The organism is Endozoicomonas gorgoniicola, assembly GCF_025562715.2.
Lineage (GTDB): Bacteria > Pseudomonadota > Gammaproteobacteria > Pseudomonadales > Endozoicomonadaceae > Endozoicomonas_A > Endozoicomonas_A gorgoniicola.
Map to the genome: position 1 here is coordinate 2088944 of NZ_JAPFCC010000001.1, position 922746 is coordinate 3011689.

At 48.8% G+C, this 922746-nt stretch carries 840 protein-coding genes, 29 tRNA genes, 1 other RNA gene and 24 pseudogenes (2 of these 894 only partly in view); 341 read left to right on the forward strand and 553 right to left on the reverse strand.

Annotated features, from left to right (window positions below):
• The 5 genes from brxC to NX722_RS09465 form a co-directional block, all read right to left on the reverse strand.
• Positions 1 to 424 carry the 5' end (the start) of a BREX system P-loop protein BrxC gene (gene brxC / locus NX722_RS09445; protein ID WP_262567770.1) on the reverse strand. Its footprint begins 3242 nt before the window's first position, so only the first 424 of its 3666 coding nucleotides appear in the window; it begins with the start codon at positions 422 to 424; the stop codon falls past the left edge of the window.
• A 57-nt stretch (positions 425 to 481) separates the two neighbouring features.
• The gene (locus tag NX722_RS09450) at positions 482 to 1063 is read right to left on the reverse strand and encodes a DUF1788 domain-containing protein (RefSeq protein ID WP_262567771.1); all 582 of its coding nucleotides are present in this window, start codon (positions 1061 to 1063) and stop codon (positions 482 to 484) included.
• Entirely contained in the window at positions 1060 to 1659 is a 600-nt protein-coding gene (locus NX722_RS09455; protein ID WP_262567772.1) for a DUF1819 family protein, read from the reverse strand. The genes NX722_RS09450 and NX722_RS09455 overlap by 4 nt, the downstream gene beginning before the upstream one ends.
• Before the next feature lie 143 nt (positions 1660 to 1802).
• Positions 1803 to 1952: a hypothetical protein gene (locus NX722_RS09460; RefSeq protein WP_262567773.1), complete on the reverse strand. Its 150-nt coding sequence runs from the start codon at positions 1950 to 1952 to the stop codon at positions 1803 to 1805.
• A 51-nt stretch (positions 1953 to 2003) separates the two neighbouring features.
• Positions 2004 to 4598: a DEAD/DEAH box helicase gene (locus tag NX722_RS09465; protein ID WP_262567774.1), complete on the reverse strand. Its 2595-nt coding sequence runs from the start codon at positions 4596 to 4598 to the stop codon at positions 2004 to 2006.
• A 116-nt stretch (positions 4599 to 4714) separates the two neighbouring features.
• Between NX722_RS09465 and NX722_RS09470 the strand changes: the two genes are divergently transcribed.
• Positions 4715 to 6135, forward strand: a protein-coding gene (locus NX722_RS09470; protein WP_262563791.1) for an ISNCY family transposase whose coding sequence is annotated in 2 segments (ribosomal slippage) — positions 4715 to 5159 and positions 5159 to 6135 — 1422 coding nt in all. Because the reading frame shifts where the segments join, the coding sequence is not laid out codon by codon here.
• Between the two features lie 685 nt (positions 6136 to 6820).
• Here NX722_RS09470 and NX722_RS09475 read toward each other — a convergent pair.
• Positions 6821 to 8104, reverse strand: a complete 1284-nt coding sequence (locus NX722_RS09475; RefSeq protein WP_262567775.1) for a Y-family DNA polymerase — start codon at positions 8102 to 8104, stop codon at positions 6821 to 6823.
• Positions 8104 to 8535: a LexA family protein gene (locus NX722_RS09480; RefSeq protein WP_262567776.1), complete on the reverse strand. Its 432-nt coding sequence runs from the start codon at positions 8533 to 8535 to the stop codon at positions 8104 to 8106. Before NX722_RS09480 ends, NX722_RS09475 begins: the two co-directional genes overlap by 1 nt.
• Before the next feature lie 105 nt (positions 8536 to 8640).
• On the opposite strand from NX722_RS09480, the gene NX722_RS09485 reads away from it, so the two are divergent.
• Both NX722_RS09485 and NX722_RS09490 read left to right on the forward strand, forming a co-directional pair.
• Positions 8641 to 8775 (forward strand): hypothetical protein, encoded by a 135-nt coding sequence (locus NX722_RS09485; RefSeq protein ID WP_262567777.1) that lies wholly within the window; start codon positions 8641 to 8643, stop codon positions 8773 to 8775.
• A 6-nt stretch (positions 8776 to 8781) separates the two neighbouring features.
• Positions 8782 to 9183: a group II intron maturase-specific domain-containing protein gene (locus NX722_RS09490; RefSeq protein WP_262568637.1), complete on the forward strand. Its 402-nt coding sequence runs from the start codon at positions 8782 to 8784 to the stop codon at positions 9181 to 9183.
• Between the two features lie 86 nt (positions 9184 to 9269).
• Here the strand turns inward: NX722_RS09490 and NX722_RS09495 are convergent, their stop codons facing one another.
• Complete coding sequence (locus NX722_RS09495) at positions 9270 to 11741, reverse strand: tetratricopeptide repeat protein (protein ID WP_262567778.1); 2472 nt, start codon at positions 11739 to 11741, stop codon at positions 9270 to 9272.
• A 136-nt stretch (positions 11742 to 11877) separates the two neighbouring features.
• Between NX722_RS09495 and istA (NX722_RS09500) the strand changes: the two genes are divergently transcribed.
• Both istA (NX722_RS09500) and istB (NX722_RS09505) read left to right on the forward strand, forming a co-directional pair.
• Complete coding sequence (gene istA / locus NX722_RS09500) at positions 11878 to 13416, forward strand: IS21 family transposase (RefSeq protein ID WP_262567700.1); 1539 nt, start codon at positions 11878 to 11880, stop codon at positions 13414 to 13416.
• 19 nt (positions 13417 to 13435) lie between these two features.
• Positions 13436 to 14191 carry an IS21-like element helper ATPase IstB gene (gene istB / locus NX722_RS09505; protein ID WP_262564275.1) on the forward strand — a complete coding sequence of 252 codons (756 nt, stop codon included), beginning with the start codon at positions 13436 to 13438 and terminating at the stop codon, positions 14189 to 14191.
• A gap of 19 nt (positions 14192 to 14210) precedes the next feature.
• Here istB (NX722_RS09505) and NX722_RS09510 read toward each other — a convergent pair whose 3' ends face one another.
• Complete coding sequence (locus NX722_RS09510; protein WP_262567779.1) at positions 14211 to 14594, reverse strand: hypothetical protein; 384 nt, start codon at positions 14592 to 14594, stop codon at positions 14211 to 14213.
• A gap of 315 nt (positions 14595 to 14909) precedes the next feature.
• Here NX722_RS09510 and NX722_RS28850 point away from each other — a divergent pair.
• A pseudogene (locus NX722_RS28850) lies at positions 14910 to 15221 on the forward strand (transposase); the annotation flags it as partial.
• Between the two features lie 307 nt (positions 15222 to 15528).
• Here NX722_RS28850 and NX722_RS09520 read toward each other — a convergent pair.
• Positions 15529 to 15915 (reverse strand): GIY-YIG nuclease family protein, encoded by a 387-nt coding sequence (locus tag NX722_RS09520; RefSeq protein ID WP_262567781.1) that lies wholly within the window; start codon positions 15913 to 15915, stop codon positions 15529 to 15531.
• 54 nt (positions 15916 to 15969) lie between these two features.
• Between NX722_RS09520 and NX722_RS09525 the strand changes: the two genes are divergently transcribed.
• On the forward strand, positions 15970 to 17604 hold the full coding sequence (locus NX722_RS09525; RefSeq protein ID WP_262567782.1) for an IS1634 family transposase: 1635 nt from the start codon (positions 15970 to 15972) through the stop codon (positions 17602 to 17604).
• On the opposite strand, the gene NX722_RS09530 is transcribed toward NX722_RS09525, so the two are convergent.
• A complete protein-coding gene (locus NX722_RS09530; RefSeq protein ID WP_262567783.1) occupies positions 17578 to 18093 on the reverse strand; it encodes a hypothetical protein in 516 nt (171 codons plus the stop codon). The genes NX722_RS09525 and NX722_RS09530 overlap by 27 nt on opposite strands.
• Before the next feature lie 144 nt (positions 18094 to 18237).
• On the opposite strand from NX722_RS09530, the pseudogene NX722_RS09535 reads away from it, so the two are divergent.
• Positions 18238 to 18687 (forward strand): annotated as a pseudogene (locus NX722_RS09535) (IS110 family RNA-guided transposase); the annotation flags it as partial.
• Between the two features lie 960 nt (positions 18688 to 19647).
• Positions 19648 to 20043 carry a cupin domain-containing protein gene (locus NX722_RS09540; protein ID WP_262567784.1) on the forward strand — a complete coding sequence of 132 codons (396 nt, stop codon included), beginning with the start codon at positions 19648 to 19650 and terminating at the stop codon, positions 20041 to 20043.
• 24 nt (positions 20044 to 20067) lie between these two features.
• On the opposite strand, the gene NX722_RS09545 is transcribed toward NX722_RS09540, so the two are convergent.
• The gene (locus NX722_RS09545) at positions 20068 to 23151 is read right to left on the reverse strand and encodes a plasmid replication protein, CyRepA1 family (RefSeq protein ID WP_262567785.1); all 3084 of its coding nucleotides are present in this window, start codon (positions 23149 to 23151) and stop codon (positions 20068 to 20070) included.
• 811 nt (positions 23152 to 23962) lie between these two features.
• On the opposite strand from NX722_RS09545, the gene NX722_RS09550 reads away from it, so the two are divergent.
• Together NX722_RS09550 and NX722_RS09555 are read left to right on the forward strand one after the other, a co-directional pair.
• On the forward strand, positions 23963 to 24277 hold the full coding sequence (locus NX722_RS09550; RefSeq protein WP_262567786.1) for a DUF4286 family protein: 315 nt from the start codon (positions 23963 to 23965) through the stop codon (positions 24275 to 24277).
• 25 nt (positions 24278 to 24302) lie between these two features.
• Entirely contained in the window at positions 24303 to 25016 is a 714-nt protein-coding gene (locus NX722_RS09555) for an MFS transporter (RefSeq protein ID WP_262567787.1), read from the forward strand.
• Positions 25017 to 25044: 28 nt separating this feature from the next.
• On the opposite strand, the gene NX722_RS09560 is transcribed toward NX722_RS09555, so the two are convergent.
• From NX722_RS09560 to NX722_RS09570, 3 genes are all read right to left on the reverse strand, one after another.
• A complete protein-coding gene (locus NX722_RS09560; RefSeq protein WP_262567788.1) occupies positions 25045 to 25920 on the reverse strand; it encodes an integrase catalytic domain-containing protein in 876 nt (291 codons plus the stop codon).
• A gap of 302 nt (positions 25921 to 26222) precedes the next feature.
• On the reverse strand, positions 26223 to 27896 hold the full coding sequence (gene tnpC / locus NX722_RS09565; RefSeq protein ID WP_262567789.1) for an IS66 family transposase: 1674 nt from the start codon (positions 27894 to 27896) through the stop codon (positions 26223 to 26225).
• A 50-nt stretch (positions 27897 to 27946) separates the two neighbouring features.
• Positions 27947 to 28081, reverse strand: a complete 135-nt coding sequence (locus NX722_RS09570) for a hypothetical protein (RefSeq protein WP_262567790.1) — start codon at positions 28079 to 28081, stop codon at positions 27947 to 27949.
• Between the two features lie 199 nt (positions 28082 to 28280).
• On the opposite strand from NX722_RS09570, the gene NX722_RS09575 reads away from it, so the two are divergent.
• The 3 genes from NX722_RS09575 to NX722_RS09585 are packed head-to-tail and all read left to right on the forward strand — an operon-like array spanning position 28281 to position 30294.
• Positions 28281 to 28901: a hypothetical protein gene (locus NX722_RS09575; protein WP_262567791.1), complete on the forward strand. Its 621-nt coding sequence runs from the start codon at positions 28281 to 28283 to the stop codon at positions 28899 to 28901.
• The gene (locus tag NX722_RS09580; protein WP_262567792.1) at positions 28898 to 29599 is read left to right on the forward strand and encodes a hypothetical protein; all 702 of its coding nucleotides are present in this window, start codon (positions 28898 to 28900) and stop codon (positions 29597 to 29599) included. Before NX722_RS09575 ends, NX722_RS09580 begins: the two co-directional genes overlap by 4 nt.
• Complete coding sequence (locus NX722_RS09585; protein ID WP_262567793.1) at positions 29599 to 30294, forward strand: hypothetical protein; 696 nt, start codon at positions 29599 to 29601, stop codon at positions 30292 to 30294. Before NX722_RS09580 ends, NX722_RS09585 begins: the two co-directional genes overlap by 1 nt.
• 100 nt (positions 30295 to 30394) lie before the next feature.
• Here NX722_RS09585 and NX722_RS09590 read toward each other — a convergent pair whose 3' ends face one another.
• Positions 30395 to 30733 carry a helix-turn-helix domain-containing protein gene (locus NX722_RS09590; protein ID WP_262567794.1) on the reverse strand — a complete coding sequence of 113 codons (339 nt, stop codon included), beginning with the start codon at positions 30731 to 30733 and terminating at the stop codon, positions 30395 to 30397.
• Between the two features lie 74 nt (positions 30734 to 30807).
• Between NX722_RS09590 and traL the strand changes: the two genes are divergently transcribed.
• From traL to NX722_RS09665, 15 genes are all read left to right on the forward strand, one after another.
• Positions 30808 to 31089, forward strand: a complete 282-nt coding sequence (gene traL / locus NX722_RS09595) for a type IV conjugative transfer system protein TraL (protein WP_262567795.1) — start codon at positions 30808 to 30810, stop codon at positions 31087 to 31089.
• Positions 31086 to 31640, forward strand: a complete 555-nt coding sequence (locus NX722_RS09600; RefSeq protein ID WP_262567796.1) for a type IV conjugative transfer system protein TraE — start codon at positions 31086 to 31088, stop codon at positions 31638 to 31640. Before traL ends, NX722_RS09600 begins: the two co-directional genes overlap by 4 nt.
• A 20-nt stretch (positions 31641 to 31660) precedes the next feature.
• Positions 31661 to 32446 (forward strand): type-F conjugative transfer system secretin TraK, encoded by a 786-nt coding sequence (locus NX722_RS09605; RefSeq protein WP_262567797.1) that lies wholly within the window; start codon positions 31661 to 31663, stop codon positions 32444 to 32446.
• Between the two features lie 22 nt (positions 32447 to 32468).
• Positions 32469 to 33644, forward strand: a complete 1176-nt coding sequence (locus NX722_RS09610; protein ID WP_262567798.1) for a TraB/VirB10 family protein — start codon at positions 32469 to 32471, stop codon at positions 33642 to 33644.
• 110 nt (positions 33645 to 33754) lie between these two features.
• A complete protein-coding gene (locus NX722_RS09615) occupies positions 33755 to 34084 on the forward strand; it encodes a TraV family lipoprotein (protein ID WP_262567799.1) in 330 nt (109 codons plus the stop codon).
• 15 nt (positions 34085 to 34099) lie between these two features.
• On the forward strand, positions 34100 to 34441 hold the full coding sequence (gene traA / locus NX722_RS09620) for a TraA family conjugative transfer protein (protein WP_262567800.1): 342 nt from the start codon (positions 34100 to 34102) through the stop codon (positions 34439 to 34441).
• Positions 34442 to 34443: 2 nt separating this feature from the next.
• Entirely contained in the window at positions 34444 to 35598 is a 1155-nt protein-coding gene (locus NX722_RS09625; protein WP_262567801.1) for a TraI domain-containing protein, read from the forward strand.
• A gap of 112 nt (positions 35599 to 35710) precedes the next feature.
• Positions 35711 to 35992 (forward strand): type II toxin-antitoxin system TacA family antitoxin, encoded by a 282-nt coding sequence (locus NX722_RS09630; protein WP_262567802.1) that lies wholly within the window; start codon positions 35711 to 35713, stop codon positions 35990 to 35992.
• A complete protein-coding gene (locus NX722_RS09635) occupies positions 35989 to 36483 on the forward strand; it encodes a GNAT family N-acetyltransferase (RefSeq protein ID WP_262567803.1) in 495 nt (164 codons plus the stop codon). Before NX722_RS09630 ends, NX722_RS09635 begins: the two co-directional genes overlap by 4 nt.
• Positions 36484 to 36573: 90 nt before the next feature.
• A complete protein-coding gene (gene traD, locus NX722_RS09640) occupies positions 36574 to 38397 on the forward strand; it encodes a conjugative transfer system coupling protein TraD (protein WP_262567804.1) in 1824 nt (607 codons plus the stop codon).
• 22 nt (positions 38398 to 38419) lie between these two features.
• Positions 38420 to 39040 (forward strand): DUF4400 domain-containing protein, encoded by a 621-nt coding sequence (locus NX722_RS09645; RefSeq protein WP_262567805.1) that lies wholly within the window; start codon positions 38420 to 38422, stop codon positions 39038 to 39040.
• Positions 39040 to 39903, forward strand: coding sequence for a conjugal transfer protein TraF (locus NX722_RS09650; RefSeq protein ID WP_262567806.1), 864 nt, complete (start codon positions 39040 to 39042; stop codon positions 39901 to 39903). Before NX722_RS09645 ends, NX722_RS09650 begins: the two co-directional genes overlap by 1 nt.
• Positions 39904 to 40095: 192 nt before the next feature.
• The gene (locus NX722_RS09655) at positions 40096 to 41391 is read left to right on the forward strand and encodes a site-specific integrase (RefSeq protein WP_262567807.1); all 1296 of its coding nucleotides are present in this window, start codon (positions 40096 to 40098) and stop codon (positions 41389 to 41391) included.
• Positions 41392 to 41473: 82 nt separating this feature from the next.
• Complete coding sequence (locus tag NX722_RS09660) at positions 41474 to 42508, forward strand: Fic family protein (protein ID WP_262567808.1); 1035 nt, start codon at positions 41474 to 41476, stop codon at positions 42506 to 42508.
• 56 nt (positions 42509 to 42564) lie between these two features.
• Positions 42565 to 43524, forward strand: coding sequence for a tyrosine-type recombinase/integrase (locus NX722_RS09665; protein ID WP_262567809.1), 960 nt, complete (start codon positions 42565 to 42567; stop codon positions 43522 to 43524).
• 100 nt (positions 43525 to 43624) lie between these two features.
• Here the strand turns inward: NX722_RS09665 and NX722_RS09670 are convergent, their stop codons facing one another.
• Entirely contained in the window at positions 43625 to 45028 is a 1404-nt protein-coding gene (locus NX722_RS09670) for an NEL-type E3 ubiquitin ligase domain-containing protein (protein WP_262567810.1), read from the reverse strand.
• A 754-nt stretch (positions 45029 to 45782) separates the two neighbouring features.
• Between NX722_RS09670 and NX722_RS09675 the strand changes: the two genes are divergently transcribed.
• Positions 45783 to 47147, forward strand: coding sequence for a Fic family protein (locus NX722_RS09675; RefSeq protein WP_262567811.1), 1365 nt, complete (start codon positions 45783 to 45785; stop codon positions 47145 to 47147).
• Positions 47148 to 47515: 368 nt separating this feature from the next.
• Here the strand turns inward: NX722_RS09675 and NX722_RS09680 are convergent, their stop codons facing one another.
• From NX722_RS09680 to NX722_RS09720, 10 genes are all read right to left on the reverse strand, one after another.
• On the reverse strand, positions 47516 to 48211 hold the full coding sequence (locus NX722_RS09680) for a hypothetical protein (RefSeq protein ID WP_262567812.1): 696 nt from the start codon (positions 48209 to 48211) through the stop codon (positions 47516 to 47518).
• Positions 48212 to 48507: 296 nt separating this feature from the next.
• A complete protein-coding gene (locus tag NX722_RS28855; protein ID WP_407647977.1) occupies positions 48508 to 49194 on the reverse strand; it encodes a C2H2-type zinc finger protein in 687 nt (228 codons plus the stop codon).
• Positions 49195 to 49357: 163 nt separating this feature from the next.
• Entirely contained in the window at positions 49358 to 49789 is a 432-nt protein-coding gene (gene tnpA, locus NX722_RS09685) for an IS200/IS605 family transposase (protein ID WP_262563698.1), read from the reverse strand.
• Between the two features lie 423 nt (positions 49790 to 50212).
• Positions 50213 to 51979, reverse strand: coding sequence for a hypothetical protein (locus NX722_RS09690; protein WP_262567813.1), 1767 nt, complete (start codon positions 51977 to 51979; stop codon positions 50213 to 50215).
• A 117-nt stretch (positions 51980 to 52096) separates the two neighbouring features.
• Positions 52097 to 53080, reverse strand: a complete 984-nt coding sequence (locus NX722_RS09695; RefSeq protein WP_262567814.1) for a DUF3150 domain-containing protein — start codon at positions 53078 to 53080, stop codon at positions 52097 to 52099.
• Positions 53077 to 54078: a CbbQ/NirQ/NorQ/GpvN family protein gene (locus tag NX722_RS09700; RefSeq protein WP_262567815.1), complete on the reverse strand. Its 1002-nt coding sequence runs from the start codon at positions 54076 to 54078 to the stop codon at positions 53077 to 53079. The genes NX722_RS09695 and NX722_RS09700 overlap by 4 nt, the downstream gene beginning before the upstream one ends.
• A gap of 96 nt (positions 54079 to 54174) precedes the next feature.
• Entirely contained in the window at positions 54175 to 55209 is a 1035-nt protein-coding gene (locus tag NX722_RS09705) for a YqaJ viral recombinase family nuclease (protein ID WP_262567816.1), read from the reverse strand.
• A gap of 11 nt (positions 55210 to 55220) precedes the next feature.
• On the reverse strand, positions 55221 to 56195 hold the full coding sequence (locus NX722_RS09710; RefSeq protein ID WP_262567817.1) for a recombinase RecT: 975 nt from the start codon (positions 56193 to 56195) through the stop codon (positions 55221 to 55223).
• Between the two features lie 655 nt (positions 56196 to 56850).
• Complete coding sequence (locus NX722_RS09715) at positions 56851 to 57018, reverse strand: IS1 family transposase (protein ID WP_322740973.1); 168 nt, start codon at positions 57016 to 57018, stop codon at positions 56851 to 56853.
• A 54-nt stretch (positions 57019 to 57072) separates the two neighbouring features.
• Positions 57073 to 58464 carry an MATE family efflux transporter gene (locus tag NX722_RS09720; RefSeq protein ID WP_262567818.1) on the reverse strand — a complete coding sequence of 464 codons (1392 nt, stop codon included), beginning with the start codon at positions 58462 to 58464 and terminating at the stop codon, positions 57073 to 57075.
• 397 nt (positions 58465 to 58861) lie between these two features.
• On the opposite strand from NX722_RS09720, the gene NX722_RS09725 reads away from it, so the two are divergent.
• A complete protein-coding gene (locus NX722_RS09725; protein WP_262567819.1) occupies positions 58862 to 59173 on the forward strand; it encodes a hypothetical protein in 312 nt (103 codons plus the stop codon).
• Positions 59174 to 59334: 161 nt separating this feature from the next.
• Here NX722_RS09725 and NX722_RS09730 read toward each other — a convergent pair whose 3' ends face one another.
• The gene (locus tag NX722_RS09730) at positions 59335 to 60114 is read right to left on the reverse strand and encodes an FtsZ/tubulin family protein (RefSeq protein ID WP_262567820.1); all 780 of its coding nucleotides are present in this window, start codon (positions 60112 to 60114) and stop codon (positions 59335 to 59337) included.
• Positions 60115 to 60929: 815 nt separating this feature from the next.
• Between NX722_RS09730 and NX722_RS09735 the strand changes: the two genes are divergently transcribed.
• Both NX722_RS09735 and NX722_RS09740 read left to right on the forward strand, forming a co-directional pair.
• Positions 60930 to 62350 (forward strand): ISNCY family transposase gene (locus NX722_RS09735; RefSeq protein ID WP_262563791.1). Its coding sequence is split into 2 segments (ribosomal slippage): positions 60930 to 61374 and positions 61374 to 62350, totalling 1422 coding nucleotides; the frame shifts between segments, so codons are not numbered across the junction.
• Positions 62351 to 62558: 208 nt separating this feature from the next.
• Positions 62559 to 62918: pseudogene (locus NX722_RS09740) on the forward strand (transposase); the annotation flags it as partial.
• 129 nt (positions 62919 to 63047) lie between these two features.
• On the opposite strand, the gene NX722_RS09745 reads toward NX722_RS09740, so the two are convergent.
• From NX722_RS09745 to NX722_RS09765, 5 genes are all read right to left on the reverse strand, one after another.
• Positions 63048 to 63218, reverse strand: coding sequence for a hypothetical protein (locus NX722_RS09745; protein ID WP_262567821.1), 171 nt, complete (start codon positions 63216 to 63218; stop codon positions 63048 to 63050).
• 20 nt (positions 63219 to 63238) lie between these two features.
• Positions 63239 to 63544, reverse strand: a complete 306-nt coding sequence (locus tag NX722_RS09750; RefSeq protein ID WP_262567822.1) for an urease subunit beta — start codon at positions 63542 to 63544, stop codon at positions 63239 to 63241.
• A gap of 49 nt (positions 63545 to 63593) precedes the next feature.
• A complete protein-coding gene (gene ureA / locus NX722_RS09755) occupies positions 63594 to 63896 on the reverse strand; it encodes an urease subunit gamma (RefSeq protein ID WP_262567823.1) in 303 nt (100 codons plus the stop codon).
• Between the two features lie 29 nt (positions 63897 to 63925).
• Entirely contained in the window at positions 63926 to 64828 is a 903-nt protein-coding gene (locus NX722_RS09760; RefSeq protein WP_262567824.1) for an urease accessory protein UreD, read from the reverse strand.
• Positions 64829 to 65104: 276 nt separating this feature from the next.
• On the reverse strand, positions 65105 to 65941 hold the full coding sequence (locus NX722_RS09765) for an AraC family transcriptional regulator (protein ID WP_262567825.1): 837 nt from the start codon (positions 65939 to 65941) through the stop codon (positions 65105 to 65107).
• A 110-nt stretch (positions 65942 to 66051) separates the two neighbouring features.
• Here NX722_RS09765 and NX722_RS09770 point away from each other — a divergent pair, with 110 nt between their 5' ends.
• The 5 genes from NX722_RS09770 (at position 66052) to NX722_RS09790 (ending at position 69120) form a co-directional block, all read left to right on the forward strand.
• The gene (locus NX722_RS09770) at positions 66052 to 66525 is read left to right on the forward strand and encodes a YHS domain-containing (seleno)protein (protein WP_262567826.1); all 474 of its coding nucleotides are present in this window, start codon (positions 66052 to 66054) and stop codon (positions 66523 to 66525) included.
• Between the two features lie 51 nt (positions 66526 to 66576).
• Positions 66577 to 66855, forward strand: coding sequence for a BufA1 family periplasmic bufferin-type metallophore (locus tag NX722_RS09775; protein WP_262567827.1), 279 nt, complete (start codon positions 66577 to 66579; stop codon positions 66853 to 66855).
• 131 nt (positions 66856 to 66986) lie between these two features.
• Entirely contained in the window at positions 66987 to 67871 is an 885-nt protein-coding gene (locus NX722_RS09780) for a DUF692 domain-containing protein (protein ID WP_262567828.1), read from the forward strand.
• Complete coding sequence (locus NX722_RS09785) at positions 67868 to 68644, forward strand: HvfC/BufC N-terminal domain-containing protein (protein ID WP_262567829.1); 777 nt, start codon at positions 67868 to 67870, stop codon at positions 68642 to 68644. Before NX722_RS09780 ends, NX722_RS09785 begins: the two co-directional genes overlap by 4 nt.
• A 20-nt stretch (positions 68645 to 68664) precedes the next feature.
• Entirely contained in the window at positions 68665 to 69120 is a 456-nt protein-coding gene (locus tag NX722_RS09790; RefSeq protein ID WP_262567830.1) for a DoxX family protein, read from the forward strand.
• A gap of 405 nt (positions 69121 to 69525) precedes the next feature.
• Here the strand turns inward: NX722_RS09790 and NX722_RS29075 are convergent.
• Positions 69526 to 69753, reverse strand: a pseudogene (locus tag NX722_RS29075) (IS701 family transposase); the annotation flags it as partial.
• 386 nt (positions 69754 to 70139) lie between these two features.
• Here NX722_RS29075 and NX722_RS09795 point away from each other — a divergent pair.
• Positions 70140 to 71177 carry an LLM class flavin-dependent oxidoreductase gene (locus NX722_RS09795; RefSeq protein ID WP_262567831.1) on the forward strand — a complete coding sequence of 346 codons (1038 nt, stop codon included), beginning with the start codon at positions 70140 to 70142 and terminating at the stop codon, positions 71175 to 71177.
• A 49-nt stretch (positions 71178 to 71226) separates the two neighbouring features.
• Here the strand turns inward: NX722_RS09795 and NX722_RS09800 are convergent, their stop codons facing one another.
• A complete protein-coding gene (locus tag NX722_RS09800) occupies positions 71227 to 71517 on the reverse strand; it encodes a DUF1330 domain-containing protein (RefSeq protein ID WP_262567832.1) in 291 nt (96 codons plus the stop codon).
• Between the two features lie 164 nt (positions 71518 to 71681).
• On the opposite strand from NX722_RS09800, the gene ribB reads away from it, so the two are divergent.
• Complete coding sequence (ribB, locus tag NX722_RS09805; protein WP_262567833.1) at positions 71682 to 72797, forward strand: 3,4-dihydroxy-2-butanone-4-phosphate synthase; 1116 nt, start codon at positions 71682 to 71684, stop codon at positions 72795 to 72797.
• A 60-nt stretch (positions 72798 to 72857) separates the two neighbouring features.
• Here ribB and NX722_RS09810 read toward each other — a convergent pair whose 3' ends face one another.
• The 9 genes from NX722_RS09810 to NX722_RS09850 form a co-directional block, all read right to left on the reverse strand.
• Positions 72858 to 73412, reverse strand: a complete 555-nt coding sequence (locus tag NX722_RS09810) for an NUDIX hydrolase (protein WP_262567834.1) — start codon at positions 73410 to 73412, stop codon at positions 72858 to 72860.
• A gap of 55 nt (positions 73413 to 73467) precedes the next feature.
• Positions 73468 to 74220 (reverse strand): GntR family transcriptional regulator, encoded by a 753-nt coding sequence (locus tag NX722_RS09815; protein WP_262567835.1) that lies wholly within the window; start codon positions 74218 to 74220, stop codon positions 73468 to 73470.
• A gap of 45 nt (positions 74221 to 74265) precedes the next feature.
• Positions 74266 to 74655: a carboxymuconolactone decarboxylase family protein gene (locus NX722_RS09820; protein ID WP_262567836.1), complete on the reverse strand. Its 390-nt coding sequence runs from the start codon at positions 74653 to 74655 to the stop codon at positions 74266 to 74268.
• 12 nt (positions 74656 to 74667) lie between these two features.
• Positions 74668 to 76113 (reverse strand): NAD-dependent succinate-semialdehyde dehydrogenase, encoded by a 1446-nt coding sequence (locus NX722_RS09825; RefSeq protein ID WP_262567837.1) that lies wholly within the window; start codon positions 76111 to 76113, stop codon positions 74668 to 74670.
• A gap of 18 nt (positions 76114 to 76131) precedes the next feature.
• The gene (locus tag NX722_RS09830) at positions 76132 to 76629 is read right to left on the reverse strand and encodes a flavin reductase family protein (protein WP_262567838.1); all 498 of its coding nucleotides are present in this window, start codon (positions 76627 to 76629) and stop codon (positions 76132 to 76134) included.
• Between the two features lie 63 nt (positions 76630 to 76692).
• Positions 76693 to 78171 (reverse strand): aldehyde dehydrogenase, encoded by a 1479-nt coding sequence (locus tag NX722_RS09835; RefSeq protein WP_262567839.1) that lies wholly within the window; start codon positions 78169 to 78171, stop codon positions 76693 to 76695.
• 5 nt (positions 78172 to 78176) lie between these two features.
• Positions 78177 to 78989 (reverse strand): alpha/beta fold hydrolase, encoded by an 813-nt coding sequence (locus tag NX722_RS09840; protein ID WP_262567840.1) that lies wholly within the window; start codon positions 78987 to 78989, stop codon positions 78177 to 78179.
• A gap of 12 nt (positions 78990 to 79001) precedes the next feature.
• Positions 79002 to 79595 (reverse strand): amino acid synthesis family protein, encoded by a 594-nt coding sequence (locus NX722_RS09845; protein ID WP_262567841.1) that lies wholly within the window; start codon positions 79593 to 79595, stop codon positions 79002 to 79004.
• Between the two features lie 191 nt (positions 79596 to 79786).
• Entirely contained in the window at positions 79787 to 81403 is a 1617-nt protein-coding gene (locus NX722_RS09850; protein WP_262567842.1) for a BCCT family transporter, read from the reverse strand.
• A 291-nt stretch (positions 81404 to 81694) separates the two neighbouring features.
• On the opposite strand from NX722_RS09850, the gene tnpA (NX722_RS09855) reads away from it, so the two are divergent.
• The 4 genes from tnpA (NX722_RS09855) (at position 81695) to NX722_RS09865 (ending at position 85052) form a co-directional block, all read left to right on the forward strand.
• Positions 81695 to 82042: an IS66 family insertion sequence element accessory protein TnpA gene (gene tnpA, locus NX722_RS09855; protein ID WP_262567843.1), complete on the forward strand. Its 348-nt coding sequence runs from the start codon at positions 81695 to 81697 to the stop codon at positions 82040 to 82042.
• A gap of 131 nt (positions 82043 to 82173) precedes the next feature.
• Positions 82174 to 82302, forward strand: coding sequence for a transposase (locus NX722_RS09860; protein WP_407647979.1), 129 nt, complete (start codon positions 82174 to 82176; stop codon positions 82300 to 82302).
• Positions 82303 to 82329: 27 nt separating this feature from the next.
• Positions 82330 to 82485 (forward strand): transposase domain-containing protein, encoded by a 156-nt coding sequence (locus NX722_RS28860; protein WP_407648067.1) that lies wholly within the window; start codon positions 82330 to 82332, stop codon positions 82483 to 82485.
• A gap of 233 nt (positions 82486 to 82718) precedes the next feature.
• Positions 82719 to 85052, forward strand: coding sequence for an alkaline phosphatase D family protein (locus NX722_RS09865; RefSeq protein WP_262567844.1), 2334 nt, complete (start codon positions 82719 to 82721; stop codon positions 85050 to 85052).
• 12 nt (positions 85053 to 85064) lie between these two features.
• Here NX722_RS09865 and NX722_RS09870 read toward each other — a convergent pair.
• The 10 genes and pseudogenes from NX722_RS09870 to NX722_RS09915 form a co-directional block, all read right to left on the reverse strand.
• Positions 85065 to 85681: pseudogene (locus tag NX722_RS09870) on the reverse strand (IS1 family transposase).
• Between the two features lie 268 nt (positions 85682 to 85949).
• Positions 85950 to 87308, reverse strand: coding sequence for a VWA domain-containing protein (locus NX722_RS09875; protein WP_262567845.1), 1359 nt, complete (start codon positions 87306 to 87308; stop codon positions 85950 to 85952).
• Between the two features lie 144 nt (positions 87309 to 87452).
• Entirely contained in the window at positions 87453 to 89006 is a 1554-nt protein-coding gene (locus NX722_RS09880) for a transposase (RefSeq protein ID WP_262566687.1), read from the reverse strand.
• Between the two features lie 45 nt (positions 89007 to 89051).
• Positions 89052 to 89420 carry a hypothetical protein gene (locus NX722_RS09885; protein WP_262567846.1) on the reverse strand — a complete coding sequence of 123 codons (369 nt, stop codon included), beginning with the start codon at positions 89418 to 89420 and terminating at the stop codon, positions 89052 to 89054.
• A 117-nt stretch (positions 89421 to 89537) separates the two neighbouring features.
• Positions 89538 to 90521, reverse strand: a complete 984-nt coding sequence (locus tag NX722_RS09890) for a DUF3150 domain-containing protein (RefSeq protein ID WP_262567847.1) — start codon at positions 90519 to 90521, stop codon at positions 89538 to 89540.
• A complete protein-coding gene (locus NX722_RS09895; protein WP_262568638.1) occupies positions 90518 to 91339 on the reverse strand; it encodes a CbbQ/NirQ/NorQ/GpvN family protein in 822 nt (273 codons plus the stop codon). The genes NX722_RS09890 and NX722_RS09895 overlap by 4 nt, the downstream gene beginning before the upstream one ends.
• Positions 91339 to 93075: a reverse transcriptase domain-containing protein gene (locus NX722_RS09900; protein ID WP_262567848.1), complete on the reverse strand. Its 1737-nt coding sequence runs from the start codon at positions 93073 to 93075 to the stop codon at positions 91339 to 91341. The genes NX722_RS09895 and NX722_RS09900 overlap by 1 nt, the downstream gene beginning before the upstream one ends.
• 706 nt (positions 93076 to 93781) lie before the next feature.
• Complete coding sequence (locus NX722_RS28865) at positions 93782 to 94129, reverse strand: AAA family ATPase (protein WP_407647981.1); 348 nt, start codon at positions 94127 to 94129, stop codon at positions 93782 to 93784.
• Entirely contained in the window at positions 94119 to 95162 is a 1044-nt protein-coding gene (locus NX722_RS09910; RefSeq protein WP_262567849.1) for a lambda-exonuclease family protein, read from the reverse strand. Before NX722_RS09910 ends, NX722_RS28865 begins: the two co-directional genes overlap by 11 nt.
• Positions 95163 to 95172: 10 nt before the next feature.
• A complete protein-coding gene (locus NX722_RS09915; RefSeq protein WP_262567850.1) occupies positions 95173 to 96153 on the reverse strand; it encodes a RecT family recombinase in 981 nt (326 codons plus the stop codon).
• A 497-nt stretch (positions 96154 to 96650) separates the two neighbouring features.
• On the opposite strand from NX722_RS09915, the gene NX722_RS09920 reads away from it, so the two are divergent.
• Both NX722_RS09920 and NX722_RS09925 read left to right on the forward strand, forming a co-directional pair.
• A complete protein-coding gene (locus NX722_RS09920) occupies positions 96651 to 97526 on the forward strand; it encodes an amino acid kinase family protein (RefSeq protein ID WP_262567851.1) in 876 nt (291 codons plus the stop codon).
• A gap of 18 nt (positions 97527 to 97544) precedes the next feature.
• Positions 97545 to 98168, forward strand: a complete 624-nt coding sequence (locus NX722_RS09925; RefSeq protein WP_262567852.1) for a hypothetical protein — start codon at positions 97545 to 97547, stop codon at positions 98166 to 98168.
• A 40-nt stretch (positions 98169 to 98208) separates the two neighbouring features.
• On the opposite strand, the gene NX722_RS09930 is transcribed toward NX722_RS09925, so the two are convergent.
• Positions 98209 to 101613, reverse strand: a complete 3405-nt coding sequence (locus NX722_RS09930) for an ankyrin repeat domain-containing protein (protein ID WP_262567853.1) — start codon at positions 101611 to 101613, stop codon at positions 98209 to 98211.
• Between the two features lie 591 nt (positions 101614 to 102204).
• The gene (gene ltrA / locus NX722_RS09935) at positions 102205 to 103470 is read right to left on the reverse strand and encodes a group II intron reverse transcriptase/maturase (protein ID WP_262563619.1); all 1266 of its coding nucleotides are present in this window, start codon (positions 103468 to 103470) and stop codon (positions 102205 to 102207) included.
• Positions 103471 to 104051: 581 nt separating this feature from the next.
• Here ltrA (NX722_RS09935) and NX722_RS09940 point away from each other — a divergent pair.
• Entirely contained in the window at positions 104052 to 104369 is a 318-nt protein-coding gene (locus NX722_RS09940; protein WP_262567854.1) for a hypothetical protein, read from the forward strand.
• Here NX722_RS09940 and NX722_RS09945 read toward each other — a convergent pair.
• Positions 104346 to 105362: an integrase domain-containing protein gene (locus NX722_RS09945; protein ID WP_262567855.1), complete on the reverse strand. Its 1017-nt coding sequence runs from the start codon at positions 105360 to 105362 to the stop codon at positions 104346 to 104348. The genes NX722_RS09940 and NX722_RS09945 overlap by 24 nt on opposite strands.
• Positions 105363 to 106532: 1170 nt before the next feature.
• A complete protein-coding gene (gene panB / locus NX722_RS09950) occupies positions 106533 to 107360 on the reverse strand; it encodes a 3-methyl-2-oxobutanoate hydroxymethyltransferase (RefSeq protein WP_262567856.1) in 828 nt (275 codons plus the stop codon).
• A 105-nt stretch (positions 107361 to 107465) separates the two neighbouring features.
• Here panB and NX722_RS09955 point away from each other — a divergent pair, with 105 nt between their 5' ends.
• The 5 genes and pseudogenes from NX722_RS09955 (at position 107466) to NX722_RS09970 (ending at position 113179) form a co-directional block, all read left to right on the forward strand.
• Positions 107466 to 109169 carry an IS66 family transposase gene (locus NX722_RS09955; RefSeq protein ID WP_262563696.1) on the forward strand — a complete coding sequence of 568 codons (1704 nt, stop codon included), beginning with the start codon at positions 107466 to 107468 and terminating at the stop codon, positions 109167 to 109169.
• Between the two features lie 229 nt (positions 109170 to 109398).
• A pseudogene (locus tag NX722_RS29080) lies at positions 109399 to 109632 on the forward strand (site-specific integrase); the annotation flags it as partial.
• Between the two features lie 21 nt (positions 109633 to 109653).
• A complete protein-coding gene (locus NX722_RS09960; RefSeq protein WP_456077476.1) occupies positions 109654 to 110217 on the forward strand; it encodes a transposase in 564 nt (187 codons plus the stop codon).
• Between the two features lie 120 nt (positions 110218 to 110337).
• Positions 110338 to 111867: a hypothetical protein gene (locus NX722_RS09965; RefSeq protein ID WP_262567857.1), complete on the forward strand. Its 1530-nt coding sequence runs from the start codon at positions 110338 to 110340 to the stop codon at positions 111865 to 111867.
• Positions 111868 to 112114: 247 nt separating this feature from the next.
• A complete protein-coding gene (locus tag NX722_RS09970) occupies positions 112115 to 113179 on the forward strand; it encodes an IS4 family transposase (protein ID WP_262566701.1) in 1065 nt (354 codons plus the stop codon).
• Here NX722_RS09970 and NX722_RS09975 read toward each other — a convergent pair.
• Positions 113156 to 113317 (reverse strand): hypothetical protein, encoded by a 162-nt coding sequence (locus NX722_RS09975; RefSeq protein ID WP_262567858.1) that lies wholly within the window; start codon positions 113315 to 113317, stop codon positions 113156 to 113158. The genes NX722_RS09970 and NX722_RS09975 overlap by 24 nt on opposite strands.
• A gap of 28 nt (positions 113318 to 113345) precedes the next feature.
• Here NX722_RS09975 and NX722_RS09980 point away from each other — a divergent pair.
• Together NX722_RS09980 and NX722_RS09985 are read left to right on the forward strand one after the other, a co-directional pair.
• Positions 113346 to 113582 (forward strand): annotated as a pseudogene (locus NX722_RS09980) (transposase); the annotation flags it as partial.
• A gap of 244 nt (positions 113583 to 113826) precedes the next feature.
• Positions 113827 to 115050, forward strand: coding sequence for an IS110 family RNA-guided transposase (locus tag NX722_RS09985; RefSeq protein ID WP_262564054.1), 1224 nt, complete (start codon positions 113827 to 113829; stop codon positions 115048 to 115050).
• Between the two features lie 449 nt (positions 115051 to 115499).
• Here the strand turns inward: NX722_RS09985 and NX722_RS09990 are convergent, their stop codons facing one another.
• A complete protein-coding gene (locus tag NX722_RS09990) occupies positions 115500 to 115766 on the reverse strand; it encodes a hypothetical protein (RefSeq protein WP_262567859.1) in 267 nt (88 codons plus the stop codon).
• A complete protein-coding gene (locus NX722_RS09995; RefSeq protein ID WP_262563696.1) occupies positions 115756 to 117459 on the reverse strand; it encodes an IS66 family transposase in 1704 nt (567 codons plus the stop codon). The genes NX722_RS09990 and NX722_RS09995 overlap by 11 nt, the downstream gene beginning before the upstream one ends.
• An 80-nt stretch (positions 117460 to 117539) precedes the next feature.
• On the opposite strand from NX722_RS09995, the pseudogene NX722_RS10000 reads away from it, so the two are divergent.
• The 3 genes and pseudogenes from NX722_RS10000 to NX722_RS10010 form a co-directional block, all read left to right on the forward strand.
• Positions 117540 to 118343, forward strand: a pseudogene (locus NX722_RS10000) (Mu transposase domain-containing protein); the annotation flags it as partial.
• Between the two features lie 19 nt (positions 118344 to 118362).
• Entirely contained in the window at positions 118363 to 119118 is a 756-nt protein-coding gene (gene istB, locus NX722_RS10005; protein ID WP_262567860.1) for an IS21-like element helper ATPase IstB, read from the forward strand.
• 58 nt (positions 119119 to 119176) lie between these two features.
• Complete coding sequence (locus NX722_RS10010) at positions 119177 to 119956, forward strand: hypothetical protein (RefSeq protein ID WP_262567861.1); 780 nt, start codon at positions 119177 to 119179, stop codon at positions 119954 to 119956.
• A gap of 494 nt (positions 119957 to 120450) precedes the next feature.
• On the opposite strand, the gene tnpC (NX722_RS10015) is transcribed toward NX722_RS10010, so the two are convergent.
• From tnpC (NX722_RS10015) to NX722_RS10080, 14 genes are all read right to left on the reverse strand, one after another.
• Entirely contained in the window at positions 120451 to 122124 is a 1674-nt protein-coding gene (tnpC, locus tag NX722_RS10015; RefSeq protein ID WP_262567862.1) for an IS66 family transposase, read from the reverse strand.
• A 31-nt stretch (positions 122125 to 122155) separates the two neighbouring features.
• Positions 122156 to 122917, reverse strand: a complete 762-nt coding sequence (locus tag NX722_RS10020) for a hypothetical protein (RefSeq protein WP_262567863.1) — start codon at positions 122915 to 122917, stop codon at positions 122156 to 122158.
• A gap of 3 nt (positions 122918 to 122920) precedes the next feature.
• Positions 122921 to 124585 (reverse strand): hypothetical protein, encoded by a 1665-nt coding sequence (locus tag NX722_RS10025; RefSeq protein ID WP_262567864.1) that lies wholly within the window; start codon positions 124583 to 124585, stop codon positions 122921 to 122923.
• Positions 124579 to 125109: a phage tail tube protein gene (locus NX722_RS10030; protein ID WP_262566815.1), complete on the reverse strand. Its 531-nt coding sequence runs from the start codon at positions 125107 to 125109 to the stop codon at positions 124579 to 124581. The genes NX722_RS10025 and NX722_RS10030 overlap by 7 nt, the downstream gene beginning before the upstream one ends.
• 49 nt (positions 125110 to 125158) lie before the next feature.
• Entirely contained in the window at positions 125159 to 125560 is a 402-nt protein-coding gene (locus NX722_RS10035; protein ID WP_262566814.1) for a hypothetical protein, read from the reverse strand.
• Positions 125535 to 126119, reverse strand: coding sequence for a phage tail protein (locus NX722_RS10040; RefSeq protein ID WP_262566813.1), 585 nt, complete (start codon positions 126117 to 126119; stop codon positions 125535 to 125537). Before NX722_RS10040 ends, NX722_RS10035 begins: the two co-directional genes overlap by 26 nt.
• Positions 126103 to 126399, reverse strand: coding sequence for a head-tail joining protein (locus NX722_RS10045; protein ID WP_262566812.1), 297 nt, complete (start codon positions 126397 to 126399; stop codon positions 126103 to 126105). Before NX722_RS10045 ends, NX722_RS10040 begins: the two co-directional genes overlap by 17 nt.
• Entirely contained in the window at positions 126384 to 127379 is a 996-nt protein-coding gene (locus tag NX722_RS10050) for a major capsid protein (protein WP_262566811.1), read from the reverse strand. Before NX722_RS10050 ends, NX722_RS10045 begins: the two co-directional genes overlap by 16 nt.
• Positions 127376 to 127537, reverse strand: coding sequence for a hypothetical protein (locus tag NX722_RS10055; protein ID WP_262566773.1), 162 nt, complete (start codon positions 127535 to 127537; stop codon positions 127376 to 127378). Before NX722_RS10055 ends, NX722_RS10050 begins: the two co-directional genes overlap by 4 nt.
• A 12-nt stretch (positions 127538 to 127549) precedes the next feature.
• Positions 127550 to 128668 carry a phage portal protein gene (locus NX722_RS10060; protein ID WP_262566810.1) on the reverse strand — a complete coding sequence of 373 codons (1119 nt, stop codon included), beginning with the start codon at positions 128666 to 128668 and terminating at the stop codon, positions 127550 to 127552.
• 244 nt (positions 128669 to 128912) lie between these two features.
• Entirely contained in the window at positions 128913 to 130313 is a 1401-nt protein-coding gene (locus NX722_RS10065; protein WP_262566809.1) for an IS1380 family transposase, read from the reverse strand.
• A 109-nt stretch (positions 130314 to 130422) separates the two neighbouring features.
• A complete protein-coding gene (locus tag NX722_RS10070) occupies positions 130423 to 130623 on the reverse strand; it encodes a phage head-tail joining protein (protein WP_262566808.1) in 201 nt (66 codons plus the stop codon).
• Positions 130624 to 130626: 3 nt separating this feature from the next.
• Positions 130627 to 132474, reverse strand: a complete 1848-nt coding sequence (locus NX722_RS10075) for a phage terminase large subunit family protein (RefSeq protein WP_262566807.1) — start codon at positions 132472 to 132474, stop codon at positions 130627 to 130629.
• Positions 132471 to 132962: a hypothetical protein gene (locus NX722_RS10080; RefSeq protein WP_262566806.1), complete on the reverse strand. Its 492-nt coding sequence runs from the start codon at positions 132960 to 132962 to the stop codon at positions 132471 to 132473. The genes NX722_RS10075 and NX722_RS10080 overlap by 4 nt, the downstream gene beginning before the upstream one ends.
• Positions 132963 to 133115: 153 nt before the next feature.
• On the opposite strand from NX722_RS10080, the gene NX722_RS10085 reads away from it, so the two are divergent.
• Genes NX722_RS10085 through NX722_RS10095 form a run of 3 tightly spaced genes read left to right on the forward strand, consistent with a single transcriptional unit; the run spans position 133116 to position 134125 of the window.
• Positions 133116 to 133289 carry a DUF6900 domain-containing protein gene (locus NX722_RS10085; RefSeq protein ID WP_262566805.1) on the forward strand — a complete coding sequence of 58 codons (174 nt, stop codon included), beginning with the start codon at positions 133116 to 133118 and terminating at the stop codon, positions 133287 to 133289.
• 18 nt (positions 133290 to 133307) lie between these two features.
• Positions 133308 to 133787: a DUF3489 domain-containing protein gene (locus tag NX722_RS10090; protein WP_262566804.1), complete on the forward strand. Its 480-nt coding sequence runs from the start codon at positions 133308 to 133310 to the stop codon at positions 133785 to 133787.
• Positions 133784 to 134125 (forward strand): hypothetical protein, encoded by a 342-nt coding sequence (locus NX722_RS10095; RefSeq protein WP_262566803.1) that lies wholly within the window; start codon positions 133784 to 133786, stop codon positions 134123 to 134125. The genes NX722_RS10090 and NX722_RS10095 overlap by 4 nt, the downstream gene beginning before the upstream one ends.
• A gap of 588 nt (positions 134126 to 134713) precedes the next feature.
• On the opposite strand, the gene NX722_RS10100 is transcribed toward NX722_RS10095, so the two are convergent.
• The 12 genes from NX722_RS10100 to ltrA (NX722_RS10155) form a co-directional block, all read right to left on the reverse strand.
• A complete protein-coding gene (locus NX722_RS10100; RefSeq protein WP_262567865.1) occupies positions 134714 to 135082 on the reverse strand; it encodes a holin family protein in 369 nt (122 codons plus the stop codon).
• The gene (locus NX722_RS10105) at positions 135079 to 135522 is read right to left on the reverse strand and encodes an N-acetylmuramoyl-L-alanine amidase (RefSeq protein ID WP_262567866.1); all 444 of its coding nucleotides are present in this window, start codon (positions 135520 to 135522) and stop codon (positions 135079 to 135081) included. The genes NX722_RS10100 and NX722_RS10105 overlap by 4 nt, the downstream gene beginning before the upstream one ends.
• A 3-nt stretch (positions 135523 to 135525) precedes the next feature.
• Positions 135526 to 135801: a hypothetical protein gene (locus NX722_RS10110; protein ID WP_262566799.1), complete on the reverse strand. Its 276-nt coding sequence runs from the start codon at positions 135799 to 135801 to the stop codon at positions 135526 to 135528.
• On the reverse strand, positions 135767 to 137044 hold the full coding sequence (locus tag NX722_RS10115; RefSeq protein WP_262567867.1) for a site-specific DNA-methyltransferase: 1278 nt from the start codon (positions 137042 to 137044) through the stop codon (positions 135767 to 135769). The genes NX722_RS10110 and NX722_RS10115 overlap by 35 nt, the downstream gene beginning before the upstream one ends.
• Before the next feature lie 187 nt (positions 137045 to 137231).
• Complete coding sequence (locus NX722_RS10120) at positions 137232 to 137597, reverse strand: DUF6362 family protein (protein WP_262567868.1); 366 nt, start codon at positions 137595 to 137597, stop codon at positions 137232 to 137234.
• Between the two features lie 320 nt (positions 137598 to 137917).
• Positions 137918 to 140023, reverse strand: a complete 2106-nt coding sequence (locus tag NX722_RS10125; RefSeq protein ID WP_262567869.1) for an AAA family ATPase — start codon at positions 140021 to 140023, stop codon at positions 137918 to 137920.
• Between the two features lie 52 nt (positions 140024 to 140075).
• The gene (locus NX722_RS10130) at positions 140076 to 140699 is read right to left on the reverse strand and encodes a hypothetical protein (RefSeq protein WP_262567870.1); all 624 of its coding nucleotides are present in this window, start codon (positions 140697 to 140699) and stop codon (positions 140076 to 140078) included.
• A complete protein-coding gene (locus tag NX722_RS10135) occupies positions 140696 to 141544 on the reverse strand; it encodes an ATP-binding protein (protein WP_262567871.1) in 849 nt (282 codons plus the stop codon). The genes NX722_RS10130 and NX722_RS10135 overlap by 4 nt, the downstream gene beginning before the upstream one ends.
• Positions 141544 to 142020 carry a hypothetical protein gene (locus tag NX722_RS10140; RefSeq protein ID WP_262567872.1) on the reverse strand — a complete coding sequence of 159 codons (477 nt, stop codon included), beginning with the start codon at positions 142018 to 142020 and terminating at the stop codon, positions 141544 to 141546. Before NX722_RS10140 ends, NX722_RS10135 begins: the two co-directional genes overlap by 1 nt.
• Positions 142017 to 142232, reverse strand: a complete 216-nt coding sequence (locus NX722_RS10145) for a helix-turn-helix transcriptional regulator (protein WP_407647983.1) — start codon at positions 142230 to 142232, stop codon at positions 142017 to 142019. The genes NX722_RS10140 and NX722_RS10145 overlap by 4 nt, the downstream gene beginning before the upstream one ends.
• 238 nt (positions 142233 to 142470) lie before the next feature.
• Positions 142471 to 143718 carry a group II intron reverse transcriptase/maturase gene (ltrA, locus tag NX722_RS10150; RefSeq protein ID WP_262567874.1) on the reverse strand — a complete coding sequence of 416 codons (1248 nt, stop codon included), beginning with the start codon at positions 143716 to 143718 and terminating at the stop codon, positions 142471 to 142473.
• A 581-nt stretch (positions 143719 to 144299) separates the two neighbouring features.
• Complete coding sequence (ltrA, locus tag NX722_RS10155) at positions 144300 to 145565, reverse strand: group II intron reverse transcriptase/maturase (RefSeq protein WP_262567875.1); 1266 nt, start codon at positions 145563 to 145565, stop codon at positions 144300 to 144302.
• A 581-nt stretch (positions 145566 to 146146) separates the two neighbouring features.
• Between ltrA (NX722_RS10155) and NX722_RS10160 the strand changes: the two genes are divergently transcribed.
• Entirely contained in the window at positions 146147 to 146299 is a 153-nt protein-coding gene (locus tag NX722_RS10160; protein WP_262564358.1) for a hypothetical protein, read from the forward strand.
• 80 nt (positions 146300 to 146379) lie between these two features.
• Here NX722_RS10160 and ltrA (NX722_RS10165) read toward each other — a convergent pair whose 3' ends face one another.
• Positions 146380 to 147645: a group II intron reverse transcriptase/maturase gene (gene ltrA / locus NX722_RS10165; protein ID WP_262563619.1), complete on the reverse strand. Its 1266-nt coding sequence runs from the start codon at positions 147643 to 147645 to the stop codon at positions 146380 to 146382.
• Between the two features lie 581 nt (positions 147646 to 148226).
• Here ltrA (NX722_RS10165) and NX722_RS10170 point away from each other — a divergent pair.
• Positions 148227 to 148430, forward strand: coding sequence for a hypothetical protein (locus tag NX722_RS10170; protein WP_262567876.1), 204 nt, complete (start codon positions 148227 to 148229; stop codon positions 148428 to 148430).
• Here NX722_RS10170 and NX722_RS10175 read toward each other — a convergent pair.
• The gene (locus tag NX722_RS10175) at positions 148417 to 149409 is read right to left on the reverse strand and encodes a hypothetical protein (RefSeq protein WP_262567877.1); all 993 of its coding nucleotides are present in this window, start codon (positions 149407 to 149409) and stop codon (positions 148417 to 148419) included. The two genes, NX722_RS10170 and NX722_RS10175, sit on opposite strands and share 14 nt — an antisense overlap.
• Positions 149381 to 150604 carry a hypothetical protein gene (locus tag NX722_RS10180; protein WP_262567878.1) on the reverse strand — a complete coding sequence of 408 codons (1224 nt, stop codon included), beginning with the start codon at positions 150602 to 150604 and terminating at the stop codon, positions 149381 to 149383. Before NX722_RS10180 ends, NX722_RS10175 begins: the two co-directional genes overlap by 29 nt.
• A 186-nt stretch (positions 150605 to 150790) precedes the next feature.
• On the opposite strand from NX722_RS10180, the gene NX722_RS10185 reads away from it, so the two are divergent.
• The 4 genes from NX722_RS10185 to NX722_RS10200 are packed head-to-tail and all read left to right on the forward strand — an operon-like array spanning position 150791 to position 153181.
• Entirely contained in the window at positions 150791 to 150973 is a 183-nt protein-coding gene (locus tag NX722_RS10185; protein WP_262567879.1) for a hypothetical protein, read from the forward strand.
• Positions 150970 to 151404, forward strand: coding sequence for a DUF2924 domain-containing protein (locus NX722_RS10190; RefSeq protein ID WP_262567880.1), 435 nt, complete (start codon positions 150970 to 150972; stop codon positions 151402 to 151404). The genes NX722_RS10185 and NX722_RS10190 overlap by 4 nt, the downstream gene beginning before the upstream one ends.
• A gap of 20 nt (positions 151405 to 151424) precedes the next feature.
• Positions 151425 to 152738: a recombinase family protein gene (locus tag NX722_RS10195; RefSeq protein WP_262567881.1), complete on the forward strand. Its 1314-nt coding sequence runs from the start codon at positions 151425 to 151427 to the stop codon at positions 152736 to 152738.
• On the forward strand, positions 152735 to 153181 hold the full coding sequence (locus tag NX722_RS10200; RefSeq protein ID WP_262567882.1) for a hypothetical protein: 447 nt from the start codon (positions 152735 to 152737) through the stop codon (positions 153179 to 153181). Before NX722_RS10195 ends, NX722_RS10200 begins: the two co-directional genes overlap by 4 nt.
• Before the next feature lie 215 nt (positions 153182 to 153396).
• Here the strand turns inward: NX722_RS10200 and NX722_RS10205 are convergent, their stop codons facing one another.
• From NX722_RS10205 to NX722_RS10260, 12 genes are all read right to left on the reverse strand, one after another.
• The gene (locus tag NX722_RS10205; RefSeq protein WP_262563714.1) at positions 153397 to 154599 is read right to left on the reverse strand and encodes an ISL3 family transposase; all 1203 of its coding nucleotides are present in this window, start codon (positions 154597 to 154599) and stop codon (positions 153397 to 153399) included.
• 177 nt (positions 154600 to 154776) lie between these two features.
• Positions 154777 to 155589, reverse strand: coding sequence for a hypothetical protein (locus tag NX722_RS10210; protein WP_262567883.1), 813 nt, complete (start codon positions 155587 to 155589; stop codon positions 154777 to 154779).
• Positions 155590 to 156015: 426 nt separating this feature from the next.
• The gene (locus tag NX722_RS10215; protein ID WP_262567884.1) at positions 156016 to 156492 is read right to left on the reverse strand and encodes a DUF4410 domain-containing protein; all 477 of its coding nucleotides are present in this window, start codon (positions 156490 to 156492) and stop codon (positions 156016 to 156018) included.
• Positions 156493 to 156762: 270 nt separating this feature from the next.
• A complete protein-coding gene (locus tag NX722_RS10220; protein ID WP_262567885.1) occupies positions 156763 to 157536 on the reverse strand; it encodes a nuclease-related domain-containing protein in 774 nt (257 codons plus the stop codon).
• 300 nt (positions 157537 to 157836) lie between these two features.
• Entirely contained in the window at positions 157837 to 158322 is a 486-nt protein-coding gene (locus NX722_RS10225; RefSeq protein ID WP_262567886.1) for an RDD family protein, read from the reverse strand.
• 170 nt (positions 158323 to 158492) lie between these two features.
• Positions 158493 to 158753: a hypothetical protein gene (locus tag NX722_RS10230; RefSeq protein WP_262567887.1), complete on the reverse strand. Its 261-nt coding sequence runs from the start codon at positions 158751 to 158753 to the stop codon at positions 158493 to 158495.
• A 39-nt stretch (positions 158754 to 158792) separates the two neighbouring features.
• On the reverse strand, positions 158793 to 159095 hold the full coding sequence (locus NX722_RS10235) for an HTH-like domain-containing protein (RefSeq protein ID WP_262567888.1): 303 nt from the start codon (positions 159093 to 159095) through the stop codon (positions 158793 to 158795).
• Between the two features lie 12 nt (positions 159096 to 159107).
• On the reverse strand, positions 159108 to 159707 hold the full coding sequence (locus tag NX722_RS10240) for a hypothetical protein (protein WP_262567889.1): 600 nt from the start codon (positions 159705 to 159707) through the stop codon (positions 159108 to 159110).
• Positions 159708 to 159946: 239 nt separating this feature from the next.
• Positions 159947 to 161347: an IS1380 family transposase gene (locus NX722_RS10245; protein WP_262563762.1), complete on the reverse strand. Its 1401-nt coding sequence runs from the start codon at positions 161345 to 161347 to the stop codon at positions 159947 to 159949.
• A 903-nt stretch (positions 161348 to 162250) separates the two neighbouring features.
• Positions 162251 to 162341 (reverse strand) — tRNA-Ser (locus NX722_RS10250).
• A 56-nt stretch (positions 162342 to 162397) separates the two neighbouring features.
• Positions 162398 to 162488, reverse strand: a tRNA-Ser gene (locus tag NX722_RS10255).
• A 56-nt stretch (positions 162489 to 162544) separates the two neighbouring features.
• A tRNA-Ser gene (locus NX722_RS10260) sits at positions 162545 to 162635 on the reverse strand.
• Between the two features lie 214 nt (positions 162636 to 162849).
• On the opposite strand from NX722_RS10260, the gene NX722_RS10265 reads away from it, so the two are divergent.
• From NX722_RS10265 to NX722_RS10290, 6 genes are all read left to right on the forward strand, one after another.
• Positions 162850 to 163521: a Bax inhibitor-1/YccA family protein gene (locus NX722_RS10265; protein ID WP_262567890.1), complete on the forward strand. Its 672-nt coding sequence runs from the start codon at positions 162850 to 162852 to the stop codon at positions 163519 to 163521.
• Positions 163522 to 163598: 77 nt separating this feature from the next.
• Complete coding sequence (tusD, locus tag NX722_RS10270; RefSeq protein ID WP_262567891.1) at positions 163599 to 163991, forward strand: sulfurtransferase complex subunit TusD; 393 nt, start codon at positions 163599 to 163601, stop codon at positions 163989 to 163991.
• A gap of 8 nt (positions 163992 to 163999) precedes the next feature.
• Positions 164000 to 164359 (forward strand): sulfurtransferase complex subunit TusC, encoded by a 360-nt coding sequence (gene tusC / locus NX722_RS10275; protein ID WP_262567892.1) that lies wholly within the window; start codon positions 164000 to 164002, stop codon positions 164357 to 164359.
• Positions 164359 to 164646, forward strand: a complete 288-nt coding sequence (tusB, locus tag NX722_RS10280; RefSeq protein ID WP_262567893.1) for a sulfurtransferase complex subunit TusB — start codon at positions 164359 to 164361, stop codon at positions 164644 to 164646. Before tusC ends, tusB begins: the two co-directional genes overlap by 1 nt.
• Before the next feature lie 18 nt (positions 164647 to 164664).
• Positions 164665 to 164979: a TusE/DsrC/DsvC family sulfur relay protein gene (locus NX722_RS10285; RefSeq protein ID WP_262567894.1), complete on the forward strand. Its 315-nt coding sequence runs from the start codon at positions 164665 to 164667 to the stop codon at positions 164977 to 164979.
• A gap of 126 nt (positions 164980 to 165105) precedes the next feature.
• Positions 165106 to 166080, forward strand: coding sequence for a YbgA family protein (locus NX722_RS10290; protein ID WP_262567895.1), 975 nt, complete (start codon positions 165106 to 165108; stop codon positions 166078 to 166080).
• Between the two features lie 135 nt (positions 166081 to 166215).
• On the opposite strand, the gene NX722_RS10295 is transcribed toward NX722_RS10290, so the two are convergent.
• From NX722_RS10295 to NX722_RS10305, 3 genes are all read right to left on the reverse strand, one after another.
• Complete coding sequence (locus tag NX722_RS10295; protein ID WP_262567896.1) at positions 166216 to 166431, reverse strand: DUF397 domain-containing protein; 216 nt, start codon at positions 166429 to 166431, stop codon at positions 166216 to 166218.
• Positions 166432 to 166636: 205 nt separating this feature from the next.
• On the reverse strand, positions 166637 to 167254 hold the full coding sequence (locus NX722_RS10300; RefSeq protein ID WP_262567897.1) for a DJ-1/PfpI family protein: 618 nt from the start codon (positions 167252 to 167254) through the stop codon (positions 166637 to 166639).
• A gap of 97 nt (positions 167255 to 167351) precedes the next feature.
• Positions 167352 to 168185 (reverse strand): hypothetical protein, encoded by an 834-nt coding sequence (locus NX722_RS10305; RefSeq protein WP_262567898.1) that lies wholly within the window; start codon positions 168183 to 168185, stop codon positions 167352 to 167354.
• 278 nt (positions 168186 to 168463) lie between these two features.
• Here NX722_RS10305 and NX722_RS10310 point away from each other — a divergent pair, with 278 nt between their 5' ends.
• Positions 168464 to 169141, forward strand: coding sequence for a hypothetical protein (locus NX722_RS10310; protein WP_262567899.1), 678 nt, complete (start codon positions 168464 to 168466; stop codon positions 169139 to 169141).
• Positions 169138 to 169266 (forward strand): hypothetical protein, encoded by a 129-nt coding sequence (locus tag NX722_RS10315; RefSeq protein ID WP_262567900.1) that lies wholly within the window; start codon positions 169138 to 169140, stop codon positions 169264 to 169266. Before NX722_RS10310 ends, NX722_RS10315 begins: the two co-directional genes overlap by 4 nt.
• 13 nt (positions 169267 to 169279) lie before the next feature.
• Here the strand turns inward: NX722_RS10315 and NX722_RS10320 are convergent, their stop codons facing one another.
• From NX722_RS10320 to NX722_RS10345, 6 genes are all read right to left on the reverse strand, one after another.
• A complete protein-coding gene (locus tag NX722_RS10320; RefSeq protein WP_262567901.1) occupies positions 169280 to 169720 on the reverse strand; it encodes an ATP-binding protein in 441 nt (146 codons plus the stop codon).
• Between the two features lie 2 nt (positions 169721 to 169722).
• Positions 169723 to 170055: an STAS domain-containing protein gene (locus NX722_RS10325; RefSeq protein WP_262567902.1), complete on the reverse strand. Its 333-nt coding sequence runs from the start codon at positions 170053 to 170055 to the stop codon at positions 169723 to 169725.
• A gap of 18 nt (positions 170056 to 170073) precedes the next feature.
• Positions 170074 to 171267, reverse strand: coding sequence for a PP2C family protein-serine/threonine phosphatase (locus tag NX722_RS10330; protein ID WP_262567903.1), 1194 nt, complete (start codon positions 171265 to 171267; stop codon positions 170074 to 170076).
• 85 nt (positions 171268 to 171352) lie between these two features.
• Complete coding sequence (gene nagZ, locus NX722_RS10335) at positions 171353 to 172372, reverse strand: beta-N-acetylhexosaminidase (RefSeq protein ID WP_262567904.1); 1020 nt, start codon at positions 172370 to 172372, stop codon at positions 171353 to 171355.
• 47 nt (positions 172373 to 172419) lie between these two features.
• Positions 172420 to 172908: a L,D-transpeptidase gene (locus tag NX722_RS10340; protein ID WP_262567905.1), complete on the reverse strand. Its 489-nt coding sequence runs from the start codon at positions 172906 to 172908 to the stop codon at positions 172420 to 172422.
• 63 nt (positions 172909 to 172971) lie between these two features.
• Entirely contained in the window at positions 172972 to 173598 is a 627-nt protein-coding gene (locus NX722_RS10345) for a TetR/AcrR family transcriptional regulator (protein WP_262567906.1), read from the reverse strand.
• 165 nt (positions 173599 to 173763) lie between these two features.
• On the opposite strand from NX722_RS10345, the gene lexA reads away from it, so the two are divergent.
• Positions 173764 to 174363, forward strand: a complete 600-nt coding sequence (gene lexA / locus NX722_RS10350) for a transcriptional repressor LexA (protein WP_262567907.1) — start codon at positions 173764 to 173766, stop codon at positions 174361 to 174363.
• A gap of 24 nt (positions 174364 to 174387) precedes the next feature.
• Positions 174388 to 174801, forward strand: a complete 414-nt coding sequence (locus NX722_RS10355) for a hypothetical protein (RefSeq protein WP_262567908.1) — start codon at positions 174388 to 174390, stop codon at positions 174799 to 174801.
• A 22-nt stretch (positions 174802 to 174823) separates the two neighbouring features.
• On the opposite strand, the gene NX722_RS10360 is transcribed toward NX722_RS10355, so the two are convergent.
• The 6 genes and pseudogenes from NX722_RS10360 to NX722_RS10385 form a co-directional block, all read right to left on the reverse strand.
• On the reverse strand, positions 174824 to 175069 hold the full coding sequence (locus tag NX722_RS10360; RefSeq protein ID WP_262567909.1) for a nucleoside/nucleotide kinase family protein: 246 nt from the start codon (positions 175067 to 175069) through the stop codon (positions 174824 to 174826).
• 134 nt (positions 175070 to 175203) lie between these two features.
• Positions 175204 to 175689: a DUF6586 family protein gene (locus tag NX722_RS10365; RefSeq protein WP_262567910.1), complete on the reverse strand. Its 486-nt coding sequence runs from the start codon at positions 175687 to 175689 to the stop codon at positions 175204 to 175206.
• A 98-nt stretch (positions 175690 to 175787) separates the two neighbouring features.
• A complete protein-coding gene (gene topA / locus NX722_RS10370; protein ID WP_262567911.1) occupies positions 175788 to 178436 on the reverse strand; it encodes a type I DNA topoisomerase in 2649 nt (882 codons plus the stop codon).
• Between the two features lie 643 nt (positions 178437 to 179079).
• Positions 179080 to 179463: a tripartite tricarboxylate transporter permease gene (locus tag NX722_RS10375; protein ID WP_322740920.1), complete on the reverse strand. Its 384-nt coding sequence runs from the start codon at positions 179461 to 179463 to the stop codon at positions 179080 to 179082.
• A gap of 5 nt (positions 179464 to 179468) precedes the next feature.
• On the reverse strand, positions 179469 to 181106 hold the full coding sequence (locus NX722_RS10380) for an IS1634 family transposase (RefSeq protein ID WP_262564376.1): 1638 nt from the start codon (positions 181104 to 181106) through the stop codon (positions 179469 to 179471).
• Between the two features lie 75 nt (positions 181107 to 181181).
• Positions 181182 to 181628 (reverse strand): annotated as a pseudogene (locus NX722_RS10385) (tripartite tricarboxylate transporter permease); the annotation flags it as partial.
• 87 nt (positions 181629 to 181715) lie between these two features.
• On the opposite strand from NX722_RS10385, the gene tnpC (NX722_RS10390) reads away from it, so the two are divergent.
• Positions 181716 to 183389, forward strand: coding sequence for an IS66 family transposase (gene tnpC / locus NX722_RS10390; protein WP_262567862.1), 1674 nt, complete (start codon positions 181716 to 181718; stop codon positions 183387 to 183389).
• A 79-nt stretch (positions 183390 to 183468) separates the two neighbouring features.
• On the opposite strand, the pseudogene NX722_RS10395 reads toward tnpC (NX722_RS10390), so the two are convergent.
• The 4 genes and pseudogenes from NX722_RS10395 to NX722_RS10410 all read right to left on the reverse strand — a co-directional run.
• Positions 183469 to 184140: pseudogene (locus NX722_RS10395) on the reverse strand (tripartite tricarboxylate transporter permease); the annotation flags it as partial.
• A gap of 11 nt (positions 184141 to 184151) precedes the next feature.
• Entirely contained in the window at positions 184152 to 184619 is a 468-nt protein-coding gene (locus NX722_RS10400; protein WP_262567912.1) for a tripartite tricarboxylate transporter TctB family protein, read from the reverse strand.
• A gap of 62 nt (positions 184620 to 184681) precedes the next feature.
• A complete protein-coding gene (locus NX722_RS10405) occupies positions 184682 to 185662 on the reverse strand; it encodes a tripartite tricarboxylate transporter substrate binding protein (RefSeq protein WP_262567913.1) in 981 nt (326 codons plus the stop codon).
• Between the two features lie 281 nt (positions 185663 to 185943).
• On the reverse strand, positions 185944 to 186504 hold the full coding sequence (locus tag NX722_RS10410; protein ID WP_262567914.1) for a tetratricopeptide repeat protein: 561 nt from the start codon (positions 186502 to 186504) through the stop codon (positions 185944 to 185946).
• Between the two features lie 456 nt (positions 186505 to 186960).
• On the opposite strand from NX722_RS10410, the gene NX722_RS10415 reads away from it, so the two are divergent.
• Positions 186961 to 188340: a S28 family serine protease gene (locus tag NX722_RS10415; protein WP_262567915.1), complete on the forward strand. Its 1380-nt coding sequence runs from the start codon at positions 186961 to 186963 to the stop codon at positions 188338 to 188340.
• A gap of 37 nt (positions 188341 to 188377) precedes the next feature.
• Complete coding sequence (locus NX722_RS10420) at positions 188378 to 188884, forward strand: substrate-binding domain-containing protein (RefSeq protein ID WP_262567916.1); 507 nt, start codon at positions 188378 to 188380, stop codon at positions 188882 to 188884.
• Positions 188885 to 188935: 51 nt separating this feature from the next.
• On the opposite strand, the gene NX722_RS10425 is transcribed toward NX722_RS10420, so the two are convergent.
• Complete coding sequence (locus NX722_RS10425; RefSeq protein ID WP_262567917.1) at positions 188936 to 189367, reverse strand: tetratricopeptide repeat protein; 432 nt, start codon at positions 189365 to 189367, stop codon at positions 188936 to 188938.
• Between the two features lie 247 nt (positions 189368 to 189614).
• Here NX722_RS10425 and NX722_RS10430 point away from each other — a divergent pair, with 247 nt between their 5' ends.
• The gene (locus NX722_RS10430; RefSeq protein WP_262565188.1) at positions 189615 to 190682 is read left to right on the forward strand and encodes an IS4 family transposase; all 1068 of its coding nucleotides are present in this window, start codon (positions 189615 to 189617) and stop codon (positions 190680 to 190682) included.
• Between the two features lie 245 nt (positions 190683 to 190927).
• Here the strand turns inward: NX722_RS10430 and NX722_RS10435 are convergent, their stop codons facing one another.
• A complete protein-coding gene (locus NX722_RS10435) occupies positions 190928 to 192328 on the reverse strand; it encodes an IS1380 family transposase (protein ID WP_262563610.1) in 1401 nt (466 codons plus the stop codon).
• A gap of 695 nt (positions 192329 to 193023) precedes the next feature.
• Between NX722_RS10435 and NX722_RS10440 the strand changes: the two genes are divergently transcribed.
• On the forward strand, positions 193024 to 193992 hold the full coding sequence (locus tag NX722_RS10440) for a hypothetical protein (protein ID WP_262567918.1): 969 nt from the start codon (positions 193024 to 193026) through the stop codon (positions 193990 to 193992).
• Positions 193993 to 194115: 123 nt separating this feature from the next.
• Here NX722_RS10440 and fadA read toward each other — a convergent pair whose 3' ends face one another.
• Both fadA and fadB read right to left on the reverse strand, forming a co-directional pair.
• Positions 194116 to 195291, reverse strand: a complete 1176-nt coding sequence (fadA, locus tag NX722_RS10445) for an acetyl-CoA C-acyltransferase FadA (RefSeq protein ID WP_262567919.1) — start codon at positions 195289 to 195291, stop codon at positions 194116 to 194118.
• Between the two features lie 44 nt (positions 195292 to 195335).
• A complete protein-coding gene (gene fadB, locus NX722_RS10450; RefSeq protein WP_262567920.1) occupies positions 195336 to 197486 on the reverse strand; it encodes a fatty acid oxidation complex subunit alpha FadB in 2151 nt (716 codons plus the stop codon).
• A 328-nt stretch (positions 197487 to 197814) separates the two neighbouring features.
• On the opposite strand from fadB, the gene NX722_RS10455 reads away from it, so the two are divergent.
• The gene (locus tag NX722_RS10455) at positions 197815 to 198270 is read left to right on the forward strand and encodes a universal stress protein (protein ID WP_262567921.1); all 456 of its coding nucleotides are present in this window, start codon (positions 197815 to 197817) and stop codon (positions 198268 to 198270) included.
• A 99-nt stretch (positions 198271 to 198369) separates the two neighbouring features.
• A complete protein-coding gene (locus tag NX722_RS10460) occupies positions 198370 to 198918 on the forward strand; it encodes a hypothetical protein (protein ID WP_262567922.1) in 549 nt (182 codons plus the stop codon).
• Here NX722_RS10460 and uup read toward each other — a convergent pair.
• Positions 198915 to 200810: an ATP-binding cassette ATPase Uup gene (gene uup, locus NX722_RS10465; RefSeq protein WP_262567923.1), complete on the reverse strand. Its 1896-nt coding sequence runs from the start codon at positions 200808 to 200810 to the stop codon at positions 198915 to 198917. The two genes, NX722_RS10460 and uup, sit on opposite strands and share 4 nt — an antisense overlap.
• Positions 200811 to 201091: 281 nt before the next feature.
• On the opposite strand from uup, the gene NX722_RS10470 reads away from it, so the two are divergent.
• A complete protein-coding gene (locus tag NX722_RS10470) occupies positions 201092 to 201970 on the forward strand; it encodes a hypothetical protein (protein WP_262567924.1) in 879 nt (292 codons plus the stop codon).
• 31 nt (positions 201971 to 202001) lie between these two features.
• On the opposite strand, the gene NX722_RS10475 is transcribed toward NX722_RS10470, so the two are convergent.
• The 4 genes from NX722_RS10475 to NX722_RS10490 all read right to left on the reverse strand — a co-directional run bounded on the left by NX722_RS10475 (position 202002) and on the right by NX722_RS10490 (position 204470).
• Entirely contained in the window at positions 202002 to 202559 is a 558-nt protein-coding gene (locus NX722_RS10475; RefSeq protein WP_262567925.1) for a GNAT family N-acetyltransferase, read from the reverse strand.
• Between the two features lie 69 nt (positions 202560 to 202628).
• On the reverse strand, positions 202629 to 203072 hold the full coding sequence (gene sixA, locus NX722_RS10480) for a phosphohistidine phosphatase SixA (protein WP_262567926.1): 444 nt from the start codon (positions 203070 to 203072) through the stop codon (positions 202629 to 202631).
• A gap of 55 nt (positions 203073 to 203127) precedes the next feature.
• Entirely contained in the window at positions 203128 to 203421 is a 294-nt protein-coding gene (locus NX722_RS10485) for a DUF4389 domain-containing protein (protein ID WP_262567927.1), read from the reverse strand.
• Between the two features lie 20 nt (positions 203422 to 203441).
• Positions 203442 to 204470 (reverse strand): NAD(P)H-dependent glycerol-3-phosphate dehydrogenase, encoded by a 1029-nt coding sequence (locus tag NX722_RS10490; protein ID WP_262567928.1) that lies wholly within the window; start codon positions 204468 to 204470, stop codon positions 203442 to 203444.
• Between the two features lie 451 nt (positions 204471 to 204921).
• Between NX722_RS10490 and fabA the strand changes: the two genes are divergently transcribed.
• The 3 genes from fabA to NX722_RS10505 all read left to right on the forward strand — a co-directional run bounded on the left by fabA (position 204922) and on the right by NX722_RS10505 (position 208097).
• Positions 204922 to 205434: a 3-hydroxyacyl-[acyl-carrier-protein] dehydratase FabA gene (gene fabA, locus NX722_RS10495; RefSeq protein WP_262567929.1), complete on the forward strand. Its 513-nt coding sequence runs from the start codon at positions 204922 to 204924 to the stop codon at positions 205432 to 205434.
• Positions 205435 to 205463: 29 nt separating this feature from the next.
• Complete coding sequence (fabB, locus tag NX722_RS10500) at positions 205464 to 206681, forward strand: beta-ketoacyl-ACP synthase I (RefSeq protein ID WP_262567930.1); 1218 nt, start codon at positions 205464 to 205466, stop codon at positions 206679 to 206681.
• A gap of 267 nt (positions 206682 to 206948) precedes the next feature.
• Complete coding sequence (locus tag NX722_RS10505) at positions 206949 to 208097, forward strand: exonuclease/endonuclease/phosphatase family protein (RefSeq protein ID WP_262567931.1); 1149 nt, start codon at positions 206949 to 206951, stop codon at positions 208095 to 208097.
• A 240-nt stretch (positions 208098 to 208337) separates the two neighbouring features.
• Here the strand turns inward: NX722_RS10505 and NX722_RS10510 are convergent, their stop codons facing one another.
• The 4 genes from NX722_RS10510 to hppD form a co-directional block, all read right to left on the reverse strand.
• Positions 208338 to 209183 carry an alpha/beta hydrolase gene (locus NX722_RS10510; RefSeq protein WP_262567932.1) on the reverse strand — a complete coding sequence of 282 codons (846 nt, stop codon included), beginning with the start codon at positions 209181 to 209183 and terminating at the stop codon, positions 208338 to 208340.
• A gap of 112 nt (positions 209184 to 209295) precedes the next feature.
• Positions 209296 to 210603 carry a hypothetical protein gene (locus tag NX722_RS10515; protein ID WP_262567933.1) on the reverse strand — a complete coding sequence of 436 codons (1308 nt, stop codon included), beginning with the start codon at positions 210601 to 210603 and terminating at the stop codon, positions 209296 to 209298.
• A gap of 125 nt (positions 210604 to 210728) precedes the next feature.
• Entirely contained in the window at positions 210729 to 211523 is a 795-nt protein-coding gene (phhA, locus tag NX722_RS10520; RefSeq protein ID WP_262567934.1) for a phenylalanine 4-monooxygenase, read from the reverse strand.
• 2 nt (positions 211524 to 211525) lie between these two features.
• Positions 211526 to 212614, reverse strand: coding sequence for a 4-hydroxyphenylpyruvate dioxygenase (gene hppD / locus NX722_RS10525; protein WP_262567935.1), 1089 nt, complete (start codon positions 212612 to 212614; stop codon positions 211526 to 211528).
• Positions 212615 to 213006: 392 nt separating this feature from the next.
• Here hppD and NX722_RS10530 point away from each other — a divergent pair, with 392 nt between their 5' ends.
• Complete coding sequence (locus NX722_RS10530; protein WP_262567936.1) at positions 213007 to 213564, forward strand: tRNA-specific adenosine deaminase; 558 nt, start codon at positions 213007 to 213009, stop codon at positions 213562 to 213564.
• Positions 213565 to 213666: 102 nt separating this feature from the next.
• On the opposite strand, the gene NX722_RS10535 is transcribed toward NX722_RS10530, so the two are convergent.
• The 3 genes from NX722_RS10535 to lon all read right to left on the reverse strand — a co-directional run bounded on the left by NX722_RS10535 (position 213667) and on the right by lon (position 219201).
• On the reverse strand, positions 213667 to 215574 hold the full coding sequence (locus NX722_RS10535; protein WP_262567937.1) for a SurA N-terminal domain-containing protein: 1908 nt from the start codon (positions 215572 to 215574) through the stop codon (positions 213667 to 213669).
• A gap of 361 nt (positions 215575 to 215935) precedes the next feature.
• Positions 215936 to 216211 carry an HU family DNA-binding protein gene (locus NX722_RS10540; RefSeq protein WP_034873233.1) on the reverse strand — a complete coding sequence of 92 codons (276 nt, stop codon included), beginning with the start codon at positions 216209 to 216211 and terminating at the stop codon, positions 215936 to 215938.
• Positions 216212 to 216783: 572 nt separating this feature from the next.
• Positions 216784 to 219201, reverse strand: coding sequence for an endopeptidase La (lon, locus tag NX722_RS10545; protein ID WP_262567938.1), 2418 nt, complete (start codon positions 219199 to 219201; stop codon positions 216784 to 216786).
• A gap of 319 nt (positions 219202 to 219520) precedes the next feature.
• Here lon and NX722_RS10550 point away from each other — a divergent pair, with 319 nt between their 5' ends.
• The 3 genes from NX722_RS10550 (at position 219521) to NX722_RS10560 (ending at position 223582) form a co-directional block, all read left to right on the forward strand.
• Entirely contained in the window at positions 219521 to 220786 is a 1266-nt protein-coding gene (locus NX722_RS10550; protein WP_262567939.1) for a WD40 repeat domain-containing protein, read from the forward strand.
• Positions 220787 to 221035: 249 nt separating this feature from the next.
• The gene (gene dcuC, locus NX722_RS10555) at positions 221036 to 222403 is read left to right on the forward strand and encodes an anaerobic C4-dicarboxylate transporter DcuC (RefSeq protein ID WP_262567940.1); all 1368 of its coding nucleotides are present in this window, start codon (positions 221036 to 221038) and stop codon (positions 222401 to 222403) included.
• 219 nt (positions 222404 to 222622) lie between these two features.
• A complete protein-coding gene (locus tag NX722_RS10560; RefSeq protein ID WP_262567941.1) occupies positions 222623 to 223582 on the forward strand; it encodes a BtrH N-terminal domain-containing protein in 960 nt (319 codons plus the stop codon).
• A gap of 82 nt (positions 223583 to 223664) precedes the next feature.
• Here NX722_RS10560 and clpX read toward each other — a convergent pair whose 3' ends face one another.
• The 7 genes from clpX to NX722_RS10595 all read right to left on the reverse strand — a co-directional run bounded on the left by clpX (position 223665) and on the right by NX722_RS10595 (position 228275).
• Complete coding sequence (clpX, locus tag NX722_RS10565; RefSeq protein ID WP_262567942.1) at positions 223665 to 224975, reverse strand: ATP-dependent protease ATP-binding subunit ClpX; 1311 nt, start codon at positions 224973 to 224975, stop codon at positions 223665 to 223667.
• 269 nt (positions 224976 to 225244) lie between these two features.
• On the reverse strand, positions 225245 to 225880 hold the full coding sequence (clpP, locus tag NX722_RS10570; RefSeq protein ID WP_262567943.1) for an ATP-dependent Clp endopeptidase proteolytic subunit ClpP: 636 nt from the start codon (positions 225878 to 225880) through the stop codon (positions 225245 to 225247).
• A 233-nt stretch (positions 225881 to 226113) separates the two neighbouring features.
• Positions 226114 to 227484, reverse strand: coding sequence for a trigger factor (gene tig / locus NX722_RS10575; RefSeq protein WP_262567944.1), 1371 nt, complete (start codon positions 227482 to 227484; stop codon positions 226114 to 226116).
• Between the two features lie 267 nt (positions 227485 to 227751).
• Positions 227752 to 227836: transfer RNA gene (locus NX722_RS10580), tRNA-Leu, on the reverse strand.
• 99 nt (positions 227837 to 227935) lie between these two features.
• Positions 227936 to 228011: transfer RNA gene (locus NX722_RS10585), tRNA-His, on the reverse strand.
• A 38-nt stretch (positions 228012 to 228049) separates the two neighbouring features.
• Positions 228050 to 228126 (reverse strand) — tRNA-Arg (locus tag NX722_RS10590).
• 72 nt (positions 228127 to 228198) lie between these two features.
• Positions 228199 to 228275 (reverse strand) — tRNA-Pro (locus NX722_RS10595).
• A 372-nt stretch (positions 228276 to 228647) separates the two neighbouring features.
• On the opposite strand from NX722_RS10595, the gene folD reads away from it, so the two are divergent.
• Positions 228648 to 229502: a bifunctional methylenetetrahydrofolate dehydrogenase/methenyltetrahydrofolate cyclohydrolase FolD gene (gene folD, locus NX722_RS10600; RefSeq protein ID WP_262567945.1), complete on the forward strand. Its 855-nt coding sequence runs from the start codon at positions 228648 to 228650 to the stop codon at positions 229500 to 229502.
• Positions 229503 to 229775: 273 nt separating this feature from the next.
• Positions 229776 to 230864: a hypothetical protein gene (locus NX722_RS10605; protein WP_262567946.1), complete on the forward strand. Its 1089-nt coding sequence runs from the start codon at positions 229776 to 229778 to the stop codon at positions 230862 to 230864.
• An 89-nt stretch (positions 230865 to 230953) separates the two neighbouring features.
• On the opposite strand, the gene NX722_RS28685 is transcribed toward NX722_RS10605, so the two are convergent.
• From NX722_RS28685 to NX722_RS10630, 5 genes are all read right to left on the reverse strand, one after another.
• Complete coding sequence (locus tag NX722_RS28685) at positions 230954 to 231217, reverse strand: hypothetical protein (RefSeq protein WP_322740974.1); 264 nt, start codon at positions 231215 to 231217, stop codon at positions 230954 to 230956.
• Between the two features lie 4 nt (positions 231218 to 231221).
• A complete protein-coding gene (locus NX722_RS10615; RefSeq protein ID WP_262567947.1) occupies positions 231222 to 232946 on the reverse strand; it encodes a hypothetical protein in 1725 nt (574 codons plus the stop codon).
• A gap of 226 nt (positions 232947 to 233172) precedes the next feature.
• Complete coding sequence (locus NX722_RS10620; RefSeq protein ID WP_262567948.1) at positions 233173 to 234123, reverse strand: hypothetical protein; 951 nt, start codon at positions 234121 to 234123, stop codon at positions 233173 to 233175.
• Positions 234124 to 234364: 241 nt separating this feature from the next.
• Positions 234365 to 235747: a cysteine--tRNA ligase gene (gene cysS, locus NX722_RS10625; protein ID WP_262567949.1), complete on the reverse strand. Its 1383-nt coding sequence runs from the start codon at positions 235745 to 235747 to the stop codon at positions 234365 to 234367.
• A gap of 88 nt (positions 235748 to 235835) precedes the next feature.
• Positions 235836 to 237506: a glutamine--tRNA ligase/YqeY domain fusion protein gene (locus NX722_RS10630; RefSeq protein WP_262567950.1), complete on the reverse strand. Its 1671-nt coding sequence runs from the start codon at positions 237504 to 237506 to the stop codon at positions 235836 to 235838.
• A 244-nt stretch (positions 237507 to 237750) separates the two neighbouring features.
• Here NX722_RS10630 and NX722_RS10635 point away from each other — a divergent pair, with 244 nt between their 5' ends.
• From NX722_RS10635 to NX722_RS10645, 3 genes are all read left to right on the forward strand, one after another.
• Positions 237751 to 238728 (forward strand): hypothetical protein, encoded by a 978-nt coding sequence (locus tag NX722_RS10635; RefSeq protein ID WP_262567951.1) that lies wholly within the window; start codon positions 237751 to 237753, stop codon positions 238726 to 238728.
• A gap of 128 nt (positions 238729 to 238856) precedes the next feature.
• Entirely contained in the window at positions 238857 to 239348 is a 492-nt protein-coding gene (locus NX722_RS10640) for a peptidylprolyl isomerase (RefSeq protein ID WP_262567952.1), read from the forward strand.
• Positions 239349 to 240068, forward strand: coding sequence for a UDP-2,3-diacylglucosamine diphosphatase (locus tag NX722_RS10645; RefSeq protein ID WP_262567953.1), 720 nt, complete (start codon positions 239349 to 239351; stop codon positions 240066 to 240068).
• Between the two features lie 62 nt (positions 240069 to 240130).
• Here the strand turns inward: NX722_RS10645 and NX722_RS10650 are convergent, their stop codons facing one another.
• The gene (locus tag NX722_RS10650) at positions 240131 to 240490 is read right to left on the reverse strand and encodes a hypothetical protein (RefSeq protein WP_262567954.1); all 360 of its coding nucleotides are present in this window, start codon (positions 240488 to 240490) and stop codon (positions 240131 to 240133) included.
• 84 nt (positions 240491 to 240574) lie between these two features.
• Complete coding sequence (miaE, locus tag NX722_RS10655; protein ID WP_262567955.1) at positions 240575 to 241207, reverse strand: tRNA-(ms[2]io[6]A)-hydroxylase; 633 nt, start codon at positions 241205 to 241207, stop codon at positions 240575 to 240577.
• 205 nt (positions 241208 to 241412) lie between these two features.
• Here miaE and NX722_RS10660 point away from each other — a divergent pair, with 205 nt between their 5' ends.
• Positions 241413 to 241526 carry a hypothetical protein gene (locus tag NX722_RS10660; protein ID WP_262567956.1) on the forward strand — a complete coding sequence of 38 codons (114 nt, stop codon included), beginning with the start codon at positions 241413 to 241415 and terminating at the stop codon, positions 241524 to 241526.
• A 48-nt stretch (positions 241527 to 241574) separates the two neighbouring features.
• On the opposite strand, the gene NX722_RS10665 is transcribed toward NX722_RS10660, so the two are convergent.
• Positions 241575 to 242930, reverse strand: a complete 1356-nt coding sequence (locus NX722_RS10665; protein ID WP_262567957.1) for a hypothetical protein — start codon at positions 242928 to 242930, stop codon at positions 241575 to 241577.
• Positions 242931 to 243218: 288 nt separating this feature from the next.
• On the opposite strand from NX722_RS10665, the gene NX722_RS10670 reads away from it, so the two are divergent.
• The 7 genes from NX722_RS10670 (at position 243219) to NX722_RS10700 (ending at position 251381) form a co-directional block, all read left to right on the forward strand.
• The gene (locus NX722_RS10670) at positions 243219 to 243653 is read left to right on the forward strand and encodes a YheU family protein (RefSeq protein WP_262567958.1); all 435 of its coding nucleotides are present in this window, start codon (positions 243219 to 243221) and stop codon (positions 243651 to 243653) included.
• Positions 243654 to 244294: 641 nt separating this feature from the next.
• Complete coding sequence (locus NX722_RS10675) at positions 244295 to 244588, forward strand: IS1-like element transposase (protein WP_262566541.1); 294 nt, start codon at positions 244295 to 244297, stop codon at positions 244586 to 244588.
• A gap of 16 nt (positions 244589 to 244604) precedes the next feature.
• A complete protein-coding gene (locus tag NX722_RS10680; RefSeq protein ID WP_262566540.1) occupies positions 244605 to 245057 on the forward strand; it encodes an IS1 family transposase in 453 nt (150 codons plus the stop codon).
• A gap of 36 nt (positions 245058 to 245093) precedes the next feature.
• Positions 245094 to 245681: an efflux RND transporter periplasmic adaptor subunit gene (locus NX722_RS10685; protein ID WP_262568640.1), complete on the forward strand. Its 588-nt coding sequence runs from the start codon at positions 245094 to 245096 to the stop codon at positions 245679 to 245681.
• 6 nt (positions 245682 to 245687) lie between these two features.
• The gene (locus NX722_RS10690; RefSeq protein WP_262567959.1) at positions 245688 to 248822 is read left to right on the forward strand and encodes an efflux RND transporter permease subunit; all 3135 of its coding nucleotides are present in this window, start codon (positions 245688 to 245690) and stop codon (positions 248820 to 248822) included.
• Between the two features lie 128 nt (positions 248823 to 248950).
• Positions 248951 to 249811 carry a universal stress protein gene (locus NX722_RS10695; RefSeq protein ID WP_262567960.1) on the forward strand — a complete coding sequence of 287 codons (861 nt, stop codon included), beginning with the start codon at positions 248951 to 248953 and terminating at the stop codon, positions 249809 to 249811.
• Positions 249812 to 249980: 169 nt separating this feature from the next.
• Positions 249981 to 251381: an IS1380 family transposase gene (locus tag NX722_RS10700; protein WP_262563762.1), complete on the forward strand. Its 1401-nt coding sequence runs from the start codon at positions 249981 to 249983 to the stop codon at positions 251379 to 251381.
• Positions 251382 to 251763: 382 nt separating this feature from the next.
• Here the strand turns inward: NX722_RS10700 and NX722_RS10705 are convergent, their stop codons facing one another.
• From NX722_RS10705 to NX722_RS10720, 4 genes are all read right to left on the reverse strand, one after another.
• A complete protein-coding gene (locus NX722_RS10705; RefSeq protein WP_262567961.1) occupies positions 251764 to 252351 on the reverse strand; it encodes a transposase in 588 nt (195 codons plus the stop codon).
• 64 nt (positions 252352 to 252415) lie between these two features.
• Positions 252416 to 253408, reverse strand: a complete 993-nt coding sequence (locus NX722_RS10710; RefSeq protein WP_262563592.1) for an IS30 family transposase — start codon at positions 253406 to 253408, stop codon at positions 252416 to 252418.
• A 103-nt stretch (positions 253409 to 253511) separates the two neighbouring features.
• Positions 253512 to 254249, reverse strand: coding sequence for an IS110 family RNA-guided transposase (locus tag NX722_RS10715; RefSeq protein WP_262567962.1), 738 nt, complete (start codon positions 254247 to 254249; stop codon positions 253512 to 253514).
• A 251-nt stretch (positions 254250 to 254500) separates the two neighbouring features.
• Positions 254501 to 255160, reverse strand: a complete 660-nt coding sequence (locus tag NX722_RS10720) for a hypothetical protein (protein WP_262567963.1) — start codon at positions 255158 to 255160, stop codon at positions 254501 to 254503.
• A 105-nt stretch (positions 255161 to 255265) separates the two neighbouring features.
• Between NX722_RS10720 and NX722_RS10725 the strand changes: the two genes are divergently transcribed.
• Positions 255266 to 256258, forward strand: a complete 993-nt coding sequence (locus NX722_RS10725; protein WP_262563592.1) for an IS30 family transposase — start codon at positions 255266 to 255268, stop codon at positions 256256 to 256258.
• Positions 256259 to 256260: 2 nt separating this feature from the next.
• On the opposite strand, the gene NX722_RS10730 is transcribed toward NX722_RS10725, so the two are convergent.
• Positions 256261 to 258240: a hypothetical protein gene (locus NX722_RS10730; protein WP_262567964.1), complete on the reverse strand. Its 1980-nt coding sequence runs from the start codon at positions 258238 to 258240 to the stop codon at positions 256261 to 256263.
• Positions 258241 to 258537: 297 nt separating this feature from the next.
• Between NX722_RS10730 and NX722_RS10735 the strand changes: the two genes are divergently transcribed.
• The 5 genes from NX722_RS10735 to NX722_RS10755 all read left to right on the forward strand — a co-directional run bounded on the left by NX722_RS10735 (position 258538) and on the right by NX722_RS10755 (position 272114).
• A protein-coding gene (locus NX722_RS10735; protein ID WP_262563791.1) for an ISNCY family transposase occupies positions 258538 to 259958 on the forward strand; the annotation gives its coding sequence in 2 pieces (ribosomal slippage) (positions 258538 to 258982 and positions 258982 to 259958; 1422 coding nt in all).
• 545 nt (positions 259959 to 260503) lie between these two features.
• Positions 260504 to 262666: a type I secretion system permease/ATPase gene (locus NX722_RS10740; protein WP_262567965.1), complete on the forward strand. Its 2163-nt coding sequence runs from the start codon at positions 260504 to 260506 to the stop codon at positions 262664 to 262666.
• Complete coding sequence (locus tag NX722_RS10745; protein ID WP_262567966.1) at positions 262663 to 264033, forward strand: HlyD family type I secretion periplasmic adaptor subunit; 1371 nt, start codon at positions 262663 to 262665, stop codon at positions 264031 to 264033. Before NX722_RS10740 ends, NX722_RS10745 begins: the two co-directional genes overlap by 4 nt.
• A gap of 249 nt (positions 264034 to 264282) precedes the next feature.
• Entirely contained in the window at positions 264283 to 271737 is a 7455-nt protein-coding gene (locus NX722_RS10750; RefSeq protein ID WP_262567967.1) for a hypothetical protein, read from the forward strand.
• 104 nt (positions 271738 to 271841) lie between these two features.
• On the forward strand, positions 271842 to 272114 hold the full coding sequence (locus tag NX722_RS10755) for an HU family DNA-binding protein (protein ID WP_262568641.1): 273 nt from the start codon (positions 271842 to 271844) through the stop codon (positions 272112 to 272114).
• Between the two features lie 256 nt (positions 272115 to 272370).
• Here the strand turns inward: NX722_RS10755 and NX722_RS10760 are convergent, their stop codons facing one another.
• The 7 genes from NX722_RS10760 to NX722_RS10790 all read right to left on the reverse strand — a co-directional run bounded on the left by NX722_RS10760 (position 272371) and on the right by NX722_RS10790 (position 281579).
• A complete protein-coding gene (locus NX722_RS10760) occupies positions 272371 to 272700 on the reverse strand; it encodes a helix-turn-helix domain-containing protein (RefSeq protein WP_262567968.1) in 330 nt (109 codons plus the stop codon).
• Positions 272701 to 272813: 113 nt separating this feature from the next.
• Positions 272814 to 274046, reverse strand: coding sequence for a glycosyltransferase family 9 protein (locus NX722_RS10765; protein WP_262567969.1), 1233 nt, complete (start codon positions 274044 to 274046; stop codon positions 272814 to 272816).
• Between the two features lie 4 nt (positions 274047 to 274050).
• The gene (locus NX722_RS10770) at positions 274051 to 275298 is read right to left on the reverse strand and encodes a GtrA family protein (protein WP_262567970.1); all 1248 of its coding nucleotides are present in this window, start codon (positions 275296 to 275298) and stop codon (positions 274051 to 274053) included.
• Positions 275299 to 275552: 254 nt separating this feature from the next.
• The gene (locus tag NX722_RS10775; RefSeq protein WP_262567971.1) at positions 275553 to 276968 is read right to left on the reverse strand and encodes a glycosyltransferase family 39 protein; all 1416 of its coding nucleotides are present in this window, start codon (positions 276966 to 276968) and stop codon (positions 275553 to 275555) included.
• A 144-nt stretch (positions 276969 to 277112) separates the two neighbouring features.
• Positions 277113 to 277283 (reverse strand): XapX domain-containing protein, encoded by a 171-nt coding sequence (locus tag NX722_RS10780; protein WP_262567972.1) that lies wholly within the window; start codon positions 277281 to 277283, stop codon positions 277113 to 277115.
• A 130-nt stretch (positions 277284 to 277413) separates the two neighbouring features.
• Complete coding sequence (locus tag NX722_RS10785; protein WP_262567973.1) at positions 277414 to 280509, reverse strand: efflux RND transporter permease subunit; 3096 nt, start codon at positions 280507 to 280509, stop codon at positions 277414 to 277416.
• Positions 280509 to 281579 (reverse strand): efflux RND transporter periplasmic adaptor subunit, encoded by a 1071-nt coding sequence (locus NX722_RS10790; RefSeq protein WP_262567974.1) that lies wholly within the window; start codon positions 281577 to 281579, stop codon positions 280509 to 280511. The genes NX722_RS10785 and NX722_RS10790 overlap by 1 nt, the downstream gene beginning before the upstream one ends.
• A gap of 187 nt (positions 281580 to 281766) precedes the next feature.
• Here NX722_RS10790 and NX722_RS10795 point away from each other — a divergent pair, with 187 nt between their 5' ends.
• The gene (locus tag NX722_RS10795; protein WP_262567975.1) at positions 281767 to 282810 is read left to right on the forward strand and encodes a phospholipase A; all 1044 of its coding nucleotides are present in this window, start codon (positions 281767 to 281769) and stop codon (positions 282808 to 282810) included.
• A 138-nt stretch (positions 282811 to 282948) separates the two neighbouring features.
• Here NX722_RS10795 and NX722_RS10800 read toward each other — a convergent pair whose 3' ends face one another.
• Positions 282949 to 283617 carry a DUF3313 domain-containing protein gene (locus NX722_RS10800; protein WP_262567976.1) on the reverse strand — a complete coding sequence of 223 codons (669 nt, stop codon included), beginning with the start codon at positions 283615 to 283617 and terminating at the stop codon, positions 282949 to 282951.
• 288 nt (positions 283618 to 283905) lie between these two features.
• On the opposite strand from NX722_RS10800, the gene dcuC (NX722_RS10805) reads away from it, so the two are divergent.
• Positions 283906 to 285282: a C4-dicarboxylate transporter DcuC gene (gene dcuC / locus NX722_RS10805; RefSeq protein ID WP_262567977.1), complete on the forward strand. Its 1377-nt coding sequence runs from the start codon at positions 283906 to 283908 to the stop codon at positions 285280 to 285282.
• Between the two features lie 116 nt (positions 285283 to 285398).
• On the opposite strand, the gene NX722_RS10810 is transcribed toward dcuC (NX722_RS10805), so the two are convergent.
• A complete protein-coding gene (locus NX722_RS10810) occupies positions 285399 to 286013 on the reverse strand; it encodes a hypothetical protein (RefSeq protein ID WP_262567978.1) in 615 nt (204 codons plus the stop codon).
• Between the two features lie 192 nt (positions 286014 to 286205).
• Here NX722_RS10810 and NX722_RS28870 point away from each other — a divergent pair.
• From NX722_RS28870 to NX722_RS10840, 7 genes and pseudogenes are all read left to right on the forward strand, one after another.
• Positions 286206 to 286340, forward strand: a pseudogene (locus NX722_RS28870) (DUF4277 domain-containing protein); the annotation flags it as partial.
• A gap of 263 nt (positions 286341 to 286603) precedes the next feature.
• Positions 286604 to 287665: an efflux RND transporter periplasmic adaptor subunit gene (locus NX722_RS10815; protein ID WP_262567979.1), complete on the forward strand. Its 1062-nt coding sequence runs from the start codon at positions 286604 to 286606 to the stop codon at positions 287663 to 287665.
• Entirely contained in the window at positions 287662 to 290217 is a 2556-nt protein-coding gene (locus NX722_RS10820) for an efflux RND transporter permease subunit (RefSeq protein ID WP_262567980.1), read from the forward strand. Before NX722_RS10815 ends, NX722_RS10820 begins: the two co-directional genes overlap by 4 nt.
• Before the next feature lie 116 nt (positions 290218 to 290333).
• The gene (locus NX722_RS10825; protein WP_262567981.1) at positions 290334 to 290900 is read left to right on the forward strand and encodes a hypothetical protein; all 567 of its coding nucleotides are present in this window, start codon (positions 290334 to 290336) and stop codon (positions 290898 to 290900) included.
• A 200-nt stretch (positions 290901 to 291100) separates the two neighbouring features.
• Entirely contained in the window at positions 291101 to 291382 is a 282-nt protein-coding gene (locus NX722_RS10830) for a hypothetical protein (RefSeq protein WP_262567982.1), read from the forward strand.
• A gap of 192 nt (positions 291383 to 291574) precedes the next feature.
• Positions 291575 to 291958, forward strand: coding sequence for a DUF2237 family protein (locus NX722_RS10835; protein WP_262567983.1), 384 nt, complete (start codon positions 291575 to 291577; stop codon positions 291956 to 291958).
• Between the two features lie 97 nt (positions 291959 to 292055).
• Positions 292056 to 292637: a ProQ/FinO family protein gene (locus NX722_RS10840; RefSeq protein ID WP_262567984.1), complete on the forward strand. Its 582-nt coding sequence runs from the start codon at positions 292056 to 292058 to the stop codon at positions 292635 to 292637.
• A gap of 7 nt (positions 292638 to 292644) precedes the next feature.
• Here the strand turns inward: NX722_RS10840 and NX722_RS10845 are convergent, their stop codons facing one another.
• From NX722_RS10845 to NX722_RS10865, 5 genes are all read right to left on the reverse strand, one after another.
• Positions 292645 to 292923 carry a peptidylprolyl isomerase gene (locus tag NX722_RS10845; protein ID WP_262567985.1) on the reverse strand — a complete coding sequence of 93 codons (279 nt, stop codon included), beginning with the start codon at positions 292921 to 292923 and terminating at the stop codon, positions 292645 to 292647.
• Positions 292924 to 292970: 47 nt separating this feature from the next.
• Entirely contained in the window at positions 292971 to 294155 is a 1185-nt protein-coding gene (locus NX722_RS10850) for a thiolase family protein (RefSeq protein ID WP_262567986.1), read from the reverse strand.
• Positions 294156 to 294278: 123 nt separating this feature from the next.
• Complete coding sequence (locus NX722_RS10855; protein WP_262567987.1) at positions 294279 to 294557, reverse strand: hypothetical protein; 279 nt, start codon at positions 294555 to 294557, stop codon at positions 294279 to 294281.
• A gap of 173 nt (positions 294558 to 294730) precedes the next feature.
• Positions 294731 to 296881, reverse strand: coding sequence for a 5-histidylcysteine sulfoxide synthase (gene ovoA / locus NX722_RS10860; protein ID WP_262567988.1), 2151 nt, complete (start codon positions 296879 to 296881; stop codon positions 294731 to 294733).
• 409 nt (positions 296882 to 297290) lie between these two features.
• On the reverse strand, positions 297291 to 298508 hold the full coding sequence (locus NX722_RS10865) for a DUF819 family protein (RefSeq protein ID WP_262567989.1): 1218 nt from the start codon (positions 298506 to 298508) through the stop codon (positions 297291 to 297293).
• Between the two features lie 505 nt (positions 298509 to 299013).
• Here NX722_RS10865 and rrtA point away from each other — a divergent pair.
• Entirely contained in the window at positions 299014 to 299553 is a 540-nt protein-coding gene (rrtA, locus tag NX722_RS10870) for a rhombosortase (protein WP_262567990.1), read from the forward strand.
• A 46-nt stretch (positions 299554 to 299599) separates the two neighbouring features.
• On the opposite strand, the gene NX722_RS10875 is transcribed toward rrtA, so the two are convergent.
• The 4 genes and pseudogenes from NX722_RS10875 to NX722_RS10885 form a co-directional block, all read right to left on the reverse strand.
• Positions 299600 to 302260, reverse strand: coding sequence for an ExeM/NucH family extracellular endonuclease (locus NX722_RS10875; RefSeq protein WP_262567991.1), 2661 nt, complete (start codon positions 302258 to 302260; stop codon positions 299600 to 299602).
• Between the two features lie 203 nt (positions 302261 to 302463).
• Positions 302464 to 303063, reverse strand: coding sequence for a 5'-nucleotidase C-terminal domain-containing protein (locus NX722_RS28875; RefSeq protein WP_407648069.1), 600 nt, complete (start codon positions 303061 to 303063; stop codon positions 302464 to 302466).
• 507 nt (positions 303064 to 303570) lie between these two features.
• Positions 303571 to 304350: pseudogene (locus tag NX722_RS28880) on the reverse strand (metallophosphoesterase); the annotation flags it as partial.
• 115 nt (positions 304351 to 304465) lie between these two features.
• Entirely contained in the window at positions 304466 to 305668 is a 1203-nt protein-coding gene (locus NX722_RS10885) for a NupC/NupG family nucleoside CNT transporter (protein WP_262568642.1), read from the reverse strand.
• Positions 305669 to 306643: 975 nt separating this feature from the next.
• Between NX722_RS10885 and deoC the strand changes: the two genes are divergently transcribed.
• Together deoC and deoA are read left to right on the forward strand one after the other, a co-directional pair.
• Entirely contained in the window at positions 306644 to 307420 is a 777-nt protein-coding gene (gene deoC, locus NX722_RS10890; protein WP_262567993.1) for a deoxyribose-phosphate aldolase, read from the forward strand.
• Position 307421: 1 nt separating this feature from the next.
• Positions 307422 to 308741, forward strand: coding sequence for a thymidine phosphorylase (gene deoA, locus NX722_RS10895; protein ID WP_262567994.1), 1320 nt, complete (start codon positions 307422 to 307424; stop codon positions 308739 to 308741).
• A 123-nt stretch (positions 308742 to 308864) separates the two neighbouring features.
• Here deoA and NX722_RS10900 read toward each other — a convergent pair whose 3' ends face one another.
• The gene (locus NX722_RS10900; protein WP_262567995.1) at positions 308865 to 309137 is read right to left on the reverse strand and encodes a hypothetical protein; all 273 of its coding nucleotides are present in this window, start codon (positions 309135 to 309137) and stop codon (positions 308865 to 308867) included.
• 451 nt (positions 309138 to 309588) lie between these two features.
• On the opposite strand from NX722_RS10900, the gene deoD reads away from it, so the two are divergent.
• The 5 genes from deoD to NX722_RS10925 all read left to right on the forward strand — a co-directional run bounded on the left by deoD (position 309589) and on the right by NX722_RS10925 (position 315704).
• Positions 309589 to 310299 carry a purine-nucleoside phosphorylase gene (deoD, locus tag NX722_RS10905; RefSeq protein WP_262568643.1) on the forward strand — a complete coding sequence of 237 codons (711 nt, stop codon included), beginning with the start codon at positions 309589 to 309591 and terminating at the stop codon, positions 310297 to 310299.
• Positions 310300 to 310357: 58 nt separating this feature from the next.
• The gene (locus tag NX722_RS10910) at positions 310358 to 311584 is read left to right on the forward strand and encodes a phosphopentomutase (RefSeq protein ID WP_262567996.1); all 1227 of its coding nucleotides are present in this window, start codon (positions 310358 to 310360) and stop codon (positions 311582 to 311584) included.
• Complete coding sequence (tal, locus tag NX722_RS10915) at positions 311581 to 312534, forward strand: transaldolase (RefSeq protein WP_262567997.1); 954 nt, start codon at positions 311581 to 311583, stop codon at positions 312532 to 312534. Before NX722_RS10910 ends, tal begins: the two co-directional genes overlap by 4 nt.
• Before the next feature lie 399 nt (positions 312535 to 312933).
• The gene (locus NX722_RS10920) at positions 312934 to 313713 is read left to right on the forward strand and encodes an outer membrane protein OmpK (RefSeq protein ID WP_262567998.1); all 780 of its coding nucleotides are present in this window, start codon (positions 312934 to 312936) and stop codon (positions 313711 to 313713) included.
• A gap of 236 nt (positions 313714 to 313949) precedes the next feature.
• Positions 313950 to 315704 (forward strand): hypothetical protein, encoded by a 1755-nt coding sequence (locus tag NX722_RS10925; protein ID WP_262567999.1) that lies wholly within the window; start codon positions 313950 to 313952, stop codon positions 315702 to 315704.
• Positions 315705 to 315833: 129 nt separating this feature from the next.
• Here NX722_RS10925 and NX722_RS10930 read toward each other — a convergent pair whose 3' ends face one another.
• The 8 genes from NX722_RS10930 to NX722_RS10965 form a co-directional block, all read right to left on the reverse strand.
• The gene (locus tag NX722_RS10930; protein ID WP_262568000.1) at positions 315834 to 316436 is read right to left on the reverse strand and encodes a trimeric intracellular cation channel family protein; all 603 of its coding nucleotides are present in this window, start codon (positions 316434 to 316436) and stop codon (positions 315834 to 315836) included.
• Positions 316437 to 316554: 118 nt separating this feature from the next.
• Positions 316555 to 317853, reverse strand: coding sequence for a glycine reductase complex selenoprotein B (gene grdB, locus NX722_RS10935; RefSeq protein WP_262568001.1), 1299 nt, complete (start codon positions 317851 to 317853; stop codon positions 316555 to 316557).
• Positions 317854 to 317912: 59 nt separating this feature from the next.
• Complete coding sequence (locus tag NX722_RS10940; RefSeq protein ID WP_262568002.1) at positions 317913 to 319205, reverse strand: glycine/sarcosine/betaine reductase component B subunit; 1293 nt, start codon at positions 319203 to 319205, stop codon at positions 317913 to 317915.
• A 47-nt stretch (positions 319206 to 319252) separates the two neighbouring features.
• A complete protein-coding gene (gene grdD / locus NX722_RS10945; protein ID WP_262568003.1) occupies positions 319253 to 320413 on the reverse strand; it encodes a glycine/sarcosine/betaine reductase complex component C subunit alpha in 1161 nt (386 codons plus the stop codon).
• Positions 320414 to 320418: 5 nt separating this feature from the next.
• Positions 320419 to 321966, reverse strand: coding sequence for a glycine/sarcosine/betaine reductase complex component C subunit beta (grdC, locus tag NX722_RS10950; protein ID WP_262568004.1), 1548 nt, complete (start codon positions 321964 to 321966; stop codon positions 320419 to 320421).
• A 209-nt stretch (positions 321967 to 322175) separates the two neighbouring features.
• Positions 322176 to 322643, reverse strand: coding sequence for a glycine/sarcosine/betaine reductase complex selenoprotein A (grdA, locus tag NX722_RS10955; protein WP_262568005.1), 468 nt, complete (start codon positions 322641 to 322643; stop codon positions 322176 to 322178).
• Positions 322644 to 322796: 153 nt separating this feature from the next.
• The gene (gene trxA, locus NX722_RS10960; protein WP_262568006.1) at positions 322797 to 323114 is read right to left on the reverse strand and encodes a thioredoxin TrxA; all 318 of its coding nucleotides are present in this window, start codon (positions 323112 to 323114) and stop codon (positions 322797 to 322799) included.
• Between the two features lie 22 nt (positions 323115 to 323136).
• Positions 323137 to 324342 (reverse strand): FAD-dependent oxidoreductase, encoded by a 1206-nt coding sequence (locus NX722_RS10965; RefSeq protein WP_262568007.1) that lies wholly within the window; start codon positions 324340 to 324342, stop codon positions 323137 to 323139.
• A gap of 339 nt (positions 324343 to 324681) precedes the next feature.
• Between NX722_RS10965 and NX722_RS28885 the strand changes: the two are divergent.
• The 11 genes and pseudogenes from NX722_RS28885 to tviB all read left to right on the forward strand — a co-directional run.
• Positions 324682 to 324756 (forward strand): annotated as a pseudogene (locus NX722_RS28885) (hypothetical protein); the annotation flags it as partial.
• A 492-nt stretch (positions 324757 to 325248) separates the two neighbouring features.
• Positions 325249 to 325800: a hypothetical protein gene (locus tag NX722_RS10970; RefSeq protein WP_262568008.1), complete on the forward strand. Its 552-nt coding sequence runs from the start codon at positions 325249 to 325251 to the stop codon at positions 325798 to 325800.
• Between the two features lie 449 nt (positions 325801 to 326249).
• Positions 326250 to 327371, forward strand: coding sequence for a polysaccharide biosynthesis/export family protein (locus tag NX722_RS10975; RefSeq protein WP_262568009.1), 1122 nt, complete (start codon positions 326250 to 326252; stop codon positions 327369 to 327371).
• 198 nt (positions 327372 to 327569) lie between these two features.
• Positions 327570 to 328022, forward strand: coding sequence for a low molecular weight protein-tyrosine-phosphatase (locus NX722_RS10980; protein WP_262568010.1), 453 nt, complete (start codon positions 327570 to 327572; stop codon positions 328020 to 328022).
• 69 nt (positions 328023 to 328091) lie between these two features.
• Entirely contained in the window at positions 328092 to 330308 is a 2217-nt protein-coding gene (locus tag NX722_RS10985; RefSeq protein ID WP_262568011.1) for a polysaccharide biosynthesis tyrosine autokinase, read from the forward strand.
• Positions 330309 to 330470: 162 nt separating this feature from the next.
• Positions 330471 to 330845: a hypothetical protein gene (locus NX722_RS10990; RefSeq protein WP_262568012.1), complete on the forward strand. Its 375-nt coding sequence runs from the start codon at positions 330471 to 330473 to the stop codon at positions 330843 to 330845.
• A 151-nt stretch (positions 330846 to 330996) separates the two neighbouring features.
• Positions 330997 to 331299: a nucleotidyltransferase domain-containing protein gene (locus tag NX722_RS10995; protein WP_262568013.1), complete on the forward strand. Its 303-nt coding sequence runs from the start codon at positions 330997 to 330999 to the stop codon at positions 331297 to 331299.
• A gap of 32 nt (positions 331300 to 331331) precedes the next feature.
• Positions 331332 to 331862 carry a hypothetical protein gene (locus tag NX722_RS11000; RefSeq protein ID WP_262568014.1) on the forward strand — a complete coding sequence of 177 codons (531 nt, stop codon included), beginning with the start codon at positions 331332 to 331334 and terminating at the stop codon, positions 331860 to 331862.
• A gap of 119 nt (positions 331863 to 331981) precedes the next feature.
• Entirely contained in the window at positions 331982 to 332482 is a 501-nt protein-coding gene (locus NX722_RS11005) for a hypothetical protein (RefSeq protein ID WP_262568015.1), read from the forward strand.
• Complete coding sequence (locus NX722_RS11010; RefSeq protein WP_262568016.1) at positions 332472 to 332771, forward strand: nucleotidyltransferase domain-containing protein; 300 nt, start codon at positions 332472 to 332474, stop codon at positions 332769 to 332771. Before NX722_RS11005 ends, NX722_RS11010 begins: the two co-directional genes overlap by 11 nt.
• Before the next feature lie 376 nt (positions 332772 to 333147).
• Positions 333148 to 334425 carry a Vi polysaccharide biosynthesis UDP-N-acetylglucosamine C-6 dehydrogenase TviB gene (gene tviB / locus NX722_RS11015; RefSeq protein ID WP_262568017.1) on the forward strand — a complete coding sequence of 426 codons (1278 nt, stop codon included), beginning with the start codon at positions 333148 to 333150 and terminating at the stop codon, positions 334423 to 334425.
• 179 nt (positions 334426 to 334604) lie between these two features.
• Here the strand turns inward: tviB and NX722_RS11020 are convergent, their stop codons facing one another.
• Positions 334605 to 334973 (reverse strand): GxxExxY protein, encoded by a 369-nt coding sequence (locus NX722_RS11020; protein ID WP_262568018.1) that lies wholly within the window; start codon positions 334971 to 334973, stop codon positions 334605 to 334607.
• A gap of 287 nt (positions 334974 to 335260) precedes the next feature.
• Here NX722_RS11020 and NX722_RS11025 point away from each other — a divergent pair, with 287 nt between their 5' ends.
• The 12 genes from NX722_RS11025 to NX722_RS11080 all read left to right on the forward strand — a co-directional run bounded on the left by NX722_RS11025 (position 335261) and on the right by NX722_RS11080 (position 348510).
• The gene (locus tag NX722_RS11025) at positions 335261 to 336337 is read left to right on the forward strand and encodes an NAD-dependent epimerase/dehydratase family protein (RefSeq protein WP_322740921.1); all 1077 of its coding nucleotides are present in this window, start codon (positions 335261 to 335263) and stop codon (positions 336335 to 336337) included.
• A 125-nt stretch (positions 336338 to 336462) separates the two neighbouring features.
• Positions 336463 to 337758 (forward strand): lipopolysaccharide biosynthesis protein, encoded by a 1296-nt coding sequence (locus NX722_RS11030; protein ID WP_262568019.1) that lies wholly within the window; start codon positions 336463 to 336465, stop codon positions 337756 to 337758.
• 60 nt (positions 337759 to 337818) lie between these two features.
• Complete coding sequence (locus NX722_RS11035; RefSeq protein ID WP_262568020.1) at positions 337819 to 339036, forward strand: asparagine synthase-related protein; 1218 nt, start codon at positions 337819 to 337821, stop codon at positions 339034 to 339036.
• On the forward strand, positions 339029 to 340192 hold the full coding sequence (locus NX722_RS11040; RefSeq protein WP_262568021.1) for a glycosyltransferase: 1164 nt from the start codon (positions 339029 to 339031) through the stop codon (positions 340190 to 340192). Before NX722_RS11035 ends, NX722_RS11040 begins: the two co-directional genes overlap by 8 nt.
• A gap of 56 nt (positions 340193 to 340248) precedes the next feature.
• Positions 340249 to 341280, forward strand: coding sequence for an EpsG family protein (locus NX722_RS11045; protein WP_262568022.1), 1032 nt, complete (start codon positions 340249 to 340251; stop codon positions 341278 to 341280).
• Between the two features lie 7 nt (positions 341281 to 341287).
• A complete protein-coding gene (locus NX722_RS11050) occupies positions 341288 to 342478 on the forward strand; it encodes a glycosyltransferase family 4 protein (RefSeq protein ID WP_262568023.1) in 1191 nt (396 codons plus the stop codon).
• Positions 342479 to 342539: 61 nt separating this feature from the next.
• A complete protein-coding gene (locus tag NX722_RS11055; RefSeq protein ID WP_262568024.1) occupies positions 342540 to 343148 on the forward strand; it encodes a sugar transferase in 609 nt (202 codons plus the stop codon).
• Positions 343141 to 343812: an acetyltransferase gene (locus NX722_RS11060; RefSeq protein WP_262568025.1), complete on the forward strand. Its 672-nt coding sequence runs from the start codon at positions 343141 to 343143 to the stop codon at positions 343810 to 343812. The genes NX722_RS11055 and NX722_RS11060 overlap by 8 nt, the downstream gene beginning before the upstream one ends.
• Positions 343813 to 343818: 6 nt before the next feature.
• The gene (locus NX722_RS11065) at positions 343819 to 344259 is read left to right on the forward strand and encodes a MaoC family dehydratase (protein WP_262568026.1); all 441 of its coding nucleotides are present in this window, start codon (positions 343819 to 343821) and stop codon (positions 344257 to 344259) included.
• A gap of 378 nt (positions 344260 to 344637) precedes the next feature.
• Positions 344638 to 345810 carry a DegT/DnrJ/EryC1/StrS family aminotransferase gene (locus tag NX722_RS11070; protein ID WP_262568027.1) on the forward strand — a complete coding sequence of 391 codons (1173 nt, stop codon included), beginning with the start codon at positions 344638 to 344640 and terminating at the stop codon, positions 345808 to 345810.
• A 292-nt stretch (positions 345811 to 346102) separates the two neighbouring features.
• Positions 346103 to 348136: a polysaccharide biosynthesis protein gene (locus NX722_RS11075; RefSeq protein ID WP_262568028.1), complete on the forward strand. Its 2034-nt coding sequence runs from the start codon at positions 346103 to 346105 to the stop codon at positions 348134 to 348136.
• Positions 348137 to 348336: 200 nt separating this feature from the next.
• Positions 348337 to 348510: a hypothetical protein gene (locus tag NX722_RS11080; RefSeq protein WP_262568029.1), complete on the forward strand. Its 174-nt coding sequence runs from the start codon at positions 348337 to 348339 to the stop codon at positions 348508 to 348510.
• Positions 348511 to 348549: 39 nt separating this feature from the next.
• Here NX722_RS11080 and NX722_RS11085 read toward each other — a convergent pair whose 3' ends face one another.
• The 4 genes from NX722_RS11085 to istA (NX722_RS11100) all read right to left on the reverse strand — a co-directional run bounded on the left by NX722_RS11085 (position 348550) and on the right by istA (NX722_RS11100) (position 351714).
• Complete coding sequence (locus NX722_RS11085) at positions 348550 to 348972, reverse strand: type II toxin-antitoxin system VapC family toxin (RefSeq protein WP_262568030.1); 423 nt, start codon at positions 348970 to 348972, stop codon at positions 348550 to 348552.
• Positions 348972 to 349229, reverse strand: a complete 258-nt coding sequence (locus NX722_RS11090; protein WP_262568031.1) for a type II toxin-antitoxin system Phd/YefM family antitoxin — start codon at positions 349227 to 349229, stop codon at positions 348972 to 348974. The genes NX722_RS11085 and NX722_RS11090 overlap by 1 nt, the downstream gene beginning before the upstream one ends.
• 171 nt (positions 349230 to 349400) lie before the next feature.
• A complete protein-coding gene (gene istB / locus NX722_RS11095; protein WP_262568032.1) occupies positions 349401 to 350156 on the reverse strand; it encodes an IS21-like element helper ATPase IstB in 756 nt (251 codons plus the stop codon).
• Between the two features lie 19 nt (positions 350157 to 350175).
• Positions 350176 to 351714 (reverse strand): IS21 family transposase, encoded by a 1539-nt coding sequence (gene istA / locus NX722_RS11100; protein WP_262564039.1) that lies wholly within the window; start codon positions 351712 to 351714, stop codon positions 350176 to 350178.
• A 245-nt stretch (positions 351715 to 351959) separates the two neighbouring features.
• On the opposite strand from istA (NX722_RS11100), the gene NX722_RS11105 reads away from it, so the two are divergent.
• The 4 genes from NX722_RS11105 to NX722_RS11120 all read left to right on the forward strand — a co-directional run bounded on the left by NX722_RS11105 (position 351960) and on the right by NX722_RS11120 (position 354402).
• Positions 351960 to 352151 (forward strand): type II toxin-antitoxin system RelE/ParE family toxin, encoded by a 192-nt coding sequence (locus tag NX722_RS11105; protein WP_262568645.1) that lies wholly within the window; start codon positions 351960 to 351962, stop codon positions 352149 to 352151.
• A gap of 12 nt (positions 352152 to 352163) precedes the next feature.
• Positions 352164 to 352445, forward strand: a complete 282-nt coding sequence (locus NX722_RS11110) for a helix-turn-helix domain-containing protein (protein ID WP_262568033.1) — start codon at positions 352164 to 352166, stop codon at positions 352443 to 352445.
• 96 nt (positions 352446 to 352541) lie between these two features.
• Positions 352542 to 353363: a UTP--glucose-1-phosphate uridylyltransferase GalU gene (gene galU, locus NX722_RS11115; RefSeq protein ID WP_262568034.1), complete on the forward strand. Its 822-nt coding sequence runs from the start codon at positions 352542 to 352544 to the stop codon at positions 353361 to 353363.
• A gap of 241 nt (positions 353364 to 353604) precedes the next feature.
• A complete protein-coding gene (locus NX722_RS11120) occupies positions 353605 to 354402 on the forward strand; it encodes an undecaprenyl-diphosphate phosphatase (protein ID WP_262568035.1) in 798 nt (265 codons plus the stop codon).
• A 245-nt stretch (positions 354403 to 354647) separates the two neighbouring features.
• Here NX722_RS11120 and NX722_RS11125 read toward each other — a convergent pair whose 3' ends face one another.
• The 3 genes from NX722_RS11125 to NX722_RS11135 all read right to left on the reverse strand — a co-directional run bounded on the left by NX722_RS11125 (position 354648) and on the right by NX722_RS11135 (position 357034).
• Positions 354648 to 356165 (reverse strand): IS1182 family transposase, encoded by a 1518-nt coding sequence (locus tag NX722_RS11125; RefSeq protein ID WP_262563985.1) that lies wholly within the window; start codon positions 356163 to 356165, stop codon positions 354648 to 354650.
• A gap of 66 nt (positions 356166 to 356231) precedes the next feature.
• Positions 356232 to 356708 carry a type II toxin-antitoxin system YhaV family toxin gene (locus NX722_RS11130; RefSeq protein WP_262568036.1) on the reverse strand — a complete coding sequence of 159 codons (477 nt, stop codon included), beginning with the start codon at positions 356706 to 356708 and terminating at the stop codon, positions 356232 to 356234.
• A gap of 2 nt (positions 356709 to 356710) precedes the next feature.
• Positions 356711 to 357034, reverse strand: coding sequence for a type II toxin-antitoxin system PrlF family antitoxin (locus NX722_RS11135; protein WP_262568037.1), 324 nt, complete (start codon positions 357032 to 357034; stop codon positions 356711 to 356713).
• 111 nt (positions 357035 to 357145) lie between these two features.
• Between NX722_RS11135 and NX722_RS11140 the strand changes: the two genes are divergently transcribed.
• Positions 357146 to 357370, forward strand: a complete 225-nt coding sequence (locus NX722_RS11140) for a hypothetical protein (protein ID WP_262568038.1) — start codon at positions 357146 to 357148, stop codon at positions 357368 to 357370.
• A gap of 95 nt (positions 357371 to 357465) precedes the next feature.
• Here the strand turns inward: NX722_RS11140 and NX722_RS11145 are convergent, their stop codons facing one another.
• Together NX722_RS11145 and NX722_RS11150 are read right to left on the reverse strand one after the other, a co-directional pair.
• A complete protein-coding gene (locus NX722_RS11145) occupies positions 357466 to 357921 on the reverse strand; it encodes a helix-turn-helix domain-containing protein (protein WP_262568039.1) in 456 nt (151 codons plus the stop codon).
• A gap of 77 nt (positions 357922 to 357998) precedes the next feature.
• Positions 357999 to 358163: a type II toxin-antitoxin system HigB family toxin gene (locus NX722_RS11150; protein ID WP_262568040.1), complete on the reverse strand. Its 165-nt coding sequence runs from the start codon at positions 358161 to 358163 to the stop codon at positions 357999 to 358001.
• A 17-nt stretch (positions 358164 to 358180) separates the two neighbouring features.
• Between NX722_RS11150 and NX722_RS11155 the strand changes: the two genes are divergently transcribed.
• The 12 genes from NX722_RS11155 to NX722_RS11210 all read left to right on the forward strand — a co-directional run bounded on the left by NX722_RS11155 (position 358181) and on the right by NX722_RS11210 (position 370195).
• Positions 358181 to 358753 (forward strand): AAA family ATPase, encoded by a 573-nt coding sequence (locus NX722_RS11155; RefSeq protein WP_265442348.1) that lies wholly within the window; start codon positions 358181 to 358183, stop codon positions 358751 to 358753.
• Between the two features lie 146 nt (positions 358754 to 358899).
• The gene (locus tag NX722_RS11160; protein ID WP_262567039.1) at positions 358900 to 360327 is read left to right on the forward strand and encodes a hypothetical protein; all 1428 of its coding nucleotides are present in this window, start codon (positions 358900 to 358902) and stop codon (positions 360325 to 360327) included.
• Positions 360293 to 360679, forward strand: a complete 387-nt coding sequence (locus NX722_RS11165) for an AAA family ATPase (RefSeq protein ID WP_262568042.1) — start codon at positions 360293 to 360295, stop codon at positions 360677 to 360679. Before NX722_RS11160 ends, NX722_RS11165 begins: the two co-directional genes overlap by 35 nt.
• Before the next feature lie 183 nt (positions 360680 to 360862).
• The gene (locus tag NX722_RS11170; RefSeq protein ID WP_262563664.1) at positions 360863 to 362224 is read left to right on the forward strand and encodes an IS110 family RNA-guided transposase; all 1362 of its coding nucleotides are present in this window, start codon (positions 360863 to 360865) and stop codon (positions 362222 to 362224) included.
• Between the two features lie 59 nt (positions 362225 to 362283).
• Positions 362284 to 362439 (forward strand): hypothetical protein, encoded by a 156-nt coding sequence (locus tag NX722_RS11175; RefSeq protein ID WP_262568043.1) that lies wholly within the window; start codon positions 362284 to 362286, stop codon positions 362437 to 362439.
• A gap of 345 nt (positions 362440 to 362784) precedes the next feature.
• Positions 362785 to 363606 (forward strand): UTP--glucose-1-phosphate uridylyltransferase GalU, encoded by an 822-nt coding sequence (gene galU, locus NX722_RS11180; protein WP_262568044.1) that lies wholly within the window; start codon positions 362785 to 362787, stop codon positions 363604 to 363606.
• Positions 363607 to 364018: 412 nt separating this feature from the next.
• Positions 364019 to 365242 carry an IS110 family RNA-guided transposase gene (locus tag NX722_RS11185; protein WP_262564054.1) on the forward strand — a complete coding sequence of 408 codons (1224 nt, stop codon included), beginning with the start codon at positions 364019 to 364021 and terminating at the stop codon, positions 365240 to 365242.
• A gap of 367 nt (positions 365243 to 365609) precedes the next feature.
• On the forward strand, positions 365610 to 366833 hold the full coding sequence (locus tag NX722_RS11190) for an IS110 family RNA-guided transposase (RefSeq protein WP_262564054.1): 1224 nt from the start codon (positions 365610 to 365612) through the stop codon (positions 366831 to 366833).
• A 367-nt stretch (positions 366834 to 367200) separates the two neighbouring features.
• Positions 367201 to 368424 carry an IS110 family RNA-guided transposase gene (locus NX722_RS11195; RefSeq protein WP_262564054.1) on the forward strand — a complete coding sequence of 408 codons (1224 nt, stop codon included), beginning with the start codon at positions 367201 to 367203 and terminating at the stop codon, positions 368422 to 368424.
• Positions 368425 to 368607: 183 nt separating this feature from the next.
• A complete protein-coding gene (locus tag NX722_RS11200; protein ID WP_262568045.1) occupies positions 368608 to 369405 on the forward strand; it encodes an undecaprenyl-diphosphate phosphatase in 798 nt (265 codons plus the stop codon).
• A 129-nt stretch (positions 369406 to 369534) separates the two neighbouring features.
• On the forward strand, positions 369535 to 369828 hold the full coding sequence (locus NX722_RS11205) for an AbrB/MazE/SpoVT family DNA-binding domain-containing protein (RefSeq protein ID WP_262568046.1): 294 nt from the start codon (positions 369535 to 369537) through the stop codon (positions 369826 to 369828).
• A complete protein-coding gene (locus NX722_RS11210; RefSeq protein WP_262568047.1) occupies positions 369815 to 370195 on the forward strand; it encodes a type II toxin-antitoxin system VapC family toxin in 381 nt (126 codons plus the stop codon). The genes NX722_RS11205 and NX722_RS11210 overlap by 14 nt, the downstream gene beginning before the upstream one ends.
• Before the next feature lie 131 nt (positions 370196 to 370326).
• On the opposite strand, the gene NX722_RS11215 is transcribed toward NX722_RS11210, so the two are convergent.
• From NX722_RS11215 to tnpC (NX722_RS11225), 3 genes are all read right to left on the reverse strand, one after another.
• Entirely contained in the window at positions 370327 to 370701 is a 375-nt protein-coding gene (locus NX722_RS11215) for a hypothetical protein (protein ID WP_262568048.1), read from the reverse strand.
• A gap of 504 nt (positions 370702 to 371205) precedes the next feature.
• Positions 371206 to 371625 carry a hypothetical protein gene (locus NX722_RS11220; RefSeq protein WP_262568049.1) on the reverse strand — a complete coding sequence of 140 codons (420 nt, stop codon included), beginning with the start codon at positions 371623 to 371625 and terminating at the stop codon, positions 371206 to 371208.
• Between the two features lie 3 nt (positions 371626 to 371628).
• Positions 371629 to 373302: an IS66 family transposase gene (gene tnpC / locus NX722_RS11225; RefSeq protein ID WP_262567789.1), complete on the reverse strand. Its 1674-nt coding sequence runs from the start codon at positions 373300 to 373302 to the stop codon at positions 371629 to 371631.
• 320 nt (positions 373303 to 373622) lie between these two features.
• On the opposite strand from tnpC (NX722_RS11225), the gene NX722_RS11230 reads away from it, so the two are divergent.
• The 5 genes from NX722_RS11230 (at position 373623) to NX722_RS11250 (ending at position 380344) form a co-directional block, all read left to right on the forward strand.
• The gene (locus NX722_RS11230) at positions 373623 to 375050 is read left to right on the forward strand and encodes a hypothetical protein (RefSeq protein WP_262567039.1); all 1428 of its coding nucleotides are present in this window, start codon (positions 373623 to 373625) and stop codon (positions 375048 to 375050) included.
• Positions 375051 to 375667: 617 nt separating this feature from the next.
• Positions 375668 to 376843, forward strand: coding sequence for a hypothetical protein (locus tag NX722_RS11235; protein WP_262568050.1), 1176 nt, complete (start codon positions 375668 to 375670; stop codon positions 376841 to 376843).
• Positions 376844 to 376920: 77 nt separating this feature from the next.
• Positions 376921 to 377937, forward strand: coding sequence for an NAD-dependent epimerase (locus NX722_RS11240; protein WP_262568051.1), 1017 nt, complete (start codon positions 376921 to 376923; stop codon positions 377935 to 377937).
• Positions 377938 to 378086: 149 nt separating this feature from the next.
• Complete coding sequence (locus NX722_RS11245) at positions 378087 to 378983, forward strand: ATP-grasp fold amidoligase family protein (protein ID WP_262568052.1); 897 nt, start codon at positions 378087 to 378089, stop codon at positions 378981 to 378983.
• Between the two features lie 149 nt (positions 378984 to 379132).
• Complete coding sequence (locus NX722_RS11250; protein WP_262568053.1) at positions 379133 to 380344, forward strand: oligosaccharide flippase family protein; 1212 nt, start codon at positions 379133 to 379135, stop codon at positions 380342 to 380344.
• Positions 380345 to 380527: 183 nt separating this feature from the next.
• Here the strand turns inward: NX722_RS11250 and NX722_RS11255 are convergent, their stop codons facing one another.
• The gene (locus NX722_RS11255; protein WP_262568054.1) at positions 380528 to 380731 is read right to left on the reverse strand and encodes a hypothetical protein; all 204 of its coding nucleotides are present in this window, start codon (positions 380729 to 380731) and stop codon (positions 380528 to 380530) included.
• Positions 380732 to 380955: 224 nt separating this feature from the next.
• On the reverse strand, positions 380956 to 382020 hold the full coding sequence (locus NX722_RS11260) for an IS4 family transposase (protein WP_262566701.1): 1065 nt from the start codon (positions 382018 to 382020) through the stop codon (positions 380956 to 380958).
• 217 nt (positions 382021 to 382237) lie between these two features.
• Between NX722_RS11260 and NX722_RS11265 the strand changes: the two are divergent.
• The 7 genes and pseudogenes from NX722_RS11265 to NX722_RS11295 form a co-directional block, all read left to right on the forward strand.
• Positions 382238 to 382699: pseudogene (locus NX722_RS11265) on the forward strand (EpsG family protein); the annotation flags it as partial.
• Between the two features lie 22 nt (positions 382700 to 382721).
• On the forward strand, positions 382722 to 383102 hold the full coding sequence (locus tag NX722_RS11270) for a glycosyltransferase family protein (protein WP_262568056.1): 381 nt from the start codon (positions 382722 to 382724) through the stop codon (positions 383100 to 383102).
• A 107-nt stretch (positions 383103 to 383209) separates the two neighbouring features.
• Complete coding sequence (locus NX722_RS11275) at positions 383210 to 384331, forward strand: glycosyltransferase (RefSeq protein ID WP_262568057.1); 1122 nt, start codon at positions 383210 to 383212, stop codon at positions 384329 to 384331.
• Positions 384328 to 385209: a glycosyltransferase gene (locus tag NX722_RS11280; protein WP_262568058.1), complete on the forward strand. Its 882-nt coding sequence runs from the start codon at positions 384328 to 384330 to the stop codon at positions 385207 to 385209. Before NX722_RS11275 ends, NX722_RS11280 begins: the two co-directional genes overlap by 4 nt.
• Positions 385210 to 385239: 30 nt before the next feature.
• The gene (locus NX722_RS11285) at positions 385240 to 386406 is read left to right on the forward strand and encodes a nucleotide sugar dehydrogenase (RefSeq protein WP_262568059.1); all 1167 of its coding nucleotides are present in this window, start codon (positions 385240 to 385242) and stop codon (positions 386404 to 386406) included.
• A gap of 97 nt (positions 386407 to 386503) precedes the next feature.
• A complete protein-coding gene (galU, locus tag NX722_RS11290; protein ID WP_262568646.1) occupies positions 386504 to 387328 on the forward strand; it encodes a UTP--glucose-1-phosphate uridylyltransferase GalU in 825 nt (274 codons plus the stop codon).
• Positions 387329 to 387418: 90 nt separating this feature from the next.
• Positions 387419 to 388216: an undecaprenyl-diphosphate phosphatase gene (locus tag NX722_RS11295; protein ID WP_262568060.1), complete on the forward strand. Its 798-nt coding sequence runs from the start codon at positions 387419 to 387421 to the stop codon at positions 388214 to 388216.
• Positions 388217 to 388349: 133 nt separating this feature from the next.
• Here the strand turns inward: NX722_RS11295 and NX722_RS11300 are convergent, their stop codons facing one another.
• The 3 genes from NX722_RS11300 to NX722_RS11310 form a co-directional block, all read right to left on the reverse strand.
• Positions 388350 to 388856, reverse strand: a complete 507-nt coding sequence (locus NX722_RS11300) for a DUF3368 domain-containing protein (protein WP_262568061.1) — start codon at positions 388854 to 388856, stop codon at positions 388350 to 388352.
• Complete coding sequence (locus tag NX722_RS11305; protein ID WP_262568062.1) at positions 388849 to 389190, reverse strand: UPF0175 family protein; 342 nt, start codon at positions 389188 to 389190, stop codon at positions 388849 to 388851. Before NX722_RS11305 ends, NX722_RS11300 begins: the two co-directional genes overlap by 8 nt.
• 284 nt (positions 389191 to 389474) lie before the next feature.
• Positions 389475 to 389825: a zinc ribbon domain-containing protein gene (locus tag NX722_RS11310; RefSeq protein WP_322740922.1), complete on the reverse strand. Its 351-nt coding sequence runs from the start codon at positions 389823 to 389825 to the stop codon at positions 389475 to 389477.
• Here NX722_RS11310 and NX722_RS11315 point away from each other — a divergent pair.
• The 7 genes and pseudogenes from NX722_RS11315 to fdxA all read left to right on the forward strand — a co-directional run.
• A pseudogene (locus NX722_RS11315) lies at positions 389803 to 390150 on the forward strand (ATP-binding protein); the annotation flags it as partial. The gene NX722_RS11310 and the pseudogene NX722_RS11315 sit on opposite strands and share 23 nt — an antisense overlap.
• 204 nt (positions 390151 to 390354) lie before the next feature.
• The gene (locus NX722_RS11320; RefSeq protein WP_262568063.1) at positions 390355 to 390891 is read left to right on the forward strand and encodes a DUF3605 domain-containing protein; all 537 of its coding nucleotides are present in this window, start codon (positions 390355 to 390357) and stop codon (positions 390889 to 390891) included.
• A 128-nt stretch (positions 390892 to 391019) separates the two neighbouring features.
• Positions 391020 to 391694 (forward strand): hypothetical protein, encoded by a 675-nt coding sequence (locus tag NX722_RS11325; protein ID WP_262568064.1) that lies wholly within the window; start codon positions 391020 to 391022, stop codon positions 391692 to 391694.
• Between the two features lie 11 nt (positions 391695 to 391705).
• On the forward strand, positions 391706 to 392845 hold the full coding sequence (locus tag NX722_RS11330) for a glycerate kinase (RefSeq protein ID WP_262568065.1): 1140 nt from the start codon (positions 391706 to 391708) through the stop codon (positions 392843 to 392845).
• A gap of 449 nt (positions 392846 to 393294) precedes the next feature.
• Entirely contained in the window at positions 393295 to 395901 is a 2607-nt protein-coding gene (gene mutS / locus NX722_RS11335; protein ID WP_262568066.1) for a DNA mismatch repair protein MutS, read from the forward strand.
• Positions 395902 to 396008: 107 nt separating this feature from the next.
• Positions 396009 to 397409 (forward strand): IS1380 family transposase, encoded by a 1401-nt coding sequence (locus NX722_RS11340; RefSeq protein ID WP_262568067.1) that lies wholly within the window; start codon positions 396009 to 396011, stop codon positions 397407 to 397409.
• 415 nt (positions 397410 to 397824) lie between these two features.
• On the forward strand, positions 397825 to 398148 hold the full coding sequence (gene fdxA / locus NX722_RS11345) for a ferredoxin FdxA (RefSeq protein WP_262568068.1): 324 nt from the start codon (positions 397825 to 397827) through the stop codon (positions 398146 to 398148).
• A 146-nt stretch (positions 398149 to 398294) separates the two neighbouring features.
• On the opposite strand, the gene rpoS is transcribed toward fdxA, so the two are convergent.
• From rpoS to NX722_RS11410, 13 genes are all read right to left on the reverse strand, one after another.
• Positions 398295 to 399320 (reverse strand): RNA polymerase sigma factor RpoS, encoded by a 1026-nt coding sequence (rpoS, locus tag NX722_RS11350; RefSeq protein ID WP_262568069.1) that lies wholly within the window; start codon positions 399318 to 399320, stop codon positions 398295 to 398297.
• Between the two features lie 111 nt (positions 399321 to 399431).
• Entirely contained in the window at positions 399432 to 400211 is a 780-nt protein-coding gene (locus NX722_RS11355; RefSeq protein WP_262568070.1) for a peptidoglycan DD-metalloendopeptidase family protein, read from the reverse strand.
• A gap of 333 nt (positions 400212 to 400544) precedes the next feature.
• On the reverse strand, positions 400545 to 400949 hold the full coding sequence (locus NX722_RS11360; protein WP_262568071.1) for a hypothetical protein: 405 nt from the start codon (positions 400947 to 400949) through the stop codon (positions 400545 to 400547).
• A gap of 11 nt (positions 400950 to 400960) precedes the next feature.
• The gene (locus NX722_RS11365; protein WP_262568072.1) at positions 400961 to 401215 is read right to left on the reverse strand and encodes a hypothetical protein; all 255 of its coding nucleotides are present in this window, start codon (positions 401213 to 401215) and stop codon (positions 400961 to 400963) included.
• A gap of 290 nt (positions 401216 to 401505) precedes the next feature.
• Positions 401506 to 402432, reverse strand: a complete 927-nt coding sequence (locus tag NX722_RS11370; RefSeq protein WP_262568073.1) for a DUF368 domain-containing protein — start codon at positions 402430 to 402432, stop codon at positions 401506 to 401508.
• Between the two features lie 76 nt (positions 402433 to 402508).
• A complete protein-coding gene (locus NX722_RS11375) occupies positions 402509 to 403144 on the reverse strand; it encodes a protein-L-isoaspartate(D-aspartate) O-methyltransferase (protein ID WP_456077459.1) in 636 nt (211 codons plus the stop codon).
• 33 nt (positions 403145 to 403177) lie between these two features.
• On the reverse strand, positions 403178 to 403921 hold the full coding sequence (surE, locus tag NX722_RS11380; protein ID WP_262568075.1) for a 5'/3'-nucleotidase SurE: 744 nt from the start codon (positions 403919 to 403921) through the stop codon (positions 403178 to 403180).
• The gene (truD, locus tag NX722_RS11385) at positions 403899 to 404960 is read right to left on the reverse strand and encodes a tRNA pseudouridine(13) synthase TruD (RefSeq protein ID WP_262568076.1); all 1062 of its coding nucleotides are present in this window, start codon (positions 404958 to 404960) and stop codon (positions 403899 to 403901) included. Before truD ends, surE begins: the two co-directional genes overlap by 23 nt.
• A 76-nt stretch (positions 404961 to 405036) precedes the next feature.
• Positions 405037 to 405528: a 2-C-methyl-D-erythritol 2,4-cyclodiphosphate synthase gene (gene ispF, locus NX722_RS11390; protein ID WP_322740923.1), complete on the reverse strand. Its 492-nt coding sequence runs from the start codon at positions 405526 to 405528 to the stop codon at positions 405037 to 405039.
• A complete protein-coding gene (ispD, locus tag NX722_RS11395) occupies positions 405528 to 406262 on the reverse strand; it encodes a 2-C-methyl-D-erythritol 4-phosphate cytidylyltransferase (RefSeq protein WP_262568077.1) in 735 nt (244 codons plus the stop codon). The genes ispF and ispD overlap by 1 nt, the downstream gene beginning before the upstream one ends.
• A 69-nt stretch (positions 406263 to 406331) precedes the next feature.
• Entirely contained in the window at positions 406332 to 406604 is a 273-nt protein-coding gene (locus NX722_RS11400; protein WP_262568078.1) for a septum formation initiator family protein, read from the reverse strand.
• A 182-nt stretch (positions 406605 to 406786) separates the two neighbouring features.
• Positions 406787 to 408079 carry a phosphopyruvate hydratase gene (gene eno, locus NX722_RS11405; protein ID WP_262568079.1) on the reverse strand — a complete coding sequence of 431 codons (1293 nt, stop codon included), beginning with the start codon at positions 408077 to 408079 and terminating at the stop codon, positions 406787 to 406789.
• Between the two features lie 335 nt (positions 408080 to 408414).
• Entirely contained in the window at positions 408415 to 409521 is a 1107-nt protein-coding gene (locus tag NX722_RS11410; RefSeq protein WP_262568080.1) for a glycoside hydrolase family 18 protein, read from the reverse strand.
• A 293-nt stretch (positions 409522 to 409814) separates the two neighbouring features.
• Between NX722_RS11410 and NX722_RS11415 the strand changes: the two genes are divergently transcribed.
• Together NX722_RS11415 and NX722_RS11420 are read left to right on the forward strand one after the other, a co-directional pair.
• Positions 409815 to 410807, forward strand: a complete 993-nt coding sequence (locus NX722_RS11415; RefSeq protein ID WP_262563592.1) for an IS30 family transposase — start codon at positions 409815 to 409817, stop codon at positions 410805 to 410807.
• Positions 410808 to 410818: 11 nt separating this feature from the next.
• Positions 410819 to 411094, forward strand: coding sequence for a hypothetical protein (locus NX722_RS11420; RefSeq protein WP_262568081.1), 276 nt, complete (start codon positions 410819 to 410821; stop codon positions 411092 to 411094).
• Here NX722_RS11420 and NX722_RS11425 read toward each other — a convergent pair.
• From NX722_RS11425 to dnaE, 7 genes are all read right to left on the reverse strand, one after another.
• Positions 411084 to 411434 (reverse strand): DUF5615 family PIN-like protein, encoded by a 351-nt coding sequence (locus NX722_RS11425; RefSeq protein ID WP_262568082.1) that lies wholly within the window; start codon positions 411432 to 411434, stop codon positions 411084 to 411086. The genes NX722_RS11420 and NX722_RS11425 overlap by 11 nt on opposite strands.
• Positions 411434 to 411673 (reverse strand): DUF433 domain-containing protein, encoded by a 240-nt coding sequence (locus NX722_RS11430; RefSeq protein WP_262568083.1) that lies wholly within the window; start codon positions 411671 to 411673, stop codon positions 411434 to 411436. Before NX722_RS11430 ends, NX722_RS11425 begins: the two co-directional genes overlap by 1 nt.
• Before the next feature lie 138 nt (positions 411674 to 411811).
• Positions 411812 to 412663 (reverse strand): 3-deoxy-8-phosphooctulonate synthase, encoded by an 852-nt coding sequence (gene kdsA, locus NX722_RS11435; RefSeq protein WP_262568084.1) that lies wholly within the window; start codon positions 412661 to 412663, stop codon positions 411812 to 411814.
• 106 nt (positions 412664 to 412769) lie between these two features.
• Positions 412770 to 414395, reverse strand: a complete 1626-nt coding sequence (locus NX722_RS11440) for a CTP synthase (protein ID WP_262568085.1) — start codon at positions 414393 to 414395, stop codon at positions 412770 to 412772.
• Positions 414396 to 414526: 131 nt separating this feature from the next.
• Positions 414527 to 415993 (reverse strand): tRNA lysidine(34) synthetase TilS, encoded by a 1467-nt coding sequence (gene tilS, locus NX722_RS11445; protein ID WP_262568086.1) that lies wholly within the window; start codon positions 415991 to 415993, stop codon positions 414527 to 414529.
• Positions 415993 to 416943, reverse strand: a complete 951-nt coding sequence (accA, locus tag NX722_RS11450) for an acetyl-CoA carboxylase carboxyl transferase subunit alpha (protein WP_262568087.1) — start codon at positions 416941 to 416943, stop codon at positions 415993 to 415995. Before accA ends, tilS begins: the two co-directional genes overlap by 1 nt.
• 247 nt (positions 416944 to 417190) lie before the next feature.
• On the reverse strand, positions 417191 to 420700 hold the full coding sequence (dnaE, locus tag NX722_RS11455; RefSeq protein ID WP_262568088.1) for a DNA polymerase III subunit alpha: 3510 nt from the start codon (positions 420698 to 420700) through the stop codon (positions 417191 to 417193).
• Between the two features lie 386 nt (positions 420701 to 421086).
• Between dnaE and NX722_RS11460 the strand changes: the two genes are divergently transcribed.
• Complete coding sequence (locus NX722_RS11460; RefSeq protein WP_262568089.1) at positions 421087 to 422538, forward strand: hypothetical protein; 1452 nt, start codon at positions 421087 to 421089, stop codon at positions 422536 to 422538.
• A gap of 36 nt (positions 422539 to 422574) precedes the next feature.
• Here NX722_RS11460 and NX722_RS11465 read toward each other — a convergent pair.
• Positions 422575 to 422991 (reverse strand): annotated as a pseudogene (locus NX722_RS11465) (ribonuclease HII); the annotation flags it as partial.
• Positions 422992 to 423051: 60 nt separating this feature from the next.
• Between NX722_RS11465 and NX722_RS11470 the strand changes: the two are divergent.
• The gene (locus NX722_RS11470) at positions 423052 to 424569 is read left to right on the forward strand and encodes an IS1182 family transposase (RefSeq protein WP_262563985.1); all 1518 of its coding nucleotides are present in this window, start codon (positions 423052 to 423054) and stop codon (positions 424567 to 424569) included.
• A gap of 126 nt (positions 424570 to 424695) precedes the next feature.
• Here NX722_RS11470 and NX722_RS11475 read toward each other — a convergent pair.
• The 15 genes and pseudogenes from NX722_RS11475 to rpsB form a co-directional block, all read right to left on the reverse strand.
• Positions 424696 to 424944, reverse strand: a pseudogene (locus tag NX722_RS11475) (ribonuclease HII); the annotation flags it as partial.
• Positions 424934 to 426088: a lipid-A-disaccharide synthase gene (lpxB, locus tag NX722_RS11480; protein WP_262568090.1), complete on the reverse strand. Its 1155-nt coding sequence runs from the start codon at positions 426086 to 426088 to the stop codon at positions 424934 to 424936. The pseudogene NX722_RS11475 and the gene lpxB, both read right to left, overlap by 11 nt.
• Before the next feature lie 67 nt (positions 426089 to 426155).
• A complete protein-coding gene (gene lpxA / locus NX722_RS11485; protein WP_262568649.1) occupies positions 426156 to 426944 on the reverse strand; it encodes an acyl-ACP--UDP-N-acetylglucosamine O-acyltransferase in 789 nt (262 codons plus the stop codon).
• A gap of 56 nt (positions 426945 to 427000) precedes the next feature.
• Entirely contained in the window at positions 427001 to 427441 is a 441-nt protein-coding gene (gene fabZ, locus NX722_RS11490) for a 3-hydroxyacyl-ACP dehydratase FabZ (RefSeq protein WP_262568091.1), read from the reverse strand.
• 151 nt (positions 427442 to 427592) lie between these two features.
• Positions 427593 to 428612: a UDP-3-O-(3-hydroxymyristoyl)glucosamine N-acyltransferase gene (gene lpxD, locus NX722_RS11495; protein WP_262568092.1), complete on the reverse strand. Its 1020-nt coding sequence runs from the start codon at positions 428610 to 428612 to the stop codon at positions 427593 to 427595.
• Positions 428613 to 428616: 4 nt separating this feature from the next.
• Positions 428617 to 429126: an OmpH family outer membrane protein gene (locus NX722_RS11500; protein WP_262568093.1), complete on the reverse strand. Its 510-nt coding sequence runs from the start codon at positions 429124 to 429126 to the stop codon at positions 428617 to 428619.
• A 344-nt stretch (positions 429127 to 429470) separates the two neighbouring features.
• Positions 429471 to 431804 carry an outer membrane protein assembly factor BamA gene (gene bamA, locus NX722_RS11505; RefSeq protein ID WP_262568650.1) on the reverse strand — a complete coding sequence of 778 codons (2334 nt, stop codon included), beginning with the start codon at positions 431802 to 431804 and terminating at the stop codon, positions 429471 to 429473.
• A 135-nt stretch (positions 431805 to 431939) separates the two neighbouring features.
• Positions 431940 to 433325, reverse strand: coding sequence for a sigma E protease regulator RseP (rseP, locus tag NX722_RS11510; RefSeq protein ID WP_262568094.1), 1386 nt, complete (start codon positions 433323 to 433325; stop codon positions 431940 to 431942).
• 106 nt (positions 433326 to 433431) lie between these two features.
• Positions 433432 to 434673: a 1-deoxy-D-xylulose-5-phosphate reductoisomerase gene (ispC, locus tag NX722_RS11515; RefSeq protein WP_262568095.1), complete on the reverse strand. Its 1242-nt coding sequence runs from the start codon at positions 434671 to 434673 to the stop codon at positions 433432 to 433434.
• A gap of 3 nt (positions 434674 to 434676) precedes the next feature.
• Positions 434677 to 435477 (reverse strand): phosphatidate cytidylyltransferase, encoded by an 801-nt coding sequence (locus NX722_RS11520; protein WP_262568096.1) that lies wholly within the window; start codon positions 435475 to 435477, stop codon positions 434677 to 434679.
• On the reverse strand, positions 435471 to 436250 hold the full coding sequence (locus NX722_RS11525) for a polyprenyl diphosphate synthase (RefSeq protein WP_262568097.1): 780 nt from the start codon (positions 436248 to 436250) through the stop codon (positions 435471 to 435473). The genes NX722_RS11520 and NX722_RS11525 overlap by 7 nt, the downstream gene beginning before the upstream one ends.
• Before the next feature lie 104 nt (positions 436251 to 436354).
• Positions 436355 to 436912, reverse strand: a complete 558-nt coding sequence (gene frr / locus NX722_RS11530) for a ribosome recycling factor (protein WP_262568098.1) — start codon at positions 436910 to 436912, stop codon at positions 436355 to 436357.
• Positions 436909 to 437646 (reverse strand): UMP kinase, encoded by a 738-nt coding sequence (gene pyrH, locus NX722_RS11535; protein ID WP_262568651.1) that lies wholly within the window; start codon positions 437644 to 437646, stop codon positions 436909 to 436911. The genes frr and pyrH overlap by 4 nt, the downstream gene beginning before the upstream one ends.
• A gap of 296 nt (positions 437647 to 437942) precedes the next feature.
• Entirely contained in the window at positions 437943 to 438806 is an 864-nt protein-coding gene (gene tsf, locus NX722_RS11540; RefSeq protein WP_262568099.1) for a translation elongation factor Ts, read from the reverse strand.
• Between the two features lie 157 nt (positions 438807 to 438963).
• A complete protein-coding gene (gene rpsB / locus NX722_RS11545) occupies positions 438964 to 439740 on the reverse strand; it encodes a 30S ribosomal protein S2 (RefSeq protein WP_262568100.1) in 777 nt (258 codons plus the stop codon).
• Positions 439741 to 440223: 483 nt separating this feature from the next.
• On the opposite strand from rpsB, the gene map reads away from it, so the two are divergent.
• The 12 genes from map to cydX all read left to right on the forward strand — a co-directional run bounded on the left by map (position 440224) and on the right by cydX (position 455623).
• Positions 440224 to 441021 (forward strand): type I methionyl aminopeptidase, encoded by a 798-nt coding sequence (gene map, locus NX722_RS11550; protein ID WP_262568652.1) that lies wholly within the window; start codon positions 440224 to 440226, stop codon positions 441019 to 441021.
• A gap of 94 nt (positions 441022 to 441115) precedes the next feature.
• Complete coding sequence (gene glnD, locus NX722_RS11555; RefSeq protein WP_262568101.1) at positions 441116 to 443833, forward strand: [protein-PII] uridylyltransferase; 2718 nt, start codon at positions 441116 to 441118, stop codon at positions 443831 to 443833.
• A 54-nt stretch (positions 443834 to 443887) separates the two neighbouring features.
• Positions 443888 to 444439 (forward strand): hypothetical protein, encoded by a 552-nt coding sequence (locus NX722_RS11560; RefSeq protein ID WP_262568102.1) that lies wholly within the window; start codon positions 443888 to 443890, stop codon positions 444437 to 444439.
• Positions 444440 to 444648: 209 nt separating this feature from the next.
• Positions 444649 to 445155 carry an aminoacyl-tRNA deacylase gene (locus NX722_RS11565; protein ID WP_262568103.1) on the forward strand — a complete coding sequence of 169 codons (507 nt, stop codon included), beginning with the start codon at positions 444649 to 444651 and terminating at the stop codon, positions 445153 to 445155.
• Positions 445156 to 445493: 338 nt separating this feature from the next.
• Positions 445494 to 446828: a branched-chain amino acid transport system II carrier protein gene (gene brnQ / locus NX722_RS11570; RefSeq protein WP_262568104.1), complete on the forward strand. Its 1335-nt coding sequence runs from the start codon at positions 445494 to 445496 to the stop codon at positions 446826 to 446828.
• 181 nt (positions 446829 to 447009) lie between these two features.
• Positions 447010 to 448167: an ATP-dependent zinc protease family protein gene (locus NX722_RS11575; RefSeq protein WP_262568105.1), complete on the forward strand. Its 1158-nt coding sequence runs from the start codon at positions 447010 to 447012 to the stop codon at positions 448165 to 448167.
• Complete coding sequence (locus tag NX722_RS11580) at positions 448164 to 449699, forward strand: inactive transglutaminase family protein (protein WP_262568106.1); 1536 nt, start codon at positions 448164 to 448166, stop codon at positions 449697 to 449699. Before NX722_RS11575 ends, NX722_RS11580 begins: the two co-directional genes overlap by 4 nt.
• A gap of 6 nt (positions 449700 to 449705) precedes the next feature.
• Positions 449706 to 450689 carry an alpha-L-glutamate ligase-like protein gene (locus NX722_RS11585; protein ID WP_262568107.1) on the forward strand — a complete coding sequence of 328 codons (984 nt, stop codon included), beginning with the start codon at positions 449706 to 449708 and terminating at the stop codon, positions 450687 to 450689.
• A gap of 157 nt (positions 450690 to 450846) precedes the next feature.
• Entirely contained in the window at positions 450847 to 452238 is a 1392-nt protein-coding gene (locus NX722_RS11590) for a sensor domain-containing diguanylate cyclase (protein ID WP_262568108.1), read from the forward strand.
• A gap of 509 nt (positions 452239 to 452747) precedes the next feature.
• Positions 452748 to 454340, forward strand: a complete 1593-nt coding sequence (locus NX722_RS11595; RefSeq protein ID WP_262568109.1) for a cytochrome ubiquinol oxidase subunit I — start codon at positions 452748 to 452750, stop codon at positions 454338 to 454340.
• An 11-nt stretch (positions 454341 to 454351) separates the two neighbouring features.
• The gene (gene cydB, locus NX722_RS11600; RefSeq protein WP_262568110.1) at positions 454352 to 455488 is read left to right on the forward strand and encodes a cytochrome d ubiquinol oxidase subunit II; all 1137 of its coding nucleotides are present in this window, start codon (positions 454352 to 454354) and stop codon (positions 455486 to 455488) included.
• A gap of 12 nt (positions 455489 to 455500) precedes the next feature.
• Positions 455501 to 455623 carry a cytochrome bd-I oxidase subunit CydX gene (cydX, locus tag NX722_RS11605; protein WP_262568111.1) on the forward strand — a complete coding sequence of 41 codons (123 nt, stop codon included), beginning with the start codon at positions 455501 to 455503 and terminating at the stop codon, positions 455621 to 455623.
• Positions 455624 to 455762: 139 nt separating this feature from the next.
• Here cydX and NX722_RS11610 read toward each other — a convergent pair whose 3' ends face one another.
• From NX722_RS11610 to NX722_RS11620, 3 genes are all read right to left on the reverse strand, one after another.
• Positions 455763 to 457283: a hypothetical protein gene (locus NX722_RS11610; protein WP_262568653.1), complete on the reverse strand. Its 1521-nt coding sequence runs from the start codon at positions 457281 to 457283 to the stop codon at positions 455763 to 455765.
• 69 nt (positions 457284 to 457352) lie between these two features.
• Positions 457353 to 457955 (reverse strand): transposase, encoded by a 603-nt coding sequence (locus NX722_RS11615; RefSeq protein ID WP_262568112.1) that lies wholly within the window; start codon positions 457953 to 457955, stop codon positions 457353 to 457355.
• A 4-nt stretch (positions 457956 to 457959) separates the two neighbouring features.
• Positions 457960 to 459321 carry an IS110 family RNA-guided transposase gene (locus NX722_RS11620; protein WP_262568113.1) on the reverse strand — a complete coding sequence of 454 codons (1362 nt, stop codon included), beginning with the start codon at positions 459319 to 459321 and terminating at the stop codon, positions 457960 to 457962.
• 265 nt (positions 459322 to 459586) lie between these two features.
• On the opposite strand from NX722_RS11620, the gene NX722_RS11625 reads away from it, so the two are divergent.
• The 4 genes from NX722_RS11625 (at position 459587) to traA (NX722_RS11640) (ending at position 461863) form a co-directional block, all read left to right on the forward strand.
• On the forward strand, positions 459587 to 460300 hold the full coding sequence (locus NX722_RS11625; protein WP_262568114.1) for a TraB/VirB10 family protein: 714 nt from the start codon (positions 459587 to 459589) through the stop codon (positions 460298 to 460300).
• Between the two features lie 52 nt (positions 460301 to 460352).
• Entirely contained in the window at positions 460353 to 461066 is a 714-nt protein-coding gene (locus NX722_RS11630; protein WP_262568114.1) for a TraB/VirB10 family protein, read from the forward strand.
• Positions 461067 to 461176: 110 nt separating this feature from the next.
• Positions 461177 to 461506, forward strand: coding sequence for a TraV family lipoprotein (locus tag NX722_RS11635; protein ID WP_262568115.1), 330 nt, complete (start codon positions 461177 to 461179; stop codon positions 461504 to 461506).
• A 15-nt stretch (positions 461507 to 461521) separates the two neighbouring features.
• Positions 461522 to 461863: a TraA family conjugative transfer protein gene (gene traA, locus NX722_RS11640; RefSeq protein WP_262568116.1), complete on the forward strand. Its 342-nt coding sequence runs from the start codon at positions 461522 to 461524 to the stop codon at positions 461861 to 461863.
• Positions 461864 to 461893: 30 nt separating this feature from the next.
• On the opposite strand, the gene NX722_RS11645 is transcribed toward traA (NX722_RS11640), so the two are convergent.
• On the reverse strand, positions 461894 to 462016 hold the full coding sequence (locus tag NX722_RS11645) for a hypothetical protein (protein ID WP_265442350.1): 123 nt from the start codon (positions 462014 to 462016) through the stop codon (positions 461894 to 461896).
• Positions 462017 to 462028: 12 nt separating this feature from the next.
• On the opposite strand from NX722_RS11645, the gene NX722_RS11650 reads away from it, so the two are divergent.
• From NX722_RS11650 to NX722_RS11680, 7 genes are all read left to right on the forward strand, one after another.
• Positions 462029 to 463051 (forward strand): TraI domain-containing protein, encoded by a 1023-nt coding sequence (locus NX722_RS11650; RefSeq protein ID WP_262568118.1) that lies wholly within the window; start codon positions 462029 to 462031, stop codon positions 463049 to 463051.
• Positions 463048 to 464883: a conjugative transfer system coupling protein TraD gene (traD, locus tag NX722_RS11655; RefSeq protein ID WP_262568119.1), complete on the forward strand. Its 1836-nt coding sequence runs from the start codon at positions 463048 to 463050 to the stop codon at positions 464881 to 464883. Before NX722_RS11650 ends, traD (NX722_RS11655) begins: the two co-directional genes overlap by 4 nt.
• Before the next feature lie 22 nt (positions 464884 to 464905).
• Positions 464906 to 465526, forward strand: a complete 621-nt coding sequence (locus NX722_RS11660; RefSeq protein ID WP_262568120.1) for a DUF4400 domain-containing protein — start codon at positions 464906 to 464908, stop codon at positions 465524 to 465526.
• Complete coding sequence (traF, locus tag NX722_RS11665) at positions 465526 to 466386, forward strand: conjugal transfer protein TraF (RefSeq protein WP_262568121.1); 861 nt, start codon at positions 465526 to 465528, stop codon at positions 466384 to 466386. The genes NX722_RS11660 and traF (NX722_RS11665) overlap by 1 nt, the downstream gene beginning before the upstream one ends.
• 19 nt (positions 466387 to 466405) lie before the next feature.
• A complete protein-coding gene (locus NX722_RS11670) occupies positions 466406 to 466666 on the forward strand; it encodes a pyocin activator PrtN family protein (protein WP_262568122.1) in 261 nt (86 codons plus the stop codon).
• A 110-nt stretch (positions 466667 to 466776) separates the two neighbouring features.
• Entirely contained in the window at positions 466777 to 467568 is a 792-nt protein-coding gene (locus NX722_RS11675; RefSeq protein WP_262568123.1) for a type IV toxin-antitoxin system AbiEi family antitoxin, read from the forward strand.
• Positions 467565 to 467831 carry a hypothetical protein gene (locus NX722_RS11680; protein WP_456077460.1) on the forward strand — a complete coding sequence of 89 codons (267 nt, stop codon included), beginning with the start codon at positions 467565 to 467567 and terminating at the stop codon, positions 467829 to 467831. Before NX722_RS11675 ends, NX722_RS11680 begins: the two co-directional genes overlap by 4 nt.
• A 103-nt stretch (positions 467832 to 467934) precedes the next feature.
• Here the strand turns inward: NX722_RS11680 and NX722_RS11685 are convergent, their stop codons facing one another.
• From NX722_RS11685 to NX722_RS11720, 8 genes and pseudogenes are all read right to left on the reverse strand, one after another.
• Positions 467935 to 469134, reverse strand: a complete 1200-nt coding sequence (locus tag NX722_RS11685) for a plasmid pRiA4b ORF-3 family protein (RefSeq protein WP_262568124.1) — start codon at positions 469132 to 469134, stop codon at positions 467935 to 467937.
• A 119-nt stretch (positions 469135 to 469253) separates the two neighbouring features.
• Positions 469254 to 469913: a DUF4276 family protein gene (locus NX722_RS11690; protein ID WP_262568125.1), complete on the reverse strand. Its 660-nt coding sequence runs from the start codon at positions 469911 to 469913 to the stop codon at positions 469254 to 469256.
• The gene (locus tag NX722_RS11695; protein ID WP_262568126.1) at positions 469910 to 470995 is read right to left on the reverse strand and encodes an AAA family ATPase; all 1086 of its coding nucleotides are present in this window, start codon (positions 470993 to 470995) and stop codon (positions 469910 to 469912) included. The genes NX722_RS11690 and NX722_RS11695 overlap by 4 nt, the downstream gene beginning before the upstream one ends.
• A gap of 260 nt (positions 470996 to 471255) precedes the next feature.
• Positions 471256 to 471852, reverse strand: a complete 597-nt coding sequence (locus NX722_RS11700; protein WP_265442352.1) for a hypothetical protein — start codon at positions 471850 to 471852, stop codon at positions 471256 to 471258.
• Between the two features lie 72 nt (positions 471853 to 471924).
• Positions 471925 to 472326, reverse strand: a pseudogene (locus NX722_RS11705) (tyrosine-type recombinase/integrase); the annotation flags it as partial.
• Between the two features lie 120 nt (positions 472327 to 472446).
• Positions 472447 to 473613, reverse strand: a complete 1167-nt coding sequence (locus NX722_RS11710; RefSeq protein ID WP_262568654.1) for an IS701 family transposase — start codon at positions 473611 to 473613, stop codon at positions 472447 to 472449.
• Positions 473614 to 474081: 468 nt separating this feature from the next.
• Positions 474082 to 475482, reverse strand: coding sequence for an IS1380 family transposase (locus NX722_RS11715; RefSeq protein ID WP_262563762.1), 1401 nt, complete (start codon positions 475480 to 475482; stop codon positions 474082 to 474084).
• Between the two features lie 82 nt (positions 475483 to 475564).
• Positions 475565 to 477385 carry a tape measure protein gene (locus NX722_RS11720; protein WP_262568128.1) on the reverse strand — a complete coding sequence of 607 codons (1821 nt, stop codon included), beginning with the start codon at positions 477383 to 477385 and terminating at the stop codon, positions 475565 to 475567.
• Between the two features lie 35 nt (positions 477386 to 477420).
• Between NX722_RS11720 and NX722_RS11725 the strand changes: the two genes are divergently transcribed.
• Positions 477421 to 477684, forward strand: coding sequence for a hypothetical protein (locus NX722_RS11725; protein ID WP_262568129.1), 264 nt, complete (start codon positions 477421 to 477423; stop codon positions 477682 to 477684).
• A 1-nt stretch (position 477685) separates the two neighbouring features.
• On the opposite strand, the gene NX722_RS11730 is transcribed toward NX722_RS11725, so the two are convergent.
• From NX722_RS11730 to NX722_RS11765, 8 genes are all read right to left on the reverse strand, one after another.
• Entirely contained in the window at positions 477686 to 478429 is a 744-nt protein-coding gene (locus NX722_RS11730; RefSeq protein WP_262568130.1) for a phage tail tube protein, read from the reverse strand.
• Positions 478430 to 478477: 48 nt separating this feature from the next.
• The gene (locus tag NX722_RS11735) at positions 478478 to 478879 is read right to left on the reverse strand and encodes a hypothetical protein (RefSeq protein WP_262568131.1); all 402 of its coding nucleotides are present in this window, start codon (positions 478877 to 478879) and stop codon (positions 478478 to 478480) included.
• Complete coding sequence (locus NX722_RS11740) at positions 478854 to 479453, reverse strand: phage tail protein (protein ID WP_262568132.1); 600 nt, start codon at positions 479451 to 479453, stop codon at positions 478854 to 478856. The genes NX722_RS11735 and NX722_RS11740 overlap by 26 nt, the downstream gene beginning before the upstream one ends.
• Positions 479437 to 479727, reverse strand: a complete 291-nt coding sequence (locus NX722_RS11745; protein ID WP_262568133.1) for a hypothetical protein — start codon at positions 479725 to 479727, stop codon at positions 479437 to 479439. Before NX722_RS11745 ends, NX722_RS11740 begins: the two co-directional genes overlap by 17 nt.
• 78 nt (positions 479728 to 479805) lie before the next feature.
• Entirely contained in the window at positions 479806 to 480396 is a 591-nt protein-coding gene (locus NX722_RS11750; RefSeq protein WP_262568134.1) for a major capsid protein, read from the reverse strand.
• A 47-nt stretch (positions 480397 to 480443) separates the two neighbouring features.
• Positions 480444 to 481154 carry a head maturation protease, ClpP-related gene (locus NX722_RS11755; RefSeq protein ID WP_262568135.1) on the reverse strand — a complete coding sequence of 237 codons (711 nt, stop codon included), beginning with the start codon at positions 481152 to 481154 and terminating at the stop codon, positions 480444 to 480446.
• Between the two features lie 15 nt (positions 481155 to 481169).
• Positions 481170 to 481832: a phage portal protein gene (locus NX722_RS11760; RefSeq protein WP_262568136.1), complete on the reverse strand. Its 663-nt coding sequence runs from the start codon at positions 481830 to 481832 to the stop codon at positions 481170 to 481172.
• A 3-nt stretch (positions 481833 to 481835) separates the two neighbouring features.
• Positions 481836 to 482036, reverse strand: a complete 201-nt coding sequence (locus NX722_RS11765) for a phage head-tail joining protein (RefSeq protein WP_262568137.1) — start codon at positions 482034 to 482036, stop codon at positions 481836 to 481838.
• A gap of 45 nt (positions 482037 to 482081) precedes the next feature.
• Here NX722_RS11765 and NX722_RS11770 point away from each other — a divergent pair, with 45 nt between their 5' ends.
• Positions 482082 to 482468, forward strand: a complete 387-nt coding sequence (locus tag NX722_RS11770; RefSeq protein WP_262568138.1) for a hypothetical protein — start codon at positions 482082 to 482084, stop codon at positions 482466 to 482468.
• An 81-nt stretch (positions 482469 to 482549) separates the two neighbouring features.
• Here the strand turns inward: NX722_RS11770 and NX722_RS11775 are convergent, their stop codons facing one another.
• Complete coding sequence (locus NX722_RS11775; RefSeq protein ID WP_262568139.1) at positions 482550 to 484154, reverse strand: phage terminase large subunit family protein; 1605 nt, start codon at positions 484152 to 484154, stop codon at positions 482550 to 482552.
• Between the two features lie 90 nt (positions 484155 to 484244).
• On the opposite strand from NX722_RS11775, the gene NX722_RS11780 reads away from it, so the two are divergent.
• Both NX722_RS11780 and NX722_RS11785 read left to right on the forward strand, forming a co-directional pair.
• A complete protein-coding gene (locus tag NX722_RS11780; protein WP_262568140.1) occupies positions 484245 to 484499 on the forward strand; it encodes a type II toxin-antitoxin system Phd/YefM family antitoxin in 255 nt (84 codons plus the stop codon).
• Positions 484489 to 484776, forward strand: a complete 288-nt coding sequence (locus NX722_RS11785; protein ID WP_262568141.1) for a type II toxin-antitoxin system RelE family toxin — start codon at positions 484489 to 484491, stop codon at positions 484774 to 484776. The genes NX722_RS11780 and NX722_RS11785 overlap by 11 nt, the downstream gene beginning before the upstream one ends.
• A gap of 3 nt (positions 484777 to 484779) precedes the next feature.
• Here the strand turns inward: NX722_RS11785 and NX722_RS11790 are convergent, their stop codons facing one another.
• A complete protein-coding gene (locus tag NX722_RS11790) occupies positions 484780 to 485253 on the reverse strand; it encodes a hypothetical protein (protein WP_262568142.1) in 474 nt (157 codons plus the stop codon).
• 217 nt (positions 485254 to 485470) lie between these two features.
• Here NX722_RS11790 and NX722_RS11795 point away from each other — a divergent pair, with 217 nt between their 5' ends.
• Positions 485471 to 485725: a DUF3768 domain-containing protein gene (locus NX722_RS11795; RefSeq protein ID WP_262568143.1), complete on the forward strand. Its 255-nt coding sequence runs from the start codon at positions 485471 to 485473 to the stop codon at positions 485723 to 485725.
• A gap of 17 nt (positions 485726 to 485742) precedes the next feature.
• Positions 485743 to 486135 (forward strand): hypothetical protein, encoded by a 393-nt coding sequence (locus tag NX722_RS11800; RefSeq protein WP_262568144.1) that lies wholly within the window; start codon positions 485743 to 485745, stop codon positions 486133 to 486135.
• Between the two features lie 174 nt (positions 486136 to 486309).
• On the opposite strand, the gene NX722_RS11805 is transcribed toward NX722_RS11800, so the two are convergent.
• Genes NX722_RS11805 through NX722_RS11825 form a run of 5 tightly spaced genes read right to left on the reverse strand, consistent with a single transcriptional unit; the run spans position 486310 to position 489003 of the window.
• Positions 486310 to 487389, reverse strand: coding sequence for a GNAT family N-acetyltransferase (locus NX722_RS11805; protein ID WP_262568145.1), 1080 nt, complete (start codon positions 487387 to 487389; stop codon positions 486310 to 486312).
• Positions 487368 to 487928: a ParB/Srx family N-terminal domain-containing protein gene (locus NX722_RS11810; protein WP_262568146.1), complete on the reverse strand. Its 561-nt coding sequence runs from the start codon at positions 487926 to 487928 to the stop codon at positions 487368 to 487370. The genes NX722_RS11805 and NX722_RS11810 overlap by 22 nt, the downstream gene beginning before the upstream one ends.
• A 5-nt stretch (positions 487929 to 487933) precedes the next feature.
• Positions 487934 to 488302: a holin family protein gene (locus NX722_RS11815; protein ID WP_262568147.1), complete on the reverse strand. Its 369-nt coding sequence runs from the start codon at positions 488300 to 488302 to the stop codon at positions 487934 to 487936.
• Positions 488299 to 488724 (reverse strand): N-acetylmuramoyl-L-alanine amidase, encoded by a 426-nt coding sequence (locus NX722_RS11820; protein ID WP_262568148.1) that lies wholly within the window; start codon positions 488722 to 488724, stop codon positions 488299 to 488301. The genes NX722_RS11815 and NX722_RS11820 overlap by 4 nt, the downstream gene beginning before the upstream one ends.
• Positions 488725 to 488727: 3 nt before the next feature.
• Positions 488728 to 489003 (reverse strand): hypothetical protein, encoded by a 276-nt coding sequence (locus NX722_RS11825; RefSeq protein WP_262568149.1) that lies wholly within the window; start codon positions 489001 to 489003, stop codon positions 488728 to 488730.
• Between the two features lie 367 nt (positions 489004 to 489370).
• Between NX722_RS11825 and NX722_RS11830 the strand changes: the two genes are divergently transcribed.
• A complete protein-coding gene (locus NX722_RS11830) occupies positions 489371 to 489712 on the forward strand; it encodes a hypothetical protein (RefSeq protein WP_262568150.1) in 342 nt (113 codons plus the stop codon).
• Positions 489713 to 489865: 153 nt separating this feature from the next.
• Here the strand turns inward: NX722_RS11830 and NX722_RS11835 are convergent, their stop codons facing one another.
• Entirely contained in the window at positions 489866 to 491569 is a 1704-nt protein-coding gene (locus NX722_RS11835; protein ID WP_262563696.1) for an IS66 family transposase, read from the reverse strand.
• A 283-nt stretch (positions 491570 to 491852) separates the two neighbouring features.
• Between NX722_RS11835 and NX722_RS11840 the strand changes: the two genes are divergently transcribed.
• Positions 491853 to 492116, forward strand: a complete 264-nt coding sequence (locus NX722_RS11840; protein WP_262568151.1) for a hypothetical protein — start codon at positions 491853 to 491855, stop codon at positions 492114 to 492116.
• Between the two features lie 11 nt (positions 492117 to 492127).
• Here the strand turns inward: NX722_RS11840 and NX722_RS11845 are convergent, their stop codons facing one another.
• Positions 492128 to 493363, reverse strand: a complete 1236-nt coding sequence (locus NX722_RS11845) for an ISL3 family transposase (RefSeq protein ID WP_262563604.1) — start codon at positions 493361 to 493363, stop codon at positions 492128 to 492130.
• 19 nt (positions 493364 to 493382) lie between these two features.
• Here NX722_RS11845 and NX722_RS11850 point away from each other — a divergent pair, with 19 nt between their 5' ends.
• The gene (locus NX722_RS11850) at positions 493383 to 493895 is read left to right on the forward strand and encodes a hypothetical protein (protein WP_262568152.1); all 513 of its coding nucleotides are present in this window, start codon (positions 493383 to 493385) and stop codon (positions 493893 to 493895) included.
• A 253-nt stretch (positions 493896 to 494148) separates the two neighbouring features.
• Here the strand turns inward: NX722_RS11850 and NX722_RS11855 are convergent, their stop codons facing one another.
• Complete coding sequence (locus NX722_RS11855) at positions 494149 to 495852, reverse strand: IS66 family transposase (RefSeq protein ID WP_262563696.1); 1704 nt, start codon at positions 495850 to 495852, stop codon at positions 494149 to 494151.
• 343 nt (positions 495853 to 496195) lie between these two features.
• Between NX722_RS11855 and NX722_RS11860 the strand changes: the two genes are divergently transcribed.
• Positions 496196 to 497224 carry an IS630 family transposase gene (locus NX722_RS11860; RefSeq protein WP_262563789.1) on the forward strand — a complete coding sequence of 343 codons (1029 nt, stop codon included), beginning with the start codon at positions 496196 to 496198 and terminating at the stop codon, positions 497222 to 497224.
• Positions 497225 to 497729: 505 nt separating this feature from the next.
• Here the strand turns inward: NX722_RS11860 and NX722_RS11865 are convergent.
• The 3 genes from NX722_RS11865 to NX722_RS11875 form a co-directional block, all read right to left on the reverse strand.
• Positions 497730 to 498302 (reverse strand): hypothetical protein, encoded by a 573-nt coding sequence (locus tag NX722_RS11865; RefSeq protein WP_262568153.1) that lies wholly within the window; start codon positions 498300 to 498302, stop codon positions 497730 to 497732.
• Positions 498299 to 498769 (reverse strand): RuvC family protein, encoded by a 471-nt coding sequence (locus NX722_RS11870; RefSeq protein WP_262568154.1) that lies wholly within the window; start codon positions 498767 to 498769, stop codon positions 498299 to 498301. Before NX722_RS11870 ends, NX722_RS11865 begins: the two co-directional genes overlap by 4 nt.
• Before the next feature lie 354 nt (positions 498770 to 499123).
• Positions 499124 to 501022, reverse strand: a complete 1899-nt coding sequence (locus NX722_RS11875; protein WP_262568156.1) for an AAA family ATPase — start codon at positions 501020 to 501022, stop codon at positions 499124 to 499126.
• 417 nt (positions 501023 to 501439) lie between these two features.
• On the opposite strand from NX722_RS11875, the pseudogene NX722_RS11880 reads away from it, so the two are divergent.
• The 5 genes and pseudogenes from NX722_RS11880 to NX722_RS11900 all read left to right on the forward strand — a co-directional run.
• Positions 501440 to 501559: pseudogene (locus tag NX722_RS11880) on the forward strand (hypothetical protein); the annotation flags it as partial.
• A 12-nt stretch (positions 501560 to 501571) separates the two neighbouring features.
• Positions 501572 to 502531 carry a DEAD/DEAH box helicase gene (locus NX722_RS11885; RefSeq protein WP_407648071.1) on the forward strand — a complete coding sequence of 320 codons (960 nt, stop codon included), beginning with the start codon at positions 501572 to 501574 and terminating at the stop codon, positions 502529 to 502531.
• A 78-nt stretch (positions 502532 to 502609) separates the two neighbouring features.
• Positions 502610 to 502792 (forward strand): hypothetical protein, encoded by a 183-nt coding sequence (locus NX722_RS11890; RefSeq protein ID WP_262568157.1) that lies wholly within the window; start codon positions 502610 to 502612, stop codon positions 502790 to 502792.
• Between the two features lie 22 nt (positions 502793 to 502814).
• Positions 502815 to 503075: a pyocin activator PrtN family protein gene (locus NX722_RS11895; protein WP_262568159.1), complete on the forward strand. Its 261-nt coding sequence runs from the start codon at positions 502815 to 502817 to the stop codon at positions 503073 to 503075.
• Complete coding sequence (locus NX722_RS11900) at positions 503048 to 503476, forward strand: hypothetical protein (protein ID WP_265442353.1); 429 nt, start codon at positions 503048 to 503050, stop codon at positions 503474 to 503476. The genes NX722_RS11895 and NX722_RS11900 overlap by 28 nt, the downstream gene beginning before the upstream one ends.
• Positions 503477 to 503481: 5 nt before the next feature.
• On the opposite strand, the gene NX722_RS11905 is transcribed toward NX722_RS11900, so the two are convergent.
• Positions 503482 to 503721: a hypothetical protein gene (locus NX722_RS11905; RefSeq protein WP_262568762.1), complete on the reverse strand. Its 240-nt coding sequence runs from the start codon at positions 503719 to 503721 to the stop codon at positions 503482 to 503484.
• Between NX722_RS11905 and NX722_RS11910 the strand changes: the two are divergent.
• Positions 503721 to 503840, forward strand: a pseudogene (locus tag NX722_RS11910) (IS1 family transposase); the annotation flags it as partial. The gene NX722_RS11905 and the pseudogene NX722_RS11910 overlap by 1 nt on opposite strands.
• A 30-nt stretch (positions 503841 to 503870) precedes the next feature.
• Here the strand turns inward: NX722_RS11910 and NX722_RS11915 are convergent.
• Positions 503871 to 504761: an AraC family transcriptional regulator gene (locus NX722_RS11915; protein ID WP_262568161.1), complete on the reverse strand. Its 891-nt coding sequence runs from the start codon at positions 504759 to 504761 to the stop codon at positions 503871 to 503873.
• 167 nt (positions 504762 to 504928) lie between these two features.
• Here NX722_RS11915 and NX722_RS11920 point away from each other — a divergent pair, with 167 nt between their 5' ends.
• The gene (locus NX722_RS11920; RefSeq protein WP_262568162.1) at positions 504929 to 505876 is read left to right on the forward strand and encodes a phytanoyl-CoA dioxygenase family protein; all 948 of its coding nucleotides are present in this window, start codon (positions 504929 to 504931) and stop codon (positions 505874 to 505876) included.
• Between the two features lie 197 nt (positions 505877 to 506073).
• Positions 506074 to 506307 carry a conjugal transfer protein TraF gene (gene traF, locus NX722_RS11925; protein WP_262568164.1) on the forward strand — a complete coding sequence of 78 codons (234 nt, stop codon included), beginning with the start codon at positions 506074 to 506076 and terminating at the stop codon, positions 506305 to 506307.
• 80 nt (positions 506308 to 506387) lie between these two features.
• On the opposite strand, the gene NX722_RS11930 is transcribed toward traF (NX722_RS11925), so the two are convergent.
• Together NX722_RS11930 and NX722_RS11935 are read right to left on the reverse strand one after the other, a co-directional pair.
• Positions 506388 to 508103 (reverse strand): SWIM zinc finger family protein, encoded by a 1716-nt coding sequence (locus NX722_RS11930; RefSeq protein ID WP_262568166.1) that lies wholly within the window; start codon positions 508101 to 508103, stop codon positions 506388 to 506390.
• A 139-nt stretch (positions 508104 to 508242) separates the two neighbouring features.
• On the reverse strand, positions 508243 to 508782 hold the full coding sequence (locus NX722_RS11935) for a hypothetical protein (RefSeq protein ID WP_262568168.1): 540 nt from the start codon (positions 508780 to 508782) through the stop codon (positions 508243 to 508245).
• A 92-nt stretch (positions 508783 to 508874) separates the two neighbouring features.
• On the opposite strand from NX722_RS11935, the gene recD2 reads away from it, so the two are divergent.
• The 5 genes from recD2 to NX722_RS11960 all read left to right on the forward strand — a co-directional run bounded on the left by recD2 (position 508875) and on the right by NX722_RS11960 (position 512820).
• Entirely contained in the window at positions 508875 to 511085 is a 2211-nt protein-coding gene (gene recD2 / locus NX722_RS11940) for an SF1B family DNA helicase RecD2 (RefSeq protein ID WP_262568169.1), read from the forward strand.
• 36 nt (positions 511086 to 511121) lie between these two features.
• Entirely contained in the window at positions 511122 to 512255 is a 1134-nt protein-coding gene (locus NX722_RS11945) for a hypothetical protein (protein WP_262568170.1), read from the forward strand.
• 208 nt (positions 512256 to 512463) lie between these two features.
• Positions 512464 to 512540 (forward strand) — tRNA-Arg (locus tag NX722_RS11950).
• Positions 512541 to 512578: 38 nt separating this feature from the next.
• Positions 512579 to 512655 (forward strand) — tRNA-Arg (locus tag NX722_RS11955).
• Between the two features lie 72 nt (positions 512656 to 512727).
• Positions 512728 to 512820, forward strand: a tRNA-Ser gene (locus NX722_RS11960).
• Between the two features lie 232 nt (positions 512821 to 513052).
• On the opposite strand, the gene purF is transcribed toward NX722_RS11960, so the two are convergent.
• Entirely contained in the window at positions 513053 to 514564 is a 1512-nt protein-coding gene (gene purF, locus NX722_RS11965) for an amidophosphoribosyltransferase (protein ID WP_262568171.1), read from the reverse strand.
• 259 nt (positions 514565 to 514823) lie between these two features.
• Between purF and NX722_RS11970 the strand changes: the two genes are divergently transcribed.
• Complete coding sequence (locus NX722_RS11970; RefSeq protein ID WP_262568172.1) at positions 514824 to 515261, forward strand: DUF29 domain-containing protein; 438 nt, start codon at positions 514824 to 514826, stop codon at positions 515259 to 515261.
• 31 nt (positions 515262 to 515292) lie between these two features.
• Here the strand turns inward: NX722_RS11970 and NX722_RS11975 are convergent, their stop codons facing one another.
• Entirely contained in the window at positions 515293 to 515805 is a 513-nt protein-coding gene (locus NX722_RS11975) for a CvpA family protein (RefSeq protein ID WP_262568173.1), read from the reverse strand.
• A gap of 287 nt (positions 515806 to 516092) precedes the next feature.
• Here NX722_RS11975 and NX722_RS11980 point away from each other — a divergent pair, with 287 nt between their 5' ends.
• Together NX722_RS11980 and NX722_RS11985 are read left to right on the forward strand one after the other, a co-directional pair.
• Positions 516093 to 516317, forward strand: a complete 225-nt coding sequence (locus NX722_RS11980; RefSeq protein ID WP_262568174.1) for a type II toxin-antitoxin system PrlF family antitoxin — start codon at positions 516093 to 516095, stop codon at positions 516315 to 516317.
• Positions 516317 to 516730, forward strand: coding sequence for a type II toxin-antitoxin system VapC family toxin (locus NX722_RS11985; RefSeq protein ID WP_262568175.1), 414 nt, complete (start codon positions 516317 to 516319; stop codon positions 516728 to 516730). The genes NX722_RS11980 and NX722_RS11985 overlap by 1 nt, the downstream gene beginning before the upstream one ends.
• On the opposite strand, the gene NX722_RS11990 is transcribed toward NX722_RS11985, so the two are convergent.
• Both NX722_RS11990 and NX722_RS11995 read right to left on the reverse strand, forming a co-directional pair.
• Positions 516702 to 517016 carry a hypothetical protein gene (locus NX722_RS11990; protein ID WP_262568176.1) on the reverse strand — a complete coding sequence of 105 codons (315 nt, stop codon included), beginning with the start codon at positions 517014 to 517016 and terminating at the stop codon, positions 516702 to 516704. The genes NX722_RS11985 and NX722_RS11990 overlap by 29 nt on opposite strands.
• Positions 517017 to 517348: 332 nt before the next feature.
• A complete protein-coding gene (locus NX722_RS11995) occupies positions 517349 to 521029 on the reverse strand; it encodes an autotransporter outer membrane beta-barrel domain-containing protein (RefSeq protein ID WP_262568177.1) in 3681 nt (1226 codons plus the stop codon).
• 13 nt (positions 521030 to 521042) lie between these two features.
• On the opposite strand from NX722_RS11995, the gene NX722_RS12000 reads away from it, so the two are divergent.
• Both NX722_RS12000 and NX722_RS12005 read left to right on the forward strand, forming a co-directional pair.
• Entirely contained in the window at positions 521043 to 521630 is a 588-nt protein-coding gene (locus NX722_RS12000) for a hypothetical protein (protein WP_262568178.1), read from the forward strand.
• Between the two features lie 319 nt (positions 521631 to 521949).
• A complete protein-coding gene (locus tag NX722_RS12005) occupies positions 521950 to 522858 on the forward strand; it encodes a serine hydrolase family protein (RefSeq protein WP_262568179.1) in 909 nt (302 codons plus the stop codon).
• Between the two features lie 15 nt (positions 522859 to 522873).
• Here the strand turns inward: NX722_RS12005 and NX722_RS12010 are convergent.
• From NX722_RS12010 to NX722_RS12080, 15 genes are all read right to left on the reverse strand, one after another.
• Positions 522874 to 522950 (reverse strand) — tRNA-Arg (locus NX722_RS12010).
• 23 nt (positions 522951 to 522973) lie between these two features.
• Positions 522974 to 523066: transfer RNA gene (locus tag NX722_RS12015), tRNA-Ser, on the reverse strand.
• Between the two features lie 24 nt (positions 523067 to 523090).
• A tRNA-Arg gene (locus NX722_RS12020) sits at positions 523091 to 523167 on the reverse strand.
• A gap of 23 nt (positions 523168 to 523190) precedes the next feature.
• Positions 523191 to 523283, reverse strand: a tRNA-Ser gene (locus NX722_RS12025).
• A gap of 216 nt (positions 523284 to 523499) precedes the next feature.
• Positions 523500 to 523703, reverse strand: coding sequence for a carbon storage regulator CsrA (gene csrA / locus NX722_RS12030; protein ID WP_262568180.1), 204 nt, complete (start codon positions 523701 to 523703; stop codon positions 523500 to 523502).
• A gap of 459 nt (positions 523704 to 524162) precedes the next feature.
• On the reverse strand, positions 524163 to 525404 hold the full coding sequence (locus NX722_RS12035; RefSeq protein ID WP_262568181.1) for an aspartate kinase: 1242 nt from the start codon (positions 525402 to 525404) through the stop codon (positions 524163 to 524165).
• 126 nt (positions 525405 to 525530) lie between these two features.
• Positions 525531 to 528152: an alanine--tRNA ligase gene (gene alaS, locus NX722_RS12040; RefSeq protein ID WP_262568182.1), complete on the reverse strand. Its 2622-nt coding sequence runs from the start codon at positions 528150 to 528152 to the stop codon at positions 525531 to 525533.
• 129 nt (positions 528153 to 528281) lie between these two features.
• A complete protein-coding gene (locus NX722_RS12045) occupies positions 528282 to 528890 on the reverse strand; it encodes a tRNA-uridine aminocarboxypropyltransferase (protein WP_262568183.1) in 609 nt (202 codons plus the stop codon).
• A 64-nt stretch (positions 528891 to 528954) separates the two neighbouring features.
• Entirely contained in the window at positions 528955 to 529425 is a 471-nt protein-coding gene (locus tag NX722_RS12050) for a regulatory protein RecX (RefSeq protein WP_262568184.1), read from the reverse strand.
• On the reverse strand, positions 529425 to 530468 hold the full coding sequence (gene recA, locus NX722_RS12055) for a recombinase RecA (protein ID WP_262568185.1): 1044 nt from the start codon (positions 530466 to 530468) through the stop codon (positions 529425 to 529427). The genes NX722_RS12050 and recA overlap by 1 nt, the downstream gene beginning before the upstream one ends.
• Before the next feature lie 109 nt (positions 530469 to 530577).
• Positions 530578 to 531060: a CinA family protein gene (locus NX722_RS12060; protein ID WP_262568186.1), complete on the reverse strand. Its 483-nt coding sequence runs from the start codon at positions 531058 to 531060 to the stop codon at positions 530578 to 530580.
• 215 nt (positions 531061 to 531275) lie between these two features.
• Positions 531276 to 534449 carry a hybrid sensor histidine kinase/response regulator gene (locus tag NX722_RS12065; RefSeq protein ID WP_262568187.1) on the reverse strand — a complete coding sequence of 1058 codons (3174 nt, stop codon included), beginning with the start codon at positions 534447 to 534449 and terminating at the stop codon, positions 531276 to 531278.
• Positions 534450 to 534663: 214 nt separating this feature from the next.
• A complete protein-coding gene (locus tag NX722_RS12070; RefSeq protein ID WP_262568188.1) occupies positions 534664 to 539067 on the reverse strand; it encodes an OTU domain-containing protein in 4404 nt (1467 codons plus the stop codon).
• A gap of 38 nt (positions 539068 to 539105) precedes the next feature.
• Positions 539106 to 539327: a putative signal transducing protein gene (locus NX722_RS12075; RefSeq protein ID WP_262568189.1), complete on the reverse strand. Its 222-nt coding sequence runs from the start codon at positions 539325 to 539327 to the stop codon at positions 539106 to 539108.
• A gap of 12 nt (positions 539328 to 539339) precedes the next feature.
• Positions 539340 to 539906 (reverse strand): tetratricopeptide repeat protein, encoded by a 567-nt coding sequence (locus tag NX722_RS12080; RefSeq protein ID WP_262568190.1) that lies wholly within the window; start codon positions 539904 to 539906, stop codon positions 539340 to 539342.
• A gap of 259 nt (positions 539907 to 540165) precedes the next feature.
• On the opposite strand from NX722_RS12080, the gene NX722_RS12085 reads away from it, so the two are divergent.
• Together NX722_RS12085 and NX722_RS12090 are read left to right on the forward strand one after the other, a co-directional pair.
• Positions 540166 to 541311: a 1-acyl-sn-glycerol-3-phosphate acyltransferase gene (locus NX722_RS12085; RefSeq protein ID WP_262568191.1), complete on the forward strand. Its 1146-nt coding sequence runs from the start codon at positions 540166 to 540168 to the stop codon at positions 541309 to 541311.
• Positions 541312 to 541368: 57 nt separating this feature from the next.
• A complete protein-coding gene (locus tag NX722_RS12090) occupies positions 541369 to 541701 on the forward strand; it encodes a Nif3-like dinuclear metal center hexameric protein (protein WP_262568192.1) in 333 nt (110 codons plus the stop codon).
• On the opposite strand, the gene NX722_RS12095 is transcribed toward NX722_RS12090, so the two are convergent.
• Positions 541667 to 542236: an NUDIX hydrolase gene (locus tag NX722_RS12095; protein ID WP_262568193.1), complete on the reverse strand. Its 570-nt coding sequence runs from the start codon at positions 542234 to 542236 to the stop codon at positions 541667 to 541669. The genes NX722_RS12090 and NX722_RS12095 overlap by 35 nt on opposite strands.
• 244 nt (positions 542237 to 542480) lie before the next feature.
• On the opposite strand from NX722_RS12095, the gene NX722_RS12100 reads away from it, so the two are divergent.
• Positions 542481 to 543125, forward strand: a complete 645-nt coding sequence (locus tag NX722_RS12100) for an NUDIX hydrolase (protein ID WP_262568194.1) — start codon at positions 542481 to 542483, stop codon at positions 543123 to 543125.
• A gap of 199 nt (positions 543126 to 543324) precedes the next feature.
• Positions 543325 to 544938: a patatin-like phospholipase domain-containing protein gene (locus tag NX722_RS12105; RefSeq protein WP_262568195.1), complete on the forward strand. Its 1614-nt coding sequence runs from the start codon at positions 543325 to 543327 to the stop codon at positions 544936 to 544938.
• An 86-nt stretch (positions 544939 to 545024) separates the two neighbouring features.
• Here the strand turns inward: NX722_RS12105 and NX722_RS12110 are convergent, their stop codons facing one another.
• From NX722_RS12110 to NX722_RS12125, 4 genes are all read right to left on the reverse strand, one after another.
• Positions 545025 to 545747 (reverse strand): hypothetical protein, encoded by a 723-nt coding sequence (locus NX722_RS12110; RefSeq protein WP_262568196.1) that lies wholly within the window; start codon positions 545745 to 545747, stop codon positions 545025 to 545027.
• A gap of 20 nt (positions 545748 to 545767) precedes the next feature.
• Entirely contained in the window at positions 545768 to 546253 is a 486-nt protein-coding gene (locus NX722_RS12115; RefSeq protein WP_262568197.1) for a GNAT family N-acetyltransferase, read from the reverse strand.
• A gap of 165 nt (positions 546254 to 546418) precedes the next feature.
• Complete coding sequence (locus NX722_RS12120) at positions 546419 to 547669, reverse strand: HlyC/CorC family transporter (RefSeq protein ID WP_262568198.1); 1251 nt, start codon at positions 547667 to 547669, stop codon at positions 546419 to 546421.
• An 86-nt stretch (positions 547670 to 547755) separates the two neighbouring features.
• A complete protein-coding gene (locus NX722_RS12125; protein WP_262568199.1) occupies positions 547756 to 548610 on the reverse strand; it encodes a cytochrome C assembly family protein in 855 nt (284 codons plus the stop codon).
• Positions 548611 to 548798: 188 nt separating this feature from the next.
• Between NX722_RS12125 and NX722_RS12130 the strand changes: the two genes are divergently transcribed.
• Positions 548799 to 550688 (forward strand): hypothetical protein, encoded by a 1890-nt coding sequence (locus NX722_RS12130; RefSeq protein WP_262568200.1) that lies wholly within the window; start codon positions 548799 to 548801, stop codon positions 550686 to 550688.
• A gap of 217 nt (positions 550689 to 550905) precedes the next feature.
• Entirely contained in the window at positions 550906 to 552312 is a 1407-nt protein-coding gene (gene ffh, locus NX722_RS12135; protein WP_262568201.1) for a signal recognition particle protein, read from the forward strand.
• Between the two features lie 70 nt (positions 552313 to 552382).
• Here ffh and NX722_RS12140 read toward each other — a convergent pair whose 3' ends face one another.
• Positions 552383 to 553570 carry a S1 family serine peptidase gene (locus NX722_RS12140; RefSeq protein WP_262568202.1) on the reverse strand — a complete coding sequence of 396 codons (1188 nt, stop codon included), beginning with the start codon at positions 553568 to 553570 and terminating at the stop codon, positions 552383 to 552385.
• Positions 553571 to 553786: 216 nt separating this feature from the next.
• Positions 553787 to 554734 (reverse strand): hypothetical protein, encoded by a 948-nt coding sequence (locus NX722_RS12145; RefSeq protein WP_262568203.1) that lies wholly within the window; start codon positions 554732 to 554734, stop codon positions 553787 to 553789.
• A 306-nt stretch (positions 554735 to 555040) separates the two neighbouring features.
• On the opposite strand from NX722_RS12145, the gene rpsP reads away from it, so the two are divergent.
• The 4 genes from rpsP to rplS are packed head-to-tail and all read left to right on the forward strand — an operon-like array spanning position 555041 to position 557066.
• On the forward strand, positions 555041 to 555289 hold the full coding sequence (gene rpsP / locus NX722_RS12150; RefSeq protein ID WP_262568656.1) for a 30S ribosomal protein S16: 249 nt from the start codon (positions 555041 to 555043) through the stop codon (positions 555287 to 555289).
• A gap of 24 nt (positions 555290 to 555313) precedes the next feature.
• The gene (rimM, locus tag NX722_RS12155) at positions 555314 to 555871 is read left to right on the forward strand and encodes a ribosome maturation factor RimM (protein ID WP_262568204.1); all 558 of its coding nucleotides are present in this window, start codon (positions 555314 to 555316) and stop codon (positions 555869 to 555871) included.
• A gap of 42 nt (positions 555872 to 555913) precedes the next feature.
• A complete protein-coding gene (gene trmD, locus NX722_RS12160; protein ID WP_262568657.1) occupies positions 555914 to 556666 on the forward strand; it encodes a tRNA (guanosine(37)-N1)-methyltransferase TrmD in 753 nt (250 codons plus the stop codon).
• 46 nt (positions 556667 to 556712) lie between these two features.
• Positions 556713 to 557066 carry a 50S ribosomal protein L19 gene (gene rplS / locus NX722_RS12165; RefSeq protein ID WP_262568205.1) on the forward strand — a complete coding sequence of 118 codons (354 nt, stop codon included), beginning with the start codon at positions 556713 to 556715 and terminating at the stop codon, positions 557064 to 557066.
• Between the two features lie 141 nt (positions 557067 to 557207).
• Here the strand turns inward: rplS and NX722_RS12170 are convergent, their stop codons facing one another.
• Complete coding sequence (locus NX722_RS12170) at positions 557208 to 557804, reverse strand: C58 family peptidase (protein WP_262568206.1); 597 nt, start codon at positions 557802 to 557804, stop codon at positions 557208 to 557210.
• A 241-nt stretch (positions 557805 to 558045) separates the two neighbouring features.
• On the opposite strand from NX722_RS12170, the gene xerD reads away from it, so the two are divergent.
• The 8 genes from xerD (at position 558046) to NX722_RS12210 (ending at position 569485) form a co-directional block, all read left to right on the forward strand.
• Entirely contained in the window at positions 558046 to 558951 is a 906-nt protein-coding gene (gene xerD, locus NX722_RS12175; protein ID WP_262568207.1) for a site-specific tyrosine recombinase XerD, read from the forward strand.
• Positions 558952 to 559082: 131 nt separating this feature from the next.
• Positions 559083 to 559931 carry a DsbC family protein gene (locus NX722_RS12180; protein WP_262568208.1) on the forward strand — a complete coding sequence of 283 codons (849 nt, stop codon included), beginning with the start codon at positions 559083 to 559085 and terminating at the stop codon, positions 559929 to 559931.
• Between the two features lie 203 nt (positions 559932 to 560134).
• Positions 560135 to 561640, forward strand: coding sequence for a hypothetical protein (locus tag NX722_RS12185; protein WP_262568209.1), 1506 nt, complete (start codon positions 560135 to 560137; stop codon positions 561638 to 561640).
• A 218-nt stretch (positions 561641 to 561858) separates the two neighbouring features.
• Positions 561859 to 562170: a hypothetical protein gene (locus NX722_RS12190; RefSeq protein WP_262568210.1), complete on the forward strand. Its 312-nt coding sequence runs from the start codon at positions 561859 to 561861 to the stop codon at positions 562168 to 562170.
• 219 nt (positions 562171 to 562389) lie between these two features.
• The gene (locus NX722_RS12195; protein ID WP_262568211.1) at positions 562390 to 563691 is read left to right on the forward strand and encodes a homoserine dehydrogenase; all 1302 of its coding nucleotides are present in this window, start codon (positions 562390 to 562392) and stop codon (positions 563689 to 563691) included.
• 46 nt (positions 563692 to 563737) lie between these two features.
• Positions 563738 to 565162: a threonine synthase gene (gene thrC, locus NX722_RS12200; protein ID WP_262568212.1), complete on the forward strand. Its 1425-nt coding sequence runs from the start codon at positions 563738 to 563740 to the stop codon at positions 565160 to 565162.
• A 334-nt stretch (positions 565163 to 565496) separates the two neighbouring features.
• Positions 565497 to 568352, forward strand: coding sequence for a valine--tRNA ligase (locus tag NX722_RS12205; RefSeq protein WP_262568213.1), 2856 nt, complete (start codon positions 565497 to 565499; stop codon positions 568350 to 568352).
• A 203-nt stretch (positions 568353 to 568555) separates the two neighbouring features.
• On the forward strand, positions 568556 to 569485 hold the full coding sequence (locus NX722_RS12210; RefSeq protein ID WP_262568214.1) for a hypothetical protein: 930 nt from the start codon (positions 568556 to 568558) through the stop codon (positions 569483 to 569485).
• Here the strand turns inward: NX722_RS12210 and NX722_RS12215 are convergent.
• The 8 genes from NX722_RS12215 to NX722_RS12250 all read right to left on the reverse strand — a co-directional run bounded on the left by NX722_RS12215 (position 569403) and on the right by NX722_RS12250 (position 578538).
• Positions 569403 to 571016 carry a bifunctional aspartate transaminase/aspartate 4-decarboxylase gene (locus NX722_RS12215; RefSeq protein ID WP_262568215.1) on the reverse strand — a complete coding sequence of 538 codons (1614 nt, stop codon included), beginning with the start codon at positions 571014 to 571016 and terminating at the stop codon, positions 569403 to 569405. The genes NX722_RS12210 and NX722_RS12215 overlap by 83 nt on opposite strands.
• A gap of 74 nt (positions 571017 to 571090) precedes the next feature.
• Entirely contained in the window at positions 571091 to 572470 is a 1380-nt protein-coding gene (locus tag NX722_RS12220) for a WD40 repeat domain-containing protein (protein WP_262568216.1), read from the reverse strand.
• Between the two features lie 238 nt (positions 572471 to 572708).
• Positions 572709 to 573938 carry an NADH:ubiquinone reductase (Na(+)-transporting) subunit F gene (gene nqrF / locus NX722_RS12225; RefSeq protein WP_262568217.1) on the reverse strand — a complete coding sequence of 410 codons (1230 nt, stop codon included), beginning with the start codon at positions 573936 to 573938 and terminating at the stop codon, positions 572709 to 572711.
• 16 nt (positions 573939 to 573954) lie between these two features.
• Positions 573955 to 574551, reverse strand: a complete 597-nt coding sequence (nqrE, locus tag NX722_RS12230) for an NADH:ubiquinone reductase (Na(+)-transporting) subunit E (protein ID WP_262568218.1) — start codon at positions 574549 to 574551, stop codon at positions 573955 to 573957.
• Positions 574552 to 574554: 3 nt separating this feature from the next.
• Positions 574555 to 575220, reverse strand: coding sequence for an NADH:ubiquinone reductase (Na(+)-transporting) subunit D (locus NX722_RS12235; protein WP_262568219.1), 666 nt, complete (start codon positions 575218 to 575220; stop codon positions 574555 to 574557).
• A complete protein-coding gene (locus NX722_RS12240) occupies positions 575220 to 576014 on the reverse strand; it encodes a Na(+)-translocating NADH-quinone reductase subunit C (protein WP_262568220.1) in 795 nt (264 codons plus the stop codon). Before NX722_RS12240 ends, NX722_RS12235 begins: the two co-directional genes overlap by 1 nt.
• On the reverse strand, positions 576014 to 577210 hold the full coding sequence (locus NX722_RS12245; protein WP_262568221.1) for an NADH:ubiquinone reductase (Na(+)-transporting) subunit B: 1197 nt from the start codon (positions 577208 to 577210) through the stop codon (positions 576014 to 576016). The genes NX722_RS12240 and NX722_RS12245 overlap by 1 nt, the downstream gene beginning before the upstream one ends.
• A 5-nt stretch (positions 577211 to 577215) precedes the next feature.
• Positions 577216 to 578538, reverse strand: a complete 1323-nt coding sequence (locus NX722_RS12250; RefSeq protein ID WP_262568222.1) for a Na(+)-translocating NADH-quinone reductase subunit A — start codon at positions 578536 to 578538, stop codon at positions 577216 to 577218.
• Between the two features lie 678 nt (positions 578539 to 579216).
• Between NX722_RS12250 and NX722_RS12255 the strand changes: the two genes are divergently transcribed.
• Entirely contained in the window at positions 579217 to 579819 is a 603-nt protein-coding gene (locus NX722_RS12255; RefSeq protein ID WP_262568223.1) for a chromate transporter, read from the forward strand.
• 6 nt (positions 579820 to 579825) lie between these two features.
• On the forward strand, positions 579826 to 580380 hold the full coding sequence (locus NX722_RS12260; RefSeq protein WP_262568224.1) for a chromate transporter: 555 nt from the start codon (positions 579826 to 579828) through the stop codon (positions 580378 to 580380).
• Positions 580381 to 580479: 99 nt separating this feature from the next.
• Here the strand turns inward: NX722_RS12260 and NX722_RS12265 are convergent, their stop codons facing one another.
• The 8 genes from NX722_RS12265 to fabF all read right to left on the reverse strand — a co-directional run bounded on the left by NX722_RS12265 (position 580480) and on the right by fabF (position 588252).
• Positions 580480 to 581985 (reverse strand): hypothetical protein, encoded by a 1506-nt coding sequence (locus tag NX722_RS12265; RefSeq protein ID WP_262568225.1) that lies wholly within the window; start codon positions 581983 to 581985, stop codon positions 580480 to 580482.
• 194 nt (positions 581986 to 582179) lie between these two features.
• A complete protein-coding gene (locus tag NX722_RS12270; RefSeq protein ID WP_262568226.1) occupies positions 582180 to 582956 on the reverse strand; it encodes a TatD family hydrolase in 777 nt (258 codons plus the stop codon).
• A 91-nt stretch (positions 582957 to 583047) separates the two neighbouring features.
• Positions 583048 to 583398: a PilZ domain-containing protein gene (locus tag NX722_RS12275; protein WP_262568227.1), complete on the reverse strand. Its 351-nt coding sequence runs from the start codon at positions 583396 to 583398 to the stop codon at positions 583048 to 583050.
• Between the two features lie 67 nt (positions 583399 to 583465).
• Positions 583466 to 584461, reverse strand: a complete 996-nt coding sequence (locus tag NX722_RS12280; RefSeq protein ID WP_262568228.1) for a DNA polymerase III subunit delta' — start codon at positions 584459 to 584461, stop codon at positions 583466 to 583468.
• Complete coding sequence (gene tmk / locus NX722_RS12285) at positions 584461 to 585114, reverse strand: dTMP kinase (protein WP_262568229.1); 654 nt, start codon at positions 585112 to 585114, stop codon at positions 584461 to 584463. Before tmk ends, NX722_RS12280 begins: the two co-directional genes overlap by 1 nt.
• On the reverse strand, positions 585114 to 586157 hold the full coding sequence (mltG, locus tag NX722_RS12290) for an endolytic transglycosylase MltG (RefSeq protein ID WP_262568230.1): 1044 nt from the start codon (positions 586155 to 586157) through the stop codon (positions 585114 to 585116). The genes tmk and mltG overlap by 1 nt, the downstream gene beginning before the upstream one ends.
• Complete coding sequence (gene pabC, locus NX722_RS12295; RefSeq protein WP_262568231.1) at positions 586150 to 586989, reverse strand: aminodeoxychorismate lyase; 840 nt, start codon at positions 586987 to 586989, stop codon at positions 586150 to 586152. The genes mltG and pabC overlap by 8 nt, the downstream gene beginning before the upstream one ends.
• Positions 586990 to 586998: 9 nt before the next feature.
• Positions 586999 to 588252 carry a beta-ketoacyl-ACP synthase II gene (gene fabF / locus NX722_RS12300; RefSeq protein ID WP_262568232.1) on the reverse strand — a complete coding sequence of 418 codons (1254 nt, stop codon included), beginning with the start codon at positions 588250 to 588252 and terminating at the stop codon, positions 586999 to 587001.
• A 219-nt stretch (positions 588253 to 588471) separates the two neighbouring features.
• Between fabF and NX722_RS12305 the strand changes: the two genes are divergently transcribed.
• Complete coding sequence (locus tag NX722_RS12305) at positions 588472 to 589464, forward strand: IS30 family transposase (protein WP_262563592.1); 993 nt, start codon at positions 588472 to 588474, stop codon at positions 589462 to 589464.
• A 136-nt stretch (positions 589465 to 589600) separates the two neighbouring features.
• Here NX722_RS12305 and acpP read toward each other — a convergent pair whose 3' ends face one another.
• The 6 genes from acpP to NX722_RS12335 form a co-directional block, all read right to left on the reverse strand.
• Complete coding sequence (gene acpP, locus NX722_RS12310; RefSeq protein WP_262568233.1) at positions 589601 to 589834, reverse strand: acyl carrier protein; 234 nt, start codon at positions 589832 to 589834, stop codon at positions 589601 to 589603.
• 285 nt (positions 589835 to 590119) lie between these two features.
• On the reverse strand, positions 590120 to 590866 hold the full coding sequence (gene fabG / locus NX722_RS12315; RefSeq protein ID WP_262568234.1) for a 3-oxoacyl-ACP reductase FabG: 747 nt from the start codon (positions 590864 to 590866) through the stop codon (positions 590120 to 590122).
• 26 nt (positions 590867 to 590892) lie between these two features.
• Complete coding sequence (gene fabD / locus NX722_RS12320) at positions 590893 to 591825, reverse strand: ACP S-malonyltransferase (RefSeq protein WP_322740925.1); 933 nt, start codon at positions 591823 to 591825, stop codon at positions 590893 to 590895.
• 208 nt (positions 591826 to 592033) lie between these two features.
• A complete protein-coding gene (gene plsX / locus NX722_RS12325) occupies positions 592034 to 593038 on the reverse strand; it encodes a phosphate acyltransferase PlsX (protein WP_262568235.1) in 1005 nt (334 codons plus the stop codon).
• A gap of 44 nt (positions 593039 to 593082) precedes the next feature.
• Positions 593083 to 593256, reverse strand: coding sequence for a 50S ribosomal protein L32 (rpmF, locus tag NX722_RS12330; RefSeq protein WP_262568236.1), 174 nt, complete (start codon positions 593254 to 593256; stop codon positions 593083 to 593085).
• 12 nt (positions 593257 to 593268) lie between these two features.
• Positions 593269 to 593823, reverse strand: coding sequence for a YceD family protein (locus tag NX722_RS12335; RefSeq protein WP_262568237.1), 555 nt, complete (start codon positions 593821 to 593823; stop codon positions 593269 to 593271).
• Positions 593824 to 594035: 212 nt separating this feature from the next.
• Between NX722_RS12335 and NX722_RS12340 the strand changes: the two genes are divergently transcribed.
• Positions 594036 to 594611 carry a Maf family protein gene (locus NX722_RS12340; protein ID WP_262568238.1) on the forward strand — a complete coding sequence of 192 codons (576 nt, stop codon included), beginning with the start codon at positions 594036 to 594038 and terminating at the stop codon, positions 594609 to 594611.
• Between the two features lie 169 nt (positions 594612 to 594780).
• Here the strand turns inward: NX722_RS12340 and NX722_RS12345 are convergent, their stop codons facing one another.
• From NX722_RS12345 to rluC, 4 genes are all read right to left on the reverse strand, one after another.
• The gene (locus NX722_RS12345) at positions 594781 to 595692 is read right to left on the reverse strand and encodes a forkhead box protein (RefSeq protein WP_262568239.1); all 912 of its coding nucleotides are present in this window, start codon (positions 595690 to 595692) and stop codon (positions 594781 to 594783) included.
• Between the two features lie 843 nt (positions 595693 to 596535).
• Positions 596536 to 597522 carry a S49 family peptidase gene (locus NX722_RS12350; RefSeq protein WP_262568240.1) on the reverse strand — a complete coding sequence of 329 codons (987 nt, stop codon included), beginning with the start codon at positions 597520 to 597522 and terminating at the stop codon, positions 596536 to 596538.
• A 66-nt stretch (positions 597523 to 597588) separates the two neighbouring features.
• Complete coding sequence (locus NX722_RS12355; RefSeq protein WP_262568241.1) at positions 597589 to 598254, reverse strand: HAD family hydrolase; 666 nt, start codon at positions 598252 to 598254, stop codon at positions 597589 to 597591.
• 126 nt (positions 598255 to 598380) lie between these two features.
• A complete protein-coding gene (rluC, locus tag NX722_RS12360; RefSeq protein ID WP_262568242.1) occupies positions 598381 to 599394 on the reverse strand; it encodes a 23S rRNA pseudouridine(955/2504/2580) synthase RluC in 1014 nt (337 codons plus the stop codon).
• 660 nt (positions 599395 to 600054) lie between these two features.
• Here rluC and rne point away from each other — a divergent pair.
• A complete protein-coding gene (gene rne / locus NX722_RS12365; protein WP_262568243.1) occupies positions 600055 to 603156 on the forward strand; it encodes a ribonuclease E in 3102 nt (1033 codons plus the stop codon).
• Positions 603157 to 603332: 176 nt separating this feature from the next.
• Here the strand turns inward: rne and murB are convergent, their stop codons facing one another.
• The 8 genes from murB to NX722_RS12405 all read right to left on the reverse strand — a co-directional run bounded on the left by murB (position 603333) and on the right by NX722_RS12405 (position 611030).
• Positions 603333 to 604349, reverse strand: a complete 1017-nt coding sequence (gene murB / locus NX722_RS12370; protein ID WP_262568244.1) for a UDP-N-acetylmuramate dehydrogenase — start codon at positions 604347 to 604349, stop codon at positions 603333 to 603335.
• A complete protein-coding gene (kdsB, locus tag NX722_RS12375; protein WP_262568245.1) occupies positions 604349 to 605128 on the reverse strand; it encodes a 3-deoxy-manno-octulosonate cytidylyltransferase in 780 nt (259 codons plus the stop codon). The genes murB and kdsB overlap by 1 nt, the downstream gene beginning before the upstream one ends.
• A 42-nt stretch (positions 605129 to 605170) precedes the next feature.
• Positions 605171 to 605383 carry a Trm112 family protein gene (locus NX722_RS12380; protein ID WP_262568246.1) on the reverse strand — a complete coding sequence of 71 codons (213 nt, stop codon included), beginning with the start codon at positions 605381 to 605383 and terminating at the stop codon, positions 605171 to 605173.
• 82 nt (positions 605384 to 605465) lie between these two features.
• On the reverse strand, positions 605466 to 606542 hold the full coding sequence (gene lpxK, locus NX722_RS12385; RefSeq protein WP_262568247.1) for a tetraacyldisaccharide 4'-kinase: 1077 nt from the start codon (positions 606540 to 606542) through the stop codon (positions 605466 to 605468).
• Between the two features lie 11 nt (positions 606543 to 606553).
• Entirely contained in the window at positions 606554 to 606982 is a 429-nt protein-coding gene (locus NX722_RS12390; RefSeq protein WP_262568248.1) for an ExbD/TolR family protein, read from the reverse strand.
• The gene (locus NX722_RS12395; RefSeq protein ID WP_262568249.1) at positions 606982 to 607614 is read right to left on the reverse strand and encodes a MotA/TolQ/ExbB proton channel family protein; all 633 of its coding nucleotides are present in this window, start codon (positions 607612 to 607614) and stop codon (positions 606982 to 606984) included. Before NX722_RS12395 ends, NX722_RS12390 begins: the two co-directional genes overlap by 1 nt.
• A 118-nt stretch (positions 607615 to 607732) precedes the next feature.
• The gene (locus NX722_RS12400; protein WP_262568250.1) at positions 607733 to 608608 is read right to left on the reverse strand and encodes a hypothetical protein; all 876 of its coding nucleotides are present in this window, start codon (positions 608606 to 608608) and stop codon (positions 607733 to 607735) included.
• Positions 608609 to 608678: 70 nt separating this feature from the next.
• Positions 608679 to 611030, reverse strand: a complete 2352-nt coding sequence (locus NX722_RS12405; protein WP_262568251.1) for a DNA internalization-related competence protein ComEC/Rec2 — start codon at positions 611028 to 611030, stop codon at positions 608679 to 608681.
• 261 nt (positions 611031 to 611291) lie between these two features.
• Here NX722_RS12405 and NX722_RS12410 point away from each other — a divergent pair, with 261 nt between their 5' ends.
• The 4 genes from NX722_RS12410 (at position 611292) to NX722_RS12425 (ending at position 614003) form a co-directional block, all read left to right on the forward strand.
• The gene (locus tag NX722_RS12410) at positions 611292 to 611930 is read left to right on the forward strand and encodes a DUF2062 domain-containing protein (RefSeq protein ID WP_322740926.1); all 639 of its coding nucleotides are present in this window, start codon (positions 611292 to 611294) and stop codon (positions 611928 to 611930) included.
• A 19-nt stretch (positions 611931 to 611949) separates the two neighbouring features.
• Positions 611950 to 612240, forward strand: a complete 291-nt coding sequence (locus NX722_RS12415; RefSeq protein WP_262568252.1) for a hypothetical protein — start codon at positions 611950 to 611952, stop codon at positions 612238 to 612240.
• Positions 612241 to 612462: 222 nt separating this feature from the next.
• Positions 612463 to 613098 carry a putative adhesin gene (locus NX722_RS12420; RefSeq protein WP_262568253.1) on the forward strand — a complete coding sequence of 212 codons (636 nt, stop codon included), beginning with the start codon at positions 612463 to 612465 and terminating at the stop codon, positions 613096 to 613098.
• 275 nt (positions 613099 to 613373) lie between these two features.
• Entirely contained in the window at positions 613374 to 614003 is a 630-nt protein-coding gene (locus NX722_RS12425) for a putative adhesin (RefSeq protein ID WP_262568254.1), read from the forward strand.
• Between the two features lie 18 nt (positions 614004 to 614021).
• Here the strand turns inward: NX722_RS12425 and NX722_RS12430 are convergent, their stop codons facing one another.
• The 3 genes from NX722_RS12430 to rlmKL all read right to left on the reverse strand — a co-directional run bounded on the left by NX722_RS12430 (position 614022) and on the right by rlmKL (position 618323).
• Positions 614022 to 614729 (reverse strand): ABC transporter ATP-binding protein, encoded by a 708-nt coding sequence (locus tag NX722_RS12430; protein ID WP_262568255.1) that lies wholly within the window; start codon positions 614727 to 614729, stop codon positions 614022 to 614024.
• The gene (locus NX722_RS12435) at positions 614722 to 615966 is read right to left on the reverse strand and encodes a lipoprotein-releasing ABC transporter permease subunit (protein ID WP_262568256.1); all 1245 of its coding nucleotides are present in this window, start codon (positions 615964 to 615966) and stop codon (positions 614722 to 614724) included. Before NX722_RS12435 ends, NX722_RS12430 begins: the two co-directional genes overlap by 8 nt.
• 188 nt (positions 615967 to 616154) lie before the next feature.
• Positions 616155 to 618323 carry a bifunctional 23S rRNA (guanine(2069)-N(7))-methyltransferase RlmK/23S rRNA (guanine(2445)-N(2))-methyltransferase RlmL gene (rlmKL, locus tag NX722_RS12440; RefSeq protein ID WP_262568257.1) on the reverse strand — a complete coding sequence of 723 codons (2169 nt, stop codon included), beginning with the start codon at positions 618321 to 618323 and terminating at the stop codon, positions 616155 to 616157.
• Positions 618324 to 618785: 462 nt separating this feature from the next.
• Between rlmKL and rmf the strand changes: the two genes are divergently transcribed.
• The gene (rmf, locus tag NX722_RS12445; RefSeq protein ID WP_262568660.1) at positions 618786 to 618998 is read left to right on the forward strand and encodes a ribosome modulation factor; all 213 of its coding nucleotides are present in this window, start codon (positions 618786 to 618788) and stop codon (positions 618996 to 618998) included.
• Between the two features lie 133 nt (positions 618999 to 619131).
• Here the strand turns inward: rmf and NX722_RS12450 are convergent, their stop codons facing one another.
• Positions 619132 to 620154 carry a quinone-dependent dihydroorotate dehydrogenase gene (locus tag NX722_RS12450; protein ID WP_262568258.1) on the reverse strand — a complete coding sequence of 341 codons (1023 nt, stop codon included), beginning with the start codon at positions 620152 to 620154 and terminating at the stop codon, positions 619132 to 619134.
• Between the two features lie 248 nt (positions 620155 to 620402).
• Here NX722_RS12450 and NX722_RS12455 point away from each other — a divergent pair, with 248 nt between their 5' ends.
• Entirely contained in the window at positions 620403 to 624206 is a 3804-nt protein-coding gene (locus tag NX722_RS12455; protein ID WP_262568259.1) for a coiled-coil domain-containing protein, read from the forward strand.
• A gap of 3 nt (positions 624207 to 624209) precedes the next feature.
• On the opposite strand, the gene ccmB is transcribed toward NX722_RS12455, so the two are convergent.
• Together ccmB and ccmA are read right to left on the reverse strand one after the other, a co-directional pair.
• Entirely contained in the window at positions 624210 to 624920 is a 711-nt protein-coding gene (gene ccmB / locus NX722_RS12460) for a heme exporter protein CcmB (RefSeq protein ID WP_407647989.1), read from the reverse strand.
• The gene (ccmA, locus tag NX722_RS12465) at positions 624917 to 625594 is read right to left on the reverse strand and encodes a cytochrome c biogenesis heme-transporting ATPase CcmA (protein ID WP_262568260.1); all 678 of its coding nucleotides are present in this window, start codon (positions 625592 to 625594) and stop codon (positions 624917 to 624919) included. The genes ccmB and ccmA overlap by 4 nt, the downstream gene beginning before the upstream one ends.
• A 563-nt stretch (positions 625595 to 626157) precedes the next feature.
• Here ccmA and NX722_RS12470 point away from each other — a divergent pair.
• Positions 626158 to 627078, forward strand: a complete 921-nt coding sequence (locus tag NX722_RS12470; RefSeq protein ID WP_262568261.1) for a hypothetical protein — start codon at positions 626158 to 626160, stop codon at positions 627076 to 627078.
• 45 nt (positions 627079 to 627123) lie between these two features.
• Here the strand turns inward: NX722_RS12470 and NX722_RS12475 are convergent, their stop codons facing one another.
• Positions 627124 to 632001, reverse strand: coding sequence for an NAD-glutamate dehydrogenase (locus NX722_RS12475; protein ID WP_262568262.1), 4878 nt, complete (start codon positions 631999 to 632001; stop codon positions 627124 to 627126).
• Positions 632002 to 632527: 526 nt separating this feature from the next.
• On the opposite strand from NX722_RS12475, the gene NX722_RS12480 reads away from it, so the two are divergent.
• From NX722_RS12480 to NX722_RS12505, 6 genes are all read left to right on the forward strand, one after another.
• Positions 632528 to 633490: an AAA family ATPase gene (locus NX722_RS12480; RefSeq protein WP_262568263.1), complete on the forward strand. Its 963-nt coding sequence runs from the start codon at positions 632528 to 632530 to the stop codon at positions 633488 to 633490.
• A 61-nt stretch (positions 633491 to 633551) separates the two neighbouring features.
• Complete coding sequence (locus NX722_RS12485) at positions 633552 to 634499, forward strand: DUF58 domain-containing protein (RefSeq protein WP_262568264.1); 948 nt, start codon at positions 633552 to 633554, stop codon at positions 634497 to 634499.
• A 6-nt stretch (positions 634500 to 634505) separates the two neighbouring features.
• Positions 634506 to 634997 carry a DUF4381 domain-containing protein gene (locus NX722_RS12490; protein ID WP_262568265.1) on the forward strand — a complete coding sequence of 164 codons (492 nt, stop codon included), beginning with the start codon at positions 634506 to 634508 and terminating at the stop codon, positions 634995 to 634997.
• Positions 634990 to 636051: a vWA domain-containing protein gene (locus NX722_RS12495; RefSeq protein ID WP_262568266.1), complete on the forward strand. Its 1062-nt coding sequence runs from the start codon at positions 634990 to 634992 to the stop codon at positions 636049 to 636051. Before NX722_RS12490 ends, NX722_RS12495 begins: the two co-directional genes overlap by 8 nt.
• A gap of 2 nt (positions 636052 to 636053) precedes the next feature.
• Positions 636054 to 637949, forward strand: coding sequence for a tetratricopeptide repeat protein (locus tag NX722_RS12500; RefSeq protein WP_262568267.1), 1896 nt, complete (start codon positions 636054 to 636056; stop codon positions 637947 to 637949).
• A complete protein-coding gene (locus tag NX722_RS12505; RefSeq protein ID WP_262568268.1) occupies positions 637943 to 639760 on the forward strand; it encodes a BatD family protein in 1818 nt (605 codons plus the stop codon). Before NX722_RS12500 ends, NX722_RS12505 begins: the two co-directional genes overlap by 7 nt.
• 70 nt (positions 639761 to 639830) lie before the next feature.
• Here NX722_RS12505 and NX722_RS12510 read toward each other — a convergent pair whose 3' ends face one another.
• The 8 genes from NX722_RS12510 to NX722_RS12545 form a co-directional block, all read right to left on the reverse strand.
• Positions 639831 to 642200, reverse strand: a complete 2370-nt coding sequence (locus tag NX722_RS12510) for an efflux RND transporter permease subunit (RefSeq protein ID WP_262568269.1) — start codon at positions 642198 to 642200, stop codon at positions 639831 to 639833.
• Complete coding sequence (locus tag NX722_RS12515; protein WP_262568270.1) at positions 642184 to 643221, reverse strand: WD40/YVTN/BNR-like repeat-containing protein; 1038 nt, start codon at positions 643219 to 643221, stop codon at positions 642184 to 642186. The genes NX722_RS12510 and NX722_RS12515 overlap by 17 nt, the downstream gene beginning before the upstream one ends.
• 20 nt (positions 643222 to 643241) lie before the next feature.
• Positions 643242 to 644615: a DUF1329 domain-containing protein gene (locus NX722_RS12520; protein ID WP_262568271.1), complete on the reverse strand. Its 1374-nt coding sequence runs from the start codon at positions 644613 to 644615 to the stop codon at positions 643242 to 643244.
• A 24-nt stretch (positions 644616 to 644639) separates the two neighbouring features.
• On the reverse strand, positions 644640 to 646709 hold the full coding sequence (locus NX722_RS12525; RefSeq protein WP_262568272.1) for a DUF1302 domain-containing protein: 2070 nt from the start codon (positions 646707 to 646709) through the stop codon (positions 644640 to 644642).
• Between the two features lie 181 nt (positions 646710 to 646890).
• Entirely contained in the window at positions 646891 to 649554 is a 2664-nt protein-coding gene (gene pepN, locus NX722_RS12530) for an aminopeptidase N (protein WP_262568662.1), read from the reverse strand.
• Positions 649555 to 649578: 24 nt separating this feature from the next.
• Positions 649579 to 650433, reverse strand: a complete 855-nt coding sequence (locus tag NX722_RS12535) for a DUF2797 domain-containing protein (protein WP_262568273.1) — start codon at positions 650431 to 650433, stop codon at positions 649579 to 649581.
• A gap of 36 nt (positions 650434 to 650469) precedes the next feature.
• Positions 650470 to 651162, reverse strand: a complete 693-nt coding sequence (locus tag NX722_RS12540; RefSeq protein ID WP_262568274.1) for an SDR family oxidoreductase — start codon at positions 651160 to 651162, stop codon at positions 650470 to 650472.
• 39 nt (positions 651163 to 651201) lie between these two features.
• Entirely contained in the window at positions 651202 to 651468 is a 267-nt protein-coding gene (locus NX722_RS12545; protein WP_265442354.1) for a DUF1315 family protein, read from the reverse strand.
• A gap of 97 nt (positions 651469 to 651565) precedes the next feature.
• On the opposite strand from NX722_RS12545, the gene NX722_RS12550 reads away from it, so the two are divergent.
• The 3 genes from NX722_RS12550 to NX722_RS12560 all read left to right on the forward strand — a co-directional run bounded on the left by NX722_RS12550 (position 651566) and on the right by NX722_RS12560 (position 656397).
• The gene (locus tag NX722_RS12550) at positions 651566 to 653329 is read left to right on the forward strand and encodes a trans-sulfuration enzyme family protein (protein WP_262568276.1); all 1764 of its coding nucleotides are present in this window, start codon (positions 651566 to 651568) and stop codon (positions 653327 to 653329) included.
• Positions 653330 to 653553: 224 nt separating this feature from the next.
• Complete coding sequence (locus NX722_RS12555; RefSeq protein ID WP_262568277.1) at positions 653554 to 654879, forward strand: hypothetical protein; 1326 nt, start codon at positions 653554 to 653556, stop codon at positions 654877 to 654879.
• A gap of 237 nt (positions 654880 to 655116) precedes the next feature.
• Complete coding sequence (locus NX722_RS12560) at positions 655117 to 656397, forward strand: C2H2-type zinc finger protein (protein ID WP_262568278.1); 1281 nt, start codon at positions 655117 to 655119, stop codon at positions 656395 to 656397.
• 92 nt (positions 656398 to 656489) lie between these two features.
• Here NX722_RS12560 and NX722_RS12565 read toward each other — a convergent pair whose 3' ends face one another.
• From NX722_RS12565 to NX722_RS12580, 4 genes are all read right to left on the reverse strand, one after another.
• On the reverse strand, positions 656490 to 656765 hold the full coding sequence (locus NX722_RS12565) for a hypothetical protein (protein ID WP_262568279.1): 276 nt from the start codon (positions 656763 to 656765) through the stop codon (positions 656490 to 656492).
• A gap of 95 nt (positions 656766 to 656860) precedes the next feature.
• The gene (locus tag NX722_RS12570) at positions 656861 to 657406 is read right to left on the reverse strand and encodes a hypothetical protein (RefSeq protein WP_262568280.1); all 546 of its coding nucleotides are present in this window, start codon (positions 657404 to 657406) and stop codon (positions 656861 to 656863) included.
• A gap of 67 nt (positions 657407 to 657473) precedes the next feature.
• Positions 657474 to 658343: a rhomboid family intramembrane serine protease gene (locus NX722_RS12575; RefSeq protein ID WP_262568281.1), complete on the reverse strand. Its 870-nt coding sequence runs from the start codon at positions 658341 to 658343 to the stop codon at positions 657474 to 657476.
• A gap of 54 nt (positions 658344 to 658397) precedes the next feature.
• Positions 658398 to 659291, reverse strand: coding sequence for an NAD(+) kinase (locus NX722_RS12580; RefSeq protein ID WP_262568282.1), 894 nt, complete (start codon positions 659289 to 659291; stop codon positions 658398 to 658400).
• Positions 659292 to 659456: 165 nt separating this feature from the next.
• Between NX722_RS12580 and NX722_RS12585 the strand changes: the two genes are divergently transcribed.
• Entirely contained in the window at positions 659457 to 660413 is a 957-nt protein-coding gene (locus NX722_RS12585; protein ID WP_262568283.1) for a DUF1853 family protein, read from the forward strand.
• Positions 660414 to 660423: 10 nt separating this feature from the next.
• Here the strand turns inward: NX722_RS12585 and NX722_RS12590 are convergent, their stop codons facing one another.
• Complete coding sequence (locus tag NX722_RS12590; protein ID WP_262568284.1) at positions 660424 to 660636, reverse strand: hypothetical protein; 213 nt, start codon at positions 660634 to 660636, stop codon at positions 660424 to 660426.
• Positions 660637 to 661031: 395 nt separating this feature from the next.
• On the opposite strand from NX722_RS12590, the gene NX722_RS12595 reads away from it, so the two are divergent.
• Positions 661032 to 661328: an RNA recognition motif domain-containing protein gene (locus NX722_RS12595; RefSeq protein ID WP_262568285.1), complete on the forward strand. Its 297-nt coding sequence runs from the start codon at positions 661032 to 661034 to the stop codon at positions 661326 to 661328.
• Between the two features lie 90 nt (positions 661329 to 661418).
• Here the strand turns inward: NX722_RS12595 and NX722_RS12600 are convergent, their stop codons facing one another.
• From NX722_RS12600 to alc, 7 genes are all read right to left on the reverse strand, one after another.
• The gene (locus NX722_RS12600) at positions 661419 to 662537 is read right to left on the reverse strand and encodes a pyridoxal-phosphate-dependent aminotransferase family protein (protein WP_262568286.1); all 1119 of its coding nucleotides are present in this window, start codon (positions 662535 to 662537) and stop codon (positions 661419 to 661421) included.
• A complete protein-coding gene (locus tag NX722_RS12605; protein WP_262568287.1) occupies positions 662534 to 663736 on the reverse strand; it encodes a urate hydroxylase PuuD in 1203 nt (400 codons plus the stop codon). The genes NX722_RS12600 and NX722_RS12605 overlap by 4 nt, the downstream gene beginning before the upstream one ends.
• 2 nt (positions 663737 to 663738) lie before the next feature.
• Positions 663739 to 665043: a guanine deaminase gene (gene guaD, locus NX722_RS12610; RefSeq protein WP_262568288.1), complete on the reverse strand. Its 1305-nt coding sequence runs from the start codon at positions 665041 to 665043 to the stop codon at positions 663739 to 663741.
• Positions 665040 to 665576 (reverse strand): ureidoglycolate lyase, encoded by a 537-nt coding sequence (locus tag NX722_RS12615; protein ID WP_262568289.1) that lies wholly within the window; start codon positions 665574 to 665576, stop codon positions 665040 to 665042. Before NX722_RS12615 ends, guaD begins: the two co-directional genes overlap by 4 nt.
• A gap of 85 nt (positions 665577 to 665661) precedes the next feature.
• Positions 665662 to 666000 carry a hydroxyisourate hydrolase gene (uraH, locus tag NX722_RS12620; protein WP_262568290.1) on the reverse strand — a complete coding sequence of 113 codons (339 nt, stop codon included), beginning with the start codon at positions 665998 to 666000 and terminating at the stop codon, positions 665662 to 665664.
• A 60-nt stretch (positions 666001 to 666060) separates the two neighbouring features.
• Positions 666061 to 666582 carry a 2-oxo-4-hydroxy-4-carboxy-5-ureidoimidazoline decarboxylase gene (gene uraD / locus NX722_RS12625; protein WP_262568291.1) on the reverse strand — a complete coding sequence of 174 codons (522 nt, stop codon included), beginning with the start codon at positions 666580 to 666582 and terminating at the stop codon, positions 666061 to 666063.
• A complete protein-coding gene (alc, locus tag NX722_RS12630; RefSeq protein ID WP_262568292.1) occupies positions 666579 to 667595 on the reverse strand; it encodes an allantoicase in 1017 nt (338 codons plus the stop codon). The genes uraD and alc overlap by 4 nt, the downstream gene beginning before the upstream one ends.
• A gap of 187 nt (positions 667596 to 667782) precedes the next feature.
• Here alc and puuE point away from each other — a divergent pair, with 187 nt between their 5' ends.
• A complete protein-coding gene (puuE, locus tag NX722_RS12635) occupies positions 667783 to 668712 on the forward strand; it encodes an allantoinase PuuE (RefSeq protein WP_262568293.1) in 930 nt (309 codons plus the stop codon).
• Positions 668713 to 668744: 32 nt separating this feature from the next.
• Here puuE and xdhC read toward each other — a convergent pair whose 3' ends face one another.
• The 5 genes from xdhC to NX722_RS12660 all read right to left on the reverse strand — a co-directional run bounded on the left by xdhC (position 668745) and on the right by NX722_RS12660 (position 674845).
• The gene (gene xdhC, locus NX722_RS12640; protein WP_262568294.1) at positions 668745 to 669605 is read right to left on the reverse strand and encodes a xanthine dehydrogenase accessory protein XdhC; all 861 of its coding nucleotides are present in this window, start codon (positions 669603 to 669605) and stop codon (positions 668745 to 668747) included.
• The gene (gene xdhB, locus NX722_RS12645) at positions 669595 to 672006 is read right to left on the reverse strand and encodes a xanthine dehydrogenase molybdopterin binding subunit (RefSeq protein ID WP_262568295.1); all 2412 of its coding nucleotides are present in this window, start codon (positions 672004 to 672006) and stop codon (positions 669595 to 669597) included. Before xdhB ends, xdhC begins: the two co-directional genes overlap by 11 nt.
• Positions 671999 to 673429 carry a xanthine dehydrogenase small subunit gene (xdhA, locus tag NX722_RS12650; RefSeq protein WP_262568296.1) on the reverse strand — a complete coding sequence of 477 codons (1431 nt, stop codon included), beginning with the start codon at positions 673427 to 673429 and terminating at the stop codon, positions 671999 to 672001. Before xdhA ends, xdhB begins: the two co-directional genes overlap by 8 nt.
• Positions 673430 to 673551: 122 nt before the next feature.
• Complete coding sequence (locus NX722_RS12655) at positions 673552 to 674217, reverse strand: TetR/AcrR family transcriptional regulator (RefSeq protein ID WP_262568297.1); 666 nt, start codon at positions 674215 to 674217, stop codon at positions 673552 to 673554.
• On the reverse strand, positions 674189 to 674845 hold the full coding sequence (locus NX722_RS12660) for an IclR family transcriptional regulator (protein WP_262568298.1): 657 nt from the start codon (positions 674843 to 674845) through the stop codon (positions 674189 to 674191). The genes NX722_RS12655 and NX722_RS12660 overlap by 29 nt, the downstream gene beginning before the upstream one ends.
• 232 nt (positions 674846 to 675077) lie before the next feature.
• On the opposite strand from NX722_RS12660, the gene NX722_RS12665 reads away from it, so the two are divergent.
• The gene (locus tag NX722_RS12665) at positions 675078 to 675845 is read left to right on the forward strand and encodes a cysteine hydrolase family protein (protein ID WP_262568299.1); all 768 of its coding nucleotides are present in this window, start codon (positions 675078 to 675080) and stop codon (positions 675843 to 675845) included.
• Positions 675846 to 675989: 144 nt separating this feature from the next.
• Here the strand turns inward: NX722_RS12665 and NX722_RS12670 are convergent, their stop codons facing one another.
• On the reverse strand, positions 675990 to 676811 hold the full coding sequence (locus NX722_RS12670) for a hypothetical protein (RefSeq protein WP_262568300.1): 822 nt from the start codon (positions 676809 to 676811) through the stop codon (positions 675990 to 675992).
• Positions 676812 to 677463: 652 nt separating this feature from the next.
• Here NX722_RS12670 and NX722_RS12675 point away from each other — a divergent pair.
• On the forward strand, positions 677464 to 681006 hold the full coding sequence (locus tag NX722_RS12675; protein WP_262568301.1) for a DEAD/DEAH box helicase: 3543 nt from the start codon (positions 677464 to 677466) through the stop codon (positions 681004 to 681006).
• A 214-nt stretch (positions 681007 to 681220) separates the two neighbouring features.
• On the opposite strand, the gene ltrA (NX722_RS12680) is transcribed toward NX722_RS12675, so the two are convergent.
• The 15 genes from ltrA (NX722_RS12680) to NX722_RS12750 form a co-directional block, all read right to left on the reverse strand.
• Positions 681221 to 682486: a group II intron reverse transcriptase/maturase gene (gene ltrA, locus NX722_RS12680; RefSeq protein WP_262563619.1), complete on the reverse strand. Its 1266-nt coding sequence runs from the start codon at positions 682484 to 682486 to the stop codon at positions 681221 to 681223.
• 771 nt (positions 682487 to 683257) lie between these two features.
• Positions 683258 to 683334, reverse strand: a tRNA-Asp gene (locus NX722_RS12685).
• 43 nt (positions 683335 to 683377) lie between these two features.
• Positions 683378 to 683453, reverse strand: a tRNA-Val gene (locus tag NX722_RS12690).
• Between the two features lie 97 nt (positions 683454 to 683550).
• A tRNA-Asp gene (locus NX722_RS12695) sits at positions 683551 to 683627 on the reverse strand.
• Positions 683628 to 683670: 43 nt separating this feature from the next.
• A tRNA-Val gene (locus NX722_RS12700) sits at positions 683671 to 683746 on the reverse strand.
• 77 nt (positions 683747 to 683823) lie between these two features.
• Positions 683824 to 683900 (reverse strand) — tRNA-Asp (locus NX722_RS12705).
• Positions 683901 to 683943: 43 nt separating this feature from the next.
• Positions 683944 to 684019, reverse strand: a tRNA-Val gene (locus tag NX722_RS12710).
• A gap of 96 nt (positions 684020 to 684115) precedes the next feature.
• Positions 684116 to 684192 (reverse strand) — tRNA-Asp (locus NX722_RS12715).
• A 43-nt stretch (positions 684193 to 684235) separates the two neighbouring features.
• Positions 684236 to 684311 (reverse strand) — tRNA-Val (locus tag NX722_RS12720).
• A gap of 81 nt (positions 684312 to 684392) precedes the next feature.
• A tRNA-Asp gene (locus NX722_RS12725) sits at positions 684393 to 684469 on the reverse strand.
• A 43-nt stretch (positions 684470 to 684512) separates the two neighbouring features.
• Positions 684513 to 684588: transfer RNA gene (locus NX722_RS12730), tRNA-Val, on the reverse strand.
• Positions 684589 to 684669: 81 nt separating this feature from the next.
• Positions 684670 to 684746: transfer RNA gene (locus tag NX722_RS12735), tRNA-Asp, on the reverse strand.
• A 43-nt stretch (positions 684747 to 684789) separates the two neighbouring features.
• Positions 684790 to 684865, reverse strand: a tRNA-Val gene (locus NX722_RS12740).
• Positions 684866 to 684995: 130 nt separating this feature from the next.
• Positions 684996 to 685072, reverse strand: a tRNA-Asp gene (locus NX722_RS12745).
• 89 nt (positions 685073 to 685161) lie between these two features.
• Positions 685162 to 685237: transfer RNA gene (locus tag NX722_RS12750), tRNA-Val, on the reverse strand.
• Between the two features lie 196 nt (positions 685238 to 685433).
• Between NX722_RS12750 and rdgC the strand changes: the two genes are divergently transcribed.
• Positions 685434 to 686345, forward strand: coding sequence for a recombination-associated protein RdgC (gene rdgC, locus NX722_RS12755; protein ID WP_262568302.1), 912 nt, complete (start codon positions 685434 to 685436; stop codon positions 686343 to 686345).
• 41 nt (positions 686346 to 686386) lie between these two features.
• Here the strand turns inward: rdgC and NX722_RS12760 are convergent, their stop codons facing one another.
• The 4 genes from NX722_RS12760 to dapA form a co-directional block, all read right to left on the reverse strand.
• The gene (locus tag NX722_RS12760) at positions 686387 to 687259 is read right to left on the reverse strand and encodes a tetratricopeptide repeat protein (protein ID WP_262568303.1); all 873 of its coding nucleotides are present in this window, start codon (positions 687257 to 687259) and stop codon (positions 686387 to 686389) included.
• Between the two features lie 446 nt (positions 687260 to 687705).
• On the reverse strand, positions 687706 to 688809 hold the full coding sequence (locus tag NX722_RS12765; RefSeq protein WP_262568304.1) for a phosphoribosylaminoimidazolesuccinocarboxamide synthase: 1104 nt from the start codon (positions 688807 to 688809) through the stop codon (positions 687706 to 687708).
• Positions 688810 to 689034: 225 nt separating this feature from the next.
• On the reverse strand, positions 689035 to 690180 hold the full coding sequence (gene bamC, locus NX722_RS12770) for an outer membrane protein assembly factor BamC (protein WP_262568305.1): 1146 nt from the start codon (positions 690178 to 690180) through the stop codon (positions 689035 to 689037).
• 102 nt (positions 690181 to 690282) lie between these two features.
• On the reverse strand, positions 690283 to 691170 hold the full coding sequence (dapA, locus tag NX722_RS12775) for a 4-hydroxy-tetrahydrodipicolinate synthase (protein WP_262568663.1): 888 nt from the start codon (positions 691168 to 691170) through the stop codon (positions 690283 to 690285).
• A gap of 157 nt (positions 691171 to 691327) precedes the next feature.
• On the opposite strand from dapA, the gene NX722_RS12780 reads away from it, so the two are divergent.
• Positions 691328 to 691795 (forward strand): peroxiredoxin, encoded by a 468-nt coding sequence (locus NX722_RS12780; RefSeq protein WP_262568306.1) that lies wholly within the window; start codon positions 691328 to 691330, stop codon positions 691793 to 691795.
• Between the two features lie 82 nt (positions 691796 to 691877).
• On the opposite strand, the gene NX722_RS12785 is transcribed toward NX722_RS12780, so the two are convergent.
• Entirely contained in the window at positions 691878 to 693659 is a 1782-nt protein-coding gene (locus NX722_RS12785) for a cell division cycle 123 family protein (RefSeq protein WP_262568307.1), read from the reverse strand.
• A gap of 534 nt (positions 693660 to 694193) precedes the next feature.
• Here NX722_RS12785 and NX722_RS12790 point away from each other — a divergent pair.
• On the forward strand, positions 694194 to 695546 hold the full coding sequence (locus NX722_RS12790) for a hypothetical protein (protein ID WP_265442355.1): 1353 nt from the start codon (positions 694194 to 694196) through the stop codon (positions 695544 to 695546).
• 77 nt (positions 695547 to 695623) lie between these two features.
• On the opposite strand, the gene NX722_RS12795 is transcribed toward NX722_RS12790, so the two are convergent.
• Positions 695624 to 696685, reverse strand: coding sequence for an AI-2E family transporter (locus NX722_RS12795; protein ID WP_262568309.1), 1062 nt, complete (start codon positions 696683 to 696685; stop codon positions 695624 to 695626).
• Between the two features lie 23 nt (positions 696686 to 696708).
• A complete protein-coding gene (locus NX722_RS12800) occupies positions 696709 to 696939 on the reverse strand; it encodes a sulfurtransferase TusA family protein (protein WP_262568310.1) in 231 nt (76 codons plus the stop codon).
• A 342-nt stretch (positions 696940 to 697281) separates the two neighbouring features.
• Here NX722_RS12800 and NX722_RS12805 point away from each other — a divergent pair, with 342 nt between their 5' ends.
• Positions 697282 to 698667: a M48 family metalloprotease gene (locus tag NX722_RS12805; RefSeq protein ID WP_262568311.1), complete on the forward strand. Its 1386-nt coding sequence runs from the start codon at positions 697282 to 697284 to the stop codon at positions 698665 to 698667.
• A 75-nt stretch (positions 698668 to 698742) separates the two neighbouring features.
• Here the strand turns inward: NX722_RS12805 and NX722_RS12810 are convergent, their stop codons facing one another.
• Positions 698743 to 700035, reverse strand: a complete 1293-nt coding sequence (locus tag NX722_RS12810) for a hypothetical protein (protein ID WP_262568312.1) — start codon at positions 700033 to 700035, stop codon at positions 698743 to 698745.
• 168 nt (positions 700036 to 700203) lie between these two features.
• Complete coding sequence (nadA, locus tag NX722_RS12815; protein ID WP_262568313.1) at positions 700204 to 701250, reverse strand: quinolinate synthase NadA; 1047 nt, start codon at positions 701248 to 701250, stop codon at positions 700204 to 700206.
• Between the two features lie 260 nt (positions 701251 to 701510).
• On the opposite strand from nadA, the gene NX722_RS12820 reads away from it, so the two are divergent.
• From NX722_RS12820 to NX722_RS12830, 3 genes are all read left to right on the forward strand, one after another.
• Positions 701511 to 701798 carry a hypothetical protein gene (locus NX722_RS12820; RefSeq protein ID WP_262568314.1) on the forward strand — a complete coding sequence of 96 codons (288 nt, stop codon included), beginning with the start codon at positions 701511 to 701513 and terminating at the stop codon, positions 701796 to 701798.
• A 64-nt stretch (positions 701799 to 701862) separates the two neighbouring features.
• Positions 701863 to 703098 carry an ISL3 family transposase gene (locus NX722_RS12825; RefSeq protein ID WP_262563604.1) on the forward strand — a complete coding sequence of 412 codons (1236 nt, stop codon included), beginning with the start codon at positions 701863 to 701865 and terminating at the stop codon, positions 703096 to 703098.
• Positions 703095 to 703448 (forward strand): CPBP family intramembrane glutamic endopeptidase, encoded by a 354-nt coding sequence (locus NX722_RS12830; RefSeq protein WP_262568315.1) that lies wholly within the window; start codon positions 703095 to 703097, stop codon positions 703446 to 703448. The genes NX722_RS12825 and NX722_RS12830 overlap by 4 nt, the downstream gene beginning before the upstream one ends.
• 50 nt (positions 703449 to 703498) lie before the next feature.
• Here NX722_RS12830 and queC read toward each other — a convergent pair whose 3' ends face one another.
• The 12 genes from queC to ruvB all read right to left on the reverse strand — a co-directional run bounded on the left by queC (position 703499) and on the right by ruvB (position 715971).
• The gene (gene queC / locus NX722_RS12835; RefSeq protein ID WP_262568316.1) at positions 703499 to 704173 is read right to left on the reverse strand and encodes a 7-cyano-7-deazaguanine synthase QueC; all 675 of its coding nucleotides are present in this window, start codon (positions 704171 to 704173) and stop codon (positions 703499 to 703501) included.
• 10 nt (positions 704174 to 704183) lie between these two features.
• On the reverse strand, positions 704184 to 704834 hold the full coding sequence (gene queE / locus NX722_RS12840; RefSeq protein WP_262568317.1) for a 7-carboxy-7-deazaguanine synthase QueE: 651 nt from the start codon (positions 704832 to 704834) through the stop codon (positions 704184 to 704186).
• A gap of 146 nt (positions 704835 to 704980) precedes the next feature.
• Positions 704981 to 705871: a tol-pal system protein YbgF gene (gene ybgF / locus NX722_RS12845; RefSeq protein WP_262568318.1), complete on the reverse strand. Its 891-nt coding sequence runs from the start codon at positions 705869 to 705871 to the stop codon at positions 704981 to 704983.
• Between the two features lie 15 nt (positions 705872 to 705886).
• The gene (locus NX722_RS12850; protein WP_262568319.1) at positions 705887 to 706459 is read right to left on the reverse strand and encodes an OmpA family protein; all 573 of its coding nucleotides are present in this window, start codon (positions 706457 to 706459) and stop codon (positions 705887 to 705889) included.
• A gap of 149 nt (positions 706460 to 706608) precedes the next feature.
• Positions 706609 to 707949, reverse strand: coding sequence for a Tol-Pal system beta propeller repeat protein TolB (gene tolB, locus NX722_RS12855; RefSeq protein WP_262568320.1), 1341 nt, complete (start codon positions 707947 to 707949; stop codon positions 706609 to 706611).
• A gap of 65 nt (positions 707950 to 708014) precedes the next feature.
• Complete coding sequence (locus NX722_RS12860; RefSeq protein ID WP_262568321.1) at positions 708015 to 708884, reverse strand: cell envelope integrity protein TolA; 870 nt, start codon at positions 708882 to 708884, stop codon at positions 708015 to 708017.
• Between the two features lie 12 nt (positions 708885 to 708896).
• The gene (gene tolR / locus NX722_RS12865) at positions 708897 to 709340 is read right to left on the reverse strand and encodes a protein TolR (RefSeq protein ID WP_262568322.1); all 444 of its coding nucleotides are present in this window, start codon (positions 709338 to 709340) and stop codon (positions 708897 to 708899) included.
• A gap of 14 nt (positions 709341 to 709354) precedes the next feature.
• Positions 709355 to 710041, reverse strand: a complete 687-nt coding sequence (tolQ, locus tag NX722_RS12870) for a protein TolQ (RefSeq protein ID WP_262568323.1) — start codon at positions 710039 to 710041, stop codon at positions 709355 to 709357.
• Positions 710042 to 710100: 59 nt separating this feature from the next.
• Complete coding sequence (ybgC, locus tag NX722_RS12875; protein WP_262568324.1) at positions 710101 to 710541, reverse strand: tol-pal system-associated acyl-CoA thioesterase; 441 nt, start codon at positions 710539 to 710541, stop codon at positions 710101 to 710103.
• Positions 710542 to 710678: 137 nt separating this feature from the next.
• On the reverse strand, positions 710679 to 711209 hold the full coding sequence (locus NX722_RS12880; RefSeq protein ID WP_262568325.1) for an SEL1-like repeat protein: 531 nt from the start codon (positions 711207 to 711209) through the stop codon (positions 710679 to 710681).
• Positions 711184 to 714627 (reverse strand): response regulator, encoded by a 3444-nt coding sequence (locus NX722_RS12885; protein WP_262568326.1) that lies wholly within the window; start codon positions 714625 to 714627, stop codon positions 711184 to 711186. The genes NX722_RS12880 and NX722_RS12885 overlap by 26 nt, the downstream gene beginning before the upstream one ends.
• A 339-nt stretch (positions 714628 to 714966) precedes the next feature.
• Positions 714967 to 715971, reverse strand: a complete 1005-nt coding sequence (ruvB, locus tag NX722_RS12890) for a Holliday junction branch migration DNA helicase RuvB (protein WP_262568327.1) — start codon at positions 715969 to 715971, stop codon at positions 714967 to 714969.
• 131 nt (positions 715972 to 716102) lie between these two features.
• Here ruvB and rarD point away from each other — a divergent pair, with 131 nt between their 5' ends.
• Positions 716103 to 717041 (forward strand): EamA family transporter RarD, encoded by a 939-nt coding sequence (gene rarD, locus NX722_RS12895; protein ID WP_262568328.1) that lies wholly within the window; start codon positions 716103 to 716105, stop codon positions 717039 to 717041.
• 51 nt (positions 717042 to 717092) lie between these two features.
• Here the strand turns inward: rarD and ruvA are convergent, their stop codons facing one another.
• Positions 717093 to 717704 carry a Holliday junction branch migration protein RuvA gene (gene ruvA, locus NX722_RS12900; protein WP_262568329.1) on the reverse strand — a complete coding sequence of 204 codons (612 nt, stop codon included), beginning with the start codon at positions 717702 to 717704 and terminating at the stop codon, positions 717093 to 717095.
• A gap of 136 nt (positions 717705 to 717840) precedes the next feature.
• On the opposite strand from ruvA, the gene NX722_RS12905 reads away from it, so the two are divergent.
• Positions 717841 to 718383 (forward strand): carboxymuconolactone decarboxylase family protein, encoded by a 543-nt coding sequence (locus NX722_RS12905; protein ID WP_262568330.1) that lies wholly within the window; start codon positions 717841 to 717843, stop codon positions 718381 to 718383.
• 34 nt (positions 718384 to 718417) lie between these two features.
• Here the strand turns inward: NX722_RS12905 and ruvC are convergent, their stop codons facing one another.
• From ruvC to NX722_RS12920, 3 genes are all read right to left on the reverse strand, one after another.
• Positions 718418 to 718942, reverse strand: coding sequence for a crossover junction endodeoxyribonuclease RuvC (ruvC, locus tag NX722_RS12910; RefSeq protein ID WP_262568331.1), 525 nt, complete (start codon positions 718940 to 718942; stop codon positions 718418 to 718420).
• Between the two features lie 379 nt (positions 718943 to 719321).
• Complete coding sequence (locus NX722_RS12915; RefSeq protein WP_262568332.1) at positions 719322 to 719645, reverse strand: helix-turn-helix domain-containing protein; 324 nt, start codon at positions 719643 to 719645, stop codon at positions 719322 to 719324.
• The gene (locus tag NX722_RS12920) at positions 719642 to 719995 is read right to left on the reverse strand and encodes a type II toxin-antitoxin system RelE/ParE family toxin (RefSeq protein ID WP_262568333.1); all 354 of its coding nucleotides are present in this window, start codon (positions 719993 to 719995) and stop codon (positions 719642 to 719644) included. The genes NX722_RS12915 and NX722_RS12920 overlap by 4 nt, the downstream gene beginning before the upstream one ends.
• An 82-nt stretch (positions 719996 to 720077) precedes the next feature.
• On the opposite strand from NX722_RS12920, the pseudogene NX722_RS12925 reads away from it, so the two are divergent.
• Positions 720078 to 721424 (forward strand): annotated as a pseudogene (locus tag NX722_RS12925) (IS1182 family transposase); the annotation flags it as partial.
• A gap of 400 nt (positions 721425 to 721824) precedes the next feature.
• Here the strand turns inward: NX722_RS12925 and NX722_RS12930 are convergent.
• From NX722_RS12930 to NX722_RS12985, 12 genes are all read right to left on the reverse strand, one after another.
• Positions 721825 to 724041 (reverse strand): TonB-dependent hemoglobin/transferrin/lactoferrin family receptor, encoded by a 2217-nt coding sequence (locus tag NX722_RS12930; RefSeq protein ID WP_262568334.1) that lies wholly within the window; start codon positions 724039 to 724041, stop codon positions 721825 to 721827.
• Between the two features lie 283 nt (positions 724042 to 724324).
• Positions 724325 to 728308 carry a choice-of-anchor L domain-containing protein gene (locus tag NX722_RS12935; RefSeq protein WP_262568335.1) on the reverse strand — a complete coding sequence of 1328 codons (3984 nt, stop codon included), beginning with the start codon at positions 728306 to 728308 and terminating at the stop codon, positions 724325 to 724327.
• A gap of 28 nt (positions 728309 to 728336) precedes the next feature.
• Positions 728337 to 730919, reverse strand: coding sequence for a COG1470 family protein (locus tag NX722_RS12940; protein WP_262568336.1), 2583 nt, complete (start codon positions 730917 to 730919; stop codon positions 728337 to 728339).
• The gene (locus tag NX722_RS12945) at positions 730909 to 731523 is read right to left on the reverse strand and encodes an OmpA family protein (protein WP_262568337.1); all 615 of its coding nucleotides are present in this window, start codon (positions 731521 to 731523) and stop codon (positions 730909 to 730911) included. Before NX722_RS12945 ends, NX722_RS12940 begins: the two co-directional genes overlap by 11 nt.
• Before the next feature lie 56 nt (positions 731524 to 731579).
• On the reverse strand, positions 731580 to 738395 hold the full coding sequence (locus tag NX722_RS12950; RefSeq protein ID WP_262568338.1) for a hypothetical protein: 6816 nt from the start codon (positions 738393 to 738395) through the stop codon (positions 731580 to 731582).
• Positions 738396 to 738573: 178 nt separating this feature from the next.
• The gene (locus tag NX722_RS12955; protein WP_262568339.1) at positions 738574 to 741336 is read right to left on the reverse strand and encodes a hypothetical protein; all 2763 of its coding nucleotides are present in this window, start codon (positions 741334 to 741336) and stop codon (positions 738574 to 738576) included.
• Positions 741337 to 741551: 215 nt separating this feature from the next.
• Positions 741552 to 742046, reverse strand: a complete 495-nt coding sequence (locus NX722_RS12960) for a hypothetical protein (RefSeq protein ID WP_262568340.1) — start codon at positions 742044 to 742046, stop codon at positions 741552 to 741554.
• Between the two features lie 402 nt (positions 742047 to 742448).
• Positions 742449 to 743195, reverse strand: a complete 747-nt coding sequence (locus NX722_RS12965; protein ID WP_262568341.1) for a YebC/PmpR family DNA-binding transcriptional regulator — start codon at positions 743193 to 743195, stop codon at positions 742449 to 742451.
• A gap of 89 nt (positions 743196 to 743284) precedes the next feature.
• Complete coding sequence (gene aspS, locus NX722_RS12970) at positions 743285 to 745066, reverse strand: aspartate--tRNA ligase (RefSeq protein ID WP_262568342.1); 1782 nt, start codon at positions 745064 to 745066, stop codon at positions 743285 to 743287.
• A 139-nt stretch (positions 745067 to 745205) separates the two neighbouring features.
• Entirely contained in the window at positions 745206 to 745910 is a 705-nt protein-coding gene (locus NX722_RS12975) for a class I SAM-dependent methyltransferase (protein WP_262568343.1), read from the reverse strand.
• A 93-nt stretch (positions 745911 to 746003) separates the two neighbouring features.
• The gene (locus tag NX722_RS12980) at positions 746004 to 747608 is read right to left on the reverse strand and encodes a coiled-coil domain-containing protein (protein WP_262568344.1); all 1605 of its coding nucleotides are present in this window, start codon (positions 747606 to 747608) and stop codon (positions 746004 to 746006) included.
• A complete protein-coding gene (locus NX722_RS12985; RefSeq protein ID WP_262568345.1) occupies positions 747605 to 748114 on the reverse strand; it encodes a SycD/LcrH family type III secretion system chaperone in 510 nt (169 codons plus the stop codon). Before NX722_RS12985 ends, NX722_RS12980 begins: the two co-directional genes overlap by 4 nt.
• Positions 748115 to 748375: 261 nt before the next feature.
• Between NX722_RS12985 and NX722_RS12990 the strand changes: the two genes are divergently transcribed.
• Together NX722_RS12990 and NX722_RS12995 are read left to right on the forward strand one after the other, a co-directional pair.
• Positions 748376 to 749860: an OprD family porin gene (locus NX722_RS12990; RefSeq protein WP_262568346.1), complete on the forward strand. Its 1485-nt coding sequence runs from the start codon at positions 748376 to 748378 to the stop codon at positions 749858 to 749860.
• Positions 749861 to 750091: 231 nt separating this feature from the next.
• Positions 750092 to 751381 carry an OprD family porin gene (locus NX722_RS12995; protein WP_262568347.1) on the forward strand — a complete coding sequence of 430 codons (1290 nt, stop codon included), beginning with the start codon at positions 750092 to 750094 and terminating at the stop codon, positions 751379 to 751381.
• A gap of 144 nt (positions 751382 to 751525) precedes the next feature.
• Here NX722_RS12995 and NX722_RS13000 read toward each other — a convergent pair whose 3' ends face one another.
• Positions 751526 to 751867: an HU family DNA-binding protein gene (locus tag NX722_RS13000; RefSeq protein ID WP_262568348.1), complete on the reverse strand. Its 342-nt coding sequence runs from the start codon at positions 751865 to 751867 to the stop codon at positions 751526 to 751528.
• Between the two features lie 607 nt (positions 751868 to 752474).
• Between NX722_RS13000 and NX722_RS28690 the strand changes: the two genes are divergently transcribed.
• A complete protein-coding gene (locus NX722_RS28690) occupies positions 752475 to 753071 on the forward strand; it encodes a cold-shock protein (protein ID WP_322740927.1) in 597 nt (198 codons plus the stop codon).
• An 86-nt stretch (positions 753072 to 753157) separates the two neighbouring features.
• Here NX722_RS28690 and NX722_RS13010 read toward each other — a convergent pair whose 3' ends face one another.
• Positions 753158 to 753361 (reverse strand): SlyX family protein, encoded by a 204-nt coding sequence (locus NX722_RS13010; RefSeq protein ID WP_262568349.1) that lies wholly within the window; start codon positions 753359 to 753361, stop codon positions 753158 to 753160.
• 26 nt (positions 753362 to 753387) lie between these two features.
• Complete coding sequence (locus tag NX722_RS13015) at positions 753388 to 753789, reverse strand: HIT domain-containing protein (RefSeq protein WP_456077461.1); 402 nt, start codon at positions 753787 to 753789, stop codon at positions 753388 to 753390.
• Positions 753790 to 754031: 242 nt separating this feature from the next.
• Between NX722_RS13015 and NX722_RS13020 the strand changes: the two genes are divergently transcribed.
• Positions 754032 to 755747, forward strand: coding sequence for a proline--tRNA ligase (locus tag NX722_RS13020; RefSeq protein WP_262568351.1), 1716 nt, complete (start codon positions 754032 to 754034; stop codon positions 755745 to 755747).
• Between the two features lie 347 nt (positions 755748 to 756094).
• Complete coding sequence (locus NX722_RS13025; RefSeq protein WP_262568352.1) at positions 756095 to 756670, forward strand: lytic transglycosylase domain-containing protein; 576 nt, start codon at positions 756095 to 756097, stop codon at positions 756668 to 756670.
• Between the two features lie 8 nt (positions 756671 to 756678).
• Here NX722_RS13025 and NX722_RS13030 read toward each other — a convergent pair whose 3' ends face one another.
• The 6 genes from NX722_RS13030 to NX722_RS13055 form a co-directional block, all read right to left on the reverse strand.
• Entirely contained in the window at positions 756679 to 756951 is a 273-nt protein-coding gene (locus tag NX722_RS13030) for an acylphosphatase (RefSeq protein ID WP_262568353.1), read from the reverse strand.
• Positions 756944 to 757423: a TlpA family protein disulfide reductase gene (locus NX722_RS13035; protein ID WP_262568354.1), complete on the reverse strand. Its 480-nt coding sequence runs from the start codon at positions 757421 to 757423 to the stop codon at positions 756944 to 756946. The genes NX722_RS13030 and NX722_RS13035 overlap by 8 nt, the downstream gene beginning before the upstream one ends.
• A 90-nt stretch (positions 757424 to 757513) precedes the next feature.
• Positions 757514 to 758701, reverse strand: a complete 1188-nt coding sequence (purT, locus tag NX722_RS13040) for a formate-dependent phosphoribosylglycinamide formyltransferase (protein ID WP_262568665.1) — start codon at positions 758699 to 758701, stop codon at positions 757514 to 757516.
• Between the two features lie 304 nt (positions 758702 to 759005).
• Positions 759006 to 761837 (reverse strand): protein kinase family protein, encoded by a 2832-nt coding sequence (locus NX722_RS13045; RefSeq protein WP_262568355.1) that lies wholly within the window; start codon positions 761835 to 761837, stop codon positions 759006 to 759008.
• 100 nt (positions 761838 to 761937) lie between these two features.
• The gene (locus NX722_RS13050) at positions 761938 to 763209 is read right to left on the reverse strand and encodes a YihY family inner membrane protein (RefSeq protein WP_262568356.1); all 1272 of its coding nucleotides are present in this window, start codon (positions 763207 to 763209) and stop codon (positions 761938 to 761940) included.
• 68 nt (positions 763210 to 763277) lie between these two features.
• On the reverse strand, positions 763278 to 763844 hold the full coding sequence (locus NX722_RS13055; RefSeq protein WP_262568357.1) for a DUF4136 domain-containing protein: 567 nt from the start codon (positions 763842 to 763844) through the stop codon (positions 763278 to 763280).
• Between the two features lie 313 nt (positions 763845 to 764157).
• Between NX722_RS13055 and arsC the strand changes: the two genes are divergently transcribed.
• On the forward strand, positions 764158 to 764505 hold the full coding sequence (arsC, locus tag NX722_RS13060) for an arsenate reductase (glutaredoxin) (RefSeq protein ID WP_262568358.1): 348 nt from the start codon (positions 764158 to 764160) through the stop codon (positions 764503 to 764505).
• Positions 764506 to 764529: 24 nt separating this feature from the next.
• A complete protein-coding gene (locus NX722_RS13065; RefSeq protein ID WP_262568359.1) occupies positions 764530 to 764913 on the forward strand; it encodes a DUF2069 domain-containing protein in 384 nt (127 codons plus the stop codon).
• Here the strand turns inward: NX722_RS13065 and NX722_RS13070 are convergent.
• The 4 genes from NX722_RS13070 to NX722_RS13085 all read right to left on the reverse strand — a co-directional run bounded on the left by NX722_RS13070 (position 764910) and on the right by NX722_RS13085 (position 770193).
• Complete coding sequence (locus NX722_RS13070; protein WP_262568360.1) at positions 764910 to 766979, reverse strand: DUF748 domain-containing protein; 2070 nt, start codon at positions 766977 to 766979, stop codon at positions 764910 to 764912. The genes NX722_RS13065 and NX722_RS13070 overlap by 4 nt on opposite strands.
• A gap of 35 nt (positions 766980 to 767014) precedes the next feature.
• Positions 767015 to 767731: a DnaA regulatory inactivator Hda gene (gene hda / locus NX722_RS13075; RefSeq protein WP_407647991.1), complete on the reverse strand. Its 717-nt coding sequence runs from the start codon at positions 767729 to 767731 to the stop codon at positions 767015 to 767017.
• Positions 767732 to 767841: 110 nt separating this feature from the next.
• The gene (locus NX722_RS13080; RefSeq protein ID WP_262568362.1) at positions 767842 to 768921 is read right to left on the reverse strand and encodes an AI-2E family transporter; all 1080 of its coding nucleotides are present in this window, start codon (positions 768919 to 768921) and stop codon (positions 767842 to 767844) included.
• A gap of 57 nt (positions 768922 to 768978) precedes the next feature.
• Positions 768979 to 770193: a DUF2066 domain-containing protein gene (locus NX722_RS13085; RefSeq protein WP_262568363.1), complete on the reverse strand. Its 1215-nt coding sequence runs from the start codon at positions 770191 to 770193 to the stop codon at positions 768979 to 768981.
• A gap of 165 nt (positions 770194 to 770358) precedes the next feature.
• Between NX722_RS13085 and purM the strand changes: the two genes are divergently transcribed.
• The 5 genes from purM (at position 770359) to mltC (ending at position 774635) form a co-directional block, all read left to right on the forward strand.
• Entirely contained in the window at positions 770359 to 771444 is a 1086-nt protein-coding gene (gene purM, locus NX722_RS13090; RefSeq protein WP_262568364.1) for a phosphoribosylformylglycinamidine cyclo-ligase, read from the forward strand.
• A 26-nt stretch (positions 771445 to 771470) separates the two neighbouring features.
• The gene (purN, locus tag NX722_RS13095) at positions 771471 to 772163 is read left to right on the forward strand and encodes a phosphoribosylglycinamide formyltransferase (RefSeq protein ID WP_262568365.1); all 693 of its coding nucleotides are present in this window, start codon (positions 771471 to 771473) and stop codon (positions 772161 to 772163) included.
• Positions 772127 to 772921, forward strand: a complete 795-nt coding sequence (locus NX722_RS13100) for a DUF3108 domain-containing protein (RefSeq protein ID WP_262568366.1) — start codon at positions 772127 to 772129, stop codon at positions 772919 to 772921. The genes purN and NX722_RS13100 overlap by 37 nt, the downstream gene beginning before the upstream one ends.
• Before the next feature lie 55 nt (positions 772922 to 772976).
• On the forward strand, positions 772977 to 773384 hold the full coding sequence (gloA, locus tag NX722_RS13105) for a lactoylglutathione lyase (protein WP_322740928.1): 408 nt from the start codon (positions 772977 to 772979) through the stop codon (positions 773382 to 773384).
• 138 nt (positions 773385 to 773522) lie between these two features.
• Positions 773523 to 774635, forward strand: a complete 1113-nt coding sequence (mltC, locus tag NX722_RS13110) for a membrane-bound lytic murein transglycosylase MltC (RefSeq protein WP_262568367.1) — start codon at positions 773523 to 773525, stop codon at positions 774633 to 774635.
• Position 774636: 1 nt separating this feature from the next.
• Here the strand turns inward: mltC and NX722_RS13115 are convergent, their stop codons facing one another.
• On the reverse strand, positions 774637 to 775848 hold the full coding sequence (locus NX722_RS13115; protein WP_262568368.1) for an argininosuccinate synthase: 1212 nt from the start codon (positions 775846 to 775848) through the stop codon (positions 774637 to 774639).
• Between the two features lie 248 nt (positions 775849 to 776096).
• Positions 776097 to 776831 carry a hypothetical protein gene (locus NX722_RS13120; protein ID WP_262568369.1) on the reverse strand — a complete coding sequence of 245 codons (735 nt, stop codon included), beginning with the start codon at positions 776829 to 776831 and terminating at the stop codon, positions 776097 to 776099.
• Between the two features lie 405 nt (positions 776832 to 777236).
• Here NX722_RS13120 and NX722_RS13125 point away from each other — a divergent pair, with 405 nt between their 5' ends.
• The 4 genes from NX722_RS13125 (at position 777237) to NX722_RS13140 (ending at position 780924) form a co-directional block, all read left to right on the forward strand.
• On the forward strand, positions 777237 to 778541 hold the full coding sequence (locus NX722_RS13125) for a hypothetical protein (RefSeq protein WP_262568370.1): 1305 nt from the start codon (positions 777237 to 777239) through the stop codon (positions 778539 to 778541).
• A 161-nt stretch (positions 778542 to 778702) separates the two neighbouring features.
• Positions 778703 to 779752, forward strand: a complete 1050-nt coding sequence (gene pyrC, locus NX722_RS13130; protein ID WP_262568371.1) for a dihydroorotase — start codon at positions 778703 to 778705, stop codon at positions 779750 to 779752.
• Positions 779753 to 779804: 52 nt separating this feature from the next.
• Positions 779805 to 780404, forward strand: a complete 600-nt coding sequence (rnt, locus tag NX722_RS13135; RefSeq protein WP_262568667.1) for a ribonuclease T — start codon at positions 779805 to 779807, stop codon at positions 780402 to 780404.
• A gap of 91 nt (positions 780405 to 780495) precedes the next feature.
• Positions 780496 to 780924, forward strand: coding sequence for a hypothetical protein (locus NX722_RS13140; protein WP_262568372.1), 429 nt, complete (start codon positions 780496 to 780498; stop codon positions 780922 to 780924).
• Between the two features lie 143 nt (positions 780925 to 781067).
• Here NX722_RS13140 and NX722_RS13145 read toward each other — a convergent pair whose 3' ends face one another.
• The 6 genes from NX722_RS13145 to rluD all read right to left on the reverse strand — a co-directional run bounded on the left by NX722_RS13145 (position 781068) and on the right by rluD (position 788487).
• Complete coding sequence (locus NX722_RS13145) at positions 781068 to 781352, reverse strand: HlyU family transcriptional regulator (protein WP_262568373.1); 285 nt, start codon at positions 781350 to 781352, stop codon at positions 781068 to 781070.
• A gap of 26 nt (positions 781353 to 781378) precedes the next feature.
• On the reverse strand, positions 781379 to 783055 hold the full coding sequence (locus tag NX722_RS13150) for an aspartate-alanine antiporter-like transporter (protein ID WP_262568374.1): 1677 nt from the start codon (positions 783053 to 783055) through the stop codon (positions 781379 to 781381).
• Positions 783056 to 783188: 133 nt separating this feature from the next.
• The gene (locus NX722_RS13155) at positions 783189 to 783992 is read right to left on the reverse strand and encodes a Cof-type HAD-IIB family hydrolase (protein WP_262568375.1); all 804 of its coding nucleotides are present in this window, start codon (positions 783990 to 783992) and stop codon (positions 783189 to 783191) included.
• 141 nt (positions 783993 to 784133) lie between these two features.
• Entirely contained in the window at positions 784134 to 786701 is a 2568-nt protein-coding gene (gene clpB, locus NX722_RS13160; RefSeq protein WP_262568376.1) for an ATP-dependent chaperone ClpB, read from the reverse strand.
• 61 nt (positions 786702 to 786762) lie between these two features.
• Positions 786763 to 787512: a peptidoglycan editing factor PgeF gene (pgeF, locus tag NX722_RS13165; RefSeq protein ID WP_262568377.1), complete on the reverse strand. Its 750-nt coding sequence runs from the start codon at positions 787510 to 787512 to the stop codon at positions 786763 to 786765.
• Between the two features lie 15 nt (positions 787513 to 787527).
• Positions 787528 to 788487 carry a 23S rRNA pseudouridine(1911/1915/1917) synthase RluD gene (gene rluD / locus NX722_RS13170; protein WP_262568378.1) on the reverse strand — a complete coding sequence of 320 codons (960 nt, stop codon included), beginning with the start codon at positions 788485 to 788487 and terminating at the stop codon, positions 787528 to 787530.
• 241 nt (positions 788488 to 788728) lie between these two features.
• On the opposite strand from rluD, the gene NX722_RS13175 reads away from it, so the two are divergent.
• The gene (locus NX722_RS13175) at positions 788729 to 789661 is read left to right on the forward strand and encodes an outer membrane protein assembly factor BamD (protein ID WP_262568379.1); all 933 of its coding nucleotides are present in this window, start codon (positions 788729 to 788731) and stop codon (positions 789659 to 789661) included.
• A 51-nt stretch (positions 789662 to 789712) separates the two neighbouring features.
• On the forward strand, positions 789713 to 789931 hold the full coding sequence (gene yacG, locus NX722_RS13180; protein ID WP_262568380.1) for a DNA gyrase inhibitor YacG: 219 nt from the start codon (positions 789713 to 789715) through the stop codon (positions 789929 to 789931).
• On the opposite strand, the gene NX722_RS13185 is transcribed toward yacG, so the two are convergent.
• From NX722_RS13185 to rsmI, 23 genes are all read right to left on the reverse strand, one after another.
• A complete protein-coding gene (locus tag NX722_RS13185) occupies positions 789897 to 791189 on the reverse strand; it encodes a hypothetical protein (protein ID WP_262568381.1) in 1293 nt (430 codons plus the stop codon). The two genes, yacG and NX722_RS13185, sit on opposite strands and share 35 nt — an antisense overlap.
• 55 nt (positions 791190 to 791244) lie before the next feature.
• A complete protein-coding gene (locus NX722_RS13190) occupies positions 791245 to 792231 on the reverse strand; it encodes a Nudix family hydrolase (RefSeq protein WP_262568382.1) in 987 nt (328 codons plus the stop codon).
• Between the two features lie 106 nt (positions 792232 to 792337).
• Positions 792338 to 793567 carry a bifunctional glutamate N-acetyltransferase/amino-acid acetyltransferase ArgJ gene (gene argJ, locus NX722_RS13195; protein WP_456077462.1) on the reverse strand — a complete coding sequence of 410 codons (1230 nt, stop codon included), beginning with the start codon at positions 793565 to 793567 and terminating at the stop codon, positions 792338 to 792340.
• A gap of 152 nt (positions 793568 to 793719) precedes the next feature.
• On the reverse strand, positions 793720 to 796461 hold the full coding sequence (gene secA / locus NX722_RS13200) for a preprotein translocase subunit SecA (protein ID WP_262568383.1): 2742 nt from the start codon (positions 796459 to 796461) through the stop codon (positions 793720 to 793722).
• 263 nt (positions 796462 to 796724) lie between these two features.
• Complete coding sequence (locus NX722_RS13205; RefSeq protein WP_262568384.1) at positions 796725 to 797660, reverse strand: M23 family metallopeptidase; 936 nt, start codon at positions 797658 to 797660, stop codon at positions 796725 to 796727.
• A gap of 300 nt (positions 797661 to 797960) precedes the next feature.
• A complete protein-coding gene (gene lpxC / locus NX722_RS13210; RefSeq protein WP_262568385.1) occupies positions 797961 to 798875 on the reverse strand; it encodes a UDP-3-O-acyl-N-acetylglucosamine deacetylase in 915 nt (304 codons plus the stop codon).
• A gap of 99 nt (positions 798876 to 798974) precedes the next feature.
• Positions 798975 to 800198, reverse strand: coding sequence for a cell division protein FtsZ (gene ftsZ, locus NX722_RS13215; protein WP_262568386.1), 1224 nt, complete (start codon positions 800196 to 800198; stop codon positions 798975 to 798977).
• Positions 800199 to 800263: 65 nt separating this feature from the next.
• Complete coding sequence (gene ftsA, locus NX722_RS13220) at positions 800264 to 801499, reverse strand: cell division protein FtsA (RefSeq protein ID WP_262568387.1); 1236 nt, start codon at positions 801497 to 801499, stop codon at positions 800264 to 800266.
• A gap of 136 nt (positions 801500 to 801635) precedes the next feature.
• Complete coding sequence (locus tag NX722_RS13225; RefSeq protein WP_262568388.1) at positions 801636 to 802475, reverse strand: cell division protein FtsQ/DivIB; 840 nt, start codon at positions 802473 to 802475, stop codon at positions 801636 to 801638.
• Positions 802420 to 803481: a D-alanine--D-alanine ligase gene (locus tag NX722_RS13230; RefSeq protein ID WP_262568389.1), complete on the reverse strand. Its 1062-nt coding sequence runs from the start codon at positions 803479 to 803481 to the stop codon at positions 802420 to 802422. Before NX722_RS13230 ends, NX722_RS13225 begins: the two co-directional genes overlap by 56 nt.
• A 54-nt stretch (positions 803482 to 803535) precedes the next feature.
• Positions 803536 to 804987, reverse strand: a complete 1452-nt coding sequence (gene murC / locus NX722_RS13235; protein WP_262568390.1) for a UDP-N-acetylmuramate--L-alanine ligase — start codon at positions 804985 to 804987, stop codon at positions 803536 to 803538.
• The gene (murG, locus tag NX722_RS13240) at positions 804980 to 806143 is read right to left on the reverse strand and encodes an undecaprenyldiphospho-muramoylpentapeptide beta-N-acetylglucosaminyltransferase (protein WP_262568391.1); all 1164 of its coding nucleotides are present in this window, start codon (positions 806141 to 806143) and stop codon (positions 804980 to 804982) included. Before murG ends, murC begins: the two co-directional genes overlap by 8 nt.
• The gene (gene ftsW / locus NX722_RS13245; protein WP_262568392.1) at positions 806136 to 807344 is read right to left on the reverse strand and encodes a putative lipid II flippase FtsW; all 1209 of its coding nucleotides are present in this window, start codon (positions 807342 to 807344) and stop codon (positions 806136 to 806138) included. The genes murG and ftsW overlap by 8 nt, the downstream gene beginning before the upstream one ends.
• Positions 807341 to 808726 carry a UDP-N-acetylmuramoyl-L-alanine--D-glutamate ligase gene (gene murD / locus NX722_RS13250; protein ID WP_262568393.1) on the reverse strand — a complete coding sequence of 462 codons (1386 nt, stop codon included), beginning with the start codon at positions 808724 to 808726 and terminating at the stop codon, positions 807341 to 807343. Before murD ends, ftsW begins: the two co-directional genes overlap by 4 nt.
• A 16-nt stretch (positions 808727 to 808742) precedes the next feature.
• Positions 808743 to 809825, reverse strand: a complete 1083-nt coding sequence (gene mraY / locus NX722_RS13255) for a phospho-N-acetylmuramoyl-pentapeptide-transferase (protein WP_262568394.1) — start codon at positions 809823 to 809825, stop codon at positions 808743 to 808745.
• A gap of 2 nt (positions 809826 to 809827) precedes the next feature.
• Positions 809828 to 811225 (reverse strand): UDP-N-acetylmuramoyl-tripeptide--D-alanyl-D-alanine ligase, encoded by a 1398-nt coding sequence (locus NX722_RS13260; protein ID WP_262568395.1) that lies wholly within the window; start codon positions 811223 to 811225, stop codon positions 809828 to 809830.
• Complete coding sequence (locus NX722_RS13265) at positions 811222 to 812733, reverse strand: UDP-N-acetylmuramoyl-L-alanyl-D-glutamate--2,6-diaminopimelate ligase (RefSeq protein ID WP_262568396.1); 1512 nt, start codon at positions 812731 to 812733, stop codon at positions 811222 to 811224. Before NX722_RS13265 ends, NX722_RS13260 begins: the two co-directional genes overlap by 4 nt.
• 87 nt (positions 812734 to 812820) lie before the next feature.
• A complete protein-coding gene (locus NX722_RS13270) occupies positions 812821 to 814590 on the reverse strand; it encodes a peptidoglycan D,D-transpeptidase FtsI family protein (RefSeq protein WP_262568397.1) in 1770 nt (589 codons plus the stop codon).
• The gene (ftsL, locus tag NX722_RS13275) at positions 814587 to 814883 is read right to left on the reverse strand and encodes a cell division protein FtsL (RefSeq protein ID WP_262568398.1); all 297 of its coding nucleotides are present in this window, start codon (positions 814881 to 814883) and stop codon (positions 814587 to 814589) included. The genes NX722_RS13270 and ftsL overlap by 4 nt, the downstream gene beginning before the upstream one ends.
• Before the next feature lie 4 nt (positions 814884 to 814887).
• Positions 814888 to 815811 (reverse strand): 16S rRNA (cytosine(1402)-N(4))-methyltransferase RsmH, encoded by a 924-nt coding sequence (gene rsmH / locus NX722_RS13280; RefSeq protein ID WP_262568399.1) that lies wholly within the window; start codon positions 815809 to 815811, stop codon positions 814888 to 814890.
• Between the two features lie 39 nt (positions 815812 to 815850).
• A complete protein-coding gene (gene mraZ / locus NX722_RS13285; RefSeq protein WP_262568400.1) occupies positions 815851 to 816306 on the reverse strand; it encodes a division/cell wall cluster transcriptional repressor MraZ in 456 nt (151 codons plus the stop codon).
• A 554-nt stretch (positions 816307 to 816860) separates the two neighbouring features.
• An RNA gene (rnpB, locus tag NX722_RS13290) (RNase P RNA component class A) lies at positions 816861 to 817264 on the reverse strand.
• A 34-nt stretch (positions 817265 to 817298) separates the two neighbouring features.
• Positions 817299 to 818138: a 16S rRNA (cytidine(1402)-2'-O)-methyltransferase gene (rsmI, locus tag NX722_RS13295; protein WP_262568401.1), complete on the reverse strand. Its 840-nt coding sequence runs from the start codon at positions 818136 to 818138 to the stop codon at positions 817299 to 817301.
• A 190-nt stretch (positions 818139 to 818328) separates the two neighbouring features.
• Here rsmI and NX722_RS13300 point away from each other — a divergent pair, with 190 nt between their 5' ends.
• The 5 genes from NX722_RS13300 (at position 818329) to NX722_RS13320 (ending at position 822638) form a co-directional block, all read left to right on the forward strand.
• Positions 818329 to 820236 carry a penicillin-binding protein activator gene (locus NX722_RS13300; protein WP_262568403.1) on the forward strand — a complete coding sequence of 636 codons (1908 nt, stop codon included), beginning with the start codon at positions 818329 to 818331 and terminating at the stop codon, positions 820234 to 820236.
• Positions 820208 to 820618 (forward strand): YraN family protein, encoded by a 411-nt coding sequence (locus tag NX722_RS13305; protein ID WP_262568405.1) that lies wholly within the window; start codon positions 820208 to 820210, stop codon positions 820616 to 820618. Before NX722_RS13300 ends, NX722_RS13305 begins: the two co-directional genes overlap by 29 nt.
• Before the next feature lie 41 nt (positions 820619 to 820659).
• Positions 820660 to 821244, forward strand: a complete 585-nt coding sequence (locus NX722_RS13310; protein WP_262568406.1) for a phosphoheptose isomerase — start codon at positions 820660 to 820662, stop codon at positions 821242 to 821244.
• A gap of 135 nt (positions 821245 to 821379) precedes the next feature.
• Positions 821380 to 821967, forward strand: a complete 588-nt coding sequence (locus NX722_RS13315) for a BON domain-containing protein (protein WP_262568407.1) — start codon at positions 821380 to 821382, stop codon at positions 821965 to 821967.
• Positions 821968 to 822047: 80 nt separating this feature from the next.
• Positions 822048 to 822638 carry a type 1 glutamine amidotransferase gene (locus NX722_RS13320; protein ID WP_262568408.1) on the forward strand — a complete coding sequence of 197 codons (591 nt, stop codon included), beginning with the start codon at positions 822048 to 822050 and terminating at the stop codon, positions 822636 to 822638.
• 34 nt (positions 822639 to 822672) lie between these two features.
• On the opposite strand, the gene NX722_RS13325 is transcribed toward NX722_RS13320, so the two are convergent.
• The 4 genes from NX722_RS13325 to NX722_RS13340 form a co-directional block, all read right to left on the reverse strand.
• Entirely contained in the window at positions 822673 to 823281 is a 609-nt protein-coding gene (locus tag NX722_RS13325) for an NADPH-dependent FMN reductase (protein ID WP_262568409.1), read from the reverse strand.
• Positions 823274 to 824302: an IS630 family transposase gene (locus tag NX722_RS13330; protein ID WP_262563789.1), complete on the reverse strand. Its 1029-nt coding sequence runs from the start codon at positions 824300 to 824302 to the stop codon at positions 823274 to 823276. The genes NX722_RS13325 and NX722_RS13330 overlap by 8 nt, the downstream gene beginning before the upstream one ends.
• A gap of 254 nt (positions 824303 to 824556) precedes the next feature.
• Complete coding sequence (locus NX722_RS13335; RefSeq protein WP_262568669.1) at positions 824557 to 825027, reverse strand: ClpXP protease specificity-enhancing factor; 471 nt, start codon at positions 825025 to 825027, stop codon at positions 824557 to 824559.
• A 99-nt stretch (positions 825028 to 825126) separates the two neighbouring features.
• Positions 825127 to 825756, reverse strand: a complete 630-nt coding sequence (locus tag NX722_RS13340; RefSeq protein WP_262568410.1) for a glutathione S-transferase N-terminal domain-containing protein — start codon at positions 825754 to 825756, stop codon at positions 825127 to 825129.
• A 454-nt stretch (positions 825757 to 826210) separates the two neighbouring features.
• On the opposite strand from NX722_RS13340, the gene NX722_RS13345 reads away from it, so the two are divergent.
• From NX722_RS13345 to NX722_RS13355, 3 genes are all read left to right on the forward strand, one after another.
• Positions 826211 to 827512: a hypothetical protein gene (locus tag NX722_RS13345; protein WP_262568411.1), complete on the forward strand. Its 1302-nt coding sequence runs from the start codon at positions 826211 to 826213 to the stop codon at positions 827510 to 827512.
• 254 nt (positions 827513 to 827766) lie between these two features.
• Complete coding sequence (locus NX722_RS13350) at positions 827767 to 829086, forward strand: anaerobic C4-dicarboxylate transporter (protein WP_262568412.1); 1320 nt, start codon at positions 827767 to 827769, stop codon at positions 829084 to 829086.
• A 114-nt stretch (positions 829087 to 829200) separates the two neighbouring features.
• Positions 829201 to 829698 (forward strand): hypothetical protein, encoded by a 498-nt coding sequence (locus NX722_RS13355; RefSeq protein ID WP_262568413.1) that lies wholly within the window; start codon positions 829201 to 829203, stop codon positions 829696 to 829698.
• 166 nt (positions 829699 to 829864) lie between these two features.
• On the opposite strand, the gene NX722_RS13360 is transcribed toward NX722_RS13355, so the two are convergent.
• The 6 genes from NX722_RS13360 to NX722_RS13385 all read right to left on the reverse strand — a co-directional run bounded on the left by NX722_RS13360 (position 829865) and on the right by NX722_RS13385 (position 834447).
• Positions 829865 to 830683, reverse strand: a complete 819-nt coding sequence (locus NX722_RS13360) for a MetQ/NlpA family ABC transporter substrate-binding protein (protein ID WP_262568414.1) — start codon at positions 830681 to 830683, stop codon at positions 829865 to 829867.
• Between the two features lie 99 nt (positions 830684 to 830782).
• The gene (locus NX722_RS13365; RefSeq protein WP_262568415.1) at positions 830783 to 831439 is read right to left on the reverse strand and encodes a methionine ABC transporter permease; all 657 of its coding nucleotides are present in this window, start codon (positions 831437 to 831439) and stop codon (positions 830783 to 830785) included.
• Positions 831429 to 832460: a methionine ABC transporter ATP-binding protein gene (locus NX722_RS13370; protein ID WP_262568416.1), complete on the reverse strand. Its 1032-nt coding sequence runs from the start codon at positions 832458 to 832460 to the stop codon at positions 831429 to 831431. The genes NX722_RS13365 and NX722_RS13370 overlap by 11 nt, the downstream gene beginning before the upstream one ends.
• A gap of 290 nt (positions 832461 to 832750) precedes the next feature.
• Positions 832751 to 833470 carry a sulfite exporter TauE/SafE family protein gene (locus tag NX722_RS13375; protein WP_262568417.1) on the reverse strand — a complete coding sequence of 240 codons (720 nt, stop codon included), beginning with the start codon at positions 833468 to 833470 and terminating at the stop codon, positions 832751 to 832753.
• A 219-nt stretch (positions 833471 to 833689) separates the two neighbouring features.
• Positions 833690 to 834271 (reverse strand): thymidine kinase, encoded by a 582-nt coding sequence (locus NX722_RS13380; RefSeq protein WP_262568418.1) that lies wholly within the window; start codon positions 834269 to 834271, stop codon positions 833690 to 833692.
• A gap of 11 nt (positions 834272 to 834282) precedes the next feature.
• Entirely contained in the window at positions 834283 to 834447 is a 165-nt protein-coding gene (locus NX722_RS13385; protein ID WP_262568419.1) for a hypothetical protein, read from the reverse strand.
• A 155-nt stretch (positions 834448 to 834602) separates the two neighbouring features.
• Here NX722_RS13385 and NX722_RS13390 point away from each other — a divergent pair, with 155 nt between their 5' ends.
• Positions 834603 to 835466 carry a CvfB family protein gene (locus NX722_RS13390; protein ID WP_262568420.1) on the forward strand — a complete coding sequence of 288 codons (864 nt, stop codon included), beginning with the start codon at positions 834603 to 834605 and terminating at the stop codon, positions 835464 to 835466.
• Positions 835467 to 835473: 7 nt separating this feature from the next.
• Here the strand turns inward: NX722_RS13390 and idi are convergent, their stop codons facing one another.
• Positions 835474 to 836175, reverse strand: a complete 702-nt coding sequence (idi, locus tag NX722_RS13395; RefSeq protein WP_262568421.1) for an isopentenyl-diphosphate delta-isomerase — start codon at positions 836173 to 836175, stop codon at positions 835474 to 835476.
• Positions 836176 to 836526: 351 nt separating this feature from the next.
• Here idi and hpaR point away from each other — a divergent pair, with 351 nt between their 5' ends.
• Positions 836527 to 836949: a homoprotocatechuate degradation operon regulator HpaR gene (gene hpaR, locus NX722_RS13400; RefSeq protein ID WP_262568422.1), complete on the forward strand. Its 423-nt coding sequence runs from the start codon at positions 836527 to 836529 to the stop codon at positions 836947 to 836949.
• A gap of 22 nt (positions 836950 to 836971) precedes the next feature.
• Here the strand turns inward: hpaR and NX722_RS13405 are convergent, their stop codons facing one another.
• Entirely contained in the window at positions 836972 to 837061 is a 90-nt protein-coding gene (locus tag NX722_RS13405; protein ID WP_262568423.1) for a DOPA 4,5-dioxygenase family protein, read from the reverse strand.
• Positions 837062 to 837251: 190 nt separating this feature from the next.
• On the opposite strand from NX722_RS13405, the gene NX722_RS13410 reads away from it, so the two are divergent.
• Positions 837252 to 837719 carry a YhcH/YjgK/YiaL family protein gene (locus NX722_RS13410; RefSeq protein ID WP_262568424.1) on the forward strand — a complete coding sequence of 156 codons (468 nt, stop codon included), beginning with the start codon at positions 837252 to 837254 and terminating at the stop codon, positions 837717 to 837719.
• A 69-nt stretch (positions 837720 to 837788) separates the two neighbouring features.
• Here NX722_RS13410 and NX722_RS13415 read toward each other — a convergent pair whose 3' ends face one another.
• From NX722_RS13415 to NX722_RS13425, 3 genes are all read right to left on the reverse strand, one after another.
• Entirely contained in the window at positions 837789 to 838556 is a 768-nt protein-coding gene (locus NX722_RS13415) for a hypothetical protein (RefSeq protein ID WP_262568425.1), read from the reverse strand.
• A gap of 326 nt (positions 838557 to 838882) precedes the next feature.
• A tRNA-Arg gene (locus tag NX722_RS13420) sits at positions 838883 to 838959 on the reverse strand.
• A 110-nt stretch (positions 838960 to 839069) separates the two neighbouring features.
• Positions 839070 to 839261: a flagellar biosynthesis anti-sigma factor FlgM gene (locus NX722_RS13425; protein ID WP_262568426.1), complete on the reverse strand. Its 192-nt coding sequence runs from the start codon at positions 839259 to 839261 to the stop codon at positions 839070 to 839072.
• Positions 839262 to 839584: 323 nt separating this feature from the next.
• On the opposite strand from NX722_RS13425, the gene NX722_RS13430 reads away from it, so the two are divergent.
• The 3 genes from NX722_RS13430 (at position 839585) to NX722_RS13440 (ending at position 842322) form a co-directional block, all read left to right on the forward strand.
• The gene (locus NX722_RS13430; RefSeq protein WP_262568427.1) at positions 839585 to 840310 is read left to right on the forward strand and encodes an MlaA family lipoprotein; all 726 of its coding nucleotides are present in this window, start codon (positions 839585 to 839587) and stop codon (positions 840308 to 840310) included.
• 272 nt (positions 840311 to 840582) lie between these two features.
• Entirely contained in the window at positions 840583 to 841761 is a 1179-nt protein-coding gene (locus tag NX722_RS13435) for a response regulator (RefSeq protein ID WP_262568428.1), read from the forward strand.
• On the forward strand, positions 841762 to 842322 hold the full coding sequence (locus NX722_RS13440) for an STAS domain-containing protein (RefSeq protein ID WP_262568429.1): 561 nt from the start codon (positions 841762 to 841764) through the stop codon (positions 842320 to 842322).
• Here the strand turns inward: NX722_RS13440 and dusA are convergent.
• Positions 842311 to 843393 (reverse strand): tRNA dihydrouridine(20/20a) synthase DusA, encoded by a 1083-nt coding sequence (dusA, locus tag NX722_RS13445; RefSeq protein WP_262568430.1) that lies wholly within the window; start codon positions 843391 to 843393, stop codon positions 842311 to 842313. The two genes, NX722_RS13440 and dusA, sit on opposite strands and share 12 nt — an antisense overlap.
• Positions 843394 to 843482: 89 nt before the next feature.
• Here dusA and NX722_RS13450 point away from each other — a divergent pair, with 89 nt between their 5' ends.
• Positions 843483 to 844535, forward strand: coding sequence for a tyrosine-type recombinase/integrase (locus tag NX722_RS13450; protein WP_262568431.1), 1053 nt, complete (start codon positions 843483 to 843485; stop codon positions 844533 to 844535).
• A gap of 10 nt (positions 844536 to 844545) precedes the next feature.
• On the opposite strand, the gene NX722_RS13455 is transcribed toward NX722_RS13450, so the two are convergent.
• The 21 genes from NX722_RS13455 to NX722_RS13555 all read right to left on the reverse strand — a co-directional run bounded on the left by NX722_RS13455 (position 844546) and on the right by NX722_RS13555 (position 853787).
• Positions 844546 to 844800 (reverse strand): pyocin activator PrtN family protein, encoded by a 255-nt coding sequence (locus NX722_RS13455; RefSeq protein ID WP_262568432.1) that lies wholly within the window; start codon positions 844798 to 844800, stop codon positions 844546 to 844548.
• Positions 844801 to 844868: 68 nt separating this feature from the next.
• Positions 844869 to 845135 (reverse strand): hypothetical protein, encoded by a 267-nt coding sequence (locus NX722_RS13460; RefSeq protein WP_262568433.1) that lies wholly within the window; start codon positions 845133 to 845135, stop codon positions 844869 to 844871.
• Complete coding sequence (locus NX722_RS13465; protein WP_262568434.1) at positions 845135 to 845314, reverse strand: hypothetical protein; 180 nt, start codon at positions 845312 to 845314, stop codon at positions 845135 to 845137. Before NX722_RS13465 ends, NX722_RS13460 begins: the two co-directional genes overlap by 1 nt.
• A 117-nt stretch (positions 845315 to 845431) precedes the next feature.
• Positions 845432 to 845665, reverse strand: a complete 234-nt coding sequence (locus NX722_RS13470) for a hypothetical protein (protein ID WP_262568435.1) — start codon at positions 845663 to 845665, stop codon at positions 845432 to 845434.
• A 69-nt stretch (positions 845666 to 845734) separates the two neighbouring features.
• Entirely contained in the window at positions 845735 to 846151 is a 417-nt protein-coding gene (locus NX722_RS13475) for a hypothetical protein (RefSeq protein ID WP_262568436.1), read from the reverse strand.
• 83 nt (positions 846152 to 846234) lie between these two features.
• The gene (locus NX722_RS13480) at positions 846235 to 846627 is read right to left on the reverse strand and encodes a hypothetical protein (protein WP_262568437.1); all 393 of its coding nucleotides are present in this window, start codon (positions 846625 to 846627) and stop codon (positions 846235 to 846237) included.
• 44 nt (positions 846628 to 846671) lie between these two features.
• Positions 846672 to 846944, reverse strand: a complete 273-nt coding sequence (locus NX722_RS13485; RefSeq protein ID WP_262568438.1) for a hypothetical protein — start codon at positions 846942 to 846944, stop codon at positions 846672 to 846674.
• Positions 846945 to 846948: 4 nt separating this feature from the next.
• The gene (locus NX722_RS13490) at positions 846949 to 847242 is read right to left on the reverse strand and encodes a hypothetical protein (protein WP_262568439.1); all 294 of its coding nucleotides are present in this window, start codon (positions 847240 to 847242) and stop codon (positions 846949 to 846951) included.
• Entirely contained in the window at positions 847242 to 847436 is a 195-nt protein-coding gene (locus NX722_RS13495) for a hypothetical protein (RefSeq protein ID WP_262568440.1), read from the reverse strand. Before NX722_RS13495 ends, NX722_RS13490 begins: the two co-directional genes overlap by 1 nt.
• Positions 847436 to 850219, reverse strand: coding sequence for a toprim domain-containing protein (locus tag NX722_RS13500; RefSeq protein WP_262568441.1), 2784 nt, complete (start codon positions 850217 to 850219; stop codon positions 847436 to 847438). The genes NX722_RS13495 and NX722_RS13500 overlap by 1 nt, the downstream gene beginning before the upstream one ends.
• Positions 850206 to 850406: a hypothetical protein gene (locus tag NX722_RS13505; RefSeq protein ID WP_262568442.1), complete on the reverse strand. Its 201-nt coding sequence runs from the start codon at positions 850404 to 850406 to the stop codon at positions 850206 to 850208. The genes NX722_RS13500 and NX722_RS13505 overlap by 14 nt, the downstream gene beginning before the upstream one ends.
• Before the next feature lie 53 nt (positions 850407 to 850459).
• On the reverse strand, positions 850460 to 850654 hold the full coding sequence (locus NX722_RS13510; RefSeq protein WP_262568443.1) for a hypothetical protein: 195 nt from the start codon (positions 850652 to 850654) through the stop codon (positions 850460 to 850462).
• The gene (locus NX722_RS13515) at positions 850647 to 850889 is read right to left on the reverse strand and encodes a hypothetical protein (protein ID WP_262568444.1); all 243 of its coding nucleotides are present in this window, start codon (positions 850887 to 850889) and stop codon (positions 850647 to 850649) included. Before NX722_RS13515 ends, NX722_RS13510 begins: the two co-directional genes overlap by 8 nt.
• Positions 850882 to 851214, reverse strand: coding sequence for a carbon storage regulator (locus tag NX722_RS13520; RefSeq protein WP_262568445.1), 333 nt, complete (start codon positions 851212 to 851214; stop codon positions 850882 to 850884). Before NX722_RS13520 ends, NX722_RS13515 begins: the two co-directional genes overlap by 8 nt.
• Positions 851215 to 851216: 2 nt before the next feature.
• Positions 851217 to 851546 carry a hypothetical protein gene (locus NX722_RS13525; protein ID WP_262568446.1) on the reverse strand — a complete coding sequence of 110 codons (330 nt, stop codon included), beginning with the start codon at positions 851544 to 851546 and terminating at the stop codon, positions 851217 to 851219.
• Positions 851543 to 852175 (reverse strand): tyrosine-type recombinase/integrase, encoded by a 633-nt coding sequence (locus NX722_RS13530; protein ID WP_262568447.1) that lies wholly within the window; start codon positions 852173 to 852175, stop codon positions 851543 to 851545. Before NX722_RS13530 ends, NX722_RS13525 begins: the two co-directional genes overlap by 4 nt.
• Complete coding sequence (locus NX722_RS13535) at positions 852159 to 852500, reverse strand: hypothetical protein (RefSeq protein ID WP_262568448.1); 342 nt, start codon at positions 852498 to 852500, stop codon at positions 852159 to 852161. The genes NX722_RS13530 and NX722_RS13535 overlap by 17 nt, the downstream gene beginning before the upstream one ends.
• Positions 852472 to 852732 (reverse strand): hypothetical protein, encoded by a 261-nt coding sequence (locus tag NX722_RS13540; protein ID WP_262568449.1) that lies wholly within the window; start codon positions 852730 to 852732, stop codon positions 852472 to 852474. Before NX722_RS13540 ends, NX722_RS13535 begins: the two co-directional genes overlap by 29 nt.
• Entirely contained in the window at positions 852678 to 852908 is a 231-nt protein-coding gene (locus NX722_RS13545; RefSeq protein WP_262568450.1) for a hypothetical protein, read from the reverse strand. Before NX722_RS13545 ends, NX722_RS13540 begins: the two co-directional genes overlap by 55 nt.
• Entirely contained in the window at positions 852901 to 853383 is a 483-nt protein-coding gene (locus tag NX722_RS13550) for a phage regulatory CII family protein (RefSeq protein ID WP_262568451.1), read from the reverse strand. The genes NX722_RS13545 and NX722_RS13550 overlap by 8 nt, the downstream gene beginning before the upstream one ends.
• Before the next feature lie 176 nt (positions 853384 to 853559).
• Positions 853560 to 853787 (reverse strand): hypothetical protein, encoded by a 228-nt coding sequence (locus NX722_RS13555; protein WP_262568452.1) that lies wholly within the window; start codon positions 853785 to 853787, stop codon positions 853560 to 853562.
• 123 nt (positions 853788 to 853910) lie between these two features.
• On the opposite strand from NX722_RS13555, the gene NX722_RS13560 reads away from it, so the two are divergent.
• Together NX722_RS13560 and NX722_RS13565 are read left to right on the forward strand one after the other, a co-directional pair.
• On the forward strand, positions 853911 to 854753 hold the full coding sequence (locus NX722_RS13560; protein ID WP_262568453.1) for a hypothetical protein: 843 nt from the start codon (positions 853911 to 853913) through the stop codon (positions 854751 to 854753).
• A gap of 59 nt (positions 854754 to 854812) precedes the next feature.
• Positions 854813 to 854998: a hypothetical protein gene (locus NX722_RS13565; protein WP_262568454.1), complete on the forward strand. Its 186-nt coding sequence runs from the start codon at positions 854813 to 854815 to the stop codon at positions 854996 to 854998.
• Here NX722_RS13565 and NX722_RS13570 read toward each other — a convergent pair.
• Entirely contained in the window at positions 854991 to 855212 is a 222-nt protein-coding gene (locus tag NX722_RS13570; RefSeq protein ID WP_262568455.1) for a hypothetical protein, read from the reverse strand. The genes NX722_RS13565 and NX722_RS13570 overlap by 8 nt on opposite strands.
• A 164-nt stretch (positions 855213 to 855376) precedes the next feature.
• Between NX722_RS13570 and NX722_RS13575 the strand changes: the two genes are divergently transcribed.
• Positions 855377 to 855727, forward strand: a complete 351-nt coding sequence (locus NX722_RS13575; protein ID WP_262568456.1) for a helix-turn-helix domain-containing protein — start codon at positions 855377 to 855379, stop codon at positions 855725 to 855727.
• A gap of 14 nt (positions 855728 to 855741) precedes the next feature.
• Here the strand turns inward: NX722_RS13575 and NX722_RS13580 are convergent, their stop codons facing one another.
• From NX722_RS13580 to NX722_RS13725, 30 genes are all read right to left on the reverse strand, one after another.
• On the reverse strand, positions 855742 to 856761 hold the full coding sequence (locus NX722_RS13580) for a contractile injection system protein, VgrG/Pvc8 family (RefSeq protein WP_262568457.1): 1020 nt from the start codon (positions 856759 to 856761) through the stop codon (positions 855742 to 855744).
• Between the two features lie 8 nt (positions 856762 to 856769).
• A complete protein-coding gene (locus tag NX722_RS13585) occupies positions 856770 to 856976 on the reverse strand; it encodes a tail protein X (RefSeq protein ID WP_262568458.1) in 207 nt (68 codons plus the stop codon).
• Positions 856977 to 857000: 24 nt separating this feature from the next.
• A complete protein-coding gene (locus NX722_RS13590; RefSeq protein WP_262568459.1) occupies positions 857001 to 857390 on the reverse strand; it encodes a phage tail protein in 390 nt (129 codons plus the stop codon).
• On the reverse strand, positions 857383 to 859245 hold the full coding sequence (locus NX722_RS13595; protein WP_262568460.1) for a phage tail tape measure protein: 1863 nt from the start codon (positions 859243 to 859245) through the stop codon (positions 857383 to 857385). Before NX722_RS13595 ends, NX722_RS13590 begins: the two co-directional genes overlap by 8 nt.
• Positions 859246 to 859305: 60 nt before the next feature.
• Positions 859306 to 859644 (reverse strand): phage tail assembly protein, encoded by a 339-nt coding sequence (locus tag NX722_RS13600; protein WP_262568461.1) that lies wholly within the window; start codon positions 859642 to 859644, stop codon positions 859306 to 859308.
• A gap of 73 nt (positions 859645 to 859717) precedes the next feature.
• Positions 859718 to 860224: a phage major tail tube protein gene (locus tag NX722_RS13605; protein WP_262568462.1), complete on the reverse strand. Its 507-nt coding sequence runs from the start codon at positions 860222 to 860224 to the stop codon at positions 859718 to 859720.
• 37 nt (positions 860225 to 860261) lie between these two features.
• A complete protein-coding gene (locus NX722_RS13610) occupies positions 860262 to 861422 on the reverse strand; it encodes a phage tail sheath subtilisin-like domain-containing protein (protein ID WP_262568463.1) in 1161 nt (386 codons plus the stop codon).
• A 104-nt stretch (positions 861423 to 861526) separates the two neighbouring features.
• Positions 861527 to 862099, reverse strand: coding sequence for a hypothetical protein (locus NX722_RS13615; protein ID WP_262568464.1), 573 nt, complete (start codon positions 862097 to 862099; stop codon positions 861527 to 861529).
• Between the two features lie 2 nt (positions 862100 to 862101).
• A complete protein-coding gene (locus NX722_RS13620; RefSeq protein WP_262568465.1) occupies positions 862102 to 863682 on the reverse strand; it encodes a hypothetical protein in 1581 nt (526 codons plus the stop codon).
• Entirely contained in the window at positions 863679 to 864737 is a 1059-nt protein-coding gene (locus NX722_RS13625; RefSeq protein WP_262568466.1) for a phage tail protein I, read from the reverse strand. Before NX722_RS13625 ends, NX722_RS13620 begins: the two co-directional genes overlap by 4 nt.
• Positions 864730 to 865626: a baseplate assembly protein gene (locus tag NX722_RS13630; RefSeq protein WP_262568467.1), complete on the reverse strand. Its 897-nt coding sequence runs from the start codon at positions 865624 to 865626 to the stop codon at positions 864730 to 864732. Before NX722_RS13630 ends, NX722_RS13625 begins: the two co-directional genes overlap by 8 nt.
• Positions 865623 to 865976 carry a GPW/gp25 family protein gene (locus tag NX722_RS13635; protein ID WP_262568468.1) on the reverse strand — a complete coding sequence of 118 codons (354 nt, stop codon included), beginning with the start codon at positions 865974 to 865976 and terminating at the stop codon, positions 865623 to 865625. Before NX722_RS13635 ends, NX722_RS13630 begins: the two co-directional genes overlap by 4 nt.
• Complete coding sequence (locus tag NX722_RS13640) at positions 865976 to 866524, reverse strand: phage baseplate assembly protein V (protein ID WP_265442356.1); 549 nt, start codon at positions 866522 to 866524, stop codon at positions 865976 to 865978. The genes NX722_RS13635 and NX722_RS13640 overlap by 1 nt, the downstream gene beginning before the upstream one ends.
• Positions 866517 to 867068 carry a hypothetical protein gene (locus NX722_RS13645; RefSeq protein WP_262568470.1) on the reverse strand — a complete coding sequence of 184 codons (552 nt, stop codon included), beginning with the start codon at positions 867066 to 867068 and terminating at the stop codon, positions 866517 to 866519. The genes NX722_RS13640 and NX722_RS13645 overlap by 8 nt, the downstream gene beginning before the upstream one ends.
• Entirely contained in the window at positions 867065 to 867565 is a 501-nt protein-coding gene (locus NX722_RS13650) for an HK97-gp10 family putative phage morphogenesis protein (protein WP_262568471.1), read from the reverse strand. The genes NX722_RS13645 and NX722_RS13650 overlap by 4 nt, the downstream gene beginning before the upstream one ends.
• Entirely contained in the window at positions 867559 to 868173 is a 615-nt protein-coding gene (locus NX722_RS13655; RefSeq protein ID WP_262568472.1) for a hypothetical protein, read from the reverse strand. The genes NX722_RS13650 and NX722_RS13655 overlap by 7 nt, the downstream gene beginning before the upstream one ends.
• The gene (locus tag NX722_RS13660; protein WP_262568473.1) at positions 868166 to 868399 is read right to left on the reverse strand and encodes a hypothetical protein; all 234 of its coding nucleotides are present in this window, start codon (positions 868397 to 868399) and stop codon (positions 868166 to 868168) included. Before NX722_RS13660 ends, NX722_RS13655 begins: the two co-directional genes overlap by 8 nt.
• Positions 868399 to 868899 carry a hypothetical protein gene (locus tag NX722_RS13665; RefSeq protein ID WP_262568475.1) on the reverse strand — a complete coding sequence of 167 codons (501 nt, stop codon included), beginning with the start codon at positions 868897 to 868899 and terminating at the stop codon, positions 868399 to 868401. Before NX722_RS13665 ends, NX722_RS13660 begins: the two co-directional genes overlap by 1 nt.
• 3 nt (positions 868900 to 868902) lie before the next feature.
• Entirely contained in the window at positions 868903 to 869298 is a 396-nt protein-coding gene (locus NX722_RS13670; protein WP_262568476.1) for a D-Ala-D-Ala carboxypeptidase family metallohydrolase, read from the reverse strand.
• Positions 869291 to 869764, reverse strand: a complete 474-nt coding sequence (locus tag NX722_RS13675; RefSeq protein ID WP_262568477.1) for a hypothetical protein — start codon at positions 869762 to 869764, stop codon at positions 869291 to 869293. Before NX722_RS13675 ends, NX722_RS13670 begins: the two co-directional genes overlap by 8 nt.
• A gap of 91 nt (positions 869765 to 869855) precedes the next feature.
• Complete coding sequence (locus NX722_RS13680; protein ID WP_262568478.1) at positions 869856 to 872480, reverse strand: phage protease; 2625 nt, start codon at positions 872478 to 872480, stop codon at positions 869856 to 869858.
• 170 nt (positions 872481 to 872650) lie between these two features.
• On the reverse strand, positions 872651 to 872965 hold the full coding sequence (locus tag NX722_RS13685) for a hypothetical protein (protein WP_262568479.1): 315 nt from the start codon (positions 872963 to 872965) through the stop codon (positions 872651 to 872653).
• Positions 872966 to 873154: 189 nt separating this feature from the next.
• On the reverse strand, positions 873155 to 873346 hold the full coding sequence (locus tag NX722_RS13690; protein ID WP_262568480.1) for a hypothetical protein: 192 nt from the start codon (positions 873344 to 873346) through the stop codon (positions 873155 to 873157).
• Positions 873343 to 874407, reverse strand: coding sequence for a hypothetical protein (locus tag NX722_RS13695; protein ID WP_262568481.1), 1065 nt, complete (start codon positions 874405 to 874407; stop codon positions 873343 to 873345). The genes NX722_RS13690 and NX722_RS13695 overlap by 4 nt, the downstream gene beginning before the upstream one ends.
• Positions 874404 to 875801: a hypothetical protein gene (locus tag NX722_RS13700; RefSeq protein ID WP_262568482.1), complete on the reverse strand. Its 1398-nt coding sequence runs from the start codon at positions 875799 to 875801 to the stop codon at positions 874404 to 874406. Before NX722_RS13700 ends, NX722_RS13695 begins: the two co-directional genes overlap by 4 nt.
• On the reverse strand, positions 875798 to 877390 hold the full coding sequence (locus NX722_RS13705) for a hypothetical protein (protein WP_262568483.1): 1593 nt from the start codon (positions 877388 to 877390) through the stop codon (positions 875798 to 875800). The genes NX722_RS13700 and NX722_RS13705 overlap by 4 nt, the downstream gene beginning before the upstream one ends.
• The gene (locus NX722_RS13710) at positions 877374 to 878363 is read right to left on the reverse strand and encodes an FmdB family zinc ribbon protein (RefSeq protein WP_262568484.1); all 990 of its coding nucleotides are present in this window, start codon (positions 878361 to 878363) and stop codon (positions 877374 to 877376) included. Before NX722_RS13710 ends, NX722_RS13705 begins: the two co-directional genes overlap by 17 nt.
• 42 nt (positions 878364 to 878405) lie before the next feature.
• On the reverse strand, positions 878406 to 878915 hold the full coding sequence (locus NX722_RS13715) for a hypothetical protein (protein ID WP_262568485.1): 510 nt from the start codon (positions 878913 to 878915) through the stop codon (positions 878406 to 878408).
• A gap of 239 nt (positions 878916 to 879154) precedes the next feature.
• Positions 879155 to 879418, reverse strand: coding sequence for a co-chaperone GroES (locus NX722_RS13720; protein WP_262568486.1), 264 nt, complete (start codon positions 879416 to 879418; stop codon positions 879155 to 879157).
• Entirely contained in the window at positions 879415 to 880461 is a 1047-nt protein-coding gene (locus NX722_RS13725; RefSeq protein ID WP_262568487.1) for a tyrosine-type recombinase/integrase, read from the reverse strand. Before NX722_RS13725 ends, NX722_RS13720 begins: the two co-directional genes overlap by 4 nt.
• Positions 880462 to 881062: 601 nt before the next feature.
• Between NX722_RS13725 and NX722_RS13730 the strand changes: the two genes are divergently transcribed.
• Both NX722_RS13730 and NX722_RS13735 read left to right on the forward strand, forming a co-directional pair.
• Positions 881063 to 881362: a hypothetical protein gene (locus NX722_RS13730; RefSeq protein ID WP_262568488.1), complete on the forward strand. Its 300-nt coding sequence runs from the start codon at positions 881063 to 881065 to the stop codon at positions 881360 to 881362.
• A 364-nt stretch (positions 881363 to 881726) separates the two neighbouring features.
• Positions 881727 to 882812 carry a tyrosine-type recombinase/integrase gene (locus NX722_RS13735; RefSeq protein WP_262568489.1) on the forward strand — a complete coding sequence of 362 codons (1086 nt, stop codon included), beginning with the start codon at positions 881727 to 881729 and terminating at the stop codon, positions 882810 to 882812.
• 52 nt (positions 882813 to 882864) lie between these two features.
• On the opposite strand, the gene NX722_RS13740 is transcribed toward NX722_RS13735, so the two are convergent.
• The 8 genes from NX722_RS13740 to NX722_RS13775 all read right to left on the reverse strand — a co-directional run bounded on the left by NX722_RS13740 (position 882865) and on the right by NX722_RS13775 (position 893783).
• The gene (locus NX722_RS13740; protein WP_262568490.1) at positions 882865 to 884664 is read right to left on the reverse strand and encodes a VWA domain-containing protein; all 1800 of its coding nucleotides are present in this window, start codon (positions 884662 to 884664) and stop codon (positions 882865 to 882867) included.
• A 110-nt stretch (positions 884665 to 884774) separates the two neighbouring features.
• Positions 884775 to 885800 carry a DUF3150 domain-containing protein gene (locus tag NX722_RS13745; RefSeq protein WP_262568491.1) on the reverse strand — a complete coding sequence of 342 codons (1026 nt, stop codon included), beginning with the start codon at positions 885798 to 885800 and terminating at the stop codon, positions 884775 to 884777.
• A gap of 19 nt (positions 885801 to 885819) precedes the next feature.
• Positions 885820 to 886869, reverse strand: coding sequence for a CbbQ/NirQ/NorQ/GpvN family protein (locus NX722_RS13750; RefSeq protein WP_262568492.1), 1050 nt, complete (start codon positions 886867 to 886869; stop codon positions 885820 to 885822).
• A gap of 103 nt (positions 886870 to 886972) precedes the next feature.
• Entirely contained in the window at positions 886973 to 888022 is a 1050-nt protein-coding gene (locus tag NX722_RS13755; RefSeq protein WP_262568493.1) for a lambda-exonuclease family protein, read from the reverse strand.
• Positions 888023 to 888043: 21 nt separating this feature from the next.
• Entirely contained in the window at positions 888044 to 889030 is a 987-nt protein-coding gene (locus NX722_RS13760; RefSeq protein ID WP_262568494.1) for a recombinase RecT, read from the reverse strand.
• A 215-nt stretch (positions 889031 to 889245) separates the two neighbouring features.
• On the reverse strand, positions 889246 to 889968 hold the full coding sequence (locus tag NX722_RS13765) for a Fic family protein (protein ID WP_262568495.1): 723 nt from the start codon (positions 889966 to 889968) through the stop codon (positions 889246 to 889248).
• Positions 889969 to 890919: 951 nt separating this feature from the next.
• Positions 890920 to 891912 (reverse strand): integrase domain-containing protein, encoded by a 993-nt coding sequence (locus NX722_RS13770; RefSeq protein WP_262568496.1) that lies wholly within the window; start codon positions 891910 to 891912, stop codon positions 890920 to 890922.
• Positions 891913 to 892832: 920 nt separating this feature from the next.
• On the reverse strand, positions 892833 to 893783 hold the full coding sequence (locus NX722_RS13775; RefSeq protein ID WP_262568497.1) for an integron integrase: 951 nt from the start codon (positions 893781 to 893783) through the stop codon (positions 892833 to 892835).
• Between the two features lie 327 nt (positions 893784 to 894110).
• On the opposite strand from NX722_RS13775, the gene NX722_RS13780 reads away from it, so the two are divergent.
• Positions 894111 to 894572 carry a LysE family translocator gene (locus tag NX722_RS13780; protein WP_262568498.1) on the forward strand — a complete coding sequence of 154 codons (462 nt, stop codon included), beginning with the start codon at positions 894111 to 894113 and terminating at the stop codon, positions 894570 to 894572.
• 2 nt (positions 894573 to 894574) lie between these two features.
• Here NX722_RS13780 and NX722_RS13785 read toward each other — a convergent pair whose 3' ends face one another.
• From NX722_RS13785 to ltrA (NX722_RS13800), 4 genes are all read right to left on the reverse strand, one after another.
• The gene (locus tag NX722_RS13785) at positions 894575 to 895567 is read right to left on the reverse strand and encodes an IS30 family transposase (RefSeq protein WP_262563592.1); all 993 of its coding nucleotides are present in this window, start codon (positions 895565 to 895567) and stop codon (positions 894575 to 894577) included.
• Between the two features lie 352 nt (positions 895568 to 895919).
• On the reverse strand, positions 895920 to 897182 hold the full coding sequence (gene ltrA / locus NX722_RS13790) for a group II intron reverse transcriptase/maturase (protein WP_262568499.1): 1263 nt from the start codon (positions 897180 to 897182) through the stop codon (positions 895920 to 895922).
• 1271 nt (positions 897183 to 898453) lie between these two features.
• Positions 898454 to 899716 carry a group II intron reverse transcriptase/maturase gene (gene ltrA, locus NX722_RS13795; RefSeq protein WP_262568500.1) on the reverse strand — a complete coding sequence of 421 codons (1263 nt, stop codon included), beginning with the start codon at positions 899714 to 899716 and terminating at the stop codon, positions 898454 to 898456.
• 1279 nt (positions 899717 to 900995) lie between these two features.
• The gene (ltrA, locus tag NX722_RS13800) at positions 900996 to 902258 is read right to left on the reverse strand and encodes a group II intron reverse transcriptase/maturase (RefSeq protein WP_262568500.1); all 1263 of its coding nucleotides are present in this window, start codon (positions 902256 to 902258) and stop codon (positions 900996 to 900998) included.
• Positions 902259 to 902968: 710 nt separating this feature from the next.
• Here ltrA (NX722_RS13800) and NX722_RS13805 point away from each other — a divergent pair.
• A complete protein-coding gene (locus tag NX722_RS13805; RefSeq protein ID WP_262568501.1) occupies positions 902969 to 903532 on the forward strand; it encodes a COG3904 family protein in 564 nt (187 codons plus the stop codon).
• Between the two features lie 83 nt (positions 903533 to 903615).
• Here NX722_RS13805 and ltrA (NX722_RS13810) read toward each other — a convergent pair whose 3' ends face one another.
• On the reverse strand, positions 903616 to 904878 hold the full coding sequence (gene ltrA / locus NX722_RS13810; protein ID WP_262568502.1) for a group II intron reverse transcriptase/maturase: 1263 nt from the start codon (positions 904876 to 904878) through the stop codon (positions 903616 to 903618).
• Positions 904879 to 905660: 782 nt separating this feature from the next.
• On the opposite strand from ltrA (NX722_RS13810), the gene NX722_RS13815 reads away from it, so the two are divergent.
• Entirely contained in the window at positions 905661 to 906209 is a 549-nt protein-coding gene (locus NX722_RS13815; protein ID WP_262568503.1) for a hypothetical protein, read from the forward strand.
• Between the two features lie 70 nt (positions 906210 to 906279).
• Here NX722_RS13815 and ltrA (NX722_RS13820) read toward each other — a convergent pair whose 3' ends face one another.
• Both ltrA (NX722_RS13820) and tnpA (NX722_RS13825) read right to left on the reverse strand, forming a co-directional pair.
• Complete coding sequence (gene ltrA, locus NX722_RS13820) at positions 906280 to 907542, reverse strand: group II intron reverse transcriptase/maturase (protein ID WP_262565434.1); 1263 nt, start codon at positions 907540 to 907542, stop codon at positions 906280 to 906282.
• Positions 907543 to 908496: 954 nt separating this feature from the next.
• Positions 908497 to 908928 carry an IS200/IS605 family transposase gene (gene tnpA, locus NX722_RS13825; RefSeq protein WP_262563698.1) on the reverse strand — a complete coding sequence of 144 codons (432 nt, stop codon included), beginning with the start codon at positions 908926 to 908928 and terminating at the stop codon, positions 908497 to 908499.
• A gap of 153 nt (positions 908929 to 909081) precedes the next feature.
• Here tnpA (NX722_RS13825) and NX722_RS13830 point away from each other — a divergent pair, with 153 nt between their 5' ends.
• Positions 909082 to 909597, forward strand: coding sequence for a hypothetical protein (locus tag NX722_RS13830; protein WP_265442357.1), 516 nt, complete (start codon positions 909082 to 909084; stop codon positions 909595 to 909597).
• A 179-nt stretch (positions 909598 to 909776) separates the two neighbouring features.
• Positions 909777 to 911741, forward strand: a complete 1965-nt coding sequence (locus NX722_RS13835) for a hypothetical protein (RefSeq protein ID WP_262568505.1) — start codon at positions 909777 to 909779, stop codon at positions 911739 to 911741.
• Between the two features lie 162 nt (positions 911742 to 911903).
• Here the strand turns inward: NX722_RS13835 and NX722_RS13840 are convergent, their stop codons facing one another.
• Positions 911904 to 912371: a transposase gene (locus NX722_RS13840; protein ID WP_322740972.1), complete on the reverse strand. Its 468-nt coding sequence runs from the start codon at positions 912369 to 912371 to the stop codon at positions 911904 to 911906.
• Positions 912372 to 913769: 1398 nt separating this feature from the next.
• On the opposite strand from NX722_RS13840, the gene NX722_RS13845 reads away from it, so the two are divergent.
• Together NX722_RS13845 and NX722_RS13850 are read left to right on the forward strand one after the other, a co-directional pair.
• On the forward strand, positions 913770 to 915500 hold the full coding sequence (locus NX722_RS13845; RefSeq protein WP_262568506.1) for a hypothetical protein: 1731 nt from the start codon (positions 913770 to 913772) through the stop codon (positions 915498 to 915500).
• Between the two features lie 365 nt (positions 915501 to 915865).
• Positions 915866 to 916701: pseudogene (locus NX722_RS13850) on the forward strand (IS4 family transposase); the annotation flags it as partial.
• 18 nt (positions 916702 to 916719) lie between these two features.
• On the opposite strand, the gene NX722_RS13855 reads toward NX722_RS13850, so the two are convergent.
• A complete protein-coding gene (locus NX722_RS13855) occupies positions 916720 to 918357 on the reverse strand; it encodes an IS1634 family transposase (protein ID WP_262564376.1) in 1638 nt (545 codons plus the stop codon).
• A gap of 72 nt (positions 918358 to 918429) precedes the next feature.
• Here NX722_RS13855 and NX722_RS29085 point away from each other — a divergent pair.
• A pseudogene (locus tag NX722_RS29085) lies at positions 918430 to 918681 on the forward strand (IS4 family transposase); the annotation flags it as partial.
• Between the two features lie 182 nt (positions 918682 to 918863).
• On the opposite strand, the gene NX722_RS13860 reads toward NX722_RS29085, so the two are convergent.
• From NX722_RS13860 to NX722_RS13870, 3 genes and pseudogenes are all read right to left on the reverse strand, one after another.
• The gene (locus NX722_RS13860) at positions 918864 to 920315 is read right to left on the reverse strand and encodes a catalase (protein WP_262567725.1); all 1452 of its coding nucleotides are present in this window, start codon (positions 920313 to 920315) and stop codon (positions 918864 to 918866) included.
• Between the two features lie 350 nt (positions 920316 to 920665).
• Positions 920666 to 922073: pseudogene (locus tag NX722_RS13865) on the reverse strand (IS1380 family transposase).
• A 265-nt stretch (positions 922074 to 922338) separates the two neighbouring features.
• Positions 922339 to 922746, reverse strand: the 3' portion of a protein-coding gene (locus NX722_RS13870) for a ferritin family protein (protein ID WP_262568507.1). Its footprint extends 111 nt past the window's final position; 408 of the gene's 519 nt are visible here — the last part of the coding sequence; the start codon falls outside the window, past its right edge; it ends in the stop codon at positions 922339 to 922341.

Sequence of the window (922746 nt, forward strand, 5' to 3'; positions counted from 1 at the left end):
TGTCAATGTTAAACAGAACTACGTTACCGCTGGCCTGCCCCATTCTCTTGATGTTGTCCATTACCAGAAAAGGGTTATCCAGACAGCGGGGCTTGGTTTCAAAAAATTCCCAGGGCCTTTTGGTTTGACCTTCGTGAGTAATTTCAGCATTGCCAAGGAGATAGCTGATGATTTTCAGCAAGTGAGACTTACCGGAACCGAAGAAACCGGTGATCCAGACACCATTTTCATTTTCAGCCAGTTTCGGGTTGTCCAGCGATGGTATAAAGTTCTGGAAAAAGCGATCCAGCTCTTTAACTATCTCGGTTGTTACAACGTATTCGTGCAGTTCCTGCCATACGGTTGCATCTTCCGTTTTATCCGCTTTGACGACATCATTGATTTTTCGTTCGATGTCTTCTTTAAACAGTTTTTTAATAACCATAGAGATGCCCTCCAAGGCAATATTCCATGAACTTCAACGACAGAAACTCTGTACTGTTCACGCCAGTAGACGATGGGAGTGGTAGTGAGGTGACTCTTCAAACTGATTTAACAACTTGAAGCTATGTTCGTTGTACTCACCCGGAAAAAAGAGTACGACAGTTATCTTTTTAAGGTGAGACTGGAGGCTGCTCAACAGCGAATGTACACAGATCAGGGGGTATGCACTCCCCACCCCATGAAGCAGGAGCAGGTTGCTGGCCGAGTCTTCCAGTTTATTGGCTATGCGCTCAGCCAGGTATTCGGAATTCACAATGCCTGCTAACGCTTCTATCAGTTCCTCATCACCATCTTCAAGTTGCAGATCAAGTGCTCCGTCATAAAAGCCCTCAGACCGTAATTCTTCGATAACAACCTGAAAAATATTCAGACTCTCGGGAATAACCTCCCCATCTTCTGTTCTTTTGGGGAGTTTGGTCATTAGTGTGTTTTGTATGTAATGACGAACCTCCAGTTCACAGGCTGGGTCATAGTCAAAAACATAATAAGGTTCCTGAGAGCCCCGCCCTCTGCCACCAGCAAATGATTCTTTCTTGATGGTGTGATACAGCTCACTGAGCAAGTTCTGAATATCACTCATGACTCAAACACCTTCATCGTACGCAAGATGGCTTCATCACCTTGCTTCTTAAGATATTCACCAACTGAATGTTCAATCAGCACTGGCTGCAGAACAGGCTTCCGAGTGTCATTGATATAGCCGGATTCTTGCAGGATGCTGAACACAGCAGTACCAATTCTAGCCACAGTACTGTCTGCCCATGGTTTCATTTCCGGATCTCGGGCATAGCAACTTTCCAGAAAGCCACGCCAGCGATGCCTTGGAAGTTCCAGATTACCTAAAGCAACTTGCGGCTTGATCAAGAGTTCAATAAAGTCTCTCAGAATGCTGCTGTACTTGAGGGTCGCTGCAAGCAGGATTTGCAGTGCTACAGCATGATTCCCCTGACTCACCATAACTAAACCCCGATCATCAAGGGTTGCCAGTCGGCTCCTTAGAGCATTTGCATGTCGTTTGGCTGTAGCCGGATTGCCTAGCATCAGCACATTGTCACGCTGAATAGCCTGTTGCCACTGCTGCCCTGAAACTTTCTCAAGCATTAGTCGGGCTACAGCTCTGGCTTCAGTCAACTTGAGGGATACAGAAGCCAGGTCAGCACTGTATTTCTGGTTCATATTGCACTATTCCCAATATTTATCTGGAGAGGTTAGCACAAGATTTTTGAAATAAAAAACAGGATCTCACCAGATAAGTGAGATCCTGTTTTTTTGTTTTTAATGAGATACGATTTAGCGGTACTTAGCTATGTCTTTGCTTTTCATTTCCCAATAATCAACTCAAGCGTTATGAAAGGTTCACCAGAGCGGTGTTTGTCAGCAATGGTGGGTCTGTCGTGGAGCAGGTAATCCAGTATGGATAAGCCGCTTTCCTCAGGATGGGTTCCCTGGGTTGGCTGTCCCAGCTGCATCTGATTGAAAAACACCGCATTCTCTATTGAACTGGATTTTTTTCATCATTATCAAGTTAGATCGATTAGCATATTTGAGTTCCTCAACCTGCATAAATGATCATCAATTTGATAGTTAGAAGGAATAACAAGAGTAAGGTCAAACTTTGCACGACTCAGGATAATATAAATAGTATTTTCTGTCATTGTTTCACATAATATCGCAACTACGACGGGATACTCACGACCAGCTATTTGGTTGGCATTAAGAACTACTACATCCACGTTATCGTTTGTTTCATCAGAAGACACTTTATACCCTTGACCTGATAATACACAAATAATTTGTTTCTGAGCCTCTTCATCATTACAAATAATTGCCAACGGAAATTTATTAAGAAAACCATCTACAATAAATTTCAACTTCTCGTCAATGGTTTTACATAAATATTTTTCATCAACTACAGCTGGAACATCGAATCCTTTTTGATTGTCAAAATAGTCAGCTTCTAAATCTTCAATAGGTTTATCAAGCAGAAGCTGCCTGTAATTATAACTCAGATTACCCAACTCATAAGTCTGTCTGAAATTATGTCTGAGTTTAAAGATGGACTGTACGCCATTAGAGTAAAAACCTGTTTTATTACGAAGATTTGACCATTTTCCTAAGCCCATCGAGTTTTCTCTCTGAGCTTCATCTCCAGCAAGAATTATTTGCTTTGAGTAGCAACTTACCAACTCAATAAAATTAACTGGGACATCCTGAGCCTCATCAATAATAATACTTTGGTAGTTAGCTTTCATGGAGTTGACACCTAAATGCAGCCCCATCATCTTTCGATGCAATTCTGACTTTGCAACTAATGCCTTATCAAAAAATACTGATTTTAATTTCAGCATGGCATCATCAAATAATTGATTAAGTTTTGAAAGTTGTTTATCTAATCCGAGATAGACAGAATTATCATTAACAGCAGCTATCTTTTTCTTAGACAACTCCTTTTGTAAAACCTCCTTATGCCCCTCCATATTTTTGGCTATATTTGTTTTTATATAGTCCCCAAGCCTATGAATTTTATCCCCTTTGTCAGTACCGGACACTGTTTCTCCGAGACCCTGAAATCTCTTTTCAATACTTTTTAAAACTGTAACATACAGAGATTTACTATCATCACCTGAAGCATTATAGAGTCTTTCTACATCCCTATACTCCTTAATTAACTTTGCTATTTCTTTATTATCTTTCTGGTCAAACTCCAAGTTTTGTCGATATTTTATCTTACTCTCAAAAGCGTTCTCTTTCTCTTCATGAGAAAGCATTTTTTTATCAAACCCAAACTGTTCCTCGATATCAGCCATAATTTTTGATACACATTTCGATCGTTCAGCATCAGTTCTTCTTATATCATCACATAATTGACAATAGTTATTAAAATATGGCTTTATAATTGAAATATCTACCATCGAATTTGGCAAATAGTCAACATCATCCTGAGTCGGTTTCTCTTTGTTCAGAAGTTCCTCTACAGCTGATCTCAATGTACCTGAGAGTTCTTTCGTTTCATCCAAAACTTCTAATGATACACTGTTGAAATCATCTCCAAGCTGAGAGTAGAGAAAACCCTTAACAGAGTTCAGGAAAATACCATGCATCCCCATTTCCATTAACAATTCTTTAAATGGATCAATCAATCCATCGTGCTTCACAAGTATCATAAGGCTTTCTTCTTTAATGCCTTTTTGAGAAGTCATGATCAGCAGCTTTTGTAATAGAGATGTTGACTTACCAGTTCCTGCCGGTCCATCAATTATATAGTCGCCGTCTGCATAAATTGCTCTAATCTGACTTGGTGTAGGTATGACCTGTTTCATTCTCATAAAATTTTCTGCATCAATTTTACGAGAGATTTCTGATGAATCGTTAGTCAACGTTTCTGATGCACTGGAAAAATATGAGCGCCCTCTTGGTGTCAAATATGTTACATCTGTCAGATCATTTCTATCTGGCTTATAATCACCTACCAAATTAACTGCACCATAATAGCCTCTATCTCCAACTTCTACGCTTAATATGTCATAAGCTAAATAATGGTGCCAAGGCAAATGCCTTGCAAACCCCTTATGTAGACCCTTGATAGTACTCAAATCTTGATGGGATACTTTGGTGATGTAGTAATCTCCTTTTTCAGTCTGAACTCTTCTGAAAAAAGGCTTGTCTAAATAATTCAAGTGAGTAAGTAAATCAACGTTTAATTCTTCTTCTATCTCTGAAAGAGGGCTTTTAACGCGTGAATTTAAATCTTTTATTGGATTTTGTTTTTTATACTGATCTCTCAAACCAAAAAATTCTTGAATACTGAAAAAATCTTGATTGATTTCAGTTCCGAAATATGATCTGTACAAATCCTCTGCACTTGTATAGTCAGCATTTCTGAGAGCATAAATTACTTCATCTTTTTTCTCCTTAGGCGTTTTAATACCACCTTTTAAAAATTTAAATTCAGGCCTGCTAAATTCAACTGGAAATTGATCAGATAGTTTTATAACCAAAGATTCATAATCTGACGAACTTAATTGGCCTTCAGCCTTGCTTAACCAGTTTTTTGCCCCCTCGTAATCTTTATATTTTTCAAGACAGCCAGAAATATTGATAAAATAGTTCGACATAGATATTGTTAGTCCTTAAATAGTGCCTGTCCGAAAACCCTCAAGCCCTTGAAAAACACAGCCTGAGGCCAAATATAATACTCGAAGATTTTCCCAGACAGGCTGTTTTCGAGTTTATGCGTCAAACCATTAATCCACAAATGCAGTTGGGCGAGGTTGATATCTCCGCCATCACATTCAACCCCAAGTCCAGAGATGATATTCCCCGGCTTTTGCGGGGCTTGCAGCACATATGGGTTACACCTGATCTGAGAGAGCAGGTCTTTCAAGTTCTTGAAAGTATGATTCCTGCCAGCAGTAATAATGGTCGTCCCGGTATGGATCTCTGGAACATACTGGTGTTTGGCACCCTGCGGCTGGTCACTAACTGTGATTATGACCGTCTTCAGGAGCTGGCCAATGAACACGGCACGCTACGGAAAATGCTTGGGCACGGTCCTTACTGCACGCACTCTTATCATATCCAGACATTGCAGGATAATATCAGCCTGTTCACGCCCGAAATACTGGACCAGGTAAACCAGATTGTCGTGGCAGCAGGCCATCAACTGGTTAAAAAAAAGATGAGCCGCTATATGGCCGTGCCGATTCGTTTGTAGTCAAGACCGATGTTCATTTTCCCACAGACATCAGCCTGTTAAACGATGCCTGTCGTAAGGCTATTGAGTTTGCGTCCACCCTGGCTGGCCAGTACCAGTTACCAGCGTGGCGTCAGCGGGAATACCTGAAAAAACAGCATCGAAAGCGCTATCACAAGGTGCGGAATCTGAAACATTCCGTTGCTGCCTGCGAGTTTAAACAGCGGTCACGTCAGCACGATATTGAAACGGCACACCTTGAATACATTAAGTACAGTCTCGACATTATCCGCAAGGCAGAAAGCACAGCTGCCCTGGTAGAAAAAAGCGCCCCCGATGAGTCTGCGCTGGAGAATCTCAAATACTACATTGCCCACAGTCGTCACCAGATTAATCTGATTTATCGTCGGGTGATCGAGCATCAGCAGATTCCTCACAGCGACAAGGTGTTCTCGATTTTTGAACCCCACACAGAATGGATCAGCAAGGGTAAAGCCGGAGTTCCTGTAGAGTTGGGGTTGCGGGTATGCGTACTGCAAGACCAGTTTGGCTTCACGCTGAATCACCATGTGATGCAAAAGCAGACAGACGATCAGGTTGCAGTGCCTATCGCAAAAGGAGCAAAACAACGCTTTCCCATGCTGAGCCAGGTCAGTTATGACAAAGGGTTCTGGAGCCCCGCCAACCTTGAGGAACTTGATGGCTTTCTGGAACGAACCATTCTGCCGAAGAAAGGCAGGCTTTCCGCAGAAGACAAAAAACGAGAGCACCACCTTGAGTTTACCCGGGCAAAAAGAAAGCATTCCGCCGTAGAGTCTGACATTAATGCTCTGGAAGCCAATGGCCTCGATAAATGTCCGGACAAGGGCATTGATGCCTTCAAGCGCTATGTTGCCCTTGCGGTTGTGGGTGGCAACCTGAAGCGCTTGGGCAGGATTTTACAAGAACGGGATTTTTAGCCCTACTGACAGCAGTCTTTTGCCGTCCGAAATTTGATCATGGGTGCATGAGGGTTCTGCACGTTCGTAAAATGGCAGTTTTGGCTATTTTGCAAGCACTTTGATCAAGAAGTGCCCTATAAGCGAGACTCTGATAATGCTTGCGGAGCAGTTCTACTGTTTGATGAATGTCAGTGACTCAATTTTCATAGGTTTTCTGACAGGCACTAAATATATATTTCTAAAATAGTTAGATTGATACAAATTTTAGCTTAGATGGTTATATTAACAATAATAAAAACACAAAATTTCTTTATAAGCTGTAAGCAGTTAGGCTCTCCACTGTCGAATCTGATCTGAAAAGTCTGCTTACCTTCTTCCATGTGGTGTGGCAGTCATGCTATTCAGTAAGTGATAGTAACTGCTTAGAATTTGTAGGCAAATATCGTCTTTGATTAGCTACAGCCCAGTAAAATCAGGGGGTGCATTCTCAAAACGTACACATTTGCCTACAAAAAACGAGCAGTTAGAAGTGATAGGTGTATAAACAATATCAATTGTATAAAACTACTTGTCGCTATTATTGTCAACTCAATTTTAACCTGCACACCTATTTGTATATTTATACAGCATTAGCAAATAGACTCATGTTTCATGCTGAAACCGACATCTTCACCCTGTTCCTCTGATATTCAGAATGAGATCTCTATCTGGCACCCACCGTCATAATATCACTCCACCTCGTCGTGTATTTTGGACTCAACGATTGCTGGCTCATGCACCAGCCTGCGGGCTGAAAACCAATGGATGCCGGTTTCAGCGTCTGTTGCCCAAATCGTTGATTAACCGCATCCAGTACCTTCATCATTTCACTGGCTTCAGGCAGGCTGTTCATACTCAGCAAGTCACCCTGAAAACTCTGGCTGCCGCACAGGTCGAGCAACATAAAGCCTGCTTTTTTGTACTCGTAGCCTTGCTGGTAGAGTGCGTCTAATGCAGGAGTAATCTGCTGTAACCAGAGACGAGTGTCATTGGTTGGGCTGGGTGCTACTAACCGAATGCTTTGGCAATATTGAGGCGCTTCTTTAAAGGGATCAGTGCGAATGAAGACAACGGCTTCACGGGCAAACTTCTGTTGTGAGCGCAGCTTTTCACAGGCTCGGGTGGCAAAGCTCGACAGTGCGGAATGTAAATCGCTTTTTTCTGTTACTCTGCCACCAAAACTGCGGGAGCAGATAATCTGATGTTTGTTGCCAGTATTTTCGTCTTCTCTGGGAATACAGCTTTCACCCTGAAGCTCACAGACGGTGCGTTCCAATACCACAGAATAATGTTTTTTAATCCAGCTCCGTTGACATTTGACCAGATCAGCCGCTGTGTGAATGCCTTGCCGTTGCAGGCGCTGGCTGATTTTTCGCCCTACACCCCAGACTTCGCCTACCGGCGTGATCGCCATTAAACGTTGTTGTCGTTTGGAGTCCGTCAAGTCCACCACACCACCGGTAGCTCGATATTTTTTCGCGGCATAGTTGGCGAGTTTGGCGAGGGTTTTGGTGGTGGAAATGCCGACGCCGATGGGCAGCCCTGTCCACTGCTGTACCCTCTGTTTTATTTCTTGCCCCATCATCAATAGCTGTTCTTTCGGGAAGCCCGCCAAGTCCACAAACGCCTCATCGATGGAATACACCTCTACGTCCGGGCTGAACTGCTCCAGCACCCACATAAAGCGGGAAGACATATCACCATAAAGGGTGTAGTTGGAGCTTTTCAGAACAATGGCGCCTTGTTCAACCAGATGCCTGACCTTAAAGGCAGGCGTTCCCATCTTCACGCCCAATGCTTTGAGTTCAGGGGTTCGGGCGACAATGCAACCATCATTATTACTGAGTACACCTAAAGGAATATTCAGCAGGGTCGGATCAAACACACGTTCACAAGCACAATAAAACGAATTGGCATCACAGAGGGCGATGACCTTGTCGCTGCCCATTACGACCGCAACTCATGAATAACCTGTGTGACCACGCCCCATACATCGAGCTCCTGTTCTGCCGTTAATCGTACCGGGGGATAATCGGGATGTTCCGAATGCAGTTCGGCTTTCTTATTGTTCAGCTTCAGACGTTTAACCAGCAGTTCGCCGTCCAGCAAGGCGATGACAATATCTCCGGAACGGGCGGTCAGGGAACGATCAATTATCAGCAGGTCGCCGTCATGAATGCCCGCACCTATCATCGAATTACCCTGAGCCCGGGCAAAAAAGGTTGCGGTCGGATGCTGAACCAGAAGTTGGTCAAGGGATAGTCGGTCTTCCAGATAATCCGCCGCAGGGCTGGGAAAACCACAGGCAGCAGGGCTTTGGTAAAAGGGAAAGGATGTTTTCCCAGACGGGGGTTGCAATAGTTTTGGTGTTATAATCATGCTTTCATCAAATACTGTACATAGATACAGTATACGATAAATTCACAACCCTGTTGCTGTCAACTCGCTCCCGATCTGTTTGTGAACACCGCCGGTGAGCGAGTGATGGCAAGCATCACCCACTACCTTGAGCGGAGGCTAAAACTGAGGGTAAACCCGACAAAGAGCAAGGTAGTGAAAGCTACCGAAGCTGAGTTCCTGAGTTTTACCTTCACAGGGAAGCGAATCCGCTGGTCGTAGAAGAGTCTGAACCGTTTCAAGCGGAAAATCCTGAAACTCACTGGCCGAAGCTGGGGAGTATCGATGGAATATCGCTTGAAGAAGCTGGCCGAATATATCCGGGGCTGGATGGGTTATTTCAGGATAACCGAATATTACAGTCCCATACCGCGACTGGATCAATGGATACGTCGGCGGATTCGCTGTTGTTTTATCAAGCAATGGCGAAAGCCGAAAACCCGTTACAGAAATTTGATCAGGTTAGGTGTTGATCACATCAAGGCCGCCTCGATTGCAGCCAGTAGCAAAGGGTATTACCGGCTAAGCAAAACCTATGCGGCACAGTTAGCATTAAACGACAGTTCTCTCAGTAAACTCGGGCTTGTTTCCCTGAAAGACTTGTGGATCAGGTTTCACCATCCTCGGTGAATCGCCCGGTGCGGACCCGCACGCCGGAGTGATGTGGAGGCTGGAGGTTAAAGACCTCCGGCTACCCGATTTATAGCCGATTTGCACTAGTCTACAAGGAATATTTCTTGTACTTCTTTTGCTTTATTTGGCTGAGACTTATCTTCGTCTGGAATTACCTCTAGGTTTGCCCCCAAAGATAATTTACACCATTCTTGCCAAGCTCCATTTTTTAGTTTGTCAAAGTGTAAAAAATATGTTTCGCCAAAAGCGTCTTTTGCAAAAAGAAAACTAGCTCTATCTTTGGGGCGGTTATGTATTTTGACGGATATGAAATCTTTTACTTCATATTCGCTTGGTGTTTCAATGATGCTGTCTGATTTTAAATATGTCCGCCATTTTTTGGATTTAAACGGGTTGTTATCTATATTTACTTTACTCAGTTTCTCAATTATTTTGCTATTAAACGAATCTCTAGAATCACCAAATTCGAGAATGTGTTCTGATACCATTTCTAAAAGCTCTAAGCCTTGTTCTGGGAACTTAGAACAATATTCATCGCGAGAAAAACAAAATTCGATCTCTTCAAATACTTTTCTTGCTTGAGCGCAAGCTGTTCTAAGGTACCCATCATTACGGAAAACATCTGATAAAATGCGTGCTGCTCTGACTAGAGCATCAACGGCTTCATCAGGGTTAGGGTTAATATCAACCAAGTTTTCCATTTTTCTTTTCCAGGCACTAGCCCTGTAGGCACCTAATATACCACGGTATATATCTGATTCTTTCCATTTTTTTGTTTTATCTAATACTTCAGAATATTTTCCAGAGTATAAAAGAGAAAGAAAATAACCGTTATATATAGATCGCCCAAAGCTTACAATATCACTTTCTTCTCTTGTCCATCCATCATCAATTAGTTTTTGATAGATTTCTAAGGATTCATCATACCTGTTTGTATCGTGATAAAGCCTACCAAGCAAATAATAAGACTGAGCATTATTTGAATCAATTGATATTGCTTTTTTATATTCTCGTTCTGCGCCATTAAAGTCTTTTAGTGCTTCAGAAACTCTTGCAAAACTTCTATGGTATAAAGCATTATCATCATAAATATACTTTGCTTCTTGAAGTTTCCTATAGAGTGAAACAGCAATATCAGTGTTTCTGAATGCTTTTTTTATTTTTTTGTTTATTTCGGTTATTAAAATTTTTAAGTTTTGGTTTGTATCTTTAGGTATGTAATCAACATGCCACTCTGGTATATCTCGTTGATCTTGCTTGATGTCTATTTCTTTTGATAAAACCCTTCTTTTATTAATTAGATTTTGTACTTTATTTCTAGCGTCGATATTTTTTGGACTAATTAATAGTAGGTCTCTAACCGAGTCGCTTAAACTGTAAGTTTCATTTTGATCTGTAGATTCACGTTTGATTAAGCTTGTACGACTTAGTTCACCTATGCTTGATGAAACATCATCTAATGACAGCCCTAATAACTCACACAGAGACATTCTTGAGGAAGAATCTTCGACAAATATAGCCTCTAAAACTTGAATGGAGTTATCGCTAAGTGTTTCAATTAGGTTGTTATAAGAAAATTCAGCTATTTCTTTATTAGCTACATTCAAGGAGTCTGGTATAGGTTTCCCTTTAATGACCAAATCAAGAGTCAATCTTATAGCAAGAGGATTATAATGACACTCCTTTGTTAGTTTTTTATAAGCATTTTCTTCTAAAGGGTTAGCCCCGCGTTTTTTCAAATAAGTTCTTGCAAGATGTATTGCCGATTTTTCTTTAAGAACATTTAGACTTAAAACAGAAGAATTCGTGATGCTTACCCTACTAGTAACGAGAACCTTCCAAGTTACAGGAAGCGAGTGGTTCAAGTTTTCAAAGCTATCATGATTATCTCTAAGCAATGTTTCTAAATTATCTAAGCATAACAATATGTTTTTGTTTTTGTATGAGTTAATAGAATCATCGAAAGAATCATTTTCGTCATCAAATATTTCATTCAATGAGTTAACAATACTGCGTTTAAGTTCAGAAATTGTTTCTACTGCATCAAGAGGGACAACACCTTCAGCTGTTAGCTTTTCAGTCTTTAAAGTTGTGTAAACTACAGCATCAATGTGTTTAGAATAGGCTGGAGTTGATACTATTGCGCTTAGTAGATCTAGAGCAAGAGCGGTTTTTCCCGTTCCTCCAGGTGCTACAAGTGCAATCGTATTAACCCTTTGATTAGAGATTAACTTTTTAAGCTCTCCAAGTTCACTTGTGCGTCCAATAAGACCTGTAACACCATGATCAAATTGGTTAGGTAGATTGTTTGGTATTTGCCATATTATTTTACTTAGCCACTCTTCTGGAGGGTCTTGAATCGTACCAGCTTCAGCAGCTAAAAAGGTTTTTTTTATTTCTTGCAATCCTAGTATCTCATTTACTGGATCAGTTGCGATTGATGCAACTCTATACCAGTAACAATCCCAAAAAGGTCTATTGGGATGAGAAATGGCGTTTCTTACTTCATATATGTGGGTATTCCGGAGCCATCCGGCCACCGATTCCGGTAACATCCGGCCACCCATTCCGTTAGTATCCGGCCACTGATTCCGGTACATCCGGCCACCCCATTTCCGACCAGTGGCGCAGTCCCATAATTCACCGCTACCCTCAAACTTGAGACCTCCTCAAGGACGAGTGGATAGCATCATGAAGAGACTGCCCATGCGCAAAATTCGTGAAGTACTCAGGCTCAAATTCGAGCACCAACTCAGCATCCGGAAGATTGCCAGTAGCTGCAATATTTCCAGAGCAACCGTCAGTGATTACCTTAACCGGTTTGCTGCCTCCGGGCTGGAATGGCCTTTGTCATCTAATCTGGATGAGACGACACTGGATCAACAACTGTTTCCCGTTCAGCCACCTGCTTCAAAGCGCCAACTGGCCTTGCCAGACTGGAGCGAAATTCATCAGGAACTTCGCAAGCCCGGTGTCACCCTTATGGTGCTCTGGCAGGAATACAAGACCAACCATCCTGAAGGCTATCAGTACAGTTGGTTCAGTGACCGCTATAGAGAGTGGCGAACGCACCTTGATGTTGTTATGCGCCAAAATCATATTGCAGGCGACAAGCTGTTCATCGATTACGCCGGACAGACGGTTACTGTCGTTAATCAGCACACAGGAGAGGTTCAGCAGGCGCAGGTGTTTATTGCGACGCTTGGTGCCTCCAGTTACACCTATGTAGAAGCTACATTATCTCAGTCTTTGCCAGACTGGATAGGCTCTCACGTGCGTACCTTTGAATACCTGGGTGGAGTACCCAATAACCTGGTGCCGGATAACCTGAAAAGTGGCGTGAAGCATCCTCATCGTTATGAGCCTGAGATCAATCCTACTTATCAAGACCTGGCCGAACATTATAATGTCGCTGTCGTACCCGCCCGGGTCCGATCTCCAAAAGATAAAGGTAAGGTCGAGTCTGCTGTTCAGATAGTTGAACGGTGGATACTGGCGCGTTTACGCCACCAGACATTCTTCTCCCTGGCTTCACTCAATGAGGCTATTGCAGGGTTACTGACAGAACTGAATAACCAACCGTTCCAGAAACTGTCCGGTAGTCGTCGTTCATTGTTTGATTCTCTCGATAAGCCTTCACTGCGCCCACTGCCTGAAATGCGTTATCAATACGCAGAATGGAAGGAGGCACGAGTACATATTGACTACCACGTAGAGGTCGACAAACACTACTACTCAGTCCCTTATCAGCTGGTCAAAAAGCAATTAAGTGTACGCATGACCAGTCAGACGATTGAGTGCTTCTATAAGGGGCAGAGAGTCGCCAGCCACCGCCGTTCGCAGCATAAGGGCAGGCATACTACTCAAGCCAGCCACATGCCGGAAAAGCACCGTAAATATGCCGAGTGGACACCAGAACGAATGCAAAGCTGGGCGGCAAAAATCGGACCTGAAACCGCAGCCGTCATCCAACGCGTCCTTGCAACACGGCGTTATCCTGAGCTGAGTTACCGAAGTTGTCAGGGCATCATCCGTTTAGCCAAAGGCTACGGTAACGACCGACTTGAAAACGCCTGTCGTCGTGCACTTTATGCAGAAACCTGCACTTACCGGAGCATAGAGTCAATCCTGAAGCACAACCTCGATCAGCAACCGCTTCCGGAACTGGAGCCAGAGACGGTGTTGCCTGATGAGCACGAGAACCTTCGGGGTTCAGACTACTTTAACTAACGACGGCAGGAGAATAAAAATGTTAATGAACCCTACGATGGAAAAGCTTCAGGTTCTGAAACTTACCGGTATGCTCGAAGCATTAGATGAGCAGCTTAAAAGTCCGGATATAGAGCAGTTGTCGTTCGATGAACGGCTCGGCTTAATGATTGACCGTGAGATGACCGCAAGGGATAACCGGCGTTTAAAAACACGGCTTAAAAAAGCACGACTACGTCATGATGCCTGCATGGAAGACATAGACTATCGTCACCCCCGTGGTCTTAAACGAGACCAGATACAGCAGTTGTTATCCAGCCACTGGATACGGGAGCATCAGAACGTGATCATTACAGGGCCGACGGGTGTAGGAAAAACCTGGCTGGCCTGTGCAATGGCACAGAAGGCCTGCCGGGATGGGTACACAGTGCAGTACCTCAGGCTGCCGAGATTACTGCAAGATCTGAACCTGGCAAGGGCTGACGGTCGCTATGTGAAACTGATGACAGCACTGGCAAAAACTGACCTTCTTCTTTTAGACGACTGGGGTCTATCACCTCTGACAGAAAGCCAGCGGCGTGACCTGTTGGAAATAGTAGAAGACCGGCACAATGTAAAAAGCACCCTGGTCACCAGTCAGATGCCGGTAGATCACTGGCATGAATTGATCGGTGATCCAACACTGGCAGATGCCATTCTGGACAGGCTGATTCACAACGCTCACCGGGTGCCACTTAAGGGTGACTCCCTGCGCAAGAAACAGTCAAAACTGGCAAAGTCAGAACTTACGTCCTAAGCTGCTATCCGATGCGTCGCTACGCTCCGAAAAGGGGTGGCCGGATACACTGGAACAGGTGGCCGGATGTTACCGGAATGGGTGGCCGAATGCGCTGGAATACCCAATATATGTCAAGATGATGGAATAAAGCATATAAATAGTTAATAGAATCTATTACACTGCTGTCTTTTGCTAAGTCAAGAGCGAAACGGAAAAGTTCATCTAAATAGGTTGCTTCAATAATATCTTTTATAGAGTTACTATCAAATAATCGCCCCTTATCGACCTCTCTTTTATGAATATTTTCTAAAGTATTCACATTGAAGGATTCAATATTGCCATTGTTTAAAACAAAGTTACCTATTGATTCTTCAATTTGATGTAAAACCATTGCAGTTTTACGCTTCATTTCCTTATTCATCCTTTTTCCTTAGATGATTTCACGTTGTTTGTTTAGGCTATAATCGGGATAGGGCAGAGCCTCACGACTCCGCTCCTCCCACAACACCGGCCATACGGATCACGTAGCACGGCGTTTCAAATCTGCTTTGTATTCATCTTGCTGCCAGTTCTGGCAACCCAAGGTTCCTGAAATATCTGTTTGGCAATGCTTTAGTCAGCGCAGGACTACCACTAAGACGCCAAACCCCATGAGCAGACTTTGCCGTATTCCATGCCAGAAATCTCTCGACTCCCAGCTTTCTGAGCATTCGATAGCCTTTGCTTCCCCATTGCTATTACCGCCAGCGAAAATGGAAAACTCACCTTCAGTTATCGGAACAGTGAGAGCTGGACAACCGAATCCCGACCCCTGCAAGGAGAAGACTTCCTCTGGTTAGTACTCCAGCACGTTCTGCCCAAAGGATTAAGGAGAGTCCGGGATTACGGCTTTCTCCATTGCCGGTGCAGAAAACTACTCCGTCTGGTTCAGTTGATTCTGCAGGTGATCATCAAGCCTGCCACGCCAGTCATCCACCCTAAACATACCTGTCAACACTGCAGTAGTGATATGAGGGCGATTGCCTTCAAACTGATGCGCCCTACCTAATGTTGAACCAAAAGTGCCGGGACTAAACTCATTCAGCAGGAGGAAAACGAAAGCAGCAAACTAACAACAAATCTACGACGATGCTCGTCCAACCAGCGGGAGCAGGGACGCTTTCATGCCTGAAAAACCGCCATATTATCCGCACCGACTGTGCGGAGAGCTGAAGAAAAAGCTATTTCCCATAAACCACACCGAACAGTTGTCAAGGCCGGGCTTGTTCAACAACCGGATAAGATTGCGGCTGCGCGCAATCTATCCTTATTCGTTAGGCAATTTTATTGTACCTAATACAGGTTCTCTAAGTTAGCTAATTATTGTACCCAAAAGCTTTAGTCCCAAGAGTTTCCATCCACCAAAACTCCCTTTGCAATATGTAGTCTTTTCCAACCCTAGAGTTGTAGTTCTCTAAAATTGAATAGGTGAAATTAGCTTTGACATACTCAAACCCTTTTTGGGCAACTAAACTAACAAGATCCTTGTTCCCCCCGTGACCATTACTAACGTAATTTTTCCACCTTTGAAGTAGCATTCCATTATCGCCTGTTGCTGAGCCAACGTACATTTTGCCAGTTGCTGTATCATTGATTAAATAAACAGCTTTTTGACTTTCAAGTGCAGCAACCCAATCTCGTTTATCCCTGTCCACAATAGTTTTTAGATCTTTATACCCGACATTCACCACCCAGCATGACATTTTCCTAATACCTGCTATCTATTATCAGATAAGCAAATATCAAGAAGCCTTGTTATGCCTCCTATTCAATACCGCTCTCAGGTCATGGATCATCTCGGTCTAGTGGCTGGAATGTGCAAAGAACTGGGCATTGCCGACCATATCGACAGGCGTGCGCCCAAAGTATCTGACGAATGGAACATCTCCCACGGTGAGGCCGTTGTCGCGATGATTATCAATGGCCTCGGCTTTACGGGGCAGTCTCTCCACATGTTCCCTCAGTTCTTCTCCAATAAACCCCTCGATAAACTGATCAGAGAGGGGATTGAGCCCGAACACATAAACGACAAAGTTCTTGGAAGAGCACTGGATGAACTGTTTGAACTGGGTGTCAGTAAAGTCTATTTTGAGCTGGCTATCAAGGTGGCTACGCATCTCAAATTGCCATGTGATGCACTCAACCTTGATGGCACAGGATTTCACGTCGATGGCCGTTATAACAGCGAGGAGGAAGTCAGTGACGAAGACCTCAATTGCATCAGGCTTTGCAAGGGCTACAGCCGAGATCATCGTCCTGACCTGAACCAGGCCATATTGCTCCTGCTGACTGAAAACCGGGCAGGCATTCCGATGTTTATGAAAGCAGCCAGCGGTAATGTGACGGACAAGACCAGTTTCAAACAAGTGGTTTCTGAGCATATAAAGAGCTTCAAAGCGGCACTGAATGCCCGTTACTTCATCGGTGATGCCGCATTGTATGTGGCTGAAACCGTTCAGGAACTGAGTCAGCAGGATCAGTTGTTTATCTCCAGAGTTCCTCTCAACATTGGTGCAGCCAAAGAACTGGTTCAAAGTGCGCCATTGCGCTCAATGGTTGAGGTTGAAGGGTTTGAGCATTACGAATCTGTAGAGACTCTGTCTGACTATGCAGGTGTCGTACAACGTTGGGTACTGTTTCGAAATAATCAAAGCCAGAAAACAGAACAGAAGACACTGACAAGGCGTATGCAGAAAAAGTCCCTGAAGGAATTCAAGGAACTTGAGAAATTGGGCAAGAAGCCATTCTGTTGCGAATCGGATGCCATGGAAGCTTTCAAGCTATGGCAAAAACAGTCCGTATACTGCCAGGCTGAACCTGAGATCATCGAGAGTCCCTGCTATAAAACCAAAGGCCGTCCTGCTGATGGAGCAGTTCCCGACCACTATGAATATTATGTGACAGGCTCCTGCACGGTTGCTGTACAGACTCGTCGTGATGCAGAAGCATCGTTGGGTTGTTTTGTTCTGGCAACCAACGATACAGATACAGCCCGGCTTGACGCTGGCGAACTACTGAGGACGTATAAATCCCAGCAGCAGGTTGAGAGAGGTTTTCGCTTCCTGAAGAGTCCTGATTTTCTGGTGTCTTCACTGTATCTCAAAAAACCTGAGCGTATTGAGGCCCTGTTAATGGTGATGACACTCTGTCTTATGGTCTATGCTGCAATTCAGCATCGAATCCGCTATGAACTGAAAAGGCAGAGCCGAACGTTCCCGGACATGAAGAAGAAACCAGCCCAGAATCCAACGGGCAGATGGGTTTTCCTGTGCTTTGATGGGATTCATGTGCTGTCGGTTAACGGGACGGAGAAACACATGGTTGGAATATCGGAGAGGCAATCGACGATCATTTTTATTTTGGGCTCAACGTACCAAGAAATTTATTCCTGAATAGGGTGGTGAATGACGGTTATACGACAACCTGACTTTGTCGTATCCAGGAAAATCTTTCCCTTCGAAGGTTGAAGGAAGGATTTGTACTACTTCTAAAGCATCTAAAACCGTTGATGCATTTACAGTGCTAGATTTGAATGACTTATGGTACTTAATTACTACTCGTCCATATAAACCGCTATATTCCTCTAATTCTTGGCCTTCATAGTTGATCCCATTCTTGACATCTAATTCATGAGTTACTTTTTTAATCGTAGTAAGTAGCCAGAATTTACCGCTCATTCTTACTAAGCATATTGCAGTTTGACCTACCCTAAAATTTCTTGTCTTTGTTCTCCAAAACAACCATTGGTGATTAACTAACTGAGGGTTATTTGCATACAAGTCAATTGGATCGTCATGACCATTGTTAAGATTAAATTTAATTTTTGTATTATTAACATTCAATCCCCCAATTAAATCAGTGAGGTATATTTTGTTTTTCATAAAGACCCTTTATTGCATACCATGCGCTGACAAATCTGAAAGCAGGTACAATTTGATGCCTAACGAATGAAATGGACTCCTCCCACTTTTGGCAAATAATGCCAGACTGGTATAGACAGCGATATATTCCATCAGGAGAAGCTCATGAATACATTAACCCTCGGTATCGATCTGGCTAAAAATGTGTTCAGCCTGCATGGTGTTAACCAGAAGGGAAGAACCGTCATTCGTAAAGCGGTAAAACGACAGCAACTGATACCTGAAGTCGCCAAATTACCTCCAGCCCTGATCGGTATGGAGGCTTGCTCCGGTGCTCATTACTGGGCCCGTGAATTTATCAAACTGGGTCACGATGCCCGGATCATGGCTCCGAAATACGTTGCCCCGTATCGACAGGGTGAAAAAAACGACAGTAATGATGCAGAGGCCATTTGCGAAGCCGTTGGTCGCCCGAAGATGCGCTTTGTGCCGGTAAAAACCGTACACCAACAGGCATCATTAATTATCCATCGCATTCGCCAGGGCTACGTGCATATGCGAACCGGTATCATCAATCAGCTGCGTGGTTTGCTGTCAGAATTTGGCATCGTCATGTGCTTAACCGGGGTGATAAAGCAGTCTTAAGCCCTGTTGACCGCTAACTTTTTGTTCGTCCACACTACCGCCTAAGACAGAAATAATGGTCGGATATTATTCAGACATCGGTCTCACAGTGGCAGTTAAATTTTAAAACCTGACTATCCTATCATATTTTGTTTACAGTAAGCTGATAAGCTGAGCTTTACCAAAACAAGTTCACTATACTTGCCACACTTCAGTGTTTTGTCGGGAAGAAACCAGCGAAATGGGTGCGCTGCATACGTGGCTCGACAAAACCCACCCATGATATTGCCGTGAGGCAACTGGGACTCCCTGCGAGCGACTCATTTGATACCCTGTTACCGATTGACAGGGCAAACCGTCACCGAAAGCAATCTGCTTTTGGTATTTCAACACCTGGCACTGTTCAGACATTCTTTCATTGACTGCTTTTGGCAGGTGTCCCTGATCATTTGATTTTCATTGCTCAGTGTACCGAGCCGGATGGTCTGACTACTGTTGTCAGAAGCAGGCTTTTTATCCAAATGACAGAAACCGGACTCACTGTTCAACTCTGCCGTAAGCGCATTCAAACGGCCTTGAAAGCGTACGAACTGATGAAACGGATGGTTTGAATTCTGGAGTGGTCTGTAGTGACCGTTGGGTACTGTTTGATAAGTACTTTTTCTGCCGAGCAAGAAGCTGGTATCGAAAGTGCTTCAAAGTGCCTTTAACTCATTAATAGTACTCATCTTTTTACTCTCGTTTGGGTTTGAGTAATGGTACTTGCACAAGCAGTTCACGCACGTACTCAAGGGTCTTAATGAGCCTCGTATTCATGATTATTTTCATCCTGTAATAATGAACGATAGAACCAAAATCATGAGGCTCATTCATATTGGAGAAGACTAAATCTTGCGAATGCTCAATTTATCACCAATCCTATATCGCAGATAAAAAATTGAGCAGTCTCTCATGCGAAGCATTATCAATATCAAAGATGCCCTGCATCAGGCCAAGCCGGATGATCATGTAGGCATTGCCATAGCCCCGCTATCAACTGGCAATGATTTTTGCCTGTTCAGTGCTGAAATCAAGAGCGGTCATAGAGTTGGGTGCCACTATCATGCTGAGGGTGAAGAGATATACTCCATCCTGTCAGGCGAAGGCATCATCTACACGGCCAATGTTGAAGATGACGGTTATGTGGGAGAAACCAAAGCACATGCAGTATCCAGCGGAGATAGCTTTACTATCGAACCCGGTACCGCCCATCAGTTGCAGGCAACTTCAGATTTAGTACTGATGTTTGTATGCCCGCCATCACACATAGACTCAGACCGGATTATGCTTCCGTCTCTGGTTTCGTAATCATTAGAACGTAGTCTGAGCTGTCTAAGGGTTCTCCTGAAGTTCTGGGGGGCTGTTCTGCAAGGAGGATATTCTTAATTCTGGAGCCTGTGCTAATTGAACCCTACTGACCTTGTTCACAGTGGAAAGACAATTGATATCATGATTATGGGCTGTCACACCTTGGCTTGTTTTTATACTACTCCCCTGAATCTGTGACAGACCAATTTGCTTATGAGCTGCCCGGGAGCTGGCATATCTCCGCATTAACATCAACGATTCCTGATTGATGCTGTAACGCCTGACCCTTATTTCTTTGCCTGTATCAGGGTTAAACTCTCCGGTGCGTATCTGCTGCTTATCAATAATCAGCCCCGCCATTCTCAGCAACCGGTTGACAAAATTACAAGCGGATTTTGGTCGCTGAAACTCTGCGCCTTTCACTGTATTTTTTATCACACTATCCGGTATCAGTTTCAGCTGGTTGAGCATAAAGGGGGCTTTCTGATGATAAGCCTCTATCCTGTCCACTAACTGCTCTGCTTCTTGCTCTCCCCAGGATTGCTCATAATTCCAACCTGGAAAAAGTGGTTGCAGCAACTCCCGGAAGACTTCCACTGCAACAGATTCAAACCGCCTGTGGCATATCGGTGTATTGTCATTGTCTGGTTGAGGTTGATAGTGGCTGCCATCGGGCAATGGAAACTGCATAAACCGCCGCAGTCGTGTGAGTCCTACTCGCTTCCAGAATTCAATATCTTCATCCTGTAATTCACGAGCCTGTATGCCCAGCTCTTCGCAGATTCGGTATCGCTCGCAACTCAGTATTTCCTGTAATCGAGGCTCAACCTTATGAGACAGCTGATCATACTGCTCCGCTGAAATAACAGCGGACTGCCGAACAGCCGCCACCTCCTCCCTTTCTAACTCCGTTTCTGTCTCCTTCCAACGTGCCTCAAAACCTTCAGACTGAACTTCTGACTGGTGATACTCCACCGTAAATCCCCTTTCCTGCATCAGATAAAAAAGACCATTGCCGCCCAGCGCTTTGAGTCTCACCTGCCGGCTCCGTTCACCTTCACAAAATCCGTCGTATTCCCCAACAGAAACACCATCGGTATTACGGACATAGCGTTCGGCATACTGAAGCGCACGGAGTCTTGCCAACCAGTCTTCATTGCCTTTTTTGGCGGGAATCATATCGGCGACAACAGTGAACTGCCGGGCTGACCGGAAACGCCTGAGCATTTGCACAAATTCTGTTGGCAGGACAATGTTATGCGAAAAACCAAACACCTGATCGAAAGGTGCCTGAATAGAAACGCCTGACTGAATAGCGGGTGAGTAGATGATGACCTGATATCGCCGGGCTTCCTGATCACAGTTTTGCAGAAAGGCTTTCTGGTTGGGTTCGTTCCGGTTTTTTCCGTCGAACCGCAGCAGTGAAATATCAGGAAACTGTTTGCGGATAATTTTTTCCAGCTTGCCGCCATAGACCCGGTTATCGGTGGCAATGGCGATTTTTCTGCCTTTGGCAATGGACGGTAATAACTGTTGGTCGATCACGGATTTTGCGCCGCTTTTACCAGTAGCAAACTCGCACACAAGATCAGTATTCTGGCTGAATGGCATGTCATAGAAGTGAATCTCTCTGTCAGGAAACCATTCTTGCAATAGTCGCACATGGTAAGACGACAAATCGGCATCACAGATGACGACGGTGTGTGTTTGCTCAATTAAATCCAGATAACGGGCAAGCACAGAAGGGTCTTTGATATGCGGACAGGTGCCCAGCACCGAGATATGCTGCGAGAACTCATCCAGCAGCAATATATCTGGCTTGCCTGATTGCAGATAGCAGCTGACATTCGGCGCACACAAACTGTTGATGCAGGTCACAAGCCGGTTAACCGCTGGCATAAAAGACTCAGGTATATTGAGATAGCTTTCCAGACAGAGCCGTTTAGAGAGTTCATGGGCAAGGGACACCAGATGAGTAACCGCCAGTACCCTGTCGCCTTTTTGTTCAGCATCCATTGATAGTGCAGACATCAGCCTGGTTTTCCCTGCTGCATAAGGGGCTTTGATCAGCGTAATCCGGCCTTTTTCCAGAGGTACTGTTTTAGGGTTGATGGCAGAAACTTTATGGTAATGATCTGCCAGAGATTTCGTTTTGCTGGCACTCAAACAACATTCACTCTGAACCACCTGTTGCTGACGAAAACAGTAGCCTGCCAGCATTCTTTTCAATTGATTCAAAGTGTCAGGATGAAGCAGATAGGGATTAGCGGCCTGAATTGTCTGAATAAACTCATGCTCATCACACTGAGCCGGAACTTTGTGATGAAACCGCTGAACAATGGCTTTTGCCAGAGTAGCGGCGCAACGCTCATTGTCTGCCTTTGCCAGTAACTTCAGGCTGCTCTGATAATCTCCGCAACCATTCGCTATCGCCATTTCAACCGCTGGAATCGGGATGGATTTTAAATCGACAGCCTCTATCGGGTTACGAACCGGCTGCAACTGCTGCTTGATGCCCTGCAACTCCACATCATCACGAACATCACTCCAGTCCTCACCATATCGTTGTGGAACCACCCATCGGCATTCACTTCGATGACAGGCCATAATCCCCGCTAGATCATGATCGAGGGCAACAATGATCCTTCCTTTCAGATGCGGCCATTCCTGTGCCAGCTGCGCAACGATGGACTTGGCGTTATTTTCCCCGACAATGCAGACCACAGGCTCTCCGGTGGCCAGGTATACATTTACCGCATCAGCCATACCACCCACCACTCGCAAGTTACCCAGATAGTTGGGCAGTTCTGGAAGAGAGATTCCCACCAACGCAAAGCTTCTGGAAACTGTAGTACCTTTGGTCACTTTCTTATTATCTTTTGGTGCAAAGCGATCCGGGCAACGCTTGTGCAGCAAACCTCTGGGATAAATTCGTTCGTGGCCTGTTATCTGCCCTTTGACGTTTATCAGTGGGTATTCAAGGCAATCGCCGTACCACCAGTCTTGTACAACTCTCAGCCCAACCAGCGAGCTCAATAGCACGAAGTCCAGCTTTTTTTCTTGCAGATAACCAGTCGGATCAACACCGTCTGCAGACAACCTGTTCATGAAAAGACTAAACCTTGCCAGACATGCCATTCTCAACTAAATAAAGGAAAGGCAATGTATGGCTCTCCCAAGACACAGCAAACATTGCTACAGAAAGCCCGGTGCCAAAACCGGGCTTTTTTTATGGCGTGCAGAAAACGATGTAATCCGCTGTGTCAGAGTTGAAAGATCTGCTGCTGATTGATTTTCAAATCAAATAATCAGCAACAGGACGCACAGCGGCGACTACATAAAATGCAGAGCCGTTTTCTCAGAGTTGAAACAGGGAAAGTTTCCCGATCGGGCAGTCATTAAACGGGAGTGAGAAAAAATGCCCCTCATATCAACAAGGGGCTCACAAATATCCCGGGCATTAGATACCCGCAGGAGATACGAGAACATAAATACTCCAAAAAAGTATTTACGCCCAAGTCACAGAACTGACTATACTAACCATCGGTTTCACGGTCAGCCTGTGACTTTGACATAATGGCAGGGGCTGGTTGAGAAGCTGGTTCACCCCCCAAGGGTGAACATCGACAGGGCGTTCATTCGGCGAACGCTCTGTCATTCATTACTTTTTTGCGAACAATATTATTGTCCGCCAATCCGATTTGTCGTCGTAATGGGTATACGTTGAAAATATTCAGCAATGGCTGCCTTTCTTCAAGAAACTGATCACAAGATAGTCCACTCTCATTTTTTCAAGCGTACAATAATTGCCTGCTCTTTAGTCCCATTTTCTGAAAAATGTTTTAATTTTCAAATGGACTTTAACCAGCTACGGTTCTATTTTCTGATATCTTACTCTGCTTTTTTAGGAAGTTTTTAGATGCTCGTTTATGAAGTGAACTGTTTGGTGAACACAAAGATGAAAGAAACATTTATGGAGTGGCTCCCCAACCATATTCGAGAAATACTGGCTATTGACGGCTTTATTTCTGCAGAAACTTACCAGATGCTGGAGGATGACCAACTATCTGCCAGAGAAAACAGCTTTGGTGTATCCATTCGATACTATCTGAAAGGTCAGGATACCTTGAATAATTACCTGGACAACCACGCAGAAAAGCTAAGAAAAGACGGTAAAGACAAGTTTGGAGACCAGCTGTCAGCTTACCGGAGAGTACTGCTGAAAAGTGCTTGAGTCATAAAACAGAATTGATTATCTATTGGCTGATATCATAACCATGAAACTAAACTCCCCCGAGTTAAATAAATTGAAGTTACTATTGATGATCAGCGCTGGGGGAATGCTGGAGGCCTATGACTTTATAGTTTACGGGCTCTTGACTGCTTATATCAGCCCGCTGTTTTTCCCTCACTACGAAGTACAACAAAGCTTACTCATAGCTTTTGCCATTTTTGCTGTTGGGTATCTATCACGTCCGTTAGGTGGGTTTATATTTGGTCATCAAGGGGATCGCCATGGTCGAAAGCACCCTCTGACAATGACCCTACTGTTGATGGCCTTTGCAACTGTCTCTATTGGATTGTTACCAGACTACTACAGTGCAGGCATCTGGAGCCCCATATTGCTTATCGCTCTCCGCTTTATCCAGGGGCTGTCAATGGGAGGTGAAGTCGGAGGCGTTTATACCTACATCAGTGAAGTATTTGAAGACAACAAGGGACTCGCTATCGCTATTATTGCTTCCGGCATGGAGCTTGGGATACTTCTCGGGCAGGTTGTTCATTCTTGTCTTATCCGAGTATTAGGTACACAGGGTATGGTTGATTTTGGTTGGCGCATTCCTTTTTTAATTGGCGGAATACTGGGCATAGTCGGGTATATTATTCGGAAAAATTCATTGGAAAGTGGTGCGTTTATACGAATAAAAAATCTTAACCGAATAGCCCGTCAGTATTTTCCAATCCCAAAATGAGCCTGAAAGAGGTGTCAAGCCAGTGCTTTCAGGCCTTTCGTTCAAAAACAGTTTTAAAAAGTGTTTCTCTGCCAGACTGTAGTCTTTCTGCCGCCTCATTATCGCTCATGGAATCAGCCTGTGCTTGTAAATCTTCAAGAGTGATTCCTTTCTTGAGGTATTGTTCACTTCTGGCCAGCGATTTGAACTTTTCGTACGGCGTCATCATATTTTCATAACAATATTTTTTTCTCTCTTTGCCTTTCTTGTCTACGACAGTTTCAGGAAAGAAGCAGGGTCTGTGATAATTGAGGTATGGTGTCAGATATTTTCTGTTGAATTCGTTTACCTCCGTCGCATATTCTTGTGGAATGTGCGCATAACCAAGAATCTTTCTGATCACCGCACCATTTTTACACTCAACAAGAGCATTGTCGTTTGTTTTTCTTGATCTTGATTTCGTGAATTTTATACGAAGGTTGTCGAGTAATTTTGCTACATTGTAATTCACGTATTCTGAACCGTTGTCCGAGTGAAAACCCTGTATTTTAAAGGGGAAAGATGTCAGCATCTCTTCAAGTACGGGTATCAGAAAAGTTTCACTAATTCTCTCCACTGTGCAAACAACCTGATACTGAGTCACCTCATCAACTGCGTTAATGTGGTACAAACCCTTTACCTTATCCTTGTCTCCCTGATGAACCGTGTCGATTCGAATAAAACCAGGTTGCCCCTGAGGATCTGGACGACGGCGTGTGCCGATGGCTCGTTTTGCCGGACGTGTACAGTCTTTATGGGTTCGGATATTCCGGTACGTCTTTGACTGCCTGAGATTGTAAAGATGCGAGACCGAGATGTTGGCCAAGCGCTCATAGCGACTGTCTCCGCGTGAATAAGCCCTCTCACAGAGCTTTTTAATAGCCACTCCATTCAGGTCATTATGCAGTCGATCAGTTTCAGCCAAAAGCCTTGCATCAGCTTGGGTGTACTTGGTTTTGAAGCCGTTGGTTGTGCGCTGCTTACGCTTCAGAGAGCCTTTGGACTGATAAGCATGGATAAGGCGGGTAACCTGAGCTCTTGAGTAGCCTGTGGCTACTGTGAGATAGCGCTTAATAAGCCCTTTTTCAGGTCTGCTAAGGGTTCGGTATTTGAAATGGTAACTTTTCTACAAACCGCTTCAAAATCAGCAATTAAGACACCACTTTTCCCTATTGTTGCCTCCAATTGTTATACCTTTGGCGGATCATGATTACGCATTTCACAAAGCCGCTCCTCACTCATTAACCAGGGCAGATAAGGAGTGAGATCATCAGGTGGCTTCCTGCCATTTATGGCACAAGCCTCAAGATAGGCACCCAGCCAGATTTTTGGATTAATATCCCAAAGCTTTAGCGTCATAAAAACGCTGAACAGAAAAGCGGCTATATCAGCACTCCATACGCTGCCAGAGCCGTAGTAATTCTTCCTGCCAACGACACCTGTGCGCAGTGCTTGCTCTGCAGCGTTGTTATCCATGGGGATACCGGGATTAGTGACAAAGCGGGTCAATCCTTCCCAGTGATTCTGCAGACTTTCGAGCACTTTTTTCGCTCTGACTCGCAGTTTAGGACGATTAAGTTCCTGATCCCTCTGGGTTGCCATCTGCTCTACCTGATGTTCAAGCCGTAACTGCTGTGTTGCTAGCTGCTCTGGTTCATCAAGCACTTCAAGTCGCTGACTATTAAGATGATATAAACGACCAATCCTGTTCACCCAGGTGGCGCTCCACTTCTCCAACTCCGGATCACCTCGTTGAGCGTCAATAAAATCCCGCCTGACGTGAGCCCAGCAGAAAGCTAAATCAATAGAAACTACATCATTCGCGAGTTTCTTGTAAGCTGAGTATCGGTCACACACCAATGTACCAGCCCCGTCACCAATGACTGACTCCGGTACGACAGCCGCACGGGTGTCAGCAATGCTGAAATAAACTGCCTGGTCACAGAGAAATACCCACAGCCAATGTTTGTGGGAACCTGTCGTCTCATGTGCCCAGGTGATCCACCGGGTTTCATCAGCATGCCACTGATCGCTACTGGCGACGAATTCCCGAGTAGCTTCGGCAACCGGCTCAAAAAAGGGCGTTATAGCTTCCAGGCCAAAGGAGATGGTCGCCTGCGACAGTTCCAGTCCCTGAGTCTTATAAGACTCAAGTTGCCTGTTTATGGGGATGCCGTATGCGTACTTATTCAGCAACAGCTCCACCCAGACAGAAATACCAAGCTTTCCTCTGTTGATGAGTCTTGGTGGAGGTGGTGGAGTAGTAATATTGGGCGTTTCAGGGCACTGGCAAGTTTTTTGGTAATGCCTTCGGTGATAGCGACGAACGTGAGCCTTAACTTCAACTTCAATTACGTCGCAGCTGTCGTCATTGAAAAAAGACTTGAATGGCCGGTGGCAGACTGTACAACACTGTTTGTCCACTGGTAAGTCTACAGACTCATGAACCACTGGCAGGTTGTTGTGAAGATGGCGACCAGAACCGGGGACTCCGGGCTGGTGACCTCGTTTTCGATTTGAAGGTGGCCGGGTAGTATTGCCACTTTTCTTTGAAGAAGAACTGGTCTTCTCTGATTTACGACCGAAAAGCAAGTGCTTCATGTGTGCCAGTTCTGATTTCAGATCAGCGACCTGGGTGTTCAACCCAGCTATTTCGGCTTTATGCTGAGCAATAAGAGAGGCATTTTTAGCCAGTACTTTTTGCTCTCGGCCACAGGCCGCCTTCCACATGGCATGCCAGAGGTTGGCCTGCTGTTTTAGCTGGATGTGTTCCTGCTTGGTGAGGATGACCTGCGAGGTAGCGAAGGGGGCAGGCAGTAATGCAGGTGTTGTGCTTGATCCTGAAACATGAGCATTTTGCATACTCTAAAAGTAGACGACTTTGAGCAGATGTTTAGTGGTTTGTAGAATAGTTACTTGAAATGTGCCAGAGTAGCTTCAACCCACTGATAACATTCATCTTTTGACTCCCAGCCAGGTTCGATACCAGGAGTACTTTGGAGCAGTTCCTGCACCTGTTGCAGGGTCTTTATGAGCTTTGTGTTCATGATGACTTTCATCCCGTAATAATGGACGAAAGCCCCAATAGCAGTAGGCTCATTTCATATTAGAAATTAGGATCACCTTTAGGCTCATTTCATATTGGAAGAGACTCTATCTTGACAAAAACAGGGTCTCAAACCACAATTGCTTCATACTAGCCGTCCCGCGTCCTAGGACATAGGACATGTCAGCAAAGGGAGCAACATGAAAGGTCAGGATATCGGTTTATTGTTAAAACTTTACTGCCTAAGCCTTGGAGAAAGTCAGTCGGTCATCCCTATTACAACGGGTCAATGGCAGGACTGGAGTGTGGAACAGGAAAATAGTGCAGAGTCTTCTTCTCTTGATACCGCTGATTCTTACGGGGTTCGTACGCTGGCTCAAATGACCGGTATCAGTAAATCTCAGGTTAATCTGGCATTAAATCGCTGCTATAGCGTGGGGCTGGCAAAAAAAGACCGTCGATCAGGTGCTCCCTCGGTGAACCGAAAGTCCCTGTTTGAGTTTATTGTTTATGGTTTAAAATTTGTTTTCCCTGCCTCACCGGGTGCAGTAACACGAGGAATTACTACTTCGCTGGTTGCTCCTGTTTTTGATAATGAACTCATGAGTGCCGGAGAGCTGGTTCCTGTCTGGCCTGATGCCCGTGGGCTCAGCAAAGGTCAGGGGATTGAGCCGCTGTTTAAATCCGCTACCTACGCTATCCGTAAAGACCCTGCTCTTTACGTGTTACTGGCTCTGGTGGATGCTATTCGTATGGGGCAACCCAGAGAGCGAAACCTGGCCATCCACAGGCTGGAAAACTATTTGGGTCTGGCACAATGAGCCAAGCCAATCAACACCAACAGATGCTTATTCGTGTCGCCACCGCACTGGGGGCTGACCTCTTGCAGCAAATGGCTTTTGTGGGAGGTTGCACCACCGGGTTATTGCTTACCGATGCTTTCAGTCTGGAGCAGGTGCGTCATACCGATGACGTAGACCTGATTGTCCATGTAATGGGGCACGCTTCTTTTGCCGACTTACAGGCTGTATTGCAACAAAAAGGGTTCTGTCATAGTACCGTAGAAGGAGATCCTCTCTGCGCTATGAGACTGGGCGAGATGAGAGTGGATTTCATGCCCGACGATGCAAGCATCCTTGGGTTTTCAAACCGTTGGTATCCGGATGCTCTGTCTACGTCAGAACCCTACCCCCTTTCGGATAACATCATTATTCGATTGGTTAAGCCGGTTTATTTTATTGCGACCAAACTGGAAGCTTACCGTGGGCGTGGGCGTGGTGATCCCCTCGCCAGTCGCGATATAGAAGACCTGTTGAACCTGTTTGATGGTCGCCCTGAACTCATCAATGAAATCAGTTCAGCCAGGCGCGAGCTGCGTCAGTATATTTCTGAAGAAATCGGTCGGTTAATGCAACATCCGGATTTTGAATACGCCGTACAAAGTTGTGCTTTGGGCGATAGTGGTCGGGAAGCACTTATTTTCGAGCGACTGGATCTTGTCGCTGAAGGTGATTTCTGATGCATTACCACTGGACCAGTCAACAGGGTAATGAACGACGTATTAATAATGACACTGCTCTCTTCATTGAGCGTGAGGAATATTATTTTGCAATGCTTGTAGATGCAGCTCAAAAAGGGCAACCGAGTAGTGCGTTTACTCAGTTCATACTGAATCACATGGCCGCAGAAATAGTAGAAACCAGTTCACCCTCAATGCCACACAGCCGAACCGTCATTACTCTGCTCAAAGCCCTTCAGAAAAAACTGCGCAAAGAGTACCTGCTTAATATTGCCAGCTATCTTATTCTGCTTGTGCCTAAACGGGTAACAAACCTTAAAGCTCAGGTTATCCATTGCGGCGACTGTCGTCTGGGTGCTCGAAAAAGTGACGGCAGCATTGTCTGGCAAACCAATGTACATACTGCTGCCAATCCTGAAGGTCTCTGGTTTTCAGACGGTGATTGTTCCAGGCCTGAACGACATATCCTGACCCGCAGCCTCAATGCCCGCCGCTTTCACACCCCTGATGTTCTGCAACTCTCTTTCAGTGATACCACTCACTGGCTGCTCTGTACCGATGGCTATTGGGCAGAACACCTGCTGGCAAAGAAGAGCTGGCTTAAACTCGAAGATGATGCAAGTTGTCTTGAGATTTCGAAACAGATACTTACTTCCGAACAGAACAGCGATTGTCAGAATTTACTGACTGTGTGAGAGCTTCAGGTCGACTTCATTATTATCAAGATATTCGAATTCATATGCCACGACACTTAACAATGAATAAGGCAGCTATCCATCCATATTTCACTGCTCCTTAAACATCACTGCTTTTTGCAGACCGCTGTTTCGTAAGAAATCGGTCTGCATCAAGTTCAACGACCTGGCCGCTATCATCCCCAGCATCAACCTTATCTCTGAGCTGAAACAATGCAGACAATTCATCTAATGCAGCAAGCCTTTTTGCATCAATGGTTAATTTGTAGTCTATCAGCGCCTGATACTGAACCCTGACTTCATCATTTTCTGAGACACATTGGATTGCGCCGCTCTCAAATAGTGTCTTCATATAGGAAATCGAAACATTAAGAAGGTCTGCCGCATCACAAATAGTCAACAGTGAATTCGGTTGAAGACGATTGTCATCGAAACTCATATCTGTATTGCCACTCTGTCTAAGTCGTTTATTGACGTTATCGTAGCATCCCTATTATCTCCTGTGAGAGAACCATGGAAATCCCCCGCACCATCAATGACCCCATCCAGTTCCTGTTCTGGTCTCTGGATGAAGTGTACCCCGTCGCCGTCGGCCTGATCTGGGGCATCTGGTTTGACCATCTGCTGTTTGGCATTTTGCTGGGCATTATGGCGATACGCCTGTACCGGCGATTTCGGGATCGGCATCCTGACGGGCATCTGAGCCACCGAATGTACTGGCTGGGGTTCTGTTTCTCCCGATCCAAAACACTGCCCAACCCCTATATCCGAACTTTCTACCCCTGCCGCAAATGACCATCACCGACTACCTGCAACGCTTTAAAGAGTGGCGACAACGACTGTGTATGGATCGGTTGATCCTGCTGGTTCTGGTCGTTACCAATGCCCTGCTGATTGCTCACTGTCTGAGTCGTAAACCAACGGTAGAACTACTGCTGCCGTTTATGGAAACTCAGGCTGGGGTTCATTCCGGTGAGGCTTCTGTCGCTTACCATGAATGGTGGGGACTGTCGCTGGCTGAACTGTTGGGCAATCTAAACCAACAGAACCTGTCGTTTGTAGAATCCCGACTGCAAAGTCTGTTTGCTCCAAACCTCTACCAGCAGGTGCAGGACACACTTAACAGACAGTTTCGTCAGCTCCGGGAAGATAGAGTCAGCATGAGCTTTGAGCCGTTAAGTATTGAATTTATTGAAGAATCAAAAGCTGTAAAAGTCACAGGCAATGCAGTAATGAGCTCTGGTAATCAACGGTTGAAGGGACAAAAAACCTTCACGTTCCGATTCGACATTATCCGCTATCGCCCTGTGCTGGCTGCCATTCAGATTGATTCCAACCTGAAGTAAAACCCCGGGAGAACCTCACCATGAACAGAGCATTGGCTTCTGTCGTCTGTTTTTTTTGCTTTTTATTTGGACCACCATTAATCGCAGCCGGAGTACCCCCGGTAAAATTGCAGGTGTCACCCGGACAACAACAGATGGTCACCCTGAGTCGATTGCACCTGAACCGGATCGTCACCCCTTTTCCTGCACCGCAAGTCCGTACCATTGATCAGGCGGATATTCGTATAGAAGGCAGCGTTATCTATCTTTCATCACGGCAGGAAGAACCGTTTGTGGTCTATATCACGCCTCCGGGCAATGAATCCCACGCGCTGTCGTTATTGGTAACTCTGCTCGACGTGCCACCAAAAGAGATCCAACTCGGCCTATCCAAACATTGGCAACGAACCCTTTTGGGTAATCGGGAAACTGCCCGAAAATGGGAAGAGTCCGCAGACTATGAACAGACCATTACCGATATTTTAAAGACTCTGGTCAAAGGCCAAATTCCGGAAGGCTACGAACTGGGCAAGTTTACCGCCTCCAGTGTTCAAACCTGCCAGCAGGACGGGCTGGTCTTTGACTTTACCCGGGCACAACAAGTACAGGGACATCATTTTAACATTCTGGTAGGCACCGCCAAAAACCACACTGAAAAACCTGTGACCTTCCATGAGCAGAGCTGTCATGGGCATCATGTCAGTGCCGTATCCATGTGGCCAAAAAACAGTTTATACCCGGGGCAGAAACGGGAGCTGTTTATTGTTTCCCAAACCGAAGAGCCGGAATCAGCCCCTGCTGTTCGCCCTTCCTTACTCAGCCACTGACCTTTCTTTTCATAAAAAAACTATGAATACCCTCAACCGCTATTTAACGCCCAGAGTCCGACGTTTAGGGATTGTTCTGGGCAGTACCCTGATCATCATTATCCTGATTTTTGTCACCAGCAAACAGCATCAACCGAGCGACGACAAAACCGATGAGACAAAAGCTCAGAGCGTGGATTTTACCGGCGTTCCTCCAAAAGAGCTGACCCTGAACCGCATCAGTGCTGATCTGGAAAACATTAACCAGCAACAACAAGCACTTCATGAACAACATCAGAAAGAGATGGGGCTGCTACAACAGGAACTTAAACGACTGAATAGTGTTGATCCGGTTCAAGGCAAAACTACTGTTACAGAAATCATTAGTTCACAGGAATCGTTGCCTCCGGATGTTTTGAGCTGGAACCATTACAACCAACCACTGCCCCCGCAATACCCGGAGCCTGAAGAGCAAGAAGCTCCGCCACCGCCTAAACCCATACGTATGCTCGGTGCTACTTTCACGCCTCCAACAGCAACAGACACCAAAGCAGACAACAAACCCAGATTACTACGCCTGCCCGCTGGCAGCATTCTATCCGGTCAGCTGATAACCGGGCTGGACGTACCCACCGGCCAGGGCGCACGACGGGAGCCTTATCCCGTTCTTATCCGAATCAAAGCCTCCGCTATTTTACCCAACCGCTACCGAACCAATGTGCGTGAATGTTTTGTGCTGGCTTCCGGTTATGGCGACCTGAGTTCCGAGCGGGCTTACCTTCGCAGTGAAACTTTATCGTGCATTTTCAGCAACAAAATCAAAGACAAAGAACAGGTTCTTGAACGACCACTGGAAGGGTATTTAGCCGGAGAAGATGGCAAGGCTGGCTTACGGGGCAGACTGGTCAGCAAGCAGGGACAGGTCATGGCGAAAGCGGCGATGGCGGGATTTCTTGGCGGTGTGAGTCAGGCGTTTGATATCAAACCAGTCCCTGTGTTTTCTGTGGTACCCAATAAAAACGGTGAAATTCAGTCTCCTTTCCAGTCCGGCCTGAAAGGCAGTGAAGCCCTCCAAAGCTCCCTGATCAAAGGCAGCAACAAGGCTTTGGAAAAGCTGGCGGACTTTTATCTGAAACTGGCGGATCAGATGGTACCGGTTATTGAAATCAGCGCAGAACGAAAAGTCGATTTGATCCTGACCAGAGGCTTACAGCCATGAGCTTATTGTTTAAACCACAAAGGCACCAAGACACAAAGAAAAAATATTTAAAAGCCTTCGTGTCTTTGTGCCTTTGTGGTTCAACATTTTTCCTTCAGGGCTGCTCCGTTTTGGGAATAGGTGAAGATGAGTACGCCTGCGATAAACCCGGCAAAGGTGTCTGCAAATCCGCCCGGCAGGTCTACAGAGACACTGACCTCTCAACCATAGAACCCATAACACCACCACAACCAACCACCATGACCAGAGCAGAACCGGATCTATCTGTGGTTACACCCGAATCAACCCCAAACCGCCTTCCCGCCCAAATCCTGAGAATCTGGATCACCCCCTGGGTGGATAAACAGGGCAACTGGCACAGCGGTGGCGTAGTAATGACCGATATCTACCCGAGAGAATGGCAGTCTGCCATTCCCGTCTATTCCCCCTCAAATGATTAAAACCGGAGAACCCGCATGAACTCCCTTCCTCTCACTGACCTGCAAACCTTCACTATTAAACAACAGCACTGGATGTTGTCACTGGCGACACTGGTCATCCTTTCCCTGTTACCGCCAGAACTTCAGGCGGCTGACTCTGTGGTACCGACAGGCTCCACTGATTTCGCTGAAATCTATGCCCGGCTGGTAGGGTGGATTAAAGGCGATCTCGGCAGAACCTTATCCATCGCTTTTGTATTGATCGGGCTGGCTTATGGCATGGCTCGCAACTCACTGATTGGCTTTGCTACAGGAGTCGGTGCGGCGGTGGGTTTACAGGTCACACCTACCATTATCAACTCGATTTTCGGGCTTTAGTCATGACCGCCTCACAGGCTTTATCTATTCTCAACCACTGGTTACATCCACATAAGGATGATCCCAAACTTCCCGTCAGTGACGCACAAGAGACAGAGAAACTCATCCAAAGTCCATCAGGCTGTGCCGGATACCAGGTAGGCTCTGGAACCATTCTTCACCAACAGCAAAAACTGGTGGAACAAGTGAATGAGCAGTTGAATCTGCCAGAAGAACTCCAGCCTTTGTTTGACCAGACACTGGATAACCTGACCCACTGGCTGCACCTTTTACCGGCGCACCCACAACATCACTGCGAACCGGCTGGGGCTATTCGCCATGCTTTGGAAACCGCTTTCTGGTCAGTGACCGCAACACAACAAATTCATCAGGATCATGAACTGTATCCCGATCAGCGCAGGGCAAGAAAACCCTTGTGGCGATTAATGGCAGGAGTAGCCGGGCTTTTATATGACAGTGGACGAGTGGTTTCTTGCCTGATGGTTCAACAGGAATCGGGTGAACAATGGCGCTCCTTTGATCAGCCACTGGGGAGCTGGCTGCAACAGCACCGGATCACCAACTACTCTCCACACTGGCAGCAGTGTGAAACCAATGCTGAGAAAGCCTTACCAACTGACTATACTGCCATCAACCTGCTGCTGTTACCACAGCTGACTTCTCAGTCATTTCGTAATGCCCTGCAGCCCGACAGAGACAGCGGTGTATTGTGGCAAACCTTTATCAGCACATTAACCGGACAAAAAACCGGGCATGCCGTGTCACAAGTGGTCAGTGCTGTTGAGCTGGCACGCCTGAAAAGCGTCAAGCTGCATTTTGTGCAGGGAGAAGCCCTGAACCAGATCATGAAACCCGGCAAAACTGAAGATCAGCCCAAGCAGGAAAATGATCAGGAACTGGACTCACTGAAACAAGTCATTTCCAATCTTCAGGCTGACGAAATCAAGTGGGCAAAAGAGAGCCTTCTATTGAAATGGCCTGACTCTGTGGAAAATCAAAATCTGCCTGATCCGGAAATATTACTCAAACAGTGGAACCAGAGAGGGTGGATAAGACCGATTGGCAACCAGATTATTTTCCGCCGAAATGGTAGGCAGGTTATTGCCTTGCAACCCATGATTTCCAGTGAATGTACAAAATGGTTTATGTCCACATAATTAGCCAGGCGCTCCCAAACAGGCTATAAAGTGCCAATTTGGCACAAATTTGAAGAAAACCAGCGAATGAACCATAATTAATGTGCCATTTTGACACATAAAAGGAAGAACCATGGCTACATCACTACCCAGAATCACAGCCAGAATCGACACAGAAACCCGTGAGCTACTCTCTCAAGCAGCAGCCATTATAGGTATGAACAGCATCAATTCCTTCGTTCTATCTGCCGCCATCGAGAAGGCCCGACAAATCATGGATCGTGAGCGTTCTCTGAAGCTGAGTCAGGAAGACGCTATGTTGCTCATCAAAGCGCTGGATGAAGAAAGCAGCCCGAATTCAAGACTGAAACAAGCGGCAAAACGTTATTCCAGAAAAAGAGCAGACAAGGCATGAAAACGGTTGTTTTAGATAAGAAACACCATGACCGAAAAGGATTTAATTGCGGTGTCGAAGCGCTCAATAATTATCTAAAAGTCATGGCCAGCCAACAGGGTGGCAAAGACAACACCAGGACATTTGTGCTTGAAGATCTGGGCAACAACAGCACCATCATTGGGTACTACACCTTAACCATGATCCCTCTTGATTTAAGTGCCCTGCCGATAGAGCTACAAAAAAAACACAGTAGCGCCGGTTCTGCCGGGCTTATCGCACGACTCGCCGTTGACAAACGCTATGCCGGACAGGGTTATGGTGAATGGTTGCTGATTGATGCGCTTCACAAGCTACTTCAGGCCAGTGATGCCGTTGGATTTCCATTAGTGATTGTGGATGCAAAGGAAGGAGTATCCGCTTTTTATCAAAGGTTTGGTTTTGTTCCATTTCAAGACTCTGCTGACAAGTTGTTTATCACCATCAAAGAAATAAGGGGTAGTCTGAGCTGAGTTCATTTTTTGCCTGGTCACAAGTGACTCAACAAATATCCTTTATTCCTTAACTTCAGAAAACAAGCTTTATATCTGCCGAGATTTCCGATGTTCTCTGATAAGCCCTATTTACAAAGCTGGCGTCCGATTTATGAGCTGAGTTCTGCTGTCGTCTGGTTTACCGGCATGAATGCCGCTTATGCCCTGATGTACATCAGCTCCCTTCCCTCCATTGGTTTTATGCTGACATCTTCTTTCTGTGCAGCCATGATGATTACCCGGCTGACACAGGCTTTACCCCGGTGGCAACAACACCGGAGGTTGAAAGGTAAAAAGCTGGCTCTGTTCAAGCTGACACAGAAGCAATGCCAAAATTTGCAGCAAAAGAATCAGACACAAGGCGTCTGGCTAGGCTGGGGCTTTGAATGGAAGCGACTACATGGGCAACGCGCCTGGGACTTATTACGCAGTGATAACCTGCCCGCCAAATCAGAGAAAACTATGGGGGCAGGATGGGTTCATGGCATGGAAGAACACGAAGAGCCTCTATACCAGCCCCTCGAACAAATCCAGATGCACACGATGGTCATCGGCGTTCCCGGTAGCGGTAAAACCCGATTATTTGATTTACTGGTGACGCAGGCCGTATTACGCAATGAGCCCGTTATTATCATTGACCCCAAGGGCGATCATGACCTTGCCAGTCATACCTTGAGAAGCTGCGAACTGTCAGGCAACAAACTCCGGTTTATGAAATTTCACCCGGGCTTTCCTGCCGACTCTATCCGCATCAACCTGTTACAGAATTTTAACCGCTCCAGCGAGTTGGCCAGCCGGATTTCAGGGCTAATGCCTTCAGGGGGTGATAATGCGCCTTTTCAGGCCTTTGCCCAGAAAGCAGTCGATGCGGTGGTTCAGGGGTATTTACTCTGTGGTCAGCGCCCTACTCTGGTACTTATTCGACAGGGGCTGGAAGGCGGTGTTACCGGACTGTTAATACGAGCATTAACCGCTGTTTGCTCTACATACTGTCCGGGGGCGGAGAAAAAAATCACTTCAAAATCACAACAGGGTAAGTCCAATCAGGATACCGTTGCCCACCGCTGGATAGCGTTTTATCGAGAACAGATCATGCCTGACAACCCCTGCACCGACGTGGAAGGCCTGATCTCACTGTTTGAACACGACCGGGCGCACTACGGAAAAATGATCGCCACTCTCTTACCCGCACTAGGCATGTTAACCGGCGGTCCTCTTGCACGACTGTTATCGCCCGACCCAACAGATATAGACGACCTGCGCCCCTGTACCCATACGGCCAACCTGATCGAACAAAATAAGGTAATGTATTTCGGGCTGGATTCGTTAAGCGACCCGATGGTGGGTAAAGCCATTGGACAGCTGTTACTGGCAGACCTTGCCGCCGTAGCCGGTGATCGTTACAACTACTCATCAACAAACGACCAGCCCATTAACTTATTCGTAGATGAAGCTGCTGAAGTGCTCTGCCCTCAACTGTTATCCCTGCTCAACAAAGGTAGAGGTGCAAAATTCCGCTTATACGTCGCCACTCAGACACTGGCGGACTTCGAGGCGCAGCTGGGCTCAGAAGCAGCAGCGGAACAATTTATCGATAACTGTAACCACCTGATCTGCCTGCGTACCCAGAATCCCGAAACCCAGAAATTTATTACCGATAAATTACCTCCGGTTCGTTACCGCTACTTTATCCGCAACCAAGGCATCAGCACCGATGCCAACCGCCCCATGGAATTTACCGGCAACCTGAGTGAACAGCAGCTGGAAGAAACCGGTGATCTGTTCCCACCGCAACTGTTAGGCGAACTGCCCAATCTTGAATATGTGGCACGACTGGGTGGTGGCCGTTTGCTGAAAGGCAGAATTCCGATTATCTGCTCTCCAGAATCCTGAACCTCTGATATCAAAACAATCCATGACAAATTCTCAAAAACAGACCAGCCCCATCGTTGTCTGGTGCTATGGGCTGGGTCTCATTCTGCTCTGGCTGGCTATTCCCGGACAAAACATGAATCAATACCTTCAGAAAGAGCAACAGCAATACGCCAGAAGTCTGGGGGAAGATAACGGTACCTGGATTATCAATACCGGACAGCTTTTCTACTCCAAAATAGTGTTTGAAACGGGTGTTCAGAGCTTTCTGCTGAAACACACCACACCGGATCGCAAGATGGGCGAAGGGCTCGCCACAGCCATTGAGTTTTTTCAGGCCGTTGTCCGAAACTTCCTGACGCTTCTGCAACAACTGTTTTATCGTATTGCCCTGTTAATCGCCTGCTTTCCTTATTGGGGCATCGTTCTGCTGGCGGCGATATTGGATGGATGGCTGATCCGGAAAATACGCTACCATGATTTCCACTACACCAGCCCACTGCGAAACCTCTGGAGTCGCAGACTATGCCGATGGATTCCGGGGCTGTTCTTATATCTGGTGATGATTCCCTGGCCTTTCCCGGTCTGGCTCTTTCCTGTTATGGCGTGGTTGACCACGCTTTCACTGGGTTGGTGGACAGCCAACTGGCAGAAACGTGTCTGATGTTTTTCTTGCTTCTTTTATTGCTGCTTTTTCCAGCACCTGCCAGCACCGACGAGGGATGGTTTGACCGACACTCAGAAGGCTGGTTCTGGTATGAAAAAATCCCGGAACCTGAAACCAATAAAGATGAAGCAAAGCAATTGTCAAAAACAGCTGCTGACCAACCTCTCACCACAAGCTGGATCAGAAACAATATCGGTCACTATCTGGATACAGCCATTGATCATCCAAGCAAAAAAAACGTCAGTGCTTATCTGTATCTGGACCGATTAGTGAAAGAAAAAGCGGAACGATTTGCTCGTATAGGTAAACAAGTCATCGAAAGCGACCCAATGCTCGATGAAAATGCTCGCCGCCCCATATCACCCGCAGCCGCAAAGATTCAGGATGACATAGCCAGTCAAGCTAAAGAGCGGGTGCTGAAAAGCATTGCCAAAATATCAGGACTGGTATTTTACTATCAGGGAAACTGTCGTTTATGCCAGCTTCAGGTTAAAACGTTGCAAGCCTTCTGTAATCAGTATGACTTTTCATTGATCCCTGTTTCCACGGATGGGGTGCTGCTGCCGGAAATGGGCCCCAGTAAGATTGAGCCAAGCCCTCCGGAGACGTTGAACATTGTTCGCTACCCTGCCCTTTTTCTAATGCGCCCGCCAGACGACATCATTCCTCTCAGACAAGGCATCCTTTCACTCATGGAGCTGGCAGAGCAAGTACTTCAGGCAGCGGAGCAACACCACTGGATTACACCAGAGCAGTTTAATAAAACCCGCATTACTTCTGATACCTGGCACCAGAAAATGCCGAATCAGATAATTCCTCTGCTTAATAAGGCTTCTCAAGCGCCTTCTATAACCGATTGATGTGTGTACCTTTTTTCATTGAGGAGACAGCCCTATGATTCACTGGGTCAAACTTAAAAAATACTGTGAATTGTCAGGGGAAACCCGACATACGGTAAATGCCAAATTAGCCGGCCACATATGGCGAGAGGGTTATCATAGCAAGATTCTGGAGGACGGCTGTCGTTGGGTTAACTTATCAAGGGTGCAGGAATGGGCAGAGCAAAGTCAAAGAAAGCACTAAAAATTCCAAGAGGCGTTCAGCTGCGTGGCGAGACCATTCGTATCAATTTCAGTCGATTTGGGCAACGCTATTTCATTTCTCTGCCCGAGCTACAACCCACACAAACAGATCTTGACTGGGCGGCAGGTATTCTGGCCAAGGTGAAACGTGATATCCGCAGTGGCTCCTTCAAGTGGAACGACCACTTCCCAAAACACAAACTGGCAAAGTCAGAGCTTCGAAGCTCAGAAAATCTGACCATTTCAGAGTTACTGACTATTTACCTGAAAGAGTACGCCAGCCACCGCAAAGCGGATATGACGCTGGATAATTATCGCTACTATGCCAATCGCTTTATCAAGCCCGAGTTTGGCCATCTCACCATTCCCGAGTTTCGGGTTGGCCATATTACCCAGTGGGTCACCCGGATGGGCAACAAGCATATCAGCAATACGACGCTGAAAAGCTATCTGTCGCCGCTTCGTTCTGCCTTTCGCTATGCCAAGTCCCAGAATCTGGTGGAATATAATCCATTTATTGACTTTGAATGGCCGGAAGAGTCACGCCAGACCCTGCAGAAAAAACGAGCCCGTAAAAAACAGAAAAAACTCGATGTTTTTACTCTGGAAGAGATTTCCGGATTATTAGCCGCTGGTCAACGACCTCAGGAAACCCATATCATCCAGTTCGGTTTCTGGTCCGGGCTCCGGCCAGAAGAGCTGTTTGCCCTGCACTGGGAAGACATTGATTTCAATCGGGGAATTGCCTGTATATCTAGGGCAAAAGTCTTTCGACGGGGCTACACAATGATTGAAGAAACACCCGAAGAAAGAGAAGTGTTAAAAGAAATCAAAACCGGAGAACTGGGCGAGCGAGACTTGATACTGCTCCCGTCTGCCCTCTCTGCCCTGCAACGACAACAGCCTTATACTCATACCCATAGCCCTTTTGTATTCCATGCTGATTACAACAATAAACCCTGGCGCAATACTAACCAGTTCCGCAATCGCTTTCAGAAACTCTGTGTATTAGCAGGGGTTCGATACCGCCGTCCCTACATGATGCGACACACCTACGCCAGCATGTTGCTGAAAGAAGGAGAAAACGAAAACTTTGTAGCCCGCCAGCTGGGTCATGTGGACACGCAGATGTTGCGGAAAGTATACGGTGAATTTATTCCTGACAGTGGTACAGACAATGGTTATCAGTTGCGTGGCGACTGGCAGGCGATTGAAGAGCTTCATGCTCCGACTTTGCCAGCTCCGAGTTCATGGAATCCCGGGTAAGCAATGACTCTGTTTCCTGTTTGTCTGCCTTCTGATATGTAATAATTTGCCATTAATGACTCAAAGGTCTCAAACCGTCTGCATGGCAAAATATCAACCCCCTTATACAATTACCACGTCTATTCTTGACTCTATTGCCAATATTAGTGAGTTGCTGGGGCGGTACAGTGCTGGTCAATATTCTTCATCAACGCCACATCTTCGCCGTGGTAACCGGATTCGAACCATTCAGGCATCCCTGGCTATTGAGCATAATACGCTGAGCGTTGAACAGGTGACGGCTATTCTGGAAGGAAAAAGAGTACTTGGACAACCAAAAGAAGTTCTTGAAGTTCAGAATGCTTTTGCTGCCTACGACTTACTTTCAGACCTTGATCCAGGCAACGTGGATGATTTGTTACAAGTTCACGCAATACTTATGAAAGGGTTGACCAGTCAGTTTGGAAGCTGGCGGGAGTCAGGTGTTGGGATATACAGAGATGAACAATTGATTCACATGCCTCCTCCCGCATCACAGGTAGCCAGACTGATGTCTGATCTTCTGGCATGGGTTTCTGACACTGATGTACACCCCCTAATCGCCAGCTGCATTTTTCATTACGAGTTCGAATTCATACACCCTTTTACTGACGGTAATGGTCGTATGGGGCGCTTTTGGCAAACCCTGATGTTATCGAAGTGGCGGGAACCGATGGCCTACCTCCCTGTAGAAACCATCATTCGCGATCAACAGGATGCCTATTATCAGGCCCTTCGGGAATCGGATAATGCCAGTGACTCAACGCCATTTATTGCATTTGTTCTTAAAGCTATTGAACAGGCACTCAACGAAGCTCTGGAAAGTGAGTTGAAGCATCCCAGCGACCAAGTAGACAGTCAAGTAAGCGACCAAGTAAAAAGTCTTCTCAAACTCTTCCGTGCTGACCCTTCAAAACCTTTAAGGGTTGCGGATATGATGCAAAAACTGGCATTAAAACATCGTCCAACATTCCGCAAAAACTACCTTAAACCGGCTTTGGATCAGAGTTTGATAACGATGACCAACCCTGACAGCCCAAACAGTCCAAGACAAAGTTACCTGATCAGTACACAAGGTTTATCCCTGGCGAGAAAGTGAGATAATCTGAGCCCTAACGCATTCGATGGTCATGCGGATGCCACCGCAAAGCGGATATGACGCTGGATAATTATCGCTACTATGCCAATCGCTTTATCAAGCCCGAGTTTGGCCATCTCACCATTCCCGAGTTTCGGGTTGGCCATATTACCCAGTGGGTCACCCGGATGGGCAACAAGCATATCAGCAATACGACGCTGAAAAGCTATCTGTCGCCGCTTCGTTCTGCCTTTCGCTATGCCAAGTCCCAGAACCTGGTGGAATATAATCCATTTATTGACTTTGAATGGCCGGAAGAGTCACGCCAGACCCTGCAGAAAAAACGAGCTCGTAAAAAACAGAAAAAACTCGATGTTTTTACTCTGGAAGAGATTTCCGGATTATTAGCCGCTGGTCAACGACCTCAGGAAACCCATATCATCCAGTTCGGTTTCTGGTCCGGGCTCCGGCCAGAAGAGCTGTTTGCCCTGCACTGGGAAGACATTGATTTCAACCGGGGAATTGCCTGTATATCGAGGGCAAAAGTCTTTCGACGGGGCTACACAATGATTGAAGAAACACCCGAAGAAAGAGAAGTGTTAAAAGAAATCAAAACCGGAGAACTGGGCGAGCGAGATCTGATACTGCTCCCGTCTGCCCTCTCAGCCTTAAAACGACAACAGCCTTATACTCATACCTATAGCCCTTTTGTATTTCATGCTGATTACAACAATAAACCCTGGCGCAATACTAACCAGTTCCGCAATCGCTTTCAGAAACTCTGTTTATTAGCAGGGGTTCGATACCGCCGTCCCTATATGATGCGACATACCTACGCCAGCATGTTGCTGAAAGAAGGAGAAAACGAAAACTTTGTAGCCCGCCAGCTGGGTCATGTGGACACGCAGATGTTGCGAAAAGTGTACGGTGAATTTATTCCTGACAGGGGTACAGACAATGGTTATCAGTTGCGTGGCGACTGGCAGGCGATTGAAGAGCTTCATGCTCCGGCTTTGCCAGCTCCGAATCCGGGATGAGCAACTTCTCCGTTTCTTTAGATTGTCTGATGAGCCAATTAAAGAAGAACAGGTCAAGGCTCTCAACCGGCTGCTGTGGCAGGTCATCCCGCTACACAGATCACGATACGTGTTTTTTTGGCAAGGAGGGGGAGGGTTTCTCTATGAGCCTTTTAACGCTTGACCAGTCCAAAGGAGTATTGTTTAACGGATTGTTACCATTTTCCAGGTAAGCCTTAACAAGGCTGTCGTAATCCAGATGGCAATCGCTCAGTATAACCATTTTACTGGTTTTTTCTGCACGGAAAAGACAGTCATCAATATGGGATACGGGTATTGATTTCAGTTGATCAAAAGACGGCACTGTCCGCAGGCGCTGAAATTTTTGCCAGGGTGTCCATTGTTTGAGGTAGGCTTTTAGTTTAGCCCCGGAGCAATCGGTCTTCACACGCTTAACAGCCTTTTTTACATCCTCACCTGACACATGGGCGCAGCTTCTGAAGATCATATACTGAGTGGAACCGGGCAGGTCGAGTTTCTGGCGTACACCAATCTGAAAAGCCAGCTCTACTTCAACTTCATCCACCCAGCTCAGGTTTTCCATATGCTCACGAGCAATCTTTTTCACCTCATCCAGACGCATCATTTGAAGACCTAATTCCCTTAATTCACTATCATCACCTTTTTCAACGGCCAGCTTTTCCGCAGAAGCGAGTAATTGCAACGTTTCCAGATCATCCAGAGCCAGGATTATCCTATCATCACAGCTAGTGAGAGCATGGTTTATGTGTCGTAGAGCATCCTCCCGAATCTTGCCACCCCCTGCAAGAAGCGACATAACTGCCATCACCCGCTGGGCCAGTACAGGACGGCATGCCTGATTCTGGTAGTCCGCAGTGTTGGTCAGCCGCCCCAGGTAGCGAACAAGGTCAGTAGTCTGGTGATGCTGAAGGTTAAGTTCTGGTATTTCCAAGTCGGATGAAGCCAATTTCCGCCAGAAGTCAAAGCCTTGTTCCAGATTCGAAAACCGCTGTTCAGGCAGCCCTGCTCTTCTGGAAAAATAAAACCGCATACCGGGCGCGCGCTCGGTGCGCAGACGCGCAATCAATCCATCAGACAGCCCGGTATTCTCAAGATTGACATGGCGGGTACCCAGACGAGTTTCTCCCATCGTAGTAATCCAGTTAGGCAGGGCCCCCAGGCCGGTGCAATCGGAAAGATCAAGATCGCCCCCCAAGGAGAGCTTTCCGGACAGGGCCTCCAGGCTAGTGCAACCGGAAAGATCAAGATCGCCCCCCACGGAGAGGTTTCCGGACAGAGCCTCCAGGCCAGTGCAATCGGTAAGATAAAGATTGCCCCCCACGGAGAGGTTTTCGGGCAGGGCCGTCAGGTCGGTGTAACCGGTAAGATCAAGAGTGCCTTCGACTTGGTAAAGAACATCATTAGAAAATTTATTTTGAAGTATCAGTGCTTTCAGTTCTTCCGAGGAAATCTTCACTGTCGGAATGGCAGAACGGTCTGGCAATGATTTGCATTCTGATAAGCAAGAAGCTGTTTGAGGCTCCGGGTTTGCTCTAGAAAATTTACGGAGTATCAGTGCTCTCATTCCTGATAAGCAAGAAGCTGTTTGAGGCTCCGGGATAGGCCTTTGACCCTCATTGTTATCAGGATTTGATGGTGTTTCTGCTATGGGAGGCGTGCCTGAAAAATCTGATGTTATGATCATTATTTCATTACTCCATCATTTTAATACGATTAAAGTTCTTAATAATGATTGACAGCATTTTAATGGACAGGTTCCCTCCCCCCTGGATGTCGTTTATCGCTAAATAGAATAATGAAAAGTAAGCTATTGCTAAAAAGGTGTGCAGCATCGTGGATGAACGGTTAAGCATACTCAAGCTCCAAGACCTTAAGTCCCGCTTAAGTTTGAGGCAGTGAGCCATCAGGCTGAACTTTTGGTCGCGTTAAGGGCATTGGTTTGCACCTCGGGGCAGTGGAATGCGTTCTGGGCGAAGATGAATCGCTGTGGCTTCCCTATCGTGCATAATCTTCCGGTACATTAATCAGGCAGCACACCCTATTGAACAAGGGGTGTATTGAGAAACTTCCGGGTGGTGGGCGCAGCACTCGCTATCAGGTTGTTAGAGTGTGAAAGGACGTTATTAGTTTGATATTAAAAGCGATGCGTAACGCCATGCCTGTAAAATCAAGAACTAACGGGCAATGTCGCGATCATGGCGCAATTACATAAAATGCGCCATAATTGTGCCACTCCTATGAATACTCTCTCTGATTTATACCAGTCAATCACTCTGGCCCAAAAGCCTGTCTCTATCTCTGAGCTATTGGCTGCTCATCCAAATCTCACCCGCCGCACGACGCAGCGCTGGCTGAATAATTTGCTGGCCGAAGAAAAAATTGTTGCCATTGGAGAAGGGCGCGGCAGGCGATATCAGGCGCGGAGTACACCCAATACACAACAGGATGCCAGCCAGTTAGAGGTTTTTCCTGCATTCATACCACTATCCGCAGACAGTAAGGATATTCTGGCTTATATTGAGCAACCCGTTGAGTCCAGACACCCTATTGGCTATCAGCGAGAGTTTCTGGACGCCTATCAGCCCAACAAAACTTACTATTTGTCGGCACCTATTCGACAGCAACTCCGGCGTATGGGCGACACCAAACAGACTTCGCAACCTGCTGGCACTTATGGACGGGCTATCCTGAATCGCTTCCTCATTGACTTATCCTGGGCATCCAGCCATCTGGAAGGCAATACCTATAGCCGCCCGGATACAGTTCGACTAATTGAAGAAGGTTATGCAGCCGAGGGGAAAGCCGCCATTGAAACCCAGATGATACTCAACCATAAGTCAGCCATAGAGTTCTTGGTTGATAATGCAGAAACCGCTTCATACAACCGCTTCACCCTGCTAAACCTCCATAGCTTATTGTCTGAAAATCTGTTGCCAAACCCTGCCGATGAAGGTCGGATTCGTTTGCATCAGGTAGAGATCGGAAAAAGTGTTTTCAGACCTCTGGCGGGAGAAGTCATTATCAGCGAGTTGCTGGATATTCTGCTACAAAAAGCCAGTCAGATTGAAGATCCCTTTGAGCAGTCATTCTTTATGATGGTTCACCTCCCTTATTTGCAGCCTTTTGCCGATGTGAACAAACGTACTTCAAGGTTGGCAGCGAATCTGCCATTAATCAGGGCTAATCTATGCCCGCTTACCTTTCTCGACGTACCTGAACAAGCCTATAGTCGTGCAACACTGGGCGTTTATGAAATGACTCGCATTGAGCTGCTCAGAGACCTTTATCTATGGGCTTATGAGCGCTCTACTCAGGAATATCTGGTCATAAAACAGCAGCTGGCAGAGCCAGACCCGCTACGCTTGCAACACCGGAACCTGATCAAAAAAGTAGTCAACAAGATTGTTCTGCAGCCAGATGCCGACCCATTAGAACTGGTTGATAGGCTGTTGCCAGAAGATATGCAGGATTCCGACCGCTCGGATTTATCATCACTGATTATCGAGGAATTGCGACGTTTGCATGAAGGGGTTCTGGCCCGTTATGGATTAAGGCCATCACAGTTTAAACACTGGCAGGACATTCAAAATGAGAGCAGATAAAAAGTGAAACGTGCCAAGACTGTGCCAGACCACTAAAACCACCTATCCAGCCCTACTGCCGCAAGGCGCTTCATACCCTCTCCTAATGGTCTTAGCCCGTCACTTCTTCCCCCAGAATGGCGGGTTTCTTTTTGCCTGAAAGAAACGGATGGCAAGGGCTCACGGGGCTTCCCCCTCTCTCAATATTGGTTGTCGATCCCGTCAGGAAGCGTCTATTTCCGTCTGGATTTAGGTCAGATTTAGGTCACGGCATATGCACGTGCATATTGTCCTCTGACGGTTGACATCCCTTGTCGGTGTTGACGTACACAAACTGTGTACCCTACTATTTTGCATTGAAATATGCAGCCTATGCACACCCTGCATAATTACCGCTTCTTGCCACGCAAGACCCTGCTAACCGTGGACTGGTTGATACCCAGCATGGCTGCAATCTCTTTTTGATTTAGGTCATCGGTGTGTAATTGGCGGATTTTTTCATCTCTGAGCCGGGTATTATTCTCAATCGGGCTGGCAGGCCGATCGGATTCAACGACATCAATATAAGGAAGTGGCCTGAGTTTAAAAGGCTCCGGATTTTCATAGACCATTTTGTCAAAAGCGACCTGAACCTTATTACTGCTATTACCTCCCTCTTCCGATGTCCACTGAAAAAACAGCTTTAACAGCAATGTTTCTGCTGCAATTTCCTCATGAGAGCCCTGATCTGCGACTCTCTGCTCAAAATATTTCTGTAAATCAGAAGCATCCATGACAAAAGGATACTGACTGCCAAGATGCGCTCTCAGAAAATTTTCTGCCCGTGACAGCAATTTCAAGCAGTCATTAATGCACAACGCCCGTCGCCCACCCTTCTTTAACACCGACCTCAGTGCTTGAACCTGTGGACTGTCCTGCCCAACTTTGGTTTCCATCTCTTTAATCACTTTCACTTGCTGCATAAAGCGTTCGGTATCCAGCTTCCACTGCTTTGCGGCTTCCTGATTTGGCAGATACTTCACCTTTTGCCGCTGGCGCCCATCAATCCACACCGCTGCACGGATTTTGACTTTTTCTGCACACATAGCTCACCTCATAGTTATTTCAGATCAAGATGGTACCTGTATGAATCTATTTCACTCCAATCGCGCATGCTGTACATGCATACAGCACTGTTATTTTACAATCTCACAGAGCAAATATGACAGATGCCAGTTGGAGGAGCGTTAAATTTTGAGCAAATAAGGGAAGCAGCACTGTAGAATATACCAGTGCTTCGTCATTCCCGCGAAAGAGGCTGTCGCAAAAGGTGAAAAAATGCGAAATAAACTCTGAACCGTCATTCTCGCCTTCGACGGGGTGTTTTTATCTTCTACTTCCCTTATTGCGATGAAGGATTATGGGGATCAGACTCTGCCCGGGGCTGAATAGTTGTAATAACTTTTCCATCATGCTGTGTGACTATGATTGTCTCTGCTAACGGAGTTGAATTAGTAACCACTCTAACCGGTGTTTTTTCTTCTTCAGTTGATGAGCTGATATAGCTTACGCTGATTGTTGTGGGGGAGCTTGGGCCAGAGTTAAAAGAGTGTGTTGTTGTGACTACTCCGGCGGACGCCTGAGTGAATACGGTTGTATCAGGCGTATTCGGGGCTGGGTGACGCTTTTCTATGTGCTCATTGAGTCTATCTCGTCGTGCATAACCAGCTCTACAGATTGGGCAAAGAAACTTTTGCCCTGTATGGGTTTGCATGTGTCTGGCTAAATCACTCTTTCCGGTAAAACTTTTTGCACAGACCTCACAGATATATGGCTTTTCGCCTGTATGAGTTCGCATGTGTCTGGTTAAATTAGACGAATGGCTAAAATTTTTTGCACAGACCTCACAGCTATATGGCTTTTCACCTGTATGGGTTCGCTTGTGTATGGTTAAATTAGACGCATTGGCAAAATCTTGTCCACAGAAATCACAGCTATATGGCTTATCGCCTGTATGAGTTAGCATGTGTCTGGTGAGTTTGTACTGGGTCGTACAGTTCCTGCCACATTTTGAACATCTAAATGGCATACCAGAACCTCTTTTACTGCCATTAATTTTCCGGTTTCAAATCATAAGTCTGTTTCTGGAAATTACTGACATAGGAAAAACATGCTAAGTTAACTGACCTCCGGCATAGCCGGAGGCTTATCAGATTACGCCCTCTAAGGGCTTTTATTGCGCCCAAGGGCGCTTACCAGTCAAGATCATACTGATCTCTATTTCCATCATTCTTTTCTTGATCTCGGATATATGCCCGAACCACTTCTTCATCAAGTCCTACTGTTGAGACAAAGTAACCTCTTGCCCAAAAATGCTCTCCGTTAAAGTTACGCTGCTTGCCTTTGAAATTTTTCGCAATCTCTATTGCACACTTTCCTTTCAGATATCCAACGACATGAGATACCGGATATTTGGGTGGAATACTGATGCACATGTGAACATGATCAGACATCAAATGCCCTTCGAGAATTTTGCAGCCTTTCCTTCTGGCAAGCTCATGAAATATTTCTCCGAGAAACTTTCTCAAATTCCCATAGATTACCTTTCGTCTTCTCTTTGGGATAAAGACAATATGGTACTTACAATCCCAACGCGTATGAGCCAAACTCTTGTAGTCTCTCATTGGTTTTACCTTCAATTTTCTTGGTCGGAAACTGAAGGTTAGCTACTGTCGCTACGGTTAAACCTATGAGAGTCTCCCCGGCATAGCCGGGGGTTTATCAGTGTTAATTATAGTGCTTTCTGTGCTGTCTCGCGCATTGCGGTAGTGACTAGCTGAAATACAGCCTCACATCATTCGCCGCCCTGAGTTAAAGAAATGGGGTGTAGCAATTGTTCCGGAGCCGGTAAATTGTTGATTGCCGCTCACCTAATTGCGTTTAAGGGTTTCGTGCAGACAGGGCAATCGAGCGCTACGTAAATTTCAGGGGAAATGGTACAGAATAAAGCATTTCATACGCACAGAATCACCTGTTTCCGTATAAGAAAAACAGCAGATAAAAAACGCTACCCAACACTCCGATACGGAATGTGAGTAGCGTTTTTATCAGCTGATCAACCAGCTTTTTGTCAACTTAAAAAGCGATGTTTTAAGTTGACAAAGCTGATCAATCATCAGGCTCTCTGGAAACAAAGCTTTCACCAAAGGAACATTGATTCCCAGCCCGACCACATCAATCCCTGACTGCTGACAACGACTCACCAGATCGACTACCGCATCGTGATGCTCACAGTCAGGCGCTCCATCCGTAATCATCAGGATCAGGCGACGTTCCGCCTTTGCCTGACAGATTTGGTGAACCGCATGCCACAATCCGGTGGCCATGGGTGTTGAGTCGTGGCTGTCCAGAGCCGCCAGTATTTCCGCTACCTTTTGAGTAGACTCTTGGCCTGTGACGATAGGAAAGACTCGATCCTCTCTGGCACCCGGATAAGCCGATGCCGAAACAGTGACTCCGTTAATCTGCTTCAGTGCATACACCAGCGCCAGCACCGCCTCCCTTGCCAACGGCATCCTTACTGCCATGGAAGAAGAAATATCCAGCGAGATATGAACGGCGGCATTGATAGTGATGGATTCTGCCCGTTGTTTGAAAAGACGACCATCATCCAACGCTATTCTGTGCAACCGTTTGCCATCTATACGGGTACCTCGTTTTCCAGTGCGATCTCGGGTTAGCGTTTTTGCCTGAACCAGTCCGGTTAGCTGTGCGGCTAAACGGGTGGATTCTGACTGCACTTTCCAGAGCAAGTCTTTTGCAGCCTGCCTGTCTTCATCTGTTGTCACCACCGTATCCAGTCCTGGTGTTGTGGTGATGGCTGACATCCCAGAAGACTGCTCGCAACTCCATGACTCCAGCTCTCCGGCGACCGTTTCAAACAGGTCATCCGGCCAGTCCTGATCGGTAGATTCCAGAATTTGTTTCAAGCTCTCTTTTTGGAGCAACAGGTCTTCAGCCTTGTCTGAAGCATCGCCATTGTCTGAAACGCTCTGGTTACTACTTCCACACGAATGTTCAGGATTATCACCTTCTCCTTCCTCAGAATCGGATTCCTGCTCACCACCTGACACAGAATCTGTTTTATCCTCCTGATCCTGTGCTTCAGATTCCTGAGCATCGCTCTCCTGTTCTTCTGACGAATTTTCGGGTTTATCAGAACCTTCCTCACCAGAATCTTTGCTGTCAGAATTTTCATTGCTGAGATTCTGAAACAAAGCGATGATATGGTCAGCCAACGTCAGAGCTTCCCTGGTGCTGCTCAAGTCAGGAACCTGTTTTAAAAGTCCATTCAGCGAATCCAGTAACTGTTTGGGAAAACAGGCTTTCATCACTTCACGGGCTTTTATTGCTTCCTGCTTCAGAGCCTTCTGAACCAGAACTTCGTTACGCAGAATCACCAGCAAAGCGTCGTTCAGCACCTTCACAGGTGGGTCACTCTTGTCCGGCGCACTTAAGCGACCTTCAGTCACCAACTGGTGAACGACACCCGCAAGAGAAAAAGCAGCACCGGGGTATTCCCGGCTGATGGCTTTTTCAATGCGAATATCTTCCAAAAGGTTGGTCAGCCTGCGCCGCAAAGCAGAGCCTTCGTAATCCAGATAAAAATCTGTATAGCGAACATGCGCTGCTTCATGACTCAAGTAACCCCATGCCAGCTTTTCCTGCTCTGGCCGTTGCGGGTCAAAGGCGGGTAGCCAGATACTTTCACCATCGGTGCAAGCTCTGTGACCAGCGACTTCAACCCGAACACCCATTTTCCTGCCCAATGCACTGCCAACGATGGGTAGTGCTTTCTGTAAAACAGGAGCCATATCCAAATACCTCTCGATCAATATAAAAGAAGAAAGGGACATAGCACCTGCCCAAGCGGGCACTATGTCCCGCCAGGGCTTTTTATCGTAAAAGACAACGTCCTTTAAAAAGACGCTTTAGAAGTAGAAAGTGGCTGTGGTGTTTGTTTCCTCTGGCACCACGACCGGCTTCTCAATAACAGGCTCTTCCTGAAGCTTTGTGTCGTTTACCTCTGGCGATTGGGCAACCTGCGTCTTCACAAGCTTCCCTTTGCTGGAGGTATCAATAGCCGTCAGCCCTTCTGCACAACGTTCCATTTGTTCCACTGAACAGAGCAACAACACACGCTCCATCAGCTGAGTCAGCACCTCACCTTCCAGCGCACCGCTGTTGGGCAACTGCGCTAACCCGGCATCCAGCCGCTGCACTACCGGAGCAATGCCGGGATCAACAAAAGCCAGTCCGTGTAGTTTATCCCTGAGCCGAAGAATCGGGTTCAGGGCTTTACGGGTGACTTTTTCTTTTCCTCGGAATGTCTGCTCAAACAAGGCCTGAGCATCCCGACTAATTTCCTCTCTTAATGCGCTGCCGAGCTGATTGACCTGTTGGTTCAGGTTATCCGGCTGAGGCGATGCCACCACTTTGTAGGTCGTGTAACCAAACTGGAAACGCTGACCTACGTGCTGAACATCCGGTACTGCATTCCTGATCGCTTCGGCAAAATCAGGATGGGCATTCACCCACTCCTGAATATGCTGGTCGTAGCTGGTCAGAAAAGTCTGCTTTTCCTGGTTAAAGTCCTGCTGCACCTGATCCAGTTTCAGGCTTAAACCTGAAATGGATTGATCCGGCACCGCATAACCGCCCAGAAATCGCACTCCTTCTCTGGCACAAAGCCGACACGCCTGATCCCTCAGACGATGGAATGGCTTCAGCACTTCGCGCTTGCACAGTTTCTTACTGCCCAGCGACACCACTTCATCAGACGGCAGCTGTCCGCCTTTGCCCAGAACCAAATCCTCTGGTTTCAGACGACGAGCGCCTGACCAGATGGAACAGTCCAAAGCAATTACGGACATTTGATCGAGTATTTGCGTCACTGTGGTATGAGTTGTACTCATGATTCATGACCTCCTTCCCACAGTTCCCCAAACACATCACTGGCTATCTGATGAATTGCCTGCCGTTCCGCCGGTTCGACTCTGGCTGTCAGGGCTTGCTCCAGAGCGTATTCAAACACTCGGGGCGCACCCTGAAACCTCAGCGACAGCCTTGCCCAGCGCACCAGCCCACGAGTGGACAACGTAACACTGAGCTGTGACTCCCCTTCCCCTCTTCCATTGGCATCACCAGTGAACAGACGACGAACCTCGTTAGCGAGCTTCACCATCTTTTCCCTGACGATGGTTGGAAGGTCTGGCACCACCTGATCCAGAATCATTATTTCAGTGAACTCATCGGGGTAGTCCACTTCGATACAACGGAAGCGGTCTAACCAGGCCAGTGACTGTCGCAGCACACCCTGATACAAACCACTGCCATCACCTGCTCCGGCACTGTTACCCGTGGCAACAAACCGGAACCTTGGATGCACCGGAATGATTTCTCCGCCGTTCTGCGCCAATACGAGAGGTGCGCCGTCCAGCAGATCGTACAATCCGGCCAGCTCTGCGGGGTCAGCCACATCCATTTCATCCATGATAAGGATATGACCTTCTTTAACCGCAGTGCTTAGCGCCCCGTACTGAAAAGGCGTTGCACCGTTATCAAGAACTTTCTGACCCAGAAGGTCGTCCAGTTCCATTCTTCCGTGAACGGGTACCATCTGTGTAGGCCAGTGCAACCTTGCAGCCGCCTGAACCACCAGACTGGTTTTGCCGCAACCTGTCGGCCCCGTCAGGTACAAGCCATCACCTTCAGGGTTATCGAGAAACGCCAGCAACTTACGCAGCCGGTCTCTGTCAAACACATAAGGCTGAACAGTCGGTACTGCCGGATGCCCACACTCCTGAAAACCTTCGAGCAGGATGAGTTGATTCGTATCCAGGTCAAAGGTTTCATTCAGTTCATAAAAAGCAGGCTGTAAAGCCGCTGGCATAGACTGAACTTCAGTTTCCATCGTTAATTTCCTGCCACTTCGTAAAATAAAAAAAGGGCAGGAACCCTCCCCGGATGGAGAAGGTCACTGCCCCACCCGGGTTAAGTAAATGTTGAATCAGAAATAGAAGCTCTGGTGACTCACGGTTGGGTTACGGTCCAACAGCTCGTTGCCTGCTCCATTTAGTCCTGATTCACTGTCGTTCATTCCTTTGTCCAGCAGGGTCACCCTCACCTGCTCCCTGCCCTTACGGCGGAAAGCATCAAGATCAGGTAACGCCAGCTGGTGTTGCTGACACAAGGCCTCCAAAGCCTTTTGGTAGTCCACGGAACCGGCGCAATCACTGCGGCAGATTCGCAAATCATCCGACTCAGCCACCCGAAAAGCGCCCATCAACTTCTGCAACTCATGTTGCATCAGCTTCTGCTGAGACTTTCCGTGGTTTAGTTCTTCCTTTAACTCATCCAGATGTAACTGACGACGGCGATAAACCGTTGCGAGCTTGTGCCATTGCGCCTGTTCTGACAGACCTTGCGGCACAAATACATCCAGATTCGGGTCTTTGTCCGGCTCATCCCCTTTTTCCACCCGCTGCCAGAACGCTTCTGCTTCCTGCTGCAACGGTTGAATCAGGCTTTCATCCCTGTTGATACAGACCGGCAGAATCGGCATGCCTTTGTGGTAAAAGCAGAGCCAGGCTCTGGGCGCATCCGCAACCAGCATCTGAAACTGCACCTGCACCAATGCACGTCGATAGCCTTCCGCCTGATCCTTCAACGTCTTCACTTCCTCATAAACCTTCTGGCACGGTGCTTTCAGCTCTACCGGAATACCATCTTTGGTCATTCCGTCAAAGCTGGCGCGTAGCCTTGGGTTCTGCTCCCACTCACCGCAAATCGGCAAAAGAGGTGCATCACCCAAAGCCTGTTCCATCCGATTCCGGGCATCGTCTTCATCCTCAATGCCTCGCTGGACATGAGGATTAGACGACAAATCCGGCTCCTCCAGGAGCCCGGACTTCTCTGCCCAAAGCTGCGAACGTGATTTATAAGGTGATTGCCCCAAGATCACAGCAGCATCACTGGCGGTAATACCTCCACGCCGCCAGTCCAGCCACGCCTGCGACCGCTGCTCAAGATTGACCTGCTTCATCACAAATCACCTTAAGCAGCCGGTGCCGCTGAAGCTGCCTGTGCTTCATCCAGCCGGAACAGGCAGTAGTTCAGGGCATTGCCATCGTCCTTAAACCGCTCCTGGGCAAAACCCTGGGCGGCGGTGAAAGCGCCTGTCCCTTTAGCCCGATCCACAATCTGGTCGATAAACGACAACACTTGTGGTTCCAGATCGCTGGGTTCAGGTACTTCATCAGAAATTACATCCTTTTCTGGCAGTAACTCTCCTGACATTTCAGCCAACGCCTCATCCAGAACATCCGGTTCAGACGACACAGACTGTGGTTTATCCCTTTCCTTAACACTGTCTGGCTCAACAGGTTTTGATTCAGCTTCACGCAGGTCAGGTACCGGTTCACCCAGCTGGGTTTCCAATATCCGCTCTGCTTCATCCGGTTCAAATAAGCCACTAAGACCATAAGCAATTCGAATAGCTTGAATCTGACTTTTATGACGGAGCATGCGTTTAGGGCAGGTCTGCCAAGGGCCAGGGAATTTCTTTCCATTCTTTATCACAGCAGGACGGTACAGCTCATCGAGATACTCACGTACCCGAATAGCATGTGTTCGATCTTTGCGATACACCGTACACTCAGCCCAAGGATGACAAGGTTTCATATCTTCATCGAACTGAATCAGTTCGTCGGGATAGTTAAATTCAATGCCATCACTTTCGGGATTTGAGTTCATAATCAGTAACCATCCATCGACAGATATGACAGGCAACACCCCTCCCCGGCGGTCGCTTAGTCCATAAATCTGTTTGATGAATGGATTCAACCCATAACAATCTGCCACTGCCAGCAAAGACAACATCTGCTCCCGAGTAGGAACACTGCCGTTCTGCTGCCGAAACGCAGTCTGTGCCAAAGTATTCAGCAGCTCATCTTCACGAAACCCATAACGCTCTGCAAAACGAGCCACCAGATCATTAGCACCCTCATGCACACTATTAGCGGTAACCATAGAAGTTCTCCTTAAAACAAAAAGGCAGAACTTCCCTGCATGACAGAGAGGTTCTGCCATGCAGACGGCACGGATGCCGGAATTAGTACCCAAAGGGCATGAAGGCAACGCCGGAGCGGTTGCCGAGAAAGCGTACGACTCATCAGACAAGTGGTAGCTTGTCAGAGAACCTATACGTCGATAGAAAAGTCACCGAAGTGACAGGAATGAAGGGACGGTGGACACCGTAACCCTATAGAAAACCAGCTTTCGCTGTCAGCCTTCAAGCGTATCGAATGACACAGACCATTCAGCCAATCTCCGGAAAAACCACATTGCTACGAATGTCTGATCTGCCGGGTCAGCAGACACTCTAACCTGTGTGGCCGAATAACCTTTTCATCATAATCGTCACTGGCTTTACCCTGAGAGAAGAACGCCGGTTCCTGATGAGCAGGTAAAATGAGAGTTAACTATAGGACAGACGAACAGATATTCAATGCAGTTTGCTGTGCCAGTGATGCGAACTTTTCTCACCCTATATGATCAAATATCGATATACAGTTCTAAAAACTGTATATGGTACACTCAGGATTCATAAAAAGGAGGCTATTAAGCAGAGCATCATGGCTAAATCCAAACGAAAACATCCGGCATCCCAGTACTGGGTCATGAATCAAAACTGTTGATAGTACTTTCTGGAGATAAATTCGCCGATGACCTTATCATGAATATCTACTGATCGAGAGGAACAGATTGTTTTTCTCATTAGCCGCTTCAGCAATCTCTTGAGAGTCCTTCCTGTTCTGCGACCAAAGGCGTGATCAATGACTTTCGCTTTGATTCATCACCAAAAGGCGCAAGATAATGAATCAGAAACAACCTGAAAGTATATGATCTAGGTCATACCAACAGCTAACTTTTCCTGTTCCTCAACACGTTTGGGGTGGCGGGATAAAATCCAGTAACACCAGCCACATAATAATACGCCTTTAACCACAGACGACAGTGACACACTCCACCAGACACCTTCCAACCCCATTCCCGGAATACCAAAAGCACCGTAAGCCAGCAACAGTGCCACTGGAATTCTTGTGCCGGTGAAAACAATACTGATCAGCGATGGCGGCATGGTTTTACCCAGGCCATAAAAGGCGCCTGACGTGGAAATTTCCATACACATGAATATCTGACTGACCGCCAAAATAGCCAGATAAATGGCTCCCAGACGAATGGCATCAGGCTCAGGAATGAATACCGCAAAAATCTCTCGGCCAAATAACAGGAATGCCAGTGTAACTACGCCACCAATCAAAACACTGATAATTACTGTTACCCGAAACCCGGTATAAATGCGCTGCCATTTTTCTGCGCCATAATTCTGTCCGGTAAAGGTTGCCAAAGCGGTAGAAAAACCCGTGGCAGACATCCAGGAAACGGCTTCAATCTGGGCACCCACACTTTGTAAGGCGATAGGAAGCGCCCCCCATACGGAAACAACTCTGGCAATAGCAATTGAAAAAATAGCAAACAGGGCACTGTGCAAAGCAACGGGAAAACCCAGTACCATCAGCCGCTTTAACAGTTTGATCGCCGGAGTAAAAGTCTCTTTTGAACACTGGATAACCGAATACCCCAGAATAATTTTCCGATAAAACAGTAAAGCCACCAATCCCTGAGATAATACGGTTGCCAGAGCTGCGCCATTACTGCCCATGGCCGGCACAGGGCCCATGCCAAAAATAAACAACGGATCAACAATAATATTAAGCAACAGACCGGTACTGGTGATTCTGAAGGGTAACTGAGTATTCCCGGCTCCGGTAAAAATACCGGCCAACGTTGGATTTACATAATAGAGAGGCGACCCTATAGCAATAATGCGGATATAGGCGATCGCCATATCGTTAACTGACTGTTTTTCGAGATCAAAAAAACCGACCAGATAACCTGCTGTTAAATAAGTAAGTAATCCATAAGTGACTGCAGCAACCAGTGCCAGCAATATTGAGTTGGAAGCAAAGGCAGATGCCATGCCAGGATTTTCCCGGCCTATTTCCTGGGAAACCGTAATTTCAACACCGGATTTTGTAGTCAGCATCAGAGCCATACCAAACCAGGTGATAAAACTAGCGGTGCCAACAGCCGCTACTGCATCAGATCCGATCCGGCCAAGCCAGACCATATCCACCATATTGTATGTCATCTGTACAAACGACATGCCGATAATGGGAAATGCCATACGCAGCAGCGATGGTACAATAGGCCCCTGGGTCAACTTCTGGTTCATTAAACATCAGTCCATTGATTAGCTGATTTCTATTAGAAGATTTTTTGGAGAAGCGATCATAAACCAAAATAGGATTTGAATTCTATATCATTATATGCATTGAAAATCACGGTTGATTTCCAATCTTGGAAACAAAGATCACATTGTAATAATTGACCGAAGAAAACAGGAAAAAATAAGACATCCATTAAAGAGCTCAAAGTACAGATAAACCTCTCTGTTTTACTTTCATCCAACGATAAATCATTCGATGAACTCATTGAATTTGGTGTAGTCACTGGGCATTTAGGAATAAACATGCTGAAAAGTAGGTTGAGAATCTGGCAATGGAGTAAAAAGCAAAGTTGTTGAGGTAATAAGAGGGTTAAAAGAGCGAAATTTAATTCAAATAAACTAAATGAAGGAACGATCGATCGTAGTTACCCAAGGCAATATAAACAATAATCATCTTTACCTGCGTAATGTTTTGCCAATGTTCCCTTCGGGATGTATTGGAGGCTCTAACCGTAAAGAGCAGGCATCACAACTGATTACTCTGTATCTTCAGGGGGCGGATACTGTTCAGTGTGACATTGACGGTAAAAAGAAGATTTTCCGGGATCGAAAGGCTATCAGGCAGTTTCTGGGCAATAATGATATTGCGGCTCTCGATGAAGTGTTAATCAGAAAAATAGGGTTATATGAGTATCAGATTTCAAAAATACAATAATATACGCCCTGTGTTGAACAGAGTTTATTGTATAGCCGGAGCCTGATTTAATAGCCCTGCAATAAATGGACTGCCCTGAGCTGAGAAAATAGCCTTGAGTTGGTGCCAATAGACATGGTGTACATGTCTACCAACCCTATAGATCAGGGCAGTCCGGTCATTTAGCTCTTGAAAATAACCAGCGACACTTCAAACGTATCTTCGGGCAAAGAAAACGACACCATTGCGCTGCACATCACTGAAGCGTCATCCTGCGCACTCTCTCTAAGCGCATCGGTAGCCATCACATAGCCGCCGATGGTCAGTGATCCCATCTCACTGGAAATATTCATTAATATGCCGGTACTTTCTGTGCCTGCCGGATGTGATGCCTTATGAAGTGCCATGGCTTTTTTTGTGGCTTCCGATGCGCCATCCGGTCCTGACGCTTGTGCGCTTATAAGCAGCCCTTCGGAGCCCGGCGTTGCTATATGTTTGAGATCATCAACCGGCAGGTTAATCATGCCTGAGCCAACAAATGGATCAAGAATCTTGTCAACGGCGGCTTTAGAGCTTTGCTCGGTTGTTACGGTAACAACCTGGGATGGCTCCAGACCAGTGTCTGTCAAAGTCAGAGATAATTCATTCGGCAAGACCACTAAAGGGCACAGGTTATGAGCACTGAATAGCTGAATAAAGGCTTCCGGCAGTCGGTCTGCCCTGCTGTCACCAAAGACCACCATCAGCAGGTTGGTATTGGCCAGGCAGTCATCCTGTTCGAACACTGAAGGGACTTTAAAAATATTATCGGCCTGCAATGTGTAATGCTCTAAGACCGGATTCTCCGGATCATCTCTCACAACATTTTTTTGCCAAGCATCTATGTCTTTTGCTGCTTTCAGGTCTGCAGAGACAATAACGATACGGGATATTTCTTCATTCGTAGAGACTAATTCAATCATAAACGCTTACAACAGAGTCCTGTGTCAGGATATTTTGATCATAGGGTGATCAGCACTATATCAGTTCAGCAATAATGCAAGACTGCGCTGCATCAATAAAACAAATGCTCTGATCACTGTGAAGGGAGTTTGGTATTGCGACCGATATAGGCATTATGGAAAGCATTACATAAGGCTTATTTAGGAAAGCAGCGAATTATAAAAAGCTACTGCTAAAATCATCAGCAATTTCAATGAAGTGGAACTAAAATACTTTACATAATATTTCCATCATTCTGTTCATGGCCATGGTGCCACAGTCAATTGATGGAGGTTTATGTATGAGCTCCCGCCCGAACAAAGCAGTAAAATACTCACTCAATGAATTAATTTTTGACGCGCTGAGCCAGTTGCAAGTGTTCAGGTATAACCCCAGGTCGATACGCCGCTATCAGGCGGTGTGGCGAAAACTGGTCACGAGCTGTATGCCAGGGCAAATTTGGAAATGAAGCGGGCAGCTATCGAGAAAGTCAGTCCGACGCCAGCACCAAACATACCAGATTGGAAAGAAAACAAATCATTACTTCAGTGGTTGCAGCAACTGTGAAGGACACCTGGATGAACAGAAATTCTGGTTCCAACGGAGAAAGCACAGTTTTATGTAAAGCTATTTGCGTACGACTTTCCTGCTGATAAAGGGCTAATAGAGTTAACTTTACATAACTACTTGCTTTCCTAAATAGTGCCTGTCCGAAAACCCTCAAGCCCTTGAAAAACACAGCCTGAGGCCAAATATAATACTCGAAGATTTTCCCAGACAGGCTGTTTTCGAGTTTATGCGTCAAACCATTAATCCACAAATGCAGTTGGGCGAGGTTGATATCTCCGCCATCACATTCAACCCCAAGTCCAGAGATGATATTCCCCGGCTTTTGCGGGGCTTGCAGCACATATGGGTTACACCTGATCTGAGAGAGCAGGTCTTTCAAGTTCTTGAAAGTATGATTCCTGCCAGCAGTAATAATGGTCGTCCCGGTATGGATCTCTGGAACATACTGGTGTTTGGCACCCTGCGGCTGGTCACTAACTGTGATTATGACCGTCTTCAGGAGCTGGCCAATGAACACGGCACGCTACGGAAAATGCTTGGGCACGGTCCTTACTGCACGCACTCTTATCATATCCAGACATTGCAGGATAATATCAGCCTGTTCACGCCCGAAATACTGGACCAGGTAAACCAGATTGTCGTGGCAGCAGGCCATCAACTGGTTAAAAAAAAGATGAGCCGCTATATGGCCGTGCCGATTCGTTTGTAGTCAAGACCGATGTTCATTTTCCCACAGACATCAGCCTGTTAAACGATGCCTGTCGTAAGGCTATTGAGTTTGCGTCCACCCTGGCTGGCCAGTACCAGTTACCAGCGTGGCGTCAGCGGGAATACCTGAAAAAACAGCATCGAAAGCGCTATCACAAGGTGCGGAATCTGAAACATTCCGTTGCTGCCTGCGAGTTTAAACAGCGGTCACGTCAGCACGATATTGAAACGGCACACCTTGAATACATTAAGTACAGTCTCGACATTATCCGCAAGGCAGAAAGCACAGCTGCCCTGGTAGAAAAAAGCGCCCCCGATGAGTCTGCGCTGGAGAATCTCAAATACTACATTGCCCACAGTCGTCACCAGATTAATCTGATTTATCGTCGGGTGATCGAGCATCAGCAGATTCCTCACAGCGACAAGGTGTTCTCGATTTTTGAACCCCACACAGAATGGATCAGCAAGGGTAAAGCCGGAGTTCCTGTAGAGTTGGGGTTGCGGGTATGCGTACTGCAAGACCAGTTTGGCTTCACGCTGAATCACCATGTGATGCAAAAGCAGACAGACGATCAGGTTGCAGTGCCTATCGCAAAAGGAGCAAAACAACGCTTTCCCATGCTGAGCCAGGTCAGTTATGACAAAGGGTTCTGGAGCCCCGCCAACCTTGAGGAACTTGATGGCTTTCTGGAACGAACCATTCTGCCGAAGAAAGGCAGGCTTTCCGCAGAAGACAAAAAACGAGAGCACCACCTTGAGTTTACCCGGGCAAAAAGAAAGCATTCCGCCGTAGAGTCTGACATTAATGCTCTGGAAGCCAATGGCCTCGATAAATGTCCGGACAAGGGCATTGATGCCTTCAAGCGCTATGTTGCCCTTGCGGTTGTGGGTGGCAACCTGAAGCGCTTGGGCAGGATTTTACAAGAACGGGATTTTTAGCCCTACTGACAGCAGTCTTTTGCCGTCCGAAATTTGATCATGGGTGCATGAGGGTTCTGCACGTTCGTAAAATGGCAGTTTTGGCTATTTTGCAAGCACTTTGATCAAGAAGTGCCCTATAAGCGAGACTCTGATAATGCTTGCGGAGCAGTTCTACTGTTTGATGAATGTCAGTGACTCAATTTTCATAGGTTTTCTGACAGGCACTATTTATGAAGAACTCTATTGCCCCAGGGGGCAGGATGAAAACTACATAAAGCACCTGAAAAGCGACCTGTCTGGAGACAGGCTTTCAGACCAGGGGTTCCTGGCAAACCATTTGAGGATGTTTTATGCCTGTGCTGCTTATGTTCTGCACCATGAGCTGAGAACAAAAGCCCTGAAAGGAACGAAACTGGAAAATGCCCAGCCTTCTACAGTGATCGTGAAACTATGCAAGATCGCAGTAAAAGTGGTTGAATACAAAGACCGAATCAAACTTCACCTGCCCAGCAACTGCCCTTTGAAAGAGTTACTTCGATACGTGACCGAAATCTTTTACTCAATGCCACGTCTCAAGCCCGGTTAGCAGTCAGAATGACCAAGTGCCTCCGAGAAATCACCCCATTGGCAGAGAGTGAGGGGTTTTCTTTGTCCTGCCAACAGCAAATTGGTTAAAAATAGAACACGCATGAACTGCTGGAGTGATGCTGTGCGTTCAAAATGAGCTTTCAAGGCGATCCACGGTGATAGCCACAATCAGAATCATAAAAAACCGAGACTTTTGAGTGTCTGCTACATTTTTATGAAATTTTCGGGCTAAACGAACCTTGTCACCCACGGTTGGGCCATACATATCGACATACGCGCGACGATCAATTTTAGCCATTCCAACGACTCCCCGTTCTCTTATACCTTGCCCATCACATCGCCACGGAAACCGTAGACCTCTTTTTTACCGGCATACTGCACCAGCTCGACCGTACGCACCTGACCCGGCTCAAAACGAACCGCAGTACCCGCAGCGATATTCAACCGAAAGCCTTTGGTCGCTTCCCGATCAAAACGCAGCGCTAAATTGGTCTCGTAAAAGTGATAATGACTGCCAACCTGAATCGGACGATCACCGGTATTCGCCACTTTCACCTCTGCGGTTTTACGGCCAACATTAATTTCGATGTCGCTGTCAGCGCAAATAATTTCACCTGGAATCATTTCTTTTGCTTCCTGCATTCTCTGAAAACGTTATTGAAGCAGCCAACTTTCAGGCAATTGGGTTATGGACGGTGACAAGCTTCGTACCATCCGGGAACGTGGCTTCGACCATCACTTCATCCAACATGTCCGCAATACCATCCATCACATCTTCATGATTCAGAAGCTGACGCCCGGCATTCATTAAATCGACAACCGTACGGCCATCGCGGGCACCTTCCATAATAAAGGCACTGATTAACGCGATGCTTTCCGGGTAGTTGAGTTTTACTCCACGGTCTTTGCGCTTTTGTGCTAACTCAGCTGCAACAAAAATCAGCAATTTATCTTTTTCTCTGGGAGACAATTCCACGTGGTTTCTCCTTTTCTGAACTGTTTATTTTATGTACGCCAGATTCTTGGGGCACAGGCTTCTCTACCGACAACATCGGTTCGTAGTTGTTGCCATAAATGCTCAAAACAGTTGCGTACCTGCTCTGCTTTATTGCCTAAAATCCGGGCGATAAATGCATCGGGCTTTTGTGTGACAGCCACGGTTAATTGCTGATAACGGCTATTAATGCCTTCCTGCCAGGCAATAATTTTTTCGCCCAGCTCATTGGTGTCCGACATCACGTTGCGGTTAATTAAAAAAGTGCCAAACACATGGTAATTATTAAAACCCACACGGCTTTCCTGCAGCGGCGAAGAAGCAGAAAACTGCAAACGATCAGAAAACAATGGCCGTCCATCACGCCGCAACATCAGGCTTTGCATCAGCTGTCCGCGCTCAAAGAACTGTTCACTTTCGAAACGACCCAGGCAGGTAATTTCCCAGCCAAGGAACAAACCATCACCGGAGATATCAATGGTGGTGATGAGTTGGCCGTCAGCGCCATCAAACACAATATTTTCCTGGGGCAGGTATTCCAGAATGGTGCCGTCGTCGATAGTTAATGAGACATGTTGTCCCTGGGGAATGCCACTGATGTTGTTGTAGATTTTTCCGGCAGATGGCGTGGTCATTAATACATGCGCACCATCTCGGAGCACTAAATCAATCGACAGCTGGTCACCCCCTACCAAACCACCCGGCGGATGCAATAAATAGAAATGCAAACATTCCGGGCCTTCCGGAAAGAAAGGGCGCTGCACTCTTAATGGGCCAAAGTGTTCGGTTTTACCCAGACGGGTACCTCTCTGCTTTACAGAAAACTCGGCACTAAAGCGTGCCAGCCACCGTTGGGTATCTAACCCAGGATGGTCTTCGCGAGAGGCTGTTAATGGCGTTGCAGCAATATTCACAACCAAGCTCCAGCCAATTTGCACCAAGCAGGTGCATTGGTGAGCTTTTTCGCACTAAAACATGTCGGTGTTTTTGCTGTTGTTGGCTTTTGTACCAACATGACTCGTATTATTCCGATGTGATGCACTGCAACTGCCCAATAATCCAAACGTTATTGAGGTTTAAGCAAAAGAGATGCCAAATAAGCTGACACAGGGGGATTATGGCGTTCTATAGAAGAAGGTGAACAAACCACCTGGCATTATTGCCCCCCCTCAGGAACGATCAGGGATCATTTATTCTATCTCTTTTAGTGCAACCTTTTGCCACTCTTTGGGAGACCGCCCTGTTCTGCTTCTAAAAACCCGTGCCAAACCCGAAGCATTTTCATAGCCTACTTCATTGGCTACCCAACCGACCGGTTTCTCTTGCCTCAGATATTTTTTGGCAAGATCGACACGCAAAGCGGCCAGATAATCTCCCGGTGTCTGGCCGATAGTGACACGAAACTGCAACGCAAAGCGCGCCCTGGACATGGTGGCCACTTCTGCCATTTCCTGCAGGGACCAGTTTCTGGCAGGCTCTCTGTGAAGCTCATCCAGCGCTTTCGAGAGTTTGGGGTGGGTCATACCGGCAAGCAAGCCACCATTTACCTGACCGGATGCCAAAACATGACGAAGCATTTGAATAGTCAGCAGCTCGCTGATTCGATCCATCATCAACTGCCGGGCTTTTTCTTTGCCAAAAGCCTCTTCAAATAACCACTCTGCCGTATCTTTAATTCTCCTGCTTTGAGAGAGTGGAAGGCAGATCAGTGAGGGCAAAGAGTTCGCCAAAGGATTATCGGGGCCACATCCATAATAAACTTCCGCACAGACAATCTCAGCCATACCAATTAAGCCAGATTTAATGGAGTGCTCCGCAGGTCGCGGATAGAAGATCAACGTTGGCTCGGTAAATATTTGCTTCTCTCTGCCAGCTCCCTGAACGGTCATCGTCCCCCTGCGCAACAGGTGCAGATGCCCGGCCTGCTCTTCCGGTTTATCAAAAGAACTCAGGCCGCAAAGCCTTCCGGAATAGAAGACGCCTGTAGAAATAGAGTATTGGCTGAGAGCTCTGGAAAGCTGATCCATAGGCAATTCGATACGATCTGATCCAAAAAAGAGATTATTTTAACCTAATCGTCGTTCCAGCAAAGATATATTTCTAATCAAGACAAGTCAGCAGCGGGACGGAAAGAAAAATGAAACCAGTAAAAAGAGTGTTGAATACTCTGGCATTTGCTTCAGCCATCGCTTTCAGCGGCGCATTATTCGCAGCAGATATCGATATAAACGCAGATGCGAATGATGTAGCACTGCATGGTTTTGATGCCGTGAGTTATTTCACAGAAGGCAAGCCAGTAGAGGGTTCATTTGAATATACAGCCACTTACAAAAACGCCATTTTCAAATTCTCATCGGCCGCCAACAGAGATGCATTTCGTGCAGACCCTGATCGATACGCGCCCCAGTATGGTGGCTACTGCGCCTTCGGAACCAAGGTAGAGAAAAAGTTTGATATTGACCCCAATGCCTGGCGGGTTGAAAACGGCAAGCTCTACCTGAACAAAGATAAAAATGTTCAGAGAATCTGGGTAAAAGATGTACCCGGAAATATTCAGGAAGCCAATGTCGCATGGCCAAAGATCAAAGATGTAGCAATCAGTGATCTGTAAAAGATCACAGTGACATCATATTTAATAAAGCAAACAAAAGGGAAACCGACCATGAGCAATAAAGCACTCATCTCCGCAGGCCTCGCAGCTGTTCTCGCTGCAGGAGCTATTTCTACTGCCCAGGCCGCTGGCAAAGAGAAATGCTACGGCGTAGCCAAAGCAGGTCAGAATGACTGCGCAAATCTGGCTGGAACCCATTCCTGCGCAGGCCAGTCCGCCAAAGACAATGACATCGGCGAGTGGAAGGCGGTAGCTGCCGGCACCTGCAAAGATTTGGGTGGATATACCAAAGCAGAAGCCAAAGCAAAGCTGGCTTCGATGGAATCCTGATCATCAGGCTTTAACCCGGATGTTTCATAAACGTGCTCCTGTTCCCGGTGGCCCTTTGGCGCGAGATTCAGGGAAGTTTATGAAATATCCGGGTTAGTTAAATCTTCAGGTTTCTGTGGAGTGGATCAAAAATGGCAAATACATGGTATTCAAAACAAGCTCCTGTTGGGGTGGGACTCCGGCACGCCCATTACCATAAGGCATTGACTACTCCCGCAGAACTGGACTTCGTGGAAGTACATTCGGAAAACTTTTTTGCCCTTGGCGGTGCTTCTCTGGAAATACTGGAAGACGCGGCAAAATTGTACCCCATGAGCCTTCACGGTACATCTCTCGGACTGGGCTCAACGACAGGCATCTCTGAAAAACATCTTGATGCCCTTGAGTCTCTGGTTCAACGGGTTTCACCGGTTATGATCTCTGACCATGCGGCATTTGCCTGGGGTGAAGTTAGCGGAAGGTTAGTTCATGGCGGTGATTTGCTGCCCATAGCGTTTAACCAGAAGTCACTGCAAACTCTGGCAGATAATGTGAACCGGGTTCAGGATCGGCTGCAACGGCAGATTTCTGTAGAAAATCTTTCTGCCTATCTCGAGCCGGAGGGCAGTCTCTGGAAAGAGACCGATTTTTTAAATGGCCTGACAGAATTAACACAGTGTCGTTTACTGGTTGACCTGAATAATGTCGCTGTAAACGCCATCAATGATGGTCAAACGGATATCACCAAAGTCATCACAGAATGGGTGGATGAAATTAATCCTGCAGCCGTTGGTGAAATACATCTTGCTGGCTGCACACCGGCTGCACCGGGAGACATCGTCGTCGATGACCACAGCCAGAAGGTATCAGACCCGGTATGGCAGGCTTACTCCCATGCTCTGAAACAGTTTGGCCCTGTTCCCACATTGATTGAATGGGATACCGATTTACCAGCCTGGTCGGTGTTACTGGCTGAGGCAGAAAAAGCCAAAATCATTGCACGACAAGTTTCTTATGAGGCCAGAGAAACAATATGACCGGAATCAGCTGTTCGCAATCGAATCTTCTTGAAGCTATTTTTTCCATGAAGGCTCATTCTGATTTTGACCACAAAGGGCTTCAGGCTTATCAGAGAAACTTGCGAGCTAATGCACGTCGTGCCTTAAGCATCAGTTACCCATTAGTATCACAGCTTTTGGGAAAGGATTTATTTCATCAGTTAAGTGATGAGTTTGTGACGTCCTTTCCTCCAGAAGTGGGTGACTGGGGCGAATGGGGTCATCAATTCCCTCAATGGCTAAAATCCCGGGACATCAGTCAAAGCCTACCTTACATAGGCGACTGCGCCCTGCTTAACTGGCTGCAACACTCTATGGAAAGAGCTGCAAACCCTGAGTTGCGCTTTGAATCTTTTCAGTTATTGGCTGAGCAAGGAGCGCACTCAGGGAAAATCCTCCTGAACTCAACAGCGGTAATAATGACATTTGATTTTCCAGTGGCGGATATCTGGCAGGCCCATCAGTCGCAGGATGATCAACGAAAAGAGTACATGACCATTGCCCGCGAAAAAATACAGGCCAACACTCAGCAAGCCGTATTGATATGGCGAAAACACTGGCAGGTAAAAATCAGGCCAGTCAGTCAAACAGAAAGAATCTGGCTGGAGCAACTTCTGGCAGGTCTTTCGCTGGAGCACGCTTTGAACCAGCTTTCACTATTTACCCACAAGCAGAATTTACCTGAATTGGAATTTGAACAGTGGTTGCCAGAAGCGATCGAAGAACATCTCGCTACTGGTTTCGAACTATAAGACAATAGAAGGATACCTGGATGAATAAATTATCCGTTTTAGTAACCCCTGCCATCTCAATCAATCAGACACTGGCGTCGATCCTGAATTATCTTCAGCCAGTCGTTTTGCTTGCTGCAAGACTGTATGTGGCTCAGGTGTTTTTTTCTTCGGGGCTGACCAAGATCAACGACTGGGAAACCACTCTGTTTCTATTTGAGCTTGAGTACGCTGTTCCTTTTCTTTCCCCTGCAGCTGCAGCTTTTCTGGGGACTTTTGGGGAGCTGTTATTCCCGGTACTGCTGGCCTTTGGGCTCTTCGGTCGTCTGGGAGCGCTGGGGCTTTCTGTAGTCAATGCGGTTGCGGTGATCAGTCTATCTGAAATAGCACCTGCAGCATTCACTTTGCATGTACTCTGGGGCGTGTTGCTGGCTGGCATTGTAGCTTTTGGCTCAGGCAAGTTGTCTATAGATTCAGTACTTGGCTCTGAAAAATAATTTTTCCGGAAAAAAATGGCCAGAAGGTATTACTCTTCCCGCCATTTTGATTGGAAGCAGATCCACCAACCTCAAAATCCGAGGTTGGCTTCAATCAGAATTACTCACTGGAGTAAGCTTTCTTCAGCAGTGTGAAGTGGTCCCCCACAGAAATAACATCTGATCCATTTCATCCGTCATTCAGCACCTGTATCAGGAATAAATCTCTTGATACGGTCGCCCAAGAATTGAAATGATGGTTAATTGTCTCTCCTGCAAGCCAACGACATGTTTTTCATGACCATCGACCAATAAAACATTAATTCCCTCAAAGCAAAAAAACACCCAGCGTGCCGTCGGATTCTGATAGGGCTTTCAGAAAACGAAATCCACGCTCCACCGACTGCTGTGATTTATAAGCTCATGCTACGCACCTTTCATCGCTTGCCCTTCTTGGAACGATGATCTTAGTGCCGATAGATAAAGCTTTGCTCGCAACTCAAACTGGTTCAGGTGGAGCTTATTTGCCAAAACCTCAAGACAAAATGCCGAATATGTAGACATGAATAGATGATTGCTCTGCGTTAGAATCGTATGGCTCGGTGGTATTGCCATGGCGGCATTAGACTTGAGAGTTTTATGGAAGACTTCGACTCATCGCAGTTTTCGGTAATCAGTGATGATAAATCCGAGCGGTCGGAATCCTGCATATTTTCTGGCAACAGCCTTTCAACCAGTTCTAATGGGTCAGTAGTTACGTCAATGAAAGTTAATCGAATATACTATGGTATACCGTATTACTATAATTTTTATTTTTTAATATAAATCCCTACACCTTGTTATATAAGGTTTTTTTTGATAAAAATATTTCTTTTCTTTTTAGATATATTGACATCTGGTAAATAGGTATACGATCATACAGCCATTGCAATGGGTATTGTAAAATGCTCTAAGGGTGATCTTTTCCCCTTGGGATAAGGGGGGGGAGATAGCCAGCGGAAGATAAAAATAAATTAGAAGAATAAGAGGTGCAACAGCCCATGAAATTCTCACTATTTCTGCATATGGAACGCTATAACCACGACAAGCCCCATCAAGAACTGCTTGATGAACTGGTTGAACTTGTGCAAATAGCCGAAGCAGGAGGTTTTGATAAAGTCTGGATTGGTGAGCATCACGCCATGGAGTTTACCATTGGTCCTAACCCTTTCTCTTTTCTCGCTTACCTTGCCTCTTTAACGAAAAATATCCGGCTTGGTGTGGGCACTGCCGTTGCTCCTTTCTGGCACCCGATCAAGCTGGCCGGTGAAGCGGCTCTGGTTGATGTTATGAGTAATGGACGACTGGAGTTTGGTATTGCGCGGGGAGCGTATCAGTGTGAGTTCGACCGCCTTCTGGACGGTAAGCCCGCTGCTGAAGGAGCAAAGTATCTCCGTGAGATGGTACCCGCTTTGCAGAAACTCTGGGCTGGTGATTATGAGCACAAAGGCGAGTGCTGGAGTTTCCCTACTTCAACGGCGGTGCCTAAGCCACTGAACAGCTCCAGCATTCCAATGTGGCTGGCGGCACGTACGCCAGAATCACATGATTATGCCATCAAGAGTGGCTGTAATGTGATGGTGACCCCGTTATTTAAGAATGACGATGAAGTCGTCAGTCTGATGAATAAGTTTGAAACAGCCTGTGCTGACAATCCTGGGGTAAAACGTCCAGAGATTATGTGCCTGCGTCATACTTATGTGCATGAGCAGCCTGAAGACTGGAAAGTTGGGGTTAATGGTATTCGAAACTGGTACGCCCATTTTCAGGGTTGGGCTCGTAATAATCAGGTACCTGAGGCCGGATTCTGTTCGCCTATCAATGAAGATGAACTGAATGAGATGCCTGATTTTGCACCTGAGGTGCTGCGTGAAAATCTGGTCATTGGTACACCAGGCCAGGTTGTTAAGCGGCTTAAGAATTATGAAAAGCTGGGATTGGATGAATACAGCTTCTGGAGTGATAACAGCCTGAGTCATGAGGAGAAGAAGAAATCTCTGGAGCTGTTTATAAAAGAAGTTGTGCCATCGTTCCAGTAAAGAGTAAATCATCTGTACTGATAAATACCCGCCTAAGAGCGGGTATTTTTTAAGCACCCTGCATGATGACGATCTGAGCCTCTGCGGCTCCGGTGCGCTGTGATCGGGCAAACTGATAGTCTTCGGAGTGGTAACAGGACAAGGCCTGCTCATAACTTTCGAATTCAAAGACAACGGCTCGGTGTGGTACAGTTTCAAATCCTTCCAGAGCTGTTAGCTGTTCGCCTCTGGCAAGAATTTTTGCTCCGTAATTTTTCAATGCCACAGGTGCCAGCTCCAGATAATCCTGATATTTTACAGGATCATTAATATCAACGAATGCAACCCAGTAACCCTTCATTTTTGCTTCTCGTATTATGGTATACCATGGTATCTTATAGCTACTTTGCGCTAGGAGATAGCGCTATTGGCAAAAAGTCGGGAAGCAATAGACTGTTTCACCGGGTGGGAAATCGATAAAGCAGTAGACGCCCTGTTTTTATCTCTCAAAGAGAATAATAAGCCATGACATTCAACAGTACCGCACAAATTGTTAATGATATCCGTCAGGGAAAAATGGTTATCCTTGTGGATGACGAAGATCGCGAAAATGAAGGGGATCTGATAATAGCTGCGGAGGCGGTAACTCCGGAAGCTATTAACTTCATGGCGAGATATGCCTGTGGCTTAATTTGCCTCACTCTTGAAGAATCTATTTGTCAGCAACTGGATCTGCCTTTGATGGTGTCAGATAATGGCTGTGCTTACGGTACTGCATTCACCGTTTCAGTTGATGGTGTAAAAAATGTTACTACCGGAATCTCCGCTGCAGACCGGGCAGAAACAATTCTTGCTGCTGTAAATCCACACGCAAAACCATCAGATTTATCGCAGCCTGGTCATATATTTCCACTGAGAGCCCGTAACGGTGGTGTACTGACCCGAGCTGGCCATACCGAGGCAGGTTGCGATCTTGCCGCTATGGCGGGGTTCAGGCCCTCTGCTGTCATTGTTGAAATTATGAATGAAGATGGCACCATGGCACGCCGTGATGATTTGGAAAAGTTTGCACAGAAACACGATCTGAAAATTGGAACAATAGCCGAACTGATCCATTACCGCCTGGAAACGGAAGGCACTGTCAATCGCATTGGACAACAGCGGCTACCTACCATTCATGGCGAGTTCAATATGGTGACCTATGAAGACAAAATTGATGGCACCAGCCATATAGCTTTAACCATGGGGTCTGTTGCAGACGGACAGCCCAGTCTGGTGCGGGTTCACACGATCGATCCTCTGCGCGACTTGATGGGCGCAGAATATCAGGGGCCCAGAAACTGGAGTCTCTGGGAAGCGCTGGAAGAAGTGGCACGAGAGGGACGGGGCGTTGTTATCGCGCTGGGTAATACAGATACAGCCAACAGCCTGCTGCAAAGAGCGCCACAGCTGGCGAAAGAATCAAAGTCGGCTGGAAAGCGGGTTTATGCGGATGTGGGAACCGGAGCCCAAATTTTAAAAGATCTTGGCGTCAGCAAAGTGCGCCATCTAGGACCTCCTCTGCGTTTTACCGGCTTGGAAGGGTACGGTATTAAGATTGTTGAAACCATTCCATTGAGTGAGAATCGCTATTCTGCCTGATTTTTTCCGACGGTTCCCATGCCTGGCATAGGAACCTGAGTTTGGCAGTGACCGCTTGCATTAATGGGTGAAGTGTACAATGCCGTTTTCATGGCAGCCTGTGTACATCCCAAAACTGCTTTGTTCCCTTTCTTCAACGTACCTTTTCAGAATATCGCTGATAGCGGGATAGAAAATATTGTCCCAGGGAATTTCACTGGTTGTGAGCAAACTTACCTTTAATGTTTCAGGGCCGGGTTGATCAGAAAATTGTATCAGTTTTGCACGAAATACGACGTACACTTCGTCGATCTGGGGTACGCTGAAAATGGAATAAGGTGCGATTATTTCGACCTTAGCACCTGTTTCCTCTCTGGTTTCCCTGATTGCTGCTGCTTCAACAGTCTCACCGCACTCCATAAACCCTGCCGGCAAAGTCCAGGTGCCAGGCCGAGGTTTGATTGCACGCTGGCACATCAGGTATTTACCTTCGTGTTCAACTATACAGCCCGTTATAATTTTTGGGTTCTGATAAAACACATGATGGCAGTCACCACAGGTCAGGCGGAAGTGAGAATCACTGTTTTGCTCACGATAACGCAGATTATTGCTGCCACATTCTGAACAGTATTTCATGAATAAAAATTCCAGCCATTTTGATTAGTGCGACTCAATCTGAGGCCAAGCCGGATCAGGTTCTTTCAGGAAACTCTACACGTTGAACTGAATAGATGTCGGTCTGGATTTCTTCCCCGTCTTTTTGCTGCTCAGTGATAACTTTTAACGCAACTTCGGCAGCCTTCTTTATGTGATTCAGGCAGGCTGTATGAGCCTTGTTGACATCCCTGCTTTTGATGGCTGCAACGATTCTGGTCATTTCAGTATCACTGTCCCGGCTGCGCTTTTTCCGGGACAGTGATGTAGCCCGAAGATAATTAACCCGAGCCTGTTGTTGCCGTAACAGGTTTGCAGTGATTTTATTTCCACAGCCTTCATAGAGAACCTCATAAAAATGGTTCACCATTTCAAGAATAGCGGTAATCTCACCCTCTTTCAGTCGGGCTTTCAGTTTTCCAAGGGCGTATTCAAGGTCAAGAACCTGCTCTTCGGAAGCATTGAGTGTGAAAAGTTCCACAACCATACATTCCAGTGCGCAGCGCAACTCATAAATTTCCCGGGCACTGTCCGAGGTCATTACTGCAACCCTGGGGCCTTTGCCTTCCAGGTATTCTACCAGCCCCTCCGATTCAAGATGACGCAAAGCCTCACGGATAGAGGTACGACTTACCCCAAGAAGGTCGCAGAGATCCCGCTCTACCAAGCGGTCACCAGGCAGTAATTGAAAATTCAGAATGGCACCACGCAGAGCATTAAGCACTTTTATCCGCAGGGTTAAGGCAGTGCGTTCGATCTTTACGCGGTCATCCAGTGGCTGTCTCAGCATGGTTACTCTTTCCATAAGGCTTAATGGGAGTCCGGCAAAAACTGATCAGTCTTTACTGGCAGCGTCTACCTCCTCAAATACTGCTCTAGCAACCCTGAAACTGTCGATGGCTGCTGGCACTCCGCAATAAATCGCTGTCTGCATCAGAACCTCTCTAATTTCTTCACGAGTCAGCCCGTTGTTGAGGGCACCGCGCACATGGAGTTTTAGTTCGTGTGGGCGGTTCAGTGCTGTGATCATAGCAAGATTCAGCATGCTTCTCACTTTGAGCGACAAACCCTCTCGCTGCCAGACATCTCCCCAGCAATATTCAGTGACCAGCTGCTGAAGAGGCATGGTGAACTCGTCAGCATTTTCAATGCTGGCGTTAACATAGTCTGCACCGAGCACTTCGCGACGTGTGTCCAGGCCTTTTTCGAATTTTTCTGTAGCCATCGTATGAAACTCCTAAATTCCACCCATCATCATGTATTTGATTTCTACGTAATCTTCTATGCCATAACGGGAGCCTTCCCGGCCTGTTCCTGACTCCTTAATACCCCCAAAAGGAGCCACTTCCGTGGAAATAATACCCTCATTAATACCAACCATGCCGTACTCCAGGCTTTCTCCGGTACGCCACGCCCGACCAATATCCCTGGTGTAGACATAGGCAGCCAGACCAGAATCCGTATCATTTGCCATGCTGATGGCTTCTTCTTCCGTGCTGAAACGGAATACTGGGGCCAGAGGGCCAAAGGTCTCTTCCTTTGCCACTTTCATATCGGAAGTGACATTATAAACGACTGTAGGCTTGTAAAAGTTACTGGCTTCAGCCTGGGGCTCTCCCCCTGTAGTAACAATCGCACCTTTGGCAACTGCATCTGCTACATGGTCTGTTATTTTTTCTACTGCCGCCGCATTTATCAGCGGTCCTTGGGTTACTTCTGGCTCCATGCCATTACCGGTTTTTAACTGCTTGACCGCTGTAGTCAGTTTTTCCAGAAATAGGTCATGTACTTCATCCTGAACCAGAAAACGATTGGTGCAAACGCAAGTCTGTCCGGCGTTGCGGAATTTTGACGCCATAGCACCTTCGACAGCTGCATTGAGGTCTGCATCATTAAATACGATGAACGGCGCATTGCCTCCCAGTTCCAGTGAAACCTTTTTGACACTGCCTGCACATTGCTGCATAAGCAATTTACCGATTTTTGTTGAGCCGGTAAAACTCAGCTTGCGAATGATTTTACTAGAGGTCAGTTCTCCACCGATAGCCAGTGCATCACCAGTAATAACATTGAATATTCCCGCAGGAACACCTGCTTTTTCAGCGAGAGCTGCCAGTGCCAGTGCTGAAAAGGGTGTTTCAGGTGCAGGCTTGACCACGAAAGAGCAGCCTGCAGCCAGAGCGGGAGCACATTTTCGGGTAATCATTGCCGCTGGAAAATTCCACGGGGTCACCGCAGCTACAACTCCTATTGGCTGTTTGACCACAACCAGTCGTGCATCGGGTTTATGGGTTGGAATGACATCGCCGTATACTCGCTTGCCTTCTTCTGCAAACCACTCAAGGAAGCTGGCGGCGTAGGCTATTTCTCCTCTGGCTTCGGCCAGGGGTTTGCCCTGCTCCAGGGTAAGAATTTCAGCCAGCTCGTTCACATGAGCCATCATCAGGTCATACCAGCGCATTAGAACTCTACTACGTTCTTTTGCAGTTCTGGCAGCCCATTGGTGGCGAGCAGCTTCAGCACTGTTGATCGCCTGACGGGTTGCATCAGCGCCGAGCATGGGTACTGTTCCGAGCAACTCGCCAGTAGCAGGGTTATGAACCTGCTGAATAGCATTGTCTTTGTCGTTTATCCACTGACCGGCAATATAGGCCTGCTGTTTAAATAACCAACTGCTTGGCATAGTAATCAATCCTTTTGCTCAGACTGTGGCTGGCTTTTCCCATGCAGTGATTTTACCACGGCAGTAAACCATGGGAGTGTTTTGTTCATTGAGCTGAATATGTTTCACCTGTCCAATCAGAATGGCATGGTCTCCACCTTCATACTCATTCCAGAGGATACACTCCAGAGTGCTGACAGCACCTTCAATGACAGGAACACCTGTTTCACCTTTGCGAATCGGGATGTCTTTAATAGCGTCTGCCTTGGCTTCACCTTTTTTGGCAAAGGCAAAAGCAGGCCCTGTCTGTTCTGCTGACAGAATATTGATGGCAAAACGCTTGCCTTTACTCAGGATTGGATATGTATCAGAGCTATAGTTTGGACATACCAGAACCAAAGCAGGATCCATGGACAGAGCACTGAAGGCACTGGCAGTCAGCCCAGTGACTGTCCCGTCTTCATTGTAAGCGGTCACAACGGTTACACCGGCTGGAAAAGAGCCCAGAGCCTGTTTGTAAAGATCTTCACTAATCATTATTATTTTCTCTCTAAGCCATAAGTAACGGGCTTTGTGGTTTTATTATTAAACTTTGCAGGCTCAACGCATAACAAAAGGATCAGCCATGGGTTCGCTGGAGAGATTCAGCCAGACAGTTTTCTTTTCAGTAAAAGCCAGAACAGAATCAATACCGGATTCACGGCCATAACCACTGTTTTTGAAACCACCAATAGACGCCATAGCTGAAACAGCGCGATAAGTGTTGACCCAGATAATGCCGGACTGAACATTTTTAGCCATTCTGTGCGCCCGGGCTAAATCCCTGGTCCAGATACCTGCTGCCAGGCCAAATTGGGAGTCATTGGCAATAGCCAGAGCTTCACTTTCATCTTTAAACGGAATCACAGCAGCAATAGGTCCGAAGACTTCTTCCTGCATCAGATAGTCGGCATTACTGTTACATTCAAAGACCGTAGGTTCAAAATACCAGCCCTCAGCAATATCCGGTTTGTTACCCCCCAGGCGCAGGCGTGCACCTTCGGCTTTTGCTTTTTCAACAAAGGATTCAACAACCGACAGTTGTTGTGCAGTTGCCATAGGTCCCATTTCGCTGGAATCATCCCTGGGATGACCGATTTTAATTCGTTCTGCCCGATTGAGAAGCTTACTTAGAAAGGTGTCGTAGATGCTTTCATGCACGAGCAGGCGGGAGCCAGCAACACAGCTCTGGCCTGAGGCAGCAAAGATTCCGGCCACAGCTCCATTGACGGCACTGTCAATATCAGCATCGCCAAAGATAATCTGTGGAGACTTACCTCCCAGCTCCAGCGACAGTCTGGCAAAGTTCTCGGCCGAGTTGCGGACAACATGGCGGGCGGTTTCAGTACCACCGGTAAAAGCAATTTTCTTGACCAGTGGATGACTGGTCAACGCCGCACCAGCTTTAGCGCCATAGCCTGTAATAATATTAACGACGCCCTTTGGAAATCCTGCTTCTTCAGTTAACTGCGCCAATTCCAGCAGAGTTGCCGAAGCGTGTTCAGAAGGCTTGATAACAATGGTATTGCCTGCTGCCAGGGCGGGAGCCAGTTTGATTGCCGTCAGATAGAGTGGGCTGTTCCATGGAATAATGGCAGCCACAACGCCCACAGGCTCGTGGATTGTATAAGCCATCATATCCTGCTTATCCAGTGGCAGGGTTTCACCTTCCAGCTTGTCTGCAAGTCCGGCAGTGTAATAGAAAAACTCAGGCAGATAGCCGACCTGGCTGCGGGTTTCCCTGATCAGCTTGCCATTGTCAGTGCTTTCCAGCTGTGCCAGTGTTTCGATATTTTCGGCAATTAAATCACCCAGTTTACGTAGCAGTTTTCCCCTTGCTGTTGCGGTAAGGCTGCGCCATTCCTGACTCTCGAAAGCCTTTAGTGCAGACTCAACGGCTCTGGTTACATCACTTTCATCGGCATCAGGGAACTCTGCCCATGCCTGGGTAGTGGATGGGTCAAGGCTTTTGAATGTCTGACCAGAAAAAGAGTCTGTCCATTCTCCGTTAATGTACATCTGGAATTTTTGCAGGCTCATATATATTACTCCTGATTATCTGGCCGGTTATAAATCGTTGTTAAAAACCGCTGGAGACTATCATTGACCTGTTTTGGAGACTCGACGGGCATCATATGGCGTTCACCGTCGAGTACTTCGGCTTTTGCTTCGGGCATGCATTCGGCGAGAGCATAAGTCATTTGTGGTGTTGAACCTACGTCCAGCTCTCCAGTCAGAACCAAAGTTGGAATCTTTACTTCGCTCAGCTGCTCCACCATATAATTGTCAGAGTTGGCAAATAGCTCATAGGTTTTCAGATAACCCATGTGACTATTATTCTTTAACCTCTTTCTGGTGGCATTGACTTGAGCCGGATTTGCAGCCACATATTCAGGGCTGAACCAGCGATCTATAGCTGGTTCGATATTGGCTGCGGGACCTTTTACTGCCACTTCTTTTGTACGGGCCTTAACCCTTTCGCGCTGTTTTTCAGTGCGGTTGAATACGCTGTTCATTATAACCATCGCGTTCAGGTGTTCTGGATAGTGCAGGGCAAAAGCCCGGGCAACCAGCCCCCCCATAGAAAAGCCGATCACACAGGCTTTTTCTACTTGCAAATGGTTCAGAAGCTCTTTCAGTTGATCTGCATAATCTTTCAGATTGGCACTGTCAGAAGGCTGATGACTGTGACCATGTCCAAGCATGTCATAGGTGATGGTTTTATATGAAGGGGTAAGGCTGACCAGCTGTCCACCCCACATGAACTGATCCAGACCTACGCCATGAATAAGTACAATTGCTTCACCGTCGCCTGACACCTGATAACAGGTGCCTGCAGGAGATGTTTGATACGTCATACAGTCACCCGCTTACTTGACTTCAGCTTCTTCAGCGAGTGCTTTCAGGTCTTCATAGCGGTTGCCTATACGAGGGTGTACACGACCACCGTCGGATGCTCCCAGACAGACAACAATTTCGTCGGCTCTTGGAGAGTCTTCAATATTCATCTCCAGAGTGATGTAGTGGGATCGAAAGCCTTCGTCGTCTTTATGCATCATTGGAATCTGGATAGAAGTGCCTGGGCCGCCACGCTTATTAGTGAATGACAGATAACTCTGGGCATCGACAGCATTTCGGTAATGGTTACCAAAGCGCAGGGTGTGAATCACGGCAGAGGCGTGTTCAATCTCACCTTCAGCACCGACAACAGCAGCTTTACCGTAGGCTTCAATATTAGACAGTCCACCAATGTATTTACCGACGTATTCGACAATCAAAGCACCCAGATCAGAGCATGACTGTTTGATTTCCGGGCTCAGGTCTTCAACAAAACCACGCCCATTCCAAGGGTTTTTAATAACAGCTGCAACACCCACCATGGTAACCGGTTTGTCAGCAGCTTTTCCGCCTTCGACACGGGTTTCTTCAATGGTGGTGACGATTTTGCGAATTTCGAAGCTCATGGTCTTTCCTCATTTCTTATTTTCAGTATCAGAGTTTTCTGGCTACTCTGTCTTATGGCATACCATAAGACAATGTTTGTTTGAAAAAAGTTATCCCCGCAGAAAGTATTGGCTCAGGTATTTATCTGCCGGAGAAGCTTATTGAATGAAACGACTGCCCCGTTACCCACAGTAACGGAGCAGAAGATATATTAGCTGGCTGTTGGCTCAGAAGTTACAGCGATTTTTGTCTCAAGCTTTTTGCCCAAGTCCCTGTCATTATAAGTGATGCCATTGGCTTCATCGTTTAATCCTTTGACCAGCGAAAAGCACATCATGATCAGTATGACTGAAAACGGCAGAGCTGCCAGAGTGGATGCAGTTTGCAGGATTTGCAGTCCTCCTGACAGTAACAACACTGCTGCAACAATACCCAGAGTCAGTCCCCAGAATACGCGGAAGCGCTGAGGGGGATTATTACTGCCAGTAGACAGAATGGTGCAAATAACCAGGGTGCCAGAGTCCGCAGATGTCACAAACCAGCTAACGATCATGATGGATGCAACAGTTGCCATAAACAGGGTTAGCTGTTCGACCCCAATAGCTTCAATGGTCTGATACAGTGCCAGGGTCATGTCGCTGTTGACTGCTTCAACAATACCACCTGCGCCATAGAGTTCGGTGTACAGGGCGGTGCCACCAAACGACACAATCCATATAAATCCTCCCAGTGGTGGAATAGTCAGGGCAGAGAGCAGGAACTGTCGAATGGTGCGACCTCTGGAGATACGGGCGATGAACATGCCTACCAGTGGGCCCCAGGAAAGCCACCATCCCCAATAAAAGATTGTCCATCCACCCTGCCAGGTTGATTCTGGATTTGGATCAGTCCACAAGCCCATGGGAATAATGTTGGCAATATAGTCACCCACACTCGTTGCTAACATACCAAGGAGGAAGACCGTCGGGCCTGCAATAATAAAGAAGCCAATCAGTATAGCGCTGATCCGAATATTCCAAAGGCTCAACCAGCGGATGCCTTTATCAATACCGGACACAACCGAAGCCGTTGCGACTGAAGTGATGACTGCAATCAGAATAATCTGGTTAGTGGTGGAAATTTCCATTCCAAACAAATAGTTCAAACCGGCATTCAATTGAGATACACCCAGCCCCAGGGTAGTGGTCGTGCCAAACAGGGTACTGAATATCGCCAGAAGGTCTACAGCATGACCCAGTGGGCCATTAATTCTGTCGCCAAAGATAGGATACAGGCCAGAACGGATGGTCAGGGGAAGACCTCGACGGTATGAAAAGTAGGCCAGCATCAGGCCGACGATGATATAGATTGCCCAGCCGTGCAGGCCCCAGTGGAACAGGCTGATACGCATGGCAATTTGTGCTGCCTCGCTGGTTCCGGTCTCAACACCGGCCATGGCCATAAAGGGGTTACCCTGAAAATGGAAAACAGGCTCTGCAACACTCCAGAACATAATACCGGTACCAATAGCACAGCTGAAGAGCATGGAGAACCAGGTAAAGAACTTAAACTCTGGTTTCTCATCATCCATTCCCAGTCGTATGTCACCAAAGCGGCTGAAAGCTACCCAGATTGAGAATACAAGAACAAGACTGACTACCGTAACGTAGTACCAGCTCAGGCTACTCTGTATCCAGTTTTTAATACTCCCAAAGATTTCATTGGCCAGTTGAATATTGAAAATGGTGAAAATAACAAAGGCAAAAATCATAACCTTCGAGGCTATACCCAGCCCAGGGTGAATGCCTTTGAAAAACCCGCTGCGGGCTATCATTTGATCGGGCTGCATTAGTTGTTCCCATTATTGTTATTGTTATTGTTATTGATTTTTGTCGCGTACTTGTTGATTAGATAACAAGCGACAAAACTATTTAACTGCCTTTTCTATTTCTTGGTATACCATAATACAATGAAAAGCTGAAAGCCAAGTAAAATCTGCTAGTTCATCAACCGAATGTACTGCAACGTGCCTGAATCACTACCAAATCTTTACCTGTAGGGTAAGCGTCAGGCCAACTACATCTACTACTCCACTGTAAAATCCTGAACACTAATGCTTCCAAACATTCAGGAAGTTGCCATGACAACCCGTCGCACCACTGATTTCTGGAAACACCATATCCGAGCCTGGAACAAAAGCGGGCTCTCCCAGTCCGAATATGCCCGCAGGCATGAACTCCCGGTTAAAACATTCGGATACCATAAAAGACGCCTCGATAATCAAAGAATCATTCAGTCCGCTCTCAATTCAGAAGAGCAAAAGCCTTTGATTCCTGTTTGCGTCGCACAAGAGCCGGAACCTCAAAAAACACCGGAAACAGGCATCACCCTTGTCAGCCCCGGCGGGCTTCGTGACTGGCTCCTGGACGTGTTGCCGGTAGAGCAGAAAAAAGCCCATCAACCTCTGCACTACCAGCCTGCCGCCTGAATTTCCATGACCTGTTTCAATGCAAACTACAGGGTGCTTGTCGGATAATAAACGACATGAATACGATCACTACGCCAGACAGCCCGACCTTTGAATCCCTTCAGCTCGAGAATGTTTAGCTGAAGGCGAAATTGGCGTGGTATGAAGAACAGTTCCGGCTACAACAGCATAAACAGTTTGGAGCTTCCAGTGAGCGCTTTGAAGGCCAGGAACAACTCTTTAATGAGGCGGAAGAACTGGCTCTTTGCTCAATGCGTTAATGATGCCAATGCCATCTATATAGCCTGATCGAAACGGCCAAAGCCAATGGTCTGGAGCCTTATGCATGGTTCCGCTACATACTGTCTAAATTACCTCAGCTACCCAAAGGCAGCAGTGTCGAACACCTGTTGCCTATGAAGCTGACACAGGATGATTTAAAAATAGCGGATTGGTGGAAATAGGGCTAGATAGGGTTCCCCAACCGCTTACTTTGAAAAATAACCTGCTGTTTTGAGAGCGAAAATTAGGTTAACCCGTTGATTATAAAAATCACATGATTGAGGTCATACCTGTTCACATAACGGTAATAATCTGATATCAAACTACTCAGACTTACTCTGAGCCTACGCCCAAGGATGTCATACCATTGCGGTATTGGAGGCTTAAAAACAATAATAAAGAACAAGGAAGACTCATGAGCTATACCCGTCGCCGTTTCCTGCAGACTCTTGTGGTTTCTGCCGGTGTTGTAACCCTGTCCAGCCTGACTGGCTGTTCTAATGATGACAATACCGACAGCCAACCTTCAGACTTATTGCCCACCATTGCGCCTGAGTACTTTCCACAGTCCGTGATGTCCGGCGATCCCCGCCCAGACTCCGTTATTCTGTGGACCCGAGCCATCAATGGTGACGCCGATCTCAGTGTGACTTTGCAGGTCGCCAAAGACGCCCAATTTACCGAGCTACTGGTTGATGAAGTCTTCACCACCAGTGCCGACAACGGCCGCTGCCTCAAAGTGCGAGTCACCGATCTTGACGCTCACCAGCACTACTACTATCGCTTTATGTTCCAAAACGAGGGTAAGTGGATGAGTAGCCGCATCGGCCGCACCAAAACCGCTGCCCTGCCCGATGCCGATGTACCGGTGAAGTTTGGCTTTGCTTCCTGCCAAGACTACGGCGGTCGCTACTACAACACCTACCTGTCTTTGCTGGCCCAAGACGATCTGGACTTCGTACTGCATCTGGGTGACTACATCTACGAAACGGTGGGCGACAGTGGCTTTCAAGATGCCACCGAAGAGCGGAGCATCGAGTTCCGCGATCCAGACGGTGCCATTCAGATGGGCACCGAAGACGCCCCATTGGCAGCCGCGGCCAGCGTAGACAACTATCGCCAGCTGTATGAAACCTACCGCAGCGATCCAGTTCTGCAACAGGTGCATGAGCGCTTCCCTCTGGCCGCCATCTGGGACGATCATGAGTTCTCCGACGACAGCTGGCAGGACGTTGCCACCTATTACGACGGTGCCAAAGACGAACAGTACAGCCAACGTAAACGCAACGCTGAGCAAGTCTACTTTGAGTTCATGCCCATTGACCATACCACAGCCCACGGTGATGAAGGCGCTGGCTTGATGGCAGTGGATGAATCTCAGCTGTTCCCTAACACCAAAATCTATCGCGAACTGCGTTTCGGTCAGCACTTGCACCTCGCGCTCACCGATTACCGAACTTTCCGCCCTGATCACCTGATTCCTGAGGATGCCTTCCCCGGCACCGTGGTCATGGATGCGGCCACACTCACCGCGTTTCTCACCGCCACAGGCATGCCCCAGCCGGTTGTGGATGCCACGGTCGCCGCCATGAGCCCAGTCATCGACATCGATGCACCGGAGATGGCGGTATACAAGGCCAGCTTCATCGAGCTGTTCACTGGTCTCTATACCCAGGAGCTGGCAACCCGATTGCAGATAGACCCCGCCACCGCAGCGGTGGAAGCGGCCACTCGAGCTCAAAATGCTATCCAAGGCAAGCTGACCAGCAGCTATCTCAACTTGGCTCTCGCTGGTGCCCAGGCCAGCCTGCCGGCAGACCACCCCCTGCAGGCACTGCCACCGCTACCAGAAACCGGAGTGGAAACCGGTCTAGGCTTCTACACCTTGGGTAAAACCAGCCTATTTGCCGATTTAGGCGCTCGCTATCTGGTGATCAAAGACACCTTCGACCTCTATGCCGGCTACCTGGAGTGGCTGGCCCAGCAGGAAGGAAAGAGCGTGCAAAGCCCTTATGATGCCGAGCAGCTTGCGTGGCTTAGCGGCGTACTGACCCAAAGCGATGCCACCCACAAGATGATGGCAACCTCGGTCTCCTTTGCCCCACTACTGGCGGATCTGTCTGATAGCCGCCCTGACAGCGGGGTGCCGGATCTGGAAGCGGTACTCAACTCCGATCTGGTGCCGTCGTCTCTGAAGCAGCGTCTTTACCTCAACGTGGATCACTGGGATGGCTTCCCACAGTACAAAACCAATCTGGCCAAGGATCTGCTGAGCCCTACCGGCACCATCACCTTTGCTGGCGACATCCACGCCACCTTCGTGACTCAGCACCCAACGGATGCAGCCACCGGCAATACCGCCATCGACTTCACCACCAGTTCGGTCAGCTCTGGCACCTTTGGCTCGTTTTTGGATGAAGGTCTTCAAGGTCTGCTGTCTCAACTGGGGCCGGTACCCGAAGAGATTGATCAGCTCAAGTACTTCTTCGATACCATCGCCTTGACCGCCAGTAAACGTGACGACGTCACCTCAAAGCTGCAGTTCTCTAAGATGTGGGAGCACGGTGTTGGCGTGGCAACAGCGACATCAGACGGTGTGCAGGTGGCCTTCCACAACATCCCTACTTTCTGGGACGGCACTGACTGGGTTCGTACCTCGTTCTACGACAACCCGCAAACCTTCCTGGCACAGGTACGCACACACTTGGTCAACTGGAAAGATGGCGAGCTAAATATCGTGCCTGCCTAATCCGGTCACGTTTCAAACAGGTTGATACAAAATCCGTGAGATGAACTCTCCGATCACCTTGTCGTGCAGTTCCTCTAAGCGAGAAAAGCAGAGTTCTACGGGTTAATCGTTTAAGACGTGTACGAAGTGTCAGATTGTTTCTCTCGATGCTTTGTGTCAGTTTCTTGCTGATAATATGGCTCTGTGCCGGTAGCTCTGAGCCATAGGTTTTCCAATCATCGGTGCAATAGAACCTGAACTTATAGGGTTTGACCAACTTTATCAGCTTCTTCAAGGTTTTCTTCGTTCTGCGTCCAAAGATATGTGCGATTACCCTCTGGTAGCAAGGCTCCCGTGCGTAGAACAGCCAGCTCTGATTTTTCTTATTGCCAACATAGGACCATTGTCCATCCATCTGGCAGATTAGCACCAGCTCTTCATTGTCGAAAGGGAGTGACGTTACCTGTGGCGGGGCGAGTTTTTTAAATGGCTGATGTCCGTCGTTGGACTGATCCCCAGAACACGACCTGTATCCCTGACACCAGAACCATTCATAGTCATGCTCACTATGGGCTCGTGGGTGCTTTGCCATTTTTCACAACGCCATCTGTGGTATCACAGTGAACACATACAACTTTAATGATTGCCATAGGGAAAAAAATAGATAGAGTATCAGCAAAGCTCTTCCGAAAAATATACGAGATCAACGCATCTGATTCATGACCCTTTTGAGGGTATCGTGAGGTTCCTGCTATAACAGAAAGCAAAAGTACCCTCAAAAGTACCCCCACATTATTTTTTAGCCCACATTAAATTTTCAAAACCGGGTTCGAAGTTCATTTTGCTCAGGAATGATAGCATGAGCAAAAAGCCTGCGTCAGGAAGACTTCCCTGTCTAACCATTTCACCCTGAAAATACTACCCAATAATCCAATCGCGAGTCAGCGAAAAAATAGAAGACTTCAGTTGATCAAGTCGATCAATCATCAGGCTCTTTGGAAACAGCTCTTTCACCAAGGGAACATTGATTCCCAGCCCCACCACATCTATCCCTGACTGCTGACAACGACTCACCAGATCGACCACCGCATCGCGATGCTCACAGTCAGGCGCTCCATCCGTAATCATCAGGATCAGACGACGCTCCACCTTTGCCTGACAGATTTGGTGAACCGCATGCCACAATCCGGTGGCCATGGGTGTTGAGTCGTGGCTATCCAGAGCCACCAGTGTTTGAGCTACCTTTTGAGTAGACTCTTTGCCTGTGACGATAGGAAAGACTCTATCTTCTCTGGTACCCGGATAAGCCGATGCTGAAACAGTGACTCCGTTTATCTGCTTCAGTGCATACACCAGCGCCAGAACCGCTTCCCTTGCCAACGGCATCCTTACTGCCATAGAAGAAGAAATATCCAGCGAGATATGAACGGTGGCATTGATAGTGATGGATTCTGCCCGTCGTTTGAAAAGACGACCATCATCCAACGCTATTCTGTGTAACCGTTTGCCATCTATCCGGATGCCTCTCTTGCCTGTGCGATCTCTGGTGAGCGTTTTTGCCTGAACCAGTCCAGTTAGCTGTGCGGCTAAACGGGTGGATTCTGACTGCACTTTCCAGAGCAAGTCTTTTGCAGCCTGCCTGTCTTCATCTGTCGTCACCACCGCATCCAGTCCTGGTGTGGTTGTGATGGCTGACATCCCTGAAGACTGCTCGCAACTCCATGACTCCAGCTCTCCGGCGACCGTTTCAAACAGGTCATCCGGCCAGTCCTGATCGGTAGATTCCAGAATTTGTTTCAAGCTCTCTTTTTGGAGCAACAGGTCTTCAGCCTTGTCTGAAGCATCGCCATTGCCTGAAACGTCCTGGTTACTACTTCCACACGAATATTCAGGATTATCACCTTCTCCTTCCTCAGAATCGGATTCTGGCTCACCACCTGACACAGAATCTGTTTTATCCTCCTGATTCTGCGGTTCAGGTTGCTGAGAGTTGGTTTCCTGCTCTTCTAGCAAATTTTCGGGTTTGTCAGAATCTTCCTCACCAGAATCTTTGCTGTCAGAATTTTCATTGCTGAGATTCTGAAACAAAGCGATGATATGGTCAGCCAAAGTCAGGGCTTCCCTGGTGCTGTTCAAGTCGGGAACCTGCTTTAACAGTCCATTCAGCGAATCCAGTAACTGTTTGGGAAAACAGGCTTTCATCACTTCACGGGCTTTTATAGCTTCCTGCTTCAGAGCCTTCTGACCCAGCACATCAAACCGCAAGATAGACAACAAAGCGTCGTTTAGCACCTTCACAGGCGGGTCACTCTTGTCCGGCGCACTTAAACGACCTTCAACCTAAATTCAGCAGTTGAACGCCATTGAGCCATGCCGTTAGGGATAGCTTCTCACAGTTCAGAGCAGCATTTTTTTAAGTTATTAACCCGATCCAATTAATGGTTGCATCGTAATAACCTGCCCCTTTTTCAAAAATTTCGAGACTGCTTTCGTTAAAATACGACACCATGCGTTAATTGGAGTCAACTGCGGTGCGATACTTTTGATTGAATCAAAAAAATCACACAGTTCACTTTGTAATTTCGCAATTTTATACATCCATCGATGCTGGCTTGTCAGCTTTATTTTCTTTTGATTGCCAGAGTGGGTCAGCTTGCCAATTGAACTCATTAATAAGGGACGGCTGGTAATTGATTCTTTATGGGATTCCGGATTACTCAATCGAACGTATAGCGTCCACCAGTTGTAAACCAAGGCAACCATTCGGGCCAGCATTCGACATCTTGCCATATCTTTTGTTACATAACCGCCCCAGCCCCATTGGTTTTTGATTTCATCAAAGTTATTTTCACAGTCAGCCCTGTTGCGATAATGATTAATGATCGAGACTATATCATTATCAAGAGATGTGACCAGAACCGAATACTCGTAAGCTTTTATATTTTCTGGCTCTTCTATTAATGCTAACGTTTGTTGACGTTCTTTTATTCCTTTTTCCAACATCGGTATTTCATTTTCAGGACGCCGTCTTCGAACAATAATTATGCGTCTTTCTTTTTTCCATCCTGACAGTTTAATTACGGATTCTTTTCCCTCCCAATGGTTGTCGTATTTTACCCATCCTCCGCTACAGTGTGCATTCCCTATGGCTTTCTTAACGTTGTCGTGCTTCTTCATTTTAAAAAGATAATGACAACCAGCATCTTCCAATTCGCTCATTACCCGGTCACTTCCCCAATCACAATCACCACGAACAAATTCAGGCCAGCAACATTTTGGAAGTCGATTTAATAGCTCCATTAAACCGGGTAAAGAGTATTTACTTTGACTTTGATTTCCGGGTCTGACTTCAACCTCCAGTATTAATTTAAGATTAGCCATCATATATGAGTGGTAAGTATGAGAGGGCCTCCCTTTCTTATGTGGGTTATAGCCATTAACCGCTCCTTCCTGATGCCCATAAATGGTTTTCACGGTAACATCAACATCCATAATCCATGGAATGGTTAATAACGGATCAAAACAGAGATGGAGGTGTTTTTGCATCCATTCAACGCCTTCATCTTCGTCAATCTTCTTTAAACCACGCCTGGCAGAATCATCGCTGACAATTTTTTTCATCCCAAGCAACTGAGCGTTTACTTTATCACCAATAATTGTTCCGATATGCGCATAGCGTTTATGTCCTGAAAGAATGGAAAGCATTAATGAGCCAATCACATCCACTTTTTGAGGGGCGTTTGGGCTTTTATAAGTTAGTGGGCAATCGTTAATCCAGGGTTCAAATCGGTGACCTGTTTTTAAAAACTGTATAAAAAAAGGAAGCTGTCCCATTGGGGTGACCGATGCTTCAGGCTCCCACTCGACATGAATTTTACCGTCGAAAGAATCGACTTCGAGTTTGACGGATAAGGGGTCTTTTTCCATTTCAGACAACTCACCCTTTGGGGGAGTGGGTTTTGGTGGTCGAATCATCTTCAAGCCCTCAATATTGTTGAGGGTGAGAGTTTAGCTCAGGGGTTAACCGCTGAATTTAGGTTCAATCACCAACTGGTGAACGACATCCGCAAGAGAAAATGCAGCACCGGGGTATTCCCGGCTGATGGCTTTTTCAATGCGAATATCTTCTAAAAGGTTGGTCAGCCTGCGCCGTAAAGCAGAGCCTTCGTAATCCAGATAAAAATCTGTATAGCGAACATGTGCTGCTTCGTGACTGAGAAAACCCCATGCCAGCTTTTCCTGCTCTGGCCGTTGCGGGTCAAAGGCGGGTAGCCAGATACTTTCACCATCGGTGCAAGCTCTGTGACCAGCGACTTCAACCCGAACACCCATTTTCCTGCCCAATGCACTGCCAACGATGGGTAGTGCTTTCTGTAAAACAGGAGCCATATCCAAATACCTCTCGATCAATATAAAAGAAGAAAGGGACATAGCACCTGCCCAAGCGGGCACTATGTCCCGCCAGGGCTTTTTATCGTAAAAGACAACGTCCTTTAAAAAGACGCTTTAGAAGTAGAAAGTGGCTGTGGTGTTTGTTTCCTCTGGCACCACGACCGGCTTCTCAATAACAGGCTCTTCCTGAAGCTTTGTGTCGTTTACCTCTGGCGATTGGGCAACCTGCGTCTTCACAGGCTTCCCTTTGCTGGAGGTATCAATAGCCGTCAGTCCTTCTGCACATCGCTCCATTTGCTCCACTGAACAGAGCAACAACACACGCTCCATCAGCTGAGTCAGCACCTCACCTTCCAGCGCACCGCTTTTGGGCAACTGCGCTAACCCGGCATCCAGCCGCTGTACTACCGGAGCAATACCGGGATCAACAAAAGCCAGTCCGTGTAGTTTATCCCTGAGCCGAAGAATCGGGTTCAGGGCTTTACGGGTGACTTTTTCTTTCCCTCGGAAGGTCTGCTCAAACAAGGTCTGAGCATCCCGACTGATTTCCTCTCGCAGCGTATTACCCAGCTGGTCAACCTGTTGGTTCAGGTTTTCCGGCTGAGGCGATGCCACCACTTTGTAGGTCGTGTAACCAAACTGGAAACGCTGACCTACGTGCTGAACATCCGGCACGGCATTCCTGATCGCTTCGGCAAAGTCAGGGTGGGCATTCACCCATTCCTGAATATGCTGGTCGTAGCGGGTCAGAAAGGTCCGCTTTTCCTGATTGAAGTCCTGCTGCACCTGATCCAGTTTCAGACTTAAACCTGAAATGGAGTGATCCGGTACCGCATAGCCTCCCAGAAACCGCACACCTTCTCTGGCACACAACCGACACGCCTGATCTCTCAGACGATGAAACGGCTTCAGCACTTCCCGCTTGCACAGTTTCTTGCTGCCCAGCGACACCACTTCATCAGACGGCAGCTGTCCGCCTTTGCCCAGAACCAAATCCTCTGGTTTCAGACGACGAGCGCCTGACCAGATGGAGCAGTCCAAAGCAATGACGGCCATTTGGTCGAGTATTTGCGTCACTGTGGTATGGGTTGCACTCATGATTCATGACCTCCTTCCCACAATTCCCCAAACACGTCACTGGCAATCCGGTGAATCGCTTGCCGTTCTGCCTGTTCGACCCTGGCGGTCAGGGCTTGCTCCAGAGCGTATTCAAACACCCTCGGCGCACCCTGAAAGCGGAGCGACAGCCTTGCCCAGCGCACGAGTCCACGAGTGGACAACGTAACACTGAGCTGTGACTCCCCTTCCCCTCTTCCATTGGCGTCACCCGTGAACAGACGACGAACCTCGTTAGCGAGCTTCACCATCTTTTCCCTGACGATGGTCGGAAGGTCTGGCACTATCTGATCCAGAATCATTATTTCAGTGAACTCATCGGGATAGTCCACTTCGATACAACGGAAGCGGTCTAACCAAGCTAACGACTGTCGAAGCACACCCTGATACAAGCCACTGCCATCACCCGCTCCGGCACTGTTACCTGTGGCAACAAACCGGAATCTTGGATGCACCGGAATGATTTCTCCACCGTTCTGCGCCAATACGAGAGGCGCACCGTCCAGCAGATCGTACAATCCGGCCAGCTCTGCGGGGTCAGCTACATCCATTTCATCCATGATGAGGATATGACCTTCCTTCACCGCCGTGCTCAATGCCCCGTACTGAAAAGGTGTTGCACCCTTATCAAGAACTTTCTGACCCAGAAGATCATCCAGTAGGCTCGACTGCCGGCACCGTGACTTGTATTGAAGTTCAAATTTGACGAACCTCACAAGCTGGCAACCAACAGCCTGCCCCCGAACGCAGCATGCACCTTTCAGTGCACTACGCTCTCCAGTATTAATATCTTGCAGCATTACCACATTGCGAGTTCCTGGTCGGCCATTTCCGAAAGCTTTATGCCATCGTATTTGCCGTTATGGATCTGCCTGTGGCAGTCATGACAGACCGGTATTTGCTTCCGGTTTATTTGCGCCATTACTCTGGTGAACCCATTGGGTATTTGTCCCATTTTGCGAATATGCCTGACGTGATGCATTTCCACATTTTCAGGATTACCGCAAATTGCACAGTGGCAACCAAGCTTGCTCCTTGTCCGCTTGTTTGTTCGCACCCTGTACAATTTTTCAGGGTCAAGCCCCACCTCACTAACATTGAATGCGTTTTGATCCACTTTAAGCGAAAGCTTATGGCTGTAGCCATTGAAGTGGATCTTCTGCACCCCGTTTTTTGTAGGTTTCAGAGCTGTAATCTTACCGTTGCCTTTTCTCCAGACCTGCCGGAATGAGCAGCGCCTCCTGCTTGCTAGAGTATCTATCAGTGATGACTGGAGAATCAGTACAATCCAGCTCATTCTTGGTCTGTTGGCAACGAAAGAGTAGTAATTCAGAATGCCCCTCAAAACTGAGTTGTAGTAAGCCACTATTTCCCATTCCTGTCTTGAGATTAATTCTCTACGCGCTTTTCCCACGTATGACCCTTTCTGAGCGAATCCATCTTCAACCAGCTTATCCATAAGGTCCATTATTGGGGCTTCCAGCCTAATAGTTCCCGCGCCACTACGCGCAAGTGTTTTGCGCTTGGCCGGGCCGCTCTTGCGTTTGATGATATGCCCGCAGGGGTCCGTTTTAATAAACGTACCAAGGAACATAATCTTCTCCCTATCGGGTCTCGTGATAAGGGTTTTCTCAGGAGATAGCTCCAGTTTCAATTCATGTCTGAGGAATTCCTCAGCCTGTTTCTTGATGTCTTTTGCCATCTCCTTCGGGCCATAGATTCCCAAGAGCCAGTCATCAGCGTAGCGAACGTATTTGATGGCACGGTACGCATCATCGTAGTACTTCGTTTTACGCTGCTGTTCTCGCATTGCTCTGACCTTACTGACCATAGCTTTATGCTCCTGACTGCCTCGTTCCAATTTCCCCAAGCCCACGAGCCGATCAACCCTGTCAGACAATTGTCTGGCACGACTGTTTATCAGCTCATATTCATGGGTCACCTTGTTTGCGGTTTTGAGCTTTTTGGTATTCGCTATCCACTCTTCAACTTTACAGTCGAACTCGTGCAGATAGATATTCCCAAGGACAGGGCTAACTATTGCCCCTTGTGGAGTTCCTATCTTGGTTTGAAAATACGTTCCAAGATATCGACCTCCACGACTCTTTGGTTTGCCCTTTTGATCCGTCTGAACAACCAGCTTTCCAGCTCTTAAAGCCTTCCAGACCAGTTTAATGAATCGCTCATCCTTTATTCGCTTTCGCAAGATAGCAATCAGTACATGGTGGTCTACATTGTCAAAGAAGCCTTTGATATCTCCCTCAATAATCCATTTGACGCCTTTCCATTGATCGTAGACCTGCTTTAGTGCTGAATGGCAACCTCTTGCTGGGCGAAACCCGTGACTGCTGTTACTGAAAATCGGTTCATGGATTGCCTCGAGAATCATCCTCATGGCTTCCTGAATGACCTTTTCCGGTGGTGGCGCTATGCCCAATCGACGGAATTTACCGCTTTTTTTGGGAATCTCCTGAACTCTCACGGGAGAGAACCGAAAATCTTCGGTCTCAAGCTCCTGAATCACTTTCCTGATCATCTGGAGTGAGTACCCGTCCAGAGTTCTGTAATCGGAACCCTTCGTCATGTTACCGGTTTTACTTTTGATGTTTTCATAAGCGGTAATTAATACCCCTTCATCACAAAGCAACCGGTAGAGTTTCCGGTTAATATGGTGTTTGTCTTTCCGGTTTTCCTCTGCAAGTGTCCGAATTTGAGCCAATCCGTCGGCAGCCATATTTTCGACCTCCATTGTGATTACCTCTCTTTCAGATCATTAATACCTGCGACCCTTCGCCGTGTCCTGACTGTTAGATCAGGCGTTTGACTACTACGATCGCTCCGTCACCATAGGAATTACTCCCCTTAGGCGATCCCGCAGTTACGCGTTTGTAGTTCCTGATGCCTTAGGCTGCCTTTCCGCAACGTGTTACCTGTACTGCCATGCAGTTTGGCCAGCGACTCCGAACTTCGGCCTTCAACCATGGAGCTGTCAGTTGAAGGTCGGAGCCCATCTCGTTTTCAAGAGTCTTTCGAGGGGGGTGCCGTAGTTACCCGCTGTCGTTGCTGGGCTTTAACCAGTATGGGCTTAGCCATAGCATCGTAGCTGACGTCGATATTGAGTTTTGACTCTTAGCTCTCAGAACGCCTTTTCCGACCATGCTACACTCGGCTCGGGGATTTCCCCCTTACCTAAGGTCGGTGCTTTATACACATCCGAAGTAGTGTAATTCCTCCTAAAACAACTAATAAACGCGCCACAACGGCGCACGTTCCATTCTTCCGTGAACAGGGATCATCTGAGTTGGCCAGTGCAGCCTTGCAGCCGCCTGCACCACCAGACTGGTTTTGCCGCAGCCTGTCGGCCCCGTCAGGTATAAACCGTCGCCTTCAGGGTTATCGAGAAACGCTAACAATTTCCGCAGCCGGTCTCTGTCAAACACATAAGGCTGAACAGTTGGTACTGCCGGATGCCCGCACGCCTGTAAACCTTCGAGTAGGATCAGTTGATTCGTATCCAGGTCAAAGGTTTCGTTCAGTTCATAAAATGCAGGCTGTAAAGCCGCTGGCGTAGACTGAACCTCAGTTTCCATCGTTAATTTCCTGCCACTTCGTAAAATAAAAAAAGGGCAGGAACCCTCCCCGGATGGAGAAGATCACTGCCCCACCCGGGTTAAGTATTCCTTTGTCCAGCAGGGTCACCCTCACCTGCTCCCTGCCCTTACGGCGGAAAGCATCAAGATCAGGTAACGCCAGCTGGTGTTGCTGACACAAGGCTTCCAAAGCCTTTTGGTAGTCCACGGAACCGGCGCAATCACTGCGGCAGATTCGCAAACCATCGGACTCAGCTACCCGAAAAGCGCCCATCAACTTCTGCAACTCATGTTGCATCAGCTTCTGCTGAGACTTTCCGTGGTTCAGTTCTTCCTTTAGCTCATCCAGATGTAACTGACGACGGCGGTAAACCGCTGCCAGTTTGTGCCATTGCGCCTGTTCTGACAGACCTTGCGGCACAAATACATCCAGATTCGGATCTTTGTCCGGCTCATCCCCTTGTTCCACCCGTTGCCAGAACGCTTCCGCTTCCTGCTGCAACGGTTGAATCAGGCTCTCATCCCTGTTGATACAAACCGGCAGAATCGGCATGCCTTTGTGGTAAAAGCAGAGCCAGGCTCTGGGTGCATCCGCAACCAGCATCTGAAACTGCACCTGCACCAATGCACGACGATAGCCTTCCGACTGATCCTTCAACGTCTTCACTTCCTGATAAACCTTCTGGCACGGTGCTTTCAGCTCTACCGGAATACCATCTTTGGTGATACCGTCAAAGCTGGCACGAAGCCTCGGGTTCTGCTCCCACTCGCCGCAAACCGGCAAAAGAGGCGCATCACCTAAAGCCTGTTCCATCTGATTCCGGGCATCGTCTTCATCCTCAATGCCTCGCTGGACATGGGGATTAGACGACAAATCCGGCTCTTCCAGGAGCCCGGACTTCTCTGCCCAAAGCTGCCACCGTGATTTATAAGACGATTGCCCTAAGATCACAGCAGCATCACTGGCCGTAACACCGCAACGCCGCCAGTCCAGCCACATCTGCGACCGCTGCTCAAGATTGACCGTTTTCATAAGGCCAGCCTCATGCAACAGAAGCCGGTGGTACTGAAGCCGCCTGTGCTTCATCCAGCCGGAACAGGCAGTAATTCAGGGCATTGCCATCGTCCTTAAACCGCTCCTGGGCAAAACCCTGGGCGGCGGTAAAAGCCCCTGTCCCTTTAGCCCGATCTACAATCTGGTCGATAAACGACAACACTTGTGGTTCCAGATCGCTGGGTTCAGGTACTGCATCAGTAGCTACATTCTCTGCTGGCAGTAGTTCTCCTGACATTTCAGCCAACGCCTCATCCAGAACATCCGGTTCAGACGAAACTGGCTGTGGTTTCTCCTTTTCCTGATCACTGTCTGGCACAGCAAGCTTTGATTCGACTTCCCGCAGATCAGGTACCGGTTCACCCATCTGGGTTTCCAATATCCGCTCTGCTTCATCCGGTTCAAATAAACCACTGAGACCATAAGCAATCCTGATTGCCTGAATTTGCGACTTGTGCCGAAGCATGCGCTTTGGACAAGTCTGCCAGGGACCAGGAAACTTCTTACCATTCTTTATCACAGCAGGACGGTACAGCTCATCGAGATACTCACGCACCCGAATCGCATGTTCCCGATCTTTGCGATACACAATACATTCCATCCAAGGGTGACAGGCTTTCATATCTTCATCGAAAGTAATCAGCTCGTCGGGATAACTGAATTCCATACCATCGCTCTGAGGGTAGGAATTCATAATGGATGTCCAGCCATCAATTGAAATCACAGGCAGCACTCCGCCTTTACGGTCGGACAACGCCCATATCTGACGAATGAAGGGATTCAGCCCATAGGTGTCTGCCACAGACAGCAAAGACATCAGTTGCTCCCGGGTTGGAAGCGCACCGTTCTGTTGCCTGAATGCAGTCTGCGCCAAGGTATTCAACAACTCATCTTCACCAAAGCCATAACGCTCCGCAAAACGAGTCACTAAGTCATTAGCACTATCATGTACACCATTAGTGGTAGCCATAGAAGTTCTCCTTAAAACAAAAAGGCAGAACTTCCCTGCATGACAGAGAGGTTCTGCCATGCAGAAGGCGCAGAGTGTTTTTGACAAGCAATGGCAAGTCAGAAAGCTCATACGCCGTTTGGAATGTCACCAAAGTGACGGGAATGACAGGGCAGCGAAGAACACAAGCCCTTGGTAGAAAACCAGCTTTCGCTGTCAGCCTTCAAGCGTATCGAATGACACAGACCATTCAGCCAATCTCCGGAAAAACCACACTGCTACGAATGTCTGATCTGCCGGGTCAGCAGACATTCTAACCTGTGTGGCCGAACAACCTTTTCATCATAATCGTCACTGGCCTTACCCTGAGGGGAAGAAAGCCGGTTCCTGATGAGCAGGTAAAAGGAGAGTTAACTATAGGACAGCCGGATAGATATTCAATGCAGTTTGCTGTGCCAGTGATGCGAACTTTTCTCACCCTATATGATCAAATAGGGTGCGATGCAAACCAGTAGGTCATGCTGCTTTCGGTATCGAAACACGTAGATGGTCACTTTTCCATTGCCAGAATTGCCCGTGATCATCAGGTGATTCTGACCCATGGTAACGGGCCTCAGGTCGGTTTGCTGGCGCTGATGAATGACCACTATAAAGAGGTGGCGCCTTATCCACTGGACTCACTGGGGGCTCAGACCCAGGGGATGATTGGCTACCTGTTTGAACAGGAACTGCGTAATCAGATGCCAGGGCAGAAAGTGTGTGTTATGTACACACAAACCCTGGTCGACAGTGATGACCCGGCGTTTCCCGACCCTGATAAATTCGTGAGTCTGGTTTACGCACGTGAACAGGCTGACAGTCTGCTCAACGAGTACCCTGACTGGTTTATCAAAGCGGACGGAAAACATTTTCGTTGTGTCGTCGCTTCGCCCAAACCTCAAGCTATTCTTGAACTGGCTTCACTGAAACATCTGGTCAGTGCCGACGATATTACCGTGATCTGCGGTGGCTGTGGTGGCGTCCCCGTCAAACGAACCGGAGACGGACTGTTAAAAGATGTTGAAGCTGTTATCGATAAAGAGCGTTCTTCAAGCCTGCTGGCAGAAAAACTTAATGCTGATGCTTTCCTGATTCTGACCGATGTCGATGCCGTTGCCACACAGTTTGGACATCCGGACTCCAGAAATATTCGTACCGCAACCCCTGAAGGGCTGAACCAGTTCGATTTTGCCTCTGGTTCCATGGGTCTGAAAATCGAGGCTGCTGTCGACTTTGTCAGGCGCACAGGAAAGATGGCGGCCATTGGTTCCCTGAGTCGTTGTAGTGAAATTCTCTGCTCGGATTCAGGGACTATCATTCGACCCGGCAGTGATGGGCAGGTGACGTATTATTAACACATTTTCTCAACACGATTGACGGTAGGCGGCGTCAAGCAAAGTGAAACCCGCAACCCTTATATAGTGGACACTCTGGATTACCTGTTCTGCAAACCCCTCGATAGCCGGGAAGTGGAAAAAACACCCTGGAACTCCCTGAAATACTACACCAGTGCGATAACCAACAGGTTCGGGCTTTCTCTCTTTGCCGGAACACTTGCCGGTGGAACTACCCTTGCTTTTACAGCCGGGTGCAAGATGCTCAGCAATATGCCTGCCCGATACCTGCAAAACAACCCCGGGGCACTTACCGTCCCTGTCGCTACCATGATGCTAACGACTTATGTCTGTGGGCGGATTGGCCAGCAGGCAGGTAAGGCTGCCGACACACTGCTGGCAGACAGGCAGATCAGGAACGCAGCAACAGAGGAACCACAGGGCTTTCTGCAGAGAAACCGCTGTGCTGTCACACTGGCGGCACTGGGAGCCCTCTCAGCCCCGGCCATTATGCTGGCAGGTGTTCCTTCAGCCGCCGCTGGTATCGCTCTGCTGGAAAGGGGAGTAGTGGCTGCAACGGTGACTAACTCTATTGTCCAGGGAGCCCTTGGCTTTATAGCAGCTCATCTGGAAAACCGGGCGGCCAGCCTCAAAGCCAGTTAATAACATCCTTCCTACCAGATCGCTGGGAGCGCTCTTTCAGTTAAGAGGTATTCTGCGACAGGCTTCGGTCCATAGCCATAGACAGTAACTGCAAAATCTCGACGTTGTCTTCTTTGTTGAGTGCGACTTGCATAGCCCTATTGTCAACTTCGATGCCGGGCACTGCCAGCAACGCCTTAACGCACTCAACACTCGCCCTCACCCCTCCGGCTGCATAGTGCAATGGTGTCGAACCATTAATATCTTTCTCATTGACCTGGATGTCGTGTGCTTCAAGTAAAGCCTTAGTGCACATGACTTCACCGCCGCCGGCTGCATAGTGCAATGGTGTCGAACCATTAATATCTTTCTCATTGACCTGAATGCCGGATGCACTAAGTAAAGCCTCAGTGCACATGATTTTGCCGCCGCCGACAGCCTGGTGCAATGGTGTCACACCTTTATTATCTTTCTCATTGACCTGAATGCCGGATGCACTAAGTAAAGCCTTAGTGCACATGATTTTGTCGCCGCCGACAGCGTGGTGCAATGGTGTCCAGCCATTATTATCTTTATCATTGACTTGGGTTTCTGGCACATCCAGTAATGCATTAAGGCATTCGGTGAAGCCTTTTTGGGCAGCGTGGTGCAGGGGTGTTAAGCCATTACAATCCTTCTTGTTGACTTTGATTCCGTGCATTTTCAATAACTTGTTAAGGCATTCGGTGAAGCCATTTTGGACAGCGTGGTGCAGGGGCGTAAAGCGAGCATTATTACTCTGTTTGTTGACATCAATGCCGGATGCTGTAAATAGCTCCTTAATGCACTCTGCATGACCTCCTGAAGCTGCGAAGATCAGAGGGGTAAAGCCCTTATAATCCGCCATATTGACTTGAATGCTGGATTCTTTCAGTAGCTCATGAATGCACTCTGCGTGACCTCCTGCGGCAGCACAAATCAGGGGCGTCGAGCCCTGGTTACTGTGTTTGTTGACTTGAATGCCGGGTGCTTTTAATAGCTCCTGAACGCACTCTGCGTGACCTTTTACAGCAGCGTGGTGCAGAGCCGTATGACCCAGGGGATCCTCTTTGTTGACCTGAGTGTCAGGCGATTCTAATAGCATATGAACGCACTCTGTGTGACCTCCTGCGGCAGCGTGGTGCAGAGGCGTATGGCCTTTAACATTCGCCTTGCTGGTCTGGATACCAGGCGCTTTCAGTAGCTCGTGAATGCACTCTGCGAGACCTCCTTCGGCAGCGTGGTGCAGAGGCGTATAGCCTTCAACATTCGCTTTGTTGGCCTGGATACCAGGCGCTTTCATTAGCTCGTGAATGCACTCTGCGTGACCCCGTGAAGCAGCAGCCTGCAGTGCCGTAAAGCCCTTATTATCCGCCATATTGACTTGAATGCGGTGCTCTTTCAGTAGCTCCTGAATGCACTCTGCGCGACCTGATGCGGCTGCAAGAATCAGGGGCGTACGGCCATTATTATCCTTCGCATTGAACTGAATGAAGCGTACGCGAAGTAAGGACTCGACGCACTCTGCGTGACCGTTCCGGGCAGCGCTGTGCAGAGGAGTCTGACCCCATTTGTTTTTATGGTTAACCTCTCCACAGTCCCTATGGGCCAGAAGATGTTGCACCACATGCACTTTACCAAGGCGTGCAAAAACGCCGAGGAGGTTTTCTCCATTATTGTTGAGTCGACCTGTTAATTGATCGCAATGGCCCGTTAACAGGAGACGAGACATTGTGTCACCCTGTTCCAGAGTGTAAGCCTGTTCAAATAATCGTTGACAATCCTGAGGTGTCAGCAATTGGTCTATAGCCTCTTGTGAAAAGTTTGAGATTTGCCAACTGTTCAGACTTTGTGTGATCGGAGAAATATTGATTCCTTGCACACGGAGTTTTGACAGAACTGGCTCCAGTAATGGAGTGTCCACTAACCAGCGCAGAACATCCGGCGAAACGGGGTTTGTGCCGGAGCTGACCAACTGATCGACGACACGCCGACATAATTCCTCTTTGAAACCTCTCTCGCTGTGAGCCAGTTTATCGGTTAGTTGATTGGAAAGAGCCTGAATCACGGAGGGTGGTATTTTACGGAGTTGTTCACGGGTGGCGTCATGCAGGAAAAACGAAGCAATATCCCCGGCACTTTGGGTCTGTTCCATGGCCTGGATCAGTAAAGCGTGACCAACTTCTTCCCAGGTGCTGAAGTCAATGACCTGTAAATGGGAGAGTTGAAGTGAGTCGTGATTGCCCGCGTCAAAAGTGCACTCCTCTCCCGCACCCAGACAGTGGTCGTTGCGAAATACCCAGAAGAAATGCCCACCAATCGTTCCTATACAGGATTTCGAGTCAGCTTCGCCAGGAATGGCGGTGAGAACCTTAACCGATGAAGAGTCGCAGAAGTGGCCGGTGACCCAGGCCAGTAATTTTTCCCGGTAGCGGGCGAGGGAAAAATTACCCTCCTCTTTTTCTTCCATCAGTGTCCAGAGATTAAGGGATTGTTCCCCGGTTGTTTCCAGTAAATAGTTAACCGGTTTGCAGAGTTGATTTTCCAGTGCCACGGTTTTGTCCGCAGTCAGCTCGGCGGGAGCAATGTCGTTGGTTTCCCATGCTGACACACCCAGCTGTTGAAGAGACTCTTTAAGCTGGTCAGACCATTCATTCGCCATTGCCCGAAGAATAGTGCAACCGTTAACTGACAGTTTTACCTCAGAACAAAAACGCTGGACCAGGTCAGCGTCCAAATGGGTTGGAGCCAATGGATCAGAAACATGAGGAAGTCCCAGAGATTCACAGTAAAGGTTGTAAAACCCGTTACCCCAGTGGGTTTCCATACCTGACGGAATCATAGTAACGCCCTCTCGTTGGACTTGAAACACAAAAGAATCAACAAATTGTTTAAGCAGGCGTTTTTTTACGGTGAACAGTTTCGCGTCCAGCCCGTTTTCCCGGGATGCCTGGAAATAAAAAAAGTTGTGGCTAAAACGACCGTGAACGCCTTGCGGGCAAAGGTCGATACCGTACAGGCACTCATGGAGTAGAGAAGTGATATGTGTTTTTTGGGCATCGTTTTGAGAACCTTGTAAATTTTTAAGCTGGGTGACCAGTTGATGAATCTGGAAGCGGGTCTCACGATACAGGGGCCACAAGAATTGCCTGAGATGTTCCGGTGCTTTATCCAGGTTGTCCAGGAAAGTGTCTATTTGCCTGTCGTATTGATGGTCAACATAGTGGTAAGCCAGCGCCTTGAGTGCCTTAATATCATCCAGAAACCTGGATTTAATTTCCAGAAAGGAGTGATGAGACTCCAGTTCCTGATAACTACGCACGTCTGGCAATTCAATATAATCAGGCTGATGATCAGACGTTTGGGGCAAATCGTCTTCAGTGGACGAAGTGGGTTGCCAGGGCTGGAAAAGCCTTGAGGGAGCGCTTCTCATCTGGGCTGGGAACATGGTTGGAAAATCCTCTTTTCAGTCAAGTCACCCCGGCAGTAACCTGTGTAAAGTTACTCCATTTCCATACTTTCATGCGGTTGCTATTTAAATAGAAAACTCTTTGACCAATAAGGAGAGGACAAGTTCCACCTTGTCGGGGTCTTCGGGCAGAAAGACACTTATGGATCAAGGCTACGAAACCCTCTTCCTTCTGTGGCGATATCCTTTTTCAGCCAGGTAAGTGTCGCTCCTGTGTATATTCCAGCATCATTTATACCCCAGACAAGCATTAATAGATCAGACAGATAGCGCCACACCGCAAAAAGAAGCCGCTATCAAGGCTAGTTCAGGTGGAAGAAAACAGATTCGAATAACCCTCAGAGCCAGCATCGGATTCAGATTGTCAGGATGCCAGGGCCTGCGCCCGATCAAATATCGATATACAGTTCTAAAAACCGTATGTGATACACTCAGGATTCATAAAAAGGAGGCTATTAAGGAGAGCATCATGGCTAAATCCAAACATTAGGTAAGGCGGGGCTATTGCCCCGTCCTTCCCACAGAACCGTGCGTACGGACCTCGTACACGGCTCCTGCACTCTCTATCCCTTAACAATAAGGGGCAAGAACGCCCGTTTTAACGCCTTCCAAATTGAACAACTTTATCTCATTGAACCAGTTGTTCGGCATGGCTAAATGCGACAGGGGACTGCACGCATTTCTCCATGAACGCATTTTGATGTACTTAAATGGTGGCTTGTAACCCAGTTGCTTCAGCCGACGATGCAGCTTCGCTGGTTTCTTCCACTGTTTCAGTTGTAAACATCTCAGCCTGCGCCTCATCCATCCTGTCAGCCGTTTTAATTCACGACTACAGTTCGCTATCCTGAAGTAATTAGCAAATCCTCGTATCACAGGGTTCAGTTCTCGGATTACTCCTTCAAGGTTCGTTCCCCGATTCCTTTTCGTGATTCGCTTTACCTTTGCTTTCAGTGCGTTGAGCTTCTTTTCCTGTATGCGCGTATAGCTGCTCAGGATTTCAACTCCCAGAAATTTCACACCCTCGCCGCTATGGGCTATGTGTGTTTTATTCTGGTTGACCGTCAGTTTCAGGTCTTGCTCCAGTACTTTGGTCGCCACTTTCAGAGCGTTTTCTGCCGCTGCTTTGGAGCCACACAGAATCAGGATATCGTCCGCATAGCGGACAATCCTGTGCTTGCGTCGCATCATTTCCTGATCAAACGCATCAAGATAGACGTTTGAGATTAAGGGACTGATCACTCCGCCCTGTGGACTGCCTGTTTCCGTGGCTTCCAGTTGATAGCCAACCATCACCCCGCTTTTCAGGAACATTCTGATCAGGTTCAGGATGCTTCCATCTGCCACTTTGTGCCTGAACGCCTTGAGAATTAACTCGTGGTCGAGTCGGTCAAAGCATTTGGACAAGTCCATGTCCACCACCCAGCGTCTGTCGTACTTCCGTATGAACAGGGTCGCCTTGGTAATGGCTTGATGGCAGCTTCGATTCGGTCTGTACCCATAGCTGGACGGGTGGAAGTCCGGATCAAAGATCGGGGTCAGGATATTTAGAAGTGCTTGTTGGACGATTCGGTCTTTTACTGCGGGGATTCCCAGCAGACGCTTTCCACCGTCTTCTTTGTCGATTTCTACACGCTTTACCGGTAGCGGTTTGTAGCGCTTTTCCCGCAATTCAAGCAGTAACTGTTCAAGATTACCACGCAGATTCGAGGCGTAGTCGCTCAGGCTCTGCCCATCTATTCCGGCCGCACCTTTCGCTTTCCATACCTTTTTGAATCCGTTGTAAAGCGCTTCCATCGTCAGCAAGCGCCCATACAGGCTATAATATACTCTCATCAGTTACTGTCTCACGACAGACAGATTGCGCCATCCTTCTACTGTGGCCGGATTCTTCATGGACATTCACAGGCGTTCTGGCTCAAGGCAATCTACCTGCTACCTGTCCTTTACTCCCGAGCGCGGCTCTTTCTTTTAGCAGGATTGTTCCCAACCTCACCAGCCGAAGATGTCCTGCCTCGTCAGGCAGCTTGTGCGCTCACAGTGTCATTCCTGCGGTCTGACTGTTCTTTAAGAATGCTTCACCCCTTCGCAACATCTGCCGCTTTTGACGACACATGCCCTACAGTCACTCTGGCTGTAGTCATTCCGGTTTTGCCCTCCGAACGGTTACCCGCCTTCACAGGCCGGAATTTCATCACTACTACAGGATCATCTGCCACCTCACACCACTGTTACCCTTGAGTTTCCTCTTGCGATAACAGCCCCTGAGATTCAGAGATTGATGCCAGGCTTCCCCAGTTACTAAACGGTTCCCTGTCAGAAATGCCACCCTCAAGCACAGAGTTGGGACTGACTGAGTATCGGGCTTTGCGCTATTTCGCACGCTTGCCGCTCCCAACCTGCCGAATCAGGTTCGCTTGCGCTGTGTACCTCTGACTTCCTATGGCTTCCTTCAGACCCAACCGTTGGCCAGTTACGCCCTTGCCATTCAGATTGCCTTCCCCTCAGTCGGGGCGGCTCAGGCTTCTTTCAGCCTGACGGGTTTGCCCGCTTCGCTGGGCAAACGAAAACGCCCTGCATCGGCAGTGCTGAAACTTATGAGTGACCCCATGTTCAGACAGCGTAGGGAGAAGCTTAAAACCCGCTACAACCGTAATGAGAAACACAACGGACGGTCTGATTCCAGGTCGTACCAGAAAGCATTGAGTGAATCAGTGCTTCCTCGTGCGGCTTGAGTCAGCCTTTCTGTTTATATGGTTTCCTAAATAGGCAGACACTACCTGAATGCGGTTGTGACCTAACTGTTTTACGATGGCTTCTCTGGCCTGTTTATCTGCATTTTTATCGGGAATACGATCATCCCTGAAAACGGGTGCCAGACAGCCGGTTAACTGCTGATATTGCTCACAGGCAAAAGCCGCTCGCAGGTCATGGCGATTATTCAAGCCATATTTCTTCAGTACAGGACCACTGTGCATTCTTACTAAAGCCAGAAAATCCTCAATACGCTTTCCTTCAGGAATCAGGTTTCTGCCACTTCCCTGTAATCGTGCAGCCTGTGATAAAGCGATATGGGCAGAGTCTGATACCGGAACAAAACGCTCTGCCCTGGAAGGGCTTGTCGCTGTTGATTTACCACGCCCACCCTTGGTACCCAGCTCAATATCAATCTTCCTGTTCTCATGGCTTTGCTGCAGAGCTTTCTGGCAATCCAGCAGAACCGCTTCCCTGGAACGAAGCCCCAGCTCACGACACAAACCCAATACCGCAGCAATGCGCTCCCGTCCCGCCATGATTAATTCAGCCTGAGCCTGTGCCAGTTTTTCACGGCTTAACTCCGGTGGTTCGGTACGAGCTTTCTCACGGTTGGCCTGCAAAGCTTCGGAGGGATTGATTCGAATATCATTGTTATTCCGTAATGCTTTCATGACCACATTACAGGTCGATAACAAATTTTGTGCCGTAGCCACTGACAACGGTTTGCCCTGCCCTTCCAGCCTTGCCTGCAGGTAGAACGCATAATGCTTCAAAGTCTGGTTGTTTATCTGATGGGCTTCCCGAATATTCTGGGTTTTGCCCCAGGCGCAAAACTGCTTCCACCGCTGAGTATGGGTAGCTACCGTACAAAACTGATCTGGCATCATTCCTCTGAGCGCATTATGCCCAGCATAAGACAACTGTCGACCAAAGCCGAAATTATGGTCGTTGCGTGTTAAATATTGAGGCACAAAAGTATCCCTCCACCCATCTCTTTATCAAAAAAGGGGCACACTGGAAAATCAGTCCCATAACCCTGATCTAAGTTCAATGCGAAGCCACATCACGCAGTGGCCAAACGGGACAGCCTGTAACGCAAGGGTTGCGGGCAGTGACGCTCGTTGTACTGAGACAGTGAGCTTGGCTGATGCCAGCAGCTGAGGCGATGGCTGTTATAACCAATTCTGGAAATTGGCCGGGTTTAGCGAGTCGTCTGCTTATAAAAAAGTTCATCAAAACATCTGAAATTGCTGATAGAAGACGCTGGTCGATCTGTAGGGCACGGATACCAACGGATCAAGAGAGGGTCTCTCGAAACGGCTTTTTGAAAATGCACTGCAACCAAATTTCAGTACGTTTTTTTACCTGTGACCCGATGTAATGGGTGATGAAAAACACAGGTATCAGCACTCTGAAAAACGAGCAGCAAGTGAAGCAGGCCAATCTGACATGCAGACTAACCCAGTAGCCAGAGCGATTAAGCTCCAACAACATCGCAGCAGAGAATCTGCTGAGTGGAAAGACTCGCGAAGAGTGGTGGGTGCCTCACGGCAAAAGTGCGGTTCTGCAATCTATAGCGTCGAAGACATCGCTTCTCCAGTCGTTACAGAAACCGATATAGTAGAATCAAAAAGATAGCAGGGAAATCATTGAACTGCTCAGAGCGAAAAACACGCTCTGAGCAGTTCAAATGTCAGGATTTTACTTCAATCTTACGACTACCCCCCTGTGTCAGCATGATTGACGCCCTCCAAAGAGTCAGCCTCCACCCCGCCCGACAAATCAATGAGCTGATTCCCCGGAATTGGAAAGAGCGTTTTGGGAAAAATCCGTTAAAAGCGCCTCTGGACAAGTAGGGGGAGTCTGTACCCTGTTTGAACGGTTACCCTGCAGAACAGAAAGCCCCTGAATTTATAGAGTTGCCGGTTGCTCGATTGCAGCCAGTAGCAAAGGGTATTACCGGCTAAGCAAAACCTATGCGGCACAGTTAGCATTAAACGACAGTTCTCTCAGTAAACTCGGGCTTGTTTCCCTGAAAGACTTGTGGATCAGGTTTCACCATCCTCGGTGAATCGCCCGGTGCAGACCCGCACGCCGGTGTGATGTGGGGGCTGGAGGTTAGAGACCTCCGGCTACCCGATTTATGTGCGTTTTTTTACTCCAAAGCAATGTTCATCGGCTGGGAAGACGCCATTTCTAACTTCTCGCTCATACTCTGCAAATACTTCTTTGATAGTCGAACTTAGATCGACATATTTTTTTGCAAATTTTGGTGTGTAATCCGAAAACAAACCTAGCATATCTTCAGTGACTAGAACCTGACCATCACACTCAGGTGAAGCACCGATACCTATAGTTGGTATCGAAACAGATTCTGTAACTTGCTTGGCTGCATTTTCAAAGACTCCTTCTACAAGTAGTGAGAATGCACCAGCTTTCTCAAATTCTTTTGCTTCGTCAATAAGAAGTTTTGTCGCCTGTTTATCTCGTCCTTGGGCTTTAAAACCGCCCAAAGAATTGGCATGCTGTGGGCGTAACCCAATGTGAGGCATTACAGGAATCCCTCTTTTTACTAAGAATTCGACTGTTTCTACCATTTCCAAGCCACCTTCAATTTTAATTCCTTGGGCACCAGTCTCTATTAATACTCTTGATGCATTTTTATAGGCAACTTCTTTTGATTCTTGGTAAGTACCAAAAGGCATATCGACGATCACACATGATTTTTCTACTCCTCGAACAACAGCGGCTCCATGAGCAATCATCATATCCAGCGTCACAGGTAGAGTAGAGTCAAACCCGTAGGCAACCATTCCTGTAGAGTCTCCAACGATAATTAGATCAACATACGAATCCATCATCTGTGCCATTGGCTTCGTATAGGCAGTAAGAGAAACAATACAACCTCTACCCTTCATGCTTTGAATCTTCGTAGTAGTTGTTTTTTTAATTGATGTATGAGTACTCACTATTACTTCCTTTGTACTGTTGATGTGTAACTGCTCAAAATTGACTGGCAAATCAACCTCTACAGGTCAAAGAAAGTTATCCTGATCTTTCGTATATTTCACCGTATGCACCTGCCTGACTCACTATTCTCCAGTACAGACAATGAACAGTTGCGTTCATTCGTCAAAAACCTTCTCGACACGGTCGAGAAGCAATCTGTGCAAATTGAAAGGCAGCGCGTTCAGATCGAACAGCTGGTCGAAGAGAACGAACAGCTTCGAGCAGAAATTCGCCACCTGAAGAAGCACAAGGGCAAGCCTAAAATCAGGCCTAATGTCTCGGACAAGGGCGATGATCAGGAAGACAGCTCTTCTGCGGAAGACACTGATCAGGCTGCCGGGAAAAGTGACACTGATCGTCCGCCGAAAAGTAAACGACCACGATCACAAGAAGCCGGTGAAACCGCTGCACCACCAATGACTGTTGACCGAGAGGAAATCTGTTCAATCGCTGCTCCCGGTGAGAACTGGCGCTTCAAGTGCTATATCGACTTTTTCCATACTGAGCTGGACTTGCGTTTTGTCACTACTCGCTACAGGCGTGAGTATTACACAACTCCGGAAGGCGGGGTGTCAGCCCCGCTACCTGATCATGTGAAAGACCGTTTTGGCGACAACCTGAAAGCCCATCTGCTGGATTTTTATCATTCATGCAGTACGACACAGCCACTACTGCTATCTTGGCTGCACGATCATGGATGCTCAATATCAGAAGGTTCCCTGAGCAACATCCTGACGAAAGGCCATGATATTTTCCACCAGGAAAAAGAAGAATTGCTGGAAGCAGGGCTGACTTGCTCTGATTATCTCCAGGCCGACGACACAGGTGCTCGCCACCAAGGAAAAAACGGCTACTGCCTGTTTATCGGCAACCCTTATTTTTCCTACTTCCATAGCAGCGACAGTAAGAGCAGGATTAATTTCCTGGGCTGTCTGCAAGGGCAGCAGCGGCTTTATCTTCTCAACGACGTTGCCATTGACTACATGGAGAATCAGGTTGATGTGTCGAAGAAGTGGATCACTGCGCTATCCGAATGCGGCGAGAAGCGTTTCTCAACAGAAGAAGAGTGGGAGAGCTTCCTTAACAGCATTGGTTGTGCTGCCCCGCAACAAAGGCGCTGGGCGACAGAGGGTGTTTTAAAGGCCGCATTGATGCTCAATCATCGCCTTGAGAACCTGATTATCCATAGCGATGGAGCCCGGCAGTTTGATACAGCCTTTCAGCATTCGCTGTGTTGGTACCATGCGGGAAGAAACATGGACAAGCTGATACCGGCCAATGACCTGGAACGAGCCGCCCGTGACACCGTGCAGGATCAGTACTGGTGCCTCTACGACGACATTGAGGCCTACCAGAAAAAACCAACGGACAAGGAGAAACAGAAGCTCTACCAGGAGTTTGATCGTTGGGTAACACAGCGGGTTGACTACCCTGCCTTGCAGGCTGAGTTGGGCAAACTGATGGTTGTCAGGGAAGAGCTGTTATTGGTTCTTGAGTATCCGTGGCTGCCACTGCACAACAACCTGAGCGAGAGGCAGATCAGAGAGTATGTGAAACGGCGAAAGGTTAGCGGTGGTACCCGGAGTAAACTTGGGAGGAAATGCCGCGACACCTTTGCCAGTTTGAAAAAGACCTGTAAACAACACGGGGTGTCCTTTGCCAACTATCTCAGGGACAGGCTGACTGGAACCAATCTGATTCCGCAGCTGGGGCATCTCATCCTGAAGGCATCAGGCTATCAGGAAACGGTTCTTGCCAATGGAATATGAGCAGTTACGTTGATGTTTAATATTGAACTAAGCACATAACGCCCGCATTTTCGGCTGATTTGGAGCGCAGCGGAAAACCAGTCCGACAACATGCGCTTGTTGAACCAAGCCGCTACGCGGCAAAAATTACAAAATTGTCTTTTTAGTCAATAATTCCTGAACTCATTAATCCCAATGAGCAATACCAGGAAATACGCATCATGAATCCTGCCGAAAAAAACGCTTCGACATACTCTACCAACAGCACCTGACCACACTGAAGCTCAAGGGTAAAAGCAAAACCACCATTGATTTATACAGTTGTCCTTTAAGGCGTCTTTCTAATTACTTTGACCGCTGCCCGGATACTCTGACCACTGACGACCTAAAAACCTACTTCGCCGATCTGGTAGAAAGTCACTCATGGAGTACCGTCAAGACTGACCGTAACGGCCTGCAATTTTTCTACCGGTTTGTACTCGAACGGCCGTGGCAGTTCATTGACATCGTCAAGCCACCCTCCGTACGACGGCTGCCAGACATTCTCACCACAGATGAACTTACACGGTTACTGAACCGTTGCCGAAAGCCTGAAATTCGCACATTCATACTCACCACTTACAGCATGGGGCTGAGGTTGAGCGAAACTCTCACCCTGACGGTCAATGACATTGACTCAAACAGGATGAGAGTGCACCTCCGACAATGTAAAGGTCAAAAAGAACGTTACTACCTGTTCAACAGCAGTAACCTTGCCAAAGTCTTTCGGGCTCGCCTGCTCAAAGCACTGGACGAAGCGGGTTTACTGACAGCAAAGCTGAAGAAAAGCCTGCCGAAAAACTGGGTTGTTAATTGCCAGCACACAGGCAAAGGCGAACCCGCCCTGAAATACCTGTCCAGATATCTGTATCGAGGTGTCATCAGCGACCGACAGATTGTTGCCAGCCAAAATGGAAAAGTCACCTTCACCTACCGGAACAGTGCCTGCCTGCCCGGCAGACTGGTAGTGTGTTTAACCCAAAAAAAACAGACTATGCCTGATTTTCTGCTTTTAACTTGTGGAAGCTGAAATAGAGTTTAAACTGATGTGCTCTTGAATTTTCAAAACCAACGATTTCCTTAAAAAATAAGGTTTTCAGTTTATCTTTAATCGTAAACCAGAATCACATTTTTCAGAATGGTATTCGTTATGAAGTTCTGCCCCTTCAAATGTTTTCGTTATTGTTTTGTAGTTTTAACTCTCATTACGCTGTGGAGCAGACACTGCTTAGCTTTTTCCCGATATGAGGAAAATAATTCCCCTGTCGAGTTGCTGACACGAACCAAAGCCCTTTACAGTTTGCAAAAGTATTTACCTGAACCGATGCCAGATGCTACAGATACGTCTGGTGTCGTTAATAACGATTTGCCAAACACAGGGCTGATCGCTATAGGGGGTATGGTTTTTTCCTTTGTTAAAGCCTGGCTTACCAGCGAAGAAAATAATGACTATCCTGATAAACTCACGACTACCGATGAGGTGTCTCTGGTCACGGTAAAGAGCGACGCTGATGAACTGTTATTCAATACTTATCAGTTTGAGCTGTTGTCTGAAACCAGTGACTCCGACACTTTTCAGGTGAACTACCGATTCAGAGAAGTACCCAATACCAAAGGCCCCCTTTCCAGCCGGTCTTCAGGAGGCGGCGGCAGTTCTTCGAAAACTACCCACCCTGGCAACACAGCAGCCATGTTGAGTCGAAACAGTGCATCTAAAGGCGGTGCATGTGGCGGTGGCGGCGGTGGTGATAAGAAACCAGATGGCACAAACTACTCAAGACTTGCGGATAATGCCGGTGCCATTGATATTTCAGATATACAGGAAAGTCTTGAAGCACTTTACCTGCTGGCTTGCAGTTCTGAGCTTCCAGAAAATCGCCAGGAACTACAACTAAATGTAATGAATACGAAGATTAAAGTTCTAAACTTGCATATCGAAAGACTTAGATCAGAATTGAAAACTTCAAAGTCGGAACAGGGATCAAGCAACCGTACACCATTTCAAGCTCCCTCAACTTCAACGACATACATTGATAATGAAATAAGAAAAGTAAATGATCAAATAAGAACACTTGAACTCAAAATTGAAGGAACAAATAGGAATTTAGTAGCTAATGCCAACAACATGACCGGATTACAAGAACGATTAACTGGTATGGAACAACGACTCAACAATATGGAAGCATCACCTGTCGGGTCTGGAAATCAATTACGGCAGGTTCCGCAGCCTACTAGTTATAACGGCATACTTTTATGGAGAATAGATAGCTTCAATCAAAGAAGAAACGATGCAATTAACGGAGTTAAAACAGCCTTGTATAGCGAACCTTTCTATACTGACCAGTTTGGCTACAAATGCTGTGCAAAGGTCTACCTGAATGGTGACGGTTTTGGAAAAGGCTCTCATATTTCACTGTTTTTTGTAGTAATGCGAGGTGACTACGACGCTCTGCAAAGCTGGCCCTTCCTAAAAAAAATCACTATGATGTTGATGGATCAAGGTGAGGGTGAGCATATGCTTGACGCATTCCACTCTGATCCACAAAGCTCCTCTTTCCAGAGACCAAAGAGTGATTCAAATATCGCTTCCGGTAGCCCACTTTTTATGGAACTGGACTCTTTGGCAAACCATCAATACGTGAAAGATGACGTAATTTTCATCAAAATAATTGTTAATTAAGCTGTTGCTGTAGCTCATGTACCTCACTACAAAACTTCTGATGAGCAGATGCTGACTTAATACCACGCTGCTCACTCAGGTTAAAGAGTTCTCTCGCCACCTTCAGGTTCACACCGATGCCATCCACCTATGTACGGGACAAAAAATTATAAACTCTTGATTTATCGGGTCTGGAGGGTATGAGCTGACCTTTCCATCAGGTAACCTATCCGGTCTCTCAACTCCGTAAAGTTTACCGTTGTCGTACATGGAAGAAGTCAGCTCATTAGCCGAGAAGCTTAAGGCTCATTTACCCCTGCATCAAGCCCGAATCAACTTCATCTCACAATTTGTTCTATCTTTGATACGCGCCCGTTCTACTAATCTCTACCGAGTAGCCGAAGAGTTCCAGTCTGAAGCCGATGCCGAATCCAGTTATCGACGCATCAAACGGTTCTTTGCTGGTTACGAATACAGCTATGAGCAGTTGGGGGAATTTATCCTGAGCTGCCTCGATATGGATCGCTATACGCTATGCATGGACAGAACCAATTGGAAGCATGGCTCTAAGGATGTGAACTATCTGGTGGTCTCTATTTCCTGGCAAGGAAACTCTATACCCATTGTCTGGGAGTGTCTGGACAAACGTGGTGGCAACTCCAATACAGATGAACGCATTGCCTTGATAGAGCGGGTTTTGAAGATTATTCCGGCGGAAAAAATTGACAACCTTCTGGCTGATCGTGAGTTCATAGGTCATGACTGGTTTGAGTGGTTGCGACAGAAGAAAATATTGTGTCGCCTCCGTATAAAAGGTGATGTCGCAGTAGAGCATGACAATCGCAAAACCACAGCGGGGAAGCTTTGCCGTAGTGTGAAGTTTAATCAAACCGTCACTTGGCATACCAGAAAAAAAGTGGCGGGAGTACCGCTTTACATTGCTGCGCACCGCACCTTGAAAGGGTTGCTCATAGTTGTGGCTACTGAAAAGCCGGACGGCATGATCGAGGACTATTACAAACGCTGGGATATAGAAACGCTGTTTGGTTGTTTGAAAAGTCGTGGGTTCGATATGGAGTCTACACATATGACGAAGCACGACCGCATGGACAAACTTATGGGACTCCTCGCCATTGCGTTCGCGTGGTGTCTGCTTGTGGGGCACTGGCATTACGGTGAGGCTAATCAGCTCCCACTGAATAAACATAACAGACCAGCAAAAAGTCTGTTCAGACTGGGGCTTGACATGCTCAGACGAGTACTTAAAAACAAATGCGCAAAAAATGATCAGATTGCATTTCAGGAGCTGTTAAATGTTTTGTCCCGTACATAGGCCATCCACACCATAGAGAAAGCGTAAACCCCAGCGGTAGACATCCTCAGCACTCAACTCTTTTACCCGACCTGCTTCTATCAGCTTTTTCAGCCTTTCCAGCATTTCGGCCTGCTCCGGGTCCGGATGAAGAAACATACAGTCTGCATTTTACGCTCTGCTGACCAGTAAAAGTGGAACAACCGAATACCGAACGCTGCAAGGAGAAGACTTCCTCTGGTTAGTACTCCAGCACGTTCTGCCCAAAGGATTAAGGAGAGTCCGGGATTACGGCTTTCTCCATTGCCGGTGCAGAAAACTACTCCGTCTGGTTCAGTTGATTCTGCAGGTGATCATCAAGCCTGGCACGCCAGTCATCCGCCCTAAACGTTCATGGCCGGTAACTGGCCACCCCGAAGCATGAAAATATTGAAGCCTTCATCCAGACTTGGAGTGGGCGGCAAGGCCTGATCATGGTCGACAAATTTTTCAGAGGCTTTTGACCCTGAACCTAAACTGACCTGGACGGATCGCTCGTACCCCTAATCGTTTCCCGCCTTACGACGTTGAACGGATAGTAAAAAGACCTCTGCTGATCCTCGGCTTATGGCCCACGATCAATCCATCAGACCTTGCCATCTTCCATGATCCATAGGGAGATTAGTCTGATGCAGTCAATTTTGAAATGTTGTGCTGGCCTCGATGTTCACAAGATGATGGTCATGGCGACTGTTCAGACCGAAGATGAAAACGGCGAAATCAAAGAGATCACTCAGTCGTTCAAGACGTATCGACGTGAACGCAGGAAGCTTCGCGACTTCCTGGTGAAACATCAGGTTGAGCTCGTAGTCATGGAAAGTACTGGCGTTTACTGGAAATGCGTTCACGAAACTCTGATTAAAGCAGGCCTCAAGGTCTGGGTTGTCAATGCCCGTCACGTCAAGAATGTGCCCGGTCGCAAGACTGATGTCCAGGACAGTCAGTGGCTGGCAACACTGGGTCGGTGTGGTTTGCTTCGCCCCAGCTTTGTACCGCCCCCTGATATCGAGCAGCTGAGGTTGCTGTTTCGCCGTCGTCAGAAACTGGTGGGGCAGCTTGCCGGTGAAAAGACCCGTCTGCATAAAGTTCTGGACGATGCCGGCATCCGTCTCGGTGGTGTAGTGAGTGACATACATGGCAAGTCCGCACAGGAAATGATTCAGGGACTGATTGACGGCCTGCCTCCGCAAGAGCTGGTGAAGTTTGCCCGTGGCAAGCTGAAGAGCAAAACCAAAGAGTTATTCGACAGCATGGAAGGCTCGCTGTCTTCAGCACATCTGACAGTGCTTAAGAGCATCCGGAAACATATTCAGTATCTGGATGATGAGGTTGCCGAATTGGATGCGGGAATACGCAATATTGTACAAACTCAGTACCGGGAACCCTGGCAGCTATTGCAAACCCTTCCGGGAGTCGATGAGATCGCAGCAGCAGGGTTGATTGCTGAGATCGGTGATGACATGAGTGCCTTTGGCAGCCGGGAGTCTCTGGCATCCTGGGCAGGCCTATGTCCGGGCAACAATGAAAGTGCCGGTAAGCGTAAGAGTGGTAAAACTCGTAAGGGCAACCAGTCCTTACGACGGCTGATGTGTGAGATCAGTCAGGCAGCTGTAAAGACCAAAAGCCAGTTCAAAGGCAAACATCAAAGCCTGACCATTCGCCGTGGATATAAGCGCAGCATCATTGCCATCGGACATAAAATGTTGCGGGTGATCTACTGCATCCTCACCAGGCTTACGCCCTACAAGGATCCAGAGATTGATTACGAAGCACTGACGGTTCACAGGAATGCACCGCGCTGGTTACAGATGCTCCAGAAATATAATTATCTGCCAGCTTTAACTAAAGAATAAAAGCTCATCAGAGGCTGCGAGTAAGAACCTTGCCTGTCGGTGAGGATGGAGTGCTTTGCGAGTTCGGAGCACTATTTTCATAGTAAACATACCTGTCAATACTGCGGTAGTGACATGAGGGCGATAGCCTTCAGGCTGATGCGACCTACCTGATGTTGAACAAAAAGTGCCGGGACTAAACTCATTCAACAGGAGGAAAACGACAGCAGCAAACTAACAATATATCTACGACGATGCTCGTCCAACCATCGGGAGCAGGGACGCTTTCATGCCTGAAAAACCGCCATAATATCCGCACCGACTGTGCGAGAACTGTAGAAAAAGCTATTTCCCATAAACTGCACAGAGTAGTTGTCAAGTCCGGGCTTGTTCAACAACCGGATAAGATTGCGGCTGCGCGCAACCTATCCTTATTCGTTAGGTGCGATTCTAAATGTATGACACTAATATTAGAGGTATTGCTCTGCTATTTGAGAAATGTACTTCTTTAGTTTTTTTCGTTCATTCATACTTGCCAAACTATCAGCATACCAAACATTTGAATTGCCTATTCCACCTCCACCAATTGGACTTCTTGGAATAACATAGTTTCTATTTTGTACAGGTATCAAGTAGCAGTTTTCTTTGAGCGCACTTATTCTATAACCAAAAATATCATTTCTTTCGTATATTTCCGGTGTGTTTTTAAAATATTTAAGTAACTGCTCATATTCCATTGGCAAGAACCGTTTCCTGATAGCCTGATGCCTTCAGGATGAGATGCCCCAGCTGCGGAATCAGATTGGTTCCAGTCAGCCTGTCCCTGAGATAGTTGGCAAAGGACACCCCGTGTTGTTTACAGGTCTTTTTCAAACTGGCAAAGGTGTCGCGGCATTTCCTCCCAAGTTTACTCCGGGTACCACCGCTAACCTTTCGCCGTTTCACATACTCTCTGATCTGCCTCTCGCTCAGGTTGTTGTGCAGTGGCAGCCACGGATACTCAAGAACCAATAACAGCTCTTCCCTGACAACCATCAGTTTGCCCAACTCAGCCTGCAAGGCAGGGTAGTCAACCCGCTGTGTTACCCAACGATCAAACTCCTGGTAGAGCTTCTGTTTCTCCTTGTCCGTTGGTTTTTTCTGGTAGGCCTCAATGTCGTCGTAGAGGCACCAGTACTGATCCTGCACGGTGTCACGGGCGGCTCGTTCCAGGTCATTGGCCGGTATCAGCTTGTCCATGTTTCTTCCCGCATGGTACCAACACAGCGAATGCTGAAAGGCTGTATCAAACTGCCGGGCTCCATCGCTATGGATAATCAGGTTCTCAAGGCGATGATTGAGCATCAATGCGGCCTTTAAAACACCCTCTGTCGCCCAGCGCCTTTGTTGCGGGGCAGCACAACCAATGCTGTTAAGGAAGCTCTCCCACTCTTCTTCTGTTGAGAAACGCTTCTCGCCGCATTCGGATAGCGCAGTGATCCACTTCTTCGACACATCAACCTGATTCTCCATGTAGTCAATGGCAACGTCGTTGAGAAGATAAAGCCGCTGCTGCCCTTGCAGACAGCCCAGGAAATTAATCCTGCTCTTACTGTCGCTGCTATGGAAGTAGGAAAAATAAGGGTTGCCGATAAACAGGCAGTAGCCGTTTTTTCCTTGGTGGCGAGCACCTGTGTCGTCGGCCTGGAGATAATCAGAGCAAGTCAGCCCTGCTTCCAGCAATTCTTCTTTTTCCTGGTGGAAAATATCATGGCCTTTCGTCAGGATGTTGCTCAGGGAACCTTCTGATATTGAGCATCCATGGTCGTGCAGCCAAGATAGCAGTAGTGGCTGTGTCGTACTGCATGAATGATAAAAATCCAGCAGATGGGCTTTCAGGTTGTCGCCAAAACGGTCTTTCACATGATCAGGTAGCGGGGCTGACACCCCGCCTTCCGGAGTTGTGTAATACTCACGCCTGTAGCGAGTAGTGACAAAACGCAAGTCCAGCTCAGTATGGAAAAAGTCGATATAGCACTTGAAGCGCCAGTTCTCACCGGGAGCAGCGATTGAACAGATTTCCTCTCGGTCAACAGTCATTGGTGGTGCAGCGGTTTCACCGGCTTCTTGTGATCGTGGTCGTTTACTTTTCGGCGGACGATCAGTGTCACTTTTCCCGGCAGCCTGATCAGTGTCTTCCGCAGAAGAGCTGTCTTCCTGATCATCGCCCTTGTCCGAGACATTAGGCCTGATTTTAGGCTTGCCCTTGTGCTTCTTCAGGTGGCGAATTTCTGCTCGAAGCTGTTCGTTCTCTTCGACCAGCTGTTCGATCTGAACGCGCTGCCTTTCAATTTGCACAGATTGCTTCTCGACCGTGTCGAGAAGGTTTTTGACGAATGAACGCAACTGTTCATTGTCTGTACTGGAGAATAGTGAGTCAGGCAGGTGCATACGGTGAAATATACGAAAGATCAGGATAACTTTCTTTGACCTGTAGAGGTTGATTTGCCAGTCAATTTTGAGCAGTTACGCGGATTCGATCTCCCAAAGATAAAGGTAAGGTCGAGTCTGCTGTCCAGGTAGTTGAACGGTGGATACTGGCGCGTTTACGTCACCAGACATTCTTCTCCCTGGCTTCACTCAATGAGGCTATTGTAAGGTCACTGACAGGACTGAATAACCAACCGTTTCAGAAATTGTCCGGTAGTCGTCGTTCATTGTTTGACTCTCTCGATAAGCCTGCACTGCGCCCATTGCCTGAAACGCGTTATCAATACGCAGAATGGAAGGAGGCACGAGTACATATTGACTACCACGTAGAGGTCGACAAACACTACTACTCAGTCCCTTATCAGCTGGTCAAAAAGCAATTAAGTGTACGCATGACCAGTCAGACGATTGAGTGCTTCCATAAGGGGCAGAGAGTCGCCAGCCACCGCCGTTCGCAGCATAAGGGCAGGCATACTACTCAAGCCAGCCACATGCCGGAAAAGCACCGTAAATATACCGAGTGGACACCAGAACGAATGCAAAGCTGGGCGGCAAAAATCGGACCTGAAACCGCAGCCGTCATCCAACGCGTCCTTGCAACACGGCGTTATCCTGAACTGAGTTACCGAAGTTGTCAGGGCATCATCCGTTTAGCCAAAGGCTACGGTAACGACCGACTTGAAAACGCCTGTCGTCGTGCGCTTTATGCTGATACCTGCTCCTACCGCAGCATAGAGTCAATCCTGAAGCACAATCTCGATCAGCAACCGCTTCCAGAACTGGAGCCAGAGGCGATGTTGCCTGATGAGCACGAGAACCTTCGGGGTTCAGACTACTTTAACTAACGACGGCAGGAGAATAAAAATGTTAATGAACCCTACGATGGAAAAGCTTCAGGCTCTAAAACTTACCGGTATGCTAGAAGCATTGGATGAGCAGCTTAAAAGTCTTGATATAGAACAGATGTCGTTCGATGAACGGCTCGGCTTAATGATTGACCGTGAAGTGATAGCAAGGGATAACCGGCGTTTAAAAACACGGCTTAAAAAAGCACGACTACGTCATGATGCCTGCATGGAAGACATAGACTATCGTCACCCCAGAGGCCTTAGACGAGACCAGATGCAGCAGTTGCTATCCAGCCACTGGATACGGGAGCATCAGAACGTGATCATTACAGGGCCGACGGGTGTGGGAAAAACCTGGCTGGCCTGTGCAATGGCACAGAAGGCCTGCCGGGATGGTTACACCGTGCAGTACCTCAGACTGCCGAGATTACTACAGGATCTGAACCTGGCAAGGGCTGACGGTCGCTATGTGAAACTGATGGCAGCACTGGCAAAAACTGACCTTCTTCTTTTAGACGACTGGGGACTATCACCTCTGACAGAAAGCCAGCGACGTGACCTGTTGGAAATAGTAGAAGACCGGCACAATGTAAAAAGCACCCTGGTCACCAGTCAGATGCCGGTAGATCACTGGCATGAATTGATCGGTGATCCAACACTGGCAGATGCCATTCTGGACAGGCTGATTCACAACGCTCACCGGGTGCCACTTAAGGGTGACTCCCTGCGCAAGAAACAGTCAAAACTGGCAAAGTCAGAACTTACGTCCTAAGCTGCTATCCGATGCGTCGCTGCGCTCCGAAGAGGGGTGGCCGGATACACTGGAACAGGTGGCCGGATGTTACCGGAATGGGTGGCCGAATGCGCTGGAATACCCAACGGTTACTGGGAAAAATTTGAGAGGGCAGATAATAATCCCTACCAGTAAGGGTTTTGCGGTATCCAGAAACGGAAGCATTTTCGTCTACGAAGCAGGCAATAAACAAGTTGCCAGCTTTACTCCACCTGATGGCTATCATGTAGCACGCTTCCAAAATGGTGATATTGCCAGTACAGGGTATATTCTTGTTGAGCGTGACGAGCCCGAAAAAGGGTCTGTCGATGAGCTGATGAACTTTGGCACTCTTGGCAATCTTATGGGCATTTCTGAAGTCTCTGACTACATGCTGGTTGGACTGAATAATGGCAAATCCATTCCTCTCGTTATGACTACAGGAGGAAAGACTACCGGGTTCCACTCCGGTTGTGTCAAGAAAAATGATTTTATCAATGAGTGCGCTCAAGCAGAGTTCAGAAATTCACTCTATGAAAAGGATGGTAGCCCAAATATGGGGCACTATTACTGCCGTGTAAGTTGGTACGATACTCCCGAAGGGAGTTTTTCTATTTCCATGGAGCAAGGCAGTAAGAAAATAAATATCAGAAGCCTTGATACTGAGGAAAAAGCAACCCTCTTTGAAAGGTCTCTTGGCATTAATGATTATGTTGTTTCTCAGGATAGCTCTAGTAAATTGACAGTTAAGGCAAAACTTGCATTTTCTTTAAAAGAGGTGCCTGATGCCGTCGATTTCTGGAGGAAGAATAAAGACTTGATGGCAGCTCAGAAGTAATCATACTCACATAGTTCCCCACCCACGAGCTGGGAATCATATTTCCAGCTCGTTTTAAGAGAGCTTCACGTACCCAAATAAAACACCCCGCAACATTGACAACAATGGCGAGGCCGAGTGACTTTGTTCCTGTACTCAATGCTTGGTTTTCTTATCTTCCGTGGACTCACCTTCCGTGTGATGCCTGATACTTTGTCGGCATCTGAAGGTTGCCCTTCTACTGTTCACTGGAACAACCTTAGGGTACGTATTTTCCGGTGCAAAAATATTGATCTACATCAATGTATCAATGTTTTGTTTGTTCTCAACATTTCAATTCCTATCACGCTTTTTTTACCGAGCCGAACCTAAATAACTTGCCACCACATCCTTCCTTTGATGCCCAAGCACCAGGGCTATGGCCTCTCTCGCTTTACTATCGACGTAACTTTTCTACAAACCGCTTCAAAATCAGCAATTAAGACACCACTTTTCCCTATTGTTGCCTCCAATTGTTATACCTTTGGCGGATCATGATTACGCATTTCACAAAGCCGCTCCTCACTCATTAACCAGGGCAGATAAGGAGTGAGATCATCAGGTGGCTTCCTGCCATTTATGGCACAAGCCTCAAGATAGGCACCCAGCCAGATTTTTGGATTAATATCCCAAAGCTTTAGCGTCATAAAAACGCTGAACAGAAAAGCGGCTATATCAGCACTCCATACGCTGCCAGAGCCGTAGTAATTCTTCCTGCCAACGACACCTGTGCGCAGTGCTTGCTCTGCAGCGTTGTTATCCATGGGGATACCGGGGTTAGTGACAAAGCGGGTCAATCCTTCCCAGTGATTCTGCAGACTTTCGAGCACTTTTTTCGCTCTGACTCGCAGTTTAGGACGATTAAGTTCCTGATCCCTCCGGGTTGCCATCTGCTCTACCTGATGTTCAAGCCGTAACTGCTGTGTTGCTAGCTGCTCTGGTTCATCAAGCACTTCAAGTCGCTGACTATTAAGATGATATAAACGACCAATCCTGTTCACCCAGGTGGCGCTCCACTTCTCCAACTCCGGATCACCTCGTTGAGCGTCAATAAAATCCCGCCTGACGTGAGCCCAGCAGAAAGCTAAATCAATAGAAACTACATCATTCGCGAGTTTCTTGTAGGCTGAGTATCGGTCACACACCAATGTACCAGCCCCGTCACCAATGACTGACTTCGGTACGACAGCCGCGCGGGAGTCAGCAATACTGAAATAAACCGCCTGGTCACAGAGAAATACCCACAGCCAATGTTTGTGGGAACCTGTCGTCTCATGTGCCCAGGTGATCCACCGGGTTTCATCAGCATGCCACTGATCGCTACTGGCGACGAATTCCCGAGTAGCTTCGGCTACCGGCTCAAAAAAGGGCGTTATAGCTTCCAGGCCAAAGGAGATGGTCGCCTGCGGCAGTTCCAGTCCCTGAGTCTTATAAGACTCAAGTTGCCTGTTTATGGGGATGCCGTATGCGTACTTATTCAGCAACAGCTCCACCCAGACAGAAATACCAAGCTTTCCTCTGTTGATGAGTCTTGGTGGAGGTGGTGGAGTAGTAATATTGGGCGTTTCAGGGCACTGGCAGGTTTTTTGGTAATGCCTTCGGTGATAGCGACGAACGTGAGCCTTAACTTCAACTTCAATTACGTCGCAGCTGTCGTCATTGAAAAAAGACTTGAATGGCCGGTGGCAGACTGTACAACACTGTTTGTCCACTGGTAAGTCTACAGACTCATGAACCACTGGCAGGTTGTTGTGAAGATGGCGACCAGAACCGGGGACTCCGGGCTGGTGACCTCGTTTTCGATTTGAAGGTGGCCGGGTAGTATTGCCACTTTTCTTTGAAGAAGAACTGGTCTTCTCTGATTTACGACCGAAAAGCAAGTGCTTCATGTGTGCCAGTTCTGATTTCAGATCAGCGACCTGGGTGTTCAACCCAGCTATTTCGGCTTTATGCTGAGCGATAAGAGAGGCATTTTTAGCCAGTACTTTTTGCTCTCGGCCACAGGCCGCCTTCCACATGGCATGCCAGAGGTTGGCCTGCTGTTTTAGCTGGATGTGTTCCTGCTTGGTGAGGATGACCTGCGAGGTAGCGAAGGGGGCAGGCAGTAATGCAGGTGTTGTGCTTGATCCTGAAACATGAGCATTTTGCATACTCTAAAAGTAGACGACTTTGAGCTGATGTTTAGTGGTTTGTAGAATAGTTACGTTCCAGTCCCTGAGTCTTATAAGACTCAAGTTGCCTGTTTATGGGGATGCCGTATGCGTACTTATTCAGCAACAGCTCCACCCAGACAGAAATACCAAGCTTTCCTCTGTTGATGAGTCTTGGTGGAGGTGGTGGAGTAGTAATATTGGGCGTTTCAGGGCACTGGCAGGTTTTTTGGTAATGCCTTCGGTGATAGCGACGAACGTGAGCCTTAACTTCAACTTCAATTACGTCGCAGCTGTCGTCATTGAAAAAAGACTTGAATGGCCGATGGCAGACTGTACAACACTGTTTGTCCACTGGTAAGTCTACAGACTCATGAACCACTGGCAGGTTGTTGTGAAGATGGCGACCAGAACCGGGGACTCCGGGCTGGTGACCTCGTTTTCGATTTGAAGGTGGCCGGGTAGTATTGCCACTTTTCTTTGAAGAAGAACTGGTCTTCTCTGATTTACGACCGAAAAGCAAGTGCTTCATGTGTGCCAGTTCTGATTTCAGATCAGCGACCTGGGTGTTCAACCCAGCTATTTCGGCTTTATGCTGAGCGATAAGAGAGGCATTTTTAGCCAGTACTTTTTGCTCTCGGCCACAGGCCGCCTTCCACATGGCATGCCAGAGGTTGGCCTGCTGTTTTAGCTGGATGTGTTCCTGCTTGGTGAGGATGACCTGCGAGGTAGCGAAGGGGGCAGGCAGTAATGCAGGTGTTGTGCTTGATCCTGAAACATGAGCATTTTGCATACTCTAAAAGTAGACGACTTTGAGCAGATGTTTAGTGGTTTGTAGAATAGTTACGACTGACTCAGCGCTTCCCTCCTGTTGGGCTTCTTGTAACTGGCTTTGTAGGTCACGGTTCCGGCTCTCAAAGCGTCGCCTTTCAATAGACTCCTGCTTGCCCTGAAGCTGATCCAGTTCGTCCTGCATACTTTCCAGCGTACTGCGAGTACTGTTGCCCAGCTGCTCCATACTGTCTTCTGCCTGATCGATGGCATCCGTCAGGCGGTCAAGGTCTTGATGGTTAAGCAAGTCCAGAGAGTGCGCAGCGGATCGTCCGGCGTAAGCGAGGTTCTGTGCGGTCAGGGTGCCGTCTTCATAACCGGATAGCAGTGACTCCAGCGTGACTTTCTGCTGTAAAAACTGGGCTTTCACATAAGCGGCATTGGCGGCGGTATCCGATAGCCAGCTACCAATCCCGGTGGGGTCGAAGCTTCCGGTAACGTTCGCAAGCCGACCCGCTTCTTCCTTCGCTGCCTGTAACTCATGCTTTAACCGGCCTAACTGGTCAAGGGTATCGCTGGTATCAATTTGGGTGGCACCCTGCATGGCCAGAAAAGCGTCTTCCGCCTGTGCGCTCAGGGCATGGAGTTCGGCGGTAGTTCGGTTGAAGACCCCTGCCAGACCGGAACCGGTGGTTTTCAGTTTGTCGTTATTGTGGGTTATTTCAGTATTGAGACCGCCTATCTCTTTGCCCAGTGATTGAGCAACCTGTGTCACTTCCTGAAGCTTTTGCTTAACCCGTTCCAGTGCTTCCGTGTATTCGTCATGTGTCAGCGTGCCGTTGCTGTAGGCTTCGGCCAGTGCCACGCCAAGGTCAGCCAGCTCAGTGCGGGTTTCGGCAGCGTCTATTTGTTTCAGGGCATCGGCAGCATCGGCAAACGCAGATTGTGCGGTCTGGGCGACTTCTTCAGCGGCGGGTTTGACCTGTTGGTAATTATCCAGTAGCTGGTCAATGGTCTTTTTATTATGCTGCCGGACTTTTTGCTGGGATTGTTCGTTATTTCTGACAAGGCTGTCGCCTATATACGATAAGGCATCATTCACATCCGCAGCGTCCTGCTTGACCTTCGCTGCAAAGTCATTGCTCATGGCATCCAGCGTGGCGGTAATGGCTGCGGTTTTTGCAGCCATTTCATCGGCATTGACCGCTTTAAACAGGCTGGACAAACCGCTGGTAATGGAAGCAAAGGTCGCAGTCACCACAGCACCAAAACCGTTCACCCCCACCATAAAGCCATTAAAGAACAGTTTGACGGTGGAGCCGGTTATCTCAAAGGCTGACCGGGCATCGCTCAAAGCGGTGCTGACTGTACGGAAACCGTCTTTTATCCCGGAAACAACCCCTTCAATGGTGACACCGGAGAGCGATGCCTTGATACTCTCTGCCATGCTGATAAAGCCATCACTGATGGATTGTGCAACAGCAGCCAGTTTGCCGTTATCCGTTAATTCCTGAATGCTGACGGCAAAGCTTTTTAGCTGACCTTTGACGTAATCCAGCCAGCCGGAATCGGCAATCTGCCCTTTGAATTTCAGCCACTCATCGGACATATTCGCCATCAAGCCTGACAGCAGGCTCATGTTAGCGGCAGCGGCTCCTTCGCTGGATTTGCCGATCTCTTCAATCAGCAACTTTCCACTAATGCCTGCACCATATTGGAGGCAATGGGCGTGTAACTGACTTTTACACCTTTATTATCAATGCCACTATTCACCAGCACCTTGATGCCGGACTTGGTCAGTTCATAATCCACACCCGCCACCAGTTCGGTATCCGTACTGTCTTTGACGGTGACCAATTGCTTCAAGTCCGGCAGATGGTTAAACGGGATCAGTTCATCTTCAACACCATGACTCGGCAACAGTTCATCAGTGACCGGAGTTGTGGTCGCAGCCGTCATACTCCCACGCAGGGCAAGGGAGATATTCGAGGCGGTAAAGTCATTAGCGACAATGCTTGCCGTAACACTGGACACCCGGCTGAGTACATTGCGGTTACCGCCACCGCCCAGATAGTTTTTCAGCTCTTTACGGTCTTCTTCAAAGCTGAAGGTAAATTCGCTGACGTTGCCAATAGGCAGCAGTGGCGCGGACTGGTCGTAGGGTTGCAGGTGGATGGAACCGGCACCAATGAAACTGCGGTCGATTGTGGACATAGGAAGTCTCCTGTTGGATTTATTTTTGGGATGGTTGTCGGAGTGCGATTTAGAAGACGACTTCAAGGTTCACAGACATATCTGCAAACGAGAGCTGCCCGTTGCCGGGAGCAATATCGAACTGAGTCTCAGAAAAGCTGATTTTACGGACACCTTCAAAGCGGGCGTTATTGAGCAGTGACCGGATCGTTCGGGCAATGGTCATCAGCTCATAAGTGGTATCAGGCTGCGTCCGGTAAACGCCGCTGACCGTTAATTCCAGCCGATACTTTGCCCGTTTACCCTGCCGTTCCAGTTCCCGGATACTGTCCAGCTGTACCAGAATGGCTGGGGGCTCAATATCCGGAAGGTCAGCGATGGAATAGCCAAGCAACACCGGAAAACGACTCTCTTCCAGTTTGGCGACCAGGGCTTTGATGATCTGTTCATCGGGATTCGATGTTGAAGGCATAGTTCAGCTCTTGTTGTAGCAAAGTGGTAAAACGCTCCATTAATTCCGGCTCCAGGGTGGCAATGACCTGACTGGCGCTGTCGTAAAGTGGGGCTCCCTGCTTTGCCAGTGGTAATCCCATCCACATCATGCGTCCGGATCGCTTTGAGCGCTGGTATCGGTGTTGCCAGTTTGCTTTACGCTTAAACACCATCGGATGAGAAGCATTGAGCGGCTGCATCAGAAACGCTCCCGGCCAGAAGTGTTTGCCGGTCCGAACACCGGATCGGGTTTGCACTGGTTTACCCAAATAGTGAGCCGGAATATCCAAAGCACCGATCCAGATCACCAGCTGATAACCACTGTCCTGGTTCAGGGTCACTCGTACCCTGCCCAGCTCTTTCAATAGCTTTTGAGTGATGCCCTGTTGACGAGCGAGACTCCGCAATGTCTGTCGTTCTGCGAAGCGGGAGAGTTTACGCAGGGCTCGGGTTAAGGCTTTGTCCACTTGCCGGGGAGAGTCACGGAAGTCACTGACGATGTCTTCTATCTGGCTGTCCAGCTCAAGATCGATCTTCATGGAGATTCCAGACAATCAGGTGACCGTCGTCTTTGAGAGGCCGGTCAATTACCCAACGCTGCCCTCCAGATTCAATCAGACAGCCTCGCTTTACTGATAAGGTTCGATCCAGACTGATCACGGTCACTGGCTGCAAGACATTATCATTAAAACCGGTAGCAGCCAGCTCTCTGGAAATGATACCGGTAGTTTCAAAGCTGTAATTATCCTGAGTAATCGACACTGGCTGGCCAAAGGTGGCCAGCACTTGTTGGTGCAAGTCGTTTAACTCATCTTGCATTTGATCACCGCCCCGGGCTTCAGGCAGATGGGCAGAGGGTTGGACTGGGTATGCACCTGAACACCTTTGTCAAAGTCCAGAATCTTCTGCTTGGCGTAGCGAGGCAGACCGATGGTATTCACGGTTTCAATAAAGTCTGCCGGGGCATACCAGGTGCGGAACACCCCGGTGCCTTCAGGAATCACATAAGCCTCGTCCGACTTGATAAACGGAATATTACCCACCTGACCGCGATATTCTTCCCAGTCGATATCCCCGAACCGGAAGCCGGATTTAGGATCGTTCCGCAGCAGGGCGCTGTCCTGATGGCGATGGTAGGCATCCTTAACATAATCATGGCTCACCAGTCCATCGTAGAAATCTGCACCGCAGAAAGCCCGAAGTCCTGAGTAGGGTTGAGCCCCCAGGGCATCATCCACTTTCCGCCGCAGCTTCACACACTGGATACGCACGTCGGTGGCCGCATCACTGAACTTAAACGTATGGGTTTGCTGGGTAACACCAAACTCCTGAAACAGGTCATAAATCACGGTGCTGCCATCCGCATCGAGAATCTGGCCCTTAATGGCTCCCAGCCTGAGGTGTTCAAGGGTGACTTCGTGGTTGGCGTTCATATCTGAAAGCCGTTGGTTAACCACAGTACGCACCCCTTCCAGAGTACTCTCTGACCCAAAGGCACGCACATTCCGAACTTCATCCGCCACAATGGTGGAATCATAAGGAATATGGGGAATGACAAAGCTGCGCACCTTGCGCTTGCGACCGCTGGCCTGAGGAGCTGGCGCACCCCTCTCCGAAGTGGGCAACAGAATCAGCTCACCGTTTCTGGATTCTACGACGGCGGTTGTGGTGTTAATGCCGCTTTCCGTAAACAGGCCCAGTTCACCAATACGTCCCGGCTTGTAGGGTAGATCATTGATGGTGGCTGTCAGGCTGGTCAGACTGAAAGCGTCGTTGTTGAAAATATCCAGTAAGCTCATCCCTGTTCTCCCTGTCTGAGAATGATATCCAGTGACGCCAGCTCGCCTGCCGCTGACAATTCACGACTGATGCTGCTGTTTCCTTCGGACACAATGAATTGTTTATACGCAGCTTTATTCTTGTGAAAGCCAGGAGCAGAAATAGCACCACTGAGCACAGCCAGTTCCAGCTAGCGATTCCACACCGGGCGGCAAAACTGAAACACCAGCTGGTTGTGCTGAATCTGCTGAATCCGTCGTCTGAACTCATTGAGAACCACTCGCAATGCCCGGTCACTGACCCCTTTCATATCACCGGACAGGATTTCAAAAGGCAGCCCGATACCGGCTGCGACTGCCATTAACTGCTGCCGAATAAAGTCGGGATAGTTACTGGCGGCACCCGGTGGGTTGTTGAAAGTAATTTCTTCGCTGGGCGAAAGCTCCTGCATGGTGCCGGGCTCCATGGCCACTATGGGGACACCCTGCAAATCGTAAACAATGGGGCGTCCGGTAAGCGGATCGACCTTTTCAGTTTCCGGAGCGGGCTTGGTGATAAAGCCGGTGAACAGGTTAGCGATTTCCTGCCGGAGCAAAGTGGCGTCATCAAACTTATCCAGATGAAACATTCGCAATAACACCTGAGTCAGCAGGGGCTGTCCTCGCAGCTGCCCGGGTCGCAATGGTTCATACAGATGCAACACCTGTTCAGCAGGCACCCGTCGTAAATCAGCGATATCAAGACTGGTGTAATCCGTTGGATGTTGCCGGTGCATCCAATAGGCCACCCGCTGCCCAATACCATTAAACTCAATTCCGGCTCGGATTTTATGCCCGTTCTTCAGGTCATCCTGATAGTCCCAGGGTACAAACTCGGCTTCCAGTAGCTGCAATTGCAAAGGCACCGACAGACCGTCTGATGGTTTGCGGGGGCGCAGTCGGACAAAACACTCGCCCGCTTCCAGCATGGATCGGACAGCCAGCGATTGCTGCCCATAAAAGTCCAGCTGGCCATCAGCATCGGACTCATCGGTCCAGTCCAGAAACAGGGTTTGCAGCTGTTTACGAAACGCATCATCCGTTGCTTCCGACTTGGGTTTAATGCCTGTACCAACAATATTGGACACCAGTTTTTCCAGACCGGAAGCCGCCCAGGGGTCATTGCGAATAGCCGCCCTTGAGCGATTGATCAGCGTGCCGAGATTACTCGTCAGAGAGTTATTGGGGCCTGTGGACGGCGCTGCCCAGCTTTGGCTACGCCGTCCTCTGCCTGCCGAGGTGTAAGCCAGGTTTTTTAGTTCTGGCAGCAACCAGCCTGCAATCCTTTGTCTAACCCGAATATTTCATAAATGAGCAACAAGTTCCGGAAAAAACATCCCATTCTGATTTTTTCGGAGGTCTGTTGCTCTACTGTCCATGAAAAAGGTATTACAACCCGAACTCACCATTAATTCGGATGTTTTTTGATCAGCACCTGCTTTTTCAGGACAACAGAATTCCCCAACACTCTTTCTGTTGGTCGCTATTTTATTCTGATTGAGTTTATGAAGCTGACTATCCCGGTCGAGGCAGCGGCATTGAATAAAAGACTTCGGTTATATGCTGCAAAAGCCCTTTTATTGGACAGCTGCGGGGCAAGTGAAGTTTGATTCGGTCTTTATACTCAACCACTTTAACCGCGACCTTACAAAGTTTTGTGATCACGGTTGATGGCTGTGCCTTTTCCAGCTCCGTACCTTTCAGTGCCTTGGTTCTCAGCTCATAGTGAAGAACATAAGCAGCGCAGGCGGAAAACATTCTCAGGTGATTTGCCAGAAAGCCTTGATCTGACAAGCGATCACCGGACAAATCACTTTTCAGATGCTTAATGAAGTTCTCATCCTGCCCTCTGGGACAATAAAGGTCTTCATATATTTCCTCGGGGGAAGCCTCCATCATCGAAGTCACAATAAAGCGGGGATTGTCGCCTTTCTGGTTGACCTCTGCCTTATAGATTATCCGGGTGTCCAGCCCTTTCCAGCTTTTTGCCTGATAGTCCGTTTCTCCGTAGAGCCTGAGTCGCTCAGGCTCTGGCATGTTGTTCAGTTTTGCCAGCCCGGTTTTAACGTCGAGAGCTTTCCGCGCTTCATCCAGCAACTCTTTGGCTTTAGGTCGCAAGGCCGTCTTGTGTCCTGCGCCTTTTCCCAGCACGTAGTCGGAGTGAGGGTCATCCTGAACAACCTGCATTAACTCTGGTTGGGCAAAGTGGCTATCCCCACGAACCAGTAAATGGGTTTTCGGCCATCTTGTACGGATCAGCTTAATGAGGCGCTGGAGAATAGCTGCATTCTCTCGGCCTGTGGGTGTTTTTCCAGGACGCAGGATCGAAGTGATCAGCTTGCCGCTGAGCCCCTCAAAGATCATTAAGGGCAAGTAACAGTAGTCTTGATATTTGGCGTTGAACAGGTTCATCTGCTGGCCGCCATGGGTGATAGCAGGCGTATGATCCAGGTCGATAATGATGGCTAATGGCGGGTATTCATAACTGCTGATGAAGTGATCAGCCAGTGCTTTGGTCATATTATAAATATCCCGTTTGGTCATGGACTGACCAAGCCTTGTATACGTTGGAGCGGAAGCCAGATGGTTATCATCGTCCAGTGGGTTTCTTCCATTGGCAAGCTTAAAGATTGGGTCTTTACGCAGATGGTTGCTGTCGTTTGCATCTTCATAACCACAGGCCATTTGCAAAACTCTTTGGGCAATGAGTTCTTGCAGGGTGTGGTCGATGTAGGATTGATGACGTTTATCGTCAATGCCGTCAGTCAGCCTGGATATGATACCGCTGTGAAGCATTGTTTCACGTAGCATCAGGGCGCCAAAATCAGAGGATAATTCTCCGCCATTGAAGTCTGCCCGGATAGTTTTTCCGTTGGAGGGGTGAAAACGAAGCTGTTCTTGTGTAAATTTGTTCATGGCAAGTTCCGGTTTGCTTCTTCCGAAGCATTTTTTTGGTCGACCCAATTATATCAAGTGATTGGGCGGAACTTGCCTCTTTTTATGAAATATCCGGGCTAAGCCTCATTTAAATTCCTTTGCCAGAATACACCCCGTACTGCCGTGGTCGTTTTTGTTGCTTGATCAGTTCACGCTCGATGGCGTGTAAGCGCCTTTCCATTTCAGCAAAGCTGGCGTATTCCACTTTACGACCTTCAAATTCCACCGTGCGGGTTTCCCGCAGCAGAACGGCACGCTTTAACGCCTGATATTCAGCATCGGTAATCATGATTCATCCATTCAGGTAAGTACTGCGAGAGGTTCTGCGGTGACGGGTTGAAGTCAGCGTGTCGGGTTGCTCCTGTTCGATCTGCACATCAGGCTCCGGTCTCTGTTCAGCCAAACGTACCAGATCCAAACCTCTGTGTTGTTGCAGGATACGAACAGCCGTCAGTGCATACACCCGACAATCCAGCGCTTCATTTCTTTTCTTGCGGGCATCCCATTCAAAATAAGGGACACCGTGTTTGTATTTGCGGATCTTTTCTTCAGCGGTGGCCTGTTTGAAATAGTCTTCATCAAAACAGTCTTTGACCGGCCAGTGGCAATAACCAGCTCCTGGCTCCAGAATTCGATAACGCTGGTAGATCAGCTCTTTGGCGGTGTCGGTACCGACCAGCGTCAGGTAGACACCTTTCTTGTTTCGGGTCTTGGGAAAAGTGGCGATGGGTTTACCTGCCTGTGACGCACCCTTGATAGGGATGAGCCAGTCTGCCCCCTGTTTTCTGGAAAAGGCATAGACCTCATCAGTGAAATGCCCGCCTGAATCCATGCATACCTGGGCCAGATTCATTAATACGCCGTCCTGGCGTCTATAAGGCTGCCGCAGTTTGTCTGCCAGAATGTTCCATATCCCGGGCCGGGACAGATCGCCATAAAGGCGAACATAGTTGACCGACCAGCTTTCCTCACCGGCTCCCCAACCGACGACTTCATACTCAATGCGATCATCCTGAACATCGATACCACAGGTCAGCACCTCGACTGGCCAGGGTACTTCTGCTGGGTAATGTTCACGACGCTGGTAAAGCAATTCGTGATCGACGGTTTCTCCGGTTTCCTGCCAGGTTTGTCCCAGAACCGTATTGGTCCAGTCCTTCAACAGTACCGGATCATCCTTTGCCGCCAGAAAATCAGCAACCGCCTCTTTCCAGCTGTACCAGCCGTTTGGGCTATAAAGCGAGCTGAGATGATAACCCCGAACCGTGATATTGGCTTCTGTGTTCTGCGGTACCCATTGACCGTTTTCAAGCAGTCGGGGCTTGTCATGCTCCTGCATCCGGTGACCACAGGATACGCATTCAAAACAAGCGGTTTCAAGGTCATGGTTGTCAAACCGGATCTGCTGCCACTCAATCGGCTGCATCTCACCACATTCAGTGCAGGGAGCATGATATTGCCGCTGGTCACTGGCCTGATAAGCTGATTCAATCTTGCTGACTCCGGCAATATTGGGTGTGGAGACCATCAGGATTTTACGATTACGGGAAAACGTCGCCGTTCGTTTAATCGCCAGATTGATGGGACTGCCCTCCCCGTCCACATCGTCTTCATAAGCATCCACTTCATCCAGAAACAGAAAGCGGGCAGGCATGGAGCGAAGGCCGGTGGCTGAGTTGGCTCCGGTAATGATCAGCACCCCGTTGGGAAACTCCTTCACCATTTGCGTATTGCCGGAATCCCTGGAGCGAGGGTCTTTGACCTTCTCTCTCAGGATCGGCATTTCCTCAATCATGGGGGCGATGCGCTGCTTGGAGGTTCGCTTCGCCATATCGAGGGTTGGCAACACATACATCATCGGACCTGGCGTGTGGTGAATCACATAACCCAGCCAGTTATTGCCACACTCGGTGCCGCCGACCTGCGCCCCTTTCATAAACGCCACCCGTTCAACCGGTGAAGAAGGCGACAGGCAATCCATAATTTCTTTCAGGTAAGGGGTTCGGGCAGTGCGCCAGCGACCGGCTTCTTTAGCCGCTTTCATGGGCAGGATTCGGTACTCATCGGCCCATTCGGAAACAGAAAGGCGTGTGTCGGGTTTAAGGCCAGCCAAAAAGCCTGAGAAATAAGGTGAACTCACTGACGGCTTAACTCGTTGAGAATGTCTTCTAACTCATTCATTAACAGCTCCCTTATTTTTTTGGGATCGGTTTCTGCTGCCAGTACATCAGCCTGCCGATCTGGAATCCCCATAAGCGCATCCCGCACCATTCGAGCGGCCTGAAACGCATCATCCCGCACCCTGGCGGCATCCGTTAGCTTGCCCGACTTTTCCTCATACTCCATCTTTGCCATTCTGGCCTTGAAGGCTTCGCGCATGGTGCGAGCCGTTACAAAATCAACCGCCTGCCTGGAATCCGTAAGGGTGGCGGGAAAGGCCTCTTGACGAGCAGGAGCCTGCCGTAAGGCGCTAGCAGGTTCTGCCTGTTGCTTCAGGGCGGATAAAGCAGCTTGTTCATCGACCTTGCCATTGACCAGCTTAATCTTGCCCGACTTAACCAGCTTGGCCACATACTGGCGGCTCCAACCTTGACGTTTGGCGAACTCTGATTGTGACAGTAGCGCCATAGACCCCTATTGCTCCCTATAGAACCGTATCGCTCCGTATTGTCTCGCACCCTCCCGCCAACATATTGATTATTAAGAAGATTATCTTGATAACCATCGGTTATAGAGCCTTACTGTACATAACAAAAGCAAATTAACTGAAAGGACAGCCCAATGAACAAGCACATCGAAAAATCTCTGGAAGCCATCGCTCGCAAACACCTGTTTCTGGATACCCTGAAAACCCGGAACAGCAGCGAGGACTTTGAGGAACAAAGCATCTGGAGCATTAAAAAAGCACTGGAAGCCGCCTACCAACAGGGATTTAAAGACGGACAACAGCAATAATCGCGAAGGAGAAGCGCCATGAAAAACAACAAACTCACCCCAGCTCAGGAAAACGTTCTGCAACAAGCCGCTAAAACCGGAACCCTTCAGGCCTCTGACCTCACCATCAGGGGTGGAGCCCGAAACAAAGTGCTGAACAGCCTGACCAGCAAGGGTTTTCTGATTGCCCTTAAAGAGTCAGATACCTACGACATCAGCCCACAGGGAAAAGAGGCCATCGGTATCAGGGAGGATGATAAACCCACTCGCAAAGGCAAAATCCGAACCGGCACCAAACTGCACACCGTGATTGAGTTGCTCAGTCGTCCCGAAGGTGCAGCCATCCACGAAATCATGCGCGAAACCGGCTGGCAGCAACATACGGTTCGGGGAACGCTGGCCGGGTCACTGAAAAAACGACTGGGGCTGACCATTGAGTCTGAAAAGCTGGAAGGCAAGGATCGTACTTACCGGATCACCAGTGGACTGGATGGCCTATTTGGAGAAGCAGAAGCATGAGTACCCGCTCAAGAATTGCGATAAGGCTGCCGGAAGGCAGCTATCGCAGCATTTACTGCCATTTTGATGGTGATCTTGTCGGCCCGATTCTGCAAAAACATTATGCCTCAGACGAAAAAGCCCAAATGATTATCAATAGTGGCGATTTGCGCTCTGTCAGCCCAGACAAGCTGGATACCTATCAGGATCGGGGAGACTCTTGGCGTCATGTCTGCCCTGCTGACAGCCCCGACCTATCGCACTTAACCTCTCTGGCCTGGGAGTCTTGTGCTGAATACCTCTATTACTGGCAGGATGGTGGCTGGCAAGCCATCGTGCTACGAGAACCAAGGCTGTGAACAATCCGATACTTCTGGCCGCTGAACTCACCAGCGGCTCTTTTTTATCCTGCCGCCTGCTGTATCCTGATCGACAGACCTTACCCCACCTAACACGGTGGTATTCCAATCTGCATGAAGCTATTTTTTTGATTCAGCTGGGAGACTTGCACTACCTGAAGGGCAAAAGGGCTTGTGCTTTACATCGGGATTGGGGAGAGCCTTGGATCGACGTTCAACCTCGACTTTCTCCGTCAATCCGCCATCTAAAATCTGTTGCCAGAAGCCTGAAAATCAGCACACTTTTTGTCAACCAGCAGCAACAATGGGTGGTTGACACTATCAGGAATCCAGGTTGACAAAAACTACTCTTGGTTGACAGCTGAGAGCCTTATGAGCCGTGGCTTTCAGCACTTTTTGTCAACCACCTGTCAACCCCGATTTTTACTCTGTCGCTGGCGATATTCGGCGGTTCCGCATCCCCGCACTAGAGAACACCCCTCAGGGACCCCGGAACAGCTACAAGAAGCCACCTGTCAAGCTTTCTCTTCGATCTCCAGACGCTCCCTGTATTTGGGTAACGCCTCTCAGATCGGCTTAAATTGCGCCTCAGCCTTTCCATGTTCTTGTCACTTTCTCCAGCCCCCGGCTGGCAATGTATCCGCCAATGCCCAACTGAATAATGCTGAACAGTTTCAGCTCCACCACTTCCGATAGATTGGGAGCTGACCAACCCAACCAACGACATACAACCAGAGCCGTGAACACCAGCATCACAATAGGCCGCCAGCTTCTTTGCAGCCAGCCTTCACCCTGCGCTTCAGCCTTGATCACTCCGGCTTGTTGAGTCAGTTCATCCAGCTCACCATTAATCAGCATTTCAGCCAGAACCACTTTCACCTGATCACGGTTCTCTGCATCAGGAAAGAGCTTGTCGATGACCTTCCCCACCAGTGGGATAGCGGCAACCAGGCTCACTGTTTTTCTCCCAGCAGTCCTTCAGCAATCAGCCAACGGTGAACATCAAAGTTCGGACAGGCTTTGACCTTACTCAGGTGGTAATGACCATGGACAATGGCTTCTGGATACAAAGCCTGATGACCGGCAACGAGCAGCTTCAGCATCCGCTTCTGCAAAGGTGTGAAGTTGTCTTCAGACTGATTGTTGTCATCAAGCCCACCCACCAGACAAATACTCACGCTTTCATGATTGTGGCTTTTTGCGTGTGCGCCCCAGTCGTCTACTGGCCTGCCCTGTTTCACCGAGCCATCCCGCTCAATCACCCAGTGATAACCAATATCAAAAAAGGCACGTTCCATGGTGTGCCAGCGTTTGATGTCGTCAAACGTGACGTTCTGATTGGCCCGGGTAGCCGAGCAATGAATAACGATGTAATTGGTTTCGGTACGCTTACCCATTGCTCACCCCCTGATAAAGTAAGACAGCAGCCCGATACTGGCTGTTAAAACAATCCAGCCGAACCGCTCGATGTAGTTGAGCATCACGCCCCGGCGACTGGCCTGAAATTCAAGCACTCTGATGCGTTTTTCCTGAGCGTCCAGCCGTTCATCCTGACGACTGAGGCTGGAAGTCTGATGGGTAATGCGCTCTTCAATCATCGCCAGCCTGGACACCGCATCGCTGAGTTTGTCGAGCTTTGAATCAATCTGATCCAGTCGCCGGGAGAGTTCGTCCATGCCGTTGTTCCCTAATTTGATCAAAGGTCAGTTTGTTTTCTTCGAGATAAGCCTCTTTGCCGGTGTAGTCCTCCCAGCGACGTACAATCACATCAACGTACTTCGGGTCCAGTTCAGTGAGCCGGGCACTGCGGTGGTTTTTTTCGCAGGCGATCAGGGTTGAACCAGACCCACCAAACAGGTCCAGCACAATATCCCGACTCTTGGACGAGTTACGTACGGCCCGTTCAACCAGCTCGACGGGCTTCATGGTGGGATGGAGGTCATTCTTCGCCGGTTTGCTGTAAAACCACACGTCGCCCTGATCCCGGGCACCACACCAAAAGTGCTGCGAGCCTTCCTTCCAACCGTAGAGAATGGGCTCGTACTGTCGCTGATAATCAGCACGTCCCAGAGTGAAGGTGTTTTTTACCCAGATGATAAACGTGGACCACTTGCCACCGGCTTCCCGAAAGGCTTTCTGCAAAGTATCCAGTTCCGACGACGACATGCAGACGTAAATCGCTCCTTTGCAAACACCCAGCATGTTCGTCATGGCTGCCAGCAGGAAGGTATAAAACTCTGAACCCAGATTGTCGTTTTTGATGCGACGGTCTTTCTTCGCTTTGCCGTTTTTCTCAGGGTTGGCGTAGTCCACGTTGTAGGGAGGATCGGTGAACACCATGTCCGCCAGCTGCCCGTCCATGAGTTTTTCAACATCGCCTGGTTCGGTGGCGCTGCCACACAACACCCGGTGCTCTCCCAAAATCCATAAATCCCCCGGCTGGCTGACCGGCTGCTCTTCAGGCTCCGGGACATCATCGTCTTCGGTCTGACCTTCCGGCTCATCCGTGAGCAGAAATCCCTCTAACTCCTCGTCGGAAAACCCCATCAGATCCAGATCAAAATCCAGTTCATCCAGCTCCGCCAGTTCCAGTTTCAGCAGCTCTTCGTCCCAGCCGGAGTTCGAAGTGATCTGGTTATCCGCGATCACCAGTGCCCGACGCTGGGTCTCTGTCAGATGCCCCAAAACAATCACCGGCACGGTTTCCATGCCCAGTTGCTTTGCCGCCATCAAACGACCATGCCCGGCGACGATCACATCGTCATCGCCCACCAGCACAGGATTCACAAACCCAAACTCCTCGATGGATCGGGCGATTTGGTTGACCTGCTCATCGGAGTGAGTTCGGGCATTGTTGGCGTAGGGCGTGAGGCTGAGAACAGAGCGATGTTCGATGGTTTTAACGAGGATTTGAGCCATGGATCATCCTTGCAAACAGGCAATAAAAAACCCCGAACCGGTGAGGTGCGGGGCTCATGTGTACTTTGCTTCGAGCTTAGCCATTACTATGCGCTAAAACCGTGATTTTGTCCCACTTTGCAAACTCGCCATTTCTACGCTTTAACGCCTGCTAATTCCTGAGTGAACGCAAATACACGCAAATACCTCACCGATTTAACCGCAAAATCACTTGCAGCAGCGCTTTGTGCCAGTGCCTGAACACCGTCGTCCGGGGAATGCCAGTGGCTAGTGCAATTTCCCGCCAGGGCAAACCGGAGGCTCTGAGCCAGACGAGTTTGCGTTCCTCCTCGCTTAGCCAGCGCAACCAGCGCATACACTCCACCAAACGGTCAACAGACTCTGCGGATGGTTGAGGTCGCTTAGGTTTTATACCGTCCGAATGGTAAACCTCCCAGCGATTCGGATTAAACTCTGGCCAGTAGGCGGAATGCCCCAGGTTGATTCCGGACGACATTCGTCGTGATGTTACCCAGGCTTCCCGGTATCGATATTTGAGCTCGTCTTCGGTCATACCATCCTCCCTGGCTGTTCTGTTTCCAGCGCTGTCTTTCCAATCTCATCAGTAAGGGGAATTTCCATATTCCCCTTACTTATTTATAAGTAAGAGCTCCGGAAACCGGAAACGGCTTATTTATCAAGTAGTTACTGTTTCCAAAATGGCATCTATTTCCGGAAATCTGGAAATACGACAATAGTTGTTTTGTTTTAATAAAAAGACGTTCTATCAATGAGTTATAAAGTTTTCTTAATGCTGCCTCTATTTCCAAAAGGGTGACAGATTTCCGGAAATCGCCGGAAATCTGTTTATTCTGGAAATCTGTTTTTAGCGAATTACACACGATCAGCACCTTCTGCAAAGGTACCTTTTCCGAGTGCAAAATCCCCTCTTGGCGAGTCAAGCCACTTATGATCTCTCGACCCCTTGGCAACCCCTTTTACAAGCCGTGGAGGTCGTTCACTAATCAGCGTCTGAATAAGGCTTTCCAGCTTATGTCGAGACAAGTGATGAAAAAGATCAGGCAGTCTGTGCCGCTGAACAAAAACACCGTTGGCACCGGTATGAGTAAATGGATGCCCGCGACTGGCTGCCAGCCTGATAGCACCAGCCAGTGATATCAGCAGTTCATGATCTGACGACGATGCGCCTGACAACCTTCTGGTCAGGTCAACCAACAGGCCTGTCTGGTTACGCTTAAATATTCTTAATGTTCGGTCTGCTGGTCCGTTCGACTTAACAACCGCTCCCTGATAAAAGCTTCGAGGCTCTGGTATCAGATTCAAGGTAGTGCATACCTGCTGAACTACCTGATCCTGTGCTGGCCACAAGGCATAGGCCATTCGAACCCCATCCACTAAAGCACTACTGCCCCGTATGGCATCTCGCGCTTGCTCGGCACTCTCGATAGGTTTTTGCCCGGGTGGCTTTCGCATGTGATGAACCACGATAACCGCTGCTTCTGTCTCAGAGGCCAGGTTCGCCAATAGTCCCGTCAGGTAACTGCCAACAGCAGGATCGGCATTCACATCCGCATGAACAAAGGATGATAAGGGGTCGAAGACCACCAGTTTAAGATCTTCAATGGTCTGTAGCTGTCGCACGATACGGGTAAATTCCAGAGTTGTGCACGGTCCGTCCGGTGTGTCTTTTACCATCGCAAAAGGGCCACCAGCATTTGGCAATGGAATAATGATCAATTTTTCAGGATGGTTGAACCGATGACCGCCCGGATCAAGATTTTCCATCCGACGATGCACTTCAGCCTGATCATCTTCAGACGTAAACACAACTGCGGTGCCACGCTCGAGAACCGTGCCACCAAATATTTCAACGGCCAGGTCACGACCTCCACAGGCTACCTCCATTGCCAGTTTCAGGGTAAGCATCCCTTTGCCCGTATCCCCCATGGCCGCCAGAATGGAAACGACCCCAAGAGGAAATGATCCTTCTACTAAAAACTGTTGTTCTGGTGCTTTCCCTTTATAGCGAAGTGCAGTCCAGTCCATTAACTGCAATCCTGCTGATTTTACGGATTTGCGCTCGCAAGTAGTCAGCCATGCAGTAATATCAAAGGATTCACCCACTGCATCAGCTGCGTCCCACTTGGGCGGCTTGTCTGCAGGTGGCTTTAAGACCTCAACTGACAAAGCGTCCGTTCGCTCCAGAGCATTAGCAACACTGAAAGCATACTCAATCCCAGCCTCATCATTATCCGGCCAGATCTGAACACGCTTGCCTTTCAGTGGCGACCAATCAGTTTTATCAATAGGAGCCTTGGCTCCATTCATTGCTGTAGTTGCACAGTGTCCACTATCTATCAATGCCTGCGCAGCCTTCTCTCCCTCCACCAGCAGGACTTCATTCGCTGATTTGATGCCTGGCTGGTTATAAAGCGGCCTTGGGTTCGGCGCTTTCATTTTCCGGGCTTTAACATCCCAGGGTCTGAACTCTTTACCATCCGGTGTGTCATAGCGGTAAACGCAAGCAATCAGGTTGCCTTCACTGTCGTGATAGTCCCACTTGCCCGTATGATGACCAAGGTCTTCATAATCATCCTGATGGCTGGCAGTAACAGGGGGTGAGAATAAAGGCATTCCCAGCCACTCCGCCATGAAGCGGATGATTTCAGGAAAATCCTGCTGGGCATCCAGCTTCTGGTACTCAGCGGTCAGGGTGATAATATCCCCACCTTCACCGCTCTCAAAGTCATGCCAAAGCCCGACTTCGCTGCCCGAAAGCTCTACTTCCAGACTCTTGCCTTTTTTGCCCTGCACATTGCCCAGAACAAACTTCTGACCTCTCTGCTTGCCATTGGGAAACAGCCATTGCAAATACTCGGGCAATCGTTCCTGAATACGTCGCTTGACGTCTTCAGCATCCAGCTTGTCGCCCGAGCCCTGCTCAGGCACGTCGTTAAAATCAAGCCACTTATTATTCATCCTTACCGTCCCTGTCGGGGAAAAGCCCACCAGCCGGTGGGCTCTCCTCGCCTTAATCCCACTGGTTGTTGTAGCTATCCGTTGGATGCGGAGCAGAATCCTGAGGACTGTAGAGCTGCGATTGCAACTGACTGTGAGTAGGCCTGGGCTGCTGGGTTGTCTGTGGAGCCGTACCACCCTGCATCAGCTGGGCATACTGCTTATGCTCTGGCGTTATGGCCTGCTTGATAACATTTTTAGGGTCGTCGTACTGATCCTTTTCCGTGCTGACTTTGGCCAGGAACTCAATACCATCCAGTTCTGCCAAAGACTGCAACTGACGGGCTTTGTAAGCAGGAGGACTGTTGTCGTCTGCCTTGATACCACGAGCCGACTGGAGAATACCCCGGACAAAGGAGCGCCCCATATTCTCCCACTCTGGCCCCTTGGGACTATGCATACCGATCAGTGACCAGATCTTGCGCTTGGCGTACTGCCCTTCCAGTACTGTAAACTCGGCGCTCAAATAGACGGCACCGGTGTCGCCCTGGGTGGCATAACCTCCGGTCCAGCCCATCTCGGCATGGTCAAAACCACCGGGTTTGATGGTCATCCGGACTTTGACCAGGGTGCCTGAAGGGATCACATCGTAACTGCCATGGTCTGTGGCATCATTAAAATCATTCCAGCGAGTCATTGCTGTTTCTCCATTCCATGAGATTGAGTTTCAAAGTGAACAGGCTGCCTTGATCCGGTGTGGATCTTGTTAAACAGCTGTCCAAGGTGAGGCGGTTCGAATACATCCAGTCGTCCGCTGCGATCCTTGGCTGGGTAGCCATAGGGGTTAAGGGTTTGGCAAACAAAGGTACGACGCAGGTTGCCTTCTTCATCGGGCAGGCTGGCCAGTGTAACCACCTGGTCGACAATGCCCGGTAGCTCCAGTCCTGTTTTACTGCCTTCGATCTGCAGCTGGTGAAGTTTGCGGTTAAAGTCGTCTACCCGCTCTTCCAGAATGGCGACAAACACCACATTCTTGCCTCTGGCATGCTGCAGGTGAGTCAGTGCCGCTATCATTTCCTGACCGTGCAGACCATACGCTCCGCGAGTATCAGGCTTGCCGGTTTTCTCGGAGAAAGCCTGCGGCTGGCCTTTGCACCACTGGAAGCAAAGCCGTCCCAGCACGGTGATCGAATCAATGAAATAAGTGTCGTACTTATCCAAAGTTTTCGGATCACCGTATTTACGACAGACTGAGTCGAAATGGGCTTTGGAATAAACCTGATCATCCCGCAACGCCGGGTTAGGGCCACCCAGAAACACTGCAAAGTTCCTGAACTCTGACCAGGTAGCCGGACGAATGGTATCGCCCTGCCAGTCCTGCACCGCCAGGTCACCGGCTTCCAGATCCACAAAAAGAGTAGAGTCCGTATTCAGGCTGTGCAGCAAGGTCGTTTTGCCTACACCGCTGTTGCCGAGCAGGACGCACTTGATACCTTTGTGTTCATTACTTCTCTGCTCTGCGTTCAAAATAGGAAGGCTCATTACTTCCCCCCCTTGTGATTTGCCGATAATTGGTAACAGGGTCGCCCATGCCGAATGGACAGTGCCGGACGAAATGAGTTTTGAATCACCTCCGGCCACTCATCAAACCGGGTGTCCGGAATCGTGTATTGCACATCCATCAGGCTTTCCGGATCTTCACCCTGCTCCCGAAGCATCCGGGCAATAGCACTGAGCTTCTTCTGGTCCCAGGTGCTGGCTTTGGGAACTTCTGAGGTGACTTTGACCTGCCCGTCCTCAAACTGCACGAAGCCAAACTCCTGCTGTAGCTCTGCCCGGAGGTTGGTGGCCTTATAGACATACTTGCAGGCAATCGCTGACTCCAGCCACTCCCTCAGAATTGTTGCCTGTTCCAGCAAAGCTTCCGCTTCATCCACCAGCTTCAAGAGCTCATCACCCGACTTGGCAGACAGATCACTCATAGGCATGTTAATAACGGCTTCCAGATCAGGGCTCATGACTCACCTCCGGCAACAGTGCTCAGCGGGCAAGAAGTCGAATGCATGGCAGTTCTGTCTTCATAGGCCTCCACATCCTGCATCATGTAAACAACACGACCACCCATTTTGTGGAACTTTGGCCCCCAGCCAATGGAACGCCAGCGTTCCAGGGTTCGTTGAGAAATGCCCCAGCGTTTAGCCAAATTGGTTTGATTGATGCTGTTAGTCACGTTCATCACCTCCTGTGGTTTGTTGTCAGAACGTGAGTAAATTTTCGGAAATAGAATGTGAGAGCGTCACCCCCCTGAATGTGAGAGGAAATGTGAGAGCTGCTGTTTTATTGAAATATTCAGGCATTAGGTAAGGCGGGGCTATTGCCCCGTCCTTCCCAGTCGAGTCTACCAAGGGAACCTCCCCCTCAGCAGCTCACAGAACCGTACTTGAACCTCTCAGCTCATACGGCTCTTCTTATCCAACCGCTGACACACAGCCAATGTGCCAGTGCGCCATTAACAACGGAGCCTTTTTGGCAACTCTTCCCAGACATCGGGAAGCCCGCCATTTTCTGCCCCTCAATTTCTTGTATTTGCCCATAGCCCAGCGAACCAGCGTCGCTTCCACATAGTTCAGCACTTTCTTCAATTCCGACGGATAGAATTTTCCATAGTAATTGATCCAGCCTCGTACTATCGGATTGATCAGCTTTGCCAGCTCCTCCAGCGAGTACAGCGAACGTTTGGTAGGTATTGCCAGCTCCCTGATGGTATCCCGTATATGCTGAGCCGAAGCTTTGCTTATGGCGGGCAGGAAACTGACAAAGAACTTCCCGTACTTGCTTCGGGTCATCCGTGGGCGAAAGGTGTAGCTCAAAAAGTCAAACGAGGTGTTTTCATGCTTCTCCGGTCGATCATCATCCTTGCAATAAACCAGCTTCGTCTTTACCGGGTGCAACATCAGACCACAGTCTTTTAACCGTTCTCTGACCTGTCCCAGAATTGACTCGGCTTCCTGCCTTGTACAGCAGTGGATCACCGCATCATCAGCATAGCGCTCAAACCAGACACCCGGAATGTGACGCTCCAGCCAATAATCAAATGCGTAGTGCATAAACAGGTTTGCCAAAAGAGGGCTGATAACACCCCCTTGTGGTGCTCCTCTCGTTCGCGTGACTCTTTCCTTGCCATCATCAACAGGCGCTTCTAGCCAACGTTTTATATACAGCAGCACCCAAGGTTCCTGTATATGGTGCTTCACCGCTTTCATCATCAGGCCGTGATCCAGATTGTCAAAGAAACCTTTGATATCGAGATCAATCACCCAATCACGTCGCCAGCAACGTTTTCGTGCTACTGCCAACGCTTGATGAGCGCTCCGATGTGGTCGGTAACCATAGGAATTTTCGTGGAATATGGGTTCCACCAAGGGTTCTATGATCAGCTTGACCACAGTTTGTGCTATGCGATCAGCCACTGTCGGTACTCCCAGCGGTCTCGTGCCTCCATCTTTCTTGTCGATGTCTACACGCATGACGGGGGGAGGAAAGTAGCTTCCCGATGACATTCTGTTCCATAGTTTGTACAGGTTACCGCTTAGATTGACTTCAAAATCAGCCAACGACTGTCCATCAATGCCTGCGGCTCCCTTGTTGGCCTTCACCTTCTGCCAGGCTTGCCAGACAAGCCTTTTTGAAATTGTGAACGGTTTTGCTTCAGTCATAGACTCATCCCATTAATTTGGTTGATCTACTCCCTCCGCTGGATAAGTCAGCCCCTTCGCTCCACCCCCATTACAGATGCTTCATCACTACTACGGGCTGATCCGCCCCTGTGCTCTGTATTGGTACTCAGAGCCTTGCTGTTTCGTCAGCTTGGCTGGCTCCCTTAACACCAGAGCGACAGGTTCTCACGTTCCGCAAAAGAGCCTGAAATCTGCTCATGCCAACTTTATGCCGGACACCGCTCAGGCAGTAACTGGATTTCCCCTGAGCTCATCATGGAGTGGATCCGCCCTCCACTTTTGATGCCGATATACACGCTTACGACACGTCATCATTGGTTCACTTGCGTTCATCTTCAGATTTCACACCTGACACAATCTTGTTGCGCCTTTTCTGTGACGCTCACCACCCTGACTCTTAATCAGCGCAGCTCACAGTGGTTTGGTGGTCGCTTCCAGAAGCCGCCACCGGAGGGCCCTCCTCCATCTCAATTACAGTTACGAGCAGACCGACTCTGCTCTCGTGACACACCAGAACCGTGCGTACGGACCTCGTACACGGCTCCTGCACTCTCTATCCCTTAACAATAAGGGGCAAGAACGCCCGTTTTAACGCCTTCCAAATTGAACAACTTTATCTCATTGAACCAGTTGTTCGGCATGGCTAAATGCGACAGGGGACTGCACGCATTTCTCCATGAACGCATTTTGATGTACTTAAATGGTGGCTTGTAACCCAGTTGCTTCAGCCGACGATGCAGCTTCGCTGGTTTCTTCCACTGTTTCAGTTGTAAACATCTCAGCCTGCGCCTCATCCATCCTGTCAGCCGTTTTAATTCACGACTACAGTTCGCTATCCTGAAGTAATTAGCAAATCCTCGTATCACAGGGTTCAGTTCTCGGATTACTCCTTCAAGGTTCGTTCCCCGATTCCTTTTCGTGATTCGCTTTACCTTTGCTTTCAGTGCGTTGAGCTTCTTTTCCTGTATGCGCGTATAGCTGCTCAGGATTTCAACTCCCAGAAATTTCACACCCTCGCCGCTATGGGCTATGTGTGTTTTATTCTGGTTGACCGTCAGTTTCAGGTCTTGCTCCAGTACTTTGGTCGCCACTTTCAGAGCGTTTTCTGCCGCTGCTTTGGAGCCACACAGAATCAGGATATCGTCCGCATAGCGGACAATCCTGTGCTTGCGTCGCATCATTTCCTGATCAAACGCATCAAGATAGACGTTTGAGATTAAGGGACTGATCACTCCGCCCTGTGGACTGCCTGTTTCCGTGGCTTCCAGTTGATAGCCAACCATCACCCCGCTTTTCAGGAACATTCTGATCAGGTTCAGGATGCTTCCATCTGCCACTTTGTGCCTGAACGCCTTGAGAATTAACTCGTGGCCGAGTCGGTCAAAGCATTTGGACAAGTCCATGTCCACCACCCAGCGTCTGTCGTACTTTCGTATGAACAGGGTCGCCTTGGTAATGGCTTGATGGCAGCTTCGATTCGGTCTGTACCCATAGCTGGACGGGTGGAAGTCCGGATCAAAGATCGGGGTCAGGATATTTAGAAGTGCTTGTTGGACGATTCGGTCTTTTACTGCGGGGATTCCCAGCAGACGCTTTCCACCGTCTTCTTTGTCGATTTCTACACGCTTTACCGGTAGCGGTTTGTAGCGCTTTTCCCGCAATTCAAGCAGTAACTGTTCAAGATTCCCACGCAGATTCGAGGCGTAGTCGCTCAGGCTCTGCCCATCTATTCCGGCCGCACCTTTCGCTTTCCATACCTTTTTGAATCCGTTGTAAAGCGCTTCCATCGTCAGCAAGCGCCCATACAGGCTATAATATACTCTCATCAGTTACTGTCTCACGACAGACAGATTGCGCCATCCTTCTACTGTGGCCGGATTCTTCATGGACATTCACAGGCGTTCTGGCTCAAGGCAATCTACCTGCTACCTGTCCTTTACTCCCGAGCGCGGCTCTTTCTTTTAGCAGGATTGTTCCCAACCTCACCAGCCAAAGATGTCCTGCCTCGTCAGGCAGCTTGTGCGCTCACAGTATCATTCCTGCGGTCTGACTGTTCTTTAAGAATGCTTCACCCCTTCGCAACATCTGCCGCTTTTGACGACACATGCCCTACAGTCACTCTGGCTGTAGTCATTCCGGTTTTGCCCTCCGAACGGTTACCCGCCTTCACAGGCCGGAATTTCATCACTACTACAGGATCATCTGCCACCTCACACCACTGTTACCCTTGAGTTTCCTCTTGCGATAACAGCCCCTGAGATTCAGAGATTGATGCCAGGCTTCCCCAGTTACTAAACGGTTCCCTGTCAGAAATGCCACCCTCAAGCACAGAGTTGGGACTGACTGAGTATCGGGCTTTGCGCTATTTCGCACGCTTGCCGCTCCCAACCTGCCGAATCAGGTTCGCTTGCGCTGTGTACCTCTGACTTCCTATGGCTTCCTTCAGACCCAACCGTTGGCCAGTTACGCCCTTGCCATTCAGATTGCCTTCCCCTCAGTCGGGGCGGCTCAGGCTTCTTTCAGCCTGACGGGTTTGCCCGCTTCGCTGGGCAAACATTAGGTAAGGCGGGGCTATTGCCCCGTCCTTCCCACAGAACCGTGCGTACGGACCTCGTACACGGCTCCTGCACTCTCTATCCCTTAACAATAAGGGGCAAGAACGCCCGTTTTAACGCCTTCCAAATTGAACAACTTTATCTCATTGAACCAGTTGTTCGGCATGGCTAAATGCGACAGGGGACTGCACGCATTTCTCCATGAACGCATTTTGATGTACTTAAATGGTGGCTTGTAACCCAGTTGCTTCAGCCGACGATGCAGCTTCGCTGGTTTCTTCCACTGTTTCAGTTGTAAACATCTCAGCCTGCGCCTCATCCATCCTGTCAGCCGTTTTAATTCACGACTACAGTTCGCTATCCTGAAGTAATTAGCAAATCCTCGTATCACAGGGTTCAGTTCTCGGATTACTCCTTCAAGGTTCGTTCCCCGATTCCTTTTCGTGATTCGCTTTACCTTTGCTTTCAGTGCGTTGAGCTTCTTTTCCTGTATGCGCGTATAGCTGCTCAGGATTTCAACTCCCAGAAATTTCACACCCTCGCCGCTATGGGCTATGTGTGTTTTATTCTGGTTGACCGTCAGTTTCAGGTCTTGCTCCAGTACTTTGGTCGCCACTTTCAGAGCGTTTTCTGCCGCTGCTTTGGAGCCACACAGAATCAGGATATCGTCCGCATAGCGGACAATCCTGTGCTTGCGTCGCATCATTTCCTGATCAAACGCATCAAGATAGACGTTTGAGATTAAGGGACTGATCACTCCGCCCTGTGGACTGCCTGTTTCCGTGGCTTCCAGTTGATAGCCAACCATCACCCCGCTTTTCAGGAACATTCTGATCAGGTTCAGGATGCTTCCATCTGCCACTTTGTGCCTGAACGCCTTGAGAATTAACTCGTGGTCGAGTCGGTCAAAGCATTTGGACAAGTCCATGTCCACCACCCAGCGTCTGTCGTACTTCCGTATGAACAGGGTCGCCTTGGTAATGGCTTGATGGCAGCTTCGATTCGGTCTGTACCCATAGCTGGACGGGTGGAAGTCCGGATCAAAGATCGGGGTCAGGATATTTAGAAGTGCTTGTTGGACGATTCGGTCTTTTACTGCGGGGATTCCCAGCAGACGCTTTCCACCGTCTTCTTTGTCGATTTCTACACGCTTTACCGGTAGCGGTTTGTAGCGCTTTTCCCGCAATTCAAGCAGTAACTGTTCAAGATTACCACGCAGATTCGAGGCGTAGTCGCTCAGGCTCTGCCCATCTATTCCGGCCGCACCTTTCGCTTTCCATACCTTTTTGAATCCGTTGTAAAGCGCTTCCATCGTCAGCAAGCGCCCATACAGGCTATAATATACTCTCATCAGTTACTGTCTCACGACAGACAGATTGCGCCATCCTTCTACTGTGGCCGGATTCTTCATGGACATTCACAGGCGTTCTGGCTCAAGGCAATCTACCTGCTACCTGTCCTTTACTCCCGAGCGCGGCTCTTTCTTTTAGCAGGATTGTTCCCAACCTCACCAGCCGAAGATGTCCTGCCTCGTCAGGCAGCTTGTGCGCTCACAGTGTCATTCCTGCGGTCTGACTGTTCTTTAAGAATGCTTCACCCCTTCGCAACATCTGCCGCTTTTGACGACACATGCCCTACAGTCACTCTGGCTGTAGTCATTCCGGTTTTGCCCTCCGAACGGTTACCCGCCTTCACAGGCCGGAATTTCATCACTACTACAGGATCATCTGCCACCTCACACCACTGTTACCCTTGAGTTTCCTCTTGCGATAACAGCCCCTGAGATTCAGAGATTGATGCCAGGCTTCCCCAGTTACTAAACGGTTCCCCGTCAGAAATGCCACCCTCAAGCACAGAGTTGGGACTGACTGAGTATCGGGCTTTGCGCTATTTCGCACGCTTGCCGCTCCCAACCTGCCGAATCAGGTTCGCTTGCGCTGTGTACCTCTGACTTCCTATGGCTTCCTTCAGACCCAACCGTTGGCCAGTTACGCCCTTGCCATTCAGATTGCCTTCCCCTCAGTCGGGGCGGCTCAGGCTTCTTTCAGCCTGACGGGTTTGCCCGCTTCGCTGGGCAAACGAAAAAAAACCGCCATCAGGCGGTTATTTAAATCAGGTTCTGTCAAACGAGGTTGAAACCATAATAACCTCGTCGGGTGTTGGCGATGTACGTCTTCCAACGCTCATGGTCGAACAGTTCAGCCAACCTCTTGATGCCCCAGGATTCTGGTTGTCGGGTGGTACGCTTTACCGCATCGAGTATCTCGCTGGCTTTGACTTCCCAGCAACCGGCCTGAGAACGCTGGTAAACATACAGTACCGCAGCCGCTTGATTATCACCCTTGATCTCCCAGGGCTCTTTACCGGCAATGGTGAGCCTTTGTGCTACCGGATCATAACGAACCGGTTTTGCTGCTTCCGTTTGTCCGGGATTAATAATGGCCTGATACAGCCTGTCCTTATCCAGTACCGTCTGTTCAGAACACAGAGGTACCGCTTTGTTCAGAGGCAGCGAATAAAAGCCAGTGGGTAGCTCATAGTGACTGGGGAAGCTTTGCTCACAGGTCAGAATCAGCCCTCTTTCCTTACCCTGTTTTTGTCGAAGGCAGGCATCGATGGAGGTCAAGCCGCTGCGAGCGGTTCTGCAAAGCCAGATGGGATAGGAAAAGCCTCTCGCCAGTCTGGCATCGCCTATCAGCCAGAGTCGTCCACCCGCTTCTGGGTGGGATGGCTTTTCCCGAGCTCTGTCAGGGATATCCAGCAAGTCCGCTAACAAACTGAATAGCCGGGTAGTATCAAGTGACCATATAGCCGCTTCTTCCGGGTTAACGGCTACCTTGAATAAGGTTTCAGGACTCGTGTAATAGTAATGTTTTTTTGCCGGATCGTAGTGCAGGGGCTCATCGCTCACTTCATCAAAACAGGGTACCGACACCGAGGCCGATAAGCCTGTCTTTTTAAGCCATGTCTGTGTCGGAATCATCGTTTGTAACGTTGGCAACATATCCAGTGCCATAACCCCTTCAATGGATTTTCCAGCTTGAGTCGTGCAACGTTCAAAGCTCCGCTCGAAACAGCGGAATAAGTCAATCGCCGTGTTTGGTGGTACGCTCATCGTCCGTTGACCTCTTGATTAATCCGTTTAATCGGAGAAAGTTCTGGCAGATGCGCTTATCGACTTCACGACTGTACCGGAAGCTGCACCGGGACTCACCCGATAAGGTAATTACCGCCGTCCGGTTTTTTTCAGAAGGTTCTATGGCCTGAATTTTGAGGGTCACCGCAGCTTTGTTAACGGTACGGTTCCCAAAGCAAAATGCATCGGATTCTGTCAGATCCGCCGCAGCGGCATGGATATCGTCACTGTCACTCATCGGTGAACTAATGGTCATGGATCTGTGCTTACCCTTTACACCAAGCTGCGTCACCTTGGCATCAATAATATCCAAATCAGCAAGATTAGGCTGAAACAGTGGGTCAGCCAGAACCTGGTAATTATAAGTGACCACTTCAAGGCGCTTTTTGCTTAAAGGGACGCCCAATAAGTTTTCTGAAACCGCTTCAGCAATGGGGAGCCAGAGTGAAGGGTCATCAGACATAACATAAAGTGCCCCATTGTCAGGCTCATAAGTGACGAAGGCCCTGGCCGCTAACAGAATGTCACTGACCACCAGCGCATTATTTTCAACCCGCTCAATACTCTCCGGAGCCAGGTTGTAATGCACTCGAACTTCATAGTGATCGATCCGGCTGGAATCATCTTCTGCAAAACGTGTCAGGACCTCAGTAGCAATCGCATCGGCAGGGCATTGTAGTGCTTTTGATAACGCAGACCTAAGAGCCTGTATATTGCTATCGCTGTCAGTAACAGGCATGTTTAACGGCTGTTCATAGCCTGCACAGGTTCGCCCACTGCGACGAAGTATTTTCAGATCGCGCTTGTCCAGTGCATCCAGAAATAAACGCTGGCCATCGTATTCATACAACCACAGGCTTCGGTAGTACTGATTGCGGAGTGACTGAAAATGCTTTTTCTCAGGCTCAGGCAGTGATTCCCGCCTGACAGCCTCCATGGCATCTTTACCTGGTCCGTCACACAGTAAAAGCACCCTCTCTACGACTTGAATAAGGGCAGTAACGTCTTCATTGTCTTGATTTTGTAATGCGCCCAGCACTGCTGCTTTCTGTTTCCTGATGCCTTTTTCTTCTGGCACAGGAAGATTGATCGAAAATGATCGTGCAAGAACGTCCAAAAAAAAGGGCAGATCAACATGGACTAACAGACGTTTAAGGGGATCAGTTGAAATCATCAATAATTCCTTTTTATCGATGGGCTATCACTGCAAAAGAAGTCCTGAGTTTGTTTTTTTACCTGCACTGTATATTTATACAGCTACCCGATACACTACGCAAGAGCCCGCAACTACGCCATAGCCTTAAACCCTATAAATCCCGATGATAAACAGTATCGGAATCAACAGCGCAGGGCGGTGGGTATGAATAAACAGGATGTGGGCTATTTGGCGGCAAAGGAACGGCAAGAAGCCATTGCCACACTGCTGGCTCTGGCCTTAACGCGAAAATATCAAAAACTGTCTGAGAAGACAGAGAGTTTACTGGATAAGTCCGCACACCCGAGCCTGACTGTAAGGAAAACAACGTCAGGAGAGTATCGATGACACAGAGTCGCTCGTTGGCTGCCAGGGTTGCGGCCTTAAAATCCATGGATAAAGCCGCTTTACAAAACTACTGGGTAGAAGTGTTCGGAGTGAAAGCTCCACACCTTCACATCCGCATTTTGCGGCAACGATTAATTTGGCGGATACAGGAGCTAGAGTTAGGCGGGCTGTCCGATAAGGCAAAAATGCAGCTGGAACAGTTAAAACAGCAGGCGGGGAAGCACGGCAAGATAAAAAACCGTCGCATCGTTCGCCCCCCGGCAGGGACTCGTATCCAGCGTGAATACGATGGGGAATGTCATGAAGTGCTGGTGCTTAAGGAAGGTTTCGAATATCGGGGGCAGGTTTACCGGAGTCTCAGCAAGATTGCCCGCTTAATCACCGGCAGTCACTGGTCAGGGCCTTTGTTCTTTAACCTGCGGGGGCAATGATGGCCAGGGAATCAACTCCGGTGCAACGATGTGCAATTTACACCCGCAAGTCCTCCCGGGAAGGTCTGGAGCAAGAATTCAACTCCCTGCATGCACAGCGGGAAGCCGCCATGGCGTATATCCATTCCCAGCAGCATGAGGGGTGGTTGCCAGTGGATGACCATTATGATGATGGCGGTTGCTCTGGTGGCAACATGGATCGTCCGGGGTTGCAACGATTGATGAAGGACATCGAAAGCAACAAAGTGGATACGGTGGTGGTCTACAAAATTGACCGCCTGACCCGCTCGTTGACCGACTTTGCCAGACTGGTCGATTTTTTCGACGACCATCAGGTGAGCTTTGTGGCCGTTACGCAACAGTTCAATACCACCAGCAGTATGGGCCGGTTGACCCTGAATATCCTTTTATCCTTTGCTCAGTTTGAAAGGGAAATGACGGGAGAACGAATCCGTGACAAGGTGGCCATGTCGAAACAGAAAGGCAAATGGATGGGCGGTGTGCCGCCTCTTGGGTACCTCGCCCACCAGCAAAAACTCAAAGTCCATCCTGATGAAGCTGCCATCGTAGAAAAAGCCTTTTCTTATTTTCTGGAAACCGGCAGTGCCCTGAAAACCATCCATCGACTGAATGATGAAGGCCACCGCACACGCATCATGAACAATCGGGATGGACAGCAAAGAGGCGGACAAAAATTTACGACCACCTATCTCTACAAACTATTGCACAACCGAACCTACCTTGGTGAAACCGGACACAAGGGCCAATGGTTCCGGGGCGAGCACCCCGCCATTATTTCAGAACACTTATGGCAAAAAGTACATACAGCATTAAGCCAGGGAGCAGCTCAACGTCGGCGTGAACAGGAATGGAAAAATGGTGCCGCCATGTTGAAAGGGGTGCTGCAAGATGAGCAAGGTGTAGCACTGGTTGCCACCCATACCCGCAAGCGGGGCAAACTGCACCGTTACTACGTCAGCAACAAAGCGATCAAGGAAGGCTACAGCCAACTATCTATTCCACCAATACCGGCAGAAACCATTGAGAATATTGTCACTGAAACGCTACAGGAGCTGATCATCACTCCGGAAATACGCTATCAAACCTGGCAGCTGATTCAGGATTCAGATACAGCCATCGATGAGCAACAAGTGACATCAGGGCTGGCCAGTTTAGGGGAAATATGGCCTGAGCTGTTCCCTGAAGAACAGGCGCGATTGATCCGGCTGATGGTCGAACGAATTGTCGTGTCAGAACAATCGTTGGAAATGGAATTACACAGTGAAGGCGTTCTTGAGGCGGCTATGGAATTAAGCCAGGAGGGTAACCGATGACATTGAAAAGTGACGGTCAGCGACAGCTGAGTTATGACTCTGAAAAGCGGCTACTGAAAGTCGTGCTGCCTATTCGCTTCTCTCGACGGGGTGGGCGAACACACATCCTGACGCCAGATGGCCAGCCACTGGTAAGACCCTCGAAAGCAGCACCGCCATCACCCTTGCGTGAACTATTGGTGCGCTCGCATCAATGGCATGAATGGCTGGATAAGGGCAAATTTCGAACGGTAAAGGAAATAGCAGAGAAGGAAGGGATCAAAAACAAAAACTACCCGTATTTCATCATGTCCCTGTATTCACTGGCACCGGGAATACAGGAGATCATTTTGACGGGGGAAGGTGTTGATCGGTTGCGTTCAATCAAAGACATTCGACAAGTGGAATTGCCTGACGAGTGGGAGCTGCAGGAGGCTGCTCTTTTTCATCCGTCAGAAGAGTAATCACGGTATACTGGGAGCCCATTAATGGCGCGTACAGTCCAAGGACTCCTCAGGATATGAAAGCCCTCCCCTTCTCTGGATTCACTCTCATTGCAATATTAATCGCACCGGCAAACGCTGCCGTTGTAAAAATGAGTAACAGTGGGATCTTTCACCCATCCGAATCCTCGCATTACAGTCGAACGAAAGATATGGCTCTTTTACAGGTTGGCTGATCATTTTACAGCCTCCTGCCTGATTTTAAGATAGAGGTAATCAAGATCATTGTAGCCACAAGCTTTGTAGATAATCCGTTTGATGACTCCATTGAAAGCTTCAATCTTCGCGCTGGTTATACGATGATGGCAGTACGACAGCAAGCCCTCTCTTGCCCTGTCCAAGCCCTTAGCAAACCTCTTAAGTTCTGCAATTCCGGTTTCTTTTGCTAACTCTATCCATCTATCCAGAAACTTGCCGGCACACGCTTTGTACGTGTACGTCCATAGCTGTTTGAGCATGTCTTTCAGGATGTAAGCCTGATTGAGATCCTCGTTCATGCTCAAGAGCTCTTTCAGACTGCTTTCTCGCTTTGGAGTCAGGTTCTCAGGGTTCATGAACAGGTTGAACCGCTGACCCTTGATAAAGGGCTTGTTCTCTTCTTCAGCCTGACGCCACTCCCTGCGCCTTATCTGATCTATCACATCATTATAATTGGCAATAATGTGAAACTTGTCGTATACAATATCCGCATTGGGCAAGTGCTCTTTCACCGAAGCCTGATAGCTGCCACCACGGTCTATGCCAACACACTCGATGCTCGCTTTTTGCTCTTCAGTCAGGCTGCTCAAGAACTCATCCAGAGTCTCTTTTCGCTTGCCTTCACCAAGGAAGAGGGTTTCTCCTGAGTCGGCGTTAAGAACAACGGTAAGATACTGATGGCCTTTGCCAATGGATTTTTCGTCAATGAGCAGAGCGCGAATACCGTCACGCTTTGGAGCTGGAAGCATTCTCAGCAGCATCTCTTTATCCCAACGACGGGCAGTACCACCGGATATAGCAATGAATTCAGGCACCTTGTCGCAGGGCATATAGCGACATAAATGGCTGACGTGTCGTTTAAGGCGATCGGTTGCCTGAGCCTTGGGAGTTAAACCAGGAATAGTAACGGTTTCAATATTGTTGCAGTGTGAGCAGCGGCCCTGAAAAGCTGTGAAGAGAAGATTTACCTGTAGAACTCCCAGTGGTAAATCCTGGACACACCGATCTTTTGTCTTCATTTGTCCCATAGGGGTTTCACATTGACTGCATTTCTCGTGCTGAATTCGGCCATCCCTGCGGAGATAGACAAAAGCTTGTTTGACTTCCCAATCAATATCAATCTGCTCGATTACCCAGCCGGGAAATGCGAACATAGGACGTAGTGAGGGTGTTGTACACATGTCTGATCCTTCAGAAATTTTGATCTGTTCAAATCAATCTTTCCTGAAAGGCTATTTCTGTTGCAACCCCTCATTTTCCATCAGCCAACCTGTAAAAGCCCCAAAGATATTAAACCTTATTAGACAGAGGAAACCTGCCTTAGTATTTTTTAAGTATTTGAGAATTTCGAACAGGTACTAAATATCAAGAATATCATACCAGTAGTTAATTCTATCTTTATTTAATGACTTCGAAGGTTTAACTTTTCGACCATATCTTTTAGATTCAATTAAGAATTTTGCTTCGTAATAATAGTCTTTATCATCATCATACTTTTTATATTTTGGGTGAATCTCTGACCAATCTGGCATCTCATTAGATAAACTACTGCCACCTTTACAGATCAATGCTTTTATCATTTGATAGAAGTTGATATAATTTTCGACATTAATTTCTCTATTTATTTTTGAAGTCCATTTCATTTTTGGCTTGGCAGGAACCGAGTCATATGACTGCAAAAACCCAGAGGGATGATAATTTTTAAATCTCACATTTCTCAAGTAGTATGCCTGAGTGTTATTCCTGAAAACCTTATAAAAATCCTTCTCAATTCCCCATAATGTGTCACAAGTTATTTCTGACATATTTAAATCCCCTACCCATAAACTGGAAGATAAAATCAAGAAACCACCTTTGTCTCCACCAATTAATATAGCGGGGTATTCATCAATTTTAAATTTTGTTCCTTGAATTCTAAATTTTTCAGCATACTCAGAAGCATCCTCAAATGTAAAAAAAGAAAAGACACTACTACTTTTTTCAATAGAAGTGTTTCCATTCCAGTCAACCCATTTATTCCTAGTTTCAGATTCAAAATAGTTTCTTATCATTTTTACAGAAATTGGAGTCTCTTTTTTAATTATCTTTTTATATTTGTGATAAATATTAGTATCACCAAAATTCTGAAAAATTGCAGTATTCTGAAAAATTGTAGCTTTACTTAAACTCATAACAATTATATTTACACGTAATCTAAAGATTTAGTATTGGCACTAAACGCCTCGGCTCTTTTCCAATTAAGGGTTGAGGGCTAAAATGTACCGGAAAAATCATATTCTCAGCATAAGTAGCGACTTTACTATGCTGATCTCATGCTTAAAATGCAGATTCTCGATTCTTTTTTAAGCCAAAATCAGGTTTTTATCGGAACGTTCATGCCATAAGTATACTTTCAACCTTTAAGTGGAAAAGAGCCCCTGACCCCGTTTCGTGAGCGACACAATTAGCATTAAACGACAGTTCTCTCAGTAAACTCGGGCTTGTTTCCCTGAAAGACTTTTGGATCAGGTTTCACCATCCTCGGTGAATCGCCCGGTGCGGACCCGCATGCCGGTGTGGTGTGGGGAGAGCTGGAGAAAGACCAGTTCTTACCCGATTTAGCTTTCTTTTGCGACCAAGAACTCAGCTATTTCTTCTGCATGCATTCTGGCTATATCTTGCATATCTCCAATGGCCATTAGGTTATAGCTTGAGACTGTTGACTTTCCGATGATATTTCCATTTAAATCCTTCACGGTAACTTCCGAATCGACACCATCCTTACCCGCAAAGATGCCAAACATAGCCCGAGTGAAGCCTGACCTCATTCTATAATCAACTATTTCGATACTAATGCTATTGCCTCGTTCTGAACTATACAATGAGTTTAGTTTCAGCTCTTGTTTTAAATATGACTGTATTGCTAAAGAAAAATGATCTGGTGCTTGAGCACTTCGATCCTCCACTGTGATTTCCTTGAAATAAGGAGAAGACACAACTTCACTGCTCGAAATAGGATTAGAAACTTTCGATGTACTTGAACAAGCTGACAGTATCAAAGATACACATACTATAAATATTTTTTTACTAATCATTTAAACTACTCGCTTTTTAAGTTTATTTTTAGTAAACACATTTTTATTCTCTGATTTATCTACTGATATTTCTCAGTTATTGATGAAAGCTAACGCCTAGCTCAAGGGCATGAACTTATGGGGTGAAAGTCCCCTGTGGGTAAACCAGTATCGGATCTGGAGCCTAATAAGCCCACCGATGGTAACCGTTACAACAGGCTCGGCGGACTATGGTGGACCCGTATGCCGGTGTGGTAGAGAGAGCTGGAGAAAGACCAGCTCTTACCCGATTTAGGTGCAAATTGCACGACACTTTGGAAATTGACTACAGCCCCAAAATTTGTTGCCTGCATTTGCACCTTTTTTTGATACTCTTTGAATCATTGCACTGCCACATTTTGGACAGCTTTTCTCTGACTCTTTCTTTGCTTTTATTTCCCGTACATGCTGCACATGCTCTCTATTGGTTTTGGGAGATGGTTTTAGCCGTCCTGACTCAATTTTTTTAATCAATGCTTCTTTCTCTGTGGTAGAGAATATAATTTCGTTTCTAGATTTTATATAACGAATTAGACCGCCAGCATAGGTGACATTTTCAGGCATCTCTGTTTTGAACTCACTATTACCAACAAAAACAATGACTGAAAATATTTTTGAGTCAGAGATTGCAAGACACGATGCTAGCGTTTTTGCGTGTTTATAATTTTGGTGTAATGGATTCTGGAATTTACTGGTGTGTTTAAATATTTTTTGCGTCCACTGCTTCTGTTTCTCAGAACCAAAAATCCAACCATTCATGTTCTTTGTTTCAATGACGAAAATCCCATTTTCTGAAACCAAGATATGGTCTATTTGTGTTGAGCCATCTTCTGTTGGTAAGGTAATATTTTTGATGAGGTAGTATTTTCTTTTATCAAGCTTAATCTTTATTGCAAGGTTTACAGTTGCTTCCCCGAGAATTCCCTTAAACCAGGGAGACTTGAAAAGTCTAACTAGAATTAGCAGTGGTATGATATACCAGAATGTTGGTATGACATTCATTATTATTTGTGTAAAATCTATCATTTTGACTCGAACTCGATATTGGTTTTTGACCATTTGTTGAACAAAGTGGAACTATTTTTTGAATCAAACCACTAAGCTGCAAAAATTAAAAAATTGTCTTTTTAGTCAATAATTTCTGAACTCATTAACAGGAAAAAACGACAGAAGAATTATAAAGTGTAGCAAATCTACGACTGTGCGGAGAGCTGAAGAAAAAGCTATTTCCCATAAACTACTCCGAGTAGTTGTCAAGTCCGGGCTTGTTCAACAATCGGATAAGATTGCGGCTGCGCGCAATCTATCCTTATTCGTTATGTGTCGTTAACTCCCTGCAAATTCTACCTTTTCAACGCCTTTGTTTTTAGGACGAATAACTACAGTGCCAGCCATTTTGTCATGCCAACCTTGTTTTTTGCTGTCCCAAGCTACCCACAAAATACCTAGACCAAGTGGAAGAGTTGCAACGATGTAGCCTAAATAGCGGATAATACATTGCTTTATTGTTGGTGAGTTGCCAGTTGCAGCATCTACCACGATTGCCTTTACAGCCATTTTTCCCGGAGTTGCTGATTTATAAAACCAAAAGAGCATTGTTGCTATAAAAGGCATCACGTACGAAAGTAAAAAATCTGCACCACCAATGACAAGAGTATCGTTGTGTATTATTTCATCTCCATAGATCATGTATAAAAGTGGGTATGTAGCAAAGAGAATTATTATTCCATCAATTAATGAAGCTCCTACTCTAATCCAAAATCCTGAATATTCATATGCCGCTCCAAATTTCCCTACTGCTTGATTGTTCATTAATACTCCTTTATGAGATTTTTGTTGATGTTTACGATAGACACATAATCGGGATAGGGCAGAGCCTCTCGACTCCGCTCCCCCCAGCCGAGTTAGACTCGACTGGGGGCTGGAGGTTAGAAGCCTCCGGTCCGGCTACCCGATTTATGTTTCGCTGTCGATTCTTGGATTTATTCTAAAGCACCTTCTATTTCATAATCATCATCTGGATATGCTTCACCGGTTATGCATGAAAAACATGCCATCCAACCACAAGCCGATGAACCTATAACCCAAATATCATTACCGCAACTGCACTTTTCCCCAGCTTTGTATGATTTGACTAAGCTGTTAAGTGATTCAATTAAATTCTCTTTGTTAGTTGAGGGGTTGGACTGGATATGCTTTTTAACATATTCAGAAACTGAAATTGGTTCAAATCCTGATTTCATATCAATTACTTCTTTTGAGAAAAATTCAATTATAGCTTTTTATGAAGCTTTAACATATTTTGCAAGCTTCATTCCTTTACTGATTTCCGTCACATATGAAAGCTGATTTTTTGCTATAGAAGTAAGTTCTTTTTGAGAAATACCTACTTCTTTAATTTCTGCTGCATACTTGATACCGAATAAATGTATCATAACAACAGTTTCTTTATCTGGATAGTTGAAATACATCTCATTCAATTTTTGACCTAAATCTTCTTTTGTTATTCCTACTTCACTCTTGGTATAGAAACATAACGCCGCAATTACCGGCGGAAACAAAGTAGGTTTAAGTGTGCTATTCAAGCACACTTAAACCTACGCAGTGGACGTCCGGTAGATTGCCTTGTTAAGGCCGCTTTCTACCATGAACGCCGCTAATTCTGAATACTGATTTAGATGCTCCGCACAATATGCAGGAAGCACAAAAAGCCCTGATTCGGCGACAAGATTAAGCAAGGCTTTACACTCTAGTTGACTCTTGTACTTAAAATGAAGAGTCCAATTATCCTCAAACCAAAGATCTACGCCAAGTTTTGGAAACACAATATTTGGACAATACGTTTTATCAAATGAGCTTGCTATGAAGTCACCATAATCTTCTATACCCACATATCGAGAGAACTGAAGTCGCTGTTTGGTGTTTCGACCGCGATATCGATATTTTAATGGAGCTTCAATTTGTACAAGGTTACATAAAAACTTCTTAACAGATTCAGTCCAACGTGCCTTCTCTAAATCCGAGGCCTCTTCAATGCGGTCCAGCGAGTCGCTTTCATATAGCCAATGATCGAATACGGTAATCGCAGCCCAAGAGAAATCAGATTTAGTACAATCTTCATTGTACTTTAGAAGAAATGAAAACCGATCTGAAAGACTTCCATTTTCCGACTTAGTGATATTTCGGTAGTTTCTCATTTGAGCCTTAACGCTTAGCCCGAATATTTCATAAATGAGCAACAAGTTCCGGAAAAAACATCCCATTCTGATTTTTTCGGAGGTCTGTTGCTCTACTGTCCATGAAAAAGGTATTACAACCCGAACTCACCATTAATTCGGATGTTTTTTGATCAGCACCTGCTTTTTCAGGACAACAGAATTCCCCAACACTCTTTCTGTTGGTCGCTATTTTATTCTGATTGAGTTTATGAAGCTGACTATCCCGGTCGAGGCAGCGGCATTGAATAAAAGACTTCGGTTATATGCTGCAAAAGCCCTTTTATTGGACAGCTGCGGGGCAAGTGAAGTTTGATTCGGTCTTTATACTCAACCACTTTAACCGCGACCTTACAAAGTTTTGTGATCACGGTTGATGGCTGTGCCTTTTCCAGCTCCGTACCTTTCAGTGCCTTGGTTCTCAGCTCATAGTGAAGAACATAAGCAGCGCAGGCGTAAAACATTCTCAGGTGATTTGCCAGAAAGCCTTGATCTGACAAGCGATCACCGGACAAATCACTTTTCAGATGCTTAATGAAGTTCTCATCCTGCCCTCTGGGACAATAAAGGTCTTCATATATTTCCTCGGGGGAAGCCTCCATCATCGAAGTCACAATAAAGCGGGGATTGTCGCCTTTCTGGTTGACCTCTGCCTTATAGATTATCCGGGTGTCCAGCCCTTTCCAGCTTTTTGCCTGATAGTCCGTTTCTCCGTAGAGCCTGAGTCGCTCAGGCTCTGGCATGTTGTTCAGTTTTGCCAGCCCGGTTTTAACGTCGAGAGCTTTCCGCGCTTCATCCAGCAACTCTTTGGCTTTAGGTCGCAAGGCCGTCTTGTGTCCTGCGCCTTTTCCCAGCACGTAGTCGGAGTGAGGGTCATCCTGAACAACCTGCATTAACTCTGGTTGGGCAAAGTGGCTATCCCCACGAACCAGTAAATGGGTTTTCGGCCATCTTGTACGGATCAGCTTAATGAGGCGCTGGAGAATAGCTGCATTCTCTCGGCCTGTGGGTGTTTTTCCAGGACGCAGGATCGAAGTGATCAGCTTGCCGCTGAGCCCCTCAAAGATCATTAAGGGCAAGTAACAGTAGTCTTGATATTTGGCGTTGAACAGGTTCATCTGCTGGCCGCCATGGGTGATAGCAGGCGTATGATCCAGGTCGATAATGATGGCTAATGGCGGGTATTCATAACTGCTGATGAAGTGATCAGCCAGTGCTTTGGTCATATTATAAATATCCCGTTTGGTCATGGACTGACCAAGCCTTGTATACGTTGGAGCGGAAGCCAGATGGTTATCATCGTCCAGTGGGTTTCTTCCATTGGCAAGCTTAAAGATTGGGTCTTTACGCAGATGGTTGCTGTCGTTTGCATCTTCATAACCACAGGCCATTTGCAAAACTCTTTGGGCAATGAGTTCTTGCAGGGTGTGGTCGATGTAGGATTGATGACGTTTATCGTCAATGCCGTCAGTCAGCCTGGATATGATACCGCTGTGAAGCATTGTTTCACGTAGCATCAGGGCGCCAAAATCAGAGGATAATTCTCCGCCATTGAAGTCTGCCCGGATAGTTTTTCCGTTGGAGGGGTGAAAACGAAGCTGTTCTTGTGTAAATTTGTTCATGGCAAGTTCCGGTTTGCTTCTTCCGAAGCATTTTTTTGGTCGACCCAATTATATCAAGTGATTGGGCGGAACTTGCCTCTTTTTATGAAATATCCGGGTTAGCAGACCTACTTATCCGTAATCTCGCCAGAATTACAGACAAGTACACATTTCTGGCATAATTCCGTACCAGTCCATATAACCCTCAATTCTGCGTGAATTACCTCTTTGTCAGCATAATACGCAATGTTGAATGCATGCAAAACCCCTGTATCACAAGGGTTACAGCATTTTCCTGTTCAAGGTTGCAAATTAAGCCGACAACAAGTGGCTGATCAACTGCATCCTCGATTACTTGAAGTAGTCCACGAACTTTATGGCTTTCGCATCAACAATCATAGGCAACAAATGTCGACACAAGCTCCTTTTTTGTACATTTTGCGAACAAAACACCAAGTATTCAGCCCTCAAACCCACGCTACCGCCACCAGCAACAATGCTGGTCAGGTAAAGTACTGTTGGGCAGCCACATCCAAAAGCAAGCCGAAAAATAAAAAACCGATTGTCGTTTATGTCAGTGATGAAATGAATAGCCAAGGTCACAAATGGCCCACTTTTTTATTGCAATCGCCCACCCTACCCACCGGTAGGCGCTGTATATATAAAAACACATATAACCAGTGTCGTTTATATACCCACCTAACCAACTGATTTTATTAAAAAAACAAAACGCCCCCAAAAAACCAAAAAGTGGGCCTTTTTTCAGAGAAGAGAAAGCACAAACGGGGAATATAGAGGCGCTGTCGGAGCCTGTCAGAACGGGTTAAAAAATGACGTGGAGGCTAATTCTGATCTAAGTGGCTGAATTTCAGGGGTATATTACGAAAAAAGCCCCGTGAGAACACGAGGCTTTAATCTTCAATATGGCGGAGGGACAGGGATTCGAACCCTGGGTAGGCTATTAACCTACGCCGGTTTTCAAGACCGGTACTTTCAACCACTCAGTCATCCCTCCGCAGGGAATAACGCTGTTGAAATCAACAACATTACTGAGACTTTAAATAAGTTAAGTGGCGGAGGGACAGGGATTCGAACCCTGGGTGGGCTATTAACCCACGCTGGTTTTCAAGACCAGTGCTTTCAACCGCTCAGCCATCCCTCCGCAGAGAACAGTACGGTAAAGGAAACCGTATTGTTTTGCATGCTGCTTGTAAAATATGGCGGAGGGACAGGGATTCGAACCCTGGGTAGGCTATTAACCTACGCCGGTTTTCAAGACCGGTGCTTTCAACCGCTCAGCCATCCCTCCGCAGCAACGAGGGCAATATTACCTTAAATCCTTTTGCTGTCAAACCCTTGATATAGAAGAATATATTAACGACCAGACTGGAAAGGAATAATTGCAGGCCGATGAATGATGATTAACCGGTCACAAGTTTACAAAACATCACAGTTTCAAAGCTATAGCCCCAGCCTCAGGCTTTGGTATACTGCTTTATATCCCCAATGTGGAGAACAATGATATGGAACGCAAGCCAGTTACCCTCGCTTCGGCCGTTGCCCAGTCGGGTACGGGTATCGAAATTAATAAAGTCCTTCGTAATACTTATATGTTGCTGGGCATGACGCTGCTGTTCAGCGCCGTCACAGCCACTATTGCCATGGCCATGAATATTGGCCACATGACCTCTCTGGTGTTAATGCTGGTTGGCTTTGGACTACTGTTCGTGGTCAATAAAACCGCAGAATCTTCCAAGGGCATCGTTGCTATTTTCGCCTTCACCGGCGTTATGGGTGCTGCCCTTGGCCCACTTCTCAACTTTTACCTGGCTCTGAGTAATGGCCCTTCTCTGGTTATGCAGGCACTGGGTGGCACAGCCATTGTTTTCTTTTCGCTGTCTGCTTATGTACTGACGACCCGTAAAGATTTCTCTTTCATGGGTGGTTTCCTGATGGTTGGCCTGGTGGTTGCCCTGGTAGCCAGCATCGCCATGATGTTCTTCAGCATTCCCGGCGGTCAGCTGGCACTGTCTGCCGGTATTGTCGTGCTGATGTCAGGTCTTATTCTGTTTGATACCAGCCGTATCATTCATGGTGGCGAAACCAACTATATTCGGGCAACGGTTTCCCTGTACCTGAATATCTATAATCTGTTCACCGCCCTGCTGCATCTGCTGGGTGCTGCAGACGACTGACCGGATTTGTCGCTATTCCGCTGGCCCTGTCTATGACAGGGCTTTTTTTATGCACAAAGTTCTTCAGGAACTCTATTATGAAATACGCTCTGGCAATTTACGGAGCCCCGGCCACCAGCCAGGCTGGACAAACCGCCCTTCAGTTTGCCAAAGCTGTGATCGCCAAAGGGCATTCCATTCATCGACTGTTCTTTTATCAGGATGGTGTTCACACGGCTACGACCCTGGCCTCCCCTCCACAGGATGAACAGCACTTACCGGCTGAATGGGACACATTTATTCAGGAGAACCGGCTCGACAGTGTTGTCTGTATAGCAGCAGCCCTGCGCAGGGGTATTATTGATGCCAGTGAAGCAGAGCGTTATGAACGTCCTGCCCACAATCTGTCTGATGTCCACCAGTTATCCGGCCTTGGTCAGCTAATCGATGCGAGTCTGGAAGCTGACCGTTTTATAACCTTTGGCAGTTAAGGTGAACCATGAATCCATCTGTTTGCATTATCTCCACGCGCGCGCCTTACCACGGACAAAATGCCCGTGAAGCTCTGGATGCAGCACTGGTGTCAGCCTCTTACGACCTGGATACCTCTCTGCTATTGATGGGGGACGCGGTCTACCAGCTGCTCGACAACCAGTCACCTGAGCAACTATCCCGAAAAAGCCTGACTTCGATGCTGAAAGCCTTGCCCATGTACGGTATTGAAACCATCTTTGTCGATTCAGAGTCTTTACAGGAGCGGAGCCTTACGGAAGACCAGCTGGTTGATGGTTTTACATTACTGGAAGAAGGCGCGCTGGCGCCTTTTATCGCCCAACATGACAAGGTGTTAAACTTCTGATGTCTACCCTGCATACTGTTAACAAAGCCGGACAGGCGCTGGAATTATGCCTGCGTTCTTTATTATTGGGCGACGCCATACTGCTTATTGAAGACGCAGTATACGCCCTGTTCGAAGCCAGTGACGTTCTGAGGGAAGTGATTCTGGACATTCCTGTCTACGTACTGGAAGCCGATGTTCTGGCCCGGGGGGTCAGTAACCGCGACGACCTGAATATTACTGCGGTAGACTATGACGGATTTGTTGAATTGACTGAAGCTCACGACAAAGTCCTGGGCTGGCACTAACCCTGAACCTTTTAGCGAATGACTGACCTGATTCTTGATAAAGACGGCTATCTCGCCGACCTTACCCACTGGAACGAAGCCGTTGCCCATCAGCTGGCGGCCAACCATAACGTCGTTCTGACGGATGAACACTGGCAGGTTATCCACCTGCTGCGCCAGTTCTATGCCGAATTTGAACACGCCCCCAGCCAGCGTCCCTTTGTTAAATACATTGCCACGCATCTTGGGAAGGAGAAAGGCAACAGCCTTTACCTGATGCAACTGTTTCCAGAAAGCCCTGCGAAACTGGCAGCCCTGATTGCAGGTCTGCCCCGTCCCACTAATTGTTTTTAAAAGCGGTTTCTGAAACCCGTGCGTCTGCCTACAGGCGCACAATCAATATTTATTCCCCTATTTATTTCTCTATCTCTCCAGCGTCAAGTACACTGAAACTGATGATTGATACTGGAAGGCTCCTTTATGGCTATTGTCTCACTCCCGGAACACAAAAAAGAAATCAGTCTCGGCATCAGCGCCTGCCTGATGGGACAAAAAGTCCGCTACAACGGCGACCATAAAAAATCATCCTACTGCACCAACCTGTTGTCCCGGTATTTTAATTTTGTGACGGTCTGTCCGGAGGTCGGCATTGGCCTGCCAATTCCCCGAAAACCCATCCGTCTGGTAGGTGATATGCACCACTATCGTGTCAAAGGCACCGACGACCCCACACTAGACGTCACTGATCAGCTCTATGACTATGGCAGGCAGAAAGCGGAGGAGCTTGATGGCATCAGTGGCTACATCCTTATGCAGAAATCTCCCAGCTGCGGTATGGAACGCGTCAAGGTCTATCATGAAAACGGCTCCCCCCTGGGCAGAAGTGAAGCGGGTATGTTTGCCAGAGCCCTGATGGAAGCCAGACCTTTGCTGCCCGTCGAAGAGGAAGGTCGCCTGCACGACCCCGTATTACGGGAAAATTTTATCAATCGTGTGATTGCTTATCATCACTGGCATGAGGATGTTCTGACAGACCTGACTTATAAGAAGATGGGGGATTTTCACGCTCGCTACAAATACCAGTTAATGGCTCATGACCAGCAGGCGTATACTGTGCTGGGCCAGCTTATTGCTCAAGGTAAAACGATTCCTCTTGAAAAGATGTCTAAAGACTACTTTGAACAGTTCATGACGCTGATGAAAAAAAAGGCAAACCGAAAGTCCCATACCAATGTGCTTCTGCATATTCTTGGTTATCTGAAGAAATCCATCAGCAGTGCTGACAAACAACAACTGCTAAAACAAATCGAGAATTACCGTTCTGGCACCATCCCGCTTATCGTGCCATTAACCGTGTTAAAACATTTTGTTGAAGTCCACGGCAGTGAGTATATACAGAACCAGTACTATCTTGAGCCTCACCCGGAAGCCATGGGGCTGCGCAATAATCTTTAATCCGGATATCGGGGCAGCACCGCATCTACAGTGCCTGGTGTTACCACCATGGTTATAAAAAACCCGGAAATTGCATTCCGGGTTATCTTCAATATCTGATTGAACAATCAATGCACACGCAGTGCAAATCAGATTTCAGCGGATGTCAAAATCTCCGCCTTTAACTCCCTTGATAAAAGCGTCCCATTCATCCCTGTTGAAAACCAATGTTGTTTTTTGTGGGTCACTGCTATTTCTCATGGCAACCTCTTGGTTCGGGCTAATTGCAACAGTCACACAGCGGACATTGAAACATGGAGGACACGCTAATGATTTTTTGAAATGGCTGTCTTTTTCGAAATAAGAATTCATGAGACTACACTCCTTTCTATTTCATACAGCGCAATAACTATAGCAAAAGTTTTTTGAATATTTATTAAACACCTCGCCATATTGATGGAGACCCCACTAAGTTCACTGCCAGCGGGACAACGGCTGTCGGAACAAATTAAATGAGTACTCTTCGGATAGAGGCTACATTACGGGGGGTCATTGAGTGATACCTTACAGGCATCACTCAGATTAAGCCATGGACAGCGGCAAAAGGGTCATGCCCGGCATCACGGTGCCATTCATATTCCGCCCATTGTGCGGTTTTCTCTGCCTCGGCTTCCCCCAGCAGTCTGCTGATAATCGCCAGAGACATGTCCATACCGGCAGAAACACCCGATGAGGTGAAGAACTTGCCGTCTTCAACCCAGCGTGCCTGTTTAACCCAGTTAACCTTCTGCCCCTGTGCTGTGACCCATTCATAGGCCATTTTGTTGGTGGTCGCCTGTACTCCATCCAGCACGCCAGCCTTCGCCAGCAGGGCGCTGCCGGTGCAGACTGAAGTAACCAGCTCAGCCTGTTGAGATTGAGTGGCAATCCAGTCCAGCAGCCGGGTATTGCTGACCTCGCGGCGAGTACCGGTTCCACCGGGTACAAAAAGAATGTCGTATTGATGACCGTCGGCTGTCTTATGGTCTACCACCGATTTCGGCCCTTGTCGGCTGGCAACAACCCCTGCTTCTTCCGCTACCAGAAAAATATCGAACGCCTCCGGGGACATTCCATACATTTCCAGTGGACCAAATACATCCAGCACTTCAAAGTCATCGAACAGAAGTACACCGACAGATCGTTTAGAACTCATACCTTTCCCAAAGCAATGGCGCCAGCCAGCACAATAATAAAAAGGGCATTCTACTGATTCGTAATGCCCTTTTACAACGCCTGCTGACGTTTAAATCTTAATGCACTACTACTTCAGCAGGGCTATCAGCGTTTTCATTACTATGACGCAGTGCAAAGGTGAACAGTCTGTTGTAAACAACCGGGTAATCAACTCCGGCAAAATCCAGCAGTTCAGCCAGCTGTTGTGCAGAGTAGCCCTGCTCAATCATACTGCTGACCATCACTCTGAATTGTCGACGAGCCTCTCTGAACGCCTGATAGTATTCTAGCGCCTTCAACTGCGCCAAGTGATCGATATAAGGGTAAATCAGCTTTTGCATTTTGACAGACAGTTCTTCCGTTGACTCTGACACCTCACTACTATTACGCGTCACCTGTTCGATACCATGACACGCCTGCCGCTTGTCTTCATTACTGGACGCATGACGTATATTGGCGCCACAGGCAGCAATACGATCTTTAATAATCTGCAACGCTTCCTGCGAAGAACCAAAGTCACTTAAACGACCCGCCATGCGCTTAGCTGACCAGTCACTGATTTTATCTTCAAGGTTCGCTTTCACCTTGACCAGAACATCGGGAGCAACTTTCTCACGCCCCAGTCGCATCATCCATTCAGACAGCAGCTGTTCATTGATGCTGCTCACGGTATTGCCCGGTTCCTGAATCTTTTTCTCCAGATAGGCAAGATAAAGACTGCGCAGCTGATAGCGATAACCTTCCACCACCATACCCACCGGGCTGCTCAGGTAAGCGTTGGCCATCATGCCGTACTGAATCGACGAGTCGATTAATGGCTTTGAGCCTGTCTGAGCGGCTTCATCTTTCGACGGTTTGGCAACAAGGCTGACTGACAAGGTTAACAGGGAAACAAGCAACAGTTTTTTCATCAATATCTCCAGCAAGTAAATCAGGTGGCAGGTCTGGTATTTATCGGCCAGACTATTACCTCATTAGCACTGAAGAATAAAATTCATAGGCTCGTACGAAAGTACCGGAACAATGTGTAAAAAAATACGATTTCATATAGGTTCAAAATGGTTGCACAATTCATGTTCGGTAGGTGAAATCGGTATTATGTGACCACTCAAAAAGTCAGCTACTCAGGCCAGCTATTAACTACAATTTGTGTTAATTCTGTTTTGAGAGTTCAAAAGAGAGCGTGTCTATGCATAATTCAGCTACCGGAAGCTCACTTTCAAAAGAAGAGTTTGAGAAGGCGTTCGAAAGCCACAATCTTCTACTTCTGAAGAGCAGCGAACAGTTTACTCTGGCATCAAATATACCCGGAGTCAGTTTCACCCCTGCCAACAAAACTAAGTCAACGGTGATAAAAAGCTACTTTAGTGGTTACGTTTTTAAAGCGGACACCAGAGGTCCTTATGACATTTTTCGAAATGGCTTTCTGGTAGAGTCCCCCTTTGATATTGGACAAACCCAAGGTCATGGTCGGAGTTCGATATCAGGTGGGGTTGTGACCAGCCTGAGTGCAATAGCAGCCGGTTATGCAATGGTTCACAGTCACTGTATAAAGATATTTGTTTACCTTATTGATGCCATGAGCTACGGCGGCATAGTAGGAGAGCAGCCATATTTGCCGAGATCTTACAAATGCCTCCTGGAGCCACACCATTTGAACTCATGTAACGTAAGATTTACACACCCTATTTTTGATTCAGACATTATAGGCTGTGTATGGTCAGATCAGTTTCCGAGTCCACAACAGGCCATATGGCCTCCACGTGTAGCGCTTGCTCCATCCCGGCTCAATTTAGCTGTAAACCCTCTCTATCAGGGAGGCATGGCGAAAGCTGAGGAAGTTGCGAGGCTTTTCAGTTTTGATTGACTACAATGCAGCAGGAACAACTCTACCAGCTGCAACAGCAGCAGATCCAGCAACAGATTGAACAACAGAAACTTGAGCTGGAAAAACAGCAACAGAAAATGCGAAAAAACAGAACCACTGCCTGAAAACTGAGGATGGTCAGTATCTGAGGGCTTTACTCATAATAAAGCTGTTCTTGCCCTCGTCGGTCTCATAGGAGACATCGTCCATGAGCTTGTTAACGATATGCAGCCCCCGGCCACTGCACAGCCAGGCTTCAGGATGATCCGGGTTAATCTCTTCAGGTTCCTGACTATCGATAACATCACTGGGAATAGAAGCCCCCCAGTCACTGACTGATATATTCATGCTGGTTTTGTCCAACCCTATGCAAATCTCCACAGGGTGCCCTGCCTCATTGCCATAGGCGTGTTCAATAGCATTATTCACAATCTCTACCAGGCACAACTCCAGCCGGTTAATTTCTACAGGTGACAGCGTCGTCATAGCACACACGCCTCTTACAGCCATTGCCACCAGAGTCGTATTAGAAAGCTGGCTATCGATCTGTAATCTCAGCAGCTGCTTGGAATCAGGCATACTCAGTCCCCCTGAACAGCATCCGCAACACTATCATGCAATGAGAACAGCTTATCCATAGAGGTCAGGTCGAACAGGTCTTTAACCGCAGGCTGGGCTGAAGCCAGGGCAAACAAGCCGGAACCGGCTGTTTTTTTCAATCCGGCAACCAGTGAACCAAGACCGCTGCTGTCCATGAAACGAACCTGGGACAGATCTACTACTATTTTCTCCTTCCCCGAATCAATCTGGTCAAACAGGAACACTTTGAATGACTCTGCAATCGAAGCATCCAACCGGCTCTCATCCACCAGAACCACTGTATAAGCACCCTCTTCCCGTGTTTCAAATGCCATGGTTCCCTCCCAGGCTATTCAAGGTTTCCATTCCAAAATCAGGAAAGTGACATCATCTTCAAACGATTCGCCATGATTCCAGTCCCTGACCTGTTGCTCAATCCGATCAACCGTTTGTTCCAGACTATCAGAAAAACTATCCTTCAGACACGCCAACAAGCGATCCTGCCCAAACTGTTCGCCACTGTCATTTTCACACTCCGTGATACCATCGGAATAAAGGAACAGACGGTCACCGGGATGTAACTGGATACTGGTCGATTCATACTCCATATCCGGCATCATGCCAATCGGAACCCCTCCGCCGGCTACGGGTTCAACCCTGGATTGTGAAATCTGTAACCATAATGGGGGCGGATGCCCAGCCTGTGATATCTGCACCTGCCCGGTACGACTGTTAATCAGTCCATAGGCAATGGTGAAATAGAGCATCGACTCGGCAGTAGCCTGAAAACGCCGGTTCAGACTAACCAGAACTCTTTCTACAGGGCGAACCTTATAGAACGGCGACTTATCCATAAAGTCTTTAACAATGCCGCCCCGGTCTGAGGTTTCAGACATAATATTGTTCAGGGTGAAGCTAAACAGTGCCGACGGTATACCGTGACCTGCCACATCAAGCTGATAAAAGCTGACATGCTCGCCATCCAGTGCCTGATAACCAAACATATCCCCACCGAGAATACGACTGGGCTGGAAAAACCAGTTAAAGCTGACATGCTGAATAGTGGCTGGCTGACAGAGTAGTCCTGCCTGAGTGGCAGCAGCGGATTCAAGATCTTTTTCGATAATTTCAATTGCCCTGGAAATCTGACGGTTTCGCTCTTCCAGGGTGCTTTCCAGCTGAATAATCCGCATACCGGCATTAAGCCTTGCATCCAGCTCCTCGAAATTCACAGGCTTGGTGAGAAAATCATCCGCGCCGCAGTTCATACCTTCGACAACCGCTTCTCGTTCCGTTTTGCCCGTTAGCAGAATAAAGTAGGTGTAATGTTCAATCTCACTGCTACGGATAGCTTTCAACAGATCAATGCCATCCATTTCCGGCATAATCCAGTCACTGATCACAATCCTGACCGTTTTATCCTGCTGTAATATCGCCAGAGCTTCTTTGCCGTCTGCCGCTTCGAGTACCTGGTGACCTTTCTTGCGTAACACCACCGACAGCATAAGGCGCTGGTCTTTGGCATCTTCAACAATAAGAATATTCATGCCTGAGCTATCGGCATGGACGGTTGGGACTAAAATTCTGAGATGAAAGAGGCTGATACCGGAAAAGTATCAGCCTGATAAGCTGTCAGCCAAAACGCTGATGTAGATAATCAATGCGATCCTTGCAGGAAAGATACCGCTCCGAAGTCGTCAATTCCTCATAGTCCACAGCGGCAGAAGCCTTAAGCGTTGAAATATCCGAGCGCTGACGGCTCAATCGTACCAATTCGGGCAACACCTCCATGGCTCCAATCCTGCTGCTGAGAATAAGCAGGTCACAACCCGCCGCCAGTGACTGTTCAACACGATTCAGGAAGCTTCCCGCAGAGGCTGCTCCTTCCATGGTCAGGCAATCACTGATAACAACACCTGTAAAACCCAGCTGGCCTCTCAGAATGTCCTGCAGCCAGCGACGGGAAAATCCGGCAGGCTGATCGTCTACTTCAGAAAACACAATATGGGCAGGCATCACCGCATCGGCACCCTGCTCTATGATTTCCCTGAAAGGCAGCATATCACTGGCAGCAATCTCATCGAAAGAACGATCATCCCGGGGCAGTACCTGATGAGAATCCCCGTCAACATTGCCATGACCCGGAAAATGCTTTATCACACAGGCCATTCCAGCTTCCCGAACGCCTTCAATCCAGGCGGTTGTCAGTTGAATCACCTGTTCAGGTTCCGAACCAAATGCCCGATCCCCGACAATATCCGTTTTGCCAAGGTCAAGATCCAGCACTGGTGCAAGACTCAGATCAACATCCATAGCCAGTAGCTCCGACGCCATCAGCCAGCCCGTATCTCTGGCCAGTTTCAATGCGCCCTGAGGATCTCTTTGATAGTAACGCGACAGCTGCCCGGCTGCCGGCAAGCGCACAAACCCTTCCTTAAATCGCTGAACCCGACCACCTTCATGATCCACCATGATGATCAGGTCGGAACGTACCTGTCGTATATCCTGAACCAAAGCGTGTAACTGTTCACGACTGGAATAGTTTCGTGCAAACAGCAACACTCCGGCAATACCAGTATGTGCCAGAAAATCCCGGTCGGCACTGGTCAGCTCAGTTCCCGGCAGATCAACGATCAGAACACCTTGCTTCATTAATAGCCCCCTGGATAACTCATAGATAGCTTTGTGAAAAGTCCACACTAATCCTCAAGAATATCAATCGTCGTACCTGCAGGAATCCGGTCATACAGGTCGATAATGTCCGCTCCATGCATTCTTATACACCCCCTGGAACCGGGCTTACCCATTTCAGCAGTATCCGGCGAACCGTGAATATAGATGTAGCGTCGCATGGTATCGACATTCCCCAGGCGATTAAAACCCGGCTCCAGACCACTTAACCACATAATACGCGACAGTATCCAGTCTTTACGACCCGGATACTTTGCCTTTAACGCCTCAGAATACACTTCTCCGGTAAAACGACGACTTTCAAATACGGCATGTTGTGGCAGGCCGCCCCCGATTTTGGCACGAACAACATGCCGGCCCAGGGGAGTTTGCCAGCTGCCTTCCTGCTGGCCTGTACCTTTACTGGCTGTAGACACCGGGTAATGAACCCACTGACCATCATCCTGAATCAGAATCAGTTCCTGACTGGGAATATGAACCGTTATATGCACAATCATTCAGCCTTTTTTTAACACTATCCGGTTATCGGCATAACCAGACTATCAATCCAGTGTGTGATATCAGGTATGCGCTCGCAGACCTGCCGCCATAAAAGGTACCATGCGGCGCAGGATCGTCACCATAGAATCTTCTATCGCGAAATCGCGTCTGGCAATAGACTGCAGGGTTTCCACACCAGACATAGTAAAAACAGCAGAGCCCAGGATAAAGTAGGTACGCCAGAACATCTCGGCAGGTGGTAATGTCGGACAGGCACTTTTCAGTAACAGATAGTAGCGGTGAAAAGCTTTGCCATAAGCTTCTGTCAGATAGTGTTTAAGGTGTCCCTGGTTCTGACTGTAGGCAAGCCCTAACAGTTTCATAAAGGTCGACAGGTCATCATTATGTCGCGGCTGTACCGCTATGATCTGGTCAACCAGCAGGTTAAGCACAGCCTCCAGTTCAGGCGGCTCATCATCATCCAGAGCATCCAGACTGTTCTGCAGGTTGGCTGCAAATGGGTCAAGGTAACGGGCAAACACTGCCTGAATCAGGACTTTCTTTGACCCAAAGTGATAATTGACCGCTGCAAGGTTAACCCCGGCTTTGCCCGTAATCGATCTTAGCGAAGTTTCCGCAAAGCCATGTTCAGCGAAGAGCGCTTCCGCCGTATCAAGAATTTTTGTAACCGTATCTCCCTGTCCCATGCCTGTACTCTCCGAGTTTTAAACAGCTGTTTAATACTTTCGTTTTAAACATAATCGCTGTCAAGAAAATAGACCGAAACAGATACGATCAGTGATATACAGCTTGAAACAGCAGATTTACTGTATATAATTACAGTCACTGTATAAAAAAACAGATTAACCACCATGATTAAGCTCACCAAAAGACAGTCTGAAATACTGGAACTCATCAAATCTCATATCGAAAGTACTGGCTTCCCACCAACACGGGCCGAGATTGCCAAAACATTCGGTTTCCGCTCCCCTAATGCTGCCGAAGAACACCTGCGAGCCCTGGCGCGAAAAGGCGCTATTGAGATGACCCCCGGAGCGTCCCGTGGCATTCGTATTCCTGATACGGTCAATACCGACGGTCTTCCGGTGGTTGGTCAGGTGGCTGCCGGTAGTCCGATTCTGGCGCAGGAACACATTGAAAACCACCTGCAACTCAAAGGCGACTTTTTTACTCCCAGAGCTGACTTTCTGCTGCGTGTAAAAGGCATGAGTATGAAAGATATCGGCATTCTGGATGGTGATCTGCTTGCGGTTCACAAGACCACTGACGTGCGTAATGGTCAGGTAGTTGTGGCACGCATTGACGACGAAGTCACCGTAAAACGTTTTGAGAAAAAAAAGAACACCGTACTGCTGCACCCTGAAAACGAAGAGTTCGAAACCATTGTCGTTGATTTGACTCAGGACCTGTTTGCCATTGAAGGCTTGAGTGTCGGTGTAATCAGGCACTGATGTCATTCGTGGAGGAGGAAGTTTATGCGAACGCACACAGTCACTCATTCAAGGGAATCAGACCAGCCCAGAGTAAATGAATTGATTCTGTCCGGCCCTGCATGGCAATCAGGACTGTTTCTATCCCCAGTCCTGTCCAAACTGGCTAACGAAGAAGAACAGCGCTGGCTCACCCTGATCCTGTCTGACAACAATCCTAGCCAAACCATTAAGTGGCTAAAGTCAGAGGGTATCAGCAGCTGCAATGTCAGGGTACTCAACCGTGCCAGCCGCAAACAACCACTGGATCTCACATTCCAAGCGCTTGCCTGTGGCACCAGCCATACTGTGATCAGCTGGATAAACCAGATGGATCAGGAAGACCTTTCCAGGCTCGAAGATGCTGCCCGCAGCGGGCAGTGTAACTGCCTGACCATCAGAAGCAGGGATGCGGCCTGAAAGCTTGTGAGGAAAATGCGGGTCAGTGCAGCACCCGGTGTTCGCAGGTGTCGTCTTCATTCCGGTATGGGCTGGTAACCGCTGCCAGCTCCAGCATCCCGGCATCAAACATCGCTTTAGCCACCTGCAGATAGTCTTCCAGCAGGCATCTGTGAGCCTCGTCAGAAAACTTAAGGGTCAGCAGCGGTTCAACATCTGGTTCGTCACTGCGACGCAGTACGATTTCTCCCGTCCTGAGTTCAACAATTTCCAGAGGCGATGCAGACATAAAGATTCACTCCGTATTAACCGAGACAACAGACTGAATCATAAAAGTGAAAAATTCAAGTGGGTGACAGGAAGATAAATTAAAAATGAGAGACACGTCAAATTCTACCAATAACATTGATCAAACAGTGTTGACTACCATTCAAGGTTGAAATTCCGGAAATGTCCGACCAGATCTTTAAATCGCTTCAAACCGTCCTTTCCACCGTCTACAGTCAGAATGGCGTCATTACCCTCTCCTTCCTGATTGACCCACTGAATCAAGCCGTTGCCTTGTGGTAGCCCTTCATACTGGTAAGGAATAAAGAGATTCTGCCAGTATACTTCCAGCTGTTTTAACCAACCGTTATCTAAGAGGGCTTCCAACTGTGTAAACTCAGAAGCGGCTTCACCCTTCTCCCTGATCAGCGACAGGGCTTCAGTAAACGATGGCGCTACATCACACGAAACGCGATAGGATTCCAGGATTTCAGCCAGCAAAGATCGCCAGGCCAGTTGCAGCTGCAGTAGAAAACCTTCCCTGAAAGCGGGGGCTTCCTGATGCTCAGCCGACTCCCAGGCATTCAGTTGAATACGGGCAAAGTGTAACCTTTTATTGGTGTTTGCAGACCAGTCCGACATGATAATCCCTGTTTACACAAATCAACACGTTAATGAATGGCATCAGAAGAAAAAAAGCCTCCGTCAGTTGTGGCAGAGGCTTCGCAGGATCAGGACATTCAGGCTTTTTTAGCAGCACGCTTTTTAGTTTGCTTCTCAACCCACTTACCTTCCTCGAAGGTAGCGCTCCAGCCTGTTGCCTTTCCAGCCGTTTCTGACATCACGTACTGTTGTTTAGTCTTGCGGCTATAGCGAATAACGGCCGGATTGCCTTCCGAATCCTGACGCGGAGCATCCAGCAGATAGTGGTATTTTGGATCAATCTCAGCCTGATGCGGTATCAACTCACTCACCAGCGGCGCACGGGTCTCGCGGTTTTTGGGAAACTGACTGGCAGCCAGAAACAGACCGGATGCCCCATCACGCAGGATGTAGTGGTCTTCAACCTTGACACACTTCAGCTCGGGCATAGGTACCGGGTCCATCTTGGGCGGTGCGGCTTCACCACTTTTCAGCAGCTTACGGGTATTTTTGCATTCAGAGTTGGTGCAGCCAAAATACTTACCAAAGCGCCCACTCTTGAGCTGCATCTCAGAGCCACACTTATCGCACTCCAGTATCGGGCCATCATAGCCTTTGATCTTGAACTGACCTTTCTCTACCTCATAGCCATCGCAGTCCGGGTTATTACCACAAACGTGCAGTTTACGCTTTTCATCGATCAGGTAGCTTTCCATCGCCGTGGCGCATTTTGGACAGCGATGCATGGCACGCAAGGCGTTAACCTCTGCATTTTCATCATCAGCATCCTGAACTTCTTCGCCCGGTACCAGGTTGATGGTACTCTTGCAGCGTTCTTTCGGAGGCAGAGAGTAACCGGAACAGCCGAGGAAGACGCCGGTACTTGCAGTGCGGATCATCATATCCCGACCACACTCAGGGCAGGCTATGTCTGTTGGCGATGGATCGTTGCTACGCATACCGCCTGCTTCCATTTCGGCATGCTCAAGCTTCTGGCTGAATCCTGCATAGAACTCATCCAACAGCCCTTTCCAGTCTTTACCCCCTTCCGCAACCACGTCCAGGTCAGTTTCCATGTGTGCGGTAAAGTTGTAATCCATCAGTTCAGAGAAGCTCTCGACCAGGCGATCGGTCACAATGTCGCCCATTTTTTCCGCGTAGAAACGGCGATTCTTCAGGGACACATACCCCCGGTCCTGAATCGTGGAGATAATGGATGCGTAGGTTGATGGGCGGCCGATACCCTGCTTTTCCAGCTCTTTAACCAGTGCCGCTTCGCTGAAACGCGCCGGAGGCCGGGTAAACAGCTGTCTCGGATCAAGCGCTTCGAGTGTCAGAGCTGCGCCTTTATCCAGCTTGGGCAGAATAAGATCATCGCCTTTTTTGGAAACAGCCTTCATCACTCTGGTATAACCATCAAACTTCAGGGTGCGGCCTTTAGCCCGCAACTCCAGTCCTTCAGTCAGAACGGTCAACGTAGTACTCAGGTATTCAGCCGGTACCATCTGACAAGCCAGGAACTGACGCCAAATCAGGTCATATAACCGTTCAGCATCTTTTTCCAGGCCCGACAGTGAACCAGGCTCTGCTTTCACATTGGACGGACGGATCGCTTCGTGGGCTTCCTGGGCGCCATCCTTGCTGGAATAAATATTGGGTGAGTCTGGCAGATAACGGTCGCCATGGTTGGACTGGATAAAGTCTCTGGCACTCTCCACAGCTTCCTTGCTCAGGTTGGTAGAGTCAGTACGCATATAGGTAATGTGACCCGCTTCATACAGTCGCTGAGCCAGTGTCATGGTTTTCTTGACACTGAATCCCAGACGGGTACTCGCCGCCTGCTGCAGGGTTGATGTAATGAACGGGGCAGAGGGTTTACTGCGTGTAGGCTTATCTTCCCGTTCAGTCAGCTGGTAACTGGCATTCTGCAGCCGTGCCAGCACCTTGTCTGTTTCTGCTTTGCTCTGAGGACGAAAGGGCTTGCCATTGTCTTTCGCTACCTGGAAACGGATAGCGTCTGCATCTGCCGTTTTCAGGTCAGAGAAAACCTCCCAGTACTCTTCCGGGACAAAGCTGCGAACTTCACGCTCACGCTCAACAATCAATCGCACCGCTACGGACTGTACCCTGCCTGCAGACAGTCCACGGGCAATTTTTGCCCACAGCAGCGGAGACACCATATAACCCACAACACGATCCAGAAAACGACGGGCCTGCTGGGCATTCACACGATCTGTGTTCAGGGCTCCGGGTTCCTGAAAGGCTTCCTGAATGGCATTTTTGGTAATCTCGTTGAATACGACCCGCCGGTAGCGGCTGGTATCACCACCAATGGCTTCCTGCAGGTGCCAGGCAATGGCTTCCCCTTCCCTGTCCAAATCGGTTGCGAGATAGATGGTGTCAGCATTTTCAGCCAGACGACGTAATTCATCGACCACCTTCTCTTTACCAGGCAGGATTTCGTAACGAGCCTCCCAGCCTTTTTCCGGGTCGATACCCATACGTTCAATCAGCTGCTCCCTGGCTTTTCGCTTCTTGTGAAGCACCTTCTGCTCGGGAGACAACTTGCGGGTTTCTGCTGCTGCCCTGGCACGGGCTTTCGGGTCAACAGGCTTTTTTGCACCACCAGCCGTAGGCAGGTCGCGAATATGACCGACAGACGACTTCACGACAAAGTCTTTGCCCAGGTATTTGTTGATGGTCTTCGCCTTGGCTGGCGATTCGACGATAACTAGAGACTTACCCATGCTACCTTACACATCCTGTTATCTGCTCCATTGTTTCAGCTGTCTGACAGCGGCGTGAGCCCTGCAAAGCACACTGGTAACGCATTTGATGACTCCACAAACCACCTGCCATTTTCACGTTTCAACGCAGACTCATGCTGAAACAAGAAAGGCCGGGAATTAAAAATTGTTTCAATATATAAGGTCAAGGAAATAATCGGTCAAGGGAAACCATACCTTGAGTGCTAATTTTTTTTCCAGACCTATCAATTCCAACTTGTATGTATCCGACTGATTTTGCTAAAAAAAACAACTATTCAGTGTTTTTAGTACAGTTATGGCTTTTAAGTTGGCACATCATACTGCCAAAAGCGTTTTTCTGGCGACCTGGGCAACTCATTAAGAAATGGCTGACCAGGTATTCTTTTTTACTCTGTATCAATCCACAGTAAAATTGCAACCCTCTGCTCAAACCTCACCAGCGATTGAAGAGATGCCTGCCCTTTTACTGCGCCTGAATAGCAGGCTCTGAACTCAGCTAAAGCTTTTGGTGAGATGGGAATAGGAAATGACAGGAAAGATGAGCGAACAATAGATTGAACCTGATCCAACAAAGAGTCTCCGATGGCGCTCAGAGACCCCTTATTTAATCGAATTGCGCCTGTTAAGCAGGACTTGCCACGGCCTTCAGCCTGCTTCTTAAAGCCTGCACGGCTGGAACCAACAGCACCGCTACCGCCACACTCATAATGGTCAGTGTGATCGGGCGTTCCCAGAGGAAGCTCAGGGAGCCGTCACTGATCATCAGGGTACGACGCAGGTTATCTTCCATCATGCCACCCAGAATGAAACCCAGAATCATTGGAGCCATAGGGAAGCTCAGCAGCTTCAATATCAGCGCGATAACCGCAAAGATTACCATCATTTGAATATCAAACGTGTTAAAACTGATCAGGTAGACCCCCGTGAGGGAGAAAAACAGCACGATTGGCGTCAGGATCTGACGTGGCATATTCAACAGCCGGGCAATATAACCGTCATTCAGCACCTATATCAGGAATAAATCTCTTGGTACGGTCGACCAAGAATTGAAATGATGGTTAATTGCCTCTCCTGCAAGCCAACGACATGTTTTTCATGACCATCGACCAATAAAACATTAATTCCCTGAAAGCAAAAAAATACCCAGCGTGCAGTCGGATTCTGATAGGGCTTTCGCTTCATATCCGGAAAGAACCTACTCTGACGCTTTAATTCATGCCTGATTCGATGCTGTATCGCTGCGTAGACTAACAGGCAAAGCGTCATCACCATAAGCAACGCTTCTATACGTTCCGGCTTCTTTAAAAACAGCGAGGAGACCAGAAATTCAGGGCTTTTAAGAAACCGAAATCCACGCTCCACCGACTGCTGTGATTTATAAGTGCTCAACACTTCTGCTGAACTTAGCCGGCTCCTGTCCAGATCATTTGTTGCCAACACAAAGCACCCCAGGGAAGCCTCTGCTACTTTACGACAGTCAACGGATACCCAAGGATGACCGCTGACATAATACTCCACGCTATCTGGTTTGCTGTCTTTCTCCGGACGTCCCACTTTGGTATAGCATGGTTTTGTCGTAATTACAGGTTCTGCCTGACAATAATTGCTTTTTGATTGCCACTCATTGAACGCACGCAATGCGTCCGTTTCACACTTGAACGGTTTCTTCGCCAGCTTGCTGGTCAGTGCTTCCGCTTCTTTTTCTGACTTTTTCAACAGTTTTTTGAGCAGTGTTTTCTGTTCGCTTTTCCGAGCCTGTTCACTGCGAATCAGAACCCACCGTTGAGATACATCCGCATAGTCGGACAGTACTTCGCAGCTCTCATAACCTTCGGCATCTTCAACCGGTGTCATCGCACAAGAAGCGACACTGTCCACAAGCTCTCTTGCGGATTTTATTTTAGCCGGAACCCGGGTGATGAACTGTTGCTTTTGCTGATGCAATATCTGTACATTGTCTGTTGTATAAAGTGCAGCATCGCCGATCAGGTAACGATTATTCAGCGCCTCTTTGTAGCATTTCAAATGCTTGCTGATGACTTTTTTAAAATTAGTGTTGTCGTTTATATTGCCACTGGATGCGGCCATGAATACGGGAATACCCGCCTGATTTTCAGTCATTAGGAGCAGTATCGCCTGATTTAATTCAGGTCGGTGATCTCTGCTGTATCCACGACAGATTTTAATGCAGTTCAGATCTTCTTCATCGACTTCAGACTCACTGTTATAACGACCGTCCACATGAAAGCTGGTTGAATCAAGATTCAGAGCATTACACGGCAGTTTCAAGACATTAACGGCCTTGACAGCCAGTGATAAATAGACCTCACTTACACCCAGTTCAAAAATTTGATCCAAGGCTCTGCCGAGTACACTTTCGTTGATATGTTCCGGCTCTATACCCGGCCGAATAAGTTTATCCAGTGGTTTGTCGGCGTGAAACTCAGGGAACATGTGGAGTGTGCGAGCAGTGAAGCCCAGTCCGTTAAGCAGCATTGAGACAACGGTTTCTCCGAAGGAAATCTTTCTGGTTTCAGATTGGTTGGGAACCAGAGAATCCAAGAGGTTAGCGATCCCGAGCTCTTTGCACATACCGGCCACCAACCCCGTATGGTCGATGCGTTGAATGTGAAATTGATGAGGTTGCATGGCATATGCTCAGTCTGAAAATTTTTTACATTTTAGATGGTTTTAGGAAATTCTCAGATTAAGTGCTGAATGACGGATATAAGGAATCAGTGGCAAATTCAAAATCAACAGCACCAGGTTGCCGAGGTACATGGAGATAATGACAGACCAGAAAACGGCGGGTTGTTCAACAAACAGCCGGGGCCCTGGCTGAATGCCGTAGGAAATTAAAGCCCCGAGCAAGATTGCAGTTGTGCCTGATCCAGGAATACCCAGCGTCAGAAGCGGTACAAAAGAACCTGTACAGGCCGCATTGTTGGCGGTTTCGGGGCCTGCTAAACCTTTCAGACTGCCTTTACCAAACTTCAGCTTTTCTTTGGCCGAAGCCAGGCTGCGCTCCATACCATAAGCCAGGAAAGAGGCAATCGTTGCGCCAGCACCAGGCAGCACTCCGGTAAAGAATCCAAGAACCGATGAGCGAGCCACCGTTGGTGCCACATCTTTTACTTCTGAACGGCTCAGTTTCAGGCTGCCCATTTCACTGATCTGCTGGTTACTGGCTCCTGCTTTATCCGGGTAACTATTCTACAAACCACTAAACATCAGCTCAAAGTCGTCTACTTTTAGAGTATGCAAAATGCTCATGTTTCAGGATCAAGCACAACACCTGCATTACTGCCTGCCCCCTTCGCTACCTCGCAGGTCATCCTCACCAAGCAGGAACACATCCAGCTAAAACAGCAGGCCAACCTCTGGCATGCCATGTGGAAGGCGGCCTGTGGCCGAGAGCAAAAAGTACTGGCTAAAAATGCCTCTCTTATCGCTCAGCATAAAGCCGAAATAGCTGGGTTGAACACCCAGGTCGCTGATCTGAAATCAGAACTGGCACACATGAAGCACTTGCTTTTCGGTCGTAAATCAGAGAAGACCAGTTCTTCTTCAAAGAAAAGTGGCAATACTACCCGGCCACCTTCAAATCGAAAACGAGGTCACCAGCCCGGAGTCCCCGGTTCTGGTCGCCATCTTCACAACAACCTGCCAGTGGTTCATGAGTCTGTAGACTTACCAGTGGACAAACAGTGTTGTACAGTCTGCCACCGGCCATTCAAGTCTTTTTTCAATGACGACAGCTGCGACGTAATTGAAGTTGAAGTTAAGGCTCACGTTCGTCGCTATCACCGAAGGCATTACCAAAAAACCTGCCAGTGCCCTGAAACGCCCAATATTACTACTCCACCACCTCCACCAAGACTCATCAACAGAGGAAAGCTTGGTATTTCTGTCTGGGTGGAGCTGTTGCTGAATAAGTACGCATACGGCATCCCCATAAACAGGCAACTTGAGTCTTATAAGACTCAGGGACTGGAACTGCCGCAGGCGACCATCTCCTTTGGCCTGGAAGCTATAACGCCCTTTTTTGAGCCGGTAGCCGAAGCTACTCGGGAATTCGTCGCCAGTAGCGATCAGTGGCATGCTGATGAAACCCGGTGGATCACCTGGGCACATGAGACGACAGGTTCCCACAAACATTGGCTGTGGGTATTTCTCTGTGACCAGGCGGTTTATTTCAGTATTGCTGACTCCCGCGCGGCTGTCGTACCGAAGTCAGTCATTGGTGACGGGGCTGGTACATTGGTGTGTGACCGATACTCAGCCTACAAGAAACTCGCGAATGATGTAGTTTCTATTGATTTAGCTTTCTGCTGGGCTCACGTCAGGCGGGATTTTATTGACGCTCAACGAGGTGATCCGGAGTTGGAGAAGTGGAGCGCCACCTGGGTGAACAGGATTGGTCGTTTATATCATCTTAATAGTCAGCGACTTGAAGTGCTTGATGAACCAGAGCAGCTAGCAACACAGCAGTTACGGCTTGAACATCAGGTAGAGCAGATGGCAACCCGGAGGGATCAGGAACTTAATCGTCCTAAACTGCGAGTCAGAGCGAAAAAAGTGCTCGAAAGTCTGCAGAATCACTGGGAAGGATTGACCCGCTTTGTCACTAACCCCGGTATCCCCATGGATAACAACGCTGCAGAGCAAGCACTGCGCACAGGTGTCGTTGGCAGGAAGAATTACTACGGCTCTGGCAGCGTATGGAGTGCTGATATAGCCGCTTTTCTGTTCAGCGTTTTTATGACGCTAAAGCTTTGGGATATTAATCCAAAAATCTGGCTGGGTGCCTATCTTGAGGCTTGTGCCATAAATGGCAGGAAGCCACCTGATGATCTCACTCCTTATCTGCCCTGGTTAATGAGTGAGGAGCGGCTTTGTGAAATGCGTAATCATGATCCGCCAAAGGTATAACAATTGGAGGCAACAATAGGGAAAAGTGGTGTCTTAATTGCTGATTTTGAAGCGGTTTGTAGAAAAGTTACTTATCCGGGCGCAAAACCGTCATCAAGGCTTCTGCGAGGGCGAAGGTTGCCATCGCCAGCAACAGGAAATCAATACCATCAATCAAATCCATCTGTCCGAAAGTGAAGCGCTGAATACCACTGGATTGGTCCGTACCGATGGTGGAAAGCATGAGCCCGAGAATGGCCATCATGATGGCTTTCAATACATTTCCTTTACCGGCAAAGGCCGCCACAGCAGTCAGACCCAGAATCATCAGGGCAAAGTAATCAGGGCTCTGGAAACTAAGCGACACTTTTGCCAGTGCCGGAGCGGCCAGCAGCAAAAACAGGGCGGCGATGGTGCCACCACTGAAAGAGGCATAGGCCGCGAGCGCAAGTGCTTTACCAGCCTGTCCCTGACGGGCTAGAGGGTAGCCATCAAAAGACGTTGCTACTGTCCCGGCCACCCCCGGAGCGTTAATAAGAATCGACGATGTTGAGCCGCCAAAAATAGCGCCATAGTAAACACCGGCCAGAAGAATCATGCCAGAAGCCGGGTCAAATCCATAGGTGACCGGAATCATCAGAGCTATGGCAGACATCGGCCCCAACCCCGGAAGCATGCCTATAAAAGTACCCGCAAAACAACCAATCACTACGTACAGGAGGTTCTCCCATGCCATTGCCGTGGCAAGACCCGCACTAATTCCCTCAAACATGCCTCACCTCCTTAAACAAAAAAACTTCCCGGTGCCAGATAAATGCCCAGTACTTTGGACAAAAGCAACCAGAGACCCAGCGCCAGAGGCAGCGAGGCCAGAAGCAGTACTTTTATACGACGCTCACCCAGCACCAGATAGCCACCAATTAGAAAAAGAGTCGTCGAAATAATAAAACCGGCGTAGCTCAAAGCCAGACCGAACAAGCTCATTAACGCCAGTAATATCAGGGTGCCTTTCCAGCCGGGGCCTGAGAGGCTTTCTGTGGGAGAAACCGCTTCAGGGTCTGGTAAAACCAGCATCAAAAAAGCCACCAGAGAGCCAGCGACGCTCAAGAAAACAGGAAGCGTTCTTGCGGTAAAGGGTTCGTCGATGCTCCAGGGTTGTAAAGGAATCTGGTAAGCGTGGTAACCATAAGCCAGAGCTACGATCAGGAACAGAAAGGCCCCTGTGCGTGTTGCAGTCACAGTGTGTTTCATAACATTCATGGAATCTGGAAATGAGTAAAGCAGCGCCCTGTGCGGGCGCTATGAAAACGCAATTACTGGAGGAACCCCATCTGCCGCATCAGGATGCCCAGGTCGCGTTCCTGCTCGTTAAGGTAAGTCATAAAGTCGTCACCGGACTTGAATATTTCTACCCACCCATTGGTGTCACGAATCTGTTTCCACTCAGGTGTCTGGTACATTTTTTCAAACAGGCTGGCGTAAGCTTCCACTTTTTCAGCAGGCAGATTGGGAGGTCCAAAGACACCCCTCCAGTTAACAAAGGTGGCATCGCCTTTCTGCTCTGCAAAAGTAGGAATGTTTGGCGCAGAGGTCAGGCGTTTGTTGGCTGTGACACCGATAATGCGAATTTTTCCGGAACGCTGCATTTCCAGAGCTTCACCAAGGCCTGTTGCCAGAAGGTCAGTTTCACCCGACAGCAAGCCAGCCATCGCTTTGCCACCTGCGTCATAGGGTATATAGCGAACCTTCCGGGGGTTTTCTCCTGCCGCTTGAAATACCATCGCTGCAATCAGGTGATCCATGCTACCTGCCACTGAGCCACCGGCAATTTTCAATTTGCGCGGGTTTTCACGGAACTGTTTCAGAGCATCGTCAAAGGTTTTTATGTCAGAGTCAGCACGGACAGCCAGAATACCATAGTCACCAATCACGGCGGCGACAGGTGTGAGGTCACGAAATGACTGCGGGAAGACCTTTTGCAGTGATCGAATGACAATGGGAGTGGAGTTCACCATCAAGGTGCCCTGCTGGCGTTGAGCGGTTTCAATCAAATAGGCAATCGCGCGACCACCACCGCCTCCCGACATGTTCTCATAGCTGACACGTTCCAGGATGCCAGAGCGGTTCATGGCCTCACCAATGCCACGAGCCGTAGAGTCCCAGCCACCTCCAGCACCACCGGGTACCAGAAAATGGGTCTTATCAATAGTATTTGCCTGGATACTGCCTGCCAGGCAGAGGGTGGAAAGAACAGAGCCAGCCAGGAAACGGCTAAAGCTTTTTCGGATGCCCATACATTATCTCGTAGTTGTTTTTATTGGATCTCAGGCTGCTTGCCTACCTCTTTTCTGTGCGTAAACAACCATTGCGATAGCAGTAGTTTTCACCAGGGCAAAAAGGCAGGCGCTTCCAGTCTATAGCTGGTTTTTCAAGCAGTTAGCGACACTCTACGCGACCTTCTCCGATAAATCCAGCGGGCCATGACGGCTGAAAACAAGCTCGGCCTTTTTCCTGAACAAGGCTCTGTTCAGGAACAGCGCAACCCCTATACAGCTGAGTAATGCGATAAACATCATCAAGGTACCCTGTTAGCGCTGGCCTCTCTTGCCTGATTCAGCCTCTGTGCTATCTGGGTACTTGTTATATACCTGCCGCCTGATGATTCGCAGCAATAAAACAGACTGTTGCCCCGGGTCTTGTCGGAAACATGCTGAATCAGTTCAAGCGCTTTTTCAGGATTGGCTTTTGTGTCTTCACCCCGAAGGTAAATACCCGCCAATTGAAACTTTGCTATCAGTGCATCACTGGTTTGATTGAAATAGCCTGGCTTGCCAGCTGCGCCAGCCAGTTTACCATTAGCCCAGTCGTCGTCTGCTTCCTGAGAAGCCGCTAACTGATACCATCTTATTGCTGCAGGAATATCTTTTTTTACGCCCGAGCCTAATTCATAGGCAACCCCCATGCGTAATTGCGCCCAGGGTTCTCCTCTTTCCGCTGCTGGCTTCAATATTTCAAATACTTTTGCATACTCATATCTTTCCCAGGCAATATCAACCGTCCTCTCGCCCGGGTTTGGGTTGGGACCTGCACAGGCAGCCAGTAAAAACAGTGAAAGAAGAATGTATGTTTTTTTCATGTTTTTTCCTTAGAGTATGTGGCCATCGCTATTGGTTCAGAACTGAAATTCCCGGCCTTAATAAGGCGAACTGCCATTGCCAGCCGACGGATTCGGTCAGAGTCAGGTGAAACGCTTTAGATTTGCGATAAAAGAAATAGTTCCGGCTCTCAACAAAGTAGTACATTTTATCTGATTATCTGATTATCTGATCGATTTGGTCAGGAATCCCGTCCTGCAATTGCAGAATGGCATTAACACAAAATGTAGAGGTCAGCCTCGTGGTGCAGGAAAGCACAGAGCAGCCTGATTAACTTTTTTAGTTCGGAGTTTGCTTATATTTGATTTAATCAACCAGTATGATTGGATAATTATGTTCACCCAAAACACCATGTCTGATGTAGGAACGTCAGGCGCAGAGGTAAGGCGTTCTTTCTGCTACATTTGAGCAGTTTATATACATATAAGTAACTGATCATGAGCAAGCTGCGACAACTACTTATATCAGAATATGCCTGTCCGGGGTTGGTGATATCGTCTTTGTTGATATTGTCTTCGCCATCCTACTCTTCCGAAGCGCTTTGGTTCAACCAACAACTTGATCATTATAACGTGAGTGATCACCGGTTATTTCAGCAAAAATATTATCTGAATACTGATTCTTACAGTCAGAAGGGACCATTGCTAGTGACCTGTGGCTTCGAAGGAAAAGAACAAAGCTACTCAGTTGACCGCAGTGCAATGGCTGAATACGCAAAGATACTCGAAGGTGCAGCTCTTGCTGTTGAGCATCGCTACTTTGGAGACTCAAAACCATTTGGTTCATGTAAGCCGGGAGATAAAGGCTGTTATAAGTTTTTAACTATCGAGCAGGCCCTACAGGATTGTCGGAACATTATCAATCATGTGACAAATAACCTTCAAATCAAGCCTGATTTGATCATCAGTTTTGGAGGTTCATATGGCGGTGTTCTGGGGTATCTGATGAGAGTTCACTTTCCTGAGTTGATTTATGGAGCTGTGGTTTCCGGGGCAGCGACAAAAACTATTGGCTCCGGGCTGGAATCAACGGGTATCTGGTTTGATAAAGGGGTCTCTGCTCCATATCTTCAGCAAGGTGAGTGTGCTCAATATATTGAAAAACAATTTACTGATTACTCAACGCAGCCAGATAAAATAAAAGATACGTTGCATCTATGCTCCAAACCAGACAAACCCATGACGTTTTTTCTGAATGCAAAAATGATGATGAGTTATGTCACGCAATCTAACTATGCCCGCCCTTGCCCTCCCTTTAAAAGCTCTTACCCTTTGAACACCGTCTGTTCTGCTGCTAAAAACAACCAGAGCGCTCTTTTGGCTGCAATGAATCTGATGTATAACTCAACTGGCCAGGTAAATTGTTATGATGGAAATCACCTTTCACCTTCATACCGTGCAACGGATGAAAACTATCAGAGGATTGACCGATACACATTTGGTTACTTGTGTTGTACCCAATTTGTTCAACCAATTGGTGGCAAGGGTATTTTTTCTGTTGATACACCATGGTCGCTTATCAGGTTTTCAAAGTATTGCAATACCTTCTACAAGGTGCGGCCAAACCCGAACTGGTGGAATAATTATGTTTTTGAGCCATTAAAAAACACCTCAAGAATTATTTTCGTCAATGCTGGGTTTGATCCAGTCCGGGTCTTCTCGCCCGCCATTTATGAAGAGGGGCGGGAAGTTCTCAACGTAAACAATATGGCTCACTGTGAAAATACACTTGGTTATTCAAGTTATGACAGCGAAGAGGTTGTTTCAGCGCGGCAAAAAATATTATCGATACTGGAGACCTGGGTGAAAGCTAAATGAGTCGATTTCACCCTGTAACTTTGACTCGGCTATGGCGATGACAACCTTTGTCCTGGCTTATGATGTGGAGCGCAGTCTCGCTTCAGCCAAAGAAAAACTGAACGAAGGCTGGCTAAAAGCACTGACCAGAGAGGGGCTAAAGCCTGTCGGAGAATGTGTGGCAAACTGGTCAGGGGATCAGGCTTTTCGCTTAACCAGTCAGATGCTTCAAAAGCGGGATAATGGAATGATTGAAGTTGATGGAATTCTCTGTGCCAGCGACCAGATGGCATTAGGTGTGCTGAAAGCCCTGAATACCAATAGCATTAACATACCGGAGGAAATCGCCGTATCCGGTTTTGATGACACACCGGACAGTGCTTTGTACCAACCCGCCCTAACCACCATCAGGCAGGATTTTTTCACACTGGGAGAGTTAATAGTCGAAAGTTTGCTGGCGCTCCTGAACGAACAGCCTGATGGAGACACTCCGGATCGGATAACCAGAATAGCGTTAACAAAAAATGTAGAAGTCAGCCTCGTGGCGCGGAAAAGCACAGAGTAGCCTCATCAACCTTCTTACTGCGAAGCTGACTTACATTTAATGGTGTCGCCATCAAGGTACCCTGTTAGCGCTGGCCTCTCTTGCCTGATTCAGCCTCTGTGCTATCTGGGTACTTGTTATATACTTGCCGCCTGATGATTCGCAGCAATAAAACAGACTGTTGCCCCGGGTCTTGTCGGAAACATGCTGAATCAGTTCAAGCGCTTTTTCAGGATTGGCTTTTGTGTCTTCACCCCGAAGGTAAATACCCGCCAATTGAAACTTTGCTATCAGTGCATCACTGGTTTGATTGAAATAGCCTGGCTTGCCGGTTGCGCCAGCCAGTTTACCATTAGCCCAGTCGTCGTCTGCTTCCTGAGAAGCCGCTAACTGATACCATCTTATTGCTGCAGGAATATCTTTTTTTACGCCTGAGCCGAGTTCATAGGCAACCCCCATGCGTAATTGCGCCCAGGGTTCTCCTCTTTCCGCTGCTGGCTTCAATATTTCAAATACTTTTGCATACTCATATCTTTCCCAGGCAATATCAACCGTCCTCTCGCCCGGGTTTGGGTTGGGACCTGCACAGGCAGCCAGTAAAAACAGTGAAAGAAGAATGTATGTTTTTTTCCTATGTACGGGACAAAAAGTATAAAAGTCAGGATTTATGGGAGCTGGAGGGTATGAGCTGACCTTCCCGTCAGGTAACCTATCCGGTCTCTTAACTCCGTACAGTTTACCGTTGTCGTACATGAAAGAAGTCAGCTCATTAGCCGCAGAGCTTAAAGCCCATTTGCCCTGGCATCAAGCCCGAATTATTTTCCTTGCCCAGTTTATGCTCTCCTTGTTGCGAGCACGCTCTACCAACCTGTATCGGGTTGCTGAGAATTTTCAGAGTACTGCGCTCACGGAGTCCAGCTACAGGCGCATAAAGCGTTTTTTCTGGGGCTATGAAGTCTGTCTGAAGCAAATCGGGAAGCTTATCCTCCACTGGCTTGGTCTTGAACGCTATACATTGTGCATGGATCGAACCAACTGGAAATACGGCGGTAAAGACATCAACTATCTTGTAGTGTCTGTAGCATGGCAAGGGGTCTCCATCCCCATCGCATGGGTCTGCCTGACTAAAGGAGGAGGCAATTCAAGTACACAGGAGCGCATTGATCTTATGAAGAAAGTGATCGCCCTGATACCTGCAGAAAAGATCGACAATCTGCTGGCAGATCGTGAGTTTATTGGCAGGGAATGGTTCGAATGGCTGGAACAGAATCATCTTTTGTTTCGACTGCGTATTCGTGAAGACTTTAGCATCGATGGGCGCAACGGCAAAAAGTTGCGAGCAGGCCAGCTGTTTCGTCATCTAAAATATGGCCAGTCTGAAGTTTGGATGACTAAGCGTCGTGTGTCTGATGTTTTGCTCTACATTGCTGCAAGGCGGTCACCGAAAGGGTTGTTAATCGTTGTTGGCACGAAAAATCCGGAGACCATGATTGATGATTACTCTCAACGCTGGAGTATAGAGACTCTGTTTGGTTGCTTGAAAAAACGAGGATTTGAGATTGAGTCCACTCATATGACAGAGCCTGAAAAAATGGACAAGCTCATGGCAATTCTTGCGCTGACTTTTCTCTGGTGTATGGTTGCAGGCCACTGGAAATACGGTGAAGCCGATCAGCTGCCTCTGAATAAACACTACCGCCCTCAAAATAGTCTTTTTCGGCTTGGCTTGGACTTGCTGCGACGGGTACTTGTGAACTCATGCCGTCGAAGTGATGAAACATCTTTTTCGGACCTGCTTTATGTTTTGTCCCGTACATAGGTTTTTTTCATGTTTTTTCCTTAGCCCGAATATTTCATAAATGAGCAACAAGTTCCGGAAAAAACATTCCATTCTGATTTTTTCGGAGGTCTGTTGCTCTACTCTCCATGAAAAAGGTATTACAACCCGAACTCACCATCAATTCGGATGTTTTTTGATCAGCACCTGCTTTTTCAGGACAACAGAATTCCCCAACACTCTTTCTGTTGGTCACTATTTTAGTCTGATTGAGTTTATGAAGCTGACTATCCCGGTCGAGACAGCGGCATTGAGTAAAAGACTTCGGTTATATGCTGCAAAAGCCCTTTTATTGGGCAGCTGCGAGGCAAGTGCAGTTTGATTCGGTCTTTATACTCAACCACCTTAACCGCAATCTTGCAGAGCTTTACTATCACCGTTGATGGCTGGGCTTTTTCCAGCTCTGTACCTTTCAGAGCTTTAGTTCTCAGCTCATGATGAAGAACGTAAGCCGCGCAGGCGTAAAACATTCTCAGATGGTTTGCCAGAAAGCCCTGATCTGACAACCGGTCACCGGACAAATCACTTTTCAGGTGTTTGATGAAATTCTCATCCTGCCCTCTGGGGCAGTAAAGCTTTTCATAAATATCCTCAGGTGAAGTCTCCTTCATTGACGTCACAATAAAACGGGGGTTGTCGCCTTTCTGGTTGACCTCTGCCTTATAGATTATCCGGGTGTCCAGCCCTTTCCAGCTTTTTGCCTGATAGTCCGTTTCTCCGTAGAGCTTGAGTCGCTCAGGCTCTGGCATGTTGTTCAGTTTTGCCAGCCCGGTTTTAACGTCGAGAGCTTTCCGCGCTTCATCCAGCAACTCTTTGGCTTTAGGTCGCAAGGCCGTCTTGTGTCCTGCGCCTTTTCCCAGCACGTAGTCGGAGTGAGGGTCATCCTGAACAACCTGCATTAACTCTGGTTGGGCAAAGTGGCTATCCCCACGAACCAGTAAATGGGTTTTCGGCCATCTTGTACGGATCAGCTTAATGAGGCGCTGGAGAATAGCTGCATTCTCTCGGCCTGTGGGTGTTTTTCCAGGACGCAGGATCGAAGTGATCAGCTTGCCGCTGAGCCCCTCAAAGATCATTAAGGGCAAGTAACAGTAGTCTTGATATTTGGCGTTGAACAGGTTCATCTGCTGGCCGCCATGGGTGATAGCAGGCGTATGATCCAGGTCGATAATGATGGCTAATGGTGGGTATTCATAACTGCTGATGAAGTGATCAGCCAGTGCTTTGGTCATATTATAAATATCCCGTTTGGTCATGGACTGACCAAGCCTTGTATACGTTGGAGCGGAAGCCAGATGGTTATCATCGTCCAGTGGGTTTCTTCCATTGGCAAGCTTAAAGATTGGGTCTTTACGCAGATGGTTGCTGTCGTTTGCATCTTCATAACCACAGGCCATTTGCAGAACTCTTTGGGCAATGAGTTCTTGCAGGGTGTGGTCGATGTAGGATTGATGACGTTTATCGTCAATGCCGTCAGTCAGCCTGGATATGATACCGCTGTGAAGCATTGTTTCACGTAGCATCAGGGCGCCAAAATCAGAGGATAATTCTCCGCCATTGAAGTCTGCCCGGATAGTTTTTCCGTTGGAGGGGTGAAAACGAAGCTGTTCTTGTGTAAGTTTGTTCATGGCAAGTTCCGGTTTGCTTCTTCCGAAGCATTTTTTTGGTCGACCCAATTATATCAAGTGATTGGGCGGAACTTGCCTCTTTTTATGAAATATCCGGGTTAGAGTATGTGGCCATCGCTATTGGTTCAGAACTGAAATTCCCGGTCTTAATAAGGCGAACTGCCATTGCCAGCCGACGGATTCGTTCAGAGTCAGTTGAGTCGCTTTAGATTTGCGATAAAAGAAATAGTTCCGGCTCTCAGCAAAGTAGTACATTTTATCTGATCGATTTGTTCAGGAACCCCGTCCTGCAATTGCAGAATGGCATTAACAAAAAATGTAGAGGTCAGCCTCGTGGTGCGGGAAAGCACAGAGTAGCCTGATTGACCTTCAGGCAGAGGGGTTGCTCATATTTTAATTAAAACAAAAAACATGATTGGATAAAGAACCAATCAATCCAAAACCTCAGTCTCAACTGTGAATCGCCTTATCAGGCATCAACACAGAGCCGTTCGCAATTATGTTTCAAGACCGGTTCAAACCGTAAAATTGGTTGGCTATTCATACAGAACTCATCACAGGCCATTACTTTCTTTGCTACTTTTTCTTTCTCTATACCAGCAGAACATACCTTAAATCTCTTAGGATTTAATTTACTGCGGATTGCTACCGGTGTTTGTCAACAAATTTTCTCAGTCAAGAGGTAGAGCTCAACTATGAATAATTCTGTTCGATTAATAATGCTATTCGTTGCAATGACATTGCCCTGTTCCGGGTATTCCGGAGATGATCTCCACGGCGCAGAGCTCGCTTTGACAACGGCGCAACTCATCGTGATGCTCAATCGCCTTATAGGTTCAGACCACCCCGGAAACAATATAGAACTTAACTCGGTTGAAGTATCGTCATTTAACAGAGATCACTTTACATCCGACTACTGTCCGCCAGAAATGCAGACAGTTAATGGTGTGCTGCGGGTAAGTGCAACATTTGAAATAACTCCAGAGAGTGCTGAACTGACCGCTCCGGAACCCCGGGATCTGGAACTCAGAGTTGCCGGATACTTCTCAACAATCCTGCCAATTTTGACTCAATATTTCGTAAATCAGTTCACTCAGGATAGTTGCCTGGGTTTTGCTCACCTTGATCGCTACCTGTCTGAGAGTGAATATTGCTATGTAGCTGATAGTGATGACGATAATAGTGATGACGATAATAGTGCGCCTCAGGCGTCTCCAGCTTCATTAGAGGGTAATAGCGAACTCTGCGTTGCCTCTGCCTCCACTGCCGGGGCTGAATCATCCGCTGGAGCTGTAGATGGAGCTGGGGCTGAATCCTCCGCAGAGGCTGGAGCTGTAGCTGTAGCTGTAGCTGTAGCAGCCAGAAAAACATGTCAAGTTTATCAGTGCAGTAAAGAAGGATGCCGCCCTTATAAATGTGCTCCAAATTGGGGGATTCATATGACACTGGACGAGCAGCAACGGTTCCTCACTGTGGAAGCTAATCTGCTTTATTCAGGTATTCTCAACGCCAAAACAGAGAGGGATAAAGATGAGTATGAGGGGGAAGATGAGGATGAAGATGAGAATGAGGTCGATTGGACACGTAAGTGTATTGACCTATACAACAATGGCCTCGACAGAGGGTTAAGTAAGCACCTGTCTTATCAAAAGAAAAAAGAATAGAGCAAGTGCTTAGGCTAATCGGGTAGCTGGAAGTTTCTGGCCTCCAGCCACCGCAACTGACAAGGTCGCATAAGCACAACCTGCCATAGCAACTACTCAACCGGTTTGTACATTACTAACCCATCAAACACGCTCAAACACAGTCGTAATGCCCTGCCCCAGTCCCACACACATGGTGGCAATACCCAGAGCCCCATCATTCTGCTTCATCACATTCAGCAGTGTGCCGGATATCCTGGCACCCGAGCAGCCAAACGGATGTCCCAGAGCGATCGCCCCACCATGGAGATTGACCTTTTCATCCATTTTGTCGAGTACTTTCAGGTCTTTCAGTACAGGCAGCGCCTGGGCTGCAAAAGCCTCGTTCAACTCCAGATAGTCAATATCGTCGATGGTCAGCCCTGCCCGCTTAAGCGCCTTCTGTGTACTGGGGACTGGCCCATAACCCATAATGGCCGGATCAACACCAGCAACCGCCATGGCCCTGACTTTTGCCATGGGTTCAATGCCGAGGTCTTTCGCCCTTTCCGCCGACATGACAATCATGCACGAAGCCCCATCGGTAATCTGTGACGAGGTGCCTGCGGTTACCGTCCCGCTGGCTGGGTTAAACGCCGGTTTCAGGGCAGCCAGACCTTCCAGGGTCGTATCTGGCCGGATGGTTTCGTCAATGGAGAACAGTCCCAGGTTGCCATCGCCGTCATGGCCCTCCATGGGAATAATTTCATCCTTAAAACCACCTTCCTGAGTCGCAGCCCAGGCACGCTGATGGGAACGATAGCCAAACTCATCCTGTGCTTTACGACTGATGCTGTGCATCATGCCCAGCATTTCAGCCGTCAGCCCCATCATGCCGGAGGCTTTGGCGCCGTACTTCGAAAGCTTCGGGTTCGGGTCAACCCCGTGCATCATGCCAATATGCCCCATGTGTTCAACACCGCCTACGACAAACACATCACCGTTATTGGTCTGTATGGCCTGAACCGCACTGTGCAGTGCCGACATGGAAGAACCACACAACCGGTTGATGGTCTGCGCCGCAGAGGTGTGGGGAATAGAAGTCATCAGCGACGCCATTCTGCCAATATTCCAGCCCTGCTCCAGAGTCTGGTTAACACAGCCCCACAGAACATCTTCCACTTCAGCCGGATTGACTTTCTCATTACGCTTAAGAACACCTTCAATCAACGCTGCCGACAGAGTTTCCGCCCGAACGTTACGATACATACCGCCCTTGGAGCGTCCCATTGGGGTTCGGCCGAAATCGACAATAACGGCATCTCTGGGATTAAGACTCATTACATTATTCTCCTTATCTGACTCCTTATCTAACGACTGCCGATTCAAACGTTGTAAAAACGCTTGCCGTCTGCCGCCATCTGCCTGAGGCCATCCGTTGCCTGATACAATGGACCAAGGTAGGCGTATTGATCCGCGAGCTTAACAAACTGATCAACCCCCATGGCGTCGATATACTTGAGAATGCCACCCCGGAACACCGGGAAGCCAATACCCATCACCAACGCCATATCCGCCTCAATAGCCGATTGCACAATGCCTTCTTCGAGGGTACGGACGGTTTCCAGCCCCAGTGGGATCATCATCCGGGCAATAATCTCTTCTTCTGAAAACTCTCTCGGTTCTACCACCACCGTCTTCAGCAGTTCAAATGTTCGTTCATCCACCTGTTTCCCGGGCTTGCCCTTCTTGTCCGGTTCGTAGATATAGAAGCCTTTACCGTTTTTCTGTCCGAACCGTTCCTGCTCGAACATCACATTCATCGGGGTTTTACCATCGGCCTTCATGCGCTCAGGATAACCTTCTTCCATAACTTTCTGAGCATGCTGAGCCGTATCAATACCCACAACATCTAACAGGTAAGCGGGCCCCATGGGCATACCAAAATGCTCCATCACCTTGTCGATTTTGCGAAAATCCGCGCCATCCTGAACCAGTTGTGAGAAACCACCAAAATACGGGAACAATACCCTGTTCACCATAAAGCCCGGACAGTCATTGACAACAATGGGGGTCTTGCCCATTTTGTGGGCATAATTGACGACAGTGGCAACAGTTGCATCACTGGTTTGTTCACCACGTATCACTTCCACCAGCGGCATCATGTGTACCGGGTTGAAGAAGTGCATACCACAGAAGTTTTCCGGCCTTTTCAGTGCCTTAGCCAATTCAGTTATGGAAATAGTTGAAGTGTTACTGGACAGTACCGCATCGTCCCTGACCTGCTCTTCCACTTCAGCCAGCACCGCTTTTTTCACAGACTCTTTTTCCAGAACGGCTTCAACCACCACATCCACTTCGCCAAAGTCACCATAAGACAGGGTTGGCACAATACGGTTCAGGACTTCACCCATTCCGTCACTGTCAAGCCTACCTTTCGCAACCCGTTTGGACAGCAGCTTGCCCGCTTCTTTCAGCCCCAGGTCAATACCCTGCTGATTGATATCTTTCATCAGGATCGGGGTTTTCTTCAGGGCAGACTGATAGGCGATGCCACCGCCCATAATACCCGCGCCCAGCACCGCCGTTTTTTCAACGGGGCCGGACTGCTGTATCCACTCTTTAGCCTGTTTTTTAAGGAACTGGTCACTCAGGAACAGTCCCACCAACGCTTCAGCAACTGGCGTCTTTGCCATCTTCACAAAGTTTTTCGCTTCGGCTTCCAGTGCCTTGTCCCTTGGCAGGGTGGCGTGTTTCTGAATGGTCTTGACGGCCGTGACCGGCGCGGGCATGTGAGGACCGGCTTTCTGGGCGATGAACGGTTTGGCGGTTTCAAACACCATCATGGCTTCCATCGGAGGCAGTTTCAGTGGTTCCCGTTTTTCCTGCTTACGCCCCCGGAAATCCAGCTCTCCTGCGATACAACGCTGCAACAGAGTAGCGGCCGCTTCCATCAGTTTTTCCGGTTCCACAACGGCATCAACCGCACCGATTTTCAGGGCATCTTCAGGCTTCCAGGTTTTACCCGTACAGATCCACTCGATGCCATTATCAGCGCCGGTAATCCTCGGCAGGCGTACGGTTCCACCCCAGCCGGGAAAGATGCCCAGCTTCACTTCCGGCAAGCCAACGCTTCCCTTTGTTGACAGCACCCGATAGTCGGTTGCCAGACAGACCTCAAAACCGCCGCCCAGCGCTGTGCCATTGATGGCAGTCACCGTTGGGATATCGAGGTCTTCAAGGCGGTTGAATAGCCGGTTCACATCCATGACCAGCCCGAACAGGGTGTCATCATCCAGCCGGAAATTGGCGACAAATTCGGTAATGTCCGCGCCAACGACAAACACCTCTTTACCACTGCTGAGGATCAGCCCTTTTATCGTAGAGTCCTGCTCTATGGCGGCCAGCGCCTGGTCAAGATCCTCCAGGGCCAGCTGGTTAAACTTGTTAACCGACTCGCCTTCCAGGTCAAACCTTAGTTCAGCGATGCCCTCGCTGTATTCCAGCACCTTAAATGCTTTTCCCTGATAGATCATTGAGTGCTCTCCGGTGAAAATAGATCGTTATTGTTTATTTTTATTGTTTACTGTTATTGCCTGACGGGAAACCCAGCAGGAAGCATCATCAACCACGAGAATCATACAGTTGTTTGAATTTTTAGGAAACATCCTGTTAAATTTTGTTCGGCAAGTCATACCAAACGAGCGAACAGCGTTATGCCATAAGCTTCAGTTCCATTCAGGTCAACCTGTCATTCAAGGTGTTTTTTATATTGGACAATGACCTGAGGCACAATAAACTAAGACTTCCACGGCTATTATGACTGCAATGACAGAAAGCTCATTCTAAAGAGGAAAACTGCCTATGAGTCTCTACAAACACATCCTGGTCGCCATTGATCTGTCCGACGAGGCAGACGATGTACTGGAGAAAGCCAGGTTTCTGGCAGAAACCAACGGTGCCCGCCTGACTCTGGTTCATGTTGTTGAGCCACTCAGTGTTGCCTATGGCAGTGATATTCCCCTTGACCTGACCACCTTACAGGACGAAATCACCCAGCAGGCACGGGACCGTATATCCAGCCTGGCGGAAAACATCCATCTGGATAAAGGTCAACAGCACGTGGTTTATGGTCGACCGGAGCGGGAAGTTCATCGTATCGCCGAAGAAAGCGATGTTGACCTGATTGTCGTTGGCAGCCACGGGCGCCATGGTCTGGCACTGATTCTGGGCTCTACCTCCACCAGCATTCTGCATGGCGCTTGCTGTGACGTCCTGGCTGTTCGTGTCGGAAAGAAGAAGAACAATAACCACCACTAACCAAACCGCTGATTCGGATATTAAGGTTGCCCACTGTCAACGTCCGGGCAACTTTTTCTGGTTTCCTGATGTGGTGTTAAAAGTGAAAGAAGGCAAGTGATGTCCGAAACGGTATTATTCTCCGGAATCAAAAAAGGCCTGCTGTTACCCATCGGGGTTTTTATCTTTCTTTGCAGCGGCGCTGTCGACGCTACCCCCCCTGAAAGACATTCAGGCGCTCAGGCGCCATCTCAGCAATCAATGGATCTGACAGAGGAGGATCTGGATTTTTTTCGTACTGTGGCAGATATCTGGCGTACCGTGCGAGCTATTAACCAGCAAGCCAGTGAATCTCTCAGTTCCGGTAATGATGCACTAAACGGCATAGCGGCAGAGGTTCCGTGCGAAGCACCATCACCGAGACCAGCAGGCACGACCAGTGAGGAGGAGTTTTTTTATCTCGTGGAAGAAATCCGCAATTCCGTGCGAGCTATGATCCGGGAAGTCAGTGAATCCCTCAGCTCCACCAATAACGCACCTGGCAACAGAGTAACTGTGAATTCACAGGAACCCGGCGCTGAAGGTAACGCCGGGGAAAGGGACGACTCAGAGGCCGTTTGTATGAACCAGCATTCTGCTTGCGAGGTTCTCCAAACCAGTGAAGATTAAATCGCCTCCAGTTCTTCCCAGCGCTCCATTTTCGTTTCAATATCAGCGTTGACCTGTTCCAGCTTCAGCAAGGTTTCCTGAACCTTCTGTGAATCGCCGGTATAGAAATTCGGGTCTGCTATTTCTGCTTCAAGCGCTTCCAGCGTCTGCTCCAGCGTTTCAATCTCACCCGGAAGGGCATCCAGCTCACGTTGCAGCTTGTAGCTCAGCTTTTTCTTCTGGGGCTTATCCGTCTTCACAGGTTCAGCTTTGGCAACGGGCTTTTCGGATTTTTTCTCCATGGGTTCTGCCACCAGCTGGTTAATGTCACCTCCCTGTCGCAGCCAGTCATCAAAGCCTCCAACATACTCACGGATTTTACCGCCCGGCTGGAACACCAGACTACTGGACACCACATTATCCAGAAACGACCGGTCGTGACTGACCAGCAACACAGTGCCGGTGAAGTCCACCAGCAGGGATTCCAGCAGTTCCAGTGTTTCAACATCCAGGTCGTTAGTGGGTTCGTCCATCACCAGCAGGTTGGCAGGCTTGCTGAATAGACGTGCCAATAACAGGCGGTTGCGCTCACCACCCGACAGGGCTTTTACGGGGACACGACAGCGTCCTGGCGGAAACAGGAAATCCCCCAGATAACCGATAACATGACGGTTGCTGCCATTAATGGTGATGGTTTCACGCCCTTCAGCCACGTTATCTATCACCGTTTTTTCCAGATCAAGCTGGTTACGCATCTGGTCAAAATACGCCACTTCCAGCTTGGTGCCAGACTTGACCTTGCCCTTTTGAGGCGCCATTTGTCCCAGCAGAATACGCAGCAGCGTTGACTTACCGGCACCGTTAGCACCAATCAGGCCCACCTTGTCACCACGCATAATCCGCAGACTGAAATCTTCAATAACTTTATGGTTATCAAAAGCCTGGGAGATATTTTTAACCTCCATTACCAACTTGCCGGAGCTGTCACTCTGCTCGAGACTGAAGCTGGCTTTACCCTGCACTTCCCGTCGCTCCCGTCGTTCTTCACGCAGGGATTTCAGCGCCCGAACCCGTCCTTCATTACGGGTGCGGCGCGCCTTGATCCCCTGACGAATCCAGGATTCTTCCTGTGCCAGCTTTTTATCGAACAGCGCATTCTGTTCCGCTTCCACTTCCAGAGCATGAGCCTTGCGCTCCAGATACGTCTTGTAATCACAGTCCCAGCTGGTCAGCTTACCCCGGTCCAGTTCAATAATACGGTTAGCCAGGCTCTGCAGGAAGGATCGGTCGTGGGTAATAAACAACAATGCCCCATTGAAATCCCTGAGCTGTTTTTCCAGCCAGTCAATGGCAACAATATCCAGATGGTTAGTTGGTTCGTCCAGTAACAACAGGTCAGGCTCACACACCAGCGCACGAGCCAGTTCAACACGACGACGCCAGCCACCGGACAGTTCTTTCATCTGCTTCTCAGCAGGCAGCCCCAGCTTTTTGATAACTGTTTCAACCTTTTGCTGCAGACTCCAACCATCAACCGCTTCCAGCTGTTGCTGAACCCGCTCCAGGGCTTTCATATCCGCATCGGATTCAATGGTCATGGAGAGGCGGTGAAAATCACTGATCAGTGTACCCACCTGCTCCAGTCCGGACGCAACCACGTCATACACTTTCTGGTCGTCCTGACCCGGCAGGTCCTGATTCAGCATGCCGATTTTAAGGCCGGGTTTTCGCCAGATGCTGCCGTCATCGGCAATAATCTGTTCCGATACCAGCTTCATCAGGGTCGATTTGCCTGCACCGTTACGACCGAGCAGACATACCCGCTCACCTTTACGAATCTGAAAATCTGCGCCGTCCAGCAGCGGCTGGTCACCATAAGCCAGACTGATGTTATCTAATCGAAGTAGCGGCATTGCCTTGAGAACCATTTATCAATAGACAGGGAGAGCAGCTGCTCTCCAGAGGAATGGCAGAAAAGGATACCTGCATAACAGGGGTATGTCATTCTCCCACACGACTTGTTTTTCCAGTTCCTGCTTCTAATCTTGTTACGCTTGGCTTTATGCCCTGCCACCTGAAAAGGTCTGACTGATAAACATAAAGCGATTACAAAATAAACCGGACTGGCAACATTGACGTTATGAATTTTATATTTGCACCCATGCTGATAAAAATCTTTAGACTATGGTTTGTATTGCCAATTTTTACAGCCGGCATCACTGTAGCCATGGAATGCGGAAGCCTTCAGCAAGTTCAGGCTCCTGATGCTGTTGTTCAAAACAGACCCGTAAGGCCAGAGCAACTGCTCAATCCTGACGATCAGGCAATAATTGCTCCAGGTCGTTTTGATCTGCTCAGGGGAGAGCTTAGGGAATTGTACTCAACACATCAGAACAGCGAAGCCAGAGTATTAAGAGTAATGCTTTGCCTGCCTCTCTGCTGGCCCTGTCTGGGTTGTTTATTTGGCTATCGCTATTTGACCAGTTTCTGGTTCGATGATCTGCGAAATATGCTCACAGAGAATTATAGTTTCAGAACATTCTTAAATAATCTGGCTTCTGACAATCACCTGCAAATTCTCCAATTCAATAATCTACAAATAATAATCATCTGGTTAAACTGGATTCTTGGAACTTCGGACAGTATCCAAATTCAAATAGCTGAAGGTGCCAGTAGCGAACAAACAATCAATGTGATCGCAAGCCAGAATTTCGGAAACAACACTTTACGTATTGATACCTCAGCGATCAGGGATCGCATCGTTACTTTTCACCAGGCAGACACTATTTATCTCATTGAAAGATTTAACGCAATGGTATCTATTATTAACACCAATGAGTCAATTCCTCCTATCGTTATCTATCAAAGAAGCCCTGACTACATCAGAGTTCTGACGCTATACGATTTAAGGGATTTTTCTGTGACAGGAGACCTTCAGGCAGTCATTAATACCGAACTGGAAAGACTTGGTCACGCAACAGAAACCAACGTAGAGATCTCAACTATTCAGCACTTCCTGATCCGGGATGAACAGTCAGAATGGGTAGAGCTGGATTCTGATGCAACAGATTGAGTGCCGAATCCGCACCTGGGCTTCCAGATCCTTAAAAGAATATTTCCATGTTTTTTACAAACTTAGGGTGTAAATTTGCATTGAGGATCGAAGTAGCCCCTCGCCAAATCGGATAACTGCGTCGTTGGAGGATATGGTTTTCCAGTTTGTAGGGTTGGTTTTTCAGCAAAGCCGTTACGGTTTCCGGTTCCGGAAAAAATCCACAACTCAAATAAAAAGGTAAAACCGGCGGCGCAGGCAGAGGTACATGCAAAAAGAGGCCTGAGTTAATCTGAACCTCCTTCACAATTAAATACACTAAAGCGGTTCCCAGGGACAGGTTTTGATATTCCGTATTAATAATCATGCGGTCTATAGAGTACCAGTTCTCACTGACCGTCTGATGCGATGGGTTTTCTTCACAGTAAGGGTTTGCGCCATAATCTGCGTAAATAGAGCCAATTTCATTATTGTCCTCAGTGTAAAGGGTGTAGTTCAGCAAGTTGAAGGAAATGTTTTTTTTACGCAGCAATATAAATTCATTGCCACTTTTTTTATGGTGGAGGTTTAATTTAGAACACGTTAAGAAATCAAACTGAAAACCAGCCATGAGTCCCTCCTCTGTTCAGGTAACGCCCTGAATCCAATAAAACTAACCAGTATTCAGAGCGTGGGTTGATCAGGCGGGTAACATTCTCTGCAGGCTTGCCAGACCCGCAGCAGGCATTTCAAGACTCAACACAGCCGCATCAGCCGTTCCAAATCCTGGTCCATCCGACGGTACGCCATCGCATAATAACGCAGTCAAAGCACTGACCAGCGGCATGTGGCTAACCACCAGCACATTACCCTGTTCAGGCAACTGCCCTATGGCATCAGCCGGGCGGTCATCAGGCGTGATACCATTGATGGTATCAACCTCAACACCCAATATCTCAGAGGCAATATCCGCCGTTTGCTGAGCCCTCAGATAAGGACTGGCAACGATCCGGTTTACGCCTTCACCCTGCAACTGCTCAACTGTGTGACGCACTTCATGACGTCCGGCCTCAGTCAAAGGTCGCAGCGAATCGCTGGGGGCAGACCAGGATGCCTGCCCGTGTCTCATAATAATTAACTTCATGGATTTAAAACGCTGTTGTCATCTTTCATAACGCTCACCTTTCAAGAGAAGCCGCTTAGTCCCCGGAGCGTGACTCACTCTCAGGCCAGTCAGAAAAGGGGAAAGGCTTTTTCTCGGCGTTGAACGTAAGAAACTCCAGAATCTGGAAAAAATAAAGGTTAAGGCTTTTGGAAAAGCCCAGTAAACGGGCATTAGGCTCCCCACTGACAAACCCCAGTACTGTCTGCACCAGGGCGACAATAAACACCAGAAGCCCGGCAAAATAGCCAGCAACCAGATAAAACGCCATAAACAGCAGTCGCAGCCAGCGAGACTCAGATTTAAGATTATTGACCAGTTTATCGTCCATATTCTGTTGCCCCCTTCTCCTTATCGCACCATAAATTCGACGTCAGTCTTCAGCTCTTTCATCATCATGCTTTTAACCAGCTGCTGTACATCATAACCTTCAAAGATAATTTTGTGCAGCCCGTCTGCCAGTGGCATATAAACGCCCAACTCTTCAGCCTTCTGATGCACCTGACACAAAGTATTGACCCCCTCTGCTACCTGCTGAAGCGCTTCCTCTGCCTGCTTCAGGCTTTTGCCCTGTCCCAGGGCATACCCCACCTGATAGTTACGACTCAGACTGGAAGTACAGGTAGCGATCAGGTCCCCCACACCGGCAAGTCCCAGAAATGTCAGCGGATTCGCCCCCAGCTTCACGGCAAACCGGCTCATTTCGGCCAGGCTGCGCGTAATCAGCATACTCTTGGTATTTTCACCCATTTTCATGGCAGCTCCCATACCCGTAACAATCGCATAGATATTCTTCAGGGCACCTGCCAGTTCGACCCCGTAAACATCATGGTTGGAGTAGACCCGGAAGTAATCGCAGTGCAGCACGCCCTGAACAATTTCGCACAGGTCATCATCTTCACTGGCAATAACTGAAGCTGTCACGGCTTTGGCAACGATCTCCTTAGCCAGGTTGGGGCCACTGAGAACACCCACCCGGATATCGGACACCTCTTCTTTGAGGATCTCGCTCATCAGGTCAAAAGTGACCGGTTCAATCCCCTTGGTGGTACTCACCACAATTTTGCCCTTCAGCAGATCGCCCGCCTGTTGTACCACTGAGCGGAAGGACTTGCTGGGGATGGCGATCAGTACGATATCGGCATCCGCAAGCACCGTCTGCAGATCCGTTGAAGCCCAGACTGACGGGTGGATAGAGAAACCCGGAAGATAGCGATGATTCACATGATCATCATTGATCCCCTGAACCTGCTCCGGATTGCGCATCCACAGGCGCACTTGATGTCCGTTGTTGGCTGAGATATCAGACAGAGCGGTGCCAAAGCTGCCGCCACCCAGAATGGCTATGGTATACTGCCTGCTGCCGTTGCTCGGTGTCATGTTTCGGTTTCCGGTCAGATTATTTCCTTAGAAGTCAAAATGATACCTCATAGCAAGACACTCAGCAGCATAGAGTATGCGTTAACGAATAAATCTGTGCGTAAATGTGTCCACAAATATGAGGGGTGTTCCTTCACTGTTGTAATTTTGTTAAATGCCCCCAAATAGGCATGATGTGCAACGAGAGCAATGGTATAGTTCAGCACAAAAGAGAGAGCAGACACAAGCCGCTATGAGCGCATAAACAGCCATGAGCGCATAAACAGCCATGAGCGCATAAATAGCCATGAGCGCATAAATAGCCATGAGCGGCTCTTTATGAAAATAGAGCTGTTCAAAAAGCAGCTATCATACGCACACAGAATGACGGAACCTACAGAGCGTTTCCGATTGCCCATTGACTGCGTCCGGACTGAATGCTGATGCAGACACTTCATGGAATAACGAACGAATGAAGCAACAATCCTTCGAAAAAGACGATCTGATCAGCTGTTCACAAGGTGAACTGTTTGGCCCGGGCAATGCACAACTGCCTGCCCCCGATATGCTGATGCTGGATCGCATTGCCCATATCTCCGACGAAGGCGGCGCCTATGGCAAGGGCGAAATCATTGCCGAACTGGACATCACGCCAGACCTGTGGTTTTTTGACTGCCATTTCCCGGGTGACCCGGTGATGCCTGGCTGTCTGGGGCTTGATGCCATGTGGCAGCTGGTAGGCTTTTTCCTGGGCTGGCAGGGCAATCCGGGCCGGGGCCGGGCGCTGGGCTGTGGTGAAGTGAAGTTCACTGGCCAGATTCTGCCGACCAGTAAGAAAGTAACCTATCGGATCAATATCAAGCGCGTTATTGCCCGCAAACTGGTACTGGGCATTGCTGACGGCAGTGTCAGCGTCGATGGCAGAGAGATTTATACTGCCGAAGGGCTGCGCGTTGGTCTGTTCCAGAACACAGACTCTTTCTGATTTCATTCAGCTAATTCAGGTTTACACAAATGAAACGAGTTGTAATTACAGGGATCGGCATCACTTCCTGCCTGGGTAACACTCAGGACGCAGTGGCCGACTCTCTCAAGCAGGGACGTTCCGGCATTCGCTTCAACGAAAGTTATGCTGAGCAGGGATTCCGCAGTCAGGTGTCTGGCAGTGTTGACATTGACCTGAGCGAACACATTGACCGCAAAACCGTTCGCTTTATGGGCAGCGCCGCTGCCTATGCCTACATTGCCATGAAACAGGCGATTGAAGACGCTGGTCTGGCCGAAGACCAGGTCTCTAACCCACGAACCGGCCTGATTGCAGCCTCCGGCGGAGCCTCTTCCGAAAACATCGTTGAGTCTGCCGACATTATGCGCAGCAAAGGCGTTAAGCGTGTTGGCCCATACCGTGTGACCCGCACCATGGGCAGCACCGTTTCAGCCTGTCTGGCAACACCGTTCAAGATTAAGGGTGTTAACTACTCCATTACGTCTGCCTGTGCCACCAGCGCACACTGTATTGGCAACGCGGTAGAACAGATTCAACTGGGCAAACAGGATATTGTCTTTGCCGGTGGCGGTGAAGAAGAACACTGGACCCAGACCGGCCTGTTTGATGCCATGGGCGCGCTGAGTACCAAATATAATGACACACCGGACAAAGCTTCCCGGGCTTACGATGCTGACCGTGATGGTTTTGTTATTGCGGGCGGCGGCGGCATGGTGGTCGTTGAAGAACTGGAACATGCCCTGGCACGGGGCGCTACAATCTACGCGGAAATCGTCGGTTACGGTGCCTCCTCTGATGGTTATGACATGGTCGCCCCATCCGGTGAAGGCGCTATTCGCTGCATGAAGATGGCACTGGAAACCGTTGACGGTCCTGTTGACTACATCAACACCCACGGCACTTCAACTCCAGTGGGCGACGTTGCTGAGCTGAAAGCGCTGAAAGAAGTGTTTGGCAATGATATGCCTACCATCAGTTCCACCAAATCCCTCTCTGGTCACTCCCTGGGGGCTGCCGGCGTACAGGAAGCCATTTACTGCCTGCTGATGATGAAGCACGACTTTATCACCGCCTCAGCTAATGTTGAGACTGTCGATCCGGAAGCTAAAGGTCTGCCCATTCTGGTGGGAGACGCTAAAGAACAAAAGCTGAACCGCATCCTGTCTAACAGCTTCGGCTTTGGTGGCACAAACGCCTGTCTGGTGATGCAGCGCTACGATAGCTGATGTAGAAGCTGATACACCTGAAGACCGCTCTCCGATAACCCGGTCAGCGTTCAGAGCTGCCTTCTTCAGAAGGTGGCTCAACCCTCTACCCCTAAGCACCCCGCAGTCCCATCAAATATTCTGCCGCAAATCATCGCTGTGGTGTTTAGCTGGCTGGATGTTGATCATGCCTTTTTCTCGCATAACGGTTTGGAAATTGAAAAAGATAAGAGCTATGTTCATTAGCTAATAAAGTCAACGCAGTCCTGACAAAATAACTGAATACGAATGAATAATATTACTACTGCCGGGCTGATCCTATTTAGCCTCTGCTGGTTCTCTTTGCCACTGTCTGCAAACAATATCTATCCGTGGTTGGCAAAGACCGTCACCCTCCATAATGACAAAACCAGAAACAATAATTACGAACTTAACCCCCGCTTACCGGAAGGCTGCTCCTCAGGTCCCTGCCCGAAGCGCTCACTGATGCGTGCTTACCAGGAGCTACAGTTCAAAGGCCTGAAAAGAAATCAAGCCATTCCCACCCACGATAAAGACGGAAAGACCCTGCGAGTGGTCACCTATAATGTGCATTTCTGGCAACAGGCTGGCAATGAACACTTTTCAACGTCAGAGAATGTCGCCAATGAATTGATTAAAGAAATGGTAGCCATGAATGCAGATGTTTATTTATTGCAGGAGGTCGCTTTCGAACAGAATATCATTCATCGCCTGCTCAAAGCGCTCAATATGTCTGACAATCAGTACTATTTCTGCCCGGAGTCAGGCAACTTCAAAAACGCTCTTCCTGTAGGCAACCTGACTTTGATACGTAAAAAAGCTAAGTACCTCTATACCAGTTACTATTTTTATAATCCAACTGTGACTGGTACAGATTTTCTTCCCCATGATGGCATCCTGACTGACACCCCATCATTACAAGGACGATGTGCCATTATTAATACCATTATTCCAGACGGAACGGATCAGGCACTACAAATTGTTAACATACATCTTGACCATACCGATGACAGTCAGCATAAAACATTGCAACTAGAGGGTACTTTGAAAAAGATTGCTGCTGATCCCTATTATCCTCAAATAGGCACCCTTCTTATTGGCGGCGACCTCAACACCCCGATGGCAAGACAGCTGCCAGAAAGAAAGCGTCTTGCCATTACACGCGATGCCCGGTCAAGAAATACAACAGTAGACTTACATTTACTGGAACTGCTGGAACAACATGGCTATACAGACTCTTTTGACCACGCCTGCATTGCTCCCCCCGGAGCAACCGTCTGGTCATTGATCCGTATTGATTACCTGTTCCTTAAACCCCAGAATCACAACAATGCCTGCTTCACTGGCCAGTACCTGTTTCATACGCTTAACAGCGATCACAGCGCCCTGGTGTTTGATATCAAATTCACGCCATAAGCTGACTGCTTATGGCTATTTTGAACTTATCTATGGAGCCTGTCGGACTTAAGCGTCCGCAGCGAGGATTGCAAGAAATTGAGGATAAAAATTTCTGATTTTGAGGCGAATAGCGAGCTATTCAACGAGAAAGCAGGAATTTTTAGACCAATTTATTGCAACCGCACGACGGCATGGATGCCGGAGCTAGGGCAACGCAGGAGCAGTTGCCGGTAGGACAGTCTTAAGTCCGACAGGCTCCTATGACAATATGTCGTTAATTCGCCCTGCTACAAACTCCGTTGAGCCATCCATGTGAAAATGATGTGTGCCATCTACAGCGTGAAAATGCACATTAGGAAAACGCTCGGTACTGTGTCCGACAATCGAGTCAACCACACCTTTTTCGGCATAAAACATGTGGGCATCACACTCAAGGGCATCAACAAATGACATGGCCTGCTCCGGCGTAAACCGTAAAGGCGAAGACAGCGTGAGCCTTGGATCGGTTCGCCAGGTCCAGGCATCGCCATCCAGATAAAGCGCCCGCTCTACCAACAGGGCAGATGATTCCCGGCTGACCGGAAACTGTCCAAAAGATCGGATACGAACAGCGTGTTCCATAGTCTTGAAACGATTAATGGTTTTACCTTTACGGTAAGCCCGGCGCTGCTCAATATAGTCAGCCAGAACCCTTGGAGCATCTTCCGGTTTTCTAGGCCAGGGATACAGTCCATCAATACAGATCAGATGCTCGACCCGCTCCTTTAAAACGGTGGATGCCATAACAGAAACCACAGCTCCCAGCGAATGCCCCATCAGACTGAAGCTCTGCAGATCTAATGTGTCAGCAATATCAATGATGTCTTCAACATAGTTCCAGACGCAGTAATCCATATCCGCCGGACGATGCTGTGAACGTCCATGCCCGGCCAGATCGACAGCGATCAGTCGTATATTCTTTAACAGCGGGGCAACGGGGGTAAAACTGGCAGCATTGTCCATCCAGCCGTGAAAAGCCAGAACCGGTTTTGCCTCCGGGTCACCCCACTCCAGGCCGGAAAATACCATTCGCCCTGTATTGATCTCAATATCCCCGGGCTGCATAGCACACTCCTGTCAGCCTATTTTTCAATGGCTTAACCTTCTTAATAGTCAACAAAGCGCGTTAGTGTATTACAGCTGAAGCCATATGTCAGGAAGGAGTGTTGCGTTAAAACTATTCACCCACCGCTAGCAGCAAAGGCAGGCTTTGCAGTCGTTTTATAATTCGATCCAGCATGGCAGGGTAAAGCGGGTGACGCACCAGATCTGAGTGAGCCTCCGTTGTCAGTCCCTGGGGCAACCAGGCAACTTCCGGCATAAAAGTCTGCTCACCCCGGTTCTGCAGTAAAAACTGCTGAGCCAGCCTGGCCTGCTCCTCACTGCCCGTGAGTGCCGTAGCAAAGCGTATACCCGCCATATTGGCGGTTAAATCCGAAAAACTGAAACCACTGCCTCCCGCCCTGGCATCAGCCTTCTCTTTACTGATTCCTATATTCAGGGCGGTCTGTTCATCCAGAGTCAGGGCCAGAGCGGCACTGACCAGAAAGTGCTGGGTAAGGTCAAAACGCCCCCTGAGGATAATGGGGCGATCCATAAATCTGGGCTTAATGCCAGGACCCAATAAAGATCGAACCGAATCGTCCGCCACCTGAATCGCGAAAGCCCGGATCATACGACGATTCTCATCAACAGCACTGGCCTGCTCGCTGCGCGACACCGCCAGCCCTACCATGGTTCGCAATAAATAGGACATGGGAATATCAGACAGGGAATGCTGAGAAGCAGCCGCTGCCAGAACACTGAGATAAAGCTCTATGGCGGCTTTTTCTTCCTTATCACCTAAAACCAGCTCCTCCGCCTGAGCTTTGAGGGTTTCTCGTAACTCTTTGTTGGAGCGATACACAAGAACAGCTTTATCGGGCAGAATATCAAAACGCTTGACGGCACCGGTAACGGTTTTCCAGAGTCTGGCGCGATTTTCAGGGAGCGCAGGGTAAACCACTTCAGTCCATACCCAGCTTATCCACTCACCGGCTAAAGTCACACTCCCCATCATAACAGAATCCCAGCTGGGAACCCCTTCATGACCTGAAAATACCAGCTCAACATTCATAAACCGGGGCTGATCAAGCTGAATCTTTGTACTGACTTTCACCACCAGCTTATCATCAGTAAATGCGGTATCAGCGCCATAAATTTTCACCCACTCCTGCCCTGCCTGGTTCAGTCGGCTGGACCAGTAAAAAATCAGTGAGCGCAAATCCTGGTCATTAATTTCAACACGAAATAACTTGTTCGAATCCACATCAGACTTCACCTGGGCAATCCAGTGTTCCGCCCGCTCAATAGATGGCGTCGAATCTTTCCAGCCCTTAACAACTGGCACAGGCTCAAGGGAGACGATAAGCCACGTTAAAACGGCACCGAAAAACAAGGCCAGAAGAATAAACAGCCCACTAAAAACTTTGAAGATAGCTCCCACAGTCTGCTTCCTGTTGTGAATATCAGGTAAAACCCTGCTGTATAAGCTATCGGCGGCTTTGGTCAGGAAATCACCGGGTCAGAAAAGTCTTCTTAACCCGGTGCAGCTGGCAATGAAAGGACTGATTACAAACTGCTCGAATCAGGTTGCGGGAATAAGGGGTCATACATTGGCTGTTTCATGGCTTCCCTGACCAGGCTAAGCAGGTCAGACTCTCCCAACACCTGCAAATCAGCCAGCGCATTGATCACGAAATAAACCGGCTGAACAATATCGATACGATAGGGCGTACGCAGCGCCCTGTTGACCCCGAACGGTTGATGGGTGGGTTTACTGCCAAGGCAGGAGAGTGTTTCTTTATAGCTGGAAAGAATTCCCCCACCATAGATGCGTTTTCCCCGGCTGGTTTCAAGCAATCCGAATTCCACTGTAAACCAGTACAATCTGGCCAGATAAACCCGTTCTTCCTTACTGGCTCCCAAACCCACCTTGCCAAAGGTCTGGGTCAGGGAAGCAAAAGCCGGATTGGTCAGTAGTGGGCAGTGACCGAATATCTCATGGAAAATATCCGGCTCCTCCAGGTAATCCAACTCGTCCCGGGCTCGAATAAACGTCGCAACCGGAAACTGCTTATCTGCCAGTAACTGAAAAAAACGGTCAAATGAGATCAGCGCCGGAACCCGGGCAACACCCCAGCCTGTCGCTTTTTCCAGAACCTCAGAAACCTCCGATAGTTGAGGAATAGTATCCGGCGACAGCCCCAGCAGTTCCAGACCGGAAATAAACTCATCACAGGCACGATTCGGGAGAATCTTTATCTGCCGATTATAAAGAATGCTCCAGGTTTCATGTTCTTCATCCGGATAATGGATAAAACCCTGTTCATCCGGTTTTCTAGCCGTATATTTTGATGATTTCATAATTACTCATCCCTGAGAACTCCACGACGAATCTGGTCTCGCTCAATACTCTCAAACAGAGCCTTGAAATTACCTTCACCAAAGCCTTCATCTCCTTTGCGCTGGATAATCTCAAAAAAGATCGGACCAATCACCGTCTTGGTAAAAATCTGCAGCAACAAGCCATCTCCGGTAGCATTGGTCTGCCCGCCATCCAACAAAATACCCCTCTTTTTCAATGCGCTTTCATCTTCATCATGCCAGGGCAACCGTTCAGACAACATTTCATAATAAGTATCTGGCGGTGACGGCATAAACCCGGTTCCCAGCTCGCGCATACGATCAACGGTTTCGAAAATATTCCGGCTGGTCAGGGCGATATGCTGAATCCCCTCTCCATTGTACTGCTCCAGATACTCGGCAATCTGGCTTTTGTCATCAGAAGATTCATTGATAGGAATTTTTACTTTGCCACAGGGACTGGTCATTGCCCTGGACCTCAGGCCTGTCAGTTTACCTTCGATATCAAAGTAGCGAATTTCCTTGAAGTTAAACAGCCGCTCATAAAAGCCGGCCCATTTGTTCATATCGCCCATGGCGACGTTGTGGGTCAGATGATCCAGCACTTCCAGACCAACACCGTCTTTATCTGAAGTCTTTGATGCCGGTAACGTTTCGAATTCATCGTCAAAAATGGAACCGTCTTCGCCATAGCGGTCGACAAGGTAGAGCAGGCTATGACCAATACCTTTAATACAGGGAACCTCACCAAGCTCAGAACCACCGGCGTCGGCACCCAGAGACAGCGCACGATCAAAGGCGTAGTCGGCATCAGCGACCCTTATGCCAAAAGAACAGGCACAGGGACCATGGACTTCATAAAACGACCGGCCAAATGAAGTCGCCTCTCCATTGACCAGAAAACGGATGTCCCCCTGTTCGTAGAGAGTAATATCTTTGGATTTATGCTTTCTGGCTGGCACAAAACCAAAACTCTGGAAAAGCTGATGAAGCTCCTGCGGATTGGCTGAAGCAAATTCAACAAACTCAAATCCGTCGGTACCCATCGGATTACTGTCAGTAATTAACTGCGTTCGATTCGTTTCCTTCATGAATTACCCTCACTGATATCGGGATAACAGTATAGTTAAGAGCGGTTGCGGTACTGTTTTTTTGTTGTGAACTGAATCTCTATTGTCGGTTATCTACTCATCCAGTATATCGACCACAAGGCGCAGTACAACCACTCATTTGAAAGTCACGGTCAATCATTAGCATGCTGCCGGAACTCCGGGGCAAGAATTGTCCGCCTGGAAGAAGGCAAACCGGCAGAGGCTATGAAAGACCACCATCCAGACGATTTTGCCTGGCTCTCCACCCATCCGAACTTTATTTTCTTTGAATGTAAAAAGCTCGACTGACCCATACCGACAGAGGTTTCTGAACTATCTTTGTCTCTGACTTTCAGCGGACTTTCAGCGGACTCTTTCAATGGAGAACGATCATGCAAGAATATGAAGAGCTGATGGGCGAACTGATCGAGCTGGGCATTACCGCCAACCCGGTCAGCCCTTTTGCCTGCTGCATTATTGACCCATGCGGTCAGATTCTGGTGACAGCAGCCAACGCCATGCACATCAGCCCCCTTTTCAGCGCCGAAGGACTGGCTATCCACATGCTGGCAGGTAACTATCACTGCAAACCTGAACAGAACCTGACCCTGGTCACCAACGCCGAACCAGACCCTGGTGCCATGGCGGCGATTGTCTGGGCAAGATGCAGTGGCATTACTATCTCCCGCATCATCTTCGGCGCTTCCAGGGCAGGACTGAAACAGATATGGGAATGCGATTTCAGCCTTTCTGCAGAGCAGATGCTTGAAACGGTTGCTAAAGAACACAGGCCAGAGCTGACCGGACAAGTGATTGAGGAGGATTGCCTGGAATCATTCCGTGAGGGTAAGGAACTGAAAGAGGAAGGTGATACCCCGGTGATGTCTCTGGATCTGGATGATTATTGGATGGCTGGAGACTGGCTGCTGGATCTTGACGAACCGGAGTAATGGTTTTTACCCCAATCTCTTTACTTCAGTCTCTATATCTCAGATAAAAAGAAGCCGGAACACTGTCCGGCTTCTTTTTTAACCTAATCAGAATGATGTTTATTACTCATCTTCGTCATAGATTTTAATTTTGGCGTCATCTTTCAGACTGCGCACATACTGGCCAAACAGAACCCGGCCATTACCAGCAGCGATGTAACTGGCCATCATGCGAGCCTGGGCGACATCATCAATCGCCGCTTCACCCGCATGCACCTGACTCAGGGCAATCACGACAGTGTCGCCACCAGGCAGCTCTGTGCGATCAAAAACCTGCTCACCTTCAGCCGGATGCGGCATTTTGAAAGCGGCCGTCAAAAGCTGACGGGCAACACCCGGCTGATTGCGGGCAGCCTTGTCTGACTCAGACCATTCCAGCCCGGCATCTGATGCCACCTTCTTGCTGTCAACCCCTTCCTGCAGCTGAGCAATCAGTTGCTCAGCCTGCTTCTGTAGCTGATCACGCGTCTTCTCAGCCTTCAGGGACTGAACGATGCTGTCATGCACCTGTTCCAGCGGCTTCTGTTCAGGCTGTCGGTGATCCTTCACACGCAGAACCAGCACTTCTTCCGGGCTAATTTCAATCAGCTCACTGTTAGCACCCAGATCCAGTACTTCTTCGTTAAAGGATTCTGAAATCACACGGGGATTGGAGGTGATTTCATCAGTACCACCCTGGCGACCGAACGGCTCAGACACCTTGATATCCAGACCCAGCTGTTCAGCAGGCTGAGTCAGGTCAGACGCTTCAAAACTGATATCTGCCAGCAGGCGGCTCTGGTCCAGAAACAGAACGTTGGCTTCCTGAGCCTGCAGGTCACTCAACAGCTGTGCTTTCACTTCGTCAAAGGTTGGCACAGTCGCTTTTTCACGGGCAGTGACCGTCAGGATCTGCAATCCAAACTCGGTTTCAACCGGCTTAGACACCTCTCCAATCTCCAGTGTGCTGATAGCATCGTCAAAAGCAATACCAAAGAAACCGTCTTCAACCATACCCATATCACCACCTTTATCAGCAGTAATTGGGTCATCAGAGTATGTCTTTGCCAGTTCAGCAAAGGACTCTCCCGCTGCCAGCCTGGCCGCGATTTCTGCCGCACGCTCTTCAGCCGCAGCGTGGTCACGTTTATCACCGGTTTCGATCAGGATGGTCGACACCTGCTGTTTGTCACGATTGGTTTCTTTCAGCTGATCGGTGTAATGATGATACTCATCACGCAGTTCCTGGTCGCTGATTTCGATATCGCTCTTCAGGTCTGCCTTTTTCATCTCTACGTACTGAATCACGACCTGCTCTTCGGTCATAAAGCGTTCAGAGTGGGTTTCGTAGTAGGCGTTAATCTCTTCTTCAGAAGGCTGGATGTTATCACGAACCTTATCAGCTTCGAGGGTCAGCCAGGCGATGTCTCGGGTCTGGCGTTCCAGGCTGTTAAGCTTCTGAATTTCAGCCGCTGTCACAAACTCACTGCCGGCAATACCGGATTGCATCTGGTTCATGAGAATGTCTTCACGCAGCACAGAACGAAACTGCAGGGGGGTCATACCGACACTGCGCAGCACCATCTGGAACTGTTCCTGATTAAACTGGCCATCCTGCTGGAATTCGGGAATAGAAAGAATCAGCTGATCCAGGCTGAAATCGCTGACATCCATTTTGCCAGACTTGGCAGCTTGCAGAAGCAAGGCGCGCTCGATCAGACTGTTCAGGACATTCTCCTGCAGCAGCTTGTCGTCAACCAGGGATGGGTCAAAACGCTCTCCCATCTGCTGGATAATGGCACGACGCTGCTGATCAACTGACTGGCTCAGCTTATAGCGACTAATTTCCTCGCCGTTAACTTTTGCAACATCACTGTTATTAGGATTAGGTGCTAGTGATTCGAGGCCGGTAATGGCCATCATAAAAGCGATCACGCCGACAACCACAAAGGTTACCCAGCTTTTCGACTTTTCCCTCATTGTTTGGAGCATATTAACCTCATGTTCCAATTCAGGAGACTGGCCGATAATGGCACCCGTCGCGAGGATCGTAGAAAATTTTCAGACCAATTTGCTACGACCGCAGTAGGGTAGACCATATTCGGTCAGACTCCTAGTCAGGGCTGATGTCTGAGACTACTGCTTAGTATGGCCAGACGCCCAAGTTTACTGTTCGCCCCGAACAGGCACAGGTAAACCACTGGCCTTCGAGTTAAAAAAAAAGCGCATCGACTGATGCGCCTTTTTGGATGTAACGGAGATTATATTCAAAGACTGAGTCATTGCCAATCTCTGCCAGCATCCGGTGTTTAGGTTCTGCGAAACCTGCAACCAGGTTTCTACCCAGCGCGAATTAAACGTTAACCGCGTCCTTGAGAGCCTTACCAGCCTTGAAGCTAGGGATCTTGGCAGCAGCGATTTCGATAGGCTCGCCAGTCTGAGGGTTACGACCAGTACGGGCCGCACGATCCTTGACAGCGAAAGTACCAAAACCAACCAGAACAACCTGCTCACCGTTTTTCAGGGCATCGGTAACCGTGTTGATCATAGCGTCCAGCGCACGTCCAGCCTGCGCCTTTGGGATGTCTGCAGATGCCGCGATAGAATCAATCAGCTCGGACTTGTTCACTCGAATTCCCCTTCTTTGTAGGATGCTTTGTAGCCGTTTGGCTAGAAGGCAGTCAGAAACGTAAATGCCCCGAATGCCTGACCCAATAAGTGTTTCGCTATGCTGCGTGATTTTTGCTGAAAACACAAGCAACCTGACCTGACAATACTCAGCAAAAACCCCCAACAGCGCGATTCACCGTCATTTTTGTCCTGTCTGTCGTGACCTGATGATAGAAATGGACAAGTACGGCAGGCAGAACGACCGGAACCCTGTTCCAAACAGATGAGAGTCCAGTACTGCAGACAATATGACTGCAAAAAACCGACATCCACCTTAATACGATGCAGCGGTGCAACGCAATAGACTGTGCCTGTTTTCCGGGGCTAAATGCCTGAAAATACTAAAAACTTGTCAAAAAGCTACTCGTAACTGTGACCAAATCGTTACTGTAACCCTTTTACACAGGACATCTCGGTCTGCGGCTTGAGGTAGCGGCTTTTTATACCAACGCCGTTGTGGCTCTGTCAACAAGCAAACCCGCGTCATTACTGCACGTCAGCCCCAAAACAGAGGCTGACGTGCAGTATCAATCAGTGGGTTTTGATCAGCTTGTCAGGTTCTTCGGACTTGATTTCGGCTTTTACCGACTCAGACGGTTCCGGCAGAGCTACTGGCGTGTATTGCAGCGCTACCTCCAACACCTGGTCAATCCATTGCACAGGAATGATGTCCAGGTCTTCCTTGATGTTGTCAGGAATTTCCTTGAGGTCTTTGCGGTTTTCTTCAGGAATGACCACTTTCTTGATGCCACCCCGGTGAGCGGCCAGCAGTTTCTCCTTCAGGCCACCGATAGCCAGCACCTGTCCACGCAGGGTAATCTCTCCGGTCATGGCCACTTCGGCTCTGACCGGAATACCTGTCAACACAGACACCAGTGCGGTACACATGCCAATACCGGCACTTGGGCCATCCTTCGGCGTTGCCCCTTCCGGCACATGGATATGAATATCATTCTTCTGGTGGAAGTCCGCATCAATCCCCAGCGTTCTGGCCCGGCTTCTGACGACAGTCAGGGCTGCCTGAATGGATTCCTGCATCACATCACCCAGAGAGCCGGTCTTGGTAATCTGCCCTTTGCCCGGCACCGCCATGGACTCAATAGTCAACAGTTCACCACCGACCTGCGTCCAGGCCAGTGCGGTTACCTGACCCACCTGATCCTGGTCTTCTGCACGCCCAAAACTGAACTTTTGTACACCCAGAAAGTATTCAAGGGCTTCCGGTGTCACTACATCCTTACGGTCTTCAACCGACAGTGCGGCATCTTTCACAGACTTGCGACAGATCTTGGCAATCTCCCGTTCCAGACCACGCACACCCGCTTCACGGGTGTAGTAGCGAATAATGTCACGCAGCGCGTCGTCTTCAAAGGACAACTCCTTGTTCCTCAGGCCGCTGTTTTTGACCTGCTTGGGTACCAGATAACGAATGGCGATATTCACCTTTTCGTCTTCGGTGTAACCCGGTATGCGAATCACTTCCATACGATCCAGCAGTGGTGCGGGAATATCCATGGAGTTGGAGGTGCAGACAAACATCACGTCAGACAGATCGTAGTCCACTTCCAGATAATGATCGTTGAACGAATTGTTCTGCTCCGGATCCAGCACTTCCAGCAGGGCAGAAGAAGGGTCGCCACGCATATCGACACCCATTTTGTCAATCTCGTCCAGCAGAAACAGCGGGTTACGCACTTCCGCCTTGGACATTTTCTGGATCAGCTTGCCGGGCATGGAGCCAACGTAGGTACGACGATGGCCACGTATTTCCGCTTCATCCCGAACGCCACCCAGCGCCATGCGCACAAACTTGCGGTTGGTTGCCCTGGCGATGGATTCACCGAGAGAGGTTTTACCCACACCCGGAGGACCTACCAAACAGAGAACCGGCCCCTTGATCTTCTTGACACGTTTCTGGACAGCAAGGTATTCGAGAATTCGCTCTTTCACCTCTTCCAGACCAAAGTGTTCGTTTTCAAGAATATCCTGGGCGCGCTTCATATCGTGACGAACCTTGCTGCGCTTTTTCCAGGGTACAGAGATCATCCAGTCGATATAGCTACGCACAACCGATGCCTCAGCGGACATCGGTGACATCATCTTCAGCTTGTTGAGTTCAGCCAGGGTCTTTTCTTTAGCCTCTTCCGGCATGCCAGCTGATTCGACTTTCTCTTTCAGCTCATCCAGTTCATTGGGCGTTTCGTCCATATCGCCCAGCTCTTTCTGAATAGCCTTCATCTGTTCGTTGAGATAGTACTCACGCTGACTGCGTTCCATCTGTTTTTTCACGCGGCCACGGATTTTTTTCTCAACCTGCATAAAGTCCATTTCGCCCTGCATGATACCAATCAGGTATTCAAGGCGGTCACCCAGATCTTCGATTTCCAGCACTTTTTGCTTGTCTTCGATCTTCATGGGCATGTGAGCAGCAATGGTATCCACCAGCCTGGAAGGCTCATCAATACCTGACAGGGAGGTCAGGACTTCATTGGGGACTTTCTTGCTGAGCTGAACATACTGTTCAAACTGGGACATCAGGGAACGAACCAGAATTTCACCTTCCCGCTCGCTGACAAAAGGCGTAGTCGCCATCTGTATGGATGCCATCACATAGCCGTCGGCGTCATACAGATCATCAACATAAACACGTTTTTCACCTTCAACCAGTACCTTAACGGTGCCATCCGGCAGTTTCAGTAACTGAAGAATGCTGGCAACGGTACCCACGGAAAACAGCTCTGATTCTGACGGGTCATCGACCTGAGCATTTTTCTGAGCCACCAGAAGTATTTTCTTGCCCTTCGACATCGCCTCATCGAGAGCCAGAATGGATTTTTCACGCCCGACAAATAAAGGAATAACCATATGCGGGTAAACAACGACATCCCGCAGTGGCAACAACGGCAAATCGAAGGGTTCTGACAAGTGTACAGTATCGTTATTATCCATGATTCAGCTCCCCTTATAACAGCTTCACAACTTGGGCTGACCTGAGTTAATCGACACCTGACGGTTGTCAGGCCGGGTGACAAAGGGTCAGCAGGTACCTGCAGCGATTGAGCCATTATACAAATCGGCAGGCTCTTACCTGCAAAGATGCGGGTTTTCTTGTGAAATTACAATAGTCCGAACCATTTAGACCATGGCTTTTTGAACTGGTTCAGTGGGCTGAGAAGTGTATAACCTCAGTTTGAGTGGAGAATCCATCCTCATTAACAAGTCACAACTATAATGTCTGACTTACAACAACCTTATGGAAATACACCCAATGATACGCCGCTGCTTCTTCATAGGGATATTGTTTGCCACTATATCTACAGAGGCTTTATCTACAGAGGCTTTTTCTACTGAAGCTTTAGCATCACCTTTGAGTACTGAAATAACCGAGCTATGGCATCATTCTTATCCAAACGCCAGTGACCATAGACCATCAGAAAAAATCAATTTACTGGCTTTCAGCCCTGATGGTCAGCTGCTGTCCATCATCAGTAACCACAAAACGGTCCGGGTAGTTGCCGCCAACAATCCGAATAGTGTTCTGTTCGAAAGTGAATTTAAATATCCGGTATTAGGGGCATCTTTCAGAGGAGACACGCAACAATTAATTGTTACGGACGCCCGGACAACCCGGATTATAGATTTCACCAGACCGGTCACTGATGCGCCTCTGGCTGAATTAAAACACAAACGGCCGGTAAGAAAAGTAGCCACCAGCCCGGATGGGGATCTTCTTGTCACCGGAAATGCAAATCGTAAAGTTTATGTTTTTAATATCACCAAGCACAATATTTTCAAGGCTCGCGAAGTTGTTCACATGGGGAGCAAGATAAAGAGTATTAACATCAGCCCGGATAATCGCTTCATGATCATCGGTAACAGCGACTCAAAAGGTGTGCTTGTTGATATAAGCAATCATGCAAAGTTTGAATACGATGCCACAATAGATTTTGGTTACCAATATGGGTACTCATACAGCAAAAACAAACTAATGGATGTATACCCACTCAAGTTCTCTGTGGAAAATGCGGCCTTTAGCCAGAATAGCCAGTTTGTAGCCACTGAAGTAAATGACAGAATCCTTATTAGCGACCTTTTTCGCCCCCGCAAACCCATAACCCAAAATGATTTTTATTTGCTTGGAGTCAATCGTATCGCTCTCAGTGCAGATGGACATTATCTGATCGCGGGAAAACCAGGACACGGCATTTGCGTATACAGAGTTTCTTCTAATATAGTTTTTGCCTATTCGAAAACCTTCCCTATTGAAGGCGATATAAATACTATGGCGATCCACCATGAGCAATGCCTTCTGGCAGTCGGGGGAGACAGGGTTCACCTCTTAAGATTATGCCCCGAAACACCATTTTCTCAGCAAAAAGCTGCCCCCTCCAGCACTTATCCAACAGTTCCACCCCTTCCCTCTCTTGCCTTTAACCATACAGACCTCCAACCGTATCACTCACTTTCTTCTCATTCCTCCCTATCACCAGTACTTCTTATGCCCCTCTTTTTCCCGTTGTTTTTTGAGTATTGATGCGCTACGTACCTGACGGTTGTCAGGCCGGGTGACAGTAGTCCGCGCTGTTTAGACCATGGCTTTTTAAAGTGGTTCAGGTTCAGCAAGGTCAACCTTTTCCGAACAGCCGATTTACAAATTGGCTTATTAATTGCTTTATGTCATCAGAAAGATAACTAGTACTAGCGTACAAGCATAGTTTTGGGTAAATTCTAATCAGGAATATATAAAGATTTTACTATAGATTTACCAATATAAGGCAGTACTATGCTTGAGCTGTTCATAGGATTGATTGTCACAATTGCAGTCGGTTATTTTATTGTTAAGGGTTACAGACCTGCCGGAGTTCTTTTAACGACGGGTGTCTTACTTCTTATTATCACAGGCCTGCTTGGTCACGACGTTTTACCGTCCAAAATAGCCTCAACAGGCAATTTGTTCACGGATGCACTTGAGTACGTTAAGTATATGCTCCAGTATCGGGGCGGCGGACTGGGTATGCAGATCATGCTGTTATGCGGCTTCGCCTCTTACATGACCCATCTCGGTGCCAACAACGTAGTGGTAAAGCAGTTTTCCAGACCGCTTTCCGTCATCAAGTCACCTTATGCCCTTCTGGTAGCAGCGTACATTGTCGCCTGTTTGATGTCTTTAGCTGTAAGCTCGGCAACCGGCCTGGGTGTTCTTCTTATGGCAACATTATTTCCCATGATGACTGCAATGGGCATTTCCCGCCCGGCTGCTGTAGCTGTGTGCGCCTCACCCGCTGCCATCATTCTGTCCCCAACCTCTGGTGACGTGGTGATTGCTGCTGAAAAGTCAGGTCTGCCATTAGATGTTTTCGCTGTGCAAACCGTACTGCCCGTTTCTGTATGCGCCATCATCGTCATGGCGGCTGCAGCTTTCTTCTGGAATAAGTATCTCGATAAAAAAGACAACTCCCCAATGGAACGTGTGGATGTTTCAAGCATTGAGGTCAAGGCTCCGGCTTTCTACGCTCTGCTGCCATTCCTGCCAATTATTGGCGTTTTCCTTTTCAACGGCCGTACTATCCCCGGGCTAGAACTGGATATTTATACCATCGTTGTACTATCCATCTTTGTAGGAGCCCTGACGGATTTCGTCACCAAAGGCTTCAAAGGCAAAGAAGTTCTGGAAGACCTTGAGTCTTGTTACCAGGGTATGGCAGAGGCTTTCAAGGGCGTTGTCATGCTCCTGGTTGCCGCCGGTGTATTTGCCCAGGGCCTGATGTCCATTGGTGCGATCGACAACCTGCTCCACCTGGCCGAAATCGCTGGTGCTGGCGGCGTTGCCCTTATGTTGATTTTGACCACTTTAACGGTTGCTGCCGCAATCGCCACCGGTTCCGGTAATGCGCCTTTTTATGCCTTTGTCGAGCTGGCACCTTCTCTGGCAGCAAAGATGGGCCTGAGCCCTGCCTTCCTCATTATTCCCATGCTGCAGGCATCAAACCTTGGTCGTACGGTTTCACCGGTTTCAGGGGTTGTTGTAGCGACATCCGGTATGGGAAAAATCAGTCCGTTTGAGGTTGTAAAGCGCACATCAGTACCCGTTCTGTGCGGATTGGTAACCGTTATTATTGGTACGTTTATCCTTGTACCTATGGTGCCTTAAGCACAATCGCCTTCAAGCTGATTAAAACCAGGGTGTCGGACAGGCACCCTTTTTTATGGTCGTTTAAAAAAAAAGAGAAGCGGCGACCGGGAACTATCAGGGTTTATCAGAGTCAATGTTTTTGCCCGCAAGAGTATCAGACATTATCAAAAACCAATTGACTGATTCTGGCTTTTCTTTGGCCAAAAGGAATACATTTGCTTACAAAAGGATTTTTTTATGTCTCTGCCTGTCAATTACGACTCCCCTCTAATGGCAAAACTCAATTACAACCCCATAAACACCGAACAAAAAGGTCCGGTTTGCAAACTGGCTGCACTAAGAACCTGTATGCAGCTGCTACGACCTGGCAAGTATTATCCTCTGTATAAAAACAAAGCACCCAACGTCGAACTTAGTGTCAGGCGTATTGCCAAAGAGTGCGGGTCAAGCCAGGGGGAAGTTACATCACCCGACCGACTGAGAACAATTGCCCGGAAACTTGGCCTTGAGGCTAAACCCTACCGTTTTGATAGCCTGGAGCAGATGGAGTCTTGTATTCATCGCGCAATTTACGAAGGAAAACCGGTCATTCTCTTTATACAGGTCGATTGTGACGGCTACAGGCCTTCCAGCGACCCTGAGCACAGTAGACAGTGGTATGAGCACGCAGTGGTGGTGCTTGGTTACAACTATCCCCTGGCTACCCTCACCATACATGACGGAAGTGAGATAAAAACATGGGGCATCAGAGCTTTCTATGACTCATCCTGCACAGTACTGAAGAAAAGAGCCAGGGAGACTTTTATCAAACTTCTGAAACTTCCACCGGAACCTGATTTCCAGAACAAAGAAGCGTTTTTTGACAAGATGGATACTGAACCTATGGATTGGACGACAACTGATCCATGCATAGAACTGGCAGAAACCGTCAGTTGCGAAGATTATGGAAGTGACCAGCCTTGCAGATACCACGAAATCGATGGTTGTCTTGAGCACGGCTTGCTGGAATGGGAAAAGCTTAAGGAGCTTGAGAGTTGCGGGCGGTTAGTCATCAGACAATCGGATCAGGAGCCCGGTGCAAATTTCCATAAACTACTGTTCGTCGTTGATCGATTGAAAAGCGACAACAATGGGGATATGAACCCGATGCAACCCCTAAAAAATAGCTTTCCGGCAGAGATGTCAGGCAACCTATAGATGCAACATGAATTAAGCTGAACACACATTCACTCAAAGAGAAAACGTGTGTTCAGCTTATACAAATGTGGGCAGCCAGGCATCAGCCGTTATCAGGCAGCGCCTTGACTTCTGTGTTCTCATAAATCAGCAGAGGTTCTGATTTACCCTCGATCACAGATGCATCGATAACCACCTTGGAGACAGTATCTTCTGAAGGAATGTCGTACATGGTATCCAGCAGTACACCTTCCAGAATAGAACGAAGGCCACGAGCACCCGTCTTGCGCTCCATCGCTTTCTTGGCGACAGCACGCAGGGCATCATCACGGAAATCAACGTCCACGTTTTCCATCTCAAACAGCTTGCGATACTGCTTGGTCAGGGCATTCTTCGGCTCGGTCAGAATCTGCACCAGGGCATCTTCATCCAGTTCTTCCAGCGTCGCAATTACAGGCAGACGGCCAATAAATTCCGGAATCAAACCAAACTTCACCAGATCTTCCGGCTCAACCTCTTTAAAGGTTTCACCCAGATCTTTCTTGTCGTCCTTGCTCTTCACTTCCGCCGAGAAGCCAATACTGGTCTTGTCGGTACGGTCACGGATGACCTTGTCGAGACCAGCGAAGGCACCGCCACAGATAAACAGGATATTCGAGGTATCAACCTGCAGGAACTCCTGTTGCGGATGCTTGCGCCCACCCTGTGGCGGTACAGAAGCGACCGTGCCTTCAATCAGTTTCAGCAAGGCCTGCTGCACGCCTTCACCAGACACATCACGGGTGATGGACGGGTTGTCAGATTTCCTGGAAATTTTGTCGATCTCGTCAATGTAGACAATACCCATCTGGGCTTTTTCCACATCGTAATCGCATTTCTGCAGCAGCTTCTGAATAATATTTTCAACGTCTTCACCCACATAACCCGCTTCAGTCAGTGTCGTGGCATCTGCCATGGTGAAGGGTACGTTGAGCAGGCGAGCCAGTGTTTCTGCCAGCAGCGTTTTACCACTACCGGTTGGGCCCAGCAGCATGATGTTGCTCTTGCCAAGTTCTACACTGTTCTTGTTTTTGTCTTTGCCTTCAGAGGCTTTATCATCACCAAAGCGCAGGCGCTTGTAGTGGTTGTATACAGCTACCGACAGCACCTTCTTGGCCCGCGGTTGACCGATAACATACTCGTCGAGAATCGCCTTGATTTCGCGAGGTGTCGGCAGCTTGTCAGAAGAGGTTTCGGTATCACTGTCCTGAATCTCTTCCCGAATAATGTCGTTGCACAAGTCAACGCACTCGTCACAGATAAATACGGATGGACCGGCAATCAGCTTACGCACTTCATGCTGGCTTTTCCCGCAGAAAGAGCAGTACAGCAACTTGCCGTTGTCCTCTCCCTTACCGCTTGTTTCGTCGGTCATTCGATTACCCTGATGTAGAAACAGCACCTAATAGGAACAAGATGCAGGCATTATGGTGCTTTTTCAAGTCCCCGCATGGAAAAGTCTGTAAAAAACAGCTTCCAACTGTCATTAGGTCACCAATGCCCGAAAAGCGGGCGAATGGTCTGTTCATTCATGACCATTACGGTTCATGACTGTCTAAACGTAAAACAGGCATGCCACCTGAGGTAACACGCCTGCCTGATTTTATGTTGCCTGGACAAACTGCCAACCAGAGGGGGCGCGACTTACTCAGCCGCAGCCCGGTTGGTCAGAACTTTATCGATCAGACCATACTCAACCGCTTCTTCACCACTCATGAAGTTATCACGGTCAGTATCTCGCTCAATCACTTCCAGAGGTTGTCCCGTGTGGCTGGACAGCACCTGATTCAGCCTGGACTTGATGGTCATCATTTCCTGGGCATGGATCGCAATATCGGACGCCTGTCCCTGGAAACCACCCAATGGCTGGTGAATCATGACCCGGGAGTGTGGCAGCGCAAAACGCTTGCCTTTGGCACCCGCTGTCAGAAGCAGAGACCCCATGCTGCAGGCCTGACCAATACACATGGTTGAGACATCACACTTGATAAACTGCATGGTGTCGTAAATGGACATACCAGCAGTTACGGAACCGCCCGGCGAGTTGATATACAGATGGATATCCTTGTCCGGATTTTCCGATTCAAGGAACAGCATCTGGGCAACAATCAGGTTTGCCATATGGTCTTCAACCTGACCTACCAGGAAGATTACCCGTTCCTTGAGCAGACGTGAATAGATGTCGTATGAACGTTCGCCACGGGCAGATTGCTCAACAACGATCGGTACCAGGCCAGAATTGGTAATGGCCATGGAGGATGGTTCAATCAGTCTGGACATTTCCTGTCGTAACTCCTTGCCAAGTCGAAGAAAAGCGACCCGCGCTGCGGGTCGCATAACGCTGTCTTAGTTTAAACGGCAATCACCGCAACAACCTTAGAAAACAGAACTGAAAACTCCATGTTTGTTTTCCGGACAGCGCCGTATTGATTTAAGAATGCCTCAAACCGGTGGTCTGTTTCAAAAGCTTTTTACAGACCACCGCAGGTCGTTACCTAAATCTCCGCCCGTGATCAGGCTTCTTCAGCAGTTTCCTGCTCTTCAGCTGACTCTGGTGCTGCTTCGGGAGCCGCTGGTTTGATAGCGTCCTGGTAGCTAACTTCAGCTTCAGATACCTTGGCGCTTTCCAGAACGGTGTCAACCACCTGCTCTTCCAACACTACGTACTTAACCTGAGACAGCTGCTGTTCGTTGCTGTAGTACCAGTCGATGACCTGCTGAGGCTCCTGGTAAGCGGAAGCCATATCTTCGATCATGGCGCGAACGCGGTCCTCGTCAACCTTAACTTCACGCTGCTTAACCACTTCACCTACGATCAGACCCAGAGCAACACGCTTCTTCGCATCTGCTTCAAACAGTTCAGCTGGCAGCTGCTTAGGATCGAAACCGCCCTGCTCACCACCGAACTGCTGAACCGCCTGCTCGCGCATACGGTCGATTTCCTGAGCCACCAGAGGAGAAGGTACGTCGATCTCGTTAGTAGACAGCAGACCGTCCATTACCTGGTTCTTCACCTTGCCTTTTACAGCCTGACGCAGTTCACGTTCCATGTTCTTGCGAACTTCAGCGCGGAACGCTTCTTCACCACCTTCGGTGACACCGAAGCGAGCGAAGAATTCATCGTTCAGTTCTGGCATAGCAGCAGCTTGTACTTTGTGTACCTTGCACGCAAACTTAACCGCCTGACCCTTCAGCTCTTCAGAGTGGTATTCCTCAGGGAATGTCAGTTCCAGAGTCTTCTCTTCACCAGCGGAAACACCCACCAGACCATCTTCAAAGCCCGGAATCATGCGGCCAGAGCCCAGTTCCAGGGTAGAGTTCTCAGCTTTACCGCCGTCAAACTCTTCACCAGCCTTCTCGCCGGAAGCAAAAGAGCCAACGTAATCGAATACAATCTGGTCACCGCTTTCAGCCGCACGCTCAACGTCTTCAAAAGTCTTGCTCTGGTTACGCAGGGTTTCAACCATTTCATCGATGTCAGCGTCTTTAACATCAGCAACCGGACGCTCAACTTCGATGGATGCGAAGTCACCCAGAGTGATTTCAGGATAAACTTCGAAAGTCGCAACGAATTCGAAATCCTTGCCTTCTTCATCAGCCTTTGGCTCAACAGTAGGAGCGCCAGCCGGATTCAGTTTTTCCTGAGTCACAGCTTCAACAAATGCCTGCTGCATCTGCTCACCCAGAACTTCCTGACGAGCACCCAGACCGTAACGGCGCTTCATTACCTTGGCAGGTACCTTGCCCGGACGGAAACCGTCCAGACGCACACGGCGGGACATATCATTCAGACGCTTGGCGACTTCACCGTCTACTTTCTCAGCTGGAATGACGATGGACAGACGACGTTCCAGACCGGAAGTCGTTTCAAGGGAGACTTGCATTTGTGTTCCTCAATACTGAGCCTGATTACCGAACTTGCGATAAAGCGGCATAGACTAGCAAAAGACCGTAACCGATGCATCAGATGCGCACAAAAGAAGCGCAAACACCGACACTGATCAACCTTTTACACTCTCACGCTATTTCCCTGTTGAGGCCTTTCAATAGCGAAATAACGGACTAGCGGCAGTCATGCCACCCGTCTGATAACCGGGCATTTCTCCGATACAAAAAAAGGGGATAAGCAAGCTTATCCCCGTATAGTCAACTGGTGCGGATGGAGAGACTCGAACTCTCACGCCTTGCGGCACTGGTACCTAAAACCAGCGTGTCTACCAATTCCACCACATCCGCATAGAGCACTTACTGCGCTGCTATCTAACTTTGTACAGATGCATACTGATAGACATACACATCTGATTGTCATCACAGATTACTTCTGTGATAAAAAACTGGGGTGGACAATGGGGCTCGAACCCACGACCGCTGGAATCACAATCCAGAGCTCTACCAACTGAGCTATGCCCACCACAAATCTTGCCATCACTTTTAAATAAAAAGAAAAGATGGCGCACCCGGCAGGATTCGAACCTGCGACCATCCGCTTAGAAGGCGGATGCTCTATCCAACTGAGCTACGGGCGCACTAATTACTCTTCACAATACCGAAGCAGAGGATTTAATCAATACTCATTTTCAGCATTCAAAAGAAATAAATGGTCGGGGTAGAGAGATTCGAACTCCCGACATCCTGCTCCCAAAGCAGGCGCGCTACCAGACTGCGCTATACCCCGAAACACTCTATTGAGAGCATCTTCAACTGCTTAACTTCAACTGCTTAACAACTGACCGTTCTAACAAACAAGTCGTCGCTGCATCAGTGATGCGGCGCATATTACCCAGATCATCTCTTGTCGTCAACGCCCTTTTCTCAGACACTGCTTACAGAATATTTAATAGCTGCCGACTAACAAGAACATCTTAATAAGCTGAAGTTAAACATTCATAGAGCAGGAACGCCTGCGAAGACGGCGCTAATCTAACACAGTCGTTTAGCTGTAAACAACCACAATTATTCTGTGGACAGCTATGCCTATCACCGGCTGGCACTGTTAAAATAATGCACTTGTCTGCTGATAAGACTAAACCCGGTAAACATAACGAACATGACCGCGACAACTATTGATGGTAAAGCCATTGCCAAATCCCTGACCGACAGTATTGCTGAACGGGTCAGGGTCAGAACCGGACAAGGCCTGAGAGCCCCTGGTCTGGCTGTTATCCTGATAGGGGACGATCCCGCCTCTAAAGTGTATGTTGGCAAGAAACGGAAAGATTGTGAGTACGCAGGCTTCCTTTCCGTCTCCCATGACCTGCCCGCCTCCACTTCTGAGAGCAAACTGCTCAGCCTGATCGACAGCCTGAATGATGACCCTGCCATTGACGGCATCCTTGTCCAGCTTCCCCTGCCTGAACACATCAACACCGACCTGGTTATTGAACGCATACATCCCGATAAAGACGTGGACGGCTTTCACCCTTATAACATTGGTCGACTGGTACAGCGTATCCCGTTATTGCGCCCCTGCACCCCGAAAGGCGTGATGACACTGCTGGAAAGTACCGGCGAACCCATCCGCGGTAAAAATGCCGTCATTGTCGGGGCATCCAACATTGTCGGCCGCCCGATGACCATGGAACTCCTGCTGGCAGGATGTACGACCACCACCGCTCATCGCTTTACCAAAAATCTGGAAAACGTGGTCTCACAGGCAGATATTCTTGTGGTGGGTGTTGGTAAGCCGGGACTCATCAAGGGCGAGTGGATCAAGCCTGGTGCGATCGTGATCGACATTGGCATCAACCGCATGGATGATGGCCGACTGGTAGGAGACATTGAATTTGATACCGCCAGCCAGCGTGCAGGCTGGATCACTCCAGTACCGGGCGGCGTAGGTCCAATGACCGTTGCCACACTGCTGGAAAATACACTGTATGCTGCTGAGCACCTGCACGACTAACTGACAGACAACACCGACCATTTCATTAATGATGCTGCAGCGAATATAACAACGTTCGCTGCGCAACCTTAATTGCGCAACCTTATTGCGCAACCTTATCAAAGCTACCCAACAGCTGACTTACACCACTCTCACATTCATTCACAAAGTCCACTTTTTACTATGCACAGATATTAGAGAAGGCTGACAATTTGCATAAGCCTCCCAGTGGTCTAGATTTTTGCATCTGAGCAAAGAAGCCTATTTACTCACAATTTTTTCAGGTGTTAACCAGTGCAGTTCTTTAAATTAGCCACACAGTGTCTACTGACATTCCTCTTTATGTCCCTGACACTCGCCGCACAGGCAGGAAAAAAAACCTTTTACGAGCTTGAGATGGATCAAAAAAAATGGGAAGTGGAAGTCAAAGACTATCAAGTTGGAGAAATTAGGAGACTTGTGACAACGACCCGTCTCATGCATCAGACCGACAGCGGCAATTCGGAAGGCGATAGTAATTCGGAAAGCAATAGCGCTACGGATTCTTCTGAAAAGTATACAGGCAGGGTCAGACTTCACCCTAGCCCCAGCACTCTGAATATACATCAGGGCTTGCAGACTTTTAACGCATATATATCAGGTCTCGACACACGAGATGATTCAAACATGGAGCCGTTTACTGAGCATACTGATAGACGGCGGTGGTACACTCCCCATGTCGTTGAACTAACGGATGAGCTTATAAAACGCCTTACGCAAACCGGTCATCAGAATCACTTCATGCTTCTTCTTCCAACAGGATTGATTAAAACAAACGATCTAATTATTCATCTGCCCCTCATGTATTTCTCCTTCAGTGAAAGTGGAACCTCCGTATCAGGAAAGGCAACTCTGATAACATACGGAGTAGGCGGGCAGAAGATAACTCAAATGTATATACCAGTAGAAGGCCGAATCGCAACCAGCAATGAAGGAAGTGTTTATCTTTCAAGCCTTTCTCATGCAGGCAATGAAAACACTCCCTCGCAGCCTTTCTCACTAACCTTTGTCAGACAGGAACCGGTGGACGATACGACACTTGCGGAAGAAAACAGGGCCGCCCTTGAACGCGAAAATGACGCCCAGGTAACAGTGAATAATGATGAACAGAAACCTGACTCAGACTCCAGCATTCCGGAAATTCAGGATGACGGTGAGCCGACTGCAGCCAATGAGCAAGTACAATCCGACCAGGAAGACGAAGCATCCACGAGCGAGGATGAAGTCGATGTAAACACAATTCCACCCGGGGAAGAATCTCTCCCTGAGCTACCAGGTCGCTCACCAGCCGACGATCAAAACCGATCACCATTCACAGGTATATCAAACTTATCAGGCAAGTAATACCCAATATTCATTTGCTGCGTCTGTACAAAACGGGCGCAGCTCTTCGTATGGTTTAATCGTATGGTTTAATCGTAAGGTTTAACGCTCTACCCGCCACGTCCATCCTGCAAACTGATCCCCTGAGCTGCCAGCTCATCCCGAATCCGGTCACACTCGGCAAAGTCGCGGGCTTTCTTGGCGTCAGCACGCTTCTGAATCATGTCCTCAATCCATGCTTCATCCATCCGATCAGTCAACACATCGATGGTTTCATTGCTCTCGATGGCACGCTTGATAATCTTGTCGTCAATGTCGGTCACATTACGCACATAGGTCAGGTTATAACCTTTCGCACGCACGGCGTAGCGAATACATTCACAGGTTCGCTACGCCACTCCTGTACGATCCGCCTGAGTGCTCCTCTCTAACCCCCTGACAGGCAGCCCTGCATCGCCAGGCTCCCTGCAGATGTGCATTTTTCAGGTAGTTCATAATCCACTGCGCTTCCCGTTGAAAATCTGCGAGTGCTTTACCAGACCATACTTCCCAGTTCGGGCTGTCCGTTTCCAGATCCTTTCTCTCAGCCTCTTTCCTGTAGAGCCGAAGCGCTGAAGCAATTCGCTGGTCATTAAAGCCATGTGTTGCGAGCAGCCGTTTATTGGACGAAACCTGCTCAATGATTTCTTTCATGTAAGCGGGCTCTGGCTTTACGGTATTAAAACGTAATCCGCGAAGATTGCGCCCTATGGCTTCAAAATTTTGCTCATTAGCGTTTATTGTTTCGAGGAATTCACTATCAGAAATGTTTTTTAACGGTAACCTTGCCAGCCAGCGAGCAGCCTCGTTAACCTCATGATGGGTTACTGCCTTGTATTTTTCCGGCAAGTCATCAGGTCCCACCTCCATCACCGTTTTACGGATGTTGTCAAAAAAATCTTCAACACCCTTGTCAAGGGTAAAGTTTGTGAATAAAACACTTTCATGAAAGGCATCAAAAAGAACCAGTTCTATCGCTAAAAAGTTTACGCTTTTTATATCTGCCTTATGGTTATAGAGTTGCCTGATCCATTTTAATAATGTTCTGTGTTGATCGATGTCCCTGGTACCCACTCTTAATTTTTCTTTGAAATGAAAAACATCATGTTCAAAAAAAGCGGCCGGGTACATATCAAAGCCATCAGCAGACGTTGTTTCTGAAAAAGATGTGGCGACTAGCCAGAGAGGCAATGGCCACAGTCTGTTCAGATCCTCTACATCCAGACAATCCGAACAAGGAATTAAAGGCTCGCCCAGTTGAAAAACATTAACTTCCGGATTGTCCAACTTTAAATCAACATGATCCCAGATGATGCTATAGTAATTTTTTTTCAATTCCTGATGAAACAGGTTGGGATCTTTCAGTAGTAATGACCACGGCAGAGACTCCAGGTCGGTCAACCGACAATCCTGTTTGTACAAACTAATGATCTTCAGACCAATATCATCAAAAAAATCGTACAAATCGAAGCGACCATCAATATCGCTAATGTCGTATTCAAGCTTTGTGTCTGAAGCAGTTAGCTGCTTCCTGAAAAAAAGCAGGGATATGTACATTAAATATTTATAGGTGATAACAAATGACTGGTTATAAGGGTAGTTTGGAGATAATTCATCAAGCTCCCGTTCAATATTTAAAATACACTGCAACTCACCGTCTAAGAGCTGCTCCTGCCCTTTTATTGTCTGGATGTTTTCTTTAATGGCAGCAGCGGTTATAGCCATGCCAGGCATAGGGAATTCGTCTGGATATTGTTTAATTAAATCACGAATCCTCAGTGCCTTGTCCATTTCCATTGACTTTAGTCGACCTGTGAATTCCCTGTCTTTGCTGTAATCAGGCACTTTAATACCATTTTTTAAAGTCAGGGTTACTTCAGCTTCAGGGCCTTGTTTCTCAGCGGCTATATTATGGCTGATTCTGAAGTCACTGATGTTTTTTGGCTCATCCCCTGGCGCTTTTTGGGGAATATACAGTTTCGCCCGATCTTTTTCGTCCGCCACATTAAAAGCGGGAGGTGCCGCAGGTGCTGAGGCAAAGTTTGTTGCTGAATGGTAAATCACTGATTAACCTCATTATTATTTTTTGGTCTTTTACCTGTTGCGGGCAGAACAGTCGCGCAAGGCAGTTAGTTTCAAGCAAACCTCTTAGAGTTTAACTGCCCGTTAAAAGTTCAAACTGCACTGCGGGTCGTGATTCAGACTTCAGTACACATTACGAGTTAAACCTTATGAAAAGCTGCGACCGTTTTGTACGGGCGCAGTAATGAATTTCTGGTATTGGTGTTTTCTATGGGTTAGATCCGGTGGGAAGCATTCCAGAAACTGTACGCTGGGTCAGGTGTTCGATTGGTGATCTGGGTTCAAAAGTGGCAGTGGGGATACCTTCTGCTGCAGGCTCCGTTTCGCCACGTAAGGTGAGTGTGAAGCTTGGAATTGTTACAGAGCCTGATACCCCCCCCGGATAAGAAATGCTTTGAAGCCGAACCGTTCCCTGGTCAAGGACTGCAGTGATTTCAACGGTTACTTCCAGTGATACCATGCTCGTCTCTCCCTCGTGCGACTGTTCAATTTCTACATCCACGTTTCCTGTTATATTGATTTCATTGGGATTATCAGGGGATTCATGTATATGCCCACCATTGTTCAACGCATTAAGAGGCTTGGTTTCATCTATGGGGTTCATGAACAAAAACATACTGTCTGCTGCTATTGGCTCATACCTGGTTCTATCTGTTCCATCTATGACGTTCAGAAGCAAACGCATATTGCCAGTATCAATGACTCCTACTGGAAGAACCAACAATATAAAGCTGCCAGAATCATAATTCAGGTACCTTCTTATTGATCTCTCTGTCAGGTCGCCGGCGGGGTGGCGGGGGTAATGATGCACTTCGCCGATACTGTGTTCAGGTGTGTTTATATTGGCTTGGGCATTGCGTGCTGCTGCAATTATTCTACTAAAATAAGTCGACGATTCTACTTGACCTGCTATGAAATTTCTGGATCTGCCTATAAAAGGTTCTGCGGTGCCCATGGAATTGGCGTCGTGGTCTCTGGGTTGGGTCTCTGTGACAGTTCTCATAATGTTTCCAGAAGTGGAGCTTTCGGATTTTACGTCGAATGTCTTTTCACCCACCTTAAGATTGTAAAAGTCTTTTTTTTCTGCCTGTGCAGTGAGGGCTATAGACATAAAGAGGGGAGCCAGCAGGAACTGTATGGCTAGTTTAAAAAACTTCATTGGTTAACACCTGAAAAAGTGTGCATAAAAAGAGCTTCTTTACTCAAGTGCAAAAAATTAGACCACTGGGAGGCTTTTGCAAATTGTCAGCCTTCTCTAATCCCCGTGCATAGTAAAAAGTGGACTTTGCGAATGAATGTGAGAGTGGTGTAAGTCAGCTGTTGGATACCACCATCCAAACAAAAAACGCCTGAGGATCACTCCCCAGGCGTTTTTCTGGATAAAAGGCTTTGCCAGTCAATCAGCGATCAACACGCCATGTGGTTCCCTGAGGACCATCCTGCAGGCTTATCCCCTGAGCCGCCAGCTCATCCCGAATCCGGTCACACTCGGCAAAGTCGCGGGCTTTCTTTGCGTCAGCACGCTTCTGAATCATGTCCTCAATCCATGCTTCATCCAGGTCACTGCCAGACTTCAGAAAAGCCTCAGCATCCCCCTGAACAATACCCAGAATGCCACCCAGCTTCACCAGCAACGCCGCCAGAGGCAACGCCTTCTGCTCGTTTTCTGCTCGAACACGGTTCATCTCACGCACCAGGTCAAACAGTACCGCCAGGGCAACCGGCGTATTAAAGTCATCGTCCATCGCGGCAAAGAAACGCTGTTCGAACTCAGATTCAGCCGGTGCCTCGACGTCTTCCAGCTTCAGACCTTTAAGAGCCGTGTAAAGGCGCTCAAGACGGACAGCCGCCTCTTTCAGGCTTTCCTGAGAGTAATTCACCGGGCTGCGATAGTGCGAAGAGATCAGGAAGTAGCGAACCACCTCATCCGGAAACTGCTCCAGTACCTCACGAATGGTAAAAAAGTTACCCAGACTCTTGGACATTTTCACATTGTCGATGCGAATCGCACCGGAATGCATCCAGGTGTTCACAAAGGTTGCATCATTATGCGCTTCAGACTGTGCAATTTCGTTTTCATGATGGGGGAACTTCAGGTCAGAACCACCGCCGTGAATATCGAAGGTATCACCCAGGCAGCACTTGCCCATCACCGAGCACTCAATATGCCAGCCCGGACGACCATTACCCCATGGAGATGCCCAGAAAGGCTCGCCTGCTTTGGCACCTTTCCAGAGTACAAAGTCCATCGGGTCTTCCTTGTTCTCTTCGACATCAATACGCGCACCGGCTTCCAGCTCTTCCAGCACCTTGCCGGACAGCTTGCCATAACCTTCAAACTTGCGAACCCGGTAATAGACATCGCCATTGCCCGGCGCGTAGGCAAAACCTTTTTCGATCAGACCACTGATCATCTCAATCATTCCCTGCACATGCTCAGTAGCGCGAGGCTCCTGATCCGGTGGCAGGTTGCCCAGACGGGCAAAGTCTTCCCGCATGGCAGCGATCATCCGATCAGTCAGCACATCGATGGTTTCATTGCTCTCGATGGCACGCTTGATAATCTTGTCGTCAATGTCGGTCACATTGCGCACATAGGTCAGGTTATAACCTTTCGCACGCAGATACCGCGCTACCACATCAAAAGCGGTCACAGTACGGGCATGACCAATATGACAGAAGTCATACACCGTCATACCACACACGTACATGCGTACATGGTTTTCGTCGATAGGCTGAAACGGCTCTTTCTTTCGAGTCAGAGAGTTATAAATCTGCAGCACTTTCTATGTCCTGTTGCCCTTTTCTCAGGCAGTTTCTGAGCCTTCAGCTAGTGATAAAGCAGACTGAAGGCTGCTGTTCACCCTATCCTCAGGCCTTACTGGCCCAGGTATCTTTCAGACCAATCGTCAGGTTGAATACCGGATGTTCCGGGCTGTGATCGTAACGATCCGCCACAAAATAACCTTCTCGTTCAAACTGGAAACCCTGTTCCGGCTCAGCACTGGCCAGCCCCGGCTCAACCCATGCCTGCTTCACTTCCAGAGAGTTCGGGTTGATATGGGCAATAAAATCTTCTTCACCCTTGTCCGGTGCCGGATGATTAAACAGACGATCGTACAGTCGCAGCTCAACCCGTTTACCGTGGCTCGCAGATACCCACTGAATAACACCGCGTGGCTTTACACCTTCCGGCGGATTTTCACCCACGGTACCCGGTACATAAGAACAGTGAATCTCAACAATTTCACCGTTCTCATCCTTGATCACGTCATCGTTTTTGATCACGTAAGCACTGCGCAAACGCACATACTCACCCTTCACCAGACGCTTGAACTTCTTGCGAGACAAGGTAGTGTCTTCGGTAAAGTCACTGCGGTCAATGTACAGCTCACGGGTGAATGGCAGGGTACGCTCGCCCATCTCCCTGTTCGGATGCATGGGTGCTGTCATTTCCTGTACCTCGCCTTCCGGCAGGTTGGTAATGACCACTTTCAATGGATTCAGCACCGCCATACCGCGAGGGGCATTCTGGTTAAGGTCATCACGGATCGCGTGTTCCAGCATGGAAATGTCTGCAATACCATCAGTACGGCTGACACCCACCATATCGGAGAACTTGCGAATGGAAGCCGGAGTGTAACCACGGCGACGCATACCGGACACCGTTGGCATACGCGGGTCTTCCCAGCCGGTAACAATGTTCTCATCTACCAGTCGCTTCAGCTTGCGCTTGGAAGTAATGGTGTAGTTCAGGTTGGTACGGGCAAATTCATACTGCCGTGGTTTGTGCGGCACCGGCAGGTTTTCAATAAACCATTCATACAGCGGACGGTGGTCCTGAAACTCCAGCGTACAGATGGAGTGGGTAACGCCCTCAATGGCATCTTCCTGACCATGAGCAAAGTCATAGCTTGGGTAGATGCACCACTTATCACCGGTCTGATGATGGCTCTGTTTGCGGATACGGTACAGCACCGGATCACGCATATTCATATTCGGGTGTTGCAGGTCGATTTTGGCGCGCAGGCTGCAACTGCCTTCTTCGTACTCGCCGGCACGCATCTTTTCAAATTCGGCCAGGTTTTCTTCTACCGACCGTTTCCGGTCAGCCGTTTCAACCCCGGGCGTTTTGAAGTCACCACGGTTGCGAGCCATGGATTCAGCATCCTGATGATCAACGTAGGCCTTGCCTTCCCTGATCAGGTAAACAGCCCATTCGTAGAACGTGTCGAAGTAGCTGGAGGCATAACGAACCTCGCCACTCCACTGGAAGCCAAGCCATTTCACATCTTCCCGGATGCTGTCGACGTACTTCTGCTCTTCCTTCTCAGGATTGGTATCGTCAAAACGCAGGTTACACTGGCCACCGAACTTCTCGGCCAGGCCAAAATTCAAACAGATAGAAGTCGCGTGACCCACGTGCAGAAAGCCATTAGGCTCTGGTGGGAAACGTGTATGGATAGAAGTTACTACACCTTCGGCCAGATCTTTTTCAATGATCTGCTCCAGAAAGTTACTCGGTTTGTCTGTTGTGCTCATTGCAACCAGTATCTTGGAGGGTGACGCCCGACAACCCACAGTGCTCTCGCAGCGTCGCGGGTAGACAGACCTCGAATTCATGAAACTTTTTCAAACGTGCGAGACTACCATTATAATCACTCATGGTTCAACCAGATAACCTGTAGCTTGCGGGAATCTCAAATTCAGAAGCCTTAAGAAATTGTCAGCGTAAGAATCACTGCTATTCTGCTTGTTATCGCCCTGGCCCCCATGAGAAACCATTATGAAGAATCACTGTCAGCTCAGCAGGTTTTCTGCGGCCGTTCTTGCTTCTGCAGTTTCGCTGGCTGAAGCTACTCCAATAACTGAAAGCGCGGAAAGCTATGCTGCCCGTCTACTCCTGATAGAACGCCAAAAAAGAGCCATACAACTACAAAAGACCTTCAGTTACGAAAGAAACTGCCCGGGCTCCACAAACACTTTTGTTTGTGGAGAGTCGTACTGTGACATCTTTAATTTACAGCCCCAATCTTTTGAGTCTCCTTCTTCTATAAAATCCGATTACCTGACATATAACCTGGCCGCTTACCTGAGAACCTACCCCAATAAAAGCTCATCGCTTTGCGTAGATCGGGATACCCTCAATGATCCGAAAGCCGCTTATAAGATAAATGCACTGAAGGGTCTGGTATTTCATGGCGTTATAAAAGTTGAAGATACAGGCAACGGGCAGATAGCCTATATTCCATTTAAAACAAGCGGGCTTTCTGAACCCATCAGTGAGAAAGCGGGTACTGGCAATGTCAAGTACAATTTCACTCTTCGCAAAGATGAAGATTTAGATATTTACAGCAGACACGGTATGGCTCTTGAGGCAATCCAATGGAAAGCCTCTAAAAATGCATTGCGTGGTGCCCTACCAAAAAGCCGCAGACAAGATTCAGAATATCGGGATGAAATCCGGCTGCGTCGCTCACAAATGTCATTGAACCTGTATGGGACAAACGGCAAGACTGCCTACCCGGGAGGTTCTTACAAAGCAATCCTGAAAGGTTCACTGAACCTACCCTGGAGCGCTCCAGCCACTCTGAGTTTTTCATCAGGAACCAACGTGAAATTTGCCAGGCCCGGCAGAAATAACTTCAGGCTGGATTCAAGATATATCCGAACCGTCAGTTTCTTGCCCAATGGAAGAAAAATCAAAGAAGAAGGTTACAGTGAGTACTCAGTTATAGAGATAATACTCATCCCCCCCGGCTAATACGAAAAATACATCCATCGCCCCTTCCCTTTTACACTGACGCCAGAAACACCTAAAATGCCTTGATCTCCTGCCCTGAATTCTTATAGCACTCAGGGCACAGTATCCATTGAACAGACGGTAACCACATGGTTGTACTGCATACCAATTTCGGCGACATCAAGCTGGAACTGGACGCTGATAAAGCGCCTAAAACGACTGCAAACTTCGAAGAATATGTGAAGAGCGGTCATTTCGACGGCACAATCTTTCATCGCATCATTGACGGATTTATGATTCAGGGTGGTGGTTTTGAGCCAGGCATGGTTCAGAAGTCTACCAATGCTCCTATTGAAAACGAAGCAGACAACGGCCTGAAGAACGACCGTTACACCGTTGCCATGGCTCGCACCATGGACCCACATTCTGCTTCCAGCCAGTTTTTCATCAACGTTGCCGACAATGGCTTCCTGAACCACACCGGCAAAACACAGGACGGCTGGGGCTACTGCGTATTTGGCAAGGTCACTGAAGGTACCGGAGTCGTTGACAAGATCAAGGGCGCGAAAACCACTTTCCGGGCTGGTCATCAGGACGTACCGGTTGAGGACGTGGTGATCGAGTCTGCGGAACTGGTGTAAATGCAGGCGCAGTTCATTTCCGACCTGCACCTGACACCCGAGCGCCCGGACATAGCCCGGGCGTTTTTGCGCTTTATGGATGAACAGGCTCCGAAAGCCGCCACCCTTTACATTCTTGGAGATTTTTTCGAGTACTGGGTGGGAGACGATGCCATGGAGCCTTTCCACCAGGAAATCGCAGATAAGCTCAGGCACTACACCGACGCAGGTCATCAACTCTTCTTTATGCCCGGCAACCGTGATTTTGCAGTGGGACGTGGCTTCCTGAAGCAAACCCGCGCCCAGTGGTTACAAGACCCCTGCACCATTGAACTAAACGGTGAGAAAGTCCTGCTGATGCACGGCGACCTGCTATGTACGGATGATGAACAATACCAGAAATACCGTAAGCGTATTCGTCACCCTCTGGTTTTAGGCTTTCTACGGCTTCTGCCACTGAGCTACCGCAAGAAGCTCGCTGCCAGAATTCGCGCCAACAGCCAAAAGGCAAAGTCCGGCAAAAGCCTTGAAATCATGGATGTGAACCGTGATGAAGTGGTGAGGGTCATGGAGCAATACGGGGTAAAAACCCTGATTCATGGTCATACCCATCGCCCCGATACTCACGCTGTAACATTATCCACCGGCACTGGACAACGCATTGTACTGGGCGACTGGGATAAGTGTGGCTGGGTGCTACCTGGCGACAGCGATTTACACCAGCAACGTTTCAGTCTTTGATTTCCTGCCCCTACAGACGACTGAGCCGGTGGGGGCTAACTAAAAGTATTTGACAGTTGTCGTTAGCTGGGGAGTCTGGACAGAATGAGCTTTAAGGTGTCTTTGATTTCTACGTTATCAGCTTTCAGCTCGGAAACATCTGTTTTAAGCTCGGAAACATCTGTTTTAAGCTTGGAAACATCTGTTTTAAGCTCGGAAACATCTGTTTTAAGCTTGGAAACATCTTTTTTAAGCCCGGAAACATCCGTTTTCAGTTCAGAAATTTCAGAGCTTTGTTGGTCTATTTTTTGCTCAAGTCGATCTACTTTCCTATCAATAACCTTAACATCAGAACGCGTCTCCCCAACCACTCTGACTATATCGGTTAAAGTATTGAGTTGATGATCAGACTCGCTGTTCGATGCTTTAGCTGTTGCGCTCATATTGTACTCCTGCAGGCTTAGGGTTTACAGAATAGCAGGAACTGATGAAAGAATACTCAACCAACTATTTTTTAACCTTTTTATTTAATCAGGCCTGCCGCTGTGAAAACGAAACTGCTGGTCGCCAGATTCAACAGCCTTACGGTCAATAGCAGCAAACACCGCAATCCGGTCTGAGATATCCGTTTGAGCAATGCTTTCAGCCAGCGTCAGGTAATCCATAAAATGTCGCCCCTCCGACAGCAGTAGGGAGCGGTAAAACTTTGCCAGTTCATCATCCACATGAAAAGCCAGCTTGTGAAAACGCTCGCAGGAGCGGGCTTCAATAAACGCTCCACAAATCAGAATATCCACCAGTTGCTCTGGTTCGTGTTTACGCACCTGCTCACGCATCAGCCCCGGATAGCGTGAGGCTGAAACCTGCCGGTAGCGAATAGTTCGCTTTTTCATCAACGCCATCACCTGCTCAAAATGCAGTAACTCTTCCCGCGCCAGCCGGGACATTTTGTGCAGCAGGTCTTCATGGTGAACATACCGGAACATCAGATTCAGTGCTGTGGAAGCCGCTTTTTTTTCACAGTTTGCATGATCTATCAATAAGATATCCTGATGTTCTAAAGCTTTGTCTACCCAGACATCAGGCGTTCTGCACAACAAAAAAGCAGCCAGTTCCGGAAACAGGTCAGACAGTGGGGCAGACAGCTCATCTCTTAACATGATTGGACACTCGTACGATTTATATTTTTTCTATGGAAGGGCGTTTCCGGTTCATAACTATCTGTTTTAAGTTATTCCAGTTTACCTGATTCGTGAACAAAGAACCTTTATCCTTCCAGTTTGACCAGGTGGGAGTGATACAACCAGGAAAATCTGGTCAGGGGGCTGGAATGGTTTCCCCATATCTGAGTGCATTTCATCTTTCATGAAACCATGGATGAAGGCTGGCGAGTTAGGGCAGGATCCTCGCCCTGCTTATCTGAGAGAAACCACAGAACGCCGTCATGGCACAGCGCTCTGGGATAAGAATGTCGTCTGAGAATCCAGAGGTAAGTATTTTCTGGTCACCGACCTGGGGCCGCTGACTTTATAATTCATCATGAACATCGTGTGACATTGAGCCCGATTGTGCTCCGGATTCAGCCTTCGGACTCAGGCCATGATGAATTTCAAGAACGTAGTCTCTTCTGAAATAAGAGGCTACTTCCGGGGATAAATCAGTGACATAGTCATGAACAAAATCAGTAGCGCAACCAGTCACCCATTCTGTGACACAGCTGCCCAGAGTTTTTGTTGCATACGAAAGACCAATCCCCTTTCCGAATCGACGGGAAATCATTGTGCTTCCCCTAAACTTGATGTCTACAGCATCCGCAGCCAAATACATCACCGTTCCTATCAAAAAATCCATAAATACCTGATTAAGAACCTGAAATGTCATGTACTGGCTATTACCTGTCAAATAACTGTCTTTGACCCCTCTGATCTGCTTATGAGAGTGGGAGCCCAGCTGCTGTTGAAACTCACTGACAAAGGTTTGTTTAAGAGAACCTTCAGGACCATCCACACCGGTAAGAGCAACCGTTAGACCATTTAGTGGTATCCACTCTATGGCCCGGCCGGTAACACCTCCAATACTCTGCCCGAGCATTTCATTAAACTGGCGTATCCCGGAAGAGGATTTTATCATCAGCTTATGAGTAATAAGCCGTTTTGCCGGAGGAACGGAGACAGCTCCTCCCTTAACAGCATCAAGTTGTAACAGCCCTGCAGAAAGCACGGGACCCCGGATAAACTGGCTTGCCAGCTTACTTTTAAAATTGCGGACAGAACCATGGGATGGAAACCAACTTTCTGAGAAATATGGCGCCCACAGATTTTCATCCAAAGTATCAACGAAGCTCCCGGCTACAACCGAATAGATAAAACTCTTCTGCATCGCCAGCGCAGTAAAGTGTGCTGCGTCTATTGGCACATCTTCGAGTAAGAATGCACCTGCGGAAAAAGTAGCGAAAACCTTCGCACTGCTGCCTCCGGGGTTATGGTGATAGTACACCTCCAGATGCTCGGCGGTATCACGTGCAAGGCGCAGGCTGCTATCCAGAATGATATATCCCTGCACGCCCTGCAGAAAACCTCCGTTTTTAAAATCGATCGAAGATTGATAATTATTCAGATCACCGTGATTCCCAATAAAATTCAGCATTTGATGAACCAGATAAAACTGAACTATTGGGGTTATCAGCCACTCAGCTTTGGATTTGGCAAACCGACGATCACCGGTATGTAAATAGATAGGTGTTCCGGCGGGTTCTTCAGAAGGAATTTCGACAAAAAACCTACCAGCCCTTCTTACTTCAATGTAATGGTTATGCCTGTAACCATTGACGAGATAGGGAACATTAATTTGCAGGCGATGACGATTGAAAAATTCGTCTCCCAAATCCGGAACCTTTAACTGGAAACGTATATGACCGTCACTCTTGACTTCAAGATGCGGACTGCTCTGGCTCAACTGAAGAGTTAAATCCGTTCCCAGTGATACCACTGGAAAGTATGAAACATCGTCTTCAGCTTCAGAATAAGCCCTGATGGATATAGCCAGAAACAGCAAAGTACAAAGCAAACTTTTGACAAATAGTCTCATAAGCATTCGTTTCTTTGTTTTTGGAACTAGTTATCATAGTCGGTTATTTCAAAATTTCTGCTTAAACATAAAACCGAGGCAAGGATGATTGTTCCATTTGGCATGATTAACAAGGAAACCCTTCGTAATCTGTTAGAAGAGTTTGTTATGCCTATACTGTCAACACACTCCAAACGACGAGACTTGCAAGTGTCGAAAGTAAAATTATCTTCGATTGTTATAAGTTTAATTCTAATAACCTGCCCTCTCTCTGCCTCAGATTCAGGTTCAGATGAACTAATGACAGTTAAGCTATATGCTGCATTGGCAGCATATAATCTGGCGCCACAGCTTGCTAATAGTTTTGTTTCTGAAATCATGATTTTTTTCGATGCTGCCCCAAACGACTTTATTCAATTTCTCCAGGATGCGTCTAGTTTAATTATTGGTTATAGTCCTGGCGATGGTGGGGGGGTCAATGTTCATACAGTAGGCTTTGATCCAACTACAGTGGGACAGATTATTATGCTTCAACATTAGGCATAAATACGGCTATGACTCCTCACGTCGCCTTTATGCCCTGTGGGTATTGCCTAACCGGCTGAAAAGTCATTTAACCATACCATCCTTCGTGATAGTTCAGGTAAAGCTGGTCTGCTGCCCAGAGCGAAGTTCCGTCCTGATTACCACTGAAGCTACGTCATGCTATAGAGCCTGTACTGAACGGCTTCTGAAACTGGCGGACGTTCAGTGGTAATCAGGAAAAGCCATGCACCTCTGGAACCTCTCAAGATTGAACGAACCATCATGACATTTTCATAAACTGTTTCTTTTAAAAAATATTTATTATCATTGGCGACTGCCCATATGGAATCGAATATCTATTAATTCATAGGGCTTGCTGCATAAGTGAAGGGGGGATCTTATGTACCGCTTATCTTTAATACTGTTGCTATTAAGTCAGTGTTTACATCTTTCTGCCAGCGAGGAACTAAGCCTTTTGGGCAGCTTAAAGAGTCACGACTCCCTGACCGTTGTTTCAGAAATTGATGGTGTTATTACCAGTCTCGGTTATGACCGGGGTGAGCAGGTCTCTGAAAATAAATCGGTAGTGGGGTAAACCTGATATTTTGTAGTTGTTTGCTAAAATACGGCGTATGCCGTATTTGTCATGGTGCGATATGAAAATGTGCTCCACACCAGTTCACTGCCCGAAATGTGGCGGTAATGATGTTAAAAGCTTTGGTTACAGTGTTCATAATGTTCCTCGCTACTTTTGCTGTAATGCTGAATGTGAAACCAAGTCCTTTATGCTTGAGTACCGGTATAAAGCTTATGAGCCAGGCGTTAAAGAAAAAGTCGTCGATATGGCAATTAATGGTGGCGGCATCAGGGATACAAGCAGGGTTTTGGGAATCAATAAAAAAACAGTAATAAACACATTAAAAAAAAGAGAAAGGCTTAGTTCAAGTTAATCCAAATATTCAGAAAATGGATCTTGGAACGGGTGCTGTGATTCACGTAGGCCGCGCCTGCCAAGAGGCCGAGATAGATGAACAGTGGTCGTATGTGTTTGAAAAAAGTAACCAGCGTTGGCTTTGGCATGCAGTTGATCATGCGACCAATACTGTTTTGGCTTACGTTTTTGGGAAACGAAAGGATGAGGTTTTCAAAAAACTAAAAGAGCTTCTTGAACCATTTGGTATCAAGAAATTTTATACTGATGATTGGGGAGCCTATGAACGTAATCTCGACGAAAGCAGACACATCATTGGAAAAGAAAATACTCAGAAAATTGAACGTAAAAACCTGAATTTTAGAACTTGGATTAAGCGTCTGGCCAGAAAGACAATATGCTTTTCAAAGTTAGAACAAATGCACGATATTGTTATTGGCCTGTTGATCAACAAAATCGAATTTGGCATTGACATCCATGAAATATAACAGGTTTGCCCCACTACCAATAAATCATTAGTCCAGATCGACAGTGAGGATTACCTGTTGATGCTGGCAAAGGCCAAAGCCAACCTGGCTTTGAGCAAAGCCGACATGAAAGCCAAACGAGCCCGGGTCGAGCGATACCGGAAACTGAAAGCTAAAAACAGTCTGTCACAGGAGCAGTTAGACAACGCTGAAGCTGAATACCAGATCAGTGCTTTCACTGTTGATCTGCAAGAACTGGCCTTTGAGGACGCACAGCTCGACCTGCAAAGAACCATCATCATGCCTGAAGCTGATTACTGGGTGACGGAAAAGCTGATCGAAAAAGGCGACTGGGTGCAAAAAGGGCAAACACTGTATCGCCTGGAAAATTTCAATAAGCTTGAAGCTGTCGTTTATGTTACTGAAAACCACATCAACAGGATTCATCCCGGGCAATCTGTAACTATCTACGCAGAAGCTTTGCCCTCAAAGACATTTACGGGTGAAATTTTGCGCGTAGGTATTAAGCCAGAAGCCAGCAAAAACAGTTACCCTATTGACATTATTGTTAACAATAGTGACGGCCTGTTACGCTCAGGTTTTACTGTGGATGCCCGCATCAATGTAAATGTTGAGCAGGAGTAAGCCACGATGAAAGCCTTCCTGCGTTTTTTTGTTGAGCAGCGTTTTTTTGCCAGCATGGTACTGGCCATGACCTGTGTTATGGGCATTATTGCGCTGTTCAATATTACCCTTCAGGAATTGCCCGCTGCCAAGCAGGGCGAAACCGTCATTATAACAGAGTACCCCGGTGTCTCTGCTGAAGAGATAGAACTGGAAATTACCAATCGAATTGAAAAGGAGTTAAAAACGGTCAAAGGCATTAGCTGGTATCAATCCATATCAGTAGACGGTCTCTCGGAAATTGAAATCCTTATTCGGGATGGAGAAGACATTGACCTGGTCAACCAGGATATCCGTGCAGCGGTGGACCGTGTGACCGATCTGCCTGCCGACCTGAAAAATGCTCCGTTAGTCGAGGCAGAAAACACAGCTACTTTTGAGTTTTTTATCTTTAGTATCAGTGGCGATATGCCTTATGCAGAGCTGAGAGAAGCAGCCAGGCAACTGGAGAAAAAGCTGAGAGCGCTGGATGGTATTGGTAAAGTTGATACTGCCGGATACCGCCTCAGGGAATTTATCGTAAACCTGGATCCTGACCGCATGAACAGTTATGGGATCAATCCCCAGACCGTGGTGGATGCCATTGCCAGACGAAATCAATCCAGCAGTGGCGGAATCGTAGAGTCCTGGCTGGCGGAGAAAAACCTGCTGACCCTGACCCAGGTTCAATCTGCAGAGGAGCTTGAACAGAGTATTATTACCATGCTGCCCGGCGGCAGCCCCTTGCGACTGAAAGACATTGCCGAGGTAAGAGATGGCTTTGAGCGACCCTCTGAAGCTTTTGTCGCCAATGGCGAGAAAGGGATAGGGTTTACCCTCTTTAAGACTGAGTCCGGCGACATCCTCAAAACCGTTGATGCCGTGAAAGCACTGTTACGCCATGAAAGCGAGCGCACTGGCGGCAAGCTGAAGTTTTCAAACTCTCTGGATTTGTCAGAAGAAATCAGTGACCGGTTCAGAGTCGTGCGTAACAACGGCCTGATCGGTACCATTCTGGTGCTGGCTGTTTTGCTGATCACTATTCAACGCCGCCTGGCCCCGTGGATCACCACCTCACTGCCGGTTTGTGTCTTTGGTACGGTGAGCATGCTGCTGCTGTTTGGCTATTCCCTCGACAGTATCAGCATGTCGGCGATCCTGCTGGTGATTGGTATCATTGTTGATGACTCCATTGTTGTAGCAGAAAGTATCGACCAGAAATACCACCAGGGACTGCCGCCTGTTGAAGCCGCCGTTGAAGGGTATTCTGAAGTTTTCCGCCCTGTTGTAACCAGCCTTCTGACTACACTGCTGGTCTTTGTACCCATGCTGTTTATGGGCGGTGACTTTGGTGCCACCTATGCCATCCTGCCAATCACCATCATGATGGCCCTGCTGGTCTCTATGATTGATGTGACTTTGCTGTTACCTGCGCACCTGGCGCACGCCATGTCAGGTACAGAGTCACACCAGCAAAAACAGCAAAACCAGTGGTTTCTGATCATCAAAAATCGCTATCAACAAATGCTGGGAAAGGTGCTTGCTGCCCGCTACGCTGTTGTCCCGGTGGTTCTCATTGCCGGTATGTGCGTTTTATACCTGAGCCTGGGTCAGTTAAAGCTGGACTTTTTCCCCACCAGTGCAGCAAGGCTTCTTGAGTTAAGCATTGAAGTTCAGGATGGCACCTCTCTGGATAAGGTGACTCGTATTCAACAGCCTCTGCTGAAATTACTGGAAGAAACCCCTGAGGTGCAACGCTATCACATCCGCCAGACAACACCTGAATCCACCGGGCTGATTATTCTGACTCCCGTCGAAAGTCGCTCCCAGTCTGCTGACGAAGTGGCAGGGATGCTGGAAGATGCAGCCCTGACCATCCCCGGGGTCACTGATGCGGACATCAAGGTGGATGCCGGCGGCCCTCCCCCGCCCGACCCTCTTGAGTTTCGGATATTTGGCTCTAATGATGCCAGCCGTCTGCAAATGGCCCGGGATTTAAAACAATGGCTGGCACAACAGCCTGGCGTAGTGGAGCTGGAAGTATCTGACGACAATCGTCGTCCACAGGCGCAAATTCTTCCAGATTATCAGTGGCTGGCCCGTTTGGGTTTGTCCGTTGAGGATATTAATCGCACCCTGAACCTGGCTTATGAAGGCGCTGAAGCGTCCACCAGCTGGGTGGGTGATGACGAAGTGAGCATTAAGGTATGGCTCGACTCAAAATGGCGTAATGCCGACTATCTGCCCAACCTGGATATTCCTTCTGAAAACGGCGAGACAGTGCCGTTGCGAAGGGTCGCCAGGGTAGAAACGGTTATGACACCACGGGAGCTGAGTCATTGGAATGGTGATCGCAGCAGCCTGGTCGCCGGTGATATTGAAGATGGTACTAATGGCGATGATGATGACGATGACGTGGAATCCGGTAGTGAAGCCACTACCAGTCTGGAGGACAGTGATGTTATTCCAAACGCAGTAGATATCTCAGAAAAAGCGATTGCCCATTTCAATCAGCTGGCTGATCGATACCCCGGAGTCCGCCTGGAAGCCGGAGGAGAAGCAGAAATGACCAACGCAGCACTGCGCGGACTCACCAGCGCCATGCTAATGGCCATGGTGGGAATCTGGATGATTATTGCCTTGCTGTTCGGCTCATTGTTCCAGCCTTTGCTGGTCATCTTAATCATTCCTTTTGCGGTGGTTTCAGCCGCAACCGCATTACTGCTGCATGGGCAGCCAATGTCATTCTTTGCCGCTGTGGGTATTTTGGGACTTTGCGGCGTAGTCGTGAATAATGCCCTGGTCATGGTGGATCGAATGAACCGGCAAAGCAAACAGGCAACCCCTGAGCTGATGATCCATTCGATCATTGAAGCAGCAGGATCAAGGCTACGCCCCATTTTACTGACCTCTGTTACTACTGTGGCAGGTTTGCTGCCTTTGGCTTATGGCCTGGGTGGCTCCGATGTATATATGGGACCAATGGCCCTGACACTGGGCTATGGCATTCTGCTCACAGTACCAGTGATACTATTCCTGTTGCCCTGCTGCTACCTGATAGGACAGGATATTACCATTCACCGCTTGTATCACCGCCCGATTGGGCGATGCTTTACGCAGTGAATGATAAACAAATACAAATCGCTCCCTTTACTCCTAATCACAGACATATTAATTGACGCAGATCAGGTTTACCTCGTTTTTTATTGGGTAAGATCAGTATTAAAGAACATAAAATGGAGTGTAGAGCCATGCGAGGAGTTGCAAAAGTACTTGTTGTGATTGATACACGCAAGGAAAAACAGATCGCCCTGAATCGTGCCATTGAAATTGCAAGGGCGACAGAATCAGAGCTTCATGTCCTGTCTGCCAACCCGAAACCATCGGAAGCCTCCAGAGAAAAGCTTGAAGCACTGTCCAGCGAAATCCGTGATCAAGGCGTAAAGGTCTTCACCCAGGAAAAATGGTCAAACAGTCTGGTCGACACCGTTATTCATGCACGACAGATGGAACGCTGCCATCTGGTTGTTAAAGACTATAAGCCTGAAGGTGGCCTGCTCAGTGCGTTTTCTACCCCGAACGACTGGAACCTTCTGCGCCAGTGCCGGGTACCTGTTCTTCTGGTTCGCCATGATCGCAGTTATCAGAGTTCGCACATGCTGGCGGCAGTCAATGGCGACCCTGACGACACGCACCATCACCAGCTGAATCAGGCTATCCTGCAAAACGCCCGACTCACTGCTGATGTTTATGGTGCTACCCTGCATCTGGCTACGGCCCATCCAACCACAATGCTCGCTATCCAGGACCATGGCGATGGGGCGACGGATAAAGACCGTTACCTTAAACACTGTCAGGAGTACGCCCACAATTACGGCATCCGGCCCAAAGACATCCATGTACGACCCGGCCCGGCAGAATCACTGATCCCGGAGCTTGGCCGTGAACTGCAGGCTGACCTGCTGATTGTGGGCACCCAGGCCAGAACCGGCCTGCCTGCCGTCGCTCTTGGCAATACTGCAGAACAGCTGATTTCAGATATTGATACCGACCTGCTTGTTGTACAACCCAGACATCACATGATCCCACTGGAACGAGAGCTGGAAAGATAACCCTGCCTGCCAGGCCTCCCGGCCTTTTCCGGGAGGCCTGAAAGTCCACCAGGCCTTACCTCGCTATTTAGCCCGGATATTTCATAAAAAGAGGCAAGTTCCGCCCAATCACTTGATATAATTGGGTCGACCAAAAAAATGCTTCGGAAGAAGCAAACCGGAACTTGCCATGAACAAATTTACACAAGAACAGCTTCGTTTTCACCCCTCCAACGGAAAAACTATCCGGGCAGACTTCAATGGCGGAGAATTATCCTCTGATTTTGGCGCCCTGATGCTACGTGAAACAATGCTTCACAGCGGTATCATATCCAGGCTGACTGACGGCATTGACGATAAACGTCATCAATCCTACATCGACCACACCCTGCAAGAACTCATTGCCCAAAGAGTTTTGCAAATGGCCTGTGGTTATGAAGATGCAAACGACAGCAACCATCTGCGTAAAGACCCAATCTTTAAGCTTGCCAATGGAAGAAACCCACTGGACGATGATAACCATCTGGCTTCCGCTCCAACGTATACAAGGCTTGGTCAGTCCATGACCAAACGGGATATTTATAATATGACCAAAGCACTGGCTGATCACTTCATCAGCAGTTATGAATACCCGCCATTAGCCATCATTATCGACCTGGATCATACGCCTGCTATCACCCATGGCGGCCAGCAGATGAACCTGTTCAACGCCAAATATCAAGACTACTGTTACTTGCCCTTAATGATCTTTGAGGGGCTCAGCGGCAAGCTGATCACTTCGATCCTGCGTCCTGGAAAAACACCCACAGGCCGAGAGAATGCAGCTATTCTCCAGCGCCTCATTAAGCTGATCCGTACAAGATGGCCGAAAACCCATTTACTGGTTCGTGGGGATAGCCACTTTGCCCAACCAGAGTTAATGCAGGTTGTTCAGGATGACCCTCACTCCGACTACGTGCTGGGAAAAGGCGCAGGACACAAGACGGCCTTGCGACCTAAAGCCAAAGAGTTGCTGGATGAAGCGCGGAAAGCTCTCGACGTTAAAACCGGGCTGGCAAAACTGAACAACATGCCAGAGCCTGAGCGACTCAGGCTCTACGGAGAAACGGACTATCAGGCAAAAAGCTGGAAAGGGCTGGACACCCGGATAATCTATAAGGCAGAGGTCAACCAGAAAGGCGACAATCCCCGCTTTATTGTGACTTCGATGATGGAGGCTTCCCCCGAGGAAATATATGAAGACCTTTATTGTCCCAGAGGGCAGGATGAGAACTTCATTAAGCATCTGAAAAGTGATTTGTCCGGTGATCGCTTGTCAGATCAAGGCTTTCTGGCAAATCACCTGAGAATGTTTTACGCCTGCGCTGCTTATGTTCTTCACTATGAGCTGAGAACCAAGGCACTGAAAGGTACGGAGCTGGAAAAGGCACAGCCATCAACCGTGATCACAAAACTTTGTAAGGTCGCGGTTAAAGTGGTTGAGTATAAAGACCGAATCAAACTTCACTTGCCCCGCAGCTGTCCAATAAAAGGGCTTTTGCAGCATATAACCGAAGTCTTTTATTCAATGCCGCTGCCTCGACCGGGATAGTCAGCTTCATAAACTCAATCAGAATAAAATAGCGACCAACAGAAAGAGTGTTGGGGAATTCTGTTGTCCTGAAAAAGCAGGTGCTGATCAAAAAACATCCGAATTAATGGTGAGTTCGGGTTGTAATACCTTTTTCATGGACAGTAGAGCAACAGACCTCCGAAAAAATCAGAATGGGATGTTTTTTCCGGAACTTGTTGCTCATTTATGAAATATTCGGGTTAGGGCATCAGTTAAAAATATTGAACCTGCTGATCGCATTTTTGGGAAATATCTTAATGAATGTACCCGGCAATAACTTTAGCTGTGCCTCAGGAGGGGCGGACTTTAAGGTCAGAGCGCCTTCTGAGTAACTCCTTCGGGACTAGTTATTTGCATAGAGTCAAGATGGTGCGGCTGTTTCAATTTCGACCAGTTTGTAACCCATGTCTTCAGCGCGCTTTCTCATGTTTTTAATGACTCGGTCACGGTATTGCTCCTCGTAGTAATCCTGACCTCTATCTACGTACTCTGAGCCGTTTTTCAGCATGCTGTAAATCAGCCGGGCAAGTTTATGTGCAGTCGCTGTAATCGCTTTTGGTGCCCCCAGCTTACTTCTCATTCGACGATAATAGGCTCCCAGCGCACTTTTCGAACTCACCAGAGTCAGTGCAGCCATACGCAGAGCAGAAGCGGCCCGGTTAGGGATTCTTTTGGTCTTGCTGCTCAACACTTTGCCTCCTGATATCTTGTTTCCCGGGCTCAGTCCCAGCCAGGAACAAAAGTGCTTCACTGTCGGCCAGCGACTCATGTCTGTACCAATTTCAGAAACTACCTTCAGGGCGGTATTTTCCTCTATTCCCTCAATCGATGTCAGATCTACCCCTGTCACCCGGTAAAGGTGAGTTCTTACATCAAAAGCAGGGGCGCTGGCTGATTTGCGTTTTGCAGGCAGAGAGATACTCTCGGACTTATCATCAAACTGGTTCAACTAGTCTTCCAATGCCTTGTCACAATCTTCAATTTGCTTTTCGTAAAAATCATAAAGCCTGAATTCAAGTCATAAGTGCATAACCCATGACTTTTCTTGCATCTATTCCAGTTGACTCTTTAAATGCCTCATAAGGAGTCTTGTAGCCCAGGCACTTTCTTGGCCTGTTGTTCAGCTTATCCACTGCAATGATGACATCTTTTTCTGTCACGCCATTAAGCTCCATCGACTTGGGGAAATACTGCCTTAGCAAACCATTAGCATTCTCATTCTGGCCTCTTTCCCAAGAATGGTAGGGGGCAGCAAAGTAGCTGTCACATTTTAAAGCTTTGGCAATTGATTCATGCTGAACAAACTCCTTTCCATTGTCGTATGTTATTGTCTTTACAAACCTTTTCAGAGGCTTGAGTACGTCAATTATTCCCTGTTTAACCGCTTTTGCCTTCTTGCCTGGTAGAGGGACAGCAAGGCGAAGCTTGGTTTTTCGTTCATCTAATGTAGCGATGGCTCCTTTATGATTTTTACCTATTACAGTATCAGCTTCCCAGTCACCAACTCGCTCTCTGTTGTTGACCACTTCGGGGCGTTCTTCAATGCCAACCCGATTTGGTATACCGGTTCGGTTATGAGCTGAACCGTATCGCTTTCGATAAGTTTTTTTCTGGTGCCTCAAGTGCTTATAGAGCGAGCCTCCGCGCCGTTTATCATCCGCTACAAATTGATAAATCGTCTCATGATGCAGCTTGATTACACCGTCCTTTTCAAGCCTTCCAGCCACTTGTTCAGGACTCCAATCTGAACGGATATCGTTTGAAATACGTTGTTTAATGTCGTCTGTCAGCTTAATAGCTTTTGGCTTATCTTTGTGCCGCTGCCGAGCTGTGCGATTAGCCTGTTGGTGCCTGTACCCTCTTTGCCCTTTATTGCGGTTTACTTCTCGCGACACGGTAGGCTGTGAACGGCCAAGCTTTTTAGCAATTTTGTTTTGTGAAGTCCCATTTTTGAGTTCAGTTTCGATATAATATCTCTCTTCAGAGCTCAGGTGTGTATAGGCCATCCTTGGCTTCCTCTGTATGGTTTGGTTGCTTTACAGAATACCCCTGAGTTCTGATTCACTTCAAAGGTTCTGAAACAATCCTCTGGTTACAGAGGTTATGCACTTATGATACGAATTCAGGAAGCTCAACAGACTGCTTTAAGGCAAATAGGTGTTCCACCCGGTAATGCCCATGCAGTGACTTAGCAATGACTTTCTCTGATTTTTTACAATGAGAGTCCCGGTGTTTGGCCAGTACCTCTGGGTCACGCTCTCCCGCGAGAATGGAGAGAATGATACCCATCCCCGTTTTGCCAGTGATATCCGCAACGACATTGTCCAACAACAGGTTCATTTGCCGTAAAGCTTTCTGCATGTGCTGTATGTGCGACGCCCGGTAACGGATCAGGGTTTCACGCTGACGCATATAGGCACGCAAGGCACACACCTGATCTTCAGGGCGAAAAGCTCCCTCAAGCAGGCCATGAGTATGCAGTTGTTGTAACCACTGACAGTCCTGCACATCACTTTTACGACCAGGGACGTTTTTAACATGACGAGCATTCACCAGTTTGACGTCAAGGCCGTGCTCTTCAAGCATTTCGAAAGCGGGAATCCAATAGATTCCGGTAGACTCCATGACCACGGTCGTAATTCCGATTTTCACGAGCCATTGAGTCATCATTTCGAGATCAGAGGTAAAGCAGGCAAAAGACCGAACCGACTGTTCATCGAGCTCTTTAGGGACAGCAACAAAGTGGAACTCTGAACCAATATCAATGCCTGCAGCATAGAGGTTCACGGTTTTTAGATGGCCAGATATCCGCTTTTGAACTTTAGCCGGATTTGGGTTGTGTTTCATGACTGCGTTCCTACACTACTGAACGAAGGCATATCCGGGTATGGGGCTGTCGATCATATGCAGTCTTCTGAACGAGATCGCCAGGCGTCATCAGTGATGCGGTCGCCAGCCTCCCGACCACGCTAAACTTCGGGCAAGAGCACCAGTGTGCGTTCGGTCTCTGGCTCGGATATGCCTCCTTCCTTATCGTAGGACGAAGAATTGAGGTTGGCAGCTAAGAGTTACTCTGGGTTGTGTGCCCGCCGGGCGGGCTAGTCCGCTAAACCGGAACATCTGACGATGGCGCCTTTATTATCAGAGTGACCGGAGTGGCTATCATGCACTGAAGCTGAGGAAGCAGGTGTCTCCATATTGTTAGTCTCGGGAGCAAAAACGACTGCAGGTGTAATAAGTATCTCGACCTGATTTTGGATTTCTTTGACGAGTACAGACTTAAAACTGCCGCGTGCATTACTAAACATTCCATATCGCCATATTTGAGCTAAATTACCAAAGCGTGTTTTTGGATTTCCATTACCATCCTCTCCATGGATAATGACATCCTCATCGTCTTTATCTATAGTGAAGACTTTAGTTAACGGCTCTGTCCTGGTTCCCCCCGCTCCATGAAATTTGTCAGCATTTTTTCCATCCTTTTCCAGGTCTCTGGTGGTTACAAAGACCAAGAGCTGTCTGGGAGCAAGCCCTGCAGGACAATCAACCTCCCCTTCAAGCCATGCCCTTAACCTTAACTTCATTGCAAAGGCAGTATACTTATCAAGAACGCCTAACCTTAACTGATAGTAGCCTGTTTCCTTATTACTAAATACCAGACTCATCTTTTCTTGAATTGAGTGCTTAATAATCTCCGCCTGTTGATAATTACTTAATTCCTTATGGTCAGATTTTGATTGATCCTGAATTCGTATCATAAGTGCATAACCTCTGTAACCAGAGGATTGTTTCAGAACCTTTGAAGTGAATCAGAACTCAGGGGTATTCTGTAAAGCAACCAAACCATACAGAGGAAGCCAAGGATGGCCTATACACACCTGAGCTCTGAAGAGAGATATTATATCGAAACTGAACTCAAAAATGGGACTTCACAAAACAAAATTGCTAAAAAGCTTGGCCGTTCACAGCCTACCGTGTCGCGAGAAGTAAACCGCAATAAAGGGCAAAGAGGGTACAGGCACCAACAGGCTAATCGCACAGCTCGGCAGCGGCACAAAGATAAGCCAAAAGCTATTAAGCTGACAGACGACATTAAACAACGTATTTCAAACGATATCCGTTCAGATTGGAGTCCTGAACAAGTGGCTGGAAGGCTTGAAAAGGACGGTGTAATCAAGCTGCATCATGAGACGATTTATCAATTTGTAGCGGATGATAAACGGCGCGGAGGCTCGCTCTATAAGCACTTGAGGCACCAGAAAAAAACTTATCGAAAGCGATACGGTTCAGCTCATAACCGAACCGGTATACCAAATCGGGTTGGCATTGAAGAACGCCCCGAAGTGGTCAACAACAGAGAGCGAGTTGGTGACTGGGAAGCTGATACTGTAATAGGTAAAAATCATAAAGGAGCCATCGCTACATTAGATGAACGAAAAACCAAGCTTCGCCTTGCTGTCCCTCTACCAGGCAAGAAGGCAAAAGCGGTTAAACAGGGAATAATTGACGTACTCAAGCCTCTGAAAAGGTTTGTAAAGACAATAACATACGACAATGGAAAGGAGTTTGTTCAGCATGAATCAATTGCCAAAGCTTTAAAATGTGACAGCTACTTTGCTGCCCCCTACCATTCTTGGGAAAGAGGCCAGAATGAGAATGCTAATGGTTTGCTAAGGCAGTATTTCCCCAAGTCGATGGAGCTTAATGGCGTGACAGAAAAAGATGTCATCATTGCAGTGGATAAGCTGAACAACAGGCCAAGAAAGTGCCTGGGCTACAAGACTCCTTATGAGGCATTTAAAGAGTCAACTGGAATAGATGCAAGAAAAGTCATGGGTTATGCACTTATGACTTGAATTCAGGGATTACCATCGTTCTTCAGGATTTGAACACCGATATCATTCTTATCTTTTGAATTGCCTTCAAGGTCGCAACTTGTGAACGAGAGCGCCAGTTTTGCATTGATCCAGGATTGTGTCTGAAATGAAAAGGTTAGCCCGCAATAATTTGTTTCTACCGGGCTTTCTGGTGTCAGCCCAGAGAGATGACGAGCCACAAAGCCCTCCTGTTCAGGCTTCCATTCTTGACCAAGATCCAGCGTGCTGGCAAGAGGTTGAAGACCCGTTGCTGAAGGCCTGATGTCGACACTCTCTAACTTCCCATTTTCTTCTGCCGTGGTTAAGCCACTCCCTTCAGCTCCTGATACCTTCTGACTGCAAACTCCGTAGTTGCAGAGCGGGCAATGGATGTCTTTTGTATGTACCTTCCTGTGAGGCGGTTCTTCCCCTTCGTCGCCTTCCTGGTCATGCCCCTCATGGTTCTTTAAGGCTGTATTGGTGTGGGTGTTATGACTTACTCTGACTTCTTGCCCGCCTGCTGCCGGGGGTGAAGATGTTTCGGATTGCCTGTGACTTTCTTCGCCTTTATTGGGTACCTGCCTGCCATAGGACCGGCTTGAAAGATCCGCTGAAAACATCTCCCGGAATTGATGCGCCAGTGCTTTAAGACCGGAAATCAGAGACTCAGTTTGTTGTATTGGCACGTTAATGTCGTCTGTTTCTGGCTGCAACTGTTGCTCCAGCCGTCTTTTCAATGCCCGGTAAACCAGCCCCGTGGCCGTATTTTGCCACCGGTCATAGAACAGGACTTCTTCGTGCGTTAACTCGCTGGAAACAATAAGAACGCTCTGGTAATCAGTGCCTAAGGAGTATTGAGACAGTGCCTGTATCAGGGCGTTGTCATCACGCTGCTGCAGTTCCTGGTTATCAGTAACCAGCGATGCCATCAGGAATGACAAAATCCCCGGAGAACCCTGATCGTTTTCCGTTATTCCGGCTGATGATGTCTCCAAATCATTCAGGTGCTCAAGGTCAGCTTCAATCAGCATGACTCTGTTATCAAGAATCCGGGCCAGATCACCACGACCCAGAGCTATGGCCTGCTGTATTTTTTTCCGGAGGACTTTTAATAGTCGTCGTTTATTTTCCTGATTCTTCTTGATCAGCTCTTCCGCTGAATCCTGCGCTGGATACTCACTGTCGTCATAGACAATAACCAGCGGCTCAGCATCAGGTTCGGCATCGAAGGAATAATGAGTGCTGTCATTATCGTCACCATCACCGCCACCACTTCCGGAAGCCATCAGACCACCAGTGACAGTATCTGCAATATCCTTCAAAGCTTCAGTATCCAGTAGTGCGAGATAGCTTTGCGTCTGGATGTTGATCAGCTCTTCGTACAGAGAAGCCAGGCTTGTGCCCCGGAGAATGTCGCCCCGGGTAATGACTACCCGCATAGATGCATCGCTGACAGAAATAGCCACAGCAGGATAAGACGGTTTTTTAACCAGTTGCTGCCAGTTAGCAATCGCCCGCTCCAACTCTCCCTCAAGCCTGTTTCTTTTTCTGTCGTTCACCTCTCTGAAAAAAGAAGCATCAGGAATCAATCTGTTTTTTAACAATGTTTCTAAAACGGATGCCTGAGAAGGTGACTCCGTCAGCCACTGGTTTTTGTGGCTCCATACATCTCCGGACCTGCCTGAAAAAACAACACCGGCGCTTCCGGCAGCTGATAAAACGGTTGACAGGAAATAGAAAAGTGAACTGGCAGAAGATGGAGTGAAAACCGCTCTGTTATCGTCAACCGTTTTAAAGCACACCTGACGACTGTCTGTTAAAAACGCCTTTCCCGAAAAACCTGAAGTTAAATCGCCAACGGTTTCACAAACAACACTGTCGGAGGCAGCAAAAAGCAATGAACTGTTAAACAGGGCGGACAAGGAAAAGTGAATAAAAAAAAATGAAAATATGGTACACACGAATAACTTTGACTTCTTCAAGTTTGGTCTCCTTCGAATCAAGATTATTCAGATGGCTTTGAAGATGATTCGAAGACAAACCCGGTAGTTTAAAACAACGAACATCTACATCATCCAAAAAGCACCGAACCAAGATTAGCATCAATCTCAAATGACACATTCAGGAATGCCCAACCTCCAAAACCCTGTTCTTGCACTCCTCACAATCCCGACTATTTTACTTAGTGCCTGTCCGAAAACCCTCAAGCCCTTGAAAAACACAGCCTGAGGCCAAATATAATACTCGAAGATTTTCCCAGACAGGCTGTTTTCGAGTTTATGCGTCAAACCATTAATCCACAAATGCAGTTGGGCGAGGTTGATATCTCCGCCATCACATTCAACCCCAAGTCCAGAGATGATATTCCCCGGCTTTTGCGGGGCTTGCAGCACATATGGGTTACACCTGATCTGAGAGAGCAGGTCTTTCAAGTTCTTGAAAGTATGATTCCTGCCAGCAGTAATAATGGTCGTCCCGGTATGGATCTCTGGAACATACTGGTGTTTGGCACCCTGCGGCTGGTCACTAACTGTGATTATGACCGTCTTCAGGAGCTGGCCAATGAACACGGCACGCTACGGAAAATGCTTGGGCACGGTCCTTACTGCACGCACTCTTATCATATCCAGACATTGCAGGATAATATCAGCCTGTTCACGCCCGAAATACTGGACCAGGTAAACCAGATTGTCGTGGCAGCAGGCCATCAACTGGTTAAAAAAAAGATGAGCCGCTATATGGCCGTGCCGATTCGTTTGTAGTCAAGACCGATGTTCATTTTCCCACAGACATCAGCCTGTTAAACGATGCCTGTCGTAAGGCTATTGAGTTTGCGTCCACCCTGGCTGGCCAGTACCAGTTACCAGCGTGGCGTCAGCGGGAATACCTGAAAAAACAGCATCGAAAGCGCTATCACAAGGTGCGGAATCTGAAACATTCCGTTGCTGCCTGCGAGTTTAAACAGCGGTCACGTCAGCACGATATTGAAACGGCACACCTTGAATACATTAAGTACAGTCTCGACATTATCCGCAAGGCAGAAAGCACAGCTGCCCTGGTAGAAAAAAGCGCCCCCGATGAGTCTGCGCTGGAGAATCTCAAATACTACATTGCCCACAGTCGTCACCAGATTAATCTGATTTATCGTCGGGTGATCGAGCATCAGCAGATTCCTCACAGCGACAAGGTGTTCTCGATTTTTGAACCCCACACAGAATGGATCAGCAAGGGTAAAGCCGGAGTTCCTGTAGAGTTGGGGTTGCGGGTATGCGTACTGCAAGACCAGTTTGGCTTCACGCTGAATCACCATGTGATGCAAAAGCAGACAGACGATCAGGTTGCAGTGCCTATCGCAAAAGGAGCAAAACAACGCTTTCCCATGCTGAGCCAGGTCAGTTATGACAAAGGGTTCTGGAGCCCCGCCAACCTTGAGGAACTTGATGGCTTTCTGGAACGAACCATTCTGCCGAAGAAAGGCAGGCTTTCCGCAGAAGACAAAAAACGAGAGCACCACCTTGAGTTTACCCGGGCAAAAAGAAAGCATTCCGCCGTAGAGTCTGACATTAATGCTCTGGAAGCCAATGGCCTCGATAAATGTCCGGACAAGGGCATTGATGCCTTCAAGCGCTATGTTGCCCTTGCGGTTGTGGGTGGCAACCTGAAGCGCTTGGGCAGGATTTTACAAGAACGGGATTTTTAGCCCTACTGACAGCAGTCTTTTGCCGTCCGAAATTTGATCATGGGTGCATGAGGGTTCTGCACGTTCGTAAAATGGCAGTTTTGGCTATTTTGCAAGCACTTTGATCAAGAAGTGCCCTATAAGCGAGACTCTGATAATGCTTGCGGAGCAGTTCTACTGTTTGATGAATGTCAGTGACTCAATTTTCATAGGTTTTCTGACAGGCACTACTTAGCCGAGAAGTACATATCGTTATAAGACTCTTAATAAGGACATTCGGCTAATAATAAGGTCATCACCCGCTGATGACTCGAAAGATCAGAAATTTCCCTCTATTTTCTGGATGAATCAGGGGAACACCGAGCCGCTTAGTACGAACGTACTCTGAACTATCCGTTTATTTTCTGGTCATAACTACCATTGATGAACTACGAGTTCGTGTCTCTGGCTCATTGCTTGAGCTTGCTGCTGATTCAACCGGCATCCCAAAGACAGGTTCCTTTCCGCCTTAACCAGATCAGGCGTTCATCGTTTGGCCACATTCAGGTGAGAAGGAACCACTGTTTATGAGTGAAGATATGCAACAGCCAGAAATCAGGGAAAGAAAGAACGGTCAGACCACATTCAGCCACTCCAGCCCTTTGCTGGAATGCCTGCTGCAACTCTGCCGCCATTATCACATAAACGCTTCATCCAGTACGCTTGTTGCAGGCCTGCCCCTTGAAAACGGGCAGCTTGATGTTCCACTGTTTATCAGGGCCGCTGAACGGGTTGGGCTGTCAGCCAGGCCTCTTAAGAGCCATCTGGCTCAGCTCAGCGCCCTGGTTCTTCCTGCCGTTTTACTGCTTAACAACCATCGTGCATGCCTGATTACCGACAGGGTCGGCGAGCAGTACCGGGTACTGACTACGGAGTCCGGAGGTAGCGAACTGGTTGATAGTACCGTACTGGAACAGCAGATGACCGGCGAGGTTATCTTCGTCAAGGAAAAACACCAGTACGATGAAAGAACCCCGGAAACACTGAACCTGCCAGAACGTCACTGGTTCTGGGGAACCCTGCTGCGCTCGCGTAAAATCTATCGTGACGTCATCATCGCCTCAGTGGTCGTCAACCTGTTCGTCATTGTCAGCCCACTGTTCATCATGAACGTCTATGACCGCGTGGTACCCAATAACGCGACAGACACTTTATGGGTGCTGGCCATCGGTGCAGGTGTTGCCTATTTTCTTGATTACCTGCTGAAAACAGCCCGGTCACACTTTATTGATATTGCCGGTAAAAAGTCAGACATTCTCTTGTCGGCACAGCTGTTTGAACAGACATTAGGACTACAGTTTTCAGCTCGTCCTGTATCCGTGGGCTCCTTCGCCCGCCATCTGCAGGAATTTGACTACATCCGTGAATTTATTACTTCCTCGACCATTGCTACCCTGGTCGATCTCCCTTTCACCCTGCTGATTCTTGCCGTTGTCGGTCTGCTTGGAGGCCCTCTGGTACTGGTTCCACTGACAGGCATTCTGATTATTGCCCTGCACAGCTGGTTTATTCAGCCCGGGCTTCGGTCTGCCATAGAAAACACCCAGCGTAGCAGCACCCAGAAACACGCTGCCCTGGTTGAAATCCTAAGTGGTATTGAAGGCATCAAGGCCAAAAGTGCCGAAGGGGAACTTCAGTATCGCTGGGAAAAACTCACAGGCCATATTGCCATGTGGGATATCCGCACCCGCTCCCTGACCACCTCTGCCGCAACACTGTCTTCACTGATCATTCAACTGGTCACCATTGGCATCGTGGTCTGCGGTGTTTATCTGATTGTTGAACAGAGCCTGAGCATGGGTGGGCTGATCGCAGCAGTTATGCTCTCAGGCAGAAGCCTGGCACCCATTGCACAGCTATCCTCGCTTTCAACCCGCTACTATCAGGCCAAGTCTGCGCTGATCGCCCTGAATAAAGTGATGGACCTGCCCACTGAACAGCAGAATCACAACAGCTCACTGAAAACACCGGATATCTCTGAAAATATCCTTCTGGAACGAGTCAACTTCCAGTACCCCAAACAGCATGGAATGGCACTTAACAACATCAACCTTGAAATCAAGGCAGGTGAGAAGGTCGCCGTTATTGGTCGTATGGGCTCCGGAAAAAGCACTTTCCAGCGCCTGCTTATGCGTTTCTTTACGCCAACCGGCGGGCATATCCGTGTTGACGGCATTGACCTGCAACAACTCTCACCCCATGAGCTTCGCGACCGCATAGCCTATGTGTCACAGGACACTCAACTCTACTTTGGTACCGTCAGGGACAACATAACCCTGGGAACCGGTTATGTCGACGACGAAGCCGTTCTGGAAGTCGCCGGGTTATGCGGCGTCACTGAATTTACCAACCTTCACCCCCTCGGTCTGCAAATGCCTGTTGCCGAGCGGGGCAGTAACCTGTCCGGCGGCCAGCGCCAGAGCGTTGCACTTGCCAGAGCCCTGTTGAGCAATCCCAGTGTTTTACTGTTTGACGAACCCTGCAGTGCCATGGACAGCCTCGCAGAATATCAGTTCCGGGAACGCCTCAGAGAGCTGGCCGAAGACAAGACTCTGATCATTACCACCTACAAGAGCAGTATGCTCGATCTGGTAGATCGTATCATCGTTTTCGATCGCGGCAACCTGATTGCTGACGGACCTAAGGAAAAAGTCATTGAAGCTCTGGAACAGGGAAAGGTGACGCTATGAAAAACAAACTGAGAACCGCATGGCAGCGTTTTCTGGGAGGTATTAACCACTACCGTCAGCAGCAATTGTCCATGGACTACATGCCAGACACCAGTGCTGCCATCCTGACCCAGTCACCCAGAGGCGGGCGCGCACTCATTTACCTGTGCATGGCCACCGTGGTGTTTTTTCTGATCTGGGCAGGATTTGCCAAACTGGATGAAATTGCCCGGGGTGTCGGCAAAGTGGTGCCATCTTCAAGGGTACAGGTTATACAAAACCTGGAAGGCGGCATCATCTCGGATATCTACGTCAGTGAAGGCGACCGGGTTAAAGCAAATCAGTCACTGATGCAGCTGGACAACACGCGCTTTCTGTCTGTTGTGAGGGAATCTGAAGTTGAATATTCCAGCCTTAAAGCGACCGCTTATCGTCTGCGCAGCGAAAGTGATGGTGCCGACCTGTATTTTGGCGACGACGTTAAAGATCAGGATAAAGACATCATTCGGGAAACCAATCTGTTTAATAACCGTCTAATGACGCTGAAGACTGAGCTGACGATTGCGGAGGAAAAGGTTAATCAGAGTCGTCAGGAACTGAGCGAAATGCGCTCCAGAGAAAAACACCTGAAAAACAGTCTGAAGCTGGCCAGTCGTGAGCTGGAGCTCACCAGACCGCTGGCAAGGCAGGGAGCCGTTTCAGAAGTCGAGCTTCTGCGACTGGAGCAGAGAGTGAACGAACTGGCCGGCGACCTTGACGGTGCCAGACTGGCTATTCCAAGACTGGAGTCGGCGTTACAGGCAGCGCAGCAACGAGAACCGGAGCTGCGACTGAACTTCCGCCAGAAAGCACTGCACGAACTGAAGGAAAACGGTATCCGCATGGCCCAGCTGGAAGAGCATCTGACGGCTCAGAAAGACCGGGTTAACCGAACGCTGGTGCGTTCACCGGTCGACGGTACAGTAAAAAAGATTAACTCCAATACCCTGGGCGGTGTTGTGCAGCCCGGCATGGAATTAATGGAGGTGGTTCCACTTCAGGATCAGCTATTGATCGAAGCGCAGATCCGCCCGAAGGATATTGCTTTTCTGCGACTGGATCAGCCCGCCATTATCAAAGTCACAGCTTATGATTTTGCGGTCTACGGCAGCCTCAGAGGACAGGTCGAACACATAAGCGCCGATACGATTCAGGACGAAAACGGCCAAAGCTTCTATATTGTTCGGGTCAGAACGGAAAAAAGCCACCTTGGCAGCTCCGAAAAACCACTGCCGATCATTCCGGGAATGCAGACCAGTGTAGATATTCTGACCGGAAAGAAGTCAGTGCTGGACTACATACTGAAGCCAATTATTCGTGCCAGGAAGAATGCCATGAGGGAACCCTGATTCAGAAAATAATCTGAGCAATAACCTGAGTCAAGGTATGCAGTTTGCGCAGATACACCTGCATCACAGCACCTTCATCGCTGCACCTTACATCGCTGCACCTGCATCGTTATAACGACATCGTTTCAACGACAGGTGCCTGAACGAAATTTCAGAAAAACGAGGCTTGGTGAATAACACTGATTCATCAGCCAGATAAAGAATTTTGACATGAAGTTGTCAGCAGTTTAATGGTTGTCGAGGTATAAAATGGCCCCAGTTTATAATCCACAAAATGCACCGGTTTTCTTCATTGGCGTCAAAGGTGATGTCATCATCAAGGATCAGTCCGGTAATGACATAAAGCTTAAGAAAGGCGATAAAATACCTTCTGATGCCAGAATTATTGTCGGTGACGGCGGCAAAATTGTCTTTAAGCAGGCAAACAAGACCCTGAAGTATGACAGCCAGGGTGAAGCCAGCCTCAGCACCGCACTGACAGAATCATCTGATGCGACACAGGATCCCGGAATAAAAAATCTGGTTAAAGCCGCTGAACAGATCACAACCACCCCGGAAAGACCCTCTGAGGCAACGCCGATCCAGCAGCCACTGGCAAAACCTGTTGCCCGCCCAGACACATCGACGCCCTCTCCAACACCTGCCAAACAGGGAATATCGGAACCCCCTGAAATTGTAAATGCAGACAGAGGAGAAGCCCCCCAGGCTGACGCCACAGAAATTGTGACCAAAATGGCAGAACAGGTTGCCTCCAGAAGTGACGCCATCAAAGCGTCAACAACAGAAGCAGAGGCTCCATCATCCGCTGCCGGTGAAACAGTAACCGTTGAGCGCAACCATAAATCGGTTGCGCCTGATGAAACGCCTTTACCTCCGGCAGCACCAGATATCACTTCGTTTGCACCCAATACGGGTTCAGGTGATGACAATATCACCTCAGAAAAAGAACTGACCATCAGTGGTACAGCCCCGGCTGGTACTCATCTGGAATTCGATAATCCAGCAAGTGATGACAACTATAACTTTGTCACTTATAACAAAGCAGCTGTCATCACAGGTACAGCAACCCCCGGTTTGACATTCATACTGACTCAGGGTAACAACCGCTGGGACATCACCGCTGATGACAAAGGAACATGGTCACAGGCTGTCACCAACCTGAACGACGGATTAGCAGAGTTCACTGCATCATCGGTCAGTGTGGCCGGTGTCGAAGTACATAAAACGGCAAAACTACTGGTTCAGTCCACCCCTTACGATTTTCAAATCCAGCCAGATACCGGCATCAGCGACACTGACGCCATAACCAACTCAGAAGACCTGTTGCTTACCGTGAAGTCACAACCGGATGCAACGGTTGTTCTTACCATTCTGGGCAAAGACCTTGAATCAACGGTCAATAAGGACGGTCTGGCAGAGTTCCCTGTTACCCTGGCTGGAGACAGTGTCTATAACTGCCAGCTAAAAACCATTTATACCAACAATGAAGGTGAGTCTGACACTGTAGAAGAAACGATAACACTCGATACGACCCCTGCAATTATCAACCTGGACCAGCTTCAAAGCATCTATAAAGACTCTGACGTCAGTTTTACTGGTCAATGCGACGAGAACGGCAGCACTGTTTCAATCAAACTCGTCAATGTTTTCAAACCAGGAGTCAGTGTTTCCACAGCTGCAACAGTAGAAAACGGAGTTTTCAAGGCGACAGCGACTGTACCCGAGCAAGGCGAGTATCGGGCTGAAGTGAGCGTTGTTGATGTGGCCGGTAATGCAAGCAACCCTCAGGACTATACCTTCGAGTATCAGCCTCCAAAACCTGAGCTGGTCATTCTTACCCGCCCGGACGATTCATCAGCGAATGCCAATCCGGAATGGACAGGCACATTCCCTCACGAGGGTAAGCTGCAAATCAGCTTTGCTGGTAAAACAGACACCATTACCGTTCAGGCTGACAATACCTGGAGCTATCAATTCAGCGAAGCATTCGACTTCGAACGACATACAGTAACTTTCACAGGGACTCAGGCCGGTCTGCCAGGCTCGGCGATAGAACAGGATTCATTTACAGTTGTGATGCCTGAAATGCAACTGACCATAGATGACGCTCCGGCAGAACGTACGAACCTTCTCCTGACCGAATGGAAAGGTTCTGGTGCAGCCCCTGATGCCAAAGTTACCCTGACTCTGACACCCGTTAAAGGCGATGTTGTTGAGCAAACTGTTGATGCTGATGATCAGGGCTTCTTTACCATAGCGTTGAAACTGAATGAAGGTAACTACAGCACTGCCCTGAACGCTACAGCCAGCGGTTATCAGGATGCAAGCCTGACTGGCAGCAATGTTACCGTTGATCGCACCGGCCCGGTGTTGCAAGTCGACCCCGGCTTCAAGCCTACAGCAGGCACCTGCACCCTGACCGGTAAGGCGCTCGACCAGGACGGTCAGCCAGAATCACAAGGCACCGTGACGATCGAGATACCGAGTATCCAGAAGTCATTTACCGGCACCATCAACAACGGTGATTTCAGTGTCCAGATCAATGGCCTGAAGCCCGAACAAACCTATCAGCTTCATCTGTACGCGACCGACGAATTGCAGAACACCGGTTCGTTACTGGACACCAGCTACACAACGCCTGCCCTGCCGGTCACTGACCTGCAACTCGCCAAGGCGCCTGACAGCCACACCAGCGACAACCTCCTGCAGTGGGAAGGGACAGCGACGCCCGGCGCCACGGTGACCCTGACCACGGCCTCCGGCCAGCCCGTCAGCAAAGAGGTTACGGCTGACGCTAAAGGTTTCTTCGTCGTCAGTGAAACAGTGGCCGAGGGTCAGTACACCGCGTCACTCTCTGCCACTGCGGCAGGTCTTCAGCCCGCTGCCCTGCCCGGCAAGACCATCACTGTCGACCAGACCGGTCCGGTGCTGACCATTGACCCGAACTTCCAGCTGACGGCCGGGTCCTGCACCCTGACCGGTAAGGCGCTCGACCAGGACGGTCAGCCAGAATCACAAGGCACCGTGACGGTCGGGATACCGAGTATCCAGAAGTCCTTTACCGGCATCATCAACAACGGTGATTTCAGTGTCCAGATCAATGGCCTGAAGCCCGAACAAACCTATCAGCTTCATCTGTCCGCGACCGACGAACTGCAGAACACCGGTTCGTTACTGGACACCAGCTACACAACGCCTGCCCTGCCGGTCACTGACCTGCAACTCGCCAAGGCGCCTGACAGCCACACCAGCGACAATCTCCTGCAGTGGGAAGGGACAGCGACGCCCGGCGCCACGGTGACCCTGACCCTGACCACGGCCTCCGGCCAGCCCGTCAGCAAAGAGGTTACGGCTGACGCTAAAGGTTTCTTCGTCGTCAGTGAAACAGTGGCCGAGGGTCAGTACACCGCGTCACTCTCTGCCACTGCGACAGGTCTTCAGCCCTTCGCCCTGGCCGACAAGACCATCACTGTCGACCAGACCGGTCCGGTACTGACCATTGACCCAAACTTCCAGCTGACGGCCGGGTCCTGCACCCTGACCGGTAAGTCACTCGACCAGGGCGGTCAGCCAGAATCACAAGGCACCGTGATGGTCGGGATACCGAGTATCCAGAAGTCCTTTACCGGCATCATCAGCAACGGTGATTTCAGTGTCCAGATCGATGGCCTGAAGCCCGAACAAACCTATCAGCTTCATCTGTCCGCGACCGACGAACTGCAGAACACCGGTTCGTTACTGGACACCAGCTACACAACGCCTGCCCTGCCGGTCACTGACCTGCAACTCGCCAAGGCGCCTGACAGCCACACCGGCGACAACCTCCTGCAGTGGGAAGGGACAGCGACGCCCGGCGCCACGGTGACCCTGACCCTGACCACGGCCTCCGGCCAGCCCGTCAGCAAAGAGGTTACGGCTGACGCTAAAGGTTTCTTCGTCGTCAGTGAAACAGTGGCCGAGGGTCAGTACACCGCGTCACTCTCTGCCACTGCGACAGGTCTTCAGCCCGCTGCCCTGCCCGGCAAGACCATCACTGTCGACCAGACCGGTCCGGTACTGACCATTGACCCAAACTTCCAGCTGACGGCCGGGTCCTGCACCCTGACCGGTAAGGCACTCGACCAGGGCGGTCAGCCAGAATCACAAGGCACCGTGACGGTCGGGATACCAAGTATCCAGAAGTCCTTTACCGGCATCATCAGCAACGGTGATTTCAGTGTCCAGATCGATGGCCTGAAGCCCGAACAAACCTATCAGCTTCATCTGTCCGCGACCGACGAACTGCAGAACACCGGTTCGTTACTGGACACCAGCTATAAAACGCCTGCCCTGCCGGTCACTGACCTGCAACTCGCCAAGGCGCCTGACAGCCACACCAGCGACAATCTCCTGCAGTGGGAAGGGACAGCGACGTCCGGCGCCACGGTGACCCTGAACCTGACCACGGCCTCCGGCCAGCCCGTCAGCAAAGAGGTTACGGCTGACGCTAAAGGTTTCTTCGTCGTCAGTGAAACAGTGGCCGAGGGTCAGTACACCGCGTCACTCTCTGCCACTGCGACAGGTCTTCAGCCCGCTGCCCTGACCGACAAGACCATCACTGTCGACCAGACCGGTCCGGTGCTGACCATTGACCCGAACTTCCAGCTGACGGCCGGGTCCTGCACCCTGACCGGTAAGGCGCTCGACCAGGACGGTCAGCCAGAATCACAAAGCACCGTGACGGTCGGGATACCGAGTATCCAGAAGTCCTTTACCGGCATCATCAACAACGGTGATTTCAGTGTCCAGATCAATGGCCTGAAGCCCGAACAAACCTATCAGCTTCATCTGTCCGCGACCGACGAACTGCAGAACACCGGTTCGTTACTGGACACCAGCTATACAACGCCTGCCCTGCCGGTCACTGACCTGCAACTCGCCAAGGCGCCTGACAGCCACACCAGCGACAATCTCCTGCAGTGGGAAGGGACAGCGACGTCCGGCGCCACGGTGACCCTGACCCTGACCACGGCCTCCGGCCAGCCCGTCAGAAAAGAGGTTACGGCTGACGCTAAAGGTTTCTTCGTCGTCAGTGAAACAGTGGCCGAGGGTCAGTACACCGCGTCACTCTCTGCCACTGCGACAGGTCTTCAGCCCGCTGCCCTGACCGACAAGACCATCACTGTCGACCAGACCGGTCCGGTGCTGACCATTGACCCGAACTTCCAGCTGACGGCCGGGTCCTGCACCCTGACCGGTAAGGCGCTCGACCAGGGCGGTCAGCCAGAATCACAAGGCACCGTGACGGTCGGGATACCGAGTATCCAGAAGTCCTTTACCGGCATCATCAACAACGGTGATTTCAGTGTCCAGATCAATGGCCTGAAGCCCGAACAAACCTATCAGCTTCATCTGTCCGCGACCGACGAACTGCAGAACACCGGTTCGTTACTGGACACCAGCTACACAACGCCTGCCCTGCCTAAACCTGTTGCTTATGATTTTGCGGTGACTTCTGATCTAAAGACGGACGCCCAGTCTATCGTGCTTAAAGGTACCCACCCTCTTCCAAGAGGCAGGGTACAACTTAAACTGACGGGAGATAATGTTAATACGATTAATAAAAATAGCGGCATAATCACAGGTAGAGCAAAAAACCATGAATGGAGTATTGAGCTTAATAATCTCTTGCTTAAACAGAAGGCACAACTCAGCCTCCATGCAATGGACGACGCAGCAGAAGCAAAAAATGCCAAATTTTTGCCCAATGTTCCGGAACTTCAGGAAACGTTAGTTGTTGATGGTGATGCAAGGGATAGCAGTATTGGAAACCTGAAGGCTCTGAGTGGGGCTGGCGTTTATGGTCACCACATCGTTATGTATGCCGCTAAATGCAGTGGTAAATGCAATAACAAAGATGGTCTGGAACCATGGAAGGTGGAACTCACTTCTCCAGTTCAGCCAGGCGCTAAGGTTCTGGTCACTCTTGATACTGACACTGTGACTGTCAAAGGTAAGCCGCAGAAAATTCAAGACAGACCTTACATTAAACCGACCAAGCTTGATGACAGTGGCAAGGCTATTCTTGAACAGCCTCTCGACTATACAAAGAAAGGCAATTTAAAGATTGATCTCTCAAAGGAGCATTTGAAGCCCGCCACAATCCGATTCAAAGCTGAAGGCCTGGAACATAGTGAAGAAGTGTTCGTTGGCGTAGAAACACCATCACTCCATTACACCTTTGATAATATACAACCAGGGCAGGATATTCTTGTTTCACAAAGCTACCCTGCTTATGCAATGGTCTTAGGCTCTGTTAATCAAGTACAGGGATCAGTAGGTTCTGGTTTGCAACTTGGCAAGGGGTCTTTACAAATCCAGGACTTCAAAGATCTGTTTAACGATAGTTATACGATCTGTTTTGATATTAAAACTTCAGCAAAAGCCTTAACAAGCAACCAACTATACCCAGCCCTTGCCGGTTACTACGACCAAACATCAAACACTGGTGCTAAAACCCACCTGTTTGGCGCTTTTAACGAAAAAGGGCAAATTGGTATCGCTGATCACAACAGTGGTTACTTTGCCGAACCTGTCGTTGCAGATGGTCAATGGCATTCGGTTTGTATCAGTCGAAACCTCCTGGCAAAGCAGGATATGTCGACTTATCGTATGCTAATCGACGGCAAGCAGGCTGAAATTTCCAAGGATGGAAGCTCAGTCAAAGGTAAAGAGGCACTGATGGTACATGGGACTATTTTAAACTCACCAGTCAGTGAATATCCCATAGAACTTCTGGGTGGTGTCACTAAATCTGACAGCCCCGATGAGTTTGAGTACCTGGATGCGGTTCTGGATAACTTTACAGCCTATCCAATTAACATGGAAATACCCAATGAATCATCAGCTTATGCTCATGTTCACTGGCACTGTCCTGATGGAGACATTTGCTTCTACGAAAGTGAATTCCCTGCCGGCCTGATGATTAATGAAATAATGGGAAGCAAGCTGACACCTGACAGCTCTCTCTACTTGCAACTCCAGCCTGATGTTTCAAATAAATCTCTGGGTACAAGCTTTACCGTCAAGTACAAGGGAACAAGTCTTGATCCTCAGGATGTGTCTCCCTCTGGTGATAATGTTTACAAGCTAGACGGCGTCAGTGCTGAAAATCTTGCGACACTGACTGTGCAGCCTGCTGATCCCAAAGCCGCACATAAGTTTGAGCTGCATTTTGACCGTACAGAGTCCGACCTTATCAGGGGTGCAGATAAAGACGTTTCAATGCCTGACGGTATTATTAAATTTGATTCATCGGCTTCCCCATTGGGTAGCGGTATCAGTTTTGGTGTCGGAAAAGAGCAGTCTTACTCGCCTTCTGAAGGCGATCCAAACTGCATTTTAGAAGACCGGCATCTTGTTACTGAGCCAGGCACAATCATCAATAGCTATGATATCGACTATTCTACGATCATAGACCTGAATGGTCTGAAGGCACTTAAAATCCTAACGCAAGAGTCTGACATGAACGCTAAGCTGCACCAGCTTATGAGCGAAGGCTCGGCGCAGCAAGGTACTGAACACCAGGTTCAACTTCAGGATCCTTGCATTCTAAAAGATCCTTCTTGCACAAATGATCCTCTGGTCACTATCAATACAGTTGATAATAACCCTGCGATTGCTCTTAGCCTGGATGGTCAGATCACTTATTATCAGCATACTTAATTCTATTCCTGCTTAATCAGGAATTCTGGTCCCCGGGTTATAACCTTATTGGTTATAACCCGGGATTCTTGTTCCACTCACAGGTAATAAATCCGAGCTTGAACATGAACAAGAAAGAACTTGTTGAACAGGTAGCCGAGCGGTCTGGTTTATCAAAAAATAAAGCAGAGCTGGTCGTCAATACCTTTATGCATCAAACTCAGGACTCTCTTTCTATGGGAAACGCCCTGCAGCTGATTGGTTTTGGTACATTTTCGGTGACGGATCGGGCAGCCCGTAAAGGAAGAAACCCCCAAACCGGTCAGGAAATTCATATTCCTGCCTGTAAAATGCCCCAATTTAAACCGGGAAATAAACTGAAGGAAGCCATTAAGTAAAAATAATTAATTATTTATTTTTCTTCTTACCTGGCTTTCAAATTATTCGTCCGTTGAAGTATTAAACAACAAGCCTCATAGCCATCAAGTGTTCGAATTTCTATTGATACCAATCAAATTTATTAGCTTCATCATGAGCATGGCTTTTGGGGCGGTTAAACAATACCCAATAGCGTTTTCTTAACCACAAAAACAGGGCAAATCATAATGATTCTGCCCTGTCCATAAACAGTAAAAAGAGAGTGAAGTGTACCAGTCAGGCCATAGCCTTCATGACATTAAGAATGGCTCTTTTTTTCTTCAGGTTCATCCGGTTTAATGCTCGCAAAATTTCACTATCGACTTCCGTATCACAGATCGAATCAACCGGTGATGTCAGATACTGATTACCCCGCCCTGTGGCTAACCATTCAAAAGAGATTTCCAGAATTTCTGCCATCTTGCGCAGATTTTCCAGGCTCGGGCTGCTCATTTCCGTTTCCCACTGTGCCAGAGCGCTACGGGAAACCCCAATCAAATCAGCCAAAGCCTGTTGCGACAAGCGCTTTTCCTTACGCGCTCGCAATATTCGTGTTGTCAGGTTCATCCATGAATTCTCGTGTACGAAAATTAAACCTCTTATTAAAAATCAGTGTAACACATCACCCGGTAATGAAATGTTGCGATTAAGCAGTCATATACTGCTCGCTGCTTCATGAATCATGCTCTTTGCTGCGTGATCATCTGTCCGTCCAGTGTTGGCTTCATGGTATTCATCACCTCATCCACACTGATCGCCTTCAGGCACTGGTTATCAAAACAGGTGGTTTTTCGATGGTTCCCTGCACTGACACAGGGAGAGCAGGCCAGCCCGGCATAAATAGGTGTTGAGTTACCCAATGCCCCGTACAGCTTTGGAGTTTCCGGACCAAAAATAACAAAGGTTTTAAGATCAGTGACCGACGCAAAGTGTGGTGGCCCGGAGTCATTCGACAGCATAAGGTAGGAAACTGAATACAGTGGTACCAGCTCTGCAAAAGTAAACACGCCGGCACTATTAACACAACGTTCATGGCTAACCATCTGCTTAAGTTCTTCAGCCCCGTTTTTTTCAGCAGGCGCGCCGGTAATCACCACCAGAATATCCTGATATTCATCCAGTACCCGGCTAATGACACTGGCATAACGATCCCGCATCCAGCGACGCTGAGGTAACAGGTCACTGGCATTCGGGTTAACCAGCATCACTCTGAATTTGTCGGTGCTGAAGTCCGGCTTCAAATCCACCAGCTTGCTCAGCACCGACTCTTTAAGCTGATCATCCACCTCAGCACGCGCCAGTTCGATGTCATTCTGGTCCAGCAGTTTCCTCTGGTAAGGCTGCCCTTTCTCCCCCAGACAAGCCTGAACCAACGCCATAAAGTTCAGAGAAATATGGTGATGAGGGTTATACATAACCGGATGAGTCAGGAAGTTGCCCCGATACAAACCCTCTTCATGCACTCCATGGTAACCCGTGCGATTCACCGCCCCGGAGAGTCGTGACAACAACGCCGTAAAGCGGGAAAACAGTTCCAGATCAATCGTTGTATCAATGTTACGCTGACGGCACCAGACCAAGAATCGCAGGCTATCATACGCCAGCGTAAATAAACTGTCTGGCCGAATCGTAAAAATCTGCTCAGCAGGAATCGTGTTCAGCAGCTTCAGGCTGGCCGCATTTTTTTTAAAAATAACAAAGTGCAGTGTTTTGCCCTGATCTTTCAGCCAGCGCATTGCCGGGTCGGCCAGGATCGCACTGCCCATTTCAGACAGCTCAATAAACAGTACATTCTCAGGCTGTTTTTCCTTTGGCCTGAAAATCAGTTCTTTAACTTTAAACAACAGCTTCAACAGAAAACACAACGGCACACCAACATAGTGGTCGATTACCCTCATGGTATCTACTTTCATGGGACTACCCTTCCCTTACACTGGCATCTCGACCAGTGGCAAAAATAAACACAGACGCAAACGTAAAATTAAACATCATACCCGCCAGAACACCCGCAACCATTGCCAGCATCTTAAAGTCCGCAAAGAACGGAACAAACTCTGTCAGCAGGTAATAAGAACCCCAGTTTGGCAGGAAGCTGACCATACACATGGACAGATACTTGATCCACTGGGGAGCCTTCTTCCTTTTTTCCACATGGCTGAAGGTAAACGTCCGGTTCCAGAACCAGTTCCAGCTGGCCGCGACCCAGTAAGAGCCGCCACGGGCCACCTGGTGTTGAATACCCAGCGCAGACGACAGCAACCAGTAAATGCCCATATCGACCACAAACCCGGTTGCGCCCACAAGGCCAAACTTAACCAGCCGCTGAACCAGCTTATAGCCTTTATTGGCCAGAGTGCCTTCAACAAACAGGTCAGCCTCTACATAATCTTTGTAAAGGGTAAACATCGTCACCAGTGCCAGCACCAGAGAAAGCCCTGACAGAGCATATTGCCAGTAAATCAGGAACGGGAAATACTCCTGGAAACCATTGTCATAAAATGGCAGGAAAACCGCACAGACACCGGTCAAAAAAAGCATAAACAGGCGGGATTTCAAGCCAGAACCGATTCGGTCAGCCAGCGTAGAACCGATAACCGCTGCCAGGATTCCTACCCAGATTCCCCAGACCAGATCCTGCGGCCAGTGGGCTCCGACAACGATGCGTGAAAAGGCAACCAACGCACCAAACAGTAACACCCACCAGCGAACGGCTCCCTTGAAATGTGCCAAAACCAGCCCTACCAGAAGAAAAACAGTGCCGGTATGTCCAGAAGGCAATGAGTTCTTGCGGACGGTTGGCCCGATAATATTCACCATGTCGCTTCCCAGCTCACCTGCAGGGCGCAGCGAGTCGATAATCGCTTTACCACCATTGAGCAAAACAGCACCGGTTAATATGGTCAGGATGACGGCCAGCTGCTGCCTGGGCTTCATCACAAACAGCAGCATGGTCAGGGGAAAGAGAAAGAAGCCGTCACCAAAGTTGGTGAGAACAACCCACAAGGCGTCACTGCCAACGGTGTTGTCAGGATTATTCAGCCAAAGGAAGGTTGACTGGTTGATGCTGTCAAAATGAAAGACCAGAGCGAAGGGCAACAGCAGCAAAGTAGCCCATCTCAACAGACGGAAGTACGGATTTTGATCAGATAAAAAAGTCTGGAGCATCCCTTGTTGTCTCGTGGACATAGAATAGTGGGGCGTCATTATAACAATCGTGCTATTTGAAGAAAGTGAACTTGGAACAAACGAGTATAATTGCCATAAAAACTCCCGCCAGCCATCCAGTCTGACATAGATAAGTAGGCATTCACGCTCTGTTTAATAGGAAAATGCCGCCATTACGCCACTTTGTAAAGAGTACTTTGTAAAGAACTCGCAGCAAAGGGCGGCATATTCATTGGATGCCATTAAGCGAATGGCTATTTCAACGCCGGATCACAGTAGTAAAACTGGAAGCGGTTGACCTCAACACCGTCCACACCCGTATTCAGGACATCCCGAAGCTGGCAGACGATACCTGATTTTTCATAGCGCCCGTCCTCAGGGACTGAGCGGTTATCACGGATCAGAATACCCCGGGTGTCAGAGTCAGGCCTGCCGTACCAGAAATCGAACTGGGAAACCCTGCCGCTAATGACCTGCACTGGCAAAGGATAGGCATACCAGGCAATACGGCTGGCACGCACCCAGTTATCCACCAGCAGCACCGGCTCATCACTGCCCGTTTCCTGACGAACCTCTTCCAGCAGTTGCCGGGCATGAATCGCAGCCTGCTTCCAGCCCACCAGGTCTTTAATGGCTCCTTTCATAAACGGAAATGTTGACAGCGGCATAAAGGCAAGAAACGCAAAAACAAAAGCAATAATACTGACAGAAAGCACACTGGAAACCAGCGTCAGGATTTTAACCCACAGTTTCTCCCAGCTCAGGCAAATCCAACAGGCACTGAGAGGTGCCAGAACCGTCCACATCATTGCGGGCCAGTTAGGTAATACAGCATCACCACCGGCAGAATAAGCCACAACCAGCAGGCCCGGCCAGGCACTCCAGATGATCAGCCAGGCTGCTGGCCTGTGTTCCTGAGGAAAGCGACCACGCAGTACACTGATCACAACGGCAATGCCAGCCACGTAAGCGAGAAGACTGTATAACAACATCTGACCGGCCTGCATACCCAGTGCATCCTTCAGGGACCAGGCGCTGACTTCAATGCCTCGGTCCAGCTGATAAGCAAAGGAAGCCCAGTCGTGCTGAAAGTTCCAGATCAGTACCGGCGAAATCAGGATAAGGGCGATACCCGCTGCCAGCCAGGGGCCGGGTTGCCGCAACCAGCGCCACCCCAGGCGCTGGAACATAAAACCTATCAGGCCAATAGGCAGAAAGAGTGCCGTATACTTGGACAGTCCGGCCAGTCCATACAGTCCACCGAGAACCATCCAGTCGACTACCCGGTTATGCAGATACAGCCGCCAGGTCACTTTAACCGCCAGCAGTGCAACCACCATCAACGGCAGGTCCGGAACCATTCCCCAGCCCATCAGCTGCAGGATAGGCGCTGTATTCAGCAGGAACACAGCGACAAGCCCGATTCTGCCGGATTCATCGTTGAACATGGTTTTGCAAAGGCGCAGAACGACAGCACTGGACAACGCATACAACAGCGCAGGGATCAGTCGAATAGTAAACTCGTTATAACCCAGTGGCGCAATCAACCACTGTAACCAGCCAACCATGGGGGGGTGATCAAAATAACTCAGGCCAGGATGCAGGGCATACAATGCATAATGGGCTTCATCAACGCCCAGGGGAAGGCCGGAGGCCAGTGCCAGGTGCACAGCCAATACCGCGAGAATAATTAACCAAGATGTGAGCTGCCGGTTCGACTCTGCCATTCTGTCAACGCTCGAAACAAATCCAAACGCGCAGTTTAATGGGCTGAACCATTTTAAACAATCGTTTTAGGCCTTGCCGCCCCGGAATCAGGACGCCATATGCTTCATCAAAAGCTGGAAAGCCTCATGCCCTAAATAGACACCAACAATCCCCATAACACCAGGCAATACAGGCGGTGCGGGTATAGGCAATTTTAAGAAGCTGAAGAGAACACCAACAATAAATCCGGTGAAAGTCGCAAGCAGAACTTGAGTCATGGTTCAACACGTTAGCGGTTATGAATATTACTCCAATAATAGCCGATAAAAAAACAGTCAAAGATTTCCAACTGAGAAAACAAAAGCGACTGCAGTCACACAACTTCAGTCGCTATTTATCAGACCAGATTCATCGCGGTGCAATGGTTTCCGGGGTCAGGCTGCTGATCCGTTCTGACTTACTGAACAGTAGTGAATACAGCACCGGCACAACACCCAGTGTCAACAATGTTGAAAACAGCAAGCCTGCGATAATCGCCACGGCCATAGGTTCCCACATCAATCCACCCCCCAGATAAAGCGGAACCATGCCCAAAACGGTCGTGGCGGTGGTCAGCAGAATGGGCCTTAAACGACGCTGGGCTGCGACGACAATGGCCTCCTGTATTGGCAGATGATTCTGTTCCTGCTCAAACCTTATACGTTCAAGCAGCACAATGGCATTATTGATCACAATACCTGCCAGGGAAATCACCCCCAGCAAGGTCATAAAGCCAAAGAACGACCGGGCCACCAGCAAACCCGCAATCACGCCAATCATTCCCAGTGGAATCGTCATCAGAATAATGAACGGTTTGCGAATGGAGTTAAACTGCGCCACCAGCAGAATCAGTATGACAAAAGCCGCCAGAGGCATTTTCGCGGCAATAGCGTCGTTGGCTTTGCCAGAACTCTCTGCCTCTCCGCCCAGCTCAAAACGATAGCCTGCCGGCCAGTGTGCCTGCTGCTGTTGCAACCAGGGTGACAACTCAGCAAAGGCTGCAGCTGCCGTTATACTGCCATCCAGCTGAGCACCTACAGAAACCACTTTAAGTGCATCCCGGCGCAGAATTTCGCCCGGTTGCCAGACCATTTCAATGTCCGCCACCTGCTTCAGGGGCAGCGTTTGCCCTGTCGACTGAACAAAGACCGATAACGACTCCAGCTTACCAATGTCCTGTCTGTCTCCTTCAGTAGTGCGCAAAATAACAGGAATGACTTCGCTTCCGTCACGGAACTGAGTCAGTTCCAGACCACTCAGGCCGGTTTGCAACGACATGGCAATATCCTGACTGGTGACGCCTGCCCGCAATGCCCTGGGTTGATTGATGACGACCTGCAATTTCTTAATACGTGGCCCCCAGTCATCGCGTATTGTCTTCAGTCCCGGAACTTCAGACATCTGTTGTTTAACCTGCTGAACCAGCCGGAACAGCTGATCAGTCTCCCGTCCATAGAGGCGCACTTCCACCGGATTTTTAATGGATACACCGCTCTCTATCCTGCGACTGCTGATTTGCAAATCCGGAAACTGGTCAAAACCAAAGGTATCCAGCCTTTGCATCAACTCGTCAATAACCCAGTCGGAACTGGTATTCAGCACCATCAGGGCATAATTGGACCGGGCGGGTTCCGGACTGTGCTGTAAAACAAAACGGCTGCCTCCGGAACCGATATGGCTGATCCAGCTGGTGACCCCTTCGTGGCGTTCCCCGGAAACCGTCAGTTCTTCAGCAATAAAGCGATCCAGCTCATTCACGACTGCCTGCGTTCTGTCAATACTGGTTCCCGGAGGAAGCCGCAACTCTGTCTTAAAATAGAGGCGATCCGAGGCGGGGAAGAAAATCTTCGGCACATACTGAAACGCATTCATCACCCCCACAAACAACAGAATCACCACACCCAGTGTTACCAGACGATGAGCCAGCAATCCGTTCAGCAGACGACGGTAAACGTTATAAATGCCCCGGGTATAATCTGTCTGTTGTGGCTTGACCTTCAGAAACATCACGCACAGCAGAGGAATCAGGGTCAGTGATAACACCCAGGAACACAACAGCGTGATCGTCACTACCAGAAACAGGGAAGCCGTAAACTCACCCACAGCAGACTCGGCCAGATAAATGGGCAGAAAGGCAGCCGCTGTCGTTAATGAAGACGTCAGCAGTGGTATCTTTAATTCACCTGCCGAATCAACCGCAGCCTCAACCGGCTGCTTGCCCGCCTGCATCTGCACCATGGTGTTTTCTGCCATAACGATGCCATTATCCACCAGCATCCCCAGGGCAATAATCAGCGCCGCCAGTGAAATCTGGTCAAGGCCGATCCCCATCAGTGACATCATCAGCATTGCAGCAATCATGCTGGCCGGAATCAGGGTAGCGACAATTAACCCGGTTCGGGGGCCAAGGCTGAACAGCATGACTGCCGACACCACCAGCACCGCCTGCATCAAATTAGAGACAAAATCATTGACCTTATTTTCCACCTCCTCAGGTGAAAAATGCATCAGCTCAAAGTTTATGCCTAACGGATAAATCTCCTGCAACTGCACCATGACAGCTTCAACCTGCTGCCCCAGCTGAATGTTATTTCCTCCTTCCCGCATGGCAATGCCTAAAGCCAGTGCCGGTACTCCAGAGGCTTTAACAAGACTTCGAACCGGGTCAACATAGCCACGCTCAATCGTAGCAACATCGTCCAGGTGCAACACTCTGTCACTGCCCGGTACCGGAATAACCGTCTGACGAATGTCGTTAACACTTTCAAAATTACCCGTCGGCTCCAGTTCAATGCGCTCATGATGCAGATTGATGGCACCACCGGGAACAACAATATTCCGGCTGCTCAGTTGCTGCATCAGCAAACCCGGAGATAAGCCAAGCTGACCAAGGTGATCATTGTCATAGCGAATGAAAATACGTTCTTCCTGGGCACCATAAATCTCCACCTTGGCGACTTCCGGCAACCGCAGAAACTCATCACGGACATCATCAGCAATGCTCTTCAGCTCACGGTAAGAAAAATCCTCACCGGTCAGGGTCACCATCACCCCGAACACCTCACCAAACTCATCATTGACCACAGGGCCAATGGTACCTTCAGGCAACTTACCGGCAATGCCTTCCATTTTACGGCGCAGACTGTCCCATATCGGGCGCATATCGGTATAGCGCTCCTGAATATTAACGGTGACAATTGACGTACCGGTTTGGGATGAGCTTTTGACAAAATCCAGTTCCGGAATTTCCCGAACCGCTTTTTCAATTTTGTCGGTAATCAGGGTCTCAACCCGTTCAGGGCTGGCACCGGGGAACTGGGTAATCACTTTGGCGACACGAATGACGAAACCCGGATCATAAGCTCTGGGAAGATTCTGATATGCCTGCAAACCGGACAACACCAATACCAACAGCAGAACCAGTGTCGTTCGATTATTGACGATTGCAGCGCGGGTTATAGACATCACAGTTCCCCCTCAGTCCATTTGACCCTCATGCCATCCACCATCTGACTCATACCAGCAGTGACAAGCTGCTCACCTGCAACAAGGCCGGAAGTAACTTCGATACCTGAAGCCAGTAACCGCCCCGTTTGCACAGGCCGACGCAACACCACCCCAACACCAGCCTCTGCGGCTTCAACCAGATAAACAAAACGTCCGTCGTTGTCTTCCTGTACCGAGTGTGCGGGTATGACCAGCCAGTCACTGTCAGGTACGACCTGTTTAATGACCACGTCGGCACTCATACCGGGTAAAATCCGGCTGCCGAGAGGGTCAGAGAGAAGAAAGGTAACGGTATAAGTCTGACTGCTACTGTCAGGCTCGACGGCAAAGGCCGATGGTTGCAAGGGAAACGCCTTATCGCCCAGGCCATCAAAACGCGCACTGTAGCGTAAAGGCTGGCGCTCATCCTGAGCACTGGTTATTATGCTCTCCGGCATTTCTACCTTAATCAGCAGTGACGACAGGTCGTGTAACACCATTATGTCCTGTTTGGCTGATACTTCTTCGTAGTTATCCGCATAAACCCTGGCCACCCGGCCACTGAAAGGTGCCCGTAGCCGGGTATAGGCTTTCTCCTGCCGGGCGGTTTCCAGCTGCGCTGTGGCAGTGCTTAATTTAGCTTTCAGGTTATCAACATCAGCGCGGGCAATAGCCCCTTTGCCAACCAGCTGAGTCGCTCTTTCATAATCCGCTTTTGCCACCTCGTAACTGGCCTGCCGGTCTTTCAGACGGATATCGAAATCAACGGACTCCAGTTCAGCAACCACTTCCCCGGCAAGAACAGCGCTACCGTCTTTGACAGACAGTGCAGCCAGACGACCCGACACCCTGAAGCTAAGACTGGCCTGCTGGACAGCTTCGACGACACCGGGAAAGGTTTTCTGTAATCCGGTGTCTGAATGCGACACGGTTACAGAGCGAACGGGGCGAAGTATTTCCTGTGGTTCAGACACCGTCTGGTCACAGCCTGATAGCAAAGTAGCCGCCAGAAACGCAAAGGGAAAAGAAAGCAATAATTGTCTGGTCATTGGCACCGACCCGTATTGTTATTAGTTGCTGTGGGCAACAGCATACCAAATCCTTTATATATGGACACTGTTGTATAAACGGGTATTTGAAAAAAGGACATCTGGAAGGTTCTGCTAAAAGACTGTAGAGTTTCAGGAGCCTAGCCCGACAACATCATCAAACCATAGCTGCGATGGGTCAGTAGCAATGAGATCAAGAAAAAACAAACATCGTCTGTTCTATTTTTTACTGCCTCCCCTGTCATTGTCTGCATTGAACAGCTACGGCGAATCCCTTGAGCAATGCCTGCTCAGGTTTGCCATGAAAGGTGACGCCAGCATGACGCTGTCTGAAGTCCGGTCACAGTGTGAGGCATTACAAAAAGAGTCGTTTGATATGGTGATTACCGGCCAGCAACCTCCTCCGGATGACACCAGCCCCCTGGAAAGCCGGTTTGCCAGTGAAGCATCTGTCACCAACAACCAGTTCGTGATCACGCCGCACAAGCCGAATTATATTCTGCCTGTGTCTTATGTCTCCTCAACCAATCCCAAGCCCTATGAACCCTATAACGAACGGGTTCCCAATATTGACAATACCGAGGTTAAATTCCAGATAAGCCTCAAGGCCCCTGTCTGGGAAGGGGTTTTCAATGGCTATGGCACACTGTACGCCGCCTATACCAACACCTCCTGGTGGCAGGCCTATAACAGTAAAGAGTCTGCGCCGTTCCGGGAAACCAATCACGAACCGGAAGTGTTTATGGTATTTCCCACTGAGTACGCGCTGTTTGGTATGGAATTAAAAGCCGTGGGCTTTGGCTTCAGTCATCAGTCCAATGGTCGCAGCAATTATCTCTCAAGAAGCTGGAACCGGGCTTATCTGAGTTTCGTGCTGGAAAAAGACCAGTTCTATATGGGCTTCAAGCCCTGGTATCGCTTTCCTGAAGATAAAAAAGAAGACGACAACCCCAACTCAGAAGGCGACGACAACCCGGACATCGAAAAATACATGGGCAACGGCGAGCTTTACTTCGGCTACAAGTTTAACCGGCATAACATCACCGCCATGGTGCGCAATAATCTGCGCTCCGACAACAAAGGCGCCATCCAGCTCGACTGGTCCTTCCCGCTAACCAATCGCTTCCGGGGGTATGTGCAGTACTTTAATGGCTATGGCGAAAGTCTGATTGATTATAATGTCAGCTCTAACCGTTTCAGTGTGGGGGTTATGTTGACCGACTGGCTTTGAGGCAGCCCGTAGCCCGTGGTCCGTGGTCCGTAGTCCGCTTTGCCAAACTTTGCGTTTTCACTTCTGCCTATCAGCTGTTTAAAAGCCAACTACGGGCTACGGGCTACGGGCTTCGGGCTACGGACAGCGAACAGCGATTTATTCACAGTTAGGAAAATTACGACAGAAAGCATCCATCCAGTTATCCACCAGCGGTTTCATTTCGCCGGCAGACATAGCGCGCAAATCAGCAATATCAATAGGGCCAGCCTGCACACCGCCCACCAGAGCCGCAACCTGCTTGCCGGTGACACTGTCAACCAGCTCACCTTCCTGATAGATGTTCAACATTTTATCCCGTTCTCCCGCCAGCTCGCCCACGCCATTAATCACCAGCGCCCAGGGCAGGATCTGATAGGGTTTTAGTGGTTTCAGGTCGGTTTCCGCGCCGGTAATGGCCACGCGCATGCGCAGGGTGCGCTCACCGGGAGTGACCGTCAGTTCATAGTGCTTGCCCATCCGGTAGTTGAGCTGATTGGTAAAGTAGCTTTGCAGTTTTTTATAACGCTCGGGGTTTACCTGCCATTTCTGCAGTATCTCATCAGAAACATGAATGGTTACAGGATTGACAATCAGGCGATCATATTCAGCCAGTTTCGACTCACTGGCGGTAAAACCGAGAAACTGCTCTTTTTCACCAGAAGGCAATAATTCCAGTTTCTGGTAACGGCTCAGAAAGCCGCTGTGATTCTTAATTTCCGGACGACTCCCACAACCTGCCAGTATAATAACTGACAAAATCAGCAACAGACTTCCCATCCTGACCATGTTATTGCCTCTATGGCTTTTATTTTGTGCCTATGATGGCAAATCCCGCATATCTCCTCAAGCAGTCAGCACTGCAGAATTAACCCATTAACCGCCCCTGCGCATTTTCACATCCTGATCAGCATTTACCAGCACCCCGACCCGGACACTTCTAGATTTTCCTGCACATTTACCAATGGTGAAAAAAATTCTTTAGTAAACATTTGGAAAAATTGACCTGTGTCAATTACACAGCATTAAACAAAAAATAGTCTTGCCGGAATTTTGTACAGATCTGGTAAAGAATGCATGGATATACTTATTGTCATACCGGTCGTGGCGCTTGTCGTCTATGGCATTGTCAAAAACTTCAGTGCGGCAGCAACGCTGGCAGTGGCTGGTATGGTGCTACTGAGTGCAGCGCATCTTCTCGGCATTACCGATATCCTGCCTGTAGACAAAGCCACCGGATTTGCGCCTTTTGACCTGTTCGAACTGATGAACGGCGTCTTCAGTATGCGTATGGCGAGCCTGGGTCTGACCATTATGGCCTGTGGTGGTTTCGCTACCTACATGTCGCATATTGGTGCATCCGAGTCTCTGGTCAATCTGGCGGTTAAGCCAATCAGACGTTTCAAGTCGCCTTATATTGTACTGTCAGTGGTTTACCTGGTAACTGTCGTATTGCAGATGTTCGTGACTTCCGCAACCGGCCTGGGACTGTTGCTGATGGTTACTCTGTACCCGGTACTGCGCAGTATTGGCCTGAGCCGTGCTTCCGCTGCTGCCCTGTGTGCGTCTCCAGCCGCCTTTGAGATTGGTGTAACGCAGGTGAATGCCAACTTTGCAGCCAGCCAGTCCGGCATGGATATTACCGAGTACTTCCTGGGCTACCAGGCCTGGGTCACTATCCCTATGGCTATCACTGCTGCCGCCCTGCACTTCTTCTGGCAGCGTCGTTGCGACCTTAAAGAAGGCCATGTAGCCGCTGAACATGTGGGTGCTAAAGACGACGACAGCAAGGAAACAGAAGACAAGCCCAAGGCTCCGGGTATTTATGCCCTGCTGCCGATGATTCCATTCGTACTGCTGCTGGTATTCTCCAAAATGCTGGTCACCACCATCAGTATGAAACTGGTTGCAGCTATGCTGATCTCTGTCTTTGTGGGCATGATCTTTGAATTGATCCGCACCCGCAACATCAAAGAATCCCTGGCTGGTTTTGACAAGTTTCTGAATGGTATGGGCGCGGTATTCGGTCCTGTCGTCGGCCTGATTATCGGTGCTGAAGTATTCGCTATGGGTCTGAAACAGATTGGTGCCATCGACTCTCTGCTGGCTTCTGCCCAGGGCCTGGGGATCGGCGCTGGATTTATGGCTGTCTTCATGTCTGTCCTGATTGCCATCTCTGCGATCATGATGGGTTCCGGTAACGCTGCGTTCCTGTCCTTCGCCACCCTGGCTCCAAATGTTGCCAATAGCTTCGGCGTTCCTGCGGTTAATATGCTGCTGCCCATGAACTTCGCGGCCTGTGTCGGTCGAACCATGTCGCCTATTTCAGCGGTCGTCATCGCCTGTTCCGGTATCGCCAAAGTATCACCGTTTGATCTGGTCAAGCGTACCGCCATCCCGATGATGGGTTCCTTCATCGTTGGTATGACACTGCACCTGATCCTGTTTATGTAACCCATAAACAACCCCGGACAGAAAAGCGGTCATGCACTGAGTGCATGACCGCTAATACAGAATTGATGTCTGAGGAAATATAAGCTCTATTAACTGGCTCCCTGTATCGGCAGCGGCTATACCATGACCCAGTCACTTTCCCCATTAAATAAATCGGCAATGGCTCTGACGCCTTCCACTCCCTGCCTGTAACCCGGATTAATATGAAGTTTAAGCTTGGTCAGAGGAGCAAAGTAAGTACGGACTTTGAAGCTTGTCACCATCCCTATCACAGCTTCACCAGGAACCGGTGCCAGGGTTTCCAGTCGATGGTACTCCCTGGTAAAAGGAAAAAGTTGAAACGCACTGTCACCCTGCCTGTAACCGTGACAGCAAAAAGCGGGGGTCGACGCCCGTTTGACAATACCTCCGACTTCTCTGAGGTCCACCAGGTATATCTCGTTCCCCGAGGTGATGCGTTGATAGATGTATTGATAGGCAGCGTAGTGACAAATATAAGACTGAATAGTCGCAACACCACGAATACGTCTGGATGTCGACACTTCGGTCAGCTCACGGGGGTAGCATTCAAGATGTCTTGGGTAAAAACCTTTGCTGAAGACATCAAGAATATCCTGGTCGTCTGGCAGGAAAGCATAACCATAAAATCGACGTTCACCTTTGCTATCCGGCGCTGTGATAGTGGTACCTTCTAATAACGTCGTATTCTGAAAAAGGATGGATTTAGTCAAAAGGAGTGTATTACTTTCACTGACCAGGTCACTCCTTTGCTGCCTCCTTTGCCTCCAACTTCTGATCATGGCCTGAACCCTCGCATTGATAACGTACAAAGCAAATTAAGTGCCTGGTACTATCCTCCGATGATGACAGTGGATCAGCCAGAAACAATCACCCCGCCGTGAGCAGCCTCATCGCCCAAACGCGCCGACAAGCCACTGGATAAACTCATTTGGCCGGGTATAGAGCCGGAACATAACAACGAAAATGTACTCGGCAGAGCCTTGGATCTAATTTTTGAACTGGGTGTAAGTGAGGTCTATTTATCACTGGCTGTCAAGGAGCCTGTCGGACTTAAGACTGTCCTACAGGCAACTGCTCCTGCGTTGCCCTAGCTCCGGCATCCATGCCGTCGTGCGGATGGCCGTTATAACAGTGAGTCTGAAAAAGCATTGATGCTGTCCGGACAGCGAACATGCAACTTTTTTTGCTAACTCTCTGTTTTTCCAGCAGCAAATAGATACATGTCAATATTTAGTAAAAAAAGCCCTGTATTATTTCCGATCGTTTTACCTTTGCTTACACAAATATCATAAGGAAGTTTATGTCTAAGGCAAGAATGGTTGCGCTGCTGTGCGCTCTGCCAGCATGCGCTCTGCCAGCGGTAAGCGCCGCAACAACTGATGTTTCTGTGATCAAGGCGGAATACCGCCCCGTTTTCCAGCAAAAAACCTACAGCACATCACTAACGGCTGCGCAGCGGATTACGCTTATTTCGCAGACCTCAGGGGCTATCGTTGAAAAAATGGTACGCAACGGACAGAACGTCAGCATTGGGGATGTGATCGTTCAGCTGGACGACAGTGATTACCAGCTGAACCACAGGGAGAGTGAAGCCAACCTCAAACTGGCAGAGGCCAACTATCGCGAAGCGCAAAACGAATTGAAACGAGCCAGCAAACTTCACAAAAGCGGGGGCATGTCCCAGTCCCGGTTTGAGCAGGTGGAAACCCAGTTTATCAAGGCAACAGCCAGTAAAGAGCTAGCCGAAGTCAATGAACAACGAGCCGCCCTGGCACTGGAACGTACCAGAATCCGGGCGAAAGCTGCCGGTAAAGTTATCAACCTGTATCTGGATGAAGGGCAACATGTGACGGAAGGCTCGCATGTGTGCGACATCATCAATGACGACAAAATTGATGCCATTGTTGAACTGCCCAGCAATGACCGTTTTCTGCAAGCCGTTAATACACTGTCAGCACACCTGAGCGTTGACAGTGCCAACTACAGCCAGTCCGGTCAGCTGTTTGCCATTGACGGAGCCATTGATCCTACCAAGAGTACCCTCAGAGTTCGCTACCGTTTTAACAATGAAGGACAGTTGCTGGACGGACACTTCGGCAAAGTCACCCTCAGCAATAACAATGGTGAAGGCAATATCACTGTGCCTCAGTCGTCTGTTCTGAGCGACCGTCAGGGGCAATATGTCTATGTTGCTAACAACGGCATTCTGGAGCAGAAACGGGTGCAGTCACTGGGTAAATATGAAACCAGTGAACTGGTTAACGGATTGCAGAAGGATGATCTGGTGGTCGTCAGTGGCACCATCAAGCTCTACCCGAGCCAGGAAGTGAATGCAAACCTGGTAGATGGTGGTGAAGGATGAGTCGTTTTTTCATTAACCGACCGAACTTTGCGATTGTCGTCGCCCTGTTCATGACCATCGTTGGTGCCATTGCCCTGAAAGTGCTGCCGGTCGGCCAGTACCCCAACGTGGCTCCTCCCACCGTTATGGTTTACGTCACCATGGATGGTGGCTCGACGGATGTTATGCAGAAGTCCGTGGCCACTTTGATCGAGAAAGAGGTCAACGGCGTGGAAGGCATGACTTACATGAAGTCCAACATCGGCAACGATGGTTCCTACGGCCTTGAAATCCAGTTTGAAATCGGGCTGGACGCTGACCGGGCCGTGACGCTGGTGCAGAACCGGGTCAATAAAACCGTATCCAACCTGCCGGAAGGCGCACGCCGTTATGGTGTTACGGTGGAAAAAGTGTCCTCGGGGATGTTGATGGCTTTTTCGGTACGTGACGACAGTGGTCGTATGGATGATATCGAACTGTCCAACTGGACGTCCATGATGCTGTTCCTCCAAAGCTGGCGCGTTACCCTGATTACCATCGCCAGTATTCCGGTATCGCTGATCACCACCTTTGCCATCATGCTGGCCTCCGGCATGACCATCAACATTGTCTCCATGTTTGGCCTGATCCTGGCTATCGGTATCGTGGTGGACGCTGCCATCATCGTTATCGAGAACATCGAGCGACTGTGGGAAGACGATCCGGGCCTGTCCGTCCGGGATGCGGTTCTGAAGTCCATGGAAGAAGTGACCGGCCCGATCATCGCCTCCATGCTGGTACTTCTGTCAGTGTTTGGCCCAACCCTGTTTATGCCGGGCATGACCGGAATTCTTTACGGCCAGTTTGGTATCGCCATCTCTGCGGCGGTGGTTGTGTCAACAGTGGTCGCTTTGGTGCTGACACCAGTTCTGTGCATGCTGCTGATGAAGCAGGGCGAAAGCAAGAAAATCTGGTTGTACCGGGTATTCGACAAAGGCGTTAACCAGACCCGTGACGGTTTCGGACATCTGGTCAACTTCTTTGGCCGTCGTCTGTTTATGTCTGCGGCGCTGATTCTCAGCCTGTTTGGCAGCATCTGGCTGCTGGGCAACCAGACCTCTACCGGCTTTCTGCCCGATGAAGACAAAGGCACCCTGTTCGCCGTAGTGATGCTGCCTGACGGTTCCGCTTTGCACCGTACTGACAGTGCGCTGGAAACCCTGTCTGACCAGATGCGCGGGATTGAAGGCATAAAATCCGTGGTAACGGTGGCAGGCTTTAACCTGATCACCAACTCCACCGGCCCTAACGCTGGCTTGATGCTGATCACCCTGGATGAATACGAAAAACGTCAGGGTATTGAGGCTTTGAGTCTGTGGTCTGTACTGGGACAAACTCAGGGGATTCTGGATGCGGAAGATAAGGTGTTTGGTATGGCATTCCCACCTCCGGCTATTCCTGAGCTGGGTCTGGTGGCGGGTTTTGACCTGATGTTCAAAGACACTCAGGCCCGTGATCCGGTGGAACTGGCGGAAGCGTCCTATGCCTTTATCGAAAAGATTAACGCTGACCCACGGGTGGTAGGCGCGTACACCACGTTTACTGCCAACACCCCGAACATCAAGCTTGAAATCGACCGCGAGAAAATCAAGATGATGGGACTGCAAATGGATCAGGTATTCAATACCATTCAGGCGCAGTTTGCAGGAGCGTATTCCGGTAAGTTCAACATGAACGGTCGTAACTTCTTTGTGTTCGTTCAGGCGGAACAGACAACCCGGAAGTATATTGAAGACCTTAATGTTCTGACCGTTCGCAACCAGCATGGTGAGTTGATCAATATCAGTAGTATTGTTACACCGACCGTCGTGTTTGGCCCCCAGGTTCTGCAACAGTTCAATCTTAACCAGGCAGTTAACATTAATGGCTACCCGGCACCGGGCTATTCCTCCGGTGACGCCATCAAGGCGGTGGAAGAAGCCGCAGAGGCACTGCCAGCGGGTTATGAAATTGAATGGGCCGGTCTGACCAAACAGGAGCTGGCTGCTGGTAACTCAGCGGTGATCGCTTTCGCGCTCGCCATTCTGTTTACCTACCTGCTGCTGGTCGCACAGTATGAATCCTGGGTGATCGCCCTGTGTATCATTCTGTCGGTGCCTACCGCTGCGCTGGGTACACTGGGTATCGTCTTCCTGATGGGGACGGACGTGAACCTTTATGTGCAGATTGCCATGGTGCTACTGGTGGGCATGTCAGCGCGTAATGCCATCCTGATTGTGGAGTTTGCTAAAAAACTGCGGGAAGAAGAAGGTTACGGGATTGTTGACGCTGCCGTCACTGCCACCCGGATGCGTTTCCGTGCGGTGATGATGACAGCCCTGAGCTTTGTCTTCGGCCTGTTCCCACTGATGTTCTCTACCGGCGCTGGTTACGCAGCTCAGCAGTCTATCGGCTGGGCGGCCTGTGGCGGCATGGTATCCGCGACCTTCCTCGGAATGCTGGTTGTACCGGTTATTTACGTACTGTTGCAAACGGTGCGGGAACGGGTAATGAAAAAAGTAACAGGATCAGTGCCTGCTGCTTCTGTAAACTAGCCCTGTCCCTTTGACACCCTCCCCTACCGTCCTGGTGGGGGTGGGTACGCAAATTTTTACACGGCAATTCTCTGCTAATATGTTGGCTATCTACCGGTCAATGTGCGGAAAGGGTCATGCCGTTTGTTACCCACTCTTTTCGGCTTTTCTTCATTTTGTCGATGTTACTGTTAATAGCAGGCAACTGCAGATCGGAAAGTTTTTCCAAACAGGTGGTCTATGCCTCAACAGCGTTTTTAAATGCTCGTGCGAAGGAGCTGGCTGACTCTCTGGAAGCTTCATATTTCAAAGTCACCGTAGAAGCACCACCGAAACGTATAAAGCTGCCTTTATGTCCGGGCACTCCTGAAATAAAGCTGGTGACACCCCTGGCACCTGGCCGGCAATCACTGAAGGTCACCTGCCGGGAACGTGATAACCAGAGTCTGCTGCTTCATGCCAGTATCAGCCTGTTTCTTCCGGTATTAACCAGTACCGACCGCATTCGAAGAGGGAGTAAGGTGACTGAAGCCAACAGCAACTGGCAGGCTCATGATATCAGCCACCTTAAACAAGGCTATTTCAGGGATATCAACCAGCTGGAAAGCTTACACGCCGTCGAAACCATCAAACCCAACCGGGTGCTGACACCCGTGATGTTTTTACCGGATCAGGATGCCGCTGTCCGGCTGCCAGGCCCATAGACGGCTATGTTACCTGCAGTCACTATTAGTGACATCTGGACGGAAACAACTCCCGGAATACCCTGTCGTATAAAGCAGCTGTTGCGTAATTTTGTGCCATAGTAAGCGACAACAATAAAACTGGCACAAACTCTGCTTACAACTATATGGTTCAACGGGATTGAATTCGGCAATAACCAAAACAATAACAAGTGAACTCTATGGAAATTCCTTCAGACAGTCATATGGAAGCCTATCTGAAACACCTTGGTATCAGAACCGGCAAAAACAATATTAAGTCTGAGTATCTGCGCAGTATTTACAGAGTTCTGCCAAGGAAAAAGGCGCTGAACATGTCACTGAAACAGGCACGACAGCAAACCAGCATCCAACCCGGCAACAAGTCTGGTATCAATTTATGCAACAATTCATCCAGCAACAATTCATCCAGCATCAATTCATCCAGCATCAATTCATCCAGCAACTCAATAACGAGTCAGTAACGAACCAGCCGGTTGACCGTCAGTAACAGCAGACCTGAAGTTATAGGACAACTGTCTTTTTAATGCTCAAAGCCATAGCAACAGCGCCCTGATTTTACAAAAACATCATAAAGCGTTCAGAAAACTGTCCTGAAACATTCTGTTTCTTTGACTGGCAGGCTATAGTGTTGCCGTTACCAAGGGGAGTCGGTCATGAAAGCTCAAACCAGCCAGCAGAAAAATGTATTTGGGGAACCGTTGCAACCGTGCTGCTTCAATCCAGCCACTGGTGTGTTTCGTGACGGTTTTTGTCATGCTGACAGTAACGATCCGGGATTACACGTTGTCTGCGCCCGCATGACCAGAGAGTTTCTGGAATACTCCCTGCTTCAGGGCAACGACCTGATTACACCAAAACCAGAGTTTGATTTTCCCGGACTTCAGGAAGGTGATCGCTGGTGTTTATGTGCCATGCGCTGGAAGCAGGCTTTTGATGCAGGGCTGGCACCGCCGGTTTATCTGAAGTCAACCCATAAACAGGCCTTGGAAGTAACATCACTGCAGGATCTGAAATCCTGTGCCATCGATATACACTGATACTCATTCTACCTTTGAACATTAATGGCTCATGGTCACTGTTTAAAGGCGGGCTGGTATAAAAAGCGTTTACATCAACGTCAAACAGAAACAGACAATGCAGTACGAATGCACAACTGAAAACCGGAATGAATCCCTGCCAGAGACAGAGAATACCACTGTGGAGCAACCTGACAGCAAACAGAACAACATGGAAGAACACCCTACATCAACAGACGCCGGGCAAACCGGGGAAGTATCAAAATCAGAAGCATTGAGAATGGTTCGTGAGCGTTGGCCGGAAGCTTTTCGGGTGTCCTCACCCAGGCCGTTGAAAGTCGGCATTCATAATGAAATGAAACAGACTGGCGAATTCCCACTGCCCATCATTAAAAGTGCATTAAAACTGTTTACGTCTCAGGAACGTTACCTGATGTCCATCAAACCCGGACGCAGCCGCATCGACCTGAACGGCAAACCAGTGGGCAAAGTAAAACTGAAAGAAGCGGTCAACGCTGAAATCACGTTGTTTATGCGCTCAGAAAAAGTGCGCCAGAAGAAACAACGCACTCATGTTGGTCAACTACGGCTGGTTTCTCTGGGCTCTCAGACTCCTGAGTCATCTCCTGAGCTATCTCCTGAGCTATCTCCTGAGCTATCTCCTGAGCGATCCGAAGCCTGTGAGGCTCCTGCCGTATAAATCAGAATCAGTTTCTGTAAATCGTCTGGATCAGGTGAAAACCAAAACTGGTTTTCACTGGTCCATGAATTTTCAGCACTTCTTTTTTGAACACAACATCGTTAAACGCCTTCACCATCTGCCCACGGCGAAACTCACCCAGGTCACCCCCCTTCTTACCAGACGGACAGGCAGAGTGCTTTTTGGCCAGCCGGGCAAAGTCAGCACCCTTTTCCAGTTGTTTCTTCAGCTTTTCAGCCTCTTCCCTGGTGTTTACCAGAATGTGTCTTGCACTGGCAACTGCCATGACAACATCTCTCTCATTAAACTCAAACGAGGCACCGATTATGCTTATTACGGAGAATGAATCAACTCCAGTGCAATAGCAGTCGCTTCTCCCCCGCCAATACAGAGTGAAGCAACCCCGCGTTTGCCACCCCGTTGCCGCAGGGCATTGATCAGGGTAACCATAATACGTGCGCCACTGGCTCCCAGTGGATGACCAAGCGCACAGGCTCCACCAAAGACATTAACCTTACTATGGGGCAGGCCCAGTTCCTGCATGGCGACCAGGGTAACCACGGCAAAGGCTTCATTAATTTCAAACAGATCCACTTCACTGGCTGACCAGCCAACCTTGCCAAGCAATTGCTCAATAGCGGTTACAGGGGCAATGGTGAACTCGGCAGGTACACGGGCATGGCTGGTAAAGCCATGAATTCTTGCCAACGGCTGAAGCCCCTGAGCCAGTGCTTCTGATTCTCGCATCAGTACCATGGCGGCAGCACCATCTGAGATAGAGCTGGCGTTTGCAGCGGTGACTGATCCGTCTTTCGCAAAGGCAGGCCGGAGCGTCCGGATTTTATCAACCCTGGCTTTACCGGGTTGTTCATCAACTTCCACCAGCCCGGTTTTTCCTGCATCAACCGGCACAATCTCATTCACAAACCAGTCACTGGCTATGGCTTGCTGCGCCCTTTCCAGTGATTCAATGGCAAAATCATCCATGGCTTCGCGGCTTACCTTGAAGCGAACCGCCGTCTGTTCAGCAAATACGCCCATTAACTGCCCGCCATAGGCGTCTTCAAGTCCGTCGACAAACATTGAGTCCTGAAGGTCGGCGTGTCCAATTCTCAACCCCTGCCGGGCTTTTTTCAGCAGATAGGGGGCGCCCGACATGCTTTCCATGCCTCCGGCCACCACCACGTCAGACTCTCCCGTAAGAAGCTGCGCACACCCCATCATCACCGCCTTCATACCTGAACCACAAACCTTATTCACGGTTGTGCAGGTAACTGAGTCCGGCAACCCGGCTCCCCGACACACCTGCCGGGCGGGAGCCTGCCCCACCCCGGCAGGCAGGACACAGCCCATAATCAGTTCGGAAACACTGTGACCATCTACCCCACTGCGTTCCAGGCTGGCACTTACGGCTTCAAGCCCAAGCTCTGTGGCAGACAGTCCTGACAGGGAACCCTGAAAACTGCCCATGGGCGTTCTGGCACAATTAACAATTACGATGTCATCAGACCGGGACATAGGACACCTTCCCAAAAGAATTGGATGTTATTGGTTTTGTTCAGAGTAAGAGTGTAAACGATATGAAAAGAGAAGGTTAAGGTTAAGCGTCAGTGACCGCCGGGGCCACTGACAGAATCGGTGTTACAGACAGTCTTCATCAATAACATCAAAGCAACCCCAGTCGTAAAAGAGTTGCTGCACTTCCTCCATCGCGGTTTTGTCGGCATTGCTGATATGGCGTAAAACAGCATTAGCCAGTGAAGAAGCCAGTTCAGTCTGCAGGCCGGTGCTGAGACCGGTTGGCAAACGCAGAATAACATCACCAAAAATGACACTCCCTCCCTGAGTGACCCGGATCAGATACTCGCCCTGGGTGGATTCGGTCATTGTGAGAACGGCTCTGTTCGCGTCTTTGCTCATAATGTCTCCCCTCTGGTAGATCCTACTGAAAGGAATCGGCCAGCCGCTACGATAATTCAGCGGGAGCGTTTCGCTTTTCGCTTTTCGTCTTCCGCAACCCGCTTTCCACTTCGGGCTACGGGCTACGGGCTACGGAAATCGGACAGCGAAAAGCGGACAACGAAAAGCAGCCTCTACCGACAACGCCAGACAGTACACTGAGCAACCGTGTGCTGATACTTTCTGGCAGTTTCCCGTATGACAAAAGGAATATCCGCCGGTGGCTGCACTTCATCGAAATACTGGCCTAAAACCCGTTTCAGGCCAGTATAAGTATCCAGCGCTTCACCATTTTCACGAATACCGCCCAGCCACTGCTCTTTGTGGGTATAGTCTTCCAGCCAGGTATAGGGAGAGGTAAGCACCAGAAGCCCTCCGGGGCGGATGCGTTGGTGAATAGTACCCAAAAACTGTTGCGGATCAGACAGCCGGTCAATCAGGTTACCTGCAAACACGAGGTCATAATCGCAGTACTTCGGCTTAAGGTTACAGGCATCGCCCTGGGTAAATAGAATCCGGTTAACGTCTATGTCGTCCAGCCCCGTCGCCTTCAGGCTGGCGACCTTAAACTCCCCCAGTTCACCTTCTGTTGGCATGAAATAACGGATTTTGCCGTTTTTCTGTAACTCAGCAGCGGCTGAGATAAACCGTGCTGAGAAATCAATGCCATCAACATGCTGAAACCAGCGAGCCAGCTCAAAACTACTGCGCCCTACCGAACAGCCCAGGTCAAGCGCACGAGTCATCGGCTCACTCCCCATCAGGTTGTTCACCATCAGGCTGCGGCACAGATCTGCACAACTCTTCGGGTAATTGCTGACCCCGAAGTATTCCTGACCGAAATGAAACTCAAGGTACTGGGAAACCAGAGCATCCGTTTCGTAAGGGTTAATGGTTTCCTGACCCGAAGCGGTCGATTCCACATAACGAAAACCGGCATGTTGATAAAAGTGGCGACGGAACGCATAACGGGAGTCTTTGATGCCATAATTGCCGGTGGATATCCAGCAACCACCCTTGATCAGGTTGTGTTTGCTGTCAAAGGTTGGGGTAGAAAAGTCATCGTAATAAGGATGGACACGAAAACCTTCGTAAGCATCAATCGGGGTGCGGGTCCACTGCCAGACATTACCAATAATGTCGCAGAATTCTCCGGTTCGGAACCGGTCAACGGGGCAGGCAGAAGACCAGTATTCAAGATTGATATTACCGGGGGCCTGCTCCCAGTAAGGCAGGTCGGTATCTATCTGCTCCCTGAGACAATACCATTCGCTTTCGGTAGGCAGCTGAATAGACCTTCCAGTCTTTTCCGATTTCCAGCGACAAAACGCCTGGGCTTCGTGGCAGTTTGCATCCACCGGCCAGTCCCATGGCATATCAATCTCTTCCAGCAGGGTTCGGTACTTCCAGCGACCTTCGTTTCTTACCCAGAATTCAGGGTGCCTTGCTTCAGCAAAAGTGGCCCATGCCCAGCCTTCATCTGTCCACCACTGTTCAGTGTCATAGCCGCCTGCGTTTAAGAAAGCGAGAAATTCACCATTGCTGACAAGGTACTCACTCGCTTTGAAAGGAGCTACGTCTATCTCCTGTGAACCGTACTCATTATCCCAGCCATACAATGGATCGTCGTAAGACTTGCCCAGTTTTACCCTGCCTCCGGCTAACGCCACCATCGTGTTCTCAGGAGGGGTGCCTGTTTCGCTGCAGACCGGCCACTGTCCATTATTGTTCAGGCAGGAAAGCGGCAATTGACGGATAAGCACCGATGACGTTTCCAGGTGGATGCGCTCATGTTCTATCCCCATAAGAATCAGCCAGGCGGAACTGTCCCATTGCACCGGAATCTCCAGAGGCATTGTTCTGATAAACTCACTGACCATTGAGCGTACTTTCTGCCGGTAGGCTTGCAATGCCTCAACAGAAGGCCAGTCATAATTGTTATCATCCAGATCATCCCAGGACATCTCGTCGACACCAATTGCCATCATGGCTTCAATGTCCGGATCAATCCGGCTTTCAATAAGTCGGGCGGCGATGAGTTTATTAACAAAAAAGGTGGCCGTATGACCGTAGTAAAAAATCAGGGGGTGACGCAGTGAAATGGCTTTTTTATACCAGGCATCATTATTACTGCCAAGAACCTCAAAAAGACGGTCATAAAGATCAAAGGTCTGGCAAAAATAATTATGGATCTCCTGTCGCTTACTATCCGGTGTACCGGTATTCAGGAGTGGCATCCGGACGGATGAACTCATATCTGCATTCACAAAGTTAAGCACTGTCATTTTTCTCCTGAAGGATAAGAAGGCACCTTTTCAGTTGCCTGCCACAGACAATAAATAATAGATCACGCTGTGGTTTTACAAGCAAGCTCTGCTGTTTACAACAAGTATTGGTTGTTGGATGAAACAAAACAAAAGTATCAACTTCACTCTTACAGCCTTTCGTAGCAGGCAGTAGCAGGGTCTTATTTTCTATCAGTACTTTTTCAGGGGAGGTCTACTCCGGAGATGATCCTACCGTAGACTGAGAAGCTACACATGAGAGAAAGAAACAGAGCAGTAACATACTTCATGAGCAGGCCTGAACAGTTGCAGTAGTGCCGCATCAGAAATATAGAGGGTTCTTCGGAATTTGAGGTAAAAAAAAGACCCGATTTTGAGTCGGGCCTTTTAGTTTATTGATTCAGATCGGTCAGAGGGTCATCAGAACTTTAGCCAGCATCAGTGCGCTGACAGTACCAATGGCTGAACCAAAGATGCCCATCATCAGGCCTGCAGGAACCAGGGCCTTGTTATAGGTGCCCGCAAGGATTGGTGCAGAAACAGAACCACCAATATTGGCCTGGGAAGCAATGCCGCAGATGTAGAGGTCGAGCTTGAAGACTTTTGCCATGATCAGCAGAACCATCAGGTGGAACAGCAGAATCAGGAAGCCGGCCAGAATATAGAAGACGGTATCGCCGAAGTCGATGGTGGAGAAGTCAGTCGATGTTGAGATCAGACCAACAACAACATACAGCAGTACGCTACCCACATGGTCAGGGCCTTTTACAGACTTCAGTGGTGTCATGCTACCAATGATGCCAGCGATAGTAGCCAGAACCACAACCCAGCCGCTGCCGCTAAAGAAGCCACGCAGGCCGGACAGGAAGTTCTCGTCGGTCAGGTTGCCAGGGTTGACGTACTGCTTGCCCAGAACCATTACCGCACCAGCTACAGCCAGACCCAGACCGATAGTGATCATGAAGTCCATGAACTCGTATTCGCGCTTGTCTTCATTCTTGGCGGCAGTGATGTTGATGTGATCGATGATCTTGTCAACGTCAGCACTGTTCGCGCCGGAGAATTTATTGAACTTCTCACGCATTGGTGCGAAGGAAATCATCAACACCAGCCAGATGGAAGCACAGATGTTATCCATCAGGAACGCATAGGTCAGCGCTTGGGAACCGTCAGCAACGTTCAGACCCTGCTGGGTAGCCGCCATATTGGTGGAGCCACCAATCCAGGACGATGAAAGGATGGACAGTGTCTGCCAGGCGTCGACTTCGAAATGAGACTTGAATGCGGTGTAAACAATGATGAAACCGGCAACGATACTGGCTGTTACGGCCAGGAAAGAGCCCATCAGACGTGGCCCGAGCTTGAAGACATCACGAATGTCGTTTTTCAGTAGCAGCAGGAACAGCATCATTGGCAGCAGGTAGTATTTCAGCTTACCAATAAATAAGCGCATTTCAGGGGTTAGTTCCCAGATATGCAGAGAGGCGCCAATCATGCCTCCAAAATAAATAAAAGTCAGAGCCGGAATAATTTTAAACAGGCGCCACTGGAGCCTTTTCTCACAAAAAAGAACAGCTGTGATAAAAATCATCAGCAAAGAAAAGAAACTGAAAGGACTGGTTATCATTAATAAATTCCCCTGTACAACGGGTAACTCAAGTGAATTTCTTGATGTTGTTATGTCTACTTATCCGTAAGCAGGGAGTGGACCCAAGTTGACGGTTTACTCTTCGACATCGAAGTGTTGTTGATTGTCTTTGTATTGATTATGTAATGCGCAAAAGACCATTTGATATTACATAGAAAAAGTATCGCATAACTATAAGTAGAGTCGCTTGCAAGGATTGGGTTGGATTTCGCTATTGATGGCCAAGATTTCGCAATAGCGGGTTTTGCTTTGGTTATTTGTCGTCATGTTCGTATTGGTGCTGTTTAATAACTATTCAGCACCCAGACTCCCCCTGCTTGTCCAGAGGCAGCTAATCCCGCAGAACATACGCCTGAAGTCGTATTAAAGCTGCGGGATTAGCTGACCTGAGAGCGATGTTGAGCAGGAGGCATGATGGTGCAAAGACTATTTGAGACTTATAAAAACTATCGTACTATTTTGCTTTTACAGAAATCTGTCGACAGTGAACGAAATATTTATCGAGCTGGGAAAATATCAGCGCCTGCTGATTGAACAAGGCGAATGGTGGCGGCTTATTACCGCTCATTTTACTCATTTTAATCTCAATCATCTGTTGAGCAATCTTGCGGGGCTGATGCTGATTGGTTTGATCAATCGATCTTTTTTGCTTAGCAAAGCAGGTGCCAGTGCGATTCTGTTCCTTTGTGGCTGGGTCAGTGCCTGCCTTTGGTTTCTTGATCCTTCCCTCCAGGGTTATGCGGGCTTTTCCGGTGTGCTGCATGGGTTGCTCATTCTTGCCATTGCACTTCAGGATGAGTTCTCTTCGTTCTTTAAACTGGGGGTGGTTCTGCTGGTAACCAGCAAAATAGTACTGGAACAGCAAGGTGTACACATCAGTCACCTGGCCAACATTGACTATGGCAGGCCGGTATCTGTTGCCTCACATTTGTACGGTGCTTTGGGTGGGCTGGCCTTAATCGCAGCCCAATGGGGACAGAAATATTTGAGGCAGGGCCGGAACTTATTGGGCAGGAAAGCATGACGGACTTCAGGGTATGGATTCCGTCATGCCAGATGAACGTCGACGTTTATGCCCGTGGCTTACGTCGGCGACCAAGCAAGGTCAGAGCACCAAGCAGTAACATCGGTATTCCCATACTGCCTGATTCATCGTCTTCCTCTTCAATATTATTCAGAGCAGGCTTAATAATCGCAGGCTTAAGGTCTGATGATTTAACTTCTTCCTCCTCCTCTTCTTCTTCAATATTATTCAGAGCAAGATCAACGATCACAGGGTCATGGTCTGATGAACGGTAAGGTGAATCAGAATTTACCAGTCGTTGGTACCAGGTCTCGTCCTGTTGATTCTCAGCGTTTTTGTACTCTGTGTTGTAGTCGTGCCCGGGCATTTCATAGCCATTAATGTTCCATTCAATGACATTATCGACTTTATTTTTCAGACTCGGACTGTAAAGCGCATGATCCAGAGCCCCGACTTCTCCATCGTAGATGAAGGATATAGGTGCTTTATGATGTTTCGCTTCAACAGCCGGGATGTAACCCAGTTTGAAGGTGGTCGGGGTGCGCTTGTATTGCCCGGAATCATCACGAGTCATCATCTCATGACTTTCCGCTTCGGCATCGGTCAGTACTTTCACCGGATCTTCCTGAGCGTAGGCGTTCAGGTCTCCCAGAATAACAACGTTCTGGTTGTCATAGTTGTCCTTCAGAAAGCGCCCCAGGGTATCCGCAGCTGATACACGCATACGGTTGCAATTGCCCTGACCGAATTCGTCTTTCGGGTCATTCATGGCATCACAGCTGGAGCCTTTAGATTTGAAATGGTTAATGGCAACGGTTACAGGTTCATTGCTATTGGTGTATTTGAAGGTCTGAATAATGGGTTGACGATGTTTTTTGGTTTTCTCATCAAAGGGATATATCTTCAGTACAGTTGGTTCGCCCTCAGGTTCTACACGATGAGTGTTGTAGATCATTGCAACCTTGATAACATCCTGCCCAATATATTTGTCGCTGGTTCTGACAAACTCATAATGTGTCTCAGGGTCATCCTCAAAGGCTTTATTGAGGCCGTTAACCAGATCCTGAATAGCACTATACTCGCCATAACCGTCGTTCTCGACTTCCAGCAGTCCCAGAATGTCGGCATCTATTTCATGAATAGCATTGATGATCTTGGAACGCTGAGTCGCAAACTCACCAGCACTATTAGCGCCTCTGGCCTTACCCTTGTCACTCCTTTTCCAGTCAATCGTGCCATCGTCATTACGTAAGCCATTGAAATAGTTCAGCACGTTAAAGCTGGCTATACGTAAATTCTCTGGTGCTTTTTTCTCAGGGCTTTCCGGGCGTAGCGACTGACTGTTATCAATGCTGATTTCAGCTGCCGGTATCAGTTGGTAGCTATCATAAGCATAACGCAGAATGCCTTTCAGCCCCCCATTAACAAGAGTGCCAACACGCAGCGGATTGTCATCAGACAAGTTCGGATAATAGGAAATAGTGGCCGGGTTACTTTTCGTGCTGCCATCATCCAGAACGATACTGTTCCTGGCATTATCTTTGCGTAGCTGAGCAGCCTCTTCACTGCTGGGCAAGTACAAATTGTTCGGTTTCTGTCTGACACCATCCAGCGCCAAAGTCAGATTACCGTACCGGTTCAGTAGCCTGTTGGAAGAAATATACAGGTTTTTATTGGACAGACTAACCTGCATGCCCTCATAAGATTCAAGATTGGTATTTGTAGTGAATAACAAAGAGGTTGGCTTTATACCGCTACTCTCACGACACTTTTCATAGTCATTGCCGATTTCCGTCAGCTGAGTCATGGTTCCATCCGTCTTCTGATTCATGCTTTTGTATTCTTTTACTATGCCCCGGATATAGACGACATCATTAACCTTTGGCTTGTTTTTGCTGTCGTATACCTGAATCGCCAGCGATGCACCGTCATATTCAGAGCTGGCGGGCGTGGTTTGCTGAACGAAATAGGTAGAATCATAAACAGCGGTGACAACACCCTGTACGGTAACAAGTTTATTCTCCAAGGGTGATTTGAACCCCTTGCCCTGAACCTCATGAATAGGGGTAATTGATTCATCGTTGCACTGTCCAAAATCAGGACGAGGCTCTGGTTCTGGTTTGTCGCCGGCTGAGGTAGGCTTATGCTCTCCATCCGGGGTATAACCCAAACCACTAAAGCTGTTTTTTGACATGATTTCCCACTGATTCAGGTCATGCTCCTGACTACCGTTCTTCACATCAGCCTTTCTGGCCAGTGTTTTGTTTTCAAGATCTTTTTCTGATGCACCCGGTACGCCCAGAATATCAACGCGCTCACCCGTGGCAATGCGTTGTATCTCCACCGGGTCATCGCCATTAAAGCCCAGGGCCGGAGAATTTGTTATCAGGCTTGCTTTGTCTTTCAGCTCACCACTGGCCCTTTTATTAACAATCACATAGGTATGTCCGGGCTTAAGTGTCCCTTGCATTTCACTGAATGTAGTGACGTTATCTTTTGCGCCATTGCGATACACGACCAGCTGATAATCAGACAGGTCAACACTGTTTTCCTGACTGGTGTTGTACAGTTCCAGTGCTTTGTTGTAGCCAGAGCCTTCTACATATTCGCTGATCATCAGCTCTGCGTTGACTGACGAACTGGCCAGCATCACTGAGGCAGCCATCGCACTTAGTGCAAATCCTTTGTTATAGGTAATAGTTTTCATTATCTATCCGTTATTTTCGATAAACTTTTTTGTTTTTTCAGACACAACTTTTTCAGACACCACTTTTTCAGACACAACTTTTTCAGACATAAAGAGTGCGTGCGCCCAATACTCACAGGAGGGCGCATCAATCTGGTGGTCATAGAACCCGGCAGTTAGCCGGGTTGTCTTAGCGGTAAGGCAATTGCCTCAATGACTTCTGCTTAAGGCTTGGGAATAGGATTATAATTTTGAACAGACATGTCTTTAGCCAGAGGCATTTCAATGGCCTTGGTTTGCTCCTGTTTTTTCTCGAAGTAGTTAATCAGGGAGGCGGTATAAAGCAGTCCGGTGTCTTCTACACGCTCCGGGTGGTTTTCAGTGATTTTACCCATGGTTGAATAACCGTCTTTACCGGAAGCGATGTAGTCATTGGTGACAACCACATAAGTCCTGGCAACATCAATCGGTTTCCAGTCGTCTTCAGTCTTCACCTCCACTTCACTGACGCGTTTGCCTTTGTCAGCCCTCATGTCGACATCAAAACGCAGGTTGTAAGCAGAAGGGAATGCACCATCAGACTCATTAATGGAAAAATCAATAGAATCTTCCATGGTGTTAATGATTTCTTCACCGGTCATTGTGATATTCACCAGCTTGTTACCAAACGGCAGGACGTCGTAAGCATTGCCGACAGTAAAGTCGCCTTTGTCGATGGATTTACGGACACCGCCAGTGTTCTGGATAGCGATCTCGGACCGTATTGATTGCTCATGAAACGCTTTGGACACAATGTGTGCCATGATGCTGCCATGCTGATTCATAAACTGACGCTCCGGGTCATCCTTACCACAGACACTGGCGCCAGAACTATGATTAGAACCGGGAACGCGTTCGTTGCAGAGCTTGGCCGCAGCGGTTCCCAGTAGAGTGGTTTGCTTTTCAGTGAGTTTATCTTTGTATTCTTTCAGCTTTTCCACTGTCGGCTGGTGTTTAGCGACAACAGTAAGCTCCTGATGTTGCTTGATAAAGTTCAGAATTTCCTGTCGCTCTGCTTCACTAACTGGCTCGTCGACCTCTTCTCCATCCTTTTCTACCCTGTGTGTAAAGTTATCGCCCAGCAACAGGTGTGGTACTCCGGAACAGCTGATGACATCGCCCTTCTGGTCAAATGAAACATCCAGTTCACCGAGAATGCGGGAGCTTTCCCAGGCTTGCACGACGCAGGCCTTGTTATTGTCGGCATTGTTGACGATGGTTGGGTAATCCCCTTCAACCTCATAGCCAAATTTGCTGAAGTTGTCTTTGTTGCCCAACAGTGTGTGACTGTCGCCACCAACAATCACGTCAACCCCACGCAGCTTTTTAGCCATTTCCACTTCTGCGGCATAGCCGTAGTGGCTCAGGACAATAATCTTGTCAATACCTTCAGCCTGCAGCTGGTCAATGACTTTCTGGGTGGTTTTGATTTCGTCGTGAATAACAGTGCCTTCGTCCGGAGCGGAGGACTGCATGGTTTTTTTGGCAATAGTGTTACCGATGACGGCCACTTTTTTACCTTTAATATCAAAAAGCGTGTAAGGCTCGAACGTGTTTTCCAGAACGTCACCTGCCGGCACTTCAACGTTTGCAGACAAAATGGCAGGATTCCATCCATGGGTGGTCAGATCGCGAAGGAACTTGCTCAGTTGTTGGTTGCCGCCATCAAACTCATGGTTGCCTAGCACAAAAGCGTCATAGCCTACCTGGTTCATCATCACCGCATCCGGCAGTGGCTCTTCATCTTTGAACAGGGTGTAGTACATGGTGCCGGTTATTGCGTCACCAGCATGCAGTTTCAGGACATTGTCCTTTTCTGCCTTAATCCTGTTAATCTCGGTGACTACGCGGGGGTAGCCACCAATGTCAACCTTGACATCTTTGTCTGCCAGTTTAATCGGGCTGTTTTCGGCATCCAGCTTGGAGTGGTGGTCGTTAAGGTGAGCAATGGTCAATGTCAGGTCAGGAGTAACAGGAGTAACGACACTGGTATCGTTGTCATCATCATCGTTGTTGCATCCCGCCACCAGAGTCGAAATGGCGACAGCCAGAATAAGAGGTTTAAGCTTCATAAAGCATTCCTGTGCAGTCTATCTATTTATTTATTTCTGGAAAAAGAGACCAGGTACTGAGTCACTGGAGGAGGCGGCTGCAAAAGTGTGCAGCCGCTTTTTAAACATCTGAAAATCAGGCAATAGCAATGAAAATGCCGGCGATACTGGCACTCATCAGGTTGGCAAAGGTACCGGCCAGAACGGCGCGCATACCCATTTGAGCAATTTCCTTACGACGGTTCGGTGCCATACCACCAATACCACCGAGCAGAATCGCAATAGAACTCAGGTTGGCAAATCCGCACAGGGCAAAAGTAATAATTGCCTGACTGTGGGCTGACAGGGTTTCACGAACATTGGTGAAATCTACGTAAGCGACAAACTCATTCATAACCAGTTTCTGGCCCAGCAGAGAACCAAAGGTGGTCGCTTCTGACAGTGGCACACCCATTACCAGGGCAACCGGTGAAAACAGATAACCCAGAATGGTTTGCAGGGTCAGGCCATCGAAACCAACCAGACCACCAAGGCCACCCAGAATACCGTTCAGCAAAGCAATCAGAGAGATGAAAGCAACCAGCATTGCACCAACATTGGCAGCCAGGCCGGCACCATTGGCAGCACCTTGCGCAGCTGCATCAAAAACGTTGGCCGGTTTGTCAGATTCATCAATGTCTGCATCCGCTTCCTCATTGCTGATTTTTTCCGGCTCGGTTTCAGGAACCAGCATTTTAGCCATCAGCAGACCACCCGGTGCCGCCATAAAGCTTGCAGTGATCAGGTATTCAACGGAAATACCCATACTGGCAAAACCCGCCAGTACACCACCTGCGATAGTTGACAGGCCGCCTGCCATAATGGCAAACAGTTCGGAGCGAGTCATTTTGGCGATAAATGGACGCACTACCAGAGGTGCTTCCGTCTGACCTACGAATATGTTGGCGGTTGCAGAGAATGATTCCGCACGACTGGTTCCCAGGAACTTCTGCAGACCACCGCCAATCACACGGATGATGAGTTGCATAATACCCAGGTGATAAAGCACTGCGATCAGGGCAGAAAAGAAGACGATGACCATCAAAACGTGAATGGCAAAAATAAAGCCGAGCTTAAAGCCACCGAGGTCACCAAATAAAAAGTTGATACCGTCGTTGGCATAGCTCAGTACCTGCTGCACGCCTGCTGACATACCGGCCAGTACAGTCTGACCAATAGGCACATAGAGTGCGAAGGCACCAATAGAGACCTGAACCAGTAAAGCGGCACCAATGGTTTTCCACTTAACGGCCTGTTTAGCCTCAGAGAAGAAATAAGCCGTGCTCAGGATAACGAGCATGGCACAGAGACCGCTAACTACCTTGTTGCCAATAAAAGAGGCAGCAACGGCCAGTGCAATGGCACCGGCCATAATTGCGGGTGCCGGGATAGATTTTCTATCCATTTTCTGGGTTAGTGTTGTCATTAAAGCTCCGTGGTGACTTTTAGTTGTTATGAAAAATTTTGTTTTAAGGTGCATCGAAATAGAAAGCAGCTAAACAGCAGCCGGATTACGTTGTGGTGTATTTTGTTACAATAAAATCTCTAATGAATTGATTTGAGTCATTTTTATTCTTCCTGTGAAAAACTTCATTACCATTTCAGGCATTCACATAGAGTGTTGAATTTTATTTGTATTTTTCATTCAAAAAAAATTTAGCTGGCAGCAAGTTATATTCACTGGTCATTATTCAGAATGCCAAAGTAAAACACTGCTTTGGAGCGACATTTAAAAGTGGGTTTGTCCTGTCAGGATCTGGATTGAAGATGATTTTTTGGAAGAAAAGCCATCAACATCTTAGGTGAATAGTTCTGGCTGATTATTAATCAGGCAATAGGCTGAAAATTTGTCGGAATTGATGTCGGTTGCATTAACTCTGAATATTCTTTTAATACACGACAGTTTTTTAATAAATAAGTAGCAGTGCCATTGCATTTAATAATTAAGTTCGTCCATGGCTAAAAAATCACTAACGGGGTGTAATTGACACATTCTTGTTCTTCTTGATATGGTCAAAAAGCTGTGTAGCCAGCGAACCTTCCTAATCATTCCATAACAAGCCGGGCTGTTATTCAGGCAGGCCACCAAATTAAGAAGGGTTAATCCAGAAACCTGCATCAGACAAATTAACTCTATCTGGCCGCCATCATTGTTTAATGCGTTTGCCCTCTAAATCTGCAATGCCATGGTGCTATCTTTGATAGATCTGAATCAGCAATAATTTTTTCGTTCGCTACCAGTCTTTTTTCTCAAACGTATCAAAAGGAAACGTTCATGACTGATCTCAAAGCCTCCAGCCTTCAAGCTCTGAAGCTGATCGACCTGACCTCCCTGAATGATAATGACACCCCTGAAGTCATTATCGATCTGTGTCACAAGGCGAAAACGCCTGCAGGACAACCGGCCGCCCTGTGTGTTTATCCGCGTTTTATTCCGATTGCGAAAAAGACCCTGAAAGAACTGGAAATCGAAGGTGTCACAATCGCTACAGTGACTAACTTCCCCGCTGGCGGAGATGATGCAGAGATAGCTGTTGCAGAAACCCGCGCTGCCATCGCCTACGGTGCCGATGAGGTTGACGTGGTATTCCCTTACCGTGCATTTATGGCGGGCAATGAAGACATTGGCTACGAAATAGTTCGGCGTTGTAAAGAAGCCTGCGGTGACCAGGTTATGCTGAAAGTCATCATTGAAACAGGCGAACTGAAAGATGCTAAACTGATTCGTCGTGCCAGTGAAATCTCCATCGAAGCGGGTGCCGACTTTATCAAGACCTCAACCGGCAAAGTGGCTGTTAACGCGACGCCTGAATCTGCCCGCATCATGTTACAGGTTATTAAAGACAGTGGTCGTAAAGATGTCGGATTCAAACCCGCTGGCGGCATTCGCACCGCTGAAGAAGCTGCTGAGCATCTGAACATTGCCGCTGATATTCTCGGTGCCGACTGGATTGACCGCAACCATTACCGGTTTGGTGCCAGCAGCCTGCTGGGTAGCCTGCTGACAGCTCTGGAGCTTCAGGAGGCCAGTGAAGACAAAGGAGGCTACTAAAATGTTTTTGCCACAAGAAGTTATCCGCCGCAGGCGTGAAGGTGAAATCCTGTCTCAGCAGGAGATTCGCGAGTTTATCCTGGGAGTGACCGACAACACCGTGTCAGAAGGACAGGTAGCCGCTTTTGCCATGGCCACCTTCTTTCGGGAAATGAGTATCGAAGAGCGTGTAGCACTGACCTGCGCCATGCGTGATTCAGGCAAAGTACTGGACTGGAGTCACGACAACCTGGGCGGGCCGGTTCTTGATAAGCACTCTACCGGTGGTGTAGGCGACGTTGTCAGTTTGATGCTTGGCCCTATGATTGCCGCCTGCGGTGGTTATATCCCGATGATTTCAGGACGTGGGCTGGGCCATACCGGCGGTACACTGGATAAACTCGACAGTATTCCCGGCTACATGACTCAGATAACGGAAACTCAGTTTCGCCAGGTGGTCAAAGAGGCAGGCGTTGCCATTGCAGGCCAGACCGGTGAGCTGGCACCGGCTGATAAACGCATTTATGCTATCCGCGATGTGACTGCAACCGTTGACTCTATTGATCTGATCACCGCCTCCATTCTGGCCAAAAAACTGGCTGAAGGCCTGGATGCTCTTGTGATGGACGTTAAGGTGGGCAGTGGTGCTTTTATGCCAACCTTTGAAAAGTCGGTTGAACTGGCTGAAAGTATTGTAAAAGTAGCTACCGGTGCCGGTGTGAAATGCACCGCACTGCTGACCGATATGAACCAGTGCCTTGCTTCCAGTGCGGGTAATGCCGTTGAAGTTCGTGAAGCCGTTCAGTACCTGACGGGGGACTACCGTAATCCCCGCCTGCACGAAATCACAATGGCGCAGTCGTCGGAGCTGCTGGTTCGTGGAGGTCTGGCCGACGATGACAACCAGGCTCGTGAAAAACTGATGCAGGTGCTTGATTCCGGTCAGGCGGCTGATGTCTTTGGCCGCATGGTGGCGGGACAGGGAGGCCCGGCTGATTTTGTTGAAAAATACGACGCCTACCTGCCAACAGCCCGTTTTATTAAGCCCTTGTATCCGGAGCGTGGAGGTTATGTTACGGCTATGGACACCCGTCAGGTAGGGTTGTCTGTGGTACAGATGGGAGGTGGCCGTAAGTTACCAACCGACCAGCTGGATTACTCAGTCGGCATTACCGACATGTGTCGTCTGGGGGACCGGGCAGACATTGATAAGCCTATTGCTGTTATTAATGCCCGTGATGAAAATAGCTGGAATGAAGCGGCAGCCATGTTAAAGGATGCCATCAGACTGGATGACGCAAAACCTGCAGAAAACCCCACTGTCTACAAGCGTATAGCCTGACCTGCCACCATCGCTGGCCTGAACATTAATTCGGGTCAGCCTTTTTGAATAACTTCCGACTAACCCGATAAGGCAACATAAGAAGCCAGCTTCTTCTGTTGCCTTGTGTTGCTTTATGCGATCTCAACTCATGACATACGCAGAGGTTTTTCGCGCCATATACATTTTTGACAAATAGAATATGTTGATACAGGCAACAAAAGCATTCATGGTGGCGACAGGCATTGCACCAATAGCAAGGCCATAGGCAGCAAATAAAGAACAACCAATAAAATTCAACACCCGCAGCCAGACAATATTTTTCATCATCAGCGATATCGCCACCATGACAGAGGCCACATGCCCAAGAACTTCTACCTGGCTTAGCGACATTCCAAACAGCTCGATAGTTCCCATATTTATTTCACAACCAAACATTAAAGAACGCCGACTTTAATCAAGCGCAACAGGAATGGCTATGTTGTAAACAAGCTTTCAATGCTGCACAAAATATTCACTTAACGTATTGATTCACAAAAGGTATAGCCAGACTGATGGTTACAGAGCAGTTATTCTTTCATTTTCTGTTTTGGATCAATGTTCTTGCAGGAGGCCATAAAACCACCTCATCACCACAGAACACAGGGCCTTTATAAACCAGACTGCTGTTCGGTACAGAAGAATCTGACGTTAATTGTTAACTTTAAAATTCTTGATCAACACTCTAAGTAAACCCTTTTTAAAACCGGTTACCCAAGGCTTTTGCTGAAAAAAAATTGATATAAGTCAAAATATTTCAGGAAATAAAAGCGACATAATGCTGTAACACTTTGTTCTTTTAGGTTGATTCCTTTTACTTGAGGTTCAGATAATGACTCCACATATCAATGCTGCTGCGGATGCTTTTGCTGATACGGTTCTGATGCCGGGTGACCCGCTTCGTGCCAAATACATTGCTGAAAACTACCTGGAAGATTTTCAGGAAGTGACAAATGTTCGCAACATGCTGGGATTCACCGGTTTCTATAAAGGCCAGCGCGTCTCGGTTATGGGCAGCGGCATGGGCATTCCCTCCGCCAGCATTTACTACCACGAGCTGGCAACAAAATACGACGTTAAAAACCTTGTCCGGATTGGCAGCTGTGGCGCTATCAGCTCCGATGTTAAGTTAGGTGACGTGGTCATTGGTATGGGTGCCTGCACTGACTCTAAAGTCAACCGCACCCGTTTTAAAGACCATGACTTTGCCGCTATTGCCGACTACCACCTGCTGGAACAATCGGTAGCAGCTGCCCGCGCGCACAACCTGCCTGTTAAAGTGGGCAATCTTTTTTCCGCCGACCTTTTCTACTCGCCTGAGTCTGACCTGTTCGATGTGATGGAAAAACACGGCATCCTTGGCGTTGAAATGGAAGCGGCAGGCCTGTACGGCGTGGCGGCTGAAAACGGTATTCGCTCCCTGGCCATCTGTACTGTCAGTGATCACATTCGAAGCGGTGAAAGCATGTCGCCTCAAGAACGTCAGGAAGGCTTTCACGCCATGATGCGTATGTCCCTCGACGCCTGTCTGAAATTCTAAGTCTTGAATGTATTGCGTGGGTCAGTTCACGACTGACCCCTTCGGGAAACTGCTAACTATGAAACGAGCCACGATACTGGTCATGGACTCATTCGGCATTGGTGCCAGCGCCGATGCTGAGAAATTTGGTGATGTCGGTTCCGACACCTTCGGACATATCGCCAGTGCTTCTGTTAATAAAAGGATTGGTTCTGGCAGGCAGGGCGCCTTATATCTACCCAACCTGCTGTCCCTGGGCCTGGCGGAAGCCGCCCGTATCAGCACTGGTAAATACCCGGCCGGGATGGGGCCTGTCCAAAACCCTAAAGGAGCCTGGGCCTGTGCTGCTGAACTGTCTAACGGTAAAGACACCCCCAGCGGGCACTGGGAAATGGCCGGTGTACCAGTGATGTTTGAATGGGGTTATTTTCGTGACAAAACGGAATCATTCCCTGAAGAGTTACTGGAGGCTTTTATTGATAAAGCCGGGCTTCCCGGCCTGCTGGGCAACTGCCATTCGTCCGGAACCGTTATTCTGGATGAGCTGGGCGAAGAACATATGCGTACTGGCAAGCCTATTGTCTATACATCGGCGGACAGTGTATTCCAGATTGCCTGTCACGAAGAAACCTTTGGTCTGGAGCGACTGTTAGAAATCTGCCAGATAGCCCGGGAGCTGCTCGACCCGTACAACATTGGTCGTGTTATTGCCCGCCCCTTTATTGGCGAAGGTTCCGGCGCATTCCAGCGTACAGGCAACCGCAGAGACTATTCGGTGGTTCCACCCGCCCCCACCTTGCTGGACCGACTGTCAGAAAGTGGTGGTGAAGTGATCAGTGTGGGCAAAATTGCTGACATCTTTGCGCACCAGGGGATTACCCGTAAAGTCAAAGCGACGGGTATTGAAGCGCTTTTTGATGTCACTCTGAAAGAAATGAAACAGGCACCTGAACAAAGCCTGGTATTTACCAATTTTGTTGACTTCGATTCAGCCTATGGCCATCGCCGCGACATTAAAGGCTATGCGGAAGCGCTTGAGGACTTTGACCAGCGCCTGCCGGAACTGATGGACGCCATGGAGGATGACGACCTGTTGTTTATCACGGCTGATCATGGTTGTGACCCCAGCTGGGAAGGCAGTGACCATACTCGTGAACATGTGCCGGTTTTGGTGTACGGCAAACGCATCAAGCCAGGTTCATTAGGTCACCGAACCAGTTTTGCTGATATGGGGCAGACCATCGCCCAATACTTCGGGCTGTCTGAACTGGACAGCGGCGAATCCTTTCTGGAGCAAATAGTATGAATCAGTTGGAACAACTGAAAGCCATGACCAAAGTGGTTGCGGATACCGGTGATATTGACGCCATCAAGCAGTATCGTCCGGTTGATGCCACCACCAATCCGTCCCTGATTCTGAAAGCCGCGCAACTGCCCCAGTATGCCAGTCTGTTTGACAGATCACTGGACTATGGTCGTCAGCAGGCGGGAGATAAAACGCAACAAATTGCGTCTGCCTGTGATTATCTGACCGTCAGTATCGGCAAGGAAATCCAGAACGTCGTGCCAGGCTTTATCTCCACCGAAGTAGATGCCCGCCTCTCTTTTGATACGCTGGAGACCGTGGACAAGGCATTGGAAATGCTGAACCTCTATGAACAGATCGGTGCCGACACCAGCCGGGTACTGATCAAGATAGCCTCTACCTGGGAAGGGATAAAAGCTGCAGAAATTCTTGAACAGCAAGGTATTCGCTGCAACCTGACTCTGTTGTTTCACTTTGCCCAGGCGGCCGCCTGTGCCGAGGCAGGTGTTTACCTGATTTCACCTTTTGTTGGCCGGATTCTGGACTGGTACAAAAAGCATGAAGGTGTTGAACACTATGCTCCGGAGAATGATCCGGGCGTGGTATCTGTCCACAATATCTTTAATTACTACAAGGCTCATGATTACAAAACCGTGGTCATGGGAGCGAGTTTCCGAAGTATTGATGAAATACGGCATTTGTCGGGTTGTGACTGCCTGACCATAAGCCCTGCACTTCTGAAAGAACTTGAACAGAGCGATGCACCTTTGCAACAGGTTCTGAGTTCCAGCACCGCACAAACCGATATTCCAAAAACCAGAATATCTGAATCAGAGTTTCGCTGGGCAATGAATGAGAACCCTATGGCCACTGAAAAGCTGGCAGAAGGTATTCGGAATTTTGCAGCTGACCAGAAACGGCTTGAACAAATGGTTTCAATGCAGATTTAAATATCCAGACTGATGACTCAGACTAATTAAATAATAGATTTAATGATTACTTAAAGTGACTATTAAACCTGGTAGTTAATATACCTGCTTTTTGTAAGAATTCTGGGTAATTGATATTCAAACTTTGAATAGCCTGTAAGTGATGATGTTTGAATATCAATTTTTGTCATAACTTCCAAAAATGAGAACGATCAGGCACAGGAGTTAAACATTAAAAAACAGAAAACGACTTATTAATTGTACATTTTTTGACATAGCGCAAAAACATAATAGCTACACATTCTATATCATGCGCACAAATATTTTGTTTACAAAGAATTACTAAACCCAGACTTTTATCTGGACTTTCCTAAAAAAAACTATTTAGCAAGCACGCTTCCATCAGGAGTAAATAACACAATGAAACTGCTACGAACAGCCGCTATAGCAGCCGCCGCATTAACAACAACCATGACCGCAACCACTGCCAGTGCTGAATACCAGTATGGTTTTGGTAATGTCAGCATTAACCGCCTGAACTGGTCGGATGGCACTCAGGAGCGCACTAAGACACAGGCCCCTAAAAGATCGTTCACCTTCCTGGAGCTGGAAGGTGGGGCAGGCTTTGACTGGGGTGAGGTTTACGGGTTTATTGACCTTGAAAACCCCCATAAGAAAAATAATGAAGATGATGGCGATGGCCTTCGTATTGCGATGAAGGGTACGATGCGTGTTTTTCTGGGAGATACCGGCTTAAACCTGTACGGGCAGATCTACGACCTGTCCACTGGCGACTTTGACGAGCAGAACAGGGTTATCGGTTTTGGTTACAACTACGCTAACGACAATCTCTTTTTCAAGCCGTTCATTGGTCTACACAATGCTCAGAGTAAATATTTTAAAGAAGGCAACAACGGCTACATGCTGGGCTGGGTACTGGGATACAACTTTAATGCCTTCAACCAGAGCTTCAGTGTAACCAACTGGAACGAATATGAATTCGGTCGTGACAAGAAGTATCAGACAGACAAAAACGACAAGTCAAAGTCAAAGAAAAGTGGCATTAACGGTGCCGTTTCCCTCTGGTGGAACGCTACTGACAATATCACCGCAGGTCTGCAATACCGCTATGCTAACGACAAGCTGGGCAGTGCCACCTACCAGAATGCAATGATTTACACCCTGAAGTACAACTTCTGAGAGTAATGCCCGAAAATAACAGTTATAAATGCTAACTGCTTTTGTTTCCATGCCTGCCATGGCATGGAAACACCTCTGCTGCTTCATTTTTCTTTTTGCCCCCCTGCCCAAACTCAGGTACTTATGCGCTAAGTACGTATTATCCAATTTAGTAATTTAATGTACACCATAAAAGTCATCGTAATGAGAAATGAAATTAAGAGGCTTTTCAGCCCTTTTTTTCAAGGTGGAAAGCTGTGACTGATGAACGAAAACTAGCCATCCCTGCCCCTGAAGGCGATATACAGGTCAATTTTTGCAAAAATCCGAAATGCAATAATTTTGGTATCGCACCCGAGGGTCCGGATGGCAACAGGCGATATCGCTATCTGCAAAAAACGCCCCTCACTCATGCCCTGTTCTGTAAAGCCTGTGACCGCATTTCTATTCTTAAAGCCAACACCAGCATCAATAGCGAACTGCAACGATTTCAGTTTCCCGTAGACAGTCAGCCACCGCTGGTATGCCCTGAGAAAAGCTGCGAAAATCACGCGCGCGTAGTTCATCAGCATCAGGGCTCCTATCGTAAATTTGGCAAAACAGCTTCCGGTTCACCCCGCTATCAGTGCAAGAGCTGCGGTAAAATATTTTCGCAAAAAAAACAGACCCGCAGGCATCGCCGCCCTGAATTGAATGAACGGATTTTTATGTCACTGGTTAACCGAATTCCTTTTAACCGGATCTGTGAAATCGAGAACGTTCAACCCAAAACAATTTATGACAAGCTGACCTACATCTACAATCACTGCCGTCGGTTTTCAGCAAAGCACGAGCTGAAACTGGCCAGACAACCGAAAAAAGATTTCTTTCTGGCCACCGATACCCGTAATTTACACCTGAACTGGCAGCATGCGAGCAGCCGTAAGAACACCTGTATACAGACAGTGACCACAGTAGATACTGATTCCGGTTATGTGCTTGCCTGTCATGACAATATCAATATGGAGTACAGTCTTGAGGCCATTGAGCAGCAGTTGAATGATTACCCGGGCAGTCAGCCTCTGGCCTTTCGTCCCCATGCGCACTTTCTTGTTCGTTCTGATTATCGGGCCACTGACGTGAAAAGCCCTGCAATACAAAGTAATAATCTATTAGAGGACATCGAACAGAAATACCGGGAAATGAGCATTCGGCAGGACTTTGCAGTGGCTGGTGTGCTGAATAATAATACCAGTCCTCCATCAGAAGGCGTTCAGGTGCGTTTTGATTACACACTTTATGGTCATTTTGCACGCCTGAAACAGTTGTTGCCCGATGCCGGCAAACATATTTTCTACCTGGCATACGACAGCGGTTTACGGGAAGCCTGCATCAGCCTTTATGCCGACCGTATTCGGTCAGGCCAGGCTGAAGCTTTCTATATCCGTATCGGGAATGAGCTGTCCATCGCCAGCAAGCGACAGAAAATACGGGAAGCGAACAATCATTTTCGGGCCGTTCAGGAGTGTCACCCTCATCTGGATAAACGTGCCATTGAGCAGCTGATTATTCTCGAGCGAATGAAAGAGATGCCAGTCATCGGACATTGGGGGGACAGCTGGCTGTTTCATCCAAGCCCACATATGGGTGAACCGGACAAAGCTGTGTGCCATATCACTCACCAGAGTCAGTTACCGGAGAAAGAGCTGGCGAATTATTATCTGCACGCTTCTTTATTTGGTGCCAGCCAGTTCTATGAACGCCTGAAAAACCGTATTTCCATGGTGCCGATTCAAAACAATGCGGAGCCGCCCGGTATGTGGAAGTTATACGGTGCTTATAAACCTTCTGTGGTGATCAAGCTGATTGAGATACTGCGAACCTATCACAACTTTGTTTTAACCGATAAGTACGGTGAGACACCCGCTAAACGACTGGGTATCAGTCAGCAAGGTTATAGCATTTCTGAAATTTTAAATTGTCAGCCAGGAAAAACAATGACCTCTGGTCTGAAAGAGACCATTGTCGCCTAACCCGGAAATTTCATGAGAGGCATAATGCAGCTTCCTGATATTTGCTTATCTGACAATTAGCAGATATCAGGTTGGGTGGTGAACCAGGCGCTAATACCCATACCGTTCGCACTGAGTGGGTTTTCCTTGTCAGGCAAGGCTCTGTCTTTTTGACCCACACATAACCACCACTCGCAGAGTCAGCGTTGCAATAAAGGTTAACGCTATCACAAGGTGAGCCGGTAAAGACAACCACTGACCACTAACGAAAACCAGCCCTCCCAGGCAGGCCACCGCAATATAGCAGGTTTTAATCAGCGTCCTGAACGAAGCGCCTGTCAACAGATTCCTCATAGCAACACTTCCAGAAGCATTCACAATGCCCATCAACCCAGTAACGATAGGAGAACCGGTCGCCTGAGACGCAATGGCAGAACCAACAGTCACCAGCGCAGCAAAACCCACTGCATCCATCAGTTGCAGAGCCATCCCTGAACCTCTTCTGAGCTTCGTCAGCATCTGACCAACTGACACACACAGAAGAATCACTACCAGATAAGCAGAGTCGTCTATCCAGAACACACTGTTAAGATTAAAACTAAGCAACAGGTCACGTAATGTGCCTCCCCCTACTGCGGTAGCAAAAGCCAGAACGCAGGCCCGGGAAAAATCCATTTTATTTTGGCAGGCAATCAACAGTCCGGTTAAGGCAAAGGCGGCGGTTCCGATAAGGTCGAGGCTGTATAAAAGCATGTTTCCTGTTATGTCCTTTTTCTTATGGATTCTTCAGGCTGCAACCTGCGACTACTGCCAGTTTACCCGCCCTCGCCTTCAGCCAGAACGGGTAAACGACAGCATTTTCCTACATAAATCAGAAGACTGTCTGGTCTTCAATCTCAGTAGACAGGGCAGTCAGAGCCTTCTCTACCAGATCTCTTCTCAGCTGCTTCTCTGCATCCGCTTCCAGCTTTGGATCACCCAGAGGGTGAGGAATCGCTACCGCAGGAACAATCCGGTTAGCACCTACCGTCTTGGAGATAGGCACAACAGTAGCAATGTGTACGACAGGCATAACCTTTTCGATTTCTTTAACGAGCGTTGCACCGCAACGCGTACAGGTTCCTCAGGTGGAGGTGAGGATGGCGGCGGTTACCCCGGCCTTTTGCAGATGCATGGCAATCTCGGCACCATAAGCCTTGGAGTTGGCAACCGATGTACCATTACCAACCGTACTGTAGAACTTGTCGTGCAGTTTGCCGATGCGACCTTCACGCTCCATGTCACGCAGCACGTCTACCGGCAGAACACGGTCAGGGCTCTGATTACAGGCCACCGGGTCGTAACCACCGTGGGCGGTTTCGTGTGAGGCTTCACACAGGCACTCCAGCCCTTCAATGCTGTACTCACCGTACTTGGACGCACTGGAAGACTCAATATGGTCAGGGTTGGTCTTGGGAACTACGCCGCCAGAAGTCACCAGGGCAATGGTAGCAGTGCTCATTGAGGTCACCGCAGGCTGAGGCTCAACCCGGTCAAACACAGGCATCGGGTACTCAGTCTTGAACTCGCTGCCTTCCAGCTTGGCGATCAGCATGTTCACCGCACGCTTCGCACCACGCTCTTCAGCAAAGAAGTTCACCCGCAGACCACGAGGCATGTAACCTTCTTCTTCAGGGCTGCCCAGCTGGCCTTCTTTCTCAATAAAAGCAGTGATCAGCTTAGCCATAGCTGGCATCGCTTTACGCATACCGGCCGCACTGTTGCTGGTTTCAACCATGTAAGAGAAGTTGCGATACAGCTCGTAGCCCGGGTTTTCAGGGTACATGCCTGAAATAGTTGGAATACCCAGCTCCTCAGCTACTTCACCCACTCTGCCGCAGGCCATGCCATAACGGCCAGCGTTGAACGCAGGGCCCGCAACCAGCAGGTCGGGCTGGATGTCCTCAAGAATTTCACGGATGCCCATGCAGGCAACCCCTTCGTTCTCGTTGAAGTAGGAGTCACCACAGATGATGGTGTTAACAATCTCCGCCTTTCCCTTCAGGGCAGCACTCAGTGCGGTACCGGGCCCGACAGGACCGGCTACCAGCTCAATCGGATGATTGGCAGCTTCTTCGCCGCCCTTCTGTCCGAAGAACTGGTTAATGTAATGAACAATCTTGATAGTCATGATCTGTTCTCGTTTTATAAAATCTTTTCGTCGTTTATGTGTTCACATAACCGCAGGTATCAGCCAGCCATGGCTGTCAGGTTGTGATAGCCGAGCTCGTTAGTAGCGCCAGTGATCGCCTGAATTTCAGTGGTAATGGAGCCGTCTTTTGCCAGACTGCCTTCAGTACCGCCTGCCAGCCAGTCAGCGTAATGATCGTGACCAATCACTTTTTCCATCGCTGGCAGGGTAACAACGTGGTTAGCGTTACCGTTGGTGACAACGGCGTCACCTTTTGGCGTGGAGTCCGCCAGTGACTGGGACTCACCTTTCTGGCCAGCGTATTCATCAGTCAGAAGAACCGTCTTGATACCTGCGCCTTCCAGCTTGTTGCAGTTCATCACCAGGTCGGCATCCGGGTTACCAAAACCTTCTTCACTAACAATTACAGCGTCCAGTCCCATCTGTACGGCCAGCTTGGCGACGTAGTTGGAAGAGCGCTCTTTGTCAGCCAGAGTGACGTTTTCGTTAGTGACGATCACGCCCATAAAGTTGTACCGGGTGCCATGATGCTCGTACAGCTCATGGATAATCGGGCTGTTCTGATGCACGATGCTTGGGTTCTTGTCACAGGCAGAAACACAGTTTCCGCTCATGATGGCACCATCCATCACTTCAGTCGGGTACAGCAGGGTGGGCAGAATGTTTTTCACGTCCACACCGTACAGGTAGGTGTCGTGCAACAGACCCTGACTCTGGAGCATATAGATGTAGCCAACTTTTGGCAGGCCGGGAAATTCCTGAGCCTGTTCCAGCAGTGGTTTGGTTTCGTAAATACGACCTTCGTCAGCCAGTGCATCTTTAGCCAGCTGACCAATGTGGTTAGCGGTTTCGATACCAACACGGCGCAGGATCGCCTCATGGTCATACTGGTTGCAGCTTTCATCTACTTCACAGGTGATGACCAGGTTCCGGGTTTTGGAGAACGGTGTGTACTCAGCGCCAGGACCGCTCATGTCGATGATGCCTTCCTGAAAGCCCACTACCTTACCGGTAGTCACAACAGCCATGCCCTTCAGAACATGGGTGCGGCCTTCACCCACCATAGCTTCATCACCCGGATTACGGCCGGGGAACATGGTGCCAGCGCCTTCTACCTTAACCCGTGGCTCAATCACGTCCTTAACGGGCATGATGCGGGTCTTGTCGCCTGGCAGGGCGATATCCAGCCTGACTTCGCTGATGCGGTGATCCAGTTCACGGATAAAACCAGTCAGCTCTTCCCGGTCGATCTGGACCTTGCCTGCAGCCAGGGAAGTGCCCTGACCAAAGGCCAGCTCCCTGACATGTATGTTTCCAACTTCCAGTTTCATTTTCTTCTCCTAAAAGATCGTCATCGGGCGGGGCAAAGCCCCTGCCCTCAGGCAATAAATCCTGATTCTTTTAATACCCCGGACGCGGCTTCAAGGTCTTCACGGGCCACCATAATGACGGGGCCAGTGCAACCCATACCGGTACGGGCGAAAATCTTTTTAGTCCACAGAGCATCTCTGGCGGTTTCGATATCGAGAATATCAATGCCATTGATGTCTTCATCGGTGGTTTTTTCAGGGGGCGCAGCGACTGTTTCAGTGGCGGCAGCGGCAGCCATGGGCTTGAGTCCCTCAAGAATCTCGTCCAGACCACACTCTCTGGCCTGAGCCAGCTCACGACGATAGACGTCCAGTAGCTCACCTTCAGCGCAGTCTGCCATCAGCCTGATAGCACCAGCGATCACCGGCGCACCGGAAGCTCTGGAAATAATGCCTACCAGTCGTTCCGCTTCTTCGCCCAGACCCGGACCATAGCCGTAACCCAGCGCTTCATAGCTGCCACCCGTGGTGAAAGAAGAAAACACCTTCATCATCAGATTGCCGGTCAGGCTGTCCGCCACCATGACATCGGGTACACCCTGCAACAGATCGTTACCACGCATCAGTGCACCACCATCAGCGCGGGCTGATTCGGTAAACTGCATGCAGTAACCGTTGTCCATCAGTTGACGCAGCGCTCTTTCTACCGGGGCGGCACCATCAATGTTCAGAATGCCAACGGTTGGTTCCGCAACCCCTGTCGCCTTTGCCATGGCAATACCGGCCAGGGTGTTTTTCACCATAGCGCTATTGCGAACGGTGTCGCTGGTGCCAGTGGTGGTCGCCAGAATCATCTCCCGACCCACCGCCGGAGTGATGACCTTGCCCACAGTGCTGACACCCAGCGGGAAGCTGTAGTGCAGAGTGACGCAGGCATCAATGCTGCCGTTGTCCAGCAACTGCTCCATCACTTCATGGCATTCGTGCAGACCGGAAGCCGGATGCTGCTCAAACTCATTCTCTTCTGCGTCACCGATCAGCACTGGCTCAATATCAGCGTACTGCTTTGCCGCCAGTCGTGCGGCACGAACCAGTTCTTCAGAACCGTGTTCACTGTCGGCCAGAGTCAGGCCAATACGCTTTTTACGACCGAAGCTGCCACTGACCAGGCCATCAGCCATATCAGTGAAGGCAGAGGCCAGAGCTTCATTCAATTGAGTAGAAGCCATGACGTTTACTCCTGCTCAGCTTTCTGTTCAGCTTTTTCCAGAAGACGTTCAGCGACGTCTTTCATGGCCTCAGCCACCAGTGTGCGAGCCTCTGTTCCGTCAAAACCGGTATCTTTGGCAATACCACGGTTTTTCTCGATCAGGGTCGAGATACCGTCAAACTGGTTGGTCATACGACCCAGGAACAGACTGCCCTTGCCCACTACCATAAAGTTATTGATGTCGCCGTTCAGGATGGCGTCACGGCCGTGGCCCAGGTAAGGAACACCAGAGGGAATATGTCCCTGCGTCAGGGCATAGCCGGGAATGCCGTGCTGCTTCACAAACTCCATCAGCTGTTTGCGCTCCAGGTGGCCTTCTTTAACCGCCAGCGCCGCAATCATTTTGTAGTTGGCTTCAGGCACATCACCGGCACCGGCAGGCTTGGTGATTTCAGCGTTCTGCATTTCGGTTGAGAAGCGGTCCACTTCAGGAATGGACATACCAACACGCTTCAGTGGCGCAGAGACCAGACTGGTGACAACAGCCTGTGGGGAAGAACCAGTACCGATGGTATGGCGACCAACGATGTCAGTGTTCACAATTGGGCTAACACCGTCGTTTTCGCTGATGATGGTGGCGAAACCAGCCAGAGCGTCTTCCAGAACCGGAACGTCTTTCTTCAGGTGATCACGGCCATTCATCGCCAGTTTAGCGACAGCGCCGCCAGCCACGACCATGACATTTTTAAATACGCCGGATTTAACCAGGGCCGCCGCATGAACAATCGCGTGGGCAGGTGCCGCACAGAATCCACGCAGGTCACTGCCGGTAGCCGCTTCACAGCCAGCCAGCTCACCAATTGACTTGGCGAAGTTACCGCCACCGCGCTGGTTAATATCACCGCAGGCTTCTTCAGAGCATTCAATGATATAATCGACTTTGGCAAGATCCATGCCCTGCTGTTTCAGGTGCAGCGCCGCCAGAACGCCGGACGCTTTAACGCTCAGGTTCTCCAGAATAATATGGGCACTGAGGTTTTCATCCTGATCGTGGGCCTGTTTCACACAGCCAACCAGTTCACCATTCATGGTCAGCGGTTCAGCATGATGCGCTTCTACCAGGGCGTGCATTTCTGCGGTGTCCATGGCCGCCTTTTCGTCCAGGACGACATGGCTCAGCAGAGGGTGTCTGGACAGGCTGTTATTAGCCTGTTCAATAAATTCGGGGGTCAGTTTAACCAGATCAAAAACATCGGAGTGTTTCAGAAGGGCAAAAAACTCTTCCTGGGGCATGATTTCACCGAAACGTCCAAAACGTTCAGCATCTGCCATTGCATTTTGATACCAGGGCTTTGCAGTGTTATCCAGTTGCTCGGGGGTCAGGTTCCCAATAAAGCACTGGTTCGCCGGATAGGCAACAACGTCTTTAAAAGGACGAAGTTTTTGTTTTAATTCAGACAGGTATTCATGATCTTCAGCTTTTTTCGCAAAAACCTGATTAGAACCAAAGGGGATAAAATCAGGGGTATGGGCAAGTATATAACTTGCTCCCTTAATAACGGGGAAGTCCACGGCAGAAACTCCGTCAGCCAGCCTCAGGAATTATTTCCTGAAAAAAGTTTAATTGGCTATATCGACTAACGCTTTCAAATCACGTCAGTCGATATAACGACCCAACCCGTCATGTGCGAAATCAATTGCTGAAAGGACTGCTTTCTTAATTAAAGAAAGCAGAACCCGAAACTGCAACGACTGTTAATCGCACAATACCGGGCCAATGGTTAGAGGAACTTACAGAATTGATTTCTGTACTCTCCCACTTCGTCGGTGATTTCATCAACCGGCATAACCATTTCCATCATTCCAACTTGCTCTTCGTAAACATCAGCGTCAACTTCATCCTTGATCTCTGTGTCTACAATATGGTGTACTCGAAGTCCCAACTGGACTCCGGCCAATGGTCCTGCAAAAGTCGGGTCGCCGTTAGTCACGGTTTCAGCTGCCAGGCCAGAGGCCTCGGCTTCTGCGCCGCCCAGAACAACAACAATGTTCTCTGCGCCGTGCTTATCGGTTAATTCCTTGACTCGCTTTTGATTTTCAAGATCCATTGCGCCTGCGGAAGTTCAGACGAAACACTCGGTAGTGCTGAACACAACTTCGGCACCGGCAGTCTTTACACATTCTTCAATGGCAGGACCTGGTACGCCGTCGCGATCACCGAGTATTACGACTTTCTTACCTTGCAGCATGGTAAAAAACCTCTTAATCGTAATAAGTGATTAAATTAAATTACGTTTTCAAAAAAGAAAACACCCCTATTCAGTTAACCATTAATAATGAACAATCAACTTGATTTCATAACAATTAATGGTTAACGAATTCTTTTCAAAAAGCCATCAATATCAAATGTAACGCTTGATAGCTTCTTCAATTTGTTCAGCTTCCAGCTCTTCACCGCTCAGATGTTCAATCTTTTCACCGTCTTTATAGAAAACGATGGAAGGAAGACCCATAACACCCTGACCCATAGCTACACGGCGGTTGCCTTTAATATTGAGTTTGGCAAATTTGATGTCGCTTTCGTAACGATCAGCCAACTCAATAACATCCGGCATCAATTCCATGCAGCGGCCACAGCTTTCACCCCAGAAATCAACCATGGCAACGCCCTGGTGCTCTTTGATTTCACTATCGAAGTTTTCTTTTCCCAGCTCGATCATTTTATTTCCCCAAGCAGGTTATTTAAAATAATTCTTCTAATTTTTCCGCAGAAGGCGCTTCAATGCGTTTTAAAGCTTCACCGTCCCGGAAACGAATTACCGTTGGAATTTGGGTAATTTCGTAGCGATCCGCAATGTTTCGACTTTTATAAGTATCGATGGTAACGACTTTCAAACTGTGTGCTTCAGCCCGGGTTTCCAGTTGCGACATCAATTCAAGACTTTGCTTGTCCAGAGGATTCCAGAAAGCCACCAGCCGGTCTTCTTTCGCTTCCAGAACTGAATGGCTCCAGTGTTCTTCTTCGGCAATGTAGCGCTCGGCGGCAACAGCGGCAATGGCACCATCTCCGGCAGCCGTTACTACCTGTCTCAGCCATTTATCGTTGACATCACCCGCTCCGAAGACACCCGGCATACTGGTGCCCATTTTATCGTCGACTTTGATGTAGCCACGATTCAGTTCAACAGCACCTTCGAGGAAGTCGGTGTTCGGCACAGTGCCAACAAACATGAATACACCGTCGGTGTCGTGTTCAGTAATTTCACCGGTCTTCAGGTTCTTGATACGAACACCGTTGACCAGCTCATCGCCACAGATTTCTTCAACGGTAGAGTTCCAGATGAAGCTAATCTTGTCGTTAGCCAGCGCCTGTTCCTGGGCAGTACGGTCGGCATCCATAGTGCCTTCGTCGTGCAGTACGACCATGCGGACACTGTTGACGAATTTAGTCAGGAAAACGGATTCTTCAACGGCGGTGTTACCACTGCCTACAACGATAATATCCAGGTCTTCAAAGAACTCTGCATCACAGGTCGCGCAGTAAGCAACGCCTTTAGCGGTGAATTCTCTTTCACCTTTAATGCCCAGAATTCTTGGGTTAGCACCGGTTGCAACAATAACAGACTTAGCCTGATAAACAGTGCCGTCTTTGGTGGTCACGTCTTTAGTGAAGCCATCCTCAGCCATTTTCAGGCCGCTGACCATACCACGCTGAAATTCGACACCAAACTTATCGCAGTGCTCTCTGAATTTATCCATCAGAGCCGGGCCAGTGGACTCAACGATACCGGGATAATTTTCCAGCTCGTTGGTTTTAGCACATTGGCCACCGGTTCTGGCGCTCCCCTCGAGCACCAGAGTTTTCATCTTCCCCCGTCCACAGTAAACCCCTGCAGACAAACCACCGGCACCACCGCCGATGATTAGTACATCATAAACTTCTGACACGGCATTTCACCCATTATTTTTTTGTTTGCAGAGGCTGCGTGAAAAGCAACCTTTAACAAAAAATATCAGTTTCATGTATGAACTGTTTCTGGAGACCAGCAGATGCCACAACCCTGCAAACGACTTAAAGTATCAGGAGCCTGCAAAGCTATTTCGACCAGTTCCGAAGTTGGTGGACATAATGCGATGACTGTCGTCTTTATGTATTGATCTGAAACAATATTTCGAATTGGAAACTAAATTTTCATTTAAAAACAGAGACAGCCAACAGGTATCGTTCATCTCCTGTGACTTCCCTCAGCCAAAGAGGCTGTCGCAAAAGGGCGGAATACCAGGACATCCATTGACTCGGATTTACTTGAGCATACGCAGAACCTGAACATCAATATATCATCTGCCGCTGAGAAGGCGTGAAGGCCGAAGTGCGAAGTATTGGATTGCAGCAATATCAGAATTACATTGCTATGTCAGTTAGACGGGAGGTTTAGGGTATATCGCTGTTCGTAGCCCGTAGCCCGTGGCCCGTGGCCCGTAGCCCGTAGCCCGTAGCCCGTAGACCCCATGGTGTTGTATTTAGGCTGTCAAAAAAATATCCGAAAATCATCGGGCTTTCGGGTTTTGTTGGTTCTTCTGTAAAAAAGTCATCACGCCTTAACCGTTCGTGAGTGAAAATCTGCGGTTTATCCCGTCTGGTCTTTAGTTGATTAACTCCGGGGCGATTCGCCCATATTCTTTTCTACACTGATTTCCTGAGCGAAGGAGATTTTGCTGTTCTTCCTGATGTTTCGGTTTCAGTTGTACCGTTCACCGTGAATTCATTGTTGCCCCTCGTGTTTGATGGCCAGGAAGGTCCGTGCGAGTGGTTAGCTGAATTCAAGCTGTTTAGCTGAAACAAGGATGTTAACCATGAAGTCTGAAATCATATGGAATTGCCCTGCCCTTCCAGAGAGCACTGGCCAGAAACTAAAACAAGCCCTTCTGTTTTCTGCCCTGCTGCTTGCTGCCCTAACAGGCTCCTCCAGCACTTATGCCGACAATCAACCGACCGGGAATGCTTATGAGAGTTATAAGCACAGCAGGTGGTGGATCGCCGGTATCAGTGCCGCCAGCATTGCCGGTATGACCAGTAACACGTTTGCTGAAGACAAGAAGCGGCACTTTAGTATCTCCATTGCCCTTGGAGCTGCCAGTGAATTTGGTCTGCGCAAACTAAAGGTTGCCAGTGATTCCCGCTGGAAGCGTATTGCCCTGGCTACCGGGGCTGGACTGGTGCCCGGCATTATAAAAGAAATGACAGATGACCGGTTTGATAAGGAAGACCTGCTGGCTGATGTGATTGGCAGTTTTACCGGTGCGCTGCTGTCGGACCTGGTTCAGGGGCCGGTGGACACCGGGCCGCAGTATGGTGTTGTGGTTGGGGTCGATAAGGTTGGGCTGGCTGTCAATTATCCTTTTTGATCTCAGCTGTGAACCTTTTACAGGACAGTTGTCAGTTATCAGGAAGCCCTGGCTGATAACTGTCCTTATTTTTCTGCAGTCGTTTTTTCTATAGAGGATGCTTTTTATAGCATATTTCTATACGACCAAAACTGTATATACACTTATAATACCACTGCGTGCACTAAGTTCTTTTTGCCTGCTGTTATGGTATTGTACGCCTCGCAATTATTAGCCTGAAATTCAGATTCTCTTTCTTCCTGCCAAGTAAAGAAACCATCTGACAGAGAAGCCTTTCTGACACCTTGTCAGTTCCAGTGATTGCAATTAAACCCTGATAAAGTGTCGGACACATCGCAGTGGCGAGAGTCTGAGCGTCGGCACTTCAAACCTGTGTTGCGGTAATCACCTGTGTCCGACGGGCGGTAGCGTAGCTTCTGAACATAAAACTGCTTACTGAAACTAATTCCATGAAACTGTCTGAAACGTTAAAGGGTCTCGGCCTGGCGGCTGGTTCACTGTTTATTACTGGCTGCGTACTGGCTCCCGGTGCGGATCTTACACCCAGCGCAAAAAGCGAACTGTATGACCTGGTCAGTATTAATGAACAGGTAGTCAATGCCGAGCCAGTCAAGCGCATTAATTACAATACCTTTGAGGCGCAGTCCGATCGACCCTATCAGTACTATGTCGGGCCACACGATATTCTGAGCATCCGGGTGTGGAACAACCCCGACCTGTCAACTAACCAGCAGGTAATGACCTCGCCGTTCTCAGCAAAGTCAAGCACAATAAAAGATTCCAGTGAGCTGATTCGTCAGCGCCAGCAGGTGACACCCGAAGGTGTTGAGGTTCAGGCTAACGGCATGATCTTTTATCCGTTCGCCGGTGAAGTGAAAGCAGCAGGCCGAACCGTCAGTGAAATACGACTTGAGCTGACCCGCAAGTTGGCGAAGTACGTGGTTGATCCACAAGTCAGTGTTCGTGTACAAAGTTTCAACAGCCAGAAAGCCCAGGTGCTGGGTGAAGTGAAGTTTCCACGACCAGTGCCCATTACCAGTACACCGTTGCGGGTGCTGGATGCCATTGCCCTGGCGCAGGGGCTGAATGATTCCGCTGACAAGGCCGAGGCCACACTGGTAAGAGGCAGTGAGCGTGTCATTATCGATATGGCCAAGCTGCTGGACGGCGACATGGCTCAGAACCACCTGATGCACAGTGGCGATGTACTAAATATTGACAACAACCGTTACCGTCAAATTGTAATCCTTGGTGAAGTGAACAAGCCGGTTGCCATGCCTTACGACCGTCGGGGCATGAGCCTTAACGATGCACTGGTGGCGGCCAGTGGTATCAGCCAGGCTTACTCAAACGCCAAAGGGGTTTATGTGTTGCGTAATCGCTCCGAAGGCAGCAAGCCAACGATCTATCAGCTGAATATGCAAAACGCCAGCTCACTGTTGCTGGCTGACCGCTTCCCGCTTAAGGCAAGGGATGTCGTCTATGTCGATACCGCAGGCGTTACCCGCTGGAATCGTGTGATTAACCAGATTCTGCCTACTACTAACGCTATTAATCGGTTTGATAAATAACAGCGGCCGCAGGCCGCTTTCCGTAGCCCGATGTACGATGCCCGATGCCCGTAGCCCGTAGCCCGATGCCCGATGTACGATGCCTGATGTTGATTGATGGTTTTATGAACAGCTAAAAACGGGATACGGGATACGGGATACGGACCTCGGACAGCGGAAGACGAAAAGCGAAAAGCGAAAAGCGAAAAGCGAAAAAACATGTTCAAAAAAATCCTAATAGTCTGCATCGGCAACATCTGCCGCAGTCCGACAGCCGAATATCTGCTTAAACAAAAACTCAAAGAACTGGGTAAAACAGTCAGTGTGCAATCCGCTGGGCTTGGGGCTCTGGTGGGTAAGCCTGCCGCAGAACCGGCTCAACAGCTGGCTGCGCACCACGGAGTTGACCTTACACCGCACATTGCCCGACAACTGACATCTGAAATGATTCACGAACATGACCTGATACTGGTGATGGAAGAGAATCACATAAAGGGCTGTGAACGCATTACACCGGCAGCCAGGGGGAAGACCCATCTGCTGGGGCGCTGGAATAATGGTGTCGAGATTCCTGATCCGTATCGGAAAGGGGAAGCGGCTTATGAGCTGGCTTATGGGTTGATTGAGCAGTCTGTGGGGGAGTGGGTTGATCGGGTTTTTCGTAGTTCGTAGTCCGATATCCGTAGCCCGTAGCCCGTAGCCGCTTTTGGTTTTTCTTTTTTTAATTTGTAGCTTTTTTTTATGGTTCAACAACAAACGACACCAGCTTCGCAGTCGTCGGGTTCTGACGATATTATCAGCCTTTCTGAGATCATTGAGATTATCCTGAACGGTAAGTGGTGGATTATGGGCAGCACCGCATTGTTTGCCCTTGGTGCATTGTTTTACCTCTGGGTTGCTACGCCCATTTTCAGTGCTAACGCCCTGGTGCAGGTGGAGAGCGACAAGTCTCCGCTGGGGGGGCTGGTTGAAATGAGCGAGGCGTTCTCTGGCGAAACCCCTTCCGAAACCGAGATTGAGGTGATCCGTTCCCGGTTTGTGCTGGGCAAGGTGATCGAAGATGAAAAGCTGAACATTGTTGCTGAAGCGGATTACTTTCCGGTTATTGGCCGGGCTATTGCCCGCCGTTACCACCCTGGGGCGGGCAGCGAAGAACGGTTCAACAGTCCGCTGCTCGGTATGGGTAGTTTTGCCTGGGGTGGTGAGCATATTCAGGTGAGTACCTTTAATGTGCCGGAAGACATGAAAGGTGAAGCGTTCACCTTGGTGGCCGGGGCTGATAAACAGTACCAGTTACTGTACGACGATGAGCCTGTACTTAATGGGCAAGTTGGAGAAATGAGTAGCTCCGGTTCTGCCTCGGCAACGATTCCGGGTATTGATCTGTTTGTTACCCAGCTGGATGCCAGACCAGGCACCCACTTTTCCCTGAGCAAGCTGCCGTTGATCACCGCTGTGGAAAACCTGAGAAAACGTTTAAGCGTCTCAGAAAAAGGGAAAAAGACCGGCGTTCTCTCCCTGGGCATTACCGGGGCAGACCGGCAAGACAATCGTCAGACCCTGGAATCGGTGATTGAGCGTTACCTGCGCCAGAACGTCGAACGAGTGTCTGCTGAAGCCCAGAACAGTCTGGAATTTCTGGAAAACCAACTGCCAGAAGTTAAGGCCGAAGTAGAACTGGCGGAATCTCGTCTGAACCGTTACCGGCTGGAACACCAGACCGTTGACCTGACCCTTGAGACCAAGGCGGTTCTGGATCAGGCGGTGGACATTGACAGTGAGCTGGCCAGACTGGACATACAGATTCAGCAGATGGCTCAGCGTTACACCGCCAATCACCCGATTATGATTGAGCTGGCTAACCAGCGGAAATATCTGGAAGAACGTAAAAAAGAATTTATGGGTACCACCAAAGGGTTACCGGAAACCCAGCAGGAGGTACTGCGCCTGGCCAGGGATGTGGAAGTGAATACCCTGGTGTATACCGAGCTGCTGAACAAAGCCCAGGAACTGAAAATTGTGCGCGCTTCGGCAGTGGGCAATGTTCGTATACTGGATCATGCCCTGTCTGACATTAAACCGGTGAAACCGAAAAAAGCACTGATTGCCGTACTGGCGACACTGCTCGGTGGCATGCTGGGAATGGGTCTGGTGTTTGTGCGGGATATGCTGCGCCAGGGTGTGAAAACACCGGAAGAGGTGGAAGCGAAAACCGGGCTGCCGGTTTATGCCAGCATTCCTGACAGTGACCAGCTGAAAGTGCTTGAACGCAATGCCCGCAAGAGTGGCAAAGGTAGTTTTCTGCTGGCTCGTTCAGCGCCGAAAGACCTTGCGGTTGAAAGCCTGCGCAGCCTGCGCACCAACCTGAGCTTTGCCCTGATGGAAGCACCCAACAACCGCATTATGATTACCGGCCCGTCTCCCGGTGTGGGCAAGAGTTTTGTCTCTGCCAACCTGGCTGAACTGCTGGCGGAAACCGGTAAGAAAGTGTTGTTGATCAGTGCCGATATGCGCAAAGGCCATCTGCACAAAGTCTTCGGTCTGTCCGGTGACAAAGGGTTGCAAGATATGCTGGTCGACCCGAACCTTAATGCTGCCGTACCCGTTGGGAACAACCTGGACATTATCTGTGGTGGTAAATACCCACCTAACCCGTCGGAGTTGTTAATGAGTCCGGCCTTTACCGCACTACTGGAAAAAGCGTCCAGTCAGTACGATGCCGTGATTATTGATACACCGCCGGTACTGGCCGTGACCGATGCTGCCATTATCGGCGAACAGTGCGGCACCGCCTTTATGGTGGTACGTGCCGAGCTGAACCCGGCCCGGGAGATTGATTACGCCACCAAACGTTTGCAGCAGGCGGGTGTGAGTGTTCGGGGAGCTGTGTTGAATGGGTTGGTTAAGACCAGCAGTCGGTATGGGAATTATGGGTATTATCAGTATTCTTATGAGTGATCGGGCGCTTTTCGCTATTCGTCTTTCGCTTTTCGTAGCCCGTAGCCCGTAGCCCGTAGCCCGTAGCCCGTTGTCCGTGGTCCGTTGAAGACAGTGGTTAGGTGTTTTTTTGGTGATTTTTGCTAGTCTGTTCTTTTCCTCAGTTTTTTTGGAGTAGTGCTGATGAGTTTTGAGGCTAGAAATGAACCTGACCATAACCTTAATACTCTGACCGATGTGGTTCGGCTTTTGGGTGAAACCAGGAGTGAAATTCACGAAAGGTTTGGGCTGGTAGACGAGCGCTTTGATCAGATAGACAAGCGCTTTGAGCAGGTCGACGAGCGCTTTGACCAGATAGACAAGCGCTTTGAGCAGGTCGACGAGCGCTTTGACCAGATAGACAAGCGCTTTGAGCAGGTCGACAAACGCTTTGAGCAGGTCGACAAGCGTCTGGATGATCATGACGAGCGCTTTGACCAGATAGACAGAGATATTGCCGGGCTGAAAGCTGACAACGTTGAGATCAAGGAAATGCTTAAGACTCTGCTTTCCCGTTAGTACCCAGTTGGGCGAGGATGTCAGAAGTCGGTTTCTCTGAAGCTATTCTGATGACCTCGTACGCTTGTTGGGTTGAACCTCTATTGAAAACCCTGAGTTCCTGGATCATATTCAATAATCGGATATAGTTTTTTGCAGGAAAATTTAGTTTATGCGGTTAACACTTATCCAGGTGAATGTCATCAAGCAGTGCCTGACGACATGCTTTGGAGCTAATACAGAGATATGGCTGTTTGGCTCCAGGGTAGACTCGGAAAAGCGTGGTGGTGATATTGACCTCTATCTTGAAACTGATCTTCAGGAGCCTGAAACGTTGGTTGATTGTCGTTTAAAGGCACTGGCTGCGATCAAAACGAAGTTGGGTGACCAGAAAATCGATCTGGTGATCCACAGGCGTGGTCAGCCCAGGGAGCCCATCCATGTCGAAGCCCTGAGCACAGGTATCCTTTTGTAAGGGAAGCAGATAAAAAGGCACAAGGTAAAATAATGAAGCAGGCCCGCCCTATGGCTCATCAAACTACTCAACAATTTACTCAACAATCTACTCAACAAAAGGCTGGGCGCACACTATGGATATGTGACCGTCACGCCTTGCGCCTACGTTGGGTTATGGCAGAAATAGAGAACCTTTTCCCACTGTCGGGATCACAATTTGACAACCTTGCACCTGCGGAAGTGGCCTATCTTGATCAGTTTTCCACTCGCTTTGGCAAGTTGCAGGATGCTATGGGTGCCAAGCTGTTCCCGCAAGCGCTGGAACTGGTCAAAGAACAGGGCAGCCTCCAGACGTTTATTGACAAACTTAACAGGCTTGAAAAAATCGGTGCCATTGACAGTGCAGAGCAATGGTTGATTTTACGGGAGCTTCGTAACGCTTTTGCCCACGATTATCCAGAAGACAGTGAACTGAATGCAGCGACCCTCAATCGTGCTGTACCTTTGGCTGAACAGCTGCTCGATGTCTATGAGAAAATCAAGGCTTTTGCTTTGCGATACGGGGCTGTTTTGCCGGATTAATCAAACGGCTGAACTATACCAAAGTTGACCCCTGCGCTTTGCTGTATGCGGTTGCTACATAAACAGACAGGAATGTATAGTGGCATTAAAACTGTTATGCCATAAAGTACCCCTATCCAATGACTCTGAACACTTCCTACCTAAAACTGTTGTTACAAAACTGGTCGCAGGTTTGTCGCACAGCAAAACGGCTTTCTGTTTCTGTTAGCCGGTTAAATCCATATTTGCCGTTGTCAGCAGATGAGCTGAAAAATGCTGATGAGGATCTTTGCGAAAAGCTGGACGCATTCCGTGTACGCTTTGGTGATCTGCAGGATAGCCTGGGTGCCAAGACCTTTCGAAGTCTGCTGTTAACGGAAGATGAAGAGCCAGTTAATATGGCGGATACCCTTAACCGCATGGAAAAACGCGGGATTATTCAATCGGCTGACTACTGGCGCAAACTGAGGGAAATTCGCAACGCCTTTGCCCATGACTACCCTGAGGCAGAAGCCACACGTGCTGAAGCCATAAACCTGGCCTGGCGAAGTGCGCCGGGAATGCTGGAAGTGGCTGAAAACATCTGCGGCTATTGCAGAAAGCAGGGTGTTGAGCTACCGGAGATTGAACGTGCGGATTAGCGATGAAATGGCTGACAGTATTGTAGAACTCAGTCGTATGCATATCGCTCCGGACGCTGTCGTATGGTTGTTTGGGTCAAGGGCGAAGGACAGTGCCAGAGGGGGGGATATTGACTTAATGATTGAAGCCACGGGTATTGATAATCCTCTGGAACGAAAAATAAACTTTCGACTGGCGTTTGAAGATCGCTGGGGTGAGCAGAAAGTTGATATTATTGTTCATGATCGCCTGAATGATGATTTGGCTATTCATGAAATAGTCCGGGGAGAGGGGGTCAGGCTTTGTTAGGGGGGGCGTTTTTCGCTTTCCGTCTCCCGTCTTCCGCTTTCCGTGATTCGTAGCCCGTTGCCCGTTGCCCGTTGATGATTTCCTTTGATACCTGATTTTCTCTTTTCTTTGTTATCCGAACTTTTTGTAGGCTTACTGCTGCAAGCATTACAGGCCGTTTCCAAAATGAAAATATAGACTAAAAAACAAACGACAAAATATTTTTAAATACTCATTATCAATACAGTGTTTAAAGATATTTTGTGGTTTTGCCTCAAAAAAGGAAAAACTCGCTGTTCGCTACTCCCTCATATTTGTAGTGTATTGGTCTTAACTCGGAACAATGGACGAAATTAAATATGAGCGGCACTCTTTAAAATGGAAGGGATATTTAACAATGCACTTTGAAAAAGACCCTGTTATTGCCGTCATTGGCCTGGGTTATGTGGGGCTACCGCTGGCCGTTGAGTTTGGTAAAAAATTCAACACTATTGGCTTTGACATCAATCAGCCCCGTGTTGAAGAACTCATGGCTGGTCACGACAGTACGCTGGAAGTTGATGATGCTGAGTTAGCGACTGCAGCTAAACTAAACAATTGCTGCCAACTGGAAGACCTGAAAACAGCCAATGTTTATATTGTGACTGTTCCTACCCCTATTGATCAGCACAAACGTCCTGACCTGACACCGTTAATTAAAGCCAGTGAGATGCTGGGTAAAGTGGTGAGCAAGGGCGATATTATTGTTTATGAGTCTACTGTTTATCCCGGTGCGACAGAGGAAGACTGCATCCCTCTCGTTGAACAGGCATCTGGCCTGAAGTTTAACAAAGACTTCTTTGCGGGCTACAGCCCTGAGCGTATTAACCCGGGCGATAAAGAGCATCGTGTAACAACCATCAAAAAAGTAACTTCAGGCTCTACACCAGAAGTTGCTGATTATGTGGATGATTTATACCGCTCCGTTATTACAGCAGGCACTCATAAGGCCAGCAGCATCAAAGTGGCCGAGGCTGCCAAAGTTATTGAAAACACCCAGCGTGATTTGAATATCGCCCTGATCAATGAACTGGCGTTAATCTTTAATAAGCTGGATATTGATACTGAAGAAGTACTCAAGGCAGCGGGCACTAAATGGAACTTCCTGCCTTTCCGTCCAGGGCTGGTCGGCGGTCACTGCATCGGTGTTGACCCCTACTACCTGACACACAAGGCTAAGGAAATTGGCTACCACCCGGAAGTTATTCTGGCAGGCCGTCGTATTAATGATGGCATGGGTGAATATGTCGTGTCGCAAGTGGTCAAGAAAATGATCAAACGACGCATCCATGTTGAAGACAGTAATGTCCTGATTATGGGTCTGACCTTTAAAGAAAACTGCCCGGACCTACGCAACACTCGTGTGGTTGATATGGTTAGTGAATTTCAGGAATACGGTGCCAATGTGGATGTATACGATCCATGGGTTAGCCATGAAGAGGCTGAGCATGAATATGGCATTACACCAGTCAAAGAACCTGCTGCTGGAAAATACGAAGCTATTGTTTTGGCCGTAGCCCACGACCAGTTTAAAGAAATGGGGCCAGAAGCTATTCGCAAACTGGGCCGTCGTGACTGTGTGCTGTATGACATCAAATACGTTATGCCTGCTGAAACTGTAGATGGTCGGTTGTAATTTCTGCCACCACTTTTTCACCACAGAGGCACAGAGGCACAGAGGCACAGAGTTTTGAGTTTTTTTTAGTTTGCCTCAAAGTTACTCCAAGCTTTCAGAAATAATGAGAGGCTAAAGTATTATTGCTTTTAAAATAAAGCTTTTCCTCTGTGTCCTCTGTGCCTCTGTGATGAAAAAAATCAAACGACAAGCCGCTTAATACCCTGCCGCAAAACAACTTCATTGAAGTTAATCAGCAGCCCCAGCGGTATGCCTGAAAGTTTGAGGTAGGTTATAAGCTGTGCCTGATGAAGTGAGTTTAATCGCTCTACAGCTTTTAGCTCAATCACTACCTGTTTTTCCACCACGATATCCAATTGGTACTTGCAGTTTAAAAGCTGCCCTTTGTAACTGACAGGTAACGGCCATTGTCGCTCAAAGCAAAAGCCAGAAGTCTTTAGCTCATAGGCGAGCGCTTCTTCATAAGCACTCTCCAGTAAACCGGGGCCAAGCACTCGGTGAACCTCAATAGCCAAGCCAATGATCTTCCCCGTCAGCACATTGTCCATAATATTTTTAACCCATCGATCAGAAACGATTAAAAATAGACCGATTGAGTCATATCGCAACCTGTAAGGATTTTCACCACAGAGGCACAGAGAACACAGAGGAAAAGCTTTTTTGTTTTAAGGGAAGGGGCAATCAATAACATACCAGACTCTCCGTCATTCCTGCGCAGGCGGGAATCTACCACGGTAGTGGTTCCCCGCCTGTGCGGGGATGACGATGGTGTATTTTTCTCTGCTACTGCCCTAAAAACTCTGTGCGACCGCCATGGAAGGCGGGAGTGTCGATAATGCAGGAGCAATTTTCGTCGCCTCTGTGCCTCTGTGGTGAACAAAAAGAAATGAAATACGATCAAGTTAAAGAAGACCTCAAGCAAAGCCCTAAAACATGGCTAATCACTGGTGTAGCAGGTTTTATCGGTTCCAACCTGTTGGAAACATTGCTTAAGCTGGGTCAAACAGTCACTGGCTTGGATAACTTTGAAACTGGCCATCAGCATAACCTGGATGAAGTAAAAAGCCTGGTTAGTGAAGAACAGTGGAACAGATTTACTTTTATAGACGGTGATATCAGAAATCTGGAAGACTGCCAGAAAGCAGTAACAGGCGTAGATTATGTTCTGCATCAGGCTGCGCTGGGTTCTGTACCTCGCTCTATTAATGACCCAATCCCCACCAATGAGACCAATATTACAGGCTTCTTGAATATGCTGGTTGCATCCCGTGATGCAGAAGTGACCAGCTTTACTTATGCGGCCTCCAGCTCTACTTATGGAGACCATCCAGCTCTGCCAAAAGTAGAGGAAAATATTGGCAATCCATTATCGCCCTATGCAGTAACAAAATACGTTAATGAACTCTATGCCAGCGTATTTGCCAGAACCTATGGTTTTAAAACAATAGGGCTGCGTTATTTTAATATTTTTGGTAGAAGGCAAGACCCTAACGGAGCCTATGCTGCGGTTGTTCCTAAATGGACTGCGTCACTGATTAATGGCGAAACCGTTTATATTAACGGTGATGGTGAAACCAGCCGGGACTTTTGTTATATCGACAATGCTGTGCAGGCAAATATCCTTGCATCTGTGGCTGATGACGCGGCTAAAGATAATGTTTTTAATGTTGCCGTTGGGGACAGAACGACACTGAATGATCTTTATCGTGCGATTAGAAGTAATTTAGCAGAGATTATTTTTGGCATTAAAGAAGTAGAGCCTCTTTATCGTGACTTCAGAGCTGGGGATGTTCGTCATTCTCAGGCAGATATTAGTAAAGCTAAAACTCTGATTGGTTATCAACCTACACATAGAATCATGGATGGGGTTGGTGAAGCTACTTCTTGGTACTTAGGTAAAAAATCGAAGTAATTAAAAATAAAGAAAGTGAGCTAAAAGTAGATCTTTTTCACCACCTTACATTTAAAATAAAAAACTACTTTTAGTTCTTTCAATATACTTTCTAGCTTAAGTCGCCAGAAATAAAAGGTTATTTAATGATACTAAAGAGAATTCTTAGAAGTGCAGGAATCGTTGCTGTTGGAAATAGTTTAACAACAATTATTGTTTTTATAACAACAATGTTTTTAACCAATTCTCTAGGTGTACGTCAGTTTGGTGTTTATGCATTAGTTATTTCTTCAGTAACACTATGTGATGCTTTATGTAATTTTCAATCATGGCAAGCAGTAATAAAATTTTATAATGATGCAAAAGCCTCAAGCCAAAAAGATTACGAGATAAAAACAATTTATTCAGGACTTAGCCTTGATATAATTGGAAGCGTTTTTAGCTTTATTTTTTTCAACGCAATTATATCCTATGGATTTTTAATATTCTTTTCAAAAGACGCCCTAGAATATCAGAATTTATTTTTCATCTATTCTTTTGTTCTACTATTTAAGGTAAATGGTACACCTGTCGGACTACTTAGGATTAAAAATAAATACAACTACATAATCACTCTTCAAATCATTAGAGATGCTTTTATCTTAATAGGATGTATATTTGTTATCAAACATGAAGATCCTTTAAAGAGCATAATATACGTATCATTTATCGCTGAAGTTTTATATAATATAATTATTTTTGCAACAAGCCTTAAATTCATTAAAAGAAAAAAAGACAAATTAAATACACTTAGCACCTTTAAGTGGGGTTTAAAATTCGACCAGCAAACAAGGGAATTCCTAAGGTTTGCATTATATACAAACTTAAATTCTACACTAGTCTCTAGTTGCAAAAAAGCAGATGAGTTGATCGTAGCTAAAGTAGTCAGCTTAGAGGCCATTGCAATACTAAAAATAATAAAAATGCTAATTGCTGGAATAGGAAAATTAGTTGACTCTATGTATGTCGTTATATTTCCAGAGTTAAGTCAGCTAGTTGCAAGAAAAGATTTTAAAACAATGAGGTCTGTCATCAATAAAACACAACTTTTGATGACCTCATTTTTAGTTGTGATTTTTTTACTAGCAGTACTATTTAGTAAGTTTTTCATAATACTTTTCTTTGGCCCTGATTTTAAGGATGCCTATACACCTTTTTTGATCTATCTTTTTGGTAACTTCATTAGCGTCGCCTACTTCTACGTACAACCTTTAATATTAGCTCTTGGTAAAGCTGATTTAGCATTAAAGATAAATTTTGTTAACTTTATCATATACTTCCCAATACTTTATACACTTTCAACTACATACCAGATTATAGGCGTCTGCATCGCTTATGTAATATATTCAGCATTATCATCACTAGCTAGACTACTGTACTTAAAAAAAAATAAGTACGTGTAATTTTGTGAGTTTTGCAAAATATCACCTATCAACCTTATTTAAAAAGATATTAGAAGAAACATGAGTCAAAGAGATATTTCATCATTTTTAAACTTGGGTTACTTTTTAGATTTTGAGCCTTCATTTAGCTTTCCAAAATTTCATAGCAATGGAAAATTCTTTAACTTAAACGACAATGATTTACTAGAAATTGCAAAAAACAAAATAAGAAAATCATTTGAGCTTTGCCTATCCAAAAACACAGGCGACCACTTAGTTCCAATTAGTGGTGGAGTTGATAGCAGAATCATCCTTGCTTTAATGACTGAATATATAGATCCAATAAAAATATCTACTTATACTTTTGGTACAAAAGGGTCTTATGACTATGAAATTGGTAGTGCAGTGGCAAAACATTATGGAACAAAACATAAAAACTTTGATTTAAGCGAACATCAGTACAATATAGACAACTTGCTCTTTGATTCAAAATGTGTCTCACACCAAACTCTTTTGTTCCATAATTTACCATTTTCCTTTTATGAGAAGTTTTACAGTGGTTGCAGTGTTTGGTCCGGCTATATGGGCGATCCATTAGCAGGCTCTCATCTACCAAAAAAAAACATTCATGATATAGAAAAAGCAAAGAATGCCTTTATACAAAAAAATATTTTTGTAAGAAGCAAAAAAATATTGCCTTTATCTGACATTGATAAAAGTAACATATTAATTGATAAATCAGCTTCAGCTTTAAGCTTGTGTGAGAATATCGATTTTAGAAACAGACAATTAAAATATATCTACCCTCATGTTTGCTCTAACAAAATCAACAAAATTGTAATGCCTTTTTTAGAGGAAGAATGGGTTGATTTTATCATCAATATTGGTCCAAAAAAAAGAAGTGACACAAACTTTTACTACAAATTCGCATTAAAGGATTTTAAAGAAGCATTTTCAATGCCTGTAAAATGCAAGCACGGATTAAATCTTGATGCCCCATTCACCTCTGTTTTCCTAAAGAGACTTTTAAATATTTTAGGGTCAAAGTTATTAACAACAAAATATCTAGACAAACGAGTGAATTATCAAGATTTTAATAGAAGAATTTTACAGGACAATAACTTTTTTGCGCTAATAAAAGAAGTACTAGGTAGTATTGATAGTAGAAAAGTAATCGACTTTAATGCTGGAGGTTTGCTGAAAGAGCACCTAGAAAACCCTATTTATGGTGATGCCTTAATCGCCTTAGCATCTCTTGAAATTCATTTTTTGGCAAAAAAAAATACTAGAAATGTATAAAGAAACTTACATAACATATACCGATAAGAAAGTTGGTGACAGTCATTCATTTATTGACGACATGATCTGTGACGAGCTTTCAAAGCAACTAGTATGTCGATCTATAGTTGTTATGAATGACTCTAGCAAAGGTTTGTTCGTATCAAAAAAAAATAAGGCAGCTTTAATTGGTGTTCCTATAAAAAGATCTGGACTGCAGCGCTTTTGTTTAATTGTATACTCATTTTTTTTAACATGGTCTCTACTGAAAAGATTTAAACATGAAAAGATAACCATTTTGGTTAGGAATGAGCCATGCAACATGATGGGTGCAGCTCTTTCCTCATGGCTTTTTGGTAAACTCAACAATAAAAAAGTAGGCTTAATATTTCAGAGCAGCTTTCCACTAGAAATTGATGTTGAGGGTTTTTCATTTAAAAATCTTATAGCTAGAAAAATGATAACTCTGCTACTACCATTTTATGATAAGTGCATAGTAGTCTCTGAAGAAGCAAAGAAGAGAATAAGAAAATACAACAAAAAAATAACTATTGATATTATCCCCTTGTGTGTTAACAAACGCTTTATATGCTTCACTCCAAAAAAAGGGATTTCAAGCAAGAAGCTTAATCTTCTGTATATTGGAACACATGCAAAAATCAGAAACCTAGAAGAAGTTTATCTAGGCATTTTTTATGCATTTAAACAAGGATTAAATATTTGCTTGGATAGTGTAGGTGCAAGTAAGTCTGATATCAAAAGATTAGAAAAAAATAAAGAAATTGCCGAGCTTGTTAGTAGAGGCATTGTAAGATTCCATGAAAAATGCAGCCGTTCAGAACTTGATGTATTTTTTCAAAAAAGTGATATAGGACTAAATTTAATTCCTCCATTGCCTATTTACAAAGAAAGCTCGTCTACAAAGTTAATTGAGTACATGGCAAAAGGCTTACCTGTTATCAGCTCATCAGGAATTCCCTACCATCACGAAATACATAATGCAAGCAATACAGGCTGGTTAGTGGAATTTAATTCTAATGCAATAACAAAGGCCCTAATTAACGTTAATAACGATTGGAAAAAAAGCAACCATTCAAAAGAAACCGTTCAATTTGTCATAGAAAAAATGACATATGATCGATTTGTCAAAGCTCTGTGTATTCAATCTATTTTATAGGCTTCAACATTTTTCATGGATTATACTTTCATAGCTGGCAATCATGGTCAAATAATTTGAAACACTTTAACTTGAATGAAGCCACAATAGAAAAAAATTCTATGTTTTTTCCATTGATGATTTTTTTGGTATGTTTGACTGTAGGATTTCGTGAGCTTGATGTTGGAACTGACACTCGTCAATACTATGAATATTTTTCTAATATAGTTAGATTTGGGCTATACGAGTCTCGAATGGAGCCTGGCTTTACTTACCTGACATACATCTCAAGTCTTATCAGTGATCAACATTTTTTTTATTTCTTCACTTTAAATCTGTTGCTTAATGCCACTCTTTATACATCTATAAACAGAATTACTTTATATCTAAACCCTGACAGAGTATGGCCAACAATTTTATTTTGCTTTGCCTGTCTTTTTCTTTCTAGTTTTTATCTTGTTGCCAGCGTGAATGGTATAAGACAAGGTTTGGCCGCACCTTTTCTGTTTATATCTGCTGTTAGCATTTTAGAAAGAAGGTATTACAATTTTATTATAATGGCTATTTTGTCATTTTCTTTTCATTATTCTTCACTTTTTTATCTTTTATCTCTTAGTTTGTTGTTATTGCGATTACGGAGCTGCTTGATTGCTTTTCTGCTCATCGCTATAGCTTATCCATTTGGGCTTTCAGAAAAGTTTGTATCTCTTGTGTCCTCATTACTAGGGTTGAACTTATACAGTGATATTATTCATTATGGTGAGCATGCTCAGTCACTATATGGATTCCAATTAGATTTCTACCTATATTCGTGCCTTACAGTTTTATTTGCGATAACTTATATTTCTTATTTTTGCAACAGCTCAATAAAAGAAAAGATGTTAAATATCGTAAAGATTTACATATCATTATTAACACCTTACTTTATTTTGGGGTTTGGTGGTTTTTCTAATCGCTTTGCCTATACCGCATGGATTTTCTTCCCTATTCTTCTAGGAGTTTTTTTGATTAATAGTCGCATTGAGTTTTTTCAACATAAAACTATAGCTGTTATTTTTTTCATTCTTTCTTCTATTTTTTTCATTAATAGAGTAGCGGGATTTATTTGAATAAATCATGAAGCCTAGATCAAATATTGTTTTCATCTCCGCAAGCTATGCACCCTCATTACTTAACTTTAGGCGTGAGCTCATTGTCAGTTTTATAGACAACGGATATAAGGTACATGCCGCAGCGCCAAAAGTTGATGATGATATAAAAGTTAAGCTAGATGCTTTAGGTGTTGTTGTCCACGAAGTTTATATGCAGAGAACTGGCCTAAACCCACTTATAGATATCATGTACTGTTGGAGCCTAGTTCGTATACTGAGAGATATAAGGCCATCCATATTTCTTGCATATACAATAAAACCAGTAATATATGGGAGCTTTGCTGCTTTTATTGCAAAAATACCGACTAGGTTTGCTCTTATTACAGGACTCGGTTTTGCCTTTACTTCAAAAGTTACTGGTCTCAAACGCCTGATCGTAAGTATTTCTCGTAAACTTTATAAAGCAGCTTTAAGTCGATCAACTCATGTACTCTTTCAAAATCCTGATGACAGGCAGCTTTTCACTGAACTGGGTCTGGTAAATATTAAAAAATGCGGCTTGATCAATGGCTCTGGCGTTGATCTCCAGCACTACCAGGCTGCACCACTGCCATCAAACTCCGTATTTCTTTTTATAGGCCGTTTATTAGCAGATAAAGGCATCAGAGAGTTTGCTAGTGCGGCCAGAATAGTAAAAGAAAGCAACCCCCAGGCACGTTTTTTGGTAGCAGGGTGGATTGATACTAACCCTACCGCCATTGATCAAACAGAGCTGGAAGAGTGGATCAATAGTGGCACGATAGAGTTTTTGGGTAAGCTGAGTGATGTTCGCCCTGCGATCAGGGAATGTTCTGTCTATGTTTTACCCTCTTACCGTGAAGGTACACCCCGCACCGTGCTTGAAGCGATGGCTATGGGCAGGCCGGTAATTACCACCGATGCACCGGGTTGCCGTGAAACCGTTATTGATGGCCGAAATGGCTACCTTGTGCCTGTGAAAGCGGTTGATGAGTTAGCAGAAGCAATGACTCGGTTTATAGACAACCCTGCTTTGAGGGCAACCATGGGGCAGGAGAGCCGCCTTATTGTGAACGATAAATATGATGTTCATAAAGTTAATCGCAGCATTATGCAGCAGCTTGGCATTGAAACTGATGTTAAACCTGTCAGCTCTTATTCACCACAGAGGCACAGAGGGCACAGAGAAAAGATTTAATTAAAAAACTCTGTGATCTCTGTGCCTCTGTGGTAAAAAATCTTCTATTGATTGATAAACAATGTTTAAACGACTGCTAGATATTCTTGGTTCATTAACAGCCTTAATACTGTTCAGCCCAATAATGGCCTATACCGCCTGGAAGGTTTCAAAAACCATGGGTTCTCCGGTACTGTTCAGACAAACTCGCCCAGGCAAAGACGGCAAGCCCTTTGAAATGGTTAAGTTCCGTACAATGAAAGATGCCAATGGCCCTGATGGAAAACCGCTACCTGATGAAGATCGCATAACCCCTTTCGGTAGCTTTATGCGGCGCACCAGCCTTGATGAGCTTCCTGAGTTCTGGAATGTTCTCAAAGGTGATATGAGCCTGGTTGGGCCAAGGCCGTTATTAATGCAGTATTTGCCGCTCTACTCCAAAGAGCAATACCGCCGCCATGAAATGAAACCGGGTATTACAGGATGGGCACAGGTGAATGGCCGCAATGCGATCTCCTGGGAAGAAAAGTTCAAACTGGATGTCTGGTATATTGATAATCAGTCTGTCTGGCTTGATATAAAGATACTATTTTTAACTGTAAAAAAGGTATTGTTCAAGGAAGATATAAGTCATGGAGAAGAAGCAACGATGCCTGAGTTTTTAGGAAGTAGGAGTAAAGAAAATGATTGATTCATTATTTGGTGTATATGGTGCAAGTGGTTTTGGGCGAGAAGTTATGCCCCTTGCCGCTAACTACCTAAATAAGCAGGGGATAAACCAAGAAAACCTGTATTTTATTGATGATTCAGTTGAAGAAAAAGAAATAAATGGTTACAAAGTCATAAAGTATTCTGAATTTAAAGAAAAAAAGGCCAATAAAAAATTTATTTCGCTTGCAATTGCAAATAACAAAATAAGAAATGAATTGGCAAACGCTTTACAAGAAGACGGCATTATATCTTGGAGCCTGCACCATGATAATGTAGTAAAGCTAGCAGAAGTAAGCATTAAGGAAGGCTATGTTTTATGTCCTTTTGTTTGTTTAACATCAAATATAAAAATCGGTAAGCATTTTCATGCAAATATTTATAGTTATGTTGGACACGATTGCACTATTGGTGATTTTGTAACTTTTGCACCAGGGGTAAAATGCAACGGCAATATAATCATAGAAGATAATGTCTATATAGGTACAGGGGCAATAATTAAGCAAGGAAAACCCAACAGGCCTTTGATTATAGGTAAAGGTGCTGTAGTTGGAATGGGTGCGGTCGTAACAAAGAATGTTCCCGAAGGGGATACTGTGATAGGTAACCCAGCAAAAACTCTTTCTCGAAAAAGCCTTAGGGGGTAACTAATTGTGAGCAGTTTAACTACATTAATTGATAATGCAGATATTGATCAAATAGTTGTTGGCATGAGTGCTTCGTACTCTCAAACTATAACCGATGCAGACATTAAGTCATATGCAGGTTTATCTGGAGATAACAACCCTGTACATATGAGCTCTGAATATGCAGAGGAGTCACGTTTTGGAAGAAGGATTGCCCATGGACTCTTTTCAGCTGGCTTTTTTTCAGCATTATTTGGTACCAGGCTTCCAGGACCAGGCTGTGTTTATGTTTCTCAAAGTTTAAACTTCAAACGACCTGTTTATATGGAAGATACAGTGACCGCTACTGTTACAGTCACTGAAGTAGATATTAAAAGGCAAAGAATTTACTTTGATACAATCTGTAAAGTTAAAAATAAAGTCGTGATTGATGGAAAGGCTGAAATATATATTCCTAAAAAAAAATAATTAGATAAAGGTTATTAACTTTTAAGAGTTTAATTTTTACTCTGTGAATCAAAGCATATTGTAGTTGCAACTCTTGTACAAATTTGTCATAGCTAAAAACAAATTGTCAAATAAAGCTAAGTACTAGACAGATAGTTTTTAACCCAAATCGTATGATTCACCACAGAGGCACAGAGAAGGCGATAATTGCTCCACGGTAACTGCTCCATGCGTTACCCTACCTCCTGCATCCATGCAGTCGTGCATTTTCGACACTTCCGCCTTCCATGGCGGTCGCACAGAATTTTTTAGCTTTTAAAAGAAAAGCTTTTCCTCTGTGCTCTCTGTGCCTCTGTGGTGAAAAAAATCCTGCCGTTTTTCACTATTACGATCAACAAGATGCTTAACACAAAATTCTCCCCCTGGCCTTCTTTCACTCAGGAAGAGGCTGATGCTGTCTCCAGCGTTTTACTTTCCAACAAAGTCAATTACTGGACAGGAACAGAAGGCCGTGAATTTGAAAAAGAATTTGCGTTCTACTGCCAAACAGAATATGCCATTGCTGTTGCCAACGGCACGCTGGCACTCGATCTGGCCTTAAAAGCCATTGATATTCAACCTGGTGATGAAGTGATTGTTACTTCTCGCACTTTCCTCGCCTCTGCCAGCTCCATTGTGACTGCCGGGGCGAAGCCGGTTTTCGCCGATGTTGATGCCGATAGCCAGAATATTACTGCTGAAACCATAGAAGCCGTAATGACAGATAAAACCCGTGCGATTATTTGTGTCCATCTGGCAGGCTGGCCCTGTGATATGGACAGCATTATGGCGTTGGCTGATAAGCATAATCTGTTTGTTATAGAAGATTGTGCCCAGGCTCACGGTGCTAAATATAAAGGTAAACCGGTTGGCGGTATTGGTCATGTGGGTGCCTGGTCCTTCTGTCAGGACAAGATTATGACCACCGGTGGTGAAGGCGGTATGGTCACCACGAATGACCGAACCTTATGGGATAAGATGTGGTCCTACAAAGATCATGGCAAGTCTTATGATGCCATTTACCATAAGCAGCACCCTCCTGGTTTTCGCTGGTTGCATGAGTCTTTTGGTACTAACTGGCGGTTGACAGAAATGCAGTCTGCCATTGGCCGTATTCAGCTTCAACGTATGCCGGAGTGGACAAGTTTACGCCAGCAGTATGCAGCTGCTATCGAAGCGGCTTGTAATGAGTTTGATGCTTTGCGTGTACCGGAAAAACCGTCTGATATTGAGCATGCCTGTTATAAGCACTATGTATTTGTTCGGCCTGAGCAATTAAATGAAGGCTGGGATCGGGATCGTATTGTTAACGAAATTGCTGCCCGTGGCGTACCTTGTTTTCAGGGCTCCTGCTCTGAGGTTTACCTTGAGAAAGCATTTGATAATACCGATTTCCGGCCAGCTGAGCGTTTACCCGTTGCTAAAGCGCTGGGTGAAACCAGCTTGATGTTTCTTGTTCACCCTACCCTGACCGGTGCAGAAATTGAAAAGACCTGCGAAGTTATCCACGAAGTCATGACCCTTGCGAGTTGATTGGCCTACCTCTTTTATATTTTATGTTCACCACAAAGGCACAGAGGAGTCGAAAATTGCTCCTCGGTAACTGCTCCATGCGTTACCCTACCTCCTGCATCCATGCAGTCGTGCATTTTCGACACTTCCGCCATCCATGGCGGTCGCACAGAGTTTTTTGTTTTTGCTAAAAAATGACATCCATACATAAAGCTTGTACCTGAATAGCCATTAAAAATTTTTCTCAGAAAAAGTTTTTCCTCTGTGCCTCTGTGGTGAACAAAAACTTCCTAAAAATACGACACCTGACACTATGAGAAATAAGCTGCTTGCGCTCACCCGGTTCCAGAAACGGCTGGTGACCCTGAGTTTTGATATCCTGTTGATCTGGTTTTCACTGTTCACAGTGTATTGCTTTCGATTTGGCTTTGAAACGCTATTTGCCAACCACCTGATATCACTATTTCAAATGTGTTTATTGGCTCCGGTGATAGCACTGCCTGTTTATATACGAATGGGGCTTTATCGTGCTGTTCTGCGTTATATGGGGCCACAGGTTTCTTTTACGATTCTCCGCGCTTCTTTATTTTCTTTCCTGGGGCTAACGGCAGCGATTTTTTTGTTAGACCTTGATGATGTTCCCCGCAGCGTACCCGCACTTTACTGGCTTGTTTCCGCTTTGCTGCTGGGGTTAAGCCGTTACGCTGCACGTTACTGGCTGATGGGCTATCGCCTTAAAGATATCATGCTCTCCACGGTGACTCCTTCGAGAAAAAAGGTTGGGCATAAGGAGCAGGGTGTTCCGGTTGCTATCTATGGTGCAGGGGAAGCGGGAGCACAACTGGTAGAGTCTCTGGATAATTCAAGAGAATACCGGCCTGTCGCCTTTATCGATGATGATGCCGCCATGCACGGGCGTTTTCTGGCGGGTAAGCAGGTGTATAGCCCGGACTGTATTGAGGCATTGGTTGAGGAAAATGGTGCTGAAGAATTTCTGCTTGCTATTCCTTCAGCCAAACGTCAGCGACGGCAGGAGATAGTGAAATCTCTGGAGTGCTTTGGCCTGCCCATAAAAACCATACCAGGCATTAAAGATCTGGCCAGTGGTCGTTTTAAGATGCAGGAAATTCAGGACGTTGATATTGGTGATGTGCTTGGCCGGGAGGAAGTGAAGCCCATTCAGGAATTGATTGAGAAACATATTACCGGCAGGGTGGTGATGGTCACGGGTGCCGGTGGCTCTATCGGTTCAGAAATGGCAAGGCAAGCCCTGGTCCGTAAGCCGACAACACTGATTTTGCTGGAGCATTCAGAATATAACCTGTATGCCATCGACCGGGAATTACAAACCACCATTCGTAAACAGGGCGTTGAGGTCAGGATCGTGGCTGTTCTGGGTTCAATTAATGACCCGGCTCGCCTTGTGGATGTTATGCGTACTTATAAGGTTGAAACCCTTTATCATGCGGCTGCTTATAAACATGTACCCATGGTGCAATACAATGTGTCGCAGGGGTTGCGTAACAATGTGCTGGGAACGCTGTATACCGCCCAGGCGGCCATTGCCTGCGGCGTGAAGAACTTTGTATTAATCTCTACCGATAAGGCCGTTCGTCCTACCAATGTTATGGGGGCTTCAAAACGGTTGGCTGAAATGGTGTTGCAGGCGCTGAGTAATGAAGGTCAGGTGCCGTTTTATCATGCCCATTTGTTCGGGTTAGAGGGAACGCAAACCGTTGCCAACAATACCCGTTTTACCATGGTGCGTTTTGGTAATGTGCTGGGTTCCAGCGGGTCGGTTATTCCTGTATTCCGTGAACAAATTCGTTTGGGCGGCCCTGTTACTGTGACTCACCCGGAAATCAACCGTTACTTTATGACGATTCCTGAAGCGGCCCAGCTGGTGATTCAGGCCGGAGCCATGGGTCAGGGTGGTGATGTTTTTGTATTGGAAATGGGCAAGCCCGTTAAAATCGTTGATTTGGCGAAGCGAATGGTGTCGCTATCAGGGTTAACGGTTAAAGATGAATATAACCCTGATGGGGATATTGAGATAGCGTTCAGCGGCCTTCGTCCCGGTGAAAAGCTCTATGAGGAGCTGTTAATCGGTGACAATGTTACGGAGACAGATCACCCCCGGATCTGTCGAGCAACTGAAGAAATGCTGCCTTGGCTGGCGTTGCATGATGCACTCAATCAGATTATGGCTACCCTGGGCGACCACCGCTACAAAATTACTCGAGAGCTACTTTTGAGGTATGTAAATGGTTATCGACCCAGTGGTAACGTTGTGGACTGGCTTTATAAACAGCCGGAACATGCTGTAGAGCCTGATCAGGTTGCCTGAATGCTCAGGCAGCTGGCAGCGATTGAGCAGAAATCTACTGTCAGGGCTTAACTTAAATTTGTTGGTTTACTGTCTTGAAAGTGGGTTCACACACATGCTTGGCTAGAATGAGCGTTTCACGGGAGGCCAGAATATGCAGCACTCACAGAATACAGGCCACACCTGCTCAATAGTTAGAATGGAATTTTAATGATCAAAAAATGTCTTTTCCCCGCCGCCGGCTACGGAACCCGTTTCCTGCCAGCGACCAAGTCCATGCCCAAAGAGATGAGTTTAAGGCTATGTTCGACGTGATTGTTTCTAACCGGATGATGGACGAACTGAGCGATGTGGCGAGAAAAGTCTATACCCTTGATTTGTTTGGTTCGGATTGACGAATCTTCCGGCCTCCCATAGCCCCGCTTCATCAGGTTTTACAAATGGTGCCATGGGTTCAGTAGTTTTACCCCTGTTTGCTCAAAGTCCTGAATGTTTCGGGTAACCACGGTCATTTGGTGAACGATAGCGGTGGCTGCAATCATGGCATCTCGTTCAGACTTCGGGTTTGGGACGTGCAGTTGGGCGCAGGTAAGGGCAATTCTGGTATCCAAGGGAAGGATTCTGCCCTCAAAGGCAGGCAGCAGGCGTTGTTTTATCCATGCCCTGAGTACTCCGCCCTGCTCTGGGTCTTTCCTGATTTTGAGCAGGATGCCCATTTCGATTTCCAGAATGGTGATGGCTGACAGGTAGAGTTCATTCGGTGCAACGGTTTTTGCCCACTCGCTTACTGACAGGCTCCCTTTACCTGAGCCGCACTTGCGTAGCACAGGCACAACGTTGGTATCAAGCAGGTACATCACGAAAAATCCGCTGGTTTCAGGAAGCTGTTTTCAAGAGGTTCGACTTCGAAATCGGTATTTTCTGCTTCAGGCATCGCCAGCAATTCAAGGATACTGGCTGCGTTACGGGTAATTAACTGATATTCATCAATATTAAGCAGCACATGGGTAATGCTGCCCCTGTCGGTAATAAATACAGGCTGTTTCATTGCGGATCGTTTGGCTTCTGTGACATTCTGATTAAATGCCCGCGATGATATGGTGGTTATGCTCATTGTTGTGCTCCTGTCAGGCTTGTTTGTAGTAATGTAGCTACATTTTTTTGGTTTCCAAACCATGATGGGTATTCCAGCGCATTCGGCCACCAATTCCGGTAACATCCGGCCACCTGTTCCAGTGTATCCGGCCACCCCTCTTCGGAGCGTAGCGACGCATCGGATAGCAGCTTAGGACGTAAGTTCTGAATTTGCCAGTTTTGACTGTTTCTTGCGCAGGGAGTCGCCCTTCAGTGGCACCCGGTGAGCGTTGTGAATCAGCCTGTCCAGAATGGCATCTGCCAGTGTTGGATCGCCGATCAATTCATGCCAGTGATCTACCGGCATCTGACTGGTGACCAGGGTGCTTTTTACATTGTGCCGGTCTTCTACTATTTCTAACAGGTCACGTCGTTGGCTTTCTGTCAGAGTTGATAGACCCCAGTCGTCTAAAAGAAGAAGGTCAGTTTTTGCCAGTGCTGTCATCAGTTTCACATAGCGACCGTCAGCCCTTGCCAAGTTCAGATCTTGCAGTAATCTCGGCAGCCTGAGGTACTGCACTGTGTACCCATCCCGGCAGGCCTTTTGTGCCATTGCACAGGCTAGCCAGGTTTTTCCCACACCTGTCGGCCCTGTAATGATCACGTTCTGATGCTCCCGTATCCAGTGGCTGGATAACAACTGCTGTATCTGGTCTCGTTTAAGACCACGGGGGTGACGATAGTCTATGTCTTCCATGCGGGCATCATGACGTAGTCGTGCTTTTTTAAGCCTTGTTTTTAAACGCCGGTTATCCCTTGCGGTCACTTCACGGTCAATCATTAAGCCGAGCCGCTCATCAAAGGACAGCTGCTCTATATCCGGACTTTTAAGCTGCTCATCCAATGCTTCGAGCATACCGGTAAGCTTCAGAGCCTGAAGCTTTTCCATCGTAGGGTTCATTAACATTTTTATTCTCCTGTCGTCGTTAGTTAAAGTAGTCTGAACCCCGAAGGTTCTCGTGCTCATCAGGCAACAACGTCTCTGTCTCCAGTTCCGGAAGCGGTTGCTGATCGAGATTGTGCTTCAGGATTGACTCTATGCTCCGGTAAGTGCAGGTGTCTGCATAAAGTGCACGACGACAGGCGTTTTCAAGTCGGTCATTACCGTAGCCTTTGGCTAAACGGATGATGCCCTGACAACTTCGGTAACTCTGTTCAGGATAACGCCGTGTTGCAAGGACGCGCTGGATGACGGCTGCGGTTTCAGGTCCGATTTTTGCCGCCCAGCTTTGCATTCGCTCTGGTGTCCACTCGGCATATTTACGGTGCTTTTCCGGCATGTGGCTGGCTTGAGTAGTATGCCTGCCCTTATGCTGCGAACGCCGGTGGCTGGCGACTCTTTGCCCCTTATGGAAGCACTCAATCGTCTGACTGGTCATGCGTATACTTAATTGCTTTTTGACCAGCTGATAAGGGACCGAGTAGTAGTGTTTGTCGACCTCTACGTGGTAGTCAATATGTACTCGTGCCTCTTTCCATTCTGCGTATTGATAACGCATTTCAGGCAGTGGGCGCAGTGCAGGCTTATCAAGAGAATCAAACAATGAGCGACGGCTGCCGGACAGTTTCTGGAACGGTTGGTTATTCAGTTCTGTCAGTAACCCTGCAATAGCCTCATTGAGTGAAGCCAGAGAGAAGAATGTCTGGTGACGTAAACGCGCCAGTATCCACCGTTCAACTATCTGGACAGCAGACTCGACCTTACCTTTATCTTTGGGGGATCGTACCCGCGCAGGTACGACAGCGACATTATAATGTTCGGCCAGGTCTTGATAAGTAGGATTGATCTCAGGCTCATAACGATGAGGATGCTTCACGCCACTTTTCAGGTTGTCCGGCACCAGGTTATTGGGTACTCCACCCAGGTATTCAAAGGTACGCACGTGAGAGCCTATCCAGTCTGGCAAGGACTGAGATAATGTGGCTTCTGCATAGGTGTAACTGGAGGCACCAAGCGTCGCAATAAACACCTGCGCCTGCTGAACCTCCCCTGTGTGCTGATTAACGACAGGAACCGTCTGTCCAGCGTAATCGATGAACAGCTTGTCGCCTGCAATATGATTTTGGCGCATAACAACATCAAGATGCGTTCGCCACTCTCTGTAGCGGTCACTGAACCAACTGTACTGATAGCCGTCAGGATGATTGGTCTTGTATTCCTGCCAGAGTACCATCAGGGTGACACCGGACTTGCGAAGTTCCTGATGAATTTCGCTCCAGTCTGGCAAGGCCAGTTGCCGTTTTGAGGCAGGCGGCTGAACGGGAAACAGTTGTTGATCCAGTGTCGTCTCATCCAGATTAGACGACAAAGGCCATTCCAGTCCGGAAGCAGCAAACCGGTTAAGGTAATCACTGACGGTTGCTCTGGAAATATTGCAGCTACTGGCAATCTTCCGGATGCTGAGTTGGTGCTCGAATTTGAGCCTGAGTACTTCACGAATTTTGCGCATGGGCAGTCTCTTCATGATGCTATCCACTCGTCCTTGAGGAGGTCTCAAGCTTGAGGGTAGCGGTGAATTATGGGACTGCGCCACTGGTCGGTAAGGGGGTGGCCGGATGTAACGGAATCAGTGGCCGGATACTAACGGAATGGGTGGCCGAATGTAAGCGGAATCGGTGGCCGGATGGCTCCGGAATACCCACCATGAGTTGAGCGCATCGTAACCACTACGTCGTATTCCTGATTCCACAGGCCAGACGTTACCCAGCCATTAGGAATTTGGATAAGAGGCTCTGGGAAGTTCGTATTAGCTTATCAGGAGGGAGAATAGCCAGGGTGCTGTTCACTGTAAATGGAACTGAAATGGTACTTCTGCACGGTTTTATCAAAAAGTCTCAGAAGACACCGTCTGGTGAGTTAGAGCTGGCGAAAGCACGTTGCCACGATGTGTCAGGAAAATAAAGGAGATTCATAATGAGCAATCCCCATATAGGTAGTAGCTTTGACGACTTTCTTTCTGAAGAGGGGGTTTTGTCTGAGTGTCAGGCGGAAGCCATGAAGCGGGTTATTGCCTGGCAGATCTGCGAATATCTGAAAACAGAAGGAGTCAATAAATCTGCCTTCGCACGGATATTGGGCACCAGTCGTTCGCAGTTAGACCGGCTGCTTGACCCTGAAAACACCAGCTTGAATCTGAAAACCCTGTCGAATGCGGCTTCCGCGATGGGCAAGAGGCTGGAATTGAGACTGGTTTGATTGCGTAAGATTTATTTTTGTTAGACTCTTCGGCAATCTCAGTGTGCATTCTCAAAATACATGTCACACCTGCTTAATAGTTAGAATGGAATTTTGATGATTAAAAAGTGTCTTTTCCCCGCCGCTGGCTATGGAACCCGTTTCCTGCCAGCGACCAAGTCCATGCCCAAAGAGATGATGCCTATCGTCAGCAAGCCGCTGATTGAATACGGTGTCGAAGAAGCTCTGCAGGCGGGTATGAACGACATCTGTATTGTAACCGGTCGTGGCAAGCGAGCCCTGGAAGACCACTTCGATGCCAACTTCGAGCTGGAGCACCAGATTTCCGGTACGTCCAAGGAAGAGTTACTGAATGGCATTCGCAGCATTATTGATGAGTGTACGTTCTCTTATACCCGTCAACGTGAAATGAAAGGTCTGGGTCATGCGGTCCTGAGTGGTCAGACCCTGGTGGGCGACCAGCCTTTCGGTGTGGTACTGGCCGATGACCTGTGCATCAACGATGCAGGCGAAGGTGTTTTGGCGCAGATGGCGCAGCTTTACAAGCAGTTCCGTTGCAGCATTGTGGCGGTAATGGAAGTACCGGAAGAGGAAGTTCATAAGTACGGTGTTATTGCCGGTCAGGCGATTTCCGATGACCTTATCCGTGTTGAGAATATGGTTGAAAAACCCGCCAGAGAAGACGCGCCAAGCAACCTGGCCATCATTGGTCGCTATATTCTGACTCCGGATATCTTTGACCTGATTGCCGACACCCAGCCGGGTGCAGGCGGTGAAATCCAGATCACCGATGCGCTGCTGGCTCAGGCTCAGCGTGGGTGTGTTCTGGCTTATAAGTTTAAGGGGAAGCGGTTTGATTGTGGGAGTATTGAAGGGTTTATTGAAGCTACCAATTATTGTTATGACAGGCTCGCGTAGCGAGCTTTTTTTCGTGGCCCGTAGCCCGTAGCCCGTAGCCCGTAGCCCGAAGCCCGAAGCCCGAAGCCCGAAGCCCGAAGCCCGAGAGTCATTTTTAACCTTTATTTTAATCAACCATTTATAGACGTAGTTAAAGCTTCCTGCACTTAATTCTGTCCACCCACATAACCTAAAACGGGCTACGGGTCACGGGTCACGGGTCACGGGCTACGGACTACGGACTACGGGAAGCAAAAAAAACATGGATATCATTCAAATCATCGCCCTGTCCCTAATCCAGGGCATCACCGAATTCCTGCCGATCTCCAGCTCGGCACATCTTATTCTTCCGGCGCAGTTGCTGGACTGGCCGGATCAGGGCATTGCTTTTGATGCGGCGGTACACATTGGTACGCTGGCAGCGGTTATGCTGTATTTCCGCAAGGATATCTGGCTGCTGATCCGCGACTGGACATTATCTCTGGCGGGTAAGGGTACAACCCAACACAGCAAAATGGCCTGGTATGTGGGTCTTGCTACTTTTCCAGCGGTTATCTTTGGTTTCTGGATGAAAGCCACTGGTGTTGACGAAATACTGCGTTCGACCACGGTGATTATGATCACCACACTCCTGTTCGGTGCTTTGATGGGGGTGGCGGATTATTTTGGCAAGCGCAAAATTCCTCTGGAAAAGATCAACCTGAAAACAGCCATGATGATTGGTTTAGCTCAGGCGATTTCCCTGATTCCTGGTACATCCCGTTCCGGCATCACTATTACGGCGGCGTTAATGCTGGGCTTCAAGCGTGAAGCGGCTGCTCGTTTTTCCTTTCTGTTGTCGATTCCGGTGACGTTGGGTGCCAGTCTGCTGGTTATCCTTGACCTGATTAAATCGACGGAAGTGATTATGTGGGGAGAGCTGGTGAGTGGTGCGCTCCTTTCCGGTGTCAGCGCCATGCTCTGTATTCACTTCTTTCTGGGTATGATCAGTCGTATGGGGTTGATGCCGTTTGTCGTGTATCGCCTTGGGCTGGGCCTGGTGCTTCTGTTCCTGATCTGACCCAAAGCGTTTTTTCATAAAGCCAGTCCTTGCTGTTTGATGTGGGGGCTGGCTTTTTTTTGTCCGCCTTTCAGGCAGGTGTATAAACGCACTGAAAATGATTGATGGTCAGGCTTCTAGGAGCCTGACCGAGAATAGCTTAGGCAGTCCTCCTAAAGGTTTCGCAAAATTCAAAATGAGCAAAAAACAACCACTTTTTGAGGTTGATTTGCTCATTTTTGCCAATTTACAGCTTTTCTTTACCTTTATGCCGCTTTTTCAACCTTTTTTAAATCCTCAAGACGGAGTGACCCCGTTAAAGCTTTCTTCACAATTTTTTTGAAATTATGCACTGTGCATACCAGTGAAAACTCTGCTTCCACTTTCTCTTTCCCGCGCAGACTGAAACTCCTGAATCCAGAGTTTTTTATCTGACCAAACGGCGGTTCCGCTATTACTTTGCGACGTTCGTATACCGCTTTCGCTTCGCTTGTTTCCATTTTTTTATTCATGGCTTGTCGTGCAGTTTCAAACTTGTCTGTGCGAATTACCTTGCCTGCACTTTTCTTGGAGCCACTGCATCTGGAGCGGTAAGCGCACTCTCGGCATACTTCCTTGTTTGCCCGGTAGCCTTTCCTCTTAGCTTTACTGGCTGGATTGGTAACCAATTTTTCCCCAGCCGGACAGATGAAGACGTCAGCTTCAATATTGTATGTAAAATCCGCTTTGACAAATTTTCGATCAGTATTTTCAAGGTCCGTAACAGCCGGTTTTTCTTCCTTGTCAGTAGCGATATAACCGTCTATTCCATGTTTATCCAAGGTGTGCAGATTTGGCCCTGAAAAATAGCCGTTGTCCATACTCCATTTATCCACAGCCGCGCCATCGGTAGATTCTGACAAAGCCTGAAGAGCAGGCTCTACTTCCTGTACGTCGTTGGCGCGTTGACTGATGTGTTGGCCGACAATGATCTGGTGATCCGCATCTACATTAATTTGAGCATTGTAGCTGTATTCGCAGTACCCCTTCTTGCTCATCATCCGGGCATCATGGTCTGCAAAGCTAATCTGTTTCTTGTCGTCTATTGGCTCGTCCGGATTGAGGGCTTTCTCACGCTCTTCCAGTGCTTTTTTAGCAGCCTTAATTTTCTTCAGCCGTTCTTCTTTAAACAGGAGGTCTTCAGGAATACTGTAGCCATTGGTTTCTTTGTAGGCGTCGTCTTCTTCCTGATCGCACTGGCTGGCTTTTTTGATCAGTTCATCAACCTCAGCGCTGAGTTCTGCCTCTTTGGCTTTAAGCCGGCCGTAGCTCATGGCCTTATGCTTTGAACTGTTGGCTTTGAATTTCGAACCATCCAGGCTGATATGCCCAAGCGATGCCAGTTTCAGCTCCATCGCCAGCTTGACGGACTGTTTGAAACAGTCATGAAAAAACGACAGGTTGTTTTTGCGGAAGTCCCCCAGGACCCGAAAGTTTGGGCAATTCATCTGAGAGATGTACATGAATGCCAAGTCCTGCCGACACCGTTTTTCTATTTCACGGGAGCTGAATACACCATGACTGTAGGCGTAGATCAGGATACCTACGATCAGCTTGGGTGGGTAGGCATGCTGTCCAAGGTGATGGTACTGCTTTTCAACTTCCGAGGTATCAATGTTCTGGAAGATGGTCTCATAGATGTAGCAGTCATGATCTTTGGGAAGAAGATCAAAGATGTTGGTTGGAAACAGCAGGTGCTGGTCGAACTCAACAGGGCTATCCTTGAATTTTGGTGGTGGCGACATCAGGCTTCATCAGGGCTGCGTTTTGAACGCTATTATATCAGATAAATCCTATTCTCGGTCAGGCTCCTAGTTATCAGAGAGCTGTTGGTGGTTCTTCGAACGAGCCTCATCTATAAGCTGATCAAGCGAATCTGGAGGGTTACCATTGCTTAACATTTTCTCAAAAACCGCATATGCGTCATTTTTAGTGTTGTATGCACGCTTAGTTTTTTCGTCATTAACCCAGACATAAATTATCAATTTGCTTTTTAAATCAAAACGAAAAAACAAACGATACTGCTGGAAAAACTTCGCCCTGAACCAATGTTTATAATCGATGCCTAAAGTTGCCCCCTGGCGGTACTCTGGACGGCCTGGATCTTCCGGTATCACCGTGAATGCCAGTTTTCTTATGGCTGCAAGTCTTTTAGTCGCATTTTTTTTTCTGTACGTGTCTGGATGCTTTTCCTTTAGAGTTTTTACTTCCTGTATCAGTGCTTCAACCTGATCACTAAACAAAGGATGGAAAAGTATTGTCCAACCATTAATGACTTGGCACTCCATAACTACTCCTCATCAGACAGGGGTTCATCAAGATCTATCTCTGTGTCACCAATCAGGTCATCGATTCGAGTTACAAGCTCGGGTGTCAGTGCTTTCAGCGTGGCAGGGTTGTCTCGTGCATCCTGGGCCAACAGATTCAAAAATGCCCCAACAACATGATCTTCGGAATCAACTACTGCTTTTGACATCACAACGCTGCCGTCTCCATGAATGGAGTATTTGATTTTTTCCCGTTTACCTACCCCAAGCGCCTTCCTTACTATTTCGGGTACGGTTGTCTGATACCGGTCAGTCAAGGTGGATTCTGTCTCTAAACGTCGTGTCATTGCTTTCTCCTTTAATCATTAGCACTACTCAATAAAAAGTAATGCACTTGCATTACCTTGTCAACCGCTGGCAGAAGTTGGTGGGGGTTGCGGGAGCGGACAGCGGAAAAAATGGATACGATTCAAGTCATAGTGCTGCCCTTTCTGCGACTGGACGTTATCTTTGAAGTGATTATGTGGGGAGAGCTGGTGAGTGGCGCGCTGTCCGGTATCAGTGCGATGCTTTGTATTCACTTTTTTCTGGGTATGATCAGCCGTATGGGGTTGATGCCTGGGTATTCCAGCGCATTCGACCTTCAAAGGCAGGTAGCAGGCGTTGTTTTATCCATGCCCTGAGTACGCCGCCCTGCTATGCAGCTGTATGACTTCCTCGAAAACGCCAGATGCTACAAACGTATACGCCTGCTTCGTTGGCCTGATGCTGTAATTGGTCAATGGAGCCTTTTATCCTGCAGGAACAATATTGGATCAAGGTCAAAACGATCGACCAGTTTCCGGATCTGTTTCAGGTTCAGGGTGCGCTTACCATTGAGGATTTCTGAAACCACACCCTGACTACCGATTTCTGGTAAATCGGACTGCTTCAGGCTGTGCTGGCGCATCAGAATTTTCAGTAAGGCTGTTACCCCGTCACCCTGATCCCACTGGCTGAGTATGGGGTGCATGCGATATTCGTAAGCTTCAACCTGGCGGGTCATCATGTTCAGAAGGTGGTTTCTGGGATCGTCCGGGTTGTCTCCGATGGCGATTAACAGGGCTTCAGTGTTTGCCTGGGCTTGTTGATATTCTTCCTCATTATTGATGCCTTCCAGACAGGAGGCTATTTCCAGTAGTCTGCTGAAGCACTGGGTCAGTTCTGCCAGTGTTTCCGGGTTCTGAAGATTCATAGCTTACCTCCTTTTTGGCAGCGCCTGGTGATTTGGTCATACTCTTTATGGTCAACAATGTGTTTTATGAACAGCTTTTAGTTGAGGAAGTAAATGATTCCTATCAATCGCATGTGGTTGCCTGAAATATCGATGACATAGACATCTTTGTCGTAGCGAAAGCGTTCCGTTGTCTTGAACACTTTTTTCAGCTGGTGAATATCCGAAAAGTACCCCTTGTGCAGAGTTTGGTAGGTTTCCATTATTGCACTGGCATACCTTGGATGTTTTTCTGCTGCTTCTACAAACTTTCTCTGAAGCTATTCCTTTTCAAACACACCGGCTCCACGATGACCAGCCTGCTTTTTTTGAAGTGGAGTTTGTGCTTGAAGGCAGGGATTATAAGTACCGTCTTGAACTGACACCATCAGCTGTTATTCACGAATCGCTCCATGTCAAAACCAGCCATCTGTACAGCTACCTTTTTATCAGGGAACGGGAGGGAGATAGTTACAGTTACCGGCAAAAAGGGTTTGATTTTAAAAAGACGCTGGCGGAAAAAGTCAGGGGGAATGCCTCTGTAATACCCGCAGCCCAGGTTCATGATTCTGCTGAAGCCGGGCAGTTTATTCGGTTCTTTGATTCGTTTGTCTCGAATATATATATCTTTGGGAAGCGTCATTATAACGATCGGGACTTGTTAGAGAGCGCACAGTTTTTTGACCAGTCTGAACGTTATCATGGACTCACCAACCAGCTTATTTGCCAATTGGATTTAGGCCTTTCTGCCATAGAACTGAATGAGGCCAGTAGCGTTAATGAAAAGGGGGAAGAGGAGAAAATCATTGGGTGAAAGTCTCATATTGACTCTCTTTTCAGGGTCTACAGCCCAATAAGTATGCAGTAGCAACAAATTTCCCTGCCCAGCAAGGGTAACGGCCAAACACCGCTATGATGTTTACTGATAAAACGACACCATATTAGTGAGAGGCCGCCCCGATGGAAGTATGTCAGCCACTGACTGAAGTCGCCAATTTTTCCTGTCATGCAATTCAGCAGCTTGATCATAAACTGGCAGCTCTGCGCGAACAGTACGACCCCATTCAACACTTTGAAGACTATGAAGGTGAAGTTCACAAGATTTTTGCTCAGGCAGAGCGAGGTGTTCTGGAAGAAGACTTATCCGGACTTGATGTTGACACCCCGGTCATTGAAGTCAACGGCACCTGTTACCATCGAGTATTGCGAAGTTCAGAAACCTATCAGACTGTTGCCGGTTCTATCAAAGTTCCACGAACGCTCTACCGCAACGGTCAGGATCGCTGCATCGTCCCGCTGGAACTCCGGGCGGGTATTGTCGAGGGATACTGGACACCAAGGGCGGCAAAGCAAGCTGTCTGGATGGTCGCTCAAATGCCACCGGGCGACGTGAAGAACCTGCTTGATCTGATGGGCAATATGTCGCCTTCGGAAAGTTCTCTGGCTCGACTCCCGAAGAAGTTTAACAATCAATGGGAGCCAAACAGGGAAGCCTTTGAGGGTATCCTCTGGGAAAGCGTTAAAGTTCCAGAAAAGGCGGTGACTGTGGCAGCGTCCCTCGACGGTGTTATGCTGCCAATGAAAGACGGCAAGCGTAAGGAAAAACGCGAACAAAATAAAAGTGACGGTAAGCGAACCCGTGGTCCAGCCGGTTGTCAGGAGGCCAGTTGTGGAACATTGTCGTTTTACGATACTCAGGGTGAACGCCTGTCAACAGTCAGAATCGGGCGTATGCCCGAAAGTAAAAAAGTAACTTTGAAGAACTCACTCTCTGAACTGCTGGATGAAGCCCTTCGGCAAAAGCCTGACCTGACTCTGGTTAAAGTGGCTGACGGAGCGAAAGACAACTGGACTTTCCTTGCCAATGAACTCCCGGAAGGCCACGAGATCGTAGACTTTTACCATGCTGCAGAACACCTGAAGAAGGCATTTGATCTGTCCTATGGAGAAAACAGTGCTAAATCCAAAGAAAAATTCACCACCTATCGCCACATTCTAAAGGAAGAGTTTGAAGGGGTTGAGAGAGTGATCAAGGCACTGGTCTACCAGTACAAGCGACATCCTCGACGATCAAAGCTGAAAACAGAGCTGGAATATTTCAGGAACAATCGCGCTCGTATGCAATACGCTGAACACTTGTCACAGAATCTGCCGATAGGTTCGGGAGTCATTGAGGCTGCTTGCAAAACCTTGGTTACGCGGCGTATGAAGTGCTCGGGCATGCGTTGGCGACTTCCGGGAGGTCAAGGGATTCTGACTCTTAGGTCATTAATCCAGAGCAAGCTGTTCGACAATGGTTGGAAGCTGCTGGCAGTGACTTATTGCTGTAAGGTTACGAAAACAGGAGTAAATAATGTCATCCCGTTCCCTTCGCAGAAGACAGAATGATAGTACCAGTCAATATGAGACTTTCACCCAAATCATTATCCCCTGGGGGATTCATCAGGACGGCGAAGCTTCGTTTAAGCTGCCTTTTTTTGAGGAGTCCAGTGGTACTAAATCAGCTTACGTTCTGTTGAGGACGATCATTCCGGTTTTGGAAAATGGCGGTATTGCGGTGCTGGATGAAATCGACAGTGACCTCCATCTGCATATGCTGGTTAAGCTGATTGAGCTGTTTAAGTACCCGCACACTAACCCCCATAATGCTCAGCTGCTGTTTAGCGGACTAGCCCGCCCGGCGGGCACACAACCCAGAGTAACTCTTAGCTGCCAACCTCAATTCTTCGTCCTACGATAAGGAAGGAGGCATATCCGAGCCAGAGACCGAACGCACACTGGTGCTCTTGCCCGAAGTTTAGCGTGGTCGGGAGGCTGGCGACCGCATCACTGATGACGCCTGGCGATCTCGTTCAGAAGACTGCATATGATCGACAGCCCCATACCCGGATATGCCTTCGTTCAGTAGTGTAGGAACGCAGTCATGAAACACAACCCAAATCCGGCTAAAGTTCAAAAGCGGATATCTGGCCATCTAAAAACCGTGAACCTCTATGCTGCAGGCATTGATATTGGTTCAGAGTTCCACTTTGTTGCTGTCCCTAAAGAGCTCGATGAACAGTCGGTTCGGTCTTTTGCCTGCTTTACCTCTGATCTCGAAATGATGACTCAATGGCTCGTGAAAATCGGAATTACGACCGTGGTCATGGAGTCTACCGGAATCTATTGGATTCCCGCTTTCGAAATGCTTGAAGAGCACGGCCTTGACGTCAAACTGGTGAATGCTCGTCATGTTAAAAACGTCCCTGGTCGTAAAAGTGATGTGCAGGACTGTCAGTGGTTACAACAACTGCATACTCATGGCCTGCTTGAGGGAGCTTTTCGCCCTGAAGATCAGGTGTGTGCCTTGCGTGCCTATATGCGTCAGCGTGAAACCCTGATCCGTTACCGGGCGTCGCACATACAGCACATGCAGAAAGCTTTACGGCAAATGAACCTGTTGTTGGACAATGTCGTTGCGGATATCACTGGCAAAACGGGGATGGGTATCATTCTCTCCATTCTCGCGGGAGAGCGTGACCCAGAGGTACTGGCCAAACACCGGGACTCTCATTGTAAAAAATCAGAGAAAGTCATTGCTAAGTCACTGCATGGGCATTACCGGGTGGAACACCTATTTGCCTTAAAGCAGTCTGTTGAGCTTTATGATTTTTACGAAAAGCAAATTGAAGCTTGTGACAAGGCATTGGAAGACCAGTTGAACCAGTTTGATGATAAGTCCGAGAGTATCTCTCTGCCTGCAAAACGCAAATCAGCCAGCGCCCCTGCTTTTGATGTAAGAACTCACCTTTACCGGGTGACAGGGGTAGATCTGACATCGATTGAGGGAATAGAGGAAAATACCGCCCTGAAGGTAGTTTCTGAAATTGGTACAGACATGAGTCGCTGGCCGACAGTGAAGCACTTTTGTTCCTGGCTGGGACTGAGCCCGGGAAACAAGATATCAGGAGGCAAAGTGTTGAGCAGCAAGACCAAAAGAATCCCTAACCGGGCCGCTTCTGCTCTGCGTATGGCTGCACTGACTCTGGTGAGTTCGAAAAGTGCGCTGGGAGCCTATTATCGTCGAATGAGAAGTAAGCTGGGGGCACCAAAAGCGATTACAGCGACTGCACATAAACTTGCCCGGCTGATTTACAGCATGCTGAAAAACGGCTCAGAGTACGTAGATAGAGGTCAGGATTACTACGAGGAGCAATACCGTGACCGAGTCATTAAAAACATGAGAAAGCGCGCTGAAGACATGGGTTACAAACTGGTCGAAATTGAAACAGCCTCACCATCTTGACTCTATGCAAATAACTAGTCCCGAAGGAGTTACTCAGAAGTTGCCACTCCCATGAGATATTGAACCTGTTTCGCAAGCATCAGGTGTTTCTGACCGAAAAAGACGGGCTTTACAGTGATGTGTGGCGTCTGGATAGCATGCAGGGTCTGCGAGCAGACGATAACCTTTATGCCAAGTATCAGGCGGGTGCGTTCGGGGCAGTGCCCAACCTATGAACAGGAGAAAACAACTTCCAGTCAGGCCTGCAAAGCTTTACTTCATTCCCGGTTGAGTGGTCACCCTGCTGAGAAAAGAAGTTATGCTGAGCTGTTTCCCAAGCCTGTTCTTGATAATACACGGAAACAGCAAATTGCTGATTTGCGGGTTTTGATTTCTAATGACTGATTTTTATGTGAACGTCAAATGCACGAAGTCACAAAGGTTTTCTTTCGTTTTTTTCTTTATGGGCGCTTCGCAACCTGATTCCAACTGCCCTGTATGCTACGTTGACAGGTTTTGATTTGCAGGGCTCGTTCGCAAAACACAGACCACACCTGCCCAATAGTTAGAATGGAATTTTAATGATCAAAAAATGCCTTTTCCCCGCCGCTGGTTACGGAACCCGTTTCCTGCCAGCGACTAAATCCATGCCTAAAGAGATGATGCCTATCGTCAGCAAGCCGCTGATCGAATACGGCGTTGAAGAAGCTCTGCAGGCTGGTATGAACGACATCTGTATTGTAACCGGTCGTGGCAAGCGTGCTCTGGAAGATCACTTCGACGCCAACTTCGAGCTGGAACACCAGATTTCCGGTACGTCCAAGGAAGAGTTACTGAATGGCATTCGTAGCATTATTGATGAGTGTACATTCTCCTATACCCGTCAGCGTGAAATGAAAGGTCTGGGTCATGCGATCCTGAGTGGTCAGACCCTGGTGGGCGACCAGCCTTTCGGTGTGGTACTGGCCGATGACCTGTGCATCAACGATGTAGGCGAAGGTGTTCTGGCGCAGATGGCGCAGCTTTACAAGCAGTTCCGTTGCAGCATTGTGGCGGTAATGGAAGTGCCGGAAGATGAAGTTCATAAATACGGTGTTATTGCCGGTCAGGCGATTTCCGATGATCTGATCCGTGTTGAGAACATGGTTGAAAAACCCGCCACAGAAGACGCGCCAAGCAACCTGGCCATCATTGGTCGCTATATTCTGACTCCGGATATCTTTGACCTGATTGCCGACACCCAGCCGGGTGCAGGCGGTGAAATCCAGATCACCGATGCGCTGCTGGCTCAGGCTCAGCGTGGGTGTGTTCTGGCTTATAAGTTTAAGGGGAAGCGGTTTGATTGTGGGAGTATTGAAGGTTTTATCGAAGCGACGAATTATTGTTATGACAGGCTCGCGTAGCGAGCTTTTTTTCGTGGCCCGAAGCCCGAAGCCCGAAGCCCGAGAGTCATTTTTAACCTTTATTTTAATCAACCATTTATAGACGTAGTTAAAGCTTCCTGCACTTAATTCTGTCCACCCACATAACCTAAACGTTCATGGCCGGTAACTGGCCACCCCGAAGCATGAAAATATTGAAGCCTTCATCCAGACTTGGAGTGGGCGGCAAGGCCTGATCATGGTCGACAAATTTTTCAGAGGCTTTTGACCCTGAACCTAAACTGACCTGGACGGATCGCTCGTACCCCTAATCGTTTCCCGCCTTACGACGTTGAACGGATAGTAAAAAGACCTCTGCTGATCCTCGGCTTATGGCCCACGATCAATCCATCAGACCTTGCCATCTTCCATGATCCATAGGGAGATTAGTCTGATGCAGTCAATTTTGAAATGTTGTGCTGGCCTCGATGTTCACAAGATGATGGTCATGGCGACTGTTCAGACCGAAGATGAAAACGGCGAAATCAAAGAGATCACTCAGTCGTTCAAGACGTATCGACGTGAACGCAGGAAGCTTCGCGACTTCCTGGTGAAACATCAGGTTGAGCTCGTAGTCATGGAAAGTACTGGCGTTTACTGGAAATGCGTTCACGAAACTCTGATTAAAGCAGGCCTCAAGGTCTGGGTTGTCAATGCCCGTCACGTCAAGAATGTGCCCGGTCGCAAGACTGATGTCCAGGACAGTCAGTGGCTGGCAACACTGGGTCGGTGTGGTTTGCTTCGCCCCAGCTTTGTACCGCCCCCTGATATCGAGCAGCTGAGGTTGCTGTTTCGCCGTCGTCAGAAACTGGTGGGGCAGCTTGCCGGTGAAAAGACCCGTCTGCATAAAGTTCTGGACGATGCCGGCATCCGTCTCGGTGGTGTAGTGAGTGACATACATGGCAAGTCCGCACAGGAAATGATTCAGGGACTGATTGACGGCCTGCCTCCGCAAGAGCTGGTGAAGTTTGCCCGTGGCAAGCTGAAGAGCAAAACCAAAGAGTTATTCGACAGCATGGAAGGCTCGCTGTCTTCAGCACATCTGACAGTGCTTAAGAGCATCCGGAAACATATTCAGTATCTGGATGATGAGGTTGCCGAATTGGATGCGGGAATACGCAATATTGTACAAACTCAGTACCGGGAACCCTGGCAGCTATTGCAAACCCTTCCGGGAGTCGATGAGATCGCAGCAGCAGGGTTGATTGCTGAGATCGGTGATGACATGAGTGCCTTTGGCAGCCGGGAGTCTCTGGCATCCTGGGCAGGCCTATGTCCGGGCAACAATGAAAGTGCCGGTAAGCGTAAGAGTGGTAAAACTCGTAAGGGCAACCAGTCCTTACGACGGCTGATGTGTGAGATCAGTCAGGCAGCTGTAAAGACCAAAAGCCAGTTCAAAGGCAAACATCAAAGCCTGACCATTCGCCGTGGATATAAGCGCAGCATCATTGCCATCGGACATAAAATGTTGCGGGTGATCTACTGCATCCTCACCAGGCTTACGCCCTACAAGGATCCAGAGATTGATTACGAAGCACTGACGGTTCACAGGAATGCACCGCGCTGGTTACAGATGCTCCAGAAATATAATTATCTGCCAGCTTTAACTAAAGAATAAAAGCTCATCAGAGGCTGCGAGTAAGAACCTTGCCTGTCGGTGAGGATGGAGTGCTTTGCGAGTTCGGAGCACTATTTTCATAGTAAACGTTCATGGCCGGTAACTGGCCACCCCGAAGCATGAAAATATTGAAGCCTTCATCCAGACTTGGAGTGGGCGGCAAGGCCTGATCATGGTCGACAAATTTTTCAGAGGCTTTTGACCCTGAACCTAAACTGACCTGGACGGATCGCTCGTACCCCTAATCGTTTCCCGCCTTACGACGTTGAACGGATAGTAAAAAGACCTCTGCTGATCCTCGGCTTATGGCCCACGATCAATCCATCAGACCTTGCCATCTTCCATGATCCATAGGGAGATTAGTCTGATGCAGTCAATTTTGAAATGTTGTGCTGGCCTCGATGTTCACAAGATGATGGTCATGGCGACTGTTCAGACCGAAGATGAAAACGGCGAAATCAAAGAGATCACTCAGTCGTTCAAGACGTATCGACGTGAACGCAGGAAGCTTCGCGACTTCCTGGTGAAACATCAGGTTGAGCTCGTAGTCATGGAAAGTACTGGCGTTTACTGGAAATGCGTTCACGAAACTCTGATTAAAGCAGGCCTCAAGGTCTGGGTTGTCAATGCCCGTCACGTCAAGAATGTGCCCGGTCGCAAGACTGATGTCCAGGACAGTCAGTGGCTGGCAACACTGGGTCGGTGTGGTTTGCTTCGCCCCAGCTTTGTACCGCCCCCTGATATCGAGCAGCTGAGGTTGCTGTTTCGCCGTCGTCAGAAACTGGTGGGGCAGCTTGCCGGTGAAAAGACCCGTCTGCATAAAGTTCTGGACGATGCCGGCATCCGTCTCGGTGGTGTAGTGAGTGACATACATGGCAAGTCCGCACAGGAAATGATTCAGGGACTGATTGACGGCCTGCCTCCGCAAGAGCTGGTGAAGTTTGCCCGTGGCAAGCTGAAGAGCAAAACCAAAGAGTTATTCGACAGCATGGAAGGCTCGCTGTCTTCAGCACATCTGACAGTGCTTAAGAGCATCCGGAAACATATTCAGTATCTGGATGATGAGGTTGCCGAATTGGATGCGGGAATACGCAATATTGTACAAACTCAGTACCGGGAACCCTGGCAGCTATTGCAAACCCTTCCGGGAGTCGATGAGATCGCAGCAGCAGGGTTGATTGCTGAGATCGGTGATGACATGAGTGCCTTTGGCAGCCGGGAGTCTCTGGCATCCTGGGCAGGCCTATGTCCGGGCAACAATGAAAGTGCCGGTAAGCGTAAGAGTGGTAAAACTCGTAAGGGCAACCAGTCCTTACGACGGCTGATGTGTGAGATCAGTCAGGCAGCTGTAAAGACCAAAAGCCAGTTCAAAGGCAAACATCAAAGCCTGACCATTCGCCGTGGATATAAGCGCAGCATCATTGCCATCGGACATAAAATGTTGCGGGTGATCTACTGCATCCTCACCAGGCTTACGCCCTACAAGGATCCAGAGATTGATTACGAAGCACTGACGGTTCACAGGAATGCACCGCGCTGGTTACAGATGCTCCAGAAATATAATTATCTGCCAGCTTTAACTAAAGAATAAAAGCTCATCAGAGGCTGCGAGTAAGAACCTTGCCTGTCGGTGAGGATGGAGTGCTTTGCGAGTTCGGAGCACTATTTTCATAGTAAACGTTCATGGCCGGTAACTGGCCACCCCGAAGCATGAAAATATTGAAGCCTTCATCCAGACTTGGAGTGGGCGGCAAGGCCTGATCATGGTCGACAAATTTTTCAGAGGCTTTTGACCCTGAACCTAAACTGACCTGGACGGATCGCTCGTACCCCTAATCGTTTCCCGCCTTACGACGTTGAACGGATAGTAAAAAGACCTCTGCTGATCCTCGGCTTATGGCCCACGATCAATCCATCAGACCTTGCCATCTTCCATGATCCATAGGGAGATTAGTCTGATGCAGTCAATTTTGAAATGTTGTGCTGGCCTCGATGTTCACAAGATGATGGTCATGGCGACTGTTCAGACCGAAGATGAAAACGGCGAAATCAAAGAGATCACTCAGTCGTTCAAGACGTATCGACGTGAACGCAGGAAGCTTCGCGACTTCCTGGTGAAACATCAGGTTGAGCTCGTAGTCATGGAAAGTACTGGCGTTTACTGGAAATGCGTTCACGAAACTCTGATTAAAGCAGGCCTCAAGGTCTGGGTTGTCAATGCCCGTCACGTCAAGAATGTGCCCGGTCGCAAGACTGATGTCCAGGACAGTCAGTGGCTGGCAACACTGGGTCGGTGTGGTTTGCTTCGCCCCAGCTTTGTACCGCCCCCTGATATCGAGCAGCTGAGGTTGCTGTTTCGCCGTCGTCAGAAACTGGTGGGGCAGCTTGCCGGTGAAAAGACCCGTCTGCATAAAGTTCTGGACGATGCCGGCATCCGTCTCGGTGGTGTAGTGAGTGACATACATGGCAAGTCCGCACAGGAAATGATTCAGGGACTGATTGACGGCCTGCCTCCGCAAGAGCTGGTGAAGTTTGCCCGTGGCAAGCTGAAGAGCAAAACCAAAGAGTTATTCGACAGCATGGAAGGCTCGCTGTCTTCAGCACATCTGACAGTGCTTAAGAGCATCCGGAAACATATTCAGTATCTGGATGATGAGGTTGCCGAATTGGATGCGGGAATACGCAATATTGTACAAACTCAGTACCGGGAACCCTGGCAGCTATTGCAAACCCTTCCGGGAGTCGATGAGATCGCAGCAGCAGGGTTGATTGCTGAGATCGGTGATGACATGAGTGCCTTTGGCAGCCGGGAGTCTCTGGCATCCTGGGCAGGCCTATGTCCGGGCAACAATGAAAGTGCCGGTAAGCGTAAGAGTGGTAAAACTCGTAAGGGCAACCAGTCCTTACGACGGCTGATGTGTGAGATCAGTCAGGCAGCTGTAAAGACCAAAAGCCAGTTCAAAGGCAAACATCAAAGCCTGACCATTCGCCGTGGATATAAGCGCAGCATCATTGCCATCGGACATAAAATGTTGCGGGTGATCTACTGCATCCTCACCAGGCTTACGCCCTACAAGGATCCAGAGATTGATTACGAAGCACTGACGGTTCACAGGAATGCACCGCGCTGGTTACAGATGCTCCAGAAATATAATTATCTGCCAGCTTTAACTAAAGAATAAAAGCTCATCAGAGGCTGCGAGTAAGAACCTTGCCTGTCGGTGAGGATGGAGTGCTTTGCGAGTTCGGAGCACTATTTTCATAGTAAAACGGGCTACGGGCTACGGGCTACGGGCTACGGGTCACGGGCTACGGACTACGGACTACGGACTACGGACTACGGACAACGGGAAGCAAAAAAAAACATGGATATCATTCAAATCATCGCCCTGTCCCTAATCCAGGGCATCACCGAATTCCTGCCGATCTCCAGCTCGGCACACCTCATTCTTCCGGCGCAGTTGCTGGACTGGCCGGACCAGGGTATAGCCTTTGATGCGGCGGTACACATTGGAACGCTGGCAGCGGTTATGCTGTATTTCCGCAAGGATATCTGGTTGCTGATCCGCGACTGGACGTTATCTCTGGCGGGTAAGGGTACAACCCAACACAGTAAAATGGCCTGGTATGTAGGACTTGCTACTTTTCCAGCGGTTATCTTTGGTTTCTGGATGAAAGCCGCTGGTGTTGACAAAATGCTGCGTTCGACCACGGTGATTATGATCACCACACTCCTGTTCGGTGCGTTGATGGGTGTGGCGGATTATTTTGGCAAGCGCAAAATTCCTCTGGAAAAGATCAACCTGAAAACAGCTATGATGATTGGTTTTGCTCAGGCGGTTTCTCTGATTCCGGGGACATCCCGTTCCGGTATCACCATTACTGCTGCGTTGATGCTGGGATTCAAGCGTGAAGCAGCTTCACGCTTTTCCTTTCTGATGTCGATTCCGGTGACTTTGGGTGCCAGCCCGCTGGTTATCCTTGACCTGATTAAATCCACGGAAGTGATTATGTGGGGTGAACTGGTGAGTGGTGCGCTGCTATCCGGCGTCAGTGCGATGCTTTGCATTCACTTCTTTCTGGGTATGATCAGCCGCATGGGGTTGATGCCGTTTGTCGTGTATCGACTTGGCCTTGGGTTACTATTACTTTATTTTATCTGACCTGAATTAATCTGTTTTTTTAGAAAAGCCAGTCTCTGTTTTTTTACGGAGACTGGCTTTTTTTTGCTTTGACAAAGCACATTTCGAGTATTACTTTTGGTATTACATATCAAGGTTTGGAGGTGCTATATGAACACAAGCTCGCTCACGAGCAAAGGGCAAGTGACCATTCCCAGTGCTTTAAGAGAAAAATTCCTACTGCAACCTGGCGATAAGGTGTTGTTTGAAGTCATTGATGACAACCTCGTTATCAAGCCGCTGAAAAAAGGCATTGACAGCCTTGCGGGTTGCTTTGCCGACGATATTGGCGACCGCACAGCAACTCTGGAGGATATGGAGCAGGCTATTCAGGCAGGCTATACCGACTCCTTGCAGTCGGACTCTCCACAACAAAAAAGCGGCACCCGCAATGACAGGGATTGATACCAACATACTGGTTCGTTATCTAACAGCAGATGACCCGGCTCAATATAAGCAGGCGTTGCAGTTATTAGAATCATCGCCGTTGGTTTACATTAGCCCGATAGTCTGGGTAGAGACAGTCTGGGTGCTTACTCATTTTTACGGTATCAGTAGAAAGCGGCAGTGCGACAAGTTGATTGAACTGCTCGATATTGAAACCTTTCGGGTCGACAGTTCAACAGCAATAGCCAATGCCATCAAGTCCTATCGAAAAGGGTATGATTTTGCCGATGCCATGATAGGGCAACACAATGCCCTTCAGTGTGAAACCACCTGGACCTTTGATAAAAAAGCAGCCCGACTTCCGGAATTCACCCGGCTCAAATAGCAATGGTTGGCTCTTTATACGCCTGCTTCGTTGGCCTGATGCTGTAATTGGTCAATGGAGCCTTTTATCCTGCAGGAACAATATTGGATCAAGGTCAAAACGATCGACCAGTTTCCGGATCTGTTTCAGGTTCAGGGTGCGCTTACCGTTGAGGATTTCTGAAACCACACCCTGCTACCGATTTCTGGTAAATCGGACTGCTTCAGGCTGTGTTGGCGCATCAGAATTTTCAGTAAGGCTGTTACCCCGTCACCCTGATCCCACTGGCTGAGTATGGGGTGCATGCGATATTCGTAGGCATCAACCTGATGGGTCATCATGTTTAGAAGGTGGTTTCTGGGATCGTCCGGGTTGTCTCCGATGGCGATTAACAGGGCTTCAGTGTTTGCCAGGGCCTGTTGATATTCTTCCTCATTATTGATGCCTTCCAGACAGGGGGCTATTTCCAGTAGTCTGCTGAAGCACTGGGTCAGTTCTGCCAGTGTTTTCGGGTTCTGAAGATTCATAGCTTATACCCGTCATTCAGCACTTAATCTGATAATTTCCCTAAGCCATCTAAAATGTAGAAAATTTTCAGAATGAGCATACCTGAATTCAGGTTTTTGTACTTTTGTACTTTTGTGCTTTTATACTTTTGTTCTAGTATTATACGCTTCGCAATTACTAGTCTGAAGTTCAGATTCTTTTCCTTCCTGCCAAGTAAAGAAATCATCTGACAGAGAAGCCTTTCTGACACCTTGTCAGTTGCGTTGATTGCAATTAAATCCATATAAAATGTCGAACACGCCCCGATAGTGCGGGCTTTAGTGTCGGCGTTTCAAGTCTGTGTTGCGGTAATCACCTATGTCCGACGGGCGGTAGCGTAGCTTCTGAACATAAAACTGCTTACTGAAACTAATTTCATGAAACTGTCTGAAACGTTGAAGGCTCTCAGCCTGGTGGCTGGTTCACTGTTTATTACTGGCTGCGTACTGTGCGTTCCGTAAAAAAAACAGGGTTTTCGGACAGCGCTATGTGCTGAACGAAGCTTTCCTGAACTCCAGTCTCTCTGAGGCCTCCCATAACCAATCCAGAGCGACTGTCGTTTTCACAAATTTCAATGTCCATTGTCTGCTACTGTATGTCAGATGCCCTACAGACCGTACCAGCTTTCTAATCAATGGCCGGATTCCATGTTTTCTCTCTTTCTTCGGCAACCCCCTGTACTGCAAAGCTCTCAGCAAAATCTGTGCAATCTGTCCACAGGCATAAAACGCTTGGTTAGCGTGGAATTTTTTGCAGGGTGGATGATGTAAATCCAGATCAATCAGTGGTTTTTTCTGAGCATTTTCCTGCCCTTGCTTTTCGCGGTGGCGTCTGACCGTAACTTTTCTACAAACCGCTTCAAAATCAGCAATTAAGACACCACTTTTCCCTATTGTTGCCTCCAATTGTTATACCTTTGGCGGATCATGATTACGCATTTCACAAAGCCGCTCCTCACTCATTAACCAGGGCAGATAAGGAGTGAGATCATCAGGTGGCTTCCTGCCATTTATGGCACAAGCCTCAAGATAGGCACCCAGCCAGATTTTTGGATTAATATCCCAAAGCTTTAGCGTCATAAAAACGCTGAACAGAAAAGCGGCTATATCAGCACTCCATACGCTGCCAGAGCCGTAGTAATTCTTCCTGCCAACGACACCTGTGCGCAGTGCTTGCTCTGCAGCGTTGTTATCCATGGGGATACCGGGATTAGTGACAAAGCGGGTCAATCCTTCCCAGTGATTCTGCAGACTTTCGAGCACTTTTTTCGCTCTGACTCGCAGTTTAGGACGATTAAGTTCCTGATCCCTCTGGGTTGCCATCTGCTCTACCTGATGTTCAAGCCGTAACTGCTGTGTTGCTAGCTGCTCTGGTTCATCAAGCACTTCAAGTCGCTGACTATTAAGATGATATAAACGACCAATCCTGTTCACCCAGGTGGCGCTCCACTTCTCCAACTCCGGATCACCTCGTTGAGCGTCAATAAAATCCCGCCTGACGTGAGCCCAGCAGAAAGCTAAATCAATAGAAACTACATCATTCGCGAGTTTCTTGTAAGCTGAGTATCGGTCACACACCAATGTACCAGCCCCGTCACCAATGACTGACTCCGGTACGACAGCCGCACGGGTGTCAGCAATGCTGAAATAAACTGCCTGGTCACAGAGAAATACCCACAGCCAATGTTTGTGGGAACCTGTCGTCTCATGTGCCCAGGTGATCCACCGGGTTTCATCAGCATGCCACTGATCGCTACTGGCGACGAATTCCCGAGTAGCTTCGGCAACCGGCTCAAAAAAGGGCGTTATAGCTTCCAGGCCAAAGGAGATGGTCGCCTGCGACAGTTCCAGTCCCTGAGTCTTATAAGACTCAAGTTGCCTGTTTATGGGGATGCCGTATGCGTACTTATTCAGCAACAGCTCCACCCAGACAGAAATACCAAGCTTTCCTCTGTTGATGAGTCTTGGTGGAGGTGGTGGAGTAGTAATATTGGGCGTTTCAGGGCACTGGCAAGTTTTTTGGTAATGCCTTCGGTGATAGCGACGAACGTGAGCCTTAACTTCAACTTCAATTACGTCGCAGCTGTCGTCATTGAAAAAAGACTTGAATGGCCGGTGGCAGACTGTACAACACTGTTTGTCCACTGGTAAGTCTACAGACTCATGAACCACTGGCAGGTTGTTGTGAAGATGGCGACCAGAACCGGGGACTCCGGGCTGGTGACCTCGTTTTCGATTTGAAGGTGGCCGGGTAGTATTGCCACTTTTCTTTGAAGAAGAACTGGTCTTCTCTGATTTACGACCGAAAAGCAAGTGCTTCATGTGTGCCAGTTCTGATTTCAGATCAGCGACCTGGGTGTTCAACCCAGCTATTTCGGCTTTATGCTGAGCAATAAGAGAGGCATTTTTAGCCAGTACTTTTTGCTCTCGGCCACAGGCCGCCTTCCACATGGCATGCCAGAGGTTGGCCTGCTGTTTTAGCTGGATGTGTTCCTGCTTGGTGAGGATGACCTGCGAGGTAGCGAAGGGGGCAGGCAGTAATGCAGGTGTTGTGCTTGATCCTGAAACATGAGCATTTTGCATACTCTAAAAGTAGACGACTTTGAGCAGATGTTTAGTGGTTTGTAGAATAGTTACGTCTGACCAGCTCCTTCAGTGGCAGATCCGTTCTGCTCACCAGAATGACACCGTAACGCGGCTCAGGTAACCATTGTTTTCCGTCGTGCAAAAGCCGGGTGACAACATAGGTTTGGGTGAAAGTCTCATATTGACTCTCTTTTCAGGGTCTACAGCCCAATAAGTATGCAGTAGCAACAAATTTCCCTGCCCAGCAAGGGTAACGGCCAAACACCGCTATGATGTTTACTGATAAAACGACACCATATTAGTGAGAGGCCGCCCCGATGGAAGTATGTCAGCCACTGACTGAAGTCGCCAATTTTTCCTGTCATGCAATTCAGCAGCTTGATCATAAACTGGCAGCTCTGCGCGAACAGTACGACCCCATTCAACACTTTGAAGACTATGAAGGTGAAGTTCACAAGATTTTTGCTCAGGCAGAGCGAGGTGTTCTGGAAGAAGACTTATCCGGACTTGATGTTGACACCCCGGTCATTGAAGTCAACGGCACCTGTTACCATCGAGTATTGCGAAGTTCAGAAACCTATCAGACTGTTGCCGGTTCTATCAAAGTTCCACGAACGCTCTACCGCAACGGTCAGGATCGCTGCATCGTCCCGCTGGAACTCCGGGCGGGTATTGTCGAGGGATACTGGACACCAAGGGCGGCAAAGCAAGCTGTCTGGATGGTCGCTCAAATGCCACCGGGCGACGTGAAGAACCTGCTTGATCTGATGGGCAATATGTCGCCTTCGGAAAGTTCTCTGGCTCGACTCCCGAAGAAGTTTAACAATCAATGGGAGCCAAACAGGGAAGCCTTTGAGGGTATCCTCTGGGAAAGCGTTAAAGTTCCAGAAAAGGCGGTGACTGTGGCAGCGTCCCTCGACGGTGTTATGCTGCCAATGAAAGACGGCAAGCGTAAGGAAAAACGCGAACAAAATAAAAGTGACGGTAAGCGAACCCGTGGTCCAGCCGGTTGTCAGGAGGCCAGTTGTGGAACATTGTCGTTTTACGATACTCAGGGTGAACGCCTGTCAACAGTCAGAATCGGGCGTATGCCCGAAAGTAAAAAAGTAACTTTGAAGAACTCACTCTCTGAACTGCTGGATGAAGCCCTTCGGCAAAAGCCTGACCTGACTCTGGTTAAAGTGGCTGACGGAGCGAAAGACAACTGGACTTTCCTTGCCAATGAACTCCCGGAAGGCCACGAGATCGTAGACTTTTACCATGCTGCAGAACACCTGAAGAAGGCATTTGATCTGTCCTATGGAGAAAACAGTGCTAAATCCAAAGAAAAATTCACCACCTATCGCCACATTCTAAAGGAAGAGTTTGAAGGGGTTGAGAGAGTGATCAAGGCACTGGTCTACCAGTACAAGCGACATCCTCGACGATCAAAGCTGAAAACAGAGCTGGAATATTTCAGGAACAATCGCGCTCGTATGCAATACGCTGAACACTTGTCACAGAATCTGCCGATAGGTTCGGGAGTCATTGAGGCTGCTTGCAAAACCTTGGTTACGCGGCGTATGAAGTGCTCGGGCATGCGTTGGCGACTTCCGGGAGGTCAAGGGATTCTGACTCTTAGGTCATTAATCCAGAGCAAGCTGTTCGACAATGGTTGGAAGCTGCTGGCAGTGACTTATTGCTGTAAGGTTACGAAAACAGGAGTAAATAATGTCATCCCGTTCCCTTCGCAGAAGACAGAATGATAGTACCAGTCAATATGAGACTTTCACCCATAGGTTTGTTCCCGCTGCCATTTGGCCGGTCGGTGGTAGGAGAGCATAGCCTCTTCGGTTCCATCGCTGCGAATGGCAGTCCAGGCACTGTCTGGCAACCCTTCAATGCAATTGAATTATTCCTTTCAATAGCCGAATTTTTTGCCTATCGAAACCCTTATAAAATCCTTGTCTTTACAAAGCCTGCCTAAAGAATTAGCCGAACAAATAACCTAACTTGTTAAGTTTTTGATGGTTTTGACATTCCTTTGTTAGCCAAACGTCTGTATCGCTTGTGCAGCAAGGGTTTCAGAGAATGTTCAAAATTTAAAAATGGTATTCATATAAACGACAAAATATATGTAGATACTGACGGAAAGTTCAGTGTTTAGACATATTTTGTTGAGCAAAGGATTGTAAAGGAAAACTGAGCAACGGCAAAATCAGTGCCGAAGGGAAGGTGTTGCTCATTAAAAAAACAGTTTTTAGAACAGCTTCACCTCAGTCAAGGCTGATCAGCTCAGGTTAGTTTGGTAGTTTTTGACCTGAAGCAGTCAACCATTTCAAGCTTTAACCAGTTAACCACTTGTCGAGTAACAGAGTTTTACATGCCACTACTAGAAGAAAATCTTGTCATACGATTTCTATTTGTTTTCCTTCTATCTGTGTTATTGATAAAAATATGGAAATTGATTGCCTGGAACATCCAGCTGGTTGACAAGCCCAACGCACGAAAAATTCATACTTCAGCCGTTCCGCTGGTTGGTGGCATTGTTGTTTACTTGTCTATTTTTGTGACGGCATTAATAGTTGGTCGTAATAGCATCGAGCTGTATTGCTATTTAGCCGCTGCCGGTGCGCTTGTTATAACAGGGGCATTTGATGATAAATATGATATCAGCGCAAAACTGCGGCTTTTTATTGAGTTTGTTGCAGCTGGCCTGATGATTTTTGGTGCAGGCATTTATGTAGATAATCTTGGTAACCTGTTTGGGTTGGGAGATGTTGTTTTACCTGCCTTTGTGGCGGTTCCCTTTACTATTTTAGCGGTTGCAGGGTATATCAATGCTGTCAATATGGCGGATGGCCTGGACGGAATGGCTGCCAGCCTTGGTATCATGACCATTGTAACATTAATGATACTTGTTAATGGCAAGCAGGCTTTTGCAATACCCTCTGTAACTCTGGCTGCTGCCCTTATGGGCTTTTTGGTTTACAACCTGCAAATTGTCAGGGGATTAAGAAAAGTCTTCATGGGTGATGCAGGCAGCATGTTGTTGGGCTTTACGTTTGTCTGGCTAGTCATTGACTTTTCACAAAGCCACGGTACTTCTACCGCATTATTTAGCCCTGTTACTGCACTCTTTGTTTTGGGTTTGCCACTGGTTGATATGTTAGCAACACTGGCTCGTCGCATTAAGAAGGGCCAGAACCCAATGAAGCCAGATAAAACGCATGTGCATCATATTCTGCTGCATGCTGGTTACACACCCAGACAGACTCTTGCAATAATTATTATTATTGGCGCACTCTTTCATGCTCTGGGCATGGTGCTGCATTTCACTGGTGCATCAGACTTAGTCCAGTTAATTGCCTTCATTGTTGTGTGCGGTCTGTATTATGAAGCCGTTCTTCATGCATTCAGCGTCAGTCGTATTATTCAGAATTTCCGTGGCAAGCGAGAACCTGCCCGTAAAGGTAAGCAATATACTCAACATGGTCATAGCAAGAAAAAATTTGCTGAGCATGGAACCGCAGAGCATTTAACTCACCAGCCTAAATAAGTTATTTGTTTCCTTAGTCAGTTATAAATCGAAACTATCTCTTCTCACTTTATTAACCGCAACTATTGTTGGAATTTATGAAATACTTAGTAACAGGTGCCGCAGGGTTTATTGGTTTTTACGTTTCCCGTCGTCTTTGTGAAATGGGTCACGAAGTCGTAGGTTTGGATAATATCAACGACTACTACATTACAAAGCTCAAACATGACCGCCTGGAACAACTTGAACCGCTGACAAAATTTCGCTTTGTAAAAATGGATCTGGCTGACCGGGCTGGGATAGCAGAACTGTTTAAGGCTGAACATTTCCAGCGTATTATTCACCTGGGTGCACAAGCCGGTGTACGTTACTCACTGGAAAATCCGATGGCTTATGTTGACAGCAACCTGGTAGGTATGGCGAACATCCTTGAGGGTTGCCGACATAACAATGTTGAACATCTGGTTTATGCGTCTTCAAGTTCCGTATACGGCATGAACAGCAAAATGCCATACTCCACCACAGACGCTGTGGATCATCCTGTTTCTCTGTATGCGGCCACTAAAAAGTCTAACGAGATGATGGCTCATAGCTATTCCCACCTCTATAAAATCCCAACCACTGGCCTTCGCTTCTTTACTGTAAATGGCCCCTGGGGACGTCCTGATATGGCTGCCTGGAAGTTTACAAAGGCTATTCTGGAAGGCCAGCCAATCAATGTCTTTAACAATGGTGAGCTGCAACGGGATTTCACCGATATTGAAGATATCCTGGAAGGCGTTATCCGTATTCAGAATGTCATTCCTGAAGGTATTGCAGACTTCAAAAATGATGACCCAAGCCGAAGCTCCGCACCTTACCGTGTTTATAACATTGGTAATAACCAGCCCGTTAAGCTGATGAACTTTATTGAAGCGATTGAAAACGCTTGTGGCAAAAAAGCGATTAAGAATTTTATGCCGATGCAGGCTGGGGATGTTTATGCAACTTATGCGGATGTGGATGATTTGATGAAGGTGGTTGATTTTAAGCCTGTGACACCATTGCAAGATACCATGAGCCGTTTTGTTGAATGGTATAAGAATTGGTTCTTAGGTATTAGAGGCAATGAATAACACTTTGCCTTAATTTCTTTATTCAGAGTGGGCTGTTCTGAAATATTAAATACATATTTTAGTATTTAATATTATATATTTATTAAAATTAATCTATGTTGAATAGCCCCGAATCATAATAATTTTTATATTTAGGGTTGATAACCAAAGTGAATTATGTAAAAAAAATTTTTAGACCAATAAAAAATTATATTTATGGAAAGATTCCAGATAAAGTCTTTGCAAAAATAATGTTTAGAATCAGGATTGGTTATGATTTGAATCTAGATAATCCTAAAAGTTATAATGAAAAAATTCAATGGCTGAAGTTAAATGATAGAACTCCTTTACATACTATTTGTGCAGATAAATACAAAGTAAGGGATTTTGTGAAGGATAGAATAGGTAAAGAGTACTTAATACCATTATTTCTTGAAACAAAAAAAATAGAGGATATTAAACCAGAAAACATGCCGGACGAACCAATTGTCATTAAAACAAATCATGATAGCGGCACAGTTTTCATAATAAGGGATAAGAGTAATGCCAACTGGGAACTGATTAGAGAGAAAATCAAAAAAGCATTAAGTAATAATTACTATGGAATAACTAAAGAATGGCAGTATAAAGATATAGAACCAAGAATCATTGTGGAAAAATTGCTGACAGATGATATGGGTAGAATACCGAGTGATGTAAAGATATTTTGTTCTGATGGTGAACCTAAATTTATGCTGCTATGCCTGGATAGAGAAACAGGTGTTAAGTTTGTACACTTGACAATGGACTTTGAGATAATGCCATTTTTCTCAAATGGTCAGTCATTTGATATGAATAGTCTAAATATAACTCCACCACAAAATTTAGATTTAATGTTAGATTTGGCAAAAAGATTATCTAAAGGGTTAAAGCATGCAAGAGTTGATTTTTTTAACATCAATGGGCAAATATATTTTGGAGAAATTACGTTCCATGATAGCTCTGGTTTTATGAAAATAGACCCTCTAGATTGGGATTATAAGCTTGGTGAGTTTGTAAACATTAACCATAAAAAGAGAAACTGTTGAGTGAGAGCAAAGTGAAAACCTTAGTACTAGCTTAAATTTGAAGCGGTGAGCAAATAGGGTGTATTTTTAATCGCACAATCTGCCCCAAAATTAGTGCATTCTTTTAAACAGCAAGTTAGATTACACCTTAAAGAAGTTTGATTTTGTATATGAAGTATAAAAAAGAGATAATTAATAATTTATTAAGCTTAGGGGCGGTAGATTTTTTAGGTCTATTGATCCCTGTCATTACAATGCCGATATTGTCACGGAGTCTTGGTGCTGCTTTGTATGGAAGTTATTTACTGTTTTTAACGGTAGTTACTTTTGGGTATACCATTGTCGACTATGGCATTCTCTACACAGGCTCCAGGGAGGTTGCTAGAAATAAAAATAACAACGCCTATAAGGATTTATACTCTTATAATCAGACGGTACGTTGGCTGCTATTTCTTTGCTATTCACTTGCAATAGCAATTTATGCATTCTTGTTTTTAGATGAGACATTACAGTTTTATACGCTGGCATGTGGCATACCTCTGTTGGGTGGTTATGTAATGACAAGTAGCTGGTTTTTTCAGGGTATGAGTGATACACGATGGTTGTTGTACTCTTCATTGCTGTCAAGGCTACTAAACTTGTTCGTTATTCTATTTGTGGTAAAAACACCGGATGATTTTGGTGTGGCCATTGTTTCTGCAACCTATCCAACGTTATTATCTGGAATGTTGCTTGTCTGTGTTTTGCGACAAAAATATAAGGTCAAGCAATTCAAGTTTGGCAAGGTTAAAAAATATCTAACCAACAGCTTTGACGTTTTTACCGGGATATTGGCACCAAACTTTTACAACTCTATCCCTACCATGCTCTTGGGAGGGATTTCTGACCCGATCGAGTTTGCAAAATTTGCAGTTGCATCACGAATATGTGGTCTGGTCGGTGTCGTTCAATCAGTACTCTCTAAATCTATTTACCCCATACTGTCACGAGAGAGTGGTAATTATGTCAATCAGGTGATTAAGGCAAATCTTGCTATTTCAATTCCCATTTTCTTATTTTTTGTAGGGTTTGGGGATTTTGCGATAGAAATATTTCTTGGTGCTGATTATGTAGGGAATATAAATTATTTAGCACTTATGTCTTTTGGTATGGTTTTTATTGGTATTGCAAATGCCTATGGAACCGGGTATTTTCTTCCAAAAGGTCATGATTCAGTGTACAGATCTGTGTCATTGAGGGTGTCTTTCTTGTCTGGGGTGCTATCATTTACTCTCATTTATTTGTTTGGAATAGTTGGCGGTGCGGTTTCAGTAACTTTGGCAAGGGTGTTTTTTGCTGTTGCTTTTCATCATAGTTACATCGGTAGAAAATATGATAAGTAGTTCGACAATAGAAATCATATATTTTCCTGTTGCCAGCCTCTGATCTACGGGGTGGTAGCTGGTGAAAGCAAATGTCGGGGTACTTAATCGGATAACTAAATTATGAAACAATGGTACTGACTTAAGCTTTACTCTGTTGATTCTCGGTCAGGGTCCGAGAAAAAAGTATTTACAGGCCTCAGACTACCTAGCCCCTGCGGCTCTGGCTTGATCAATAAGTTTTACAGCTTCCCTGCGATCTGGGTGGCTAATCGGTCGTCCTCGCGTTCCCCCCAGATCGCTCGGGCCTTTTTTGCCAGCCGTTTCAGCCAGAGCCTTGTCTTTGCGGTTCAGCTCACGTTCCAGAACCTTGATTTTTTTCTTATCCTGCTTAGGCTCTTCTGCCAATTGTTTGCGCTGCTCAGCTGCCTCAGCATTGGCTGTTAGGCTGGCTTGCTTCCACCGAACAACCTGCTCTGGAAACAAGCTTTTTTACGACAGTACTCAGATAGTTCTGTTTCAGTAAACACCGCTGTCTCAAGCACGACAGTGAACTTATCTTCTGAATGCCACTGTTGTTAACTCCGCTTTGAAATGACCTTCTTCCACCGGTTTGAGATGACCCGTTTTCACTATGTACGGGACAAAACATTTAACAGCTCCTGAAATGCAATCTGATCATTTTTTGCGCATTTGTTTTTAAGTACTCGTCTGAGCATGTCAAGCCCCAGTCTGAACAGACTTTTTGCTGGTCTGTTATGTTTATTCAGTGGGAGCTGATTAGCCTCACCGTAATGCCAGTGCCCCACAAGCAGACACCACGCGAACGCAATGGCGAGGAGTCCCATAAGTTTGTCCATGCGGTCGTGCTTCGTCATATGTGTAGACTCCATATCGAACCCACGACTTTTCAAACAACCAAACAGCGTTTCTATATCCCAGCGTTTGTAATAGTCCTCGATCATGCCGTCCGGCTTTTCAGTAGCCACAACTATGAGCAACCCTTTCAAGGTGCGGTGCGCAGCAATGTAAAGCGGTACTCCCGCCACTTTTTTTCTGGTATGCCAAGTGACGGTTTGATTAAACTTCACACTACGGCAAAGCTTCCCCGCTGTGGTTTTGCGATTGTCATGCTCTACTGCGACATCACCTTTTATACGGAGGCGACACAATATTTTCTTCTGTCGCAACCACTCAAACCAGTCATGACCTATGAACTCACGATCAGCCAGAAGGTTGTCAATTTTTTCCGCCGGAATAATCTTCAAAACCCGCTCTATCAAGGCAATGCGTTCATCTGTATTGGAGTTGCCACCACGTTTGTCCAGACACTCCCAGACAATGGGTATAGAGTTTCCTTGCCAGGAAATAGAGACCACCAGATAGTTCACATCCTTAGAGCCATGCTTCCAATTGGTTCTGTCCATGCATAGCGTATAGCGATCCATATCGAGGCAGCTCAGGATAAATTCCCCCAACTGCTCATAGCTGTATTCGTAACCAGCAAAGAACCGTTTGATGCGTCGATAACTGGATTCGGCATCGGCTTCAGACTGGAACTCTTCGGCTACTCGGTAGAGATTAGTAGAACGGGCGCGTATCAAAGATAGAACAAATTGTGAGATGAAGTTGATTCGGGCTTGATGCAGGGGTAAATGAGCCTTAAGCTTCTCGGCTAATGAGCTGACTTCTTCCATGTACGACAACGGTAAACTTTACGGAGTTGAGAGACCGGATAGGTTACCTGATGGAAAGGTCAGCTCATACCCTCCAGACCCGATAAATCAAGAGTTTATAATTTTTTGTCCCGTACATAGCCGTTTTCAGCAATACTTTTGTCCCATACATAGGGCTTCTTTAGCTTATTTTATCATTTATATAACAAGTTTTTAAAATTGGAATAGGAAACGTTTATTTTTGATATTGCTAATGGGTTTTGTATTTGGCCTTGTTGGTATATCATCATTTATCATAAGCAACCCACCCTTTGAAAGTACCATTTCGACTAAAATTATTAATTATTCTAATTCTCAATATGCAGAAGCTATTGGTATTTTTGATAATACTAATATTAAAAATTTTTTAATATCCCTAGCAGCAATTTTTATGTGGGATAGAATGAAAACGAAGGATGAGTTTTTTTGTGTTATGAGCTTATTCTTCGTTATTGGAACTGCTTGGAGGTTAGCATTTTCTGATTTTGGAATTTTGGCAGCCAGAGTTGCAACATTATTTACAATTGTAGAGGTTATTTTGATCCCTAATATGATACATGCTTTTGATAAGCGTATCTCTTTAAAAATAATAATTGTTACTTATGGGTTACTAACTATAGCAATGAATATATCAATAAAAGATATAGTTAATCCTTATTAATTTTATTTTATGTAGACTGTAGATGAAGAAAATATTATATATTGTAAGTACTTTAGGTCGTTCTGAACCAACAAAACAATTATTGAACATTATAAAAAACTTAGATCATTCAAAATATCAAGCTCTAGTTTTAACATTATCTCCAGAACCATCAAATAGTAGATTTTCAGAGTATATCAATGCTGGATTAAGATTGGAAATTTTAAACATGAGTAGATTTCAAGGTTTGTTTTCTTCAAAGAAAAAAATTGAAAAAATAATTAATGACTATAAACCAGATATAATTCATACTCAGGGCATAAGAGTTGATAGTTTGATGTCTACAATTCAGCCAAAACCACCTTGGATTAAGATTGTTTTAGTTCTGTTCCTCTTGAGTAATAATTTTGCCATTAGGGTTTGATGGCTTATTATTATTTTCAATGTCAATTTTTTCAGCTTTGTTCTTTGACTATGTCATAGTAATAAGCGATACCTTTCTTTTCATAGTTTTTGAGGTTTAAAATAAAAGTGGCAAAGTCAAAAATAAAAGTTGCTTATATCGTTTCTACTCTTAAGAAAAGTGGTCCAACAAATCAGCTTCTGAATATTGTTTCGAATCTAGATTTAAATGTTTTTCAGCCGATAGTGATTACTCTTTCGCCCGAACCGGCTGAGAGCTTATTGAAGGAATTTAAGCGTGCCGAAGTGACCTTGTACACACTTGACTTAAGTCGCTGGTCTGGGGTGGTCTTCGGTTTGAAAAAGCTTCGGAAGCTAATATCTACTGCAAAGCCTGATCTTTTGCATACCCAGGGTATTAGATCTGATATATTAGCGAGTTATCTTGATAAACCCCATATCTGTACTATTCGTAACTATTTGCAACTTGACTACCCCATGACTTATGGAAAGCTGGTTGGGTCAGTTATGACCAAGTGTCACATTGCATTTTTAAAAAGAATTGATGTCATTGCTGCTTGTTCAAAGTCAGTATCGAGGAATTTGTTGCTGAGCGGTGTCAATTCAAACGCTGTTCAAAACGGTGTTAACACCAAGCTATACTACCCTTTATCCTCTGCTGGTAAAGAGCAGTTACGTTTACACTTAGGATTACCTGTAGATAAGCAAATTTTTATCAGCACTGGTCACCTCACTAGAAGGAAGGATCCTTTGACTGTTTTGCGAGCATTTGAAGCACTGTCATCAGAATCTACAGTGTTGCTTTTTCTTGGCGATGGGGATATGAGAGCAGAGCTAGAAAAACAGTGCTCGAAAGACTCAAGAATTATTTTTACTGGTCGTGTAATAAATGTTGATGAATATCTTAAGTCGTCTGACTTTTTCGTTTCTGCCTCACGCGCTGAGGGATTACCAAATGCTGCTATTGAAGCCATGGCCTGTGGGTTGCCCTTGATTATATCTGATATTGCACCACATGAAGAGTTGTTTGAGCTTAATCAGAATATTGGTCAGATCTTTAGAGAAAGAGATTCTTCTTCATTGGCTGAAGCTATGGAAAAAGCTATGAACTTTGATCGTGAGGCGGCAAAATCAAATTGTCTGACTGTCATTAATGAACATTTAAGTGCAAAAGTTATGAGTCAAACTTATCAAGAACTTTATGTCGATGTTGTCAGGAAGATTAGATGAGTGCTCTGGTTGCGACATTATTTTCAATTTATAAAAACGACTCTGTTGAGATTATTCGTGAGTCTTTTTCTTCTCTTGTCAAGCAAACGTATAACAATGTGCTCATTTATATCGTATGTGATGGAGAGTTAAAACCTGATGTTGAAAATTATTTGTCTACTGTTAAGTCTTCAAAAGTTCGACTTGTAAGGAATGATACTAATATCGGTCTCGCCGCATCTCTAAATAAGTTGGTGGATGTAATTTTGACTAATGAGTTACATGTGGATTATTTTGCAAGGATGGATGCTGATGATATTTCGCATTCAACACGTTTTAAAAAGCAGGTTGATTTTTTAACTTCTCATCCTGATATAGATGTTGTTGGTTCAAGTGTTTTTGAAGTTGATCATGAAGGAAAATTGCAATCTTATAAAAGAATGCAAGTTAGTGACTGGGAACTTAAAAAAAATATAATTAGGCGATGTCCTTTTAATCACCCAAGTGTTATGTTTAGAAGACGAGTTTTCGAATCTGGTAATAGATATTCACCTAATTTAAAGAATACTCAAGATTATTATTTATGGATTGATCTGGCAAAAAAAGGGTACAAGTTTTCAAATATTGATGAACCACTACTCTGCTTCAGAGTTGATCAGAACTTCCATGCACGTCGTGGCAAATCTAAGGCCAAGAATGATTTTAATGCAAAGATATATGCTATGAGAGAAATGGACTGCTACAGCCTAAGTAATTGGTTTTATGCTTTTGCAATATACTTACTGAGGATGAGCCCTCCTTTCTTATCAAAATTTGCCTATAAATTCTTGAGAGGCGCTGAAAGCGTTACTTCTGATAGTGACCTTGCAAAGCAATACAAGTATCCAGAAATTTACTAACACGATTTTAAATATAATTGAGTGATTGATATGAAAATAGCCATTGCTGGCACAGGCTACGTAGGGCTGTCCAACGCTATATTGCTGGCACAACACAATGAAGTCTGCGCTGTTGATATTATCCAGCGCAAGGTTGATCTGATAAACGACAGAATGTCTCCGATTGTCGATGCTGAGATTGAAGACTTTCTGGCCAATAAAGAACTGAATCTGCGGGCTACCTGTAATAAAGAAGAAGCCTACAAAGATGCAGAGTTTGTGGTGATCGCCACGCCTACGGATTACGACACTGAGACAAACCACTTTAATACCAGCTCTGTTGAGGCTGTTATCAAAGATGTAATGTCGATCAACCCAAAGGCGACAATGGTCATCAAGTCTACGGTGCCTGTGGGTTATACCCAACGCATTAAAGAGGAACTGGGTTGTGAGAATATTATTTTCTCCCCTGAATTCCTGCGTGAAGGTAAAGCGCTTTATGACAATCTGTACCCGTCCCGTATTATTGTGGGTGAACGCTCTGAGCGTGCTAAGCAGTTTGCGCAGTTGTTGATGCAGGGAGCCATTAAGCAAGACATAGAGGTGCTGTTTACTGATTCTACTGAAGCTGAGGCGGTCAAACTGTTTTCCAACACGTACCTGGCTATGCGTGTGTCTTACTTTAATGAGCTTGATACCTACGCCGAAACCCACGGCCTGGATTCTCGCCAGATTATTGAAGGGGTTGGCCTTGATCCACGGATCGGCAGTCATTACAACAATCCTTCCTTTGGTTATGGCGGTTACTGCCTGCCAAAAGACACCAAGCAGTTGCGTGCCAACTATGAAGATGTGCCCAACAACATCATCAACGCCATTGTTGATGCCAATACCACCCGAAAGGATTTTGTAGCCGATTCCATTCTGAAACAGAATCCTGAGGTTGTTGGTATTTACCGGCTGATCATGAAGTCCGGTTCTGATAACTTCCGCGCCTCTTCCATTCAAGGGGTAATGAAACGCATCAAGGCTAAGGGTGTCACGGTTGTTGTTTATGAACCTGTGCTGGATGAGGATGAGTTTTTCCACTCAGAAGTCATTAAAGATCTGAATGAGTTTAAGGCCATGTCCGATGTGATTGTTTCTAACCGGATGATGGACGAATTAAGCGATGTCGCGAGAAAAGTCTATACCCGTGATTTGTTTGGTTCGGACTAAGCCCCTTTGACAGGCAATTTACTCACTGATTTTTTTGCGACCATGTAGGTTGACAAAGCAGTTCAGCCAGAATTAGTGAGTTATAAAAGGAATAATGATGATTAAAAAGTGTCTTTTCCCCGCCGCTGGCTATGGAACCCGTTTCCTGCCAGCGACCAAGTCCATGCCTAAAGAGATGATGCCTATCGTCAGCAAGCCGCTGATTGAATACGGTGTTGAAGAAGCTCTGCAGGCGGGTATGAGCGACATCTGTATTGTCACCGGTCGGGGCAAGCGAGCCCTGGAAGACCATTTCGACGCCAACTTCGAGCTGGAACACCAGATTTCCGGTACGTCTAAGGAAGAGTTACTGAATGGCATTCGTAACATTATTGATGAGTGTACGTTCTCCTATACCCGTCAGCGTGAAATGAAAGGTCTGGGTCATGCGATCCTGAGTGGTCAGACCCTGGTGGGTGACCAGCCTTTCGGTGTGGTACTGGCCGATGACCTGTGCATCAACGATGCAGGCGAAGGTGTTCTGGCGCAGATGGCACAGCTTTATAAGCAGTTCCGTTGCAGCATTGTGGCGGTAATGGAAGTGCCGGAAGATGAAGTTCATAAATACGGTGTTATTGCCGGTCAGGCGATTTCCGATGATCTTATCCGTGTGGAGAACATGGTTGAAAAACCCACCAAAGAAGACGCGCCAAGCAACCTGGCCATCATTGGTCGCTACATTCTGACCCCGGATATCTTTGACCTGATCGCCGACACCCAGCCGGGTAAAGGCGGCGAAATCCAGATCACCGATGCGCTGCTGGCTCAGGCTCAGCGTGGGTGTGTTCTGGCTTATAAGTTTAAGGGGAAGCGTTTCGACTGTGGTAGTATTGAAGGTTTTATCGAAGCGACCAATTACTGCTACGACAAGTTTTCCAAGTAATATTCCGTAATCATAAGGGCACAAAGTACGTCAATTCTGGCGTCTTTGTGCCTTTTTTTGTTTTAACCATTTACATTTATCGTTGTTTTCATGGATGCAATTCAAATCATCGTTTTGTCCCTGGTTCAGGGGCTCACCGAATTCTTGCCGATCTCCAGCTCGGCACACCTTATTCTTCCGGCGCAGTTGCTTGATTGGCCGGACCAGGGTATAGCCTTTGATGCCGCAGTACACATTGGTACGCTGGCAGCGGTTATGCTGTATTTTCGCAAGGATATCTGGCTGTTGATCCGGGACTGGACGTTATCTCTGGCGGGCAAGGGTACAACCCAACACAGCAAAATGGCCTGGTATGTAGGACTTGCTACTTTTCCAGCGGTTATCTTTGGTTTCTGGATGAAAGCCACCGGCGTTGACGAAATGCTGCGTTCGACCACGGTGATTATGATCACCACGCTCCTGTTCGGTGCGTTGATGGGTGTGGCGGATTATTTTGGCAAGCGCAAAATTCCTCTGGAAAAGATCAACCTGAAAACAGCTATGATGATTGGTTTTGCTCAGGCGATTTCCCTGATTCCGGGGACATCCCGTTCCGGTATCACTATTACGGCGGCTTTGATGCTGGGCTTCAAACGTGAAGCGGCTGCACGATTTTCCTTTCTGTTGTCGATTCCGGTGACTTTGGGTGCCAGTCTGCTAGTTATCCTTGACTTGATCAAATCGACGGAAGTAATTATGTGGGGTGAGCTGGTGAGTGGTGCGTTGCTTTCCGGTATCAGTGCGATGCTCTGTATTCACTTTTTTCTGGGTATGATCAGTCGTATGGGGTTGATGCCGTTTGTCGTGTATCGGTTATTGCTTGGATTGGCACTTTTATACTTTATTTGATCCAGAGTTTTCTAAATTCTAAAAAGCCAGTTCCTGAAAAGGTTCTGGCTTTTTTTGTATGGTGCGCCGGGTATTGTGCGTAAGCGAGCTGGCACTGTTTTTATGTCGTATTCCTGATCCCACAGTCCAGAAGTTACCCAGTTATTAATTTCGCCTCAAGCGCCAATAGTTCATTAATCACTGGGTCTGAATACCGGATGCCTCTCTCACGGAGTTGTTCAACAATTGGTTTCAATGGTCCAACAATGCGATGCTTTCTGGCTTGAAGTAACAGCGTGAGGCTGCCAATTACTTTCAGGCCTTTATTGCTGGCGATTTTCCGACCTTTTTTTTCATCAATCATAATGCAGGTGTTAAGCTCCATGGCTGCTGCAATGGCCTGGGCCTCACCTTTATCCAGCACGTTTTGCAAATTTGTTATCAGTGGATGGTTTTCTGGTTTGTCAGCAATGGGTTTTATGAAACCTGTGTTTACGGCTTTCTCAATGACATTGCCGGATGGTTTACCCGGTATTCTGCATTCATTCAGCACGGTATCCGGGGCTAGTAACAGGATTTTGAGTGGCTCCGGATTTTCAAAAACAGGAGTTTGCCCCAGCGCAATCAGCGGGCTGGCATCGGCCACGATGATTTTAGTCAAAGTATTTCATCTCCTTTTCGATATCACCAGGTTCATAATCTGCGATGGGGATACCGAGGCTTGAGACCGTATTCATAAAATCTTCCAGGCTCAGGCTGGCTAGCTGAGCTGCTTTGGCAAGGGTTAGTGCGCCCGACTCGTATAAACTGACAGCCAGCCCGGTGTGAACGCCTTTTTCCAGTAAGAAACTGGTGACAGGCACACCAATCATAAGGGGGGCTCCATAGCGGGTAAGAACGGTCAACTTGCCGTCCTGCGCTGCTTTTCCGAGTTCTTTAGATCGCTCCCTGAGTTCCCTGATGCCAAAGACAGCGGGTGTTGTATTTGTGTTCATGGCTAAATCCCTGTGTGATAAAAATGTGGCGATGTAAGTCAGCTTTTGTACTATTTACGCAGATTGTGTCTTACTTGTGTACCTATTATAGTGCTTCAATGCCTGTTATCGATCATTGTTTTCATTATTCCACAGTGATTGACAGCCTCTAAACGACGGGGATTCCTGATTAGGCCACAGACTCCAGCTCCAGCGACAACTGAGTGTCTGCCACCGAAGCGCAACAACCGATCAGATTTCATACCGCCATGCAGATGCTTACAGAGAATATTGACTGCGCCCACTTAATCCCTCGGAGCAATGAAACCGCACTCTTTGTTTCTGCATTGGCAGACCCGTCCACCGGGTTTGTGCCGGTATCCACATTTCGGACAGGTCTGGCTGGTGTAGGCTTCGTTAATTTTCACAACCTCAACGCCTTCCGGGCTGCCTTTGTAGATCAGGGAGTCAACCAGTCTCCCAAGGGGACTACCGGCATTTTCCTGATTACTTCTGCGGGAACCTTTCTTTGTCTTCCGCTTGTTTCTTGCAATGTTGCTCACGTCGCCAATGACGAGTGTTCCGGCCTGTCTTTCGACAGCGAAATCAATCATTTTGTTGGCACTGTGATACAGGCTGCTGGAAGCGATGACCATTGGCCATGGTGACGGCAGTTACAGCAAGCAACTTAAACAGCTGGCAAAAGTCGATCTGCTGATACTGGATGACTGGGGTCTGGAACAACTGAGCCAGAGCCAGCGCAATGACTTGCTGGAGATAATGGATGACCGCCACAACCAGAGCTCCACCATAGTGACCAGCCAGCTTCCAGTGTCGAAATGGCATGACAGCATTGGAGATGCGACTTTGGCAGAAGCGATTCTGGATCGACTGACACATAACGCCCACCGGCTGAAACTCAAGGGAGAGTCTATGAGAAAAATCAGGGCAAAACTGGAAGAGCGTGAACACTCAGGCTAAAAATAGAAGTGGGCAATGTTTAGGAAAGCGGAGGTGTTCACGCTTTCCAGAATCACCGTTCATTTTGACCAGAATACGCACCCTGAAAAGAGAGTCAATATGAGACTTTCACCCATTCGTTTAATCCGACAGTAAATGATGAAATCAGCCACTCTCCAATGTCTCACGATTCTGGCTTTTATAGTTTCTGCCGCTACCGAGGTTATGGCAGAACAGAAACCTCTCAGTTGGGATGAGCTAACGGCGGAAGAGTTTATTCCCAGAAGGGATGACAGAGAAACCGCTAGATACAAAGCAAGGGTGGCTGAAATAAATAATAGTGGTCGGTCATTGGAAAGCGTGATTCTGGAAGAGGTGTTTCAGATGGATGACGCTATGATCGATCATTGTCTTGCCCAAAAATGTCCACAGCAATATAAGCTGGTTATCAATAGCTTTCCCTATTGGTTAGAGAACGATACGGCACACCTGTTGTTGTATAGTAATTATGACAATTGGGACCGTGAACCACTCATTTTTCATTCTGAAAAACAGCTTATGGAATGGCTGCCTGCATTGAAAAGCGGTAATGGTTTTGACTCTGTTATCCGAATAAATATCAGTAAAAACAGAACCGTTAAAGGGTTAGCTCATGCTCATATTTTTATTCGGAGTCGAGAGGGGAGAGAAGCTCTGATAGATCTGATCAGTAATATTCCGTTCAGCAGTCCAGAGCGTATCCCTTTCGTTTGGCAGGATTAGCCAATCATTTCATCAAAGCGAGCTTTTGAACAGTTGTCTGCCTTGCTTTACAGCTTACTGACCGCTTCTTTCAATGGTTTAATAATCTCTCGTTTACCTTTATCTACAATGCTGTCGCCGTCTATATAGTGCCTGTCAGAAAACCCCTGAAAAACACCGATCGGACTTTCGAAGAAACCAGCCAACACAACCGTCCCTCCCTGCTGGCCGCATTGACAGCACCACTGGTAGCCATTGGTCTTCTGGCTCTGCGTCCTCTTGCAGGCATTGCCATTGACCCATTGATCGCCTTGCCGTTGGGAGGTGTTGCTGGCGCGCTGGCCATGGGACGTATTCGTGACATCAACACCTTTGCTGTGGGCGGTCTTCAGCGCATGAGTGGTGTTGCCATTATGCTGATTGGTACTGGAACTCTGGCCGGTATTATTGCCAACTCAGGGCTCAGTAACTCTCTGGTTGAGTTCCTCAAAGCCTCTGACTTACCTGCTTACCTGCTAGCACCGCTGAGTGGCATGATGATGTCGGCAGCAACCGCTTCGACTACTGCTGGCACAGCCGTTGCCTCTAATGTATTTGGCCCCATTATTATTGCCCTGGGCATTCCATCCCTCGGCGCGGCTTGCATGATGCATGCCGGTGCCACAGTACTGGATCACATGCCTCACGGCAGTTTCTTCCATTCTACGGGCGGCAGTGTCGGCATGGGCATCAGTGAGCGTCTGAAAGCACTGCCATGGGAGACCCTGATCGGCTTCTCCATGGCTGCTACCTCGACACTGATTTATGGCATTCTTCAATTCTGAGGGGATTGAGCATGAAAATCGTTATTGCACCAGACTCATTTAAAGAATGTCTTACTGCAGCCCAGGTAGCGCAGGCTATTGAAACCGGTTTGAAGCAGGTTATTCCGGATGCGGAGTGCATTAAAGTTCCGGTTGCCGACGGTGGAGAAGGTACGCTTCAGTCTCTGGTTGACGCCACTAACGGCAGGCTGATTGAGTTACCGGTCACCGGTCCAATGGGAGGGATCGTTCAGGCTAGCTTCGGCCTGCTGGGTGATGGCGAAACCGCAGTGATTGAAATGGCCAGGGCTTCAGGTATTGAACTAGTTCCCGCAGATCAACGCAACCCGATGATCAGTACGACCCGTGGAACTGGAGAGTTGATTCTCAGCGCTCTGGACCACGGTATCAAGCGCATGATCGTCGGCATTGGTGGCAGTGCAACCAATGATGGTGGCGCAGGTATGATGCAGGTGTTGGGCGTAAAACTTCTGGATGTTGATGGAGAAGAGCTACCCTGCGGTGGTGCAGCGTTATCAAAACTTTGTAACATTGACACCAGCCAGATGGATGAGCGTCTGAAGTCTGTGGAATTCATTGCTGCCTGCGATGTGGACAATCCACTTACCGGAGCCAATGGTGCTTCTGCTGTGTTTGGCCCCCAGAAAGGTGCAAGTCCTGAGATGGTGGAACAACTGGATCAGGCACTGAAACACTATGCCAACCTTTTGAAGCGAGACCTTGGCAAAGAGGTTGAGCAAGAGCCCGGAGCTGGTGCCGCCGGAGGCATGGGTGCCGCCCTTCTCGCTTTCCTGGGCGCTGAATTAAAGCCTGGGATTGATATCGTGATGGAAGCCGTCGATCTGGCAGGGAAAGTCATCGGCGCTGATCTGTTGATCACCGGAGAAGGCCGAATTGATGGGCAGACGGCACAAGGAAAAACACCTGTGGGAGCTGCCCGGATTGCCAAGCAGCTCGATCTCCCCGTCATTGCACTGGCAGGCTCTGTCGGTTCAGGGGTTGAAGCGGTCTATGAGCGTGGAATTGATGCTCTGTTTCCGATTGTTCATGGGGCTGTCCCACTGTCTGAAGCTCTGGCAAATGGTGAGAAGAACCTGATCCGGGCTGCCAGAAACCTGGCCAGTACCTTAATGCTATTTAATACCTTGTAAATAAGCCGCATAAGCGCAGAGTCACAAAGGCAAGCCATTGAGACGTTGCAAAGCCAACAAAAGTGCATAGGAGAAGAATTGTACCCCTATGGCACGGTCCGTTAGAGGTTTTTTATCCTCTTTGTTATCATTTCTGTCTGGCATATCCAGCCCCCTTCACTTTAACAGTACATTTACACCATATGGTCAACAGGTTGCATCGCATTTTCAGCGATGCCAGCCCCCTGAATCTTGCCAGTTGTCTGAAGGGGTTACTCCCATACGGGATACAGACCGGCAGCATAGGTTTTTGCCGACTCGTCTTCCCATCAGGAGAGTTGCCCTAAAAACCTATACTAGCGGATGCACTAAGTCCCCCTTCGTTGGTTTTATTTGGGACTTATTGAGACTATGAACACTCGACCAAATAGCCGTAAACCCCATGATTTATAGTGATTTTAGTGATTTAAATGGCAAATTCTAAAGATAAGACTGACGTACAATTATCAAAACACACCCCGATGATGCAGCAATACCTGCGCATCAAACAACAACACCGGGAACATCTGGTGTTTTATCGTATGGGGGATTTTTATGAACTGTTTTATGATGATGCCAGAAAAGCCGCCAAACTTCTCGATATTACCCTGACCGCCCGGGGACAGTCCGGTGGCGAGCCTATTCCTATGGCGGGCATTCCTTACCACGCCGCTGAAGGCTACCTTGCCCGACTGGTTCGCCTGCGGGTATCGGTCGCTATCTGCGAACAGGTAGGCGATCCGGCCACCAGCAAAGGGCCGGTAGAGCGCAAAGTCATGCGTATCCTGACACCGGGCACCGTCAGTGATGAAGCATTACTGGATGATCGTCAGGATAACCTGCTGACCGCCGTGAACCACCATGACCACCTTTATGGCATTGCCACGCTGGACATCAGCAGTGGTCACTTTACCGTGCTGGAAGTCAGGGACGAAGAGGCTCTGCTGGCAGAAATCGAGCGCCTCAGCCCGGCAGAAATTCTGATCAACGATGAACATTCATGGCCTGAAAGCATTACAGCTCGCCCCGGCACCATTAAACGTCCTCCCTGGGATTTTGACCGGGAAACAGCCATTGAACAGCTGACACGACAATTCCAGACCAAAAACCTGCAGGGCTTTGGCTGCGATAAGCTGTCTGTCGCCATAGAATCAGCAGGCTGCCTGCTGCAATATGCCAAAGAGACACAACGTACAGCCCTGCCCCATATTCGCGGTATACAGCTGGAAAACCGTGAAGACAGCGTGGTACTGGACGCCGCCAGTCGTAAAAACCTGGAACTGACCACCAACCTGTCCGGTGGCCGGGAACATACTCTGATGTCGGTACTGGATCATACCTCTACCGCTATGGGCAGTCGCCTTCTGGGACGCTGGATCAACCGCCCCCTCCGCGACCTCAAAAAACTTCAGGATCGTCAGGACAGTATTGAGACACTGAAGCAGGGTTTCTACTTTGAAACCTTGCAACCCGTACTGAAAGGCATTGGTGATATTGAACGGATTCTGGCAAGAGTTGCCCTGAAATCAGCGCGTCCAAGAGACCTTGCCCGACTCCGTGACGCTTTTCTGCAACTGCCGGAGCTGCAGGATATTCTGCGCACTATCGACAGTGAAGCCATTCACAACCTGTCCGCCATCATCAGTGAACACCCGCAGCTTTCGGGTCTGCTCGATAGCGCCATTATTGAAAATCCGCCTGTAGTGATTCGGGACGGCGGTGTGATTGCAACGGGTTACGATGCCGAACTGGACGAATTCCGCGCGCTTAGTGAAAACGCTGGTGATTATCTGGTTCAGCTGGAACAGAGAGAGCGGGAACGTTCAGGGCTTGCCAGTCTGAAAGTCGGTTATAACCGTGTACACGGTTATTACATAGAGTTAAGCCGTCGTGAGTCTGAGGATGCCCCGGTAGAATACATACGTCGTCAAACACTGAAAAACGTTGAACGTTTTATTACACCGGAACTGAAAGAGTTTGAAGACAAGGCACTGTCCAGCAAAAGCCGCGCCCTGAGCCGGGAAAAAGCTCTGTATGATGAGCTTCTCGATAAGCTGGTTGAAGCGCTGGGTCCCATGCAGGAAACGGCAATGGGGCTGGCAGAGCTTGACGTATTGACCAACCTGGCTGAACGTGCAGAGTCTCTCAACTTCTGTAAACCAGAACTGACAGCGACACCGGGTATCGCCATTGAAGAAGGTCGTCACCCGGTTGTAGAACAGGTGCTGAATGAACCCTTTGTCGCCAACAGTGTCAATTTCAACCATCAGCGTCGTATGTTGGTCATAACGGGTCCCAACATGGGCGGTAAATCCACCTATATGCGCCAGACTGCCCTGATCGTACTGATGGCACATGTGGGCAGTTTCGTACCCGCCAGCCACGCAAGAATAGGTGTTGTCGACCGAATCTTTACCCGCATTGGCTCATCTGACGACCTGGCCGGTGGCCGTTCAACCTTTATGGTAGAAATGACAGAAACCGCTAATATTCTACACAACGCCACCGAGAGCAGCCTGGTTCTGATGGATGAAGTGGGACGCGGCACCAGTACCTTTGACGGCTTGTCCCTGGCCTGGTCCTGCGCTCACTATCTTGCGGATTCGGTAAAGGCCTTTACCCTGTTTGCCACTCACTATTTTGAGCTGACACAGCTGCCAGACGAATGCGACACCGTTGTCAACGTTCATCTGAACGCTACCGAACACGACGACCGTATAGTATTTTTACATGCGGTACAGGAAGGCCCGGCCAGCCAGAGTTATGGTTTGCAGGTTGCCCAGCTGGCCGGTGTGCCAAGGCATGTAGTGAATCAGGCCAAAAACAAGCTGGCACAGCTGGAGCAAACGTCTTCCTATCCACTGCCCACTGTACAGCCAGAAACCAGGGTTGTCCGTGAGCAACCACTTCAGGATGACCTGTTTGCCACGGCGCAACCTCATCCGGCTGTTGACCGCCTGGGCGAAATCAATCCTGATGAAGTTTCACCGCGACAGGCACTGGATCTGATCTATGATCTTAAAAGCCTGACTAAATAAGCGTTTTAGCCCGGATATTTCATAAAAAGAGGCAAGTTCCGCCCAATCACTTGATATAATTGGGTCGACCAAAAAAATGCTTCGGAAGAAGCAAACCGGAACTTGCCATGAACAAATTTACACAAGAACAGCTTCGTTTTCACCCCTCCAACGGAAAAACTATCCGGGCAGACTTCAATGGCGGAGAATTATCCTCTGATTTTGGCGCCCTGATGCTACGTGAAACAATGCTTCACAGCGGTATCATATCCAGGCTGACTGACGGCATTGACGATAAGCGTCATCAATCCTACATCGACCACACCCTGCAAGAACTCATTGCCCAAAGAGTTCTGCAAATGGCCTGTGGTTATGAAGATGCAAACGACAGCAACCATCTGCGTAAAGACCCAATCTTTAAGCTTGCCAATGGAAGAAACCCACTGGACGATGATAACCATCTGGCTTCCGCTCCAACGTATACAAGGCTTGGTCAGTCCATGACCAAACGGGATATTTATAATATGACCAAAGCACTGGCTGATCACTTCATCAGCAGTTATGAATACCCGCCATTAGCCATCATTATCGACCTGGATCATACGCCTGCTATCACCCATGGCGGCCAGCAGATGAACCTGTTCAACGCCAAATATCAAGACTACTGTTACTTGCCCTTAATGATCTTTGAGGGGCTCAGCGGCAAGCTGATCACTTCGATCCTGCGTCCTGGAAAAACACCCACAGGCCGAGAGAATGCAGCTATTCTCCAGCGCCTCATTAAGCTGATCCGTACAAGATGGCCGAAAACCCATTTACTGGTTCGTGGGGATAGCCACTTTGCCCAACCAGAGTTAATGCAGGTTGTTCAGGATGACCCTCACTCCGACTACGTGCTGGGAAAAGGCGCAGGACACAAGACGGCCTTGCGACCTAAAGCCAAAGAGTTGCTGGATGAAGCGCGGAAAGCTCTCGACGTTAAAACCGGGCTGGCAAAACTGAACAACATGCCAGAGCCTGAGCGACTCAGGCTCTACGGAGAAACGGACTATCAGGCAAAAAGCTGGAAAGGGCTGGACACCCGGATAATCTATAAGGCAGAGGTCAACCAGAAAGGCGACAATCCCCGCTTTATTGTGACTTCGATGATAGAGGCTTCCCCCGAGGAAATATATGAAGACCTTTATTGTCCCAGAGGGCAGGATGAGAACTTCATTAAGCATCTGAAAAGTGATTTGTCCGGTGATCGCTTGTCAGATCAAGGCTTTCTGGCAAATCACCTGAGAATGTTTTACGCCTGCGCTGCTTATGTTCTTCACTATGAGCTGAGAACCAAGGCACTGAAAGGTACGGAGCTGGAAAAGGCACAGCCATCAACCGTGATCACAAAACTTTGTAAGGTCGCGGTTAAAGTGGTTGAGTATAAAGACCGAATCAAACTTCACTTGCCCCGCAGCTGTCCAATAAAAGGGCTTTTGCAGCATATAACCGAAGTCTTTTATTCAATGCCGCTGCCTCGACCGGGATAGTCAGCTTCATAAACTCAATCAGAATAAAATAGCGACCAACAGAAAGAGTGTTGGGGAATTCTGTTGTCCTGAAAAAGCAGGTGCTGATCAAAAAACATCCGAATTAATGGTGAGTTCGGGTTGTAATACCTTTTTCATGGACAGTAGAGCAACAGACCTCCGAAAAAATCAGAATGGGATGTTTTTTCCGGAACTTGTTGCTCATTTATGAAATATTCGGGTTAGCTTATAAGGCATCGGTATAGATAGGTTTAAACTATCACCGACTTAACCTACAACCCCGGCCATATTGCTGTTAGACTTTGCGCCATTACGGCTATGTGGCCAGCAACAACTTGCAACAGTAACGAGTAACAGCAATTAGCAAGCGCAAATGCCGATTGCTGTATCAGCCTGAACAAACGGAGTTTAAACCATGGCTTTCGTAGTGGGTGAAAACTGCATTAAGTGCAAATACACTGACTGTGTAGAAGTATGTCCGGTAGACTGCTTTTACGAAGGACCCAACTTTCTGGTCATCCACCCGGACGAATGCATAGACTGTGCCCTGTGTGAACCCGAGTGCCCTGCTAACGCCATTTTTTCTGAAGACGAAGTGCCCGAAGACCAGCAGGAATTCATTGAACTGAATGCGGTTCTGGCAGATGTCTGGGATAACATCACCGAGAAAAAGGATCCGCTGCCCGATGCCGACGAGTGGGACGGTGTAAAGGGTAAGCTGGAACATCTGGAACGTTAAGCCTTATCACAGGCAGAGCGCTTTCTTACTGCAGTACATAAAAAAAAGCCATGTTCGTTTGACTGAACATGGCTTTTTTTATGTTGCTGCGCTTTCTTGATGCGGCTGACGAAATGGATCAGCTAAACGGTATCAGCTAAACCGTCTCAGCTAAACAATGACTCGCCGGACAAGCCTTGTTTTTCCAGAATACTGCGCAGACGTTTCAGCGCTTCGACCTGTATCTGCCGTACTCTTTCACGAGTCAGCCCAATCTCTTTGCCCACTTCCTCCAGAGTACTGGTTTCGTAGCCTCTAAGACCAAAACGACGGGCAACCACTTCGCGCTGTTTTTCAGACAGCTCACCCAGCCATTTATCAAGACTGTCGTTCAAATCCAGATCCTGAAGCAGTTCAGCCGGATCCGATTCCTTATCGTCGGAAATCGTATCCAGTATGGATTTATCAGAGTCAGGCCCCAGAGGCGTATCAACGGAGGTGACACGCTCATTCAGACCCAGCATACGCTTGACGTCTTCTACCGGCTTATCCAGCAGCTGGGCTATTTCTTCCGGGGTCGGGTCGTGATCGAGCTTCTGGGTCAGTTCCCGTGCTGCCCGCAGATAAACGTTCAGCTCCTTGACGACATGGATGGGAAGACGAATCGTGCGGGTCTGGTTCATAATGGCCCGTTCAATAGTCTGCCGAATCCACCAGGTGGCATAAGTCGAGAACCGGAAGCCACGTTCAGGATCAAACTTCTCAACCGCCCGGATCAGGCCAAGGTTACCTTCTTCGATCAGATCGAGAAGGGTCAGCCCACGATTAACATAGCGACGGGAGATTTTTACCACCAGTCGCAGGTTACTCTCAATCATACGCCGACGGCCAGCTTCAACCCCCTTTCGTGCAAGCCGTGCATAATGTACTTCTTCTTCCGGCGTCAACAACGGAGAGAAGCCTATTTCATTAAGGTATAACTGTGTTGCATCAATGGTTTTATAAAAACCATCATCATCACGTCGTTGACGAGCATAATCTGTAGTGGAAGCCACCTTGGCGGTCTTGTTCGCCGCTGCCGACGCTTCCCCGGGTTCTAACAGCCCGATATCCGACAGATTCTCAAGATCATCCTGTCCCTGGGTTATTTCCTCAGTAAAACCTTGCTCTGAGCCATCCCTCTTCGCTGCCATAAGAGTCAGTCCTATCCGAAAGTCCCACTCTCTATTGAGTCATGCCTGAACCAAACGATCCAGATCGCCCAACACCCGTGAGATCCCTCTACAAACGCTGTACTTCTCACCTCACCGCTTTGGCAGGAATCGCATGGGGTCGACTGGTGTGCCATTACGCCGAATTTCGAAATGCAGCTTAGGCTCTGTAGTTCCTGTAGAACCTATTTCGGCTATCTTCTGACCTGCTTTAACTGAGTCTCCCTCACCCACATGCAATTCCCTGTTATGAGCGTAAGCGCTCAGATAGCTGTTATTGTGCTTCATAATAATCAGCCTGCCATAACCAGCCAGGTCACTACCTGCGTAAACAACCTCACCAGCTGCAGCTGCCATTACAGGCTCTCCCAAATTGCCGTCGATATCAATCCCTTTGTTAACAGATCCGGACAACGAAAACCCCTGGATAACTTTCCCCTTAGCTGGCCAGCGCCAGGAAACAGTCTGAGAGGTTGGACTGACTACAGGTTTTTTCTGAACTGGTGCTTTTTTAACCACTTGCTGTTTAGGCGATGTAACGGGTTGCTGTTGCGGGGGTGGAATTACGGCTTGCTTTCGCTGCTCCAGAGAGATGTGCTGACCAGGATGAATAATATAGGGTGAGCGGATACCGTTGTTGCCTGCCAGCTCCCGAAAGTCCCTGCCATAGAGCCAGGCTATGGAGTACAAGGTATCTTCCGGCCTGACAATATGAGTGCCCGATGTCACCCTGGGGGGCGAACGCAGTTCCTTGACGACAACGCTGGATGGATCATGACTGCAGGCAGTCAGCCCTATAAACGCCAGAACAATCAGGCTTATTTTTGAGCAAACACTCAATTTAATTTGATGGTACTTTGCGAATATAATCATTGGCGTTATCCCAATCTTCGCCACGTATGATTCAGAGAATTTATAACTAAACCAATTTTTAAAAAAGTAATTTTAAGTCAAAAAAATATATGCAAGTTATCAGGCTCATCTGTATTCCGGTTTTTATACAGATCATCCTTAGCAGATTAATAAACGTCGTTTTTAAAAAAAACATTAATACTATCTATTCAACTAACTTATAAAACGGACGTCCAAAACTTGTTCAGGCAAATAGTCGCACACTGCGAACAGCAAGTCTCTGCTTTTGCAAAACTCTTACGAAACCAGCACTCACATAATGGCAGGCAACTTTTTCAGACTATTTTCTGATACTCAGCGATCCGGATTATCCTGACGCTCTTTGCAGTACCATTTTAAGAGCGCTTCAAAACGAATTCTCAAAGCACTCTCTTCAAGACGAAGTTCAGAATGCTCAGCCTCCAGCTGTTCAATGGCGGCCCGCGAAAGACTTCCTGACTCGATGAAGTGCCTGATCAGTTGTCCAAACTCTGAAACTTTCACGACTACACTTGAGTGTTGAGTTAAGATATTCATAATTCCCTCTTTTGTTAAAGAGTCCAGTTCATAGGCATAATTTTCAAGAGCATTTTCACAGGCTTCAGAATATGGATCTGAATCATCATCTTCGGAAGTAAGCCTGACAGCTTCCGCCTCATCCGAGTTCCCCGTAAAGTAATCTCTACCGCACAGGCGAAAAAGAAAAGAAAAGAATCGCAACAACCAGCGCCTTACAGGACTTTGATGCTCAGGATTATCATAAGGCTCATGTCGAGAGTAATCAGAAGGGCGCTCCGGCGGTTCATTTCCGCCAGATCCGGTTGAGACGCTGCCCTGAACAGAGTGGCTACAGCTTCCCGCTCGTAACAAATGTACCTGATTAGAACCTGACCGATAAACAACGACTGTCTTTTTTTCTCCTGGTGTATTGCCTGAACCACACTGATAAAAATACTGGCTGCCTGCAAAACCGGAAAGGAAGACATGATTTTCATGGCCTATGCGATGATAATCTGAAATTGCCAGACAAAGCTCACTGGCTCCGGCATCTTCTGTAAAAAAAACAATTACCAGGCACAAGAGCAACCACTTCGAAGTTTGTCCCGCTTCAGTATTTGGCAAAGCCTGTTTCCCCTATAAAAACATTTGACCTTTTCACGAACACCACACGGTCTAGACTCAAATTGATTTCAGGGCAAGCAGGAAAGCATCATGGTTTATTATTCGAACCATGATGCTTCACAGACAGGGGCAAATGCCGTCACACAGTTGCTGATTACTTGCGGCTTCCTAACCACTCAATAACCAAAAACATAACAATCGCTACAACCATCAATGATAAGCCTGGCAGGAGTAAAGCTGGCTCCCCGGTCAGGGATTCATAGTTGAAAGGAGAAACATTCACTTCCAGAAAAGGGACTTCCTGACCCGAGCTGTTAAGACGGGTTTCCAGCGTCTGCTTCCAGGGCCAGACCTTGCCAAGAGCCCCAACCATCAAACCGGTTAACAGTGACAGAGCCAGATCACGGTGTTTACGTAACAGCCAGGACAGTATGTGTGAAAAACTCAACAGCCCGACAACACAGCCAGAGGCGAAAACTGTCAGAACCATCAGATCCAGCGTTTTCAATGCCTGCAGAACCGTAGCATACAAGCCCATCAGCAACAGCAGGAAACTACCGGAGATTCCCGGCAGAATCATCGCACAGATAGCGATCGAACCGGCAAAAAACAAAATCAACGGTGTTGGCGTCAGACTGGCAGGCGTCAGGGTACCAATCATATAGGCAGAGACTGCCGCCAGCACAAACAGTATCCCGCCAGTCACACTGTAATGACGAACCTGTCGAATCATGTGAAAGCCGGACACCAGAATCAGCCCAAAGAAAAACGACCAGATCAGTACCGGATATTCCGCCAGCAGATAACTGATCAGATGCGCGAACGATAGAACACTAATCAGAATGCCGCTGAATACACAGACAAGAAAAGTGCCGTCTACTTTTTTCCAGCAGGCTCCGATACCTTCGTTTTTCAACAGCAACAGCAGTGTCGGTGAAAAGCTGCGCAAAGAATTCAGCAGCCGGTCATAAATGCCGGTAATAAAGGCAATGGTGCCACCGGACACACCCGGTACCACATCGGCAGCCCCCATGGCCATACCTCTGAGCAGCAGCCCGAGAAAATCTGTTTTAACAGACATAATCTAACAATCCTGAATAGTCAGGCGTTGAGCCGCCTGAATTTAATTTTTTAAAAACCAATGTTCGGGTAAATCCCTACCGTATAACACCGCTCAGCATGGGAACAAACCGCACGAGTTCCAGCACTTCCTGATGAAACTCCTGCCCATGGCGTACCACCAACAGCAGTTCCTGATGAAAATCACCCACTGGAATCACCAGGCGTCCACCCTTTTCAGACAACTGTTCCAGCAGCTCTAAGGGTACCTTGCCCGGAGCAGCCGTTACCATAATCCCATCAAAAGGTGCCAGACCTTGCCAGCCCATGGTGCCATCACTCAACTTCAGGTGCGCATTGAACAGCGATAACCGCCGCAGCCGACTGCGCGCTTTTTCCTGTAATAGCTGTATTCGTTCCACGGAGTAGACCTGCTTCACCAGATGAGCCAGTACTGCAGTCTGGTAGCCGGAACCCGTCCCTACTTCCAGCACCTTATTCAACGCTCCCCCTGCCATAAGTGCTTCCGTCATACGGGCAACAATATAGGGCTGAGATATCGTCTGATTATGGCCTATAGGCAGGGCGGTATCTTCATACGCCCGCTGCGCCAGTGCCTCGTCAACAAAAATATGACGGGGAACTTCCCGCATGACTTCCAGAACATCCGTTGAAACAATCCCCTGCTCCGCCAGACGATTTATCAACCGGTCACGGGTTCGACGGGATGTCATTCCTATTCCCTTCAGTTCTGCATCCCTCATCCTTCAGCCTCCCAACCAGTGCTGTACCTGAGTCAATGTTCCGTGATCCGTCTGGTCATACTGCAGTGGCGTCACTGACACATAGCCGGCGGCAATGGCATGAAAATCAGTGCCGTCTCCGGCATCCTGCTCTTTACCCACCGATGTAATCCACCAGGCTTCCCGTCCACGGGGGTCAACCACTTTTAACGGCGCATCGGGTCGCTCACGATGCCCCAGTCGGGTGACCTTCATTCCCTTTATATCGTCATAAGGGAGGTTTGGTACATTAACATTCAGAACTGACCCGGGCGGCAGGGTTAACTGGTCCAGTTTCTGAATCAGCTCAAAGACGACACGCCCTGCTGCGGTAAACCCTTCATCGCTGTCACCGCACAGTGATACAGCAATCGCCGGTTTACGCATAAAGCGCCCTTCCAGAGCCGCTGCCACCGTACCTGAATAGAGTACATCGTCTCCCAGGTTAGCACCGTGATTGATACCGGAAACCACAATATCCGGCGCAGTTTCAAGCAGCACGCTCACAGCAAGATGCACACAATCAACCGGAGTACCATCAATGGCATAAAAACCATTGCCCTGAAGGCTGGGGCGCAGTGGACGGTTCAGAGTCAAGGCACTGCTGGCAGCAGTGCAGTTACGGTCAGGGGCGTACACCGAGCAATGACCCAGCCCTTTCAGACTCTGGTAAAGGGCAGCCAACCCCCGGGCAGTCACACCATCGTCATTGCACAACAGCAGGTTCAAACCGATCCCTCTCTTCACACAGCAGAAGTTCTCGCAGTATCGAAGTGGCAAAGCACCCTTTGGGTAACGCAAAGCTGACCTGCAGGGTCAGGTCATCATTCCACTGCCACTGCATTTGATCAGGAATAAGTCGTATAGCACGCCGCTCCTGCTTCATCCGGGCATCTTCCAGCCCTGACTTCAGAGCCGGATACGGCTCCAGCGTTGCCAGCTCCAGAGCCTTGCAGTCAGCTTCAGACAGAAGTTCACCTTCTCCCCAGAGCGGTGCCGTCAGCATCACCTCACCACGATGTATTCTCGCCATCAGTTCATCATTATGATCCCTGAGTATCAGGCTGCCACTGTCCTGAAATCCGGGTACGTCGCCCGCTATATAATCGAGCCAGTTGTTCTGGTTGACTCGTTCAGAAACAATGCGGTTAAACAGCCAGGAACGCGCGGCAGACAGGTACATTGAGCGTTTATTCTTGTGAGCCCGAAATTCACCGGCAAACATTTTGATGGCCCGTTCCAGATTTTCACCCCGTCGTCCGAAGCGCTGTTCACCAAAATAGCTGGGAACGCCCTTGACAGAAACAAGATCGAGCAATGTATCAAGCTGTTCGCGGTCAGCATCAACATTTTTCAGGGTGATGATAAACCGGTTGCCTTTCAACGCACCGGTTTTTAATTTACGCCGATGTCGGCTGACCTGCAGGATACGGATATTATCTTCCTGAAAATCACTCCAGCGAGGTTCTTCCATGCCCGGCATCCAGACACTAAACCACTGTCGGGTAATTCCGTGGCGATCCTTGCGCCCGGCATAGCTGACCGAGAGTCGTTTAACTCTGGCGAACCTGGCAAGCCTTCCTGCCACCCAGTCCGTATTTTCACCCTGTTTTTCAACATAAAGCAGAACATGCTCCCCTTCGCCGTCCGGCTCAAAAGGCAGCAGTTCCTCAACAATAAAATCTTCAGGCTGTTCTTTAAACAGCGCCTTGCCTGCAGGGTCACCCCATGCATACGCCCAGTCCATGGGATAGGAAAGATCACTCATACATATTCACTTGAACTTGAAATAGACACTTGAAATAGACACTTCAATTAGCCGCTGTGTTGTTTCAGGCAGCGTTTCATTCAACAGAACGTGGGCTTATCAAAACAACAGCATGGACAGCTATACCTTCCTTACGTCCGGTATAACCCAGTTTTTCGGTAGTGGTCGCCTTCACGTTGACACAGTCTCGTTCAACGCTCATATCTTCAGCCAGATGGCGGCACATGGTTTCAATATGCGGAGCCATTTTCGGCGCCTGAGCCACAATGGTGGCATCCATATTAACGACCGAAAACCCTTTCTCTGCCAGCAGGCTGACCACATGACGCAATAACTTACGACTGTCGATGCCTTTATAGCGAGGGTCGGTATCCGGAAAATGCTGACCGATATCACCCAGGGCAGCCGCGCCCAAAAGGGCGTCGGATACGGCATGCAGCAGCACATCCCCGTCAGAGTGAGCCAGCAGGCGTTGGGGGCTGGAAATTTTGACACCGCCCAGAATTATATGATCACCGTCGCCGGGTTCGGCAAAACGGTGGACGTCAAAACCGTGTCCTATTCGCATCAGACTGTCTCTATCAATTTCGCTTGTTGTTGCAGATACAATGAGGCCAGTGCCAGATCTGAAGCTCTGGTGACTTTAATATTGTCGCCATGACCTTCAACTATACGCGGCTTATGACCGGCAAATTCCATAGCGCTGGCTTCATCCGTAATGTTCACGCCTGCTTCCATGGCCTTGCTCAGCCCGTCAATCAGGGGTTTCAGGCGGAACATCTGAGGGGTCAGAGCATGCCAGAGGTTCTCACGATCCACCGTTTCAGTGGTAACGCCATCTTTGTTGGAACGCTTCATGGTATCCCTGACCGGCATCCCCAGCAAACCACCAATGGGGTCGTTTTCAAGGGATTTCACCAGCCAGTCCAGATCAGACTGGCGAATACACGGACGTGCAACATCGTGAACCAGAACCCAGTCTGTGTCTTCAGCCAGCTCATCCAGTACGGCCAATCCGTTCACAACCGAGTGATAACGCTCTTTGCCCCCTTTTGCCAGAATGATACGAGGGTCTCGCAGCAGTGCCACTTCCGGATAATATTCATCATCAGCCCCTAACACCACGACCAGCTTTTCCAGTAACGGAAAGTCCAGCAACCGCTGCAGGGTATGTTCCATCAGGGTTTTGCCCTGAATTTCAAGATACTGTTTAGGTATATCTGCATTCATGCGGCGCCCTACGCCTGCTGCAGGCACGACAGCCCAGTACTTATCACGAAGCGTTTCACGAGAACGAGTCATTGCGGTACTCACTATTAATCCACCGGATAATCCGCCAGACGACTGATGGCTGCATGGCAGCACGGGAAGTTAATCATAGATAAGGTAGAAGGTTTCGTCCTTGCGAACCATACCCAGATCGAGCCGGGCCTGTTCTTCAACGATTTCCAGCCCATTTTGCAGTTCAACCACTTCCGCAGCCAGTGAACGATTACGCCGATAAAGGCGCTCATTTTCATTCTGCTGGCGCTCAATCTGTTCGCGGGTATAAAGCAGCTCACTGATACTGCCTTCGCCAAACCAGAGCTGAGATTGCAAAAAAATAAATGTGATGGTTAGAACCGAAATGACCAGCTTGTGCATGTAAAATTCCCTGATATGCAGCCTGTCAGTTTAACAAACCACCAGGGCATGATAAAAGCCAGTATTGCAGGGAAAACTTAAAGGGAAAACTTAAATAGAAAAAACATAAGCAAAAAGGGAGGCATATTGCCTCCCTTTTTATGGGGTTAACCCGGAATCACAAGGTGATTCAAGCAGCCAGATTATGCACGCTTGAATTCAGCCAGGCCGCGGTAAGGCGCCTTTTCACCCAGAGCTTCTTCGATGCGCAGCAGCTGGTTGTACTTGGATACACGGTCAGAACGGCACAGGGAGCCGGTCTTGATCTGGCCAGCCGCAGTACCAACCGCCAGGTCAGCGATGGTAGCGTCTTCAGTTTCACCGGAACGGTGAGAGATAACGGCAGTGTAACCAGCGTCCTTAGCCATCTTGATCGCTTCCAGAGTTTCGGTCAGGGAACCGATCTGGTTGAACTTGATCAGGATGGAGTTAGCAATACCCTTGTCGATACCTTCTTTCAGGATCTTGGTGTTGGTTACGAACAGGTCGTCGCCAACGATCTGGATCTTGTCACCCAGGATGTCTGTCTGGTACTTGAAGCCGTCCCAGTCAGATTCGTCCAGACCATCTTCGATAGAGATGATTGGGTACTCTTCACACAGCTTGGCCAGGTAGTCAGAGAATTCGTTGGAGGAGAAGATCTTGCCTTCACCCTTCATGTTGTACTGACCGTCAACGTAGAATTCGGAAGCCGCACAGTCCATAGCCAGAGTGATGTCAGAGCCCAGCTTGTAGCCAGCCGCTTCAACCGCTTCCTTGATAACTGCCAGAGCGTCAGCGTTGGAAGCCAGGTTTGGAGCGAAACCACCTTCGTCGCCTACTGCAGTGTTCAGGCCTTTAGCAGACAGTACTTTCTTCAGGGCGTGGAATACTTCAGCACCCATGCGCAGACCTTCGGAGAAAGTCTTGGCAGAAACAGGCTGAATCATGAATTCCTGAATGTCTACGTTGTTGTCAGCGTGCTCACCACCGTTCAGGATGTTCATCATTGGAACAGGCATGGTGAACTGACCAGCAGTGCCGTTCAGGTCAGCAATGTGCTCGTACAGTGGGATGTTCTTGTCGGTTGCAGCCGCTTTAGCAGCCGCCAGGGAAACCGCCAGAATAGCGTTCGCACCCAGTACTTCCTTGTTTTCAGTACCGTCCAGCTCGATCATCGCCAGATCCAGACCTTTCTGGTCCTGAGCGTCACGGCCCAGCAGAGCTTCGCGGATCTTGCCGTTTACGTTGGCAACAGCTTTCAGAACGCCTTTGCCCAGGTAACGGGACTTGTCGCCGTCACGCAGTTCCAGAGCTTCGCGGGAACCAGTGGAAGCACCGGAAGGAGCAGCCGCACGACCCATAGCACCGGATTCCAGGATAACGTCAACTTCTACAGTTGGGTTACCACGGGAGTCCATGATCTCGCGACCTTTGATTTCAACAATCTTAGACATGGTATTTACTCTCAGCATCTTCTCATTGAAGAGAAACGTAAGGGGAACTTAATAAAGCCGGGAATACTATCGAATTCCCTGAGCGGAAGTACCGAACCAGTAATGGATATTTCGCCACATCACGCAAACCATTGACGCAGGTCAAAAGCGCAGTTGCGTGGCCGCAAGCCCGGAATCAGGTTGCATCACCCATTTGACGACGCAACTATACCAACTCTCAGGCGGTTATCAACTATTGCAAAGTCGGACATCGCAGGGCCCGAAAACACCCTTATGAGCACACGAATTAACACAAAAGAATGAATTACACCCTAATAAACAGCACACCCGGCCAGTTAAAACTCATCTTTAACATCTTGTGTTATGCGGGGTGCCATTAAGGCATCAAGAAAGGCCTGATCAAAGTCCAGAGGCTCTTGTGTCACACTACTGCAAACAGGGGATGCATAACTTGTAGGGGTCGAACACGGGGTGTCCCGGTCAAAAGACCAGTAATGATACCCTCCTAACTTCAACTCCCTTCCATCGGAAACCATTTTTGTGATATCAGCCACCATTGTAACTTCATCTACCTGATCATTAACGCCTATCATAGGGGTCAATGCTATATCCCTAAACGGTACACCATGAACATGGTTCAAACTCTTTGCAGCATTAATGGCAGACTTCGCCATATCACAACGTCCCTCCGAGTCATGGGTACAATCGCTTGAACCATAATCCATTACCATTAAGTTCACGGTATACTCCAGTCCGCTCTTTCTTGCAGCATCCAGCGTCCACTTCCCATAAAGTGTAAGTGGATCGACCCGGGGATCTGGCCCCCCTCGCGCTGAAATTGTCAGACTGACTGGCAGCTGCATCCCCCTTTTTTTATAATCTTTCTGAGCCGCAGCCGCAAACTGCATTAAATTGTAAATCGCTTCCTCGCTGCCAGATTCGATATCAAAATCCAGCCCGGCAAAACTAGTCGAATTATAACGATCAACAAACGCCTTCATTCCCGCCTCAGAAGAGCAGGTAAAGGTGGCATTGGCCCCCCCGGTAGAGATCACATACTTAATACCATTTTGTACAAACCGCTTTATATTGGCATCTGCAAGTTGTTGTGCGTCCACACCTCCCCAGGTTTCGTTCCCACACTCACCGGTAGCAAAAGCCCATGTGACCAGTTTATTGCCCGGCAAGAGTTGCGATGGCGAATCCGCCAGATCGGTCGAAAAGGAAGGTTCCTGCAATTCACAGTCCTTATAAGGTAACAATGGCACGGGCTGGCTTTGTCCATGTACTTTTGTACTAATAACATAGGTATTCCAGTCCATGTTAATACTGATGTCTTTGTAAGGAGAAAAAATGACTTCATCGCCAAGTGCAGAAGAAATAGAAGGGAGTCCTACAAAACCACAAACACTGGAAACTGCGAGAAAACGAGGTATGTTCATAGCAACTTACTGACTTAAGACAGTTAATACACAATCAGCAAGTCTAGCTTTCAAACTGGCACAAGGGAAAAAATCATCAATACCTGAGAATAACTTAATGCGCCGTTACCTTCCCTTCACCTCCCTCCCTTTAATCTATCCGCATTGTTAACCAATGGTGAGATTGGAAAAGCCTGAATTCGTATCATAAGTGCATAACCTCTGTAACCAGAGGATTGTTTCAGAACCTTTGAAGTGAATCAGAACTCAGGGGTATTCTGTAAAGCAACCAAACCATACAGAGGAAGCCAAGGATGGCCTATACACACCTGAGCTCTGAAGAGAGATATTATATCGAAACTGAACTCAAAAATGGGACTTCACAAAACAAAATTGCTAAAAAGCTTGGCCGTTCACAGCCTACCGTGTCGCGAGAAGTAAACCGCAATAAAGGGCAAAGAGGGTACAGGCACCAACAGGCTAATCGCACAGCTCGGCAGCGGCACAAAGATAAGCCAAAAGCTATTAAGCTGACAGACGACATTAAACAACGTATTTCAAACGATATCCGTTCAGATTGGAGTCCTGAACAAGTGGCTGGAAGGCTTGAAAAGGACGGTGTAATCAAGCTGCATCATGAGACGATTTATCAATTTGTAGCGGATGATAAACGGCGCGGAGGCTCGCTCTATAAGCACTTGAGGCACCAGAAAAAAACTTATCGAAAGCGATACGGTTCAGCTCATAACCGAACCGGTATACCAAATCGGGTTGGCATTGAAGAACGCCCCGAAGTGGTCAACAACAGAGAGCGAGTTGGTGACTGGGAAGCTGATACTGTAATAGGTAAAAATCATAAAGGAGCCATCGCTACATTAGATGAACGAAAAACCAAGCTTCGCCTTGCTGTCCCTCTACCAGGCAAGAAGGCAAAAGCGGTTAAACAGGGAATAATTGACGTACTCAAGCCTCTGAAAAGGTTTGTAAAGACAATAACATACGACAATGGAAAGGAGTTTGTTCAGCATGAATCAATTGCCAAAGCTTTAAAATGTGACAGCTACTTTGCTGCCCCCTACCATTCTTGGGAAAGAGGCCAGAATGAGAATGCTAATGGTTTGCTAAGGCAGTATTTCCCCAAGTCGATGGAGCTTAATGGCGTGACAGAAAAAGATGTCATCATTGCAGTGGATAAGCTGAACAACAGGCCAAGAAAGTGCCTGGGCTACAAGACTCCTTATGAGGCATTTAAAGAGTCAACTGGAATAGATGCAAGAAAAGTCATGGGTTATGCACTTATGACTTGAATTCAGGAAGTATGCCTGACGCGATTCATCAGAAAACTATTGATCAGAAAATGAGCTGTCAGAAAAACAGGCACAAATGGATAGCTGCCGGTAGTCTTCTGACTGTCATGCTGTCAGCACTGTATGCGTTCAGTAGTTCATCCGGAAATGAACTACCCCCGTCGCCTTCAACGACAGAAAACAGGGCGCTGGTTTCTATTGTCAGCACTAAGCCTGGCACCTACCGGTATTCACCCTCGTCGGCCTGTGTAGGAACAATCTGGCTGGGCGGGAGGCTCAAGTTATGAATTTTTCAGTGCTGCTTATGGTCAAATACCCAGAATCAGAATATTTGATAAACTCCAATATCTTTGCTCTCTGATTGAGCAGTAGCTTTTCTAGCTGTGCAATTCTGACATTTCCTACGCTTACCCGAATAAGCTTTGGTGGAAAGCCGTGTTGTTGTGAAAACTCTATGAAATCTTTGTCTTTACTGACAATAGTGAGTTGATTTTCTTTGGCATAATGCCAAATCTCAATATCAGGTGAGTTATCAAGTCCTGCATGCAGAACGTGCAAAATTCCCGGAAAAACCTCTTCAAGTCTCGCCACTAATCTTGGTGAAAGATTTTCATCAAGCAGAAGCATCAGGCGGCACCTTTGCCAAGGGAGTCAGAGGCATATAACAACGCAGCCCTGATTTGCTCTTTGCTCAAATTAGGGTGGTCTTGCAAAATTTCCTTTTCACTCATGCCCGAGGCCAGCATTTCAAGAACATCGGCAACAGCAATTCTCGTGCCTTTAATACAAGGCTTTCCGAACCGTTTACCAGGGTCAATTTCTATATAAAGCCTATAGTCTGCAGATTCCATTAATACGTTCTCCATGTTGCCTCCGCAGAGTCTAGAGTAATCTCTCTGATTTTGCACCGAAACCTAATGATTGCCTGACGCCTGCCAGAGTGGTGGATGCAACGGACAGGCAGCTGACGATAGCTGCCTGCCGTTTCCACTATTAAACGACTATTAATGAGTATCCAGCTCAGGGAAAGACTTCACCGTATCGTCAATCGCCTTGATCTGAGTCAGGAAGCCTTCCAGCTGTGACAGGCGCAGCGCGGAAGGTCCGTCGCAACGGGCATTATCCGGATCAGGGTGCGCTTCAATAAACAGACCCGCCAGACGTGTTGCCATGCCCGCCAGAGAGAGTTCTGTCACCTGATGACGACGACCACCCGACGCAGCCCCCATAGGATCACGGCACTGCAGCGCATGAGTGGCGTCAAAAATGACCGGCAGACCGTTGCTGACCTCTTTCATGGTTCTGAAGCCCAGCATATCGACTACCAGGTTGTCGTAACCAAAGCAGGTGCCACGCTCACACAGAATCACATTTTCATTACCCGCTTCAGCGAATTTTTCGCCAATATTGCCCATCTGCCCCGGACTCATAAACTGGGGCTTCTTGACGTTGATCACCGCACCGGTTTTCGCCATTGCTACCACTAGGTCGGTCTGGCGCGCCAGAAAAGCAGGCAACTGGATCACATCGACCACCTCTGCCACCGGCTGACACTGCTCTTCTGTATGCACGTCGGTAATGATGGGCAGTCCAAAGGTCTCTTTCAGCTCCTGAAAGATTTTCAGGCCTTCTTCCATACCCGGCCCACGATAGGAATGGACAGAAGAACGGTTTGCCTTGTCAAAAGACGCTTTGAAGATATAGGGAATACCCAGCTTTTCAGTCACCTTCACATAATGCTCGGCAATAGTCATAGCCAGGTCACGGGACTCCAGCACATTCATACCACCGAACAGAACAAAGGGCTTATCGTTAGCTACCTGCAGGTCACCAACGTTTATGGTCTTCTGTTGCATATACAATCCTTTACTACAAACCTTTTCTACAAAAAAGAATGCCGCCGTCTGAAATCAGAGTCGGCGGCATTCTATAGCACTAGCGATTTACACCACAAGGGTCAGATCACTGATCCTGATGCTTCAGCGCAGCGTCAATGAAGGCAGTAAACAGGCCATGACCGTAGCGCGGCGTGGAAGTAAATTCCGGATGGAACTGGCAGGCAACAAACCACGGATGATTCGGCGCTTCAACCATTTCAACCAGCGTATTATCAATAGAACGACCCGCAATGACCAGACCAGCCTTTTCCAGCTGTCCTACATAATGGTTGTTCACTTCATAACGGTGACGATGACGTTCAGTGATACGATCCGCACCATAAGCAGTATGGGCGTGAGTACCTGCGGTCAGGTTACAGTCCTGAGCACCCAGACGCATGGTGCCACCCAGGTCAGACTGCTCTGTACGTGTCTCAACCTGACCTTCAGAGTCCAGCCATTCGGTGATCAGACCCACCACAGGGTGTTCAGCCTTGCTGTCAAACTCGGTACTGTTCGCACCTTTCAGACCTGCCACATTACGGGCGTATTCAATCACGGCCACCTGCATACCCAGACAGATACCCAGGAATGGGATATTGTTTTCACGGGCATGACGAACGGCTTCGATTTTACCTTCAACACCACGATGACCAAAACCACCCGGTACCAGAATCGCGCTGACGCCTTCCAGACGGCTCAGGCCTTCCTGCTCCAGTACTTCCGAATCGATGTAGCGGATATTCACCTTGGTGCGGGTTTTCAGACCGGCATGACGAACCGCTTCAATCAGGGACTTGTAGGCGTCCAGCAGTTCCATGTATTTACCGACCATGGCAATGGTGACTTCATGTTCATGGTTCAGGTCACGATCCACCACATCCTGCCACTCAGACAGGTCAGCAGCCGGGCAGTCCAGACGGAACTGGTCAACCACGATCTGATCCAGGTCCTGCTCATGCAGCATTTCCGGAATACGATAGATGGTTTCAGCGTCTTCCAGAGAGATAACCGCACGCTCTTCCACGTTGGTAAACAGGGAGATCTTACGTCGGGCAGACGCTTCAATAAACTGTTCGCTGCGGCAGACCAGAATATCTGGCTGCAGACCGATAGAACGCAGCTCTTTAACCGAGTGCTGCGTCGGCTTGGTTTTGGTTTCACCAGCGGTCTTGATGTAAGGCACCAGGGTCAGGTGCATCAACATTGCACGCTGGGAACCCAGCTCAACCTTCAGCTGACGGATTGCTTCCAAAAACGGCTGGGATTCGATATCACCCACTGTACCACCGACCTCGACCATGGCGATATCAGCATCACCGGCACCCTGTACGACACGGCGCTTGATCTCGTCGGTAATGTGCGGGATCACCTGAACGGTGCCACCCAGATAGTCACCACGACGCTCTTTACGCAGAACGTCCTGATAGATACGACCCGTGGTAAAGTTGTTACCCTGTTTCATGGTGGTACGAACAAAGCGCTCGTAGTGACCCAGGTCCAGGTCAGTTTCAGCACCATCTTCAGTAACGAATACTTCACCGTGCTGGAACGGGCTCATCGTGCCGGGATCGACGTTGATGTAAGGATCCAGCTTGAGCATCGTCACCTTCAGGCCTCGAGCCTCAAGAATGGCGGCCAGAGATGCGGAGGCAATGCCTTTACCCAATGAGGAAACAACACCACCTGTGACGAAAATATAACGCGTCATTAGTTTATGCAGACTCTTAAAAAAGCGGGAAAAAAAGAATACTCAAGATGGGAGATCAGGATACCAAAAGTGTCGTAACACGTAAAACAGGAATATCTGTTTTTTCGCTCAAAATTCGGTCATTACTGACTTTAATAGGGATCAAATCGCCAGTCAGCCCTTACCTTTATGCCAATATTGCTTAACGGTTCTCCCGCCTCATCCTGCCTCTTTTTCCCTGGCTTTTTTTCCAACAGGTCGCACACCCATAGTCCTGCAGCACACAACATCTGTCCGTTGTAAAAAAGAAACGGCACCCGGTCTCGCAGCCAGGGCGGAACCCGGTACTCCTGCAGCCAGCGCTTAACCGATTTACTGCCCTGCCGCCCTGCGATCCGAACTTTTTCAGAACCGGGCAGGTTGTGACGAAAACAGACCGACACCGCTTTTAACTGTCTGGCACTGTCGTCGCCCAGAGTCAGCCAGCCTGAGGCAGGGACATGCAATTCTGACCGGGCTACACAGTCCCAACCAATGACTTTTTCTGAAAAAGGTTCCAGCACCGGCACCAGCACCAGCAGGCCATCAAAGCGCCGAACCTCATGGTCACCCAACTGCAAAACGGGGTCTGCATCTTCCCGGCTGTGAATGACCTCGGCAAACAGGGTCTTCAGCACCGACCGGTCCGGCATCAACAAGCCTTTCTGTTTCAGCCAGTAGCGTACCACCCGAAATGCCATTGACTCCGAAAGCTTCATCAATGATCCGATGTTAACGACCTGTCCGGCATTCCAGTAATCCGGAGCCACTGTCAGCACCGCATCAGCCGCTTCTTCCACAGCCTGTTGCAGCCATTGCTGACTCTCCACCACTTCGCCGGACAGAACAGCCAGACGTTCAGAGACACCCGGCCAGCGCTGCTCAATTTGTGGAATCAGGTTCTGTCGCAGATAGTTGCGGGCAAATCGCTGATCCGTGTTTGATTCATCTTCGACAGGCTGGAGTTGATGATCTTTCGCATAAGCTTCAATAGATGCCCTGGACACGGATAACAGCGGCCTGACCACCTGCCTACGTCCTCTCTGTCCTCTCTGCCCTCTCTGCACTCTCTGCCCCAGAGACCGCTGCGCAGGAATCCCTGCCAGCCCGTCCAACCCGGAACCACGAAACAACCTGAACAGCAGTGTCTCCGCCTGATCATCCTGATGATGTCCCTGCAACAGGCAGCCCTGTTCGGGCAGCAGTTGCTCAAACACCTGATAGCGCATGGATCGGGCAGCCTGCTCGATGCCATCGCCCAGCGCCTCATTCACATCGACTCGCCGGACATCCAGCGGAACCTGCCATTGCTGGCAAAGGTTCTGGCAGTATTCTGCCCAACTGTCCGCATTGACACTCAGCCCATGGTGAACATGGATGGCTGATAGAGAAGAAACCAGACCGGCATGGCGCAACTGCACCAGAGCATGGAGCAAAACCGTTGAGTCCACACCACCACTCAGAGCCACAACGAAAGGAACCGGCGAAGGAAATTCGGTAAACTGTTCAAGTGCAGCACAGACGCTTTCAACCAACGGCGAAAGCGTCTGTTCCAAAGACGATTCAAAAGACAGGGACATCAAACAGAACCATAGTCCCTGATGCGCTTGTAACGCTGATCCAGCAGGGTATCGATATCCAGCTTGCACAGGCGATCCAGCTCAACATTCAATACCGCGCCGAGACTGGCTGCTGCAACATCCTGACTGCGATGAGCGCCACCCAGCGGCTCAGGCACCAGATGATCCACCAGACCCAGCTCTTGCAGACGCTCTGCGGTAACGCCCATGGCTTCAGCCGCTACAGAGGCATATTCTGCCTTTTTCCAGAGAATCGAGGCACAACCTTCAGGCGAAATAACGGAATAGGTGGAATACCCCATCATCACCAGCGAGTCACAGACACCAATAGCCAGCGCCCCACCAGAACCACCTTCTCCAATCACTGTCGAGATAACCGGCACCTTCAGGCGGGACATTACCGCCAGATTATAGGCAATGGCTTCACTCTGGCCACGCTCTTCCGCACCAATGCCCGGATAAGCACCCGGTGTATCAATAAATGTCAGGATCGGCATATCAAACCGCTCTGCCATTTCCATCAGACGGCAGGCTTTGCGATAGCCCTCAGGCTTGGGCATACCAAAATTACGGCGAACCTTTTCTTCAATTTCCCTGCCCTTCTGATGACCAATCACCATCACCGGGCGGCCGTTAAAGCGAGCCATTCCACCCACAATGGACGGATCATCAGCAAAGTGCCGGTCACCGTGCAGCTCATCAAACTCGGTAAACAGATGCTTAACATAATCCAGCGTATAAGGGCGACGGGGGTGACGCGCCAGCTGAGCTACCTGCCAGGAGGTCAGGTCAGAAAAAATCTGCCGGGTCAGGGTATTACACTTCTCCTGCAGATTGCTGATTTCTTCGGTAATATTCAGCTCCGCATCACTGCTGACCAGGCGCAGCTCTTCGATTTTCGCTTCTAATTCAGCGATCGGCTGTTCAAATTCCAGATAATTCGGGTTCATGAAATCCACTTATTGCAGGCTGTCATGGCAACAGGCGTTTATCGCCAATAATAACTACTGCAAAAAATACGTAAACAACACTGAAAAGTCGAGTTAAAAAGCGTAATTCTTCGTAAGCTCAGGCGTTTCACTCCGCAGAGCTGCACAACCTGGGAGAGCTGCATTTTCACAGTAACTATCAACTGAAAAAGTTTTCTACCCCCTGAAGTCCTGGTTCGCAACTTCAGGGTCATCCAGAAAATTCAGCCTAACGATATTCGATTTTTGCTGCACCTTTACCCAGCCACTGACGAAGATTGAGAACCAGATCATCACTTGGACTAACATTCCACTTTTCACCCAGAACCAGGCTGGCAGACGCATCTTCACGGCTATAGTCAATCTGTACCGGCAAACGACCCGGATGCTGCTGCAACAGACCGGAAAGGCGCTGATTAAAACCACGATCCATCTGCCCGGCGCTCAGTTGCAAAACAATCTGACGCGCATAATGGCTACGGGCATCCACAATATTCAGTATTTTTCTGGTTCTCACCTTCAGGCTGCCGGAATAGTCATCGTGAGTGACTTCGCCTTCGACCACAATCACAGCGTCCATCTTGAGCAATTCATGAAACTGCTCAAAGACATCGGCAAAAATAGACACCTCTATTCGACCAGTACGATCATCCAGGGTGATAAAGCACATCTTGTCGCCACGCTTGTTCTTCATGACCCGCATGGCCACGACCAAACCGGCAATATTCTGAGTATCCCCACGGGCTGGCTGCAGGTCTTTTATCCGGTTACGGATAAAGTGCTTTATTTCATGCTCGTATTCATCAATCGGGTGACCGGTCAGGTACAGCCCAAGGGTATCCTTTTCACCACTCAGGCGACTCTTGTCAGTCCACTCAGACACGGACTGATAACTGTCGTACACATTCTCTTCACCGGCTGGCACTAATGCACCAAACAAGTCGCTATGACCGGAATCAAAACTCTTTGCCGCCTGATCAGCCGCCTTAATCGCCTCCGCCTGACTGGCTTCCAGTACAGCCCGGTTAAAATTCAGCGCTTTTTTCGTTCCGGGTTTTGGCCCCATCAGGTCCAGAGCACCAGAGCGAATCAGCGCCTCCAGCACACGCTTGTTAATACGTTTGGCGTCTGTACGCTCACAAAAATCGAACAGGTCTTTAAAGTCACCGCCTTCTTGCCGTGCTTCAACAATGGCTTCAATCGGGCCTTCACCAACCCCCTTGATCGCACCCAGCCCATAGACAATATGCCCGTCGTCGTTAACGCCAAACATATATTCACCACTATTCACGTTCGGCGGCAGAACGGTCAGCCCTATATCTCGACACTCTTCTATAAAGGTCACGACCTTGTCGGTGTTCTGCATATCAGAACTCATGACCGCCGCCATAAATTCTGCAGGGTAATGAGCCTTCAGCCACAGGGTCTGATAGGACACCAGCGCATAAGCCGCCGAGTGGGATTTGTTAAAACCATAACCGGCGAATTTCTCCACCAGGTCGAAGATTTTCATGGCCAGCTCACCATCAACCCCCTGCTGAATCGCCCCTTCCTCGAAGATGGAACGCTGCTTGGCCATCTCTTCCGGCTTTTTCTTACCCATCGCCCGGCGCAACATGTCTGCACCACCGAGGGTATAACCTGCCAGTACCTGGGCGATCTGCATCACCTGCTCCTGATAGAGAATAATGCCGTAGGTGGGCTGCAGAATCGGTTGCAGCGATTCGTGCTGGTACTGGGCATCGGGGAACGACAACTCTTCACGACCATGCTTACGGTTAATGAAGTTATCCACCATGCCCGACTGCAAAGGCCCGGGGCGGAACAGCGCCACCAGTGCAATAATATCTTCGAAACAGTCAGGCAGAAGTCGTTTAATCAGATCCTTCATACCACGGGATTCAAGCTGGAATACTGCGGTGGTTTCAGCGCGCTTGAGCATATCGTAGGAAGTCTTGTCTTCCAGATCGATTTGCATAATATCCAGCGGCTCTTCACCCCGTTGCTGACGACGGGGGTTAATCATTTTCAGCGCCCAGTCGATGATGGTCAGGGTTCGCAGCCCCAGAAAGTCGAACTTGACCAGACCTGCTGATTCCACATCGTTCTTGTCGAACTGGGTCACTACACCCTGACCGTGTTCGTCACAATACAGGGGGGCAAAGTCAGTCAGTTTGGTCGGCGCGATAACCACACCACCCGCGTGTTTACCTACGTTCCGGGTAACACCCTCCAGCTTCAGCGCCATCTCCCAGATTTCCCGGGCCTGCTCATCCCCCTCCAGAAAGTCACGTAGCATGCCTTCCTGCTCAAAGGCCTTGTTCAGGGTCATGCCGACTTCAAAGGGAATCAGCTTGGACAGTTTGTCAGCCAGACCAAAGGACTTGCCCTGAACCCTTGCCACATCACGCACTACCGCCTTGGCAGCCATGGTACCAAAGGTAATGATCTGGGAAACCGCATTGCGCCCGTAGGTCCGGGCAACGTAATCAATCACCTTGTCTCGTCCGTCCATGCAGAAGTCGACGTCAAAGTCAGGCATGGAAACACGTTCCGGGTTCAGAAACCGTTCGAACAGCAGATCATACTGAATCGGATCAAGGTCGGTAATTTTCTGAGCATAAGCCACCAGGGAGCCGGCACCGGAACCCCGCCCGGGGCCTACCGGAATACCGTTTTTCTTGGACCACTGGATAAAGTCCATTACGATCAGGAAGTAGCCGGGAAAACCCATCTGCAGAATAATGTCCAGCTCAAAATCGAGACGATCCCGGTAAATTTTTTCTTTTTCTGTGTACTCCGGGTCATCCGGTTGCAAAATAAACCGAAGTCGCTCGGTCAGGCCATCATGGGAAAACTTGCGAAAGTATTCATCCATGGTCATGCCTTCCGGCACTGGAAACTCCGGCAGGAAGTATTCACCCAGATGTACATAAACCGAACAGCGCCGGGCTATTTCGACGGTATTCTCAATAGCTTCAGGAATGTCCGAGAACAGCTCAATCATCTCGTCTTCCGACTTGAGATACTGCTCCTCACTGTACCGTTTTATACGACGAGGATCGTCCAGCGTCATACTCTCGCCAATGCACACCCTGGACTCGTGAGCCTCAAACTCTTCACGGGTCAGAAACATGACATCATTGGTCGCGACTACCGGACAGCCCAGTTTGGCTGCCAGCGCCACTGAACCGTGTACACACTCCTCATCACCCGTTCGATTGGTTCGGTGCAGCTCCAGGTAATAGCGATCCGGAAACACGTCCATCCATTCCCGGGTCAACTGTTCCGCCAGAGGCAGATTACCGTTGACAATCGCCTGTCCCACATCACCGTCTTTAGCTCCAGACAGGGCAATCAACCCCTCAGACTTCTCCCTGATCCACTCGCGTTTGACGATAGCCCTGCCATGCACCTGGTTCTCAAGAAAGGACTGGGAAATCAGCTCGGTCAGGTTGCGATAACCATTTTCATTCATAGACAGCAGCACCATCCGAACCGGTTCCAGATCCGGATCACTGTGGGAAACCCACAGATCTGCGCCACTGATGGGCTTAAGACCCGCTCCCTGAGTACCGCTATAAAACTTCACCAGCGAGTACAGATTCGACTGATCCGTAACCGCTATGGCAGGAAAACCTGCTTCCGAAACCGCCTTGATCAAAGGCTTGACCCGGACTAATCCATCACTCAGGGAAAATTCGGTATGCAATCTCAGGTGTATAAAACGTGCGGACATGGGGGTAGGAAACCAAAAACCGTAAAACAACAGTTTAACAGCTCTGCCGGACTGTTCTCCAGTCCTGTAAAAGCACGAGAAACAGCATCATCAAACGAATTCAGGGAAGACTGAGAACGGCACGACTGCGAAAAAATTCGGGGACAAAAAAAACGTGCTACATTTGATTATCAGATTTTTCTTGTTCCGCATAACATAGCATAACCACTAAGGTCTGCTATGATCCGTTATCGTCTACTTGATAAAAAAGCCTACTGCTGCCAACTGACTAAAACAGCCAACTCCGCGTTAGTCTTAATGGCTTTACCTGAAATAAAAAACTGTCATTCGAAATGGTCAGGTAAATCAATTATTCAGTATCAATCTGTTAAGTATAAGGTTTTACTATGACATATCGGGCAGTCCAATTTATCTTACTTAGCTTTCTGTCCCTGTTTTCACTGTCGGGGTTTGCATTACCAGTATCCCCCCCAGTGCCACCACTACCTGAACAGTGTAAATCCCTGTACTTCACAAGTTATGATGACCACTTACGGCACGCTTGTATATATTTCTATCAGGATGAAAAATACAAGAACTACAAACCTCATGTTATATATAGCGTTGACAAATTTTCTTCGAAAGTAACCCACATACTCAAAGATAAAGCCAACAGTAGTTCTGTATTCTTTCTTGTTAACCCCTCATATCAATTGGAAGCTCCACTGTTTATTGATAATGCCAATGTCGCCTTTGTATCAACAAACAGCATGGGTCCCCCAGCCAATATTATTTTTCTTCAACCCCCTACTATGAAGCAAGAACAAACAGGGACATTCTTCAGATACGATGTGCCTGGTGGAGAGCTGCTGTTCCATAGTGTCAGCTTTAGCGACGATTACAGTGGACGGCAGCTCATAACCCATGAAGAACTCTACCCTTTTTTTACCAGCGTGATTGACATCAAATCAGCAAAAAGCGTTAAGGCAATCGACCTGAGTGTCACCGCTGTACATCATCAACGGGCTGTCAGCCTGGACTGCGGCGACCAAGAGGAACCTATAACCTCTATCAACATCGTAAACTCCCGGTTTACAATTCCTGCTAAAAACGCCTACGGTCTCAGCTTTCATTGCACACATAAAGAGCATACATTCAAAGTTCAGTATGCTTTTTCATACATATTCCTGAACACCAGCGAGCTGCTGATTCAGAACCATATGCATCTCGACCCTCTTAACACAAACGGCACTCTGACAAACCCTACCACACCTGAACCGACTGCAGGCACTATGATCCCCGAAATCCCCGAAGCGGACATAGGCATATTTGTCGATGTCACAGGAAACATTGACTTTAATGACAGCGTCTGTAATGACATACAATACACTGACAGCCACGGTATTGTTGGTGTAAGATCTGCCGTTCGCGAGCAGGTTTTGTATGTAGCCAAACCAGAAACATTCAGCGGCAGTCTGTCGACGGTTCTTGCGGGTACAAAGCAGGGCAACAATTACAGTCCTGAACAAAAAAGCTTTGAGATGGAGCACCTATGCCCAATGTATTTTAACGAAGCCATTAAGAACCAACTTCATTATTACCAGCCCGGGCAAGATTCTCCGGTCATGAGTCAGACTATCTATTCAGATTACACTCACAGCCTGCAAGAACAAATTGAATATTATAAAAATGGCTTTATCACAACAACTTCAATCGCTGCTGCGGAATTGGCGGCATTAGTCGGTATTGCCATTAAATTTCGTAAACCAATAATTGCAGCTATCGTCGCTGCCAAAAACCATTTGCTTTATAAAAGAAGTGAAATCCCTCTTGTACAAGAGTCAAAGACTGAGGAATGACGAATCAACAAATGCTACCAACTCAAGCCTGAAACCTCAGGCGAGAGTTGGAGTATTTTCCCTTGCATCCCTTACTGGCTTAAATGAACGACGATGTATAGGCGTCGCTCCCAGTTTTTTCAGTGCTTCCAGATGCACTTTCGTGGGATAACCTTTATGTCCGCCAATACCATAGCCGGGATACTGTTTTTCCATCTCCGCCATCTCACGATCCCTTGCTACTTTGGCAAGGATGGAAGCAGCGCTAATTTCCGGCACTTTCCCGTCACCCTTGATAACCGCTTCAGCACGACAGGAAAGAGACGGACAACGGTTACCATCAATCAATGCAAGATCAGGTTTTACACTTAAGCCAGCAACAGCCCTCTGCATGGCCAGCATGGTGGCATGAAGAATATTTAGCTCATCAATTTCTTCCACATCCGCCCTGGCAATGCACCAGGCTAGGAGCCTGACCGAGAATAGGATTTATCTGATATAATAGCGTTCAAAACGCAGCCCTGATGAAGCCTGATGTCGCCACCACCAAAATTCAAGGATAGCCCTGTTGAGTTCGACCAGCACCTGCTGTTTCCAACCAACATCTTTGATCTTCTTCCCAAAGATCATGACTGCTACATCTATGAGACCATCTTCCAGAACATTGATACCTCGGAAGTTGAAAAGCAGTACCATCACCTTGGACAGCATGCCTACCCACCCAAGCTGATCGTAGGTATCCTGATCTACGCCTACAGTCATGGTGTATTCAGCTCCCGTGAAATAGAAAAACGGTGTCGGCAGGACTTGGCATTCATGTACATCTCTCAGATGAATTGCCCAAACTTTCGGGTCCTGGGGGACTTCCGCAAAAACAACCTGTCGTTTTTTCATGACTGTTTCAAACAGTCCGTCAAGCTGGCGATGGAGCTGAAACTGGCATCGCTTGGGCATATCAGCCTGGATGGTTCGAAATTCAAAGCCAACAGTTCAAAGCATAAGGCCATGAGCTACGGCCGGCTTAAAGCCAAAGAGGCAGAACTCAGCGCTGAGGTTGATGAACTGATCAAAAAAGCCAGCCAGTGCGATCAGGAAGAAGACGACGCCTACAAAGAAACCAATGGCTACAGTATTCCTGAAGACCTCCTGTTTAAAGAAGAACGGCTGAAGAAAATTAAGGCTGCTAAAAAAGCACTGGAAGAGCGTGAGAAAGCCCTCAATCCGGACGAGCCAATAGACGACAAGAAACAGATTAGCTTTGCAGACCATGATGCCCGGATGATGAGCAAGAAGGGGTACTGCGAATACAGCTACAATGCTCAAATTAATGTAGATGCGGATCACCAGATCATTGTCGGCCAACACATCAGTCAACGCGCCAACGACGTACAGGAAGTAGAGCCTGCTCTTCAGGCTTTGTCAGAATCTACCGATGGCGCGGCTGTGGATAAATGGAGTATGGACAACGGCTATTTTTCAGGGCCAAATCTGCACACCTTGGATAAACATGGAATAGACGGTTATATCGCTACTGACAAGGAAGAAAAACCGGCTGTTACGGACCTTGAAAATACTGATCGAAAATTTGTCAAAGCGGATTTTACATACAATATTGAAGCTGACGTCTTCATCTGTCCGGCTGGGGAAAAATTGGTTACCAATCCAGCCAGTAAAGCTAAGAGGAAAGGCTACCGGGCAAACAAGGAAGTATGCCGAGAGTGCGCTTACCGCTCCAGATGCAGTGGCTCCAAGAAAAGTGCAGGCAAGGTAATTCGCACAGACAAGTTTGAAACTGCACGACAAGCCATGAATAAAAAAATGGAAACAAGCGAAGCGAAAGCGGTATACGAACGTCGCAAAGTAATAGCGGAACCGCCGTTTGGTCAGATAAAAAACTCTGGATTCAGGAGTTTCAGTCTGCGCGGGAAAGAGAAAGTGGAAGCAGAGTTTTCACTGGTATGCACAGTGCATAATTTCAAAAAAATTGTGAAGAAAGCTTTAACGGGGTCACTCCGTCTTGAGGATTTAAAAAAGGTTGAAAAAGCGGCATAAAGGTAAAGAAAAGCTGTAAATTGGCAAAAATGAGCAAATCAACCTCAAAAAGTGGTTGTTTTTTGCTCATTTTGAATTTTGCGAAACCTTTAGGAGGACTGCCTAAGCTATTCTCGGTCAGGCTCCTAGAGCCTTTTCCCTGATTTCATCAAACAGGGCATCACGCTTTTTCTCAGACAGCTTCTTGGAATCGTTCAGCCCTTCAATCGGTCTGGCAGGATCAAGGATGACCGCTGCCGTCACAACAGGCCCGCATAACGGTCCCCGTCCCACTTCATCAACGCCGCAAACCAACTGTCCCGCGACTTCAGGCTGCGCAAACAGATCCAGCTCAACCTGACAATTTTCACTAACTGACTCTTTATTACCTGACATCGTATTTCCCAATCACAGACTGAATGGCTTGCCAGGCCAAAACACTGGCATCACGCTTCAGGGTTCGGTGGATATCGGCAAAATTACCGGTCACTTCCTGACGCCAGGGCTCATCCTGCAACGCCTTCAGCATGGCCTTCGTAAGATTTTCCACCGTTGCCTCATCCTGCAACAGTTCGGGCACCATCGGTTTGTCGCTTAACAGGTTGGGCAGTCCGACATGCTTCACTTTCACCAGCCGGCTTAAAATCGCAAAGCTCAGTTTTGCCATACGATAACTGATCACCATGGGGCGTTTGTGCAGAGCGGCTTCCAGTGAAGCGGTACCCGAAGCAATCAGAATCGCGTCTGACGCCGCCATCACCTCTGAGGCACGGCCATCGGTCAGCACAATATCCAGATCGGGGTAACCTTCCAAAACCGGCAACAACTGCTGCTTTCGACGTTCGTTCGCTGCAGGAATCAGAAATCGAATGGATGGAATCTGTTGGCGAACCTGACGGGCAGTCTCCAGAAATAAGTCTGACAGGCGAGCCACTTCCGCCTTACGACTGCCCGGCAAAATGGCCATCACCGGCCCGTCGCCGGCAATGTTCAATGATTGACGGGCCAGGGTCTGATCAGGCTCCATTGCCACCTGATCCGCCAGCGGATGCCCAACAAAAGTGACTGGCACATCATGCCCCTGATAATACTCCGCCTCAAATGGCAGCAGACAGAGCATATGATCCACGGAACGGCGTATCTTTTTCAGCCGCCCTTCACGCCAGGCCCAGACTTGCGGACTGACATAATGCACCGTGGGAATGCCATTACTTTTCAGATGACGCTCAAGCGCCAGGTTGAAATCCGGCGCATCAATGCCAATAAAGACATCCGGACGATCCTGCAGAAAGGTTTCCCGCAAGCGTTTGCGAATACCCAACAGCTCACGCAAACGCCCGAGTACTTCAACCAGCCCCATGACCGAAAGTCGCTCCATGGGAAACAGGCTTTCAAAACCTTCGGCGATCATCCCGGGACCACCAATACCGTAGCAACGTGCGTCCGGATGATGACGTTTAATTTCCCGAACCAGAGCTGCACCCAAAAGGTCGCCCGATGCTTCACCCGCCACCATGGCAAAAGTCAGAGGTTTTGACATTCGCTATCCTTTTCTAACTGCACAGTAGCTATCCACAGTAACTATCCACAGTAACTATCAACAGTAACTATCGGGTGATGCCACGGGTAGAGGCTTTCAGTGAATCAATCAGAAGCTGCACTTCATGACAGCCTGGCATGGATTCCAGCCGGTCAAGGGCTTCAGCGGTTCGCAGCCCCTGACGGTAAATAATCTTGTAGCTATTACGCAATGTGCGGATCAGTTCGGAGCTATAGCCACGGCGACGCATCCCTTCAAAGTTCATCCCGTGAGGTTTAGCCGGATTACCACCGACCATAACAAAGGCAGGCACATCTTTAAAAATTGCTGCCTGCGCAGCACTCATGCTGTAGGCACCAATATGACAGAACTGATGAACCGTCGTAAAACCGCCGAGAATAACACCATCACCGACTTTTACATGACCCGCCAGTGTCGCATTATTAGCCATGATAATGTTATCGCTCAGCATACAGTCATGGGCGATATGAACATAAGCCATCAGCAGATTATTGCTACCAATGCGGGTCAGGCTCTGATCCTGAATCGTGCCACGATGAATGGTACAGCCCTCACGAATAACATTATTGTCACCGATCTCCAGACGCGTCGGCTCACCGGCAAACTTCTTGTCCTGACAGTCCTCACCCACACTGGAAAACTGGAATATCTGGTTATTACGGCCAATCTGTGCAGGCCCCTTGATAACAACATTGGAGTGGACAATGGTTCCTTCACCAATTTCTACACCGGGTCCAATCAGGGTCCAGGGGCCAATTTTTACGCCTGCACCAATTCGGGCAGTCGGATCAACAATAGCCGCAGGATGAATAACGGCGGTAGGGTGTACTGCCAGCTGATCATCGGCAGTAGCACAACTGGAAAGGTCGCTGGAATGGGAATCAGCCAAGACTAAAGTTCCTTTCTTGCACAGGTTACATCAGCAGAGCAGACTATCTTACCATCAACCGAAGCTGCACAGGAAAATTTCCAGATTTCACGCTTCATGGCTATAAATTCAGCTTTCAGCCTGACCTGATCACCGGGGGTCACTGGCTGGCGAAAGCGCACTTTATCGGCACCGGCGAAATAATAAATCTTATGGTCATCGACGTCTTTAGCTCTCATCTGGTGACCGAGTATGCCGGCAGCCTGAGCCATTGACTCGATCAGCAACACCCCGGGCATAATCGGATGTTCCGGAAAGTGACCGTTAAACTGAGGCTCATTGACTGAAATGTTCTTGATACACTCAATCACATTCTTTTCAAGATCTACTTCCAGCACCCGATCGACCAACAGAAATGGGTAGCGATGGGGTAAAATTTTCCTGATTTCCTCGATCGAGATCATGTAATGTCGACTCAACTGTTAAATTGAAAAAGGTCACACAGCAAAGCGCGCGCACAGCAAATAACCAAACAGTCATTTATTTACACAAAAAGGCTGGAAATTCCAGCCTCTCTGTAAAAAATCACGGTTAATCCGAGTAGTTAAACCGTAGCTAGTGTTTTTCAAGCAGCCTGATTCGCCTGGCTATATCGTCCAGCTTGCGAAACCTGACCGCATTGCGTCGCCACTCTCCCGCTTCCATCAGCCCCGTACCCGAAGCATAGGCACCGGGCCTGGTCACCGACTTGGTCACCATGGCCATACCGCCAAGGTGTACATTATCCGCAATAGTTATGTGACCAGCCAGACCGGCAGCACCCGCTATGGTACAGTTTTTACCAATGACAGTACTGCCAGAGATGCCAACATTGGCCGCGATCGCTGTATTTTCGCCAATCACCACATTGTGGGCTATCTGGATAAGGTTATCCAATCTGGCACCGCTTTTGATAACAGTGTCTCCCAGAGCCCCTCTGTCAATGCAGGTGCATGAGCCGATCTCGACATCATCACCAATGACCACTCCGCCTATCTGGGCAATTTTGTGCCATTGACCATTGGCATGAGCATTACCAAAACCGTCCGCCCCGATCACCGCATTGGCATGAATGATGGTTCGCTGTCCAATAAACACACCATGGCAAACTGTAACATTGCGACCAATATGAGCGTCTTTGCTGATAACGGAGTCGTGTCCGATCACTGCCCCAGCGTCTATACGAACACCGGCTTCAATCACCGCACAGGCTTCAATCACCACATTTTCGCCAATAGCCGCCGTTTCATGCACCTGCGCACCTGAACTGACCACTGCGGATTCAGCAATACCGACAGGCTGGCCCTTATCGGTTTCAAACAGGTGCGACGCCTGCGCATAGCCGAGATACGGATTATCCAGAACCAGCGCATTACCGGCGTATGTTTCTGCCGACGCCGGTGACAGGATGACGGCCGCAGCCCTGCAGGTTTCCAGATAGCGGGAATACGCTGGATTAGCCAGAAACGCCAGTTCGGACTCACTGGCTTCCTGCAATGTATTGAGACCTGTAACCACTTTGCCGGCATCACCCTTCAAACTGGCTCCAAGTCTGTCTGCCAGTTCAGCCAGAGTGTAGGAATAAGACTGCTTCATCGAATTACTTCATCTTGTTCAGACGTTCAATGACCTGACGGGTAATGTCGTAATCGGGTTTAACATAACGAACAGCGCCACGCTCAATAACCATGTCGTATTTCTGTTCTTTGGAGACTTCTTCAATAGCCTTTTCCAGCTTCGGACGCAGCTGGCTCAATTCCTGCTGGTCTGCCTGGTTTTTGTCCATACGCAGCTGACGGTCCTGCATCTGCAGATCTTCATACTTACGACGCATTTCAAGCTGTTTAGCCTCAACCTGGGTCTGGGACAGGGTCGGGGCGTTTCTCTCAAGGTCAGCTTCCATTTTCTGCAATTCTTCCTGCAGAGACTGAATCAGCTTGATACGAGGCGCAAACTTCTTTTCAGACTCTTTCGAGTAACGCTTGGAAGCATCAGATTCCAGCACCGCCATCTCTGAATCAATAACCGCAATTTTCATGTCCGCAGCTTGAACTGCGGGTACCAGCATGACCAGAGCCAATAGTGCCAATCCAATCTGTTTCAAACTCATTCTCCTGATAATTCCTGAAACAATATACATGCTTATGCCTGACCAATGCTCAGGTATTCCCTGAGGCGACCAATACCCTGATGCCTGAAAACGGTTTAAGGTAAGCTCCATTAAGGCTCTGAGCATAAGCAGAATTAAGACAAACGGTTATTATAATGAAAAGACGCTAGAACGCATCAATTTATCAACCGTATATTTGCAACTCATTGAAAAATTATAAAAAACTGTCTCAGGACAAAAAACTTCACACCCAGCAGCATGGCAGAATCATAGCCCAGAAACGAACCAGGGGCTATTTTAGCCCCTGAATTTCCGCAATTTATAGCCAATAGAATGAATAGCGATTAGAACGGTGCACCAAGAGAGAACTGGAACACCTGCTTTTCATCTTTACCCTTCGGATTGAGCGCCTTGGCCAGACTGAATGTCAACGGCCCCAACGGGGTTATCCAGGTAAGACCGACACCGGCACTGTAGCGTAGCTGATCGAAAGAGGGCTTGTAGCAGTCCACGATATCCGGATTTGCCTTGCCGTCAGAGGTACCACAACTACTGTTGTAAACATTACCAAAGTCGAGAAACAGGCTGGTTCTAAGTGAACGCTGATCTTTTACGAATGGCAGTGGGAACAGAATCTCTGCAGTACCCTCAAAAATGAAGTCACCACCGATAGAGTTAAAGCTGTTACCCTTGTACTCCTTAGCCTTTGGTCCAAGTGTATTGTCCTTGTAACCCCGGACAGAACCAAACCCTCCGCCGTAATAGTGCTCGAAGAATGGAATAGTATTCGTCTTGCCGTAACCACCAATATAACCGAGACGACCCGCAAAGCGTGCAGTCAGGCTCTTGGTGAGAGGCTGGAAGTACTGCGCACGGTAATTCAGCTTATAAAAAGTGACGGACGAGCCGGGAACCGTTACCTGTAAAGAAGCGCTCTGCGAGTAGCCTCTTGTTGGCAGCAAGCCCCGGTTAAGCTCAGATTCAGACCAGCCCAGTGAGGCTTTCACATTGGTAAACTGCTTACCTTCATTTTTGATGTATTCACGAATATATTTGGGTGTATCTTTACCGGTTGTAATCTTGGTGCCTTCTACGCCCGCACTGAAGTTGATCGACTCTGTCTCAGAAATCGGATAACCGAATCGCACATCACCACCCCAGGTGTCTGCGGCATAGCTGGAAATATCCGAATCCTTATAATCGTATTTGCGGTAGTTCAAACCAAAGCCACGGCTGACACCATCCACAGTGTAATAAGGATCGGTAAAGCTGAAGTTATAAAGCTGACTCACATCACTCTTGTTCAGACCGATCGACACGTTATTACCAGTCCCCAGGAAGTTACTTTGACTGATAGAACCACCCAACAACAGACCATCGGACTGAGAGTAACCCACACTGGCAGTAATACTGCCTGAGGGCTGCTCTTCAACGGTATAGTTCACATCAATCTGGTCGCTGCTTCCCGGCACCGGTGGGGTTTCTACATCTACCTGACGGAAAAAGCCCAGACGCTCCAGTCGTACTTTGGACTGCTCAATATTTTCAGTATTGGCAGACGCACCTTCCATCTGACGCATCTCGCGGCGCAGTACTTCATCTTCAGTTTTGGTATTACCGGAGAAGTTAATTCGACGAACATAAGCACGACGACCGGGGTCAACAAAGAATGTCAGGTCTACCGTTTTGTTTTCATGGTTCGGTGTTGGAATACCCGACACATTGGCAAACGTATAACCTTCGTTACCCAGCCGGCGACTGAGGATTTCTTCCGTAGTGGTAATGATGCGACGGGAGAACGTCTGCTCTGGCTTGGCCAGTACCAGATTACGCGCTTCTTCTTCATCAATGATCAGGTCGCCGGACAGGTTGACTTCATTGATTGTGTACTTTTCACCCTCGTCAATGTTAACGGTAATAAATACACTTTGCTTGTCAGGGCTGATAGAAACCTGTGTAGACCGGATATTGAAGTTGATATAGCCGCGATCCAGATAGTATGAACGCAGGCGTTCCAGGTCACCGGAGAGTTTCTCCCGGGAATACTTGTCACTGGAACCAAAGAAAGAAAACATACCAGTCTCTTTCAGTTCAAACAGATCCTGCACTTCCTCCTGAGGGAACACCGTGTTACCAACGACATTAATATGCCGGATGGTAGCAACCTTTCCTTCCTTGACGTTAATCGTCAACTTCACACGATTGCGGGGCAAAGCCTCAACATCGGCGGAAATTCTGGCCCCGTAGCGCCCCTGCGAAACGTACTGTCGCTCCAGCTCAAGACGAATGGCTTCCAGCGTGGCCTGCTGGAAAATCTCACCCTCAGACAGACCCGAGGAACTCAACCCCTTCATCAGGTCCTCGGTTTTGATCGCCTTATTCCCTTCAATCTTGATTTGACTGATGGAAGGTCGCTCAACCACAGAGACAACCAGAACATCACCATCGCGCCCCATCTGGATATCATTGAAATACCCCGTTCGGAACAGTGACCTGGCCGCTTCGGCAACCTGTGGGGACTCTACATCGTCTCCCACTTCAATAGGCAGTGAATTAAAAACCGTACCTGCTGACACCCTTTGCAGGCCATCGATTCGAATATCAGACACAACAAATGCGTTGGCGCCTGACGCGTAGGCCATCGAGCCAATCAGCAAAGACAACAATGATCGCTTCATGGAATCCGTTCTTTGTCCGTGTTCGTTTTTACCATAAAAGTCACTTTCCAATTCGAGAAGCGATGAAAACATGACTTTCTTCGCTCATGGCTATTAACCAATGATCAGGTGTTATCAAATAGCACCCGATCTGCATCAAAACAGCCGGCTCAGATCGTTATACAGAGCCAGCATCATAATGCCGACTACAAAGGTTACACCAATTTTCAGACCGAGCATCTGTACTCGCTCCGAAACCGGTTTACCCCGAACCAGCTCAACCAGATAAAACAACAGGTGTCCACCATCAAGCACCGGAATAGGCAACAGGTTCAGGACACCCAGGCTGACACTCAACATCGACAGGAAATAGAGAAAGTTTTCCAGTCCGGATTGCAGCGATGCGCCAGCAACTTTAGCAATGGTTATCGGACCACTCAAGTTTTTAACCGAAACCAGCCCCACGACCATTTTCCACAACGACTCGACCGTCATACTGGTCAGCGTCCATGTACTGTCCAAAGCCCTGGGTAGAGCAGCAACAGGATTGTACTGAAGTTTGCGCACCATCTCATCCGGCCAGCCTACCTGCTGAACACCTGCCCCAATATAACCAGACGGCTTACCATCCAGCTCTCTGACACCCGGCGTCAGCGCCAGTTCAAGAGTCTGACCGTCACGTTCCAGCTCAACCTGAAGTTCCTTACCCGGATTGGCCCTGATCATATGAACCCAGCTCAACCAGTCCTGAACCGGTTGCCCATTTGTGGCAACAATACGGTCTCCCGTTTCCAGCCCGGCAGCCTGAGCAGCTCCATCCGGTGTCAGCTCTCCCAGCACGGTAGGAACAAGCGGTGTGTAGGGCTCTATGCCTAACTCCCTGAGCGGATCAGCAATGCCTTCACCACTGTCATCGACAAGCCAGTTGGAGATGGCAACGTTTTTTTCCCGAACAGCGGCGGATGACAGCTGTCCCGGCGTGCCTGCCCGTGTACCAACAGACAGGTCGCGAGTATCACCAATAGACGATAGCAACTCCATATTAATCTGTTGCCAGCCAGGGGTTTCCTCACCATCAATACTAACAATTTCATCCCCCGGAACAACACCAGCAACCGCCGCCGGGCTGTCTGGCAACACATTGCCAACCTGGGGAACAATGGTACGAATACCAGCCATATACATCAGCCAGAGAGCGGCAACAGCCAGAATAAAATTGGCAATCGGCCCGGCCGCCACAATAGCGATGCGTGACAGTACCGGCTTGGCATTAAAAGACTCATGTCGCTCATGCTCTGCAACCGGCCCTTCCCGCTCATCCAGCATTTTGACGTAGCCGCCCAAAGGTATCAGAGCAATCACATATTCAGTACCCAGCTTATCAGTCCAGGTCCAGAGGGGTTTACCAAAACCCACCGAAAAGCGCAGCACCCTGACACCGCACTTACGTGCCACCCAAAAGTGGCCAAACTCATGAACGCTGACCAGTATACCCAGCGTAATGACAAAAGCAGCCAGCGTTTGTAAAGACCCAAAAATCATAGATCGCTTATTGCCTCCCGGCTGCTTCCTGCAAATTCATAGTAATCATCATTATCATTATTCCAGCCTTCAGAAGGCTGGACGCTATTCTCACCGTTTCAAATAATCAGGCACTTTCCTGCCAGTGGACAATATGCTTTTGAGCCAGTTTACGAGCCTGACGGTCAGCATCCAGAACCTGTTCAATATCACCGGCATTATGTACCTGCAATGCCTGCAGTGTTGCATCAATCACTTCCGGAATGCGGTCAAATCGCAGATTCATACCCAGAAACGCATCCACCGCCTCCTCATTGGCAGCATTTAGCATAGCTGCTGCGGTACCACCAGCAGAAGCCGCCTCCTGCGCCAGCTTCAGACAACGAAAACGCTGCATACAGGGATCGTAGAAATCGAGACGCCCAACATCTGCCAGAGAGAGCGGCCTGACCCCGGAAGCAATACGGTCAGGCCAGGCCAGAGCATGGGCAATCGGCGTACGCATATCCGGATTTCCCATCTGCGCCAGCATGGAACCGTCTTTGTAATCCACCAGAGAGTGGATAATACTCTGCGGATGAATCACAACATCCACCTGGTCTGGCGTCGCACCAAACAGCCAACAGGCCTCAATGTACTCCAGCCCCTTGTTCATCATGGTGGCGGAATCTACAGAAATCTTTCGACCCATGCTCCAGTTCGGATGAGCACAGGCCTGCTCAGGCGTAATACCAGCAAAGGTATCCAGCGGGGTATCCCTGAACGGACCACCGGAAGCGGTTAACAGGATACGCTCTACACCGACCTGCTCCAGACCATCCTGATAATTGCGCGGCATGCACTGGAAGATAGCATTATGTTCGCTGTCAATGGGAAGCAGGATTGCTCCTGACTCCCTGACCGAATCCATAAACAGCGCACCCGTCATCACCAGCGCCTCTTTGTTTGCCAGCAACACTTTTTTACCGGCCTTGACAGCGGCAAGAGTAGGCAGCAATCCCGCAGCCCCGACAATAGCCGCCATGACCACATCAACAGCACTGTCTGCCGCCACCTGAGCAACAGACAACGATCCGGACAGCACCTCAGTCGCCAGCTGTTCCTGCTTAACCAGCTTTCGCAGCTCTTCAGCCGCCTGCGGATCAGCCATAACGGCATATTCCGGTAAAAACTGACGAACCTGATCAAGCATGACCCGGTAGTTTCTGCCCGCGGCCAGCGAACGTACCCGATAACGGTCAGCGTTGCGGGCAATTACATCCAGCGTACTTTTACCAATCGACCCCGTCGATCCCAGTACACAGATCTGCTGAATATCTTCACCGAACATCAAGTCCGGCCGCCTGGAATTACCATGTCCCGTAACCATTTCTTAACCTCCACTACTCAGCAGCGCAAGCGTAAAAACAGGCACTGCAGCAGTCAGACTGTCAATACGGTCAAGAATGCCACCATGCCCCGGCAACAGGTTGCTACTGTCTTTTATGCCCCGCTCCCGCTTGAGCAGACTTTCAAACAGATCACCCAGAACCGAAACAATACCGACCACAACGGTCAGAAGCAGCAACCCCATTCCTCTGGCAAAAGTAAACTCAAAGTACAACCCGACACAGGCAGCCACCAGCAACGCCAGCAGCAATCCGCCCACCAGGCCTTCCAGTGTCTTCTTGGGACTGACATTGACTGCCAGCTTGTGCTTTCCCAGCGCACGACCGGCAAAATAAGCACCCACATCAGCAGCCCAGACCAGGAAGAAGACAAACAGTATCGCCATACCATCATGATCATAATGCTTAAGCTGAACCAGGGCATACCAGGCCGGCACAAGGGTCAAAACGCCCATAAACAGACGCAGAACTTTACTTTGACAGCACCGCGCCGTCTCCGGATAACCTTTAACCAGCACCAGGGCAACTACCCACCAGGCTGCACCGGCACCCAGCACCAGCCAATGCGGCAAAGGAGACACCAGCCAGCAGATTAACCCGGTCAGCAGGGAAAACAACACCCGTTGAACCGACTGTTCAAACCCGGCAAGATTAGCCCATTCCCAGGCAGCCAGCATGATAACAAGTGCTGTCAGAACAGAAAAAACTGCAGGGGAAAGAAAGATAACACCGGCAAGGGCCAGAGGAGCCAGTACCAGCGCAGTCAGAATTCTTTGTTTTAACACGTAGCCTCAGCCTCCACCTGCTCACTGGTTTTGCCGAAACGTCGCTGTCGGCCTACATAATCCAGGAGCGCACGATAAAACTCTGCCCGGTCAAAATCCGGCCACAGAGTATCGGTAAAATAAAACTCGCTGTAGGCACACTGCCATAGCATAAAGTTACTGATTCGCTGCTCTCCACTGGTGCGAATCATCAGGTCCGGGGCTGGCAAATCGGCGGTACTCAGGTGTGATTCAATCATCTCCTGAGTCACCTCATCAGCCTGCAGCTCACCCCGCTGAACCCTTAGCGCCACTTTCTGAGTAGCCTGGGTGATATCCCACATACCGCCATAATTCGCAGCGATGACCAGCGTTACTTTATGCTCATCCGCTGTCAGGGCTTCAGCCTCACGAATGTGGCGCTGTATATCAGCACTGAAACCTGAGACATCTCCGATGACTTTGAGACGGATATTATTGCGTTTCAGGCGACGGGTTTCCCGTCTCAGGGCGCGGAGAAACAGCTCCATAAGACCATTGACTTCTTTGCGGGGGCGATTCCAGTTTTCGCTGCTGAACGCGAACAGCGTTAGTACTTCTACCCCATATTCACTACAGGCCTCAACAATATTACGTACTGCTGACACTCCGGCGCGATGTCCCGCCAGACCGGGCAGTCGTCGTCTTTTTGCCCAGCGGTTGTTGCCATCCAGAATAATGGCAATATGTCGTGGCAGCTTATCTTTGGGAATTCCCTCTACACTGCCGGTTTCCATTTGCGGTGTCATTGCCATGAAGTCTTTGCTGATCTGAAAAGTTGAAGAGAAACAACAGGTTTAAGAAAACCTTGCAGGAGCCAGCCCAAAAAAGCAAGCTCCCACAAAGGCAACGGATGTGATCAGACTTCCATCAGATCGCTTTCTTTGGCAGCCAGTGCCTTGTCAACTTCAGCCACAAAGCTGTCGGTGATCTTCTGCACATCATCAGCTGCACGACGCTCCTCGTCTTCACTGATCTCTTTTTCCTTCTCCAGCTCTTTGAAGTCGGACAGAGCATCACGGCGGATGTTACGAATGGCGATCTTGGCATTTTCAGCTTCAGCACGCGCCTGACGCACATAACCCTTGCGGGTCTCCTCAGTCAGTGGTGGCAGAGGAATACGGATCACCTCACCAGCCGTTGAAGGGTTCAGACCCAGGTCAGACTTGATGATGGCTTTTTCAATGTCTGGCACCATGGACTTCTCCCAGACACGTACTGCCAGGGTGCGGGCATCTTCAGCAGAGATGTTCGCCATCTGACCCAGGGGCGTCTCGGAACCGTAATAGGATACCTTGATGCCATCGAGCAGACTTGGGTGCGCACGCCCCGTGCGTATTTTGTTAAACGCAACCGTCAGGGAATCCAGAGATTTCCCCATACGCTCTTTAGCGTCGTCTTTAATTTCATTAATCATTGTTGACCCCCTGAAACAAGTGTTCCTTCATTACTACCTACTACAACACTCAGCAATGCGCCGGGCTTGTTCATGTTGAATACACGCAAGGGCATATTCTGGTCACGGACCAGGCAGATGGCTGTCAGATCCATTACACCAAGCTTGCGGTCCAGCACCTCATCGTAAGACAGGTGGTCAAACTTGACTGCATCGGCATGTTTAACAGGGTCTTTGTCGTATACGCCGTCGACCTTGGTGGCTTTCAGAACAGCGTCAACATCGACTTCAATGCCGCGAAGGCAGGCAGCAGAATCAGTGGTAAAGAAAGGATTGCCGGTACCGGCGGAGAATATAACGACATCACCTTCACTGAGGTGACGCATTGCACGACGATGATCGTAGTGTTCAACGACACCACTCATCGGGATAGAAGACATAACCCGGGTATTGATATTGGAACGCTCAAGGGCATCACGCATGGCCAGAGCATTCATTACCGTAGCCAGCATACCCATGTGGTCGCCAGTGACGCGATCCAGCCCCGCAGCACTGAGTTCTGCACCCCGGAACAGGTTACCGCCACCGATAACGATACCAACCTGTACACCGATACCAACCAGTTGGCCAATTTCCAGGGCCATGCGATCCAGGACACCCGGATCTATGCCGAAATCATTGGAACCCTGCAGCGCTTCACCGCTGAGCTTGAGAAGAATGCGCTTGTATTTCGGTTGTCGATCATTTACCGGCATGTTCAGCTTCCGTATCAAAGATAGGCGGATAATAACATCCGGCATCCCTGCTGTCAGATAGTCTACTGTCAGAAATACCGGATGCTGGATCAGAAACCCTCTGATCATAGAGATCACAAAGGGCTTCCGGCTGGAAGCTTTCAGCCTTGTCACCTGAAGCCTTCAAGCACCTGGCCACCTACAGTCTGCGCCACAAACAATATGACTCAGCATGTTAGTCACCATCAGCTTCCAGCCTGGCAAGGCCGGAATCAACTGCAACGCAATGCAACAGATTCCGGCTTACTGCAGAAAAATTAAGCGCCTGCAGCCGCTGCAGCCACTTCAGCAGCGAAATCCACTTCTTCTTTCTCGATACCTTCACCCACTTCGAAACGAACGAAGCTGGAGATAGTCGCGCCGGCTTTCTTAGCCAGAGCGCCTACTTTCATGTCAGGATCTTTAACGAAAGGCTGCTCAACCAGGCTGCTCTCGGACAGGAACTTGTTGATACGACCAACAATCATCTTCTCGATGATTTCAGCTGGCTTGCCAGACTGCTCAGCCTGAGCCTTGAAGATTTCCTTCTCTTTCTCTACCAGCTCAGCCGGCATATCTTCCTTGTTAACCACCTGAGGGCTAACAGCAGCAACGTGCATAGCCACGTCACGAGCCAGCTCAGCGTCACCACCTTCCTGGCTAACCAGTACAGCGATACGGCTGTTGCCGTGAACGTAAGAACCCACAATACCGCCTTCTACTACAACGGCACGACGAACGCTGATGTTTTCACCGATTTTCTGAACCAGAGCCAGACGAGCCGCTTCCAGTTCACCTTCCATCAGTGCGGCAACGTCAGTTTCCTTACGTTCAAACGCAACGTCAGTGACCTTCTGAACGAATGCAACAAAGCCTTCATCACGGGCAACGAAGTCAGTTTCACTGTTCACTTCAACGATGATGCCGTAAGAAGCGTCTTCAGCCACTTTGGTCATCACGATGCCTTCAGCAGCGGTACGGCCCGCCTTCTTGGCCGCTTTAGCCTGGCCAGACTTGCGCATCTCTTCGATGGCTTTCTCGATGTCGCCACCAGCCTCTTTCAGAGCGCGCTTGCACTCCATCATACCCAGACCAGTGCGCTCACGCAGTTCCTTAACCAGTGCTGCAGAAATTGCTGCCATGGTGGATTCCTCTCGCAAATGTTCAATGTCACTCCTGAGAATGCTGATGAAGTGTCGTGCTTGCAACGCCTCTTATTTCGGCATTTCAGGATAGATAATGGTTACTTGTAATCTGAAAAAGGGGGCATCTGGCCCCCTTTTTCTAACACCTGGAAGATTAAGCTTCCGCGGCGTCGTCAGCCTTGGTTTCAGCTTCCGCTTCAACTTCAACTTCTACAAATTCGCTTTCAGCGCCAGTGCTGGCAGCAGCGCGAGCATCCATGATGACGTCAGCAGCTGCTTTAACGTACAACTGGATAGCACGGATAGCGTCATCGTTACCCGGGATAACGAAGTCTACGCCTTCCGGGCTGGAGTTGGTATCGACGATACCGATGACAGGAATACCCAGCTTGTTGGCTTCCTGAATAGCGATGCGCTCGTGCTCAACGTCGATAACGAACAGCGCGTCTGGCAGGCCGCCCATTTCCTTGATACCACCCAGGGAGCGATCCAGCTTCTCCAGGTCGCGACGACGCATCAGAGCTTCTTTTTTGGTCAGCTTCTCGAAGGTGCCGTCCTGAGACTGAGCTTCCAGGTCACGCAGACGACGTACAGACTGACGGATAGTCTTGTAGTTAGTCAGCATACCACCCAGCCAGCGGTGAGCAACGAATGGCTGACCAGCGCGGGCAGCTTCTTCGCGGATGATCTTGCCCGCAGCACGCTTGGTGCCTACGAACATAACCTTGTTCTTGCCTGAAGCCAGCTTACGGATGAACTCCATAGCTTCGGTGAACGCAGGCATGGTGTGCTCAAGGTTGATGATATGAATCTTGTTGCGAGCACCGAAGATGAATTTGTTCATCTTTGGGTTCCAGAAACGAGTCTGGTGACCGAAGTGCACGCCCGCCTTGAGCATGTCACGCATGGTAACGTTATGGGCTTGCGCCATTTTATTTCTCCTGATACAGGGTTATGCCTCCACGCACCCCATGAGTTCGACCCCTGGCAGGTTTGATCTTTCAAAGAACCATCAAACCTTTGGGCACCCTGAGTCATGTGACGGTGCATGTGAGTTCTGTAAATAGTTTAAAAAGCTTCGATTCGGGGAAGCCAATAACAGGCCGGAATGGCTTGCAGACAGACCCCATTTAACGAAGACGGCGATTTATACCACAAAAAAAAACGAACGAAAACCTTTCAGCTGGCTTTCACCGCCAGAGTCAGGACATTTCCTGATCTGGAGGTTTTACAACTGAATTTGAAACACTACAGTATCGGAGAGTACCGGAGAGGCTTAACAGGTGCAGTTTGAAAAGTGATGACAACGCCAGTTAGAAAAGTAGCCCAACTCCGCATGAATATCACGCACAACTTCTGTTAGAATCGCTCTATTACCACCCAATCATCCGACCCAACGGCTGACAGCCAGTTTATTTCTATGAACGTAATTATTAAAACCCCTGAAGATATCGAAGGCATGCGTATTGCTGGACGCCTGGCAGCACAAGTGCTGGAAATGATTACCCCCCATGTCAAGGCAGGCATCACAACCGATGAGCTGGACCGCCTGTGCCACGATTATATCGTTAATGAGCAAAATGCCATTCCAGCCCCTCTGAACTATGGTGCAGCGCCCGGCCGTCCGGGCTTTCCGAAGTCTATCTGCACATCCATCAACCATGTGGTCTGCCACGGTATTCCCGGCGAGAAGAAGCTGAAGAAAGGTGATGTCATGAACATCGACGTCACTGTTATCAAAGACGGCTATCACGGCGACACCAGCAAAATGTTCATTATTGGCGAAACCCAGCCTTTCAATGAGCGTCTCGTACAGGTCACCCAGGAGTGTCTCTACAAGGCCATTGACCAGGTACGCCCGGGCATCCGACTGAGCGACATTGGTCGTATTATCGAGGAGCATGCCCACGCCAACCACTTTACTGTGGTAGAAGAGTACTGCGGTCACGGTATTGGCAGAGGCTTCCACGAAGACCCGCAGGTGCTGCATTACAACGGCTACAACGAAAACAACGACTGCATCCTGCGCGAAGGCATGACCTTCACCATCGAGCCAATGATCAATGCTGGCAAGAAAAACACCAAATTACTGGGTGACGGCTGGACAGCGGTCACCAAAGACCGTCGTCCTTCTGCCCAGTGGGAACACACCCTGCTGGTCACCGCCGATGGTGTTGAGGTACTGACCCGGCGTCCAGAAGAAACATTCTGACCGCCAGCCAGGAGCCTGACGGCGAGCAGGCTTCTGGCTGCTCCGACGAAAAGGAATAGAATACAATAACAGCGACCAGCCACCAGGTTTCACCATGATAACGACCAGCCTACAGGTTCCCCAGTCACTCAGAACCGAGCTGTTCAATCGCAGCCAGTTTCGTGCCGACATCACGCTGTCCAACAGCGCCATCCCTGCCTACAAAAAAGCCATCAGAACTGCCCGTGAACGGCTGGACCAGTGGTTCAGGGAAGAGATAAGTATTGAAACACTGGTCGACGCCCAAACCTGGTTTATGGATGAAATTCTAACGGTCGCCTGGGAACATCTGGACTGGAGCAATGGCTGCGACATTGCCTTACTGGCTGTAGGCGGGTATGGGCGGCGAGAGCTGCACCCGGGCTCTGACATCGACATTCTGCTGCTTCTGTCAGATAACACTTACAGCACCCACAAAGAAAATATCGAACGTTTTCTCACCCTGCTGTGGGATATCGGCCTGAAAGTAGGCTCCAGTGTTCGCTCTGTTGATGAGTGCGCCGTGCAGGCGGAGAATGACCTCACGATTATGACCAACCTGCTGGAAGCCCGGCTGTTATCCGGCCCCGAGGCACTGTCAGACAGATTACACGAGCGCATCAGCCCCGAACACATGTGGCCAAGCAAAGATTACCTGCAGGCAAAGTTTGAAGAACAACGGGAACGACACCGCAAATACGATGACTCTGAATACAAGCTGGAGCCCAATATCAAAAGCTCCCCCGGAGGCATCCGCGATATCCATATGCTGGGCTGGGTTACCCGACGTCACTTTGGTACACACGACCTGAAAGAACTGGTGGACATCGGCTTTCTCAGCCACAACGAACACCAGCAGCTGCAGCGCTGCAAAGCCTTCCTGTGGAGAGTCCGCTGGGGACTGCACCTCACCTCTGGCCGCTGCGAAGATCGCCTGTTGTTCGACCATCAGCGCACCCTCGCGAACCTGTTCGGTTACCACGACCATAACGACTCTCTGGCTGTCGAACAGTTTATGCAGAGTTACTTCCGTACCGTACTGATTGTTGGTCAACTGAAAGACCTGCTGCTGCAACATTTTGACGACGCTATCCTGAACGCCGACCTGCCACAGGTCATTACACCCATCAATGAGCGGTTTCAGGTTCGTAACCAGTACATCGAAACCACCAGCGCGACGGTATTCAGCGACTACCCGCCCGCCATGCTGGAAATGTTTGTCCTGATGACCAGGGATGCCAACATACACGGCCCTACCGCTGAAACCATTCGCCTGCTCAGGGAACACCGACACCTGGTTGACAACGAGTTTCGCAAAGACCCACGCTGTGCCAAACAGTTTATCAAGCTGCTACAGGCACCCTACGCCCTGACTGCCAACCTCCGGCGCATGGCAAGGTATGGCATTCTCGGGCGCTATCTGCCAGAGTTCGGCCGCATTATCGGACAGATGCAGTTTGACCTGTTTCATTCCTATACCGTTGATGCACACACACTGCTGCTGATCAAACATCTGCGCAGTTTCACCTACAAGGAAAATGAGCAGCGCTATCCCGTTGCCTCTCAGCTGATCCGAGCCATCAAAAACCCTGAACTGCTCTACATTGCCGCCATTTACCACGATATCGGCAAAGGCCGTGGTGGCAACCATTCGCAGCTGGGTGCTGTCGATGCCGAGCGGTTCTGTCGTCGCCACGGTTTAAAACCTAACGACACCCGCCTTGTTGTCTGGCTGGTCAGAGAACACCTGACACTGTCTACCACCGCACAAAAGCAGGATCTGTCCGACCCTCAGGTAATTCAGGACTTTGCCCGGAAAATGGGTTCTGTTAACTACCTGAACTTTCTTTACCTGTTAACGGTAGCCGATATCAATGCCACCAATTCGGAGCTCTGGAACGGCTGGCGCTCTTCACTCCTGGAACAGCTTTATCGTCGCACACGGCGCATGCTGGAAGGCGATATGAGCAGCCTGACGGATGAACAAGACCGGGTTGCAGCCGTTAAGGAACGCGCCCTGAAGAGACTGGCTGATAAAGCGCTGGATCAGCAAACCATCACCCGGCTCTGGTCAGCACTGGGAATTGAGTACTTTACCCGGCATAACTCCCGGGAAATTGCATGGCACACAGAAAACATCCTGAACCATGACAACAGCAAACCTCTGGTGATTGTTCAGGAGACCGATATTGACCAGCAGGATCTTGGCGGGTCACGGGTATTTATCTATACACCGGATCAGCCTAACCTGTTTGCGGCTGCCGTAGCGGCACTGGATCAGCTCCACCTGAGCATTCAGGACGCCAGAATCATTACCTCGTCGGATAACTACAGCATGGATACCTTTACGGTACTGGAAGACGATGGACGTGCGATTGGACACAACCCGAAACGCATACTGCAAATCAAACGTCACCTGCAGTTAATTCTGGAGAATACCGACGATTTCCCGGATCTGATCAGCCGCCGGACGCCCAGAAAACTGCGCCATTTTGCCCGAAAGCCGGAAGTGCTGATCAGCAACATTCCCGACATCCGCCGTACCCTGCTGGAAATAAAAGCGACCGACCGCCCCGGGCTGCTGGCCAAGATAGGCCGTACCTTCATGTCGCTTAACCTGCAGGTGCACAATGCCAAAATTGCCACCTTCGGTGAAAAGGTTGAAGACCGCTTTTACATTACCGACAACCAGAAACAACCCGTCAATGATCCCGAATTTGCAAAAACCATTTGCAAAACCCTGGAGGAAACACTGCAGAGAGCCAGTCAGCAAGACCTGATCCGGTCTCGCTGACCGCTAACGACTCTTTTTTAACTGAGTTTTCTTTTTAACTGAGAGCGCTGCATCATGAGCCTGAGAGATCTCAGTGAAAGCCTGGCCTGCATCAACCCCTATGGTGGGCTCAACATTCACGGTAACTGTGTACACTGTGCAATTCACACGGCAGATGTGCTGGTCAAAAACACCGTACCACACACCGTGGACGGCAGCCTCTTCTGGCTGCCGGGTCTGGCTGCCGGAGAGAGCGCATGTTTCAAACAGACATGGAACCGTCCCACACTACTGCTTGCCTATCTCATCGGCCAGGGTATCAACCAGGTCTACGCTGCCGAGACAGAAGACCATGCATACAACCTTGTTGTCGACAGTCGCCACTATGTCTATGTCATTGACAGCAATCAACAGTTTTATCGCCATATTCGCACCATCAGGGACTTTATCGCCACAGCGCATAATGAGTCGGTGTTCATCCGCTTTGAGGACGACTATGCCAACCCGCCCGGGGGCAGTAATCTCGATATCTACCTCTGGGGAGAACTTAGTCCGCATTGGCGCAAGATCATAGAGAGCAGCTATCTGGGAATATTTCAAACTGCAGGCGGAGCCTATACCATTTAGGAACAGCCCAAAACTAACTTCCTGCTTTTACCCTGCAAGAAAGCAGGCGCTGGCTGAGCCATCGCCACATACGTCGTAAAAGCTGATTACATTCGCTTGCCAGACTATACTTTCCTGCCAACTGACTCTGATGGAATGAAGGAAGATGACTGCAAGCCATCTTCTGCCTAACCGGCATGGAAGCCCTGACCTGACTGAGGGCGACACCCATGAGTATTGCCGACCGTGTTCACCACCTGCTCGAAGAAGAGCATATCCCTTATGACACCCTGCAACACACCACCAGCCACAGCTCTGTCCAGACCGCCATTGCTGCTCAAATACCACTGAACTCACTGGCCAAGGCAGTGATACTGAAAGATGACCTGAACGACTACCTGATGGCTGTTATTCCGTCATCCAATCGCCTGCAAATGCGCCAGGTTCAAAACTTTCTTGACCGTCCCGTAAAACTGGCCAGCGAAACCGATGCCCAAAAGCCGTTTTCAGATTGTCAGTTCGGTGCCATTCCACCGATTGCACGGGCTTACGAGATGTCCATGATCTGGGACGACAGGCTCAGCCAGGTTCCCGATATCTACCTGGAGTCCGGTGACCATGAAACCCTGCTTCATATTGACCAGGAAGGCTTTCAGCAACTGATAAAGGGCACCCCCCACAGCAACCTGTGCAGCCAGCCGAGGCATGACTCCAGACCCGACCCCTATGAGTCGTAATTCCAGAGTCAAAACCCATGACCGCCCAAAAAGCCAGCATACGCCCCTTAGTGACAGCTGTGACGTAATGGCTTGTAGCAACCTGAAAATGCCTGCCATTCGGGCGTCAGACTCAACTTACCAGGAATTCGGAACATTTTTTCTGTCAGCCTGTCCAATATTTCAGGCAACAGGATTAACGTTGCTACCACTTTCAAAAATTGCGTCCATACTTGAGAGCTACTCCATACTTGAAAGCTACCATGGAAGCTAAGCTATTAAATGGCATCTGAGCGAACCAGAGAGTGAGCCAGCTCCCGATTAGCCTCTAACATGAACGCCTGACGACGGCAGCTGCAATGAAACAAAGATTAAGTCTGCAAAATATTATTGGAATGGGATTCATGGTATTTGCCATGTTTCTCGGTGCTGGCAACCTGATTTTTCCGCCTCTGGCGGGTCAGCTGGCAGGAACCAACGTCTGGCTGGCAGCTGCCGGATTTCTGGTCACCGGAGTCGGACTACCTCTTCTGGGATTGGTCGTCATCGCCAGAGTCGGTGGCGGATTCAACGAAATCACCCGCGAATTGCCAAGGTGGCTGATCATTTCGATGGGCAGCTTTATATTCCTGGTGATCGGCCCTCTCTACGCCGTCCCCCGCACCTCAATGGTCGCCTACGAAGTGGGGATAGCGCCTTTTCTCAATTCACCTGACACCCTGTCCCGCCTGATATTCAGCCTTGTGTTTTTCAGCATCTGCGGTTATCTCTGCCTGAACCCGGGGCGTCTGCTGGAATCTGTCGGCAAGCTGATTACCCCTGCCCTGATTGCCCTGCTCATTATACTCGGTCTGTCTCCGGTCATAATGCCTCAGGGAACCCCGGTCGAGGCAACAGACAATTATGCTGCTAACCCCTTCCTGACCGGTTTCCTTGAAGGCTACCTGACCATGGATGCCCTGGCTGCCCTGATGTTTGGTATCGTCATTATCACCAATCTCCGCTCCCATGGCATAAACTCCACCCAGGCCCTGTTCCGCCACAGCGTAGTGACGGCTTTTATAGCCGCAATCGGGCTGGCACTGGTCTATGTTTCACTGTTTTATCTGGGAGCCACCAGTCGGGATATTGCTCCCAACCCAGATAATGGCGGCCAGATTCTTTCTCTGTATGTCTACGCCCTGTACGGCACCCCGGGCAAAAGCCTGCTGGCAGGTGTGGTGGCGCTGGCCTGTCTGACAACAGCGGTCGGTTGCATCACGGCCGCTGCAGAGTATTTTGATGGGGTATTCAAACCGTTCAGCTACCGGCCACTGGTTGTTGCCATCACAGCCTGCTGCATTGCTTTCGCAAACCTCGGGCTGAACCAGATCATTGAGTTATTTATACCTGTTCTGCTGATTCTCTATCCCGTCTGTATTGTCCTGATATTACTGGGACTGGTGCGGGACCTGTTTGCTAATCCCGTGCTGGTCTATCGCTCTACGCTTTCAGTCGCCCTGATTTTCAGTATTGTTGATACCATAAAAGAGGTTCATCATCCGCTGATTATGATGGTAACGTCTTCTTGCCAGCGACTACCCGGGTATGAGTTCAATCTCGGCTGGGCTCTCCCATGCGCTCTCTGTGTTTTAATGACAGGGATTCTGGGCAAAATAATACCTCAGGAACCTCTGCAGGAAGATCAGGCTTAGTGAGTTTTTCAAGCAGCTAAGCCTGCACTTTACCCACCCATATCAATCACCCTCCAAATTTTTCAGCGGGATTGCGGCTGTTCGCCATTGGCAAGTGTCAGGAGTTGCAGTAAGCTGCGCAGCATTTGATTGTTTGCCAATCATCTTTAGGTTCATCTATCTAAATCAACAAGTGTTCTCCATGATCCGTTTCCCGGCAATTACCGCTTTGATCCTTACCGCAGCGGCACTGACTGGCTGCCAGTCGTTTCCCCCCAAGGAACCACCCGCAGGCACAACAAAAACCAGAGAGGATCGACCTAAGGCTGAAAAACCGGTGTCCAAGCCTCAGGAAAAACCCACTGTCGAACAGCCTGCACCCGTACCGGAAGTCACCATTACACAGACGTATATACAGACGCCGGCTCATATTGACGGCAAACTGGTGCTGGGCTTTTCCGAAGAAGGTAAGCTGCCGGACCTGGACCTGACCATGCCTGCAAAAATTGATACCGGGGCTGCCCGCACATCTCTGGATGCACGTAACATACAACAGTTTGAACGCGACGGTCGCCCCTGGGTTCGCTTTGAGTTGCCACGCACCAGCAAAGGTGTTCGGAAACTTGAACTGCCGGTCCAGGATTTTATCTCCATAAAGCGCCCCGATGAAGAATCCCAGCGTCGTCCTGTTGTCAGCCTCACGATCCAGGTAGGTGACCTGACCCAGACGGTTGCTGTATCCCTGAATGACCGCAGCAACTTTGAATTCCCAATGCTGATCGGTCGTGACTTCCTTCAGGATCTGGCCATCGCCGACGTTGGCAAAACATACATTGCGACTGAAAAACCACTGAAAACAGTACGTCGTACCGTACCCAGGACTTTTGCACACGCCGTCGACCAGACCATCTACCAGAAAGTCAACGTCGCTGGCCTGCCCATTCTTGGAGCAGTGGAACAGGTTCAGCTCAACGGTGTGGATGAACCCTTACAAGCCCGGGTAGACACGGGTGCAGAAACATCCTCCCTGGATGCCCGTGACCTTGAAGAATTCGAGAAAAATGGTCAGCCCTGGGTACGGTTCAAACTGGTTTCCAATGAACAATCCTTCAATCTTGAACTGCCGATAAGCCGTGTTGCCCAGATCAAGCGCCATGGTGGTCTTGAATCCCAGAGGCGCCCTGTCGTCAGCATAAAGGTCAGGGTAGGCAACATTAACAAAATCACCGAATTCACACTGCGTGACCGCAGCAGTTACGAGTTTCCAGTCCTGCTTGCAGAACAATTCGTGGCCAACACCGCCCTGGTAGACGTCAGCGAGGAGTATATTGCAGACAAACTGCCAAGAGGTAATCAATGAAAGGCCGTTTTCAACTCAGTCTGGCTGTAGTGCTGCTTGTCGCACTCGGGCTGGGTCTCACTCTTTACAAGCATTTTGCTTTAGGCTTTCCACTGCTCCGGGGGGAAACCAATACGATATGGAGCATTGAAGCCGATGTTGAATTTATGGCCGACGGTGGCCCTGTCAAGGCAACCCTGACGTTGCCGGCCCATCAGTCTGACGTGCGTATCCTGGATGAATCTTTCGCTTCTCCAGGGTATGGCATCAACCAGTTTGACGATAATGGTCAGCGACGGGCGGAATGGAGCATCCGTGAAGCCAAAGGCCGCCAGACACTGTACTATAAGGTCAACCTGTATCCTGATTCTGTCAGCGACCCGGATCGTGAGCCTCCGGTAGAAAACGACACTCTGACCGTAAAACCAAGATTGCCAGAGCCCTATCAGACTGCAGCTGATAGTCTGCTCGAATCCGTAACCGAGCGCTCTGCTGATGCCCGCAGTTTTGCCGGAACACTAATCACCGAACTCCTGAATCCAAGCCCGAGCCAGAACACCAACATGCTGCTGGGCATGATCGATAATCGTGAAAGCCGTACACGCCTGCTGATTGACCTGTTAACCATGGCTGATATTCCGGTTCGCATGGTCAGGGGTCTGTATCTGGAAGACGGCCGTCGTCGCCAACCGATGCTGGACATGCTGGAAGTCTACACCAGTGATGGCTGGCTGATGTTTGATCCGGTCACCGGTGAATCCGGCAACCCTGCCAACTTCTTCCTGTGGCAACGGGGAGGTAAATCCATGCTGGATGTGATGGGCGGCACCCAATCAAGTGTTAGCTTCTCCATGATCTCCCAGGCGGTTCCAGCCCGTGATCTGGCTATCCGCAACTCTCAGGCGGACCAGGTGGCGCTGGTTGACTTTTCAATCTATGACCTGCCCCTGGAAGTTCAGAACGCTTTCAAAAACATTCTGCTGATCCCTATCGGAGCGCTCGTTGTACTGTTTATGCGGATTATTGTTGGTCTACGTACATCAGGCACCTTCATGCCAGTACTGATCTCGGTGGCCTTTCTGGAAACCCAGCTGCTACCGGGCCTGACCATCTTTATCACCATTGTCTCCATCGGCCTGTGGATTCGCTCGATACTCAGTCAGTTAAACATGCTTCTGGTGGCCAGGCTGGCAGCCGTTATGATCGTGGTCATTGGCATTATGGGTGCCATGAGCATCCTGAGCTGGAAACTGGGTATCACACAGGCACTGACCGTCACCTTCTTCCCAATGATTATTCTGGCATGGACCATCGAAAGAATGTCCATCCTGTGGGAAGAAGAAGGTCCAAAAGATGTGGTTATAGAAGGCTTTGGCAGTCTGTTAGTGGCGTCCATCAGCTACCTGCTGATGTCCAACCCAACCGTTGAACACCTGACGTTCAACTTCCCGGAACTTCTGTTTGCCGTTCTGGGTATTACCCTGATGCTTGGTCAGTACACCGGTTACCGTCTGCTGGAATTGCGACGCTTCAGACCTCTGGCTCAGGGGTAACGGGCTATGGAAGTCATTCGTCGTTTTATTGACAGCTTTGCCAAACCCGGCCAGCTTCGGGAAGCTGGTATTCTGAGCATGAACAGCCGCAACCTCGACTATGTCATCAAGTACAACCCCAGAAGGCTGCTGCCACAGGTGGATAACAAACTCACCACCAAGCAGATGGCACAGCAGGCAGGCGTTGCTGTGCCTGAGTTGCTGGGCGTGGTTTCCTACCAGTCCGAGATTAAAAATCTCAGTCAGTTACTGGCTGCCCACGAACACTTTGTGATCAAACCCGCCCAGGGCAGCGGCGGCAAGGGTATTCTGGTGATCACCGGCAGAGACGGTGACCGCTATGTCAAAGCCAGTGGCGACACCCTTGAGTTCGAGGATATCAATCGACATGTGTCGAATATTCTGGGCGGCCTGTATTCCCTTGGCGGCAAATCCGATGTTGCCATGATCGAAGGTTTAATTCAGGCGGACCCGGTATTTAACGACTACAGCTTCGAGGGTGTACCCGACATCCGCATGATTGTTTTCCGGGGTTTCCCGGTGATGGCCATGCTGCGACTCGCCACCCGGGCCTCCGATGGTAAAGCGAATCTGCATCAGGGTGCAGTAGGTGTTGGACTGGATATAGCCACCGGCAAAAGCCTCCGGGCGGTGCAGTTTGATAGCCCTATCAAGCTTCACCCCGATACCCGGCACAGCTTTGAAAGCCTGCAGGTACCCCACTGGGACCGTCTGCTGGAACTGACGGCTGCCTGCTACGGCATGACCGGACTGGGTTATCTGGGTGTCGACATGGTTCTCGACAAGCATCTTGGGCCACTGATTCTGGAACTGAATGCACGACCAGGGCTGGCTATTCAGATTGCCAACGGCTGCGGCATTCATCCAAGATTGCAAAAGATCGAAGCCATGCCCGACTGGAATATTCCAATACCAGAACGGGTCATTTTTTCCAAACAGCATTTCACCAGCCAGCACTTTTCCAGCTAGCACTTTTCCAGCTAGCACTGCAAGTAGCTATATTCATACAGCCCGCACTTTTGCGGGCTTTCTGTCTGGTGGCACATTAAAAACAGCTATGTAACAATTAATCGATATAGTCTGATAACAAACTCACATCATATAGCCACCACGGAAGGAAGCTGCAATGATTAAAAAGGCATATCTGTATCTTCCCCTTGGCGCACACCTCATCTCCATAAGCCTGCTTCTGGTTGCCCTGAACGGGAGCCTGTTCCGGCTGATTCCCTTCAACGTTGACCCTGGCCACCTGGTCTCCATTGTGACTATATTGACCATGCTGTCTGCCCTCGCCTGCTATCTGAATCTGTTTCGCGTCACCCGGCTGACCCCAAAGAAAATAATGACCCTTTCCGGCGCAACACTGGTTGCCAGCGGCCTCATTTTTGGCTTTGTGTTTGCGGCTGATACTACCGTTCCATCTCTTCCACTGGTGCTATTACTCTGCCTTCAGTCAATATCCCTGACCCTTTTGCACTACCTGCTTCAACCAGGACAGAAGAAACAGCCATTCACAGTTAATCTAATTAAAGGCGCAGAGAGCACACGCAGGGTATTCAGCCAGCACTTCAGGGAAAGCCTGCTTCAGCTAAACCAGCAAGACGACAACAATGAACTGACCGAACAGATTCTTGAGATCATTGATGCCACATTACACAAAACGCCAGCTGTTTTACTTCAGTATGAGAACAACGAATGGCAACTCAACAGCTACTCAGCGAAAGCAAAGCAGCAGGTTGACAGGGAACTGGAACAGTTTGTTTCGCCACTGACACAGCTGATCGATCATGATTCTGATGACCAGGTCCATTTTCAGGATAAACAGGGCAACAGTTTCTGGGGCTTCCACTTAAACGATGACGCTGAGCGTCAGCTTTTTCTGGTACTGTTTCCAGGAAAATATCAGCGGGAAACGATTACCCGACAACAGGCGCTTGATCTGTGCAGCCACATTAAAACCATTTTAAAAGCAAATCAGCAAACCCGCTTCTGGCAATTACAGGCCAGCCTGGACCCACTGACAGGCCTGCTAAACCGCAACCGCTTCTTTCAGGAAGCAGAACAACAGATTGAAGCCTGCAAACAACAGCAGTTGCCCTGCTGCCTTTTATTCGTCGATATTGATGATTTCAAACGAATCAACGACCAGTTCGGCCACCCGACCGGTGACAGGATTCTGGTTGAGATTGCCCATCAAATCAAAGACAGCCTGCGCCAACAGGATCTGATTGCCCGTTACGGCGGAGAGGAGTTTGTCATTCTGCTGCCCGTGACCTCTGCGTGGCAGGGAACCCGGATTGCAGAAAGGGTTCGTAACCGTGTTCAACAATATAATGCCAGCCCGCTCCCTGTGACCCTGAGCCTGGGACTGTCGGCAATGACGGGGGAAACAGGCAGCCTCAATCAGCTGATCAATGAAGCTGACAACGCCATGTACACAGCCAAGAAACACGGCAAGAATCGGCTGGAAGCTGGCCCTTCCTGCTCAGACCTTCGATTAAACTGGCAAGAGAGCTAATTCCGCAGAATATTATTCTTTAAATTACAAAATAAAGATGATAATTCTCTATTAATTCAGTTGATTTGCATCTTTATTGATTTATATCAAATTAAAGACTTTGCCGAAGTTCAGATACGTACTAAAACGCTGTAGAATGCGATCTATCTCAAAGGATGTCCGCAGACGCAGTACATCCCCCTATTCAATATCAACCTGCAGTATCGGTTCTGTTTGATATGTAAACAGTCGATAGGCACATAGAATAACAACCAGGAACAATGGATCGCGGGATTACTGCCAAGGGAAGGTATGCCGGGGACTACAGTACGTATCCCCGGGCTGAATGCATCGTGATGCATTATCCTGATCCAAAGCACACCACCGTCCGTATAATTGCAGGCAACATGCCCTGCTTATGCTGTGTCATGATGCAAAGATCAGTTTAGTGGTTGCCGGCAGGAAGCCGCTTCTTCCCGGGTCTCGTGGAAACCGGAGTAAGTTTCCCAGAAGATGTCACGAGGAACGTTATGATCCCCGCAGAAGTCATTGACCTGTCGCGCTTTCAGTTTGCCACAACAGCGCTCTATCACTTTCTATTCGTCCCACTGACCCTGGGCATGACTTTCATGCTCGCCATTATGGAGTCGGTTTATGTCATGACCGGCAAACAGGTCTACAAGGATATGACCCGTTTCTGGGGCAAACTGTTTGGCATCAACTTTGCTCTGGGTGTTGCCACCGGCCTGACCATGGAGTTTCAGTTTGGTACCAACTGGTCTTTTTATTCCTATTACGTTGGCGATATTTTTGGTGCTCCACTGGCTATTGAAGCCCTGATGGCGTTTTTCCTGGAGTCTACGTTTGTCGGTATGTTTTTCTTTGGCTGGGATCGCCTCAGTAAAGTCAAGCACCTCGCCTGTACCTGGCTGATGGCTATTGGCACTAACTTATCTGCACTCTGGATTCTGGTGGCCAATGCCTGGATGCAAAACCCGGTTGGCGCTGAATTCAATTTCGAAACCATGCGCATGGAAATGACCAGCTTTGCCGACCTGTTCTTTAACCCGGTTGCACAGGTCAAATTCGTGCATACTGTGGCAGCGGGTTATACCACGGGTGCTATTTTCGTACTGGCCATCAGTGCTTACTACCTGCTGAACAAGCGTGACATTGGCTTTGCCCGTCGCTCTTTTGCCATTGCCGCAGGCTTTGGCACCGCCGCCATCCTCTCCACCATACTGCTGGGCGATGAATCCGGCTATGAACTGGGTGACGTGCAACAGGTTAAACTGGCTACCATTGAAGCCGAGTGGCATACCCAGCCAGCCCCGGCCAGCTTTACGGTAATTGGCATTCCTGACCAGGAAAAAATGGAAACCAACTATGCCATAAAAGTACCCTACATGATGGGTCTGATTGCAACCCGTTCTCTAGATGAAGAAGTTCCCGGCATCAAAGACCTGATTGCCGATAAGATGGTTCGGATCGAAAATGGCAAAAAAGCGGTTGCACTTCTCGACCAGTTAAAATCTCCCGGTGGCAACACACCTGAAAATCGCGACGCTTTTTCAGATGTCGTTGATGACCTGGGTTATGGATTACTGCTGACTCGATACACCCACGATATTCCCAATGCAACTCCTGCCATGGTTAAACAGGCTGCACATGACGCTATTCCGACCGTCTGGCCGCTGTTTTTCTCATTCCGAATTATGGTTGGCTGCGGCGTGGTCATGCTGCTGTTGCTGGTGACAGCCTTTTATAAAACAGCCCGTCGCACAGAATACAAGAGCAAGCTGTTCCTGAAACTGTGTCTATGGTCGCTCCCCCTGCCTTTCATTGCCTGTGAAATGGGCTGGTTTGTCGCTGAATATGGACGTCAGCCATGGTCTATTTCCGGTATTCTGCCCACCTACCTGTCGGCCTCCAGTCGTACAGTAACTGACTTATATCTCAGTATTGCCGGTTTCACTCTGTTCTACAGTATTTTTGCGATCATCGAAGTCTGGCTGATGGTGAAATTTTCCAAACAGGGTCCAAGCAGTCTGCACACCGGACGCTATCATTTTGAACGACCACAAGCCATTACCAGCAATGAGCTTTCTGCACAACAGGCATAAGGAACCACGCCATGGATTATGAAGTATTAAAATTTATCTGGTGGGTTCTGATTGGCGTCCTGCTGATCGGTTTTTCCATCACGGACGGCTACAACATGGGAACCGCCAATCTGCTGCCGTTTCTGTCTAAAAACGACACTGAGCGTCGGATCATGATTAACGCCGTTGCTCCTCACTGGGACGGCAACCAGGTATGGCTGGTCACCTCTGGTGGCGCCCTGTTTGCTGCCTGGCCCATTGCCTATGCAACAGCATTTTCCGGTTTTTACTGGGCTATGATACTGGTATTGTTTACCTTGCTAGTGCGTCCCATGGCGTTTGATTACCGCTCCAAGCTTGAAGACCCAAGATGGCGAACCGCCTGGGACTGGGGACTGTTTGCCAGCGGTGCCGTACCCACCCTGGTATTTGGTGTTGCCTTTGGCAACCTGTTTCAGGGCTTTGGCTTTGAACTGGATAGCACCATGCGCTCTACATTTTCTGAGCATTTCTTTCACCTGCTGAATCCATTTGCCATTCTCTGCGGACTGGTCAGTGTCAGCATGCTGACCATGCATGGCTCTGTCTGGCAGAAACTGCGTGCCGGAGATCCTATTAAGCAACGTGCTTCTACTGTCGCTCGTTATGCTGCTGTTACAACACTGGCTCTGTTCACCATTGGTGGGTTCTGGGTTGCAACCATTCCCGGCTACGAAATCACCAGCCAGCTGGATCCTGCAGCGGTTTCAAACCCACTGAACAAAACCGTTGACATTGTCGAGTCAGGCCGCTGGATGGCTAACTACAGCCTTTACCCCATCACCCTGATTGCCCCTGCGCTTGCCTACCTTGGCAGCATTGGCGTTGTGCTTCTGGCAAAAAGTCGTTTTGCCGGTTTAACCTTCGTCTGCTCAAGCCTTACCCAGGCAGGGGTCATCCTGACAGCTGGCTTCTCACTGTTCCCGTTCATCATGCCATCCAGCACGATGCCTGATGCCAGCCTGACGCTATGGGATGCAACATCCAGCCACCTGACACTGAGCATCATGACATTTGTTGCGGCCATTTTTGTTCCTACCGTACTGGGTTACACCATCTGGTGTTTCTACCATCTCTGGGGACGGGTGACCGCTGAACATATTGCTGAAAACAACCACTCACTGTATTAAGGAAGTTAAATTATGTGGTATTTCGCCTGGATTCTTGGAGTACTTCTGGCCTGTGCTTTTGGGATTATTAATGTGATGTGGTATGAATTTCATGAGATGGATTTCGATAGTGATACCAACGGTTTAGAGGATTGAAACAATTTTTTGGGGATCAATTTCATTGGTCCCCAAGCTCAAAAACAGGGTCTTAAAATACCCAATCGTGAGCAAAAATAGCCTTCCTGAAGACCTTCCCTGTCTGACGCTTTTTAGTCCCCAAAACCAGATTATTCTGTCACCTGATAAGCCAGTCTTTAGTCAAAGTGAATAACGATGACTTTAACTGGCTTAACTGATCAATCATCAGGCTCTTCGGAAACAGGTTTTTCACCAAAGGAACATTGATTCCCAGCCCGACCACATCAATCCCTGACTGCTGACAACGACTCACCAGATCGACTACCGCATTGTGATGCTCACAGTCAGGCGCTCCATCCGTAATCATCAAAATCAGACGACGTTCCGCCTTTGCCTGACAGATTTGATGAACTGCATGCCACAATCCTGTGGCCATGGGTGTTGAGTCGTGGCTGTCCAAAGCCGCCAGTGTTTGAGCTACCTTTTGAGTAGACTCTTTGCCTGTGACTATAGGAAAGACTCTGTCTTCTCTGGTTCCCGGATAAGCCGATGCTGAAACAGTGACTCCGTTAATCTGCTTCAGGGCATAGACCAGCGCCAGAACCGCTTCCCTTGCCAACGGCATCCTTACGGCCATGGAAGAAGAAATATCCAGCGAGATATGAACGGTGGCATTGATAGTGATGGATTCTGCCCGTCGTTTGAAAAGACGACCATCATCCAATGCTATTCTGTGCAACCGTTTGCCATCTATCCGGGTGCCTCTCTTGCCTGTGCGATCTCGGGTGAGCGTTTTTGCCTGAACCAGTCCGGTTAGCTGTGCGGCTAATCGGGTGGATTCTGACTGCACTTTCCAGAGCAAGTCTTTTGCGGCCTGCTTATCTTCATCTGTCGTCACCACTACATCCAGTCCTGGTGTTGTGGTGATGGCAGACAAGCCTGAAGATTGCTCGCAACTCCATGACTCCAGCTCTCCGGCGACCGTTTCAAACAGGTCATTCGGCCAGTCCTGATCGGTAGATTCCAGAACTTGCTTCAAGCTCTCTTTTTGGAGCAACAGGTCTTCAGCCTTTTCTGAAGCATCGCCATTGTCTGAAACGTCCTGGTTACTACTTCCACACGAATGTTCAGGATTATCACCTTCTCCTTCCTCAGAATCGGATTCCTGCTCACCACCTGACACAGAATCTGTTTTATCCTCTTGATCCTGTGCTTCGGATTCCTGAGAATCCCTCTCCTGTTCTTCTGACGAATTTTCGGGTTTATCAGAACCTTCCTCACCAGAATCTTTGCTGTCAGAATTTTCATTGCTGAGATTCTGAAACAAAGCGATGATCTGGTCAGCCAACGTCAGAGCCTCCCTGGTGCTGTTCAAGTCGGGAACCTGTTTTAACAGTCCATTCAGCGAATCCAGTAACTGTTTGGGAAAACAGACTTTCATCACTTTGCGGGCTTTTATTGCTTCCTGCTTCAGCGCCTTCTGACCCAGAACTTCACTACGCAGAATCACCAGCAAAGCGTCGTTTAGCACCTTCACAGGCGGGTCACTCTTGTCCGGCGCACTTAAACGACCTTCAGTCACCAACTGGTGAACGACACCCGCAAGAGAAAAAGCAGCGCCGGGGTATTCCCGACTGATGGCTTTTTCAATGCGAATATCTTCTAAAAGGTTGGTCAGCCTGCGCCGAAGGGCTGAACCTTCATAGTCTTCTGAGTAACTCCTTCGGGACTAGTTATTTGCATAGAGTCAAGATGGTGCGGCTGTTTCAATTTCGACCAGTTTGTAACCCATGTCTTCAGCGCGCTTTCTCATGTTTTTAATGACTCGGTCACGGTATTGCTCCTCGTAGTAATCCTGACCTCTATCTACGTACTCTGAGCCGTTTTTCAGCATGCTGTAAATCAGCCGGGCAAGTTTATGTGCAGTCGCTGTAATCGCTTTTGGTGCCCCCAGCTTACTTCTCATTCGACGATAATAGGCTCCCAGCGCACTTTTCGAACTCACCAGAGTCAGTGCAGCCATACGCAGAGCAGAAGCGGCCCGGTTAGGGATTCTTTTGGTCTTGCTGCTCAACACTTTGCCTCCTGATATCTTGTTTCCCGGGCTCAGTCCCAGCCAGGAACAAAAGTGCTTCACTGTCGGCCAGCGACTCATGTCTGTACCAATTTCAGAAACTACCTTCAGGGCGGTATTTTCCTCTATTCCCTCAATCGATGTCAGATCTACCCCTGTCACCCGGTAAAGGTGAGTTCTTACATCAAAAGCAGGGGCGCTGGCTGATTTGCGTTTTGCAGGCAGAGAGATACTCTCGGACTTCTGAGTAACTCCTTCGGGACTAGTTATTTGCATAGAGTCAAGATGGTGCGGCTGTTTCAATTTCGACCAGTTTGTAACCCATGTCTTCAGCGCGCTTTCTCATGTTTTTAATGACTCGGTCACGGTATTGCTCCTCGTAGTAATCCTGACCTCTATCTACGTACTCTGAGCCGTTTTTCAGCATGCTGTAAATCAGCCGGGCAAGTTTATGTGCAGTCGCTGTAATCGCTTTTGGTGCCCCCAGCTTACTTCTCATTCGACGATAATAGGCTCCCAGCGCACTTTTCGAACTCACCAGAGTCAGTGCAGCCATACGCAGAGCAGAAGCGGCCCGGTTAGGGATTCTTTTGGTCTTGCTGCTCAACACTTTGCCTCCTGATATCTTGTTTCCCGGGCTCAGTCCCAGCCAGGAACAAAAGTGCTTCACTGTCGGCCAGCGACTCATGTCTGTACCAATTTCAGAAACTACCTTCAGGGCGGTATTTTCCTCTATTCCCTCAATCGATGTCAGATCTACCCCTGTCACCCGGTAAAGGTGAGTTCTTACATCAAAAGCAGGGGCGCTGGCTGATTTGCGTTTTGCAGGCAGAGAGATACTCTCGGACTTATCATCAAACTGGTTCAACTGGTCTTCCAATGCCTTGTCACAAGCTTCAATTTGCTTTTCGTAAAAATCATAAAGCTCAACAGACTGCTTTAAGGCAAATAGGTGTTCCACCCGGTAATGCCCATGCAGTGACTTAGCAATGACTTTCTCTGATTTTTTACAATGAGAGTCCCGGTGTTTGGCCAGTACCTCTGGGTCACGCTCTCCCGCGAGAATGGAGAGAATGATACCCATCCCCGTTTTGCCAGTGATATCCGCAACGACATTGTCCAACAACAGGTTCATTTGCCGTAAAGCTTTCTGCATGTGCTGTATGTGCGACGCCCGGTAACGGATCAGGGTTTCACGCTGACGCATATAGGCACGCAAGGCACACACCTGATCTTCAGGGCGAAAAGCTCCCTCAAGCAGGCCATGAGTATGCAGTTGTTGTAGCCACTGACAGTCCTGCACATCACTTTTACGACCAGGGACGTTTTTAACATGACGAGCATTCACCAGTTTGACGTCAAGGCCGTGCTCTTCAAGCATTTCGAAAGCGGGAATCCAATAGATTCCGGTAGACTCCATGACCACGGTCGTAATTCCGATTTTCACGAGCCATTGAGTCATCATTTCGAGATCAGAGGTAAAGCAGGCAAAAGACCGAACCGACTGTTCATCGAGCTCTTTAGGGACAGCAACAAAGTGGAACTCTGAACCAATATCAATGCCTGCAGCATAGAGGTTCACGGTTTTTAGATGGCCAGATATCCGCTTTTGAACTTTAGCCGGATTTAGGTTGTGTTTCATGACTGCGTTCCTACACTACTGAACGAAGGCATATCCGGGTATGGGGCTGTCGATCATATGCAGTCTTCTGAACGAGATCGCCAGGCGTCATCAGTGATGCGGTCGCCAGCCTCCCGACCACGCTAAACTTCGGGCAAGAGCACCAGTGTGCGTTCGGTCTCTGGCTCGGATATGCCTCCTTCCTTATCGTAGGACGAAGAATTGAGGTTGGCAGCTAAGAGTTACTCTGGGTTGTGTGCCCGCCGGGCGGGCTAAACCCATACGTATGCTCGGTGCTACTTTCACGCCTCCAACAGCAACAGACACCAAAGCAGACAACAAGCCCAGGTTACTGCGCCTGCCCGCTGGCAGTATTCTGTCCGGTCAGCTTATAACCGGGCTGGACGTACCCACCGGCCAGGGCGCACGACGGGAGCCTTATCCCGTTCTTATCCGAATCAAAGCCTCAGCCATTTTACCCAACCGCTACCGAACCAATGTGCGTGAATGCTTTGTGCTGGCTTCCGGTTATGGCGACCTGAGTTCCGAGCGGGCTTACCTTCGCAGTGAAACTTTGTCGTGCATTTTCAGTAGCAAAATCAAAGACAAAGAGCAGGTTATTGAACGACCACTGGAAGGTTATTTAGCCGGAGAAGATGGCAAGGCTGGCTTACGGGGAAGACTGGTTAGCAAGCAGGGACAGGTCATGGCGAAAGCGGCGATGGCGGGATTCCTTGGCGGTGTCAGTCAGGCGTTTGATATCAAACCTGTCCCTGTGTTTTCCGTGGTGCCGAATAAAAACGGTGAAATTCAGTCTCCTTTCCAGTCCGGCTTGAAAGGCAGTGAAGCCCTCCAAAGCTCCCTGATCAAGGGCAGCAACAAGGCCTTGGAAAAGCTGGCGGACTTTTATCTGAAACTGGCGGATCAGATGGTGCCGGTTATTGAAATCAGCGCAGAACGAAAAGTCGATTTGATCCTGACCAGAGGTTTACAGCCATGAGCTAAGAGTTACTCTGGGTTGTGTGCCCGCCGGGCGGGCTAAACCCATACGTATGCTCGGTGCTACTTTCACGCCTCCAACAGCAACAGACACCAAAGCAGACAACAAGCCCAGGTTACTGCGCCTGCCCGCTGGCAGTATTCTGTCCGGTCAGCTTATAACCGGGCTGGACGTACCCACCGGCCAGGGCGCACGACGGGAGCCTTATCCCGTTCTTATCCGAATCAAAGCCTCAGCCATTTTACCCAACCGCTACCGAACCAATGTGCGTGAATGCTTTGTGCTGGCTTCCGGTTATGGCGACCTGAGTTCCGAGCGGGCTTACCTTCGCAGTGAAACTTTGTCGTGCATTTTCAGTAGCAAAATCAAAGACAAAGAGCAGGTTATTGAACGACCACTGGAAGGTTATTTAGCCGGAGAAGATGGCAAGGCTGGCTTACGGGGAAGACTGGTTAGCAAGCAGGGACAGGTCATGGCGAAAGCGGCGATGGCGGGATTCCTTGGCGGTGTCAGTCAGGCGTTTGATATCAAACCTGTCCCTGTGTTTTCCGTGGTGCCGAATAAAAACGGTGAAATTCAGTCTCCTTTCCAGTCCGGCTTGAAAGGCAGTGAAGCCCTCCAAAGCTCCCTGATCAAGGGCAGCAACAAGGCCTTGGAAAAGCTGGCGGACTTTTATCTGAAACTGGCGGATCAGATGGTGCCGGTTATTGAAATCAGCGCAGAACGAAAAGTCGATTTGATCCTGACCAGAGGTTTACAGCCATGAGCTTATTGTTTAAACCACAAAGGCACCAAGACACAAAGAAAAAATATTTAAAAGCCTTCGTGTCTTTGTGCCTTTGTGGTTCAACATTTTTACTTCAGGGCTGCTCCGTTTTGGGAATAGGTGAAAGTGAGTACGCCTGCGATAAACCCGGCAAAGGTGTCTGCAAATCCGCTCGGCAGGTCTACAGAGACACTGACCTCTCAACCATAGAACCCATAACACCACCACAACCAACCACCATGACCAGAGCAGAACCGGATCTATCTGTGGTCACACCCGAATCAACCCCAAACCGGTTACCCGCCCAAATCCTGAGAATCTGGATCGCCCCCTGGGTAGACAAACAGGGCAACTGGCACAGCGGTGGCGTAGTAATGACCGATATCTACCCGAGAGAATGGCAGTCTGCCATTCCCGTCTATTCCCCCTCAGATGATTAAAACCGGAGAACCAGCATGAACTCCCTTCCTCTCACTGACCTGCAAGCCTTCACCATTAAACAACAGCACTGGATGTTGTCACTGGCGACACTGATCATCCTTTCCCTGTTACCGCCAGAACTTCAGGCGGCAGACCCTGTGGTACCGACAGGCTCCACTGATTTCGCTGAAATCTATGCCCGGCTGGTAGGGTGGATTAAAGGCGATCTCGGCAGAACCTTATCCATCGCTTTTGTATTGATCGGGCTGGCTTACGGCATGGCGCGAAACTCCCTGATCGGTTTTGCCACAGGAGTTGGTGCAGCGGTGGGTTTGCAGGTCACTCCCACCATCATCAACTCAATATTCGGGCTTTAACCATGACCGCTTCTCAGGTTTTATCGGTGGTTAACCACTGGCTGCACCCTCAGCAAAAATCGGAACCTCTGCCAACACCCCAACCAGCACCCGATACCAATCCGTCAGAGGGTTGTGCGGGTTATCAGGTAGGGGGTTGGAGCCATTCTCCATAAACAACAACCATTGATTCATCAGGTCAATGAACAACTCTGTCTACCTGATGAGCTGCAAGAGTTGTTTAACCAGACGCTGGATCAGCTGGCTCTCTGGCTACATCTTCTACCCGCTCACCCTCTTCATCATTGTGAACCCGCCGGAGCCTTGCGCCATGCACTGGAAACCGCTTTCTGGGCGGTGTCCTCCACACAACAAATCCATGTGGATCACGATCTCTACCCGGATCGACGACGGGCAAGACAACCCTTCTGGCGATTAATGGCAGGTGTCGCCGGTTTGCTGCATGACAGTGGACGCATGGTCAGCTGCGTAACAATCAGGGGGGAACAGGCCGGGCAATGGGTGGCGACTCAGCAAAGTCTGGGAAGCTGGCTACAACAGCACCGCATTGAGCGTTACTGTCCCCACTGGCAGCACTGTGAATCCCGTCCCGACAAGCCCATTCCACAAGAATATACCTGGACAAACCTGTTGCTGCTGGAGCAGCTGATACCTAACAACTTGCGTTATGCCTTACAGCCAGACCGGGATAAGGGCATCCTCTGGCAATCCTTTATCAGCGCACTGGTAGGGCAGAGCAGTCCTTTAGCGGTTAAACAACTGGTTAGTGCGGTGGAAGTGGCTCGCCTGAAAAGCGTCAAACTGCATTTTGTGCAGGGAGAGGCTCTGACAGGTCTCACTCAACCTCTTGCACCAGAGCAATCGGACTCAAAACAAGCTGCTCCACAGCAGCCTTCTGAATACGGGTTGGAATGGCTAAAACAAGTGGTGTCGCAGCTAAACCCCGATGGCGCGAAATGGGCAAAAGAGTCTCTGCTTTTGAATTGGCCGGAAGATGTCATCGGGCAAGAAGGATTACCCGACCCTGACGCCCTGATGGAGTGCTGGCAAGAACTAGGTTGGCTGCGCCCCATCGCTAACCAGGTCATTATTCGCCGCAATGGTCGTCAGGTGATTGCCTTACAGCCGGAAATATCCAAACGGTGTCGCCAGTGGTTGACGACCAGTGACGCAGAGATTTCGACATGATCAGCGATAAACCTTACCTGCAAAGCTGGCGACCCGTTTATGAACTTAGTTCGGCGGTACTCTGGTTCACGTCCATGAATGTCGCCATTACGCTGATGTTTTTCAGCTCGCTGCCAACGGTTGGTTTTATGGTGACCACCGCCTTGTGCGGCACGATCACTTTGACCCGGTTAACTCAAGCCCTGCCCCGATGGCAGCGCCACCAGAGATTGAAAGGCAAAAAGCTGACTCTGTTAACGCTGAACGCCAAACAGTGCCAAACCCTCCAACAACAGAACCATGACAAAGGTGTCTGGCTAGGCTGGGGTTTTGAGTGGCAACGACAGCATGGGCAGCTGGCGTGGGACCTGCTTCGCAGCGATAACCAGCCCGCCAAATCTGAGAGCATTATGGGCGCAGGCTGGATTCATGGCATGGAAGAGCATGAGCGAACACTGTTTCAACCGTTGGAACAGGTTCAGATGCACACCATGGTGATTGGTGTTCCCGGCAGCGGCAAAACCCGATTGTTTGATCTGCTGGTCACTCAGGCGGTGTTGCGTAACGAGCCGGTGATTATCATTGACCCCAAAGGCGACCATGACCTTGCTTCTCATACGCTCAGAAGTTGTGAGCTGTCAGGCAGTCAACGCCGTTTTATGAAGTTCCACCCCGGCTTTCCGGCAGACTCCATTCGTATCAACCTGTTGCAGAACTTTAACCGTTCCAGCGAACTGGCCAGCCGGATTGCCGGGCTGATGCCGTCTGGTGGTGATAACGCACCGTTTCAGGCGTTTGCCCAGAAAGCGGTAGATGCCGTTGTCCAAGGGTATTTGCTCTGTGGTCAGCGCCCTACTCTGGTACTTATTCGACAGGGGCTGGAAGGCGGTGTTACCGGACTGTTAATACGAGCATTAACCGCTGTTTGCTCTACATACTGTCCGGGGGCGGAGAAAAAAATCACTTCAAAATCACAACAGGGTAAGTCCAATCAGGATACCGTTGCCCACCGCTGGATAGCGCTTTATCGAGAACAGATCATGCCTGACAACCCCTGTACCGACGTGGAAGGCCTGATCTCGCTGTTTGAACACGACCGGGCGCACTACGGAAAAATGATCGCTACCCTGTTGCCTGCTCTTGGCATGTTAACCGGTGGACCTCTTGCGCGACTGCTATCACCCGACCCGACAGATATAGACGACCTTCGCCCCTGTACCCATACAGCCAGCCTGATCGAACAAAACAAGGTGATGTATTTCGGGCTGGATTCGTTAAGCGACCCGATGGTGGGTAAAGCCATCGGACAGCTGTTACTGGCAGACCTTGCTGCTGTGGCGGGTGACCGTTACAACTACTCATCCGCACACTCGCAACAACACAGCCAGCCCATTAACTTATTCGTGGATGAAGCCGCTGAAGTACTCTGCCCTCAACTGTTATCCCTGCTCAATAAAGGTCGAGGTGCAAAATTCCGCTTATACGTTGCCACCCAGACACTGGCGGACTTTGAGGCGCAGTTGGGCTCAGAAGCGGCTGCGGAACAATTTATCGACAACTGTAACCACCTGATCTGTCTGCGTACCCAGAATCCTGAAACCCAGAAATTTATCACCGACAAACTGCCACCGGTTCGTTACCGATACTTTATCCGCAACCAGGGCATCAGCACCGATGCCAACCGCCCTATGGAATTTACCGGCAACCTGAGTGAACAGCAGCTGGAAGAAACCGGTGATCTGTTCCCACCGCAACTACTAGGCGAACTGCCCAACCTTGAATATGTGGCACGATTGGGCGGTGGTCGTTTGCTGAAAGGCAGAATTCCGATTATCTGCTCTCCAGAATCCTGAACCTCTGATATCAGAACAATCCATGACAAATTCTCAAAAACAGACCAGCCCCATCGTTGCCTGGTGCTATGGGCTGGGTCTCATCCTGCCCTGGCTGGCTATTCCTGGGCAAAATATGAATCAATACCTGCAGAAGGAGCAGCAACAGTACGCCAGAAGTTTGGGGGAAGATAACGGTACCTGGATAATCCGCACCGGGCAGCGGTTCTATAACAAAACGGTGTTTGAATCCGGTGTACAGGGCTTTCTATTCAAGCACACCACACCGGATCGCAAGATGGGCGAAGGGCTCGCCACAACCATCGAGTTTTTTCAGGGCGTTGTCCGAAACTTTCTGACGCTTCTGCAACAATTGTTTTATCGTATTGCCCTGCTAATCGCCTGCTTTCCTTACTGGGGAATCGTTCTGCTGGCTGCGGTATTGGATGGATGTCTGATTCGGAGAATACGCTACCACGATTTTCACTACACCAGTCCACTGCGAAACCTATGGAGTCGTAGATTATGCCGATGGATTCCGGGACTGTTCCTGTATCTGGTGATGATTCCGTGGCCTTTCCCGGTCTGGCTCTTTCCTGTTATGGCGTGGCTGACCACGCTTTCACTGGGTTGGTGGACAGCCAACTGGCAGAAACGTGTCTGATGTTTTTCTTGCTTCTTTTATTACTGGTTTTTCCAACGCCTGCCAGCACCGGCGAACGATGGTTTGACCGACACTCTGAAGGCTGGTTCTGGTATGAACGCATTCCGGAACCAGAAACAGTGGAAGGCGATCAGTCCATAACACCTTCTCCCGTATTACCGGCGCCTCTCTCCACCCAATGGATCAGAAAAAACATAGGAGACTACCTGGACAGGGCTATTGATGAACCCACCAAAGAGCATGTAAGCCAGTATCTTTATCTGGACAGGTTCGTCAAAGAAAAAGCTGAACGATTCGCTCGTGTCGGCAAACAGGTGATTGAAAGCGATCCAATGCTGGATGAAAACGTCCGTCGTCCAATATCCCCGGCGGCAGCTAAAATAAAAGACAATATGGCGTATCAGGTCAGAGAGGCAGTGTTGAAAAAAATCGCAAAGAAAACCGGGTTGGTTTTTTACTACCGGGGTAATTGTTCGCTTTGCCATGTGCAGGCAAGAACAATCTTACTCCTGAGCATGGAGTACGGTTTTGAACTGATACCCATTTCAACGGACGGTCATCCTATACCGGAGTTGCCAAACAGTCGTATCGAACACTCACCTCCTCCCACTCTCAATATCCTCACCTATCCAGCACTGTTCCTGATGCAGCCGCCTGACAACATCGTGCTGATCCGCCAGGGCGCTATTTCCTTTGCAGCACTAACTGAGCGGTTGGTTGAAGTGGCTTTTCAGCAGGGCTGGATTGATAAAAACGAGTACCTGAAAACCCGAATTACCACTGAAACCTGGAACATTGAATCCCAACCGGTAAAGCAAAGCCTGAACATCAAACCGATTTCCAGCCACCATCAACCATAAACGTCATAACCTGAATATTATGAACACAGAACTGATGCTCTATGCCAAATACGAAAAGCCCTATGTCCGCCTCGAGGAGGTATGCGATGAATTCTTCGGTCTCTGCGAGAAGAAAGCCAAGGCAGCGGCGGCTTCCCAGCAACTGCCCGTGCCGGTAGTCCGGCTGACAGAAAGCAGGAAGTCGCCCATGATGATTCGGTTGTCTGATCTTGCCAGTTTTCTGGATAGTCGGCATCAGACCTACAGTAGTACCTGGGAAAAGGTCAGAGGCGTACGCTGAACGCTTTGGTTTATCAAGAGTTAAATATTAATACTTAGAGTATGAATATTAGATTTTAAACAAACCAACTTGTTTGACATAAACTATAAATCAACACCTTAGGTATTAATATGTCATCCAAGTTAAACTGGCTAATCAACCATACCTCTCCTGGCTCCCTGGTGCTTCAGCAGTGGCTGACGAAACACGGTATTCGCTATTCTTTGGCACAGAAGTATACCCAGAGCGGATGGCTTAAAAGGCTTAGCTCTGGTGTCTATTACCGCCCCGAACCCAGCGGCAAGCTGAAACCTGACTGGGCAGATGCATTACAGGCTCTCACTCAGCAATTGCAGCTGCCGGTGCACCTTGCCGGACTCAGTAGCTTGACCCATCAAGGGCTTAGCCATTACCTGCAACTGAGTTCAGAACAGGTTTGGGTGGGTGTCAGAAGCAAGCAAACCCTACCGAAATGGTTTCGTGAATTTCCTGAACAACCCTGGTTGTACAGTGGCAACCATAAACTTAGCGAACTGTCTGAAAAAGATTTCACCACAGTGACAGTGAAAGGAAAGGAACTCAGAACAAGCCGCCCGGAGCTGGCTGCCTACGAAGTGGTGGATGCTATCGGCAAGACTATTCGTTTTGAGCATGCTGCTGAACTGTTTCAGGGGTTGGTCAACCTGAGCCCGAGAAAAGTGCAATCACTTCTTAACCGCAGCAGCGCAGTTCAGACTAATCGTATTTTTCTATTCCTGAGTCACTACTGCGACCATCAGTGGGTCAGACGACTTGATGAATCCCAAATACAGCTTGGCTCAGGTAAACGTCAGGTGATTGCTAATGGCCGATTTGACGAGCGCTACCAGATCACTGTACCTGAATCTCTGTCAATGAAAAAAAGAAGATCCCTGTTGAATTGAGCGAACTGATAGACACCCGCTCTCGTATGGTCACTGCTCTAAAGACACAGTTCACGGAGAGAGACCAGGATTTTCTGTTAACTTTCAAGCGAGGCAAACCGGGCTGGTCTCTGTTTGATGAACCTTCAGCGGCGAAACTGCCTGCCATTCGGTGGAAACTGATGAATATTCAGCACCTGTCAAAGAATCAAGATAAGCATCAAGAGAAAATTAAAAAATTAGACGAGGTACTGGAACAATGGCTGCAGGCTGCAACCACCTGAAGCAGCTGGAGAAAACGGTTTACTGAATCATTGCCAGAGAGTCTGCTCACCGAAACAGGCTCTCTGGGTTATTCGGGAAAAGAGGTGCCAGTCTATGACAAAATCAGTAATCACTGTCCTCATACTCAGGATACTGCTCCGGAGCTACACCTTTCCGGTCGGTTACTGTTATCCCTGAAACGGCATCTTCACTGCCATACATGATCACTATTTCAAACTCCCAGTAATCGCCATAATCAAACACAAACGTCACCTTCATTCCGGGAGCCGGATGAAGATGGCGCAGCTGGGTTCCATCGGTAAATCCGTCGCAGTCGTAAGTGGCCGGATGGCCCACTTTTCTAAATGCACCAAAATCGGTTTTATACTGGAAGTGGTAAAGATGGTCATTATCAAAGTCAAAGGCATCAAGGATAGCGTCAGCTAACTCGTCAAGGGTGTGGTCAGCAGACAATTTTAATGTGCGAGAACACTCTTTCCCTAACGTCACGGTCAACAAATAACTGGCAGCGATAATCTGTTCAGGCAATTCAAGAGTACGCTGAACATCGGGTCGAATCGCTTGTATCGCTGGCAGTAAGTTAATTTGTTCAAAATCATCTTCAAATTCACTGCCCTCCAATGAGTCAATAAAGCCTTGTTGACAAGCGGTTAAAAACACCTGTCCCCAGGGAGTCAGTCTCAAAAACCGGATTTTCCTGTTGCTGTCCTCAAGGTGAAGTTCAGCCAGTCCGGTCATTTTGAGTATCGCCAGATTAAATGCCTTGCCCCTTCGCAGCCAGAAGTCAGGTTCTCTTACCTCTTTACCCCGCCAAAGATCATTTTCACCGTACATCATCATAACACCGGGCAGAAAGCGATCATCCGGCCCCCTGATTAGTTCCCCTGCATTTATGGCATAACCACAGTTGACCCACGAGTCCAGCAATGAGAAATAACGTTCAACCTCACTCATGGTTTGCCACTGCTGATATAACGCTTCGTTAATATGAAAATCAAAGTTTTCCTTACTGCCTATCCGGAGCCGCCCAAGGCAGGAACTGCGAGTCAGTAAAAATAAACCCAACACCTGGGCATAATGGCTGGTCATTGGTCGTTTCAGAGTCAGTTTTTCAGGTGTCGATAGAAGATTATTAAGCAGCTGAGCCCACTTAACCGGAGGTTGGTTTTTACCTCGGGACAGAGCTACGGGCTTCCTGACCAGGTAATCCAGAAACACATCGACATCCCGCAGAAAAGTTCGATGGACATCAGACAGAGAAAACGCTGCGACAACTTCAGCTGCTTTATATTCAAATATCATACAGTTCTGATTTACTCACTCAGTTAGTCGGTAAAAACATCATAGAAAATAGCAACCTACAGGAGGCTGATACATTAAGAAAACCATAGATTCGTGCAGGTAATCTGCCATTAGCGAAATCAAGGAACTATTGGCTTCAATCGCTCCAGCTTTTCAAGCCATTTTGCAAAATGCGGGCACCGGGCCTTCATAGCATCAAGCCCCACATTCATGGCTACCAGACTACCATGGAAGGGTTTCTGGTAACTCCTGAAGTGTTTGAGAATACGTTTGGAAGGTGCAGTCTCAGAGCTATCATTGATGGCTTCCGGTTCCAGACCTGCAACTTCAGCTGCCAGGTCTGCCACCAGGCCGGGACTGTCCGCTTCCAGTATTTCGAACCCTCTGACATCAGCAAATAGCAGAGCCTCAAATTCATGCAGAATAATGCCCGGTATAAAGCGCTGCTCATAGCCGATGCAGTCATGGAAATCAGCTTCCAAACGATTAACGGAATGATAAATATCCTTTGGATTTTTCAGCTGTACAGAAGGAAAATCTTTGGGCAAGCCGTAGTAATCCAGCATGGTGGTAACATAGGCTCCGGTATCTTCCTTGCACAGCCTGCTAACCTGATTCTCGATCTTAGCGAATGTTGTGACACCACCACGTCCGGTTTTACTGGTTCGAAGTAAAATAGCTGTTGCATAGATACCTGACCGTTGAAGATGCTCCTGTAAAACTTCATTCACAAAAGCTTCTTCCGTCTGACCCTCTACAACTATGTTCAGACGAATCATTTTGACGGCCTCCCTCCCAGCAAATTCTTCTTCCAGACCTCCCCAAGAGAGTAATCTTCCAGCCAGCTTTTGAGCTTCTCCCCACTTGTCCGTTCAAAAACAGTTTCACCCTGGTGACGATTAACAATCACCAGATCATCAGCCTCAAACTCGTTAACCAGTTCAACCGACTGCGTGGACACAATCACCTGGTGTTTTAGCGAGACCGCTTTCAGTTGAGCAGCCAAAACGGCAATAGCATAAGGGTGTAATCCCAGTTCAGGTTCATCAATCAGCAGTGTACTGGGCATAAACTTTTCAGGCTGATTTAATACCGTCGCCAAACAAATAAAACGCAAAGTACCATCCGAAAGCGCATGGGCTTTAAGTGGTATATCCATGCCTATCTCTGTCCACTCCAGCTCTATTTGATCAACATTATGCGGTGTTGGCCGAAGATGAAAGTCTCCAAAAAAAGGGGCAACCAGCTGAATAGTCCGTACAATTTTTTTGTAGTGTGCCGGATGGTTCTGTTTTAGACGCAACAAATAGGCAGCAAGATTACGTGCATCCTGACGCAGGTATTCATTATCGTTAATCTGGCTGGACTGTTTTACAAGAGCGGTCTCACTTGTGTCGTGGAAGTGGTATACCCGCCAGTTAGTAATAGCATGACATACGGACTGTTCAGTACCATCCGTCACATGTTGACCAACATAACTTTCGAAATGCCCCGCATTGCTGATATGCCCCCCGGCGGCCAGGGACTCATGCTGAAACATCATCCGGTTATCGGCCGTAGGCTCTAGCTCCAGCGTGTATACCTTGTCACCAAAATACAGCTCAGACACAAATGACCGGGTAATTTTACGTCCGTGTCTTAACAGGGCATCGGGACCTCCCTGTTTGCCCACCGTTCTTTGCAGATTACCAGCAAGAATCTGACCAATAAGACGAAAAAAACTGATAAAGTTGGTCTTGCCTGCGCCATTTGCACCTATCAAAACATTCAGGGAGCCTAATTCCAAATCGCACGAACGTATTGATTTGAAGCCCTCGATCCTGAGGTGGGTCAGCTGCTTGTCGTCAGAGACCGGCTGCATGGCATACTCCTGTAAAATTAATTTTTACCATAGTAACCTGATTTATTACAAAATAACTGTGTCACAGTGAAAGTTTTACTGCCTGCACAAGGCAACTCATTGTCGACTATAGTACTCAGCACTGCAACTGCCCTTATACTATTGGGCGTTTCAGGGTCGAGAGAAGATTAGATGGAGGTTCTACAGGGAAAAAGCAGCTATAACTTCGGCAGCTTTGGGTTCAAATCTCATTAAGTTCACTTCCGGTTTTTAAAAGTCAGTTAGCCGTACAGGGGATTATAGAATTCATCCGTACCTAATAGCCTGATGTATTTTTCAGCCAGCTTTTTAAAGGAATCCGATCCATTGATACAAATCCAGTCATCAATTCTGCCCAGAAAGCAAAACCTTTCTACTGTACACTGTTTGCTTTCAGGGTCATCACGATAGAATCGAAGTACTGCCGTGAAGCCCCCAGTACTAACCAGTTGTGCAGCCACATCTTCCGTTTTTTTGAAAATCGAATGAGACATAAGGTCATTGCCACCGTTGCACAAGGCGGAAGCCAGGTTGGTTTCATAGATGGTCAGGTACTTGCCATTCTCCTGATACAGATATCGAAAAGGCATAGGTTTGGTAGCCAGTAGACTTTCGATCAATACAGTTTCTTCTTCCAGAAAATGCTTTGTTTGATGTTTTCTCAAAAAGACCTGTCCATCTTCAACTCGCTCATATATCTCACGACCTTCAGGCAGAAGCTCTACAGGTTCACCTTTGCCTTCTATCTTCTGGGAAAAAAAATACCGTGGTTTCCCTGTTTTGGTCACGGATTTTCTCAGATAATACGTTTTTCCAGCACGATTTGTGTACTCAAGCATCATTCGTCCCTCACTGCACATTGGCGGGGATCATAGCCGATTTTTCTCAAATTCTCCTTTTTATAGCATTGCCTACACATTGTCCCACGAAAGTGACATCGAAGCCTTCAGCAACTGCCTGTTCACCAACTCATTCTCTGCCCAGTACTGATTCTCAACTCTCTTGCACTGCGACCACAAATCCGGTGGTTCATTATGTAACAGGTGAGTATAACGCCGCAGGTGTTCCCAGGTTTTATGGCCGCTGCGAATTGCGACCTCAGGAATGGACATTTTTTGTTCGAAAAGCCGGGAGATGCCTTCATGTCGGAAGGAGTGAAAACGGAGGTCAGGAAACCCCAGCTCTTTCGTGACATCTGAAAACCGGACAGCAACAGACTTGGCCTTGTACGGAAAAATCCTGTCCTCGCCCTCAAAGCGTGGCTGCCGCTCTATGATTTCAAGACATTCAGTGGAGATGGGTACTTTCTGCTCAGATTTAGAGTTCTTAAAACATGAGCGTTCGGTAAAATATTTAGCGTCGGCGCAGCCAACCCCGTCAGGCGCATAATTTAAACCTGCCTGAACCGTTTAAATCATTGGTTCTGAGTTCATTTATGCCGCTTTTTCCAAAAAACTATCCGAACGTTCGTTTTTATCCGGCAATCTCAGCTCTAATTTTTGCTCATATCGGTTCCAGCAGCCACGAATTCGAAACTGCGGAATAATCCAAAACAGCGCGCGCCTAAGCATTCCGGCCGTGACAGTATCGGGATGCCTCCAGGCAGTTTTGGCCAGGGCAATAGCCGCTGGATTTTGACAAATGGTCAGCAATTGCAACAGCGCATACCCTGCCATTTTAATGTGCATCCATCGTAACAGCGTTCTGAGTTTCTGCTGCCATAAATGCTTGCATCCAAACTCGTGTTTCAGTTGCTGGAACATAGGCTCTATAGGCCACCTGAGCGAGTAGGCTAATAGCACTTCATCGGCTTTCAGGTCAGGGTTGGTGGACAGAAATAGTTTGGTTTCTGTTTCTCCCTTGTCGTTTTCAAAACGACTCCAGACGACTCGGACAATACGGCCTTTCAAAAAACGAGCCCGGCAAATACAGGAACGGAAAGAGACAGTCCGGTTCTTTCTGTAAAGCCAGAGAGTCATCTTGGTCTCTGGTAATTTCTCTACTTCCTCAGGTGTCATTTTGACACCATACTTACGCCTGCGGCCTTTCCTTTTGAAAGGAGAGGGAGGAAGTGCATCGACTGGAAGCGCATAAAGTGCCCGGTTTTTGGGTATATGACCAATGACCTCATACCCAAGCTCAAGCGCGGGCTGCATCATGGTGTGATTCATAAACCAGCAGTCAGTGAGTAGCCGCAAAGCTCGCCCCTGAAGAGTCTGCCGTACAGATTTCAGCATCGCCTTTGCAATTTTAAGTTTACTGATATTGCCTGATTTAGGTGATGGAAATGCCATCACTGGAACCGCAGTATGCACCTTGTCTGATGGTCTCTGGAAAGGAATAGCCAGAAAGACCCAGCATTGACCAAGAAGATAAGTACACCGGTTCTTTTTCTTGCTGTGTTGGTGATGTATTCGGCATGCCGGTGCTTTGTCAGAGCAACGTTCGAGTGTCAGGTCGTCAAGAATCAGGGGAATGGTCTGACCGTCAGGCACTTTAGAACTGACCAGCAATATCAGACGATGCGCCAGGTTTCGCCAACGCCACTTACCTTGAGAGACCCAATGATGGTAGCTGTTCCAGAAATTCTCGTAGTGGATCGTCGGAGAGCCTGTGTAACAAAGCCTTCGCCAGAAAGCATGCCACCCAGAAGTAACTCACAGAACGTCGGTGCCGCAAGTGGTGATAGCGCTTTTGCAAGAAATGTCGTATATAAAGAAAGCTCGCGAAGGATTACTTTCTGATCTGAAGTGAGCATGGCAACCGCTTTTTTCTGGTAGATGAAGCGGTTGCTTAACCTATTTCGGCATCAAAAAATACAAAACGTTAGTACTTATAATTCTCTAACCCGAATATTTCATAAATGAGCAACAAGTTCCGGAAAAAACATCCCATTCTGATTTTTTCGGAGGTCTGTTGCTCTACTGTCCATGAAAAAGGTATTACAACCCGAACTCACCATTAATTCGGATGTTTTTTGATCAGCACCTGCTTTTTCAGGACAACAGAATTCCCCAACACTCTTTCTGTTGGTCGCTATTTTATTCTGATTGAGTTTATGAAGCTGACTATCCCGGTCGAGGCAGCGGCATTGAATAAAAGACTTCGGTTATATGCTGCAAAAGCCCTTTTATTGGACAGCTGCGGGGCAAGTGAAGTTTGATTCGGTCTTTATACTCAACCACTTTAACCGCGACCTTACAAAGTTTTGTGATCACGGTTGATGGCTGTGCCTTTTCCAGCTCCGTACCTTTCAGTGCCTTGGTTCTCAGCTCATAGTGAAGAACATAAGCAGCGCAGGCGTAAAACATTCTCAGGTGATTTGCCAGAAAGCCTTGATCTGACAAGCGATCACCGGACAAATCACTTTTCAGATGCTTAATGAAGTTCTCATCCTGCCCTCTGGGACAATAAAGGTCTTCATATATTTCCTCGGGGGAAGCCTCCATCATCGAAGTCACAATAAAGCGGGGATTGTCGCCTTTCTGGTTGACCTCTGCCTTATAGATTATCCGGGTGTCCAGCCCTTTCCAGCTTTTTGCCTGATAGTCCGTTTCTCCGTAGAGCCTGAGTCGCTCAGGCTCTGGCATGTTGTTCAGTTTTGCCAGCCCGGTTTTAACGTCGAGAGCTTTCCGCGCTTCATCCAGCAACTCTTTGGCTTTAGGTCGCAAGGCCGTCTTGTGTCCTGCGCCTTTTCCCAGCACGTAGTCGGAGTGAGGGTCATCCTGAACAACCTGCATTAACTCTGGTTGGGCAAAGTGGCTATCCCCACGAACCAGTAAATGGGTTTTCGGCCATCTTGTACGGATCAGCTTAATGAGGCGCTGGAGAATAGCTGCATTCTCTCGGCCTGTGGGTGTTTTTCCAGGACGCAGGATCGAAGTGATCAGCTTGCCGCTGAGCCCCTCAAAGATCATTAAGGGCAAGTAACAGTAGTCTTGATATTTGGCGTTGAACAGGTTCATCTGCTGGCCGCCATGGGTGATAGCAGGCGTATGATCCAGGTCGATAATGATGGCTAATGGCGGGTATTCATAACTGCTGATGAAGTGATCAGCCAGTGCTTTGGTCATATTATAAATATCCCGTTTGGTCATGGACTGACCAAGCCTTGTATACGTTGGAGCGGAAGCCAGATGGTTATCATCGTCCAGTGGGTTTCTTCCATTGGCAAGCTTAAAGATTGGGTCTTTACGCAGATGGTTGCTGTCGTTTGCATCTTCATAACCACAGGCCATTTGCAGAACTCTTTGGGCAATGAGTTCTTGCAGGGTGTGGTCGATGTAGGATTGATGACGTTTATCGTCAATGCCGTCAGTCAGCCTGGATATGATACCGCTGTGAAGCATTGTTTCACGTAGCATCAGGGCGCCAAAATCAGAGGATAATTCTCCGCCATTGAAGTCTGCCCGGATAGTTTTTCCGTTGGAGGGGTGAAAACGAAGCTGTTCTTGTGTAAATTTGTTCATGGCAAGTTCCGGTTTGCTTCTTCCGAAGCATTTTTTTGGTCGACCCAATTATATCAAGTGATTGGGCGGAACTTGCCTCTTTTTATGAAATATCCGGGCTAAACTCGAGAACGGCAGGTTTGACCTGTTGGTAATTATCCAGCAATTGGTCAATGGTCTTTTTGTTATGCTGCCGGACTTTTTGCTGGGACTGTTCGTTATTTCTGACAAGGCTGTCGCCTATATCCGACAAGGCATCATTAACATCGGAAGCGTCCTGCTTGACCTTCGCTGTGAAGTCATTGCTCATGGCATCCAGCGTGGCGGTAATGGCTGCGGTTTTTGCGGCCATTTCATCGGCATTGACCGCTTTAAACAGGCTGGACAAACCGCTGGTAATGGAAGCAAAGGTCGCAGTCACCACAGCACCAAAACCGTTCACCCCCACCATAAAGCCATTAAAGAACAGTTTGACGGTGGAGCTGGTTATCTCAAACGCTGACCGGGCATCGCTCAGTGCGTTACTGACTGTACGAAAACCGTCTTTTATCCCGGAAACAAACCCTTCAATGGTCACGCCAGACAGTGAAGCCTTAATACTTTCTGCCATGCTGATAAAGCCATCGCTGATGGCTTTTGCTACTTGTTCTAACTTGCCGTTGTCCGTTAATTCCTGAATGCTGATGGCAAAGCTTTTTAACTGACCTTTGACGTAATCCAGCCAGCCGGAATCGGCAATCTGTCCTTTAAACTTCAGCCACTCATCGGACATATTCGCCATCAAGCCTGACAGCAGGCTCATATTAGCGGCAGCAGCTCCTTCACTGGATTTACCGATCTCTTCAATCAGTAGCTTGATGGTTTCCCTGCCAAGTTTCCCGGCACTGGATAGTTTCTGTAGCTCCTGAGTATTATTGCCCGTTACCTTTTCCAGCAGGCTCCAAACCGGAACGCCACGCTCAACCAGCTGTAGAATTTCCTCCCCTTGCAGTTTTTGCTTTGCCCACGCCTGACCTAACGCAAGAGTCATCCCGTTCAGGCGCTCCATCCCTCCGCCGAGTTTGGAGGTCTGATCCACAATGGCCTGAAGCGTGCCATCCTTGGGGTCAAGCCCGAAGTTTTTCAGGGCAGTAAAGGAGTCAGCAACCTGCTGTAACTCCAGTGGGGTTTTAGAGGTGAAGTCCTTGATCCATTCAACCGCCCGGTTGCCTTCCTCGATGCTGCCCATAATGGCGGTAAGCTGAACTTCCAGCCTTTCAAACTGATCCCCGGCTCCCAGAACACCCTGCATGGCACGCTTGATGGCGTACAAACCAGCACCAGCGGATACCAGTGCCGTGAATCGACCTGCCAGACCATTAATGCCTTTTGAGGCAAGGCTGGCATCACTGGCGACCTTCTTAAACGGGTTTCGCCGTAGAGTGCGCTGGGCTTGTTGGCTTTTCGCTGTTAGCTTTTGGTAAGCCGCTGATGTTTGTTTCAGTTCTCTTTGTAGCCGGTTCTGCTGCTGGGCAATCTTACGGTTCGATAATCCGGCTTTCTCCAGAGAACCACGCAGCTCAGCTAATTTCCCCCGCTGTTTTTGATAGGCCTGGTTTGCCGCAATGACCGACTTACGGGCATTGTCCAGTGACCGCTGCATCGCCTTGGTGGGCTTGGCAGTCTTTTGATATTCCCGAGCTAACTGCTCGACCTTCTCTTCAGCCTGTTTATACGCCTGCCCCGATGCCTGAACGGTCTTTTTCTGCTGCTGAAAAGCGGATAACAACTTGTCCTGTTGTTCAAGGGTGCTAAGTTGCTGTTTCAGCTCATGGGTTTTCTTACGTAGCTTTTCCAGCGATTTAGCCGATTGCTGAACCGGGCGAGAGAGGGTGTCTCTCGGCTCAAGTACTAACCGTAAGGCGGATTCTTTAACTGATCCCATAATGTGCCTTAAGCTTTAGCCGTTGAGGTGTGGTAATGCTGACGCCAGAAGAAATTGATTACTTAGTCGGATACCTGACAGCACTTGGTGGAAGGAGCCAGCTATTGTTACAAACCTTATTGATTATGATTTATAACGACTCTAACTTCGGTAAATGGCTTTACGACATCTATTCACATTGCGAGCTGGATCTTGCTACTGATCTTGTTGTATCTGCCATTGAAATGTACTTACAAGAGCATGGTTTTTGCTGCTATCAGGAAATACTTACAGAACATGCCCTTCCTCTGAACCCCTGACTTACGTTGCCAGATCAATCTGCATAAACGGACTCAACCCGTTCCCGCTAATACTCGGGTCTGCCAGCACATCTATCTGTAAACTGAGGCTGGCAAAATCATCCGAGATGAAGCCAAGGTTCTGGGCTGGAGAGAACTTCACCCGATGCACCCGGATATTAAAGGGCAAGCCCTCCTGGGCATCGTTCAGCCCTTCCATAAACAGCACAAACTCACGACCACTTTCCACTAATACCTGCACCATATTAGAGGCAATGGGCGTGTAACTGACTTTTACACCTTTATTATCAATGCCACTATTCACCAGCACCTTGATACCAGATTTTGCTAATTCATAATCCACACCCACCACCAGTTCGGTATCCGTACTGTCTTTGATGGTGACCGATTGCTTCAAGTCCGGCAGATGGTTAAACGGGATCAGTTCATCCTCCACCCCGTGACTGGGTAACAGTTCACCAGTGATTGGAGTTGTGGTGGCTGCGGTGACACTACCCCGCAGGGCAAGGGAAATATTCGATGCGGTAAAGTCATTAGCGACAATGCTTGCCGTAACACTGGACACCCGGCTGAGTACATTGCGGTTACCACCGCCTCCCAGATAGTTCTTCAGCTCTTTGCGGTCTTCTTCAAAGCTGAAGGTAAACTCGCTGACATTGCCAATAGGCAGCAGTGGTGCTGACTGGTCGTAGGGTTGCAGGTGGATGGAACCGGCACCAATGAAACTGCGGTCGATTGTGGACATAGGAAATCTCCTGTTAGATTTATTTTTGGGATGGGTTGTTGGAGTGATTTAGAAGATGGCTTCAAGGTTCACAGACATATCTGCAAACGAGAGCTGCCCGTTGTTGGGAGCGATATCGAACTGAGTCTCTGAGAAGCTGATTTTCCGGACACCTTCAAAGTGGGCGCTATTGAGCAGTGACCGGATCGTTCGGACAATGGTCATCAGCTGATAAGTTGTATCAGGCTGCGTCCGGTAAACGCCGCTGACCGTTAATTCCAGCCGATACTTTGCCCGTTTACCCTGCCGTTCCTGTTCCCGGATACTGTCCAGCTGTACCAGAATGGCTGGGGGCTCTATCTCTGGAAGGTCAGCGATGGAATAGCCAAGCAATACCGGAAAACGACTCTCTTCCAGTTTGGCGACAAGGGCTTTGATGATCTGTTCATCGGGATTCGATGTTGAAGGCATAGTTCAGCTCTTGTTGTAGCAATGTTGAAAACCGTTCAAGCAGCAATGGCTCCATGTTTGCCAGCGCCGTTTCTGCCTGTTGATAGATGGGAAGGGACTGTTTTTCGATGGGCAAGCCGATCCACATCAACCGCCCTGATTTTCTTGACCGCTGTTGTTTATGCTTCCAGTTAACCGCACGCTTGAACACCATGGCTTTCGGAGCGTTGACTGGCTGGAACAGAAACGCTCCCTGCCAGAAATGCTTGCCGGTTCGGACTCCTGCCCTGGTCTGCCGGGGAGTACCCAGTTTATGAGCCGGAATATCAAAGATGCCCAGCCACACCACCAGTTCATACTCCCCTGTATCCCGGTTGGTAGCTTTTTTCAGGGATGCCCGAACCCTGCCCAGCTCTTTTATTAATTTTGCGGTGACCCCAACCTGTCGGGATACCTCCCTTAAAACATTACGCTCGGCAAATTTCGCCAGCTTACCTAATGCCCGTTTGGTGGCTTTGGAGACTTTATCGGGTGAGCCTTTTAACCCGGCGATCAGCGGGTCAATCTCACCATCCAGATCAAGGTAAATATTCATAAAGCGTCCATGTCGTTAACTGACCGTCGTCCTGTATTTTCCGGTCAATAACCCATGCCTGATCGATGATATATCCTCGTTTAACCGGCTGGCTGCTGGTTAACAGCAAAACATTCAGGCTTTGCAGAGTGTTCTCAAATTGTCCGGAGGGAATCAGCTCTTTTTTGAACATGCCCCTGGTTGTGAAGGATTCACCATCCGGATTGCTGACCGTAATGGATTGCCCAAATACCGCTAAGCCTTGATGATGCAAAGCTGCAAACTGATCAGTCATGGTTAGGGTTCCCAATGCGGGATGATGAGATAGCGGGAGGGTGAGATAGCGGGCAAGCCCAAAGACTCGCCCGGCCATTTACGACATTTTCAGTTTAATAACGGCTCTTGGACGCAGGTTGATGGGCAGCGGGTTAGACTGGGTATGAATCTGGATACCCTTGTCAAAGTCCAGCGGCTTTTGCTTGGCATAACGAGGCAAGCCAATGGTATTCACGGTTTCCACAAAGTCAGCGGGAGCAAACCATGTACGGAAAATGCCAGTGCCTTCCGGGTAAAGGTAGGCTTCATCGGCAGCGATAAATTCCTTGTCTTCAACACTGCCCCGGTACTCTTCCCAGTGAATATTGCCAAACTGGAAACCACTGCGAACATCATCACGGAGCATGGCACCGTCCTGATAACGCTCATAGGCTTTTTCGACCTTTTCATGCCCAACCAGTGAATCGAAGAAGTCAGCACCGCACAATGCCCGCAGGCCAGTATACATTTCCGCTCCCAATGCCTTTTCCACCTTGCGACGTACTTTGACGGATTCACCACGAACATCGATGCCACTTTCCTGAAACAGTCCCAACTCGCCCAGGCGCATGGGCTTGTAGTCCATTTCGTTGATGGTGGCGGTCAGGCTGGTAAGACTGAAAGCGTCATTGCTGAAAATATCGAACATGGTGTTATCTCCCTGATAACGGATGGATTGTTATAGTCGTCACTGTTTTAGCTACGCAGGATGATGTCCTGTGCGGCGAGTTGTTTGATCGCTGCTGCCTTTTCCTCATCCGTTGCGCCATCAGGGAAAACCAGCAAGCTTTCAACCACTTCCGCCAAGCGGGTGATAACAACTCCCCTTCCCGGTTCTGAATCGGTGATTTTGTCGGCGTACAAAATGCCAGCGGCGACCTCTGTTCCATCACTGGCAGCCGGGTCAAGCTGGGTATAAACGTCAGAGGCATCCTTACCGAGTACCGTACCGGCTAGCAGTGAAATATTGGCAGCTGCCTGTACCGGGCTGTCGATTCCGTCGACCAGACCCAACTCCAACGCTTCCGCTGCTGAAAACCAGATTTCCTCATCCATCATGGCTTTCATTTCTTCCACAGTTTTGCCGGTTCGGGCAGTGTACGACACCGCAATACTGTCTGTTACCTTGTCCATCACGTCAGCGGTTTTACGCATTTCATCGGCATCACCCATTGCCCAGCCATAAGGGTTATGGATCATCATCATTGAATTTTCAGCCATGCTGACGGTATCGCCTGCCATGGCAATCACACTGGCAATACTGGCCGCCAGACCATCGATGTTGACATGAATGTCCGCTTTATGGGCTCGCAGCACGTTGTAGATAGCAATGCCCTCGAACACCATCCCACCCCGGCTATTGATACGAACATCAATATTGGTAGCGTCCAGCACTTGTGTCAGCAACGGTTGCCCTCGCAACTATCCGGGGCGCAAGGCTTCAAAAACATGCAACACATCATCAGCCGGGATTCGTGCCAGTTTGCTGCTGTCAAAACTGAACTCTGCCGGATGTTCCCGGTGCATCCAGTACGCCACCCGCTGACCCAAACGATTAAATTCAATGCCGCCCTTTATAACGTTGCCGCAGGGAAGGGTCTGGTTGTAATGAATGGGAACAAATTCAGACTCCAGCACCTGCAACTGAAGCGGCACCGATAAACCGTCCTCCAGCCTGCGAGGACGCAGACGAACAAAGCACTCTCCCGCCTCGAACATGGATCGGGTAATCAATGACTGCTGGCCGGTAAAACTTAACAGTCCGTCCGCATCACTTTCCGCTGACCACTCAACAAACAAGTCCTGCACCTGAATCCGTAGCCGGTCATTTTCAATCAATGACTTGGGCGTAATGCCTTTGCCGATCACGTTACTGACCAGTTTGGTAATGCCACTGGCTGCCCAGGGATCATTTCTAATGGCTGCCCTTGAACGGGCTTGCAACTTGCCAAGGTCGGCTTTCAGGGTGTCATTGGGTGACAGGTTGGGCGCATACCAGTTCTTTGCCCGCCTGCCATTGCCCGCAGCGGTATAAGCGGCATTTTTGAAGGGCAGCAGTCGTTTTAGTTGACGGATTAGCTTCATCCATCAGACTCCCTTGTTGGAATACAGACCGTACTGCCTGGGTCGTTTTTTCTGTTTGCTGATTTCCCGTTCAATGGCCTGAAGACGGCGTTCCATTTCACTGAAGCTGGAGTACTCGATTCTGCGTCCTTCAAACTCAATGGTTTTGGTATCACGCAGCAAAACCGCCCGTTTCAGGGCCTGATATTCTTCGTTGGTAATCATGGCTTATACTCTTTTGATTTTTATAGAAGCGAGGAGATATGGATAATGGCAAAGTCTGTTTATATACATTTTTTTATTTTTTTAGTTGTTTCATACTGCCCCTATTCCTACAGTGTTTGTCAAATGTGCAATCAAGATCAATGTAGCTGTGCTGACACTGCTGAGATTAATATCTTAGAATGGCTTGCAGTGAATACTTCTGAAAACATTGAAGAGCGAGTATATTTGGCTTTATTAGAGCCAATTCCTGAAGATCAACTACGTTCATTGTTATTATTAATGAGAAATTACTTATACATTCTTGAAAGAAACAATCCAGCGACAGAGCTAATAGAATTATCCCTTCCTAACCTTAAAAACATTCAAATTAAACTACAAATCGATGCTATGAAAAACGGGTGTGTATTCGAAAACTTTGAAAAAATCGAATAAAAATATAATACCAACCTGCCTAATTGAGTTTGCTGTAACTTTTTCCAGTTTACTCTTAAATAGTGCCGTGATGTTTAAAGGCTATCCGTTCAGGTAAGTGCTTTTGATGGTTCTTCTGGCGGGTCGCTGGACAACAGGTTTTTGCACGATGGCATCTTCAGGGTTGATGACCTGATTGTCCTCTGGCGGTTCACGCAAGGACGCCAGACGGTTTAAATCGATGCCTTTGTGCTGCTGCAATATGCGTATCGCCGTGAGGGAGTAGACCCGGCAATCCAGAGCTTCGTTTCTTCGGCCTTTTGCGTCCCACTGGAAATACGGCACACCGTTTTTATACTTCCTGATCTTTTCTTCAGCGGTGATCTGCCGGAAATAGTCTTCATCAAAACAGTCACTGACAGACCAGTGGCAATAACCATTGCCCGGTTCCAGAATGCGGAATCGCTGGTAGAGCAGTTCCTTGGCGGTATCACTGCCGACAAGGGTCAGGTAGACGCCTTTTTTATTCCTGGTCTTGGGAAAGGTAGCAATGGGTTTACCGGCAATGGAGCTGCCTTTAACCGGAATCGCCCAGTTCGCCCCCTGTCGTCTGCAAAAGGTGTAGACCTCATCAGTGAAGTGACCGCCACTGTCGATGCACACCTGCGCTGCATTGAGTGTGATACCATCTTGCCGGGTATAGGTTTTACGCAGCATGTCGCCTAATGCCGTCCAGATACCCGGCTTGGAAAGATCACCATAAAGGCGAACATAGTCTATTCCCCAGCTTTCCTCACCGGCTCCCCAGCCTGTCACCTCAAACTCAATCCGGTCATCCTGAACATCACAACCAATGGTGATCACCTCGACCCACCATGGGACTTCAGCCGGATAATATTCACGACGCTGATAGAGCAATTCATGCTCGACGGTTTCACCTTTGTCCTGCCAGGTTTCCCCCAGCACCGTGTTGGTCCAGTCTTTCATCTGTAGCGGTTTTTTCTGTGCTGCCAGAAAATCCTCAACCGCATTTTGCCAGCTGTACCAGCCGTTAGGACTGTAGAGCGAACTCAGATGAAAACCCGCCACCTTGTTGCTTTTTTCACCGGTTCCGGCAACCCATTTACCCTCGGTCAGCAAGCGGGGTTTATCTTTCTCGTAATGTTTGTGACCGCACTGCCTGCATTCAAAACGGGCAGGCATGGAACGCAAACCGGCTCCACTGTTAGCCCCCGTAAAAATCAGCACCCCGCCGGGGAACTCTTTAGACAACAGAGTGTTGCCACTGTCCCGACTGCGAGGGTCTTTGACCTTGTCCCGCAGTACCGGCATTTCCTCGATCATGGGGGCGATGCGCTGTTTTGAGGTGCGCTTGGCCAGATCAAGGGTTGGCAGAACATACATCATCGGGGCTGGCACATGGTCGATAACATAACCCAGCCAGTTATTACCGCACTCGGTACCGCCTACCTGAGCCCCTTTCATAAACACCACTTTCTCAATGGGCGATGACGGCGACAGTGCATCCATGATTTCTTTGAGATATGGCGTTCTTGAGGTACGCCAGTGACCAGCTTCCTTGGCGGCTTTGACAGGGAGAATCCGTTTCTGATCCGCCCATTCGGAAACCGTCAGTCGGGTATCGGGTTTCAGACCTGCGAGGAAACCATGAAGGTATGGGCTAGTTTTGCAGGTTTGCACTGTCATAATATGAGTGGTAACAAGCAGGAAGTTTGATTAGCACTATTAACAGGTCTATTATTAGGTCAATTAAACGTACAGATAAGGAGTTATGTAATGGCATCAATACACCCCATCCTTGCCGATGTCAGTGCCGGTATTTCTGAGCTGAAAAAGAACCCCATGGGGGTCATCAAAGAAGCTAATGGTGAAACTGTCGCTATCCTGAATCGTAATGAACCGGTGTTCTACGCCGTTCCCGCTAAAGTCTATGAAGCCATGATGGATGCTCTGGACGACTTGGAGCTGTCTGCCATCGTTGAAGAACGTAAAAATGACGAACGGGTTCGGGTAAATATTGATGAGCTATGAGCTGGACTTTTCCAAAAAAGCTTTAAAAGAATGGAAAAAATTAAATTCCACTATTCAGGAGCAGTTTAAAAACAAGCTTCGGGAACGCCTGACTACTCCCAGAGTCCCAAAAGACAAACTCTCAGGCCAACCGGATTGCTATAAAATCAAGCTGAGAAATTCAGGCTACAGGCTTGTTTATCAAGTTCAGGATGACATTGTTGTGGTTTTTGTCATCAGCGTAGGCAAGCGGGAACGAAGTGAAGCCTACAGGAATGCTCATAAACGACTGAATTAAAGGCTATCCTCCTAACTTATTCAACACTGCTTCCAGCTCATCTAAAAGGGTCTTTCTGACGGTTGCCGGGTCACTCTCTGCCGCCAGCAAGTCAGCTAAACGGTCAGGGAGCGCAAGCAGCCCGTCCCTGACCATTTTTCCTGCTTTAAACGCATCACTTCTGACTTGTGCGGCATCGGTCAACTGACCGTTTTTCTGTTCATACTCCAGCTTCGCCATCTTCGCCCGAAACGCTTCCCGCATGGTTCGGGCAGTGACGAAATCGACTGTCCCATTCTGTTCCGGCGTCAATGGTTGGGATTTGTCAGGCCGAACCAAAGCCACCGGATCAGCATGAGCTTTCATGGACTGAATCGCCTGTTCAGAATCCACCTTACCGTTCTTCAGCTTAACGATCCCTTTCTTGATCAGCTTGGTGACATAGCCACGGGTAAAGCCTTGCTGTCTGGCAAATTCCGCTTGAGAGAGTAATGCCATGGGCTGTCATCCTGAACGCCTGTTCAATGTTTGCTGATTATTTCTCGCAAGTCTGACGCCAGCCCCCTATATAGCTCACTCGAACCCTGATAAACACAAAATGAATGGGATGTACTTATGTACGAAATAGCCACGTTGAATGATGCCGTACGACAATCACTGGTCAGTTTGGAGGTAAAAAAACAGCCTTGCCCTGATCCAGTGCCGGTACGAAATCATGATGACTGCCCACCTGCAGCACACCATTGAGGACAAAGTCGGTTTGCTGAAAGCGGTTGCTGAATTTAACCACTTCAATGAGGAGAACGACCCCTATGGAGAGCATAATTTCTTCCGCTTCAAATTTGAAGAGGAATGGATCATCGCCAGGTTTGATTATTACGCCCCGGATATGGAACACGGCTCGGAGGACGCCACGGATTTAAGCAAAACCGTCCGGGTGCTGACCATTATGCTGGCTATCGATTATTAACAACGGAGACTAAAAAGATGAATAATGAAGCTCAACTGATTACCCACTACTATTTCTGCGCCGGTGTGCTGAAACAATTAAGCGACCAGACCCGTACACCTGCTGAACTGTTTGGTGATGGCGAACTGGAACTGATTCAGAACCTTTGTCGTTACAGCCAAATCATCAGCGAGGTCGAACATTCTAAAAATGATACGGAAGGCTTTCCCGGTGTTTTTGATTATGAATTCTCTGAAAGGCTGGCGGCTCAACTCTGGATTGCATTATGTGAACAGAATCCGAAATTTGAGCCCTGGGATTTTCCCGATGAAGACCAGTTCCGAACGCTGGTTGAACGACTGATTGATGAGTGGCTGCATCAATGCTTTCCCAGAACGTTGACTATTCAGCAATGGCTGGAAAGGCAGTAACAGCGTACTCGCCAGGGATGGCAAAATGTATACCTGTTTCGCCATTTTAAAACCGGTTTTTTCTTCAGAAGATCAACCGCTTAATGCCAAAGTGTATACCGTTGTATACCTCGTTTTCAGGTCTGTCACTAACCCAACTCTGCGCCCATTCGTACCCGCAAAGCACAGAAGGTCTCAGGAACCTTCGTTTTTCTCGCCTACATATTGAAACGAGGCGGTCAAACGCTCGTAAGAGTGTTTGGAGAGAATAGACGTCGCCGGTTTCGAGACCCGCCCGGGCTTGCGGGTCATTTTCCATTTCGGTGATTTATTCATGGCATGGATCAGCGGCGGTGAGGTGGTGACGGTGTTGATTTTGAACCCCTGCTTGCTGTACAGCTCACAAATATAACAGCGCAACTGAAAGCCCAAACCCAGCCCCTGATAATCCGGCAACACGACGGTTCGGTGCAGCCGTTTCAGTTTGGGGTTACTTGGATGAGGAAAATGCAGGATGCTGCACCAGCCAACCGGCTCGCCATTAATCTCGGCAATGTATTTATGAGCTGAACGGTTATGGACACTGCTCAGATAGTGAAACGGCCTGAATATTTCCCATTCGGATTGCTGCGCTTTGCGAACATCGACAATGATTTTGGGTCGTCGAAGACGCCTCCGTTTGAAGGTGTGACTGTTGCAGTCATACACCCAGTCCGGCTGTAACCATTCAATAATATCGTAGTGACAACTAACAGCGATAAACTGCTTATTCTCTTTGCGAATGTATTTCTGGATAGCGGCACTGCCGATCCTGGCAACATTGCGATCAACGACACTGGTAAACTCATCGTAGATAACCGGCTTGTCGGACTCCAGAATCAGCCTCGCCAGTTCCGCCCGCATTTTCTGACCATTGGACAACACCGCAAAGGGCTTCAACCAGTCCGGCGGTGAAGAGAAACCCACTTTGCTCAATGATTCCGTGATGTGCTTTGCGCTCAACCCTTCGCTGAAATCATCTACCACTGCCCGATCTGACCAGTCAAACCCGGTGAACAGTTCATAGTCGCTGAACACCTGTTTGGCGATGGTCGTTTTCCCGGAGCCACTGGCACCGACAATCAGGCCGATATTCCACGGTTTGTCCTCAATGGGAATATCAACATCAAATTCTTTCTTTACCGTATCGAAGTTGATATCAAACATCCCCTTCACCTTCTCGGTTCTGAAAGAAGGCTTTATCCTGGACTCCACTACAAACTTTGCACTCGGCATTTGTATCCCCTCCCGGTCAGTTCGTCGTAGATGGCCTGCTGATGGTCTTCGCTGTCACACTCCACGATAATATTGAAGATTTCAGAGTACTGTTCTTCCGGCTTTTCCTGCTCATCCGGTTGTGGCGGTTCATCGTAAAGGGAGACCAGAAAATCATCCCTGAACCCCAACACCTCCAGATCAAAGTCCTCAGCCTGCAGGGCTTCGACTTCCAGCGACAGCTTATCCATATCCCAGCTGGAATTAAGGGCAATGGCATTATCCGCAATCACATAGGCTTTCTTTTGAGCGTCTGACAAACCCGCCAGAATGATGCAGGGAACGGTTTTCAGCTCAAGTTTTTTCGCCGCCATTAAACGGCCATGACCGGCAATAATGCCGTTATCCTCATCAATCAACACCGGATTGGTGAACCCGAACTCCCTGATGGAAGAACAAATCTGGATCACCTGTTCATCGTCGTGAACCCGGGAATTGTTCACATAGGGGATCAGGTCACCGACTTTCTTGTCCACCAGCTTGTATTTTTTCGCTGTCATCCTGTTTATCTCCTGACCTTATCCACCACCTTTTCAATCCCCCGGCTGGCGATGTAACCGCCAATACCCAGCTGAACAATAGAAAACAGTTTCAGCTCCACCGCTTCAGACAAATCCGGTGCTGACCAGCCCAGCCAGCGGGCAACAATCAACCCGGTAAATACCAGCATGACAATAGGACGCCATGACCGCTGCAACCAGCTATCGCCCTGTGCTTCTGCTTTGATGACTCCGGCACGTTCTGCCAGCTCATTCAGTTCACCGCTGACAATCATGCTGGCCAGCTCCTGTTTCGCCTGATCCTGCCTGGCTTTGTCGGGAAGCACCCGGTCAATCAGGGTGCCTAACAGTGGAATCGCTGTTGCCCAGCTCATGACAGTTCCTCCAGCCAGTCTTCCACACTGAAAACCGGGCAGGATTTATAGGGGTTGAAAAACGAATGCCCCACCACCTTTGCAGACGGATACCGCAGTTGCAGGGACTTCACCAGCATTTCCAGACTGAGCATCTGTTCCTGGGTGAAATTGTCTTCCGGCAGGTTGTCCTGGCTTAACCCACCCACCAGACAAATGCCTATGCTGTCATGATTGTGGCCTCTGACATGTGCGCCGATGACGTCCTGCGAGCGACCCGGCTGCACCAAGCCACTGCGTTCAATCACCCAGTGGTAGCCAATATCGCCCCAGTGTCGTTCGACCACATGCCAGTGCCTTATATCTTCGACAGTACAGTCCTGATCTTCCCGGGTCGCTGAACAGTGAATCACAATAAAATTCGTCGCCGTCCTTGGCTTCATCACTCACTCCTTCAGTAAATAAGCCCCAACGCCCACCAGCGAAGTCACCAGAATCCAGCCGAACCGTTCAATATGGGCAATGATGATGCCCCGGGAGCTGCTTTGCAGTTCCAGGGCACGAATGCGAGTTTCCATATCGTTCAGACGTGAATCCAGCTGATTCATGCCTTCAGTTTGATGAGCAATGCGTTCTTCGATACGGGCAAGTTGGGAGACGGCTTCACTTAACTTGTCGAGCTTTACATCAATCCGATCCAGTCTGTCGGAGATGTCTTGCATAAGCGGCCTATGGTGGGGAATAAGGGCTATTTCGGGCAATAAAAAAGCCCCACATCGGTTAAGAGTGAGGCTTTGGTGATTGTGGGAAATGATGGCTTATTTTGTAATCGTTGGCAAGAGCTTGGTGTTTTTAATGATATAAGTCAGGCTTTCCTTACTTTACTTAAAAATATTTTAAATTTTTGAGTATTATAGTGTCCTGTTCTGTGAAAGGCGGGTTTTGAGCATTATGTGTACTGGTACGTATACTAAAAGTTAGTTGTACAACAAGTCACCTAACCAATAGAAAACACTTGCTCTATGACATCGCTGGAGTTTGGAACCGTATAATCAGAAAACTAACCTTTTTTAATTTGTAAAAGTAAATATGAAGTTATTACCTCTCGCTGTTTGCGCAACTATATTGATTTCCTCACACGCTTCAGCCTTCGAAAGTGATGGCTCACTAGGTCAAATTACGGTCAATCAATGTATAAAAATGACTATTGAGGCTACAAAAGATTTTAGCGGGAAAAGTGAATCTGAAATACTTACAGATCTAACCTTTGAACCGTCTGTTTATCGTGGAGTTGTAAAAGTCAAAACCAGAAGTAGGCGGTTTAATAAGGTTTGGAATACTGATTACTGTGCAGTTCACGGCGGAACAATAACAAGAAGTTCTTCATTTTCGGAAATTGAAAAATTCCGAGATACTGGAAAATCATATTGATTTAACTGTTGTATAGAGGCAATTATGAGTATTGTAAAATGCAAACTTAATGATCTTTTAGAAATTTTATCAAACAACCGGGACTTATCACCATCTCAGGTAGAACCATTGTTAAATGATTTATCTCTCAGAAGTTTAGTAGACAGTAACTGCTCATATTCCATTGGCAAGAACCGTTTCCTGATAGCCTGATGCCTTCAGGATGAGATGCCCCAGCTGCGGAATCAGATTGGTTCCAGTCAGCCTGTCCCTGAGATAGTTGGCAAAGGACACCCCGTGTTGTTTACAGGTCTTTTTCAAACTGGCAAAGGTGTCGCGGCATTTCCTCCCAAGTTTACTCCGGGTACCACCGCTAACCTTTCGCCGTTTCACATACTCTCTGATCTGCCTCTCGCTCAGGTTGTTGTGCAGTGGCAGCCACGGATACTCAAGAACCAATAACAGCTCTTCCCTGACAACCATCAGTTTGCCCAACTCAGCCTGCAAGGCAGGGTAGTCAACCCGCTGTGTTACCCAACGATCAAACTCCTGGTAGAGCTTCTGTTTCTCCTTGTCCGTTGGTTTTTTCTGGTAGGCCTCAATGTCGTCGTAGAGGCACCAGTACTGATCCTGCACGGTGTCACGGGCGGCTCGTTCCAGGTCATTGGCCGGTATCAGCTTGTCCATGTTTCTTCCCGCATGGTACCAACACAGCGAATGCTGAAAGGCTGTATCAAACTGCCGGGCTCCATCGCTATGGATAATCAGGTTCTCAAGGCGATGATTGAGCATCAATGCGGCCTTTAAAACACCCTCTGTCGCCCAGCGCCTTTGTTGCGGGGCAGCACAACCAATGCTGTTAAGGAAGCTCTCCCACTCTTCTTCTGTTGAGAAACGCTTCTCGCCGCATTCGGATAGCGCAGTGATCCACTTCTTCGACACATCAACCTGATTCTCCATGTAGTCAATGGCAACGTCGTTGAGAAGATAAAGCCGCTGCTGCCCTTGCAGACAGCCCAGGAAATTAATCCTGCTCTTACTGTCGCTGCTATGGAAGTAGGAAAAATAAGGGTTGCCGATAAACAGGCAGTAGCCGTTTTTTCCTTGGTGGCGAGCACCTGTGTCGTCGGCCTGGAGATAATCAGAGCAAGTCAGCCCTGCTTCCAGCAATTCTTCTTTTTCCTGGTGGAAAATATCATGGCCTTTCGTCAGGATGTTGCTCAGGGAACCTTCTGATATTGAGCATCCATGGTCGTGCAGCCAAGATAGCAGTAGTGGCTGTGTCGTACTGCATGAATGATAAAAATCCAGCAGATGGGCTTTCAGGTTGTCGCCAAAACGGTCTTTCACATGATCAGGTAGCGGGGCTGACACCCCGCCTTCCGGAGTTGTGTAATACTCACGCCTGTAGCGAGTAGTGACAAAACGCAAGTCCAGCTCAGTATGGAAAAAGTCGATATAGCACTTGAAGCGCCAGTTCTCACCGGGAGCAGCGATTGAACAGATTTCCTCTCGGTCAACAGTCATTGGTGGTGCAGCGGTTTCACCGGCTTCTTGTGATCGTGGTCGTTTACTTTTCGGCGGACGATCAGTGTCACTTTTCCCGGCAGCCTGATCAGTGTCTTCCGCAGAAGAGCTGTCTTCCTGATCATCGCCCTTGTCCGAGACATTAGGCCTGATTTTAGGCTTGCCCTTGTGCTTCTTCAGGTGGCGAATTTCTGCTCGAAGCTGTTCGTTCTCTTCGACCAGCTGTTCGATCTGAACGCGCTGCCTTTCAATTTGCACAGATTGCTTCTCGACCGTGTCGAGAAGGTTTTTGACGAATGAACGCAACTGTTCATTGTCTGTACTGGAGAATAGTGAGTCAGGCAGGTGCATACGGTGAAATATACGAAAGATCAGGATAACTTTCTTTGACCTGTAGAGGTTGATTTGCCAGTCAATTTTGAGCAGTTACAGTAGACATTCCCAAAGAGCAACGACGTGACGTGAGAGATGCTTTATCAGTAATATTAGTATCTAACTCTATAATGCCTGGTGAATACCCAAAAATTGACAGTCTGTTAGATGCGCTTGATATGGAGTAAGTGCACCTCCGCCCAGCGTGCCTTCGGCACGCGGCTTAAGCAGCTTGGATCAACAGCAGTAAAAGGAAACAAGAATGAATAAAAAACTGTATGACATTTATTCCAAATACTGGAATGAATTATTTAAAAACCTTGATCATAAGAATAATTTTGCCAACCCTTTTTTAATCGATATTGATTCACAAAAACTAGATAAAGCCGACCTAAAAATCATGATTTTTGGCCAGGAAACAAAGGGATGGGGAGAAGAACAAGGCATTCATAAATCTATAGAAAAAGGAATGACTCAATATAATAATTTTTTCATTAAAGAAAAATTTGGTTCTTCCCTGTTTTAAGTGGGTAGTTTTCAACGATGTACGCCAGTGGGGTACAAGTCCAAGCCTCCAAGATGAAAGTAGATCGCTGTCTTATATCTTTCACGGTTTCGAAAGCCACAAGCCCGATTCTTCAAACTCTGAATCTTGCTGTTCACTCCCTCTGCTCGACCGTTATTAGCCTCAAGGACAATAGCGTTGATGATACCCCACAAGTGCTCTTTGACCGTTCTGGCAACTTCTTTTATGGGCTCAAGCCGACATCTCTGCGCCCAGCATAGCCACCTCTTCCAGGCCTTGATTGCCCAAGCTCTGGACTTGTAATTCCATAAGCTCATTGCCATTTGCCGGATGGCCCAGGCGCGAGCTGTTTTAAGTGTCGAGTTTCTCAGTGGTTCGAAGTTATCCCACTGCTCTTCAGACATGTTTTCAGGGTTAGTCAGCCAGTCGTAGCGAGTCCCCTTAAGCAGCTCTACACCTTGGTTTACAAGGGCTTTGTTCTCTTCTATCCGAACCTTGTTGACAGCTTTACCCAGAGACTGAGCAACGTGAAACTTATCAAATGCAATCTTCTGATCTGCGTCTGGAACATTCTCACTGACTGACTTGATGTAAGCCTTGGACATGTCCATCGTCACGCATTCGATCCCCTCTTTATGGTCATAGGGCAGTGTGTCAAAGTACTCGTTGAGACTGTCACTTTTACGGTCATCAGAAACGTGAATAACAACGCCTTGGTCGTGGTCAGTGACCACTGTGACGTATTCATGATGCTTTTGAAATGAGGTTTCATCAACAGCGATTCGTTTTGGTGGCTTAGCATCACGACGAGCCAGTCCTCTCTTCACTGCACGCTGCTGAATACCGTCTATGGCATTCCAACCAAGCTTCATTTGTCGTGCAACTGCCTTCGTAGTTGCCTCCTTTAGCCAGTCAATAACAAGGGCTTCAAACAGAGCTGTATATCGAGAGTCAGATTCAGCCCAGGGCACATTGATGGCTAACACCTTATGCTCAGGGCACTGGGTCCGTGGAACCCTGGCAACTAGAATAGTCTGAAACTGACAGGTATCCAGATGACGCCACTTCTGAGTGATGTGGTCGTAGCCAGAGCAGGGCTTATCGCAAACACTGCATTTGCAGGCCTTTTTACCATTGTGTTCAATGAATACCCGAACCTGTTGATCCTGTAATGACAATTCAACTTCAGAAACGAACCAAGGAGACTCAATACCCAGTATTTGAGAATAGAGTTGCTTATCACGCATCGGTGCATCCTTGCATTGAGTGCTTCAGAATATAATAAATCACCCACTCAAATTGAGGAAGAGCCAAAAATTTTATGGTGGTTATAATAAGAGTGCCTTTTGGAAAGCCTTTCGATATGTTCAAAAAGAGTTAAAAAAAATATATCCTGAAAAAGAAATAGCTTATATATGGAACAATATATCTAAAATAGGAAGAGCTGGTACAACAGGAGTATCTCCAGAGCTAAGAAGCATTGAGAGAAATTATTTTCCAGTCATACGTGATGAGGTTGAAATAATCAAGCCTGATATTGTCCTATTTTTCACCGGCCCAAACCGAGATCATGACATAAAATTCCATTTCCCAGATATGCGATTAGCTAATTCTGGTTCTTCCTTCACCACAAGGCAGCTAGCAAAAATATCATCTACTGATTTACCTGAAACCTCTATCAGAACATATCATCCAGCATACTATGGTGGTTTCACAAATGACTTAAAAAGAAATATGGTACAGCTGCTAACAAAAAATCCAGATAACTGCTTTCGGTGATATCTGATTTTAGCGTTAGACGAAGGGTAATTCCGTATACACTACAAAGCTGTAATTTGATATTAAGAAAATTTTTCAGGCATATACAATGATTAACCAGAATCAGATACTAAAAAACACTTACCAAGAATCATTACAGCAAATAATTGCTTTCACAGATAAGTTTAGTGATGAAAACTTACACGGCCCGCTTCTTATGGCTCCAAAGTCATACTATGATCAAAAAATAAAACTTATGATTATTGGTAACTGCTCATATTCCATTGGCAAGAACCGTTTCCTGATAGCCTGATGCCTTCAGGATGAGATGCCCCAGCTGCGGAATCAGATTGGTTCCAGTCAGCCTGTCCCTGAGATAGTTGGCAAAGGACACCCCGTGTTGTTTACAGGTCTTTTTCAAACTGGCAAAGGTGTCGCGGCATTTCCTCCCAAGTTTACTCCGGGTACCACCGCTAACCTTTCGCCGTTTCACATACTCTCTGATCTGCCTCTCGCTCAGGTTGTTGTGCAGTGGCAGCCACGGATACTCAAGAACCAATAACAGCTCTTCCCTGACAACCATCAGTTTGCCCAACTCAGCCTGCAAGGCAGGGTAGTCAACCCGCTGTGTTACCCAACGATCAAACTCCTGGTAGAGCTTCTGTTTCTCCTTGTCCGTTGGTTTTTTCTGGTAGGCCTCAATGTCGTCGTAGAGGCACCAGTACTGATCCTGCACGGTGTCACGGGCGGCTCGTTCCAGGTCATTGGCCGGTATCAGCTTGTCCATGTTTCTTCCCGCATGGTACCAACACAGCGAATGCTGAAAGGCTGTATCAAACTGCCGGGCTCCATCGCTATGGATAATCAGGTTCTCAAGGCGATGATTGAGCATCAATGCGGCCTTTAAAACACCCTCTGTCGCCCAGCGCCTTTGTTGCGGGGCAGCACAACCAATGCTGTTAAGGAAGCTCTCCCACTCTTCTTCTGTTGAGAAACGCTTCTCGCCGCATTCGGATAGCGCAGTGATCCACTTCTTCGACACATCAACCTGATTCTCCATGTAGTCAATGGCAACGTCGTTGAGAAGATAAAGCCGCTGCTGCCCTTGCAGACAGCCCAGGAAATTAATCCTGCTCTTACTGTCGCTGCTATGGAAGTAGGAAAAATAAGGGTTGCCGATAAACAGGCAGTAGCCGTTTTTTCCTTGGTGGCGAGCACCTGTGTCGTCGGCCTGGAGATAATCAGAGCAAGTCAGCCCTGCTTCCAGCAATTCTTCTTTTTCCTGGTGGAAAATATCATGGCCTTTCGTCAGGATGTTGCTCAGGGAACCTTCTGATATTGAGCATCCATGGTCGTGCAGCCAAGATAGCAGTAGTGGCTGTGTCGTACTGCATGAATGATAAAAATCCAGCAGATGGGCTTTCAGGTTGTCGCCAAAACGGTCTTTCACATGATCAGGTAGCGGGGCTGACACCCCGCCTTCCGGAGTTGTGTAATACTCACGCCTGTAGCGAGTAGTGACAAAACGCAAGTCCAGCTCAGTATGGAAAAAGTCGATATAGCACTTGAAGCGCCAGTTCTCACCGGGAGCAGCGATTGAACAGATTTCCTCTCGGTCAACAGTCATTGGTGGTGCAGCGGTTTCACCGGCTTCTTGTGATCGTGGTCGTTTACTTTTCGGCGGACGATCAGTGTCACTTTTCCCGGCAGCCTGATCAGTGTCTTCCGCAGAAGAGCTGTCTTCCTGATCATCGCCCTTGTCCGAGACATTAGGCCTGATTTTAGGCTTGCCCTTGTGCTTCTTCAGGTGGCGAATTTCTGCTCGAAGCTGTTCGTTCTCTTCGACCAGCTGTTCGATCTGAACGCGCTGCCTTTCAATTTGCACAGATTGCTTCTCGACCGTGTCGAGAAGGTTTTTGACGAATGAACGCAACTGTTCATTGTCTGTACTGGAGAATAGTGAGTCAGGCAGGTGCATACGGTGAAATATACGAAAGATCAGGATAACTTTCTTTGACCTGTAGAGGTTGATTTGCCAGTCAATTTTGAGCAGTTACGATTATTGGTCAAGAAACATATGGCTGGGAAGCCAAATACTCTGATCTGGATGCACAAATTGCCTGTTATGAAGACTTTAATGTTGGAGAAAATTATAGAAGTTCTCCTTTCTGGAATGTAACTAAGTAGTTATAAATTAGCTATCGAATATTTTTGACCGTCCGGTTACTAAAAATAGTTATTCCAATTCTACCGGCAGCGCTCAGTGTAGTGATTATACTCCAGCTATCACCAACAACACCTGCGTTACTGCTTCAACGAAAATGAAAACCGTTTTACCTATCACAGATGGGGCCATTAGAGAAACCCTGCAGATCGCCAGGAGTCATGGCCCAACACCCTATGTCAGAGAAAGAGCACACGCTGTACTGCTCAGCTCTCGTGGCTTTCCTATGGCTCAAATTGCCGATATCTTTGAGGTTCAGTACCAGACGGTATCACGCTGGCTTGATGACTGGGAGGATTATGGTATTCGAGGGCTATACAAAACACACGACGGAGGGAAGAAACCTATTTACAATTCTGAAGAAGAACTGCGCATTAAAGAACTGGTGGCTAAGGAACCCCGCCGTATATCATATGTCCAATCCAAAATCGAAGAGGAAACAGGCAAATCCGCATCAAAGACGACAATAGGTAGAATAATAAAAAAGCTGGGGATGGTTTACAAAAGACTCCGTAAATCATGCAAGCATAAAAGAGATGAGGAGCAGTTTCAGCGTAGTAAGGCAGCATTGAAAGATGCTCAAGAAGCTGAAGATAAAGGTTTAATTAATTTGTTCTATTTTGACGAGTCAGGGTTTAGTCAGGAGCCTTGCGTACCTTATGGCTGGCAGGAGAAAGGCAAACAGCTCCGTATACCTTCAGTAAAAAGTAAAAGAATCAATGTTCTGGGGTTTATGAACCGTTCCTGTGAACTGTTTTATTACCCTGTAATTGGATCAGTTGATAGCAAGACAGTCATTGATATTTTCGACTATTTTGCCTATCAGATGACAGCTCCAGAGTACGGAGGAGATGATCGTTACACTGTGGTCATTATTGATAATGCCAGCATTCACACCAGTAAAGCGTTCCGAGCAAGAATTGATGACTGGATTCTTGAGAAAAAAATGATTGTTTTATTTCTCCCCACATACTCTCCCGAGCTCAACCTGATTGAGATTCTATGGGATAAGGCTAAATATGAATGGATCGATATATTATCAATTGTGAATTTCAGAGGCTTTGAGAAAGAGGTAAAGCGAGTTTTTGATGGGGTCGGTCAGGAATATATGATTTCGTATGCATGACTACTTAGAAAGATTGAAAGGGTAATAGGTATTGAACCCCACTCATGTGCCTGGTCAAACATTAATCGCTTTGATCAAAATGGCGGTGCGCCAAAGGGAGATGTATTAAATGAAATTCCAAAATTTGATTCATTACTCCATGCAGAAATACAAACAATCAAGCCAGATATATGTTTGTTCTATACAAATCACAAATATGATAACCGTTTAAAAAATCTATTTGACAATATATCTTTTCAAGATATTGATGGATTGTCAGAAAAGCATTTTTGCAGGTTATCACACAAATATCTCCCTAAACTAACCTATCGAACTCCTCACCCAAAGACAATGCGAATGAAGAAGTGGGAAGAAGAATTCATAAATTTTATTACAAGTGAAACCAGAGAAGTTTTTGCCTAAACCGGATAAGAGCTGGCTTCTCTCCAGCTCTCCCCATCCTTATACATACCATGCAAACACCCCATGCTCACCCAATTACCCACTGCCACCCTCACTACTCAGATCATACCCCCCCCCGAAACCTCCCAATAACTTCAGCCACCGAAGCCAAACAGTTCTGATCAAAATAGGTATCACACAACTGCCAATAGAGCTGGTGCCATGGCTCAAAATCACGCTTCCAGTTTTGCCGGATAATTTTGCATCGATTAATAATCAGGCTGACGGGATACAGGTGTCTTTCGCTGATGATATAGCTCCTGTAGTCCATGACACTGTATGCCACCACGTCTTTGATTTTTTGCCGAGTGGAATTCCGATACTGTCTCTCACTCTCACCCAACCGCCGGTCAACATCCTCATCCAACCACCGAAAAAACCGGTTCTGTTCCGGCAAAAACTCCTGCGTCCTCGGCCCATACGCCCACTTTGCCCATGACCGGAACGGTTCTTCCAGACCTTCCACAGCGGCAATCACAATCCCCGCCTCCACCGTATGACAGATACGGCTGTCGTTACTCTGCTTACGGGTGTTGCCTGAAGAACGAAAACTCACCGGATTAATCTCAAACCCTTTGCTGGTCAGGTTGGTGGCATAAGCGTCGTGTATCGCCTGTCGTGCGGATAGAAATTTCATGCGCTCTGGCTCCCGTAGCGTGCGATGAGCACAGCGTCGGCTCGTCCATTATCTTTTTTCCTCAACACGTCAGCTGACGGATACAGGTCTAACACCCTGCCCCGGCTGGCGTCCTTGTCTGCCCGTAGCAGTCCTGCTGCCCGTTTCCATTTTTGTGGTGATACATACGTCAGTGGCAACCCCATCACACTGACGGCAGCCTCAACCGCCCCTACCGATCTGCCAAAGCTGAACATGCTCACCACGCCTTGCCCCGGCCTGGCGCCTACCTGTTCCAGATAAACCATATCGATTTCGTGCCTGGAGTGAATGCCAAGGATTTGCTTCAGGCCATGACCGCTGACTTTCTTTTTTCTGCCGTCGGGAATCACCGGCATATCTTCCAGGCGGATAATGGATTGGTCACTGCTGTTCAGAATCGCTATGGCTCCGGTCAATCCGGGGTCTATCCCAATAATCACATTCATTATTTTCTTCCCTGAATTTTTCTCTGGACTCTTCTCTAAAACTGCTTTTCTTCAAAGCCCTTTTTGTCTTCGTGCTTCCCTCCCCTCATCCCGCCCTCCCTTTCTTAAGAAAGGAAGGGAGGAGGTGAGGAGTCGGCTAAAGGCACCCAATTTTGCTTTTATCCCAAAAAAACAAGGGGTTATGAGGTCAGTTGAGGAAATCCAAAAATTATCGTCCTCAACCTCTATGGGTTTGAGGCTTTTTTAAGCCCCGGTAACAGCCTGTTGCCCTTTTTCTGAAACCGAAACAAACGGTTCCTGTATATCCAGAAAACCCCGGTCAACCAGCGCATTAAAAGTGCGCCCCCAGTTTTTTTAGGTCATGACTCCGGCATCGATACAGGCTTTTCTCAAGCCCCTGACTTCGATATGGGCTCCCGTCGGATCACGCCCGTCCCTCGCCAGCGTATCTCTCGCTTCCTTGACCAGCCGGTTCAGTGTTTTGATGATGCAGACCTGTTTGTCGCCAAGGTGTATTTCACCCTGTTTTTTACCGGCTTCTATGGATTTCACTAAACCCGCTGCCTGCTTATCGAAATAGGTCAGCACACAGCTGACCTGTTGCTCGCCGTCTTCATCAGCAAACGGCAATTTGACCGATTCAAACAAAAAGCTCATCGGCTCTGGCTCGTCCGCATCTTTCATCTTTTTGGCGGTTATGGTCAGTTCGTCGTCTGATTTCACCACAGCGTACTCGGCATCCAGCGCACCTTTTAACGCACTATTACCCCTTGCCCGGTCTTTGTTGCCCAGCCCGGTATGATGGACAATCAACACGAAGCAGGCGTATTTCTGCCGTAACAGCTGGTCGATATGATTGATAAAGAGGTTCATCTCTTTGGTGGCGTTCTCATCACCGGCACCAAAATTTCTCGCCAGGGTATCAATAACAATCAGGGAAGGAATCACGCCGCCGGTTTCTTCTATGATCTGCTCGATGCTGTCACTCACTATTCGAGCATTAGCCAGGTCAGTAAAAGAGGCCGAGCACTGACTAACATACAGAGGCGCAGTACGAAGGTTGTAACCATTCACTTGCTGCCAGGCCATTAAACGACGGGAAAGCCCGTTAAAACCTTCCCCGGCAATGTAAAAAACTGACCCCGGTCGTTTAACTGCCTGACCATGCCACTCGCTGCCCGTTGCCACGCAGCAGGCCAGGTCAATCGCCGCAAAGGATTTGCCACAGCCCGGCTCCCCGAACATCAGTGATAAACTGTCCATTTCCAGAAAGCCTTTCACCAGCCAGTTAATCGGTTTGGCGGCCTGAATCAACTCCCTGACATGACTGAAGGCAAAAGCTGGCCTGATGTCCGGGTCAGGGACAACAGCAATGCCGGTGTCGGGATGATTGTTCAAATGAGTTCGGACAATGCTGGCAATGGTTGTGTTCAATTCGGTGGGTAGCAGGGGTGGATGGTTGTCAGCGTTCCACTGATCCAGAATCGCCTTGATCTCCTGCAACGAGTAGCCCTGCCTGATCAGTTGCCCCGCCATGCTCGCTGCGGCGTTGTTGCGCCCTTCCCCTTCCGATAAATTGCCGCCGTCGTGCGGTAGTGAGTACTGATTCGCTGAAAAACCGAGGTTACCCAGTGCTTGCTGTTCCTGATGACTGCCATTGAACCCGTTGATGATGGCGATATCATTCGGGGTCAGACAGGGCAGATCATTCACATCATTAATGTTCAGGTAGTCATCGGTTTCCCACTGGTACACGGTGCCGTCAGAATGTGTGCTGCCGGGAGCCACCACATACCCACCCTCACCCCGTACATCGATCTTGTTTTTCTTAACCGCATTACGAATGACAAAGTCCGGGTTTGCCCGGTAATAGAAATGCTTCCCCTGGCTGGTGACCACTCGCAAAGGGGTTCGTGTCATGTCATGGCTGTTTTCAATGAAAGTGACCGCTTCCTGACTGTCGGCATCAACGACAATGATCTTATAACCGGTGACGATGGCCCAGTTAGTGTGTGGCCACTGATTCGTCCATTGCTCAATCTGCTCATCCGTCGGGGCTTGCTGTTGAAAGTCTTTCCAGCGCACTCTGGGGGATTTCGGCCAATCAGTTTTTGCCTTGTCCGGATCGCCACTGCAGCGCCCATCAATAAACCACTGGGGCGGAAGTTCAAAAGGCGATCCAAGAGGAATCAGCGACAGCCCGGCTTCGTTCAGTTGCCAGACATCGACCGTAGTGTCGGGTAGCTCGTCCATATCACTGCTACCTGTTATTCATTGGTTTTCAGAAGGTGGTCGTCGTCTGATTTGTCCGTGATTTTAAGCATGTCCGGCGTCCAGTACGGAACCAGCGTTGACCATAACAGCCGCTTCATTTTGGAAATGCTTTTTCAGCAGCGAACGAAGCCCTCACTGAAATCATTCTCGACTACAACGACCAGTTGTTTAACCGGCTCGACAAGTCCGAGAACCTGAAAGCCTACCCTTCCCTGAAAATTCCGTCGGTGTTTCGAATGGGCAACCTGCTCGTTAATACCTGTAACGGGAAAGCTTCTGTCTCCACCGTTCCGGAACTCAGCGAGTCCCTGAAACCACTCGAACCCTGATACCACAACCACCAACAGCAAAAGGATATTGCCATGACCGAAAGCAAGGGCGCTTGGCCATTTTGATCTTGTTATCGTCGATGAATGCCACCTGATCAATCATGAGCATTCGGAAACCATGTACTCACGGCTCCTGAATGATCTCAGGCAGATCAATCCGGCATTAAAAATCATTGGCTTTACTGCCACCCCATACCGGATGAAACAGGGGCTGTTAACCGAAGGCGACAACCCTTTGTTCCACAGCATTGCTTACGAAACCGATATCCAGCAATTAATTGACCATGGCTACCTGTCGCCCCTACGCTCAAAAGGCGGTAAAGAGAAAATAGAGCTGCAAGGCGTTCGTACCCGTCGAGGTGACTTTTTAGCCAGCGATATGGAACAGGCAGTGCAGAAAAACGATGTCACCGAAAAGGCTGTGGCTGAAATTATCGACTATGGCAGGGATCGAAGAGCCTGGCTGATTTTCTGTGTCTCGGTGGCACATGCGGAACAAACCCGGTCATTGCTTGTGGAAGCCGGTATCACTGCTGAAAGCATTACCGGCCGCACTCCCAAACCGCAACGGGAGAACATACTGGCGGACTATAAAGCGGGAAAAATAACCGCCCTTACCAGCCAGAGCGTTCTGACCACCGGCTTTGATGCTCCACACACCGACCTGATTGCACTGTTGAGAGCGACCAAGTCACCGGGTTTATATGTGCAAATTCTGGGGCGGGGCTTGCGAATCAGCCCGGACACAGAAAAAGCCGACCCTCTGGTATTGGATTATGGTGGCAATGTTGAACGACATGGCCCCATTGACCGGATCAGTACCGACAGCATTAAGTCAGGCAAAAGTTCCGGTGACGCTCCGGTTAAAGAATGCCCCGAGTGCTTTGAGTTGATGCTTGCTGGCCTGCGGACTTGCCCTGCCTGCCAGTACGAATTTCCAGCCAAAGATAAACACGACAGTCACGCCTCGAATGGGGCTCTGCTGAACAGCCAGGTCGAACCGGAATGGCTGGACGTGGATGAGCTGTTTTACGACATCCATGAAAAGTTTGGCAAACCGCCCTCATTGCAGGTCACTTATCGCTGCGGGTTTGAAACCGTACGTGAATGGGTTTGTTTTGAGCATGGTGGCTATGCCCGACAGAAAGCGGTGATGTAGTGGCTCAACCGTTTTACAGAAAAGACAGTCCCGGAAAAAACCGCCGAAGCGTACCACCGCATAGACAGCCAGAAAGATATGCGTGAACCCTGCCGGATCAAGGTCATTCAGGACGGCAAATGGCACCGAATCAAAGGCTATGACTTCACCGCTAAACCCGGCACACCCAGCGAATACAACGACGACACCAGTCAACGACCAAAACAGACACCGATGCTACCTGCGGAGTCTGATGTATTTGACGCCAGCTTCGACTTTTAACAACAAGTATAAGGAGAGAGTAATGAATACTGAACTGATGCTGTTTGCCCGTTATGAGAAGCCTTATGTACGGCTGGAAGATGTTTGTGAAGAGCTGTTTAACCTCTGCGAACGAAAAGCCAAAGAAGCCGCAGCCGCACAAAAGCTGCCAGTGCCGGTACTTCGCATGACTGAAAGCAGGAAATCCCCCATGATGATCAAGCTGTCTGATCTGGCGGATTATCTGGATTCACGGCATGACGAGTACACAAAAGTGTGGGAGAAAATCAAGGGAGCTGGATAAAGTACAACTCACCAGCTATACCTGACCCAAAAGTACTTTTATTAAAACGAACAAACATGAAAAGCATTGCAATCGCTATCATTCTCACGGTTTTCAGCCTCGGAGAAAAAGCAAGTGCGATTCCCCCTGAAGAACTATTGCAGCAACTCTTGCAGTCTACAAAAGAGGAGCGACAACGCATACTTCAGGAGTTGGAATTTACACCTGAAGAACAGGAGAAATTATTACCACTTTTGCAATTACAAGCCGAATCATTACAGGAACTTCAGGAGTTTCAACAACAATTAGACAACGTGCGAGCAGAACAGGCTCAGGTACAGCAGGAACTACAAGAACTTGAAAATGAGCGACTGAACCAATTTCTTGATTGTCAGCCGCAAGCAGATCAGTTTTCAGAATAAATTACTTATTCTCCTTTGAACATTGCCTTCTCCCGGCGACCTTTCGGCTCATTGACAGACCAGAATTCAGCTTCCATTTCCTTGCAGCGACTCCATAGGTCTGGTGGGGTTTTATGGATCAAATGGGTGTAGCGTCGCAGGTTATCCCATGTCTTATGCCCGCTTCTGATTGCTACTTCCGGAATACTCATTTTCTGTTCAAACAGCCGGGAGATGCCATCATGCTGGAACGAGTGAAAGCGCAACTCTGGAAAAGCCCCTTAAACGATTAACCCGAAGAACTATCTGCTTTTCTCGCTCAGAGGAACTGCACGACAAGGTGATTGGCGAGTTCATCTCACGGATGTGGTATCAACCTGTTTGAAACGTGACCTAAAAACGCACAGTCATTTGACTATGCGTTTTTTTCTGGTTCGGAACTGGTCTGAGCGAACTTCGCACGGAACGCTTTAGGCGTAAGCTGCTTGTATTTTAAGAACAGCCGATTGAAGTTCGAAAGGTTGTTGAATCCAGAAAGCTCCGCAATCAGGGATACCAGTTTGTCGGTTTGAACCAACAACGAGCAGCCTTTACCCAACCTTACCTGCGTGATGTAGTGATTCACGCTTTGCCCCATCATCTTCTTAAAAAAACGACCCAGGGTGCTTTCGCTCATCCCGACGAGGGAAGCCAGTTCTGAAATGGACAGGGGCTCGGTGTATTTGTCATGGATCGCTTCGAGTAACTGATTCAGTAATCTTTGCTGCCGCTTGTCAGAGTCTTGCCGATTCAACATCTGATTCACGGAGATGGCTTGAAAGTCAGGCGTGTTACTCAGTTTATCAAGAATACTCAACATCACAGTGAGCCTTTGCATTGATGTTGCCGCATCTAGTTCTTCAAACAGAGGCAATAATTTTTGTGCCAGGCGCTTGGAAAAATGCATGCCTCGATGTGCGTCTTGCAACAGTCGCCTGAAGGCTTGGCATTCAGGAAACAGTCGAGTGACTTCATCTATCCATTCTTTGTCAAACCATAGTACATACACTTTTTGTTCTTTGTCTGGATCTAAACTCGCTCGTGAGTGCCAGGAATGAGGAATATTCGGCCCTAGCAGCACCAAATCGAAATCATCGTATTCAGAGATGGTATCGCCAATATAGCGCTCACCCCTACTGTTTAAGGTTAAGGTCAGCTCATATTCAGGATGGAAGTGCCACTCAAAAGGAATCCCATCTAAATGCCGAATCAGCAGTTGCCAAGAGTTGTCCTGGTTGTATGGAACTTTTTCGTATTGCGCTTTCATGTGTAATACAAATCTGTCTCTATGGGAGATTTTCACTGACTTTAAAGTATCAGTATTTGCTGTTTTTGTATCACTTTATTGGATTAATTATTGTCAGAATGTGAACAATTAGGCGTGCTCAACGTCTGTTAAACCAATGATAATCAGCCCTACAGGAGCCAGTCACTATGAAAAACAAATATGGATTCGGCGACAACGCACCCGGTAATAACACTGTTTCCAACATCAATTCCGCACAACTAAAAGACATCAAGAAAACCCTGCCTTTGAAAAAGTTAACGCAAGAGCAGTTCGACTTTTGGCAGCACAATGGCTACTTGGTGATTCGTCAAATTATCTCTCAGGAAGCGGTAAAACGTTCACAGGACTTCTTGTGGGAGTTTCAGGAAATGGATCCGAATGATTCGAAAACCTGGTATCAAGCTCAGCGTCGTGACCACGCTATGGTCGAATTGAATAACTCAGGCATGGTGGAATGCTACAACAACCAAGTGCTGTGGGATAACCGTCAGAACCCAGATGTATATAACGCTTTTGTTGATATTTGGGATCAGGAAAACTTATGGGTCACTATCGACCGCGCAAACCTGAATCCGCCAAACAAATCAGGACGAAAGTTCAGTGGCTTTGTGCATTGGGATGCGGATTCCTCGCTCGATCCATTACCAGTAAACGTCCAAGGTGTACTGGCACTCTCAGATACTGATGAAGAAACGGGGGGCTTCCAATGTGTGCCAGAGCTATATCGTCAATTAGAAGAGTGGCGTAAAACGCAGCCTGCTGACCGTGACCCGTATGTACCAGACCTAACCGGTTTCGAAGTGGAATTTATTTCTATGAAAGCAGGGGACTTGTTGATCTTTAATAGCTTGCTTCCTCATGGAATTCGACCAAATCAATCTGATAAGGTGCGCATGGCGCAATATATCTCTATGGTACCGGCTGAGGAAGATAACCAATCAATCCGCGACTGGCGCATTAGTTCCTGGCAAGATCGCCTTCCACCGCAGGGATTTGCTTTCCCGGGTGATCCCCGCAATTGGGAGCAAACTAAATACCCACAAGCGAAATTAACGCCGCTTGGGGAAAGACTGCTTGGTTTAGAAAGTTATTAGTCAAAGGGGTGATTTGTGTCTGGCGGGGTCAGATAAGCATTAAAAAGCCGAAGCAGGCGAACCGCTTCGGCTTTCATCGAGTGTGCCGAGCATGTTGCACAGTTTGGGGGTGAAAGTATGGTGGGCTCCATTTTTCGAGCCTCGTCAGTAAAATCTGTGTAAAGAGGTACCGGATTGTGTTTATGATGGGTTGTGGCATGATTCACTCAAAACTAGCCCGAGAGGCAGTGTTGAAAAAAATCGCAAAGAAAGCCGGGTTGATTTTTTACTATCGAGGTAATTGCTCGCTTTGCCATGTGCAGGCAAGAACAATCTCACTCCTGAGCATGGAGTACGGCTTTGAACTGATACCCATTTCAACGGACGGTCATCCTATACCGGAGTTGCCAAACAGCCTCGGCTTCGAGCATGCCACCGAACTGTTACAGTGACCTCCTCCCCCTTCTTTAAAGGTGATACGCTCTTCAATATCAGGATTGGTTTCAATGCCCACAACAGTACCTCAGAATAATCACTGCACGGTTTCCTGAAGCGGAAAAGCTTCATTCAACCATTTGATGAAATTACGCTTGAACCGAAATTCTTCCCGCATCCGATCAAGCTCTTTTGCCATATTTGATTGATGTTCAGAAGACCTGGAGAGTTCTGCCATCTCCTGTAATAAAGCGATAGCCTGCCGGTAACTATTATTATTGGTCTGGTTCACATAATGTCCTGCCATCTGCACATAGAGGGTTGAAGCTCTCTGAACATCCTGTGCGAGCATGGTTGCCAGTTTCTTCAGATAAGAAACATCAAATTCATAATTCCGGGACAGTTGCCAAGCCTCATCCGTATCACTGTCAGCCAGATAAATACTCATCAATGTGCCCGATAAATGCTGCTTACCAAACACACTCTTACCGGGCAGCTGCTGTTTTAACCAGTCAACACTTATCGCCTTCCAGTCTTTTTTGCTCTGAGCCTGCCCGGCAATCGTTATCAGGGACTGATAATTGGCAAAGGAAGGTATGGCCTGAAACTGCTGCCACTGAGCTTCCAGCGCATCACTGACCTTTCCTGTTTTCAGCAATAGCTTTTGCTTCACTTCATGAATATCTGCATCATCGGCGTATTTCTGCTTTGCAGCCTTCTCGATGAAAGACCTGGCTTCATCAAACTGCTCCAGTTCAATGCTCCATTCTGCCAGTTGCAGGAAATCACGAAAATGCCTCGCTACTTTCTGGTTAAGCCAGATCAGGGTAGCGGTGTCGTTATGAGCGCTTGCTTCATGCTCCAATACTCGCTGGAGCGCCTTATACTCTCTGATGACATCCCAGTCCTCTGTTTCCAGTGGCGGGAGCTGATCCCATCGGGACTGGACTTTCTCATGAAACACCTCGATACAACGAGGGCTTACAACCTTGATATAGTCTTCAGGAATATCACCATAAAGGTTGTAATCATCATTGATCATCAGCTTGATAAGGTGATCAGCCTTTTCTCCATCAGACCAGTCCAGAGCTTCAAACGCATCAAGGTATAACTGGCGAATCAGGTTGATGGATTCATAGCGGAAACCGCCGGAATCATCGACAGAGTCCTGAGTGTTCACAATGCGCTCAAGTGCGTATTCCAGTAACTCTATCTGGTCTGTCGGTGGCAGATAGTCGATGGATTCGGCCAACAACTCCAGAGAATGTTCAACATTGGCAAAATAAGCCCGCACCTCGCTGAAGGAATAACAAAACTGGTTGTGGGGGATAGCAGCCGTTATTCGTTTGCGTACTGTTGCCTTATCCATACCTCCCAGCCTATTTTCAGCACGAATCAGCCATTCATGTCGCAACTGTCGGTTACTATCGATCAGATCCAGTAAATCAGAGATTAACTGTTCTTTGTTTTGTTGGCGGAGGAAAGTTTCAATCAGAGCGATGGGCCTGACCGGTTTATCTGGCGTTTCCGGCTCACAAAGCTGATCTCGCAGCACCATGGCCGCTGCCACACAGTGCTTGCAAAAATAAACACCATCAGATGCCGGACAATCGCAGCTCCCCTGCAAACCATCCTGGTTATAAACAAGCTGCACGACATAGGCTTCTCCGCCCTGAACATCCGCAGTGACATGACCGCCCCGAATGCTCAGTTCTTCCACGGCTCCCCGGTGGTAATAATCTTCGCCGCGTTCGAAAGAACGCTCTCCCGCAAGGTCAAGGAGCAGTGCATCGGTAATCTCAGGTTTGTCCATAATAAGTACAACTATTTCTACTCAAGGTATTGTTCATGCCCATAGATATAGTCGAACCAGTGTAGGTTTTCCTTATAAACCCGCTGTCAGCATAAGAATCACTGTAGCCTCTGCCCACCTTGAATACTCAGCCTTGTGGTTATGCCGTTTCATTATCCGCCACAGAGATAAGGTCTGCACCGTCAAAGGTATCGCCCTCAATCACTGGAAACAGGTAACAGTAAGCCACACGCCAGCGTCCTGTTTCCGTCCTGATTGACACAGACTTCTGGTTGATGCGTTCAATAACACCGGATCGCTCCTGATTTTCCTTGTCATAAAAACCAATTTGCTGCCCGATGGAGAGGTCATTAGCGGTAATTGGCTTGTCGTTACCCGGCTGGCTCACGGATACATCAACCTCCCCAAGGTTGACCATATAATAAGGAATACGCCACCTGCGACCATCGTCAATTCGCTCAACATGAAGGAGAGAGCGACCGAACTTAGTCACCCTGGCTTCATATTCGCGGTTTTCTGTACCATCGAAGTACCGAATTACCTGGCCCAGTCTGATCTGCCTTTGAATAGCCACAATATGCTCTGGTCGCTCCATCTCCCGATCAATGGCACAGGACAGTCGATACAGGTCAAAGGCAGACGCATTACTTAATGTCTCAAGAATATCCCGATAATTCATTATCACCCCTAACAGCAGGCAAGTGTCGTTTGATTATAACAGGTTTGTTAGTATCCGGTTTTAGAAGCCCGATTACTATAGCAAACCTTTTTATGCAGCACTCTGAACCCTCAGCTATCCGACAACACCCTCAGACTGATCATCAGCCTATAGTGCATCTGCAGGGTTCTGTAGAACGAGTCACCTTCCATAGCGAAGCATCCGGTTTTTTTGTTATTCGGGTAAAGTGCAAAGGTCAACGGGAACTTGTGACAATGACAGGCAATACGCCATCAGTTACCCCGGGCGAGTTTGTGGATGCATCCGGCATCTGGTTTAACGACCACAAGCACGGCGTGCAGTTCAAGGTCAAACAGATTAAAACCGTCACGCCCAATACGCTGGAAGGAATAGAGAAGTATCTGGGCTCGGGCATGGTTAAGGGTATTGGCCCCCACTTTGCCAAACGGCTGGTGAAAGCCTTTGGCGAACAGGTGTTTGATATTATCGAGGAAAACCCTGAACGCCTGATGGAGTTGGAAGGCATTGGCAAAAAACGACGGGAGAAGATTACCTCCGCCTGGTCCGAACAAAAAGTGATTCGAGAAATCATGGTCTTTCTGCAATCACACGGTGTCGGAACAGCAAGAGCGGTTCGTATCTACAAGACCTATGGCGACCAGTCCGTAGAGAAAGTGCGGGAGAATCCCTACCGGCTGGCACTGGATATACACGGCATTGGTTTTAAAACCGCTGACCAGCTGGCACAACAATTGGGTATCGACAGAGATTCCCTGATCCGGGCGCAGGCTGGTGTACGGCATGTGTTGCAGGAACTCTCCGGCGATGGCCATTGCGCCTGGCCTTATCAGGCTCTGGTCAGTGATGCGATACAACTGCTGGACATTCCTGAGAATACGATCCGTGAAGCCATTCAGTGTGAAATAAACGAAGAGCGTTTAACCCCTGAAACCATCAACGAGCAGCCCTGCCTGTTCCTGGCACCACTGCACCGGGCAGAACAGGGCGTTGCCAACCACATCAATCGTTTGCTGGCCGGTCAATCGTTCTGGGCTGATATTGATCTGGAAAAAGCCATTCCCTGGGTGGAAGCAAAAAACGACATTGGGCTATCCGGTTCACAGAAGACGGCAGTGGAACAGGCGATTCGCAGCAAAGTCTGTATTATTACCGGTGGGCCGGGTGTTGGTAAAACGACGACTGTCAACAGTATCCTGAAAATCATTCAGGCAAAGCGAGCCCATGTGACACTGTGCGCCCCGACCGGAAGGGCAGCGAAACGTCTGTCAGAATCTACCAGCCAGGAAGCCACCACCATTCATCGTCTTCTGGACTTTGACCCGTCTGCCTTTGATTTCAAGCGTAACGCCGATAACCCGCTGGAAACCGATCTGCTGATCGTCGACGAGTGCTCCATGGTGGATGTGGTGCTGATGAACCAGCTGTTGCGTGCGGTGCCTGATAACAGTGCTGTCTTACTGGTGGGCGATGTCGATCAGCTGCCTTCTGTGGGTCCCGGCTCTGTACTGCGTGACCTGATTGAATCCGGCAAAGTGCCTGTGGCAAGACTGACTGAAATCTTCCGTCAGGCCGCTACGTCCAAAATCATTACCGGCGCCCATGCCATCAACAGAGGCCAACCTCCAAAGCCCGCGAAAAAAAATGAAGACACTGACTTCTATTATCTGACTGGAGATGAACCGGAAGAACTGTTCCATAAGCTTATGGCGGTGGTCACCCGTCGTCTGCCACAGAAGTTCGGTTTTGATCCGGTCAACGATATTCAGGTATTAGCGCCAATGAACCGTGGCGGTCTGGGAGCCCGAAGTCTGAACGTTGCCCTGCAGGAAGCCCTTAATCCCGATGCTCACCCGAAAGTCACCCGCTACGGCTGGACTTATGCCCCCGGCGACAAGGTGATTCAAACCGTAAACAACTACGATAAAGAGGTGTTTAATGGCGACATTGGTCGGGTAATCAGCATAGATATAGAAGAAGGCGAACTGATGATCAGTTTTGACGGGCGGGAAGTGCTGTACCAGGTCAACGAGCTGGATGAAGTCTCCCTCGCCTATGCCACCACCATCCATAAAAGCCAGGGGTCGGAATACCCCTGCGTAGTCATTCCCATGGCGATGCAACATTACACGTTACTGGAAAGAAACCTGCTCTATACTGGCGTTACCCGTGGCAAGCAGCTTGTGGTGTTACTGGGGCAAGCCAAAGCAGTGGGTATGGCTGCCCGAACCGTAAAATCTACACGTCGGGTGACCAACCTTCAGGCTCGCCTTCAAAGCTTATAATTTCACTTCCCATTGGAAACTGTTCAGGCATTTTGTATGAGTGAATACCAGTACTACGAATTTGTGACTGTCGACAGACAGCTCTCCCACGATGAAATGGATCAGCTCCGCAGCATTTCTACCCGTGCAGATATTTCCTCCACCCGTTTTTGCAACACCTATAACTATGGAGACCTGAAGGCAGAACCGGAACGGATGCTGCTGGATTATTTTGATGCCTTTGTTTACGTCTCCAACTTCGCCTTTCAGCGTTTTATCATCAAACTGCCTAAAGAGTGTTTCAGTGCCGATTTACTGAACCCTTACTTCCCCGGTGACGGCTACCAATGTGCTGTTAAATCCAAAAAGAATCATTGGCTGCTGGAGTTTACCTATTCCAACGAAAATGGTTATGACGATGATGGTTGGGTAGACGGTGAAGGCTGGATGGGCAGGTTGCTATCCATTCGTAACGAGCTGATTAAAGGCGACTATCGCAGTTTATATTTGGCGTGGCTGGCAGAAGTCGAACATCTGGATCGTATTGATGACCTGCCCGTAAATCTTCTTGAGCCTTCCGTCCCCGCCGGGCTTGGCCAACTGACAGCCAGCCAGAGTGCTTTGTGTGAATTCCTGAAACTACCTGCTCATATCGTTGAAGCGGCTGCCCGTGGCACTGCTGATACGGATACACCAGAGCTTGGAGAGCTGGTCAGTGAGTGGCTGTCTCACCAAGCTGCTGAACAGTGCCAAAATATCCTCAGAGAACTGTTGCTGGACGAAACCGGTGTCGTACGAACAAAACAAATTGCGACGATTGTACAAAGCCACAATGATTCTCTTTCTTCTGAACCGTCTCAATCCCGAACGGTTACCGACCTCAAACAGGATGCCAAAGCCATCCGTCAGAAAATGGTTGAAGCCGAACGTCTGAAAAAGCAAAAGGCACTTGAAAAACAGATCGAGGAAGTCGCCGCCAGAGAGCCTGCTTACTGGAACAGGCTCGAAGAACTGTTTGAAAAACGGGGTAGCTCTTCTGTTTACAGTGAAATCAGGGAAAAAGCCAGAAGCCTGAAACAGGTCGCCCAGTCAAAAAATCGTCTGGCTGATTTTGAGCATCGCGTCTGCCTGATCAGAGAAACATTCTGCAAAAAGAAAAAGCATCTTCAGGAGTTGGAAAAAGTACTCTGACCAGTCAATGTTGTCTGAGTCAAATCAGAGAGCCAGTGGCTGTAAATGTCTACCCTAAGAGCCCGCCTAACCTAATATCGAGTTAACAATAGGCGGGAAGGTCGGATATTTTGAGAAGTTAATATTTTCGATAAAAATCAGATGATTAGAATAATAATCGTTGACTCGTTCCGATGGAATCTCTATAGTTCGCCTCCGTTGACGCAAGGCGCTCGTAGCTCAGCTGGATAGAGTACCTGGCTACGAACCAGGCGGTCGGAGGTTCGAATCCTCCCGAGCGCGCCAAGTCAACACAATGTGAGATGCTTTCATGCGAAAACACTGCGTCCGTAGCTCAGCTGGATAGAGTACCTGGCTACGAACCAGGCGGTCGGAGGTTCGAATCCTCCCGGACGCGCCATTTTATTAATTAAATGGCTAAACAAGTGTTTGAAATTTAACGACAATTGTTGTTAATATTGAATCATCAACTGGTGAGGTGGCCGAGAGGCTGAAGGCGCTCCCCTGCTAAGGGAGTATACGGTTTGTAGCCGTATCGAGGGTTCGAATCCCTCCCTCACCGCCATACTCCCCTTCTAAGTTGCTGATTCTGCAACAATCTATTTTTCCAAAATTCTCAATTTTTCTAATGCTCAATTTGAAAAAATTGCCCATTGCCCTGATTCGTATTGCTATTCGCTCAAGGCAAGAAAGAAAAACAGAGTTTTACAGATTAGCCAACAAAGCCTGATCGCTTTTAAAACCAAAAAAACCTGCGCACTGGCAGGTTTTTTTGGCTTATGGGCACATCAAGTTAGTTACGCCACTTCTTCCTCATTATGAATATCCATAACAGAGTCACTTTGCTCAGAGCTACGGGTCTTCTCGTTTCGACTGGCGGCAAGGCGATTAAGATAGTCTTTATTGATACCACCTGCCACATACTTGCCATCAAAAACAGAACAGTCAAAATCATCAATCTGGGGGCGAAGAGAAGATACCGCCTTCTTCAGGTCCGTAAGATCCTGATAAATCAACCGGTCAGCCCCAATGGCCTTTTCCACTTCCTTCTCTGTACGACCATGAGCAATCAACTCTTCGGAGGTTGGCATATCTATACCGTAGACATTAGGGAAGCGAATGGCTGGCGCAGCCGAGCAAAAATAGACTTTGCGGGCGCCACCCTCACGAGCCATTTCAATAATCTGCTGACAGGTAGTACCCCGCACAATGGAGTCATCAACAAGCAAAACGTTTTTGCCCTCAAACTCCTGGCCGATGGCATTGAGCTTCTGACGAACACTTTTCTCCCTGACTTCCTGCCCGGGCATAATGAAGGTGCGCCCAATGTAGCGGTTTTTCACAAAGCCTTCACGATATGGCAGACCCAGACGGGTAGCGATCTCAAGAGCGGAATTACGGCTGGTATCAGGAATGGGCATAACGACATCAATATCGTGGTCTGACCATTCCCGCAGGATTTTGTTGGCCAGCGTCTGCCCCATGCGCAGGTGTGCCTGATAAACAGAAATACCATCAATAATGGAATCCGGACGAGCCAGGTAGACATATTCGAACATGCAGGGTCGGCTAACCCCTTCTATACAATGAAAGCTATGCAGTTCGTTGTTACCATCAACAAAAATGCATTCTCCCGGCGCTACGTCCCGAACCAGTTCAAAACCTGAAGCGGTAATGGCGACAGATTCAGACGCAAACATATATTCAACGCCCTTCCCGGTCTCTCGCTTGCCGTAAATCAATGGCCTAATGCCATAAGGGTCTCGAAATGCCAGTATTCCATGACCGTTAATCATACTGATAACGGCATAACCACCTTCGCAGCGTTGATACACCTGCCTGACCGCTGTAAAGATATCATCAGGCCTTAATTCCAGCTTGGCGACTTTGGACAGTTCGTGAGCCAGAACATTCAAAAGCACTTCAGAGTCAGAGCGGGTATTGATATGGCGAAGGTCGGTCTTGTACAGCTCTTCCTTGATCGCATCCGCATTGGTCAGGTTGCCATTGTGCGCCAGCGCAATACCGTAGGGCGAGTTCACGTAAAAAGGCTGAGCTTCCGCAGAACTGGAAGTGCCTGCCGTGGGATAGCGAACATGGGCGATACCCACATTGCCACTTAATTTTTTCATATGGCGGGTACGGAATACATCACGTACAAGACCATTATCTTTTCTCAGGAAAAAATGACCATCGCCCTGGGTCACCATTCCCGCTGCATCCTGCCCCCTGTGCTGAAGCACGGTCAGTGCGTCGAACAACAGCTGGTTAACATTAACCGTTGCCGAGATACCGACAATTCCACACATTTAAAACATCCTCAGGCTTGATCAGTCATTCTGAGCCACATTTGGGTTAAATCCTCCATGAGGGCTTAGAACATTCATAGTCTCATTAGTTCCGGGCAGCCCGGAATGAATTTGCCTGTTCTCCGGGGCTGTTGTGTTATCTCTTGAGACAGCGCATTAAAATACCATGACCAGTGAGATTAAAACAGCGCAGGGGGGGTAAATTGCAGAGGGGATAAAAAACTTCTAGAGTAGTCAGACAAGGGATTAGAGGGCTGGAATGATGTCTGATTTATACAACACTGATTTTTACAGCTGGACTCAGGCACAGGCGAAGCTTTTACGGGAGGGTCGCCTGAATGAGCTGGATCTGGACAATATTCTTGAGGAAATCGAAAGCATGGGCAGAAGTGACTACCGCGCCCTTGAGTCTCGTTTTACCGTTTTATTAATGCACCTGCTGAAATGGCAACACCAGCCAGAAAAGCGGGAAACTGGTCACAGCTGGGAACACACCATTAAAGAGCAGCGGAAACAGATTCGACGATTGCTAAGAAAAAACCCCGGACTAAAAAGCAGGATACCCGAAATTCTCACCATCGCTTACATGGACGCCGTTGAAGACGCCCATGACGAAACCGGGCTGGATGTTTCTGTTTTCCCGGATGTGTGTCCCTGGAATTTCGAAACCATCATGGATCAAGGTTTCTGGCCTTAAGCCCTATGAGCGATATGTATCAGGAGCAACTTCATAAAGTCACTGACGGAATTTCCTGCATGCCGGGCTCTACGATATTAATCACGGTCTGTTTCGACCAGTCTGCCAGCATAATAAAATGAGGCAGAAGCACTGAGTTTTTCCAGGCAAGGTCATTTTCCAGTGGTGCAAAGCTCATCAACCCAACCAGAAGAATCACCAGCAAACAGCCTCTCAACGCGCCAAAGACCATACCCAGCAAACGGTCGGTTCCCGTTAACCCTGTCGCCTGAACCAGAGTGGCGAAGATCTTATTCACCAGACCACCCACCAGTAAGGTAGCCATAAACAATAAAACGCTACCAGCGATTAAGCGCAACGACGGTGTTTCTATAAAGTCATTGAGATACAGTGACAGACTTCCGCCAAAAGACCAGGCGATAAACAGAGCAGCAATCCATGTTACTAAAGACAGAACCTCTTTAAAAAAACCTCGTTTCAGGCTGATCAGGGCTGAGACGATGATAATGGCGGTGATGATCCAGTCGATCCAGGTGAAGGTCAAGAGTCGGGCTCCCTTACAGGCTAGTTTTCAGAAGCCTCTTACCGTTGCATCAAATTTTGTCAGTAAAAAGCTCAGTCCATTGAATGAGTCTTGTTCAGTGAACTCATTGGGCGGGTATTTTATACGACTTTATGTGGTTGTCACCAGCCGGTGTTTATTTGCTTGCGCTCGGGGCGAGGTTCGTTTTGACCGGAATACGAAAGCAAGCCTGAATTATTTGTCATCTATGAATTTATTAGCTATTAATCTATTACTTATTAAATCATTGCAGAGAGGCTTTAGTTAAGATGAAAATCACCTCACAAGGCCAAGTCACCATACCAGCCAGCATTCGCAAAAGTCTTGGTCTGTTACCCGGCGACAGGGTACTTTTTATTAAAAATGACAAAGGGGAAATCGTAATCCGTAAGGCTCAGGAAGATGCTCGTGATCCAGTGGAAGAGGCTGCTAGCCAGTTCAAGCTTAACATGAGTGCTGATGAGCTAATGAAGCTGTTGAGGGATGATCACTAATGAAAACCATATTGCTGGATACCTGTGTGATTCTGGATATACTGGATCAGGAAACCAACTGGCACCAGTGGTCGAAAAATACATTACGAGAACTTTCACACACCAGCAACCTGGTTATAAATCCCATTATATTTTCAGAACTGTGCGCAGGTATGGCATCTCCACAGGAGGTACTCGCCATGCTGAAGTCACTGACCATTACAGAACAGCCTTTAACCCACGAAGCTCTGTTTCTGGCAGCAAAAGCGTTTCTTCAATATCGCCGCAGGGGTGGAAGTAAAACCGGGGTATTACCCGACTTTTTCATTGGCGCACAGGCTGCTGTCTGCAGCTGGGAGTTAATGAGCAGAGATAAGGGACGTTACACCAGCTACTTCCCAACCGTCAGGATGATCTTGCCTGAGGTGCATTGACTGATTGAGTGCCAGAAGTTTCATAACTACCAACAAGGTTGGCAAGAAACAAAGGTAAGGTGAAAGCCAGCAGCATACCTCCCGGATATTCATAGATTCGATTGCCGTCGAACATCAGAGCGACCATCATACCCATCACTACGAAATCCCGGGAGTTGGGCTTGGCCTTCATAATGTAGATTTCGTAAGGACGTTTAAAAACACACAGCAGAAACAATAACAACCCAACAAGACCACCAAAAAACAATGTACTGATATAAATAGAGTGCCAGTGAGCAACTTTCATCCCTCTTCATACAATATTACTCGGATCTGCTGCTATGCCATGGCCAAACAGTATTTGTTGAATTGCCGGAAAACGCTGTACATGGCAGATCGGCGAAAATGTCCATAGTAGGACAACCACCCTGTCAGCATGGGCTATTTCCCTGAAATAAAAGCCTGTCTAAATCAAGGTGTGGGAAAAAGACCGCTTACAGGCTTCTTTCAGTCTGACGGATTTGCTGGCTTCGCTGGGCAAACAAAAAAAAGCCCCGCAAAAGCAGGGCAAGAAGTTCAGGTCTTGTTACAGACACTGGTGGTTAAAATTATGTCTGGCCATAAACGACCAGCTCTAAATCAGAAGTCGTAACGAACACTACCTACAATACCGTGAGCGGTGTAGTCACCCTGCCAGTTGTAATCGTAGTTCAGACCCAGAGTCAGGTTGTTGTTCATTTCATATTTCACACCAACACCTGCCAGAACACGGTTCTGTTCACGATCTCTACCACTAACATGATAAGTTCTGCCACCATTCAGGAAAGTACCCTGCACTTCAGGCTTTTTATCTTTAAAATCGTGGTAACCCATCAGAGTAAACTCGGGCTTCAACATGCCATTAGCAACATCATAATCAGCCATTAACTTCAGACCTGCACCGAGCTCCATAACTTCAAAGTCATCCAGTTTCACAGACTGTGGAAGAGGACCTTGATCTTGCTTTTCCTTGAAGTCATCGAATTTAACTTTCACATAGTTAAATTCTATCTGAGGCTGAATCAGCCACTGGTTGAACTGGTAGTTGTATCCACCGACAAGACGAGCCCCGAGAGTATCACTCTTGGTATCAGATTTATAAGTACCCTGGCTCGTCTTCCGCTTCATGTCGATATCGCCGCGTCCATAGCTCCACATGGTATCGAAGAAGTAATTCTCCATGGTCCAGCCAGTGTAAAGAGTACCCATGTAGGTATCGCCACTGGCGTCACGGCCGGATTTATTGGTTTCTGTTTTCACATCACCGTATGTAAAGGCAAAACCAACGGTCAACTGGTCATTAAGCAGTGCATCAAGACCAAGGTTAATACCATTCACCTTGTTCTTGAATCCACGGACGTCACGTTTGTCGTCCATTTCACCGTCACTGTAAAAGTACTCACCCCAGACGCCTTTTGATTCAAACATATCACCCGTAGCAATTCCGGTGCGATGTCTGTTCAGATGACGACTGATGGACTGATTAGCCTTCTGAGTAACCGTTACTGCTGCCATTCCCATACCCACATGTGGGTCCCACTGGTTCTCTGAAGCGATTTTCTGGTAACCAACTTTCTGAATAGCACCAAACATCTCCTTACCGGCGTCACCACCCGCTTCCAGAGAAGACAGTAAGGCTGCGGATGCTACTTCAGCATCATTACTACTCATATTAAACACTGAACGGAAAGCACTCCGAGGATCAGGGTTGAATCTCAACTTGATTTGATAGGAGCCAGGAGAGCCGAGAGGAGTAACCGCAGGAACTGGAGCCACATTGATCAGTGGATACTCGCTGACAGGAGCCTCAAACTTTCCGTCCATGGACTGGTATTCAACAACCTTCAAGTCATAGCTACCTGTCGGATCCTTTTTGTACTCATCGTACAAATCCTTTGATACTTTATAAGTTTGCTCATTATTCAGTTTATCAGGTCGCAGATAAACTCTGTTGCCACCCTTGAGCTTCAGTACACCACTACTACCAGCAATGTTCATGTAGGCAACTGTCGGGTCAGCCTTGCCTGAATTGAAGTCAACGACGGCAGCCAGACCACTTCCCTTCTCGAAGGTTACATCACCTTCTACTTGGACTGGTGATTGGCTTTTGTCCAGATTAGATTTTGCAATGTCAAATACAACACCACTCTTAACATCAACCTTAACCTTAACCTTGCCTTTAATGACAACTGGCTTGACATCCGTTTCCTCAACTTTGCCGGCATCCACTTTACCCAGTTTGCTGCTACCAGGCATCAAGTGAACCGGTCCGGAAATGGTAAATGACTTCACATCTTCGACATTACCACCCTGATAAGTACCGGACTTCATCTCGACAGTAGAGCCATCAAAGGCATTGTCGCCACTAAAAGGTTTGGGAACTGGAGAACCAGTCAGATTACCTTCCAACAGACCACCATCAAGGACAATGCTGTGGAAGCCATCAACATCGTGAATGACGGTCGTACCGTTACCAACAGTCAAATCAAGTTTTTCACTACCATAAATGGTGTTACCAGTTTTGGAATACTTGCGAAGATCAGCCCCCTGCTCCAGAACCAGCTTGTTGATCAGCTTGTCCTGTTTTGGGTCTTTTGGGTCTTTTGAGCCAATACGGTCTGACATCAAAGTACCAGCAACGGTTCCTTCTTCGAAGTCTTCAACGTTAGCCCAGACTTGAGAACCCATACCAACTTTGAAGGTATCTACCGCATCCTCCTCCACCTCCTTGGTTGTCTGCTGTCCATTCTTACCTGTCGTTGTCTCAATAAAGGTTTTTTTCAGGTTTGCGCCACGGATAGTCGTGAGGGTATCTACGCTTCCCCCAGGTATCGCTTCTTTATGGCTAATAACTGACTTACCTTCAACAACTAGATTCTGAGCAACGATCTGTACTGGGCCTGTCGGAATAGAAGCCATATTGATAACAGAGTCTTTAATGGTCATATTTTCTGCAGCAGCATTTACACCAAGACCATCAGACTTAAGGTTAGAGGATGTAATGGTGACATCCTGAAAGCCCTCGACATTCAGATTACTATTCTTGAGTCCCTCAAAATTCGCGATCGTGCGCTTACGAGCAATTACTGGTCCTGCTGCACTTTGTGTTGAATTACCCCTTATAGCGGTATCTTTATAAGCAGCCGCAACAACTTGCAGAGCGGTTTCTTTATTGGCCGTCTTATTATAACCTGCAACTTCAGAATCCTTGATCGAAACCTTAGACGCACGCACTACTCCTTCTGCATGAAACTTAGAGTTCTCGACGACAAAGGTATCAACCGGATTATCTTCACTACCAATTGATTCCTGATAAAGATCAGAGTCTTCAGCGACAATGTAAGTACCATAAGGGTCTTTAGGGTCTTTGGCTTTAGCACCCTTGGGAGTAGCAAAGTGCACACCAGGCAGTGGAGATTCTGGGCTGGTTTTAACACCATCCAGCTCTACCGTTCCTCCGGTAAATACTACGTCCGTTGAATTAGCAGCAGCAGCGGAAGCATCAAACAACTCAGGAACATCGTTCTGAACGCGATCCATAAAAGCATCGTAAAGCTCAGGAACACGCAGATCATAGCCTTTAAGTCTGATCACCTCAGGAGCAACATGCCCGTTCTGAGCTTTGGGGTCTTTTACCAGAAATATCTTCCTGAAATCGTCCCGAGACAGACCGTCCAGCTTTTTCCTGGCTTCTGTAACTCTTGCCTGGAATTTAGCAGGATCTTCCCCTTGAGCTTGCACTGGTGAAGCATCAAGACCCACTTTTGATGCATCAGCTGTGACACCTTCAGACGTCTTACGCAGAGCAGCAAAGTCGACCTTTTCTGCAGGTTCAGCATTTTTTTCCTGAAGAACTACACTCGGACCTGATTTATTAACTGCAGCACCCTGAGTGGCAGCCAGCAGAAAATTATCTTTAAGACCTAACTTGTTTTGATTTGCCTTTGCAAAGGCCACCAGAGATTCTCTGGCTTTTTTCGCATGCTCCTCAGCTTCTTTGACTTTGTCTTTTAAGTCAGCAACTTTTTTAGCCTCATCTTTTTTTACATTAGCTGTTTTAGGCTTCTGATTTGCATCATAATCATTTGCAGCTATGGCTTCAGCGCTTGCTAACTTTTTATTTAAGTCATCAACGTCATCATCTGCTTTTTGCAGATGATCTAATAAACCTTTAGATGAATACTGAATCGACTTGGTGTGATAATCGCTACCCGTTAATCCGTTGAATTTATCTTTTAGCAGTGCAAGATGTTCATTAATTTCCTTATCGTTACCCTGCACAAAGGTAATTGGATTGAACGACTTAGGCTGTTGCTGGCCTGTCGCAGTTGTACCCGAAGTAGACGCGGTCGGCGGCGTGGTGGACGCGGTCGGCGGCGTGGTGGACGCGGTCGGCGGCGTGGTAGACGCGGTCGGCGGCGTGGTAGACGCGGTCGGCGGCGTGGTAGACGCGGTCGGCGGCGTGGTAGACGCGGTCGGCGGCGTGGTGGACGCGGTCGGCGGCGTGGTGGACGCGGTCGGCGGCGTGGTAGACGCGGTCGGCGTCGGGGTGGACGCGGTCGGCGTCGGGGTGGACGCGGTCGGCGTCGGGGTGGACGCGGTCGGCGTCGGGGTGGACGCGGTCGGCGTCGGGGTGGACGCGGTCGGCGTCGGGGTGGACGCGGTCGGCGTCGGGGTGGACTTGGTCTTCTTCGGGGCGGACTTAGTCTTCTTCGGGGTGGACTTAGTCTTCTTCGGGGTGGACTTAGTCTTCGTCGGGGTAGACGTGGACAACGACGGTGTTGCTTTGGTCGTTGACGACGTCGAGGTGGAAGTGGACGGTGACGGATTCAGCGTTGTCCCCCCTCCTTTAACAACTTTAGCTTGTGTAACTGTCCCATAACCACCAAATGCCGAAACTACGGCTAAAGAAAGCAGTGTTTTTTTAAACACCTGAACTTGTTTCATTACTCCAACTCCAACTTCTAGTCTGGATTTTATGCTCGTTGAATTATCTCGATTTTGAGCTCTATCAAATGAAAAAAAGTGTCAGGCACACAGCCTGAAGGCTCGGTATCCTACAGTTGGCAGCTAATAAACTTAAATAATATTTTCGAATTAAAAAAACACTTTTAAATCTGTTAGCACCTTATAAAGAAAGAAACTTTACAAGGGTTGTCAGAAGCACTATTTTTATTTGTTTTTTTAAAAAATATAAAAAAATGCAAACACAACAATTAGTCAGTGGTATTATTGTTTCAATAAAAACATTGATAACTAAAAATAAAATGCGTCATTTTCATTTATTCTTGATACTGGTTTTATTTCTTTTTTCTGGCTGCCAGACAACCGAGTCACTGAAAACCAGCACACAACTTGCTAGACAGAAGCATCTTAGTATCCAGATAATTCAAACCTCAGGCTTTCCTATCATGGCGATGCAGCCAGGTTTCGACAAGTCATCGGACATACTGAGAATTTATATCGAAGGGGATGGTAAAGCATGGATGCGCAGTGGGCGCCCGTCTTCAAACCCAACACCAGTCAACAGACTGGTTCACAAAATCATGACTAAAGATGAAAAAAGAGATATTGCTTATCTAGCCCGACCCTGCCAGTTTATTATGCAGCCAGACTGTTCTTCATATATCTGGACTTTTGGAAGGTACGACCAGAAAGTTATTGATTCAATGAACGAAGCAATTACAAAGCTCAAGCAACAATACGACTTTAAACAACTTGAACTGATTGGTTACTCTGGCGGTGCTACTATCGCACTAATCATTGCAGCCAAACGAAACGACGTCATCAGTGTTCGCACTGTTGCAGGAAACCTTGACCCTGAATTCACCAACAATTTCCACAAAGTCAGCCCCATGCCAACCGCACTTAATCCAGTCAGCTTTGCCAACAACCTGAAGCAGGTGCCACAAATTCATTTCTATGGTGAAAATGACCCGATTATCCCCAAAGACATCAGTGATCATTACTTAAAATATTTTGTCGATTCAACCTGCATACAAACAGTGCTTGTTGAAAAGGCCAGCCATCACGACGGATGGGCAAAAAAATGGGCAGGGTTATTAACAAAAGAAGCACAGTGTAAAACAAAAAAAGCCCACATCTATTGATATGGGCTTAAATTATGGCGCGCTCGGGAGGATTCGAACCTCCGACCGCCTGGTTCGTAGCCAGGTACTCTATCCAGCTGAGCTACGAGCGCGCAAAACTTTGTATTCAATTGTATGGCGGTGAGGGAGGGATTCGAACCCTCGATACGGCTACAAACCGTATACTCCCTTAGCAGGGGAGCGCCTTCAGCCTCTCGGCCACCTCACCGTCAGAACCATCACTGGTTAAATATGGCGCGCTCGGGAGGATTCGAACCTCCGACCGCCTGGTTCGTAGCCAGGTACTCTATCCAGCTGAGCTACGAGCGCGCAAAACTTTGTATTCAATTATATGGCGGTGAGGGAGGGATTCGAACCCTCGATACGGCTACAAACCGTATACTCCCTTAGCAGGGGAGCGCCTTCAGCCTCTCGGCCACCTCACCGGGAACGCCGGCTATGTTACCTTCAACATCCTGAAATGCAAGCTTTTTATTAAGAAAGCTATTAAGCGACAACCGTTATATGTTTATCATCAAGGTCATTCTGCCCATCAATGATTGATGGGCCATATACACATACAAAAACACCTGACTAAAAAGTCAGGTGTTTTATCAAACCGCAAATTCTTAACCATTCGAATTGACTGTCTTTTTTAAGTATCAGTAATTCTCAGGGCTGGAAACAGGAACTCCGTGCTCTTTTTCCTTCTGGATTCGCTGGTATATCTCTTCGCGGTGAACGGCGACTTCTTTGGGGGCATTCACTCCAATACGCACTTGGTTACCTTTTACGCCCAGTACAGTGACCGTGACCTCGTCCCCAACCATCAGGGTCTCTCCTACACGGCGAGTCAGAATCAGCATTACAATCTCCTTATTTACATCTCTGTAAGTCAACGACCGTCAATCCTGAGCACGGCGGTGCAATGGTTGTATCCCCGAGCAACCCGTTTTATGGAAGAGTCGCTTTGACATCAACAAAAAAGAGGCGAAATGACAGGGGCGGTTAGCCCTACCCTGGTTTCTACTCCTATGACTGCCTTGTTATCAGCCCGGGCATAACTTATGCCTACCCGCCGATTTATGCTTAAGAATTATCCAGCACAACAAGTCTAGTCGCCGAACTCAACATTTCCATGCGTATTTTTACTAGCAGAGAAATGTATTCATAAATCATTCAAATTTAAAACAGCATGTTTGAGCACAGACAGTCTAGTTGATATATCTGCGCCCGTTGGGAATGACAGTAGTTTTTTTCCTATCGACCTTCAGGATCGATGATACCCCGACGCCATCACACCCCAGTCAAGGTATGTCCGGAGATTAGACACTGTTTTCGGCTGCTGGTTCCTTATCCAGCTCAAAAACGGAGTGCAGGGCACGCACAGCCAGCTCCAGATACTTCTCAGCAATAATCACAGACACCTTGATTTCAGAGGTGGAAATAATCTGAATATTAATTCCTTCAGAAGCCAGTGCCTGAAACATACGGGTGGCCACGCCAGCGTGAGAACGCATGCCAACTCCCACGATAGAGACTTTAGCAATCTTGCTGTCGCCATCATGCTCCCTGGCACCCAACTCTTCACAAATCTGTGCAACAACATCCATGGTACGTTGATAATCGTTGCGATGTACGGTGAAGGTAAAATCGGTTGTGCGATCGTCTGCCACGTTCTGTACGATCATATCGACTTCAATATTGGCAGCGCTTACAGGCCCCAGTATACGTGATGCCACACCCGGAATGTCCGGCACTCCCTTGATGGTGATTTTGGCTTCATCTCGGTTAAAGGCAATGCCGGATACAACCGGTGATTCCATGGCGACGTCCTCCTCCAGCGTGATCAATGTACCAGGTCCTTCCCGGAACGTGTGCAACACTCTTAAATTAACATTGTATTTCCCGGCAAACTCCACAGCACGAATCTGCAGTACCTTTGAACCGAGACTGGCCATTTCCAGCATCTCTTCAAAAGTAATCTGGTCCAGTCGGCGAGCGCTGTCGACCACTCTCGGGTCGGTGGTATAAACACCATCAACATCGGTGTATATCTGGCATTCGTCGGCTTCCAGTGCTGCCGCCAGAGCAACAGCCGTGGTGTCTGAGCCACCCCGTCCCAGAGTGGTAATATTCCCGTCAATGTCACACCCCTGAAAGCCAGCCACAACCAGCACGCGACCTTCTGACAGGTCGTGCTGCATGCGTTCAGTGTCAATTTTCCGGATACGGGCTTTGGTGTGAGCATCATCGGTGGTGATGCGAACCTGCCATCCGGTATAAGACCGGGCCGGACAGCCTCTCTCTTCCAGGGCCATGGAAAGCAGTGCAATCGTGACCTGCTCTCCGGTGGACAGAAGGACATCCATCTCTCTGGGCGAAGGTTGCTTCTGAATGGTGGTTGCAAGATCGGTCAGGCGGTTGGTTTCACCGCTCATGGCGGAAACGACCACGACAACGTCATGCCCATTATCCCTGAATCCTTTCACCTTGTCGGCTACTCTCTGAATGCGATCCAGATCGCCCACAGAGGTGCCGCCAAACTTTTGTACTAACAGCGCCATTTTTATTTCTTACATCATTGTGCCGAGTCAGGAATTTAACACGAATGGTCATAGGTAAAAAGCTATCCATTACAATAGATCCCGTCAGACAAGCCCCTTACCGGAGTAAGGGGCTTGCTGTTCCTGTTACAGCTTCGCTTCCAGCCACTCTGGTATGGATTCCAGCGCAACTTTCAGGTTTTCAGGCTGAGATCCACCGCCCTGGGCAAAATCAGGTCGGCCACCACCTTTGCCACCAACCTGTTCTGCCACCATTTTCAACAGGTCGCCTGCTTTCACCTTGCCGGTCAGGTCTTTTGTGACACCAGCAGCCAGAGGGAATTTACCCTCTGCCGGTACTGCCAGGAAGACAATACCAGACTCCAGCTTATTCTTGAGCTGGTCAACCATGTCTCGTAGGGATTTCGGGTCAACGCCTTCCAGTGCCGTAGCCAGCACCTTCACGCCATTCACTTCTACCGCCTTGCTCAACAGATCCGCGCTGCCAGCTGACGCCAGCTTCTGCTTGAGTTGCTGCATCTCTTTTTCGAGCCTGCGGTTCTGTTCCAGCACTCCTTTTACCTTTTCCAGAACAGTGTCCTGAGAGCCTTTTACCAGCGCAGCCACCGACTTCAGTGTGTCTTCCAGACTTTCCTGACGAACATCGGCATTCTGACCGGTGACAGCCTCAATACGACGAACACCTGCAGCAATGCCCGATTCAGCCAGGATACGAATAGAGCCGATATCACCCGTGCGAACAACGTGGGTACCGCCACACAGTTCCACAGAGAAGTTGCCGGAGCCCATGGACAATACGCGCACTTCATCGCCGTATTTTTCGCCAAACAGTGCCATGGCACCTTTAGCCTGAGCCGCTTCCATATCCAGCACTTCCGTGGTGACTTCGGTATTGGCGCGGATCTGATCGTTCACCATACGCTCAACAGCGCGCAACTCTTCTGGCTTCACCGCTTCAAAGTGAGAAAAGTCAAAGCGCAGACGCTCCGGGTCAACCAGAGAACCTTTCTGAGTGACATGGTCACCCAGAACTTTACGCAGTGCTGCGTGCAGCAGGTGGGTAGCCGAGTGGTTCAACGCAGTGGCATGACGCTTTTCAGCATTTACTTCCGCTTCTACCTTGTCACCCACTTTCAGTTCGCCAGATAAAATTCGGGCGATATGCAGATGACTGTCACCCTGCTTGAGGGTATCCAGCACCTTGATGGAGCCGCCCGCAAACGTCAGGCTACCGGTATCACCCACCTGACCACCGGACTCTGCGTAAAATGGCGTCGCTTCCAGGACAACCGTTGCTTTCTGGCCTTCAGAAACAGACTCGACTTCCTGACCTTCCACAAACAGGGCTTTCACCGCTGAACCACCCTGCAGAGACTGGTAACCGGTAAATTCGGTCACACCGTCAACGGTCAGCTGTTCGTTATAGTCCATGCCAAACTTGCTGGCTGCACGGGCGCGCTCACGCTGGGCTTCCAGCGCCTGGTTGAAGCCTTCAGTGTCTACTGTCAGTTCACGTTCACGGGCAATATCTTTGGTCAGGTCAACCGGGAAACCGTAAGTATCATAGAGAGTGAAGACCACATCACCCGGAATCACAGCACCTTTGAGGGTAGACAGTTTGTCTTCCAGCAGGCGCATGCCTTTGTCCAGTGTCCTGGTAAACTGCTCTTCTTCCTGCAACAGAATACGTTCGATCTGAGCCTGGTTGGATTTCAGCTCCGGATAAGCATCGCTCATCTCACGCACCAGTGATCCCACCAGCTTGTAAAAGAAAGTCTCGGTTGCCCCCAGTTTGTGACCATGACGGCAGGCTCGACGAATGATTCGACGCAGTGTGTAGCCACGGCTTTCATTGGATGGCATCACACCATCAGAGATCAGGAAAGCACTGGAACGAATATGGTCCGCAATAACACGCAGGGAGCCAGCCGTAGTATCAACGCCACCCAGCACTTTGGAGGCATCTTTCAGCAAGCCCTGGAAGATATCAATATCGTAGTTACTGTGGCCGCCCTGCAAAATGGTGGAGATACGCTCCAGTCCCATGCCGGTATCGACAGACGGTTTTGGCAGAGGTTCCATGGTTCCGTCAGCCTGACGGTTGTACTGCATAAATACGATGTTCCAGATTTCAATGAAACGGTCGCCATCTTCCTCCGGAGTGCCAGGGCGTCCACCCCAGATGTGTTCACCATGATCGTAGAACACTTCGGTACATGGACCACATGGACCCGTATCGCCCATCTGCCAGAAGTTATCCGATGCGTAAGGTGCGCCCTTGTTGTCACCAATGCGAATGATGTTTTCAGCCGGCACACCGACTTCATTCAGCCAGATGTTATAGGCTTCATCGTCGGTTTCATAAACGGTGACGCACAGCTTTTCAGCGGGCAGGCTCAGGGTGACAGTCAGGAAATCCCAGGCGTATCGGATGGCATCCTGCTTGAAGTAGTCACCAAAGCTGAAGTTACCCATCATTTCAAAAAAGGTGTGGTGACGGGCGGTGTAGCCCACGTTTTCCAGGTCGTTATGTTTACCTCCGGCACGAACACATTTCTGGGAAGTGGTCGCCCGGGTGTAAGCCCTGTTTTCACGTCCAAGAAATAAATCCTTGAACTGATTCATCCCGGCATTGGTAAACAGCAGGGTTGGATCATCGTGAGGCACCAGCGAACTGCTTGGCACAATTTCATGCCCTTTTTCCTTAAAGAAGTTAAGGAAGGCAGATCGTATCTCAGAGCTTTTCATACAGGTCTTCCGTCAGGGAGGTTCAAATAGCAATAGTAAACCGGCCATTATATAGAAGCAGACGATAGAATCAGCAGGAAATATCAATCTATGCGTGCATTTTATTTAAAGAGCCTGATAAATACGCACTTACTGGCTTAACTTTCCCGCCAGCTGAAGCTGCCGGTAATGGTTACAAAAGTCAGTCACGGATTGATGAAGGCTGCGGGAAGCCTCGGGCATCCCTGCATTTTTCAGAACTTCAGCCGCCACCTCTGCGGTACAAAGATGACCCGCCTGTTGATTTCTGCGCAAACTGTAACCCGATGCTGGCACATTATTCAGCGACATCAGGGGTAAACGGTGCAGATAAGGGCTTTGCCGGTACATTTTCCGTGCCTGCTGCCAGGTGGCGTCTAACAGAATAAACAGTTTTTTGGAGGGTGCTGCCTTCTCTTCAGTCACGCCTTGCGGATAAACAGCTTGCTGGTAGATAGCGTAAGCTTCAGGCATCAACAGAACCGGCTCCCAATGTGGGTCATCCAGCAATGTCAGTAACTCTTCTGAAGGTTCAACCCGGCTCCAGTTAACCACCAGCGTATCGGGAAGCATCGTCCTGACCAGTTTTCCGGTATTACTGATTTTTGCAAACTCTACCGGATGGGTTAACAGGCAAAACCGATGCTGACAACTGAGTACAGGCAGAGACGGGCAAAAGCAGGAAGACGCTTCAAAACCACAGCGGGAACAACAGGACATGAATCAACTCTCAAACAGCCATGAGCGGAAAAAGGACATGAGCGGAAAAATGAATCTGCACATTTTATCCCAGGCAGGCATTGATATGACTCGATAAAAAGCCTCTTTGTGCAAGGAAGCGGTATACTTTCATACGATCTTTTGGTGAAAGTTTTTTCTGTTCTCCCATTTTTTTATCTTTTAGCCGGCTCGCTTCAGAAAACCATTTGTCATCATCGTCAAACAGATAGTTCGCCAGCAGACTCTGTGAAACGCCTTTCTGTATCAATTCATTACGAATACGTGCAGGGCCATAGCCTTTATTGCTGCGGGAATAAACATAAGCTTCAGTAAAACGCTCATCACTTTGCAAGCCTTCATTAACCAGTCTCTGCAAGGCCTTTTCGATAAGCTCAGGAGCAAAACGTTTTTGAAGCTTATAAGACAGCTCGAAATAGCTGTGTTCACGCCGGGCCAGCAAGTCCATTGCTGCCCGGCGAACATCCTGTTCAGCTTGCCCCTGTTCAACAAGTGTCTGTTCAGATAGTTCCTGCATTATTCTGCTAACAGTTGTTCCTGACCTGCCTTTTCCGAACCTTTTGTCTCGGAATCTGTATTCAGGAGTTCGGCCCGAATCTGCACTTCAATTTCATCTGCAATTTCCGGATTTTCTGTCAGATATTTGCAGGCGTTCGCCTTACCCTGGCCAATCTTGGTGCCTTTATAGGCATACCAGGCACCGGATTTTTCTACCAGCTTCAACTTCACGCCCAGGTCAATCACCTCACCCATGTGGTAAATACCCTGGCCGTAGAGAATCTGAAATTCCGCCTGTTTGAACGGAGGTGAAACCTTGTTTTTAACAACCTTGACCCGGGTTTCATTACCAATAATCTCATCGCCCTGCTTCACTGCGCCGGTACGGCGAATATCCAGTCGCACAGACGAGTAGAATTTCAGGGCATTACCGCCGGTAGTGGTTTCCGGGTTGCCAAACATCACACCAATCTTCATACGAATCTGGTTAATGAAGATTACCATGCAGTTAGTCTGTTTGATGGAACCGGTCAGTTTCCGCAATGCCTGGGACATCAGGCGCGCCTGCAGGCCTACGTGGGAATCACCCATATCGCCTTCGATCTCAGCTTTTGGCACCAGCGCCGCAACAGAGTCTACAACAATGACATCAACCGCTCCGGAACGAACCAGCATGTCGGTAATCTCCAGAGCCTGCTCACCGGTATCAGGCTGGGATACATACAGGTCATCAACATTCACCCCCAGCTTACCGGCATACTGAGGATCAAGGGCATGTTCGGCGTCGACAAATGCACAGGTGGCACCCTGCTTCTGGGCTTCAGCAATAGCACTCAGAGTCAGAGTCGTTTTACCGGAGGACTCTGGTCCGTAAATTTCAACAATTCGGCCTTTGGGCAAACCACCAATACCCAGAGCGATATCCAGCTGCAGGGAGCCTGTAGAAATGGCGGGAATGGCCTCCTGCTTCTGATCACCCATTCGCATGACAGCACCTTTACCAAATTGGCGATCAATCTGGCTCAGAGCCGCTGCCAGTGCTTTCTTTCTATTCTCATCCATTGTCTGATTCCATCCTCAGTGCTTGCCTGCGCAGGGCATGGCGAATATAAATGCTACACATACTGTATATTTAAACACTATATGTATATTTGTCCAGTATATTTGTCGATTATTGCAGAAGCCTGATAAGCTCGGACAGCGCAACCTCCACAGACTGCTCCCGTACCTGCTGCCGTTCACCTGCAAACCGGAAGGCTTCGGAAAAGGTTTTTTCCCGACAATACCATGCGATATGAACAGTGCCTACCGGTTTATCCCGGGTACCCCCGCCAGGACCGGCAATACCGCTGATGGCAATACTGACGGGAACGTTCAGGCTCATGGCAACGCCACGCGCCATTTGTTCAACAACAGGCTGGCTGACCGCACCGTATGTTTCCAGTAGCTCACAGGGAACATCGAGGAGCCGGTGTTTCATGGCATTGGAATAACTGACCACTGCACCTTCAAACCAGTCTGAGCTGCCCGGAATAGCCGTTAATACCTGACTGACCCACCCGCCGGTGCAGGATTCAGCAGTCGCCATTTTCAATGACTGTCTGCCTAGCTCAAGTGACAGTTGCAGAGCCAGATCGGATAATTTGTCAGTCACTACAATCTCCTGAGTCCTGTTGTGAGAGACAGTTATACTATGCCTGTTGTGCAGATAACAGAAGCTGTAAGCATTACTAAGGGAAGCGGCACTCAATAACATACCAGCGCCTCCGTCATTCCCGCGAAGGCGGCTCTTGTAAAGGAGAGAGTACCACGGTAGTGGATCCCCGCCTTCGCGGGGATGGCGATGGGATATTTTTATCTGCTACTTCCCTAAGCCCTCACATTCAACTTGTTCAATAGAGATTCCAGCTGCTCAAGATCCATTGCTTCACACAACTGCACTATATATTGATTCAGTTCGTTAAAATCCCGATTCTCACCAAACGACTTAACCTGCTCCTGCAAGGATTCCAGATCCCCCATCTCAACAGCTTCACACAGGCACCGGGTGAACAGCTCTCGCTTGTCTCTGCCCAGCTTTGCAATCAACTCGTCAAGGTCGGCAGACAACATCTGTTTGCTGCGAGTCAGCTTGAACTCTATGCCCAGCTGCCTTTCAATCAATTCGTACAACCCGGCTGCATCAAAAGGTTTACCGACAAAGCCATCAAACCCTTTCGAGAGAAGCCCTGAGCGTGCCTCCTGGCTGACGCTGGCGGTGACAGCAACCACCTTTATTCGACGCCCATGCGGTCTTTGCCTGATACGACGCAACGCCTCAATACCATCCAGTACTGGCATGCGAATATCCATAAACACCATAACGAAGTCATTCTGATCAAGCGCTTCCAGTGCTTCTGCACCATTACAGGCCTGTTGCACCGAAAATCCGGGAATCTCAAGTAAACGCGCCAGCATGTCCCGGTTACTGTCGATATCGTCCACCACCAGAATTGACTGCCCCTTCCAGCTTTCCGGCAATTCCGGACAATAGGAGTCGCGATGCACCCGGTAACGTCCCTGAAGGTCTTTAACGTTTCCAGCTTCCAGAGGAATAGTAAACTCAAAACAACTGCCTTTGCCCACCTCACTCGATACAGTCAACTCTCCCCCCATGGCTGCTACCAGGTGTCGACTGATCGCCAGCCCCAGCCCGGTTCCTCCTGCCATATATTCAGATTTCAATTGCCTGAAAGGTTCAAATACCCGCTGCAAACCCGATTCATCAATACCAATACCCGTGTCTTCTACGGCAAAATGCAAACATCTGCCGCTTAATTCAACCAGCATTCTGACCCAGCCCGAATTCGTATATTTTACCCCGTTACTCATCAGATTGAGCAAAACCTGTCGTACTTTTATTTCGTCTGCCACGATAACGGACGGCAAATCAGATGCCGATTCAACCTTTAATACCAATCCTTTACTGTTTGCTTTTTCCAGCAGCATGTTCCGCACATCGGCTAACATTTCCCGCAAATCCATAGTCACCGGATGCAACTCAATCTGGCTCGATTCGATCTTAGTCAGGTCAAGGATGTCGTTTATTAAAGACAACAGATGTCTTCCACTAGATTCAATGGTTCGCAGGCTTTTCTCATGCCCTTCCCGGACTTCCCGATCCTGCAGCAACACTTGTGTATACCCCAGCACACCATTGAGCGGTGTCCTGAGTTCATGGCTCATATTGGAAAGAAACAAGCCTTTGGCACGGTTGGCACGCTCTGCCTGCTCCTTGGCTTCCGTCAATTCACGCTCTATGCGCTTACGCTCGGTAATATCCCTGACCACCATAGAAATCAGCAGGCCATCATCGGTTTCCAGTGGATTGCTGGTGATATCGACAGGAAAGATCCTGCCCTCCCGATCAATACCATGAGACTCAAAGCCCGTCAGGCAAAAATGCTCCCAGCTGACGGCACCAAGATCCCCCAGCAAGGGATGTGTAGAGCGGCAATTCAGTGGGGTCAATAATCGCAGAGGCATATTGACCAGTTCCTGTTGCTCAAACCCAAACATGGTTTCAGCCCGGCCATTAATCATGCTGATTATACCTTCCGGAGTGGAAATCACCGTCGCATCGGGTGCGGAATCCAGCAAAGCCTTAAATTTTCGCGTATCGTTAATGCGTTCGGTAATGTCGTTGGCCATGCCTTCTATTATCGAGTAGCTGCCTTTGACATCGAACATATCACTCCAGAAAATTTCCAGACGCCGGTGCCGGCCATCACTGTGCAACACCTCCAGTTCAAAAGTCGAAGCATTGCCCGACAACACGCCCTGAAGCTGTTCCTTAAACAGGGTTCGCTGTGAGGCATCGACAATAAAGCGGTTTACAGGGCCTAAAAATTCAATCGGTTTATACCCCAGAATCGATTGAATCGACGGGCTGACATGGATGATTCGCCCCTGCTCATCCAGATTAAAATAAAAGTACTGTCCCCTGAGTTTCTGTACCAGATGCCCGATGTTATTCGCCCGCATGTCATGCAATGTCTGATCCCGGTCAGCCAGTTTCTCCAGTAGCTCCTGAAAGCTTTCCGCCAGACTTCCCACTTCATCATCAGACATTTTGGCAATTACCGGGTAGCTCTGCCGGTAGGTAAAGTCATCCATCGACTGTTTCAATTGCGTCAACGGTCTGGTAATTCGGTCGGACACCAGACAGGCACAGGTAAAAATCAGCAACAGTGAAACCAGCATCACCAGGGCATCCACCTTGGCCTGCTCCCTGACCATCCCAAGAGCGACATCCCGCCGGATATGAGTGATCAGCCACCAGGGGCCTGCCCTGATCGGGGCTCCAAAAAACCAGTACTCATGGTCGCGCATGGGAATCCAGGATTTGCGCAGAACCGGCTTGCCTTCATCAATAAGCCCGGGCAGATCATCCCACAATCCCGAAGCCCCGTAGAGCTCAAGCGTTTCATATATCTTATGGTGATGGGCTCTTCTCGCGGTTTTGCTGTCTGTATGCAGGTAATCCCCCTGTCGACTGATAATGGAGAACTTCGGCTGCCCCATATCGGTGTCAATGACCCGAATCCGAAGGTCACTGAGACAAACATCCAGCTTTAAAACACCCAGTCGCCTGCCATCTTCATACAATGGCAAGATATGGCTGATGATTTTCCCACCGTTCTGCAGCGAGCCGGACTCGATCCATCTACCTTTCTCGCTGTCATCCACTCTTGGCCAGGCTTTTACCAACAACGGGCCAAAGGTTTCGACACCCTCTACTATTTTTATGGATTGTCCATAACGCAAAGCCTGAGTACCTTTAAGCTGGCTGGAGCTGTGGTCATACCAGACCAGGCCAATACCTCTTAACAACGCGTTGCTTTCCAGTGCTTCCTGCAACAAATCACCGGGAAGCCAGTTCAACCCATCGCTGTTAGACCCGATCATGCCCGCTACGATGTTAGCCTGCTGCATAAGGTTGACGATGTGAGCGTCAACTTCATTGGCATAGTGCCAGACCTGTTCAGTCAGACGTTTAGCCACCGTATCCGTTGCTTGTCGAATGGATAGATAAAGATGGATGCCAAAAATCAGGTTATAAAGCAGCGTGACAGGAACGACCGTAAAAAATATGATTTTTTTGCGAATTGAGAACAGCACAACTCAACTGTCACGTCATTAGATTTGAACGCTAAGAATAGACCATATTTCTATGGTCAAAATGCTTCAAGCCCTTGAGCCCTTGAGCCCTTGAGAACTATTGGTTGCGCAGTATTGATGTTGATTTACCCTGCATGAGCACCAGCACCGCAGCCAGACCATTCTCCCTGATCATTTCCGGAAAAACCATTTCCAGTGTAGAGCTGCCCGCTGGAGCGTTCGGTTCAGCTGCTTCCCAGTGTGGTGCTCCCGTAAAAAACACGACGGGTTCATAAGGTAACATCGATAAAACCCGGGTATCCTGAGCCGGATGCACCTGCACAATGTGCGGTGCAGCATCTTCAGTAGTCTGAACAGGTGTAGTGTACGGTACAACAAAAGTCAGGTGGGTCTGAAAAGCATTGGCTGCAATAATAATCATACTGTAATCGTTCCAGACACCTTCGACATTTATCTCTGCGTCCAGCAAATCAAGCTGAGGACCCAGCATATCCAGCAGGTACAGTTCTTCGCTGGTATAAGGCTCAACAACATGAGGCGCCTGATTATTGCAGGCACCGAGATTAAGCTGAAACTTGTGTTTCAGAGTTGCCAGAAACCGTCGGATTCTCGCTTTTACTTCATCAGCACTCACCGGCCTGCCCAGCTTGCGCGCTAATACTTCAGCAATGGCATGATAGAGGCAGGAGTTGTCACCAGGCGTTCTGATCACACTGAAACTGGCGGCAGTAAATAATGTACTCAGATTTTGAACATAGTCTTCAAGATGAACCGGGTTGTGCGCAACAGGCTGGTTTAACCGGGCCGGGTCAACCGGATACTGTGCATCAGGTACGTCAATGGGGTTCTGGTGTACCTCATCAAGATCCGGGTCGACTTGCGGGGAAGGCTGATGTATTCCAACACTGTACCACTTTTTCTGAGGCTTCTGCCCCGGTACTTTTTGAGGAAGATTGTGAAATAAAATATGCGTCTGCCTTCCTTCCTGAGGAGCGAACAAGGACAGATCGACCTGCTCGGGAGGAATAAAGTGATTGTACTCAACCCACTGCCCGTTTTCGTTATAGCTCATTCCCAGTTCCCTTATGCCGGTAAACCAACCGTGTATAAATTCAAAAACATAAATCTTCCCCTTCAAGAGCAGCCCCGAAAACAAAGCTAACAATCTGTAATCGTTATCATCAGACGCCTGACGTGGATCAAACCACTGTTGCAGGTCGAAAAGCCACTGAGTGGCTGGCTCAGCCCCATCGCCCTGCACTGTGAACAACAAACGGTGTATCAGCGCCCTCATACGGCTATAGTTCAAACCAAACAGCTGCGCTACGGCTGGCTGTGGGCGATGAAAGCTACTAAGTTTTAACGTGCCTCCCCAGGGAATATTCAGAGTAAGGAGTAACTCCTTCATGGTCTTCCCGATGGCCGTCTTCTCTGCTGGTGTTTTTTTGCGCCCTGATGCTGTTCCACACTGCAATCGTACTTGCCTCCAGGCGTCCCACCAGCTATGGAAAAATGCATGCTCGGCTGTATTTAAAAATGGCAGTCGAGCCCATAAGCAGTAAGAGGCATAAGCATCCTGAAAATCCTGCTGCGAGCGTTCTGTTGAATGGAGAGAGCGTTCTGATGAATGGAGAGCACCTTCCACTATAAAATCCTGCCTGAGCAAGCTTTCCGGCGAATGGGAAAACTCATCGACTATCGCATCCAGAGCCGACACGAAAGGCTGGTCTGCATACAGCCGGTTCATGTAATTGGAAAAGCGGGAACCAACCCGCTCATCCAGCATCCGCATACGAGCCAGGAAACTCAACAACCAGGGATCTGAAGTCAACGGTGAATCAGAAGGGCTATCCGTTTCATTATTAACAATCGACTGCAGAAGCTGATCCAGCTTGTCAAACTGATTTTGCAGAATCAGCCCGGCTACAACATGTCTGTATTTATTCTGAATGCTCTCAAGCCAGTCTTTCTGGTCATGATTCACCGGAATAAAGGCGGGGGGGATATTAACGCGCCCGGGCTGCAGTTTAGCCGCCATCTGGCAAGCCCAGACGTAGAGTCGGAACGCCCTGTGAGACTTCTTGCTTTTTTGCATGTATTCTTCAATCTCACTCCAGGTGACAGGTGTTTCACCCACTTCCTGACTCTGAGTTTCATAATTAATCCGGTCAATAAACCACTGCAAATCGACTTTCGCAGTTGCCTGATCTTTGAAATAATCCGCTGAAATGCTGGCCAGAAGTTTTTTCAACAAGCTGCGAAATGCCGTTATTTTTTGCACGCGATCTACAAAATCTTCCTGCAAACGCGATTCTGGAAACAACCTGGAAATCAGGTCGTATAATGGCCCCCCGCGATACAGCGGTTCTCCTTCATCCAGCAGTTTCAGGTTGGGTGGTTCGTTATCAAAATTTTTAAGGTCTGCCTTCATTGAACCATCCAGCCCCAGATAAAAATACACAGCGTAATTGGGCAATTTGGAGTCAACACCAATACTGACGGGGATATTCCTCAACGACCTGAAACTCTCCAGCGTTTCGGTAAACTGAATCAGCTGACTGATCAGTGTCTCAAAAATTTCACCCAGAATGTCTCTCAGGGTTAATTGCATGGATTCAGTTCTTAGTACCGAATAAGTCTCCTCTGCAGACTCACCATTTAAGTTCGGAATAAAGCTCGCAACGTCCTCTCTGTAAACCACAGGTATCTCAACCCTGTGATCCAGCCCATGGGCCAACGCCAGCCTGATATAAGTCTGGGCAAGATGTTCAGGCTTTATCCGGTGCTGTATTTCCACAACGGTCGTTGAACCATCCATTGCCGGTACAAGGCGGTAGACTGAAGGTATTCGGGTCGACGTAACGCTTTTGTGATGCGGTTTCCTGATCTGGTCGGTATCCATCAGTGTCCGGGTTTCCGGGTTCCAGCCCATAGCCAGCTCTTCATAAACGGTCAGACTTGCTCCCTGAAGCCCCTCAAGCAGAAGGGCGCTTTCCATTGAATGCCCACGCTGCCAGGAAAATGCCAACCCGGGAAACAGGTCAGGGAACTCAAAGACTGCTTTACACTGCCCCCGTCCGATACAACGCATCCGAACCATACCGTAAGGAGGTACGTCAATATTCAGCTCATCATGTACATTGAACATTTCAAACTTTGCAGCGGTTTCAAACGCTCGCAGAAAGCTGTCCACCCTTTCATCAAAAGCTTTATCGTCACCTATGGCATGATCAACCGGAATAAACTCATTTCTGGCCAGCGCTGAGAGACTGTACCGGTCATACCGCTGGAACCTGACGCACAACTCAAAGGTCATGGGCATCACCGGATCGTTGGCAGGCCTAACAATACACAATAGGTTGTCATGAATATAAGCTCTTTCTGTCTGGAAACTGATGCCATCCATTACCCTGACAAACACCTCGATAAAATCAGCTTGCCGGTCTGATGGCAGAGGAGAGCCATGATAAAATCGACACTGACGTGCATATTCCTCGTATGAACTGCCAAACTTAGCCGGATTAAACAGATCGACCATATTGCAGTCAAAAACGGTTTGCCTGCCCCCCGGCCGAATAAACCAGCCAGGAGTGGAGGTCGAAGCCGTGTCTACTGAATCCTGACCAGCACTGTGTAAACTTCTGCGACTCTTATTACGGGCGAGACGCTTCTTCGCCTGTTTCTCATCATACAGCCTGCCGGTATTCATACTGGACAGCCGTGCAGGGCTTTGCCTTAAAGGACTGCTGTTTAAGAATTCCATAGAGCCAGAAAACGGAGAAGATGTTACGCTGCCTCCGGGAACCGAATCAGTCTCGTCTTCCCCGACATACCCCTTTTCAATAAAAAAGCGAAGACCTGAACCAGCTTCCTTTTTAACTTTTTTTGTATTTTCATTTTTTACACCTTCCTGTGTGCCTCCCCTTTTTTTAGAGCTGCAATGGCTTAAAGGTTTTACCTCTTCTTTTACTGAAACAGGAGATCTCGAAAATTCCATTGCCTGGCCAAATATATCGCCCTCAAGATAGACTTGACTCACATCAGTATTTGACTCTGTCGATGCAGGTGGAGAAGACCTCAGCCTCAGCGTTTCTAAACGCAGCCTGAGTTCATCCCCAAAGCTTTGAGTTCGTGTATTCTGACCGGGCGAGGATGAGTACGAAGGCGATGAAAATTGACTGACAGGGGTGTTCGTATTCAACGTGCCTTCTGGCATCGCCTTATTTCTGGGCGACATGACGATCATCCGGTGATAACGCGATGAGTCAATCAAAACACCGTCCTGCCTGCGCCTGCACATTAACTCAAATAATGCATTAATGATCTCATTACCACGATTTTCCAGAAACTGCAGGGTGGAGAGAAAATTGAAAGGACTATCCCCCTCTCCAGCCCTGACTGGTGTCACAGCAGCCATCAAGCTGGACGCAAGTAACAACACCAGAACAAGGTGACGCAGGATCCCCCCCGTTCTCTCCCACACAATACTGTCTGGTTTCATCGAGTTGTTTTTAGAATTTAATTTTCAATCAAGATAGCCTAAAAGACGGGGGTCGCATTAAGATAATCACAGATCAGACGTCTGGCCAAACCCGCATCCATATCTTCAACATACAGCCCCAGCAAACCGGCCACAGGCAACTCCCCGATAGCGCCTGCCAGATACTGGCCACCGATAAAACAGGGAATATGCTGCTGTTCAAGAAAGTCTTTCAGACATTGGGCTTCGATGACATTCTCCGGGCTGTATATCTTGATCATAACCAGACGGTGTCAGGGTTGTTTCAGATAGATAGAGTGTAACTGTTCCACCAGCTCTTTTGCTTTTTCCAACTGGACAGATGTCAGCCTGCCCTGCAATGCCTTCTGTTGTTTAGCGGCTTTACTGGTCCAGCTCCCCTGCTGTTCAGCACTCAATGCCGTCCACATATAAGCGGCTATCAGATTTTTATCGGTTCCTTCGCCATTCATGTAGGCTCGTCCCAGCTCCAGCTGAGCTTCAGGGTTCATGCCCTCACGGCCTCCAGCCAGCTCAAAGTACCGGAAGGATTTGTTAATGTCTTTCCCGATTCCGCCAAGGCCATCGCGATAAGCACGCCCCAGCCATAACTGAGCCTGAGTGTTACCGTTATCAGCCAGTGGCTGCAACAAGGCTTTCGCCTGCTCAGAATCCGGTCTCTCCTGTTGTTGCAACAGACTGATCCCGGCTTCGAGCATCGCTGCCTTGTCACCCGATTCAGCCGTTCCCGTCAACGGCTGAAAATCTGCACTCAAGCCTGTCACTGAAAACAGCATCAAACCCGCTAAGACTCTGCACTGGCACTGTATTTTTATAGACATTTTTTTATTGACCTTACTGCTCTGCTGACTACGCTGAATTGTCGCCTGAACCTGTTGGGTATACCACATTCCCGAGAATAATACGTATAATGCTCCAGCAAAGCCACTATCGCCTGATCCGGTTCCATTCTGTCAATGTATTGTGCCAGTTACATGCACAGCTTCAGTTACAAAGTGGCACACGTTGACTACAGACCAGTAAAAAAACAAGCTATATAATTCGAGAGAGCCATTAACCTGACCGTAGAATAACGCCCTGATGGAACGCTTCGACGAAATAAGACCTTATCACGATGATGAAGTGCGCCCGACACTGGATCGCCTGCTTCAGGATGCCGAACTACTGCATATGCTGTCACATCATCAGTTTCCACGCCTCTCTGAATGGCTGGGTGGCATCATGTACTGGCTGACAGGACGAGGTTTACGATCCCGTCTTAAAGGGGTCGACAATATTGATGCACTTCAGAAAATCATCGAGCCGTACCTGTCCAGCGTGATCGAATCCAGCACCAGCCGTATCACCTATTCTGGCATAGAAAACCTGAAACCAGGCAAAGCTTATACCTATCTGTCCAACCACCGTGATATTGTCATGGACCCGGCTTTTGTTAATTACGGCATCTACAAAAACGGTATGACTACCGCCCGAATTGCCATTGGTGATAACCTGCTGCAGCGTCCGTTTGTCAGCGACCTGATGCGCCTGAACAAAAGCTTTATTGTCAAGCGTTCCCTGTCGGGTCGCAGGGAAAAGCTGAAGGCGTTCCAGACCCTGTCAGCCTACATCCATCACTCCATTGATACCGGACATTCCGTCTGGATTGCCCAGAGTGAAGGCCGGGCAAAAGACGGTAACGACCTGACCGACAGTGCGATTATCAAGATGTTTCACATGAGCCGGAAAGCCGCAGATGCGTCGTTTTCCGAGAGCATTCGTTCCATGAATATTGTGCCTGTGTCTATCTCTTACGAGTACGACCCCTGTGACAACATGAAAGCCAGAGAACTGTACGAAACAGAAAAGAATGGCCATTACACAAAGTCTGAAGGCGAGGACATGTACAGTATCGTCAAAGGCATTGAAGGTCAGAAAGGCCATGTCCATATTGCCTTCGGTAAACCTCTGAAGGATCACTATGAGTCGGCTAACGAGGTAGTGAGCGAAGTCGACCGCCAGATTCATAAAAACTACCAGTTGCAGCCCTCTAATCTTTTCGCCTGGGAAGCGCTGAAAGACCTGCACACAGGCACAGCTGTTCCTGACCTTGAAACCCTGTTCCCCAATGAAAACCTGGAAAACAAGCGTGCCATCTTCGAACAGCGACTGGCTACCGCCAGGGAGCGGCACAGGGACTGGCTGTTAAAAATGTACGCGACACCGGTCTTTAACCGCTACCTTTAACCACAATCTGTAACCACAATCTGTAACCACAATCTGTAACCACAACTTTTAACCCCTATGCATAAACTGTGTTTCTTCGTACCCGCTTCTCACCTTGAAGCAGTCAAAGACGCCGTCTTTAACGCTGGCGCAGGACACTTTGGAAACTATGACCGATGCTGCTGGCAGACATTGGGACAGGGGCAGTTCCGGGGGCTGGAAGACAGTACCCCGTTTCTGGGGGTATCAGGCAAACTGGAATACGTTGGAGAGTACAAGGTCGAGGTCATTTGCCCGGATGAACAGGTTGAAGCCGCCGTGTCTGCCCTCAGGCAGGCTCACCCCTATGAGGAACCCGCATTTGAAGTATGGCCTCTCAGGCAGTTCCCACTTTCCGGGGCCGGGTCATAGCAGTGCGGTAGTCAATATCCTGAATGCGCTGGATAAACTCGCCCTGCCCCCGGTCAGAAAAAAAATACTCCAGCGTCAGGCGAATAGTGGTAAAAGCCAGTTCATCCCAGGGGATATCCTGTTCTTCAAACAGTTGTACATCAAGGCTTTCCTCACCGGCGGCAAATACCGGAGAATCCATCTCAGCCAGAAAAAAAAGCGACAACTGACCAACATGCAACACATTAAACAAAGTATAGAGCTGGGTCACTCTGACATCAGCACCGGCTTCTTCAAAGGTTTCCCGAACAGCCCCCTGTTCGATGGTTTCCCCCAGTTCAAGAAACCCTCCGGGCAGAGTCCAAAGCCCCTTACGAGGTTCAATAGCGCGTCTGCACAATAAAACCTTATTGTCGTATACAGGCAGACAACCAGCGACGACCCGGGGATTTTGATAATGAATCATGCCGCATTCGGTACAAACGTCGCGCAGTCGATTATCACCTGCCGGTATTTCCTGTCGAACTTCGGCACCACAGTGGCTGCAATAATTCACATTCACTCCCTTCCTCACCTCTCTTTCATTCCACATTAGAACGAGTCGCTCTTGCTTGTCTATAGAGAGCTGAAGAAAAGCACCAATACAAAAAACAGGACATTTCAAAAGACTGTGTTAGTATCAAAAGGTATTATTGAAAAGCATCTTTCTATCACTCAAAAATAAACGACTGTCCTGAAACGAGAGGTGCTTTTTCTTTGCCGAAAACAACAAACACGGACGAAAATCGCATTTACATCGTATGCTTAGAGAGTTAGAACAAAGGTTCCAGAGTTACCCCTATCGAAGCCTGAATACCAACCTGCCACAAGCAGCCGTTCTTATTCCTCTGGTCAAACAAGAAACCGGCTTCCACCTGATACTGACCCGACGCGCTTCCCATATGAATACACATAGTGGTGAAGTCGCTTTTCCCGGAGGGAAAAAGGACGCGACGGATTCAGACCTGCTATTCACCGCGCTAAGAGAGTCCTGGGAAGAGATCCGACTTGAACCAAAGCTGGTGCGCATTGTTGGAAGAGGCAGCAGTGTTATATCCCGCTACGGTCTGGAAGTGACGCCTTTTGTGGGTATCATTTCGCAAACGCCAGAACTCAGCGCCAATACCGATGAGCTGGACAGAATATTCTCTATCCCTCTGGAGTTTCTGCTGGACCCGGACAACCTGAAAACCGACCTCTGGCAGATGAGTGACCACACTTACCAGATGCCTTTCTTTCTGTATGGGGAATACCGTGTCTGGGGGTTGACGGCCGTGATGCTGGCAGAGTGTCTCAATATTGGTTTTGATGCCAGCATTCCTTTGGACGTTCCTCAATTCAACAGCGATTTTGGTCTGCGCCCCCGGCAACGAGTCAGGCCACCAGCCTCCCAGTTCAGGTCTTAAACAGCCATGAGCGGAAAATGCGGCTCTCTCAGAAACATGAAAATGACTGAGGAGTCTGGGAGAGCTGCATTTTCATAGTAAAAGACATCTGCAAAGCAAGTTCTGGTTACTTTCCAGAGCTTGCTTTGCAGTGAGATGTCACAAACCGTTCGTTTAACACTAAACTTGTAGCCTGTTAACCAGAACTGATGTAAATGTTATGAACTCACTTCAATACTGGGTACTTGTGACATTGCTAAACGTGACCACGGTTTTTGCATTTTCCCCCGGTAGCACCTCCCCCTGCCCTGATTCAACCACCGCTGAAATCTATTTCGATAACGATGACAACACGTCGGACGCTGAACATGACAAGAGACGACACCAGTTGTCTGAAGGGGTAGGCATTGCGCTTTCTGGCGGAGGAACCCGCGCTGTCGCTCTCTCCGAGGGACAGCTCGCCATGTTCATGCAGAAAGAAAAGTACCGGCAGCAGATTACCCGTGTTTCAGCCACCTCAGGGGGAGCCTGGGCCATTGTCCCTTACTACATGCTGGAAGCAGAAAAACAAAAAGTATTTCTGGGGCATACTGCAGCGGAGCTTGAGCAACTGTACTGGGGCAGTCCCGATGATGAAAGCAGATACAATATTGCCTGGATGAACCCTGCACGTCTGGCTTCAGTACCTCAGCGACTGAGCTATTACTCTGCCGGACTGTCATTTTTCCTATCCTGGCATTATCCATTTATATTACCCGGCTTCCAGGGATGGAGAAATTTACTGGCAGACGCCACACTGGAACCCTATCATCTGGAAAGAGATACTCCGTATAACCCTGAGCAATTATCAGGTAAGACGAACAATACCGAACTTATTGTCAATGCCTACCTCAAAGGCAAGCAGGGTGAAAAAATACCTTTCCAGATGACACCGGACAGAGTCGGCGGCACCAGAACACAGTTTCAGGAAGCGGATTACGCAGTAGCACCCTGCGGGTTTAACCGCACGCCCCTGTCTTCAAAGATATCCTGCTATGGACAGCATTGCCGGGTTTCCCTGAAGCTCGGTAAAGGACTCACTGTCTCCGAAGTTATGGCAACAACAGGGGCGAACTATGTTGACAAACTCCCATACTCTTTATTTCCACCTAAGTTCACTTACCTGGAACCAGACCGAAAGAAAAAAACAGTTAAAGCTGACAGCCGGATCTTCGCAGACAGTGGCAATGAGGATTTTGTCAGCATTATGCCGTTACTGCACAGAGGTCAGAAAAAAATTATTGCTTTTATAAACACTGCCGTTCCCTTGAAACAAGGCACTTCAGGCGTGATTGGCATGGAAAAAGTAATACCAAGTTATTTCGGTGTGATCCCGGATGAATCTGCTGAAATGACAGACTATTCCAAATATAAAGAGGACAGCAGCCTGGATAAAAAAGACTGCACAACCCTTAGTTCAAGAAACAAAGTATTCGACAGCAGTCACTTCAGGGAGCTGGCCAATGCCCTGTGGCAGGCAAAAACTAACGGCACTCCCATTGTCTACCGGCAAAACAATTTAACCATTCTCAAGAACAGCTGTTACGGAATCAGCGGTGGCGAAACGGTCGATATGTTCTGGGTATACAACGATCTGCCCAAAAACTGGTTCGACCACCTTCAACCCTCTCTCAAAGAGAAAATAAGCGGGAATAAAGACTTTGACTCATTTCCGATGTATGACTTTACGAAACTTTTCCTCTCACCCCAGGTAGCAAACATGATGTCTGCACTGGCGAAGTGGACAATCGAAAATTCCGGTCATCAGTGGGGTGAGTTTTTTCGGAAAGAGTGATCACACAAATCAACGTACAAGTAGAGTAAAGGTTTGGCTATTGCCAAGCCTTCGCTGACTGCTGTCTGGTGATAAACGTTTAAAGCTCAGAGCTTCCAGATCACACGATAAGGCTTAAAGCCTAACTTGCGCTTGAATCGCTTCAGATTCTCACTGGCACCGTAATATTTGTCGTAAACATAATAGACAGTGTGGGGATAATGCTGGTAGCGGTATTCTGCGATCCCTGAAAAAAGGTAGGGAACCAATCCGTCAGATTTGTATTTATCATGGCCAAAAAAAGTGGCGTTTAACAACATCTCTCCTGCAACGAGGCAGCCTGCGTAAGCCAATAGCTTATCGTCCTTCAGCACTCCAAAATAGGGATAATCATGAACGTTGGTCTTTGAGGGAGGGTTTTTTATAGGCTTTAACTCACCCTTGAGCAACTCATCAGGCATTTTCCCCTGACGTACAGGGGTGGAGCGGTGAATTTCCTGAATATCCGCAAGATAATCGTTGTAGTTTATTTTTTCAAATCGGTAGCCATTTCGAATCGCTTTTTTTATATTGCGCCGGGCAGAGCCATTAATACTTTTCAACCAGTCTTCATGACTGTCCGGAAAAGGATTAACCGCTACGCCATACTCAAGAAAACCGACAAGTGGAAACTTAGGGTGAGGCCGTTTAGCATCCTTGTAAAAGTCTTCAGCGACTCTCAGGAAGAACGGGTCATTATCAGCACCCGCTTGCTCTCCCATCAAATCAATAGTGATCTTCGGAATCTGTCTTGCTTCATTGACCATGTTCCATATTTTTTTCAAATTCATAACAAGACCCTCTTTCATCCTCAGGACTCATAGGCGTCGATAGCTTCACCAAATCCCAGTTTTTCTATCGCTCGCAGCATGGGCTTATTGGTGACTTGAGTATCAATATAAAACGTCTCATAACCTTTTAGGTACATAGCATGAATAGCATGGCGTATTGACCGTGTCGCCAGATTTCTGCCTCGTAGTTTTTCTTCAGTCCACACCGAGCCAATAACAACATCGCCATCCTTCACGGAGTAGAACCGACAGAATCCAATAGCCAACGTGCCACAGGCTGCAACAGAGCCTTCAACAGAAAGGTAATAAAAGACCCTGTTGCCCGCAAAAGACTTAAGGAATGTTTTAATGGATTCTTTAAGCCCGAAGTGCCTGAAAAGAACCATGGCATTCAATAAAAAAGCACCTGGTGAGTCAATCAAAGTAAAATCCTTACTGTCTTCCGTGCATTTATAATCCTGCAACCGCTCATCTGACAGTGACAGCTTAAAGATCAGTTCCCGCATTATTTCACCTGGCAAAGCGCTTTTTCATCTTATGTATCTGCCAGAGAGGAGGGTGCTTTAGGGGTAACATTTTTCGCTTTCCGCTTTTCGCTGTCCGTAGCCCATTGCGAACTGGTGACTGTATGAACAGATAATAGCGGAAAGCGGAAAGCGAAAAAAAACCGGCTATTGCCAGACCTTCACGGACTTCACCCGGTTATCCTTCACCAGCATGATTTCCAGTTTATAGTTCCCGACCTTCAGGCAGACACTGGAGTCTGGAATCGTTTCCATCTCTTCGGTAATCAAACCATTGAGGGTACGGGCTTCTTCCGTCGGCAAAGCCCAGCCCAGTGCCCGGTTGATATCACGCAGCGACGCCGAGCCATCGATAATATAAGTGCCATCATCCTGAGGAGTAATGTCCTGACTGCTGTCAGAAACGTCGGTGGTAAAGTCGCCGACAATCTCTTCCAGAATATCTTCCAGTGTGACGAGTCCGAGAATATCGCCATATTCATCCACCACCAGCGCAACCCGCTCTTTGGTTTGCTGGAAGTTAAACAGCTGAGTATGCAGAGGCGTACTTTCCGGCACATAATAAGGCTCAATGGTTTCCTGCATCAGCGTTGCCTTATTGACCTCTTCCTGACTCAGAAGACGCGCCACTTTGCGCATGTGAAGCATACCGACAATATTGTTGACATCGCCACGGAACACCGGAAGCCGTGTATGCTGAGTGTCGTGCAACTGATCAATGATGTCTTTGATATCGTCATCAAGATCAATACCCACCACTTCATTGCGGGGAACCATAATATCATCGACCCGAACCTTTTCCAGATCCAGAATACCCAGCAGCATGCCACGGCGCTTCTGTGGCAGCAACATGCCAGGGTCATTGACCAGGGTGCGCAGCTCTTCTGCATTCAGCTGGTCCTGACTGCTTTCACCAGTTTTAATCCCAAAAGGCCTCAGCAGCATGCCGCAAATCCAGTTAAGCGCAACCACTACCGGGTACAACACCTTCAGCAACGGAGCCAGAACAATCGACGCAGGAAAAGCAACCCGTTCAGGAAACATGACTGCAAGGGACTTCGGTGTTACCTCACCAAAAATCAGAACCAGCAGCGTCAGGCCAAAGGTGGCAATGGCAATACCGCTATCTCCCCAGATGCGCGTTGCAATCACGGTTGCCAGCGCTGAGGCAAGAATATTAACGAAGTTATTGCCGATCAGAATCACCCCGATCAGACGATCCGGACGTTCAAGCAGGTGGTAAGTTCGCTTGGCTGCGCGATGTCCTTTACGCACCAGGTGCCGCAGCCGATAGCGATTGATCGCCATCATCCCGGTTTCGGAACTGGAAAAAAAAGCGGAAAACAGCAGCAGAACAATAAGAACGCCCACCAGAACACTCAGGGATGCTTCACTCAAGGGGAATAACGCCTCGTTTATGGATGATTTAGTCGATCTGTATTCTAACGTCGGAATGACAAAAAATGCAGCCCCGTCAGAGCTGATTAATGACTCGTCAGTAACAACTCAACAACCAGATGCCAGCCAAAGTAAGCCACCATCAACATCACCAGACCGGCAACCGTCCAGCGCGTGGCGGTCTGACCTCGCCAGCCATAGAGTTTTCTTCCAGTCAGCAGGGTGGCAAACAGTCCCCACGCCAAAATCGACAGAATCGTTTTATGAATAATACGTGCAGCAAACATATCATCCATAAACAGAAATCCGGACACTAATGCCAGCGTCAGCAGAATCAACCCCACCGCCACGTATTCAAACAGTAGCTTTTCCATGGTTTGCAGAGGCGGCAGCGCCTGCATAATTTTACGACGATTGTGGTGTTTAAGCTGTCGCTCCTGATAGGACAGCATTAGTGCCTGAAACGCTGCCACCATCAGAATCCCGTAAGCCAGAACCGACAGCAGTACATGTGCAACCATCATCGAGGGCGGTCGCCAGACAATATGGTCAACCGGCGCCAGCCAGGCCAGCAGAACCGTTAGAATGGTAAAAGGAAGAATCAGCAGAAAAAGGCTTTCAGAGGGCTTGCGCAGGCTGCTGAGCAGCACCACTATGGTCACCATCAGAGAACTCAGTGAGGCAATATTAAATAAGCCCAGGTTTATACCACCAGGCCCGTGCAGTGAGAGATACAGGGCAACCGTTTGAAAAACTGCTCCTGCCGCTGTCGCAGCCAGCACCAGCTGACGAGACCCGGACTGGCTGAACACCCTGCGTCCCTGGGTCACAGCCCCCAGAGAATAAAACACAAACGCTCCGATACTCGCCAGCATAACATTCATTTCGTCAGCAACACTCTCTTTAACTGTTGTTGTGGCTTTGCTATGGGAGTGTGTCACATCTGACGCAAAGACTCAAAACACATCAGGGTTCGCTTATTAGTGTCTATAATCTCTCTCCCATAGAGAAAACTGAATATTCAGAGCTGCCGAAAGGTTAAGGGACAAATGTCGTGGAGATGTTAATTACCCACACACTCTCGCTCTGATGGTCAGGCTCACCCTGAAATAAAATAAGATGACCAAATATGAAACTTTATTACGTCTGTTTAGCCGCTATTTTACAAGTGGTCAGTTTGTCATCTCTGGCAGTACCCACCCCTCTATTGCTGGATCAACAGGACTGGCTCCAGAAACCAACTCTCTTGCCCATACATAAATGGCAACAATTACCAGGGGATCCAACACAGCAGAAAAGCATGAACAAAACTAACAGCTTTTTTGAATGGCAGGATATTTATTCGTGGATGAACACCCCATACTTTATAAAGGGTCAGATTCAGGGTTGGTTTTTTCCATCCATTGGTGAAAAGCAACCTGTCAAGAATTCAGAGCCGGATAATCAACACCGAGGTGCAACGGCTCTGACTGAAAATGAAGAAAATTCAGATTCTGAAGAGCGACCTGACTACGAGGAAACTCAGGATGATAATCCTTTCGGTTTAATGTCCAGAAGCATGATGGAAAGTTTTATGGCGATGCCTGGTTCCGATATGACCAGCAGTGTGAGAGAGCAGATACATACCTTTACCATTACACCCGATAATCAAACGCGTATTGATCCGCAAAGCTATCCCAACTTATCCGGGCTTGTTGAAACAGAAGGTCGCCTTCTTCTCATGTCAGGAACACTGCCACCATCGTTGTTGTCCGATATGGAAGAACACATAACGAGTGTACTTGCAGCGGAATCCACCTCAGTTGCTGAGCTTCCGCCAACACATCGGCTGAGAAGGTGGCTTAGATGGCTACGGTCATCTTCATTTACTTACACATACAAGCGAATTTATGAGCAGGATGAGGGTAACCCTCTGAACTCGGCCATGTTAAAACGATCTTATTACAACCTGGATGAATTAATAGCTCTTTACAATTTGATTATCGATTTTAATTTAACCCAGGAAGCTTTATCTGACATATTTAAAACATTTCTTACCAGCGTTATTACTGAAGAATTTTCTTTGCAAGACGATGAATTAACACTTCATATTATGGAGCAGCCAAGCTTATTGGCTCTGATATTGCTTTGCTATCATTCGTCAGTGCTACGAGTAGCCATAGAGAGTGGAAATATACAATTTGATTTCGCAACCTTCGGATTAAGAAAAATTGCTAATAGAGAACACTTTCAAAATTTAATGCTCGCGATGGATAAGATGCTAACCAGCATCATTACGGAAAAAAGAAGAAGAGACAGAGCAGTCGATGCAACTATTCATATTTTAAATCAGGAACCCGTGGCACTTCACCGGATTCAATCCAGTTACACCGGAGGAGATACCCCTCCAACGGTGACCACTAATGTACTTGAGACGCTGGACCGGTATGCCCGGAATTCTCCATTGAACAGTTCACAGGCGGCTATGGTTGTTTTTTCCCTGTTGCATATGCCCTGTATAATATCTGCACTGAACTGGCTGGAATCAAATTCTTTACCATACAATCAGCTCATTGGCTGGATTTCTTATCATCATAACTCACTGGTGAGACACTCACGTTCCGCATCCGACATACCTGTTCTTTATGCAGCGTTAAATTCTATAGTCCAAAGTGCCAACAGTGGTGAGGTTATTTCAGGAGCCAGCCAGCCAGTACCCGAAGAACTGTCGAATTTTGTGAATCGCTGGGTTCAGGGTGTTGAGGGCTCCCAACCCCAGTCATCCGGGGCTACATCAGCAGCTCCGGTTAATCCGGCGGACATTGAAGCCGATGATTTTGAGGTCCTTGATTCTACTCAGACAACAACAATCTCTCTGAATCCGCCAGTAGTACTCAATACATTAATTCAGATGCACCCTGACTTACTGATGGATCTGAACGCTCAGCTAGCTCTTGAAACTGAACCTGAGAAAAGAAAGAAAATTGTGAAAGCGGCTCTTGAAAAACAGGCAAATACACCATTCCGGTTTGTTGATTAGAGTGCTTATATTCCGTTCCCCTTACAGGTTTGTCTATGCAGCAGAAGTACTTCTGCTGCTTGCCTGTTGATTTGGCAACCGTCCACAGCAAAGGCGTGATTTGAATCCAAATCTCTGCCGGCTGCCCATTTACTGAGATTTTTGGATATAATGCACCACAACCTGCTTCACACCTTCTATGAGTCGCCTTTTTACACAGTGGCTCCGGGAATACAGAATGTTTGAGAATTTAACCGAACGCCTGTCGCAAACGTTAAAAAACGTGACCGGCAAGGCCAAGCTGTCTGAAGACAATATTAAAGAAACCCTGCGCGAAGTGCGCATGGCACTGCTGGAAGCGGACGTTGCCCTGCCAGTGGTCAGAGAATTCATCAATCGCATCAAGGAGCGAGCGATTGGTCAGGAAGTCCAGTCAAGCCTGAGTCCCGGCCAGGCGTTTGTAAAGATCGTTCAGGCTGAACTGATCGAGGTCATGGGCGCAGCCAACGACGAGCTGAACCTGTCTACCCAGCCTCCGGCGGTTATCCTGATGGCGGGTCTTCAGGGTGCGGGTAAAACCACCTCTGTCGCCAAACTGTCCAAATTCCTGAAAGAACGCCACAAGAAAAAGGTCATGGTGGTGTCTGCCGACGTTTACCGTCCGGCAGCGATCAAACAGCTGGAAACTCTGGCTGGCGAAGTCGGTGTTGACTTCTTCCCGTCCGACATCCAGCAAAAGCCCGTCGATATCGCCAACGCCGCCATTCATGAAGCCCGTATTGGTCATTACGACGTACTGATTGTCGATACCGCCGGTCGTTTGCATGTTGATGCCGGGATGATGGAGGAGATCCAGTCTCTGCACTCAGCCATCAACCCGGTGGAAACCCTGTTTGTGGTCGATGCCATGACGGGTCAGGACGCTGCTAACACCGCCAAGGCGTTTGGTGATGCCCTGCCACTGACCGGTGTCATCCTGACCAAGGCAGACGGTGATGCCCGTGGTGGTGCGGCTCTGTCCGTTCGCCATATTACCGGCAAACCCATCAAGTTTATGGGTGTCGGTGAAAAAACTGATGCCCTGGACCCGTTCCACCCGGATCGTATTGCTTCGAGAATTCTCGGCATGGGCGACGTTCTGTCGCTGATCGAAGAAGCCGAACAGAAGCTTGATAAGAAGAAAGCCGACAAACTGGCCACCAAGCTGAAAAAAGGCAAAGGCTTCGATCTCGAAGACTTCCGTGATCAGCTGCAGCAAATGAAGAAAATGGGTGGACTGGCCGGTGTAATGGACAAGCTGCCGGGCATGCCCGGTATGCCTGGCAATATGCCCGGACAGATGGATAATAAAATCTTTGTCCAGATGGAAGCGATCATCAACTCCATGACGCCAGCGGAACGTGCCAATCCGGACATTATGAACGGTTCCCGTAAAAAGCGTATTGCGGCCGGTTCCGGCACACAGATTCAGGACATCAATCGCCTGATCAAGCAGCACAAGCAGATGTCCAAGATGATGAAAAAGGTCTCTAAAAAAGGCGGCATGAGCAAACTGATGCGGGGTCTTGGTGGCATGAAAGGTCAGATGCCCGGCGGCATGGGCGGCATGATGCCACCGGGCGGCGGTAAAAAGTTCCCTTTCTGACCGCAGCTAAAACTCAGTGACTGCTCATCATTTTGTCGATCTGCAAAATGATGAGCAGCTTGCCTCAGGGCTACTCAATGCCTTTTAGTAATTTATAATGCTGTCGTTTCGTCAGTGAATTTTTTACATAATCACAATTTAACCCATTCTCAAGAACACACCGTCCAAAGTGTTCAAAATGGGAAAGCCTGGCATAAACACCGGGTTTCCTCTTCTTGGCACAACGATCACCTTCAGAGACGATACCAATCTGGTACGTTCTCATTCCCCCCATCTCCGTCTCCCGGTTTTGAAACAGAGGCCCTCCGCTATCTCCATAACAGGCATCCTTGTGGTATTTTTCGTCCGCTGCACAGAGATGGGAATCATGTATTCTGATGTTCCCCCTATCTTTGTAAGGGTTATAAAGCTCATTGCAGTTTAAGCCTGTAATCAGGTTTAATGAGACGCACTGCAAACGTTCAGGGTAATTATCCTCCCTGGCAGAATTCCGCCCCCAACCGCACACCTCTGCCCCAAGCCTTTTCAACTCAATATCATTATCCGTAATTTCTTCCCAGTCGAGATTAACCGGGGCGATATCATCAACAGCTTCATCCAGCAGGATAAAGGCAATGTCATTGCCGTGCTCAACACTCCGATAATTCGGATGACGTATATAATAACGACTCGTCCTTACCATCACTTCGTCTTTTACAGGATCAATAAAGGTGAGCTTGACCGCTTTTCTAAGACCCTTCCCTTTATTGTCATCCAGACAGTGCGCAGCCGTCATAGCCCACTGGCGGTGAACCAGGGTAGCAGAACACTCAAAGTCTGATGTTTCCGAGTACTTTTTGAGCGCCGGAACAACAGGCAGAACAACCGCCGGGGCAGTGGTATTTGTAATGGAAGTATTGGTAACAGAAGGGGCATGAGTGGTCGATGGTGAAGCGAACGTTATTCCTTTGGCAACCTTTTCGAAACGCAAATCGTCTCGTTTATCTTTGCTGATCTGTTCAAGCCCTGCCAGCCAGGGATATTGCCTCCAGTTTGCCGGCTCACCCCCTACAACACGACGCACCCTATGGGAAGCACCCTCTTTCGGCCAGTCTTCTGCTGAGTCTGTCAGCTCTTCCATTACCGGGGAAAGAGCAGGACGGTCATCAATACTGACAGGCGCGCCGGTACCTGAGGTTGAAATGAAAAGTAAACCTGCAAACAACATGGGCTGGGCACACTGCAGGCTGGAAAGTATGCTGAGTTTTTTGCTGGACAAAACCACACCTGTTAGAAATGAGTTCGGAATACGAGTCTATGCCAGCACAAAGTAGGTATCATATTCTTTTGTTATAGATGTTCTTTTCTCCTTATATAAGCCCTTTGCGATGGGGCTTACCCCGTCATGGTGTTTTGCAGTTGCAGAAAATGCTTATTTCATAAGCAACGGAAGCAAGCCAGAATACCGATGCAAAAATACAGCCTGTACCACGCCTCAGTTTACAGGCTCCAGAATGATTTCTACCAGCTTGAACGCCCCCCAATCACTCATCTGCTCACTATTTGAATCCACATAGTCTGGAATCATACTGACAGACCTTTTGTATCGGATATCTTTTCTAAAGTTGTTAAATCCGGGTTTGGCAAAACGGATATCATCCGAGTTGAAATTTATATTAATGTGGTTTTTAAAAGGTAGCTTCAACAGTCCGGTCAAACTGGCATTATATGGATTGCTGGGATTTTTTTTCGGCACGACAGTCAAAGTTAGAGAGGATTCCTCAAGCTTCATATCGTCAGGCAATGTATCTTCAAATTTTTTGTCAACCTTGTTTAAAGCACGTCTCAAGACTAACCATTCAGCAACCACCAACTTTATTTTATCATCAGTGAATTTCGAAGGGTCCTTCTGGTCTGAAAGAGTCAGGCTGTAATTCAATGCTCCGGAGTTTAAGGCACCTTGCTTGCTGAGCTTTGAGGTTTTGAAGGGTACATAGTGAACCTTTCCATTCTGGACTTCCTCAAGCTTCAGAACCCCCTGAAAAGCAACCCCCTCAAGCTCACTGCCGGAGTAGCTGGCATTTTTATTGCCGAGTAGTGACTTATCAACACAGAAGCTTTTAACATCAGTGCCAGTAGTAGCGGGGCCATAAAGGATATAGCTTGCAAGATTATAAGTTCCAGTGACAGAAATCACCGCATCCAGACTATCAAAAGCGCTGACAGTTTCAATCCTGTCATCGCAATACTCCTCACCACAGACCACTTTATCCAGGCTCCTGCCATCATCATAATCACAATAATCCGTGTAATATTCTTTTGTCTTCCAGGACTCAAGGTCAGACCTGGTTGCTGAGCTGCCGTCAGAGAGTGCTGCACAAAAGGCATTGCCGGAAAAAAAGGCTGAGGCCGCAATCATGAATGGTAGAGAGATTGACTTCATCAGTACTTCACCACAAGTAATATAAGGGGATATTTACGGGATCAATCGGCTTGTCATCAAGCTGTGAATGATAATAGTTCGCATTCAATTATTTGCAAATAATATTTATCTCCTCCTCAGCTTCGTTTATAAACGCTTCCCAGTTGTCAGCATTGATTTTATTCCTTAGAATATGCGCCCTTTGTGATGGGGTTTATCCCGTCAGGTAGTCTGTGTCTGCAGAAAATGCTTATTTCACAAGCAACGGAAGCAAGCCAGAATACCGATGCAAAAGTTGCCGGACCACGATTACAGGAAACCCATTCCATGGTAACAATTCGTCTCGCTCGCGGCGGTTCCAAGAAGCGCCCATTTTACCACCTGACCGTAGCTGACAGCCGTAAGGCTAACAGCGGCCGTTTTATCGAGCGCGTAGGTTTCTTCAACCCTACCGCCCGTGGTCAGGAAGAGCGTCTGCGTGTAGACAACGAACGTGTTGAGTTCTGGCTGGGCCAGGGCGCAGGCATGTCCGATCGCGTAGCTCAGCTGGTTAAAGAAGCTCAGAAAGCTGCTTAATCCGCTGTTTGAAGGAATTTACCAGTGACAAAAGCTGCAGTTGAAGCATCCAGCAAGGGTCTGGTGACTCTGGGAAAAATCACTGCTGTATACGGGATCAAGGGTTGGGTAAAGGTGTATTCACACACGGACCCCATGACCAACATCCTGGATTACAAGCACTGGATTCTGGATCACAATGGTCGCCAGCAGACCATTGAAGTCGATCAGGGCCGCCGTCAGGCAAAGGGCCTGGTCGCACACATCGCAGGTTGTGATGACCGGGATATCGCCCGCCAGTATTGTGGTGCCGAGATCAAGGTTCACGCCAGCGAACTGCCCGAGGCTGCCGATGATGAAATTTATTGGCACGAACTCGAAGGACTGAATGTCATCACCCGCAGCGATGCAGGCGAAGACCTTCTTCTGGGCAGAGTCAGTCATCTGATGGAAACCGGAGCCAATGATGTTCTGGTGATTCGCCCCTGCAGGGGCAGTATCGACAAGTCCGAACGCCTTGTGCCGTGGCTGGTCGATCAGGTGATTGAAGAAGTGAACCCTGAAGCAGGGTTCATTCGGATTGACTGGGATCCGGAATTTTAATCCGTTATGGAACATCACAACAATGATGCCATAACGGCAGATATGTGGTTCGGTGTGGTCACACTGTTTCCTGAAATGTTTCGCGCGATTACCGAACACGGTATTTCCGGGCGAGCCGTTAAGGAAGGCAGTGTAGCGGTAGAAACCTGGAATCCCCGGGACTTTACCCACGACAAACACCGGACTGTGGATGACCGACCTTATGGCGGTGGTCCCGGCATGTTGATGAAAATTCAACCTCTGCGTGACGCCATCCATGCAGCAAAACAAGCTGCTGGAACCGATGCCACAGTGATATACCTGTCTCCCCAGGGACGCCCGTTAGATCAGGCAGGGGTTCAGGAACTCGCCGCAAAAAAGCGGATCATTCTGGTAGCGGGGCGGTATGAAGGTATTGATGAGCGCGTAATCAACAACGAAATCGACGAGGAATGGTCGATTGGGGATTACGTATTAAGTGGTGGCGAACTCGCCTCCATGACCCTGATTGATGCAGTATCACGCTTTGTACCGGGCACCCTGGGTCATAAGGATTCCGCCCAAGAAGACTCCTTTGCGGACGGCCTTCTTGACTGCCCGCACTACACCCGTCCGGAAGTATTTGAAGGACAGGCAGTGCCGGAAGTACTGATGTCAGGCAACCACCAGCGAATTCGCGAATGGCGCCTGAAACAGTCTCTGGGCAGAACCTGGCTGCGACGCCCTGACCTGCTTGAAGGTCGTGAGCTGACCGGCGAGGAAAAGAAATTACTTGCTGAGTTCCAGCGTGAACACAGCGAAGCCAGCAAAGGGTAAACCCTTAATTTGGCGGAAATCTTGACTATCGGGAGCAAAAGCTAAAATGAGCAAGAACAGAATTATTGAAGCGCTCGAAAACGAGCAAATGAACAAGGAAATCCCTGCCTTCGCACAGGGTGACACCGTTGTTGTACAAGTTAAGGTAAAAGAAGGCAACCGTGAGCGTCTGCAGGCGTTTGAAGGTGTTGTTATCGCTATCCGTAAGCGTGGCCTGAACTCTGCTTTCACCGTTCGTAAAATCTCCAGCGGTGTTGGCGTTGAGCGTGTATTCCAGACTTACAGCCCACTGATCGACTCCATCACTGTTAAGCGCCGTGGTGACGTTCGTCAAGCCAAGCTGTACTACCTGCGTGAGCGTAGCGGTAAGGCTGCTCGCATCAAGGAAAAGCTCAAGTAAGATCGCTTTGATCCCGGCTCAAACCGGGACCGGAAAAATCTTTATTTATTGTTCTGACAATCCGGCAACTTTTGTTAGACATCAAAAAAAGCGACTTCGGTCGCTTTTTTTGTACCTGATCTCTGCCCTCCCCAACCAACGCTATTTTTTGGGGTAGGGAGTCACTCTGGCAATATACCAGTTACAGTTCAGGACAGGTTGATAATTGAGATAAATATGAGCGGAAACCTTATGCATGAATTCAGCTGAGTCGTTAAAACGGTACAAAGCAAGTGTGGAGTCAAAAAAGTCCAGCTCATTCCCCTGAACCCGCGTTCCCATAACATGCCCCATATTTTCCAGATTACCCATCAGGTAAATTAAATGAAACCCCTCCCTTAGCGATATGTCACAAGCATTCATGAAAGGATCGAATTGACTTAGCCCATATCTGCAATATTCAACGGATAATCCGTTACCCAATAGAAAATCACTCATTTCCTGCAAGAAATTTAGCTGCTTTCTAACACGGGGGACGATTAAGTTATTGTACGCTGACGATATAACACCCATCAAAGATACCGAACCCAGCTCATCAAATGAATTAAGGGCACCATTGGCCATACTTTTTTTTATCCAGATTATCGTCATGCCCACGCACAGGCCTACTCTCGTAGTGGGAACGGGGATTGTCGTCCCTTTTTTCCAACGGACATTGAGCGTATAGGGATTAACAGTGGAAAAAACCTCGGTAACCATAACAATCCACCTTACTAGCCAGTATGTCAAACATAGACCATTTGCACTGATTTAAGGCTCCAACCCGGAAATATCAAGGCTTGCTCAAGAGGGAAAAATGACTATTAAAGTCGAGAAGACTTCACCCCCAAGAGCAAGCCATGACCAAGTAACACACCCAGCCGCCCACCTTCCCGTGGCCATTTGCCTGCCGGGGCAGAATTCCTATACCATCCACTCAATACACCAACCAGTCGAACCAATGCCTGAACTCCCTCAAACCAACGAACCCGTTACGCAGTTTCTCCAGCATCTCTGGCTGGAAAAAGGCCTGAGTGAGAATACCCGCTCGTCTTATCAACGTGATCTCAGGCAATTCCAGGAATGGTTACAGGAACACGAACAGAAACCGGTGACCGAAGCAACCCGTGACAGCCTCAGTCACTACCTTGCCTGGCGCTACGAGCAACGCTACAAGCCTGCCTCAACCGCCCGAAGCCTCTCGAGCCTGCGTGGTTTTTACCGGTTCCTGCTCAGGGAAGGTGAACTGGCCAGAGATATCACCGCCAATATCGAACTGCCCAGACAGGGTCGCTCACTGCCTAAAACCCTGACAGAATCCGATGTCGAAACCCTCCTGAATGCACCGGATACCGACACTACACTGGGTCTTCGTGACCGATGCATGCTGGAACTACTTTACGCCTGTGGTTTACGGGTGTCAGAACTGGTGACGCTGACGTTAGACCAGATCAACCTGCGACAGGGCATTGTTCGAATCACAGGCAAAGGTGGCAGGGAACGCTTATGCCCAATGGGAGAAGAAGCCCTGACCCGGATTCTGGACTATATGAAATGTGCCAGACCCGAACTACTCAATAACATTGACAGCCCGGTCATGTTTCCGGGTCGACGAGGCCAGCCCATGACCCGTCAGACCTTCTGGCACCGAATCAAGCACCACCAGCAGACAGCAGGCATAACAGCGGATGTATCTCCCCATGTATTACGCCATGCCTTCGCCACTCACCTGCTTAACCACGGTGCCGACCTGCGGGTGGTTCAGTTACTGCTTGGACACAGCGACCTATCCACCACCCAGATTTACACCCATGTGGCGCGACACCGACTGGAAACACTTCACGCGGAACACCACCCCCGGGGATGACAAAGCCTCAACAGCGACTAAACTTCTGTGCCATACAATCCGATCAAGTCTGTTAGCAGTAACGATTTAACCAACAACAATCAAGCCAGCCAAAAGGCCTGGACCAAAAACAATAGAAACGAGGAACCCTCATGCGGCACAGCGCACTGATCCTTCTGGCTGGACTGATAGCCACACAGCCTCTTCTGGCAGAAGAAAAAGCCAGCCAAAAGCCTGAAACAACGGCTGTTGCCTCTTACGACAAAGAACTGGCAGGAATCCGTGAAGCGATAGAAATCCAGCTTAAGTCCCGTGACCCCAATATTCCTATCGAACGTGTTGAGCGAACCGGGTGGTCAGATGTCTACATGGTGGTTCTGACCGGAGGAGTTGTTATCTATGCCAGCAAAGACGGCCGCATGATCCTCAGAGGCGATATGCTGCGGCTGGAAGACGACGGCGGCATTACCAATTTGACAGAAAGCGTTCGTAATACCGCCGTAGCCCGGCAGCTAAACAAAATAAAGCCTGCCGATGTGATCAGCTTTAAACCCGAAGGCGAAGTTAAAGGTGTCGTTTATGCATTCACCGACGTTGACTGCGGTTATTGCCGGAAACTCCATCAGGAAGTGCAGGCAATGAATGATCTGGGCATCGAACTGCGCTATCTTGCCTTTCCAAGAGGCGGGCCGAACTCCCCGGCCTACAGCAAGATGGTCAACGCATGGTGCGCAGAAGACCGCAAAAAGGCTATTTCTGACCTTAAAACCGGCAAAGATATACCCTCCACGGCTGTTACCAAAAAAGGCGAACCACAACCGGAAGGCTCCTGCGCAGTGCTGGTTGATCAGCAGTATCAACTGGGAAACAAGCTGGGTGTCAATGGCACACCTGCCCTGTTCCTGGAAGATGGTCGGGCCATTCCGGGCTACCGCCCTGCAGCCGAACTGGCAAAAATTATGGGCATTACCCCACCCGCTCTCCCCGCTGCTTCTCAATGATGAATGGCTCTTAATGGGATAGATATCTCTTAATGGGATGGATGTCTCTTAATAGGATGTCTCTTAACAGGATGTCTCTTAACAGATAGTTGCCTGCCCTGCTGGCAAGGCAACTTCACCGCACCTTCCCTGCATTGGTCATTGAACTTTCTCAGGTCAGAGCTGTCTTTAGAGTATCGGGATAACCAAACGGACTTATTACTATGGAAGGACAAAGCGCTACCTCAGCCTCTAAACCAAGCTGGTACAACTACTGGCTCGACTTCCCCGACCTGAAAAAGGAATCGGAGAATTCCGGCGAAACGACGAATTCCGGCAAAACGACGAAAGTATCCATCGTTCCTGCGGAACCTTCCCAGACGGCTGCCGGTTCACCCTCCGACTCAGCCCTTCCGGAAACAAAAGACGTTAGACAAAGAAATGTTATTTCTGCCAATAGCTCCATACAGAGCCCCGACGAGCCTGTTGCCAATTTTGACAAAAACTTCACTGCGTTGATTGAGGATGCCCTATGGAACACATGCCCACCTGAAGAGGAAGACCAGTCCAGGCCCCGGCTCCCATCCCCCACTTTAACGGGCAATATTTCTCTGGGAACAGCACCAACAGAGGAAGGCAAAAATGAGAAAACAGAACAATTATTGTGCAATTATGACTTTGTTGAGCTGCAAGATTCCGACAAACAGGTCTGCAACCTCCTCCAGCATTCCACGAGCAGTGTCAACACAATCTGCCAGAAAGAATGGAGACTTCTAAGTGAAGAAGAGCAGGAAGACGCCCTGAAGGAAATAAGAGCCCTTACCCAGCTGCTTAGCACCTTTTCATCAGACGATCTGGCAACGATACTGGTCAGAGAAAGCTCAGGGCTGGAAGCCGCCTCGAGAATTGAACACCTTCAATCTCAGCTTGAGAAAATCAACGAAAATTACCGGGGACTGGCTGCCCTTTTGCAGCCCACGGAACCCGTCATCCAGGATACCAAAGCGTTATGTAACGCCCTGTACCCCAGAATTAAGCAATTACAGGTAAACCAGCTGGCAGGCTCCCATAAAGCCAGCGAATCCAGCTGGGAATCCTGCAACAATGTTGCCTGCGGCGATCCGCGCAAGGTTAACCCGGATGGTATATCTGCACAGTTTGAAATTGATATTCTGCGACAATCCAATTTCGCCATTTTCAACGGTGAAGGAGAGCTACAGTTCCATTCCGCAGTAAAAAATTATGAGTATCAGCAGGAGAACAATGAAAACAGTAATGAGCGCTTCAAGGAAGACTGCCGCAAGGAACTGATAAAATTATGCGCCGGCTACCCCGGTCATATGCTGGCCGTTGTGTCTGACCTGGCCAGTCAGAGTCCATACAACGCTATGTGCCACGCCATGAAACAGTTATTTACAGAGCAGCTGAAAGGAGATCACGTTATCGCTCCGCAGGAACGCAAAATAGAAACACGCTTGCTACCACAACCGGACGGCACACTGGTCGTTGAATTAACCCTTGCTTTTAACCAGTACAAACTTAATGATCCGGATGGACGACAGTGTCTGGTTGATCAACCCGCACTGATAAAGTCTCGCACCACTCTGGACCCAGGTAGACTGGATGAACGAAAGCTGGACGATATTGAGCTGCACCTGCTTTCTGCAGACAGCTGTATTAACTTTACGGAACGCCCCTTAGCTTCGCGCCAGAGGTCTATAATTTCATAAAGTGTCATCTACAGTACAAGTCGGATGTTGTCTGAACTGATGTTGTCTGAACTATAGTCGCATTAAAAGCTTTTTAGTCAATCTGGCCTTGCATCATGAAGCTCCACTCAAAAGTTAAAGTTATAAATAAATACAAAAGCCCCCGTGAGCTGGAGGACGATTTGTACAACATAATTAATACCGTAAAAGGAATGGGCTATAGGAAAGAGGATGTCGAGATGCTTGAAGTAAATTTGAGAATAAATTTTCCATTGTATATCCGCAGACAACTTCAGGAATTATTTGTTGGCAATTTCGCAAAAAAAATTCCAGTCCGGGCTGCTCACTATATCAGTCGTGACCAGTTCAGTCCTGACCCCAGCCTGTTGAGCAGACTGGCTATACGTATTGCTACATTGAGCCACCCAATCTCTGTTATCGTTGCATCGAATACACTGATTTTTTTATTTAATAAGCAGTTTGTATGGGGACACCAGATCACTAGAACCCCATTTTTGGACAACCATATCATCAATGTTGATTTAATGTAGCCATGCTGCGCTACCAACGACAAAGCTCGCATCAGCCCGGTATTTGTAGCTATAATCAGCCCCTGCGTTTTACAAACCTGAATAATACAACTCTGCCCGGGAAGTCGGCACGGTATCGATCCAGACTCTACAGCAACAACACTCTTTCAGGCTTTCTGCAGAATCACACAACGTCGAATAAACCATTAACAATAAGTTTTAATAAGAGGGTGAAGCATTTTGAAACCGGTTAAGGTAGGAATATGCGGTCTGGGTACCGTCGGTAGCGGTACCTTCAATGTATTAACCCGTAACACTGAAAGCATTACTGCCCGAACTGGCAGACCCATCATTATTGAGCAGGTAGGAACCCGTCGCGGCAACCCGGCTTGCGACACCAGCCGTACATCCGTTACCACCGATATCTTTGATGTTGCGCGCAATCCTGACATTGATATCGTTGTCGAACTGATTGGCGGTTACGACGTTGCCAAAGACCTGATCATGACAGCCATCAGCAACGGCAAACACGTTGTGACCGCAAACAAAGCCCTGATCGCTGAGCACGGTAATGAGATTTTTCACGCTGCCCTGGAAAACAATGTCATTGTCGCTTATGAAGCCGCTGTGGCCGGGGGAATTCCGGTTATCAAAACCCTGCGTGAAGGCCTGGCAGCCAATGATGTCAACTGGCTGGCCGGAATTATCAATGGTACTGGTAACTTTATCCTGACCGAAATGGGCGACAAAAACCGTCCGTTCGAAGAGGTGCTGAAAGAAGCCCAGGAGCTGGGTTATGCCGAAGCCGACCCAACCTTTGACGTGGAAGGCATTGATGCCTGCCACAAACTGACCATTATGGCTTCCATCGCTTTCGGTATGCCACTGCAGTTTAACAAAGCATTTACAGAAGGCATCAGCCAGGTGACGCCAGGCGATATCCAATACGCTGAAGAACTGGGTTACCGAATCAAGCATCTGGGCATTTCCAAAAAAACAACTAAAGGCGTTGAGCTTCGGGTACATCCGGCGCTGATCCCCGCTGATCGGCCGATGGCCAATATCAATGGTGTACTCAATTCCGTTGTGATCAATGCCGATGCCATTGGTGAAACCATGCTGGTAGGCCCCGGAGCAGGCGCAGAGCCTACTGCCTCTTCCGTTGTGGCTGATATTATCGACATCGCCCGCAACCTGGAAACACCTCCGTCAATGCCTTTCCCACTTGGCTACAGTGCGGACGCCATGCAACCATTGGAAGTGCTGCCTGCCGATGAGATCGACTGCGCCTACTACCTGCGTATTCATGTAAACGACCACCCCGGTGTGATCACGGCACTGAGTTCTGTGCTGGGCAAAAACAACATCAACATTTCTGCAATGACCCAGAAAGCCGCCCGTGAACACGACATGCATGCCGATGTGGTGATTCTCACAGAAATCGTCAAGGAGTCGGTTATGAAGCAGGCTCTGACAAAAATTGAAGCCCTGGAAGATGTGCAGGCTCCGGTTGCCCATATTCGTGTCGAAGCGCTTTGCTGAGCCATGACTTAAAGTATGGGCGTGATAAAGGACCATAGGGGAAAACATGAAATATATTACAACCCGATCCAGCACTAGCGAGATGAAGGGTAAGACAAAAGGATTTCAGGACGTACTGCTGGCAGGTCTTGCCAGCGATGGCGGGCTTTATGTACCCGCAGAACTGCCGCAGTTCTCAAAAGAAGACATTCGTCAACTAAGAGGCTTGCCTTATAACGAGCTGGCATACACGATCATCAAGCCTTTTGTTGGTAGCGAAATTGATGACACCACGCTGAAACAGCTGATTGACGACAGTTACAGCACAATAGATACCTTCAGCCATAATGCTGTTGCCCCTCTGCACCAGATTGGCAGCAACGAATGGATTATGGAGCTGTTTCACGGTCCAACACTGGCGTTCAAGGACTTTGCCCTGCAACTGCTTGGGCGGCTGCTGAACCATGTGCTGACAGAGCGTGGCGAAAAAGCCATTGTACTGGGAGCCACCTCTGGCGACACCGGGTCGGCAGCCATTGAAGGCTGCCGCCATAGCGATGCACTGGATATTTTTATCCTGCACCCTTATCAGCGGGTTTCAGAAGTCCAGCGTCGTCAGATGACCAGTGTACTGGCTGACAACGTCAACAACATTGCCATCAAAGGTAATTTTGATGACTGTCAGGCAATGGTGAAACAATCCTTTGCCGACCAGTCCTTCCTGCCGGACAATACACGACTGGTAGCCGTTAACTCTATTAACTGGGCGCGCATCATGGCGCAGGTAGTGTATTACTTCCATGCTGCACTGCTGCTGGGCGCCCCGGATCGTGAAATCGCCTTCTCGGTTCCTACCGGCAACTTTGGCGATATCTTTGCCGGTTACATTGCCCGGGGTATGGGCCTTCCGGTTAGCAAGCTGATCGTCGCCACCAATCAGAACGACATTCTGCACCGCTTCTTCAAAGATAACGACTACCGTAAGCAGCAACTGGAACACACCCTGTCACCCAGTATGGATATCATGGTGTCCAGCAATTTTGAGCGCCTGCTGTTTGACATGCTGGGTCGGGATGGAAACCGGCTGGCACAGCTGATGGAAACCTTCCAGACTACCGGGAAACTGCAGGCTCCTGAAGCAGACTGGCTGGAAATCAAAGCGCTGTTTGAAAGCTGTCGTACTGACGACTCTGACACCTGCTCAACCATTGCACAACTGCACGAGGAAACCAACTACCTTGCCGACCCTCACACCGCCACCGGTGTACGGGCATTGCAGGAGTTGAACCTTGCCCCCCGGACGCCAAAGGTCGTTCTGGCGACAGCCCATCCGGTAAAATTTCCGGACGCTGTGGAAAAAGCAGGTCTGCAATCACCTTCCCTGCCTCCTCACATGAGCGACCTGCTCCAGCGCGAAGAGCGTTATACCGTACTTGAGAACAACCTGTCAGAGCTGCAGGCTTTTATCAGGCAACAAACCCGGCATCGCTAAGCCGGAAATTCAGCAGGAACTGGCAACTGCTGGCTCCTGCCGTTGTTTTCATTGGTGCGGTTAGCTCCATCCCAGCGTAAGCTGTTTAAAGAAGTGGTTGGTGCCTTCATTAAGATTTTTGTAAAGGACAAAGATGGCCTGTTACCAAAATTTGCAGGTGCCATCAATGCGTAAGTCCTCCAACTGTAAACACCGGCAGGCAACAGAACGTTGGTTCCATGTATGGCTGATATGCAGCAACCCAGCCTCAGAAATACACCCTTACAGACCTTAACCATTTGCATGTATAATGCGCTGTTTATCTTATTACCCTACCCACAAGAATCCTGTAGTTATGGAAAAAACGTTCAATCCGCACGCTATCGAGCGCACCTGGTATCAAACCTGGGAGGAAAAAGGTTATTTCGCTCCCTCCGGTGAAGGCAAGCCTTACACCATCATGATTCCCCCGCCGAACGTGACCGGTAGCCTCCACATGGGGCATGCGTTCCAGGACTCCATCATGGATGCCCTGACCCGTTATCAGCGCATGAAAGGCAGTAACACCTTGTGGCAAGTGGGTACTGACCACGCTGGTATTGCCACGCAGATGGTTGTTGAGCGCAAAATCCAGGCTGAAGAAGGCAAAACCCGCCACGACTACGGCCGTGAAGCCTTTATGGACAAAGTCTGGGAGTGGAAAGAAGAGTCCGGCGGCACCATTACCCGCCAGCTGCGCCGTCTGGGCGCGTCCGTAGACTGGGACAACGAACGCTTTACTATGGACCCGGGCTTTTATAAAGCGGTTCAGGAAGTATTTGTACGATTGTACGAAGATGATCTGCTATACCGTGGCAAGCGTCTGGTTAACTGGGACCCAAAACTGCATACCGCCATTTCCGACCTGGAAGTGGAAAACAAAGACGTTAAAGGCCACATGTGGCATCTGCGCTACCCACTGGCCGATGGTGAGAAAACCGCAGAAGGTAAAGACTACATTGTTGTTGCCACCACCCGCCCGGAAACCATGCTGGGCGATACCGGTGTTGCCGTTAACCCGGAAGACGAACGCTACAAGGCACTGATTGGCAAAGATATCCTCCTGCCACTGGTGAACCGCCGCATTCCCATCGTTGCCGACGAACACGCTGACATGGAAAAAGGCACCGGCTGTGTAAAAATCACTCCGGCCCATGATTTCAACGATAACGAAGTCGGCAAGCGCTGCAACCTGCCCATGATCAACATCATGACCCTGAACGGTGACATCCGGGACGCGGCAGAAACCTTCAATACCGACGGCACCACAAACGACAGCATCGATACATTCATTCCTGAAAAGTATCACGGCATGGAGCGTTTCGCTGCCCGTAAAGCCATCGTGGCCGATATGGACGACCTGGGTCTGCTGGAAGAGATCAAGGATCACGACCTGGTCGTACCTTACGGAGACCGTTCCGGCGTGGTCATTGAGCCAATGCTGACCGACCAGTGGTTCGTGCGCGCCGCCCCCCTGGCAGAACCTGCCATTGAAGCGGTAGAAGACGGGCGTATCCAGTTTGTACCAAAACAGTATGAAAATATGTACTTCGCCTGGATGCGTGACATTCAGGACTGGTGTGTTTCCCGCCAGCTGTGGTGGGGTCACCGCATTCCAGCCTGGTACGACAACGAGGGTAACGTATTCGTTGGCCGTAACGAGGACGAAGTTCGCCAAAAGCACAACATTGCCGCTGACATCGAACTGAAGCAGGACAACGACGTTCTCGACACCTGGTTCTCCTCTGCCCTGTGGACCTTTGGCACCCTGGGCTGGCCGGAAATCACTGACCGTCTTAAAACCTTCCACCCGACCGATGTACTGGTCACCGGTTTCGACATTATCTTCTTCTGGGTAGCACGCATGATCATGATGACCATGCACTTTATGAAAGATGAAGATGGCAACCCTCATGTACCTTTCAAGCATGTTTACGTCACCGGCCTGATCCGTGACGAGAACGGCGACAAAATGTCCAAGTCCAAGGGTAATGTTCTGGACCCACTGGATATGATCGACGGTATTGATCTGGAAAGCCTGGTTGAAAAACGCTGCGGCAATATGATGCAGCCACAACTGGCGAAAAAGATTGAAAAGCGCACCCGCAAGACCTTTGCAGACGGCATTTCTGCACACGGCACCGACGCCCTGCGTTACACCCTGTTCTCACTGGCATCCACCGGCCGTGATATCAACTGGGATATGAAGCGTCTGGAAGGTTACCGCAATTTCTGTAATAAGATCTGGAACGCTGCCAGCTACGTGCAGATGAACACCAAAGGCGAAGACTGTGGTCAAACAAGTGGCGAAGTAGAACTGACCCTGGCTGACCGCTGGATCATCTCCAAACTGCAACGGCTGGAAGCCCAGATCGAAAAGAATCTGGCAGACTTCCGTCTGGATCACGCTTCTCAGAATCTGTACGACTTCATCTGGAACGAGTACTGTGCATGGTATCTGGAGCTGTCCAAGCCTGTATTATGGAATGAGGATGCACCAGAAGCCCAGAAGCGTGGCACTCGTCGTACACTGGTTCGTGTTCTGGAAACCCTGATGCGTCTGGCTCATCCGTTTATGCCATTTATCACCGAAGAAATCTGGCAGAACATCAAGGCAGAAGCGGGCGTTGAAGGCGACACCCTGATGCTGAAGTCTTACCCCGAGTGTGACGACAGCCTGATCGACGAAAAAGCCGAGCAGGACATTGAGTGGCTGAAAGACTTTATTGTCGGTATCCGCAACATCCGTGCTGAACTGAACATTGGCCCAAGCAAGCCACTGAACGTCATCCTGCGTAACACGTCTGCTGACGACGAAAGTCGTCTGGAAGAGAACCACACCTTCCTGCAGGCAATGGCCAAATTGGACGACATTCGTCTTCTGGCTAAGGGTGAAGCAGCACCTATGTCCACGACTGCCCTGGTTGGCTCCATGGAAGTGCTGGTTCCCATGGCTGGCCTGATTGACAAGGACGCTGAAATTGCCCGCCTGAGCAAGGCAATTGGCAAGCTGGCTAAAGAAGTTGCCCGCTTTGAAGGCAAGCTGAATAACGAGAAGTTTATCGGCAAGGCACCGGCTGCAGTGGTTGAGAAAGAGAAAGCCAAACTGGCTGACGCTGTTGATGCCAAATCCAAGCTGGAAGAGCAAATGGAAGCGATTAAAGCGCTGTAAATCGGGCTTTTAGCTGTTAGATGTTGGCTATTAGCGGTTCATACAACCATAAACTAATAGCCAACAACCAACAGCCAACAGCTAAAAGAATCAGATAAGCAGCGGAGCCAGCACAAAACCAAACTTTACAGCTAACCTATGCACGGAGACCCGGCAGGAATGCCAATTGCGAATCAACCTACCTGACTACCTTGGAACTAAATATGGGCAGAAGTTTGTTATTTCTGACTCTGGGGTTTTTATTAACTGTCAGCCATAAGACAGCTGCATCCGGCAGTTGCGGATTGTCGGGATTGTCGGTGCTGTGCAACGCTCAATACAGACAACCACCCGTGTTGAAAGTGCTGATTCACGAGTCGACCTTATCTACCCGCATACCGGTAGTGCTTTATCATGATGAAGCTCAAAACGCCATTATTGCTACAGAACTTTCTGCCTACCCGACCGTACTGAAAAACAGTTCCGGAGTGACAACTTATGGCTTATTCAGTTGTTTTGGCTCTTGTGTTCGCCCTGCAAGCGATGAACATCAAAGCGACTCCCGGAAAGAGAGTAATCTTGTTACATCTGTACCAGCAAGAACGTCTGGCAACTCTGGTTCAGGAGAGGGTGGTGAAGACAAACCGCCCTTTTCTGATTATGAAAAGAAAATAACTGACGATGATCCACAGGCTGGCGAGAAAAGAAAATATGTGGCACTGATTAGAAAGTTATTGCATGTAGCCAGTAAATTTCCCGTTATAGTCAGTAAAACCCTAACAGAGTACGACTTTATTCCAAACACTGCATTGATCAGCTGGGCTGACAGCCTTGCATTAGCAACGCCCACAGGTCCCAGGTCTTTTTCATTTATAGAAGCCGAAGAATGTGATTATTATGATTGGATGAAGGTTCTTTCTGCCCTGTCCAACTATCATCAGGAAGACAAGTTTTTTGACCCGTTGTTGTTTATTAACTTTTTCATGCATAACGACAGCGATAACCGGCTAAGTCTGATAATCCAGTCAATCGATACATGTTCTGTCATAACTGAGCAACCCGATAAGACAGTCAACCACTCACAGGGTGATCCCGCTCATGACAATACTCCTGGAAAAATTCATCCAGCACCTGCCGGGCAAACTGACCAATAGCAGCATAATTAGCAATGGTCAGATTGGCGAGCGAAACCCGCACCGCAGGTACACGAACATCAAAACCAGCGGCAGGCAACAGTACAATACCGGTTTCATCAGCCAGCCGGAAAAGAAACTCGGCACAGCTGTGACGTCCCAGAAACCAGTCGGCAAAAGCCTGACCATGCAGGCGACTGGCCAGCAGTTCCAGATCCAGCAGTGTGTAATAACCCACATTGCATTCGGCCGGCTCCTCCGGTAAACCGATATTCTGGTAAAGGGTTTGATAACGGGAACGAATCAGCCGCTTGGCACCGCGTTGATAGTGGCCTTCACTGTCAATCAGGCTGCTCAGGGCAAACAGTGTCATCTGCAATTGCTGTGGTGCCGACAGCCCTGCACTGTGGTGCAAAGCCACCGAACGGCTGTCCGCCACCAGTCGCTCAAGGAACGACAGTTTCTCCGGTTCAGATGATATGGAAGCGTAGCGGGCGTTTACTCCCTCATTGACTCCATTGCCGCCCTGATCCTGCAACAGCTGGTCATAAACATTGTTTTCATACAGGGCAATAACCCCCAGTCGCCAGCCTGTTGCCCCAAAGAACTTGGAAAAAGAGTAAACACAGAGGGTATTGCGGGGACAAGTGGCAAACAACGATACAAAACTGTCTGCAAAAGTTGCATAAACATCATCCGTCACCACCAGCAAGTCCTGCCGCTCAGTCTGGATCAGGTGTGTGAGTGTCTGAAGTGATGACTGACTCAGGGCAACAGAGGGTGGATTGCTGGGATTGACCAGACAGAGCAGCTTAATATCAGGATCCTTCAGTTTACTGAGTTCATCAAGCGACAACTGCCAGCTATTTTCTTCATCTGCTTCCAGCTCAACTATATGCAGCTGGTAATCAGCCAGTTCAGGAATTTCCAGATACGGTGTAAAAATTGGTGTCAGAAGTGCTACTTTATCACCCACTGACAACAGGCCGTTGGCATGCATTGACTGAAAAATATAACTCATGGCGGCAGTACCGCCTTCGGTCGCAAACAAGTGAAAATCATCGACGGTTTTTAACCCGTCGCACAACTCCTGTCGTAGGTAAGCTTTCACTACCGGTTCAAAGCATTGCAGCATCGACATTGGCTGCGGGTAATAACAACCCAGTGACGCATTGACCATCTCAGCCAGCAGTTTCTCAGGCAATATCCCCAGCTGATCTTTAACCAGTGACAGTGCCGCCTGAATAAAGCGCATGCCTGCTGCGTCTTCATGATTGTGCCGAAACACCTCAAAACGCTGCAACATGCCATCCGTTTCCGGCAACCCCCCGAAGCCGCTGTTCAGGTAGGAGTATGACCGCTCCGCTTCCTGCAGAGCAAATTCTCCCAGTTGCAGAAAAGCCCGCCTAGGCGCAATCGCAAGAAAATTGGGGTTGCCCCGCCCGGCATTCAGCATCATGCGGTCGGCATGGGAGGAGGCTATCGCAAGCAGCTGATCCTTGAATTCAAAAGGACTGATTGACTTACTGTCATTGTCGTTTAAAGCAGGCATCCTAAAAAAACCTGTTGGTGAATCCTGACCATCTTCAACCCTGTTATATTACTTTTACAGGGTGAATCAAGTATTCAAAAACTCAGGTTAACTAATGAAAGTGCAAACAGAATAGCCGGCATCAGAATAGCCTTGCTCTGAACACTCGTACTTGCATCAGAACTGTCGTCAGAGAAGTCATCATATTGATACAATGTAACCTGTTCTTTGCTATCCATAGTAGCCAACATGGGCTTAACCGGATTAAATGCGACATTGGTATACCATTTGTCGTCCAGTCTGTTGACCTCGGTAGGTAATTTTGGGTTAGTCACATTCAAAAGAACGACGGATGACGTAATCTCAACTTTTGCTTCAGTTAATTCAGAAGCGACTGCAGCGATAAGTTTTCGATCCGGGCTTATGTCAAAAGTAGAGACTACAACACCTGAATCTGCGTATGAATCAAATAACAATTGTGGCGAAGCAGGCTGCTCAAGATCATAAATCAGCATAACCTTTTCATCCGATGATGAAAAATCATAACCTTGTATCGCCAGCCATTTAAAGCCAGTGTCGAGCAAAAAGCCGTTTATTAACTGTTGAGTAGAGTTTGAATAGACAGTGTGGGCTACTTCAGAAGGAACCTCCAGATCTGTCAGGTTGTAAATCTTGAATTGACCTGTTACTCCAAGCATTACACCCCACTTCTGGTCTTCAGACAGAGCAATGGAGTTTATGGGCATGCTTGTATTCGTTTGAGAGACTCTCTGAGGCCTGTCAACTTGTGTCAGATCATATATATATAGCGCACCCTGTTTACTTCCTACTGCCATATAACGACCGTCTTTGCTGATTGCAAATGAAGACGGTATGACCTGCGGAGCCTGAAGAGTTGCCAGTAAACGCGGGGCTGCCGTATGATTGCCTGGATTTTCAATACGAAGATGACCTTTGAAATCAACACTAGTCAATGTCTGTCCATCTGCGCTGTATTGCTTGTTTTTAGAAAAATACTTAACGGTATAATTGCCCACCAACACAGGATTAGCTGAATCTGAGACATCAAACACCGAGTACTTGTATCCATCAATCAAAATTTCATTCCCATCTGCACCTCCCTTGTGGAATAAGCTGGTCCCAACTGTCAATAGACGACCATCGTTTGAAAATAATAAAGTTTTAGCTACAACATCATGCCCCTCCGTTTGCTCATTACTTGGGAACTTGATTACTCCCTTTTTTAATACTTTAAGTGACTCTCGATCATCAGCGGATACAGAAGTAGGGTTAGCAGATACAGTAGTCGAAGTAGGGTTAGCAGATACAGTAGTCGAAGTAGTGTTAGCAGGTACAGTAGTCGAAGTAGTGTTAGCAGGTACAGTAGTCGAAGTAGGTTGTACGGTAGTCGAAGCAGCTCGGCCAATGGATGCCATAAAAATTAAGAGAATGAAACCGAAAACAGCGTGATACATAAGCGCACTCCAAGGATAAAATCCAAATAGCTTATATCAGGAATAAAAAGCAACGTTTTGTTTCACATACGGAATGGAAAGCAGCATTTGTCATGCTTATGTGAGTATTCAGATGCGCTTAAAAGTTTAGCACCTTCTTCTGGTGAAACTGAGTTTTATGGAGTGTTAAATACAAAAATGCCGAAAGCTTTGCAGCCTCCGGCATTTTATAAACATCTTCTGTCGTTAGACAGGTGGATTAACCACCAAAGTCGTCCAGCATAATGTTTTCAGGCTCAACGCCCTGATCTTCCAGCATCTTGATGACTGCCTGGTTCATCATGGGTGGTCCACACATGTAGAATTCGCAGTCTTCAGGTGCTTCATGCTTGCTCAGGTAGTTGTCCAGCAATACCTGGTGAATGAAGCCGGTGTAGCCAGTCCAGTTGTCCTCTGGCAGAGGATCGGACAGGGCCAGATGCCAGGTGAAGTTTTCGTTTTCTTCCGCCAGCTTGTCGAACTCTTCTACATAGAAGGCTTCACGCAGGGAGCGAGCACCGTACCAGAAGGAGATCTTACGCTTGGAAGACAGACGCTTCAGCTGATCAAAGATGTGAGAACGCATGGGTGCCATACCCGCACCGCCGCCAACAAATACCATTTCGGCGTCGGTGTCCTTGGCAAAGAACTCACCGAATGGTCCGTATACGGTCATCTTGTCGCCAGCTTTCAGGTTAAAGACGTAAGAAGACATCTTACCCGGAGGCAGCTGATCCTGACCCGGAGGTGGAGAAGCGATACGGATGTTGAACTTCAACAGACCCTTCTCTTCCGGATAGTTCGCCATGGAGTATGCACGGATAGTGGTCTCATCCACTTTAGACACATACTTCCACTGGTCAAACTTGTCCCAGTCGCCACGGTACTCTTCCTGAATTTCGAAGTTTTTGTAGTGAACTTCGTGGGGAGGACATTCCAGCTGAACGTAACCACCAGCACGGAAGTTTACGTCTTCGCCTTCTGGCAGTTTCAGAACCAGTTCTTTAATGAAAGTCGCCTGGTTGTCGTTGGAAACAACCTCGCACTCCCACTTCTTAACGCCGAACAGTTCTTCTTCCACCTCGATCTTCATGTCCTGCTTTACAGCCACCTGACAGGCCAGACGATAACCTTCTTTCTCTTCACGCTTGGTGAAGTGAGCGCGTTCGGTGGGCAGCATTTCACCACCACCGTCCAGCACCTTACAGGTACACTGCGCACAGGTACCGCCACCACCACAGGCGGAAGGCAGGAATACGCCGGAACCGGCAAGAGTGGTCAGCAGCTTGCCACCGGCAGGGGTTGTTACCGCCTTTTCCGGGTCTTCGTTGATGTCGATGGTGACATCACCGGTGCTGACCAGTTTGGAGCGAGCCGCCAGAATTATCGCAACGAGCGTCAGCACGATCACGGTAAAAATGGCTACGCCATAAATAATGTTTAAGTCCATAACTTACGCGATCCTCTTACAGCTGGATGCCAGAGAAGGACAGGAAGCCCAGAGACATCAGACCCACAGTAATGAAGGTAATGCCCAGACCACGCAGCCCCGCAGGTACGTCGCTGTACTTCAGCTTTTCGCGGATACCTGCCAGCGCAGCGATAGCCAGCGCCCAGCCCACACCAGAACCCAGACCAAATACCACAGATTCAGCCAGGTCATACTCACGCTGTACCATGAACAGGGAAGCACCCATGATTGCGCAGTTTACGGTGATCAGCGGCAGGAACACGCCCAGGGCGTTGTACAAAGCCGGTACATATTTATCCAGAAACATTTCCAGAATCTGTACCAGGGCCGCGATAACACCGATGTAGGTGATCAGGCCCAGGAAGCTCAGGTCAACACCGGCCACCAGCGCGCCGTCACGCAGAACATGCTGGTAGATCAGGTTGTTGATCGGCACGGTAATAGTCAGTACAGCGATGACCGCCACACCCAGACCCACAGAGGTCTTGACCTGCTTGGACACCGCCAGGAAGGTACACATACCCAGAAAGAAAGCCAGCGCCATGTTTTCCACGAACACTGCTTTCACAAAAAGTGAGATTAAATGTTCCACGGTTTAGTGCGCCTCGCTGAACTTGGAGTTAGGAGCCATCTTGAACTCAGGCTCTTCAACCTGCCTGGCATCAAAAGTACGGATCGCCCAGATCAGCAGACCGATCAGGAAGAACGCACTGGGTGCCAGCAGCATCAGGCCGTTGGGTACGTACCAGCCACCGTTGTTGACGGTCTGCATGATTTCAACACCAAACAGGTTGCCTGCACCGAACAGCTCACGGAAGAATGCCACGATCAGCAGCACCGCACCGTAACCCAGGCCATTACCAATACCATCCAGGGCGGACAGCTGCGGACCGTTCTTCATGGCGAAGGCTTCCGCACGTCCCATAACGATACAGTTGGTGATGATCAGGCCTACAAATACCGACAGCTGCTTGGAGATGTCGTAGGCGTAAGCTTTCAGTATCTGATCGACCACAATAACCAGCGAAGCAATAACGGTCATCTGACAGATGATTCGAATGCTGTTGGGAATGTGGTTACGAATCAGGGATACCACAAAGTTGGAGCCAGTGGTTACAGCGATTACTGCAATCGCCATCACCAGACTCACCTGCATGCTGGTGGTCACCGCCAGCGCAGAACAGATACCCAGGATCTGCAGCGTGATCGGGTTATTTTTTACGACCGGTTCCAGCAGGATGTCTTTAGCTTTCTCAGCCATTATGCCTCTCCCGCTTTCAGGTTAGTCAGGAATGGTTTGAAGCCCTGATCCCCCATCCAGAACTGGAGCAGGTTGGACACACCATTCGAAGTCAGGGTAGCACCTGCCAGACCATCGATCTGCTCAGAAGCACCCGGATTGGAAGGATCAACGGCACCCTTGATCACGTGCAGAGCCACGTCACCTTTGGTGTCGTATACCTTCTTGCCAGGCCAGCGACCTTTCCAGATCGGGTTATCGACTTCGCCACCCAGTCCCGGTGTTTCCTTCTGATCGTAGAAACCAAAACCTACGACAGTGTCCAGGTCGTTGATGTCCAGAGCCAGGAAGCCGTACATGGTAGACCACAGACCATAGCCGTGTACTGGCAGCATGATGCTTTCCGTTTTACCGTCTTTTTCAATCAGGTAAACCTTGGCAACATTAGCCTGACGAATAATTCCGGCAATATCCTGAGCACCTTTCAGGGCACGGGACTCAGCAGGCTCTTTAGCCGCTGTACGCTGATCGTAAGCAGCAATTTCTTCCTCGGAAGCCTGCACATACTTACCGGTTTTCAGGTCAACCAGTGCTGGTTTAACCTGTGCGTACAGTTTTTGCACTTCTGCGGCATCCAGTGCTTTGGCGTTTTGCGCCAGGCCGGAAATACTCAGAATATTACGCTGTACGTCCAGAACCACGTTGTGATCCTGAATCGGCTTCAGCGACACCGCTGCAAATGACACCACGATGGAACATGCCAGAGACAGCAGAACGGTGACCAGCAGGGTCTTTTTAGTAGAATCGTTACCCATCAGGCACGAGCCTCCCTACGCTTGATGTTGGCTTCAACCACAAAGTGGTCAATCAGCGGCGCAAACAGGTTGGCGAACAGGATAGCCAGCATCATACCTTCCGGATAAGCCGGGTTAACAGTACGAATCAGGATCACCATGACACCGATCAGGGCGCCGTAGAACCAGCGGCCCGTGTTAGTCATTGACGCGGAAACCGGGTCAGTGGTCATGAAAATCAGACCAAAGGCAAAGCCACCCAGTACCAGGTGCCAGTACCATGGCAGAGCAAACATGGCGTTGGTATCGGAACCGACCAGGTTGAACAGGGTCGCAGTGGCGATCATGCCCAGCATGGTGCCAGCCACAATTCTCCAGGAAGCGATGCCGGTGAACAGCAGAACCGCGCCACCCATGAAGATCGCCAGAGTAGAGGTTTCACCCATAGAACCCTGCATGGTACCGATGAATGCCTGAGTCCAGGTCATCGTATGGGACAGGGCATCCACACCACCCTGCTGGGCAATGCTCAGAGCCGTCGCACCGGAGAAACCGTCAACAGCGGTCCATACCAGGTCGCCGGAAATCTGTGCCGGGTAAGCAAAGAACAGGAACGCACGACCTGTCAGGGCCGGGTTCAGGAAGTTCTTGCCAGTACCACCGAATACTTCCTTACCGATGACGACACCGAAGGAGATACCCAGGGCTACCTGCCACAGAGGAATCGTCGGTGGAACGATCAGGGCAAACAGGATAGAAGTAACAAAGAAACCTTCGTTCACTTCGTGCTTACGGGTAATGGCGAACAGGATCTCCCAGAATACACCCGCCGCAAAGGTGACGATGTAAACCGGCAGGAAGTGCGCAGCACCGTAGATCATGTTATCCCACAGGCTTGCCGGGTTGTGACCCGCCAGCAGGTTGATGATCCAGCCATGCCAGTCAGACGGCGCAGCCAGACCACCGGCAATCGCGGTGTTTGCCTGGTAACCGATGTTCCACATACCAAAGAACATGGCCGGGAACGCACAGAACCAGACGATACCCATCATACGCTTCAGGTCAACCGCGTCGCGTACGTGGGAGGTGTTGTGGGTTTTGTTTGGAACGGAATAAAACAGAGAGTCTGCCGCTTCAAACAGTGCGTAAAACTTCTCGTACTGACCACCTTTGGTAAAGTGGGGCTCGAGAGAGTCAAGGATTTTTCTAAGTGCCATGACGATCAGCCCTCCACTTCGATACGAGTCAGGTTATCACGCAGGATCGGACCGTACTCGTACTTGCCCGCGCACACATAAGAGCACAGGGACAAATCTTCTTCGTCCAGTTCCAGCGCGCCCAGTTTCTGAGCCTGTTCAGTGTCGCCTACCACAATGGCACGCAGCAGCTGAGTTGCCAGAACATCCAGAGGCATCACTTTTTCGTACTGACCCACCGGAACCATGGCACGCTCACCACCGTTGGTAGTGGTTGTGAAGTCCAGGTTCTTACGACCGAACAACACTTTCAGTACAGAGTGACGCTTAACCGTTGGGTTAGCCCAGCCGAGGAACAGACGCTCATCGCTGTTTTCCAGAACAGACAGCTGGTTGTGGTAACGACCCAGGAAGGCAAAGGCGCCTTCAGCGGTACGACCACCAAATACAGAACCGGAAATCACACGGTTGGTACCGGCTTTCATTTCGCCAGCAGTCAGCTCGTCGGTGCTGGCGCCCAGACGGGTGCGAACCAGCCGGGGCTTTTCAACCTGTGGGCCAGCCAGAGCAACGACACGATCAGTGAACAATTTACCAGTGGTAAACAGTTTGCCGACAGCGATGACGTCCTGATAGTTAATGGTCCAGACTGTCTTGGTAGCACCCACCGGGTCCAGGAAGTGGATGTGAGTACCAGCCAGACCTGCCGGATGAGGGCCGTCGAACTCTTCAGCGGTAGCAATGCTCGCAGGAATGCGTGCCCCCGGTGCTTTACACAGGAAGATCTTGCCGCCACTCAGTTTGCCCAGAACGGTGATACCGGTCTCAAACGCTTCCTTGTGTTCAGCGATAACCACTTCCGGATTCGCTGCCAGAGGATGCGTGTCGATAGCGGTCACAAAGACAGAGTTTGGACGGGAACCCAGCTCAGGCACCTTGCTGAACGGACGGGTACGCAGTGCAGTCCACAGGCCGGACTCGTTCAGGTTCTCCTGAACCTGTTCGGCAGTCAGGCCGGCCAGCTCTTCTGTTTTATAGGCAGTAAAGGTTTCTTCTTCGTTGCCATCGATATCGATCACAACGGACTGAAGAACACGCTTCTCACCACGGTTCACAGCAGCAATAGTGCCGCTGGCAGGAGCGGTGTAACGCACTCCAGGTGTTTTCTTGTCGGTAAAGAGCAGTTGCCCTTTTTTAACTCGATCTCCAGCAGAGATCGCCATCGTAGGCTTCATGCCTACGTAGTCAGAACCGATCACAGCGACGGAGCGAACAGCTCGGCCCTCTGTAATGGTCTGTTCAGGCGATCCTGAAATCGGGAGATCCAGCCCCTGTTTGATTTTGATCATACCTTTCGCCTAATCAATCAATTTTCAGGTCAGGAATACCCCGCCTCTCCAATGAACGACAAATGACAAACAATCCTCGCTAGAACAGCACGCAAAAGAAACTCTGCCCACAGTCAATCCGGGGAGGAGTCCTTCGTCACATTATCAGGGCTATCGACGTTTTTTTGTTAACACCTAATCCACTTCAGCTTTTGTTGTGCTGAGACTACTGTTGCGCTGATACTAGCGATGGTCAGATGTTCCCGTTGTTCCGGTACTACGACCTGTCGTTAAGCGCCCTGTCTCAATAATCAGTCAATATTTCCTGACTATCGTTCCAAAAGAATGCCAAAAAAGGGGCTTCAAAAAATCTGTCTGTCGTCCCTGTCTGTCTTTTATCAATTCACCATGGAAAAATGGTGGCGCAATTATAAAGAGACTGGCCGTGATATTCCATACTCCCTATGCTTATGATTGACATATTATTTAATTGCCATTTTAATTTTTCAGGGAAAACACCCACTCACACTTCGCCATACACTTAAAATTCATCTGGATAATTATCAATCAAACCGCATCATTGCTTCAAATACCCTATTCCTGTGTATTAAAAAAATCAGGCCGGTCAATGAGAACAGACAAAATTGTAAAAACAATGCTTGATTCCTGTCACTCCCTTTTCACAAAGCCCTCTATATAATGCTCACCCCTCTTACACGACATGACACACCACAACGACTCATGTTACTAAAACTCTTCTTAACTTTTTTTCGACTGGGCGCGGTCACCTTTGGGGGTGGCTACGCCATGATGGCTCTACTGGAGCAGGAGCTGGTTGACAACCATGAATGGATGACTGGCGACGAACTGCTGGAAATCACGGCAATCGCGCAAATAACTCCCGGAACCATTGCCATCAATGCCGCCACGTTTGTTGGACGACGTATGGCGGGTATTCCAGGGGCAGTCACTGCGTCTGTAGCCGTTATTCTCCCTCCCTTGCTCATTGTCGGCTTTCTTGCCAGCCACTTGCCTTCCTGGCTAAGCCTGCCCTGGCTTCAGGGAGCCTTTCTGGGAATGCGCTATGCAGTCGCCGCCCTCATTTTCCATGCAGCGGTCAAGATGCTTTGCTCCAACGTGACCACGACACTGGGCCGCACTCTGTTTGCCACAGCACTTCTGGCACTGCTCTTTACCCCCATACACCCGTTGCTGATGATTTTTGCCGGTGGTGCTGCTGGCATGGGCTTATACGTAGGAAACGCCCTGCCGGGTCAAAACAAAGTTGTAAAAGGAAGTTAATCGTCCATGGTATTCATTGATCTTTTCGTATCTTTCTTTCGTATCGGACTGTTCAGCTTTGGCGGTGGCCTGGCAATGATTCCCATGTACCTGACTGAAGTCGAAAAGCATGGCTGGATGACCCAGAGCGAATTCATGGACATTGTTGCTGTTTCTCAGATGACACCCGGCCCCATTGCCGTGAATATGGCAAGTTATGTCGGTAGCAGCGCAGCTGGCTGGGCCGGGGCAATAGTGGCCACCACTGCACTGGCATTACCCTCGGTGCTGGTCATTCTGGCATTGACGACCGTTTTAACCCGCCTGAAGAACAACCCCTGGAAAAACGCTTTTTTCTTTGGCATCAAGTCCGCCGCCATGGCTCTGATTTTCTATGCAGGCTGGCTGATTGCCAGCGATACCCTGTCTTCCAGCCTGAATGAAGGACAGTGGCTGACAGCAGTAAAAGGATTACTGATCGCTGGCGGCTGCTACCTGACCAGAATTTACTGGTCGAAGCTGGAGCCGGTTTTATTGATACTCGCCTCAGGTGTCATTGGCGCGCTTGTATTTGGAGGCTGACTTCCCGAAACGTCGGTTCTTCTTACCGAAGAGAACACTCAAGAGGGGCATTTTTCTATGCCCCTGCCCCCAGATAACGAACCTTTTTTCACAAAGTTATTACCATCTGGTTTTCTCAAGCTCATCTTTAAATTGCTTTAGTTTTTTTGATTGCTTTAGTTTTTTTGGCGGGGCTTTGCCATCCTTCTTGAATATCCATCGCAGCCTTTTCAGCAGCACCTCATCAGGATTTTCAAATATAGCGGCATTCAGCTCTTCGGTTGTCCACCCGGAGTCTAAACGATTAGTCAATTCTTCTGTTACACGGTTTCTCCGATGGTTCTCCTCCGGATTGACTGCATTAAGACTTGAAGCATCCAAATCCTCCCTTTTCAGTTCTTGAGTTAGCTCATTTGTAAGATCCAAACGTAACTGCAAAATACGCTGCTGCCTGAGTCGCTCCTCCTCCTGTTGCTGCCTGAGCCGCTCCTCTTCCTGCTGCTGTATTGCCTCCTGTTGCCTGAGTCGCTCACTCCGTTTCTGATCAGATTGAGCCTGAGAGCCATCATTTCGACAATATTCTTCACAGCTTGCCCCCTTGTCATCTGATTTCGAATACCCAGCTTTTTTAGCGTTAGATTTGTTAGTGTTAGATTTGTTAGTGTTAGATTTGTTAGCGTTAGTTTTTTTAGCGTTAGGCTTTTTAATGTCAGGCTGCCTACGGTCAGGTGGCGTATCAGAACCAGAAAAAAAGGCGCGTAATTTCTGAATCAAATAAATACTTGCGATTACAAAGGTAGTTACCTTCAAATTGTTTTCTACACATTTGAACACATGATCAGCTGATGGCAAGTAGCCGGATAAAAAATAGAGCCATTGATTCCACGTCATTGATTTTGGAACTAATGTTGCACTTTGCCACGTGTACCAACTCTTAAGTGTTACTTTAATCAGTTCTCTCAAACCAGCAAGATCAAGAAATTTAAAACCATGCTCATGGATTAGCAGATAAACACCCTGGTCAAGGTAGGCCACCAGAAAACCAACACCTCTGGCTTTGTCGAGGCTTGGTTGAACCATTGCCCAGATATTACCGAAACGATGTTTATTATCATACAAACTTACTCGCGACTCCGGCTTAATGAGTACACGATTTATGCGTTTATCAAAAGGATGATAGGTATCCTGAAAAATATAATTCAAAGCGGCTTTTGTATAAATATGCCTCTTACGTTTCCGAACAGGGGCTGAAAACGCATTCGAAATAATACGACCATCACTATTTTCAATAATCTCACCCAGCCGCGTAATGGCCACTTGCAGTGCAAAGTTGAGTGCCTTGTTACTAATGTCTGTCCCCAGCCGAATTTTCAGAGGCAAAATCCCGGACAAGTCAGCCTCCGGACTTAAATCAAACCCATTAAGCCACTCATGATCTGGCGTCACAACATATTTTACCGGGTGTTCAAAGGGTACATTGCCCTCCCCAGTCGTTGTTTCAACGATGACACTCTCATCATCAATAAAACAAGAACGCTGATACTCACTGCCCTCAGAAATAACCACTTTCAACAACAAGGCTGTTAAAAACAGAAAACGTACGGCATGACGCATATTTATTGTCATTCACTGTCCCTCTTCACCCTGGGATAGAATATTTATACAGAGTCGAATACTGAATTGGATGTGTTATTGACGGAAGAAGAGTAGACGATTTTTTACCATCAGGAAGAACAAATTCAGACGGGGAAACAAAGGGAAACAAAGGGCATCATAGACCCTGCCGAAACAGGGCAGGGTCATAAAAGACTCAATATAAATCAGCTCGCCAGAGAAAACAGTTTAAAAAAGTTGTCCGCAGTCTGCTGGATAAGGGTTTCTTCCGAAACACCTTTCAGCGAAGCCACAAACTTTGCGACATCCGGCAGATATTTTGGTTCGTTGGATTTACCCCGGTGAGGGACCGGAGCCAGATAGGGTGAATCGGTTTCAATCAGCAGCCGGTCCATAGGCATTTTTCGAACCACATCGCGCAGATCGTCAGCATTGCGGAAAGTCACAATACCGGAAATAGAGATATAAAAATTCATATCCATGGCAGCTTTCGCCATATCCCAGCTTTCGGTAAAACAGTGCAGAACGCCTGAACGCTCTTTATCAGCATGCTCATCCAGCAACGCCAGAGTATCTTCACGGGCATCACGGGTATGAATAATCACTGGCAGGGAACACTGTCTGGCCGCTTCCAGATGGGTGATAAAACGCTGCTTCTGAGTTGGAATGTTGTCTTTGGAATAATAGTAATCCAGCCCCGTTTCACCAACAGCAACAACCTGCTCATCACTGGCCAGCTGAACCAGCTGTTCCAGCGAAGGTTCGGGCTTGTCTTTTTCCAGAGGATGAACACCAACAGAAGCAAAGACATCGTCGTAACGGCTGGCAATATCAACAACTGCGCCGGCATTGTCCATGTCAATACCGATGCACAGCATTCTTTCCACACCCGCGTCACGAGCCGCCTGAACAGCACGATCAAGATCGCCATCGTATTGATCCAGCTTAAGCCGGTCGAGGTGACAGTGAGAGTCAATTAACATAAATCATCTGAGTCCACATAAATAAGCTGTAGTTTAAGAGATTCATGTTCAAAAAACAGCCATGAGCGGCTCTTTATGACAAGAGTGCGGGTCACATCGTACTGTTAGGCCGATCCGATTGCAGCGCCCCCGCCAGGTAAGTTTCAATTTTAGAGCGAACAGCGTCGGTAGGATCGGTAAACTGGACGCCAATCCCCGCTTCCCGTCCACCCTGAGCGCCGACAGGCGTCACCCAGATCACTTTTCCCGGAACCGGAATTTTCTCAGGCTCATCCATCAGCGACAGCCGGATAAACACCTCATCACCCAGCTGGTACGAACGGGACGTTGGTATAAACAGACCGCCTCCTGAGATATACGACATATAGGACGCATAAAGCGAGGAAGAATCCTTAATAGTCAGAGACAAAATCCCTGACATCCCACCTTTTCCACGGTTCATTATGGCCTTCCCTCTCTTATTGTTCTTTTTTGCTCATGCGGTTTGAGGTCGCCTGAAGCAGCGAGATTCAGACGACTAAATCAAGGTATCGGCAGAACACCCCTTCCATCAACATCTGCGCATTCAGGTTGCCTCCCTCCAACAGGGATTGCCGCTGTTTTATCAGCCAGTCCCGAGCCTCCAGTATCTGTCTTGAAGGCGATTTACCAGCAATATAACCTAGCATCTTAAGCAAATCCTGATTACGCAACCCACTGGCATCACTGCCTGCAAGACTCACTTTAACCGCATCATCCAGCCAGCTTCCCAGCCAGCTGAGGGTCAGCACCAGATCAGTATCCTGCCATTCCTTAGCCAGCTCCACCGGAGAACGTTCGCCTTTTAAGAGCCCTTTAACCCCTTTCACCAACCCCTGTCGTTTATCCAGCACGCCCTGCTCCGCAAACCGCCTTGCTTCCAGCGGCGCACCACCCACCAGATCCAGCAAGGTTCCGGACGATATGCTTTCATCCAGATACTGCCCCAGCCAGTTCAGGGCTGACACCCGGTCAGGACAGGGAAACATCAACTGCTGACAGCGACTGCGAATGGTGGGCAGCATATCACCGGCACGAGCACTGACCAGCAGGAACAGAGTGTCTTCACCCGGCTCTTCCAGGCACTTCAGCAGAGCATTGGCGGCATTCATATTCATCGCTTCAGCCGGGTTCATGATGATAATTCTCCGTCCACCCTGCTGTGCCGTTTTATGAGCAAACTCGGTCAACCTGCGGATTTTATCAATGCGAATCGGCCTGCCCGGCTCATCCGGCTCTACAATCGCGATATCAGGATGAGTGCCTGCTTTCAGCAGCTCACACTCCTTGCAGTGACCACAGTGTTGAAGCTGTGTCGGAGATTTGCACAGTAGATAAGCTGCCAGCGCCCTTGCAAACTGGAACTTGCCCACCCCCGTCATGCCCCGCAGCAGGTAAGCATGCGCCAGCGTGTCACGCTCGCTGCGGGTCACTATCTGCCGCCATAGGTCGTCCTGCCAGGGCAACGGGTTCCAGCTATCTGCCATCAGCGATCTCCCAGCCGACGTTCCAGCGCCTTAATCAACTGTGCTTTAACCTCTGCCAGCGGCTGTCCGGCGTCAATCACCTCAAACTGCTCCGGGAATTGCCGGGCTCGTTCCAGATAGGTGTTACGCACACGATTAAAGAAGTCCATCGCTTCCTGTTCAATACGATCCAGTTTACCGCCCTGCTCCATGGCTCGATGACGAGCACGCGCCAGACCTACTTCCGGTTCAACATCCAGTAATATTGTCATATCCGGACGACGCTCGCCCTGCACCAGGGTTTCAAGGGTTGCAATCTGCTGAACATCCAGCTGCCGGCCTCCGCCCTGATAAGCAAAGGTGGCATCGGTAAAGCGGTCACACAACACCACCTGACCACGTTTTAGTGCCGGTTCAATGTTGTGGAACAGGTTCTGGGAACGGGCTGCAAACATCAGCAGCAGTTCGGTAATATCCGCAACCTGCTCATCACCATGATCCAGCAACAGTCCGCGCAGATTTTCAGCCATTGGCGTACCGCCCGGTTCCCGGGTTTCCTCAAACTCAATGCCGCGACTGCCCAGCCACTGCTTAATCACGTTCACCGCCGTGGTTTTACCTGCGCCTTCGCAACCTTCAATGGTCAGAAAAAATCCTGTGTTGGCTGATGCCATTACTGTGCCTCCAGAGTCGAACGATAGTCCTCTCTGCGTTCGACTATTTGATACTTTCGCACGGCGCGATTATGTTCCGCCAGTGTTTCTGAAAAATGATGCGTTCCGTCACCCCTGGCAACGAAATAGAGTGATTTACCGCCTTTCGGATTGAGCGCGGCATTGATCGCTTCCCGTCCCACCAGAGCAATAGGCGTCGGTGGCAAACCGTGTCGTGTATAAGTGTTGTAGGGCGTATCTTCACGGAGCATGCGACGACTTAAACGTCCCTGATAACGATCTCCCATACCATAAATCACGGTAGGATCAGTCTGCAGGCGCATGCGTTTACCCAGACGACGAACAAAGACACCGGAAATTTCCGGACGCTCCCATCCGGCACCGGTTTCTTTCTCAATCAGCGACGCCATGATTAACGCCTCATAAGGGGTTTCATAAGGCAGATTCTTGCTTCTGGCTTCCCACTCTTCGGCCAGCACACTGCTCATACGAGCATTCGCCCGACGCAGCACCGATTCAACCGTATCCCCGGACTCAAAAAAGTAAGTATCCGGATAAAACTGTCCTTCCGGATTACCTTCAATACCCAGCTCTGTCAGCAACCCCTGAAAAGCATCTTCATCCAGAGGTTGTGACAACTTTTCATGTTCGTTCAATACCTGCAGCGCTTCACCCACCGTAGAGCCTTCAACCAGCACCACGTCGTAATAACGAACATCGCCGCTGACAAACATCTTCAACAACTCATACTTGTTGATACCGCCGGGAATCAGGTAGTCACCGGCGTGAATATCACCAGCCACATTATCGATGCGCGCCAGCAGGCGTATCACCTGCGGGAACTTAATCCAGCCCGCATCGGACAGACGGCTGGCAACGCGAATCAGGGAATCACCAGGGCGAATGGTAAATTCCAGCACCTCATCCGGATTCTCTCTCAGAGGCTGTTCGGCGTACCAGTTCAGGCTCATCCAGGCCAGACCCGCCAGCAAAATCAGTGTGAAAAACCCGCTGAAGACCCCCAGCAGCAACTTCCTAACCATTCAATACTTCCAGAACACGATCCCTGACGGTTGCCGTTACCACACCCACCTGCCAGCTGGTATGCCTGTAGCGGACAACAGGCCAGACACCGTTAACACTGTTACAAACAAACACTTCATCAGCATCCGGCAGAGCCGACTCGTCCAGATCCTGAACAATAACCGATACCCCCCAGCCAGATGCCTGACGCATAATAAATTCACGACAAACGCCGCTTACCCCGCAACGATCCAGCGCAGGGGTGTATAGAGTATCATTTTTAACCAGAAACAGGTTGGACATTGTCCCTTCAACCAGCAAACCATCCAGATCCAGCATTAGTCCTTCCTGAAACTCTGTACCACCCCATTCAGCTCTTGCCAGTACGTTTTCCAGGCGATTCAGATGCTTCATGCCCGACAGGCTATTGTACCCCAGACTATTGTGTCCAAGGCGGGTTGAGCAGGGATACAGCGTGATACCGGCATAACGATTGCTTTCCGGGTGTTCCGGCAGAGCATGAAATGAGAGTATCCGCCTCGCCCCGGAACAGCCCGCCGGATTATAACCACGCCCGCCACTGCCCCGGGTGATCAGTACTTTTAACACCCCATCAGGTGCCGACTGTAACGACAGGAAAGCCGCCACCTCGCTCATCAGCAGCTCAATATCGACTGCGATACCCAATCGGTTCAGGCTGTCTTCCAGTCGCTGCCAGTGCAACTCAGCAAGCGTAAGACGGCGGTTTACAACCCGAACCGTTTCAAACAGCCCATCCCCGTAAGCCAGTCCCCGATCCGTCACCGGTATGCAGCTGACAGGCTCACCATCAATCCAGAAATCTGTTGTCATCAGCAAAAATCAATCCAGTCTGGAGAATGCCAGAGTAATATTGGTGCCACCAAAACCAAATGAGTTGCTCAGCACATGTTCAGTCTGAATCCTGCGGAATGTATCCGGCACATAATCCAGATCGCAGACTTTGTCAGGATTCACCAGGTTAATCGTGGGAGGAGCCAGCTGTTCCTGCAAAGACTTGATAGCAAAAACAGCTTCCAGCGAACCGGCTGCACCGAGCAGATGTCCGGTCATCGACTTGGTAGAGCTCACCGCCAGTTTATGGGCATGAGTACCAAACACTTTATGAATCGCCCGGGTTTCAGCAATATCCCCCACAGGCGTTGAAGTACCGTGCGCATTAATATACGACACCTGATCAGGTTTCAGACCCGCATCATCAAGAGCCGACTGCATGGCCCGGGCAGCACCACGGCCGTCTTCAGGCGGTGAGGTCATATGATGAGCATCGCCACTCATCCCAACGCCACTGAGTTCTGCATAAATAGTCGCACCACGACGAACGGCATGCTCATACTCTTCCAGCACCACAACCGCTGCGCCATCACCCAACACAAAGCCGTCCCGGTCTTTATCCCAGGGGCGACTGGCCAGCTCCGGCTCATCGTTTCGGTTCGACAATGCCCGGGCTGCTGCAAAACCGGTCATTCCCAGTGCAGAAGAGCCTTTTTCGGCACCACCAGCCACCATCACGTCGGCATCGCCGTAAGCAATAGCCCTTGCTGCCAGGCCAATAGAGTGAGCCCCACTGGCACAGGCGGTCGAGGTAGCGAAATTAGGTCCCTGAAGGTTGTAGGTCATGGAGAGCCAGCCCGCTGCCATATTAATAATGGCGGCAGGAATAAAAAACGGGGAAATACGACGCGGTCCGCTTTTCTGCAGGGTGTCGTAGTTGTTCTCAATCGTGGTCAGACCACCAATTCCGGAACCAATAGCCACACCATAGCGATGGGCATTATCCTCCGTAATAAGTCCTTCTGTATCCAGCCCGGCATCTTTGATCGCCTCAATCCCTGCCACCATGCCGTACTGTATAAACACGTCCATTTTGCGGGCATCTTTGGGATTCATATAATCCCCTGCCTGAAAATTTTTCACCGTACCGCAGATTTTGACGCTGTAGTTTTCAGTATCCAGATGCTTAGTGGCATGAATACCGCTTTGACCCGCCAGCACTGATTGCCAGCTCCGGGCCACACCGATCCCCACTGGACACAAAGCACCAAGACCAGTAACAACGACTCTTCTGTGTGACAAGACCAACCTCCCGGAAATACTTTTTTTTAAAAACCTTATTTGCTGTTTAACCACAGGTCAGGAACAGCTTAATTCAAGTTTGTTAAAATCTTATTTCACCTGAATTCGTATCATAAGTGCATAACCTCTGTAACCAGAGGATTGTTTCAGAACCTTTGAAGTGAATCAGAACTCAGGGGTATTCTGTAAAGCAACCAAACCATACAGAGGAAGCCAAGGATGGCCTATACACACCTGAGCTCTGAAGAGAGATATTATATCGAAACTGAACTCAAAAATGGGACTTCACAAAACAAAATTGCTAAAAAGCTTGGCCGTTCACAGCCTACCGTGTCGCGAGAAGTAAACCGCAATAAAGGGCAAAGAGGGTACAGGCACCAACAGGCTAATCGCACAGCTCGGCAGCGGCACAAAGATAAGCCAAAAGCTATTAAGCTGACAGACGACATTAAACAACGTATTTCAAACGATATCCGTTCAGATTGGAGTCCTGAACAAGTGGCTGGAAGGCTTGAAAAGGACGGTGTAATCAAGCTGCATCATGAGACGATTTATCAATTTGTAGCGGATGATAAACGGCGCGGAGGCTCGCTCTATAAGCACTTGAGGCACCAGAAAAAAACTTATCGAAAGCGATACGGTTCAGCTCATAACCGAACCGGTATACCAAATCGGGTTGGCATTGAAGAACGCCCCGAAGTGGTCAACAACAGAGAGCGAGTTGGTGACTGGGAAGCTGATACTGTAATAGGTAAAAATCATAAAGGAGCCATCGCTACATTAGATGAACGAAAAACCAAGCTTCGCCTTGCTGTCCCTCTACCAGGCAAGAAGGCAAAAGCGGTTAAACAGGGAATAATTGACGTACTCAAGCCTCTGAAAAGGTTTGTAAAGACAATAACATACGACAATGGAAAGGAGTTTGTTCAGCATGAATCAATTGCCAAAGCTTTAAAATGTGACAGCTACTTTGCTGCCCCCTACCATTCTTGGGAAAGAGGCCAGAATGAGAATGCTAATGGTTTGCTAAGGCAGTATTTCCCCAAGTCGATGGAGCTTAATGGCGTGACAGAAAAAGATGTCATCATTGCAGTGGATAAGCTGAACAACAGGCCAAGAAAGTGCCTGGGCTACAAGACTCCTTATGAGGCATTTAAAGAGTCAACTGGAATAGATGCAAGAAAAGTCATGGGTTATGCACTTATGACTTGAATTCAGGTCACCAGAAATGAAGAATAATTTATGTTTTTAAAATATTACTGACTGCCGACTTATACATCCTGAAAAAACAAAAACCGCACACAAATCAATGTGTGCGGTTTTTAATTGGCATGCAACCAGGACTTGATCAGGAGTGGGCTACGACGTAGTCGATAGCTTCCTGAACATTGGTGATTTTCTCAGCTTCTTCATCAGGAATCTCAGTTTCAAATTCCTCTTCCAGAGCCATCACCAGCTCAACAGTGTCCAGAGAGTCCGCGCCCAGATCCTCTACGAAAGACGCACTGGTGGTGACTTCCTCTTCTTTTACGCCAAGCTGTTCGCAAACGATCTTTTTGACGCGCTCTTCAATGGTGCTCATAACCTAGTTGTGCTCCTGTCGATATTCGATAGCGATGCCAAAAAGAGCCCGGCATCGCGGTCAGTTACTTTATATGATCGATTACGGTAATTTCAAGCTAAGCCCTGTGGATTTACCGTAAATCGAGACATTTGTTTCAAATTGATGCGCTAATTTTGCACACACTGACGACCGGTTACAAATACTTTTCAGTGCAACTGATGAATTATCAGACCACTGTCTGGTTATGCAACGATTTAGCCATCAGGCAAGCTCTGGGGAAATCAGCTACTCATCAACTATGCCTTAACCCATGTACATGCCGCCATTTACATGCACCGTTTCTCCGGTGATGTAACCGGCTGGCTCACTGGCAAGAAAAGCTACGGCAGCAGCAATTTCTTCCGGCTGCCCGAGGCGCGCCGCCGGAATCTGGTTTTGCAGTGCTTCACGCTGGGCTTCTGGCAACGCTTTGGTCATATCCGTGTCGATAAACCCTGGCGCCACCGAGTTTACAGTAATATTGCGGGAACCTACCTCTTTAGCCAACGACCGGGCAAAGCCTTCAGCCGCTGCCTTGGTGGCGGCGTAGTTGGACTGACCACCATTACCCATGGAGCCAACCACAGAGCTGATATTGATAATGCGACCCCAGCGGGCTTTCGTCATACCACGCAGCACTGCCTTACTCATGCGATAGATAGCGTTCAGGTTGGTGTCGATCACCGCCCCCCACTCATCATCCTTCATACGCATCAGAATATTGTCGCGGGTGATACCGGCATTGTTCACCAGAATCTGCGGCGCACCAAATTCCTCAGTTACCGCTTTTACAACCGCTACGCAATCATCCGCTGAAGTCACATTCAACGCCATGCCACAGCCGCGAATATCAGCGTCATCAAAGGTAGCAGAAATTTTTTCAGCACCACTGTCAGTGGTCGCAGTGCCAACAACAATGGCGCCCTTGCGCCCCAGTTCCAGCGCAATCGCCCGACCAATTCCCCGACTGGCACCCGTAACAAGCGCTACTTTTCCTTCAAAATCAGACATGCTTTCGCGTCCTGAGTCATTCATCATTATTCTGCCAACAGCTCATCAAAAGCTGCCGCCGATTCCAGCACAGACACCGGAGTGCGACGAACAATACGCTTGTTCAGACCTGCCAGTACCTTGCCCGGACCGCACTCAACAAAACGCGCCACACCTGACTCGCTGAAACGACTGATAGTTTCTACCCAGCGAACAGGGCTGTAAAGCTGTGCCACCAGATTGTTGCGAATCTGATCCGGATCAGAGCACGCTTCAGCCGTCACATTGTGAATCACTGGTATTTCGGGTGCCTTCAGCTCAACAGACTGCAATTCAGTCGCCAGCTTTTCGGCAGCCGGTTTCATCAGGGCGCAATGGGAAGGTACGCTGACCGGCAGCAACATGGCACGCTTGGCTCCCGCCTCTTTCGCCAACCCGGCGGCACGCTCAACTGCCTTGACATGACCGGCAATCACGACCTGCCCCGGAGAGTTGAAGTTCACGGCCTCAACCACTTCACCCTGAGCCGCTGCAGCACAAACTTCCAGCACTGCATCATCATTCAGACCCAAAACAGCGGCCATGGCGCCTGTCCCCTGAGGTACAGCTTCCTGCATAAACAAGCCACGCTGACGCACTATGCGTACGGCGTCTGTAAACTGCATGGCACCCGCGCAGACCAGCGCCGAGTACTCGCCCAGACTGTGTCCGGCCATGAAAGCAGGTTTGGCACCATCAGACTTCTGTTCCCATAAGCGCCACAGGGCAACACTGGCCGTCAGCAGTGCAGGCTGGGTATTTTCAGTCTGGTTTAACACGTCGGCAGGTCCTTCTGTTATCAGGCTGAGCAGGTCAAAGCCCAGCACTTCGGAAGCTTCCGCAAAGGTCTGCTGTACGACAGGCGCTTCGATATGTTCAGCCAGCATGCCGACTGACTGTGATCCCTGGCCCGGGAAAACAAATGCAAGTTTATCCATCATTGCTTTGGGTCGTGTCCAGAAAAAAACTCAGGCAATTATAGAAAAAGTCGAAGGAAAGGTGCGTAATTTTATGTTTCCATCTACCTGCAAAACGTACCAGAACGATGGTTTCGATTACACGAGACTTACAACAATGAGACTTGCAAGGAGACAAGCCTGGAAACACGCCAGAAAACAGGTCGGAAAACAAGCACCACCCTGACACTGTTCAGAGCAGCATTTTCTCCACATCAGCCGCCAGTCTGGCAGGCACTTCCTTACCAGCTTCCCGGACTGCCTGACAAATGGCCCGGTAGAAGCCCTTTTCATCGGCACCACCATGACTCTTGATCACAGTTCCCTGCAAACCAAGCAGGCTGGCACCATTATGTAATTCCGGATCAACCTTGCGGTTGAATTCTTTGAGAATGGGGGAGAGTAATACAGCCAGTCCTTGCGTGACAAGGTTTCGACTGAATATCTCGGTCAGCGTATCAGCAATCAGGCTCGCCACACCCTCTCCGGTTTTCAGAGCAATATTGCCAGCAAAACCGTCACACACCACCACATCGACACGGTCTGAAAAAATATCATGCCCTTCAATGTAACCAATGTAATTTAGCTGGTTATGCTCATTCAACAGCTGATGCGCGATACGAACCCGCTCGTTGCCTTTTATTTCTTCGGTTCCAACGTTTAACAGACCAATCCTCGGCCGGTCGATACCATGCGCCGCACCCGCCAGCTGAGACCCCATAATGGCAAACTGAAAAAGCTGCATGGAAGTGCAGTCAACATTAGCCCCAACGTCCAACAGCAAAGTACTGCCGTTTCGGCTGGGTACGCTGGCGGCAATCGCCGGACGATCGACACCGGCAAAGGTTTTCAGAACAAACCGCCCCATCGCCATCAACGCACCGGTGTTACCCGCCGACACGCAGGCATCTGCACGCCCGTCAGACACACACTGCAGCGCCTGCCACATTGAGGAGTGCCGCTTGGTTCGCAAAGCAAGGGTGGGTTTTTCATCCATTGCCACCGTGGCGTCGGCATGAACCAGAGAGAGTCGATCCCGGTCGTAATGCCCGACATCGTTAAGGTAGGATTGCAGTAGGTCGTGATCACCGACCAGCAGGAGTTCGAGATGATCGAACCTGCTCAACGCCCTGAGCGCCGCCCGGATACGCGAACGGGGACTTTCGTCCCCGCTCATGATATCAAGTGCGACCCGCATTCTTTGCGTCGAATTGAGTCGTCCCTGAAGCAATGTTCTGACTCTTACTTGTCAGCAACTACTTTCTTACCACGGTAGAAACCGTCAGCAGAAACGTGGTGACGACGGTGAGTTTCACCGGTAGCGGCTTCCACAGACAGCTGAGCAGAAGTCAGGGCATCGTGGGAACGGCGCATGTCGCGACGGGAACGGGTTTTACGGTTTTGTTGAACAGCCATGTGTCCACTCTCCTAATTCGTAGTATCTTTTTTCAGTTCGGCCAGCACGCTGAAAGGATTACTGCTTGTCCGCTCTTCCTCTACCTGTTCAGCAAAGGCTTTAGCTTCTTCTTCCGACTCAGTGGTAAAGCTTTTCTGAGCCAGGCAGTCTTCAGGTGGATGATAGGCAACGATCGGAAGAGCCAGTAACAACTCTTCTTCCAACAGAGGCACCAGCTCAACCGGTTCTTCGCCCATCATCATTGGGTCAAAGTCTTCCGGCAAAGCCCTGGCTTGCTCATCTGTCAACACACCCATCAGCCGGAGGTCAGCAGTTACCGGAATGTCGGCTACATCCAGACAGCGCTGACAAATCATTTTCAGCGTTGCCGACACTGTGCCTTCCAGGATAACCCTGTGGTCTTCACTCATATAAAAATGAAGAGAGACCTTAACCTCGCCCTTATCATCAGCCAGACTGTCCACCAGCTGGCCAAACTGTTCCAGAGCCAGCGAACCTTCAAACTGCCTGCCTTGACGCGCGAGTTTTCGCGGATCAAAGGCTTTGGGTAATTGCCCGATAATCATAAGGGCGCAATAATAGGGACATGTCACCCCTCTGTCAAAGGGTTTAACTGCGTATAAGGCGAGAATTTCTGCTTAATTTCCTGCCTGTCAAGGCTTCATTTACAACCACAGGTTTGCCGTTATTTCCTCATCCGGGAATAACGACTAAACCAGCGATCAATACAACAGCTCAAGCAACTATTTTCATTAACTTATTAACTGTTTATACGACAATGAAACTACTCCTCGCCTCCGGCTCTCCCTACCGAAAACAGCTACTGGAACGACTTGAGCTTGAGTTCTCATGTCAGGCTCCGGATATTGATGAAACACCTCTGCCGGGTGAAACTGCTGAAGCCCTGTCTCTCAGGCTTTCAGAAGCTAAAGCGCGGGCTCTGGCAGAGAGCTACCCGGATCATCTGATTATTGCTTCCGATCAGGCAGCTCAACTGGGGCAGACTATTCTGGGCAAACCCGGCACCCATCACCGCGCAAGCGAGCAACTACTGGCCTGTAGCAATCAGGCCGTTACCTTTTATACAGGTTTATGCCTGCTGAATACCAGAACCGGCAAAAAGCAACTCGACTGCATACCTTTTACCGTTCATTTCAGACAACTCAACAGAGAACAGGTTGAACGCTATATAAAGAAGGAAGAACCACTGGATTGTGCCGGCAGTTTTAAATGCGAAGGACTGGGCATCACGTTATTCACAAAGATGAGCGGCGATGACCCCAACAGCCTGACCGGACTCCCACTTATACGATTAACCGATATGCTGTTGAATGAAGGTATTAGCATTATTTGAACGAAAGCGCTGTCCGCCATCCGCTTTTCGCTGTTGGCTGTTAAGGCGGGCTACGGACAGCGGAAGGCGGAAGGCGGACAGCGATATATTCTAAATCGATCTCCAGTCAGACTTGCAGGTTGGGAAGAGTGCAACGCTTGCGCCCCGGGGCAACTCCCAACACGGGAGCTTAATGATATTGACCGTGTCGGAAGTAACCCTGAAGGGCATAAGCACTTCGCTCTTCCGAACCTGGGTCACGATCCGGGAACGGCGGTGTTTCAGTCTGTAAATGAGGAGATAAATTCTCAGAAGTGGAGTCCCGAATGAGGGGCGGGATAAGCTGAGAGAAGGGTTGGCGCAGGGTAAAAGGAGGAGGGGGCGGGGTAAAACCCCGAGGGAAGATGTATTGAAGGGAGATGAACGGTGAATATACAGCTGGCTGTTGCTCCTGCCGTTTTAATTTCCGACTTCTTGTAGGTTTCCGGAGAGAGGGGTCATATGACCAGAACCCCCCGTGCCCGGACGTATCTTCCTGGCGTTGAAAACAACGTAAAGAGCTTAAGGTATGCCTGATTGAATTCTTTTTGCTTTTTTTATCATAGTCACTTACCTGGAGTAATTCATGGTAACGCCTGTAGATTTCATTCAGCTTCAGCCTTTGTTCCTCGCTGGCCAGGATAATATCCGCAAGACATTCAGCCATCGTTTTATCGCGCCAGGGATTTCTGTCATCCCCCCCGGCACCACCACCACTACTACTACCGCCCCTCCAAAAACTAGCAGTATGATGTGCGTTTGTGTAACTACTCCAGGCTACGCCTCCCCCTCCGCTGTTGTAACTGTTTTGCCTGGTGGTGGTGCTGGCGCTTGTCTTACCGTAACTGATAATGCCGCTTGAAGGATGGTATGTATGACAAAGATGACCTGATGCGCTTTCAGAAATACCTACAACAAAAGGCTCGGCATTTGCCTGAAAGATAATACGAGTATCCATGCAGCCTCTGTGTGGATCAAAATCAGTGGGTGGCGAGAGCACTGTGATGTTATTCAGTTTGGCTGACGGGTGAATTCTCAGGCGGCTGTCTTTGTTTTCATCCATTACCAGAACAGCTTCCGGGAATTTGGTATAAGATAACGGCTCCCCTGACAGGACGGACGACATGAAACCTGTTTTCTGATCGCTGTCTGTACGGACGCTTTCTATTCTGAAAAAAACAACAGGTTCATCAGGCTCTGGTTCCTGAAGAGAAGACTTGCCAACAAGGTTAACTTTGATGTCAATACTGGCATCAAGAAAGTAAGTGCCTTCTATCTCGACAGTACAACCAGGGGGAGATGTATGTAACACATTAAGTAATTGTTCAGTATCTCCCTTTGAAACTTTAGAAAAGCACCCTCTCTGCTGCCTGTCCGGTAAATGGTTGAAAGGCCGTAATGAATTGTCAGGACTATTTTTAGTGCCTGAGTATTGAGAATTATCAGTGTTTATTGGCCAGAAGTTTGTATTTGTACGAAAGACCAGTGCAGCCATCGCAAAGGCAGCCATCTCCTTACGGACTGGCAAATAACTGGCTGACATTAACTCTTGTGCAATCAGGCCTTGCGCGCAAAATACAAGTGCAGAGAATGGCAGAACAAAATTCACCGTAAAGTATTTATTACGGGAAACAGAAAAAGTAGCAGGAAAAACATTTGATAGTTTGAATAGACAACCAAGCATAAGCAACCGCCCGCGCAAGTAGTAGTGCGAACTAATCGTAGACGATTGATAACCTTGCGTTACACTATTTTTTGATATGCATTCTGGTTAAATGAAGGTGTTAACATTATTTGAGTAAAATCGCTGTTCGCCGCCCGCCTTCCGCTATTCGCCGTTGGCTATTAGCTGTTACTGCCAACAGCGGGCTACGGATAACGGACAGCGAAAAGCGGCGACCGCCAGTCAGCGGAGGGTTACACCCTCAAGCCCCAGCGTTTTGATGACCGCACCACTGAAACTAACGCCCATATCTCTGGCAAATTTTTCCAGTGGCGACAGACGGGCAGTAAAGTCAACAATGGTTTCATTACCCACCACTTCCCGGGCAACATAACCCGCACTCCCCAGACCATCAACCAGACCAAGCCCGACAGCATTTTCACCTGTCCAGACCATGCCGGAGAAAATTACCTTGTCGTCGGTCAGTCGATCACCACGACCGGCTTTAACGGCGTTGATAAACTGATGATGAATACTGTCCAGCGATTCCTGCCAGCGTGTAGTCGCTTCTTCATCCATTGGCAGAAATGGATCGTTAAAGGCTTTGTACTCACCCGCTGTATAAGTACGACGGGTAATGCCCAGCTTGTCTATTGCCTCGACAAAACCAAAGCCTGATGACACCACACCAATAGACCCGACAAGACTGGCTTTATCGGCATAAATTTCATCCGCTGCGGCAGCCACGTAATAGCCTCCAGAGGCACCGATATCCATAATCACGGAGTACAGTGGCGTCTCTGGATACTTGCTACGCAGCCGACGAATTTCATCGTAAATATAACCTGCCTGTACAGGGCTTCCACCCGGACTGTTAATACGAAGAATAACGCCTTTGGTACCGGGATCTTCAAAGGCAGCCCGCAAGCCTCCCACAATAACGTCAGCACTGGCATCGTTACCATCAGCAATCACACCACTAACATCCACCAGCGCTGTGTGCCCACCAGAAGGCTCCATTACCGGAACATCAACACGAAAAGCGGAATAAAAAATGCCAATGGTGGCAAACAGCCAGGTAAAGGTCAGCAGCTTGAAAAAAATACCCCAGCGGCGAGCCCGACGCTGCTCTTTCAATGCACCTTCAGCCAGGTTTTCAATCAGCTTCCAGGCCTTACCATCATCCTTATCGGACAGAACCGACTCAGACTCCTTCCAGTTATCTTCCATCTTTACTCCGGGGCTTAGCGCCCAACAACGATTATTTTTTTAATGCGTAGCTATGTTTAGCTATGTTCAGCCATGTTCAGCTATGCTCACCCATTCGACCAGGTCATCAAAGCTGTCAGCAACAAACACAGGATCGTGATTTAACAATTGCTCTTTTGGCTGGGCGCCATAGGTGACAGCCACCCGATCCATCCCCAGGTTTTCTGCCATCTGCAGATCAAACCCGGCATCGCCCACCATAAGAGCCTGTTCAACAGGAATATCCAGCTCTTCCAGTAACTGTTTCAGCATTAACGGGTCAGGCTTTGAGCGTGTCTCATCAGCACAACGGGACGCCTGAAAATACTCATGGTACTGATTGGCAGTCATGGACCGGTCTAAACCATTTCGACTCTTACCCGTTGCCACCGCCATAGTGATACCCTGGTCACGCAGTATGTTCAGCCCGTCTGTGACACCCGGAAACGGAACAGAAGGCTGCGTCTCAAGCCGGTTGTATTCTTCACGGTACTGTTTAATAAACTGCTGCAACTGTTCATCAGTCAGTGACGGATACAGCTTACGAATGGCATTCGTCAGGCTCAGTCCAATCACACCTTTATAAGCCACATCATCCAGCTGCGGCAACCCCAACTGCTCAGCAGCAATAGCCAGAGAACGGGTAATAGCAGGGACAGAATCAATCAGGGTTCCATCCCAGTCAAAAATAATTAATGAATAACGTTTTTCCAATTTATTTAATTCTCTACTTCTCTATCAAGCTGACGGCTCTATCAGGCTGACGGCTCTATCAAGCTGACGGCTCTATCAGGCTGACGGCTCTATCAGGCTGACGGCTCTATCAGGCTGACGGCTCTATCAGGCTGACGGTCCGTCGCGCTCACTTCCAAGGGTTTCCAGAACAGCCTGCAAATCAGGCGACAGTGGTGCATCAACGGTCAAAGGCGTGCCATCAGGCAGGGTAAGCTTCAATCGTGCCGCATGCAGAAACAGTCGCTTCAGGCCAAAGTTCCGGTAGCGTTTATTGTCCTCGTCTGTACCGTATTTGTCATCACCCAGAATGGCGTAACCGGCATGCAGGCAATGCACACGAATCTGATGCGTACGCCCGGTAATCGGGCTGGCTTCCACTAGAGTTGCGCTTTCACCCTGGTGGTTGTAACGCTCCAGCACCTGATAACGGGTTCTGGATTTTTTACCGTCCAGATCGACCCGAACCATGCGCTCACCCGATTGCAGTGTGTTTTTTAACAACGGCGCATTCACCAGCACTTTGCGACTTGGCCAACGCCCGATCACCAGGGCGTTATAAATTTTACTGACCTTGTCTTCCTGAAACTGGTTATGCAGATAACGCAACATACTGCGACGCTTGGCAATCATCAGACAGCCGGAGGTATCACGATCCAGCCGGTGTACCAGTTCCAGACTGCGGGCGTCCGGGCGAATTTTGCGCATCGCCTCAATCACGCCAAAGTTGATACCACTCCCCCCATGAACCGCAATGCCAGAAGGCTTGTTAATAATGATCAGCTGGTCGTCTTCATAAATAATGGAAGACTCCAGTTTTTCTGTAAGGCCACCACCCACTATGACTTTATCGGTCTTTTCAGCCACACGAATGGGCGGAATACGCAGCACATCGCCATCCTGCAAACGATAGGCAGCAGTTATTCGCTTTTTATTTACCCGTACTTCACCTTTGCGAATAACCCGGTAAACACGGGTTTTCGGAACACCTTTCAGCACCCGAACCAGATAGTTGTCAACACGCTGACCAGCATCATCAGCATCAATGCTGACCAGTCGTACTTTAGGGCGATCCGCTTGAGCAGAAGCTGAATCGCGGGAATCATTGAGTCGTCTGTCCATGGGCGCATCTTACCAGCTTTGGCTCATTTGAAGCACTTACAGATTACTGATATAGTTGAGGCACTGTCCTGCGCATAACCGAAAGGGCAGTTCGATTTACGAAACCCAGGCAAGACCAGAGCTAAAAATAGCGGTCGCCGACTCAGGACATCACGGAATCACCATAAAGCTTCCCCGATGCCGGGTCGATGAAATACTTGGGACAGAAGTTAAGCCATGAGCAGATAATTCGATTTCATCACTCCAGGTAATAAAATCGAATTTTCATGGTATAGAGCACGGCAAGAGCCGTGGATAACATAAACAGAGCTACTCTCTGTCGAGCAACGCCCCCTGATTCCGGGCGTGAGGAAGGTCCCGGGACTGTCAGCAATTATAATCGGCTTTATTTATTTTGAAACGCCGAGTCATTCCCCGGTAAGAATTCCATTCCTGCGCCCAGTACTTGCCTGAACCAAGCACTTCAGGAAGTACTAATGTGTCATATCGTTACCCTCACAGACCACAGAAGTGTTGTATGCTGGTCTGACGGTGTAAGTCTGATGGCAGTTAATAAAACCGGTTTACTCCGCATCGTGTTAAGCCCGAGTGACAAACCGGAAAAGAAAGAGCGGGCCGTTCCGGCACGAGAGGCTAGCCTCTAAACCGTATCGGTACTCTATGAAGAGAATGTTAATCAACGCAACTCAATCGGAAGAGTTGCGTGTTGCACTGGTAGACGGACAACGCCTGTATGATCTGGATATAGAATCAGGCGCCCGTGAGCAGAAAAAAGCCAACATCTACAAAGGCAAGATCACTCGTGTCGAGCCAAGCCTCGAAGCAGCTTTTGTTGACTTCGGCGCTGAACGTCATGGTTTCCTGCCCCTGAAAGAAATTTCACGGGAATATTTCAACTCATCCTATTCCGGTGGGCGTCCCAGCATTAAGGACGTCATCAAGGAAGGTCAGGAAGTCATTATCCAGGTGGATAAGGAAGAGCGCGGCAACAAAGGCGCGGCTCTGACCACACTGGTCAGCCTGGCTGGACGCTACCTGGTTCTGATGCCAAACAACCCCCGTGCCGGTGGCATTTCCCGTCGTATTGAAGGTGATGAACGAGCTGAGTTGCGTGAAACCCTGAGCCAGCTGAATATCCCTGCTGAAATGGGCGTCATTGTTCGCACCGCAGGCCTGGGTCGTAACCAGGAAGAACTGCAGTGGGATCTGGATTACCTGCTTCAGCTCTGGAGTTCCATCAAGGAGGCCGCCGAGCAGCCAGCCCCTCTGCTGATCTATCAGGAAAGCAACGTCATCATCCGTGCCATTCGCGACTACCTGCGTCAGGACATCGGCGAAGTACTGATCGACAAGCAGTCTGTCTATGACGAAGCCGTTACCTTCATCAAGCAGGTGATGCCGCAGTACGAGCATAAGATCAAGCTCTACAAAGACAGCATTCCACTGTTCAACCGCTTCCAGATCGAATCCCAGATTGAAACCGCCTTCCAGCGTGAAGTACGCCTGCCCTCCGGTGGCTCTATTGTTATCGATCCGACCGAAGCCCTGGTATCCATCGACATCAACTCTGCCCGGGCTACCCGTGGTGGCGATATCGAAGAAACGGCGCTGAACACCAACCTAGAAGCCGCTGACGAAATCGCCCGCCAACTGCGTCTGCGCGACATCGGCGGCCTGATCGTGATCGACTTTATCGACATGAGCCACAACCGCAACCAGCGCGAGGTTGAAAACCGTATCCGTCAGGCTCTGTCCATGGACCGCGCCAGAGTTCAGACTGGCCGCATCTCCCGCTTCGGCCTGCTGGAAATGTCCCGTCAGCGTCTGCGTCCATCCCTGGGTGAAACCAGTGGTGTTGTTTGCCCACGCTGCTCCGGACAAGGCACTATCCGGGATATCGAATCCCTGGCTCTGTCCATCCTGCGTCTGATGGAAGAAGAAGCCATGAAGGACAAGACCTCTGAAATCCGTGCCCAGGTGCCGGTATCAGTGGCTGCCTTCCTGCTGAACGAAAAACGTTCAATGATTGCCAAAATCGAGAAGCGTCACCAGGCTCGCGTTATTGTTATTCCAAACGCCAATCTGGACACTCCTCACTACGACGTTCAACGCCTGCGCGATGACCATGTTGCCGAACACGTTGAAAGCAGTTACGAGATTCTGGAAGCTGAAGACACGGTCGAACAGTCGGTCGCTACAGCCAAGCCTGCTCCCCGCCAGGAAGCAGCCGTCAAGACTGTTGCGCCTGCTCAACCAGCCCCTGTAAAGCAGGAAAAGCCCGGTCTGATCCGCTCTTTTGTTAAAGCCCTGGGCGGACTGTTTGGCGCTGAAGAAAGCACCGAAGAGCAGCCTAAGAAGACCCAGAGCCGTCAAAAGCCTCAGCCTTCTTCCCGTCCTCAGCGTGAACGCCAGCAGCCTCAGCAGCGCAGACAGCGCAGCAGTCGCGACCAGCAACGTGAAACCCGTGACAACCGTCGCGAACAGAGCGACGAACAACGCCAGAACCGTAACGAACGTCGTCGTGGCGGCCGTCAGGATCGTAGCGACTCTCGTTACGAGCAACGTGGCGACTCCCGCAGCGAGCAACGTAACGAGCAGGGCGACAACCGTCAGCAGCGCCAGCCTCGCCAGAGACAGGATCGTCAGGAAAGTCGCAGTCAGCGCCAGAAGCAGGAGCGCTTTGACCGCGAAGAACAGGTTTCCCGCAATGAAAGCCGGAGCGACGCCCATAAAGCCGATACTCTGAACCAGGAACCTGAACAACAGGGTGAAGACAACCGTCGCCGTCGCCGTCCGGGTTCTGCCCAGCGTCGTCGCAGCAACCGTCCGACTCAGCGTGACCGCAATGTACAGGATCAGCCAACGCTGCCATCCCTGTCCAAACCGCAGGAGTCCAAACCGCAGGAGTCCAGGCCACAAGAACCAAAAGCACAGGAAAAGCCAGCTGCAGCGCAGGAAGCCAAACCTGCTCCGGAAGCAAGAGCTGAGACACCAAAAGAGCGTAAGCCTGCGCCTCAGCCAGTAGCGAAAGCTGCTCCTGCAGACGCACAACCAGCTCCGAAAGCGCAACAGCCAAAACCTGAATTACAGATTCCGGCTGAAGCAGAAAAAACAGAGAAACCCATCATTGCCAAGCCTGCAGTCGAGGCAACTGACTCAGCAGAAAAAGCTGAACCTGCTGCAGACGTACGCAATGAAGCACCTGAATATGCTACTCGGGAACCACGTATGACTGAAATGGCCAAAGCGGTAGCGGCGAGCCATCAGCCTACGATCCCTGTTGAGACGGCTCCGGTTACTACTCCAGTAGAACTCACTCAGCCTGAAGCCCGGGCCGATCAGACTTTTGGTGATGCAGTAGAGCAGCTGCAAAATGCCCTGACTCAGCTGGCTGAAAAGCCTGAGGAAACCAGTGCAGACACCGCTCAGGTTGTAAAACCAGCTGCTGAAAAGCCAGCAGAATCTGCTGCCCAACAGCCTGTTGCTCAACAGCCTGCCGCTCAACAACCTGCCGCTCAACAAAAAGCTGCGAAGCCAGTGGTTCAGGAAACAGCTCCCGCTGCTGAAGAACAGGAAGCTGCTACAACAGCTCCTGACGTATCTGAACTTCAGGCACAGGTGGAAAGCACCTCTGAAAATCAGAGACCAGCTCGCCGTCGTCGCCGCAGTCGTGCCATGAACGACCCTCGACTGAAGCGGCAGCAGGCTGGACAAACCAAGGAAAGCAACCAGTCTGACTCCCAGACAGAAGCTTCCCGGTAAGCCTCTGTCAATTTGAAACAAAAAGGGCGTACCATTTTCGGTACGCCCTTTTGCTATAAACAACCATTAATACGCTAAAAGTTCGCCAGAAGCGCATCATTCAGCCGGTAAATATCTTCACGAAAACGCACCCGACCATTTTTTTCTGGCCAAGGGCAGACTTTCAGCACTAACGATTAATAAACCCTCGGTTCCATTTCCAGAGCCACACCAAACACCGCCTTCACCTTTTGCTGAATGACGCCAGCCAGATGAAGCAGTTCATCGGGCTCAGCACCACCATGATTCACCAGCACCAACGCCTGATACTGATAGGTACCGACACACCCTTCGCGGTAACCTCGCAAACCTGCCTTATCGATGAGCCAGCCAGCAGCCAGTTTCCACTGTTCATCAAAGGGGAAGGCAACCAGATCAGGAAACTCTGCTCTCAGCCGTTTAACAACATCAGCGTTCACGACCGGATTTTTAAAAAAACTACCGGCATTACCCAGAACATTTGGATCAGGCAGTTTCTGCATACGCACGTCAGCAACCGCTTCACTGATCTCCATACCCGTTGGCGACCGATGACCGCAGCGCTGCGCCAGCTCCTGCTGCAACTGTCCATAGCCAAGCTTTGGCTGCAAACCGGGAGACAGACGAAAGTTCACGGATGTGATGATAAACTGGTCGCGCAAGGCATGTTTAAACACGGAATCCCGATAGCCAAACTGACACTCTTTCAGAAAAAAACGACGAAGTTCACCCGAGTGAATCTCAACCGCTTCGAGGCTTTCAAAAGAGTCTTTCAGCTCAACACCATAAGCCCCAATATTCTGAATAGGTGCCGCCCCGACATGGCCGGGAATCAGCGACAGATTTTCCAGCCCATAAGCCTGTTCAGCCAGAGTCCAGCGCACCAGCTCATGCCAGTTTTCACCAGCTCCGGCCCGAACCATGACGGCTTCATCTGAACGCTCAAGCACGGAACGTTCCCGCAGGTTAACAGCGATCACCAGGGCTTCAACATCACCACTTAAAACCAGGTTGCTTCCCCCACCCAGCGGGACGATGTCCAGCTTCTGCTTCCGGGCAAAGCCCAATGCCTCCTGCAGTTGTTCAACTGAGGTAACTTCTACAAAATAACGGGCTGAAACCTGAAAACCGAAAGTGTTTCGGCTTTTCAGGGAATAATTTTCAACAATATTCATCAAGACATCATTTCGACAATACGACGAACCACTGCCAGATCCTGCTCAGTATCGACCCCATGTGGCGGTGTTTCCAGAGCATCTGCCACATGAATCCGATGACCATTCCATAACAGTCTCAGCTGTTCAAGAGATTCCAGTTGCTCAAACGGGCTTTGCGGCCACTGAACGTACTGGTTAAGCAGGTTCACGCGATAAGCGTAAATACCAATATGCCGTCGAAAGCCATCAATATCCGGCAACGAGTCAGAGTTTGCCGCGAAACTGTCGCGAGCCCACGGCATTGGTGCGCGACTGAAGTACAGGGCATTACCGTCTTTATCAGACACCACCTTGACCACTGCCGGGTTAAACAAGTCGTCACGCTGGCGGATCGGTTCTGCCAGTGTCGCTGCGCCTGCGTGCGGGTTATCCATCAGATTTTCCGCCACCTGGTCAATGACGGTTGCCGGAATCAGTGGTTCATCCCCCTGCACATTAACAATCACCTCGTTGTCAGACATCTCATACAAACGTGCGACTTCCTGCAAGCGGTCTGTTCCTGAAGGATGACCAGACAACGTCATGCACACTTCAGCACCAAATTTTTTCGCCGCCTTGAAAATACGCTCATCGTCGGTCGCAATAATAATTCTTTGAGCACGACTCTCACTGGCTCGTTCATAAACATGTTGAACCATTGGCTTGCCATCAATATCAGCCAGAGGCTTACCCGGTAAACGGCTGGAGCCAAAACGGGCGGGAATAACCACTGTAAAAGGGCGGACTGTTTCAGTCATGGAACCATCTTTCTTTCAATTTTTTACTACTTACTGTGAAAATCAGCGCACTGATTGACTGCTGCCTTTGCTTTCATCAAGGCGTTCACCGCTGGTCAGGGTACGCGCCTCACCCTCCAGCATAACCGGGATACCATCCCGAATCGGGAATGCCATGCCACAGGGGCGACAAATCAACTCAGCCGAATCTTTTGCATGTTTTAATTCACCCTTGCACTGTGGGCAGGCAAGAATCTCAAACAACTTTTTATCCATAATACTTATCCATAATACTTATCCGTGATATTGATCCATGACTTTGCTACGACCACTGTAGGGCAGCCTATTCCCGGTCAGGCTACCAGGAGCCTGTCGGAATTACCTTCGACACAGAATCCGGCCCTTTGGTTTCAACCAGATGAATGATTTTATTCAGCACCGTTTCCGGAATATGCGCCTGCACCGGCAAATACCAGGCATTTGATCCGGCAAAGCTCCGGCATTTTACTGCATCTTTGGCAGTCATCAGAACCGGCAAATCGTCATGAAAGACAATATCCTCCGGGGCAAACGGGTGATGATCCGGAAAAGCATGAGGAATCACGCTGAAACCCAGGGACTCAAGCGTCTGGAAAAACCGCTCAGGGTTCCCGATTCCCGCTACAGCATGAACCGTCCCGGCTTCAGGCGGAGCGCAATCCGAACAGCCAACTGGTAAAAGGTCATCGGTTTCCAGATAGATGCAGTCAAAATCTACCGGCAGATCACCGGCTGGACGACCGTTAACCAGTACCTGATCCACAGCCTGCAGCCGTTCCGGCGGTTCCCGCAAGGGGCCGGCGGGCAGACACAAACCATTGCCCAGCATGCGCTGACCGTCAATCACCACAATCTCAACATGACGCTGCAAACGGTAGTGTTGCAGACCGTCATCGGTAATGATCAGGTTACAGCCACAGTTTTCAACCAGCGCTTTGGCAGCGGAGACACGATCCGGGTCGACCATCACCGGTATGCGCAACTGTTGTGCCAGCATAACGGGTTCATCTCCGGCGATGGCTGGATTGGTGTCTGGTGTAACCCGCAATGGCAGATCCTGAGTATCGGCTCCAAAACCACGACTGGCGATGCCCGGATGATAGCCTTTTTGCTGCAATGATCTAACCAGAGCTGCAACGACCGGCGTTTTACCCGTACCCCCCACCGACAGATTGCCAACCACCACCACAGGCACCGGTGGTTGCCAGCGATCTGAGCGAATAATTTTCCAGCAACGTCGATGCGCCAGCCACTTGAACAGAGCCGTGAAAGGTAATAACAGCAGAGTCCAGCGTCCGGAACCATACCAGCAGTTCAACACCGAGTCGTTGAAACGGTCACGCCATGATTTTGCAGAAGTTTTCGGAGAAACGGTAGACATCTTGTTACTCGACATCAGGGAGCTTATCACTCCCTGTCAGAATCAGCCGGTTTTCGGGTGGTCATGCTCAGGTTGGCAAAGCCCAGCTGACCGGCTGCGTCCATGGCCGTCACCACAGACTGGTAGGGGGTGTTAGCGTCGGCGGTGATCACCAGTGGCAGAGTACTGTCACCATCGCTCACTTTACCCAGGGCGGTTTTAAGAGTTTCCAGACGACTGTTCACCAGACTATTACCGTTTACGGAAAAATCACCGTCTTTACCGATCACAATCTCGACCTGCTTACGGACCTGTTCCTGCACTTCTCCGCTGGCTTCCGGCAAATCAATCGCCAACCGGGTTTCACGGGTAAAGGTGGTCGACACCATAAAAAAAATCAACAGCAGGAACACCACATCAATCAGCGGTGTCAGGTTGACCGACACCTCTTCCTGGGTCTGGCGACGAAACTTCATCACTTACCCTCGCTGCGGTCTTTCAGCTTGCGTTCACCCTGCAGAACTTCAACCAGCTTGGTAGCCTCCTGCTCCATGGCCACCACCAGTTCATCAACACGGCGCACAAAATAACGATGAAAAATAACCGAGGGAATAGCAACGCTCAACCCCGCTGCCGTGGTAATCAGCGCCTTGGAGATACCGCCCGCCAGAACACCTGCATTGCCCGTGCCTTCCAGCATGATGACTGTAAAGACATCAATCATGCCAATTACTGTACCCAGAAGACCCAGCAGTGGCGCGATAGCAGCAATAGTACCCAGCGTGTTCAGGTAACGTTCCAGCTCGTGAATCACCCGCCCGGCCTGTTCATCAATGCTCTCTTTCATGATGTCACGACCATAACGGGCATTGGTGATACCGGCTGCCAGAATCTCCCCAAGCGGTGAACTTTCACGCAGACTGGCGACCTTCTTGCTATCCAGATCGTTGCTTTTGATCCATTTCCATACCTGGGACAGAGTGTTACGAGGTGCGATACGGGAAGGCCTGAGCGTCCACAGGCGCTCAAATACGATAGCCATGGCAATAATAGAGCAAAGTATGATCGGCAGCATTAACCAACCGCCGGATTTCACCAGTTCGAACACTGTTTATTCCCTTTATCTGTGATCTGAGAACTTTAACACAGCACAAGGTCCGGGGTTAACTACCACAACATTCACTTTGCCGATATTGACACTCCGTATGCCCTGAAGGGCTGGGTGCTTATTGCACACCGGCGCCTGATATTCCCAACGGTACGGCTTCACCTATTGCCCCGGGTGCCCCGGGTAGCAAATTTTCCAGCTGGCCAAATTGAGCAGAAAACGGGGTTCGCTGTTGAAGAACTTCTGCAGGCAACCCGTTTCGATCAACCACCCCCACAACATTTAAAACAAGCGTCTCCTCCCCTCTCTGGCTGACCTGAACATTGAGATTAGAATCGAATCTGCGGTTACTCGAATGCAACTCTAAATCCATAAAGCCGACAGCATCGCTAAATTGTCTTGGCAAAATGATGAAGCGAAGTAGATGAGCATGATTCATATGATTAAAAAAATAATGCAATAAACGATTGTCTGAAGTGGACGTTGAATCAAGAAAACTATCCCAGGGAGCTGACCCAGCTGAATGTAAAGTTGTCTCTGCCTGTATCCGTGAGCCTGATGATGCCCGCATACTCAATTCTGCATTACCATCGCCATGAATGGTTACAGCAAAAGAACGATACCCTAAGTTATGATGGGTAAGAATCAGGGCTTGCAATAAACTGTGAATAGAGTTTTCTCTGATACTGTCAGGAAACGTGGGTGCCCAAAAATGAACCGAAAACCAGTTAAGCAACGACTGGAAGGCCGATGCCGAAACCTGATCTGAAGTGTCAGGCTCCAGGTTATATTGAACGAGCTGCCCATTGGCTGGAGACACTGCCCGAATGTCATAACTCGTCCCCGGAGAATACGGCTCCTGCCGCTTAGTGATTTCCAGTAATGACATGCCGTTCAGCTGAATAATGAATTGCTGAAAATTGACGGCTCGAGCCGAAGGAAAAAAGAAAAGAACCATTGAAAATAAAATAATATGGGCAATGCGTTTTTTCACTGATTATTCCTTTTGCACGAATAAGTAATTACCGCAAATAAAATAGGAGATAATGTCAGGAATGCAAAAATCACAGCAGTGGTCGCTGCCAGTAATGACTGCGCCGCTGTCGCCAGGGTCGTAGATCGACCGGCAAGCCCAGGGTAAATTCAAGTGTCCCACCTGTCGCCGTGTTGAAAACATCGGTTTCCAGAGCCTCCAGACGGTCAAGCACTTCAGCCGAAGGGTGACCAAACCGGTTCAGGTATCCCGCCGAGATTAATGTCACTTCAGGCTGAACGGCATTCAGAAAAGCTGACGACCCTGAATATCGACTACCGTGATGGGGCAGTAGCAGGTAGTCTGACTTCAGAACCTTCGAACCTTTCAGCAACGCTTTTTCAACCCGCCAACTGATATCACCGGTCAGTAGTAATGACTGCCCGTTCGCCGTTACTTTCAGAACACATGAACGATCGTTCGTCATGGTCTGCGAGCCACTGCCTGCAAGAAATTCAAAACGAACCTGATCCCATTCCCAGAACACGCCCGGCTCACAGGGGTGTATATAGCCTGAATAATCTGCTACACCAGAACCCGCCCAGACACTACTGACATGAACGGATGACATCAGACTATCAAGACCACCAGCATGATCCCGGTCTCCGTGGGAAATCACTACCCGTTCCAAACTGCTGATCTTCTGCTGCCTGAGATAAGGCACCACAACACGTTCAGCCATTGAGTAACGAGGCGAGACCGCATCGCCGGTATCGTAAAGCAAACTGTGCGAATGGGTACGAATCAACACCGACAACCCCTGCCCCACATCCAGCACCGCTATCTCCGCCAGCCCGGGCTCTGGCGTTTTCTGTTTGGGTAACAGCCACGGCAGGAGCAGAACCGGCACCAGTCGAATAAAAACAAACGCCCTGGGCGCCAGCAGAATAAAAACCGCCAGCAAGGCAAAGCTAACGCCAACCATTCCCACATCGTGACGTTCAACCACCAGGCTTTTGAACATCGGTTGATCCAGCCAGCCAAGACCCAGCAAAAAATACGACATCAGTCGATCAAGCAGTACCAGCAGCCACTGAAATAACGTCAGGGAGAACAGACTCAATAACAGTGCAAAGAGTGCCACTGGTACCATCAGACCAGCTATAAGAGGAATAGCAATGAGGTTGATGACAGGCGACAACAGGCTCACACCCTGACCATTAAACTGCAACAGCGGAAACAGCAACAGAAAAACAAGCCACTGAGGATGCCCCCAGCGCTGCCAGTGTTCATTCATGCCCAGACGCCCGACAAACCCATAAAGCAAAACAGCAACAGCTGAAAATGAGTACCAGAAACCGGCACTGGTCATCGCCAGCGGATCAATCGTCAGCACCAGAGCCAGTGCCAGAAGATAGAGTGTTGAAGGCTTTGCCCGGATACCGAGCAATGGTCCCGACAAAGCCATTCCGGTCATCACCAGCGCCCGCTGAACCGGAACGGTAAACCCTGCAAGAATGGCGTATGAGAACGCCATTAACAAAGCAATAACAGACGCAATAACCGGCACTGGCACCCGATTGAGTGGCAACAACCCTAACCGCCCCAGCATTAGTGTCAGCCAGAACCCAAGCCCTGCCACAAGCCCGATATGTAACCCTGAAATCACCATCAGGTGCGTTGTACCGGTCTGGTTTAACTGCTGCCACTGGTCAGGCGAAACACCTGATTTGTCCCCGGTCATCAGGGCAATCAGCAAACCGGATGAATCACCCGGCAACAATGATTTAACCTTTATGGCGATACTCTGTCGTAACCGGTCCCGCCAGTCTGCCAGAGAAAACCCTCCCTCTCCCAGCCATATACCTGAAACCACGTAACCGGTCGCCTGTATGCCCTCTCTGGCTGCCCATGCCTGCATGTCGAACGCGCCCGGACTGCTGTTTCCCAATGGAGGTTTTAACTTAACCGTCAGCAGCCACTGATCACCGGGCTGCAGCTCTGGCCCTCCGTACCAGCTCAGCCGAAGCTGTTTAAGCGATTGCCCTTTAAACAATGCCCCCTGACCAGGCAGTACTGAAGCGTTAAAGCGTTGAAAGTCTCCCAGGTCTGACGACAAACCCTGAACCTTCACCTTCATTGTCAGCACCTGCCCAAACAGGTCATCTTCCACCCAGTGACTCTGGGTATTGACGGCATGAAAGAAACCAGCAGAAAGCCCCAGCAGATAAAACACCGCAGGAATTCTCAGCCGGGAACAACCCACACAAAGTGGTATCAATGGCAACAGCAAGACGCCGATAACCTTCAGACAGAGGGAGAATGACTGCCCCAGGCACTGGGTCACAAGAGCAATGGCAGCAATATACGTAAAAACACAGCTGCCCAGATGGATAGAGTGTTTGTTATTTTCAAGGCATAATAGACGGGTTTTGTGTATCACAATTGTTGAGTGCAGCCAGTGTATGCAAAACCATTGACTGGTATTTAAACCGATGGCTGGTCACTAATACCAGAGCCAGTTTAGCAAGCTCTGAGGCCAACCATCAGAAGGATAAAGACATCGCAAGACAGGATAGTCGTTAACCGGCCAGTCAATCAGTCTATTGTTTGAAACCGACAGTATTGCTCGTCCCAAGGAACCTGAACAGGCTTTAATATTGGATGATGTACTTTAGCGGGGAACATCTACACTGTGTTGGCAATGCTTAAAAACACAGAAGACTGCCTGATCATAAACCCATGCGCCCACCATGAAAAAATGTTCCTTTTTCATGGTGGGCAGGCCGCAAGAGAGACCGTTAGGGACATGGTAAAAAAACTGATACAGCGCTATCTTCCAGACCCGAAAACCATTACAGAAAACCGCTACCTGGCTTTTCTGGGTAAAGCCCTGCACAACCCAAACCTGTGGCACCTGAATCGTCGCTCAGTCGCCAGTGCTTTTTTCGTTGGAGTCTTTACTGCTTTTATCCCGATTCCGTTTCAGATGGTCGTGGCAGCCACCCTGGCAGTGATCTTTCGCTGCAACCTGCCACTGTCTGTTGCACTGGTCTGGATTACCAATCCACTGACCATGCCCGCCATTTTCTATTTTACCTATAACGTTGGTTGTTATATCCTCCAAGTTCCTGTCAGCGAGACCTCCTTTGAGCTGACGATTCACGGGATTGGGGTTGAACTGGTACGGGTATGGAAGCCTTTATTTGTGGGTTCCATAGTGACCGGAATAGTGAGTGGCGCACTTTGCTACATCCTGATCCGCCTGTACTGGCGCTGGCATGTCACTCACAACTGGCAGCAGCGCCGAAACCGTAAACGTCCACCCCGTTCATCCGATTAACAGCAATTCGATTACAGTCATGCAAAGAAGCTTCCAAAAGCGCAAGCCCAAGCTGGAAGGCCGCGGCGTTCTTGAAACAATCATCACCGACGGCCCACACAGCGACTGGCTGGGCATGCCAGATTATTACATTCACACTCTGATCGTTGCAGGGGAAGAATACAAATACCTGGCAGCTGAGAAAACACTCGATGTCAGCGAAGGCGACACCGTAGTGTTCCGTTACAAGGAACAGGGCAAGGAAAAGCGTATCGACAAACGTTCCCTGGGAATTTACATTGACCCGGCTCAGTACATGCAGGACGTCTGAAAAAAACACTCTGTGCAAGCGATGGCGTTGGCATCGCGGCACAACTCTTCATCTCATCCATTAGAGAATGAGTCACCGCCTCCTCAATGGCCGTGACTCAAAATCGTCTGGTTAAATATTTAAAATAAGCAACTGGTCTACTTGTATAATTGACAATGCTTGACGCCCAACATCCTACAAACTTTTTATTTATAGTAACAATGAACCCGATTTATAGTAACAATGAACCCGATCAATAAACCCAGGCTGCATGCCCCAATTCACAAGACATTGATAGCCGGCAAGTTTAATCTGTTTACCTCTGACACCCATGGTGACAACGTCCAGAACCTGCTTATTCTGGCCCATAGCATCCCAGTACAATCCTACAGCATAAGCGGCGTTTTCAGACGTATCATCGGGACTCACAGCTTTTCGGTTCCCGGGTGGACAACTCTGATTTTTTACGCACCGCACGGCTACGTCCTCAAAACTCCAAATATTGAGAACTTCATGATGGGTCTCTTTCCACCACTGGAGTCCGCAATGCCGGGAGAAACCGTCATTAACTATGGGCTGCGCTACAAAAATACTCAGTACCCGCTGGCCAACGATGCGATGATGCAAATATACTTCGAGACCAGCAGGTTTAGTCCATTCTGCCCGTACTTCAGTCAACACCCGTTTCGGATTTTTGACGTTATCACAACGCAGCCGTCCGATCCGGAAGGCTCATGTCTCAGTGAACTTATCGAAACACTTTACCGAACAAACCATACCTATCCAAGAATCCACTGCATATTTTGTCGCAATGAATATGGGGGCAAAAAGCGCATTTACGAACCCGGCTACCATAATCCGCCATTCAGTCAGCCATAGAAAAAAAGTGCCTGACAGTGCTGAGAGCAGGCTTATGCTTCACCCTGTGTGACATTCCCAACAGTTCCAGCATCTGCTCTGACTGCTGTCGCACCGTTTTCAAAGGCATACCCCTGCGTAGCCATTGCTCGCGCATCGCAATGAACCCAAAATAGTCCGGTTAAAAATTCTTAACCAATACCCGCATCTGTTTCTACACTTTTCAGACGGTCTCTCAGACAATCAAAGTTTTTTTACGAAAAGTGAACTCTCCAGATTCTCCCCCACCCTCCACGATGCACAAAACAGTGCTAGGTGGAAAATTCACCCTGTTTACCTGCGACAAACACGGCAGCAATGTCCAGAACCTGATTCTTTTAGCACACTCCTCCATATATCATCCCTGGAGTAAGAGCGGCATTTTAAGACGTATAGCTGGAACTCACAGCTTTACGATTCCCATCTGGACAACTCTTTATTTTTACACGCCACACGGCTATGACCTCATGATGCCTAAATACGATGAAAGCGAAATTTACAATATTGATGGCTTCATGCTGGGTGAATTCCCTCCTTTGGAAGCCATACTGCCAGGAGAAACCGTGCCGGATTATTCTCTGGTACATGAGCTCCCATTTCCCAGCGACGAGCATATATATCAATATCTCAATACCTCCAGGTTCAACCCTGGTTGCTCCTATTTCGATCAGCACCCATTTCGGATTTATGACATTATCATCCCGACATCCGATGCGCTGGTATGCACATGTCTGAAAGAATTAATTTATACACTTTATGTAACAGGTCATGTCTATCCGAGAATTCATTGCCTGTTTTGTCGTTATGTGTTGGGGGCGGAGATTAAGCCATACGTACCAGGCTACGACAACCCTCCCTTTAGCCAGTCACAGAACACTGCGAGTTAAGGACTGACCATTCCAGATCTAACTCAACACCAGAGTGCCATCTGTAAGCAGGTAGGTTTTATCCATCTGCTCTGCAAAGGCCATATCATGGGTCACCACAATAAAACTCGTGGTCAGCTCTCTGGATAAATCAGCCATCAGCTCATGAACCCTGGCAGCGGTATTCGGATCCAGATTGCCGGTCGGTTCATCCATAAACACCAGGTCAGGTCGGGTCACCAGCGCCCGGGCAATCGCCACACGCTGTCGTTCACCACCCGATAATTCAGCTGGCTTATGCTTCACCCTGTGTGACATTCCCACCAGTTCCAGCATCTGCTCTGACTGCTGTCGCACCGTTTTCAAAGACATCCCCCTGCGTAATAACAACGGCATGGAAACGTTCTCCAGTGCAGTAAATTCCGGCAACAGATGATGAAACTGATAGACAAAACCCAGATGCTGGTTACGCAGGCGGTTCTGCTCACGGTCTTTCATATGTGCCAGATTATGCTCACAGACCAGCACCTCGCCGGAACTGGGCTTATCCAGCCCTGCCAGCAGCTGCAGTAGAGTCGTTTTGCCGGAACCGGAAGCCCCTACGATGGCGATACGCTCAGAAGGTGCAACAAAAAGATTAACATCCTTCAGAACCTTCAGCTCCTGTGGCCCTTCATCAAAACTCTTTGCCAGAGCCGTACATTTTAAAACGTCGCTTCTCTGTTCACTCACAGCCTGTTCAGTCATAACGTAGCGCCTCCGCCGGTTGAGTTTTGGAAGCACGCCAGGCCGGGTACAGAGTCGCCAGGAAACTCATCAACAAACCCGTCACACTGATCACAGTGACATCCTGCCATTTAAGTTCAGAAGGGAGATAGGAAATGAAATAGACATCCGGGCTCAGGAAGCGAATACTCAGCACCTGCTCAATGGTTGACACAATACCAGCCACATTCAAAGCCGCAATCACACCCAGTACCACACCCAGTACCGTACCAATGATACCGATCAGGGAACCCTGCACCATGAAGATACCCATAATGGTTCTCGGGCTGGCACCCAGTGTCCGCAGGATAGCAATATCAGACTGCTTATCCGTCACCACCATGACCAGGGTAGAAACAATATTAAACGCAGCCACGGCAACAATCAGGGTCAGAAGCAAACCGACCATGGTTTTTTCCATCTGGATGGCTTGGAACAAACGCCCCTGGGTACGGGTCCAGTCCTGCACAAAATAACGCCCGGGCAGTGTCATCGCCAGATCCCAGGCAATAGCCGGAGCCCGGAACAAGTCGTGCATTTTCAGGCGAATACCTTCTACGCCTTCTGGCACCTGCAAAAAACGAGCGGCATCCTGAATATTGATATAGGAAAGACTGCCGTCCAGATCAGCCCCGACAGAGAACAACCCGACCACGGTAAAACGTCGCATCCTGGGGAACACGCCTGCCAGATTCACATTGGCTTCCGGCAGCACCATCGTCACTTTATCGCCCAGTGTCACACCGAGATACTGGGCAGACAGCTCACCCAGAACAATCCCGAACTCCCCCGGTTTCAGATCATCCAGTGACCCCTGAACCATGTGGTCATTGATGATAGACACCTGCTTCTCATACTCAGGCTCAATGCCATAGACCATGGCACCACGAACAATAGACCCGTTCGCCAGCATGCCCTGACCATCAATAAACGGTGCGGCGGCTTCCACTCCGTCGAATTCAACAGCCCGCTCCAGCACCTCCTGCCACTCTGACATGCCCCCGCTGACTGCGGTAATAGAAGCGTGGGGAACCATACCCAGAATTCGGGTGCGCAGTTCCCGGTCAAAGCCGTTCATCACCGACATAACGATAATCAGCACACACACACCGAGCGTCAGCCCGATCATCGACATCAATGAAATAAAGGAAATAAAATGATTTCGCCGCTTGGCTCGCGTATACCGCAAACCAATGAAAAAGGGTAAGGGTCTGAACATTCAATCCGGGTCCAGTGACGACCAGTCTTTTCGCAAACAAAGGCCAGCCAAATTAATTGTAAGGAAGTTCGCCATTATAACCTGAAAATGACAATTGCCGTGACTCCCCGCCCATGAAAAGCCTCTGTAAACTTTTTATCATCGTTCCCGTTTTAGCGGGAACGATGACGTTTGTATAAAAACAAACTTTAACCTTTATGGCGAATCATCCAGCTACGGTGAATGTTGCTGCGACGCTGGAAGTCTTTATCAACGGTCTGACCGGAAATTTCTTTTACCTCGAACTCTGCCGCTACCTTCTCATCCAGCTTGAAACGACGGAAGTTGTTGGAAAAATACAGGGTACCGCCTTCATTCAAACGACGCATTGCCAGTTTGATCAGATGACCATGATCACGCTGCACATCAAACACACCTTCGAACTTCTTGGAGTTTGAGAAGGTGGGTGGGTCGATAAAAATCAGGTCATAGTCGTTTTTATCCTGTTCAATCCACTTCAGGCAGTCTTCCCGCTCAAAGCGGTGGCGTACTTCGCTCAGTCCATTCAAAGCCAGGTTTTTTCGCCCCCAGTCCAGATAGGTGTTCGAGAGATCTACACTGGTGGTCGTACTGGCTCCACCAACAGCCGCATGGACCGTTGCCGTTGCCGTATAACAGAACAGGTTAAGGAATTTTTTACCTTTCGCTTCCTTCTGAATACGCAAGCGCATCTGCCGGTGATCCAGGAACAACCCGGTGTCCAGATAGTCGCGCAGGTTGACCAGCAGACGACAACCGCCTTCTTCAACCTCCATCATCTGACCCACCTCATCCACGCAGTTGTACTGGCTGGTTCCGGACTGACGTTTACGTTGTTTGAAGACCACCTGTTCACGGGGAATTTCCAGAATCTCAGGGATCACGCCCAGCGCTTCCAGCAGACGTTCTTTCGCCTTTTCTTCATTGATAGAAGCCGGTGCGGCGTATTCCTGCACATGCACCCAGTCACCATAGACATCAACAGCCACCGCATATTCCGGCATATCCGCATCATAAAGACGGTAACACTGGATTTTACTTTTACGCGCCCACTTGCCAATGGTCCGAAGATTTTTCTTCAAACGGTTGCCAAACATCGTGGCACCTTCTGAACGGTAAGTAACAGAAGGAATATTGGCTTTTGTTGGTTCAGCACTGGCAGAAACCGGCTGCTCCTGTTTTTCACGAATATCGTACAGGAACAATTTACACGGCAGCGCTCCATTAAAGAGGGAGTAAGTCTTTTTCGGCCCCATACCCAGGCTACGAACAAGCGCTGGCGTACCGGTAAAGATGGCGGCTTCCCAGCCCGGACAGTTCTGTTTCAGCTTCTCACCCAGATGCTGGTACAGGTACACCAGACTGGCCTCGTCGCCCATACGCTCACCATAAGGCGGGTTGCAGATCACCAGACCGTCCGGCAGATCTGCATCCAGCTGCAAATCTTTCAGTTCCTGCTGGCGAACACTGACCAGTCTGGACAGCCCCATGCGTTCGAGGTTTCCTTTTGCCCGGTGAGCAACCGACGACAACCCTTCGAAACCAATGATACTGGACTGAACACTTGCCAGCCCGACTTTACGGCGCTCACGGGCTTCTTCCAGAATATTCATCCAGATTTTCGGCACATGCCCCATCCAGCGGTCAAAGCCAAAACGCGCACGCATCAGGCCGGGTGCAATGTCCGCCATCATCATGGCACCTTCGATCAGCAACGTACCGGAGCCACACATAGGGTCAACCAGCGTGGCACCTGTTTTCATTTTCTCCTGCCAGCCAGCCCGAATCAGCAAAGCAGCGGCCAGATTTTCTTTCAGCGGTGCAGTACCCGCTTCCAGCCGGTAACCACGCTGATGCAGACTCTGCCCGGACAGGTCAATAGAAACAAAGGCTTTTTCACCACGGGCATGCACATTGATACGCAGATCCGGATTGCTGGCATTGACCGAAGGGCGCCAGCCATGCTCATCGCGCAGCTGGTCAACAATAGCGTCTTTCACCACCTGGGCGCCAAAGCGGGTGTGATTGATATCTGGCGTTGAACCCGTGAAATCAATGCGAAAGCTGCTGCTACTGTCCAGATGGTCGTCCCATTCAAAAGACTTTACCCCATCGTAGAGCTGTTCTTTGGTGGCGCTGTTAATCTCACCCAGTCGCAACAGAATCCGGCTCGCCAGCCGGGACCACATGCACCCACGGTAAGCGACTTCCAGACCACCACTGAAACTGACCCCGGCTACCGTTTCCTGCACGGTCTGCGCACCGAGCTGTTTCAGCTCCTGAGCCAGCAGGTATTCCAGCCCTTTCGGGCAACTGGCAAAAAATTCAATTGAACTCATTTCTGAACTCTATTTTTCTGGAGAGGCATGGGAAAGCGCTTTACTTAGCACAGCCAGGGCACCCTCATGGACGGTTTGCTCAGGAAGACTGCGCGATTGCAGGCTTTCCTGAAGAATTAACGATTTATAGCGTCACGATTTATAGCGTCACGATGTATAGCGTCACGATGTATAGCGTTACGATGTATAGCGTTACGATGTATAGCGTTACGATGACAGCGCATAAATTCTAAATAGTTATTAAAAATTTTATTTTTATCAGATTTTATTTCTCGACAGCTCAATTAATATTCGATAGAAATTGACCCGTAGACTTTCCCTGCAAGACATGCCCCCGGAGCCTTCAACAGCTTCCAGGGTTGCTTCGACTCGGGGAGCTGCCGGAATGCTGTGCACCGGGAAGCATCAAGGGATGCCATGGAGGCAATCAACAAACGTACCAGCAAGAGGCAGTACCACATGATGAAAAGACAAAAAAGGGATAAAACAGACAGAGCCTATACCAAGGGATATCAAACAGGCGTGTCTGGCCGCTCCAAGGATATCTGCCCACACGAGGAACCACAACTTCGTCAGGCCTGGTTGACTGGCTGGCGGGAAGGTCGTGTCGACAACTGGGATGGCATGATCGGCGTATCGGGTGTTCATCGGATATCCGACACCAGCCATCTTTGACTTATAACGCTTCTGTAAAAGCCTTTCAGGACAAGAAAGCCCCGGCTTACCGGGGCTTTCTTGTATTTTGCCTTCGCAGCGATCTACAGCAGCTATCTACAGCCGCTACCTGCAAGAACTGTCAATAAAGCGATCAGCGGTCGCAGGAGTATACCGCTTCCGCTGCTTCACGAATCAGGGTCGGGCCTTTGTAGATAAATCCTGAGTACAGCTGTACCAGGCTGGCACCTGCCTTGATCTTGTCTGCTGCGGTTCTGGCATCCATTACACCACCCACACCGATGATCGGCAGTCTGCCGGACAGCTCAGATGAAAGCAGCTGAATCACCTCGGTGGAACGATCGCTCAATGGCGCGCCACTCAAACCGCCCTGTTCCCGGGCATTAGGCAGCCCCAGTACGGCATCACGGGACAAAGTGGTATTGGTGGCAATAACGCCATCCAGCTCATACGCCACCAGCTCCTGAGCAATTCCGGCAATCTCTTCTTCGGTCATATCCGGGGCAATTTTGATGGCAATGGGAACTTTACGACCATAACGTTCAGTCAAGGCAGCCTGTTCCTGCTTCAGCATATCCAGCAGGCTTTTCAAGGCGTCACCGTACTGCAGTTCACGCAGTCCCGGAGTATTCGGGGAAGACAGGTTTACAGCTACATAACCCGCATGGGCGTAAACCTTGCGCAGACAGATCTGATAGTCACTGTTGGCATTTTCAACCGGAGTATCGAAATTTTTACCAATATTGATACCGATCACACCTTTGTAGTTGCATTTCCGTACGTTCTCAACCAGATGGTCCACACCCTTATTGTTGAAGCCCATACGGTTGATCAGGGCATTGCGCTCAGGGATACGAAACGCACGAGGCTTCGGGTTACCCGGCTGAGGGCGAGGGGTAACAGTACCCAGCTCAACGTGGCCAAACCCCAGGGCGCCCATGCCGTCGATGCAGTCTGCGTCCTTATCCATGCCCGCAGCCAGGCCGACCGGGTTGTCAAAGGTCAGCCCCATCACCTGACGTGGACGGGAAGGTACTTTCGGTGCTATCAATCCGGTAACACCCAGACGTTGACCAGCCGCAATCATCTCAAGAGCCATATCGTGAGCATTTTCAGCTGAAAGACAGAACAGTAATTTGCGGCCAAGTTGGTACATGCAGAAATCCGAAGAAGAAGTGTCAAGATAAACCGGCGGAATTATACGTAATTCTGATACAAACACCAGATTTGGAATTTTTTTTATGCAATTTAGTCATAAACTGTATAGCTCCATTTTCCCTCTACTGTCATTGTCAGGGTTACTGACATTGGTGACAGCCAGCCTGACCAGTTAGCGAACTTCCTTAATAAAGCCGGGTCTCAAGTTACACGGAAATCATAAAAGGCAATGCAAGGAGGCCCGCGATGATGAACCTGACATCGACACAGAACCGAACCCCCAGCGGCCGGTCTTATGACGATACGGGTAATGTTCCAGCTGACCAGTCAGCGGCAAAAGGTCAGGTCACTACGCTCAAACACTCTGCCCCCAGCTCTGTAAAACTCACCCACTCAGCCAGCCAGAAAACCCTGAACACCCGTGTTATTTCACAATCCCGGCAGGGACTGGAAGAACAGCTGGATGAGCTGATGGCTATCTATGACAAGAACGGTCTGGAACGTCAGGAAACTGCGATTCTGCATCCTTACGGTATTCTGGGCCAGATGAGCGAAGACTATCCTGAATTTGCCTCAGCCCTGATCAACCAGCGCCTGAAAGAACTCAAAGCCGATGCCGCTACCTGGTGGAACAGTGCCGGTCGTGAGCATGCGAACCAGCAGATCGCCTTGATGAACCAGCTGTTGGCATCCGGTCAGTACGAAGAACTGTTTGCCCTGCTGGTAAAACTGGAAAAAGACAACAAAAAAATCTCTTTCTGCCAGATAATGAACGCGAAGTTTCTGGATCCGGACAATCATAAAGCCACACCCTTGTTCAAGCCTTTCAAAAACGAAGGCTGGTTCTCAAACCTTTGTACTGCCATCTTGTCCGATCTGCAGAAAACAGAAGCCATTGCTGATGTCGCTGCCGCCTTTCATCGCCTGCAGCAGAGCTTTGACGAGCTGCAACATCGTAATGCCGGGAACATACGTTCCCCCAAAGACCTGACGAAGTATATGTTGCTCTCAGAGCCAGACCCTGTCAGAGAATACATGAAAAGCCAGTGTGGATACCGTTTGCAGGAGCTGCGCCTGAAGCTGAAAGACACCAGTCAGTCCCTGACCGACTCAGAACGTGCGGAAGTGAAAGTACTCTCCAGTCAGTTGCAGCAGCTTGGCCGGGCCACCCACCGTAAAGAGCTTCAGGCTTTTCTGGCAGACCCTGCCAATGCTGAGCTGAATAAAGCTCTGGAGAATGCTCTGGTTGACGTCTACCTGCAACAGTTGCAGCACAGGATTGTTCATGCCGACTACGCCACCATGAACAAAGCCCAGCTGCATAAAATGGTTAAAAGCAGCCAGCTGTTTAAAGAGCTGATGGCGACTTACAAAGCTGCACAGGTTCTCAGTGAAGAAGAGCAGGAAGCCCTGGCGGCTATGGATAAAGCGGTTAAGAACTTTGAACGTGCCGAAGAGCTGCACCGAATACTGGACAGCGAACAGCACAAGCCTGTCAACAAACGTCTGTTTGCCCTCAATATTCCCTCCATCCAGCGCCTGATGGAAAAGCTGGCCAACAATGCCAATGACACGGAAACCCAGTTGTACACCACCATGGAAAGCCTGTTCAAAGCAGAAGCAGACTTTCACGCCAATCGCAGCGATGCCAACCTGATAACGCTGCAAAAAGTGCGCTTTGATGCCCGTCGCTTACAGCAGGAGCAGGCTGAATTCGAAATTCGCGCCAGACTGAAGGGCCAGGATGGACTGGTGGTTCTCACCAGCGGTGACTACGACAAAGATGTCGAGAGACTCAAAACCATTCACTCGATCCGTCAGAAATTCACACCGGTACGTCCGGCAGGGAGCCATACCGAAGGAGTCTACCGGCTAGCCAGACGGGTTTTCTGGGACAAAGAACGTCCCTTTCCCCAGATTCTGGCCGACCTGGAGCAGGCAAAGACTCTGCAGAAGCTGGGCTACTCTGCGGAAGAAGAATTCCTGCAGTTACTGAAAGACATCGACGGCCTGGACGGGGCCACGATAAAACAGGCAGCCAGCAACATTGCAGCGCCGGGCAGCCAGCTGTGGCAGGACTGGCAGGCCGGTAAAGCCAGCTTCCTGCAGGTCCTGCGCCTGCCCGGCCAGAGTTACAGAGCGCTGGAACAGGAAGCCCGGAACATTATTACTTCGGCTCTGCAAGTAGCAGAGCGCAATCCTGAGCAATTCCGCCGACTGTTTGGCGATATCTCCCTGATCATGGATCAGCTGCAATCGCTTCTGGGACCTGACAGTGCAGGTCTGTTAACCCAGTTGCAGAACGCGGCAAGAGCCCATTCAATGGCATCTTGCTTTGCCGGCGATGAAGCGGTTCTGGAAGAGGTTGACCCTGACTCAGATCTGGCTAAACACATCAAGCGTTTCCAGCTGTTGTGTGATATGGCTGCCTACACCATGCACACCACCACCGCTCTGAATTTTGTTAAAAATGTTATGACCGGCACTGCGGCTGGCATTTGCGGAACAACTGCAGGCTTTATAGGTGGGCTGCTCACCTTTGGCGCTGCTGCACCCGCCTGCGCTGCCATCGGTACCGCCATTGGTACCGCTCTGACCGTGGGTAAAGCAGCGCTCCGGGCAGGAGGGACTTACGCCATTCGTGAGGGTCTCAACAGTCTGGATGGTGAACAGGTTCGCCTGCTGGACAAAATTGTTAATCACGGCCCTCTTTTCCTGACAGCGACCAGCCCTTACGACACCATTGCGACAGGGCTCCGCCACTTTGGCAAGGGTGACAGCCTGCCAACAGCAATGGCACGTACCGTCCTGGGGCCGGTTCTGACACCCTTCAAAAACATGTATAAGGCGATCAAAGGCATCTACCACGGCGAAGACGGTGCCTGGAAGAAACTGGGTATTGAACTGGCTGTTGCCACCTCTGCCATTGCCCTGACCGCTGCCCTCGGTGCGACGCTCTATGCAACTGGTTTTGCAGTGATTCTGGGTAGTCCGGTATTGGGTGCCACGCTCTCCGCACTGATATTCAGCCACGGTTTCTTCCAGCTGGTAAACAGAGTCCGGACTTTAGGCAGTTCGGTCTACAGCAGCATTCAGCACTATCAGCAGGCCATGTTTAACTCTGGCAACCCCATGGTGAAACAGATTCGGACAGAATGTGAGAAGGAAGCCCGAACCCTGGTTGCCCGGATGATGGATCGCGACCTGTACTACCAGCGCATTCAGGAAGAAAAAATGAAAGAGCTTTACAATACCCACTGGAAGCGGTGGAGTGAAGCGCACAGCGCAGAAGCCCTGACCCATGTTCAGGCGGTTGCCAGACAGTTGCAGGAGACTGAACAGTCTCGCAGGCAACTGGCAGCACAGATTGCTGATTCGGTTAAAGTCCTGAACGTTCTGGAAGAAGGAATTAAAAACGCCGCTGAGATTACCAGGTCTGATGAAAAACTTCGGGCTCTTAAAGCGGAGCTGGCAAAGGTCGGTATCGAACCGGGCCGTACCAACCGTGCGGCGCTGGCACTGACTCTGCAAACACTGAAAGAAGAGCAACTGAGTATCATTGAGAGACAGTGTGGAACCATCACCCCGGGTGAATCGGAAGAAGCCATTCTGGATACACTCAATGAACATTACCGCACCATTATCCTGGGTAGCAAAATCCCGGATCTGCTTGAACTGAGCGCCAGAAACGAGCGGAAAGCCGAAAAGAAAGCCCGGAAGCGGGTAGTGAAAGCGGCAGAAGCAACCGCTGTCAGACACTACGAAGAAAGAGCCCGACTGATGCTGGTCGCTGGTTTGACCAAAGCTGCAGAAACCCAGCTGGAAGCAGATACCGGGTTAACGGAAGAGGCCATGAAAAAGCCAGCAGTGATTAACGCAGCGATAGCAGAACTGACAAACCAGAAGCAGTTACTGAAAGACACGGTAGAAGCTCAGGCTAACCGCTATGAAGGCTTGTTTTCCAAAGCCAGCGAACTGTCCGGGACAGCGGCAAGGGGATTGCTGAATCGTACCAACTGGGCCTTTGCACCACAAATGATGGCATTTTGATCTTCAGCCATCGACCACTACCCGCAACGCCCCGGCAATAGCCAGCGGGGCCAGACATAATCCAAAAACCAGCAACGCCGCCATCCAGAGCAGATGGCCGGTGTAAGGCATTCCGGCAATGGCACTCTGTATAGCTCCGGTACCAAAAATCAGAACAGGAATATAGAGCGGCAGTGACAACAGGGTTAACAGAACACCGCCTCTGTGAACCCTGACCGTAAGGGCTGCACCAATGCCTCCGGCAAGGCTCATCAAAGGTGTCCCCAGCAGCAGACTGAATATCAGTGCCGGAAAGGCACGGGCAGGCAAATGCAGCATCAGCCCCAGCAGGGGAGCCATAAGAATAAGAGCAACACCTGTCGTTAACCAGTGTGCTGTGACTTTGGCCAGTACCAGCAACGGCAGCGGATGAGGGGACAATAATAACTGATCCAGCGAACCGTCTTCCTGATCCCCTTTAAACAGAGAGTCCAGTGACAAAAGCACGGCCAGCAGTGCGCCTATCCAGACCACACCACCAGCCAGTTGAGACAATAACGTCTCTTGCGGGGAAATGCCCATGGGAAACAGGCTGGCAACCATCAGATAGAACGCGACCGGATTCAGGGTTTGACCGGGTGTACGGAAGGCCAGAATCAGGTCTCGTTTGATAAGCCCGACAAAAGCCTGTCGACCCTGCAAAGGAACCTGCCGGGTATCTCTGGAAGCATTCACAGAAACACCTCCCCGGCTTTATCATCCCCGATCTCTTCAGAGGCATCTTCAACAACATAGTCATCCAGCCTGATCGTACGATAGCTGCCCGATAATTTCGATAAACTCTGATGACTGGTAATGATGACCATACCACCACCGGCAACATGGCTGGCCAGTAATGTTTCCAGCCAGGCTACCCCATGAAAATCAATGGCGGTAAAAGGCTCGTCCAGAATCCAGAGCGATGATTGACTGGCAAACAGGTCAGCCAGCGCTACCCGACGATGCTGGCCTGCGGAGAGCTGCCCGCAGGGTGTATCTTCATAGCCATTCAGGCTGACCTGTTGCAGTGCTGCCAACACCTGTTGTTGAGAATACTTTTCGTTTCGCAGGTTGGCACGCCAGATAATATTTTCCACCGGTGTCAGCTCTGCCTTTACAGCAGGTTTATGACCAAAATAAAACGTAGACAGACGAAAGTCTGCGTAGACACTGGACAGTTTTTTACCCTTCCAGACTATTTTCCCCTGATAATCACCGGACAGTCCGGCAAGAACCCTCAGCAGGGTTGTCTTGCCTGAACCATTAGCGCCTTCAATCTGTAGCAGTTCCCCCGGGGACAGTTTAACCGAGAGATTACGGAAGAGCGTTCGGTCGTCTCTTGCACATCCCAATTCAACCAGTTCAAGCAACTAAATACCCTTCTTCTTATTGAACACTGACCAGCACTCGAACAGCCAAGACTAAGACAGGCTAACCTCCCGGAGCCTTGAAAGTACTGAGCAATTTAAAAAAACAAAATTCTGCAAAAACTGCAAGCGGTCAAAAGCAAATCAGGGAAAACCTTGGTGTAAATCAACAGACTTCAAGTAAAAAAATCAATAGAACCAAACATGTGAGGCTTATTTCATATTGGAATGAATTTTTCTTGACAAAAAAGTAAAGCGTACTAATTTTTAGGCTAAATTTTGACTGGAACCTAGGAGCCTGTCGGACTTAAGCGTCCGTAGCGAGGATTGCAAGAAATTGAGGATAAAAGTTTCTGATTTTGAGGCGAATAGCGAGCTATTCAACGAGAAAGCAGGAATTTTTAGACCAATTTATTGCAACCGCACGACGGCATGGATGCCGGAGTTAGAGCAATGCAGGAGCAATTGCCGGTAGGACAGTCTTAAGTCCGACAGGCTCTTAGTACCAGTCTAACCCGTGTGAGAAGTCAGTCCCCTGCCCCGCTATCCTAACTGGTCTATCAATAATGAAGCCCTTACTCCCTGTCTTTTACTTGCTGATTATCCTCCTTCCTCAGGCAGCAACAAGCAAATCTGTCGATCAAATTACTCTTGCCCGGGCGGCAAGTACCACGGCAAAGCCGCCTTTACCCATTTCCTATTTTAATAGTCCTTGTCAGGCATCAGTCACTGGCTACGTTACTTGTGGTGAGGAATTTTGTGAATTAGAACGAGGTCATATCACTTCTTTCAGAAGTCAGGACTCACGATACTCATTCTCATATGAATATAATCTATCAGCCTATCTACAATTTCATAACCCAAAATCTGACTACTGTGTTGATTATGTCATTCTGAACGACTCAAAATCTGGCTATCGCTTTAACGAATTGGATGATGTTCCTTTTGTTGGGATCTTAAAAATTATTGAGTCAATGTCCAGAAATGTACGCTATGTCCCTTTTAAAACAAGACTTAATGCAAAAGAAATTAACAAGGATAAAGCAGTTTATGATATGATCATTACAAATCTATGGAATTTAACACCACTTAAAGATACTCCCTATACTTATGCAGCGTTAAGCTGGCTCACTTTCCGAAAATCTTTAAATCAAGTTATCAAATCTCAGACACAACACACATCAGGCATTGAGAAAGTCAAACTTCCTCAATCCAGTCTGACTCTCACTCTGAACCACTCCTGGAACCTTAGCGGTAAAGTATACGATGCAAGTTTAACCGGCGAGATTAAAACGCCCTATGGTAACATCATTTCTTCCCGTTATGACGCTAAAGACATTCGGTTTGCAAGACCCGGATTCAATAGCTTCAGAAAAGATTATCGGTACAAAAGGTCCGTCAGTATGCTTCCGGATATAAGAGAGTATTACAAAATGGAGAACGAACTTTATCAGATTATTGAAATCGTTCTTATGCCTGAACAATAAACTCTCTCAATCTTAAGCAGGGGTCAGCCATATAGCCGTACTCGCCTAATGAGGCTGAGCTGAATGGATAGTGGCCTGAGCCAGATCCATCAATTCACGGTTTGCTACAGTAAACATCGCCATTTCTGACACAGAGGCATTGCGAATCTCTGCCAGCATACTCTGCCAGCGAACGACAAGGGCATGATGATGCATCATCCAGGCATCCAGCTGCTGAGCCAGATCGTCGCCGGTATCCGAAGCCGCACTCAGTAACGCAACCGTCAGAGCCCGCTGCTGCCAGGTGAGTTCATCGCGAATACTGTCCCGTGCCAGTGACTGCCAATGGTTGGTGACTTCCAGGCTTCCCAGCTCCTGACTGTACCAGTTCAGGTCGAGCCGCTCACCAATGGCAAAAAACGTTCTGGCAACACTTTCAATGGGTTTGCCGGTCTGGTCGGCCGCCTGAATAATGGGCAGAGAACTCAGCAGATATCGCTGACCACACACCAGTTTGGCAACATCCTCAGGAATCTGGTTACCCACCATCTGCTCAACCTTGGCACTGAGGTTTTCATGCTCAGTGTCGCTCAGATAGTCAACGAAGGAGTGAATAAACTCCTGAATCAGTGGCCCATACTGCTCAACGGTTTCTGCGGCTACCAGATCCTGACGTTTCAGGCGGATAAACCAGCGGCTGGCGCGGCGTACCAGTTTGATCATTGAACCCATCAACTGCTGCTGCAGGCTGCTGGACAGCTTATAATCCAGCGATTCAATCAGTTGCCAGTAATCCTGAATACCAAAGACATCGCGGCTGACCAGAAATGCTCTGGCAATTTCCGGTGCATTGGCTCCGGTTGTCTGACGTACACGATGGACATAAGTGATACCCATCATGTCGATCATGTGGTTGGCAATCTGGGTGGCAATAATTTCCCGGCGCAGTCGATGATGGTTGATCTGCTCAGAAAACGGTTCAACCAGAACTTCCGGGAATGTGGTAAACAGCTCTTTGGACAGGTAGTCTTCATTGATGACATCGGATGCCATCAGGGCTTCTTTCAGTTCAGCCTTGCTATAGGAGATCAGTAGCGACAGTTCCGGCCGGGTCAGCCCCTGTCCTGCGCTGCTGCGTTCTGCCAGCGCTTCGTTGTCTGGCAGATATTCAATATTCCGGTCCAGCCTGCCTTCACTTTCGAGGTAATCAATAAAACGCTTGTATTCATCCATCCGGTAACGGGCTTCAGACTCAGCCTGGGTAATCGCCTGCGTCTGACGGTAGTTATTGAGCAACACCAGTCGTGCAACATCGTCTGTCATGGATTCCAGCAGCTGGTTGCGCTGCTTCATGGTCATATCGCCATTGGAAACAATATCATTCAGAAGAATCTTGATATTCACTTCATGGTCGGAACAATCTACACCACCGGAGTTGTCAATAAAGTCCGTGTTCAACGCCCCACCCTGCAGGGCGTACTCAACGCGTCCCAACTGGCTTAACCCGAGGTTTCCACCCTCGCCTACGACTTTCGCCCTCAGTTCGCAACCGTTGATACGCAACGGATCATTAGCCTTGTCCCCCACATGGGCATGACTTTCATTGATGGCTTTCACGTAGGTGCCAATACCACCATTCCAGATCAGGTCAACCGGCGCACGCAGCAGCGAACGAATCAGTTCGTTCGGGGTAAGACGGTTGGCTTTTATACCAAACCGCTCCTTCATAGGTTCAGAGACTACAACGGACTTGGCATTACGGGAGAACAGACCCCCGCCTTCTGAAATCAGCTTACTGTCATAGTCCTGCCAGCTTGACCTTGGCAGATTAAACAGCCTTCTTCTCTCATGGTAACTGCGGACAGGGTCAGGATTGGGATCAATAAAGATATGCATGTGGTTAAACGCAGCCACCATTTGCAGGGTTTCAGACGACAATAGTCCATTACCAAAGACATCACCTGCCATATCCCCGATTCCGATAACGGTGACATTGTCCTGCTGCACATTGATGCCCCGTTCGCGGAAGTGACGCTGTACGGAGACCCATGCCCCTTTTGCAGTAATACCCATTTTCTTATGGTCATAACCGACACTGCCGCCGGAAGCAAAGGCGTCACCCAGCCAGAAGTTATACTCTTGTGCAATGTTGTTGGCGATATCGGAAAAGGTCGCCGTTCCCTTATCCGCTGCTACCACCAGATAAGAGTCTTTGTCGTCGTAATACACGACAGACTTTGGATGAATCACTTCGTTCTCCACCAGGTTGTCCGTCACATCCAGCAAAGCCCGTATAAATATCTGGTAGCAGGCGATGCCCTCTTCCATCATCGCTTCACGGCTCGGATTCACAGGCATCTGCTTCGGCGCAAAACCGCCCTTGGCACCAACAGGTACAATCAGGGCATTTTTCACCTGCTGGGCTTTCACCAATCCCAGCACTTCAGTCCGGTAGTCCTCTACCCGGTCAGACCAGCGCAACCCGCCACGTGCCACCTTGCCACCGCGCAGGTGAACACCTTCTACCCTGGGCGAGTAAACAAAAATTTCGTACAGAGGCATGGGTTTGGGGATGTCGGGAATATCACGGGGAGAGATTTTGAACGAAATATACGACTTAGGGTTATCTTCTTCATCCATTTGATAGAAGTTGGTTCTCAATGTCGCAGAAATAACAGTCTGGAAGCGACGAATAATTCGGTCTTCACTGAGAACCGTTACCTGGTCAAGGGCTTCCAGAATGGACTGCTGAATCTGCTGCTGCCGGGCCAGTCTCTGGGTACGGGACAGTGCCAGCTCTGGGTTAAAGCGTACTTCAAACAGCTCCAGCAGCTGCCGGGTAATCTCGATATTGTTGCACAGGGTTTCGGCAATATAGGTCTGACTGAAGCCCATCCGAATCTGTTTGATATAACGAGCATAGCCCCGCAGCATCGCCACCTGACGCCAGTTCATACCAGCCGCCAGAACTAACAGGTTAAACCGGTCATTCTCTGCTTCACCAAACCAGATTTTTTCAAACGCTTTCTTGAAGATGCCGTCCACTTTCTGGATATTGGTGTTGACGTTATCGTGAAAACTCAGCAGAAAGTCGTGTATCCAGATCATCTCCCCATTGCTTTTGTGAATAAGGAACGGGTATTCACCAATCACCCGCAGGCCAAGGTTCTCAATAATTGGAATCTGGTCAGCCAGTGGCAGGGGTTCGACAAAGTGATACAGCTTGAAGTGAATCCGGTCAGGCGCATCATTCAATGACTGATAGAACCCCATGGACAACGGGTTGTCTTTATCAATGCACTGAAAATGCTCAACATCAACGGCAGCGGCATCGGGCGTAAAAGCCTCCCGGTAAGCCGCAGAAAAACCATTGGCATAGAGAGAGGTCAACTGATTGCCTTTCACCTCGCCATGGGACTCCAGGATAGAAGCCCGGACTTCATCTTCCCAGGAACTGGCGGCCAGAATGAGTTCATCATTGATCGACTCCTGGCTGAACTCAACGCGGTTACGCAGTTTGAAATTGAAATGAACCCGGGCCAGGACAGATTCTGAAAAATACGTCGTAAACTCTGAATCAACCGATTGCAGGTGGTGGCAGAGTATGGTTTCCATACGCCTGCGCAACTCTGTGCTGTAAACCTCTCTGGGTACAAACACCAGGGCTGAACAGAACGGGCCGTAAGGATCCTGTCGGATAAACAGCCTGATCTGCTTGCGCTCCTGGATGCGCAGAATATCCATAACGGTTTGAAACAGCTCATCACTGGGCGTCTGAAACAGTTCATCCCGTGGGAAAACCTCCAGAATCTGCTCAAGGTCTTTGCCATGATGGCTTTTATGACCCAGACCGGACTGTTCAAAAATTTCAGTGACTTTACTCGCAATATAAGGAATCCTGAACGGACTCTGTCGATAAACTGGCGAGGTATACAGACCAACAATCCTCGCCTCACCGACAACAGAACCATCCTCGGCAAACTGCCGCACCGTTATTAAGTCGGGGTAGGCCGGACGGTGAACGGTTGAACGAACGCTGGCCTTGGTGAATGACAGTGGTTCGGTCTGCTCAAAGAAGTCATGCTCAATAAAAGGCTCAAGGTCCAGTTGCCCAATACCGCCCTGATGATTGATTTTCAGCAGCCCCAGTAACGATTCTGAAGGGCGTATGATCTGTTTTTTACCTGACTGCTCAATCACCTTCAGTTCTTCGTAACCAAGAAAGGTGAACTTGTTATCCAGTAGCCAGCCCAGAAAGTCCTGAACTTCCTTTGCCCGGTCACCGGTAAGGGTGGCAGCCAGCTGCCTGATTCGCTCACAGGTCGGAACGTAATCCTCAACAACCCTGGAGACATCCTCCATAATGGCATAAATCTGCTCCCGCAGGGCTTCCAGATCTTCATCCTTTTCCTGCCGGTCGATTTCTACATAGATGATGGCTTCCTTACAGTTAGTCGCTTCGAGGCTATCTCCACCACTATCTCCACCACTATCTCCATCGCTACCTTTAACACGATCGCCAAACACCATCTGATAATGTTCATTACGGCGCGACTGCAGAATCGTATTCCTGAGATGATGAATCACCACACCTCGCTCATTCAGCTTCATTCTCAGGGAGTCAACCAGAAACGGCATATCCCGGTGAATAATTCGGATGACCGTATGGGTCGAATGCCAGCCGTGGTGGGGATAGTCAGGGTTCAGAACTTCAATTTCTGGCTGTTCCGGATCGTGATACTGCAGAAACTTCCAGAATGAAAGGGTTGAACCCAGCAGATCCCGGCGCTTCTGCCCCATCAGGTCCTGACGGGTATCCATGGAATAGTACTGGTAAACAAAAAGTCGAAGGGCGTCGTATTGTTCTGCGGGAACCTGGGGAGCTAGCTCGTCCAGTATTTTATCCAGGGCTTCCTTACGCTCCTGGGCATCTCGCTGACCCATGCTGGCATCTCCGGGGGCAAAAGCGGTATCTTGATTAAGTAAGTAGGGTCAGAGTGTCCGCTTTATGCAAGGGAGTTGTCAGTTTTATGCCATCATCCGCTAAAAACCGGCTGATAAACTAGACCATTGCGGTCACTGAACCTATATTACTGAACTATAGAAAAAGACAGCCTGCTTCGCCTGACATATCAAGCCCCTCAACCGCTTGCTATCAGTTAAAAACGCCCGCTGGTCTGTCTGAATCATTTATTGCAGAATTACCTTGTTTTGAACACTTGTTATAAACAATCAGGTAAACAGCTGTCAGCTGCCTGCAAAATAAATCCCGTGCCGGGCAGGGACGTCCCTGATCATCATTACTATCGGCACAACACCAGTGCTTTTATTGGTTATTGCCAATATTTTGAACAGTGTTGGCACAAAGAGCCATGAGCGAAGGAAATTTTCTTATCACCCCAATGAAGGCTTCTGTGGCAACCCGGGTGATAAAAAGTTTTACGGTAAATAAACTGGGACAGAACAATTTATGTCTGCACAAAACGTTCTGAATGAACTGAAAGAGTACCTCTGTAGTTGCATTATCGGTCAGGAACACCTGGTCAACCGCCTGCTGATTACCCTTCTGGCCGATGGTCACCTGTTGGTTGAAGGCGCGCCCGGACTGGCAAAAACCCGCGCCATAAAAGTTCTGGCAGAAGGGCTTGAAGCCAGCTTCCACCGCATCCAGTTTACACCCGATCTGCTGCCTGCCGACGTTACCGGCACTGATATCTACACCCCCGAAGACGGCAGTTTCCGTTTTCAGCCGGGTCCAATATTCCACAATCTGGTTCTCGCCGATGAAATCAATCGGGCGCCAGCCAAAGTGCAGTCAGCCCTGCTGGAAGCTATGGGCGAACGACAGGTCAGTATTGGTCGTAAAACCTACCCGCTGCCCAGGGTCTTCATGGTGATGGCAACCCAGAACCCCATTGAGCAGGAAGGTACCTACCCATTGCCGGAAGCACAGCTTGACCGCTTTCTGATGCATGTAAAAGTGGAATACCCGGATATTTCAGCAGAACGGCAGATTCTCCGGCTGGCACGTGGCGAAGCCATGCAACAACAACCTGCCAGACCCTCGCAACAGCTGACCCAGGGGAACGTTCTGGAAGCCCGGCAGAATGTGCTGGCCATGCACATGGAACCCGTGGTTGAAGAGTATATCGTGCAACTGGTTAACGCCTCCCGGCACCCTTCATTGTATGGTGAACGTCTTGCCGGCTGGCTGGACTATGGCGCCAGCCCCCGTGGAACCATTGCCCTGGATCGATGCGCCCGCGCCCATGCCTGGCTGGCTGGCAGAGACTTTGTCAGCCCGGACGATGTTCAGGCTGTAGTACACGACGTATTTCGCCACCGGCTGCTGTTAAGTTTTGAAGCAGAAGCCGAGGGTAAAGATGCTGACCAGATTATCGACCAGCTGCTAAATCTGGTGCCGGTCGCATGACTCGGGCAAAAAACAATCGGGCAAAAAATAGTAGAGCGAAGGGCAGGAGTATTAACGCATAATGAGTGGAGCCTACTCGGACCTGAAAGAGCTGGTTGGATTACGCTTCAAGGCCAGAGATCTGGCACTGTTCAAGCATAACCGCTCACGCAGCCTGCTGGCAGGCACAGGCATCTCTCCTTTTAAAGGCCGCGGCGTCGACTTTGAAGAAGTTCGTGCCTATCAGCATGGTGACGATATCCGTTCCATCGACTGGCGGGTAACGGCCAGGCGCAGCAAGCCCCATACCAAAGTGTTTCGGGAAGAGCGCGAACGTCCGGTTCTGATATTGCTGGACCAGAGCCACAGCTTGTTCTTTGGCAGCCGTCTCAACTTCAAGTCGGTCACAGCGGTCGAGGCATGTAGCCTGCTGGCATGGGCAACACTGAATCATGGTGACCGGATTGGCGGTGTTGTTTTCAACGAAGAACAGCTCAGTGAGATTCGTCCAAAGCGTTCGAAACAGACACTCATGCATCTGTTGAAACAGGCCAGTGAACACAATCAGTCCCTGCAGGCAAAATCCATTCCTGCATCAATGGCTTCAGCCAGTGGCGGTTACCTGGCTAAAGCGCTGCGTCATGCCCGCAGAGTCTCACACCCGGGTACCCACATTTTTGTAATCAGTGATTTTGCCCAGCACAATGAAGAAACACAGCGCCATTTCTCCCGGTTGTCCAGACATTGTGAAATGATGGCGGTTCACGTATCAGACCCGATGGAAGCCGAACTGCCCCGACCCGGCCGGTACGATATCACCAACGGTGTTCATCGTCAGACCATCGAAACCCGGGCGGGAAAAATCAGGCACAAATACCGCCAGCAGTATGAGCAGCACACCAGCAGCCTTAAAGAACAGTTCTCCAGCCTGAAAATCCCCTTAATCCGGTTACAAACGGATCTTGATACCTCAGTACAACTGATAGAGCATTTTGGTTCGGTCAGAAGCCGGCAGAGTACGAGAGGTTAACTGGTTATGGAGATGCCAAACCCACTGGATCAACTTCGCCCTAATCAACTGCCAGACCCAGTCAACTGGTGGCCACCTGCCATAGGCTGGTGGCTGGGTGGCCTGCTGGTCGTACTGGTGATCGCCGCTGTCGTTTATTTGACCCTGAAGGCTGTTCGCAAAAGCCGCTACCGCCGGCAGGCGGCAAGGGTCAGCCATCAGCTTTTGGCAGAGTTTCAGCAACACGGCGACGAACGACGGTTTACCAACGCCTGCAACCGCCTGTTGAAACAAACTGCATTGCAGGCTTATCCCGATGAACCGGTTGCCCGGTTACACGGCAAAGAGTGGCAACAGTTTCTTGCCGACAAAAGTGGTAACAAAGGTTTTATCCAGGGCGCCGGAGCTGCCCTGGGTGACAGCCGCTACCAGAAAGAGCAATTTTCAGAAGAGAATGCTGTGGAAGTGAATGCCCTGCATTCCATAACCCTGAGCTGGATTAAAAAACACCATGCTTGAACTGCAATGGCCGTGGGTCTTTCTCGCAATCCCGCTGCCTTATCTGATATATCGTTTTATGAACCCTGCAAGACAGTCAGGCGGGGCTGCTCTGCAGGTACCTTTTTATCGTCATCTGACCAGTATTGCCGGAGACAATCAGTCTCACCCTGCACCAAAACGTCAGTGGTCATCTATACTCCCGGTTCTTATCTGGCTACTGCTACTGCTGACGGCTGCGCGCCCTGTCTGGCTGGGCGAACCCGTCCAGCTTCAGGGTAGCGGTCGTGACGTCATGCTGGCGGTTGACCTGTCAGGCAGCATGGAAATCAATGATATGGAACTCAACGGTGTGGCGGTTGACCGACTGGCGGTTACAAAGCATGTGCTGACCGATTTTATCGAGCGCCGAAAAGGTGACCGGTTAGGGCTGATTCTTTTTGGAACCCAGGCTTATCTTCAGGCACCTCTGACCTTCGACCTGCAAACCGTTGGCACCCTGATGGACGAATCTGCTATTGGTATGGCGGGCAACAAAACCGCCATAGGCAATGCGCTGGGCCTGGCTGTCAAGCATCTGCGTAATCGTCCCCAGGAAAGTCGGGTGCTGATTCTGCTCACCGATGGTGCTAACACGGCTGGTGAAATCACGCCTTTGCAGGCTGCCAGACTGGCGGCAGAGGAAGACATTAAAATCTATTCCATCGGTATGGGCGCTGAAGAGATGGTCCAGCCCGGTATCTTTGGTTCTTCTTTTGGGGCGCGCCGGGTAAACCCCTCTGCCGATCTTGATGAAAAAACCCTGACCGAAATGGCAAACCTCACCGGCGGTCGCTACTTCCGTGCAAAAAACACTCAAGAGCTGCAACAGATTTATAACATACTGAATGAACTCGAACCCGTTCAACAGGAAGAAGAAAGCTTTCGTCCCAGCATAGCCCTGTATTACTGGCCTTTACTGCTGGCTCTGATTCTGAGTTTTACAATCGCTTTATTGCACCTGCAGACACGCCCCCGTGAGTGGTTCTCCAAACACCATTTTTCTAAAAAGCACCAAACGCAGGAAGGAGCCTGAGCATGACAGAGTTTTTTTCTCAGTTTCATTTTCTGCGTCCAATGTGGTTGCTGATGCTGTTGCCCAGCCTGTTGCTGCTGACACAGGTCTGGCGACAACAGCAGACATCGGGTAACTGGAGCAAGGTCATCGCACCCAGGTTGCTGGCTCACCTGATCCATGGCGAAACCCACCAACCGCAGCGTTGGCCATTAGCTCTACTGACCACCGGCTGGATTCTCGCCTGTATCGCCCTTGCCGGCCCAACCTGGCAGAAGGTTACAACACCTGTCAGTAAAAGCCAGCACCCTCTGGTTGTGGTGGCAGACCTGTCTTACCACCAGTACGCTACCGATCTACCACCGGACAGAATGACACGATTACGTTATAAACTGCTGGATCTGTTTCGTCTGCGACAAGATGGGCTTACGGCTATCGTCGTCTTTGCCGGCGGCGCTCACACCGTTTCTCCTTTAACAGACGACACCCATACATTATCAAATATGGTTCCGGCACTCAGTCCGGGCATTATGCCTGAACAGGGGCAAAATCCGCTGAGTGGCATTGAGCAGGCTATCAAACTGTTATCCCAGGGTGCCAGTGAGCAGGGTGACATCCTGTTGATTACCGACAGTATTCCCAGTTATCAAATCTCGGATATCGAAACGTTGATAAAGCAGTCAGGCCACAAACTGTCAATTCTTGGCATTGGCTCTGAACAGGGTGCGCCTATTGCGATTCCCGGAGGGGGCTACCTGAAAGACAATCAGGGAGCCATATTGGTACCGAGACTAAACAGAACAGAACTACAGCAACTTACCCGGGCAGTTTCTGGCCAGTATCGGGATTTGTCACTCGACAACAGTGACCTTGATGCCCTGTTGCCAAAACCCGATGCCTCGGATTCAGTGGTTAAGGTTGACCGTCAGTTCGACCAGTGGCATGACGCCGGTTACTGGCTGGTGTTGCTTCTCCTGCCTCTGGCGCTGATCAGCTTCCGCAAAGGCTGGTTACTGGTGCTTTTTGTACTGTTCACCGCCCTGCCTGAACAGCAGGCAATGGCTTTTGAATGGTCTGTACTCTGGAAAAACACAGACCAGCGTGGTGCCGCAGCACTTGACAACAACGATCCGGAATCCGCCATACAACTGTTTAAAGACCCGGACTGGAAAGCTGAAGCCCTCTACCGTAACCAGCAGTTTGAAGACGCTGCCAGCTTTTTTAGTGAGTCTGAAACTGCGCAGGGCTTTTACAACCAGGGCAACGCCCTGGCGAAAGCTGGCAAGCTGGACGATGCCATTGCCGCCTATAACAAGGCAATAGAACTGCAACCGGACATGGACGATGCAAAGTTCAACAAAGCGTTGCTGGAAAAGCTGAAACAACAGCAGGAACAGCAAAAACAGCAGAACCAGGACGACAAAAACCAGCAGGAACAACAAAACCAGCAGAACCAGAACGACAAAAACCAGCAGGATCAGCAAAACTCTGAAGGTGAACAGCAACAGTCGCAGGACAGTTCCCAACAAGATCAGGAAAACCGTGACTCTCAGAATCAACAGGCTGACGATCAGCAACAATCTGAACAGCAACAATCTGAGCAACAGGAAAGTCAGCAGCAAGAGCAACAAAAACAGGACGCTCAGCAACAGAATGCGCAAACCGAAGAACAGAAACAGGAACAACAGGAACAGCACTCTGCCAGCCAGCAGCAGGCAGACAGAGAACAGGACGAACAGCAACAACAAGCCATGATGGAACAACCGGCAGAAGAACTTGATGCCCAGACCCCCGACCAACAGGCGGTGGAAAACTGGTTGAATACCATCCCTGATGATCCGGGTGGGTTATTAAGAAGAAAATTTCTGCATCAGCAACAACTCAGGCAGGAAAACAGACAACAGGAGCGTGCATGGTGACGTCAGCACTCTATAAATTACCAACGAGATTAACGGCAAAATCGCTGACGGCTACTAAATCGCTGATGGCTACTAAATCGCTGATGGCTACTAAATCGCTGATGGCTCTGCTTCTGTTTATGTTTGCTGGCTCAGCCCTGGCTGCCACATTCACAGCAACGGTTGACCGTACCGTTATTGCCCCCTATGAAACCGTGGAACTGACACTGCGAACGGATAAAAGCACCGATCTGGAACCTGACCTGTCCGCCCTTAATCAGGACTTCGAAGTCGTTACCACACGACAGAGCCGACAGATTCGTATCGTCAACGGACAGACAGAATCCTGGCTGGACTGGGTGGTTACACTGGCACCTAAACGTGAAGGCCGACTGGTCATTCCTGCACTGAAGCTGGGTAGCCTGTCGTCGGAGCCAATCCGGATTCAAGTGCAGAAGGGCTCATCCGTCGCCGGCAACAACGTCAGCCCGGTCTTTATGCGCACGGAAGTGGATAATGAGTTTGTTTATGTGCAGCAGCAGGTTGTTCTGACACTCAGAGTGTTCTACCGGGTTAACCTTTATGACGACAGCCGTTTATCCCCACTGAACATTGACGGCGCAATTGTTCAGCAACTGGGCGACACCCGTAAGTATGAAACCATCATTGATGGTAAGCGCTATGGTGTGCTTGAGTTGAAGTTTACCATTCACCCGCAAAAAACCGGTCCGATGAAAATTCCTGAATTGGTCTTCAACGGTACTATGGCTGAACGCAACGACCCGTTCGGCAGTATGTTCTCCCTGTCCAGCGGCAAGCCTGTTGTCGCCAGGTCTGCCGAAATCATTCTGAACGTGCAACCCCAGCCTGCCAGCTACAGTGGCAGGGCCTGGCTACCGGCTTCTGACCTTTCCCTCAGTGAATCCTGGAGTCAGGACCTGAACGACGAGGTCCATGTGGGGGACGCCATTACCCGAACCATTACCGTTGAAGCCGATGGACTCACCAGTGCGCAACTGCCCACCATTCCCAAACCAAGGCTGCAGAATGCCAATATCTATCCAGACCAGTCTAAAACCGAAGACACACCGACGGATACCGGCATCATTGGCAAGCGTATAGATGCAGTGGCGATCATACCGACCCAGCCCGGCGAAATGACTCTGCCAGCCCTGCGCTACAGCTGGTTTGATGTCACCAGCAATGAAGAAAAAGTGGCGGAGCTGCCAGCCAGAACCATCAGAGTGCTTCCGGCAGCTAATGCAGCAGCCATTCCGGCACTGCCAGCTGCCACCCCGAGTGACAAAGCCAGAGCCGACACACAAACTGCTAACTGCTCACCTCCAGAGGTTATGAAAACTAACCCCACAGCCATTGGTAACCCTTACTTCTGGCCTTTTCTGACCGGGCTGTTTGCACTGCTGTGGCTGATCAGCACCTCTCTCTGGCTTCTTGCCAGACGCCAGCGGATCCCGGTTGTCACAGATACAGTGCAGGAAGATAGACAGCTCCAGTCTGAAGCTGACGCATTCAAATTGTTCAGGGAAGGCTGTGAGCAGAGAAACATCAATGAAGTGAAGCTGGCATTAACCATTTGGTGTCAGAGCCTGTTCAGTGAACAAGACCTGTCTACTGTTGAACGCTGTCTGGCAAAACTTGGTTCCACTGAACTCCTGACCCTGTTCCAGCAGATGGACGCTGCCGTCTACTCGCCCGACAAGGGTGACGTGCCTTTCCCTGATATTTTGCGTGAATGTGAAAAGCTCAGAAACCAGCACCTGAAACAGACGAAAAAGAATGACTCGTTACCGGGTCTGTACCCTACCGATTGATCTATCTTTCCTTTCATAACGAAAAGCCTTGCAATTTCGCAAGGCTTTTCAATATTGATACACAGTCGAGCTAGATAGTAGAACCTGCCAGCTTACTCTCTCTATCACTGGCTTCTGTTTTTTTCACATAACTCTCCGGCTTGAGCAGAAACCGGGCGAGCGCAGGTAGCAGCCAGATCGCCCCAATCATGTTCCAGATAAACATAAAGGTCAGCAAAATGCCCATATCTGCCTGAAACTTTAGCGGTGAGAATATCCAGGTTCCGACACCAATAGCGAGGGTGATACCCGTGAATGTCACCGCCTTCCCCGTAGTCTGCAGGGTCTTATGATAGGCCTCCTGCAAGGGCAGCCCCTGTTTCAGAAAACTCTCCAGGCGACTGTATATATAAATGCCATAATCCACACCAATACCGACTCCCAGCGCGATCACCGGCAACGTGGCCACCTTGACTCCAATCCCCAGAAAAGACATCAGTGCCTGACACAGAACCGACGTCAACCCCAGAGGAATCACAATACAAAAGACTGCGCGAATAGAACGGAAAGTCAGCAGGCACAGGAGACTGACGACCAGGTACACCCACATCAGCATCTGATTCTGGGCCTGAGAAATGACTTCATTGGTAGCAGCTTCAATGCCAGAATTACCACCGGCCAGAACAAACTGCACATGCTCATTATTATTCTCATCAGCAAACGCTTTAGTTTCAGCCACTACCCCGGACAATGTATCGGCTTTATGATCATCCAGATAGAGAATCACCGGCACCATGGAACAGTCGCTGTTATAAAGCCCTCTAAGAGAAGAGACCGAACTGTTAAGAACATAGGGGTTGCGGGACAGTGTCTGCCATTTGAGACTTCCCTCGTTCAACCCTTTAACCACCTGCTTGGAAGCTGTCACCATCGACAATGCCCGTTGTACGCCCGGCACATTCTCCATACGCCACATATAGCGGTCTATTGATTCCATCACCGGATAGGTTGAACACTGCTCAGCCCCGGTTTCCACCATAACCACAAACAAGTCGGCACTGGTCGAATAATTAGACGTCAAAAACAGATTATCCCGGTTATAGCGGGAATCTGGATGAAATTCCGGCGCTCCGGGATCAAGGTCACCTATTTTAAGGTCTGCTGCCTGATATAGCCCCCAGCCAAATCCCAGTAAAGCAATAATGACAGAAACCGGCACAACCCCGGGGTGGGCAAAGTTTGATAACAGGTTCCATACTCCACCTTCATTATGCTGGCGCTCCCGGATACGATGGATGGACTTCTGGCTAGTCCCAGCGTAAGACATAAGCACCGGTAAAAGCACCAGATTGGTCATAATGATGACAGCAACGCCGATACTGGCCGCCAGGGCAAGATCCTGAATAACCTGTATTTCAATAATCAATAAGGTAAGGAAACCAATGGCATCGGATGCCAGCGCCACCATACCCGGAACATAGAGACTCCGGAATGCACGACGGGCGGCAGTCGGCTTGTCGGCCCCCGCTGCGGCTTCCACACTAATGCTGTTGATGATCTGAACACCGTGACTGACACCAATGGCAAACACCAGAAACGGTACCAGCAGAGAGTACAGGTCAAGGCCAAAGTCAAATGTGGCCAGCAGCCCCATCTGCCAGACGACTGCTACCAGAGAAGTGATTAATGGAATAAATGTACTGCGCAAAGAGCGGGAATACAGAAACAGCAACAGTGCCGTAATGACAATGGCGACCATAAAGAACAGTACAATAGACTGAACACCTTCAAACAGATCGCCAAAAATTTTGGCAGTACCAACAATATGGATATTGACGCCCAATTCCATATATTTACTGCGTAACTGCTCCAGTTGTTCTGACAGCGTCTTGTAATCCAGCCGCTCACCGGTTTCCGGATTCGTTTCAAACAACGGCAGGCTGACAATACTCGACCTGAAGTCGTTTGCCACCAGCTGACCTACCTGACCGGAACGCAGAATATTAGTACGCAATTCATCCAGGCTGGCCTGTGAACCATCATAGCTTTGTGGAATAACCGAACCGCCAGCGAAGCCTTCTTCTGTCACCTCGATCCAGCGAACATTCGGGGACCAGAGAGATTTCAACTTGGGACGATCAACACCTTCAAGATAAAATACTTCGTCGTTTATCTGGCGCAGAATATCCATATAGTCTGCTGAGAAAATATCCCCTTCCCTGGCCGCCACAGCAATACGTACCGTGTTGCCACCGCCTGTTCCATCACGGTGCTTAAACATATTTTGAATATAAGGGTGCTGCATAGGCACCATTTTTTCAAAGCTGGCGTCAACCCTCAGCCCGGTGACCATTTTCCAGGTCAGGAATAAAGTGACCAGAACAAAGAATACGCATACCTTGATCCGGTTATGGAAGATCATTCGCTCCGAAATTGACCCAACACTATTGGTTCTTTCCATTAATTCTCTTAACGCCCCCCTGCCCAACGACAACAATGGCACCATCTGAAGCTTCAGCCAATGCCGACAGAGACATTCGGTCTTCACGGTGGGTGATTTGCCAGCGGCCAGTCAGGCCCGAAAGAACCGTGCCGGAAGTACCCACCAGAAAGCTACTACCGTCATCCAGCAACAGAGACCCAAACAGAGAGTTTTCAGTCCCTGAAGCCAGTGCCAGCCATGATTTCCCATTATCCTGGCTGCGGAAGACATTGCCTCTCAACCCATAAATAATCACTTCATCTCTGCTGGCGCTGACACCGAACAGGGAGCCTTCATAGGGACCGGTTAATGTATTCCAGGTTTTACCTGCATCAGCGGAGTGATACAGAATGCCTGCCTCACCGGCAAGGTACAGGTTATTGAGTCCATCGCTGGCAATACCGTTGTAATGAAACTCATCTTCGTTGTTGATACTGTCACGAATATCGGTCCATGTTTGACCACCGTCGTCGGTACTCAATATCGTGCCATAGGCACCTACCGCAAGCCCCTGCTGTTCACTCCGGAACCAGACATCCAACAGGGGCGCCTGCATTTCGATATCCCGGTAAACCCGTTGCCAGTTTTCTCCGGCATCTTCTGATTTCAGGATCAGGTTGTCATGGCCGACGGCATAGCCCACGCCTCCGGAGGGGAAGGTCACTGCGGTAAGCATCTGAATCGTTGGCACCCGGGACTGTTGCCAGGAACGCCCATCATCATCAGAAAACAATATATGTCCCCGGTCGCCTACAACAACCAACCGCTTACTATCCGGCAGGCGGGTAATATCCAGTAGCAGCGAAGCGGTGGCCTTGCTGGATATAACGGCATAGCGTTCTTTAGTGACCGTGTCTGAAGCCTGACTATCGATGGGTAAACCACCACTAAGCAACACGGCAATGACAAACAATAAAGTACCGGGAAATCCTGAGAGGCATCGGGCCTGCCTCCAGGAACAAAACAGTTTTATCACCGGCAGACTGGAGAGTCTGGTCATGCTAGTCCCCTTCTGTCTTATCAACGTCGTCCACGTCGACGCAGAGCAGAAGGTTTGAAGTCTTTCAAATCCGGTATAGGCTTGTTAAAACTGACATACCGAGGTTCTTCATTCGCCAACCCCTGGGCATGGTAACGCCGGGAACGAAGGTCGTGAAAAACATCCAGTCCGGTCCATACCGTTGGCCGATCATAAAAATTTATCAGGTAAGCCATGCTGACACGCCATAACTCCCCTCGCCCGTCATACTGATCCACCACTGCCGCGCCCCAGCTGTCTTCATCGAGGTATAACACCCGTTTGGAATAGATGTGCCGTTTACCAGGTTTCAAGGTACCTTCTACCACCCAGACCCGGTGCAGTTCATAGCGGGTGTACTCTGGATTGACATGCCCGACCATTAACAGGTCATCATACTTTACATCAGGGCTGATCAGCCGGTAATTGTGATAGGGAATATAGATTTCCTTCTTGCCCAGCAGCTTCCATTCATAGCGGTCTGGTGCGCCGTTATACATATCGGTGTCGTCTGCGGTGCGCAAACCCTCTGATGCCGCAATAGGGGTATCGTAAGAGAGGTTGGGCGCCCTGCGTACCCGTCGCTGTCCGGCATTGTAGCTCCACGCCTGCCGTGGTTGTTTAACCTGGTCAAGGGTTTCATGAACCAGCACAGCCCCACCGGCCAATCGGGCAGGTGAGCGTGCAAATGAAAGATAATAGAAAATAACATTGTCCAGACTCTCTTCAGACCCTCCGGGCAGATTATAATTTACCAGAGCCTCCTGCTGGGAAGTCGACAAAGAATAAGAGCCATTACGAAGGACAGGTGCCTCGGACGAACGTCGTACGACATATTCGCCACGATAGCGCACTATATGATTCCACAGAACCTCCAGCCCATTCTGGGGAACAGGGAATGGATAGGCATCATAAGCACCGGAAAAACCATTGCCCTCTGGTAGCAACTGCGCTTTAGTTGCCGCTTTGCGGGTATTATTGTAAATCCGGCCAGGCTGCCTGGCGGTACGGCGGGTCTTATACACCGGTATTTTGAACGTTTCCGGATAAGCCTCCATCAGAGCCAGCTGCCCTGCGGTCAGTTTCTTCCTGTACTGATCGACATTTTTTGCAGTTATGGTAAAAAGTGGCTTGTCATCTGGAAACGGGTTCAGGTAATGACTGCCCGGTTTAAAGCCTTTGGGTATTTGCGTGTCTTTAATGCCGCCGTTCCAGGCAGGAATCGTACCTTCTTTGTTTCCTGCCTTCTCGGCACCAATGGGAGTAAGATCCTTCCCAAGGCGCTGTGCTTCAAACTCTGGTACTGCTGCCCTGAGCTGGCAGCTGGCAGTGATCACCAGGGCGCTGACCAGAAAGGTAATGTTCTTATTATTCATTATTGAATACCTGTAATCCGTCGCTTAAAAATAATATTTCACATTAAAAGCAACATTGTCCCTGTCGTGTAGAGAGTTGGTTCGTTCAGAGCCGAAGAAAGTGGTATAGGCAAGACCTGCTTCGACGGTATTCATGTACAAACCATTTAAAGCCATGGTTACTGCCTTGCGACCTTCCAGAAAGTTACCGGTCAGTCTGGAATTACCGTGGACATCGTGCCTGAAGGTTATTACCGGATTCAGGTTGATGCCGGCCATTACATCATTTAACTCGCCGGAAAGCACCGCAGTATAACCCCAGCTGAATTTATCCAGACGGTCGCTGGCAGGGTGATAATCCTCTTCAAACCCTTTCCCCCAGGGACCGGATGCGGTCGATACATAGTTGTCATAATCATCGAGCCCCTGAATCAACTCAAAGGATGGCTCAAAAATGCCATATAAACCGTCAAGCCCGATACGCGGTCCAAAATTGCGAATAAATACCAGGGTTCCCGTCCACAGCCTGACCTCCTTATAGTTTTTATAGGGTCCACTGCTCATGCAGTACTGTTTAGCCGGCTCAGCCTGGGACAGGTTATCAAAGCAACCCAGCTGAGGTTTGGCGACGGAGCCAAGAATCTTCGCCATATTGTCATTGACACCCGCCACAAGATCATTGGGGTGATCAATCCACATGGGTGCGTTAGGCCGATAAGCCAGCTCACCAGCGATGGAAGTACCTTTGACAGCCGTATTGAAGCTGATGCCATACATCTGTATGTCTTCGGGATAAACCCTGGTGGCAGACACGCCATTGGAAATCACATGAGCGCCCGCAGCTGCTCCCTGTATATAGGTATTACAGCTGGTAGCGTCAGTGCAAGCTCCCTGTTTAACCAATAAGTCCTGTAATGTTGCCCCACCATAACCGGGAACCGCCTGTCCAAGTGCCGCATTCAAATTCGCAGCATTGGCACCGGCCAGTCCAAGCGCATTCCGGGCAACTGACTGATCGAGCTGTGCCTGAATATAGGGGACATGAGAGTTATAATTGACAAAGTAAAAACCAAACTCCGTATCATTCAGTTCTTCTGCAAAATACTTGAAATTAATGCCCCACTGTCCATTATCGCTGGCATCTTTTTCAGTGGATGTATCCGTAACAACGATATAATCACCCTGTGTATTAATCGCCATATCGCTGTAAAGGCTTCTCGTATTAGCCAGCCCATAAACACCGGACATAAGATTCAGACTGTCCGGAATCTGGTTATACCCCTTCGTCCCACCATCGGTGAACAGATCATTGGTGCTGAAGAAAGTCCCCCGTCCCGGAGTCACCGAGCTCTCCCACTCAAACTGGTAATAGGCGGCCATGGACAGGTTATCAGTCACTCCCAGCCGGAAAGACAGGGCATGTTGCGGAATCAGCAGGTCTTTCACTTCCGACCCCGGTAAGGCAAAGGAAGCGCCATCCATTGCATTAACGGTATTAATGCCATCACGATAAAATATCCCTTCTCCCCAGTTGATCACCTGTTTACCAAAACGCACATCCAGAGGCATTTCCCCAATATCCCAGGCACCGTAAATATAGGCATCCTGAATTTTGGCATCATGTCCCTGCCCGTCCAGCACATCGTTTGACCAGTCATCAGCGTAGGGATAGGTATTGGTCTGATCGGGCGAACGCCCCCGGTTGGCATCTGGCCAGTGGTTGTGACGGTCCATCATGTGGGTGTCGTAAAATGCGGTGCCACGGATAAACAATCCATACTGATCTTCCCAGTCCACTTCCAGATCAGCGGAGATTCTGAACACCTGCGACACTACCCCGGTATCATAGGCCCGGTTGCCATCGTTAGTGTTGACATCATCATGGTTGGGGGTTGAGCTGCCTTTGTAATGTTTCATATCCTGTCCCTGTACCCGCCACAGGGTTCCATAGGACAAAGTGGTATCAAGAGCGCCGGTCATGGAGCCAGAATCATCGGAAAATTCAAGGGAATAAGAAGGAAAGGCGAGTAACAATCCAGCTAGCGAAAAGCCTGCTAGCGAAAAGCCAGCCTTAACCGGGGCTATGCGCAAAGCGGGTGTGCGTTCGGGCATCATAATATGCTGACTCCCTGTCGTGCGTATTTGTTTTTATTATCAGGTGTTGGACAGCTATCTCTTTTGTTTACAGCTACATCACATCCCGAGTCAGGCGGTACGGAGAACAATCCTTTAACTCCGTACCAATCACAGAGTCCAATATTTACTCAGCAAATGCAAGTAGCTGACAAACAGCCACTTACAGGCTCTTGTTCACCACCTCATACACATCGGTAGAAAGGTCATGCACCGCCTTGATTCGCTGCAAGGCTTTTTTCATTAAGCCGCTCGCAACCGGCTCAAATTTCTTCCAGCGCGTCAAAGGCATCATGACACGGGAAGCCACCTGGGGATTCTGTTTATCCAGCTCTATCACCCGGTCGGCAAGAAATTCATAACCAGCGCCACCTGTCGTATGGAAGTGGGTCATATTGCGGGTGAAGCCACCAATCAGCGCACGTAGCTTGTTCGGACTGGTTGAGTCAAAACTGTCATGCTGCATCAATGCCTTTACCTTCTCCACAGTACCCAGTTCCGCACTGGAGGACTGCACCGCAAACCAGTCGTCCATAACATTGGCGTCGTCTTTATAACGGTCATAAAAATCGGTCAACATCTGTTCAACCAGATGTTCATCACGATGACGTGCATTCACAATACAGCCCAGAGCAGCCCGTCGATCCGTCATACTGGAGGCAGCGTTATACTGTTCAGCCGACCGCTGCAAATACCCCGCATCATCCACCGCTGCCAGATAACCCAGACAGACATTCTTAAGGGTTCTCTTGGCAATATCAGAGGCTTCAGGTCGATAATCACCGTGGTTTAGCTCGTTATGCAGCTCGTTATACAAAGCCAGCAATGCCGCTGAGTGCGTTTCAGCAATGGCCTGTTTCACCTTTTTGCGGGCAGCGACAATCGCCAGAGGCTTAATCTCCTCAGCCTGTTCCGCCAGACTGGCTTCAGTAGGCAGGCAGAGCATTTCTGCCTTAACAGCATGTTCCAGTTTCGGGTCCGCAATCAAGGCACCAAAGGCATCCACCAGCTGCGAGTCAACGGCCTGCTCCGCTTGTTCATCAAACTGCTCAACCAGCTGTTCAATCGCCATAACCCCCAGACGCTGACAGGCATCCCAGCGATTAAAACTATCAGTGTCGTGTTTCATCAGGAACACCAGGTCGTCTTTGCTGTAGTCATAGCGAACACGTACCGGTGCCGAGAAGTTACGCAGCAGCGACGGCAGAGGCTTACTCTTGCAGCCTTTGAAAACAAAGGTTTCTTCTGACTGTTTAATGGACAGAACCTGCTCCCTGTTTCCTTCTGAGTTGCCGCCCTCTGCATTCAGTGGCAACAGCTGACCCTGCTCATCCAGCAGTGCCAGACCCAGGGGAATATGGAACGGTTTCTTGTGTTCCTGTCCCGGTGTCGCAGGACAGCTCTGGGCGATGGTCAGATGATAATCTCCCGTCTCCGCCTCATAGCGGTCTGTCACGGTAATCACCGGCGTACCGGACTGGCTGTACCAGTTCCTGAACTGTGTCAGATCAACACCGGAAGCGTCTTCCATGGCTTTAACAAAGTCTTCACAGGTAGCCGCTTCGCCATCGTGACGATCAAAGTACAGGTCGGTGCCTTTGCGGAACTGATCCGCTCCAAGCAGGGTATGAATCATCCGCACCACTTCACAGCCTTTTTCATAGACCGTCAGGGTGTAGAAGTTGGAAATCTCAATAAACGACTCTGGACGAATCGGGTGCGCCATAGGTCCGGCATCTTCGGCAAACTGCGCAGTACGCAACACAGCAGCATCCTGAATCCGCTTTACGCCACGGGAGTTCATGTCAGCAGAAAACTCAGCGTCACGGAACACCGTAAAGCCTTCCTTCAAACTCAGCTGGAACCAGTCCCGACAGGTCACCCGGTTGCCGGACCAGTTATGGAAATATTCATGGGCAACAATGGCTTCAATCTTCTGGTAGGTGGCATCAGTGGCGGTTTCCGGACTGGCCAGTACGCACGACGAATTGAAGATATTCAGCCCCTTATTTTCCATGGCACCCATATTAAAGTGATCCACGGCCACGATCATAAAGATATCCAGGTCGTATTCACGACCATAGACCTCTTCATCCCATTTCATGGATTTTTTCAGGGAGACCATGGCGTGATCGCACTTATGAATATTGTGGGATTCGGTGAAGAGTCGCAGTGTCACTTCCCGACCATTCATAGTGGTGAAATGATCTTCAACGTACTCCAGATCACCCGCCACCAGCGCAAACAGATAGCTCGGCTTTTTAAACGGGTCTTCCCAGGTGACATAATGACGGTCGTTATCCAGCTCACCCCGGTCAATCGCATTACCGTTTGCCAGCAGTACCGGATAGCGCGCCTGACTGGCAATAACTTTAGTGGTAAACACCGACATGACATCGGGGCGATCCAGATAATAAGTAATCTTGCGGAAACCTTCGGCCTCACACTGGGTACAGAACATACCGTTGGATTTGTACAAACCTTCCAGCGACGTATTTTCCTGAGGACGAATACGGGTCACAATCTGCAACTGGAAACGTGGCTGTTCAACGGGCAGAGTCAGACTGCCTTTTACCAGCTGGTACTGATCTTTTTCCAGCTCCTCTCCATCCCGATGCAGGCTGACCAGATCCAGCTCCTCACCATGAAGCGTCAGAGCAGGCAAAGCTTCGCCACGGTTGGCATCTTCATTCAGGCGCATCTGTAAAACCGCAGTGACCAGAGTGTGATCCTCATGCAGGTCAAAGGTCAGATGGGTGGTATCAATCCAGTAATCAGGTGCCTGATAATCTTTCAAATAAATAGTGCTGGGTTGTGCGTCTTTCATCATTTACTCCTGATTGATGGTGTTTTATGCGCAATGCGTAAAACTGACCTGATACGAAGTGTGTTTGCGGATATTCAGCACACCGGTATCCAGTATCAGGTACTGCCCTTTAATGCCCTGTAGCACACCTTCTATTGTGGGTGTTTTATCAAACGACAGTGAGCTGATTTTTGAGGGATACTGCTCAACCGGGTAGAGAATATCAATCATCGTCGGGGTGGCAACCGGCTGAATCGCCTGAATGCCAAACTGTTCCTGCAAAGCGGTGATGCGGGAACGGTTCATATCCATCAGTTCCCGGGCAGAGGTCGCCAGATCCAGAGGTTCGGCAGTGCCTTTCAACATGGCTCGCCAGTTAGTACGGTCGGCAACAAACTCTTTAAACAGGCTTTCCAGCAGACCAGACTGTTGACGGGTAGCCACCCGCATAAACGCCATGGCCTGGGTGGCTCCCTGGTCAATCCAGCGGGTTGGCATCTGCGATGCCCGGGTAATGCCCACTTTCAGGCCGGAAGAGTTTGCCAGATAGACCACATGGTCAGTCATACAGAACTGCTCCCCCCACCGGGCATCCCGACAGGTTCCCTGATGATAGTGGCACTTTTCCGGACTCATAATGCAGATATCGCACTGGGGCAGTTTTTTAAAACAGGGATAACAGTAACCCTGACTAAAACTCTTTTTCGTTTTGCGACCACAGTGACAACAGTTGATCTCACCCTGATAGTCCAGAACAATTTTGCAGCCAATCAGATTGTTCATCGTGATCAGGTCATCACCAACCGGCAACTGATAAACGACAGTTCCCTGCAATTCAGACACCATTTTACGCAGGTTTCCGGTCACTGTACCATCCGCTTCTGTAACGTCAATTGACACTATAATTTTCTCTCTTTATCCCTTGCTGACAGTTCATCACCAGGGGATAGTGCTGCCATCAAAGGCCCAAAAGCTGCCGGATTGCTCATCAGTCAGCTGACTGATAATACTCATCATTCCCGCAACACTTTCCCGGGGGGTGAAAGTCGCTTTTTCTCCTCCCATATCGGTCTGTACCCAGCCAGGGTGCAAAGCAACCGTTTTGACCCCCTGCTCCCGCAAGTTGTTAGCCGCACTCACAAGAATCTGGTTCAGAGCCGCCTTCGAAGCCCGATAGCTGTACATTCCTCCCGATCCATTATCTTCAATGCTGGCAACACGAGTGGACAGAGCCGCGATGGTTTTATAAGTGCTGGCAGCAAGGTTATCCTTCAACGCCTGAATTAACAGGGCCGGAGCAACCGTGTTGACAGACAGCACATTCAGCCAGTCAGCCTGATTCATATGGCCCAGCTCAGCGCAGTTTTCACCTAAAACCCCAGCGTTAAGGACGAGATGGTCAATAGCACGTTCTCCAAGACGTTCTGCCAGTGCCTGAATATCAGACTCGATGGCAACATCCAGTGCCTGCAGCTCAATCTTTCCGTATTCCTGCGCCACTGCCGCCAGTGATTTTGCACTTTGTGGATTGCGGCAGCAGGCAATAATATTCCACCCCTTGTCTGCATACTGGTGGACAAACTCCAACCCAAGACCACGATTGGCTCCGGTAATTAAAACGGTATACATAAAATAACTCCTTACAAAAGCTAAGTCGTTCAGTGCAGGTCAGGTATCCCTGAATCGCAGGATACTGGCAGGCTCGTCCTCTGCTTGCGCCGGTGTCTGACGGCTTTTACAACTGACCGGCATATAACCAGTACGCTGCTCTTCGGGCAGATGCTCAAACTCCCAGGCAATCAATGCCTGAAGGCTGGCCTCGCGTTCCTGTTCGGACAGCCTTCTGCCATCGGGCCAGCATCCTAACTCAACCGACTGTTTCAATACCTGATAAAGATCAGGATTCATCATTTCAAGAAAGTCCTTTAACTGCATGTTGACCTCTTATTATTACACTTGCCTTGTCAGCCAGACCGATTGATGCAAAGCTGATTCTGGATTCTGTAATCATGGCAACCTTCAAGAGGCTCCAATGACAACAAACCCTTCTGTTTCACTTTTGAAAACATTATCACCGATTCGAAATTCAACCGAGTGCCAGGAGGCACCCGAACTGGCGAAAGAACAGTTACTGCACTTTGGCATAAAGCCCGGCTCAGAGTACGGTCAGGCACTGCTGAAGGCCACCACTCATCTGTATCAAACCTTTGGTGAACTAAACCAGGTTGAAGCCCTGAACAACACCCTCGACAGTTTGCCACAAACTGACCGCATCAGTTACTTCAATGCTAAAAAATTCCTGTGCTTCCAGCTGGCCAAGCTGATTGATACCCTGCAACCCAGCCTCAGAGCCAGTTATCAGGCTTTGAATATGGATATCAGTAGCCGGGCCGTCAAAGGTGACTACCCGCTATTTGCCAATGTCGGCGCACTGTTTTCCGCCACCCCGGCCATTGTTCGCACCGCTACTTATTTATACGCTTGTACCGAGTGGGTGGAAGACGCTTTTAAAGGCATGGAAAGCTCACACCCGATATACTCCCGCCTGCTGAACCCAACCTCTATTTCGCTGGCCAATACCATTGTCACGCTGGAAGCAGGGAAGTATGCCGCAGACTACATGGCGTGGAATTTCAACAGCGGTATGGCTGCCATTGATGGCCTGCTCGGCAACCAGTTGCGCCATGGCGATATTCTGCTGGCGTCCCGCAATGTCTATGGTGGCACTTTTCAGCTCATCAAGGATTTTTACGCACGAACTGACCGCCTGGATATTCAGCTGGAATGGTTTGACGGTTACACCGGTGATGAATTTGCAGAGCGCATGGAAGCCGTTCGCCGTCAGCACCAGCAGGCGCTTAACGAAGGCAAGCGCCTGTTTGTTTATCTGGAATCTCCCTGCAACCCTCACGGTTATGTGCTGGATGTTCCGGAAATATGCCGTATCAGCCACCAGCATAATCATCTGGTTATGCTTGATTCAACACTGGCAACACCGTTCCTTAGCCGCCCCCTGCGCCACCCAGACAAAACCTGTCGTCCGGACTGGGTCATTCACAGCTATACCAAGGACATCTCCGGCGGGGGCTCCACCACGGCTGGCGGGGTGATTGGCGAGTCTTTCCGGATGTTCCTTCCCAAAGGCCAACAGCATAATGGCATTAACTGGGATCAGACCCTGTTCTGGGATGTGTACTACATCAAAGGCGCTTTCCTGGACGCAGACAAAGCCGTTGAGGTGATCAGTGGCATTAAAACCCTGGAAAACCGGATGCTGAGCAAGTGCATCAACACGCTGGTGTTTTCCGAGTTCCTGAACAGTCATCCGATGATCAATGTCAACAGCCACGGCCTGAAAGATCATCCAAACCGGGATCTGTGTGAAAAGACCCTGTATCTTGGCCTGCCCAGTGCCCTGTTCAGCATTGATATGGAACAGGCCAGCTTGCCAAGAGAAGCTTTTGTTCGCTTCTTCGATGCTCTGGAGCCCGTATTTGGGCACATGGTCAGTCTTGGGCAGAGCAATACGCTGGTACTCTGCCCGGCTCTGACCTCCCACTCCGAGCTGGATGAACAGGCCCAGATTGAGGCAAAAATTCACCTGACCACCATCCGTATTGCCATGGGCGATGAAAACCCCAGAGACCTGATCAACCATTTCAGGGATTGTGCAAAGCTGCATATTGATCCGGTGTCAGCGGGTTTTTCCGATGCGTTTATGGCCGGTGAAAAGGTGGAGGAGCTGATCAGAAATGTTCACCTGTCGGTGCATGAACAACATTTGAAGCATCAGTAATCCACCAGTATATACTTCCAGAAGTTTCAGGGGGCGACGCCTTCGGCGCAGCCCCCTGAAAAAATTATGGTAGAGATGAAAGTCTCATATTGACTGTTGAATAAATTCGTATCGCTGACGCAGGTTTGACAATTGCTGGTCAGGCTGCTGAATTTATTGCAAGAAGATGACAGTCAGTATGGAACTTTAATGCAATAAAGCTTAAATGTTACAAGCATATCCAAATGAGAAGAGTTATGAAGTTTATATATAACAGTTTTCTTATTTTTATCCTCTTGTTTTTTGTGCAATCTTCTTTCGGCGCAGGTGATGACTCATCAGAAGACAAAGGATCAATCTTTGTTGTTAACGACAACTCAATTGGTTTGACTGCAACCTACAAAGAATTTTTTAATGCTGAAAACACGAACACCCTCATTTTTTTAAGGAAGCACTATAACCAGATTCCCTGGCAGCTTTGGGATATTATTTCGACTTCTTCCAAAGCCCTCTTTGTTCTCAATCTCCCTTACCTGTATGGTTACACTGCCGGATTTATAGCTGGCAAGGTTCATTCCCACCACCCTGATTCTCATATACCTGCCAGGTTAAAGTCATCAGTCACTGTAATAAACACAATTGGTAATATAATAGCGCTCTCTGCTTTATCAATGATCGCAATTGAAGCATATAAAGACATATTTGGAGATAATCAGGCTACCATAGAAAAAAAAATGGCCTGTGATACGCATCATGAGCGAAGCGGGGTTATGCCAGTTTACCCTCAGAACCCCTGGCTGGGTCGCCACTTTTATCAAAAGATTCTGTTTTCCAGAGGTCAAGGGCCGAAGCTGGAAATAAATCGCTTGATAAGCCATGGCGGTCTATCTGACAACGAAGCATTGAACGACATTTCAGAATGGAGCGATCTGTACGACACTCTTTCGTGGCATCAAATAGATAAACTTGTGATAGAGCCTGATGAAAACAGCTTGAAACTGAGTTTTGAATATAACGCCATCCCTCGAAATGCTCTGCTCGTTATTGACAGTCCGGATATGAATGTTACTGCATGGGACATAGATATAAGAAAATACTGTTCTACTTTCTCAACTGACGGTGTTTACAGTGTTTTTCATAAAAATACTCTTAAAGCGATAACCAGTGCAATTAGACAGGCTGTCAGCTTTAACAATAGTGTGGCCTATTTATCTCTCAAAAAAAGCAATGTAACAAGGAGTGGTGCGGGTGCTGCAGTTGTCCGTCTGGATGATGACGCCCGTTCATCATGGGTTGTTTATTCTGATCGTGATTTTCATATAAAAACTTCAGGCTATTTTCTCATTGCTGAACCAGAGCAGAAAGCGCAAAAATTATTTGACATGGCGCTTTATATGAAGCCGAATTCTATTTCAAAGCTAAAAACTTCTCAGACAGTCTGGGAACCGGAAGAGATCGACAAATGGATTGCATTAACAACAGTAACAATAATACTTTGCTTAAGGGATCTAGCAATTGAGAAACTCACAACTTACATACCAACTGAGTACAAGATAATCAAACGGTTTTAATTCTACCCATGAACCCCGGGGTTATAGAGGCACAGAAAATTGATGTATCTGCCATTAAACAATAAACAAAAACCTATCTTGAAACAGATTTTAACTACCCTCACAAAATGGAAGACCCTTAAAAAAATTGTACTGTCATGGAGCATACTGCCTGTTATTTACACAGGTTTGGTTAATTCCTCGGACGGTAGTTACGGGTCTGGAGTCAGTCTGCCAGCGCCCATATGGCTATTGCCGATGGCAAGATTTTTCAGTGAATACCCAGCCATAGAACCCAGGGGGCAGGTCACAACCCGTTCTCTCTCAAGAACTTGTTACTCTGCTGACAATACTTCCTGCCAACTGCGGATTGACACCAAATCCGATGCGCTATTGGCGTTCAGTATTGAAGGTCCTGTGATACCCCCCGCCCCGCTGAATGGTGACCTTGTACTGAATAAGGAAGAGTTAGAAGATTTTTACACTTCGAGGGAGGTTAAAGAGATTATTAAAAAACTGTCTGAACAAAAACAGCGGGCAGATAATATCAAAAGGGAAGCAGGACAACGCTGTCAGCAGCAGCGGTCGACACTCACGCCCTTGCACATCCGGTGGCAATGTAACGATAAGGATGAATCACCGGATTATTGCAGTGTCTATTTTGGAACCCACAAGGAGGCTAAAGAAGACTACGATGAAGGTGAGCTGCTACAGCCTTTTGAGGAAGATACCGCAGAAGAAGATCAAAGTCAGGTTGATGACCTGCACGATACGCCGGAATTGAAAGTCGCGGAGGTGATATCCAACAACACTATTGTCTGTAAATTCCCCGATATGGGCTGTCATCCGATACCGGCAAATCCAAATACTCCCTGGTATAGCTCCCCATCGGAAAACTCTGATGACGATGAATCTGAGGATGATGAACCTGAGGCTGGCAAGGGTAGTCCAGACGAAGGTTCTGGCAATACACAGCAAGGTGTTAATCAGTGCCATAAACACCTACTCTGCTCTGGACAGCCCTGCAGGTTTAAGGTAGTTGTTGCCCCTGCTGAAAGCACCGAGCCAAATATGGAACCTCCTGCCAAAAGTGTAAAAATCAAACTCTCTAATGAGTCCCAAAATGAATGGTGTGATTCTACCACTTCTCAAAGTACAAACAGGCAGACAGTAAACACTGAGTTTCTCTGTAGTGAATGTAGTCCACCTCGTAACTTTCGTAACCAAAATTCCCTGTCTTCTCACACAAGTCAATGTCACACCGGAGAGAAAACCTGCCCTTATTGCCAGAAGACCCTGCCAAACGCGCAAACCCTGTACAGTCACAAAAGAAAAGATCACACCGGAGAGCAAAACTGCCCTCATTGCCAGAAGACCCTGCCAAACAAGAAAGCCCTGTCGGATCACAAAATAAAAGAGCACACCGGAGAGAAAACCTGCCCTTATTGCCAGAAGACCCTGCCAAACAAGAAAGCCCTGTCGGATCACAAAAGAATACATCGAAAGCGAAAGCCTAATGATGTAGGCCAGAGTGACTGATCTCTGTTATCACAAGTTCGCAAAAGGTAAAGAGCGATTAGCACAGCTTGCAGTGGTGGGAAAAATCAAATGAAAACTTGTCAGGTGGCGTGTTACTTGCCGGCGAGGTTGTTGACGATCTGGATCAGGAGTTCTTCAAATGTGTTAAAGCGTTTGTTGTTCTCCTTTTTTTGATCCTGAAGTTTTTGATCCTGAAGTTTTTGATCCTGAAGTTCTTTTTCCAGTTTGCGAAACTTCTCGCATTGTTCATTCAGGATAAGGCAAACAACTCCATGAGTGGCTTCGAGAATTTTGTTATTTTCATGCAACGCATGATCTGGCTGGTCAACTTTATGTTCCAGCGCAGTTACTCTGGCCTCAAGGTTCATACTACATACTTTTCTTGTTTGTTGTAGGGAACTTGAGCACAGCAGAGAATAGGGAAAAGACACCTAACAAGGCATTATGCGGAAAACCATGCAACTTAATGAGAATCAGCATTCATTAAAGCCGCATGCAGTACTTTCCAGAAAGCCACAATCGCAGAAATCATATTAAATACAGTTGCACTTGCTATAAATTCGTCTTTTAACAGTGTGTAACTGTGGTCAATGCCTTCATTGACGTCTTTTTTTGCTACACAGATACAATCCACCTCTTTCAGAGGTTCTTCTATGCCATCGCTTTCTTTGCAATAGGGTGGCATTAATTTTTTCATTAATCCTTCTGGATCCCTGTCTGCGTGCAGTTCAATACAATTACCTGTTATATAACCCTTGCAGTCGCTACCACGCGAAAAACACAACGCCTGACAAATTTCAACCATCTGCTGAAAATTCTGATGATATAGAACTCGCTCCTGGTAGTTGGTCAAAAAAAGAGGTTCTTTTAAATTAGGTGCTGTACCATCAAAGTGTGCCTGAGGATTGTTTTCAGGAGCTCTGACCTGATACATTGCGTAGCAGTGGCTATTGGCATATAAAACGCCAGCCTTTATAAACAAAAGAATAAATACAATTAATCTTGCCATGTCTTTGCATAATGAAAGTAATCAGTAGATATTCTGGCTGCTTTATGAAAATTTTCCACATAAAAAATCAGCTTTCAGGCTTGCGTAAAAACACCCCCGCCAACGCACCAGTCAACAAGCCCGACACTAGCCCGCCGGAATGCGCAGCATTGGCCATGTTACCAAAACCAATAGCGCCCAGAATGCCGGTGTAGCCAATCGCCAGCCACACCAGCATAAAGCCATAAATGGCTGGAGGCACACCAAAACGACAACGCGGGTCAATCTTCTCACGAGCCAGGCAATAGCCAAGAAAGCCATAAATCACGCCAGAAAAACCACCGAATATCGCTGTGTCTCCACCAAACACAAACTGGGCAAAGTTAGACAGAAGCCCGGTAAAGATGACAAGACCAAACAGATGCACCCCACCCTGACGAAACTCAATACGTCGTCCCAGATCAAACAGCCAGAGCATATTAAACGCCAGATGAATAATGCCAAAATGCAGGAATATCGGGCTGAGCAGCCGCCAGTACTCGCCGGAATCCAGTGTCTGGGCAAGGCTGGCAAAATAGGCGTATGGCCCGCTCACTTTGATTTTGACAAAGGTAAAATGGCTGACCATGCCAATGTTTTCACCCAGCTGGGTCAAAACCGCCACAACCAGACAGGCTGCCAGAAACAGCATTGTCACCGGAAAGCGTCGCCAGGGAATGCTTTTAATAATGCCTTCCACATTAACGCCCTGACGGGCAGGTGCCTGCTCCAGTTTCAGCAAACCGGCTTCCCAGTCACTATAAACCTGTTTGACGACATCGCCCTGCTCTTCACTGGCCGTCCAGATAACCAGCTGTCCGGCTTCTTCAGTGATCTTATGGGGCAGACCCTGCCGGTATAAAAAATAAGACAGTGGACTTAAATCTTTATGTCCTGGTATCACCAGAGCCCTGTACATAATTTACTCTTGCTCATCTATGAAAAAACCCACTGAAAGCAGTGGGCTGTCACTTTAGTCTTCATCAACGGTTATTTCATGGGGATGCCATCTCAGTTTGGAACGGCAGCCTTCATAAAAATTATGATTGACCGGATGCAACAGTTTCAGAGGCTCCGGCTTTTTACTGATGGAAATAATATCGCCCGGCTGCAGATTAATCTCGACCTGCCCGTCGCAGCTGACCACAGGATGAATCGTGTTGTCAGGGTGAACCACCAGTTGCATCTCACTGTTGCCATCGACCACCAGTGGGCGGTTGGTCAGCATGTGTGGATACATGGGTACCAGAACAATCGCATCCAGCTTGGGGTGCATGATGGGACCACCACCGGATAACGCATAAGCCGTCGATCCGGTCGGAGTAGCAATAATCAGTCCGTCTGAACGCTGACGGTAGACAAACTGGTTATCAATATACAGCTCAAACTCAATAATCCGGGTTGACTGCCCCGGATGCAGCACCACATCGTTAAGGGCATCAGCTTTTCCGATGGTTTTGCCATCGCGGATAACACTGGCGTCCAGAAGAAAACGGTGTACAAGACGGTGTTTTCCCTGCAATACCTCTTCGAGCTGAGATTCCAGTTCGTCAGGCAGAATGTCTGTCAGAAAGCCCAGCCGCCCAAGGTTTACCCCAAGCAGTGGTACGCCGTGGGGCACCATGTCTCTGGCAGCGCCTAACAGGCTGCCATCCCCCCCGACCACAATGACCAGATCACAGCACTGCCCCATATCAGCCCGGGCGCACATTTTGTAAGGATGCCCGGGTAACAGATAGGCAATAGACTCGTCCAGCAGGACCTCAATGCCCCGCTGCTGCAGAAAGTCGGTCAGGCGTTGCAGGGTCTTTTCTATATGAGATCGTCCCTGACGGCCGGTTACCCCGATACGCTTGAATGGTTCCATAGGTGTCACTTACCGTTCAGAGCCTTGCGGCTGATAGTCGTTCCAGACGGGAATAATAACCAATTTTTACCGCTTATGCCTTAACGCCACCACATTGACAAATGCTACTGTTTACTCATGCTGCCATTTACCTACAACACTATTTACCCATGAAGCTATTTACCCATGAAGCTATCAACTGACTTATCAGGTACACAACTGTCGAGAGATTTGCGCTGGATTCAAAGCAGCCCTGTGCTTTTTAACGACACCTGTCATGAATGTTTTGCCTCCAGTGTACTGCCTGAATGCAGTTCCCCCCTATTCGAGCCCGGTTATGCATTAGCCCCGGAAGCGGTTGCCTTTATTCGCAACGCCCTTGGGTATAAACGCTGGCACCTGCTGGGTATTTACTATGAAACCCTCTGGCACTATCTGCTGGATCAACACCCGGCCATTCACACTCTGGCCAGAAATCTGCAGGTGCAAAAAGCCGATCATTCGACGCTGGGCGAATTCGATCTTATTTATGACAATCTGGACACAGGCATCACTACTCATCTGGAGCTAGCCGTAAAGCTCTATCTTGGCATTCCCTGCTTCTCACAACACTCCCATTCAAGTCACTGGCACCAGTGGGTTGGCCCGGGTCTGAAAGACCGGATGGACCGAAAGCTCCACCGGCTGCTGAGTCACCAGATCAGACTTGCCCGGACCCCGGAAGGTGCTGCAGCAATTGCGTCACTGGGGGTTGCCCGGCTTTCCCGATCCATCTGCCTTCAGGGGTACCTCTTTTATCCCGTTCACGGCTACTGCCCGCCCCCACAAAACTGCAACCCTGATCATTTAAAAGGTTACTGGATTGCCGAATCGATGCTGAGCCAGTGGCTGGAGCAACAGCCTTCCGAACTCTACTATTTCAGGCCAGCAAAACTAAGGTGGCTGGCCTCACTGCACGAAAGTGAGCGTCAGAAGAAAAACGACAAAAGTAGTCTTTTACAGAGTCTGTCAGGAATCAGGCAGCCTCAGCTGATCATTGCCTGCGCAGAAGAATCAAACGGCTATAACGAACAATATCGTTTTTTTGTGGTTCCCGATGACTGGCAGAAACAGGCAGAGCTTGCCTCAGAAAAACAACAGTGAGCAGCTATTATTAATCCAGTCCTGATGTTTCAGAATGGTTAAAGACAATGTTCCGTACCTTTCCCAGCCTGCCGCTTTTTAGCTCTTTCTTTTTTAAGTCAGCATTGCCAACTGATTTGACCGGCGATACCGCAAAGTCCCTGCTTAATACCTGGTAAATGGCCCGGACTGTATCGGTGGCCTGAAATAGTGGTGGCCTGAAATAGTGGTGGGGAGCAATCAATCTCCGCCTGAATCATTTATGTCACGGATTGTGAGGCCAGGCCATTCACCAGAGCCTGTTAATAACATTAATAATTTGCGACAACCCGTGTTCATCCGTGTTTTTAACTGTCAGGTTATATCGGTTTAATTGACCCAAGTCCATACAATACAAATCAACTACTGATAGCGAAAATAAATAAGCACTCACACCTAGCCAAAACGTTAAATAAACTTGGAAAAATTACAAAGAATACTGATCTGACACCTTCTATCTCATTATTTGCATGCTACAATGCCAACTCGTTTAACCTGTAACGCCTCGACTGATGCCCCAAAACACAAAGTCCCAGATGACGATTGATGCTTTGAAGGTAGACAGAGAAGCATACAAACGTCCTAGGAGATGCATTAACAATGCAACAGAAAAACAAACTGTTCATCGGTAACCTGGCTTTTTCAGCAACCGAGCAGGAGCTGGAAGAAGCCTTTGGGGCATTCGGTGAAATTCAGGAAGCGAAAATCATCCTGGATCGTGAAACCGGTCGTTCACGTGGTTTTGCTTTTGTCACCTTCGCTTCTGATGCCGACGCTAACGAAGCTCTTGCTCTGGACGGTCAAAACCTGTCTGGCCGTGACATGCGTGTAAGCGTTGCTACTGAGCGCCCACGTCGTCAGGGTGGTGGCAACCGCGAAGGTGGTCGTCGTTTCTAAGCCTGGCGTTTGATTCGATGATTCTCTGAAAAAGCCGTTACATGACTGTTCCGGCTTTTTCTTTATGTATTTCCTGCTAAGCGGATACGATCAATTCAGCGTTTCCTCCAGAGCCCGCAGACATAGGGCAACATTCTCTGCCCGCGCACCGTAGCCCATCAGGCCAATCCGCCAGACTTTGCCAGTAAATGCCCCCAGGCCTGAACCAATTTCCAGATTATAATGGTTCAGCAAACGGGCTCGCACGGTTTCATCATCCGCACCATCCGGTATAGCCACCGTATTCAGTTGCGGCAGTCGACAAGCTTTATCAACGATGAAAGAAATCCCCAGTTTTTCCAGACCAGGCAGCAAGGCCTGATGCTGTTCTGCATGACGCTGCCAGGCGTTGTTCAGCCCTTCCTCCTGCAGGTTAAGCAGCGATTCATGCAACGCATAAAGCGCATTGACCGGTGCAGTATGGTGATAGCTGCGTTTCTGCTTCCCTCCCCAGTAACTCATGACCAGACTTTGATCAAGAAACCAGCTTTGTACGGGGGTCTTCCGACCCTTGATCTTAGCAACTGCGGCATCACTGAAGCTGACAGGGGAAATACCCGGAACACTGGACAGACATTTCTGCGTGCCTGAATAAACAGCATCAATCCCCCAGTCGTCCACGAACAGCGGCACGCCCCCCAGAGACGTTACCGCATCAACAATACTCAGACAGTTATGTTGTTTTGCCAGTGAGCAGAGTTTTTTAGCGTCAGACAACACCCCGGTCGAAGTTTCCGCATGCACAAACGCAACAATTTTTGCATCCGGGTGCGTTCTGAGCGCTTCCTCAAGCTTGTCCGGGCTGACCGGCTTGCCCCAGTCATCTTCAACCCTGACCAGTTCTCCGCCTGAACGTACAACGTTTTCGGCCATCCGATTGCCAAACACCCCGTTAATGCAGACGACCACCTTATCACCCGGCTCTATGAGGTTAACAAAGCAGGCTTCCATACCTGCCGAACCCGGTGCGGACACCGCCATGGTGCAGTCGTTTTCGGTTTGAAACGCATATTGTAATAACGTCCTGACTTCATCCATCATACCAATGAATGCGGGGTCCAGATGCCCGATAGTCGGGCGACTCAACGCCTGCAAAACTTTCGGATGTACGTCTGTTGGGCCAGGACCCATCAATATTCGCTGCGGCGGATAAAAGGATGAAATGCTCACTTGCCTTCCTTCTCTAATTGCTGATACCACTGCCCAAGAAACTGTCTCTCCTCAACGGTCATGCCTGAGCGGTTAGCCAGTGGCATGATCTGTGTCTGCACAGACTGAGCGTAAATCTGGTCTGCTTTTTTGACAATGGATGGATAATCCAGAAATACCAGGCCACCCGGAGGCGACTGAAACAAGACGTCACTGGGCTCATTACTATGGCAGGTAGCACAACGTGCGTTAACCACTTCAACGACCTTACCTTCATCAAAAGCAGGTTGTTCCGCAACGGGCACCTTAGCCACAGCCTGAGGCTTGATGACGAAAGCCAGAGTCAGCATCATGACGGCGGCTGACGGCCAGAGCCAGGGTAACACCGCACCCTGATTCCTGCGGTTAAAGAAGTGACGCACCAGTACAGAAGCACCTGCCAGAGTCGCCAGAATAAGCCAGTTCCACTCATTGCCATAAGTCATGGCATAGTGACCACTGATCATAATAAACAGCAATGGCAGAGTCAGGTAATTATTATGCCTTGAACGCAACAGGGCATGACGGGCAATGGCAGGATCAAAGGACTCGTCACCGTTTTCAGCCGCAGTAACCAGTTTACGCTGGGACGGAATGATAACCCGGAAGACATTACCCACCATCATCGTTCCCATCAGCGCCCCTACATGGATATACGCCGCCCGTCCACTGAATAGCTGACTGTAGCCCCAGGCTGCAAACGTGATCAGGCCAAAGAGAATCAGACTAAACGCTACTTCCTGCTCAAACAACGCAGAGCGACAGAGCAGGTCGTAGACCAGCCAGCCAGCCAGCAGGCTGACAACACTGATAATCACTGCCTGCAAGGGAGTGAGGGATGATTCCGGTGCCAGCAGATAGCTCTCTGCCCCCCAGTAATAAATAATGGAGAGCAGCCCCATGCCGCTGAACCAGGTGATATAGGCTTCCCACTTAAACCAGTGCAGGGTTTTGGGCAGGGTTTTCGGGGCCAGGTGATACTTGTTTATTTCGTAAAATCCCCCCCCATGAACCGCCCAGAGTTCACCTTTGATGCCTTCTTTCTTTTTATTGGGTGAAGCTGCCTCAAGCCGCCCTTCCAGCCAGTTAAAGTAAAAGGAAGCACCGATCCAGGCGACGCCCGTCGTTATATGCAACCAGCGAACCAGCAGATTCAGCCACTCCTGAATATAAAACTCCATAATCAATCTCTCCTGAAAGCTTCCTGACCCATAATGACTGTGGACTCAATAACACGGTCATCACCCATCACCATCAGTACGCCCAGTAGCTCCTCTAATGTTTTTGTCTTTCCGGAGCGGAAACGCAACATTGGGGTTGCCTCAGGATTAAGCACAACAAAGTCGGCTTCATTACCCGGGCGAAAACTGCCAATCCGATCCGATAAATGCAGGGCTCTTGCCCCACCCAGAGTTGCCAGGTAGAAGGCTTGAAGCGGAGAGATTGTTTCCTCGCGCAACTGAGATACCTGGTAAGCACTTTTCATTGAATGAAGCAGGCACAAGTCGGTGCCACCACCGACATCGCTACCCAGACCCGTGGGAATGCCACAGCTTTTTGCCTTCCCAAGATTAAACAGACCACTGCCCAGAAACAGATTGGAACCCGGACAGAAGGCGATGGACGAACCCGACGCTCCCATCCGTTCCCAGCTTTGATCGCACAGATGAATAGAATGGGCAAAAATCGATCTTGGTCCCAGCAACCCATGCTGGTCATAAACATCGAGATAGTTTTTGCTGGATGGAAACAGTTCCTGCACCCACTCAATCTCTTTCGGGTTTTCCGACAGGTGCGTATGCAGGTAAAGACCTTCATGTTCCTCAAGCAGCCGGCCTGCCACCTGTAATTGTTCCGGGGTCGAAGTCGGAGCAAAGCGTGGCGTTACCGCATAGGCAAGCCGGTCTTTGCCATGCCAGCGCTGGATAAGGGCTTTGCAGTCTTCATAACTACCTTCTGCAGTGTCCAGAAGGTAGTCTGGTGCATGTCGGTCCATCAATACCTTACCGGCAATCATGCGCAGATTGCGTTGTTGGGCGGCAGCAAAAAAAGCATCAACCGATGTTGGGTCAACTGTGCCAAACACCAGCGATGTAGTGGTTCCATGACTGAGGCTCTGGTCAAGAAAGAAACCGGCGATTTCATCAGCGTATTCGCGGTCGGAAAAACGCCTTTCAGCCGGAAACGTATACTGGTTCAGCCAGTCAAGCAATTGCACACCACAACCTGCGAGCACTTCCAGCTGCGGATAATGAACATGGGTATCAATAAAACCCGGAACAATCAGCCTTCCCGGCAGCTCCCGCACCTCACAGCCTGGCGGCAGGTCTTTCATGATATCCTGCGCTGCCCCACACAGCAGAACATGCCCGTCGACCACCAGCAGCGCACCGTCTTCAAAGTACTCATAGGCATCACTGGCCGGTGCTGAATCCGGGTCTTCAAGAAAGTGAAGGACAGAAGCCTTCCATACGACAGCGTTATTCATAACCCCACGGCCTCCACGGTATAGCGAACCCCTTCCGGCATGGGAACTTCATCGCAATTGCGACCCGGCCCCCCACGATCCAGCACCAGAAAATCTGACGGGGTATCCAGCGACAACAGAGGGTGGTGCCAGACCCCGGCCCGATAAGTTACACCCTGGGAACCATTGGTTAAAAAACAGCGAAGGGTACTCAGATCAGGTTTATCACTGTCCTCTTCAGGTTGAGTACTTTCAGCCACGACCACCAGAAAACGCTGTTTTTCCAGCGGCATAAACGTCTGACTACCCAACGGGTGACGTTCAAAAAGATCGAGCTTGCAGGGTTGACGGATAGCAGAGGTTTTAAAAATATGAACTGAGGAGTGACCGTCCCTGTCAGTGCTGACCGATGTCAGGTCACAATACTTGTAACAACGTCCCTGGTTAATGACCAGAGGTATCCCCCTGGCTTCAACAACATCCCCGAAAGGTTCAAAAGCGGCTTGCGTTAAAGGTTCAACCGTAAGCACCTCAACAGGTAAAACTGTATCCATTTGCCTTCTTCTCTTTTTTATTTTCAGGCGTTGATAACATTTGCGACAGGTTGTTGCCTGTTCAGTTCTTTATTCTGCTATCGATTCAGCTACCCCGATAAGTCGAGTAACCATAAGTCGACAGCAACAGGGGAATGTGGTGGTGCCGGTCATCACTGACTTCAAAAACAACCGTGACTTCCGGGTAAAAACATTTCACCTGCTGCTGCCGAAAATACCTTTTAACCGCAAATTGCAGACGGTAAACGCCCGGTTCCAGGTTCTGTTCTACAGGGGTCAGGCTCGTAATTCGTCCATCGTCGTTTGTTATTCCCTCACCAACCAGACACCATCCATCCGTGTTTTGTCGTTCAAGGGAGACAGGAACACCTGCGGCCGGATAGCCTGTTCCTGTATCTAAAATATGGGTGCTGATACCTGTCATATGTCCAACGTTCTATTATTATTGTGATTAACAAATGTTATTGCGATTAACAAGCCAGCCTTATGAGGTTAGAACAGCTTCGTTAATCAGTTTATTCAGTCGAATCCGGGTTATTTTCTGTTGCTCCGCAGCGGCAATGATAAGTTCGTCCTCTGGTTGGTTATCCAGCCGCTCCTGCAACAGTGCCAGCATTTCAGTGGCAGACTTCCCGGTAGCGCAGACAATAAAAATGTAACCAAAGCGTTCTTCATACACCCGATTACCATCAGCCAGAGCGTTCAGGGTCTTGTCATCAGCACCTTCGGTGCCAGATTGCTCGTGACCTGCCATCTGAGAAGTGTTGGCATACTTTGCCTTCAGACTATTTATGTCGCCTATTTTCGGGTGTCCCTCAAATGCCCGAAGTATGTCGTTTCTGTCGCACTGCTGCCAACACTCGTCAGCTTTAGCCAGCAGGTTTTCCTGACTGGAAAAAGGACGGGCTGACACCATATCCCGAACCCAGCGCTCACTGGTGCAGCAGCGGAAAAAGAAATCCTGTGCAGCAGAGTCAGCCGTTGCATTTAACAGCTCAAGGGTCATAGCTGGTTTGCCTCATAACCAATGACACGCAGCCTTGACACCCCGCCGTCAGGGAAAATATTGAGCCGGACATGGGTATACAACTGCCTGGCATTTTCCAACTGTTGTAAAAAGGTATGGTTACGGTGCGCATGAAGCTTCTGTTCCGGAAGCACAGTGACCCATTGTGCATTCTCATCCGGATGCTCATCGGCTGACTGACAGGCTTCAATACTGCAGCGATCAGGGTAGTTGCCCTTGAAATGCAGGGTATCCACTTCAATCCGCTTGATCTGTGTGGGGACTGCCAGCCTGACAATCATCCAGTCATGCCCGCCCTGGCGGCGACGCCTGGTTTCCCAGCCATCGTGCATATCGGCACCACGACCTGGCAACAGCAGATTCTGCATGGAGCTGAAAAATGAGTCACTGCAGGCAACAGAGCGACCACCATTCATAATGGCAGCGGTGTCTACTGGTTCTCCCGGCAGGCGGTTTTGGTTCTCCAGCAGGATGCTGCCATAAACCCTTAAACGAGCAATACCACCATCCGGAATCATGGTGAGTCGAATATGGCTGGCTCGAGCCGGCCGGGCGAGAGTAATCAGGTTTCTGGAGTCGGGATTGACCTCCGTTCTTTCTGCCAGAAGCTGCCACAGGGTCATCTCATCAGGGTCGGTGTCACTGGCAATATATTCCAGTTGTACGGCTCCCGGCGCATTGCCTTTAAAGTGTCGTGTATCAACTTCTATAGTTTCGACATTCCCTGTGACTGCCAGGCGAATGATAACCCAGTCATTCTTGCCATCACGACGGCGGCGGGACTCCCAACCATCCATCCACTTGCCGTAAGCGGTAAATTTTTCTGGAAGAAAAACCGGATCGCTTGCCAGCAGCAAGTTGTCTTTCTCAGCGAAAAAGTCATCGCTGCAAGAGAGTACATCACCTCCCAGGGCCCGGGCTGCCAGATTAATCCGGGTTTGAGCAAGGTGTTCTGCCTGACTCTCAGGCGTTTGTTCAAGATCCACTTTCATTAAGAAGCCATTGTTATTTTTATTATTAAAATATTGCTAAGATGTAATCGATATTCTGACCATATGGTCAATAATTAACTGTCAATTTATGCCACAAACAGCAGGGGATATGCAACATTCATCCAAGAGGATTTTTTCATCCCCGGTGATAAAAACCACTAACAACAATAAAAAACAGGAACTCGTTATGGAATTCAGTCACACCAGCTATCCCAGAAATTTAGTCGGCTACGGAGCCACCCCCCCGCACCCGGAATGGCCAGACAACAGTAAGATTGCCGTACAGTTTGTCATCAATTACGAAGAAGGTGGAGAGAATAATATTCTTCACGGAGACCCGGCTTCAGAAGCCTTCCTGTCTGAAATCATCGGTGCGCCTGCCCATCAGGGCATGCGCCATATCAGTATGGAGTCCATTTATGAATATGGCTCAAGGGCAGGCTTCTGGCGGCTACACCGGATGTTTACGCAGCGGGATATTCCGGTCACCGTTTATGCGGTGGCAATGGCGATTGCCCGTCATCCAGAGGCGGTTAAAGCTATGCAGGACGCTGGCTGGGAAATGGCGTGTCATGGCTATCGATGGATTGATTATCAGTTTCATGATATGGAACAAGAACGTGAACACATGCTCGAAGCCATTCGGCTTCATACGCAGATAACCGGCCAGCGTCCTACCGGCTGGTATACGGGTCGATGCAGCCCGAATACCGAGCAACTGGTGGTGGAAGAAGGTGGTTTTTTATACCACGCCGACAGCTATTCGGATGACCTGCCTTACTGGGATCCCCGCTTTGGCAGACCTCAGTTGGTCATACCCTATACACTGGATTGTAATGACATGCGCTTTGCCACCGCCCAGGGATTCAACAGTGGTGAGCAGTTCTTCCAGTATCTTAAAGATGCTTTCGATACATTGTACGAAGAGGGTGAAACCACGCCCAAAATGATGTCAGTAGGGCTTCATTGTCGTCTGGTAGGACGTCCGGGGCGGGCAGCTGCTCTGGCACGCTTTCTGGACTATGTGCAGTCAAAGGAGCGGGTGTGGCTCTGTACCAGAGAGCAGATTGCCCGTCACTGGTACGAGAAACACCCTTACAGACCCCCACAGATCTGAACCTGTGGCGCTGTATGATTGAGCCTGGTCATTCAGGCTCTCTCAACTTCAGCTTCAGTCTCGGCAATCGTCAGCAGACTTTTCAGGTTCTGCCATGGGATGCCTTCCCGCTTGCGCTTCTGTGTACTTCTGGAACCATTACGCACCGACAAAATTTCCCCGGCAATGGCAATGGCTATTTCTGCTGGCTTGCGACCACCCACAGCATCAATCCCCACCGGGCAGCTCATGTGCTGAATCTGCTCATCGGTGAACAGTCCGCGATAACCCAGACGCTGCTGAAAGCGCCGGGCTTTGGTCTCCGAGCCAATAACACCCAGCCAGTGACTTTTATTGTGTTTCAGGGTCGCTTCAACAATCGAGTAATCCAGCTGATGGTTATGGGTGACCACCAGGCTATAAACGTCATCAGGCAGATCTTCCACTTCCTGTTCTGGCTGTTCACTGACGCACAGGGTAACATTGTCGGGTACTTTTTCCGGAAACAGCTCTGGCCGGTTATCAATCCAGGTAATCTGGCAGTCCAGTGGTGCCAGCACATCAATCAGGGACTTGCCGATATGGCCTGCACCGAAGAGCGCAATATGGAAATCGCACCCGGACAGAGGTTCCAGCAGTACACTGACACTGCCACCACAACACTGACCCAGTTTTGGCCCCAGGGGAAAGTGTTCCAGCAGAGGTTCCCGACTGCCATTAGCCAACAGCTCACGGGCTTTCTGGATGACCAGATATTCCAGATGCCCGCCACCAATAGTGTCGAAGCTCTGCTCCGTAGTCACCAGCATCTTGCTGCCGGTTTTTCTCGGGGCAGAACCCGCTGTCCCGAGAATGGTCACCAGTATGCTGGCTTCCCCCTTGCGCTGCTGTTCTGAAACCGCATCAATCCACATTCTCTAATGCCCCCAGCCCTTCATGCTCACGATTTGTAACGTCATAATATTTCAACTCGTTAATGGCTTTTAATACACGCTCGGCGGTAGCTGGTACATTAATATTGGGATTGACCTGATAGTTCGACAGGCTGGAGACGGCGTCCCGGATGGCTGCCCAGACCGACATTCCCAGCATAAACGGCGGTTCACCGACCGCTTTTGAGTGGTAAATGGTGTGTTCCGGGTTAGCCTGTTCAAACAACTCAACATTAAACACCGGCGGCATATCTTCAATGCTTGGAATTTTATAGGTCGCCGGATTGTTACTGAGCAAACGACCGTTGTCGTCCCACACCAGCTCTTCCGTGGTCATCCATCCCATCCCCTGAATAAAGCCCCCCTCGATCTGACCCCGGTCGATGGATGGGTTCAATGAACGACCGACATCATGAAGAATATCTACCCGCTCGACTTTGTATTCTCCCGTCAGGGTATCGACCGTCACTTCGGACACCGAGGCACCACAGGCGAAGTAGTAAAATGGCCGACCACTGGCCGTTTTACGGTCATAGTGGATTTCAGGCGTGCTGTAAAAACCATTGCTGGACATTGAAATACGATTCAGATAGGCGACCTGGACAAACTCTGAAAACGGCATGGGTTTGCCGTCAATGAATACGGCATTGTTATCAAAAACCACCTTGTCCTCTGACACCTGGTAATGTTCAGCCGCAAAACGTGTCAACCGGTCCCTGATTTTCTGACAGGCGTCCTGCGCCGCTTTACCGTTGAGGTCTGTACCACTGGACGCAGCAGTCGGTGAAGTATTGGGAACCTTATCGGTACGGGTAGAGGTCACCTGTACCTGATCCAGTGACACACCGAATTCGTTGGCAACAATCTGTGCCACCTTGGTGTAAAGTCCCTGCCCCATTTCAGTACCACCATGGTTGATCTGAATACTGCCATCGGTATAGACATGCACCAGGGCGCCCGCCTGATTCAGATGTTTGGCAGTAAATGAAATGCCAAATTTTACCGGAGTCAGCGCCAGCCCTTTTTTCAATACCGGACTATTGTCGTTGAAAGCTGTAATGGCCTGCCGCCGCTGCCGATAATCGGAACTCTGTTCCAATCTGGCAATCAGTTCATGGAGAACATTATGCTCTACTTTCTGATGGTAGTGGGTGATATTTCTTTCACCAATGCCATAAAGGTTTTTCAGTCGTACATCCAGTGGATCCTGTCCTGTGGCCCGGGCAACATCATCCATAATGCGCTCAATGACCAGCATACCCTGTGGGCCACCGAAACCACGGAAAGCGGTATTGGAGGCTGTATTGGTACGACACCGATAGCCTTTTACCCTGGCGTTGTTGAGGTAATAAGCGTTATCACTGTGGAACATGGCCCGGTCAACAATTGCATCTGTCAAATCCGGTGAATGACCTGCGTCACCCGCCACTTCGATATCAACCCCGGCCAGCAGTCCGTCCTGCTCAAAACCCACCTGATAACGATGGCGGAACGGATGACGTTTACCAGTGGAGATCATGTCCTGCTGACGCTCGACACGGAACTTGACTGACTTGCCGGTTTTTACTGCCAGTACAGCAGCAATACAGGCAGGCGCTGCTGCCTGGGTTTCCTTGCCGCCAAACCCGCCTCCCATACGGCGAACATCTGCTACCACCTTGTTCAGTGGCACACCAATCACTTCCGCAACCAGCTTCTGAACTTCAGAGGGGTGCTGGCTTGAGGTGTAGACATGGAGCTGACCATCCTCCAGCGGAATTACACTGGCAATCTGGCCTTCGAGATAGAAATGCTCCTGACCGCCATTAGCCATCTCACCACTGAGCTGTTTTGGCGCCCGGGCAATCGCCGTATCAGCGTCGCCTTTCGTCATGGTGTGGTCAGGACGCACAAAAGAGTTCTGTTCCATGGCTGTATCAATGCCCAGAACCTTGTTAAGCGGGCGATACTCGATACGGGCTTTGGTGGCGGCTTCCCTGGCCTGTCTGTGAGAAGTGGCAGCCACCGCAAAAACCGGCTGCCCTATGTAGTCTACTTTCCCATCAGCGAGTAACATATCGCCGGGAAAAACCGGGCCAATATCTTTATGGCCGGGAATATCATCAGCCGTGATGACGGCAACGACACCGGGGCTGTCTCTAACGTCATTAAGGTCGATACTGACAATTTCAGCAGAGGCTTGGGTGGATAATCCAAAACCGGCATGAAGCTGGTCTGCCTGTTCCGGACGGTCATCAATATAGGTCGCCCTGCCCGTCACATGAAGGTGGGCGCTGTCATGTTTGGCAGAACGTCCGCCCTTTAAATGATCAATGCCACTCTCTGCTCCGGCATTGGGATTACTGGCCGGGGATCTACCGGCTACGTCGGGTAATTTACGCATGGTAGATAATCCTCATGTTCTGGCCAGCTGACTCTCTGAAGTAACGTTCAAGCAGATTGCGGGCCGACTGAATCCGGTATTCGCTGCTGGCCCTGACATCGGTCATTGGTTGAAATTCTTCCTGCAGGGCTGCCTGCGCTCTGGCGAGCGTCGCATCGTCGAGAGGCTGTCCCAGTAGTATCTGCTCGCAACGCAGAGCCCTTCTGGGTATCGCTGCCATACCACCAAAGGCAACCCTTGCCTTAATCACAACACCATTGTCGTCAGTTACCAGATTGATGGCTGCCAGTACGGTTGAAATATCGTCACCATATCGCTTGCTGAGTTTGTAAACTTTCAGGTCGTGGGGTTTTAACGGAATACGTATACGGCTGATGTACTCGCCTTCCTGCAGGTCGGTTTTTTTATAATCCAGAAAGAATTTATCCAGAGGCAGGTTACGAACCCGTTTGCCCTTGCGGCAGTCAATGGACGCATCCAGAGCCAGTAACACCGGCGGCGTGTCGCCAATCGGGGAGGCGTTACCGATATTCCCGCCAAGTGTTCCCTGGTTACGCACCTGCTGGGAACCCAGACGCTTCAGCATTTGAGCAAATTCCGGGAAATGTCCCTTAAGAACGGGTTCGATATTCCGGTAGGTAGCGCCCGCGCCAAGCACCAGTTCATTGTCGTGCTGTTCAATAGTTTGCAGGTCATTCACCTGACTAACCACCACCAGTTTTTTGAGGCGCTTCAGTTTTTGCGTGATCTCAAGACCGAGGTCGGTCCCTCCTGCCAGCAGCCGGGCATCAGGATTAGCCTCCAGATAATCAGCCAGCTCCTCTTCGTTATCAGGAATAAAGCTGCCATTGGCTGAGAAGCCTTCCCCGCCTTTCATGGCATTCAACTGGTCAACAATCATCGTGCGGTTCTGATGATAAACGTCGCTGGGTTTCTTTTCAGCCAGCTCCTTTGCTGCATCCACCAATGGGCGGTAGCCCGTACACCGGCACAGGTTGCCTCCCAGTGCTTCAAGGACATCGGGTTTACTCTCAGGATTTTCATGGTGCAGGGCAAACAGTGACATGACGATGCCGGGGGTACAAAAGCCGCACTGTGAAGCATGGTGATCAACCAGTGCCTGCTGCACCGGGTGCAGCTGATCTCCCTCGGCAAGGTCTTCAACGGTCAGCAACTGTTTGCCCTGAAGTGATGGCATCAGCGCAATACAGGCGTTCATGGTTCGATAACGAACCTGGTCGCCTTCAGGCTCCCCGACGACAACTGTGCAGGCTCCGCAATCACCAGAGCAGCAACCCTCTTTGGTGCCAGTGCGTCGCTGCTGACTGCCGTTAGCGTTGCCCCTGAGATAATCCAGAACCGTAGTGTCTGAAGCTGTTTCATTGACTTCGACAAGCTTGTCATTAAGAAGAAAATTGATCACGACGGCATGATTCCTTATTGTTATATTCTTCTGCTGCTGTTCTTCTTTTCGAATTTGACTATTTGGTCAGGAAATAGCAAGCTTTGATTATCCCGAATTTTTCATCGAACGCAATCCACCCACTAAAGTCCGCACCCTCTCAATATGACCTTGCATAGCGTATCGGCGGCAAGGTCATAGTCTTTTTTCCTCAAACGTTTTCTTTTCATAATCGAACACACTTGCGATTCATAATCTGCGTAGTGCTGGGTGGCACCCCAGATAAGGAACAGCAGGTGAGTGGGATCAATGTCGCTGGCCATTTTTTTGTTGTGAATCCAGTACTGAAAGACAGCTGTCTTCTCTTCAACCCAGTCCATGGTCGCCTGTTTCATACTTGTCGACAGCATGGAGCCGCCATGAATGATTTCGCTGGAAAACAACCGGCAGGCTATCGGGTATTTACGCGACACTTCCACCTTTGACCGGATATAACGCTCAAGGGATTCTGCCGGATCATCGTCGGGGTGAATATCGTCCAGCTCAAGGTTCCATAGATCGATGATATCGGACAGGACAGCATTATAAATAGCTTCCTTACTGGCGAAATAGTAGAGGATATTGGGCTTTGGAAGCTTAGCCTGGTCTGCTATATCCTGCACTGTAGTACCACGAAAGCCATTTAATGCAAACTGTATTTCAGCCGCTTCCAGAATAATGCGAACTTTTTTCTGTCCTTTACCGGTTGCCTTTGTCGTACACTCTGAACGAGCCATAGGATTACCTGCCTGAATGTGCTTTTTCCACATAACCTGACATGGCTGACAGCTGTTTCCCCGTGGCAACCAGATCGTCAACCCACTCATCTTTTCTGCGCATGATCGGCGCTGATACCGACAGACCGGCAATAACTTCACCGTACTGACCATAGATCAGAACACCAATACAACCCACGCCGGTTTCAGCTTCTTCATTGTCATAAGCAAAACCCTGCTCAATACAGCCGAGACATTCCTGCTCGAGAGTTTCCGGTGTTGAAAAGGTTTTGCGGGTATAGCTGGGCAGGTTGGTCCGTTGCGCATAGCCGGCAATGCCTTTTTGTCCTTCCCGGCTGGTGAGATTGATGGTCTCCCCGAAACGGTCTCGCAGTTTTTCCATATAGGGAACCGCTATGGTGCGAATGTCATCAAGACTGGAACGGTCATGGCAAGAGACTATAAACCGGCCACTTAACCGGTATTTGCCTGACCCGTCCTGCTCGACAAAGCGATTATCAATCAATGAACGCAATATACGACAAGCGGTAGAAGGTGCCAGACTGGTATCCGCACTCAGTGCTTTCAATGTGACCGGCATGGAGTAGCGTGATATTGTCTCAAGCAATGCCGCAGCCCGGTCTATTACCTGAATCCGGGTGTCAGGTTTTGAGTTTTTCATTATTTTTATCGGTATCCGTCACTGCTTTAGCCATGAAGGCTTTGATCGGGAAACACCATTCTGCTTCCTGAGGCTAAGAGTGGTATTTTCATAGCAGAATATACATTAAAACCAAAACAGACCCAATGAGCGGTTAAACATAACCATCTGGTAATGGTCTACACTTCCGGCTCTTTACTATTTAAATAAACAACAATTTGAATAAGTCATAGTTGAGAGTGAGTGATGATTTATGAAACTTAGAGTACTGACCGGACTATCGCTCTTCCTGATAAACACGCTTGCCACAGCTGACAGCATTAATTTCATTCAGGCAAATGCGTCGCCCAACCTGGCATTAATGGTCATTGATATGCAGGAGGATAAACAAACAAAATTACCCGGTACTCCTCTGCTTCATAAGCGCCAAAGACAAGCGGTTGAAGCCGCTTATGCCTCCGGAATTACGGTCGTTTGCGTCAATATGGGGGTCGTTTATAAAGGTCAAAAGGCCGCTATTCCCTGCCCGGAGAGCATCATTCCTGCGAAAGTTAAAAAGTCTGCGCAGTATCATGAACACATCAAAGCTATTCCTGTAGAGTCCATTAACCAAGACACCTATCCTAAAAGTGCATTTGAAGACGGAGAGCTGCACAAAAAACTACAGGCATCAGGTATTACGCGTTTGATACTTGCCGGAGCGTATGTGGAAGTTTGTGTTGATGCCTCGTTGAGAAGCGCTCTGGGGCTTGGGTATAAGGTGTTAATGGAACCGGGCCTTGTCACAGGGATAAGACGCAAATCGCAGTTATTAAAGGATAATAATGAAACCCAACAAAACGAATATGAAAGCTTACTGTTCGAGACTGTCAGGAAAAGGACATTAAGTCACTATATGTCTCATAATTTAAGTATTATATGTACGCCTTCGAGAACAACTTCCTATTCAAAAGACTTTGATCCCGATGATGGCTCACCAAGCATCACAAACAGAGGGTTTACAGAGTGCCTTATCCTCTGAGATTCATTAAACCCAGCGCATGACAGCTTCCTCGGTATCCTGAGGAATTTGTTTTGAAATATATTTTTTCCTGGGGGAGCGGTCTCATGGACAGCATTTACAGGCTGCGAATAGCAGGCTGTAAGCCAGGATGGCAAGAAGAAATCAGTTAATATATGAAGGGCTGTTATGAAATATCCCAGGATATTTCATTTTCAATTTGTCATAAATTTCTTTTTTTATATACCAGACAAACTCCTCTTGTTTTGGTTTGGATTCAAGTGGTTTTACTTCGCCTGAAGCCTGTAAAAATTGAACTTTCTTTGGTAAATCACTATCAAGGTGCTCAGTTCTTCGAAAGTAAAACTCTCCATTATTTGCCCTGTTCCATGTCAGAAAGACATTGTCACCAAGATAGATTACCCCTTCTTTATCAAGACGATTTTCCAAATTAGATATTATAACAACAGTGCCAGGTTGAAGCCCAGCACGACTAATAGCATCATGAAGAGTTCGGACTTTTAAATCCTTTAATAAAATCTGATTACTTTTACTGGTGAAGTCTCTCATGCCAAAAGCAAGGTAAAGCATGATAAACGAGCATGATGGAACAGCTCCGAGAAAACTATTTTCATAACTTACAGTAATGTTACTAATTATGGGCTTCCACCCAAACGACAGCAGGTTAAGTAACCTTCGGCTTGTTTTCCAGGGTAGCTCCATCTTTCTTCCTTCCAGTTCAATAATGACATCATCAAGTGTTTGAGGTCCGGCACCTGAGCTCAGCTTTTTTAAATTATGCCCATCAACAACTATAGGAAGGTACTGGAAAAGAGTTAATTGTTGCACAGACACGGAAGGCTTAAGTATCGAAAGGCTTTCTTCTTTTGGTACGATTTTTATCGTTAGGGATGTTGCATCAATGGAAAATAGAGAAAAAAATAACAAAAATAAAAAGGACTGATTAACCCTGCTTATCTGCATCATAACATTCTAGTACCTTAGTTTATTGTTGGTAGTTCAGATATTTTTGAATCAGGAGTTTAGATTAAAAAAGTCCTTTACGGTGTTTTTCAAGATAGTCATTCCTGGTATCTGGCAGATGAAAGCACTCGAACCACTAGTGCATCCTGCGGTAAAATAATGAACTAAAGTACTGATTTTAAAACGGAAGCCAAAGTGCAGGAGTCAAAGCATGCTGTGATCTTGCATGTTTGCCAGAAAAAAATCAGAAAACACCTAAAAAAGAATTAGAGCTCGGATACCAGCGATTAAAGGAGGTTCAAAATGGCAAACTTAAGCTATAAAGCGTTTCGCAAAAAAGCACTTGAGCGTGAAGATGTTCAGGCAGCTATGGCCGAAAAAAGCAGAGTTTTTTGCTCTCCGCCGTGAAAGCGCTAACAGCAAAACGTTACCCAGCCCGGGCATGTTAAAAAAATACGCCGAGGCCACCGGCCACAAGCTGAACATCACCTTTTCGCCTGCCTGAAACGGTTACCGGTAACCAGAATTACCAGTAGTAATAATCCAGCTTCCTTTCATCTCCTACAGAAAGTGTCTCGCTACAACTACAAATAGATAGCAATAAAAGACTACAAACAGCTAAAATTCACCTTTTCAAATTCCCAACCTATATTCCATGTCTGAACTCAATATCGACTTCAATCAAATTTTTGGCGCCAAAGCCTATGGCAGAGGAAAAAAATACTTCCAGTCCTGCCATGTACTGGGTATGGAGCTTGACAAAGACAAATATTATTTAAAAGGTGAGGTTCTTGGCTCAGGTGCTCACCGCTACACAGTAAGTATCACCATCTGGCCAGATACTCCTGAAGAGGAGCTGATCGAAGGGTACTGCTCCTGCCCTATGGAATACAACTGCAAGCACGTTTGTGCAGTGCTACTCGGTGCCGAGAAAAAGTACGGTGCAGACACTATCAACGCCCTGATTGACGGATATTCCGGTGATGTCATTGAAGGCACCGTTGAAAGTTTTTCAGATTTTGAAGATAACCTGCACAATGAGTTGAGTGCCATTAAAGCGGCTTTAAACCACGAAGATTCACCAAGAGCAGAAGCACTCAAAGAAATTATCAGTTCAATGGAGCGCCTGGGAGTTTCTCTTGAAGACATAGGCTGGCCAGTGCCTTCATCAGAAATCAAACCGGCATCAGGCATTTCCGACCCGGAAAAAGCCAGGCTAAAAAAACAAAGAGCCCAGTGGCTCAAAAACCTTAACAAGGTCACCAGCACAAGCACTAAAGCCGAAACAGCCACCAAAAAACAGCCGGGCTGTCTTGTCTACATTCTGAACTTTGACAGGGATGGCAACACATCCGTCAGTATGCACCTCTCCCGGTACCTTAAAAAAGGTGGTCTGGGCAAGTTCACATCGTTCTACGGTGCGCAGACAGGCATTCAGAACTACAGCTGGCCCGCCAGTGTAAACGATCAGGACAAACACATTATCAAAATGGCGTATGTCCACAACGAGCTGACGCCTTACGGCAACAGAATGCAGATTCGCGAATCCCAGGGTGCCGAGTTATTGCGGAAGATTATTGCTACCGGTCGCTGTACATTCGATGAGCATTCAAAACAACTGATCAGCAAAGGCGACCCGATCAAAGGTGAACTACGCTGGCTGGTTGACGAGCAGGGATTGCAACAGCCTGCGCTATTCAGTCAGAGTAATGACCGGCTGAACCTGATACCCACAACACCGCCCCATTACCTGAGAGTCAGTGAAAGCATTGCCGAGTGCGGGGAACTGACTCAACTACCGGATGGTGAAGTGCTGCAAACCCTGTTACAGGCACCACCACTGGACAGTGACGGCATCAACGAAACCCAGAATGCTCTCTCCAGCCTGTTTAACGACGACGCTAGTCTATCGTTCAATAAATCCGTACAGCTCCCCAGAAAAATCAAAACACAGTTTATTGCACCTAAGCCTGTTCTTAACCTGAGCAGCCACCCCCTCAAGCCCGACGGTGAAATCGCCCGTGCCAACCTGTTATTCGCTTACGATGAACATCGTATCGAATTCGAAAGCCCGGCCGACTCCGTCACCCTGCCCGATAACGACGAAGTGATTGTTCCACGACAAACTCAACAGGAAATGCAATACGCCCAAGAGCTGATGCCCTACCTCGTTCCAGCTGGCCCTGAACATTCTGCCGGGCTCAGGGAGTATGATTTAATCATCGAGCCTCCTGTCGATCACTACCAGCAAGGCTGGTTGCAGTTTATCTCTCACGTTGTCCCCGAACTGGAAGACAATGGCTGGACGGTGGAAACGGACGACAGCTTCCCATTCCAGTTTGAACCCATTTCTGATGATGACTGGTACGCAGAACTCGACGAGTCCCAGATGGACTGGTTTACCCTGAAGCTGGGTATAAATATTGACGGTAAATCCATAGACCTGCTGCCTCTGCTGGCTCGACAACTTCACCGGTTACCTTCTCCGGATGAACTCCGAAAAATGCCTGAAGATGCCACGGTACCAGTGACTCTCCCCGGAGGGCGGTTTATTAACCTGCCCGCTGAACGCCTGCAGCTGATTGTCGGAACCCTGCTGGAGCTTTATGGTGACCGTCCGCTCGAAGAGTATCGTCTGCAAAATCATCATGCCGATATCTGGGAGGAACTGCACGACAAACTGGGTCTACCCTGGGCTGGCGGTAATAAACTGCTGGAACTGGCCCGTAAGTTAAAACGCTTCAAACGAATGAAGAAAGTGGCAGCCCCCAAAGCTCTTCAGGCCGAACTGCGACCTTACCAGCAGGATGGTCTCTCCTGGCTGCAATTCCTCCGTGAATACGGTTTGAACGGGATACTGGCCGACGACATGGGACTGGGCAAAACCATTCAGACCCTGTCCCACCTGCAACTGGAAAAACAACGACTGGGCAACAAACTGCCCCCAAGCCTCGTGGTTTGCCCCACCAGCCTGCTGCATAACTGGAAGAACGAAGCACATCGCTTCACCCCGGAATTAAAGGTTCACATTCACCACGGTGCACAGCGGGACAGCAACATCATTAACGACGCCGACCTGATTCTGACCAGCTATGGTGTGATTCAACGAGACTTTGAACAACTCAGTCAAACTAACTTTCACCTGCTCGCACTGGATGAAGCCCAGGCAGTGAAAAACCCCAACGCAAAAAGCGCCAGGGCCGTTCGCTGCCTGAACGCGGCACATAAACTGTGCATCACCGGCACACCCATGGAAAACCATCTTGGTGAACTATGGTCTTTATACGACTTTCTTATGCCCGGTTTCCTGGGTGCCAGGGACCAGTTCACCCGTTTCTACCGCACACCGATTGAAAAGCACAACAACAAAAAACAATCCAAAAAGCTACAAAAACGGGTAGCACCGTTTATGCTGCGTCGAAACAAAGACCTGGTGGCGAAAGAACTGCCACCCAAAACAGAAATCATCCGCACCACGGAGCTGGATGGTAAACAACGGGATTTATACGAAACCATTCGTGCCAGCATGGAATCCAGAGTCAAAGATGAAATTGAAAAAAAAGGTCTGGCCCGTTCCCAGATTGTCATTCTTGACGCCCTGCTGAAAATGCGACAGGCCTGTTGCGACCCGTCACTGGTCAAACTGGAACAAGCCAAAAAAGTACCGGAATCTGCCAAGCTCGACCTGTTAATGAGCCTGGTCACTCCCATTGTTGAAGAAGGCAGGAAAATCCTGATCTTTTCCCAGTTCACCACGATGCTCAAACTCATAGAAGCACGACTGAAAGCTGCGAATATCGAGTGGGTGAAATTAACCGGTCAAACCAGAGATCGAAACCGCCCCATTAAGGCCTTTCAGGAAGGTGATATTCCTGTCTTCCTTATCAGCCTGAAAGCCGGTGGCACAGGCTTAAACCTGACTGCCGCCGACACCGTTATCCACTACGACCCCTGGTGGAATCCAGCCGTAGAAGATCAGGCCAGTGACCGGTCACACCGGATCGGTCAGGACAAACCCGTTTTTGTCTACAAACTCGTCACAGAAGGCACCGTGGAAGAAAAAATTCAGGAACTCAAGGAGAAAAAGAAAAGCATTGCCGCGTCACTCTATGGAGAAACCAGTAGCAAGAAAAAGCAGTCCATTACCGCCGAGGATCTGAATGTTCTGTTTGAACCCTTAAAATCAGCGGAAGATTAAGGGGATCTGAACTCGTCATCCCCGCGAAGCTATGGCGGGGATGACGGTGTAAGGTGCATTAAAGAACTGCTGTCTATTTCGTATAAGCCAGCTTGTTAGCAAAGATCACTTTCCAACCGCCAGATAAACATTAGGTAAGGCGGGGCTATTGCCCCGTCCTTCCCACAGAACCGTGCGTACGGACCTCGTACACGGCTCCTGCACTCTCTATCCCTTAACAATAAGGGGCAAGAACGCCCGTTTTAACGCCTTCCAAATTGAACAACTTTATCTCATTGAACCAGTTGTTCGGCATGGCTAAATGCGACAGGGGACTGCACGCATTTCTCCATGAACGCATTTTGATGTACTTAAATGGTGGCTTGTAACCCAGTTGCTTCAGCCGACGATGCAGCTTCGCTGGTTTCTTCCACTGTTTCAGTTGTAAACATCTCAGCCTGCGCCTCATCCATCCTGTCAGCCGTTTTAATTCACGACTACAGTTCGCTATCCTGAAGTAATTAGCAAATCCTCGTATCACAGGGTTCAGTTCTCGGATTACTCCTTCAAGGTTCGTTCCCCGATTCCTTTTCGTGATTCGCTTTACCTTTGCTTTCAGTGCGTTGAGCTTCTTTTCCTGTATGCGCGTATAGCTGCTCAGGATTTCAACTCCCAGAAATTTCACACCCTCGCCGCTATGGGCTATGTGTGTTTTATTCTGGTTGACCGTCAGTTTCAGGTCTTGCTCCAGTACTTTGGTCGCCACTTTCAGAGCGTTTTCTGCCGCTGCTTTGGAGCCACACAGAATCAGGATATCGTCCGCATAGCGGACAATCCTGTGCTTGCGTCGCATCATTTCCTGATCAAACGCATCAAGATAGACGTTTGAGATTAAGGGACTGATCACTCCGCCCTGTGGACTGCCTGTTTCCGTGGCTTCCAGTTGATAGCCAACCATCACCCCGCTTTTCAGGAACATTCTGATCAGGTTCAGGATGCTTCCATCTGCCACTTTGTGCCTGAACGCCTTGAGAATTAACTCGTGGTCGAGTCGGTCAAAGCATTTGGACAAGTCCATGTCCACCACCCAGCGTCTGTCGTACTTTCGTATGAACAGGGTCGCCTTGGTAATGGCTTGATGGCAGCTTCGATTCGGTCTGTACCCATAGCTGGACGGGTGGAAGTCCGGATCAAAGATCGGGGTCAGGATATTTAGAAGTGCTTGTTGGACGATTCGGTCTTTTACTGCGGGGATTCCCAGCAGACGCTTTCCACCGTCTTCTTTGTCGATTTCTACACGCTTTACCGGTAGCGGTTTGTAGCGCTTTTCCCGCAATTCAAGCAGTAACTGTTCAAGATTACCACGCAGATTCGAGGCGTAGTCGCTCAGGCTCTGCCCATCTATTCCGGCCGCACCTTTCGCTTTCCATACCTTTTTGAATCCGTTGTAAAGCGCTTCCATCGTCAGCAAGCGCCCATACAGGCTATAATATACTCTCATCAGTTACTGTCTCACGACAGACAGATTGCGCCATCCTTCTACTGTGGCCGGATTCTTCATGGACATTCACAGGCGTTCTGGCTCAAGGCAATCTACCTGCTACCTGTCCTTTACTCCCGAGCGCGGCTCTTTCTTTTAGCAGGATTGTTCCCAACCTCACCAGCCGAAGATGTCCTGCCTCGTCAGGCAGCTTGTGCGCTCACAGTGTCATTCCTGCGGTCTGACTGTTCTTTAAGAATGCTTCACCCCTTCGCAACATCTGCCGCTTTTGACGACACATGCCCTACAGTCACTCTGGCTGTAGTCATTCCGGTTTTGCCCTCCGAACGGTTACCCGCCTTCACAGGCCGGAATTTCATCACTACTACAGGATCATCTGCCACCTCACACCACTGTTACCCTTGAGTTTCCTCTTGCGATAACAGCCCCTGAGATTCAGAGATTGATGCCAGGCTTCCCCAGTTACTAAACGGTTCCCTGTCAGAAATGCCACCCTCAAGCACAGAGTTGGGACTGACTGAGTATCGGGCTTTGCGCTATTTCGCACGCTTGCCGCTCCCAACCTGCCGAATCAGGTTCGCTTGCGCTGTGTACCTCTGACTTCCTATGGCTTCCTTCAGACCCAACCGTTGGCCAGTTACGCCCTTGCCATTCAGATTGCCTTCCCCTCAGTCGGGGCGGCTCAGGCTTCTTTCAGCCTGACGGGTTTGCCCGCTTCGCTGGGCAAACAAAAAAAACCCGAAGCCTTGAGACTTCGGGTTTCAGGAATAATGGCGGACCGGACGGGACTCGAACCCGCGACCTCCGGCGTGACAGGCCGGCATTCTAACCAACTGAACTACCGGTCCGCATAATCTTTTCTTTGTGAAGCTAACACTTCAGCATCATGTTTGGTGGGTGATGACGGGATCGAACCGCCGACCCTCTGCTTGTAAGGCAGATGCTCTCCCAGCTGAGCTAATCACCCATTCTTTACTACAAAGGTCGATGCAACGCCTGTCGTGCTGCAACTTACTCTCTATTAAAGAGAACTCTCTGTAAAGATAACTCTCTACATGAAGAGATGGCGGACCGGACGGGACTCGAACCCGCGACCTCCGGCGTGACAGGCCGGCATTCTAACCAACTGAACTACCGGTCCGCATAATCTTTTCTTTGTGAAGCTAACGCTTCAGCATAATATTTGGTGGGTGATGACGGGATCGAACCGCCGACCCTCTGCTTGTAAGGCAGATGCTCTCCCAGCTGAGCTAATCACCCATTCTTTACTACAAAAGTCGCTGCGCCTGTCGTGCAACAATCTACTCTCTGTAAAGAAAACTCTCTACCTGAAGAGATGGCGGACCGGACGGGACTCGAACCCGCGACCTCCGGCGTGACAGGCCGGCATTCTAACCAACTGAACTACCGGTCCGCATATTCTTTTCTTTGTGGAGCTAACGCTCCAGCATAATATTTGGTGGGTGATGACGGGATCGAACCGCCGACCCTCTGCTTGTAAGGCAGATGCTCTCCCAGCTGAGCTAATCACCCATTCTTTACTACAAAAGTCGCTGCTGCGCCTGTCGTGCAACAATCTACTCTCTGTAAAGAAAACTCTCTGTAAAGAAAACTCTCTACCTGAAGAGATGGCGGACCGGACGGGACTCGAACCCGCGACCTCCGGCGTGACAGGCCGGCATTCTAACCAACTGAACTACCGGTCCGCATATTCTTTTCTTTGTGGAGCTAACGCTCCAGCATAATATTTGGTGGGTGATGACGGGATCGAACCGCCGACCCTCTGCTTGTAAGGCAGATGCTCTCCCAGCTGAGCTAATCACCCATTCTTTACTACAAAAGTCGTTACAACGCCTGTCGTGCTGCAACTTACTCTCTATTAAAGAGAACTCTCTACCTGAAGAGATGGCGGACCGGACGGGACTCGAACCCGCGACCTCCGGCGTGACAGGCCGGCATTCTAACCAACTGAACTACCGGTCCGCATAATCTTTTCTTTCTGAAGCTAACGCTTCAGCATAATATTTGGTGGGTGATGACGGGATCGAACCGCCGACCCTCTGCTTGTAAGGCAGATGCTCTCCCAGCTGAGCTAATCACCCATTCTTTACTACAAAAGTCGCTGCAACGCCTGTCGTGCTGCAACTTACTCTCTATTAAAGAGAACTCTCTACCTGAAGAGATGGCGGACCGGACGGGACTCGAACCCGCGACCTCCGGCGTGACAGGCCGGCATTCTAACCAACTGAACTACCGGTCCGCATAATCTTTTCTTTCTGAAGCTAACGCTTCAGCATAATGTTTGGTGGGTGATGACGGGATCGAACCGCCGACCCTCTGCTTGTAAGGCAGATGCTCTCCCAGCTGAGCTAATCACCCTATAAGGAATTGCGATCCTATCGCAAGACACTCGTCGTTCAAGTGCGCAGTTAACGCAGCAGCATGTTACTGCTAAATATTCGTTTTGCAACTCATTTATTTGCAAGCGAACTAATGAGAGAAGAGTAAATGGCGGACCGGACGGGACTCGAACCCGCGACCTCCGGCGTGACAGGCCGGCATTCTAACCAACTGAACTACCGGTCCGCTGAACTCTGCGACACACTGCTTAGCGCACACTATACAGACGCTTACTCAAAATAAAAGTCCGTATATCTCTTTAATACTTTAAAGAGTGGTGGGTGATGACGGGATCGAACCGCCGACCCTCTGCTTGTAAGGCAGATGCTCTCCCAGCTGAGCTAATCACCCTGCGCGCTGAACTGTCTCTCAACAACGCGGCGCATTATAAGCAGCCAAACGTTCGTTACGCAACCATCTATAGATATTTTTTTTATAAGTATCAGAAACATGCGCTTATTTCCGCTGCCGTCAGTACAACAAAGAGCGGGCGGAAAAGCCCCACTCTGTTAATATGTTGCCCCAGTATTAAAGGATGGAATGCATCATGTGGTTTAAAAACCTGATTATTTATCGCTTCAGTAAGCCGTTCGAACTGAGTGCCGAAGACCTGGAAGAAAAACTGAATGAAAAACGCTTTCGCAGCTGCGGTAGTCAGGACATGAGTACTTATGGATGGGTTCCGCCTCTGGGCCGCCATGGCGACATGCTGACCCACGCGGCTAATGGATTTGTCCTGGTGTGCGCACGCAAAGAAGAAAAGATCCTTCCTGCCAGTGTGATTAATGACGTTCTAAATGAACGTATTGAAATGATTGAGCATGAACAGGACCGGCAGGTATTCAGCAAAGAAAAGAAGACTTTGAAAGACGATGTCATCATGGAGCTGCTGCCAAAGGCTTTTACTAAAAGTCAGAACACATTTGCCTATATAGACGCAGAAGCAGGCTGGATGGTTATTGACTCGTCTTCCTTTAAAAAGGCAGAAGAGCTGACCAGCTGCCTCAGAGAGTGTGTTGGCAGCCTGCCCATTATTAACCCTGCCCTGAAAAATGCCCCTTCCTCTATCATGACCCAGTGGCTGCAACAGAATCCATCGGTACCCGCCCCCCTTTCACTCGGCTTCGATTGTGAACTGCGGGAGCCCGGCGACGAAGGTGGACAGATCAGTATAAAGAAGCAGGAACTGATCACCGACGAAATTCTGGCTCATCTCGACGCGGGCATGCAGGTCAGCAAACTGGCCTTAAACTGGGACGATGCACAAACCTTTGTTCTGGGTGACGATATGATTATCCGGAAGCTGAAGTTCACAGAAGTCATTGAAGAAAAACTGGATGAAATTAATGCAGAAACTGCTGCAGAACAGTTTGATGCAGACTTTTCCGTAATGACACTGTCGGTACGACAGCTAATTAAGGATCTTATTGAAGCTTTAGGCGGCGAATCTGAGCAATAACCATTGAGAAGCCGGACAGCAACCTGACCGGCTATCTGCCTTTAATGCATCAGACCAAACAACTTGCCACGGTAGCGTTTAGCAACCGGGTTACCTGCTCCGAGTTGTTCAAACACTTTCAGCATTAAAAGTCGTGCGCCGTCTTCACGGAAAGCACGGTCACGACGAACAATCACCAGCAGATTGTCCAGCGCCGATTCAATGTCATCAGCAATGACAAGCCGTATGGCTAGCTGATAGCGCGCTTCATGGTCGTTCTCATCTTCATAAAGCTGCGCTTCCAGCACATCACGCTGGGGCGCCTCTGCCACCATCTCATAGAAAGCCAGCTTGGCTTTTGGCTGGGCAATGCCAGGGGCATCTGCAGGCAGTACGGCTAATAACTGGCGAGCGTCGTCCATTCGTCCCAGCTCCAGCAGCAGGTTCACCTGGAGTACCTGTAGTCCATGATTATCAGGCTCTTCCTGCAGGATTTTCTGCAACAGTTCCAGTGCCTGCTCAATCATGCCTGCTTCAATCAGGGCATCCACCTGTAATTTAATCTGCTCTGCCGGGCTCATGGTCAACGGGTCAATCACTTCGCGTAGCTGCTGCTCGGTCTGTGGACCACACAGAACCTGTACCGGACGCCCTTCATGCAGAAAGGCATGAACCGGAATGGCATTGGCACGCAACTGGGTAATCAACTGCTGTGCAACCATCTGCTGCTCTTCAGCATCCAGTTTTGCCAACACCATTTTGCCATCATAGGTATTAGCCAGTTGCTCCACCATTCGTAACTGCTGATTACTGGCCTCATCACTGCCCATACCGATGAACAGCATCACCAGCTTTTCAGTTGAAAGCTGTAACACTTCCTGCAGGTTGCTTTCGGTGACATCCATGATGTTCCCTACTGCAGTGGACTCATTCATAAAAGCTCCTTATCAGCGTCTCGAGTCGTCAGATGTACGGAAAACTTTAATACAAAGTTAGAATAAACGGCATCCGAATAAAGGGCTATTCCGCACACAATTCAAGCAAAACAAACGTTACCCACAATTTCTGTGGATAACTTTGTGGATGAAGTCATCATAATGACCAGAAAGACCCATGAATACTGAGCACTGATCAAATTGATCACTTTTTGATCAATTATTTTTTTATATTTTTCAATGACTTAAATTACACACTCACAAAATCAAGCACTTATAAATAATGCCTGAATTAAACGTCAAGGGGTTGACAATTGTGCATAAGACTTCAGGGATCATTGCGGTTTCAGGCATTTCCGGTGAAAAATGACGGGAACAGGCCGCCATTTTTCACCATCCTGCTAATAACTATTTGTTATTAACATTCAGCAGACTTTCTACGGTCCTTAATCAATCAGGCCGTACTCACTTTTGAGTACCTCAATAATCTCTGCTTTTGGATTTTCAGACAGAGACAACCGTTCGCCTGTGATTTTTTCGGCGATGTCGATATAGGTGCCGGACACTTCCATCATTACCGATTCAGGCAGCTCATTATCACGTGCCAGAGCAAGACGCTCATCCATGCGATCCTTGTTCAGCAAAATATCGGAATCCGCAAAGTGCTTCAGCAATGTCTGACGGAAGCCTTCCTTGGAATTCTCAACCACTTTCCCCTTACGATACATTGCCCCATCCCAGATACGTGAAGAGTCAGGAGTCCCTACTTCATCCATGTAGATCAGCTTTTCCTGCCCGGACGCATCGGTGACATAACCAAATTCAAACTTGGTATCCACAAACACCTGATCCAGTTTAGACAATGCCTCGCTGATGACATCAAAGCCCTCTTTCAGCAGCACTTCATAGCGGCCAATATCTTCGCTGCTGCGGAAGCTGAACGCCTCGAAATTATCCTCAATGTTTTTACGGGTGATATTGACGTCATCAACCGCAGGAACACCGGGAATGCCTTCCAGAATACCTTTGGTAGAAGGAGTGATCAGCAACTCAGGCAGCTTCTGGTCCTTTTCCAGACCTTCGGGCAGTTCAATGCCACAAAAATCACGCTCACCTTTGCTGTAAGCCCGCCACATTGAGCCTGTAATGTACTGACGACAGATAGCCTCTATCATGACAGGCTGCGCTTTTTGCACAATCCACACCAGAGGGTGAGGAACATCCAGAATATGACTGTCTGCTAACCCCTGTTCACGGAACAACCTGAACCAGTGATTGGAAATAGCGTTCAGCGCCGCGCCTTTGCCCGGCACTCCCTTCATGCCACCTTCACCAGACCAGACGCAGTCAAAGGCGCTCATACGATCGGAAATCACCATGATGGCGAGCGGTGCATTTTCCGCAACATCGTAGCCTCTCTCTTTGATAAGGCGACGACTGTCCTTTTCTGTCAGCCAGTAGACAGAGCGGACTTTACCTGAATGCACAGGCAGATCGGTGCGAATAGGTAAATCGTTGTTAACGGCCAATACTTTATCAGCAAGATTCATTGCCAATATCCTGTTTAATTAAATGTTGTGGATGATCAATTATCTGAATTCTGCTTGTCTGTCATCACAACCACGAGAACCTGTTTGCCTGTCAGGTGCAGTGGGTAAAACAAATGGATGACAATACAACTTACAAACATAAACACAGACAGAGCAGAAACAGTAAGGGTCGTTTCTGGTAGTTAAAACAAATAAAGGCTGGTCAAGCCAGCCTTTATTTATCCGTTAGTTCATATTTTCTTTAATCAGGTTCAGCACCTTCTGACTGAATTCAGCCGGAGCAAACGCATTGATATTTTCTTCTACGGTTACCTGAATAACGCCTGTTAATTCGCTAACCCGGATCAGGTAAGTAGACTGAGTAGACTCTTCTTCGTCTTTCTTGCCTTTGCCAAACAATCTGGCAAAAAAGCCCGGTTCCTTCTCTGGCTCTCCCTTGACGACATCGCCCTGTTCATCAGCAAGAATATAGAACAGACCACCAGAGCGGTTTTTATCTGTCACTTCCAGGCCAGCCTTGACCAGAGCCTGGTCGATAGCAGCCCAGGCGCGGGCAAACGACAGTCGCTCAATCGTCATGGTCGGGTTGCCGTTGATATCAACAATTTCAACCTGATCGCCTAAGTCCAGGTTCTGTGCCAACAGAGAAACACTGCTATCTTCATCGTCCCGAATCAGGAACAACATCAACTCGCTCAACGTGCCATTGTCCAAACGCTGGCTGCGCTGCTCCATGTTATCCCAGTCTGCCGGTTCAGGTGCTGGCTCGTCACCTTCATCAGCTTTCGGGCGTCCCTTGTGCTGCAGATGAACTTCTGTGGTTCCTGCCGTTACACCCTGCCTGACCTCAATACGGAAACGGTCTTCCACTGGTTCAGCGTCTTCAACACCGACCCAGCGCCCTACTGTGCGATAAATAAAACCACGTTCTTTATCCAGCCCCAGATCAACCCAGTCGGTTTCCAGATAGCCTTGTTTCGCATTTTTGGATAACACGGGAACGTCATTCTCTTCCAGGAAACTCAGGATACGCGGCCATATTTCGCTGGGACTTTTGGCAGCCAGCAACCACTGATCGCCACCATCGCGCTGAATGCTGTAGGTATCGCCTTCACTGTGTTGCAGACGCTGATCCGGACGGGGTGCCTGAAACTGCTGCTCCAGGTTAGTATGTTCAGCCGTAATCGGGGGAATCACCAGAGAGTCACCCATTGGACGGGGATCGGTTATATCCTCTGGCAATTTCAGCGGCTCAGCGACCCGAGCCTGAGTATAGTCACCGGACTTATCCCGGAAATACCCTTCCTTGCCAAATGGATTTGCGCATCCTGCCAGCGTCAAAGCTACAGCCATCACCGGCAAGGTTTTCATTGAGCACGACCTCATTGTGCGCAACATAATGTCTCCATTAATCGTCTGTCCATGGACTCAGCCTGCCTCGCAAGGCAGACTGAGTCGTTTGTTCTGTCCGGTTTATGCCGGTTCAACCTGCTCCGTCGCCTGTTTCAGGGCTAAACGAAGATCTGAATGAAACGTCTCACTCAGTGGCGTCAGTGGCAGGCGAATGCCATCCTGAATCAGCCCCTGCTCTTTCAACAGCCATTTAACCGGTATCGGGTTGGATTCAACAAACAGCTTGCTATGCAACGCGTCTAACCGGTCATTAATAGCGCTGGCAGTCTCTCGGTCACCAGCCATAGCCGCCATACACAGTTCATGCATCTGCCGTGGCACAATGTTGTTCGTCACAGAAATCACACCGTTGGCTCCCTGCAGCATCAGCTCCATACCTGTTGCGTCATCGCCAGAATATATTGCAAACGACTCACCACACAGCTCACGGATCTGACGACCACGCTCAACAATGCCTGTGGCTTCCTTGATACCGGCTATATTTTTGTGTCCAGCCAGACGGGCAACCGTCTCAGGCAACATGTCCACAGAAGAACGCCCCGGAACATTGTAGAGGATCTGGGGAATATCGACAGCATCTGCAATGGCTTTGAAGTGTCGGTACAGACCTTCCTGGGTCGGCTTATTGTAATAAGGCGTCACCAGCAGGCAGGCATCAGCACCCAGGCTTTTCGCCTCTGCCGTCAGCAGGATAGCTTCCTGGGTGGAATTACCGCCGGTTCCGGCAATAACAGGAATGCGGCCGTTAACCTGCCCCACTACCCGTTTAATCACTTCACAGTGTTCAGGCACAGTAAGGGTGGCAGACTCACCGGTGGTGCCGACTGCGACAATGCCATCAGTCCCTTCCTGGATGTGGTACTCAACGAGATCATGCAAACGCTTCCAGTCAAGATCCCCATCTCCGGTCATGGGGGTAACTAGCGCCACGAGACTACCGATAATCATTGATGCACTCCACTTCGGAACGGTCTTGATCATTAAAAAAACTAGCGTAATGTTACTGATGCATACAGGTCTTAACAAGTGCGAGTTGACATTCTGGCCGACAGAGTCCAACTTTTACTATCGTTGGCGTCATTAGATAATAAGTAAAGGACAAGAAATGAGTTTCACCCTAGGTCAACCTGTTCCAGATTTCACTGCGCTGGCTACGAATAGTACTACTGTCTCACTTGAAGAACTGAAAGGCAAAAAGTTCGTTCTGTACTTCTACCCTAAGGACAATACGCCTGGCTGCATCAGTGAAGGCGAAGCCTTCCGGGATCTTCATGCTGAGTTTCAGGCCGCAGACACCCTGGTCTTTGGCGTATCCAGAGAAAGCCTTGAATCTCATGAGAAATTCAAAGGTAAATATGATTTCCCCTTTGAACTAATCTCTGACCCTGAAGAGGCACTGTGCCAGCTGTTTGATGTCATCAAGCTCAAGAAAATGTACGGGAAGGAATTTATGGGCATCGAGCGCAGCACTTTCCTGGTCGACAGTGCCGGCATTTTACAACATGAATGGCGCAAGGTGCGCATTAAAGGGCATGTAGAAGACGTACTGCAGGCGGCACAGGCTCTGACTTAATACCTGTCTGACACACTCTGGCTTTGTATGTTGGGACGAGCGAAGCGACTCCCAACACCTTCATCATCCGATGGGGCAGGAGTCACATGTCGGACTCAATTGTGTAACGAAAATGTACGGTATTTTCCTGTTGCTGACCGTAGAGTATTTCTTCGTCTTTAATCCAGTGAAACAAAGCAGAACCGGATGCATATTCCTTTCCGAAAGGGTTAATTTCTATGAAATAAATCTCATCGTCTGCATCGTCAGTTTCGGTAATGGCTAAGTCAATGGAATAGGAGGAAATATGGGTTATAGAAGGAACTACTGTGTTATCAACGTATTCTATAATCTGTCGAGCCCACGTTTCGACCTGTGCCTGCCTTTCTTCCAGTGGCAAGTTCATTAACAGTTCATTTCGCTGGTAAAGATATTGTTGTGATATAGCTGTAACCCGGTCATGGTGTACAAACACCCGAAACTCCTTATCCGGATTCAGCTTCTTCCATGGAAACAAATAAAGATATATATCTTTATCCAGCTTGCCTTTTAATCCATCGTAACCAATAGGTACAATCGGGGTATGTTTTTTGATATCAGCCGTTGGCATAGAGAGATAAATCTCCCTGGCACTTTTGTAAATTCTGTTGCCATTTGCTAATTCTTCGTCACCGATGGTTATTGGGCGGGTTTCCTTCAGAGAGTTCAGACTCGTACGTACAAACCATTCTCCCTCTTTCAAGTCCTCATCCAGCTGAACATCTCCATACTGCTTAACATTGCCATCCTGTTTCTTGCTTTTCCAAATCTCCCTCATCTCTTCTTTCTCATTTATGAACTCTAAATACGATCCAGGTAACCTTTTTAGCAACTGAAAATTATTCGCTGCAGCTGTCATTTGTTCCATTAATTGTGAACCTAGTCGATACTGCTTGTAATCTCTGCCTTTAACCCCTTTAAGATGAACCCAATATTCGGTGTTACAGGCTTCAATAATCCTATCGTAGTCTTCCGGTTTTCCCTCTGCCCAGTGGTTTCTTGAATTGTAATTTTCACGATCAGGGTCTTCCTCATTAACTTTATGAAGGGATTGGGGCTCCTGAGTAATTAATGCTGTTTTATGAAGCTCCTCTGTGGTCAATACCGACACGCTCGTTGGATAAACACGATAGTTTGATGCCGCTGAAGCATTGATCCCGGTAGCTAACCGGATGCCAGTGGCTGTAGCATCGCTGGTTTCGGAAGATGATAAGGGAGACGTTGTAACGCTTATTATTTCTGCCAGCTTGTTTTCAATTGCGGTTTGCTCTCCTGCCAGTTTATTCAACGGCAATGAGCTGCTGTAGACATGACTCACTGAAGGTGCAGGATAAAGCTCCAATGATGTTTGCAATTGCATCAAGAACTCTTGATCACGAGAACTCTTTCCACTTTTAACGTAATAAGATTGCATTGGTGGTGAAAAAGATTTGCTGTCTGAAGTTTCACCGATATAGATATAACCGGTAGAAGTAATAATTTTTTCTGAAGGTGTGGACTCAATCTCTGAGCTTTTTGTTTCAGTGAATTTTTCTTTACTGCTAAAGGGGTGCAACCAGTCAATAGTGATAACCTTTGTGGTGCCGGGTATCAGGTAAGTCTGGTTTTTACCGATTGACGGAGTCGTTTCAATGAAAGACGGCAGATAACTGTTATGTTTTTTTTGAGTTAATGGGGCAGTATTAAAATCTGGCAGATTATATAGTTTTTCGTTGTTTAAAGCAGGATCATGATAGGCATTCTGACCAGGCACTATTTGCTGGGCTGATAAAGTTGAACACCAAAGCATAATCATTGCATTAATGAAATATGCAGTTTTTTGTAAATACAATCCACTCTTTAGCATAATATGTATCTTTATCAGATGTTCCCTAATTAGTGAAAGTCACACTTCCTCAATTCCCGATTATTTATAGTTGCTTTTAACGTCTGGTCAAATGTGAACCTGCCCGTGCCTTTAAAGCGAATACACTACTCCTGTCGCAGAGCGTTGCGCCTGAACAGTTAATGTCTACATTTTACTTCTGTTCATTTAAAGCAGACTTGCTTTTATCCATTGACTACTGGGGGGGTGAATAACAACCCTGTAGCTATTAAATGAGAAGTTTTTATGATTCTTAGGTTTATACAAATAAACAGGTTCTTCTGGGCATGTCTGATCCTATGCTGCATTACTTCTGGTGAGGCTTATGCCATTTTCTACAAAGTGACTTACACAAACTCCACAGGCAAAAGGATAAGCTTTTTCATTGAAACTCAGGAGTTTGTCCGGATACTTGCAATGAGAAAAGCAGTTTTTCCTGATATTGAAAGATTGCATTCTCTTTCTGCTTTCTCATCCTTTTCTTCACAGATTATTTTGCCGCACCCAAGGTACATATTGGAAAGGGTGTACAAAAAAGATATACAGGGACACTACGTATTCACTATTTCCGGTGGACCGGAATTGTTCCCGTGGGATGATGTGACTGAATATCTTTATGACAATTATTGTCGAAGCCAGTCTTACCCGGAAAGAGAGTTGAGCAGAACCATACTTCTTGCACTGCACCGCATTGAATGCCTGCTGGCTCACAACAGCATCGAAGAGATAGTCCATAACGGTTCGGGCCCTACCCATATAGAGTGCCAAAACCCGACTGGGAGCCAGCATGAACTGTATATCCATATCACCCCCGATGACTCAGCATCAACCCCTTCAATAAGAAGAAACCTGGAAAACCTGGTCAGCGAACTCCAGAGTGAAGGCCTGATCACTAACTGGCGACACCGTTCCCTGAACATGCGACACCCTGACGAGCGAACAGTTTCTTTAATAATAAGTCTGCCCAACTCAAGGACTACAAACCCCGGGCCTCATTCTGTAAGAAGGCCCGAACTTTCTAATATATTGCTACGATTAGGTGAAGCCGAATGGGGAGGCACCGGTGTCATCCATTTTCAGTTTGCCCACTCTGCCCCGGTTAGCCTGAGACTGGAGCAAACAGCGCTGATCAACTTTGCGCACAACAGATCCTTTTACCAGAAACCTCTGGTACCCATTTACAACCAGAACCCTGTCTTCTCAATCGACAACCTTGCTGAGCAGTTTGAAGGATCAGGGCGCCGCAGCCCGGACATGGAACTGAGGAGGCTCTGGGATGTTCAGATGAATTTGATATCTCATTATTTAATGGATCTGCACTCCAATATCCCGGTCAGTGTAAGGCAGGACTCGACCCCGCACTACTTTATGGTCAGCTCCGTGGCGTACTTCCTTCCGAATAATCAACACAACACTGTACCGATACATAGACATTTTAACCGAATCATTAGCCACTTACGCAATAATAGAAATACAGAGTCCCCTCCCCTTAATTTTGATTTCAGCTATTTCAATACGGAAGATGACGGCCATAATATCGTTATTAACTTCCTCCTGACGGTATACACAACCAATAACCAGCAGGAAGAACAACTGGCACAGCTCCCGCAGGTCCTGAATAGAGTCAATAGATTTCACACTGACCATTACACCTGGGTCAGAGCGTGGACTCCCATCTCCCTCTCCCTCAGTTTCAGAACTCCAACGTCATCCACCTCCCGAAGAAACAGACAGGAACCAGCCCGCGAACAAGCAGAACAGCCACCAGCTTCCCTTGTAGAAATATATATACCCATGGATGTCTTTCAACGGATAACCAATGAATCTGCTGGCGAATGTGACAACACCCAATACAGCTCCTGTCTTTAACCAAAACGTTTCCATCTTTTCAAACGAAAAAAAAGCCACAGCCTATTTCGGGGCTGTGGCTTTTAGAGCTTCCTGGATCACGCATCAACATCCTGAACCCTTGGCCAGGCATTCATCACCGCTTTCAGCAATGTTGCCAGAGGGATGGCAAAAAACACGCCCCAGAAACCCCAGAAGCCACCAAACACCAGAACTGCAATGATAATGGCAACCGGGTGAAGATTAACGGCTTCCGAAAACAGCAGTGGAACCAGAACATTGCCGTCCAGGGCCTGTATAAATAAGTAAGCGATCATCAAAATGGTAAACTGCTGACCAAAGCCCCACTGAAACAGCCCAATCAACGCTACAGGAATGGTCACAACCGTCGCACCGATGTAGGGAATAACAACAGAAAAGCCAACCAGAGTAGCCAGCAGTACAGCATAGTTCAGTCCCATCAGGGCAAACAGCACAAAGCTGACACCACCAACAATCACTATCTCAGTCGCTTTGCCGCGAATGTAGTTAGCAATCTGACTGTTCATTTCGTTCGCCACCTGATTAATCACACGACGACGCTTGGGTAATTGACTGCCAATCCAGTCCAGTAGAAGGTCTTTGTCTTTCAAAAAAAACAGCACCAGAATGGGTACCAGAATCAGGTAGACCAGCAACGCCATCACGTTGGTCAGGTTGGCCAGTGAGAATGACAAGGCCCACTGCCCAAGCCCGGCAATCAATCCATTAATGCTTTCGGTGACGGCTGCCGTTTCAGACTCAGAAATAAACGCAGGAAAATGCTCAGGCAGCTCTCTGAGCCAGGCCTGACCATGGGTCACCATTTGGGGAAGCTCATTCAGCAGTGAGCTGACCTGTTGCCAGACCAGAGGAACCAGCAGAAACAGGGCAACAACCAGAACAGTAACAAACAGCACAAATACCAGTGTAACCGACCAGTTGTGACCCAGCCCCCGGTTCTGTAAACAGTTCACCATGCCCTGCATCAGAAACGCCAGCACCAGCGCTGCAAACACAGGGGCGAGCATATTGCCCATAGTGAGAATAATGGCGAAACCTGCTACCAGCAGAAGCAGAAGCACCAGAGCCTCAGAATCTGACAAATAGCGGTGCAACCACCCCTTTATAGTATCCAGCATTCGTACTATCCCTTAACTATCCCTTATTTATGTCGCAGTGTGTGAATAAATACGCCCGACACCTGTTCCGATGAAATCAACTCATGGCCGCTGATTCGGGCAAAGCTTTCGAAATCCCGGACCGAACCCGGGTCCGTCGCCTGAACCCTGAGTACCTGACCGCTACGCAACTGTTTTAAACCCTGTTTTGCTTTGAGCAATGGCAAAGGACAGTTCATTCCCTTGAGATCCAGTTCCAGATCAACTTCAACCATGGCTGGTTATTCTCTCCCGTGGTACAACAGAGGTTCCATCAGAAACAGACCTTGTTGCAAACTCTTGATAACACGCCGTATTGTACGCAATTTGTCGGCATCATGCCCCGCTGTCTGGAGATAACAGAGTGTAAAGAATTCATTACATTTTCTGTTTATTGCCCCTAATAGATTACCTTCCTCCGTCGATGATGTGTAAAATCGTAAAAATCTATTTTGTATTGCCGCAACGTTAACGATACATTGCACCCGACATCACTCGAGTATGGACATTCTATGAAGCGACCGGGTTACCTCACGGCAGCCCTGCTTAGCACCTGGCTTGGACTTTCCTCAGCAGTTGTGAGCGCGGCCCCTATCGAACTCCCAAGCCTGGGCGACACCACGTCAGGCATTGTTTCTCCACAACAGGAGTACGAGCTGGGTCAGACCTACCTTAAATACCTGCGCAGTCGCACACCGACCATCAGCGATGCAGAAACCAAGGACTATCTGGAGCGCCTGACCTATCGACTGGCTGAACACAGTGGCCTTCAGGATCACAGACTGTCGACCATGATTATCGACAGCCCGGCCCTCAATGCTTTTGCTGCACCCGGTGGTATCATTGGTGTCAACACCGGCCTGTTTTTCAATGCCAATAACGAAGCTCAGTTTGCCGCAGTGATGGCGCACGAACTTGCCCACCTGAGCCAGCGCCACTACGCCCGGAATGTTGAAGAAGCCCAACGCAAAAGCATCCCAACTGCAGCAGCTATTATTGCTTCGGTGGTGCTGATGGCGACAGCGGGAAGCGACGCCGGCGTTGCGGCACTGTCATCCACCATTGCCGGTATCCAGAGCAGCAGCCTGCGCTTCAGCCGTCAGTTCGAACGGGAAGCGGATAACATCGGCATCATCACCTTATCCAGGGCAGGCTTTGACCCCAATGCCATGCCGGAAATCTTTGAAGAAATGAACCGGTCCAGTCGTTACCAGAGTCGGCCACCGGAATTTCTGCTGACTCACCCGGTCACTGACAACCGGATCGCTGACTCCCGGGCCAGGGCCGCACAAATGCCCGCCAAGGGAACCAACGGCAGTGTGGACTATCAACTGGTGCGCATGCGACTGTTTGCCCTCAGTGCAGAAAACCCGACAGCCTTTGCCAAACAATTGCAAAACGAACTGCAGGATGGCTATACCAGTGCTCCGGATATCACCCGCTATGGCCTGGCACTGGCAAGCTATCTCAGCAGAGATTACGCCACAGCAGAGAAAGCGCTGAACACGCTACTGGAAAAGCACTCGAACAACCTTTATATGATCATGGCCAAAGCCCGACTCGAGTCAGCCCAAGGCAAACACAAAGAGGCTCTTGACCGTATCGACCGGGCATTAAAGGTCTATCTGGATAACTATCCCCTGATGTTCACAAAGGCTGAACTGCAAACAGAAAGCAAAGACTTTACCGGTGCCAGGGATACGCTGCAGACCCTGAGCCGCAGTCGACCGGACGACCCCGATATCTGGTATTACCTGGCAGAAGCCCAGGGTCAGGCAGACGATATTCTCGGCTTGCATCAGTCCAGAGCAGAGTTTTTCTTTCTAAGTGGCAACCTTGATGATGCCATCAAGCACCTTCAGTACGCCAAAAAGCTGGCTGGCAATAATTATGCGCTGACGGCCCGAATTGAGAAAAAACTCAGTGACATATATGCCTATCGAAATAAGCTGAAGAACAGCTGAGCCTCTCTGCGCATTGGAAGTGGGCAGCACAGCGAAGCGGCAGAACAGGCGGCAGAACAGGCGGCAGAACAGGCTTTATGATTGCTGCAGGTACTCTTCAAAGCTTTCAAGTGGTTTCTCATCCTGCCGCCCGTGCCGGGGCTGATTATCGTCACTGTTCCAGTAGCACCGATTATCATCCGCAAGCAGCAAGACCTGCTGGTAAGAAAAAGGATTTTTTTGCTGAGGGGCATGTTCTGGTGGCACCGCATAACTGTCTGGCATCGACTTTTTCATCAGATTCTGAGCAACTCTGTCAGTCAGCTCCCTCATATGCCCACTCAACTGACCGGCAAGCTTTATCTCAGGCTGCACCTCCTTAAGCTTGTCCGGATCTTTGGTATTGCCTTTCAGTGCTGTCGCAAGCCTGCTGGACTCGTACGAATTGCGTAAGTACTGCAAAAGAAAAAGGCTCTGGTGTAACTTGTCACTGGCATCAAAGGCAACTGTCTTTTGACCTGGAATATAAGCAATACCATGATCTTCGCAGAATTTTTTTACCGTCTCTGCAGCCGTTGGCTTAGCCTTATCCATTGAGCTTATCGTTTTATTCAGATTTTCAATGTAACTGGCATTCATTTTTTCAATCCCTAAATCCGGGATACAGTCTGACAATTTTTTCTGGCTCATGTCATAGCCCACAGAACCCAGCACCTCATCACTCACTTCATCAAGGTAAGCACGAGAAAACAGATACCAGTTTCGGGCATCAAGTGCATTTTTTACCGGCTGATTGCGCAGATTATTCACCAGAAATGACCCAACATCATCTGAATTCCCTGCCAGACCAGACTGACCAGAAACGACACTTCGGTAAAACTCTGTCGGTTTCATCCCCAGATAATCACCCAGTTTCTGAATTTGCTCCATCTTGATGGAAGGCTGTAATCCTCGCCCTTTATCACTCGACAGCCCCTCATCCGGAAGCAGAGAACCAAGCCCACTCATTACCATTGCTTTTTTTAACCGGCACTGGAACAGCTCATCCGGTTCGCTCTGGTAGCGCCCCGCCCCAACCTGACTTAAATCACTTAATAGTGAATGCAGGTTCTTATTATTTGCACGAAAACCAACGTATTTATTACACAACTTATCCAGCCACGCCCCTCTATCGCTGAAAGAAAGAGGGCTAACCTTACGATCAGCCAACCCTTTTCCTTCATATTGAGGGCTGGATTCACGAGACATTAATGAAGGAGCATTGGGGGGATAAGGCTTTACTGAACGCAGCCCCATAAAACGAATAATACGTCTGGCTTTATCCAGCAGCTTGTAAACAACGCCAGAAAAACCTGAATACTGTCGGCGAATGGAAGGTTCCGTTTTCATTGCCTGAGTCCTTGCGTCAGTTGCCAAACCATGAAAGAAACATCGGCTGCTCACTTATAACATCAAGAAAAAGCGGAAAGCGAAAAGCGAATTTTATAGGTCAGTCATAACAAACAAGCCGGAAAGCCTGTGACCTTCCGGCTTGTTTGTTGATTAAAGCTTCCGACTTCACTTTGCCATTGAAGCAGTAAAGTCGAGCATCTTCTGCAGCGGCTCCAGAGAACGGACACGAAGGCTATCGTCCACTTCAACCGTATTTATCTCGCCCGGATTTTCCAGACACTGAACCAGAGCTTCCAGCGTATTCATCGCCATCCACGGGCAGTGCGCACAACTTTTACAGGTTGCACTCTCACCTGCCGTCGGCGCTTCGATAAACGACTTGTCCGGAGAGGCCTGCTGCATTTTGTAGAAAATCCCCCGGTCAGTCGCCACGATAAAGGTATCGTTTGGCAGCTCCTGAGAAGCCTTGAGCAGCTGACTGGTTGAGCCAACAACGTCTGCGACTTCAACCACTGCATCAGGTGACTCAGGATGAACCAAAACAGCCGCATTGGGATAAACCCTTTTCAGGTCAACGATGCCCTTTGCCTTGAACTCTTCATGGACAATGCAACTGCCGTTCCACAACAGCATATCGGCACCCGTCTGCTTCTGAATGTAGCTGCCCAGGTATTTATCTGGCCCCCAGATTATCCTCTTGTCCTGATCCATCAGATGCTCAACAATATCCAGCGCACAGCTGGAAGTCACTACCCAGTCCGCTCTCGCTTTCACGGCTGCAGAGGTATTGGCATAGACGACAACGACTCGATCCGGATGCTGGTCACAGAATGCAGAAAACTCATCCACCGGACAACCCAGGTCGAGGGAACATTCGGCTTCAAGCGTAGGCATTAACACTCTCTTTTCCGGACTCAGAATCTTGGAGGTTTCACCCATAAAACGAACACCGGCCACCACCAATGTAGACGCCGGGTGACGACTACCAAAACGCGCCATCTCAAGAGAATCGGCAATAAAACCACCGGTTTCCTCAGCTAATGCCTGTACGACCGGATCGGTGTAATAGTGAGCCACCAGAACCGCATTTTCGCGATCAAGAAGTTGCCGAACCCGCTCTTTCAGGGCCTCTTCCCGCTCAGCATCCAGAGTGTCAATGGACTGCCCCTGAAGGTGACTCTTAACAAAGTCTCTGCTACTCACTGCGCTCATAAATCCTGTACTAACGACCTGTCTCGTCAAATTGCGGGGCATTCTACCACACGATGTCGACAGAGGCAGCCTGCGCCGGAATTCATTGAGAATCCAGCAAAAAACCACTCACCCAGCCCGCCGTAAGATAATACAGCACGCCATGGTGAAGTTATCCCGTAAGAATCACTGACAAATCGGTTATCAGACGAATAAAAAACCATTCAACACTGTCCAAAAATTTGTTAGCTCTCTATAACGAACGTCAGGAGAACAAAGGGATGATTTCAACAAGCACAGTGCCTCCTCAGGTATCATTCGTGCCAGGTAGCCAGAATGATGAAAACAAAAGTCAGTCCGTAAAAAATGGCTGGAAAAGCTGGACCATCTCTACTTCTAACAAAATATCAAATTTCGTAGCACATTCTGCTCCTGCAGTCTGGGCTGGTCTCAAGCAAGGTAGCTTCCTTTTCTTGCGTTCAGTCACGGCCTTTATAGTCATTTCATCCATATTTAGCGAGCAAGAAGATTCTGGCACCAGAAGCGGGACTCCCATTCCTTTATTTTAGGCTCTTCCTCAATTTGAGTGGGTGATTTATTATATTCTGAAGCACTCAATGCAAGGATGCACCGATGCGTGATAAGCAACTCTATTCTCAAATACTGGGTATTGAGTCTCCTTGGTTCGTTTCTGAAGTTGAATTGTCATTACAGGATCAACAGGTTCGGGTATTCATTGAACACAATGGTAAAAAGGCCTGCAAATGCAGTGTTTGCGATAAGCCCTGCTCTGGCTACGACCACATCACTCAGAAGTGGCGTCATCTGGATACCTGTCAGTTTCAGACTATTCTAGTTGCCAGGGTTCCACGGACCCAGTGCCCTGAGCATAAGGTGTTAGCCATCAATGTGCCCTGGGCTGAATCTGACTCTCGATATACAGCTCTGTTTGAAGCCCTTGTTATTGACTGGCTAAAGGAGGCAACTACGAAGGCAGTTGCACGACAAATGAAGCTTGGTTGGAATGCCATAGACGGTATTCAGCAGCGTGCAGTGAAGAGAGGACTGGCTCGTCGTGATGCTAAGCCACCAAAACGAATCGCTGTTGATGAAACCTCATTTCAAAAGCATCATGAATACGTCACAGTGGTCACTGACCACGACCAAGGCGTTGTTATTCACGTTTCTGATGACCGTAAAAGTGACAGTCTCAACGAGTACTTTGACACACTGCCCTATGACCATAAAGAGGGGATCGAATGCGTGACGATGGACATGTCCAAGGCTTACATCAAGTCAGTCAGTGAGAATGTTCCAGACGCAGATCAGAAGATTGCATTTGATAAGTTTCACGTTGCTCAGTCTCTGGGTAAAGCTGTCAACAAGGTTCGGATAGAAGAGAACAAAGCCCTTGTAAACCAAGGTGTAGAGCTGCTTAAGGGGACTCGCTACGACTGGCTGACTAACCCTGAAAACATGTCTGAAGAGCAGTGGGATAACTTCGAACCACTGAGAAACTCGACACTTAAAACAGCTCGCGCCTGGGCCATCCGGCAAATGGCAATGAGCTTATGGAATTACAAGTCCAGAGCTTGGGCAATCAAGGCCTGGAAGAGGTGGCTATGCTGGGCGCAGAGATGTCGGCTTGAGCCCATAAAAGAAGTTGCCAGAACGGTCAAAGAGCACTTGTGGGGTATCATCAACGCTATTGTCCTTGAGGCTAATAACGGTCGAGCAGAGGGAGTGAACAGCAAGATTCAGAGTTTGAAGAATCGGGCTTGTGGCTTTCGAAACCGTGAAAGATATAAGACAGCGATCTACTTTCATCTTGGAGGCTTGGACTTGTACCCCACTGGCGTACATCGTTGAAAACTACCCACTTAAAACAGGGAAGAACCTTATTTTATCCAGTTATTGCATGCACAATATTTGAAGAGCTTTTGTGTCGCAGCATTGTTCACAACCTGGCCAACAAAATGACAAATTACATATTTCAACAGAAGGACAATGCAAAGTTTACAGCCAGCTGCTTAAGCTCCGGTTTCTTCGGCCTGATTCATTTGACCGAACCTGATGCGTTTGTCAAAGCTAGTTTCGCAACAGTAAATGGCTTTGCTTTTGCACGCACCTATAACGACTATGGCCTTCTGGGTTCTATCTCCAGTCATATGACTTATAATTTAGTATTAAACACTGTCGTGTATACATTCGGTGATTAATGACTGTCAGGAGCGGTCCTCCCAGACAGCCCCTTAAAAAAGCAGCCCCGCTACAGCTGATAACGGGTAGGGTCAGACAGCCCGGCTTCTTCAAAACCTTTCTTGCGATAACGACAGCTGTCACATACCCCGCAGGCACGACCGTCCTCATCAGCCTGATAGCAGGATACGGTCAAACCATAGTCTACTCCCAGACGATCCCCTTCCTGAACAATCTGAGCCTTGGTCAGTTTTAACAGGGGCGCCCGAATATGGAAATGGTCACCCTCGACCCCCGCTTTAGTGGCAAGATTTGCCATTTTTTCAAAGGCATCCAGATATTCTGGCCGGCAATCCGGATAGCCAGAATAATCAACATCATTGGCACCGATAAAGATATCCCTGGCCCCCAGCACTTCTGCCCAGCCCAGGGCCAGAGACAGAAATACCGTATTGCGTGCCGGAACATAGGTCACAGGAATACCCTCATCCAGATCCTCTGGCACATCAATCTCATCATCGGTCAGGGCAGAACCACCAATATCCCGAAAATCCATCTTCAGGGTTTTATGGTCCTTTGCACCCAGCACCTCAGACACCGTCTTTGATGCGTTCAGCTCGGCACGATGACGCTGACCATAATCAAAGCTCATGGTGTAGCATTCATATCCCTGATCCTTTGCCATCGCCAGAACTGTCGTGGAATCCAGACCTCCGGACAGAAGCACAACTGCTTTTTTAGACATTTCAATCTCCTTAGACACCTGTTTTGTCGCCCCAGATTACCCGGTGCAACTGAATTTGAAACCGTACCGGTAAACGATCAGCCAGAATCCACTCTGCCAGCTCCGCTGGCTCCACTCCGGTACTGACCGGGGAGAACAACACATCCGATACTTTTCCGGCCAGATCATACTCAATCAGCTTGCTGGCAGACCAGTCATAATCAGCACGGTCAGCAATCACAAACTTCACCTGATCCTTGTGATCCAGATGTTGAATATTCTGATAAAGATTCTTTCCAGACTCACCGGAACCGGGAGCCTTCAAGTCCATCACCTTGACAATTCGCGCATCCACCTCAGCCAGATCCAGCGCACCACTGGTTTCCAGAGAAACTTCATAACCTGCATCTGCCAGACACTTAAGCAACAGCAGGCAATCGGGCTGCGCCAGCGGTTCACCACCGGTGACACAGACATATTTAGCGCCATAGCCAGCAACCTGCTGCAGAATACTGTCAATCGTCCTGCGCTCTCCCCCGGAGAAGGAATATTCGGTATCGCACCAGTTACAACGCAGAGGGCAGCCTGTCAACCGCACAAACACCGTTGGCAGCCCGGAGGTTCTGGACTCCCCCTGAAGAGAGTAAAAAATTTCAGAAATTCGAAGGGATTCAGAAAACATGAGAGATACTATTTATTAATCAGCAAAGCAGGGTATTAATCAGCAACGAAGGGTAGCTAACTGGCAGTGAGAGTGCAAAATTATGCTACACCAACAAAAACACCATGCAAGCATGGTGTTAAAGGTTAGCCTGGCAAGTTCCTGTCTCAGCTATCCGACATACTCTGCAGATAAGTATCAGACAGCCTTGCAGCCGAACTTTCGGGGTACTGGCTGACTACCGATTCAAGGTACTTTCGGGCTTCAGCCTTGTCACCCAGCAAGTCGTATAACCGACCCAGCTTATAGGCTGCGTCAGGCACCTTGTCACTGTCCGGGTATTGCTCCATGACAACTCTGAATTCATCACGGGCAGGCTCAAGCTTTCCCTGGGCCATCAGCACTTCGCCCAGCCAGTACTGTACGTTATCGGAAAGTTTTCCATCAGGGTATTCTTCCAGCAACCTGCGCAGAGCGACCAGCGCCTGATCAAATTTGCGATCACGGATCAACCCGAAAGCCGCCTGATACTCAGTCTGCTCACGCCCAGCCATCAACTCTTCAGGTGATTGACGGGCAGGCAGCTGAACCGGCGAATTGCCCGGTTCGGCTGCCTGACTGATATTGGCAGAGCGATCGCCGGTCAAATCAGATGCAGGCTGATCACCCATCGCCCTGCTGATACGGGCATCCAGATCCAGGTAACGATCACGAAACTCCGCTTCGTTCTGCCTGAGTTGAAACTCCAGCTCTTCAACACGCCCCTCAAGAGTCATGTTTCTTTTGCGCAGTTCTTCTATCTGATTGAGAAAATAAGCCGTGCTGTTTGCCGATTGCGACCGGGGCTGGCTATTCTCTTCAGAAACCTGCTGAGTCTGCGCACTCTGAATGACACGTTCAACACTCTCTGGCGCTGACACTGGAGTGGCATCCTGAGCGGTTTCTCTGACAACCTCTGCCGTTGGCAAAGACTCAACAACAGGTACTGCGGCAAGTACCGGAACGGCCAGCAAACTGGCCAGAATCAGGAAAGAGCTGGATAAAGGTTTCAAACTCATTAGCTATCTCAGTTATTAGTTAATGACAATCTGTGCGCGACGGTTCTTAGCCCAGGCTGTTTCGTTATGGGCTGGATCAACCGGCTTCTCGAAGCCAAAGCTGATCACATCAATACGGCTGCTGGCTACGCCTTTCGCTTCGAGATAGTCTTTCACCGCATTGGCTCGACGCTCACCCAGAGCCAGGTTATAAGTACGGGTACCACGCTCGTCAGTGTGTCCCTGCACAATAATGTTCTTACCCATACCCTGATCAGAGTTCAGGTAAGCCGCCTGTACGTCCAGAGCCTTATAATCACTGTCGCTCAGCTTGGAACTGTCAAAAGCAAAGTTAAACGTGTCGCGCTCCAGCAGCATCTCAACCTCTTCCGCACTCGCCTGAACGTCACCACTGTCCATAACAGCCTGTACCGCCGGGTCCAGTACTGGCATGGTTTCAATCACCACATTTTCAGTCACAACCGTTTCTTCAGGTGTTACCGTGGTTTCCGCACCGGATGTGCTTTCACCACCGGTAGAAGCACAACCTGCCAGCCACAGGGCAGAAGCCACCAAGGTGGCTGCCTTAACATAATTGGCAATTCGCATTACAGACTCCAATTGTTTAATGTTGGTTAGTTGGATATTAGTTAGTTGGATGTTAGTTAGATTGTTGCAGTACAGTATCAGAACCCTTTACACGGGACTAGCCCACACCGCAACAAACGCGATACACACAACTACTTTTTTTACGGCGTTTACCTAACCGCAGGCCCCCAGACTGGTTCCCGGACATCACCAGTCGCCGACGGCAGGCGGTATTTTACCCTACCATCCGCAGTGACAATACCCAGTTCACCATGCTTCCCCCCCTGAACAGCATAGATCAGCCTTCGGCCTCCCGGAGAAACGCTGGGCGAATCTTCAAGCTGTGCTGATGTCAGCAACCTCAGGCGATTGGAGTCCAGATCAAGAATTGCGATGTTAAATTCGGCTGCGCCCTGCCCCTTGTGTACCAGGGCCAGCGATTTACCATCCGGGAAGACTTTTGCCCGTGCATTGAAACGTCCCTTGAACGTCAGGCGACGGGGATTGCCAACTGCCTCCACAGAACCATCAGACAAGTGTTTAACATCCAGTTGATAAATCTGCGCACTACCACCCCGGTTCGAGGTAAAAACAATACTGTTGCCGTCTGGCATCCAGTCCGGTTCAGTATCAATGGAATAATGTCGGGTCAGCTGACTCAGTTTGCCGGAAGCCAGATCCTTGACATAGATATCCGGATTACCGCCTTTAGACAACACCAGGGCTACTTGCTTACCGTCCGGAGAGAATACCGGCGAACTGTTCAGACCCTTGTAGTCAGTCAGTTTCTGTCGTTTGCCTGTTGCCAGTTCCTGCAGGAAGATAGCAGGCTTACCCGCTTCAAAAGACACATAAGCAATACGACGGCCGTCTGGCGACCAGGCAGGCGACAGAATAGGCTCTTTGGAACGGACGATAACACGCGCCCGCTTTCCATCGGCATCGGCATAGTTTAACTGATAATCGGTGTTATCAATGCTATGTCTCTGGGCAGTCACATACATTAAGCGGGTTGAAAAATCGGCCGGGATGCCGGTGATTTTTGCGTAGACAGCATCACTGATGGTATGCGCCATGGTTCGCAGCTGGCTTTCAACGCCCCGAACCTGCCCTTTCAGAATAGAGCGCTGGCGCAGTACATCGAACAGCTGATAGTCAACCGTATACTGACCACTGCTCTGGCTAACCCGGCCGATCACCAGATAAGAAGCCCCAAGCACCTTCCAGTCACGATAGAAGACATTGGACTCTTTGCTGGGAAAACTGAGCATATCTTCCCGTTTCAGCGGATCAAACAGACCACTGAGTCGCAAATCATCACTGATGGTTCCTGCCATATCTTCTGGCAGAATTGTCTTGCCGTCAAAACTGAACGGTGCCACAGCCATGCGTACCGCACGATCATTACCATGGGTAATTTCAATAGTCAGCTCAGCCCTTGCCGGCATCGCCAGAGCCAGCTGAACCAGAAGCAGCAGGGCAAAGGATGCAAACCATCTGACTGTTGTCATAGTGCCCCCTCTCCCCGGGTCAAAGTGGCTCGTTGTCGTATTTATCGAGCGAGTCATCAAACGAGTCATCGAACTAGATCCTCTGGCCTGAACCTGAAATTAAAGCGTCGGAAGCTGGCATCAAATATTCTGCGATCCAGCTTTTTTAACTCTGGAAATGGCGCTGCAAGCTGTACGGCCTGTACCGCAGAACGGTCAAAAGAGTCACTGCCACTGCCTTCCAGCAGCTTAACTTCCAGCAGGTCACCAAATGGCGACAGGGTAACCTGCAGCAATGCTGTCATATTATTGCGGGCGCTGGGCGGACGATTCCAGTTATTAACAATGAGGTTATTCAGCAACTCGCTGTAATAGCGAACCTCTGCCGCATCTTTCTCGGCCTGTTCAGCAGCCTGCCGGGCTGCCGCTTCCTGTTGCTCTCTCTGGATTCGTTCCTGTTCCAGCTGGCGCAGTGTTTCTTCCCGCTGTTTGCGTTGACGTTCAGCTTCCTGTTGGCGCTTCCTTTCTGCTTCCAGTTTGCGCTGACGCTCCCGTTCCTTACGCGCTTCCTCTTCTTTTTTCGCTTTTTCCCGGGCTTCCTGCTCTTTTCGCAGGGCAATTTCCCGCTGGCGTTTTTCCTCTGCCAGACGACGCTGCTTTTCTTCCCGAATAGCTTCCTGACGCTTGCGCTCAGCAGCCTCCCGAGCTTTGCGAGCAGAGTCGTCTACCTGCGGCTGGGGGCGGGGCTGCGGAGCAGACTGCACTGTTTCAACCAGACTCGCCTTGATATTGCGGGGAGGAACAATATTCAACTGACGCTCAACCGACCAGCTGGTGCTTAGCAGCAGTAATAATGAGGCGTGCAAAAGAAGCGAGACGACAACTGGAAAACTGTAGCCACGAAAGGCTGCTTTACGAAAAACCTTGTTCAGTATCCGGTTCAATACTTTCTTCATCAGCAGCAGCCGTTAGTTTTCCTGCCGATCCAGTTCCGCCGGATCAGTAATCAGTCCGACATTTTCGACACCGGCTGACTGCAGCCCTGCCATTAACTCAATCACAGAGCCATAAGCCACCTTTCGATCTCCCTTGATCAACACCTGGGTACGGGGGCTGGCAGACAACACCTTGCCCACCTTTTCAGCAATCACATCCAGTCCTTTTGCAGCTTCCCGTTCTGCCCCCAGATCAATGAAGTATTCACCATCCGCCTTGACTGAAATAATCAACGCTTCAATATCTTCTTCCAGGGGTATTAACTGACTGGTTGTTTTTGGCAGGTCGACCTGCAGCCCCTGGGTCAGCATTGGAGCACTGACCATAAAGGCAACCAGCAATACCATCATGATGTCGATAAACGGAACCATATTGATTTCCGACATCACTTTGCGACCTGTTCTGGAGCGCGCCATAGACAGTAGTCTCCTCAGCCCGCTTCTGGTCGGTTGGAACGGCTGTGAACCTTACGATGCAGAATGCTGTGGAACTCATCGGCAAAGGTTTCATAGCTGGCGAGCAGGGCATCAACCCGCGACGCATAACGGTTATAAGCTACAACGGCCGGAATGGCTGCAACCAGGCCAACCGCTGTAGTCATCAGAGCTTCAGCAATACCCGGGGCAACAGAAGCCAGCGTCGCCTGTTGCACCTGGGCCAGTCCACGGAACGAGTTCATAATCCCGACAACGGTTCCGAACAGGCCGACGTAAGGACAGGTTGAACCGACACTGGCAAGGAATGGCAGATGGGTTTCCAGTTTCTCCTGTTCTCTGGAAATGGCAACCCGCATAGCTCGCTGGGTGCCTTCCATAACGGCATCCGCTTCCGAGGTCCCCAGGCTGCGCAGGCGGCTGAACTCACGGAAGCCTGCCTTGAAAATATTCTCCAGACCTTCGTCCGGACTGGCGTTATCCTGCAATTCCCGGAACAGTTGGGAAAGGTCCATACCCGACCAGAACCGATCCTCAAATTCGAGCATGCTTTGCTGAGCGTTACGAATCAACAAACCACGCTGAACAATCATCACCCAGGAAGCGACAGAAGCCGCAATCAGCATCAGCAATACTAACAGCACAACCCAGCTGGAATTACTGATCAGCGACCATATGGACATGCTATCAGCCACTGATTACCTCGCTTGCAGTTAATTTAAAAACAGGGTGTATCATACCATCAAACCTGTGACGTGTTGCTGACATTCAGGCATAGACTCCGTAAGGCTTTTGTAATACTGACAGGCTTCATTGAAGCGCTGTCGAGACAGGCGACAACAAACTCTCCTGTACACAGTACCCGCTCATTATTCAGCCCCTGATTGAGCAGGACGGACTGACGAAAAACAAGGCTGGCACGCTTTACTTCAGAAATTTCTACAGTTACAGATATTTCGTCATCCAGTCTGCCCGGGTGACGAAAACGAACATCAGCACTGGTCACCGCAAACACTCTGCCCAATTCACTCATGACCTGATGCCCCATACCAATATGCCGCAACAAATCAGTACGAGCGCGTTCCATAAATTTGAGGTAATTGGCATGGTAAACAATACCAGCAGCATCAGTGTCTTCGTAATAAACCCGCTGAAGGCTGGAAAAAGGGGCGTCAGAACTCACGACAGTGTACTCATATATTCAGTAAGGTCATTAAACCAGATCGCTGAAAACCTTGAAAGACTTTGATGGCATACTCACATAGCGCGTAGAAGGCATTGAAGCCATCTACCAGAATACGGTTTGAATGAAACGATGTACTAGTAGCACCAGTGACACCGCCGGTGGTGATAGCGCCGGTGGTGATAGTGATAAGGTGCATGGTAACCGCGCCATCGAATGGCATCAATGTGTTCTCGTTCAAGTTTCTGCAGGTTTTCATTGCGCCGGTCCTGCTGCAATTTCTGTTCCATACCCTGCTGGCGCTGCAGCATATCAGCCTGCGGCACCGGCTGGCCAAATCGTCTCAGGGCTTCCTGCGCCTCAGGAATACCCCAGCGGGCAGCCATGGTGTAGTACTTGAAGGCCTGCTCCATAGAGGCTGGCACTCCGACACCCTGCTCATAGCACCGTCCGGCATGGTACTGGTCAATCGGCAGCTCAGCCGTCCCACCCGTGACTCTGTGGCAGGATGTTTCAGACAGTGAAAAACCGTCCCCAAAGACACCGGGAGCCGATGGCTGGGCATCAACCCGGACATTATTACTGCAACCAGCGACCAACATGGTCAGTATCAATAATACGCCGTACAGCCTATATCTGTGTTCAGGTCTCTCTATATCCTTCATCATTATTGACCTCTCTTGAGCGATCAGCAGCTCGTAATCGACCCAGTAATTCTTCCCTGATGCTTTCCAATCCGGTCAGATCCAGCGCTCCACAGCTTTGTTTGATCTGCCCCGGATAATGTCCCAGGCCCTTATTATTTGTTGACCACTGTTCTGCCAGATCGTTCAGAGAACTGACATCACCGATATCAAGACAGGCAGAAATACTCGACAGCATCATTTCAACATCTTCCAGCGACACGTCAGTATAATCGGTGTCGCAGGTTTTGCTGTGCTGAGTATCAGCGCCTTCCCCTATCCAGCGATAGATTTTGCTGAACAGTTCACTGAAGCGGACGGGTTTGCTGATAAAGTCGCACACTCCAGCACTGCCAACGCTCTCACGGGTCGCGTCCGATACACTGGCTGAAACCGCTATCACACTGAGCGCTTCGTTATCTGACTGCTCATGAATCAGCCGGGTTGCCGTCACGCCGTCCATGACCGGCATTTTCAGGTCCATTAACACCAGATCATAATGGTACTGCTTGCACTGCTCGACAGCTTCAGTCCCATCCGCAGCCTCTTCTACTATAAAATTCGCACTGCGCAGGGCATTACTGAGCATATCCCGATTGGTTTCGCTGTCATCGACCACCAGAATACGTCGATTATGATAATCCTCTGGTACTCCGGGCTGCTCCAGCTTATGCTCCACAGCCGATCCGGCATCCACCGTTACCGGCAAATAAGGAAGACTGAAGTAGAATTTACTGCCGCGATGCAACTGGCTGGACACTTTCAACTCCCCGCCCATCGCCTTAACCAGACGGTAGCTGATCGCCAGCCCCAGACCGGTTCCTCCCTGCTTACGCCCGGATTTGAGCTGACCAAAGGGCTTAAACAGCCGGGCCTGATCCGTTGCACTGATACCCGTTCCAGTATCTATCACGGCAAAACTGAGCCGTCGACGCTCTCTGTTCACCCGCAGCATAACACTGCCATTGTCGGTAAACTTAACGGCATTACCCATGAGATTGATCAATACCTGTCGCAGCTTCACACTGTCACCGACAACTTCCGGGCTGATGTTCGGGTCAACATCCACGTCCAGAAACAGATTTTTTGAACGGGCAACTTCCTTAACGTTTGCTCGTACAGTACTCAACATTCTCTCAAGCACGAAAGGTTGAGAGTCCAGCTCAACACCACTGCTCTCAATTTTGGTCATATCGAGAATATCGTTAATCAAGGTCATCAGGTGTAGCCCACACTCTTCCAGTGAAGACAGGGTATCCCGATAACGTTCCGGCACCCGGGCGTCCGCCAACAGCAGCTGCGCATAACCCAACACACCATTGAGCGGGGTACGTAATTCGTGACTGATATTGGACAAAAACATTGATTTGGCCTGACTCGCCTGTTCCGCGCTGGTCTTGGCCTGAACCAGCTCTCCTTCAATGCGCTTGCGTTCCGTGACATCTCTCAGAACAATGGAAATTTGCTTTCCCTCTGCCGTTTCCAGTACATTGCTGGACACCTCCATGGGAAAACGACGCCCTGACTCAGTAATCCCTTCTGTAAGATACTCATCAACACAATGGTATTCAGGTCTGGCAGGATCAACCGGAGCCAGCAAGGGTTCGCCATAGCGTCGTTCGGGAGCCACCAGCAGAGCCAAAGGCATGTTTACCAGTTGTGACTCGATAAAGCCACACAGCTCCGTGACCTTCCGGTTGACCAGTGAAATAATACCGTCCTGATTACAAATCACGGTTGCATCCGGAGCTGATGCAATCAACTGTCTGAACTTCTCGGTATCGTTAGTACGTTCTGTAATATCGTTCGCCATGCCCTCAATAACAACCGGCACCTGCCCGTGCTTTACAGAGTCTTCACCGGCTACCGTTACCGGCTTTTCATGAGTCGTGCAGAACAGTTCCACCCGGCGGACACTGCCATCCTTATGCACCATTTCCACTTCAAAGGCTTCTTCCCACTGACCGGATACCAGCGCGGAAAGCTTATCAGAAAACCCCCGGTTCAATCCGGAAGGCGACAGGTACAGGTGCATCCTGCCGGCGAACTCCTGCTCACCATAACCAAGGATGGCCTTGATAGAAGGGCTGACGTAAGTCACGACTCCGCCCGAATCAAGATTAAAATAAAAATACTGACCTTTAAGCTGTTGAACCAGATGACCGATATTGTTCACCCTGGCTTTTTGCAACGACCGCTCACGATCCTGTAGCCTCTGCAGTAGCATATTGAAGCTGTAATCCAGACTGGCCGCCTCATCACAATGACGGTCATCCGAATTCAGACCATAAGGCGTGGCAAATTCGTTCATCTGCGACTTCAGCCTGTTCAGTGGGCGCGTAATCAGGCCAGATACCGCCCACAGGCTAAACATGGTCAGAATCAACACCAGCGCAATCAGGCTTACACTGATTACCGCCTGACGAACAATGGGCTGCAGAATGCTCTCTTCCAGAATGCTGATACTGAAATACCAGCCAGTAGAAGGAATTGGGGTAGCAGTGACCCACTTCTTTACGCCGCGCACCTCCACCCTGAAATTAATAGATTGCCTGTTATCCGTCACCCGCCGGAATGCCTCATCAAAAACAGCACAGGGCGGCTTACCCAAATGGGTTTTAATGGGGCGGGTAATAAAATCAACCAGTTCACCGGTATCTTCACGGGTCGCGTTGATCTGACTGTAACCGTCACAAGGTCCGCTGTTAATTAAAGTACGCAGTTCCCTGTTCTTCTCCAGAAAAATACTGTTTGCGTAAACCGTTATACCCTGCCGGTCGAGTATGACCAGCCGGGTTCTTGTGTCTGCCCAAATCAACGGAGCCGTTAAAAGAGAGCCATCAATATCAATCCGCAATACTGCGAAGGCACCATCACGAAACGATACCGGCACCATATAAGTAGAGCGAAACACCGCAGACTGGCTGGAAACACGGTTAACATGCCAGTCCGGTTTAACTCGCTGCCCATTAAGATATTCCTGTAAAAGCGCTTCAGGCAGATCAGGTACGGAATAATGGTCAGGCATTTTGGAAAACAGATCTGCACGTTTATTCCAGTAACGATTTTTTTCCGGCTGAGAAGGAAAGGTCAGCCCAACTCCCAGCACCAGTCGTGCATTCCCCAGCAATTTTGATGCATTTACAGGCACTGCACTCAGGTTCTCCGATGAAGGTTGCTGATCCAGCAGCAGCCCCAGACTCTTGCCCGCCAGATGTATTCCCTGCAAATGTCCGTCGATGACACTGGCATAACGAAGGCTCTGCTCCAGGTGACTGTGACTGATTTCCACAGAAGCGGCATGAAAGGTGAAATAAAGGTATACAGCCGTCACAAGGCTGTAGAAAACGACAGCAGGTGCAAGGGTAAATAACGTAATCTTTTGCCTGATTGAGGTAGACATAAATCGTTTGATACGTTTTGCGCCCCGGATTCTGCTCCAGCCTCAATACATGATTCCCCCAACGGAGAAAGTGCCTGCAATGAGCAGAGGAGATTGTTGCAGCTAAAAAAACAGTTGCCTGCCCGTACGCTGCGTCCTTTGGCTAGTAAATTGAGGTCAAGTCACAACATAGACAGTTAACGGGACTCCAGCCAACTGAATTTAATCTGACCGACAAAAAACGGGTATCAACAGAAGTGCAGGAAAGGCTATGGAAAGGCTATGGAAAGTGAAGAGGCTTCTCGCTCTCAGAAATGCTCGCAGGGGGATAGAAGTCCCCCCCTGACAGATCAGCAACGGTTATTCTTTGGCGCCCAGGCCAAAATGCGTATAGGCATGCCTGGTGACCATCCTGCCACGTGGTGTGCGCATGATGAAGCCCTGTTGGATAAGATAGGGTTCGAGTACATCTTCAATGGTATCGCGCTCTTCGCTGATGGCGGCTGCCAGGCTGTCTACCCCGACAGGGCCACCATCAAACTTCTCAATCATAGCCAGCAGCAGACGCCGGTCCATATGGTCAAAACCACTGGCATCGACATCCAGCATATTCAATGCGGCATCTGCCGTAGACTGGTCAATCAGGCCACTGCCTTTCACTTCCGCAAAGTCACGCACCCGGCGCAGCAACCGGTTAGCAATACGGGGAGTACCACGGGAACGTCTGGCAATTTCTCTGGCTCCCACCTCTTCAATTTCTACCCCCAGTATTCCGGCAGAACGCTCCACAATATGAGTCAGGTCGTCAATACTGTAGAACTCAAGCCGCTGAACGATACCAAACCGATCCCTCAGTGGCGATGTCAGCAAGCCTGCCCGGGTGGTAGCCCCCACCAGAGTAAACGGCGGCAAATCCAGTTTAATAGAGCGGGCAGCAGGTCCTTCACCGATCATAATATCCAGCTGATAGTCTTCCATGGCTGGATACAACACTTCTTCTACCACGGGACTCAACCGGTGAATCTCGTCAATAAAGAGAATATCATTAGGTTCCAGGTTGGTCAGAAGCGCTGCCAGATCCCCTGCTTTTTCCAGTACCGGCCCTGACGTGGAACGAATATTACTGCCCATCTCATTGGCAAGAATATGAGACAACGTGGTTTTACCCAGTCCGGGCGGGCCAAAAATCAGGGTATGGTCCAGGGCATCCTGACGCAGACGGGCAGCCTGAATAAAGATTTCCATCTGTTCGCGAACTTTTGGCTGACCTACATAGTCGACCAGTTTAACCGGACGGATCGCCCGATCCTGCGCTTCCTCAACAGGGCGTGGTGCCGCTGATATCAATCGATCTGCTTCAATCATTTCAAAGCCTGCTATAGAATCCCCTCAGCGTATCATTTCGTTGTCAGAAAACGAATCGCAGCTGAAAATTTTCGCTATCCTTTGTATCCCGTTGGCTTTTCAAAGTGCCTTTCAGGTTTTAATCAGTACGTATGAACCAGATATCCAGTCCATCTCACTATCAATACGGTCGTGGGCTCACCTGTTCAGTGATGGCCTCCATCCTGTTCGGCTTGACACCATGGCTGGTACAACAGCTTTATATCAGTGGCAACCAGCTGTTCTGGGTACGCATGCTGACCGGAAGCCTGTGCCTGATGATCACCATTACGCTAAGCGATCAATGGCATGATGTGAAAAAAATGCTCAGCCATCGCCGTAACCTGTTGTTTCTGATACCCGGCACGGCACTGGTCGGCATCCAGTGGTGGCTGTTTGTTTGGGCGCCGGTCAACCAGCAAACCAAAGAGCTGGCACTGGGCTATTTCCTGTTACCTCTGACACTGGCATTGACCGGCTGGTTGTTTTATGGCGAAAAGCTGAGCCTGTCCCAGAAGCTGGCCAGTGCCCTGGCAGTGACCGGAGTGGCTGTTGAACTGTGGCAACAGGGGCAGCTGCCCTGGGTGTCTCTGGTGGTTGCCGGGCTTTACCCGGTTTACTTCATGGTACGCCGGAAAGTAAAAGCCAGCGTGATCACCATCATGCTCTTCGAGCAGTCAATCTTTCTGCCATTTGCCCTCTACTTTCTGTTGCAAAGCAGCGAGTTCACCTTGTTGGTAAAGAACACACCTTCCCTGTGGTTCCTGCTGCCTCTGTTTGGCATTATCTCGGTCTGCTCAATGCTGATGTATGTCAACGCCTCCAGCAAACTGCCTTTCAGCCTGTTTGGACTCTTGTCTTATCTGGAGCCTGCTCTTATCTTTGTGGTCGCAATAGCCCTGTTGCAGGAATCGTTTGAAGCGGCACAATGGGTCACTTATGGTTTAATCTGGGCTGCAACCCTGATCGTGGTGATTGATCTGATCAGGCTGCTGCCGCACCAGATGAATCACCACAAAAAAGCATCAAAACTTCATACAGAGCAGATTTGACAGACTCCTGCGTCAACAAACTCTTCACCAGAGAGATAGTTGACGCAGGTTTTAGATCATACTTTTCAGCGACTGACGAATGATTTCTTCCGCTTCCATACCTTCCACAAACACTTTACCAACCACTTTACTGGCATCCTGCGGCTTGTAGCCCAGAGCCACCAGAGCGCTGACAGCCTCCTGTTCGGTATCACGGGCAGCTTCTGCCATAGCGCTACCCACAATCATGGGCTTACCATCCAGAAGTGGTGAAGATTGCCAGCGGTCGAGCTTGTCCTTCATTTCAACAATAAGGCGCTCCGCTGTTTTCTTGCCAACACCCGGCAGCTTCACCAGAGTGGCACTGTCATTTTCATGAACGCAGCGTACAAAAGTCTGTGCATCAATCCCTGACAACAGGGTCAGCCCCAGTTTCGGCCCCACTCCATTCACTTTAATCAGGGTTCGAAACAGCTCCCGCTCTTCACGACTGCCGAAACCATAAAGCAGCTGGGCATCTTCACGCACCACAAAATGCGTGAACAAAACCACTTCCGCACCCGCCTCCGGAAGCTGAAAAAACACCGACATCGGCGCTTCGACTTCATAACCCACCCCACCGGCATCCACCAGCAAATAAGGGGGCTGTTTCTCTACCAGAGTTCCACGGATTCTTCCTATCATTTTCAACCTCTTAGCGTCCCGCAGACTGACCAGAGCGTAAGAATGTCTAACAATGACCTGCCTGCTACGAACTTTGTATTTTCCGCCAGCTCTAAAACAACTAACGCATTAAAATCACGCATTCCGGAATACGCTTATGGAAAGACTCAAGACCTTCTTCAACGCATTGTGGCAACTGCTTCCCAGCGCAGGTCTTGCCAGTGAATACCACCCGGCTATTGACGGCGGAGCCATACCGATTCCTTTTATCGTGTCACAACGTATCCTGCTGAACGATATGGCTCATAAACAGGAAGGCGCCCCCACCCTTCAGCCACCTGCCCGCAGTTTCACTGGTTATATGCAGGGCTATACCAGCCTGCCTGTAAGAGACAGAGCTTTGAGCGCCCTGCGCAGTGCGCATCTCGCTGGTGCCCGTCATCTGATACCCGATATTGCCCGTTGCGCCCTGGATGCCGGACTGCAGGCCAGCGATCTTGAACGGGTTGCGAAAGGCCAGATATCCAGCGGCTGGGAGAGCCGGGAAGCACTGGTTTTGCGTGTTACAGAAGCGCTTTATCGAGAACAGACCATCAGCGAGCAACACTGGAAGCAACTGAAGCAGATCTATAAACCCCAGCAGATTCTGGATCTGCTGTTGTGTTGTGCCGCCTTCCACTTATGCGCTCACCCAAATTAGACCGAGCTATTCAGACTAAGCCATTCAGACTGAACTATCTTCCGGTCAGGCGACGATTTCTTGTTCCGCTCACTCCTGCCATTCTCACCAGACTGGCACGGGTATGGGCATGGCAAAGGGCTATCGCCAGCGCATCGGCAGCATCTGCCTGTGGTGTTGAACTGAGTTTCAGAATCGAAGTCACCATGTGCTGAACCTGATGCTTATCCGCCGAACCCTTACCTACCACGGCCTGCTTGACCTGACGGGCAGAATACTCCGCCACTTCCAGCTTATGATTGACAGCCGCCACAATCGCCGCCGCCCGCGCCTGCCCAAGCTTTAATGCCGAGTCGGCATTACGTGACATAAACACCTGCTCTATTCCCACACTTTGCGGGCAGTACTGCTCCACCAGGGCCGAAACACTGTCGTAAATCTGTTGCAGTTTTTCCGGCAGTGAAGCATCCCGAACACGGATACAACCTGAAGCCACATAATGACACTGGTTACCGACCTCCTCGATAACGCCATAGCCGGTGATACGGGAACCAGGATCAATACCCAGAAGTATGGCCATGTAGAACTCTTCTCAGACACGCTATTAAAAAAACAGCTTACTGTACATTTATACAAGTTTCTATACGGTACAGTCGTGCAAATCACACTTACAATTCAAAACACGGGAATTACCAAACTCTCCTACGACAATCAGCCTGCCTTGAATAAGCTAGTGACCATTGACTGTTCGGTGGTAATTATGAGAGACACTCTAAAAACTCTAATGACCCTGACCGGCGTGGTGGTGATACTGTTTATTATTGTGGTGGGAATTAATCTGTGGCTTTAGTCAATGATGATGGCGGAGCATGGTCAGGAGTGCTGACTCCTGATCATGTCAACGATCCATGTTTTGATCAGCGCCTGCCGACTGATACTTTATGGTTGAGTGCGCAGAATCAGGCAATCTTCAGGATTACAGACCTTCCTAGCCTTTGTAGCATTACCACTAATGCATCAATAGTAAATTTGCTGGCTTTTCCTGTCATCACATCAGAGACTCTGGGTCTGTTTACATTCATCAGCAGGGCCGCCTCCTCCTGTTTAAGGTGACGCTCCTGAATGGTCTTCGTAATTTCTGTCATCAGCTGAATTTTTAGATCTGCTTTGATTTTAAGATCTGAGTCTGCTTTTAATTTCTCAGCTTCCTCAGGGGAGAATCCCAAGTCAGAAAATACATTGCCACCTGTAGGGGTCGTATGACCAATAATCCGTTTACTCATCCACCTTTCCTCTTTTTACTACGCTCAGCAACAACTTGTTTATAACGTCGGCTGGCGATCTGTTTATCCTGCTTGTTGGTCTGCTGGGTTTTTTTCTGAAAACTGTGCAGTACGTATACCGCTTCTTCAAATTTGGCGACATACATTACACGGAAAGCATCACCATCCTCAGAAATGATGATTTCCTTCACCCCTGCGCCAACCATTTTAAAGTCTTTCCAGTGCTCCGGCTCCAGGTCATTCTGTATACGGCTTAACTGGTAACCCGCTTCTCGTTTAGCCGGATCAGGAAACTGGAGCAGGTCATCCAGAGCACTTCCCATCCACTTTATCGGCTTTTCGTTACTCAATAGTCTAGGAGCCTGTCGGACTTAGAGCAAAAATCTGGCATAATTGCCAATAATCACTTTTCAAGCAAGCAACCTCTGACAAATGAAGAGATGGACTTTCAGACCCGTTGACCGCAGTATTCCAGACATGTTTCCCGCCAGTGTCGATGATTATTTGCCGGAACGTCATCTCGCCCGTTTTGTTGTAGAGGTCGTCGAGCAGCTCGATCTTGATCCGTTCATCAAGTCCTACAGCGGTAGAGGTTCCAAAGCCTGGCATCCATCGCTCATGCTCTCGCTGTTATTTTATGGCTATGCGACAGGTGTCTTTTCCAGCCGAAAGCTGGAGAAGGCTACTCACGACTCTATTGCTTTCCGCTATATCTGTGCCAATGAACACCCAGATCATGACAGTATTAATGCTTTCCGGAAGCGGTTTCGCAAGGAAATCAGCAACCTGTTTACCCAGATTCTAATGATCGCTAAAGAAGCCCAGTGGTTAAAAATGGGAACCATCAGTCTGGATGGCACCAAAATGAAAGCGAATGCCAGCAAACACAAAGCCCTCAGCTACGAGTATGCCTGCAAGCTGGAAAAACAGCTCAAGTCTGAGGTGGATGAGCTCCTGAAAATGGCAGAGAAAGCCGATGCAGAAGAGCAGCCTGAAGAGCTTTCTATTCCAGAGGAGCTCAAGCGTAGGGAAGATCGCCTTGCTGTTATTGCCGAAGCAAAAGCAGAAATAGAGCGTCGCGCTGAGGAGCGATACCAATACGAGCTGGAAGAATATGAGGAAAAAGTGGCTCGCAGGGAAGCGATCAGGGAGTCTGGAAAAAAGCCGAGGGGTAGAGAACCCAAAGCCCCAGAGGCAGACCCAAGAGACAAAGACCAGGTCAATCTGACAGATCGTGATTCCCGCATCATGCCAACATCAGGCGGCAGTTATGAACAAGCTTATAATGCGCAGGCTGCAGTTGATGTTGAAAGCGGACTGATCGTAGAAAAACACATTACTCAGGCAACAAACGACAAACAGCAGGTAGAGCCAGCCCTTGAAGAACTGGCAACTCGTGAAGACGAACTTGGCAAGCCCGAAGCGATCCTGGCAGACACAGGCTACTTCAGTGAGAGTAATGTGTCAGCTGTGGATAACTATGGCGCAACTGCGTATATCGCAGAGAAGCGTGATGCCCACAATAAACCTTTGATGGAGCGCTTTAAACCTGATGATCCTATGCCGGAAGGCGACGATGTAACAGCATTAGACCTGATGCGTTGGCGGCTGCAGACAAAAGAAGGTCGGGCTGTTTATGCCTTGCGGAAAAGTACGATTGAACCAACCTTTGGAATACAGAAAGAAGTGATGGGGTATCGCCAATTTCTGGTTCGAGGCTTTGCAGAGGTGTCTGCTGAATGGGATCTGCTCTGCACAGGCTTCAATCTGAAGAAAATGTTTGCCATGGCGATGGCGGACATTGAAAATTGGTTATTTATGATTCAACTTCTGGCTGCATACAGAGCTTTTTGGGCGATGTTTTACTATTTACGGGTAAGAGTGGCGGTTGTGAGAACAGCTTGCACAGTAGCTTAAACAGGCAGCAGGGTTATGATGCCGCCTTCTTTTCTGGACTTGTTACAAGTCCGACAGGCTCCTAGCACTGCGTATAAAATTTTGTACATTCTAGCTCAGAATAGTTCCCTGCGAATAAGAAAAGTCTTCTCAATATGAAATGAGGATTAGGCAAGGTTGGGGAAGTGGCTCCCCGCCTGCGCAGGGATAATGGTGCAAAGTTTGTTTCACACTTGTACAGCTTTTTGCGACTGCTGCACAAGCGTGAATGGTGGCAGGGTGATCAGATATCCCACTTGACGCTGACGGAGAAGTTCCGACCCGGCTGGGTGTAACGATCCAGTCCTTTGTCGTCGGTGTTACGGCCACGGACATTCTGCCACTGGTGATACTTTTTATCAGTGATGTTGAACAGACCGGCTCTCAGGGTCAGGTTATCCATTGGATGGTAGTAAGCGGTCAGATCAACGATGCCGTAACCGGCAGGGTTGAACTGCTTTTTAGAGCCCTGCTTGACATCAGAATGATCAATGTCAGAAGCCGACTTGCCTTTCACCAAAGTCCAAGCCAGTTCACCACCCCAGTTACCGGAAACGTCATCATAGCCCAAGCCAAGGACAGCGGTCAGAGGGGCTACAGAGTTCAATGCCTTGTCATTTTCCTTATTTTTACCCCGAGCGTAGGCAATAGAGGTTCTCAGGCTGGTACCTGCTGGAGCATTGAAGGCTTCATCGAGCCAGAGCTCACCACGGAACTCGACACCTTTGATCTCAGCTTTACTAATGTTCTGGTGTTGATTAGTAGTAGATAAAAATTTTTCTTCTACGGTTCTCAAATCAATGAAGTTTTTGTAGCGGTTGAAGAAACCGGTAAGCTCAAAACTGCCAACCCTATGATCTCCACGAAAACCCAATTCAATGCTATTGCTTTCCTCTGGCTTTAGATTCGGGTTAGCCAAAATCTTATTTGACCACCCTTTGGGGGTGGTGTAGTACATTTCGTAGATGCCAGGCGCTTTGAATCCTTGGCTCAACTGCCCAAATACTGACAGATTGTCGTTCAGATCATAGATAGCACCCAGCCTTCCTGTCAGCTTATCACCCTTACTACGCTTGGCTTCTTTGCCATCGTCAGTCTTACCTTTGGGTTTGTAGTCAAAACTGTCATAACGTAATCCCGGACTCAGTTTGAACCTTTTAGTGATTTGCATATCATTCTGGGCAAACAGACCATAAGACAGGTTATCTACTTCAGGAGCATAGAATTCGGCTGCATCTGGATCGATCTTATTCTCATCCACTAAAAATGTTTTCCGAGTACTGGTTAACTTAACTTTCCTAATATCCGCACCGTAAACAAGATTATGGCTAATATCCCCAGTTGCAAAAGTCTTCTCAAACTGTGTACTCAGTTTCAGAGATTTTTCCCTGTATCGATAGTCCAGTTTGCGATGTGGTTTCGGAATGATAATATTCGTATAAGCTGGAATATCAGTAATTTGTTTTGTTTGGGAGTCCTGCCAGTCTAATTGCCATCTCATTCGATCAAAAGCCACTACTGATGCTTCCCACTCATGAAAAACACCAATCCGCTTGCGTTCCTTCTTATCATTGCCCGTCGTATTAACCGGTATCGTTCCCCCAAGCCCAGATTTCAGGGCAATGTCGCTTTTACTTTTTTGATACTCAGCATCCAGACCAATACGATGATTGTCGTTTAGCTGATAGCGGAGCTTACCGAGCAGGTTCCCACCAACAAAATCCATCGGGTCAGCCTTACCCCGGCTTTCACCATTCACATCCAGACCGCTGTGAGTTTTGGTCTCATTGTATTTCCGGTGGGTATAAATCAGCAGGCTTTCCAGATCACCGGTACGGTTAGCAAGAGTAAAAGTCGTCGCTAGTCCCTTATCGGCACTGGTGTAAGCCCCTTTGACAGACGCTGCGGTATCATCACCTTCTAGCTTCAGGTAATCTTCAGGGTCTTTGGTCTGGAAAGCCACAATGCCACCAATAGCATCACCGCCATAGAGACTAGACGATGGCCCTTTAACAATTTCCACCGCTTTCAGGGAGTCTACGTCAACAAAGTTTCTCTGAGAGCGAAGGGCGTTGGCCCCCGTGGCTTTAAACTGCTGAGGCTGATCAACCCCATCCACCATGATCTTAACCCGGTTGCCGTCCATGCCCCGGATATTGAAGCCTTCGGAACCACTCCGACCATCAGAGCCAACCGTCACCCCCGGCTCATAACGCACCAGATGCTTGATATCGGTAGCCATGTTCTTTTCAATTTGCTCTTCATCCACCACAACGACGGAGCCAGCAATATCTTTTAACTGCTTTTCTGTCCGCGTAGCCGATACCGTCACCTGATTCAGCAGAGTTGGCTGATAGTGTTTACCGGAGTGATCGTCAGAAGAGGTTTCTGCCTGTGCGTGGGCAACAGAAACCGAGGCCGCCATAATAGCCAGCGCCAGGGAATGCTTGGAAAATTTCATGTGTGCGTTATCAGTATTGGCGTCCGTGCGGGAGCCGGTTGTCGACTTCTGTGGTACTGACTAACCTCCGTCAGCCCACAATGACAACAGGTACCTGATCAGGCGAATCCTTTTTTACGATTCACTGTTCAGACACCTGAACGTGGCTAAAATAGCCAACAAATAGCAATGTAACAGGAGATAGCTTTGAACATCCCTGCTCCACAGCGCGGAATATACTAGCCAATCAGTCAGACTAATGCAAATCATTATCATTATGCTTGCAATTAGCTACCGCCTGATATCACTCCACTCTTACCTTGTACTGAATCTTCCCTGTTCGACCCGGTAAGAGGCTGCCAGAAAAACGCCAGATCAGTTTACCGGTGTACCCAACACTGTTTTCAGACTTTCCGGGCAACACTTCTTCGCAACTGGTGAGACCATCCGGTAATACCTGTGGACAATGAATACGCTCGGCCAGCGTCGTAAAAGCCGGTGTGCTGTCAATGATATCGAGCTGTTTCAGTGGCATTGCACCCGCATTGGTAAATTCAACAGTGTATTGCAGAGTATCTCCGGAACCGGCCTTGTTCGATGTGGTTTTACCCTCTTTAAGACTTATATTCTCGACCCATTTTTTTAATGCCAGCTGATCACTTTTCTGATCGGAAACCGTCAGGTGATTCTGCACTCTGGCGATCAATGGTGGCTCATCCGACACCTGACCACTTTTCCGGAATTCAGCGGTAATATTCATTAATGCCTGTAAACCGTAGGGCGCATTAGGCGGTACAAAACTATTGGCCTGAATACAAACAGGCAGCCCTTTTTTCAGGTCAAGAGGGGCTGATATCGAAGAACCGCCGTCAGACTCCCCATTACAGTTCACTTGCTTTAACCCAATGGGCCAGTCAACGCTTTGCTGGCCAGACTCACTGATCCATTCAGGCTTCAGCACCACGTTGCCGTCAAAGGAACTGACCAGCCGGTGCTGAAAACTGACAGCGGTGCCGGGAATAACAACACGACGATGGTTTAGTGTGAATTCAAATTCAGGAGTACCTTCAATATAACCAAAGCCAACTCTGGATAACTGACCCGCCTGAACCTTAACCGGAGCCGGGTTTTTACTTCCGGGAGCCAGCTGGTAACCAGCCAGCATCGGCTGTCCGGGAATTACATTAAGCTGGTATTCCCCCGCCGGAACACCATCAAGGTTAAACGTTCCATCCTTGTCGGTTTCGAGCACCTCTACCACAGATAACGTTGACGATTTTTTGTCGAAATAAGACAGCTCCACTTTAATCCCGGCAATTCCCGGCTCCCCCGGTTCCCGCTTACCATTGCTGTTCAGATCATGCCATAACGAAGTACGAATCTTTCCCGCCCTGACAACGGTTGTTACAGTGCCAAATTCAGAGGTATTCCTCTGGCTGTCAATCAGGATAGCGGTTATCTGATCACCGTCTTTTACCTTTGCTTCAGGCAATGGAAGTTCTATATGAAACCGTTTTTTCTCCAGCATTTTCCCATCGTTGCGACGATAGCGAGCTCCGTAACTGGACTGGTTTTTAGCATCATTTCCGGTGCGCATGTCGTTTTCTGAACGTATAAACAGTGGCCGATATTCACCCCCTGTCTTCTTATAAAACTCAACGCTTGCTGGGGAAATCGCCTCATTCATCAGGCTCCCCTCAAGTACCAGCTTGTCATCAGAAATGTAAGCATGATGAATCACCGGCGAATCAATACCCCGGTTGGGCCAGCCGTCTTCGTATTGGCCAGTGTTTTCAGTAGGGCCGTCGCCAGCTGCGGTTTTCACCGAAAGGTCAATGGGCATATCCACGCCATTGACGCGATTGCTCCTGAACAGGTTACCAGTAATCCAGTTGCCCCTTGCTGTGCGACTCAATACATTATCCATGTTCGAAATCACCACGCCCGGTCCGCTATTGTTCTCAATCAGGTTGCCGGATACCTTGACCCTGTCGCCACCATCAGACCGTGCCTGCAGGCGCAAACCAGCACCTTCACCATGGGTAGACTTCTGAGCCCGCCCACTGCCAGACAGCGTATTGTCAGTAATATACAACCGCTCAGGTTTAATAAAGCGCCAGCCTTCAAGGGCAACGCCGCTAGCACCATTAATATGGTTTTTAGTGATAATGACATTCCTGCCCGTTTCAGAGGGAGACGTACTTTGCAGTGAAATGCCATCACTGGTAATACCGATGGTGCCATTATCCAGAATCAGGTTGTACTCAATATGTCCGGAGCCTCTGAAATTCATGCCAGTAAGGAGGGTTCCAATAATCAGGTTATGGCTGATGTTCACGTCGCTGCGATCACCGGTTTCAACACCTGCATAGAGTGTTTGTTTTTTTTCGAACTGCCCGCTGTAATTTACGCCAATAAAATTGTTGTTGATCTGAATACCTGAGATACCTTCCTTTACCTTAACGCCGATGATCTGGTTTGCTGACACAGGACTGGTTATGGCGGTATTTCGCAATGTCTGACCATTCGCTTCCAATAGAATGGTATACCTCCCTCTGGATCCCGTAATTTCAAGATCCGGACTACGGAAATCACTCAGCGGATAATGGTTTATTCCGGCACTGTATCCGGTTCTTACGTTTTTTGGCGTTAATGCTTCCTCCTGGTCCGGTTGTGCAAAACTCCAGGCTTTGCCATCAATAACCGTATTGGGGGTAAGTAATGGCGTTAACGGCCTTGCAAGCGTTATTTTCCAGCCCCGTTCATTATTTTGAGGAACCACTGGCACAAACAGCATGTTTCGGGCTTTTCTAAAGTTTGCATTGGTGATGAACTGCCTCAGGCTACCCTGACCAGTGTCTTTTGCATGAGTCACTAACTCGTAGCTGAATCCAAAATCAAGATGATTGCCTTCAGCGTTTCCAGCCGGTATATGGATAATATGCTGAGCTTTATCCCGATTAGGCCTGGTTCCTATCTGGTCAGTTTCTCCCGCGTTTCTTCCACCATAACAATAACCAGCCTGCTTCAATGTTCGGGTGCCACCACGACCATCTGCGCAAACAGCCCCAACGCCTGCCCAGGTTTGTTCCGGCAATATATCAGCACGGGACCCAAGCCTGGCAGCGTCTACCGCCACCGTGTAAGCACCTGCGTCATTAACAAAAAAGGTATATTCGCCAGCTTTTGTGGTGTTTGTCGTTTGAACCACCTGACCCTTGTCGTTAAACAGGTGTACCCTGGCGTTGGCAAAGGGTGTTATTTTGTTTCTGTCGACGGCTCCGGTTCTGTGTTCATACACTGCACCGCTGAACTTGCGCTGGCTTCTGAAGGCTTCGATAAAGACGCTGCTGTCATACTTTCGGTCTGAACCGTTAGCGATAGCAATTTTAAATTTGTAGGTTTTACCGGCTTTAACAGGTAGACGACTGCGGACTTTTTTTGTCCAGCCAAACAGCTTCATCCTGTCAGTTTTTCTTGGCGTTACACTTTTTCCAACTTTTTGAACATTGCTGTGATAGTAATGGGTATTGAAAAAATCATGTTTAATCTTTTTGCACCTCTCGATATTGCTCCTGTATTTACAAAACGTCCCCCAATCCCCATGGTTAACGAAGTTGGTTGACACCATTTCACCGTTGGGGAGTGTCGCAATATTAACCGCACCATCGGTAAACTCCCCGTTGATACCCTCACCGCTTATAAAAAAACCATAGGCATCGACATATTGTGACCCCACAAACTCTTCATACTCATCGGAGCCAAACTGAAAATCGACGGTAATATTGTCCCGCTGTGGTTTCAGATCAAAGGTCACCACCAGCAGGTCATACTGCCCGATGTCAGACCCCATTATTTTTCTCAGGTCTGCATCTTGGTACTTAGACGAAAAAGTGTCAGTGTCGGGTTCACCGCCAAGCTCTTCATCAATCTGACCTTCATTAAACTGGTTTTTGGCAGTGCCCTCCAGCTTTTTGACGCTGTCGGTTGACAACACCAGTCCTTTTTCAATATCAAAGTCAGGAACACTGCCACCATTAGAGAACAGCCCTACCCGGCTTTTACTGTATCTGACCAGCTTAACATTGCTGATTTCTACCCCCGGCCCTAAAAGACTCTGCCTGATGGTGGCTGCAATCTTTTCTTTACTGCTCCCGGCAGAATCAATCCTGATATTCGCCCACCCCTGAAGAGCAAACACCATCAGCAGCGTTAACACCATCAGCTGCCACAGGAAGCGCCACAGAGAACGACGCAATAATTGACTGGAACAAAAACTGACTGCCATGAAATTTACTTTCTGTACACCAATGAACCTATTCAATGCGAACCCCAAAAAACAGGACAACGGATTCACCCGGCATCAACCCATCTGACCAGCTGGCATTGATCCCCTGACCGCTGACATGAATCTGCCCCGGAACCCGGCCCTGAGTTTTTGGCAGCCCTGACTGCTCACAAAAAGCTGTAAAGTTCGGGGCTGCATCATGAATCACTACTTGCTGAATGCGTTCAGAACCAAGGTTGCTGGCAGTCAGTCGATAAACGACACAGGTTCCCGGCCTGGCTGGAAAGCGATCCTTTGAAAAGTGGGTCGGCAGTGCGCTCATACAATCCCAGGGCGCCTGCTCTTTAACGATGGTCACATGGGTATTGTCCACCGTGGCGATATCAAGCACAGCCAGAGTTTGATCCTGCCCCTCCCTGTTACGCCAGAGAGCCTTCAGGGTAATGGTTTCCCGGCTACCCTGAGAGGCATTTGCGGGAGCAAACACTTTGACAACCAGATGCATAACCTGGCCAGCTGCAACTCCTACAGGGTCAGTAATGACTGACTCCCCATCAGCTATCTGACCATCGCCGTTTTTATCGTGATAAACCAGTGGTTGCCAGCTCTGGTCATCGCTGACGACCAGCCTGATCCCCTTAATATCGCCATGGCCGGTGTTAGCCAAACGGTGGGAAAAGGTTACAAAGCTGCCGGGAGCCACCGTGCTTTCACCGTTGGGTTCCAGCACCAGTCCCTCGGACGCTACGATATTGATGCCCAGATGCAGCTTATCCTGCTCGCCGGTAGCGGGAGATTTGGCTTCAATATACATTGAGTAATGCCCCGGCTTTGCCTGTTCGGGCAGATCAATCGCTATTTTTAGCGGTGTCTCACCATTCCCTTTGATCACACCAGTATTCGAGATGGGTCGGTTGTGACGATTAAGGAACTGTATTTTCAGCCCCTCAGGTAATGAGGTTCCCGGCGCAGCTATCAGGCGGAGGTTATAACTGTCGGGCTTTTTGCCGGTATTGTTGACAAAAACTGTTTCGAACAGGGCGCGGCTACCCGGTTTTGCTGTAATGGTTTTAAGAGGGCTGGATTCCGGTCCGGGTCCCTTGCCGGGAGCACTGGTATTATCCTTTAACGACTGCCCAAAGGTCAGATCCACCGCCAGAGTGCCATCGTTGATATGCCCAAGAAGGTTCAGTGCATCATCATGGACTGCTTTATTGTTAGCATCTTCTGCTTTTAGCCGGATGTTATAACCATCCTTACGAATATATTCAGGTTTAATATCAACCGGTAACTTTACCCGCAGTCTGACAGTCTGATGTTTTCCGGGTGTCAGTTTACGGACAGAAATCTCTGGATAGTCTTTGAAAGTCGTACAACTACTGTCGTCATTGCTTTTACACAAAGAATAGAGGCTGCCCGGTGGAAAAGTGTTACTTCCTCCGTCTATGTCGGGATACACCCGATAGTCAGCTGACTGATTACCGGTATTCCAGACATAGTTAATAAACTCAACAACACCCCCTGATTCTGCTGAAGGTACGATAACAACCCCACCCGGATCCTTTAGCGAACGGTAACGGTTGCCATTTACAGTCACTCCTGCCCCTTTTATATGTATAGGCACCCGGTTAGAAACCTGCTTTTCGTCTTCATTAAGGGAGTAGTACTCCGCCCTGTTAAAAAACGTCTGTCCAGCAAAGCCGTAGTTAATGGTGGTTGAAAATTTGATGATGCCCTTTTTATTCGATTGATGCCCGGTCAACTGGATTTTCACTTCCTGCCGGTTAACACCGTCAACCGTCACCGGCTTCACTTCAAAGCCATCGTCGCCTGTCGCTATGGGGGATTTTAACGCGGTGCAGTTTAAACCCTGGTTATCACAGCTCCACACCTTTTTTGTGGGATCAAGTGTCATCACTTCAGGCAGTACATCAATGGCTACCAGCCGACTGCTATCAACCTTCTTGTCCAGGCGCTCATAGCTGAGTTCGACCTGAACGGTCTCTTCCGGTGACGCTGTGGTCTGGCTCATTTGTTTATTCAGGTTGTAAACAGCCTGCTGTCCGACCACCAGAGTATCTTTGTTTTCATCAAAGCAGCGGTATTGTTCATGGCTGCCGGACTGGCAACGGTCATTTTCTTTGACCACAGCCCGCAGGGTCAGGGATGTATTGGCAGAAGCCGCTGTACCACTGACCAGAATATTCATGGATTCGTCCGGTGCCAATGACACCAGCCCCCTGATTTCCGGATGGTTGCCGATCTGCCCTGTATTGCTCTGATCATGAAACAACCGAATATCATTGATACCGCCGGTATCGGGAACCTCAAGCTGATAGCGGGTGCTTACATTACCGGTATTGGTCAGAACGTGGGGAAATACAAAAGCCTTGCCAATGACCACCAGACGACTCTGGTTCTGTTCCAGTCTGACACCAGGTGCTTCCTGAACCAGAGTAGCCACTTCGTTGGATGTGGCTGAACGCTGCACGCCAAATTCATCAACAAAGCTGGCTTCAGCATGACTTCTGATAATAAAACCTGCCGGTGCCGCCGCTTTTGCTCCAACAGAGAAGAGCAGAAGCAGGCACAGGCAATATCTAATCGTCATCAGATTCAGGCTCCCCGCTAAACAAAGGCTGTTCCAGCGTGACAACTCTGCCTTCTGAGTCGAGTAACAGCATCTCTACCCGTCGGTTTGCATCTTCATTCTGGCCTTCAGCCGGAGCAATCAACAGCAGGTCTTTACCCAGGCCCACATGATCAATTCTTGCTGCTGCCAGACCATTATCTATTAACCAGTCTGCAACAAACTTCGAGCGTCGTTCAGACAGAGGCAGGTTATAACGCTGGGTAGCCACACTGTCCGCAAAGCCCCGTAGTACCACCCGGTAATCGGGATTCATGGTTAACAGCTCAAGGTTATCCTGAAGCTTCCTGTTTTCATCTTCCGCCAGTGCGCTCTTGTTATAAGAGAAATAGACGGCACTGTGCCATCTCAGGCCAGGAGCTGGGGACTGCAAAAATGGTTCCACCACCGGGCACATATGAAAGTCGTACTCAGCATACAGTTCTTCTGTGCTGACGCAGCCGGTCAGCAGTAGCGATAAAAACAGTAATACCGTCAGTTGCAGTCGATGGCATCGAGTAAGGGAAGCGGCACCGAATAACATACCAGTCCGCCCGTCATTCCCGCGCAGGCGGGAATCTACCACGGTAGTGGATCCCCGCCTGCGCGGGGATGACGATGGGATTTTTATAAAGAAAGACGTCATGAGTTAAACCAGCCAAACAGGGATTCATCAAACTTGAACAGCATACTAAAGTGAATGCCTTCGGCATTGTATTTCTCGCTATCAAGGTCTTTATCAGAAAAACCAACCACGTTGTAGTAAGCACCTACACGGAGGTTACGCACCACCAGGTAGTAAATACCTGCGCCAGCGGACCAGCGCAGACTGTCTGTCCCATCAACACCCAGTACACCGGCACGCAGATCCAGATCCCAGCGGCGATTAAGGCTCCAGGTTAACCGGGCGTCACTGACCCATGACTGACTGTTGTACTGGTAATCTTCCAGAGTCGTACATACCCATTTACTGCCGATACGGCCGGACAGGGTCAGGTCTTTATCGATCTTCCGGTTCTGGTGAGTAGACACTAAATGGACGGTACGGTTATCCCCCGCATTCTTACCCCGTTCCTTTTTCCATTCGTACAGGTACAGACCATGCTGGACGTTGTCCTGTTTAGGGCGACGGGCCAGCCCCAGAGTCAGAGCGTGTTTTTCCAGACGACTACTGTCTTTTGTCTTGGGTTGTTCCAGCCGGAATTGAGTTCTGACCAGCCCGCTCCAGTCGAGATTTATGCGTCGAGCTACGGCAGCATCCAGACCATAATAGTTCTGGGACTTACCATTGCGGTATTCAATTCGTCCCGTGGCTCGCTGGTTGGCATGGCGCTTATCCTGAATGCCCATAGACACAGCAACACCGTCGTTATTACCCTTGCCGCTGACGGTATTGATCACCTCAAGGCTTGGGGTGATGGTCAAGCCTTTGGTCAGGGTGACAGAAGTATCGGCACCGTTCACCCACTCCATGGCTTTGCCATCCGTCGCCCCGCGCATACGGTACTCAGAATAGGTTTTGGTTTTCGGCAGCCATTCGCTTTTAACACCTACGGAGAACAGGTTACGGTCACTGCCTGAAGCCACCGGACTCAGGTTTTCATCGCGCTCAACACGACCGTAGGCGCTCACTTTCTCATGGACTTTCCAATTAGTTTCCAGGGCGAAACGCTTGCGAGAATTGGTCAGAGCCTGCTCATATTCAGCCTTGACCGATGCGTCTTTCTCCAGCAGTTTAAAGCTTTTTTCCGCCCCCACCTGTCCAGTGGCGTAACGGTCATTATCCTTTTCATTACGCTGACGGATATAACGACTACCCGCTGACAGCTTCCAGCCATCGCCCACCTTATGATCCAGATAAGCCCCCAGGCTATCCCCCTGGGAAGAACCACTGTCGTTCAGTGTCTGGCTGACTTCCGCCTCAGCCCGCAGGCTGGTGTTATCAGTCAGTTGCTGCCTGTGCTTCAGGCGAGTCTCTTCCCGGCCTGATGAAATCCCGCTGGCGCTGTTCTTATAACCTTCGTCCGCTCTGGCCCAGGTCAGCTCTGTCTCGGATGCGTTGTTCCATTTATGCTTCAGTTTGACCCGGGCTGCATCTCCGCTAAAGTTTTCTACTACACTTTTGTCATTGCCGCCCTTAACCGGTGATTTGCCGGTCATATGAGCCGCTGAAACGGCAATGGTTGTTTTCTCTGACGGTTTATATTCCACCCAGGCACCACTTAGGTCACTGCCTTCCGTCGTATGTTCATTGCGGGTATAGCTGCCTCCCACTTTTACCTGTTCATTAATGGTCTGTTCTGCCCGTACACCGGCTACGGTATAGGCTTCGCCGCCGTCCCTGAGATCATAGGAGACCCGGATTCGCTGAACATTGCCTTTATCATCCCGGCTGTGAATCGGTTTGCTGAATTTCAGATAACCGCTGAACTCATCAAGGGTATAGTCGCGCCCCCGAGTCATGGTTTCGCTGTTTATAACCAGACCCGGATTGTCAGGGTGGAAGGCTTCAAGAACAACAGTTTCACTGTGTCGTTCAATAGGAGTCTTTTCCAGCTTGTAATTCATTGCGGTGCCGTCGGGATAAAGGGTTTCGGTAAAATGGCTATTTTCCGGACGAGCGGCAAAGCCATGAATACGGGTGTCGCCGTTATCGTAAATGGCATTAACACCGTTCAGGTTGCGCTGAATTTTAGCGAGATTGTGCTCAGAGCCGTGGGCATCTGTCTGGTAATCGCCCCACATGATGCTGCTGCGGTCTTTTTCAACTTTGGCATAGAGCTTACTGCGGCTCTGCGCCTCATAACCTTTCTGACTGGCGTCCCCGGTGATGGGGTAGTAGTCGTCCGGGTTCACGTCCCTAAACAGCTCGGTATCCTCATCCTTGTCACTGTCGTAAGACAGAGTCAGCTGAACGTCTTTGGCGATTTCACCCTTAGCAAAGACCGCTGCCCGACCATCAGTGTGAGTCCCCTTACGGATAGTATCCAGTTCAGATACCGCACCGCTGATACGGCCATGCCCCGCATTGAATTCCACCAAACCAGCAGCCACCATTGGTCGGGGAGCCGCCACCTGGGTAATCTTCACATCGGTTTTCATTTCGCCGGTGGATGCCCGCAACGTCACTGGCCCAGAGGCATTACCCGAACGCAAATGAACGGTCAGCTCACCCTGGTCAATCCGCACCTGATGACCGGGTTCCTGATCCTGAATATCCGGCTCATGCCAGCGTCCGGCTGAAGCCTCAAGGGTAACAAAATAAACACCACGGGCAGGCAGGCCGTTTTTATCCAACAGCTTTATGGTGACCGGTAGTAAGCTTCTTCCGTCGTCTGCTGCCAGAGTGTCGGATTCCGGCAGAATAGCAATGGTTTCAGCCGCTGCCGACTGGGTAAAGCGCCCGCTGGCGAGAACACGCTCATTACCGAACATGTCCGTTGCCTTCACCTCTACCTGATTTTCCCCGTCATTAAGAGCAACGCCGTACCAGGCCATTAACTGAGCCTGTTCCCGGCTGTTCACCATCTGCTCACCCAGCCGGTCATGGGCTACTGCTTCACCATTGACGTACAACGTGGGTTCAACACCAGCACGAACCACCGCCATAAAGCGACCATCGGCACGATCATTTTCAGGCCACAGCCAATGGCCTTCCATAGCTTGCTCGCGGGTTATATGTTTAACGGCCTCATCAGGCACCGGAATGGTGGCTGCCTTTGGCTCGTCATTTTTGCTCACACCGTCATTCCGGCTCACTCCGTCATTCCCGCGCAGGCGGGAATCCACTGCCGTGGTAGATTCCCGCCTGCGCGGGAATGACGAAGAGGTCTTCTTATCGTTGTTGTCAGTGGGAGCCCGAACCACACCGTGAGACAGGTCGCCAGTGTTATCCGCTTTATCGGAACGCTGTGAGCGATTGTATTTTGCCGCATCATCCAGCAACCATTCACCGCTGATGCTTTCGTTACGGGCTTTGATCTGGTCGAACACCTTCTGGTAATCACCTGTAGGGCACTGTGCCGCAAAATCCGCCCGGTGCATTTCACCAGGGGCAATATCCACAAACCGGCTGTCTCCCACGGCAGCGTTACGGTTATCGATGGGTTTAAGAGTCAGCCCGTCCGGCATGGTCACTGGGTCCACCTTGAGTACATGCTGACCGGGGCGAATCCCCATCAAACTGTACTGCCCGTTTTCATCGGTAATTACCCAGGTGCCGTCTTCCATATACAGACGAACGCCACCAATGGGCCACTCCCCCTGTGTTTGCAGGCTATTGCAGTCTTTGTCTACATAGAGCTTGCCAAAGATAATGCCTTTGTCCGACAACACGCCGGTCATGGCCACGTTGACCTGGGCTTTAGCTTCGTTGGAGCTAACTGCCTGACCAGTAACGTCTCGTCTGGCCGTGGCCGTTGCCCGGTTGATGCCATCACCGTCGATGCCTCCGGCACCTGCCTTCAGGGCATAACTGATTTTCACTTCACCGTTGGCATCAAGGGCAGGGTTAGTTCTGACCCTGAAGGTCAGTTCCGGGCCAGCGCCCCCTTCCGGGTCGCCTGCCTGTTTTTCGTTTATACGAGTACTGCCTTTCATGTATTTAAAACCCAGCGGCAGCTTGTCGATTATTTGCAGGTTATAGAGTTTGATATCCAGATTGTTTTTAACTTTCAGCTCGTAAACCACCAGCTCACCGGGCGCTACTTCTTTCTGTTTCGCTTCTTTCTCCAGGGTCAGGCCACTGATGATCGTATTGACCTGGGCTTTAGCTTCGTTGGAGCTAAATGTCGGCCCAGTAACATCTTGTCTGGCTGTAGCCGTTGCCCGGTTGATGCCATCACCGTCAATGCCTCCGGCACCTGCCTTCAGGGCATAAGTGATGGTGACTTCACCTTTGGCATCAAGTACAGGGTTAGTTTTGACCCTGAAGGTCAGTTCCGGGCCAGCGCCCCCTTCCGGGTCGTCTGCCTGTTTTTCGTTTATACGAGTACTGCCTTTCATGTATTTAAAACCCAGTGGCAGCTTGTCGATTATTTGCAGGTTATAGAGTTTGATATCCAGATTGTTTTTAACTTTTAGCTTATAAGTCACCAGCTCACCGGGCGCTACTTCTTTTTGTTTTGCTTCTTTCTTCAGGGTCAGGCCACTGATGATCGTATTGACCTGAGCTTTAGCTTCATTAGAAGTGACCGACTGACCAGTAACATCTTTTCGGGCGGTTGCGGTAGCCCGATTGATGCCATCACCGTCAATGCCTCCGGCACCTGCCTTCAGGGCATAAGTGATGGTAACTTCACCGTTGGCATCAAGGGCAGGGTTAGTTCTGACCCTGAAAGTCAGTTCAGGGCCAGCGCCTCCTTCCGGGTCATCTACCTGCTTGCCATTTATACGAGTACTGCCTTTCATATATTTAAAACCCAGTGGCAGCTTGTCGTTTATTTGCAGGTTATAGAGTTTGATATCCAGATTGTTTTTAACTTTCAGCTCGTAAGTCACCAGCTCACCGGGCGCTACTTCTTTTTGTTTTGCTTCTTTTTCCAAGGTCAGGCCACTGGCCTCAGCTACCGGATCAATTGGCACGTCGAAATGAGCCAGTCTTCTGTGTTCGTCCACAACAAAAGAGCCTTCAATGCCCGTGATGGGTTTCTTTTCGTCACCATTCATCCCTCCCCGACCGTAGGAGGCATCATTGATCACCATGCCGGGCATTTTCTCAGGTGCGACTTTTGAGGGGAACTTGTAGGGCGGTTCTGCGGTAAACGTCTCTGGTGCAGAAACCGTAATAAAATAGCGACCCGGCTCCAGGCGGGGATAATCAAAGTGACCATCTTTACCAGTCTCCACCCCTTGCCAGGGCTTTCCCGTTTCCAGGTCAATGGCCGGAGCGCCTTCCAGATCGGTCAGGTTGATATAAACGCCATTAACCATTGACAGGTTGCTGGAGTCGAATACCCGCCCTTGGGGGCTGACATCAGCCACGCTCTGATAGCGAGTATTCGTCAGTGGATCAACGACGCTTGCCGTCAGAATATCGTTGACTTCAGTTTGTAAAATACACTGGCTGCCGAGCTGGCTATAATCCGGCTGTTGACTGTCAGACTGGCAGAGCAGGCCGCCACCCTGTTTATTCTTGAAAAGGCGCAGTGGCGACTGGCTGCGAAACAGACCTGTATCCTGACCGGTTTCCTGTAGCAGTACACGAATATTGTCGTTTTTACCGGAGTGTACATCCACAATCACGGTGTCTGCTGTTTCTTTTGAAAAACTGAAATTCCCCCCTTCCAGCTCAAGATACACATCGTACTGAGGGTGGCTGTTATCTTCCTTCAGATAGTAGTACCCGGCATGATGAAAGCCGTCGGTAAAGTCCGGCTGCTTATGGAAGTTATTCGGTTCAACAAAACGAATCACCACATCATCAACTGGTGGTTCATCGCTAACGACTCTGGTCAACACCGGGTTACTGTGGGCTTTACCCACATCAGTACCATCCAGAGAAATAAAGGCGCGATTATTAATCAGAGTGTCAGCGTTGATATGTTGATCAATTCTGGCAGTAAATGACAAACGGCGACGGTCACCGGGCATGACCAGCTCGGAGGGAATCAGCAGGCCGATCCGGGTTACTGGTGTCGTTTTGTCCCAGTTATCAAAGCTCAACCAGTCCCGGCTTTCAGTGCGAACCATGGCAACAGCCTGAACCGGGGCAAACACCGGCTTAATGTCCGGGTTCAGCTGGGTATGAGTGGGCAGCGGGTCTTCCAGCACCACCCCATGACGTGGCTGACCATCCACCACCAGGTCACGACCCGGTATGGCGATGCTGCCGTTATTTTGCAGGCTAATAGTGTAAGTGAGGAGTTCACCGGCTTTGGCTTCGCGCTTATCAACGGTTTTCTGCAACCGGATTACCGACTCACCGATGGTGACGGTATCCCGGTTCTCACTGCGGATGTTGCTATCAGACTGTGACTGTGCCGAGAGGGTCAGCACATGCTTGTCATCTGTCGTTGATTCTGAGGGTACGGTGCCCATCACCACCAACTCGATCACCTCATCGGGTTTCAGGATGCGGGTCTCTTTCAGGGTGGGGGTATCCGGTGAAGGCAGCGAGCCCTGGTATTCATATACTCCGAGTTTTTCCAGAGGTCGCCCATCAGCCATGACGACAGCGACTTTAAAACGATCGGGAATATTGCCACGATGCGCCAGCCGATGAATAAAAAACACCTGCTGACCCGGCGTAGCCATCTGGTCCTGATCCTGTACCAGTGCCAGTGCTGCCACCGGGGCTACGGTCAGGGCTGACTGGTTAGACAGCAAGGTCACTGGCTGACCACTTCCGGTATCGAAAAAAACCACCTCAGCCTGGGCCATAATCACGGTGCCAGCAGGAGTGAGGGCTTGCGCCAGGGTAGCCAACAGCATCAGCCACAGGGCAAGCATTATTTTCATACTGTGGTTGAAGGCTGGCGTCATACTGCGGGTACTGCTTTGGGTTGTGTATTCTGTATGGGCTTCCTTTGCCTTCTTAACTAAACGTCCTTAGTCGTTTTAAAAAGGCAAAGGAAGCCCTCCACTGCCTTCTGTTTCTTAGTCACAGAGGCAGCGGAAGGAATCCTGCGGTCAGGGTTTAATCAAGTTTGACAGTAAAGCGAACCTCGACGGATTTGCCGGGCTTCAAGGTTCCCACATTGAACTGAATACTGTTCTCTGGGCCACTGAACGGCTGGACGTTTTCGCCAACCACATATCCCGATTTATCAACATAAGTGGTGAAGTTCGGAGCCGCGTCTTTGATAACCACGTTTTCAGCATCATTTGAACCTTTATTGGTCACGACTATCTGCCAGACGGCGTAGTCTTTACCGGGTTTGGCTTTTTCTGTGCCATTGATCTGAAAGTCATCAGTCGCCAGCTTTTTGCTTTCATCAATGATGTTGTCTTTATTCATGCCTTTCAGCACCTTCACCTTCTTAACCGCATCCAGCTGGCTGCTGATAACGGTGGTGGAGTCGACCAGAGTTGCTTTAACTCCTATCGCTTTATCCTCAGCTGTCAGCTCAAGGTTGAAAGTCAGACCAGCGGCAGCGTTGGCCGGGGCGCTGATTTCAACGGTGATTTTCTTTGTATGCTTTGTACTCTTATCATCATTATCATCTTTTTGCTCCAGCTTAATAGGTAAAGAAATCACTTCACCCTTTTCATCCAGAAGTCTGTAGTTCCAGCTATCCATACCCTGACCTTTCTTACCATTGATGGTGATATTCAGGTCAACGTTACCCTTGTTCTCCAGAATGTGTTGATGGTAAGCAACACCGCCCGCTTCAATGGTTTGAACGCCGCGAGGGGAAAAGATGAGTACTGGGCTTTTTTTCACCGTTATCTGGTTGGTAGTGAAGTTCCCCATCACGCTACGAGTATTAGAATTGGCGTCAAACTCAATTTCATAATCACCGGCTTTGGCAGACTCAGGCACTTCGACCCTTGCCAGCACTCTCATCACCGTATTTTTCGGTAACAGCGGCGTAGTGCTGATCTGCTGGCCTGTGGCTAGCTCCAGCGGGTTATTTTCTTTATCGAAAATACCCTGGTGGTGGAAAGTCACCTTCCAGCCATTGGCTTTAGCAATGACTGAATTCAGGGCAAAGCTGTCAGAGACATTGGATTTATTCGCAACAAACAGACCAAACTCCGCTATCTGCCCTGGTTTGCGGCTAATGATGGAGGTAATTTGACCACCGGGGTGGTAATCGTCTTTCGCATCAGACTTAAAGAAGTCTTTTACATCGATTTCTTTAAGCTTATAAACAACGTCCTTATCCTTCTTGTCGAACCTGTAGTTCGCCACATCAATTTTCTTTTCTAATTCGGCAATCTCCAGCAACTCTTCGGTAACTGTGCCTTGAGCAGTAACATCCACCACAGAAGTTGCCGTCAGCTCTGCCCTAAAGTCTTTGTCACGTTTATTCTTTCCAGGCAGTTTGGCTTTTACCATTATCCGAATAACATTGCTGCCTTCGCCGTTTTTGGCTGCCAATACACTTTTCAGCTCGCCGGTATCAACTATGCCGTCGTTATTGGTATCGGTAAGCAATACGGTACCCTTTTCATTCCACAAGGAGAAAACGGTGCCTTCAGGGAAAGCTCTGTCTGGGACATTTTTAACCGTCAGGTTAAAGGTATCAGTACCATTACCCAAGTTGGTGATGGTGTTAACAAATTTAACTTCTTCACCTTGAGCGGCACTTGGCACGGTTTGAGTGTCGCCGGTACCAGCTTTGTTTTTGGCAGCAACATTCGCAACCTGAGGCAGTTTTGTTGTAACGGTATTAGTTTCTACATGCTGACGTTTGCCATCTTTACCGTCAAAACCAACAAATGCCTTGTTTTTCAGCACAGTTCCTGCTTCAAAGCTATAGCCTGCCTGGCCGTTCTCATCTTTATCTTTTTCATACTTCACTGTGAACTCAAAAGCTACGGTATGGCCTTTTTTCAGTTCTTTAATGCGAACCCTCATACCTTCATCATGGTTATTATCCTTGATGTACTTTGCGCCAGTGGGCAGTTCAGCTATCAAGTCATTACTTTTAGTAATTTCGATTTTTTCAAGACGGCTGTCGCTTGTTTCTGTTTGATTAAGCCCATCAAATTTCAGGTACTTCGGGAAGAAGTCATAGATTGCACCGCCGTTCTTCAGGTCAGCACCATTGTTGATGACCTGGATTCGGTACTTGACCTCACCGGTTTTCTGGTTGTGGGAAATCACCTCTTTGGAGGAAACCAGAATCGTACCGTTGGATATTTTGATGGTATCTGTGTTCGCCGCCGTTTTCTGACCACCAAATGAGTTACGATCACCTTCAGCTGTTGCCTGTAAGGTCAATTCGTAACCGGGCTTGGTTGCATTCGCAGGCGCTCTGGCTGCCACAACAAGGTTGACGGTTTCGCCACGAGCCACTTTGACCTTGTCACTTCCAATCTCAGGCTCGCCAGAATCAGGCTGACCATTGCCATTGGCATCGTGGTAGATCTTCAGGCTGTCCTTATCCAGTGCTGGATCCGGGTTAGTAATCTCCAGGGTAAACTCATCCCCAGTGTTACCGTTATTGGTCAGCTGATGAGCAAAATACACCAGTTGCCCCGGCGCACCTTCTTTGGTCTGGTCGTCTTTCAGTTCCGCAGAATAAACCTCAGCAACCGTCACCACCGACTCATTAGAGTGGACGGTCTTTTCATTACCCAGCGCATCCTGATATGTCACCGTTGCCAGGTTTTTAATCTGTGTCCCTGCTGGAGTGGTGGCAGCCTGAACGACGGCTGCCCCTAATATTCCCATCAACAGCAGGGCCCATGCCCATACCGGGAATAATTGTTTTTGTAGCCCTTTAAACATTGATGTTTTAATCCTCAATCAGTGTGAGCGTGTGTTGAAAAAATGAACGGTTTATTAATCACAAAGAATTTGCCGAGGCGTGAATAAGCGAAAGGATTCCCGTCAAAATCGCTCAACTCCCATTTCCGTCCAGACAAAATCAGGCAAGCACTCGCCCCTCCGAGAGCTTGCAGGTCTAATAAAAGAAGTAGTTAAACTATTAACCTATGACTGAGTTACAGAACTTTCACCCGGTAGTGATACTGTTTAACCGCACCGGGGGCAATATCACTTTTTTCATGCCAGCGCAGGTTTGTGTATTCTGATTCAGGCACTACTACTTCCTGAAGCTTGCCCTCTTTATCTTTTATTTGTTGTTTAACAGGTTCACTGCTCCAGGTTTTGCCACCATCGAGGCTGACCTGAAATTCACTGGTCGCGGAAACGCTGGCAGAGCCCTTGAGATAGACGGTATTTGGGGAAACGGGAACAGAGATATACTGCATGGCCAGAGGCTTTGTCGCTCTGCTGGTGTAGGTAAGCTGGTATTCCAGTATGTTGCCGGGCTCAGCCACCGAGGCTGCGTGAAGAGATTCCCTGCCCTCGTGATTTTCGACCAGAAAGGCTTCCATTCTGGAATCCAGCAACTCTTCTGCCTGAACATTACCAATGCTTAATAAAGCGACAACAGTTAAAACAGCGCTATTAAAAAGACTTGACTGCATAGTCATTTTTACGCTCCAGAAGACTTATAGAATTAATTAAGAGTCAGAGTTATGCAAAATGTATGAATAAATAAACAACCTGTTTCTTATGCTGGCTAATTTTCATTCAAACATACGACAATGTTTAACTAATTAATTAAAAACAACTGTATGATTTAAGGTTATATTTTATGTTAGGAGGGGATAGTAAAAATATTGTAATAATCTTTATATAAGCAAATACCGCAAACACATATATAAAAGGACTAAGACTTTACAGGTTGAATGACTGCTATTGCTGGAATCGAGTGATGAGTTGTCTAAATTATCATCCGAAAATACGACAAGTGAATTTTAATAAAGAAATCCCAAACATCAGGCCGGCTCACAAAACGCTCACCAGCACTGACACTTTACTCAATCAGACAATCAGCCCAGCTGCTCCATGATTTCAGCAGGGATATCAGCATTGGTGTAAACGTTTTGCACGTCGTCCAGATCTTCCAGACGATCCACCAGCTTCATGATTTTCTCTGCGCCGTCCTTGTCCAGCTCGGTCTGAACATCGGCCACCATGGCAACTTCCGCTGCAGCCGCAGTAAAACCTGCTGCTTCCAGCGCATCTTTGACCGCCATGAACTCGGTCCAGTCGGTCACGACTTCGAAGGAACCATCGTCGTTAGTCACGATGTCTTCAGCACCTGCTTCCAGGGCCGCGTCCATCAGAGCTTCTTCTTCAATGCTGTCGTCAAAGAAAATCTGACCCCGACGTTCGAACATATAAGCAACAGAGCCGTCAGTGCCCAGGTTGCCACCGTGCTTATTGAAAGCATGACGTACTTCTGCAACGGTACGATTACGGTTATCGGTCAGGGTTTCAACCAGCACCGCGATACCACCCGCACCGTAACCTTCGTAGGTCACTTCTTCCATGTTGGAATCGTCATCACCACCGGCACCACGGGCAATGGCGCGGTTGATGGTGTCACGGGTCATGTTCGCACCCAGTGCTTTATCAACCACCTGACGCAGCTTCGGGTTATCTTCGATGTTGCCACCGCCCTGCTTCGCTGCGACCACCAGCTCACGGATGATCTTGGTGAAAATCTTGCCACGCTTGGCGTCCTGAGCCGCCTTACGGTGCTTGATATTGGCCCATTTACTATGACCTGCCATAGGAAATACCCTTTATCTCAATTTTTTCGTACCGGACTTCATCCACATTGTTGACAAAGTCAGCGCATGAATAAAGTCCGATCGTTCATTTAGTGACTGGTCGCAGACGCCGGATCGCGACGGATACGGATGTTCAGATCGCGCAGCTGGGTACTGTCCACTTCGCTCGGAGCCTGAGTCATTACACAAGCTGCAGACTGAGTTTTCGGGAAAGCAATCACTTCACGAATGTTATCAGTACCACAGATCAGCATCACCAGACGATCCAGTCCGAACGCCAGACCAGCGTGTGGAGGCGCACCGTACTTCAGAGCGTCCAGCAGGAAGCCAAACTTCTCGCGCTGTTCTTCTTCCTGGATATCCAGAACGTTGAACACAGCCTGCTGCATCTCTTCACGGTGGATACGAACGGAACCGCCACCCACTTCGTAACCGTTGATAACCATATCGTAAGCACGGGACAGAGCCGTAGCCGGATTAGCAGCCAGTTCTTCTGCGGAGCAGGTGGGTGCAGTGAACGGATGGTGCAGGGCGGTCAGTTTGCCCTCGTCGGTTTCCTCGAACATCGGGAAGTCAACAACCCACAGAGGTGCCCACTCTTTAGTGTACAGTTTCAGGTCTTCGCCCAGCTTGCAACGCAGTGCGCCCAGGGCTTCATTGACCACCTTCTCTTTGTCCGCACCGAAGAAGACGATGTCGCCGTTCTTTGCTTCCAGACGCTCCATGATATTCATGGTCACGTCGTCGCCCAGGAACTTGATGATCGGAGACTGCAGGCCATTGGCACCGTTTTCAATCTCGTTCACCTTGATCCATGCCAGACCTTTGGCACCATAGATGCTGACGAACTTGGTGTAGTCATCGATCTGCTTACGGGACAGCTCAGCACCACCGGGTACTTTCAGCGCTGCAACACGACCTTTTGGATCTTCAGCAGGCCCTTTGAAGACCTTGAATTCAACGCCAGCCATCAGATCAGCGACGTCAACCAGTTCCAGCGGGATACGCAGGTCAGGCTTATCGGAACCATAACGGCTCATGGCTTCAGCGTATGGCATGTGTGGGAATTCACCCAGGTCGATATCACGAACCTGCTTGAATACCTTTTTCACCATGCTTTCAGTGATACCCATGACACCCGCTTCATCCATAAAGGATGTTTCGATATCAATCTGGGTAAATTCTGGCTGACGATCAGCACGCAGGTCTTCGTCACGGAAGCACTTAACAATCTGGTAGTAACGGTCAAAACCGGACACCATCAGCAATTGTTTGAACAGCTGTGGTGACTGTGGCAGCGCAAAGAATTTGCCTTCATGGGTACGGCTTGGTACCAGGTAGTCACGGGCGCCTTCCGGGGTCGCACGGGTCAGAACCGGTGTTTCAACATCCAGAAAGCCTTCACCGTCCATAAAGTTACGAACCGCGCTGGTGACCTTGCTGCGCAGGATCAGTTTTTCCTGCATTTCCGGACGACGAAGGTCGATGAAGCGGTGCTTCAGACGAACGTCTTCACCGACGTCGGTGTAACCTTCAATCTGGAATGGCGGTGTCTGAGCTTCATTCAGGACTTCAACCTGCTTGCCCAGCACCTCGATCTCACCAGTACTCATATTTGGGTTGACAGTACCTTCCGGACGCGGACGTACCAGACCAGTGATTTTCAGAACGTATTCGCTGCGGGCTTTGTCAGCCAGCGCGAACGCTTCTTCAGTGTCAGGGTCGATAACGACCTGGGTGGTGCCTTCACGGTCACGCATATCCAGGAAGATAACACCACCATGGTCGCGGCGGCGGTGTACCCATCCACACAGGGTCACTTCCTGCCCGTTATGGGAGAGATTCAGTTCGCCGCAATAATGGCTGCGCATAACATACCTCGAAACAGGGGGGTTCATTCGGATTCAACAGGGCTTGAGGGAGACACAATCCCTGAGACTATCAAAACCGACGCATTATACCTGAAACGCGGGTTTTCACCAGACTGACGGCGGTGACCAGAACAACCTTTCAGCGCTCCAGCAACATGAAAGTGGCAGGATACACTTTATGAGGTCCCAGAGTTTGATTATGCAGAACCTTCCAGCCAGAAGACCGGGTGATATCCAGCCAGGTCTCTGCGGTTTCCGGATAATCGTATTGACGGATATGAGCCATGATAGGGGAAAGCCAGTCAGAACGGATGCCCTGCTTTATAAAATACTGTTCCAGCCCCTGCGTGTACTCATCAAACTTCAGATCCGGAGGGATCATAATATCTGTCAGGATAAAGGCGCACTGGTCAGGAGCCTGTTGATAGAGTTTTGAAAAAAACTGACGCTTTTTCTGTTCATTACCATGATGAACGGCAAAGGCACTGTAGATAAGATTGGGCGTTGAAGGAATCTCAGGTATCCCAAGAAACAAATCCCGACAGAATTGCTGACTCCTGATATGGCTGCGTTCCAGCAACTCAGAGGCCATCGCCAGTGCATTATCAGCCAGATCAATACCAAAATAGTATTCCAGTTGCACCGATCGGGTCATCTCAGGAATGAGCAGACTATTACCACAGCCAAAGTCGACCATGGTCACTGATGAATTTTTGTAACGATCCTGAATAAATAACTGTGCAGCGGCAAGCAACTCATGATGGCCCATGAGGTTGTTATCGACCGCCCACTGGTAGGCATTCCACTGATCTTTAAAAACCGAAGTGACCTCATCTCTTGACATCACAGACACCTGTTAACCCAGATAGAGCATTTAATGTAGCAAAACTCAGGGTTAACAGGTCAACGCTCAGGGCAGAGGCTTGCAGGAGTCGACTCAGACCGGACTTCTACGACTTATGTCCGCTTCGGCCTGCTGACCTTCATCCAGAGACCTGGCCGTTTCTTCAGGGATAGTGGCAAAGTCCTGCAGGGCGTCAGCAAAGGTCTGCTTCTGAAGCTGTTCGGTCTGAACGACCGCTTCCTTCCCGTCTTCAAGATGACCCTCTTTGGCAGCCTGAGTCGCTTCGCCCTGCTCCATCTGCGCCTGCAGCCAGAGTCCGGCGAAAATCAGAGGGTTTTTGGCTCCCTCAAATGACAGATTGTCTCCTCCGAAGGTCGACGCCGCCGGATTTATCTGTTCCTCTTCGGACAGTTCTTCTGGTGAGGAGACGGACGGCTTATCCAGAACACTTTGCAGGACAATGGCTAAACCTTCATCAAAGGCGGGACGCTCAGGTGGCTGAGCAGTGGCTTTGGTTTTATCAATCTCTTTCTTCGGCGGCTCGCTACTGGCAACCGGAGTTTCACTTAGCTCGGCTGGCGTTTTGTTCAGGGCCGCCTGAAGTTTATCGGAGTCGATACTCCCGAATACCGCCTTCAAAATAGCGGCCTCTCTGGGTGGCAGGAAAGAAAGTTGTGACTTATACAATTCGCCTTCCAGCAGATTGTCAGCTCTCTGTGTTTCCTGCCTGCGGGCTGATTTATCAAGATCTCTGGAAAGGTCTTTTTGTGCTTTCAGACGTGTTTCTTCACGACGGACATCCAGGGTGGCCTCTTTTGTTGCTTCCTTAGCTTTCTCAGCTTTCTCTTCACCGGTATCCAGTGCTTCATTATCAAACCGTTGCCTTACCTGGCCTACCAGACTGCCTACATTCACCAGCTCTTCCTGAACAACGCTGAGAGCCCTGTGGTAGGAAACGATAGTGGCCTTATCGGTTGTGTTCAAACCCAGCAGCTGCTTTACATCCTGTTGTAACCCTGAAATGCCCTCTTCAGCACTGGCAATTTTGTGTTCCAGCAATGATAACTCCACGTTGAGCCTGGCAATATCAGCACTGCGGTTGACACCGGATGCCTGCTCGTCTTTAGCGTTGGCAAGCTGATGCTCTTTCAGGCTTTTGGTCAGACGCTTTTTAGCCAGACTGCTCGTATAATCACTCAGCTGATCATTTTTTTCCTGAATGTTCTCCTGACGTTCCTGTATACGAGCCTGAACAGTCAGTATTTTTTTTGCTTTACTCGCCTTGTCTGATTGTGCCTGCTGATTACTACTAAATGCCTGACTGATCGACTGCATGGAGGCGACGGCCACCAACTCATCAACAAAACCCTTAATCATTAAAAACAGGGTATCGGTATCGTTCAGATAGACATCAGATGCATCAATTTTCAGGTTATTGCGAATATTGCTCAACCGTGCGTCAATTTGAGCATCCAGTGACTGACTGACAAATTCTTCAACAGTCACTTTAACAGCTTCTGGTTTCGGTAGATTGGCGGATACATTGGCTGGGCCAGTGGAGCCACTGGTACTGGAAACTGAATTCGTACCGCTATAGCCCTGAGAAACCTGGTTGGATGAAGGAGTCCCACTCGTTTGACCGCTTGCTGGCGTTTGACCGTTGTTGCCAACCCCACTCCCTGTGTTTACTGGATTCATGATGTCTGACTCCTTCCTGACTGATTCACCAGATAATGTTTTAGTTGTTTTGCCTGTTTCTTTTCTTCGTCCCAGTCTTTGCTGACTTTCAACCTTTTAATGGCTTCTGCAAGGGCTTTTTTCGCCAGCTTTCGATTTTTGAGGCTTATGAAGCACTCTGTCATGCAGAGTGATGGCCTTGGATCCTGTTTATCGAGCCGCTCTGCATAGGACAGAGCCGGAATTGCATCGGCATAATGCTTCAACTGATAAAGGCAGTAACCAATGGCAAGAAAATAGCGGGCATTCCAGTGGTCAAGCATTGCAAGGTATCGAAATACCCTGAGCGCCTCGGCATAATGCCCTATATCAAAATGGCCATAGCCCAGCGTATACATGGCTTCCATCTGCTCGGAATTTACCTGCCTGAGCTTTCCCAGGGTCCCCCCCTGCTTTAAATAGGAAAGCCACTCCCCCGGGCTGGCTTCAGATTCTGTTGGCTTATCACCAGAGACCGGCCTGTCCATGCCTTATCACCACTATTTATATTTTCCAGCCATTATTGAACTCATTATAAACATTCGTAATTTATAGAGGTTTAGCCATTAGTCCGACGCATAAAAATAAAAAGAAACAAAAAATTATTTTTTTATTATTTATCGTAATTTGCAAAAAAACAGATCACTGTTTTACTGAACTACTCAGATGCCAAAATCACTAACACACGGGCGGCGATAAGCTTAATCAAAAATAATGAAGCGCCCGCTCTATCTCAGGAGCACTTCTCAATGAAACTTGCCGTTTCATGTGCGACAAGTACCGTAGTTCTTTTGACTGCCTTGAGCTCATTATGCGCACGCCCTTTACAGGCTGCAGATGATCTCTACGAGCCTGAAAACAACGACCATCATTTATCCCTGAAACTGCGTAATTATTACCAGGATCGTCAGCTTAGAGACTTCAGCAAATACTACTACGAAGAATCACCTGACCACTCGCTTCGCAAAGTTAAAACCCATAACAAACAACGGGGCTGGGGTCAGGGGCTGGAAATCAATTTCGAATCAGCCTGGCTGGGAAGCAATAGCGCTGCAATAGGCTTCGATGCGTCGCTTTATGGCGGTTTAAAGCTGATTGGTAATAAAAACGAATATGGGACAACAATATTAAAAGAGGAGCCACTCGTTTTTAATGAATACAAAGGGCTCTTCACCTCCAGGCAGGACAGCTACACCAGGCTGGGGCAGATTTACCTTAAAGGTATGGCTGGTCAGAAGAGAATGAACATTAAAGGGAAAGCCGGCTGGATTCCCATTGAAAAACCTCTGCTAAATACCTACTACCGTTTGACCCCGACACGCTTTCAGGGAGCAATGGCAGAGGCAGAAGTAGGCGATTTTGAGTTTTACGGCGCGTGGACCGACAGAGTTTCCATTTACAACCATGACAAAATGGAAAAATTCACCGGTTTAAAACCAGGCAGGGAAGGACGTGACAAAAAATTCGAAGCCATTGACCACATCTACACCATGGGCGGGTCGTATAACCATGAGTCAGGACTGGGATCTGATCTGGCCTATGCCGAAAGTGAGTCCTACCTGAAGCTGTATCACGCCAACTTAAATTACACCTTTCTGTTGGATGACCAGACCTCCCTCCTTCTGGAAGGGCAGTATTACAAGGGTGAAGAAAACGGCAACAAATGGAAATCCGACGATAAAACGTTTGGAGGTTTTGACAAAGACGCCAACCTTTATAACTTAAACGCCAGACTGACCTTCGACATGCTGTCATTTATGGCCTCTTACAGTCAGGTAGAAGCGAAAAAGAATGGCGCTCTCGGCGAGTTTGATTTTCATCTGGCCTACGACTCTGGTCGTGATTACGATGAAATAGGCTTTCGAACCAAACGTCAGATTTCCGCCTTTAATCACAATGGCGAATCCGTCTGGCAGGCGGGTGTCTCCTATGCTTTCGACAATCTGGGCTTGCCCGGCTTATCCATGGGTTACACCTACACAGCAGGTAACGATATAGAAGCTACCAACAAGCCTGACTACACCGATAAATACAAAGAAAAAGAACACAACCTACAGCTGGGCTATGCCTTCCAGCAAAAAGCTTTGAAGGGCCTGAGCGTCACTGTGCTCTACGCACAGTATGAAGGAGATAAAGAGCTGAGCGAGATGAAAAATGAAGATAAAAAAGACTATCGATATGAAGGTAAAACGGATTTAAGAGTATTCGTAGACTACACTCTCAGTGTTTTCTAATACTGCTCCCGGGCATAAACGCCTGACAACCTTATAGATTTAATCCGGGTCACGACCCTGTTATTAAACGTCTCTGATATTTTTTACATCTGCCGGTTGCAATTTGAACTGCGGTTGTAGAAAATCTTCGATGACCCTATGGGGAGATTCGATGTACTTCGTCCAAGAGCTGTATAAAAGGATGAAGGAGTCAGGGTCACAAATAAAATAAACACAGCAAGGAAAAACTTAATGAAACTCACACAACTGAGCGCACTCAGTGCCGCCATCATGCTGGCTACAACTGCCCAGGCCAACTCTTTTGTTGACGATTCCAGTCTGAATATCGAATTACGCACTCATTTCCATGATCGTGCTAAAGAAGGCCACAAAAACAGTAAAGATTATGACGAAAGAAGCTCGCAATGGGCTCAGGCTATCAGGGCTGACTTTTCATCCGGCTACTTCGAAAATATTGTTGGCATCGACATCAATGCTTACTACGCCCTTAAGCTCGGCGCATCCAACGTAGATGGCTACACAAACCCCGGCGTTCTTCCAGTTGATGCTAAAGGCGACTCCAGCAGTTACGGCAAAACCGGCTATGCCATCAAGTTCAACCTGATGGATATGGGTGTACTAAAGTACGGTCGCATGCAACTGGACACTCCTCTGATTAACGATTCAGACAGCCGCGCATTGCCGAGCATGAGCGAAGCTTTCTATGGTGACTTTGCCTATGAAGGACTCAAGACTCATGTAGTATGGGCAACCAAAGCTAACGCAAAAACAAAATCTGGCTTTGTTGACTACATGGCCGAGGATAAAAAGAAAGCGGACAATAAAGAGCCTGTGAAAGCGATCGGAGCCTCTTATGACTTTGGCAATGGTCTTGGCTTGAGTGCCGACTACGCAACCCAGGATGATTTTGCCAAAAAATACCTGACTGAAGTAACCTATGCCACGGACATTAGCGGTATGGGATTAGGGTTCGCTGCTCAGTATGCCAAATACTCAAACATTGGATACGCCAAGGATAAGCATGTAAGTAATGGCTACAGTGACGACAGCATTAACGCCTGGGGCATTAAAGTAGATGCCAGTATCCAACAAGCAACATTTGGTTTAGCTTATACCAAAGTTGAAGATTCCGACCTTGGAAAATTCAACAATAACTGGGGAGGTGAGGCCATGGATGGTAATGATGATACCGGATATTTTGGCTATAACTCCATTCAGTACAGCGACTTTAACGCAAGAGCTCAAAAAGCAATCGGCTTAAGCGCAGGTTATGATTTTGCAGGTATTGTCGACGGTCTAAGTGCAGATGCCATCTACGTCACCTCCGACTTCAAAAACAGCGCAGGTAATAAGCAGGACGAAAAAGAATATAACTTCAGACTGAAATATGCTTTCCCGCAAGTTGAAGGTCTCAGCGCCCAACTCCGCTACGCCAAAAACACCAAAGAAAATGATGGTCATAAAGACACCGTCACAAGTGACACCCGTGTCATCCTGAAGTACAACGTTGCCGTTTTCTAAATCCCTTGTCGTCATTGCTAAAATGACAACCGGCACCTTCGGGTGCCACCTTATGAAGTAAAAATGATCATGAAGTAAAACGAACCAAAAAAGAAGGGAGGCCAAATGCCTCCCTTTTGTTTTTTGTTTACCTGAGCAGACAAACTAAGCCAGGGCGTACTCCTTGAGCTTCTTTAATGGCCGAACCTTAACCTGCGTGGTGGCTGGTTTAGCTGGCACATCCATAAGCTCACCCGGCCGGAAAGGATTAGGAACACCCTTACGGGCTTTCTGGGCGGGTTTTTTCTTGGTAACAATTTTCAACAGTCCGGGAAGAGTAAACTCTCCACACCCCCGTTTTTTAACATGACGCTCAACGAGGTCACTGAGTTCCTCAAAAACGGCTCCGACTTCTTTCCTGGTCAGCCCCGTATTGTCAGCAATTTCAGCGATAATCTGGGTTTTGCTGTATCGATCCTTGATAGCTGAGGCTTTTTTACCTGTCATGCTGTTAGTCTCCTGATGGTTATCCCTGTACAAACACTGCGGCATTTCGCTGCAGTTTATTATCTGCCACTACACCAGGCTGATGTGCTTCCTGAGGAGAACCAAAAACACCTGTAAATGCACTTCGGATCACTCCTCTTTTCTCTGAAAGCCTTAAATACCAGTGTTTTGATGCTTTCAGGACATCTAAATCCACTATACCAACAGTATTTTTTATCTGCGAGCATTTTTTCAACAATTATTTATGACATAAAAGTCAAGCCTGCCAAGGCGTACAAAGCCATTGAGGTCAAAAACGTATCAGGTTACATTAACGAAAAAAGGTGTAATAATCAGTCTTTGAGTCTGAGCTTTCCATGTACTTTCTTTTGCTCTGTTTGTGCAGATAGAAAGGTACAAAAAAATGAGAAGCAGCCTGGTTGCTTTTCAGGCTGATTAAAAAATAAAGTCGTTGTTTAGCTGCATGGATTACCTGTTATCTGGAATCAGTCACTTAATCCTGATGTTACCAGAGAGGTTCAATCCAATATTTTCAGTTTTTAACTATAACAACTTGCAGGCGGATTCATGGTTTATGTCACCCGCCTGATATAAAAAGGGAACTGCCTTGAAACATCTCAAATTTATCCATGCCCTGGCCGGACTTCTGGGACTGATTGTTCTGGTGATTGACGGTCGACTCATTGCTGCTGCCATCCACCAGATGCTGCCCGCTTCCACGCCGGTTTTCCTGTTATTGATAGCGACTCTGATTCACTTTTGTCTGGGAAGCTATCTGACCGTTTATCGCTGCAAACTGAAAGTGGTCCAGCTGCTGTCAGCGCTGGTGCTGATTGCAGCATCCGTTCTGCCTGCTCTGGCGATTTTTGGGCAAACACTGGTCACTATGCCTTTGATCGTCATGCTGATCTGTGTCGGGGTCGCACTGCATGTACTGATTAACCTGAAGTCTTTTAATCCGGTCAGCCCAATGGAACACCAGGATACTGACCGGGAAACCGGTACCGTAAAATGGTTTAATGTCACCAAAGGGTTTGGTTTCATTACCCGTGACCAGGGCGACGACGTGTTTGTTCACTATCGCGCTATTCGGGGAGAAGGCCATCGTACACTGTCCGAAGGCCAGCGAGTCGAATTTGTAGTGGTAGATAAAGACAAGGGCTTGCAGGCTGAAGATGTGATTGCTGCCCGCAAAGGCCGTTAACCCACCAGCGCCAATCACACGGGTAAAAAAACACCGGAGACTAATCCGGTGTTTTTTTACCCGTACTGTAAAGGGCTATTAAGAAATTAATAATGCGGAGGCGGCGCTTCGTCCGAGTCACCCTCCACATCACCCGCAACCACTTCCTGCATCTGCTTCTTCAACTGCTCAACCTGCAGCTTCAGCTGATCAATTTCCTGTTGCTGGCGAGTCACTACATCATTCAGTTGAGCGACCGTATCTTCCTGAAAGCTCATCTGCGTCTGCAGTTCAATTAACTCATCTTTCATGACTAGCTCCCGGTTCAGGCGAACACTTAACCAAATCGGGCGAACAGAGGCTGAAACTTTTCACGCATCTCAGCCAGCTCATTGTCGGAATACGGTTGGGCTGGCGCCTTGCCCCATACAGGCTCAGGCCAGGCCGCATCATTCTGTTTGCGAACAACATGGTGCATGTGCAGCTGTCGCACCTTGTTACCCAGTGCCGCAACATTCATCTTGTCCGCTTCGAACAGATCGTTCATATAGCGGGACAGGATACCAGACTCAAGAGCCATCTGAATCTGCAATTCATCCACCAGTTGAAACAGTTCCTCAATTTCCGTTACACGAGGTACCAGAATACACCACGGATAGGTGGCGTCATTCATCAACAGAACACGGCACAACGGCAGGTCACCCAGTACTACGCAGTCTTTTTCCAATTGAGGGTCCAACGGAAATTCTTCCATTACAGGCTCCGAAGTCAGTACAAACCGGCACACTATATCTGACCTGTTGCAGGCTGAAAACCGTATTCATGCAGGTAAAGATGAAAAAAACGCCGGCAGACCGTAAAATACCGCTTTTTGAATGTCGACAGCTCTGCCAGTGACCGTGAAAGTTTGCTGGCAGGGAGCCTTCCGAACATGAAAAGTCCGACAGGCTCACAGCGTCGTTAAAGAGGATATTCGCACACATGCGCACAAGTCAGTCCTTGATGGCCACCCTCAAGGAAACCCCGTCTGATGCCGTCGTTATCAGCCATCAGCTGATGCTGCGAGCAGGCATGATCCGCAAACTGGCATCCGGCCTGTACACCTGGATGCCCATGGGTCTGAAAGTACTTCGTAAGGTCGAGCGAATCGTTCGCGAAGAAATGGATCGCTCCGGCGCCCAGGAAGTACTGATGCCAGCGGTTCAGCCCGCCGAACTGTGGCAGGAAACCGGTCGCTGGGAACAGTACGGCCAGGAACTGCTGCGTTTAAAGGATCGTCATCAGCGTGACTTCGTTATCGGACCGACTCACGAAGAAGTCATCACCGATATGGTTCGTGACGAAATCAGCAGCTACAAGCAGTTGCCTGCCAACCTGTACCAGATTCAAACCAAGTTCCGTGACGAAATCCGTCCGCGCTTTGGTCTGATGCGTGGTCGTGAGTTCATTATGAAAGACGCGTACTCCTTCCATAAGGATCAGGAGTGCCTGAACGCCGAATACCAGAACATGCACGACACCTATTTCCGCATTTTCGAGCGTCTGGGTCTTAACTTCCGTGCCGTAGAGGCAGACACCGGTTCCATTGGCGGTAACGCTTCCCACGAAATCCATGTACTGGCTGAATCCGGTGAAGACGCCATCGTTTTCTGCGAAGAAAGCAATTACGCCGCCAACATTGAAAAGGCTGAAGCCGTAGCCCCTGCCCACGACCGCGCTGCCCCTGCGGCAGACATGGAACTGGTTGATACGCCAGATGCAAAAACCATCGCAGCCCTGGTTGAACAGTTCAACCTGCCCGTTGAAAAAACCGTTAAAACGCTGATCGTTGCCGCCAGTGAAGAAGCAGAGTCTGACTTTGTTGCCCTGCTGGTTCGTGGCGACCACGAGCTGAATGAAATCAAGGCAGAGCATCTGCCAGACATTGCCGAACCACTGCGTTTTGCCACTGACGAAGAAATCAGGGACATCATGGGAGCTGGTCCAGGCTCTCTGGGGCCGGTTGGTATCAATATTCCATGCATTGTTGACCGCAGTGTTGCCGTTATGTCCGATTTTGGCGCAGGTGCCAACATCGAAGGCAAGCACTACTTCAACATCAACTGGGAGCGTGACGCCCGGTTTGACCGTGTTGAAGACCTGCGCAACGTGGTAGAAGGCGATCGAAGCCCATGTGGCAAAGGCAAGCTGATCATGAAGCGCGGTATCGAAGTAGGACACATTTTCCAGCTTGGCACCAAATACTCCGAAGCGATGGGCGCCAAGGTTCTGGATGAAAATGGTAAGGCTGTTACCATGCTCATGGGCTGTTACGGTCTGGGTGTCTCCCGCGTGGTAGCCGCAGCAATCGAGCAGAACCACGACGACCGTGGCATTATCTGGCCGGAAAGCATTGCACCTTTCCAGATTGCTATCGTCGGTCTGAAGATGGAGAAATCTGAAGCCGTTCGCGAAGCCGCCGAAAAGCTCTACAAGGAACTGACGGAAGCAGGTTATGACGTTCTGCTGGATGACCGCAAAGCCAGTCCGGGTGTTAAGTTTGCTGATATGGAACTAATTGGCATTCCACACCGTGTCGTACTGAGTGATCGCGGGCTGTCCAATGGTCAGGTAGAATATAAATACCGCAGTGCTTCTGACCGGGAAGACGTGGCTCTCAGTGACATCACTCAAATGCTTAAAGACAGACTGGGTTAAGATAACCCTTACCAGAAGTCTGCTCATCGTTGCCCTGCTGCTTCCGGCTCTAGCCGGGTTGCAGCGGCGGCACGCCCCTCTGCTGAAAGAACCCTTAAACAAAATAATTACTTAATCATTTATGGAGTCTCAGACAACGACAAGGCCATTCACAACCTGAAAAATCCAATCGACTGGACGCCAAAAATTAAAGCGACAGACTTTTACCACATCAACAATTAACAGAAGACAAATCTGAAGCCGCTCACAAAATCGCCGAAAACTTTACAGACAGGTAACTGACGAAGCGACGCGCTACGACGCTCTGCCTGTTGATGTAACACCAAACCAGGAATACGAGACCCTTAGTGACATTACTTAGCCATCTCACCAGATACCTGCTTATTACTGCCCTGTTACTCCCTGCCTTTGCCGGGGCGCAACAGCGGAATGACCCTTCGCTTATCCAGTCGTTGCAGGACAACCTGCATCACGCCGACGGTTTTTCCGACCATTTCGAAACGGAAGTCTGGTTGCTGGATATGTCCCAGCGTATGCGCCCCTTTATTGAAGACCCCGAACAACGAATCCAGCTTTTACAGATAGTTCATAGGGAAGCATTACGCACCAATCTGCCACCAGAACTGGTTCTGGCACTTATCCATACCGAATCGTCCTTTGACCGTTTTGCCGTTTCTTCCGCTGGTGCCCAGGGTTTAATGCAGGTTATGCCTTTCTGGAAAAGTGTGATTGGTCGTCCGGATGATAACTTGACGGATATCGAAACCAACCTCCGCTATGGCAGTGCTATTTTAAGTCACTATCTGGAGCGGGAGTCTGGCAACCTTACCCGGGCTCTGGCACGTTACAATGGCAGCCCTGGTCAAACCTGGTACCCGGAAAGAGTTTACAAAAACTGGACGAAGCATTGGAAAAATGACTAACGCGTGGCCTATCCGGTCGTAAAGGTTTCAAACGCCTGCCAGGGCTCATCCGATACGTTCACTGACTCGACCTGAGCCATCGGAGGTCCTTCGTGAAGCCAGTCTGCCAGTTCTGACAGCGCGGATTCCTCACCACACATCAGAACTTCTACCCGCCCATCAGCCAGATTTTTTGCCCAACCAGAAATTCCCAGTTCCTGAGCCTTTCGCTGGGTTGAACCACGGTACCAGACTCCCTGAACCCTGCCTTTAACCAGCGCACGTTTACAAACTTTAGCCATCCGCTGTCACCTTTTTCTGTTGTTTGCGAATTGCCTGCTCAATAGTATTTTGTGTCTGGGGACCATACAAGGTTTCAACCAGCTCACCCTGAGGACTAACAATAAAGGTGGCGGGTAAAACCTGTGGTGTCTGAGTTTTCAGGCGCTCGAGCGGACTACTGGTCAACACGGGAAAACCAATGTCGAGTTTGGCGATTTTGTTATCCAGCTCAGCCCCCTGACTGTTGTCAAAGTCGTAACCCAGAACCCGGATGGCGTCTGACAAATAAACGGCGTTCAGCTCCGGTATTTCTTCCCGACAGGGGTCACACCACTCTGCCCAGACATTCAGTGCCAACCAGCGTCCCTGCCCATCACTGAGACTGATCCTTTTACCGACACTGTCTGTAAATTCAGGCTGACTACAGGAGGACAGCAGTGCCACCAGAACCACCAGCAGAGGCATAGTCACCGGAGAAATAAATCTGAGCATTTGCAGTCACCTGAGCATTAGACCGGATTCCAGTGTAGCAGGAGAACCTTACCAGCTGGAACACGGTTTTTTGCTCAACTGAAACAGGCTCTACCCGATGCTTACTTTAACATGGGCAGCGATGTTACGGGCTTTTCTACAGGCATCTTCAGTATTCTCCCCCAACGCCAGGGCAACCCCCATACGACGAGCGCCATTTATTTCCGGTTTGCCAAACAGACGTAAATCGGTTTCCGGCTCCGACAGTGCTGCCTCTAAATTGCTGAACATAATCCGGGAGGAGTTGCCAGATGGCTTAATGACTGCCGACGCAGCTGCTTTGGATTGATGTATATGATTCACAGGCAACCCGAGAATAGCACGGGCATGGAGTGCAAATTCACTGAAGTTCTGCGAAATCAGGGTCACCATGCCCGTATCGTGAGGGCGTGGAGACACTTCGTTAAACAGGACTTCATCCCCTTTAACAAAGAGTTCAACACCAAACACACCATACCCGCCAAGCGCACCGGTAATCGCACCAGCCACCAACTCAGCCTGCTGCAATGCCAGATCAGACATTCTCTGCGGTTGCCAGGATTCCACATAATCTCCCCCTTCCTGGCGATGACCTATCGGTGCACAAAAGTAAGTCCCCTGGCGGGAGCGAACCGTCAGCAAGGTGATTTCATAATCAAAATCCACAAAGCCTTCAACAATGACCCGTGTCTTACCTGCACGACCGCCTTCCACGGCGTAATCCCAGGCAGAGGTAATATCGCCATTCGACTTCAGTACACTCTGGCCTTTCCCGGAAGAACTCATTACCGGTTTAACCACACAAGGAAAACCAATTTGTTCAACCGCATCACGCAGTGCCTGTTCCGATTCAGCAAAGGAAAATGGTGAAGTTGGCAGTCGCAACTCTTCCGCAGCCAATCTGCGAATCCCTTCCCGATCCATAGTAAGCTGGGTTGCGCGCGCACAGGGTACGACAGTAGCCATACCTTCACGTTCAATATCCACCAGTACATCGGTAGCAATGGCTTCGATTTCCGGCACAATATAGTCCGGGTGCTCCACAGCAATCAGCGTCCTGAGCGCATCAGCATCCAGCATATCGATAACATAGCGACGATGAGCCACCTGCATGGCGGGCGCATTGTCATAGCGATCAACAGCAATCACTTCCACCCCAAGTCGTTGCAACTCGATAACAAGCTCTTTTCCGAGTTCACCAGAACCCAGCAGTAACACCTTCGTTGCAGAAACAGACCCCGGGGTACCAATGGCTACCATAAAAAAGCTCTCCGTAAAGGGCGATAGTGAGAAACGACAATAGTGAGACAGGACGATCATGAGAACGAAAGCCGTGCTGTGATCATACCGGCGAATGGTTGCACTTACAGCAGTCAAAACTACTGATTGCATGTTCGTCTTTTTTGAGCATCAATTACAAAACCCAATGATCTGTCTTTATGACTGCAGGACCCACTGCAGGATCCGGAAAAACAGAAACAGACAGTCGCCTAATAGAGCGCAGGCGAATAACCTTGCCCGAACGATCAGGTTTCTATTAGAGCCACAAGATACACGACACTTATCACTGGGATTCATAACGAACACAGCCAGCACCGCTGTTCGGTCCTGTCTGGTTATGGTTAATATCACAGAAGTCGTAATCATTGGCCTCCGTAGGAGCCTCACGGACTACGCCGTAATAATAATGCCCAGCACCAGCGGACTCTCCATAGGCACCATTTTGTATCAGTGTAATGGTATGGGTGACCTCGGGCGGAGGGGGTACAAACGTCTGACTCTGCGGAAGTTGCAGATAGTAGCTCAGCAACGGAGTCTGTTGCCACAACGTCTGGTCGTATACCTGCATGGCTTCGTCAAGCCCGTTCACATGATGGGGAGCATAAACGTTAACATCAATACCCAGCAGCGGTAACAGAGCCAGGAGCCCCGGCTCGAGCCAGCCATTGGGATCTGTACTGCCATTATCAGGCAGGCTATCCATCTGCCCGGTGCCAATACCTGTCAGGCTGGCAAACTCCATCCTCAGCAATGAGTAAAGCTGGATGGCCTCGTGCCGGGGTAAATCAAACTGCTCAGGGTGATTACGAATCTCATCAAACAGTCGAACCATGCCCCTGAACCGTCGAACCAGTTCCTCACGGATACCCTGGTGCGTTCTCTCACTCCCAGTGACAGCATTAATGGCGCCAGCAATGGCAGCAGGGAGGCAGTTGCCATCCGGCTCAACATACTCAACATCCATTCTGTGCCGGAGTCGTTCACGTATCTGCTGATAGGTATTATCGGTTTTTTTCTTATAGTGTCTGATCAAAACCTGGGCTTCACGACTGGCTTTGAGAAATGGCTGAAAGTAGTCGTGTTCCTGCATCATATTAAGCAGAGTAAAGAACTCTTTAGGTTTTGTCGGATCCATTGCCAGCAGTTCTGCAATGAAATTAAGAACCGGCTCAGGAATGGTTTTCACCTGGTATTTTGACTTCGAGTATTTCCTGGCCCACAGCTTTTTCAGGTTTTTGCTGATAATGCCAGGCTGATGCCCCGCCCCGCGGCTGATTGCGCCGTAAATAACATCCCTGTATTTCATATGTTGTTGAAACTTTTCGTAATTACGGGCCGCCTCCTCTGGTGAATGGTCTTCTTCGATGGGGGCAAAATTACGAACTTCATCAGCCAGGAGGTACTCTCCTGTGGCGATTACAAATAAACTCATGGCCAGTAACTCCCAGTCCATTCCCATTGGGCTGTAGTTTTGGCGGTTATAGAATGCGCTGCTCGTATGCTGGCCGAGCATAATTGCTGTGCCGACAATGGATGTAGTCATATCATTCGGCGTCTGCATTTCGCGCATACAGCCCAGGTCAGTCAGGTGTGCACGAAAAGTTTTTTTTTCTTTATCATAAGACACCAGGTAATTAGAGGGCTTAATGTCCCTGTGTGTTACCTGCTGAGCGTGAGCCAGGGCGACAGAAAAAACCACTTCACTGATAATAGTTTGCAGGTTCTCCTGGACTTCGGGGAAACGGGTATCGATCAAATCTTGCAGATCCCCTTCAGGGTAGAGTTTCATGACCTGATATATAGTGCGTCCGTCTGACCACTGGGACTCAGGCTTAACAATGTATTCGCTGTTCAGTTTGTTGTGATCCAGAATCGACTGTAACCGGGCAATGGACTTCAGGCTGCCTCCCGCGAAAAGGTTGATCTCCTTCATCGCCCATTCGTTACCCTGGTCGTCTATTACCTTAACAACCGCTCCCTCTCCTCCTTTACCCAGAAACCCCCGGTCAATTCGCTGATAACGCCTGCCAGTGCGTGGATTCTTATAATCCCACCTGCGGTCCACGCTGGCTGCTAACTCGCTGACCAGGTCTTCATCCTCTACGATTCTTTCAACGCCTTCCTGAACTTGATCGAGAGAGCCGGATAAAAGCGCCAGAATCTGATTCCCCTGCTGCTGGGAGACGTTCCCAAGATAAGGCAGTAAGTGTCCCCAGGCAGCTACTCGCCTGTCACCCGAGCCAGAAACAGAACTGACTCTCTGTAACAAAACAGCCAGGCTCACTGCAGGATTTTCAGACAGTACAATCTGTTTCAGTTCTTTGTGACACTTAATAAGAGCCATCAATACCGTCAGGGCACTTTGTCGGAAACCGTCTTCATACAACAGGTGTTGAAATAAATATTCACCAACACCGGCAAAATCCGTGCGTGCCATGTAACGCGTGTGCAGTTCCAGCAATAGCATCTGCTGCGGTGGCGCAACGCCATTTAAATAGTTCTGCAAACGGCTGTCGGGAGTCTGCGATGACGCCAGACGCCGAACCGTCAACCTGTTCTCATTAAGGCCTGCCATATAGAGTTCGGAAGCAGAAACACTTCCGGTATTATTCACGTGAAGAATCGCGATGCCCTGACTCCCCGACGAACCAGAGTGGGAGGACCCTTCCCCTCCTAACCAGGCCAGCTGTACGTTCAGCCTCCGTATATAGCTGTTTTCCAGTAAGAACTGTAAAGGCTCTCTGTCGCTATTTATTCTGGAGACGGCGAGGCAGACAGGTACAGGTCTGTTGGTAAAACCGATACGTACGTTGGCACTGTTTTCGCTCACCCTGGGAAGAACAGTGTAACCATCCCCGGATAGCCCGGTATCAAGGTTCAATTCAGAAAGGATACGAAATGGAGCATTAAAAAACAGAGTAATGCTGACCTGGTCCAGAGCCGTTAAGCCGGCGTTACTTCGGGTGGGTAAAAAGCAAATCAGCTGCTGGGGATCATCCTGCTGATTTTTCCCCAGGTAGCCACCGAACACCAGGTCATTTAACGTCAGCAGGGATAAAATAATGAATACAAGCCGGTATTGAGTCTTGCTCCAGCCTAAACATCTCATCGTCATTTGTTAGTATCACAGCCATGTCTGGGCTTCTAACTATAGTTTATCTCCAGCGAATGGCTTTATTTGACAGGTGGCTGGCTGTTGACAGCCCAGCCTGACCTTACGTTTGTTCAGGTTTATTATCGTAAGAACTGCACTGGTAAAGCTCATCAAGATTAATAGCAAGCGCAGCTGCCCTGATTTCATTCACATGCAGGAGCCGGTCAATCAATCCTGAAAACCACTGCGGACGCCCCTCCCGGGTGATGCTCGCCAGAGCGCGAGCATCAGGCATGGGCCAGGGCTGTTGCTGACAGAACGAAGCAAGCTGCATCTGTCGTAAATCCTGCACCAGCACCAGTTCCCCCTGATGACTTTTACAGATTACCCCCTGCTCCTGCAACAGAACGATATAGCGTTCCCAGTCTTCCAGGGAGAGAGGCCACTCATTCTGGAACAGTTTATAGCTGACCGTTTTACCCTGACAAAACTGTTTCCGGAACATGGACAACATTACCAGAAGCCCCAGCAGGGGCGGCCAGTGTTCATCCTTTTGCTGGCCTACCGACATCGTCAGGTTACGCACCATGACTGCACCGAACAGAACAAGGTTCCAGCTCAGGTAAATCCAGACCAGAAAAACAGGAACCGCAGCAAAGGCGCCATACACCAGTTCATACGTCGGCGTCTGAGCAATAAATTGTGCAAATACACCTTTGGCAACTTCAAGCACCGTAGCGATGACCACCGCTCCTGTTAAAGCATACCGAAAAGGTACCTTGCGGTTAGGCACCGCCGCATAGAGCAGAGTTAACACCATGGTACTGAGCAACACCGGCATCAATCGCAACAACGCAGATTCTGCACCGAAAAAAGCCGTCGTATCAGAAATAAATTTCAGCGAAGCCAGATAAGACGTCAGAACAAAACCCAGACCAATCAAAAAAGGGCCAAGGCTCAAAATAGCCCAATACAGCAAAAAGCCGGAAACACCACGACGTACCTTGTCCACCTGCCAGACTTTATTAATGGCTTTGTCTACCGTTTTCAGCATCATAAAGGCAGTCACAATCAAAAACACTACACCGACCGCAGTCAGTTTGCGCGCCTGCTGGGAAAAACTGACCAGATACGTTTTTACGGTTTCACCCGCCGTTGGTACAAAATTATGGAAGATAAAAGACTGTACCGTTTCGCCAATACCCTGAAAGCTGGGAATAGCAGACAGCAGGCTGTAAGTCACGGTCATCAAAGGCACCACGGCAAAAAGCGTGGTATAGGTAAGGGCAGCCGCACTGTCCATGCAGCCGTTCTGAACAAATCGTTCAACCGTGGACTTAATAAACAACAACAGTTGTTTGATGGAACGCAGGGAAATATCGGGCCTGACCATGAGCTGCTCCTCAGCACATAAGGAGAAAAGGTAATTGTCTACCTCTACTCCTTTATTCAGTCAGGATATCAGCTACCGGAGGCTGGCGGAAAGCCTTTAAGGATCGCATCGACTGCATTATTAATCTGCTGAGTGCGTTTTTCCGGTGTCGAAAGGTCAGGAATTCGAGCCTGGGAGCGTCCACGCCAGACCAGCTCTTTACTGGCAGGGTCAATAAAATCGACCATCAGCGAACCTTCCTCGTAATCTCTCACACGAGTTTCTGACTGCAACCCCACCCCCCAGCTGTTAATGCCGTATCCCAGCGAGGTAGAAACATGGTTCTCTTCCCGGCGGGTTTTGGTTTTAGTGAGATAATTGACCAGAAAATCCGCGTCAGACTCATCCACCAGCCTGAAACCTTTGGCTTGCAGATCACGGTTCACGGCAGCACGCACCCTGCGATCCTGCAGGCCATCCAGATGATAAGCCGACGACTGATCTTTATCGACCGTCAGCCAGGCATAGTTTTTCCAGCTACTCATCTGCTGCTGAACCCTGGCCGATGTATCATAATCCCAGTCAACTCTCTGGCTGGCACAGCCCGCCAGTAATAAGACAAAACACCCTAATAACCAATGCCTGCTGCTTAACATAGTGATTTCCTATTCTGTTTGTGACCGAAGCAGAAGCATATTCCGTCTTATAAGTACTCTCCAGTTCAAGGGTGACAAATTACATAACATTTGCTCAGTAAAGAGCGTCTTAAGGGGAGTAGCAACGTAGAACATCCCAACGTCATCCCCGCGCAGGCGGGGATCCACTGGTCGTGGTGGATTCCCACCTTCGTGGGAATGACGGAATTACGGAAGTTATTTTGGGACTATGCCTTAAACGGTTGTGCAGAACCACAATCGGGTTTAGCATCTTTGCCTGAACAAGAAAAAGAGCACAAACGAGGAAACCTGTATGGCTGTCACCCTCTATCACAACCCACGCTGTTCAAAATCCCGGCAAACACTGGCACTGCTGGAAGAACAGGGCATCAATCCGGACATCATTCTGTATCTGGAAACGCCTCCTGACGAAGCTACCCTGAAAATACTGTTAAAACAGCTGGGTCTGACAGCCAGAGAACTGCTGCGAAAAGGGGAACAGGAGTACAAAGATAATAATCTGAAGAACCCGCAGCTGAATGACAAAGAGCTGATTCAGGCAATGCTGAAGCACCCCAGGCTCATTGAGCGCCCGATTGTTGTCAATAAAGGGCAGGCGCGAATTGGCAGACCACCGGAGTCTGTTCTGGAAATCCTTTGAATAAACCCTGTGAATAACCAGACAATGATAAAAAAAGCAGCCTTCATTTACTCCTTAACCATGGGCTTATACGTCAGTCTGGCGCTGGCACTGCTGGCAGAAACCTGGTGGCTGAATCCACCACCGGGTTCCAGGCTGGTCATCACCGCTATTCAGCTGATTCCTCTGACTCTGCCCCTGTACGGGCTGTTAAAACGCAATCCAAGATCGGCTGCATGGCTGTGCTTTATTCTGTGTTTTTACTTTATCAGTGGAGTTTTATCGGTTTCAGCCCAGCCCGGGTCGTTTCATGGCTGGCTGACAGCAGGCATCAGCTGTCTTCTTTTTAGCGTGTCTCTGTTGTTTATCCGCTGGCAGAGCCAATTAATAAAAAGTCAGCTAATGAAAGTCAACCAGGAGACAGGTTAATAACGAAGTTTGAAGTACATCCGGGCCTGCTCATCCACCACCTCAGCAGGCTCAATATGCAGGCGTTTGCTGTCTACCCCAGCGTCAAGCAGGCAATTCTTAATCGTTTCCGCACGCCCCTCAGCCAGATTCTGTAAACTTTCAGGCTTGAGCGGCCAGTGATTCACCAGCCAGCTTTCCGCTCTGGCAACTCGATGTTGTTGTGTCTCCTCACTTATTTCCGGAAGGCGGCGATTATGAATACGCAAATACATCTGTTCAATCAACTGCTCCCGGGTTTGCAAAGGAATTCCGGCAACATTTTCTGACTCTTTTTTAAGCAGGCCAGAATACAGTTCCAGCAGGTCTGCATCCAGCTCAGCCCTGGCCAGACCTGCCTTATCGGCCTTTCTGGAAGCAAGCCCCTGAAACGATAAATCAAGGGCAGGTCTGCGACTCAATACATTGGTCCATTGACGAACCGTTTGTTCAGATTCACTACACAACAGGGCTCGCCCCGGTATGTAATCAATCGCTTCAACCAGAGGCTGCTGACTGCCTGAAAGTCGACCCAGGTACTGTAAAGGTTCATCCGTCACACGTTTGAGACTGACCTTTATACTGTCCTGTAACAGGTTCACCAATGCAGAAGACAAGGGCTCTTCAGATAACTTACGCTCCGCAACGGGTACAATAATTCGTCCTTTATCGTCTGTCATAGCAGCCCGAATAAACGACAGGTTCCAGTCTGTTGCTGAATCATTGTCGGGTCGTGCTTCAAACCGGGTAAACGTCAGTCGCCCCTTCGCATGTCGTTCATCTGCTCCCCAGGATAACTGCATAACGGCATTCATCGTACTGTCTGCCAGATCATAGCCAGCCACAACCCGTTTCTGTTTTGAAACACTGCCAAGGTCGACGTCTCTCAGATCAATCCGGGCTTTACCATGTCCATCAGCTTGAAGCTCTGCGTCAACAGCAACAGGCAGCGTCTGCAAAGCGTAAGCCGTTCCTTTTAAAGTCAGTGCCGACTCACCATTGCTGACAAGCTGCCCGTCCAGGTTACCCAGCTCCGGTTTTCCCTGACCGCTTTGCCATTGGTCCGGACGGGTAAATAGATTCAGCCGCCTGAGTTCCAGCTCGGAAAACGCCTTCAGCTGCTCTGGCAACAATGCCAGCGCCTGCTCACTCAGAAGTACATCTGCACCATTCAGAGAGCCTTTAACCACCGATACCTGACCATCGGACAGGGAAAAACCCAGCAGTTCAAGCTCGTCCCAGCGAAATTTCTGGTCTTCTGCAAAGCTCACAACTCCCTGCTGAAGCATCAGGCTCCCTTCCAGACTGACACTGTGCCGGGGCGACCAGAAAAAACCCTGGTTAGCACTGACTGTCACCTGTTCCCAGCGATCAAACGGGCTGTCAGGGAACGCTGTCTGAATCGTAGCCAGCGGCACACTCCGGACATCAAACTCACCATTAAGCTCACCACGGTTCAGGTCGAACTGCCCCTGGAATGTCCAGTCACCCTTCTCTGGTAAACCATCAACCGTCAGTCTCAATTCACCACTGTCGCCGGCCTGAATCTGCATGGACTGATAGGCCAGAGAAGCCGCCAGAGGTTGCTCTCCGCTGCGAGACAGAAACAAACCGCCCTTGCCCAGTTCAAAATACTTTACGACGTTTGTCATATATTCCTGAAGCGGTGAAGATTCAGCAGCGTCGGGGCTGCCCAGAAGATCCAGGTCAACATTAACAAAAGGGCTTTGAAAATAGAGGCGGGATAGTTGCAGGGCATCAGACGAAGCGAGTTTTGACAGGGGAATACGCATGCGTACTTCATCGGCACTGACCGTTAGTCCCGGCAGCAGATACAGGTCGGAATCTTTAAAAATCAGTTCTCCGCTGAACAGGGAGTAATCTACCCGCACCGGCAGAATTTCAATACCGGATTCCTGCGACAGTCTTTCCAGAAAGTGCCGGGCCAGTCGTTCGGGTAAAAGGAAGTAACCTGACAAAAGAGTCAGGAAAATAAGCAGTCCAGCTATGACACTGACAAACCAACGTGACTGCGACCGGCTTTGCATAAATACTCTCTGGTTACGCAGGATTAAGTTGTTAACTACCAGCTCATAACCTGTTTCACAAAAGGGATGGTCAGCTTTCTTTTAGCTCTTAATGACGCACTGTCGAGCTTCTGAAGAATCCTGAATAAGTGTCCCATATCGCGGTTGCTGCGATAGATAATGAAACGGGCAACGTCTTCATTCATGTCCAGCCCCCGCAGATGAGCGCGCAGCTGCAAGGCGGCCACCTTTTCTTTATCGGTCAGTGGCTGAACCTGAAACACCACCCCCCAGCTGAGCCGGGAAACCAGGTCTGGCAACTCAATTTTCAGGGCTTTGGGAGGACAGTCAGCCGCCACCAGCAAACGGGTGTTGGCATCACGCAGACGGTTGAAAAGGTCGAACAGGGCTTCTTCCCATTCAGGAATGCCTGCTGCCGCATTGATATCATCAATACAGACCAGCTGCAGACTCTCCATCCCTTCCAGAAGCTTTGAAGGATAGTGCACCAGTTCATTCATTGGCAGATAAATACTGCGTCCCTGGCGACTATCGACTTGATGGCAGGCAGCCTGCAGCAAATGACTGCAACCCACACCACTGGAACCATACAGATAGATAAACTGCTCATTTTCTATGCCGGGGACCTGTCGATCATTATCCAGCATATTAACCAATGCAGCATTCTGTCCGCTGAAAAAGTTAGCGAATGTGGCATCGTCCCTTAACTGGACGCTGAGCGGCAATTGAACAGGCAGACTCATATACGACATCAGGCAATGGATTGATAATATTTCACAGGCACTGCCCTACGCGTAAACAACGCTACAGCCCCTGACTTTTCTGGCACCGGTGTTAGGTATTCTGTTACACCTTTCATGGCTCACTCCTCAGGTTTATCACCAGGCTCGCCCGCATGATAAAGGTCACTTGCCTTGTAGTTCCGATGCAGATGACGCAAGAGTACCATAATAATTGCAGCAAGTGGCAGTGCAATCAGCATGCCAATGAAACCAAACAACTGCCCACCTGCCATTAAGGCAAAAATAACAGCCACCGGGTGCAAACCAATTTTATCCCCAACAAGCCATGGTGTAAGGACATAACCTTCCAGCATCTGTCCCACTGTAAAGACAGCCGTCACAGCCAGCAAAGCCCAGTATTGGTCAAACTGGAACAGTGCAACAATGATCGCCGTGGCAAAACCGACAAAAAAACCCATATAGGGAATAATGCTCGCCAGCCCTGCCAACAGACCAATCAGCATAGCGAACTGCAGCCCGATCAGCCACAAGCCAGCGCCATAAATTACACCGAGCGCCAACATAACCATTAATTGCCCTTTAAGAAAGGCTCCCAGCACTTCATCGCACTCTTTTGACAGGGTAACGATCTCTGCTTCCATATTCAGGGGCATGATCAGGCGCAGGTGCAGCATCATTTCGTTCCAGTCCCTGAGCAGATAAAACGTCACCACCGGAACCAGAAACAGATTAACGACAAAACCAGCTATCGCCAGCCCTGAAGACGTTACCTTACGGCTCAGGTCTGCAATAATGCCACCGGTTTGCTGCCACTCGGTCGCCAACTGCTTAACCACCACGCTCAGGTCAAACCATTCAGGGTCCACCTCAATATACGTCAACAGCTCTGGCACGACATTGTTGCGTACCCAGGCTTCCCAGACCGGCAGCAGTTGTATCACGGTTTTAATCTGGTGGAACAGTGCCGGAACCAGCACCAGCAACAACACCAGACCGGCTATAAACAGGGCAAGAAACACCACCGTCACCGACAGCGAGCGACTCATGCCCATTTTTTCCAGCCTGTCAGCCACAGGGTCACCCAGATAGGCCAGCACCAGGCTGACCACAAAAGGCGCAAGAATAGGGCTTAAAAAATGAATAACTACCCCAGTGGCCAGAGCCACGCCTGCCAGCATCCAGCGTTGTCTTATGGTCATACCCGTTCCTGCATTATTGTTCTTATTTACCATGACAATGCAGCTCTCTCTGGCTGTTTATCGACCACGCCAGCGATAGTGCAGATAGCCTTCACCATTACCAGCAACCGACTGCCCGTCTGGCTCAACCTTTTGCAACCGGCGTTCCAGGGCAATAGAGTCTGACAGTTGTTCAACAGTACCATCAATGGTCAGTTCCAGCTCCAGCTGATCTCCGGACACCCGCTTTACCATGACATTTCGTACTGCCGTCAAACCTTCTACATACGCGATGGCACCCGCATAGGCTCTGGTGGTACCAGTGCCATCAATACGCAGAATGGGGTTCTCACTGTGACCTGCCGTCACTGCATAATGCCTGGACAATGTGTTACCCACCAGATCTGCCATAGCGAGCGCAACACCTTTGGCGCTCAGGTCTTCAATGCTGGCATCAAACCGCTGGTTTCGAAACAGAAGAATCAGTCGACCGTTGTACCGTTCACCCTTGTCCGTTTCACTGACCGAGAGGCGACCACCAAGAATTGATTCGGAGCCGTAACGCGTTGACGCTTCTGTTAACTTGCTGGAAAACAGCCCCCAGACATCGACAGCACTGATGGCCAGATTGTCTTCAAAATCCATGACCGGAAAGATCAGCGGTAAAGCTCTCTGATCGAACACCTGATTAATGTTTTCGGATAGACTGGTTGGCCTGCCGCTGCTTTGAATCTGTCGGTGCCCGGCCTCATCAACTGCCAGCCACATCAGGGTGGTCGACCGGTTCTCTCCCCAGATACCCAGACCATTGTCGCGGAGCAGGCGGGTTATCGCCTTGTCATCAAACCGGGTCACCAGCATCAGCTGCCGCTGCCCGTCCACTTCTTCCCGGCGATAGCTGTATCCCTGCAGGTAGCTGGTCGCCTTCTGCAAAGCACTTTTAATTGCGGGATCAGACAGTGTCTGCCGCTGCCCTGTGACCTTGACCAGTACTTCCGACATCGCCCTGGACGTTGCCCGGCTGCGGTCATTACTGCCCTGACCGGACACAGGCACTTCTATCTGATAAAGGTCATTGATCTGGGATGCCTGAGATGGCTGAGACAACAGTAACAGCAACGAGCAGGCCAATAACAGCAACACCTGCAGCGGCAGCCATAACACCGGGGTTCCCGAAAATTTCAAACTTTTTGCTTTTGCCACGCTACTTTCTGCTTTCGTCACGCTACTTTCTGCTTTCGTCACGCTACTTTCTGCTTTCGCCACAATACAAGCCATGACAGCTAACGACATGCCTGAAACCTTGAAAATTAATCAAAAAATAGATTTTGCCATAAGTACCCAGCACACAACAGGTAAAAACTCGCATCATCGCCAAGCTTTACGCTAGAATGCGCGCTCTGATCATTGACCCTCGACATAGTTCGACACAAATAACTAGGTGCGGAACCACCTCTTATGAGTAAAATCGACAGCGATTCTTCCAAAGACTCTCTTAGCTCTTCTCTTAGCTCCTCTCTTAGCTCTTCTCTTAGCTACAAAGATGCTGGGGTAGACATCAGTGCAGGCAACACACTGGTTGAACGTATCAAGCATGTAGCAAAAGCCACCAGGCGCCCTGAAGTCATGGGCGGACTGGGCGGTTTCGGAGCCCTGTGCCAGATCCCGGCAGGTTATAAGGAGCCCATCCTGGTCTCCGGAACCGATGGTGTAGGCACTAAACTGAAACTGGCCATGGACCTGAACAGGCATGACACTATCGGAATCGATCTGGTGGCCATGTGCGTCAATGACCTGCTGGTATGTGGTGCTGAACCTCTGTTTTTCCTCGACTATTACGCAACAGGCAAGCTGAACGTCGATGTAGCAGAACAGGTCGTCACCGGTATCGGCAAAGGCTGTGAACAGTCTGCCTGCGCCCTGATTGGCGGTGAAACCGCAGAAATGCCCGGCATGTACCAGGGTGAAGATTACGACCTGGCCGGTTTCTGTGTCGGCATTGTGGAAAAAGAAGACATCATCGATGGAACCAGGGTATCTGCCGATGATGCTCTCATCGGACTGAAATCCAGCGGCCCACACTCCAATGGTTACTCCCTGATCCGTAAAGTTCTGGAAGTGACTGACGCTGACCTGACTCAGGAGGTTGACGGCAAACCTCTGGCTGATGCACTGCTGGCTCCTACCCGTATTTACGTCAAATCACTGTTACAACTGTGCCGGGAAATGCCGGTGCATGCCATGGCACACATTACCGGTGGCGGATTAACTGAAAACCTGCCACGGGTGATTCCAGAAGGTTGCCGCGCGGTTATTGACACCAGCAGCTGGGACATTCCACAGGTATTTCGCTTCCTGCAGGAAGGAGGCAACATCGCCCAGTCTGAAATGTACCTGACCTTCAACTGCGGTGTTGGCATGGTGATCTGTGTGCCTGCTGAGCAGGCGGAACAGGCTGTGAATCGATTAAACGAACTGGGCGAAGACGCCTTTGTCATCGGTCATATGGAAGCCGGTGAAGGCGACCAGGTTGTTTACCGATAAGCGTCATTACAGAAAGAGCCACACTCATGAGTCGCAAACGTGTAGTTGTCCTGTTATCCGGTAATGGCAGCACCCTTCAGGCGTTGATCGATCAGCAGCCTGACTCTCATTACGACATTGTTGGAGTGTTCAGCAATCGCCCCGGCGTTTTCGGACTGCAACGGGCAGCCAGGGCCAACATTCCGCACTGCACCATCAACCATCAGGACTTTTCTGATCGAGGCACATTTGATCAGCACATGCTTCAGTCTATTGATCAACTCAATCCTGATTATGTCGTTCTTGCAGGTTATATGCGCATTCTGTCCAGTGACTTTATCCGGCACTTTTCAGGCAGGCTGATCAACATTCATCCATCATTACTGCCAAAACATAAAGGGCTGAACACTTACCAAAACGCTCTGGCACTGGGCGACAGGGAACACGGAACCACTGTACATTTTGTAACGGATGAACTCGACAGTGGTGCCATAATCCTTCAGGCATCACTGCCTGTTCATCCTGTGGATACCGTCCAAACCCTTGAACAACGGGTGAAAGCCATGGAGCAGAAAATCTACCCGCTGGCTGTAGACTGCCTTTGCTCTGGCCGACTCATCGGCAAGGACAGTGTGGTATGGCTTGACAACCACCCCCTACCCAAACAAGGATATTTATTGCAGGAAAAAAATCTGGACCAACAATGCCAAAGATTATCAATCAAACCTTCAAGAGCCTGACCCTTATTGGCTCTTTACTGATGACGGCAGTACCTTTTACCTTTGCTGCCTCCGAACCTCAGGCTGGCTTTTCCGCTGGCAAAGCGACAGTTACAGCAACAAAGCCGTCAACTCAAACCCGACAACCGAAGCCGTTTACTGCCCATTACAGTACCCGTTATAGTGGTTTCAGCGCCAGGGGGGCTCGTTCTCTGAGCAAAAATGGCGAAGAGTGGACACTGGAATTCAGCGCTGATGCCAGCGTCGTCAGCCTGACAGAAATAACCCGCTTTACCATAAACAAGGATCGGGTAAAGCCGGTGTTTTATCGCTATAAACGTGGCGGACTGTTTGGCAGCAAACCTGAAGAGGCACACTTTGACTGGCAGAAGATGCAGGCAAAATGGAACCACGAAGACCAGCCTGTGACGTTTCCTGTCAATGCTCAGGACAGGCTTTCCTATCAATATCAGTTAGGGCTTGACCTTGCAGCCGGAAAAACCGATTTACATTACCCCATTGTTGATGATGACGAAGTCTACGAACGGGAGTTCATCATTGAAGGTGAAGAAGTACTGGAAACAGAAGCTGGTAAACTGAACACCGTGCGAGTCAAAATCAAACGGGATAACAATAAACGTCAGACATGGATCTGGTTTGCCAAAGACTGGGATTACGTTCTGGTCAAATTCCTGCAAAAAGATGATTCAGAATACCTGATAGAGTTTGCTGAAGGCGAAGTAGACGGTCAAAAGATTACTGGCCTGAAAGCCTCTTAAACTCTTAAACTCTTAAACTTTTCCTCTTTTCTCACAAACAGAACTGGAGTACCTTGTGCGAGTTCTACACACAATGCTGCGTGTTGGTGACCTGGATCGTGCCATTACTTTTTACACCGATGTACTGGGTATGAAGCTGCTGCGAAAGCATGACAACGAAAAGTACCAATATACCCTGGCTTTTGTTGGCTATGCCGATGAATCTGAACAGGCCGTTATTGAGCTGACTTACAACTGGGGAACCGACAGCTACGATCAGGGCACAGCCTTTGGTCATATCGCCATTGGTGTTGATGATATCTACGCCACCTGCGACACCATTCGGGCCAACAACGGTAATATTACCCGTGAGCCCGGTCCGGTTCTGGGTGGCAGCACTGAAATAGCTTTTGTCACAGACCCGGATGGTTATAAAATCGAACTGATCCAGATGAAAGGTGCAACCAAAGGCTTGAAAGGCTGAGTACTTTTCACAAAATAACCTATCACGAAGGAAGCGACGGCAGTGTTTGTTAACATAGTTGCCGCTTCCTTCTTTTTGTTTATTTATCTATTAATTTAACTATTAATTTAACTATTAATTTAACTACTAATAAGCCAGATGCCTCACTGTCGTTTACTTGTCGTTCTGCTCTTAATTCTTAGTTTTTTGTCTGGCTGCTCCAGTGATGTGGATAAAGTCATTGTCAGGGAAATAGCCGCCAAAGACCCCTGGGCCAGTACGCTCATAAATATTGAAAAAGACGTCATCGCCTTTGAGGCACTGGTCAGAATACTGTCCCGTGAAGCTCGGGTGAACTGGGGTGATGAAAAACAGGCGAGTAATAACGAGTATGTGAAGTACACCAATAACTACCGAACCCGGGTTATTGTTAACTTTGAAACCGGGAAGATACACGTAGAAACCCTTGACCACAAAGATTTGCGCCAGGCCATTATTGTTACCCTTCTCACGCCTTACGACCCGGATAAGGTCGACCTGTTCAGCGATAAAGCCATTGAGCTGGGTGAAGAACCCATGCTCTACGGGCAGGTGCTGGATCATGAAAAGAAGCCCATTCGCTGGGAGTGGCGTGCTGGCAAGTTTGCTGACTACCTGACTGCCAACCGGCAAACCACCCGCCGCAGTAAAAAGGGGACGGTTTACTCAGTTGATATTGACCTGATTAAAAATCATATTGAAAAACGACAGTATCAATACGCCAGCATCGTACGACAGCATTCCCGTAAATATAACGTTAAGGAAAGCCTGATCTATGCAGTGATGCGAACAGAAAGCTCCTTTAACCCTTATGCGGTCAGCCCATCCAACGCTTACGGACTGATGCAGATCATTCCTGCCACCGCCGGGCGAGACGTATTCCAACGCTTGAAAAAACGAAATGACCAGCCGACCAAGGCTTACCTGTTTCAGCCTTTTAACAATGTCGATACAGGCACGGCTTACTTACACCTGCTCCAGAACCATTACCTGAAGAAGGTACAGAACCCTCTGTCAAAACATTATGCTGTGATTTCCGCATACAATGGCGGTACAGGCAATGTATTAAAAACCTTCCATTCGGATCGTGGCAAAGCCATGGATATTCTGAACAGTATGCGGCCAGAACAGGTGTACTGGGCGTTAACCCAGCGCCACCCTCGTGAAGAGTCAAGGAATTACCTGAAGAAGGTGACGACGGCTCAAAAAGATTTTTACAAAGGCGACGTTTGACTTATAAATTGCGCCCTTTGTCTGCCGCAATCCGCAGCCTCAGGGCGTTTAACTTGATAAACCCTTCCGCGTCCCCCTGGTTGTAAGCACCTGCATCCTCTTCAAAAGTCGCTACAGCCTCATCAAACAGGGTGTCGTCGGACTGACGACCAACAACAATGATATTGCCTTTATAGAGTTTTACCCGAACAATGCCGTTTACATGCTGCTGGCTCTCATCAATCATTTTCTGCAACATTTCACGTTCTGGTGACCACCAGTAACCGTTGTAGATCAACTTGGCGTAACGGGGCATCAGCTCGTCTTTCAGGTGCGCCACTTCACGATCCAGTGTGATGGATTCAATCGCCCGGTGTGCCTTGAGCATAATGGAACCACCCGGTGTTTCATAACAACCCCGGGACTTCATGCCCACATAACGGTTCTCAACAATATCCAGACGTCCAACACCATTCTCACCCCCGACCTTATTCAGATATTCCAGAACCGTCGCAGGTGTCATGGTTTCACCGTTAATGGCTACGATATCGCCTTTCTCATAAGTGAGATCAAGGTAAGTCGCTTTATCCGGAGCCTGTTCAGGCGACACCGTCCAGCGCCACATGTCGTCTTCCGCCTCGGTCCAGGGATTTTCCAGAATGCCGCCTTCATAGGAAATATGCAGCAGGTTGGCATCCATTGAATAAGGCGACTTACCCTTTTTCCGCTCAACCTCAATGCCGTGCTGATCACAATAGTTCAGCAGTTTTTCCCGGGAATTGAGATCCCACTCACGCCAGGGGGCAATAACCTGCACACCGGGCTTCAGGGCGTAGGCACCCAACTCAAAACGCACCTGATCATTACCTTTGCCGGTCGCACCATGAGAGATCGCATCCGCACCGGTTTCATTGGCAATTTCAATCAGGCGTTTGGAAATCAGCGGACGGGCAATGGAGGTTCCCAGCAGGTACTCGCTTTCATAAACCGTATTCGCCCGAAACATGGGGAACACAAAGTCACGAACAAACTCTTCCCGCAGGTCCTCAATATAAATTTCTTTAATACCAAGAGCTTGAGCCTTGACGCGGGCAGGCTCCACTTCCTCGCCCTGCCCAAGGTCGGCGGTAAAGGTAACCACCTCGCATTCGTAAGTATCTTCAAGCCATTTCGCAATGACCGACGTATCCAGCCCTCCTGAATAGGCCAATACCACTTTTTTTATCGCTTTCATTGAGCACTCCCGATTCCCGATTGGATAGCCATTTACTGCCAGCCAAGAGAATTCACTATAAAATCCGTGACCTACAAACATTTATGCATGTTTATGCTTTTTTTGAGCATGTTAATTCACATAAGTTCCACTAGCAAGCTCTATTAACACCAAATAATGACTTGCTCACCAAATAAACAGCCAACAGCAAATATCGACAATGACAAAACCGAAAACTCAGAAACTCAAGCACTTCAGGCAAAATATCACTACCCCTTTTTATTGAAGCGCTCTGCCACTACTCTCGCTGCCCGTATGCCTTTTTTTTCCTTGTTCCCATATGCGAAGTTTGCTGAATAGTGAGGGTTTACAGCCAGCAAGAGCCGTGATGGTCTGGGAGGCCAGTGTGTATTATGGCTATGCCCAATTTTTGCGGGAAACACTATGCCTACAATTTTAAAACCGGGAATTATGTTAGGAAAATTAACTTCACAAATTTCCCGTAGATAGGGAAACTGCGTGACTATTGGATCCTGGGGACAGGTGCAGGGAATGGCAAAGCCTTTAAATTCTGTTGCATCGATCAGATAAGTATGAACCGTGAGATTTCTGTCATGACCGTACACTAAGGTAGCAGGGACTTTACTCATGAGAGAATTACTGGAGAAAGAGGCGCAAATGCTTGTTAGGATGCCGCTGTTAAATGTATTCCCGCCATGTAGTCCGCATAATCGCTTAAACAATTCTTCTCTTTCGCATCTGGAAGCTGTGAGGTGAAAGCCACTTTCCAGAATCTCTCCCGGAATACCATATTGGGTTCGATAAACATAACCAGAAAAGTAGGATGGGCTCGCTTTCACAAGAACCGCATCATTATCCAGATTACGGCACCAGCTGCCACAAAGATAACTGGCACCCTCTACATTCATTGTATTTTGGAATTTAGCTGGATTGTGCAAACGCAACAAATTACTTCCAGCAAAAATCCGTTCTTCATCCAGCATCGTAAAGCTCTCGTTTAACCGTCCAAAAACCAGCCGGACGTAACGCTATTCCAGCAGCAACTTTTCCTGTCAGAGCGTAGTCATCGTACAGGTGCTGGTCGACTGTACATGTCAGGATAGTTTGTTTGACTCAAGCTTCAAGTGGATTAAACAGGCGCACATCAATAAGACAAATGTCTTTCAATAAGTGCTTCCGGAGTCCGGCTAATTAACGAAACTATCCTGTTGAAACTACCCTGTTGAAACTACCCTGTTGACCGGGTTTCTATAACAGCGCATTCAGAAAGGATATGCTATATGTAGCGGAACCGAAAAATTTACTCTAATAAACATCCAGTGGAATATAGATTCCCGATTGACTTCAGCAACTCTGCTCAGGTCACTATGTACTCAGAAGAGGAAATTATGAGGAAGTACAACTTATTAAAAATGTTATCGCAATTTTTACTGGTACTTTCATTTTTTTTCTTTATTGGCAAAGGTTATGGCTTTTCAGCCACTTTACAGATCGCACCATGGCATGAACCGATTTCTCTACTTGCAGGAGTTAAGCTGAAAGCCTGGCTGTCATCAGAAAATATCCGGGATAGTAATAAATCAGCCAGTGAATTAGTCAGACACCACATGGTGACAGCACCTAATGATGGGGGTACCCTTTCACAAGGAAAAGAGATCACAATTTCTGGAAAAAACACAGGGCAGGGTCATTTTTCCACAGAGCAGAATAAAAGGGAAAACTCACAACCTGTAACGAACAATGTAGATTTACTTAATAGTCTTACTAAAATTGGCACTATTCTAAAAAAAACTCCTGATGTAATGCTGATTCTTGTCTGGGATATTGATGATACTATTGTTTACAGCCAACCGGATTATCAAGCTAAATCGGCTGAATTACAGTTAAACATGCTGAGTGCTAACAGTTTTGATGCGTGGAGAAGGAATGGACAATTAATGTTGATTCTGAATACAGCACGCCCCTATGACGAATTTAATTTTTTTGATCCGAAACTTTACGTTCCACAAGCGGACTTCATTATTACCAACGGTGGCTCCCGTTATTTTATTAATAACTCTATTCATGACGGGTATTCTCTTCAAAAATCCCAATATACCGAATTCTTTCCGGGTGCCACATTTCCACAAGCTCCCTGGCAAGTAATTATTCAACACCCTTGTGCTTCCATCAGCAGTACCGCAACTTTAGAGATAAGGTGCCCTCAAGGCGTTATTACCAATAATATATACAGTTGGTTTTCAGATCATCTGAGAGGTCTTTCTGTATTTGGGGTATGGGGGCAACAGATTAAAGAGCTTGGGCAATATGACCTGATTTTTGCGTACCATAAAGTTTTTAATAAAGGAGCTGCATTTGCCCGCTTGATCAACATAATTTCAGGTAAAGTTCCTGACATTCGGAAAAAAGTAAAATGGGTAGCGACTGCGGGTGACAGTCTTATGGACACCTCCATGATGAACACACGGATGGATTACCCGTTCAACGCGATGGCACCAACCCCCTATAGCCCGGGCCTGCCTGCTAACACGATATACATTGGAACTGTCTTATCAAAAGGAGGTTACTTGCAGGAGAAACGATTCAAGCCACTTTTTGATGAGAGGACAACCTTTTATTCCAGAGTCAAAAGTATTGCCGGCATTATCGAAGGAACAGCAGAGCTATTGCTAAAACATATAAGTCGTTTATGACGACTTTTGCCGACTGCCCCCGGAGTACAGGGCAAAACAGCAAAATCCATGCGTTTCAGGCAAAATATCACTACCATGTACAAGCGATATTCGCTAGGATGCCCTTCCGGATACAAACTGCCTTTTTATCAGGCTTTCCCGGAACAGGTACACTCCCTCTTATGACCCAACAGCTTACCCTGACACGCCCTGACGACTGGCACCTGCACCTGCGCGATGGTGACGCCCTGACAGAAACGGTCGCCACAGCAGCCAGGACCTTTGCCCGCGCCATTGTGATGCCAAACCTGCGCCCCCCTGTGCTGAATGCAGAAGACGCAGCTGCCTACCAGCAGCGCATTTCTGCGGCTATCCCTCAGGACGCTGATTTTGAACCCCTGATGACGCTGTACCTGACAGACCAGACCACACCGGAAATGATTTATGCTGCCAAAGCCAAGGGCAATATCAAGGCTTTGAAGCTGTACCCTGCTGGTGCTACTACCAATTCCGACTCTGGTGTCACCGATCTGGCCAATATTCACGACACACTTCGTGACACACTGGCCGCTATGGCAGAATGTGGCATTCCATTGCTGGTACACGGAGAAGTCATCGACCCGGACATCGACATCTTTGATCGTGAAAAGGTGTTTATTGATCGTTATCTGCGTGATCTGGTCGAGCGCTTCCCGACCCTGAAAATTGTCATGGAACACATTACCACTGCCGACGCCGTGGAATTTGTGACCAGTGCGCCTGCCAATGTTGGTGCTACGATTACCGCGCACCATCTGCTGTTTAACCGGAACGACATGCTGGTCGGCGGTATTCGCCCACACTATTTCTGCCTGCCGATTCTGAAACGCAATATTCACCAGCAGGCACTGTTGGCGGCGGCCACCAGCGGCAACCCAAAATTTTTCCTCGGTACAGACTCTGCCCCCCATGTACAGGGCGCAAAAGAGGCGGCCTGCGGTTGCGCGGGTTGTTACACCGCACCGGCAGCACTGGAGATGTATGCTGAAGCGTTTGAAATGATGAACGCACTGGACAAACTGGAAGCCTTTGCCAGCCATTACGGCCCGGACTTCTACGGTTTGCCCCGAAATACCGAGACTGTCACTCTGGCTAAAGAAGACTGGCAGCTACCTGAAAGCATTGCCTACGGCGATGATCAGGTAATTCCCCTGAGAGCTGGCGAAACCCTGACCTGGCGTCTGGTTCGCTGACAGCTTGTTAATAATGAATTAAGGAGATTCCGTGGTTGATGAAAGCCATCTGATGGCCAACCGCTTTCGCGGCTTTTTGCCGGTTGTGGTTGATGTGGAAACCGGCGGCTTTAACCCCGCCACCGATGCCCTGCTGGAAATTGCAGCGGTGGTCATCGAAATGGATGAAATGGGCTACGTACATCCCTGTAAGCCCCAGTCCTTCCATATCAAACCGTTTGAAGGTGCCAATATCGAGCAGGCTGCCATCGAGTTTATCGGTGTAGACCCTTTCCATCCGTTGCGCATTGCCACTGAAGAAGAACAGGCGGTTTCAGCCATCTTCAAAAATGTTCGCAAAGAAGTGAAACGTCAGGGTTGCAGTCGGGCCGTACTGGTTGGACACAATGCTTCTTTTGATCTGAGCTTTCTGATGGCTGCTGCAGAGAGAAACGATATCAAGCGCAATCCGTTTCATCCTTTCTCCTGCTTCGACACCGCCACCCTGGGTGGACTCGCTTATGGTCAGACAGTTCTTGCTAAAGCCTGTGAAGAAGCACATGTCAGCTTTGACAAAGGCGAAGCCCATTCAGCCCGTTACGATACGGAAAAAACCGCTGAGCTGTTCTGCGCCATCGTCAACCAGTGGAAAGACCTGGGCGGCTGGCTCTGATCGCTCTGATCAGACCGTTCCCCCTCTGCCCTTCAGGTGCTCATCTGAAGGGCAAAATGCCCCCTGTCGTCTGTTGCTGCGTTTATAAAGTTTGATTGAAAACAATGAAACAGTTTCTGTAGCCGCGAGTACAAGGCGAACCCCCGATGCGGTGTTGAAGGTTTATTTAAGTAGCTCTATAGTACTTCCTGAACCTGACCAAGTAGTGAAAAAATTTTCAGAAATAACAGAAATGAAAAATCTTCTCATCGCATGCATTCCTCTGCTCTTGTCTTTTAATGTCAGTGGAGATATGACTATTCCCAAAGGGCGGGTGGTTTGTCAGAGCGAACAGGCCATCAAGCTATTTATGGCTAAAAAAAAGTCCAGTCATAAAAAGGCGGCATTGCCGGATGATTGCCGTCAGCTGAAAAATAAGCGTAGGGGTGAAGTGAAGGGTCATGGTAAAGGGTATTTGAAAATAGAAACCAGAATAGGAGATACCGTTTATGTGGATAAAACTGCAGTGACCAGAAATTGACCAGCAATTTCTCACTGAGACTTTCCACTGTGACAATGCAGTTCTAACCGCCTTTCTGGCTATTTACCCAAAGCCGGAATCTGGTAGACACTGACCAACGGCTTAGACGAAATGTTTAAGCCGGTTACTCCACAATGGGTCGCTCAGTCAAAAACCCCCTCACCCATCTGATCGATAAACATCCTGGCTTTGCGCAGCATCACCTCATTGGCATCTTCCGGCATCATAAACAGGTCAGAGCGGATAAAGTCATGGGTTTTCAGCTCACCATCGATCTCTTTGCAGATCCGACCATTCACCTGAAACTGCGAACTGACGGCTTTAGCTTCGGCATAAATCTGAAAGCCCTGGTAATCAACCGGCTCAACCACTGCCTCAGGTTGCTCCGATGCCTTATCCATACCAAACAACTTTGAGAAAAATCCCACTCTGAGTCTCCTTTCCTATTACCTGTTTACAGAGGCATATTGACCAGTATTGTGCCTGCCAGCGTCATAAATACATTGGCAAAAGCATAGGTACCTGCATAACTGAGCGCAGGCACATTACTTTTTGCCTCTTCTGTCAGAATGTTCAGGGCAGCGGTACTGGTGCGGGCTCCGGTCAATGCGCCCAGCAACAGCGCCACGTTGAGCTTCAGCACATAATGACCGAACAGATAGCCTGTCATGACGGGCACAATCATAATAATCATCCCGCTCAACAGAATCATCGGGCCAATATTCATCAGCGCATTAACAATACCGTCACCGGCACTCAGGCCAATGTTCGCCATAAACAACATCAGACCAAGCTCCATCAGCACGTATGTTGCTGCCGGAGGTACACGACCAAAGGTTGGATAGTTGCTGCGCATATGACCAATGGCAATACCCGATAACAGCAGACCACCCGCATTGCCCAGGGTAATATCAATACTGCCGATTTTAATAATCAGATGACCAATCAGCAGACCGGCGACAATACCAAAGGTGAAAGTAACAACGTCAGTGATATGGGACTGTTCATCGGCATAACCCAGGCGTTCGGTCAGACGCTCAAGACGGCCTTTCTCGCCACTGATTTCCAGCACATCACCCCGGGACAGTTGCAGATCGTCGTTAATAGGCATTTCAATCTGGGAACGGCTGACTTTGCTGACAAAACAGCCGTACAGCGCATCAATACCCACATCCTGCAAACGCATTCCGGCAATCTGGGGGTTAATCACCACCACTTCCTGAGAGCCAAATTCATAGTCAAGCAGTTCGCTGTCAAAGGTTTCCTGACCCAGCTCGTAGGGAAACTTGTAAATTTCCCGAGGACGACCCACCAAGGCGATAGAATCCCCCTCCACCAGCGCCGTATCACCGTCAGGTTCAAAGATGCTGCCATTACGGCGAATCTTATCAATCAGGCAACCGGTACGATCCTGCAAGGCCATTTGACGCAGGGTTTTGCCCTCAAACTGCCCGATGCGTTCTTCATCCAGCCGGAATACCCGGACAATAGGCAGCTCGGTATGTTTTTTAATGTTTTTCTCAAGCCCTTTGGCAACAGCGACTTTTTTGGCTTCTTTCTTCAGGTCAACACCCAGCAAAGCAGGAGTGTAATTGATCATTAACAGCAGCCCAACGGTGCCAAGAATATACGTCAATGCATAACCCACACCAATATCCGACAGTGCCATCTGCATCCCTTCAGACGACCCTGACATCATATTTCGAATAGCATCCTGAGCGCCTATCAGCGCGGGCGTACTGGTCAGGGAACCCGCCATAATACCGGCGGACATAGGGGCTGAAATGCCCTGAAAATGAGAAAGAATCAGGGTAATGGCAATAGCGGCAAGCGCAACGATGGCGGCCATGGCGATGTATTTGGCACCATCTTCAAGGAAGACACTGAAAAAGCGGGGGCCGGTCTGCAGGCCGACACAGAAAATAAACAGAATAAAGCCAATGGTATCCAGCCCTGCCATGGCTGAAAAACCAAAGTGACCAAACACCAGCCCAACGAGCAACACACCGGTCGTTGATCCGATCTGAAACGATCCTATGGTAATTTTACCTACCACATAGCCCAAAAACAGGTTTAAAAAAATCAACAGCGGGGCGCTTTTATCTAAAAGCGCAATAAGGTCGAGTTCCACTTTCTGCCGCGCTCCGACGCGATTTAGTAGTTATGATAAATAAGAGCGAAATTGATCAGCATATAACCATCTATTGGCAGTTAAAGGTATACGTATTTGGTGCTAATCAGGGGTTCCCTCTCAATCATCGTTTTTAGTGGGAATAGTGCCGCTCAAGAAATCCAGCGACAGCATCATCATCGCAGCGACCAATGACCTGATGATCTGGCAGCAAAGCCCTGAGTTTTTGATCAGAGTTACCCATCAGCAGACCTTTGCCCACCCCCTGCAACATTTCATAGTCATTCATACCGTCGCCAAAAGCGATGGTATCTTCAAACGTATGCCCTTTGAGTTTCAATACCTCTGCCAGAGCGACACCTTTACAGACGCCGGGCGCCATCACTTCCAGGCAGTGCGGCAGAGAAAACGCCATGCTCACGCTGTCACCCAGTTCATCATTGATGCGCTGCTCCAGTGGCAGCAGGTCTTCGTGCTTTTCCGCCAGATAAAAAAACTTACTAACACCTGTGGTATCCACGGTATCCAGATTCTGTAACTGGTAAGCAAACTTATTTTCATCACTGAAGTGGTCAACCGCCTCGTGCCGCTCTTCGATAAACCAGGAGTCTTCCTGATAAATATTGGTCAGCACTTTGCCGGAAAATTCACGTCCAAAATCAATCAGCTCCGGCACCCTCTCAGGAAAAATGTCATGCCGGATAATGATCTGCCCGGACGGATTATGCACCCTGGCGCCATTGGCAGTAATCAAATACATGCTGATGTCCAGTTCGTCGGCCAGCCTGCCCACATCAATATGGTGACGCCCGGTTGCAAACACAAACTTGATACCTGCGTCATGTAAACGACGAATCACCTGTCTGGTGTGTGGGGTGATTTCGTGCTGACTGTTAAGAAGCGTTCCGTCCAGATCTGAAACAACAACTGAATGCATGCCTACCTCGGGTTCAACAGGAGTTTTCAACCTCACATTGAACCCGAGAGAAGGCAATTTAGCAATTAAGTACTAATTAAATGGCACAAGAAAGGAAAGGGGAGCAGGAAAACTGCTCCCTGAAGGGCGAATGATCAATCTCTACTCAAAATTAATTTTATCCTCACTGACTATTGCTCTGATCGTATCTCCCGGCACATATTGACCAGAGAGAATCGCTTCAGCCAGCGGATTTTCAATACTGCGCTGAATAGCACGTTTCAATGGGCGGGCTCCGTAAACCGGGTCAAACCCGACCTGAGCCAGTTTTTTCATAGCGTCATCCGACAGGGTCAGTGACAGGTCGTTTTCAGCCAGCCGTTTGTTAAGACGCTGAATCTGGATGCTGGCAATGCCTTCAATCTGATCCTGAGTCAATGAGTGGAACACCACCAGCTCATCAATGCGGTTAACAAATTCCGGACGGAAATGCTGCCCCACCACATCCATCATGGTGGACTTCAGCGCTTCAAAATCTTCACCCTGCATGGTCTGGATAACATCCGAGCCAAGATTTGACGTCATCACGATAACGGTGTTCCTGAAATCAACGGTTCGCCCCTGACCATCAGTAAGACGACCATCTTCCAACACCTGTAGCAGGATGTTAAACACGTCAGGGTGTGCCTTTTCAACTTCATCCATCAGCACCACAGAGTACGGCTTACGACGTACAGCTTCGGTCAGATAACCACCCTCTTCGTACCCCACATAGCCCGGAGGCGCTCCCAGCAGGCGGGAAACAGAATGTTTCTCCATAAACTCGGACATATCAATCCGTACAATGGCATCTTCAGTGTCAAACAGAAACTGCGCCAACGCTTTACACAGTTCAGTCTTGCCTACACCGGTAGGGCCAAGGAACATAAATGAACCATTTGGACGGTTCGGGTCTGACAGCCCCGCCCTGGACCGACGCACCGCATTGGAAACTGCGACAATCGCCTCATCCTGACCAATCACCCGGTGATGCAGAGCGTCTTCCATTCGCAACAGTTTATCCCGTTCCCCTTCCAGCATTTTGGCAACAGGTATGCCCGTCCATTTGGATACGACTTCGGCAATTTCCTCATCGGTTACCCGGTTTCTAAGCAGTTGCAGATCGCACGCATCCGCTGCATCCGCCTGTTCCAGCTCTTTCTCAAGCTGCGGCAGGCGACCGTACTGAATCTCGGACATTTTTGTCAGGTCACCCTGACGGCGAGCCGCTTCCAGCTCTATTAACAGCTGTTCTTTTTCTTCCCTCAGCTTTTGAGAACCATGCAGAACCGTTTTCTCGGTTTTCCAGACACCTTCCAGGTCAGAGTATTCCCGTTCCAGCTCTGAAACCTGTTCATTTAAACGACTAAGGCGTTCTTTCGAGGCGCTGTCGTCTTCTTTCTTCAGCGCTTCCTGTTCAATTTTCAGCTGGATCAGGCGGCGCTCAAGACGATCCATGGCTTCCGGTTTGGAATCCATCTCCATGCGAATCCGGCTGGCTGCCTCGTCAATCAGGTCAATGGCCTTATCCGGCAACTGCCGGTCAGTGATATAGCGTTGCGACAACCGTGCAGCAGCAACAATCGCCGGGTCGGTGATATCCACTCCATGATGCACCTCGTAGCGTTCTTTCAGACCACGCAGAATGGCAATAGCATCTTCCTCAGTGGGCTCATCCACCAGTACTTTCTGAAAACGACGTTCAAGAGCGGCATCCTTTTCAATGTACTGACGATACTCATCCAGTGTCGTCGCCCCAACACAGTGCAGCTCACCACGAGCCAGTGCAGGCTTTAGCATATTACCGGCATCCATAGCACCGTCAGCCTTACCCGCACCCACCATGGTATGCAGTTCATCAATAAACAATATGATCTGACCTTCCTGTTTGGAGAGGTCATTCAGTACGGCTTTCAGGCGCTCTTCAAATTCGCCCCGGAACTTGGCACCGGCAATCAGGGAACCCATATCCAGCGATAAGAGTCGTTTACCTTTAATGCCTTCCGGTACTTCACTGTTGACAATCCGCTGAGCGAGGCCTTCAACAATGGCCGTTTTACCCACACCGGGCTCACCAATGATCACCGGGTTATTCTTGGTACGACGCTGCAGGACCTGGATCGTACGACGAATTTCATCGTCACGACCAATCACCGGGTCCAGCTTGCCCTGTTCAGCCAGAGCCGTTAAATCAACGGTGTATTTACTCAGGGAGTTGCGATTATCTTCAGCATTCGGGTCATCAACGGTTTCACCACCACGAATGTTTTTAATGGCGTTGTCCAGCGCCTGCCTGCTGACTCCCTGGCTGTTGAGCAGTTTCGCCAGTGGCGTATTCCCTTCCATCATCGCCAGCAATAGGGTTTCACTGGAAATAAACTGGTCACCATCCTGCTGGGCTTTTTTATCCGAAAGGTTCAGTATCCTGAGAGTATTCTGCGATGGCTGTATGTCACCTGTCGGGTTTTTAATAACAGGTACCTGACTCAATAACTGATTCAACTCCTCCGACAGTTGCTGAATATTAAAACCGGTCTGCATTAACAGCGGCTTGATCGAGCCCCCCTGCTGGTCAATCAGGGCCATCAGCAGGTGTACCGGTTCAATCTGGTTATGGTCTTTGCCGATCGCCAGCGACTGCGCATCAGACAGTGCGGACTGTAATTTACTGGTTAGCCTGTCAGCTCGCATTGGTTTTCTCCTGCGTCTGCCACCTTGTTGTTTGCTTCTGTTGTTTTATATGGCGACCGGATTAATCTTTTTCAAGCCAGATGACACTTGCCAGCCTGCCTGATTTCTTGCCATCCCGACGATAAGAAAAAAACGCCTGGTGTTGTTCAAAGGTACAAAAGCCACCACCATAAATGGCAGACACGCCGGCAGCCCCAAGCCTTTGTCGTGCCAGCTGGTACAGATCGCCATACCAGCGATCACCGGTTCCGGGAATAAAGGCGGCGGCAGCTTGAGGATCAATATCAATAAAAGCGGAGCGAACCTCCGGCCCTACTTCAAAATGCTTCTGGCTGATCGCAGGCCCCAGCCAGACCATGACCTCTGATGCAGGGCATGGCATAGCCTTCAACGTATTTTCCAGCACGCCAGCCTGCAACCCTTTCCAGCCCGCATGAGCGGCTGCGACGGTTGAACCGCTACGGTCACAGAACAGCACCGGAAGACAATCTGCGGTCAGAATCGCACAGGGCAAACCAGAAGAGTCCGTCCAGACAGCATCGCCTTCGAGTTCCTCTGTGCTGTCTGAAGCTTTCACAACCTGTGTGCCGTGAACCTGCCTTAACCATTGCGGTTCACAGTCCCAGCCATAATCCTCACGCAGTAGATGGCGATTGGCCAGAACATGCTCAGAGGCATCCCCGGAATGTATACCAAGATTGAAGCTGCTGAAGTTTCCCTGGCTGACACCGCCTTCCCGCCGGGTAACACAAGCTTTAACACAGGCCGGAGCTGGCCAGTCGGGAATCAGGTAGCGGTGTTCAAAGGTCATAGGAACTGTCTCAGATTATTTAGTCTCTTTGGCATCTTCTGCCAGAAGTGCCAGCAGGCTCACCATATCATCAGGCAGGGGCGCTTCCCACTCCATAAACTCACCGGTTGCCGGGTGAATCAGGCCCAGGCGGCGGGCATGCAGCGCCTGACGTCGGAACCGGCGCAGCTGTTCGATCATGTTCTCACCACAACCCTTTGGCAGGCGCAGACGGCCAGCATAAGTCTCATCACCAAACAATGGGTAACGGATATGACTCATGTGTACCCGAATCTGGTGGGTACGACCGGTTTCCAGCTTACAGCGTATATGCGTATGGTTTCTGTATTTTTGCAGGATCCGGTAATGGGTGACAGAAGGTTTGCCACCGGCAGTGACCGCCATTTTCAAACGGTTAGTCGCGTGACGGCCAATAGGCTGATCGACGGTTCCTCCCGCCGTCATAACACCATAGGTGATCGCTTCATATTCACGACTGACCGAACGCTCCTGCAGCTGTGCCACCAGATCAGTATGTGCCGCAAGGTTTTTGGCAACCACCATCAGGCCGGTGGTGTCTTTATCCAGACGGTGAACAATACCAGCACGGGGTACCGATGCCAGATCAGGGTAATGGAACAAGAGTCCGTTCAGCAGAGTACCGCTGCGATTGCCCGCTGCAGGATGTACCACCAGGCCAGCAGGCTTGTTGATCACCAGAATATCGTCATCTTCATACACAATATCCAGCGGAATCTCCTCGGCCTGCCAGTGTTCAGCGTCTTCAACGACCACGGACAACGACAGGATCTCACCACCCACCAGTTTTTCCCTGGGCTTACGCTGTTTACCATCGACCAGCAGGTCGCCATTTTTGATCCATTCCTGCAGGCGCGCCCGGGAAAAGTCGGGGAAGCAGGCGGCGGCGATCTGATCGAAGCGTTTTGCACCTAATTTATCAGGCACAACGACCTGCTGATCGAATTGTTCACTCATTCAATTAATACTCAAGAAAAAAAGATAAATCCGCTGGTCACTCTGGTCACAATAACGACTAAACTGCACCCGTGGAGCAATTCTCCCGCGTGCTTTCTTTCCGTTTCTGGCGGACTGTGTTTAAATTAGACGGATTAACAAACCCGGTAGTTTATCATATCCACCGATGCAGATTAGGGTGAATCGCCGCTGATCCCTATCCGTAAAAATGCATGCCGGAGTACGGAAACCGATAAAAGTCATGAGAATATTCAAGTTCAATATTACCCGCATCCTGTCCGCTCTGTTTATTAGTGCGGCACTGGTCGGCTGTGCGTCCACTTCGGATGAAGAAGTACCGGAGACGCTGTCAGAAGCCGAAATGTACAAGATGGCCAGCCAGTCTATCGACAATAGTCGGTACAATGATGCCATTAAAACGCTTCGTACTCTGGAGTCCCGCTACCCCTTTGGCAGCTTTGCTGAACAGTCCCAGCTGGATATTATTTACGCCTACTTCATGAACTCCGAGCCGGAAGCCGTACGCGCCGCTGCTGACCGTTTCCTGCGCCTGCACCCCAATCATCCAAACGCTGACTACGCCCAGTATATGAAAGGGCTGGCGTCCAACACTTCAGCCATGGGGCTACTGGAACGTTATCTGCCACTGGATTACTCCAAGCGTGACCCCGGTCAGGCCCGGCAGTCTTTTAGTGAATTTTCCGAACTGCTGAACCGTTACCCGGACAGCCGCTATGCCCCGGATGCCCGTCAGCGCATGATCGCCCTGCGCAACCGGCTGGCGGAATACGAGATTCACGCTGCCAATTATTATATGAAGCGTAAAGCCTATGTCGCAGCTACCAACCGTGGTCGTTATGTGGTTGAAAACCTGCAGAAAACCCCCGCCGTTCCGGAGGCTCTGGCGATAATGGTTGAAGGTTATCAGCGAATGGGACTGATCGAACCGGCGAACGAAGCGCTGGAGGTTCTGCGACTGAACTTCCCGGAATCTGATGCCCTGAACGAAAAAGGCGAATTTATTGGTTATCAGTCTTTTGCCGACGTTAATCCATCGCTGCTCTATATCGTGACCTTCGGTCTGCTGGGGGATTCTGGCGTTAACAAGCAGCTAGAGGGGATTCCGGACCTTTCTCAGGAAAAAACACCCAAACCACCCGCTCAGGATCAGTGATCAGCTCCCGGAACTGAATAATAAAAGCCTCTGCCTGCAGAGGCTTTTATTATGAAAGAGGATTTAGTTTTAGTCATGCCAACTACCGTGAAATGCCCCAACTGTAACAAGTCGGTTGAATGGAAAAAGGAAAACCAATACCGCCCATTCTGTTCTGAACGCTGCAAACTGATTGACTTCGGTGCCTGGGCAAACGAGGAACATTCAATTCCTTGTCAACCTGATTTTGACGACGCTATGTCCGACGAACTCGACCAACCAGGGCGCTGAGTGTCATGCGACCAGGTTCTTCAGGCCAGTCATGGCTTTCTGGCCCAATAATGGCCGCCGCCTGGTCGCGCTTGAATTTCAGTATGCGCAATAGCGCTGAACGGGCTTGAGGATGATGCACATGCCCCACCAGCCCGTTCAACTTTTCGTCACTCATTCTTGCTATCATGCCCAATGCATCCGTCATCAATGCATCAATATCCTCACCACTGCGTTCCATCGCCTTAATCACGGTATGCATGGTGTGACGACCACGATACTGGCTTCGGTGTTTAATGGAAGGTGACATCATTTTCTGGCGAAACTGGGCAAGAGTGCATTTAGAGGGCAGTTGGCAACGATTGTAGAAAGACATGCCAAAATCAATATTCACCAAACGCTGCCTTGCCTCTTCTTCGGCCGACTGCTTTTGCCTGTCCGAATCCTGAATAAACATATAGTTATCCAGTTTCAAATAATCCTCATCACCCAGCAGAAACCTTCGCACAATCAAGTCCACCACTGGGTTATGAGTTTTATGAAAGCGGGTGAAGTGAACCGGTGAAGATCGGTCTGAAGGATTCTGAACCAGACGATAGCCACTTTCATAGTCCTGCAGATGTCTGCTGGCAATACAATGTTCATCCTCGCCAGAAGACGTTTCAGCCTCTTTCATGGAATAGGCAACTTGATAATCACTGTTAAAGTGATCATCACTTTCCGTACCCACCACCTCCCTGTAAACATTGGCTGCCAGCACTTCTTTCTGGGCAAGCAACTGCTTGTTGTCGTAATAATCGGCTTTATAGCGTTGCCCGGTGATCCAGTACATCATTTTCTGCAGGTAACGTTTAAGCTTTACGCCGGTTGATTCGTGTCCGGGTGTCTTCACATGCCATTCGCCGGAATACCTTTCAGCTTCCGGCAACCCGGGGCTGACAAGCATCCGTTTATGGTCAACGGTATCCGTATCTTTTTTCTGACCTGGTACGTGTTTCCAGAAATCATTGTGCGGACAGGCATTCATGGAAGGGATAATGTCTGAATCCATCTGACCAGTCTGGGAATAATAGTGATTAATCGTTGCAAGGCCATGCCGAGCTACCTGACGGGGTCTGGAAACCGTATACGGACTTGGATCACGGGGGATTTTTGCCGGCAAAGAGGCTGAGGACACCTTTCGAAACTTATGTTTCCCACGGTTCAATGGTTTTGGACCCGACCTGCCAAGCCCTGTAAAGCCATAGTCTCCTGCCAGTTTTCGAAGCTTTGCCAGCATGGCGTCCCTGCCTGTTGATAAGCTAAAACGAATTAATAAAATTTATTTTTATAGTCTAGCTGACAGACCAGAAGGCACCTATCGCAGCAATACCCTGAGCGCCGCAATCAATAGCCAGCGACTCATCGGAACGCCCTAACCCTCCAAGCCAGTAGACCGGCACCGTACTGCACAGGGTTAATTCTGTTGCCCTCTCCTGCCCAATAGACAAGCGTCCCGGATGCGATTTGGTTGGCCGTACAGGCGACAGCGTCACAAAATCCATACCTGCCGCTTCTGCGGCCTGAAGCTGCTCTTCATTATGACAGGACGCTGCCAGCCACTGTCCTTCACGACGGTATTTTTTCCATTCGGAAGCCGGGATACTCAATTGATCAGAGCGCAGGTGAATACCGTCACACCATGCCTCCTGCAATAATTCAGGATCACCCTTTAACAACAACTTTGCATTAAACGGCTGACACAGATGGTGCAGTTCACGAGCCAGGTGCAAATAAGGCTTTTCCTGCAACCAGGGAGCCCGGAACTGGATCAGCCGCAATCCGTTCTCAAGCTGACGACTAACCTTTTCAATCAGCTCGGCCGCAGAAGAAAACAGCCCGGTCACCATATACTGACTCGGCAGTAAAACAGCGTTAACAATGGGTTCATTGGCCGGAGGAAAGTCCAGACCAGTCAAACTGCCAGGCTCAACCCATTGCACCTCCTGCCCTTCATTGCCCTTTGGCGTTCCGTTAACACCCGACACCAGCCAGGTATCAAGAAGCACCGTCTTTTCAGGATACTGATGCCGAATCGTGATCAGGGGCTGAAACGTACTGACAGTGATAGCCAGCTCTTCCATCAACTCCCGGTTCAGAGCTTCTTTCAAATCCTCATCCGGCTCGACCTTACCACCGGGAAATTCCCACAAACCACCCATGTGTTTGTTATCCGGCCTTTTGGCCACCAGTATCCGGCCATCGTCGCCACGAATCACTGCCACTGCAACATGCACGACATCGTCAGACTGTTCTTGGTCCGGTTGTTGTTTTTGCGCCATGGTAAAGCTCATTTCATGGAATCAGATAGAGAAACATAGAGTAGCCATAATTTAAGCATTATGACTACTGTTTGAGTCAACGACAGATTAGAATTTTAAAGAATAATTAACTGCGATATTCCGCATTAATGCGGACATATTCGTGGGAAAGGTCGGTCGTCCAGATTTGCTCGGTTATATCACCTGAACCCAGAGAAATTCTGATGGTAATCTCCTCTTGATCCATCACTGCCTGACCTGCCGCTTCTGTGTACGAAGCAGCCGGTTCACCATTTTCGACGATACAGACATCATCCAGCCAGATGGCAATCCGCTCAATCACCAGTGAATCCACTTCAGCACGACCAGCCGCCGCCAGTATACGCCCCCAGTTTGGGTCAGAGGCAAACAGTGCAGTCTTCACCAGTGGCGAGTGAGCAATGGTGTAGGCAACTTCCAGTGCATCTGCCACGGTATCAGCCTGCTCGACACTCACAGTAATAAACTTGGACGCGCCTTCTCCATCACGGACAATCGCCTGAGCCAGTTCAATCGCTACTTCATTCACTGCCTGACGTAAACCGACGTATAAATCCGACGCCTCAGAGTTCAATGGTTCTGAACCTGTTTTGCCAGTAGCCACCAGCATGCAGCAGTCGTTTGTCGATGTATCTCCATCCACAGAAATACGATTAAACGACAGGTTTACAGCATCATTCAGAAGCTTCTGCAACAGAGGTTGTTCAACAGCGGCATCGGTCGCAATAAAAGCCAGCATGGTCGCCATATTCGGGCGAATCATTCCTGATCCTTTACTGATGCCCGATACGGTATACACCACACCATCAACCTCAAACTGACGACAGGCACCTTTAGGGCGGGTATCGGTGGTCAGAATACCTTCTCCGGCTTTAAGCCAGCCCTCTTCGGACAAATCTGCTATTACTGCTGGCAAACCCGCCAACAAGCGATCAACGGGGAGCTGCTCCCCGATAACGCCTGTAGAAAAGGGCAAAACCGATTCTGGAGGAATATTCAGCAGCTCTGCAACACCTGCGGCTGATTGTTTTGCAGCCTGCATTCCCTGTTGCCCGGTGCCGGCATTGGCATTTCCGGTATTGATCACAAAACAGCGGGGATTCTGGTTAAGACGAGCTTTAGCAAGCAGTACCGGAGCCGCACAAAATTTATTCTGAGTAAAAACACCGGCGACGCTCGCCCCTTCATCCCATTCCATCACCACCAGATCCCGGCGGTTTATTTTGCGAATCCCTGCTTCCGCCGTCCCCAGACGAAATCCCTTGACGGCTTTAACCTCAGGCCAGTTACCGGAACCAACAGCCATAACGACTCCCATTTAATCTTTGTTCTGAAGTCGATAAAACTACCCCAGTTTTTCAAAAAAGGAAAACTAAACAAAAAACACAAGAAAACGGGTCGCCTGGAGTACAACCAGTGCGACCCGTTTCTGCGACTCAGTGCTGTTCGGCAGGCGTTAAGCTATTTTTGTTAAGCTATTCTACCGTGACACTGTTTGAACTTTTTGCCAGAACCACAGGGGCAGGGTTCATTACGACCCACCTTGCGTCCTTCACGAACGAAAGGCTCTGGATGCGGCACACTGCCCTCAGCTTCCTGAGCCTCTTCAGACTCTTCTCCGGCAGCCATACCGCCAGCCTGAGCGTGCTGGAACTGCATGCGTCGGGCCATTTCCTGACGACGGCGTTCTTCTTCCTCTGCCGTGTGGTCGTCCTGCTGGACCTGCACATGAGACAAAATACGAATGGTGTCGCCTTTAATGTCTTCCAGCATGTGCTGGAACAGCTCAAAGGCTTCACGCTTGTATTCCTGCTTCGGATTCTTCTGGGCATAGCCACGCAGATGAATACCCTGACGCAGGTGATCCATAGTTGCCAGGTGCTCTTTCCACTTGTCATCCAGAATACGCAGCAGAATATGCTTCTCGAAGTTGCGCAGGGATTCTTCGCCCGCCAGCTCTTCTTTGTTCTTGTAGCTTTCTACAACGGATTCAAGAATACGCTGACGCAGCCCTTCTTCATCCAGACGGTCGTCTTCATCCAGCCACTTCTGTACCGGCAGATTTTCAGCCAGTTCAGTTTCCAGCTTCTTCTCCAGACCTTTAATATCCCACTGCTCTTCCAGACTCTGTGGTGGAATAAATTCGGAGATCAGTTCGTTGACAACATCTTCACGCATCACCGCGATGTTTTCTACCACATCATCGGCATTCAGCAGCTCGTCACGCTGGGTGTAAACCACTTTACGCTGGTCATTGGCCACATCATCGTATTCCAGCAGCTGCTTACGAATATCGAAGTTACGGCCTTCCACCTTGCGCTGGGCTTTTTCGATGGCGTTAGACACCATGCGGTGTTCAATCGCTTCACCTTTTTCCATACCCAGGGCTTTCATAAAGTTCTTCACCCGGTCAGAGGCAAAGATACGCATCAGGTTGTCTTCCAGAGACAGGTAGAAGCGGGATGAGCCCGGGTCACCCTGACGACCGGCACGACCACGCAGCTGGTTATCAATACGGCGGGACTCGTGGCGCTCGGTACCGATGATATGCAGGCCACCGGCATCCAGCACACCATTGTGGCGCTGCTGCCATTCAGCCTTAACCTGGTCTTCCTGTTCTTTGGTTGGGTTTTCAATCAGAGCCAGCTCTGCTTCCCAGTTACCACCCAGAATAATATCGGTACCACGACCTGCCATGTTGGTGGCGATCGTTACAGCACCCGGCTTACCAGCCTGAGCGATAATCTCAGCTTCTTTTTCGTGGAATTTGGCATTGAGAACGCTGTGTTTGATACCCGCTTTGTCCAGGGCAACAGACAGGTGCTCGGAAGCATCAATCGAAGCCGTCCCCACCAGAGTCGGACGATTTTCAGCAACAGTTGCCTTGATGTCTTCAATGATGGCGTCGTATTTTTCATTGATGGTCAGATAGACCAGATCGTTATGATCCTTACGCACCATTTCTTTGTGGGTAGGAATAACCACCACATCCAGACCATAAATCTGACGCAGTTCGAACGCTTCAGTGTCGGCAGTACCGGTCATACCGGACAGTGTTTCATAGATACGGAAGTAGTTCTGGAAAGTGGTGGAAGCCATGGTCTGGCTTTCCGCCTGAATCTTCAGGTTCTCTTTCGCTTCCAGTGCCTGATGCAAACCTTCAGACAGACGACGCCCCGGCATGGTTCGACCCGTGTGTTCATCAACCAGCAGGATTTCACCGTTCTGAACAATGTACTCAACATTGCGGGTAAACAGCACATGAGCTTTCAGCGCAGCATTGACATGGTGCAGCATGGTCAGGTTGTGCGAAGAGTAAAGGCTTTCATCTTCAGGCAGCAAGCCACCCTGTTGCAACATTTCCTCAACAAACTGGTGACCCACTTCAGTCAGTTCAACCTGACGGGTTTTCTCGTCAACAGTGTAGTGCTTGGTAGGCTCTTCATCTTCGGCCACTTCTTCAATCTGACGTTCCAGCTTTGGAGCCAGTTCGTTCATCTGACGGTACAGCTCAGAAGAGTCTTCCGCCGGACCCGAGATAATCAGAGGCGTACGGGCTTCGTCGATCAGGATAGAGTCGACTTCATCGACAACCGCAAAGTGCAGAGGACGCTGAAATTTGTCTTCCTTGCGGAAGGCCATATTGTCACGCAGGTAATCAAAGCCAAACTCGTTATTGGTACCGTAAGTGATGTCCGACAGGTAAGCCGCCCGTTTTTCTTCCGGATCCTGCTGTGGCACCACGACACCCACTGTCAGACCAAGGAATTCGTAAAGGGTGCGCATCCAGTTGGCATCTCGACGGGCAAGGTAGTCGTTAACGGTAACAACATGAACGCCTTTGCCGGTAATTGCATTCAGGTAAGCTGGCAGGGTCGCCATCAGGGTCTTACCTTCACCAGTGCGCATCTCCGCTACACGACCTTCGTGCAGGGTAATACCACCGATCAGCTGAACGTCGAAATGGCGCATACCCATGCTGCGCTTACCACCTTCACGAACCACCGCAAAGGCTTCAGGCAGAATGGCGTCAAGGGTTTCCCCCTGCTGGTAGCGGTCTTTGAATTCCTGAGTTTTGGCACGTAACGCTTCGTCAGACAGGCTTGAAATACTGTCTTCCTGTGCATTTACGGCCTTAACCAGCTTACGCATTCGTTTCAGCTGCCGGTCGTTACGGCTACCAATAATTTTTTTGACTAAAGAAGCAAACATACTTGTGTGATTGACTATCTCTCAACCGGTTTACTGGGCTAAATCCGGTAAACTTAAACCGCATAAAATCTGCTAGTACAGTCTGTGTGATTCAGCGAACTATAAACTGCTAAATCACGGCAGTAGACCAGATTCTATCCCCATCTTTATATATGAACGCGTCGCCCGGTTTTCAATCCTCCCAGCGAACAACCGGAAAGAATGTAGTTCAGCTGGAAATGCAGCGCCACACTTCCTTTACCGAACCGCCTGTAATCGTCAGATCATTTCGCAGCCCGATACATATATCGCTGAGGGTCGACAGCCTTACCGTTCTCCAATACTTCAAGATGCACATGAGATCCGGTAGAACGGCCTGAACTTCCCATCTTGGCGATCACCTGTCCTCTGGTCACAATATCACCCACTTTGACAACATTTGAGTCATTGTGGGCATAGCGAGTGACGTAACCGTTGCCATGGTTAATCTCAACCATTGTGCCGAAGCCCCACCGATCACCGGACCAGACCACCACCCCTGCACCCAGAGAGAGAATGTCGGTTCCGCGCGGTGCGGCATAATCAATACCGTTATGCCAGCCGTCCTTGCCGGTAAACGGATCGGTTCGGGCTCCAAAGCGGGATGATAACCAGCCTTTTGCGGCGGGCAACCCGCTAAGGAACGCTTCATCATCAAGCGCCTTGTTTATCAGCAGGTTGTCCAGCAACTGCAACTGCTGCTCGCGGTTATCAATCTGTTCCGCCAGTTTGTCCAGCGCATCCGTCAGCGATGGTTTGGCGTAAACCTGAAAGCTGTCAGGCTGTTGCTCAGGACCACCCAGCGCTGGTACCTGACTGAAATCAAATTCACCATCGTCCAGGTTGGACAGCAACGTCAGCCGCTCGCCCAGAGCATCCAGTCGTGTAATACGTCCCTGCAGTTCCGCAAGACGCAATGTCAGGGCATCCAGCTGGCGTCCGGCATCTTCACGAACGGAGGCAAGATCCTGCTTCTGACCCAGTAGTGTCTGCTTCCAGTTCTCCAGACCCTCTTCGGTCAGAATCATATCCGAATCATATTTAAGGAAGCCATACATTAAGCCACCACCCAGAGATACAGACAGCGTAACGACCAGTGCCGCTGCAACGGCCAGACGTTGTCCACTGACTCTGAATGACCGGGTGCGTGAATGATCCTGCTTGACAACTATGACTTTCATTAAAAAGCCCTGGGCTCCCGCCTTTTAAATACAGTCCCTCACTTATCCCGACCAGATATTGGGACAAGGAACACTGAACCAAGAGTTATAACAAGTGAAGGACTTTAGCACCGACAAACAAATTCCCGCAAGAATACAGATCAACAAACTACTACAGAATGACCTGAAAACAGGGAAATTAATCGATTTTTTGCTTACAACTCAATGAGTTACAAAATGCTTTACTGCAACCACAAAAAAAGCCGCTTTAAAAGCGGCCTTTTTTCTTCAGCAGTCCATACCCTGAAGTCCGGATACCGTTTAAGCGGTAACCGCTACAGGTTTGAGGTAAGAAATTGGTGATACTTCCGCATCTTCGAAAGTCACCACTTCCCACGCTTCCTGGTTTTCCAGCAGGTGACGAACCAGCTTGTTGTTCAGTTCATGGCCGGACTTAACGCCAACAAACTGACCAATCAGGCTATTGCCCAGCAGATACAGGTCACCAATGGCATCCAGCATCTTGTGCTTTACAAACTCGTCGTGATAACGCAGGCCATCCTCATTCAGGATACGGTAGTCATCAACCACCACTACATTATCAACACTGCCGCCCAGAGCCAGGTTCTGGGAGCGAAGGTACTCTACATCCCGCATAAAGCCGAATGTACGAGCCCGGCTGACTTCCTTGACAAAGGAAGTGCTGGAGAAGTCAATCGCAGCAGTCTGCGAACGACTCTTGAATACCGGATGATCAAAATCGATGGTAAAACTTACCTTAAAGCCTGCATAAGGTTTGAAGGTAGCCGTTTTATCGCCATCAGAAACGGCGACTTCCTTTTTGATCCGGATAAACTTTTTCGGTGCTTCCTGTTCCCGGATTCCCGCAGACTGAACCAGGAAAACGAAAGGACCGGCACTGCCATCCATAATAGGCACTTCGTGGGCGCTGACTTCAACATAGGCATTATCAATGCCCAGTCCTGCCAGAGCGGACAGAAGATGCTCGACGGTATCTACGCGAATACCATCTTTCTGCAGAGATGTGCACAGCGTAGTCTGCCCCACATTCCCGGCACGTGCGGGTATCTCTACAACTGGGTCGAGATCCGTACGACAAAAGATGATACCTGTATCAACGGGAGCTGGCTTCAGGGTCAAATAGACCTTTTCGCCAGAATGTAACCCTACTCCCGTGGCACGAATAATGTTTTTCAGGGTACGCTGTCTGATCATGATTACGCAATTCCGCGACCTGTAAGGTCCCTGTTATTTGAATGTAACGACTTATTGTAACAAAAGTTACATTTGACACAAGTCGTAACTTACACTCAATTAATCAGCCTGCCGACGCAAAAACGCCGGAATATCCAGATAATCTACATTGTCAGTCGATGTTGTCTGACGTTTTGGTGGCTCTGGCTCTGCATCGGCGGTTACCGTTGCAGGCCTGCCAGCCTCTTCCGCATCTTTGGTACGATTGCGGATGCTCGGTGGAATATCCAGGGTTTTAAGATCCAGTGATCCATCGTTGCGGGTTGTGCGCGGACGAGAACCGTCAACCACCTTCAGGGCAGGGTCTGTTTCAGACTCTTCACTACCCAGGCCGGTTGCCACCACAGTCACTCGCAACTCATCGCTCATTTCAGTATCGATAACGGCTCCGACAACAATCGTGGCGTTCTCAGAAGCGAACTCGGCCACCGTTTCGTTCACTTCGGTGTACTCGTTAAGCCCCATGTCCATACCACCGGTGATATTAACCAGTACGCCACGAGCGCCACGAAGGTTAACATTTTCCAGCAGCGGGCTGCGAATGGCACGTTCAGCGGCTTCAACTGCACGATTGCTACCCGTAGCAGAACCCGTACCCATCATTGCCATACCCATTTCCGACATCACAGTACGTACGTCTGCAAAGTCGACATTGATCAGACCGTCACGGGTAATCAGTTCCGAAATACCTTGCACTGCACCCAGAAGCACATCATTTGCAGCACCAAAGGCGTTGAGCAGGCTGACATCCTTACCCAGTACAGGCAGAAGGTTCTGATTAGGAATACAGATGAGAGAGTCTACATTTTCCTGCAGTTCTTTCAGACCTTCTTCAGCCACTGACATACGACGACGACCTTCAAAGGAGAAAGGTTTGGTCACCACCGCAACTGTCAATGCACCCATTTCACGAGCAATCTGTGCCACAATTGGCGCAGCACCCGTGCCTGTACCACCGCCCATACCAGCAGTGATGAACACCATATCGGCACCCTGCAACAGATCGCTGATACGATCACGATCTTCCATGGCCGCTTCACGACCAATCTGTGGGTTGGCACCGGCACCCAGACCACGAGTAATGCCAGCACCCAGCTGCAGGTGTGTATGCGCCTGCATATGTTGTTTCTTAAGAGCCTGCGCGTCAGTGTTGGCGCAGACAAACTCTACACCTTCCAGCTGACTGTTCAGCATATGGCAGACAGCATTGCCGCCACCGCCGCCGACACCGATAACTTTAATGACCGCTTCCTGCGGCACGTTATCTTCCAACATTTCAAACATGTGGCCCTCTCCTTATTCTCTCACCTTAAACAGGATATTTTCTAAAAATTGGCAGTGGCGTTCAATCAGAAGTTACCCTGAAACCACTGTTTTAACCGATTGAACACACCGTCCTCCTGCTTGCTGTATACTGCTTCCTTACGTCCATCCTGCTGGACTTTAAGACCGTAATGCAAAAGCCCGACACCTGTCGAATATATTGGATTACATACGACATCGGCCAAACCCCGCACCGCTTGCGGCATTCCCAGTCTTACCGGCATATGGAATATTTCTTCTGCCAGCTCGACAACGCCTTCCATCTTCGACGTTCCACCCGTCAGGACAATACCTGCGGGGATCAGTTCTTCAAAACCACTGCGACGAAGCTCCTGCTGGATTAACGTAAACAACTCCTCATAACGAGGCTCTACGACTTCTGCCAGTGATTGTCTGGAAAGCTCCCGAGCCGGGCGGTCGCCCACGCTGGGAACCTTGATCATGTCGTCTGCACCAGCCAGCTGAGTCAGTGCACAGGCGTATTTAATCTTCAATTCTTCCGCATGCTGGGTCGGTGTGCGCAATGCCATGGCAATGTCATTGGTCACCTGATCCCCGGCAATAGGAATAACAGCAGTATGGCGAATAGCACCATCTGTAAAAATGGCGATATCGGTAGTACCACCACCAATATCCACCATGCAGACACCCAGCTCTTTCTCATCCTCAGACAGGACAGAATAACTCGATGCCAGCTGTTCCAGAATGACGTCGTCGACTTCCAGCCCACAACGTCGTATACAGTTTTCAATGTTCTGGGCGGCATTCACCGCACAGGTGACCAGATGCACCCTTGATTCCAGGCGAACGCCAGACATCCCAAGCGGCTCTTTGACGCCATCCTGAGAATCAATGACATATTCCTGTGGCAGGATATGAAGAATACGCTGGTCGGCAGGAATTGCTACTGCTTTTGCAGCATCAATAACCCGTTCAATATCAGCTCTGGTTACTTCGCGTTCCCTGATAGCCACGATACCGTGGGAGTTCAGACTACGGATATGATTACCGGCAATTCCCGCATAAACAGAATGAATCTGACAACCGGCCATTAATTCAGCTTCTTCAATGGCTCGTTTCATGGCGTGAACAGTAGAGTCAATATTCACGACAACACCACGCTTCAAACCTCTGGAAGCGTGGGAACCAATACCAATCACCTCCAGCTCGCCATCTTCCAGAATCTCGCCGACGATGGCCACTACCTTGGAGGTGCCAATGTCTAACCCAACGATCAAATTTCCGTTCTCTGCCGATGTCATGGCATTTATCTTCCTAAACCGCAATAGCTTTCATAGTCAGCATAACTTTCATAGTCAGCACAGATGGTCAGCACAGATGGTCAGCACAGACAGTCAGCACGCTGATACCACCGCCTCTTTCTGCTTTTCCTTTACATTAATTCTGTCGCCAGGCGACAGACGCACCATTGAGGTAACGCATATCCACACGCTCTACCTCGTTCCAGCGACTGTCCAGCCTTGCATGGTACAGACGGACAAACCTCTGTAACCGTTCCATGCGCCGATCACGACCGAGATAAACCGTCACATGATCAACCCTGAATCGCCATGAACCAGCCGAACCCAGTTGCAATCCGCCCACCAACAACCCCAATGGTCGCAATAACTGACTGATAGACAGATATTGCTGCATAACCTCAAGTGCCTCATCATCCGCCCCGGATAACAGCGGAAACGACTTAAATTCACTCACCGACCCAGGGGTAAACACAACGCCTTCACCAGTAATTAATTTATCCTGCTTCCATCGGGCTACCGCCTGACGCTCTTGCAGGGAAACCTCCAGTCGATCCGGCCAGCGTCGTCTGAGACTGGCTTCCCGAACCCAGGGCATTTGCAACAGTGCCTGACGCATCGCTTCCAGATCGAGATGAAAGAAACGATTGACCAGAAACGGTTCCAGCTCTGCTTCCACCTTCACCCGGTTAAGAGACTCAAAGCCGGCATGAATTTCCACACGTGCTATCGGCCGGTTCAACCAGTTCATCAGTGAAGGCCATACCCACAACACTGCGCCCAGAAAGACAACAACGGTCGTCACCCGGGCAATCTGCCATCCGGTACGCGAATGAGTAGACAGATAAGTCCGGACACGACCAGAAGAAGGCGGCTGCCGCCTTCTTCTGATCTGAACGCTATCCACCTGACTGCCTGAACGCTTAGACCGGGTCTGCTTCCGCTTCAGTAACAATCTGGCTTTCCCTTTCGTGATCATCCATTGTTACCAGACTGCTGTCTGCTAGTACGTTGTCTGATAGAACATTACCTGGCAATGATGACTTCAGCACCTCCAGAACCAACGCATCAAAATCCAGCCCTACCGCCTTTGCGGCCATAGGCACCAGACTGTGTTCAGTCATCCCGGGAATAGTATTCACTTCCAGCAACCAGAAACGTCCACGCTGGTCTTCCATAAAGTCCACACGCCCCCAGCCTGAGCAACCAATGGTCTCAAACGCCGTCAGGGCGATCGCCTGCATTTCCTGTTCCCGGGTTTTACTGAGGCCGGAAGGCAGACGATAACCGGTATCATCAGACAAATACTTTGCCTCATAGTCATAAAACTCATTCCGGGCTTCAATACGAATCACCGGCAAGGCTTCACCATTAAGAATCGCTACGGTGTATTCAGGCCCATCAATAAACTGCTCAACCAGAACCGAACTGTTATGTCCGGATGCTTTCTCAAAAGCAGGCAGAAGATCCTGCTCACGATCCACTCTGGCCACACCAACACTGGAACCTTCCAGGCTGGGTTTAACAAATACTGGCAGCATGTCAGCACAGTACTCAAGCATGTCCGGGGTTTCTACCAGACGAAAATCCGGAGTAGGTAGCCCAACCGCCTGCCACAGCAGCTTGGTGCGGTATTTATCCATCGCCAGGGCCGATGCCAGAACACCACTGCCCTGATAGGGAATACCCATGGACTCCAGCAACCCCTGAACAGTACCGTCTTCCCCACCACGTCCGTGCAGAGCAATAAAGGCACGATCCGGCTGATAGCTTTCCAGCTGTCCCATCAGGTCATCAGCCGGGTCAATCATTCTGCAATCCACACCACTGCGAACCAGTGCCGCATAAATCCGGTCGCCAGTCACCAGACTGACTTCTCTTTCAGCTGAAGTACCACCCAGAAGGACAGCCACTTTACCAAATGCCCGGGGATCAAACTGATCTCGATTCTGGCCAGCCTTTTGGCTGGTGTTGGATTCACTCATTCCTGTAAGACCTGCTTGTGGCATGGACTTCATTTTCACTTATCGCCGGCGAATTTACACCGGCTCTCCTAATTTCTCACTAAGCTTCAGAGACAGCGCGCCAATATCACCCGCTCCCTGGGTTAACAGTAGATCGCCGTCGTGCAATACGCCGGATAGAATATCGTCAAGCGCGTCGGGATCAGAAACAAAAATCGGATCCAGCTGCCCCCGCTGACGAATACTGCGGCACAAACTGCGACTGTCTGCCCCGGGGACAGGCTCTTCACCCGCTGCATAGACTTCCATCAGTAACAGAACATCAACCCTGGACAGCACGTCAACAAAGTCTTCATACAAGTCACGCGTGCGTGAATAACGATGAGGTTGATACAACATGACCAGTCGTTTATCAGCCCAGCCGTTGCGAATCGCGCCAACGGTTGCCGCTACTTCTGTCGGGTGATGGCCGTAGTCGTCTACCAGCATGATGTCGCCGGCAACACCTTCATTATTAATGTGACGATAATGCCCCTGTACCTGAAAGCGTCGACCCACACCCTGAAACTGCCTTAATCCTTCACGAATAGCTGTGTCATCAATGCCTTCATCGGATGCCACTGCGAACGTTGCCAAGGCATTGAGAACATTGTGATGCCCGGGAATGTTCAGTTCCATATCAACCGTTTCACCCGACTGACGACGCACCAGATCAAACCGGGTTTTCATGCCTTCCTGACGTATATTAACAGCGCGAACATCAGCTTCTTCACTCACACCATAAGTGATAATCTGTCGTTTAATCGACGGTAACAGTTCACGCACCACAGGACAATCGATACATACGACAGCCAACCCGTAAAAAGGCAGATTATGCAGAAAGTCCACAAAGGTTTTCTTTAATTTACCAAAGTCACCTTCATAGGTTTCCATATGATCCGCATCAATATTGGTCACAATGGATACCATGGGCTGCAGATGCAAGAACGAAGCGTCCGACTCATCAGCTTCAGCAATCAGATACCGGCTGCCTCCCAGCTTGGCGTTGGTACCCGCAGAATTCAGACGACCACCAATCACAAAGGTCGGATCAAGGTCTGCATAACCAAATACCGATGCCAGCAAACTGGTGGTTGTTGTTTTACCGTGAGTACCGGCCACGGCAATACCGTGACGGTAACGCATCAGCTCAGCCAGCATCTCCGCCCTGGGTACCACCGGCAGGCGCAATGCCCTGGCTTCAATCACCTCAGGGTTTTCACCGGCTACTGCTGTCGACGTTACCACTACATCCGCACCATGGACATGACCTGCGTCATGCCCAATGAACACCTTGATACCCTGCCCTTCCAGACGACGGGTTACTGGTGACTGCCGAATGTCCGATCCGGATATTTCGTAACCCTGATTGCACAGAACTTCAGCAATGCCGCACATTCCGGTACCACCAATACCGACAAAATGAATGCGGCGTATACGACGCATTTCCGGCACCGGGGTTACCGGAAACATTCGATTATCAGACATCAGCCACCTCCAGACAGTGCTCTGCCACCTGCCGGGTGGACTCAGGCAGGGCAATAGAGCGGGCGGCTGCCCCCATCTGCTCAAGCCGTGAACGATTTGCAATTAATTCCTGTAACATCCTGGCCAAACTGCCCTGGTTAAATTCGTTTTGCTGGATCATCAGAGCTGCACTCTGTTCAACCAGATAATGCCCATTGGCGGTCTGATGATCATCAACCGCCCAGGGATAGGGGACGAGTATCGAAGCGCGTCCGGCGACAGCCAGCTCAGACACTGTTAACGCACCTGACCGGCAGAGAATCAGATCAGCCCAGTCGTAGGCTTCTGCCATATCATCGATAAATTCTTCAACCCGGCCATCAACACCGTGGTCACAATATAACTGTCTGGTTGTATCAAGTTTGCCCTTGCCTGTCTGGTGCCAGACCTGAAGCGACTCTTCTGCGACCGTTTGTGGCTTTTCATTCAGCGATTCGTTCTGCTGCTCTTTCAGCGATTCTTTCAATAAGGACAGAGCGACTGGCACCGTCTGGTTGAACACCTGCGCACCACGACTGCCGCCCACCACCAGTAACCGAACAGGCGTTTCACCACGTTGCTCCAGCTTTTGCACAGCACTGTGGATATCGTTTCTGACAGGGTTGCCAGTGTGAAATACTTTTTTGGTACTCATACCTGTCTTCTGGAAGGTACCCGGAAACGCTTCCAGCACCCGGCTGGAAATACGAGCCAGTACTTTATTGGTCAATCCGGCAATAGCATTCTGCTCATGGATCACCAACGGCACGCCCAGCAGGCGGGCAGCAAGACCACCAGGCCCTGTCACATACCCGCCCATACCCAGCACGCAGACTGGATTATGCTGCCGCAATACCCTGACCGCGCGCAGCAGGGAGACAGAAATTCGCCAGGGGGCTTTCAGCAGGAAGCTGAGCCCTTTTCCCCGCAGCCCGGTAACCGGCAGAAAGCTGATATCAAAGCCATACTTTGGTACCAGCTCTGCTTCCATACTGCCTGGCGTTCCCAGCCAGTGGATAGCAAACCCCCTTGCTTTCAGCTCCTGTGCTGTTGCAAGAGCCGGGAAAATATGCCCCCCCGTACCACCTGCCATCACGACAATGACTGGTTTTTTTACCGCAGAGGAATGCTCAGACATGGCGACCTCCCCGGCTGGCTGACCGCCTGCGTTGCTCCGCAGGTTTGTCTTTAACATTGAACAAGCGTCGCTCATAATCAATTCGTAACAAAAATCCAAACGCCAGACAGTTAATCAACAGACTACTGCCTCCATAACTGATTAACGGTAACGCCAACCCCTTGGTAGGGAGCAGCCCAGTGTTGACACCAATATTGATCAGCGCCTGGCCACCGAACAACAGGGCAAACCCATAAGCGACATAGCCATGGAACAGCAAACCTTTCTGTTCACAACGAAAACCAATCTGTAAAATCCGCCAGGAAATAAACAGAAAAAGCAGTACAACGACTGTACAGCCAAAAACGCCAAACTCTTCAGCAAGAACAGCAAACACAAAATCAGTGTGCGCTTCCGGCAGGTAAAACAACTTCTGAATACTGTTACCCAGGCCAACACCAAACCACTCACCGCGACCAAAAGCAATCAGCGCCTGTGTTAACTGATACCCGCTGCCAAAAGCATTACCCCAGGGGTCAAGGTAAGAGGCCAGGCGAGCCATCCGGTAAGGCTCTATCCAGATCAGCAGGCCAACGGCAAGCCCCAGCAGTATGATTAAAACGGTAAACTGAGCCTTTCTGGCACCTGCCATGAAAATCATGCCCATTGATGCAGTCATCAATACAACAACAGCACCGAGATCCGGTTCCACCAGCAACAACATGGCGGAAGCGATTAGTACCGCCAGCGGTTTTAAAAAGCCTATCCACTGGGTCCGGACTTCAGGCAAGCGTCGTACCAGGTAGTCCGCCAGATATACGACAATGCACAATTTAGCCGCTTCCGATGCCTGAAGGTTGAATACTCCCAGTGGTATCCAGCGCACACTGCCGTTTATTTCACGTCCGAAAAACAGCACCAGAACCAGCAGACCAATCCCCATAGCCAGTGAATGCCAGCTGTGCTGCTGTATTTTTCTGACAGGCACCAGCAACATGAACAGCATGCAACACAGGCCACCTCCGACAAACAGGCACTGCTTGAACAGGATGTACATAGAATTATTGTAAATACTGTCAGATTCACTCATGGAGGCCGAACTGACCATCACCAGACCAACGACCAGAAGCGCTAATATGGCACCCAGCAAAGGCAGGTCAATCAGGCTGGCCCTGGTGCCATTATTGTTGAATTCCTGTAGCAGCTTCTGATGGATTGTCATACTGGCTTCCCGCTTTCCGACAGAGAGCCAAGAAACCCGACCACCTGCTGACGAAACAGGTCACCACGCTGTTCAAAACTGGCAAACATATCAAAGCTGGCGCAAGCGGGTGCCAGCAGCACGATATCGCCGGGCTGGCTGACTCTGGCAGCTACCTCAATCGCTTCATCAAGGCCCTGTGCGTACTCAGACGACACTGTATCACCCACCGCCTGTTCAATAGCAGGCGCATCACGCCCCATTAACACCAGCTTTCTGACAAACTGGCTGACAGGCTGTTTCAGTTCAGAAAAGTCTGCGCCTTTACCGTCACCGCCAGCAATCAGAACCAGTTTTCCCTTGATGGTACTACCAAGCCCTTCAATGGCTGCAACCGTTGCCCCCACATTGGTCGCCTTGGAGTCATTAATCCAGACCACATCATCCTGCTCTGCTACCCATTCACAGCGATGCTCTAAACCGGTAAAACGCTTTAATACTGACAACATGGCACTCAGGGGAATCCCGACCTGCTCACCCAGCGCCAGCGCCGCCAGGGCATTTGTCTGATTATGCTGTCCGCAAAGCTTCATCTGTGAACTGTCAAGTAGCTTCTCTACGCCCTTACACAGCCAGGTGGTATCACCATTCTGTAACAGGCCGTAGTCGTGTAAATCAGGCTTTCCGGCGGTAAACGCCACACCACTTACCGCAGCAGGGAGCAGAGGTGTCGTCAACGCGTCCTGCTTGTTGTATACCGCACTTTTACAGCCTTTATAGATACGCTGCTTGGCCTGATGGTATTCGACCATGGACGGGTAGCGATCCATATGATCAGGACTCAGGTTAAGCACCGTTGCCACCGCAGCTTTCAAAGACCAGGTGGTTTCAAGCTGGAAACTGGACAACTCAAGGATATAGAGTTCACAGTTACCTTTTTCAAGCAACTCAAGGGCAGGCGTTCCGATATTGCCGCCAATGCCCACTTGAATACCGGCTGCCTCAGCCATCTCTCCGAGCAACGTCGTGACAGTGCTTTTACCATTTGAACCGGTAATGGCAACAATCGGGGCTTCAGCATCACGACAGAACAGTTCGATATCACCGACAACCCTTGCGCCACAGGCCACCGCCTCCGCGATAGCCGGTTCAGCCACAGCAATACCGGGACTAACCACCAGCTCATCAGCGTTGTTCAGCCACTCCTGGTTAAAGCCACCGGTATACACCTCAACATCTGGATACTCAGCCTTCAGCTGATCAATGCCCGGTGGTTGCGCCCGGGTGTCCATCACCCTGAAAGGCAGCTGCTTTCCAGACAGATAACGAGCACAGGACAGGCCGGTCTTGCCCAGACCGACGATAACCCGTGAACAACTTGAAGCGATCAGTTCCGACCCCATAAATCTGCCTTAATCCCTAGCGAAGCTTCAGCGTTGCCAGACCGATCAGCACCAGAATCAGCGTGATGATCCAGAAGCGAACAATGACCCGTGGCTCCGGCCAGCCCTTCAGCTCAAAGTGGTGATGAATGGGAGCCATACGGAAAATACGACGCCCGGTCAGTTTGAAAGAAGCCACCTGCAAAATAACCGACACGGTTTCCATAACGAATACACCGCCCATAATGATCAGCACAATTTCCTGCCGGACAATGACTGCAACCGTACCCAGTGCCGCCCCCAGAGCCAGTGCACCGACATCGCCCATAAAGACCTGGGCGGGATAGGTGTTAAACCAGAGAAAGCCCAGGCCGGCTCCGGCAATGGCACCACAGAATACAATCAGCTCACCACTACCGGAGATAAACGGAATATGGAGATACTGGGCAAAATTCGCATGACCGCTCAGATAAGCAAAAATAGCCAGGGCTGAGGCCACCATAACGGTTGGCATAATCGCCAGTCCATCAAGGCCATCCGTCAGGTTCACCGCATTACTGGTACCGACAATCGTCAGGTAAGTGATCACGACAAAAAACGGGCCAAGGGCGATGGTGACACTCTTAAAGAACGGAACAATCAGCGAGGTTTCGGCAATACCGGGCGCAGTCATAAACAAAAACATTGCCGCACCGAAACCGGCTACCGACTGCCAGAAAAATTTCCAGCGGGCAGGCAGCCCCCGGGAGTTTTTCTCAACCACCTTACGGTAATCATCGACCCAGCCGACGATGCCAAAAACACCGGTTGTCAGCAGCACAACCCAGATATAACGATTTTCCAGATTCGCCCACAACAGGGTACTGATAGCAATACACACCAGTATCAGGGCGCCACCCATGGTTGGGGTTCCCGCTTTGCTGAGGTGCGATTTCGGCCCGTCATCACGGACAGACTGGCCAATCTGGTGATAGCTCAGACGACGAATCATGTGCGGCCCAAGCCAGAGGCTTAAGGCCAGGGCAGTCAATACGCCAAGAATGCCCCTGAGCGTTAAATATTTAAACACGGCAAAACCGTGGTAGTACTGGGATAAAAAATCCGCCAGCCAGAGCAGCATTGTCAGCGCTCTCCCTTATAGTCAGATCCCACCAGGGATCTTACGATATCCAACATTCCCATCCCCCGTGAACCTTTTACCAGCACAGTCACCGGCAAAGCATCCAGCTCCGTCAGCAAAGACTGTAACCAGCCCACAAGAGACTCTTTCGTTTCAAAATGACGTCCGGCACTACCGTAGGCAGACACCGCCTGCCGGGAAGCATCACCCAGTGCAACAAACGTTTCAATGCCCTTGTCCCGGGCATAGGCGCCCACATCCAGATGCCTCTGCTGTGAAACCGCCCCAAGGTCAAACATATCCCCCAGCACCATAACCCTGTGGCCTTTGCACTCTGCCAGCTGATCAATCGCCGCCAGAGTCGCCTTAGGATTGGCATTGTAGGTTTCGTCAATCACCAGCGTCTGATCGTCTAACTGAAACCGTTGTCCACGACGCTGGTAAGGGCGGGCATTTTCCAGCCCCTGAACGATCTTGTCCAGTCCGATCCCCACAGCAAAAGCTGCAACAGCCGCACAACAGGCATTCTGAACCTGATGCTGCCCCCAGAACGCAATAGTCAGCGCCTTGTATTCACCGTTTAAATTCAGGGTAAAACGCATACCTTCAGCGGTGGTTTCAATATGACTGGCGTAACCATCAGCGTCCGGATTGCTCAGACTGAATGACAACACCTGCCGCTGCTTACTCCCGGATAACGCCCGCTGCTGCCAGTCAGAGAAAAAAGTGTCATCCAGATTTAAAACCGCCGTCCCTTCAGGCGACAGGGAATCCAGTATAAAACCCTTCTCTTGGGCAACCCCCTCAACACTGACCAACTCATCAAGGTGCGCTTCGGCGGCATTGGTAATCACCGACACATCGGGGCGGGTAAGTTCCGAGATATAACCAATCTCACCAGGAGAGCTGGTTCCCAGTTCAATAACAGCAAACTGGTTGTCAGCCTTCACAGAAAACAGCGTCAGAGGAACGCCAAAGGCATTATTCAGGTTGCCACAGGTCGCCAGCGTTGAACCTTCCTGATCAAGAATGGCCGCCAGCATCTCTTTAACCGATGTTTTACCGCAGGAACCCGTAATCGCCAGAAACGGAATATCCACCTGATTGCGGTTAAAGGCTCCCAGTTGCCCCAGCGCTTTCAACGTATCGTCTACAAGGATGTAACTGCCACCCTCTGCATCAACAGGCGGCTCTTGTACCAGTACGGCAGCTGCTCCGGACTCCAGAGCCTTGCCCGCATAAGCATGCCCGTCGAAGTTGGGACCCTTGATAGCAATAAACAGTTCACCGGGCATGACAGAGCGGGAGTCAATACTGATACCCGAAATGCCCATATCATTACCGTGTAAACGTCCGTTAAGCTCTGCAGCCAGTTCCGAGAGTTGATAAGTCCGGATCATAATTCTCTCCATCGTGAAAGCGCACGAGAAACATGATCTCTGTCGTCAAACGGAAGACGTTTACCTTTCACTTCCTGATAGTCTTCATGCCCTTTACCCGCCACCACTACAATTTCACGCTTCTGCGCTTCAGCGATAGTACTGGCAATGGCTTTGGCGCGGTCAATCTCAGTCACAACACTAACCTCACCAAAATCAACACCATGGACGGCATCGGCAATGATTTGACCGGGATCTTCACTGCGGGGATTATCACTGGTCACCACCACCTTATCAGCGCCGCTGACCGCCGCACGGGTCATCAACGGACGCTTGCCCCGATCCCGGTCGCCACCGCAGCCAAACACGCAAGTCAAACGACTGGCACCGTGTTCACGCAGCGCTTCCAGTACGCTCCCAAGGGCATCAGGAGTGTGGGCATAATCCACCACAACAATTGGCTTGCGACTGCCGCCAAAGCGCTGCATACGCCCCGGAACAGTGGTCAAACGGGAGATAAGCGGCAAAACCTGATCAAAGGCATAACCCTGAATACAGACACAGCTCAGGACAGCCAGCAGGTTCTCCAGATTAAAACGTCCCAGCAACGACGTGTGCATCTGACCACTACCCCAGGGGGTGTGTATCTGACTCAACACGCCATCAGCCGTCAAAGCAAAACTTTCAGCATAAACATCGGCTTCAGGATTAGACGTGGAGTAAGTCAGCACCTGCGTCTGACTGCCGCAGGCTTTCAGCATCATGCCGCTGTAGTCATCATCCAGATTGATAACGGCCTGCTTCACACGACCACCGGCAAACAACAGCGACTTGGCTCTTGCATAAGCGTCCAGCGTGCAGTGGTAATCCAGATGATCCCTGCTGATATTGGTGAACACGCCAATATCGAACTGAACACTGTCCACTCTTCCCTGGTCAAGACCGTGGGAAGACACCTCCATGGCCATGGCTTTCACACCACTGGCACCCAGTTCAGCCATATACTGGTGCAGAGACACAGGGTCAGCTGTGGTATTAAGGCAGGGCTCCAGTGACGGTGGCACCCCTTTGCCGATGGTGCCCATGACCGCACAGGGTTGCTGCAACATAGAGAGCAACTGGGCAATAAACCAGCAGCAGGAAGTTTTACCGTTAGTCCCGGTAATACCCACCACATTCAAATTTGCAGAAGGCTGCCGATAGAAACGATCAGCAAGAAAACCGATACGCTCCTTCAGGCCCGATACAAAAATAACCGGCACATTATTTGCCTCGGCATGAACCCATTTAATGGTTGTTTCCTGTTCACCTTCGGATTCAGCAATCACAGCTGCCGCCCCCGCAGCAACCGCCGCATCGATGTACTTGCGTCCATCGACAGCCAGTCCGGGAACCGCCAGAAACAACTCACCCCCGATCAGCTTGCGGCTGTCGAGGGCTAATCCGGATATCGGTTTATCGAGTTCAAGAGGCGGACAGTCAAGAACCGCCAATACTTCGTTGAGTGTACTTAATGGGCTATCAGCCATTACCTTCCTGCTTGTCTTTGGAGTACCCTGGCTCTAAACAGCCGTGAGCCGTTTAAATAGCCATGAGCGGCTCTTCATAGAAAATTACTAACCTGCGTCGTTAAGGACATACCTGAACCAGCCACCCACTTTCGCTGTCAACACATCTTTATGTCTGGGCTTAACCCCAAGCATTCGCAATGCCTGGGCATTCACCTTGGAAAACACCGGAGCGGCTGTCAGACTACCGTAATATTTCTCACCCGCCGGATCATCAATGATGACAACGGTTGCCAGTTTAGGGTTATCTGCCGGCACAACACCCGCAAATAAACCAACATGACGGTCCTCAGAGTAGCCGCTGCCACCGACCTTGCGTACCGTACCGGTTTTACCAGCGACCGGGTAAGAGGGGATAGAAGCCCTGCGCCCGGAACCCTGACTAACCACAGAACTGAGCATACCCAGCACTTCTTTAGCCACTTGCTCGTCAATCACCCGTTTCCCCTGTGGCGGTACGTCGCGCTTGATCAAAGAAATGGGACGCAACACACCACCCGCACCCAGCACCATATAGGCCTGAGCCAGCTGCAATGGCGTAACCGTCAGACCATAACCAAAGGACAGCGTCGATAATTCAAAATCGCTCCAGCGATCCCTATAAGGCAGAAAGCCCGTCCGTTCACCGGGAAAGCCGGTTCCCACACTCTGCCCAAGTCCAATACGCCGCATCACACTGATCACACTGTCTGCACCGACATCCATGGCAATTTTACTGACACCGATATTGCTGGAACGAACCAATACGGTTTCCACATCAATGGTGCCATAGCCATTCAGATCACGAACGGCATTGCGCCCGACCCGCATATAACCGTTACCGGTTTTAATCTCGGTATCCCGGTTGTAGCGTCCGGACTCCATACCGGCAACAACGGTGAAAGGCTTCAGGGTTGAACCAGGCTCAAAGAGATCGGTCATTACGCGGTTGCGCATGCGATAAGCCTGCATACCAGAACGGTTATTGGGGTTATAAGAGGGCTGATTGACCATCGCCAGCACCTCGCCGGTTTCGATATCCAGCATAACCAGTGAACCGGAACTGGCTTTCAGCTCGGTAACAGCCTTTTTCAGCTCACGATAAGCCATATACTGAAGCCGCAGATCAATACTGAGCATGATCTCCTTACCGGGTTCAGCACTTTTCGTGATTTCCGCCTCTTTGGCCAGCCGTCCACGACGATCCTTTAACGTTCGCCGGGTTCCGGGTTTACCCGTCAGCCAGCTGTCGTAACCCAGCTCCAGACCTTCCTGACCTTTGCCATCAATTCCGGTGATACCCACCAGATGAGCTGCCACTTCCCCCATTGGGTAGTAACGTTTATGCTCGTCGTAGCTGTTCACACCGGGAATATTAAGATTCAGAATCGCCATCCCCTCTTCCGGCGTCACCTGCCGCTTGAGGTAGATAAATTCCTTACTGGCATTATTTCGTATGCGGGTCGCCAGCTCCGATGCTGGCATGTCCAAAGCTCTGGCAAGCTCTGGCCAGTGTTCATGCTGATCAATCAGTTGCCGGGGGTCGCCCCACAGAGTCATGACCGGAGCGCTGACCGCCAGCATTTTACCGTTTCGGTCAAAAATGACCCCCCGGTGTGCAGGAATGGATTCATAACGCACTGCACGCTTATTGCCTTCCTGCTGAAGAAAACGGCTGTCGTATACCTGCAAAAACATAACCCTCGACAGAATAACCACTCCGGCGAGAGCAAACAGACCTTTCAGGATTCGATACCGGGCAGGGTAACCGTGCAGGCTTTTTCCGGCTCTGGCATTTTTTCTGGTATTTTTATTACTTTTGCGAGTGCTGGCCTTCATGGAGCCACCACTTCGATACGCCCGGAATCCGGAACATTCATTCCCAATTCTCCCCTGGCTAATGATTCAATACGCCCCGGCGAGGTCAGCATGCCATGTTGAAGCAACAGCTTGCCCCACTCTACCTGGGCAGTATTCAGGTTCTCCTGCTCCTGCTGGAGAACATTATGGAGCCGTCTGTTTTCATGGCCGACATAACTGACAGCCACACCCGACACCAACACCAGCAGCAGCAAAGCTCCTGCCAGGACATTGGCACGATTAAACAACGCTAATAACGGCTCTTTATCCATAGGATCAAACCAGTTTCTCGGCCACCCTCATTACGGCGCTACGCGCTCGTGGGTTAGCGTCTACCTCTGTTTTACCGGGCTTAATCGCCTTACCCAGAGGCTTCATTCTCTTGTTCAGCTGATCTTCCCGCACTGGCAACCAGCTTGGCAGCTCATCACCTTTTGCATGCTTGCGAATAAAACGCTTGGCAATGCGGTCTTCCAGTGAGTGGAAACTGATGACCACCAGCCGGCCACCGGGTTTCAGCACTTCGAGTGCTTTATCCAGGCATTCCACCAGGTCATCCAGCTCACGGTTAATGTGAATACGTATTGCCTGAAATGCTCTGGTGGCCGGATGCTTGCCCTTTTCACGGGTCGGACAGGCTGCAGCAATAATTTCAGCAAGGCGCCTTGTGGTCGTAATCGGTTCTTCAACCCTGGCTGCCACGATGGCGCGCGCCATTCGTCTGGAAAAGCGATCTTCACCGTACTCCCAGATCACCTTACTGATTTCCTGTTCCTCTGCCCGGTTAATCCAGTCAGCGGCGCTCTCACCTTCAGAGGTGTTCATACGCATATCCAGCGGACCGTCCTGCATGAAGCTAAATCCACGTTCAGGTGTATCGAGCTGCGGAGACGACACCCCCAGATCCAGCAGCACCCCGTCTACCAGGGTTCCGTTCAGCATCTCATCCAGCTCGATAAAAGAGCCGTGATGAATGGTAAAACGTTCATCACGCTCAGCCAGTTCAGTCCCGACAGCAATCGCCCCTGGATCTTTGTCAATACCATACAGCCGGCCTTCATCGGCCAGCCCGTCAAGGATAGCCCTGCTGTGACCTCCCCTGCCAAAGGTGCCATCGACATAGACACCCCGGGGGTCAGTTAACACAGCCTCTACGGCTTCATCCAACAGCACGGTAATGTGCTTATCTGTATTACTCATCACTTACTACGATGACTCTTTAAGTCAGAGTTAAATCAATCAGAGGGATAAAGACTGTAGTTCAACAGGAACCTCTTCGGCGTCGCTGGCTTCCCGCAGGTAGTCATCGCGACGCTGGTTCCAGCAGTCTTCATCCCAGAGTTCAAACTTTTTACCCTGCCCAAGCAAGATGCATTTTTTACCCAGTCCGGCATAATCCCTTAGCAGTGGAGGGACTAAAACCCGACCATTGCCATCCATATCCAGATCAGTGGCATGACCGATAAGAAGTCTTTGTATACGGCGGGTCATGGGATGAAAGCTGGGCAATGCTTCAATTTTTTTCTGGATAGCATCCCATTCATCAACCGGATAAATAAGGAGGCACGGCTCGTCGGTATCAATCGTTGCGACCAGGCAACCGGCACAACGATCCTTCAACCCCTGCCGATAACGGGTAGGAATTGCCAGTCGTCCCTTGGCGTCGAGATTGATAGCGTTTACACCGCGAAACAAATCTCTCTCCTTAATTCCAGGATTTTTCTACATAACAGCCCTGAGTTTGCAAACGACCTGAAGCTGGCAAATTAACAGCTGCAAGCCGGAAATACTGCTTTCATACAAAAAATATCGTCTTCATGGCTGCTGTGTATCACCGGGCAAAAACACCACCACACCGGAGTATAAACCAATTAAACCCACTTTTATCCACAATACGCCACTCAAGGACACTATAGAAATCTGAAAAACCCACGTCAAGCAGGGCAACTACCAACAACGTCAGGAAAATGTCAATCTGTGAATAACATTACAGAATGAACAACAGTGAAAAATCTTTGAAAATGAAGGAGCTAGAGCAACTCCATCAGACAATAAATGAAGTGGATAATAAAAAAGGCGTGTTGAACGGATGTGGAAAAGTTATTGTGGATAATTTTTTTCCACAACTTGCTCCACAGTTTCTGATCCACAGTTTCTGATCCACAACAGGCAGCCACAATTTAAAAGCACGGTTTTGCTGCTCAGAAAGACTGATGAAAATAACATTTCATCAAAAAAGAGAGGAATAAAAAGCGAGTTGGCCTGTAAGCCGGGTTCTGTCCAGCCAGTCAGAATAAATCCTGACCAGCCTGGGCAATCATTCATCTGGGATGCCTGTCACCAGACACCTCAAGCAACCTACCCGGACCCGGTGCGGGTACACACCTGTAGGGTCCCTATTTGGTCTTGCTCCAGGCGGGGTTTACCATGCCATGAACTGTTACCAGTCATGCGGTGCGCTCTTACCGCACCCTTTCACCCTTACCGGTCTTCGGCTGAAGACTTAGGCGGTCTGCTCTCTGCTGCACTTTCCGTAGGCTTTCGCCCCCCAGACGTTATCTGGCGCCCTACCCTTCGGAGCCCGGACTTTCCTCCACATGGATACACCAGCCAATGCTGATAATCTCCACGCAGCGACTGCCCAGCCAACTCGCGGCGGCGAATATTATAGAGCTAACGACAACGAATCAAGCTTTCATTTCCAAAGCCAGGTTATATAACTCTTTTTTACGGTAATCCGTTACATCCGCGATAACAGCCGCTGCTTTTTTCGGCGGCAACTCCTCAATCAGGCGCTCGAGCAAACGAGCCGTATGCGGGTCTACAGCCGTTTCTCTCTCTTCCTTATTACCTTCAACCAGTACGACAAACTCTCCACGGCACTGATTCGAATCTTCCTGAAGAATTTTTTCAACGTCGGCAACCGTACCTGCCAGTACCGTCTCAAACGTCTTGGTTAACTCTCTGGCCAGCACCACGTAACGGGCTGCCCCCAGCACTTCTTTAAAGTCAGCAAGACTATCCAGAATCCGGTGCGTTGACTCATAAACCGCCCAGGTAGAAGTCAGGCCAGACAACTCCTGAAGTTTTTTACGCCGCCCCGAAGGTTTGGCTGGCAGAAAACCTTCAAAATAAAACCGGTCCGTCGCCAGACCACTCACCGACAGTGCCGCGATCAGGGCGCAGGCACCCAGCACCGGCACGACACGATAGCCAGCCTCACGCACCTCCCGAACCAGAAAATAGCCCGGATCGGAAATCAGCGGAGTACCGGCATCACTCACCAGCGCCACCGACTCCCCTTTTGCCAGACGGGCAATAAGATTCGTCGTTTGCTGACGCTCGTTATGGTCATGGCAGGGAACCATTGGCGTACTGATGCCAAAATGACTCATCAGTTTTTTACTGTGCCGGGTATCTTCAGCCGCAATCACATCGACCTGCCGGAGTACTTCAACGGCCCTGGGTGTCATATCCCCGAGATTACCAATTGGGGTTGCAACGACATACAGCGTACTTTCAGACATGCTATTGATCATCAAGCCAGTTAACTAAATGGCGAAGTCTACAGCGAGACAACAGCACAAGCCACAACCGCCAAAAGCTTTACAGCACAGACACAGGAAATATTTCTCACGACAATAACTGTTGGGGTACAATGTCTAATCCACTGAAAAGGCCACGTGCTTGTCAGCTCTCATTAATAATGAGGATTTTATGAGGGACAACCCTTCCAGATTCAGACCGATCACAGCCCTGATCATTACTGCCATCCTGGCAGGCTGTTCTTCCCAGCCAACGCAGCAGGTCATTCAACAACCCCTGCCCGGGGTGGAAACGACTCCCCGGACAGCCGATCAGCTTCTGGTTCAGGCAGAGCGTGCCACTTTTCCGGAAAATGCAAAGCTGAAAATTCAGGCAGCGAAGAAGCTGATGAGCGACCAGCCCTACCGGGCTCAAACCGTTCTGGAAAGCCTGCAATACGACAACCTGCCCTCTGAACTTCAGGCGAATCTCTCCCTGATACGGGCTGAAATTGCCGAGCATAATGGACAGAACTGGGAAGTATTTCACTGGCTGGACCGCAAGCCTGTTATCAACAGCAGTGACCCTAACCTGGTTAATCGCTCTCACATACTGCGTGCCAAAGCCTTTAACCGCTATGGCGAATATCTGGCAGCGCTGGATGAGTGGCTTTCGGCCATTCCCAACCTTCATACCGATCAGCAGGAAGCGCTTTATCAGGGTTTCTGGACAACATTACTGCACGTGCCTCACGACCGCCTGATGGCACTTAATTCTCAGACCAGGGATACCAGCCTCAAGGGCTGGCTGGAACTGGCTATGATTTACAGTCCGGGCAAAGCGCTTGACCAGCAACTGGAAAACCTTAACCAGTGGAGAAGTCAGTGGAGTGACCATCCCGCCAGTCAATTCCTCCCTGCAAACCTGGACACACTGAGCCCTGAAGCGGTCAGTCGTCCGCAGAAAATTGCATTGCTGCTACCAACCAGCGGACCACTGGCTACGGCAGGCAAGTCGGTAAGGGATGGTTTTATGGCTGCTTATTACTTTGCCATTGCTGACCATTCTGGTTCGGACAGCCAACATACCCCTGAGGTCCTGTTTTTCGACACCTACAAGGCTGACATCCCTGAGCTGGCAGAAAAGGCCCGAGATGAAGGAGCAGAACTGATCATCGGCCCTCTGGACAAAGGCAATGTCATCAGGCTGAAACAGTCACCGCCAGAAGGCCTGACTATTCTGGCGCTCAACTATGTTGATTCAAACTATGCCGATATCAGCCAGCCAAATGGTACCGGTGGGCTCGGCTTTTACCAGTTCGGCCTGTCAACGGAAGACGAAGCAAAACTGGCTGCACAGCGAGGCATTCTGGATGGACACCGTCGTGCATTAATCTTCACATCCAATGCCTCCTGGAGCCAGAGAGCCGTTGAAAGCTTTACGGCAGAATGGAAAAAGCTCAACGGTGAAGTGGCAGGAATCAGTCAGTTCGATAAACAGAGTGAGTACAGCACACTGGCAGGCGAAGCCCTGCTGGTCGATAAAAGCCAGCAACGCGCCCGTCAGATCAGCCGATTACTGAGAGAACAGATAGGCTTCGAACCAAGGCGCCGACAGGATGTCGACATGATCTTCATGGCTACCTCCCCCGAGGAAGCCAGACAGATCAAACCGGCAATCGCCTACCAGTACGCAGGCGACATCCCCACTTATGCGACCTCGAACGCCTATTCCGGGCAAACGAGCCGAAGTCGAGACCAGGACCTGAACTTCCTCAGGATACCTGTAATGCCGTGGTATATACCCGGACAGAGTTCACCACTCAAACTATCTATCACCGACACCTGGTCCACAGCACGCGGTCAATACGGCAGTCTTTTTGCCCTGGGTGCTGACAGCTATAACCTGCACCCACGACTGCAACAGCTGCGCAGTCTGAGTGGCAGTCGCATTGATGCCCTGACTGGCTGGCTCAGCATTAATGAACAGGGGCGTGTCAGCCGGGAACTGCCGTGGCAGATCTTTCGCAATGGTCAACTGACACCACTCCCCATTCCGGTACAAAATACTGATGTACTGGCGGCTCAAACTTCAGAGTAATACTGGCGCCAGGGCCGAACACCTGGCGCTGCAGCACCTCAAGGCAAACAGGCTGAAGCTGGTCGCCCGGAACTACGCCTGTCGCTTTGGCGAACTCGATCTGGTTATGCTGGATGGCGAAACTCTGGTGTTTGTAGAAGTTCGCAGTCGCAACAGCCAGCAGTTTGGCGGAGCAGCAGCCAGCATTACACCTGCCAAACAGCGAAAAATCCGCCGCACCGCTGAACATTTTCTTCAAAACCACAGAAAGCATCAGCATCGTCACTGCCGTTTCGATGCCGTTCTGATTATTAATCAAACTGACACCGTTACTCGTCACGTTATAAGTAGCAATGACGAACGAGCGCCAAAACCGATAGAATGGTTACAAGGTATTTTTTAACGGTTTTTATGAGGCGTTTCTAAACGTTCAGGACTCGAGACATGCATGACTTGATAATACGTCATTTCTCGGACAGCATTGACGCAAAAATTCGTGCTGCCGACGCCCTGCCTCCTTACATCGCAGACTCTGCAGACGTCATGGTTCAATGTCTGTTGAATGATGGCAAAATTCTCGCCTGCGGCAATGGCGGCTCTGCGGGCGATGCTCAACATTTCGTCTCCGAACTGCTGAACCGGTTTGAACGGGAGCGCCCCTCGCTGCCCGCCGTTTCCCTGTGCGCAGACAGCCTGACCATCAGCTCAATTGCCAACGACAGCAGTTTTAATGAGATTTTCTCCAAACAGATTCGCGCGCTTGGCCAGCAGGGGGACGTTCTGCTGGCTTTTTCCACCACAGGCAACTGCCCTAACGTCGTGCAGGCTATTCAGGCAGCCCACGACCGGGATCTGACGATCATTGCCCTGACTGGCAAGGACGGGGGAGACATGTCCAGACTGCTGCACCCGGAAGACATTGAAATCAGGGTACCAGCAAACGACGCACCACGTATTCAGGAAGTACACACCCTGATTATTCACTGCCTGTGCGACCTGATAGACGAATCCCTGTTCTCAACCGGATAAACTGCAGAAGTCTTTTATCTGAACAACTGGTGAAAGAAACCAGACTGCCTTGAGCGACGGAAACATTTTTCGTCACCCTGAACAATAAAAAGGTGATGAAATAATTTCATAGAAAAAACAGTAAAGGAGTATTGAGTGAAACGCACCCAACGATTGTTTTTTGCCAGCCTGCTATCCGGACTTTTAATCTTTTTGACCGGCTGCGCCACTGTAGTGGATGGCGTTAATGAAGACCCGATTCGCATGGACCCCACCGAACGCTCCTGGGGCAACTGGCTGGATGACCAGACCATAGAAACCGTTGCCGAAGTCAATATCAACAAATCCAGCGATGAATTCAGACTAAACAGTCGCATTAAAGTGATCAGCTTTAACGGTATAGTGCTGATCATTGGCCAGGTTCCCAACCAGTCACTGAAAGATGAAGCTGCCCGGGTTGTTACCCCCATCCAGAACGTGCGCAAAGTGTATAACGAGCTAACCATCGGCCAGCCTGCCGGTGTTATGGAACACAGCAGCGACGCCTGGCTGACCACAAAAATCAAGACCAAGCTCATTCAGGACGAAATTGTTTCCGCCGACAAAGTGAAGGTCAATACCGAAAAAGGTACGGTCTACCTGATGGGACTGGCGACTCCAAAAGAAGCCAGTAGCGCCGTTGAGGCAGCCCGTAATACGAGAGGTGTTCAGAAGGTTGTAAAAGTCTTCGAATACGTTCGCTGAGTGACTATTTATAATTAGCAGACGATACTGACAACGATCTGAAATCGACTCCAGATCGTTGTCTGAAAAGAGAAAACGTCATGAGCAGCAAAGACATTGTCACTATCAATTGCGGCAGCGATAAATTTCCCAAAATTGTTCACGCTGTAAGACATCACGGCTATAAAACGATCGGCATTGATCTGCAGGATGCCAATCAATGGGATTTCACTGGATCAACGGCCGTTATCATCTCAGGTGGCCCTCACCTGTTTACCGAAAGCCCGCAAAAGCATGATCAACTCATGCAGTCATTCCAGTTTCTGAAACACCTTGAATTACCAACCCTTGGTATCTGCCTGGGGCATCAGGCCATCGCCCTGACATTCGGCGGTCAGGTTTACCGTGGAGAGGAACGCAGAAAAAGTGACAACATCACAGTCATTGCGCCGCATCCGCTTTTCGCCAACCTGACTTCAAATCAATTTTCCGAGGATCACTGCGAAGGTATTCACGCATCCGATACGATGCACGTACTGGCACAATCTGACCACTACAGCGTGGAAGCGTTTCAGATTACAGACCGACCGTTTCTGGGAGTGCAGTTTCACCCTGAAACCTCCGGTGAGCAAGGCGTTCAGTTAATCGGTAATTTTTTATGCTGGGCGGAGCAGCAACATACAATCGCCTGATCGGCTTAACTCCACCCGGCAACCCTTCCATGAACTACATACCATTCCTGAAAGCTTTATGGTCAATCACGCCACTGCCGCGTACCTGCTGCAATGCCTTGCCGTATTCTGATAACAGGCTCAAGGCATAATCAGTCCGATCCTGCAGCTGCCTGTCTGCCTCTTGATCTCCTCCGGTAAACACCGAAGCCACATCCCTGATAATCAGGTGTTCCGGAATAAAACAGAGCCGGGCATTTTTATAACTGCTCATCCTTAATTCAGCGATCGGATAAGACCCACCCTGCCCGGTGGACACCGCAGTAATCAGCGCCGGCTTATGCCCCAGCTCTGCAGCACCAAATAAAAGAAAGAAATTTTTCAGGGCTGACGGCACCATCCCGTTCCATTCCGGCGTTACCACGATCAGCGCATCGCTTTCCCTGAGTCTCTGCCGCCAGGGAGACAGCAGGGCTTTCCACTGCTCATCACCGCTGAAAATCACCTCATCCCAGAGTGGCAGAGGATTGCCTGACAGACTCAGCACCTCGCAGCCATCAAACAGCCCAAGCGCCTCGACCCTTTCACGCAAAACATGACCGATCCGCTCACTCTGGGATTCCTGCCGATGACTACCCGTTATTATTGTTAAGTAGTCATGCATACGAAATCATATATTCCTGACCGACCCCATCAAAAACTCGCTTTACCTCTTTCTCAAAGCCTCTGAAATTCACAATTGATAATATATCGATCCATTCATATTTAGCCTTATCCCATAGAATCTCAATCAGGTTGAGCTCGGGAGAGTATGTGGGGAGAAATAAAACAATCATTTTTTTCTCAAGAATCCAGTCATCAATTCTTGCTCGGAACGCTTTACTGGTGTGAATGCTGGCATTATCAATAATGACCACAGTGTAACGATCATCTCCTCCGTACTCTGGAGCTGTCATCTGATAGGCAAAATAGTCGAAAATATCAATGACTGTCTTGCTATCAACTGATCCAATTACAGGGTAATAAAACAGTTCACAGGAACGGTTCATAAACCCCAGAACATTGATTCTTTTACTTTTTACTGAAGGTATACGGAGCTGTTTGCCTTTCTCCTGCCAGCCATAAGGTACGCAAGGCTCCTGACTAAACCCTGACTCGTCAAAATAGAACAAATTAATTAAACCTTTATCTTCAGCTTCTTGAGCATCTTTCAATGCTGCCTTACTACGCTGAAACTGCTCCTCATCTCTTTTATGCTTGCATGATTTACGGAGTCTTTTGTAAACCATCCCCAGCTTTTTTATTATTCTACCTATTGTCGTCTTTGATGCGGATTTGCCTGTTTCCTCTTCGATTTTGGATTGGACATATGATATACGGCGGGGTTCCTTAGCCACCAGTTCTTTAATGCGCAGTTCTTCTTCAGAATTGTAAATAGGTTTCTTCCCTCCGTCGTGTGTTTTGTATAGCCCTCGAATACCATAATCCTCCCAGTCATCAAGCCAGCGTGATACCGTCTGGTACTGAACCTCAAAGATATCGGCAATTTGAGCCATAGGAAAGCCACGAGAGCTGAGCAGTACAGCGTGTGCTCTTTCTCTGACATAGGGTGTTGGGCCATGACTCCTGGCGATCTGCAGGGTTTCTCTAATGGCCCCATCTGTGATAGGTAAAACGGTTTTCATTTTCGTTGAAGCAGTAACGCAGGTGTTGTTGGTGATAGCTGGAGTATAATCACTACACTGAGCGCTGCCGGTAGAATTGGAATAACTATTTTTAGTAACCGGACGGTCAAAAATATTCGATAGCTAATTTATAACTACTTAATTTCATGACACCCTCATTACAGCGATAAGTAATAGTATTTCCGACTTTCAATCGCTACTATCGTGCAGCCTTTTCAGGCAAAAAAAAGGCCGCCCACTGGCAGCCTTTCAGTTTACTTAACCACTTTCAGATTTGGCCGACCCGGTTTTTTAGGTTTATCACCTGAATCATCAGGCTTCTCAACCTCTGCCAGTTTCTGCTCAGCAGGTTTCGGCTCAGAAGATACCTCTACCAGACCGATACCCGCTTCCGGCTCTTCAGCTTCTTCCATCTGAGGCTCAACCTCAAACACCATACCCTGGCCATTCTCACGGGCATAAATAGCCATCAGAGCATCAATAGGAATCGTGATAGTCAGAGCTTCACCGCCAAAGCGCCCACTGAACGTGATCATCTCATTTTCCATCTGCAGAGCCCGCACCGCCGATGGAGAAATATTCAACACAATCTGACCGTCCTTGACGAACTCACGAGGCACTTCAACACCACGGCGAGCAGCGTCCACCAGAATATAAGGCGTACAGTCGTTATCTAGAATCCATTCATACAGCGCACGGGCAATATATGGACGACTACTGGTCATTGTCATATCTGTCTCCGGATTGAAGGACCCTACTGTCCCGGGTAACAACTGCCATCAGCGCCAGTGCGCCATCTGGCAGCAACCCACAAAAAAGCGCGATTATTCGCGCATTTCTTTTTCGATTTCAGACAGACTTTCCTGGAAAGACTCTCGTGCAAACAGGCGTTCAGCGTATTGCAGAATTGGCTTGCCCTGCTTAGGCAGCTCAATACCCATTGCAGGCAGACGCCACAGAATCGGCGCTACACAGCAATCCACCAGGGTAAACTCATCGCTCATGAAATAAGGCTTTTCAGCAAAAATCGGAGCAATGGCCAGCAGGCTTTCACGCAGCTCTTTGCGCGCGCGGTTAGCAGGCGTTTCCTTGGTGTTCGGATTCATAATGATATCAACCAGCGCACACCAGTCTTTCTGGATGCGATGCATCATCAGACGGTTCTGCGCACGGCTCACCGGGTAAACAGGCAGCAGTGGCGGATGAGGAAAACGCTCATCGAGGTATTCCATCATCACGTTTGGCTCATACAGCACCAGCTCACGGTCAACCAGAGTTGGCAGTGTATTGTATGGATTCATATCCGATAATTCCTGCGGCAGGTTTTCAGGATTGACATTCTGGATGTCAACCGCAACGCCCTTTTCCGCCAGAACAATACGAACCCGGTGACAGTAATGGTCAGCCGGATCCGAGAAAAAAATCATGGATGACTTTTTGGCAACTACAGCCATGAAGTACCCCCGCCCTCATGCAAGGTTGAGTGATGTCGACCATCCTGAAAAGCCTGACTGGAGTATCTGGCAAACCAGTCACCTGCCAGTTCAGAAAATCAGGAAACCCAGTCGATTCGCGAAATAACGGATTATCTTAGCAAATTTTATGGCCTTCAGGACAGAGGCAAGCGTCACTTTGTGCCAGAGTGACGAAAAGCAACGAAGCCAGGGATAACAGTGACTACCAACTGTCTTCGTCATGTTTGCGATTCCTGACACTTTTCACTACCAAATCCCTGGCCATCCCAGCCCGCAATGCCTTTAACGATACTAATGATAATCTGAAAATTATTTATTTGTGTTGTTGCTAATGAAACAAGCTAAATTTATGACCTGATAAAAATTAAAAATTATCTTTCAAATCTAGAAAAGGTGGACTTTTCCCATTCATTAGAATTGCTGAGTACCATTAATGTTAAAGTTAAATTCGTGTGTAAGAGGCCTTTATCACTGGTGTATTGTTATTGGTTTTTTGCTGATTAGCAGTTATGGCTGGGCTGGGTTAGAGGACTTTTTTCCCTGGGCAGGCAGGGGTAATGAGAGAGAAAATATTCTCAGGGCTGAGCTGGATGCCAGGGATCCACCGACTAGTGAAACTGACAGTTCTGTGCCGTACTTCTGGCTTACCTTCGATAATGTAAATGGTAAGCCAGTCACAGTATTAATCAGTGTGCCAGCTGACCATGAGGAAAGGGAGTGTAATGAACATCCGAATGAGCCCTGCAATTGCCTATCGCTCCAGAGAAGGAGTACAGGTGAATATGAGGATAAAAATGAAGGCTATGAAAATGAAGGCTATGAAAATGAAAGCTGTAACAGCTATGACCCGCGCTATAACCGGGTTGATCTCCGCCAATACATGAGCATGGATACGCTACCTTTGCCCAGTCAGTCCTCGGATAGCGGTAGCGTGAGGGTACAACCCCAATCTATAGGCAGACAACCCGCACATTATTCTATTCATGAAGAGGAAAGTTCAGGCTTTGTGTCTGATGTTATCCCGGGTACCTACAGGAATTACAGTCTGAAACCTGCCTACGACATTGATGAGGATAGCGCTGCTAACGCTCCGCAAATGAGGACTCAAAATGATATTCGCACCTTTGTGGCGGTCATGCGATTATCTGGAGAAGCATTTCAAAGGCCCGGGTCTCACCTCGGGTTTGCACGTTACGTTATCTCATCTGTCGCAGGAGCTATGGTTGCCCCATTAGGTTTTACCTGTTGGTTTTTATGTTGCCATAAGCTGGCGACCACACAGTGTTTTGTGGCTTTTCTGGGGAGGATTGCGGAAGATGGCCTGTGTAGCTGCTGTTGCAACTATGGCGGTATCTGCATGCATTGCTGTTCTATCTTGGGTGGTGCTAGCGCGGGTCTGGGAACGTACGATTGTTGTCTGAAATCGCTCCAAGTTAAAAGATTCACGCTTTCTTTCACCCACCAGCAGATAGTTGATGAGATGACGCCAGAGAAAGTTCTCGATAAAGACGTTACGAGCTTTCTTATGGATATATTTAAGAAAATAAATAACTATTCTTCCGGTCTGTCGGTAGTATCTGTACGGACATCACAGACTGAGGGGAGAGTTCTCTCTGAGCTGACGTTAGATGTAGACGGGCTGGACTCTCCGAAGGAGTTTTTTAAAATGCTGAAATCTTCAGATGTTGTGAAAAGCGGAAAGGTTCAGCTCCGCATACATGAAAAAAACAGTTAGTAATTGTAGCTCTTCCGGGCTTTGCCGTTTTTGGGTGTTATGGTTAAAGTTATGCTTGCCTCTGACCTGAAAGCGGCCAAAAAAACACACACTTAAACAATCAACCTGTAATCAGTATACCCACCACCCATACTGCGGTTCGCATTTACTGATGAAATATTGACCACAATCAACGATTGAAAACTTAATATAGTAAACAATTGGGGACTGAGCTTTTCATATTCCTCTTGTTAACTCGATTAAGTAGTTCCTACATGTTAATTCTGCAGTTTGTTTTTCTTCTTTTAATGCTCTATCTGGGCAGCCGTTTTGGTGGCATTGGTCTGGGTGTCGTCTCCGGTATTGGCCTTCTGGTTGAGGTCTTCATCTTCAAAATGGCCCCCGGTTCCCCACCCGTTAATGTCATGCTGATTATCATGGCGGTCGTCACCTGTGCATCGATTCTGGAAGCCGCTGGCGGTTTGAAATACATGCTGCAAGTAGCAGAGCGTATTCTGCGCAAGCACCCGGAACGGGTCACTATTATCGCTCCCATCGTGACCTACACCATGACGCTGATGCTGGGAACCGGTCATGCCGTGTACTCAATCATGCCAATCATCGGCGACGTGGCAATGAAGAACAAAATTCGTCCCGAACGCCCAATGGCTGCCGCCTCTGTTGCCTCCCAGATGGGTATTACCGGCAGCCCTCTGTCTGCTGCCGTGGTATTCTACCTGACTTCCATGAGCGAAATGACCAGCAGCATTACCCTGTTCCACATTCTGGGTGTCACCATTCCTGCCACCTTGCTGGGTACCTTGCTGATGTCCCTGTACAGCATGCGCCGGGGCGTTGAGCTGGAAGACGACAAAGAATACCAGCGTCGTATGCAGGATCCGGACATGCGTGAGAAGATTCTGTCCACCACGGCAACCTCTCTGGATGTGCAACTGCCGCCCTCAGCCAGAAACTCTGTTGTACTGTTTCTACTGGCACTGGTCTCTATTGTTGCCGTGGCAATGTTCCCGGCGGTTCGTACCGTTCAGGGTTCAACAATTGGCATGTCCACCATCATCCAGATGATGATGCTGGCCTTCGGCGGTATCATTCTGCTGGTGACGAAAACCCCCACCTCCAAGGTACCTGAAGGTGTGGTATTCAAGTCCGGCATGGTCGCAGCCCTGGCTATTTTTGGTATTGCCTGGATGAGTGACACCTACTTCCGTCACGCAATGCCAACCTTCGAAACCAGTATCGTCGGCATGGTGCAGAACTACCCATGGACCTTCGCCCTGGCAATGTTTGTGGTGTCTGTGGTGGTGAATTCTCAGGCTGCCGTGTGTCGTATGATGCTGCCTGTGGGTATGGCAATGGGTCTGCCGCCTGCGGTACTGATCGGCCTGATGCCGTCCTGCTACGGTTACTTCTTTATTCCAAACTACCCATCCGATATCGCAACCTGCAACTTCGATGCTTCAGGTACTACGCGAATTGGTAAATTCTACTTTAACCACAGTTTCATGGTGCCAGGCCTTATTTCTGTCAGCATCGCCTGTGTCACTGGCTACTTGCTTGCCAACGCTATCTTCTGAAAAGCCCCTCCACAGCACGCCTGAGCAGTCAGTCTCAGGCGCTCTCTAAATTAACAACAGAAGAGGTACCAGATAACTATAATGCCAGTGTAACGAAGTCAGAAAGAATCAGTCATGGGTCGCATTGATGTAGAAAAACTGTACGGCTACCTGAGTCAAATAACACCAATCAGGATGCAGCCACATATTTACCCACAGCGACCAGGTCACAAAAACAGTATTTTTTTATTAGAAAAATCAGGAGAAAATTATTATTTAATGCCCAGCCCTTTATTTAACAACGCTAATACCACTATTCCAAGCCTGTGTGAGGGTGTATTTATGTATGCCATTTTAGCGGACTACCCTCAGCTGGTCATGGTCGGAGCACAGCCTTCAAACCCCTTTATTAATAAAGACCAAACCATTGAAGGGCATTCTTCCATTACCTTTAGGAGAGACGTGTTATACGCGGGTGAGTTAGAGTTCTTTGACAGTAAATTAGTCGGATGGAACAACGAGTCAGGACACTATCGCCCCTCCTCGAAAATACGTCATATTCAGCTCACTCCTAATGTAAAAAGACTGTTACCTGAAGAATTGTTTGTTAAAACTTTCCTGAGTCTCTTTTGATACACTATTCCAGATACTTCTAAACTAATCAGCCACTCCCCGCTGAGCAACATGAGCAAACCCTTCCCGATTCGGCACATGGCACTACCTGAATAGCCAGATAGCAAAAGCCCCTGTCTGAGTTAAACAGGCAGGGGCTTTAAAGTGCATCGTTAACCGTTAGCAGTTACTTCCAGCCAGCCACTGCACCACCTTTGAACAACTCTTCAGCTTTAGCTTCCACCGATTCAGTCTGGTAAGCCTTCACCAGCCTGGTAATACGCTCATCGTCCTTATTGTCCTCACGGCTGACAATGATATTCACATAAGGAGAATCCTTGTCTTCCACCAGTAACGCATCACGGGTTGGCAGCAGACCAGCCGCAACAGAATAAGTGGAGTTAATAAATGCCAGATCAACGTCATCCATAGAACGCGGCAACTGGGCAGCGTCCAGTTCAATAAAGTCAAGATGCTTAGGATTCTCGATAATATCCTTTGGCGTCGCTTCCAGGTTGCTAATATCTTTCAGCGTAATCAGCCCCTTCTTGTGCATCAGGATCAGGGTGCGGCCTTCGTTGCTCGGGTCATTGGGAATAGCCACCTTAGCTCCGTCCTGCAACTCGCTTATATCGCTGATTTTATTGGAGTAGGCACCAATTGGATACACAAAGGTATTGCCCACCACAGCAAACTTAAAACCACGATCTTCAACCATGCTATCCAGATAAGGACGGTGCTGAAAAGCATTGGCATCAATGGAACCGTCTGCCAGCGCCATGTTTGGAGAGATGTAGTCAGAAAACTCAACCAGCTCAACCTTTACACCATAGTCCGCTTCAGCATTCGCGGCAGCCACTTTCATAACGTCCGCCTCAGGACCGGCCATGACACCGACTTTCAGGGTGTCATCTGCAGAGTCGCTGCCACCACAACCGGTCAGCATGGCGCTGGCGGCAATGACAACTGTACCGGCCAGTGCTTTTAATTTATTGATAGCCTTCATTTTTTACTTCTCCAAGTGGGTGCTTTTATAGTTAATGATTTATTTTTAATGACTTCTATCTGGTCAATGACTTCTATCTGGTCAATGACTTCTATCTGGTCAATGACTTCTGTCAAAATACGCCTGCAACCTGTCGCCTGCGGATTGTACCAATTGCACCAGTACGATCAACACGACAACCGTCGCCAGCATAATCACGCCGTCGAAACGCTGATAACCATAACGGATACCCAGATCGCCCAGGCCTCCACCGCCAATGGCTCCCGCCATGGCGGAATATCCAACCAGCGTCACCAGGGTAATGGTCATGCCGTTAATCAGCCCCGGACGAGCCTCTGGCAGCAGCACACGACTAATAATCTGCAAAGGGGTTGCCCCCATAGCCTGAGCGGCTTCAATCAGGCCACCCGGTACTTCATTGATGGCACCTTCAGCAATTCTTGCGACAAAAGGAATGGCAGACAGCGTCAGCGGCACAATAGCAGCCGTGGTGCCAATGGATGTCCCCACCAGCATTCTGGTCAGCGGGATAATAGCCACCATCAGAATAATAAACGGCACAGAACGTGTAGCATTAACCACCGCTCCCAGCACCCTGTTAATCGCCGGGCTCGCCATAAAGCGCCCGGGCCTGGTGATGTATAACAGCACACCCAGCGGTATACCAAAAACAAAACTCATCAAACCGGACAGGCCGGTCATGTAGAGTGTTTCCCACAGCGAACGGGCCAGCAATGCCCAGGAATCAGCCGACATAACCTACCACCTCTACTTGTACGTTTTCGTTCAGAAAGTCCAGCGAAGCATCAACAGACGCCTCATCACCGATCACTTCCACCATCAGAAAACCCATTACCTTGTCATGCACGGTTTCAATGTCCGCCTGCAAAATGACAAAGTCGGTATCATATTTTCTTGCCGCCTGAGTAATCAACGGCTCAACCACCCGCTGCCCAACAAAGGTGATTCGAATAACCGGGTTGGCACCTGGCGTTTTCTCCTGCTGAAAACGACTTTCCACTTCCGCTACCGGCTTTTCATGAATGGCACTACGAACAAAATCACGAGCCAGCTCGGTTTGTGGATTCAGGAAAAACTGCTCGACGTCGTTTTCTTCAACCAAACGACCATGGCTTAAAATCGCCACACGATCACAGACACTCTTCACCACATCCATTTCGTGGGTAATGATCAGTACGGTAATCTTCAGCTGACGGTTAATATCTTTCAGCAGCGCCAGAATAGAGGCTGTTGTCTGTGGATCGAGTGCCGACGTTGCCTCATCACACAACAACACTTTCGGTTTGCTGGCCAGGGCACGGGCAATAGCAACCCGCTGTTTCTGCCCACCTGATAACTGAGACGGATAACTATCGCGCTTATCGGACAACCCGGTCAATTCGAGTAAAGGCAGTACAGCTTCTTCAATCGTCTGACGACTGGCACCTGCCAACTCAAGAGGCAGTGCAATATTGTCAAAGACGGTGCGACTGGACAGCAGATTAAAGTGCTGAAAGATCATACCAATATTGCGACGGGCATCGCGCAACTGCTTATGATTCAGCTGCATCAAATCCTGCCCATCAACCACTACCTGACCCGATGTAGGCCGCTCCAGGAGGTTAACGCAGCGTATCAGCGTACTTTTACCGGCACCACTGGAGCCGATCACGCCATAAATGGAACCTTCAGGCACTGACAGGTTAATGCCATCCACGGCTTTAACCTCTTTATTGCCAGCCTTGAAGACTTTGTTAAGGTTTTTCAGTTCTATCATTGTTGCTCCTGCCTTTACCAGGGTCAGGCTTTTGTTCAGAACTGCTTCGGCAGATCATTCATAGTAAGGCTTGGCTGGAGCTACCCGTAAACGGCAGCCCCCCGACTGGGGGCAGGATATCGGGACAAAAAAAAACCACTCTGTGCTAAACAGAGTGGTTTTTCATAAAATCTTTCGATAAACCCTTCTTTTAGCGGTATTTTTATTGCGCCCGCAAGCCAAGACAAATCAGCGCATGTGCGCAAATTACACAATTTCGGAGGAAGATGTCAACTGCAATTCACTTACATTCAAATAGCGGCAACCATTGCGCCAATACCCGCAATAGAACACAACACCAGCAACGCCTTACGAATCATAGCCTGATCTACGTGAGGCACCAGCTTTCTGGCCACCAGATTACCTGCCAGCACACAGGGAACAAACAGTAAACCGTATTTCAGCTGCAACCAGCCAAACTGACCACTGTAGGTCAGGATCGATAGAGAAATGACCGCACTGACAACAAAGTAAACCGACAGATTGGCCCGAATGCGCTCACCACTCTGGTTCTGCATCAACAGGGCTATGGGAGGGCCACCAATCGAAGAGGTCGTTCCCATAATGCCCGACAGAAGCCCGGCAGAAAACAGGGTTTTGTTATTTGCATGAATCTTGTACGGGCTGAGACTCGCCAGTACCGCAAACAGCACAGAACCACCCATCAACAGCCCCATACTGCGCTGGGAAATCATTGTCAGTAACACGCCCCCCAACAGTGATCCGGGAATACGTCCCATTAAGGCAGACTTAAGATCATTCAGCTTCACGGCATGGAGACTGCGCTTCGCCGTCAAGCTGCCAATCAACATGCCCATCAGGATAACGGAACCCGGTACCAGCTCAGGCGTTACCAGATAAAGAATGGGAGCCGCAACAATGGCCAGACCAAAGCCAATGGTTCCCTGAACCAGGGCACCAAAGAAAATCGCAACAAAAGCCGTTATTAATTCAAGTACCGTAAAATCCATTTAACCAGATTCTATCAATAGAAAAATGGGTATTTTATACCGTTATAAATCAGGAATCTGCTGCGGATTATGCGATAAATAAAATCAATTTATTTACTGTTCTAAGGGAAGTGGCACTCAATAACATACCAGCGCCTCCGTCATTCCCGCGAAGGCGGGAATCTACCACGGTAGTGGATCCCCGCCTTCGCGGGGATGACGATGGGATATTTTTATCTGCTACTTCCCTAAAATCTCTTTGTAGTGTTTTCTACACACCGACAGATAAGTATCGTTCCCCCCAATCTGCACCTGTGAGCCTGAACTCACCGGACGACCATCGACGTCCAGACGAAGCTGCATAGTGGCCTTTTTTTCACATTTCTTACAGATGCTCTTGATCTCACACAGTTCATCGGCAATGGCCAGCAGCACTTTGCTGCCCGGAAAGGCTTCACCAAACGCATCGGTGCGCAAGCCAAAACACAACACCGGTATACCCAGCTGGTCAACCACATCAGACAGTTCCCAGACCTGATGTTCACTGAGAAACTGTGCCTCGTCAATCATCACACAGGTTAAACGAGATTCGTCGTGTTCGGTGCGAATCTGCTGCATCAGGTTTTCATTGCCGGAGATGCTCACTGCCTCTTTCTGCAAACCGATGCGAGAGGTTATTTTGCCTACCCCGAAACGGTCGTCAATCATAGGCGTCAGCAGAAGTACGCGCTTACCCGCCGATTCATAATTATGAGCCGCCTGCAAGAGATAAGTGCTTTTGCCGGAGTCCATGGAGGAATAGTAGAAATACAGTGAAGCCATTTCGATCACCATCAGAAAGATGGCGTGATCATAACCTGAGCGGTAGCCGGAATCAGTCCGTGGATATGCGAATGCCGTAGCTCATATTCACTGGCGCCCACGGTCACAACACCATCAGCAATTTTGTACTCATTAACGTTTTCACGCTGCAATGGCTTATCGAACGAACTGATCAACAGTGCAACACTATACGATCCGGAACGTCGGCCTTTTGCCAGCCATATTGCTAAGACTGAGGAATTCGTTCTATTACAGCTTCAGTAGCAATATCCATTTGCTCTCCCTGTGTTCAGGTTTATACTCTGCGCCATTTTTACTCAGGACTGCACTTATGACTGAACAGTTTGTTAAAATTGGACGCCGGAACCGCCTGAAAGTGGTTGATAAGGTCGGGTTCGGGGTATTTCTGGACGGTAAGCAGTTCGACGAAATTCTGCTACCCAAACGATTTGTGCCGGAAGGCTGCTCGGTGGGTGATGAAGTCGATGTCTTTATCTATCTGGATTCTGATGACTGCCTGATCGCTACGACTGAAACCCCATTCGCACAGATCGGCGAATTTGCCAGCCTGACCGTCAAACAGGTTAACCCCGTGGGTGCATTTCTCGACTGGAACCTGGGCAAAGACCTGTTATGCCCTTATCCGGAGCAGAAAAGCCGGATGGAAGCCGGTAAATCCTATGTGGTGTACCTGTACCAGGATGACCAGACCCGTCGCATTGTCGCTTCCAGCAAGATCAACCGTTTTCTGAACCAGCAAAAACCTGCCTACAAGAACGGTCAGCCTGTCTCTTTGCTGATCAGTGATCGTACCGATCTGGGATTTATGGCTATTATCAACAATCGCCACCAGGGATTGATTTTTGATAATGAAGTGCAGGAGTCCGGTAAAACCCTCCAGATTGGCAACCGTCTGGATGGCTTCATTAAACGGGTCAGAGATGACGGTAAAATTGATTTAAGCCTGAAAAAACCAGGTTTTGACAAAGGTGTAATGTCTGACCTGGGTCAGGCTATTCTCGACAAACTAAACGCCAACAACGGTTTTCTGCCAGTCAATGACAAAACCGACCCGGCAATCATTCGTAAACAATTTGGAGCCAGTAAGCGTACCTTTAAGATGGCTCTGGGTGGTTTATACAAACAGCGCCTGATCATTATTGAAGACAAAGGCATCCGTAAAACGGAAGCTTAACCCCGGATCAAGCCCTGAGAATGCGCCTGTCAGCCAGGCGCTTCAAGGCATCCTGATCTTCGATGTGAGGCCACCAGCCCGGCAACAGTTGTTCAGCAATAACTCTGAACCAAGGGGCAATCAGAACCTCTTTATCCTTCAGCAGGTCTGACAGCTCACCACTGGACACCCACTGAACAGACGCCACCTCATTCGGATTCAGAGCCAGTGTGACATTGGCTCTGGCAATAAGGATATAGTCCATTTCCTCTTCCACCCAGCCAACGCCCGATTCTGCCCGGTAATGCAGGCGGGTCATGGCGGTAAAATCATCTTCTGCCAGTTCGCCTGCAATACCCATCTCCTGAGCCAGTTTGCGAATCGCTGCGCGCTTAACCCCGGCACTGTCAGTCGTCTCCAGTTCATCTTCAGTATAAAGAGGGTGAGAACAACAGGTATTGGCCCAATAGCCGGGAAAGGTGATCTTTTCTGCCGAACGCTTCTGAATCAGCAGCTCTCCCACCGTATTGAACAACAACACACTGAACGCCCTGTGCAATACGCCAGCCCCCGTATGAGCGTGATATTTAGACACTCTGCCTGTCACTTCATCATCCGCAGTCACGCCGATCAGGGTTTCTCCCATCAGGTCAGCCTGTTGCTGATTATCACAGTGGCTGTCAAGGTAGGTCTTCAGAGCATTTTCCTGATCAGGAAAAGATACAGGCATATAGAGGCGGCTCCTTTGGTTCAAAGAGAATGAGTACCCAATAAGCCATAAATATTCGATTCCATTTGATCGGGTACTTAAACACATAAAAAGTAGTCAATTTTTGGCGATAACAGCACAGCTTTTGCCATAGGGGCAAACAACTGCCACAGCGGTTTAGTCAGCCCGGAAGGTTGCAGAGAATATCTGAATGTCTGACTGTTTTCCAAACTCCTCAATCTGCTTCACGTCCGAACATTAACAAAAAATAGTCAATATGTCGTAAAAAAAAGCTCATTTTTTAACCAGGAACTTGATTATACTCTCTAACATGAACACAATCGTCTCCCTCCAAATAAAGCAGTATTACCCATGCGTAAATACGAGACCTCTTTACCCCTGAAATTACTGAAAGCTCGTGAAGCTGCGATGAGTTTTTTCCGCCCGATACTTCAGGAACACTCCATTACTGAACAACAGTGGCGGGTTTTGCGGGTACTGAATGACCATGAGGAAATGGAAACCAAGCAGCTGGCTGAAACCTGCTGCATTCTCAGCCCCAGCCTGACGGGTATTATCCAGCGTCTGGAGCAGCAGGAATACGTTCATCGTCGTAAGTCTCCCGACGATCATCGCCGCACCCTGATCAGTGCCAGCGAAAAAGCCCGCAGCCTGCTGAAAGAAATGGCACCTGAAGTAGATGCCAGCTACCACAAACTGACCAGTAGCCTGTCAAAAGAAAAAATGGACATTCTGAACGAACTGCTCACAGACTTCAGCCAGATTAAGCCCTGATCAGGGGCTTAATCTGTCGACATTAAAGCTTTTCCAGGTTCAGTGCTTCCTGCTCTCCCAACCAGAACACATACTCAGTATGATCTTTCAGATCATCTCCGGTCGATTCCATAACGCTTCCTTCCCCCATTAAAGTTTGCTGTATTGTCACAGGTCAATTTTTTTTCTGGCCAACGCCATTATTTTAAAAGAACTGTGCACTCTTATCACTGAGTATAAAAGTACTGTCGTATAAAAATAATGATCAGGCAGGCTCAGGAAAATGTCGGATTCCTTTTTAATAACGCAATAATGAGAATGATATGATTACCGGTAATCTGAAAGACATCGACGACATCCACCAGTTTAACCCCATCATCAAAATGGCAATGAAAGACATCATAGCCAGAATGGATGACGCACTGACCGCCTGCAAGCGTTACGAAGTCATGGGTGAAGACCTGTACTGGTACTCAGACACCCACGAAGGCTGTGACTGCGAAGTAACGACGCCTGAATTCCATGACCAGTACGTTGATATTGAAGTCGTCCTGAAAGGCCGTGAAGTGATTGGCTATTCCGAAAGCAATCAATACGACAGTGTGGCTGATGACCATATTCTGGATCAGGATGTCGCCTATGTTGAAGGCATTAAAGATGAAAGGTACCTGTCTCTGGGCGAAGGTGACTTTGCCATTTTCTATCCGGGCGATATTCACCGCCCCTGCTACCGTAAGGACGATAAAAAGATTCAGAAAGCGGTAATCAAAATCAATAAGGCGCTACTGTAGCCGTACCAAAAAAACCAATCGAAAGCGAGTCGCAGATACTGATGTCGGCAAATCCCTGCCGGAGATCCACTAAGCGGGATCTCCGGAGACTGTCCCTACCAGACTCCAGTACTTGTTGATTGTCAGATATCTTGCGAGATCCCGGGGGACAGATTGCCTGGCGTTTATTGCCATGTAGATTAAGGATTTAGAAAGCCCCATAACTGCCTGATAAAGCGCTATTGGAAGATAAGTACAAATTGCTCCTGAAAACAGACTGCCGGGTCTGCTCAGTTCGGCAGGCGGCTCGGTTCTGTTATTTTTCCACAAACTATGGGCGTATGCCTGGGCATAGGCTGTAAATTCTGATGAGCCCAGAAATGATGGAGCGATAGAAAGTACGCTGTAGGAGCCGGGATTTACCACTTTATGGTGACTTTTAAAATGATAATCTTTATGAAATATCCATACATAACCCAATGAGGCTGCCTGAGCGGGAAGTAATTTTGACATTTTAGTATCTTCCTTATCTTCTATTGAGCTTTTGATTATCAGGCGGTAGACACTCCAGATTTTGTTATTCTCAGAATAGATAAGGTTTAAGCAGTGTCCTGTGGGTACTGTCATCTCAAAAATATAAGGACGATTATAGGTACCGCTGGCATCATCTTGCATGCTGGTTTCAGCGACCATGGCTACATGGGTTATTAGCTCTTCTGTTGGCTCTTTATCCTGTCTGTGCTGGATAAGAATATCTCCCTTCCTCAAATCGGTTATATGTAAGCTGGGATTCATTGCTATATCCTTAGGCGGGAACCTGACGTATAAAAAATAATTAGTTTCTGTCTTTATCTGCAACCGGAGGTTTAGCTATTAAGGGCAATGTGAATGCAAACAATTTATGCGAAAACCAGTAAGAAGTCAGTTAACCGCTTTTTCAGGATACTGTCCCTACCAGGCTCCAGTACTTATTGACTGTCAGGTATCTTGCCAGGTCCGGTGGGAGTGACTGTTGGGCGTTTAGCGCCATATAGATAAAGGATTTAGAAAGCCCCATCGCAGCCTGATAAAGGGCTATTGGCAGATAAGAGCAAATTTCTCCCGAAAATGAAAATAAAGATGAACACTGAAAAGCCATAGCCCATATACAGGAAAGGCTTCAAAACTGAAGCCTTTCCTGTATATGGCGCTCCCGACAGGATTCGAACCTGTGACCTGCCGCTTAGGAGGCGGCTGCGCTATCCAACTGTGCCACGGGAGCATAGAAAAGCCAGCGGGCTACTGTGTTGTTCCGGCTGGCTTGCTGCGTATTGTAACCAAATCTGTGCTGGTTTCAAATATTGTCTGCGCTATAAACTACGACTATCGGAATTATTTGCTGTCATTGTGATACAGGCGATCAAGTTCGCGTTCAAAACTCAGCATTTTCTGTGCAAGTTTCGCACTATCTACTACGAGCGTGCCATTGAGGTACGCTTCTCTGAGAGCCCTGACTCTCTCTTCTGAACTTCCGACTTCTACTACCTGAGTCGCTTTATACTCTGGCTGGACTTTATCTTCCATGATTCCTCCCGTGCCTGACGAATCATAAATAATGTCATAACCTGATCAAGGCTTCCAGTGAACTCTATCTCATTATTCGGCAAACGGTGTCGTAAATTGAAAATGAGTTCAGCAGTAGAATTCTCAGCTCACTTTTAGTAAATAACAACCGATAAAACCTGTAATCCAGCCTGGAAGACCATCTCTTGGGCAATATTTGTATTTTCCAGATACTTAGTGGGATACTGGTAGAGTTATAGCCTGCGCCCAAAGGACTAAGAGTCGGTACAAGCCAGGCAACCTAGACTACTTTAAGAAAAATAAAAGGACATGAGGACAGGACTGTGACTTTTATTTCTTGTTCTGATAAACGTTGTGTGATGTCGCGAATACTGCAATTGCTAACCGCAGTACTCCTGACTGGATTTATCTCAAGCTCCCATGCTGCTAAAGGCGTATCTTTCGATGATCCATGGGAAAATGTGAACCGTTCGGTTTTTGGGTTCAACGAATGGATTGATACCTATGCCCTGAAACCTGTGGCAAAAGGTTACGACACCATAACACCGAAGCCTGTTCAACAGCTGGTCAGCAACTTCTTTTCCAACCTTGGAGAAATCCGTAATGCCGCCAACTCCTTACTGCAACTGAAAGCAGGCGACACCCTGGCTGCTATTGGTCGCTTTGGCATTAACTCCACCATTGGCATGCTGGGAATACTTGACGTCGCCGGTCCCCTTGGGATTGAAAAGCGCTATCAGGATTTCGGCCTGACGCTGGCGCGCTGGGATGTTCCATCGGGTCCTTTTGTTGTAGTGCCACTGCTGGGGCCTAGAACGGTTCGTTCAGGGGTTGGCATTATCCCGGACAGCATGGTCAGCCCGAAACAAATGGTTGAGCCTCAGGGTGACCGTCTGTTTGTAAACGGTCTGGATCTCGTCAACACCCGGGCGGCCCTGCTCAGTTCTGAAGAACTGATTGTCGGCGACCGCTATTCTTTTATTCGTGATGCTTACCTGCAACGCCGTAACTATATTATCACGGGCGAATTACCTGATGATGACTTTTAAATTCCGGCCACCATGCCCTGTGGATCTTTAGAATGAGGTCCATGGTCTTTCTGATACCCAATACATATTCCAGACCTGAATAGACCAAACAGTGGTACTGCCACAATCCTGAGATTAATAGATCACATCCCTACACATTCGCTTGCAGCCACCACAGGTTGAGAGTATGTTTCAGATGTATCTGACAGCCGTGTTCCAAAGGTGGTTTAACAATCTATGCACAGGACTTTGCAAGACCGGTCTTCTTTTCCTCAACTGCTGTGGCAATTTTCATGAGCAAAGCTGGTAATACCATCCTTGTTATTGATGATGACACGATCGTCAGAGAAAGCATTGTTGCTTATCTTGAAGACAGTGGCTTCAATATTCTGCAGGCTGAAAATGGTGAGCAGGGACTTGCCGTCTACAATGAGTCCCAGCCCGACCTGATCCTCTGTGACCTCCGTATGCCCCGGATGGATGGGCTTGGGGTGTTACGCAATGTCAGGGAAATTTCACCTGAACTCCCCTTTATCGTTGTATCCGGCGCCGGGGTCATGGCCGACGTGGTGGAAGCCTTGCGCCTGGGAGCCAGTGATTACATCATCAAGCCGATAGTCGATCTGGAAGTGCTGGAATACGCCATCAACCGCGCTCTGGAAAATGCCCAGCTGGCGGTTGAAAACCGCCGTTATCGTGAAAGCCTTGAAGAAGCCATAAGAACACTTGAAGGCAATCTGCAACTCCTGAAGGAAGACCAGAAAGCTGGCCGTGAAGTTCAAATGCGCATGCTTCCCCAGAAGCCTCTTGAGTTTGCAGGCTACCGGGTCGACCACCACATTATCCCTTCACTCTACCTGAGTGGTGATTTCGTTGACTACTTTGCCCTGAACGACCACTGTTTTGCCTTTTACCTGGCGGATGTTTCCGGGCATGGCGCATCATCAGCCTTCGTCACAGTGCTGCTAAAGCACATGTCCATTAACCTGCTACAGGAATATCAGTCACACGGTGGAAAAGTCAGGGTCAAGCCATCCCACGTACTTAGTTATATCAACAAAAATCTGTTGAAAAGCGGACTGGGCAAACATGTTGCTGTATTTGGCGGCGTTGTCGATATCAGAAACCACAGCCTGACTTACGCCTTCGGCGGACATTACCCTCTGCCGATCATGCATGAACCGGATAAAACGTATTCGATTGAAGGGCGTGGACTGCCGGTAGGCCTGTTTGAAGACGCACGCTTTGAGGATGTGACGATCAGCTTGCCTGAGCAATTCACCTTAACTATCCTGTCAGACGGTATTCTTGAGGTACTCCCTCAGTCTTCTCTTGAAGAAAAAGAGCAATATTTGTTGTCTGTGATCAGGGATGGTGCCAATTCCGTACCTGCGCTCACGAAAAAGCTCGGGCTTGACGCCATGCGTGAAGCACCGGATGATATCGCTTTGCTAGTACTGGCTCGAAACTGAATGACTGCTGGAAAAATACAATTCGCAGAAAATGAAGGCACTTATGTGCTGAAATTCCTGGGTGAAATTCGCTTAACCCTGTGTTCCTCTCTGGAAAGCTTTCTGGACAACATGTTTAACGATCCGGATTTCAGTTCGGTCATCATAAATCTGTCTGAAACGTCAACGATTGACAGCACATCCCTTGGCATACTGGCAAAACTGTCCATTCAGGCCAAAAAACGTTTTAACCTTGTCCCCATCCTTATTTCCACCAAAGACGATATTACCCGGATTCTGCTCAGCATGGGGTTTGATTCCGTCTTTGTCCTTGTCCGGGAGTTCGATGAGCTGATTGAGCTACCGATGAACGACCTGCCCTGTGAAAGCAGTACAGAACCCGCCACTCAGGAACGGGTTCTGAATGCCCACAAAGTACTGATGTCGTTGAATGAAGATAACCGCAAAGCGTTCAGTAAACTGGTCGAGCAACTGGAAAAAGGTCAGACATCCCGCGACGAGGACGACGAGGGCGAGGACGACGACAAGGACGACGACAAGGACGATAATTCAGATAGCTGATCCTGCTGCCAGTGCAATCTGGCGCTCTTTCGCCTGCTCACGAATGGCTTCCACTTCGTCAACCGCAGCCAGAAGCACCTCAACCCCAGCCCCTTTCCGGTGCGCGTTCTCACTGATATAACGTCTGAACTTTCTGGCTCCGGGTTCGCCCTGGTACAACCCGAGCATGTGGCGGGTAATGTGGCTCAGATAAACGCCTTTACTCATCTGCTCTTCAATATAAGGCACCATCTGCTCAATCAGAACACGGCGCTCGGGCAATGGTTTACTGCTGCCATAGAGGCGATTGTCCACTTCTGCCATCAGGTAAGGATTGTGATATGCCTCCCGCCCCAGCATCACACCATCAACATGCAGCATGTGCTGTTCAATCTGATCGAAGCTGGCAATACCACCGTTAATGGTAATTTCCAGTTCAGGAAAGTCGCGCTTCAGCTGATAGACCACTTCCGGCTTCAGCGGTGGGATATCACGATTTTCTTTAGGAGACAGCCCTTCAAGAATGGCAATTCGGGCATGGGCAATAAATGTCTCACAACCAGCGTCTTTGACCGTACCGACAAAGTCCACCAGCTCTTCATAAGACTCCCTGCCATTAATCCCGATCCGGTGCTTAACCGTGACAGGAATATCCACTGCGTCCTTCATTGCTTTTACCGCGTCAGCCACCGTCTCAGGCTCTGCCATCAGGCAGGCACCAATTCGGCCATTCTGAACCCGGTCGCTGGGGCAACCAACGTTCAAATTGACTTCCTGATAACCGGCTGACTCAGCCATTTTGGCACACTGCGCCAGATGATCAGGGTCATGCCCACCCAGCTGCAGGGCCAGGGGGTATTCAGCAACTGAATGCTTCAGAAACCTCTCCCGGTCACCATAAACCAGCGCGCCGGATGTCACCATTTCAGTGTACAGAACCGCATGTTCTGAGAGCAGGCGATGGAAATAACGACAATGGCGGTCAGTCCAGTCCATCATAGGCGCAACGGAAAACCGGCGACACAGGGCTTTAGGGCTTTTTCCTTTTATATCAGTGGTTAAAGCTTGATCAGTATTTACTTTTTGCACCATCGTACGACCCTAATTTACCCTTAAAACTTGCTTCATTTGCTACATGTAGTAAATTTCCAATCTATTGCTACATGCCGTGAGAAGTATAGATGAGCATCCTAAAGAGAAAAACCAAAAGTGGGAAGTTGCGTTATACCGTACAAGTCAAAAAAATGATTAAGGGTGAAACGTACTCAGACAGTAAAACCTTCGGTTCATTAACCGCTGCTAAAGCATGGGAGCGCAAACGGGCTTCGGAGTTGGACGGGGCTGAAAATGTTTCATCTCTGGCAGAAGATGAAACCCTGAATATGACCGTTGGCGAGCTGGTCTCTGCCTATCTTAAAAAAGCCACTAAAATCGGACGCAGTAAGAATGCAGTTCTTAATTCCATGAAAGGCCACCCTTTTCTCAGCCGTATTAAGCTGAAGGATTTCAACCCCCAACACCTATACCAATATTGCCAGGGACGGCTTGCCGAATGCCAACCACAGACGATCTGGCAAGATATCTCATTCCTTCGTAGTGTATTCAAGCAAGCTCAGGTGGTGCTGTCGCTGAATATTGATGACCAAGTGTTTGTAAAGGCCATGCCGACCCTGAAAGAACACAACCTGATCAGCAAATCAAAGCAGCGTAGCCGTAAAGCCAGTGGGAATGAGCTTGAAAGAGTACTTGAGTACCTACGGAAACCAAATCCACAACGCAAAATACCCACTGCAGATATCATCGAGTTTGCCTATGAATCAGGTATGCGCCGCAGTGAAGTCTGCAATCTGAAATGGTCGGATCTTGTTGAAGAACGATCCATCATCAGAATCATGGAAAGAAAGGACCCCAGTAACAAACACACAAATGATCAGGATGTCCCCCTGACTCCGAGAGCATTAAAGATTATTTTGTCACAACCCAGAATCAATAATCGAATATTTCCTTATAAACCTGATTCAATCCGCGCAGCCTGGGACCGCACCTGCCAAAAGCTCGGAATTGAGGACCTTCGTTTTCATGACCTCCGTCGAACAGGGCTGACACGATTAATTGATGCAGGTCTGTCTGAATTTGAAGTCCGTCAGATTTCAGGGCACAAGGATGTAAAAATGCTTCAGCGGTATGTAAACATTAATCCAGATAAGGTAGCTGAAAAGCTAAAGGGGCTTTAAAAGCCCCAGTTTAATTAAGTTTCTCGTAATCATCTCTGGCGCTGGCAAACGTATCATCCAGATACTTTGCCAAATCCCTGATATGAACCAGGTAAGGCGCTCTGGTACTGGCATAGGCTCGTGATACCGGAAATGGCCAGTCCCCCTTATTGATGCTTTCACAGGCTTTTTTATAGGACAGGCCTGTTACCTCTTTACAGCAGTCCTCCAGCTTGATGACTGGAGATTTATATTTACCATACAGCATTAATTCTGTTGTTAGCATAATTACGTGACCGAACTTTTTACCTGCTGCCACAGGATTATTAGAAGGTGCTGACACACCACAAAGAGTTAAACTACAACTACCACCTCAACCGGATAAACCACCCCATCCCAGCACCGTTCCTTAACCACTCTGGCCAGATCCCGCCGGATCAACCCCTGGATAGTCCGGGTACCAAAGAACCAGGCGGGAATCGGGTAGCCGGTCACAAGGCTGGTACGGGTCTCAACCTCTGTCGCTGACCAGAAGCCGCCTTTGTACTTGATTAAACGCCCATGCTCTTTCAGACGGTTATAGGCTTTTTGCATTTCCGGGGAAAGTTTCTTGCTGGTCATTACAAGTCATCCCCTTTTACAGAAACACGATAAGCATTCGGTGCTTTAACTTTGGGGGCAGGCAGAACGGTAATTTTCCCACCCCTGGCGAGAAACGCCTTAACCTTTCTGTCGATTTGCTGCCGTTTATCTTCCTGGCAGGAAGGGCTTTTGCTGTGTTCAGTTTCATGCTGCCACATGACTGAATCTCCTTTTGTTATTGTGCCTGAGCTATTTGAGTATTAGGTGGATTTATCCGGATAACTCTGTATTTAACTGCAAATCCGGATGAGTACGTCTAATACGGGTTATATTCACTAGTCCTCATTAAATAACTCGAATGCGGCTTGCGGATCGTTTGAACTCAGTTCAGCAATATCTGGAGCTATAGCATTCATTGCATCCCATGCCCAAGCCCGATGCTTATTAGAGCATTCCGGGAAACGCTGTATGGATGTAAGTTCAGCCAAACATTTCTTTAGTCGATCATCGGTTAATTCAGGGACTTCGTTTTTAGGTACGTAAGCCACACCATCAATTAAAACTTCCATCAATATCTCCCGTGAATATACCAAGTCGTTCGTAAGGACGTGCCTTCGGCACGCCTCACAACTTCAGGGTTATCTGTAAATATCAGCTAATGAGAACACCATACCTTTACAGTACTTCTCTCCATCGGATACGATCTCAAAAGTTTCGTGCGGGATGTCGGTTTTGTATAGCCAAGTGTAATCATCTTCATCAAAAACAGCTTCAATGCTTTTAGCTTTAGGCTGGCGTGAAAAGAACTCTTTCAGCTCTTCATCGTCCTCAATGTTTTTACGTTCAGGCAACAAGCCTTTCTCATCAACGAAAGCAATACCACCCTCATAACAACCAAGCTCATCATAAATAGCACCGTCAAAATCCATCAGGTCATCTGAAGCACCATAAACAATCACAAGGCCAGCAACCTTGGCCTGTTCTTTTAATTCGGCACTTGGGCGAAGCGGGTATTCAGTACCGTTTAATTGTTGAGCCAGTTCTTTTGTATTCATTGTTTTCGCTCTTTAGTTTAGAGTTAATTTACAGATAACAAATCAATGCAACGGATTGTCTTTGGCAACCGATGATTGAAGGGTTATGTCGCTGAATCAGCATTGTATTTATCAATAACCTCTGATGCGTAAATATGCATTGCATTGACACCAGCTTCCTTCACATTCACTTCATACTGTTCGTTCTGCTCAACCCAAATATCAAGAATATTTGAGCAGTGATAAACTTCACCATCATCCCAGACAAGATCGCCAGGCTTTGAGTATCCCAGATAATCTTCGCCATAGCCTTCATTCTGTTCGTCGATATCTTCTTGAGTAACTACGTGAAAGCTGTCCAGTTTTGAGAAAAGTGCTTCAGCCATTTCAGCCGCTTCTTTTTCAAGCTTTTTATCAGTGTAAAAGAGTTCTTTTACTTCCTTTGAAACACACTCTTTGATCAGCTCTTTGAATCGTTCCTTGTTTACAAATGACATTCTGTTTCTCCAGTATTGTGCAATCGTGAACCTAAAAACAACGCTCATTTAACCACCAAATGAACCCCGCTTTCATGGCAATAACTAACAATCAGCGTTCGTTTACGAAAGCTCCCTTTTTTAGTAAACAATTCATGAGCCCAAACCCTGTTCGTATCTTCAGCCTGGCTACCTTCAGCACTGATTTCCAAATGACTTAAATAGCCTTTTGAACCGCACCAGCTAACAAAGAACTTATTGCCGGTTCTTCTATAAGCTTTGGTTACAAGCGCTGAAATCATGTGTACTGAATCAAGACAATTCAGCTGAAACTTCATTATTTCAATCATCGCTAATCTCAACCCCCAACTTCCCAGCCAACACATCCAGCCCTTCCAAATACTGGGTAGCGTCTTTCCTACTATCAACAAATGCATTCTGGATAGCTTCTTCAGGTGTTTTTCCACCCCCCTGAGCCAGCCCAGCCTTAAGAAGGCCACGGTGTATATTCAACACAGCCCGGAAGGGATAATGCTTGCATTCACTTTTCACTAACTCCCCAACCCGCTCACCATCAACAAAGATCCCATCTCTCACAATGGTTTTTTTCTCATATGGTCCAATCTCAAATTTCATCACTGATCACCTCTCCCGGTTTCTTCAATCAACTCAATCATCAACCCGATAAACACCAGCTTCTCCCGTTTCTCTCTGAACTGTTCCGGTGTCCGGGTTCTTGTTTTCTGCAACGCTTCCAGTTCCAGCTTCAGCTCCAGAAGCGTCGATTCATTGCTGACAACATCAGCCTGGTTAAATCCTCCTTTCATCATCAATACCCATTCTCCTGCACCTCCGGCACGCTCACGCTCAACCCGAACCGCTCCAGCTCCGTCAACGACAGGCCGAACAGATGGGTAGCCCGTTTGCTGCCAATGGTGCGCTCCTTGTCCCGGAACGGCTCCGGACAGACCCCCGCATCCTTCACCTGTCGTGCAAACACCGTGGCACTCTTCACCGGCATGGCGTCGAACTTTGCCCGCAGGCTGCTACTGGTGGAAAGGTGCTGCATGATATGGGTGAAACGAATGAACAACAGCGACTCGTCCGGATCATTGGGGTTACGCTCAAACTTGTAGGGAAACTTGAAATTGTTGGCGTCGATCTCGCCCAGAATGATCTCCATAATCCAGACCCAGGGCTCACGATCCGCACTACTTTCAGTAACGTGGGCATTCATGGTACCCAGCAGGTCAAGGGGAAAATCACCCTGGTTACTGGGCAATTCCAGAAACTCACACAACAACCGCCAGGCACAGTACAAAGCGGCATAATTGCCCACCATCCGGTTTGCGCCGTCGTCATCGCCACTGGCGGCACTCTTCTCCATCAGGAACAGACGGCACTTTTCGTACAGCCCCCGAACGTTTTTGCGCTCCAGGTTCGACAGCCATTTAACCCACTCCCGCACCGGGAAACGGGGCAGGTCTTCCGGCAACATATCGCCCTTGCGCCCGCTCAGGTCCGAACGGATCACCTTACCCAGCAAACTCTGAACCGGCACATCCTCGCCCGCCAGCAGCACCGGGGCGCATTGCACATACTCGGTCATATCCGTCCCCCGACGGGTAACGGTGAACTGGTAGCACTCCTGCAACATACCCACCGCCTTATCAATAATGTCCTGACGACGGGCTGACAGCTCCTCCCAGCCCACCGGGTGGCCGGTATGGGAAATAGATGTCAGAATCCGAAACTCTGTCTGCAAACTCTGACCACCAAACATGGTCATGCCTACAGTACGCTCCAGCCGTTTAACCAGGGTCGATTTACCGGCACCTTTATTACTCTGCAAAATGGAGTGAGGCCAGAAACCCAGAAACGCTTTCAGGTGCGCACCCAGCCCCCACACCAGTTGAATCAGCGCAGCGTTGTAATGAAAGGTTTTCTGGTACGCCTCCACCACCTGCCGACCATGAAACACTGGCCCCGAAGGAAAGCGCAGATTGTGGTAAGGGCATTGCTTGTCCGGCTCGGTGAAATAACAGTCCGGCCCTTCATTCATCACCGGGCGACCATTGCGCCAGGCCAGTCCGACAAAATTAATGGCATCCCTGGCACCAATATCCGTAGCCCGTTCCATAATGTTCAGCATTCGGGAAAATCGTGCCGGGGAATAAATAGGACCAAACTTTTTCCATTGTTCCGGGTTATGAAGCTGTTCATCCTGAAACACACGACGCTGTAATCGGTTGCCATGGCGCGGGGTCTGTACGGTTGCGGCAAAAATCGTATTGGGTTGGGCGTCTTTCTCACCACTCATGGTGGCGGTGGCACTTTGAATGGATACACGGCTCAGGCCAGCAATCCGAAAACCACACAGATCCTGATGGGTAATCTGGTCGTTGCCGTCTTCGTCCTTGCCGATTTTCAAGTGCTGGGTAAAGTCTTCCTTCACCCGAAATTTCCAGTACTCACTGTAATCATGGGCAGGCAGAAACAAGCGGGTTTTACCCAGGGAGCTGACCATATCCTTTTCAACCTTGCCGGGCAGACCAGGCACCAGCCAGGGCTCATGTTCTTCCAGGGCCGACCGAAGGTTATTTCTTCCCAGCTCCAGCCCGTAGTTCACCAGAAAATCATTCAGGTCATTCACGCCTTCCCACTTATTCCCCGTGATCTGATCCACAAACAGACAGGGCATATTCAGGGCAGTCAGCTTTTCATGCACTGCCCAGGCGGCTTTCGCCCCTGCACGGTAGCCAGTCTTTTTATCCGGCTCGTCATTATCAAAGGCGCAAATAATCCGCTTGCCTTCCAGCAGGCTCCAGTCCTTTTCATGGAGGTTACTGGCACCCATGGTGGCTAAACCCGCCCAGCCCTTTTCACCCAGAGCCGTACAGTGAACCGACAGGGCATTAATAGGCGACTCAACCAGCACAATCGTGTGGGCAGCTTTAATATGATGGTGGCTCAAACACCAGAAAGCGGGGCCTTTCTCGCCATGACAGTGGGTTTTCAAACCCCCGTTCAGCTCCTTGTCAAAATAACGGTATTCAACCGTCGTCACCCGCTTGCTGGAAAACTCCCGGCAGATAAACGCCACGGCGGGCCCACCATGAAACTTTTCACCGGGCTGTTTGCCGGTACTGGTGTAATCGGAATAACCAAGGGTTCGGGCAGATATCGCCTGTTTCACCACCTCCTCAGACAAACGACGCTCATCAACCAGGTAAGATATCGCCTCTTCCGGGCTGCCCAGCACCTGATCCGCCAGCCACTCAACACGGGTACGCTCTCTGGCCGGAGCATCGGGCTTGTCAAAAGGAATGTTGTACTCCTTGTGCAGCCAGCGGATCGCCTCGCCGGTATCCGTGGCATGATCGGTATAAATCACCAGGTCAATAATGCTGCCACCTTCATCCGTGGCATGATCCTTCCAGCGCAACTCACCCTTTTTGCGATAAACAGAAAAACTGGCGTTCTTGTCATCCCGAACCGGCGAATGATAAAGGGCTTCACGATTCCCGTTCATCTTGCCGTCACGCTTCATGCCCAGGTGTTCACACAGGTCATGCAGGTCAATGTGTTCCTTGAGCTGCTCAATACTGGCCATTGTCAGCGGCCTCCGGGGTAGAGACTTCCACGACTACCTCTGCACCGAACTGGTCTTTCAACGACTGAAAGCCAATATCCGTCAGCAGGTTCGCCAGTGGCGGGTTGGTTTCCTGAATCCTGCGCCAGACACGCTGTTTCTGTTCACGATTCAGACGGGACAGGTTGATTTTTTTCTTGTTAGCCATGGTCGTCGATCCTGACTGGTTCAATAGATGACCCCTGTCCATGGGGTAAACGGTTAGTGCCTGCGGTGCCGGTTCGCCAGCATTGCCCGACAGGCTTCGGGCTTGCTACAGCGACCCGTGCCAGGGCAGGCATCAAGGTTACGGTTGTCACAGGGGCGACAGCGTGGCACCGTCTGCGCCCTTGGGGTGATCATTCCGGTGACAAACTCGCACCGGAAACCGAGCAGGTCAGTGTTTAGCTCAGTCATGGTTCACCTCATCAGGCTTTTCATCCAGACCAGGCTGACCTACGTGATAAATGCTGTTGTTAATCTCGTTCAACAGCTTCAGCATCATCCGGGCTTCGTCGTCCGTCAGGGTGCCGCACAGGTTCAGGTGTTGCTGGCGGATATTCGTCACCAGCTTCCCGAACACACCGGCTTCTGCAGCGCTGATATCCAGCCGCTCGATCTCGAAATCAAAGGAAGGGGTCGCTTCAGTCATTGAACGTACCTGCTATTTTTATTTTTCTTATTGATGAAGGCACATGCACCTGCTCATGCATCTTCAGCCAGATTTCCTCACGCCAGATCGACACACTGCGGGGCGCATCAATCGAAAACCGTACATTGCCATGGACATTGATTACCCGGATGTTGATGTCACTTTCATTCAGCAATGTTGAACCTGAAGGTCGGTTGAGAACCGCTTTGCCCCTGGGGGTTTCCAGAGACACCCGAATCTGCTTTTCCGAAGAACTGAGCAGCGTAATACGCATAGTGTCGTTAATGCGGATGCTCTCGCCCTGTCGTCTTGTCAGTACCAGCATCGTTAAACCTCCTGAATATTGATGCCATACACCTGCGCAACTTCTCTTGCGGCACTCTCCCAGTAGACACCGAAACAGGCGTCTTCAATCAGACCGTGAAACAGACGATTATTTGTCCGGTCAAGACAACCAGGGCCGTGAATCGCCACCGGGATTTCCAGTGCAAGACCCACAAAGGCATTTGCCAGAAAACTGGCTGCGGAACAGAACGGATGCCTGACCATTACAAACTCAAAGACTTCTTTAGCGGAGCCTTCCATCTGTTCCAGCATGGGCTGATAGTGCGCCTGACGTGCAGGGTGACTATCCATAATGTGTGCAACATGGCTCATACCGCATACCTCCCGAATTCCATCATTTCCTCCTTATCCGGGAGGGTATAGATGGTGGTGGTTTTAAGGTCCTCATGCCCCAGAAACGCCTGCACCCGCATCAGGGTTCGGGCAACGTCATCACTGGCCTGAACCTGACGCTTTGCCCAGGTGTGCCGGAACCAGTGGGGCGAGCCCACCGGAACCCCTGCCGCCTTGCACCAGTTCTGCATCCGGGACTGAAACGAACGGATACTCATGCCCCGGTGATTGCGGGACAAAATCAGCGGGCGGTCATGGAATGGGGTGTCGGGCCAGTCGCTTTCACAGGACATTTCCTTATGAATCTTCACCAGCGTCCGCAACGTCTGGCAGATGCTCTTGCTGGCAAACAGATCCTGCTGCTTCCTGCCCTTGTTGATCTCCGGACGAATCCGCAAACGCTCATGGCGTAGTGCTTCCAGCGCATCACCCACGGTCAGCCCCGACAGCACACAGACCCTGACCGCAGAAAAGCGCGCCAGCTGCATCCAGGCCAGATCCCGACGGGCTTCAACCCCGCCATGCCGTTTGATAAAAGCAAACAGCTGCTTCTCTTCCGGCTGGGTGAAATAGGTGTCGAACACCTGGCTGTTACTTTTCTTTTTCACGGCTTACCTCCTCTTGTTGTAATAGCTTCGCCGTCTGGTAGGTCAGGGCCAGATGTGCCGCCTGCGCCCTGCCGTTGTTGTCGTATTCCACCGCCACAATCGACACCAGCCACGGTGCCAGCGGCAACAGGTCAAGGGTATGGATACTGCGAACCGGCAACCCCTTAACCCCTCTGCCCACCACCTGAATCCGTGGCAGTGGCAATGCCCGGAAAACCAACCGGCAGTGGTCGCCCAGTAACAGGGCTTCCCCGTCAGCCAGCTTTTTGCGGGTGTCTGGCTGCACACCCAGTAACTCAGGTTGTAACCGAATCAGAGTCATCATCCTTCTCCCTGGAATCCTTAATGTCCCTGACAACGCCGTACCGTGCGTGCATCTCCATCACCCGGCGCAGGGTGTCGTCTTTCATGGCCTCTTCAAAAGTCATGGAACAGGCCAGCGGGTAACTGTCGAAACAGGCACGCAGGCGTTCTTCGGTGACTTCGGTTTGCAGTTTTATTGTCAGCTGACGTTTTTTGACTGGTTGCCAGCGATGCTCTCTTCTGATACCTGGCATGGGATTCCCTCCTGCTGCCGTTGCTGGTACCGCTCAAGAAACTGCTGTAATTCTTGTTGGAAAAAAATCCGGGTACAGGTCGCTGCCTTTTTGGGGTCAATGACCTGATCCGGCCCCAGGTTGTCGCTCACATGGGTAATACCCAGCTTGCGAAGAGAGGCCGGAATCTCAGTCATCCACCAGAGCCTCCAGCCGGGCGAGGAATTCGAAGAAAGCCTGAACCTGCTCGATGCCTTCCTGAAGAATCCGGTGATAGTCGCTGCGCTGGATGCTTCCATCGCTAAGGGTGAGAGAGACTTCCCTGGCAACCTTCCCGATCTCCCGGTGCCAACCCGCATAGGCAGACAACAACTCCATATCACCGGTAGAAGAGAATTCACCCAGGTGGGTAATGGTATGATTCAGGGTGGCGGCTATAGCCTGAAGGGGGCTGTAATTTTTGGTCAGATGCATCAGTGCGATGGCATCCGCCAGCCCGAGCTTATGGCCAGGCATGGAACTGTTGAGTTCATTACTGAGAGTATTGGCCGACTTGCCAAGCTTCAGCGAAAGTGCCTTACGACTGCCTTTGTAATCTTTTGTCAGACTTTCAAAAGTGCGGTAAACCAGTGCCATATCAGGCAAACCGGTATTGGGGTCTATTGGATTCATGTGATTTCTCCGATTCCTTTCACATTCACAAACCGGAGACACTGACCAATACTCTACTCAGGCGGATATGTTACTATCCGCACTGAGACGAAAGTGACTGAGCTATTGGTTGCCATCCTGCCAGATGGTGGTCAGCGTCTCTGGCATTCGGGGCTGACACCTCGAATGCCATTTTTTTATGTATTGATTAAACCTTCCCAGTGCGGATCTTCAGTAATGGGTGGAAGACCACGGGACGCTTCTTCCGCCGTAACAATATCTTCCATCAACACCTTGGCCATATTGCCTTTCTTGCGACGATCCAGTGTTGCCAGGCGCAGTATACGTGCGGCTAATTCCTGTGACCGAATGCTGACAACAGGGGAAACACCTTCTTCTACCGGTTGTCCTGACTCTTTTTTCATGGGCATAATTCCCTTTTAGCGTCTACTTTGTAGAAATTAATTCTTTTTTTTATGAATGTATACGTTTAACTGAGACATTAGTACTTTTAAAAAAGACTGTCAATAGCTTTTAATCATAATTTTATGAATGACTTCAAGGCGCGACTGGATCGAGTCCTGGCTGGACGCAAACTACACCCCTGGGCTAGGGGGCTTGGTTTTTCTCGTGGGGCTGCGGAAAACATGGGCAAAGGCGTAGTTCCTGGTTCTGAGATTCTGACGGTAATCATGCGACAGGAAAATGTGAGTCTTACCTGGTTAGCTACTGGCCGGGGTGTACCGTTTATGGTGCATCAGTGTAAGTATGCTGACGACCTGACCGATGCCCTGAACCGGCATTTTTCTGATGCCTGGTGGGACATTAATTTATACACGGATGGTACTAAGCTGTTTTTTGAGCTGGAGTTACCTGCAACCTATGACTTTAAAGGCAAAACCATAGAATATACCCAGCGGGAGTGGCTAACCGGCTCCTTAGGCGAACAGGTGCTGGCGTGCCTGGAGGGTTACATGCAAAGACGGTTTGATGAGTTCATTGAAAACAGGAGGAGCTGGCAACTGGTCACTCTGCCAACTGAGCTTATGGATAAACTGTCGTCCGGTTACATAAGTCCATACACTCTGCACTCTGAAACATCACTGGCCGAACCATTGAACAGAAAAGTTCTCGATAATATTCGGTGGCACGAGCCACTGCGGAATCTATTTATTAGCTATCAGAGTACGGATGCCGAAAATCTTTCTATTCCACTGTTAAGGGCTGTCCTGAAAATGGTCAGACAGCTTGCAGACGATGAAACTGAATACCTGTCCCCGGAGGAAGAGGCAAAAATAGCCGCCGCTACTTACAAATACGCTGTTAAAAAGAACCTGAAACCCGATGACCTTGACCCTGAACTTATGCAGGGCATGATGGATATGCTGTAAGTCATGAACAGCAATGGGTGAGTACAATAACAATAAAAGAAGTAAAAGGAGTTAACGCAATGATTGCCGAATGCAGAGAGTGTCATAACGATGTATCAGATGCTGCGCCGAAATGCCCACACTGCGGTGTCAGGACGCCGGTCATTACCCGTAAGAAAAGGATAATGACCTGGCTGGTATTCCTTATTGCTCTGCCTTTAAGTCTTATTGGCCTGTTTATACTGTTCCTGATTCTCGTTACCTGACAGAGCCTGCACCAGAAGGGCGATTGCGGTACTGTTCGAAATAGCGTTTCCGATAGGCGGCCAGTTCAACCCGACACTCAGCAAGCGCCGCCATCCGCTTCACCCGATCCCCTGACTGCTCTGCCCATAGCCGTTTATTCACCAGTTGTTCTGCCTCTTTCAATCGCTGAAGGTCAGTTGAACGGATACTGATCATTGCTTCCTCAACCGGCATAATGCCCCCTATATAAGCTTTGTCGTTATTTTTAATAAGCCCCGGGTCTTCATCCTGTCAACGTGACCTGAATCCTTTGGGTCACGTGGCATTTAACGCCACGCTAACTATTTTTAACCCCTCTGACCAGAAACAGCCAGCCGAAACCTACTGGGAGCCCATGAATGGCCGGGTCAACTGACCATTTTCCAGAAACACCTCATCAACGTTTGCGCTTTGCCCGGCTCAAGGCTGGCATGACACAGAAGCAACTGGCAGAAGCCATGCACCGCAGTTTAAGCACTGTAAAAGAATGGGAGCGGGAAGACGGCAGCTACCCCAAAACCCTGGCCTGCGTTGAAAAACTGTGCGACCTGCTGAATATCAGTCTGGACTGGTACGTCCGGGGAAAAGGAACCATGCGACCGAAAAAGGAGAGCCATTTCCAGAGAGAAATGGCCATCGTCTTTGAAAGACTGACCGAGGAAGAAAAAAACCTGCTGCTGTCTGTGGCTAAACGCATGAAAGGAAAATAGCAGGCTTCAAGGAACTACCCCTGAGGATCGGGCAGCCCCTTAACACGACCTTTCGGATAACTTGCCGTAAACCCCTGCCACAAGCCCTGATTATCCAGAGTTTCCGTCAGGCGCTTAATCACCCACTCCCCATTGGCCTGCCGTCTTGGATGCCCGGAAATCGTCACCATCGCTTCAGCCCTTAGTGCCGGGTTGGCGGGCATACGGTTCATAATGAATTCAAACTGCTGCCGTTGAATGTCGTGCAACTCGGCAAACGCCGCCTGCCGTGCATCGGCTTCAAAATCAAACACCTGATCGAGTACTTTCTGGGGCTGTTCATCGGAGGTTTCCACAAACAGTTGTTTGGCTGCATCCAGGTTGCGATAGTTTGCCCGCACCGACTTCTGCCGTACACGACCACTCAACCGGACGTTACCCCTGGTTTCTTCAGTAATCGGCACCGCTACCGGCTTCACCGGTTTGCCTGACACACTCTTACCATCACCCCGTTCAAACAGTACCAGCTTGTCACCCACCGGCTTTAGTGTGGCGTTGTAACGAGTCGCCAGACGGGTCAACAGGTCAGCGTCACTCTGGGCTTTCTGGTCTTCAAAGAACACCTCTACCCCTTTCAGCGATTCGGAAATCGCCAGCTCAAACCCGTGACGTTTGGCAATAGTTTCGGCAATATCCCCCAGACTGCTTTCAATCCAGACATCATCACGGGGGGAGGTAAACGACCCGCGCAGTCTGGCACCCGACGCGGAAATAATCATTTTGGAGTCAGGAAAAGGAAACTCGACGCCATCCAGTTGATAGTTACCCCGGAAGACCAGATCACTCTGCCCCGTCAGCGGGTCTTTATAGCCGGTCCAGACCAGTATGTTTTGCTCTTTGGCGGGGAAGTCCAGCCTGCCATCGTCGTTCAGTTCCAGTACCAGACTGTCGGATTTATGCCCGGCTTCATCGGTAATGGACAACCGGATTAACCGTTCACGAATCGCGGCGGTTTTGTCTTTGCCGCCAATGGTGATTTTAAAGTCAGGTTCCATAACTCGTCTTATTCAAACAGGTCAATCAGGGTAATGGCCTCCGCAGACTCCAGCACCGGCAGCTCGATCACCAACCCGGCAGGCAACACCGCAGGCTGTTCACACAAACCAGGGTTAGCATTTAAAACACGCTCCACCGTGCCATTCAGATTGCCATAATGACGAAAGCAGATAGCGTCCAGCATATCCCCGTCTACGGTCGTGTACTTTGCCATGGTGCTTCTTTCCCTATGGGTTTCCTATGAGCCTCTGTACTCTTTCAGAGAAAGGCGGAATTCCACCTTTAACGGAATTCCCCGGTCATAAATCCGGGTCTGGTTTTCACTGATCCGGCGAATGGTCCACAAGCCCATATCCTGACCGGTTCCCAGCACCATGCGTAACGGTGTGCCTTTGTCCGCTTCGGCTCGCATGGCGTCCACCTGTCCCAGACCACCCCGAAAATGCGGGTAAATCACCCCGTTCAGTTCAATGGTATCCAGGCCGGGGCCAATGTAATCCGATTGCGGCTTGCCATGAATCACGTCTTTATCTGCCCAGCGCCATTCTGACACCCGTTCAAGTTCCTGCACGGCTGCGGTGGTGGTACCCAAACGATAGTCACCGAGGGCGACCTGAGGCTCAACCATAAGATGCTCCGGTGTTGTCCGTTAATGCCCGCTCCTGTTCCCGGCGCAGCGTTTCGGCGGCCAGTTCCATTTCTTCTCTTATCATCTGCCTGGCACGTTCTAAAAAGTCTTCGTCCCGTTCGCCTTCTTTCTGAACAAAATTGATTTCACCCATGCTGATTGAAATGGGGGCAGAGCTGGCTGTGGCTTTTTCTTTGATCAGGGCTTCCTGACGCTGGAACTGCTGAATCAATGTTTGCGCCTGCTGATCCGCACTGGTTGAGGTGTTTATGGTCTGACTGATAGAACGGCTATTCTGGTTTGTCTGCTGGTTCTCAGTCGCCGCAAACCGTGTCGAGCTGTCGGTAATGGTTCGGTTGTCGTCTTCGGAGTCGCCGGACAGGAAGTAGCCGGAAATAGCCCCACCCAGACCACCAACAATAGCACCCACGCCTGCACCGACAGCGGTACCCAGTACGGGAACAATCGACCCGATGGCAGCCCCCACGGAAGCACCGCCTGCGGCACCCATGGCACCCAGCCCGGTAGAACCTACTACCTTTTTTGCGGTGTCATTATCGGTATCGTCAAACAGGTCAGCGGTGCTGGTAATCAGCGAACTACCAGCGTCGTCCAGAAAGCTTTTCCAGAGGGCTGACAGGTACGTAAGCCCGGAAGAGGCAGTGCTTTTGTTTTCTTCTGCAGCTGCGGATAGCTTTACACCATCGCCTTGAGTCCCGAGATAATTGTTGTAATCTTTCCAGCCCTGCTTATAGTCTGCTGCCATTGCATTAACTAAGCGGATTGACTCATCACCAAAAATCTCGGTGAGTCCCGTGGTGCGTCCTTCAGTAGCCGTAAATATTTCTTTTATGATTTCGGAAGGCAGGCGCATCTGTTCGCCTTCTTTGTCAGGGTCAAAAACATCAATGCCCATCTCTGTCAGTGCGTCCCGGTTATTAACAATATCTCTGGTGACTGCTTCAGATGCAGAGACCGCCATGTCTTTCGAGTCTGTACCCTGCTGACCAAACTGTAATAACGCCATGGCTTCAATATTGCCCTGGGTTCCGGTAATCCCTCTTGCGCCCAGGTTGGAAATCACCCGACCACCCCGGTTGGAATAATCCTTCAGGGTGAACGCCCCTTTATCACCCAGCTGTTTTGCAATATCCAGATTTGCCAGCATCTCATCAGCACTGCGCAGCCCCAGCTTTTTATTCATATTGGCAATCAACCCGCCAATATCCACACCCGCAGATCCGGAACCCTGAATCGCAATCGCCATGTTCTCCAGATTCTCACGAGCAAGGTCAAGATCCCCTGTCTGCTGCTGAATCTCGGCAATGGCGGCTTTTAACTGGTCCGGGTCAATCCGCATCTGAACCGACATATCAAAGGTGCGTTTCTTCAGGTCTTCGATAGTCTCTTCTGCGGCACTGGAATCGGTTTTTAAACGGGTCCAGAAGGCTTCATCGTTCACCAGCTCCCTGGCCGACAGTCCCACCGCTGCACCGCCACCAATGGCGGTCAGCTTGGTGTTGATGGCACTGCCTGTGGCGGCAGCTGCTTTCTTTAAATCAAAATGATTTTTGGTAGCTTTCGCTAATTTACGGGAATAGTCACCAATGGAACGGGAAGCCCGTTTGAAGGCGGTATCCTCACGCCCAATACTGCGACTGGTGTCACTGGCCGCAAGACTGAGGTTATTTTGGGAACGGGTTACGTTGCCAATGGCCCTGGCATCCTTGCCGGTCTGCCCGATCATCCGCTTGCGTGCCATCTCGGACTCTTTGGCCGTAGAGCGCAACGCCCGGACTGAACGCTTGTCCACCTCCGCCGTAATGCGGATGCCTATGTCATTGTTGTTTTGCATCCTGTACCAGTTCCTTCATCTCCTGCAGGTGCTCAAAGACTTCGTGTACCGGTGTCGCCATCAGTTCTCTGAGGCTGTGTCCGCCAAGGGCTTTGGCAAGAATAAGGCACGCCTGTCGACATGTTTTGACACCGGGCACATAAAAGCATCAAAGGCTTTCTCTACCTGTTTGAAGTCGTAGAACGCCAGCGACTGGATAAAGTTTTCCGATGTATCGGTCAGGTTGGCATACAACAGTACGTCCTTTTGAATCGGGTTATCTGCCTTGCTTTGCGCCACCACTACATCACTGGTTGTCGGTGGTCGCATTGTCAGTTCTGACACCGGCTTGCCATCCAGATCACGGGGGGACTCCAACGGGATCGGGATGGGCTGGTATTTTGGGGTGTTGTCTGTCATTTTTGTTCCTCAAATTTTTTCGTATCCCGTATCCCACTGCCCGTCAATAAATCGGGTTACGGGTTACGGAAAATCAATTACCAATCAGGTCATTAATCCCCGCCCGCAGGTCAACGCCATCAATCACCAGCTGACCCCCTTCGGCATCCACATCCATAATGACTTCACCATTACGCTCCAGCTTGTAAGTCACCAGCGACAGCTCAAAGTCACAGTTCGACAGCTTCTTGCGCTCGATGTCTTCCATGCTGAACTTCTTCAGCTGCGCCTGACAACGAATCACAAACCCTTCTGACGCTCCCCGGCCTGCCAGGGCAGAACGGAAGGTAAACATTTTTTCCTCGCCGTTGGTGAACCTGAACAGCTTCAATACCTGTGGATCAGGTTCTGCCAGTGTCACGGTCATGGTTTGCAGCTCGATCATGCCCATGAAAATCTCAATGGCCGCTGCCATGCCGCCAGCCTGGTACTCTTCCATTACCTTGGAAAAGTCCGGCAGCTTGATCTTCGGGCAAAGGCCGATCTTGCCAACGCCGTCGGCGCTCCAGTTGTAATCCACCACTACTTTTGGGATAGCCATGTTTCTGTTCTCCTTTCTTCCTGTTTAGCTACGGCGTTTATCTGAAAATGGCTTTGGCGTAGTCATTGACAAAGTGACTGGTGATGGTGATGGCCTGGGCAATACCGGGTGGGGTGAATTCATAATCCATATAGAATTCACCGGCCAGAATCACGTCAGGGCTGTTCAGTTCCGGGTCAGCCCAGGCTTTACCACCGAGCAGGTTTTTAGCGCGGGTTTCCCTGGCAATGAAGTTGTTCTGGGTTTCCAGCACATCTTCCACAAAGGTCTTGTTGATCTTGCGATCCCTGGCCCACTTCAGCGCCGCCGTGGAACTGTCCAGGATGATGTCGTTAATACGAACATGGGTGGCGAACTGCCACTTGGGATCATCGGAACAGTTCAGGTTGCCCCAGTAGCGCAGCCCGCCATCGTTGATGATGGTGCTGATCTGGTTGCTGTTGAGGATATAGGCCAGACAGCTGTCATCACCGTCCTGGAAGTCCACGGGGAACTCGGTGCCGATGATGGGTAATACCTTCCAGTTGGAGATACTGGCGGAATACTCTTCCCAGGGCGTGTTATCCACTTTGGCACGCAGGCCAGCGGCAACGGCAGACATGGGGACGAGTTCCGCCTTGGTGTTGATGGTTCTTGGCCAAGTCACTTCCAGACGACGGGAGCCGAATTTTTGTCGGTAGGCGTTGGCAGACGTTTCGGTACTGCCAGGAGCGTCCGCGTAGCAATAAGCCCGCAGACGGTCGGCAACGGTCTGCAACTTGGTGGCCACTGCTTCATCATTGGAAAAACCGGGAGCGATCAGAACCCGTGGCTTATACCCCAGCATGGCCTGAACATTAAACACCGCATCCAGTCCGGTGCGCTTACCATCAGCCGTGGTTTCACCAATCACCTTGGTTCTTGTGTCAGCGTCGTCGCTACCTTCTGCCACACGAATAACGACAACAATCGCACCGGTAATGGCCAGAATCATTTCCACCGCAGGCAACAGAGTGCCAACCCGCTGACCTTTGGTGTCGAGTTTTGCCGCCTTGAGTGGGGAACCGGGAATCAGAACCGGCGTGTTTAACGGGAATACGTTTTCATCGGCATCATCAGCCGTGCCAACGATACAAATAGTGCCTGTGGGTGCAATGGGAACCGGGCGGGGACCCGCTTCACTGGTTGCGCCATAAATGCCGTGTCGGAACTGAGGCATCGTGATTCTCCTTCTCGTGTGAGAGTGAATCGCAATACCTTCGGCGGCTTCTGCGGGGTTTGGTTATAGGGTACTGCTTTTTTTGTTCGCTGTCCGTCTCCTGTTCAATCCTCCGGCCACAACCCTTCCAGCCGCTCAACAACCGGCTGGGCAATGGCCATAAAGTCGGCGTCGTCCGGTGCATCTTTTACAGCTTCCTTGCCGTTTAGCCGAAGCTTGCGGATGACCATCAGAATATCAATCCATGCTTTGCCTTGAGCCTTGATGCTTTCGGCTGCTGCCTGTGGTGACTCTTTTTCTGACAGAGGGTCGGCCAGCACACTGTCAGGGGCTGTTCCCTGAAAACCAGAGTCAATCCAGGCGCAGGCGTCGGCATACGTCAGGTTATATTCTTCGTCTACGAAAGGAAAATCGGTAGCAAAGTGGGTTCTGGCGTTTCCGGCGGCGTGGTCGATGGCGGCGCAGGCTGACAGGCGACGGGTGGCGGCTGGGGCTGGCTCTATTGGAACCTCTTCCGGCCATTTTCCGTTGCGGCATTTCCACTCATAGCCATCACGGGCTGGGCGGGTGAACCATTCCTGAGCCTCTGCTGGCATGTCTGATTTTTTGGTAGCACCAGCTATGTCGTGTATGTTTTCGACAGCTTCTGTTTGGGTTGCTGGATTGTAATATTTCATAATCAATACCCTGTCACCTTCCATGTAAATGATGCTCTTAAAGGCTGACCCGCTCGCAAAAACAAAAACTGCACACTGGAACCGGTGGAGCTGGGTACAATGTAAGCTGCGTACGTTTTAGACAGAGCGTCGCGCTGGCCAGACGATGGGATAGCAAATTCATTTACGATAGCGCTGACATAACGAGGTTTATTATTCATCTCAATGGGCAGCGTTATAGTAGCGACCCCATTGGAACCAGCTGATGCCTGGCCCTCTTGTACAGTAAAACCGTCTGAATAGACCCGGTAATGACCGTTGGCATTACTGCCCGATGAAACAATCACCGCCGTATTCCCATTCGTTGCCGGATCACCAATCAACGCCACCTGCCCACTATTCTGTCCCGCATCCTTATAAGCCGCAGACTTAAACAACCCCGCAGCCCAGGACGCCAACCGACTTTTAAATGTCTTCGGCGTCACGATCCGTTGATGATCAGTCCCCGCATTCACCTCCGCCTGCGTCGCAATCTCAGCCTGCCCCCGGGTGGATTCGGTGGTCTGGCGGGTGCCTGCGTCATGAGCCTTTTTTACGCCTCCAACCGTGGCACCTATGGTGTTGCTGGTGCTGGTTATGGAATCGCTGTAGCCGGTTATCTTGCTGCCGGAATTTAACTGTATGCCTCGCAGTTTGAAGTTGGCATTACCCGTTGCGCCTTCTGATGCGTCAGCAACTGCGTGGTAGGTGTTATCGGTGTCGTTGTACCAGATGTGATCTGTGTTCGTGCCGGAACCGCTATAAACAATGGGCTTGCCACCGGTATTAATACCCTGAGCGAATATAGGCCGCACATCCTTCCGGGCAAACTTCGCCGTTAGCAACGCCCAGAGTTTTTTAGGTGTAACAATGCGGAGATCCGAACTGCCAGAATCCGTTTCTGATTGCGTTGCTATTTCCAGAACTCCACGGCGGGATTCCGTAGCCGTCCGGTTATGCAGTTTCTTGGGCGTAATCGCCCGGCTGTCATCACTGGAACCGTTGGCCTCTGTCTGGGTGGCGATTTCCAGAAAGCCTTTCATTGATTCCGTGGCGTTGCGGGTAAACGACGCTAACCGGCTTTTTAAGGTTTTCGGGGTGACGATACGGGTATGATCGGTGCCGGTATCGACCTCGCCCTGTGTAGCAATCTCTGCCGTTCCTAACAGGCTCTCTGTCGCTTGAGGTGCATAGATCGACACATCACCAGACGGGGCAACGGTGCCGGGGTTGGCACTCAGGTTTAACTGGTGTGCCAGCAACAGCGTAGCGTTAGCCGCCTTGCTCTGGATGGTTGAACCGTCGTCGTTTTGTGCCGTGGCGAACAGTGCGCCGCCATCGGTGTAAAACTCCATTTTGGTCACGTCATACACGTCGGTGGTGCTGTCCTGCGCTACCACGTAGATGCGGGACGGCTCAATGACCTGCACCCCTTTCAGGGTCAGCGGCTTTATTTTGCTGCTGCCGTTGTACAAGTCCACACGGTTCAGCGTGACACCAGCAAAGCCGCTGGCCTGTGCATTAATGGCGGCATCGATGCCGCTCTGGTGAATGGTCAGACTCATTCCCATGTCTCCCTGGATAATACGACCTGATGAACGTGGGCGCTAAGCTCCAGCGGTGCGGCGTGAACCGTTCCCACGTTAAAATTAAAATCGCTGCGTAACGGCTTGGCCTGTTTGATGGCGTTGATGATGTCGTCCTGTAGGTCAGCATCGGGGCGAAAGGCGGCGGTTTTGATGGTGCCGGGGGCGTTGTCGGGGACGGTTTTGCCGGTGTAGCGTGTTGACCAGCCCTGCTTGCCGTTTTCAAACCGGGGGTTAGGCACCAGTTGTCTGTTTTCGAACAGGTCCCAGCATTCCAGTTCAGCGACCTGTGCGGTGCCGGTTCCACCGTTGTAATTAACAATAAACATCGGCCGAATGTAAGCAGTGTCGGGGCGGAACTGGTTATGATTAGCGTTGCCCTCGCCGGTAATTTCACCCTCGAATACCTGCCAGCCATCGGCGGTGGTGATGGAACGACCAACTACACAGCAGTAGCGATTGAAGCCAGGGCCACCGGTCAAGGCGTTAAAGTCTTTATCCAGCGTGGCTACACCTGCATACACTCTGTCAGAACCTGAGTTGTCAACGGTTTGCCGAACCTTGAACCGCACCCGATAGACACGGCTGGTCTGAACCGGAATAGCCTGACCGCAAAATAGCCAGACATCATCCCCCGTTCCAATCTCAAACACCGGCAACTGCCGTTCATTATCCTGCGCTGAAATATCCACGCTGAAGGTATGAGGCAAACCCTTGGGCGACTGCTGCCACCACTCGGTAATATTTGCAGTGGTGCCGAACCGGGCGATGGCGTTTTCAACCGCCTGTAAACTACCTTTAATACGGTGCTGGTAGAGGGCGTCTTTTAACGACTGGCGTTTGATATGTTCCGGCCAGTTGTCGTTCCACTGGTCCACGGAATAATGAAAAGCCAGGTAAGGCAGTAGATGCAAAGGGCAGGTGTCCGGGTTCCAGAGATCCCGGTGTGGTACGGGCAATTTATCCAGCCGTTCATCCAGCTTTGCCAATGCACGCTCTTGCGGTGTTGCCGAAGGAGGTAGTAAATCAACCATCAACCACCTCCATCGTTAATTCAATCGCCGAGCAATAGGTGGCACCGGTCACCCCCGGATTGATATTGGCGGCAGGTGATTTCAGGTCAACACTGACCACTCCCGGTTGCTGCAAGGCACCATAAATGCCGGAAATCGGTACGATAACTTTCATTCTGTGCAAGCTGCTGACGTATTCCTGCGCTGCCTTTCTTGCCGCTTCTACCGCCAGCGAAGCTGTTGGCCCCGCTGAAACCTTCAGTACCGCTTCTATGCGATAGGTCGTGACGGTGGCACTTTGAATGATGACCTCATCGGTTATCTGTCGGATATGGGGCTGCATCATATAAGTGGTGACACGGTTCAGCAGTTCAGTACTGGCGGTGCCATCGCCTTCCCTGGACAGAAAACTGATTTCCACCCGTCCGGGGCTGGGGCTTCTGGGGTTTGCATCGAGTACTTGAGAGTCAGACGACAGGGCATGGAAACGATAAGACGCTTCGGTTCCGGCATTGGTTTGGCCTTCCATTGCCAGCAGTATTCGTTCCAGAAAACTGTCGTCGTCTTCCATGACCGGATCAGCTGGCGGTGTGGCATTAGGGTTGCCGGGGTGGACTTCCTGCCGGAGTACCTTGTAACGAGCGCCCAACTGGTCAAGGTCAGCCCCTTTGGCGTAGGCGGGCAACACGGCCTTACCGGACTCATTAATTCGCTGGCGTAACAGAGCCTCCCGCATGGCGGCTTGCAAAATGTTGTTATAGGTGGGGTCGCCTACCCGCAAACTGTCTGCCAGCTCTGGGTCAACACCCCGCAGGGTGTCCAGACGGTGCTGAAAAATAGCCTCTACGGAAATGTCTTCCACAAACTCCGGTGGCGGTAGCTGGGAAAGGGTGGCAACGGTATAACTCATAAGGTAATCCCCTCCAGCCTCACAATCTCACCATCCACCAGGTATTCACCCACCAGAACCATGTCGATTGCGCCGGTCTCATTATTAATGTCCAACTGTGTCCGGTGCAGTTTAAATTCGTCGTGTATCTCGTTGGCGGGATTTGCAAGGGTTTCTGCCGCTTCGGCGCAAACGTCCAGACGAAAGCCCGGTACGGTCTTTTTATCCACCAGTTTCGGCAGGTTGGAGCCGTAGGCACGACGAATCACCAGGTTGTTTTTACGGGTGCGGAACAGGCGCTGTATCCGCTGTTGCAGCTCAGGCAAACCGTCTATTTTTTTTCCTGTCTCTTCATGGGTGCCGATGGCCATCAGTTCATCTCCGGTGCTGGGGGTGAATGATTGCTGTTGGCATGCTGGTTATAAGTGCCACGCAGGGCGTCCATGCTGGATTTTGAATCCGTGATATCTCCGGACGCCTGAATATTTCCGGTAACATTCACGTCGCCGGTCAGGTCAATGCTGCCATTACTGGCCAGTGCTGTTGTGGCACCGGCGGGTAAGACTATGTTGAGCTGATGGGTCTGGCTGTTGTACTCAAATACTGCCCCGTCCGGCATATCACGGCGGTAAACATCAGGATCAGTGCTTCGCTGGCGGTACTGGTCAGAGTCCACCGCACACACCACCACCCCAAGACGACCACCACCGGGAAAGGCGCATAACACCTGCTCCCCTTTTCTGTATGGGTCCCAGCTGGCAGAGTCCGCCATTCGGGCAAAGCCATGACGCAGCCAGTAACTGGTGCGGGAACCGGAAAGCATCACTCGATAGCGCAGCGGCGAAAACTGAATCTCTGCAATGGTGCCGAACTGGAGCAGCTTTTCTATGCGCTGGTTCAGGCTGGCAGGATCATTCATCATCATCCTCCAGCAAGTGCAGGTAGTCGTCCTTGTGAGCCGCGCCGATATCCGGTGCGCAACCCACATACATGTCACCGGTAAACTGTCGTCCGTCGTCCCAGGGATTCGGTGTAATGCTCAGGTCAACCGGCCCATACTCACATTCCGCCATATACCAGCCTTCCGGGCATTCCACCTGCAGGCTGGAAACGATGTTATTGATATGCAGCAAGGCACCTGAATCGCTCTGGCTGAAGCCTTTCAGTTGCTCGATCAGCTCCAGTTCTTTCTGTTCCAGCTCCAGCCCGTTGCCGTCTCGGGTATGAACCCGGATCAGGCCGTAGGCCAGCACCCGAATCATCCCCACGCCGGGATTATTTGAAGGGATTTCACCCCGGTACAGCAGGGCATGAACACCCTTGTTTCTTTGTTCTTTACTGTATTCGTCCCGTTCTTTCCATTGCCGGGTAATCAGCCGGTCAGGGTGACGTTGTTGCGCGTATTGTTCAAAGGTCTGGCGCAGTTCTTCCATTACCTGGTTAGCAACACTCTGGCTGTTCATAAGAGTCCGACCTCCGCCAGACTGTTACGTACAGCCTGCTGCATCAGCTGGTTAATGCGGGGTGTCAGTTTGTCTGCAGTGTTGTCAACAAACGGCTGTGCCCGTGTACCTTTGCGGGCAATGGAACGGCTGATCATATAGGCCAGATCATCCAGATCATGGTTCGGGTTGTTGGGGGTTATGCCCTTGACCCTGATCCAGTCCTTAATAGCCTGTAACGATGGAGCCCCACCGGAACCCGTGCCATCGTTCACAAACTGTGCATAGTCCGTATTGGGAGCCGCAATAGCAGACAGGTCGGCATCCCGGATACTGCGAATACTGTTGACCAGTGTGCTGTGGGCTTTGGGGGCAGACCGTTTCAGTTCTCTGGCGGCTTCTGAACCGCCACGGGTGACCATGCGCTTTAACTGATTGAACAGAGTGCCGGGGGTCTGTTCCAGAGCCTTTCGGAATTGCCGGTCGCCGGTCATATCCACAGTCAGTGCTTTTAACATGCAGCCCTCCTTTCAAACTCGGAAAGGAAGGTTTTGTATAACGCCGCCGGTGTGCCAATTTTGGTAGCACCGGAAATCATCAATTTGCTACTGACGGTTGAGTCGGCGTAACGGATCGACAGGACTTTCATGGCTTCTGCCTGAGCCCGAAGCAGGAGTAAGTCCCGTTCAAAAACCGGCACCGTGGTTTCCCCTGGCGTGTCGCTCAACGTGTGGCTGGCGTAGTAGTAAAAACTGAACTGACTGCCCAGCAGGCTGATCAGGTGGCTACCCGGTGCAAAGGACAGGTGTATCTGTTTCGGTCTGCCCTGGGTAACTGTAACGGTCGGTAAGGTGCGGGGGTATCTCGGGTCCCAGAGGTTATACATCTGCCGTTGGTATCGCCCCCAGATATGAACTTTATAAGCGATCATATCCGCCGGGGCGTTATACACGCTGATGCCCGGTTGCAGCATCACATGGCCGCACAGGGTAAAGCGTTTCACTCTCGCCAGCTCCACAGCGGCAACACTTAGCAGGTGATCAATCTGGTTGTCTACCAGCTCGGCGGATTCGGTCAGTGAGTCCACCAGGTCTTTTTTCAGGGCGGTCAGTGTCATGTCAGTCATGATTGCCCCCCTTCATCATCTTTAAAAGCAGATCCAGCTTGGCTTCCAGGCGGCTTTCCATATCGCCCAGCAAGGTTCTGATCTTTTTTTCAGGAATGTACTCTTCCGCCACTTTCATCTTCAGGTTGTTCACCTGTGTGAAGAGGTAGATATTCCAGATCATCAACCATCCCATCAGGAACAGAATTAACGGCATCAAGGCTTTCATAGCTTCCCAGAACTGCATCAGCGTGACCCCGTTATCAGTTTGTTTTTGTCAGCACTGGACCGGGTAGTGCCCACATAAAACGTGATGGACGCAGCCCAGAGTGTCACGGCCTGACCAAACAGGTAAAAAGCCACATCCCGGTTACTTTCCGGAATCTCGAACTTGAACAGGGCAAACAGTAAACCACCGACAATAAACGTCAGTAGAAAGACAATGACGGCGGGCATCTTGCTGTCTTTGTGGCTGGCTCTGGCGTTGGCTTTATCGTTCAGTTCTGCCTGCAGGGTTTTAAAAGCAATCTCCCTGATCTGCTGTTCATTCTCCCGTTCAAACTGTTTCAGCTTGAGCAGGGCATCCGGGTTGTTTTTGATAACACTGGCAACGGCTGCGGGTTTTGGCTCAACGCCAAGGGCATTAGCGACCATGCCACCAATGACACCACCGCCAGGGCCAGCTAATGTTGATCCCACCAGAGGGGCAGCCTTGCCGATAAATGTTGCTATCCCTTTCCAGTCCATTTTCTAGTAACTCCATACCCACGGACGGTTCCCGGAACGGCTGATATCCAGATGAATAAACCGACGATGATAGTCGCCTTTCTGACTGACACCGATGCCGGTAAACGCACTCATCGCCATAGCTTCTTTCAGCAGGTGATGGGCTTGTGTACCGGACACCAGAATATCAATCGCCAGTCCTTTGTTATGTGTGCCAGGCTTTGCTTTACCGGCTTCGCTGGGGTGCTTTGCACAGCGATACGCCGAACTGACCTCAAAGGGAAAACCGCAGCGATCCCGCAAGGTCTGAACCTGCTGCATCAGCTCGGGGCTGATGTGTCGCCCACTGTCCGGGGAGCATTGCCCGCACTTGCAGGCCAGCTCCCGGAACGTGAAGTTCGGCCAGGGGCTATCACTCATCACGATGACTCAGTTCAGCCTGCACCAGTGCCAGACGACCAGCGTCTTCCGCCTGTGCCAGCAGTTCACCCTGTAACTCTTCTTCGGTCATACCCTTGAGGGCATCCGCAAAATCATCGGCTTCTTTCTGAGCCTTGCGGGCTTCCGCTTCAATGGGCAGGGCTTTTTCCAGTTTCTTCGGTGGCTGGTGTGTCTGGTAATACGCCTGCACTTCAGCAAACTGCTCATCGCTCAGGGTGGGAAGGGCTTTGATTTCGTCGTCCTGCTTCAGTTTCACAAAGGCTTCCAGAGTCCATTCTGGTTCTGGGGCAGGCACTTCTGTTTTTTGTTCTTCACGCCCTGACTCGGCAGAACGTGCCAGCACATAGGCCGACTCCACCATGCGGGTCTCACCGGCTGGCACTGTGACCGAACCGATATGAACGTCGTTCTTTCCTTTGTTGTAAAAAGGGATTTTGCGATTCATGGCTCCGTGTCCTTCTTTTTATTAGCTCATGGTTGTTAGCTGACCCAACCCTGCGGGAGAAACAGGGTTGGGTTATAACCAGTCCTTTGGCTTAACGGTTGCTGAAGCTGTAGAACAGTACGGAGGTAAAGCGGCCGTACAGAGCCGGGGGCGTATCGATGGCGTTGTACTCTTCGCCATAGCTCTCTTTCGCGCCGGTCAGGTTGCCGTGTTCGTCCCTGGCTTCTACGGGTTCGGACATCATCCAGGGCTTGGCGACGGTGTAACTGGTGACACCCCGCTGCCCCATCAGAATCCGTTCGTCACCCAGATCAATGCCGGGGGCATTGGTGCCAAAGGCAGGAATGGCTTTAACCCTGGTCAGGTCGCCGTCGTTGCTGGTGTCGGAACCGTCCCGGCGAGCCTGGAAGGTGAACTGCTCGGCATTGGTGCAGGTGTCGTTCAGGGTCGGGCTCATGAGCAGGAAGTTGGGCTGAACAAAGCGTTCACCGGACAGAATCGCCTTGCGGCTGCCAATAGCCTGAATCAGGTTGTTCAGGTGAACTTCCTTCTTGGTGTCAGCGGGTACATCAGAGTCCACTTTCTTGACGTTGGTGGCGTAGCTGTAGCTGATTTTCACCGTACCGGCTGCGGATTTTGCCTGACCTTTTTCACTGACCAGCACCACATAACCAAGGTTATAGCTGGCGATGGCGTAGTAAGTGCCTGCGGGTTGCTTGTCGGAGCCGTCGTAAGCGGTTAACCCGTTACCGTTGTCAGTCACCTTAATCGGATTCATGGCGTCGCCGATCTGGTTGCCCTGAAGGTCAAAAACACGCTTTTCACGAACGATGGGGAACTCATCGGTCTTGTAAACACCACCGTCCAGAGTAACGGTTTCGTCAGCCTTGGCCTGAGCCTGGTAAGCGTCAGCCGCCCGCTGCATTTCGTTGGCAATGCGACGGCAGAGGATTTCACGCATCAGACGGGAAGCACTGGCCAGGTTACGGGCCCAGGCATCCCAGTTAATGCCTGCACTCTTGCTGAAGTGCATGACTTCGTTAGAGACATCAATGGCCAGTTTCACGGCATTGATATAAGCGGTGTGCATTCTCTGGCGGACACCGGCCTTCGGAATGGAGCCACGTTCAAACACAATGCCATCGTGACGGACACCACCGGTTTGACGTTCTTCATAAGGAATCTGGGTGGCAACAGTAGCCGACGGGTCAACAAAGGTGCTGACCAGTTGCAGAACGTTCAGGTCTGACAGGGCTTCCCGAATCACTTCACGCTGGAAGCCCACCGGCAGATCCACATGGTTCATATTGGTGGGGCCACCTTCGGACAGGGTGCGCACGGCGTTGGTGATCTTGTCGCCAAACTGAGCATCGAACACTTTCAGGACTTCTTTGGCGAACAGGGGCAGCTTCTTATCTTCCGCCAGACGAATCTCACCATTGAGGTAAGCACTGGTGCCGCGCAGCTGTTCGTGTTGCAGGCTTTGCAGGCGTGTGGCTTCGGAAGCGCTGGCGTTGCTGACCTGAACCCGTCCGGCAGGGGTGTTCACCGGGAAACCCATTTCAGACAGCTTGCGGGCGGTGGCCTGTTCGTTGGCGTGTTTGATTTCCCGTTCTGCCAGAGCCTTGATCTGGTCATCGGACATTTCCGGGGTGATCAGTTCGGACAGCTCTTTTTTCAGGCTGCCCTTAACGCTGTCGTCCAGACCTTCCGCGCCCTCAATGGCTTCGGTCAGGACTTTCTTTTTGTTGTCTCTGGTTTCCTGAAGCTGCCGCGCTTTTTCGGTTTCAGCATCGGCGGCTTCTTTCAGGATTCGTTTAACGTCGGATTCCGAGAGCGTTTTCGGCTTGTCTTTATTATCGCCAGTGCCACCACTATCAGGATCAGACAGACCAGCAAAATCCTCATCCAGCTTGATGGTGAAAGAGCCACCCTTACCCGCCTTTTCAAACTCTTCAGACAGCTGGATAGCACCGCTTTGAACGGAGCTGATAATAAGTTTTGCCTTGGCTTCATCCTTAATGCCTTCCAGCATCTTTTCAGCGAGCTGGACAAACTGAGTTTGCAGGTTTTCACCCAGTTTCTTTTCAGCCAGGGCTTTACGCATGGCTTTTAACAGTTCTTTCCACATGGTTGTATTCCCGTCGGTTTGTGAGAGTTGTCTGGCGAGTCGTTCGTGAATCGAAAGCGGGCCGGTGTCGGATTCAGCCAGCACCACACGATCCAGGTTCTTGACGTGGGGACGAACCACCAGGCCAGCGCCAAATAACAGCGGGCCATGTTCGTTGCGGTTTTCGTTGTCGACAAAGTTCTCGGTGTAATCCACTGAGAAATAACTGAAGCCCTTGTTCCTGACTGCATCAATGCCTAACGGGCTCCATTCAATCAGCGCCCTGAGCTTGTTGCCGTCCAGGCGCAGTTTGAGGATTTCCCCGGCACTGCCGTTCTCCGGTTTGTGACCAACATCAATAAACACGTCCTGGCCGTAGGTGCCAGAATCAAAGTTTTCGATCAGTTTGCGGAGTACGTCGTGGGTGATCTGGAAGCGACCGTATTCGGGATGCCAGAACGAACCGGTGCGGGTGAGTGTTTCCCAGCTTTTGGTCTTCCCTTCAACCAGGGAGAGAGCTGATTCGCTGAGAACCCGGTAACGGTGCTGCTGGTCGTCTTCTCCCAGCTGAATCCTCAGCATGGGAAAGGGTGGTGTTTTTATCATCCGTCTTCTGTCGCCTGCAGGGCTGTACACAGTCGGCAACGAAAAAAGCCCGGAACTCCGGACTGGTTTGGAATCAGTCAGGAGTCGCCGGGCTTCGTATGCCTTCTTCGGTAGGTATCAGAATCTCAGGTTGTGGGCGACAGGGAAAGGGGGCGGGGTGTCGTTAATAATTAAGTAGTTTGAGGTTGTGGGAACAGAAGATCCCTGAGAAGAGTAACAAGAGCTACAAGATCTTGTTCGGAGGCTGGATCAAGAGGCTGTCCACTCTGAAGCTTTTGTTGAATAGCTTTCATGTCAATCACACCAGCTCTAGCAAAAGGTCTAACTTTTATAAAACCCTTGAACTCATCAACAGTCAGGCCAAGAGGCTGAAGCATCTGACCGAGTGCCTCATTGACTTTATCAATGTCATTATGGGCACATACCTTGTTATAAATATCTACAACTTGCTGTTCTTTTCTGTTCTGGGTACGTGTATCAAACATAATTACTCCTGATTATAACAACCTGTTTTACGATGAGCCGGAGAAGTATAGATGAGAAATCAAAGTGGGAAAGGGAAAAAATAAACGCCCCGACTGCGGCGGGGCGTGAGAGGCTCTATGGCACAAAGGAGCAAAGCTTTGTAAGGCAAGTGCCAACCTCTTTAATTCACTATAGACAACCAGAATCCATCAGTAAGGCAAATAACAAACCGGCACCCCTACCCACTTCTTGCACCGGCACAGCGCCTTACTCTCAAGCACTTTCACACACCGGGACCGAATAACCTCGCCATCGAAAATCTTATGCCCACAAGTGCAGGTCACGGTTTCGATATCCTTCTTGCTGTCCACTGGCAACTGGTCACTGGAAACTGATTTCATGGCAGGTCGTCCTCGTATTTATGCCGGATATCCTTCCATGGACGCTCTATATCGTTTTCTTTTAACAAGCCCTGATTCAGTGCCTGCACTTTCTTCTGACTGGCGAGTACCTGATATTGTAGCCCGCCCGCCTGGTTGTTCAGCCATTGAATGCGGTTTTCTCTGCCTGCTTTATCGCCCGCTGTCACTTCATCGAAGAAAACCACCTCTTCATAGGAGAGTGTATTGGGGTGCGCTGGCCATGGGCTTTTGCCTTGGGGGTAGACGCCTTTGCCGAGACCGTACCGGTTGACCGTTGCGTGCATATCGCAGATATCTGGCTCCGGGTGATTGGGTGAGAGCAGGAAGCATGTACCGATAACGTCTTCGTCTTCAAAAGCCGTGGACTGGTACGCCAGACCGTGGGCGCGGTTGATCTCAGTGCGAAACAGTCGCCGGGCATTATCGTAAGGGCTGCCCCTGCCAGTCATCAGCCCTTTCGTGGTGGCTCGCCCCATAGCGGAAGCGTCTGCCATGCGGATCTTCTTCTGCAAGTCAGCCGGTACGGCAGCACCACGGCGGATAAAGTCTTCTGCCGCCTGGCTGGCACTATTGCCCTGAATGATGGCGGACTCTATGGTTCGCCCCATCACTTCCTTTGCATGGTTGTTAACCCGCCATAACCGATCCGACAATTGCAGCCCGTCTTCCGCCTGAAAAGCCCGTGCCATTCTGACCGCTTCTCCGGCCAGGTCGGTTAACCGTTCAGTGGCCATGCTGGCAGAAAAGGCTTGAGTGGCAACGGTGCTGGTCTGGGTCTGGAAACGGGTCAGCAGTTGTTCTTCCATCTGTCCCAGCTGGGTAATCACGTCGTCCAGTTGTCGGCGCAGGACTTGCAGATTGTTCAGTCTGACCAGCCCTTCACCGTCCGCCATCATGACAATACGCTGGCGTACTTCTGCAACGGCTTGTTGATAGAGTTGCTGCAACTCCTTCAGGGCTTCAGCGTCCAGTTTGTTGCCGTTTTTACGGGCCAGTGCGCTGGCTCGCTTGATGGCTGCCCGGCGTTCCGCTGGTGTCATGAATTCCCGCCCCCGGATGAGATGGTGGTGGCACTTTCACTTTTTGGCGCATTGCCGGGAGTGATGCTGACTTTGGGGGTTTTGTGGCTGCTCTCTTCTGGGTAGGGGCTGTTGCTATTGTCTTCTTCTTCCAGTTTGGCTTTGACTCTGGACACGTCTTCCCCCGCCGCTTCCCAGATCAGTTCCTGGGGCATACCCATAGCCTGTAGTTTTAAGGCCCGGTCGGCTTTCTGGTTCTTGGTTTCGGTGTTGCGTTCGGCAAATTCAATGGAGAAATCGTAAGCATCCGGGTTGATGCCCTGTAGCAACAGCTCCAGACAGAAACCTTCCCGGTAGGCTTCGCTGATCATATCCTGCAGGCTATCCACTTCCTGGAAGTAATCGCCTTTCAAATCTTCCAGCACATCACGGCTCAGGTCTTCGACGTAACCGAATAAGCCTTTCGGTGCGGGAGAGCCTGAGAAAAAGGTATCCAGCAGATAAGCGACGTCGGCTATCTGGTCAAGGTTGGCATCACCCTGGATAGCATTAACGGCACCTTTTTTATTCATAAAGAAGTCGGTCTGGATTTGCCCGGCGTTGTTGTTCACCCTGGCTTCGTAAGCCTCCATTTCTTCGGCACTGTAACCTTCAAGAATATGGGCGAGCTTTTGTGGAGCCCGGTGCCGACGACGGATAACAAGGTCTTCTTCCGTCATGGTGAGCTTTTGCCAGATGGTGCGGGAGGCATCGAGATAAGGGCGACCCAGGCAACCCATGTCGTCAAAGTTATCTGGCTCCAGTCGTACCATGGTCAGTTGCCAGCGGGAGAAGCGTGCCAGTTCCCGCCAGGTCAGCGGGTCTACCTGTTTAAACGCCTGGCTCATGTCTTTAAAACGACCGTTTTCGTCTACTCTGGGAACAATGGTTTCAGACGGCATACGGATGCCGCCGCATACATGACGGTCATCGTTTAACACCCACTGTATAGGCAGGTTGCCTTCCATAGCTGCGCCACGGGCATCGGAAAACAGTTTCAACCGGTTGTTCAGCTGCACCCGTTGGCAGAACTGCTGCCAGACTTTGATGATTCGTTTGTCTCTGGTGCCTTTCCACTTGAGCATTAACCCGCCTTTAGTGACATCACGGGCCATGCGTTTGTGTATCTGTTTGATGCGACCATCGACCTTATCCATATAACGCAGGTGCAGGATCGCCTGACGCAGGTCAGGGTCAACGTGCATCTGGTTATAAAGGTGCTTGATGCTGTTTTCCGGCGTTGCGATTCGACCTTTGCTGTTGTTCAGCCGGTCGTATTCGGCATTCATGGACAGAGCTTCTTTGTGCTGTCTGGTTTCTGCCAGCTGTCGGCGGTTAAACAGCCCTGAGCGATTAAAGCGATCAAGGATTTTCATAAGCCCCCCATCAGGCCGAAGGGCGACTGTCCCAACAGTTCAGCCCGGGTTTGGTTGCGGGTTGAGATAACGGTCTGTACCTGACATTCACCCCGAGTAACAAAAGCCCAGACCATGGCCATGAAGGCATCAAACAGGTCATCGCCCACGGAACGTTTCACCATTTTGTAACTAGCGTAGGCGTTTTTGGTGGGTACGGATTTGATATTGGTCAGCTGTCGGCAGAGTAACTGCATATCAGCCATTACGGGGTCAGAGCTTGGGTCATCGTCCATCATGGGAATCGCCACCCGGTTATTGTTGAACAGGCTGCGAACGGCTGAAGCCATCTGGTGTTTTGCCATGCCTTCAAAACGGATGGGAGAGAACGGCCATTCCGGCCAGGTGCTGGCGGTGGACTCGCCGTTACCAATGGCGCGCCGGTCGATGGTGGTCAGACCTTCCTGATAAAGGCGTTCACAAAGGATAGTTAACAGGCCGATTCCGTAAGCGTCACCCAGGGCGTAATCGGGCATAAAGTAACGCCAGTAACTGATCATATCCTGAAGGATGATGCCTTCATCGGTTCCCGCAGGCCAGGTACGGCAGAAGATGGGAACAACAAAGCCAGACAGTTCCTCACCCACTACTAATGACGACTTTGAAGCCGCCGGGTCTTCACCGTGGCCGGTGTGGTCGTAACCGAAACTGATCAGCCCCCGCTTTTTGTATTGCATACCGGGAACGGGTTCCTGAATTTTCAGTTGCCCGGCAACGCCCCGCACTTTGGCTTTTTGCAGCCACTTGTCCCAGATCAGGTTACGGGCAGCAACGTTTTTGCACAGTAGCTGACGCAGAAACTCTTCGGGTGAGAGCTGGTCCCGCATATCCATAATGAACTGTTCGTTCAGAATGCCCAGCTCGATGCCAAGGTAGCAGTCAACGATGGGCAGGATAACGTATTTGCCGGAATCCACCATTTCCGAAAGGGTGTCGGCTCCTTTGAATACGCCGGTTATGCGGATAATGGGATTATTAACAGCGTTCTGGCTGGCACCCAGTCGCCGGGTTGCTCCCATGGTCAGCAGGAAACGTGAGTACAGGCGATCCGGCGGCATATCGTCCACTTCTTCGAGAGAAGCAATGGTTAAATCAGAACCGTCCACCTGAGCCATGATGCCATAGGCACCGGCTTTGCTGCGGTTGCTGAACTGGTAAGACGTATCGGAAATCTGTTTCCTTCCTCCTTTATAGAGAAGGAAGTTTTCCAGAATAGAAGAACGTCGGATAGCGTCAGTGTGATAGGACAGGTTGACGATGGATTGTGCTTCCCTGGGGGCAACGATGCCCAGCTCCTGATCGGAGTGGGTGGCGTTGTATTCCAGTATCCACATTTCTTTAACGGCGGTTTTGCCGGTTCGACGGCAGGAGAAATCAAGAGAGTTGTCGTGTTCGTCCATGTCGATCATTTTCAGGATCTGCATGGCGTCCAGCTCGACGTTATGCACATGTTTGTGCCACATGGCATGGTCACCGGCATAACGCTGAATTTCACGCTCTGATACCTGACACAGTTCCAGCCGCTGGGCAGCGTTAAGACGTTGAGTCATCCAGCACCTCGGCTTCTATATCCTTGGGTGGTTCGTCACCGTCTTCCTGCCGGTGTTCGATCAGTACCGGGTCCTGATTAGCACGCAACTGGGAACGGGCAATCATGGAACGCAGGTCAGTCACCTGCTTGTCCATCTTGTTGCGGTATTCAATGGCGGACTCTTTTTCTTCCTCTTCCTGCTGCAACTGACCTTGCTGGATGCCCTGATCCACCTGAACTTTTGGTGTCATGTTCAAATCAGCCAGTGACAGGTTATTGCGGCTGATCATATCCATCAGAGGTTTGAGCAGTGGATGAGCCCGAACCTCTTCTATGGTTTTCCATTCGTTGCTTTCGGGGTCCTGGTAACGACCGATATTAAAGCCGCCTTCTTTATCAAAGCCGTAAACCGGGTTACGCAGTGTGACACCATCGGCAATCAGGGCTTGCAGGATGTCCTGCATAATCGCCATAAAGTTCGCCTGGTTAATGGCATGAAGGTCTTGAAGGGCAGAAGGATCGCCGGATTCGATAGCAACCAGGCAGCGCAACATTAAATCGGATCGTTTCAGGCAGGCGATTTGCTGCGCACAGTAATCACGGTCAACATCACAGGTTTTGCAGTGCGGGTATTTGTCTGGTTTGGCAGGAAAGTACATGGCGGTCTTTGCCGACGCACCATGCTTCATGGCATTGAATCGGGTTATCCGGGCTTCCTCTGGCGTAGGGTGGCCAGCAAGGTTAGCAGCAGATGCCGACCTGCCTTTTTGGGTCTTGGGTCCCGTCGCTTTCAGATGGGCATTGAACAGCCCAACCTGCCAATGAACTTGAGGGCATTCGTTCCCGCAGTCGGGGCAGTCTGAAAAATATCGAAACGGATGCGCACGCTCCGGAGCAGGTTCCGTGCGTGTCGGTTTGGCATCAAATGTCTTTTTACAATCAGCACAGCGAAAGGTCACCGAACCCGCTGGCTCAACAGGCACTGGTTTCATGCTGACATGGTTTCATTCAACCCGCGACAATGAAAGGGAGGGCTATGTCGTACACCGGCGTTTGCTTGCAATTCTTTGAACCGTGCGCAGGCTGATATCAATGTTCATTTCTGCCTTCAGATACTTTTGTATATCCGCAGGGTTTTTGCCTTGATTCGCTAACGACCGGATAACACGGTTCCTTTGATAACGCAGGAAGCGCTCATACCTTGGCACAGTTACCCGAATAGAGCCGTTTAATTCAGCGCCTTGGTCATGTGACTGGTCCAGTATTTGCCAAACTTCCAGAAATGCCTCAGTCCCGATAGCCGATGCTACATTACACCAGGTGCGGGAAACCCCCATTGCTGCAAGTTCTGAAAGCGAAGCAGGCGAGTTTTCCGGTAAGCAAACTTCAGAATCAGTGCAGATATTCAGGTACCCACCCCCCTGCAGGGGAGGGTGTGAATGTTTATGCCGAGCCCCCACCCCTTCCGGAAGCAGTGGTATTTGCAGGTGTTCGTCCTTGTATTTCTGATTTGTACTGCGCTTTACGTCCTGTTGAGCGTCCATAAGTGTCTGATCTCCCGTAGTGTGTAAGTGCCTGAACTGCGCATAAGGGGATAGTACGCAGTTGGGCAGTTCTCATCCGTGAGACGTTTTTGGTTGTTTTAAAGGCCAGTTTCCAGAATGTCCGGTATCGTCCGGAAAGCTCCGGTTTTAGTGGGTTTTGAAATATCTCCAGATCCCGCCTATATCAGTTCTGTTACCCTGTTGTTCCATGGAACCGTGTTTTCAGGTGGTTCAGATATCTAAACCGTGGCCAGCAGCTCCTCTTCCCGCATAAGAACAAACAGCTTTCCCTGGAAGGAAACCTCTGTACCCGAATAACGGCTGAACAATACGGTATCCCCAGTCTTAACCGGGGCTGTCACCTTGTCACCCACGTCCAGCACCGTTCCATAACTTTGTTGAGGCTCATCGGTACTGGGCAAAACTATCCCACCTTCAGAGGTATTCGGGTTACTGGCCCGGTCAACCAGTACCAGGTTGTTGAGTGGTTTCGGCTGAGTCACAAAGCACCTCGCTTTTTCATTTCCTTCACCAGTGGTGAAACTGGCGTATTGATCTTGCGTAACGGGTTAGCCTTATCGATGACCTCAGTCAGCTTACCTCTGGCGATCCGCGCGTAAATCTCTGAAGTCTTCGGGTCAGCATGACCAAATACGGCTTGAACCTGCAACGTGCTGGCGTCTTCTTCCATCATCTCCGCACCTAACATGTGTCGAATGGCATGGGGGTGACAAAGTTCTTCCGGCAAGCCAGCTGCAATGCCATAACCCTGCATCATTGACCAGACTGATTTCGTCGTCAGTCGACGATACTCCCCCCGGTACTCATGCAAAGGCACCCGACGGTTACGAGTACTCACAAACAACACCTGTGAACCATCCGGTAATGTCCGGTCAATGTCCTTCAGCTCTTCATGGCCAAGATAAGCCTGGAGCAACAACATAGCCTCATGGGGAATAGTCAGTTCACGTTCATGACCACCCTTTTCAGTGACCAGAACGGCCAGACGTTGCTGACCTTTGTAATCAAACCAGAACAAATCTTCCTGGTTAAGGTTCACCAGGCCCGACACCCGCATACCGCAGCCAATCAGCAACGACAACATAGCGGCATCCCTGACACCCTTGAAGGTATCAATATCCGGTTGCATCAACAGGCGTTCGGCATTGGAAAGCCCCAGCTGCTTAGGCAACTTACGACCAACATTTGGGTACTGAAGAGAGTGCGAAGGGTTAGATACGGCCAGTTCCTGGTCAACCAGCCACTGAAAGAAACCTTTACAGGCTGCCACCACCACATGACGACTTTTCGGGGCAACCCCCTTTTTATGAAGGAACAGCCCGGTAAAGTCTTCCAGCATTGACTGTCTGGCCTGCAACAAACGGGTATTGTCGTGTTTTTCCACAAGGTAGCGTTGCAGCTGCTTCAGGTAGCCACGGTACTTATTGATAGTAGAAACAGCATGACCACGATTAACGCTCAGAAAGGTCAGCCAGCTTTCAATCAGCAGTAACTCATCATCTGCCTGTTCGGTATTTTTATTCATAATGACGCCAGGCGTAGCGCAGTTCGTGGGTGCGTGGTTTACCTATAATTTTATCATATCTCATTGATATAACAGCTTTTATTGTTATGAAGTTATCCACAATTACGGGTGTGGATGAATAAAAAAAGTGTGGATGAAAAACAGGATCTTTATAAAAATCCGTGGATACGCTTTCCAGCTGATTGTGCGTGTTTTCTGCCTCTATCTCTTCTCTTTTCTTCTTCTTTTTCAAAGTTTTAAAAAAATAAATAGATATAGAATGGCGGAAAACGGCAAAAATTGACCAATGTGGATAAAACTGCCGAAAGTGTGGAAAAAACAGGGTAAACCGTGGACAGAAAAAAACGGCAATGACAGAATAATCAATAAGTTAACCATTACCAGCCACGGAACCACGGATTACAGGAAAGCCGCCCGACACCCCCAGAGCATCAGCCTATAGGCAGCCTTACCGATTTCATGGTCTGGCGCATTGCGCCTACCGGGGCAGCGCCGCAGGCTATTCGCAGGGGGTACGGGGGAATCGGCAAATGGTTTGAAAAGCTTCTTTGTAGTTGATGGTTGGTGGCAGATCCAAAACTATGAAATATCGGGAGGACTCATGAGCATTAAGGATCAGTTGAGTGATGACGATGGATTCAACGACTTTTTACAGCAAATCGTTGAATCTGAAGGGCTTGAGGAAGCAGCAGAAGGAATAACAAGGAAAGTAATAGCAGAAGGAAGGGAAAGTCTTAGCAAGAAGCAAGAGTATGTCTTCCAAACTCGTGTTGTGGATGAATTTGGCACAGGTGATTGTAAACGCTGTGGAGAAGATATCCCATGGAGCGAAATGTATGCTGCTAATGAAAACGGCTGTCTATGTGGGTGGTGTGCTCATATGGTGGCGAAGGATGAGTAATCGCAATAAGTAGCACCGGCTTAAACCGGTGCTTTCTCATTACCCAGCCACTACCACCTCAACCGGATAAACCACCCCAGCACTGCTACATATTTGCTACTAAAAAATCTTTAAAAAGCACTAACATGCTGAAATTAATAGAATTAGTCTTACTAGCAACACTAATCCATCATCGGAGCGACGGAAAATTTCCGATCAAGATAACTTGGTAAGTTTCTACGGTTATCAAGTACTTCAATAGGTTTCATGTATCTCTCATTTCATATCAAGATGACCCATTTTAGATCATTTTTTATTAAAAGGTGCCCCAGTAAGTGCCCCAAACTACACTGGGGGCACTTGCATTTTATCGGGAGTTAAAATCATGGCTTCTTATACCATCGAGACCAGAGAAAGGGCAGACGGAACTGTACGTTATCGTTGTACGGTTCGCCTTGGGGGTGGTAAAAATATCACTCATAGAGAGTCGCGCTCTTTCATGAAAAAGAAACTGGCTGCGCAGTGGGGAAAAAAACGAACGGCCGAACTTGAAGAAAAAGGAGTCTCCCAAGGCATTCACCAGGTGGGAATGCTCCCAAGTATTGGCGACCTTATCAGGCTTTATGAGGATGACGATTCGTTGGGCGGCCAATCAGGCCGAACCAAGCGTTATGTACTTAAAATGCTCGCTGATTCAGACATTGCCAAAGTTGCAACCAATAAGCTCATGGAAAAGCACCTTGTGCAACACTGCAAAGACCGAATAGAAGCTGGGGCAAGCCCTGCCACCATACACCATGACATAGCGTACCTGAGATCTGTTTTAAAAGTAGCCCATCCCGTCTTCGGCATCCCTGTGGATGATAAAGTCATCGCCACAGCCTTACCGACCCTTCAGAGACTTAATCTCATTGGCAAAAGCCAACGGAGAAGCCGTCGGCCAACCCATGAAGAAATAGACCTTATTTTGGAAGGGTTGAAACAAAGAGAGTCCCATAGGGGCAATAAAATACCATTCTGTGACATTCTGAATTTTTCAATACTCACCTGCATGAGGATTGGTGAGATCTGCCGTATACGCTGGGAAGACGTGAACCATCAGAAACGGACGATTTTAGTTCGAGACAGAAAAGACCCCAGGAAAAAAACAGGAAACCATATGTATGTCCCCTTGCTTGGCGACTCATGGAAAATTCTCCAAAAGCAGCCCAGACAGGATAGTAGAATATTCCCATTCAATGAAAAGAGTGTTACCGCCGGCTTTCAGCGAGTAAGAAATAAAATTGGTATTGAGGATTTACGTTACCATGATTTACGTCGTGAAGGGGCATCCAGGTTGTTCGAAATGGGGTTCACCGTCGAAGAGGTTGCCCAAGTGACCGGCCATAGGGACATCAACATTCTTTGGAAGGTTTATACCGAACTTAATCCTGCCGACCTGCACAAAAAATACAATGCCTTTGAAACATAACACCGAAAAAAGCCGGGTGGGGATTCCTCCCGGCTTTGTTTTACTTTTTTGGTCAGGCAATCAGCCAGAATCTGGCTAACTTAAACAGACCAGCTTTTAATTCATGGAGTTGGCTAACCACCACACTCTGTGGAAATAACTGCTCCACTGAGTGGATGTTAATGCCCAACCCCACGACTTCTATAGCTGATGATTCACAGCGTTTCACCAAGTCCATAACTGTCTGATGATGGTCAAAGTCCGGCGCACCGTCGGTAATCATAATGATCAACCGGCGTTTAGCCCTGGCCTGAAGCACCTGATGAACAGAGTGCCAAAGCCCTGTAGCCATTGGAGTGGAATCATGAGCATTAAGTGCTGACAAAACCGCAGCTACATCCTGTAACCGGTCCTTGGGTTTCATGATCTCAAACACGCCACAGTCGCTTTTGCCGGGATAGGCAGAAACTGATACAGTAACGCCATTGATCTGGTTCAAGCCGTAGGCCAGAGCCAGTACCGCCTCCCTTGCCAGTTCCATTCTGGAAGACATGGACGATGATATATCCAGACAGAGGTGAACGGTCGCATCAATCGTAATGGTTTCAGATCGTTTGCAGAACAAACGACTGTCGCCAATAGCCATACGATGCAGTAGTTTACCATCCAGTTTTTTCCCTCGCTTTCCGGTTCTGTCCCTGCTCATCGTTTTCGCCTGAACCAATCCGGTTAACTGGGCTGCCAGTCGAGAGGATTCAGCTTTGGTTCGCCAGAGCAAGCTCTGTCCTTCTATTTTGTCTGCGTTTAAAACCTCAACACGATCTACCGAGGGTGTTGTGGTAACAGCCGATAATCCGCCTTCCTGCCTTAAACTCCAGCCTTCCATCTCACTTGCCAGAGACTGAAACAGGTCTTCCGGCCAGTCGCTATTGTCAGATTCCAGCACAGTCCTGATGCTCTCTTCCTGAAAATCTTCCGGGGCTTCCGTTGTGTTCTCCCCTGAAGCGTCTCTCTTTCCCTGTGTATCTGCGGATTTAGCATCAGTACTCTGTGTAGAATCTGTTTTCTCCTCCTGTTTTTCCTGCCCCTGTGTATTTTCTGTTTCATGTTCAGTTGCCAACGTAGAATCCGGTTTCTCATCAGTGCCCTGTGAAGGTGCTGATTTTAAATCCGGTTCTTGGTTATCTGAGTTTTCTGACGACAGTGAATCTGTTTTGTCATCGTTCCCTGTGTCGTTGCTGTTGTCTGAATCCTCCTGCTGTTGGTTCTGAAACAACCTAATAATCTCATCGGCTAACTGTTGCGCTTTTCGGGTGTTGCCCATATGCGGCACATCGTCCAATACAGCATCCAGAGATTTCAGCAGTTTCACTGGGAAACAAGCTGCCATTGCCTGTTTTGCCTTGCTTGCTTCTTCCTTCAGAGCTTTCTGTCCCAACACTTCATACCTGAGCATGGCCAGCAATGAATCATGTAACACCTTCACAGGTGGGTCACTCTTTGCCGGTGCAGATAAACGACCTTCAGCGACTAACTGCCTGACGACTTCGGACAGAGTGAATGCAGTGCCGGGATATTCCCGGCTTAAAGCCCGCTCTATCCTGATATCTTCCAACAGGTTGGTTAGCCTGCGCCGAAACGCAGAGCCGCTTTGATCCAGCTCGAAATCCGTGTAGCGGATGTGGGCTGCCTCGTGGGACAAAAAGCCCCAGCTTTTGAGTTCCTGTTCAGGGCGTTCAGGGTCAAAGGCTGGCAAAACAATCCGTTCACCGTCGGTAAACGCATTCCTGCCAGACACTTCAACCTGAACACCCAGCTTCCTTCCCAGTGCAGCACCGACGATCGGTAAGGCACGTTGTAAAGTGGAAACCATGTCATGCTTCTCCTGTTAAAACACAATAAAAATGGGACACGGTTCCCTCTTTATGAAGAGCGGGAACGGTGTCCCGCCTGGGGGAAATAGACTGAAGTCAGTCCGTCGAATTAAAAGTAAAACGTTGCTGCGGCTGGCACTTCCTCTGCCGGATTTACAACGGGTTGAGTGGGTACAGAGTTCTCCTGAACTCTCTCCTCAGCTCTCTCCTCAACAAGTACTTCCTGTGTTTTTTCCTGTGTTGCCTCTGGTGTATTGCCTGAATTTACCGTCTGATCAGAATCCTGCATCTTCACAGGTTCTGTTATAGTGGCAAGCCCTTCAGCACACCGCTGCATCTGTTCAGCAGAACAGAGCAACAGCACTCGCTCCATCAGCTGGGTTAACGCTTCACCCTCAAGAGAACCTTGTTTGGGAATCTGCTTTAAACCAGCATCCAGACGTTGCACCACGGGGGCTATGCCCTGATCGACAAATGACAAGCTGTGCAACTTATCTCTCAGCTTCAGGATCGGTCTGATCGCCTTGCGACTGACTTTCTGTTTACCAGAAAAAGTCTGTTCAAACAGAGCCTGAGCGTCCCGGCTGATTTCATCCCTGAGCGTATTTCCCAGCTGGTTAACCTGATGATTCAGGGTATCCGGCCTGGGGGCTTCCGTGACTTTGTAGACGGTATAATCAAAACCAAATCGTTGGCTGACATTCTGCACGTCAGGAACAGCACGCCGTATGGCATCAGCAAAATCAGGATGAGCGGAAACCCATTCCTGGATATGCTGGTCATACTGCGCCAGAAATTCCTGTTTCTGCTGCTGAAAATCAGCCTGTACCTGATCCAGTTCGCTACTGATGTCGTCCACCAGTGAGTCCGCGACGGCATAGCCTCCGAGAAAGCGAACACCTTCCCGGGAGCAGATCCGGCAGGCCTGTTCACGCAGCCGCAGAAATGGCTTGAGCACTCCACGATCACAGAGTTTTTTAGAACCCAGTGACACCACATCATCCGGTGGTAACTGACCGCCCTGCCCTAATGTCAAATCTTCCTGTTTTAAACGACGGGAGCCAGACCAGACGGAACAGTCCACTGAAATGACAGACATTTTATTCAATATCTGGGTAACGGTTGTCACACTCATGATTCACCACCTCAACGATTCAGTAAGGTAAGTCATCGTCTGGACAAGAGGTATCGGTGCTGCTCCATAAGTCACCAAAAATATCCTCTGCCAGTCGATGAATCGCTTGTCGTTCAGCTGGTTCTACTCTCGCTGTCAGGGCTTGCTCCAGCGCATACTCAAACACGCTGGGCGCACCTTTAAACCGCAGGGACAGCTTCGCCCAGCGCACCAGCCCACGAGTGGACAGAGTGCAGCTGAGCTGGGCTTCGCCTTCCCCTTGTCCATCAGAGGAACCCGTGAAAAGACGACGAATCTCTTTAGCAAGCTTCACCATGTTTTCACGCACCAGTAAAGGCAGATCAGGCACCACCTGTTCCAGAATGGATAATTCTGTCGTGTTGTCCGGATAATCCACTTCGATACAACGGAAGCGATCCAGCCAGGCTAACGACTGTCTTAACACACCCTGATACAGCCCTGATCCATCACCTGATCCCGCACTGTTGCCCGTAGCCACAAAACGAAACCGTGGATGTACCGGAATAATCTCTCCGCCGTTCTGCGCCAATACCAAAGGCGCACCGTCCAGCAGATCGTATAATCCAGCGAGTTCACTGGGGTCAGCAATGTCCATTTCGTCAAGGATAAGAATGTGTCCGTCTCGTACTGCAATGCTCAGTGCGCCGTACAAAAAAGGCGTGCTGCCATTGTCGAGTACTTTTTGTCCCAGCATATCGTCCAGTTCTAAACGTCCATGTACCGGAATCATCTGTACCGGCCAGTGCAACCTGGCCGCCGCCTGACAGACCAGGCTGGTTTTTCCGCAACCGGTCGGTCCTGTCAGGTACAAACCATCCCCCATAGGGTCATCAAAGAAGGCCAGCAACTTACGCAGCCGGTCTCTGTCAAACACATAGGGTTGTTGTGCAGGCACCGCCGGGTGTCCGCAGTCCTTATAGCCTTCCAGCAGAATCAACTGAGTGCTGTTCAGCTCAAAAGTTTCGTTGAGTTCATAGAAAGCAGGCTGCAAAGCCCCTTCAGGGTTCTGGCAAGATCCAGCCTGAGCCTGTTGAACGTCTTGAGTCATATTCGTCTCCTGCCGTTGAATTGGGTTTGAAAACACAAAAAAAGGGCAGAAGATTCCCATGACGGGGAAACAGTCTGCCCCATCCGGGTTCATGAAAAGTTAATCAGAAATAGAAGCTTTGGTTGCTAACGGACTGGTTCAAAACCAATAAATCGCCACCAATAGTTTCCATGGTTGAGTCACGGCCCTGTCGATTTTTATCAACAAGCGTGACTTTGACTTGCTGCCTGCTCTTGCGCCTGAACAGCTCAAGGTTGGGCAAAGCAAGGTTGTGTTTCTGGCAAAGGGATTCCAGTGCCTTCTGGTAATCTACTGTGCCGCTGCACGTACTCCGGCAAACCCTGAGACCATCAAACTCACCCGCCTTAAAATCACCCATCAACTGTTGTAGCTGTTGCTGCAACTGTTTCTGGTGCGATTTTCCAGCGTCGAGTTCACCCTTTAGTTTGTCCAGACGTTTCTGACGTTGGCGGTAAGCCATTGCCAGTTGTTGCCACTGATTTTGTTCCCGCTTTTCCGTTGGTACATACACATCCAGATTCGGGTCTTTGTCCGGCTCATCGCCTTCCTCAACCCGATTCCAGAAATCAATCGCTTCCTGCTGTAGTTGCTGGATTAAAGCGTCATCACGACGAATACATACGGGCAACAGGGGTAAGCCTTGCCGATAAAAGCACAGCCAGCCCAATTGGGAGTCTGCCACTAATATCTGGAACTGCACCTGATAAAAAGCACGACGATAGCCCTCTGACTTGTCCTTCAGAGTTTTTACCTCGTCGTATACTTTTTGCGTTGGGCATTTCAGCTCAACCGGCACACCGTCTCTGGTCAACCCGTCGAAGCTCGCCCGTAACACCGGGTTCTGTTCCCATTCTGCACACACTGGTAAAAGCGGCGCATCATTCAGAGCCTGCTCCATCTGATTGCGAGCATCATCCTCTTGCTCCATACCACGAAGCACATGAGGATTTGCTGACAAGTCAGGTTCTTTGAAGATACTGGATATTTCTGACCCTCTTTTTTCAAGCCAGAGCTGCCACCGTGACTTGTAAGGCGACAGCCCTAAGATCACAGCCGCATCACTGGCAGAAACACCACAACGACGCCAGTCCAGCCAAGCCTGTGACCGCTGCTCAATATTGACCTGTTTCATGATGAAGAATCCTGAAACACATCATGCCGCAGTGCACACGGGAGAATGGCTGGCTGCCTGTGCCTGATCCAGCTTGAACAAGCAATAGTTCAGGGCGTTGGCATCCTCCTTAAACCGTTCCTCAGCAAATCCTTGTGCTGCTGTGTAAGCGCCTGTCTCTCTGGCACGACCCACGACCTGTTCGATAAAGGACAGAATTTGTGGGTCAATGTCTGAAGGTTCAGGTACCTCTACAGAGTCCACTTCAATCACTCCGGCTTGCGGGGCTTCGGTGGTATCGGGAGTTTTGAATTCTCCAGAATCCGGTATTGCTGCTTTCTCCTTTGGCTGTGTAGTGGCAGTTTTGTCCGGTGTTACGAGTGCCGGGCCATCTGCGACAGCTTGAACCTGCAAAGAAGGAACCTCTGGCTCACCCAACTGGGTTTCCAGAATACGTTCCGCTTCATCAGGCTCAAACAGTCCGCTGAGGCCGTAGGCCAATCTTATTCCCTGCGCCTGAGCTTTGTGTCTCAACATTCTTTTGGGACAGGTCTGCCAGGGGCCGGGGAATTTCTTGCCATTCTTGATGGGAGCCGGACGATATAACTCGTCCAGATATTCCCGCACCTTCACGGGATGGCTCCGGTCTTTCCGATACACTACACAGTCAGCCCAAGGGTGACAGGGTTTCATATCGTCATCCAGAGTGACCAGCTCATCAGGATAGTGAAACTCTATCCCGTCACTGTCGGGATACGAGTTCATCACGGCAATCCAGCCGTCTACAGATATCACCGGCAGAACACCGCCACGGCGGTCACTCAGCGCATAAATCTGTCGAACAAATGGGTCAAGGTTGTATTTATCCGCCACAGACAACAAAGAAAGCAGCTGTTCCCGAGTGGGAACAGAACCGTTTGATTGTCGGAAAGCAGTTTGTGCCAGTGTATTCAGTAATTCATCTTCTCTGAAGCCGTAGCGTTCAGCAAAGCGAGCCACTAAATCGTTAGCACCGTCTTGGTGAGTCATGGAAGTTCTCTCTCTTGATGCTCTTATCGAGCGATATAAAAAAGACAGAACTTCACTGCCGCATGACAGATGAGCTCTGCCATGCAGATACGCATTGAACAACCTGTGGTCAGGCAAACAATACGATGAAGATGTAGTCACCTGAGTGACCATGGAAATATTAGGTTGAGTCAACCTGAGTGTGAGAACGAATAAATGGCTTTATCCGTTCAGAGTTAACCGACAATACTGAGATATTGGTTCAGGGCTTCTTCCTGAGCAGCCACCACCATAGCAATATAATCCTGATAGTGCTGTGTAGTATGCGCCTTATCCAAGGCTTCATAATAGGCAAGGCGGTGTTCGGTCTTGATAATCACTGGCAGGTAGCCACTGGTCATCAGATCGAAATTCATCAGCAGCCTTGCGGTTCTGCCATTACCATCCACAAAGGGATGAATGCCAACAAAATCCACATGCAGCCGAGCCGCCCGTTCTACCGGATGGCAGTCCTGTTGCTGATACTCCTGCACCAGTTCAGCCATAAGCATAGGCAGGTGTAAATGATCAGGCGGTGTATGTTCTGCACCGGCAATCATGACATTTTCCTGCCGATAGCGTCCGGCGTTGCTGTCATCAATGTTCTTCAACACCAGCTGATGAATAGATTTGATCAATCGCTCACTGAATGGCTCATCCTTCACAACGACGGATTCTACCCACTCAATGGCTTCCCTGTGGTTGATCGCTTCAAAATGCTCCCTCATGGACTTGCCGCCCACGGTAATGCCTTCCAGCACCACCTTGGTTTCCTTGAGCGTCAGAGTGTTGCCCTCAATGGCATTCGAGTGATACGTCCATTCCAGCACCAATGCTTCATGCAGGGATTGGACACTGTGTTTCGGCAGTGGGCGCAAAGCGTCCAGCTGCTGTTTAAGGTCATCAATGGTTTTAAACATGGTTTGAGTGAGCCTGAAAAGATATATCTTACCTGCCATTATATGGCAAGCCGTTGGTATATAAAGGCTGATATGAAGTTAACGGGTTTTATCCAGCACTGAAGCTGGATAAAAAGATCGCAAAATAGATTTCGCCAGGAAGCTGTATTTTCCTGATGGAAAACACACGGGTATGAACGGCTACCGAAGTAACTGTTGGTAGAAGTCCGCTGCCTTGCTCATTTCAGAACAGAGACAGGGCTAAGAATAACCTCACAGCAAACGCTGTTTGGTTGGATAGAAAATCTATTCACCGTCCGTTAACACCGTTGCAGGCATTACCTTCTGGCTATCAACCCGGTCGCCTCGCACTTCCCGAGGCACCTCCACAGGGTTACGCAAGTCATGACTGCCGGGTTTGCTGACTTAGCTGGCCACTGTGCGAAGCTCAAGCGTTCGATCAATGATCTACTGGCTTAAAATCTCTTTTTTACCGGCACTCTTTATACAGAGAGCAGAACCGTTTATTTGCCATGAACGGAACACGGTGAGAAGCGGCAGTGCTGGTACGAGCAACACTGGTAGTATATCGGGCTTCTCAGAAGCTGGGATCAGTATAGAACAAGGCAAAAAATTCAGCAGGAAATTTGCAGCAAGGTTGCTGAACTCCCCTGTGTTCCACCTCGCCTGAATTTGATTGGGAAGAGTGCCAAGACAACAAAACACCCCGCAACATTGACAACAATGGCGAGGCCGAGTGACTTTGTTCCTGTGCTCAATGCTTGGTTTTCTTATCTTCCGTGGACTCACCTTCCGTGTGATGCCTGATACTTTGTCGGCATCTGAAGGTTGCCCTTCTACTGTTCACTGGAACAACCTTAGGGTACGTATTTTCCGGTGCTAAAATATTGATCTACATCAATGTATCAATGTTTTCTTTGTTCTCAACATTTCAATTTCTATCACGCTTTTTTACCGAGCCGAACCTAAATAACTTGCCACTACATCCGTCCTTTGGTGCCCAAGCACCAGAGCTATAGCCTCTCTCGCCTTTCTATCGACTGACTTCACACATTCCCGCTTGCCTGCAATAACAGGCGCAAGATGGTGGGTGATCTGCTGATACCGCTCACAGGCATAAGCGGCTCTCAGGTCATGGCGATTGTTCAGCCCGTGCTTTTTCAAAACCGCACCACTGTTATGACGAACAGCTGACAAAAAATCCGGCAGACGTTGGTTTATGGGAACCAGGTTGTCTTTGTTTTCTTGCTGATTATTCTGAATCGCTACTGCGGCTTCAAGAGCTTTCGTAGCGGTATCACTGACTGGCACTAACCGTTCGACACGGCTGGGGCTGGTGACAGTAGACTTGCCTCTACCACCTTTGGTGCCTCGCTCTATATCGATCACACCGTTTTCTTTGGCTTGAATCAGCGCTTTCTGGCAGTCCAGAAGAGCAGCTTCTCTGGAGCGCAGGCCGAGTTCACGACATAAACCCAACAAAGCAGCAATGCGACCATGCCCCTGGCGATAAAGTTCCTGTTGTGCAGCAGCGAGTTTTACACGACTGAGTTCCGGTGGTTCTGTACGGATATGGCAGCGTTTGGCGTCAAGGGCTTCGGCGGGACTAATAAAAATATCGTTGTTGCCACGCAGGGCTTTGAGAACGGTGTTACAGGTGGATAATCGGTTTTGTGCTGTTGATACGGCAATGGATTTGCCTTGTCCGTTGAGTCTGGCTTTTAAATATCCTGCGTAGTCTTTCAGGGTGTGATTGTTGATTTGATGGGCTTCTTTAATGTCTTGGGTCTTAGCCCAGTCGCAAAACCGCTGCCAGCGTTCCGAATGAGTCGCAATGCTGTGGTGCTGGCCTGCCATAGTCGTTTTCAAAGCATTACGTCCGGCGTAACTGAGTTGCTTGCCATAGCCATAATTCCGGTTAGATTTACTGTGATAACGAGACATATTCTCTCCTGTCCGCCCTTGTCCGGTACACTGGGAACTTCCGTCCTGATAACCCTGTTATTGTTTAATGTGGAACCAGATCACGCTCTGGTCGGGCGGGACAGCCTTGTAACGCAAGGGCTGCGGGCAGTTATGCTCTTTATGGAACAAGACAGATGCCAGCTGTTACTAACGCGCACCTCATAGCCTTTCTGTATAAAGGCCGGGTTTGGTATGGCGTTTGTGACATTGATAACCGCAGAGTTGCCTCCTGTTTTGCGGCGGCGGTGTGGTTTTGAGCTTGATATACGACGATAGATTTGCTGTGTGGCACGGATGCCAATAAGCCTGAAGCCTGTCTCTTGAAAGGCTTTTGATTGAGCGAATGGTCAACCTGATTTCAGGACAAATAGTTCGCTGTAAAAATGGAAGGATAGAATTGAACAGTGAGTCCGGTTTCTGTCATTTGGATAAAAAGCCTGCTTCTGACAACAGTAGTCAGATCATCCGGCTCGGTACACTGAGCAATGAAAATCAAATGATCAGGGAAACCAGCCAAAAGCAGTCAATGAAAGAGTGTCTGAACAATGCCAGGTGTTGAAATACCAAAAGCAGATTGCTTTCGGTGACGGTTTGCCCTGTCAATCGGTAACAGGGTATCAAATGAGTCGCTCGCAGGGAGTCCCAGTTGCCTCACGGCAATATTATGGGTGGGTTTTGTCGAGCCACGTATGCAGCGCACCCATTTCGCTGGTTTCTTCCCGACAAAACACTGAAGTGTGGCAAGTATAGTGAACTTGTTTTGATATAGCTCAGCTTACTGTAAACAAAATATGATAGGATAGTCAGGTTTTAAAATTTAACTGCCACTGTGAGACCGATGTCTGAATAATATCCGACCATTATTTCTGTCTTAGGCGGTAGTGTGGACGAACAAAAAGTTAGCGGTCAACAGGGCTTAAGACCGCTTTACCACCTCGGTTAAGCACATGAGTATATATCATCGTTGTATTAACATTGGCATGACCAAGCAGCTCTTGCACGGTTCTGATATCGTAACCGCTTTCTAATAAATGCGTTGCGAAGCTATGCCGGAATGTATGACAGCTGGCATTTTTGTTGACTCCGGCTTGCCTGACAGCGTTTTTAACAGCCGACTGAATCCCTCTTTCATTAATGTGATGACGCCCCATGTTGCCAGTTCTTGGGTCTTTACTCAGTTGTGTACTGGAAAAAATATATTGCCATGCCAGCTCTTTTGCGGCATTGGGGTATTTTCTTGCAAGCGCATTGGGAAGATGAACAAAGCACACCCCTTCATCCAGTGCTTTACAGTGAAGCTGTCGGGATATCTCGATTTGTTGTTGCAACGATTCAACGGTCACTTTAGGTAACAGAGTCATTCTGTCTTTTCCGCCCTTACCATGGCGTACAGTAATTTCCATACGTCCAAAATCAACATCCTGAACCCTCAGTCGTACAGCCTCTTTGAGCCGGAGGCCAGCCCCGTACATCAATTGAGCAATTAACAGCGGAGTCCCTTTGAGACAAGAGAGTACAGAGCTTGCTTCAGTCGTGGATAGCACAACAGGGAGTTTCTTAGGACGTTTTGCATTGAGCCAGTCAGTGATTGTTATATTGTCGCGTCCCAGTACTTGCTTATATAAAAAGACAAGAGCGCTCAAGGCTTGCTGCTGGGTACTGACTGCGACCTGTTTTTTCATCACTAAATGAGTGAGGAAATCACGAATATTTTCTCCTGTTAAGGAATCGGGATGGCGCATTTTATGAAATTTGATAAACCTCTTGACCCAATCCCAATAGGCACGTTCGGTGGCGAGGGAATAATTGGCAGAACGAATGGCAATCTGAAACCTTTGTTGAAGTCGCATGTAAATTAGCCCTTTTGCTGTATTTTTATACAGTAAAAGTAGTTCGCATAAGCAAAATATACAAGGTTTCACTAACCCATTGTTATCAAAGATATAAAAAGGAGTCTTAACCAGGAAAATGAATTAACCGAAAAATATAAAAATCACAAAACACGAACTGGCAGATAAACCACGAAAGATCAAAAAAATGCTTTACCCCTTGGTAGACTTAGGCTTCTGCTGGTACAGATAAAAAATCTACAGTATGTTATGCGAAATGGTTTCGTGTAAGCGACTGTTAGGTTACTAATACAAACCAACAAGTATGTGAAATAGAGAATTACAAGAATGGAATTTGCTTTAGCTGTTTTACTGTTTGCAGCATCAACAACGGTGACCCCAGGACCAAATAACGTAATGATAATGACCTCTGGGCTGAATCATGGTGTTAAAAAGAGTTTACCTCATTTCATGGGTATTTGTTTTGGGTTTCCTGCAATGGTTGTTGCAGTTGGTTTAGGGTTTGGAATTATTTTTGAAAAATATCCAATGCTGCATGAAATTATAAAAGTTATTGGTGTTCTCTACCTTTTATATTTGGCTTATCTCATTGCGAGCTCTTCACAAAGTTCACTTGAAAGCAATAAATCAAAGCCTTTAACTTTTTTACAAGCTGCTATATTCCAGTGGGTTAATCCCAAAGCATGGATAATGGCAACAGGTGCAATAGCCGCATATACAACATTAAACTCTAGTGTTTATGTTCAGGTTTTATTTATTGCACTATCATTTTTTGTTGTTGCATCCTGAATTCAAGTCATAAGTGCATAACCCATGACTTTTCTTGCATCTATTCCAGTTGACTCTTTAAATGCCTCATAAGGAGTCTTGTAGCCCAGGCACTTTCTTGGCCTGTTGTTCAGCTTATCCACTGCAATGATGACATCTTTTTCTGTCACGCCATTAAGCTCCATCGACTTGGGGAAATACTGCCTTAGCAAACCATTAGCATTCTCATTCTGGCCTCTTTCCCAAGAATGGTAGGGGGCAGCAAAGTAGCTGTCACATTTTAAAGCTTTGGCAATTGATTCATGCTGAACAAACTCCTTTCCATTGTCGTATGTTATTGTCTTTACAAACCTTTTCAGAGGCTTGAGTACGTCAATTATTCCCTGTTTAACCGCTTTTGCCTTCTTGCCTGGTAGAGGGACAGCAAGGCGAAGCTTGGTTTTTCGTTCATCTAATGTAGCGATGGCTCCTTTATGATTTTTACCTATTACAGTATCAGCTTCCCAGTCACCAACTCGCTCTCTGTTGTTGACCACTTCGGGGCGTTCTTCAATGCCAACCCGATTTGGTATACCGGTTCGGTTATGAGCTGAACCGTATCGCTTTCGATAAGTTTTTTTCTGGTGCCTCAAGTGCTTATAGAGCGAGCCTCCGCGCCGTTTATCATCCGCTACAAATTGATAAATCGTCTCATGATGCAGCTTGATTACACCGTCCTTTTCAAGCCTTCCAGCCACTTGTTCAGGACTCCAATCTGAACGGATATCGTTTGAAATACGTTGTTTAATGTCGTCTGTCAGCTTAATAGCTTTTGGCTTATCTTTGTGCCGCTGCCGAGCTGTGCGATTAGCCTGTTGGTGCCTGTACCCTCTTTGCCCTTTATTGCGGTTTACTTCTCGCGACACGGTAGGCTGTGAACGGCCAAGCTTTTTAGCAATTTTGTTTTGTGAAGTCCCATTTTTGAGTTCAGTTTCGATATAATATCTCTCTTCAGAGCTCAGGTGTGTATAGGCCATCCTTGGCTTCCTCTGTATGGTTTGGTTGCTTTACAGAATACCCCTGAGTTCTGATTCACTTCAAAGGTTCTGAAACAATCCTCTGGTTACAGAGGTTATGCACTTATGATACGAATTCAGGCATTTCCAGCAGTGGGTATTTGGCTTGTATTCGGTGCAAACTTAAAAAAGGTACTTAAAAGGCCAGAACACCAACATAGATTTAATGTTTCAATGGCTTTGTTGCTCGTAATATCAGTAGCACCAATAATCTATGAGTTAGCAACAGGAATCGTAACCTAAATCGGGTAGCCGGAGGTCTCTAACCTCCAGCCCCCACATCACCACGGCTTGCGGGTCCGCACCGGGCGATTCACCGAGGGTGGTGAAACCTGATCCACAAGTCTTTCAGGGAAACAAGCCCGAGTTTACTGAGAAAACTGTCGTTTAATGCTAACTGTGCCGCATAGGTTTTGCTTAGCCGGTAATACCCTTTGCTACTGGCTGCAATCGAGGCGGCCTTGATGTGATCAACACCTAACCTGATTAAATTTCTGTAACGGGTTTTCGGCTTTCGCCATTGCTTGATAAAACAACAGCGAATCCGCCGACGTATCCATTGATCCAGTCGTGGTATGGGACTGTAATATTCGGTTATTCTGAAATAACCCATCCAGCCCCGGATATATTCGGCCAGCTTCTTCAAGCGATATTCCATCGATACTCCCCAGCTTCGGCCGGTGAGTTTCAGGATTTTTCGCCTGAAACGGTTCAGACTCTTCTCCGACCAGCGGATTCGCTTCCCTGTGAAGGTAAAACTCAGGAACTCAGCTTCGGTAGCTTTCACCACCTTGCTCTTTGTCGGGTTTATCCTCAGTTTCAGCCTGCGCTCAAGGTAACGGGTGATGCTTTCCATCACTCGCTCCCCGGCTCGCTGGCTGCCAACGAGGATCACAAAGTCATCGCAGTAGCGCGCGAAACAATGCCCCCGGTACTCCAGTTCCTTGTCCAGGTCATCGAGAAGGACATTCGACAGCAGCGGTGAAAGTGGACCGCCTTGTGGCATACCTACCCGGGTTGGGTAGCATTGCCCATCAATCATGACGCCAGCACGAAGGTAGCGGCCAATCAGTTTCAACAGACGCTTGTCGTGAATCTTTCGAGAGACTCTCGACATAAGAACATCGTGGCTGACTGTGTCAAAGAATTTACTCAGATCAACATCAACCGCCTGATGCAGCCCCTGCTTAATGTATCGATTAACCTGTTGTACAGCGTCTTGTGCAGACCTTCCCGGTCTGTAACCGAAGCTGCTGGGAGAGAAGTCAGGATCAAAGATGGGTGATAATACCTGCACAATGGCCTGTTGTATCACTCGATCCATGACTGTCGGGATGCCCAGCAACCGTTCTCCACCATCGGGCTTTTCTATAACAGCCCGAAGGACGGGAGATGGTCTGTAAGTCCCATTGAGTAAGGCTTGGCGCGCTGAAGGCCAGTGCTGACGGGCAAAGTCAGGATAGGCTTTAATGGTGATCCCATCTATTCCGGGAGCCCCTTTGTTACTTCTGACTTGTTTCCATGCTTTCAGCAAATTGGCAGGTTCCAGTGCGCAACTCAGTAGATCGTGGTTCAAAGCTGGTTAAAGATTCTTTCGCCAACTCCAGTGAGTCGCCGGACGGCTGCACTGTGTTGAGGGAATCAGTCTCCTCTTTTCGTCGGTGTTCAGTCCTTCGTTGACGACTTCCAATCGGATTAACGACTTCTGTCGAACAACTACTATGACGTCTGCTGACTTCTGTTCAATCACCACACAGAATTACTTCTGCAGGCGCTATTGGTGGTCATCGGGTTTGCTCGAACAGGGTGATGAACCCTGTCCGCCGAGCCTGTTGTAACCAGTGGCTGAGAACTGGGATTGACCAATCGCATGTTGAACAGACCTCCCCGGATAAGAGCATGAACTTTCAGTACACAACCGCCGCATTTACCGTATCTCTCAAACCAGAGGGCTTTGTGATCCTTGGCTCACTCGCCCACGAGACTCGGCCTTGTATACGATTTCTGTCCGTCGGCTCGCACTTTTGCAGTCAGACTGCCTCCGCACAACCCCTCGTGAGATTGCACTTGCCTTAAGCTAGTGGTTATCATCGGTGGGCTTATTCGGCTCCAGATCCGATGCTGGTTTACCCACAGGGGACTTTCACCCCATAAGTTCATGCCCATGCCGGGCGTACCAAATGGTTGCAGTTCGTTCGCTTCGCTCACCCGACGTGCCTTCGGCACGCGGCTGAACCAGGCGTTAGGTGCCTGAAGTCAAACAAAGGTTTATATCTTAAGGTTCTGTCTGCGCTGAGAGTTTTACTCAGAGCCAATATGCAACTTCTGTTTGTGTTGAGAGTTTTTTGGCTTGGTCTTTCTGGCAGAAATTTCAGATCAACCTTCAGCTTTGGTTCCGTTCCACGGTTGAGTTATTTCAAACTTTCAGCCTTTTGGTTTCGGGGCACCTTGGGACGAATGAATCTCCCTCAGGCTTGGTGAAACTTCAGTGTTTCTGGCGAGTAAGTTTTGGTTCTCATTTAAAGAAACGGGTAACGCCAGTATTAACTTGGTACCTTCTCAGCAAATGCTGATAGTGGGCTCATGTTAACTTGATGGTTTTGGGATCGGTTCCACGGTTGAGCTTCAAAAAGCTCTATGCTTTTTTGTCTCAGAGTTCAAATTCAACTCCTCTGCCTTACTCAGCAGTTTATAGCGGTGAGTCCGCAGCAAACGGCAAGAGGAGTTGTTTCAAGTTGGGTGCCAATAAACAACAATGGAGTTGCAAGGGCACCTAAATCGGGTAGCCGGAGGTCTCTAACCTCCAGCCCCCACATCACCACGGCTTGCGGGTCCGCACCGGGCGATTCACCGAGGGTGGTGAAACCTGATCCACAAGTCTTTCAGGGAAACAAGCCCGAGTTTACTGAGAAAACTGTCGTTTAATGCTAACTGTGCCGCATAGGTTTTGCTTAGCCGGTAATACCCTTTGCTACTGGCTGCAATCGAGGCGGCCTTGATGTGATCAACACCTAACCTGATTAAATTTCTGTAACGGGTTTTCGGCTTTCGCCATTGCTTGATAAAACAACAGCGAATCCGCCGACGTATCCATTGATCCAGTCGTGGTATGGGACTGTAATATTCGGTTATTCTGAAATAACCCATCCAGCCCCGGATATATTCGGCCAGCTTCTTCAAGCGATATTCCATCGATACTCCCCAGCTTCGGCCGGTGAGTTTCAGGATTTTTCGCCTGAAACGGTTCAGACTCTTCTCCGACCAGCGGATTCGCTTCCCTGTGAAGGTAAAACTCAGGAACTCAGCTTCGGTAGCTTTCACCACCTTGCTCTTTGTCGGGTTTATCCTCAGTTTCAGCCTGCGCTCAAGGTAACGGGTGATGCTTTCCATCACTCGCTCCCCGGCTCGCTGGCTGCCAACGAGGATCACAAAGTCATCGCAGTAGCGCGCGAAACAATGCCCCCGGTACTCCAGTTCCTTGTCCAGGTCATCGAGAAGGACATTCGACAGCAGCGGTGAAAGTGGACCGCCTTGTGGCATACCTACCCGGGTTGGGTAGCATTGCCCATCAATCATGACGCCAGCACGAAGGTAGCGGCCAATCAGTTTCAACAGACGCTTGTCGTGAATCTTTCGAGAGACTCTCGACATAAGAACATCGTGGCTGACTGTGTCAAAGAATTTACTCAGATCAACATCAACCGCCTGATGCAGCCCCTGCTTAATGTATCGATTAACCTGTTGTACAGCGTCTTGTGCAGACCTTCCCGGTCTGTAACCAAAGCTGCTGGGAGAGAAGTCAGGATCAAAGATGGGTGATAATACCTGCACAATGGCCTGTTGTATCACTCGATCCATGACTGTCGGGATGCCCAGCAACCGTTCTCCACCATCGGGCTTTTCTATAACAGCCCGAAGGACGGGAGATGGTCTGTAAGTCCCATTGAGTAAGGCTTGGCGCGCTGAAGGCCAGTGCTGACGGGCAAAGTCAGGATAGGCTTCAATGGTGATCCCATCTATTCCGGGAGCCCCTTTGTTGCTTCTGACTTGTTTCCATGCTTTCAGCAAATTGGCAGGTTCCAGTGCGCAACTCAGTAGATCGTGGTTCAAAGCTGGTTAAAGATTCTTTCGCCAACTCCAGTGAGTCGCCGGACGGCTGCACTGTGTTGAGGGAATCAGTCTCCTCTTTTCGTCGGTGTTCAGTCCTTCGTTGACGACTTCCAATCGGATTAACGACTTCTGTCGAACAACTACTATGACGTCTGCTGACTTCTGTTCAATCACCACACAGAATTACTCCTGCTGGCGCTATTGGTGGTCATCGGGTTTGTTCGAACAGGGTGATGAACCCTGTCCGCCGAGCCTGTTGTAACCAGTGGCTGAGAACTGGGATTGACCAATCGCATGTTGAACAGACCTCCCCGGATAAGAGCATGAACTGTCAGTGCACAACCGCCGCATTTACCGTATCTCTCAAACCAGAGGGCTTTGTGATCCTTGGCTCACTCGCCCACGAGACTCGGCCTTGTATACGATTTCTGTCCGTCGGCTCGCACTTTTGCAGTCAGACTGCCTCCGCACAACCCCTCGTGAGATTGCACTTGCCTTAAGCTAGTGGTTATCATCGGTGGGCTTATTCGGCTCCAGATCCGATGCTGGTTTACCCACAGGGGACTTTCACCCCATAAGTTCATGCCCATGCCGGGCGTACCAAATGGTTGCAGTTCGTTCCGGGGCTTCGCCCCTCCACCCGACGTGCCTTCGGCACGCGGCTGAACCAGGCGTTAGGTGCCTGAGGTCAAACAAAGGTTTATATCTTAAGGTTCTCTCTGCGCTGAGAGTTTTACACAGAGCCAATATGCAACTTCTGTTTGTGTTGAGAGTTTTTTGGCTTGGTCTTTCTGGCAGAAATTTCAGATCAACCTTCAGCTTTGGTTCCGTTCCACGGTTGAGTTATTTCAAACTTTCAGCCTTTTGGTTTCGGGGCACCTTGGGACGAATGAATCTCCCTCAGGCTTGGTGAAACTTCAGTGTTTCTGGCGAGTAAGTTTTGGTTCTCATTTAAAGAAACGGGTAACGCCAGTATTAACTTGGTACCTTCTCAGCAAATGCTGATAGTGGGCTCATGTTAACTTGATGGTTTTGGGATCGGCTCCACGGTTGAGCTTCAAAAAGCTCTATACTTTTTTGTCTCAGAGTTTAAATTCAACTCCTCTGCCTTACTCAGCAGTTTATAGCGGTGAGTCCGCAGCAAACGGCAAGAGGAGTTGTTTCAAGTTGGGTGCCAATAAACAACAATGGAGTTGCAAGGGCACCTAAATCGGGTAGCCGGAGGTCTCTAACCTCCAGCCCCCACATCACCACGGCTTGCGGGTCCGCACCGGGCGATTCACCGAGGGTGGTGAAACCTGATCCACAAGTCTTTCAGGGAAACAAGCCCGAGTTTACTGAGAAAACTGTCGTTTAATGCTAACTGTGCCGCATAGGTTTTGCTTAGCCGGTAATACCCTTTGCTACTGGCTGCAATCGAGGCGGCCTTGATGTGATCAACACCTAACCTGATTAAATTTCTGTAACGGGTTTTCGGCTTTCGCCATTGCTTGATAAAACAACAGCGAATCCGCCGACGTATCCATTGATCCAGTCGTGGTATGGGACTGTAATATTCGGTTATTCTGAAATAACCCATCCAGCCCCGGATATATTCGGCCAGCTTCTTCAAGCGATATTCCATCGATACTCCCCAGCTTCGGCCGGTGAGTTTCAGGATTTTTCGCCTGAAACGGTTCAGACTCTTCTCCGACCAGCGGATTCGCTTCCCTGTGAAGGTAAAACTCAGGAACTCAGCTTCGGTAGCTTTCACCACCTTGCTCTTTGTCGGGTTTATCCTCAGTTTCAGCCTGCGCTCAAGGTAACGGGTGATGCTTTCCATCACTCGCTCCCCGGCTCGCTGGCTGCCAACGAGGATCACAAAGTCATCGCAGTAGCGCGCGAAACAATGCCCCCGGTACTCCAGTTCCTTGTCCAGGTCATCGAGAAGGACATTCGACAGCAGCGGTGAAAGTGGACCGCCTTGTGGCATACCTACCCGGGTTGGGTAGCATTGCCCATCAATCATGACGCCAGCACGAAGGTAGCGGCCAATCAGTTTCAACAGACGCTTGTCGTGAATCTTTCGAGAGACTCTCGACATAAGAACATCGTGGCTGACTGTGTCAAAGAATTTACTCAGATCAACATCAACCGCCTGATGCAGCCCCTGCTTAATGTATCGATTAACCTGTTGTACAGCGTCTTGTGCAGACCTTCCCGGTCTGTAACCAAAGCTGCTGGGAGAGAAGTCAGGATCAAAGATGGGTGATAATACCTGCACAATGGCCTGTTGTATCACTCGATCCATGACTGTCGGGATGCCCAGCAACCGTTCTCCACCATCGGGCTTTTCTATAACAGCCCGAAGGACGGGAGATGGTCTGTAAGTCCCATTGAGTAAGGCTTGGCGCGCTGAAGGCCAGTGCTGACGGGCAAAGTCAGGATAGGCTTCAATGGTGATCCCATCTATTCCGGGAGCCCCTTTGTTGCTTCTGACTTGTTTCCATGCTTTCAGCAAATTGGCAGGTTCCAGTGCGCAACTCAGTAGATCGTGGTTCAAAGCTGGTTAAAGATTCTTTCGCCAACTCCAGTGAGTCGCCGGACGGCTGCACTGTGTTGAGGGAATCAGTCTCCTCTTTTCGTCGGTGTTCAGTCCTTCGTTGACGACTTCCAATCGGATTAACGACTTCTGTCGAACAACTACTATGACGTCTGCTGACTTCTGTTCAATCACCACACAGAATTACTCCTGCTGGCGCTATTGGTGGTCATCGGGTTTGTTCGAACAGGGTGATGAACCCTGTCCGCCGAGCCTGTTGTAACCAGTGGCTGAGAACTGGGATTGACCAATCGCATGTTGAACAGACCTCCCCGGATAAGAGCATGAACTGTCAGTGCACAACCGCCGCATTTACCGTATCTCTCAAACCAGAGGGCTTTGTGATCCTTGGCTCACTCGCCCACGAGACTCGGCCTTGTATACGATTTCTGTCCGTCGGCTCGCACTTTTGCAGTCAGACTGCCTCCGCACAACCCCTCGTGAGATTGCACTTGCCTTAAGCTAGTGGTTATCATCGGTGGGCTTATTCGGCTCCAGATCCGATGCTGGTTTACCCACAGGGGACTTTCACCCCATAAGTTCATGCCCATGCCGGGCGTACCAAATGGTTGCAGTTCGTTCGCTTCGCTCACCCGACGTGCCTTCGGCACGCGGCTGAACCAGGCGTTACACGCTCATATTCGTACCACTTACTTAATTCATATTTTCAAATGAAAAAATTAATCATATTCGCTTTATCATTAGCTTTGTTCGGCTGTAATAATCTAAGAGATTACGAACCTGTTACTTTTACAGTCTCTGATGATACTTTAATTATGAATGGTGTCATCGATAGCAATGTAAAATCAAAACTACAAAAAGCTCTTAATGCAAGCCCCAAAATAACATCTATAGTCATGGAAAATGTTGAGGGATCAGTAGATGATGAAGCGAATTTAGAAGCTGCCAGACTTGTTAGAAACCATAAATTAAATACAGTTATCCCAAGCAATGGGCTTGTAGCATCTGGAGGTACTGATTTTTTTCTTTCTGGCACTAATAGAACGGCTCAGAAAGGTGCAAAAATTGGAGTACACTCATGGGCTGGTGAAGGGATTGAAGACCCTGTTAAATTACCAAGAAATCACATTGAGCATCAAAAATATCTGAGATATTACAAAGAAATGGGTATTCCTGATGAGTTCTATTGGTACACTCTAGAGTCTGCACCAAGTAATGACATGCATTGGATGACTTCAAGCGAAATAAAGAAATATAATATCACTACCGAGTAAAATAAACGTGTAAATCGGGTAGCCGGAGGTCTCTAACCTCCAGCCCCCACATCACACCGGCGTGCGGGTCCGCACCGGGCGATTCACCGAAGGTGGTGAAACCTGATCCACAAGTCTTTCAGGGAAACAAGCCCGAGTTTACTGAGAAAACTGTCGTTTAATGCTAACTGTGCCGCATAGGTTTTGCTTAGCCGGTAATACCCTTTGCTACTGGCTGCAATCGAGGCGGCCTTGATGTGATCAACACCTAACCTGATCAAATTTCTGTAACGGGTTTTCGGCTTTCGCCATTGTTTGATAAAACAACAGCGAATCCGCCGACGTATCCATTGATCCAGTCGCGGTATAGGACTGTAATATTCGGTTATCCTGAAATAACCCATCCAGCCCCGGATATATTCGGCCAGCTTCTTCAAGCGATATTCCATCGATACTCCCCAGCTTCGGCTGGTGAGTTTCAGGATTTTTCGCCTGAAGCGGTTCAGACTCTTCTCCGACCAGCGGATTCGCTTCCCTGTGAAGGTAAAACTCAGGAACTCAGCTTCGGTAGCTTTCACCACCTTGCTCTTTGTCGGGTTTATCCTCAGTTTCAGCTTGCGCTCAAGGTAACGTGTGATGCTTTCCATCACTCGCTCCCCGGCTCGCTGGCTGCCAACGAGGATCACAAAGTCATCGCAGTAGCGTGCGAAGCAATGCCCCCGGTACTCCAGTTCCTTGTCCAGGTCATCGAGAAGGACATTCGACAGCAGCGGTGAAAGTGGACCGCCTTGTGGCATACCTACCCGGGTTGGGTAGCATTGCCCATCAACCATGACGCCAGCACGAAGGTAGCGGCCAATCAGCTTCAACAGACGCTTGTCGTGAATCTTTCGAGAGACTCTCGACATAAGAACATCATGGCTGACCGTATCAAAGAATTTACTCAGATCAACATCAACCGCCTGATGCAGCCCCTGCTTAATGTATCGATTAACCTGTTGTACAGCGTCTTGTGCAGACCTTCCCGGTCTGTAACCGAAGCTGCTGGGAGAGAAGTCAGGATCAAAGATGGGTGATAATACCTGCACAATGGCCTGTTGTATCACTCGATCCATGACTGTCGGGATGCCCAGCAACCGTTCTCCACCATCGGGCTTTTCTATAACAGCCCGAAGGACGGGAGATGGTCTGTAAGTCCCATTGAGTAAGGCTTGGCGCGCTGAAGGCCAGTGCTGACGGGCAAAGTCAGGATAGGCTTTAATGGTGATCCCATCTATTCCGGGAGCCCCTTTGTTACTTCTGACTTGTTTCCATGCTTTCAGCAAATTGGCAGGTTCCAGTGCGCAACTCAGTAGATCGTGGTTCAAAGCTGGTTAAAGATTCTTTCGCCAACTCCAGTGAGTCGCCGGACGGCTGCACTGTGTTGAGGGAATCAGTCTCCTCTTTTCGTCGGTGTTCAGTCCTTCGTTGACGACTTCCAATCGGATTAACGACTTCTGTCGAACAACTACTATGACGTCTGCTGACTTCTGTTCAATCACCACACAGAATTACTTCTGCAGGCGCTATTGGTGGTCATCGGGTTTGCTCGAACAGGGTGATGAACCCTGTCCGCCGAGCCTGTTGTAACCAGTGGCTGAGAACTGGGATTGACCAATCGCATGTTGAACAGACCTCCCCGGATAAGAGCATGAACTTTCAGTACACAACCGCCGCATTTACCGTATCTCTCAAACCAGAGGGCTTTGTGATCCTTGGCTCACTCGCCCACGAGACTCGGCCTTGTATACGATTTCTGTCCGTCGGCTCGCACTTTTGCAGTCAGACTGCCTCCGCACAACCCCTCGTGAGATTGCACTTGCCTTAAGCTAGTGGTTATCATCGGTGGGCTTATTCGGCTCCAGATCCGATGCTGGTTTACCCACAGGGGACTTTCACCCCATAAGTTCATGCCCATGCCGGGCGTACCAAGCCCATCCATGCGACCGCCTTCGGCGGCGCATGATGGGGGCGTTATGCCTCAGCAGCTCTCATCATCTTGTTCCTATATTTGGCAGGATTTTTATTGCCTGATTCTCGGAGAGGCTTGGAGAGCAAGAGTTTGAGCTGTAAGATACAAGCCCAAAGATCACTACAGCAGTATGGGCTTATGGAAATTTTAAATGAAGTTCAAGTAAGGGACATAATTTCCCAAGGAAGATCGGCATCAGAGAATATTATTACAACGATGCTTGATGAAATTGAAGCTGATTATCCAACTATCTACCGTTTCATCTATGGTGAACCATCCGATGATATTGCAACTATTAACAAAGACATGGCAAACCTCTATCTCGATTTATCATGTGATGTGATATGGTTCTATGTCAAATCCTATGGGAATCCTCCTAAACTAAAGAGTGAAGAAGAATGGACTCTAGGTCAGTTATCATTAATTGATGCTGAGTTAAAATCCCTTAAAAACGAAATATCAATAAATAAAAAGATTAAAAATAATCTACAAGAAAGATTTATTAAACGAAGTCTTGAGGCAAACATTCAACTTGAATTAATGCAATACCTTCAAAATGAAGTTGCTAAATATGCATCATTTAAGAAAGCTCGATCAGCAGCCTCTCAAGTAACAAACAATTATCTATTTATATTGGTAAGGTTATTGGGTGATTTATATTCTAGCGAAACTCGAAAAGAGGCATAAATCGGGTAGCCGGAGGTCTCTAACCTCCAGCCCCCACATCACACCGGCGTGCGGGTCCGCACCGGGCGATTCACCGAGGGTGGTGAAACCTGATCCACAAGTCTTTCAGGGAAACAAGCCCGAGTTTACTGAGAAAACTGTCGTTTAATGCTAACTGTGCCGCATAGGTTTTGCTTAGCCGGTAATACCCTTTGCTACTGGCTGCAATCGAGGCGGCCTTGATGTGATCAACACCTAACCTGATCAAATTTCTGTAACGGGTTTTCGGCTTTCGCCATTGTTTGATAAAACAACAGCGAATCCGCCGACGTATCCATTGATCCAGTCGCGGTATAGGACTGTAATATTCGGTTATCCTGAAATAACCCATCCAGCCCCGGATATATTCGGCCAGCTTCTTCAAGCGATATTCCATCGATACTCCCCAGCTTCGGCTGGTGAGTTTCAGGATTTTTCGCCTGAAGCGGTTCAGACTCTTCTCCGACCAGCGGATTCGCTTCCCTGTGAAGGTAAAACTCAGGAACTCAGCTTCGGTAGCTTTCACCACCTTGCTCTTTGTCGGGTTTATCCTCAGTTTCAGCTTGCGCTCAAGGTAACGTGTGATGCTTTCCATCACTCGCTCCCCGGCTCGCTGGCTGCCAACGAGGATCACAAAGTCATCGCAGTAGCGTGCGAAGCAATGCCCCCGGTACTCCAGTTCCTTGTCCAGGTCATCGAGAAGGACATTCGACAGCAGCGGTGAAAGTGGACCGCCTTGTGGCATACCTACCCGGGTTGGGTAGCATTGCCCATCAACCATGACGCCAGCACGAAGGTAGCGGCCAATCAGCTTCAACAGACGCTTGTCGTGAATCTTTCGAGAGACTCTCGACATAAGAACATCATGGCTGACCGTATCAAAGAATTTACTCAGATCAACATCAACCGCCTGATGCAGCCCCTGCTTAATGTATCGATTAACCTGTTGTACAGCGTCTTGTGCAGACCTTCCCGGTCTGTAACCGAAGCTGCTGGGAGAGAAGTCAGGATCAAAGATGGGTGATAATACCTGCACAATGGCCTGTTGTATCACTCGATCCATGACTGTCGGGATGCCCAGCAACCGTTCTCCACCATCGGGCTTTTCTATAACAGCCCGAAGGACGGGAGATGGTCTGTAAGTCCCATTGAGTAAGGCTTGGCGCGCTGAAGGCCAGTGCTGACGGGCAAAGTCAGGATAGGCTTTAATGGTGATCCCATCTATTCCGGGAGCCCCTTTGTTACTTCTGACTTGTTTCCATGCTTTCAGCAAATTGGCAGGTTCCAGTGCGCAACTCAGTAGATCGTGGTTCAAAGCTGGTTAAAGATTCTTTCGCCAACTCCAGTGAGTCGCCGGACGGCTGCACTGTGTTGAGGGAATCAGTCTCCTCTTTTCGTCGGTGTTCAGTCCTTCGTTGACGACTTCCAATCGGATTAACGACTTCTGTCGAACAACTACTATGACGTCTGCTGACTTCTGTTCAATCACCACACAGAATTACTTCTGCAGGCGCTATTGGTGGTCATCGGGTTTGCTCGAACAGGGTGATGAACCCTGTCCGCCGAGCCTGTTGTAACCAGTGGCTGAGAACTGGGATTGACCAATCGCATGTTGAACAGACCTCCCCGGATAAGAGCATGAACTTTCAGTACACAACCGCCGCATTTACCGTATCTCTCAAACCAGAGGGCTTTGTGATCCTTGGCTCACTCGCCCACGAGACTCGGCCTTGTATACGATTTCTGTCCGTCGGCTCGCACTTTTGCAGTCAGACTGCCTCCGCACAACCCCTCGTGAGATTGCACTTGCCTTAAGCTAGTGGTTATCATCGGTGGGCTTATTCGGCTCCAGATCCGATGCTGGTTTACCCACAGGGGACTTTCACCCCATAAGTTCATGCCCATGCCGGGCGTACCAAATCGTTCAAGTTCGGTCGCTGCGCTCCCCCGACTGCCTTCGGCAGCGGCTTAACTCAAGCGTTATGTCGCCTTAGCGAGTATCCAGTTATTTTTTACACCCAATGCCCAGCTATAGGTGTAGAAACAGCAGAGAATAAAGATTCCCCATTGTTCAGCCTGATAGGCTGAGTAAAACCAGAATGGCTGACCAGCAAGCCCAAACAGGCAAGCGTATCGTTTCCATGTCTCTTTGCTTTGCTGTGTCAGCCAGATCGCTGTAACACCAGTGAAAGCAGTTAACTGACCTCCGGCATAGCCGGAGGCTTATCAGATTACGCCCTCTAAGGGCTTTTATTGCGCCCAAGGGCGCTTACCAGTCAAGATCATACTGATCTCTATTTCCATCATTCTTTTCTTGATCTCGGATATATGCCCGAACCACTTCTTCATCAAGTCCTACTGTTGAGACAAAGTAACCTCTTGCCCAAAAATGCTCTCCGTTAAAGTTACGCTGCTTGCCTTTGAAATTTTTCGCAATCTCTATTGCACACTTTCCTTTCAGATATCCAACGACATGAGATACCGGATATTTGGGTGGAATACTGATGCACATGTGAACATGATCAGACATCAAATGCCCTTCGAGAATTTTGCAGCCTTTCCTTCTGGCAAGCTCATGAAATATTTCTCCGAGAAACTTTCTCAAATTCCCATAGATTACCTTTCGTCTTCTCTTTGGGATAAAGACAATATGGTACTTACAATCCCAACGCGTATGAGCCAAACTCTTGTAGTCTCTCATTGGTTTTACCTTCAATTTTCTTGGTCGGAAACTGAAGGTTAGCTACTGTCGCTACGGTTAAACCTATGAGAGTCTCCCCGGCATAGCCGGGGGTTTATCAGTGTTAATTATGCCTGGTTTGGATGCCGGAAGCATTGACGTGTGTATCTTGACTTGCCTACGGATTTTGAGCAGTTACGGTTTTCACTCGGACAATGGTTCAGAATACGTGAATTACAATGTAGCAAAATTACTCGACAACCTTCGTATAAAATTCACGAAATCAAGATCAAGAAAAAAAACGACAATGCTCTTGTTGAGTGTAAAAATGGTGCGGTGATCAGAAAGATTATTGGTTATGCCCACATTCCACAAGAATATACGACGGAGGTAAACGAATTCAACAGAAAATATCTGACACCATACCTCAATTATCACAGACCCTGCTTCTTTGCTGAAACTGTCATAGACAAGAAAGGCAAAGAGAGAAAAAAATATTGTTATGAAAATATGATGACGCCGTACGAAAAGTTCAAATCGCTGGCCAGAAGTGAACAATACCTCAAGAAAGGAATCACTCTTGAAGATTTACAAGCACAGGCTGATTCCATGAGCGATAATGAGGCGGCAGAACGACTACAGTCTGGCAGAGAAACACTTTTTAAAACTGTTTTTGAACGAAAGGCCTGAAAGCACTGGCTGGCACCTCTTTCAGGCTCACTTTAGGATTGGAAAATACTGATGGGGTATTTTGCTCTTCTACCTCTCTTAGCAGTCTTTCAGTGCATTATTGACTAATTTTCAAAGAGAGCAGGTATCCCCCCCTTTATTAGAAATCACAGGTATTACAGAACGAGAAGGTTGTAGCGATGTCCCTTATTGTATGTAAACAAGTAACTGTACGGCTTGCTTTCTTTTTACTCTTATCGGTTGCGACTGACTGGACTTTTGCTCAGAACATTACAACTACAGCCATTAGCACAGTGACGATGGCATCGACCCTATCCAGTCTGATAGTGGCTGCTAAACACAATCTCGCCTTATGCGATACGAAAGTGGATTCAAATGACCGAAGCACCTGCCGGAGCATTATGAAAAAGCTACCAGCCTCCGCCCAAAGATATAAGGGTGTAAAAGTTTACAAAGAAAAGTGGTGGACCAGTGCATACATAACAGCTGATACTCCTGACACGGTCCATATAATTGATGGCGATCTGACACTGGGAGGCTCCATAATAGTCACTGCGGATAATGTGGTCATTATTGGCTCTGATAATCCGCAACTCAAACTATCCAGTACAATATTGCTAGGTCTTCACAGTATTATTTATTCGACAGGCAATAACTTACTTGTCGAAGGGTTACAAATTGACCCAAAAGGCCTTCTTCTTCATCACCTGAATCATGTGGTGAATCACTTTATACAGATAAAAGAAGGTAGCGCTTCAATCAATAAAGTCAGCATGCTCAGTGCAGAAACCGCCGACAAATCGATTATTCTGGCTGAAGGCGAAGTAAGTGCAGACAACACATCCTCTCTGGCGCTTACGGATGTTGAAATCAGGGAGAATGATGAAGATGTTCACAGTTATGCGGTAAAAACATCAGGTATTAACCGGGTAAGCCTGAAGAGAGTCAAAACTCATAACTTCATTTCGGGCTGCGCATTATTTTCATTTGAAAATGCTCGTTCAATAAAACTGACTTCTATCCAGTCAGTCATTGACAATCAGAAAGCGTCAAATGCATCAGGTATTTTAGCGATTTACACCCAACCTTCGTCTGACTTAGAGCTTGACTTTGAAAATGTCAGCTTCTTTTACAAAGTTACAAAACAACAGTCGCCCGTTATTATTGCCACAAAAGACGCCATCAGCGGGCAACTGTCGCTGGCAGGCGAAAATTCATTTGATCCTTTTGCAATTCGTTACCCAACCGGGCTGACAATCTTTACCAAACCTTGGGAAGAACCAACAGGGCTTACCAGTACAGAAAGCACAATAGCCAGCACCACTACAATCACTGCCGCTCCCTCTGTTCCTGAGTACTGGTGGTCAGATTTACCAGATTGCGCCAGTAGCCCCTATCAGGAATACCCAAACTTAACCAACAGTACTGAGTGGCTAAGCATTCCAAACAGTACTGTAACCCAATGGCCAGTTACTGCTACGTCTCATCTGTCAAAGACTTCCAACGTAGACGCAAAGACACCAACGACTTCCATAACCTTAGCGTTAAGCCCTAAAACAACAGCTAGCTCAACGCTAACAACAGAGCCTTCATCAGTACTAAGCCCCAGCACAATAAAACCATCTTTTATCGTACACTCATCCCCTTATCAAACGACCAGAAATTCAACTCCAACATTACAACTATCCCCTGATAAACATACAACGACTGTCAGAAATACGCCGTCTGCAATGCCATTTACCACTAAAAACAGCTCTGCACCGGTTTTATCAACTCGCCATGATGTTAACAAAGGCCTGACGACACGCTCACCAAATGAGACTGACAACACACTCTCAGAAATGTCCAGTTCAGACAAATCGAAAGCAGGGAGTTTAACGTCAGCACTGAACTCGAAATATTCGAGCTTCATTGCTTTGTTAGTTGTTCCCATCTATGCAGTACCTGCAATAGGTTGCTTTAAATATAAAAACATGAAGTCCTGCGCAACTCTTAATCTTCTTGTGCTCAACACGCTGAAGTGCACACAATATCCAAAGTACATGTCAATCATGTTTGATCAACCAGGCAGTTGTTTGACTGATATTGAATTGGGTAGTAATCAATTCTATGACTCTAAAGATCAACTGATTCCAGAGTCGTAGTTCTGGATAAGACAAAGACTGCTTGCTTATTTTATGGGACACCCGTATGAACCAACGTTCAACGGATGCCCCATAATAATGGCTTTTTAATTTGATTCAGGTATTTTCTACTCATTCGTTAACTTCTGAGTAACTCCTTCGGGACTAGCTATTTGCATAGAGTCAAGATGGTGAGGCTGTTTCAATTTCGACCAGTTTGTAACCCATGTCTTCAGCGCGCTTTCTCATGTTTTTAATGACTCGGTCACGGTATTGCTCCTCGTAGTAATCCTGACCTCTATCTACGTACTCTGAGCCGTTTTTCAGCATGCTGTAAATCAGCCGGGCAAGTTTATGTGCAGTCGCTGTAATCGCTTTTGGTGCCCCCAGCTTACTTCTCATTCGACGATAATAGGCTCCCAGCGCACTTTTCGAACTCACCAGAGTCAGTGCAGCCATACGCAGAGCTGAAGCGGCCCGGTTAGGGATTCTTTTGGTCTTGCTGCTCAGAACTTTGCCTCCTGATATCTTGTTTCCCGGGCTCAGTCCCAGCCAGGAACAAAAGTGCTTCACCGTCGGCCAGCGACTCATGTCTGTACCAATTTCAGAAACTACCTTCAGGGCGGTATTTTCCTCTATTCCCTCATCGATGTCAGGTCTACTCCTGTCACCCGGTAAAGGTGAGTTCTTACATCAAAAGCAGGGGCACTGGCTGATTTGCGTTTTGCAGGCAGAGAGATTCTCTCGGACTTATCATCAAACTGGTTCAACTGGTCTTCCAATGCCTTGTGACAATCTTCAATTTGCTTTTCGTAAAAATCATAAAGCTCAACAGACTGCTTTAAGGCAAATAGGTGTTCTGCCCGGTAATGCCCATGCAGTGACTTAGCAATGACTTGGGTGAAAGTTTCATATTGACTCTCTTTTCAGGGTCTGCAGCCCAATAAGTATGCAGTAGCAACAAATTTTCCTTGCCCAGCAAGGGTAACGGCCAAACACCGCTATGATGTTTACTGATAAAACGACACCATATTAGTGAGATGCCGCCCCGATGGAAGTATGTCAGCCACTGACTGAAGTCGCCAATTCTTCCTGCCATGCAATTCAGCAGCTTGATCATAAACTGGCAGCTCTACGTCAACAGCATACTTTTTGGGCTGCAGACCCTGAAAAGAGAGTCAATATGAGACTTTCACCCTAACAGGTTTGCCTCACTACCCGGGAACTTAATGAGGATTCAGAAGTCAAAAGAACCTCTTAGTTCGAATAATTTAAAAGGAATTTCACATGGAACCAAGTCCACTAAACAAAAATACGCCCTCACTATCCGGCGGATTCACTCTCCAGGCACAGAGCGTCAATGAGCAAAGCCGTGTCGCTCCCCGTTCTGACAGTAGCTCGCCTTATATTCCAGCTGGCACATCGGCTGAATTCGATTTACCGGGCAAACAACTTAAGCAGAGACATTCTCAGCATGCCTGTAACCACAGTGAACAGCCAGTCTATAACCAGAATAAAGAGCTACTCAGACTGGCGTTATTATCAAATCACCCCGCCACACAGGCTGCTATTAAAGCATGTGAAACAGAGGCCGCCGCCTTTCGTGGAAAGGGTTCCAAATACAGATTCACCGCCTCTACTGAAGCAGAGCAACTGCGGGGTTTAAAACAAAAACTTAACCACTTGCAGTCCGAAACACCGGTTCCGGAAGTCAATTATTGTCACGCTTACGACCCGAATCGGAATTCATTTGGCACACCTGTTGATTATAAGTTAACTATAAATGGTGAGAAACAGACCTTAACGGATCAACAGCGATTAAGGCTCGCCAATGATGTCTTGCTGGATGAGATTTCAGATCAGTTAAAAAGCATTTCCAAATCGAGCCAGGCCAGCAAATGGAAAGGCGATCTGGAACGAAGCGATATCGTACTGCAAGTAGAGGTTCAGGATAGCTGTGTTGATGACCGTTGGATTCTACCTATACATTCAGTCAACCCGAACCGAAAGAGCAATCAGATAGTCTCTGATAAGAAAAGCACCACTCCAGTGAAAACGGTTGAGCAAAAAGAAAAAGAACTGATAGATAAGTTAGAAAGAACAATTCCTGGCTCAGTCCCTGTGCTTCAGGATGCATTAAGACAGGATGTTCTCAATCCAATTTACCTTTTTATTGCTGATGAACTTGGTATTACTCCAAAACCATCATCACAGGTTTATTCTGTCGAAGTGACCGCAATTAATCAGGATGAATTCAAAGTAGAAAGTAAAGCCAGATTTACTCGGTACACAAAACCCGGTGTGAACAAAAGTAACGAAGGTGAAACGACGATTCACGTACAGTCTCATTTCAAACGAGACAATGGGGCGTTCGTTCCTTCCTGGTTGTCGACCGATATTCAACTTAACGGGATAAAAGCCAAGCATTTGAAAACTCAACCAAAAATGAAGCGTGCTAAAAGTGCCGATGCCTTAAGGGAAGTAAAAGGCAACCTTATCTCATCTTTATCTCCGCAAAGGCCGGCTTCCACTGTCATGGCAGATTCCCTTCTTCGCTGGAATGAGGGTATATTCTGTGGTGCCACTTCCCTAAATGGTTCTAAGGCCACACGACCAGCTAGTCACTTTTTTCCGTTTACTCCCGTGGAGCGTCAAATATCCCAGCAAAGAGGTGCCACACAAAAGCTGACACTTACACAGGTTGATGGCCAGCTCTACGCAACCAATATGCCTCAGACTGAATTAGAGCAGCGAATACAGGAAAAAACGACCATAAGAGACTATAAAAAAAGTCTGCATGAGGCCCAAAAGGTTTGGGACAGTCCACCCAGGGCGAGTTCAATGTCGATCCCACACCCCCTTAACCAGACTTCCGCTCAACTGAGTAAACTGATCACCAACAGGCCAACACCTGATTTTTTTGAACAGAATAAAAAGGGTATTATAGCCAGCACACCGGGCACTATAACTACCATGAAACAAGCGGATCTGGCTTATAAAAATCTTTGGTTGAATAAAGCAAATGAATTAAGTCAAGGCAGTTCTGACCATGCATACCATTTAGTTATCCATTCATTACCCAGCCTAACCTTGCAGGGAGAAAAAGTCGCCCAGTTTGTAGAGTTGTCTTCAAAATTGAAAATAATGAGCAATGCCATGGTGAAGCTTTCTGAAGAGGCTAGGGAAGCCAAAGAGGTTTTTTCCAGAAAAGCAATAAACCAGAAGCAACTTCTGGGCTGGCTTCTCAAGATTAAAACCGAATCATCAGAACAGCTTAAAAAGCTGCGCGGCTCAGGGTGCGAATTCAGCACACTATGCGAGCAGTATGGTTTCTATAAAAACCAAAGCCCTGTTGATGGCTATCAAAACGCTGCTCAATACCTTGAAGAGCAGAAAAAACGGGTCATTCTGGAAGAAAAGAAGCTGATGGCTGCCGTCATGATTGCGACTATTGAGTCAAAAGATACCGTTCCGGGTTCTGACACTCTTCCCGGTTATGATGATTATGCTAAATTCATCAACGACATGGCAGTTTATGATAAAAATGGATCTGCCACCCCACTGGTTTCTCATATGCTGGGCAACTCCAAACGTTTCAATGGTTATAAACTCTTTGATAACGAAGGCAACTTCAGATTACCAGAACAGCTGGTTAAAGAGGTGGAAGCACAGGCAATAGAAAAGCTGGTTAAAGAGGTGGAAGCACAGGCAATAGAAAAGCTAGCTATGTACGAGACAAAAAATCCAGAAGCTAAAATTTGCAAGGGCTGGAGGGTATGAGCTGGCGCTCCATGTAGGGAAACCGGTTCCGTTGCAAACAGGTATTGATTTCTGGAGGTGCTACCCTGTAGTCAGTCATTGCAGTTTAGTGCATCGTGAAAACCCACGTCCTATGGACGTGGTCATGAATGGTTGGCTCCGCCTGCCATGAACTACCCATGCTACTCCTTATCTCTGAGTTGTCCCCACAACTACTAGAGATAGGAAGTAGCATGAGTAGATTTCTAGTTGTGTCTGGAGGCTATGTACGGGACAAAACCCCGGAAAGCCAAGCACAGCAATGGTTTGAGAGGGTGAGCTGACACTCCAGTCCGGCTACAGTATCCTGTATGGTCTCTAACCTCCGTACAGAACAGTAGTCGTACATGGAAGACGTCAGCTCACTGGCCAGAGAGCTTAAGGCTCATCTACCCTGGCATCAAGCCCGCATCATATTTCTCGCACAGTTCGTTCTCTCCCTGATCAGAGGGCGTTCGACCAACCTCTACCGGGTTGCAGAAGAGTTCCAGAGCTCTGCTCAATCAGAGTCCAGCTACCGGCGTATCAAACGTTTCTTTGCAGGCTATACCTACTGTTATGAGCAACTTGGCAGGCTCATTCTCCATTGGCTAAAGCTGGATCGCTACACCCTGTGTATGGACAGGACAAACTGGAAGTTTGGCAGCAAAGATATCAACTACCTTGTTGTAGCTATCGCGTGGCAAGGGGCTGCTATTCCTATCGTTTGGACGTGTCTGGACAAGAATGGTGGCAACTCAAATACTGATGAGCGGATTGCCATTATGAAAAGAGTCCCGGAGCTGATTCACGCTGAAAAAATTGACGGGCTTTTGGCTGATCGAGAATTCATTGGCCATGAATGGTTCAAGTGGCTTGATGAGCAGAAAATTCTGTGTCGGCTAAGAATTCGTGGGAATATCAAGGTACTTGGCAGTTGCGGTCGGGACATTGATGCCGTCAGGCTCTTCTGGAACGTCAAGCTCAACCAAACGGTCACATGGCACAGTAAACGCCGGGTATCCGGTGTGGATCTGTATATTGGTGCCAGACGCACCCTGAAGGGACTCCTGATCATTGTCGCCACCAGAAAGCCAGAAAGCCAGAAAGCATGATTGAGGATTATTACAAACGTTGGGCCATAGAGACGCTGTTTGGTTGCCTCAAAAGCCGTGGTTTTGACCTTGAATCGACCCATATGACCCGTCATTCAGCACCTATATCAGGAATAAATCTCTTGGTACGGTCGACCAAGAATTGAAATGATGGTTAATTGCCTCTCCTGCAAGCCAACGACATGTTTTTCATGACCATCGACCAATAAAACATTAATTCCCTGAAAGCAAAAAAATACCCAGCGTGCAGTCGGATTCTGATAGGGCTTTCGCTTCATATCCGGAAAGAACCTACTCTGACGCTTTAATTCATGCCTGATTCGATGCTGTATCGCTGCGTAGACTAACAGGCAAAGCGTCATCACCATAAGCAACGCTTCTATACGTTCCGGCTTCTTTAAAAACAGCGAGGAGACCAGAAATTCAGGGCTTTTAAGAAACCGAAATCCACGCTCCACCGACTGCTGTGATTTATAAGTGCTCAACACTTCTGCTGAACTTAGCCGGCTCCTGTCCAGATCATTTGTTGCCAACACAAAGCACCCCAGGGAAGCCTCTGCTACTTTACGACAGTCAACGGATACCCAAGGATGACCGCTGACATAATACTCCACGCTATCTGGTTTGCTGTCTTTCTCCGGACGTCCCACTTTGGTATAGCATGGTTTTGTCGTAATTACAGGTTCTGCCTGACAATAATTGCTTTTTGATTGCCACTCATTGAACGCACGCAATGCGTCCGTTTCACACTTGAACGGTTTCTTCGCCAGCTTGCTGGTCAGTGCTTCCGCTTCTTTTTCTGACTTTTTCAACAGTTTTTTGAGCAGTGTTTTCTGTTCGCTTTTCCGAGCCTGTTCACTGCGAATCAGAACCCACCGTTGAGATACATCCGCATAGTCGGACAGTACTTCGCAGCTCTCATAACCTTCGGCATCTTCAACCGGTGTCATCGCACAAGAAGCGACACTGTCCACAAGCTCTCTTGCGGATTTTATTTTAGCCGGAACCCGGGTGATGAACTGTTGCTTTTGCTGATGCAATATCTGTACATTGTCTGTTGTATAAAGTGCAGCATCGCCGATCAGGTAACGATTATTCAGCGCCTCTTTGTAGCATTTCAAATGCTTGCTGATGACTTTTTTAAAATTAGTGTTGTCGTTTATATTGCCACTGGATGCGGCCATGAATACGGGAATACCCGCCTGATTTTCAGTCATTAGGAGCAGTATCGCCTGATTTAATTCAGGTCGGTGATCTCTGCTGTATCCACGACAGATTTTAATGCAGTTCAGATCTTCTTCATCGACTTCAGACTCACTGTTATAACGACCGTCCACATGAAAGCTGGTTGAATCAAGATTCAGAGCATTACACGGCAGTTTCAAGACATTAACGGCCTTGACAGCCAGTGATAAATAGACCTCACTTACACCCAGTTCAAAAATTTGATCCAAGGCTCTGCCGAGTACACTTTCGTTGATATGTTCCGGCTCTATACCCGGCCGAATAAGTTTATCCAGTGGTTTGTCGGCGTGAAACTCAGGGAACATGTGGAGTGTGCGAGCAGTGAAGCCCAGTCCGTTAAGCAGCATTGAGACAACGGTTTCTCCGAAGGAAATCTTTCTGGTTTCAGATTGGTTGGGAACCAGAGAATCCAAGAGGTTAGCGATCCCGAGCTCTTTGCACATACCGGCCACCAACCCCGTATGGTCGATGCGTTGAATGTGAAATTGATGAGGTTGCATGGCATATGCTCAGTCTGAAAATTTTTTACATTTTAGATGGTTTTAGGAAATTCTCAGATTAAGTGCTGAATGACGGATATGACTGATCTCGACCGCATGGATAAGCTGATGGGCATTCTGGCATTAGCATTTGCGTGATGTTTGATTATTGGCCATTGGCAGTATGGTGATGCCAGCCTACTCCCTCTGAACAAGCATGGGCGGCCTGCCAAAAGTCTGTTCAGACTGGGTTTGGATATGCTGAGGCGAGTTTTGAAAAACGCATGCTCAAAAAACGATCAAATTGATTTCCTGACGATGCTACGGGTTTTGTCCCGTACATAGATCTGGAGGATAGGTCTTTATGGTCTATCGAAATATTTGCAACGGAACCGTCTCTCAGACTGCTCGCTTGTATCCCCCACTTGGGTCAATGGGGGTATTACGCGAATTTTTGATAAAAAAGAGAGCGATAATACCTCTGTGCTGGCTGAAAACCACAGAGGGTGACAGGTTATTTAAACATGCTATTTCAGCAACAACGCTTTAATTCTCTGCCCATAATCCTCATCACAACGGGTGAAGTGCTCAACCATACGACTCTGTACGGACTCCGTTGCCTGACTCAGGCCATCGACAATATTACTCACCAGTTGCTGCTTCTGGACCTCTGACATTATGCGATACAGATTACCTGCCTGAGAGTAATTATCTTCATCAGAAGAATCATAGGCTTTTAACCAGGCATGATTTTCCAGAGGCATTGATGGCTCACCAAACTGTGGTGCTGGTACAGGCGCATCAGAACGGTCATTGGGGTAGAAGTTAACATCGGCATTTTGCAGATGACCGGTTACAGAACAACCACTGGCTCCAGCCATAACGCCATCACGTTGATAATGATGCACCGGACATATCGGTTTGTTGACCGGAATCTGCTGATAGTTCACACCCAGGCGATGACGATGCGCATCGGCGTAAGCAAACAGACGCCCTTGCAGAACCTTATCCGGTGAGACACCAACGCCGGGCACCAGGTTGGAAGGCGCAAAGGCTACCTGCTCGGTTTCGGCAAAGTAATTACCAACATTGCGATTCAGCTCCAGTGTACCAATGTCGTTTAATGGAAACTCTTTATGAGGCCAGACCTTGGTTAAATCAAATGGATTGAACTCACACTGCTTTGCCTGCTCATCAGTCATCATCTGAATTTTCACCGACCAGCCTGGAAAATCACCTCTCTCAATCGCTTCAACCAGATCCCGTTGCATACCATCGCCCGGCTGTTTAGCGGCCTCATCATTGGTCAGCGTTTCAATACCCTGGTTGGTCTTGAAGTGCCACTTAACCCAGAAGCGTTCTCCCTCTTTATTCCAGAGGCTCAGAGTGTGGGAACCATAACCATTCATGTGCCTGAGCGATCCGGGAATACCCCGGTCAGACATAAGAATGGTGATCTGGTGCATGGCCTGCGGATGATTTGCCCAGAATTCAAAATGATGGGCCGGATCAGGCAGGTTGGTTTTCGGGTCTTTCTTTTGAGAGTGAATGAAGTCAGGGAATTTGGCGGGGTCACGAATAAAGAAAACCGGCGTATTGTTACCAACGATGTCGTAGTTACCCTGTTCTGTATAAAAGCGCAGGGCAAAACCTCTCACGTCACGGACATAATCGCTAGAGTCCTGACCGCCGGCAACGGTAGAAAAACGCAGGAAGACGTTTGTTTTTTTATCCGCTCCCTGAAGAAAGTCAGCAATCGTATAATCCGATAAATCTTTATTCAGTGTAAAGGTGCCATAAGCACCATAACCCCTGGCATGAACAACACGCTCAGGAATTCGTTCACGGTTGAAGTGCGCCAGTTTTTCGAACAGGTGGACATTGTCAAATGTTAACGAACCTCGCTCCCCGGCAGAGATACTCGTGTCGTCATCAGCGACCGGAGCTCCATTAGCAGTAGTCAAATATGTCTTGCTCATTCCAACCTCCGTTAAGGTGGGGGTTTTTATTATATGCAATCACAACTTTACGGATGGGTGCAATTAAAAATATGGTTCCGTTGCAAGTATTTCGATAGACCATAAAGACCTATCCTTCAGACACAACTAGCCCGGATATTTCATAAAAGAGCAATAATCTCCGGTCAGGTCGTTTCACTCTGGCTTTTCCGGAGGTTTGTTGCTTCACTGTCCATGAAAAAGCTATGGCAATCTGGCTCCACCTAGAATCCGAACGTTTTTTAGTCAGTTCCTGCTTCTTCAGAACAACAGAATGCCCCAGCACTCTCTCAGTTGGTCGCTATTGGGGCTGGCTGAGTTCGTGCAGCTGGTTATCTCGGTCGAGGCAACGGCATTGAATAAAAGATTTCTGTTATATGCTGCAAAAGCCCCTTGAATGGATAACTGCGAGGTAAGTGCAGCTTGACCCGGTCTTTGTACTCAACCACTTTGACCGCAACTTTACAGAGCTTCGTGATCACCGTTGATGGCTGCGCTTTTTCCAGCTCCGTACCTTTCAGTGCTTTGGTTCTCAGCTCATAATGAAGAACGTAAGCAGCGCAGGCGTAAAACATTCTCAAATGGTTCGCCAAAAAGCTCTGGTCTGACAAGCGGTCACCGGACAAATCACTTTTCAGATGCTTGATGAAGTTCTCATCCTGTCCTCTGGGACAGTAGAGTTCTTCATATATCTTCTCGGGAGAAGCCTCCTTAATCGAGGTCACAATAAAGCGTGGATTGTCGCCTTTCTGGTTGACCTCTGCTTTGTAGATTATCCGGGTATCTAGCCCTTTCCAGCTTTTGGCCTGATATTCTGCCCCCCGTAAAGTCTGAGGCGCTCTGGCTGCGGCATGTTGTTCAATTTTGCCAGTCCGGTTTTTAACCCTCAGAGCTTTCCGTGCTTCATCCAGCAACTCTTTGGCTTTAGGCCGCAAGGCCGTCTTGTGTCCTGTGCACCTTTACCCAGCACATAGTCGGAGTGAGGGGCATCCTGAACAACCTGCATCAACTCTGGTTGGGTAAAGTGGCTGTCTCCACAAACCGGTAAATGGGTTTTCGGCCATCTTTTACGGATCAGCTTGATGACTCGCTTGAGAATGGCAGCATTTTCTTCACCTGTAGGTGTTTTTCCCGGGCGAAGAACAGCTGTAATCAACTTGCCGCTGAGTCCCTCAAAAATCATCAGAGGTAGATAACAGTAATCCTGATACTTGGCTTGGCATTGAACAGGTTCATCTGTTGACTGCCATGAGTAATAGCAGGAGTATGGTCAAGATCGATAATCGCTGCTGCAGGAGGTAGTTCGTAACTGCTGATGAAGTGCTCTGCGAGTGCCTTGGCGAGCCTGTAAATGTCTGCCCGGGTCATAGACTGCCCCAGTCTTGTATAAGTGGACGCTGACGCAAGGTGATTATCATTGTCCAGCGGGTTCCGTCCGGTGACGAGCTTGAACATAGGGTCTTTACGCAGATGATTGCTGTCGCTGGCATCCTCATAACCGCAAGCCATTTGCAAGACTCTCTGGACCAGAAGGTCTTGCAAAGGATGATCAATATAGGATTGATGACGTCTGTCGTTGATGGCACTGCTCAACTTCTCAATGAGTCTACTGTGAAGGATGGTTTCCCGCAGCAGCAATGCACCAAAATCAGAGGATAATTCCCCACCATTGAAGTCTGCACGGACAGTTTTTCTATTTGACGGGTGAAAACGAAGTTGTTCTTGTGTAGATTTGGTCATGGCAAGTTCCGGTTTGCTTTTTCCGAAGCATTTTTTTGGTCGACCCAATCATATCAAGTGACTGGGCAGAACTTGCCTTCTTTCATGAAATATTCGGGCTAGAAAGTCAATTTTGTGATTTTTGCCGCGTAGCGGCTTGGTTCAACAAGCACTTTCAGTTCGCTCGCTTCACTACCCTGACGTGCCTTCGGCACGCGGCTGAAGCAGGTGTTATGCGGAAAAAGCGAGATCTGTGCCTCACTCCTTTGAAGCACAGAAGTCAAGGTTAATTTTGGAATCGTCTTAGTTGAGTTGCTAATTGTTCGGCTGGGTGAAGTTGCTCTGCGAGTGCCTGCACAGTCACTTCATCATGAGCTTGCTGCGCTGCTTGGATCGCCTGCCTTGTAGTTTGAGAGAACTGCTCACAAACTTTAGCCAAGTAATCAGCATTTTTTTGCACATCAGTACTTTGTGGGGGAGACTCAATCTTAGAATATTCACTCAAATCGTGATAAGTTGATGGAATTCTTGCTCCCATCATGCTGATTCTCTCAGCCACTTCATTTGACGGAGTAAAAGGTTGGACAGTTTGCTGCCCTTGCTGTCGGGTATTCTGCGTATCAGGAGAAACGGCCGAGAGGATTTGTGTAAATTCTGCCGACCTGCTGCCTTGGGTGTTCCATTGGCAGGCTCG

Bases quoted from the DNA above. Each gene is read 5' to 3' on its own strand.
- NX722_RS10845 (WP_262567985.1), bottom strand. From the start codon at position 292,923: ATGGCAGTTGCCAGTGCAAGACACATTCTGGTAAACACCAGGGAAGAG.
- NX722_RS13120 (WP_262568369.1), bottom strand. From the start codon at position 776,831: ATGCTGGATGAAGAACGGATTTTTGCTGGAAGTAATTTGTTGCGTTTG.
- NX722_RS12110 (WP_262568196.1), bottom strand. From the start codon at position 545,747: ATGAATTTGAAAAAAATATGGAACATGGTCAATGAAGCAAGACAGATT.
- NX722_RS13460 (WP_262568433.1), bottom strand. From the start codon at position 845,135: ATGACCAGCAAGAAACTTTCCCCGGAAATGCAAAAAGCCTATAACCGT.
- NX722_RS10415 (WP_262567915.1), top strand. From the start codon at position 186,961: ATGAGCAAGCTGCGACAACTACTTATATCAGAATATGCCTGTCCGGGG.
- NX722_RS13755 (WP_262568493.1), bottom strand. From the start codon at position 888,022: ATGAAACAGGTCAATATTGAGCAGCGGTCACAGGCTTGGCTGGACTGG.
- aspS (WP_262568342.1), bottom strand. From the start codon at position 745,066: ATGCGCAGCCATTATTGCGGCGAACTGAATCTCTCCCATAACGGGCAG.
- NX722_RS13465 (WP_262568434.1), bottom strand. From the start codon at position 845,314: ATGTGGCAGCATGAAACTGAACACAGCAAAAGCCCTTCCTGCCAGGAA.
- NX722_RS13725 (WP_262568487.1), bottom strand. From the start codon at position 880,461: ATGAATAAAAATACCGAACAGGCAGATGATGAGTTACTGCTGATTGAA.
- NX722_RS11020 (WP_262568018.1), bottom strand. From the start codon at position 334,973: ATGGACAATGTGCTGACGGGGAAGATCATTGGCTTGGCTATTGAGGTT.
- phhA (WP_262567934.1), bottom strand. From the start codon at position 211,523: ATGAAATCATCAAAATATACGGCTAGAAAACCGGATGAACAGGGTTTT.
- NX722_RS13710 (WP_262568484.1), bottom strand. From the start codon at position 878,363: ATGAAACCAGTGCCTGTTGAGCCAGCGGGTTCGGTGACCTTTCGCTGT.
- ftsA (WP_262568387.1), bottom strand. From the start codon at position 801,499: ATGACATCGGCAGAGAACGGAAATTTGATCGTTGGGTTAGACATTGGC.
- NX722_RS09585 (WP_262567793.1), top strand. From the start codon at position 29,599: ATGCATTACCACTGGACCAGTCAACAGGGTAATGAACGACGTATTAAT.
- NX722_RS10110 (WP_262566799.1), bottom strand. From the start codon at position 135,801: ATGGACGAACTCTCCCGGCGACTGGATCAGATTGATTCAAAGCTCGAC.
- glnD (WP_262568101.1), top strand. From the start codon at position 441,116: ATGATAACGACCAGCCTACAGGTTCCCCAGTCACTCAGAACCGAGCTG.
- NX722_RS13300 (WP_262568403.1), top strand. From the start codon at position 818,329: ATGAGGGACAACCCTTCCAGATTCAGACCGATCACAGCCCTGATCATT.
- ltrA (WP_262567874.1), bottom strand. From the start codon at position 143,718: ATGACTGAAGCAAAACCGTTCACAATTTCAAAAAGGCTTGTCTGGCAA.
- NX722_RS10700 (WP_262563762.1), top strand. From the start codon at position 249,981: ATGAACAAATTTACACAAGAACAGCTTCGTTTTCACCCCTCCAACGGA.
- NX722_RS10190 (WP_262567880.1), top strand. From the start codon at position 150,970: ATGACACAGAGTCGCTCGTTGGCTGCCAGGGTTGCGGCCTTAAAATCC.
- NX722_RS09660 (WP_262567808.1), top strand. From the start codon at position 41,474: ATGGCAAAATATCAACCCCCTTATACAATTACCACGTCTATTCTTGAC.
- rsmH (WP_262568399.1), bottom strand. From the start codon at position 815,811: ATGAGTAATACAGATAAGCACATTACCGTGCTGTTGGATGAAGCCGTA.
- NX722_RS11730 (WP_262568130.1), bottom strand. From the start codon at position 478,429: ATGTCCACAATCGACCGCAGTTTCATTGGTGCCGGTTCCATCCACCTG.
- NX722_RS12780 (WP_262568306.1), top strand. From the start codon at position 691,328: ATGAGTTTCACCCTAGGTCAACCTGTTCCAGATTTCACTGCGCTGGCT.
- traA (WP_262567800.1), top strand. From the start codon at position 34,100: ATGAACTCCCTTCCTCTCACTGACCTGCAAACCTTCACTATTAAACAA.
- ruvC (WP_262568331.1), bottom strand. From the start codon at position 718,942: ATGGCCATACTTCTGGGTATTGATCCTGGTTCCCGTATCACCGGCTAT.
- NX722_RS13855 (WP_262564376.1), bottom strand. From the start codon at position 918,357: ATGCAACCTCATCAATTTCACATTCAACGCATCGACCATACGGGGTTG.
- NX722_RS11620 (WP_262568113.1), bottom strand. From the start codon at position 459,321: ATGAAACACAACCTAAATCCGGCTAAAGTTCAAAAGCGGATATCTGGC.
- NX722_RS10130 (WP_262567870.1), bottom strand. From the start codon at position 140,699: ATGACTCGCTGGAATGATTTTAATGATGCCACAGACCATGGCAGTTAC.
- NX722_RS13020 (WP_262568351.1), top strand. From the start codon at position 754,032: ATGCGCACAAGTCAGTCCTTGATGGCCACCCTCAAGGAAACCCCGTCT.
- NX722_RS13670 (WP_262568476.1), bottom strand. From the start codon at position 869,298: ATGAGTGATAGCCCCTGGCCGAACTTCACGTTCCGGGAGCTGGCCTGC.
- NX722_RS11690 (WP_262568125.1), bottom strand. From the start codon at position 469,913: ATGATTCGTCTGAACATAGTTGTAGAGGGTCAGACGGAAGAAGCTTTT.
- NX722_RS11875 (WP_262568156.1), bottom strand. From the start codon at position 501,022: ATGGACGAGCTACCCGACACTACGGTCGATGTCTGGCAACTGAACGAA.
- NX722_RS09985 (WP_262564054.1), top strand. From the start codon at position 113,827: ATGCAGTCAATTTTGAAATGTTGTGCTGGCCTCGATGTTCACAAGATG.
- NX722_RS10440 (WP_262567918.1), top strand. From the start codon at position 193,024: ATGAATAATTCTGTTCGATTAATAATGCTATTCGTTGCAATGACATTG.
- ovoA (WP_262567988.1), bottom strand. From the start codon at position 296,881: ATGACAGTGCTTAACTTTGTGAATGCAGATATGAGTTCATCCGTCCGG.
- NX722_RS11285 (WP_262568059.1), top strand. From the start codon at position 385,240: ATGAAAATAGCCATTGCTGGCACAGGCTACGTAGGGCTGTCCAACGCT.
- NX722_RS09865 (WP_262567844.1), top strand. From the start codon at position 82,719: ATGAGCTATACCCGTCGCCGTTTCCTGCAGACTCTTGTGGTTTCTGCC.
- ftsZ (WP_262568386.1), bottom strand. From the start codon at position 800,198: ATGTTTGAAATGTTGGAAGATAACGTGCCGCAGGAAGCGGTCATTAAA.
- NX722_RS13685 (WP_262568479.1), bottom strand. From the start codon at position 872,965: ATGTTTGATACACGTACCCAGAACAGAAAAGAACAGCAAGTTGTAGAT.
- tnpA (WP_262563698.1), bottom strand. From the start codon at position 49,789: ATGAGAGACTACAAGAGTTTGGCTCATACGCGTTGGGATTGTAAGTAC.
- lon (WP_262567938.1), bottom strand. From the start codon at position 219,201: ATGGATAATAACGATACTGTACACTTGTCAGAACCCTTCGATTTGCCG.
- nadA (WP_262568313.1), bottom strand. From the start codon at position 701,250: ATGAGCGCAGTGAGTAGCAGAGACTTTGTTAAGAGTCACCTTCAGGGG.
- NX722_RS13510 (WP_262568443.1), bottom strand. From the start codon at position 850,654: ATGACTGAGCTAAACACTGACCTGCTCGGTTTCCGGTGCGAGTTTGTC.
- NX722_RS12190 (WP_262568210.1), top strand. From the start codon at position 561,859: ATGCTTGAAGTAAATTTGAGAATAAATTTTCCATTGTATATCCGCAGA.
- NX722_RS11700 (WP_265442352.1), bottom strand. From the start codon at position 471,852: ATGCTTGAGTACACAAATCGTGCTGGAAAAACGTATTATCTGAGAAAA.
- dusA (WP_262568430.1), bottom strand. From the start codon at position 843,393: ATGGTGCAAAAAGTAAATACTGATCAAGCTTTAACCACTGATATAAAA.
- NX722_RS10085 (WP_262566805.1), top strand. From the start codon at position 133,116: ATGAACAAGCACATCGAAAAATCTCTGGAAGCCATCGCTCGCAAACAC.
- ltrA (WP_262563619.1), bottom strand. From the start codon at position 147,645: ATGAGAGTATATTATAGCCTGTATGGGCGCTTGCTGACGATGGAAGCG.
- NX722_RS12450 (WP_262568258.1), bottom strand. From the start codon at position 620,154: ATGTACCAACTTGGCCGCAAATTACTGTTCTGTCTTTCAGCTGAAAAT.
- NX722_RS09820 (WP_262567836.1), bottom strand. From the start codon at position 74,655: ATGGCTACAGAAAAATTCGAAAAAGGCCTGGACACACGTCGCGAAGTG.
- NX722_RS10785 (WP_262567973.1), bottom strand. From the start codon at position 280,509: ATGTCTATAACCCGCGCTGCAATCGTCAATAATCGAACGACACTGGTT.
- NX722_RS10840 (WP_262567984.1), top strand. From the start codon at position 292,056: ATGCAGTACGAATGCACAACTGAAAACCGGAATGAATCCCTGCCAGAG.
- NX722_RS13440 (WP_262568429.1), top strand. From the start codon at position 841,762: ATGACTGCTGGAAAAATACAATTCGCAGAAAATGAAGGCACTTATGTG.
- NX722_RS13750 (WP_262568492.1), bottom strand. From the start codon at position 886,869: ATGACTCAAGACGTTCAACAGGCTCAGGCTGGATCTTGCCAGAACCCT.
- NX722_RS11820 (WP_262568148.1), bottom strand. From the start codon at position 488,724: ATGAAGCCAAGGACGGCGACGAATTTTATTGTGATTCACTGTTCAGCG.
- NX722_RS10855 (WP_262567987.1), bottom strand. From the start codon at position 294,557: ATGAGCAAAGACGCGAACAGAGCCGTTCTCACAATGACCGAATCCACC.
- murC (WP_262568390.1), bottom strand. From the start codon at position 804,987: ATGTCTGATAATCGAATGTTTCCGGTAACCCCGGTGCCGGAAATGCGT.
- NX722_RS09720 (WP_262567818.1), bottom strand. From the start codon at position 58,464: ATGAACCAGAAGTTGACCCAGGGGCCTATTGTACCATCGCTGCTGCGT.
- thrC (WP_262568212.1), top strand. From the start codon at position 563,738: ATGAAATATATTACAACCCGATCCAGCACTAGCGAGATGAAGGGTAAG.
- NX722_RS09880 (WP_262566687.1), bottom strand. From the start codon at position 89,006: ATGATTCGACCACCAAAACCCACTCCCCCAAAGGGTGAGTTGTCTGAA.
- NX722_RS13190 (WP_262568382.1), bottom strand. From the start codon at position 792,231: ATGGCGCAAAAACAACAACCGGACCAAGAACAGTCTGACGATGTCGTG.
- NX722_RS13305 (WP_262568405.1), top strand. From the start codon at position 820,208: ATGTACTGGCGGCTCAAACTTCAGAGTAATACTGGCGCCAGGGCCGAA.
- istB (WP_262568032.1), bottom strand. From the start codon at position 350,156: ATGTTAATGAACCCTACGATGGAAAAGCTTCAGGCTCTGAAGCTTACC.
- NX722_RS09675 (WP_262567811.1), top strand. From the start codon at position 45,783: ATGAATACTCTCTCTGATTTATACCAGTCAATCACTCTGGCCCAAAAG.
- NX722_RS12270 (WP_262568226.1), bottom strand. From the start codon at position 582,956: ATGTTAATTGACTCTCACTGTCACCTCGACCGGCTTAAGCTGGATCAA.
- NX722_RS09990 (WP_262567859.1), bottom strand. From the start codon at position 115,766: ATGGAATATGAGCAGTTACTTAAATATTTTAAAAACACACCGGAAATA.
- NX722_RS13580 (WP_262568457.1), bottom strand. From the start codon at position 856,761: ATGGAACCTGACTTTAAAATCACCATTGGCGGCAAAGACAAAACCGCC.
- NX722_RS10290 (WP_262567895.1), top strand. From the start codon at position 165,106: ATGGCTATTGTCTCACTCCCGGAACACAAAAAAGAAATCAGTCTCGGC.
- NX722_RS11005 (WP_262568015.1), top strand. From the start codon at position 331,982: ATGACTCTGAACACTTCCTACCTAAAACTGTTGTTACAAAACTGGTCG.
- NX722_RS10200 (WP_262567882.1), top strand. From the start codon at position 152,735: ATGACATTGAAAAGTGACGGTCAGCGACAGCTGAGTTATGACTCTGAA.
- NX722_RS11235 (WP_262568050.1), top strand. From the start codon at position 375,668: ATGCCACTACTAGAAGAAAATCTTGTCATACGATTTCTATTTGTTTTC.
- NX722_RS12760 (WP_262568303.1), bottom strand. From the start codon at position 687,259: ATGAATGAGTCCACTGCAGTAGGGAACATCATGGATGTCACCGAAAGC.
- NX722_RS11080 (WP_262568029.1), top strand. From the start codon at position 348,337: ATGTCTTTTCCCCGCCGCCGGCTACGGAACCCGTTTCCTGCCAGCGAC.
- NX722_RS09770 (WP_262567826.1), top strand. From the start codon at position 66,052: ATGAAACCAGTAAAAAGAGTGTTGAATACTCTGGCATTTGCTTCAGCC.
- NX722_RS28865 (WP_407647981.1), bottom strand. From the start codon at position 94,129: ATGGAAACTGAGGTTCAGTCTACGCCAGCGGCTTTACAGCCTGCATTT.
- NX722_RS11165 (WP_262568042.1), top strand. From the start codon at position 360,293: ATGTCATCCCGTTCCCTTCGCAGAAGACAGAATGATAGTACCAGTCAA.
- NX722_RS12245 (WP_262568221.1), bottom strand. From the start codon at position 577,210: ATGGCACTTAGAAAAATCCTTGACTCTCTCGAGCCCCACTTTACCAAA.
- csrA (WP_262568180.1), bottom strand. From the start codon at position 523,703: ATGCTGATTCTGACTCGCCGTGTAGGAGAGACCCTGATGGTTGGGGAC.
- ltrA (WP_262563619.1), bottom strand. From the start codon at position 103,470: ATGAGAGTATATTATAGCCTGTATGGGCGCTTGCTGACGATGGAAGCG.
- NX722_RS11260 (WP_262566701.1), bottom strand. From the start codon at position 382,020: ATGGAAGAAGTCAGCTCATTAGCCGAGAAGCTTAAGGCTCATTTACCC.
- rdgC (WP_262568302.1), top strand. From the start codon at position 685,434: ATGTGGTTTAAAAACCTGATTATTTATCGCTTCAGTAAGCCGTTCGAA.
- NX722_RS09695 (WP_262567814.1), bottom strand. From the start codon at position 53,080: ATGAGTACAACTCATACCACAGTGACGCAAATACTCGATCAAATGTCC.
- NX722_RS12965 (WP_262568341.1), bottom strand. From the start codon at position 743,195: ATGGCAGGTCATAGTAAATGGGCCAATATCAAGCACCGTAAGGCGGCT.
- tolR (WP_262568322.1), bottom strand. From the start codon at position 709,340: ATGGCGCGCTCCAGAACAGGTCGCAAAGTGATGTCGGAAATCAATATG.
- galU (WP_262568646.1), top strand. From the start codon at position 386,504: ATGATTAAAAAGTGTCTTTTCCCCGCCGCTGGCTATGGAACCCGTTTC.
- NX722_RS13355 (WP_262568413.1), top strand. From the start codon at position 829,201: ATGGGTCGCATTGATGTAGAAAAACTGTACGGCTACCTGAGTCAAATA.
- NX722_RS13010 (WP_262568349.1), bottom strand. From the start codon at position 753,361: ATGAAAGATGAGTTAATTGAACTGCAGACGCAGATGAGCTTTCAGGAA.
- NX722_RS12575 (WP_262568281.1), bottom strand. From the start codon at position 658,343: ATGTACAGGGCTCTGGTGATACCAGGACATAAAGATTTAAGTCCACTG.
- NX722_RS10420 (WP_262567916.1), top strand. From the start codon at position 188,378: ATGACAACCTTTGTCCTGGCTTATGATGTGGAGCGCAGTCTCGCTTCA.
- NX722_RS09485 (WP_262567777.1), top strand. From the start codon at position 8,641: ATGGCAAGCATCACCCACTACCTTGAGCGGAGGCTAAAACTGAGGGTA.
- NX722_RS10310 (WP_262567899.1), top strand. From the start codon at position 168,464: ATGCATAATTCAGCTACCGGAAGCTCACTTTCAAAAGAAGAGTTTGAG.
- NX722_RS11375 (WP_456077459.1), bottom strand. From the start codon at position 403,144: ATGACATCCCGTCGAACCCGTGACCGGTTGATAAATCGTCTGGCGGAG.
- deoC (WP_262567993.1), top strand. From the start codon at position 306,644: ATGACTGATCTCAAAGCCTCCAGCCTTCAAGCTCTGAAGCTGATCGAC.
- NX722_RS09775 (WP_262567827.1), top strand. From the start codon at position 66,577: ATGAGCAATAAAGCACTCATCTCCGCAGGCCTCGCAGCTGTTCTCGCT.
- NX722_RS10090 (WP_262566804.1), top strand. From the start codon at position 133,308: ATGAAAAACAACAAACTCACCCCAGCTCAGGAAAACGTTCTGCAACAA.
- NX722_RS12500 (WP_262568267.1), top strand. From the start codon at position 636,054: ATGACAGAGTTTTTTTCTCAGTTTCATTTTCTGCGTCCAATGTGGTTG.
- NX722_RS11580 (WP_262568106.1), top strand. From the start codon at position 448,164: ATGAAAGGCCGTTTTCAACTCAGTCTGGCTGTAGTGCTGCTTGTCGCA.
- NX722_RS12210 (WP_262568214.1), top strand. From the start codon at position 568,556: ATGGGCAGAAGTTTGTTATTTCTGACTCTGGGGTTTTTATTAACTGTC.
- NX722_RS10710 (WP_262563592.1), bottom strand. From the start codon at position 253,408: ATGGCCTATACACACCTGAGCTCTGAAGAGAGATATTATATCGAAACT.
- NX722_RS10220 (WP_262567885.1), bottom strand. From the start codon at position 157,536: ATGATAGATTTTACACAAATAATAATGAATGTCATACCAACATTCTGG.
- murD (WP_262568393.1), bottom strand. From the start codon at position 808,726: ATGGGGTCGGAACTGATCGCTTCAAGTTGTTCACGGGTTATCGTCGGT.
- NX722_RS11890 (WP_262568157.1), top strand. From the start codon at position 502,610: ATGCGTGAACCCTGCCGGATCAAGGTCATTCAGGACGGCAAATGGCAC.
- NX722_RS11565 (WP_262568103.1), top strand. From the start codon at position 444,649: ATGAGTATTGCCGACCGTGTTCACCACCTGCTCGAAGAAGAGCATATC.
- NX722_RS09690 (WP_262567813.1), bottom strand. From the start codon at position 51,979: ATGGCTCCTGTTTTACAGAAAGCACTACCCATCGTTGGCAGTGCATTG.
- NX722_RS12185 (WP_262568209.1), top strand. From the start codon at position 560,135: ATGGAAGGACAAAGCGCTACCTCAGCCTCTAAACCAAGCTGGTACAAC.
- NX722_RS10990 (WP_262568012.1), top strand. From the start codon at position 330,471: ATGAGTTTTGAGGCTAGAAATGAACCTGACCATAACCTTAATACTCTG.
- NX722_RS13675 (WP_262568477.1), bottom strand. From the start codon at position 869,764: ATGAATCGCAAAATCCCTTTTTACAACAAAGGAAAGAACGACGTTCAT.
- NX722_RS11130 (WP_262568036.1), bottom strand. From the start codon at position 356,708: ATGGAGTGCCAAGTCATTAATGGTTGGACAATACTTTTCCATCCTTTG.
- queC (WP_262568316.1), bottom strand. From the start codon at position 704,173: ATGTCTAAAAAAGCAGTTGTGCTTCTGTCCGGAGGTCTGGATTCCACG.
- NX722_RS11460 (WP_262568089.1), top strand. From the start codon at position 421,087: ATGACATATCGGGCAGTCCAATTTATCTTACTTAGCTTTCTGTCCCTG.
- NX722_RS12080 (WP_262568190.1), bottom strand. From the start codon at position 539,906: ATGTCTATAAAAATACAGTGCCAGTGCAGAGTCTTAGCGGGTTTGATG.
- NX722_RS13665 (WP_262568475.1), bottom strand. From the start codon at position 868,899: ATGGACTGGAAAGGGATAGCAACATTTATCGGCAAGGCTGCCCCTCTG.
- istB (WP_262567860.1), top strand. From the start codon at position 118,363: ATGTTAATGAACCCTACGATGGAAAAGCTTCAGGCTCTAAAACTTACC.
- NX722_RS12935 (WP_262568335.1), bottom strand. From the start codon at position 728,308: ATGGCAGTCAGTTTTTGTTCCAGTCAATTATTGCGTCGTTCTCTGTGG.
- NX722_RS12090 (WP_262568192.1), top strand. From the start codon at position 541,369: ATGCATAAACTGTGTTTCTTCGTACCCGCTTCTCACCTTGAAGCAGTC.
- kdsB (WP_262568245.1), bottom strand. From the start codon at position 605,128: ATGACTGAAACAGTCCGCCCTTTTACAGTGGTTATTCCCGCCCGTTTT.
- NX722_RS12655 (WP_262568297.1), bottom strand. From the start codon at position 674,217: ATGTGGAAAAAGCACATTCAGGCAGGTAATCCTATGGCTCGTTCAGAG.
- NX722_RS10820 (WP_262567980.1), top strand. From the start codon at position 287,662: ATGAGTCGTTTTTTCATTAACCGACCGAACTTTGCGATTGTCGTCGCC.
- NX722_RS13265 (WP_262568396.1), bottom strand. From the start codon at position 812,733: ATGGCTGATAGCCCATTAAGTACACTCAACGAAGTATTGGCGGTTCTT.
- mltG (WP_262568230.1), bottom strand. From the start codon at position 586,157: ATGGTTAGGAAGTTGCTGCTGGGGGTCTTCAGCGGGTTTTTCACACTG.
- NX722_RS12410 (WP_322740926.1), top strand. From the start codon at position 611,292: ATGCTTAAAAACACAGAAGACTGCCTGATCATAAACCCATGCGCCCAC.
- ltrA (WP_262563619.1), bottom strand. From the start codon at position 682,486: ATGAGAGTATATTATAGCCTGTATGGGCGCTTGCTGACGATGGAAGCG.
- NX722_RS10295 (WP_262567896.1), bottom strand. From the start codon at position 166,431: ATGAATTCTTATTTCGAAAAAGACAGCCATTTCAAAAAATCATTAGCG.
- NX722_RS11660 (WP_262568120.1), top strand. From the start codon at position 464,906: ATGACAAATTCTCAAAAACAGACCAGCCCCATCGTTGCCTGGTGCTAT.
- NX722_RS13100 (WP_262568366.1), top strand. From the start codon at position 772,127: ATGCCAAAGATTATCAATCAAACCTTCAAGAGCCTGACCCTTATTGGC.
- NX722_RS12915 (WP_262568332.1), bottom strand. From the start codon at position 719,645: ATGAGTAAACGGATTATTGGTCATACGACCCCTACAGGTGGCAATGTA.
- NX722_RS11720 (WP_262568128.1), bottom strand. From the start codon at position 477,385: ATGGGATCAGTTAAAGAATCCGCCTTACGGTTAGTACTTGAGCCGAGA.
- NX722_RS10365 (WP_262567910.1), bottom strand. From the start codon at position 175,689: ATGTCGGACTGGTCTGCAAACACCAATAAAAGGTTACACTTTGCCCGT.
- NX722_RS09835 (WP_262567839.1), bottom strand. From the start codon at position 78,171: ATGAGCCTGCAAAAATTCCAGATGTACATTAACGGAGAATGGACAGAC.
- NX722_RS13805 (WP_262568501.1), top strand. From the start codon at position 902,969: ATGAAAAAATTAATCATATTCGCTTTATCATTAGCTTTGTTCGGCTGT.
- NX722_RS10765 (WP_262567969.1), bottom strand. From the start codon at position 274,046: ATGAAAGTAGATACCATGAGGGTAATCGACCACTATGTTGGTGTGCCG.
- NX722_RS10830 (WP_262567982.1), top strand. From the start codon at position 291,101: ATGGAAATTCCTTCAGACAGTCATATGGAAGCCTATCTGAAACACCTT.
- NX722_RS10245 (WP_262563762.1), bottom strand. From the start codon at position 161,347: ATGAACAAATTTACACAAGAACAGCTTCGTTTTCACCCCTCCAACGGA.
- NX722_RS13340 (WP_262568410.1), bottom strand. From the start codon at position 825,756: ATGGCTGTAGTTGCCAAAAAGTCATCCATGATTTTTTTCTCGGATCCG.
- NX722_RS10030 (WP_262566815.1), bottom strand. From the start codon at position 125,109: ATGTCCACAATCGACCGCAGTTTCATTGGTGCCGGTTCCATCCACCTG.
- NX722_RS11800 (WP_262568144.1), top strand. From the start codon at position 485,743: ATGAATAATGAAGCTCAACTGATTACCCACTACTATTTCTGCGCCGGT.
- purF (WP_262568171.1), bottom strand. From the start codon at position 514,564: ATGTGTGGAATTGTCGGTATCTCGGCAACGGTTAATGTTAACCAGCTG.
- rpmF (WP_262568236.1), bottom strand. From the start codon at position 593,256: ATGGCTGTTCAACAAAACCGTAAAACCCGTTCCCGTCGCGACATGCGC.
- NX722_RS09780 (WP_262567828.1), top strand. From the start codon at position 66,987: ATGGCAAATACATGGTATTCAAAACAAGCTCCTGTTGGGGTGGGACTC.
- lexA (WP_262567907.1), top strand. From the start codon at position 173,764: ATGATTAAGCTCACCAAAAGACAGTCTGAAATACTGGAACTCATCAAA.
- NX722_RS09965 (WP_262567857.1), top strand. From the start codon at position 110,338: ATGAAGTTCTGCCCCTTCAAATGTTTTCGTTATTGTTTTGTAGTTTTA.
- NX722_RS13205 (WP_262568384.1), bottom strand. From the start codon at position 797,660: ATGAAAGTCATAGTTGTCAAGCAGGATCATTCACGCACCCGGTCATTC.
- NX722_RS11765 (WP_262568137.1), bottom strand. From the start codon at position 482,036: ATGATTACCAACGAAGAATATCAGGCCCTGAAACGGGCGGTTTTGCTG.
- NX722_RS10780 (WP_262567972.1), bottom strand. From the start codon at position 277,283: ATGACTCAAGTTCTGCTTGCGACTTTCACCGGATTTATTGTTGGTGTT.
- NX722_RS12955 (WP_262568339.1), bottom strand. From the start codon at position 741,336: ATGTTTAAAGGGCTACAAAAACAATTATTCCCGGTATGGGCATGGGCC.
- NX722_RS12580 (WP_262568282.1), bottom strand. From the start codon at position 659,291: ATGGAACCATTCAAGCGTATCGGGGTAACCGGCCGTCAGGGACGATCT.
- NX722_RS13330 (WP_262563789.1), bottom strand. From the start codon at position 824,302: ATGAAAACCGTTTTACCTATCACAGATGGGGCCATTAGAGAAACCCTG.
- NX722_RS12005 (WP_262568179.1), top strand. From the start codon at position 521,950: ATGCAAACACAACAATTAGTCAGTGGTATTATTGTTTCAATAAAAACA.
- purM (WP_262568364.1), top strand. From the start codon at position 770,359: ATGAGTAAAATCGACAGCGATTCTTCCAAAGACTCTCTTAGCTCTTCT.
- NX722_RS11145 (WP_262568039.1), bottom strand. From the start codon at position 357,921: ATGAATCTTCAGAACCCGGAAACACTGGCAGAACTGACCCAGTGCTTC.
- NX722_RS13745 (WP_262568491.1), bottom strand. From the start codon at position 885,800: ATGAGTGTGACAACCGTTACCCAGATATTGAATAAAATGTCTGTCATT.
- NX722_RS11085 (WP_262568030.1), bottom strand. From the start codon at position 348,972: ATGTACCTGCTTGATACCAACGTTGTGCCTGTGCTACGCAAGTGCGGC.
- frr (WP_262568098.1), bottom strand. From the start codon at position 436,912: ATGATTAATGAAATTAAAGACGACGCTAAAGAGCGTATGGGGAAATCT.
- NX722_RS12615 (WP_262568289.1), bottom strand. From the start codon at position 665,576: ATGGATACAGTTTTACCTGTTGAGGTGCTTACGGTTGAACCTTTAACG.
- tal (WP_262567997.1), top strand. From the start codon at position 311,581: ATGAATCAGTTGGAACAACTGAAAGCCATGACCAAAGTGGTTGCGGAT.
- nagZ (WP_262567904.1), bottom strand. From the start codon at position 172,372: ATGAAGCAAGGTGTTCTGATCGTTGATCTGCCGGGAACTGAGCTGACC.
- NX722_RS11715 (WP_262563762.1), bottom strand. From the start codon at position 475,482: ATGAACAAATTTACACAAGAACAGCTTCGTTTTCACCCCTCCAACGGA.
- NX722_RS09815 (WP_262567835.1), bottom strand. From the start codon at position 74,220: ATGCTGAGACAGCCACTGGATGACCGCGTAAAGATCGAACGCACTGCC.
- NX722_RS11675 (WP_262568123.1), top strand. From the start codon at position 466,777: ATGTCATCCAAGTTAAACTGGCTAATCAACCATACCTCTCCTGGCTCC.
- istA (WP_262567700.1), top strand. From the start codon at position 11,878: ATGAAGAGACTGCCCATGCGCAAAATTCGTGAAGTACTCAGGCTCAAA.
- NX722_RS12665 (WP_262568299.1), top strand. From the start codon at position 675,078: ATGAAACTTAGAGTACTGACCGGACTATCGCTCTTCCTGATAAACACG.
- NX722_RS12050 (WP_262568184.1), bottom strand. From the start codon at position 529,425: ATGCAGGAACTATCTGAACAGACACTTGTTGAACAGGGGCAAGCTGAA.
- NX722_RS12860 (WP_262568321.1), bottom strand. From the start codon at position 708,884: ATGAAGAAAGTATTGAACCGGATACTGAACAAGGTTTTTCGTAAAGCA.
- NX722_RS09840 (WP_262567840.1), bottom strand. From the start codon at position 78,989: ATGACGTATCAAACATCTCCTGCAGGCACCTGTTATCAGGTGTCAGGC.
- NX722_RS09885 (WP_262567846.1), bottom strand. From the start codon at position 89,420: ATGGCTCCTGTTTTACAGAAAGCACTACCCATCGTTGGCAGTGCATTG.
- NX722_RS09890 (WP_262567847.1), bottom strand. From the start codon at position 90,521: ATGAGTGCAACCCATACCACAGTGACGCAAATACTCGACCAAATGGCC.
- tmk (WP_262568229.1), bottom strand. From the start codon at position 585,114: ATGGCATCAGCCAACACAGGATTTTTTCTGACCATTGAAGGTTGCGAA.
- NX722_RS13860 (WP_262567725.1), bottom strand. From the start codon at position 920,315: ATGAGCAAGACATATTTGACTACTGCTAATGGAGCTCCGGTCGCTGAT.
- hpaR (WP_262568422.1), top strand. From the start codon at position 836,527: ATGCGTAAATACGAGACCTCTTTACCCCTGAAATTACTGAAAGCTCGT.
- plsX (WP_262568235.1), bottom strand. From the start codon at position 593,038: ATGCGGGTCGCACTTGATATCATGAGCGGGGACGAAAGTCCCCGTTCG.
- NX722_RS11430 (WP_262568083.1), bottom strand. From the start codon at position 411,673: ATGGAGAACGTATTAATGGAATCTGCAGACTATAGGCTTTATATAGAA.
- NX722_RS11270 (WP_262568056.1), top strand. From the start codon at position 382,722: ATGAAGAAAATATTATATATTGTAAGTACTTTAGGTCGTTCTGAACCA.
- NX722_RS11525 (WP_262568097.1), bottom strand. From the start codon at position 436,250: ATGGCAATGACACCGCAAATGGAAACCGGCAGTGTAGAGGGAATTCCC.
- NX722_RS10140 (WP_262567872.1), bottom strand. From the start codon at position 142,020: ATGAGCCCTGATCTGGAAGCCGTTATTAACATGCCTATGAGTGATCTG.
- NX722_RS12115 (WP_262568197.1), bottom strand. From the start codon at position 546,253: ATGCGGGAACTGATCTTTAAGCTGTCACTGTCAGATGAGCGGTTGCAG.
- NX722_RS11110 (WP_262568033.1), top strand. From the start codon at position 352,164: ATGAGCAATCCCCATATAGGTAGTAGCTTTGACGACTTTCTTTCTGAA.
- NX722_RS10970 (WP_262568008.1), top strand. From the start codon at position 325,249: ATGAAGTCTGAAATCATATGGAATTGCCCTGCCCTTCCAGAGAGCACT.
- clpB (WP_262568376.1), bottom strand. From the start codon at position 786,701: ATGCGAGCTGACAGGCTAACCAGTAAATTACAGTCCGCACTGTCTGAT.
- NX722_RS12340 (WP_262568238.1), top strand. From the start codon at position 594,036: ATGAAACTACTCCTCGCCTCCGGCTCTCCCTACCGAAAACAGCTACTG.
- NX722_RS12960 (WP_262568340.1), bottom strand. From the start codon at position 742,046: ATGACTATGCAGTCAAGTCTTTTTAATAGCGCTGTTTTAACTGTTGTC.
- NX722_RS11195 (WP_262564054.1), top strand. From the start codon at position 367,201: ATGCAGTCAATTTTGAAATGTTGTGCTGGCCTCGATGTTCACAAGATG.
- NX722_RS11840 (WP_262568151.1), top strand. From the start codon at position 491,853: ATGAATAAAAAACTGTATGACATTTATTCCAAATACTGGAATGAATTA.
- NX722_RS09790 (WP_262567830.1), top strand. From the start codon at position 68,665: ATGAATAAATTATCCGTTTTAGTAACCCCTGCCATCTCAATCAATCAG.
- NX722_RS13540 (WP_262568449.1), bottom strand. From the start codon at position 852,732: ATGCCAGGTATCAGAAGAGAGCATCGCTGGCAACCAGTCAAAAAACGT.
- uraD (WP_262568291.1), bottom strand. From the start codon at position 666,582: ATGACCCTTGAGCTGTTAAATGCAACGGCTGACTCTGCTGCACAGGAT.
- NX722_RS13450 (WP_262568431.1), top strand. From the start codon at position 843,483: ATGAGCATCCTAAAGAGAAAAACCAAAAGTGGGAAGTTGCGTTATACC.
- NX722_RS10300 (WP_262567897.1), bottom strand. From the start codon at position 167,254: ATGAGTTCTAAACGATCTGTCGGTGTACTTCTGTTCGATGACTTTGAA.
- NX722_RS09765 (WP_262567825.1), bottom strand. From the start codon at position 65,941: ATGGATCAGCTTTCCAGAGCTCTCAGCCAATACTCTATTTCTACAGGC.
- dnaE (WP_262568088.1), bottom strand. From the start codon at position 420,700: ATGTCCGCACGTTTTATACACCTGAGATTGCATACCGAATTTTCCCTG.
- NX722_RS11615 (WP_262568112.1), bottom strand. From the start codon at position 457,955: ATGCAAATAACTAGTCCCGAAGGAGTTACTCAGAAGTCCGAGAGTATC.
- NX722_RS13260 (WP_262568395.1), bottom strand. From the start codon at position 811,225: ATGATCCGGACTTATCAACTCTCGGAACTGGCTGCAGAGCTTAACGGA.
- NX722_RS13735 (WP_262568489.1), top strand. From the start codon at position 881,727: ATGGCTTCTTATACCATCGAGACCAGAGAAAGGGCAGACGGAACTGTA.
- NX722_RS11070 (WP_262568027.1), top strand. From the start codon at position 344,638: ATGCTTAACACAAAATTCTCCCCCTGGCCTTCTTTCACTCAGGAAGAG.
- NX722_RS11630 (WP_262568114.1), top strand. From the start codon at position 460,353: ATGCTCGGTGCTACTTTCACGCCTCCAACAGCAACAGACACCAAAGCA.
- NX722_RS11920 (WP_262568162.1), top strand. From the start codon at position 504,929: ATGAAAAACAAATATGGATTCGGCGACAACGCACCCGGTAATAACACT.
- NX722_RS11140 (WP_262568038.1), top strand. From the start codon at position 357,146: ATGGATACGATTCAAGTCATAGTGCTGCCCTTTCTGCGACTGGACGTT.
- NX722_RS13000 (WP_262568348.1), bottom strand. From the start codon at position 751,867: ATGACAGGTAAAAAAGCCTCAGCTATCAAGGATCGATACAGCAAAACC.
- NX722_RS12145 (WP_262568203.1), bottom strand. From the start codon at position 554,734: ATGAAGTCAATCTCTCTACCATTCATGATTGCGGCCTCAGCCTTTTTT.
- NX722_RS10740 (WP_262567965.1), top strand. From the start codon at position 260,504: ATGAGTGAAGATATGCAACAGCCAGAAATCAGGGAAAGAAAGAACGGT.
- NX722_RS11355 (WP_262568070.1), bottom strand. From the start codon at position 400,211: ATGATTATATTCGCAAAGTACCATCAAATTAAATTGAGTGTTTGCTCA.
- NX722_RS11585 (WP_262568107.1), top strand. From the start codon at position 449,706: ATGGAAGTCATTCGTCGTTTTATTGACAGCTTTGCCAAACCCGGCCAG.
- NX722_RS13270 (WP_262568397.1), bottom strand. From the start codon at position 814,590: ATGAAGGCCAGCACTCGCAAAAGTAATAAAAATACCAGAAAAAATGCC.
- NX722_RS10330 (WP_262567903.1), bottom strand. From the start codon at position 171,267: ATGAATATTCTTATTGTTGAAGATGCCAAAGACCAGCGCCTTATGCTG.
- rmf (WP_262568660.1), top strand. From the start codon at position 618,786: ATGAAAAGACAAAAAAGGGATAAAACAGACAGAGCCTATACCAAGGGA.
- tnpC (WP_262567862.1), bottom strand. From the start codon at position 122,124: ATGCAAAATGCTCATGTTTCAGGATCAAGCACAACACCTGCATTACTG.
- NX722_RS10095 (WP_262566803.1), top strand. From the start codon at position 133,784: ATGAGTACCCGCTCAAGAATTGCGATAAGGCTGCCGGAAGGCAGCTAT.
- NX722_RS11625 (WP_262568114.1), top strand. From the start codon at position 459,587: ATGCTCGGTGCTACTTTCACGCCTCCAACAGCAACAGACACCAAAGCA.
- NX722_RS12785 (WP_262568307.1), bottom strand. From the start codon at position 693,659: ATGCTAAAGAGTGGATTGTATTTACAAAAAACTGCATATTTCATTAAT.
- hppD (WP_262567935.1), bottom strand. From the start codon at position 212,614: ATGAAGGAAACGAATCGAACGCAGTTAATTACTGACAGTAATCCGATG.
- NX722_RS13560 (WP_262568453.1), top strand. From the start codon at position 853,911: ATGAATGACTTCAAGGCGCGACTGGATCGAGTCCTGGCTGGACGCAAA.
- NX722_RS13225 (WP_262568388.1), bottom strand. From the start codon at position 802,475: ATGATCACGAAAGGGAAAGCCAGATTGTTACTGAAGCGGAAGCAGACC.
- NX722_RS12240 (WP_262568220.1), bottom strand. From the start codon at position 576,014: ATGGGTAACGATTCTACTAAAAAGACCCTGCTGGTCACCGTTCTGCTG.
- NX722_RS13545 (WP_262568450.1), bottom strand. From the start codon at position 852,908: ATGACTGAGATTCCGGCCTCTCTTCGCAAGCTGGGTATTACCCATGTG.
- NX722_RS10475 (WP_262567925.1), bottom strand. From the start codon at position 202,559: ATGGCTGGTTTTCAGTTTGATTTCTTAACGTGTTCTAAATTAAACCTC.
- NX722_RS10695 (WP_262567960.1), top strand. From the start codon at position 248,951: ATGCGAGGAGTTGCAAAAGTACTTGTTGTGATTGATACACGCAAGGAA.
- NX722_RS09700 (WP_262567815.1), bottom strand. From the start codon at position 54,078: ATGGAAACTGAAGTTCAGTCTATGCCAGCGGCTTTACAGCCTGCTTTT.
- NX722_RS13380 (WP_262568418.1), bottom strand. From the start codon at position 834,271: ATGGCTTCACTGTATTTCTACTATTCCTCCATGGACTCCGGCAAAAGC.
- NX722_RS09630 (WP_262567802.1), top strand. From the start codon at position 35,711: ATGGCTACATCACTACCCAGAATCACAGCCAGAATCGACACAGAAACC.
- rlmKL (WP_262568257.1), bottom strand. From the start codon at position 618,323: ATGAGTTCAATTGAATTTTTTGCCAGTTGCCCGAAAGGGCTGGAATAC.
- NX722_RS11895 (WP_262568159.1), top strand. From the start codon at position 502,815: ATGAATACTGAACTGATGCTGTTTGCCCGTTATGAGAAGCCTTATGTA.
- traF (WP_262568164.1), top strand. From the start codon at position 506,074: ATGATTCACTCAAAACTAGCCCGAGAGGCAGTGTTGAAAAAAATCGCA.
- NX722_RS13700 (WP_262568482.1), bottom strand. From the start codon at position 875,801: ATGAAAATCCTTGATCGCTTTAATCGCTCAGGGCTGTTTAACCGCCGA.
- NX722_RS10530 (WP_262567936.1), top strand. From the start codon at position 213,007: ATGCAAGAATATGAAGAGCTGATGGGCGAACTGATCGAGCTGGGCATT.
- NX722_RS12170 (WP_262568206.1), bottom strand. From the start codon at position 557,804: ATGGTTACCGAGGTTTTTTCCACTGTTAATCCCTATACGCTCAATGTC.
- uraH (WP_262568290.1), bottom strand. From the start codon at position 666,000: ATGACAGGTATCAGCACCCATATTTTAGATACAGGAACAGGCTATCCG.
- NX722_RS09580 (WP_262567792.1), top strand. From the start codon at position 28,898: ATGAGCCAAGCCAATCAACACCAACAGATGCTTATTCGTGTCGCCACC.
- NX722_RS10995 (WP_262568013.1), top strand. From the start codon at position 330,997: ATGCGGTTAACACTTATCCAGGTGAATGTCATCAAGCAGTGCCTGACG.
- NX722_RS13715 (WP_262568485.1), bottom strand. From the start codon at position 878,915: ATGGACGCTCAACAGGACGTAAAGCGCAGTACAAATCAGAAATACAAG.
- NX722_RS13770 (WP_262568496.1), bottom strand. From the start codon at position 891,912: ATGTCTCGTTATCACAGTAAATCTAACCGGAATTATGGCTATGGCAAG.
- bamC (WP_262568305.1), bottom strand. From the start codon at position 690,180: ATGAAAACCTTGCCGGTGATGGCTGTAGCTTTGACGCTGGCAGGATGC.
- NX722_RS13600 (WP_262568461.1), bottom strand. From the start codon at position 859,644: ATGACAGACAACACCCCAAAATACCAGCCCATCCCGATCCCGTTGGAG.
- NX722_RS10800 (WP_262567976.1), bottom strand. From the start codon at position 283,617: ATGGTCAGGATGGGAAGTCTGTTGCTGATTTTGTCAGTTATTATACTG.
- NX722_RS10405 (WP_262567913.1), bottom strand. From the start codon at position 185,662: ATGGGCATCCGAAAAAGCTTTAGCCGTTTCCTGGCTGGCTCTGTTCTT.
- rseP (WP_262568094.1), bottom strand. From the start codon at position 433,325: ATGATTTTTGGGTCTTTACAAACGCTGGCTGCTTTTGTCATTACGCTG.
- NX722_RS10345 (WP_262567906.1), bottom strand. From the start codon at position 173,598: ATGGGACAGGGAGATACGGTTACAAAAATTCTTGATACGGCGGAAGCG.
- NX722_RS13410 (WP_262568424.1), top strand. From the start codon at position 837,252: ATGATTACCGGTAATCTGAAAGACATCGACGACATCCACCAGTTTAAC.
- rnt (WP_262568667.1), top strand. From the start codon at position 779,805: ATGGCCAACCGCTTTCGCGGCTTTTTGCCGGTTGTGGTTGATGTGGAA.
- NX722_RS13055 (WP_262568357.1), bottom strand. From the start codon at position 763,844: ATGTTAAGCAGCAGGCATTGGTTATTAGGGTGTTTTGTCTTATTACTG.
- kdsA (WP_262568084.1), bottom strand. From the start codon at position 412,663: ATGCAACAGAAGACCATAAACGTTGGTGACCTGCAGGTAGCTAACGAT.
- NX722_RS10875 (WP_262567991.1), bottom strand. From the start codon at position 302,260: ATGAAAACTATTACCTATAACAAAGGATTTGCACTAAGTGCGATGGCT.
- NX722_RS12085 (WP_262568191.1), top strand. From the start codon at position 540,166: ATGGAACGCTTCGACGAAATAAGACCTTATCACGATGATGAAGTGCGC.
- NX722_RS10885 (WP_262568642.1), bottom strand. From the start codon at position 305,668: ATGCTCGTTATCCTGAGCACGGCTTATTTCTTCTCTGAGGCTAAACAG.
- NX722_RS13815 (WP_262568503.1), top strand. From the start codon at position 905,661: ATGGAAATTTTAAATGAAGTTCAAGTAAGGGACATAATTTCCCAAGGA.
- rpsB (WP_262568100.1), bottom strand. From the start codon at position 439,740: ATGGCGCAAGCCCATAACGTTACCATGCGTGACATGCTCAAGGCGGGC.
- NX722_RS11500 (WP_262568093.1), bottom strand. From the start codon at position 429,126: ATGAGTTTGAAACAGATTGGATTGGCACTATTGGCTCTGGTCATGCTG.
- NX722_RS13520 (WP_262568445.1), bottom strand. From the start codon at position 851,214: ATGCTGGTACTGACAAGACGACAGGGCGAGAGCATCCGCATTAACGAC.
- NX722_RS10320 (WP_262567901.1), bottom strand. From the start codon at position 169,720: ATGCCTGATTCCAAGCAGCTGCTGAGATTACAGATCGATAGCCAGCTT.
- NX722_RS13765 (WP_262568495.1), bottom strand. From the start codon at position 889,968: ATGTTTAAAACCATTGATGACCTTAAACAGCAGCTGGACGCTTTGCGC.
- NX722_RS12585 (WP_262568283.1), top strand. From the start codon at position 659,457: ATGAAGCTATCAACTGACTTATCAGGTACACAACTGTCGAGAGATTTG.
- NX722_RS10850 (WP_262567986.1), bottom strand. From the start codon at position 294,155: ATGTCCCGGTCTGATGACATCGTAATTGTTAATTGTGCCAGAACGCCC.
- NX722_RS11685 (WP_262568124.1), bottom strand. From the start codon at position 469,134: ATGATATTTGAATATAAAGCAGCTGAAGTTGTCGCAGCGTTTTCTCTG.
- NX722_RS10325 (WP_262567902.1), bottom strand. From the start codon at position 170,055: ATGGCATTTGAAACACGGGAAGAGGGTGCTTATACAGTGGTTCTGGTG.
- NX722_RS13050 (WP_262568356.1), bottom strand. From the start codon at position 763,209: ATGGTCAGGCCCGATATTTCCCTGCGTTCCATCAAACAACTGTTGTTG.
- tnpC (WP_262567789.1), bottom strand. From the start codon at position 27,896: ATGCAAAATGCTCATGTTTCAGGATCAAGCACAACACCTGCATTACTG.
- NX722_RS13425 (WP_262568426.1), bottom strand. From the start codon at position 839,261: ATGGAAGATAAAGTCCAGCCAGAGTATAAAGCGACTCAGGTAGTAGAA.
- NX722_RS10825 (WP_262567981.1), top strand. From the start codon at position 290,334: ATGCCGTTTGTTACCCACTCTTTTCGGCTTTTCTTCATTTTGTCGATG.
- NX722_RS10660 (WP_262567956.1), top strand. From the start codon at position 241,413: ATGAAACCATGGATGAAGGCTGGCGAGTTAGGGCAGGATCCTCGCCCT.
- NX722_RS09575 (WP_262567791.1), top strand. From the start codon at position 28,281: ATGAAAGGTCAGGATATCGGTTTATTGTTAAAACTTTACTGCCTAAGC.
- NX722_RS13475 (WP_262568436.1), bottom strand. From the start codon at position 846,151: ATGAATACAAAAGAACTGGCTCAACAATTAAACGGTACTGAATACCCG.
- NX722_RS13640 (WP_265442356.1), bottom strand. From the start codon at position 866,524: ATGAATGATCCTGCCAGCCTGAACCAGCGCATAGAAAAGCTGCTCCAG.
- NX722_RS10640 (WP_262567952.1), top strand. From the start codon at position 238,857: ATGGTTGTACTGCATACCAATTTCGGCGACATCAAGCTGGAACTGGAC.
- traD (WP_262568119.1), top strand. From the start codon at position 463,048: ATGATCAGCGATAAACCTTACCTGCAAAGCTGGCGACCCGTTTATGAA.
- NX722_RS12470 (WP_262568261.1), top strand. From the start codon at position 626,158: ATGAAGCCCTTACTCCCTGTCTTTTACTTGCTGATTATCCTCCTTCCT.
- ispC (WP_262568095.1), bottom strand. From the start codon at position 434,673: ATGGTTACGGGACATGGTAATTCCAGGCGGCCGGACTTGATGTTCGGT.
- hda (WP_407647991.1), bottom strand. From the start codon at position 767,731: ATGTCGTATATGAGTCTGCCTGTTCAATTGCCGCTCAGCGTCCAGTTA.
- NX722_RS12480 (WP_262568263.1), top strand. From the start codon at position 632,528: ATGTCTGCACAAAACGTTCTGAATGAACTGAAAGAGTACCTCTGTAGT.
- NX722_RS13595 (WP_262568460.1), bottom strand. From the start codon at position 859,245: ATGCAAAACAACAATGACATAGGCATCCGCATTACGGCGGAGGTGGAC.
- NX722_RS09930 (WP_262567853.1), bottom strand. From the start codon at position 101,613: ATGTTCCCAGCCCAGATGAGAAGCGCTCCCTCAAGGCTTTTCCAGCCC.
- NX722_RS10645 (WP_262567953.1), top strand. From the start codon at position 239,349: ATGCAGGCGCAGTTCATTTCCGACCTGCACCTGACACCCGAGCGCCCG.
- NX722_RS10750 (WP_262567967.1), top strand. From the start codon at position 264,283: ATGGCCCCAGTTTATAATCCACAAAATGCACCGGTTTTCTTCATTGGC.
- NX722_RS12520 (WP_262568271.1), bottom strand. From the start codon at position 644,615: ATGAATAATAAGAACATTACCTTTCTGGTCAGCGCCCTGGTGATCACT.
- NX722_RS11865 (WP_262568153.1), bottom strand. From the start codon at position 498,302: ATGAAATTTCTATCCGCACGACAGGCGATACACGACGCTTATGCCACC.
- NX722_RS10225 (WP_262567886.1), bottom strand. From the start codon at position 158,322: ATGAACAATCAAGCAGTAGGGAAATTTGGAGCGGCATATGAATATTCA.
- NX722_RS10205 (WP_262563714.1), bottom strand. From the start codon at position 154,599: ATGTGTACAACACCCTCACTACGTCCTATGTTCGCATTTCCCGGCTGG.
- NX722_RS09525 (WP_262567782.1), top strand. From the start codon at position 15,970: ATGCCTCCTATTCAATACCGCTCTCAGGTCATGGATCATCTCGGTCTA.
- NX722_RS13175 (WP_262568379.1), top strand. From the start codon at position 788,729: ATGAGAATATTCAAGTTCAATATTACCCGCATCCTGTCCGCTCTGTTT.
- NX722_RS13780 (WP_262568498.1), top strand. From the start codon at position 894,111: ATGGAATTTGCTTTAGCTGTTTTACTGTTTGCAGCATCAACAACGGTG.
- NX722_RS11735 (WP_262568131.1), bottom strand. From the start codon at position 478,879: ATGCCTTCAACATCGAATCCCGATGAACAGATCATCAAAGCCCTTGTC.
- NX722_RS09655 (WP_262567807.1), top strand. From the start codon at position 40,096: ATGGGCAGAGCAAAGTCAAAGAAAGCACTAAAAATTCCAAGAGGCGTT.
- NX722_RS13155 (WP_262568375.1), bottom strand. From the start codon at position 783,992: ATGCATTCAGTTGTTGTTTCAGATCTGGACGGAACGCTTCTTAACAGT.
- tusC (WP_262567892.1), top strand. From the start codon at position 164,000: ATGAATCCATCTGTTTGCATTATCTCCACGCGCGCGCCTTACCACGGA.
- NX722_RS12260 (WP_262568224.1), top strand. From the start codon at position 579,826: ATGGTATTCATTGATCTTTTCGTATCTTTCTTTCGTATCGGACTGTTC.
- murG (WP_262568391.1), bottom strand. From the start codon at position 806,143: ATGTCTGAGCATTCCTCTGCGGTAAAAAAACCAGTCATTGTCGTGATG.
- NX722_RS09785 (WP_262567829.1), top strand. From the start codon at position 67,868: ATGACCGGAATCAGCTGTTCGCAATCGAATCTTCTTGAAGCTATTTTT.
- NX722_RS11120 (WP_262568035.1), top strand. From the start codon at position 353,605: ATGGATATCATTCAAATCATCGCCCTGTCCCTAATCCAGGGCATCACC.
- NX722_RS11040 (WP_262568021.1), top strand. From the start codon at position 339,029: ATGTATAAAGAAACTTACATAACATATACCGATAAGAAAGTTGGTGAC.
- galU (WP_262568034.1), top strand. From the start codon at position 352,542: ATGATTAAAAAGTGTCTTTTCCCCGCCGCTGGCTATGGAACCCGTTTC.
- sixA (WP_262567926.1), bottom strand. From the start codon at position 203,072: ATGAAGTTAATTATTATGAGACACGGGCAGGCATCCTGGTCTGCCCCC.
- pyrC (WP_262568371.1), top strand. From the start codon at position 778,703: ATGACCCAACAGCTTACCCTGACACGCCCTGACGACTGGCACCTGCAC.
- NX722_RS09680 (WP_262567812.1), bottom strand. From the start codon at position 48,211: ATGTGTGCAGAAAAAGTCAAAATCCGTGCAGCGGTGTGGATTGATGGG.
- fabZ (WP_262568091.1), bottom strand. From the start codon at position 427,441: ATGATCTCGATCGAGGAAATCAGGAAAATTTTACCCCATCGCTACCCA.
- NX722_RS11695 (WP_262568126.1), bottom strand. From the start codon at position 470,995: ATGCAGCCGGTCTCTGACGACAAGCAGCTGACCCACCTCAGGATCGAG.
- NX722_RS09850 (WP_262567842.1), bottom strand. From the start codon at position 81,403: ATGCAGCCCGATCAAATGATAGCCCGCAGCGGGTTTTTCAAAGGCATT.
- NX722_RS11295 (WP_262568060.1), top strand. From the start codon at position 387,419: ATGGATGCAATTCAAATCATCGTTTTGTCCCTGGTTCAGGGGCTCACC.
- alc (WP_262568292.1), bottom strand. From the start codon at position 667,595: ATGAAAGTGGATCTTGAACAAACGCCTGAGAGTCAGGCAGAACACCTT.
- NX722_RS11125 (WP_262563985.1), bottom strand. From the start codon at position 356,165: ATGTCGCCACCACCAAAATTCAAGGATAGCCCTGTTGAGTTCGACCAG.
- NX722_RS11425 (WP_262568082.1), bottom strand. From the start codon at position 411,434: ATGCTTCTGCTTGATGAAAATCTTTCACCAAGATTAGTGGCGAGACTT.
- NX722_RS11000 (WP_262568014.1), top strand. From the start codon at position 331,332: ATGAAGCAGGCCCGCCCTATGGCTCATCAAACTACTCAACAATTTACT.
- tsf (WP_262568099.1), bottom strand. From the start codon at position 438,806: ATGGCAGCAATTTCTGCAGCACTGGTTAAGGAACTGCGTGAGCGCACT.
- NX722_RS11135 (WP_262568037.1), bottom strand. From the start codon at position 357,034: ATGACACGACGTTTAGAGACAGAATCCACCTTGACTGACCGGTATCAG.
- NX722_RS28855 (WP_407647977.1), bottom strand. From the start codon at position 49,194: ATGCCATTTAGATGTTCAAAATGTGGCAGGAACTGTACGACCCAGTAC.
- NX722_RS13335 (WP_262568669.1), bottom strand. From the start codon at position 825,027: ATGACCAGTAGTCGTCCATATATTGCCCGTGCGCTGTATGAATGGATT.
- NX722_RS11590 (WP_262568108.1), top strand. From the start codon at position 450,847: ATGATTAAAAAGGCATATCTGTATCTTCCCCTTGGCGCACACCTCATC.
- NX722_RS11670 (WP_262568122.1), top strand. From the start codon at position 466,406: ATGAACACAGAACTGATGCTCTATGCCAAATACGAAAAGCCCTATGTC.
- NX722_RS11885 (WP_407648071.1), top strand. From the start codon at position 501,572: ATGAAACAGGGGCTGTTAACCGAAGGCGACAACCCTTTGTTCCACAGC.
- NX722_RS13760 (WP_262568494.1), bottom strand. From the start codon at position 889,030: ATGACTCACCAAGACGGTGCTAACGATTTAGTGGCTCGCTTTGCTGAA.
- miaE (WP_262567955.1), bottom strand. From the start codon at position 241,207: ATGTTAAGAGATGAGCTGTCTGCCCCACTGTCTGACCTGTTTCCGGAA.
- NX722_RS11790 (WP_262568142.1), bottom strand. From the start codon at position 485,253: ATGGCATTACTCTCTCAAGCGGAATTTGCCAGACAGCAAGGCTTTACC.
- NX722_RS11845 (WP_262563604.1), bottom strand. From the start codon at position 493,363: ATGCGTGATAAGCAACTCTATTCTCAAATACTGGGTATTGAGTCTCCT.
- NX722_RS13490 (WP_262568439.1), bottom strand. From the start codon at position 847,242: ATGAAATTTGAGATTGGACCATATGAGAAAAAAACCATTGTGAGAGAT.
- NX722_RS09895 (WP_262568638.1), bottom strand. From the start codon at position 91,339: ATGCTGCAAGATATTAATACTGGAGAGCGTAGTGCACTGAAAGGTGCA.
- NX722_RS10505 (WP_262567931.1), top strand. From the start codon at position 206,949: ATGAATAATATTACTACTGCCGGGCTGATCCTATTTAGCCTCTGCTGG.
- NX722_RS13610 (WP_262568463.1), bottom strand. From the start codon at position 861,422: ATGCCTCAGTTCCGACACGGCATTTATGGCGCAACCAGTGAAGCGGGT.
- NX722_RS10115 (WP_262567867.1), bottom strand. From the start codon at position 137,044: ATGGCTCAAATCCTCGTTAAAACCATCGAACATCGCTCTGTTCTCAGC.
- NX722_RS09510 (WP_262567779.1), bottom strand. From the start codon at position 14,594: ATGAATAAGGAAATGAAGCGTAAAACTGCAATGGTTTTACATCAAATT.
- NX722_RS12420 (WP_262568253.1), top strand. From the start codon at position 612,463: ATGAACCCGATCAATAAACCCAGGCTGCATGCCCCAATTCACAAGACA.
- NX722_RS11060 (WP_262568025.1), top strand. From the start codon at position 343,141: ATGATTGATTCATTATTTGGTGTATATGGTGCAAGTGGTTTTGGGCGA.
- clpX (WP_262567942.1), bottom strand. From the start codon at position 224,975: ATGACCGACGAAACAAGCGGTAAGGGAGAGGACAACGGCAAGTTGCTG.
- mltC (WP_262568367.1), top strand. From the start codon at position 773,523: ATGCCTCACTGTCGTTTACTTGTCGTTCTGCTCTTAATTCTTAGTTTT.
- NX722_RS12380 (WP_262568246.1), bottom strand. From the start codon at position 605,383: ATGGATAAAAAGTTGTTTGAGATTCTTGCCTGCCCACAGTGCAAGGGT.
- NX722_RS11930 (WP_262568166.1), bottom strand. From the start codon at position 508,103: ATGGACAAACCTGAGATTACCGATGCACTGCTCCTTGACCTTGCGGGA.
- NX722_RS10510 (WP_262567932.1), bottom strand. From the start codon at position 209,183: ATGCAGCCCGGGGATATTGAGATCAATACAGGGCGAATGGTATTTTCC.
- tolB (WP_262568320.1), bottom strand. From the start codon at position 707,949: ATGACAACAGTCAGATGGTTTGCATCCTTTGCCCTGCTGCTTCTGGTT.
- NX722_RS09460 (WP_262567773.1), bottom strand. From the start codon at position 1,952: ATGCAGCTGGGACAGCCAACCCAGGGAACCCATCCTGAGGAAAGCGGC.
- NX722_RS09600 (WP_262567796.1), top strand. From the start codon at position 31,086: ATGACCATCACCGACTACCTGCAACGCTTTAAAGAGTGGCGACAACGA.
- NX722_RS12550 (WP_262568276.1), top strand. From the start codon at position 651,566: ATGACAACAAACCCTTCTGTTTCACTTTTGAAAACATTATCACCGATT.
- NX722_RS11035 (WP_262568020.1), top strand. From the start codon at position 337,819: ATGAGTCAAAGAGATATTTCATCATTTTTAAACTTGGGTTACTTTTTA.
- trxA (WP_262568006.1), bottom strand. From the start codon at position 323,114: ATGATCGAGCTGGGAAAAGAAAACTTCGATAGTGAAATCAAAGAGCAC.
- NX722_RS12565 (WP_262568279.1), bottom strand. From the start codon at position 656,765: ATGAACCTTGAGGCCAGAGTAACTGCGCTGGAACATAAAGTTGACCAG.
- NX722_RS12810 (WP_262568312.1), bottom strand. From the start codon at position 700,035: ATGAAAACGGAACCTTCCATTCGCCGACAGTATTCAGGTTTTTCTGGC.
- NX722_RS13605 (WP_262568462.1), bottom strand. From the start codon at position 860,224: ATGGCTATCCCAAAAGTAGTGGTGGATTACAACTGGAGCGCCGACGGC.
- NX722_RS10790 (WP_262567974.1), bottom strand. From the start codon at position 281,579: ATGACCAGACAATTATTGCTTTCTTTTCCCTTTGCGTTTCTGGCGGCT.
- traF (WP_262568121.1), top strand. From the start codon at position 465,526: ATGTTTTTCTTGCTTCTTTTATTACTGGTTTTTCCAACGCCTGCCAGC.
- grdD (WP_262568003.1), bottom strand. From the start codon at position 320,413: ATGGCTTCTACTCAATTGAATGAAGCTCTGGCCTCTGCCTTCACTGAT.
- NX722_RS10795 (WP_262567975.1), top strand. From the start codon at position 281,767: ATGAGATCAAGAAAAAACAAACATCGTCTGTTCTATTTTTTACTGCCT.
- NX722_RS09995 (WP_262563696.1), bottom strand. From the start codon at position 117,459: ATGCACCTGCCTGACTCACTATTCTCCAGTACAGACAATGAACAGTTG.
- NX722_RS13480 (WP_262568437.1), bottom strand. From the start codon at position 846,627: ATGTCATTTGTAAACAAGGAACGATTCAAAGAGCTGATCAAAGAGTGT.
- NX722_RS09545 (WP_262567785.1), bottom strand. From the start codon at position 23,151: ATGAACAGGTTGTCTGCAGACGGTGTTGATCCGACTGGTTATCTGCAA.
- NX722_RS12930 (WP_262568334.1), bottom strand. From the start codon at position 724,041: ATGAAATTTTCCAAGCATTCCCTGGCGCTGGCTATTATGGCGGCCTCG.
- secA (WP_262568383.1), bottom strand. From the start codon at position 796,461: ATGTTTGCTTCTTTAGTCAAAAAAATTATTGGTAGCCGTAACGACCGG.
- NX722_RS13065 (WP_262568359.1), top strand. From the start codon at position 764,530: ATGATAAAAAAAGCAGCCTTCATTTACTCCTTAACCATGGGCTTATAC.
- NX722_RS12100 (WP_262568194.1), top strand. From the start codon at position 542,481: ATGCTTAGAGAGTTAGAACAAAGGTTCCAGAGTTACCCCTATCGAAGC.
- NX722_RS13835 (WP_262568505.1), top strand. From the start codon at position 909,777: ATGTCCCTTATTGTATGTAAACAAGTAACTGTACGGCTTGCTTTCTTT.
- NX722_RS10910 (WP_262567996.1), top strand. From the start codon at position 310,358: ATGAAACGAGCCACGATACTGGTCATGGACTCATTCGGCATTGGTGCC.
- NX722_RS09635 (WP_262567803.1), top strand. From the start codon at position 35,989: ATGAAAACGGTTGTTTTAGATAAGAAACACCATGACCGAAAAGGATTT.
- NX722_RS10535 (WP_262567937.1), bottom strand. From the start codon at position 215,574: ATGCTCCAAACAATGAGGGAAAAGTCGAAAAGCTGGGTAACCTTTGTG.
- brnQ (WP_262568104.1), top strand. From the start codon at position 445,494: ATGAAACAAAGATTAAGTCTGCAAAATATTATTGGAATGGGATTCATG.
- NX722_RS10360 (WP_262567909.1), bottom strand. From the start codon at position 175,069: ATGTCTGCATCGCCTCTGGAAATTGTTGAACTCAGGACGGGAGAAATC.
- NX722_RS12430 (WP_262568255.1), bottom strand. From the start codon at position 614,729: ATGACTGAACAGGCTGTGAGTGAACAGAGAAGCGACGTTTTAAAATGT.
- NX722_RS11575 (WP_262568105.1), top strand. From the start codon at position 447,010: ATGATCCGTTTCCCGGCAATTACCGCTTTGATCCTTACCGCAGCGGCA.
- NX722_RS10105 (WP_262567866.1), bottom strand. From the start codon at position 135,522: ATGGGTAAGCGTACCGAAACCAATTACATCGTTATTCATTGCTCGGCT.
- ruvB (WP_262568327.1), bottom strand. From the start codon at position 715,971: ATGATTGAAGCAGATCGATTGATATCAGCGGCACCACGCCCTGTTGAG.
- NX722_RS11815 (WP_262568147.1), bottom strand. From the start codon at position 488,302: ATGAGCTGGGCAACAGCGATTCCACTGTTAGGCACCCTGATTGACCGG.
- NX722_RS10985 (WP_262568011.1), top strand. From the start codon at position 328,092: ATGGTTCAACAACAAACGACACCAGCTTCGCAGTCGTCGGGTTCTGAC.
- NX722_RS11305 (WP_262568062.1), bottom strand. From the start codon at position 389,190: ATGAACACAAATACAACACCCGCTGTCTTTGGCATCAGGGAACTCAGG.
- NX722_RS12765 (WP_262568304.1), bottom strand. From the start codon at position 688,809: ATGAATCTTGCTGATAAAGTATTGGCCGTTAACAACGATTTACCTATT.
- NX722_RS10670 (WP_262567958.1), top strand. From the start codon at position 243,219: ATGATTGTTCCATTTGGCATGATTAACAAGGAAACCCTTCGTAATCTG.
- NX722_RS10070 (WP_262566808.1), bottom strand. From the start codon at position 130,623: ATGATTACCGATGCTGAATATCAGGCGTTAAAGCGTGCCGTTCTGCTG.
- NX722_RS10180 (WP_262567878.1), bottom strand. From the start codon at position 150,604: ATGATTTCAACTGATCCCCTTAAACGTCTGTTAGTCCATGTTGATCTG.
- bamA (WP_262568650.1), bottom strand. From the start codon at position 431,804: ATGAAGCGATCATTGTTGTCTTTGCTGATTGGCTCGATGGCCTACGCG.
- NX722_RS12235 (WP_262568219.1), bottom strand. From the start codon at position 575,220: ATGGCTGAGAAAGCTAAAGACATCCTGCTGGAACCGGTCGTAAAAAAT.
- NX722_RS11470 (WP_262563985.1), top strand. From the start codon at position 423,052: ATGTCGCCACCACCAAAATTCAAGGATAGCCCTGTTGAGTTCGACCAG.
- tnpC (WP_262567789.1), bottom strand. From the start codon at position 373,302: ATGCAAAATGCTCATGTTTCAGGATCAAGCACAACACCTGCATTACTG.
- NX722_RS13360 (WP_262568414.1), bottom strand. From the start codon at position 830,683: ATGAAGGCTATCAATAAATTAAAAGCACTGGCCGGTACAGTTGTCATT.
- NX722_RS11050 (WP_262568023.1), top strand. From the start codon at position 341,288: ATGAAGCCTAGATCAAATATTGTTTTCATCTCCGCAAGCTATGCACCC.
- uup (WP_262567923.1), bottom strand. From the start codon at position 200,810: ATGCCGCTACTTCGATTAGATAACATCAGTCTGGCTTATGGTGACCAG.
- NX722_RS13680 (WP_262568478.1), bottom strand. From the start codon at position 872,480: ATGATAAAAACACCACCCTTTCCCATGCTGAGGATTCAGCTGGGAGAA.
- NX722_RS09520 (WP_262567781.1), bottom strand. From the start codon at position 15,915: ATGTCATGCTGGGTGGTGAATGTCGGGTATAAAGATCTAAAAACTATT.
- NX722_RS12605 (WP_262568287.1), bottom strand. From the start codon at position 663,736: ATGGAGTTTTATATTCAGGAGTGGCTGAATCTGCTGGTTCGCTGGTTG.
- NX722_RS11760 (WP_262568136.1), bottom strand. From the start codon at position 481,832: ATGAAGCTAATCCGTCAACTAAAACGACTGCTGCCCTTCAAAAATGCC.
- recA (WP_262568185.1), bottom strand. From the start codon at position 530,468: ATGGATGAGAATAGAAAGAAAGCACTGGCAGCGGCTCTGAGCCAGATT.
- NX722_RS11205 (WP_262568046.1), top strand. From the start codon at position 369,535: ATGAACACAAGCTCGCTCACGAGCAAAGGGCAAGTGACCATTCCCAGT.
- NX722_RS10135 (WP_262567871.1), bottom strand. From the start codon at position 141,544: ATGAGCCTTCCTATTTTGAACGCAGAGCAGAGAAGTAATGAACACAAA.
- ispD (WP_262568077.1), bottom strand. From the start codon at position 406,262: ATGACTCGTTCTCGTGAAACGCTTCGTGATAAGTACTGGGCTGTCGTG.
- tusB (WP_262567893.1), top strand. From the start codon at position 164,359: ATGTCTACCCTGCATACTGTTAACAAAGCCGGACAGGCGCTGGAATTA.
- NX722_RS09450 (WP_262567771.1), bottom strand. From the start codon at position 1,063: ATGAGTGATATTCAGAACTTGCTCAGTGAGCTGTATCACACCATCAAG.
- NX722_RS13645 (WP_262568470.1), bottom strand. From the start codon at position 867,068: ATGAACAGCCAGAGTGTTGCTAACCAGGTAATGGAAGAACTGCGCCAG.
- NX722_RS12570 (WP_262568280.1), bottom strand. From the start codon at position 657,406: ATGGCAAGATTAATTGTATTTATTCTTTTGTTTATAAAGGCTGGCGTT.
- NX722_RS13615 (WP_262568464.1), bottom strand. From the start codon at position 862,099: ATGAAATATTACAATCCAGCAACCCAAACAGAAGCTGTCGAAAACATA.
- NX722_RS09730 (WP_262567820.1), bottom strand. From the start codon at position 60,114: ATGATTGAATTAGTCTCTACGAATGAAGAAATATCCCGTATCGTTATT.
- NX722_RS13730 (WP_262568488.1), top strand. From the start codon at position 881,063: ATGAGCATTAAGGATCAGTTGAGTGATGACGATGGATTCAACGACTTT.
- NX722_RS09810 (WP_262567834.1), bottom strand. From the start codon at position 73,412: ATGAAATACTGTTCAGAATGTGGCAGCAATAATCTGCGTTATCGTGAG.
- pgeF (WP_262568377.1), bottom strand. From the start codon at position 787,512: ATGACCTTTGAACACCGCTACCTGATTCCCGACTGGCCAGCTCCGGCC.
- NX722_RS12510 (WP_262568269.1), bottom strand. From the start codon at position 642,200: ATGGAAAGAACCAATAGTGTTGGGTCAATTTCGGAGCGAATGATCTTC.
- NX722_RS10835 (WP_262567983.1), top strand. From the start codon at position 291,575: ATGAAAGCTCAAACCAGCCAGCAGAAAAATGTATTTGGGGAACCGTTG.
- NX722_RS13515 (WP_262568444.1), bottom strand. From the start codon at position 850,889: ATGACTGAAGCGACCCCTTCCTTTGATTTCGAGATCGAGCGGCTGGAT.
- NX722_RS09900 (WP_262567848.1), bottom strand. From the start codon at position 93,075: ATGATCAGGAAAGTGATTCAGGAGCTTGAGACCGAAGATTTTCGGTTC.
- acpP (WP_262568233.1), bottom strand. From the start codon at position 589,834: ATGAGCACCATTGAAGAGCGCGTCAAAAAGATCGTTTGCGAACAGCTT.
- NX722_RS13570 (WP_262568455.1), bottom strand. From the start codon at position 855,212: ATGCCGGTTGAGGAAGCAATGATCAGTATCCGTTCAACTGACCTTCAG.
- fadB (WP_262567920.1), bottom strand. From the start codon at position 197,486: ATGATCTATCAGGGAAAAGCATTTAAGGTGCTGGAATACAGCGAGGGC.
- traA (WP_262568116.1), top strand. From the start codon at position 461,522: ATGAACTCCCTTCCTCTCACTGACCTGCAAGCCTTCACCATTAAACAA.
- NX722_RS09645 (WP_262567805.1), top strand. From the start codon at position 38,420: ATGACAAATTCTCAAAAACAGACCAGCCCCATCGTTGTCTGGTGCTAT.
- NX722_RS11935 (WP_262568168.1), bottom strand. From the start codon at position 508,782: ATGAATTATCGGGATATTCTTGAGACATTAAGTAATGCGTCTGCCTTT.
- pabC (WP_262568231.1), bottom strand. From the start codon at position 586,989: ATGACAACAGATTTCTGGATTGATGGTGAGCCTGTCAGCTGCATACCG.
- NX722_RS10305 (WP_262567898.1), bottom strand. From the start codon at position 168,185: ATGAAAAAACTGTTGCTTGTTTCCCTGTTAACCTTGTCAGTCAGCCTT.
- ybgF (WP_262568318.1), bottom strand. From the start codon at position 705,871: ATGAGTTTGAAACCTTTATCCAGCTCTTTCCTGATTCTGGCCAGTTTG.
- NX722_RS09710 (WP_262567817.1), bottom strand. From the start codon at position 56,195: ATGGTTACCGCTAATAGTGTGCATGAGGGTGCTAATGATCTGGTGGCT.
- NX722_RS12335 (WP_262568237.1), bottom strand. From the start codon at position 593,823: ATGATTATCGGGCAATTACCCAAAGCCTTTGATCCGCGAAAACTCGCG.
- NX722_RS13345 (WP_262568411.1), top strand. From the start codon at position 826,211: ATGTTAAAGTTAAATTCGTGTGTAAGAGGCCTTTATCACTGGTGTATT.
- NX722_RS09725 (WP_262567819.1), top strand. From the start codon at position 58,862: ATGAAGGAACGATCGATCGTAGTTACCCAAGGCAATATAAACAATAAT.
- NX722_RS12280 (WP_262568228.1), bottom strand. From the start codon at position 584,461: ATGGCAGATAGCTGGAACCCGTTGCCCTGGCAGGACGACCTATGGCGG.
- NX722_RS09920 (WP_262567851.1), top strand. From the start codon at position 96,651: ATGCTGCTTTCGGTATCGAAACACGTAGATGGTCACTTTTCCATTGCC.
- NX722_RS10185 (WP_262567879.1), top strand. From the start codon at position 150,791: ATGAATAAACAGGATGTGGGCTATTTGGCGGCAAAGGAACGGCAAGAA.
- ruvA (WP_262568329.1), bottom strand. From the start codon at position 717,704: ATGATAGGAAGAATCCGTGGAACTCTGGTAGAGAAACAGCCCCCTTAT.
- NX722_RS13555 (WP_262568452.1), bottom strand. From the start codon at position 853,787: ATGAAAAAAGAGTCAGGACAACCGGTAGAAGAAGGTGTTTCCCCTGTT.
- NX722_RS13650 (WP_262568471.1), bottom strand. From the start codon at position 867,565: ATGTTAAAAGCACTGACTGTGGATATGACCGGCGACCGGCAATTCCGA.
- NX722_RS11160 (WP_262567039.1), top strand. From the start codon at position 358,900: ATGGAAGTATGTCAGCCACTGACTGAAGTCGCCAATTTTTCCTGTCAT.
- NX722_RS10920 (WP_262567998.1), top strand. From the start codon at position 312,934: ATGAAACTGCTACGAACAGCCGCTATAGCAGCCGCCGCATTAACAACA.
- topA (WP_262567911.1), bottom strand. From the start codon at position 178,436: ATGGGTAAGTCTCTAGTTATCGTCGAATCGCCAGCCAAGGCGAAGACC.
- NX722_RS13785 (WP_262563592.1), bottom strand. From the start codon at position 895,567: ATGGCCTATACACACCTGAGCTCTGAAGAGAGATATTATATCGAAACT.
- lpxB (WP_262568090.1), bottom strand. From the start codon at position 426,088: ATGTCAAAACCTCTGACTTTTGCCATGGTGGCGGGTGAAGCATCGGGC.
- NX722_RS10340 (WP_262567905.1), bottom strand. From the start codon at position 172,908: ATGATTGTGCATATAACGGTTCATATTCCCAGTCAGGAACTGATTCTG.
- NX722_RS11810 (WP_262568146.1), bottom strand. From the start codon at position 487,928: ATGACAGCGAAAAAATACAAGCTGGTGGACAAGAAAGTCGGTGACCTG.
- NX722_RS11825 (WP_262568149.1), bottom strand. From the start codon at position 489,003: ATGCAAGACATCTCCGACAGACTGGATCGGATTGATGTAAAGCTCGAC.
- NX722_RS10745 (WP_262567966.1), top strand. From the start codon at position 262,663: ATGAAAAACAAACTGAGAACCGCATGGCAGCGTTTTCTGGGAGGTATT.
- queE (WP_262568317.1), bottom strand. From the start codon at position 704,834: ATGTTTTCTGAATCCCTTCGAATTTCTGAAATTTTTTACTCTCTTCAG.
- alaS (WP_262568182.1), bottom strand. From the start codon at position 528,152: ATGAAAAGCTCTGAGATACGATCTGCCTTCCTTAACTTCTTTAAGGAA.
- NX722_RS10175 (WP_262567877.1), bottom strand. From the start codon at position 149,409: ATGAGCGTACCACCAAACACGGCGATTGACTTATTCCGCTGTTTCGAG.
- NX722_RS12105 (WP_262568195.1), top strand. From the start codon at position 543,325: ATGAACTCACTTCAATACTGGGTACTTGTGACATTGCTAAACGTGACC.
- NX722_RS13365 (WP_262568415.1), bottom strand. From the start codon at position 831,439: ATGTCGGCTGATTCCTGGGCATTGCTGGCCCGTTCGCTGTGGGAAACA.
- NX722_RS11340 (WP_262568067.1), top strand. From the start codon at position 396,009: ATGAACAAATTTACACAAGAACAGCTTCGTTTTCACCCCTCCAACGGA.
- dcuC (WP_262567940.1), top strand. From the start codon at position 221,036: ATGCTTGAGCTGTTCATAGGATTGATTGTCACAATTGCAGTCGGTTAT.
- rpoS (WP_262568069.1), bottom strand. From the start codon at position 399,320: ATGGCAGCGAAGAGGGATGGCTCAGAGCAAGGTTTTACTGAGGAAATA.
- tolQ (WP_262568323.1), bottom strand. From the start codon at position 710,041: ATGTCCATATGGTCGCTGATCAGTAATTCCAGCTGGGTTGTGCTGTTA.
- NX722_RS12800 (WP_262568310.1), bottom strand. From the start codon at position 696,939: ATGGTTGAAGTTGATCTGGAACTGGATCTCAAGGGAATGAACTGTCCT.
- yacG (WP_262568380.1), top strand. From the start codon at position 789,713: ATGAAAGAGGATTTAGTTTTAGTCATGCCAACTACCGTGAAATGCCCC.
- NX722_RS12425 (WP_262568254.1), top strand. From the start codon at position 613,374: ATGCACAAAACAGTGCTAGGTGGAAAATTCACCCTGTTTACCTGCGAC.
- NX722_RS12525 (WP_262568272.1), bottom strand. From the start codon at position 646,709: ATGATGCCCGAACGCACACCCGCTTTGCGCATAGCCCCGGTTAAGGCT.
- NX722_RS13405 (WP_262568423.1), bottom strand. From the start codon at position 837,061: ATGGAATCGACCGGAGATGATCTGAAAGATCATACTGAGTATGTGTTC.
- NX722_RS13740 (WP_262568490.1), bottom strand. From the start codon at position 884,664: ATGGTTTCCACTTTACAACGTGCCTTACCGATCGTCGGTGCTGCACTG.
- NX722_RS10460 (WP_262567922.1), top strand. From the start codon at position 198,370: ATGTCCGAAACGGTATTATTCTCCGGAATCAAAAAAGGCCTGCTGTTA.
- NX722_RS10560 (WP_262567941.1), top strand. From the start codon at position 222,623: ATGTCTCTGCCTGTCAATTACGACTCCCCTCTAATGGCAAAACTCAAT.
- ftsL (WP_262568398.1), bottom strand. From the start codon at position 814,883: ATGGATAAAGAGCCGTTATTAGCGTTGTTTAATCGTGCCAATGTCCTG.
- idi (WP_262568421.1), bottom strand. From the start codon at position 836,175: ATGCCTGTATCTTTTCCTGATCAGGAAAATGCTCTGAAGACCTACCTT.
- NX722_RS11090 (WP_262568031.1), bottom strand. From the start codon at position 349,229: ATGAGCATAACCACCATATCATCGCGGGCATTTAATCAGAATGTCACA.
- NX722_RS10755 (WP_262568641.1), top strand. From the start codon at position 271,842: ATGAACAAGAAAGAACTTGTTGAACAGGTAGCCGAGCGGTCTGGTTTA.
- arsC (WP_262568358.1), top strand. From the start codon at position 764,158: ATGGCTGTCACCCTCTATCACAACCCACGCTGTTCAAAATCCCGGCAA.
- NX722_RS12825 (WP_262563604.1), top strand. From the start codon at position 701,863: ATGCGTGATAAGCAACTCTATTCTCAAATACTGGGTATTGAGTCTCCT.
- NX722_RS11310 (WP_322740922.1), bottom strand. From the start codon at position 389,825: ATGGTCATCGCTTCCAGCAGCCTGTATCACAGTGCCAACAAAATGATT.
- NX722_RS10865 (WP_262567989.1), bottom strand. From the start codon at position 298,508: ATGATAACCAGTCCTTTCAGTTTCTTTTCTTTGCTGATGATTTTTATC.
- NX722_RS10120 (WP_262567868.1), bottom strand. From the start codon at position 137,597: ATGACCGAAGACGAGCTCAAATATCGATACCGGGAAGCCTGGGTAACA.
- NX722_RS11075 (WP_262568028.1), top strand. From the start codon at position 346,103: ATGAGAAATAAGCTGCTTGCGCTCACCCGGTTCCAGAAACGGCTGGTG.
- NX722_RS12215 (WP_262568215.1), bottom strand. From the start codon at position 571,016: ATGCCTGCTTTAAACGACAATGACAGTAAGTCAATCAGTCCTTTTGAA.
- NX722_RS10380 (WP_262564376.1), bottom strand. From the start codon at position 181,106: ATGCAACCTCATCAATTTCACATTCAACGCATCGACCATACGGGGTTG.
- NX722_RS12305 (WP_262563592.1), top strand. From the start codon at position 588,472: ATGGCCTATACACACCTGAGCTCTGAAGAGAGATATTATATCGAAACT.
- NX722_RS10930 (WP_262568000.1), bottom strand. From the start codon at position 316,436: ATGCTTTTATACAGCCTCGACCTTATCGGAACCGCCGCCTTTGCCTTA.
- lpxD (WP_262568092.1), bottom strand. From the start codon at position 428,612: ATGAAGCAGTCTTATTCCTACACTCTGGCTGAACTGGCAGACAGACTT.
- NX722_RS12675 (WP_262568301.1), top strand. From the start codon at position 677,464: ATGTCTGAACTCAATATCGACTTCAATCAAATTTTTGGCGCCAAAGCC.
- NX722_RS12595 (WP_262568285.1), top strand. From the start codon at position 661,032: ATGCAACAGAAAAACAAACTGTTCATCGGTAACCTGGCTTTTTCAGCA.
- NX722_RS11785 (WP_262568141.1), top strand. From the start codon at position 484,489: ATGAGCTATGAGCTGGACTTTTCCAAAAAAGCTTTAAAAGAATGGAAA.
- NX722_RS09750 (WP_262567822.1), bottom strand. From the start codon at position 63,544: ATGATTCCAGGTGAAATTATTTGCGCTGACAGCGACATCGAAATTAAT.
- NX722_RS12885 (WP_262568326.1), bottom strand. From the start codon at position 714,627: ATGTCTACCTCAATCAGGCAAAAGATTACGTTATTTACCCTTGCACCT.
- rplS (WP_262568205.1), top strand. From the start codon at position 556,713: ATGAGCAAGAACAGAATTATTGAAGCGCTCGAAAACGAGCAAATGAAC.
- NX722_RS09975 (WP_262567858.1), bottom strand. From the start codon at position 113,317: ATGTTTCTTCATCCGGACCCGGAGCAGGCCGAAATGCTGGAAAGGCTG.
- NX722_RS10975 (WP_262568009.1), top strand. From the start codon at position 326,250: ATGAAACTGTCTGAAACGTTAAAGGGTCTCGGCCTGGCGGCTGGTTCA.
- NX722_RS09970 (WP_262566701.1), top strand. From the start codon at position 112,115: ATGGAAGAAGTCAGCTCATTAGCCGAGAAGCTTAAGGCTCATTTACCC.
- NX722_RS13470 (WP_262568435.1), bottom strand. From the start codon at position 845,665: ATGGAAGTTTTAATTGATGGTGTGGCTTACGTACCTAAAAACGAAGTC.
- NX722_RS13350 (WP_262568412.1), top strand. From the start codon at position 827,767: ATGTTAATTCTGCAGTTTGTTTTTCTTCTTTTAATGCTCTATCTGGGC.
- NX722_RS12795 (WP_262568309.1), bottom strand. From the start codon at position 696,685: ATGCTGGATACTATAAAGGGGTGGTTGCACCGCTATTTGTCAGATTCT.
- rne (WP_262568243.1), top strand. From the start codon at position 600,055: ATGAAGAGAATGTTAATCAACGCAACTCAATCGGAAGAGTTGCGTGTT.
- NX722_RS09705 (WP_262567816.1), bottom strand. From the start codon at position 55,209: ATGAAGCAGGTCAATCTTGAGCAGCGGTCGCAGGCGTGGCTGGACTGG.
- NX722_RS11240 (WP_262568051.1), top strand. From the start codon at position 376,921: ATGAAATACTTAGTAACAGGTGCCGCAGGGTTTATTGGTTTTTACGTT.
- NX722_RS10210 (WP_262567883.1), bottom strand. From the start codon at position 155,589: ATGAGTTTAAGTAAAGCTACAATTTTTCAGAATACTGCAATTTTTCAG.
- fabD (WP_322740925.1), bottom strand. From the start codon at position 591,825: ATGATGGATAAACTTGCATTTGTTTTCCCGGGCCAGGGATCACAGTCA.
- cydB (WP_262568110.1), top strand. From the start codon at position 454,352: ATGGATTATGAAGTATTAAAATTTATCTGGTGGGTTCTGATTGGCGTC.
- NX722_RS13705 (WP_262568483.1), bottom strand. From the start codon at position 877,390: ATGACTCAACGTCTTAACGCTGCCCAGCGGCTGGAACTGTGTCAGGTA.
- purN (WP_262568365.1), top strand. From the start codon at position 771,471: ATGAGTCGCAAACGTGTAGTTGTCCTGTTATCCGGTAATGGCAGCACC.
- NX722_RS13085 (WP_262568363.1), bottom strand. From the start codon at position 770,193: ATGTCGTTAGCTGTCATGGCTTGTATTGTGGCGAAAGCAGAAAGTAGC.
- NX722_RS11795 (WP_262568143.1), top strand. From the start codon at position 485,471: ATGATGACTGCCCACCTGCAGCACACCATTGAGGACAAAGTCGGTTTG.
- NX722_RS13455 (WP_262568432.1), bottom strand. From the start codon at position 844,800: ATGCTAACAACAGAATTAATGCTGTATGGTAAATATAAATCTCCAGTC.
- rarD (WP_262568328.1), top strand. From the start codon at position 716,103: ATGAACCAGATATCCAGTCCATCTCACTATCAATACGGTCGTGGGCTC.
- NX722_RS11440 (WP_262568085.1), bottom strand. From the start codon at position 414,395: ATGACGCGTTATATTTTCGTCACAGGTGGTGTTGTTTCCTCATTGGGT.
- NX722_RS11835 (WP_262563696.1), bottom strand. From the start codon at position 491,569: ATGCACCTGCCTGACTCACTATTCTCCAGTACAGACAATGAACAGTTG.
- NX722_RS10715 (WP_262567962.1), bottom strand. From the start codon at position 254,249: ATGAAACACAACCCAAATCCGGCTAAAGTTCAAAAGCGGATATCTGGC.
- NX722_RS10900 (WP_262567995.1), bottom strand. From the start codon at position 309,137: ATGGGAACTATCGAGCTGTTTGGAATGTCGCTAAGCCAGGTAGAAGTT.
- NX722_RS11230 (WP_262567039.1), top strand. From the start codon at position 373,623: ATGGAAGTATGTCAGCCACTGACTGAAGTCGCCAATTTTTCCTGTCAT.
- NX722_RS13485 (WP_262568438.1), bottom strand. From the start codon at position 846,944: ATGAAGTTTCAGCTGAATTGTCTTGATTCAGTACACATGATTTCAGCG.
- puuE (WP_262568293.1), top strand. From the start codon at position 667,783: ATGGAATTCAGTCACACCAGCTATCCCAGAAATTTAGTCGGCTACGGA.
- NX722_RS12070 (WP_262568188.1), bottom strand. From the start codon at position 539,067: ATGAAACCAGACAGTATTGTGTGGGAGAGAACGGGGGGGATCCTGCGT.
- NX722_RS10620 (WP_262567948.1), bottom strand. From the start codon at position 234,123: ATGAAGTTTTTTAAACTAGCCATACAGTTCCTGCTGGCTCCCCTCTTT.
- NX722_RS13620 (WP_262568465.1), bottom strand. From the start codon at position 863,682: ATGAGTCTGACCATTCACCAGAGCGGCATCGATGCCGCCATTAATGCA.
- NX722_RS13505 (WP_262568442.1), bottom strand. From the start codon at position 850,406: ATGGCTAACAAGAAAAAAATCAACCTGTCCCGTCTGAATCGTGAACAG.
- NX722_RS11740 (WP_262568132.1), bottom strand. From the start codon at position 479,453: ATGAATATTTACCTTGATCTGGATGGTGAGATTGACCCGCTGATCGCC.
- NX722_RS11915 (WP_262568161.1), bottom strand. From the start codon at position 504,761: ATGAAAGCGCAATACGAAAAAGTTCCATACAACCAGGACAACTCTTGG.
- NX722_RS13230 (WP_262568389.1), bottom strand. From the start codon at position 803,481: ATGAGTGAATCCAACACCAGCCAAAAGGCTGGCCAGAATCGAGATCAG.
- NX722_RS10485 (WP_262567927.1), bottom strand. From the start codon at position 203,421: ATGGACGATAAACTGGTCAATAATCTTAAATCTGAGTCTCGCTGGCTG.
- NX722_RS13535 (WP_262568448.1), bottom strand. From the start codon at position 852,500: ATGATGACTCTGATTCGGTTACAACCTGAGTTACTGGGTGTGCAGCCA.
- NX722_RS11860 (WP_262563789.1), top strand. From the start codon at position 496,196: ATGAAAACCGTTTTACCTATCACAGATGGGGCCATTAGAGAAACCCTG.
- NX722_RS12980 (WP_262568344.1), bottom strand. From the start codon at position 747,608: ATGAATCCAGTAAACACAGGGAGTGGGGTTGGCAACAACGGTCAAACG.
- NX722_RS11870 (WP_262568154.1), bottom strand. From the start codon at position 498,769: ATGAATGTGATTATTGGGATAGACCCCGGATTGACCGGAGCCATAGCG.
- NX722_RS13495 (WP_262568440.1), bottom strand. From the start codon at position 847,436: ATGATGAAAGGAGGATTTAACCAGGCTGATGTTGTCAGCAATGAATCG.
- NX722_RS13775 (WP_262568497.1), bottom strand. From the start codon at position 893,783: ATGCGACTTCAACAAAGGTTTCAGATTGCCATTCGTTCTGCCAATTAT.
- NX722_RS10455 (WP_262567921.1), top strand. From the start codon at position 197,815: ATGAGTCTCTACAAACACATCCTGGTCGCCATTGATCTGTCCGACGAG.
- NX722_RS11945 (WP_262568170.1), top strand. From the start codon at position 511,122: ATGAGTGAATACCAGTACTACGAATTTGTGACTGTCGACAGACAGCTC.
- deoA (WP_262567994.1), top strand. From the start codon at position 307,422: ATGTTTTTGCCACAAGAAGTTATCCGCCGCAGGCGTGAAGGTGAAATC.
- NX722_RS12265 (WP_262568225.1), bottom strand. From the start codon at position 581,985: ATGACAATAAATATGCGTCATGCCGTACGTTTTCTGTTTTTAACAGCC.
- istB (WP_262564275.1), top strand. From the start codon at position 13,436: ATGTTAATGAACCCTACGATGGAAAAGCTTCAGGTTCTGAAACTTACC.
- NX722_RS10125 (WP_262567869.1), bottom strand. From the start codon at position 140,023: ATGAATAATAAGTGGCTTGATTTTAACGACGTGCCTGAGCAGGGCTCG.
- NX722_RS11750 (WP_262568134.1), bottom strand. From the start codon at position 480,396: ATGTTCGATATTTTCAGCAATGACGCTTTCAGTCTTACCAGCCTGACC.
- NX722_RS09530 (WP_262567783.1), bottom strand. From the start codon at position 18,093: ATGAAAAACAAAATATACCTCACTGATTTAATTGGGGGATTGAATGTT.
- NX722_RS10490 (WP_262567928.1), bottom strand. From the start codon at position 204,470: ATGACACCGAGCAACGGCAGCAGGCAGTATACCATAGCCATTCTGGGT.
- ribB (WP_262567833.1), top strand. From the start codon at position 71,682: ATGACATTCAACAGTACCGCACAAATTGTTAATGATATCCGTCAGGGA.
- NX722_RS13320 (WP_262568408.1), top strand. From the start codon at position 822,048: ATGAGCAGCAAAGACATTGTCACTATCAATTGCGGCAGCGATAAATTT.
- NX722_RS11560 (WP_262568102.1), top strand. From the start codon at position 443,888: ATGAGCCTGAGAGATCTCAGTGAAAGCCTGGCCTGCATCAACCCCTAT.
- NX722_RS11770 (WP_262568138.1), top strand. From the start codon at position 482,082: ATGGCAAAGTCTGTTTATATACATTTTTTTATTTTTTTAGTTGTTTCA.
- clpP (WP_262567943.1), bottom strand. From the start codon at position 225,880: ATGTCCAGACTGATTGAACCATCCTCCATGGCCATTACCAATTCTGGC.
- NX722_RS12350 (WP_262568240.1), bottom strand. From the start codon at position 597,522: ATGGAAGATAACTGGAAGGAGTCTGAGTCGGTTCTGTCCGATAAGGAT.
- NX722_RS12545 (WP_265442354.1), bottom strand. From the start codon at position 651,468: ATGCAGTTAAAGGACTTTCTTGAAATGATGAATCCTGATCTTTATCAG.
- NX722_RS09825 (WP_262567837.1), bottom strand. From the start codon at position 76,113: ATGCCAAGCAGTTGGTTATTTAAACAGCAGGCCTATATTGCCGGTCAG.
- NX722_RS11745 (WP_262568133.1), bottom strand. From the start codon at position 479,727: ATGACTGATCAGTTTGCAGCTTTGCATCATCAAGGCTTAGCGGTATTT.
- NX722_RS11370 (WP_262568073.1), bottom strand. From the start codon at position 402,432: ATGTCTGTTAAAACAGATTTTCTCGGGCTGCTGCTCAGAGGTATGGCC.
- NX722_RS10080 (WP_262566806.1), bottom strand. From the start codon at position 132,962: ATGGCGCTACTGTCACAATCAGAGTTCGCCAAACGTCAAGGTTGGAGC.
- NX722_RS11420 (WP_262568081.1), top strand. From the start codon at position 410,819: ATGCCTGACGCGATTCATCAGAAAACTATTGATCAGAAAATGAGCTGT.
- fabG (WP_262568234.1), bottom strand. From the start codon at position 590,866: ATGTCTGATTTTGAAGGAAAAGTAGCGCTTGTTACGGGTGCCAGTCGG.
- NX722_RS13125 (WP_262568370.1), top strand. From the start codon at position 777,237: ATGAGGAAGTACAACTTATTAAAAATGTTATCGCAATTTTTACTGGTA.
- NX722_RS11415 (WP_262563592.1), top strand. From the start codon at position 409,815: ATGGCCTATACACACCTGAGCTCTGAAGAGAGATATTATATCGAAACT.
- NX722_RS09625 (WP_262567801.1), top strand. From the start codon at position 34,444: ATGACCGCCTCACAGGCTTTATCTATTCTCAACCACTGGTTACATCCA.
- NX722_RS09650 (WP_262567806.1), top strand. From the start codon at position 39,040: ATGTTTTTCTTGCTTCTTTTATTGCTGCTTTTTCCAGCACCTGCCAGC.
- NX722_RS12660 (WP_262568298.1), bottom strand. From the start codon at position 674,845: ATGAAAAACTCAAAACCTGACACCCGGATTCAGGTAATAGACCGGGCT.
- tviB (WP_262568017.1), top strand. From the start codon at position 333,148: ATGCACTTTGAAAAAGACCCTGTTATTGCCGTCATTGGCCTGGGTTAT.
- tusD (WP_262567891.1), top strand. From the start codon at position 163,599: ATGAAATACGCTCTGGCAATTTACGGAGCCCCGGCCACCAGCCAGGCT.
- NX722_RS12905 (WP_262568330.1), top strand. From the start codon at position 717,841: ATGGAAAGACTCAAGACCTTCTTCAACGCATTGTGGCAACTGCTTCCC.
- NX722_RS10770 (WP_262567970.1), bottom strand. From the start codon at position 275,298: ATGCTCCAGACTTTTTTATCTGATCAAAATCCGTACTTCCGTCTGTTG.
- NX722_RS13375 (WP_262568417.1), bottom strand. From the start codon at position 833,470: ATGGATTTTACGGTACTTGAATTAATAACGGCTTTTGTTGCGATTTTC.
- NX722_RS12515 (WP_262568270.1), bottom strand. From the start codon at position 643,221: ATGACCAGACTCTCCAGTCTGCCGGTGATAAAACTGTTTTGTTCCTGG.
- NX722_RS13660 (WP_262568473.1), bottom strand. From the start codon at position 868,399: ATGCAGTTCTGGGAAGCTATGAAAGCCTTGATGCCGTTAATTCTGTTC.
- NX722_RS11645 (WP_265442350.1), bottom strand. From the start codon at position 462,016: ATGGAGAATGGCTCCAACCCCCTACCTGATAACCCGCACAACCCTCTG.
- xdhC (WP_262568294.1), bottom strand. From the start codon at position 669,605: ATGTGGATTGATGCGGTTTCAGAACAGCAGCGCAAGGGGGAAGCCAGC.
- ftsW (WP_262568392.1), bottom strand. From the start codon at position 807,344: ATGACAATCCATCAGAAGCTGCTACAGGAATTCAACAATAATGGCACC.
- ffh (WP_262568201.1), top strand. From the start codon at position 550,906: ATGTTTGAGAATTTAACCGAACGCCTGTCGCAAACGTTAAAAAACGTG.
- NX722_RS11780 (WP_262568140.1), top strand. From the start codon at position 484,245: ATGGCATCAATACACCCCATCCTTGCCGATGTCAGTGCCGGTATTTCT.
- NX722_RS12250 (WP_262568222.1), bottom strand. From the start codon at position 578,538: ATGATCAAAATCAAACAGGGGCTGGATCTCCCGATTTCAGGATCGCCT.
- NX722_RS09800 (WP_262567832.1), bottom strand. From the start codon at position 71,517: ATGAAGGGTTACTGGGTTGCATTCGTTGATATTAATGATCCTGTAAAA.
- NX722_RS09910 (WP_262567849.1), bottom strand. From the start codon at position 95,162: ATGAAAACGGTCAATCTTGAGCAGCGGTCGCAGATGTGGCTGGACTGG.
- mutS (WP_262568066.1), top strand. From the start codon at position 393,295: ATGGCAAATTCTAAAGATAAGACTGACGTACAATTATCAAAACACACC.
- ispF (WP_322740923.1), bottom strand. From the start codon at position 405,528: ATGCGAATAGGACACGGTTTTGACGTCCACCGTTTTGCCGAACCCGGC.
- rluD (WP_262568378.1), bottom strand. From the start codon at position 788,487: ATGAGTGAACAATTCGATCAGCAGGTCGTTGTGCCTGATAAATTAGGT.
- NX722_RS11190 (WP_262564054.1), top strand. From the start codon at position 365,610: ATGCAGTCAATTTTGAAATGTTGTGCTGGCCTCGATGTTCACAAGATG.
- tnpA (WP_262563698.1), bottom strand. From the start codon at position 908,928: ATGAGAGACTACAAGAGTTTGGCTCATACGCGTTGGGATTGTAAGTAC.
- NX722_RS12345 (WP_262568239.1), bottom strand. From the start codon at position 595,692: ATGGATGAAAACAAAGACAGCCGCCTGAGAATTCACCCGTCAGCCAAA.
- truD (WP_262568076.1), bottom strand. From the start codon at position 404,960: ATGAGTGATCTTTCCTATCCCATGGACTGGGCGTATGCATGGGGTGAC.
- NX722_RS12035 (WP_262568181.1), bottom strand. From the start codon at position 525,404: ATGGCGCTGTTAGTACAAAAGTTTGGCGGCACCTCTGTGGGCGATCTG.
- argJ (WP_456077462.1), bottom strand. From the start codon at position 793,567: ATGGGAGTCGTTATGGCTGTTGGTTCCGGTAACTGGCCTGAGGTTAAA.
- NX722_RS09465 (WP_262567774.1), bottom strand. From the start codon at position 4,598: ATGTCGAACTATTTTATCAATATTTCTGGCTGTCTTGAAAAATATAAA.
- nqrF (WP_262568217.1), bottom strand. From the start codon at position 573,938: ATGGACTTAAACATTATTTATGGCGTAGCCATTTTTACCGTGATCGTG.
- NX722_RS12045 (WP_262568183.1), bottom strand. From the start codon at position 528,890: ATGTCCTGTTGTTCCCGCTGTGGTTTTGAAGCGTCTTCCTGCTTTTGC.
- NX722_RS10020 (WP_262567863.1), bottom strand. From the start codon at position 122,917: ATGCAAAATGCTCATGTTTCAGGATCAAGCACAACACCTGCATTACTG.
- accA (WP_262568087.1), bottom strand. From the start codon at position 416,943: ATGAACCCGAATTATCTGGAATTTGAACAGCCGATCGCTGAATTAGAA.
- NX722_RS11410 (WP_262568080.1), bottom strand. From the start codon at position 409,521: ATGAACATACCTCGTTTTCTCGCAGTTTCCAGTGTTTGTGGTTTTGTA.
- rluC (WP_262568242.1), bottom strand. From the start codon at position 599,394: ATGGACAGACGACTCAATGATTCCCGCGATTCAGCTTCTGCTCAAGCG.
- guaD (WP_262568288.1), bottom strand. From the start codon at position 665,043: ATGAATAACGCTGTCGTATGGAAGGCTTCTGTCCTTCACTTTCTTGAA.
- NX722_RS12820 (WP_262568314.1), top strand. From the start codon at position 701,511: ATGATTTCAACAAGCACAGTGCCTCCTCAGGTATCATTCGTGCCAGGT.
- NX722_RS12505 (WP_262568268.1), top strand. From the start codon at position 637,943: ATGGTGACGTCAGCACTCTATAAATTACCAACGAGATTAACGGCAAAA.
- NX722_RS10035 (WP_262566814.1), bottom strand. From the start codon at position 125,560: ATGCCTTCAACATCGAATCCCGATGAACAGATCATCAAAGCCCTGGTC.
- NX722_RS13695 (WP_262568481.1), bottom strand. From the start codon at position 874,407: ATGACACCAGCGGAACGCCGGGCAGCCATCAAGCGAGCCAGCGCACTG.
- galU (WP_262568044.1), top strand. From the start codon at position 362,785: ATGATCAAAAAATGCCTTTTCCCCGCCGCTGGTTACGGAACCCGTTTC.
- NX722_RS13325 (WP_262568409.1), bottom strand. From the start codon at position 823,281: ATGCATGACTACTTAACAATAATAACGGGTAGTCATCGGCAGGAATCC.
- NX722_RS11320 (WP_262568063.1), top strand. From the start codon at position 390,355: ATGGCAGAACAGAAACCTCTCAGTTGGGATGAGCTAACGGCGGAAGAG.
- NX722_RS11250 (WP_262568053.1), top strand. From the start codon at position 379,133: ATGAAGTATAAAAAAGAGATAATTAATAATTTATTAAGCTTAGGGGCG.
- NX722_RS11030 (WP_262568019.1), top strand. From the start codon at position 336,463: ATGATACTAAAGAGAATTCTTAGAAGTGCAGGAATCGTTGCTGTTGGA.
- xerD (WP_262568207.1), top strand. From the start codon at position 558,046: ATGCCTGAACTCCCTCAAACCAACGAACCCGTTACGCAGTTTCTCCAG.
- NX722_RS13590 (WP_262568459.1), bottom strand. From the start codon at position 857,390: ATGGTTGAGCCTCAGGTCGCCCTCGGTGACTATCGTTTGGGTACCACC.
- NX722_RS12985 (WP_262568345.1), bottom strand. From the start codon at position 748,114: ATGGACAGGCCGGTCTCTGGTGATAAGCCAACAGAATCTGAAGCCAGC.
- NX722_RS10355 (WP_262567908.1), top strand. From the start codon at position 174,388: ATGCGAACGCACACAGTCACTCATTCAAGGGAATCAGACCAGCCCAGA.
- NX722_RS12205 (WP_262568213.1), top strand. From the start codon at position 565,497: ATGGAAAAAACGTTCAATCCGCACGCTATCGAGCGCACCTGGTATCAA.
- NX722_RS11970 (WP_262568172.1), top strand. From the start codon at position 514,824: ATGATGTCTGATTTATACAACACTGATTTTTACAGCTGGACTCAGGCA.
- NX722_RS12130 (WP_262568200.1), top strand. From the start codon at position 548,799: ATGAAACTTTATTACGTCTGTTTAGCCGCTATTTTACAAGTGGTCAGT.
- NX722_RS11150 (WP_262568040.1), bottom strand. From the start codon at position 358,163: ATGGAAACCTACCAAACTCTGCACAAGGGGTACTTTTCGGATATTCAC.
- NX722_RS10430 (WP_262565188.1), top strand. From the start codon at position 189,615: ATGAAAGAAGTCAGCTCATTAGCCGCAGAGCTTAAAGCCCATTTGCCC.
- NX722_RS13635 (WP_262568468.1), bottom strand. From the start codon at position 865,976: ATGGCCATCGGCACCCATGAAGAGACAGGAAAAAAAATAGACGGTTTG.
- NX722_RS09480 (WP_262567776.1), bottom strand. From the start codon at position 8,535: ATGATTATAACACCAAAACTATTGCAACCCCCGTCTGGGAAAACATCC.
- NX722_RS13585 (WP_262568458.1), bottom strand. From the start codon at position 856,976: ATGGCAAAGTACACGACCGTAGACGGGGATATGCTGGACGCTATCTGC.
- dcuC (WP_262567977.1), top strand. From the start codon at position 283,906: ATGGATATACTTATTGTCATACCGGTCGTGGCGCTTGTCGTCTATGGC.
- eno (WP_262568079.1), bottom strand. From the start codon at position 408,079: ATGTCTAAGATTGTTGAAATCAAAGGTCGCGAGATCATGGACTCCCGT.
- NX722_RS13115 (WP_262568368.1), bottom strand. From the start codon at position 775,848: ATGAAAGCGATAAAAAAAGTGGTATTGGCCTATTCAGGAGGGCTGGAT.
- fabA (WP_262567929.1), top strand. From the start codon at position 204,922: ATGAAGCAACAATCCTTCGAAAAAGACGATCTGATCAGCTGTTCACAA.
- NX722_RS12075 (WP_262568189.1), bottom strand. From the start codon at position 539,327: ATGATCAAGATATACAGCCCGGAGAATGTCATCGAAGCCCAATGTCTG.
- NX722_RS13370 (WP_262568416.1), bottom strand. From the start codon at position 832,460: ATGATAGAACTGAAAAACCTTAACAAAGTCTTCAAGGCTGGCAATAAA.
- NX722_RS12490 (WP_262568265.1), top strand. From the start codon at position 634,506: ATGGAGATGCCAAACCCACTGGATCAACTTCGCCCTAATCAACTGCCA.
- NX722_RS10630 (WP_262567950.1), bottom strand. From the start codon at position 237,506: ATGAGCACAACAGACAAACCGAGTAACTTTCTGGAGCAGATCATTGAA.
- NX722_RS12485 (WP_262568264.1), top strand. From the start codon at position 633,552: ATGAGTGGAGCCTACTCGGACCTGAAAGAGCTGGTTGGATTACGCTTC.
- recD2 (WP_262568169.1), top strand. From the start codon at position 508,875: ATGCAGCACTCTGAACCCTCAGCTATCCGACAACACCCTCAGACTGAT.
- NX722_RS13655 (WP_262568472.1), bottom strand. From the start codon at position 868,173: ATGACTGACATGACACTGACCGCCCTGAAAAAAGACCTGGTGGACTCA.
- NX722_RS13575 (WP_262568456.1), top strand. From the start codon at position 855,377: ATGGCCGGGTCAACTGACCATTTTCCAGAAACACCTCATCAACGTTTG.
- NX722_RS11595 (WP_262568109.1), top strand. From the start codon at position 452,748: ATGATCCCCGCAGAAGTCATTGACCTGTCGCGCTTTCAGTTTGCCACA.
- NX722_RS12220 (WP_262568216.1), bottom strand. From the start codon at position 572,470: ATGTATCACGCTGTTTTCGGTTTCATTCTCTTAATTTTTATGGCATCC.
- NX722_RS12950 (WP_262568338.1), bottom strand. From the start codon at position 738,395: ATGAAAATAATGCTTGCCCTGTGGCTGATGCTGTTGGCTACCCTGGCG.
- NX722_RS13500 (WP_262568441.1), bottom strand. From the start codon at position 850,219: ATGGCCAGTATTGAGCAGCTCAAGGAACACATTGACCTGCATGACCTG.
- purT (WP_262568665.1), bottom strand. From the start codon at position 758,701: ATGGTAGCCATTGGTACCCCGGGGTCTGTTTCTGCAACGAAGGTGTTA.
- NX722_RS10635 (WP_262567951.1), top strand. From the start codon at position 237,751: ATGAAGAATCACTGTCAGCTCAGCAGGTTTTCTGCGGCCGTTCTTGCT.
- NX722_RS11725 (WP_262568129.1), top strand. From the start codon at position 477,421: ATGCTGACGCCAGAAGAAATTGATTACTTAGTCGGATACCTGACAGCA.
- NX722_RS12975 (WP_262568343.1), bottom strand. From the start codon at position 745,910: ATGTCAAGAGATGAGGTCACTTCGGTTTTTAAAGATCAGTGGAATGCC.
- NX722_RS13390 (WP_262568420.1), top strand. From the start codon at position 834,603: ATGACTGAACAGTTTGTTAAAATTGGACGCCGGAACCGCCTGAAAGTG.
- NX722_RS10215 (WP_262567884.1), bottom strand. From the start codon at position 156,492: ATGATTAGTAAAAAAATATTTATAGTATGTGTATCTTTGATACTGTCA.
- cydX (WP_262568111.1), top strand. From the start codon at position 455,501: ATGTGGTATTTCGCCTGGATTCTTGGAGTACTTCTGGCCTGTGCTTTT.
- fabB (WP_262567930.1), top strand. From the start codon at position 205,464: ATGAAACGAGTTGTAATTACAGGGATCGGCATCACTTCCTGCCTGGGT.
- trmD (WP_262568657.1), top strand. From the start codon at position 555,914: ATGTGGTTCGGTGTGGTCACACTGTTTCCTGAAATGTTTCGCGCGATT.
- NX722_RS12495 (WP_262568266.1), top strand. From the start codon at position 634,990: ATGCTTGAACTGCAATGGCCGTGGGTCTTTCTCGCAATCCCGCTGCCT.
- NX722_RS11210 (WP_262568047.1), top strand. From the start codon at position 369,815: ATGACAGGGATTGATACCAACATACTGGTTCGTTATCTAACAGCAGAT.
- lpxC (WP_262568385.1), bottom strand. From the start codon at position 798,875: ATGATCAGACAGCGTACCCTGAAAAACATTATTCGTGCCACGGGAGTA.
- NX722_RS13070 (WP_262568360.1), bottom strand. From the start codon at position 766,979: ATGCAAAGCCGGTCGCAGTCACGTTGGTTTGTCAGTGTCATAGCTGGA.
- NX722_RS11280 (WP_262568058.1), top strand. From the start codon at position 384,328: ATGAGTGCTCTGGTTGCGACATTATTTTCAATTTATAAAAACGACTCT.
- NX722_RS10230 (WP_262567887.1), bottom strand. From the start codon at position 158,753: ATGAAATCAGGATTTGAACCAATTTCAGTTTCTGAATATGTTAAAAAG.
- NX722_RS12850 (WP_262568319.1), bottom strand. From the start codon at position 706,459: ATGCGAATTGCCAATTATGTTAAGGCAGCCACCTTGGTGGCTTCTGCC.
- NX722_RS10410 (WP_262567914.1), bottom strand. From the start codon at position 186,504: ATGAAAAAAACATACATTCTTCTTTCACTGTTTTTACTGGCTGCCTGT.
- NX722_RS12455 (WP_262568259.1), top strand. From the start codon at position 620,403: ATGATGAACCTGACATCGACACAGAACCGAACCCCCAGCGGCCGGTCT.
- NX722_RS10435 (WP_262563610.1), bottom strand. From the start codon at position 192,328: ATGAACAAACTTACACAAGAACAGCTTCGTTTTCACCCCTCCAACGGA.
- lpxK (WP_262568247.1), bottom strand. From the start codon at position 606,542: ATGTCGAGTAACAAGATGTCTACCGTTTCTCCGAAAACTTCTGCAAAA.
- NX722_RS11365 (WP_262568072.1), bottom strand. From the start codon at position 401,215: ATGTCTTCCTTTCCGGTTTTGCAGGCAGCCAGTATTTTTATCAGTGTG.
- NX722_RS11025 (WP_322740921.1), top strand. From the start codon at position 335,261: ATGCAGGAGCAATTTTCGTCGCCTCTGTGCCTCTGTGGTGAACAAAAA.
- NX722_RS12670 (WP_262568300.1), bottom strand. From the start codon at position 676,811: ATGATGCAGATAAGCAGGGTTAATCAGTCCTTTTTATTTTTGTTATTT.
- NX722_RS10550 (WP_262567939.1), top strand. From the start codon at position 219,521: ATGATACGCCGCTGCTTCTTCATAGGGATATTGTTTGCCACTATATCT.
- NX722_RS09665 (WP_262567809.1), top strand. From the start codon at position 42,565: ATGACGCTGGATAATTATCGCTACTATGCCAATCGCTTTATCAAGCCC.
- NX722_RS09540 (WP_262567784.1), top strand. From the start codon at position 19,648: ATGCGAAGCATTATCAATATCAAAGATGCCCTGCATCAGGCCAAGCCG.
- NX722_RS12940 (WP_262568336.1), bottom strand. From the start codon at position 730,919: ATGACGATTAGATATTGCCTGTGCCTGCTTCTGCTCTTCTCTGTTGGA.
- traL (WP_262567795.1), top strand. From the start codon at position 30,808: ATGGAAATCCCCCGCACCATCAATGACCCCATCCAGTTCCTGTTCTGG.
- NX722_RS13080 (WP_262568362.1), bottom strand. From the start codon at position 768,921: ATGACCATAAGACAACGCTGGATGCTGGCAGGCGTGGCTCTGGCCACT.
- fadA (WP_262567919.1), bottom strand. From the start codon at position 195,291: ATGAGTCTTAATCCCAGAGATGCCGTTATTGTCGATTTCGGCCGAACC.
- NX722_RS11805 (WP_262568145.1), bottom strand. From the start codon at position 487,389: ATGCCGAGTGCAAAGTTTGTAGTGGAGTCCAGGATAAAGCCTTCTTTC.
- tnpC (WP_262567862.1), top strand. From the start codon at position 181,716: ATGCAAAATGCTCATGTTTCAGGATCAAGCACAACACCTGCATTACTG.
- NX722_RS10650 (WP_262567954.1), bottom strand. From the start codon at position 240,490: ATGAGCGCAACAGCTAAAGCATCGAACAGCGAGTCTGATCATCAACTC.
- NX722_RS10050 (WP_262566811.1), bottom strand. From the start codon at position 127,379: ATGAGCTTACTGGATATTTTCAACAACGACGCTTTCAGTCTGACCAGC.
- xdhB (WP_262568295.1), bottom strand. From the start codon at position 672,006: ATGCGTAAATTACCCGACGTAGCCGGTAGATCCCCGGCCAGTAATCCC.
- NX722_RS11775 (WP_262568139.1), bottom strand. From the start codon at position 484,154: ATGACAGTGCAAACCTGCAAAACTAGCCCATACCTTCATGGTTTCCTC.
- NX722_RS09610 (WP_262567798.1), top strand. From the start codon at position 32,469: ATGAATACCCTCAACCGCTATTTAACGCCCAGAGTCCGACGTTTAGGG.
- NX722_RS12415 (WP_262568252.1), top strand. From the start codon at position 611,950: ATGCAAAGAAGCTTCCAAAAGCGCAAGCCCAAGCTGGAAGGCCGCGGC.
- NX722_RS10045 (WP_262566812.1), bottom strand. From the start codon at position 126,399: ATGCAAGATGAGTTAAACGACTTGCACCAACAAGTGCTGGCCACCTTT.
- pyrH (WP_262568651.1), bottom strand. From the start codon at position 437,646: ATGCCGGTAAATGATCGACAACCGAAATACAAGCGCATTCTTCTCAAG.
- NX722_RS09830 (WP_262567838.1), bottom strand. From the start codon at position 76,629: ATGATTAGTGAAGATCTTTACAAACAGGCTCTGGGCTCTTTTCCAGCC.
- NX722_RS10265 (WP_262567890.1), top strand. From the start codon at position 162,850: ATGGAACGCAAGCCAGTTACCCTCGCTTCGGCCGTTGCCCAGTCGGGT.
- NX722_RS09795 (WP_262567831.1), top strand. From the start codon at position 70,140: ATGAAATTCTCACTATTTCTGCATATGGAACGCTATAACCACGACAAG.
- NX722_RS09915 (WP_262567850.1), bottom strand. From the start codon at position 96,153: ATGGCTACCACTAATGGTGTACATGATAGTGCTAATGACTTAGTGACT.
- NX722_RS11855 (WP_262563696.1), bottom strand. From the start codon at position 495,852: ATGCACCTGCCTGACTCACTATTCTCCAGTACAGACAATGAACAGTTG.
- NX722_RS11985 (WP_262568175.1), top strand. From the start codon at position 516,317: ATGAAAACCATATTGCTGGATACCTGTGTGATTCTGGATATACTGGAT.
- rsmI (WP_262568401.1), bottom strand. From the start codon at position 818,138: ATGTCTGAAAGTACGCTGTATGTCGTTGCAACCCCAATTGGTAATCTC.
- NX722_RS09550 (WP_262567786.1), top strand. From the start codon at position 23,963: ATGCTCGTTTATGAAGTGAACTGTTTGGTGAACACAAAGATGAAAGAA.
- traD (WP_262567804.1), top strand. From the start codon at position 36,574: ATGTTCTCTGATAAGCCCTATTTACAAAGCTGGCGTCCGATTTATGAG.
- NX722_RS12435 (WP_262568256.1), bottom strand. From the start codon at position 615,966: ATGTTCAGACCCTTACCCTTTTTCATTGGTTTGCGGTATACGCGAGCC.
- NX722_RS13435 (WP_262568428.1), top strand. From the start codon at position 840,583: ATGAGCAAAGCTGGTAATACCATCCTTGTTATTGATGATGACACGATC.
- tilS (WP_262568086.1), bottom strand. From the start codon at position 415,993: ATGTCCCTGTCTTTTGAATCGTCTTTGGAACAGACGCTTTCGCCGTTG.
- NX722_RS11330 (WP_262568065.1), top strand. From the start codon at position 391,706: ATGAAAATCGTTATTGCACCAGACTCATTTAAAGAATGTCTTACTGCA.
- NX722_RS11215 (WP_262568048.1), bottom strand. From the start codon at position 370,701: ATGAATCTTCAGAACCCGAAAACACTGGCAGAACTGACCCAGTGCTTC.
- NX722_RS12560 (WP_262568278.1), top strand. From the start codon at position 655,117: ATGGCAAGATTTTTCAGTGAATACCCAGCCATAGAACCCAGGGGGCAG.
- NX722_RS09590 (WP_262567794.1), bottom strand. From the start codon at position 30,733: ATGAGTTTCGATGACAATCGTCTTCAACCGAATTCACTGTTGACTATT.
- NX722_RS10040 (WP_262566813.1), bottom strand. From the start codon at position 126,119: ATGAAGATCGATCTTGAGCTGGACAGCCAGATAGAAGACATCGTCAGT.
- NX722_RS13525 (WP_262568446.1), bottom strand. From the start codon at position 851,546: ATGAGCCATGTTGCACACATTATGGATAGTCACCCTGCACGTCAGGCG.
- NX722_RS13035 (WP_262568354.1), bottom strand. From the start codon at position 757,423: ATGCTCAGATTTATTTCTCCGGTGACTATGCCTCTGCTGGTGGTTCTG.
- NX722_RS12555 (WP_262568277.1), top strand. From the start codon at position 653,554: ATGAGAAGAGTTATGAAGTTTATATATAACAGTTTTCTTATTTTTATC.
- NX722_RS10285 (WP_262567894.1), top strand. From the start codon at position 164,665: ATGACTGACCTGATTCTTGATAAAGACGGCTATCTCGCCGACCTTACC.
- tnpA (WP_262567843.1), top strand. From the start codon at position 81,695: ATGACAACCCGTCGCACCACTGATTTCTGGAAACACCATATCCGAGCC.
- pepN (WP_262568662.1), bottom strand. From the start codon at position 649,554: ATGAAAGACGCACAACCCAGCACTATTTATTTGAAAGATTATCAGGCA.
- NX722_RS09845 (WP_262567841.1), bottom strand. From the start codon at position 79,595: ATGAGCTTCGAAATTCGCAAAATCGTCACCACCATTGAAGAAACCCGT.
- NX722_RS11830 (WP_262568150.1), top strand. From the start codon at position 489,371: ATGAAGTTATTACCTCTCGCTGTTTGCGCAACTATATTGATTTCCTCA.
- NX722_RS11400 (WP_262568078.1), bottom strand. From the start codon at position 406,604: ATGCACAAGCTGGTCATTTCGGTTCTAACCATCACATTTATTTTTTTG.
- NX722_RS09495 (WP_262567778.1), bottom strand. From the start codon at position 11,741: ATGTTACCGGAATCGGTGGCCGGATGGCTCCGGAATACCCACATATAT.
- NX722_RS10760 (WP_262567968.1), bottom strand. From the start codon at position 272,700: ATGAACCTGACAACACGAATATTGCGAGCGCGTAAGGAAAAGCGCTTG.
- NX722_RS13310 (WP_262568406.1), top strand. From the start codon at position 820,660: ATGCATGACTTGATAATACGTCATTTCTCGGACAGCATTGACGCAAAA.
- NX722_RS12390 (WP_262568248.1), bottom strand. From the start codon at position 606,982: ATGAAGTTTCGTCGCCAGACCCAGGAAGAGGTGTCGGTCAACCTGACA.
- NX722_RS11990 (WP_262568176.1), bottom strand. From the start codon at position 517,016: ATGAAAGTTGCTCACTGGCACTCTATTTATATCAGTACATTGTTTTTT.
- NX722_RS10675 (WP_262566541.1), top strand. From the start codon at position 244,295: ATGAAAATGTGCTCCACACCAGTTCACTGCCCGAAATGTGGCGGTAAT.
- NX722_RS10940 (WP_262568002.1), bottom strand. From the start codon at position 319,205: ATGAAACTGGAAGTTGGAAACATACATGTCAGGGAGCTGGCCTTTGGT.
- NX722_RS13030 (WP_262568353.1), bottom strand. From the start codon at position 756,951: ATGGCTAAAGTTTGTAAACGTGCGCTGGTTAAAGGCAGGGTTCAGGGA.
- NX722_RS12475 (WP_262568262.1), bottom strand. From the start codon at position 632,001: ATGGGTCAGCGAGATGCCCAGGAGCGTAAGGAAGCCCTGGATAAAATA.
- NX722_RS09605 (WP_262567797.1), top strand. From the start codon at position 31,661: ATGAACAGAGCATTGGCTTCTGTCGTCTGTTTTTTTTGCTTTTTATTT.
- NX722_RS10065 (WP_262566809.1), bottom strand. From the start codon at position 130,313: ATGAACAAATTTACACAAGAACAGCTTCGTTTTCACCCCTCCAACGGA.
- NX722_RS13625 (WP_262568466.1), bottom strand. From the start codon at position 864,737: ATGGTTGATTTACTACCTCCTTCGGCAACACCGCAAGAGCGTGCATTG.
- NX722_RS09475 (WP_262567775.1), bottom strand. From the start codon at position 8,104: ATGGGCAGCGACAAGGTCATCGCCCTCTGTGATGCCAATTCGTTTTAT.
- NX722_RS10725 (WP_262563592.1), top strand. From the start codon at position 255,266: ATGGCCTATACACACCTGAGCTCTGAAGAGAGATATTATATCGAAACT.
- fdxA (WP_262568068.1), top strand. From the start codon at position 397,825: ATGGCTTTCGTAGTGGGTGAAAACTGCATTAAGTGCAAATACACTGAC.
- rpsP (WP_262568656.1), top strand. From the start codon at position 555,041: ATGGTAACAATTCGTCTCGCTCGCGGCGGTTCCAAGAAGCGCCCATTT.
- NX722_RS10240 (WP_262567889.1), bottom strand. From the start codon at position 159,707: ATGAGAAACTACCGAAATATCACTAAGTCGGAAAATGGAAGTCTTTCA.
- NX722_RS13630 (WP_262568467.1), bottom strand. From the start codon at position 865,626: ATGAGTTATACCGTTGCCACCCTTTCCCAGCTACCGCCACCGGAGTTT.
- NX722_RS13185 (WP_262568381.1), bottom strand. From the start codon at position 791,189: ATGCTGGCAAAGCTTCGAAAACTGGCAGGAGACTATGGCTTTACAGGG.
- NX722_RS13550 (WP_262568451.1), bottom strand. From the start codon at position 853,383: ATGAATCCAATAGACCCCAATACCGGTTTGCCTGATATGGCACTGGTT.
- NX722_RS13565 (WP_262568454.1), top strand. From the start codon at position 854,813: ATGATTGCCGAATGCAGAGAGTGTCATAACGATGTATCAGATGCTGCG.
- NX722_RS11170 (WP_262563664.1), top strand. From the start codon at position 360,863: ATGAAACACAACCCAAATCCGGCTAAAGTTCAAAAGCGGATATCTGGC.
- NX722_RS10680 (WP_262566540.1), top strand. From the start codon at position 244,605: ATGGATCTTGGAACGGGTGCTGTGATTCACGTAGGCCGCGCCTGCCAA.
- ltrA (WP_262567875.1), bottom strand. From the start codon at position 145,565: ATGAGAGTATATTATAGCCTGTATGGGCGCTTGCTGACGATGGAAGCG.
- NX722_RS10400 (WP_262567912.1), bottom strand. From the start codon at position 184,619: ATGAAACACACTGTGACTGCAACACGCACAGGGGCCTTTCTGTTCCTG.
- NX722_RS11185 (WP_262564054.1), top strand. From the start codon at position 364,019: ATGCAGTCAATTTTGAAATGTTGTGCTGGCCTCGATGTTCACAAGATG.
- NX722_RS28875 (WP_407648069.1), bottom strand. From the start codon at position 303,063: ATGAATCAGCATGGCAGCATCATGGCACACATTGTGTCCAAAGCGTTT.
- NX722_RS10690 (WP_262567959.1), top strand. From the start codon at position 245,688: ATGAAAGCCTTCCTGCGTTTTTTTGTTGAGCAGCGTTTTTTTGCCAGC.
- mraY (WP_262568394.1), bottom strand. From the start codon at position 809,825: ATGCTGCTCTGGCTGGCGGATTTTTTATCCCAGTACTACCACGGTTTT.
- NX722_RS11980 (WP_262568174.1), top strand. From the start codon at position 516,093: ATGAAAATCACCTCACAAGGCCAAGTCACCATACCAGCCAGCATTCGC.
- tig (WP_262567944.1), bottom strand. From the start codon at position 227,484: ATGCAAGTCTCCCTTGAAACGACTTCCGGTCTGGAACGTCGTCTGTCC.
- NX722_RS09955 (WP_262563696.1), top strand. From the start codon at position 107,466: ATGCACCTGCCTGACTCACTATTCTCCAGTACAGACAATGAACAGTTG.
- NX722_RS09745 (WP_262567821.1), bottom strand. From the start codon at position 63,218: ATGGCTAAAATTGATCGTCGCGCGTATGTCGATATGTATGGCCCAACC.
- NX722_RS11200 (WP_262568045.1), top strand. From the start codon at position 368,608: ATGGATATCATTCAAATCATCGCCCTGTCCCTAATCCAGGGCATCACC.
- murB (WP_262568244.1), bottom strand. From the start codon at position 604,349: ATGAATATTGTTGAAAATTATTCCCTGAAAAGCCGAAACACTTTCGGT.
- NX722_RS09570 (WP_262567790.1), bottom strand. From the start codon at position 28,081: ATGAACACAAAGCTCATAAAGACCCTGCAACAGGTGCAGGAACTGCTC.
- NX722_RS10720 (WP_262567963.1), bottom strand. From the start codon at position 255,160: ATGATACGAATTCAGGATCAATCAAAATCTGACCATAAGGAATTAAGT.
- NX722_RS13045 (WP_262568355.1), bottom strand. From the start codon at position 761,837: ATGACGATGAGATGTTTAGGCTGGAGCAAGACTCAATACCGGCTTGTA.
- NX722_RS12990 (WP_262568346.1), top strand. From the start codon at position 748,376: ATGAAACTTGCCGTTTCATGTGCGACAAGTACCGTAGTTCTTTTGACT.
- dapA (WP_262568663.1), bottom strand. From the start codon at position 691,170: ATGATTATCGGTAGTCTCGTGGCGCTAGTTACCCCCATGACCGGAGAT.
- NX722_RS11055 (WP_262568024.1), top strand. From the start codon at position 342,540: ATGTTTAAACGACTGCTAGATATTCTTGGTTCATTAACAGCCTTAATA.
- NX722_RS12275 (WP_262568227.1), bottom strand. From the start codon at position 583,398: ATGAACCGTGGAAAAGGTGGGATGTCAGGGATTTTGTCTCTGACTATT.
- NX722_RS12880 (WP_262568325.1), bottom strand. From the start codon at position 711,209: ATGATGAAGGATATAGAGAGACCTGAACACAGATATAGGCTGTACGGC.
- NX722_RS09455 (WP_262567772.1), bottom strand. From the start codon at position 1,659: ATGAACCAGAAATACAGTGCTGACCTGGCTTCTGTATCCCTCAAGTTG.
- NX722_RS10980 (WP_262568010.1), top strand. From the start codon at position 327,570: ATGTTCAAAAAAATCCTAATAGTCTGCATCGGCAACATCTGCCGCAGT.
- NX722_RS10815 (WP_262567979.1), top strand. From the start codon at position 286,604: ATGTCTAAGGCAAGAATGGTTGCGCTGCTGTGCGCTCTGCCAGCATGC.
- NX722_RS12540 (WP_262568274.1), bottom strand. From the start codon at position 651,162: ATGTATACCGTTTTAATTACCGGAGCCAATCGTGGTCTTGGGTTGGAG.
- NX722_RS12995 (WP_262568347.1), top strand. From the start codon at position 750,092: ATGAAACTCACACAACTGAGCGCACTCAGTGCCGCCATCATGCTGGCT.
- NX722_RS12180 (WP_262568208.1), top strand. From the start codon at position 559,083: ATGCGGCACAGCGCACTGATCCTTCTGGCTGGACTGATAGCCACACAG.
- NX722_RS12255 (WP_262568223.1), top strand. From the start codon at position 579,217: ATGCTCACCCCTCTTACACGACATGACACACCACAACGACTCATGTTA.
- folD (WP_262567945.1), top strand. From the start codon at position 228,648: ATGACCGCGACAACTATTGATGGTAAAGCCATTGCCAAATCCCTGACC.
- NX722_RS13690 (WP_262568480.1), bottom strand. From the start codon at position 873,346: ATGAAATCAGTTTCCAGTGACCAGTTGCCAGTGGACAGCAAGAAGGAT.
- istA (WP_262564039.1), bottom strand. From the start codon at position 351,714: ATGAAGAGACTGCCCATGCGCAAAATTCGTGAAGTACTCAGGCTCAAA.